The 922,746-nt window shown below is 43.4% G+C and carries 773 protein-coding genes, 9 tRNA genes, 15 pseudogenes and 1 other annotated feature (2 of these 798 running past the window's edge); of the genes and pseudogenes, 422 read left to right on the forward strand and 375 right to left on the reverse strand.

Features of this window, described 5'->3' with window-relative positions:
- Positions 1 to 791, forward strand: partial view of a YfcC family protein gene (locus QE417_RS11175; RefSeq protein WP_311949955.1) — the 3' portion only. Its footprint begins 706 nt before the window's first position; only the last 791 of its 1,497 coding nucleotides appear in the window; its start codon lies beyond the left edge, outside the window; it ends in the stop codon at positions 789 to 791.
- Here the strand turns inward: QE417_RS11175 and QE417_RS11180 are convergent.
- On the reverse strand, positions 788 to 1,468 hold the full coding sequence (locus QE417_RS11180) for an NAD-dependent epimerase/dehydratase family protein (protein WP_311949956.1): 681 nt from the start codon (positions 1,466 to 1,468) through the stop codon (positions 788 to 790). The two genes, QE417_RS11175 and QE417_RS11180, sit on opposite strands and share 4 nt — an antisense overlap.
- A gap of 219 nt (positions 1,469 to 1,687) precedes the next feature.
- Between QE417_RS11180 and QE417_RS11185 the strand changes: the two genes are divergently transcribed.
- Positions 1,688 to 2,590, forward strand: coding sequence for an AraC family transcriptional regulator (locus QE417_RS11185; protein ID WP_311949957.1), 903 nt, complete (start codon positions 1,688 to 1,690; stop codon positions 2,588 to 2,590).
- Positions 2,568 to 2,990 carry a DUF983 domain-containing protein gene (locus tag QE417_RS11190; protein ID WP_311949960.1) on the forward strand — a complete coding sequence of 141 codons (423 nt, stop codon included), beginning with the start codon at positions 2,568 to 2,570 and terminating at the stop codon, positions 2,988 to 2,990. Before QE417_RS11185 ends, QE417_RS11190 begins: the two co-directional genes overlap by 23 nt.
- Before the next feature lie 9 nt (positions 2,991 to 2,999).
- Here QE417_RS11190 and QE417_RS11195 read toward each other — a convergent pair whose 3' ends face one another.
- The 7 genes from QE417_RS11195 to QE417_RS11225 all read right to left on the reverse strand — a co-directional run bounded on the left by QE417_RS11195 (position 3,000) and on the right by QE417_RS11225 (position 11,113).
- A complete protein-coding gene (locus tag QE417_RS11195) occupies positions 3,000 to 4,301 on the reverse strand; it encodes an acetylxylan esterase (protein WP_311949962.1) in 1,302 nt (433 codons plus the stop codon).
- Between the two features lie 65 nt (positions 4,302 to 4,366).
- Entirely contained in the window at positions 4,367 to 5,209 is an 843-nt protein-coding gene (locus tag QE417_RS11200; RefSeq protein ID WP_311949964.1) for a hypothetical protein, read from the reverse strand.
- A 161-nt stretch (positions 5,210 to 5,370) separates the two neighbouring features.
- On the reverse strand, positions 5,371 to 6,696 hold the full coding sequence (locus tag QE417_RS11205; protein WP_311949965.1) for an acetylxylan esterase: 1,326 nt from the start codon (positions 6,694 to 6,696) through the stop codon (positions 5,371 to 5,373).
- A 39-nt stretch (positions 6,697 to 6,735) separates the two neighbouring features.
- A complete protein-coding gene (locus QE417_RS11210; protein ID WP_311949966.1) occupies positions 6,736 to 7,569 on the reverse strand; it encodes a hypothetical protein in 834 nt (277 codons plus the stop codon).
- Positions 7,570 to 7,590: 21 nt separating this feature from the next.
- On the reverse strand, positions 7,591 to 8,826 hold the full coding sequence (locus tag QE417_RS11215) for an acyltransferase family protein (RefSeq protein ID WP_311949967.1): 1,236 nt from the start codon (positions 8,824 to 8,826) through the stop codon (positions 7,591 to 7,593).
- 66 nt (positions 8,827 to 8,892) lie between these two features.
- Positions 8,893 to 9,843, reverse strand: a complete 951-nt coding sequence (locus tag QE417_RS11220) for a TIGR01212 family radical SAM protein (RefSeq protein WP_311949968.1) — start codon at positions 9,841 to 9,843, stop codon at positions 8,893 to 8,895.
- 250 nt (positions 9,844 to 10,093) lie between these two features.
- Positions 10,094 to 11,113 carry an aldo/keto reductase gene (locus QE417_RS11225; protein WP_311949970.1) on the reverse strand — a complete coding sequence of 340 codons (1,020 nt, stop codon included), beginning with the start codon at positions 11,111 to 11,113 and terminating at the stop codon, positions 10,094 to 10,096.
- Positions 11,114 to 11,261: 148 nt separating this feature from the next.
- Here QE417_RS11225 and QE417_RS11230 point away from each other — a divergent pair, with 148 nt between their 5' ends.
- Positions 11,262 to 11,576: a hypothetical protein gene (locus tag QE417_RS11230; protein WP_311949973.1), complete on the forward strand. Its 315-nt coding sequence runs from the start codon at positions 11,262 to 11,264 to the stop codon at positions 11,574 to 11,576.
- Between the two features lie 121 nt (positions 11,577 to 11,697).
- On the opposite strand, the pseudogene QE417_RS11235 reads toward QE417_RS11230, so the two are convergent.
- Together QE417_RS11235 and QE417_RS11240 are read right to left on the reverse strand one after the other, a co-directional pair.
- A pseudogene (locus tag QE417_RS11235) lies at positions 11,698 to 12,679 on the reverse strand (acyl-ACP desaturase).
- Positions 12,680 to 12,731: 52 nt separating this feature from the next.
- Positions 12,732 to 13,880 carry a glycoside hydrolase family 5 protein gene (locus tag QE417_RS11240; protein WP_311949975.1) on the reverse strand — a complete coding sequence of 383 codons (1,149 nt, stop codon included), beginning with the start codon at positions 13,878 to 13,880 and terminating at the stop codon, positions 12,732 to 12,734.
- Between the two features lie 66 nt (positions 13,881 to 13,946).
- Here QE417_RS11240 and QE417_RS11245 point away from each other — a divergent pair, with 66 nt between their 5' ends.
- The 7 genes from QE417_RS11245 (at position 13,947) to QE417_RS11275 (ending at position 26,108) form a co-directional block, all read left to right on the forward strand.
- Complete coding sequence (locus QE417_RS11245; RefSeq protein WP_311949976.1) at positions 13,947 to 15,296, forward strand: sensor histidine kinase; 1,350 nt, start codon at positions 13,947 to 13,949, stop codon at positions 15,294 to 15,296.
- Positions 15,297 to 15,336: 40 nt separating this feature from the next.
- Positions 15,337 to 17,415, forward strand: a complete 2,079-nt coding sequence (locus tag QE417_RS11250) for a cellulose biosynthesis cyclic di-GMP-binding regulatory protein BcsB (RefSeq protein ID WP_311949977.1) — start codon at positions 15,337 to 15,339, stop codon at positions 17,413 to 17,415.
- 98 nt (positions 17,416 to 17,513) lie between these two features.
- A complete protein-coding gene (locus QE417_RS11255) occupies positions 17,514 to 19,421 on the forward strand; it encodes a glycosyltransferase (protein WP_311949978.1) in 1,908 nt (635 codons plus the stop codon).
- Between the two features lie 2 nt (positions 19,422 to 19,423).
- A complete protein-coding gene (locus tag QE417_RS11260) occupies positions 19,424 to 20,980 on the forward strand; it encodes a hypothetical protein (RefSeq protein ID WP_311949979.1) in 1,557 nt (518 codons plus the stop codon).
- A 136-nt stretch (positions 20,981 to 21,116) separates the two neighbouring features.
- Positions 21,117 to 22,412, forward strand: a complete 1,296-nt coding sequence (locus QE417_RS11265) for a DoxX family protein (protein ID WP_311949981.1) — start codon at positions 21,117 to 21,119, stop codon at positions 22,410 to 22,412.
- A gap of 66 nt (positions 22,413 to 22,478) precedes the next feature.
- Entirely contained in the window at positions 22,479 to 24,350 is a 1,872-nt protein-coding gene (locus QE417_RS11270; protein WP_311949982.1) for a CocE/NonD family hydrolase, read from the forward strand.
- A 96-nt stretch (positions 24,351 to 24,446) separates the two neighbouring features.
- Complete coding sequence (locus QE417_RS11275; protein WP_311949983.1) at positions 24,447 to 26,108, forward strand: M1 family metallopeptidase; 1,662 nt, start codon at positions 24,447 to 24,449, stop codon at positions 26,106 to 26,108.
- Between the two features lie 488 nt (positions 26,109 to 26,596).
- Here QE417_RS11275 and QE417_RS11280 read toward each other — a convergent pair whose 3' ends face one another.
- The 8 genes from QE417_RS11280 to QE417_RS11315 all read right to left on the reverse strand — a co-directional run bounded on the left by QE417_RS11280 (position 26,597) and on the right by QE417_RS11315 (position 35,978).
- Entirely contained in the window at positions 26,597 to 28,867 is a 2,271-nt protein-coding gene (locus QE417_RS11280; RefSeq protein WP_311949984.1) for an aconitate hydratase, read from the reverse strand.
- Between the two features lie 630 nt (positions 28,868 to 29,497).
- Positions 29,498 to 30,265, reverse strand: coding sequence for a type I methionyl aminopeptidase (gene map, locus QE417_RS11285; RefSeq protein WP_311949985.1), 768 nt, complete (start codon positions 30,263 to 30,265; stop codon positions 29,498 to 29,500).
- 396 nt (positions 30,266 to 30,661) lie between these two features.
- Positions 30,662 to 30,934 (reverse strand): UBP-type zinc finger domain-containing protein, encoded by a 273-nt coding sequence (locus tag QE417_RS11290; protein ID WP_311949987.1) that lies wholly within the window; start codon positions 30,932 to 30,934, stop codon positions 30,662 to 30,664.
- 9 nt (positions 30,935 to 30,943) lie between these two features.
- Complete coding sequence (locus tag QE417_RS11295) at positions 30,944 to 31,975, reverse strand: hypothetical protein (protein WP_311949989.1); 1,032 nt, start codon at positions 31,973 to 31,975, stop codon at positions 30,944 to 30,946.
- A 6-nt stretch (positions 31,976 to 31,981) separates the two neighbouring features.
- A complete protein-coding gene (locus tag QE417_RS11300) occupies positions 31,982 to 33,697 on the reverse strand; it encodes an ArnT family glycosyltransferase (protein ID WP_311949990.1) in 1,716 nt (571 codons plus the stop codon).
- 573 nt (positions 33,698 to 34,270) lie between these two features.
- The gene (locus QE417_RS11305; RefSeq protein WP_311949992.1) at positions 34,271 to 34,735 is read right to left on the reverse strand and encodes an SRPBCC family protein; all 465 of its coding nucleotides are present in this window, start codon (positions 34,733 to 34,735) and stop codon (positions 34,271 to 34,273) included.
- 17 nt (positions 34,736 to 34,752) lie between these two features.
- Positions 34,753 to 35,283: a TlpA family protein disulfide reductase gene (locus tag QE417_RS11310; protein ID WP_311949993.1), complete on the reverse strand. Its 531-nt coding sequence runs from the start codon at positions 35,281 to 35,283 to the stop codon at positions 34,753 to 34,755.
- Between the two features lie 221 nt (positions 35,284 to 35,504).
- Entirely contained in the window at positions 35,505 to 35,978 is a 474-nt protein-coding gene (locus QE417_RS11315) for a ribonuclease H-like YkuK family protein (RefSeq protein ID WP_311949995.1), read from the reverse strand.
- A 234-nt stretch (positions 35,979 to 36,212) separates the two neighbouring features.
- Between QE417_RS11315 and QE417_RS11320 the strand changes: the two genes are divergently transcribed.
- Together QE417_RS11320 and QE417_RS11325 are read left to right on the forward strand one after the other, a co-directional pair.
- On the forward strand, positions 36,213 to 38,261 hold the full coding sequence (locus QE417_RS11320; RefSeq protein ID WP_311949996.1) for a M13 family metallopeptidase: 2,049 nt from the start codon (positions 36,213 to 36,215) through the stop codon (positions 38,259 to 38,261).
- Positions 38,262 to 38,350: 89 nt separating this feature from the next.
- Positions 38,351 to 38,524 carry a hypothetical protein gene (locus QE417_RS11325; RefSeq protein WP_311949998.1) on the forward strand — a complete coding sequence of 58 codons (174 nt, stop codon included), beginning with the start codon at positions 38,351 to 38,353 and terminating at the stop codon, positions 38,522 to 38,524.
- A 207-nt stretch (positions 38,525 to 38,731) separates the two neighbouring features.
- Here the strand turns inward: QE417_RS11325 and QE417_RS11330 are convergent, their stop codons facing one another.
- Positions 38,732 to 38,902 (reverse strand): hypothetical protein, encoded by a 171-nt coding sequence (locus QE417_RS11330; protein ID WP_311949999.1) that lies wholly within the window; start codon positions 38,900 to 38,902, stop codon positions 38,732 to 38,734.
- A 10-nt stretch (positions 38,903 to 38,912) separates the two neighbouring features.
- Positions 38,913 to 39,914 carry a tRNA (adenosine(37)-N6)-threonylcarbamoyltransferase complex transferase subunit TsaD gene (gene tsaD / locus QE417_RS11335; protein WP_311950001.1) on the reverse strand — a complete coding sequence of 334 codons (1,002 nt, stop codon included), beginning with the start codon at positions 39,912 to 39,914 and terminating at the stop codon, positions 38,913 to 38,915.
- Between the two features lie 119 nt (positions 39,915 to 40,033).
- Between tsaD and QE417_RS11340 the strand changes: the two genes are divergently transcribed.
- Positions 40,034 to 43,258, forward strand: a complete 3,225-nt coding sequence (locus QE417_RS11340; RefSeq protein WP_311950002.1) for a translocation/assembly module TamB domain-containing protein — start codon at positions 40,034 to 40,036, stop codon at positions 43,256 to 43,258.
- A complete protein-coding gene (locus tag QE417_RS11345) occupies positions 43,230 to 44,426 on the forward strand; it encodes a translocation/assembly module TamB domain-containing protein (RefSeq protein ID WP_311950004.1) in 1,197 nt (398 codons plus the stop codon). Before QE417_RS11340 ends, QE417_RS11345 begins: the two co-directional genes overlap by 29 nt.
- A 129-nt stretch (positions 44,427 to 44,555) precedes the next feature.
- On the opposite strand, the gene QE417_RS11350 is transcribed toward QE417_RS11345, so the two are convergent.
- The 3 genes from QE417_RS11350 to QE417_RS11360 all read right to left on the reverse strand — a co-directional run bounded on the left by QE417_RS11350 (position 44,556) and on the right by QE417_RS11360 (position 47,782).
- Positions 44,556 to 45,761, reverse strand: a complete 1,206-nt coding sequence (locus QE417_RS11350) for a bifunctional 3,4-dihydroxy-2-butanone-4-phosphate synthase/GTP cyclohydrolase II (protein WP_311950005.1) — start codon at positions 45,759 to 45,761, stop codon at positions 44,556 to 44,558.
- Between the two features lie 108 nt (positions 45,762 to 45,869).
- The gene (locus tag QE417_RS11355) at positions 45,870 to 47,288 is read right to left on the reverse strand and encodes an LptF/LptG family permease (RefSeq protein WP_311950006.1); all 1,419 of its coding nucleotides are present in this window, start codon (positions 47,286 to 47,288) and stop codon (positions 45,870 to 45,872) included.
- Positions 47,289 to 47,401: 113 nt separating this feature from the next.
- A complete protein-coding gene (locus QE417_RS11360) occupies positions 47,402 to 47,782 on the reverse strand; it encodes an START-like domain-containing protein (protein ID WP_311950009.1) in 381 nt (126 codons plus the stop codon).
- A gap of 218 nt (positions 47,783 to 48,000) precedes the next feature.
- Here QE417_RS11360 and QE417_RS11365 point away from each other — a divergent pair.
- From QE417_RS11365 to QE417_RS11375, 3 genes are all read left to right on the forward strand, one after another.
- Positions 48,001 to 48,074 (forward strand) — tRNA-Met (locus tag QE417_RS11365).
- 68 nt (positions 48,075 to 48,142) lie between these two features.
- On the forward strand, positions 48,143 to 48,379 hold the full coding sequence (locus QE417_RS11370; protein WP_311950010.1) for a GIY-YIG nuclease family protein: 237 nt from the start codon (positions 48,143 to 48,145) through the stop codon (positions 48,377 to 48,379).
- Positions 48,380 to 48,549: 170 nt separating this feature from the next.
- Positions 48,550 to 49,344: a dioxygenase family protein gene (locus tag QE417_RS11375; RefSeq protein WP_311950011.1), complete on the forward strand. Its 795-nt coding sequence runs from the start codon at positions 48,550 to 48,552 to the stop codon at positions 49,342 to 49,344.
- 51 nt (positions 49,345 to 49,395) lie between these two features.
- Here QE417_RS11375 and QE417_RS11380 read toward each other — a convergent pair whose 3' ends face one another.
- Together QE417_RS11380 and QE417_RS11385 are read right to left on the reverse strand one after the other, a co-directional pair.
- A complete protein-coding gene (locus QE417_RS11380) occupies positions 49,396 to 49,962 on the reverse strand; it encodes a PhnA domain-containing protein (RefSeq protein WP_311950012.1) in 567 nt (188 codons plus the stop codon).
- 44 nt (positions 49,963 to 50,006) lie between these two features.
- Positions 50,007 to 51,293, reverse strand: coding sequence for a hypothetical protein (locus QE417_RS11385; RefSeq protein WP_311950013.1), 1,287 nt, complete (start codon positions 51,291 to 51,293; stop codon positions 50,007 to 50,009).
- A gap of 207 nt (positions 51,294 to 51,500) precedes the next feature.
- Between QE417_RS11385 and QE417_RS11390 the strand changes: the two genes are divergently transcribed.
- Positions 51,501 to 51,737 (forward strand): hypothetical protein, encoded by a 237-nt coding sequence (locus QE417_RS11390; RefSeq protein WP_311950014.1) that lies wholly within the window; start codon positions 51,501 to 51,503, stop codon positions 51,735 to 51,737.
- Here QE417_RS11390 and QE417_RS11395 read toward each other — a convergent pair.
- Positions 51,728 to 52,069, reverse strand: coding sequence for a hypothetical protein (locus QE417_RS11395; RefSeq protein WP_311950015.1), 342 nt, complete (start codon positions 52,067 to 52,069; stop codon positions 51,728 to 51,730). The two genes, QE417_RS11390 and QE417_RS11395, sit on opposite strands and share 10 nt — an antisense overlap.
- 172 nt (positions 52,070 to 52,241) lie before the next feature.
- Here QE417_RS11395 and QE417_RS11400 point away from each other — a divergent pair, with 172 nt between their 5' ends.
- The 3 genes from QE417_RS11400 (at position 52,242) to QE417_RS11410 (ending at position 56,238) form a co-directional block, all read left to right on the forward strand.
- Positions 52,242 to 54,389 carry a polysaccharide lyase family protein gene (locus QE417_RS11400; protein WP_311950016.1) on the forward strand — a complete coding sequence of 716 codons (2,148 nt, stop codon included), beginning with the start codon at positions 52,242 to 52,244 and terminating at the stop codon, positions 54,387 to 54,389.
- A gap of 137 nt (positions 54,390 to 54,526) precedes the next feature.
- Positions 54,527 to 55,282 carry a ThuA domain-containing protein gene (locus tag QE417_RS11405; RefSeq protein ID WP_311950017.1) on the forward strand — a complete coding sequence of 252 codons (756 nt, stop codon included), beginning with the start codon at positions 54,527 to 54,529 and terminating at the stop codon, positions 55,280 to 55,282.
- A 134-nt stretch (positions 55,283 to 55,416) separates the two neighbouring features.
- Complete coding sequence (locus QE417_RS11410; protein WP_311950019.1) at positions 55,417 to 56,238, forward strand: phosphatase PAP2 family protein; 822 nt, start codon at positions 55,417 to 55,419, stop codon at positions 56,236 to 56,238.
- A 3-nt stretch (positions 56,239 to 56,241) separates the two neighbouring features.
- Here the strand turns inward: QE417_RS11410 and QE417_RS11415 are convergent, their stop codons facing one another.
- From QE417_RS11415 to QE417_RS11440, 6 genes are all read right to left on the reverse strand, one after another.
- A complete protein-coding gene (locus QE417_RS11415; protein ID WP_311950020.1) occupies positions 56,242 to 58,683 on the reverse strand; it encodes a TonB-dependent receptor domain-containing protein in 2,442 nt (813 codons plus the stop codon).
- 94 nt (positions 58,684 to 58,777) lie between these two features.
- A complete protein-coding gene (locus tag QE417_RS11420) occupies positions 58,778 to 59,278 on the reverse strand; it encodes a GyrI-like domain-containing protein (RefSeq protein ID WP_311950022.1) in 501 nt (166 codons plus the stop codon).
- Positions 59,279 to 59,288: 10 nt separating this feature from the next.
- Positions 59,289 to 59,726 carry a DoxX family protein gene (locus QE417_RS11425; protein ID WP_311950023.1) on the reverse strand — a complete coding sequence of 146 codons (438 nt, stop codon included), beginning with the start codon at positions 59,724 to 59,726 and terminating at the stop codon, positions 59,289 to 59,291.
- Between the two features lie 39 nt (positions 59,727 to 59,765).
- On the reverse strand, positions 59,766 to 60,182 hold the full coding sequence (locus QE417_RS11430) for a VOC family protein (protein WP_311950025.1): 417 nt from the start codon (positions 60,180 to 60,182) through the stop codon (positions 59,766 to 59,768).
- A 4-nt stretch (positions 60,183 to 60,186) separates the two neighbouring features.
- On the reverse strand, positions 60,187 to 60,528 hold the full coding sequence (locus QE417_RS11435; protein WP_311950026.1) for a dihydrofolate reductase family protein: 342 nt from the start codon (positions 60,526 to 60,528) through the stop codon (positions 60,187 to 60,189).
- Between the two features lie 8 nt (positions 60,529 to 60,536).
- Positions 60,537 to 60,779, reverse strand: coding sequence for a dihydrofolate reductase family protein (locus QE417_RS11440; RefSeq protein WP_311950028.1), 243 nt, complete (start codon positions 60,777 to 60,779; stop codon positions 60,537 to 60,539).
- Positions 60,780 to 60,911: 132 nt separating this feature from the next.
- Between QE417_RS11440 and QE417_RS11445 the strand changes: the two genes are divergently transcribed.
- The 4 genes from QE417_RS11445 to QE417_RS11460 all read left to right on the forward strand — a co-directional run bounded on the left by QE417_RS11445 (position 60,912) and on the right by QE417_RS11460 (position 65,198).
- Positions 60,912 to 61,889: a GlxA family transcriptional regulator gene (locus QE417_RS11445; protein ID WP_311950029.1), complete on the forward strand. Its 978-nt coding sequence runs from the start codon at positions 60,912 to 60,914 to the stop codon at positions 61,887 to 61,889.
- A gap of 648 nt (positions 61,890 to 62,537) precedes the next feature.
- Positions 62,538 to 63,452 carry a J domain-containing protein gene (locus QE417_RS11450; RefSeq protein ID WP_311950030.1) on the forward strand — a complete coding sequence of 305 codons (915 nt, stop codon included), beginning with the start codon at positions 62,538 to 62,540 and terminating at the stop codon, positions 63,450 to 63,452.
- Between the two features lie 2 nt (positions 63,453 to 63,454).
- Positions 63,455 to 63,745 (forward strand): chaperone modulator CbpM, encoded by a 291-nt coding sequence (locus QE417_RS11455; RefSeq protein WP_311950031.1) that lies wholly within the window; start codon positions 63,455 to 63,457, stop codon positions 63,743 to 63,745.
- Positions 63,746 to 63,917: 172 nt separating this feature from the next.
- Positions 63,918 to 65,198, forward strand: coding sequence for a replication-associated recombination protein A (locus QE417_RS11460; RefSeq protein ID WP_311950032.1), 1,281 nt, complete (start codon positions 63,918 to 63,920; stop codon positions 65,196 to 65,198).
- A 263-nt stretch (positions 65,199 to 65,461) separates the two neighbouring features.
- Here the strand turns inward: QE417_RS11460 and QE417_RS11465 are convergent, their stop codons facing one another.
- Positions 65,462 to 66,118 (reverse strand): hypothetical protein, encoded by a 657-nt coding sequence (locus QE417_RS11465; RefSeq protein ID WP_311950033.1) that lies wholly within the window; start codon positions 66,116 to 66,118, stop codon positions 65,462 to 65,464.
- Positions 66,119 to 66,334: 216 nt separating this feature from the next.
- Positions 66,335 to 67,297, reverse strand: coding sequence for an isopenicillin N synthase family dioxygenase (locus tag QE417_RS11470; protein WP_311950034.1), 963 nt, complete (start codon positions 67,295 to 67,297; stop codon positions 66,335 to 66,337).
- Between the two features lie 226 nt (positions 67,298 to 67,523).
- Here QE417_RS11470 and QE417_RS11475 point away from each other — a divergent pair, with 226 nt between their 5' ends.
- On the forward strand, positions 67,524 to 69,467 hold the full coding sequence (locus QE417_RS11475) for a DUF6600 domain-containing protein (RefSeq protein WP_311950037.1): 1,944 nt from the start codon (positions 67,524 to 67,526) through the stop codon (positions 69,465 to 69,467).
- A 116-nt stretch (positions 69,468 to 69,583) separates the two neighbouring features.
- Here QE417_RS11475 and QE417_RS11480 read toward each other — a convergent pair whose 3' ends face one another.
- Complete coding sequence (locus QE417_RS11480; protein WP_311950038.1) at positions 69,584 to 71,410, reverse strand: FAD-dependent oxidoreductase; 1,827 nt, start codon at positions 71,408 to 71,410, stop codon at positions 69,584 to 69,586.
- Positions 71,411 to 71,558: 148 nt separating this feature from the next.
- Between QE417_RS11480 and QE417_RS11485 the strand changes: the two genes are divergently transcribed.
- A complete protein-coding gene (locus tag QE417_RS11485) occupies positions 71,559 to 72,098 on the forward strand; it encodes a YfiT family bacillithiol transferase (protein WP_311950039.1) in 540 nt (179 codons plus the stop codon).
- Between the two features lie 66 nt (positions 72,099 to 72,164).
- Entirely contained in the window at positions 72,165 to 72,854 is a 690-nt protein-coding gene (locus QE417_RS11490; RefSeq protein WP_376717545.1) for a DUF4184 family protein, read from the forward strand.
- 118 nt (positions 72,855 to 72,972) lie between these two features.
- On the opposite strand, the gene QE417_RS11495 is transcribed toward QE417_RS11490, so the two are convergent.
- The 8 genes from QE417_RS11495 to QE417_RS11530 all read right to left on the reverse strand — a co-directional run bounded on the left by QE417_RS11495 (position 72,973) and on the right by QE417_RS11530 (position 81,908).
- Positions 72,973 to 73,776 carry a hypothetical protein gene (locus QE417_RS11495; protein WP_311950042.1) on the reverse strand — a complete coding sequence of 268 codons (804 nt, stop codon included), beginning with the start codon at positions 73,774 to 73,776 and terminating at the stop codon, positions 72,973 to 72,975.
- A 15-nt stretch (positions 73,777 to 73,791) separates the two neighbouring features.
- Positions 73,792 to 74,289 (reverse strand): heavy-metal-associated domain-containing protein, encoded by a 498-nt coding sequence (locus tag QE417_RS11500; protein WP_311950044.1) that lies wholly within the window; start codon positions 74,287 to 74,289, stop codon positions 73,792 to 73,794.
- A 95-nt stretch (positions 74,290 to 74,384) separates the two neighbouring features.
- The gene (locus QE417_RS11505) at positions 74,385 to 74,792 is read right to left on the reverse strand and encodes an HYC_CC_PP family protein (protein WP_311950045.1); all 408 of its coding nucleotides are present in this window, start codon (positions 74,790 to 74,792) and stop codon (positions 74,385 to 74,387) included.
- A gap of 173 nt (positions 74,793 to 74,965) precedes the next feature.
- Positions 74,966 to 75,826, reverse strand: coding sequence for an N-acetylglucosamine kinase (locus tag QE417_RS11510; RefSeq protein ID WP_311950047.1), 861 nt, complete (start codon positions 75,824 to 75,826; stop codon positions 74,966 to 74,968).
- The gene (locus QE417_RS11515; RefSeq protein ID WP_311950049.1) at positions 75,823 to 76,182 is read right to left on the reverse strand and encodes a response regulator; all 360 of its coding nucleotides are present in this window, start codon (positions 76,180 to 76,182) and stop codon (positions 75,823 to 75,825) included. Before QE417_RS11515 ends, QE417_RS11510 begins: the two co-directional genes overlap by 4 nt.
- 78 nt (positions 76,183 to 76,260) lie before the next feature.
- Complete coding sequence (locus tag QE417_RS11520) at positions 76,261 to 77,595, reverse strand: TolC family protein (protein ID WP_311950051.1); 1,335 nt, start codon at positions 77,593 to 77,595, stop codon at positions 76,261 to 76,263.
- Between the two features lie 9 nt (positions 77,596 to 77,604).
- On the reverse strand, positions 77,605 to 80,724 hold the full coding sequence (locus QE417_RS11525; protein ID WP_311950053.1) for an efflux RND transporter permease subunit: 3,120 nt from the start codon (positions 80,722 to 80,724) through the stop codon (positions 77,605 to 77,607).
- Positions 80,725 to 80,792: 68 nt separating this feature from the next.
- Positions 80,793 to 81,908 (reverse strand): efflux RND transporter periplasmic adaptor subunit, encoded by a 1,116-nt coding sequence (locus QE417_RS11530; RefSeq protein WP_311950055.1) that lies wholly within the window; start codon positions 81,906 to 81,908, stop codon positions 80,793 to 80,795.
- A gap of 217 nt (positions 81,909 to 82,125) precedes the next feature.
- On the opposite strand from QE417_RS11530, the gene QE417_RS11535 reads away from it, so the two are divergent.
- From QE417_RS11535 to QE417_RS11570, 8 genes are all read left to right on the forward strand, one after another.
- On the forward strand, positions 82,126 to 83,934 hold the full coding sequence (locus QE417_RS11535; protein WP_311950056.1) for a M61 family metallopeptidase: 1,809 nt from the start codon (positions 82,126 to 82,128) through the stop codon (positions 83,932 to 83,934).
- A 74-nt stretch (positions 83,935 to 84,008) separates the two neighbouring features.
- Complete coding sequence (locus QE417_RS11540) at positions 84,009 to 84,191, forward strand: hypothetical protein (protein ID WP_311950059.1); 183 nt, start codon at positions 84,009 to 84,011, stop codon at positions 84,189 to 84,191.
- A gap of 239 nt (positions 84,192 to 84,430) precedes the next feature.
- Complete coding sequence (locus tag QE417_RS11545) at positions 84,431 to 85,216, forward strand: hypothetical protein (protein ID WP_311950061.1); 786 nt, start codon at positions 84,431 to 84,433, stop codon at positions 85,214 to 85,216.
- A 158-nt stretch (positions 85,217 to 85,374) separates the two neighbouring features.
- Entirely contained in the window at positions 85,375 to 86,652 is a 1,278-nt protein-coding gene (locus QE417_RS11550; protein ID WP_311950063.1) for an MFS transporter, read from the forward strand.
- Positions 86,653 to 86,929: 277 nt separating this feature from the next.
- On the forward strand, positions 86,930 to 87,535 hold the full coding sequence (locus QE417_RS11555; protein WP_311950065.1) for a hypothetical protein: 606 nt from the start codon (positions 86,930 to 86,932) through the stop codon (positions 87,533 to 87,535).
- A 214-nt stretch (positions 87,536 to 87,749) separates the two neighbouring features.
- Positions 87,750 to 89,897 carry a carboxy terminal-processing peptidase gene (locus QE417_RS11560; RefSeq protein ID WP_311950067.1) on the forward strand — a complete coding sequence of 716 codons (2,148 nt, stop codon included), beginning with the start codon at positions 87,750 to 87,752 and terminating at the stop codon, positions 89,895 to 89,897.
- 317 nt (positions 89,898 to 90,214) lie between these two features.
- On the forward strand, positions 90,215 to 91,288 hold the full coding sequence (locus QE417_RS11565) for a ligase-associated DNA damage response exonuclease (RefSeq protein WP_311950068.1): 1,074 nt from the start codon (positions 90,215 to 90,217) through the stop codon (positions 91,286 to 91,288).
- Entirely contained in the window at positions 91,285 to 92,907 is a 1,623-nt protein-coding gene (locus QE417_RS11570) for an ATP-dependent DNA ligase (RefSeq protein WP_311950071.1), read from the forward strand. Before QE417_RS11565 ends, QE417_RS11570 begins: the two co-directional genes overlap by 4 nt.
- Before the next feature lie 6 nt (positions 92,908 to 92,913).
- Here QE417_RS11570 and QE417_RS11575 read toward each other — a convergent pair whose 3' ends face one another.
- The gene (locus QE417_RS11575) at positions 92,914 to 93,402 is read right to left on the reverse strand and encodes a DUF421 domain-containing protein (protein WP_311950074.1); all 489 of its coding nucleotides are present in this window, start codon (positions 93,400 to 93,402) and stop codon (positions 92,914 to 92,916) included.
- A gap of 176 nt (positions 93,403 to 93,578) precedes the next feature.
- Here QE417_RS11575 and QE417_RS11580 point away from each other — a divergent pair, with 176 nt between their 5' ends.
- On the forward strand, positions 93,579 to 94,391 hold the full coding sequence (locus QE417_RS11580) for a TerC family protein (RefSeq protein ID WP_311950076.1): 813 nt from the start codon (positions 93,579 to 93,581) through the stop codon (positions 94,389 to 94,391).
- Between the two features lie 88 nt (positions 94,392 to 94,479).
- Here QE417_RS11580 and QE417_RS11585 read toward each other — a convergent pair whose 3' ends face one another.
- Positions 94,480 to 96,186 (reverse strand): M28 family peptidase, encoded by a 1,707-nt coding sequence (locus QE417_RS11585; RefSeq protein ID WP_311950077.1) that lies wholly within the window; start codon positions 96,184 to 96,186, stop codon positions 94,480 to 94,482.
- Positions 96,187 to 96,375: 189 nt separating this feature from the next.
- Between QE417_RS11585 and QE417_RS11590 the strand changes: the two genes are divergently transcribed.
- Together QE417_RS11590 and QE417_RS11595 are read left to right on the forward strand one after the other, a co-directional pair.
- Positions 96,376 to 96,675, forward strand: a complete 300-nt coding sequence (locus tag QE417_RS11590; RefSeq protein WP_311950078.1) for a carboxypeptidase-like regulatory domain-containing protein — start codon at positions 96,376 to 96,378, stop codon at positions 96,673 to 96,675.
- 164 nt (positions 96,676 to 96,839) lie between these two features.
- Positions 96,840 to 98,822 carry a TonB-dependent siderophore receptor gene (locus tag QE417_RS11595; RefSeq protein WP_311954648.1) on the forward strand — a complete coding sequence of 661 codons (1,983 nt, stop codon included), beginning with the start codon at positions 96,840 to 96,842 and terminating at the stop codon, positions 98,820 to 98,822.
- 228 nt (positions 98,823 to 99,050) lie between these two features.
- Here the strand turns inward: QE417_RS11595 and QE417_RS11600 are convergent, their stop codons facing one another.
- The 6 genes from QE417_RS11600 to metG form a co-directional block, all read right to left on the reverse strand.
- On the reverse strand, positions 99,051 to 101,027 hold the full coding sequence (locus QE417_RS11600) for a RagB/SusD family nutrient uptake outer membrane protein (protein ID WP_311950080.1): 1,977 nt from the start codon (positions 101,025 to 101,027) through the stop codon (positions 99,051 to 99,053).
- Positions 101,028 to 101,046: 19 nt separating this feature from the next.
- A complete protein-coding gene (locus tag QE417_RS11605; RefSeq protein ID WP_311950083.1) occupies positions 101,047 to 104,484 on the reverse strand; it encodes a SusC/RagA family TonB-linked outer membrane protein in 3,438 nt (1,145 codons plus the stop codon).
- A 153-nt stretch (positions 104,485 to 104,637) separates the two neighbouring features.
- Positions 104,638 to 105,621: a FecR family protein gene (locus QE417_RS11610; protein WP_311950085.1), complete on the reverse strand. Its 984-nt coding sequence runs from the start codon at positions 105,619 to 105,621 to the stop codon at positions 104,638 to 104,640.
- Between the two features lie 146 nt (positions 105,622 to 105,767).
- Positions 105,768 to 106,358 (reverse strand): RNA polymerase sigma-70 factor, encoded by a 591-nt coding sequence (locus QE417_RS11615; RefSeq protein ID WP_311950086.1) that lies wholly within the window; start codon positions 106,356 to 106,358, stop codon positions 105,768 to 105,770.
- A gap of 385 nt (positions 106,359 to 106,743) precedes the next feature.
- Positions 106,744 to 106,815: transfer RNA gene (locus QE417_RS11620), tRNA-Arg, on the reverse strand.
- Between the two features lie 59 nt (positions 106,816 to 106,874).
- Positions 106,875 to 108,944 (reverse strand): methionine--tRNA ligase, encoded by a 2,070-nt coding sequence (gene metG, locus QE417_RS11625; protein ID WP_311950088.1) that lies wholly within the window; start codon positions 108,942 to 108,944, stop codon positions 106,875 to 106,877.
- A gap of 39 nt (positions 108,945 to 108,983) precedes the next feature.
- Here metG and QE417_RS11630 point away from each other — a divergent pair, with 39 nt between their 5' ends.
- A complete protein-coding gene (locus tag QE417_RS11630) occupies positions 108,984 to 109,883 on the forward strand; it encodes a S66 peptidase family protein (RefSeq protein ID WP_311950089.1) in 900 nt (299 codons plus the stop codon).
- Positions 109,884 to 109,937: 54 nt separating this feature from the next.
- Here QE417_RS11630 and QE417_RS11635 read toward each other — a convergent pair whose 3' ends face one another.
- The 3 genes from QE417_RS11635 to QE417_RS11645 are packed head-to-tail and all read right to left on the reverse strand — an operon-like array spanning position 109,938 to position 114,613.
- Positions 109,938 to 110,231: a RagB/SusD family nutrient uptake outer membrane protein gene (locus tag QE417_RS11635; RefSeq protein ID WP_311950090.1), complete on the reverse strand. Its 294-nt coding sequence runs from the start codon at positions 110,229 to 110,231 to the stop codon at positions 109,938 to 109,940.
- Positions 110,200 to 111,393 carry a RagB/SusD family nutrient uptake outer membrane protein gene (locus QE417_RS11640; protein WP_311950091.1) on the reverse strand — a complete coding sequence of 398 codons (1,194 nt, stop codon included), beginning with the start codon at positions 111,391 to 111,393 and terminating at the stop codon, positions 110,200 to 110,202. The genes QE417_RS11635 and QE417_RS11640 overlap by 32 nt, the downstream gene beginning before the upstream one ends.
- A gap of 19 nt (positions 111,394 to 111,412) precedes the next feature.
- A complete protein-coding gene (locus QE417_RS11645; RefSeq protein ID WP_311950093.1) occupies positions 111,413 to 114,613 on the reverse strand; it encodes a SusC/RagA family TonB-linked outer membrane protein in 3,201 nt (1,066 codons plus the stop codon).
- A gap of 354 nt (positions 114,614 to 114,967) precedes the next feature.
- On the opposite strand from QE417_RS11645, the gene QE417_RS11650 reads away from it, so the two are divergent.
- The gene (locus QE417_RS11650) at positions 114,968 to 116,038 is read left to right on the forward strand and encodes a sensor histidine kinase (protein WP_311950096.1); all 1,071 of its coding nucleotides are present in this window, start codon (positions 114,968 to 114,970) and stop codon (positions 116,036 to 116,038) included.
- A 20-nt stretch (positions 116,039 to 116,058) separates the two neighbouring features.
- A complete protein-coding gene (locus QE417_RS11655) occupies positions 116,059 to 116,811 on the forward strand; it encodes a LytR/AlgR family response regulator transcription factor (RefSeq protein WP_311950099.1) in 753 nt (250 codons plus the stop codon).
- A 19-nt stretch (positions 116,812 to 116,830) separates the two neighbouring features.
- Here QE417_RS11655 and QE417_RS11660 read toward each other — a convergent pair whose 3' ends face one another.
- Positions 116,831 to 119,203, reverse strand: coding sequence for a response regulator (locus tag QE417_RS11660; RefSeq protein WP_311950100.1), 2,373 nt, complete (start codon positions 119,201 to 119,203; stop codon positions 116,831 to 116,833).
- An 8-nt stretch (positions 119,204 to 119,211) separates the two neighbouring features.
- Positions 119,212 to 119,805: a DUF6436 domain-containing protein gene (locus tag QE417_RS11665; protein WP_311950101.1), complete on the reverse strand. Its 594-nt coding sequence runs from the start codon at positions 119,803 to 119,805 to the stop codon at positions 119,212 to 119,214.
- A 344-nt stretch (positions 119,806 to 120,149) separates the two neighbouring features.
- Here QE417_RS11665 and QE417_RS11670 point away from each other — a divergent pair, with 344 nt between their 5' ends.
- The 8 genes from QE417_RS11670 to QE417_RS11705 all read left to right on the forward strand — a co-directional run bounded on the left by QE417_RS11670 (position 120,150) and on the right by QE417_RS11705 (position 127,014).
- Complete coding sequence (locus QE417_RS11670; RefSeq protein ID WP_311950103.1) at positions 120,150 to 120,893, forward strand: tyrosine-protein phosphatase; 744 nt, start codon at positions 120,150 to 120,152, stop codon at positions 120,891 to 120,893.
- Positions 120,894 to 121,085: 192 nt separating this feature from the next.
- Entirely contained in the window at positions 121,086 to 121,730 is a 645-nt protein-coding gene (locus tag QE417_RS11675) for a (2Fe-2S)-binding protein (protein ID WP_311950104.1), read from the forward strand.
- Entirely contained in the window at positions 121,727 to 122,716 is a 990-nt protein-coding gene (locus tag QE417_RS11680) for an FAD binding domain-containing protein (protein WP_311950106.1), read from the forward strand. The genes QE417_RS11675 and QE417_RS11680 overlap by 4 nt, the downstream gene beginning before the upstream one ends.
- An 85-nt stretch (positions 122,717 to 122,801) precedes the next feature.
- Positions 122,802 to 124,964, forward strand: coding sequence for a xanthine dehydrogenase family protein molybdopterin-binding subunit (locus tag QE417_RS11685; RefSeq protein ID WP_311950107.1), 2,163 nt, complete (start codon positions 122,802 to 122,804; stop codon positions 124,962 to 124,964).
- Positions 124,965 to 125,098: 134 nt separating this feature from the next.
- Positions 125,099 to 125,245, forward strand: coding sequence for a hypothetical protein (locus tag QE417_RS11690; protein ID WP_311950109.1), 147 nt, complete (start codon positions 125,099 to 125,101; stop codon positions 125,243 to 125,245).
- Between the two features lie 67 nt (positions 125,246 to 125,312).
- Positions 125,313 to 126,206, forward strand: coding sequence for an AraC family transcriptional regulator (locus tag QE417_RS11695; RefSeq protein ID WP_311950110.1), 894 nt, complete (start codon positions 125,313 to 125,315; stop codon positions 126,204 to 126,206).
- Positions 126,207 to 126,275: 69 nt separating this feature from the next.
- Complete coding sequence (locus tag QE417_RS11700; protein WP_311950112.1) at positions 126,276 to 126,752, forward strand: SDR family NAD(P)-dependent oxidoreductase; 477 nt, start codon at positions 126,276 to 126,278, stop codon at positions 126,750 to 126,752.
- Positions 126,745 to 127,014 carry an SDR family NAD(P)-dependent oxidoreductase gene (locus tag QE417_RS11705; protein ID WP_311950113.1) on the forward strand — a complete coding sequence of 90 codons (270 nt, stop codon included), beginning with the start codon at positions 126,745 to 126,747 and terminating at the stop codon, positions 127,012 to 127,014. The genes QE417_RS11700 and QE417_RS11705 overlap by 8 nt, the downstream gene beginning before the upstream one ends.
- A 108-nt stretch (positions 127,015 to 127,122) precedes the next feature.
- Here QE417_RS11705 and QE417_RS11710 read toward each other — a convergent pair whose 3' ends face one another.
- From QE417_RS11710 to QE417_RS11755, 10 genes are all read right to left on the reverse strand, one after another.
- A complete protein-coding gene (locus QE417_RS11710) occupies positions 127,123 to 127,911 on the reverse strand; it encodes a TerC family protein (protein WP_311950115.1) in 789 nt (262 codons plus the stop codon).
- 85 nt (positions 127,912 to 127,996) lie between these two features.
- Positions 127,997 to 129,370 carry a hypothetical protein gene (locus QE417_RS11715; RefSeq protein WP_311950117.1) on the reverse strand — a complete coding sequence of 458 codons (1,374 nt, stop codon included), beginning with the start codon at positions 129,368 to 129,370 and terminating at the stop codon, positions 127,997 to 127,999.
- A complete protein-coding gene (locus QE417_RS11720; RefSeq protein WP_311950119.1) occupies positions 129,351 to 129,923 on the reverse strand; it encodes a hypothetical protein in 573 nt (190 codons plus the stop codon). The genes QE417_RS11715 and QE417_RS11720 overlap by 20 nt, the downstream gene beginning before the upstream one ends.
- Entirely contained in the window at positions 129,923 to 130,480 is a 558-nt protein-coding gene (locus QE417_RS11725) for an RNA polymerase sigma factor (protein WP_311950121.1), read from the reverse strand. Before QE417_RS11725 ends, QE417_RS11720 begins: the two co-directional genes overlap by 1 nt.
- 437 nt (positions 130,481 to 130,917) lie before the next feature.
- Entirely contained in the window at positions 130,918 to 131,169 is a 252-nt protein-coding gene (locus QE417_RS11730) for a hypothetical protein (protein ID WP_311950123.1), read from the reverse strand.
- Between the two features lie 26 nt (positions 131,170 to 131,195).
- Positions 131,196 to 131,450 (reverse strand): hypothetical protein, encoded by a 255-nt coding sequence (locus QE417_RS11735; RefSeq protein ID WP_311950125.1) that lies wholly within the window; start codon positions 131,448 to 131,450, stop codon positions 131,196 to 131,198.
- A 96-nt stretch (positions 131,451 to 131,546) separates the two neighbouring features.
- On the reverse strand, positions 131,547 to 132,275 hold the full coding sequence (locus tag QE417_RS11740; protein ID WP_311950127.1) for a hypothetical protein: 729 nt from the start codon (positions 132,273 to 132,275) through the stop codon (positions 131,547 to 131,549).
- Positions 132,276 to 132,378: 103 nt separating this feature from the next.
- Positions 132,379 to 132,822: an energy transducer TonB gene (locus QE417_RS11745; protein ID WP_311950129.1), complete on the reverse strand. Its 444-nt coding sequence runs from the start codon at positions 132,820 to 132,822 to the stop codon at positions 132,379 to 132,381.
- A 172-nt stretch (positions 132,823 to 132,994) separates the two neighbouring features.
- The gene (locus tag QE417_RS11750) at positions 132,995 to 133,168 is read right to left on the reverse strand and encodes a hypothetical protein (RefSeq protein ID WP_311950131.1); all 174 of its coding nucleotides are present in this window, start codon (positions 133,166 to 133,168) and stop codon (positions 132,995 to 132,997) included.
- Between the two features lie 26 nt (positions 133,169 to 133,194).
- The gene (locus tag QE417_RS11755) at positions 133,195 to 134,100 is read right to left on the reverse strand and encodes a hypothetical protein (protein WP_311950134.1); all 906 of its coding nucleotides are present in this window, start codon (positions 134,098 to 134,100) and stop codon (positions 133,195 to 133,197) included.
- Positions 134,101 to 134,218: 118 nt separating this feature from the next.
- Between QE417_RS11755 and QE417_RS11760 the strand changes: the two genes are divergently transcribed.
- Entirely contained in the window at positions 134,219 to 135,325 is a 1,107-nt protein-coding gene (locus QE417_RS11760; RefSeq protein ID WP_311950136.1) for an MBL fold metallo-hydrolase, read from the forward strand.
- A 292-nt stretch (positions 135,326 to 135,617) separates the two neighbouring features.
- Here the strand turns inward: QE417_RS11760 and QE417_RS11765 are convergent, their stop codons facing one another.
- Positions 135,618 to 137,438, reverse strand: coding sequence for a serine hydrolase domain-containing protein (locus tag QE417_RS11765; RefSeq protein ID WP_311950138.1), 1,821 nt, complete (start codon positions 137,436 to 137,438; stop codon positions 135,618 to 135,620).
- On the reverse strand, positions 137,425 to 139,068 hold the full coding sequence (locus QE417_RS11770) for an amidohydrolase (RefSeq protein WP_311950141.1): 1,644 nt from the start codon (positions 139,066 to 139,068) through the stop codon (positions 137,425 to 137,427). The genes QE417_RS11765 and QE417_RS11770 overlap by 14 nt, the downstream gene beginning before the upstream one ends.
- Before the next feature lie 182 nt (positions 139,069 to 139,250).
- Between QE417_RS11770 and mutL the strand changes: the two genes are divergently transcribed.
- From mutL to cysS, 5 genes are all read left to right on the forward strand, one after another.
- Positions 139,251 to 141,113, forward strand: a complete 1,863-nt coding sequence (mutL, locus tag QE417_RS11775; RefSeq protein ID WP_311950143.1) for a DNA mismatch repair endonuclease MutL — start codon at positions 139,251 to 139,253, stop codon at positions 141,111 to 141,113.
- A gap of 9 nt (positions 141,114 to 141,122) precedes the next feature.
- Positions 141,123 to 141,827, forward strand: coding sequence for a rhomboid family intramembrane serine protease (locus QE417_RS11780; protein ID WP_311950145.1), 705 nt, complete (start codon positions 141,123 to 141,125; stop codon positions 141,825 to 141,827).
- Positions 141,828 to 141,864: 37 nt separating this feature from the next.
- Entirely contained in the window at positions 141,865 to 142,734 is an 870-nt protein-coding gene (locus QE417_RS11785) for a rhomboid family intramembrane serine protease (RefSeq protein ID WP_311950147.1), read from the forward strand.
- The gene (locus QE417_RS11790) at positions 142,724 to 143,845 is read left to right on the forward strand and encodes an endonuclease/exonuclease/phosphatase family protein (protein ID WP_311950149.1); all 1,122 of its coding nucleotides are present in this window, start codon (positions 142,724 to 142,726) and stop codon (positions 143,843 to 143,845) included. Before QE417_RS11785 ends, QE417_RS11790 begins: the two co-directional genes overlap by 11 nt.
- 83 nt (positions 143,846 to 143,928) lie before the next feature.
- The gene (gene cysS / locus QE417_RS11795; protein WP_311950150.1) at positions 143,929 to 145,389 is read left to right on the forward strand and encodes a cysteine--tRNA ligase; all 1,461 of its coding nucleotides are present in this window, start codon (positions 143,929 to 143,931) and stop codon (positions 145,387 to 145,389) included.
- Between the two features lie 4 nt (positions 145,390 to 145,393).
- On the opposite strand, the gene QE417_RS11800 is transcribed toward cysS, so the two are convergent.
- The gene (locus QE417_RS11800; protein ID WP_311950152.1) at positions 145,394 to 146,068 is read right to left on the reverse strand and encodes a hypothetical protein; all 675 of its coding nucleotides are present in this window, start codon (positions 146,066 to 146,068) and stop codon (positions 145,394 to 145,396) included.
- A 248-nt stretch (positions 146,069 to 146,316) separates the two neighbouring features.
- On the opposite strand from QE417_RS11800, the gene QE417_RS11805 reads away from it, so the two are divergent.
- From QE417_RS11805 to pdeM, 5 genes are all read left to right on the forward strand, one after another.
- The gene (locus tag QE417_RS11805) at positions 146,317 to 147,186 is read left to right on the forward strand and encodes a DUF4440 domain-containing protein (protein WP_311950154.1); all 870 of its coding nucleotides are present in this window, start codon (positions 146,317 to 146,319) and stop codon (positions 147,184 to 147,186) included.
- A gap of 139 nt (positions 147,187 to 147,325) precedes the next feature.
- Positions 147,326 to 148,099 (forward strand): ABC transporter ATP-binding protein, encoded by a 774-nt coding sequence (locus QE417_RS11810; protein ID WP_311950155.1) that lies wholly within the window; start codon positions 147,326 to 147,328, stop codon positions 148,097 to 148,099.
- Between the two features lie 14 nt (positions 148,100 to 148,113).
- Positions 148,114 to 149,820, forward strand: a complete 1,707-nt coding sequence (locus QE417_RS11815; RefSeq protein WP_311950159.1) for a hypothetical protein — start codon at positions 148,114 to 148,116, stop codon at positions 149,818 to 149,820.
- Positions 149,821 to 149,907: 87 nt separating this feature from the next.
- Positions 149,908 to 150,456, forward strand: coding sequence for a YciE/YciF ferroxidase family protein (locus QE417_RS11820; RefSeq protein WP_311950163.1), 549 nt, complete (start codon positions 149,908 to 149,910; stop codon positions 150,454 to 150,456).
- A 188-nt stretch (positions 150,457 to 150,644) separates the two neighbouring features.
- Positions 150,645 to 151,298 (forward strand): ligase-associated DNA damage response endonuclease PdeM, encoded by a 654-nt coding sequence (pdeM, locus tag QE417_RS11825; protein WP_311950165.1) that lies wholly within the window; start codon positions 150,645 to 150,647, stop codon positions 151,296 to 151,298.
- On the opposite strand, the gene QE417_RS11830 is transcribed toward pdeM, so the two are convergent.
- The gene (locus QE417_RS11830; protein WP_311950168.1) at positions 151,299 to 152,372 is read right to left on the reverse strand and encodes a TlpA family protein disulfide reductase; all 1,074 of its coding nucleotides are present in this window, start codon (positions 152,370 to 152,372) and stop codon (positions 151,299 to 151,301) included.
- A 172-nt stretch (positions 152,373 to 152,544) separates the two neighbouring features.
- Here QE417_RS11830 and QE417_RS11835 point away from each other — a divergent pair, with 172 nt between their 5' ends.
- From QE417_RS11835 to QE417_RS11850, 4 genes are all read left to right on the forward strand, one after another.
- Positions 152,545 to 153,327 carry a succinate dehydrogenase cytochrome b subunit gene (locus QE417_RS11835; protein WP_311950169.1) on the forward strand — a complete coding sequence of 261 codons (783 nt, stop codon included), beginning with the start codon at positions 152,545 to 152,547 and terminating at the stop codon, positions 153,325 to 153,327.
- A gap of 85 nt (positions 153,328 to 153,412) precedes the next feature.
- Positions 153,413 to 155,347 (forward strand): fumarate reductase/succinate dehydrogenase flavoprotein subunit, encoded by a 1,935-nt coding sequence (locus QE417_RS11840; protein WP_311950171.1) that lies wholly within the window; start codon positions 153,413 to 153,415, stop codon positions 155,345 to 155,347.
- Between the two features lie 89 nt (positions 155,348 to 155,436).
- Positions 155,437 to 156,231, forward strand: a complete 795-nt coding sequence (locus QE417_RS11845; RefSeq protein ID WP_311950174.1) for a succinate dehydrogenase/fumarate reductase iron-sulfur subunit — start codon at positions 155,437 to 155,439, stop codon at positions 156,229 to 156,231.
- 153 nt (positions 156,232 to 156,384) lie between these two features.
- Entirely contained in the window at positions 156,385 to 156,777 is a 393-nt protein-coding gene (locus tag QE417_RS11850; RefSeq protein WP_311950175.1) for a hypothetical protein, read from the forward strand.
- Between the two features lie 3 nt (positions 156,778 to 156,780).
- Here QE417_RS11850 and cdaA read toward each other — a convergent pair whose 3' ends face one another.
- The 8 genes from cdaA to QE417_RS11890 form a co-directional block, all read right to left on the reverse strand.
- Positions 156,781 to 157,569 (reverse strand): diadenylate cyclase CdaA, encoded by a 789-nt coding sequence (gene cdaA, locus QE417_RS11855; RefSeq protein ID WP_311950176.1) that lies wholly within the window; start codon positions 157,567 to 157,569, stop codon positions 156,781 to 156,783.
- Between the two features lie 66 nt (positions 157,570 to 157,635).
- A complete protein-coding gene (locus QE417_RS11860; RefSeq protein ID WP_311950177.1) occupies positions 157,636 to 158,349 on the reverse strand; it encodes a carboxypeptidase-like regulatory domain-containing protein in 714 nt (237 codons plus the stop codon).
- A gap of 117 nt (positions 158,350 to 158,466) precedes the next feature.
- On the reverse strand, positions 158,467 to 160,440 hold the full coding sequence (locus tag QE417_RS11865; RefSeq protein WP_311950178.1) for a M1 family metallopeptidase: 1,974 nt from the start codon (positions 160,438 to 160,440) through the stop codon (positions 158,467 to 158,469).
- Between the two features lie 102 nt (positions 160,441 to 160,542).
- Positions 160,543 to 160,890, reverse strand: a complete 348-nt coding sequence (locus QE417_RS11870) for a Spx/MgsR family RNA polymerase-binding regulatory protein (protein ID WP_311950179.1) — start codon at positions 160,888 to 160,890, stop codon at positions 160,543 to 160,545.
- A 12-nt stretch (positions 160,891 to 160,902) separates the two neighbouring features.
- Complete coding sequence (locus QE417_RS11875) at positions 160,903 to 163,311, reverse strand: TonB-dependent receptor domain-containing protein (RefSeq protein WP_311950181.1); 2,409 nt, start codon at positions 163,309 to 163,311, stop codon at positions 160,903 to 160,905.
- Between the two features lie 194 nt (positions 163,312 to 163,505).
- On the reverse strand, positions 163,506 to 164,066 hold the full coding sequence (pth, locus tag QE417_RS11880) for an aminoacyl-tRNA hydrolase (protein WP_311950183.1): 561 nt from the start codon (positions 164,064 to 164,066) through the stop codon (positions 163,506 to 163,508).
- A 75-nt stretch (positions 164,067 to 164,141) separates the two neighbouring features.
- Entirely contained in the window at positions 164,142 to 165,107 is a 966-nt protein-coding gene (locus QE417_RS11885; RefSeq protein ID WP_311950186.1) for an AAA family ATPase, read from the reverse strand.
- 9 nt (positions 165,108 to 165,116) lie between these two features.
- On the reverse strand, positions 165,117 to 166,493 hold the full coding sequence (locus tag QE417_RS11890) for a peptidylprolyl isomerase (protein ID WP_311950189.1): 1,377 nt from the start codon (positions 166,491 to 166,493) through the stop codon (positions 165,117 to 165,119).
- Positions 166,494 to 166,689: 196 nt separating this feature from the next.
- Between QE417_RS11890 and QE417_RS11895 the strand changes: the two genes are divergently transcribed.
- Positions 166,690 to 167,310 (forward strand): hypothetical protein, encoded by a 621-nt coding sequence (locus QE417_RS11895; protein WP_311950191.1) that lies wholly within the window; start codon positions 166,690 to 166,692, stop codon positions 167,308 to 167,310.
- A gap of 10 nt (positions 167,311 to 167,320) precedes the next feature.
- Complete coding sequence (gene rdgB / locus QE417_RS11900) at positions 167,321 to 167,908, forward strand: RdgB/HAM1 family non-canonical purine NTP pyrophosphatase (protein WP_311950193.1); 588 nt, start codon at positions 167,321 to 167,323, stop codon at positions 167,906 to 167,908.
- A gap of 237 nt (positions 167,909 to 168,145) precedes the next feature.
- Here the strand turns inward: rdgB and QE417_RS11905 are convergent, their stop codons facing one another.
- Together QE417_RS11905 and QE417_RS11910 are read right to left on the reverse strand one after the other, a co-directional pair.
- A complete protein-coding gene (locus QE417_RS11905; protein ID WP_311950195.1) occupies positions 168,146 to 168,610 on the reverse strand; it encodes a tail fiber domain-containing protein in 465 nt (154 codons plus the stop codon).
- Between the two features lie 98 nt (positions 168,611 to 168,708).
- Positions 168,709 to 169,029: a hypothetical protein gene (locus QE417_RS11910; protein ID WP_311950198.1), complete on the reverse strand. Its 321-nt coding sequence runs from the start codon at positions 169,027 to 169,029 to the stop codon at positions 168,709 to 168,711.
- A 179-nt stretch (positions 169,030 to 169,208) separates the two neighbouring features.
- On the opposite strand from QE417_RS11910, the gene QE417_RS11915 reads away from it, so the two are divergent.
- The gene (locus QE417_RS11915; RefSeq protein ID WP_311950199.1) at positions 169,209 to 169,727 is read left to right on the forward strand and encodes a DUF1877 family protein; all 519 of its coding nucleotides are present in this window, start codon (positions 169,209 to 169,211) and stop codon (positions 169,725 to 169,727) included.
- A 1-nt stretch (position 169,728) separates the two neighbouring features.
- Here QE417_RS11915 and QE417_RS11920 read toward each other — a convergent pair whose 3' ends face one another.
- From QE417_RS11920 to QE417_RS11950, 7 genes and pseudogenes are all read right to left on the reverse strand, one after another.
- Positions 169,729 to 170,763, reverse strand: a complete 1,035-nt coding sequence (locus tag QE417_RS11920) for a DUF2157 domain-containing protein (RefSeq protein WP_311950201.1) — start codon at positions 170,761 to 170,763, stop codon at positions 169,729 to 169,731.
- Between the two features lie 132 nt (positions 170,764 to 170,895).
- Positions 170,896 to 171,828: a bifunctional riboflavin kinase/FAD synthetase gene (locus QE417_RS11925; RefSeq protein WP_311950203.1), complete on the reverse strand. Its 933-nt coding sequence runs from the start codon at positions 171,826 to 171,828 to the stop codon at positions 170,896 to 170,898.
- On the reverse strand, positions 171,825 to 172,382 hold the full coding sequence (locus QE417_RS11930; RefSeq protein WP_311954651.1) for an endonuclease domain-containing protein: 558 nt from the start codon (positions 172,380 to 172,382) through the stop codon (positions 171,825 to 171,827). Before QE417_RS11930 ends, QE417_RS11925 begins: the two co-directional genes overlap by 4 nt.
- Positions 172,356 to 173,051, reverse strand: a pseudogene (gene truB, locus QE417_RS11935) (tRNA pseudouridine(55) synthase TruB); the annotation flags it as partial. The pseudogene truB and the gene QE417_RS11930, both read right to left, overlap by 27 nt.
- A gap of 148 nt (positions 173,052 to 173,199) precedes the next feature.
- Positions 173,200 to 174,007, reverse strand: a pseudogene (locus QE417_RS11940) (undecaprenyl-diphosphate phosphatase).
- Positions 174,008 to 174,010: 3 nt separating this feature from the next.
- A complete protein-coding gene (locus QE417_RS11945; protein WP_311950204.1) occupies positions 174,011 to 174,283 on the reverse strand; it encodes a DUF3098 domain-containing protein in 273 nt (90 codons plus the stop codon).
- Between the two features lie 5 nt (positions 174,284 to 174,288).
- Positions 174,289 to 175,167, reverse strand: a complete 879-nt coding sequence (locus QE417_RS11950; RefSeq protein ID WP_311950206.1) for a cell division protein FtsX — start codon at positions 175,165 to 175,167, stop codon at positions 174,289 to 174,291.
- A gap of 193 nt (positions 175,168 to 175,360) precedes the next feature.
- Here QE417_RS11950 and QE417_RS11955 point away from each other — a divergent pair, with 193 nt between their 5' ends.
- Positions 175,361 to 175,555 carry a hypothetical protein gene (locus tag QE417_RS11955; RefSeq protein ID WP_311950208.1) on the forward strand — a complete coding sequence of 65 codons (195 nt, stop codon included), beginning with the start codon at positions 175,361 to 175,363 and terminating at the stop codon, positions 175,553 to 175,555.
- Between the two features lie 95 nt (positions 175,556 to 175,650).
- Here QE417_RS11955 and QE417_RS11960 read toward each other — a convergent pair whose 3' ends face one another.
- Positions 175,651 to 177,453: an ABC transporter ATP-binding protein gene (locus QE417_RS11960; RefSeq protein ID WP_311950209.1), complete on the reverse strand. Its 1,803-nt coding sequence runs from the start codon at positions 177,451 to 177,453 to the stop codon at positions 175,651 to 175,653.
- Positions 177,454 to 177,569: 116 nt separating this feature from the next.
- Positions 177,570 to 178,385 (reverse strand): tRNA pseudouridine(38-40) synthase TruA, encoded by an 816-nt coding sequence (gene truA / locus QE417_RS11965; protein ID WP_311950212.1) that lies wholly within the window; start codon positions 178,383 to 178,385, stop codon positions 177,570 to 177,572.
- A gap of 85 nt (positions 178,386 to 178,470) precedes the next feature.
- Between truA and QE417_RS11970 the strand changes: the two genes are divergently transcribed.
- Positions 178,471 to 178,938: a DUF4293 domain-containing protein gene (locus QE417_RS11970; RefSeq protein ID WP_311950215.1), complete on the forward strand. Its 468-nt coding sequence runs from the start codon at positions 178,471 to 178,473 to the stop codon at positions 178,936 to 178,938.
- A gap of 1 nt (position 178,939) precedes the next feature.
- On the opposite strand, the gene QE417_RS11975 is transcribed toward QE417_RS11970, so the two are convergent.
- Positions 178,940 to 179,815, reverse strand: coding sequence for an alpha/beta fold hydrolase (locus QE417_RS11975; RefSeq protein WP_311950217.1), 876 nt, complete (start codon positions 179,813 to 179,815; stop codon positions 178,940 to 178,942).
- Between the two features lie 158 nt (positions 179,816 to 179,973).
- Between QE417_RS11975 and QE417_RS11980 the strand changes: the two genes are divergently transcribed.
- A complete protein-coding gene (locus tag QE417_RS11980; protein WP_311950219.1) occupies positions 179,974 to 181,809 on the forward strand; it encodes a DEAD/DEAH box helicase in 1,836 nt (611 codons plus the stop codon).
- Positions 181,810 to 181,900: 91 nt separating this feature from the next.
- On the opposite strand, the gene QE417_RS11985 is transcribed toward QE417_RS11980, so the two are convergent.
- The 4 genes from QE417_RS11985 to QE417_RS12000 all read right to left on the reverse strand — a co-directional run bounded on the left by QE417_RS11985 (position 181,901) and on the right by QE417_RS12000 (position 186,167).
- Positions 181,901 to 182,221, reverse strand: a complete 321-nt coding sequence (locus QE417_RS11985) for a hypothetical protein (RefSeq protein WP_311950221.1) — start codon at positions 182,219 to 182,221, stop codon at positions 181,901 to 181,903.
- A gap of 58 nt (positions 182,222 to 182,279) precedes the next feature.
- Positions 182,280 to 182,636 (reverse strand): hypothetical protein, encoded by a 357-nt coding sequence (locus tag QE417_RS11990; protein WP_311950223.1) that lies wholly within the window; start codon positions 182,634 to 182,636, stop codon positions 182,280 to 182,282.
- 27 nt (positions 182,637 to 182,663) lie between these two features.
- Positions 182,664 to 183,671: an NAD(P)H-dependent glycerol-3-phosphate dehydrogenase gene (locus QE417_RS11995; protein ID WP_311950225.1), complete on the reverse strand. Its 1,008-nt coding sequence runs from the start codon at positions 183,669 to 183,671 to the stop codon at positions 182,664 to 182,666.
- 93 nt (positions 183,672 to 183,764) lie between these two features.
- Positions 183,765 to 186,167 (reverse strand): outer membrane beta-barrel family protein, encoded by a 2,403-nt coding sequence (locus tag QE417_RS12000; RefSeq protein ID WP_311950227.1) that lies wholly within the window; start codon positions 186,165 to 186,167, stop codon positions 183,765 to 183,767.
- Between the two features lie 186 nt (positions 186,168 to 186,353).
- On the opposite strand from QE417_RS12000, the gene QE417_RS12005 reads away from it, so the two are divergent.
- The 6 genes and pseudogenes from QE417_RS12005 to QE417_RS12030 all read left to right on the forward strand — a co-directional run bounded on the left by QE417_RS12005 (position 186,354) and on the right by QE417_RS12030 (position 190,995).
- The gene (locus QE417_RS12005; RefSeq protein WP_311950229.1) at positions 186,354 to 187,385 is read left to right on the forward strand and encodes a sensor histidine kinase; all 1,032 of its coding nucleotides are present in this window, start codon (positions 186,354 to 186,356) and stop codon (positions 187,383 to 187,385) included.
- 20 nt (positions 187,386 to 187,405) lie between these two features.
- Entirely contained in the window at positions 187,406 to 188,242 is an 837-nt protein-coding gene (locus tag QE417_RS12010; RefSeq protein ID WP_311950231.1) for a DUF5694 domain-containing protein, read from the forward strand.
- A gap of 192 nt (positions 188,243 to 188,434) precedes the next feature.
- Positions 188,435 to 189,908 (forward strand): annotated as a pseudogene (rlmD, locus tag QE417_RS12015) (23S rRNA (uracil(1939)-C(5))-methyltransferase RlmD).
- Between the two features lie 84 nt (positions 189,909 to 189,992).
- Complete coding sequence (locus QE417_RS12020) at positions 189,993 to 190,382, forward strand: hypothetical protein (RefSeq protein WP_311950233.1); 390 nt, start codon at positions 189,993 to 189,995, stop codon at positions 190,380 to 190,382.
- A 105-nt stretch (positions 190,383 to 190,487) separates the two neighbouring features.
- Positions 190,488 to 190,775, forward strand: coding sequence for a phosphoribosyltransferase family protein (locus QE417_RS12025; protein ID WP_311950235.1), 288 nt, complete (start codon positions 190,488 to 190,490; stop codon positions 190,773 to 190,775).
- The gene (locus QE417_RS12030) at positions 190,702 to 190,995 is read left to right on the forward strand and encodes a phosphoribosyltransferase family protein (RefSeq protein WP_311950237.1); all 294 of its coding nucleotides are present in this window, start codon (positions 190,702 to 190,704) and stop codon (positions 190,993 to 190,995) included. Before QE417_RS12025 ends, QE417_RS12030 begins: the two co-directional genes overlap by 74 nt.
- A 72-nt stretch (positions 190,996 to 191,067) precedes the next feature.
- Here QE417_RS12030 and QE417_RS12035 read toward each other — a convergent pair whose 3' ends face one another.
- Entirely contained in the window at positions 191,068 to 191,748 is a 681-nt protein-coding gene (locus QE417_RS12035; RefSeq protein WP_311950239.1) for an OmpA family protein, read from the reverse strand.
- A 290-nt stretch (positions 191,749 to 192,038) separates the two neighbouring features.
- On the opposite strand from QE417_RS12035, the gene QE417_RS12040 reads away from it, so the two are divergent.
- Both QE417_RS12040 and QE417_RS12045 read left to right on the forward strand, forming a co-directional pair.
- Positions 192,039 to 193,169 carry an ABC transporter permease gene (locus tag QE417_RS12040; protein ID WP_311950242.1) on the forward strand — a complete coding sequence of 377 codons (1,131 nt, stop codon included), beginning with the start codon at positions 192,039 to 192,041 and terminating at the stop codon, positions 193,167 to 193,169.
- A gap of 38 nt (positions 193,170 to 193,207) precedes the next feature.
- Entirely contained in the window at positions 193,208 to 194,446 is a 1,239-nt protein-coding gene (locus QE417_RS12045) for a PP2C family protein-serine/threonine phosphatase (RefSeq protein WP_311950244.1), read from the forward strand.
- 3 nt (positions 194,447 to 194,449) lie between these two features.
- Here the strand turns inward: QE417_RS12045 and QE417_RS12050 are convergent, their stop codons facing one another.
- The gene (locus QE417_RS12050) at positions 194,450 to 195,064 is read right to left on the reverse strand and encodes a DUF1684 domain-containing protein (protein ID WP_311950246.1); all 615 of its coding nucleotides are present in this window, start codon (positions 195,062 to 195,064) and stop codon (positions 194,450 to 194,452) included.
- A gap of 127 nt (positions 195,065 to 195,191) precedes the next feature.
- On the opposite strand from QE417_RS12050, the gene QE417_RS12055 reads away from it, so the two are divergent.
- The 4 genes from QE417_RS12055 (at position 195,192) to QE417_RS12070 (ending at position 199,147) form a co-directional block, all read left to right on the forward strand.
- Positions 195,192 to 195,845, forward strand: a complete 654-nt coding sequence (locus QE417_RS12055) for a ribonuclease HII (protein ID WP_311950248.1) — start codon at positions 195,192 to 195,194, stop codon at positions 195,843 to 195,845.
- 52 nt (positions 195,846 to 195,897) lie between these two features.
- Complete coding sequence (locus QE417_RS12060) at positions 195,898 to 197,106, forward strand: glycosyltransferase family 4 protein (RefSeq protein WP_311950249.1); 1,209 nt, start codon at positions 195,898 to 195,900, stop codon at positions 197,104 to 197,106.
- Positions 197,107 to 197,163: 57 nt separating this feature from the next.
- The gene (gcvT, locus tag QE417_RS12065; RefSeq protein WP_311950251.1) at positions 197,164 to 198,267 is read left to right on the forward strand and encodes a glycine cleavage system aminomethyltransferase GcvT; all 1,104 of its coding nucleotides are present in this window, start codon (positions 197,164 to 197,166) and stop codon (positions 198,265 to 198,267) included.
- Positions 198,268 to 198,400: 133 nt separating this feature from the next.
- A complete protein-coding gene (locus QE417_RS12070; RefSeq protein ID WP_311950253.1) occupies positions 198,401 to 199,147 on the forward strand; it encodes a 2-phosphosulfolactate phosphatase in 747 nt (248 codons plus the stop codon).
- A gap of 68 nt (positions 199,148 to 199,215) precedes the next feature.
- On the opposite strand, the gene QE417_RS12075 is transcribed toward QE417_RS12070, so the two are convergent.
- The 5 genes from QE417_RS12075 to QE417_RS12095 form a co-directional block, all read right to left on the reverse strand.
- Positions 199,216 to 200,073: a DUF4349 domain-containing protein gene (locus tag QE417_RS12075; RefSeq protein WP_311950255.1), complete on the reverse strand. Its 858-nt coding sequence runs from the start codon at positions 200,071 to 200,073 to the stop codon at positions 199,216 to 199,218.
- Between the two features lie 4 nt (positions 200,074 to 200,077).
- Positions 200,078 to 200,407: a nucleotide pyrophosphohydrolase gene (locus tag QE417_RS12080; protein WP_311950257.1), complete on the reverse strand. Its 330-nt coding sequence runs from the start codon at positions 200,405 to 200,407 to the stop codon at positions 200,078 to 200,080.
- 111 nt (positions 200,408 to 200,518) lie between these two features.
- Positions 200,519 to 200,977 carry a D-aminoacyl-tRNA deacylase gene (gene dtd / locus QE417_RS12085; RefSeq protein WP_311950259.1) on the reverse strand — a complete coding sequence of 153 codons (459 nt, stop codon included), beginning with the start codon at positions 200,975 to 200,977 and terminating at the stop codon, positions 200,519 to 200,521.
- Between the two features lie 155 nt (positions 200,978 to 201,132).
- On the reverse strand, positions 201,133 to 202,572 hold the full coding sequence (gene pyk, locus QE417_RS12090) for a pyruvate kinase (protein WP_311950261.1): 1,440 nt from the start codon (positions 202,570 to 202,572) through the stop codon (positions 201,133 to 201,135).
- A gap of 70 nt (positions 202,573 to 202,642) precedes the next feature.
- On the reverse strand, positions 202,643 to 203,065 hold the full coding sequence (locus QE417_RS12095; protein ID WP_311950265.1) for an IPExxxVDY family protein: 423 nt from the start codon (positions 203,063 to 203,065) through the stop codon (positions 202,643 to 202,645).
- A 155-nt stretch (positions 203,066 to 203,220) separates the two neighbouring features.
- Between QE417_RS12095 and QE417_RS12100 the strand changes: the two genes are divergently transcribed.
- The 5 genes from QE417_RS12100 (at position 203,221) to QE417_RS12120 (ending at position 206,005) form a co-directional block, all read left to right on the forward strand.
- Positions 203,221 to 203,457 carry an acyl carrier protein gene (locus QE417_RS12100; protein WP_008508386.1) on the forward strand — a complete coding sequence of 79 codons (237 nt, stop codon included), beginning with the start codon at positions 203,221 to 203,223 and terminating at the stop codon, positions 203,455 to 203,457.
- 20 nt (positions 203,458 to 203,477) lie between these two features.
- Positions 203,478 to 204,731: a beta-ketoacyl-ACP synthase II gene (gene fabF / locus QE417_RS12105; RefSeq protein ID WP_311950267.1), complete on the forward strand. Its 1,254-nt coding sequence runs from the start codon at positions 203,478 to 203,480 to the stop codon at positions 204,729 to 204,731.
- Positions 204,732 to 204,744: 13 nt separating this feature from the next.
- Positions 204,745 to 205,470, forward strand: a complete 726-nt coding sequence (gene rnc, locus QE417_RS12110) for a ribonuclease III (RefSeq protein WP_311950269.1) — start codon at positions 204,745 to 204,747, stop codon at positions 205,468 to 205,470.
- Between the two features lie 77 nt (positions 205,471 to 205,547).
- Complete coding sequence (locus QE417_RS12115) at positions 205,548 to 205,745, forward strand: DUF2683 family protein (RefSeq protein ID WP_311950271.1); 198 nt, start codon at positions 205,548 to 205,550, stop codon at positions 205,743 to 205,745.
- Positions 205,736 to 206,005, forward strand: a complete 270-nt coding sequence (locus tag QE417_RS12120) for a Txe/YoeB family addiction module toxin (protein ID WP_311950272.1) — start codon at positions 205,736 to 205,738, stop codon at positions 206,003 to 206,005. Before QE417_RS12115 ends, QE417_RS12120 begins: the two co-directional genes overlap by 10 nt.
- Before the next feature lie 292 nt (positions 206,006 to 206,297).
- Here the strand turns inward: QE417_RS12120 and QE417_RS12125 are convergent, their stop codons facing one another.
- Positions 206,298 to 207,041: a hypothetical protein gene (locus QE417_RS12125; RefSeq protein ID WP_311950274.1), complete on the reverse strand. Its 744-nt coding sequence runs from the start codon at positions 207,039 to 207,041 to the stop codon at positions 206,298 to 206,300.
- Positions 207,042 to 207,186: 145 nt separating this feature from the next.
- On the opposite strand from QE417_RS12125, the gene QE417_RS12130 reads away from it, so the two are divergent.
- The 4 genes from QE417_RS12130 (at position 207,187) to miaE (ending at position 210,184) form a co-directional block, all read left to right on the forward strand.
- Positions 207,187 to 208,050 carry a YicC/YloC family endoribonuclease gene (locus tag QE417_RS12130; RefSeq protein WP_311950276.1) on the forward strand — a complete coding sequence of 288 codons (864 nt, stop codon included), beginning with the start codon at positions 207,187 to 207,189 and terminating at the stop codon, positions 208,048 to 208,050.
- A gap of 96 nt (positions 208,051 to 208,146) precedes the next feature.
- Positions 208,147 to 208,710, forward strand: a complete 564-nt coding sequence (gene gmk, locus QE417_RS12135) for a guanylate kinase (RefSeq protein WP_311950278.1) — start codon at positions 208,147 to 208,149, stop codon at positions 208,708 to 208,710.
- An 80-nt stretch (positions 208,711 to 208,790) separates the two neighbouring features.
- Complete coding sequence (gene nadD, locus QE417_RS12140) at positions 208,791 to 209,363, forward strand: nicotinate (nicotinamide) nucleotide adenylyltransferase (protein WP_311950279.1); 573 nt, start codon at positions 208,791 to 208,793, stop codon at positions 209,361 to 209,363.
- 221 nt (positions 209,364 to 209,584) lie between these two features.
- Positions 209,585 to 210,184: a tRNA-(ms[2]io[6]A)-hydroxylase gene (gene miaE, locus QE417_RS12145; protein WP_311950282.1), complete on the forward strand. Its 600-nt coding sequence runs from the start codon at positions 209,585 to 209,587 to the stop codon at positions 210,182 to 210,184.
- Positions 210,185 to 210,433: 249 nt separating this feature from the next.
- Here the strand turns inward: miaE and QE417_RS12150 are convergent, their stop codons facing one another.
- From QE417_RS12150 to QE417_RS12170, 5 genes are all read right to left on the reverse strand, one after another.
- On the reverse strand, positions 210,434 to 212,047 hold the full coding sequence (locus tag QE417_RS12150; RefSeq protein ID WP_311950285.1) for an FAD-dependent oxidoreductase: 1,614 nt from the start codon (positions 212,045 to 212,047) through the stop codon (positions 210,434 to 210,436).
- Between the two features lie 50 nt (positions 212,048 to 212,097).
- Positions 212,098 to 212,808 (reverse strand): SAM-dependent methyltransferase, encoded by a 711-nt coding sequence (locus tag QE417_RS12155; RefSeq protein WP_311950287.1) that lies wholly within the window; start codon positions 212,806 to 212,808, stop codon positions 212,098 to 212,100.
- Between the two features lie 101 nt (positions 212,809 to 212,909).
- Complete coding sequence (locus QE417_RS12160) at positions 212,910 to 214,163, reverse strand: pyridoxal phosphate-dependent aminotransferase (protein WP_311950288.1); 1,254 nt, start codon at positions 214,161 to 214,163, stop codon at positions 212,910 to 212,912.
- A gap of 161 nt (positions 214,164 to 214,324) precedes the next feature.
- On the reverse strand, positions 214,325 to 215,062 hold the full coding sequence (locus tag QE417_RS12165) for an acyl-CoA desaturase (protein ID WP_311950291.1): 738 nt from the start codon (positions 215,060 to 215,062) through the stop codon (positions 214,325 to 214,327).
- 155 nt (positions 215,063 to 215,217) lie between these two features.
- The gene (locus tag QE417_RS12170) at positions 215,218 to 216,261 is read right to left on the reverse strand and encodes an LLM class flavin-dependent oxidoreductase (RefSeq protein ID WP_311950294.1); all 1,044 of its coding nucleotides are present in this window, start codon (positions 216,259 to 216,261) and stop codon (positions 215,218 to 215,220) included.
- A 283-nt stretch (positions 216,262 to 216,544) separates the two neighbouring features.
- Between QE417_RS12170 and QE417_RS12175 the strand changes: the two genes are divergently transcribed.
- The 14 genes from QE417_RS12175 to QE417_RS12240 all read left to right on the forward strand — a co-directional run bounded on the left by QE417_RS12175 (position 216,545) and on the right by QE417_RS12240 (position 229,495).
- Positions 216,545 to 217,666 carry a sensor histidine kinase gene (locus QE417_RS12175; protein ID WP_311950297.1) on the forward strand — a complete coding sequence of 374 codons (1,122 nt, stop codon included), beginning with the start codon at positions 216,545 to 216,547 and terminating at the stop codon, positions 217,664 to 217,666.
- On the forward strand, positions 217,653 to 218,111 hold the full coding sequence (locus tag QE417_RS12180) for a response regulator (protein ID WP_311950299.1): 459 nt from the start codon (positions 217,653 to 217,655) through the stop codon (positions 218,109 to 218,111). Before QE417_RS12175 ends, QE417_RS12180 begins: the two co-directional genes overlap by 14 nt.
- 140 nt (positions 218,112 to 218,251) lie before the next feature.
- Entirely contained in the window at positions 218,252 to 218,749 is a 498-nt protein-coding gene (locus QE417_RS12185) for a hypothetical protein (protein WP_311950300.1), read from the forward strand.
- 172 nt (positions 218,750 to 218,921) lie between these two features.
- Positions 218,922 to 219,365: a 50S ribosomal protein L13 gene (rplM, locus tag QE417_RS12190; protein WP_311950302.1), complete on the forward strand. Its 444-nt coding sequence runs from the start codon at positions 218,922 to 218,924 to the stop codon at positions 219,363 to 219,365.
- Positions 219,366 to 219,384: 19 nt separating this feature from the next.
- Complete coding sequence (gene rpsI / locus QE417_RS12195) at positions 219,385 to 219,771, forward strand: 30S ribosomal protein S9 (RefSeq protein WP_311950303.1); 387 nt, start codon at positions 219,385 to 219,387, stop codon at positions 219,769 to 219,771.
- 19 nt (positions 219,772 to 219,790) lie between these two features.
- Entirely contained in the window at positions 219,791 to 220,654 is an 864-nt protein-coding gene (gene rpsB / locus QE417_RS12200; RefSeq protein WP_311950304.1) for a 30S ribosomal protein S2, read from the forward strand.
- A 154-nt stretch (positions 220,655 to 220,808) separates the two neighbouring features.
- Positions 220,809 to 221,660 carry a translation elongation factor Ts gene (gene tsf / locus QE417_RS12205; protein WP_311950307.1) on the forward strand — a complete coding sequence of 284 codons (852 nt, stop codon included), beginning with the start codon at positions 220,809 to 220,811 and terminating at the stop codon, positions 221,658 to 221,660.
- 60 nt (positions 221,661 to 221,720) lie between these two features.
- Positions 221,721 to 222,851: an N-acetylglucosamine-6-phosphate deacetylase gene (nagA, locus tag QE417_RS12210; protein ID WP_311950310.1), complete on the forward strand. Its 1,131-nt coding sequence runs from the start codon at positions 221,721 to 221,723 to the stop codon at positions 222,849 to 222,851.
- A gap of 17 nt (positions 222,852 to 222,868) precedes the next feature.
- The gene (gene pyrH / locus QE417_RS12215) at positions 222,869 to 223,573 is read left to right on the forward strand and encodes a UMP kinase (protein ID WP_311950313.1); all 705 of its coding nucleotides are present in this window, start codon (positions 222,869 to 222,871) and stop codon (positions 223,571 to 223,573) included.
- A 134-nt stretch (positions 223,574 to 223,707) separates the two neighbouring features.
- Complete coding sequence (gene frr, locus QE417_RS12220; RefSeq protein ID WP_311950315.1) at positions 223,708 to 224,271, forward strand: ribosome recycling factor; 564 nt, start codon at positions 223,708 to 223,710, stop codon at positions 224,269 to 224,271.
- Between the two features lie 159 nt (positions 224,272 to 224,430).
- Positions 224,431 to 226,188 carry an ABC transporter ATP-binding protein gene (locus QE417_RS12225; RefSeq protein WP_311950318.1) on the forward strand — a complete coding sequence of 586 codons (1,758 nt, stop codon included), beginning with the start codon at positions 224,431 to 224,433 and terminating at the stop codon, positions 226,186 to 226,188.
- Positions 226,189 to 226,429: 241 nt separating this feature from the next.
- Positions 226,430 to 228,211: an ABC transporter ATP-binding protein gene (locus tag QE417_RS12230; RefSeq protein WP_311950321.1), complete on the forward strand. Its 1,782-nt coding sequence runs from the start codon at positions 226,430 to 226,432 to the stop codon at positions 228,209 to 228,211.
- 236 nt (positions 228,212 to 228,447) lie between these two features.
- Complete coding sequence (locus tag QE417_RS12235) at positions 228,448 to 229,149, forward strand: DoxX family protein (protein ID WP_311950323.1); 702 nt, start codon at positions 228,448 to 228,450, stop codon at positions 229,147 to 229,149.
- Positions 229,150 to 229,270: 121 nt separating this feature from the next.
- A complete protein-coding gene (locus QE417_RS12240) occupies positions 229,271 to 229,495 on the forward strand; it encodes a PLDc N-terminal domain-containing protein (RefSeq protein WP_311950327.1) in 225 nt (74 codons plus the stop codon).
- Between the two features lie 59 nt (positions 229,496 to 229,554).
- Here the strand turns inward: QE417_RS12240 and QE417_RS12245 are convergent, their stop codons facing one another.
- Positions 229,555 to 230,871, reverse strand: a complete 1,317-nt coding sequence (locus tag QE417_RS12245) for an MFS transporter (protein ID WP_311950329.1) — start codon at positions 230,869 to 230,871, stop codon at positions 229,555 to 229,557.
- Positions 230,872 to 231,275: 404 nt separating this feature from the next.
- Between QE417_RS12245 and QE417_RS12250 the strand changes: the two genes are divergently transcribed.
- Genes QE417_RS12250 through QE417_RS12260 form a run of 3 tightly spaced genes read left to right on the forward strand, consistent with a single transcriptional unit; the run spans position 231,276 to position 237,771 of the window.
- Positions 231,276 to 234,197: an exo-beta-1,4-galactosidase gene (locus QE417_RS12250; RefSeq protein WP_311950332.1), complete on the forward strand. Its 2,922-nt coding sequence runs from the start codon at positions 231,276 to 231,278 to the stop codon at positions 234,195 to 234,197.
- On the forward strand, positions 234,190 to 237,009 hold the full coding sequence (locus tag QE417_RS12255) for a beta-galactosidase (RefSeq protein ID WP_311950333.1): 2,820 nt from the start codon (positions 234,190 to 234,192) through the stop codon (positions 237,007 to 237,009). Before QE417_RS12250 ends, QE417_RS12255 begins: the two co-directional genes overlap by 8 nt.
- Before the next feature lie 57 nt (positions 237,010 to 237,066).
- Complete coding sequence (locus QE417_RS12260) at positions 237,067 to 237,771, forward strand: hypothetical protein (protein ID WP_311950335.1); 705 nt, start codon at positions 237,067 to 237,069, stop codon at positions 237,769 to 237,771.
- A gap of 3 nt (positions 237,772 to 237,774) precedes the next feature.
- Here QE417_RS12260 and QE417_RS12265 read toward each other — a convergent pair whose 3' ends face one another.
- Positions 237,775 to 238,185 carry a winged helix-turn-helix transcriptional regulator gene (locus QE417_RS12265; RefSeq protein WP_311950336.1) on the reverse strand — a complete coding sequence of 137 codons (411 nt, stop codon included), beginning with the start codon at positions 238,183 to 238,185 and terminating at the stop codon, positions 237,775 to 237,777.
- A gap of 98 nt (positions 238,186 to 238,283) precedes the next feature.
- On the opposite strand from QE417_RS12265, the gene QE417_RS12270 reads away from it, so the two are divergent.
- Positions 238,284 to 238,655 carry a DoxX family protein gene (locus QE417_RS12270; RefSeq protein WP_311950337.1) on the forward strand — a complete coding sequence of 124 codons (372 nt, stop codon included), beginning with the start codon at positions 238,284 to 238,286 and terminating at the stop codon, positions 238,653 to 238,655.
- 2 nt (positions 238,656 to 238,657) lie between these two features.
- On the opposite strand, the gene QE417_RS12275 is transcribed toward QE417_RS12270, so the two are convergent.
- The 8 genes from QE417_RS12275 to QE417_RS12310 form a co-directional block, all read right to left on the reverse strand.
- Entirely contained in the window at positions 238,658 to 239,518 is an 861-nt protein-coding gene (locus QE417_RS12275; protein WP_311950338.1) for a helix-turn-helix domain-containing protein, read from the reverse strand.
- Positions 239,519 to 240,269: 751 nt separating this feature from the next.
- A complete protein-coding gene (locus QE417_RS12280) occupies positions 240,270 to 241,670 on the reverse strand; it encodes a TolC family protein (protein ID WP_311950341.1) in 1,401 nt (466 codons plus the stop codon).
- Between the two features lie 114 nt (positions 241,671 to 241,784).
- Positions 241,785 to 244,979, reverse strand: a complete 3,195-nt coding sequence (locus QE417_RS12285) for an efflux RND transporter permease subunit (RefSeq protein ID WP_311950342.1) — start codon at positions 244,977 to 244,979, stop codon at positions 241,785 to 241,787.
- Positions 244,980 to 245,007: 28 nt separating this feature from the next.
- Positions 245,008 to 246,144, reverse strand: coding sequence for an efflux RND transporter periplasmic adaptor subunit (locus QE417_RS12290; protein ID WP_311950344.1), 1,137 nt, complete (start codon positions 246,142 to 246,144; stop codon positions 245,008 to 245,010).
- 233 nt (positions 246,145 to 246,377) lie between these two features.
- Positions 246,378 to 246,977 carry a TetR/AcrR family transcriptional regulator gene (locus tag QE417_RS12295; protein WP_311950347.1) on the reverse strand — a complete coding sequence of 200 codons (600 nt, stop codon included), beginning with the start codon at positions 246,975 to 246,977 and terminating at the stop codon, positions 246,378 to 246,380.
- A gap of 264 nt (positions 246,978 to 247,241) precedes the next feature.
- Positions 247,242 to 247,721 carry a hypothetical protein gene (locus QE417_RS12300; protein WP_311950349.1) on the reverse strand — a complete coding sequence of 160 codons (480 nt, stop codon included), beginning with the start codon at positions 247,719 to 247,721 and terminating at the stop codon, positions 247,242 to 247,244.
- 87 nt (positions 247,722 to 247,808) lie between these two features.
- Complete coding sequence (locus QE417_RS12305; RefSeq protein ID WP_311950350.1) at positions 247,809 to 249,167, reverse strand: HAMP domain-containing sensor histidine kinase; 1,359 nt, start codon at positions 249,165 to 249,167, stop codon at positions 247,809 to 247,811.
- Positions 249,151 to 249,852 (reverse strand): response regulator transcription factor, encoded by a 702-nt coding sequence (locus QE417_RS12310; RefSeq protein WP_311950352.1) that lies wholly within the window; start codon positions 249,850 to 249,852, stop codon positions 249,151 to 249,153. The genes QE417_RS12305 and QE417_RS12310 overlap by 17 nt, the downstream gene beginning before the upstream one ends.
- Positions 249,853 to 250,209: 357 nt before the next feature.
- On the opposite strand from QE417_RS12310, the gene QE417_RS12315 reads away from it, so the two are divergent.
- From QE417_RS12315 to QE417_RS12330, 4 genes are all read left to right on the forward strand, one after another.
- Complete coding sequence (locus tag QE417_RS12315; RefSeq protein WP_311950355.1) at positions 250,210 to 250,605, forward strand: hypothetical protein; 396 nt, start codon at positions 250,210 to 250,212, stop codon at positions 250,603 to 250,605.
- A 110-nt stretch (positions 250,606 to 250,715) separates the two neighbouring features.
- Positions 250,716 to 251,846, forward strand: a complete 1,131-nt coding sequence (locus tag QE417_RS12320; protein ID WP_311950357.1) for an efflux RND transporter periplasmic adaptor subunit — start codon at positions 250,716 to 250,718, stop codon at positions 251,844 to 251,846.
- An 84-nt stretch (positions 251,847 to 251,930) separates the two neighbouring features.
- A complete protein-coding gene (locus QE417_RS12325; protein WP_311950360.1) occupies positions 251,931 to 255,089 on the forward strand; it encodes an efflux RND transporter permease subunit in 3,159 nt (1,052 codons plus the stop codon).
- Between the two features lie 14 nt (positions 255,090 to 255,103).
- Complete coding sequence (locus QE417_RS12330; RefSeq protein WP_311950362.1) at positions 255,104 to 256,543, forward strand: TolC family protein; 1,440 nt, start codon at positions 255,104 to 255,106, stop codon at positions 256,541 to 256,543.
- A gap of 150 nt (positions 256,544 to 256,693) precedes the next feature.
- On the opposite strand, the gene QE417_RS12335 is transcribed toward QE417_RS12330, so the two are convergent.
- Positions 256,694 to 257,272 (reverse strand): YrhB domain-containing protein, encoded by a 579-nt coding sequence (locus QE417_RS12335; RefSeq protein ID WP_311950365.1) that lies wholly within the window; start codon positions 257,270 to 257,272, stop codon positions 256,694 to 256,696.
- A 97-nt stretch (positions 257,273 to 257,369) separates the two neighbouring features.
- Between QE417_RS12335 and QE417_RS12340 the strand changes: the two genes are divergently transcribed.
- The 5 genes from QE417_RS12340 to QE417_RS12360 all read left to right on the forward strand — a co-directional run bounded on the left by QE417_RS12340 (position 257,370) and on the right by QE417_RS12360 (position 265,152).
- The gene (locus QE417_RS12340) at positions 257,370 to 258,053 is read left to right on the forward strand and encodes a response regulator transcription factor (protein ID WP_311950366.1); all 684 of its coding nucleotides are present in this window, start codon (positions 257,370 to 257,372) and stop codon (positions 258,051 to 258,053) included.
- Positions 258,054 to 258,061: 8 nt separating this feature from the next.
- Positions 258,062 to 259,429 (forward strand): sensor histidine kinase, encoded by a 1,368-nt coding sequence (locus tag QE417_RS12345; protein ID WP_311950368.1) that lies wholly within the window; start codon positions 258,062 to 258,064, stop codon positions 259,427 to 259,429.
- A 98-nt stretch (positions 259,430 to 259,527) separates the two neighbouring features.
- A complete protein-coding gene (locus tag QE417_RS12350) occupies positions 259,528 to 260,802 on the forward strand; it encodes a TolC family protein (protein WP_311950370.1) in 1,275 nt (424 codons plus the stop codon).
- Between the two features lie 41 nt (positions 260,803 to 260,843).
- On the forward strand, positions 260,844 to 261,941 hold the full coding sequence (locus QE417_RS12355; protein ID WP_311950371.1) for an efflux RND transporter periplasmic adaptor subunit: 1,098 nt from the start codon (positions 260,844 to 260,846) through the stop codon (positions 261,939 to 261,941).
- Between the two features lie 73 nt (positions 261,942 to 262,014).
- Positions 262,015 to 265,152, forward strand: a complete 3,138-nt coding sequence (locus QE417_RS12360) for an efflux RND transporter permease subunit (RefSeq protein WP_311950372.1) — start codon at positions 262,015 to 262,017, stop codon at positions 265,150 to 265,152.
- Positions 265,153 to 265,337: 185 nt separating this feature from the next.
- Here QE417_RS12360 and QE417_RS12365 read toward each other — a convergent pair whose 3' ends face one another.
- Positions 265,338 to 265,709, reverse strand: a complete 372-nt coding sequence (locus tag QE417_RS12365; protein WP_311950373.1) for a ribosomal maturation YjgA family protein — start codon at positions 265,707 to 265,709, stop codon at positions 265,338 to 265,340.
- Between the two features lie 156 nt (positions 265,710 to 265,865).
- On the opposite strand from QE417_RS12365, the gene aspS reads away from it, so the two are divergent.
- Positions 265,866 to 267,611, forward strand: a complete 1,746-nt coding sequence (aspS, locus tag QE417_RS12370; protein WP_311950376.1) for an aspartate--tRNA ligase — start codon at positions 265,866 to 265,868, stop codon at positions 267,609 to 267,611.
- Positions 267,612 to 267,774: 163 nt separating this feature from the next.
- The gene (locus tag QE417_RS12375) at positions 267,775 to 268,227 is read left to right on the forward strand and encodes an FKBP-type peptidyl-prolyl cis-trans isomerase (protein ID WP_311950377.1); all 453 of its coding nucleotides are present in this window, start codon (positions 267,775 to 267,777) and stop codon (positions 268,225 to 268,227) included.
- A gap of 126 nt (positions 268,228 to 268,353) precedes the next feature.
- On the opposite strand, the gene QE417_RS12380 is transcribed toward QE417_RS12375, so the two are convergent.
- Positions 268,354 to 268,851: a MarR family winged helix-turn-helix transcriptional regulator gene (locus tag QE417_RS12380; RefSeq protein WP_311950379.1), complete on the reverse strand. Its 498-nt coding sequence runs from the start codon at positions 268,849 to 268,851 to the stop codon at positions 268,354 to 268,356.
- 131 nt (positions 268,852 to 268,982) lie between these two features.
- Positions 268,983 to 269,651, reverse strand: coding sequence for an HAD family hydrolase (locus tag QE417_RS12385; protein ID WP_311950380.1), 669 nt, complete (start codon positions 269,649 to 269,651; stop codon positions 268,983 to 268,985).
- Positions 269,652 to 269,778: 127 nt separating this feature from the next.
- On the opposite strand from QE417_RS12385, the gene QE417_RS12390 reads away from it, so the two are divergent.
- A complete protein-coding gene (locus tag QE417_RS12390) occupies positions 269,779 to 270,240 on the forward strand; it encodes a phosphatidylglycerophosphatase A family protein (RefSeq protein WP_311950383.1) in 462 nt (153 codons plus the stop codon).
- Here QE417_RS12390 and QE417_RS12395 read toward each other — a convergent pair.
- From QE417_RS12395 to QE417_RS12410, 4 genes are all read right to left on the reverse strand, one after another.
- The gene (locus QE417_RS12395; protein WP_311950384.1) at positions 270,233 to 270,607 is read right to left on the reverse strand and encodes a response regulator; all 375 of its coding nucleotides are present in this window, start codon (positions 270,605 to 270,607) and stop codon (positions 270,233 to 270,235) included. The genes QE417_RS12390 and QE417_RS12395 overlap by 8 nt on opposite strands.
- A gap of 345 nt (positions 270,608 to 270,952) precedes the next feature.
- On the reverse strand, positions 270,953 to 271,582 hold the full coding sequence (locus tag QE417_RS12400; RefSeq protein ID WP_311950385.1) for an NAD(P)H-dependent oxidoreductase: 630 nt from the start codon (positions 271,580 to 271,582) through the stop codon (positions 270,953 to 270,955).
- An 84-nt stretch (positions 271,583 to 271,666) separates the two neighbouring features.
- Positions 271,667 to 272,284 (reverse strand): rhomboid family intramembrane serine protease, encoded by a 618-nt coding sequence (locus tag QE417_RS12405; RefSeq protein WP_311950387.1) that lies wholly within the window; start codon positions 272,282 to 272,284, stop codon positions 271,667 to 271,669.
- Positions 272,285 to 274,033, reverse strand: a complete 1,749-nt coding sequence (locus tag QE417_RS12410) for a M14 family zinc carboxypeptidase (RefSeq protein ID WP_311950389.1) — start codon at positions 274,031 to 274,033, stop codon at positions 272,285 to 272,287.
- Positions 274,034 to 274,178: 145 nt separating this feature from the next.
- On the opposite strand from QE417_RS12410, the gene QE417_RS12415 reads away from it, so the two are divergent.
- Positions 274,179 to 274,961, forward strand: a complete 783-nt coding sequence (locus QE417_RS12415; RefSeq protein ID WP_311950390.1) for a DUF1835 domain-containing protein — start codon at positions 274,179 to 274,181, stop codon at positions 274,959 to 274,961.
- Positions 274,962 to 275,534: 573 nt separating this feature from the next.
- Here QE417_RS12415 and QE417_RS12420 read toward each other — a convergent pair.
- From QE417_RS12420 to QE417_RS12440, 5 genes are read right to left on the reverse strand one after another with little or no spacing between them, the layout of a single operon-like run.
- A complete protein-coding gene (locus QE417_RS12420; RefSeq protein WP_311950392.1) occupies positions 275,535 to 276,050 on the reverse strand; it encodes a shikimate kinase in 516 nt (171 codons plus the stop codon).
- Complete coding sequence (locus QE417_RS12425) at positions 276,047 to 276,349, reverse strand: hypothetical protein (RefSeq protein ID WP_311950394.1); 303 nt, start codon at positions 276,347 to 276,349, stop codon at positions 276,047 to 276,049. The genes QE417_RS12420 and QE417_RS12425 overlap by 4 nt, the downstream gene beginning before the upstream one ends.
- Positions 276,349 to 277,410, reverse strand: a complete 1,062-nt coding sequence (locus QE417_RS12430) for an ABC transporter permease (protein WP_311950395.1) — start codon at positions 277,408 to 277,410, stop codon at positions 276,349 to 276,351. The genes QE417_RS12425 and QE417_RS12430 overlap by 1 nt, the downstream gene beginning before the upstream one ends.
- A 4-nt stretch (positions 277,411 to 277,414) precedes the next feature.
- Complete coding sequence (locus QE417_RS12435) at positions 277,415 to 278,620, reverse strand: BT_3928 family protein (protein ID WP_311950397.1); 1,206 nt, start codon at positions 278,618 to 278,620, stop codon at positions 277,415 to 277,417.
- Between the two features lie 45 nt (positions 278,621 to 278,665).
- The gene (locus QE417_RS12440) at positions 278,666 to 279,211 is read right to left on the reverse strand and encodes a DUF1599 domain-containing protein (RefSeq protein WP_311950398.1); all 546 of its coding nucleotides are present in this window, start codon (positions 279,209 to 279,211) and stop codon (positions 278,666 to 278,668) included.
- 60 nt (positions 279,212 to 279,271) lie between these two features.
- On the opposite strand from QE417_RS12440, the gene folP reads away from it, so the two are divergent.
- Positions 279,272 to 280,123: a dihydropteroate synthase gene (gene folP / locus QE417_RS12445; protein ID WP_311950399.1), complete on the forward strand. Its 852-nt coding sequence runs from the start codon at positions 279,272 to 279,274 to the stop codon at positions 280,121 to 280,123.
- 158 nt (positions 280,124 to 280,281) lie between these two features.
- On the opposite strand, the gene QE417_RS12450 is transcribed toward folP, so the two are convergent.
- The 7 genes from QE417_RS12450 to QE417_RS12480 all read right to left on the reverse strand — a co-directional run bounded on the left by QE417_RS12450 (position 280,282) and on the right by QE417_RS12480 (position 286,047).
- Complete coding sequence (locus QE417_RS12450) at positions 280,282 to 281,244, reverse strand: hypothetical protein (RefSeq protein ID WP_311950400.1); 963 nt, start codon at positions 281,242 to 281,244, stop codon at positions 280,282 to 280,284.
- Positions 281,245 to 281,253: 9 nt separating this feature from the next.
- Positions 281,254 to 282,363: a toxic anion resistance protein gene (locus tag QE417_RS12455; protein WP_311950402.1), complete on the reverse strand. Its 1,110-nt coding sequence runs from the start codon at positions 282,361 to 282,363 to the stop codon at positions 281,254 to 281,256.
- A gap of 288 nt (positions 282,364 to 282,651) precedes the next feature.
- Complete coding sequence (locus QE417_RS12460; protein ID WP_311950403.1) at positions 282,652 to 283,266, reverse strand: TerD family protein; 615 nt, start codon at positions 283,264 to 283,266, stop codon at positions 282,652 to 282,654.
- Positions 283,267 to 283,273: 7 nt separating this feature from the next.
- A complete protein-coding gene (locus tag QE417_RS12465) occupies positions 283,274 to 283,828 on the reverse strand; it encodes a TerD family protein (protein WP_311950405.1) in 555 nt (184 codons plus the stop codon).
- On the reverse strand, positions 283,818 to 284,666 hold the full coding sequence (locus QE417_RS12470) for a phosphoribosyltransferase family protein (protein ID WP_311950406.1): 849 nt from the start codon (positions 284,664 to 284,666) through the stop codon (positions 283,818 to 283,820). The genes QE417_RS12465 and QE417_RS12470 overlap by 11 nt, the downstream gene beginning before the upstream one ends.
- Positions 284,638 to 285,354, reverse strand: a complete 717-nt coding sequence (locus tag QE417_RS12475; RefSeq protein ID WP_311950408.1) for an HAD family hydrolase — start codon at positions 285,352 to 285,354, stop codon at positions 284,638 to 284,640. Before QE417_RS12475 ends, QE417_RS12470 begins: the two co-directional genes overlap by 29 nt.
- A 243-nt stretch (positions 285,355 to 285,597) precedes the next feature.
- Positions 285,598 to 286,047, reverse strand: coding sequence for an SRPBCC domain-containing protein (locus QE417_RS12480; RefSeq protein WP_311950409.1), 450 nt, complete (start codon positions 286,045 to 286,047; stop codon positions 285,598 to 285,600).
- Positions 286,048 to 286,201: 154 nt separating this feature from the next.
- Here QE417_RS12480 and QE417_RS12485 point away from each other — a divergent pair, with 154 nt between their 5' ends.
- Positions 286,202 to 286,423 (forward strand): hypothetical protein, encoded by a 222-nt coding sequence (locus QE417_RS12485; RefSeq protein WP_311950410.1) that lies wholly within the window; start codon positions 286,202 to 286,204, stop codon positions 286,421 to 286,423.
- On the opposite strand, the gene QE417_RS12490 is transcribed toward QE417_RS12485, so the two are convergent.
- Positions 286,416 to 286,637, reverse strand: a complete 222-nt coding sequence (locus tag QE417_RS12490) for a hypothetical protein (protein WP_311950411.1) — start codon at positions 286,635 to 286,637, stop codon at positions 286,416 to 286,418. The genes QE417_RS12485 and QE417_RS12490 overlap by 8 nt on opposite strands.
- Positions 286,637 to 287,089 carry a hypothetical protein gene (locus QE417_RS12495; protein WP_311950412.1) on the reverse strand — a complete coding sequence of 151 codons (453 nt, stop codon included), beginning with the start codon at positions 287,087 to 287,089 and terminating at the stop codon, positions 286,637 to 286,639. The genes QE417_RS12490 and QE417_RS12495 overlap by 1 nt, the downstream gene beginning before the upstream one ends.
- Positions 287,090 to 287,239: 150 nt before the next feature.
- Between QE417_RS12495 and QE417_RS12500 the strand changes: the two genes are divergently transcribed.
- Positions 287,240 to 289,504: a Tex family protein gene (locus tag QE417_RS12500; RefSeq protein ID WP_311950414.1), complete on the forward strand. Its 2,265-nt coding sequence runs from the start codon at positions 287,240 to 287,242 to the stop codon at positions 289,502 to 289,504.
- 75 nt (positions 289,505 to 289,579) lie between these two features.
- Here the strand turns inward: QE417_RS12500 and QE417_RS12505 are convergent, their stop codons facing one another.
- The gene (locus QE417_RS12505) at positions 289,580 to 290,056 is read right to left on the reverse strand and encodes an Lrp/AsnC ligand binding domain-containing protein (protein WP_157542479.1); all 477 of its coding nucleotides are present in this window, start codon (positions 290,054 to 290,056) and stop codon (positions 289,580 to 289,582) included.
- Positions 290,057 to 290,208: 152 nt separating this feature from the next.
- On the opposite strand from QE417_RS12505, the gene QE417_RS12510 reads away from it, so the two are divergent.
- The 4 genes from QE417_RS12510 to QE417_RS12525 all read left to right on the forward strand — a co-directional run bounded on the left by QE417_RS12510 (position 290,209) and on the right by QE417_RS12525 (position 293,745).
- Positions 290,209 to 290,316, forward strand: a tRNA-Asp gene (locus QE417_RS12510).
- A gap of 276 nt (positions 290,317 to 290,592) precedes the next feature.
- Positions 290,593 to 291,411, forward strand: a complete 819-nt coding sequence (locus QE417_RS12515) for an SDR family oxidoreductase (RefSeq protein ID WP_311950415.1) — start codon at positions 290,593 to 290,595, stop codon at positions 291,409 to 291,411.
- A gap of 73 nt (positions 291,412 to 291,484) precedes the next feature.
- Positions 291,485 to 292,375 (forward strand): helix-turn-helix domain-containing protein, encoded by an 891-nt coding sequence (locus tag QE417_RS12520; RefSeq protein ID WP_311950416.1) that lies wholly within the window; start codon positions 291,485 to 291,487, stop codon positions 292,373 to 292,375.
- Between the two features lie 77 nt (positions 292,376 to 292,452).
- The gene (locus QE417_RS12525) at positions 292,453 to 293,745 is read left to right on the forward strand and encodes an Ig-like domain-containing protein (protein ID WP_311950417.1); all 1,293 of its coding nucleotides are present in this window, start codon (positions 292,453 to 292,455) and stop codon (positions 293,743 to 293,745) included.
- Positions 293,746 to 294,932: 1,187 nt separating this feature from the next.
- Here QE417_RS12525 and carB read toward each other — a convergent pair.
- The 6 genes from carB to panC all read right to left on the reverse strand — a co-directional run bounded on the left by carB (position 294,933) and on the right by panC (position 302,559).
- Positions 294,933 to 297,752, reverse strand: a complete 2,820-nt coding sequence (gene carB, locus QE417_RS12530; RefSeq protein WP_311950418.1) for a carbamoyl-phosphate synthase large subunit — start codon at positions 297,750 to 297,752, stop codon at positions 294,933 to 294,935.
- Positions 297,753 to 298,053: 301 nt separating this feature from the next.
- Positions 298,054 to 300,000, reverse strand: coding sequence for a DUF262 domain-containing protein (locus QE417_RS12535; protein ID WP_311950420.1), 1,947 nt, complete (start codon positions 299,998 to 300,000; stop codon positions 298,054 to 298,056).
- A 23-nt stretch (positions 300,001 to 300,023) separates the two neighbouring features.
- A complete protein-coding gene (locus tag QE417_RS12540; RefSeq protein WP_311950421.1) occupies positions 300,024 to 300,200 on the reverse strand; it encodes a hypothetical protein in 177 nt (58 codons plus the stop codon).
- 114 nt (positions 300,201 to 300,314) lie between these two features.
- Positions 300,315 to 301,301, reverse strand: coding sequence for a hypothetical protein (locus QE417_RS12545; RefSeq protein WP_311950422.1), 987 nt, complete (start codon positions 301,299 to 301,301; stop codon positions 300,315 to 300,317).
- A 31-nt stretch (positions 301,302 to 301,332) separates the two neighbouring features.
- Positions 301,333 to 301,683, reverse strand: a complete 351-nt coding sequence (gene panD / locus QE417_RS12550) for an aspartate 1-decarboxylase (protein ID WP_311950424.1) — start codon at positions 301,681 to 301,683, stop codon at positions 301,333 to 301,335.
- A gap of 36 nt (positions 301,684 to 301,719) precedes the next feature.
- Complete coding sequence (gene panC / locus QE417_RS12555; protein WP_311950425.1) at positions 301,720 to 302,559, reverse strand: pantoate--beta-alanine ligase; 840 nt, start codon at positions 302,557 to 302,559, stop codon at positions 301,720 to 301,722.
- Positions 302,560 to 302,714: 155 nt separating this feature from the next.
- Between panC and QE417_RS12560 the strand changes: the two genes are divergently transcribed.
- The 11 genes from QE417_RS12560 (at position 302,715) to QE417_RS12610 (ending at position 312,973) form a co-directional block, all read left to right on the forward strand.
- Positions 302,715 to 303,539 carry a glycogen/starch synthase gene (locus tag QE417_RS12560; RefSeq protein WP_311950428.1) on the forward strand — a complete coding sequence of 275 codons (825 nt, stop codon included), beginning with the start codon at positions 302,715 to 302,717 and terminating at the stop codon, positions 303,537 to 303,539.
- A 16-nt stretch (positions 303,540 to 303,555) separates the two neighbouring features.
- A complete protein-coding gene (locus tag QE417_RS12565) occupies positions 303,556 to 304,989 on the forward strand; it encodes a DUF4270 family protein (RefSeq protein ID WP_311950429.1) in 1,434 nt (477 codons plus the stop codon).
- 135 nt (positions 304,990 to 305,124) lie between these two features.
- Complete coding sequence (glmS, locus tag QE417_RS12570) at positions 305,125 to 306,960, forward strand: glutamine--fructose-6-phosphate transaminase (isomerizing) (RefSeq protein ID WP_311950431.1); 1,836 nt, start codon at positions 305,125 to 305,127, stop codon at positions 306,958 to 306,960.
- A gap of 211 nt (positions 306,961 to 307,171) precedes the next feature.
- Positions 307,172 to 307,522 carry a hypothetical protein gene (locus QE417_RS12575; RefSeq protein WP_311950432.1) on the forward strand — a complete coding sequence of 117 codons (351 nt, stop codon included), beginning with the start codon at positions 307,172 to 307,174 and terminating at the stop codon, positions 307,520 to 307,522.
- Positions 307,523 to 307,611: 89 nt separating this feature from the next.
- Complete coding sequence (locus QE417_RS12580; RefSeq protein ID WP_311950434.1) at positions 307,612 to 307,917, forward strand: hypothetical protein; 306 nt, start codon at positions 307,612 to 307,614, stop codon at positions 307,915 to 307,917.
- A 2-nt stretch (positions 307,918 to 307,919) separates the two neighbouring features.
- On the forward strand, positions 307,920 to 308,792 hold the full coding sequence (locus QE417_RS12585; protein WP_311954654.1) for an IS3 family transposase: 873 nt from the start codon (positions 307,920 to 307,922) through the stop codon (positions 308,790 to 308,792).
- A gap of 253 nt (positions 308,793 to 309,045) precedes the next feature.
- Positions 309,046 to 309,813, forward strand: coding sequence for a UDP-2,3-diacylglucosamine diphosphatase (locus QE417_RS12590; RefSeq protein WP_311950436.1), 768 nt, complete (start codon positions 309,046 to 309,048; stop codon positions 309,811 to 309,813).
- Between the two features lie 81 nt (positions 309,814 to 309,894).
- The gene (locus QE417_RS12595; protein ID WP_311950437.1) at positions 309,895 to 311,436 is read left to right on the forward strand and encodes a YifB family Mg chelatase-like AAA ATPase; all 1,542 of its coding nucleotides are present in this window, start codon (positions 309,895 to 309,897) and stop codon (positions 311,434 to 311,436) included.
- A gap of 13 nt (positions 311,437 to 311,449) precedes the next feature.
- Complete coding sequence (locus QE417_RS12600; protein ID WP_311950440.1) at positions 311,450 to 311,899, forward strand: hypothetical protein; 450 nt, start codon at positions 311,450 to 311,452, stop codon at positions 311,897 to 311,899.
- A 32-nt stretch (positions 311,900 to 311,931) separates the two neighbouring features.
- Positions 311,932 to 312,501, forward strand: coding sequence for a biliverdin-producing heme oxygenase (locus tag QE417_RS12605; RefSeq protein WP_311950443.1), 570 nt, complete (start codon positions 311,932 to 311,934; stop codon positions 312,499 to 312,501).
- Positions 312,502 to 312,595: 94 nt separating this feature from the next.
- Positions 312,596 to 312,973: a response regulator gene (locus tag QE417_RS12610; protein ID WP_311950445.1), complete on the forward strand. Its 378-nt coding sequence runs from the start codon at positions 312,596 to 312,598 to the stop codon at positions 312,971 to 312,973.
- 79 nt (positions 312,974 to 313,052) lie between these two features.
- Here the strand turns inward: QE417_RS12610 and QE417_RS12615 are convergent, their stop codons facing one another.
- Entirely contained in the window at positions 313,053 to 316,061 is a 3,009-nt protein-coding gene (locus QE417_RS12615) for an outer membrane beta-barrel protein (RefSeq protein WP_311950447.1), read from the reverse strand.
- Positions 316,062 to 316,604: 543 nt separating this feature from the next.
- On the opposite strand from QE417_RS12615, the gene QE417_RS12620 reads away from it, so the two are divergent.
- A complete protein-coding gene (locus QE417_RS12620) occupies positions 316,605 to 316,877 on the forward strand; it encodes a hypothetical protein (protein WP_311950449.1) in 273 nt (90 codons plus the stop codon).
- 58 nt (positions 316,878 to 316,935) lie between these two features.
- Here QE417_RS12620 and QE417_RS12625 read toward each other — a convergent pair whose 3' ends face one another.
- Both QE417_RS12625 and QE417_RS12630 read right to left on the reverse strand, forming a co-directional pair.
- Positions 316,936 to 318,177 (reverse strand): PDZ domain-containing protein, encoded by a 1,242-nt coding sequence (locus QE417_RS12625; RefSeq protein ID WP_311950452.1) that lies wholly within the window; start codon positions 318,175 to 318,177, stop codon positions 316,936 to 316,938.
- Positions 318,178 to 318,300: 123 nt separating this feature from the next.
- Positions 318,301 to 319,293 carry a YihY/virulence factor BrkB family protein gene (locus QE417_RS12630; protein WP_311950454.1) on the reverse strand — a complete coding sequence of 331 codons (993 nt, stop codon included), beginning with the start codon at positions 319,291 to 319,293 and terminating at the stop codon, positions 318,301 to 318,303.
- Positions 319,294 to 319,375: 82 nt separating this feature from the next.
- Here QE417_RS12630 and QE417_RS12635 point away from each other — a divergent pair, with 82 nt between their 5' ends.
- Positions 319,376 to 319,936: a phosphoglycerate mutase family protein gene (locus QE417_RS12635; protein ID WP_311950456.1), complete on the forward strand. Its 561-nt coding sequence runs from the start codon at positions 319,376 to 319,378 to the stop codon at positions 319,934 to 319,936.
- Here QE417_RS12635 and QE417_RS12640 read toward each other — a convergent pair.
- From QE417_RS12640 to porX, 5 genes are all read right to left on the reverse strand, one after another.
- Positions 319,933 to 321,159 (reverse strand): alanine dehydrogenase, encoded by a 1,227-nt coding sequence (locus QE417_RS12640; protein ID WP_311950458.1) that lies wholly within the window; start codon positions 321,157 to 321,159, stop codon positions 319,933 to 319,935. The genes QE417_RS12635 and QE417_RS12640 overlap by 4 nt on opposite strands.
- Positions 321,160 to 321,226: 67 nt before the next feature.
- Positions 321,227 to 321,655, reverse strand: coding sequence for a tRNA (adenosine(37)-N6)-threonylcarbamoyltransferase complex ATPase subunit type 1 TsaE (tsaE, locus tag QE417_RS12645; RefSeq protein WP_311950460.1), 429 nt, complete (start codon positions 321,653 to 321,655; stop codon positions 321,227 to 321,229).
- Positions 321,639 to 321,932: a PIN domain-containing protein gene (locus QE417_RS12650; RefSeq protein WP_311950463.1), complete on the reverse strand. Its 294-nt coding sequence runs from the start codon at positions 321,930 to 321,932 to the stop codon at positions 321,639 to 321,641. The genes tsaE and QE417_RS12650 overlap by 17 nt, the downstream gene beginning before the upstream one ends.
- 68 nt (positions 321,933 to 322,000) lie before the next feature.
- Complete coding sequence (locus QE417_RS12655; protein ID WP_311950465.1) at positions 322,001 to 322,165, reverse strand: hypothetical protein; 165 nt, start codon at positions 322,163 to 322,165, stop codon at positions 322,001 to 322,003.
- Between the two features lie 17 nt (positions 322,166 to 322,182).
- A complete protein-coding gene (gene porX / locus QE417_RS12660) occupies positions 322,183 to 323,733 on the reverse strand; it encodes a T9SS response regulator signal transducer PorX (protein ID WP_311950466.1) in 1,551 nt (516 codons plus the stop codon).
- Between the two features lie 146 nt (positions 323,734 to 323,879).
- Between porX and QE417_RS12665 the strand changes: the two genes are divergently transcribed.
- From QE417_RS12665 to QE417_RS12695, 7 genes are all read left to right on the forward strand, one after another.
- Positions 323,880 to 325,106, forward strand: a complete 1,227-nt coding sequence (locus QE417_RS12665) for an HD domain-containing protein (protein ID WP_311950469.1) — start codon at positions 323,880 to 323,882, stop codon at positions 325,104 to 325,106.
- 58 nt (positions 325,107 to 325,164) lie between these two features.
- Positions 325,165 to 326,217, forward strand: coding sequence for a UDP-3-O-(3-hydroxymyristoyl)glucosamine N-acyltransferase (gene lpxD / locus QE417_RS12670; protein WP_311950470.1), 1,053 nt, complete (start codon positions 325,165 to 325,167; stop codon positions 326,215 to 326,217).
- A 16-nt stretch (positions 326,218 to 326,233) separates the two neighbouring features.
- Positions 326,234 to 327,631, forward strand: a complete 1,398-nt coding sequence (locus tag QE417_RS12675) for a bifunctional UDP-3-O-[3-hydroxymyristoyl] N-acetylglucosamine deacetylase/3-hydroxyacyl-ACP dehydratase (RefSeq protein ID WP_311950472.1) — start codon at positions 326,234 to 326,236, stop codon at positions 327,629 to 327,631.
- A gap of 3 nt (positions 327,632 to 327,634) precedes the next feature.
- Complete coding sequence (lpxA, locus tag QE417_RS12680; RefSeq protein WP_311950474.1) at positions 327,635 to 328,417, forward strand: acyl-ACP--UDP-N-acetylglucosamine O-acyltransferase; 783 nt, start codon at positions 327,635 to 327,637, stop codon at positions 328,415 to 328,417.
- A 28-nt stretch (positions 328,418 to 328,445) separates the two neighbouring features.
- Positions 328,446 to 329,156, forward strand: a complete 711-nt coding sequence (locus tag QE417_RS12685; RefSeq protein WP_311950476.1) for an ABC transporter ATP-binding protein — start codon at positions 328,446 to 328,448, stop codon at positions 329,154 to 329,156.
- Positions 329,157 to 329,212: 56 nt separating this feature from the next.
- Entirely contained in the window at positions 329,213 to 329,776 is a 564-nt protein-coding gene (gene efp / locus QE417_RS12690) for an elongation factor P (protein ID WP_311950478.1), read from the forward strand.
- Between the two features lie 90 nt (positions 329,777 to 329,866).
- Entirely contained in the window at positions 329,867 to 330,436 is a 570-nt protein-coding gene (locus QE417_RS12695) for a 5-formyltetrahydrofolate cyclo-ligase (RefSeq protein ID WP_311950481.1), read from the forward strand.
- On the opposite strand, the gene QE417_RS12700 is transcribed toward QE417_RS12695, so the two are convergent.
- Both QE417_RS12700 and QE417_RS12705 read right to left on the reverse strand, forming a co-directional pair.
- On the reverse strand, positions 330,433 to 330,726 hold the full coding sequence (locus tag QE417_RS12700) for a hypothetical protein (protein WP_311950482.1): 294 nt from the start codon (positions 330,724 to 330,726) through the stop codon (positions 330,433 to 330,435). The two genes, QE417_RS12695 and QE417_RS12700, sit on opposite strands and share 4 nt — an antisense overlap.
- Positions 330,689 to 331,663, reverse strand: a complete 975-nt coding sequence (locus tag QE417_RS12705; RefSeq protein WP_311950484.1) for a multidrug effflux MFS transporter — start codon at positions 331,661 to 331,663, stop codon at positions 330,689 to 330,691. The genes QE417_RS12700 and QE417_RS12705 overlap by 38 nt, the downstream gene beginning before the upstream one ends.
- Positions 331,664 to 331,836: 173 nt before the next feature.
- Here QE417_RS12705 and ypfJ point away from each other — a divergent pair, with 173 nt between their 5' ends.
- Together ypfJ and QE417_RS12715 are read left to right on the forward strand one after the other, a co-directional pair.
- Positions 331,837 to 332,676 (forward strand): KPN_02809 family neutral zinc metallopeptidase, encoded by an 840-nt coding sequence (gene ypfJ / locus QE417_RS12710; RefSeq protein ID WP_311950485.1) that lies wholly within the window; start codon positions 331,837 to 331,839, stop codon positions 332,674 to 332,676.
- A 59-nt stretch (positions 332,677 to 332,735) separates the two neighbouring features.
- Complete coding sequence (locus tag QE417_RS12715; RefSeq protein WP_311950487.1) at positions 332,736 to 333,572, forward strand: N-acetylmuramoyl-L-alanine amidase; 837 nt, start codon at positions 332,736 to 332,738, stop codon at positions 333,570 to 333,572.
- A gap of 283 nt (positions 333,573 to 333,855) precedes the next feature.
- Here the strand turns inward: QE417_RS12715 and QE417_RS12720 are convergent, their stop codons facing one another.
- Together QE417_RS12720 and QE417_RS12725 are read right to left on the reverse strand one after the other, a co-directional pair.
- A complete protein-coding gene (locus QE417_RS12720; RefSeq protein ID WP_311950489.1) occupies positions 333,856 to 334,554 on the reverse strand; it encodes an SIMPL domain-containing protein in 699 nt (232 codons plus the stop codon).
- A 202-nt stretch (positions 334,555 to 334,756) separates the two neighbouring features.
- A complete protein-coding gene (locus QE417_RS12725) occupies positions 334,757 to 335,374 on the reverse strand; it encodes an HAD family hydrolase (protein ID WP_311950491.1) in 618 nt (205 codons plus the stop codon).
- Between the two features lie 275 nt (positions 335,375 to 335,649).
- Here QE417_RS12725 and QE417_RS12730 point away from each other — a divergent pair, with 275 nt between their 5' ends.
- The 5 genes from QE417_RS12730 to QE417_RS12750 all read left to right on the forward strand — a co-directional run bounded on the left by QE417_RS12730 (position 335,650) and on the right by QE417_RS12750 (position 341,804).
- Entirely contained in the window at positions 335,650 to 338,544 is a 2,895-nt protein-coding gene (locus QE417_RS12730; protein ID WP_311950493.1) for a DEAD/DEAH box helicase, read from the forward strand.
- Between the two features lie 232 nt (positions 338,545 to 338,776).
- Positions 338,777 to 339,319 carry a hypothetical protein gene (locus QE417_RS12735; protein ID WP_311950495.1) on the forward strand — a complete coding sequence of 181 codons (543 nt, stop codon included), beginning with the start codon at positions 338,777 to 338,779 and terminating at the stop codon, positions 339,317 to 339,319.
- Entirely contained in the window at positions 339,320 to 340,174 is an 855-nt protein-coding gene (locus tag QE417_RS12740) for an ABC transporter ATP-binding protein (protein WP_311950497.1), read from the forward strand.
- On the forward strand, positions 340,171 to 341,004 hold the full coding sequence (locus QE417_RS12745; RefSeq protein ID WP_311950499.1) for an ABC transporter permease: 834 nt from the start codon (positions 340,171 to 340,173) through the stop codon (positions 341,002 to 341,004). Before QE417_RS12740 ends, QE417_RS12745 begins: the two co-directional genes overlap by 4 nt.
- Positions 341,001 to 341,804, forward strand: a complete 804-nt coding sequence (locus QE417_RS12750) for a hypothetical protein (RefSeq protein ID WP_311950500.1) — start codon at positions 341,001 to 341,003, stop codon at positions 341,802 to 341,804. The genes QE417_RS12745 and QE417_RS12750 overlap by 4 nt, the downstream gene beginning before the upstream one ends.
- On the opposite strand, the gene QE417_RS12755 is transcribed toward QE417_RS12750, so the two are convergent.
- Entirely contained in the window at positions 341,801 to 342,328 is a 528-nt protein-coding gene (locus QE417_RS12755) for a GNAT family N-acetyltransferase (RefSeq protein ID WP_311950503.1), read from the reverse strand. The genes QE417_RS12750 and QE417_RS12755 overlap by 4 nt on opposite strands.
- A gap of 86 nt (positions 342,329 to 342,414) precedes the next feature.
- Between QE417_RS12755 and QE417_RS12760 the strand changes: the two genes are divergently transcribed.
- From QE417_RS12760 to QE417_RS12775, 4 genes are all read left to right on the forward strand, one after another.
- The gene (locus QE417_RS12760; protein ID WP_311950506.1) at positions 342,415 to 344,874 is read left to right on the forward strand and encodes a S9 family peptidase; all 2,460 of its coding nucleotides are present in this window, start codon (positions 342,415 to 342,417) and stop codon (positions 344,872 to 344,874) included.
- Positions 344,875 to 345,084: 210 nt separating this feature from the next.
- Positions 345,085 to 346,038, forward strand: coding sequence for a tryptophan 2,3-dioxygenase family protein (locus QE417_RS12765; protein WP_311950508.1), 954 nt, complete (start codon positions 345,085 to 345,087; stop codon positions 346,036 to 346,038).
- Between the two features lie 168 nt (positions 346,039 to 346,206).
- Positions 346,207 to 347,130 carry a hypothetical protein gene (locus QE417_RS12770; protein ID WP_311950511.1) on the forward strand — a complete coding sequence of 308 codons (924 nt, stop codon included), beginning with the start codon at positions 346,207 to 346,209 and terminating at the stop codon, positions 347,128 to 347,130.
- 20 nt (positions 347,131 to 347,150) lie between these two features.
- Positions 347,151 to 347,624, forward strand: coding sequence for a hypothetical protein (locus tag QE417_RS12775; RefSeq protein ID WP_311950512.1), 474 nt, complete (start codon positions 347,151 to 347,153; stop codon positions 347,622 to 347,624).
- Between the two features lie 89 nt (positions 347,625 to 347,713).
- On the opposite strand, the gene QE417_RS12780 is transcribed toward QE417_RS12775, so the two are convergent.
- Positions 347,714 to 349,837, reverse strand: a complete 2,124-nt coding sequence (locus QE417_RS12780) for an LruC domain-containing protein (RefSeq protein WP_311950514.1) — start codon at positions 349,835 to 349,837, stop codon at positions 347,714 to 347,716.
- Between the two features lie 104 nt (positions 349,838 to 349,941).
- A complete protein-coding gene (locus QE417_RS12785; RefSeq protein WP_311950515.1) occupies positions 349,942 to 352,104 on the reverse strand; it encodes an LruC domain-containing protein in 2,163 nt (720 codons plus the stop codon).
- Positions 352,105 to 352,885: 781 nt separating this feature from the next.
- Between QE417_RS12785 and QE417_RS12790 the strand changes: the two genes are divergently transcribed.
- Together QE417_RS12790 and QE417_RS12795 are read left to right on the forward strand one after the other, a co-directional pair.
- Complete coding sequence (locus QE417_RS12790) at positions 352,886 to 353,920, forward strand: hypothetical protein (protein ID WP_311950518.1); 1,035 nt, start codon at positions 352,886 to 352,888, stop codon at positions 353,918 to 353,920.
- A gap of 4 nt (positions 353,921 to 353,924) precedes the next feature.
- Positions 353,925 to 354,785 carry a hypothetical protein gene (locus QE417_RS12795; protein ID WP_311950520.1) on the forward strand — a complete coding sequence of 287 codons (861 nt, stop codon included), beginning with the start codon at positions 353,925 to 353,927 and terminating at the stop codon, positions 354,783 to 354,785.
- A gap of 8 nt (positions 354,786 to 354,793) precedes the next feature.
- Here the strand turns inward: QE417_RS12795 and QE417_RS12800 are convergent, their stop codons facing one another.
- The 3 genes from QE417_RS12800 to QE417_RS12810 are packed head-to-tail and all read right to left on the reverse strand — an operon-like array spanning position 354,794 to position 357,361.
- Positions 354,794 to 356,500: a TonB family protein gene (locus QE417_RS12800; RefSeq protein ID WP_311950522.1), complete on the reverse strand. Its 1,707-nt coding sequence runs from the start codon at positions 356,498 to 356,500 to the stop codon at positions 354,794 to 354,796.
- A gap of 18 nt (positions 356,501 to 356,518) precedes the next feature.
- Positions 356,519 to 356,890: a BlaI/MecI/CopY family transcriptional regulator gene (locus tag QE417_RS12805; protein WP_311950523.1), complete on the reverse strand. Its 372-nt coding sequence runs from the start codon at positions 356,888 to 356,890 to the stop codon at positions 356,519 to 356,521.
- A 9-nt stretch (positions 356,891 to 356,899) separates the two neighbouring features.
- The gene (locus QE417_RS12810) at positions 356,900 to 357,361 is read right to left on the reverse strand and encodes a hypothetical protein (protein WP_311950526.1); all 462 of its coding nucleotides are present in this window, start codon (positions 357,359 to 357,361) and stop codon (positions 356,900 to 356,902) included.
- A 112-nt stretch (positions 357,362 to 357,473) separates the two neighbouring features.
- On the opposite strand from QE417_RS12810, the gene QE417_RS12815 reads away from it, so the two are divergent.
- From QE417_RS12815 to QE417_RS12825, 3 genes are all read left to right on the forward strand, one after another.
- Positions 357,474 to 358,877: an MBL fold metallo-hydrolase gene (locus QE417_RS12815; RefSeq protein WP_311950528.1), complete on the forward strand. Its 1,404-nt coding sequence runs from the start codon at positions 357,474 to 357,476 to the stop codon at positions 358,875 to 358,877.
- 160 nt (positions 358,878 to 359,037) lie between these two features.
- Positions 359,038 to 359,760, forward strand: coding sequence for a pyridoxine 5'-phosphate synthase (locus QE417_RS12820; protein ID WP_311950530.1), 723 nt, complete (start codon positions 359,038 to 359,040; stop codon positions 359,758 to 359,760).
- Between the two features lie 113 nt (positions 359,761 to 359,873).
- Positions 359,874 to 360,878 (forward strand): SDR family oxidoreductase, encoded by a 1,005-nt coding sequence (locus tag QE417_RS12825; RefSeq protein ID WP_311950532.1) that lies wholly within the window; start codon positions 359,874 to 359,876, stop codon positions 360,876 to 360,878.
- 86 nt (positions 360,879 to 360,964) lie between these two features.
- On the opposite strand, the gene ffh is transcribed toward QE417_RS12825, so the two are convergent.
- Complete coding sequence (gene ffh / locus QE417_RS12830; protein WP_311950534.1) at positions 360,965 to 362,293, reverse strand: signal recognition particle protein; 1,329 nt, start codon at positions 362,291 to 362,293, stop codon at positions 360,965 to 360,967.
- 166 nt (positions 362,294 to 362,459) lie between these two features.
- Between ffh and QE417_RS12835 the strand changes: the two genes are divergently transcribed.
- Positions 362,460 to 362,768 (forward strand): hypothetical protein, encoded by a 309-nt coding sequence (locus tag QE417_RS12835; protein WP_311950536.1) that lies wholly within the window; start codon positions 362,460 to 362,462, stop codon positions 362,766 to 362,768.
- Position 362,769: 1 nt separating this feature from the next.
- On the opposite strand, the gene QE417_RS12840 is transcribed toward QE417_RS12835, so the two are convergent.
- From QE417_RS12840 to QE417_RS12865, 6 genes are all read right to left on the reverse strand, one after another.
- Entirely contained in the window at positions 362,770 to 363,828 is a 1,059-nt protein-coding gene (locus tag QE417_RS12840; RefSeq protein ID WP_311950537.1) for a DUF3078 domain-containing protein, read from the reverse strand.
- Between the two features lie 107 nt (positions 363,829 to 363,935).
- Positions 363,936 to 364,274, reverse strand: coding sequence for a hypothetical protein (locus QE417_RS12845; RefSeq protein WP_311950538.1), 339 nt, complete (start codon positions 364,272 to 364,274; stop codon positions 363,936 to 363,938).
- Between the two features lie 4 nt (positions 364,275 to 364,278).
- Complete coding sequence (locus QE417_RS12850; protein WP_311950540.1) at positions 364,279 to 365,022, reverse strand: hypothetical protein; 744 nt, start codon at positions 365,020 to 365,022, stop codon at positions 364,279 to 364,281.
- A 106-nt stretch (positions 365,023 to 365,128) separates the two neighbouring features.
- A complete protein-coding gene (locus tag QE417_RS12855; protein WP_311950542.1) occupies positions 365,129 to 366,028 on the reverse strand; it encodes a glucosaminidase domain-containing protein in 900 nt (299 codons plus the stop codon).
- A 144-nt stretch (positions 366,029 to 366,172) separates the two neighbouring features.
- A complete protein-coding gene (locus QE417_RS12860; RefSeq protein ID WP_311950545.1) occupies positions 366,173 to 366,700 on the reverse strand; it encodes a glucosaminidase domain-containing protein in 528 nt (175 codons plus the stop codon).
- Between the two features lie 3 nt (positions 366,701 to 366,703).
- Positions 366,704 to 367,384: an O-methyltransferase gene (locus QE417_RS12865; RefSeq protein WP_311950546.1), complete on the reverse strand. Its 681-nt coding sequence runs from the start codon at positions 367,382 to 367,384 to the stop codon at positions 366,704 to 366,706.
- 120 nt (positions 367,385 to 367,504) lie between these two features.
- Here QE417_RS12865 and QE417_RS12870 point away from each other — a divergent pair, with 120 nt between their 5' ends.
- Positions 367,505 to 368,140, forward strand: coding sequence for an NAD(P)-dependent oxidoreductase (locus QE417_RS12870; RefSeq protein WP_311950547.1), 636 nt, complete (start codon positions 367,505 to 367,507; stop codon positions 368,138 to 368,140).
- Positions 368,141 to 368,171: 31 nt separating this feature from the next.
- Here the strand turns inward: QE417_RS12870 and QE417_RS12875 are convergent, their stop codons facing one another.
- Together QE417_RS12875 and ruvX are read right to left on the reverse strand one after the other, a co-directional pair.
- Positions 368,172 to 368,960: a hypothetical protein gene (locus tag QE417_RS12875; RefSeq protein ID WP_311950548.1), complete on the reverse strand. Its 789-nt coding sequence runs from the start codon at positions 368,958 to 368,960 to the stop codon at positions 368,172 to 368,174.
- Between the two features lie 6 nt (positions 368,961 to 368,966).
- On the reverse strand, positions 368,967 to 369,386 hold the full coding sequence (ruvX, locus tag QE417_RS12880; RefSeq protein ID WP_311950551.1) for a Holliday junction resolvase RuvX: 420 nt from the start codon (positions 369,384 to 369,386) through the stop codon (positions 368,967 to 368,969).
- Between the two features lie 157 nt (positions 369,387 to 369,543).
- Here ruvX and QE417_RS12885 point away from each other — a divergent pair, with 157 nt between their 5' ends.
- Genes QE417_RS12885 through QE417_RS12895 form a run of 3 tightly spaced genes read left to right on the forward strand, consistent with a single transcriptional unit; the run spans position 369,544 to position 372,711 of the window.
- Positions 369,544 to 370,686, forward strand: a complete 1,143-nt coding sequence (locus QE417_RS12885; RefSeq protein WP_311950552.1) for a DNA polymerase III subunit — start codon at positions 369,544 to 369,546, stop codon at positions 370,684 to 370,686.
- Position 370,687: 1 nt separating this feature from the next.
- A complete protein-coding gene (locus QE417_RS12890; protein ID WP_311950554.1) occupies positions 370,688 to 372,169 on the forward strand; it encodes a PSP1 domain-containing protein in 1,482 nt (493 codons plus the stop codon).
- A complete protein-coding gene (locus tag QE417_RS12895; protein WP_311950555.1) occupies positions 372,166 to 372,711 on the forward strand; it encodes a gliding motility lipoprotein GldH in 546 nt (181 codons plus the stop codon). Before QE417_RS12890 ends, QE417_RS12895 begins: the two co-directional genes overlap by 4 nt.
- A gap of 10 nt (positions 372,712 to 372,721) precedes the next feature.
- Here QE417_RS12895 and QE417_RS12900 read toward each other — a convergent pair whose 3' ends face one another.
- Complete coding sequence (locus tag QE417_RS12900; RefSeq protein ID WP_311950557.1) at positions 372,722 to 373,165, reverse strand: c-type cytochrome; 444 nt, start codon at positions 373,163 to 373,165, stop codon at positions 372,722 to 372,724.
- Between the two features lie 174 nt (positions 373,166 to 373,339).
- Between QE417_RS12900 and QE417_RS12905 the strand changes: the two genes are divergently transcribed.
- Positions 373,340 to 374,551: a peroxiredoxin family protein gene (locus QE417_RS12905; protein WP_311950559.1), complete on the forward strand. Its 1,212-nt coding sequence runs from the start codon at positions 373,340 to 373,342 to the stop codon at positions 374,549 to 374,551.
- Positions 374,552 to 374,651: 100 nt separating this feature from the next.
- Here QE417_RS12905 and QE417_RS12910 read toward each other — a convergent pair whose 3' ends face one another.
- The 6 genes from QE417_RS12910 to QE417_RS12935 form a co-directional block, all read right to left on the reverse strand.
- The gene (locus QE417_RS12910) at positions 374,652 to 375,068 is read right to left on the reverse strand and encodes a hypothetical protein (RefSeq protein ID WP_311950561.1); all 417 of its coding nucleotides are present in this window, start codon (positions 375,066 to 375,068) and stop codon (positions 374,652 to 374,654) included.
- A gap of 2 nt (positions 375,069 to 375,070) precedes the next feature.
- Positions 375,071 to 375,421, reverse strand: a complete 351-nt coding sequence (locus QE417_RS12915; protein ID WP_311950563.1) for a phage holin family protein — start codon at positions 375,419 to 375,421, stop codon at positions 375,071 to 375,073.
- 56 nt (positions 375,422 to 375,477) lie between these two features.
- Positions 375,478 to 375,807, reverse strand: a complete 330-nt coding sequence (locus QE417_RS12920; RefSeq protein WP_311950565.1) for a YtxH domain-containing protein — start codon at positions 375,805 to 375,807, stop codon at positions 375,478 to 375,480.
- A gap of 84 nt (positions 375,808 to 375,891) precedes the next feature.
- Positions 375,892 to 376,938 (reverse strand): AI-2E family transporter, encoded by a 1,047-nt coding sequence (locus tag QE417_RS12925; protein ID WP_311950566.1) that lies wholly within the window; start codon positions 376,936 to 376,938, stop codon positions 375,892 to 375,894.
- Positions 376,939 to 377,025: 87 nt separating this feature from the next.
- Complete coding sequence (locus QE417_RS12930; RefSeq protein WP_311950568.1) at positions 377,026 to 377,247, reverse strand: hypothetical protein; 222 nt, start codon at positions 377,245 to 377,247, stop codon at positions 377,026 to 377,028.
- A gap of 4 nt (positions 377,248 to 377,251) precedes the next feature.
- Positions 377,252 to 378,730, reverse strand: coding sequence for a sigma-54-dependent transcriptional regulator (locus tag QE417_RS12935; protein ID WP_311950570.1), 1,479 nt, complete (start codon positions 378,728 to 378,730; stop codon positions 377,252 to 377,254).
- Positions 378,731 to 378,970: 240 nt separating this feature from the next.
- Between QE417_RS12935 and QE417_RS12940 the strand changes: the two genes are divergently transcribed.
- From QE417_RS12940 to QE417_RS12955, 4 genes are all read left to right on the forward strand, one after another.
- Positions 378,971 to 380,629, forward strand: a complete 1,659-nt coding sequence (locus tag QE417_RS12940) for a glutamine--tRNA ligase/YqeY domain fusion protein (RefSeq protein WP_311950573.1) — start codon at positions 378,971 to 378,973, stop codon at positions 380,627 to 380,629.
- A 178-nt stretch (positions 380,630 to 380,807) separates the two neighbouring features.
- Positions 380,808 to 381,575, forward strand: a complete 768-nt coding sequence (locus tag QE417_RS12945) for an exodeoxyribonuclease III (RefSeq protein WP_311950575.1) — start codon at positions 380,808 to 380,810, stop codon at positions 381,573 to 381,575.
- A gap of 126 nt (positions 381,576 to 381,701) precedes the next feature.
- A complete protein-coding gene (locus tag QE417_RS12950) occupies positions 381,702 to 381,950 on the forward strand; it encodes a hypothetical protein (protein WP_311950578.1) in 249 nt (82 codons plus the stop codon).
- A complete protein-coding gene (locus QE417_RS12955; RefSeq protein WP_311950580.1) occupies positions 381,947 to 382,195 on the forward strand; it encodes a DUF2059 domain-containing protein in 249 nt (82 codons plus the stop codon). Before QE417_RS12950 ends, QE417_RS12955 begins: the two co-directional genes overlap by 4 nt.
- On the opposite strand, the gene QE417_RS12960 is transcribed toward QE417_RS12955, so the two are convergent.
- Complete coding sequence (locus QE417_RS12960; protein ID WP_311950583.1) at positions 382,192 to 382,809, reverse strand: hypothetical protein; 618 nt, start codon at positions 382,807 to 382,809, stop codon at positions 382,192 to 382,194. The two genes, QE417_RS12955 and QE417_RS12960, sit on opposite strands and share 4 nt — an antisense overlap.
- Before the next feature lie 75 nt (positions 382,810 to 382,884).
- Between QE417_RS12960 and QE417_RS12965 the strand changes: the two genes are divergently transcribed.
- The gene (locus QE417_RS12965) at positions 382,885 to 385,869 is read left to right on the forward strand and encodes a ligase-associated DNA damage response DEXH box helicase (protein WP_311950584.1); all 2,985 of its coding nucleotides are present in this window, start codon (positions 382,885 to 382,887) and stop codon (positions 385,867 to 385,869) included.
- Between the two features lie 295 nt (positions 385,870 to 386,164).
- Positions 386,165 to 386,710, forward strand: a complete 546-nt coding sequence (locus QE417_RS12970; RefSeq protein WP_311950586.1) for a hypothetical protein — start codon at positions 386,165 to 386,167, stop codon at positions 386,708 to 386,710.
- Between the two features lie 33 nt (positions 386,711 to 386,743).
- Here the strand turns inward: QE417_RS12970 and treF are convergent, their stop codons facing one another.
- A complete protein-coding gene (treF, locus tag QE417_RS12975; RefSeq protein WP_311950587.1) occupies positions 386,744 to 388,309 on the reverse strand; it encodes an alpha,alpha-trehalase TreF in 1,566 nt (521 codons plus the stop codon).
- Positions 388,310 to 388,416: 107 nt separating this feature from the next.
- Between treF and QE417_RS12980 the strand changes: the two genes are divergently transcribed.
- Both QE417_RS12980 and QE417_RS12985 read left to right on the forward strand, forming a co-directional pair.
- Positions 388,417 to 389,010, forward strand: coding sequence for a YceI family protein (locus QE417_RS12980; protein ID WP_311950589.1), 594 nt, complete (start codon positions 388,417 to 388,419; stop codon positions 389,008 to 389,010).
- 114 nt (positions 389,011 to 389,124) lie between these two features.
- The gene (locus QE417_RS12985; protein ID WP_311950591.1) at positions 389,125 to 389,547 is read left to right on the forward strand and encodes a response regulator; all 423 of its coding nucleotides are present in this window, start codon (positions 389,125 to 389,127) and stop codon (positions 389,545 to 389,547) included.
- Here the strand turns inward: QE417_RS12985 and QE417_RS12990 are convergent.
- Positions 389,544 to 390,314, reverse strand: coding sequence for an MBL fold metallo-hydrolase (locus tag QE417_RS12990; protein ID WP_311950593.1), 771 nt, complete (start codon positions 390,312 to 390,314; stop codon positions 389,544 to 389,546). The genes QE417_RS12985 and QE417_RS12990 overlap by 4 nt on opposite strands.
- 88 nt (positions 390,315 to 390,402) lie before the next feature.
- Between QE417_RS12990 and recJ the strand changes: the two genes are divergently transcribed.
- The 4 genes from recJ (at position 390,403) to QE417_RS13010 (ending at position 397,058) form a co-directional block, all read left to right on the forward strand.
- The gene (gene recJ / locus QE417_RS12995; RefSeq protein ID WP_311950595.1) at positions 390,403 to 392,100 is read left to right on the forward strand and encodes a single-stranded-DNA-specific exonuclease RecJ; all 1,698 of its coding nucleotides are present in this window, start codon (positions 390,403 to 390,405) and stop codon (positions 392,098 to 392,100) included.
- A gap of 84 nt (positions 392,101 to 392,184) precedes the next feature.
- Positions 392,185 to 392,922, forward strand: a complete 738-nt coding sequence (gene lptB, locus QE417_RS13000; RefSeq protein WP_311950596.1) for an LPS export ABC transporter ATP-binding protein — start codon at positions 392,185 to 392,187, stop codon at positions 392,920 to 392,922.
- 118 nt (positions 392,923 to 393,040) lie between these two features.
- A complete protein-coding gene (locus tag QE417_RS13005) occupies positions 393,041 to 395,398 on the forward strand; it encodes a sugar-binding domain-containing protein (RefSeq protein WP_311950597.1) in 2,358 nt (785 codons plus the stop codon).
- A gap of 127 nt (positions 395,399 to 395,525) precedes the next feature.
- On the forward strand, positions 395,526 to 397,058 hold the full coding sequence (locus tag QE417_RS13010) for a GH3 auxin-responsive promoter family protein (RefSeq protein ID WP_311950599.1): 1,533 nt from the start codon (positions 395,526 to 395,528) through the stop codon (positions 397,056 to 397,058).
- Positions 397,059 to 397,069: 11 nt separating this feature from the next.
- Here the strand turns inward: QE417_RS13010 and QE417_RS13015 are convergent, their stop codons facing one another.
- Positions 397,070 to 397,504, reverse strand: coding sequence for a DUF4920 domain-containing protein (locus QE417_RS13015; RefSeq protein ID WP_311950601.1), 435 nt, complete (start codon positions 397,502 to 397,504; stop codon positions 397,070 to 397,072).
- A gap of 300 nt (positions 397,505 to 397,804) precedes the next feature.
- On the opposite strand from QE417_RS13015, the gene QE417_RS13020 reads away from it, so the two are divergent.
- Positions 397,805 to 399,181, forward strand: coding sequence for an NHL domain-containing protein (locus tag QE417_RS13020; RefSeq protein ID WP_311950604.1), 1,377 nt, complete (start codon positions 397,805 to 397,807; stop codon positions 399,179 to 399,181).
- 78 nt (positions 399,182 to 399,259) lie between these two features.
- On the opposite strand, the gene QE417_RS13025 is transcribed toward QE417_RS13020, so the two are convergent.
- Positions 399,260 to 399,706, reverse strand: a complete 447-nt coding sequence (locus QE417_RS13025) for a cytochrome B (protein WP_311950605.1) — start codon at positions 399,704 to 399,706, stop codon at positions 399,260 to 399,262.
- 244 nt (positions 399,707 to 399,950) lie between these two features.
- Here QE417_RS13025 and QE417_RS13030 point away from each other — a divergent pair, with 244 nt between their 5' ends.
- On the forward strand, positions 399,951 to 403,046 hold the full coding sequence (locus QE417_RS13030; RefSeq protein ID WP_311950608.1) for an amidohydrolase family protein: 3,096 nt from the start codon (positions 399,951 to 399,953) through the stop codon (positions 403,044 to 403,046).
- Between the two features lie 24 nt (positions 403,047 to 403,070).
- Positions 403,071 to 404,381 (forward strand): amidohydrolase family protein, encoded by a 1,311-nt coding sequence (locus tag QE417_RS13035; protein ID WP_311950610.1) that lies wholly within the window; start codon positions 403,071 to 403,073, stop codon positions 404,379 to 404,381.
- A gap of 337 nt (positions 404,382 to 404,718) precedes the next feature.
- Here QE417_RS13035 and QE417_RS13040 read toward each other — a convergent pair whose 3' ends face one another.
- Positions 404,719 to 406,902 (reverse strand): S9 family peptidase, encoded by a 2,184-nt coding sequence (locus QE417_RS13040; protein ID WP_376717527.1) that lies wholly within the window; start codon positions 406,900 to 406,902, stop codon positions 404,719 to 404,721.
- Positions 406,903 to 406,999: 97 nt separating this feature from the next.
- Here QE417_RS13040 and QE417_RS13045 point away from each other — a divergent pair, with 97 nt between their 5' ends.
- Positions 407,000 to 408,517 carry a serine hydrolase gene (locus QE417_RS13045; RefSeq protein WP_311950612.1) on the forward strand — a complete coding sequence of 506 codons (1,518 nt, stop codon included), beginning with the start codon at positions 407,000 to 407,002 and terminating at the stop codon, positions 408,515 to 408,517.
- A gap of 3 nt (positions 408,518 to 408,520) precedes the next feature.
- On the opposite strand, the gene QE417_RS13050 is transcribed toward QE417_RS13045, so the two are convergent.
- Positions 408,521 to 408,865 (reverse strand): carboxymuconolactone decarboxylase family protein, encoded by a 345-nt coding sequence (locus QE417_RS13050; RefSeq protein ID WP_311950614.1) that lies wholly within the window; start codon positions 408,863 to 408,865, stop codon positions 408,521 to 408,523.
- A gap of 243 nt (positions 408,866 to 409,108) precedes the next feature.
- On the opposite strand from QE417_RS13050, the gene QE417_RS13055 reads away from it, so the two are divergent.
- Positions 409,109 to 409,549 carry a hypothetical protein gene (locus QE417_RS13055; RefSeq protein ID WP_311950616.1) on the forward strand — a complete coding sequence of 147 codons (441 nt, stop codon included), beginning with the start codon at positions 409,109 to 409,111 and terminating at the stop codon, positions 409,547 to 409,549.
- Between the two features lie 47 nt (positions 409,550 to 409,596).
- Here the strand turns inward: QE417_RS13055 and QE417_RS13060 are convergent, their stop codons facing one another.
- Positions 409,597 to 410,013 carry a hypothetical protein gene (locus QE417_RS13060; RefSeq protein WP_311950618.1) on the reverse strand — a complete coding sequence of 139 codons (417 nt, stop codon included), beginning with the start codon at positions 410,011 to 410,013 and terminating at the stop codon, positions 409,597 to 409,599.
- Between the two features lie 122 nt (positions 410,014 to 410,135).
- Here QE417_RS13060 and QE417_RS13065 point away from each other — a divergent pair, with 122 nt between their 5' ends.
- From QE417_RS13065 to QE417_RS13080, 4 genes are all read left to right on the forward strand, one after another.
- Positions 410,136 to 411,053 carry an IS1595 family transposase gene (locus QE417_RS13065; protein ID WP_311950620.1) on the forward strand — a complete coding sequence of 306 codons (918 nt, stop codon included), beginning with the start codon at positions 410,136 to 410,138 and terminating at the stop codon, positions 411,051 to 411,053.
- Positions 411,050 to 411,193, forward strand: a complete 144-nt coding sequence (locus QE417_RS13070; RefSeq protein ID WP_311950622.1) for a hypothetical protein — start codon at positions 411,050 to 411,052, stop codon at positions 411,191 to 411,193. The genes QE417_RS13065 and QE417_RS13070 overlap by 4 nt, the downstream gene beginning before the upstream one ends.
- Before the next feature lie 292 nt (positions 411,194 to 411,485).
- On the forward strand, positions 411,486 to 411,977 hold the full coding sequence (locus QE417_RS13075) for a hypothetical protein (RefSeq protein ID WP_311950624.1): 492 nt from the start codon (positions 411,486 to 411,488) through the stop codon (positions 411,975 to 411,977).
- 57 nt (positions 411,978 to 412,034) lie between these two features.
- Complete coding sequence (locus QE417_RS13080) at positions 412,035 to 412,472, forward strand: hypothetical protein (protein WP_311950626.1); 438 nt, start codon at positions 412,035 to 412,037, stop codon at positions 412,470 to 412,472.
- A gap of 77 nt (positions 412,473 to 412,549) precedes the next feature.
- Here QE417_RS13080 and QE417_RS13085 read toward each other — a convergent pair whose 3' ends face one another.
- The 4 genes from QE417_RS13085 to mqnB form a co-directional block, all read right to left on the reverse strand.
- Positions 412,550 to 413,686: an acyltransferase family protein gene (locus tag QE417_RS13085; RefSeq protein WP_311950628.1), complete on the reverse strand. Its 1,137-nt coding sequence runs from the start codon at positions 413,684 to 413,686 to the stop codon at positions 412,550 to 412,552.
- A 106-nt stretch (positions 413,687 to 413,792) separates the two neighbouring features.
- Positions 413,793 to 414,644, reverse strand: coding sequence for a menaquinone biosynthesis family protein (locus tag QE417_RS13090; RefSeq protein ID WP_311950629.1), 852 nt, complete (start codon positions 414,642 to 414,644; stop codon positions 413,793 to 413,795).
- Between the two features lie 85 nt (positions 414,645 to 414,729).
- On the reverse strand, positions 414,730 to 415,047 hold the full coding sequence (locus tag QE417_RS13095; RefSeq protein WP_311950630.1) for a hypothetical protein: 318 nt from the start codon (positions 415,045 to 415,047) through the stop codon (positions 414,730 to 414,732).
- A complete protein-coding gene (gene mqnB / locus QE417_RS13100) occupies positions 415,034 to 415,726 on the reverse strand; it encodes a futalosine hydrolase (RefSeq protein WP_311950632.1) in 693 nt (230 codons plus the stop codon). The genes QE417_RS13095 and mqnB overlap by 14 nt, the downstream gene beginning before the upstream one ends.
- A gap of 63 nt (positions 415,727 to 415,789) precedes the next feature.
- Here mqnB and QE417_RS13105 point away from each other — a divergent pair, with 63 nt between their 5' ends.
- The 4 genes from QE417_RS13105 to QE417_RS13120 all read left to right on the forward strand — a co-directional run bounded on the left by QE417_RS13105 (position 415,790) and on the right by QE417_RS13120 (position 421,660).
- Positions 415,790 to 416,206 carry a 6-pyruvoyl trahydropterin synthase family protein gene (locus tag QE417_RS13105; protein WP_311954659.1) on the forward strand — a complete coding sequence of 139 codons (417 nt, stop codon included), beginning with the start codon at positions 415,790 to 415,792 and terminating at the stop codon, positions 416,204 to 416,206.
- A gap of 11 nt (positions 416,207 to 416,217) precedes the next feature.
- Entirely contained in the window at positions 416,218 to 416,862 is a 645-nt protein-coding gene (gene folE, locus QE417_RS13110; protein WP_311950634.1) for a GTP cyclohydrolase I FolE, read from the forward strand.
- 77 nt (positions 416,863 to 416,939) lie between these two features.
- The gene (gene fabD, locus QE417_RS13115) at positions 416,940 to 417,827 is read left to right on the forward strand and encodes an ACP S-malonyltransferase (RefSeq protein ID WP_311950636.1); all 888 of its coding nucleotides are present in this window, start codon (positions 416,940 to 416,942) and stop codon (positions 417,825 to 417,827) included.
- Between the two features lie 53 nt (positions 417,828 to 417,880).
- Positions 417,881 to 421,660 (forward strand): sensor histidine kinase, encoded by a 3,780-nt coding sequence (locus tag QE417_RS13120; protein WP_311950637.1) that lies wholly within the window; start codon positions 417,881 to 417,883, stop codon positions 421,658 to 421,660.
- Between the two features lie 58 nt (positions 421,661 to 421,718).
- Here the strand turns inward: QE417_RS13120 and QE417_RS13125 are convergent, their stop codons facing one another.
- The 5 genes from QE417_RS13125 to QE417_RS13145 all read right to left on the reverse strand — a co-directional run bounded on the left by QE417_RS13125 (position 421,719) and on the right by QE417_RS13145 (position 425,881).
- On the reverse strand, positions 421,719 to 423,026 hold the full coding sequence (locus QE417_RS13125; RefSeq protein ID WP_311950639.1) for a carbohydrate porin: 1,308 nt from the start codon (positions 423,024 to 423,026) through the stop codon (positions 421,719 to 421,721).
- A 94-nt stretch (positions 423,027 to 423,120) separates the two neighbouring features.
- A complete protein-coding gene (locus QE417_RS13130; protein ID WP_311950641.1) occupies positions 423,121 to 423,774 on the reverse strand; it encodes an HD domain-containing protein in 654 nt (217 codons plus the stop codon).
- A 47-nt stretch (positions 423,775 to 423,821) separates the two neighbouring features.
- Positions 423,822 to 424,097 (reverse strand): helix-turn-helix domain-containing protein, encoded by a 276-nt coding sequence (locus QE417_RS13135; RefSeq protein WP_311950643.1) that lies wholly within the window; start codon positions 424,095 to 424,097, stop codon positions 423,822 to 423,824.
- Between the two features lie 126 nt (positions 424,098 to 424,223).
- The gene (locus QE417_RS13140) at positions 424,224 to 424,706 is read right to left on the reverse strand and encodes a hypothetical protein (RefSeq protein ID WP_311950644.1); all 483 of its coding nucleotides are present in this window, start codon (positions 424,704 to 424,706) and stop codon (positions 424,224 to 424,226) included.
- On the reverse strand, positions 424,703 to 425,881 hold the full coding sequence (locus QE417_RS13145) for a THUMP domain-containing class I SAM-dependent RNA methyltransferase (protein WP_311950645.1): 1,179 nt from the start codon (positions 425,879 to 425,881) through the stop codon (positions 424,703 to 424,705). Before QE417_RS13145 ends, QE417_RS13140 begins: the two co-directional genes overlap by 4 nt.
- A 79-nt stretch (positions 425,882 to 425,960) precedes the next feature.
- Here QE417_RS13145 and QE417_RS13150 point away from each other — a divergent pair, with 79 nt between their 5' ends.
- The 4 genes from QE417_RS13150 (at position 425,961) to QE417_RS13165 (ending at position 431,521) form a co-directional block, all read left to right on the forward strand.
- A complete protein-coding gene (locus QE417_RS13150; protein ID WP_311950647.1) occupies positions 425,961 to 426,323 on the forward strand; it encodes a DUF3127 domain-containing protein in 363 nt (120 codons plus the stop codon).
- A gap of 187 nt (positions 426,324 to 426,510) precedes the next feature.
- Positions 426,511 to 428,340 carry a sensor histidine kinase gene (locus QE417_RS13155; RefSeq protein WP_311950649.1) on the forward strand — a complete coding sequence of 610 codons (1,830 nt, stop codon included), beginning with the start codon at positions 426,511 to 426,513 and terminating at the stop codon, positions 428,338 to 428,340.
- Positions 428,337 to 429,026 carry a response regulator transcription factor gene (locus QE417_RS13160; RefSeq protein ID WP_311950651.1) on the forward strand — a complete coding sequence of 230 codons (690 nt, stop codon included), beginning with the start codon at positions 428,337 to 428,339 and terminating at the stop codon, positions 429,024 to 429,026. The genes QE417_RS13155 and QE417_RS13160 overlap by 4 nt, the downstream gene beginning before the upstream one ends.
- A gap of 50 nt (positions 429,027 to 429,076) precedes the next feature.
- Positions 429,077 to 431,521 carry an MG2 domain-containing protein gene (locus QE417_RS13165; RefSeq protein WP_311950653.1) on the forward strand — a complete coding sequence of 815 codons (2,445 nt, stop codon included), beginning with the start codon at positions 429,077 to 429,079 and terminating at the stop codon, positions 431,519 to 431,521.
- 164 nt (positions 431,522 to 431,685) lie between these two features.
- Here the strand turns inward: QE417_RS13165 and QE417_RS13170 are convergent, their stop codons facing one another.
- Positions 431,686 to 434,238 carry a DUF5686 and carboxypeptidase-like regulatory domain-containing protein gene (locus QE417_RS13170; protein WP_311950656.1) on the reverse strand — a complete coding sequence of 851 codons (2,553 nt, stop codon included), beginning with the start codon at positions 434,236 to 434,238 and terminating at the stop codon, positions 431,686 to 431,688.
- 347 nt (positions 434,239 to 434,585) lie between these two features.
- Here QE417_RS13170 and QE417_RS13175 point away from each other — a divergent pair, with 347 nt between their 5' ends.
- From QE417_RS13175 to QE417_RS13190, 4 genes are all read left to right on the forward strand, one after another.
- Complete coding sequence (locus QE417_RS13175; RefSeq protein WP_311950657.1) at positions 434,586 to 435,176, forward strand: Crp/Fnr family transcriptional regulator; 591 nt, start codon at positions 434,586 to 434,588, stop codon at positions 435,174 to 435,176.
- Positions 435,177 to 435,229: 53 nt separating this feature from the next.
- Positions 435,230 to 435,871 (forward strand): exodeoxyribonuclease X C-terminal domain-containing protein, encoded by a 642-nt coding sequence (locus QE417_RS13180; protein WP_311950659.1) that lies wholly within the window; start codon positions 435,230 to 435,232, stop codon positions 435,869 to 435,871.
- A 198-nt stretch (positions 435,872 to 436,069) separates the two neighbouring features.
- On the forward strand, positions 436,070 to 438,634 hold the full coding sequence (locus tag QE417_RS13185) for a BamA/TamA family outer membrane protein (RefSeq protein WP_311950661.1): 2,565 nt from the start codon (positions 436,070 to 436,072) through the stop codon (positions 438,632 to 438,634).
- 117 nt (positions 438,635 to 438,751) lie between these two features.
- Positions 438,752 to 441,115, forward strand: coding sequence for a GAF domain-containing protein (locus QE417_RS13190; protein ID WP_311950663.1), 2,364 nt, complete (start codon positions 438,752 to 438,754; stop codon positions 441,113 to 441,115).
- 270 nt (positions 441,116 to 441,385) lie between these two features.
- On the opposite strand, the gene QE417_RS13195 is transcribed toward QE417_RS13190, so the two are convergent.
- Together QE417_RS13195 and QE417_RS13200 are read right to left on the reverse strand one after the other, a co-directional pair.
- Positions 441,386 to 441,754 (reverse strand): MmcQ/YjbR family DNA-binding protein, encoded by a 369-nt coding sequence (locus tag QE417_RS13195; RefSeq protein WP_311950665.1) that lies wholly within the window; start codon positions 441,752 to 441,754, stop codon positions 441,386 to 441,388.
- Between the two features lie 95 nt (positions 441,755 to 441,849).
- Complete coding sequence (locus QE417_RS13200) at positions 441,850 to 443,796, reverse strand: vWA domain-containing protein (protein WP_311950666.1); 1,947 nt, start codon at positions 443,794 to 443,796, stop codon at positions 441,850 to 441,852.
- An 89-nt stretch (positions 443,797 to 443,885) separates the two neighbouring features.
- On the opposite strand from QE417_RS13200, the gene QE417_RS13205 reads away from it, so the two are divergent.
- The 4 genes from QE417_RS13205 to QE417_RS13220 all read left to right on the forward strand — a co-directional run bounded on the left by QE417_RS13205 (position 443,886) and on the right by QE417_RS13220 (position 450,102).
- Entirely contained in the window at positions 443,886 to 444,461 is a 576-nt protein-coding gene (locus tag QE417_RS13205; protein WP_311950668.1) for an RNA polymerase sigma factor, read from the forward strand.
- On the forward strand, positions 444,451 to 445,800 hold the full coding sequence (locus QE417_RS13210; RefSeq protein ID WP_311950670.1) for a TonB family protein: 1,350 nt from the start codon (positions 444,451 to 444,453) through the stop codon (positions 445,798 to 445,800). Before QE417_RS13205 ends, QE417_RS13210 begins: the two co-directional genes overlap by 11 nt.
- Positions 445,801 to 446,086: 286 nt before the next feature.
- Positions 446,087 to 447,328, forward strand: coding sequence for a peptidase T (gene pepT, locus QE417_RS13215; protein WP_311950673.1), 1,242 nt, complete (start codon positions 446,087 to 446,089; stop codon positions 447,326 to 447,328).
- 434 nt (positions 447,329 to 447,762) lie between these two features.
- Entirely contained in the window at positions 447,763 to 450,102 is a 2,340-nt protein-coding gene (locus QE417_RS13220) for a tetratricopeptide repeat protein (protein WP_311950675.1), read from the forward strand.
- Positions 450,103 to 450,257: 155 nt separating this feature from the next.
- On the opposite strand, the gene QE417_RS13225 is transcribed toward QE417_RS13220, so the two are convergent.
- The 6 genes from QE417_RS13225 to QE417_RS13250 all read right to left on the reverse strand — a co-directional run bounded on the left by QE417_RS13225 (position 450,258) and on the right by QE417_RS13250 (position 457,639).
- Positions 450,258 to 451,238 carry a purple acid phosphatase family protein gene (locus QE417_RS13225; protein ID WP_311950678.1) on the reverse strand — a complete coding sequence of 327 codons (981 nt, stop codon included), beginning with the start codon at positions 451,236 to 451,238 and terminating at the stop codon, positions 450,258 to 450,260.
- A 95-nt stretch (positions 451,239 to 451,333) separates the two neighbouring features.
- Positions 451,334 to 452,233, reverse strand: coding sequence for a RagB/SusD family nutrient uptake outer membrane protein (locus QE417_RS13230; RefSeq protein ID WP_311950681.1), 900 nt, complete (start codon positions 452,231 to 452,233; stop codon positions 451,334 to 451,336).
- Positions 452,223 to 452,933, reverse strand: coding sequence for a RagB/SusD family nutrient uptake outer membrane protein (locus QE417_RS13235; RefSeq protein WP_311950682.1), 711 nt, complete (start codon positions 452,931 to 452,933; stop codon positions 452,223 to 452,225). The genes QE417_RS13230 and QE417_RS13235 overlap by 11 nt, the downstream gene beginning before the upstream one ends.
- Before the next feature lie 10 nt (positions 452,934 to 452,943).
- Entirely contained in the window at positions 452,944 to 455,943 is a 3,000-nt protein-coding gene (locus QE417_RS13240) for a SusC/RagA family TonB-linked outer membrane protein (protein WP_311950686.1), read from the reverse strand.
- A 36-nt stretch (positions 455,944 to 455,979) separates the two neighbouring features.
- Positions 455,980 to 457,038, reverse strand: a complete 1,059-nt coding sequence (locus QE417_RS13245) for a FecR family protein (RefSeq protein WP_311950687.1) — start codon at positions 457,036 to 457,038, stop codon at positions 455,980 to 455,982.
- Positions 457,039 to 457,078: 40 nt separating this feature from the next.
- The gene (locus tag QE417_RS13250) at positions 457,079 to 457,639 is read right to left on the reverse strand and encodes an RNA polymerase sigma-70 factor (RefSeq protein ID WP_311950689.1); all 561 of its coding nucleotides are present in this window, start codon (positions 457,637 to 457,639) and stop codon (positions 457,079 to 457,081) included.
- 424 nt (positions 457,640 to 458,063) lie between these two features.
- On the opposite strand from QE417_RS13250, the gene QE417_RS13255 reads away from it, so the two are divergent.
- The 6 genes from QE417_RS13255 (at position 458,064) to QE417_RS13280 (ending at position 470,163) form a co-directional block, all read left to right on the forward strand.
- A complete protein-coding gene (locus QE417_RS13255; RefSeq protein ID WP_311950690.1) occupies positions 458,064 to 461,231 on the forward strand; it encodes a SusC/RagA family TonB-linked outer membrane protein in 3,168 nt (1,055 codons plus the stop codon).
- 14 nt (positions 461,232 to 461,245) lie between these two features.
- A complete protein-coding gene (locus tag QE417_RS13260; protein ID WP_311950693.1) occupies positions 461,246 to 462,781 on the forward strand; it encodes a RagB/SusD family nutrient uptake outer membrane protein in 1,536 nt (511 codons plus the stop codon).
- A 65-nt stretch (positions 462,782 to 462,846) separates the two neighbouring features.
- Positions 462,847 to 463,935: a glycoside hydrolase family 43 protein gene (locus tag QE417_RS13265; protein ID WP_311950695.1), complete on the forward strand. Its 1,089-nt coding sequence runs from the start codon at positions 462,847 to 462,849 to the stop codon at positions 463,933 to 463,935.
- A 1-nt stretch (position 463,936) separates the two neighbouring features.
- Positions 463,937 to 464,983, forward strand: coding sequence for a glycoside hydrolase family 43 protein (locus QE417_RS13270; RefSeq protein ID WP_311950697.1), 1,047 nt, complete (start codon positions 463,937 to 463,939; stop codon positions 464,981 to 464,983).
- Between the two features lie 44 nt (positions 464,984 to 465,027).
- A complete protein-coding gene (locus QE417_RS13275) occupies positions 465,028 to 466,104 on the forward strand; it encodes a cellulase family glycosylhydrolase (protein ID WP_311950699.1) in 1,077 nt (358 codons plus the stop codon).
- A gap of 42 nt (positions 466,105 to 466,146) precedes the next feature.
- Positions 466,147 to 470,163 carry a hybrid sensor histidine kinase/response regulator transcription factor gene (locus QE417_RS13280; RefSeq protein ID WP_311950701.1) on the forward strand — a complete coding sequence of 1,339 codons (4,017 nt, stop codon included), beginning with the start codon at positions 466,147 to 466,149 and terminating at the stop codon, positions 470,161 to 470,163.
- Between the two features lie 394 nt (positions 470,164 to 470,557).
- Here QE417_RS13280 and QE417_RS13285 read toward each other — a convergent pair whose 3' ends face one another.
- The 8 genes and pseudogenes from QE417_RS13285 to QE417_RS13320 all read right to left on the reverse strand — a co-directional run bounded on the left by QE417_RS13285 (position 470,558) and on the right by QE417_RS13320 (position 482,620).
- Positions 470,558 to 471,697 carry an alpha/beta hydrolase family protein gene (locus QE417_RS13285; RefSeq protein ID WP_311950703.1) on the reverse strand — a complete coding sequence of 380 codons (1,140 nt, stop codon included), beginning with the start codon at positions 471,695 to 471,697 and terminating at the stop codon, positions 470,558 to 470,560.
- Between the two features lie 2 nt (positions 471,698 to 471,699).
- Positions 471,700 to 473,691, reverse strand: coding sequence for a redoxin domain-containing protein (locus QE417_RS13290; RefSeq protein WP_311950705.1), 1,992 nt, complete (start codon positions 473,689 to 473,691; stop codon positions 471,700 to 471,702).
- A gap of 21 nt (positions 473,692 to 473,712) precedes the next feature.
- The gene (locus QE417_RS13295) at positions 473,713 to 475,113 is read right to left on the reverse strand and encodes a RagB/SusD family nutrient uptake outer membrane protein (protein ID WP_311950706.1); all 1,401 of its coding nucleotides are present in this window, start codon (positions 475,111 to 475,113) and stop codon (positions 473,713 to 473,715) included.
- Between the two features lie 11 nt (positions 475,114 to 475,124).
- Positions 475,125 to 478,787, reverse strand: a complete 3,663-nt coding sequence (locus QE417_RS13300) for a SusC/RagA family TonB-linked outer membrane protein (RefSeq protein WP_311950708.1) — start codon at positions 478,785 to 478,787, stop codon at positions 475,125 to 475,127.
- Positions 478,788 to 478,820: 33 nt separating this feature from the next.
- Positions 478,821 to 479,834: a FecR family protein gene (locus QE417_RS13305; RefSeq protein ID WP_311950709.1), complete on the reverse strand. Its 1,014-nt coding sequence runs from the start codon at positions 479,832 to 479,834 to the stop codon at positions 478,821 to 478,823.
- A gap of 115 nt (positions 479,835 to 479,949) precedes the next feature.
- Positions 479,950 to 480,543 carry an RNA polymerase sigma factor gene (locus QE417_RS13310; protein ID WP_311950712.1) on the reverse strand — a complete coding sequence of 198 codons (594 nt, stop codon included), beginning with the start codon at positions 480,541 to 480,543 and terminating at the stop codon, positions 479,950 to 479,952.
- Between the two features lie 395 nt (positions 480,544 to 480,938).
- Positions 480,939 to 481,295: pseudogene (locus tag QE417_RS13315) on the reverse strand (ATP-binding protein); the annotation flags it as partial.
- A 92-nt stretch (positions 481,296 to 481,387) separates the two neighbouring features.
- The gene (locus QE417_RS13320) at positions 481,388 to 482,620 is read right to left on the reverse strand and encodes a site-specific integrase (RefSeq protein WP_311950714.1); all 1,233 of its coding nucleotides are present in this window, start codon (positions 482,618 to 482,620) and stop codon (positions 481,388 to 481,390) included.
- A 678-nt stretch (positions 482,621 to 483,298) separates the two neighbouring features.
- Here QE417_RS13320 and QE417_RS13325 point away from each other — a divergent pair.
- Entirely contained in the window at positions 483,299 to 483,685 is a 387-nt protein-coding gene (locus QE417_RS13325) for a helix-turn-helix domain-containing protein (RefSeq protein ID WP_311950716.1), read from the forward strand.
- A gap of 11 nt (positions 483,686 to 483,696) precedes the next feature.
- Here QE417_RS13325 and QE417_RS23645 read toward each other — a convergent pair whose 3' ends face one another.
- The 17 genes and pseudogenes from QE417_RS23645 to QE417_RS13405 form a co-directional block, all read right to left on the reverse strand.
- The gene (locus QE417_RS23645; protein ID WP_376717546.1) at positions 483,697 to 483,927 is read right to left on the reverse strand and encodes an IS1 family transposase; all 231 of its coding nucleotides are present in this window, start codon (positions 483,925 to 483,927) and stop codon (positions 483,697 to 483,699) included.
- Positions 483,928 to 483,930: 3 nt separating this feature from the next.
- Entirely contained in the window at positions 483,931 to 484,407 is a 477-nt protein-coding gene (locus tag QE417_RS23650) for an IS1 family transposase (protein ID WP_376717528.1), read from the reverse strand.
- A gap of 151 nt (positions 484,408 to 484,558) precedes the next feature.
- On the reverse strand, positions 484,559 to 485,152 hold the full coding sequence (locus tag QE417_RS13330) for an SMI1/KNR4 family protein (RefSeq protein ID WP_311950718.1): 594 nt from the start codon (positions 485,150 to 485,152) through the stop codon (positions 484,559 to 484,561).
- A 3-nt stretch (positions 485,153 to 485,155) separates the two neighbouring features.
- Positions 485,156 to 490,642 carry a DUF6443 domain-containing protein gene (locus tag QE417_RS13335; RefSeq protein ID WP_311950721.1) on the reverse strand — a complete coding sequence of 1,829 codons (5,487 nt, stop codon included), beginning with the start codon at positions 490,640 to 490,642 and terminating at the stop codon, positions 485,156 to 485,158.
- 32 nt (positions 490,643 to 490,674) lie between these two features.
- On the reverse strand, positions 490,675 to 491,046 hold the full coding sequence (locus QE417_RS13340) for a hypothetical protein (protein ID WP_311950722.1): 372 nt from the start codon (positions 491,044 to 491,046) through the stop codon (positions 490,675 to 490,677).
- 23 nt (positions 491,047 to 491,069) lie between these two features.
- On the reverse strand, positions 491,070 to 494,267 hold the full coding sequence (locus QE417_RS13345; RefSeq protein WP_311950725.1) for a hypothetical protein: 3,198 nt from the start codon (positions 494,265 to 494,267) through the stop codon (positions 491,070 to 491,072).
- A gap of 537 nt (positions 494,268 to 494,804) precedes the next feature.
- A complete protein-coding gene (locus QE417_RS13350) occupies positions 494,805 to 495,365 on the reverse strand; it encodes a hypothetical protein (RefSeq protein ID WP_311950726.1) in 561 nt (186 codons plus the stop codon).
- 20 nt (positions 495,366 to 495,385) lie between these two features.
- Positions 495,386 to 496,246: a relaxase/mobilization nuclease domain-containing protein gene (locus QE417_RS13355; protein ID WP_311950728.1), complete on the reverse strand. Its 861-nt coding sequence runs from the start codon at positions 496,244 to 496,246 to the stop codon at positions 495,386 to 495,388.
- Positions 496,243 to 496,731 carry a plasmid mobilization protein gene (locus QE417_RS13360; protein ID WP_311950730.1) on the reverse strand — a complete coding sequence of 163 codons (489 nt, stop codon included), beginning with the start codon at positions 496,729 to 496,731 and terminating at the stop codon, positions 496,243 to 496,245. The genes QE417_RS13355 and QE417_RS13360 overlap by 4 nt, the downstream gene beginning before the upstream one ends.
- A 149-nt stretch (positions 496,732 to 496,880) precedes the next feature.
- Positions 496,881 to 497,852: a site-specific integrase gene (locus QE417_RS13365; protein ID WP_376717547.1), complete on the reverse strand. Its 972-nt coding sequence runs from the start codon at positions 497,850 to 497,852 to the stop codon at positions 496,881 to 496,883.
- Between the two features lie 97 nt (positions 497,853 to 497,949).
- Positions 497,950 to 498,698 (reverse strand): annotated as a pseudogene (gene istB / locus QE417_RS23655) (IS21-like element helper ATPase IstB).
- Between the two features lie 43 nt (positions 498,699 to 498,741).
- Positions 498,742 to 500,250, reverse strand: coding sequence for an IS21 family transposase (istA, locus tag QE417_RS13380; RefSeq protein WP_311950733.1), 1,509 nt, complete (start codon positions 500,248 to 500,250; stop codon positions 498,742 to 498,744).
- A gap of 319 nt (positions 500,251 to 500,569) precedes the next feature.
- Entirely contained in the window at positions 500,570 to 501,292 is a 723-nt protein-coding gene (locus tag QE417_RS13385; RefSeq protein ID WP_311950736.1) for a hypothetical protein, read from the reverse strand.
- Positions 501,293 to 501,361: 69 nt separating this feature from the next.
- Positions 501,362 to 502,660, reverse strand: coding sequence for a site-specific integrase (locus QE417_RS13390; protein WP_311950738.1), 1,299 nt, complete (start codon positions 502,658 to 502,660; stop codon positions 501,362 to 501,364).
- A 135-nt stretch (positions 502,661 to 502,795) separates the two neighbouring features.
- Positions 502,796 to 502,872: transfer RNA gene (locus tag QE417_RS13395), tRNA-Pro, on the reverse strand.
- Positions 502,873 to 502,996: 124 nt separating this feature from the next.
- Entirely contained in the window at positions 502,997 to 504,985 is a 1,989-nt protein-coding gene (locus QE417_RS13400) for an ATP-binding protein (RefSeq protein WP_311950740.1), read from the reverse strand.
- Between the two features lie 66 nt (positions 504,986 to 505,051).
- A complete protein-coding gene (locus QE417_RS13405) occupies positions 505,052 to 506,677 on the reverse strand; it encodes an ATP-binding protein (RefSeq protein ID WP_311950741.1) in 1,626 nt (541 codons plus the stop codon).
- A gap of 259 nt (positions 506,678 to 506,936) precedes the next feature.
- Between QE417_RS13405 and QE417_RS13410 the strand changes: the two genes are divergently transcribed.
- From QE417_RS13410 to QE417_RS13445, 8 genes are all read left to right on the forward strand, one after another.
- On the forward strand, positions 506,937 to 510,272 hold the full coding sequence (locus QE417_RS13410) for a DUF4175 family protein (RefSeq protein ID WP_311950743.1): 3,336 nt from the start codon (positions 506,937 to 506,939) through the stop codon (positions 510,270 to 510,272).
- The gene (locus tag QE417_RS13415) at positions 510,262 to 510,696 is read left to right on the forward strand and encodes an ATP-binding protein (RefSeq protein WP_311950744.1); all 435 of its coding nucleotides are present in this window, start codon (positions 510,262 to 510,264) and stop codon (positions 510,694 to 510,696) included. The genes QE417_RS13410 and QE417_RS13415 overlap by 11 nt, the downstream gene beginning before the upstream one ends.
- Positions 510,697 to 511,122, forward strand: coding sequence for an rRNA maturation RNase YbeY (gene ybeY, locus QE417_RS13420; protein WP_311950745.1), 426 nt, complete (start codon positions 510,697 to 510,699; stop codon positions 511,120 to 511,122). It begins immediately after the preceding gene.
- A gap of 52 nt (positions 511,123 to 511,174) precedes the next feature.
- Positions 511,175 to 511,684 (forward strand): glutathione peroxidase, encoded by a 510-nt coding sequence (locus tag QE417_RS13425; RefSeq protein ID WP_311950747.1) that lies wholly within the window; start codon positions 511,175 to 511,177, stop codon positions 511,682 to 511,684.
- Positions 511,685 to 511,991: 307 nt separating this feature from the next.
- Positions 511,992 to 512,678 carry a hypothetical protein gene (locus tag QE417_RS13430; RefSeq protein WP_311950748.1) on the forward strand — a complete coding sequence of 229 codons (687 nt, stop codon included), beginning with the start codon at positions 511,992 to 511,994 and terminating at the stop codon, positions 512,676 to 512,678.
- Between the two features lie 34 nt (positions 512,679 to 512,712).
- Entirely contained in the window at positions 512,713 to 514,380 is a 1,668-nt protein-coding gene (locus QE417_RS13435; protein WP_311950753.1) for a hypothetical protein, read from the forward strand.
- Positions 514,381 to 514,672: 292 nt separating this feature from the next.
- On the forward strand, positions 514,673 to 515,158 hold the full coding sequence (locus QE417_RS13440) for a hypothetical protein (protein WP_311950755.1): 486 nt from the start codon (positions 514,673 to 514,675) through the stop codon (positions 515,156 to 515,158).
- Positions 515,159 to 515,182: 24 nt separating this feature from the next.
- Positions 515,183 to 515,653, forward strand: a complete 471-nt coding sequence (locus QE417_RS13445; protein WP_311950756.1) for a DUF1493 family protein — start codon at positions 515,183 to 515,185, stop codon at positions 515,651 to 515,653.
- A 45-nt stretch (positions 515,654 to 515,698) separates the two neighbouring features.
- Here QE417_RS13445 and QE417_RS13450 read toward each other — a convergent pair whose 3' ends face one another.
- Both QE417_RS13450 and QE417_RS13455 read right to left on the reverse strand, forming a co-directional pair.
- On the reverse strand, positions 515,699 to 516,274 hold the full coding sequence (locus QE417_RS13450) for a hypothetical protein (protein ID WP_311950758.1): 576 nt from the start codon (positions 516,272 to 516,274) through the stop codon (positions 515,699 to 515,701).
- A 125-nt stretch (positions 516,275 to 516,399) separates the two neighbouring features.
- Positions 516,400 to 516,990, reverse strand: a complete 591-nt coding sequence (locus QE417_RS13455; RefSeq protein WP_311950760.1) for a Crp/Fnr family transcriptional regulator — start codon at positions 516,988 to 516,990, stop codon at positions 516,400 to 516,402.
- A 180-nt stretch (positions 516,991 to 517,170) separates the two neighbouring features.
- Between QE417_RS13455 and fumC the strand changes: the two genes are divergently transcribed.
- The 9 genes from fumC to rsgA all read left to right on the forward strand — a co-directional run bounded on the left by fumC (position 517,171) and on the right by rsgA (position 526,529).
- Positions 517,171 to 518,568, forward strand: coding sequence for a class II fumarate hydratase (fumC, locus tag QE417_RS13460; protein WP_311950761.1), 1,398 nt, complete (start codon positions 517,171 to 517,173; stop codon positions 518,566 to 518,568).
- A gap of 165 nt (positions 518,569 to 518,733) precedes the next feature.
- Entirely contained in the window at positions 518,734 to 519,144 is a 411-nt protein-coding gene (locus tag QE417_RS13465) for a fumarate hydratase (RefSeq protein ID WP_311950764.1), read from the forward strand.
- A gap of 5 nt (positions 519,145 to 519,149) precedes the next feature.
- The gene (locus tag QE417_RS13470) at positions 519,150 to 519,944 is read left to right on the forward strand and encodes a S1/P1 nuclease (protein ID WP_311950766.1); all 795 of its coding nucleotides are present in this window, start codon (positions 519,150 to 519,152) and stop codon (positions 519,942 to 519,944) included.
- Between the two features lie 87 nt (positions 519,945 to 520,031).
- The gene (locus QE417_RS13475) at positions 520,032 to 520,466 is read left to right on the forward strand and encodes a low molecular weight protein-tyrosine-phosphatase (protein ID WP_311950767.1); all 435 of its coding nucleotides are present in this window, start codon (positions 520,032 to 520,034) and stop codon (positions 520,464 to 520,466) included.
- 335 nt (positions 520,467 to 520,801) lie between these two features.
- Positions 520,802 to 521,989: a sialidase family protein gene (locus QE417_RS13480; protein ID WP_311950769.1), complete on the forward strand. Its 1,188-nt coding sequence runs from the start codon at positions 520,802 to 520,804 to the stop codon at positions 521,987 to 521,989.
- A gap of 120 nt (positions 521,990 to 522,109) precedes the next feature.
- Positions 522,110 to 523,651 carry an aldolase catalytic domain-containing protein gene (locus tag QE417_RS13485; protein WP_311950770.1) on the forward strand — a complete coding sequence of 514 codons (1,542 nt, stop codon included), beginning with the start codon at positions 522,110 to 522,112 and terminating at the stop codon, positions 523,649 to 523,651.
- Positions 523,648 to 524,382, forward strand: a complete 735-nt coding sequence (kdsB, locus tag QE417_RS13490) for a 3-deoxy-manno-octulosonate cytidylyltransferase (protein ID WP_311950772.1) — start codon at positions 523,648 to 523,650, stop codon at positions 524,380 to 524,382. The genes QE417_RS13485 and kdsB overlap by 4 nt, the downstream gene beginning before the upstream one ends.
- A 2-nt stretch (positions 524,383 to 524,384) precedes the next feature.
- On the forward strand, positions 524,385 to 525,569 hold the full coding sequence (locus tag QE417_RS13495; protein ID WP_311950774.1) for a hypothetical protein: 1,185 nt from the start codon (positions 524,385 to 524,387) through the stop codon (positions 525,567 to 525,569).
- Between the two features lie 39 nt (positions 525,570 to 525,608).
- Entirely contained in the window at positions 525,609 to 526,529 is a 921-nt protein-coding gene (gene rsgA, locus QE417_RS13500; protein WP_311950776.1) for a ribosome small subunit-dependent GTPase A, read from the forward strand.
- A gap of 126 nt (positions 526,530 to 526,655) precedes the next feature.
- On the opposite strand, the gene QE417_RS13505 is transcribed toward rsgA, so the two are convergent.
- From QE417_RS13505 to QE417_RS13540, 8 genes are all read right to left on the reverse strand, one after another.
- Positions 526,656 to 527,069, reverse strand: coding sequence for an arsenate reductase ArsC (locus tag QE417_RS13505; RefSeq protein WP_311950777.1), 414 nt, complete (start codon positions 527,067 to 527,069; stop codon positions 526,656 to 526,658).
- A 114-nt stretch (positions 527,070 to 527,183) separates the two neighbouring features.
- Positions 527,184 to 527,750 carry a DUF6428 family protein gene (locus QE417_RS13510; protein ID WP_311950779.1) on the reverse strand — a complete coding sequence of 189 codons (567 nt, stop codon included), beginning with the start codon at positions 527,748 to 527,750 and terminating at the stop codon, positions 527,184 to 527,186.
- 38 nt (positions 527,751 to 527,788) lie between these two features.
- Positions 527,789 to 528,118 (reverse strand): ArsR/SmtB family transcription factor, encoded by a 330-nt coding sequence (locus tag QE417_RS13515; RefSeq protein WP_311950781.1) that lies wholly within the window; start codon positions 528,116 to 528,118, stop codon positions 527,789 to 527,791.
- 79 nt (positions 528,119 to 528,197) lie between these two features.
- The gene (locus QE417_RS13520) at positions 528,198 to 529,208 is read right to left on the reverse strand and encodes a ferredoxin--NADP reductase (RefSeq protein ID WP_311950783.1); all 1,011 of its coding nucleotides are present in this window, start codon (positions 529,206 to 529,208) and stop codon (positions 528,198 to 528,200) included.
- Positions 529,208 to 530,206 (reverse strand): zinc-binding dehydrogenase, encoded by a 999-nt coding sequence (locus QE417_RS13525; RefSeq protein WP_311950785.1) that lies wholly within the window; start codon positions 530,204 to 530,206, stop codon positions 529,208 to 529,210. Before QE417_RS13525 ends, QE417_RS13520 begins: the two co-directional genes overlap by 1 nt.
- Positions 530,207 to 530,717: 511 nt before the next feature.
- Positions 530,718 to 531,332: a superoxide dismutase gene (locus QE417_RS13530; RefSeq protein ID WP_311950788.1), complete on the reverse strand. Its 615-nt coding sequence runs from the start codon at positions 531,330 to 531,332 to the stop codon at positions 530,718 to 530,720.
- Between the two features lie 81 nt (positions 531,333 to 531,413).
- Positions 531,414 to 531,890, reverse strand: a complete 477-nt coding sequence (locus QE417_RS13535; RefSeq protein ID WP_311950789.1) for a nucleoside deaminase — start codon at positions 531,888 to 531,890, stop codon at positions 531,414 to 531,416.
- Positions 531,890 to 532,225 carry a tRNA-binding protein gene (locus QE417_RS13540; RefSeq protein WP_311950790.1) on the reverse strand — a complete coding sequence of 112 codons (336 nt, stop codon included), beginning with the start codon at positions 532,223 to 532,225 and terminating at the stop codon, positions 531,890 to 531,892. The genes QE417_RS13535 and QE417_RS13540 overlap by 1 nt, the downstream gene beginning before the upstream one ends.
- Before the next feature lie 148 nt (positions 532,226 to 532,373).
- Between QE417_RS13540 and QE417_RS13545 the strand changes: the two genes are divergently transcribed.
- The 7 genes and pseudogenes from QE417_RS13545 to QE417_RS13565 all read left to right on the forward strand — a co-directional run bounded on the left by QE417_RS13545 (position 532,374) and on the right by QE417_RS13565 (position 538,847).
- Complete coding sequence (locus QE417_RS13545; protein WP_311950792.1) at positions 532,374 to 533,030, forward strand: NAD-dependent epimerase/dehydratase family protein; 657 nt, start codon at positions 532,374 to 532,376, stop codon at positions 533,028 to 533,030.
- Positions 533,027 to 533,848: pseudogene (locus QE417_RS23730) on the forward strand (ABC-F family ATP-binding cassette domain-containing protein); the annotation flags it as partial. The gene QE417_RS13545 and the pseudogene QE417_RS23730, both read left to right, overlap by 4 nt.
- Positions 533,849 to 534,043: 195 nt before the next feature.
- Positions 534,044 to 534,361 (forward strand): annotated as a pseudogene (locus tag QE417_RS23735) (ATP-binding cassette domain-containing protein); the annotation flags it as partial.
- A gap of 126 nt (positions 534,362 to 534,487) precedes the next feature.
- The gene (locus tag QE417_RS23740; RefSeq protein ID WP_446670068.1) at positions 534,488 to 534,895 is read left to right on the forward strand and encodes a hypothetical protein; all 408 of its coding nucleotides are present in this window, start codon (positions 534,488 to 534,490) and stop codon (positions 534,893 to 534,895) included.
- Positions 534,896 to 534,898: 3 nt separating this feature from the next.
- On the forward strand, positions 534,899 to 535,138 hold the full coding sequence (locus QE417_RS13555; protein WP_311950795.1) for a CBU_0592 family membrane protein: 240 nt from the start codon (positions 534,899 to 534,901) through the stop codon (positions 535,136 to 535,138).
- 52 nt (positions 535,139 to 535,190) lie between these two features.
- Positions 535,191 to 537,053: a tRNA uridine-5-carboxymethylaminomethyl(34) synthesis enzyme MnmG gene (gene mnmG, locus QE417_RS13560; RefSeq protein WP_311950798.1), complete on the forward strand. Its 1,863-nt coding sequence runs from the start codon at positions 535,191 to 535,193 to the stop codon at positions 537,051 to 537,053.
- A 129-nt stretch (positions 537,054 to 537,182) separates the two neighbouring features.
- A complete protein-coding gene (locus QE417_RS13565; protein ID WP_311950799.1) occupies positions 537,183 to 538,847 on the forward strand; it encodes an Ig-like domain-containing protein in 1,665 nt (554 codons plus the stop codon).
- Here the strand turns inward: QE417_RS13565 and QE417_RS13570 are convergent.
- Positions 538,828 to 539,349: a gamma carbonic anhydrase family protein gene (locus tag QE417_RS13570; RefSeq protein ID WP_311950802.1), complete on the reverse strand. Its 522-nt coding sequence runs from the start codon at positions 539,347 to 539,349 to the stop codon at positions 538,828 to 538,830. The genes QE417_RS13565 and QE417_RS13570 overlap by 20 nt on opposite strands.
- A gap of 62 nt (positions 539,350 to 539,411) precedes the next feature.
- On the opposite strand from QE417_RS13570, the gene QE417_RS13575 reads away from it, so the two are divergent.
- Positions 539,412 to 539,484 (forward strand) — tRNA-Gly (locus tag QE417_RS13575).
- On the opposite strand, the gene QE417_RS13580 is transcribed toward QE417_RS13575, so the two are convergent.
- Together QE417_RS13580 and nadB are read right to left on the reverse strand one after the other, a co-directional pair.
- Positions 539,484 to 539,867 carry a DUF5071 domain-containing protein gene (locus tag QE417_RS13580; protein ID WP_311950805.1) on the reverse strand — a complete coding sequence of 128 codons (384 nt, stop codon included), beginning with the start codon at positions 539,865 to 539,867 and terminating at the stop codon, positions 539,484 to 539,486. The genes QE417_RS13575 and QE417_RS13580 overlap by 1 nt on opposite strands.
- 8 nt (positions 539,868 to 539,875) lie before the next feature.
- Positions 539,876 to 541,468: an L-aspartate oxidase gene (nadB, locus tag QE417_RS13585; protein ID WP_311950809.1), complete on the reverse strand. Its 1,593-nt coding sequence runs from the start codon at positions 541,466 to 541,468 to the stop codon at positions 539,876 to 539,878.
- A gap of 411 nt (positions 541,469 to 541,879) precedes the next feature.
- Here nadB and nadA point away from each other — a divergent pair, with 411 nt between their 5' ends.
- Positions 541,880 to 542,872, forward strand: coding sequence for a quinolinate synthase NadA (gene nadA, locus QE417_RS13590; RefSeq protein WP_311950811.1), 993 nt, complete (start codon positions 541,880 to 541,882; stop codon positions 542,870 to 542,872).
- A gap of 149 nt (positions 542,873 to 543,021) precedes the next feature.
- Here nadA and QE417_RS13595 read toward each other — a convergent pair whose 3' ends face one another.
- The gene (locus QE417_RS13595; protein ID WP_311950813.1) at positions 543,022 to 544,482 is read right to left on the reverse strand and encodes a DNA/RNA non-specific endonuclease; all 1,461 of its coding nucleotides are present in this window, start codon (positions 544,480 to 544,482) and stop codon (positions 543,022 to 543,024) included.
- 200 nt (positions 544,483 to 544,682) lie between these two features.
- Between QE417_RS13595 and thiL the strand changes: the two genes are divergently transcribed.
- Both thiL and QE417_RS13605 read left to right on the forward strand, forming a co-directional pair.
- Positions 544,683 to 545,723, forward strand: a complete 1,041-nt coding sequence (thiL, locus tag QE417_RS13600; protein WP_311954666.1) for a thiamine-phosphate kinase — start codon at positions 544,683 to 544,685, stop codon at positions 545,721 to 545,723.
- 209 nt (positions 545,724 to 545,932) lie between these two features.
- Positions 545,933 to 546,472, forward strand: coding sequence for a DUF4199 domain-containing protein (locus QE417_RS13605; protein WP_311950816.1), 540 nt, complete (start codon positions 545,933 to 545,935; stop codon positions 546,470 to 546,472).
- Here the strand turns inward: QE417_RS13605 and QE417_RS13610 are convergent.
- From QE417_RS13610 to QE417_RS13625, 4 genes are all read right to left on the reverse strand, one after another.
- Positions 546,469 to 547,182 carry a metallophosphoesterase family protein gene (locus tag QE417_RS13610; RefSeq protein WP_311950818.1) on the reverse strand — a complete coding sequence of 238 codons (714 nt, stop codon included), beginning with the start codon at positions 547,180 to 547,182 and terminating at the stop codon, positions 546,469 to 546,471. The genes QE417_RS13605 and QE417_RS13610 overlap by 4 nt on opposite strands.
- Before the next feature lie 71 nt (positions 547,183 to 547,253).
- Positions 547,254 to 548,390, reverse strand: a complete 1,137-nt coding sequence (locus QE417_RS13615) for a glycosyltransferase (RefSeq protein ID WP_311950820.1) — start codon at positions 548,388 to 548,390, stop codon at positions 547,254 to 547,256.
- Entirely contained in the window at positions 548,374 to 549,372 is a 999-nt protein-coding gene (locus tag QE417_RS13620; protein WP_311950823.1) for a lysylphosphatidylglycerol synthase domain-containing protein, read from the reverse strand. The genes QE417_RS13615 and QE417_RS13620 overlap by 17 nt, the downstream gene beginning before the upstream one ends.
- Positions 549,373 to 549,584: 212 nt before the next feature.
- A complete protein-coding gene (locus QE417_RS13625) occupies positions 549,585 to 551,147 on the reverse strand; it encodes a Do family serine endopeptidase (RefSeq protein WP_311950825.1) in 1,563 nt (520 codons plus the stop codon).
- A gap of 178 nt (positions 551,148 to 551,325) precedes the next feature.
- Between QE417_RS13625 and dapF the strand changes: the two genes are divergently transcribed.
- The 5 genes from dapF to QE417_RS13650 all read left to right on the forward strand — a co-directional run bounded on the left by dapF (position 551,326) and on the right by QE417_RS13650 (position 554,426).
- Positions 551,326 to 552,150, forward strand: coding sequence for a diaminopimelate epimerase (gene dapF, locus QE417_RS13630; protein WP_311950828.1), 825 nt, complete (start codon positions 551,326 to 551,328; stop codon positions 552,148 to 552,150).
- A 177-nt stretch (positions 552,151 to 552,327) separates the two neighbouring features.
- Complete coding sequence (locus QE417_RS13635) at positions 552,328 to 552,549, forward strand: hypothetical protein (RefSeq protein ID WP_311950830.1); 222 nt, start codon at positions 552,328 to 552,330, stop codon at positions 552,547 to 552,549.
- Positions 552,550 to 552,792: 243 nt separating this feature from the next.
- Positions 552,793 to 553,656 (forward strand): hypothetical protein, encoded by an 864-nt coding sequence (locus QE417_RS13640; RefSeq protein ID WP_311950832.1) that lies wholly within the window; start codon positions 552,793 to 552,795, stop codon positions 553,654 to 553,656.
- Between the two features lie 83 nt (positions 553,657 to 553,739).
- Positions 553,740 to 554,006 carry a hypothetical protein gene (locus QE417_RS13645; protein WP_311950833.1) on the forward strand — a complete coding sequence of 89 codons (267 nt, stop codon included), beginning with the start codon at positions 553,740 to 553,742 and terminating at the stop codon, positions 554,004 to 554,006.
- Positions 554,007 to 554,042: 36 nt separating this feature from the next.
- Positions 554,043 to 554,426, forward strand: coding sequence for a hypothetical protein (locus QE417_RS13650; RefSeq protein WP_311950836.1), 384 nt, complete (start codon positions 554,043 to 554,045; stop codon positions 554,424 to 554,426).
- A 337-nt stretch (positions 554,427 to 554,763) separates the two neighbouring features.
- Here the strand turns inward: QE417_RS13650 and QE417_RS13655 are convergent, their stop codons facing one another.
- Positions 554,764 to 557,112 (reverse strand): mechanosensitive ion channel family protein, encoded by a 2,349-nt coding sequence (locus QE417_RS13655; RefSeq protein WP_311950837.1) that lies wholly within the window; start codon positions 557,110 to 557,112, stop codon positions 554,764 to 554,766.
- 153 nt (positions 557,113 to 557,265) lie between these two features.
- Between QE417_RS13655 and QE417_RS13660 the strand changes: the two genes are divergently transcribed.
- The 21 genes from QE417_RS13660 (at position 557,266) to QE417_RS13760 (ending at position 596,570) form a co-directional block, all read left to right on the forward strand.
- Entirely contained in the window at positions 557,266 to 558,030 is a 765-nt protein-coding gene (locus QE417_RS13660; protein WP_311950838.1) for a hypothetical protein, read from the forward strand.
- Between the two features lie 40 nt (positions 558,031 to 558,070).
- Positions 558,071 to 558,559 carry a DUF4112 domain-containing protein gene (locus tag QE417_RS13665; protein WP_311950848.1) on the forward strand — a complete coding sequence of 163 codons (489 nt, stop codon included), beginning with the start codon at positions 558,071 to 558,073 and terminating at the stop codon, positions 558,557 to 558,559.
- Between the two features lie 232 nt (positions 558,560 to 558,791).
- Positions 558,792 to 560,189 (forward strand): glucuronate isomerase, encoded by a 1,398-nt coding sequence (gene uxaC, locus QE417_RS13670; protein WP_311950851.1) that lies wholly within the window; start codon positions 558,792 to 558,794, stop codon positions 560,187 to 560,189.
- A 9-nt stretch (positions 560,190 to 560,198) separates the two neighbouring features.
- Complete coding sequence (locus tag QE417_RS13675) at positions 560,199 to 561,245, forward strand: sugar kinase (RefSeq protein WP_311950853.1); 1,047 nt, start codon at positions 560,199 to 560,201, stop codon at positions 561,243 to 561,245.
- On the forward strand, positions 561,242 to 561,901 hold the full coding sequence (locus QE417_RS13680) for a bifunctional 4-hydroxy-2-oxoglutarate aldolase/2-dehydro-3-deoxy-phosphogluconate aldolase (protein WP_311950855.1): 660 nt from the start codon (positions 561,242 to 561,244) through the stop codon (positions 561,899 to 561,901). Before QE417_RS13675 ends, QE417_RS13680 begins: the two co-directional genes overlap by 4 nt.
- Positions 561,902 to 561,919: 18 nt before the next feature.
- Complete coding sequence (locus QE417_RS13685; protein ID WP_311950857.1) at positions 561,920 to 563,245, forward strand: MFS transporter; 1,326 nt, start codon at positions 561,920 to 561,922, stop codon at positions 563,243 to 563,245.
- 120 nt (positions 563,246 to 563,365) lie between these two features.
- Positions 563,366 to 564,988 (forward strand): NADP-dependent glyceraldehyde-3-phosphate dehydrogenase, encoded by a 1,623-nt coding sequence (locus QE417_RS13690; RefSeq protein WP_311950858.1) that lies wholly within the window; start codon positions 563,366 to 563,368, stop codon positions 564,986 to 564,988.
- A gap of 451 nt (positions 564,989 to 565,439) precedes the next feature.
- On the forward strand, positions 565,440 to 567,287 hold the full coding sequence (locus QE417_RS13695) for a glycoside hydrolase family 13 protein (RefSeq protein WP_311950861.1): 1,848 nt from the start codon (positions 565,440 to 565,442) through the stop codon (positions 567,285 to 567,287).
- A 153-nt stretch (positions 567,288 to 567,440) separates the two neighbouring features.
- Entirely contained in the window at positions 567,441 to 570,449 is a 3,009-nt protein-coding gene (locus tag QE417_RS13700; RefSeq protein WP_311950863.1) for a SusC/RagA family TonB-linked outer membrane protein, read from the forward strand.
- A gap of 18 nt (positions 570,450 to 570,467) precedes the next feature.
- A complete protein-coding gene (locus QE417_RS13705; protein ID WP_311950865.1) occupies positions 570,468 to 572,066 on the forward strand; it encodes a RagB/SusD family nutrient uptake outer membrane protein in 1,599 nt (532 codons plus the stop codon).
- A gap of 21 nt (positions 572,067 to 572,087) precedes the next feature.
- Positions 572,088 to 572,834 (forward strand): SusE domain-containing protein, encoded by a 747-nt coding sequence (locus QE417_RS13710; protein WP_311950868.1) that lies wholly within the window; start codon positions 572,088 to 572,090, stop codon positions 572,832 to 572,834.
- A gap of 67 nt (positions 572,835 to 572,901) precedes the next feature.
- Positions 572,902 to 575,367 (forward strand): glycoside hydrolase family 31 protein, encoded by a 2,466-nt coding sequence (locus QE417_RS13715; RefSeq protein ID WP_311950870.1) that lies wholly within the window; start codon positions 572,902 to 572,904, stop codon positions 575,365 to 575,367.
- 117 nt (positions 575,368 to 575,484) lie between these two features.
- A complete protein-coding gene (locus tag QE417_RS13720) occupies positions 575,485 to 577,083 on the forward strand; it encodes a DUF6377 domain-containing protein (RefSeq protein WP_311950872.1) in 1,599 nt (532 codons plus the stop codon).
- A 435-nt stretch (positions 577,084 to 577,518) separates the two neighbouring features.
- Positions 577,519 to 580,731: a SusC/RagA family TonB-linked outer membrane protein gene (locus QE417_RS13725; protein WP_311950874.1), complete on the forward strand. Its 3,213-nt coding sequence runs from the start codon at positions 577,519 to 577,521 to the stop codon at positions 580,729 to 580,731.
- A gap of 12 nt (positions 580,732 to 580,743) precedes the next feature.
- Positions 580,744 to 582,729 (forward strand): RagB/SusD family nutrient uptake outer membrane protein, encoded by a 1,986-nt coding sequence (locus QE417_RS13730; protein ID WP_311950876.1) that lies wholly within the window; start codon positions 580,744 to 580,746, stop codon positions 582,727 to 582,729.
- 139 nt (positions 582,730 to 582,868) lie between these two features.
- Positions 582,869 to 584,449 (forward strand): glycoside hydrolase, encoded by a 1,581-nt coding sequence (locus tag QE417_RS13735; protein WP_311950878.1) that lies wholly within the window; start codon positions 582,869 to 582,871, stop codon positions 584,447 to 584,449.
- A gap of 169 nt (positions 584,450 to 584,618) precedes the next feature.
- Positions 584,619 to 586,784, forward strand: a complete 2,166-nt coding sequence (locus QE417_RS13740) for a family 43 glycosylhydrolase (RefSeq protein ID WP_311950881.1) — start codon at positions 584,619 to 584,621, stop codon at positions 586,782 to 586,784.
- 39 nt (positions 586,785 to 586,823) lie between these two features.
- Positions 586,824 to 587,861, forward strand: a complete 1,038-nt coding sequence (locus QE417_RS13745; RefSeq protein ID WP_311950884.1) for a glycoside hydrolase family 43 protein — start codon at positions 586,824 to 586,826, stop codon at positions 587,859 to 587,861.
- A 102-nt stretch (positions 587,862 to 587,963) separates the two neighbouring features.
- On the forward strand, positions 587,964 to 591,110 hold the full coding sequence (locus tag QE417_RS13750; protein ID WP_311950887.1) for a glycoside hydrolase family 2 TIM barrel-domain containing protein: 3,147 nt from the start codon (positions 587,964 to 587,966) through the stop codon (positions 591,108 to 591,110).
- Positions 591,111 to 591,117: 7 nt separating this feature from the next.
- Entirely contained in the window at positions 591,118 to 593,382 is a 2,265-nt protein-coding gene (locus QE417_RS13755) for a prolyl oligopeptidase family serine peptidase (protein ID WP_311950889.1), read from the forward strand.
- A gap of 71 nt (positions 593,383 to 593,453) precedes the next feature.
- Positions 593,454 to 596,570 carry a glycoside hydrolase family 2 TIM barrel-domain containing protein gene (locus tag QE417_RS13760; protein ID WP_311950893.1) on the forward strand — a complete coding sequence of 1,039 codons (3,117 nt, stop codon included), beginning with the start codon at positions 593,454 to 593,456 and terminating at the stop codon, positions 596,568 to 596,570.
- Between the two features lie 75 nt (positions 596,571 to 596,645).
- On the opposite strand, the gene QE417_RS13765 is transcribed toward QE417_RS13760, so the two are convergent.
- The 3 genes from QE417_RS13765 to QE417_RS13775 form a co-directional block, all read right to left on the reverse strand.
- On the reverse strand, positions 596,646 to 598,430 hold the full coding sequence (locus QE417_RS13765) for an aminopeptidase P family protein (protein WP_311950897.1): 1,785 nt from the start codon (positions 598,428 to 598,430) through the stop codon (positions 596,646 to 596,648).
- A 171-nt stretch (positions 598,431 to 598,601) separates the two neighbouring features.
- Positions 598,602 to 601,004: a glycoside hydrolase family 127 protein gene (locus QE417_RS13770; protein ID WP_311950900.1), complete on the reverse strand. Its 2,403-nt coding sequence runs from the start codon at positions 601,002 to 601,004 to the stop codon at positions 598,602 to 598,604.
- A gap of 27 nt (positions 601,005 to 601,031) precedes the next feature.
- On the reverse strand, positions 601,032 to 603,380 hold the full coding sequence (locus QE417_RS13775) for a glycoside hydrolase family 127 protein (protein WP_311950901.1): 2,349 nt from the start codon (positions 603,378 to 603,380) through the stop codon (positions 601,032 to 601,034).
- A 223-nt stretch (positions 603,381 to 603,603) separates the two neighbouring features.
- On the opposite strand from QE417_RS13775, the gene QE417_RS13780 reads away from it, so the two are divergent.
- From QE417_RS13780 to QE417_RS13845, 14 genes are all read left to right on the forward strand, one after another.
- Positions 603,604 to 604,479, forward strand: coding sequence for an AraC family transcriptional regulator (locus QE417_RS13780; RefSeq protein WP_311950903.1), 876 nt, complete (start codon positions 603,604 to 603,606; stop codon positions 604,477 to 604,479).
- Positions 604,480 to 604,552: 73 nt separating this feature from the next.
- Positions 604,553 to 605,482: a dihydrodipicolinate synthase family protein gene (locus QE417_RS13785; RefSeq protein WP_311950905.1), complete on the forward strand. Its 930-nt coding sequence runs from the start codon at positions 604,553 to 604,555 to the stop codon at positions 605,480 to 605,482.
- Positions 605,483 to 605,514: 32 nt separating this feature from the next.
- On the forward strand, positions 605,515 to 607,011 hold the full coding sequence (locus QE417_RS13790) for an aldehyde dehydrogenase (NADP(+)) (protein ID WP_311950906.1): 1,497 nt from the start codon (positions 605,515 to 605,517) through the stop codon (positions 607,009 to 607,011).
- A 12-nt stretch (positions 607,012 to 607,023) separates the two neighbouring features.
- A complete protein-coding gene (locus QE417_RS13795) occupies positions 607,024 to 608,022 on the forward strand; it encodes a 4-hydroxyproline epimerase (RefSeq protein WP_311950908.1) in 999 nt (332 codons plus the stop codon).
- 36 nt (positions 608,023 to 608,058) lie between these two features.
- Entirely contained in the window at positions 608,059 to 609,315 is a 1,257-nt protein-coding gene (locus tag QE417_RS13800; RefSeq protein WP_311950910.1) for an NAD(P)/FAD-dependent oxidoreductase, read from the forward strand.
- A 271-nt stretch (positions 609,316 to 609,586) separates the two neighbouring features.
- Entirely contained in the window at positions 609,587 to 610,126 is a 540-nt protein-coding gene (locus QE417_RS13805) for an RNA polymerase sigma factor (protein WP_311950912.1), read from the forward strand.
- Positions 610,116 to 610,955: a HEAT repeat domain-containing protein gene (locus QE417_RS13810; protein ID WP_311950914.1), complete on the forward strand. Its 840-nt coding sequence runs from the start codon at positions 610,116 to 610,118 to the stop codon at positions 610,953 to 610,955. The genes QE417_RS13805 and QE417_RS13810 overlap by 11 nt, the downstream gene beginning before the upstream one ends.
- 89 nt (positions 610,956 to 611,044) lie before the next feature.
- Entirely contained in the window at positions 611,045 to 611,812 is a 768-nt protein-coding gene (locus QE417_RS13815) for a DUF4097 family beta strand repeat-containing protein (RefSeq protein ID WP_311950916.1), read from the forward strand.
- A gap of 25 nt (positions 611,813 to 611,837) precedes the next feature.
- On the forward strand, positions 611,838 to 612,560 hold the full coding sequence (locus tag QE417_RS13820; RefSeq protein ID WP_311950918.1) for a hypothetical protein: 723 nt from the start codon (positions 611,838 to 611,840) through the stop codon (positions 612,558 to 612,560).
- Between the two features lie 742 nt (positions 612,561 to 613,302).
- On the forward strand, positions 613,303 to 616,269 hold the full coding sequence (locus QE417_RS13825) for an MBG domain-containing protein (protein ID WP_311950920.1): 2,967 nt from the start codon (positions 613,303 to 613,305) through the stop codon (positions 616,267 to 616,269).
- Positions 616,241 to 618,829 (forward strand): MBG domain-containing protein, encoded by a 2,589-nt coding sequence (locus QE417_RS13830; RefSeq protein WP_311950923.1) that lies wholly within the window; start codon positions 616,241 to 616,243, stop codon positions 618,827 to 618,829. The genes QE417_RS13825 and QE417_RS13830 overlap by 29 nt, the downstream gene beginning before the upstream one ends.
- A gap of 10 nt (positions 618,830 to 618,839) precedes the next feature.
- Positions 618,840 to 619,763: a PorP/SprF family type IX secretion system membrane protein gene (locus QE417_RS13835; protein ID WP_311950926.1), complete on the forward strand. Its 924-nt coding sequence runs from the start codon at positions 618,840 to 618,842 to the stop codon at positions 619,761 to 619,763.
- 177 nt (positions 619,764 to 619,940) lie between these two features.
- A complete protein-coding gene (locus QE417_RS13840) occupies positions 619,941 to 621,794 on the forward strand; it encodes a glycoside hydrolase family 2 protein (protein WP_311950928.1) in 1,854 nt (617 codons plus the stop codon).
- A gap of 238 nt (positions 621,795 to 622,032) precedes the next feature.
- The gene (locus tag QE417_RS13845; RefSeq protein ID WP_311950931.1) at positions 622,033 to 624,759 is read left to right on the forward strand and encodes a glycoside hydrolase family 2 TIM barrel-domain containing protein; all 2,727 of its coding nucleotides are present in this window, start codon (positions 622,033 to 622,035) and stop codon (positions 624,757 to 624,759) included.
- Here the strand turns inward: QE417_RS13845 and QE417_RS13850 are convergent.
- Positions 624,756 to 625,430 (reverse strand): LytR/AlgR family response regulator transcription factor, encoded by a 675-nt coding sequence (locus tag QE417_RS13850; RefSeq protein ID WP_311950934.1) that lies wholly within the window; start codon positions 625,428 to 625,430, stop codon positions 624,756 to 624,758. The genes QE417_RS13845 and QE417_RS13850 overlap by 4 nt on opposite strands.
- Complete coding sequence (locus QE417_RS13855) at positions 625,427 to 626,503, reverse strand: sensor histidine kinase (RefSeq protein WP_311950937.1); 1,077 nt, start codon at positions 626,501 to 626,503, stop codon at positions 625,427 to 625,429. The genes QE417_RS13850 and QE417_RS13855 overlap by 4 nt, the downstream gene beginning before the upstream one ends.
- Positions 626,504 to 626,689: 186 nt before the next feature.
- Here QE417_RS13855 and QE417_RS13860 point away from each other — a divergent pair, with 186 nt between their 5' ends.
- On the forward strand, positions 626,690 to 627,787 hold the full coding sequence (locus QE417_RS13860) for a TlpA disulfide reductase family protein (RefSeq protein WP_311950939.1): 1,098 nt from the start codon (positions 626,690 to 626,692) through the stop codon (positions 627,785 to 627,787).
- A gap of 37 nt (positions 627,788 to 627,824) precedes the next feature.
- Here QE417_RS13860 and QE417_RS13865 read toward each other — a convergent pair whose 3' ends face one another.
- The 3 genes from QE417_RS13865 to QE417_RS13875 form a co-directional block, all read right to left on the reverse strand.
- Positions 627,825 to 628,892 (reverse strand): glycoside hydrolase family protein, encoded by a 1,068-nt coding sequence (locus QE417_RS13865; RefSeq protein ID WP_311950942.1) that lies wholly within the window; start codon positions 628,890 to 628,892, stop codon positions 627,825 to 627,827.
- 84 nt (positions 628,893 to 628,976) lie between these two features.
- Positions 628,977 to 630,503 (reverse strand): RagB/SusD family nutrient uptake outer membrane protein, encoded by a 1,527-nt coding sequence (locus QE417_RS13870; RefSeq protein ID WP_311950945.1) that lies wholly within the window; start codon positions 630,501 to 630,503, stop codon positions 628,977 to 628,979.
- Positions 630,504 to 630,524: 21 nt separating this feature from the next.
- The gene (locus QE417_RS13875) at positions 630,525 to 633,770 is read right to left on the reverse strand and encodes a SusC/RagA family TonB-linked outer membrane protein (protein ID WP_311950949.1); all 3,246 of its coding nucleotides are present in this window, start codon (positions 633,768 to 633,770) and stop codon (positions 630,525 to 630,527) included.
- 559 nt (positions 633,771 to 634,329) lie between these two features.
- Here QE417_RS13875 and QE417_RS13880 point away from each other — a divergent pair.
- From QE417_RS13880 to trpC, 3 genes are all read left to right on the forward strand, one after another.
- Positions 634,330 to 635,739: an anthranilate synthase component I family protein gene (locus tag QE417_RS13880; protein ID WP_311950952.1), complete on the forward strand. Its 1,410-nt coding sequence runs from the start codon at positions 634,330 to 634,332 to the stop codon at positions 635,737 to 635,739.
- Between the two features lie 61 nt (positions 635,740 to 635,800).
- Positions 635,801 to 636,436 carry an anthranilate synthase component II gene (locus QE417_RS13885; protein WP_311950953.1) on the forward strand — a complete coding sequence of 212 codons (636 nt, stop codon included), beginning with the start codon at positions 635,801 to 635,803 and terminating at the stop codon, positions 636,434 to 636,436.
- Positions 636,437 to 636,537: 101 nt separating this feature from the next.
- Positions 636,538 to 637,431, forward strand: coding sequence for an indole-3-glycerol phosphate synthase TrpC (trpC, locus tag QE417_RS13890; protein ID WP_311950956.1), 894 nt, complete (start codon positions 636,538 to 636,540; stop codon positions 637,429 to 637,431).
- A gap of 18 nt (positions 637,432 to 637,449) precedes the next feature.
- On the opposite strand, the gene QE417_RS13895 is transcribed toward trpC, so the two are convergent.
- The 6 genes from QE417_RS13895 to QE417_RS13920 all read right to left on the reverse strand — a co-directional run bounded on the left by QE417_RS13895 (position 637,450) and on the right by QE417_RS13920 (position 647,207).
- Positions 637,450 to 638,523 (reverse strand): PKD domain-containing protein, encoded by a 1,074-nt coding sequence (locus QE417_RS13895; RefSeq protein WP_311950960.1) that lies wholly within the window; start codon positions 638,521 to 638,523, stop codon positions 637,450 to 637,452.
- 35 nt (positions 638,524 to 638,558) lie between these two features.
- The gene (locus QE417_RS13900) at positions 638,559 to 640,427 is read right to left on the reverse strand and encodes a glycoside hydrolase family 97 protein (protein ID WP_311950963.1); all 1,869 of its coding nucleotides are present in this window, start codon (positions 640,425 to 640,427) and stop codon (positions 638,559 to 638,561) included.
- Positions 640,428 to 640,465: 38 nt separating this feature from the next.
- A complete protein-coding gene (gene galB, locus QE417_RS13905) occupies positions 640,466 to 642,919 on the reverse strand; it encodes a beta-galactosidase GalB (protein WP_311950965.1) in 2,454 nt (817 codons plus the stop codon).
- Between the two features lie 39 nt (positions 642,920 to 642,958).
- Entirely contained in the window at positions 642,959 to 644,212 is a 1,254-nt protein-coding gene (locus QE417_RS13910; RefSeq protein ID WP_311950968.1) for a glycoside hydrolase family 28 protein, read from the reverse strand.
- Between the two features lie 61 nt (positions 644,213 to 644,273).
- Positions 644,274 to 645,614 carry a glycoside hydrolase family 27 protein gene (locus QE417_RS13915; protein WP_311950971.1) on the reverse strand — a complete coding sequence of 447 codons (1,341 nt, stop codon included), beginning with the start codon at positions 645,612 to 645,614 and terminating at the stop codon, positions 644,274 to 644,276.
- A 75-nt stretch (positions 645,615 to 645,689) separates the two neighbouring features.
- The gene (locus QE417_RS13920) at positions 645,690 to 647,207 is read right to left on the reverse strand and encodes a glycoside hydrolase family 28 protein (RefSeq protein WP_311950973.1); all 1,518 of its coding nucleotides are present in this window, start codon (positions 647,205 to 647,207) and stop codon (positions 645,690 to 645,692) included.
- A 184-nt stretch (positions 647,208 to 647,391) separates the two neighbouring features.
- Between QE417_RS13920 and QE417_RS13925 the strand changes: the two genes are divergently transcribed.
- From QE417_RS13925 to QE417_RS13935, 3 genes are all read left to right on the forward strand, one after another.
- On the forward strand, positions 647,392 to 648,327 hold the full coding sequence (locus tag QE417_RS13925; RefSeq protein ID WP_311950975.1) for a hydrogen peroxide-inducible genes activator: 936 nt from the start codon (positions 647,392 to 647,394) through the stop codon (positions 648,325 to 648,327).
- Positions 648,328 to 648,459: 132 nt separating this feature from the next.
- On the forward strand, positions 648,460 to 650,880 hold the full coding sequence (locus QE417_RS13930) for a TonB-dependent receptor (protein WP_311950977.1): 2,421 nt from the start codon (positions 648,460 to 648,462) through the stop codon (positions 650,878 to 650,880).
- Between the two features lie 27 nt (positions 650,881 to 650,907).
- The gene (locus tag QE417_RS13935) at positions 650,908 to 652,086 is read left to right on the forward strand and encodes a PepSY-associated TM helix domain-containing protein (RefSeq protein ID WP_311950979.1); all 1,179 of its coding nucleotides are present in this window, start codon (positions 650,908 to 650,910) and stop codon (positions 652,084 to 652,086) included.
- A gap of 36 nt (positions 652,087 to 652,122) precedes the next feature.
- Here QE417_RS13935 and QE417_RS13940 read toward each other — a convergent pair whose 3' ends face one another.
- Together QE417_RS13940 and QE417_RS13945 are read right to left on the reverse strand one after the other, a co-directional pair.
- Positions 652,123 to 652,575 carry a hypothetical protein gene (locus QE417_RS13940; protein WP_311950981.1) on the reverse strand — a complete coding sequence of 151 codons (453 nt, stop codon included), beginning with the start codon at positions 652,573 to 652,575 and terminating at the stop codon, positions 652,123 to 652,125.
- Entirely contained in the window at positions 652,572 to 652,775 is a 204-nt protein-coding gene (locus QE417_RS13945; protein WP_311950983.1) for a hypothetical protein, read from the reverse strand. The genes QE417_RS13940 and QE417_RS13945 overlap by 4 nt, the downstream gene beginning before the upstream one ends.
- A gap of 172 nt (positions 652,776 to 652,947) precedes the next feature.
- Here QE417_RS13945 and pafA point away from each other — a divergent pair, with 172 nt between their 5' ends.
- A complete protein-coding gene (gene pafA / locus QE417_RS13950; RefSeq protein WP_311950984.1) occupies positions 652,948 to 654,603 on the forward strand; it encodes an alkaline phosphatase PafA in 1,656 nt (551 codons plus the stop codon).
- 53 nt (positions 654,604 to 654,656) lie between these two features.
- Here pafA and gldD read toward each other — a convergent pair whose 3' ends face one another.
- The 4 genes and pseudogenes from gldD to QE417_RS13975 form a co-directional block, all read right to left on the reverse strand.
- Positions 654,657 to 655,274, reverse strand: a complete 618-nt coding sequence (gene gldD / locus QE417_RS13955) for a gliding motility lipoprotein GldD (protein WP_311950985.1) — start codon at positions 655,272 to 655,274, stop codon at positions 654,657 to 654,659.
- Positions 655,238 to 656,047 carry a shikimate dehydrogenase family protein gene (locus QE417_RS13960; protein ID WP_311950987.1) on the reverse strand — a complete coding sequence of 270 codons (810 nt, stop codon included), beginning with the start codon at positions 656,045 to 656,047 and terminating at the stop codon, positions 655,238 to 655,240. The genes gldD and QE417_RS13960 overlap by 37 nt, the downstream gene beginning before the upstream one ends.
- Positions 656,048 to 656,110: 63 nt before the next feature.
- A complete protein-coding gene (locus tag QE417_RS13965; RefSeq protein WP_311950989.1) occupies positions 656,111 to 656,872 on the reverse strand; it encodes a phosphosulfolactate synthase in 762 nt (253 codons plus the stop codon).
- Between the two features lie 212 nt (positions 656,873 to 657,084).
- Positions 657,085 to 657,715: pseudogene (locus QE417_RS13975) on the reverse strand (FMN-dependent NADH-azoreductase).
- Positions 657,716 to 658,195: 480 nt separating this feature from the next.
- Between QE417_RS13975 and QE417_RS13980 the strand changes: the two are divergent.
- Positions 658,196 to 658,269, forward strand: a tRNA-Asp gene (locus QE417_RS13980).
- Positions 658,270 to 658,510: 241 nt separating this feature from the next.
- Positions 658,511 to 659,740, forward strand: a complete 1,230-nt coding sequence (locus QE417_RS13985; protein ID WP_311950996.1) for a site-specific integrase — start codon at positions 658,511 to 658,513, stop codon at positions 659,738 to 659,740.
- Between the two features lie 572 nt (positions 659,741 to 660,312).
- On the opposite strand, the gene QE417_RS13990 is transcribed toward QE417_RS13985, so the two are convergent.
- From QE417_RS13990 to QE417_RS14030, 11 genes and pseudogenes are all read right to left on the reverse strand, one after another.
- Positions 660,313 to 660,723, reverse strand: a complete 411-nt coding sequence (locus QE417_RS13990) for a hypothetical protein (RefSeq protein WP_311950997.1) — start codon at positions 660,721 to 660,723, stop codon at positions 660,313 to 660,315.
- A 20-nt stretch (positions 660,724 to 660,743) separates the two neighbouring features.
- Positions 660,744 to 661,397, reverse strand: a complete 654-nt coding sequence (locus tag QE417_RS13995; RefSeq protein ID WP_376717558.1) for a hypothetical protein — start codon at positions 661,395 to 661,397, stop codon at positions 660,744 to 660,746.
- A 33-nt stretch (positions 661,398 to 661,430) separates the two neighbouring features.
- Positions 661,431 to 661,535, reverse strand: a pseudogene (locus QE417_RS23660) (hypothetical protein); the annotation flags it as partial.
- A gap of 753 nt (positions 661,536 to 662,288) precedes the next feature.
- Positions 662,289 to 662,762 (reverse strand): hypothetical protein, encoded by a 474-nt coding sequence (locus tag QE417_RS14000; protein ID WP_311950999.1) that lies wholly within the window; start codon positions 662,760 to 662,762, stop codon positions 662,289 to 662,291.
- Positions 662,746 to 663,018 carry a hypothetical protein gene (locus tag QE417_RS14005; RefSeq protein WP_311951002.1) on the reverse strand — a complete coding sequence of 91 codons (273 nt, stop codon included), beginning with the start codon at positions 663,016 to 663,018 and terminating at the stop codon, positions 662,746 to 662,748. Before QE417_RS14005 ends, QE417_RS14000 begins: the two co-directional genes overlap by 17 nt.
- 83 nt (positions 663,019 to 663,101) lie before the next feature.
- Positions 663,102 to 663,899 carry a hypothetical protein gene (locus QE417_RS14010; protein ID WP_311951004.1) on the reverse strand — a complete coding sequence of 266 codons (798 nt, stop codon included), beginning with the start codon at positions 663,897 to 663,899 and terminating at the stop codon, positions 663,102 to 663,104.
- 358 nt (positions 663,900 to 664,257) lie between these two features.
- Positions 664,258 to 664,593 (reverse strand): hypothetical protein, encoded by a 336-nt coding sequence (locus QE417_RS14015; protein ID WP_311951006.1) that lies wholly within the window; start codon positions 664,591 to 664,593, stop codon positions 664,258 to 664,260.
- Between the two features lie 113 nt (positions 664,594 to 664,706).
- Positions 664,707 to 669,584 carry a DUF6443 domain-containing protein gene (locus tag QE417_RS14020; protein ID WP_311951007.1) on the reverse strand — a complete coding sequence of 1,626 codons (4,878 nt, stop codon included), beginning with the start codon at positions 669,582 to 669,584 and terminating at the stop codon, positions 664,707 to 664,709.
- 84 nt (positions 669,585 to 669,668) lie between these two features.
- Positions 669,669 to 670,082 (reverse strand): annotated as a pseudogene (locus QE417_RS23665) (PPC domain-containing protein); the annotation flags it as partial.
- 34 nt (positions 670,083 to 670,116) lie between these two features.
- Positions 670,117 to 670,503 (reverse strand): hypothetical protein, encoded by a 387-nt coding sequence (locus tag QE417_RS14025; RefSeq protein ID WP_311951008.1) that lies wholly within the window; start codon positions 670,501 to 670,503, stop codon positions 670,117 to 670,119.
- Positions 670,504 to 670,519: 16 nt separating this feature from the next.
- Positions 670,520 to 674,062: an RHS repeat protein gene (locus QE417_RS14030; RefSeq protein ID WP_311951016.1), complete on the reverse strand. Its 3,543-nt coding sequence runs from the start codon at positions 674,060 to 674,062 to the stop codon at positions 670,520 to 670,522.
- Between the two features lie 409 nt (positions 674,063 to 674,471).
- Between QE417_RS14030 and QE417_RS14035 the strand changes: the two genes are divergently transcribed.
- The 5 genes from QE417_RS14035 (at position 674,472) to QE417_RS14055 (ending at position 680,546) form a co-directional block, all read left to right on the forward strand.
- Complete coding sequence (locus tag QE417_RS14035) at positions 674,472 to 674,897, forward strand: type IV pilin protein (RefSeq protein ID WP_311951019.1); 426 nt, start codon at positions 674,472 to 674,474, stop codon at positions 674,895 to 674,897.
- A 522-nt stretch (positions 674,898 to 675,419) separates the two neighbouring features.
- Entirely contained in the window at positions 675,420 to 676,853 is a 1,434-nt protein-coding gene (locus QE417_RS14040) for a GspE/PulE family protein (RefSeq protein ID WP_311951022.1), read from the forward strand.
- Positions 676,854 to 676,864: 11 nt separating this feature from the next.
- The gene (locus tag QE417_RS14045) at positions 676,865 to 678,793 is read left to right on the forward strand and encodes a type II secretion system protein GspD (protein WP_311951024.1); all 1,929 of its coding nucleotides are present in this window, start codon (positions 676,865 to 676,867) and stop codon (positions 678,791 to 678,793) included.
- 9 nt (positions 678,794 to 678,802) lie between these two features.
- Entirely contained in the window at positions 678,803 to 680,014 is a 1,212-nt protein-coding gene (locus QE417_RS14050; RefSeq protein ID WP_311951026.1) for a hypothetical protein, read from the forward strand.
- A 37-nt stretch (positions 680,015 to 680,051) separates the two neighbouring features.
- A complete protein-coding gene (locus tag QE417_RS14055) occupies positions 680,052 to 680,546 on the forward strand; it encodes a hypothetical protein (RefSeq protein ID WP_311951028.1) in 495 nt (164 codons plus the stop codon).
- A gap of 5 nt (positions 680,547 to 680,551) precedes the next feature.
- Here the strand turns inward: QE417_RS14055 and QE417_RS14060 are convergent, their stop codons facing one another.
- Genes QE417_RS14060 through QE417_RS14090 form a run of 7 tightly spaced genes read right to left on the reverse strand, consistent with a single transcriptional unit; the run spans position 680,552 to position 685,878 of the window.
- Positions 680,552 to 681,703, reverse strand: coding sequence for a type II secretion system F family protein (locus QE417_RS14060; RefSeq protein ID WP_311951030.1), 1,152 nt, complete (start codon positions 681,701 to 681,703; stop codon positions 680,552 to 680,554).
- A gap of 11 nt (positions 681,704 to 681,714) precedes the next feature.
- Positions 681,715 to 682,188, reverse strand: a complete 474-nt coding sequence (locus QE417_RS14065; RefSeq protein ID WP_311951031.1) for a PulJ/GspJ family protein — start codon at positions 682,186 to 682,188, stop codon at positions 681,715 to 681,717.
- Complete coding sequence (locus QE417_RS14070) at positions 682,185 to 682,547, reverse strand: type II secretion system protein (RefSeq protein WP_311951033.1); 363 nt, start codon at positions 682,545 to 682,547, stop codon at positions 682,185 to 682,187. The genes QE417_RS14065 and QE417_RS14070 overlap by 4 nt, the downstream gene beginning before the upstream one ends.
- A complete protein-coding gene (locus QE417_RS14075; protein ID WP_311951035.1) occupies positions 682,535 to 683,779 on the reverse strand; it encodes a hypothetical protein in 1,245 nt (414 codons plus the stop codon). Before QE417_RS14075 ends, QE417_RS14070 begins: the two co-directional genes overlap by 13 nt.
- A gap of 5 nt (positions 683,780 to 683,784) precedes the next feature.
- Positions 683,785 to 684,384 (reverse strand): toxin-antitoxin system YwqK family antitoxin, encoded by a 600-nt coding sequence (locus QE417_RS14080; protein ID WP_311951036.1) that lies wholly within the window; start codon positions 684,382 to 684,384, stop codon positions 683,785 to 683,787.
- Positions 684,381 to 684,941 (reverse strand): hypothetical protein, encoded by a 561-nt coding sequence (locus QE417_RS14085; protein WP_311951038.1) that lies wholly within the window; start codon positions 684,939 to 684,941, stop codon positions 684,381 to 684,383. Before QE417_RS14085 ends, QE417_RS14080 begins: the two co-directional genes overlap by 4 nt.
- Positions 684,928 to 685,878, reverse strand: a complete 951-nt coding sequence (locus QE417_RS14090) for a hypothetical protein (protein ID WP_311951040.1) — start codon at positions 685,876 to 685,878, stop codon at positions 684,928 to 684,930. The genes QE417_RS14085 and QE417_RS14090 overlap by 14 nt, the downstream gene beginning before the upstream one ends.
- Before the next feature lie 262 nt (positions 685,879 to 686,140).
- On the opposite strand from QE417_RS14090, the gene QE417_RS23670 reads away from it, so the two are divergent.
- Complete coding sequence (locus QE417_RS23670; RefSeq protein WP_376717548.1) at positions 686,141 to 686,413, forward strand: JAB domain-containing protein; 273 nt, start codon at positions 686,141 to 686,143, stop codon at positions 686,411 to 686,413.
- 495 nt (positions 686,414 to 686,908) lie between these two features.
- Here QE417_RS23670 and QE417_RS14100 read toward each other — a convergent pair whose 3' ends face one another.
- On the reverse strand, positions 686,909 to 687,067 hold the full coding sequence (locus QE417_RS14100) for a hypothetical protein (RefSeq protein WP_311951044.1): 159 nt from the start codon (positions 687,065 to 687,067) through the stop codon (positions 686,909 to 686,911).
- Between the two features lie 450 nt (positions 687,068 to 687,517).
- Between QE417_RS14100 and QE417_RS14105 the strand changes: the two genes are divergently transcribed.
- From QE417_RS14105 to QE417_RS14115, 3 genes are all read left to right on the forward strand, one after another.
- Positions 687,518 to 687,790: a helix-turn-helix domain-containing protein gene (locus tag QE417_RS14105; RefSeq protein WP_311951045.1), complete on the forward strand. Its 273-nt coding sequence runs from the start codon at positions 687,518 to 687,520 to the stop codon at positions 687,788 to 687,790.
- A 330-nt stretch (positions 687,791 to 688,120) separates the two neighbouring features.
- Entirely contained in the window at positions 688,121 to 688,480 is a 360-nt protein-coding gene (locus tag QE417_RS14110) for a MobC family plasmid mobilization relaxosome protein (RefSeq protein WP_311951046.1), read from the forward strand.
- Positions 688,455 to 689,669 (forward strand): relaxase/mobilization nuclease domain-containing protein, encoded by a 1,215-nt coding sequence (locus QE417_RS14115; protein WP_311951047.1) that lies wholly within the window; start codon positions 688,455 to 688,457, stop codon positions 689,667 to 689,669. Before QE417_RS14110 ends, QE417_RS14115 begins: the two co-directional genes overlap by 26 nt.
- 156 nt (positions 689,670 to 689,825) lie before the next feature.
- Here QE417_RS14115 and QE417_RS14120 read toward each other — a convergent pair whose 3' ends face one another.
- A complete protein-coding gene (locus QE417_RS14120) occupies positions 689,826 to 691,094 on the reverse strand; it encodes a PD-(D/E)XK nuclease family protein (protein ID WP_311951048.1) in 1,269 nt (422 codons plus the stop codon).
- A gap of 58 nt (positions 691,095 to 691,152) precedes the next feature.
- Complete coding sequence (locus QE417_RS14125) at positions 691,153 to 691,554, reverse strand: helix-turn-helix domain-containing protein (protein ID WP_311951050.1); 402 nt, start codon at positions 691,552 to 691,554, stop codon at positions 691,153 to 691,155.
- Positions 691,555 to 691,690: 136 nt separating this feature from the next.
- On the opposite strand from QE417_RS14125, the gene QE417_RS14130 reads away from it, so the two are divergent.
- Both QE417_RS14130 and QE417_RS14135 read left to right on the forward strand, forming a co-directional pair.
- The gene (locus tag QE417_RS14130; RefSeq protein ID WP_311951052.1) at positions 691,691 to 692,587 is read left to right on the forward strand and encodes a tyrosine-type recombinase/integrase; all 897 of its coding nucleotides are present in this window, start codon (positions 691,691 to 691,693) and stop codon (positions 692,585 to 692,587) included.
- Complete coding sequence (locus QE417_RS14135) at positions 692,584 to 693,576, forward strand: hypothetical protein (protein WP_311951054.1); 993 nt, start codon at positions 692,584 to 692,586, stop codon at positions 693,574 to 693,576. The genes QE417_RS14130 and QE417_RS14135 overlap by 4 nt, the downstream gene beginning before the upstream one ends.
- Positions 693,577 to 693,637: 61 nt before the next feature.
- Here the strand turns inward: QE417_RS14135 and istB (QE417_RS14140) are convergent, their stop codons facing one another.
- Positions 693,638 to 694,387, reverse strand: coding sequence for an IS21-like element helper ATPase IstB (gene istB / locus QE417_RS14140; RefSeq protein WP_376717529.1), 750 nt, complete (start codon positions 694,385 to 694,387; stop codon positions 693,638 to 693,640).
- Between the two features lie 27 nt (positions 694,388 to 694,414).
- Entirely contained in the window at positions 694,415 to 695,938 is a 1,524-nt protein-coding gene (istA, locus tag QE417_RS14145) for an IS21 family transposase (protein ID WP_311951058.1), read from the reverse strand.
- Between the two features lie 53 nt (positions 695,939 to 695,991).
- Here istA (QE417_RS14145) and QE417_RS14150 point away from each other — a divergent pair, with 53 nt between their 5' ends.
- The gene (locus QE417_RS14150) at positions 695,992 to 696,177 is read left to right on the forward strand and encodes a hypothetical protein (protein WP_311951060.1); all 186 of its coding nucleotides are present in this window, start codon (positions 695,992 to 695,994) and stop codon (positions 696,175 to 696,177) included.
- 70 nt (positions 696,178 to 696,247) lie between these two features.
- Here the strand turns inward: QE417_RS14150 and QE417_RS14155 are convergent.
- A tRNA-Met gene (locus QE417_RS14155) sits at positions 696,248 to 696,324 on the reverse strand.
- 81 nt (positions 696,325 to 696,405) lie between these two features.
- On the opposite strand from QE417_RS14155, the gene era reads away from it, so the two are divergent.
- On the forward strand, positions 696,406 to 697,281 hold the full coding sequence (gene era, locus QE417_RS14160; protein ID WP_311951062.1) for a GTPase Era: 876 nt from the start codon (positions 696,406 to 696,408) through the stop codon (positions 697,279 to 697,281).
- Between the two features lie 109 nt (positions 697,282 to 697,390).
- Complete coding sequence (gene der / locus QE417_RS14165) at positions 697,391 to 698,692, forward strand: ribosome biogenesis GTPase Der (protein WP_311951064.1); 1,302 nt, start codon at positions 697,391 to 697,393, stop codon at positions 698,690 to 698,692.
- A 376-nt stretch (positions 698,693 to 699,068) separates the two neighbouring features.
- On the opposite strand, the gene thrC is transcribed toward der, so the two are convergent.
- The 7 genes from thrC to ku form a co-directional block, all read right to left on the reverse strand.
- Complete coding sequence (gene thrC, locus QE417_RS14170; RefSeq protein ID WP_311951066.1) at positions 699,069 to 700,373, reverse strand: threonine synthase; 1,305 nt, start codon at positions 700,371 to 700,373, stop codon at positions 699,069 to 699,071.
- Between the two features lie 215 nt (positions 700,374 to 700,588).
- The gene (locus tag QE417_RS14175; protein ID WP_311954669.1) at positions 700,589 to 701,554 is read right to left on the reverse strand and encodes a homoserine kinase; all 966 of its coding nucleotides are present in this window, start codon (positions 701,552 to 701,554) and stop codon (positions 700,589 to 700,591) included.
- Positions 701,555 to 701,630: 76 nt separating this feature from the next.
- Positions 701,631 to 704,081, reverse strand: a complete 2,451-nt coding sequence (gene thrA / locus QE417_RS14180) for a bifunctional aspartate kinase/homoserine dehydrogenase I (protein WP_311951067.1) — start codon at positions 704,079 to 704,081, stop codon at positions 701,631 to 701,633.
- Positions 704,082 to 704,092: 11 nt separating this feature from the next.
- Positions 704,093 to 704,214, reverse strand: a sequence feature (Thr leader region).
- A 401-nt stretch (positions 704,215 to 704,615) separates the two neighbouring features.
- Positions 704,616 to 705,143, reverse strand: coding sequence for a DinB family protein (locus QE417_RS14185; RefSeq protein WP_311951069.1), 528 nt, complete (start codon positions 705,141 to 705,143; stop codon positions 704,616 to 704,618).
- Between the two features lie 94 nt (positions 705,144 to 705,237).
- On the reverse strand, positions 705,238 to 705,804 hold the full coding sequence (locus QE417_RS14190) for a Crp/Fnr family transcriptional regulator (protein WP_311951070.1): 567 nt from the start codon (positions 705,802 to 705,804) through the stop codon (positions 705,238 to 705,240).
- Positions 705,805 to 705,937: 133 nt separating this feature from the next.
- Positions 705,938 to 708,487, reverse strand: a complete 2,550-nt coding sequence (gene ligD / locus QE417_RS14195) for a DNA ligase D (RefSeq protein WP_311951071.1) — start codon at positions 708,485 to 708,487, stop codon at positions 705,938 to 705,940.
- A 3-nt stretch (positions 708,488 to 708,490) separates the two neighbouring features.
- On the reverse strand, positions 708,491 to 709,255 hold the full coding sequence (ku, locus tag QE417_RS14200) for a non-homologous end joining protein Ku (RefSeq protein ID WP_311954671.1): 765 nt from the start codon (positions 709,253 to 709,255) through the stop codon (positions 708,491 to 708,493).
- Between the two features lie 421 nt (positions 709,256 to 709,676).
- Between ku and QE417_RS14205 the strand changes: the two genes are divergently transcribed.
- From QE417_RS14205 to QE417_RS14270, 14 genes and pseudogenes are all read left to right on the forward strand, one after another.
- Entirely contained in the window at positions 709,677 to 710,078 is a 402-nt protein-coding gene (locus QE417_RS14205) for a hypothetical protein (RefSeq protein ID WP_311951073.1), read from the forward strand.
- A gap of 304 nt (positions 710,079 to 710,382) precedes the next feature.
- Positions 710,383 to 711,456, forward strand: coding sequence for a peptide chain release factor 1 (gene prfA / locus QE417_RS14210; protein ID WP_311951074.1), 1,074 nt, complete (start codon positions 710,383 to 710,385; stop codon positions 711,454 to 711,456).
- Between the two features lie 61 nt (positions 711,457 to 711,517).
- Positions 711,518 to 711,591 (forward strand) — tRNA-Asp (locus QE417_RS14215).
- Positions 711,592 to 711,853: 262 nt separating this feature from the next.
- Positions 711,854 to 713,104: a site-specific integrase gene (locus QE417_RS14220; protein ID WP_311951075.1), complete on the forward strand. Its 1,251-nt coding sequence runs from the start codon at positions 711,854 to 711,856 to the stop codon at positions 713,102 to 713,104.
- A 92-nt stretch (positions 713,105 to 713,196) separates the two neighbouring features.
- A pseudogene (locus tag QE417_RS14225) lies at positions 713,197 to 713,677 on the forward strand (DUF1016 N-terminal domain-containing protein).
- Positions 713,632 to 713,930, forward strand: a pseudogene (locus tag QE417_RS14230) (PDDEXK nuclease domain-containing protein). The pseudogenes QE417_RS14225 and QE417_RS14230 overlap by 46 nt, the downstream one beginning before the upstream one ends.
- Before the next feature lie 183 nt (positions 713,931 to 714,113).
- Complete coding sequence (locus QE417_RS14235; RefSeq protein WP_311951076.1) at positions 714,114 to 717,854, forward strand: AAA domain-containing protein; 3,741 nt, start codon at positions 714,114 to 714,116, stop codon at positions 717,852 to 717,854.
- Entirely contained in the window at positions 717,841 to 719,184 is a 1,344-nt protein-coding gene (locus QE417_RS14240) for a hypothetical protein (protein ID WP_311951078.1), read from the forward strand. The genes QE417_RS14235 and QE417_RS14240 overlap by 14 nt, the downstream gene beginning before the upstream one ends.
- Positions 719,165 to 720,652 (forward strand): phospholipase D-like domain-containing protein, encoded by a 1,488-nt coding sequence (locus tag QE417_RS14245; protein WP_311951080.1) that lies wholly within the window; start codon positions 719,165 to 719,167, stop codon positions 720,650 to 720,652. Before QE417_RS14240 ends, QE417_RS14245 begins: the two co-directional genes overlap by 20 nt.
- Positions 720,642 to 721,229: a hypothetical protein gene (locus QE417_RS14250; protein WP_311951082.1), complete on the forward strand. Its 588-nt coding sequence runs from the start codon at positions 720,642 to 720,644 to the stop codon at positions 721,227 to 721,229. Before QE417_RS14245 ends, QE417_RS14250 begins: the two co-directional genes overlap by 11 nt.
- Positions 721,222 to 722,325, forward strand: coding sequence for a Card1-like endonuclease domain-containing protein (locus tag QE417_RS14255; RefSeq protein WP_311951083.1), 1,104 nt, complete (start codon positions 721,222 to 721,224; stop codon positions 722,323 to 722,325). The genes QE417_RS14250 and QE417_RS14255 overlap by 8 nt, the downstream gene beginning before the upstream one ends.
- 198 nt (positions 722,326 to 722,523) lie before the next feature.
- On the forward strand, positions 722,524 to 722,814 hold the full coding sequence (locus QE417_RS14260; RefSeq protein WP_311951084.1) for a helix-turn-helix domain-containing protein: 291 nt from the start codon (positions 722,524 to 722,526) through the stop codon (positions 722,812 to 722,814).
- A gap of 122 nt (positions 722,815 to 722,936) precedes the next feature.
- Positions 722,937 to 723,272: a plasmid mobilization protein gene (locus QE417_RS14265; protein ID WP_311951086.1), complete on the forward strand. Its 336-nt coding sequence runs from the start codon at positions 722,937 to 722,939 to the stop codon at positions 723,270 to 723,272.
- A complete protein-coding gene (locus tag QE417_RS14270; RefSeq protein WP_311951088.1) occupies positions 723,269 to 724,507 on the forward strand; it encodes a relaxase/mobilization nuclease domain-containing protein in 1,239 nt (412 codons plus the stop codon). The genes QE417_RS14265 and QE417_RS14270 overlap by 4 nt, the downstream gene beginning before the upstream one ends.
- A gap of 146 nt (positions 724,508 to 724,653) precedes the next feature.
- On the opposite strand, the gene QE417_RS14275 is transcribed toward QE417_RS14270, so the two are convergent.
- Positions 724,654 to 725,016, reverse strand: a complete 363-nt coding sequence (locus QE417_RS14275) for an RNA recognition motif domain-containing protein (RefSeq protein ID WP_311951089.1) — start codon at positions 725,014 to 725,016, stop codon at positions 724,654 to 724,656.
- Positions 725,017 to 725,442: 426 nt separating this feature from the next.
- Between QE417_RS14275 and QE417_RS14280 the strand changes: the two genes are divergently transcribed.
- The gene (locus QE417_RS14280; RefSeq protein ID WP_311951090.1) at positions 725,443 to 726,363 is read left to right on the forward strand and encodes an ArdC family protein; all 921 of its coding nucleotides are present in this window, start codon (positions 725,443 to 725,445) and stop codon (positions 726,361 to 726,363) included.
- A gap of 24 nt (positions 726,364 to 726,387) precedes the next feature.
- Here QE417_RS14280 and QE417_RS14285 read toward each other — a convergent pair whose 3' ends face one another.
- Together QE417_RS14285 and QE417_RS14290 are read right to left on the reverse strand one after the other, a co-directional pair.
- Entirely contained in the window at positions 726,388 to 726,648 is a 261-nt protein-coding gene (locus tag QE417_RS14285; protein ID WP_311951091.1) for a hypothetical protein, read from the reverse strand.
- A gap of 11 nt (positions 726,649 to 726,659) precedes the next feature.
- The gene (locus tag QE417_RS14290; protein WP_311951093.1) at positions 726,660 to 727,058 is read right to left on the reverse strand and encodes a helix-turn-helix domain-containing protein; all 399 of its coding nucleotides are present in this window, start codon (positions 727,056 to 727,058) and stop codon (positions 726,660 to 726,662) included.
- A gap of 119 nt (positions 727,059 to 727,177) precedes the next feature.
- Here QE417_RS14290 and QE417_RS14295 point away from each other — a divergent pair, with 119 nt between their 5' ends.
- Both QE417_RS14295 and QE417_RS14300 read left to right on the forward strand, forming a co-directional pair.
- Entirely contained in the window at positions 727,178 to 727,834 is a 657-nt protein-coding gene (locus QE417_RS14295) for a hypothetical protein (RefSeq protein WP_311951096.1), read from the forward strand.
- A 12-nt stretch (positions 727,835 to 727,846) separates the two neighbouring features.
- A complete protein-coding gene (locus QE417_RS14300) occupies positions 727,847 to 728,707 on the forward strand; it encodes a HEPN domain-containing protein (protein WP_311951097.1) in 861 nt (286 codons plus the stop codon).
- A gap of 343 nt (positions 728,708 to 729,050) precedes the next feature.
- Here the strand turns inward: QE417_RS14300 and QE417_RS14305 are convergent, their stop codons facing one another.
- Complete coding sequence (locus QE417_RS14305; protein ID WP_311951098.1) at positions 729,051 to 730,136, reverse strand: DUF4365 domain-containing protein; 1,086 nt, start codon at positions 730,134 to 730,136, stop codon at positions 729,051 to 729,053.
- A gap of 153 nt (positions 730,137 to 730,289) precedes the next feature.
- On the opposite strand from QE417_RS14305, the gene QE417_RS14310 reads away from it, so the two are divergent.
- From QE417_RS14310 to QE417_RS14385, 16 genes are all read left to right on the forward strand, one after another.
- Positions 730,290 to 731,267, forward strand: a complete 978-nt coding sequence (locus QE417_RS14310) for a type IV toxin-antitoxin system AbiEi family antitoxin (protein WP_311951099.1) — start codon at positions 730,290 to 730,292, stop codon at positions 731,265 to 731,267.
- The gene (locus tag QE417_RS14315) at positions 731,257 to 732,102 is read left to right on the forward strand and encodes a nucleotidyl transferase AbiEii/AbiGii toxin family protein (protein ID WP_311951100.1); all 846 of its coding nucleotides are present in this window, start codon (positions 731,257 to 731,259) and stop codon (positions 732,100 to 732,102) included. Before QE417_RS14310 ends, QE417_RS14315 begins: the two co-directional genes overlap by 11 nt.
- Before the next feature lies 1 nt (position 732,103).
- The gene (gene mads2, locus QE417_RS14320; RefSeq protein WP_311951101.1) at positions 732,104 to 734,134 is read left to right on the forward strand and encodes a methylation-associated defense system DNA methyltransferase MAD2; all 2,031 of its coding nucleotides are present in this window, start codon (positions 732,104 to 732,106) and stop codon (positions 734,132 to 734,134) included.
- A 2-nt stretch (positions 734,135 to 734,136) separates the two neighbouring features.
- Positions 734,137 to 735,489 (forward strand): methylation-associated defense system restriction endonuclease subunit S MAD5, encoded by a 1,353-nt coding sequence (gene mads5 / locus QE417_RS14325; protein WP_311951102.1) that lies wholly within the window; start codon positions 734,137 to 734,139, stop codon positions 735,487 to 735,489.
- Positions 735,477 to 739,616 (forward strand): methylation-associated defense system protein kinase MAD6, encoded by a 4,140-nt coding sequence (gene mads6 / locus QE417_RS14330; RefSeq protein ID WP_311951103.1) that lies wholly within the window; start codon positions 735,477 to 735,479, stop codon positions 739,614 to 739,616. The genes mads5 and mads6 overlap by 13 nt, the downstream gene beginning before the upstream one ends.
- Before the next feature lie 2 nt (positions 739,617 to 739,618).
- Positions 739,619 to 741,181 (forward strand): methylation-associated defense system protein MAD7, encoded by a 1,563-nt coding sequence (mads7, locus tag QE417_RS14335; RefSeq protein WP_311951105.1) that lies wholly within the window; start codon positions 739,619 to 739,621, stop codon positions 741,179 to 741,181.
- 1 nt (position 741,182) lies between these two features.
- Positions 741,183 to 746,618: a methylation-associated defense system ATP-binding protein MAD8 gene (mads8, locus tag QE417_RS14340; protein WP_311951106.1), complete on the forward strand. Its 5,436-nt coding sequence runs from the start codon at positions 741,183 to 741,185 to the stop codon at positions 746,616 to 746,618.
- Positions 746,618 to 747,322 carry a PP2C family protein-serine/threonine phosphatase gene (locus QE417_RS14345; RefSeq protein ID WP_311951107.1) on the forward strand — a complete coding sequence of 235 codons (705 nt, stop codon included), beginning with the start codon at positions 746,618 to 746,620 and terminating at the stop codon, positions 747,320 to 747,322. The genes mads8 and QE417_RS14345 overlap by 1 nt, the downstream gene beginning before the upstream one ends.
- Before the next feature lie 1,122 nt (positions 747,323 to 748,444).
- Positions 748,445 to 749,803: an alpha/beta hydrolase family protein gene (locus tag QE417_RS14350; RefSeq protein WP_311951108.1), complete on the forward strand. Its 1,359-nt coding sequence runs from the start codon at positions 748,445 to 748,447 to the stop codon at positions 749,801 to 749,803.
- Between the two features lie 135 nt (positions 749,804 to 749,938).
- On the forward strand, positions 749,939 to 751,186 hold the full coding sequence (locus QE417_RS14355; protein WP_311951109.1) for a YdcF family protein: 1,248 nt from the start codon (positions 749,939 to 749,941) through the stop codon (positions 751,184 to 751,186).
- Between the two features lie 31 nt (positions 751,187 to 751,217).
- A complete protein-coding gene (locus QE417_RS14360) occupies positions 751,218 to 752,099 on the forward strand; it encodes a hypothetical protein (RefSeq protein ID WP_311951110.1) in 882 nt (293 codons plus the stop codon).
- A 357-nt stretch (positions 752,100 to 752,456) separates the two neighbouring features.
- Positions 752,457 to 755,252: a SusC/RagA family TonB-linked outer membrane protein gene (locus QE417_RS14365; protein WP_311951111.1), complete on the forward strand. Its 2,796-nt coding sequence runs from the start codon at positions 752,457 to 752,459 to the stop codon at positions 755,250 to 755,252.
- Positions 755,230 to 755,739 carry a hypothetical protein gene (locus tag QE417_RS14370; protein ID WP_311951113.1) on the forward strand — a complete coding sequence of 170 codons (510 nt, stop codon included), beginning with the start codon at positions 755,230 to 755,232 and terminating at the stop codon, positions 755,737 to 755,739. Before QE417_RS14365 ends, QE417_RS14370 begins: the two co-directional genes overlap by 23 nt.
- A 12-nt stretch (positions 755,740 to 755,751) precedes the next feature.
- Positions 755,752 to 757,290, forward strand: coding sequence for a RagB/SusD family nutrient uptake outer membrane protein (locus QE417_RS14375; protein WP_311951115.1), 1,539 nt, complete (start codon positions 755,752 to 755,754; stop codon positions 757,288 to 757,290).
- Positions 757,291 to 757,345: 55 nt separating this feature from the next.
- The gene (locus QE417_RS14380) at positions 757,346 to 759,397 is read left to right on the forward strand and encodes a glycoside hydrolase domain-containing protein (protein WP_311951117.1); all 2,052 of its coding nucleotides are present in this window, start codon (positions 757,346 to 757,348) and stop codon (positions 759,395 to 759,397) included.
- Between the two features lie 18 nt (positions 759,398 to 759,415).
- Positions 759,416 to 760,276, forward strand: coding sequence for a glycerophosphodiester phosphodiesterase family protein (locus QE417_RS14385; protein WP_311951118.1), 861 nt, complete (start codon positions 759,416 to 759,418; stop codon positions 760,274 to 760,276).
- A gap of 492 nt (positions 760,277 to 760,768) precedes the next feature.
- Here QE417_RS14385 and hisS read toward each other — a convergent pair whose 3' ends face one another.
- Positions 760,769 to 762,238 carry a histidine--tRNA ligase gene (hisS, locus tag QE417_RS14390; protein ID WP_311951119.1) on the reverse strand — a complete coding sequence of 490 codons (1,470 nt, stop codon included), beginning with the start codon at positions 762,236 to 762,238 and terminating at the stop codon, positions 760,769 to 760,771.
- Between the two features lie 369 nt (positions 762,239 to 762,607).
- Here hisS and QE417_RS14395 point away from each other — a divergent pair, with 369 nt between their 5' ends.
- On the forward strand, positions 762,608 to 763,546 hold the full coding sequence (locus tag QE417_RS14395; RefSeq protein WP_311951120.1) for a DUF6607 family protein: 939 nt from the start codon (positions 762,608 to 762,610) through the stop codon (positions 763,544 to 763,546).
- Between the two features lie 77 nt (positions 763,547 to 763,623).
- Here QE417_RS14395 and QE417_RS14400 read toward each other — a convergent pair whose 3' ends face one another.
- Entirely contained in the window at positions 763,624 to 764,202 is a 579-nt protein-coding gene (locus QE417_RS14400) for a porin family protein (protein ID WP_311951121.1), read from the reverse strand.
- Between the two features lie 121 nt (positions 764,203 to 764,323).
- On the opposite strand from QE417_RS14400, the gene QE417_RS14405 reads away from it, so the two are divergent.
- The 5 genes from QE417_RS14405 (at position 764,324) to QE417_RS14425 (ending at position 768,319) form a co-directional block, all read left to right on the forward strand.
- Positions 764,324 to 764,539: a hypothetical protein gene (locus QE417_RS14405; RefSeq protein ID WP_311951124.1), complete on the forward strand. Its 216-nt coding sequence runs from the start codon at positions 764,324 to 764,326 to the stop codon at positions 764,537 to 764,539.
- A gap of 89 nt (positions 764,540 to 764,628) precedes the next feature.
- Positions 764,629 to 766,356: a S41 family peptidase gene (locus QE417_RS14410; RefSeq protein ID WP_311951125.1), complete on the forward strand. Its 1,728-nt coding sequence runs from the start codon at positions 764,629 to 764,631 to the stop codon at positions 766,354 to 766,356.
- A gap of 161 nt (positions 766,357 to 766,517) precedes the next feature.
- Positions 766,518 to 767,042 (forward strand): hypothetical protein, encoded by a 525-nt coding sequence (locus tag QE417_RS14415; protein WP_311951127.1) that lies wholly within the window; start codon positions 766,518 to 766,520, stop codon positions 767,040 to 767,042.
- Positions 767,043 to 767,273: 231 nt separating this feature from the next.
- Positions 767,274 to 767,618, forward strand: a complete 345-nt coding sequence (locus tag QE417_RS14420) for a hypothetical protein (protein WP_311951129.1) — start codon at positions 767,274 to 767,276, stop codon at positions 767,616 to 767,618.
- A 5-nt stretch (positions 767,619 to 767,623) separates the two neighbouring features.
- A complete protein-coding gene (locus QE417_RS14425) occupies positions 767,624 to 768,319 on the forward strand; it encodes a peptidylprolyl isomerase (RefSeq protein ID WP_311951130.1) in 696 nt (231 codons plus the stop codon).
- Positions 768,320 to 768,335: 16 nt separating this feature from the next.
- Here QE417_RS14425 and QE417_RS14430 read toward each other — a convergent pair whose 3' ends face one another.
- The gene (locus QE417_RS14430) at positions 768,336 to 769,940 is read right to left on the reverse strand and encodes a S41 family peptidase (RefSeq protein WP_311951131.1); all 1,605 of its coding nucleotides are present in this window, start codon (positions 769,938 to 769,940) and stop codon (positions 768,336 to 768,338) included.
- Between the two features lie 94 nt (positions 769,941 to 770,034).
- On the opposite strand from QE417_RS14430, the gene murQ reads away from it, so the two are divergent.
- Positions 770,035 to 770,844 (forward strand): N-acetylmuramic acid 6-phosphate etherase, encoded by an 810-nt coding sequence (murQ, locus tag QE417_RS14435; protein ID WP_311951132.1) that lies wholly within the window; start codon positions 770,035 to 770,037, stop codon positions 770,842 to 770,844.
- Positions 770,845 to 771,014: 170 nt separating this feature from the next.
- The gene (locus QE417_RS14440; protein ID WP_311951134.1) at positions 771,015 to 771,581 is read left to right on the forward strand and encodes a hypothetical protein; all 567 of its coding nucleotides are present in this window, start codon (positions 771,015 to 771,017) and stop codon (positions 771,579 to 771,581) included.
- Positions 771,582 to 771,679: 98 nt separating this feature from the next.
- Here QE417_RS14440 and lnt read toward each other — a convergent pair whose 3' ends face one another.
- Both lnt and rsmI read right to left on the reverse strand, forming a co-directional pair.
- The gene (gene lnt, locus QE417_RS14445; protein ID WP_311951136.1) at positions 771,680 to 773,293 is read right to left on the reverse strand and encodes an apolipoprotein N-acyltransferase; all 1,614 of its coding nucleotides are present in this window, start codon (positions 773,291 to 773,293) and stop codon (positions 771,680 to 771,682) included.
- A 552-nt stretch (positions 773,294 to 773,845) separates the two neighbouring features.
- Positions 773,846 to 774,520 carry a 16S rRNA (cytidine(1402)-2'-O)-methyltransferase gene (gene rsmI / locus QE417_RS14450; protein WP_311951138.1) on the reverse strand — a complete coding sequence of 225 codons (675 nt, stop codon included), beginning with the start codon at positions 774,518 to 774,520 and terminating at the stop codon, positions 773,846 to 773,848.
- A 130-nt stretch (positions 774,521 to 774,650) separates the two neighbouring features.
- On the opposite strand from rsmI, the gene serS reads away from it, so the two are divergent.
- Positions 774,651 to 775,922 carry a serine--tRNA ligase gene (serS, locus tag QE417_RS14455; RefSeq protein ID WP_311951140.1) on the forward strand — a complete coding sequence of 424 codons (1,272 nt, stop codon included), beginning with the start codon at positions 774,651 to 774,653 and terminating at the stop codon, positions 775,920 to 775,922.
- 34 nt (positions 775,923 to 775,956) lie between these two features.
- Here serS and QE417_RS14460 read toward each other — a convergent pair whose 3' ends face one another.
- The 8 genes from QE417_RS14460 to QE417_RS14495 form a co-directional block, all read right to left on the reverse strand.
- Positions 775,957 to 776,289, reverse strand: coding sequence for a low molecular weight protein tyrosine phosphatase family protein (locus QE417_RS14460; protein ID WP_311951141.1), 333 nt, complete (start codon positions 776,287 to 776,289; stop codon positions 775,957 to 775,959).
- Positions 776,290 to 776,300: 11 nt separating this feature from the next.
- Positions 776,301 to 777,284: an HNH endonuclease gene (locus QE417_RS14465; protein ID WP_311951144.1), complete on the reverse strand. Its 984-nt coding sequence runs from the start codon at positions 777,282 to 777,284 to the stop codon at positions 776,301 to 776,303.
- Positions 777,285 to 777,314: 30 nt separating this feature from the next.
- Positions 777,315 to 778,613, reverse strand: a complete 1,299-nt coding sequence (locus tag QE417_RS14470) for an amidohydrolase (protein WP_311951151.1) — start codon at positions 778,611 to 778,613, stop codon at positions 777,315 to 777,317.
- Between the two features lie 377 nt (positions 778,614 to 778,990).
- Positions 778,991 to 779,668 carry a metal-dependent hydrolase gene (locus QE417_RS14475; protein WP_311951153.1) on the reverse strand — a complete coding sequence of 226 codons (678 nt, stop codon included), beginning with the start codon at positions 779,666 to 779,668 and terminating at the stop codon, positions 778,991 to 778,993.
- 68 nt (positions 779,669 to 779,736) lie between these two features.
- Positions 779,737 to 780,033 carry a type II toxin-antitoxin system RelE/ParE family toxin gene (locus QE417_RS14480; protein ID WP_311951155.1) on the reverse strand — a complete coding sequence of 99 codons (297 nt, stop codon included), beginning with the start codon at positions 780,031 to 780,033 and terminating at the stop codon, positions 779,737 to 779,739.
- Positions 780,033 to 780,266 carry a hypothetical protein gene (locus QE417_RS14485; protein WP_311951158.1) on the reverse strand — a complete coding sequence of 78 codons (234 nt, stop codon included), beginning with the start codon at positions 780,264 to 780,266 and terminating at the stop codon, positions 780,033 to 780,035. Before QE417_RS14485 ends, QE417_RS14480 begins: the two co-directional genes overlap by 1 nt.
- Before the next feature lie 30 nt (positions 780,267 to 780,296).
- Positions 780,297 to 780,602, reverse strand: coding sequence for a YbaB/EbfC family nucleoid-associated protein (locus QE417_RS14490; RefSeq protein WP_311951160.1), 306 nt, complete (start codon positions 780,600 to 780,602; stop codon positions 780,297 to 780,299).
- 99 nt (positions 780,603 to 780,701) lie between these two features.
- On the reverse strand, positions 780,702 to 781,913 hold the full coding sequence (locus QE417_RS14495) for a serine hydrolase domain-containing protein (protein ID WP_311951162.1): 1,212 nt from the start codon (positions 781,911 to 781,913) through the stop codon (positions 780,702 to 780,704).
- 336 nt (positions 781,914 to 782,249) lie between these two features.
- On the opposite strand from QE417_RS14495, the gene QE417_RS14500 reads away from it, so the two are divergent.
- From QE417_RS14500 to QE417_RS14535, 8 genes are all read left to right on the forward strand, one after another.
- Positions 782,250 to 782,819, forward strand: coding sequence for an RNA polymerase sigma factor (locus QE417_RS14500; protein WP_311951164.1), 570 nt, complete (start codon positions 782,250 to 782,252; stop codon positions 782,817 to 782,819).
- An 80-nt stretch (positions 782,820 to 782,899) separates the two neighbouring features.
- Positions 782,900 to 783,919 (forward strand): FecR family protein, encoded by a 1,020-nt coding sequence (locus QE417_RS14505; protein ID WP_311951166.1) that lies wholly within the window; start codon positions 782,900 to 782,902, stop codon positions 783,917 to 783,919.
- 110 nt (positions 783,920 to 784,029) lie between these two features.
- Entirely contained in the window at positions 784,030 to 786,297 is a 2,268-nt protein-coding gene (locus QE417_RS14510) for a SusC/RagA family TonB-linked outer membrane protein (protein WP_311951167.1), read from the forward strand.
- Between the two features lies 1 nt (position 786,298).
- Complete coding sequence (locus tag QE417_RS14515; RefSeq protein WP_311951169.1) at positions 786,299 to 787,459, forward strand: TonB-dependent receptor; 1,161 nt, start codon at positions 786,299 to 786,301, stop codon at positions 787,457 to 787,459.
- A gap of 10 nt (positions 787,460 to 787,469) precedes the next feature.
- Positions 787,470 to 788,990, forward strand: a complete 1,521-nt coding sequence (locus QE417_RS14520) for a SusD/RagB family nutrient-binding outer membrane lipoprotein (protein ID WP_311951171.1) — start codon at positions 787,470 to 787,472, stop codon at positions 788,988 to 788,990.
- A 35-nt stretch (positions 788,991 to 789,025) separates the two neighbouring features.
- A complete protein-coding gene (locus QE417_RS14525) occupies positions 789,026 to 790,519 on the forward strand; it encodes a DUF5689 domain-containing protein (protein WP_311951173.1) in 1,494 nt (497 codons plus the stop codon).
- 51 nt (positions 790,520 to 790,570) lie between these two features.
- Entirely contained in the window at positions 790,571 to 791,962 is a 1,392-nt protein-coding gene (locus QE417_RS14530) for a calcineurin-like phosphoesterase family protein (protein WP_311951175.1), read from the forward strand.
- Between the two features lie 124 nt (positions 791,963 to 792,086).
- Positions 792,087 to 792,980, forward strand: coding sequence for a glycerophosphodiester phosphodiesterase family protein (locus tag QE417_RS14535; RefSeq protein WP_311951177.1), 894 nt, complete (start codon positions 792,087 to 792,089; stop codon positions 792,978 to 792,980).
- Between the two features lie 108 nt (positions 792,981 to 793,088).
- On the opposite strand, the gene QE417_RS14540 is transcribed toward QE417_RS14535, so the two are convergent.
- Positions 793,089 to 795,545 (reverse strand): PIG-L family deacetylase, encoded by a 2,457-nt coding sequence (locus QE417_RS14540; RefSeq protein ID WP_311951179.1) that lies wholly within the window; start codon positions 795,543 to 795,545, stop codon positions 793,089 to 793,091.
- 852 nt (positions 795,546 to 796,397) lie between these two features.
- Here QE417_RS14540 and QE417_RS14545 point away from each other — a divergent pair.
- The 4 genes from QE417_RS14545 to QE417_RS14560 are packed head-to-tail and all read left to right on the forward strand — an operon-like array spanning position 796,398 to position 801,040.
- On the forward strand, positions 796,398 to 797,048 hold the full coding sequence (locus tag QE417_RS14545) for a TetR/AcrR family transcriptional regulator (protein ID WP_311951181.1): 651 nt from the start codon (positions 796,398 to 796,400) through the stop codon (positions 797,046 to 797,048).
- Positions 797,032 to 798,399, forward strand: a complete 1,368-nt coding sequence (locus QE417_RS14550) for a TolC family protein (protein ID WP_311951183.1) — start codon at positions 797,032 to 797,034, stop codon at positions 798,397 to 798,399. The genes QE417_RS14545 and QE417_RS14550 overlap by 17 nt, the downstream gene beginning before the upstream one ends.
- Positions 798,400 to 798,425: 26 nt before the next feature.
- Positions 798,426 to 799,487: an HlyD family secretion protein gene (locus QE417_RS14555; protein ID WP_311951185.1), complete on the forward strand. Its 1,062-nt coding sequence runs from the start codon at positions 798,426 to 798,428 to the stop codon at positions 799,485 to 799,487.
- 5 nt (positions 799,488 to 799,492) lie between these two features.
- On the forward strand, positions 799,493 to 801,040 hold the full coding sequence (locus tag QE417_RS14560) for a DHA2 family efflux MFS transporter permease subunit (protein ID WP_311951187.1): 1,548 nt from the start codon (positions 799,493 to 799,495) through the stop codon (positions 801,038 to 801,040).
- A gap of 238 nt (positions 801,041 to 801,278) precedes the next feature.
- Here the strand turns inward: QE417_RS14560 and QE417_RS14565 are convergent, their stop codons facing one another.
- Positions 801,279 to 801,863, reverse strand: a complete 585-nt coding sequence (locus tag QE417_RS14565) for a carboxymuconolactone decarboxylase family protein (RefSeq protein ID WP_311951189.1) — start codon at positions 801,861 to 801,863, stop codon at positions 801,279 to 801,281.
- Positions 801,864 to 802,275: 412 nt separating this feature from the next.
- Entirely contained in the window at positions 802,276 to 802,821 is a 546-nt protein-coding gene (locus tag QE417_RS14570) for a peroxiredoxin (protein WP_311951191.1), read from the reverse strand.
- Between the two features lie 156 nt (positions 802,822 to 802,977).
- On the opposite strand from QE417_RS14570, the gene QE417_RS14575 reads away from it, so the two are divergent.
- Positions 802,978 to 803,487, forward strand: a complete 510-nt coding sequence (locus QE417_RS14575) for a hypothetical protein (RefSeq protein ID WP_311951193.1) — start codon at positions 802,978 to 802,980, stop codon at positions 803,485 to 803,487.
- 4 nt (positions 803,488 to 803,491) lie between these two features.
- On the opposite strand, the gene QE417_RS14580 is transcribed toward QE417_RS14575, so the two are convergent.
- Both QE417_RS14580 and dinB read right to left on the reverse strand, forming a co-directional pair.
- Positions 803,492 to 804,034 (reverse strand): hypothetical protein, encoded by a 543-nt coding sequence (locus QE417_RS14580; RefSeq protein ID WP_311951195.1) that lies wholly within the window; start codon positions 804,032 to 804,034, stop codon positions 803,492 to 803,494.
- Between the two features lie 88 nt (positions 804,035 to 804,122).
- Entirely contained in the window at positions 804,123 to 805,223 is a 1,101-nt protein-coding gene (dinB, locus tag QE417_RS14585; protein WP_311951197.1) for a DNA polymerase IV, read from the reverse strand.
- 132 nt (positions 805,224 to 805,355) lie between these two features.
- Here dinB and QE417_RS14590 point away from each other — a divergent pair, with 132 nt between their 5' ends.
- On the forward strand, positions 805,356 to 805,772 hold the full coding sequence (locus QE417_RS14590; RefSeq protein WP_311951199.1) for a response regulator transcription factor: 417 nt from the start codon (positions 805,356 to 805,358) through the stop codon (positions 805,770 to 805,772).
- Between the two features lies 1 nt (position 805,773).
- Here QE417_RS14590 and QE417_RS14595 read toward each other — a convergent pair whose 3' ends face one another.
- The gene (locus QE417_RS14595) at positions 805,774 to 807,159 is read right to left on the reverse strand and encodes a DNA recombination protein RmuC (protein ID WP_311951201.1); all 1,386 of its coding nucleotides are present in this window, start codon (positions 807,157 to 807,159) and stop codon (positions 805,774 to 805,776) included.
- A 168-nt stretch (positions 807,160 to 807,327) separates the two neighbouring features.
- Between QE417_RS14595 and hflX the strand changes: the two genes are divergently transcribed.
- Positions 807,328 to 808,512 carry a GTPase HflX gene (gene hflX, locus QE417_RS14600; RefSeq protein WP_311951203.1) on the forward strand — a complete coding sequence of 395 codons (1,185 nt, stop codon included), beginning with the start codon at positions 807,328 to 807,330 and terminating at the stop codon, positions 808,510 to 808,512.
- Positions 808,513 to 808,938: 426 nt separating this feature from the next.
- Here hflX and QE417_RS14605 read toward each other — a convergent pair whose 3' ends face one another.
- Complete coding sequence (locus tag QE417_RS14605) at positions 808,939 to 809,850, reverse strand: glycosyltransferase family 2 protein (RefSeq protein ID WP_311951205.1); 912 nt, start codon at positions 809,848 to 809,850, stop codon at positions 808,939 to 808,941.
- 55 nt (positions 809,851 to 809,905) lie between these two features.
- Here QE417_RS14605 and QE417_RS14610 point away from each other — a divergent pair, with 55 nt between their 5' ends.
- Positions 809,906 to 810,853, forward strand: a complete 948-nt coding sequence (locus tag QE417_RS14610) for a glycosyl transferase family 90 (RefSeq protein WP_311951206.1) — start codon at positions 809,906 to 809,908, stop codon at positions 810,851 to 810,853.
- Here QE417_RS14610 and QE417_RS14615 read toward each other — a convergent pair.
- Genes QE417_RS14615 through QE417_RS14625 form a run of 3 tightly spaced genes read right to left on the reverse strand, consistent with a single transcriptional unit; the run spans position 810,848 to position 813,532 of the window.
- Positions 810,848 to 811,633 (reverse strand): DUF4261 domain-containing protein, encoded by a 786-nt coding sequence (locus QE417_RS14615; RefSeq protein WP_311951207.1) that lies wholly within the window; start codon positions 811,631 to 811,633, stop codon positions 810,848 to 810,850. The two genes, QE417_RS14610 and QE417_RS14615, sit on opposite strands and share 6 nt — an antisense overlap.
- Before the next feature lie 50 nt (positions 811,634 to 811,683).
- Positions 811,684 to 812,754 carry a glycosyltransferase family 4 protein gene (locus QE417_RS14620; RefSeq protein ID WP_311954672.1) on the reverse strand — a complete coding sequence of 357 codons (1,071 nt, stop codon included), beginning with the start codon at positions 812,752 to 812,754 and terminating at the stop codon, positions 811,684 to 811,686.
- A 25-nt stretch (positions 812,755 to 812,779) separates the two neighbouring features.
- The gene (locus QE417_RS14625) at positions 812,780 to 813,532 is read right to left on the reverse strand and encodes a glycosyltransferase family 2 protein (RefSeq protein ID WP_311951208.1); all 753 of its coding nucleotides are present in this window, start codon (positions 813,530 to 813,532) and stop codon (positions 812,780 to 812,782) included.
- 53 nt (positions 813,533 to 813,585) lie between these two features.
- Here QE417_RS14625 and QE417_RS14630 point away from each other — a divergent pair, with 53 nt between their 5' ends.
- Entirely contained in the window at positions 813,586 to 814,695 is a 1,110-nt protein-coding gene (locus tag QE417_RS14630) for a glycosyltransferase family 2 protein (RefSeq protein ID WP_311951209.1), read from the forward strand.
- 1 nt (position 814,696) lies between these two features.
- On the opposite strand, the gene QE417_RS14635 is transcribed toward QE417_RS14630, so the two are convergent.
- Together QE417_RS14635 and QE417_RS14640 are read right to left on the reverse strand one after the other, a co-directional pair.
- Entirely contained in the window at positions 814,697 to 815,518 is an 822-nt protein-coding gene (locus tag QE417_RS14635; protein ID WP_311951210.1) for a glycosyltransferase family 2 protein, read from the reverse strand.
- Positions 815,519 to 815,640: 122 nt separating this feature from the next.
- Positions 815,641 to 816,930: an aminopeptidase P family protein gene (locus QE417_RS14640; RefSeq protein ID WP_311951211.1), complete on the reverse strand. Its 1,290-nt coding sequence runs from the start codon at positions 816,928 to 816,930 to the stop codon at positions 815,641 to 815,643.
- Between the two features lie 151 nt (positions 816,931 to 817,081).
- Between QE417_RS14640 and QE417_RS14645 the strand changes: the two genes are divergently transcribed.
- From QE417_RS14645 to QE417_RS14665, 5 genes are all read left to right on the forward strand, one after another.
- Positions 817,082 to 818,434 (forward strand): OmpA family protein, encoded by a 1,353-nt coding sequence (locus QE417_RS14645; RefSeq protein WP_311951212.1) that lies wholly within the window; start codon positions 817,082 to 817,084, stop codon positions 818,432 to 818,434.
- A gap of 73 nt (positions 818,435 to 818,507) precedes the next feature.
- Entirely contained in the window at positions 818,508 to 818,651 is a 144-nt protein-coding gene (locus QE417_RS14650) for a DUF6728 family protein (RefSeq protein WP_311951213.1), read from the forward strand.
- 2 nt (positions 818,652 to 818,653) lie between these two features.
- Complete coding sequence (locus QE417_RS14655; RefSeq protein ID WP_311951214.1) at positions 818,654 to 819,034, forward strand: RidA family protein; 381 nt, start codon at positions 818,654 to 818,656, stop codon at positions 819,032 to 819,034.
- A 21-nt stretch (positions 819,035 to 819,055) separates the two neighbouring features.
- The gene (gene recG / locus QE417_RS14660) at positions 819,056 to 821,164 is read left to right on the forward strand and encodes an ATP-dependent DNA helicase RecG (RefSeq protein ID WP_311951215.1); all 2,109 of its coding nucleotides are present in this window, start codon (positions 819,056 to 819,058) and stop codon (positions 821,162 to 821,164) included.
- Positions 821,165 to 821,205: 41 nt separating this feature from the next.
- On the forward strand, positions 821,206 to 822,603 hold the full coding sequence (locus QE417_RS14665) for a M20/M25/M40 family metallo-hydrolase (protein ID WP_311951216.1): 1,398 nt from the start codon (positions 821,206 to 821,208) through the stop codon (positions 822,601 to 822,603).
- A 195-nt stretch (positions 822,604 to 822,798) separates the two neighbouring features.
- Here QE417_RS14665 and radA read toward each other — a convergent pair whose 3' ends face one another.
- From radA to QE417_RS14685, 4 genes are all read right to left on the reverse strand, one after another.
- Complete coding sequence (gene radA, locus QE417_RS14670; protein ID WP_311951217.1) at positions 822,799 to 824,235, reverse strand: DNA repair protein RadA; 1,437 nt, start codon at positions 824,233 to 824,235, stop codon at positions 822,799 to 822,801.
- Between the two features lie 139 nt (positions 824,236 to 824,374).
- A complete protein-coding gene (locus QE417_RS14675) occupies positions 824,375 to 825,925 on the reverse strand; it encodes an Rne/Rng family ribonuclease (RefSeq protein WP_311951218.1) in 1,551 nt (516 codons plus the stop codon).
- A 235-nt stretch (positions 825,926 to 826,160) separates the two neighbouring features.
- Entirely contained in the window at positions 826,161 to 827,075 is a 915-nt protein-coding gene (locus QE417_RS14680; RefSeq protein WP_311951219.1) for a tetratricopeptide repeat protein, read from the reverse strand.
- An 8-nt stretch (positions 827,076 to 827,083) separates the two neighbouring features.
- Entirely contained in the window at positions 827,084 to 827,407 is a 324-nt protein-coding gene (locus QE417_RS14685) for an HU family DNA-binding protein (RefSeq protein ID WP_446670069.1), read from the reverse strand.
- A 157-nt stretch (positions 827,408 to 827,564) separates the two neighbouring features.
- Here QE417_RS14685 and mutY point away from each other — a divergent pair, with 157 nt between their 5' ends.
- The 3 genes from mutY to QE417_RS14700 all read left to right on the forward strand — a co-directional run bounded on the left by mutY (position 827,565) and on the right by QE417_RS14700 (position 830,077).
- The gene (gene mutY / locus QE417_RS14690; RefSeq protein WP_311951221.1) at positions 827,565 to 828,635 is read left to right on the forward strand and encodes an A/G-specific adenine glycosylase; all 1,071 of its coding nucleotides are present in this window, start codon (positions 827,565 to 827,567) and stop codon (positions 828,633 to 828,635) included.
- A gap of 3 nt (positions 828,636 to 828,638) precedes the next feature.
- Positions 828,639 to 829,058, forward strand: a complete 420-nt coding sequence (locus QE417_RS14695; protein WP_311951222.1) for a single-stranded DNA-binding protein — start codon at positions 828,639 to 828,641, stop codon at positions 829,056 to 829,058.
- A gap of 173 nt (positions 829,059 to 829,231) precedes the next feature.
- Positions 829,232 to 830,077 carry an aldo/keto reductase gene (locus QE417_RS14700; RefSeq protein WP_311951223.1) on the forward strand — a complete coding sequence of 282 codons (846 nt, stop codon included), beginning with the start codon at positions 829,232 to 829,234 and terminating at the stop codon, positions 830,075 to 830,077.
- A gap of 67 nt (positions 830,078 to 830,144) precedes the next feature.
- On the opposite strand, the gene QE417_RS14705 is transcribed toward QE417_RS14700, so the two are convergent.
- Positions 830,145 to 831,113 carry a helix-turn-helix transcriptional regulator gene (locus QE417_RS14705; protein WP_311951224.1) on the reverse strand — a complete coding sequence of 323 codons (969 nt, stop codon included), beginning with the start codon at positions 831,111 to 831,113 and terminating at the stop codon, positions 830,145 to 830,147.
- Between the two features lie 98 nt (positions 831,114 to 831,211).
- Between QE417_RS14705 and QE417_RS14710 the strand changes: the two genes are divergently transcribed.
- Together QE417_RS14710 and QE417_RS14715 are read left to right on the forward strand one after the other, a co-directional pair.
- Positions 831,212 to 833,473 carry a TonB-dependent receptor gene (locus tag QE417_RS14710; protein WP_311951225.1) on the forward strand — a complete coding sequence of 754 codons (2,262 nt, stop codon included), beginning with the start codon at positions 831,212 to 831,214 and terminating at the stop codon, positions 833,471 to 833,473.
- Between the two features lie 28 nt (positions 833,474 to 833,501).
- Complete coding sequence (locus QE417_RS14715) at positions 833,502 to 834,869, forward strand: HmuY family protein (RefSeq protein WP_311951226.1); 1,368 nt, start codon at positions 833,502 to 833,504, stop codon at positions 834,867 to 834,869.
- A gap of 161 nt (positions 834,870 to 835,030) precedes the next feature.
- Here QE417_RS14715 and QE417_RS14720 read toward each other — a convergent pair whose 3' ends face one another.
- A complete protein-coding gene (locus QE417_RS14720) occupies positions 835,031 to 836,221 on the reverse strand; it encodes a threonine synthase (RefSeq protein ID WP_311951227.1) in 1,191 nt (396 codons plus the stop codon).
- A gap of 91 nt (positions 836,222 to 836,312) precedes the next feature.
- Entirely contained in the window at positions 836,313 to 837,209 is an 897-nt protein-coding gene (locus QE417_RS14725) for a LysR family transcriptional regulator (RefSeq protein WP_311951228.1), read from the reverse strand.
- A 323-nt stretch (positions 837,210 to 837,532) separates the two neighbouring features.
- On the opposite strand from QE417_RS14725, the gene QE417_RS14730 reads away from it, so the two are divergent.
- Positions 837,533 to 838,285 (forward strand): peptidase, encoded by a 753-nt coding sequence (locus tag QE417_RS14730; protein WP_311951229.1) that lies wholly within the window; start codon positions 837,533 to 837,535, stop codon positions 838,283 to 838,285.
- Positions 838,282 to 839,127: a transglutaminase-like domain-containing protein gene (locus tag QE417_RS14735; protein ID WP_311951230.1), complete on the forward strand. Its 846-nt coding sequence runs from the start codon at positions 838,282 to 838,284 to the stop codon at positions 839,125 to 839,127. Before QE417_RS14730 ends, QE417_RS14735 begins: the two co-directional genes overlap by 4 nt.
- Here QE417_RS14735 and QE417_RS14740 read toward each other — a convergent pair.
- A complete protein-coding gene (locus tag QE417_RS14740; RefSeq protein WP_311951231.1) occupies positions 839,124 to 840,128 on the reverse strand; it encodes a tetratricopeptide repeat protein in 1,005 nt (334 codons plus the stop codon). The two genes, QE417_RS14735 and QE417_RS14740, sit on opposite strands and share 4 nt — an antisense overlap.
- A 132-nt stretch (positions 840,129 to 840,260) precedes the next feature.
- On the opposite strand from QE417_RS14740, the gene QE417_RS14745 reads away from it, so the two are divergent.
- Genes QE417_RS14745 through QE417_RS14755 form a run of 3 tightly spaced genes read left to right on the forward strand, consistent with a single transcriptional unit; the run spans position 840,261 to position 843,004 of the window.
- Positions 840,261 to 840,710, forward strand: coding sequence for a hypothetical protein (locus QE417_RS14745; protein WP_311951232.1), 450 nt, complete (start codon positions 840,261 to 840,263; stop codon positions 840,708 to 840,710).
- 16 nt (positions 840,711 to 840,726) lie between these two features.
- A complete protein-coding gene (locus QE417_RS14750) occupies positions 840,727 to 841,383 on the forward strand; it encodes a hypothetical protein (RefSeq protein WP_311951233.1) in 657 nt (218 codons plus the stop codon).
- Complete coding sequence (locus QE417_RS14755; protein WP_311951234.1) at positions 841,358 to 843,004, forward strand: response regulator; 1,647 nt, start codon at positions 841,358 to 841,360, stop codon at positions 843,002 to 843,004. Before QE417_RS14750 ends, QE417_RS14755 begins: the two co-directional genes overlap by 26 nt.
- A gap of 106 nt (positions 843,005 to 843,110) precedes the next feature.
- On the opposite strand, the gene QE417_RS14760 is transcribed toward QE417_RS14755, so the two are convergent.
- The gene (locus QE417_RS14760; RefSeq protein WP_311951235.1) at positions 843,111 to 844,094 is read right to left on the reverse strand and encodes a pyruvate dehydrogenase complex E1 component subunit beta; all 984 of its coding nucleotides are present in this window, start codon (positions 844,092 to 844,094) and stop codon (positions 843,111 to 843,113) included.
- Positions 844,095 to 844,392: 298 nt separating this feature from the next.
- Complete coding sequence (locus QE417_RS14765; protein ID WP_311951236.1) at positions 844,393 to 846,033, reverse strand: S8 family serine peptidase; 1,641 nt, start codon at positions 846,031 to 846,033, stop codon at positions 844,393 to 844,395.
- Between the two features lie 386 nt (positions 846,034 to 846,419).
- On the opposite strand from QE417_RS14765, the gene QE417_RS14770 reads away from it, so the two are divergent.
- Positions 846,420 to 847,823 carry a tetratricopeptide repeat protein gene (locus QE417_RS14770; protein ID WP_311951237.1) on the forward strand — a complete coding sequence of 468 codons (1,404 nt, stop codon included), beginning with the start codon at positions 846,420 to 846,422 and terminating at the stop codon, positions 847,821 to 847,823.
- A 73-nt stretch (positions 847,824 to 847,896) separates the two neighbouring features.
- Here QE417_RS14770 and QE417_RS14775 read toward each other — a convergent pair whose 3' ends face one another.
- Positions 847,897 to 848,520 carry a superoxide dismutase family protein gene (locus QE417_RS14775; RefSeq protein WP_311951238.1) on the reverse strand — a complete coding sequence of 208 codons (624 nt, stop codon included), beginning with the start codon at positions 848,518 to 848,520 and terminating at the stop codon, positions 847,897 to 847,899.
- Between the two features lie 720 nt (positions 848,521 to 849,240).
- Here QE417_RS14775 and pnuC (QE417_RS14780) point away from each other — a divergent pair.
- Complete coding sequence (gene pnuC / locus QE417_RS14780) at positions 849,241 to 849,870, forward strand: nicotinamide riboside transporter PnuC (RefSeq protein WP_311951239.1); 630 nt, start codon at positions 849,241 to 849,243, stop codon at positions 849,868 to 849,870.
- Here the strand turns inward: pnuC (QE417_RS14780) and QE417_RS14785 are convergent.
- Positions 849,867 to 850,643: an SDR family NAD(P)-dependent oxidoreductase gene (locus QE417_RS14785; protein ID WP_311951240.1), complete on the reverse strand. Its 777-nt coding sequence runs from the start codon at positions 850,641 to 850,643 to the stop codon at positions 849,867 to 849,869. The two genes, pnuC (QE417_RS14780) and QE417_RS14785, sit on opposite strands and share 4 nt — an antisense overlap.
- Positions 850,644 to 850,764: 121 nt before the next feature.
- On the opposite strand from QE417_RS14785, the gene QE417_RS14790 reads away from it, so the two are divergent.
- Entirely contained in the window at positions 850,765 to 851,160 is a 396-nt protein-coding gene (locus QE417_RS14790) for a diacylglycerol kinase family protein (protein WP_311951241.1), read from the forward strand.
- A 1-nt stretch (position 851,161) separates the two neighbouring features.
- Entirely contained in the window at positions 851,162 to 851,887 is a 726-nt protein-coding gene (recO, locus tag QE417_RS14795) for a DNA repair protein RecO (protein ID WP_311951242.1), read from the forward strand.
- Here recO and QE417_RS14800 read toward each other — a convergent pair.
- Both QE417_RS14800 and QE417_RS14805 read right to left on the reverse strand, forming a co-directional pair.
- Positions 851,884 to 852,978, reverse strand: a complete 1,095-nt coding sequence (locus QE417_RS14800) for an AI-2E family transporter (RefSeq protein WP_311951243.1) — start codon at positions 852,976 to 852,978, stop codon at positions 851,884 to 851,886. The genes recO and QE417_RS14800 overlap by 4 nt on opposite strands.
- Before the next feature lie 76 nt (positions 852,979 to 853,054).
- Entirely contained in the window at positions 853,055 to 853,321 is a 267-nt protein-coding gene (locus QE417_RS14805; protein ID WP_311951244.1) for a hypothetical protein, read from the reverse strand.
- A gap of 203 nt (positions 853,322 to 853,524) precedes the next feature.
- Here QE417_RS14805 and QE417_RS14810 point away from each other — a divergent pair.
- Positions 853,525 to 853,599, forward strand: a tRNA-Val gene (locus QE417_RS14810).
- A 283-nt stretch (positions 853,600 to 853,882) separates the two neighbouring features.
- On the opposite strand, the gene QE417_RS14815 is transcribed toward QE417_RS14810, so the two are convergent.
- The 8 genes from QE417_RS14815 to QE417_RS14850 form a co-directional block, all read right to left on the reverse strand.
- Entirely contained in the window at positions 853,883 to 854,566 is a 684-nt protein-coding gene (locus tag QE417_RS14815; protein ID WP_311951245.1) for a sulfite exporter TauE/SafE family protein, read from the reverse strand.
- Complete coding sequence (locus QE417_RS14820; protein ID WP_311951246.1) at positions 854,563 to 854,994, reverse strand: FixH family protein; 432 nt, start codon at positions 854,992 to 854,994, stop codon at positions 854,563 to 854,565. Before QE417_RS14820 ends, QE417_RS14815 begins: the two co-directional genes overlap by 4 nt.
- 7 nt (positions 854,995 to 855,001) lie before the next feature.
- Entirely contained in the window at positions 855,002 to 856,378 is a 1,377-nt protein-coding gene (ccoG, locus tag QE417_RS14825; protein WP_311951247.1) for a cytochrome c oxidase accessory protein CcoG, read from the reverse strand.
- Between the two features lie 47 nt (positions 856,379 to 856,425).
- Positions 856,426 to 857,334 (reverse strand): cbb3-type cytochrome c oxidase N-terminal domain-containing protein, encoded by a 909-nt coding sequence (locus tag QE417_RS14830; protein ID WP_311951248.1) that lies wholly within the window; start codon positions 857,332 to 857,334, stop codon positions 856,426 to 856,428.
- Positions 857,331 to 857,522 carry a hypothetical protein gene (locus tag QE417_RS14835; protein ID WP_311951249.1) on the reverse strand — a complete coding sequence of 64 codons (192 nt, stop codon included), beginning with the start codon at positions 857,520 to 857,522 and terminating at the stop codon, positions 857,331 to 857,333. The genes QE417_RS14830 and QE417_RS14835 overlap by 4 nt, the downstream gene beginning before the upstream one ends.
- 4 nt (positions 857,523 to 857,526) lie before the next feature.
- On the reverse strand, positions 857,527 to 859,653 hold the full coding sequence (gene ccoN / locus QE417_RS14840) for a cytochrome-c oxidase, cbb3-type subunit I (protein WP_311951250.1): 2,127 nt from the start codon (positions 859,651 to 859,653) through the stop codon (positions 857,527 to 857,529).
- 79 nt (positions 859,654 to 859,732) lie between these two features.
- A complete protein-coding gene (gene ccoS, locus QE417_RS14845) occupies positions 859,733 to 859,909 on the reverse strand; it encodes a cbb3-type cytochrome oxidase assembly protein CcoS (protein ID WP_311951251.1) in 177 nt (58 codons plus the stop codon).
- Complete coding sequence (locus tag QE417_RS14850) at positions 859,906 to 862,296, reverse strand: heavy metal translocating P-type ATPase (protein WP_311951252.1); 2,391 nt, start codon at positions 862,294 to 862,296, stop codon at positions 859,906 to 859,908. The genes ccoS and QE417_RS14850 overlap by 4 nt, the downstream gene beginning before the upstream one ends.
- A gap of 200 nt (positions 862,297 to 862,496) precedes the next feature.
- Between QE417_RS14850 and QE417_RS14855 the strand changes: the two genes are divergently transcribed.
- Positions 862,497 to 863,792: a glycoside hydrolase family 28 protein gene (locus tag QE417_RS14855; RefSeq protein ID WP_311951253.1), complete on the forward strand. Its 1,296-nt coding sequence runs from the start codon at positions 862,497 to 862,499 to the stop codon at positions 863,790 to 863,792.
- A 62-nt stretch (positions 863,793 to 863,854) separates the two neighbouring features.
- On the opposite strand, the gene QE417_RS14860 is transcribed toward QE417_RS14855, so the two are convergent.
- Positions 863,855 to 864,187, reverse strand: a complete 333-nt coding sequence (locus QE417_RS14860) for an MGMT family protein (RefSeq protein ID WP_311951254.1) — start codon at positions 864,185 to 864,187, stop codon at positions 863,855 to 863,857.
- A 2-nt stretch (positions 864,188 to 864,189) separates the two neighbouring features.
- On the reverse strand, positions 864,190 to 864,840 hold the full coding sequence (gene trmB / locus QE417_RS14865) for a tRNA (guanosine(46)-N7)-methyltransferase TrmB (protein WP_311951255.1): 651 nt from the start codon (positions 864,838 to 864,840) through the stop codon (positions 864,190 to 864,192).
- A 430-nt stretch (positions 864,841 to 865,270) separates the two neighbouring features.
- On the opposite strand from trmB, the gene QE417_RS14870 reads away from it, so the two are divergent.
- Both QE417_RS14870 and QE417_RS14875 read left to right on the forward strand, forming a co-directional pair.
- Positions 865,271 to 867,172: an alpha-L-arabinofuranosidase C-terminal domain-containing protein gene (locus QE417_RS14870; protein WP_311951256.1), complete on the forward strand. Its 1,902-nt coding sequence runs from the start codon at positions 865,271 to 865,273 to the stop codon at positions 867,170 to 867,172.
- Between the two features lie 308 nt (positions 867,173 to 867,480).
- A complete protein-coding gene (locus QE417_RS14875) occupies positions 867,481 to 868,302 on the forward strand; it encodes a hypothetical protein (protein WP_311951257.1) in 822 nt (273 codons plus the stop codon).
- A gap of 2 nt (positions 868,303 to 868,304) precedes the next feature.
- Here QE417_RS14875 and QE417_RS14880 read toward each other — a convergent pair whose 3' ends face one another.
- From QE417_RS14880 to pdhA, 3 genes are all read right to left on the reverse strand, one after another.
- Positions 868,305 to 868,985, reverse strand: a complete 681-nt coding sequence (locus tag QE417_RS14880) for a hypothetical protein (RefSeq protein ID WP_311951258.1) — start codon at positions 868,983 to 868,985, stop codon at positions 868,305 to 868,307.
- Positions 868,986 to 869,075: 90 nt separating this feature from the next.
- On the reverse strand, positions 869,076 to 870,722 hold the full coding sequence (locus QE417_RS14885; RefSeq protein WP_311951259.1) for a pyruvate dehydrogenase complex dihydrolipoamide acetyltransferase: 1,647 nt from the start codon (positions 870,720 to 870,722) through the stop codon (positions 869,076 to 869,078).
- Between the two features lie 44 nt (positions 870,723 to 870,766).
- Positions 870,767 to 871,762, reverse strand: a complete 996-nt coding sequence (gene pdhA / locus QE417_RS14890) for a pyruvate dehydrogenase (acetyl-transferring) E1 component subunit alpha (protein ID WP_311951260.1) — start codon at positions 871,760 to 871,762, stop codon at positions 870,767 to 870,769.
- 276 nt (positions 871,763 to 872,038) lie between these two features.
- Here pdhA and QE417_RS14895 point away from each other — a divergent pair, with 276 nt between their 5' ends.
- The gene (locus QE417_RS14895; RefSeq protein WP_311951261.1) at positions 872,039 to 872,584 is read left to right on the forward strand and encodes a C40 family peptidase; all 546 of its coding nucleotides are present in this window, start codon (positions 872,039 to 872,041) and stop codon (positions 872,582 to 872,584) included.
- Between the two features lie 155 nt (positions 872,585 to 872,739).
- Here the strand turns inward: QE417_RS14895 and QE417_RS14900 are convergent, their stop codons facing one another.
- Entirely contained in the window at positions 872,740 to 872,925 is a 186-nt protein-coding gene (locus QE417_RS14900) for a hypothetical protein (protein ID WP_311951262.1), read from the reverse strand.
- A gap of 78 nt (positions 872,926 to 873,003) precedes the next feature.
- Between QE417_RS14900 and QE417_RS14905 the strand changes: the two genes are divergently transcribed.
- Positions 873,004 to 873,942, forward strand: coding sequence for an SPFH domain-containing protein (locus QE417_RS14905; protein WP_311951263.1), 939 nt, complete (start codon positions 873,004 to 873,006; stop codon positions 873,940 to 873,942).
- 70 nt (positions 873,943 to 874,012) lie between these two features.
- Here QE417_RS14905 and gltX read toward each other — a convergent pair.
- Positions 874,013 to 875,534, reverse strand: a pseudogene (gene gltX, locus QE417_RS14910) (glutamate--tRNA ligase).
- 226 nt (positions 875,535 to 875,760) lie between these two features.
- On the opposite strand from gltX, the gene QE417_RS14915 reads away from it, so the two are divergent.
- Complete coding sequence (locus QE417_RS14915) at positions 875,761 to 876,987, forward strand: sensor histidine kinase (RefSeq protein ID WP_311951264.1); 1,227 nt, start codon at positions 875,761 to 875,763, stop codon at positions 876,985 to 876,987.
- On the forward strand, positions 876,984 to 877,499 hold the full coding sequence (locus tag QE417_RS14920; RefSeq protein WP_311951265.1) for a DinB family protein: 516 nt from the start codon (positions 876,984 to 876,986) through the stop codon (positions 877,497 to 877,499). Before QE417_RS14915 ends, QE417_RS14920 begins: the two co-directional genes overlap by 4 nt.
- A gap of 61 nt (positions 877,500 to 877,560) precedes the next feature.
- On the opposite strand, the gene QE417_RS14925 is transcribed toward QE417_RS14920, so the two are convergent.
- Positions 877,561 to 877,947, reverse strand: coding sequence for a DUF6249 domain-containing protein (locus QE417_RS14925; protein WP_311951266.1), 387 nt, complete (start codon positions 877,945 to 877,947; stop codon positions 877,561 to 877,563).
- Between the two features lie 155 nt (positions 877,948 to 878,102).
- Between QE417_RS14925 and QE417_RS14930 the strand changes: the two genes are divergently transcribed.
- From QE417_RS14930 to QE417_RS14945, 4 genes are all read left to right on the forward strand, one after another.
- Positions 878,103 to 878,606: a hypothetical protein gene (locus QE417_RS14930; protein ID WP_311951267.1), complete on the forward strand. Its 504-nt coding sequence runs from the start codon at positions 878,103 to 878,105 to the stop codon at positions 878,604 to 878,606.
- 198 nt (positions 878,607 to 878,804) lie between these two features.
- Positions 878,805 to 879,386, forward strand: a complete 582-nt coding sequence (locus QE417_RS14935) for an RNA polymerase sigma factor (protein WP_311951268.1) — start codon at positions 878,805 to 878,807, stop codon at positions 879,384 to 879,386.
- A complete protein-coding gene (locus QE417_RS14940) occupies positions 879,383 to 879,883 on the forward strand; it encodes an anti-sigma factor family protein (RefSeq protein ID WP_311951269.1) in 501 nt (166 codons plus the stop codon). Before QE417_RS14935 ends, QE417_RS14940 begins: the two co-directional genes overlap by 4 nt.
- Before the next feature lie 353 nt (positions 879,884 to 880,236).
- The gene (locus tag QE417_RS14945) at positions 880,237 to 881,079 is read left to right on the forward strand and encodes a DUF2911 domain-containing protein (protein WP_311951270.1); all 843 of its coding nucleotides are present in this window, start codon (positions 880,237 to 880,239) and stop codon (positions 881,077 to 881,079) included.
- A gap of 58 nt (positions 881,080 to 881,137) precedes the next feature.
- Here QE417_RS14945 and QE417_RS14950 read toward each other — a convergent pair whose 3' ends face one another.
- Together QE417_RS14950 and QE417_RS14955 are read right to left on the reverse strand one after the other, a co-directional pair.
- The gene (locus QE417_RS14950; protein WP_311951271.1) at positions 881,138 to 882,835 is read right to left on the reverse strand and encodes a sodium:solute symporter; all 1,698 of its coding nucleotides are present in this window, start codon (positions 882,833 to 882,835) and stop codon (positions 881,138 to 881,140) included.
- A gap of 121 nt (positions 882,836 to 882,956) precedes the next feature.
- Positions 882,957 to 883,142: a hypothetical protein gene (locus QE417_RS14955; protein ID WP_311951272.1), complete on the reverse strand. Its 186-nt coding sequence runs from the start codon at positions 883,140 to 883,142 to the stop codon at positions 882,957 to 882,959.
- Between the two features lie 152 nt (positions 883,143 to 883,294).
- Between QE417_RS14955 and QE417_RS14960 the strand changes: the two genes are divergently transcribed.
- The 4 genes from QE417_RS14960 to kduI all read left to right on the forward strand — a co-directional run bounded on the left by QE417_RS14960 (position 883,295) and on the right by kduI (position 886,516).
- A complete protein-coding gene (locus QE417_RS14960; RefSeq protein WP_311951273.1) occupies positions 883,295 to 884,002 on the forward strand; it encodes a PKD domain-containing protein in 708 nt (235 codons plus the stop codon).
- A gap of 172 nt (positions 884,003 to 884,174) precedes the next feature.
- Positions 884,175 to 884,636 (forward strand): nuclear transport factor 2 family protein, encoded by a 462-nt coding sequence (locus tag QE417_RS14965; protein ID WP_311951274.1) that lies wholly within the window; start codon positions 884,175 to 884,177, stop codon positions 884,634 to 884,636.
- 35 nt (positions 884,637 to 884,671) lie between these two features.
- Entirely contained in the window at positions 884,672 to 885,445 is a 774-nt protein-coding gene (locus tag QE417_RS14970) for an SDR family NAD(P)-dependent oxidoreductase (protein WP_311951275.1), read from the forward strand.
- Positions 885,446 to 885,685: 240 nt separating this feature from the next.
- The gene (kduI, locus tag QE417_RS14975; protein WP_311951276.1) at positions 885,686 to 886,516 is read left to right on the forward strand and encodes a 5-dehydro-4-deoxy-D-glucuronate isomerase; all 831 of its coding nucleotides are present in this window, start codon (positions 885,686 to 885,688) and stop codon (positions 886,514 to 886,516) included.
- 357 nt (positions 886,517 to 886,873) lie between these two features.
- Here kduI and QE417_RS14980 read toward each other — a convergent pair whose 3' ends face one another.
- Positions 886,874 to 887,440: a thiamine diphosphokinase gene (locus QE417_RS14980; RefSeq protein WP_311951277.1), complete on the reverse strand. Its 567-nt coding sequence runs from the start codon at positions 887,438 to 887,440 to the stop codon at positions 886,874 to 886,876.
- A 62-nt stretch (positions 887,441 to 887,502) separates the two neighbouring features.
- Between QE417_RS14980 and QE417_RS14985 the strand changes: the two genes are divergently transcribed.
- Positions 887,503 to 888,351 carry a hypothetical protein gene (locus QE417_RS14985; RefSeq protein ID WP_311951278.1) on the forward strand — a complete coding sequence of 283 codons (849 nt, stop codon included), beginning with the start codon at positions 887,503 to 887,505 and terminating at the stop codon, positions 888,349 to 888,351.
- A gap of 31 nt (positions 888,352 to 888,382) precedes the next feature.
- Here QE417_RS14985 and QE417_RS14990 read toward each other — a convergent pair whose 3' ends face one another.
- Entirely contained in the window at positions 888,383 to 889,000 is a 618-nt protein-coding gene (locus QE417_RS14990) for a hypothetical protein (RefSeq protein WP_311951279.1), read from the reverse strand.
- A 167-nt stretch (positions 889,001 to 889,167) separates the two neighbouring features.
- Between QE417_RS14990 and QE417_RS14995 the strand changes: the two genes are divergently transcribed.
- From QE417_RS14995 to QE417_RS15025, 7 genes are all read left to right on the forward strand, one after another.
- A complete protein-coding gene (locus QE417_RS14995) occupies positions 889,168 to 889,803 on the forward strand; it encodes an MBL fold metallo-hydrolase (protein ID WP_311951280.1) in 636 nt (211 codons plus the stop codon).
- A gap of 39 nt (positions 889,804 to 889,842) precedes the next feature.
- On the forward strand, positions 889,843 to 890,214 hold the full coding sequence (locus QE417_RS15000) for a four helix bundle protein (protein ID WP_311951281.1): 372 nt from the start codon (positions 889,843 to 889,845) through the stop codon (positions 890,212 to 890,214).
- A gap of 38 nt (positions 890,215 to 890,252) precedes the next feature.
- A complete protein-coding gene (locus QE417_RS15005) occupies positions 890,253 to 891,479 on the forward strand; it encodes an FtsX-like permease family protein (RefSeq protein ID WP_311951282.1) in 1,227 nt (408 codons plus the stop codon).
- Between the two features lie 9 nt (positions 891,480 to 891,488).
- Complete coding sequence (locus tag QE417_RS15010; protein ID WP_311951283.1) at positions 891,489 to 891,857, forward strand: hypothetical protein; 369 nt, start codon at positions 891,489 to 891,491, stop codon at positions 891,855 to 891,857.
- A gap of 135 nt (positions 891,858 to 891,992) precedes the next feature.
- Positions 891,993 to 892,367 (forward strand): 30S ribosome-binding factor RbfA, encoded by a 375-nt coding sequence (gene rbfA, locus QE417_RS15015; protein WP_311951284.1) that lies wholly within the window; start codon positions 891,993 to 891,995, stop codon positions 892,365 to 892,367.
- 15 nt (positions 892,368 to 892,382) lie between these two features.
- Positions 892,383 to 893,084, forward strand: coding sequence for a peptidoglycan DD-metalloendopeptidase family protein (locus QE417_RS15020; protein WP_311951285.1), 702 nt, complete (start codon positions 892,383 to 892,385; stop codon positions 893,082 to 893,084).
- A 39-nt stretch (positions 893,085 to 893,123) separates the two neighbouring features.
- Positions 893,124 to 893,804 carry an energy transducer TonB family protein gene (locus QE417_RS15025; RefSeq protein WP_311951286.1) on the forward strand — a complete coding sequence of 227 codons (681 nt, stop codon included), beginning with the start codon at positions 893,124 to 893,126 and terminating at the stop codon, positions 893,802 to 893,804.
- 106 nt (positions 893,805 to 893,910) lie between these two features.
- Here QE417_RS15025 and gcvP read toward each other — a convergent pair whose 3' ends face one another.
- Both gcvP and QE417_RS15035 read right to left on the reverse strand, forming a co-directional pair.
- Positions 893,911 to 896,820 (reverse strand): aminomethyl-transferring glycine dehydrogenase, encoded by a 2,910-nt coding sequence (gene gcvP / locus QE417_RS15030; protein ID WP_311951287.1) that lies wholly within the window; start codon positions 896,818 to 896,820, stop codon positions 893,911 to 893,913.
- A 144-nt stretch (positions 896,821 to 896,964) separates the two neighbouring features.
- Entirely contained in the window at positions 896,965 to 897,864 is a 900-nt protein-coding gene (locus tag QE417_RS15035; RefSeq protein ID WP_311951288.1) for a glycosyltransferase, read from the reverse strand.
- A gap of 93 nt (positions 897,865 to 897,957) precedes the next feature.
- Between QE417_RS15035 and QE417_RS15040 the strand changes: the two genes are divergently transcribed.
- Positions 897,958 to 899,796 (forward strand): ABC transporter ATP-binding protein, encoded by a 1,839-nt coding sequence (locus QE417_RS15040; RefSeq protein WP_311951289.1) that lies wholly within the window; start codon positions 897,958 to 897,960, stop codon positions 899,794 to 899,796.
- Between the two features lie 31 nt (positions 899,797 to 899,827).
- On the opposite strand, the gene QE417_RS15045 is transcribed toward QE417_RS15040, so the two are convergent.
- The gene (locus QE417_RS15045) at positions 899,828 to 900,685 is read right to left on the reverse strand and encodes an FkbM family methyltransferase (protein WP_311951290.1); all 858 of its coding nucleotides are present in this window, start codon (positions 900,683 to 900,685) and stop codon (positions 899,828 to 899,830) included.
- 115 nt (positions 900,686 to 900,800) lie between these two features.
- Between QE417_RS15045 and QE417_RS15050 the strand changes: the two genes are divergently transcribed.
- The gene (locus QE417_RS15050) at positions 900,801 to 901,748 is read left to right on the forward strand and encodes a nucleotide-diphospho-sugar transferase (RefSeq protein WP_311951291.1); all 948 of its coding nucleotides are present in this window, start codon (positions 900,801 to 900,803) and stop codon (positions 901,746 to 901,748) included.
- A gap of 55 nt (positions 901,749 to 901,803) precedes the next feature.
- Here QE417_RS15050 and QE417_RS15055 read toward each other — a convergent pair whose 3' ends face one another.
- Positions 901,804 to 902,445, reverse strand: a complete 642-nt coding sequence (locus tag QE417_RS15055) for a porin family protein (RefSeq protein ID WP_311951292.1) — start codon at positions 902,443 to 902,445, stop codon at positions 901,804 to 901,806.
- A 160-nt stretch (positions 902,446 to 902,605) separates the two neighbouring features.
- Between QE417_RS15055 and QE417_RS15060 the strand changes: the two genes are divergently transcribed.
- The 5 genes from QE417_RS15060 (at position 902,606) to QE417_RS15080 (ending at position 909,064) form a co-directional block, all read left to right on the forward strand.
- Entirely contained in the window at positions 902,606 to 904,336 is a 1,731-nt protein-coding gene (locus QE417_RS15060) for a glycoside hydrolase family 3 protein (RefSeq protein ID WP_311951293.1), read from the forward strand.
- 324 nt (positions 904,337 to 904,660) lie between these two features.
- A complete protein-coding gene (locus QE417_RS15065; RefSeq protein WP_311951294.1) occupies positions 904,661 to 905,257 on the forward strand; it encodes a carboxypeptidase-like regulatory domain-containing protein in 597 nt (198 codons plus the stop codon).
- On the forward strand, positions 905,214 to 907,160 hold the full coding sequence (locus tag QE417_RS15070) for a TonB-dependent receptor (protein WP_311951295.1): 1,947 nt from the start codon (positions 905,214 to 905,216) through the stop codon (positions 907,158 to 907,160). Before QE417_RS15065 ends, QE417_RS15070 begins: the two co-directional genes overlap by 44 nt.
- Before the next feature lie 171 nt (positions 907,161 to 907,331).
- On the forward strand, positions 907,332 to 907,958 hold the full coding sequence (gene pnuC / locus QE417_RS15075; RefSeq protein ID WP_311951296.1) for a nicotinamide riboside transporter PnuC: 627 nt from the start codon (positions 907,332 to 907,334) through the stop codon (positions 907,956 to 907,958).
- Positions 907,955 to 909,064 (forward strand): acyl-CoA dehydrogenase, encoded by a 1,110-nt coding sequence (locus QE417_RS15080; RefSeq protein WP_311951297.1) that lies wholly within the window; start codon positions 907,955 to 907,957, stop codon positions 909,062 to 909,064. The genes pnuC (QE417_RS15075) and QE417_RS15080 overlap by 4 nt, the downstream gene beginning before the upstream one ends.
- Before the next feature lie 73 nt (positions 909,065 to 909,137).
- Here the strand turns inward: QE417_RS15080 and QE417_RS15085 are convergent.
- From QE417_RS15085 to QE417_RS15115, 7 genes and pseudogenes are all read right to left on the reverse strand, one after another.
- Positions 909,138 to 910,401, reverse strand: a pseudogene (locus QE417_RS15085) (glucose-1-phosphate adenylyltransferase).
- Positions 910,398 to 911,825, reverse strand: a complete 1,428-nt coding sequence (locus QE417_RS15090; RefSeq protein WP_311951298.1) for a glycogen synthase — start codon at positions 911,823 to 911,825, stop codon at positions 910,398 to 910,400. The pseudogene QE417_RS15085 and the gene QE417_RS15090 overlap by 4 nt, the downstream one beginning before the upstream one ends.
- 311 nt (positions 911,826 to 912,136) lie before the next feature.
- A complete protein-coding gene (locus QE417_RS15095) occupies positions 912,137 to 912,601 on the reverse strand; it encodes a hypothetical protein (protein ID WP_311951299.1) in 465 nt (154 codons plus the stop codon).
- A gap of 68 nt (positions 912,602 to 912,669) precedes the next feature.
- Positions 912,670 to 915,480, reverse strand: a complete 2,811-nt coding sequence (polA, locus tag QE417_RS15100; protein WP_311951300.1) for a DNA polymerase I — start codon at positions 915,478 to 915,480, stop codon at positions 912,670 to 912,672.
- A gap of 181 nt (positions 915,481 to 915,661) precedes the next feature.
- The gene (locus QE417_RS15105) at positions 915,662 to 916,243 is read right to left on the reverse strand and encodes a DNA-3-methyladenine glycosylase I (RefSeq protein ID WP_311951301.1); all 582 of its coding nucleotides are present in this window, start codon (positions 916,241 to 916,243) and stop codon (positions 915,662 to 915,664) included.
- 99 nt (positions 916,244 to 916,342) lie between these two features.
- Entirely contained in the window at positions 916,343 to 916,564 is a 222-nt protein-coding gene (locus QE417_RS15110) for a hypothetical protein (protein WP_311951302.1), read from the reverse strand.
- 11 nt (positions 916,565 to 916,575) lie between these two features.
- On the reverse strand, positions 916,576 to 916,803 hold the full coding sequence (locus QE417_RS15115; RefSeq protein ID WP_311951303.1) for a hypothetical protein: 228 nt from the start codon (positions 916,801 to 916,803) through the stop codon (positions 916,576 to 916,578).
- A gap of 155 nt (positions 916,804 to 916,958) precedes the next feature.
- On the opposite strand from QE417_RS15115, the gene QE417_RS15120 reads away from it, so the two are divergent.
- The 4 genes from QE417_RS15120 to infB all read left to right on the forward strand — a co-directional run.
- A complete protein-coding gene (locus QE417_RS15120) occupies positions 916,959 to 918,641 on the forward strand; it encodes an ArnT family glycosyltransferase (RefSeq protein WP_311951304.1) in 1,683 nt (560 codons plus the stop codon).
- Positions 918,642 to 918,872: 231 nt separating this feature from the next.
- A complete protein-coding gene (locus QE417_RS15125; RefSeq protein WP_311951305.1) occupies positions 918,873 to 919,340 on the forward strand; it encodes a ribosome maturation factor RimP in 468 nt (155 codons plus the stop codon).
- A gap of 1 nt (position 919,341) precedes the next feature.
- Positions 919,342 to 920,577, forward strand: a complete 1,236-nt coding sequence (nusA, locus tag QE417_RS15130) for a transcription termination factor NusA (protein ID WP_311951306.1) — start codon at positions 919,342 to 919,344, stop codon at positions 920,575 to 920,577.
- 64 nt (positions 920,578 to 920,641) lie between these two features.
- Positions 920,642 to 922,746 carry the 5' portion of a translation initiation factor IF-2 gene (gene infB / locus QE417_RS15135; RefSeq protein ID WP_311951307.1) on the forward strand. 934 nt of this gene lie beyond the right edge of the window, so only the first 2,105 of its 3,039 coding nucleotides appear in the window; the start codon lies at positions 920,642 to 920,644; the stop codon falls past the right edge of the window.

The following is a 922,746-nucleotide window of genomic DNA, read 5'->3' on the forward strand; positions in this document are numbered from 1 at the left end:
TCATTATGTTTGTATTGTCTACCGCTATTTATGTTTTCTACCTGTTCCGTTATGCGCAAAAGGTGAGGCTTAATCCATCGGCGTCGCTGGTGTACAGGTTTGATGGCGCGGTGCAAAGTCCGTTCCCGTCATTTGATAAAAATGCTGCGGTAAGCAAGCTATCAACTAAAAGTATAATGCTGCTGATAATTTTCTTTTTGGCTTTCGCCGTAATGATAACCGGTGTAGTGAAATTTCATTGGTGGTTGTTAGAAATGTCGGCCGTGTTTATTGTGGCTGCGGTAATTATAGGACTAATTCAGCGTATGGAGCAAAAAGCTTTTATCGGTACGTTTATTAAAGGTGCCGAAGGTTTGCTGAGCGTAGCCTTTATTATTGGCGCGGCGCGCGGTGTAACCACCATTTTAGATGGCGGCAGCATTAGCGATACTATTGTTTACGAAGCCTCGCAATTCATCAGCGGAATGCCGCAGGGTGTATTTATTGTATTGCTGCTGATGGTGTATTGTTTTTTTACCCTGTTTATCTCCAGTTCATCGGGTATGGCGGTAGTAACCATGCCCATCATAGGCGGATTGGCCGCCGCCGCCCACGTTCCAGGCCGCGAAATTGTGAACAGCTACCTGTTTGGTATGGGTATTATGGGTTTTTTAACGCCTACTGGTTTGCTTTTACCCTCGCTTGCGCTGGTGGGCATCAGTATAAAAGCATGGATTAAATTTATATGGCCGGTGCTGGCCATATTGTTTTTGCTTTGTGCAACCTTTTTAATTATTGGCGTACAGCTTTAGGTTTTGCGTTGAGCCGCCGCCCTGATGTCTTTTACTTCCAGGGTGTCTTTAGGGTAACCGTAAGCCGTAGCGTTAATCATGCCCAGCCCCAGTTCGGCTAACGAACCAACCATACCCGGCGCTACAATCCTAAAAACAGGAAACAGCCAGGCTATATATTTATAAAAACTCAGGGTGTTTTTTAACCCCGGTGTAGTTTTTAAAAAGCCGGGACGAAAGTTATACACTTTTTTAAATTGAAGCAGTTTTAAATCATTCTCAACTTTACCCTTTACGCGCGCCCAATTGCTGCTGCCGTTTGCGTTGGTTCCGGCACCCGATATATAGCTGAAAGTCATGTCGGCATTCAGGCGGCTCAAGGTTTCGGCCACGTGCATGGTAAGTTCGTAGGTTGTTTTGTAGTATTCCTCTTTACTTATACCAACCGATGATATGCCGAGACAAAAGAAGCAGGCATTATAACCGATCAGCTTATTTTCAACAGCGCTTAAATCGTGCAGGTTGGCGTGTATAACCTCCGTAACTTTAGGGTGAACAAAGCCGCTTGGCTTGCGGTTAAGCAGCAAAACCTTTTCAACCAACGGCGATTGCAGGCATTCGTGCAAAACGCCTTCGCCTACCATGCCGGTAGCGCCTGTTAATATTACCTTTAGTGTGGGGGCCAAGTTCGAATCCATAATCATTAAAGTACATTATAACACCGTTGTTTGTTTTGTGCCCATTGTCAGCCTTACTTCAATTCTTCGTTCAACATTAATTAAAAGGTTAATGATGACGGTCGTCACTTTTTGAATGGTGATAAATGCTCAATTTTATATCACATCAGTAAATAGTACCACTGGTGCTTTATTTAGTACCAGTGTTTATGGCAATTCGCTATTTATCTTTGTAATACCATGAAGCAAGAGATTCCAGTTTACGATATATGTACCCTGTCTGAATTTAAACAGGAGGATATCCTCATCAGTAGGTTTGCGCCGTATTTGCAGCGCCATCAAAACCTGCATCTTGCACATAAGCATACCTTTTACCATTTGGTACTTTTTACCAAAGGTGGCGGCACACACGCTATCGACTTTGAGCAGTTTGAGGTTAAGCCCGGCCAAATTTATTTTATGGTACCCGGCCAGGTGCACAGCTGGAGTTTTGAAGGAGAAGTGGATGGCTATGTGATCAATTTTTCGGTGCCGTTTTTTAATTCGTTTTTGTTGAAGGCCGATTACCTGGAACAGTTCTCGTTTTTTAGCGGAAACATAAGCGATGCGGTAGTTAATCTGCCCCAATATTTACAACCCGAAATCATTAACCTGTTTGAACAACTGGTTGCCGAAAGTGAAACCCTGCAACGTTTAGGGTTAGATATGGTGCGTTCACTGCTCTTACAGGCATTCATTAAAATTGGCCGACTGGGTTTTGAGCAGCAGGGCAAAAACATCAACCCATATAACTATACCTTATTGCGCAACTTTCAAAAACTGATAGAAAAGCATTACAAAACCCTGCGTTTGCCTAAAGATTATGCCGAGTTACTTTACATCACCCCAAACCATTTGAATGCGCTTTGTAAAGACGCTTTGGATGTTTCGGCAGGGGAAGTGATACGTAACCGGATTGCGTTGGAAGCCAAACGCCTGCTGGTTAACCTGCAGCTTAGCGTATCGGAAATTGCCGCGCAGTTAAGTTTTGAAGATAACTCATATTTCACCAAGTTTTTTAAAAAGCAAACCGGCCTAACCCCTGAAGCTTTCAGGAAAGAGGCCATAAAAAATACCCAACATGAAAACATTAAGCTTAGATAAAACCGCCATGGCCTACCCATCTGAATTTAAAAGTGCCTTACAATGCAAATGCCCTAAATGCCGCACCGGTAATATGTTTGCCGGTAAAGCGTACCAATTTGGCGGACAAACCATGCACGAAGACTGCCCGCACTGCGGTTTTCATTTTGAGATAGAGCCGGGCTATTTTTATGTGGCCATGTTTGTAAGCTATGCCATGAATGTGGCCGAAATGGTTACCCTGGCCGTAGCTACTTACATATTAACCGGCAACATGGAATCGCCTTGGTTATACATTAGTATTTTATTAGGCGTAGCCTTTTTATTGTGGCCGTTTAACTTCAGGTATTCAAGAGTTATCCTGCTTTACTGGTTAACTCCGGGCCTGCACTTTGACCCAAGCCGTGTTGGCAAAAGTTAAGGGATTATATTAAAACAAGCCGAACTTATCCATCGTCCAGTTACTTAAATATTTGTAAATGGATGGTGGCACCTCATGGGCTAAGTCGGGGTATACAAACAGTTTGTATTTAACCTTTATATTGTTGAGCATAGCCTGTACGTTGGCCGGCGGGGCCAGGTTATCCAACAAACCCATCCCTATAAGTGCCGGGCACTTCATCTTGTCCGAAAAGTTTTTAAGGTCAAAATAATCGAGGTTGTATAAGAGGGTGTTCAAGGCAATGCCTCTTCTGCGACCATACTCTGTAAAGCTTTTCATGGGCCACTCCTTGCTGCCTACCGATGCCCGGTAATCACAAAATACCGGGTTGTTCGATGAGCATAGTTTAACCCTTTGATCTAATGCCGCAAGTGCGATAGACAAATAGCCGCCCATACTGGCACCCGATACCAATACCTGGGTGGAATCAAGGTCTTTACGGGTTTGAATATAATCAATAGCCCGTATGCAATCCATCAGCGCCCCCTTGAAAACGTATTTATTGCGGTTCTCTACATCAGTGGTTACATAGGCTTCGGTGGTGGTATGTATCACATCCTTACTGTTGCCATGCCCGCGTACGTTGAAAGATAGTACAGCCATTTGCGGCGAACCATAAATAGGTTTTACTCCCTCGCCGCCATAGCCCGGCAAAATTACCCATACCGGGAATTTCTCTTTAGGCTTGCGGTCTTTAGGCAGGGTAAGCCAGCCACGCACGGTAATATTGCCGATGGATTTCATTTCAACCAAATAAACGTTGGTATTTTTCTTGTCCGAATCGGGTTGGGCGGTTATTTTATAGTTAGGCGCAATTTTGGCTAATTCATCTTTGGCCTTATCCCAAAAGGCATCAAAATCGGCCGGTTTGTTACTGGCACTCCGTATGCGCTTAGGGTCGATGCCTATTACACGGCGAATGGTATCATCATACTCACTGGTATTAAGCATAATGTTAACCTTATAAAACCCCGGCGATTGTGTAGGAATGCTCAAAGCATATTTACCGCTGCTCTTTTTACGCATGTTTACGCTTATGCTGCTACTACTCAATTCTTTGCCATTGGGCGAAAATATGGTATAACTAAGGCGGCCACTTTGATCGGTCTTAAGGTTATTTTTTACTTCCACCTTGTAAGCAATGCGTTCGTTATCGGTATAAATGGCTTCTTTTTTGGATGGTTTGGCATCCCATACAATCTCATCTTCCTGGGCAAAGGCAAGTGTGCTGAATAACAATAGTCCGGCAAACAGGCATCGGGATAAAAATGTAGATAGATGGGGTAGCATATAATTTTTCTTAGTTTAAAACGCCAAATTGTTCACTTCACCTGCTCAGGCTGATGAATACTTATTTAGAATTTTTTTGAAACCGATAAAGCAACATTTGTGCCTACACCAGTATTGCGGCCAAACAGAAACTGGTTTACGGTTGCAAAAAACGACAAATCGCGGTTAAGCAAATAGCCATAGCTTAATGAGGCCTGGTGGTAAGCAAAATCACGGTTTTGTACAATGTTTACGTTAAATGCTTTATTGGTACTCGACGAAATTACGCCCGATAGACCTGCGCTAACCTGGTTATGCTCATCAATATTATAACCAATTGTACCGCTATATCTGAATTGCTTAGGACCGGTATCCGAAAAATAAGCCCTGCCGCCTGCCTGTACGGTAAAGTAATACTTTGTGCCCGCGCCCGACATCATTACCGATAGGTCGGTCCCCGGTGCGCCCAAACCCAGCGATTGCCCCGGATAAAGCGGAACAATGGCAGTTCCTTGTACGGCTATATAGTATTTAAATTCGATGTTGGTTAGATAGTAACGTAACCCCGCCTCCAGATCGCCAAAACCATATTGCGATATTTTAAGGTCGTTTTGTTTAATCTGGTTTAGTACGTAAGGGAGTGAAGCTACACCCGTCCATCGGCGTGTTATACCATACTCGGCATACAGGCCAATGCTTTGCGATGCAAAATAACCGTTTCCCGGATAGCTGCGCTTTTTACCTGTTGAATCCCACGCGCTGTTAGCGCGGAAATAACTAACCGATAATGAGGTAAGTAATTTGCCTTTACGCACCGGCCAGCCACCGGCATGTGCCTTTGGTGTGAAAAGGGTAAACACAGTAATAGCTGCTGTAAAGCATACTATTAGTTTTGCAGGAAGAGGTGTTTTATGTAGCAATGCAAGCATTTATTTTATAAGCAAATGGTAAAAGCCGGTGCCCGTAATTATTTCCGCTAACCTTATACATTATTGCACTCCATAGGCATGCGGTGTTAAAAATACTTATTAAAACCAAGTCAGCATAAATTTGGTGTAATTAAGCATCAACCGCGATGCTTAACCCCAAATTAATTAGGTGCCCGTAACGATTCTTTAAGCCACAGTAGTTGGAACATGAAATAATCAAAGTTCATCTCATGGGCTTTATCGGGCGCAACGCGGTACTCTTTTTGAACGCCTTGGGCAATTTTGTTATACATGCCAAAGCTGCAGCGCGGCGGGCAATATTCATCAAGCAAGCCTACACCCATTAGTATAGGGCATTGTATGGAGCTGATAAAATTTTGCGGGTCGTAATAATCCCACGTGGCTAAAAATCTTTCGGGCGTAAATAAACGGTGTGCTTTTATATACTCCTGGAAACGGTTAATAGGCCAGGTAGTTTTAGGGAACGAGAGGCCAATGGTATAAGCATCGTGCATATCAGCATACAGCGGAAGCTCAAACGTACAGGCTGTAACCCGTTTATCGAGCGCGGCCAGCATAATGGCCAAGGTTGCACCCTGGCTACCGCCCAATACGGCCACATGCTTTGTATTAAGACTCAAGTTTGGCCCCTGCGACATGATGAAATCCATACCGCGGATGCAATCCATATAAACGCCGTGGTATATGTACAAATCTTTGTTATCAATATTGGTGACGTTATAGCGTTCGTTTTCGGGGGCAACAATATCGCGGCTCATGCCGTTTCCGCGCACATCAATGGCAAACACGGCAAAGTCGGGTTTATCGGTCTCGGGGCGCATAGGTATGTTGTAACCCGGCAGCTTGTAAATAACCGGCCAGTTGCGGCCTTCGGTAGGTATGGTTAACCAACCTCGTATACGAACATTATTCCACGAACGCATTTCAACTTTGTAAGTGCGCACGTATTTATCTTTCGAGGTTACTTCGGATATTTTGTAATCGGGGTTAACCTTGGCCAGCTGGTCTTTTGATTTTGCCCAAAAGTCGGCAAAGTCGGCAGGCTTGTGTAATTCGGTATGAATTCTCTCCGGGTCAACAGCTACCACACGCCTTACAGTGTCATCATAATAACTCAGGTTAAAGTTAAAATGCACCCGGTATATACCCGCTTTTTGTCCGGGAAAACGCACGCTGAAGTTTTTAGATGCATTTTTACCCAAACGCACATTGGTTGAACCCGACCAAACTTTTTTCCAGTCGTCGGTTAAAATATCGTAGCTCAATTTACCGTCCTGCCGCACGTTGTAGGTGCTTTTTACCTTGAGTTTCCAGCTTATGGTGCTACCATCGCTATAAATGGCCGTTTTTTTACCGGGGATAGCTTCAATGGTGATCTCACCCTTCGGATCATCATCCTGCGCATGCACTGCTCCTGCAAACAGCAGGGTAAACAAGCAACTCAAAAATGTAATGATCCTTAACATGGTGTATCTTCCTTATCTCGATTTTGTAATAATATCTACTTAAAACTTAAACACGGCAAAAACAGCCCCGCCGTAACCCTGTGGTGCATTGCGACCCGCAAACGTGTAAAAGCCGCTGCCAAATACCGAAAATTTGTTGGTAAACTTATGGCCATAGCTCACGCCTCCTTTTACATAATAGCCATCGTAAACCAGGTTGGGGTTAACGCTGATGAGGTTTTCATTGCTACTATATGATCTTAGGCCGCCTACATCAAAGGTCAACTGGTTTTTCTTGCGATCATCTAAAGCAGTGCCTATGGTTATCGAACCTAATACCTGGTTGGGGCCTTTCTCGTCAAAGTAATGGCGGTAGGCCCCTTCAACGTTAAAATAAGCTTTGGAAGATAGTTCGCCGCTGTACATCAGTTTTCCTTCGGCACCCAAAACGCCATAGCCCATGGTATTACCTGTACGCGCTACGGTGTAAAGCGGCGCTATCACCGTTCCCTGAACCGATAAAAAGCGTTTGTATTTAAAGGCTGCTAAGTTGTAAGATAGTCCTAAGCTGGCATCGCCCAAACCGCTTGGGGTTGCCTGGGTGAGGCCACCAAATTTACTGCTTTGAACAGAGTAGGCAACGCTGGCCAGCAGATCTAACCTTCGGCTGAGGCCCACGCCACCGTACAGGCCAAGTGTAACGGCATTAAAGGAGGTACCTGCCGGGGTAATTACCTTTTTACCGTTTTTATCCCAATAGTTTTTTGAGCTGTAAAAGGTGAGCGATGGGGTGAAAATATGCCTGTACTTGCCTATAGGCCAGCCTGCAAACACTTGGGTGGTGTTGCCAATTAATAAGGCTGTAAGCAAAGTAAGCAGGTAAAGTTTTTTCATTTATACGTGTATGAGCTAATATTATTTAATTAATGCCGATTCGTTTTCGGGGTTACGGGGCTTTGCCTTAATTAAAAAGTTCGACCTGCGGATGTAATGGTTAAGCGGCTCTTCAATGGTTTTAAACAATAGTATTGAAAGCGCATTCAGCAATACAAATTGTATAACCAGGTTAACGGTGTCGTTTTCGAAAGGTGAATGCTCCCACGATATGCCGTGAGTATCATAATATTCAAAAACCCAATCGTTAGCCTTATTTATCCAGTCGTTTAAAAAGTTGCGGATATAGCCTAAGTGGATAAGATAAAAGATGTACGAACTTTTACCTAAAAGCTCTACAAACTTAAATGAGAGGATGGTCTTGAATACCGTGCTTTCGGTTAGTAAGCCGTAAAAGAACATGGCTATGCAAGGCGGCAACAGGTAATTATTGGTAACGATACCAAATGGGTTATGTAAACCTGCACTCCAGCCGGCAGGGATGACTAATTGCGACATGATACCCACGCAAACCATCATTAGTAAAAAGCCCAGGTAAGTATACTTAACCTTATTGGTACGCCCGGTACCTTTGTTAAGCAGGATAAGCGCCAGTTGTATGCCCACAAAAAATTCGAAGCAACGCCCCAGGAAGGTGTAAACCATAACGAAGGTAAAGTTGCCGAAGAAACCATACCAGTTAAAGTTGCGGAAGATGAGCACCAGCAATAAGCCAATGCCGGTAAGCGCCAAAGGTTGTGTGAAAAATTGCCTGTATTTTTTATTGATGAGGAAGGCGAACGGCGCCGAAAAGTAAAAGCATTCTTCAACCGTGAGCGACCAGCCCTGGCCAATGCCGCTGTCCCATAGATCGGCAAAAAAACCGCGCACGAAAGTTACGTGCATTAACAGTAAGCCTGGCGCTGAGGGGAAGCCGAGGGTGATTTTTTCGTCGCGGGTAAAGTAATAGTAAATAAAGGCCAGTACAGTGAGCAAAAAGTACATGGGATAAATGCGGGCTACCCTGTTTTTTAAGTATTGCTTAAACCAGTCTTTAGTTAAATGGAAGTTATTATAATAACGGTAAGTAATTAAAAAACCCGAAAGCACAAAGAATATGGTAACCCCCATATGAAACTCTTGTAGAAATCTTTGCACAGCATGGGGAAAATTTCCATCAAAAACATACTCAAAATGGGAAATGAATACCAGATAGGCGGCCAATGCACGTACGCCGGTTAAGGCTGGGATATAGCTTTGCAGGTTTTTTTGCGTCACAATAGTTGTAATAAACTCAAACTTAACTACGTGTTTATTACAAAGCAAATACCAAAGCGTATTATTTTACATGGCCGAGCCCTGTATAATGCCACGGCTTAATATTGCGCTATCAATATAATGTTGTATCTCTGATTTTTTTAACTGCCAGTTAGGGGCAATGAGTAGTTCACGGTCTGACAGGCCGAAGAGGCGTTGTACCACCACATCGGGGCGTACAATGGGCAATAGTTCGCACAAAAAGTCGGTATACTCGGGCAGGCTGAACAGCTTGAAAGGTTCGCGTTTGTATTTTACGCCCATTACCGAACCTTCCACAATATGCAGGTGGTGAAACTTTACGAATTTAATTTGCGGATGGCGATTGATCTCGTCGGCATACTTTAACATCATCTCGTGCGATTCCCAAGGGAAGCCAAATATAGTATGCACGCAAATATCAAGCTTGCTATTCTCCACCAGTTTAAGGGCGTTGAGGAGATCTTCATGAGAACAGCCACGGTTGATCTGGTTCAGGGTATCGTTATATATCGATTCCATGCCCATTTCCAAATCCACATCAAAGCGGTCGGTGTAGCTTTCGAGCAGGGCTATCTTTTCGGCATCAATGCAATCTGGACGGGTACCAATGGATAGGCCTACCGTATTTTCAGGATCGACACTCAATGCTTCATCATACATCATTTTTAAATAATGTGTGGGGGCATAAGTATTGGTATTGGGCTGAAAGTAGATGATAAATTTATCGGCCTTGTTGCCATTGCGGGCGCGCTCAATACCTCGTTCAACCTGTTCGCGCAAATTTGGTGTGCTGCGCGATACAGTTGGCGTAAACGAATCGACATTGCAATAGGTACAGCCGCCATAGCCTTTAGAGCCATCGCGATTGGGACAGGTAAAGCCGCCATCCACAATAACTTTAAACACACGCTGGCCATCGTACTTTTTACGCAGCCATGCGCCGTAGTTGTTATATCCCTTAAATCCCTGCTTTACTGTATCTTCGGCCAATTGCATATCGGGTGCAAAGATAAGGTTTTTGATTTCGAAATTCGGATTTTCGATTTCGGATTTACAATGGAGAGATATTTTGATTTCGGAAGTGGAGTGTTTAATTTCGAATTTAAGCTATCAATAGTGTCATTGCGAGGAGCGGAATGGCTGAGTGCGATGGGGCGACGTGGCAATCTCCTCGCGTTTCGTTTTGCATGAGGAGATTGCCACGCTATCGCTCGCAATGACACATTGTTATAAAATCAATCCGATTTTACCTTTTCTCCACCCTATCATAAAATCCGCCAAACGAATTCATCTTCACCGCATCTTCTTTAAAAAAGTCGCCGGGGAAGCCCAGTGGTATCTGGCTGGCTTCGTCGAGCTTTTGCATTTGCTCGGTGGTTAGCTTTACGTCGGCTGCTTTAAGATTTTGGTTTAGCTGCTCCAATTTGGTTGCACCCACAATAGGGATGCACGAAAAATCCTGGTGCATCATCCAGGCTAAGGCTACGTGGGCTGGTTCGGCGCCAATTTCTTCGGCAATGTCTATTACCACGCGGGTAATGCGTTCGCTGTTTTCGTTGCGGCGGTTGCTTTCGGCTTTTACACGACCGTTTTCGCCACGCAGGTATTTGCCGGTGAGTGCGCCGCCAGCTAATGGTGCCCAGGGGGTAACCGTCATGCCAAAGTGTTTAGCCATGGGTATCAGTTCGCGCTCTGGTGTACGTTGTAATAAGCTGTATTCAACCTGTAAAGCTATAAACTGGCTCCAGCCCATTAGCTCAGCTAAAGTATTGCCTTTGGCTACTACCCAGGCGGGGGTATCGCTAATGGCAGCATAGTTCACCTTGCCCTGGCGTATCAGGTCGTCAAGGCCTCGTAATACCTCGTCAATGGGCGTAATATTATCCCAAATGTGCAGGTATAGTACATCAATATAATCAGTTTGCAGGCGTTTTAGGCTTTCCTCTACGCTGCGCATCATGTTTTTACGGTTGTTGCCCGATGCGTTTACGTTGGTCATGTTATCCTTGAGCGTGTACTTGGTGGCTACCACAAACTGGTGACGGTCATGAATGCTCAGGTACTCGCCAATGATCTTTTCGCTGGTGCCCAGTTTGTACATGTTGGCCGTATCGAGGAAATTGCCACCGGCTTCGGCATAGGCGTCCATAATTTCGAAGCTGGTTTGCTTATCGGCACCCCAACCGGCCTCGGTACCAAAGCCCATGGTGCCCAAACATAGCTCAGAAACTTTAAGGCCCGAGCGGCCCAGTAATTTGTAGTTCATATACCCCCAGCCCCCTAAAGGGGGAGCTCAGGAGCAAAGTTAGTAAAAGCTCTTACTTGCCAAAGGTTGCCGCGTAAAAACCGCCCTGCGCTTAAAAAAAACAATTGATTTACCGGCTTGTAATTTATTATATCAATAGTAAACGGTTATGAAGATTGTACACACGACAGGGCCTGTGAATACCCAACATTTGAAAGCTTTTTTAGAGAATAACCTAAACACCCGATTTAAAGAAAACCGGCACATGGATATGGACCTGGAGTATGTTGATACCGAAAACGGGCTTGAAATTAAGCTCCCTGAGTTATATGATAGCTTTTTGTTTGAAATACACTTAGTGAACGGGAATGAGCTGCACGTTGCCAAGTCGGAGCATTTTGTTAATGATGTAAATGCACTTACTATTGAAGAAATTTTAAATAGCCTTTTGTTAGATTATTCGAACAAAGAAAATAATGTATAAACAAAAAATGCCTGCTAACCAATATGATTAACAAGCATTATGGGGTGCTGAAACAGGTTCAGCATGACTTTTATATTCTAAAGCCCTTCCGCCTCAGGCGGAGAGGGCTTGGGTGGGGCAATTATCCGTGTATCCAGCTGAATTTATATTCCAGCGAAGGATTCTTCATACCGCTCTGCAATACGTAGTAAACGGTTTGGCAAAGCAATAATATAATCACGTGCTTTTTCGCCTGCGTCATTTAGTTCGGTACGGCTTTCAATCTGCCACTCGTCTATCAGGTCTTTTAAAATATCAACATAGTCAACGGCAGTATAAACGCCTAAACGTTGGGCGGCATCGGTAAAGTGACCAAAGGTTTGGCCTATCTTTAAACCAACCTCACGCATGAAGTGTGCCGGCATTACAATTTTCTTGCGCATCATATCCTCAAAGGCAATCATGGCCTCGTTGGCGTCTACATCAAATATTTTGTTGATGAAGTGTATGTAAGCTTTAGCATGGCGGGCTTCGTCTGACGCGATAACGCCACACATTTTTGATAATAGTGTGTCGCCATCTTTTTTAGCTAATGATGCCACCCTGCGGTGCGATACATTGGTAGCCAACTCCTGGAAAGAAGTATAGATGAAGTTACGGTATGGGTCGGTACCGGTGCCAATATCAAAACCATCGGCAATCAAATACTGGGTTGATATTTCCATAGCGCGCATGTTTACACGGCCCGACAGGTACAGATACTTATTCAATAAATCACCGTGGCGGTTTTCTTCGGCCGTCCAGTGGCGGGTCCAGGTCATCCAGCCGTTATGTTCTGATTTGTCCACCCCCTCAACCATGGCTAACCATGATTCATAGGTAGGCAGTGCTTCTTCGGTAATGGTATCGCCAATTAAAACGGCAACCAGGTCATATGATAAGCCTTGAGCGCTTTCCTGAAGTTCCTTAATTTCCGAAAAAAAAGTATCGCGGGTTGAGTCAGGTAAAAAGTCAGAGGGCTGCCAAATTTGGTCGATGGGCTTTAAAAAATCATACATCTTTTCGAGCATGTATTTTTCAATATGCATCATTACCTCACGACGTTTTTCTACGAAAAATTCCATAATTTTATTTGGGTGGGCAAAGTTACTTATTTTAAGTAAGTTGTACAATTAATTACTTTTTAGGTTCATAGCCTATGGCATTGGCCATACAGACTGGCAAATTTTTAATGGTGGGCTTACCCGAGAACAACGAAAAATTTCCGTTGTATTCCCAAAGCATGCCCGGTATGTGCAGTTCCTTAAGCACGGAGCGTACCGCTTTAATATAACGGCAACGGCTATCTAAATCTGCGTACTTGTTATATACTCCGTACTCGCTGCATATTACAGGAACACCATAAGTACCCGCCCAGTTTTTAACTATTTGTAATTTATCTTTTACCGATCGTTCATTGCCATCAGTTTTGTATTGATTATAATTTGTTTCGCCCCAGGTGTTTTTTGCCTTTGGGTTAATAGCGGGAAAATTTTCCACGGTATAGGGAAATGGCACCCCGGTTGTGGAAACCTGATTACCCACCCAGCTTGCTCCCTGGTGAGTAAAAAAGAAAGGTTCGTAAAAATGGCAGGTATATATAATATTTTCATCACCAAGGCGTACCATGCGGCTCAATTCGTAAATACTGTTATAGTTTGAAGCTCCCACCAAAAACGTTCTTTTGGCATCTATTTTACGCAATGCGGTCACAATATTATAAGCTGCATCCTTCCATACTTGCGGGCTCATGGGAGGTGGTTCATTATAAATTTCAAAAAAGAGCTTATCAGGCGAAGCCTTGGCATATTTACGTGTTAAAATGCTCCAGGTATTAATAATTGAACGGGTTTCGGCAACGTAATTCGTATCATTCAGGTTGCCGTAGTGATAATCTATTACCAGTTTAAAGCCATGCCGGTTGCATAAATTCCACACATAGTCAATTGATTTAATTACTGTGATAATTGAAATATGTTTACTTTCGTAATACTTAAAAGCTACAGGTAGCCTGATGCTTTTAAAGCCAAGTTTTTTAAGGAGTTTAAAATCGCTATCAGCAACCGGGCGCTGTTTCAAGGCATCGGCATTCCAGGTTTGTTCTAACCACGAAATGCTTATCCCATTATCCAACGATGCAGCCCGTTTAATGGCTATGGCTCGGGTTTGTGCAAATGTTGGTGTGCTTTTTGCACCTGCAAAGCAAACTATTACAAAAAATAACCAAAAAGGTTTAACTTTTGATAATGTTAAAAGCGATATTTTATTAATCTCTATGTTTAGCATTTAAATTATTTATAGTTTTAACAAGGCAAATTTTATTCACAATTGATAAATATTTACACCATATAAATGATTGCCCAAATCAATAAAGAAGAATACCTTAAAGAAACCCGGAAAAAAGCCTGGTTTATTACTAACAATATTATTTGGACTATAATTTTTTTATATCCGCTTTTAGGTATTATTGACTTTATATATACCACCAATTATTGGGTAGAAATTATGGTAGTACGCATAATTGTGGTTGCCATTATTTACGGTATCTATAATTACTTCCAAAAAAACAAGCTCGATTACCGCATACTGCTGCATATCAGCTTCTTTTTACTCTCGCTGGTGATGTCGATACTATGTAATATAGTTGATATAAGCCATATTACCATTTACTTTTTAATGTATGCTATCATCATCCTGTTTTTTAATCTGCAGGTATTTTGGGAGCCGGTAAACTCTTTGATACAATCATTGGTAGCCTTAATGCTGCTGGCCATATTTTATAATATACTTAACAGCTATTCGCTCGATGTGTTTATCAGTAATGGTGGTCAATATTTCTTTATTATTGCTTTTGCATCATGCTTAATTCCGGCATCGCGTTATAAGGTTATACAACGCGAGGTTACTTCACAACTGCTTATCGAACAGTCGAACGAGCAATTGAAAGCGCAAAACCGCGACATTATGGAGAAGAACAGTATTATCGATATTCAGTACGATAAGCTGCGCCGCCTGGATGAGCAAAAAAATAGCTTCATCAATATTGCCGGTCACGATCTAAAAAACCTCATTGGTTCTATTGTGATGAGTAATAACATGATTCAGGAAGAAGAATATCGCCTGAGTGAAGACCAGAAAGAATTTACCCGTTACATCAGCGAATCATCAGAGAAAATGCAATACCTGCTCAAAACCCTGATGGATGTTAAAGAGATCGAATCGCCGGAGATAAAGTTCAATATGGAAACCTTTGATGCCAACAGCGTAGCTGTTCATGTATTTAAGGGCCTTGTTGATACGGCCAATATGAAAAACGTTCACCTGATCGATAATATACTGAAATTGCCGCTGAACGTAAGGCTCGACAGGGTATTTACCAGCCAGGTATTTCAAAACCTTTTATCAAACGCCATTAAGTTTTCGCAAACTAACAATAACCTGCGCGTAGTAACCAGCCTGCAGCGTCAAAAATTTGTTTTTGAGATTATTGACGAAGGTATAGCCATTGGCCAGCAGGAATTAGACATTATGTTTAACCGCCTGAGAACCCTAAGCGATGCCTCAGGTTCGGCTGCCGAAAGCCGGTTAGGACTTGGCCTTTCTATTGCCAAGCTAATGACCATTGAAATGGGCGGTGAGCTTACCTACCGCAGCGATGATAACGGCAACTATTTTAAAGTAGAATTTTACGCTATAAACTAATACAAACACGCATACTTAGAACAATAACCTGCAACTTGATATGAATAAATTCCTGACCCTGCTACTACTCGTAACGACCCTGTTTGCAAAGGCAACGTTGGCGCAAACCAATATTTCCTTTAAAACTTATGGCCATGATGACGAAGTGATTTATGGTATGAGTGGTGTAAGTTCGTTCTATTTCAGGATGGACCCGCTTGTTGACATGAACCGCAGCAAACTGGTGCTGTACTTTGAGCCGTCACAAGCACTTATTAAAAACCTTTCGTACATTAACATTATCATCGCCGATAAGCCGGTATTCAGTGGTCGCATGACACAGGATTCTATTCAGCGATTGGTTATTCCGTTAAACAGTTCTTATCTTACCGATAATAAGCAGTTCCTGAAAATTCAGGTTAAAACCCTGCTTACCATTACCGATAACAAGTGTAAAGACCTTGATAACCCGGCCATGTGGATCAAGGTTAAAGGTTACTCCTACCTGTCATTAGTAAAAAGCACTAAAGATCAGTACAACAATGTTAACATTGCTAACTCGTTTGAGAGCAAAACAGCCATTGTTTATCCAAGCAACCCAAGCCTTAACGATTTAAAAGCCGTAGCATGGGCCTACAACAAAATTAAACGCTCGTTAGCTGTTAGCGATTTGCATGTATACCCTTACGATAAATTGCCAGATACCATTAAAAACTATGTAATGGTTGGTTTAATGGATCAATTGCCGGGCGATAAGAAAAGCCTCATCTCTGTATCTCCACAAGGGGGCCAGGGCTTAATGTACCTGTACAAAAGCAACGTAACCGACTCATCTGCCAACCGCCCGCGTTTTATATCGTCAATTTCGGCTGCAAGGCAGGCATTTTCAAGTTACGAGATACTGTTTATTACCGGTGCCGATGATGAAGGCTATAACAAAGCCATTACCGCATTGGGCAACTATAACATCCTCAATTCATCATTTGGCAACTACTTGGTAGTTAATACAGCCAGCAATGATAACATTAAGAACTTAAACCAGCAACGCACCAAATTAACCTTCCGTGATGTGGGTGGTGTGTCAAACTTCATGTCGGGTATTGGTTCGTTACGTAGCGTTTACACCTTTAAAAACAGTGATTTTAGTTTCACTCCTAAAGAGGTTGAAATGCGCTTTGTGGGTACCTATAGTGGTATGAAGCCTGACGACCGCGGTTATTTTAATATTTACCTTAACGGTATGCTCATCAGCAGCGAAAAGCTGAACGAAACCGGTAAACTAAACACCTCGGTTGTGGTTAACCGTTATCAGCACCGTAAGTACAACTCACTTACTGCCGAGTTCCGTTTTTACCCGTCAACAGGTAACTGTATGAACAGCTTCCTTAATTTCTTTGGTGAAATTGATGTTGATAAATCATATCTTGAATCAAGAAACCCGTTTGTAAACAATACCCTGAGCTTTTACCAATACCCCGAAGCCTTTAACGAAGGTCCATCGAAAATTGTGGTGAGCAAAAGCTACGCTAAACACGCAGCAGGTGCAGTTGGCGAAATTGTTTATGAATTGAACAATAACTTAAACAGCAATAACTTCCCTGATTTTGTTTATTCAGATGAGGTTAGCGAAGGCGATTTAAAGAAATTCAACATCGTTGCGCTGCTTTCGAAAGATGATAACCTAATGAGCAAGTTTCCTGATGCACCGATCAGGTTCGACCGTGCCTTCCGCTTATACAACAACGAGGATAACAAACTGGTATACGCCCTGTCCGATTCGGTATCGAACGGTTTGGCACAAATATTTTACGGCCGCGGCAGCAATAACGCCATACTGGTACTTACCGCTACCGGCTCTAATTTAGACGGTGCATTCCTGTCGGCCTCAAAAGCCATTACCGAGCAGCTTTCAACCTTAAACAGTAACGTGTGCGTGTCTGACGTAAACGACAACAAATACTTGTTTAATGTTGATAAAGTAGCCGATAACGTACAGTATACCGATGCCAAAAGTGGTTTAGCCCGTTTTTGGGAAAATTACAACCTCTACGTATTGTTAGCTATATTGGTACTTATCCTGCTGGCGTTCCTGTACGTGCGCTCTAAAGTACAGCGCTCTCAAGACATGCTGGGCGAGTAAGCTGTTGCTAACACGTTCATAATTGGGCAATAGCAGAAAATAGTTTATGTTTTCTGCTATTGCTTATTTAACTATTACTCATCGTATTACACAAATTTATGGGCAGTACCCTAAGTGAAGGTTTAATTTCGGGCGAAACCGGAGGCATATATTCGGGCACACGCAACTCTCCTATCTTTCAGTTGCTGATGCAGGATGGCTTTCTCACCTATGAGGATTGCGATAAAATTGATGATTACTGTATAAAGATCGGTGGTGCGCCAATTAAAATCGCCCTCAACTTTGGCTTTATATCACGTAAGAACTACGAACGCTCGTTAACCAACGCCGGCTACGTATTTGAAGAGATACGCGAAGAGGCTTATCAGGAAGAAATACTCGAGAAAATTGATCTGCGCTTTGCCGATGAGCGCATGGCTATACCTTTACGTATTGAGGATAACCGTGTGGTAACCCTCATGGCCGATCCCGAAGACCAGCTTTTTATTGATTTTGTACGTTTAACCTACGGGCTGGAGCCAATTATTATTGTGGCTTCGGATTTGGATATTACCTGGTTAAGTCACAAATTGCTTGGACAAAAGTATGTAAAGTCGGCCGTTTTTGAACTTTTGAATAACGACCAGGCCAGCTCGGCATTAACCACCTTTACCTCTAAACAGCTGGTGTTTTTATTTGTGCTGCTTGGGGCTATTGCCGCGGGGTTAGTACTCAGCTTTAAAATTACGTCGATCATTATCAACGTAATCATGAGCGTGTTTTTCCTGTTCACCATTTCATTCAAGCTTTTCTTATCATTGGTGGGCTCAAAGTTTGAGCTGTACCAGGCGGTAACCAAAAGCGAGGTGAAAGATCTGGATGATGATGAACTTCCGGTTTACACCATACACCTGCCGGTATACAAAGAGGATAAACTGATTAAAAAACTCATCTGGAACCTGCAGAGTATCGATTACCCGCGCGACCGCCTGGATATAAAGCTACTGATTGAGGAAGACGATGATAAAACGCTGAATGCAGTACGTAACCTCGATTTTCCGGCTATTTTTGAGGTAATTGTGGTGCCTTTCCACATGCCTAAAACCAAGCCTAAGGCCTGTAACTATGGTTTGCATTTTTCGCGTGGTAAATATCTTACTATTTACGATGCCGAGGACATTCCGGATACCGACCAGTTGAAAAAGGTTGTGGCCATGTTTAACAAACTGCCCGAAGATTACATTTGTGTGCAGTGTGCCTTAAACTACTTTAATCGTAACGAGAACTTTTTGACCCGTATGTTTACCCTCGAGTACTCGTACTGGTTTGATTATGTGTTGCCTGGTTTGGATACCCTTGATATTCCTATTCCGCTTGGAGGTACCAGTAACCACTTTAAGCTGGATCAATTGGTTGAGCTTGGTGCCTGGGACCCTTTTAACGTAACCGAAGACGCCGACTTAGGTGTACGTGCTTACGCCAAAGGCCACAAAATTGCCGTATTAAACTCTACTACTTACGAGGAAGCAAACAACGAATTCTTCAACTGGATACGTCAACGTTCGCGCTGGATTAAGGGTTATATGCAAACCTACCTGGTACACATGCGCAACCCGTTGGAGCTGATACGCAAAATTGGCTTTAAAGGCTTTTTAGGGTTCAACTTCTTTGTGGGTGCAACGCCTATCATGTTCCTCATCAACCCTATACTTATACTCATATTTATAGGTTATGTGGTGTTTGACCTGGCTATTATCCGCACGCTGTTTCCTGATTGGGTTTTGTTCATTTCCATATTTAACCTCATGGTGGGCAACATCCTCATGATATATGTAAATATGATGGCCGTATTTAAACGCCGTTATTACGAGTTGATCTTATTTGCCATTGCCAACCCTATATACTGGTTGATGCACTCCATTGCAGCTTATAAAGGCTTTTATCAGCTAATTGTAAATCCGTTTTACTGGGAAAAAACCAACCATGGTTTAAGTAAGGTAAACAATCAAAACAACGCGGTTAAATAAACATGGCACGGTCTAAAACTTTTTATCTTGTTGTATTTACGCTTTTACTGGCTGTATACTATATATTTATTGCCGTGTACCTTAACCAACTGGGTTATACCAACCACGAGCAGTTGTTTTACATTGAAAAAGGTAAGATAATTACCCAAGGGCTTGGCAATAAGCTGCGTGTTATGGGTTTAACCTCGCCTTTGCTACCGTTTTACGGTTCTTACATATTTAGCTTTATCAATTCCACGTTAGCGCCGGTGCTGGCATCGGCGGTGGGTACGGCCGTGTTGTTTTACATTATGGCAACCTCGCTGGTTAAGCGTAATAAAGACAACTTTTACCTGTATATGTTGGTGCTGCTGTTCATGTTGCATCCGGGTTTTATATACACGGCGGCATCGGGCAAGTCCATTTATATGGTGCTGATCTTCTTCTTCCTGTTCTTTTTGAATATGCTGAGGTTTTACAACTCCAACACTACATACCACGTATCTATAGCCAGTATATTTTTTGTGTTGCTCGTATTCAGCGATTATAAGTGCATATGGCTTGCGCTGTTCTTTATACCGCTGGTATTGTCAATCTCGCTGCATAGCTTAAACCTGAGCGAAAAGGAATCGGTTTTCAGGCTACACCTCAGCTTTAACAACCCTTCACTGCGTCGTAAGCTTATCAATAAAACATTCAGTATTTACAGTATCATTTTCATTTTGCCGGTAGCTTCAATAGCTATTTACAAAGTGCTTAATCTTACCCATGCCGATGATTTGAATTACTTCCTCGAAAGCCCCTACGCTACCTGGAATATTATTGCCGATAAGTTTGAATACAGTGCCACCCAGGTTGCCTCACGTTTTGCCATCCCCGAAATATCTATACTCGTATCATTAAAAGCCATTGTGTTTTGCCCCATGATCGTGCTGGCTATTTACCTTTTTAAGCAAAATACTTATCAAATACTTACCCTGCTTACCCCGTTTGGCCTTATTGAGTTTTTAAAGGTTAAGTATACCGGTGTAAACCTTATTTACCAGTACTACCTTATTTTTTTAGTACTGGCCTTACTGTGTATCATCTTTAGGGCAAGGTTTATAAAAAATCAGCGTATGCTTAAAACAGCGCTTGCCATTGTAGTGGCGGTGCAGTTATACATAGGATATATTTTCTTAACCAAATCGTATATCCCCGAGGAAACCAATTTTGCCAGCGTATTATTACATCGCACCAGCAACAAGGTTGATGAGCAAAACCATGAAATTGCCGATTACCTGAACACCCTGCATGATACCGATCATGTTCTGGTTGATGATGCCGTAGCCTACTCGGTAGCATGTTATGTTAAAAATATTAAAACATTAACCATGCCTTACCAGGAAAGTTACCTTAGCGCCGTTGAGGCACCTGAAAAGTATGATGGGTACGTATTAATTGCCAACGAAGCCAACCCTATGCTGGGCTACACGCAGCTAACTGATTTTTACCTTGATGGTATACGCCGTAAAAACCCTAAGCTATACATCTACAAAATTTACGTTACCGATTATTGGACGTTATATAAAATACTCTAAAACGACGATAAACGATATACAAAGCCCGGCTGAGCAATCAATCGGGCTTTTTGTTTGGTTGAATTTTGCAGTGTGTACTTTCTTTTGATATTAAACGTTAACTTTAAAATTATCAACCTTTTCGTCATCGCATTTTATGGATTCGACCTTCGCTAATGCAGCCTCACCCTGGCCCCTGGCTCAAAAACTGGCCTTCCGGTTCTTCGTTATATTTTTCCCGGTTTTTATATTTTTCAATCCCAACGGGGCCGTTCCTTTATTGAGTGAAACCTATGAATCGTACATACAGCCCATGCATGGGGTAATTGTATGGAGCGCGGCACATATTTTGCACCTGCCTTATCCTATTACGGTATTTACCAACGGCAGCGGCGATACTTCTTATGATTACCTCGTGCTGTTGTTTTGCGTGGTGGTAAGTTTTGTGGTGGCGGTTATATGGTCGGCCGTAAACCGCAAGGACTGTAATTACGATAAGCTTTATTACTGGTTAACCGTTATTTTACGATTTTATGTGGGTATAACCATGCTTAGCTATGGCGCCGTAAAGGTTATCAAACTCCAGTTTCCGTACCCGGGATTAGGGCGTTTGCTGCAGCCTTATGGTAACTCATCACCCATGGGCTTAGCCTGGACTTTTATGGGGTTTTCAAAAGGATACAATTATTTTACCGGCTTTGCCGAGTTAACCTGCGGAATTTTGCTGCTCTTCAGGCGTACTGCTTTATTGGGTGCCGTAATTAGTTTGGTAGTTGCTGCCAATATTATGGCTATCAACTATTGCTTTGATGTGCCTGTAAAAATACTATCAACCATGCTGGTGGTCATGACCTTGTTTTTGTTATTCAGGGATATTGATCGTTTTGTAAACTTCTTCTTTTTACACCGCGAAGCTCAATCGGCCAATCTATCCCCCAAACGATTTAAAAAGCGTTGGAAAAACATTACGCTCATCACTATAAAATACTTACTCATAGCTTATGTAAGCATCAGCACAGCCGAGAATTGTTTTGCCAGTGTGAAAACCTATGGCGATGCCGCACCCAAGCCCGCCCTTTACGGTATTTATGAAACCCAAAGCTTTGTGCGTAATCACGATACCCTTGCCCCATTAACTACTGATACCACGCGCTGGCGCCGGCTGGTAATTGGTTACAAGGGTTACGCCCGTGTATATTTAATGAATGATAGCACCCGCAATTTTGCCTTTGAACCCGATACAGTGCGCAAAACTGTTTACATATACCAAGGCAGCGATACTACTAAAAAGTTCATGCTTAAGTATACCATGCAAAAGCCGGATATACTTACTATTAAAGGCAAGCTGATGGGTGATAGTGTAAGCATCCGCTTGAAACGGTACGACGAAAAGCAATTTACGCTAACCAAACGCGGCTTTCATTGGGTAAACGAGTATCCGTTTAACAGGTAGTTTTAAATGCTTTCGGTTAGTGCCGTTAAGTAGCTATATTCGTTTTACTAACTGTTAACTCATCAAATGAATAAGATTTACATGCTGCTTATAGCCCTTGCGGTTATAAGTACAACTGCCTTTGCACAAACCGGCAGTGATTATGCCGCAGCGCACTACACCAAAAAAGACGTATACATTACCATGCGCGATGGTATTAAACTCTTTACCTCCATTTATACCCCCAAAGATGCATCGGCACAAAAAAAGTATCCTATTATTATGCAGCGCACCTGTTACAGCGTTGCTCCTTACGGGGCCGATAAATTCCCGGCAAAATTAGGGCCTTCGGAACTGATGATGAAGGCCGGGTACATTGTGGTGTACCAGGACGTACGCGGCCGCTGGAAAAGCGAAGGTACCTGGACCAACATGACCCCGGTTATTGATAATAAGAAAGGTAAAAAAGATGTTGACGAAGGTTCGGACACGTACGACACCATTGACTGGCTGGTAAAAAACGTGCAGTTTAACAACGGCAGGGTTGGCCAGTGGGGAGGTTCGTACCCCGGATTTTATACCGCTGCTGGCATCCTGTCGAATCACCCGGCGCTCAAGGCATCATCGCCACAGGCTCCTATTTCTGATTTTTGGTATGATGATTTTCATCACAACGGTGCCTTGCTCGAGTCGTACTTTTTTACTTACCCGGTGTTTGGCGTGCAAAAAAAGGATACCACCAGTAAATCATGGTATGCCCACCAAACCATTAAACCCGATACCCGCGATGGTTACCAGTTTTTGCTGGACATGGGGCCGCTAACCAATGCTGATAAATATTACAAAGACAATTTTTACTGGCAGGAAACCGTAAACCACCCCAACTACGATGAGTTTTGGCAAAAGCGCGATTTGTTGCGACACTTTGGTAAAGTAAAACCTGCCGTAATGATCGTGGGCGGCTGGTTTGATGCCGAAGACTTACGCGGTCCGCTGGCTATATTTAAAACCATTAATAAAACCGATCCGGCTGCTTATAATACCATTGTCATGGGACCGTTCGATCATGGAGGCTGGAGCCGCGAACAAGGTCACCATCGCCACGGCGATGTATACTTTGGCGATAGCATTGCCACCTTTTACCAAAAAGACATTGAAGCCAGGTTTTTCAACCATTTTTTAAAAGGCAGCGGCGATAAAAACAGCGGCCTGCCGAAAGCATATTTATACAACACTGGTAAAAAAGAATGGGCACAGTTTACACAATGGCCTGTACCTGCTGCTATAAAGCAAAAACTGTTTTTAAGTGCCGATGGTAAGTTGCCAATGTCGCAACCTTCGGGAACTGGTTCGGTATCGTTTATAAGCGACCCGTTGAAGCCCGTGCCTTATACCGCTGATAATACCACAACCGTTGGCTTTACCCCGCGCAATTATATGAGCGAAGACCAACGCTTTGCCGGCCGCCGTACCGATGTGCTGGTTTTTCAGAGCGATGTTTTAACCGAGGATGTAACCTTGGGAGGCGAAATTATGGCTCACCTTAAAGTAGCCACCACTGGTACCGATGCCGATTGGTTTGTAAAACTGATAGACGTTTACCCCGGCGATGAACCACAGCACCCGTACCTGCCCAACAAAAATATACTCATGGCCGGCTACCAGCAAATGGTACGATCGGAAATTATGCCCGGCCGTTTCCGCAACAGCTTTGAAAAACCCGAAGCATTTGTGCCCAACCAAAAAACTAATGTAAATGTGAAGTTGCAGGATGTACTGCACACCTTTAAAAAAGGTCACCGCATTATGATACAGGTACAAAGCACAGCTTTTCCATTATTTGCCCGCAACCCGCAAAAGTTTGTAGCAAACCCATACAAAGCCACCGAAGCCGATTATATAAAAGCTACCCACACCGTTTATAACGATAGCTATGTGGAAGTAGAGGTTTTGAAATAGGCAGGTTAATAACTGCAAAATATTGGTTAATTATGCACCGTAGAGACACAATACTTTGTGTCTCTTTTTGTTTAATTTCGTGTAACTACTCTTGAAATGAAACTCACCTCAAAAATATTTGCAACTGCTTTATTGGCATTGGGCACATTCAGCGCATCGGCCCAACTGATGCAGAAAAAAGAAATCTATACCCGTGCCGATACCCTTCGTGGCATGCTCACGCCGTTGCGCACCTGTTACGATATTAACTACTATCACCTCGATGTTAAATTCGACATTGATAAAAAGTACATCAGCGGCAGTAACCTGTTTAAATTTACCGCTACGCAAAATTTTACCAAACTACAGTTTGACCTGTATGCTAATTTAAAGGTAGAAAAGGTAGAATATCAAGGCAAGGAACTCCCCTTTACCCGCGAGGCTGCTGCAGTATTTGTTACCTTTCCAAAGGCTATAATTAAAGGCAGTAAGGATGAATTTACCGTGTACTACTCGGGTAACCCAACGGTGGCCAAACGCGCTCCGTGGGATGGTGGCGTGGTATTTACCACCGACTCCTTAGGCAAGCCTTACGTAGCCACCGCCTGCCAGGGTGCAGGAGCCAGTATATGGTGGCCTACCAAAGATCACCAGGCCGATGAGGTAGACAGTGCGCTCATCAGCATCAGCGTACCCAAAGGCTTAAAAGATGTATCGAACGGCCGCCTCCGTAAAGTGACCGAACTTGCCGATGGCTACACCCGTTTCGATTGGTTTGTGGCTAACCCCATTAACAACTACGACATAGCCGCCAACATAGCCGATTATACCCACATGGAAGACAGCTACGACGGCGAACAAGGCAAACTTACCCTCGATTACTGGGTGCTGCCCTATCACCAGGAACTGGCAAAAAAACAGTTCGACCGTGATGTAAAGCGTATGCTCAAATCGTTCGAATATTGGTTTGGTCCGTATCCCTGGTATAAAGATGGCTATAAGCTGGTAGAAACCCCGCACCTGGGGATGGAACACCAAAGTGCCGTGGCTTATGGCAACAAATACCGTAACGGCTATTTGGGCAGAGATTTGTCGGGCACAGGCCGTGGCCTCACCTGGGATTTTATTATTGTGCACGAGAGCGGTCACGAGTGGTTCGGCAACAACATTACCTCCAAAGACATTGCCGATATGTGGATACACGAGAGCTTTACCAATTATTCCGAATCGTTGTTTATCGAGAGCTATTATGGCAAAACCGCCGGATTGGAATATGTGCAAGGCACCCGTAAAAACATACAGAATGATATACCTGTTATCGGCCCATACAATGTAAATAAAGAAGGCTCGGGCGATATGTATTACAAAGGCGGCAACATGCTGGCGCTCATCCGTACCCTCATTAATAATGATGAAAAGTGGCGTGCTATTTTACGCGGCCTCAACAAAACTTTCTATCATCAAACCGTGACAACCGCCCAAATTGAAAATTACATAAGCAAGGAAGCCGGTATGAACCTTGCCCCGGTTTTTGACCAGTACCTACGCCACAAAGACTTACCCATCCTTGATCTTAAATTTGAGAACGGCAAGGTATACGCTAAATGGACAACTGATGTGAAGAATTTCAACATTCCTATTAAGCTCCGCAAAAAGGGTGGAGAGTTTTACTTTGTAAAGCTAAACAATGAGTTTGCGCCGGTAGGTTTGCCCGGCTTGACTAAAGAAAATTTAGAGGTGGATACTTTGGAGTATTGTGTGAAGGTGAACGGATTGTAGAAAAAAAAGTAGAAGTACGTCATTGCGAGGAACGAAGCAATCTCTGCGGATGAAAGGTTGTGAGTTTATAGCTCTTACTGGCGCAAGTATGTAGGGGGTGGAATGTGTGATGGCTACTTGTGCCATAGGTAACTTATCGCTCCGGTAGCGCTCATTGCCGCGCAGGCTATAGTTATACACGTTTTATTTGTTTTTGGTGTGGATGATTGCTATCGCAATTTTGTCATAGCCACAAAAGAAACAAAAAGGCCTATCCACAACGATCCCTGCTACCCCGCAGGCAGCTCCCGGCCGGGCGTTGTGGCGGGCCACCGCTCCTTTTGAAGAGAGAATGCGATACTACATCCCAACATAAATTCCGTAGAGACACAATATTTTGTATCTCCTTCTTAACAACGAAATATTCCCCCAATAAAAAAACGCCACTGCTTTCGCAATGGCGTTTCTATTATCTGTAAAGACACAATACCTTGTGTCTTATGACTTGCTTAGTTACCAGCTTGTTGTTTACGGATGATGTTTAACGCACCACCAGCTTTAAACCACTCAATTTGCTGAGCGTTGTAGGTGTGGTTAACCGGGAACGAATCTTCGGTACCATCGGCGTGGTGTAACACTACGGTTAACTGTTTGCCTGGGGCAAATTCGGTTAAGCCTACGATGTCGATGCGGTCGTCTTCCTGAATTTTGTCGTAATCGGCACCATCAGCAAAGGTTAAACCTAACATACCTTGTTTTTTAAGGTTGGTTTCGTGTATACGGGCAAATGATTTTACCAGGATAGCACGAACACCTAAGTGACGAGGCTCCATAGCTGCGTGCTCACGTGATGAACCTTCGCCATAGTTTTCGTCGCCTACCACGATAGAACCGATACCGTTTGCTTTATAATCGCGCTGGGTAGCCGGAACCGGACCGTATTCGCCGGTCAGTTCGTTTTTAACGCTATCGGCAGTGTTGTTAAAGTAGTTAATAGCACCAATCAGCATGTTGTTGCTGATGTTATCTAAGTGGCCGCGGAACTTTAACCACGGACCAGCCATAGAAATGTGATCGGTAGTACATTTACCTTTGGCTTTAATTAACAAGCGCAGGTCTTTAATGTCGGTACCTTCCCATGCAGCAAACGGCTCTAACAATTGTAAGCGTGATGATTTTGGATCAACAGCTACCTGTACAGCGCTACCGTCTTCGGCTGGTGCCTGGTAACCGGCATCTTCAACCGCAAAACCTTTAATTGGTAGTTCGATGCCCAATGGCTCGTCCAGTTTCACTTGCTCACCTGCTTCGTTGGTTAACGTATCGGTGATTGGGTTAAAGGTTAAGTCGCCGGCAATAGCAAACGCAGTAACAATCTCAGGAGATGCTACGAAAGCGTGAGTATTAGGGTTACCATCCTGACGTTTAGCAAAGTTACGGTTAAACGAGGTGATGATAGAGTTTTTACGGGTAGGATCATCGGTATGGCGTGACCACTGACCGATACATGGACCACAAGCGTTAGCTAATACTACACCGCCAATTTGCTCGAAGGTATTTAAGTAACCATCGCGCTCAACGGTGTAACGTACTAATTCCGAACCTGGAGTTACGGTGTATTCGGCCTTAGTTTTTAAGCCTTTATCAGTAGCTTGTTTGGCAATTGATGCCGCACGGCTAATATCTTCATAAGATGAGTTGGTACATGAACCAATTAAACCTACCTCTAAAGCAGTTGGCCAGCCGTTTTCTTTAACAGCAGTAGCAAACTTAGATAGTGGCCAGGCCAAATCCGGAGTAAACGGACCGTTAATGTGTGGCTCAAGCTCGCTCAGGTTAATTTCGATAACCTGGTCAAAATATTGCTCAGGGTTAGCGTAAACCTCAGGGTCACCGGTTAAGTGCTCGGCAATGGCATCGGCCATGTCGGCAATATCGGCACGTTCGGTACCACGCAGGTAAGCTGCAGCTTTTTCGCCGTAACCGAAAATTGATGTAGTAGCACCAATTTCGGCACCCATGTTACAAATGGTACCTTTACCGGTAGCTGATAAAGATTCGGCACCTTCGCCAAAGTATTCTACAATGTAACCTGTACCACCTTTTACGGTAAGTATACCGGCAACACGTAAAATAACGTCTTTAGCCGAGCTCCAGCCCGAAAGCTTGCCGGTTAATTTAACACCTAATATTTTAGGGAATTTAAGCTCCCATGGTAAGCCGGCCATAACGTCGCAAGCATCGGCACCGCCAACACCAATAGCAACCATACCCAAACCACCTGCGTTAGGTGTGTGTGAGTCGGTACCAATCATCATACCACCCGGAAAAGCGTAGTTTTCTAACACTACCTGGTGAATGATACCAGCGCCTGGTTTCCAGAAACCCAAACCGTATTTATCAGATACTGACGACAGGAAATCATAAACCTCGCTGTTAATATCTTTAGCTGTATTTAAATCTTCTACCGCACCAATTTTGGCCTGAATTAAGTGATCGCAATGTACGGTTGAAGGTACTGCCACCTGCGGACGACCAGCTTGCATAAATTGCAGCAACGCCATTTGCGCAGTTGCATCCTGCATAGCCACACGATCGGGTGCAAAGTCTACATAGTCAACACCACGCTGATACGTTGCCTGGGCATCGCCTTCAGTAAGGTGAGCATACAAAATTTTCTCGGTTAATGTTAAAGGTTTGCCGGTAGCTTTACGGGCCGCTGCAATACGGGTTCCGTAACGCTCGTACACCTTTTTAATCATATCTAAATCAAAAGCCATTTGATTGATTTTAAGGTAAAAAATGAACAATAGTTTGGTTCGGGGCCTCTATACAGAGTGAACGCCGCGAATGTACAAAATATAACGCCTTTTTTGGGATTATAGGTTTACTCAAATACTATTTAGATTTATTCTCAATAGTTGGATTTGAGTGGAGTAGATTAAAGGTTTAGGGCTTGACAAATGCAGTATATAATTTACGTTTTGACAAGTAAAGCGTTATTATTCTTAGCTCATTTGTGTAATTGCTTTGCTGGCGTAAGTATTGAGCTTGGATGTGCGAAAGAGTAATTTGAATAACTAATAACTTATTCAACTACTCACTAATCAACTAAACTTGGGCGTTACCTCCGGCCCGAGCTATCCGCTGCAACTCCTCGTTCCGCTACGCTTCACTGTGGAGTTTCCGCTACTATCGCTAACGCAAACTGCAATTGAACAGGAATTTTAAGAATTGTGAAATGGGCAGAATTTAGGTTCCCTTTTAACACTTCTTTCCCCATCATGTCATTTCGAGGTACGAGAAATCTTTTCGAAGCGATAAGTCGAAGCGGTAAGCCTATCAATGCGAAAAGATTTCTCTCTATCGTTCGAAATGACAAGACGGGGGGTAAAATGTACAAGAAATTCTTAATCCCAAATTCCGTTAGCCTCCGTTAAAATCATCGGCTCCCCGCCGGTAACCATGATGGTATGCTCGTGCTGGGCAACAAAGCCACCTTTGTTGCCAAAAAGCGTCCATTCGTCGCCGGGTGCCGCTTGGGCAATGGTTGATTTAGTGGAGATAAACGTTTCGATGGCTACCACGCTGTTCTTTTTAAAACGGGTGGTGTTATAGCGGTCGTAACAGTTGAGTATGTCGTGCGGTTCTTCGTGCAGGCTGTAGCCAATGCCGTGGCCTGCCAGGTTTTTAATTACAGTTAAGCCGCGTTTGGCGGCCTGGGTTTCAATGAGCTTGCCAATATCGGCTATTTTAACGCCGCCCTTAATTTGACTGATAGCCAGGTGCAAAATTTCTTTCGAGGCCTCTACCAAATCCTGGTGGTTGTGTATGTCTTCGCCCAACACAAATGAGCCGCCGTTATCGCCCCAAAAGCCGTTCAACTCGGCCGATACGTCGATGTTGATCAGGTCGCCTTCCTGCAAAATAATATCGGCTGAGGGCTTACCATGCGCAACCGCATTGTTAACGCTGATGCAGGTATATCCCGGAAAACCATAAGTCAGTTTAGGGGCCGATTTTGCGCCCATTTCATTCAACATCCTTCCGCCAAACTCATCCAGTTCAAGCGTACTGATTCCGGGTTTGCAATACTCGCGCATGGCTTTCAAAACCAGCGCCACACACTCACTTATTTTTTGCATCCCGGTTAATTCGGCATCTGATGATATAGACATAATGGTAGTTTAATAATAAAATAAAAACGGGTTAGCAGCCCTTATTGTTGTTGGAGGCGCGAAGATACAGGTTTTGTATAATTATTGTTCCGAGGAACGAGGAATCTTGTTAGAGCAATAGGCTTAGCAACACGAACAGGGGTCCTATCCGGGTGGCTATTCGGTTTAAAATCATTAACTCAACCTGTCATTTCGAGGGATAACGAGAAATCTTGTTCGGGCGGATAAGATTTGCAATATGAACAGGATTTCTCACTGTCGTTCGAAATGACAATTTTATTTATGAGTTGAAACATACCAATAAGCCCAGAAGCCAAGTTGAAAAGCAGTGTAAATGATAAAAATTATCAGAAAGAAGTAGAATATCATCTTCCACATTTGGCCGGTAATTGAGTATTAATACTCCCTCACCATTTCATCATTATAACACCATAGCCAGCGTTCGCCGGGCTCGGCCGATGCCATTACGGGGTGGCCGCTGCGGTGGTGGTGTTTGGTCATGTGTTTTTGGGGCGATGAATCGCAGCACAGGGTTACGCCGCAGGTTTGGCAGGTGCGCAGGTGCAGCCAGGTGCCGTTTTGTTTAACACATTCTTCGCATACGTACTGGTCGCCAATTTTAACTTCGGTAATGGCGGTGAGGTGTTCGCACAGGGTTTCTTCGGCCATGGCAGGTAATTAGTTATCGTCCTTAAAGTTAAATAATTTTTTGCGACCTAAATCATACGTCAGTCTGAAAGCTTGCTGGCTATCGCCCAGTTGCCCCGGCGATTGGTGCAGGCTCAATATAAACTGGCCTTTAATATGCTTAAACAAAAACGGCGTGTAAATAATGTCGAGACGGTTATAGATCTTTTTGCGGTAAAAAGCATCGCCATAGGTAACGTCGTGGCCCTGGCCTTTGTAAAATTCATCAAAAAACGCAATACGGTGGTAGCTGGCATATATGCTGGCCACGACACCCAGTGGCTTGCGGAAACCGTTCACGCTACGTACACGCTCCAGTGAGAGCATACCGCCGGCCTCAACCGAAAGCGAATCGAACATGGTTTTTTTACCAAAATTGTAGCCTAAGCGTATCTGTGCCGCACCGTTATCGCGTATATGATCGCCGGGTATTGACACCGCCGGACCGGCATCATGCAGCAACATAAAGTAGTGCGACAGGTAAAATGGCCCAAATGGATCAGGCAGGTATTTACCGGCTAAACCGAACAGGAATTGCTCGCGGTCGGTATTGGTTTGGCGGCTGGTCCAGTCGAGCCACAAGGTTTCGTAGCCGTACTCGGTTTGGTAACGGGTAGCCAGGCCCTCTATGTTGGGGCGGTAATACATCAGCGTATCGTTAAGTATGGCACGCGGGTAGCTACTCAATATCTCTTTACGCGGAAACATACCGGCATTGAACAGCCATTTGTGACTCTCGAACTTGTAATAAGCCACCGGATCGACCCGTAAAAAGTAAGGCTTGGCACCAAACTCATGTATACCGTTTATACCAATAACAATGTGGTTAAGGCTATCGATGTTCAACCCAAAATCAATAGCAGTACGCATTCCCGAATAGGTTCGAGAGCGTTCGGTGTAGGCTTTGTACTCGCGGTTATCTAAAAAACCCAATCCGCTTACGTTAACATCAACACTTTGCTGGGCTTGTGCAAGGCGGGCAACGAGTAAACAAAATATAAGGAAGTAAAACTTTTTTATCATAGATTTTTATTGAACGGTAAAATTAACAATGCGGCTGTTTCGGCCACCTAAAAACGGTGTAGTGCATAACGAAAATATGAGTTCATACTTGCCTTTTTTAGTTGGAGCCTTTGCCGCAAAAGTATAGTTTACTTTGTTATGCGGCGTAATCACAATATCATTAAAATTATGCGGAGCATATTCAAATATGCCATTATCGCCCTGGTAAAAACAGGCCACAAGCGTTACCTGGCTGCCTTGTTTTGGGTTAGCAAAGTTTACAAGAGTATTGTACGGATTAATAATTTGCAGATTAAATTTCATTAACTCACCCGGCCTCGCCGTTAGATCATACTTATCAGTGCGAATATCAACTTTCTGATAAGTGCGTACACTGTCAACCCAAAAGCCAAACCAAGTGTCTTTATCCGTTTTGATGCTGTCAGTTTCAGAGCCGCCTAAGCGATAAGGGGTGGTATAAAAAGCGCGCTTGTTTTGCATGCTATCTTCAATGGGCCACATATCATATTGAGTGCGGCGATAGTTGGAGGCATCGTACGAAAACCCTTTTAAGCTGTGCGTATAATAATTGTATTTAGAGGCCGATTGAAAACCCACCGGCATGATCACGTAAGCATCGCCAACCTTCTTTTTAGTTTCCTGCGCCCATTCGTCGTAACCGTAATAAGTTTCTAAAAAGGCCAGCTTTTTAACAGCTGGGATGCCGGCAATAAGCACCAGCCTGAATACGATGATAAGTGCAGTATTGGCCAGTGCCAGTTTATACAGCCATTTTGGTTGAACCGGTGCGTCCGACAAGCGGATAAGCACCAACAGTATCAGCGGTACAAAGCCTATCAGCGTCCAGTGCGGTTGCACGTTACCCTTAATGGTGTTGAACCAAAAGAAAGCAAAAATGCCTATACTGTTAAACAACAGGCAACGGGTAAAAGTACTGAGCGGCTTTTTGCCAAACCCGTAGTAAAACAAAAACCAGCCAATAAGCGGACCGGCAATTAATAATTGGCCGGGTATAAACTCAAACACACGCGCTGTGCTGAAAACATCGGCTGATGAACGCTCGAACAAATGGTAGTTTACCGATGGATAGTTATGGTTGATTTGCCATAGAATATGCGGCAGATACAACAATGCCGCTACAACCGGTATAAGATAAAAAGATGGCCTTAACAGTATTTTAGAATTAGCCAGCAAGGTAAGCAGCAACACCAAAACGCCATGATATTTACTGTACAGCAACAAGGCTATTACCACCGCCAACAGCAAGGCGTAAGCCCAGTTATTTTTTTCGAGATAGTGCTGGTATACGTAGTAAAACAAAATGGTGAATAACAGCAAAGGCACATCGGGCGTGGTTATAAAACCGTAAATATGAAAAGCCAGCAAACCCGATACCAAGGCAACAAACCAACGGGCATCAGTATTGTACCGTTTAACAATTAGCCAAAGCAGGTATACCGATACTGTGCTCGATATTACGGTAAGCAGGCGTAAACCCAGTTCGGTTTGCATAATGCTATCACCCAGGCGGATGAACAGCGCCACCATAGGCGGATGGTCATAATACCCCCAATCTAAAAAGCGCGAGTATATCCAGTAGTAAGCCTCATCTGGGTGAACGCCCAGCGTGGCAGCCTGCAGGGTGTTGAGCAACGTCCACCCGGCTAAAAAAAACAAGATGTACCGGTTAGCTTGTGCTTTACTCAGGCTGGTGTTGAACATAGTATTGGGTAGATGGGGTAAAGTTAGGCAATTGTGCGCGAAGTTTGTCAGCTTACTGCTTATCAACCGCTCATTGCCGCGGGGGCTACTACTTTTGTCTTGATACAAAAGATAGCAAAAAATCAAGTCACCTCCACAGTGCTTCGTTGTCACACATGGCCACCGCTGCAAAGCCGGGCAGCACCACGGGCTTTTTATCTTTTGCCCCACTTCGTTCGCTCTTGGGCCATTGCTTCAGCAAAATCTAAGAGGCCCTTGCCAACCGCACAGCCCATCATGTGCTGCCCCGCTTTCGCCCCGAAGCTGGGAGGTAACGAACTGCGAAAGAAATAGCCTACAAGGATAATAAGTTATATGCAAATTAAAAAGAGCGTTGGCTCGCCACAACGCCCGGCCAGGAGCTGCCTGTGGGGTGGAAGGGATCGTTGTGGATAGGCCCTTTTGTTACTTTTGGGGCTATGCCAAAATTGCGATAGCAATCATCCACACCCAAAACAAACAAAACGTGGAGAACTTTAGCCCCCGCGGCAATGAGCGGTAGATAATCGATAAGCTAACCAAGAAACAAATAACCTACTTCCCAAACATTTCTTCAATAGCCTTGGTCCTGTACTTAAATATCTGCTCAATTTTTTTCTCAACCAATACCTTGTTGGCAAACAAACCTACAGGGCCATACCCAATGGCGTAATTTAAAATATCGGTCATGAGTACACCGCCTTCAACCTGTTTAAAATGGTGCTGGTGGTGCCAAAGGGCGTAGGGGCCAAAGCGCTGTTCGTCTACAAAGTAAACCTTGTCTTGCACGTGGGTAATTTCGGTCATCCAGTTAAGCTTTACGCCAAGGAGGGGCGATACTTTGTAAGTGATGATCATACCCGGATACATTTTAGTATCGGGTGTGTAGGATGAAGTAACGATAAACTTCATATCGGCCGGAGTTATCTTCTGCAAATTAAGCGGCGAAGAGAAGAAATCCCAGGCTTCGTCAATACTAATGGGGATGAATTGCTCCCAGCGGCGTTCGTATGTTTTCACAGATGCAAAACCAGTAATTACGGTAATAGTTTTTTAAGGCGGGTATCTAATATTGCCAGCAGTTCGCTAAAATCCTTTTCGCTGTAACCTATGGATTGATAAATGATCTTGCCGTTCTCATCCAGCACTACGTTACGCGGTATAGATTGCGTGGCAAACAGGCTGAATATCTTGCGGCCTTCGTCGGGCAGTATATTAAAGGTGTAGCTGTTACTTTCTTTAAATGGAAGCACTTTTTCCCAGCCTTCTTCACGGCCAAAAGCCATGAGGGCAAATTTGGGGTTGTCTTTATACTTTTCCCAAATCTCCTTTTGCACCCGCGGAAACTCCTGACGGCATGGCGGGCACCAGGTGGCAAAAAAGTTTAGCAGCACTATTTTGCCCTTATAATCGGCAATGGAGGCAGTTTTATCTTTATCCAGCTTAAACTCAAATGCCGGCACCTGCTGGCCAATTTTGGTTAAGGTAGATGCTTCTTCGGCGGAGGTTTGGGCGTTAGCGCCAAGAGTAATAACGGCTAAGGTTAGGAGCAAAAAAATCTTCTTCATAAAACAGTAGTTTATGCAATATACTAAAATAACAGATTTATATACTGCTTTAGTAGAGTTTGCACGGTGTTGGGTATAAATTTCACTTCCCCTCTTGAGAGGGGGCGGGCAGGAATGAGCAACGGCAGGGTGTGTCATTAGCAAACTTAACCTATCCCAAAGGACACACCTCTCCACCCCTCTCAAGAGGGGAATCGCACAAGCCCTTGTATTCTTTCGTGTTACTGCACCATTTTATTAGCGCAATAGCTGCTGGCAAAAGCTTCGGGCTTGGCCTTAAATACAAAGCCCATACTCAAAATATAACCCATGGCCTCGTGCAGGGCTTGGTTCGATTTAAACATGGGGTTGGTGTTTATGTCGGCATGTACTTCCAGGTCTACTTCATACAAATCCAGCAAATCGCAAAGGTGGTAAGCCGTGTCTATTGACTTTTGTACCTCGTTGAGCATACGCTCTTTGATGCTCATTTTTTTGGTGCTGCGCTCCTGGTGAATGAACATAAAACCACCGCGCTGCTCGCGCAAAAAAACAATTACGGTGGCAAAATCGATCACCTCGCCCTTAACCTGCGAATCGGTGCCGATGCAAACTTTTAGCTTGTTGCCCAGGGCTGTTTCGCGTTCAATGGCTTGTTCAACTTCTTCGAGGATGGGGGTGCGCAGTATTTCACCGCTAAATTTTCTCCAGGTCATAAATTTACGTTGGGTTAAAATTTATAAATGACCTTATTAGGGTCTATAAAAATAAGCGATAGTATTTCATATAAACGTAACGCTTATGTGATTTATTTGTTAACATTTATTTGGTTATCAACATATTGTGCGCAAGCGCAGATGCGGCGTGGCGATTATTTGCTTTACCTATTATAAGTAGTCTATTGTTTTATTGTAAGAGGTTATACATCTTTAACAAAAACTCTGTTACTCATGAAAATTAATAAATGGTTAATACTGGCCGCGCCTGTGCTGGCTGCGGCTGCCTGCTCACAGCAGCCGAAAGATAAATCGGCCGAGGTTCCCAAACGCACCGTGTTCTTCGACAAAACGGCTATGGATACCACCGTTAAGCCCGGCGATAACTTTTTTGAGTATGCCGGCGGCGCATGGCTCAAAAAAACCAAGATACCTGAGAGCGAAAGCGGCTGGGGTTCATTTTATACCCTGTACGATGATAACCTGAAAAATTTGCACCAGATTTTAGATGGCCTGGGCAAAACCGAGCATGATAAAGGCAGCAACGAACAAAAAGTAGCCGACCTGTACTCCAGCGGCATGGACACCGCCGCCATAGAAAAATTGGGTTATACCCCTATAAAACCTGTTTTAGATAAAGTAAAAGGCATTAAAGATTATAAAGAGCTGTTAGCCTACGTTGCCGACAGCTACAAAGACGGCGATGGCTACCTGATTGGCATGTATGTTGGGCCCGATGATAAAAACAGCACCAAAAACCTGGCTCAATTTAGCCAAAGCGGCTTAGGTATGCCCAACCGCGATTATTACTTCAAAACCGATTCGTCCTCAGTTAAAATACGTAAGGCTTATGTGGCTTATATAACAAAGCTGTTTACCCTTACCGGTACCGATGCTGCAACGGCTGCTAAAAATGCCGATGCTATTTTAAAGCTCGAAACCGAGATAGCCAAATCGCACTCCACCCCGGTTGAACTGCGCGACCCGGTTAAAAACTACAATAAGTTTACGGTTGATGCCCTGCAGAAACAGGTGCCTGACATCGACATAAAAGACGTATTGAAACGTATGGGTATAAGTACCGATACCGTATTGGTTGGTCAGCCTAAATACTATACCGCGCTGGGCAAGTTGCTCAAAACTCAGCCTATTGAAGTTTGGAAAAACAAGATCATATTTACCAGAATACACGGTTCGGCTCCTTATTTAAGCAAAGCTTTCCGCGATGCGCGTTTCGACTTTTTTGGCCGCCAGTTAAACGGGCAAAAATCGCAGCAGGAACGCTGGAAAAATTTAGTTGAGGTTACCGATGGCGGCTTGGGTGATTTGCTGGGCCAGTTGTATGTAGAAAAATATTTCCCGGCCGATGCTAAAAAGCGCATGCTCGATCTGGTGAATAACCTTCAGGATGTGTACCGCGGACGCATTCAAAAACTGGATTGGATGAGTGCCGAAACCAAGAAAAAGGCCGAGGACAAACTCAATGCCTTCACCAAAAAAATTGGCTATACCGATAAGTGGAAAAAGTATGATGACATCAGCATTGACAAAGGCGCTTACTATGCCAACATGCAGGCCATATCCAAACATGATTACAAAGAGCAATTGGAGAAAGTGAACAAACCGGTCGATAAGAGCGAGTGGGGCATGACACCTCCAACCGTTAACGCTTACTACAACCCAAGCTTTAACGAGATCGTGTTCCCGGCGGGCATATTGCAGTTTCCGTTTTTTGATAAGGATGCCGATGATGCCATTAACTACGGCGCAATTGGTGCAGTAATTGGCCATGAAATGACCCACGGTTTTGATGACCAGGGCAGCCAGTACGATAAAGACGGCAACCTGAAAGTTTGGTGGACTAAAGATGATCAGGCCAAGTTTAAAGCCAAAACATCGGCCATGGCTACCCAATATAGCGGTTACACCATTCTGGATAATCAGCATGTGAACGGTAACCTTACCCTGGGCGAAAACATTGCCGATAACGGCGGTGTGGCTATTGCCTACCAGGCGTTTAAGAATACACCGCAAGGCAAGGGCAATACCAAAATTGACGGCTTAACCCCCGATCAGCGTTTCTTTTTGGCCTATGCACAAGTATGGCGCATAAAAAGCCGCGACGAACTGATGCGCACCCGCCTGAGCGTTGACCCGCACTCGCCCGAAATGTACCGCGTAAACGGTCCGCTGAGTAATATTGATGCCTGGTACAAGGCCTTTGATATTAAACCGGGCGATAAGCTGTACAAACCCGAAGACAAGCGTATAAAAATTTGGTAAGCCAGGCGCTTCACCCCATATCGCAAAAAAGCGGATGCCAACCATGGCATCCGCTTTTTTGTTTATACCTTTATATATAAGGCCCATCCATGAAAACACCCCCGCAAAAAATACTATACCTCGCATTAGCAACAACCCTGCTTATGCTCAACAGCTGCTTTTTATTTAACCGCAACCCCAACACGGCACAAAGGGGCAAACGCTTTCCGCATGACAGTGATAAACCTAAGCAGGAGGGAAAGAAGAAGGAAAACAATAATTAAAACTATATAAATTTGCTACTTGCCCTACACCATTAGCCGCAATTGCAAATTTAACATCTCTTTAAATTCTGTGTTTGTAATAAACAGCTTTACACAGGAATCAGAGAATTACAACATTTATTCGCGTTAAACTTTGTTATACACCACCAAATTCGGAGCTTTCTGTGATATGTAACGCTCTTCAGAAAAAAACCGGAAGTAGCAATCTTATTTTCCGCCGGTGCGTACGTACATGTACACAATAGCAATTATTACGGTAAGGCCTAAAACTACAAGCCCGGTAATACCTTTCTTTTTGTCTTGCTTCATTACCCAAAACAGTAGTCCTACCAACGGTAAAACAAATATCAGCCAAAAAATAAGTGATGGAATGCTCATAAGTTATGTCTTAAAAAGGCATGCGGGCCAGTGGTGCCACATGCTGATCGGTAAAATCGTTTTTTAAAAATTTGTAATATCCGGCAACGGCAATCATGGCGGCATTATCGGTACAATACTCCATGCGGGGTATAAAAGTATTCCAACCGTGTTTTGCACCCAGCTCTTGCAAGCCCTGGCGCAAACCCGTATTGGCCGATACGCCTCCGGCCAGCGCAATATCTTTTATGCCTAAATCTAACGCGGCTTTGCTCAGTTTATTGAGCAGTATGGTAACAATTCGGTGCTCTACCGAGGCGCAAATATCGGCCAGGTTATTTTGCACAAAGCCTGGAGTGGCGGCCTCATTTTTTTGAATGAAGTAGAGTATAGAAGTTTTTAAACCACTGAAACTGAAGTTATAGCCGGGTATCTGTGGTTCGGGAAACTGGTAGGCTTTAGGGTTACCTAACCTGGCATGCTTGTCAATAAGCGGTCCGCCGGGATAAGGCAGGCCGAGTATTTTACTGGTTTTATCCATGGCTTCGCCGGCGGCATCATCTTGTGTGTGCCCTATCACTTCCATATCAAAAAAATCCTTCACCAAAACTATTTGTGTGTGCCCGCCCGAAACGGTCAAACATAAGAAGGGGAATGTTGGTTTAGGTTCATCAATGAAGTGAGCCAAAATGTGAGCTTGCATGTGGTTTACCTCAATAAGCGGCAGGTTTTGGGCCAGCGCAAATGCCTTGGCAAATGATACCCCTACCAGCAACGAGCCTAAAAGGCCCGGACCCCGTGTAAAAGCTACCGCATCAATATCATTTTTGCTTACTTTTGCGTTAGATATAGCTTGTTGTACAGCAGGAATTATATTTTGCTGATGAACCCTCGAGGCCAGCTCGGGCACAACGCCCCCGTAAGCCTCGTGTATAGTTTGATTGGCTATGATGTTACTTAACATCACGCCATCTGCATACACCGCAGCCGAGGTTTCATCGCATGATGATTCTATTCCTAATATAACGGGCATTTAGTTACAGGGTTTTAAGCGGCAAAATTATCAAAAAAATACTCAAAATAACACTCGTACTGGTACTCATTGTGCTGCTCATTGTCAGTATAGTGTTAATACTTTTTCAATACAAGCCAGTGCAAACCTGGGCGGCTAAAAAGGCTACCAAGTATTTATCAGAGGAACTACACACAAAGGTCGACATTAAAAGCCTTTACATAAAGCCATTCTCATCGGTGGTACTGGAAGACCTTTACATTCTTGATAAGCAAAACGACACGCTGCTCCGAACGCCTCACTTGGCCGTTGAACTACAAGGCTTTTCGATATTTAACAGCATTAAGCGCCGCGTGCTTAACTTTGAAACCATACAGCTTGATAACGGCGTTTTTAACTTCAAACAACTTAAAGACAGCACTACCAACCTCTCTTTTCTTATTGATTATTTTAGCGGCCCGCCCGATACCACCAAAAAAGCAAGCAAACCCTGGACGCTCAACTTTGGCCGCATTACCATCAACAACTTTCACTTTAAGTACAAAAACTACCTCGATACGCTTAAAACACCCGGCGTAGTCAATTTTGAAGATCTGGACGTTGATCGTTTCAGCACCGTGGTAACAGGTATGGATTTGAAGAATCACCTGTTTAAGGGCAATGTACAAAAACTTGCCTTGCATGAGTTGCGCAGCGGCTTTTTGTTAAAAGAACTATCGGCCAATGCCACTATTGATACCAACCAGATTTTGCTGCAAAACCTGCATTTGGTTACACCTAACTCTCATTTGAAAGACTACTTCAGGATGCGCTTTAAATCTTTCAGCGACTTTAGTGATTTTGAGAAGAAGGTACATATGGATGCTGATATAAAAGATTCACACCTCTCATCAAAAGATGTGGCTTACTTTACGCCATCGTTAGATAAAACCAACTTTGAATTAGGTTTAAGCGGTCGTGCCAGCGGATTGGTAAACAACATTAAAGCCAGCAACCTCACTGTTACCGCCGGACAAGCCACCTACATACGGGGCAACTTTAACCTAAAAGGGTTGCCCGATTGGGATAACACTTACCTCACGCTCGAATTTAAACAGCTGGCATCCAACAAAAAGGACCTCGATTACCTGTACACGCATTTTACCGGTATGCCCAACCGAAAAGTGCCCGACCTATTCAGCAAGTTTGGAAATATTAGCTATAGCGGCAAATTTACCGGCACGCAAAAAAACTTCAATATAGCCGGAACTTTTAAAACCCTTTTAGGACGTCTTGACCCTGACGTAAACATTAGGTTCAATGCCAAGGGTGTGCCGGCCTACAAGGGTAGCATAGCAGCTACTAATTTTAATTTGGCTGCCCTGTTAGATGATAAAAGCTTAGGCCGTACTACTTTAAAAGCCACGGTAGATGGCAGTGGCGATGATCTTAAAAACTTATCAACCACGTTGAATGCCGATGTTAATTTTATTGACTACAATGGCTATAAATACCGGAATATTGATTTAGACGGAACTTTCAGGAACCAGGTTGCTAAAGCAAAAATTAAGGTAAACGATCGCAATGTCAAGCTCAACCTCAATGGCAACATAGATCTTAATCCCGAGTTACCCAGATATACCATCACCGGCTCCATAAAAGATGCTCATTTAAACAGACTTAAACTGGTTAAAGACACGCTTACCTTAACTACCAACATAAACACCAGTTTTTCGGGCAATAATCTTAAAAACCTGCAGGGTTTTGTACAGCTAACCCCTACCCGTATTACCACTCCAAAAGACAACTATGTAATTGACACCTTAAAGTTAACAGCCGAAGGTTTGGGCAATAACAGGCTCATCAGCCTCCGCTCTGATTTGGCCGATGGTAGCATTAAGGGTAGTTATGATCTGGCAACCTTTCCTTCTTATTTTAAGTCTATAGCTAAAAAATATATCCCATCGCTACAAACTAAAATATATACGCCAGGGCCGCAAAACTTTGATTTCAGGCTCAATTTAAAAAACCTCGACCCTGTACTGCTCATGTTCATGCCCGACCTGAAAATTCCTGAAGGCGGTACATTTGTAGGGCACTTCAATTCGGCCGAAAAAACGGCTACGCTAAGTGGTTTAATAAAAACCGTGAAGTATGGCAAAATGGTGTTTCATGATTTTATTGTGGACGAAAGCACTGCCGATAGCCTGTTAACGCTCAACTTATCATTAAGCAAGGTTGATTTAACCGATAGTCTGTACATTAAAGATATTAACATTACCAATTTTTTGCGTCGCGACAGTTTAAACTTCAACGTAAAACTATCAGATAAAAATGCTACCAACCAACTGGATTTGTACGGCCTGGTAGAGTTTGGCCGCGATACCACAGCCAAACTTAAACTCCTTCCATCAGAAGTTATACTGGAGCGCGAATCATGGCGCTTAACTGAGCAGGTACGCATACGATTGCTAAATGGCAAAACAGATATTGAAAATTTTGAGCTTACCAACGGAGAGCAACGCGTAAGTATTGATGGCTTTATATCAAGCTCGCCCGAAGATAAACTTAAGGTTACCTTTGATAAATTTAGGATGGCCACCATTAACCAGCTTACCAAGGCAGGAGGTGTATTATTACATGGCTCGCTCAATGGTGAGGTTAACCTGAGTTCGATATTAAAAAAAACCGGGGTGGATGCCAACCTGCGCATCGACTCGTTAACGATGAACAAAACCCTGGTGGGCGATGTAAAAATTGTATCAGACCTTGATAACGATAACAGCCGCGCCAACGTAAAACTCAATATTTTAAACCGTGGCCTTGAAACCCTGAATATTGCCGGAGCTTATTATTTAGACAAAGGCGAGGGCGATAAACTTGATTTTGATGTACGCATGGATCAAACGGAGGCCGTCATTTTTTCTCCGTTTATTAAAAACCTGGTATCAAATGTAAAAGGTACCCTATCGGCCGATATGAAACTGACCGGAGCGCCATCGAACCCTAAACTTAACGGTAACATTACCTTGGCTAATACCGGCGTTACGGTTGATTACCTGAAAGTGCCTTATACCATTAATGATAAACTTACGGTTGAAAACAGCATCATCAAAATTGATGATATGCGCATAAGTGACCCACGCGGCGGTAAGGGCACAGCTAATGGAAAAATAGACCTTTCGGACTTTGCCAATCCTTTACTTGATATTAGTGTAAGGGCCAATAACCTCATGGCGCTCAATACCACCTTTCGCGATAATCGCCTTTATTACGGTACGGCTTTTGGTAGCGGCAGTTTTAGCTTTACCGGCCCAATTGACAATATGAAGATTGATATTAAAGCCAAAACCGAAGATGGTACGGTATTTAATAATTCCGCTTAATACGTCGGCAACGGCCAATGAGTATGATTTTATAAGGTTTGTAAGCCATAAAGACTCTACCAGGGTTATTAGTACAGCCAACGCATTTAAAGGCGTTACGCTAAACTTCGATCTATCGGCCGATGAAAAAACCCTGGTACGAATAACCACCGATTTGGGCTTACTCGAAGGGCGTGGTGTAGCCAACGGATTAAAATTGAACATTAACAGCCTGGGCGATTTTGAAATGCGGGGAGACTTCCTCATTTCATCGGGTAAGTTTGAATTTACGGCTAAAAACTTCATCAGCAAAAACTTTCAGGTTAACCAGGGCGGTACGCTACGCTGGACGGGTAACCCATCAAACGCAGAGATCAATCTTAAAGCCATTTATGAGCTACGGGCCAACATCTCTAACTTATATTCGGCGGCGGGTTTACAATCACCGTGGGGTACCCGCCAGGAGCTGGTACAGGCACAACTTATGCTAACCCGAACGCTGCTGCAACCGGTAATTGAGTTTGATTTTACTTTCCCGCTCAATGCATCAATTAAAGACGATATGGCAACTTACCTGTCCGACATTAACAACCGTAACCAGCAGGCCCTGAGTTTGATTGTAAGGCGGCAGTTTGCCCCGGGTACGGGTTCAAATATTAATCAGCAGGTATTGGGAACAGCCAGTACGGCAGCAAGCGAGTTTTTCTTTAATAAACTCAACAGCTATATTGCCCAGTCAACTAATTTCCGCAGTCTCGATTTAAACATTCGCTCTCAAAGTGATGCCAGTGCATCGTTAAGGTTGTTTAAAGACCGCGTAGTACTCAATGGCAGTGTATACAATGCCAACGGTAGTAACGATCTGTTCAGCAATAATTCATCAAACCTGTTCAATTCTGATTTCAGGAAACTTACTACCGATTTTAATGCCGAATACCTGATACGGCAGGATGGACAGTTGCGGGGACGTTTTTCATACCGCACCCTCAATACTACGGCCATTAGCAGTACGATTGATTACCGTCCGCAATATGTAAACGGGTTAGGTTTAATATATCAACGAGATTTTGATACGTTTAAAGAATTCTTTCGCAACCTTTTCAGAAAAGGGCGTAATGCAGCCCAGCAACCGGCAGATAGTTCAAACGCACCGGTGGTAATTGATGACCCTGAAGAAGATAAAGAGTAAGGTTATTTTAACAAGAATGTCATCTCGAACGATAGTGAGAGATCTTATATAAGCGATGCTGCAAAGCGTCTAAGATTTCTAATTATCACTCGAAATGACATTGAGTATTTATAAGTAAGAGCCTATATCTTAATGATTCTTTAAAATGGCATGCTCCATTTTATCACGTTTGGTAATAAGGTAAGTCTCATTATGCGGGTTTGGTGCAATTTCGATAGGAACGGTTTCAACCACCTCAATGCCATAGCCTGTTAGGCCGGTACGCTTTTTAGGATTGTTGCTCATCAAACGCATCTTGGTAATACCCAAATCGCGGATGATTTGTGCACCTATGCCATAATCGCGCTGATCCATTTTAAAGCCCAACTGAAGATTGGCTTCAACCGTATCTAAGCCGCTTTCCTGTAATTGGTAGGCTTTTAATTTATTAATTAGACCAATGCCGCGGCCTTCCTGGTTCATATATACAATAACTCCTTTGCCTTCCTGACTTACAATTTCCATAGCCTTGTGTAACTGTGGGCCGCAATCGCACCGACACGAGCCAAAAATGTCGCCGGTTACACAGGAACTGTGCACACGTGTTAAAACGGGTTCGCCAGGCTCCCAAGTACCTTTTACCAGTGCTAAATGATGCTCCCCGGTATCTTTTTGAGTGTAGGCAATCATATCAAAATCGCCCCATTCAGTAGGCATTTTTACTGAAACCTCACGGTCAATTAAGGTTTCGGTATTGAGGCGATAAGCTATCAGGTCTTTAATCGAAATTATTTTGAGATCGTGCTCCTTAGCCATTACCAGCAAATCGGGCAGGCGCGCCATTTCGCCATCATCCTTCATTACCTCGCATATAACACCCGATGGCTCAAGACCGGCCATAACCGGTAAATCAATAGCAGCCTCGGTATGGCCTGCGCGGCGTAATACGCCACCGTCTTTGGCAATCAGCGGAAACACGTGTCCCGGGCGACCCAAATCGGCAGGTTTGGTAGCCGGATCAATTAAGGCCAGGCTGGTTTTTGAACGGTCGGACGCTGATATACCTGTTGTACAACCATGCCCCAGTAAATCAACCGAAACCGTAAAGTTGGTTTCGAGTGTGGCCGTATTATGGTTAACCATAGGTTCCAGTTCCAGTTCATTAGCGCGTTGGCGGGTAATGGGTGCACATATTAATCCGCGCCCGTATTTAGCCATGAAGTTTATAGCTTCAGGGGTTGCATAGCGGGTGGCAATTAAAAAATCACCTTCATTTTCGCGGTCATCATCATCAACTACGATGATCATTTTTCCGGCTTTTATAGCTTCTATAGCTTCGGGTATGGTATTCAGCATGTTAATGGGATAACTGGCTAACCGCAAAAACCGGCAACCAGTCAATATTTAAACAAAGTTACGCTATATGTGAGTGTAAACAAGTCGGCTTTATGTAAAATCGGTTCATCAGGCTGTTGCGGCCTTGCGCTTAAATATTTTATTGAAGAATCGCTTATAAGCTTCGGTATCAAACAAAACCGAATCATTGGCCGCCTTGTACGATAGGAACAAGCCTATAGGCGTTAATATGAAAATAGCGGCCCACATGCCCATAGCCGGGGTAATACTACCCTCCTTGGCCGATTTTTCGCCAATGGTGGCAATAATGTAATACAGCAAAAAGAAGATTACCGATACTACCACCGGCAACCCCAGGCCGCCTTTACGTATAATTGCGCCAAGCGGTGCGCCAATTAAAAACAACGCTAAACAAGCCGCCGAGAGTGTGAATTTTTTATTATACTCAATAGAATATTTACGGATGGTTTTTGATTCTTCCTGGTAACGCTCAGATACGGGTTTGAGCATATCGCGAATGGTTTGTGCCGAGCTTTGAGCACCCGGTAAGGCATTATGTAACACTTTGCCTTTAAGTGCTACAGCCGGCAAAGCACGTGTTGTACTGCCTTTAATAGCCTTGTGCGGCATCACAAAATATTTAATGTAAGGCGACATCATAGCTGCATTGCTATTGGTTGACTGCCTAACGGTTTTAATGATAGAATCTTGCGACAAGGTTAATTGTTTCAGGTTCATCATTTGTATGGTCGATCGCCACTCGCTGGCGTCGGTACGTTTCATTTTAAAGTCCGATAGATCAAACTTACGTTCGGTTGAGGCAAAACGCCTGCGGTTAAATTGCTGCCGGGCATTGATGTTACGCTTGTCGGGTGCTTCTGAATATTGTATACCATCTTTAAGCTTTAAAACCAGGTACATATCATCGGGCGTGCGGTACATAATGCCTTCTTTGGCAAAAAGCACACTCAGGTTATTGGTTTTTTCCTCTTTCTGGTAAATCATTACACCGTGCAGCGTTTGGCCGTCGGCATCCTTTTTTTGCACACGTATGGAGTATCCGGGTATACTGTTATTAAAAATGCCTTCAGATATCAGGAAGGCCGTTTTTTGCTGGCGCACATCGTACAATAACGAGTAGTACTTAAAATTGGCAATAGGCAGCATGTAATCTGAAAACAGGAAAGCGCCTATGCTGAGCATGGTTACCACGATCATCATGGGGTACATAGCCCTTCCTAATGATATACCTGCCGATTTGATGGCTACCAGCTCATAATTTTCGCCCAGGCTGCCGTAGGTCATGATGGATGACAGCAGCACCGACAAGGGCAGCGCCATGGCCACGTTGGTCATGGAGGCGTACATCATGAGCTCTAAAATAATATACCACTGAAAACCTTTGCCAATGAGGTCGTCGATGTATTTAAACAAAAACAACATCAGCAACACAAACATTACGATGAAAAAGGTAACGATGAAAGGCCTTATAAAGGATTTTAGTATTAAGAGGTGTATCTTTTTCACTGTGCAAAGTTACGCAAATAGGCTATTGTACCCAACAACGCAGTTGCTAAGCATAACGGCTTTAGGCATTTAATATTATGCCTGTTACAGGCTACTAAAATGCTGGAGTAAATTTATGCACCCAATACGCTAAAAAGATAATCAATCTGGTTGTCCCAAATCAGTTTACGTTCGGCTATGGTATCCTCGGTGGCAAAATCGGTTATGTTGAGGGCTACATCATTGGTAAGTTCATCCTGCGCTATTTCCATTTCGAAATAATACTGCGGCTCATCATCCAGCCAGCGAAAGCGCACAAACTTGTTTTCTTTAGCGGCCAGGAGTTTGGCCTTCTGCTCTTCATCATCCCAGGTAAAGGTAAAAACCTGATCGCGGTAAACTACTTTATCGGCAAACCATTGGGTAAGGCCATTGGCCTCACTTAAAAAACTATACAAAATACGCGGAGACGATTTAATTTCATACTCCAGATTAAACTTTTTCTTTTCGGACATATATCAGGTTTACAGAGGGTTTTGCCGGCTGAACCGCAAATGTTAAACATTTTTTCTAAAGAAAGGTAAATAATCCTATATTTGCAAACCTTTTTAGGGAAGCCCCTTCGGCAAACCTAAAATGCGGACGTTAATACTGCGGGATAGCTCAGATGGTAAGAGCGTAGGATTCATATACGCCTGAGGCGGACGGCAGTCCTTAAAATGCGAATATAAATTGCGGGATAGCTCAGATGGTTAGAGCGTAGGATTCATAACCCTAAGGTCGGCAGTTCGATCCTGCTTCCCGCAACCTGGCAAAAGGCCATCAGTTTTTTACTGATGGCCTTTTTTGTGTATACTCGTGTATGTTTACTGTATATGTACTCTCCTACCTTCAACAAAATTTACATTGGTTACACGCCTGACATGACTAATCGCTTTCTATCTCATAATGAGTTGGGAACAAAAGGTTACACTGTAAAATACCGGCCATGGGTAATTCTTCGAACTGAGGAATATCTAACTAAACCAGACGCTATGAAAAGGGAGCAACAGTTAAAAGGAGGAAAAGGCCGAGATTTGATTGAAGATTTTAAAAAATGCTCAGATGGTTAGAGCATAGCATTCATATCCGCCTAAGGCGGACGGCAGTTCGATCCTGCTTGCCGCAGCCTTTTTTTTGCCTACTGCGGTATACTAACAATTGATTGGTTTCGTTTACATATATTCTATAAAAAGGAAGCCGTTAAATCACGCTTATGCATAGGTCAGAATTTATCAAGCTAATGAGCATTCTGCCATTGCTAACCAAGGCCAAAGGAATTGAATCGCTGTTACAAAGTCCGGGACTGTTAAACCATACCGAAAGGATGCCGGTGTTTTTCACAGGTCATATCGATTCGCATGCCGAGAAGTTTCAACCGTTACTAAAAAGCCTTCAGGCGTTGGGCGCTTCGGTAAAACCATCAGTTATATTGGTTATTTCGGCACACTGGCTCACGCTTGGCGAATCGTATGTAACCATTAATAAGCAATTTAACGTACCCGATTATCCGTCAACAGGCTCCCCAACAACAGCAGAATATTTAGTTAGTACCACGGCTATAAAACCCTATGAATGGGAACTGGATCATGGTGCCTGGATGAGACTAAAACATATTGCGCCCAACCGCAACATTCCTGTTTTGCAGCTAAGTATTGATATGGAACAACCTTTGGATTATCATTTTCGTTTGGCAAGGCAACTTGCTCCGTTAAGGGATATGGGGGTTCTTATAATTGGAAGTGGAAACATTGTACATAACCTTGAGCGCTCAGCATTGCGTTTCTGGACCGAAAAACCTTACCAATGGGCTGTTGATTTTGACAACTGGGTAAAAACTAAAATAGATGAACGCGACTTGGGCAGTTTATTCAGGTACAGTAATTTTGGCGAAGCAGCAAAGCTGGCAGTCCCCACAGCCGACCATTATTTACCTCTTTTGTACGTATTATCGTTAGCAAACCGGGGCGAATCCATTGAACACACCTATGAAAGTTTATACAGGGGAATGAGCTTACGTTGCCTGCGGGTAGGATAATTATAATATACTGAAAAAGCCACCCGTTTAGCAGATGGCTTTTTCAGTATATTACCCGTTCTGCTTCCGCAAATACTTAGTTAATATCACGATCATCTGGTTGTTTATCTTTCCTTCAACCTGGTCGGTGTTATCGGCCACGAGTTTGATGTTCTTAACCACGGTGCCCATTTTGGCATTCATGGGGCTGCCTTTAATATCTAAAGAGCGGGTTAACACTACGGTGTCTCCGTTTTCGAGTATGGCGCCAATACTGTCTTTATGTACTTCGTTTACAGTCGTGTCGTCCTCATTGTCTACCGCTTTGGCCCAGGCAAGGGTTTCTTCATCCAGGTAAAGCATATCGAGGTTATCGGCCGCCCAGCCTTCATTTTTCAGGCGTGATAGTATACGCCACGACAACACTTGTACAGCAGGCACTTCGCTCCACATGGTGTCGGTTAAAAAACGCCAGTATTGTGCGTCGGTCACCGGGCTATCGAGCTGTGTGTTACAAGCATCACATACCAGTATATGGTTGTTTGCATAACCGTCTGGGGGCACTGTGTAAACTGATAAATTGCCAACTGACTTGCATAACTCGCAAGCATTACCGCTACGCTCTATTAATAATTCCATATAGTTTTAAAAGCGTAAAGCTAACCGTTTTTACGGGGTTCTTGTTAAAATGCCTCATTCAAACCCAAAAAGAAACCGCGTGCACCATAACGCCCCCAAGCATAATCCAAGCACAAGTTAGTTCGCGTTGCCTTGTTAAACAGCACGCGCAAGCCGCCGCCGTAGCCAGGCTGCCAGTGTTCAAATATTTTGGTACCTGCAGCGTCATTGGCCGTTTGCAGGTTAAAAAAGGTTACCCCGCTTATAAATTTATTGCGCAGGATGGGAAAACGGTATTCAACTTCCGAATAGTTGTATTCCGTACCTTTAAAATAACCTACGGTGTATCCCCTGCCGCTGCGAAAGCCGGGGTCTTTGGCTGTTCCGGGTAATTCGAGATAAGGCAAGGCACCACCAGCCACGTACGCACCCCAATTCCATAAGGCTATTACGTGCTCGGGGTTACGTTTCGACAGGCTGAAGTATTTCCTGAAATCGGTGCTGAACACCACGGCATTTTTAGAGCTGCCCATCCAGGCCTGATTTACCCGTACGCCACCATCAAAAAAGATACCCTTGTAGGCCCGGTTCTGGTTGTCGCGCGTAGTATACTGCACGTTAAACAGCAAACCGTTTGAAGAGTAATTAGCCCGGTCGAAGCCGTTTCTGTCGGCATAAATATTGTATGGAGTGAGGCTGGTTGTTGATATGCGGTCTTCAATACTCCTCCTGATATCGAACGATACGCCTGCACCTACAAACAGGCCGGTTTTAATCTCCTTATAAACCTTCTCCCTGAAGTTAAAATACAACGAATGAAAAACGTAGCCCTTCCGTTCAGGATCGGCCAGTACCTGGTCTTCGGGCGTTCCGTTATTGGCCCTGCCAATGCCCAACCCAAAATCGGGCGTAACCGTTTTTGCAGCAACTAAACTTCCCTGTAAATTCCAGTGATTGGCGTTGGTAAACACGTTGTGGTTTAAGTAAAAATAAATAATACCCTTAGTGGTAATAGAGGCCGATGTTGCTGCAACCGACATAAGCGTTGCAGGATCAGCACCCAATTTGCGCCCGGCAACCGCCTTTATACCAATTTGCGAACCAATACTGGGGTTTGAAGCGATATTGGGTATAATGGTTATACCCGACGGCTTTTTGGTGCTCGAATCCTTTTTCCCATTGGGATGAAAAATGGCCTTAAACAAATCGCCCACATCATACTGGCCCGACACGTCTTCGCCCTGTATTTTATGCGGTTTTTCTTTAAGGCGCAGTGAATCGGCCTTTAACGAATCGACCGGTACAGTTTGGGCCGATACCCGAAACGGCAATGCGAAAAAAGAAAGCAGCAAAATGCATTTAAGATAATAAGATATGGTGTTGAAATTATACTGCACTGTAATAGAGATGGATGTAAACTTACAGACGGCTAAAGCCTGAAAATGTTTTACTTAGGGGAGATGCTAAACAAACGGCATTAAAGTCATAATGTTGCCCTTTATGCTGTTTTATAAACAATAGCAACCCATTAGGGGTTATAAACTAAAACCGCATGCACCATGGAACGAGCAGCAATCAGCGTTATAAAAGACAAAAAAGTTTACGAGTTTGAGGTGGCCGAATATCCGCACCATGACCATGAACGCTGCAATATAAGCGTGTTTCAAAATGGGCAACTGGTAGCAGGTTTTAAGCCCGACAACCACGAGTATTTACATTTATGCAGCAACCCCGGTAATATTGACGAGGAGGTTTTGCATTTACTGGCCGACCAGTTGGAGAACCATCACTTATAATTTTCTAAGTAATGTCTTATTAAGCCAAAGTCAACACCTGCTATGTCTATTCGCTTAGACTCATTTGGAAGTTCTTCTAAATCATCAATTGTTATCCCTCCTGCTCCAACTATGCAGTAACCACTGGGTAATCTTATTCTCAGGTTTAAGGCATTAATTTTAGTGTAATTGCCGTCGCCCTTCTCCCAAAACTCCCGTATGGTATCTTGCACCAATAGATAGTAAGACTCCAATGGTATTAACTCACCATAAAGATGTCCCATACTTTCATCTCCTACCTGCAAATCAGCTGTCCCAATATGTTTCTTGTTAGAAAACACTTCTACTTGCACATTCTATATCTTTTGTGGTAAACGTAAATATTTCATTTCTTATAATTATATGCTATGTAACAATATAGTTTCAGGCCTACACTACAGGATGGTGCTTTAAAACCAGCTGTTTACATTAGTTTCGTAAACCAATTATAGCCCTCAAATCCGAGCATTTTATTAAAAAAAACTTATGCGCAACAAGTACCTGTTTGTGTTATTGGCGGCCGGCATTGTGCTGTCGTCATTTATGGTAAAACCTAAACCAAAGGCTGTTTTGGCTCCTGCCGCCCCCAATGTTACGGTTACCGATGACGGCCCAACTTACACGCTTGCTAACGGCTACATCACTATAAAGGTAAATAAACGCACCGGCGATCTTACCTCGGTAAAAACGCCCAAAACAGTTACGCCCAATGTGGAACTGATGGGCTATAAATCGGGCCATCATGCCGGTTATTGGGAACAAAGCCCGGCGCTGGCAGCCCGTGAGGTTACTGCCATCACCATCGATCCGGCCAAGGTAAACGGCGACCGTGGTGAGGTATCGATTAAAGGATACTCGGACGGTAAATCTATATTAGGCGCCAACCCTACGGCTGCGGGGCAAGGCGGCGGTTTAATTGCCGATTTGGAAATACGCTATACCCTCGAACGCGGCGCACACGGCTTATATACCTACGCCATATTTACCCATCAAGATACTTACCCGGCTGGATCGGTAGGCGAATCGCGCTTTGGGGCCAAACTTTCGGGTATGGTTTTCGATTGGTTATCGATAGACGAAAAGCGAAATGCTATGATGCCCACCGGTAAAGATTGGGATGAAGGTGACGACTTGAACATGAAAGAAGCCCGCCGTTTAACAACTGGGGTACATAAAGGCCGTGCCGAACATAAGTATGATTATTCGGCCAGGCAATCAGCCATACCGGCATTTGGGTGGTCGTCTACCAAAGAAAAGGTTGGATTTTATTTGATCAACCCCTCATTTGAATACCTATCAAGCGGACCACGACATTACGAGCTTACCGGCCATTTAGATGATGGCGACGGCGGCGACCCTACCATTTTAGATTACTGGCGCGGCACGCACTATGGTGGCAGCATGCTCCCTTTTGCCGATAAAGAACCCTGGACAAAAGTGGTTGGCCCAATATTTATTTATGTACCCACCGGTAACACACCCCAAGCCCTGTTTGAGGATGCCAAAAAGCAGGCAAAAATTGAGCAGGCCCGCTGGCCTTACAACTGGGTAAAAGATGTTGATTACACGCCAGCTACCGAGCGCGCAACCGTTAAAGGCAAAATGAAGTTAGTAGACGCGCAGGCACCTTCACTCAAGTTTACCAACTTACTGGTAGGCTTAGCCCATCCTGACGAGCCTGAGCCGCCCCGCCGCCCAAGGCCCGAGCGCCCGCCTGTTGAAACCGCTGCACCCGTTACCGTAGCACCGGTAACGCCACCAGCACCTGCAGATACGCCTAAACTTTTGGCTAACGGGAAACGTGCTAATCGCGGCACGTATTTACCACCACGCCAAGCAGGAGCGCGTCCGGCATTTAACTTTCCGCCGCAGGCCATGAACTGGCAAAACGATGCAAAATATTACCAGTTTTGGGCAGAGGGTGCAGCCGATGGCTCATTCAGTATTACCAATGTACGCCCCGGTATTTACCAGTTGCATGCCATTGCCGATGGCGTTTTGGGTGCTTACGATGCCACCGCTACGGTAACCATAATGCCGAGCCAAAAACTGGATTTAGGCACCATTGAATGGAAACCCGTACGCTACGGCCAGCAAATATTTGAAATTGGCATACCCAACCGCTCGGCCAGTGAGTTTTTTAAGGGCGATGACCACTGGCACTGGGGCATGTATATTGAGTACGCTAAGTACTTCCCCAACGATGTGAACTTTACGGTAGGAAAATCAAACCCGGCTAAAGACTGGTATATATATCACGTGCCACACGACACTGATTTTAAACCTACCGGGCAAGACCAGGGCCGCGCCACACCGTGGACGATTAACTTTACCATGCCTGAAAATGCGCCAGCAAGCGGCAAAGCAACCTTGCGCTTTGGCATAGCAGGTTCGGGGGCACGCTCTTTGGGCATAGCCGTTAATGGCAAAGACCTTGGCCCTTTTACCGACATTGGCGGCGGCGGTGCCAACATGGTACGCGACGGCATTGAGGGCACCTGGGTTGAACGTAAATTTAACTTTGATGCCTCGTTACTTAAACCCGGACAAAACAGTATTGTGCTCACCGTACCCGCCGGCAATGTAACCAGCGGAATTTGTTATGATGTGATACGCTTGGAGGTAGAAAAGTAATTACATCCATTCATAGTAATCAAAAGCCATCCAATAAAGGGTGGCTTTTGTTTTAATGGACGCTTAGTGTTAGGGCTTTATATACAGCTTATTTAAATTTAAAAGCGCTGTATATTTAACCCACCAATTATTTGATAATGAAAAAGCTTTTTAGCCTGATTTGTTTACTGTACACGTTTACATTATCAAGTGCACAATCACTATCCTTTAAAGTGCTGGTACTTTATGAAAACGGCGGACACCACCTGGCTTATTCAAAAGCAGCCATACAATGGCTTAACCAACAGGGCAAGGCCAATAATTTTAAGGTTGATTATATACAAAACACCGAAACCATAACCGACAGCCTGCTAAATAAATACCGGGTATTTATACAGTTAGATTACCCACCTTACACCTGGACACCACGTGCGGCAGCGACATTTCAAAAATACATTGATGGAGGCAAAGGCGGTTGGGTTGGCTTTCATCATGCCACGCTGTTGGGCAATTTTGATGGCTTTAAAATGTGGCAATGGTTTTCGGATTTTATGGGTGGCATAAAATTCAAAAATTACATAGCCACTTTTGCACAAGGCTGGGTAAATGTGGAAGACAAGCAACACCCGGTAATGAAAGGCGTACCTGCATCATTCACCATTAGTAAAGAGGAATGGTATACTTATAACCAAAGCCCCCGCTCAAACGTGCAGGTACTGGCCAGCGTTGATGAAAAAAGCTATCGCCCCCAAAGCAATATTACCATGGGCGACCATCCCGTGGTGTGGAGCAACCCGCATGTAAAGGCTCGCAACGTATACATTTTTATGGGGCACTCACCTGAATTATTTAAAAGCGCTGCCTACAAGCAACTATTTAAAAACGCCATATTATTTACAGCAGGCAGATTGTAAATCATGCCTGTTGCAACAATTTTTCACAAAGTCATTTACAAAACAGCGTTATCTTTTTTAAGCTTTTCAAAACATATTTATGCTTTAGCAATTTATATGCTACCATATTTGTTTAACATTAAGTTAACGTACAAATGCTCAACAATATACTACCACTTTATAAATACGTTATTGCAATGTTTACCGTGCTATGCGTTACAAATTCATCACTTGCACAAATAACGCTTGATACTGCACGCAAAGACTCTACCGATCATATTTTACAGGTACCCGATACCGTTAAACACCTTGAAAGTAAATTTATATCATTTATACCACCGGCAGCATTTATTGGATATGGCTTTTTGTCGCTTGGTGTAAAACCTATCCGCGATATTGATTACCATGTATATAACGACGTTCAGAAAGACCATCCTAACTTTCATACGCCGATAGATGATTATTTTCAGTATGTGCCCGTAATTACAGTTTACGGTCTCAATGCATTCGGTTTGGCGGGTAAAAACCGCTTTATTGATCGTACGATATTACTGGCCATGTCGCAGGCCATAAGACTGGGTACAGTTACCCTGGTTAAAAAAACAGCTGACAGGCTACGCCCTAACGGGTTCGACCGGCAATCATTCCCATCGGGGCATGCCAGCACTGCTTTTGCCACAGCCGAGTTTATGGCGCAGGAGTATGGTGAGGTTTCGCCCTGGTTTGGTGTTTATGCTTACTCTTTTGCCACGGCTACGGCCATTCTACGGGTGTATAATAACGATCACTGGTTTAGCGATATTATAGCCGGGGCAGGTTTCGGCATACTGTCAACCAAGGCCGCTTACTTGCTTTACCCTTACATCCGCAATACGTTTTTCAGGAACGATAAGAACAAAGACAATAAGAAAGCCGCCCTGTTCATTCCCACATATAATAACGGCTACGCAGGTTTTACCTTTGTAAAAACGTTTTAAACCTTACGAACCTTTTACCCTGTTTTGCTCGTCGCCTGCGCCGTTGGCATCGTGTTTACGCTGGTTTGATATGGCCTTGCCAAAACGGTAGCTGTATGATACGGTTATAAAACGCGAATCGGTACGGTTAGTCCAGTTGGCTTCGGTATTGGCCAGGTTATTAATAATACCCCTGTTAATGTTCGAATAAAAAATATCGTTTACATTGAGTTTAAGCGTGCTGGCCGTAGATAGCTTTTTTTGCACACCAGCGTTAATGCGGCCGGTTTCGCGCAAAATAAATTGCGCGTTGGTAATTTTAGTGCGGTACATGCCATTCAGTTCGGCGGTCCAGGTTTTGGTTAACTTAAACTGAAGGGTGGGCTGTACAAACCAAAACGTGCCTTTGGTATCTAACCTGCCGGTATAAAAATCGCTCACCGAATGAATGTTGGTTACCTCAGTATAACCGCTAAAGGTTAGCCATTTGGCAAAATCATGGTTGGCATTTACCGATACACTTTTTACCGTTATGTTCCCCAAATTGCCTGGGCGACTGTAATAGGTGCCATTAATAATTTCGATGGTTTCGTTCACCTGGTCGCGGTCTTTACTGTAACTCAGGGTGGTGGTAATTTTGTTTTTATACGTGTGCGATAACGAGAACACATTAGAGAAAGTTGGCTTCAGGAATGGGTTACCCACATAATAGGTAAACTTATCTAACGGCGAAATAAAGGGATTTAAATCCTGGTAAAACGGACGGTTAATGCGGCGGCCAAAATTGAAACCCAGTTGATTGTTCGATGACGTATCTACCTTATACGACACATAAAATGTAGGAAATAAGTTGGTGTAACGGCGCGTAAAAGCAGAATCGGGCTTTTCGATATTACCTAACTGGTGACCGTCTGACTGGGTATTTTCCAACCGTAAACCCGCCTGGAACGATATTTTTTTAAACTCTTTGCTCAGGTTAACGTATGCGGCGTTAATATTTTCTTTATAAATAAAGTGATTGCTCTTGTCATAATCGGGCCGGGTAATGTTGTTGGCCATAAGGGTGTAATCGGCCACATTATCGGTTTTAGTGTAACTGGCCTTCACCCCTGCATCAAAGTTATAGCCACCTTTAAAAGGATGCGTATAATCAGACTTTAAAGAGAAAATATCGATGTGTGCCGGCAGCTTCCCGGTTAATATATCCTGCGATTTAAATACACGGCCGGGCAGGTATGTATAGTTGTCAAACAACTGGTCGTTGTCGGTTGAATAGGCTATGTAGTCAACATCGGCAGTAACTTGGCGCCCGGTTTTACCAAACTGATGGCGGTAATTGGCATTCACGCCACCGTTCCTGAATTTTGAATCTTGTTTATTAAGTGCCACAATGGTTGAATCTAACTTCCCCGAGGCATTCAGCAAATCGCTCACATTGTTTACATTGTTGCCTCCCGGGCGAAGCGTTCCGGTGAGTACGATGCCTAAAGTGGTATTATCGCTGGCATAATAATCGGCTCCAACTTTCGAACTCAAGCCATGCCCGGTACGGCGAATAAATGAATTTTGGGCAAAAAAGCCACGACTGCTGCCATCGGCATTAAGGTAGCGACGGTTAATATCTAAATCGGTAAAGGTGTTTTGATAGTTATAGCTTAGATTACCAAACAGGTTAAGCTTATTGTGCCGATAATTAAAGTTTACGCTGTTATTGGTACGTGTATAACGGCCTCGTGTGGCTGCAACGTTTAAAGCGCCGTTAAAACCAATGGCCTTATTCTTTTTTAGCTTGATGTTAATTACCCCGGCATTTCCGGCGGCATCATATTTGGCAGGCGGGTTAGCCATCAACTCAATTTGGTCGAGCGATGAGGAGGGCAGCGAGCGCAGGTAGCTTTCCAGATCGGCCCCTGAAAGATAAGTTGGCTTATCGTCAATAAACACTTGCACCCCGTTCTTCCCTTTAAAGCTAATGGCACCGTTCTGATCAATCTGTACACCGGGCGATTGGCTCAGCACCTCAAACGCCGCGGTACCGGCATTGGCAATCAACGCATCGGGGTTAACCACCACGCGGTCTATCTTCTGCTCTACAAATGCTTTTTTCGAGGTTACTTCAACCCCTTTCAGCATGGTTGAGCTTGGCGTAAGTATAATAACCGGTAAGTTTACGCTGGCATTTCCGGCATCAACAGCAATGGGTTCAGATGTATATTTGTTATAGCCCATAAGCGATATGCTCATGCGGTACTTGCCAAAAGCAAGGTTGGCAAAACTGAATTTACCCTCAGCATTGGCCAAAGTATTCTTGCGGATGGATGAATCAGGGTAACCGGTTAAGGTAACCGTAGCGGCATTTAAGGCTTCGCTTTGGGCATCGGTTATTTTACCGTTAATATTACCCGTTTGCGCGGCAACCATGGTTGAAATAAAAATAAGACAGGATAAGGCAGTCAGTTTCAGCATAGATAGTTAGTAAATACTTACATAAGATATTTACAAGACACGCAAAATGAGTAAGCGTTACACTATTTGCGAATTAAATATGCTCAAGGAGCAACTATCCATCAATTAAAACAGCAATTGCCGTTCGCCAGTTATTCATATCGGGTTCATCAACGTTCATAAAAAACTCGAAGCGGCCTGCCCAAACATCTTTCTTGCCATCGCTCTTCTTCCATTTAAGATGCTGTTCTTTTGCCCATGCATCAAGCACTTCAAAAGTTTGCTCCAATTGATCAGGGTGACCGCAATGTATCAGCGTAGCAAAACTACCATCAGGTACATGCCCGGTTATTACCCTGCTGTCGCCCTCAATAAATGCCGATACCGGGAACCCAACTTCGATATGAAAAGGTTTTTCGGCATCGCCCATAACATAATAGCGGTAAAACAGCGGACCGGCAATTTTAGCCTCTTTACCTTGCAGCCACTCCTTTACTTCGTTAGCCAGAGTGTTGCCTTTATTCCACTCTTTGAGTGTTACTTGAATAGCAATAGCAACATAGGGTTGTGCGCATCCGGTTTGTAAGCGTGGTTCTATGTTGCTGTTTGCTTGCATATAGTGAGTGTTATATAAATGACGATTGAATGCTTGCCGATGCTACATTATCCTGCAAGTTTTGATTGGGCTTGTGCAACTCTTTAGCTTTTTGCAACTTGTGGTAATAAAAATAGGAGGCAACGCCCAGGGCAATAAAGAGAAGCATAGGCGCCCAGTTTTCTACCGATTTGCCAGAGGCCGCCACCGAGTAAACCGCGCCAATTAAATCAAAAATCAGCCCGGCGTAAGCCCACTCTTTAATGCGCGGATAGCCCGGAATTAAAATGGCTATTGCCCCCAGTATTTTGGCTACGCCCACAAAGGGTAACAGGTAAGCAGGCATCTGCATTTCTTTAAAGCCTTGTACGGCTATATCCTGCACCAGTACATCGGGTATGGCGCTGCCCACCATTACAAACAGGAACAGGCCGGTAAGTATCCAATAAATTATCTTGTTTTTTTTCATAATTTTAATTGTTTAGCATGATAAATAAGCGCTCAGCCATTACGGCTTGGCAACAGGAAAAGCAAGCATCCAGTTAAAGCCGTATTTATCAGTTAACGAACCGAAGTAATCGCCCCAAAACTCTTCTTTAGGAGGCATCATGGGCTGGCCACCGGTGCTCAGTTTATCAAACAGCTGGTCTACCTCTGCTCTGCTTTCGCAGCTCAGGCTCAGGCTTACATCTTTACCTTTGGGCAAATCGCCGCCCATGCAGTTGTCTGATGCCATAATCATCACATCGCTAACTTTAAGGCAGGCATGCAGCACGGTATCCGCCATTGATTCGGGAAACTGGTCTTTTGCCGGAGATTCGCCTACTTTCATTACAAATAGTTCGCCGCCAAAAGTTTCTTTGTAAAAGTTCATGGCTTCGTTACAGTTGCCATCAAAAAATAGGTAAGCATCAAGTCTTTTCATGTTTTTAAGTGTTTGTGTTTAGTAAATTGTATTCGGGTTCGTAATAAAAAAGCACCACGCCATTGGTAAAATGATGTGTTTTGATGAGCCTGAGCGCCGGCCTTTCTTTAATTAAAAACAGGGGCACGCCTTGCTTTAAAACCACCGGGGCCACCCATAACAGGTACACATCAATTAACCCTGCCTTTATGAGCGAGTGCGCCATGTTTACGCCTCCCCACGATATAATATCGGCCCCGGGTTGTTGCTTTAAATATAATACTTCGCGGTTTAAATTGCCCTTTGCCAGTTTTGATTGCGGCCTGCTAATTTGCTGCAACGTGGTAGAAAATACTATTTTGGGCAAACCGCAAATCAGTTTGGCATACCTCCTGTCTTGGGTGGTTGATACGGGCTTATAGCTACCTGGCTCCAGTGTTTCAACATGGCTTCGTACGTAATGCGGCCTACCAGTATGGCGCCCATGCTTTGCAGCAGGGCATGGCTCTCATGGGCGATTTCATCGCTCCAATATTCGTAATGCCAGTCGAGCTCGCCATTGGGCCCGGCCATCATGCCGTTCATGGTTATATTTACCGATAGTACCACTTTGCGCATCTTTATTCACTTTGCAACCGCCTCATTAACAAGGCATATTACAAAGGTAGGCTAATACCCGGCGCGCGGTGAGTGCGCTTTACGGCAATTTGAGGGGTTGATTGCGACAATACTTTACATTAGCTTTGAGTTATGAAGCACATATCAATTTTAGTACCTAAAGGAGCTATACTGGGCAGCCTGGAAGGCTCAAGACAGTTACTTACGCAAGTAAACCAGTTTTTTGCCGCCAAAGGCATGCCCCCGATATTTAAAGTGCAGCTGGTAGGGCTAAATACCCATACCCCCATTACCGGCGGACTATTTACAGTAAATACCGACCTGGTAATTGATGATGTTAAAAAAACCGACCTCATTATCATCCCCGCCCTCGACGGCGACCTGAACCAGGCCATCGAAAACAATAAAGATTTTATTCCGTGGATCATCAAACAACGCGCAGCAGGCTCTGAGGTAGCCAGTTTGTGTTTAGGTGCCTTCCTGCTGGCTTCTACCGGGTTGCTCAATGGCCATAAATGTGCCACACACTGGATGGCCGCTAACGCCTTTAAGCAAATGTTCCCCGATGTGGAACTGGTGACCGAGAAAATTATTACCGATGAGCAGGGTATTTACTCCAGCGGCGGTGCTTTTTCATATCTTAACCTCATTTTGTATTTGATTGAAAAGTTTGCCGGGCGCGAAATGGCTATTCTCAGTTCTAAGGTTTTTGCCATAGAAATGGAGCGTAGCAGCCAATCGCCGTTCATCATCTTCCAGGGGCAAAAAGACCATACCGACGACCCCATAAAAAAAGCGCAGGAATATATTGAACAAAACTACCAGGAAAAAATTACGGTAGAACAGCTGGCCTCGATGTTTGCGCTCGGCCGCCGAAACCTGGAGCGTCGTTTTAAAAAGGCAACCGCCAATACCGTGGTAGAATACATACAACGCGTAAAAATAGAAGCCGCCAAAATGAACCTCGAAAACACCCGCGACAGCGTAAACGAGGTAATGTACAACGTAGGCTATACCGATACCAAGGCTTTCCGCAGTACGTTTAAGCGTATTACGGGCTTATCGCCTATTGAGTATAAAAATAAGTATCAGCGGGAGTTGGTGAATTAGAAATTTTGTTATACGGCGTTTGCTTATCGCTTTTCTACCGCTCATTGCCGCGGAGGCTACTACTTTTGTCTTGATACAAAAGATAGCAAAAAATCAAGTCACCTCCACAATGCTTCGTTTTTCGCACAATGCCTGCGCTGCAAAGCCCGGCAGCACCACGGGCTGGTTATCTTTTGCCCTACTTCATTCGCTCTTAGGCCTTGGCTTCAGCAAAATCTAAAAGGCCCTTTCCCGTCGCACAGGCCATCCTGTGCTGCCCCGCTTTCGCCCCGAAGCTGGGAGGTGACGAAGAGAAAGTATTTGAACTAAAATTGGCCAAAATTAAAGGATTTACAGAATTACTTTTTCTGACCGATTCATGTGCTTTAAAGAGCGCGGGGCATTCAGCGCACCCGGCCGGGAGCTGCCTGTGGGATGGCAGGGATTGCGATGAATAGGCCTTTTGCTACTTTGGGGCTATGCCAAACTTAGCGTTAGCGACGCTCATGAACACCTCTGAAAATAAACACAATGTGAATAACTAACAGCCTTAGCGGCAATTGAGCGCTCACCAAGAGATAAACTAACGACAGATGCAAAATTTACCTCAACCTTATACCTTCTCCGCTGTTATACACTTAAATTGCAATAAGCAATATTTAAAAAACCATGGCCTTTGTTGATTACTATAAAATTTTAGGGGTCGAAAAAACAGCTACCGAAAAGGAGATTAAAAATGCCTACCGCAAGCTGGCCCGTAAATATCACCCCGATCTTAACCCTAATGATTCGGAAGCTAACAAAAAGTTTCAGGAGATAAATGAAGCTAACGAGGTACTCACCGATGCCGAGAAGCGCAAAAAATACGACCAGTACGGAGAAAACTGGCAACATGCCGATGCTTATGAACAAGCCCGGCAGCAGCAGGACCGTCAATCGCACGGTTATCAGGGCGGCGGTCAGCAGGGCGGTTATAACTTTGAATCGTTTGGCGATGAGGGCGGCGATTTTTCCGATTTCTTTCAATCCATGTTTGGCGGTGCCGGTGGCGGTAGTGGCAGGCAACAGGCACGTTACCGCGGACAGGATTTTAATGCGCAGTTGCAGCTAACCTTGCAGGAAGCCGCCGAAACGCACAAGCAAACGCTTACAGTTAACGGAAAAAACATACGCATAACCATACCGGCAGGTGTGGAGAACGGGCAAACCATAAAAATTGCAGGGCATGGTAGCGCGGGTGTAAACGGTGGCCCGGCGGGCGATTTGTATATCACCTTTATAATTGCCGATGATGCCCGCTTTAAACGCAGGGGCAATGATCTGCTGGCAACCGTTCCGCTCGATTTGTACACGGCTGTTTTAGGTGGCGAAATTACCTCCGATACCCTTACCGGGCAGGTTAAGGTAAAAGTAAAACCCGAAACGCAGAACGGTACACAGGTGAAACTTAAAGGCAAGGGCATGCCCGTTTACAAAAAAGCCGACGAGTTTGGCGACTTGTACCTTACCTACAATATACAGCTGCCAACAAACCTTACCAACGAGCAAATAGAACTATTTAAACAACTGGCTAACCGTAAATAACCATGGCAACAGAGCAGTTAACCCCCGTAAACGATTTTTGCAGCTATCATCACATTGAGTACACCGTTATCAGTATGTTTCACGATGCAGGTTTACTCGAGCTAAATATTATAGACAAGGTAAGCTACATCCCGGTTTATGAGCTCCCGCGACTGGAGCGCATGGTACGCTTGCACACCGACCTGGGCATTAACCCCGAAGGCATTGAAGCCATAACTCACCTGTTGGAACGTATTGATACGATGCAGCAGGAAATGCAGATATTGAGGAACAGGTTAAGGAGTTACGAGTGAGCATGCGCTGTAAACCCCATTGTCATTTCGAGGTACGAGAAATGCTATACGCTTGGTAAGCTATAAGCTTTATAAGATTTCTCGTAAGCTCATGCTGGCATGAACCATCACAACAATACTTCCTTACTAAATAAATTAGGATTCCGACCCAACAAACGCGAAATTTACCCATATGAATAACCTGCCGCCATTGGCCGAACGTATGCGCCCCAAAACGCTCGATGATTATGTTGGGCAAAAACACCTGGTTGGGCAGGGAGCCGTACTGCGCAAGGCCATCGAGTCAGGCAATCTGCCGTCGATGATTTTTTGGGGGCCACCGGGGGTAGGTAAAACCACACTGGCGTATATTATTTCGCAAAACCTCAAAAGGCCGTTTTTTGCCCTTAGCGCAATTAACTCTGGCGTTAAAGATGTGCGCGAGGTAATCGAAAAAGCATCATTACTCAAACAAGGCGGGCAAACACTACCGGTTTTGTTTATTGATGAGATACACCGTTTCTCCAAATCGCAGCAAGACTCGCTGTTGGGTGCGGTTGAACGCGGCATCGTTACGCTGATTGGTGCCACTACTGAAAACCCGTCGTTCGAGGTTATATCGGCTTTGCTGTCGCGATGCCAGGTCTATATTTTACAGCACCTGCATGAGGATGATTTAGTAGCCCTCCTCAATAAAGCCATGCAGGACGACGAGGTGCTAAAAACCAAAAAAATCACCATTAAAGAGCATGAAGCATTATTACGCCTGTCGGGTGGAGATGCGCGTAAACTGCTCAATATTTTCGAGCTGTTGCTCAATGCCATTGATGCACCCAAAATTGTGGTAACCAATGACGCCGTGCTCAAAAATGTGCAGCAAAACATGGCACTGTATGATAAGGCGGGCGAGCAACATTACGATATTATTTCGGCCTTCATTAAATCTATGCGGGGGAGCGACCCTAACGGTGCCGTATACTGGCTGGCCCGTATGCTGGTAGGCGGCGAAGACCCCTCATTTATTGCCCGCCGTATGCTCATCCTCGCATCCGAAGATATTGGCAATGCCAATCCTAATGCCCTATTGCTGGCGCAAAGCTGTTTTGAAGCGGTAAATGTAATTGGTATGCCCGAGGCGCGTATCATCCTATCGCAAACGGCTGTTTATTTGGCAACATCGGCCAAGAGCAATGCCAGCTATATGGCCATTGGCACTGCCATGGACCTGGTACGCCAAACCGGCGACCTGCCCGTGCCCTTGCACCTGCGTAATGCACCAACCAAGCTCATGAAAAACATTGGCTATGGTAAGGACTATAAATATGCCCACAGTTACGAAGGCAACTTTACCGATCAGGACTTTTTACCCGACGAAATTAAAGGCACCAAGCTTTACGATCCCGGCAGCAACGCCCGGGAAAACGAAGCGAGAGAGAAGTTGAAGAAGCTTTGGGGGAATAGGTATAAGTATTAGTGAGTGGTGAATTGTGGAATAGTGAGTAGTTGTTCATAACCTATCCCATTTTGTCATCTCAAACGATAGTGAGAGATCCTGTTCAATTTGCAAAGCTTATCCTTGGGAACAAGATTTTTCTTTATCACCCGAAGCGGCAATTATAAAGAACGCGTCATTGCGAGGTACGAAGCAATCTCTGCGAATGCAAAGCGTTCATGCATAGTTCAGAGATTGCTTCGTACCTCGCAATGACGGGAGGGGAATATGGCTCTTTCCTAAAACTAAAACACCGAAAACACGCCTCTTGTATATGGCAAATTGCGGGTGAGTTTATCCATCTGGCGCTCAAAGGCATCTTTGGCTTCAGGGGCTCCCATTTCGTTCATGCGTTTGGTGTAGGCCCATAGTACCTCGCCATCAGCGCCATTGGCTATTTTGAGAGAGAGGGTTACTTCGGCGGTTTTGTTGTAACCAAACACAGCGGCGGTTACGGTGCCAACATTCGGGGTATTTTCTTTGCGCACAAAATCGCCGCAAATAACAGCATCAACGCCTAAAGCTTTGGCAATTTCATCTTTGCTGTAAACATCCAGGCTTTCAATCATGCCTGCCTGTTGTAACAGCCGGTTAGTTTCTGTAGTATTTTGGAAGCGTACTTTATATTTAAAAAACTCGCGCATTAAAGAGGTATACACTTCAAACTGCACCTGCAGGGCTAAGTCTTTTTCCTCTTGTATATGCGCTACCGAATCAAAACTTTTAGGAACTTTGCGATAAGTTATATGTGCCTCGAATGGTAAAATGGCTACCAGATGGTGCTCTTTGATTGCATCTTTAAGTTTAGGGCTTTTGTATACTTGTTTACCAGGCTCCAGCAATTGCGCCATCACGTTAAGAGTTAACAAGCAAACGGCTATGAGTAATAATACTTTTTTCATGATAAGGTTGGATTCGGTTTTTACAACAGACTGTTTAAAATGAAAAAGGTTACATGAGGGATGGAAAAAAATAGCCCCACCCAAACCCTCCGCGGGGAGGGAGGGCTTTTATGAGCAAACTTATTATCAAAAGAAAACCCCGAATAAAAAGCATTACTGCTTTATTCGGGGTTAATTATCTTAAAGTCCTCCCGCCCGGGGAGGATTTAGGTGGGGCTATTTCTTCAACCCAATCTCTCTTAACCTTTCATCCAGGTATTCGCCGGCGGTCATGTCGCTGTAAACTTTGGGGTGTTGCTCATCTATGGTGCTTTCGAGGCTGGTTAAATCCATATCTGATTTTGGGTGCAAAAAGAACGGCACCGAGAAGCGCGAATACTTCATTTGCTCGCGCGGCGGATTAACTACACGGTGGGTGGTTGATTTTAACTTGTTATTGGTTAAACGTTGTAACATGTCGCCTACGTTTACAACCACGTCTTCGCCATGGGCCTTAATCGGGAACCACTCATTGTCGCGGGTCAATACCTCTAAACCATCAGCGCTTGCACCAATCAGCAGGGTAATTAAGTTAATATCCTCATGGGCACCGGCACGCACAGCATCTGGCGCTAAAGCGTCAGGATCTTCAATAGGGAAGTAGTGCAGGGTGCGCAGTATAGAGTTACCGTTGTGCACTTTATCGTAAAAGTAATCTTTGGGCAATTCTAAATACACGGCAATAGCCTCGAGTAGCATGGTACCTGCGGCTTCCAGCTTTTGGTAAATCTCGCGGGTTACGGTGTTAAAATCGGGCAGTTCGTCAACATAAACGTTGTCGGGGTATTGCTCTTTTATCGGGTCGCCGTCGGTTACGGTTTGGCCAATTTGCCAAAACTCCTTCAGGTCGGGCACTTTAAAGCCTTTGGCAGTTTCTTTGCCCTTGCTGGTATAACCACGCTGACCGGCCAACTCGGGTTTTTCGTATTTCAGCTTTATATCTTCGGGTAAAGCAAACAAGGCTTTTACCTGGGCGTAAAGGCTATCAATAAGCTCTTTGCTCAGGCCATGGTTGGTAATGGTTACAAACCCGGTTTCGTTAAAAGCTTTACCAATAGCATCCGAAAATGCTTTACGGCTTTCAGCATCACCATTTTTATAGGTATCTAAATCGAGCCGTGGAATATTTACTGTACTCATAATAATCAGTTTTGAGGTAATATGATGTAAAATTACTAAAAATAACAGCCCCTCCCAAACCCCATAGCCCCCTCTAAATCTCCCCCGGAAAGGGAGGCTTAAAAACCTGGGACTTAAAGCTCTCCCTCCGGCGAGGGTTTGAGCAGGGCAAAAACAATAACAGCCATTAAACGCTTTTGATTTAATAGTGTCGAAACATTATACGCACCAATTAATACCACCAGCAATGAAATGGATTGTTAAATATATAAGTGTTGCCTGCCTGGCTTTATTAAGTACCATGGCAATACCTCAAAAAGCTGCCGCGCAGGATGATGAAATCACTTTTCAGGATTTTTACGACCAGCTTTCGCCTTATGGCACCTGGGTTGACGACCCCGACCATGGCACCGTTTGGGTACCCGATGTTGACCAGGATTTTAAACCCTACGCTACTAACGGCCATTGGGCCATGACCGAGTATGGCAATACTTGGGTATCAGATTATGAATGGGGATGGGCACCGTTTCACTATGGCCGCTGGAAATTTGATGATTACTATGGCTGGGAATGGATACCCGATTACGAATGGGGACCGGCCTGGGTTGACTGGCGCAGCGGAGACAACTACTACGGATGGGCACCACTTGGCCCCGATGCCAGTTTAGATGATGCTTACTATTACGCCAACGAACCATCATATGATTACTGGACTTTTGCTCCGCAGATGTACATTTACAGCCCGGTTATTTACAATTATTATGTACCGAGAGTAAGGTTTGCATCATTCTTCGGTCGTACCGTGTTCATAAATAATTTTTATAACCGTAACAACAGCAGGTATGTATGCGGTCCGCGCCGCATTGATATTGAGCGTGCAACCCGCAGCAGGGTAACAGTTTACAATATTCGTAACATTAGCCGCCCAAGCCGTAACTACATTAACAACACCACTATTAACATTTACCGCCCACAGGTACGCAGGGTTGATAATGCCCGCCCTAACCGCGTGGTTGATGGAAGGGCTTACCGCAACGCCAATCCGGGTTGGAGTATCGGTAACCGCAGTGGTCGTACTAACCGCCCTGATAATGCCGCCCGTTTGGCCAATGTGGCCCGAGGTAATGATGACAATAACCGTAACATAGTTAGGGTTAATAACGATAACAATCGCCCCGGTGCCCGCCCAACCCGTGGTGGTACCGACCGTGTGCCTAACCGCACCCGCGATGAGCAGGATAACCGCCGCCGCCAGCAGGACGGACAGCAGGTTTTAACCGACCAGCAGTTGCAGCAACGCCGCGAGGATGCTAATAACCGCCGCGATCAGCAAGGTAATGACGACCGTCGCCGCCAGTCAAGACCCAATCAGGGCCAGATGACCGATGAGCAGCGTCAGCAAATGGAGCAACGCCGTCAGCAACGCGAACAGCAAAACGGTCAACTAACTGATGAGCAACGCCAGCAACAAGCCGACCAGCGCAGGCAACAAATGGAACAACGCCGCCAGCAAAGGGATCAGCAAAATCAGCAAATGACCGACGAGCAGCGCCAGCAACAAGCCGACCAGCGCAGGCAACAAATAGAACAACGCCGCCAGCAAAGAGATCAGCAAAACCAGCAACAACAAACTGATCAACAACGCCAGCAGCAAGATCAGCAAAGGCAGCAACAGGCTGAACAACGTCGTCAGCAACGCGAACAACAAAATCAGCAGCAACAAACTGATCAGCAACGCCAGCAGCAAGACCAGCAAAGGCAGCAACAGGCCGAGCAACGCCGTCAGCAACGCGAACAGCAAGATGCTCAGCAGCGTCAGCAGCAGGATCAGCAAAGACAACAGCAAGCCGAGCAACAGCGTCAGCAGCAACAGGAACAACAAAGGCAACAGCAACAAGAGCAACGTCGTCAGCAGCAGGATCAACAGCGCCAACAGCAACAAGACCAGCAACGCCAGCAACAGGAACAGCAAAGGCAACAACAGCGTCAACAGCAACAAGATCAGCAACGCCAGCAACAGGAACAGCAAAGGCAACAACAGCAGGAACAGCGTCGTCAACAAGCTGAGCAACAGCGCCAACAACAACAAGACCAGCAACGCCAGCAGCAGGAACAACAGCGCCAACAGCAAGACCAGCAAAGGCAACAACAACGCGAACAGCAAAGACAGCAACGTCCTGTACGCCCGTAATAGCCCTTATTCTATAAACCAAAACAGCCCGGCATTTAGCGGGCTGTTTTGGTTTTTATATGTTAAATAAAATATCCGTCTGTATTCTTGATTCTGTAATCTTGAATCTCAGTCCTTTAATTCACCAGTTTACCGGTTAAATCAACCGTGCGGGCAAAGGGGTTTAAATATTTATTGGTGAGCACGGCAAACTCGCGGCGGGTAAGCGGGCGGTTCATATCATAAGGCAGGGTAAACTTAAAGGTTTCTTTCCATTGCTTTTCCATGGTAGACCGCAATACTTTGGGCTCAGTAAGCGTAATTTCGCTTATAAAAGAAAGCAGATTGCCCACCGTAAACTGAGTGCCAGGTTTCTCTTTATTAAACCATAAAAAGGCACGGGTATAAATCTCCCTAATGGCCGGTTCAACTTCGGCCGTGGTTACCAGGCTATCGGCATTAAAAAGTACCGGAGCTGTTTTTCCGTTTACCTTTTGTACGCCTTTAAGCATACCTGTAGCGCTAACCTGTTGTATAGCTCTGAAGTTTGGATCGGTAAGCGGCACGTCTGAAAACGGCAACAGGTATCCTTTAAAATCCAGTAATTCGCCTTGTACAACACGTACATTTAAGTTTTTAGTAGTGGTTTTAAAAAAAGCACAGTAAGCGGCAACGCAACCTGCCCCCTGGCCCAAAACCATTTGCACCGATGGATAAAATGTACTTGCGCTTACCAAATGCGTGGTTGATAATGCCTTTTCGGTAACCAGCAAATTATCTACGTCCTTAAGCACCACAGTACCCAACGGAATGCTATATGCCGGGAACGGCGGATAAGCTGTTTGCGGACCGCGCTTATCAACATAATGCTGCCCCGGTGAGGCATCGCCTACGGCAATGGAAGTGCGGTATAGTTTTGAGCTGCGGTCATACGGCGTAAAAATATCATCGAGCACCATACGTATTTTACCGTTAGCGCGGCGGTACTCGCGCATGTATGGGATGGGTGGCAGGCCATCGGGTGTACCAAATTCATCAGTAGTGCTGAAATTTTTTAGCCCCCCTACAGTTTGCAGGTAATAAATAAGTCCCAAAACCCGCAGGCGGCATTCTTTGTAAAACTGCTCGCGGTTTTTAGGGTCGAGCTGCTCGGGCGATGATTTGAACGAGATGCCCGGATCGCTCCATTTGAGCATGAACTTATCATTAGGTATGCGGCCGCCCTGCACCATTTTAAGCAGGTCTTTACCTTTCAGGCTGGCGTAGTTTTCGGGGTCGTAGCCTTCGGGTTGGGGCAGGGTTTTATCGGCACCTTTACCGTAATCTTTTAAAATAGCACACCAGGTAATATCCTGTGTTACCGGTATAGCTTCTTCGGGAGCCAGTTTTTCGCCGGTGTTGCTACGGCTGTCAAACCCAGTGCTGAATTTTGCACCTGCCAAAGCGGCTATATCTCCGGTGCCGGTAGCATCAATTACAATTTGGGCTTTTATGGTATTGGTTTTGCCTTTTTCAACAATGGTTACTTCCCAGCCGGTGCCATTCTTTTTAATGGTTTTCCAAGGGGTATTAAGTTTGAGTGTCAGGTTTTTTACCGTGTCGGTCATTTTTTTTAAAATGGCCGCACCTGTATAAGGTTCAAACTTTAATACCGCGTTTACCGTGGTATCATACCCCGGCATTTTTTTGTAGAACTCGCGTATGTGTTTCCTGAACTCGCCCCATATACCCGATGGCAAGTTACGGTTGGCATCTACCACACACATGGCACCCGAGGTAAGCTCTCCACCTAACCACGGACCAGGTTCTACCAAAATGGTTTTCACCTTGCTGCGGGCACATTGCAACGCTGCCGCCGTACCACTGGCGCTGCCGCCAATTACCAACACATCGGTTTTAATGGTATCAGCATAAGTATGTATAGCGCACAGGCAAAGCAGGGTAATGAGTAAGTTTTTCAACATGAGGAGAATACAGGTTTAAAACGCTAAAGTAGGGCAAAGCTTTTACTATCAATAAAAATTTGTGTAACAAAATGGCCTTTCTAATGAGGCATGCGGGCAATTTTCACAAAAAGCATCGGCCTTTAAATTTTTAGTATTTAATTTGAGTATGACAACCCAACCCGACGAACACTTACGTTACCCCATAGGCCGTTTTGCTAAGCCCAGCGAGTATACTTCTGAACTGTTTGCGCAATCCATCAACACCATAAAAACCCTGCCCGCCCGTTTGCGTGCCGAGGTGATTAAACTGACCGATGCCCAACTGAACACCACTTACCGCCCCGGCGGCTGGACGCTTAAACAAGTGGTACACCACCTGGCCGACAGCCATATGAATGCTCTCATGCGTATTAAACTGGCACTAACCGAAGAGCACCCCTCCATTAAACCGTACGATGAAGCCGGCTGGGCCAATCAAATCGATTATAGCCTGCCTGTCGAATCCTCATTAAAAATACTGGAAGGTATACATCAACACATGGTGGCCCTGTACGAAAGCTTTGACGAAGCCCAATGGAACCGCAGTTTCCTGCATCCTGAAAGAGGTGTGGTTTATACCATTGCGCTTTCGGCGGCTATGTATGCATGGCATAGCAATCATCATTTGGCGCATATTACGGAGACGATGAAGCAGTGGGATAAATAAACCCTAATTGCATACCAAGCAAATTTGCTGTTATATGCCTTTTACCTTTGCACATCCGGCAATTGTATTGCCTTTAGGCCGTTTACCTGCCAAGTCGTTTCGCTAACTGCTTTGGTTATTGGCAGTATGTTGCCCGATTTTGAGTATTTTTTGCGACTCAAAATAAAAAGCGCTTACAGCCATACATGGACCGGACTGCTTTGGTTTAATTTACCATTAGGTTTGATTTTATACTTTGTTTACTCGAAATTAGTAAAACCCGTCTTGATTGTCCATCTGCCGACGTTTTTAAACAAGAGATTTTCAAAGTTTAAGAATACAAAACCAGTAAATTTATCCTCATTACTAATAAATACTGTTTCTCTGCTCATAGGTGCTTCTACCCATATTTTGTGGGATGGCTTTACACACCCCACCGGTTATTTTGTTAGCCAACTGCCGTTTCTACAAAATGAGGCAACAGTTGCGAATTACAGCTTACCTATTTATAAATTGTTACAGCATGGCAGCACACTAACAGGCACTTTATTAATCATCTTGTCGGTTATAATGCTTCCTCCATTAGCTTCAACTCGATTGCCATCCACATATAAATATTGGCTCATAGTGCTATGCGTTGCATTAGCTTTAATTATAATAAGAGTGATGTTTGGCTTAAGATTACACGAATTTGGCAACTTGATTGTAACAGGTATTGCAGGAGGATTTTTAGGCTTAATAGTAGCTTCATTAACTAAGCTTGCAACTAAACCTTGATATAAAAATGTCATTCCGAACGATAGAAAGGAATCCTGTACGAGCTATATAAACAGCTTATAAGATTTTTCCTAACGTCGGAATGGCATTTTCCGTTAAGGGAATATTGGAAAATTCCTTAATTAAAAATATTAAACAAATTATACTCCACCCTTACCAGATACATGTTTTGCGTATTGCGTAACATGCGGTTGGTTAACGGGGTGCGGTACGATAAGTCGACGCGGAGCACACTGTTGAATATAAATTGTACGGCCGGGGCTATATCTACATAATATTGTCCTTTGCCCGGGTTGCTCTTGCCCAATAATTCGGCGTAAAGGTTAATGTTGGTTTGCTCGTAATTGGTATACTTTTTAGGAAACAGCAGGTAACCCGCCGAAACACTATAAGCAATGCTGTTGCGGTTAACCGGTTCATACCCTCCCCTGTTTTCAAACGCGCGCAGGTAACTTAACGTGCCCGAAACGGCCAGTTTGTGCATGAGTTGCGTGGCAACTAATCCACCTTGCAAACCGGTATTATCGCCCTCTAATGATATTTCCTGGTTGTACTGTATGTTACGGATGGATGATGCCTTGGCAAATGCCGCCATCCTGAAATGCCGCTGCACACTATCAACCGAGTAAAAACGGTATTTGGCGTAAGTGCTTACACCTTCAAAACGTTGCTTATCCTGGTAAAAATCAGACATATAGGCCGTGCCGTGTACCATGAGGTATTTGTTTACGCCCAGCATGGCTTCGAGCGTGGTACGGTTACGGTAATCGGGCTTAAAATAGCCCTGGTTTTCGAGCCTGATGCCCAATGATTTAGCAGCCATGTTACTGGCCGGTTCGCTGTTCACATAAAGTTCCTGGGCCGAGGCGGTGTATAGCCCGGCCAGCATACCCGCAAGGGTAAGCCACGTATACTTGGTCATAAAACTTTACTGGAATTAAATAATCACGTGATATGATTTGCCATTGCCTGCCTTGTCGTCGGTGGCGGTGCTATACTTTTTAACAGTGGCAGCCGGGGCAAAGCCTTTGTTCACTACGGTTACGGCAACTTCACCATCTAAACCTTTAGCAGGGGCGTTGAGGATGTGAAAGGTATCGCCCGAGTAGCTGAACATATTGTTGTTCACTTTGAGTTTGTCAAAATCAACAAAGGCTTTGAGTTGGTTAATGGCAAAACCCGCTCCCTGAACTTTTTTGCTCATCTGCTCCAAATCAACCGGTGAGGTATTTTTAAAGGTGATGGTAAACAGGTTACGGTTAAGGTCTGTTTTAATATCGCCGATAAAGGGTAGTGTACGCAGGGATTTTTCGGTAGCTTTTGAACACATGGAGCAGGTAAGACCACTTACCTGTAATTCGGCTTTAACAAATTGAGCTTTAGCAGCGCTTATAGAGATAGCCAACAGGGCTATAAAGATTTTAAGAGATTTCATGTTGTAATTAATTGGAAATAAAATAATTGTGCATAAACAAAAAACAGGCATAAGCCTTTAAGGCCATGCTGTTACACGGTACAATTACTTACCAATTAAATACGGATGTTACAGTTTTTAATAAAGGTGGCAACCTTACTTGTAGGTTCATCCTCCGGTGGGCCGCGGTTAAAAAACTTCTCTAAAAGAACCTTTTGGGCCGAAAAAATAAAGTCTTCGAAAGGCAGCTTAGGCATTTCGAACGAGAATACTTTAGCCAGGAATGAAGTTTGTTCGGCTTGCTGGTGGGTATCTTTAACCTTTACGGTAACCTTGTGATTTTTGCAGCAATCCATTTTCATGCCGCAGGTTATATCGGCTTTCTTCTCCAAAATAGGAGCCGGTGCGGCCGATAATTTAACAGTGGCTACTTTATTGCCGCAGTAATGTAAGTTCAGGGCAAAGCCTAACACCGTAATGGTGTATAAAATGGCTAAACTAAATGCGCCTGTTCTTTTAAACATACCGCGAAAGTACGGCAGATTACCTTACAAAGCAAATTATTTTTAGGTAACTTATTGAAAAATATAGCGTTACAACATACATGGTGCAACTATTAAAACACCAAAGGCTATTGATTTATAGTTTGTTGCTAAAATTAAATAAGAGATAAAGCTGAATTTACCAGGAAGCGAATTTAAGCCCGGATATGGCTACGCGATAAAATAAAATCAACCAAACCATCAATAGGGTGACGAATTATTTTACCGGCCGATATGCCGTTCTCTGCGCATAGCTCTTTTAGTTCATTAGTAAAGAAATAAGCTATAGATCCTACAAAATGGCAGGTATATTCCTGGTACTGAGCGTACGATTTTATATCGGTATCTATAAATTCCTGCAAGCCACGCTTAATAAGCTGTTTGCCGTATTCAGTTGTTTTAACTTCTGATAAAAACCTGGCAAATGATGCCAGGTAAGAGTTGGCTCCCCTTTTGAGGTATACGTTGGTAATAATATCGTCTTTAGTGAGGTTAAATTCGGTGCAGAACTTGGCATTCACATCTGCCGGCATACGACCATACATATAATCGGTGATCAAGTTTTTGCCAAACCAGGTGCCCGAACCTTCATCACCCAAAACATAGCCTAAACCATGCTTACCGGTGGTTACATCTTCGCCATCAAAAAAAGAGATGTTTGAACCTGTACCCAGCACACATACCAAGCCTTTGTGCGTACCACAGGTAGCATAGGCCGAACCCAGCAAATCACTGTCGACACTTACAAAGGCACGTGGAAATATATGACTTAAAGCGTTGGAAACAACTTCGCGCTTATCGGGACTTGAGCATCCTGCGCCAAAAAAGTATATTTCCTCAATCAGCGGAAAATGATTAACCATTACCGGAGCCTGCTCCTGTATGATTTTAATAATTTCCTTTTCAGATAAAAAAAACGGGTTTAACCCTGCTGTGCTAAATTTAACCGATTCCTGCTTGTCTGATGCCAGTACCCAATCGGTTTTCGAAGATCCGCTATCGGCTACAATGATCATGCACTCAGTTCTTCCAGAATTTTTTGGGTAAGCGGTTTATGTATAAACTGGGTAATGTACTTGTTCTGGCCCGAACGTTTTACATCAACCGGGTCAAGCGATGAAGACAGCATGAATATCTTGGTATGATCTTTATCGTGCCCGTCAAGCTTTTCATATTCCTGTAAAAACTCAAAGCCGTTCATGAGCGGCATACGTAAATCTAAAAAAATCACATCGGGCTTAATAAGCCCGTCGCGTATTTGTTCAATAGCTTCGGTGGCCGATTGCTTAACCACAATGTTCTGCGCAAAATTACTGCTCTCCAATATCCGTCGCGTAACAAAATTGTCGATATAGTTATCGTCAATTAGCAAGCAAGTTTTATAGCCACTATACATCACATTCAAATTTAGGTTTTTAACTTCAAATAAAAAATAGCTGTTAAACTAAATTTATTGTATGTTAATGTTGCCTGTAATTTGTTTCAGGGTGGTTTCGGCAGCCTTTACCTGGTATTCGGCATCATAAAATACGCCGGTAGCATTTAAATAATTACGTTGTGCTTCGCGAATTTCTAATGGTGTGATAGTACCTATGCGGTATTTTTCTAATGATATTTCTAAGCTTTTACGGGCCAGCTCCACATTGGCCTGCCCTACCCTGATCAGTTCCAGCCCCGACAGGTAGGCGCTGTACAGCTGCCCAATTTGCGCCTCCAGATTAGTGCGTGCGCGCTCTATACTAATTTTCGAACTCTCTATTTGCAATTTGGCATTACGTTCGCGCCGCCACTGATTAAAGCCATCAAATATGTTGATGCTTGCCGTTAAGCCATAGTTTAACCCACGTGAGTTTTGCACCCGGGCAAAACCTGCCGGGTTTTTACTATTGCTCCAGGTATAACCGGTATTAACCGCAATTTGCGGGTAACGGGTTGATTTTACCTGCCTGAGATTAATTTCAGAAAGGCGCTGTTCTATGTTAGCCAGTAACAACGTTGGGTTTTGCGATTGTGCCTCATTAATAATGTTGCCCAGCATAAGTTTTTGGTCAACTATAATGGTATCGGCCACATTAAACTCAGTTTGCGGGTTACGGGCCAGTATACGGTTTAGTTCTACCTTACTGGCTTTAAAGGTTTGCTGCTGACTGATCAGGGTTGCCGTATCGGTATTTAACGCCACCTGGGCATTGTATACATCTAAACGAGCCACGGCACCTGCATTGAAACGATCGGTTGAGTAGCGTATTTGCTTGCGTGATATATCAATAACACCCTGCAAAGCTTTTATTTGCTTTTGCTGGTTTACCAGGTCATAATACGTGATGATGATATTGGCAACCGTGCGCTGTATGGTATCGCGCAGGCGGGTTTGCGCCAGTTGGTCTTGCTGCTTAAACTGATCGTACGTGGCAAACATGTTAAAGCCATCAAAAATAGTCCAGTTAAGGTTTGCCCCGTAGTTAGTACCGGTATTGTTGGCATTATTAATACGGTTTACGGTATTATCGCTACGGGTTTGCGTGGTGGTTTGTATACTGTTACTTTGGGTAAAGGTACCGGCCACACTGGGCAACATACCTGCATTGCCAATGGTTACGTTGTTTTTGGCTATGGCTGTTGAGTTTTTCGATAGCTTAATATCGTAATTATTTTGCAGGGCAACTTCCAACGCTTCTTTAAGCGTAAGCTGTGCAACATTGGGCACCTTGGTTTCCTGAGCTTTTACTCCTGTAACTGCCGCAAGCAAACCTATTATAAGGCATGTGAATTTATTTATTTTCATTAGGGCAGCTTACAGGTTTTCAATTAGTAAAGGTTCTTTGTGTACTTCTTCGTCAGGTTCCTTATCCGGATCGCGACGGGTTTTAGATGCCAGCAATACGTACATCATTGGTATAACATACAGCGTTAGTATGAGCGAGAACATCATACCGCCCATAATTACAATGCCTAATGATACCCGGCTTTTTGCACCTGCACCCAAGGCCAATGCAATAGGCACGGCACCCAATACCACGGCCAAACTGGTCATTAATATAGGGCGTAAACGTGCAGTAGCGGCCTCCACAACGGCTTCGTATTTAGGTAAGCCTTGCTCCATACGCTGATTAGCAAACTCTACAATGAGGATACCGTTTTTGGTAACGAGGCCCACAAGCGTAATCATACCAATCTCACTGAATATATTAAGTGTTTGCCCGAAGAACCACAGCGACACAAACGCACCGGCAATTGCCAGCGGTACGGTTAGCATTACAATTACCGGGTCCATAAAGCTTTCGAATTGTGCGGCCAATACTAAGTAGATCAACAACAAAGCAAAACCGAATGCAAACAGGATATTTGATGAACTTTCGGCGTAATCGCGCGATGGCCCACTCAGTGCCGAACTGAAACTTGGGTCGAGCATTTTGTTGGCTATGCGCTGCATTTCGTCAATGCCATCGCCAATGGTGTACCCCTCGGCCAAACCGGCCTGCACCGTGGCCGATTTATAACGGTTAAAGTGATATATAGATGGCGGCGCCGAACTTTCTTCCACCTTAACCACGTTGTCCAGCTGTACCAGCGTGCCTTTTGTGCTACGCACATAAACCGATTTCAGGTCGAGCGGCTGATCGCGGTTGGCGCGGTCAACCTGGGCTATTACCTGATATTGCTTGCCGCTCATCAAAAAGTAATCTAACCGGCCGGCACTATAATACAGTTGCAGCGTGGCCGATATATCGGCTACCGATACACCCAAATCGCGGGCACGGTCGCGGTCGGTGGTTATGCGCAGCTCGGGTTTGGTAAATTTCAGGTTAACGTCTGAACTGGAGAATACCGGGCTTTTGCTCACCTCGGTAAAAAACTCGGGCAGCACCTTGCGTATCTTCTCAAAATCCTGGTTCTGGATAACGAATTGTACCGGCAACGAGGTACGGGCACCGCTACCACCACCGCTTATGGTTTGCTCCTGCACCACCAGCGCACGGGCATCAGGGAAACGTTTGAGTTTGCCGTTGAGCCAATCGGCAATTTCCGCCTGGGTACGGGTACGCTCATTGGGTGGCACCAAACCTAAACGGCCAAAGCCCGAGTTGGTAGAGGCGCTACCGCCAAAACCGGGCGATACGATCTCAATATTAATTTTAGCTTCAGGGATGGAATCTTCAACCAATTGGGCAACTTTGTCCATATACTTGGTCATGTACTCGTAGTTGGCTCCCTCTGATCCTGTTACGGTGTAGCGCAGCAAGCTACGGTCATCCAAGGGGGCAAGTTCAGACGGAATGGCTTTAACCAACACGCCAATCAATACCACCGATACCACCAAAATAACCACCGATACCCATTTATGCTTCATGAACGATACCAGCGTTTCGGTATAAGCTTTATTCATGCGCACGAAGAACGGTTCGGTACGTTCGTAAAATTTAGATTTTTTATGATTTTTACGCACCAAAACCACGTTAAGCATAGGGGTTAACGATAATGACACAAATGCCGAAATTAACACCGCACCGGCTACCACAACTGCAAACTCGCGGAACAAACGCCCTGTAAACCCTTGCAAAAACACAATAGGCAAAAACACCGCCGCCAGCGTTACCGAGGTTGATATTACGGCAAAGAAAATCTCGGCCGAACCCTCGAACGCGGCCTTGCGTATGGGCATACCCTCCTCTACCTTTTTGTAGATGTTCTCCGTTACCACAATACCATCATCCACCACCAAACCGGTTGCCAGTACAATGCCCAGCAGGGTTAATATATTAATGGAGAAACCGCAGATGTACATGATAAAGAACGCGCCGATCAATGATACCGGAATATCAATTAGCGGGCGGAAGGCGATGAGCCAGTCGCGGAAGAAGAGGTAAATAATAATTACCACCAGGATGAACGAGATGATCAGCGTTTCTTCCACCTCCTCGATGGATTGGTTGATGAAACGGGTATTATCCAACGCCACCTGGAGTTTAATATCGGGCGGAAGGTCTTTTTCAACCTGTTTTAAACGGATATAAAAATCTTTGGCTATTTGTACGTAGTTGGCACCCGGCTGCGGCACAATGGCCAAACCCACCTGTGGTACCAATGATTCTTTAAAAGCGGTTTCCTCGTTGGCCGAACCTAAAACAGCGTAACCAATATCGCTCAAACGTATAACCCGGTTACTATCGGCACGAATGATGAGGTTATTAAAATCTTTTTCGGTAACGAGTTTGCCCAGCGCACGCACGGTAACCTCGGTGCTGTTGCCCGATATTTTACCGGCCGGCAACTCCACGTTTTCGCGGGCAAGGGCATCGCGTATATCGGTTGAGGCCAGGTTTAAGGCCGAAAGCTTGTTAGGATCGATCCACAGGCGCATGGCGTACTGGCGCTGCCCCTGTAGGTTAATCTGGCTTACACCGGGTATGGTTTGCAGGGCTTCTTGCAGCACGTTTTCGGCATAATCGTTTACCTGGGTTATGTTACGGGTATTGCTGCTTACGGTTAGGGTAATAATATTATCGGCGTTGGCATCGGCCTTACTCACTACCGGCGGGGCATTAATATCCTGCGGTAGCTGGCGCTGCGCTTGCGACACCTTATCGCGCACGTCGTTAGCGGCGGTTTCCAGATCGGCATCGAGGTTAAACTCCACCGTAATGTTGCTCGAACCTACCGAACTGGTTGATGAGATATTACGGATGCCCTGTACACCGTTAATGGCTTTTTCGAGCGGTTCGGTTATCTGCGATTCAATTACATCGGCATTGGCGCCCGAATAACTGGTGCTTACGCTGATGATAGGCGGATCGACCGAAGGAAAATCGCGCACGCCCAAAAACTTGTAACCAATTACGCCGAATACCACGATAATAACCGACATTACCGTGGCCAATACCGGCCGTTTTATACTGACTGAGGATAAACTCATGTATGCTTTTTATTTTATTGTAGAGACCTGATTTTTCATGTCTCTGTATATAATTTCCAGAAGATAGGTTACTTAATAACCTTCACAATTTTCAAAGGCACTTTAGGCCTCATTTGTATTATGCCCGAAACAATCAGGCTATCGCCAGGTTTTAGACCTTCAATGATCTCGATCTGGGTATCGGTGCGCACATCGGTTTTAACCGGGCGGGCGTAAGCCGTATCGTTACGTGCAATAAATACTTTACTTGATTTTAGATCGGGAACCACACACTGCGTAGGCACCATAATAGTGCGAGTGCTTTGCTCCAGCACCATGCTAATTTTGGCAAAGCCGCCAGCCGTAATTTCATTATCAGCGTTGGCAGCGCGGGCACGTACGGTAACCGTGCGCGATACGGCATCCACTTCAGGGTCGATAGCGTAAACCGTGGCGCTAAAGTTTTTGCGCGAGCTGGCAATAGTGAAATTAATTTTTGTACCGGCTTTTACCAGCGACCGGTAACGCTCAGGCACCGAAAAAGTAACCTTCATGGGATTAGTGCTTACCAGTGTGGCAATAGCCGTTTGCGGGGTTAAATATCCACCCGGACTAATACTACGCAAACCAATAACCCCACTAAACGGTGCTTTAACCACGGTGCGGGCAATTTGTGCGCGTATGCCATCGGCCTGGGCCTTTAAGGTATTGTATGATGATAAGGAAGTATCATACTCCTGTTTGCTAACGGCTTCTTTTTGCAGGAGTACACGGTTGCGGTACTCACCCTCCTTGGCCAGAGCTATCTGGTATTCGGTTTGTTTAAGGTTAGCCTGCAAATCGGCATCATAAACGCGTACCAGTACCTGGCCTTTGGTTACGTGGCTGCCCTCGCTAAAGTAAATTCCGATTACGTTACCTGCTGTTTGGCTGGTAAGGCTTACCCGCTCATTAGGGTCAACCGTGCCGGTTACATTAATGGTGTTGTTAAAAACGGTGTCTTTAACAATTTGCACAACCACGGGTACAGGGCCGCCTTTGCCCTTGCCACCCTTGGCATCTTTACCTCCCTTGTCGCCTTTTCCGCCTGCGGCACCGGCCGATGGACCTCCGCCCTCTTTTGTTGCATCGCCATGAAGCCGGTTGTAAGTAAGGTAGCCGATAATAAGCGCTATGGCTATATAAACGATGTATCTGGTCTTCATGAAATATTATTTGCCTATGGTGTGTTTGTAAATTGTACCCGGTAAGGGCTATAAATTTATAATTATATTGCTTAAAGTGAGTGTAACAAATTAACTGTTAACCAACAGGCAAAATAATGCGATATTATAATTGAGCAGGGTATGTATCAACCATTTTACAACCTTACACCTTGCATATAAAGGCTGCTTACCCGGTAAAAAAAATTATTTTAGCGCCATGAAAAAGTGGCACTTACATATTATTGCATTATTTTATTTATTACTCATGAGCAGTACCAGTGAGGCAGCAGGTGCGCTGCAAATATCTTATACCGTTAGTTTCCCCGAGGCGCAGGCGCATTATGCCGATATTGAAATGGACATTAAAGGCATTGCCCAAAGCAAGCTGAACCTGAAAATGCCTGTTTGGACTCCCGGCTCGTACCTCGTGCGCGAGTTTGCCAAAAACGTAGAATCGTTTTCGGTACAAAGCGGCGGCAAGCAAATCGGTGTAACCAAGGTGCGCAAAAACATATGGCAGTTAAATACCCAGGGCGTAACCTCGGTGAAGGTGAAATACCGCTTTTATGCTTTCGAAATATCGGTGCGTACCGCGTTTATTGATGTTACGCACGCGTTCCTTTCTACATCGGGCATGTTCTTTCACCCCGAAGGCGGCCTTAACCTGCCATCAACCATCAAAATCATTCCTTACAAAAACTGGAATAAGGTATCAACCAGTTTAGAGATGGTGGGTAACGATCCGTTCACGGTAAAAGCTCCTAACTACGATATTTTATACGATTCGCCTATCGAGGTAGGCACGCAAGATACATTTGGCTTTAAAGTAGGCAACACCAATTACGAGGTGTGCATGTACGGCGGCGGCAATTACGATAAGGAACGCCTCACCAAAGACATGACCAAAGTTATTGAGGAAGAAGCAGCCATTTTTGGCGAAAACCCTAACAAGCGTTACGTATTCATCGTGCATAACTATGCCAAAGGCGGTGGTGGTTTGGAGCACCTGAGCTCTACGGTTTTAGGTGCTTCGCGCGATGGATATGCTAAGGAATCTACCTACGAAGGTTTCTTAGGACTGGTTGCCCACGAGCATTTTCACCTGTGGAATGTGAAGCGTTTACGCCCTATAGCCTTAGGTCCGTTTGATTATGATAACGAGAACTACACCACCAACCTGTGGATTGCCGAAGGTTTTACCGCTTATTATGATAATTTAACCGTGCGCCGTACCAACCTTTTCCCAGTGCAAAATTACCTTACCGCTTTAGCGGGCGATTTTGGCACTGTGGACAACACCCCCGGCACCAAGGTGCAGCCGCTGTCGCAATCGAGCTACGACGCCTGGATAAAGGCTTACCGCCCTGATGAAAACTCTATCAATACCGGCATATCGTACTATAACAAAGGCGCTATTGTGGGCATGATGATGGATCTGGAAATTATTAACGCTACGCAAGGCAAGCAATCGTTGGATGATGTGATGCGTTATATGTACATTGAGTACTACAAGGTTAAAAAACGTGGTTATACCGATGCCGAGTTTAAAGCTGCGTTTGAAAAATTCAGCGGTAAAAAGCTGGACGATTTTTACGCCAAGTACATTAACGGTACCGATGCCATGGATTACAACAAATACCTGGCTTATGCCGGCTACCACTTGTTTGATGATTATGAAGGCAAAAGCATAGCCGACTTAGGTATACGCATGACCCCGCCGGCCAACCCGGCCGGACGTTTGAAAATTGCAGGCGTACTGCGCGGTACTGCCGCCTGGAATGATGGTCTTAACGTGAACGACGAATTGGTAAGTATTGACGGCGTACCTGCAAGCGACCCAAAAACGTTGCTGAAAGACAAGCAGGTGGGCGATAAACTGAACATTGTAGTAATGCGCGACGGCCGTGAACTTACCATACCGGTAACCCTGCTGCAAACCACGCAAAAGAAATACCGTATTGAAAGCCGAACCGATTTAACACCACAACAACAGGTAGTACGCAAAAAATGGCTTAATTTAAATTAATCAAAAAATAGCGATAACTATTTTCAAAAAGCTTACGTACAAAACCGTAAGTAACTTGAAAACAGGAGGTCGTTATGATGAAGATATTATTTTTTTTAACAGCAGTATTATGTTTAGCCGGATGGGGTGTTTGTGTGTTTGTATATAACGCTACCGATTTAATACACTCCCTTTTGGCCTTTGCCGCCATATTTATAGTAATGGGTATAATGGGCAGCGAACAACACGGCCCGGTATCAAACCCGGAGTTGTTTTAAGCGTGAGTGTTTTTGATTTAATTAAGTAGTTTTTTAGATAAGTGAGGCGGGCGGTGCATTAATTGTACCGCCCGTTTTTTTATTGGAATAATCAGATATAATTAAGTTGTACGAAGTTTATAACTTCGTACTAATATGTGGGTAGTCTCCAGACTACCGGGCAATGACTTATATGAGGCCGCTTAGACATAAAGTCTTTAGTTTTTATTGATGTCAATTGGCTATATTCGTTATCATATATGGAGCCTTTTATCCAACTCTTAAAATCCATTGAAATACACGATGAAGTTATTGCTTCCTCTACTTCAATAGATAACACAACAAAAATTGGATTACTTGAGATGTCGGGTTATATCAAAGATTTTCTAATTGCTAATTCCTCAAAAAGGAAATTAAAATCACACGAAATTAATTCTTTAAAAAACGAACTTTTCATTTATTGGAATGAATCGATAAGTGAGGATGTTGAACAATTTTGGATAAAGCTGAAGCAATTATCAATTCCTTTTGAGAGAAAAGACCCACTCAAATATGCTTTGATCAACAATAAATTCAGAAGAGTGGACCAGGGCATGGGAGCGAGAAATTGCTGGACGGCTATAAAGGAAATGAATTCTATAACTGAACGGTTTACCAAATCTGAAATTGCGCAAATAGACCAAATAATATCAGATGATGAGAAAAACAGGTTAAGTATATTGAGTAAGGCCCTTGCAAAAAAAAGAATCTTATCAAGCCAATATTTAAAATTTGGGGAATGCATGGCATATTTTGAAAGCTGCAAACTATTATCGTTTACTTCAACGAAAATGAAAAAAATGAGCTTTTTCGAATATGGAAAGATTATAAATCTGAAATTCGAGCCATGCAGGTCTTATTTCAGCCCAAGTAATCCCAAGACTACTCGTATAGTGATTCGAAGTCGGGAGACTTCGAATAGAGAATTGACTCCTAATCACCCCTTCAAATCATCCCTCCCAAAAAACTTTCACAGCCTAAGGCTGTTATTGTCACCATCCTTTTAATAAATGAAGTAACTGGCGCAGCTTTAACACCCACCACAGGCTGGAACGTAACAACAGCACGTCACTTTAGCATGTGCCTACCCATTTTTTAAATTCTCAGTATCTTGCGCCTTTTCGTATTATAATAAAATGCGGATGATGTAAGTTATTTAAATTCGATGCAGTCAAATACTCCGTTACAACAAACTCCACAAAGCAACATCAACGTATATTCTATTGCCTGGGTAATAGGCTTGCTGTTTTACTTTGTAGAATACGCAGTAAGGTCTTCGCCTTCTGTTATGATTCCTGAGTTATCGGCTTTTTTTAATTTAAGTACGGTTAAAATTGGCTCATTAATAGGCACATACTATTACACCTACTCTATTACCAGCTTAATTGCCGGTATAGCGTTAGATAAGGCTGGAGCTAAATACACCGTTTCGGTAGGTATAGCTATATTGGGTTTGGGCTGTATGTTGTTTGCGTTATCAAACGTATTTACCGGTAATGTTGCGCGTATGTTACAGGGTGCAGGCTCTGCATTTGCTTTTCCGGCCTGTGTATATTTAGCAGCCAAAGGATTTTCTTCCAAGTCATTGGCTACAGCTATTGGGTTTACACAGTGTTTAGGCATGTTAGGTGGTACGGCAGGACAATCGTTAGTTGGGCCGTTAATTGCAGGCGGGCTTTCATTACCTGTATATTGGTTTAGTGTGGGCGCAATATCGCTGGTATTGTGTGTAGCAATCTACCTCATCACACCTTTAGAAAAACCTGTTGCGGGAGATGCGCCCATTCAAAAAAGCAATTGGATACAGCCTTACAAAATAGTTTTTGGTAACGTGCAATCGTATCTATGCGGATTAGTCTCGGGCCTGTTATTTGCGCCAACCACCGTATTTATTATGATATGGGGTATCTTGTTCTTTCAGCACGACCGCTCCTTTAGCTTTGAGCAGGCTACACACATCAGTTCTATGGTTCCGCTTGGATGGGTGGTAGGCTGTCCGCTACTGGGTTGGTTAACCGATGTACTGGGCAAACGCAAACCTGTTATCATAAGCGGTTGCATGGTGATGATACTGAGCATTGCTCAATTGCTTTATTTGCCTGCTATGGTAAATGCACAGGTAAGTATGTTTATGATGGGCGTAGGTTCGGGCGCTGCCATGATACCCTATTCCATTATTAAAGAAGTTAACCCCGATAACGTAAAAGGGAGCGCCACCGGTGCTATCAACTTTATTACATTTGGTGTTATCTCGTTATTAGGGCCTTTATTTGGCAGCTTGTTTGGAAAAACATTAACTACTACAAATAATCATACCGCACATTTCCAGTCGGCCGGATTGTTTTTAATAGGAGGCATTTTGCTGGCCTTGATTATAAGCCTGTTTTTAAAAGAAACAGGCCGTAAAAGCAAATTAGCTGCGCCTGTTGTATCTGTATTGTAGATAGGTGTTGTTTTCCTATTATTTATGGCGTAGATCTATTAATCGCAATGTCCGAAGACTTTATTTACTCGCCACTGCAACCATTCTACCCCAAATACGTATAAAAACACACTAAGCAGGCAACGCCTATCATCCTCACAATCATCACAATAGCATCGTTTTAAATTTTATATTTATAAAAGTATTTGCGTAAATTACACTCCAAATACTTTTAGCTTACTCAATTAAAGGTAAATTTGCTTACTAATTAATTTTAATTAAAACCCAATACGTATAGATGAGAAGATTATTACTGGTTTTATTTTGTACTGTTAGTTTTACGGCTTCGGCACAGTGGTGGGCGGTTGGTCCGTTAAAAAAGTATCAGCGTTTTCCAGCCATTGTGCAGGTTAAGCAGGCACCCTTTAAAATAAACACTCAACTTAATGCTGCTAAAGTAACACGCGTAAACATTGCCCAAAGCTTTTATTGCTTAACTATAAACGAGCGCACGGTAATGAAAACTGCCCAGCATCAAATGCGTTTCAGGGAGTATGCCGATGCCAGCTACAGCTTTGCCGAACTGGCCAAAATATACATTCAGCAAAATAAACTATCAGAAGCTAAATGGTTCTTTTTGCAAAGCAACAACCTATCGCGCCAGCAAAATAACGACCGCCTCACCATAGCTAACCTACGCGAATTGGCCAACATTAAATCAACCATAGGCGATTTTGCCCTTGCCCAGCAAGATTTAACCGAAGCGCACGACATGGCCAGCGCTCATAACTGGCAGGATGATGTACTGCTGGTTAAAAAATGCCAGGACGATTTACAGCGCAGCAAGTTAGCTGCCATAAAAACCGAAGCTGGTATGCCCGGCGCTACCCGCAGCACATTGTAACAATCAGATGTGTATACTTTCCCTGGATACTATTTTTGTAGCTATTACGTAAAATATGTAACAACGTATAAAACATTGAGTCATAATATTACATTTGTATACATAGAGACAGCTAAATTGCTGTCTCTTTTTTATTTACTTTAACAATTGTATAATACAGGCACTAATATTGATGTTTTATAATTCAGTTACCGATTTAAAAACCATAAAGGAAATGTTTAAAAAGTTATATACGTTCCTGGTGTTGGGCGCAACGCTGGCATGCCAGGCATCTACCACGGGGCCTATTGCCAAAGTAGATGGCTCCACCAACCTTGCACCCGATCAGCAGCAAACCGTAGTGGCTAAAGAAGTAGCCAATATGATTACCAGTTACAACTACAAAAAAGTTGCCCTAAACGATTCCCTTTCTGGTTTAATTTACGACCGCTACTTAAAATCGTTAGACCAAAACCATAACTACCTGCTGGCTGACGATATTAAAGACTTTGCCAAGTTTAAAACCGTGTTTGACGATGACCTGAAAACCGGCAACCTCAACAATGCCTTCTACATTTTTAACGTGTATCAAAAACGTTATCTGGAGCGTATGAACTATTCGCTGGCGCAGATCGATAAAAGCTTTGACTACACCCAAAACGAAACTTTTACTTACGACCGCGAAAAACAACCTTGGGTAGCCAACGAAACCGAGATGAACAAGCTGTGGAGCCAGCGCGTAAAATACGATTTGTTGAACCTGAAACTGGCCAGCGCCGATGTAAATAAAAACAAAGACAACCTGCGTAAACGCTACCAGGCCTTAATATCTCAAGCCAAAAAGCTGTCGAACCAGGACGTTTTCCAGATATTTATGGATGCCTTTACCGAATCGGTAGACCCGCATACCAATTATTTTAACCCGGCAAATGCGGCCAATTTCAATATCGAAATGTCGCGCTCGTTAGAAGGCATTGGCGCAACCCTCGCCAGCGAAAACGAGTATGTAACCATTAAAAGTGTTGTAGCCGGTGGCCCTGCCGATAAAAGCCACCAGATCAATATTGACGACCGCATTGTGGCCGTTGCCCAAGCTACCGATGGTGAGTACCAGGACGTGGTAGGCTGGCGTTTAGAAAATGCCATTGCACTTATTCGTGGTAAAAAAGGCACTACCGTGCGTTTAAAAATACTGCCTAAAGGTGTATCAACCTCGGCAAAACCACGTATAGTTGAAATGGTGCGCGAAAAAATTGTGTTGAAAGACCAGTTAGCCAAAAAAGAAATACGCACGTATAACTCAAACGGTAAAACTTTTAAAATAGGCATTATTAACGTACCGGCATTTTATATTGACTTTAATGCCTACCGCGCTAAAGACCCTAATTACCAAAGCACCACCCGCGACGTAAAACTCATTTTAGATACCCTTAAACGCGAAAACGTTGACGGTGTAATTCTTGATTTGCGCCAAAACGGTGGAGGTTCGTTAATTGAAGCTATTGAACTTACCGGCTTGTTTATTAAAAATGGCCCCGTAGTACAGGTGCGCGATACCCGCAACCGTGTTGAAGTTGATGAAGATGAAGACCCATCAGTAACCTATGCAGGGCCGCTTGCCGTAATGACCGATCGTTTCAGCGCATCAGCATCTGAAATTTTTGCAGGAGCCATACAAGATTATGGCCGTGGTATTGTGATAGGAAGCCAAACCTATGGTAAAGGTACAGTACAAAGTGCCATTGAGCTGGATAAGGTGATTAACCCATCCATCAAAGAAATGCTCAACTCGCTTACCAAAAAAGCAAACGGTACCGGTGCCGAATCTAAATTTGGTCAGTTAAACTTAACTATGGCCAAGTTCTATCGCATCAGTGGCAGCTCTACCCAGCATAAAGGCGTTGTGCCTGATATTGCCTTCCCATCGGTTATTCCTATGAATAAATATGGAGAAGATACCGAGCCATCGGCCTTACCGTTCGACGTAATTAACAAAAGCAATTACACCAAAGTGGGCGATTTTAGCACCGTAATTCCGGAGTTAACCAAAATGCACCAGGATCGTATGGGTAAAAGCAACAGCTACAAATATTTGCTTGAAGATATTGCCGATTACAAAAAGCGTGATGCCGAAACCAGCGTATCGCTAAACGAGCAGGAACTGAAAAAACAGCGCGATGCCGAGGAGCAAAAAAGCTTTGAACGCAACAACCTGCGCCGCGCTGCACTGAACCTGCCGCCGCTTAAAAAAGGCCAGGTTCGCCCTAAAAACGAAGATCTCGACTTCCTGAAAATGGAAGCCGGCCAAATACTTACCGATTACATTAACCTAAGCAAGGATGCCCGCTACACCAACAACGTAGCAACGCCGGTACAGCCGTAAGCTTAAGTAACATACCAACAAAAACGCCCGTTTACAAACGGGCGTTTTTTGTTTACGGGCCAAGCCTAAAAGTAACTACTTTATTTTCTACTAAATCTCCCCAACCATTGTTAGGTAAGAGGCTTGGTCATCTATTCATTAACCTACCCGGCAAACAAATTTAGCAACCGGGTACTGACATGAAACACTACATTGAACAACACGGAAAAACGAGGGCTTTCCGGGTAATTTCGCGTTTTCAGAAGAAAAAACTGGGGCAGCACAAGGGCTTTCGGCTGGGGCAAACTAACTACGCCCAAACCTGTTGTAAATAAGCTATGCCATTGCTCGAATTTACAGATAAAGGTATTTACTGCGCCGCCGGGAAGTTTTATATTGATCCCTGGCAGCCGGTTGACGATGCCGTTATCACCCATGCCCATGCCGACCATGCTTACGTTGGCCATAAGCGCTATCTGGCCCATCACCTGTCGCGCGAGGTGCTCTATTACCGCCTGGGCGACATACAGCTGCAAACCGTGGAATATGGCGAGAAAGTGATTAAAAACGGCGTAGAGATAAGTCTGTTCCCGGCTGGCCACGTCATAGGTTCGGCTCAGATACGGGTGGAGCACAAGGGCGAAGTATGGGTGGTTTCGGGCGATTATAAGACAGAAGATGATGGGGTTTGTACCCCTTTCGAGCCGGTAAAATGCCATCATTTTATATCTGAATGCACCTTTGGCATGCCCATTTACAAATGGAAACCGCAAGCCGAAATATTTGCCGATGTAAACCAATGGTGGGCCAATAACCTGCAAAACAACCTAGCTACGGTAATTGTAGGTTACTCACTGGGCAAGGCACAACGCATCCTCCAAAACCTCGATTTAAACATAGGCAACGTATACACCCACGGCGTAATCGAAAACACTAACGAGGCCCTGCGCCGCAACGGCATCGTACTCAACCCCACGCACCGCATAACCCAGGAATCGGCTAAGGATGAGGTGCGTAAGGGGATAATCATAGCCCCGCCATCATCGGTAGGCACCCCCTGGATGCGCAAGTTTGCACCCTATAGTTTTGGCTATTGTTCGGGCTGGATGGCCATACGCGGTGCCAAACGCCGCCGCGCCGCCGACCGTGGCTTTGTCATGAGCGACCATGCCGACTGGACCGGCCTCATCAGCGCCATCGACGCCACCCAATGCGAATCAGTATACTTAACCCACGGTTCTACTGCCAGTTTCTCCAAATACCTGGGCGAAATTGGCTTTGATGCCCATGAGGTGCATACTTTGTATGGTGGTGAGGAAGAGACCTCACCCCAGTCCTCTCCAGAGGAGAGGGAGTCAAGTAAGGAAGTCGCTTCCGCCTCAGGCGGAGAGGATTCAGGAGGGGTTATATGAAGTCATTTGCTCAACTCTTCACATCGTTAGACGAAACCAACAAAACCAACGAAAAAGTAAAGGTTTTGCGGGAGTATTTCGCCTGCGTGCCCGATACCGATAAAATGCACATGCTGGCGCTGTTTACCGGCCGAAGGCCTAAGCGGCAAATTAATTCAACGCAGTTCAGGCTGTGGGCTATTGAGGCGGCTAATATACCCGCCTGGCTATTTGAGGAAAGCTACCACGTAGTGGGCGACCTATCAGAAACAGTAGCCCTGCTCCTGCCCGATCATGAGCAAAGCAGCAGCAAAACCCTTACCGAATGGGTTGCCGAAATAAACGGTTTAAACAATAAAACCGAAGAAGAAAAGCACCACTGGCTACTACATTCGTGGGCATCGCTGGATGCGCAGGAGCGATTTGTATTTAACAAGATACTGATGGGTAGTTTCCGCGTGGGTGTGTCGCAAAACCTGGTTATTAAGGCCCTGGCCGATGTTGCCGGGCTGGATGGCGCTGTGCTAACCCACCGCCTGATGGGTAAATGGATGCCCGAAACCTATCAATACACCGAACTGGCACATGCTGATACCGCACTGGAAGACGTATCGCGACCGTATCCTTTCTTTTTGGCGTACCCGGTGCAAGAGACATCCGAAAAGCAAAAATCGCCCGAAGCCATGCAGGAGATTTTGGGCGATGCCCCCAATTGGCAGGCCGAGTGGAAATGGGACGGCATACGTGCCCAGCTCATTAAGCGCAACGGCGAAATATTCATATGGAGCCGTGGAGAAGATTTGGCAACCGATAAGTTCCCGGAGCTGCACGCTTTTTTACAGGAATTACCAGATGGCACCGTGTTAGATGGCGAGATATTGTCTTTTAAAAACGGGCTGCCCCTACCCTTTGCCGTATTGCAAACCCGCATTGGCCGTAAAACATTGAGCAAAAAAATACTGGAAGATGGCCCGGTAGCGCTGATTGCTTACGATTGTTTGGAATACGCAGGCGAAGACATCAGGTACAAAACCCAAACGGAGCGGAGGCAAATATTAGAAGGTTTACAAGCTACTACAGCTTACCCTGATGTATTTAATATTTCAGCATTGATCAACTTTGGCAGTTGGGATGAACTGGCCGAAATAAGGGAGCAATCGCGTGCCATGGTAGCGGAGGGTATTATGCTGAAACGCAAGGACGCTCACTACCAGGTTGGCCGTCGCCGGGGCGATTGGTGGAAATGGAAGATCGACCCACTTTCGATTGATGCCGTGATGATATATGCTCAGAAAGGGCACGGTCGCCGTGCTGATTTGTATACCGACTACACCTTTGCCGTATGGGATGGTGATAAGCTGGTGCCGTTTGCCAAAGCCTATTCGGGCTTAACGGATGCGGAAATCAATAAGGTTGATAATTTTGTAAAGCGCAACACGCTCGAAAAATTTGGCCCTGTGCGTACCGTAAAACCCGAATTGGTTTTCGAGATCGGGTTTGAGGGCATTAACAAGTCAAGCAGGCATAAATCGGGCGTTGCGCTCAGGTTTCCGCGCATATTACGCTGGCGGCATGATAAGCCTAAGGAAGAGGCCGACACCATTGAAACCCTGAAAGCGTTGCTGGGTGAGCAGGAATAACCCCCGTCAGGTATTGCGAATTACACTTACTTCGCCGTTGCTTTCCATGTATATTTCATGCACTTCTTCCAGTTTGGTGGCATTGCCTTTGGAGCGTACATCGCTCATAATATCCCTTTCGGTAAGCAGGCTGCGGGTTAGGTTGTGTTTATTTAGTTTACCATTTTGGTATAAGGGCATGCTCATTCCTTTAAGGTGCCTGTCTAAAAAACTACTTTTTATACAGGCATACGCCAATAACCGGTGCAAAACCACCAGCAAAAAGCCGCTGCAAATGGTTGCCCAAAACGGGGATGCTCCTACAATGGCCCTGCTTAATACAGCGCCCAGTATAATAACCAGTGTATTATCAAAGGCCGTACGCTTGCCAAACGTGCGCCTGCCCGAAATTCGTACCATAATCAGCGCCATAAAAAATACCACTACTGCGCGTATACACATTTGCAGCATAGCCAAATCCTGTCCGCTTCCAAACGCGTCTTGTATCAGTTTCATAAGTTTATAAATTGGGTTACAATATGTACGTATTATAACATAGTTGTGTTTATGCTGATGTAAAAAATATACCCAGTTTATGTTCGCTGCAGGATAATTAAAAAGAAAATCTCTGTTTAACGATTAATAGCTTACTTTTTATAATTTTAAGGCGCTTTACAAGCACTAAACACACTATGGACATTATTCACAAACTTTTGGGCGAGGACATACAAGCCGGCCTGCTAATTATTTTAAACCTTATTGTTATTGAAAGCTTACTCTCGGTAGATAATGCCGCCGTGCTGGCAACCATGGTGCTCGATCTCCCCAAAGAGCAACGAGAAAAAGCCTTGCGTTACGGTATCATCGGTGCCTATGTTTTCAGGGGTATTTGTTTGTTTTTGGCTGCCTGGCTGGTTAAAATATGGTGGCTGAAACCATTGGGTGGATTGTACCTGTTGTACCTTGCGTTTGATTACTTTAAGGGCAAAGCAGGGGGCGATAACGAAGAAGAAGCCGTTAACAAAAACGAAAGCTGGATATACAAATCAACCGTTGGCTTAGTGGGCAACTTTTGGGCTACCGTAGCCTTGGTTGAGGTGATGGACTTGGCTTTCTCTATTGATAACGTTTTTGCCGCCGTAGCCTTTACCGACCATGTTTTCCTAATTTACGTGGGCGTATTCATTGGTATACTGGCGATGCGTTTTGTAGCGCAGGCCTTTGTTAAACTGATGGAAAAATTCACCTTCCTCGAAACCATTGCCTTTATTGTAATTGGTGTATTGGGTATTAAACTTTCATCATCGGTGTACACCCATTTTGCGCCTCAAAGCCCGGTTGCTAAATTTTTAGAGGGAGAAAAAATGGACCTGTTTGTTTCGATATTTACCGTAGCTGTATTTATAATACCTGTATTAACTTCATTACTTTTCAACTTTCCTAAACGCCACACCATTGAGCCTGAGGTTGCCGAGAAAGCCGATGATGTTTTAGACAGAAGTTAAAATCATAAATAGAAAATAGAAGCAGCCGCTCCCTTTATCAGGAAGCGGCTGCTTTATTTAGTGGCAATATCTTATTTCAACCCTTCGTTCAGTTTTGTGTTAAGATTATTATTGATTGCTGTGCAGATGCAATGCGACTGGTTATGGCCGGGGTAACGCCTTCAACATTAATATCGGTCATTTTGCCTATAGCATCGGTATACCATTTGGCCCACACTTCAATTTTATGCTTTTCGTCGGCAGCCGGGGTACCGGCTTTTATGGCTTGTAAACCCAGTTTGTATTCGGTTTGAAGTCGGTCAGTTGCATTCTTCTCCAGCTCCGCAATCAAGGCCAGTGTGGTCGGCTGGTTGGCATCGGTAAGAGTGTAAGCCGTGGCCAAGGCACTCACACCTGTGTTTTTCAACTCCTGGGGCGAGACCATTTCCAGGCGGTCGGCATCGGTGTGGTAAAACACATCGGTGAAGTGCCACATCAATAGTCCCGGAATTTTGGCTTGCAAAAACGGGGTATGGTCGCTGCCTCCCTCAAAGGGATTGCTTTTAACTACCCAGCCATTGTCCTTGCCTTGTTGTTTACAGCGGTTAAGCACCAAATCATTAAAATAATGCGGAAACATATCGCTCTCCTTCAACACATCGCCGCCCCACTCGGTATGCTTGTCTTCGCCACGCGTCCATATGGCCGATGGGTCGGGCATCTTTTCGATCAGGAAACTGCCTCCGGTCTTGCTTACATCTTCGCCAACCATGTCCAGGCTCATGCCCCATTTAATACCTTTGGCGCGTTCGGTATCTTCTTTAATATATCTTGCTGTAGAGCTTATTTCCACACCCCATAAAAAGGTAATGGTGCGGGCAGGTTCAAACTTTTTTTGACCGACTAACTGCGCGGTTACCCGTGCCATTTCGGCCAGGGTACCTACACCGCTTGCATTATCGTTAGCACCGGGCTCCTGCACATGTGCGCTGAAAACAAAGCGCTCGTCGGGCTTATTACGGCCCCGTGCATTGGCTACCAATGTTAATTCTTTAGAGGTGTACATTTTGGTGGCAACATCCACATGCAACTTAACCACACCTTTTTGCAAGGCGACTTTCAAGCGTTCTTTGGCGGCATAGGAAAGTAAGATAGCGAGTTTGTTGCTCAAGGTATCCGGGTTTGATACCCGGCTGAATTGTATAGAATTTATATACTTTTCGGGCTGGGTATACGCAGGCATGCTGTAGCTCATAGCTCCCAAAGCACCATTTTTAATTGCAAGCTGATACACCATGCCAATGGAACCCTCGGCAAAAACAATCTTGTCTTTTATAGCGTTGGCATCGGGGTTTTTAAGGGCTGCTTTATCTAAATATACCACTTCGGCCGTTATACCGCCTTTAGGAGTGCTACCACAATTTATGGCCAGCATATTACGGTTGGTAGCAAACTTTAAAAGCGGCGTTTGCTCGCCCTCTATCCTTACCGTAGCATCAACCGGCTCCCACGCAGGTTGCTTAAGTTCACGGGTTTCCAGGCGATAGGTTAATGCGCCATCGGCCTCGCCCTTTACCTCTTTTTTATAACCTGCCTTTTGCAGTATTTTTTCTACCTCCAAAATACTCTCATTAAAACCCGAATTGCCCGGTACGCGCCAGCGTTTTTCAACAAACGCAACGGTTTTAAAGGCATCACCCTCAACAAAGGTTTTTTGTAAAAGAGGGTAGTAATTATCAATGGTGTTAGCATTTTTTTGCGACCAGGCAAAGCTTGTGTATAGTGCAAGAACTGTACAAATAAGGATTTTTTTCATGTAGCGAATCATCAAAAACAAGGTAATGATTAAAATCTTTCAAAGAATTATTTTTTTAAGTCACCTCATATTTTGATTTAACACATTTTACAAACCCGAACTTGTTTTTAATTATTCTAAATAAAATTTAATGAATCTCTAATGAGTTTATATATTTGCCGCCGATTAGAATTAGTCTAAATAATAATTATGATTCGACTTTACACAATTTTGCTTGCATTTCTGTTTCTTTCGGGTACAGTACTGGCCAATGATGAACTTGAAAAAAATGGCAGTATTAAAGGCCATGTACAAACCAGCGATGCTAAACCCGGTGCATTTGTAACAGTGAGCCTTAAAAACACTAAAAAAGGCACCATGACCGATGAGAATGGAAACTTCCGTTTGCATGGTGTTAAACCCGGTACGTATACCTTACGTATTTCACATATTGGGTTACAAACCGAAGAGCAAGAGATTAAGGTTGAGAAGGTAAACAAACCGAAGTAAATATTACGCTGCGCGAAGATGCTTCGCAGCTTACCGAGGTAGTAATATCGGGCGCTCACTCAAACAATACCAAACCGGTAAGAGTTGGCAAGGCAGGCTTACGCCCTTTAGATGTTCCGCAAAGCATTCAGATAATTGACAGCACCGTAATTGCCGACCAGCAAATTAATCGCCTTACCGATGTGATGAAAAACATAAACGGTGTTGCCCTGGGTGAAAACCGCGGTTCGGTAAACGAGAGCTTTTATGCCCGGGGTTACACCCTTGGTGCCAACAACGTATTAAAAAATGGTGCACGCACCTCTTTAGGTGGCTCAATTGAAGCCAGCACGCTCGAATCGGTTGAGGTAATGAAGGGCAGTGCGGCTTTGCTATATGGCGGTGTTACCGGCGGTGCCGTGGTTAACCTGGTAACCAAAAAACCGAAGTTTTATTGGGGCGGCGAAGTGAGTATGCGTGCAGGAAGCTATAACTTATACAAACCTACGGTTGACATTTACGGCCCCATCAGCAAAAAAATTGCGTTCAGGGTAATTGCCACTAAAGAAAATGCCGACAGCTACCGCGATGTTGTAACAACCGATCGCTTTTACATTAATCCATCGTTATTGTTCGACATCAGCAAAAAAACAGAATTATTACTGCAAGGTGATTACCTCAAAAGCAACTACACGCCTGATTTTGGTATAGGTACCGTTTTTGGAGGCCAGATACCTGATATTGGTAGGGGTGCTTTTTTAAATACCTCATGGGCTTACAACCATACTAAAACAAGTTCGGCACAGGCAAATTTAACGCACCGTTTTAACAACGTATGGAAACTGAATGTTATTGGTGCCTATCAAAGCTACTTCCGCAATTACTTTGGTGCCGAGCGCCCTCAGGGAGCTACAACCAACGGCGTAACCTCAAGTATATCAGCACGCGCATTAACCCGCTCAAGAAACCAGGAGTACACTTACAATCAGCAAATTAATTTAACCGGTAGTGCAAATACCGGCTTTATTAAGCATACATTTTTAGTGGGTGCCGATGCCGACCAGTCGCGCACAACATCGTATGGATTTAAATATGGCGATGCTGTAAATTCTCCAACTGCATTCAGCTATCCTACTTTCAACATTCTCGACCCAGCTACATATGCTACATCCGGAGATATTCCGTACACACGAATTTATCAAAATACTTTTACACCTATATATCGCATGGGTGCATTTGTGCAAGACCTTATTGAGCTATCAAACAAATTTAAAGTGCTGGCCGGCATCAGGTACACCTGGCAAAAACAACCGCGTGCAAGCACTTACAATGAAGATACCGATGCCACCACACTGGCAAACAACGGTATTGGCAAAGCCAAAGTTGATAAAGCCTTTTCGCCCAAAGTGGGTTTAATTTATCAACCTATTCCTACTACTTCGGTTTATGCAAGTTATGCCAACAACTTTACATCAAACACCGGGGTTGATGTTGGCGGCTCACCATTAGGTCCGTCAGTAATTGACCAGTACGAGCTTGGGGTTAAAAACGATTTACTAAACGGTAAATTATCGGTTAACGTTAGTGCTTACCGCATTATCAATAACCGGTTCACTCAAACAGCACAGTTTTTAGCCAATGGTACACCAAACTCCGACACTAATATTAAAGAGTTTAGCGGCAAAACTTCAAGCGATGGTGTTGAGGTTGATATAACCGGTCGCCCAACAAGCAACATATACTTTTTAGCAGGTTACGCATATAACTTTTTCCGTTATACCAGCACCCTGCCTAACGGCATAACCGAGGGCGAGCGTATTGTAGGTAGCATACCTCACACCGCAAATGGCACCGTATTCTACACCTTTAACCGAGGCAATTTACAGGGCTTAAAATTCGGCTTTTCAGGCTTTTTTACCGGTGCACGTAACAGTGGCTTTAATACACTTAAAACAGGCGCATCACGTGGCGCACCGGTTCATTTAGATAGCTATACTACCCTTGATATTTCGGCCGGTTACACCTTTAAAAGAAAACTTTCCTTATTGGCAAAGGTTTCAAACATAACCAACGAACTTAACTACCTTGTACACGAAAATTATAGCGTAAATCCAATTCCGCCTCGTATGGTATCGGCAACTTTATCTTACCGGTTCCAGGTTAGATAACGGTTTAAAACAGTTAAATAAAAAAGGCATTTCTGGTAACATGAATGCCTTTTTGCGTTGGACCATAGCGGTTAAAGAGCTAATAACTAATACATTTACTTTATACCCGCCATTATGCTAATTAATGCCCCTCAAATAATCTATTAAAAAAGCTGAAGAAATAAAAAAGCCCTGCCAGTTGTATTTGGCAGGACTAATTGTATTTATTAAAATATTACTATCTAAATATTACCACCCCGGATTTTGCTGTTCAGCCTTCTCAGCAGGTGTTAGCGGAGTTCCGTTTTTCTTGATGATATCTAAGTAAGACGTTTGCGGAATAGGTCGCAATAAATGTTTGGGAGCAACCGGCTGGGCTTCATCATTAAATACCGTAGCGCGTGTAATTAAAGTACGTGTGCGGGCTAAATCTTCCCATCGCATCATTTCACCTATTAATTCCCTTGAACGCTCGTTCAGTATAAAAGCAATAAACCTATCGCTATCCGAACTTACACCCAATTCAGTATAAAAATCACGTGGTGAGTTCAATACATCACCAATGCTGTTTAAGTGCATGGCACTTAATGTGCTGCTGGTTGCAGTATTTGGAATATTGTTTGATTCGTAGTAAGTATTGCGATCTGAAAATGATGAAGGCGATGCTTGATTTACTACCGAATTAGTACGATAAGCAATACCACCGTCAACATAAGCGCCGCGGTCTTCACCCTCGGTGTAGGCTGCGCGGTCTCGTACACGATTAAGATATGGTAGTGCTGCCGCATAATTACCTAAACGGCCATTTGCCTCGGCAGCTATCAAATAGGTTTCGGCCAGGCGGGCTAAAATGGCATCACGTTGCCCAAACTCTGAAGCTACAGCGTTGCGTGAGCCATCATGATATTTAGACAATGTTAAGTATTGGTTGACCGTATAGTTGCCATGTCCGCCTCTGTAATTCAGTGGCTGCCCGTTAAAGTAACGTACGTACATTAAAGGTGCCCTGAATTTAATATTGTCAGCAGTGTAGCGGGTATCTCCGGCACTGTTTACAATATATAAAATAGATTGCTGGTTTGCCGTAAATTTTGGCTGCCCAATTTGTGCTGGTGTAGGTGCCGTAGCTGCATCCCACCTGGGGGCAGTACTTGGGTTATTACAGGCATAGCTGGTTTTAAAACTTTTCCAGAAACGTGAATCGTTGGTGCGATCATACACATCCATGGCATATTCAGTTGAACGTAGTCGTTGAAACTCGCGACCGCCAGCCAAATCACGCGTCATACCAGGCAATGATTGATATATGGAAGGAAAATACAGGTGCGTACGATTGCCGTAACGCCCAGCAGTAGAAGAATTATTCGAAAATTCGGCCGACAGGATGATTTCACTATTTGTTTCATTAGCCCCGTCTGGGGTGGTAAAGTTCCATAAGTCGCGGAAGTTAGTAGCAAGGCTATGACGGCCCGAGTTAATAACCAGATCAGCATATCTTATTGCCTCCTTTAAATCATTTTCTTTGGTTGAAGCATTCCATGCGTTATTCATTTCACTGGCCCGGTACAGGTACGCTTTAGCCAGGTAATGCGCAGCAGCCCATTTGGTGATGCGGCCACGCTCGGCAGGGGTTGGAGGTAAAAGATTGTAAGCTTGAGTAAAATCGGCTATGATCTGTGTCCATACTTCCTGAGCCGATGCACGTGTAAACTCCTCAACAATACCCGGTGTAGTTGCCAGTTTTAATGGCACGCCTCCAAACTGGTTAACAAGCTTAAAATAGTCAAACGCACGCATAAAGTGACCTTCGCCAAGGCGGGTATCTTTGTTGGCACCTGTATAATAAACCGGCACATTTTCAATCATGATATTGGCCGAATTGATGTTGCCGTAACAGTTATCCCAAATAGTTGCTACATCACCGTTAAGTGTGTTAAAACTGGCATCGTAAGAGTTTAAAAACTGCCTGATGCGGTCGCCGCCTACGCAAAACTCGTCTGTACCATATTCGGTTGTCGAATATCCCCATTCATTGTTATAAGAAAACCTTAAAAACTGGTACATACCAATTGAGAGCCCATCTAAACCAAAAGTGGTTTGAAAATCAGCTGTGGTTAATGAGGTAATTCTTTCTTCATCTAAAAAACTCTTTTTACAAGATGTAGGGGCAGTAAGTAAACCAGCTACTGCCAAAGTACTATATATAAATTTGTTAATTCTTTTCATAACTCAAATACATTTTACATTAAAAGCCAACATTCAAGCCCATTACAAATCCTCTGTTAAAAGTCGATCCGCCCAGATCCGGATCTATCCAGTCAATTTTAGAGTACAATAGCCCCGGATTTAATGCCTGTGCATAAACCTTAACCCTTGACAGGCCGAGCGATTTTGTTACCTTGGCAGGCAGAAAATAACCCAGTGTGATGTTACGTATTTTTATAAAAGAGCCATCCTGGTAGTTCATTGAGCTTACAAATGGATCGCCGGAGGCGTTGCCATTGTTAGGTGCCGGATAGTCGTTAGTTGGGTTAGTTGGTGTCCAGTAATTAACTACACGTTGCGCAAAACGGCCTTGCAAGTTTTCGGCCCCGGTACGCAAAATAAAGTTCCAGCGTGCATAAATGAAGGTTGACAGCTCAACACCCTTATAGTTAAAGGTATTGGTAATACCACCAGTCCAGCTGGGCGTAGCACTGCCACGAAAAACACGGTCGCTGTTGGCATCTATCTTATAGTCGCCATTTACGTCACGTACCTTGATACTACCCGGAAAAAATTGCCTTACTCCACCATTGGCATCTGTAAATTTTTTCATTTCGGCCTGGTCCTCCAGGTTATCCTGCCAAATACCTACCTTTTCAAAGTCATAATAAGTTGATAAACGCTCTCCTATAAACCAAAGGTTCGCCACATCATTTATCTTACCTAAACTCAGTTCGGTAATTTTATCTCTACTGGCGCTAAAATTCAGTGTGGTATTCCAGGTAAAGTTTTTGTTTTTGATGTTTACAGTGCTCAGGTTAATTTCAAAGCCCCTGTTAGAGGTTTTACCAACGTTGTCATATGATTCGGCATAGCCATTTATTGACGGGATTCTTTTGCGTAACAATAAATCAGAAGTGCGGCTAAAATATACATCTATTGAACCACTGATGCGGTTGTCTAAAAAGCCATAATCTAAACCAAAGTTATATTGTGTAGTGCGCTCCCAGCCCAAAAATTTATTAGGGAATGGAATTGGATTGGCTAATGATGGATCGGAAGATACGTAACCCGGCTGTACCGATGTACCATAAGTATAGTATAAAGGCTGCAGGTTGCCTAAAGTAAGGTAAGGGTCAATAGCGGCATTACCTACCGAACCTACACCTGCTCTTAGTTTTAACTGATCGATCCAGTTATATTGTTTAATAAAATCTTCCTGATCAATTCTCCAGGCTAACGAAGCCGATGGAAAGAAATCCCATTTATTGCCTTCGGATAATTGTGTGGCACCATCCCAACGACCAAATGCTGTTAACACATATTTGTTGTTAAATGTGTAATTAACACGGGCCATGTAAGAGTTAAGGCGGGTATCTGTTAAATTACTGCCGTACCTGAACAAATTAGGAACCGAATTAAGCTGATACCATAACTGGCTTGGGAAGGGCAGGTTTTGGGCCACCATGTTTGATGACTCTTCGCGGAAGGAATTGGAGCTTTGCAGTAAAGTTACACCAAAATCATGCTTGCCCAATGATTTATTGTAATAGATTAAGTGGTCCAATGTCCATGCAAGGCGGGTATTTTGCAATAGCTGCGCCTGATCTACTGCTCCGGCCTGACCAGCACCCTGGTTAATTGAACGGCGGTCGGCATATTGACCGTTGTTGGCATTGTAAAAATCAGGCCCAAATTGAATACGATATTTTAATCCTTTAAATGGCGTAATTTCAGCATAAAAAGATCCTAAACCACGTGCTATTTTACGCAGGTTTATGTTATACTTATCTTCACCAATAGGGTTTTGAATATTTACATCGCCACCCGGCAAGTTAATACGATTTCCATTTGCATCAAACGGTACTGCGTACGGTAATTGGCCTTGTGCTGCAAAATAGAGGTTATTGGGTCCGGTTGCGTTTGCGGTGATAAAACCAAAGTTTTGTTTAGCATAACTGGCATTAATACTGCCACCCATACTAAACCATTTTGTAGGGGTTACATCAACACTTACTTTAGTGCTATAACGGGTATAATCCTGTCCTAATTGAGTGCCGTCCTGGTGTAAAAAGCCAAATGAGGTGTAGGCTTTAATCTTATCGGTACCACCACTTACACTCAATACATGATCTTGCGTTACACCAGTTTTTTTCACCATGTCGGTCCAATTGGTGGTTTGCAGCAAGCTGGGATCATATGTGCCGCTTTGCCATGCACGGGCAATGTTCTCCTGGGCATATGGGTCATTACCAAATATACGTCTGTCATCAGCCAATGTTGGTATAAGCGGGTAGGTTGAATTAGGATTAACAGTAAGCGGATCTGTGGGCTTCCTGGTTAACGGATACAAATACCCTATACGCCGGTAAGCATCACGCCTAAATTCAATGTACTGTGGCGCGTCCATCATATTTATGCGATCGTTCAGGGTTTCAACAGTAACTGTTCCAACATAATCCATTGCCATACGACCATTTTTACCTCGCTTAGTGGTTACCAATATTACACCATTAGCACCGCGCGAACCATATACAGCGGTAGCAGATGCATCTTTTAAAATGTCGATTGACTCTATATCGTTAGGGTTAATGGTTTCAATACCAGCTGTACGTAAATCCAGCGGAATACCATCAACTACATAAAGAGGGTTATTATTGGCTGTTAACGAACGTACCCCCCTGATGCGTACCTGGCCAATCTCACCAGGGCGTTCGTTCGAAGTTATATCTACGCCTGCAGCCTTGCCTTGTATAGCCTGAAGGGCGTTGGCTACCGGCCTTGAGCGTATTTCTTCGGCGTTAACACTAACTACCGATGAGGTAACATCCGAACGGCGTACCACGTTGTAACCAACTACAACAACCTCGCTTAAATTGCTGGGCTGGGTAATCAGTTTAATATTGATAGTGGTTTGGCTGCCAACAGCTATTTCCTGGGTAGTAAAGCCAACGTATTTTACAATTAGTATGGCACTGGCATCAGGTACATTTAAAGTAAAATTACCTTGTGCATCAGTTAATGTACCCGTAGTTGTACCTTTAATGGTTACGCTTACACCAACCAGTTCTTCACCTTTATCGCTCACTATTTTACCATTAATAGGTATGGCTTGCTTTAAAGCCTCAGGCGCTGCTGTTTCAGTTTTTTCAGTAACTGGCCTTTTATTGCTCAGTACAATACGATCATTAATTAGCTGATAAGCTATTTGTTGGGGTAATATATTATTAAGCACCACATCTAACCGTTGATTAGTAGCCTGGTAATTAATTTTAGTATCGGTTTTTATAATACTTTTACTGTAAACAAACTTTACGTTTGCCGATTGCTCGATAACTTTCAGTGCTCTGTCCAAATTAGGTTCCTGGATGTTTACACTGACCACCTTGTCGAAAATTTGAGCATGGCTGCTCTTGGCGTAAGTAACGGCAGAAAGAATTAGTGAAATAAGTAGCTGACTGAAGGTTATTCTCATCATTCTAAAGCAGTTACCCGGGTTAAGCAAATTGTACTGCATACATTAATGGTTTGTTGATTATAAATTGGTTAATAGGACAAGTACAGCCACAATGACACGCACAGATCAGGCTGATTAAATCTTTATTTTAAATACTTTATTAGGTTTTCTATTCTAATTGGATTGAAATTCAAACACGCCATTGGCATTTATATGGTAGCTTGCATTTACTGATTGTTGTATCATATCCAATATGGCGGGCAGGTTTTGGTCAGTAAAATCACCTGTGAATATTAAGTTGTTAAGCTTTGCATCGCTGCTATGTATGCTTATATCAAAGTTTTTACTCAGCGCTGTAAATACCTGATTCAAGCGTGCATCGTTAAACGAAAGCGAGGTTTTATGCCAGATACGCATTTCGGCTTTAATACTGCTACCTGATTTTTTTACCAAAATAGCATGATTCAGCAATGTGGCTTTTTGGTTAGGTAAAAGCATGACCGATTTAGCCGAATTACGTTCGTGTACTGATACTTTGCCGGTAACTACGGTTACTTCTTCGGGGCTGTTTTTAAAAGCCCGCACCCTAAAACTGGTTCCCCAAACCTTTGTTGTTATATCATTACTTTTGATGATGAAAGGGTGGGCTTTATCCTTAGTTACTTCAAAAAATGCTTCGCCTTGTAGCTTTACTTCGCGATAATGCCCGACAAAGTTTTTGGGGTATGTTAATGTGCTTTTAGGACTAAGCCAAACCACACTATGGTCAGGCAGGTTTTTTTTAACAATACCACTGTTATTATTGTAGTAAACCAGTTGCAGGCTTGCTGTATGCTGCACTTTTGGTAAAGCAGGTTGATTACCTATTAATTTTACAATAATTAATATCAAAGCAGCCATGCTACTGGTTGCACCTAACATCCAATACAGGGTGCTTTTATACGAACGGGCCTGTCCTTCATCTTCCTTTTGAGCCTTGCTTTGCTTATATCTTTCGTAAATTGATTGCCGGATGTTTTCCTGATCCTGAATACTCATATCTCCGAATGGATCAGGTTCATTAGAAAAATTTTTATACCAGTCATTTACAGCGCTTCTTTCTTCGGCAGTACACTGGTTACGCAAATACTTCTCAATAAGGTGCGGAGTAATCTTCATATCATAATTTTGTATCAGAAAATAAGTTTTCGATATAATTGGTTACAGAGAAGACAATCCTGAAACAGATAACCCTTGCTCTGTCTCAAAAAAAAATTGACAGGCAAGGGTTAATAAAAAATCGGATAAATAAAAAAGAAGTATTGTTAATTGAAAAGAACGATTACTGTTGCCACCAAAACCTCGATACTCAAACGTAGTTTCTTAATAGCTTTACTTAAATGCCCTTCAACCGTTTTCTCGGATATGCCCAGTGTTTGCGCAATTTCTTTATTAGATTTATTTTGAACACGGCTCAATTCAAACACCGAGCGGCACTTAATAGGGAGCTGGCTAACCTGGTATTTAATAATATTGTTTAATTCATGCAAACTTATCCACTCCTCAGTAGAGTTGTGATAGACAGGATTATGAATTATGTTTAAGTTCAAAATATTGTCGGCCAAAGTCATGCGGCGGCTTTCTTTTGCAAAATAGTTAAGCACCAAATGCTTCACCGACATGTAAACGTAACCTTCGAATGTTGACTGGATATTAATTTTTTTACGGTTAGCCCAAAAATTGGTCAAAAAGTCTTGTACAATTTCCTCGGCAACTTCGCGGCTTTTAACCCGTTTATAAGCAAACGAATATAGGCTGCGCCAATACCGGTTATACACTTCCTCAAAGGCAGCCTCATTATCTGATTTAATCAGTTCTAATAATTGTATGTCGTTCAGATTACTTAGGCGAAGCATATTGAGCTTAATGGTTTATATCAACCTATCCGGTTATTTTGCATCATCTATGCGCTTATAACATTGTGCATTAGGACAGCAAGCAATATTGGTTGTAAAAAAAATTAATTAATTGGCAAACGAACGTAATTATATTTTTTTCAATCACCATCCTGTAGTGTCATGTACAAAATTCATCATGACAGATGGCGACAAAACACAAACACCTGTTTAATAACTTAATAGCTACTAATAGCTATTGTAACCATTATTCATTACCCACCAAAATCAATCATTTTTTGCTAATGAAAGTTAATATATAAAAATCAGCTCCTACAAACTCGCCCTATAATTTTACCCATTAAGCAAAAAACGCAGCTCTCATATACGAAAACTGCGTTTTTAGTACCCCCGACGAGAATCGAACTCATATCTAAAGTTTAGGAAACTTCTATTCTATCCGTTGAACTACAGGGGCAGATAATTGTGCAAATGTGCAATTTTTTTGTGATTGCACATTTGCTTAATCCATATTTATTATCGTATTACCGAACCATTATGCATGCCCTCACTCGTGGGTGCTACAAAGCTCAGTACACCTTCGGCATTTTCGGCCATCAGTATCATACCTTGCGACATGATGCCTTTAATTTCCCTTGGCTCGAGGTTTACCAGTATGCTAACCTGTTTGCCAATAATAGCTTCCGGCTCAAAATATTCGGCAATGCCCGATACCACCGTACGTTCATCCAAACCAGTATCAATGGTAAGTTTTAACAGCTTCTTGGTTTTGGCAACCTTTTCGGCAGTTAAAATGGTGCCGGTGCGTATATCCATGGCGGCAAACTGCTCGTAATTAATATTAGCCTTAGCCGGAATTAATGCCGAAACAGGCTCAACCGCAGGCAACTCAATCGACTGCTTTTTGCTGATGAGTTTTTGCACTTGCTTTTCAATCAGCTCGTCCTCAATTTTTTCAAACAGTAACGATGCTTCACGCAATTGGTGACCGTTGGTAAATACCACTTCCTCATTAAAGTAAATGCTATCAGCGGACCAGTTAAGCATGGTTAATATCTTTTGTGCAGTACCCGGTAAAAATGGCTGTAAGCAACTGGCAATATGACCAATTAATATCAAACAATTATGCAGGGCTTCACGAGCGCCTTCCGGGTTGGTTTTAATGGTTTTCCATGGTTCCTGCTCGGTTAGATACCGGTTACCCAAGCGGGCAATTTCCATAACGGTTTGTTGCGCCTGGCGGAATTTGTAGCTCTCAAAACTTTGCTCCAGTTCATCATAAAGCTTGCCTAATTGCTCATTCAGTGCAGCATCAGTAAGTTTAATCTGGCCCGATGCATCTTCAACTTTACCATCAAAAAACTTGTGCATCAGTATCATTACCCGGTTAACCAGGTTGCCTAATATGGCTACCAGTTCGTTATTAACGCGTGCTTGGTAGTCTTTCCAGGTAAACTCGCTGTCGGCAGTTTCTGGTGCAATAGCGGTGAGGTAATAGCGCAGCTCGTCAACCTTGGTAGGGAAATCTTCCAGGTAGTCGTGCATTTCGATGCTCCAACCACGGCTGGTCGACATTTTATCGCCCTCCAGGTTCATAAATTCATTGGCCGGTACGTTATCAGGCAATATGTATTCGCCATGTGCCTTTAGCATAGCCGGGAACACGATACAGTGGAATACAATATTATCCTTACCGATGAAATGCACCAGCTTGGTTTCGTTGTCCTGCCAGTACAGTTTCCAGTCTTTATTATGATCTAAAGCCCATTGTTTGGTGGCCGATATATATCCTATCGGTGCATCAAACCAAACGTAAAGCACTTTACCATCGGCACCATCAACGGGTACTTTAATACCCCAGTCTAAATCGCGGGTTACTGCGCGTGGGTGCAAGCCACCGTCTATCCAGCTTTTACATTGTCCGTATACGTTGGTTTTCCAGTCTTTAGCGTGGTCTTTCAATATCCACTCACCCAACCAGCTTTCATACTTATCTAAAGGCAGGTACCAGTGTTTGGTTGGGCGCTTAACGGGCTTATTGCCACTTAGGGTCGAACGCGGGTCGATCAGTTCATCAGGGCTCAGTGAGCTTCCGCATTTTTCACACTGATCGCCGTAGGCATTTTCGTTGGCACACACCGGGCAGGTACCTATAATGTAACGATCGGCCAAAAACGCGCCGGCCTGCTCATCATAATATTGTTCCGATTCCTTTACCTCAAAATCGCCGGCATCATTCATCACCTTAAAAAACTCCTGGGCGGTTTCATGATGAATAGGCTCGCTGGTGCGGTGATAAATATCGAACGAAATGTTCAGCTTATCGAAGCAGTATTTGATAAGTTCATGATATTTATCGATGATAGCACGCGGCGTAGTACTTTCTTTCATGGCCTGGTTGGCAATGGCAGTGCCGTGCTCGTCTGATCCGCATACAAACACCACATCGCGCTTTTTAAGGCGCAGGTAGCGGGCATACAAATCGGCCGGAATGTAAGCACCGGCAAGGTGACCAATATGTTTTGGGCCGTTGGCATAAGGTAATGCCGCAGTTATGGTATATCGTTTATATTTTTGAGCTTCCAAAATTGTAATTCTCTTTCTTTATTTTGCAAAGATAACATTATGAGCATAACTCCCCCACACCTGCAAAAAGGCGATCGTGTAGCCATTGTTTGTCCGGCTAAAAAATTGCCTAAACCCATGGATGATGCCGTCACTCTTTTACAATCATGGGGCTTGGAAGTAGTTTTAGGGCAAACCGTAACAGCAAGCCATAACCAGTTTGCCGGCGACGATAACCTCCGCGCTGCCGACCTGCAGCAATATATAAACGATGACAGTATAAAAGCCATTTTTGCTGCCCGTGGGGGCTATGGTACGGTGCGGATTATTGATAAGATAGATTTTAGCCGCTTAGCCACTCATCCAAAATGGATAATAGGTTTTAGTGACATTACCGTGCTGCACGCGCATCTGTCGCGAAACTTTGGATTAGCAACCATACACGGGCAAATGCCTATTAACATTCCCGATGCCACAGCAACCTCAGTTGAAACATTGCGCAGGGCTTTGTTTGGCGAAGAATTAAGCTATGAGATAGAACCCAACCCGCTTAATCGCATTGGTGAAGGTAGCGGCCAACTCATAGGCGGCAACTTGTCTATTCTTATATCGGTGCTGGCATCAGCATCTGATTACAATTATGATGGCAAAATATTATTTATTGAAGATGTAGGCGAATATCTCTACTCGATAGACCGTATGATGTATACCCTTAAACGCGCAGGAAAATTAAAAAATCTGGCAGGTTTAATTGTAGGTGGATTTACCGATTTAAAAGATAACGACATTCCGTTTGGACAAACGGCGCAGGAAATCATCAAGGCTATTGTTGAAGAGTATGATTACCCGGTTTGCTTTGGCTTTCCGGCGGGACATGTGAGTGACAATCACGCGATTTTGTTGGGTAAAACCGTTTGGTTGCAAGTTGCATCTAACGAGGTTTCTGTAAAATATAAGTAACAAAAAAGGCCGGAAGCAAATGCTCCCGACCTCATTTTGAAAACTATAAATTAATTAATTATTACTTCCACCTATCAAGGCATTATACTGCAACTCAGAGTTTGAGATTGGCCAGATATAAGAGCCAGAAGCTGGAGGAGTAGGAGACGTTATAGAGCCGCGTGCAGGAAAAGGTAAATTAAGGCGCGAAAGATCAGTACCTCTTAAACCTTCACCCAAAAACTCGATGTTTCTTTCGGTTAATATCAGATCGGCCAAGGCAGCGTTATTAGCTGGCGCAAAAGTGGTAGTTGCGTCAGAGCGTTGCCTTACTGCATTAAGCAGTGCTAAAGCCTGTACATCGGGCACAGCTGTAGCGGCGCCACACCCTTGCTTTTGCTTCGGCCAGGTTTAGCAATACTTCGGGCCATCTCATAACAGGTGCCCAATCGGTATAAGGAGAGGGTGTAGCATATTTTTTTGTAAAACCACGGGTTCCGGTGCCCACCAATATGCGGCGTTTATCGGTAGCTTTCCAATCGGTATTGGCAACTATACCTGCCGGGTTTAAATAAAACTCGCCCGAACCAGCCTGGTTAAAGTAAGAACCTAACTGGCTTTGACCACCCGGCACCTCAGTACTACCCTGGAAAGGGAACGAAAATATCGACTCAGGGGTAATGTAGTTGGTAAATGGTGTAGCTGGGTCTGGTTGCATAGCATTTGCATAATTAGCACTTGCTGCAAATGTTGGCCCTGTTGCAGGTACAATTTTATTAGCCTCACTTATAACCTTATCATACTGTTGCATACTTAAATATACCCGTGTTTTAAATGCAATAACGGTGTTCTTATGCGCACGGGTGGTAGTGGTAGCAGCATCAGCATAAGATGCCGGCAAAGCTGTTTCTGCTGCGTCCAGATCAGCTATAATTTGTGCATAAACCTGTGCTGTACTGCTTTTAGCCAAATCATAATTTCCAAAGCTCGAAGCACCTTTTAAACGCAATGGCACAGCAGGTTTACTGCCATTACCGTCAACATAAGGGCGTGCATATAACTGCAATAAGCTATAATAAGAAAGTGCCCTAACAAACCGGGCTTCACCAATATATTGGTTACCTGTAGTAGATCCTACCACAGCATTGCCGTACTGAGTCATACCCTCAATAAACAAGTTGCAATAGTTAATAGTGTTGTAAGCGGCACCCCAAAAACCGGTTACTTCCTGGTTTCCGCTATTTACCGAAAAGTTCCAGGTTTGCAGTGCTGTAACACCGTTACCGGTACGGTTTAGCCAGTTTTCGCCTCTAACCTCATTGTATATCATGTAGCGGCTTCCATAAAAGTTACCTGCTTTAGCAGTAGAGTATAAGCCCCTAACCTGTGCCAATATACGATCGGCAGTGGCAAATGGCTGCCCGTCCTGGTTAGAAACTTGTGTTTCAGATGTTGGGCTGAGCAATGATTTTTGGCATGAATAGTTTGCCATTACAGCAACACTAAACAAGTATAATATCTTCTTTTTCATTGTTTTAAAATCATTTAAGTTAAAACTTAACCTGTATACCAGTAGTAAATGTACGAGCATTACCAACCTGGTTACGATCTACACCTTGTACCGAATTGGCAGTTGTAGATGACCCAGATGCAGTAGAGACCTCGGGGTCAGGGCCAGGATAATCAGTTAGGACAAACAGGTTTTGTGCAGTACCATAAATACGAATGTTGGTTAAACCAAGCTTTGTAGCAATTGATTTAGGTAAATTATAACCTAAATTAATATTGCGCAGTTTTATAAAATCGCCTTTGTAAATATTTGACGTGATTGGGAATGATGAACCATTTGACACGTTATCACCATAAACAACACGTGGAACATCAGTAATTTGTCCCGGAGTGGTCCATCTGGTTAGGATAGTCGTTTCATTGTTCCAATAACGCTGATCGCGCAAGCCTGCCTGTGTTCCATAATACACATAAAATCCGGCCTGAAATGTAAATAAGAAACTAAGATCAATGTTTTTATAACGGAATGTGTTATTAAAACCACCTATTGCTTTAGGGCTTGAGTTGCCATAATTAACAGCATCAGTAGCAGCAGCAATGGCCGGTGCATTTGTACCGTCGGCATATTGATAGCGGCTTGCACTTGGGTTAGCAAAATTGAAAAACACTTCGCGACCAGCACCGTTTAAAAAAATACGACGACCAGTAGCCGGATCAACACCGTTAGTACGAACAGCCCACAAATCACCCAATGATGTTCCAACCTGGTTAATACTTACAGTTTCTAAACTATTTGCAGTTGTAACCGAAGTTAAACCGTTGTAAAGTTCAGTAAGTTTATTTCTGTTGAATGCGATGTTGAATGAAGGCGACCAAGTAAAATCGGTAGTGCGAACAGCATCAGCATTTAAGGTAATTTCTAAACCCTGGTTGTACATTTTGCCAATATTTACAGCCGGCGAGGTTGGTAAACCTGCCGATGGAGCAGTTGCAGGGAAGAAGATCAGATCATCTATACTATTTTTATAATAATCAATCTCAGCAGTAATTCTGTCGCCCAGCACACCAAATGCTAAACCAACATCAGTTTTCTTACTGGCTTCCCATCCTAACAAATTGTTACCGGTTTGGCTTGGGGTTAGGGTGCCGGCGCCATTATATAATCCTGTACCGTAAAAGCCGTAAGATGCATAGTTACCTAAGCCATTGTTGTTACCCACCTTACCGTAGCTACCTTTAACTTGAAAGCTGCTGAAAATTTTATCGGCTTTAATAGCTGTCCAGAAGCTCTCCTGAGAGATATCCCATTTTAAACCAAAACCCGGAAAGTATCCGCGCTTTTTGTCGCTACCAAAAGCTGAGTATTCATCGCTACGTAAAGTGGCACTTAAAAAGTATTTTTTGTCAAAATCGTAAGTTAAACGACCAAAGAATGATACCAGGTAGTTGTCGCCATAGTTCATGGTGGTTGCATTATTATTAACAAAACCCGCCTGTACAACGTCAAAAGCAACGTCAGTTAGTGTGGTACGCGATATACCGTATCCCCTTGTAAGGGTTCCCTGCTGCTCGTTACCCAATAAAATCCCTATATTATGTTTGCCTGCAAACGTTCTATTAAAGTCGGCAGTATTTGTCCACACCCATCGTTTGTCTTTCCGGTAAATGCCCGACGCAGCACCACCGTTAACACCTGGGCCAGCATAGCCGTCACCACTCAAAGGATTTTGAAATGTATCATTATCATTATTCAGGTAATCGATACCATATAATGTTTTCAAAGAGATCCATGGCAAAGGTTTAACTTGCAAATATGCGTTGGCTACAACGTGGTTCACTTCAGTAGATGAGCGATCAAGATCAAGAATAGGAAGGAAGTTGTAATAACTTACAGTTGATACGTTACGTGTATTAGTGCTTTGACCAATAACGTTGTTCATTGAACCCACTACGCCTGCATTAATATTATAAGTACCATCATTGTTATAAGGAGAAACGTTAGGCGCGTTTACCAAACCAATACGACCTAAACCTGCTGTTGCAAATGACGAGCCTCCAGAACCTGTATTTTGTGCAGCAGCATTATACTCATTGCTGTAAGATATTTTACCACCCACACTAATTATTTTGCTTACTTTATGATCAACGTTAAACAACATACCCTTGCGTTTATAGTCGTTTTTATTAACTATACCGGTTGATTTATTGTAGTTGGCAGAGAAATAATAGTTGGTGACATCAGACCCGCCCTGAACGCTCATGGTTGTAGCATAAGTTTCACCGGTGCGGTATACATAATCAAGCCAGCGGGTATTAATTGGCTGACCATCGGGGCCATTAGTTAACCTGAAATAGTTAAATGTTCTTGTCGGATCAGAGTCATTGTATGAACCTACGTTTCTTAAAGCTTCATTTTTAAGATCGGTATATTGAAATGCATCCATCATTGTTGGCAGCCTGTAAACATTGCTCCAGCCCATATAGCTGTCGAGCGTAAATATAGCCTTGCCTTTGATACCTTTTTTGGTGGTTACAAATACAACACCATTAGCAGCACGGCTACCATAAATAGCTGTGGCCGAAGCATCTTTTGCAATCTCAATCTTGTCTATATCCTCAGGGTTAATGTTACTTAAAGCATTTGATGAAGCATTTGATGCCGCATTATCACCGGTAAATACCGGAACACCATCAACCACGATCAATGGCTGTGAACTTAACGATACGGAGTTGGTACCGCGAATACGGAAAACAGGAGGGCTATTTAATACACCGTTAGGAATAGTAATTTGAACACCTGCAGCGCGGCCGCCTAATGCCTGATCAAATGATTGCACTGGAACCTCTGAAAATTGCTTACCGCCCACCGTAGCAATACTACCGGTGTTATCGCGCTTGGTTTGTGCCGAGCCGTAACCGGTAACTACTACCTCGTTAAGCGCACTTGCTGCTCCTGCCATAATAACATTTATTTTATCGCTGTTTGCCGGAAGAGTTTGTGTATCGAAACCGATAAAGCTGAAAATCAATGATTGACCTGTTCCAACTTTGATGGAGTAAGCACCATCGGGGCCGGTTTGGGTGCCGGTTTTTGTTCCTTGAACAACAACGCTTACGCCGGGTAGCGGCTGTCCGTCACTCTTGCTTGTAACCGCTCCGGTTACCGTACGGGTTTGCGCATAGGCTTGGGTACCTATGAAAAATAGCAAACCCCACAAAAATTTTTGTAGAATTTTTTTCATCAGTTAATAGTTTAATAGTTGACCGTAAGGTATGAACAAAATATTTACAAAGCAATTATTATTGCTAAAATTTCATGTTTTAACTATAAACTATAACAATTTAATAAAAAATCATTAAATTTTTAATCCATTATTGAATTCAACATTGTTTTTTTAACAAAAAGCCCTATTATTTCTTATCATTTACGTTAATATACTAAAATTTTAATCAAAATTATATTTCGCATATTAACATTTGAATTTTTTAAATCAGATTACAATTAATATTTAAACCCGCACCCCCATTAAACCAAAATTTCATACCATTCATCGGTATAAAATACATCTTCAAATGGTTTTGTGCACATTTACGCTATGAAACGCGAACGCGGTTACTTTCAAAACTCATTTTGGTACCACAATAAACGCAATAGCATTGTGGGCATTGGAGTGGGCATAATAATCGTAATTATTAAAAGCACATTTAATAACCACTTACTCCCTTTACAAAGGGCAGTATTTACGGTAATGTTCAGTGTATTAATTACCCTCAGTATTACTAACAGCGTGCTGTTTTACGCGCGGTTTTTAAAACCTCAAAAGTTAAGCGTGTGGAAATTTATATTGGTATATTACATATGTAACCTACTGGGTATGTTTATAGGGGTCGAATTATCTTACCTCATCATCTCGCTCATATTCCAAACAAGTTACATTCCTTTAAGCCATGTGGGTGAGTATAAATTTACATTTATAATTGTGCTTATTGTGGGTACTGTTATATATGTGTACAATGCTCAAAAAGAAGGCATGAAAGCCCGTCTCAGACAAAAAGAACTGGATTTAACCAAGATGATGCAGCTTAAAACCCAGGCAGAGCTGCAAACGCTGCAATCTAAAATAAACCCACACTTTTTATACAACTCGCTTAACTCCATTGCCAGCCTTATACACGAGGATGCCGATAAAGCCGAGGACATGACCCTTAAGCTATCAAAGCTATTCCGTTACAGTATAAACTCGCAGCAGGAAAACATGGCCAGCGTAAAAGATGAGATGGAAATCGTAAATACCTACCTCGATATTGAAAAAGTGAGGTTTGGCGATCGGTTAAAGTTTAATACCTATATTGATCCTGCACTGGCCGGCAAACACATCCCACGCTTTTTAATACAACCTTTGGTAGAGAACGCACTGAAACACGGCCTTAACAATACTGCCCAAAACGGCATACTCGCTATTACACTTAAGCAAGAGGACGGCCGCATTATTATTGAGGTAGAAGACAATGGCGCCCCCTTCCCCACGGAGCTGAATATGGGCTATGGCTTGCAAAGCACTTATGATAAATTAAAACTGCTATATGCCGATGATTACGAGATGCAGTTAATTAACACGCCTCGCAAATACATATGCATCAACCTTCCTTTACACTCCAATTTATAAGCTTATTATACCTTATATATATGTACACCTACAAAACCATAATTATAGATGATGAGCAACTGGCCCGGCAACGCCTTAAACGCCTGCTTAAACCCTTTGATGAATTTGACATTATAAGCGAAGCCGTGAATGGAGAAGATGGCCTTGAAAAAATTGAAGAACTAAAACCCGACCTTGTTTTTTTAGATATTGAAATGCCCCTGCTTAACGGCTTTGAAATGCTTGCCCGGCTCAAACATCAACCCAAAGTGGTATTTACCACGGCTTATGACCAGTATGCCATTAAGGCTTTTGAAGAAGACTCGATAGATTACCTGCTTAAACCCATTGAGGCCGACCGGTTGGAGAAAACGGTAAAAAAATTACAAAAAAGCATGCAACAGCCTGCACCCCTATTACCTGTTGAAGCCCTGATGAAGCAATTAATGGTAAAAAAAGATATTAAAACCCTTACTGTAAAAATTGGCGACAAAATATTGCTTATTAAGCTTAATGATATTGTTTACATAGAAGCCGAAGACAAATATGTTTTTTTGCACACTGCCGATGGTAAAAAGCACCTAACCGATTTTACCATAACCTCGTTAGAAGAAAAACTGCCCGACCATTTTACACGCATACACCGCAGCAGCATTATTAACACCGAGTTTATTAAAGAAATACGCCGCGGATTTAACGGCGCACTGGTTTTTGTGATGAACAACGCTAACGGCAGCAAACTCACTTCAAGCCGCTCAAACGGAGAAATGCTGCGCGAAAAATTTGATATTTAAACACAAATGGCAGTTAATATTATAGCGCTGTATCTTCTAAGGCACCTTCGCTGCTTACATTATAGGTGTGTTGCAAAAACATATACCATTGTTGCAGCTTGTCCATCAGCTCATCAGTTTTTACGGGCTTACTAATATAGTCGTTCATTCCAGCCATGAGGCAGTCTTCGCGGTCGCCTTGCATGGTATTGGCCGTAAGCGCAATAATTATAGGCTGCGCACCTATAGCTTTACGTATAACAACAGTAGCCTCTATACCATCCATTTCGGGCATTTGCATATCCATTAATATCAGGTCGTATTTATTGGCGCGGCAGGCGGCCACGGCTTCCAGTCCGTTATCAACAATTTGAGGCTGATAACCCAGTTTACCCAAAATATGCTTAATAACATTCTGATTTATCTTGTTATCCTCGGCCACCAGTATATTTAAAGGATTACGCTGACCAAACTCAATACTCAGGCGGCTTTTTTGTGCTGTTTTTTCCTCATTAACCGGCTGGCGTTTCAGCGCCAGGCTATTAAACACATACCGGTTTAAATCGTCTTGCCTTATGGGCTTGTTTAAAACGTAAGTAAATAGCTTACCATGCTCACGGGCATGCTCATGCCCTATTGAACTTAGTAAGATGATAGGAATAGCCGGGTATTGCTTTTTAAGGCTTTCGGCCAGTTGAACGCCATGTATATCGGGCATCTGGGCATCGGTAATAATTAGATCGGGATTGAGCTGGTTGGCCATTAACTCAATGGCTTCCATGCCCGATTTGGCAATTACCGGTTTTAGTTTCCAGTTCTCCAACTGGTCTTTTAATATTTTGCGATTAATGGCGTGGTCGTCAACCACCAGTACTTTTTTACCCGCCTGGTCGAGCATAAGAGGAGTAATAAGCGGTTGCAGCTCTTTAGTACCGGCAGCAGTGCGTATGGTAAACGTAAAGGTTGATCCTTTGCGGTCTTTACTGCAAACTCCAATTTCTCCGCCCATAAGTTTTACCAGTTTATCGCAAATTACCAAGCCTAAACCGGTACCTCCGTATTTACGCGTGGTCGACGAATCTACCTGGGTAAATGCTTTAAATAAACGGTCAATTTTTTCGGGCGGAATACCAATTCCTGTATCTTTTACCTCAAACTTTAAGCCGAGATCGCCATAGGTATCAACAGGTTCAAGTAAATCAACCTTAATAATTACTTCTCCATAGCTGGTAAATTTAAGCGCATTACCAACCAGGTTACTTAATACTTGTTGCAGGCGCACTTTATCGCCTACTATCTGTGCCGGTACACGCTTATCAACCAGATAGGCTAATTCAATACCCTTTAACGAAGCCGTTTTACCAAACATATCCAGCACATCTTCAATGCAGTAATGAAGGTTAAAGTCTTCGCATTCCAACTCCATATTACCAGCCTCTATTTTCGAAAAATCAAGGATATTATTGATCAACACCAGCAGGTTTTCGCCGCAATTGTTAATAGTATCGGTATACATACGCTGCTGCTCGGTAAGCTCTGTTTCGGCCAACAAGCCCGACATGCCAATCACCCCGTTCATAGGCGTGCGTATTTCATGGCTCATCATTGCCAAAAAGATACTCTTGGCCTGATTGGCTCTTTCGGCTTCGTCACGGGCATCAATAGCTTCCTCTTGCGATGCCACTGCTTCTTCTTGTGCGGCAACAGCTTCTTCGCGGGCTTCCTCTGCCTCACGGTGTGCAATAGCCAGCTCTTCGTTGGTTTTTAACAACCTGGCATTAAACAAGGTAAGTTCTTCGGCATTGCGCTGTCTTTCTAAGCTTAATAACGCCTCTTTATGTAACTCCCCCAGCTCAATAGCCTGCATAACCTGAATTTTGCCATACTTATTTAACTGGTAAGCCCAAAGCCCCGATATAAAAAAGATAACACAAGTTAATGCCAGGTGTATAACAATGGTTTGAAAGTCGAGATTATCTGCCTGGGTTACATAGTAACCATCAACACCTAAATGCTGCAGATAGCCTACCGTAGCATGATGTATGCCCACTACTATCAGGATTGGGATTTGCAAACGCCAGTTTTGATAAGTAATTAATACAGCACTGCCAATAAATGCAAAAAAGTGCATTTCAAACATACCATGCATCTGGTATATGAATTGAGCCATAAATACCCCAAAAACCGCACTCAGCACGTATTGATACAAGTTTGATTTAGGCAGGGCAATTTTTACACTATAATAAGCCAGCAGGCACAAAGTAGTGCTCCACAATGCCATGCTCAACGTGTTATAATAAAACGATAACCCAACGCCTGCTACGGCATAAGCTGCCAGGAAATAATCCATTATACGGTCGGAGCGCTTTTTTACTTCAGCGCTCAATTTCTGCTGATACTCGTTGTTGGACATTGCTTCTCTTATTGGGTATTATCGGCTAAACTGCATCCGTAAGCTTTTGAAGCCATAGGCAGTGAGGCAACAGGAATATCCTGCAGCACATCATTAAGCGCCTGACGGGCATATTCGGTTTTTTTATCGGTACAGTAGCGGCTACTATTGTAGTTGCCGCGGTACATTAACTGGTTTTGTGCGTTTAAGATAACTGCTTGCGGGGTTGAATATACGCCGCAGGCGGTAGCTAAAACACGATCGCTGATAACGGGCACATCAAGGTCAAATTTTTCTTTAACCTCTTCGGGCCTAATATCCTCTTTGGTAATTAGCACCACAATAAAACTGGCGCGGTTACCATATTGCTTTATCAATGTTTTTACATGCGCAATATTAAACCTCGAACATGGACATTCGGGGTTAAAAAAGTGCAGAAAAACAGGCTTGCTTTTATTATATTGAAGATTGGACGGCAAATTAATTATCGCACCGCTGCTAATTGCTTTGTAGTTTTGAGGTACTGGTGTAGGTAAAGTGTAACGGTACTCATTATACCAAAACAAGGCCCCCAAAGCCACTATCAGCAATACCAGCCATAAACTAATCAACAGTTTCTTCATTTTTTAAAGTACAGCTCCCGTTAAACAAGTTATAAAGCAGGGGACTTCACAATTTGCTATTTGCCTAAAAAACAGGGCATTCAACAAATATAATATAAAAAAATCCGGTATTCATTAACTTTAACACAACCTATAAGAGATTAACCATTGATTACTTTTGCAATAATTAATAAGAAATCCCTTTCGTTATATAAGTTACTGTTTACAACAAGCGACTTGTAAACATTTGCTGATGAATATGGTTTCATAAATAATTTTATCGAGCGGTTATACTTATTGCGGTCGTGTTAACCACGGCCTTATTCTGTATCTTTACAGGCTCAGCACAGCATTCAACCATTTATATGTTCGGACTATTCAAAAAGAAAGCGCCACAACCAGCAAAAGAAGAATTTGACTATGATTTTGTATCGGTAGATATGCACTCGCATATATTGCCCGGTATTGATGATGGGGCGCAAACTTTAGAAGATTCGGTCATTCTTATTCGCGAAATGATGGCCATGGGCATTAAAAAAATTATTGCCACACCGCACATCATGGCCGATTACTTTCGTAATAACGCCGAAACCATTAACGATGCGCTTGCTCGACTGAGAGAACACTTGATCACCGAAGGCATCAGCATACCTGTTGAAGCTGCGGCCGAACACTATTTTGACGAATATTTTTTAAACCTGATAGAAAAGGATGAGCTGATGCTCATTCAGAACAAATACGTGTTGTTTGAGCTGGCTTTTACCGCCAAACCACCAAACCTTATTAACACCGTACAAAAACTAACCGATAAAGGCTTGATCCCAATTTTGGCCCACCCGGAGCGCTATCCTTATCTTACCATACCCGAAGTTGAAATGCTGCGTAGCTGGGGTTGCCGCATACAGTTAAACACCATAAGCCTGACCGGATACTATGGCAAAGAGGTAAAAGCTGCGGCAGATGCGCTTGTTGATGCTGGGTTGATCGACTTTATTTCGAGTGATATGCATCACCCACGCCATGCCCACGCACTTAAAATTGCCTTACAAACTTCAGGTTTAAAAAAATTAAAGGATAGCGGAAACCTGCAGAATATTCAATTGCTGTAGTAATAACCATATGATTTAGCCGGTTATACAGGTATTTATCATCTTATTGGCCTTGCTAAAATAATGGGAAACTTCGCCCCCGCTTAGCCATTAACAGCCAGTGCATTACTTTGGAATTGGTATAAATAAGCATTAAATACACACCTTTTTTAAAAAAACAGGTAGCTTGGTATATACAACCGAATTTACCGTATGGAAGACCTGAATAATGGCCTTGGGGCTGATAACCAACATGAGCCAAAGGAAAACCCCAGGCGCGATTTTTTAAAAAAATCGTCGTTGTTAACCGCTGTAGCGCTTACACCCGGTGTAGCGGTTAAAGCTGCCGAAAGCCACCTCGACGAAAAGGTGGCCGCTGCTTTTGAGAAAATGCCAGTTAACATTACCGTAAACGGCGCAGCACATAAATTATCCATCGAACCACGCGTTACCCTGCTTGATTTACTGCGCGAACAGCTGCATCTAACGGGCACCAAAAAAGGTTGCGATTATGGTCAGTGCGGGGCTTGTACGGTGCATGTTAACGGTCAGCGTGTAAACTCATGCTTAACCCTGGCCATAACGGTTGACGGTAAAAAAGTAACCACCATTGAGGGTTTGGCTAAAGGCGAAGAACTACACCCCATGCAGGAAGCTTTTATTAAGCACGATGGTTTTCAGTGCGGGTATTGCACGCCGGGGCAAATCATGTCGGCCGTGGCCTGTATACGCGAGGGCCATGCCGGTTCAGAAGCTGAGATACGGGAATATATGAGCGGGAACATATGCCGTTGTGGTGCCTACCCCAACATTGTGAACGCCATACAAGAAGTGAAGAACGGAGGGCAGCAGGTATGAAACAGTTTCAGTATATACGCCCTGCCACCCAGCAAAGCGTGCTGGATGCCATAGCAAAACCCGGCGTTAAAATACTGGCCGGCGGCAGTAACCTTATTGACTTGATGAAACGCGGCGTAACATCGCCCGATAAATTGGTTGATATTCAAAAACTGCCTTTACATGGTATCAGTCAAAATCTGGGTAATGTTAGAACTGTATCTGTCGGTGCTTTAGAACTCAATAGTGCTGTTGCAGAACATAAAATCATTAAGGAAGAGTTTCCATTGCTGTCAATGGCATTAAACGCCGGTGCATCGCCGCAATTACGCAATATGGCAACCGTGGGTGGTAATATGATGCAGCGTACCCGTTGCACTTATTTTTACGATACCACCATGCCTTGCAACAAGCGCGAACCCAACTCGGGCTGTGGCGCTATGGAAGGCATTAACCGCATGCACGCCATTTTTGGCACCAGCGATAAGTGTATAGCCGTTCACCCGAGTGATATGTGTGTGGCTTTGGCCGCGTTGGATGCAACCGTAGAGGTAAAAAGCAAAAAAGGAACCCGTTATATTCCGTTCACCGAATTTCATAAACTACCGGGAGATACCCCTCAGCTCGACAATACGTTAGCTAAAAGCGAACTGATAACCCGTGTTATCATACCTAACAACCATTTCGCTAAAAACAGTTATTACCTTAAAGTACGCGATAGGGCATCCTATGCTTTTGCGCTCATTTCGGTAGCAGCGGCCTTGCATATTGAGGGCGGAACAATTAAAGATGCACGTTTGGCAATGGGAGGCGTGGCACACAAGCCGTGGCGCTTAACAGCTGCCGAGCAATTTTTAAAAGGCAAACCGGGCACCGCAGCAAACTTTGAGCAGGCCGCTCAATTAGCCATGCAGGGTGCCAAAAGCTATGGGCATAATGACTTTAAGTTAAAAATGGCTCCGGCAAGTATTGTAGAAGCTTTAAGCAAGGCAGCAGGATTAGTTTAGTTGTGGGTTTATCGTTGTGAGTTGCCCGGAAAGACAACTACAGCAAAATAAAACCACACAACCAACAACTCACAACACACAACCAATGAAAAACGATACCCAACATACTCCCCCATTTACCGAAGGCATTAACCGGGTAGATGGTATATTGAAAGTTACCGGTGCTGCCAAATATTCGGCCGAGTACGAATTGCCGGGCATGAGCTATGCCGTATTTGCCATCAGCACGATAACCAAGGGGACTATTGCCTCTATTGATACCAAGGCCGCCGAACGCGCACCGGGTGTGCTGGCAGTTATAACTCATCTTAACGCGCCAAAGGTTCCGGGCTATCAAACCGGCAGCGATCCGGATAAACCTGCTACCAGCGGAGGTCCGCTTAAATTTTTTGTAGATAATACCGTAAAATATAACGGCCAGCCCATTGCCATGGTAGTTGCCGATAGCTTTGAACGCGCTACGCATGCGGCATCGCTCATTAAAGCGCAATACAATAAAGAACCGCACGAAACCGATACCGAAAAGAATAAGGCCAAAGCGGCAAACCCTAAAGGCGGTCGCGGAGGTGATTACAAACGTGGCACGCCCGACGACTGGAAAACTGCTGCGGTAAAAGTGGAGCAGGAATATGTTGTTCCTATAAACGTGCACAACCCTATGGAGCTGAGTGTTACTCTTGCCCACTGGACAGCCGATGACAAGGTGACCGTTTACGCTAAAACCCAGGGCGTAAAATCAACTCAGAATGCCATAGCGCAAGCTTTTAAATTGCCCATCGAGAATGTGCAGGTTACTACCAAATTTGTAGGTGGTGCATTTGGCAACGCTTTGCGCACCTGGCCACACGAAATTGCCACGGTACAGGCCGCCAAACTGGTTAAACGACCGGTAAAAACGGTTTTAACCCGCGAGCTACAATTTAATACAGTAGGTTATCGCCCGTATACCTGGCAAAAAATAAGCATGGGTGCATCGGCCGATGGTAAGCTCACCGGCGTTATTCATGAAGCTACGGCGCAAACATCCAGCTTTGAGGAATTTACCGAAGGTACTGTTAACATGACACGCTTTATGTATGCATGCCCCAGCGTAGGTACCATATATAAAATAACGCCGCTTGATGTAAATACCCCCACCTGGATGCGCGGACCAGGCGAGGCAACAGGTGCCTTTGCATTAGAATCGGCCATGGATGAACTGGCCGATAAGCTGGGCATCGACCCCATTGAACTACGCATACGCAACCACGCCGATACCGACCCCGAGAACGGCAAACCTTTCAGCAGTAAAAACCTGAAAGAAGCCTACCAGATGGGAGCCGATAAAATTGGCTGGAGCAACCGCATACTCAAACCCGGCACCTTAACCGAAGATGGCTGGCTGGTTGGATATGGTATGGGCACGGGTGTATTTGGCGCAGGCCGTGGCCGGGCCACGGTTAAAGCCGCTATACAGGCCGATGGCACATTACTTATACAAACTTCGGTTACCGATATTGGCGTGGGCACAGGTACCGCCATGACGCAAATTGCATCAGAGATTTTCACCAACATCCCCGTTAAAAAAATAAAATTCGAACTGGGCGATTCATCGCTTCCTCCATCGCCTACGCAGGGTGGCTCTGCCATTACCTCAACCGTGGGCGGTGCCGTGCATGATGCCTGTACGCAGTTAAAAGAAAAATTTCAGCAGTTGATAGGTAATGGAGGTACCGATAAACCCGATTACGTTAAAGTACTGAAAGAAAAAAACATGCCGCAAGTGGATGTTACCGTAACCTCATCGGGCAGTACCGAGATGCGTAATTTTTCGAGCTATTCATACTCGGTGCATTTCATTAAGGTAAAAGTTCACCCTAAAACCGGCGTTGTAAGGGTTGATAAGGTGGTTTCCGTTGCCGATTCGGGACACATTGTAAGCCCTAAAACTGCCCGCAGCCAAATTGTAGGCGGAGCCATTGGCGGTATAGGGATGGCTTTAATGGAAGAAGGACTAATGGATCACCGTTACGGCCGCTATGTAAACAACAACTACGCCGATTACCACGTGCCCATCAGCGCCGATATTCCGCAGATTGATGCCCTGTTTGTTAACAAACCCGATTATCGCGTAAACCCTATGGGAGCCAAAGGTATGGGAGAAATTGCCTTGATAGGCATGAGCGCCGCCGTGGCTAATGCGGTATACAATGCCACCGGCAAACGTATTCGGGAGTTACCAATTACACCTGATAAGTTATTGGGGTAGGGATGTTAGCCTAATTTGTCATTTCGAACGACAGAGAGAAATCTTTTCGCACGTACAAGCTAATCGCCTCGAAAAGATTTCTCCCAATGGTCGAAATGACAAGAGGGGTAAGTTATTGAAACTATTATTGCATCATGCAAACCAAACGTAATTACATAGGCATCGGCATTGCCATAGGTGTAGCACTGGGAATAGCTATGCGCAAATTAGCTTTAGGCATTGCTATTGGGGTTGTTATTGGAGTAATACTGAATTTATTGCAGAGCAGACCTAAGCAGTAGCACACTAAGGCGCAAAAATAAGATTGACAAATCACAGATATTATTATCTATACATTTGTTTAATAAAATGATGCACAGCTACGCCGATACCATTATACCCAATTATGCTTTTGAACCGGAAGGAACCGTGGGTAATGCCATGTTTCGTATTAACCGGAATGATTGTATAGTTAACTACCGCAAATCAGACTTCCTGGTTCCTCACCGTAAGAATTACTACTTTATGGCTTTTGTAAAGGCAGGTAGCAGCAGGCACTGGATAGACATGAAGCCTTATGTTACTCAGCCTAACACCTTTTATTTTACCGTACCCAGCCAGGTAAATCTTAAAGAAGAAAGCAACCCCATGAACGGCGCCGTGCTTACCTTTACAGATGATTTTCTGGCAACCGATCAAAGTGGCTCACTTAAACAACTTCCTATTATACAAAACCTGCACAACGGGCACGAATTGGTATTAAACCCGGCTGATGTTAGCTATATAGATGATGTACTGGAAAAATTAATTGTTGAGTACAATACCCGCAGTTATATGCAGCACCACATGCTGCTGGCTCAAATGAACGTGTTGCTCATTTACTTAAGCCGTTTATATGTGCAGCAATTTGGTACGCAACAACCTTCGCAGGAGCGGCAGGTGCTCAAAAACTATTTGAGTAAAATAGATAAGCACTACACAAAAAAGCACGAAGTGGCCGACTATGCCTCCCTGCTCAACCTATCGGCCGGGCATTTGAGCGAAGTGGTGAAAGAGCAAAGCGGAAAATCGGCTATTACACATATACATGACAGATTGGTGCTGGAGGCCCGCCGCCTGCTTTTTCATACCGATTACTCGGTTAAGGAAATTGCTTTTCAACTAGGTTTTGAGGATGCCTCTTACTTTAACCGTTTCTTTAAACGCCTGGTGCAACATACCCCGGTTGATTATCGTACCAGCATCCGCAAAATGTACCATTGAAACCGCTAAGTGTGCAGTTGTACTAATGCGAGTGGCTCTACCTTTGTGTTGTTGAACTAAACACTAAATATGAAAACAGCATTAATAACCGGGGCCAACAAAAGCATAGGCTTCGAAACCGCCAAAGTACTGCTTAAAAATGGCTACTATGTTTACCTGGGCAGCCGCGATTTGCAAAGAGGGCAACAAGCCGTTGATACATTAAAAGCCGAAGGCCTGACTGCCGTAGAAGTATTGCAGATAGATGTGGCCGACGAACAATCGGTGCAGCAAGCTAAGGAAAACCTGAGCCAAAAAACTCAATCGTTAGATGTATTGATTAACAACGCCGGAATACTTGGCAGTTATGATCAAAAGGCAAGCGATGTTAGCTTAGCCACTGTGCGCGAAGTTTACGACACCAACTTTTTTGGGGTAATACAGGTAACCCAGGCATTTTTGCCATTGGTACAAAAATCGGATCAAGGTGTAATTGTAAATGTAACATCGGGACTGGGCTCTTTAACCTTGCACAGCGATCCTAACTGGAAACATTATCATGTTTAAAACCGCGGCCTACGGCACTTCAAAAACTGCCCTCAATGCGTACAGCGTGGTACTGGCTTACGAACTGCGCGACACCCCTGTTAAGGTAAACGTGGTAGATCCGGGCTATACAGCTACCGACTTTAACAATAACCAGGGACCGCTTAAGGTAGAGGATTCAGCAGCCTTTGTTGCCCAATATGCCATGATTGGTCCGGATGGTCCTACCGGCAAATTTTTCAGCCATGATTATGCTGAAAATAATAATGAAAGCCCTTGGTAAGTAATCATTAAAGTAAAAAGACACAAAAAAAGCAATCCTGCCTTGGATTGCTTTTTTGCTTCAATGGGGGACTATAATTAAATAATCCTCTTTAGTTGTATGTTAATATCATTCTACCGGAGGCTCTTTAAACGTATTTACGGCCGATCGTTTCTTTTCATTTTTGGCTTTAACCTTGAGGTTGAGCAGCTCTACCAGTATGGCAAAAGCCATGGAGAAATAGATGTAGCCTTTGGGTATTTCCTGGTTAAATGATTCGGCCAGGAGCGATACGCCGATGAGCAACAGGAACGACAGCGCCAGCATTTTTACTGTTGGGTGGGTGTTCACAAAATTGGCAATCGGCGTAGCCGCCCACATCATTATGCCTACCGAAATTACCACGGCGGCAACCATTACTTCCACATGATCGGCCAGGCCAACAGCGGTAATCACCGAATCGAGCGAGAACACGATATCTAAGATCATGATCTGCACAATGGCTCCCCAAAACGAATGCGGCTTCGCATTATCTTCGGCTTCCTCATTGTGATCAATGTTCTCATGTATTTCATGAATGCTTTTGTACATCAAGAATAAACCGCCCACCAGCAAAATAATATCACGACCTGATAAAGCCAGGCGTTCTTTCCAGGCCGGGTCGGTGGCGTTTATAAATTGATCGAGGTGGATAAACGGCTTGGTGAGCTTCATAATCCAACTTATAGAAAGCAGTAACAATACACGGGTAAGCATAGCGCCCAGTAAACCCAGTTTACGTGCCTTTGCTTGCTGGTGCTCGGGCAGTTTGCCGGCTTGTATAGATACGAAGATAATATTATCGATACCCAATACGATCTCGAGCAGGGTTAAGGTAGCCAATGATACCCAGGCTTCGGCGCTGGTTAAAAATTCCATAAGCGGTTTGTTGTACCGCTAAAATAGCAAAACCCCTGCCGTAATTGGGCAAGGGTTTACTTGAATTTAAAAACTATTATTCTTATTAGTCGAGCTTTACTGTAGCATAGCTTGATTTAATGGTAATAACCTTATCAGCATTGCCTTTATTTACCTGCCCTTTAAAGGTTTTGGTAGAGGTAAAATGACGGGTATCTTCGGGTGTTTGGCTAATTACCTTTACTATATTGTTATCGTAATTAAAGCTGCCAAAGCGGGTGGTTACATCAAAGTCGTAGTCGTTTTTAGCGGGTAAATACACCTTGGTAAATTGTGCATCAATGTTAACGTTCTTGCAGTTTTTATCAAACTCTATGATCTTAATTCCGTCTCCGTAACGTGCAGTTACATCACCGGCCGATTTCAGCTTGTCCACATTCATTCCGCCAAAGCTTACTTTAGCTTTCAGGTTATCGGCCATGCCCAGGTTAAGGTTACCGTAGCTTACGTGCAAATCTCCATTAATAACGTTCGCAATTTTAGCATCGCCAAAGCTCACCTTAATATCGGGGTTGTTTAAGTCCTGGCATACAAGCGCCCCGTATGATAGGTTAACGTTTACTTTGCCGGTTAAATCGGGTAGTACCACGTTGCCAAACTTGTTGGTAATATCCAGCTGGCTTTTTACCGGCATGTAAACGGTATAATTAACTTCCATTTTACTTACACGCTTTTTGCCCCCGCTAAAAAAGGTACCTATTACAAAGGTGCGGCTTTCGGAAGTGCGATTGCTCTCAATGTTGGTTTTGAACGATACCAGCGAGTTTTCTTTACTATCCGTTATCGAAATTTTATCCAGCAGTTTTTGCGCATCATCTTCCTCATCGGCGTAGGCCTTCATTTGCACATCAACCTTAATTTCGTTTTTAGTCCAGGTGTTTACAGTTACCTTGCCAAAGCTATTGTTGATCTGCAGCTTATCGCTTGAGCCAACGCTGTAGCTTTTACTGTAGCTTTTGCTTTTCTCTTTTACGTCTCCGCTTTGAATGGCTTCTTCTAACTTTTTCTCGTCGTTGGTCCAGTTGTAATTGTAAGTAAATGTTTGAGCCGATTTGCTGCTCTCAGTAGATCTTAAAATGCGCGTACCTGGTGTAGCATAAATAGTTGCAGCGTTACCCGGCATAGCTGTAATACCGAGCCCTTTAGAAAATCCTGATATATTCAGATCATCTAAATGAACAAGCGTTTCGCTGCTCAACTCTTTCGACAACTTGCGCAGTTCGTCCGATTTTTGCTTTAGCTTTTCGGTTTTAAGCTTGTTCATCTGCTTTTGCAGGTCTTGCATTTGTTTTTGCAGATCCAGCATCTCCTTGTTAAAGTCTTTATCGTCGGTCGATTTTTTTTGGGCATAGCCCCCTTGCGCGGCTATTAATAAACCGCATACTAAAAGCAGTTTGATGTTAAATATTTTTAATTTCATTTTTCTTGTCGTTAGGGGTTCCTTTAAACTGTTCAATCACTTGTAGTTGCTGGTTCAGCACTTCGGCCTGTATTTGCAAGTTCCGGATCATTGCACGTAATACACGCTCCTGGTTAGGGCTGGTAGCCAAATCGGTTTTAAGTTTTTTGTACGATGCTTCCATCTTATCGATCTCGGTGCTAAACTCGCGGTAAAGCTGCGGATCGGTTTTGGTGAGTTCTTTCAGCTCACTACGCTTATCTTCAATAAGCGATACATATTGTGCCTGTTGTTTAGCGTACTCGGGGTTTATGGCAGCCATATCAACACCGTTAGTTGTTTTGGTAGTGCGCAGGTAGAAGGTAAAACCAATACCCATTACTACCACTATAATGGCGGCTACCCTGAGCACAAAGCCTAACGAAAACGTTTTTGCTTCGCGCTTCTCCAGCTTCATTTGCACAACGGTGGCAGGCATTTGCTTTTCAATGCGGTCCCACAGGTTGGCGCGGGGTTCAATATCATCAAAATCCTCGCGGTTTGCTCTGATAAAATCTTCTAATTGCTTGCTCATTACGCTACTCCTCTTATTTTTAACACTTCGCTTAACTTACGTTTAGCTCTCAAAAACTGGGTTCTTGAGGTGTTCTCGGTAATATTTAATATCTGTCCTATTTCTTCATGGTCGTACCCCTCTATCAGATAGAGCGATAGTACAACCCGGTATCCTTCGGGCAGTTGTTTCATGGCATCCTTTATCTGGGCCACTTTGTATTGTGTTTCTTCGTCGTCGCATGCCTCTTCGTCGGGTATGTTTTCAAGCTGGTCGCTTTCCATTTCAACCCACTCGAGTTTGCGTTTGCGCAAAAGGTTGATGGAACGGTTTACCACAATTTGCTTAAGCCAAAGGCCAAATGTGGTTTCCTGCCTAAAATCTTTAACCTTGTTAAAGGCATCCAAAAACGATTCCTGAAGCACATCCTCGGCCTCATCCATATTGTTTAGCACCCTGAAAGCCACGTTTAGCATGGCTTTAGAATACAGGCGATACAGCTCATAGCAGGCTTTTTTACTTCCCTGCTTGCATTCAACCACCAGTTGATAATGTTTGTCTATGTATAAGGCTTCCAAGATTGTGAATCAGCTTTCAAGTTAATAGACGCAGTAATTTTCGGCACGTTGCATCATGTGCTTAAAAATTATTAAATATTTTTAAAGAAATGGATTTGAACCGGAATTATGCGGAATTTATAGAATGGACGAAATTGTAAGCCTGCTACGCGATCATGCTGAACTTTTTCAGCAGCCCATAAGCAAGGTCTCCACCTGTAAGCTTGTTATACTTGTCATTTCGAAAAACGGGAAATCTTTTCGAAGCGGTTAGCCTATCAGTTCGAACAAGATTTCTCTCTATCGTTCGAAACGACAGCAAGGGTTGGTAGCTAATAGCTCACTTGCGCGTTTACGCCTGAGGCGGATCGGACTATTGTTGCAAGTCCTCGTTTCGCTATGCTACACTATGGGCTTTCCGCGGCTATCCTTAACGCGGGTTGTTGAGGAGAAAGATTTTACTCTGCGTCGGCCGAAAGCTCGTTACCGTACCACTTGCGCGAGAAATCTTTAAAGTAGTCCATTTCGCCAGCCAGTACGCCCAGCATACCGCCTTCTAAACTATCGTAAGGCTTGGTACCATCCATGTTCGAAACATTTTCGGCAAAGGTGCGAAGTGTATAAATAGGATTTTGAGAATCATACGTTTCGCCCAGTTCTTTAAAATAGCTGCCGGTAATTTTAAATTTACCCGTGCCCCTGCAAGCCAAAACTACCTCGTTAAAGTTTTTATCTTTTATGCCTCACTGGCTTGCAATACACAACGCAGTACATCCATTTGGGTATGGCTGTCTCCCGTATTATCTAAACTGAGCACCAACACTTTGGGTAAAACATAAGCGCGATAATGTGCACTCAATTCAATCCCCTCGTTACGCGGGTCGGCAGATAGTTTACTTTTAACCGGACCACCAACTATCAGGTAGTTGGCCAGCATAACACCACCGCCTAATAAGCACACAATAATCAGGGTATAAACAATTTTCTTCATGCGATAAGGATAATTTCTATCCTACTAAGATAATGAAATCTTGCACGTTGGCAATGAAAATGATTTAATGATAATCGTACATCACTCACAGAGGAGTTACTCAATAAAATACCACGGAATTCCCAACAACCCTTTTTTATAATCGATATTAACCGTTTGCCCTATTGAAGTTGCAGAATACTGGGATAAAGCAACCGAAATCTTTTCGGCTTCGCGATGAGTACCCCAAGGTTTAACTCTCAAATAATAAGTAGTACTTCTCCTGCCTCTGCTTATTGATTTGCCAAGCACTTTGGTATGGTATATCTTAGCTTCAGATGTATCATACACACAATTTATACCATATGTTGCCGCATAGCTATATAATGCAATATTCGCTATAATTAATAATGACATCCAAAAACGATCTTTATTACCATGGTCAATTCTTTTGTGCGTTAATGATAATAATACAAGACATATAATAAAACCTACGGTACCAACCTTAATTATACTGAAGAAACTTTCATACTCGTAATCTATTAATACACGAAAAGATATAGCTATTGCTGGAAAATCAATAAAATCAGCCACGTCAATATCATCTTCCTTTTTAGTGATAGTAATTAATGATGCTAAACTCGGCCTCGAAATACCGTTAATAATTAAGCCCAAAATGGGCAGCAACAATACAACGGTAAATAAGGCTTTGTAGGGATGTGGGTAAAACATAAACCAAAGGCTTAGGCCAATGGCAATCCATTCCAGCCAATCAAGCTTGTGAGTTACTACCTTATATGATTTTTTTTGTTTAAAAGGTTTAGGCATTAATTTATTTAATAGCACTTATTAAGAATACATACTATTAGGGAAACATCCTTGCAGTAATATCATATTACTACTTTTAGCATGAAAGTGCTATTTTTACAATAGCACAAATGGGCATATTTTACTTTTTTACCGGCTCTAAAGTAAATATTATGGGAATGTTATGTGATGTGTTTACACTACGCCCGTCTTGCTTACCCGGAATCCAGTTAGGCATAGCCAAAACCACTCTTAATGCCTCCTCATCAAAAACCGAATCGGTACTTTTTAAAATGCGGGCATCACGTATGTGCCCATCGGTACGGTCAACCACAAAGTAAACGTAAACCTTACCCTCGCGATTTTTACGCAAGGCCTTGGAGGGATATTTTAAGTTAGCTACCAGGTAAGTATGCAACGAATCTACACCACCTTTATACTGAGGTGGCTCCTGTATATAACTCACTATATTTTTGCGACTTTCTTCGTACTGCCTTGCAAACTCTTCCCGGCTAAAATGCACACTTTGTGCCCTGCACCACAACGCCGAAAAGCCAAGCAGTATAAATAATGATAAGGTTTTCATATGCCGAAAATAAGGGTTAGATGGCATAGATAAAACTTTAAGCAAAGAATGTTGGGAATTATTAAAATGCACATGAACCACACACTTCATTAAGCAACATTGAATCAAACATCTTTCAACACAACAAGAATCTGCCCCTCAAACAACCTCACCGCCTCAATCACATCCTTGCTTAGCCCCCCACCATTAACCCAACGTTTGAGCTGCTAATGCCTTCTACAGATATAATATTCGTCTTAATCACCGTCCCCTTTACATTCAGTTCAATACGGTCGCCAACATTTATCTCGCCATCAATAATAAACCCGGCCATTACTACACCACGGCCGGTAATGGGTAAACACATCAACACCTTTAAAATAGGCAACAGGTTTATCCATAGCTTAATCTGTTATTTTTAAATCGCGGCTGTTTATCCAACCCATTTTGCCTGCCTGCTTTGCGGTTGTCTTCTTTTTCGTAAAATACGTTGCCGCTTACCACGGCATTAGGCTGCAGTTCAACAAACCACCAGGTGTTGCCTGCATTGTCTTTGCTTTGGGCTATGGCCCGGCCTTTACTGCCTTTTCCAATACTACCTACATCGTTCCCAAAATGCAGGTCGCCACCCAAAAACAAGGTATCGCGATTGGCAACGGCAGGCTTGTCGCGTAGTTTGGCCGAATCGGTTAGCGTCACAAACGCCTTAGGTTGATCTAAATATTGCTTTGGCAACTTGCTCCTTTGGTAATAGGCTGTGTAATGCAGGGGCTTAAATTTCAGGTTGGTGTCGCGGTAATTTACCTGGTATATTTTGCCGGCAGTAAGATATTCTGCACAACAGCCGGGATCGGTTATGTAAATAGCCTTAAGTTTGCCGCCATCAATATCCAAACGACTTACGGTTTGCAAATCGGTAAACACTTGCTTAAAGCCGCTTGCATTTTGAAGGTAAATAGCGGTCATGATTGGTTCGCCGCCACTGTAGCCCTCAAATATAATATCGTTTAATCCGTCGTTATTTACATCCATTACATGCAGAGCAGCTTTTAGGTTTTTAAAACTCTCGACTAAATTGGTATAGCTGTTAAAATAGGCATCGTAAACACTTTTAAATTCAGGCGGGTAACTCCTAAAAAATTGCTTTTTGGTAATACTATCCTGCTTTTCATATGTCGTCCACTTAAAACTGCTATCGCCATACGGAAATAAGTATATATTTTTTGCAGCAGGTTTATTATTGTATGTACATGCTCCTATAAAAATCAGTAGAACAGCTAAAGGGATTAGGTTTTTCATTGGTTAAATATAGCCAGCAAAATTGGTATAAGACAATAACAACTACAATGCACAAGCAACATGTATTATATTCCCTCTTATAATCTTTTAACATCCCATAGCGTTATTAGCATACCATATGCTGCTCGCCCAAAAAAAGAAATACTTCAACTTAATATTTGCCACCACGCTTTGCCTGCTTACCGCCTGCAAACTGGTCCCCTCATTAGGCCGTAACCCCGAGGGCGAGGCACTTACCCGTGTGGAGCAGCAGCCCAACTATAAAAACGGAAAATTTGTAAACCTGCCCTACCCCGATGATACCGTGCAAACCCGCATCAAAGGTGGTAATATGCTCAAACTGTTCTACGGCAAGCCCGATTCGGTGGTTCCGCCGCGGCAATTGCCCTGGGTAAAAACCAATCTTAAAACCCTGCCCAGTGATCAGCCTGTGGTGGTTTGGTTCGGGCATTCGTCGGTATTGATTAAGCACCAGGGTACCAATATTTTAATCGACCCGGTTTTTAGTGGCAATGCCGGTCCGGTGCCGGGCATGGTAAAGGCTTTTAAAGGGGCAACGCATTACGGGGTTGATGATATGCCGCCTATTGACGTGGTCATTATATCGCACGATCATTATGACCATATGGACTACCGCACGCTTAAAAAGCTGCGCAAACATATAAAAAAGGTAATAGTGCCGGTGGGCGTGGGTTCGCACCTGCGGTACTGGGGCTATAAACCCGCACAAATTATAGAACTCAACTGGCACCAAAGCCACACCCTGCCCGGCGGCATTGGCGTTACGGCCACCCCGGCCAGGCACCGCTCAAACCGTACGCTGGACGGCAATAAAACGCTGTGGGCATCGTACGTAATTAAAACCGGGGCCTACAAACTTTTTTTCAGCGGCGACGGCGGTTACGGCCATCATTTTAAAACAATCGGCACACAGTACGGCCCGTTCGACCTGGCCCTGGTTGAGTGCGGGCAATACAGCCCCAACTGGCCGCACAGCCACATGCACCCCAACCAAACCGCACAGGCCGCGCATGACCTGCAGGCCCGCATCATGCAACCCATACACTGGGCCAAGTTTGCCGAAAGCAGCCATGTGTGGAACGACCCGGTACGCCAGCTCCTCCCCGCCGCGCAACAGTTAGGCATCACCGTAAGCATCCCCCGCCTTGGCGAACCCTACGTGGTTGGCAGCCCCGCCCTGCAAAAAGTTTGGTGGAAAATGTAGAAATTTGGCTGCCGCAAGGTTATGTCAGTACCGACAAGATCTTGCCAGTGTTCAAGGTGTTCAACTGCGTCCAAAACGTTTCAACAACCACTACACCTGGAACATCACGGAAAAACGAGGACTTTCCGGGCAATTGCGGAGTTTCAGGAGAATAAATGGAAGAGAAACGAAGGGTTTTAGAGCTCAGAGCGGGGTTTTGGAGGAAAAAAGATAGTAAACAAAAAGAGCGAAGGTTTTTAAGTGCCATTGCAAACTTCACCTGCCACTCAACCCTCCCCGCTCCAAATCCCCACTATTGCATTCCCTTTTTTATAGCCTCATAAACCACATCCATTACACGCGCACGTATACGGCGGCTGTTCAGCAACATCGAATCTTTAGGATAAACCCGGTTTGACAGGAATATGTACACCAGGTTCGATTTAGGGTCGACCCATACGCAGGTACCCGTATAGCCCGTGTGGCCATAGGTTTCGGGCGAGGCATAGTCTGACGGATAGTGCTTGCTCACCTCCGGGTCCCAACGGTCGAAACCAAGTCCACGGCGACTAACGTTTGATTGTTTGGCGGTAAACTGAGCCACAGTTTCGGGCTTAAAGTACTGTGTACCACCATAACTACCACCATTCAGCATCATTTGAAACAGGATAGCCAGATCATTGGCCGAAGCAAACAAACCCGCATGGCCCGATACCCCTCCTACCATAGCCGCACCCTGGTCATGTACATAACCGGTCAGCAAATTATGCCTGAAATAAGTATCATTTTCGGTAGGAACAATTTGCTCCTTGGCAAAACGGTTACGCGGCAAAAAACCGGCAGTTTGCATACCTAAGGGATTGTAAAAATGGGTTTGCACGTACTCGTTAAGTGGCGTTGCGGTTACGGTTTCCACAATTTCTTTCATAAAATACATGCTCAAATCGCTGTAAACGTACTTGCCACGGGTGCGCAGGGCCGAGTTAAGCATTTGCGGCCACATTACATCTTTGTAGTAATCTTTGCGCATATAATAACCATCGGTCACCTTGGTTGGGTAAGCAGCAGATGAGTCGGGACTATGGTCGGCCGCCTTAATATAATTGTAAAATGGGATGTACGATACCAAACCGGCCTGGTGCAACATTAATTCGCGCACGGTAATGTTGTTTTTACTGGTATTGCGCGCCATTGCTATGTAGCTACCCATGGTAGAGTCGAGGCTTAATTTACCTTCATCTACCAGCCGCATTACTTCCATGGTAGTGGCAGATATTTTGGTAACCGATGCCAGGTCGAAAATGTCGGTGATCTTATCGGGCTGGGCATTATTGTATTCGTGATAGCCGTATGCTTTGTTCAGGATAACTTTGCCGTCTTTAGCCACCAGCACTACAAAGCCGGGCGTTGCCTTATCATTCATGGCTTCGCGGGCAATATTATCAATGGGCAGCAGGTTCTCGGTTTTTATACCTACAGCCTCGGGTACGGTGTATTGCAAACGTGTTTTGGCAGTGATAAATCCTGCCCCGACCACATACTTAGCCGACATATTTTTTTGCAACTTCTGCGTAATTGCCACGCCGCCAAACACAGCCTGCGCCACAAAACCTGCCGCAACCGGCGACAAACGCGAACACCATAATACAGGCGTAATTACAGCATTCAGTTTATCAAGCATAAGGCCGCTGCCCCAGTAGGCTATAACCACTTTTTTGAGCTTATCATTCATGGCAATAAACTCTAATAAACGCGGGTTATTGAGGTCAGGGTCAGTTACCTGTAAAATGATGGTGCTATACAGTTTAAGATCATCGCTAAGCTTACCAAAGTTTGTATAGGTAAGGCCGTTAAAAGCTTTTACTTTGGTGTACTTGTTAAGCAAGCTATCAAACGAGGCCGCGTAATCATGATTAAAACGCACACTGGCTATAGTCGCTTTATCTAAATCATGCAAGGGCACTACGTTTTGCTCATTATTAAGCAAAACCGTTGATTGAGCCGATAAGTTTTCCTCATTTACATAGGCACTACCCATTAAAACAGGTGGCGGCGGAATTTGTGCACAGGCGGTATTTAAAACAATAAAGCCCGCTAACAGGGCTATGGTTACAGCAAACTTATTTCTTCTCATACACTTTTTCGCCGTTCACGTAGGTTTTTAGTACTTTAACATGAGGCAGGTCGGCACCTTTTGCCTTCATGATATCATTGTCGAGTATTACAAAATCGGCATACTTGCCTACCTCGATACTGCCTTTTTCGGTTTCTTCAAAATTAGAGCGTGCGGCCCAAATGGTCATGCCACGCAAGGCTTCCACCCTGCTCAAGGCATTTTCCTTTTGAAAACCTTTTGCAGGATTACCACTCAGATCTTTACGCTCGGTTGCCGAATAAAACGTGTAAATCGGATTGATATTTTCCACCGGAAAATCGGTTCCTAACGGAAGCCAGCCATTTTGCTGCAGGAGTTGTTTATAAGCATATGCACCTTTTAAACGTCCGGCACCCAAACGTTCGCCAGCCCAGCCCATATCTGATGTGGCATGTGTGGGTTGTACCGATGGCACTATGTTGTTTTCGCCAAAGTATTTAAAATCTTCGGGAGCTATTACCTGTGCATGTTCAACGCGCCAGCGGCGGTCATTTTTACCTTTGAGCGCCCCGGCATATATTTTCAAAATAGTGCGGTTAGCCGAATCGCCTATGGCATGGGTACACATCTGGAAACCCTTGGCGGCAATACGCTGGGCAACATCTTCAAAGTGTTTCTGGCTGCTCAACAAAAACCCTTTCCAGCCTTTACGGTCACTGTAATCGTGAATTAAGCATGCCCCGCGTGAACCTAAAGCACCATCAGCATAAACCTTAAACGAACGCACGTTTAAACCGGGTGTTTTGTATACGCCGCGCTTAAACAAGTAGTTAATGTTGGCTTCATTGTCAGACAGCATGACATACATACGCATTTTAAGCGCTTTTTTATGCTGAAGGTCGGCAATTACGTTAATCATAGGGTAGTCCAGTCCGCAATCATCAACGGTGGTAAGGCCTACTGCAAAACAGTTGCGCTGGGCATCCAATAAAGCGGCTTGAACCTGCACGTCGGTTGGGTCGGGTATTTTGCGGGTCACCAAGCCAACGGCGTTATCCACTAAAATTCCGGAAAGCTTATTGTTAATGGTTTCAACCGTGCCCCCATCAATTTTTTGGCCGGGTTTTACACCTGCTATATTTAACGCTGCCTGGTTGGCTATAGCCGCATGCCCGTCGACCCGGGTAAGTATAACCGGGCGCATAGGATACAATGAATCGAGTTTAGCTTTATCAGGAAATTGCTTGGTTTGCCAATCATTCTGATCCCAGCCGCGGCCTATGATCCAGCCATCGGCGTTACGCCCAGCGTAAGTTTGTACCGAATCGAGTATTTCGTCCCAACTTTTGGTGCCTTCCAGGTGCACTTCGTTCAAACTCATCCCATAGCGGTAAAAATGGGTATGCGCATCAATAAAGCCCGGGTACACGGCTTTGCCCTGCGCATCAACCACCTCGCGGGCCAGGTATATTTTCTCTAAACTATCGGCTTTGCCAACGGCCACAATTTTGCCTCCGTTCACCACAAAGGCTTCTTTGGTGGTAAATGCACTGTCTACCGTGTAAACCGTTGCATTTTTCACCAGCATATCGGCGTTGTACTCCTTTTTTGGTTGTTTACAGGCAATAAACAACGGCAGTAATGCGAGCAGAGCCAGTTTTTTTGTCATAGGTAATCAAAAAGCCCCACCCCGCCCTTCACACACCTTAGGCAGAAGGGTGTTTAAATTTCTTTGTGCCCCTCTCCCCCGGGGAGGGTTAGGGAGGGGTTTTATTATATACAACGTTTCAAAGGTAAAGTTATGCCATCAAATATTTAATTTAGCCGATTGAAATTGAAGGGATTTTTTGGATGTCAGATATAATACAGCTTTTACCCGATTCGGTAGCCAACCAAATTGCAGCAGGCGAGGTAGTGCAGCGCCCGGCGTCGGCAGTAAAAGAGCTGGTGGAGAATGCAATAGACTCGGGGGCCGACAAAATACAGCTTATATTAAAAGATGCAGGCAAAGCCTTAATACAGGTGATCGACAATGGCAGCGGCATGAGCGCTACCGATGCCCGCATGTGTTTTGAGCGCCACGCCACCTCTAAAATACGCAAGGCCGAAGACCTTTTTGCTATCCGCACCATGGGTTTCAGGGGCGAAGCCATGGCCTCAATTGCAGCTATTGCCCATGTTGAAACCAAAACCCGCCGCCATGATGATGAGTTGGGCAGTTGCATCATCATCGAAGGTTCGGAAGTGGTAAGCCAGGAGCCTTGTGCCACCAGTGCCGGTACATCAACATCGGTTAAAAATCTGTTTTACAATATACCCGCCCGCCGTAACTTTTTAAAAAGCAACCCGGTTGAGCTGCGGCATATTATTGATGAGTTTCAGCGGGTAGCACTGGCGCACCCGCAAATATTTTTCACCATGCACCATGATGGGCAGGAGGTTTATCACCTGCCAGCCTCGCAACTTAAACAGCGTATTGTGCACCTGTTTGGCAACAACTACAACCAGCGTTTGGTACCGGTTGAAGAAGATACCACCATTATTAACCTGCGTGGCTTTGTGGGCAAGCCCGAATTTGCCAAACGCACCCGCGGCGAGCAGTTCTTTTTTGTAAACAATCGCTTCATCCGTGATAATTACCTCAACCACGCGGTAATGACCGCCTTTGAGGAGCTATTGCCCGAGGATACTTATCCGTTTTATGTGTTGTACATTGATATTGACCCGAGCAAGATCGACATCAATGTACATCCTACCAAAACCGAAATTAAGTACCAGGACGAAAAATCCATTTATGCCATCATCCGGTCGGCGGTAAAACGTTCATTAGGAAGGTATAACATTACCCCATCGCTTGATTTTGACCAGGAAAACAGCATTGAGCACCTGATTACTGCCAAACCGTTGGAGCAAATTACCCCCCCATCGATCAGCTTCAACCCCGATTTTAACCCGTTCGATACGCCAGCTAAAGCTTCGGCTCCGCGTGAAACAAGCTATCAATCGGCCAATAATCCTTACAGGGGTGGTATGCCCAATAACTGGGAAACCCTTTATGAAATAAGCAAGCAACCAACCCAACAGGCGCAGCAGGAAATACTGCCCGATGATAGCTTTGAGGTAAACAACCAGTCCGTAAGCAAAAACAGCGAGCGCCAGTTATTCCAGATACATAACAGGTACATCCTGTCGCAAATAAAATCGGGCTTTATGTTGATCAATCAGCAGGCCGCACATGAGCGTATTTTGTATGAGCGTTTTTTACAGCAGTTGCAAAACCACTCGGGCACCAGTCAGCAAAGCCTTTTTCCGCAAAGTGTTACGTTGAATGGCAGCGACTTTGCCTTATTGATGGAACTATTGCCCGATATAAAAGCTTTAGGCTTCGATATACGCGAATTTGGCAAAAACACCGTTGTTGTTGATGGTATACCGGCCGATGTAACCCAGGCAAACGAGCATCAGTTGCTGGAGCACTTACTGGAAGGCTTTAAAAACAACCTGGCTATATTAAAGTTAGATAAGCGCGATAACCTGGCCCGTACGCTGGCCCGTAACGCTGCCACCAAAGCCGGCACCAAATTAACGTTAGAAGAAATGAACCTGCTGATTGACCAGCTATTTGCCTGCCAGATGCCCAACATAGCGCTCAACGGCAAACCGGTGATCAGCACCTTTACCCTAAACGAACTGGCCGAAAGGTTTGAAAAATAATTTTACAGCATGAGCATGTATAGGCAAGGCCCTTTTGATAATATAACCCCGGTAGTAAAGAATATCCTTATCCTTAATGTGATCTTCTTTATTGCAACTTATGCATTAACATCCGTTGGTATCGATTTAAGAGCCATTTTGGCTGCTCACTACCCAGGATCGCCATATTTCAGGCCATGGCAAATCATCACTTATTTATTTATGCATGCCGATATTTTCCATATTTTTTCGAACATGCTGGGGCTTTTATTCATTGGTCCGTTGTTAGAGCAAACCTTCGGTTCAAAAAGATTCTTCAATTACTATTTTATAACCGGTATTGGCGCATTAGCCATGCAAATTGGTGTACAGGCAATTGAGGTATACAACATAACGGGATCGGTAAGAATAAGCCAGGACTTTATGCCAACTAATATATCAGATGCATATACGCTGGGTGGTATTTACAAAGGCGTTATTTTAGGTGCATCAGGTTCAATTTTTGGTTTAATGATGGGCATATTTTTGCTTTACCCCAATTTAGAAGTATATTTATACCTCACCCCGGTAAAGGTTAAGTATTTTGTTCCTATATATTTTTTAATTGAAATTTACCAGGGATTGAGGCCAACACCCGGCGATTCGGTGGCGCATTATGCCCACATTGGCGGTGCATTGTTCGGATTCATTTTAATTAAATTGTGGGGATATAAAAACCGAAACAATTTTTATTGATTAACGTAAGTTATGTAAGTATAAACTTCTCTTAGGTATGAACTCGCTCTGGCAAGATATTCGTGTAAAGTTAACCCAATCGGGCAGCCGTATAAACGTGCTCATTGGCATTAACGTGTTGGTATTTTTACTCATCAACATACCTCATGTGTTTTTGCATATGATGGGGAATGACATGGTGGGCTATTACGCTAACGAATACCTTGCCCTCCCGGCATCACTCAGCAAACTGGCTACCCGCTTTTGGACCCCCATCAGCTACATGTTTATGCATGATGGAATTTTTCATATCCTGTTTAACATGCTTTGGCTATACTGGATGGGGCAAATTTTTGAAGAGTATTTGGGCAACAAGCGCATAGTAAGCCTTTATGTTATGGGCGGCTTAGTCGGCGCATTGTTTTTTGTGCTGTTTTATAATGTATTCCCGGCTTTTGCGGGCAGCTTGCCTACCGCTGTTGTGGTTGGCGCATCGGCCAGTGTAACCGCTATAGTAATTGCCACCGCCACCCTACTGCCCGATTACACCATTTACATGATGTTTATTGGCCCAGTTAAGTTAAAATGGCTGGCCCTGTTTTTTGTAGTGGTTGACTATTTGGGCATAGCCGGAAGCAATCCCGGTGGAATGATTGCCCACCTGGGTGGCGCCTTAATGGGCTTTATTTATATTAAACAACTCAACCGCGGGAATGACCTTAGCCGCTCGGTTGATCAAATTTTCACTCAACGCCCTAAGGTTAAAGTAGCATCAAGCAATAAAACCACTTACCAGCAACAAACTTCTTTAATACCACATCAGGAAGAAATTGACCGTATACTTGATAAAATATCGGCCAGCGGATATGAAAGCCTGAACAAACACGAAAAAGACGTACTGAGCCGCGCCAGCAAAAATGAGGGCTAATAAACAAAAGAGACTTAATTTTTTCGACAGAATTTTTCTTTGGCTAAGCGTTTTACTTGGCCTTGCCCTGCTTATAAGCTATTTAGCTCCCGTAACAGATCCTCGCACATTTTGGCCCATTGCTTTTTTAGGGCTTGCTTACGTTCCCTTATTGGCCGCTAATGTTGTGATGCTGGTTTACTGGGTGTTTCGCGTAAGCAAATACATATTTATCCCCATACTTTCTATTGCTTTAGGCTGGAATATATTAAATAACAATTTAGGCTTGCGTTTACCTGCCTCTACCAGCCTTGCTCCGGGCTTAAACATGGTGAGAGTTATGACCTACAACGCCCATAATTTTAAGCCTTATGGCGATAAAAACGACCCGGCTACCAAACAGCAAATGCTGCAATTAATTGCTACCGAAAGTCCTGACATTATTGGTATTGATGAGTTTTACTCGCGCAAACGCGGAGAATATGCGCTTAAAGATTCCATGAAAAAAATCATGCACTCGGGCGAATATTATTTTGAGCCATTTAGTTTTGATACCGGTAGCGAAGCCATGGGCATGGCCATTTTTTCAAAACACCCTATCATCAACAAAGGCAATATCATACTATCTACCGAAACGGGAAGCAGTAACCAGTGCATATATGTTGATGTAAAAAAAGACACCGTAACTTACCGGTATTACAATGTCCATTTACAATCAATACGGTTTGACCCGGTAGACTATGATTATTTAAGCAAAGTATCGGATCGGGGCAAACCCGACATCAAATCGTCGCGCCGTATTGGCGGCAAGTTAAAGCGGGCTTTTATTAAACGCAGCGAACAGGTTTTTAAAATAAAAGCTCATGCAGCAAAATGCCCCTACCCCTACATCATTGCCGGCGACTTTAACGACACACCGGCATCATATGCGGTAGCGCAAATGTCAAAGGGCATAAAAAATACATTTCGCGAAAAGGGGTCGGGTTTTGCACGAACTTATAATGGCAGTTTCCCTAACTTTCAAATCGATTATATAATGGCGAGTAATGGTTTTAACGTTGCCAGCTATCATATTATAAAAAAGAAATTATCAGACCATTATCCCGTTTGCAGCACCTTACTGCTTAAATAATTTCTATAAATTTTGACGCTGCCATAGCCATACATTGCAGCAAAAAACTACAAGCCTTAACTAAAAATTGTAAGTTTGCGCCCATGACACAAAATGTATTTGTTTACAATACGTTAACCCGCACTAAAGAAGAATTCATTCCGCTTGATGCTCCTTATGTGGGCATGTATGTTTGTGGACCTACCGTTTACAGTGATGCACATTTGGGCAATGCCCGTACCTATATATCGTTCGATCTAATTTTTCGTTACCTCAGCCATTTGGGCTATAAGGTACGCTATGTACGCAATATTACCGATGCCGGCCATTTGGAAGGAGACAGCGATGAGGGAGAGGACAAAATATCTAAAAAGGCCAAGCTATCTAAACTGGAACCTATGGAAATTGTGCAGAAGTACAGCACAGGTTTTCATGAAGTAATGCGCCAGTTTAACGTATTGCCGCCAAGTATTGAACCAACCGCAACCGGCCATATTATTGAACAGATTGAACTGGTAAAAATCATCCTCGAAAATGGCTTTGCCTACGAGGTTGATGGCTCCGTGTATTTTGATGTGGAGAAATACAACAGCTCACAAGATTACGGCGTGTTAAGCGGTCGTCACCTTGAAGATATGCTGAACAACACCCGTTCATTAGGCGGGCAGGACGAAAAACGCGGCAAGCTTGATTTTGCCCTGTGGATAAAAGCCAAACCAGAGCATTTAATGAAATGGCCTTCACCCTGGAGCGTTGGTTTCCCGGGCTGGCATTTGGAGTGCTCGGCCATGAGCCATAAATACCTGGGAGAGCAATTTGACATACACGGTGGTGGCTTAGATTTAATACCCACCCATCACACCAACGAAGTTGCCCAAAATATGGCCTGCTATGGTAAAAACCCGGCCAAATACTGGGTGCATACCAACATGCTTACCGTTAACGGGCAAAAAATGTCGAAATCATTAGGCAATAGCTTTTTGCCACACGAACTTTTTAGCGGGAATAACCATATCCTTAATAAAGGTTATAGCCCCATGACGGTGCGCTTTTTTATGTTACAGGCACACTACCGCAGCACGCTCGATTTTAGCAACGATGCTATGGAGGCTTCAGAAAAGGGCTTTAAACGCCTGATGAACGCCTATACCCTGCTGGATGGCTTAAAAGCATCGGCCGAAACCGAGGCAGAGATACAACCTCTGCTTACCCGTTGCTACGAGGCTCTAAACGATGATTTTAACAGCCCGGTATTAATTGCCGAATTGTTTGAGGCATCGCGCATTATCAACTCGGTGCATGATGGTAAAATGAAGATAGACGAGGCCAATTTCGAGCTACTTAAAACCCTGATGCACACTTTTGTAAGCGGCATATTAGGCTTACAAGGCGAACAATCAGGCAGTGATGAATTACCTAAAGTAATTGACTTTATTGTGAACCTTCGTAACGAAGCCAAAGTAAACCGAGATTACGCCACGTCAGATCGTATACGCGATGGACTGCAGCAAATAGGGTTTCAATTGAAAGACAGTAAAGAAGGCACTACCTGGACCAAGCTATAATACGTTAGTTGCCTAACGTATTATAAAAGTCAAATACCCTACCCAGGCCTTCATCTTCCTTCCAGTTGTATGAATTTACTTTCATAAAGGCATCAATTTTGTTTTTATGAGTACCGGCCATTGAGTAAAGTATTTTTTGGGGGTTATCAACTTTTTGAATTTTACCCTCTTTAAAAATGTAATAGTTATTAATGTCGCGGTAAACTTTATTACCATCAACAGATGAGTAACCTTTGTTTATAATTACATGGCGGCTAAAGTGCTTGAGCAGTTTTACCTTTCCATCTGATAAAACCTTATAAAACGAAGCTTCAGTTTGTTTATCAACAGGAGGAAATCCACTCGTAAAAAGTACAGCTTCGGGAGTATAAAGTATAAATGATTTTACATCTTCGGCAAATTTTAAAGCTTCATCATTATTATTGTAAATAAAAATGGGAAAATCACCATTGAGTTCGTATTTAAGTTTTACTTTATCATAAACTTTACCTTTTACAGTTATTACTTTTCCGGGCAACCAGTTATCAATTAAAAAGGGCGAACCGTCTACATCGGTATTAGAGCTTTGAAACGGTTTACCATGGCCATCAGTTATATAATCGCCACCCTGTGCATTTACATTTTGTTGAGAAAGTAAAAAAGAGATAAAAAGCACTAAATACAAAACAGTCTTTTTCATACAATAAGATTTTGGTAGTTAATAGTTGCAAAACAATATAACTATTTAAGCTTCCAATAATGCCTTTTTTGCAAAATATTCTGAATTTTAAAACATTTTAGCAGGTTTTAATATTATCAGCCTCAAATAAAGTGTATACCGGGTTACATACTATTTCCAAACTATCAGAGTTATGTAACTAACAACTATTGCAATTTAACGCTAATGCTTTTTAAAAAAAGTATTGTACTATTGCCTTCAATCTGAATATGAAAACTATTAAAGCCCTGTTAACCGTAGCTGCATTTGGTATTTCTACCTCCATTTTTGCGCAAAGCGCTACTGTACAAACTGTTGTTAAAGCCGAAGAAGATTTTAATAAACTTATTTCTAAAAAAGGTATCAAAGATGCTTTTTTAACCGTTGCCGATCCTGAAGGCATTGTGTTTAAACCCGATGCTGTTAAAATAGCCGAATTTTATGGTAAAATAGATAAGCAACCAGGCACATTAACATCAACACCAAAATTTGCCCGTATATCGGCCAATGGTGATTTTGGTTTTACCGCGGGGCCATACGTGTACCAAAACGGCAAGGCCGACGATGATAAAGTCTATGGTGATTATGTATCAATCTGGAAACTTGATGTGGCTACTAATAAACTGAAGTTGTTTACCAATTTGGGCATTCAACATCCGCAAAATGATAAGGTTGAACTAACTGATATTAAAGACCCGGCTGCCACAACCAAGGTTGCGCCAAGTACCGATCCGTTTAATCCTAAAAAAATCATTATCGATAACGACCGGCAGTTTAACCAAGGCTTACGTATATCAACCCTTGGTGCTTACAAGGAGTTTTTTATGGCCGAGGGGCATTATTATTTCCCCGGCTTTAACCCTATGGTAGGTACTGATAAAACTTTGCAGTTTTTGGCTAACCAGGCCATTACCATATCGGCCGAAACTACTGATGCCAACCGTGCCACCAGTAATGATTTAGCGTATAGCTATGGCCGTGCCCGAATACAAAAGGGCAATATTGTGAGCAACTACAACTACGTACGCATATGGCAGCAAGATGAAAAGCATCGCTGGAACGTACTGCTCGAAATTTTTTCGGCAATAGAGAATGACTAATATTTAATTGATTTTACAACTAAGCCTGCTTACCCAAAGCGGGCTTTTTGCATTAACGGTAATTTATAGTTGTAACTTTTGCAGCCTGGTGGGCTCTAATTGGCAAATCATTATTATATTTCATCAAAATAATGCTGCTATGAGCCAATCTCCATTAATACAGATACAAAATCTTTCAAAGTTTTATGGCGCCAAACAGGTACTCAAAAACCTGTCGCTCGATATTTATCCCGGCCAGGTAATTGGCTACATAGGCCCAAATGGTGCAGGTAAATCAACCACCGTAAAAATACTTACCGGCTTAATATCAGAGTTTACGGGCGAAGTATTGGTTAACGGCATCAGCATGCAGCATAACCCCCAGGAAATTAAAAAACTGATTGGTTACGTGCCCGAAAATGCCGAACTGTACGAGGTGCTCACCCCTATGGAATACCTCGACTTTATTGGCAAGCTATACGATATGGATGAGGAGCAACTGCACACCCGCGCCGCAAAACTTTTAACCGCATTTGGCTTGGGTAACAACAAAGACGACCGCATGGACACCTTCTCTAAAGGCATGCGTCAAAAGGTATTGCTCATATCGGGCATCATTCATAATCCGCAGATCATTATTTTGGATGAACCACTTTCAGGTTTAGATGCTAATGCGGTGATCATGATCAAAGAGCTCATCATGCGCTTATCGCAGGAAGGCAAAACCATTTTTTACTGCTCGCACGTAATGGATGTGGTTGAAAAAGTATCAGACCGCATTTTGCTCATTAACAAAGGCGAAATTATTGCCGATGGCACTTTCGAGTCCCTCAAGCAAAACCACGCCGATACGCTTGAGCGCGTATTTGCCAAGCTTACCGGCCGCGATGAATCGGATAATGAAACCGATGCTATTATTAATGCCTTTAATTAATTAGCAGCGTTGTTATGAATAAAATTTTACTCAAAATGGTAAACCCGTTAATGCCTCTTTTGCAAAAAACGGGCGTTGATACTTACCAGCTTCACCATATACTGCGCGTTAAACTGCTGATGGACGATCGTCGTCCTAACAATGCCTTTGGGCAGGCACGCAAATCGGCCGAACCGGGCAAAACCACTAATCCTTGGTTAGTATCGTTTTTCACGGCATTAATGGGGCTGTTCCTCGGTTTGTTCTTGTTCATGTTCGATATTCCGTTCATAGGCCAAACCATATACTTCAGTATGTTTATGGTGCTCATATCGCTCACGCTCATTACAGATTTTACCAACGTACTTTTTGATGTACGCGAGCAATTCATTCTCCTCCCCCGCCCTATTAACGACCGTACACTGGCCGTAGCCCGCATTATGCATATCAGCATTTACGTTTTCAGACTGGCGTTTTTGCAGGGCCTTGCTGGTATAATTATCGTAGGCTTTACCGATGGTTTGCTTGCTGCGCCTTTATTTGTGCTTCAGCTTATACTGGCTACTTTTTTAAGCATATTGTTTGTAAACATTGTTTACCTGCTGCTTATGCGGTCGGTTACTCCTCAGCGGTTTAAAGACATTATCAGCTACTTTCAAATCGCTTTTTCGGTGGCTATTTTTGCTGCTTATCAAATTTTGCCCAGGCTTATAAATGATACTGTTCTGGCTAAAATACAATTGCTTAGCCATTGGTGGGCTTACCTGCTACCCCCGGTTTGGATAACTGCACTTAATGAAGTTCTTATTCATCCGGGTCGTTCAAATATTTTCACCAGCCTAATGGCTATTGCGGGCATTACATTACCAATAGTGGGTTTATGGTTTGTAGCGCGGGTATTAGCCCCGGGTTTCAACAGGCGGTTGGCCGCGGTTTCAACATCTGACAGTAGCAGCAACGCACCTGCTGCATCCGGCACAGTTAAAAAGAAATCAACTTCGGGCTTTGTAAACAAGCTGGCTAACCTTGTGGCCCGTAATCCAGTAGAAAATGCAGGCTTCCGTATTACCTGGATACTGGCCGCCCGTATACGTGAGTTTAAAATAAAGGTATACCCTGCGTTTGGCTATGTACCTGTATACTTTGTGTACTTTTTGCTCAACGGCAAGGGCAGCATGGATAGCCGTGTGGAAGATATACAGAATGGATTTAGTTATATAGGCCTTATATATATGAGCACGTTTGTGCTCTCTTCTGTATTGCAACATATATCTTACTCCGAAAAATTTAAACCTGCATGGGTTTATTATGCACTGCCTATTACAAAGCCCGGCAAAATTTTGGCAGGTATGTATAAGGCTGTTATTACCCTTTACTATCTGCCTTATTGTGCTGTACTATCCATTATTAGTATTGTGGTTTGGGGGCCAAAGGTTATCAATGATGTCATACTGGCCACTATTATAGGAATGATATATGGCATACTCATGGCCTTATTTATGGTGAAAGGCCTTCCTTTTTCCCGGCCGGTACTGCTCAAACAATCGGGTGGGCGGGTTATCATATCCTTACTCATTATGGCATTTATAGGTGCAATTGGCTTTGGGCACTATATGTTAGTTAAAATGGGTTGGGATACCGCGGTAACCATACTTATTATACCGGCAGCATTATTATATTTTTTAATGATGCACTATTACAAACGCCAAAGCTGGGATAGCATTGAGTTGGAAGAGTTTTAATTATTTACAACTCACAAATTTTAATAAATAATTAAAACCATTTAACTCACCTGATGTTGATTTCATACACACAAAGAAATCTACATTATGGCAACTACAAAATCAAAAAAACAGCCCGCAACCACTGAGAATGTGGAAGAATCGGCGTTAAAAGAATTATTTGTTGATGAACTAAAAGACATTTACTGGGCCGAGAAACACTTATCGAAAGCCTTGGTAAAACTGGCTAAAGCCGCAACTTCTGAAGAACTGCGTTCGGCATTAGAAACCCACAAAGAAGAAACCGATAACCAGGTAGCCCGTTTAGACCAGGTTTTTGAAATAATAGGCGAGAAAGCATCAGCTAAAAAATGTGATGCTATGGAAGGCCTTATTAAAGAATCGGAAAGCATTGTTGAGGATACCGAAGACGGCTCGATCACCCGTGATGCCGGTATTATTTCGGCCGCTCAAAAATCAGAGCATTACGAAATTGCCTCATACGGCACCCTGCGCACTTTAGCTAATACTTTAGGTTATAGCGATGCCGCACAACTGCTGGAAGAAACCTTGGCTGAAGAGAAAAAAACTGATGAAATGCTTACGCAATTAGCAGAGAGCATGATTAATGCTACCGCTAAAACTGAGAAAGCATAAGGTTTATAATAATCACACTACGCTTTACGTCGTTGGGAGGTACGAAGCAATATCTGAACCATGCATATTCGCATTGCATCCGCAGAGATTGCTTCGTACCTCGCAACGACGTTTTTGTATATTACTTTTTTGATTAGCCCTAACCCACACTAACATTCTTAGCAAAATCATTATATTTGCCCCATAAGATGACAGGGCATAATTTTAATTTATTGGGGCAGGATTTGCTTTTATTACCTGAGCGGGCTATTTACTGGCAGCAGCAAAAGGCTTTAATTGTGGCCGATGTGCATTTGGGCAAAGCCGGACATTTTCGTAAGGCAGGTATTGCAGTGCCCAGGCAGGTTGGTTTAGATGATCTGGATTGCCTTACTCGCCTCATCCATCAGCATAAACCCGAAAAAATTATGTTTTTGGGAGATTTGTTTCACAGCGAAATGAATACCGATTGGCACGACTTTGCCCGTTGGAGGCGGGAACATTTTTACATTAAAATGCAGTTGATTATAGGCAACCACGATATTATTAAAGAACGCCACTACCACGAGCTTGATGTATCAACCCATGATGAGATACAGGAAGGTCCGTTTTTGATGCAACACCACCCGCAAGATGAAACCTGTTTGGTTGATAACGAACATTACGTTTTTTGCGGGCACATACATCCCGGCGTAAGACTTTCAGGGCGCGGCGGGCAAGCTGTTACCCTACCCTGCTTCGCTTTTGGTGACAAGCAGGCCATACTACCTTCTTTTGGTAAATTTACAGGCAAGGTAGCACTGCGCCACCGCAACGGCGACCATGTATTTGGCGTACTTAAAGAAAAGGTTATCCCGGTATAATTATTTGCCCTCGAGGTATTGGTTTACGGTGTATTCCAGTTTACTATAACTTACGTCACGCGCTACTACCTGCCATTTTCCATTTAATATATAATAGGTAGGTATACGCGTTATAGCCCATGCCACGGCATTGGCCGATTCGTCGCCCTTTAGATCCGAATATTGAGGCCAGTTCATTTTATCGCCTTCAATAGCCTTGGTCCACCACTCGCGCTTGTTATCTAACGATACACTAATGATACCCACCTTGGCCATGTTTAAGTTTTTGATTGCTCCACCAATCATATCCTGGTGGTTTAAGCGGCTAACCTGGTTACCGGCTTTCCAAAAATCAACTATGTAAACTTTTTTATCAAGAGCGGCTTTGTCAAACTTTTTACCATCAGGGGTGGTGCCGATTATCAGCGGGGCATCTTTTCCAGGCAGCAGTTTCATCATCCCCGAAAACTTGGTCTCCAGAAACTTACCTTCTTCTGTTTGTTTTGCTGCCGGGCTTAACTTTTGAAACAACTCGTAATACGCCTCCAGATTTTGCTCATACTTCAAATTCATCATGATGTGAGGCGCGGCCAAACTGTTGGGCGTTTTTGCAACAAACTGTTTAAAGGCATCCAGCTTATTGTTATTATCGGCAATTTCGGCCTGGCCCTGGCCCAAAACAACCACTTTATCCTGTGCTTTACGCTCTACCTCTTCTTGAATAGAATAGTAAGCAGTGAGTTCGTTTTGGATACCTGATGTTGAGGTTATTTTAGGATAACTACTAAGGTGCGCCGCATCGGCCTCTACGGTGTATTGAGCAGCCTCAAGGTACACTTCAAATTCCTTCTTCTTTTCACCATTTTTATTTATGCCCAAGGTGCCATATCCGGCGGGGCCTTCAAAAACAGTATCTACCTTAATATTACCATCAGTTATGTTTTGCCCGACAACGTTTTTGCCTTCGGCATCAGTAACTATAAACACGGCATCGGTTAGGCCTTGAGCTTTACCTGTAAATACAATGCGCGGTAATTTGGTGGTGCAACTTGTGGCCAGCGCTGCAACTGTCAGGAGGTAGATATATTTTTTCATTAGTTAAGCAATAGGCTATGTGGGCTAATATAAGATTTTAATGTTTTGATAATAAAACAGCAAGATAAATTTTAGAATGTTTCTAAATAGACAATATCCTGACAATAACTGAAATCAATCGATATGATTTGGGTTATATTAAATATTTTTGCTCGATTAAAATTCTGACATAATGAGTGAACTAAAACAGACCTTTAACTCAACGCTGGGTAAAAAGCTAATTATGGCTTTAACAGGCTTGTTTCTGAGTCTTTTCTTGATTGTGCACCTGGGTGGCAATCTTCTGCTTTTCGTTAACGATAACGGTTACAGTTTTAACATGTATGCCAACTTCCTTACGCATTTTCCGCCTATTGAAGTTATTGCCTGGTTACTGTATATTACCATTATTGTACATGCCCTGTATGCGTTAATATTAACCATTCACAACCGCAGGTCGCGCCCTGTTGGTTATGCAGTTACTCCTAAGGCTCCGGCTTCATGGTCGTCAAAAAACATGGGCTTGCTGGGTAGTATTTTGTTCCTGTTCATTGTAATACACATGAGCGATTTTTGGTACAAATACAAGTACACCCACAGCGTAGGCTTTAAAGAGTACCGCACTAACGTATTAACCGGCGAACGTACCGAAAGCGACTTTGTACCAGAAAATGAAGACTTTGAACACGCCCAAACATTTGATGGAGATGTGGAAATTATCAAAGTAAAAGACATTCACACCAAAGTAGCACAAAGCTTTGCTATGCCGGTGTATGTAATTCTTTATGTAATTGCAATGGGTGCCTTATCATTCCACTTGCTGCATGGTTTCCAGAGCGCTTTCCGCACATTGGGTTGGGTACACCGCAAATACCTGCCAATCATTCAGTTTGTAGGCACATGGCTATTTGCAGTAATTATACCGCTTGGTTTTGCCGCCATGCCAATTGTTTATTATTTACAGAGTTTAAAGTAAAGTTGATTGGTTAAGTAGTTGATTGAGTTAAGTAGTTGAACTACTCACAAATCAACCACCCACTACTCACTAAAAAATAAGAACGATGAGTTTAGATTCTAAAATTCCACAAGGCCCATTGGCCGAAAAGTGGAGCAAACATAAATTCAATTTAAAGCTGGTTAACCCTGCCAACAAGCGTAAATACAACGTTATTGTGGTAGGTACCGGCTTAGCTGGTGCATCGGCAGCGGCATCGTTAGCCGAGCTTGGTTACAACGTAACTGCTTTCTGTTTTCAGGATAGCCCACGCCGTGCACACTCTATTGCTGCGCAGGGTGGTATTAACGCCGCTAAAAACTATCGTAATGATGGTGACAGCGTTTACCGTTTGTTTTATGACACCATTAAAGGTGGTGACTACCGCGCCCGCGAAGCCAACGTTTACCGTTTGGCTGAGGTATCGGTAAATATTATTGACCAGTGTGTGGCTCAAGGTGTTCCTTTTGCGCGCGAGTACGGCGGTTTGTTAGATAACCGTTCGTTTGGTGGTGCACAGGTATCACGTACGTTTTACGCCCGTGGCCAAACAGGACAACAATTACTGTTAGGCGCTTACTCGGCCCTTAACCGCCAGATACACGAAGGCAAAGTAAAAATGTACACCCGTACCGAAATGCTGGACGTGGTTGTTGCCGACGGACAAGCCAAAGGTATTGTTACCCGTAACTTAAAAACCGGCGCTATCGAAACGCATTCGGGCCACGCCGTATTATTGTGTACCGGTGGTTACAGCAACGTGTTCTTCCTGTCAACCAACGCCATTGGTTCTAACGTAACGGCAGCTTGGCGTGCGCACAAGCGTGGTGCTTTGTTTGCAAACCCTTGCTATACTCAAATTCACCCAACTTGTATCCCGGTATCGGGCGATCACCAGTCAAAGCTTACGCTGATGTCTGAATCGTTACGTAACGACGGTCGTGTTTGGGCTCCTAAAACTGCCGAAACTGCTCAGCGTTTACGCAAAGGCGAGATCAAGATAGACCAGATCAAAGAAGAAGACCGCGATTACTTCCTGGAACGTAAATATCCATCATTCGGTAACCTGGTACCTCGCGACGTTGCTTCACGTAACGCCAAAGAAATGGCCGACGAAGGTAAAGGTGTAGGTTCATCAGGCTTAGCCGTATTCCTTGACTTTGCCGACGCGATCAAACGTTTAGGCGAAGACGCGGTACGCGCCAAGTACGGTAACCTGTTTGATATGTACCTGCAAATTACAGATGAGAATCCGTACAAGCAGCCAATGCGTATATATCCTGCAGTGCATTATACCATGGGTGGCCTATGGGTTGATTATAATTTGAGCACTAACATACCTGGTTTATATTGCTTAGGCGAGGCTAACTTCTCTGATCACGGTGCAAACCGCTTAGGTGCTTCGGCGCTGATGCAGGGTTTGGCTGATGGTTACTTTGTTATCCCTTACACCCTGGGCGACTACCTGGCTACTATTGGTCCTAAAGCAATTGATACCGCTCACCCGGCATTTGCTCAAACCAAAAAAGATGTTGAAGCTAACATTGCCAAACTGTTATCATTAAAAGGAAACAAAACGGTAATTGAATATCACCGCGAGTTAGGCCACATTATGTGGGAGTACTGCGGTATGGCACGTAGCGAAGAAGGTTTAATTAAGGCACGTGGTTTGATCCAGGCTTTGAAAGACGATTTCTGGGTAAATGCTATCGTAGTTGGCGAAAACGAAGAGGTCAACATGTCGTTAGAGCGTGCCGGTCGTGTGGCCGACTTTATTGAACTGGGTGCACTAATGGTTGAAGATGCCCTGGCTCGTCGCGAATCATGCGGTGGTCACTTCAGGGTTGAATCGCAAACTGAAGAAGGTGAAGCTTTACGTCATGATGATGAATTTGCCTACGTTGCTGCCTGGGAATACAAAGGAGATAACGTACCAGAGGTTCTTCACAAAGAAGACCTTGTATACGAGAATGTTAAGTTAACACAAAGAAGTTATAAATAAGAGAGAGTACAGATTACAGAATCAGGAATAAAGACTTTTCTTCTCTTGACTCTGTACTCTTGATTCTTGACTCTAATCTGAATAGAAACATGAGTGCAAACGGAAATATGAATTTGACGCTGAAAGTTTGGCGCCAAAAAAATTCTCAAACCGATGGTAAGTTTGAGACTTATAAGGCGGAGAACATATCGCCTGATATGTCGTTTCTGGAGATGCTTGACGTGGTAAACGAAAGCATTATTCATGAGAAACAAGACCCGATCAACTTTGACCACGATTGTCGCGAAGGTATTTGCGGTATGTGTTCATTATATATCAATGGCCGTCCGCATGGTCCTAAACAAGCTATTACTACCTGCCAGCTGCACATGCGTAGCTTTCAGGATGGTGAAACCGTTACCATTGAGCCATGGCGTGCGGCAGCCTTCCCGGTAATTAAAGATTTGGCGGTTGACCGTTCTGCTTTTGACCGTATACAACAGGCTGGTGGTTACGTATCGGTAAATACCGGTGGCGTGCCCGATGCCAACGAAATTCCGATCCCGAAGGTAATTGCTGATGAGGCTTTCAACTCGGCTACCTGTATTGGTTGCGGTGCTTGTGTGGCTGCATGTAAAAATGCTTCGGCAATGCTATTTACTTCGGCAAAAATCACTCAATTAGGCTTATTACCTCAAGGTCAGCCTGAGCGTTACCGCCGTGTACAAAGCATGGTTGCCCAAATGGACGAAGAAGGATTTGGTAGCTGTACCAACACAGGTGCTTGCGAGGCTGAGTGTCCTAAAGAGATTAAATTAACCAATATAGCCCGTATGAACTTCGACTTTTTCAGCGCAAAATTATTCCGCGAAGAAGAGATTGGCGAAGTTAGCCACGGCGGTTAATCACGATTCTGTGTCAGATAAAACAAAAGCGGTTGTATTTTTCATACAGCCGCTTTTTTGCTTTACAGGCTTATGAAAATGTTAAATAAGTTAAAATTTTAGGCTTTGTAAACCTGATGTATTAAATTGCATTAACCCAAACACCATTATCCCATGAAAAAAGCATTAGTATTTGTTTTATTAAGCTTTGCCGCCGTAGGCATTACCTACGCTCAAAATGCAGGGAAACAACTTAAAGCCTATCAGGAGCCGCTTATTCCCATTAAGCTTGATACCAGCATAACGTCTCTTTTAAATAACAGCAAACAGACCGAGAAGTTCAATACTGATTGGACAACTGCAAACCAATTATCAACAAGCCAGGCTTACACCAGCAATATGCCCATTGCCAATCACTCCGTACAAAACTTGGATATCATGCCGATAGCAAAATTGGGCGTTAAAAATACAAGGTACACTATGATGATCAAGCGCGTTAGCTACGCAAAGGGAACAGTGTCCAAAGCATTGAGAGAGCCATTGCCCGATACTGAGAAGGAAAAGTGAAGGTTAGAAATCTTTATTGAGAAGTTTTTCGAGCTCGGCAAAGCTGATGTTCATTTTAACACGGCCTTGCTTGGCGTATGAAACTTCGCCAGTTTCTTCAGATACGATGATAGCTGTGGCATCATTTGCCTCTGTAACGCCAATACCGGCCCTATGGCGCAAGCCAAACTGTGCAGGCAAATCACTATTATCAGTCAAAGGCAAAATGCAGCTGGCCGATTTAATTTTGTTGCCAGATATGATCATGGCACCATCATGCAGCGGGCCGTTTTTTTGAAATATAGCCTCGATCATGCGTTTGGATATTTTGGCATCCAGCACTTCACAGCTGGTTTGAAAAATCTGCTCGTCGTAATCCTTCACAAAAACAATTAGCGCACCTGTATGGCTTTGTTTCATACTTTTACAGGCATCTATAATTGGCTTAATGCGCTTGTAATTGTCCTTCTCCGCCTCATTCTTACCTAAAAAAAATTTCCACCAGGCACGGTTTCGTTGTAACGAGGCATTACGCCCAACTAACAGTAAAAACCGCCTTATCTCCTGCTGAAATACCACTATTACCGCAATTATACCCACATTCATGAAGTTGCCCAGTATTGTGGTGAGCAGTTTCATATCAAGGGCCTTTACCACAAAATAAAACAGGCATATCAAGGCTAAACCAATAAAAATATTGGCGGCTATGGTGCCCCGGATCAAATTGTAAAGCTGGTAAAGCAGAAATGCTACCAACAGTACATCAAGCGCACTAAACAGGTTAAAATCAAACAGTTTAAATATGGACTGCATGAACGAAGTTAGCCAATTTTGACGAGCTTTATAAGGCTCATTCTTTTATATTGTATGAACTGAGGATTAAGGTTTGGCTGCCGGTTGCTTTACAGGCTCATCGGTTGTAAGTTTGGGCACTGCACGTTTCTCGGCTGGCAAGGCAAGGTATTTTTTATACGAATCGTTAATGTAAGCGGCCATTGATGCACCGTTGTTGCTTTTAACAAATTCGTAAGACGGGCGGTACAAACTCATAAAGTTATCCAACTCCGTACCTTTCAAAGGCACAAGGCTACCCACATATATTTTGGTGAATACCGAATCAACCGTGCGCTCTTCAACCTCTTTTTGGAAGTATTTTTTTAAACGACGCGCATCTTTAGCTTCTTTACTAAACCACGAGGTTGGCGATAACACATACACTTTACTTTTTTGATACACCTGCGGATATTCGGTACGCGGATCAAACCCTTGTTTACCACGTACATTAACCGCACCAAGGGTAATACCCAGCGGTGTCATTTTAACGTTTTTAAATTTCATATCGGCAACGTACAGGGTATCTGAAACATATCCCGGAGAAGAAATAATTAACGTATGGCCTATTAAACCTCTTATTTCAAAGTTACCATCATCGTTGGTTAAAGTAACCTGGTTATTGGTCGTGTTTTTCACTAATACACTGGGCAGCTTAGCATCGCTGGCATCAGTTACCTGGCCACGAATCACATTCTGCTGGGCTTTGGCAGAAACGGTAAACAATGCGAGTAGTAAGAATATAATAAATCGAGGCTTCATAAATAAGGTGTATATAAAAAAATAAACCACTGGGTTAAGGCAATGGTTTAAATTAAAGTGATAAAGTTAAACAATAAAAAAACCCGGCCAAATTGGCCGGGTCTTTTTAACATATTTTTACTGTTTCCAAACGTTGTTTGCCTCGTTGCAATCAGGCAGTACCTTATCAGGATCATAGGTAACCGATTCTATTTCGGTAGTTGATGGATACCTGAAAGTCCAGCTTGTATTGCGTTCCCAAATTTCAACCGGCAGTTTAAAGCGTTCGGTTTTGCCGCCTTTGTATTTAATATCGAGGATTACCGGCATAGCCATCTTCTCCAGGTTATCAAGGGTAATAAGGGCACCTTTGGTAGCATCATTATCCACATACTTTACGTCGCGCACAGCAACATCCAAACGCCAGTTATTTTGGAACCAGCCTCTCCAAAACCATTGCAGGCTTTCACCGGCAGCATTTTCCATCGTGCGGAAAAAATCATCAGGAGTAGGGTGCTTGAATGCCCAACGCTCGATATAAGTACGGAAAGCAAAATCAAAACGCTCCGGGCCTAAGATCTGCTCGCGCAGTAAAGTTAAACCGGCACCGGGTTTTGAGTACAACAACAAACCGTTGTTACGCTCTTTAATACCTGCCGGCGTATTCATAATTGATTCAACCTCGGGGCGGGTAAAGAAAGCGCCGTAGCGGTGCATATCCATCGGGCGTTCTTTGTACTCGCCGTTGTTAAACGCATCGGTTGAAAGGGTGTTGATAAAAGTATTGAAACCTTCGTCCATCCAGCCGTACAAACGCTCGTTAGAGCCTACGATCATCGGGAACCATGTATGGCCAAACTCGTGGTCATTTACTCCCCACAGGCTGGCACCTTTGGCACGGTATCCACAAAAAACAATGCCCGGATATTCCATACCACCTACTATACCGGCAACTGTGCTGGCCACAGGATAAGGGAACTCGAACCATTTAGCCGAGTAATGCTCAATAGATTTTTTGGTGTATTCGGTTGAACGGCCCCAGGCAGCATTGCCATCGCTCTCAACCGGATAGGCTGATACCGACATACATTTTTTACCGCTTGGCAGGTTAATCTTAGCAGCATCCAATATAAATGAAGCCGATGAAGCCCAGGCCACATCGCGCGCGCTCTTTATTTTGAACTTCCAGGTAAGCTCTTGTTTACCTGCAGGACGTGAGGCTGCATTAGTTACCTCATCGGCCGAGCGGATGATCACCGTTTTATCGCTTTGAGCAGCTTGTGCCCAACGTTTTTGCTGCTCGGCAGTGTACACTTCCTGCGGGTTTTGCAAGTCACCGCTGGCCAATACAATATGGTTGGCAGGCGCAGTAATGGCTACATCAAAATCACCATACTCTAAGTAAAACTCACCAGGACCGGTGTATGGAACAACATTCCAGCCGGTTACATCATCATATACACATACGCGTGGGTACCATTGCGCAACGGTAAATATTTTACCGTTTTTGGTTTGCTGAATACCGGTACGGTCTGACCCATAGTTAGGCTCGATAAAAGAAAACTCAATTTTTATTTTAGCCTGACCGCCGTTAGGAGCAATCTCCTTAGGCAAGAATATTTGCATGCGGGTATCATTGATGGCATATTTTACATCAACATCACCCACTTTAACCGATTTTATTTTGTAACCTGCTTCAAATACCTGTCCGCGGCCGCCGTTACGGCTACCGGCAGTAGGTATAATAGCCGAACCACGCGAATCCTGCTTAAACAAATTCTGGTCTAATTGCATCCATAAAAAGCCTAACTTTTGAGGGCTGTTGTTGGTGTAGGTCAGTACTTCCGAACCTGTAACCTCGTTGGTTTGATCGTTTAAACGTGCCGCAAGATTGTAATCGGCACGGTTTTGCCAGTAACGTGAGCCGGGTTCGCCGCTTGCAGCTCTGAAATCGTTGCCGTTTTTGGTGTAAAATAATGGCCCAAATGCGTCATGATAATCGTATTTGGTAACCGGGCCGGCAGGTGCCGGCTGCTGTGGCTGCTGCGACTGGGCAAAGCCTGTAAAGGCCAGCATTGCCAGCGATAAGCCGGTAATAAAAGATTTTTTCATCTCCAGGAAATAACAGTAGTAGTTAAAATAAAAAGCAATAATAGTATTATTTACGCTATAACACAGCAGGTAAGCGTATTGTTACTAATTATTTGCTTTCAGTTATTTCCCAAAGTGTTCGGCATAAGCTTTTTCATCAAACCCAAAAAACAGGAAGCCATTATCTTCAATAACCGGGCGCTTGATCATGCTGGTTTTTTCTTTTAGCAAAGGCAATGCTTCGGCGGAGCTTTTCACGCTATCCTTAATTTCGGCATCAAGGCCGCGCCAGGTAAGGCCTTGCTTGTTTAAAAACTTTTCGTAGCCGGCTTTGTCGTTCCACTCGGCCAGTTTTTCATTACTTACACCCAGTTTTTTAAAGTCGTGAAATTCGTAGTTCACGTTATGTTGCTTTAGCCAATCCAAAGCTTTTTTAACGGTATTGCAGTTGGTAATGCCATATACTTTCATGCGGCAAAGTTATTAATTTCTACCGCTGCTGCCCACATCGTCATTGTTAATGCCGCGCTGGTTCTTTTTAAGCTCACCATCTAACTTACCAAACTTGTAGTTAAAGCTAATGTTGATGGAGCGCGCATATTGGTTAAACAAGGTAAACTGATATGAAGTTGGCGTGCGTACAGTATTATCAACCTTTCTGAATTTTTGGAAAGGTGTATTGGCGTAGATGGATATAGTGGCTTTTTTATTCAAAATTTCTTTTGATGCACTGGCCGAGTAACCTAAATAAACATTATCGCGGCCTTGCAACATTACGTAACGGCTATCGTAATCAACGTTTAAACCCAGCCTGTAACCACTATCAAACTTGTAGCTGGTGCCGCTAAACACATGCCCCTGGTAGCCTTTGGCGTTAAACAAGGTACCACCTACATAACCGCTCAACCATACGTGCATCAACTGGCTATTAAGGTTAAAACTCATTTTTGAGGTGATGGGATAATTCACATTAAAATCGGCCCCAAGGCGTTTATTCTTGCCAACGTTTTCATAGGTGCTAACACTAACAGCTGTTTGCTCATCAAAGCGGGTTATGTTTTCAACCGTATTATTGGCAAACCTGTAGTTTACCCCAAAGTTTATCGATCCTTTTTTAAAGTTACTGTACGTAAGTTCAACCGTATGGCTTACTACCGGCTGCAAATTGGGGTTACCTACGGTAATAAAGCTGTTGTTTGAGCGGTCTACAAACGGATTTAACTGCCAAATACCGGGGCGTTGTATCCTATCAGTATAGCCAACGTTTACACTGCTGCTTTTGAAGGTACGTTGTACCGAAAGAGATGGTATTAAATTAGAGTACTGCTGGCTTACCACACCGCTGTTTGCGTTTACAGTAGTATGCTCAAAACGCAAACCAGCCTTTGCCACCCAGTTAGTTAATTTCAACTGGTATGAATTGTAAGCGCTGTATACATTTTGCTGATAATCAAAGCTGTAAGTTTGATTAGGATCTACCACGTAACCATTGCTGGCTGTGTTAAATAACTCGTTACGTAAATCACTATAATTATTACGGAAGATGGCTTTAGCGCCAGCCTCAATATTTAGCTTTTTGGCAGGCTGTACATAATCAAGCTGTAAAGTATGTTCATTTGTACCCGAATTATTAAATTGCTGGTAGTTTACTCCATCGTTAAAATTAACCTTGTCAAAAAACAGCACATCGTTAAACTGATCGTTTTTTGACGAGTTAAATTTATAAGATGCCGTTAATAGTTGCTCCTTGTTTTTTTTGAATCCTAACTGGTAATTCAAAGCGGTGCTAAATCCTATGTACCCGTTATCGGCAGTATTTAATGAGCGGTACGAGTTGCTGTTATTGCTTACCAGATTTGAGTACAAACTTCTGTCTGAGTTGTTATTTCCACGATAGTACTCAACAGTACCGGTAACCAGGTTAAGGCTATCACCCTCGTAGCTTAGTTCGGTACTGGCGTAGGTATTATTACCGCTACTGGTATTTTTTCCCTCCTGGGTAAGGTATGAAGTGTTAAAGTTATCGGTAAGGTTGTTAAAGTTGGTTGATACATTGTTGCGCTTGTTGTAACCGGCGTATCCACCAATACCAAACTTGCCTTTTTTTGCAGTTAGGTTTAAGTTAATGCCCGGCCCCCATATGGTATTGTAACGACCATTGATGCTGCCATTGTAACCCTGTCCAATATCTTTTTTGGTGATGATATTAATGATGCCAGCCAAACCTTCGGCATCATACTTTGCAGGAGGTGTGGTAATCACCTCAATTTTAATAATATTACTTGCCGGCATCGATTTAAAAATATCTGCCGGGTTTTTAGCGATCAGTGCTGATTCTTTACCGTTAATTAATATTTTGTAATTGGTACCGCCCTGGAGTTTGATATTATCTGATGCATCAACCGATAATAACGGCACTTTGCGCATAAGGTCAAGCACGGTAAGCACCTTGCTTTCGGGGTCGGCCTGTACATCATAGGCTATGCGGTCAACCTCGCGTTTCATTAAAGGTTTAACCTGGGTTACGGTAACTTCGCCCAACTGGTTTGAAACAGTGGCCATGAATAACTTACCCAAATCAGTTACCTCTTTGGGTGTGCCGATATTTATATTTTTAGTACCAAAACCCACGTTTACTAAAGCCAACTTGTACGGCTTTAATGCCAAACCCGATATGGAGAAACTGCCATCATCTTTGGTAAAAGTGCTTTTTACCGGTGCGTTGGTGGCAGCATCAACCAAGGCAACGGTGGCATAGCCTAAAGGTTCGTTTTTAGCCGAGTCGATTATAATGCCCTTTACCGTAGCTGTTACCGCAGGCTGCTGGGTTTGCGCAAAAGTTAAAAGCGATATAAAAGAAAAGAGTATTGAGCTTAGTAAAGCTTTTTTCATAAGGGTTGGTGATAAAGTAAGTTCAGTTAATAGACTATGGCTTTAGAAAAACGTTTAGTTGTCTTTTGCTTGATAGATACCCTTTTTGCTAAAATCGTTACACTAATCGGCAATAGTTTCTTGCAAAATACTAAATATCAACCCCTTAAAATTTCATTTCAAAGAACTTTAACTATAATTTAACATAGCGAGTGCTACTTGTTAAACTTAGTCATGGTAAGCTCGGTACCAATAGTGGCAAAGCTTTTTATCATATCAATAGAGCGGTCTATAAGTGCTGGCAGTTCAGGTTTTTCATCCTGATCAAAGCCGCTCAACACAAAATCGACCTGGCGGCCTTTGGGGTAGTTGTCGCCTATGCCAAAACGCAGGCGGGCATAATTGTTATTGCCCAGTACCTGTTCAATATTTTTTAATCCGTTATGCCCGGCCGCGCTGCCTTTGGGTTTAAGGCGTAGGGTGCCTAAAGGCAAAGCCAAATCATCAACCAGCACCAATACATTTTCTACAGGTATTTTTAATTGCCCCATCCAATAACTTAATGCTTTGCCGCTCAAGTTCATGTAAGTAGTTGGTTTGATGAGATGCAGGCTACGGCTTTTATGGCTCACCTCGGTATAGTAAGCTAACCGCATGTTATGAAATGATGCCCCCTCCTGTTTGGCCAGTTCATCCAATATCATGAAGCCAATGTTATGGCGGGTATCGCGGTATTCGGGGCCAATGTTGCCCAGGCCTACTATCAGGTATTTCATTTAAACAAGAAAGGTTACTTAACTTTTGCAAAGGTACAAAAGCCAAATAACCTAATTTATATAGTTATAGTATTATTAAAACAGTTGTTCGATGATCTGGTCGGTTGATAAACCTTCGGCCTCGGCATGGTAGCTGCGCACTATGCGGTGCCTTAAAATAGGTTTGGCTACTGCTTGCACGTCTTCAATATCGGGCGAGTACTTGCCGCTGATAACCGCATGGCATTTGGCACCCAAAACCAGGTACTGCGAAGCCCTTGGACCAGCACCCCAGTTTAAAAAACGTTTTACATTGGCTGTAGCTAACTCTCCTTGCGGGCGGGTTTTGCCTACCATTTTTACGGCATACTCCAGCACATTATCGCTCACGGGTATATTGCGTACCAATTGCTGAAATTCTACAATTTCGGCAGCGCCAATAATTTTGTTTAACTGAACCTTGTTGGTGCTCGTAGTATTTTTAACCACCTGCAATTCCTCGGCAAATGATGGATAGCCAAGCGTTACATTAAACATAAAGCGATCCAACTGCGCCTCAGGTAGCGGATAAGTACCTTCCTGCTCAATGGGGTTTTGGGTAGCCAGCACAAAAAACGGCTGCTCCAATTTATGCGTTACACCGGCTGCGGTAACTGCCTTTTCCTGCATAGCCTCTAACAATGCGGCCTGCGTTTTAGGCGGTGTACGGTTTATCTCATCGGCTAAAATAATGTTCGAAAAAATTGGCCCTTTAATGAATTTAAAATGGCGGTCTTCACCCAAAATTTCAGAACCAATAATATCTGAGGGCATCAAATCGGGCGTAAACTGTACCCGGTTAAAATTAAGATCGAGCACCTGTGCTATGGTTTGCACCAACAAAGTTTTAGCCAAACCAGGTACACCTACCAGCAAACAGTGACCATTACTGAAGATAGAAATAAGGACAGATTTAACTACCTCATCCTGCCCAACTATAACTTTGCCAATTTCGGCCCTTATATTCTGGTACGCCTGTTTAAGGGCGTCGGCTGCTTCTACTTCGGTACGGTATGATGACATGCTATATTATTATTCCTTAATTTGAGCGGTTGCCGGAGGGGTTATCCAATCTTTAAGCTGTTTGCATGATTGATATTCTGTGTCAATACGGCTAAAGGTACTTTTTCTTTTCTTTTCAAACCACTCGCTAACGGTACGGTTTGTTTTATCATTTTGAGCAAGCTCTTTAATTTTAGGCAAATCCTGGGCCAGGTTAGCCTTGTGCGCATCAGTTACCGAACGCAGGTATAAAATTTTGTAGGTAGATTTACCATCCTGAGCAGTTATCAACTGCGGTTTTGATATGCTGTTCACCTTCATGGTATCAACAACAAGCGCTACGGCAGGGTCTAATTTATCGGTTGGTATAAGCGTTGAACGAGCCTGTACGTTCTCGGCATTCATTAGCATACCACCATTGTATTTAGTCTCCTTATCATCCGAATATATAGATGCTGCTGTAGAAAAATCAAACTGTTTGTTTTTGCTGAGCTGGTTGTAAACACTATCGGCTTTAGCTTTGGCGCGATCTAAACTGGCCGGGGTTGTAACTGGTGCAATCAGAATATGGCGGGCATGTACCTGCTCGCCCCTGCGCTCAAGCACCTGTAAAAAGTGGAAACCATAGTCGGACTCGAACACCTGCGAGATTTCGCCGGCTTTTAACTTAAAGGCGGTGGCCGAAAACTCTTTCACCATGCCCTGACGGTCGAAAAATCCTAAATCGCCACCCTCTGGTGCCGAACCCGGATCTTGCGAGTATAAACGGGCTATGTTGCCAAAGTCTTCACCGTTTTTAACACGAGTACGTAAGCCCTCGGCTTTATCTTTATAAAACTGCTTTTCCTCTTTATTTAACTTAGGCTGAAACACGATCTCGCCAACTTCAACCTCTTTGTTGTACGATGGCAGGCTATCTTTGGGTATACGTTCAAAAAATCGGGTAACCTCTTGCGGAGTAACGCTTACCTTTTCGGTAATCTTTCCCTGCATTTTTTCGGCGATCATTTGCTCCTTAATATCGGGGCGAATTTCATCCTTATATTGAATTGTTGAACGACCCAAAAATTGCTCCAAACGGTCTTGCCCGCCGGCACGCTGGATCATGCCACGCATACGGCGATCAATTTGTCCGTCAACATCGTCTTCGGTTACGCTAACGCTATCAATTACGGCCTGTTGCGCCAATAACTTTTGAGTAAGCAAGCGACCTAAGATGGTACACTTAATATCATCATTTGGCTGCCCGCCCGATACGAGGTACTGCGCGTACTGCAACTCAATATCCGATTTTAAAATAACGCTGTTGCCTACTACACCGGCTACTTTATCAAGTGTTACTCTTTGTGCAAACGACACCGTAGCAGTTAATAAACAACTGAAAAATATAAATACAAACTTTCTCATTTACTAATTAATTGAACCTGCGCAGGGTTAACCCAAACTCAGGCATAAAATAAACCTCCGAATTTCGCAAAATTTCTGCACATCGGCGACATAAAAATAGCATTATATACCTGTGGTATAATATTATGCGAATATGCCGATAAAGCTTCGCTTGCTTTAGCTATTTTTGTTAAAATTTGTTAAAGTAAAAACGGATATGCAGGCAACCCAACTCAGTTATTTTTTGCAGGAAGAAATTTTTCTGCTCAAAGCCGATAAACCGCTTTATCAAAACGCGCAGCAGCACGCTGAAATTACCGAACAGATTCAAGAAACGCCTACTGATCAACCTGTACCGGTATCAACAGCTCCTTTAGCAACGATACCAGCTCCTGCAACTGCTACAATTTCTATTGCCCCTGCTACTCCTGCAATTTCTACTACACCAACGCCGGCAATTACGTTTAATTACTCAGGCGGCTATCAAAAGAAGTTTTTGGTATTGGTGCATTACCCCGCTGCCGATTTTATGGCTGCCGACCACTTAGCTGCCCTGAACGGCACCCTTACACGTATTAATTATACGCCCGATGACATAGCCATTGTAAACATGGCCAAAGCAGAGATTAAAGAATGGGCAGCCATAAGCAAGTTCTTCGTTCCTCAAAAAGTACTTTTATTAGGCACTAAAGCCATGCCTGCTGCTATACCAGCTTTAAATATAAATACTATTCAAAATGTGGGTACTACCGCAGCACTATATACCTTTGGGTTTGATGAAATGATGGGTAATAAAGATAATACCCGCATATTCTGGAACCTTATTAAAACTTTCTAAAAAGAAAACCATGCCTACCTTAGTTTTTGCCACCCACAATCAGCATAAACTGGAAGAAGTTGCCGCCAAAACCGGCGACCGCCTGCTGCTGCAAAGCCTAACCGATATTGGCTGCCACGATGAGATAGAAGAAAACGGCACTACTTTCAGGGCCAATGCATCCATTAAAAGCCATTATATTTTTAACAAATACAAGCTCAATTGCTTTGGCGATGACAGCGGACTGGAAATCGAAGCCTTAAATAACGAACCGGGCGTATACTCGGCCCGTTATGCCGGCGAACATGGCAACCACGAGGCCAACATAACCAAGGTATTGCAAAACCTCGATGGCGTTGAAAACCGCAAAGCCCGCTTTGTTACCGTAATATCATTGCTATGGAACGGTGAAGAGCATTTCTTTGAAGGGACAGTGAACGGCACCATCCGCACCGAAAAAGTGGGTGCCAAGGGTTTTGGTTATGATCCTATTTTTGAGCCCGAAGGTTACAGTATTACTTTTGCCGAAATGAGCATGGAAGAGAAAAACAGCATCAGCCATAGAGCTATTGCGATGGAAAAGCTGATTGGCTTTTTGAAGGAGCAAACGCAAAAATAATCCCCCTCATGTCATTGCGAGCGGTTGCGTGGCAATCTCCGCATGCTATGTTGTAAATGTGATTACAATTTGCCTAACCCGTTCAAACACTCGAGGAGATTGCCACGTCGCCCCGGTACACATACGCCAACGGCTCCTCGCAATGAACACACTTTTAGAACATCTTACATAAAACAAAACAGGCCGTTTCTTTCGAAACGACCTGTCTATTTATTGCTAAAAGAAGAAAATAAAACCTTATTTATCTGATTTTATTGCAGCCGAGGTATTGCTGTTGCTACCGCGACGTAACGATTGCACTTCGGCTTTCAGAGCATCAATTTGTTGTTGCTGCTCTTTAATAGCGCCTAACAATACAGGCACCATACTTTGCAAATCAACCGTTTTTACATCGGCCGATTGCATAGACCCTTTACCGGCGGGGTATAATTTGCTTTCGGTACGCACTACGCCGGGTAAAACCGATTGTACATTATCGGTATTGAAACCGTATTGAGTGCCCGAAGGAAACTTTACACCTTTTAACAATTGGGTATTATAATTATATGTTACCGGCTCTAAGCTATTAACTACCGTTAATGCGCCCGAAATTGGGGTAACATTCTTTTTTAATTCGCTTTCAGAAACTTTGGTTTGGGCAAAAGCCACAGAGGTAAATGAAGATAATGCAAATAGCATCATCATGAAATTTGAAGTTTTCATAATATGATTATTGTAAATTGAGGTGAACAAAAAATTAAACGCTACAAAACAAGGCAGGCTTCGCACATCCGCTTTGCAGATAAATTCTAATTGAGTGCTTAACAGTTAGGAGGCGGCGTAAGTACGTCGGGATAAAAATGATAGGGGAAATCTTCGCGGTGAATAATTGGGTGTTTAACCGCAATTACAAACACCGGCTGGGAGAAACGAAAAGTGTTAATCTCGTGTAAATAATCTTTAGCCGACTCGGCACGGATGTTTTCAGATTCCTTAACCGGATCTTCGGCGCTACCTTTATCAGTTTGTTCGGTATTTTTGGCGTGGTTACCCCATACCGATATAACCGGCACCTGGCTGTATTCAAGAATACCTGCCAGTAAGCAAACAATGGTTATATATTTTAGTAATGGGGTCAGCATTTCTGTTCGTTAGTTATTGAAAGTTATGCACTTCAAAAATACAACTTATATAATATAACAACTATACATTTATGTATTTGTTTAGTCAAATTATATTATTTAAAATATATTAAGTTTATTAACATCGGCTTTAAATAATTAACAAAACCATCTTTGGTTAATTCCAAAAATCACAATGTATGAGCCAATCAACCAGCTATTATAGTATTCCCTCATCAGAATTTTTGAGGTTGAAAGATGCGGAAAATGTATCTCAACCGGAATATACTGATGTGGCAACATTACATCAATCACATGAAGGGTTAAGATACATTCTTGTTAAAACTGTCCCTTCAAAAATAAATAGCATAACCGAATTATTTAACCCGGAATCATATATAGATAGTTTACCGGATTTTGAAAATGAAAATGCAGATATTGATGCCTTGCTTAACAATATTCCCTTGTATTACTTAACGCCTGAAAAAGTTAACATAATACATTCAGTACTTACAACCGTAACAAACGCAGATATATGTAAAAATTTCTCCTCTAACGAGTTTAACAAAAATGGTATTTATCCTGAAGTATGGAATGATTCATTAGATCCTGATAGTACTTTCAATTTAAATCACTTAACCAAAGATTTTAAAGATTTAAATGAGCTGTTTTCAAAAGCATCTCTGCAAAACAATTATGTAATAGTTTGCATAGGTTAAATCAGGTATTCAGGTTCCATATTTTCTCTGCCCTGCGGCCGATAAACCAAAACGAAGCCGCCAGCACAGCAAAAAATATGGTACCCGGAATATGGTTCCACAGGTACTCGAAGTATTTGGTGTAGATAAAAATAAGCACGAAAGTGATGCCAAATTCGCGGGCAATGGCATCCTTATTTTTGAGCCCATAAAGTGTAAACCCGCCAGCAATAGCTAACGAAATAATACCCCAGTAATACAGGCTGATCTGCTTAACCTGCAGCCACTCATCTAAATGCCCAAAGTTGCCAAAAATACTAAGCAGCCACAATGATATAAACAGGTACAACAGGGCTACTACGTAGGTTAAATCCCAAAAGTATTGTATAAACGGTTTGTTTTTGAGCAGGTAACAGGCAGCCAATAACACCGCTGCAAAAAGCACAAAACGCAACGGATAGTTCATGCCTAAAAAGTAATAAGCCCAACGGGTTTGATAACCGGTTTCGGTACCAAACCAACTGCCCAATGAAACAAGCGCAAACAGCCATATCATGCGTGACTTAAGCCTCCAGGCCAAAAAGCCGTATACAAATACCGATATAAGGAATAGCAACGAGTAATGCCCAGAGCCATCATCAAATGTTTTACCTAAATAGGCAATACAGCAAGCGGTGAAAAGCACTCCTATAAAAATTGTAGCCTCATTACTAAACACACGTTCGGGCGTGAGCCTTTCGCGCCGGGTGCCCAGGTAAAAAGCGGCTACTGCCAACAGTGCCGAACCCATGGCAATTACTATATCAGGCGTGTAATACAAGCCTTTAATCCAATCAATTACCTGCTGACTGATAATGAGCGACCCAATAGCAATTGCACCGCAAACCAAGGCTACCCAAAAGGAATATTGAGCAAGTCGCATCCAATCAAACCCCTTAACCTCGGTTGAAGCGCGAAGCTTTTCGGCCTGTTCGGCCGAAAGCAGTTCTTCTTTCTCCCAATGCGCAATGGCCTTGTTCAAAAATTCGCTTTCCTGTTTATCGAGATTGAGTTTCATTGGTGTGGCTTAGAGTTAGTTCATAGATGATTTCTTATGAGCCGATAGACAATGGTCCATAGTCCATGGCAAAGCATCACTTAAACGCAATATATGAAGATTAGTTAAAATTTTGCTACTGATAAGAAATTGTTAAAGATCCTTCAGTATAGCCATTACATCCACCTTATCCTGCGCCAATTGTTCTTTTAAGCCTTCGAGCGACGAGAATTTAACGTCATGCCTGATAAAGTGGTGAAAGTTCATTTGCACGGTTTGGTTATAAATATCGCGATCGAAATCAAACAGATTGACCTCGATATTACGCGTCATGCCGTTAATAGTAGGGCGGTGACCAATATAGGCCATGCCTTTAAATGTTTCCTCGCCAATTTGCACTGTGGCCGAAAATATGCCATCGGCCGGAATGAGCTTATAACCTTCCTCTACCAGTAAATTAGCCGTTGGATAACCCAATTGCCGGCCTATCTGGTTGCCCCGTATCACTTTGCCGGTAATAAAAAACGGATAGCCTAAAAAGGTATTCGCCTGCTCAATATCGCTTTTTAACAACGCTTCGCGTATGCGGGTTGAACTTACCGCCACGTGGTTAATGTCCTGCTCGGGTATTTCAATTACTTCGAAGCCATAGAGCGGCCCGGCGGTTTGCAGGTCTTTTAGCTCGCCCTGGCGGTCTTTACCAAAACGATGATCGTAGCCAATAATGATGGTACGGGTGCCTATTCGTTTCACCAATACATCGCGTATATAAGCTTCAGCCGTTTGGTTCGAAAAATCTCGTGAGAAAGGGGTAATGATCAAATGATCGATGCCCAATTCTTCCAGCAACGCCGCACGCTCATCAATCGTACTGATCAGCTTCAGGCTCTGATCCTCGGGATGAATGATCATCCGCGGATGCGGAAAAAAGGTTAAAATAACCGTTTCACCTCCAGTTTGGCGAGCTAACTCTTTTATTCGGGCAATAATTTGCCTGTGCCCCTGGTGTACCCCATCAAACGTACCAATAGTTACTACGGCATTGGGCAGCGGGGTAAAATCATCTATGTGGTGGTAGATTTTCATATGGTGGCCTCCCCTTCTGCGTTTTCAGTGGGCAACTCGCTTATTGCCCCACCCAAACCCTCCCCTGGAGGGAGGGCTTCTTTTCTGTCGGGAAGGCTATCGATTGTTTCCTTTATCTTATCAAAAACCTTTTGCGGTTCTTTGAGAACTTCATCATTATCAAACCTGATTACCTCAAAACCCCAATGATTGAGTGCCTGGGTTCTTATATCATCTGCTTCTTGGGTAAGTTGATGGTAGCCACCGTCAACTTCAATTATAAGGCCTTTTTGTAGGCATATGAAATCGGCTATGTAGTTATCGATAGCATGTTGCCGTCTTATCTTGTAGCCTGTACTGTTGTTTCTTAACAATTGCCATAAGACGTCCTCCGCCTCTGTAGGTAGGTGTCGATTCGAACGGCTATTAGCTTTTAATTGCTCGTAATTTTTCAGGTCGGCTGTTTGCCTATACTCGCGAATATCACTAAGTTCTGCTTTCTCCTGAAGCCCTCCCTCCCGGGGAGGGTTTGGGTGGGGCGAATTATGCGCTTTTATAACATTCACTAACTCCATTACCTCCCACGCATCCTCTATCCTAAAGTTACCGCTGCGGGTACGGCGTAATCTTGATAAATAGGCTCCGCTATTCACCGCTTTTCCAAAATCATTAGCTAATGAGCGTATATATGTCCCCTTGCTGCATACTACCCTGAAATCAACTTCAGGCAGTTCAATGCGGGTGAGTTCAAATTCGGTAATGGTAAGCGTACGGGCTTTCAATTCTACCTCTTCTCCGCGACGAGCTTTTTGGTAAAGGCGCTCGCCGTTTACTTTAATGGCCGAATGTGCGGGTGGAAACTGCTGGATTTCGCCAATGAATTGTGCGCAGGCATTCCTTAAAATTTGCTCGTTCAGGTGAGCAATATCAAAGGTTTGATCAACCTCGGTTTCCAAATCATATGACGGGGTAGTACCGCCAAGGGTAAACGTACCGGTGTATTCCTTTTCTTCGGCCTGAAAGGTGTCAATCTGCTTGGTCATTTTGCCGGTGCAAACAATGAGCAGCCCCGTAGCTAACGGATCGAGCGTGCCGGCGTGGCCAACCTTTAGCTTGAGGGGTTTAAAGGCATTGCGCACCTTGCCCACAATATCAAAGCTGGTCCAGCGGTAGGGCTTATTAATGAGTAATAGTTCGCCTTCAACAAAATTGAAGTCTTTATATTTTGGATGTACTTCGTTCAAAACAGTATGTAAAGTGCAAAGGTAGTTAATAAGAATCAAGAGCCAAGAGTCAAGAATAAAGACTTGAAGTTCTTTAAAAAAAATGGCCTATCAGTGCTGATAGGCCGCTTTAATATCTTGACTCTTGATTCTGTACTCTTGAATCCTTTTATATTATCTCCAAATTGTGCCCGGTAGCGTAGAGGCCAATAATAACAGCACCTACTAAAATGCGATACCAGCCAAATAGTACAAAGCCTTTCTTCTCTAAAAAAGTAATAAAGGTACGAATGGCTAACAGGGCAACTATAAATGCTACCACGTTACCTATTACCAGCAGCTTAACTTCTTCGCCGCTAAAGGTATGGCCATCTTTAAAAAAGTCGAGCAGTTTTTTGGCAGTTGCGGCAAACATGGTGGGTACAGCCAGGAAGAACGAAAACTCAGCAGCTGCCTTGCGGCTAAGTTTTTGAGACATGCCACCTACAATGGTTGCAGCAGAACGCGAGGTTCCTGGAATCATGGCGATACACTGGAACAAGCCTATTTTTAGCGCTGTTGCATAACTTACATCGCCATCTTCTTTCAAGTCAGGATTATTAAACCACTTGTCCACAAATAGCAGGATAATACCTCCTACAAAAAGCGTTATACCTACGGTGAGGGCGCTTTCAAGAAGTTTGTCAATTCTATCGCTGAATAGAACGCCGAATATAGCGGGCCGGGATAAAAGCAACTACCAGCTTGTAATAAAAATCGAGCGATTTAAAAAAGCGTTTAAAATAAAGTATTACAACCGAAAGTATCGCTCCAAGTTGAATAGCGACAATAAAGAACTTTAGAAATTCTTGACTTTCTTTATCCTTTTTTATATCCATCATTGCTGACGCAATGACCATGTGACCAGTTGATGATATTGGTAAAAATTCTGTTAATCCCTCAATAATGGCCAGAATAATAGCATGTACTAAGTTCATGCGTTAGGCGGCAGGCTTTTTCATGATGGCATAAAACCCTACACCAAAACCGGCTAACACCACCAAAGGTGCTATAACAATTTTGGTAGTGCTATAAATATCGGTAGTGCCCGACATCAGTACAAAACCTAACGCTACAATAAGCACACTAATAGCCAACCATTGGTAGTTAGCTTTGCCGAATACAAACTGCACAGGTGCAGTTGCTGGTTTTGTGTTACCTAAGATAGACGGCCTTGGAGTTGCGCCTACAGGCTTTTCATATTTTTGAGCCATGATAATTATCTGTATAGTTGATAAATTTTTAATCGTAAGAAACGGTTAACCGCCAGGAATGTACTAAAGCCTGATATGAATATACCCAATAATGCCATGCCGGCAAATATGACACCAAACTCGTAGTAGTTTTGCAGCACCACCAAATCGGGTATTTGACGGTAGGCCAGGTAAAGCGTACCCACCAATATAATTGCTGCAATTAAAGCACCTAATAACCCATGCCATATACCATACAGCAAAAACGGTTTACGGATAAATGCCTTGGTAGCACCTACTAACTGCATTGATTTAATTAAAAACCTTTGCGAGTAAATAGCCAAACGGATAGTGTTATTAATTAACGCCACCGATAGCAGCACAAATATGCCCGTGAAGGCAAGTATTACTAAACTGATATTAGTGAGGTTTTTATTCATTTGCTCTACCAACGATTGCTGGTATTTAACCTCTTTTACCAACGGATTTTTACGTAGCTCATTGGCAAAACGTGTCAAGTCGGCATTATTGGCAAAATCGGCTTTCATGTACACGTCGATTGATTGCGAGAGCGGGTTAACACCCAAAAACTTCACAAAATCTTCGCCCAGATCTTTTTGCAGGTTACGGGCGGCAAGCTCTTTACTTACGTACTGCGTACGTTTAACGTAACGGTTGCCATCCAACTGACGCTTAAATTGCAGCACGTCGGTTTCGCGGGCACCTTCGTCAACAAACACGTTCACCACCATATTTTCTTTAATATAGCGCGAAAGGTTGTTGGCATGCACCAGTATCAATCCCAGCATACCTACCATAAGCAGCACCATAGCAATACCAAAAACCGTTGAAATGTAAATGGTTTTGGTTTTTTTGGCGGCCGTACTTGCTTCAAATTCTTCCATATCGTACCTGTTGGGTTGCGAAATTAAAAAATCCGCTTGGTTAAAGGTAAAACTTTATTCATTATTAATGCCATAGGCATTGTATCAGGCATGGGCTTTTAACAAAATTTAACGTTAACGTTTGCCTGCAACCCTCCTCATAAACAAACACCACAACCTGCTGTTACTATAATTACATAAACCAATAACTACCATGATGACCGAGCCAGCCAACGAACACGATAAACCATCACCATCTGACACCCCAACCGACCGCCCTAACGACAACGGCGGCAAAGCCGTAAAAAAGCCAGAAGACGAGGATTATGATGGCAAAGACGCAAATTTAGGCAACGTAGCCCAACAACGCGAAAACAGCGAAGCTCCGGTAAACCCGGTGAAGGAATAGAATCAAGAGTACAGAATCAGGATTACAGATATAAGATGCTGCATAGAAACAGAAGCTGTCTTGATTCCTGATTCTGTACTCTTGATTCTATCGCTTTATCCCCTATCTATCCCTGCCGAGTTAAACTGCAGATCGTACAGTTTGCGGTAATAGCCATCCTCAATGCGCAATAATTCCTGGTGGCTGCCCATCTCTTTGATCTCTCCATGGTCGAGCACAATAATCTTATCGGCCTTTTGGATGGTTGATAAACGGTGTGCAATTACAATGGCTGTTCGGCCGTCCATCAGTTTATCAATGGCGTTTTGTATCAAAATTTCGGTTTCGGTATCAACAGATGAAGTGGCTTCATCCAACACCAATATGGCTGGATTATATACCAGCGCACGTACAAATGAAATTAACTGTGCCTGACCGGCCGATAGTGTTGCGCCGCGTTCCATCACATTATAATCGTACCCGCCGGGCAAACGCTCAATAAACTCATGCGCGCCTACATTGGTAGCGGCTTCAACAATTTGCTCGCGGGTTATTGATGGATTGTTTAAACTGATGTTGTTGGCAATGGTATCCGAAAACAAAAACACATCCTGAATTACAGTGGCAATTTGCGAGCGTAAAAAGTTAAGCTCGTAATCTTTAATATCCACGCCATCTACATGCACACTCCCCTGCCCTATCTCGTAAAAACGGTTCAGGATATTGATGGTTGATGATTTGCCCGCACCTGTGGCACCAACCAAGGCCAATGTTTGGCCGGGTTGTATACTGAAGTTGATATTTTTAAGCACCCAGTTATCATCATTATAGGCAAACCAAACGTTTTTAAAATCAATTTGTCCTTTTAATGCACCTGAGTTTATGGTGCCGTTGTTGGGAGCCACCTCGTCGGTATCTAACACTTTAAAAATACGGTCGGCACCCACCATACCCATTTGCAGGGTATTAAATTTATCGGCCAACTGGCGTATAGGTCTGAATAGCAAGTTCAATAGCGTAATAAAAGCCAGTATTTTACCGGGGGTGATGCCCTGACCTTCGGCGGTAATAGAGGCCATGGTTTGATCGCTCAAAATACGTTTACAGCCATACCAAACCAGCAAACCAATGGAGCATGCCATAAAAATCTCTACCACCGGGAAAAAGATAGAGTAATACCAATTGGAGCGAATATTGGCATCCCTATACTTCTCGTTCACGGCATTAAACTTGCGCATTTCCTGCGCCTCGCGCGAAAAGTATTGTATAATGCTGATGCCCGAAATATGTTCCTGCAAAAAGGTATTGAGCGCGGCTACATGCGTGCGCACATCCTGGAAAGATGACTTGATAGCTTCTTTAAAAACATAGGTTGCCCCTAACAAAAACGGAAGCGGGATGAGGGTGATAAGCGTTAGCTTCCAATCCTGCATCAGCATATAGCCAATGATGGAAACGAGCAAAAGCATGTCACCGGCAATAGAAATTAAGCCCTCTGAAAAAATATCGGCAATGGTTTCCAAATCAGACACGGTACGGGTAATCAACATACCGATGGGTGTACGGTCAAAGTATTTTAACCGCAGGCTCATCACGTGATTAAATACGTGTATACGCAAATCGCGGATTACCGATTGCCCTAAGGCGTTGGTTAAATACGTTTGATAATATTGGGCAACGGTTTGAATACCCAACTGGGTTATCATCAATGCTACAATAAATACTAAACCGTTATAATTACCTGCCAGAATATATTTATCCAACCCAATTTCCATAAGCATGGGCTGAACCAGGGTAATTACCGCCAAAAACACGGTAAGCAAGCCCGCTATTACAAAGGTGCGGTTGTAAGGCTTAACGTAAACCATTATACGTTTAAGCAACTGCCAGTCGAATGCTTTACCTGTTACTTTAGACATTAGCCAATGAGTGAATTATTGAAGGAGTGAATGAGTGATTTGTTCTTCGCTTCCATTCCAGATGCAAAGTTAGCCATATTTTAAAATTCGAAATTAAACATTCGAATTTCGACATTTTACAGATATGGATACTTCACTTCTGTTAAATACAAACCACAGGCAGGCACCGATGTTCCGGCGTTGCTACGGTTTTTACTTTCGATGATAGTACGGATGCCTTCGGGCTCAATTTCTCTACGACCAACCATCATACACGTACCCACAATGGCCCGAACCATATTCCGCAAAAACCTATCGGCCGATATATGAAACACCAACCCATCATTATGATGAATCCACTTGGCCAGCACAATTTTACAGTTATTGGTAAACACCTGCGTATTCGATTTACTAAAACAACTAAAATCAGTGTACTCCATCAATATATCAGCCGCTTTATTCATCGCCTCCACATCCAACTTCCCTTTTACCTGCCACGAATAATTTTGTTTAAACGGATCTTTTTGAAAATGTATATGGTATTCGTAAGACCTTTGTGTGGCATCGAAACGTGCATGCGCATCGGCATGAATAGGAATAATGCGCTTTACGGCAATATCATGCGGCAAAAGAGCGTTCAACGACTCAAGGCGAAGCCCCCGACCCCCCGACCCCTTAAAGGGGGAATTAGAACTTTGCTCGCTGCCCATTGCATCTGCTCCCCCTTCAGGGGACTGGGAGGCTTGAACATCCAGATGCACAAACAATTGCCTTGCATGCACGCCTGTATCAGTTCTTCCAGCCCCTAAAGTTTCCACCGGCTGGCGAAGAAGTATAGCTAAAGCTTCGTTCAGTTTTTGTTGAACGCTTATGGCATTAGGTTGCACCTGCCAGCCATGATAGTGGGTACCGTCGTAAGCCAGTTCTAAAAAATAACGTTGTAAATAAGCCACGGGACAAAGTTAATAAAACCCTGCGGCAAGGTTAAGTCATAATTTGGGCAAACAATTTTATATTTGCCGTGCTAATACCTTTAATATGATACAACGCGTACAAAGTATATACTTATTTTTAGCCAGCCTGGCCTTGTTTGCTCTTTACCTGTTTACCATTGCCAACAATGTGTACTTAAATAACGTACCCACCAATATTAAGATAACGGGCTTGTTTCAGGATGTAAACGGCGCTCAACAACAAACACAGGCATTTGTGGCACTTACGGCAGCTACCGCAGTGGTAGCGTTGCTGCCTTTGGTAATCATATCCTTATTCCGCAACCGAAAATTGCAGCTTACAATGGCTTACAGTACCATACTGGTTATTATTGGGCACAGCTTTTGGATGGCTCAAACCGTTAAAGGTGCGGTGGGCGCAATTACCCTTAACACTAATAACTTTGGTATGGGCTTGTTTTTATCGCCCATAGCTATATTGCTCATGATTTTTGCAATAAAAGCCATTAAGCGCGATGAAGCATTAATTAAATCGGCCGATAGGTTACGGTAAGTTACTTTAACATGCCACGGCCTTCTATTTTTTGATAAGGCTTTTTAAAAAATTCCTCTACTGTTTTATTAAACTCCTGCTCGTGATACACCGGCGTGGCATGGCCCGCGCCCGGAATGATCCATAAATAAGCGTTGGGAATTGATTTTGCAATTAATAAGGCATGCTCGGGCTTTACCACATCATGGTCTCCCCCTATAACTAATACGGGAGCCTGTATTTTTCTTAACTCTTCTGCCTTAATATTGGGCTGAACGGCAAGCATATGCCAAAGTTTCACTTCGTTCTTTAATTCGGCCGACGGCGATTTAACTTTTTTAACCGAGTCAGCTAATGCTTTATTTTGCCTCGAAATCATGTTAAACACGTAAGGCTCCAGTGCGGTTGTATCTGGGCATAAGTTGGCTCCGGTAATGACCATTTTTTCCACCTTATCAGGATGCCGCATGGCCATCAGCAATGCATTAATACTACCATCGCTCCAGCCAATTACATAACATTGCTTTAAGTGTAAACTATCAAGCAAAGCATTCATATCATCTGCCATCATTTCATAACTTAACGAGTCGGCTTTATCTACGGTTTTTCCCTGAGCGCGGCTGTCGGCAAGTATTACCTGGTAGTTTTTAGCAAAATAAGGAATCTGCCCTTTAAAATTATTTATAGAGCCTCCGTTGGCGTGCATAATTAGCAGTGGTTCGCCCTTGCTATATATTTCATAATACAGTTTAATGCCACGGGTATTTAAGTAGTGGCCGGTAGCTTTATTATTTCCAAAAGCTTCATCATTTGCTTTTACTTTTTTACGCTGTGCATTAGCGGTACAGCTAATTAATATAGCTGCTATTATTAATAGGCTTTGCTTATATAAAGTCATTATCATTTATTAAATTACTGATTGCAAATATATTACACCATCACTGTCATACTATTTATCATTACTATCTCATTTTCAATATCATATTTTAAATTACATTAATTTATCGTACCTTTGCACCCGATTTGGCGATGTTGCCGAATTCGTTATTTTAATTCATGAACAACCCATTTTTAGAACTGGGAATCCGTCATGATATTGTTAATGCCATCACTGAGTTAGGATTTGAAAATCCTACACCAATCCAGAATCAGTCAATTCCGGTATTGTTAACAGGCAGCAACGATTTTGTCGGATTAGCCCAAACCGGGACCGGAAAAACTGCTGCTTTTGGCTTACCATTATTGGAACTGCTGGATTTTGAAGAAAATTATCCACAGGCACTAATTCTGTGCCCTACACGTGAACTTTGTTTACAAATCACCAATGATTTGAAAAACTACTCTAAAAACATGCAAAACGTAAATGTTGTTGCTGTTTATGGCGGAGCAAGTATTTCAGATCAGTTACGCCAAATTAAACGCGGCGTACAGATTGTTGTTGCTACCCCGGGCCGTATGCTCGATATTATCAACCGCAAGGCTATTGATTTTTCGCAGGTACAATTTGTAGTATTGGATGAAGCCGACGAAATGCTCAATATGGGCTTTCAGGAAGACATTGACAGTATCTTATCCACCACGCCCGAGGATAAAAAAACATGGCTGTTTTCAGCCACCATGCCAAGCGAGGTACGCCGCATTTCGAAAAAGTACATGACCGACCCTTTTGAGTTGACCATGGGCGAAAAGAATACCGGCAATGCCAATATTGAACATGAGTACTACATTGTACGTGCCCGTGACAAATACGCTGCATTTAAACGTATTGTTGATTTTAACCCCGAGATTTTTGGTATCGTATTTTGCCGTACCAAAATTGAAACTCAGGAAATTGCCGAATCATTGGTAAAAGACGGTTACAACGCCGACTCATTACACGGTGACCTTTCGCAACAACAACGCGACAGGGTAATGAAGCGCTACCGCGAACGTGGCCTGCAATTGCTAATTGCAACTGACGTAGCCGCCCGTGGTATTGATGTTAACGACGTTACACACGTTATTAACTACTCATTACCTGATGAAATAGAGAACTATACCCACCGCAGCGGTCGTACTGCACGTGCCGGTAAAACTGGTGTCTCTATCGCTATTGTTAACTCTAAAGAGATTGGCAAAATTCGCCAGATAGAGCGTGTTATTGGCAAAAAATTCATTAAAGCCGAAATACCAACCGGTTTTGATGTTTGCGAAAAACAATTGTTTGGCTTAATACACAAAGTGCATAACGTTGAAGTTAACGAGCAGCAAATTGAGCAGTACTTGCCACGTATAATGGACGAGTTTGCCGATTTGAGCAAAGAAGACATTATTAAACGTTTTGCTTCTATTGAATTTAACAGCTTCTTAGAATATTACAAAAATGCGCCAGACCTTAACGTTACCGAGGATACCCGCTTTACCCGCGATGGTGCTCAAGGTGAAAGACCTTCACGTTCTGGTTCAAATGCCGATTTTACCCGTTTATTCATCAACCTGGGTTCGGTAGACGGGTTTACCCGTGGCGACTTGTTAGGTTATTTTTGTAACCAAACCAACATAGTTGGCCGTACAATTGGCAAAATCGATATTAAGGGTGTTTACTCTTTCTTAGAGGTTGCTAATGGCGATGTTGACCAAGCTTTCAACGCATTCAAATCAGCTCAATACAAAGGCCGTGAGGTTCGTATCGAGGTATCGGCCGAAGGCGATCGTGATCGCGGTGGTGACCGTGGCGGCTTTGGTGGCGGTGGCTACAAAAAACGTGAAGGCGGCAGCGGCTATGGCGGCGGTGGCAATCGTCGCGAAGGTGGCAACAGCAACCGTGGCAGCGAACGCAAAGAAGGTGGTGGTTTCCGCGACTTTTCGGGCAAACGCCGTGAAGACCGTGGCGAGCGTCGTAAAAGATACTAAGTATTTAGTTTTTTAAGTCTCAGTTCAGGAGTGAATTGAGCAGTTAGTTTTAGTTTGACAAAGCCTTTCCGTAACCGGAGAGGCTTTTGTTTTAGCGTACAAAAGCAACACTCACCGAGTCGGGGTATAACAATTTCAAGTTCTTAGCATCCAATTGTTGAATAACAAACTTGGTAGGCACACTTCCTTCAAACGAGGTAAAAATAGTATCCCCTTTCACAAAATAATCTTCGGCAACAGGTTCGGTTTGCTCACTCAATATAAATTGTTTGCCTGTAATTTCGAGCCTTGTGCTACCATCATGAGAACGCCATTTGCCTTTGAGTTTGCTGTTACCGGTTTCGGAACAGGCGGCAGAAATTAGCACCAAGGCGCTAATTACATGTACAAATACAAGTAAAGTTGTTTTCATGATTAAAGCAGGTTTTATAGAATAGATAAGTGCCTGCCGATGGCAGGCACTTAATAAATTAGTTGGGTTTATTAACCAGGGCCGATTCTTTTACATATATATGCTGGCCTTTTTTGTTTACATAATAGTACGCCGAGTTTTTATCGATGTAAATAGTTTGACCTTGAGGGCCTACTTTACTATCGTATTTTTTATCAACTACAGCCGAAGTACCTTTAACCGCTAATTCAGCAGTTTTTTGTCCGGTTTTTTTACCTGCATGGCCAACGGCTGTAGCACCTTTGCCAATAGCACGGCCGGTTTTAGTGGCGCCGCTATCAATGGCACGACCTGTTTTTTTAAGAATCTGGGCTTGAGTATCGGCAGCAATAAATATTCCGGCTGCCAATAAAGCAACTTTAATAACGTTTTTCATGGTATTAATTAAGTTAATGTAAATATACTAACTCAATTGTTCGGCCAAACGCTTCATTTCCAGTACGGGAGACTGTTTTTTGTATAAAACACGGTATACAGCTTCACATATAGGCATGCTCACTGTATAGTGTTTATTAACCTGGTGTAGACAATTTACTGCATAGTATCCCTCGGCAACCATATTCATTTCTAATTGAGCCGAGGTTACAGTGTAGCCCTTACCTATCATGTTACCAAAAGTACGGTTACGGCTAAACTGCGAATAGGCGGTAACCAGCAAATCGCCCAGGTAGGCGCTCTCTTTAATATCGCGGTCAATAGGGTGCACGGCATCCACAAAATCTTTCATCTCGCGAATGGCGTTAGAAATTAATACCGCCTGAAAATTATCACCATAACCCACGCCGTGGCATATGCCACTGGCTACGGCATAAATGTTTTTTAGCACTGCGGCGTATTCTGTACCATAAATATCATCAGATACGATGGTTTTAATATAGCGCGTGCTCAACATGCCGGCAAACTCAGCTGCTAAAATAGTATCGGCCGAAGCAATAGTAAGGTAGGATAGCTTTTCTAAAGCCACCTCCTCGGCATGACAGGGCCCGCTGATAACCAAAAATTTTTCGAACGGAATGTTATAGTACTTATGCAAAAACTCGCCTATAATAAGGTTTTCATCGGGTACTATGCCTTTGATGGCCGATATAACCTTTTTGCCCTCAAAATCTTGCGGGGTAATGCCGGTGAGCGCCTGTTTTAAAAATGCTGCCGGTACGTTGAGCAAAACAAAATCGGCCTCGGCAATTAATGCTTTAAGGTTGGTTGATATATTTTGTGCAAGCACCTTTATTTCAACCGAACTTAAATAATTAGGGTTGTGCCCGTATTGCTGCACATGCTCTACAGCTTCGGCGTTACGCATCCACCAAAAAATCTCTTTAGAGGTAGTATTATCGGTAAGCATTTTAATATTAGCGGTGGCCCAACTGCCCCCTCCTACCACCAGAATTTTATTTGGCTGCCCTTGCATTCTTTGTACGTTACGGTTTATAGTTATTAACCGTGTTGACAAAGGTATGTTTCGGAATTTGAATTTCGAATTTTCAACTCTAATTTTTAAATATTACATTCTGTTCATCTCGCTCGCTGCTCCACTGTTGCGTTCGCGGGCAGTTTTTAACTTCATGTTGCCAAACTGGTAAGTAAAGCCAAGGCTAAAGCGGCGGCTTTCCCATTCGTTTTGCCAGGTGGTGTTAATGTTGTTGTACTGCAATACGCTACGGTAACGGTTGCCAAAAAACACGTCGCGCACTTTAAAACTGATGGTTGCTTTTTTATTCATAAAGGTTTTGTTAATGGCGGCATCAATTTGCGAACCCGACAGCGTGCGCGCCAAGCCCGATATTGATGGCGAGTAATACATGGCCGATAATTGCACACGGAAGCTTTTAGGCAAGGTAAAAGTTTGATCGGTTGAGCCCGACCATGAAAACCGGCTCGAATTATAATTAAGGTTTTGACTGGCCGCCATTACTTTATCATACGAGCCATCAAGGTTAACGGTTACGTTCCACCACTTTACGATATTAAAGCTACCTCCTGTGCTAATGCTCAGGTTGCTGGTGTTGCCGAGGTTTTGATAGATGGCTATACTTTCCTTGGTTTGGTCGTTTTGGGTAATTACGGTGGTTACCGAATTGTTTACCCGGCGGTAGCTCAGGCTCAATACCTGGAAACTTTTATAAGTGTAATTAAACCCAAACGATTTTGAGAACGATGGCTGCAAATTTGGATTACCCTGTATGGCGGTATACGGGTCGCTGTAAAAAGTGAACGGGTTAAGGTTACCATAGCCCGGGCGACTGATCCGCTCTGTGTACGAAGCATTCAACTGGTTATTGGCATTAATTTTATAAGTGGCAAACACGCTCGGGAAAAGTCTCCAGTAATTGCGGTTGGTTACCTGTGCTGTGGTAATAGAGTTACCTTTTGATATGGTTTGCTCGGTACGTAAGCCTGCTTTAAATTCCCATTTTTTGCCTAAAGTTTTATTGAGCGTAAGGTAACCAGCATTAATATTTTCATTGTATAAAAAATGATTGCTACGGCGATTGTCATTCACCCAGCCCTGTGTTTTCAATGAGTCGAAGCGGGCATTGTTATCCGAGCTTACCCAACTGCTTTTCCAGCCGGTTTCAAAGCGCCAGGTTTTGGCAAACGGCCAAACATAATCAACCTTTAACGATCGGATGTTATAGTTAGCCGGGGTATTGTTGCGCAGTTTAATGGTATCGCCAATACGGTTACCTGCGCCATTATAGTACACATTGCTAAACTCCTCGTTGCTCACACTGTTGCTACGGATGTAATCACCATCGAAACTCAATTTTTGACCTAATGAATCTATTGCAAAAGCGTAGTTTAAGTTTAAGGCATAGGTGTGCGTATTGGTATATTGTGGTTTAGTCATAGCCACGCTTCCGGTTTGCTGCCCGGCGCTGTTCAGCGTTACCGAATTACTGGTTACATCAGCATTTTGCGGCGATGCTCCTCCCCTGAACATGATGCCCAATGTGCTGCGTTTGCTGGCAAAGTAATCGGCACCAGCGGTATAATTAACGTAATTGCTGATGGGGTGCCAGTAATTTTCCTGATTGTAAAGCTCGGCACCAATCTGGCGTCCCAAATTAAGTTTGTTATACGAGTTGGAGTAGCCGCCGTTGTTGCGTGTAAATACGCTTATTTTACCCACATTGTAATTCAAGTTTAATCCACCCGAAAGCTTGCCATACGTACCATAACCTGTATTGGCAGTAGCCGTACCATTAAAGCCTTGCAATTTATTACGTTTCATGATGATGTTAATAACGCCAGCCGTACCCGCAGCATCAAAATTGGCCGGCGGATTGGCCATCAACTCAATTTTACTAATGGCGTTGCCCGGTAAGGTTTTAAGGTAATTGCTTATTTCGGCACTGCTCATGTAGGTCATGCGGCCATCTATCATCACGTTAACCCCACCGTTGTTGTGGTACAAAATGTTATCGTCTTTATCCAGCTTAATGCCGGGAGCTTTCTTTAACACCTCGAGGGCATTGTCGCCGGTGGTTATCATTTTTTCGACGTTTACCACCAGGCGGTCGCTTTTTTGTTCCAGTTGAGGTACGGTACTGGTTACGGTAACGGCGTTAAGTGCTTTGCTTTGTTCGGTTAAGGTAATGAGCGGCACGGCAATAGCGGCTCCTGTATAATTAATGTGATTGCTGCATTGGGTTGCAAATCCCATCAGGCTAACTTTAATTACATACGCTCCGTTTTTTAAATTTTTGAACAGATAAGCGCCATTGCCATCGGCCATTTGGGCGGCGGCTTGGGCCGAATCGGGCAGGTGCAGCAACTGAACGCTGGCCCCGGTAAGTGGTTCGGCTTTGCTGTTTTTTACGGTACCGCCTATGCTGCCGGTTTGGGCAAATGAATGTGATGCTTTTAAAATAAGGACGATTACTATTAGGGCTAACTTTTTCATGATCTCGAAAATTGTGTTTGGGTTGACGGTTCAAAGGTGCAGTTAGCTCATACGTATATAAATTATACTACACCAACAGGCTAAAATCTTATCCCAACCGGTAAAAGCAGTGTGTTACGTGTTGGAATAACAAAATGGGGTGTTGGTGTAAATTTTTGTAAGGCAAATAACAAATGCCGTACTTTTATGGCCATGACAAAAAAGCGGATAGTGTTACTGCACGTGCTGGCCTGGCTGGCTTACTTAGCCTATTGCTTTGTGGGCATACTCTACTTCTCGGGAAATGAAATATCCTTTCCAAAAGTTTCGCTCTTACTGCAATTGAGCTATCTCCTGTCGTTAATGAGTGTGTTCTATTACTACTATTCCTTAATACTGCCCGGATTTTTTAATAGAAAACTACGCTTTGTTGCTGTGCTTGGTGCACTGGCTACCCCCTTTGTGTTTATTTTTACGCGTTACCTGCTTGAGGAGAAGTTATACGATCTGCTATTCGGATTTCATAATTATAGTAACGACACTACTTTTAAGCATTATATGTTAGATAACCTCTACCGTGGACTGCCTGCTATTATATTCAGCAGCGCTGCATGGGGTTTAACCTATGCTTATCGCCAGGAGCGAGAAAATAAGCAGCTCCGCGAAGAAAAAATCAAAGCCGAGCTGGCTTTCCTGAAATCGCAGATCAATCCACACTTTTTATACAATACGCTCAATTATATTTACTCGCTGGCCTACCCGGTATCAGATAAACTGGCCGATGCCATTATCAAGCTATCGCAATTGATGCGCTACATGCTAACCGAAAGTCCCGACGGCCTGATCGATCTGGAAAAGGAGGTAGATTATCTGAACAACTACATCGACATATATCGCCTGCGGTTTGAGGATAATTTTCATGTTGATTTTAAAGTTGAGGGCGATATTGCCGGTAAACGCCTGGCTTCGCTCGTACTTATTCCCTTTGTAGAAAACGCCTTTAAACATGGAGCGGTCGACGATCCTCAGCGACCGGTTCGCATTCACCTCAAAGCAATAGCCAACAGGCTGATGTTCACGGTAAGCAACAAAATTAGTCACCATCAAAAAGACCACTCGAGCGGGGTTGGCTTAGTCAACATTCGCCGTCGGCTCGAACTTATCTACCCCGGTAAACACGATCTATTGATCTCGGAAAACGGGCAAACTTATAAAACCACTTTAAACATCGAACTTTAGCCTAAACCTTATCACTATTTATGAATATTTTAAAATGCCTTTTAATAGTATTGGCCTTGCTTTGCCCTAACCTTTTGGTTGCCCAGGATTCGTTGGTGCATCCTAAGCAAAAAATTAAAATCGTCCTATTAGGGACCTATCACTTTGCCAACCCTGGTGCCGATAAGTTTAATGTTAGGGTTGATGATTACAGCACCCCGAAGCGTCAACAACAAATACAGGAGCTTAACAATGCTCTTGCCCGCTTTGCCCCCAAAAAGATATTCACCGAGAGCAATAGCAGCTTTCAGGCACAAGCCGATAGTTTATTTCAGCTTTACAAAGCCGGGAAATGGGATATTCCGGCCAAGGTAGTAAGCGAGCGTTTCCAGATAGGGCTAAAACTGGCTAAACAACTTAACAACGATCATATTTACTGCGCCGATGCCGAAGGCAAATGGCTGGCCCCGGAAGTTGAAAAATATGCCGACAGTATGCAAATTGAGTATGTTAAGCAAATGGAAAAGTATTTTGAACAATACACGCAATGGTTCAATAACTATATCAGTAATCATACCGTTAAACAAAACCTTGCCTACTTAAATCGCCCCGAAGAGTTGCTTAATCACAATCATTACATATATAACTATGTATTTGCCCGTGTAGGTGCCGGCAAAAACTATATAGGTGCCGAATTGGTGGGCGAATGGTATAAACGTAACGTAAAAATTTATGCCAACATACTGCAAAACATCACCCCTGCCGATAAGCGTGTGCTGGTTATATTTGGGGCAGGCCACATGCACATCTTGAAGCAGCTGTTTAAAGACAATCCCGATTTTGAGGTAGTGGAAGTGAATAAATATTTGGATAAGTAAGGTGATTTGAACGGGAGACTGCCACCAATTTAACACAATGCATGATTACATCAATTAGCACCAGTGCTAATCGCATAATCCTGAAAGTTTAAACAGAAAAATTGAAGATAAACAGCCGCTTTACATATAGCTTACTGTAGATAAGGCTCCCTGTTACCAAGTTACGCTGCTAATACCTACCTTTGCAGCCTGATGAGAAAAGGTAAAAGAGGCCCCAACTTAATGTTCGAAAACGTTGCGGTAATTGATATTGCCGAAGAGGGCAAAGGTGTAGGTAAAACCGAAGATTTTGTATTGTTTATTGAGAAAGCCGTTCCGGGTGATGTGGTTGATGTAGAAGTTTACCGCAAAAAGAAAAACTTTGGCGAAGCCAAAATAACAGCCCTCAAACAACCTTCAGTCCATCGCACTGAACCATTTTGCGAGCATTTTGGCACGTGCGGCGGTTGCAAATGGCAACATATGACCTATGATGCCCAGCTACAATTTAAGCAAAAGGCCGTTACCGATGCCCTTACCCGTTTGGCCAAGCTGGATGTAAGTCACTCCCAATACATAGTAGGTTCGCCTGCCGACCGTTACTACCGCAATAAGCTCGAATATACTTTCAGTAACAAACGCTGGCTAAACGACGGCGAAAACCGTACCGATGAAGCCGTAGACATGAATGCCCTCGGTTTTCATATTCCCGGCCGCTTTGATAAGATACTGGATATTAACCACTGCTACCTGCAGGCCGATCCATCTAACAATATTCGCCTTAAAATACGCGATTACGCCAAGCTACATGGCCTGAGTTTTTACGATGTCCGTGAGCATACGGGCGCATTGCGTAACCTTATTATCCGTACAGCCGTAACCGGCGAACTGATGGTAATTGTGGTTTTTGCCTATGCAACTGAAGAAGAAGTTAACGGCCTGATGAGTTACGTAGAGCAGGAATTCCCGGAGATCACCTCGCTGCTGTACATTCTCAATCAAAAGAAAAACGATACCATTTTTGACCAGGACGTACTGGCCTGGAAAGGCCCCGAGTACATTCACGAAAAGATGGATGATATACAGTTCCGCATTGGGCCAAAATCGTTTTACCAAACTAACGCCATACAAGCCAAACGCCTGTACGAAATAGCCCGCGATTTTGCCGGGTTTAAAGGCGATGAGTTAGTATATGATCTGTACACCGGAGCCGGTACCATTGCCAATTTTGTGGCTGGGCATGTGCGCGAAGTTATTGGTGTAGAATATGTACCATCGGCCATTGAAGATGCTAAAGTAAACTCGTCCATAAACAATATTCATAACACCAAATTTTACGCCGGTGACATGAAAGATGTGCTCAACGCCGAATTTGTAGCTCAGCACGGCAAACCCGACGTGATCATCACCGACCCGCCCCGTGCCGGTATGCATGCCGATGTGGTGGACCGCCTCATGGAAATTGAAGCACCCAAAATTGTTTACGTAAGCTGTAACGCCGCCACACAAGCCCGCGATTTAATTGTTTTAAAAACTTAAGTATAACGTAACCCAAATTCAGCCGGTTGATATGTTTCCGCATACACAACACGTAGAAAATGTGGTATTACTGGAATTGAAAAGCGAAGAGCAAAGACGGAGCGAAGCTACGGAGAGCGAGGAGCGAGGATTGGAAGAAACAATTTAAATACTTTATCAGAGCAGTAAGCATTATAATGCCATACCGCCTCTCCAAAACACCGCTCCCCGCTCAATAATAAATTTAAAAGCTATGACCCCTGAAGAACTATTAAACGAAAATAATAATCAGAAAAAGCAAAGCCCGCTTCAAAGCCTTGAGGTTGATTTACGCCTATACAGCGAATCGATGCGCGAGATAGCGGTTGAAATTATGGTAGAAGGCTTATCGGCTTACCCCATATTTATTGCCCACCAGCATGAGGTGTCGTTAGGCGAACTGATTTTAGACAAGGCCGATTTAAATACCGATTGGAACATCAATGCCTCAACCCTTGAAGAGTTTGTGCAAAAAGGTGTAATTAAACCGGAGCTTAAACAGCGCTTTATTGATAATTACAAAAGTGCCCACGATTTTATGTGCGTGTTTGCCATAGTACCCGAGGGCGCCAACTTTATATTTTTCCCATACGGCAAGGAATAACTTTATATTTGTTGTGTGTTGTTAGTTATCTGTTGTCAGTAAAAACACTCTGCCATCAATCAAAAAAATCACACAACACACAACGGTTAACCCACAACTAATACCATGGCCGAAAAGCTTTTAATACTCAATCATCAGCAAATACAGCAAAAGATTGACCGCATTGCTTACCAGATACTCGAAGACAATTACGACGAGCAGGAGATCGTAATTGCAGGCATTTTATCGCAGGGAAGTGTGATTGCACGCCGTATACAGGCCGTGCTTCAAAAAATTGCACCCTTTACCTGCACCATGATCAATATTGAGATCGATAAAGATGCTAATCATCTCGAAGCAAACCTGGATGCTGATATTAATATTTGCGCCAAACAAGGTAGTTATACTGGTTGATGATGTTTTAAACAGCGGCAAAACCCTGGCCTATGGTTTTGGTGTGTTTTTGGATGTTCCGCTTAAAAAGCTGCGCACCGTGGTACTGGTAGACCGTAACCACAAAAACTTCCCGGTAAGTACCGATTATGCCGGCGTGGCCTTGTCAACCGTTATTAAACAACACGTATACGTATCGCTAAGCGAAACTGGCCAAGATGATGCCGTGTATTTAGGATAAGGACATATTGATATTAAACAGCAAAGGCTGCCCGTAATGGAGCAGCCTTTGCTGTTTATATAAAATACGGTATTAGTTACCGGCTTGTTTAGCTTCTTGTTTCAATTGATCGTTAGCTATAATAACAATTTCCACACGGCGGTTTTGTGCACGACCGGCTTCGGTACTGTTATCGGCAATAGGTTCGTTAAAGCCTTTACCACTGGTGGTTAAACGTGACCCGCTTACGCCGTGTAATGCAATGTAAGCCTTAACCGATTCGGCACGGCGAACCGACAGATCCTGGTTAAGTGCGGCGCTACCGGTATTATCAGTATGGCCTACAATTAAAATATTGGTTTGCGGGTTGTTAGTTAATGATGTAGCCAGGTTGTTTAGGTTAGTTTGCGCAGCTGTTTTTAACGCAGTTTTATTTACATCGAATAAAATGCCCGAATCAAATTTTACCAATATACCTTCACCCTGGCGCTCAACAGTTGCACCCGGAACGGTTTGCTTAATTTCGGCAGCCTGGCGGTCCATTTTACGACCAATAAAAGCACCTGCAGTACCTCCCACTGCACCACCTATAATAGCACCTAATGCAGTATTACCGGCACTTTTGCCTATAATGGCACCAATAGTACCACCGGCACCTGCGCCAATAGCAGCGCCTTTTTGGGTTTTTGTTAACGAATTACAGCCCGAACCTACTAAGCTGGCAGCAGCTAAGCCTACAGCTACAACGGCTGTTTTAAAATTTATAGTTTTCATATTGATGTGTGTAAAATTTGTCTTGTGCCTCAAGATTACAAATCTCTTGCCAAAGTGTTTTATAAACGATCATATTAACTCACTTTGTTTGGTTTGACGCCTGCCAATTAAATAGTTTAATTTGTAATCAAACCCAAACCACTTAGCTGCCATTCTTAGTGTATTGCTCATGCTGCCATTTAAGTATGAAATGACAATTTGTGTGTACTAAGCCATACGCAGTAACATTATTGATTTCACAATACTGAATAAATAAACGATATTGAACCAAACAACCACACCAGCCAATTTTGACTGATATAACACCCGCACAACGCACCTGGATTGCTTTTAAAAGAAACAAAGCGGCTATGGCTGGTTTGGCTATTATTGTGCTATCGGTTTTAACAGCGTTGCTTGGATACTTAATAATGCCCGATGGTTCGCCCAACGCCAATAACATGTCGTTACCGTTGAGCCTTAAAAAGCCCGGCGCAAAGTTTACACTGCTGCTGCTTCCTAAGCCCGATGCGGTTGACAATACTGGTTTATTTGCGGGTATAATAGGAGGCACATCATCCCCTAATCAGGAAATACCTATTACCGGGTATCACATCAAAGCCGATTCGCTTATCATAAACGAGTATCTGAGCGATGAGGACAAGCCTGAACGCAAAGCCTATCATTTAAAGGCAGTTACAAAAAACCAAAAGCAATTTAATTCCGTACAGTTAATTAAAGAGCACATTGTAACCCGCACCTATTGGCTGGGCACCGATATTTATGGCCGCGATTTATTGAGCCGCATTATATTGGGCACCCGTATATCATTAATCGTGGGTATTATGGCCGTGTTCATCAGTTTGCTGGTTGGTGTAACTATAGGTGCGCTGGCCGGATATTATGGTGGTAAGGTTGATGGGGCGCTGAGCTGGTTAATGAACATACTATGGTCATTACCGGCGTTACTGTTGGTTATTGCCTTATCCTTTGCGCTTGGTAAAGGGTTATGGCAAATATTTATAGCAGTAGGCTTATCCATGTGGGTGGAAGCCGCAAGGTTGGTACGCGGACAGGTCATCAGCCTAAAACAAGCCGAATATATTGAAGCCGCACGGGCTTTAGGTTATAACAACCGGCGCATTATTTGGCGGCATATTTTGCCTAATATGGCAGGCCCGGTGCTGGTTGTAGCGGCATCAAACTTTGCTTCGGCCATATTGCTGGAGGCGGGTTTGAGCTTTTTGGGTTTTGGTGCGCAACCGCCGGTGCCCACCTGGGGAGGCATGATACGCGAACATTACGGCTATATTGTAATGGATGCGGCTTACCTGGCCATCATTCCGGGGCTTGCCATTATGCTGATGGTGTATGCTTTTAACCTGGTAACCACGGGATTACGTGATGCTTTTGATATAAAATCGCAAAACGTTAGGTTATAAGATATATTTTCTAATTTAGGGCGTCTACAGAACTACGAATGCAGAATATTGACGAAGGCTCGGGCGAAGATGAGTTAATTAAACTGCTCCTTAAAAGGCAGTGGGAATTAAACTCTTTACTGGAGGTAACACAGGCTATTAATAAAAATACAGCGGCCCCTGTGTTACTGCAAATGCTGGAAGTTATCCTGAAAAACTACCTGCAGGTTGGTAAACTGCGTTTCCTCATCGAAAAGCAGGGTAGTTACGTGTGCGTTTCAAAATACGGAGGCGAGTTTGAAGGCGTGTCGGTTTTGCACAAAGCCTGTACCCTGCTTAAAAAAGTAAAAACTCCCACCGCACTAACCGGGTATACCGATGCCGTATTAAGCAGTTACAATTATTTCATACCTATTTACCATAAAAACAAGGCTATTGCATATGCCCTGATCGGTGATTTTACCCTTTCGGGTGAAATGATGAGCAATGACCTTAACTTTATGCAAACGCTCATTAACGTAATTGTTGTAGCCCTCGAAAACAAGAAACTTTTTCGCGAGCGCTTGCAGGCCGAACGCTTTCAGCGCGAAATGGAGCTGGCCGTTGAAGTGCAGAACATGCTCATCCCGGTTAAAATTCATAAAGATAATGCCATTGAGGCCAGCGCCAAATACCTGCCCCACCAGGATATCGGCGGCGATTACTTCGACTTTTTCCGCCTCAACGATCATGAGTTTTTGTGGTGCATAGCCGATGTGTCGGGCAAGGGAATTTCGGCAGCTTTGCTCATGGCTAACTTCCAGGCCAGCTTACGCGCCTGGGCCACGGTTGAAGACGATCTGTCTGCAGTTGTAAAAAAGCTAAATCAAATTGTTATCCTCAACACCAAAGGCGAGCGTTTTATAACCCTGTTTGTAGCCAAATACAACGAAAAATCGCGCAAGCTGTGCTACATCAACGCCGGCCATAACCCTACCGTTTTATTCAACGGCAAAACTGCCCAGCTATTAAAAACGGGCACCACCATGATTGGTGTTTTCGACGAGCTGCCTTTTATTACCCAGGGCGAAGTTACCGTTGAACCCGGCAGCATGGTTTTTAACTACACTGATGGTTTAATGGATTACGATCTGGAGCAAGACATACGATGGAACGAAGGCAAACTGGTAACTTACATTACCGAAAACGGCCACCTACCATCGTCGCAATTCAATCAAAATTTAATGGACCATCTTAGCCGTATTATTAAAGGCAAGCGTATTGATGATATTACGTTATTAACGTTACGGATAACATAGGTATTAATGACCTTTGGCAAAGTTTTTTTCACCCGCCTCAATAGCTACGTGTAAATTATTTGCTTGTGGAGGTTTGGGGCATGCATATCCCGATGCAAAAGCACAATATGGATTATAAGCTTTATTAAAATCGAGTGTTAGTTTGTTGTTTTTAAAATCTCCCTCACGCAAATCAATATATCGCCCGTTACCATATGTTTCCTTCCCATTGGTCTCGTCAGTAAATGGCAGGAAAAGATAATCAGCATATAGTGGCATACGGGATAAGGCCGCATTACGGTAAACCTCAAGCGTCATAACCTTACCCTTAATAGTAAAACTTAATACAGCATACTTGGTGTATTCGCTTCCACCTCCGCTTATGGCTGGTATGGTAAAAACCCCCGCATTACTTACCAACTCCACCTTAGCCTCTACACGAAAGCTGCTATCCGGCTCAAAAAATCTCAGATACTTCAAATCATCTTCCTTTAAAGGGGAGCTTTTATTCTTCAAAAAATCTTCAATATAATGCTTTCTAAACGCAGTAATTTCCTGTTTATGGCTTTGCGAGTAACTTGTTGAATAAACGGCCATGAGCATGAACAGCGTAATGCATGCTTTTAAAGTATTTCCCATAACAGTTATAGGTTGATAAATCATTTTAATAATAAATACAAATTTGAAGTTTTTTTGAAGAAATTTGAAGTTGGTAAAAAAACATAGCAATATACCAATTGCAAATACAAAGCGTTATCCAAAAAGCATGGCTAAAACTAAACGCCCACCTGTTTTAAAAATCAAAGCACCGGTAGAAAAGTTTCCACTCCTTGCCCGCTATCAGCACGAGTTGGTAGAAGCCGGGTGCGATGAGGCTGGTCGTGGGTGTTTGGCCGGGCCTGTTTTTGCCGCTGCCGTTATTTTACCGCCCGATTTTGAGCACAGTCTGCTTAACGATTCTAAACAACTCTCCGAAGCCGACCGCTACCTACTTCGTACCGAAATTGAGGAACGCGCCGTGGCCTATGCCGTGGCATCGGTTAGTAACGAGGAAATTGACGAGATCAACATCCTCAATGCGTCGTTTTTAGCCATGCACCGCGCTATAGACGCGTTACATATTAAACCCGGCTTTTTGATTATCGACGGTAATCGGTTTAATAAATATCAAACTACGCCCCACCAGTGCATTATACAGGGCGATGGCAAGTATTTCAGCATTGCGGCTGCCTCTATCTTGGCCAAAACCTACCGCGACGACCACATGCTAAAGCTGGCTCTTGAGCACCCCGAATACGATTGGCATACTAATAAAGGCTATCCAACCATTAAACATCGCAACACCGTGTTGCAATTGGGCTTTACCCCGCATCACCGGCGTACTTTTAATGTCACAAATCCACAACTAAGTATCTTTTAATTTTGAATACCAATAAGGGGTTAATACTTTTGCTAACAACCAATAGCCTCTTGTGAAAATTTTAATTGTTACCCATCTCGCTCCGTTTCCGCAAAATAGCGGTTACCCCATTGTGGTGGGCAACACCATTAAGGGGCTTATCGATTCGGGTCATGATGTTTCACTATTTTCACTAAACCCTAAAAAACACAAGGTTTACCACGATAATAATACCGTAAACCATACCGCCCCGACTAACTATTATTCGCACAGTATTGATACCAGCGTATCGGCAGGGCAAGCATTTTTGAGTTTATTTAACGGGAAATTATATACGGTTGAACGTTATTTTGATGCCGGTTTTGAACGCCGGCTATTGCAGGAGGCTAAAGATGGCAATTATGACATTATCCAGTTCGAAGGCTTGTTTGTAACGCCTTACCTGCCAGCCATTCGTAAAGTTACTAAAGCAAGGCTCATTTACAGGGCGCACCATATTGAGTACATGGTATGGGAACGGATGGCTAAACAAAAAACCGATCCCTTTAAAAGATTCTACTTAAAACTAACTGCCCGTCGCATTAAAGATTTTGAACTCAAACAGTTTAACCTTTTTGATGCTGTAGCGGTGTTCACCAACCAGGATAAGGAAGCCATACAACAATATTGTAATAGTAAAATACCAGTGGAGATTATTCCCGTTGGACTTGACCTTAGCCGGTACAAACCTGATCATAAGGTTACCAGGTTCCCCAGTCTTTTCTTTTTAGGCGCTATGGATTGGCTGCCCAACCGGGAGGGCATTGAGTGGTTCCTGGATAATTTTGCAACCGAACTGGCCGACGGCGACCTCAAGGCCCCGTTTTATGTGGCCGGCAACGACATACCTGAACGCTTTGATGATTATGAAGTGGTTGGCAAAATATTCATTCACGGTGAGGTTGATGATGCGCTGGAGTTTGTGAACAGTAAGGCCGTAATGGTGGTTCCGCTGCTATCGGGCGGGGGCATGCGCGTAAAAATTGTGGAAGGTATGGCCATGCAAAAGTGCATTATATCTACATCGCTGGGAGCAGAGGGCATTAACCACTCGCACGGCGAAAATATATTGATAGCCAATACCCCGCAAGAATTTAGGCGCGCCATTAAGCGTTGCATACAGGATGAGCATTATTGCAGGCGTATAGGCTTGAGTGCCCGCAAACTGGTGCAGGAACAGCATGATACCCAAAAGACCAACGAACGCCTTGTAAGCTTTTACGAGCAGTTGCTTAATGGCTGATTTTGGCCTTTTTTTAGTAATTTGCGCCCGCAAATACTATTACTGTTTCTCAAAAAAATGAAGAATACCGCTTTAACCGAAGTACATATACGCGAGGGTGCCAAAATGGTGCCTTTTGCTGGTTATAATATGCCCGTGCAATACGCAGGCATTAATTCCGAACACGAAACCGTGCGCAAAGCCGTAGGGGTTTTTGATGTAAGCCACATGGGCGAATTTATATTAAAGGGCGATAAGGCGCTCGACCTCATCCAGCAAGTTACCAGCAACGACGCTTCGAAATTATACGACGGTAAAGTGCAGTACTCTTGCCTGCCCAACGAAGACGGTGGTATTGTTGACGATCTTTTAGTTTACCGCATTGACGATAAAACCTACATGCTGGTAGTCAACGCATCCAATATTGAGAAAGACTGGAACTGGATAAGCAAATACAACACCTACGGTGTGGAAATGAAAGACATTTCGGACCGCACCTCGCTGCTGGCCATACAAGGTCCTAAAGCTACGGAGGCTTTGCAAAGCTTAACCGACATCGACCTGGGTTCGATGGAATATTACACTTTCAAAAAAGGCAAATTTGCCGGTGTTGATAACGTTGTGGTATCGGCCACGGGTTACACTGGTGCAGGCGGTTTTGAGATCTATTTTGACAACGAGCACGCCGAAGAAATATGGGCAGCCGTATTTAAAGCAGGCGAACCTTTCGGCATAAAACCTATTGGTTTAGGCGCACGCGATACCCTGCGTTTAGAGATGGGCTTTTGTTTGTACGGTAACGATATTGACGATACCACATCGCCATTAGAGGCCGGTTTAGGCTGGATCACCAAGTTCAGCAAGCCATTTACCAATTCGGAAGCCTTACAGCAGCAAAAGCAACAAGGCATCAGCAAAAAGCTGGTGGGCTTTGAGATGACCGAGCGCGGTATACCCCGCCATGATTATGAAATTGTGGATGCCGATGGCAATAACATCGGTAGGGTAACCTCAGGTACGCAATCGCCATCGTTACAAAAGGCTATTGGATTGGGATACGTAAACCAGGCTTTAGCCAAAGAGGGCAGCGAGATATTCATTAAAATCCGCGATAATAAGGTGAAGGCGCAGGTGGTTAAACTACCGTTTACCCCCCAGCCCCCTAAAGGGGGAGCTCAATAGCAATTTCGCAGTAATTAAAATGTGTCATTGCGAGGAGCGATAGCGACGTGGCAATCCCATCGCGTTTCAACCAAGCAAGAGGAGATTGCCACGCTACGCTCCTCGCAATGACATATGGTATAGAATAGAAATTTTGAACACACAACAAGATAAATTCCCCCTTCAGGGGGTTAGGGGGTTAGAAGTTTGCCTTACCCCGGCACTCATTCCTTTGTATAAAGTTGAAGACTATATTGTGGTCATCATCGATATTTTTCGCGCTACCACATCTATCAGTTACGGCATAGAAAATGGTGCCGAGGCTATCATCCCGGTATCGGAAGTGGAAGAATGCGCCGCCTACCGCGAAAAGGGGTTTGACTACCTGTTAGCTGCCGAGCGTAACGGTGAAGTGGTGGCAGGGTTCGATTTTGGTAATTCGCCGTTTGCTTACACGCCCGAAAAGGTGGCCGGTAAAACTGTGGTACTTACTACTACCAACGGCACCCACGCCCTGCACTTATCGCGTAATGCAAAAAAAATAGTGATAGGCTCGTTCTTAAATCTAACCGCGCTTTGCAACTGGTTAAAAACACAGCATGACAATATATTGCTGGTATGTTCGGGCTGGAAAAACAACTTCAACCTCGAAGATACGCTGTTTGCCGGAGCCGTAGTTGAGCAGCTAAAAGCCGACGGCTACAAACTTGACGACCCCGCCATTGCCGCAAACGACCTGTTCCAGTTAGGGAAAAACGACATTAGCGAGTATCTCAAAAAAACCTCGCACGGTGAGCGCCTCAAAAAACTGGGCATCGAAAAAGATATTGCCTTTTGCCTGCAGATAGATCTCACCACGGCCATCCCTGTTTTAGAGGGAGAGAAGCTGGTTAAGTTGTAATCTGCAATACAATATAATCCGTTATGCCGATGCATATCGGCATGACGGATTATAATATGGGAGTATCGTTAACTATTCGCAACCCGTCTCTTCCTCCTCCATCGCCTGAATAAAAACCAAAGTACTATAACTATTAGCACAACAGGCCACGAGGTTATCAGTCCAAAGAAGATGCTTTGTAATAGCTCTACGCTTTCACTAAGTGCAGATTTAAAGCGATAACCAAACCCATTGCCATCTGTTCCTTTTATAGGTGTTTCAGTAAAAAAAGTGATATTGAGAGAGCTATAGGCTATTTGTTTGTTCAAATAATTTAGCTGGCCTTGGGTGGTTTCAATGTTGGTTCGTATCTCATTCAGCTTGTTTTCCACCTCCAGTATATCGGACATCCGGGTCGATTTTTGCAGGAGTTCCTTATACCGGTTTTCGAGCAGCTTTTGATTATTAAGACGGGTGGTGACATCAATAAATTCGGTGGTCACGTCTTTTACCGTAATATTTTTCGATTCTATACGATCGGCCGATGCAGAAACCGTACTTAAAAACTTTTCAAAGTTTTGGGCAGGAATGCGCACGCTAAGGGTATATTCTTTGCGGTCGGCACCGTTGTTATTAGTTTCGGTTTCTTCCGCAACGTAACCACCATGCTTTTTAAGGCTATCGGTAATAATTTTCCGGGTGGCTTTTAAATCATTGGTTTCAAAGGCAATAGAGCCCTCTTTAATAATTTTTTTCTCAATGGTTTTATCTTCAACTGGTGGAGGCATTTTAATGGCATCAACTGCTACAGCTTCATCCATTGATGACTGTGCTGGCGGAGCAGGAGCCAATGCCACTTCCTGCACTTTGTACCCTTCCTGTTTGCCTCCACTTTGGCATGCCCCTAATGAAGTTATAAAAAACACAGCATAAAGCAATCGTATCATATATTTAAGGTTTAAGTTTTTCATTATTGCGATGCCGATCGGTATCGCGTATGGTTTTCTTGTCCAGGTTTTTCTCTAACGCTTCGGTTAAATCAATGCCGGTTTGGTTGGCCAGGCAAATCAAAACGAACAACACATCGGCCATTTCATCGGCCAGGTTAACTTCGTTATCTGATTTTTTGAATGATTGTTCGCCATACTGCCGTGCCATTATGCGGGCCACCTCGCCCACTTCTTCCATGAGTATGGCAGTGTTGGTTAGCTCGTTAAAGTATCGTATACCGGTGGTGTTTATCCATTTATCAACCAGTTGCTGGGCGTCTTTAATTGTCATGTTTAAAAGTAGAAGTATTTAGTGGCAGTAACTGTAGTATAATATTTATGCCTGTAGGAATTTGACAGGCCATTCTGTAAATTCTTTAATTCTGAAAATCCTGATCCAAGACTAAAAATTATCCCTGTCTTTTGTATCCATTATAATGGTCACTGGGCCATCGTTAATTAAACTGATCTTCATATCGGCACCAAAAATGCCGGTTTGGGTCTTTTGTCCGGTTAGCCCATCAAGCAATTCTATCATGTGCTTATAAAGCGGAATAGCCTTGTCGGGCCGTGCTGCACGTATAAACGACGGTCGGTTGCCTTTTTTGGTTTGCGCAAACAACGTAAATTGCGAAATAAGTAATATCCGGCCATCTACATCGGCCAAGGCTTTGTTCATGAGGCCGTTGTCATCGCCAAAAATGCGCATGCCGGTTATTTTTTGTGCCAGCCACTGCGCATCCTCTTTGGTATCGGCATCTTCAATGCCCAGTAAAACTAAAAACCCGGTCTTTATTTCGCCCGTAATATCGCCATCAACACGGCACGAGGCTTCGGTAACACGCTGTAGTATTGCACGCATAGGTTTAAAATGGAAGGGTAAATTGCAAAATGCATCCGCGCTTTGCAAATGTTTTAACAATTGATAACATTTACAGCAATAACGGATATGGATTCATTAAAAAAAAAAGCCGCTCTGCAAGCAGAACGGCCTCCTTATAAGTTTAAGCTAATTGATTACTCAATAACGCTTACTTTGATCATGTTGGTTTTGCCTTGGGCCGAAATTGGTGTAGCAGCAGTATTAATTACCACATCGCCTACTTCAACCAGGTTTTCTGATTTCAGAATGTTGTTTACATCGGCAATAGTTTTGTCGGTGCTTTCCAGCTCATCGTAGTAAAAGGCTTTAACGCCCCATACCAGGCTTAATGAGTTTAACAACTGCCTGTTTGAAGTAAAGATATAAGTGTTGGCTTTAGGACGGTGGCTCGAAATTTCGAAAGCGGTATAACCCGAGAAAGTCATTGACACAATACCTACAGCGTTGGTACGCTCCGACAAATGCACTGCCGACTCACAAACGGCATTACTCATGTGATTTGCATTCTCATTTACCGGGTGGTATGCCTCTTTTGATTTATTGAACGGATAGCCAAGCTCCTCAACATTACGTACAATTTTGGCCATAGTTTCTATAACGATAACCGGGAACTCACCTACCGAAGTTTCGCCGCTCAGCATCACCGCATCGGCACCGTCAAGCACCGAGTTAGCAACGTCGTTCACCTCGGCACGGGTTGGGCGCGGGGTGGTAATCATGCTCTCGAGCATTTGAGTAGCTACAATAACCGGTTTTGAAGCCGCACGACATTTGGTAGCGATCATTTTTTGCAGCAATGGTACTTCTTCTAAAGGCATTTCAACACCCAGGTCACCACGGGCAACCATTACACCATCTGTAGCAGCAATAATTTCGTCAATATTGTCAATGGCCTCAGGTTTTTCAATTTTAGCAATTACGCGTGCCGACTTGCCGTTTTCGCGAATGATGCGTTTCAGGTCAATAATATCTTCGGCTTTACGCACAAATGAAAGACCGATCCACTCTACATCGTTTTGTAAAACGAATTGCAGGTTCACTAAATCTTCTTCGGTCAAGCTGGGGATAGATACTTTAGTGTTAGGCAGGTTAACACCTTTACGTGATGTTAATATACCACCGTGTACAACCTCGCATAATACGTTATCTTTACGGTTGGTTTCAATAACGCGTAGTTGCAGTTTACCATCGTCTAACAAAATAATTTCGTTAGCCTGTACATCCTGCGGAAAGGTTTCGTAAGTGATGTAAATGTTGTTTTCGTCGCCAATACACTCGTTGGTAGTCATGTTTATTTGCTTACCGTTAATGAGGTGTATGCCACCGTCTTTAACCAAACCTATGCGAATTTTAGGGCCTTGCAAATCGGCCAGCATAGCAATGTTGGTTTTATATTGCTCGTTAATCTCACGAATGAGATTAATGGTTTTTTGGTGGTCTTCGGGTTTACCGTGCGAAAAATTCAGGCGGCAAACGTTAACACCAGCTTTTACCATAGCTAATAACACATCTTTTTTTGCAGATGCCGGGCCCATGGTGGCCACAATCTTAGTGCGGTTGTAAGACAATTTCATATGTTGGTTTTATCGGGTCGTGTTAAATTAATTAATATTAGTGTGTAATAAATACACTTTTAAAACGCCGCTAAAATAAAAGATTTTCCCGTGATTTTATCTTTTTAGGTTCAATCTTTACGGCGGCCATAATTTCGGGTATGCGGTTTAACTGGCTTATGAGGCTGTTAAGGTCGGTTTCGTCAATAAAATTTTTTATCATAAAAAAATAGTCAACCTCGCGCATTTCAGGTATTAATAGCCCTTCTGAGCCTTTATTGGCAATAAAATAAAAATCCGTTTCGGTGGTTTCCCACTGGTAATGGTAAATTGAAAACAAGGCGGGCTCGTTAATTCCGTGATAAATATCAACGGCCAGGTCGGGTTGTTTTTTAAAATTAAAGTTCAGGTGCTTATTAATAAAGTGACACACCCGGTAGTCTTTAAGCGGGGTATTAATGGCCACAAGTACGAAGTCGAGGTCAATCTCAAACTTTAAAACCTTTTTAGTCAAAACTAAATGATATTTTTGCGTTTCAAAATTACAAATAAGAAACCGTTGCAATAAAATTTTGTTGTTAACAATGCATGAGATTTTAGATTTGATATTTAAGTAAATTTATTTTTCTTTGCACAGAATTTTTATTTAATCATTTAACATAAATTATTATGTCTGATATCGCTTCAAGAGTAAAAGCAATCATCGTGGAAAAATTAGGTGTTGACGAAAGTGAAGTTACACCTGAGGCAAGTTTCACCAACGATTTAGGTGCTGACTCATTAGACACCGTGGAATTGATCATGGAGTTTGAAAAAGAGTTTAACGTAGCTATTCCTGATGATCAGGCCGAAACTATCGGTACTGTAGGCCAAGCTATTGCTTACCTGGAAAAAAACGTTAAATAAGCACTCCTCAATAATATTTAATGGAGTTTAAACGAGTAGTTGTAACCGGACTTGGTGCGCTTACTCCGATAGGTAACTCCGTTCCGGAATACTGGAACGGGTTAATTAACGGAGTTAGCGGTGCCGATTTTATCAAGAGTTTTGACGTAACGCATTTCAAAACAAAATTTGCATGCGAAGTTAAAAATTTTGATGCCGATGCTTTTCTGGGCCGTAAGGATGCCCGTAAGCTCGACCCTTTTGTTCAGTACGCTCTGTACTCCACCGAAGAGGCGGTTAAAGATGCAGCGTTAGATTTTGAAAAGCTGGATACCAACCGTATCGGTGTGATATGGGGCTCGGGTATTGGCGGTTTAAAAACATTTTTGGATGAAGTGGTAAACTTTGCCAAAGGTGACGGTACGCCGCGCTTTAACCCGTTCTTTATTCCTAAAATGATCGCAGATATTGCCCCCGGCCATATCTCTATCAAATACGGTTTACGCGGACCAAACTTTACCACCGTTTCGGCATGTGCTTCGTCAAACAACTCGCTGATAGATGCTTTTAACTACATTAGGTTGGGTAAAGCAAATATGTTTATCAGCGGTGGTTCTGAAGCCATTATTAACGAAGCTGGTATAGGTGGTTTTAATGCCATGCACGCTTTAAGTACCCGTAATGATGACCCGTCAACGGCTTCACGCCCGTTTGACCTTGACCGCGACGGCTTTGTTGCCGGTGAAGGTGCAGGTACTATTATTTTGGAAGAACTGGAGCACGCTAAGGCCCGTGGTGCAAAAATTTATGCCGAAATGATGGGCGGTGGCATGAGTGCCGATGCCTACCACATGACGGCCCCGCACCCTGAAGGCTTAGGCGCAGCATTGGTAATGAAAGCCGCGCTTGAGGATGCCGGCATGACCCCTGCTGATATCGATTACGTAAATGTACACGGTACATCTACCCCGATCGGCGATCCGCAGGAAGTTAAGGCCATACAAGAGGCCTATGGCGACGAGTTGTATCGTATCAACATCAGCTCAACCAAATCAATGACAGGCCACTTGCTTGGTGCTGCCGGTGCGGTTGAAGCTATTGCAGCTATTTTAGCTGTTAAAAATGATATTGTACCTCCAACCATTAACCACTTTACCGATGATCCTGCTTTTGATCCGCGTATAAACTTTACGTTTAACCAGGCGCAAAAACGCGTGGTACGTGCGGCTCAAAGCAATGGCTTTGGTTTTGGTGGCCATAATGCTTCGGTAATCTTCAAAAAATACGAAGAATAATAATTCGTTTTACATGCCTGTAAGCCGCTTATACAAGCTCTACTTATCTCCGCACCGTAAATACGTAAAAACACTAAAAAATTTGCTCGGCTTTGTGCCGGGCAATTTGTCTTTATACCGGTTGGCTTTCAGGCATAAGTCTGTGGCTCAATCTGTTAAAAAAGGTGTTAAAAACAGTAACGAACGGTTAGAATTTTTGGGCGATGCCGTTTTAGGCAGCGTGGTGGCCGAGGTATTGTTTAAAATGTACCCTTACGAAGATGAGGGATTTTTAACCGAGCTGCGCTCAAAAATTGTTAGCCGTAACAATCTTAACCAGCTTGCCCGCAAACTGGGCTTAGAAGGCCTTATACAATACGATAACCGCATGGTAGCTTCAGCCCGCCAGGGCTCGTTACTGGGCGATGCATTTGAAGCACTGGTAGGCGCTGTATACCTCGACAAAGGTTACGATTTTACCAAAGGGTTAATCATTAACCGCATTATCAAAGCTCATATTGATATTCACACCCTTGAGCAAACCGAAACCAACTTTAAAAGCAAATTAATTGAGTGGTGCCAGCGCCACGGCAAAGACGTGCTTTTTGAACTCACGCTAAACCAGGACGGAGAAAGCAATAAACTGTTCACCATCCAGGTAAACATCGACGGCGAAATTATGGGTCTTGGCAAGGAGTTCAGCAAAAAGAATGCGGAGAAACTGGCGGCCGAAAAGGCTTGCGAAGCGTTGGGTATATAATTTCTTCAAATACCCCCCCCTAACCTGTTAAACAATTAGCCAGTACACTTTCTGCTACTTTTTATTTAAATTTGTGTATGGAGACTTTAATTGTACATCCAAAAACGAAAGAACAATTAGCTGCGCTAAAAGCATTTATAAAAGCGCTTAAAATTGACTTTAGTACTGAAAAAGGGCCATACAATCCGGAATTTGTTGAAAAGATACTCCAAGGCCGTGAAGATATTAAGAATGGCAAAGGTGTTAAAATAGCACCTGAAGACTTATGGAAGTAATTTTTAGCCCCAAAGCAATTGATGATCTCAATTACTGGCGAAAATCCGGTAACAAAACCATTCAAAATAAAATATCAAATCTTTTAAAAGCTATACAGAAAGATCCGTTTAAAGGTATTGGAAAGCCCGAGCCTTTAAAGCATAATTTATCAGGTGCCTGGTCCCGACGCATTACTCAAGAGCATCGGTTAGTTTACGAGATCAATGAGCGAAATCAAATAGTAATTCTTGATGTACTTTCGCTAAGAGGCCATTATTAACCCAACCATTTTCACTAATAATTAATTCCTCCGCTTTAAAATATAGGCTTTTGCTAATTTTATAGCATGACTACCTCACAAAACGCTTGTTCGAGGCTTCGTTGTTGGTTGAGCGGGTATTACAAGGTATTGCGATACCTATGGAAATGAAATATAGAGTTGGAAACGCCCTATCGGGCCGAAAGCCTATCAGCACGCATTAACGCTAATGTGTGTTGCTGGCAAAACCAAAGCATTGTATTAGTATTTGCCTTATTTAAATATTCTGCAGGTTACGCTTAGTTTAAGGATATTATTGCCCGGTAAAGCTTTTTAACAGCGGTGTACCTTTAGATTGCTTATACCCTTCAAACGATTTATTGATAAACTGTATCAACTCATAGTCGTTCCACTTTAAAAATTCCTGGTAGGGCGGGTTATAGTCCAGCATAAAATTCGGAATTTCATCATCGGGTATTTTGGTAATACGCTTAACCAGTTCGCGGGTATAGCGTTTATTAATTACCACCTGCTGATTTTCTTGTGCTATGTAGTTTGCAAAGTGGCGGGCCCGCTTGGGCTCTTTGCCAAACAGCTCGTAAAAGCCCGTAAGCGGCGATGACAGGAATGAAGTGGCCGGCGGTTTTCCATCGTAATAAATGCCTTTGCTGCGATAAGTGTTCATTACCTCCTGCTGCTCCAGTTTCCGCGTTTTGGTTTTAACCACCACATCATCTAACACAATAGCGGGCACCAGGTATACAAACAAAGGTTTCTGTACATCGGCAATAAGGCGTTGCTCGGTAAAACCAACCTTTTGAAAAAGCAAGGTATCGCCCGGTACAGCATTTATAGAAAACTCACCTATTAAGTTGCTGATAACTACCGAACGATGCTGTAAGTTGGTAATAGTAACCTGCGCAATGCGCTGCATAATTTTATTGTTATACGTAATGCCCTTTACAGGTATCAGGTCTTGAGCTACGGCAGGCTTAGCTACAAAGCATACTATCAAAGCAGCAAAACAAACCCATAAACGCATAATCAATAAATTCATCAGAATACAAATTTACGGTTTAAATGCTAAGGCTATGTGTTAAAAAAGGTTAAGCTTTGGAGTTAATAGGTAACTGATCAACTACTCGCCATTCAACCACTCATCAATTCACACAAAAATCTTATCTTTGCACATGATAAAATCAATGACAGGGTACGGAATTGCATCTCATGATTCGGGAAGCACCAAGTACACCGTTGAGATCAAATCGCTGAACAGCAAATTCCTTGAGCTGTCATTGCGTATCCCCAAAGCATTTTCTGAAAAAGAGTTTCAGCTGCGTACCGAGTGCAATAAGCAAATTGAACGCGGTAAAGTAAACCTGAGCATTAATGTTGAGCAAAGCGGTTCGACCGTAAAAGCGGCCGGTATTGATGCCAAATTATTAAAGCATTATTACGAGCAGCTTAAAGCTGTAAGTAACGAACTGGGCGAACCCACCAATAACTTAATGCAGTTAGCCCTGGGCTTACCCGAGGTGGTAAAATACACCGAAGACACCATAACTGATGAAGAATGGAAACTGGTTGAAGGTACTTTTAAACAAGCTTTAGCCAACTTTCAGCAGTTTAGAAGCGATGAAGGCAACGTGTTACAGCAAGAAGTAACCAACCGTATTGGTGTTATTTTAACCAACCTGGAGCAGGTTGAAATTGAAGACCCTAAACGCATCCCGTTAATACGCGAGCGTTTGAACCAATTTTTGGCCGATGCCGTTGGCGGCGATAACGTTGACCATAACCGTTTTGAGCAGGAACTTATTTATTACATAGATAAGCTTGACGTTACCGAAGAAAAAGTACGCCTTAAAACCCATTGCCTTTACTTTTTAGAAACCCTGCAAAGCCCCGATGCCAATGGTAAAAAACTGGGCTTTATATCACAGGAGATAGGCCGTGAAATAAACACCCTTGGCTCAAAAGCCAACGATGCCACCATGCAAAAATTAGTGGTAGGCATGAAAGAAGAACTCGAAAAAATTAAAGAACAATTGTTGAATGTATTATAGTTGAACGGTGATTGGTGAATAGTGAGTGGGCGTTTATCCTTTATAATAATTTGCCATTCATCATTCACTACTCACTAATCAGCCACTCACTAAGCCATGGGTAAACTGCTTATTTTCTCTGCACCGTCGGGAGCCGGTAAAACCACCATTGTACACCACCTGCTAACTAAATTTCCTGAGCTGGAATTTTCTATATCGGCAACCACCCGTGAGCGTCGCGGAGATGAGGTGCATGAGCAAGACTACTATTTTATAAGCAAAGAGGAATTTTTGCACCGTATTGCTAAAAAGCAATTTGTAGAGTTTGAAGAAGTGTATTCGGGAACTTTTTACGGCACATTACGTGAAGAAATTGAACGTATATGGAAAAAGGGTAAAACCGTAATATTTGATATTGATGTGGAGGGAGGCTTGCACCTAAAACGTAAATACCAGGAACAGGCGCTTGCTATCTTCGTTCAACCCCCATCATTAGAGGTTTTAAAGCAGCGTTTAACCGGACGAGGCACGGATAGCGAAGAAAAATTGAAGGAACGCTTTGCAAAAGCAGAAAAAGAGCTCAATTATGCACCAAAATTCGATATTATATTAAAGAATTTTGATTTAGAGACTGCTTGTAAAGAAGCAGAGCAATTAGTGGGTGATTTTTTAAACAAATAGCGGTCATTTTTTGTCCCAAAACAGCAAAAACCAGTATTTTATTACTAATTTAACTGCAATTTAAAGCTCAGAATAGCGGAATGAAGATAGGATTGCTGTTTGGATCGTTTAACCCCATTCATATCGGGCATTTAATTATTGCCAATTACATGGCCCACTACACCGACCTTGATAAGGTTTGGTTAGTGGTTACCCCGCAAAATCCGTTTAAAAAGTATGGCGGCTTAATAAACACTTACGACCGGCTTGAGATGGCGCGACTGGCAACCGACCATGCCGATAAGCTGGAAGTAAGCGATGTGGAAATTAAACTCCCGCAACCGTCATACACCATTGACACCCTTACCCATTTAAAGGAACAATACCCACAGCACGATTTTGTACTCATTATGGGATCTGATAATTTGGCCGGGCTACATAAATGGAAAAACTATAAACTCATACTACGCGACTACAAGGTGTTTGTATACCCCCGTCCCGGCTATGAAAATGCCGAGCTGGCTTCGCACCCATCGGTAACCATTACCATGACCCCTCAAATGGAGCTGTCGGCAACCTTTATTCGACAGGCCATTGCCGATAAAAAGAACGTGCAGTTTTTTTTACCCGAGGAAGTGCTGAAGTTTATAGAGAGTAAGAATCTGTACCGTTAATTTTTGGGGATAATGTGCGCCATTATGAAAACGTAGCAATCTCTGCGCACTGTCTGAATCAGAATTAACTTAATTAAAGAAATTTCAAAATTAATTCCCCCTATTCAGTCATGCTGAACTTGTTTCAGCACCTCATATGCTAAGTTCATTTACACCATTAACTGCTCCAACTCTTGGCTCCTGGTTCTTGTCTCTTGCATCTAAACCACTATCTTTACATCGTGAGCGAGAAAACCATCCTGAAACTACAATTGCCAACTGATCCGCGCTGGGTTACTAACGTGGTGGAAAGCAATATTGAAGAAATTTTAACCGACCATGCTTTTTGCGAGCAAAAAGCGGCCAGCAATGCCATTACGCTTATTGTGCAAAACCCCAACCTGAGCGATCTGGTGCAGGAAATGGCACTATTGGTACAGGAGGAAATGGATCACTTTAAACGCGTACACGATATTATTTTAGCCCGGGGCTATGTATTGGGCCGCGAGCGTAAAGACGATTACGTAGGTGAACTATTGAAGTTTTTGAGTAAGGGAGGCGGCCGCGAGGTGCAACTGATAGACCGACTATTGTTTGCCGCCATGATAGAAGCCCGCAGTTGCGAACGCTTTAAAGTACTGTCCGAAAACATTAACGACCCCGAATTGGCTGCCTTTTATCATGAACTGATGATAAGCGAAGCCACACATTATGCCACGTTTATTCGCCTGGCTAAAAAATATGCCGAAACCATAGATGTAGAAGCCCGCTGGAAAGAGTTTTTAGCATATGAAGCCCAGGTAATACAAAACTACGGCAAAAAAGAAACTATTCACGGGTAGGAAAGCTTTGTTTACTGGCATTTAAGAGGCGATGCAATCGCCAACCCATATTAAGCACTCATCACAGATGAGCGCAAGTTTCGAAATCACTTTACCTGTCCTCATAGGGCACTGTAATAAGTGAAAGCATATACTTAGGCCTGTGCTTTGAACTCGGGGATTGCTTCGACGGCCACCACTCTTACCCTCGCTGTATCGCAATGACGTGATGGAGATATACGCTTGGCTCCTGATTCTTGGCTCTTGCTTCTAAATTCCCTCCGTATTATGCGGTATGCACCCTGCCACATTCTCCAGGTAATTTTTCATCATTTCCAAATCTACAATATCGTTTATTAAGCCAATGTGCATATCGGGGCGCACAATAATAGTTTTATTCTGATGCTCCTTAATATCGAAGGCATCGTAAATGTGCTGGTTTTTAACCGATGGCGGCAGGTGAAAAAAGTTAAGCCAGCCATTGTAGTTTTGGGTTATCCACTTGGCCAGGCTAAACAAATACAGTTCCTGCAATGGCCCCATGGTAATGAGGGTAAAGCCCGGCTTGCTACACCAGGCATGCAGGTCTGTTTCCTGCAACTTCTTTTCATCAAACACTTTTAAGTAGGGTAACCTATCACCGGCTTTAAAGGCTTTTAGCTGGCTCAGGTGCAGATTTAAATCGCTGTTTTGGTAGCTGATACCTATTTGCGATATCGTTTTAAAAACTTCATGCCTGAATTTCTCTTTTTTCCAAATTCGGTTCATTAAAAAAGGCAATGCCAAACGTTTAATCCAACCCGCTACAATGCCACGAGCCATGATGAGGTTAAACGCCCTATCGGTGGTTTTTAACAAATTGGCAGCCACAGGCATACGCTCGGCAGCGTAAGAATGCAGCACATCGGGTTTTAAATGCCCTTTTATTACTCCTGCCAGTTTCCAGGCCAGATTATAGGCATCTTGCAAGCCCGTATTCATGCCCTGCCCCCCAACAGGAGAGTGAATGTGGGCGGCATCGCCAATTAAAAAGCAGCGCCCAATCCTGAATTTATCGGCCATGCGATGGTGCAGGCCGTAGGTAGTAAACCAGCGGCATTCTTTTATTGTAAACTGCTGGCGAAGTTTTTCGCGCAGGGCAGGCAGTACATCATCAATTATAAGATTGTCTTTATTTAACAACTTTGAAGGTAGGTTACCCACAATGCGCCATGTATTAGCCTCGGGCATAGGAAAAAATGCAGCAAAGCCCTGTGCGGTGAGGTACATGTTCATATAATCGCCGCCTGTGTCCATTACCACATCGGCCAGGTAAAACCGGCTATCGTAAGTATCGCCGTCAAAATGGATATGCTGCCAGCGGCGTACAGCGCTGTGGGCACCATCGGCACCAATAAGGTAATCGGCTACAAGACTGTAATCCTGTTCGCCGTTATTTAATTTAGCACTTACCACACCGGTACCTTGTTGTAATGAAGTAAGGGTTGTATTCCAGTAAACCGGACAACTTTTGCTGGTTAAATAATCGAGCAATACGCGTTCATTTTTATGCTGCTCGTAAATATGGATGAACGGGTATGGCGTTTGTCCCTCGCCAGCATTGGCTATTGCAAATGAACCTTTGAGCTTCCCATGGTAATGAAAATTAAACCCTTGTGCCGGTTTCCCTCCCGCCAGTACCGTATCAATTATTCCTAACTGCCGGTAAATTTCGAGCGAGCGAGATTGTACGGCCAATGCTTTAGAGTACTGCGTTGGCCCCTGTCGCTTATCAATAATTACGGGCTGAATACCATAGCGCAGCAACTGAGCGGCCATCATTAAACCCGATGGCCCGGCGCCAACTATTATTACTTTTACCGGACTTTGAGGTATAGGTGCCATACCCAAATATGCTCAGAAAAATCGAGTTTTTTCACCCGAATATCAACAGATTAAGATTTATACAACAGAAATATAGCTGGCCGTTTGCGCAGATCGGGCTGTTGTTTTTTCCACGTGGCAATAGTTTGCGTTTGTACAAACTCAGTGGCGGCAGTTAAGTCGCAGGCAATACACAGGCGGGTTGTGGGTTTGCAGCTTTTGAGAATATCCTCTAATAAGGAATCATTCCTGAATGGGGTTTCGATAAACAACTGCGTTTGGCTTAAACGTTCGGCCAGGCCTTCCAGCTCTTTAATGCGTTTGCTGCGTTCGAACTTATCAATAGGCAAGTAGCCATGAAAGGTAAAGCTTTGTCCGTTAAAGCCAGATGCCATTAGCGCCAACAGAATAGAGCTTGGTCCTACCAGCGGAACAACCTTTATGCCGAGACGGTGCGCTTCGGCCACAATTTCGGCACCGGGATCGGCTACGCCGGGGCAACCGGCCTCGCTCATGAGGCCGGCATCTTTACCTGCCATTAATCCGTCAAAAAACTCTTTCAAATCGGCGTTGCGGTTATGCTTGCCGTAATCATAAATAACCAACTGGCTTTGCGGAATAGTTAGCCCGGCCTGCTTTAAAAACTTACGGGCGGTCTTTTCATTTTCCACAATGTACTCGCTTATCTGATTAATGGTTTCAACCAAATAGGGCGTAAATGAACGGCTCGCGGCGTCATCGGCCAGCGGAACCGGGATGAGGTATAGTGTTCCGGTGGGCATGGTGCAAAGTTGGGGTTTTATTCAGGCAATTAATAATATCTGTAAATAAAAACAGCATAACAGGGCTTAATCTGTTATGCTGTTTTTTAAATTGCTCGCCTTTATTTAAGCAAGCTTAACGCTTCCTTAATACGTGGTATCATATTTTGAATATCCTCCAAAGTTGATGTACCAACCGATGCCCGGAACCAGGCCACGTCATCGCCCGTACCAAATGCCGAGAAAGGTACCAAGGCAACCTTGGCTACTTTGATGAGGTAGAAGTTGATATCGGCCGGGGTATGCAGCACGTCGCCCTCGGGAGTGGCTTTACCTACGTAATCAATTTTAATGGTTAAGTAAATGGCTCCCATTGGCTGTATGGCATCTACCGCAAAGCCTTCGGTTTTTAAATCCTGAAAACCTTTGTACAAGGTATTTAAGCTATCCTGTATACGGCCGCTAAATTTTTGCAAATAGTTATGTAATTGAGCATCATCCTGAATGTATTTGGCAGCTGCAACCTGTTCGGCTTTAGGTGCCCAGGCTCCCATATGGCCAACTATGGCTTTCATTTTAGAAATGATGTTCTCCGGACCAAAGCCCCAACCCACACGCACACCGGTAGCGGCAATACATTTTGATAAACCGTCGATATAAACCACGTAATCTTTCAATTCAGGACGCAGGGTAACCGGGTCAAAATGCTTCTTGCCAAAGGTTAGCATGGCGTAAATCTGGTCGTACATAATGTACAAAGGCTTTTCTCCTTCGGCGCGGGTGGCGTTCTCGGCAATTACCAGGTCGCATATTTCTTCCAGGTCGGCCTTTTCAAACATGGTACCGGTTGGGTTTTGCGGCGAGCACAGGCAAAGCAGGGTAGCACCTTTTAAGTGCGGAGCTAAATCGGCAGCTTTAGGCAAAAAGTTATTCTCGGCAGTGGTAATTATGGGCACCTCATTGGCACCGGTAATGTGACAGTAATGGTTATTGTTCCATGACGGTGATGGATAGATCACCTTATCGCCCGGATCAACCAGTGCTAAAAATATTGAATAAATAATAGGTCGCGATCCGCTTGAGATCAACACCTCGTTAGGGGTAACCTGTATATTATGGTGCTTGGCTAAAAATGCAGCTACCTGTTTACGCAGGTCGAGTATACCATCGGCCGGTGGGTAGTTGGTTTGATTGTCTTTATACGCTTCGATGATGCCGTCACGCAATTCCTCTGGTATGGGATAAATATTCGGGTCAAAATCGCCAATGGTAAGGTTGGCAATTTGCTGCCCCTGGCGTTTAAGTTCGTTTATTTCGTTACCTATTTTAATAATCTCAGACCCCTTTAAGGTTTGAGCCAATACCGATACACTCATAGTAGTTTGTTAATGAGGGGCAAAGATAGGGGTTTTAGAGTCAAGAATATAGAGTCAGGAATCAAGACTTTAGTTGCAAAAAAAAATTAAAGCACAAAAAAAGCCGCTATTACTAACGGCTTATATCTGTATTCTTGATTCTGTACTCTTGAATCTATCCCCTATGCTCCAGCCGGCTTTCTCAGCCTGATGATATGCATCCAGTGCATTACCTTCATAACCGGGTAAACAGGGTCAATTTCAAACCAGCGGGCACCAAAATTAGGGCTGTTGGGGCGTTTGTGGTGATTGTTCTGAAACAGTTCGCCCAGCATTAAAAAGTCGAACGGGGTAGTGTTTTTTGATTTGTCGCCGTTATCGAAGTTAGAATAGCCGTATTTGTGGCCGCACCAGTTTACAATAGCACCGTGTAACGGGCCCATAATAAATTGAAGCGGGAGCAACAACCACTGCCACCAGGCCGTAGCAAACTGAGCGTAAAAAAGCGCATATAATACACCGAAACCAATACGGGTTATAATATGTGAACCATAGTAATCTATTAAGCGCCACTCGGGGTAGTTACCTTTAAACTGCGCATCAGGTTCTTTTACCCTTTTTTCGTACAGCCTGAAACTAATGGCCGTGCGGTACATCATCTGAAATACGTCGGTAAAAAAATGGGGCGAATGCGGGTCTTTTTCGGTATCGCTGTATGCATGATGCTCGCGGTGCATAATGGCATAAGCGCGCGGATTTAAAAAAGAGGAACCCTGAGTTACAAACGTTAAAAAATGGAATAAACGCTCGGTAAATTTGGGCGTGCTGTACATTTTATGAGCAGCATAACGGTGCAAATAAAACGTTTGAAAGAACAACGATAAGAACCAATGGGCAATAAAGAATATTATTATGATCACAGTTATACAAGTGTGTGTTATAGTGTATTATATAAAATAATGCACCTTAAATTTGTTTGCGCAAAGGTAACATTAAAAATTCAAGATGTTAATAGTTTTCCACAATAAAAAACCGGCCTTATGCAGACCGGTTTGCATTAATTTAAACGCAATAATTACAAGATTATTGCCTCGTTAAAATCCTGTTTTGGCACCGGCAGTTCAAACTGTTGTGCTATTAATTCGTACGATTTTAGCCTGTCGTCAAAATCTTCGGCTATGGTAACCAGCATTACTTCGTCAACATTATAGGTGTTGGCCAGGCGGGTAATAATGTCTTTCATTTGCCCGGGCGTACCGGTTATTACACGGCGGCGGTTCATGCGTATGCGCTCTAAATCCTGTGCGGTGTATTCGGCATCTTTTACATCCTCATAACTTAAAGGCACTATGCCGCCGCCCTTTTCAAACTGCAAAAAGCGGTAATCCATTACGGCCTGGTGCTGGCGTAGTTTTTCTTCATCCTCCGAGCAAAAAGCAAATATGGCTACGTTGGCCTCAGGCTGAGGGAGATCAGCCGATGGCTGGAAACGGGCGCGATACAATTCAACCGCCTGCGCGCCGCCAACCGGGTTTATAAAATGGGCAAACGAAAAGCCCATGCCAAAATGCGCAGCAAACAAACTGCTTTGCCCGCTCGAACTTAACAGCCACATGCCCGGCACAGTATCAACCTGCGGAATGGCGCGTATTTTGGCGGCAACGGGGCCGGTTTCGGCGGTATCGTGAAAGTAATTTTGCAGGTCCATCAGCTGTTCTACAAAATCCTGCTCGCTAAATTTATTGGATGGGTTTAATACCGATGCCGTAATGCGATCGGTACCCGGCGCACGGCCCATGCCCAAGTCAATACGACCGGGATACAAGGCTTCCAGCATCCTGAAGTTTTCAGACACCTTCAATGCACTATGGTTAGGCAGCATTATACCACCCGAACCCAAGCGAATGTTTTTAGTTTGCGAACCCAGGTGAGCAATAAGCACTTCGGGGGTTGAGCCAGCCAGGCTGCCGGTGTTATGATGTTCGGACACCCAAAAGCGGGTGTAGCCTAATGAGTCGGTTAATTTGGCCAGTTCAACCGTTTCCTGTACGGCACGGCTGGCGGTAACGCCTTTACGCACGGGCGACTGGTCGAGCACACTTAAACGAATGTTTTTCATAGTCATAGTTTGTGCAAAAATCAGGTTATTGGTTTAAATAGCTTGTAATTATTTGTTTTATGGCATGCGGCTTACAAATTAGGATTAGCTAAACTTGAGCAATTTTCCTGTTTACCAAAAATTAACCGCTGGGAAATTTTACATTAACCTTCAATTTAAAAAGAGGGCATTTAGGCTGATTTAAGACTATTAGTTTTTTAAAAACTTCAATATGCTTATTTTCACGCCTTTAAATAATTCTCCCGGGCGCTAACCATTTGCTAAATCGCTGGTATAAAAAATTATGACTGAGAACGCGAAGCATCTCCGCATACTTAATATGATAGAGGAGATTGAAGATTATGCTATCATATTGTTAGATAGCAACGGCAATATCGAAAACTGGAATAAAGGTGCGCAACGCATTAAAGGATACAATCCCCATGAGATCATTGGCCAGAATTTCAGGATATTTTATACCCCGGCCGACCAGGCTATTAAAAAGCCCGAAACCCTTATTAATATAGCGCGTACCAAAGGCCGTGCCATTGACGAAGGATGGCGGTTGCGTAAAGATGGAACCCGATTTTGGGGAAGTATTACCATAACCGCCATACACGATAAAGCGCGCCAAGTAATTGGCTTTACCAAAGTTACACGCGATTTAACCGATAAAATGTTGGCTGGCGAAGCCATAAGCCAACATTTGGATCAACTCAAGATTCAAAACCTGGAACTGGAACAGTTTGTGTACATAGCATCTCACGATTTGCAGGAGCCGCTGCTCACCATTGGTAATTTTATTGAAATGCTAAAGGTTGATTACGGTCCGGTATTACAAGACGATGATGCGCAGTTGTACTTAGGATTTATTGAAGATGCGGCATCGCGTATGCGCAACCTCATTAAAGACCTGCTGGATTACTCGCGGCTTGGCAAAACCAAACAAACCGAACAAGTTGACATTAACGAACTGCTGCAGCACCTCATAAGCGATTTAGATACCCGAATTACGGCATCCGGTACGCAAATTAACTTTAACAATTTGCCAACGGTAACCGGGTACCGTACCGAGTTGAGGCAGCTTTTTCAAAATTTGATTACCAACGCTATTAAGTTTGGCAAAAAAGAGGTTAGCCCGGTAATTAACATTTCGGCAAAACAGCATGAGGCCGGCGGCTGGGCGTTTACCGTGCAGGATAACGGCATAGGCATCGAACCTAAATATCACGAAAAAATATTCCTGATATTTCAGCGGTTGCATAACCGTGATGAGTATCCGGGAAATGGTATTGGTTTAGCCAATTGCAAAAAAATAGCGGCCATGCATGGTGGCGATATTGGTGTACAATCGGCACCGGGAACAGGAAGTAGTTTTTATTTTACATTAAATATAGAAGGCCAGGAAAAGGATGACAAAAATTAAGGATTTGGATTGTGTGTTGCTGATTGATGATGACAGGCCGACTAACTTTCTCCACAAAAGAGTAATAGAAAAAACAGGACTTGAAGTAGAAGTACAGGCACACACATCGGCAACCGATGCCCTGGAATTTTTAACATCCACCGGTAAGTATGCAGGTACAGAGCTATTAACCCGCCCCGGGATAATTTTTTTAGATATAAATATGCCCGGCATGAACGGCTGGGAATTTATGGAAGAGTATAAACAACTTTCGCCAAGCCAAAAAGCGCGCATAGTGGTTATTATGCTTACCACCTCGTTAAACGCCGACGACCGCGACCGCGCACTGAACGACGACCATATTGCCACCTTTTACCACAAACCCCTCCGCACCGAAATGGTAATGGAACTGGTAAACAAACATTTCAGCTTAGGCGAAGATGGACCGAGCCCGGAACTGAATTAATTGTTTATTAAAGACATATGCAGCCACGCTAAATAATAGTGTGGCTGTTTTGTTTTATATTGGCTTGTTTGTAATATAGCTCCATAATGCCACTAACTATACTACTGCTGCTTTCACTAATTCAATCCACTGTATTGTATTTGGATGCCGATTTAAAACGTGCCAAACACATCTTAAGAAATGAGCATGGTATATGGTTAAGTAAAGAAGATGAGCTATATACTTTGAACGTGTTAGAGCCTTATGCAAAAACAGATCTGACTAAATTTAAATTTTCATCCCGAAAAGAAGGAAAGTATATTGTAGGTTGCTGGAAGCATAGAGGCAAAAAGAAGTTAGAAATTTATCAAGTAGAAACCACATTACATGTAGATAGTGTTTTTGAAACTGCTAATTATACAGATCTGACAGGGAAAAGAACAGTTGAACATACTCATATAGTTACGGAATTTAGATACCGCACGTACATTATTAATGATAGTAAAAAGCCACAGCTCATCTTTACCATAGCAACCAAAGGCGAACAATTGAATTATTCGATAGGCAAACACACTGTTTATCCGATGTATGAAAGCATTCCGGTAGGGCTATTAACTCCGGATGAAAAGACAATATTGAAAGTTATTGCCAAAAACTAAATAAGTCTTTTGCTTCATAATTATGACTCACACACAATTAAAGATAAAACCTGCTTTAATAGAGCCAAAATTTTCTATCAAACCACTTGTAAATTAAACATATACTCGTATCTTTGCAGTCCCGAAATTACGGGGTATAGTAAACTGTTTAATATAATTTAATTTAAAGCAAGTGAATACGTTAAGTTACAAAACTGTCTCAGCCAACAAAAAGACCGTTAACAAACAATGGGTTGTTGTTGACGCACAAGGCGAGATTTTGGGGCGCTTGACCTCTAAGATTGCTGCAATCATCAGAGGTAAACACAAACCAGGCTTCACTCCAAACGTAGACTGCGGTGATAACGTTATTGTTATCAACGCAGACAAGGTAAAACTGACCGGAAACAAATTTGCCGCCAAGCAATACGTTTCTTACACTGGTTACCCAGGTGGTCAGCGTTTCATTTCTCCTAAGGAGTTAATGGCTAAATTCCCTGAGCGCGTTATTGAAAAAGCCGTTCGTGGTATGTTACCTAAAAATCGTTTGGGCCGTGCAATCTATGGCAACCTGCATGTATATGCCGGTGCAGAGCATCCTCATGCTGCGCAAAACCCAACAACCATTAACTTTTAATTTTTAAGGAGAAAAACAAATGCCAACAACTAACACTTCAGGCAGAAGAAAAACAGCTGTTGCCCGCGTTTACTTAAACGAAGGTGCAGGTGCCCTTACCGTTAACGGTAAAGATTACAAAGAATACTTCCCTACTTTACCTTTACAGTACGTTGCAACGCAATCGTTATTAGTATCTGGTAGCGAAGGTAAATTCGACATTATTGCAAACGTTGCAGGTGGTGGTGTAAAAGGACAGGCTGAGGCCGTTCGTTTAGCTATTGCTAAAGCTATTGTTGAACTTGATGCTGAAAAGAAACCGGCATTGCGTGCTAAAGGTTTAATGACCCGTGATGACCGTATGGTTGAGCGTAAGAAACCAGGCCGTCGCAAAGCTCGTAGAAAATTCCAATTCAGTAAACGTTAATCTTAAGGAGGACACAACAATGGCAAGAACAACATATCAGGATTTACTGGATGCAGGTGTACACTTTGGTCACCTTACCCGCAAATGGGACCCGAAAATGGCTCAGTACATTTTCATGGAGCGTAACGGTATCCACATTATCGACTTAAACAAAACCTTAACTAAGGTTGAAGAGGCTGCTGCCGCTATAAAACAAATCGTAAAATCAGGCCGTAAGGTTTTGTTTGTTGCTACCAAGAAACAAGCAAAAGACATCGTTGCCGATTATGCAAAATCAGTAAACATGCCTTTCGTAACCGAGCGTTGGTTAGGTGGTATGTTAACTAACTTTGCTACCGTACGCAAGTCGATCAAAAAGATGTCGAACATCGATAAATTGACTAAAGACGGTACTTACAGCAACCTTTCTAAAAAAGAGCGTTTGATGATTCAGCGTGAGCGTATTAAACTGGAAGCATTATTAGGCGGTATTGCCGACCTTAACCGCTTACCGGCTGCGCTTTTCCTTATCGACGTTAAGAAAGAACACATCGCAGTTTCTGAAGCATTAAAGTTAAATATCCCAACCTTTGCAATGGTGGATACTAACTCTGATCCTTCAAACATCGATTTCCCTATCCCTGCTAACGATGACGCTACCAAATCAATTTCATTGGTTACCGGTGTTATCATCAAAGCAATTCAGGAAGGTTTAGATGAGCGTAAACGCGATAAAGAAGACGAAGCTGAAAAAGAAGGTGCAGCTGCAAAATCTAAAGTTGACGGTGGCGAAGCTGCTTCAACCGAAGGTGGCCGCAAAAGAAGAGGCGCTGTAACTGCTGAGGCAGAAACTGAAGCTCCTGTTGCTGAAGCCGAAGCCCCTGCTGAGTCTACAGAAGAGTAAATAAATTTATTGTGAGTTGTCAGTTGTAAGTTATCAGCATTAAGGTGCTGTTAATTTGCAGTTGGCAACTTTCAATTTAAGAATAAATCATTCATCTTTGCTGTGAGCTATCTGACAACAGACAACCCACAACAGATAACAATTAAAAAAAACAATGTCTACAGTACAAATTTCTGCATCAGACGTAAATAAACTGCGCCAGCAAACAGGTGCAGGTATGATGGACTGCAAAAAAGCTTTAACCGAAACCAACGGTGACTTTGAAGCAGCTATTGACTTTTTAAGAAAAAAAGGCGCTAAAGTTGCTGCCAGCCGTCAAGACAGAGAATCAAACGAAGGTGTAGTTATTGCACGTACTTCTGAAGATGGTAAAAAAGGTGTAATTGTTGAACTTAACTGCGAAACTGATTTCGTGGCTAAAAATGCTGAGTTTATTGCATTTGCTAACGCTGTTGCAAACGAAGCCGTACAACACTTACCTGAAACTGCTGAAGGTGTTAACGCTTTAGAAATTGATACCGAAACCGGTCGCACTACAATCGGCGAGGCTATCACTGCCATGACCGGTAAAATAGGCGAAAAAATCGGTGTATCTAAATACGCTGTATTAGAAGGCGAAAAAGTGGTTGCTTACATTCACGGCAACTTCCGTTTAGGTGTATTGGTAGGCTTAAGTGCAAACCCTGCAGGTGCTGATGAAGCCGGTAAAGACGTAGCTATGCAAATTGCTGCCATGAACCCTGCCGCTTTAGATAAAGGTGATGTTGATGCAAGCATTATTGAGCGCGAAATGGAAATTGCTAAAGAGCAAATTCGTGCCGAAGGTAAACCAGAAGCAATGGTTGAAAAAATTGCTGCCGGTAAACTGAACAAATTCTACAAAGACTCAACCCTGTTAAACCAGGAGTTTGTAAAAGATTCATCAAAAAGCGTTGCTCAGTTTTTAGAGAGCGTTGATAAAGGCTTAACGGTAACTGCTTTCAAGCGAGTTGCTTTAGGAGCTTAATATTATTATCCCCGCCTTTTACAAGGCGGGGATTTTTTTTGCCTTTACTTTTTTAATTTTATGCTAACAGCGCTGTACAACACCCAAATTGTATCTGCCGGTACTATATGCCCGGGCAAAGCTGTTATTATTGAGGGCGAACAAATAACCGCCATCGTTAACGAAGCCGACATTCCCGAAGAAGCTGATAAAATAGATCTCGACGGCGCTTACCTTGCTCCCGGGCTTATTGATTTGCAAATTTACGGCGCAGGTAATAGCTTGTTCGGGGGTATACCAACCGCCGATGCCTTGCAGGATATGGAAAACATTTTGCTCTCCCAAGGCTGCACAGGCTTTTTTGCAACCGTAGCAACCAACAGTAATGATGTGGTGCTTGCTGCAATTGAGGCTGCCAAACAATGGCGCAAGCATAGTAATGGTAACTTTTTAGGCTTACACCTGGAAGGGCCTTACCTTAACCCCAAACGCAAAGGCGCTCACCCCGAGCATTTCATCAAGAAAGCAACTTTGGCAGAGGTGCAACACTGGCTTGAACTGGGCGCAAGAGAAATAAAAATGATCACCCTTGCTCCTGAATTACAGGATGAGGAAGTTATTGCTTACCTGAACGCACAGGGTATTATTTTATCATCAGGCCATAGTAATGCTACCTACCGGCAGGGCAAACGCTTTTTAGGTAAAACCATTCAGGCGGTTACGCATTTATACAATGCCATGCCACCTATGCACCACCGCGAACCGGGTATTATTCCGGCTATTTTTGAGGAACGCCCTTACACCAGTATTGTGGCCGACGGCATACATGTTGATTATGCCATGGTACGCCTAGCCAAGCGTGAACTGGGTGATAAGCTTTTCTTAATTACCGATGCGGTAACAGAAGCCCGGAGCGGCGCCTACCAGCATCGTAAAGATGGCAATCGGTACGTTATGCCCGATGGCACCCTGTCTGGCTCGGCATTAACCATGCTCAAGGCAGTGCAAAATTGCGTGCAACACGCCGGCATTGATTTGGCCGAGGCGGTTAACATGGCCTCGCTTTACCCGGCACAACTGGCGGGTTTAACAACGAAAGGAAAAGTAGAGGCCGGATATGACGCAGATTTAGTTATTTTTGATGCGGCGTTTAATACAGCGTTTACAATTTATAAAGGTAAAAGGCACACAAAATCAATCAACCACATATAATAAAATCATTTATCTGCATGAAATACGACAGAATTTTGCTGAAGCTTAGCGGCGAATCATTAATGGGCGAACGCCAGTACGGTATTGATAACAACCGCGTACTGCAATATGCTCACGACATTAAAAGTGTGGTTGATGCCGGTATACAGGTAGCCATAGTAGTAGGCGGAGGCAATATATTCAGAGGATTAAGTGCCGAAAAATCGGGCATGGAACGTGCTCAGGCTGATTATATGGGCATGCTGGCCACCGTAATTAACTGTATGGCTTTGCAAAGCGCCCTTGAAGGAATTGGTGTTGACACCCGCCTGCAATCGGCCATTAAAATGGAGCAGATTTGTGAGCCATACATCCGTCGTCGTGCTATGGCGCATTTAGAGAGTGGCAAGGTAGTTATATTTGGTGCCGGTACCGGTAACCCATACTTTACTACCGATACGGCTGCATCATTACGTGCCATCGAAATTAAAGCCGACGTAGTGTTAAAAGGTACCCGCGTTGACGGCATTTATACCGCCGACCCGGAGAAAGATCCATCTGCAACCCGTTACGACGAAGTAAGCTTTAACGAAGTATACGCCAAAGGCCTAAATGTAATGGATATGACCGCCTTTACCCTTTGCCAGGAGAACAACCTGCCTATCATCGTGTTTGATATGAACCGCGAAGGCAACTTTATGAAAATTGCCCAGGGCGAACCGGTAGGAACTATCGTAAAATAAGTTTTAGAATCAAGAATACAGAGTCAGGAATCAAGAAAAGGAATTAAAAGTATAGCAAGTCAAAAGTCTTGAATCTTGATTCTTGGCTCTTGACTCTATTTTAATACCTTTGCATACCTAAAAATAAATTACCAATGAGCGAACTCATTAAAAAACAACTGAATGATGCAAAAGCTTTAATGGAAAAAGCAATTGTACATGCAGATAACGAATTAGCTAAAATACGCGCAGGCAAAGCAAGCCCTGCTATGCTTGATGGCATTAATGTAGACTACTACGGTACCCCAACACCATTAACCCAGATAGGCAGTGTAAATACACCTGATGCCCGTACTATAGTAATTCAACCTTGGGAAAAAACACTGTTGGTTGCTATCGAAAAGGCCATCAAAGAATCGCAGCTGGGTTTAAATCCGCAAAACGATGGTTCTATTATTCGCATTAATGTACCACCTTTAACCGAAGAGCGCCGTCGTGAATTGGTTAAACGTTTAAAAGGCGAAGCCGAGAATGGTAAAGTAGCTGTACGTAACATTCGTAAAGACATCAACGACAAGATCAGAAAACTTAAAACCGAAGGCGTATCAGAAGACGAGATGAAAACCGGCGAAGGTGAAGTGCAAAAATTAGTTGATGCATACATCATTAAAATCGACCAGTTAGCCGATGCTAAGGAAAAAGATATAATGACGGTGTAAACCCCCTCTAAATCTCCCCCAAAGGGGGAGACTTGCAGTAATTTAGCCCCCTCCCCTTCGGGGAGGGTCGGGGTGGGGTTAGGGGTTGTTAACCCAAAGTCAAATTAAAGGGAATGAGTCAATGGCATCATTCCCTTTTCTATTTTTGTTCCCTGTACCATGAAACTACTGCTATCTTATCTTTCCAAACATCGCGTGGCGGTGTTTGTAGCATTGCTGCTGGCTGCTGTCAATATAGGTTTTTCGCTGCTCGACCCGTTGATTACCGGCCGTATAGTTGATAATTTTATTGAAAAACGCAAAGAGCTTAACGAGCATGATTTTATGTGGGGTGTTATGGGAGCCGTGGGCTTAGCCATAGGTGCTGCCATGGTATCGCGCATAGCTAAAAATTTTCAAGACTACTTTACCAGCATTATCGTGCAAAAAGTAGGTGCCAATATGTATGCCGATGGTTTGAAACACTCGCTCGAACTGCCTTACCAGGTATTTGAAGATCAGCGCAGCGGCGAAACTCTGGGCATCCTGCAAAAGGTTCGTCAGGACAGCGAAAAGTTTATCACCTCATTCATCAGTGTGTTGTTTGTAAGTTTGGTGGGCATGATATTCGTTATCGTATATTCGGTTTCTGTAGATTACAAAGTAACGCTGGTGTATTTTGCGGCTATACCGGTAATTGCCTTCATGAGCGCAGCATTGAGCAAACGCATAAAAAACATCCAGCGTAAAATAGTAGCCGAAACCACGGCGCTGGCCGGTTCAACAACCGAATCGTTACGTAACATTGAACTGGTTAAAAGCTTAGGATTAGTAAACCAGGAAATTGATCGCCTCAACAAAACCACCTACAAAATACTCGACCTCGAGCTAAAAAAAGTAAAATATGTACGCAGCATGAGCTTTGTACAGGGCACAACCGTAAACCTGGTGCGTAGTATTATGGTGGTGATATTGCTACTGCTCATCTTCCGAGAAAACATATCTCCAGGTAACTACTTTACGTTTCTGTTTTATTCGTTCTTTTTGTTTAACCCGCTTCAGGAGTTGGGCAGCGTGATACTGGCCTGGCGCGAGGTACAGATATCATTGGCTAACTTCCAAAATATACTAAACACCCCGCTCGATGTTAAGCCCGAAAAACCGGTAATGCTCGAAAAGGTTCGCGACCTTAACTTCCGCAATGTTAGTTTTAAACACTTAACGGCTAATCGCAATGCATTAAACCACATCAACTTCGAGGTAAAAACCGGTAATACCATAGCTTTTGTTGGTCCGTCGGGTTCGGGTAAAACTACCTTGGTTAAGCTGCTGGTAGGTTTATATCCGCCTTTGGAGGGTGATATTTTATACAATGGAGTACTAAGTAAGGAGATCGACCTCGACCGCCTGCGCGAAAAAATAGGTTTTGTAACTCAGGATACACAGCTTTTTTCAGGTACCATACGCGAAAACCTGCAATTCGTTCGTCCCGGCGCTACCGATCAGGAATGTATGCATGTACTACACCGCGCAGCATGCCAAAGCCTGTTGGCTCGTGCCGATAAAGGCCTGGATACCGTAATTGGCGAGGGCGGCGTAAAAGTATCAGGTGGCGAAAAGCAACGTTTGTCTATTGCCCGCGCCCTGCTGCGCCGCCCCGATATTTTAGTATTTGATGAAGCCACCTCGGCGCTCGACTCGCTAACCGAAGAAGAAATCACAGAGACCATTAAAGATGTTTCGGAGCACGATGAGCACATCACCATACTAATTGCACACCGTTTAAGTACGATAATGCATGCCGATAAAATTTATGTGCTGGAGAAAGGCAACATTGTTGAACAAGGCAAGCACATGCAACTATTATCACAAAAAGGTTTGTACTACGCTATGTGGCGCCAGCAAATTGGCGAAAAGCATACGCTCGAAACAGCTTAACCTAAGTTGTAAGCATTTGCATACAAGTGTTTGCTAATGTTTACACCAAATAGTTTTGAAAAGAAATTTTTTGTATTAGAAGTAAAACATGAACAGAATTTAGTTGTATAAGTTTTTCATAATTTTAATTTAGGTAGCTGATTTTTAAAATATCTGCAAAAATTAACTAAAAGATAAGCATCATTAATACTTAGGCGTTGTTATTGTTGTATAACTATTAATAACAGTTGGCCTTTTATTTATGAATATACTGTTCAAATACCTCAAAAAGCATAAGGGGGCAGTGGCTATGGCATTATTAATGACTGCCCTAAACCAAACCTTTGCCCTCATTGAGCCTTTAATTACCGGAAAACTTTTCGATGATTATATAAGCAAAAAAGACCTTTACACCCGGCATGATTTTATTGCCGGGGTTTTATGGTTAATTACCATTGCTGCCATAGCTGCCCTGTTTTCGCGCATAGCCAATAATTTTCAGGATTACTATACCGTAACTATCGCCCAAAAATCAGGAGCAGAGGTTTATGCTGATGGTATGAAACATGCCCTGGCCATGCCTTTTTACGAGCACCAGGACCAACGCAGCGGCGAGAAGCTGGGAATGCTGCAACGTATACGCAGCGATGTAGAAAACCTCATTAAGGCCAGCATCAATGTTAGCTTTATGACGTTTTTCGGTATTATCTTCATTGCCGTATATTCATTTACCATCAGTTACAAAGTTACGCTGGTGTTTTTTGTGGCTGTACCCATCATTACCTGGTTAAGCTGGACGCTATCTAAAAAAATAAAAGTTATTCATCGCGCCATTGTACTCAAAACATCGGTACTGGCAGGCCGTACTACCGAATCATTACGAAACATTGAGTTAGTAAAGAGCCACGGGTTGGCTAACGAAGAGATAGAGCGTCTCAACAAAACTACCTTCAAAATTCTGACACTCGAAGTAGCTAAAACTAAGTTATTGCGTGTATTAAGCTTTGTTCAGGGCACAACCGTCAACATAGTTCGCAGTAGTATGGTAGTGGTATTGTTGGTGCTTATATTTGATAAAGAAATTACCGGCGGACAATACTTCAGCTTTTTGCTGTACGCGTACTTCCTGTTCGGACCTCTGCAGGAGTTTGGCCATATGTCGTTAACCTGGCGCGAAGCACAAATTTCGCTTACCAACTTTAACCGCATCATGAGCCGTCCGCTCGAAACTGTGCCCGAAAACCCGGCCGATTTAACCTACATTAACCAGGTTGCATTTGATAAGGTTGCTTTCAGGTATCATTCAACCAAGCGTTATGCTTTAAAAGATGTTTCCTTTCATGCCGATAAAGGTGAAACCGTTGCCTTTGTGGGGCCATCAGGATCTGGAAAGTCTACCCTTATTAAGCTATTGATTGGTTTATACAAGCCGGCAGATGGAAGTATCCTGTATAACGGCATTGACAGCGAACGTTTCCATTTGGATGCCATGCGCCGCAGATTAGGCTTTGTAACGCAGGATACGCAATTGTTTTCGGGAACGATAAAAGACAACCTCACCTTTGTAAAACCCGATGCTACCGACGAAGAATGTTTGGCCGCCCTCAACAAGGCAGCCTGCCAAGGCATGCTCTCTCGTGCCGAAAATGGTATACATACCTTAATTGGCGAGAGCGGAGTAAAAATATCAGGTGGTGAAAAGCAACGCCTATCTATTGCCCGTGCCCTGCTGCGCCACCCGGATATCCTTTTATTTGATGAGGCCACCTCCGCGCTGGATTCCATTACCGAAGAAGAGATTAGTAAAACGGTTCAGCACATATCATCGCTTAAAAGCCGCATTACGCTCATTATTGCCCACCGCCTAAGCACCATTATGCATGCCGACCGTATTTACGTACTCGAAAATGGCAGCGTGGTAGAAGTAGGTAACCACGACCAACTGGTGAACGAAAAAGGTCTTTATTGGGCCATGTGGCGCCAGCAATCGGGCGAGCGCCGCTTACAGGAGGAGTTGGATGCTTATACCGAGACTGAGGCGTAAGTAGCGTTTGAAAATTATGTCATTTCGAACGATAGAGACAATCCTTTCGAATATTCAAGCTGAATCATTTCGAAAAGATTTATCCCGATGGTGGAAATGACAAGGTAGATTATTCTGACCCATCTAAATAAAAAAAGGCTCCACGCGAGCCTTTTTTTATTGCCCCCATTTTCATCAATAAAATTCATTTGTAATTGTAAACAAAACATTAACTTTGTTTTTAAAAGTACTTTTATATGAATTTAATTAAAAAGCTTGATGAGCTGCACCTTTGGGCCAGGCAAAACAAATGGCTCGGTTACTTTACCATATTTTGCCGCTTATCTTTAGCTGCCGGTTTCATAATGGCAGGATTTGTAAAGGTTAAAGGCGAGCGGTTTACCAACCTTTCTAACAACCAGCCCATGGGGCATTACCTCGAAGCACTGTATCATACGGGGTATTACTACACTTTTGTAGGCATATTACAAATGTTAGCAGGGGCGCTTTTAGTTTTCAGGCGCACGGCAACGCTTGGGGCTGTGCTGTATTTTCCAATCATTTTAAATATTCTTATTCTTTCACTATCTGTACGGTTCGAAGGCTCTTTGCTATCATCGCCTTTAATGGTGCTGGCCAACCTGTACCTGCTTTGCTGGGACTATGATAAGCTGAAGTACATCATGCCGTACTACCGCATGCCCAAGCCGGTTGGTACCGATAAAAAATTCCCCTTTAAATTCTTCGCGGGTTCGGCAGCAACAATTGCGATCATCATATTCATAATTACTCACATTTATAACATCATGCCCCGTAATACAGAAAGGGATTGCAAACGCCAATGCAAAAACAATATAAACCCGCATGCATGTGAGGTTTTTTGTGACGACATACATAACCAGGGTAAACCGTTTGATCAAAGTTTAGAAGCGTATGATAGGGCGGTGAAGGCAAAGTAATAGGTACGTTTTAAGAAAAACTCTTATGGAAACGTTAGCTGGAATTTGCGACACCCCATCTATTTAAAATAGCCGCACAATAAGTACCTTAGCTTGTCAATTTTCAAATTCTGTAACCACTATGGCACCTGCTCTCATCAACATCGGCTCTACCGAAATCACTATACTATTAGCCTTTATACTCCTGGTTACAGTAGCAGCCATAAGCAAGGTGGCAAAAAATGAGAAAATGCCAGTAAACACCAAATTTATTTGGATAGTGGTTATTGTGTTATTACCCATATTGGGTCCGCTGTTATGCCTGTTATTGGCAGACCGGCTTAATACTCCGGACAAGCAGATATAGTTTTAGAATTAAGTCCTTACAAAGCCCCAATATAAAACTGCATACAAGATTCTTGTTTTCTACTTACTTACCGTTTTCTCATTGGCGCTGCTAATATCACTCAGTTTAACCGGTATTAAACTGCGTGTTTTTAAATAGGTAATGGTTACAATGGTGAGCGTCATGCTGGCACCAAACACTACGGATGGTACCGTACCCATCAGCTCGCCGGTTAAGCCCGATTCAAACTCCCCTATTTCGTTTGATGAGCCGATGAACATGGAGTTTACTGCCGATACCCGGCCGCGCATATGGTCGGGCGTGAGGAGCTGCATGAGGGTACTGCGTATGATTACGCTTACGCTGTCGAAAGCACCTTCGGTAAAGAGAAAGATGAGCGAGATATAGAAGTTGGTTGATAAGCCAAAGCACAATATTGACGTACCAAAACCAGCCACGGCAATGAGCAAATTACGCCATGGCCTGTTCATGGGCGAAAAGCGAGTCATGGCCAGCATGGTTAACACCGCACCTGCCGCCGTAGTGGCGCGCATAAAACCCAATCCTTCCGAACCTACCTTTAAAATATCGTGGGCAAACACCGGCAACAGTGCAATGGCTCCGCCAAAAAACACCGAAAACAGATCGAGGCTCATGGCACCCAGCATCATCTTGTTTTTAAACACAAAGTTTATCCCTTCCGAGAGGCTGTTCCAGATGCTTTCCTTAGGCACAAATATAGCCGGGTACTTACGTAAGAGATAAGTTAGCACCAGCGAAATAAATAACAAACTCACAATTAAGATAAACGTGGGTGTAATGCCAAAATGGCCAAATATTAATCCGCCCGTGGCCGGACCCAAAATGGTAGCAATTTGCCAGGCCGAGCTACTCCAGGTGCTGCCGTTAGGATAAAGCTCTTTAGGAATGCTCTGGGCATACACCGAAAACGTAGCCGGACCATAAAAAGCGCGCGCCACACCGTTTAAAAATACCATTACGTAAATAATAGTAGCTATGCGGTTAGCAGGTATATATTGCCGCATGCCATCGTGCGTAGCCAAAAAAATGCAGAATGAAGAAAACATAACCACCCCGAAGATCATAAGCAGCAGCTTTCGTTTTTCGTACTTATCGGCAATATAACCGCCATAGAGGGCAATGGTAATAGCCGGGATGGCTTCGCACAAACCAATAGCACCAATGGCCAGCTTGCTGTGCGTAATTTGATAAATATAAAAACCAAGCACTACGGCCTGCATTTGGTAGGCAAACGTAAAAAAGAAACGCATACCAATGTATGCGCGAAAGTCTTTGTATCGTAAAGCAGCAAATGAATCTTTTTTAACCGGGGGTACCTGTCGTTCTTCCACTATGAATTTTAAGAAATGATGCATTGCAAAGTTAAGGCATTTGTAAAACAGCCTATTCAGATTTTTTTAAATGATATGTAATTTTTTTCTAAATAAAATATATTCAAAGGGGCGTAAAGCCTATTTAGTACTTGCTTAAGCATCTGTTATCAAATTCCATACTTAACATACTGCGATAGTAAGATAGTCCATTTTTTACAATATTTTATCCATTTTAAACAGCTGTGTGGATGCTACTTTTATCGGGCCAATTCTAACCTCAGTTTCTATGGTTAAAAACAACAGTGCTTTACAGCAACCTTACATTTTCACATTATGAAAAAAAGAGTTACTACCTTGGCATATCATTACCAGGTTGTTTAGTTTATAACACATCTTAAATGATCAGCACTCTGTATAGTGCAATTAAAAATCAAATACTGCATAAAATGCTAAAAAATATATCCCTATTCCGTATTTACTTATTGGCTTTATTTGTGGCCTTAACGGCATTTAAGGCCGATGACACATTGCCGCTCAATGGTACCTGGCTTTTTCAAACCGACCTCGACGATAAGGGCGTTACCGAAAAATGGTTTCTGAATAAGCTAACCGATCAGGTAAACCTGCCCGGATCTATGGCGCAAAACCTCAAAGGCGACGATATTACGCTCAAAACCAAGTGGACGGGCAGTATTTATGATAGTTCGTTTTACTTTAACCCCCATTTGGCCAAATACCGCAAGCCGGGAAATATCAAGATACCATTTTGGTTAACTCCGGCTAAACATTACGTGGGTGTAGCCTGGTATCAAAAGCAGGTAACTATACCCAAAACATGGGCAGGCAAACGCGTGGTATTGTTTTTAGAACGCACCCACACTGAAACCCGTGTGTGGGTTGATGATAAGGAAACCGGCATGCAAAACAGTTTGGTAGCACCGCACGAGTACGATATTACTCAACACCTCACGCCCGGCACGCACCGCATCAGCATTCGTATTGATAACCGGATTAAGGACATTAACGTTGGCCCCGATTCACACAGCATAACCGACCATACCCAAGGCAACTGGAACGGCATTATTGGTAAAATGCAGTTGCAAGCTGCTGCGCCCATTTATTTTGAGGATGTACAGGTATACCCCGATGTTAAGGCTAATACAGCACGTGTTAAAATCCAGGTGCATAACAGTAGCATCCAGGCTTTTAATGGGCAAGTTATATTATCGGCCAAAAGCTTTAACTCAAAAATCATTCATCAAACACAACCGGTAAAAACAGTCATTAACTTAGCTGCTGCCGAAAGTAAAGCTTTAGAAATTTCCCTGCCCATGGGCAAAGGAACACAATTATGGGATGAATTTAACCCGGCATTGTATAACCTTACAGCCGCTATCTCACAAAAAGGCGTTGCTGCAAACCAGCAGCAAACCGAGTTTGGTATGCGCGAGTTTACTATTAAAGGCAACCAGTTCTTAATAAACGGTCGCCCGGTATTTTTGCGCGGAACAGTAAACAATTGCGAGTTCCCGCTTACGGGTTACCCTGCTACATCGGTAGAGGATTGGTTGCGCATTTTTAACATTGCCCGTGCGCACGGTTTAAACCATATGCGCTTTCACTCGTGGTGCCCGCCCGAGGCCGCTTTTAAGGCCGCCGACCGTACAGGTTTTTACCTGCAACCCGAAGGCCCGAGCTGGCCAAACCACGGCTCGTCAATTGGCCGTAAACTACCCATCGATCAGTATTTGTACGACGAAACCAATCGCATGGCTAAATACTACGGCAATTATGCGTCTTTTTGTATGCTATCGGCCGGTAACGAACCTGCCGGTAACCAGGTGCAATACCTCAATGCCTTTATTGATTACTGGAAAAAGAAAGATACCCGCCGGGTATACACCGGCATGTCGGTTGGTGGCAGCTGGCCGGTGGTACCTGATGCCGAATACCAGGTGCGCGGCGGTGTGCGCGGTTTAGCATGGGATAAGCGCCCCGAAAGCATTTCAGATTTTAGCGAAGGTATTGCCAAGTTTGCCGTACCCTTTGTGGCGCACGAAATGGGACAGTGGTGCGTATTCCCTGATTTTAAGGAGATAAAAGAATACACCGGGGTATATAAGGCCAAAAACTTCGAACTATTTGAAGAAGACCTCAAAGACCAGGGCATGGCCAATCAGGCACACGATTTCCTGATGGCATCGGGCAAGTTGCAGGCTTTATGTTATAAAAATGAGATTGAGAAAACTTTGCGTACCCCCGGCTATGCAGGCTTCCAGTTACTGGGTTTGCAGGATTTTCCGGGCCAGGGCACAGCTTTGGTGGGTGTGTTAAACGCATTTTGGAAAGAGAAAGGCTACATAACTCCTAAAGAGTATGCTCGGTTCTGCAATACCACGGTTCCGCTGGCACAACTGCCTAAATTTGTGTTTACCAATAACGAAACGCTGGAAGCGGGTATTATGGTAGCGCATTGGGGCAAGGCTCCACTTAACAATGCTGTGTTTAAATGGACTTTGAAAAATGATAAAGGAGCTGTAATTACGCAAGGAGTATTTCAACCTAAAAGCATAACGCAGGGTAACGGCATCCCGGTAGGGCAAATTAAATGGCCGTTAAATACCATTACTCAAGCCACCAAACTCAAACTGGAAGTTAGTATTGCCAATACCACTTTTGCAAATGATTGGAACATTTGGGTATACCCTGCCAAACCCGCCGAAGTAAAAACCGAAGTATATTACACCACTACTTTAGATGATAATGCCAAAGCTGTTTTAAATAAAGGCGGCAAGGTTTTCCTGAATGTTGCCGGTCAGGTAGTAAAAGGTAAGGAAGTGGTGATGCACTTTTTGCCTGTGTTTTGGAATACCTCATGGTTTAAAATGCGCCCGCCGCATGTAACCGGCATGCTTATCCAGGATAAAAGCCCGGCGTTTGAAAGTTTCCCAACTGATTTCCATAGCGATTTGCAATGGTGGGAAATTACCAACCGCGCACAGGTAATGGTTCTTGAAGATTTCCCGGCTGGCTTTAAACCGTTAGTTCAGCCTATTGATACCTGGTTCCTGAACCGCAGGCTGGCCTTAATTTACGAAGCAAAAGTAGGTAACGGCAAGCTCTTAGTATCAAGCGCAGGTTTAGGCCCTGCATTGGGCGATGATAAACCCGCCGCCCGTCAACTGTTCAACAGTTTGATGCAATACATGGCGTCAGATAAATTTAACCCAACCGGCGAGGTAAGCTTTGATGTGGTGAAAGATATTTTGGTTAGCCCTACCAAATACCAGTTTAACACGTTTACCAAAGATAGCCCCGACGAGCTGAAACCTAATTCGAACCAGAATAAACCTAAGAGTAATGAGTAGGTTAGAAGATAATAAGCAGTGGCTTCATGCGATTCCACCCTTGAGAGAGATGAAGTGGAGTGTCCTACCCGCGGGAAAAGTTCGCGAAACACACCCCTGCCAATGCGCAGCCTCTCCCGCCCCCTCTCAAGAGGGGAATGAAAATAGCACCGAAAAAAGTGCGGTGGCCCTCCACAACGCCCGGCCGGGAGCTGCCCGTGGGGTGGCAGGGATCGTTGTGGATAGGCCTTTTGTTACTTTGGGGCTATGCCAAAGTAATAGCCTGCGCGGCAATGAGCGCTACCGAAGCGATAAATTAGATAAAAGGGCTGTTATAGGCCGTGCATTATCGCCTCGAAAAGATTTCTCACTATCGTTCGAAACGACAGGATGGGGATTATTTGTATTTTGCTTTATTCTAAGCTTATTTTCTGGTCTACCCACATTCGCTCAACAAACCTACATCGTCGACATCAGCAAAACACAGGCTCCAATCATTACCGGTCACCTTAAATTAGGTACGCATACCAATGCCGCAGGGCATACCCTCGATGCGAATAGTTTGTATTTTATTAAAGATGGCAAACCCTGGTACCCGGTAATGGGCGAATTTCATTTTTCGCGCTATCCTAAGGCTCGTTGGGAAGAATCTATATTAAGGATGAAAGCCAATGGTATTAATGTAATAGCTACATATGTATTCTGGATATACCACGAAGAAGAAGAAGGCAAATTTTATTGGACCGGCAACCGAGATCTGCGATACTTTATAGCGCTTTGTAAAAAGCATAACATAAGCGTATTAACACGTATTGGTCCGTGGTGCCATGGCGAGGTACGCAACGGCGGATTTCCCGATTGGATAGTGAAGCGCGGGAACATGCGCAAAAACAATCCTGAATACCTGGCATCGGTACAAACGTTTTATGATGCCATTGCCGGGCAGCTAAATGGACTCTATTTTAAAGATGGAGGCCCCATTATTGGCACGCAGATAGAGAACGAGTTTCGCTTTAATAACCCAACCGGCTTAGAGCATATGCTTACGCTGAAGAAAATGGCGATAAAGGCAGGCATGGATGTACCGTTTTACACGGCTACAGGCTGGCCTGGGTCGAACCTGAAACAGGATGAACTGGTACCCGTTTGGGGCGCTTACCCCGAAGCACCATGGGACAAAAAGACTACACAGCTGGCCTTATCCGAAAACTATATCTTCAGCACCCTGCGCAATGACCCGGCCATTGGCAGCGACCTTTTGGGCAAGCACGAAGAAGATGCATCCAGCTACACCGGCTATCGCTACCCCTATGCCACGGCCGAAATGGGTGGCGGTATACAAATTACTTACCATCGCCGCCCCATAATTGAACCGGTTGACGTGGCCACGCTGGCTTATGTAAAAGTGGGTGCAGGAGCCAATTTAATGGGCTATTACATGTTCCATGGCGGACATAATGAGGTAGGCAAGCTGAGCACTTTGCAGGAATCGAAGGCCACCAATTACCCTAATGATTACCCGATCTTGAATTACGATTTCCAGGCTCCCTTAGGTGAGTTTGGGCAGGTGCGGCCATCATACCGTTCGTTCAAGGTTATGCATACTTTCCTCAATAACTTTGGCGACAGGCTGGTGCAATACTATCCCTCCTTCCCCGATCTAAAAGCCGCAAAACCAAACGATAGCACTACGCTACGGTTTAGTGTTCGCTCTAAAGGTAATAGCGGTTTTGTATTCATTAGCAATTACCAACGGCATCTGAAATTAAAAGACCAGCAAGGCGTGCAATTCAACCTTAAGCTGGCGGATGGTAAATCCATCTCGTTCCCCGAAAAAGGCATCGACATTAAAGACGGGGTTAAGGCCATATTGCCCTTTAACATGGCTATCGAAGGCGCTAACTTGCGCTATGCTACCGTGCAACCCTTATGCAAGCTACCAGGTACAGTGCCAACTTATGTTTTCTTTGCCCCCGAAGGCATCAGGCCTGAATACATGTTTGATAAAACCGGGATTACAAAAATTGACGCTTCGCAAGTTGATTTGCAAACCCGTACTGATAGTTATCTGATTAACAAAATTCAACCCGGAACCAGCGGACTTATTACGCTCACCTTTAACAATGGCAAAAAAGTAAACATACTTACACTAACCAACCAACAGGCTTTAGATAGCTGGACAGGCAATGCCTTAGGCGGCGAACATCTTTTCATCTCTAAACAAAACCTAACATTTGCAGGCGGCAAGGTAAAAATGCAAAGCTCGGGCGATACCGATTTCAGCTTGTTGATTTATCCGGCTGTTAAAGCAAAGGCGGCTTTCAAAGCATCGGCTAATGGTGTGTTTACTAATTTGAGCAAAACACTTACGGTCAAAACTGTTAAAATTAGCAGCAAAGAGGTTAGCAATGTTTCCCTGTACGATAAAAAAGAGGGCAGCCTTCCGTTAGATGACCGCAATGCCAAAAATACCACAGTTAGTCCGGGACCACAGTATCAAACCAATATGACTACGGTTAATGGCGCTAAATACTGGGTATTAAGCGTACCGGCATTAACACAAAATGCTTTGCTGGATATTGATTACAGAGGCGATACCGGCTCAGCTTACATTAATGGTAAACTGGTGGCCGATGATTTTTACTTCGGCAAAACCATGCAGGTGTATTTGCAAAAATCATCGACTCCAAAACAGATAATACTACAAGTAGTGCCACTTACCGATGAACGGCAGATCTATTTTGAAAAAGGTATTCGGGAACCTATGCAGGGCAAAAGTGTTGCTGATCTGAAAGGCGTTAAAATTATACCGCAGTATGAGGAGGAGTTATAAGTTAATATACCTGTAATTAAATTATGATATATTAGGTGCTTACCACTTGCTTTACCTATGAAACTGTATATCTGCCTTATTCTGACATTTTTAATATTTGGTTCGTTTACAGGCGGAGTTCCCGGTAAAACGCAAATTATGTGGCTCACTGATAATAAGGGAAAGAAAATTAGGAAAGAGCAGAAAACCCAGCTCAATATGCAGGGCGATATGGTAAAAGTTGTTGAATATACAGCCGGTGAAAAGCCGTTTGAAAGGAAGTATGAATACACTTACAAACAAGGGCGTAAAATTAAGCAGGCAGAATTAATACCCGATGGCAAAACTCACGAGTACAAGCTACGTGAGTACACCAATTATAGTTACGACAAACACGGAAGGTTGGTTAAGGAGGTATCGTACGATAGTAAGAATACACAGCAAGATAAAAAAGTGTATTCTTATAAAGGAGAAAGCAAAAACAAACAGCAGTTAGAAAGCTACACAGGTAAAGAAACAGAACCTTTTATGAAAGAGGTTTACACCTACTATGCTGACGGTTTATTAAAAAACATGGTGCAGTATGCCGCAGGTTCGTGGAATATGACCGAAAATTTTAAGTACGACGCTAACAAAAATCTTATTTATAAAGACGCTGAAGTTGATGGTGGAGTTGGCGTTGTTAAATACTATTACATCTACAAAAATAATTTACTGGTAAAAGATGTTGTTAAAGTTCCCGACACCGGAACTGAATACCATATTTATGAATATTTACCTTAATTTTTAGCTCTTCTCTATGAGGTCAACCTCCTCAACCGGTTTAGCTTTCATGCTTCTTTTGATATGTTCCCGATGTTCACGGCCCCAAGTGCCCAGCTCATGCAAAACACTATCGAGGGTACGGCTGTAGGGTGTGAGTTCGTAAGTTACGGTTACGGGCTTGGTGGCAAATACATTGCGTTTTACAAACTCGTTCAGCTCCAGTTCTTTTAATTCTTTGGAAAGTATCTTGGGTGTAATATCGCCCAAGGCACGTTGTATATCTTTAAACCGTTGCGGGCCGTTTGAGAGGGCCATCATCAGCGGAAATTTCCACTTGCCGTTTACGGCGTAAAGCGCATCGCGCACAGCATCAACGCTGGCTTTGCAGGCTTCGGGGCTATGATTATGTTCCTGATCGGGTAATTTTGCCATAATGTTACTATCATGAATGATACCGGTATCCTTTTGGATAGTAATATCCTTTAGAAAGTAAATGTACGTAGGTTTGTTGCACTTAACAAATCAAAATCATGAAAATTACCTATTGGATAGCCACTGGCATTATAGCCTTAATGATGATCTACTCGGCTTATGCTTACGTTACGCAACCTGCCATGGCACAGGCATTTCAGCATATTGGCTTCCCTGCTTACTTCAGGATAGAACTGGCTGTTGCCAAATTGATTGGTGCAGTGGTATTGCTTGCTCCGGTAAGTGCCAGGTTAAAAGAGTGGGCTTATGCCGGTTTTGCGTTTACTTTTATAAGTGCTTTTATAGCACACAGTGCTTCGTGCGACCAGGTATCTATAAGAATAATGCCGCTGGTGTTTTTAATCATACTTGCTGTATCATACTTTACTTATCACAAGCAACGGGCTAATGCTACCCCGGCCAACAGTTGATCTCAAACTGATTTACTTGCTTCCAGTATTCGCTTCTTAAATTCTGAAGGGCTCATACCTGCTTGTTTCTTAAAATACTTTACCAAATGGCTTTCATCGGTAAAGCCAAATTCGTTAGCTATTTGCTTTAGGGTGAGCCTGCCGGTTAGCAGCCGCTTTTCGATAAGTTTATTACGGTACTGATCAGTGTACTGCCGGTAGCTCATGCCAAAGCTACGCTTAAAATAAGTGCTGAAGTAGGCCGGAGCTATGCCAAATTTGGGGGCAATAACCGTAATCTGTAAATTATCCCGGTTATTTATTTGCTGATGGATGTACGATGATATTTCCTCAGTTTTTGGGAAATGCCCGTTTATGTTAATATGTTCTTTACCGGCCGCCTCACGCACTATACCCAATATACTTAACAGTTGATAAAACACCACAGGCGATGCCCAGGCCTCTTTGTGGTGTTTATCATACGCCACAATATTCTCAACCGCTTTACGGAGAATGGTACGGCTGGGCTCCTCGAGCACTAATTTACTTTCCTTAAAAATTTTGAGCTGCATGAGCGATGCCGGGGTGTGCAACTGCCAATTGTTGGGCATCAAATGCTGGCGTACCTGGTAATAGGTATCGGTAAACTTGATGAAGGTAAAATGGGTGCTCTTTTTAATATCGAAAAAGTGATGATCGCCAGGCGAAAGCAGGAACAGATCGCCCGAACGATAGGGTAACACCAACTGGTTAAGATGGTGGTAACCACTACCTTTGTGTATGTATGCCATTTCGTAATACGCATGTGCATGATCGGGGTAGCTGTATACGTCCTCCTCAAAATCATCAATTACCAGCGAGTCGAACTGCTTAAGTATCCACATAACGTAAATATACCATAAAATATAATTTTTATACAATACTACTGTGTAAATGCTAACGTAGATTTGTGCGGTGAAAGTTTAAAGTGTTTAAGAACGCAGTGCGTAAAGCATTATTAATCACCACGAAACTTATACCACGCATGAAAAAGAGCCTTGTTACTCTTGCCATTGGTGGTGTAGGCATGGCAAAACCGAATTTATGATGATGAGTCTGCGCCCAGTTTCGATGTTACCATGCCTTAGGCCGGCATTTAATATCGGCTTATGCGCCTGGGGAGTTTATTAGAATACCTTGTTAGTGGCGCTTAGCATTAGCTATTCGCCCAAAAGATACTACTACTGTTAATGTGTGTGTTTGTGTTGTTGAATGAACTATCGGCACTGGCGCCTAACCATATGTTTATGGAGAGCCTGCTGAGCGGTTTGCCACATGGAGCGTTTTTGGCGTAGGATGAGTGGTGGCAAGCCGCTTGGCCGATAGTAGCAAAGGAGGCCGGGCGATCTCCATCATGTTGCCGGCTTACCATTGCTGATTGTGGATGGTTCTGTTGAATACGTACATTCACCAACAAATGCGGCAACTGGCATTTTAAATTGTAGCTTTCCCCTAATATACTATATATAACAACCCAAAAGGGGCTTCGGTTTACGCTGGTAGCCCCTTCTGCTTTTTGGGGGAAGTTGCAAAACAAAAAGAGGAGCCCCGGTTTTACCGAACGCTCCTCCATTCTACAATCACTAATCCAAAAGATTATCTCCAGCCGCCGCCTACTGAGCGGTAAAGCTCAACGGTGGCATCTAATTGTGCTTTTTTAATCGAAGCCAGTTCCAGCTCGCTTTGCAATACGTTGCTTTGCGCGGTAATAACTTCGAGGTAATTAGCCATGCCGTTTTTAAACAATAGGCTGGCATTACCGGTTGCCTGGCGCAGGGTGTTGGCCCGGTTTGAGGCTACGGCTCGTTGCTGGTTAAGTTTATCTAAACGCACCAACGCATCCGATACCTCGCCCACAGCCAGCAATACCTGCTGACGGAACTGGATCACGGTTTTCTCGCGTTCTACTTTGGCTACCTGGTACTGGGTTTTTAACTGTCCACGTTGAAACAGTGGTTGGGTTAAACCTGCAGCAGCCGTACCAAATAAGGAGGCCGGTATGTTAAACCAGTTACTTGCACGAAATGAGTTTACACCACCCTGTGCAGTAATAACCAATGATGGGTACATGCTGGCTTTTGCCACGCCTACATCGGCATTGGCACGCTCAACAGCCAGTTCGGCACTGCGCACATCGGGGCGCAGGCTTAATAAGGTTGATGGCAAACCGGCCGACAAAGTTTGTGATACCGGCACCGACTCCAACGTTTGGCTACGGATAACTGCCGATGGCAATTTACCGGCCAGTATACTCAGTGCATTTTCCTGAATGGTTACGTCTTGCTCAAATTGAGGAATCAATCTTGCGGCAGCCAGTTGCTGTGCTTCGGCCTGTTGTACGGCCAGCGAAGTTACCTGACCGGCATCAAATTGCAGGCGGATAATACGCAAGGTGCTATCGTTCAACCGAAGGTTTTTGCGGGCAATTTCCAGCTGTGCATCCAGCATCAACAGATTATAATAACCTGATGATACGTTGGCTACCAGTTGGGTTTGCACAGCTTTACGAGCCTCCTCGGTTTGCAGATACGTGGCAAGCGCGGCAGCTTTACGACTGCGTATCTTTCCCCAAATATCGGCTTCCCATGATAGGTTTGCCGATGCATTGTAATCTTCAATGTGCTTGGTGCCTAAAAACTGGCTCAGGCTGATGCCGTTCAAGCTATTGTCTGACGGGCGGTTGGTTGAAGCCGTTACGCCCAAACCAACGGCTGGCAGATAGCCTAATTTGGCTTGTTTTAAAGTAAGCTGTGCCTGTTCAATATTCTTAACCGCAATTTGCAAATCGTTGTTGCGGGTTATGGCACTATCGATCAGGTTTTGCAAAGTAGTTTCGGTAAAGAAACTTTTCCAGGGCAAGCGGGCTATCGAAGCAGTATCGGTAGTGGTTGCGGTACGGTAGGCGTTGGGCAGCTGCTGATCGTGCACCTGCACATCTTTCGATACCTTACACGCGCTCAGTATGAGCAGCGCTGCTATGATTAGGTAATTTTTCATTGTGAATATATTGACCTCACCCAAACCCTCTCCAAAGGAGAGGGCTTAAAGATGGGTATGTTGTTTACTTGAATCTTTTTAAAGTCTCCCCCTTTGGGGGAGATTTAGAGGGGGTTAGTGAGCAATTTCCTCATGATGAGCCACCGCATGACCGTGACCATCATTGTGTTTAACAATTACCGGCACACCGCTCACACGTTCCTGCAAATGCTGGAAGATGACGAACAGCACCGGGATGATCATTACACCCAACACTACACCGCTCAACATACCGCCTGCGGCACCAATACTGATAGAGTGGTTACCCTGGGCAGATGGACCAGTGGCGCTCATCATCGGTATCATACCGGCTATGAAGGCCAGCGAGGTCATGATGATAGGGCGCAGGCGCGAACGGGCACCTTCGAGGGCTGCGGCTACCAGGCCTTCGCGATTGCGGCGGCGTTGCAGGGCAAACTCTACAATAAGGATGGCGTTTTTAGCCAGCAAACCGATGAGCATGATAAGCGCAACCTGTACGTAAATGTTGTTATCGATACCAGCCCAGCCAATGGCTAAAAACACACCGAATATACCGGTAGGGATAGACAGGATAACGGCCAGCGGCAGTATATAACTCTCGTACTGTGCCGAAAGCAGGAAGTACACGAATACCAAACACAGCGCAAATATCACGGCCGATTGTCCGCCCGAAGAAATTTCCTCGCGGGTTTGGCCCGAAAACTCGTAGGCAAAACCTTGTGGCAACTCTTTTGATGCTACCTCTTGAATGGCCTTGATGGCATCGCCCGAGCTATAGCCCGGTTTAGGGATAGCGTTAATTTGGATAGAGTTGAACAGGTTGTAACGCGAAGCAGTTTCTGAACCATATACACGGGTTAGCTTTACCAATGTTTTAATAGGCACCATTTCGCCGGTTTTGTTGCGTACGTATACGCGGTCGATAGATGTAGGGTCGGTTTTGTCGGCAACATCAGCCTGAACAATAACGCGGTAGTATTTACCAAAGCGGTTAAAATCTGATGCCTGTGCACTACCAAAATAGGCTTGCATGGTTTGCAGTACATCGCGCACATTTACGCCCAGTTGGTTGGCTTTATCATCGTCAACCTCCAGTTGCAATTGCGGATAATCGGCTTTAAACGATGTAAAGGCAAAAGCAATAGCGGGTTGCTGCATCAGCTTACCAATAAAGTTATTGGCCACACCGCTGAATTTATCCAGCTTGCCGCCGGTTTTATCTTGCAGTACCATATCCAATGCTTCCACGTTACTAAAGCCCGGTACGGTAGGGAAACTAAACACAAAGAAAGTACCACGGCTAACAGCGCCCAGCTTTCCGCGGATCACGTTTTGTATTTCGTCGATGTTTTTAACCTCGCCACGCTCCTTGTTATCTTTCAACAGCACGAACATTACTGCTGCCGATGGACTGCTGGAGTTGGTTAACAAGTTGAAACCCGATATGGTAGTTACGAACCTTGCAGCAGGCATGGCACGTAATTCTTTCTCGGCCTCTTCAATTACCTTGGTGGTTTTAGCTAATGATGTACCCGATGGGGTAGATACCGATATGGCCACAAAGCCCTGGTCTTCGGTTGGGATAAAGCCCGATTTGGTATTGTTCACCATGTAAACAGTGATTGCAGTTACCAAAGCCAGTGCCCCCATACTTAACCATTTGTGGTTGATGAGGAATTTAATACCACCCACATAACGGTTAGTTAACGAGTTGAAGCTACGGTTAAAGCCGGCATAAAATTTTTGCGCAAAGCCTGCTTTTTCGCCGCTTGCGCCGTTACCGGCATGGTTATTTTTCAAAAACAAAGCAGCCAGTGCCGGGCTCAATGTTAACGCGTTAACCGCTGATATAACGATAGCGATAGCCATAGTAAATGCAAACTGGCGGTAGAATATACCGGTTGAACCCGTCATGAAACCTACCGGAAGGAATACCGCGGCCATTACCAAAGTAATAGAGATGATAGCACCGGTAATTTCGTTCATGGCCGAAGTAGTAGCCTCACGCGGCGACAGGTGGTCGGTTTCCATTTTAGAGTGTACGGCCTCTACCACCACAATGGCATCATCCACCACGATACCGATTGCCAGTACCAGCGCGAATAACGTTAACAGGTTAATAGAGAACCCGAATAAATTCAGGAAGAAGAACGTACCCAAAATAGCTACTGGAACGGCAATAGCCGGTATTAAGGTAGAGCGGAAATCTTGCAGGAAGATGAACACCACCACGAATACCAATATAAACGCCTCCACAAGGGTGTGCTCAACCTGGCTTATTGATTCATCTAACGCAGTTTTGGTACGATAGAAGTTGTTATATTCGATGCCTTTAGGAAAATCTTTCGATGCTTTTTCCATCAGCTTATCAACCGCGATCTGTATTTCGTTAGCGTTCGATCCGGCTAATTGGATAACCCCCACGGCAACACCATCGTTACCGTTAAGGTGGCTCATACTGCTGTAAGAGTATGCACCAAGTTCAACACGGGCTACATCCTTAAGGTGCAGTATCGAACCATCGGCATTGGCACGTATGGCAATATTTTCGTATTCATCAGGCTTGTTAAGCTTGCCTTTATATTTAATTACATATTCAAAGGCCTCGTTGCTGCGCTCGCCCAGTTTACCCGGAGCGGCCTCCAGGTTTTTATCCTGAATGGCAGCCATTACCTCGGCTGGTGTAATTTTGTATGCAGCCATTTGCGTAGGGTTAAGCCATACCCGCATCGAGTAATCTTTAACACCACCAAATATGGTAGCCGAACCTACACCCGGTATACGTTTTAACTCGGGAATGATGTTGATCTGGGCATAGTTAGCAACGAAGGTTTGGTCGTACTTTTTAGGGTCGGTAGTATAAATACCCACGGCACCAATTAAGCTATTTTGCTGCTTAACAGTGGTAATACCTTGTTGTATAACCTCGGCAGGTAACTGGCTTTGTGCCTGTGCTACACGGTTTTGTACGTTTACGGCAGCCTGATCGGGGTCGGTACCTTGTTTAAAGTACACGGTGATGGCCAAGCTGCCGTCGTTACTGGCGGTTGAGCTCATGTAGCTCATGTTTTCCACACCGTTAATTGATTCTTCTAATGATGGCGCTACCGAACGTAATACGGTTTCGGCGTTGGCACCGGGGTAAATGGCAGTTACCAATACGGCCGGAGGCGCAATATCAGGAAACTGCTGTAAGGGCAGTTTGGTAAGGCCCAGCACACCGAGTATCACCAACAGGATGGAGATAACGGTTGACAGTACCGGCCTTTCTATAAATTTTTGAAACATGACGTTTTGCTTTAAAAGGAGTTGATGTTTAGTTTTTTGCTACGGCGTTGGCTTTGTCAACGGCCTTTTGCGGAGCTATCTTCATACCGTCTTGCAGGTGGTCAACACCGCTTAACACAATTTGCTGGCCGGGTTTTAAACCACTTTTAACCAGGTAATCGCTGCCGCTTTTGCCTTCAATAACTATGGGTTGTTTAGCTACTTTGTTGCTATCGCCTACGGCATATACAAATACTTTGTCTTGTAGCTCAAGGGTGGCATCCTGCGGTACGCGGGCCACATTGTTGTGTTGCAGGCTCAGGCGTACTTTACCGGTATTGCCCGAGCGTAACAGCCCATCGGCATTAGGGAAGGTTGCCCTAACAGTAATGGCACCTGTGGTTTTATCAAACTGACCATCGATCATATCAATTTTACCGGGCAGGGTATAGCTGCTCTTGTCAGACAGTACCAGGGCTACCGGTGGCAGGTGACTAATTTTGTCTTGCAGGTTTTTACCAGCATATTGTGCTTTAAAGTTCACAAAGTCAGTTTCGCCAAGCGAAAAGTATACGTGTACATCATGCACGTCAGACAATTGTGTCAATGCTTCGGCATCAGAAGGAGACACCAGGCTGCCTTGTTTTTTAAGCAAGCGACCTATGTAACCGCTAACCGGGGCTTTAATTAAAGTGTATCCCAGATTAATTTGTGCAGTACCCACCTGTGCCTTAGCCTGAGCAACCTGTGCCTGGGCAACCTGTAAGGCTGCCTTTGCAGCTTTCAGCTGGTAGTCACTCACTACCTTGTTGGCAACTAACGGGGTTAATTTTTCCACTTCAAGTTTGGCGTTTGCCAGTGCACCTTCGGCTGCCATTTGACTTGCTTTGGCACTGTTAAGCGCTTCGCGGAAAGGGTTTTCGTTTATTTTAAACAGCGGCTGACCTTTGCTTACGTAAGCACCTTCATCGGCATATAAACGGTCTAAAGTACCGGCCACCTGCGGCCGAACCTCCACGTTTACCGCACCTTCGATCGAGGCCGGGTAATCCTGGTAAGTGGTTGCAGTATCAACTTTTATTTCGGCAACGGGTAAGGCTTGAGGGGGAGCGGCTTGCTGCTGGGCCGGCTGTTGTGAACAACCGTACAACACCGCCAGTGATAATATTAGAGCTAAGGATTTCATGATTTTATAGAATTTGGATTAGTGTGTTAGCTTGTTTTGTATTGAGTTGGAATGATGATCTTATTATAATAGTATTTGAAATACTGACGGTATCACCATTTTACGTTGTAAAATAATTTAACAGCGTTAAGCTATGTAAATGGCGATAGATTTATTTGCAGGGCAAGTATCATATATATATATAATGATGTTTACTTATTTAACAGTGTTAATTAACTGAGCAAAAAAATATATTACTCTTTAATGGCCAGTATAATACCGGCAATAGCGTCTTTTAAAACCTGTTCGTTAATACCATCGGGTACACTTTGGCGCACATGGTTAATAGATATTAAGCCGTGTACTATCGACCAAAAGGTATAGTACCATTTACAAACTTCATCTTCTGTTGGATTCTTGCTACCCATTACCTCTTTAATTGAAGCAGTAAGCATGTTTGCAGGGCCTTCTATCTCAGGAATAGATTTTTCGAACACACAACAATTAACCTCAATACCAAACATGAGCTGGTATAATTCCTTTTCGGCAAAGGCAAAGTTCCAGTAAGTAATCCAAAGGGCTTCCAACTGTTTGGCCGGAGTGTCCTGAGCATCTTTGGCAGCCTTCATAGCCTTAGCCAAAATGCAGTAGCCTTTTTTGGTAAGCTCCATCATTATGGCCTCTTTATTGGCAAAGTACTCGTATATGATAGGGGCTGTGTACTCAATAATGTCGGCAATTTTACGCATGCTCAAAGCCTGCCAGCCTTCCTGCTTACCAATTTGCAGCGCAGCATCCAGGATGTTAATCCTGGTTTCTTCCTTCAATCTCAAAATCCTGTCTTTGCTGGCCATGTTTGTAAGGCATTAAATAATTTAACAGTGTTAAGCAAAGGTAAAACGTATTTTTAAACACCGTACCATTTTATTGTCATTAAAATTGGAGAGTTGGTTGACAAAAGCGTTGCCCGTTCATATAGCTCTTTAATCAGCTTAAATAACAAATGAGTAAATTTCTATTATAAGAGAATGATTAATAAAACAAAGAAGGGCCGCACCGTGGTACCGGGCTGCCCTTTCTTTAAAAAACAAACACTAAACAAAAACTACAGGCTGTAATTAAACAGCTTCGGCTAATATATTTTCTTTGTTAACAGGCTCATTCCTAATATCCATATAATCAATAGTTATAATATTGATACCGCTACGTTTTACCATAACAGAGGGATTGATACTATTTTTATGAAGCATACCGTAAGGATAGTTTTCGAGCATTACAATGCTGTGTACCTCATTGGTATTTAAATAATTTTTAAATACAGCCAGTGTGCTCCCATAAAAAAACTCTATCCGCAGGTTAGGTAAACTGTCGGCATACTTACGCTTAATTTTGGCACAGGCATCGTTAAACGCGGCTGATATATGCTGGTGTTCTGCCGAGCGTTTAGAGAGCATGAACAATTCGTGAGTATTATTGGTAATTTTAAGCATGTGTACCAGTATAATACTCACTTTATGCAGGTAAAGCCTTTGCAGCAAATTAGGTATACAGCTAAGTGTTTTTACATTAAAATCGGTAGGTATCAACAGCGTTATCATATGCACTAACCGGTATAACTGTGTACTTTATTTGTTATACAATGTTAAGCCCTACTCATTAGCAACATTTAAGAGAGTTGTTAAAATTTAATTAGAGTTTACAATTGGTAATAATACCTGTATTTCTGTACCGCTATCTTCTTTTGACCTGATATCGATAGTGCCTTTGTGTAACCGTATAATGTTGAGTGTTAAAGGCAAACCTACGCCATGACCGGCATAAGCCAAGGTATTGGACGCTCTGTAGAACGGCTCAAAGATGTGTTCCAGATCTTCGTGAGGTATGCCTATGCCAACATCGGTTACGGTTATGCTAATTTGCTTGTTTTGTACGGTAAGTTTAACTTTAACCAGTTGATTTTGTGAGTATTTGCAGGCATTGCTGATGATGTTGCTAATTGCAAGCCGGAGTAAATTGCTATTGCCTGATGTTTGCAGCAATTCTTCATTTTCGGGCAATTGCGAAAAATCAACTTCTATGTTACTGTCGGGCTGAATTTTCTTGAGCGACTCAATGGCCATCCATATTAATTCATCAATACGTATAATTTGCCAGCGTTGCTTTTTACCATCAAAGCCCGACTGGGCCAGCAACAAAAGGTTATTAAGTATTTGAATAAGTTTATCCGTTTCGGAGCTTATGGTATTGAGCACAGAGCGCTGTTCGGCTGTTAAATCGGTTTTGGTAAGCGCTATTTCAACCTCACTGTTAACCACCGTTAGTGGGGTACGCAACTCGTGCGATGCATTGCTTACAAAGTTGTTCTGGGTATCGAATGCCGTTTCGAGCCGGTTGAGCATGTTGTTAAACGTGAGCGATAGTTCAGATATTTCGTCTTTACCAGTAGGTTCATCAAGCCTGAGGTGCAGGTTATCAGAGGTTATCATTTTAACCCGGTCGGTTAACTTACGTATGGGCGTAAACGTGTAAAACGAAAAAGCCTTTCCAACAAAAAAGGCTATTACCAACGAGCCAATAAAACCTACCAGTAAAATCTTTTGCAGCTCTTTCAACTCGCGCATACCGTATGGGTTACGGGCCGATACAATAACAATATATTTATCGGGCAAAAGCGCTACTACCTTGCCCGATAAAAACTTGTTTTTTTGCTTATAGCGCGATTTTCCTGTGCTTATGATCTCATCAATAAATTCAGAAGGAAAGCCATCTCTCTTGAAACTTCCGGATGCATCGGCTTTTAATATGTACTCGGTTTCATGGTCGAGCTTTTCGAGGTACTTTTTGCGCACCTCTTCATAAGCCCGGCTACGCTCGCCGGGAAATAGGCGGGTTTCGGCCGTGAGGTTTACGCGGGCTTCAAGCCGTTTAAAAAAGTCGTCGTAATTAAATTGATAATCAAAATATAAAATAAAGGCATTAAGCAGTAATAATATCCCGGTGGATAGGATAAGAAACAGCAGCGTTATTTTACTTTGAATTTTCATGCACTTCGTTTTCCTTCATCATGTAGCCCATACCAAATACGGTATTAATAAGCTTGTGAGGACTGTTTTTTTCGAGTTTTTTACGAAGGTAATTTACATAAACATCAACCACGTTGGTACCCAGGTTAAAATCAATATCCCATACGTTTTCGAGTATTTGTATGCGCGAAAGTACCTTTTTCTGATTTTTTATGAAGTACTCGAGCAAACGATACTCGGTAGGGGTTAAATTTAATGGTAAATTGCTCTGGTAAACTGTTTTCGCCTCAACATCAACCTCCAGGTCAGCTATTTTGTAAACGGTATTTTCGGGCTCTGCATCATTACTGCGGCGGCGCATTAAGGTACGTAAACGTGCGGCCAGTTCGGCAATTTTAAAAGGCTTAACCATGTAGTCGTCGGCACCGCTGTCAAGCCCGGTCACAATATTCTCGGTCGAGTCGAGCGCGGTAAGCATGAGTATGGGCACATGGGCATCCTTGTCGCGTATGCGGCGGCAAATTTGTATACCGTCCATACCGGGCAGCATTACATCCAGCATGATAATATCAAAGGGATGGCTTAGAGCCATTTGCAATCCGGTTAATCCGTTGCCGGCTACACTAACTTCAAAATTATAATCGGCCAAACCGCGTTTAATTACCGATACTACGTTAGGTTCGTCTTCTACTAATAATAAAGCCATGAGGTGGTTTTTTAGGTGAAACGCAATGCGTAATAACTAATAAACTATTTACGCTTGCCAAAAGTGTAACATAGCAAACTTATTACGTTAACATTAAAAACTAATAAGAAAGCGGATTTGAATAAGGGTGTCAAATCCGCTTATCTGCCTCTAAAAGTTAAACGATCTTTTAATTGCAATTAACATTAATAATCATAGTGTTGCTTTTGTACGTATATACATGGTTTTAAACAATTGCGAACTCGCATTTAAGCGTTGCAACGTTTAATGTTTTTGCTTGTCTTATTTATACGTATCATTTTTGTTGCGAAACTTTTAAAGCCTTATATCAAATTTTTGTAATTTTGCAATTAGGATATGCTTAAAAATTGGTTACATATCATTCTGTCGCTTTGGCTTATCAATGCAGTTACGTTTCTGCAGTCGGGTAATCCTGCCGATAGTTTTAATTTAACCAATGCTGTTCCTGATTATGAAGAAAGCCCAAAGATCAACAGTTGGGCTGATTGTATACTCCATACCCTGGCCGACGATGACGATGCCACAGCCGAAAAAGCGCAGAAAATAAAATTCCAGCGTCGTTATGTGCGCAGCCGAACGGCTAACGACCGCGTTTTTATCCAGGCTCCAAGCCTGTCGGTATTTTTCCGGACTTTTAAATCGCCCCTCGTACATACGGTAAATAAATTTTTTATTGGAGTAGCCAAACTACCGGCATACTACAATTTTCTCTTCCGGCTCAGTCCATTCTAAATCCTGTATTCTTTTTAAAATCTTATTGGCATAGCCCCGGGGCTTATGCCTGCTGTACAGTTCAGTTTCCTGTTTGTACTGCTTATGTTTAATCTTAAAAGAATACACTCATGTTCAAAAACAAGAGCATTTATGGTTGGCTGGTAGCTGTTGCTGCCTTTTCATTTGCCAGCTGCTCATCAAGCAAAACCGAAAACACGGGCCAGGACACACTGGAATTGCCGGTGCTAACTATTATTGCCAAAGATACTACCCTGCAAACGGCCTATGTGGCCGATATACAAGCCATTAAAAATGTAGAGCTACGCTCGCGCCAGCGCGGCTTTCTCGAAAAAATATATGTGGATGAAGGTATGCCTGTGCGCAAAGGCCAGGTACTTTTTAAACTTAACGACGAAGAATTCAGGGTAACCTTGGCACGCGCCAAAGCCATGCTGAGCAATGCCGAAGCCGATGCCGTTGCCTCTCGTCTGGAGGTTGAGCGGGTAAAAATGCTGGTTAACAAAAAGGTACTGGCCGCATCAGAGCTTGAAGTTGCGCAATCGAAGTTAAAAGCTGATGAAGCCCTTATTGATGAAGCCCGCACCAATGTACAAAGTGCTCAAAACCATATTGCTTATACTACCATCAGGGCTCCGTTTGATGGCATGATAGACCGCATTCCGCTAAAAGGCGGCAGTTTGATAGACGAGGGGGCATTGCTAACCAGTATATCCGACCTAAGCTCTATTTACGCCTACTTCAGTTTCCCCGAAAACGAATACCTTAAATACCAGCGTTCAAAAAACAATGGCGAAAAGGATAATAACGAGGTAAAGCTGGTGCTATCTGATGGTAGCAGCTACAGCCACAGCGGTACCATTGAAACCATTGAGGGCGAAATTGAGCAAACTACGGGTTCTATAGCCTTAAGGGCAAAGTTCCCTAACCCGCACAAACTGTTGCGCCATGGTGCCAGCGGTAAAATTTATATCACCACCGAGATGGACGATGCGGTTATGATTCCGCAAAAATCAGTCTTCGAGGTGCAGGATAAAAGCTATGTATATGTGGTAAGTAACGACAATAAACTGCACATGACCAGCTTTACGCCGCTTACCCGTTTTTCGCAATACTATTTGGTGAAAGACGGCTTAAAACCCGGCGATAAAATATTGTACGAGGGTGCGCAAAACGCCCGCGACGGTATGGTTATTAAGCCCAATATGCTAAAGCAAGCGCCTTTACTGGCCGCAAAATAGCCTCGATTTCTATTTTTCCTGTTTGCCCTACGTGCATGTATCATACATGCAAGGGCTATTTTTTGATATAATCTCAGAAAACGCATGTTCGAAACTTTTATAAAGCGGCCTATCCTGTCGCTTGTAATATCCCTCATTATAACCCTGTTGGGTGTGCTGGCCTTGCTTACGCTGCCGGTAACCCAGTTCCCTGATATTGTGCCGCCATCGGTTACGGTTACGGCCAACTATGTTGGTGCCAACGCAGAAGTATGCGCCAAAGCCGTAGCTACACCGCTTGAGCGCGCTATTAACGGCGTGCCGGGCATGACCTATATGTCGTCGGTTTGTAGTAACGATGGTTTAACTGTTATACAGATATACTTTAACGTGGGGACCGACCCCGACCAGGCTGCTGTTAACGTACAAAACCGGGTAGCCACCATTATTGATGAAATGCCCGAAGAGGTAATTAAAGCCGGTGTTACCACCGAAAAGGAGGTAAACAGTATGCTCATGTACCTCAACATTATGAGTGACGATAAGGCGATGGACGAAAAATTCATCTACAACTTTACCGACATTAACGTACTGCAGGAACTTAAACGTATTGATGGTGTAGGCCGTGCCGAAATTATGGGTGCCAAAGAGTACTCTATGCGGGTATGGCTAAACCCCGAGCGCATGATGGCCTACAAGGTATCAACCGATGATGTGATCGAAGCCATTCGTGCACAAAACGTGGAGGCTGCCCCAGGCAAAACCGGCCAAAGCTCTGATAAATCGCCGCAATCGCTGCAATATGTATTGCGCTACCCCGGTAAATTCTTTGAGCCCAAACAGTACGAAAACATCGTGATTCGTGCCGATGAGTCGGGCACTGTTCTATCATTAAAAGATGTAGCAAATATTGAATTTGGGTCGCTCACCTACAGCATGGTGTCAAACACCGATGGTCGCCCTTCGGCATCTATCATGATCAAGCAGCGCCCCGGCTCTAACGCACGCGATGTTATCCAGAATATTAAAAACCGCATGGCCGAGCTAAAGGAAAGCTCCTTCCCTACCGGTATGACCTATAACGTAAATTACGATGTTTCGCGTTTCCTCGATGCTTCCATTGACGAGGTGTTGCATACGTTAATTGAGGCATTTATCCTCGTGTTTATCGTGGTTTACATCTTTTTGCAGGATTTCCGTTCAACGCTAATACCTGCACTCGCGGTGCCCGTGGCCCTCATTGGTACACTGGCCTTTATGCAGATGCTGGGCTTCTCTATCAACCTGCTTACGCTCTTTGCGCTGGTGCTTTCCATTGGTATTGTGGTAGATAACGCCATTGTGGTGGTGGAGGCCGTGCACGTAAAAATGCACGAAGAACACATGAACGCCATGGATGCCACCGTAAGTGCCATGAAAGAAATTAGCGGAGCCATTGTGGCAATTACGCTGGTAATGTCGGCGGTGTTTGTGCCGGTGGCCTTTATGAGCGGCCCGGTGGGGGTATTTTACAGGCAGTTCTCGTTAACCATGGCTATTGCTATTGTTATATCGGGGGTGAATGCGGTAACGCTAACGCCTGCGTTATGTGCCATTATGCTCAAAAACAACCACGCTGCTAAAAAGGGCTTCATTGACAAATTTTTTGCAGGCTTTAACAAACGTTATGATGCCGTACAAAACAAATATTCAGGCTTTATCAGCAAGATTGCAGGCCGCAGAGTGGTAACATTTATGCTGCTGATCGTATTCTTTGTGGGCACATTTGGCCTGAGCAAAATACTGCCAACGGGCTTCATCCCAACCGAAGACCAGGGCATGATCTACGTAAACATTACCACCCCGCCCGGGGCCACTGTTGAACGTACCGAAGAAGTAGTGGCCGCCATTCAGCGCCAAACCAAGGATATGAAATCCATCGAATCGGTGTCCACCCTTTCGGGCTATAGCCTGGTGAACGAAATTGCGGGTGCATCATACGGTATGGCCATGATCAATTTAAAATCATGGGATGAGCGCGAAGAATCGTTACAGGATGTGATTGACGAGTTGCGCCGCCGCACCAAAAACATAGGCGATGCCACCATTCAGTTTTTTCCGCCGCCAACCGTACCGGGCTTTGGTAACTCCAGCGGTTTTGAGATACGTATGCTCGATAAAAGCGGAACTGGCGATCTGCAAAAGACCGCCGTGGTATCTAACGATTTCATCAAAGCGCTGAACGATTCGAAAGAGATCGACAATGCCTTCTCCAGTTTCGACCCTAACTTCCCGCAGTATTTAATTACGGTCGATCAGCCCATGGCTGCCAAAAAAGGCATCACCATTGATAAGGCCATGAGTACGCTGCAAACCCTGATGGGTAGCTACTATGCATCAAACTTTATCCGTTTTGGGCAAATGTATAAGGTAATGGTGCAGGCTTCGCCGGAGTACAGGTCGAAACCCGAAGATGTGCTGAAACTGTACGTAAAAAACGATAAAGGCGAAATGGTGCCGTTCTCAACCTTCATTAAAATGGAGCGTGTTTACGGGCCGGAGCAACTAACGCGCTACAACATGTACACCTCGGCCATGGTTACGGGTGATGCCGCACCGGGTTATAGTAGTGGCGATGCCATTGCTGCCATCAACCGCATAGCCAAAGAGAAACTACCAAAAGGATACTCATTCGAGTGGTCGGGTATGACGCGTGAGCAAATACTCTCAGGCGACCAGGCCATCTACATTTTTATTATTTGTTTAGTGTTTGTTTACCTGCTACTGGCAGCACAGTACGAAAGTTTGCTGCTACCTTTAGCGGTAATTTTATCGCTGCCTACGGGTATTTTAGGCGCATTCTTCTTCCTCAAAATTACCGGGCTCGAAAACAATATTTACGCGCAGGTAGCCTTGGTAATGCTTATTGGCTTGCTGGGTAAAAACGCAATTTTGATTGTTGAATTTGCCGTACAGCGCGAGCGCGAAGGTGCAACCGTGTTGCAGGCAGCTATTGAAGGTGCGGTATCGCGTTTACGCCCCATCCTCATGACCTCGTTTGCGTTTATTGCCGGCTTAATTCCTTTGTGTATTGCCAGCGGTGCAGGTGCTATGGGCAACCGTTCTATTGGTACGGCAGCTGCCGGTGGTATGCTCATCGGTACTATTTTCGGGCTGATATTGATTCCCGGGCTGTATGTGATATTCTCGAGCCTGTCAAAATCAAAAAAGAAAGAGGAGCCAGCCGTAGTGCTTGAGCCGGAGTTAAACAGCACTTATCATTAATTTAAAGTTTCACAATGTCCAGATATAAGTTTTATTCATTTATAGGCGTGCTTGCATGTGCTTTAACGGCATGCAGCAGCCTTAAAACGGTTGATATATCGCTACCTGATGAAATGCCGGGCAGCTATGCAGGCTCAACCGATACTACCAGTGTAGCCATGGTGCCGGTATCAAAGTTTTTCCCCGATACCTACCTGCTTAATCTCATTGATACTGCCTTTAGCGCAAACCCTGATATACTGGCATCTTTGCAACGTATTGAGGCCGCCAATGCCAACCTTAAGTATAACGGCCTGTTATGGGCGCCAACGCTCAACTTAAATGCCCGGGCAGGTGTTGAAAGGTATGGCGAGTATACCATGAACGGTGTGGGTAACTATGACACCAATTTATCACAAAATATTAGCGGGAATCAAAGGATACCCAACCCAACGCCCGATTACTTCCTGGGTTTTCAAAGCTCATGGGAACTTGACCTTTGGGGTAAATTAAAGAACCGGAAGAAGGCCGCCTTCAACCGCTTTTTGGCCAGCCAAAGCGGGTACAAAATGGTAACCACCTCGCTCACCTCGCAAATAGCTACGGCGTACTACCAGCTTTTGGCTTTAGATAACGAGTTGCGCGTGATCCGCAAAAATATCGACCTGCAAAATAATGCGCTCGAAATTGTTAAGGTGCAAAAACTGGGCGGCCGCGCTACCGAACTGGCCGTACAGCAGTTTTTAGCCCAGCTGAAGCGTACCCAAGGTATGGAAGCCATGGTAAAGCAACAAATTACCGAAACCGAAAATCAGCTTAACTTTTTAAGCGGTAAATTTTCTAAAAGTATTCCGCGCGATACATCTATCAATACCCTTAAACTGCCTACGGTGCTTAAAGCCGGGGTACCATCGCAATTACTATTGAACCGCCCCGATATTCAGCAGGCCGATTTTGAACTAAAAGCCATGAATGCCGATATTAAAGCGGTACATGCTGCATTCTTTCCGCAGCTAACGCTGTCGCCATATGTTGGGTTTAATGCATTTCGTACATCGGTGTTGTTTAATCCCGGCTCAATAGCCTATGGTATTTTAGGGGGTGTAACCGGGCCAATATTTAACCGCAAACAAATTAAAGCCGATTATGAGCGTACCCAGGCCGAGGGCAAACAAGCCCTATACAGCTATCAAAAAACCGTTTTAAACAGTTACCAGGAAGTACTGAACAGCCTTAAAAGTATTGAAAATTATACCACGGCCTATCGCAATAAGCAGCAGGAGGTGCAGGCGTTAACTAACGCAGTATCGGTGGCTAATGATTTATACTTGGTTGGCCGGGCAAACTACCTGGAGGTAATTACCGCCCAACGCAACGTGCTTGATGCCGAACTGGAACTGGCTCATACCAAAAAAAATATTTTTATTGGGGCCGTAAACTTATACCGTTCTGTAGGAGGCGGTTGGAAACGTTAAGTTTTTTGTTTAGTTTTTTTATCCTGCAACCCTGCTTAATGCCCCGGCACCCTGCGCCGGGGCATTTTTTTGTCCGGTAGTCAGAAGAATACCCGCATATTGGTACGAAGTCAGAGACTTCGTACAGCGGAACATTGGAGAGCGGGAAATTTATAATGTATTTTCATAGATACTTATATAATGTTCAACTGGGTAAGCTGTACCTGTAACAAACCGTTCACCTGTTACTTTATTAACAATGACTGGCGCATTGCCAGCCAGCATGCTTGAAAAATTATTAGTTTGTAAAAACTCATTACTTTGATAAAAGAATACATAATAATCATCTGCTTCAATGGTATCGCTATCTAAAATAACGATACTATCGTTTATCATTTGGTACTCTGCATTTAGGTCGGCCTCCAATGCAGATTGCAATTCCTTTTTTGTTAGCATACGGGTTTTTTGTACAGTAAAAATACAAATTCTATAACAAACGATTAAGGCAGAGTGCAGCGGGGGCATTTGCTTTTTGTAGTTTTTTTGTCGCCTCCCAGCTTCGGGGTGAAAGCTGGGCAGCACCGATGGCCTGTGCGGTAGGAAAGGGCCTCTTAGATTTTGCTGAAGCTTGGGAAATGTGCGAACGAAGTGGGGCAAAAGATGAAAAGCCCGTGGTGCTGCCTGGCTTTGCAGCGCAAGGCATGTGCGAAAACGAAGCATAGGGAGTAGACTTGATTTTGGTTCTTTCATCAAGGAAAGAACAAAGGGCATCCGCGGCCCAGAAGCGGTAGACGCTATGCAAAACCATACTTTGTATGTATGTTTGTTTTAAACATTCACACTGCGCATGGCTAAAATTCTACTGGTTGAAGACGAAGACAAGGTATCCTCTTTCATAAAAAAAGGCTTGCAGGAGCACCATTTCCAGGTCGACGTAGCCAGAGACGGCATTGCCGGCCTAACCAATGTTTTGCAGGATACTTACGACCTAATCATTCTTGATGTAATGTTGCCGCTTATTAACGGCATTGACCTTTGTAAGCAAATTCGCCAAAAGCAAAGCCAGGTTCCTATATTGATGCTGAGCGCCCTGGGTACTATTGATGATAAAGTAACCGGCCTGCATGCAGGTGCCGATGATTACCTGATCAAGCCTTTCCATTTTAACGAATTGATGGCACGGATTGAGGCTTTGCTGCGCCGCCGTAACATGGCCGAGGTAACTAACCACCTCCTTAATTTTGCCGACCTAAAACTTGATACCTGGGATAAAACAGCCGAACGTGCCGGGAAGAAAATTACGCTTACCGCCAAAGAATATGCCTTGCTGGAGCTGTTTATGCGCAACCCCGGCAAATTGCTCTCGCGCGAGTACATGCTCGAAAAGGTTTGGGGGCTGAACTTTGATACCGGCACTAATATGGTTGATGTATATGTAAATTACCTGCGTAACAAAGTGCAAAAAGGCTTTGATACCAAGTTAATACATACCGTTATTGGCATGGGCTATATTATGAAAGAGCAGCAATAGCTAAAAACATGAAGATAAGAACACGGCTGTCATTGTATTTTATGCTCATCAGCTCGGGCACGTTGCTGCTGGTGTTGCTGGCCTTGTACTTTGCCGTGTTTGGATTTTTAAAAACAGATTTTAATAAGCGCCTGAGCGACAGGGTTAACGTGGCTGCCCAGCTCTACTTAAAGGCTGATGAAATAGGTGCCGATTCGCTCGTTCAAATTCAGCAGAAATACCTGGAAAAACTACCCGACGAGGTTATACGCGTGTACAATGATGGCAATAAGGCCACCTTCGAATCATCGAACGGGATTTACTGGCGCGATACCACCATTAACGAGGTGCGCCGTAAAGGAGAAATAGAATACGAAGAAGATAACCGGCAGGTAATTGGCCGTTATTTTCATGATAACCAGGGTAATTTCGTGATTTTGGCCTCGGCTGTAGACCGTAATTTTTCGCCCAGGGTAACCATGCTGGCCCGTATCACACTTATCCTGTTCCTTGGTTTTAGCGCTATATTGTTTTTTGCGGGACAATGGTTTGCCAGTAAATCTTTAGCGCCTATACAGCGTATTATAGGTGAGATAAAACACATCCGTTCAACCAACCTGCATATGCGTATAGCGCGTGTTAAAAATAATGATGAAATAGCCGAACTTATCAGCAATTTCAACAGCCTGCTCGAGCGGTTGGAGAATGCTTTTGAACTGCAGCGCAGCTTTGTGTCGAACGCCTCGCATGAACTCCGCACCCCGCTTACCAGTATTATGGGCGAAGCCGATGTGGCACTCGAAAAAGCTCGTACTCCCGAAGAATATAATCGTGTGCTGGAATCCATTTCGGCCGATGCGATGCGCCTGCAAACAACCATTACCAGTTTAATGGAGCTTGCCCAGGTAGACTTTAATTATACCCAAACCATACTGCAACCCGTGCGTATGGACGAATTGATGTGGGATTTAAATGAGTACTGGCTCGAAAAGAAGGGCACAGGCAAGCTCCACCTCACATTTACCGACTTCCCGGAGGATGAAAACGCTTTGGTAGTGATGGGCAGTAAATCATTACTCAGCATAGCCTTAAATAACATCATCGATAATGCCTTTAAATATTCGGAAGATAAACCCGTGAATCTTCATTTTGAGGTTGATGAATACAACGTACGCGTTATAATTACCGATAAAGGCCCGGGTATAAATGCCCCTGATATCGACAACATTTTTAAATCTTTTTACCGCGCCGAACGTACACGTACCCATGTACCGGGCAGCGGTATTGGTTTATACATAGCCGGAAAAATTATCCAGTTGTGTAACGGCACTATTAAGGTAGAGTCGGATGGGGTATCGGGCAGTTCTTTTATCCTCAATTTCCTCAAAACCAGCTAATATTAGTTTCGATATTTTTTCTAATGTCATTCTAATGCACGTTTAATGCACGTCTAATTCTGCCGCAATAGCTTTGAACTATCCAAAGTTCTAAGCACATGTTCAACGTACATAAGGGATTTAAATTCCTGCTCTTACCACTTCTAACCGCCTTTGGCAGCGGCGCTTTTGCCCAAACAGATAGTTTGCGCCTGAGCTTTAAAGATGCCGAAAAGATGTTCCTGCAAAACAACCTGAGCTTGCTGGCTCAAAAATATAATGTTGATGCCGCACAGGCATTAGTACAGCAAGCCCGTTTATGGGACAACCCGGTTTTATCAACCGACCAAAATATTACCGACCAAACCGGTCGCTTTTTTGACCACCGCAACGGCCAGGGACAAGTTTTTGTACAGTTAAGCCAGCTGATACAAACCGCGGGTAAACGCGGCAAACAAATAAAGGTAGCCGAAGACGGCACCAGAATACAACAAGCCGCCTTTGACGATCTGCTGCGCAACCTCCGTTATAACCTGCAATTAGATTTTGCGCAGGCTGCTAATCTCATAGCGCAGCGCCAGGTTTACGCCATTGAAATTAAATCGGCCACCAATTTGGTTAACGCATCCGATAAATCGTACCAGGCCGGCAATACATCGCTTAAAGATCTGGTGAGGTTAAAAGCCTTGTTATTCAATCTGCAAAATGAAATGATCGAAAACGAGCGTCAGCTAAACGATCTGCAGGCCGAATTAAAAACCCTGCTGGCAGTTAACCCTAACCAGTTCATTCTTCCGCAAATAAGTACGAGCAACACGGCAACTACTTTAAACCCGGCCACGCTGGCCGACCAAGCCAAAACATCGCGGCCTGATTACCTGGTAAACCAGTATACCCTCGACCAAAACAACAGCAACCTCAAATTGCAACAAGCGTTGGCTAAACCCGATATAACCATTGGTACCAGCTTTGACCAAAACAGCAGTTATACCCGAAATGTGGTTGGCTTGCAGATTAGCGCTCCGCTGCCGTTTTTTAACCGCAACCAGGGCAATATCAAATCGGCCAAGTTGGCTGCGCAAAGCCAAGATTACGTGGTGCAGAACAGTGCCATGCAGGTAAAAAATGAGGTTTACAGTGCCGTACAGCAATACAACCTGAGTCAGCAACTGCTTACCAAAACCGAGGTTGACTTTTACGACCGTTACGACCAGATTTTTGCCGCCATGCTCAAGAGCTTTCAGCAAAGACAAATAAGCCTGCCGGAATTTATAGACTTCTTCGACTCGTACAAAGAGACCAAGGTTAAAATATTAGAACAGCAATACAACTTGCAAAAAGCCATAGCCGATCTAAATTATGCAGTAGGCACAACGGTAATAGCAGCACAGTAATCAGAAAAAAATATCGGTGTAATCCACAAAAAAACAACACAATGAACCCAAGAATAATATACGTGGCTATAGCGGCAATAACCGTTTTGGCCTCATGCGAAGAAAAAAAGACCGGTACCATGGAAAACAAGCAGGTTTGCATCAGCGACTCGCTTTCCAAAATGATAACCATTGATACGGCCAAAGAAACAACCATGAAGAATGAGTTGAAACTGAGCGGCGAGGTTACGTTTAACGAGAACAACGTGGTAAAGGTATTCCCGTTTGCCAGCGGCCAGGTAATGAATGTAAAAGTATCGTTGGGTGACAAGGTAACCAAAGGACAAACCCTGGCTATAATACGCAGTGCCGATGTTGCCGGAAATTACACCGACCTAACTTCGGCCAAAGCCGACTTAGCTATTAATCAACGCACCTTGCAACAAGCCGAGTACCTGTACAAAAACGGCATTTCGAGCGAACGCGATTACACCGAGGCCAAAGAGAATTACAATAAAGCCGTAGCCGCCAACCGCAAAGTGCAGGAGCAAATTGCCATTAATGGTGGTGGTAATACCAATGCATCGGGCACATTAATAGTTAAAGCGCCTCGTAGCGGTTATATTGTAGAAAAGAATATTACCACCGGTAACTTCATCCGCCCTGATAACAGCAGCAGCATGTTTACCATATCAGACATGAAAGATGTTTGGATAAACGCCAATGTGTTTGAAACTGACATTTCCAAAATAAAAACCGGATACGCCGCCCAGGTTACCACACTGGCCTACCCCGATAAAACCTTTACCGGCAAAGTCGACAATGTAGGTTCGGTACTCGACCCCGACAGCAAAGTACTTAACGTACGCATCGATCTCCCTAACCCCGATATGCTATTGAAACCCGAAATGTTTACCAACGTGCTTATCAGTAATTCTGAATCTTCACAGGCAGTATCTATTTCGGCCGAGGCTGTGGTGTTTGACAGTGGAAAAAACTACGTGGTGGTTTACAATGGTAAGTGTAACCTGCAGGTACGCGAGGTGGGCATTATTAAAACGGTTGAAAACACTACTTATATTTCATCAGGATTAAAGCCTGGCGATAAGGTGATCTCCAAAAACCAGTTGCTGCTTTATAACGCATTAACCGAAGAATAAGCGCCATTTCCTTTCTCCTGATTTTTTGTAAAAACAGGGAGTTGTTTCAGCTCCCCTGCAATCAACATACACAATGAACAAGCTCATTAAAAATATAATATACTTCTCGCTGCGCCACCGGGCCATGGTGTTTTTCATGACCGGCGTATTGGCCATACTGGGCGTTTGGAGCTACCTTAATACCCCTATCGAGACTTTTCCTGATGTTACCAACACTCAGATCATCATTATAGCCCAATGGCCCGGCCACAGCGCCGAGGAAATGGAGAAGCTGGTAACCATACCCATGGAAACTGTGCTTAACTCGGTACAAAAGAAATCAAACCTGCGTACCACCTCATCATTCGGCTTATCATACGTGCGCATTATTTTTGATGATGATGTAGACGATTCATTTGCCCGCCAACAGGTAATGAGCCGTATTATGAATGCTGAACTGCCCGACGGTGTTAAACCCGAAATTGAGCCCCCATATGGCCCAACCGGCGAAATTTTCAGATACACACTAAAAAGCCGCACCAAATCGCTCCATGAGTTAACCGCCATTCAGGATTGGGTATTAGACCGCCAGTTTAAAGCCATCCCCGGCGTAGCCGATGTGAACAGCTTTGGCGGTGAAGAGAAAACTTACGAAGTGAGTGTAAATCCCCTTTTGTTACGTAAATATGGCCTTACCTCATTGGATGTTTACAACGCTGTAAACCGCAGTAATATTAACGTAGGCGGCGATGTAATTGAGAAAAACGACCAGGCTTTTGTAGTACGAGGCATTGGCTTGATCAACAATATTGATGAGATACAAAACATCATCATAAAAAACGTAAACAACGTACCTATACTGGTTAAAAATGTAGCCGATGTTATTGAAGGTGGCTTACCACGTTTAGGCCAGGTAGGCCGTGATAAAAAGGATGACGTAATTGAAGGCATTGTGGTAATGCGCAAAGGCGAAAACCCTGCCGATGTACTGCAACGCATCCGTGATAAGGTAACCGATTTGAACGATAATGTGCTGCCTAAAGATGTTAAAATATCAACCTTTTACGACCGTACCAACCTCATTGATTTTTGTACAGAAACCGTAATACACAACCTGCTTGAAGGTATTGTACTGGTAACCGTTATCGTGTTCCTCTTTATGGCCGATTGGCGTACAACCGTTACCGTGGCCATTATTATACCGCTGGCCTTGTTGTTTGCCTTTATATGCCTGCGCTTAAAAGGCATGACCGCCAACCTGCTTTCTATGGGAGCTGTTGACTTTGGTATCATCATAGATGGGGCTGTGGTAATGGTGGAGGGCATATTTGTAGCGCTCGACCATAAGGCCCACGAGGTTGGGATGGAGAAATTTAACAAGCTGGCAAAGCTGGGCCTTTTCAAAAACGTAGGTGCCGAAATGGGGAAAGCCATCTTCTTCTCCAAACTCATCATCCTTACTTGTTTGGTGCCCATCTTTGCCTTTCAAAAAGTTGAAGGCAAAATGTTCTCGCCGCTGGCTTATACATTAGGCTTTGCATTACTGGGAGCTTTATTATTTACCCTTACGCTGGTGCCTGCCTTATCCAGTATATTATTGCGCAAAAACGTAAAGGAAAAACACAACCCGGTAGTTATCTTTTTTGAAAACGGTGTTCGCCGCATGTTCAACTTTACCTTCCGTAACCAAAAGCTGAGCCTTATTGTATCGGTAGCGTTTATGGCCATAACCTTTGCATCGGCCAAATTATTAGGTACCGAATTTTTACCTCAGTTAAATGAGGGCGCACTTTGGGTTACCGCACAAATGCCTATGAGCACATCGCTCGAAGGCTCGGTAAAAATTACCAATAAAATGCGCGACATTTTGATGCAGTTTCCTGAGGTTAAGCAAACCTTATCACAGGTGGGCCGCACCAATGACGGTACCGACCCGAAAGGCTTTTTTAACGTGCAGATACAGGTTGACCTGTTGCCTAAAAAACAATGGAAACGCCACATTACCCAGGAAGAACTGATAGCCCAGATGGATAAAAAGCTGAGCCAGTTCCCCGGTATTATTTATAACTACTCGCAGCCTATTATTGATAACGTGGCCGAAGCAGTAGCCGGTGTACCAGCATCAATGGCCGTAAAAATATTCGGGCCCGATTTTGAGGTGCTCGACCATAAGGCCAATGATGTAATGGGTGTACTCAAACACATTAAAGGTGTTGAAGATTTGGGCGTACTGCGCAACTTAGGCCAGCCCGAGTTCAGGATTGAGCTTGACCAGCAAAAAATGGCCCGCTACGGTGTAGCCACTGCCGATGCCAATGCCGTTATTGAAATGGCCATAGGTGGTAAAGCGGCCTCAGAACTGTATGAGGGTGAGCGTAAATTCGATATCCGTATACGCTACCAAAAAGATTTCAGGAATACCCAAGAGAAGATTGAGAACCTGATGGTGCCTACCCTAAACGGCTCAAAAATATCTATCAAAGAAATATCTAAAATTAAACAAGTAACCGGTCCGGCCTTTATCTTCCGCGATAATAACAGCCGTTACATTGCCGTAAAATTCTCGGTACGTGGCCGCGATTTGGGCAGCACTATTGCCGAAGCTCAGCATAAGGTAGGTAATGCCGTTAAGCTTGGGCAAGGTTACAGCTTTACCTGGAACGGTGAATTTGAGAACCAGATCAGGGCATCAAAAACACTGTCGCAAGTGGTGCCAATATGTTTGGTGGTAATCTTCCTCATTCTGTTTACCATGTTTGGTAACGCTAAAGATGCCATTTTGGTTATCATGAACGTACCATTTGCCTTAATTGGTGGTATACTGGCACTGCACATTACCCGTACCAACTTCAGTATTTCGGCAGGTATTGGTTTTATAGCCTTGTTTGGCGTGTGTATACAAAACGGGGTTATCCTCATATCGGTATTCCGTAAAAACATCGAAGAGGGCCTGCATCTTAACGAAGCCATATTAACCGGTGTTATATCTCGCGTTCGCCCGGTGGTAATGACCGCTTTGATGGCCGCCATTGGCCTGATGCCGGCCGCCATATCAACCGGTATAGGCTCCGAAACGCAAAAACCTTTAGCTATTGTAGTAATTGGCGGGTTGGTTACTTCAACCATTTTAACCCTGTTAATACTGCCTATCATATACGCAATGGTGTACAAATTGATACACCGTCGTGAAAACCGCAAGCTGTTGAAAAAGCTTGGGGCCATAAGTTCTTAACCGTGTGGTAACGGTTGAGGTTGAGTGTGTTTGTTGAAAACGCAGTCCGGGCGAGCCGGACTGCGTTTTTTTATATCCATGCCACTCCTATTTTTACTTCCTTTACTGGCTATAAAAATCAATATAAACCCATCCCTAACCTACCAAGTGAAGGAAATCTATGCATCCTCACTTAAAAATCCAGCTTACTGGTTCTTGTTATACTTCTTACCATCGGCCCAGCCACCTAATCCTACCCCAACCAGGTACGCCAGTAAATCGGTCCATAAAAACCCTTGACCAAGTATGAGCCTCCAGGGTAGTGTTTGCCTCATAATGTTTATCCACGGGGCTTGGTATAATTGGCTAAACTCAATTGCAAAGCAAAACGTTATAGCAATAGCTGCCACGTTTTTAACAGGCGCTTTTATCAGCATAAACCGCATTATTAGGTAAATCATCAATGCCCAAAGCATATCGCCCACCCAGGCAGGTATAAACTCAACCCGCCGCGAAAGCAGGCCGAGTACAATTACCAATATAATAGCTAAGGCATAATGCCAACGGTTGCGAGTCATGTAGAGGTGAGTTAGTAAGCAATGTCTCCAAATTAATAATTCTGTCTCATTCCTCAATTCTAAAAATTCCGGTGCAATTCGCAATTCTGTTAATTCTTAAATTCTGCAAATTCTGATACAAAACAATTACTTTTGCGAACTTCAAACATTGGTATTATGCTCAGAACACACACTTGTGGCGAATTAAACATCAGTAATTTAGGCCAAACCGTAACACTTTGCGGCTGGGTTCAAAAATCGCGCGATTTAGGCGGAACCACGTTTATTGACGTGCGCGACCGCTATGGTTTAACACAATTGGTATTGAATGTAGACAGCGATGCCAACCTGCGTGAAGCCGGTAAAAGCCTTGGCCGCGAGTTTGTAATTAAAGTTACCGGCAAGGTGCTGGAGCGTACCAACAAAAACCCTAAAATACCAACCGGCGATATTGAAATTGCCGTTGAGGCTTTAGAAATATTGAACGAGGCTAAAATACCTCCGTTCCTGATTGAAGATGAAACCGATGGTGGCGAGGAGCTTCGCGCCAAATACCGTTACCTCGATTTGCGCCGTAACCCACTGCGTAATAACTTAATTATGCGCCATAAAATAGCGCAGGAAATTCGCCGTTACCTTGATGCCCAAAACTTTATTGAGGTGGAAACCCCGGTGTTGATTAAATCGACCCCTGAGGGTGCACGCGATTTTGTGGTGCCAAGTCGCATGAACCCTGGCGAATTTTACGCCCTGCCACAATCTCCGCAAACATTTAAGCAATTGCTTATGGTGAGCGGTTTCGACCGTTACTTCCAGATCGTGAAATGTTTCCGTGATGAGGACTTACGTGCCGACCGCCAGCCTGAGTTTACCCAGATCGATTGTGAGCTTTCGTTCATCGAGCAGGAAGATATTCTGAACATATTTGAGGGCATGGCCCGTCACCTGTTCAACACCGTTAAAGGTATCGAACTGGGCGATTTTCCACGCATGCAATATGCCGATGCCATGCGTTTGTATGGTTCGGATAAACCCGATGTGCGCTTCGGGATGCCGTTTGTTGAACTGAACGACATTGTAAAAGGTAAAAACTTTGGCGTTTTTGATAGCGCCGAGTTAATTGTTGGTATTAACGCCGAAGGCGCTGCCAGCTACACCCGCAAGCAAATTGACGAACTTACAGAGTGGTTAAAACGCCCGCAAATTGGCGCCACCGGCTTAATTTATATGCGCCATAACGATGATGGCACGCTAAAATCATCGGTTGATAAATTTTATAACGAAGAAGAACTGCAGAAATGGAGCGTGGCCTTTAACACCAAGCCGGGCGACCTTATACTCATATTAGCCGGCGGTACCGATAAGGTACGCAAGCAAATGAACGAATTGCGTTTAGAGATGGGCAGCCGTTTAGGCCTGCGCAGCAAAGACAAATTTGCACCGCTTTGGGTGGTTGATTTCCCGCTGCTGGAGTTTGACGAAGAAAGCGGCCGCTACCATGCCATGCACCACCCGTTCACCTCGCCTAAGCCCGAGGATATTGCCAAATTGGATGCCGATCCGGGAGCAGTACGTGCCAATGCTTATGATATGGTAATTAACGGTATCGAAGTGGGCGGCGGATCTATCCGTATTCACGACCGCGAGGTGCAATCGTTAATGTTCAAGCACCTGGGCTTTTCGCCCGAGGAAGCACAAAAGCAGTTCGGCTTTTTGTTGGATGCCTTTGAGTTTGGCGCGCCGCCACACGGTGGTATTGCCTTAGGTTTCGACAGGTTGTGCTCGATATTTGCCGGATTGGATTCTATCCGCGATGTTATCGCCTTCCCTAAAAACAACTCGGGCCGCGATGTAATGATCGATTCGCCATCGGTAATTGCCGATGCGCAAATGGTAGAGTTGAATATTAAAACAACAGTATAGCCTTTATTTATATACTTTTAAAAATGCTGCCCTTTGTAAAAACAGGGCAGCATTTTTTTTGAGACATACTATATTTAAAAGTTTACCTGCACCGTTTATTTATCGTAATTTTATACTTGAAGAATTACTCTTCATATTATAAACCGTATACCCTTTTAATGTTATGAAGAAGTTGATGCTGGTATGCAGCCTCATAGTGATGATGGCATCGGCCTGTGGTAAGAGTTCTGAAGACGATTATGCTGAGCAGCAAGCCGCTGCCGATGAAACACAAATACAAGCCTATATAAAAACCAACAATCTTTCGGCCCGGCGCGACGAGTCGGGGTTGTATTACGTGATATTAAAAACCGGTACGGGTGCATTTCCAACAGCATCAACATCAGTAACCTTTAACTATACCGGCCAGTTTACCGATAATACCACCTATTATGTAGGTAGTGTGACTACAGTAGTTGGCAGTGCCGAAATTAAGGGCTGGCAAATTGGCCTCACCAAAATAAACAAGGGCGGACAAATTATGCTAATCATCCCTTCGGGCATGGCATACGGGCAAAAAGGTAAGAATACTATACCTGCTAACAAAGTGTTGGTGCATACCATTGATATGCTGTAACGCGCGGTATTGTTTGACCTGATCTTTCTGGTAGGGCTTAATACATTTACCTAATTAAGCGTGAGGCTTTCATAAAATTAGTTCAAGCGCAGACGCTTGAACTGTCCCTTAATATTTGTGTGAACCTTAACTATCCTGATTTGAATGGGGCTCTAAACGGGTTTTAATACGATTGTACATGGGTTGTTCTTCGAGCGCCTTTTCGAGTTGAGCTATAGTGGTAAGCAGGTTATTGTCGGCCTCGCTCAGCCACCGTTCATTTTCGGCACGAACAGCCTCGAGTACTGGAGCTAAATCCTTTAAAAGCTTTTTACCATTGCCCGATAATGATACCAGGCGTTTACGGCCGTCGGTTTTGTCTTTATGTGCTGTAATGAGTTTGGCCTTGAGCATTTGGTCGGCAAACTGAACTATGGCGGGATGAGTAAGCTTTAATTCATCGGCAATATCAACAATAGAGAGTGTTTTACGCCTGCTTAACAGCTCGAGCACCAAAAACCATTTGGATTCGAAGTTGAGGTTAAGCTCCTTATAAATTTTATTTACATCGTGTGCCAGGCGTTCGCTCAAACGTTTCAAACGCGTAGCCACAGCCAGCTCAGCCAGTTCAGAAATGAGGTCCATGTCAGTATAATAGTTCCCCTAATATACACCTTTATCTAATCCTACCTAACGAGGTTAACTGTTTTTTAAACACCACCTTAGCACAGGCTCTGCGCTAAGCCCTGTGTAATACATCAAATAATACAGTATTACTATTGTTTAAGGAGGTTTGAAAAGAATGAAGAGTTAAAATCCGGTGAGAAATGGATAATATTTGATAAGTGTTTAAACTCATATTCTTCGTGCGTAGTGGTGAGTACCACGGCTTTCATGCCGGCATTCAACGCCGCTTCGGCACCCTTGGGTACGTCTTCAAATACCAGGCAGTTAATTGGGTCAACGTGTAGTTGCTGTGCTGCTTTCAAAAAAGTTTCGGGGTGAGGTTTGCTCAGCACAACATCATCGGCACTTACAATGGCTTTAAAGTAATGTCCTATGTTGAGGTTATCCAGCACAAAATCAATATTAAAAGGTATAGCCGCCGATGCCACCGCCATAGGGATGTTAAATTGATAAGCTTGTTCTAAAAACTCAGCCAAACCGGGCAATAAAGCTAATTGAGGAAGATAATCCTGCTGATAACGTTTTTCTTTAGCAAACGACAGCTCGGTCTTTTCATCCTCGGTGAACCGGTCGGGCCCGAAAACTCGCTCCAACACCTCGGGATTTTTGCCGTACATGTGGCTTTTAACCTCATCCCAGGTAAAATTACCGCCCAGCTCTTCGTTAAATATGCGTTGCCACGCCTGGGTGTGGTATTCCATATCATTGATCATGGTGCCGTTCATATCAAATATCAGGGCTTGCGGTTTTTGTATCATAGCCGCAAATAGGGCAAAATGTTTAAAAGAGGCAAGTTTTTTATGATAAATGGGGTTGATATGATATTGGGTATTATACGGCCGGGTTACATAGCCCACTTTTTCCTAACTTCGTCCCCTGTAGATCATGAACCTCAATAAAATTATCGCCTCGTGGGGAGGCATAGGTTACATTAAAGGCGGGGGCACCATTGCCGCTGTAGTAACGTGCGTGTTATTATATTTCGCTAATCAGTATACTTGGCTACAGCCTGTATGGGCATTGCCTGTTGCCACCATTGTTATAACCCTGCTGGGCATTTACGTGGGCAACCAGGTTGAGCCTGATTGGGGTAAAGACAGCTACCGCGTGGTAATTGATGAGGTATCGGGCCAAATGGTAACCTTGTTGTTTGTGCCCTTAACTAATCAAAATTTCATTATAGGCCTTATCCTGTTCCGCTTTTTTGATATGGTTAAGCCCCTGGGCATTCGTAAAATGGAAGACCTTAAGGGCGGTGCCGGTGTAATGATGGACGATGTACTGGCGGGTATTTATGCCAATGTTGTTTTGCAGGTAATTATATTCTCGATAAAGCAATTTAATTAGCCAAAAAACGGTACTCAATTTTATTGAGCAATACCTGTGGATTTATAGGTTTCAGTATAAAATCGTCGGGTGAGCAGTCGGCGTTTTCAAAAAGCCTGTTTAATGATTTTTTGTTACCCAAAACCGATATAACCGGTATTTTGCTGGTATTAGGGGCCGATTTTAATGCAGCACATATCATGGCACCATTAGCTCCGGGTGTTAAAGCGCCCAGCAATATCAAATTGGGGTTAAAAGCCGTAACTTCCTGAAAAACGTATTCGGCTTCTCGCAGGGTTTGCACCTCGTAGCCGTGTTGCTTTAGCAATGTATAAATTGACGATAACGTTTTTAAGTCGTCTTCTACAATTAAGATTTTTTTGTACATGGTTTAAGTTTAATTTGTATAGTTAAAGGCAAATGATATGCCACTGGCAATAAGTGCCCTCTCACATCATTTAACCAATATTTAATTTTTTAACTGTGATTAATTAACTCAAACGGGGGTGCGCATTCCCCACCACAAATAATTATGCCCCAATTGCGTAAACAAAAAATGCCGGTCACCCCTGACCGGCATTTACAACCTCAACTTTATATAACACCAGTCACTATTTTCTGTTGGAGGCGGGAAGGATATGATCCTTCCCCCTCAAAAAACACTACAATCACACTCAACCTCCTCCAGAAATCATCACAAATCCTCCCGTTGGGGGGAAGAAATCAATCACACTTATATTTTAATAAACAACTCTGATGCCGGTTTTCTAACCTTAGCCAGTTTGGCGTACGGATCATCATCGGCACGGTAGCCAATGGTTACTATCACAGTAGCTGTTACATTCTTCTCTTTCAAACCTAAAATCTCATCGAACTTTTCGGCCTCAAAACCCTCCATTGGGCAATTATCAACGCTTAATTCAGATGCAGCACCAATTAAAATACCCAGCGCCAGGTATGCCTGTTTTTGTGCCCAGGCTAAGTTTTGCTCGGGTGATAATGTTGAAATTTTACCCATCATCACTTTTTCAAAACCCTCCAGTGAGGAACGGTCAACCCCGCGCTCGTGAGCAAGTTGGTCTACATAACGTTTCACATATTCCTCATCAATATTAGTCTCGGCAGCAAAAACTACCAGGTGCGATGCATCAGTGATCTGGCTTTGACCATAGGCAGCTTCTTTAAGTCTTTCGCGAATGGCGGGATCTTCTACTACAACAATTTTATAGTGTTGCAATCCATATGATGAGGGCGACAGGTGCGTGCTCTCCAATATATGGTTCAGATCATCAGAACTGATCTTTTTCGCTTTATCAAATTTCTTGGTGGCGTATCTCCACGCGAGTGCTTGTTTAACAGACATAGTTGGATGTTTTAATAAGACAAAATTATATGTTTAAACACTTAATAGTGTAATCCTATTGTAACATCTGTTTTGGTAGTTTGTTTAAAATGAAGAGCTTATCTGCCCAATAAAGTTTGAAAGCACATCATGGTAAAGCAGTATAGTAATCATTATGCCACTTAACGCCCCAAAAAAGTGGGCATCGTGGTTAATAGAGTCTCTTGATTGTTTAGATGCATAAACACAGTATGCTAAGTACAATACGCCAAAAATTACAGCAGGAATACCAAACGGAATAGGAAATACACCAATACGGTTCATGGGGTAAAACAAAATATAACTGAACAGCACTGCACTAATAGCGCCCGATGCACCAAGACTGTGATAGTTATAGTGATCTTTATACTTACCCACCGTAGGTAAATCACTCAATATAAGGCTGGCAAAATAAAGCAATGCAAACTGCCAATGGCCAATTAGCCCCTCAAGTGTTGGCGCAAATATAAAATACGACCACATATTGAACAGCAGGTGCGCCCAATCGCGGTGAATAAAGCCACTTGTAATTAAGGTCCACACTCTATCGCCTTTGGCCACACTGTATGGGTGCAGCATAAACTCGCCGTAAATGCGCTCGTTTGAAAAAGCCCATAACGAGAGGGCTATAGTGATGATGAATATGATTGAAGCTACCGGTGCGGCTTGAAAAATTTGTTCCATTTATTGTAAATCGAGTTTGGTATTGGTAAGTAAACGTGCAACAGGGTAACGCAAGTATGTGTTTTCGTAAAAGGGTGAGTTTTTGTACACAAATTCTAACTGCGCCCCGGCACTTTTAGCCAGTTGCGGGTTGCGGGCTTTTTCATCGTCGAGCTTTTTTTGTAGTTCGGGATGGGTTTTAAGGTACTGGGCGGCAATATCTTCAAATACATAATCAGAGTAATGCTCCTTCTGGCTCAGCATCGAATCAAAAAAGTTCCAGGCAAAAAAAGAATCCACTCCCTGTGGCTCCAGCGTTTCTACAATGTAGCGGTTAATGGCCTGGTTGGTATAAACCACGTAATCGCCCGCATAAAATTTAACTTTGTTATTGCCGATGGTGTTAAGCTGCACCCCGCTATGCAGGTAATGGCCTTCGTAAGGGCGCGGGCCGGTTTTATAATCGCCAATGTAATAGGTTTGCACAATTAAAGTGGTATCGTGCTTTAAGCGGCGCATGGCTACCTTGTTGAGTTTAAACAGGTCGATAATTTTGCCCCAGGCCTGCGGAATTACATAGGCTATGGGCTTATCGGCCGTTAGGATGGCCTTGTAAGTATTGTAATATTTTATGTTTTTTGTCCAGGGCTTGCTGCGGTCGTAGTACAGGCGTGGCAGGCCGCTAATGTCGCTGTTTTTGTAACCGGCTTCGTAACCTTTAAACTCAATCATGTCAAACTTCTGGTCGTCTAAAGCCCAGGTTAAGGCAAACGTTTTTTGTTGTTTTACCTGCTCGTCGGCTTGGTGCTTCAGTTCGCCTATCTGCCTGGCATCACGCTGGCAAACGTCAATCAGGTGGCGCATAAACTCGTAGGTGGCATATACCTTTTTATCGTACGGCTTCAACATATGCGTTTCGGTAACATAGCTTATAATATTATGCTGAACCGTGTGCCCGGTTGAAAAGCGAGGTGTTTCTAAAAATGCCACAATGCCCGAATCGGGCGAGCGTTTCAGGCTTTCTACGTAGGGAACCATACCGTAACCACTTTTCTCCATGCGTTTATACAATTCGGGCGAAAGGGTTTTGGCGGTATACTCAGCCAATACCGGGTGTTGCTTGTCTTTTTGCGTCTCGATGAGCGTCATTACATACTGGTAGTCAGATCCATTGCTGGCATGGTTATCCAAAAAAACCTCGGGCTGCCAGGTGTTCAGTATCTGTAAAAAGGCCAGCGCATTGCGGCTATCAGCCTTAATAAAATCGCGGTTCAAATCAAGGTTACGGTAGTTACCCCTGAAACCATATGCCACAGGCCCGTTTTGGCTCACGCGCGATTGTCCGCGGTTTAAGCTGCCATCAATATTGTATAGGGCAATAAAACATACCACCACATCATTGGGCAGTTGTTTCTTTTTCAGCATATCGCGCACCAGCATCATACTGGCATCTATACCCTCCGGTTCGCCGGGGTGTATGCCGTTGTTAATGAGAATTACCCGCTTGTTTTGCTGCTTAATTTTAGCCGGATCAAAGTTGCCGTTTTTAGATAATACTACCAACGTTAACGGTTTGCCCGAATCGGTACTACCATAATTAAACAATTTTACCTGTTGCGGAAACTGCTTTACCAGCTTAGGGTAATAGCCCATTACCTCGGCATAAGTGGCGGTATAGTTTTTATCGGTGCTTAACTCAAAGGGCGTTAACTGGGCGTGGGCTTTGCTAAACAGCAAGGCCATGCCTAATAAGGGCAGCAATTTTTTCATTGGTGGTAAATTTAGTAGTTTTAATTAATGAGCGAATGAGTGATGGTATGAATGACTGAATTTAAAAACATTCGATGGACACAATTGCTATATTTGAGAACAGGCAAATCACTCATTCACTAATTCAGTCAATCACTCATTGCTTATGTCCCAGCTTCACATTTTAAACGGCGATGCCACTTTGCAAGGTTTTAATGATACCGGTATTGATGGCGATGTGTTGGTTTGGCGCGAAGTGTTTTCGGAAGGACCGCTATCGGCCACATTGGATTCTGTTTTTTGGCACGAGCGCGAAAAGTGGATAAGCCAGGCTTTTAATGATACCCCCGAAGGCTATGAGCACAAAGTATTGCACGAACTGGAAAAACTAAGCAAGCCCTACACCGATATTACCCTGTGGTTTGAATTTGATTTGCATTGCCAGGTAAACATGCTGGGCGTAATGCAATTACTGCAACAACACGTAGACTTGTCGGGACCGGAAATTTATTTGATTTGCCCCGATTGTTTCCCCGGCGTACCCAATTTTAGGGGAATGGGGCAATTAACCGGTAAGCAATTAGAGGTTTTGTATGATAACCGCCTGCACCTGGGTGAGTACGATTTTAAACTGGCTACCGAAGCCTGGCAGGCGTACATCACCTGCGATGCCACCAAATTAGACCGCTTTATTGACGATACTCCGTTTTGGGGAGGCCTTCACCAGCTTAAATTTGCCCTCGAAGCACAGGTGCGCAGGTTGCAACTTGACGAGCAGGGTCTTAATTACATTGAACAAAAACTACTGCTTATTTACCAAAGCGGCATAACCGACCGTAGCGCTATATGTGAAGCCTTTTGGCACGATGAAGCCATTTACGGTATGGGCGATAATGAGATAGATAACTACCTGCATCGCTTACAGCAAAAGGGATTGATTACACTATAAGAGCTTTTTTGATTTTTTCCTTTCCCTTCTTGAGAGTGGGTGGCCAGGAAGAGCATTGGCACGGGTGTGTCATTTACGATTGACAAGCCAAAGGGACACACTATACGTTTAATTTGCACTTTTGTCTTTAACAAACCTTGCATAATCAAAAGCCCCTGCATCCCTCAAAGATTGCCTTGTATCCACATCAATTCAACAATCCAAAATGCGCCGTAGGTGCCTACCTGTTTATAGAAAGACCAAGCAAGATTCTTTTGTCCCTGCGGGCAATGTCATTAAGTTAAGGATAGATAGTTTCTATTTATGCAAGATATGATATCAGTAAAGTGGTCTGTGAGGACACAGACCACGGCGAGTTAACCGACGCCTGTGTCCTCACAGGCGTCTTCTTTCTTAACTTAATGACATTGCCCAGCGGGACTAGCCTTTGTAAACATGCATAAATAAGGGTAGCTCCTAACGGAGCATGTTTAATACTAATAAGAACTTTCTATAAACAGGTAGCACCTAAGGTGCATAAATATTTTTGCGTGCACTGTATCTCTCCGAGGGGGAACCTGCTTACTTATATTACTACAACGCCGTTTTCCCGGCAATCAATGCTTCTGCTTTCTCCGCAGTAAGGCTCAAACCTTCGGCAACAATATGGGCTTTCTGGTAATAAGCGTTGCGCTCTTCCAGCTTTTCGGTTATAAAGCCCAGCAGTTCGTCGCCGTGCTTGTCGCGTAGGATAGGGCGGTCGTCTTTGTTGTTGCCTAAACGGCTTATAAGTGCTTTGGGCGATAAGTTGATGTACAGCGTAATGCCATTGGCGTTCATCCACTCCATGTTATCAAAAAAGCAGGGCAGCCCTCCGCCTGTTGATATAACGGCGTTTTCGGGATAGGCAGTGCTCTTTAATATTTCCGACTCGGCCACGCGGAAAGCGGTTTCGCCAAAGCTGGCAAAGTACTCGGCAATGGTCATGCCGGCCTGTTCTTCCAGCAGGTGGTCGAGGTCTAAAAACGGGTAATTTAAACGAGCTGCCAGTTTACGGCCTAAAGTTGTTTTGCCACTACCCATGTAGCCGATTAAGAAAATGCGTGTCATTTTTTTGATATGTTCTTTTTAATAAGGTAGGTCATGAGCAGTATAAAGCCTTCGGCACAAAGTGCGGGCATGCTAATGATGCCGATAATTATAGGATTACCCGGCCAGCCGCCCCAAATTACAATAGTGATGATGAAGGATATAATGAGCGACACCACTAAAATCACAACGCGGCGGGCCGTGGTAGTGATGGGTTTAAGCAGCATCCACTGCAACGCCCTGGCAACACACCAAACCGGGAAGCTCAGGTAGGCAATGAGCATAAAAAGCTCAGGTAAACTTATTTGATGATTAGCCACTATGAGTTAAACTTTACGCGAGGGTCGATCCACACATACAGCAAATCGACCAGAATATTAATAACCACAAATATAAACGCAATAAACAGGATAGAGCCAATAATTACCGGGAAATCCGACATTTCGAGCGCATCCACTGTAACCTTGCCCAAGCCGTTGTAGCCAAACACGTATTCCACAAAAAACGAACCGGCCAGTAAGGAGGCAAACCAGTTGGCAATAGCCGTAATAACCGGGTTTAAGGCATTGGGCAAAGCATGGCGGTAAATAATGGCATTTCGGCTCAATCCTTTAGCTTTAGCCGTGCGAATGTAATCCTGAGCCAGCACTTCCAGCATCGAACTGCGTGTAAGCTGAACGATGATAGCCAGCGGGCGCAGTCCTAAGGTTATAGCGGGTAAAACCACATTGCTCCAGGTTAGTACCTCGCCCTTAAATGGGTCGTAACTGTACAGGCTGCCGGTCATGTTTAACCCGGTATATTTACTCAGCACAAAGCCAAACAGCCAGGCAATAATTATCCCTGCAAAAAATGACGGCGCCGAAATACCCAATACCGAAAAGCCAACCGCCAGCCGGTCTATCCAGGTGTTTTGATGAACGGCGCTCCATACCCCAAGAAACACACCCAGCACAACGGCCATGAGCATAGCTAAAACAGCCAATATCAAGGTGTTAGGAATTACTTCTAACAGCACGGCTGCAACTTCTTTATGTGTTTGGTACGACCGGCGCAAGTAAGGCCATTTTAAAGCAACCACATGCGTGCCCGAAACCGGGAACAATTGTACATAGCCATAACGCTCCTGCTCTTCAACCGTGCGGGCGTGTATGCCAATGGGCGATAGATCGTTAATGTAATAAGCAAATTGGACGGGTAAGGGCTTATCCAAACCAAATTCCTTTCGCACGGCTTCTAACGATTGTACATCGGCGCGTTGGCCTTGCGTCATGCGGGCCGGATCTACCGGTAAAATATTGAACAGGAAAAATACCACTACCACAATACCCAGCATTACTGCTGCGCTGTAACCAATTTTGCGGATGAGGTAGCGGAGCATCGGTTTATGGTTTTTGCAGATATTTTTTCACCAGCCCATCATAATCGGGCATGGTATGGTGATGCCATTTATTCATTACAGTGCCGTTTTTAAGCAACATAATACCGGGGTTAGCCCTAACCATGGTTTTTAGCGGCACCCCATCAGCATGAAATATCTCGAAAGCCAAATGATGTTGCTTACTAAACGCTACAGCATCGGCAGGAGAGGCCGAGGTTAGCAGTACCGTGCGGATGTTATAGTTTTGGGTGAGGTTGATAGCCAAAGCATTTAGCCTGTCCAGCGCATCTGCATTGGTATGTTTTAAATCATAAGCTACTACAATAAGGTTATAAAACGGATTGCTCAGCAATTCCTGCGTGTAATCGTTGCCCTGGCTGTCTTGTATGCCTAAATCACGTATTTTTGGTTCGAAACCTTTTTTAACTAACCGGCGTTCAGGGTCACCCTCAATTTGCCAGCTGGCATCTTTCCATATGCCGCTTTTAAGGTATTCCTTGTCGCTGATGCTCTTGCTTTCGCCGGTCTTTTTGTTTTTTAGCGAGTAGGTGAGTTCAAACTCGTCGGGCACGGCTCCCGGCGGGGTTCTCATTTCGTTGGGGATGTTATTGCCAACTTTATACGGCAAAAAATCGATAACCGGTAAAAAGTTGTAGGTATACATACCCACGCCTAACGTAATTACCACTGCAGCAACCAACCATCGCATCTCGGCCGCATGGCTAACCAGCGGAGTGATCTTATCCCTGTTAAAAAACAATACCAGCACCAAAGCCAGCAGGGCCATGTCCTTACCAAATGACTCCCAGGGTGTAAGTGGAATAGCATCGCCAAAGCACCCGCAGGTTTGTACCACCTTAAAAAACGCCGAGTAAAATGTGAGGAACCCAAAGAAAATAATGAGCAACAGTAAGCCCCAAACAATGGCATTTACACGGGTACCTATCAAGAGGGCAAAGCCCAGAATCATCTCAAGCGAACATAAAATGATGGACATGCTCAGTGCCAGATCATTCAAAAAGGTAACTTGGAAAACTTCGAAATACTCTTCGAGCTTGTACGAGAATCCCAGCGGGTCGTTAGCCTTGATTAGGCCCGAAAAGATGAAAAGCAGGGCAACCAAAATGCGGCAAGCCCAAACCAAGGCCCCCCGGCCCCCTGAAGGGGGAGTAAAAGTTTTTTCTTTATAATCAGATATAGCAGATGTCATTATATATAAAGCGAAATGTCTTTAAGTAAATCAAAAGCTCCCCCTTCAGGGGGCTGGGGGGCTGAGTTTTATCAGCGCGAAAACCGCATAATTCAGCATATCCTGGTAATTGGCTTTTACCCCTTCTGATGCTACCGTTTGCCCCTGGTTGTCTTCTATTTGTTTTACGCGGAGAATTTTCATGAGTATCAGGTCGGTTAGGGAGCTGATGCGCATATCACGCCAGGCCTCACCATAGTCGTGATTTTTGGCAAACATGAGGTCGCGGGTTTCGGTGGCGTATTGGTCAAATAGGTCACTTACCTGCTCTACAGGGAGTTCGAATGGGGCATCGGCAGCTAAATCCAGCTGCATCATGGCTATGAGGCAATAATTTACAATGCCAATATACTCCCCTGTAATATCATCGCCCACTTTTGATACCTTTTTTTCTTCGAGTGTGCGGATGCGCTGGGCTTTGATGAAGATTTGATCGGTTATAGATGACGGACGAAGAATGCGCCAGGCTGTGCCGTAATCGCTTGTTTTTTTAACAAACAAAGACCGGCAACGGTTAATTACAGCTTCATATTCGGATGCGGTATTGCTCAAAACGGTAGAAATTAATTTTTGTAACGATATTTGCCCGCGGGTAATTAAAACCCGTAGTAAATGGCTAAAGATACAGTTTTTAATAAAAAGGCAACCATTAATGCACGTGGGCGACTTATTGATTTAAGCACCCCGCAGGTAATGGGCATCATTAACCTAACCCCCGATTCGTTTTTTGCCGATAGCCGTAAACCCGCGATAGACGATGCCGTACTACAAGCCGGCAAAATGCTGGCCGATGGCGCATCGATGCTTGATATGGGTGCTTATTCATCGCGGCCCGGCGCTGTGGATATTTCGGTACAGGAAGAGCTTGACCGGCTGCTACCCGCTGTTGAAGCGATTGTAAAAGCGCATCCCGAAGCTGTTTTATCCATAGATACTTTCCGCGCACAGGTTGCCGAAGAAGCGATAAAAGCCGGAGCGCACATCATTAACGATATTGGCGGTGGCGATTTGGATGCCGACATGTTTGCCACCGTTGCCCGCCTGCAGGTGCCTTACATTTTAATGCACATGAAAGGTACGCCGCAAAATATGGTTCAGCAGGCACAGTATCAGGATGTATTCAGCGAGGTGTTTGATCATTTGGTGGAACGTTACGAGCAATTAAGAGCTTTGGGCGTACACGATGTTATTCTCGACCCCGGCTTTGGCTTTGCTAAAACTGCTGAGCAAAGCTATGCGCTGATGAACCGTTTGCAAAATTTTGATATGCTTGAGCTACCCGTGCTGGTTGGTATATCGCGCAAGCGCATGATCTACGGGTTATTGGGTGTTACTGCTGCTGACGCATTGAATGGCACTACGGTTTTAAATACGATTGCTTTAACTAAAGGGGCAGATATTTTGCGAGTGCATGATGTGAAGGAAGCGGTTGAGGCGGTGAAGATTTGGGGAATGGTGAGGTGAACCCCATCCAAACCCTTATGTTTTAGCAGGGTCTCTCGGAGAGGACCCTGCGCCGCGTTATTAGCATTTATTTAAACAGCATTGCAGGGTCCTCTCCGAGAGACCGTGCATGGACATAAATGACAACCTGGGCGTGGTGAGGTTTCTTTAAGGGTTACCTACATCAAATCCGTATTCAGCATAGCTTTCAAAATATTGGCTTGCGCATCAAAATTGCTCATGTTTTGCAGGAAGTTGATGTCGGATATCTTTTTGTAATGATCGCCCAGCAGGCGGCGAACTTCGTCGGGTAGATAGGTTTTGGTAACGGCCACGGAGCTTTGCAGCTGGTCGTTGCGGTTTTTGAGTTCCTGTACCATGGTGTCGGGCTTATCAAGGGCTATGGTATTGTTAATGGCCTCTATTTCGGCGGAATCGCATAGCAGAAACAAGTTGCGCGATGGGTAAAAGATATAGTAAATGTCAGGCTCCACTATACGAAAAACCTCAATAATTAAACTGCCGCTTTTCAGTCCGCTGTAAAACTCACTCTTAAAATCGTACTTGCACAACAAGCCCATGAGCTTGCGCTGAATAATGGCGTGGGCATTGGTGTAAACCTCGTTCGGTTCGTATTCGGTAAGTTTGGCCAGCACATCGGCCTCAACCGTTGGGTAAAAGCCCGAGGCAAACTTTGCGCTGAATGAGTTGATGTTTCTGGCAAAGGGGTACTCGGTGCTATCATTACTTAGTACTTCGTACAGCTTGCGCAGCGAGTTATTGACCCTGAGGGATTGCCGCTGCTTTTCCAACCGGTAGTCGTTTTCCGAATAGCTCGAAGCCTCCAGCCGGGTAATCATATCAGTGTTTACCTGTATCTCATCAAAAAGCAAGATCACGTTGCGCTCGTTGCTCTTTTTTATTTTGCGGAGCAGCTCCACAACCGTATCGGTAAATTGTAAATGAAAAAGCTCGAGTTTGTTAACATCGAGCTCTGTATTGTTTTCAAAAAGCTGATGGATAACCTGGCTACGAACGTATACCTTCATCACGATCTCGTCGGCAAAAAACGCGGCAAGCAGGTGCAGCTTGCTCAGTGCCCGGGTCGATTCGTTTAGTATCTGTCGTCTGTTCTCATCCATCAGCGCTTATTAGCCTGCGTTGGTAACGCCTTTTTTCAGTTCAGTTTCGAGAGTGGCCAATTCCGTGTTCAAAAGTTTACGGTTTTGAGTCCCCTGGTCGTGTATTTGTTTAACCTCGTTCAGCGTTTCAATTAACGATTGCGTGGTACGTTTCAGCGTGTCTAAAGATACTACGGTCTTTTCATTCTCGCGGGCCACATCGATACTGTTTTGCTTCAACAACTCGGCATTCTTTTGCAAAATGGTATTGGTTGTGTCCGATATCTTTTTCTGCATCTCCACGTTTTCCTTCTGGCGATTCAGGGCTACCGCTATGGTAAGCTGGTTTTTCCAAACCGGGATGGTAGTTGATACGATCGACTGTGCCTTTTCGGCAATGGACGTGTTGTTGCTTTGCACCACGCGTATTTGCGCCAATGATTGCAGCATGATAAAGCGCACCACTTTCATATCGGCCAAGCGTTTATCCAAACGGTTAACGTAATCGCGAAGGTCGGCAATTTCGTAATCCTGGTAGGCAGATGGGTTACCATCCATTACGGCAAGCTTTTCGGTTAGTTCCTGGTGCTTAATTTGTCCGGCAATAATGAGTTCCTCCATTTGCTTAATGTAGGTAACATTGCTGTCAAACATGGTTTGCAGCGAGGCATTGTCCTTAATGGAGTTTACCCTGCCGGCTTTGATCTTGTTGGTAATTTTATCGATGTTATTAACAACCGTATCATACTTCTGGAAAAGTTTTTTGGCATCGAACACCATTTTTTTCAAGAACGGTATGCCCGATATGAAGCGGGTAAGTGCGCTTTGATTCAGCTCGTCAACATCAATATAGTTCAGCTCGGTTAACAGATCATTGATGAGCAAACCTACCTCGCCCGAGTTGTAAGTACGCACCGAGGTTAAGAACTGGTTACTGTACTTTTCCATCGAGTTTTGTACCTCAACCCCATAATTGAGGATGGAGTTAACATCGGCCGGGTTAAGGTCCTTGTTCACGCTCTCGTATTTCTTAACATCGTCGGGCGTAACCTGGGTAAGGTTTACGTTGCCTTCTTTGTCTATTTTATTGCTAACCAAGCCCGTTTCAGGAACGGGTGGCAGGTTGTTTTCCATTTCCATCTTGTTTATTTATTGGATGAAGTTTAGAATAGGTTGTTACAAAAAATGGTTGTCTGTGAGGACACAGACAACGGCTAAATTATCCCAACCTGTCATTTCGAATGATAACGAGAAATCTTATACGCCTGACTAATCGCGCGTATAGTATTCTTCACTAAGGTTCAGAATGACAAGCTATATTTAATTTGTCATTTCGAACGATAGTGAGAGATTTTGATAATTATGCAAAGCCGCACGGAACAGTATTTCTCGTTATCATTCGAAATGACAATACGGGTTATTTAATTCCTACAAATACTGCTGCATCACCGTATTCACGGTTTCCTGCAATTTTTTGTCTTTGGTTGGCTCGCCAATGGCGTTAAATTTCCACTCGCCGTTGCGTTTATAAAATACGCCCATTACCATGCTTACGTGGCCAGCAAAACCCGGACCGTTGGCAATATCATATTTGGCAAACACCTCGTTTACACGCTTTGGCGTCCCCTCATAAATGCGGATAGATGCAAACGGGATCTTTCCAAAATCATGTCCGCGGAAGCTGTTCAGTACAAAAGCTACGTAAGTGGTGCTTTCGTTTAGTAATGATAAGTCCAAAGTAATTACTTCGTTGTCAATACCGTCATCCCCACCCATATCGCCGGTTAAGTCGTCGCCGCTGTGTTTTACCGAACCATTTTTTGATTTCAGATTGCCAAAATATACTACTTCTTCCAGTTGCTTGTTTGCATTGAACAGGGCACAGCTACCGTCTAAGTCAACGGCTTCTTTGCTGCCGCCAATGCCAAACAGGCCTTTCTTTTCAATAGCGCCCCAGTTAATGCCTACACATATATTTTGCAGCTTGCTGCCATTGCTTTTTTCGAGACTAATGCGCTGCCCTTTTTCGAGATTAATTGCCATAATAGGTTTAGTTGTATTTGTTTAAGTAATCTTGTAAACCACCTTTCATGCCTGCGCCAACGGCTTCAAATTTCCACTCGTTATTGCGTTTGTAAATGCGGCCAAATTCAACAGCTGTTTCTATCGAAAAATCTTCTTCCAGTTCGTATTTTAACAAATCGGTATTGGTGGCGGCATCAAATATGCGGATAAACGAGTTGCGCACCTGGCCAAAATTCTGGCGGCGGGCTTCGGCCTCGTGTATGGTTATTACCACGCAAATTTCGGTAGCGCGCGGGTCAATTTTCGACAGGTCAATTTTGATCTGCTCATCATCGCCATCGCCGGCACCGGTTAGGTTATCACCAGTATGCTCAACGGCACCATCGGGCGAAACCGCATTGTTATAAAAAACAAAAAAATCATCGGCTAAAATCTTTTTATTATCGCCCATGATAAACACCGAGGCATCCAAATCAAATGCCGAACCGGTTGATGAACTGTTGGTATCCCAGCCTAAGCCAACAACAAATTTGGGTGCGTTTATGGTTTCGCGCTGGCCTTTTTGCAAGTTAATTGCCATGTTGTACTAATTTATTTTCGTTTGTGAATAAAAGGTGCTTTAAGTAATTCAAATTTATAGAATAATTATCCATTGTATGGTAACCATTTCCTAAAGCCATATCATATAACTGATTTATAAAGCTTTTGCTTTGATAGCCTATAAAAATGCAAAAATCTTTATGCTCGTAATTTAAAATATACTTTACAATGCGGGTGTTTACACAAAAATGCCCACCGTTTATAATGCGGTCTAAATCAAAAATGGTTTTCACCTCATGGTAGTTCAGGTAATTCTCAATATTAGGCGGAATATCCATGTTAGCCAGCTCGGCAAAATACAGCATATGTGTTTCGTTATGCAGATCGTATTCTTTCAACATTTTCGAGATCATGCGCTCATGACTGCCGGTAATTTTTATATCATCTAAAAACACCAGCACTTTATCGGTCAAAAAACCGGCATCAATATGAAACGAATCATTGCTGATGAGGCTCATGCGCTGCTCGGCATCCAGTGCACCGTAATCTTCTTTGTAGGTTATGGTACGATGAACTTTGGCTTCCTGCACTACCGGGATATTATTATCGGCCAGCCAGCGGTTAAGCCTGAAAACAAAGTAGTTTTTCATGGCATACGTGGCCGTTGGGATGAACGAGTACGGGCTGGAAATAACTACCAGTTGCTTGTTCAATCCGCTTTTTTCGAGCACATCTTTGATAAAGCCCTCGGCTAATGCTGTACCAAAATTAGCAGCTACGGCATCGTCGCCATATTTAAAGCGGCTGTAATCAACCGCACTAAAGCCAAAGCTGGTACTGCTATATATTTTATGAAGGGAATATATGTGATGTTGCATAACTGGTTAAATTGGTGATAGATGTTTGGTTAGAGTTAATGAGTACCGCGCTGAGGCCCATCGCTTCAGCACCGGCAATATCGGCCACGGGGTTATCGCCCGTGTGCACTATATCTGCTAATTGTATGGTTGGATTTAAGACCATAGCCTGGTCAATCATTAGCTGAAAAAACGCAGGGTTGGGTTTTGAAAAGCCCAACTCGTCAGAATACAGCTGAAAATCGAGATACTGGCCAATGCCTAATGAGTTGAGTACCTGGCGCAAGGTTGAACCTTTAATAAACCCGGTATTGCTTAAAATGTTGGTAGTGGCGCCCAGCTCTTTAAGGCTGCTTAGTACCCCCGCGGTGTTGTCGCAATATAGTTGAGGCAAATGGTCAAACAGCAAATCTTCCATTTTACGGTAGAGGTCATCAACATCAATATCGTGCAGGTTTACCAGGTTATCATTTACCTGGCTTATAATCATGAGGTACATTTCATCGGCATCGATATTTTTGCCGGTGCGCTCATTAATAGTGTTGCACATTACATCAACCTGCCTGAAAACGGCCTCCACCTCGGGCAGCGACTTTTTCTGATAATTTAAATTCTCGAAAAAATACTGGCTCCGGCGTTTTTTAAACAACGGGTTCGATTTAATAAGCGTTAACCAAAGGTCGAACGAGTAATGTTTATACTGAGGCATAAGCCTTATGCGGTTTAGTTTTCGTAGTAGATAAATTATCGTAAGGTAAATATAAAATCGTAATGGGCAATAGTTAAAAGGGGAGATTTGTTTTACTGTTTTTATAATTGCAGGCGCAAGCTATTGATTAATTGCTTTGATTCCGCCTATTGCCGTGGATAACTATATCCTCGGTGGTAATGAGCGGAACCAAAGCAACAGTTGTAGCATTCAATATAAACTTAAGAGCTTGCCGTATGGGCCTTATTGCCGCTCGGTTATTTCTTTCAGTTTATCTAAAGCAATGGGCCAGGTTATTACAAAATAGTCTTTAAACTCATCGGGGATGCCGCCGCTTTCGAGGTCGACAACCAATTTGGTTTGGCCGTTTACATTGGTGAGGGTATAGTTTTCGTGAGCGCCTGCCCATATTTTTACGGCGTCGCTTTCGGTATCTTCCACACCATTTTTTACCTCGCCCAGGTGCTCAAACGACATGTATTCCGGCTCAATACGTTCGGCTACTGTTGATACCATGCCATTCTTTTTAGGGTCGAGAAAGAGCACTTTGCTGCCTTTTTGCCAATCGGTTATGGCATGTGAGCCTTCGCAAAAGGCGGCTGTCCATTCGGAGTAGGTTACATCGCCCCAAAGTACATCCCATACTTGCTGGCGCGAGGCATTGATGGTGGTACTGAAAGTTAACTTTTCCATAATAATGAAGGTTAATTTGCTGATTGTTTCGTTATCACAAAGATGGCAGCTTTGGCATTTTACGGTGTGGTGTAAATGCGACATTTTGCAAGGCCAATTGTGCAATTACAAAAAGGCTTTGCACTTATCATAAATACCTGTTATATTTAAAATTATGAAAAGTAATTTAACGCAACGCCAAAAGCTCATCGTGCCGTTCCTGATATTTAGCGGAATGATCGCAGTGGGTGTGCGCAGTATGTATAAAGGTATGCTGATGCACCAAGATTGGCGTGTTGCGCTTGCCATTGTTGGCATAGTGTGTTGTACCACCATGTTAGGTATGATGATCATCACACTTACCAAGCAAGAAAAAGCACAAAAGAAATCTAACTAAACGCTTCGCGGAAAGCCACCAGTACGGCCAGCTTGGTATCACGATCCAGATCAGGATCTTCGGGCATTTCGGGGCGCTGGGGTATGTCGTCTTTGTATTCAATTACAAAGCGGGAAATAAAATCCTGCAGAGGCAATTCGTACTGCAACCATTCGGTACGGTTATAAATCTCCTCCAGTTTAAACTCAAACAACCGCATTTGGTGTGCATCCATTATTCTATTGTTGAGCCGGTGTATTTGTATTGGTAATTCTCAAAATCTTTAAGTGCGTTTTTAACTCCGCTTTTGTAACCCGATTTTATAGTTAAAGCCATTGCACCCGTTTGACCATGTGCAGCATAAACAATATGATTATCAAAATCTAAAAACTTCACATCAATATACTCCCTTTTAAATTGATACAAATTGTTAGAATGCTCAATAACGCAGGTTAGCGTTAGACTTGGCATTTGCCCGGTATTTAAACTATCAAGCACTGCCACGCCCGATTCCCGTAATATTTTTTTCACTTGCTCACGTATTCCCCAGTGGTCGGCCCGGCCGTTATTATAGGTCAAAGGTGCTAAATAAATGTACTTGTAGTTGTTTAATTTAGTTACCTGTGCTTTGCTTTTAATTGATATACCCATTAGTATAACAATATATATAAGCAGTAATTTCTTCATTTAATGTATAGGTGATAATATTACAAATATAACCTTTTAACAAAGGTATTGATAACCTGCATGTACAGCAAAAGGCTGTCAATTTGTAATTTTCTTCTTTTTACTCTCGTTAACAAATCCCAACTTCGCGGCTGTAAAAGCAATGCGTTCATGATAGATCATCATTTAAAAATAGCCCAGGAGCTGGCTGTGGCTTCAAAACAAGTTACTGCTACCGTTAGCTTGTTAGACGAGGGCGCTACCGTTCCCTTTATTTCGCGTTACCGCAAGGAGCTTACCGGCAGCCTGGATGAGGTGCAGATTACCGCCATACGCGACCGCATACAGCAGCTGCGCGACCTGGATAAACGCCGCGAAGTCATCCTTAAATCGCTTACCGATATGGGCAAGCTAACGCCCGAACTGCAACAGCAAATTGATGCTGCCGAAACCATGGTGGCATTAGAGGATTTGTACCTGCCCTATCGCCCTAAACGTAAAACCCGTGCAACCACCGCCCGCGAAAAAGGCTTACAGCCGCTGGCCGATTTAATTTTAACCCAAAACAAAGTAGACCTAAGCACAGAGGCTGATAAATATATTGATTCTGAAAAAGGGGTGAACAGCCCCGAAGAAGCCCTTGCCGGTGCCCGCGATATTATTGCCGAAACCATAAGCGAGCATGCCGAAGTGCGTGCTAAAATGCGCGACCTGTTTATTGAAAAAGGTGAGTTTCAATCAAAAGTGGCTCCGGGCAAAGAAGAGGCCGGCATTAAGTATAAAGATTATTTCGACTGGACGGAATCGGTTAAATCGGCACCATCGCACCGTATACTGGCCATGCGCCGCGGCGAAAAGGAGGAAATACTCTACTTGGATATTCTCCCTCCGGAGGACGAAGCCATTGCCATGCTCGACCGCACTTTTGTGACTGCCAACAATTCATCGAGCGACCAAATACGCCTGGCTATTGCCGATGGTTATAAACGCCTGCTCAAACCATCTATGGAAACTGAGGCTCGCCTTATTACCAAGAAAAAGGCAGATGAAGAAGCCATTCGTGTATTTGCCGAAAATGCCCGTCAGTTACTATTGGCTGCGCCGCTTGGCCAAAAACGCGTAATGGCTATCGACCCGGGTTTCCGTACTGGCTGTAAAGTGGTTTGTTTGGATGAGCAAGGTAAACTGCTGGAGTATACGGCTGTATTTCCGCATACCGGAGCCGGACAAGCACGTGAGGCCGAAAAGACGATTCATCATTTGTTTGATACTTACAAAATAGAAGCCATTGCCATAGGCAACGGTACCGCCGGCCGCGAAACCGAAACCTTTGTACGCAACCTGAATTTATCGGGTGTAACGCTGGTAATGGTGAATGAAAGCGGTGCTTCTATCTATTCTGCATCTGAAGTGGCCCGTGATGAATTTCCGGATAAAGATGTTACCGTGCGCGGTGCCGTATCTATCGGTCGACGTTTGATGGACCCATTGGCCGAGTTGGTAAAGATCGACCCTAAATCAATAGGCGTTGGGCAGTACCAGCACGATGTTGACCAAAGTAAACTACAAACATCGCTGGATGATACCGTTATTAGCTGTGTAAACGCCGTTGGTGTGGAATTGAATACCGCATCGAAACAGATATTGGCCTATGTATCGGGCTTAGGTCCGCAGTTGGCACAAAACATTGTAGAATATCGAAACCAAAACGGTGCTTTTAAGACCCGCGAACAATTAAAAAAAGTTCCCCGATTAGGCGAAAAAGCATTTGAACAGGCGGCAGGGTTTCTTCGCATTCAGGGATCTGAAAATCCTTTAGAAGCGAGCGGTGTTCACCCTGAAAGATATGCCTTGGTACAACAGATGGCCAAAGACAGTAATGCCACCATCCGCGATCTGATTACCGATGATAAGCTGCGCAAAAGCATTCCACTTCAAAAATACACGTCGGATAAAGTAGGCTTGCCTACCCTGAACGATATTATGGCCGAGTTGGCCAAACCAGGCCGCGACCCGCGCGAAAAGTTTGAGGCTTTTAGCTTTACCGAGGGCGTTAATGCCATTGGAGACCTTAAAGTAGGCATGAAACTGCCGGGTATTGTAACCAACATTACAGCGTTCGGCGCATTTGTTGATATTGGCGTTCACCAGGATGGTTTGGTGCATTTAAGCCAAATAACCAACCGCTTTATTAAAGACCCGAATGAAGTGCTGAAAGTACACCAGCATGTGGAGGTGACGGTTACCGAGGTGGATATAAACCGTAAGCGTATAGCACTTAGCATGAAGGGTGATGAAAAGGCTAATAATAGCGGTGGTGCAAACCGCAAGCCGGCTCCATCAACAGCAAATAACAACCATCAAAACCGGAACAAAAGAGAGCCGGAAACCGATATGCAAAGCAAACTGGCTGCGTTAAAGGCAAGGTTTAAATAAACCCAAAACTATATGCAGAGCCCTGTTGTGTACACAGCAGGGCTCTTTTGTTTTATTGAGGCCGCACTACAATGATTACTCTAACGTAATCTGACGTTTGATTGATTCTTCAAGAGAGATAAAGGTTTCGGTACGTGATATACCGGGCACACTTTGTATGTTCTCGTTCAGCACTTCGCGCAGGTGGTTGGTATCATGACAAACAATTTTGGCAAAAATACTCCACTCACCGGTTGTGTAGTGCAACTCAACAATCTCGTTAATTTCTTTCAGTTTTTTAACCGCTTCGTGGTATTGAGAACCTTTTTCTAAATAAATACCTAAGAACGCAGTAACATCAAAACCCAATTTTTGCGGGTTAACTTCAAGGCTGGCACCTTTAATAACGCCCATTTCCTCCAATTTTTTCATACGTACGTGTATGGTACCACCCGATACAATGAGGTCTTTTGCTATTTCAGTGTACGGTGTGGTTGCATTCTTCATAAGAATTGACAGAATTTGAATATCCAAATTATCAATTTCTAAATTTTGGGCTTTTCTGTGCGGCATAAATTCGTATTTATATATTTATACACAAGGATAATTAAAATTTGAATAAAAATGCAAATATTTTATTGAAATATTTGCAAGAAATTGGCAAGCCCCTTAACTTTGTATCAACCGATAAGAATAATTCTCGGCTGTTCTTTTAAAAAAAACAATGTTGGGTGGTGAAATTTTGGCAGACACACCTCCTTGTCCCGGTGGCGGAGATCATAGGAAACCTTCGGGCTAACTACTCTGTGGAGGTTCGAATCCTTCCCCAACAGCTCTTCTCATAATTTAGGTTTATAATTGGTTAGTAAAAGTCCCCCTGCCCATCAGGGGGCTTTGCTGTTTTTAAGGGTTTCATATTCAATTTATCCCGCATCATTTAATTTCCATTATTATATTACATCTTATCATAAGCATCAATAGCATGGCTATTACATTGCCATGACGCGTTTATACTCTTTGCTACAAAATGTATAAGTGTTGCCCACTTTTGTATAAATTCTGCTACCCGGCCCCCAATACCTTTGCTTCATCAATTAACAATTACAGCAATGGCAAAAACAATTTTTATAACAGGCGCTTCGCGCGGATTTGGTAAAATATGGGCAGAAGCATTTTTAAAACGTGGCGATAAAGTAGTAGCCACCGCCCGCAACACCACCTCATTAAATGATTTGGTTGAACAGTATGGCGATGCCATATTACCCCTTCAACTGGATGTAAACGACCGCGCTGCCGGTTTTGCAGCGGTAAAACAGGCTCAGCAAAAATTTGGCAGTATAGATGTGTTGATTAACAATGCCGGTTACGGCCTGTTTGGCACTATTGAGGAAACCAGCGAGCAGGAAGCCCGCGACCAGATAGAAACTAACGTATTTGGCTTATTATGGTTAACCCAAGCCGTGTTACCGGTTATGCGCCAGCAAGGTCACGGGCACATTATACAAATATCGAGCGTGCTGGGCGTAGCCACGCTGCCGGTTTTAGGGGTATATAATGCCTCGAAATTTGCGGTAGAAGGCCTGAGCGAAACCCTGGCTGCTGAAGTTGCCGGTTTTGGAATTAAGGTAACACTGGTTGAGCCTAACGGTTTCTCTACCGATTGGGCCGGTGCATCGGCCGCACAATCACAAACAATGCCGGAGTATGATGGTGTGAAAGCAGCATTTCAGGCCGGTTTAACCGATGATTCGTTTGGTAAGCCCGAAGCTACTACCCCGGCCATACTAAAACTGGTTGACGCCGAAAACCCTCCGCTACGTTTGTTTTTAGGCAAGGTAGCCTTGCCCTGGGTTAAACAAGTGTACGCCAACCGCCTGGCCACCTGGGAAGAATGGGCCGATGTAGCCACTGCCGCCCACGGACATTAAGCAATAACTCATGATTTTGATTTAACAAACTGCACTGTAAACCAGTGCAGTTTTTATGTTTATTTGTATAAGTATGAAGCATTATAAAAACCTGGCAGATCTGCATCGCGAAAACGGTTTCCCGCCGCCAGAGAATCCGTTGTTCAGTATTTATCGTTGTAACCATGCTTGCTCTATTGGCGACCGTGAGTTTACCACCGATTTTTACATGATCGGGTTCAAGAAGCTCAAATCGGGCATTATTATGTATGGCCGCACCCGGTATGATCATGATAACGGCTCTATGTCGTTTATTAAACCGAGACAGGTTATTGAGTTTAAAAACCTGGAGTTTGATGAAGACGGATTTTTGATCTTCATCCATGAGGATTTCCTCAACGGGCATTTCCTGCATTCGGAAATTAATAAGTACGGCTTTTTTGATTACGAAACCAACGAGGCACTACATCTGTCGCCGCGCGAAGAGGAAATTATATGGGACCTGTATAACCGTATTGATGCCGAGTACCGCAATAACCCCGATGAGTACAGCCGCGACATTATACTCACGCATATTGATTCGATACTGAAATATTCGCAACGCTTTTACAAACGCCAGTTTATTAACCGGACGGAGCTATCGGGCAAAACAGTTTCCAGGTTTAATGAAGCATTGAACATTTATTTTGCCAATGGTTATCTGCAAACCAAGGGCTTGCCCACAGTAACTTTTATGGCTGATCAGCTCAACGTATCATCGCGTTACCTGAGCGATATGCTCAAGCAGGAAACCGGCAAAACCGCCATCGAACTGATACATATCCATCTCGTATCCGAAGCTAAAAATATGCTTAAGGTTGCCGACCAAAGTATATCAGAGATAGCTTACACTCTGGGCTTTGAAAACCTGCCTTATTTTTCGCGGTTATTTAAAAAGGAGACGGGGTTAAGTCCTAATCAGTTTAAGAAGCAGGTGGTGAATTAATACCCTCTTTGCATTGCAGGGCTTAATATTTCAAGCTACTGTAACCTTTTGCCTTTAAAAAGTATCATATGTATAATATGAAACTACTATACATTATTGCAATCTCTATTTGTTTACCTCTTATTTCCCTGGCCCAGCACCAAAGCAACAACATTGTTTATACTACCGATATAGATAGATTTTGGACGGCGTTTGACAGTGTGCGCTCTACTAATGATAGCACAAAGCAGGTGCAGTATATGCAAAAGCTGTATGTAGACCCGTGCACAGAAGGACTTAAAGCCTTTATGCAAGCACGCGACTATGATGCTAAACTATGGGTTGAACTTATAAACAAGTATCCCAAATTTTGGCAAAGCATTAAAGCTAATACATTGCGGGTTAAGGAGCAGGTAAAGTTAATTACCAACGGTGTTCAAAATTTCAAGAAATTATATCCCGAAATGCGACCGGCTAAGATGTACTTCACCATTGGCGGCCTGCGTTCGGGCGGAACCACTACCGGTGACATGGTTTTGGTTGGAGCCGAAATAGCAACTGCCGATAAAAATACCGATGCTTCGGAACTTAGCGACTGGCTGAAAGGCGTTTTCAAAGATCAGCAAAGCTCTAACCTGGTTGGTTTAAATATTCATGAATATGTACATACCCAGCAAAAGCCGGGAGGAAACACTGTACTTGCACAATGCATAAAAGAGGGCGCTGCAGATTTTATTGCCGAACTGGCCACAAAAACTAAGAACAACAATAATTACGCAATATATGGCCGCGAGCATGAAAAGGAATTGAAAGAAAAGTTTCGTATTGATATGTTTAGCACCGCCACGGGGCTTTGGTTGTACAATGGCTCCAGCAGCGCGCATGCTGACCTGGGTTATTACATGGGCTATGCCATTTGCAACAGCTATTATCAAAAACAGGCGAACCAAAAGCAAGCTATTAAAAGCATAATTGAGTTAGATTACAGCAATGAGCAACAGGTTGTGGATTTTGTTAATCAGTCGGGGTATTATAACGAACCTCTCAACATGCAGGAGTTGTTAGATAAGTTTGAAAAACTACAGCCATATATTGTAAGTCTTTGTCCGTCCATTAACGCCAAAAAAGATGTTTCGGCAACACTGACGGAGCTTACATTTAACTTTTCCGAACCTATGGCTAAGAGTGTTTCCATTTCATTAGGTGAGGGAGGTAAAGAGCATTTCCCTCTAACCGGAGTAATTGGCTTTGCAGAGGATATGAAATCGCTTAAGGTTAAACTTGCCTTAAAGCCCGGAAAAACCTATGATTTTGTGGTTACAGGCCGGGGTTTTAAATCTCAAAAAGGCTATCCGTTAAAGGAGTATAAAGTTGAGTTTGAAGTACAGTAGGTTTACAGCCTAAGGCTGGTCATAATACCAACCTTTCGTTTCAGCAGTGTCTCTCGTAGAGGACCCTGCGCTACGTTTTAGTATTTCTTAAAGAAACTAAAACGAAAGACTCTACCCAGAATAAAAATTATTTTAGTCCGGGCAGGGTCTCTCGTTAGAGGACCCTGCGATGCTTGCCGCCTGATTGTTTTGCTTAACTTTTCAATATCTTTAAGCATGGCTATCCGCACACAGCATCAAATAAGCGATTCAACCTGGTTTATCACATTTACCTGTTATAATTGACTGCCTCTATTTAACATTACCTCATCGTACGATTTGGTTTATAACTGGTTTAAAATTATCAAGGCCAAGTACAGTGTTCACACCTGCGGCATTGTTATTATGCCTAATCATATTCATGCATTACTGCACTTGCAAAATGAAAATATAAACCTGAACAGCGTTGTAGGAAACGGAAAGCGTTTTATGGCTTACGAGATAGTGAAACGCCTCGAGTATCATCCCAGTATTTTGACGCAACTTGCCAATGCCTGCACATTACAAGAAAGAGCTAAAGGGCAACTGCACAAGGTTTTGAACCGTCTTTTGATGCGAAGCCGGTATATAATTATTCCTTTTTTCAACAAAAGTTAAATTACATACACCATAACCCTGTGAGCGGTAAGTGGAATTTATGTAATGAGTTTAGTGATTACGAGCATAGTAGTGCATCCTATTATCATGATGGAAATTTGCAACATCATGGTATTATTACGGATTATCGCGAACTTGGATGGGTTGATGCTTTTTAAAGTTTACTTGCATGTTGTACAGCACCGCAGGGTCCTCTATCGAGAGACCCTGCCCGGACTATGAAAGGGATATTGAAGGACTGGATAATTAGTTAAGTAGAAAGCAGGGATAAGCATTTTGTTCCAGCAGGGTCTCTCGTAGAGGACCCTGCGCCGCGTTTCAGCATCCCCCCCAACAAACTAAAACAATAGCTTTCCGGACTAAGAATCATTGCAGCGCAGGGTCCTCTACGAGAGACCCTGCCCGGACTAAAATGCCTAATCATGTACATATATTTTTGTTTCAGCAGGGTCTCTCGTAGAGAACCCTGCGCCGCGTTCCGGTCTAAATAATCCCCGCAAAACAAAAAACGGCGCTGTCACCAGCGCCGTTTTCTATATCAATACCAAGTCTTACTTGCTCAAGTACATCGATTTCTCTTTGTACAGGTGGCGGAAGTAAGGGTCTTCCAGATTAGGGATGAAGCGGATGGCTTCGCCGGTCGATTTCATCTCGGGGCCCAGCTCCTTGTTTACCTCAGGGAATTTATCGAACGAGAATACCGGTTCTTTAATGGCGTAACCTTTAGGTTTGCGCTCAATGGTAAAGTCGGTAAGCTTGTTTACACCCATCATTACCTTGGCGGCTATATTAATATAAGGCACATCATAAGCCTTGGCAATAAACGGAACCGTACGAGATGCACGCGGGTTGGCCTCAATTACATAAACTTTATCGTTTTTAATGGCAAACTGAATGTTCAACAACCCTTTTACGTTGAGGGCTTTGGCAATTTTAACAGAGTATTCTTCCATTTGCTGCAGCACGGTTTCGCTCAAATCAAACGGAGGAAGAACAGCATACGAGTCGCCCGAGTGGATACCGGCAGGCTCAATATGCTCCATCATACCCACAATATGCACGTTCTCGCCGTCGCATATCGAGTCAGATTCGGCCTCGGCAGCACGGTCCAGGAAGTGGTCGATCAGTACACGGTTGCCCGGTAAAGCTTTCAACAAATTAACTACCGCACGTTCCAGATCTTCATCGTTAATTACAATGCTCATGCCCTGCCCGCCTAACACGTAGCTTGGACGAACCAGCACCGGGTAGCCAACTTTGTGAGCCACTTCAATAGCCTCTTCGGCACTTTCGGCAACACCGTATAGTGGATAAGGAATGTCAAGGTCTTTCAACAAGTCAGAGAAACGGCCGCGGTCCTCGGCAATGTCCATGTCGTTAAACGAAGTACCGATGATCTTGATGCCGTGCTCATGCAGTTTTTCAGCCATTTTAAGAGCTGTTTGACCGCCCAACTGAACAATTACACCTTCTGGTTTCTCCAGGTCTATTATCTCGCGTACATGCTCCCAAAATACAGGTTCAAAGTACAGCTTATCGGCCATGTTAAAGTCGGTTGATACGGTTTCGGGGTTACAGTTAACCATAATGGCTTCGTAACCGGCCTCTTTAGCGGCCAATAAACCGTGCACACAGCTGTAATCAAACTCAATACCCTGACCAATACGGTTAGGACCCGAGCCTAATACAATGATCTTTTTCTTATCAGATGAGATCGATTCGTTTTCGCCCTCGTAAGTAGAGTAGTAGTAAGGGGTTTGTGCCTGAAACTCTGCCGCACAGGTATCAACCATTTTGTAAACACGGTTAATGTTGAGTGCTTTACGACGTTGATAAACGTCCTCCTCGGTAGTATTGGCGCCCAGTATCCAGGCAATTTGCACATCCGAAAAACCTTTTTGCTTAACGGTAAGGAAAATATCTTCGGGGATATTATTAACCGAGTAGCGGCGAAGTTCGGTTTCCAGGTTAACTATTTCCTGAATCTGGTTTAAAAACCAACGGTCTATCTTGGTTACTTTACGTACCGATTCGATAGGCACGCCTAAGCTCAAAGCATCATAAATGTGGAACAACCTGTCCCAGCTTGGATGCTCAAGGCTGTGCATGATTTCGTCAAGGTTGCGGCTCTGGCGACCATCGGCACCTAAACCGGCACGACCGATCTCCAAACTCTGACAGGCTTTTTGCAGTGCCTCGATAAAGCTACGGCCAATGCCCATCACCTCACCTACCGATTTCATTTGTAGGCCTAACTCTCTGTTAGCACCTTTAAATTTATCAAAGTTCCAGCGAGGAATTTTAACGATCACGTAATCCAGCGTTGGCTCAAAATATGCCGAAGTGGTTTTGGTGATCTGGTTCTCAATTTCATCAAGGTTATAACCAACGGCAAGTTTAGCGGCAATTTTAGCAATAGGGTAACCGGTTGCTTTTGATGCCAGTGCCGATGAACGTGATACACGCGGGTTGATCTCAATAGCGATGATATCCTCGTTAGCCGGGTTAACCGAAAACTGCACGTTACAGCCGCCGGCAAAGTTGCCAATGGCACGCATCATTTTAATGGCCTGGTTGCGCATTTCCTGGTAGCAGCGGTCGCTCAGGGTCATGGCCGGGGCCACGGTTATCGAGTCGCCGGTGTGAATACCCATCGGGTCAAAGTTCTCGATAGAACAAATGATGATCACGTTATCGCGGTTATCACGCAATAACTCCAGCTCATATTCTTTCCATCCTAATACAGCCTGCTCTACCAGTACCTCATGGGTTGGCGATGCCTGTAAGCCGCGGCTTAATGCTGCATCAAAATCTTCTTTTTTATGTACGAAGCCTGCACCTTTACCACCCAACGTATAGCTTGGGCGAATAACCAGTGGGAAACCGATTTCCTGTGCACCTTCTTTACCTTCTAAAAACGAGTTGGCAATTTTTGATTTTGCCACACCTACGCCAATATCAACCATTAACTGGCGGAAAGCCTCGCGGTTCTCCGTTTTTTCGATGGCGGCAATATCAACACCAATTATCCTCACGCCGTATTTTTCCCAAATACCGCGCTCATCTGCCTCAATGCAAAGGTTTAACGCTGTTTGACCACCCATGGTAGGCAATACGGCATCAATTTTTTGCTCGGTTAAAATTTGCTCTAAGCTTTCGCAGGTAAGGGGCAACAGGTACACATGATCGGCAATAACCTTATCGGTCATGATGGTAGCCGGATTGCTGTTGATAATTGAAACGGTAATGCCTTCGTCTTTTAATGAAAGAGCGGCTTGTGAACCGGCGTAGTCAAACTCGCAGGCCTGGCCGATAATGATCGGGCCTGAGCCAATGATCAGTACCGATTTAATGGAGGTATCTATGGGCATAGTAGTGTTTAGCAATTTTATGTTTAGTTCATAGTTGATGAATCATGGTTCATAGCACGTTAGCTATTCTCTATGAACTATCAGCCATTAACTATGAGCTTCTAATTCTATGCGCTGAGTATGTAAAAACCCGACTTCAGCATCGGGATGCAAAGATAGGAGATTGGACCTTACGAATTTTAAAAATTTTATATTTAACAAAAGATTGATTTTAGGGCAAGAATACAGCTTAAGAAATAAAAAATCCCATAATGTCTTAATGAACTATGGGATTCAATATTGATAAAGTTTATCCAATTAACTAATTGATAAATAGCAATTCTTCCTTTGCAATGTTTTCCCAGTCAGATACCTTGAAATTCCAACGGGCCTCCATAAAAGACAGCATTTTAAGTCCTCTATCAATAATTTCTTCAGGAGTCCATTGGGTATAAGAAGCCACCTCTATTTCACTGTAAGAGCCATTATAAAAACCTTGATTTTCACCTGTACTATCTTGGTGCCTTTTTTTATATTCAAAGCATTTATTCTGTAAGGACGAATTTTTAGCTTTTGCCAACAATACAAGATTGCCTAAAGTATGTAACAAGGCTTTTCGTCGTTTTTTGTCCACATTGCTAAAGGCATTTTTCCAGCATGCATCCGATGGAGTTTGTGGATAGATGTGCTCTATGGTATCTTCTTTCTTTCTTCTATTGAAATCTGTCCAAGAAACTTTTTGATTGTTATTTGCAATTCTCTGTAAATGCAGTTCGTACTCGTATAAAAAATATCTCAATCCATTCCATGAATAATACCCCTCATTTTTTTGGTTTAACTCAGTAATGAAATTCTTAAATCTTGTCAAATCAAACAATCCGATATATTCTTCTTCTCTCCAGCCATCCATTTGCCAGTTAATATCATTTGTAACTTTTACTACATCAGTAACACCATGCCCCCAATAGTTTTCATCTAAATGGTACATATTTGATAATCTATAAAAATGGCTGTTGCGGGCATTAGATTTAAGTTGACTGATACGGAAAATAAGAAATATAAATCTTTCTGCGGCTTGCAATAATTGCAGGAGTTTGCCTTGGTCGTTTTCTTTGTTGAATGCAGCCATTAATAAAGGAGGAAATGCTCCCATGCCGAGCCTATTCAATTTTTGCAACCATTCTTTAATCTCTTCGTTAAAGTTTGAGTATTGTATGTTGTAAATATAAAACCAAGACTTCACACTGTGAGCTAAGCTATCAATATACTTTTTAATTTCGTGAAAGGTTATTTTTTCGGTTAAAAGGTTTTTGGGAGTGAATTTTTTATGAAGCAAATAGTTTGCATAAGCATCCGCTTCACTTCTATCATACTTAAAATACATTATCCAATGATTGAATAAAAAAACATCGTCATCGAGTGGATTGTCTTTGTTTTTACCTAAAAATTCATAAACAGTTTTCCATGCTTCATTAATATCTTTCCTTAGCCTGTTTTTCAATGGCTGTTCTTCACTCAGTAATGTTGTAAGATAGATTAACCTATTCTTCATTAGCTCAAGCGTTGATAATTTTTTCCCACGATTATTCATCGTTTCAAAAGTCACAAACTCATCTAACTCCTCGTCAATTTCATAAAAGTTAAATTTAAATTTATTGACCAACCTTTTAAATAGCTCTTCAAGTGCCGGCTTATCAAGAGCATCAAACTTATCCGTGAAATACTTTTTTGCAAATTCTAAATTTGTGGTATAAAGTGTTTGCTCAGGTACTCGATCTGAAGTTAATGATTTTTGGCGTAAAATCTTTGTTTTGAAGTACTCATCGCTTGGGTTGTCTTTCTCGTAGCCGAAAATGAAGGACTTATAATGGTCTCCAAATTGTTTAAAAAGGAATTTTGCTTCCCATGCTTCTTTTAAATCAAAGTTAATTCCCTCGCCTTCAGAAAAATAGTCCAACAGTTGACGAATAAATATTATTGAAGTAGTAAGTCGTTGTTGTCCATCAATAACGTAGAATGCAGCAAGCCCCTTTTCAAATAGCCATAAATCTTCATGCCACTTTTCAATTTGAATAATATCAGACTTTCTGATAGGCTTCACAGTGAGAAGACCTGTATAATGTACTTTATCTTCTTTCAGATTTTGTAAATCATCCCAAAACGCATTAAGCTGTTCTTTTTCCCATGAATAACCACGTTGGTAATCAGGTATCCGAAAAAACTTTTGATTAAATATCTCGGTAAGTGATTGTAACTTATTATCTGGCATAATGATAGTCTAAAATGTTCTAATTAATGATCCACTTTCTTTTTATGTTCAACCATGCCGCTGTCAAGTGTTAATAGAATTAGAGCACCTATTTGATTTAGGTTTGCATCAATAGCATGGCCGTTGCCAAGTGTTTGGATAAGTAAACCGCTTTCTTTTCGCAATTCAACTTTTCCGCTCTTAAAAATTAGGAGAGACATAAGTGTTATGGTTTAAGTTAATATTGCCGCATAATAAGTATTTTTTCGAAATAATAAACACTTATTATTACATGGCAAAGTAACTTAAGTAATATCCATAACTTAATTGCAAATTTATTTTACTGCTTTTGCAGGTGCCTTAGCCGACGTACCAAACAATGCCGATACCACCCATGAACTGCTTACCGGTAAGCCATTTTGTATGGCCGGTTTCCAGGCAGGTGATGTGTTAATGGCCGCTACAATGGTTTTGTTAATTTCGGGGGTAATGTTACCCAAGAAACGTCCCTGGCTTACTTTGCCATTTTGATCTATCAAAAAGGTTAACACACCCTGAAAGCTTTTTTGCTTGAGCGTAGCAGGGTATTTAAATTTCTTTTTAATGTAAGCCACAAAAGCTTCTTCGCCGCCTTTAAACTCAGGCGACTGGCGGCGTTTGGTATAAGTATATTTTACCCCGGCCGCATTGGTGGTTACGCCCGACACAAATTTGCCATCGCGGTAAGTGTCTATATAGGTTACTTTTTCATCAGGGTAGCTGCCGTGCCAAACGCCGTCCGGGCGGGCGTTTCTTATGTCACCTTCTTCGCTTATAGCTCCGGCATAATTATAGTCAACGTAATGACCGTTTCCATCTGTAACCAGGGCTTTACCGGTTGAGTCGAGGCAGCTTATAATACGCGGACAATCAACGGCTACGGCAGCCGCAGTATCATACTCTAATGTAAGGTGTACTTTGCCATTAGGATAAAACAGGTACGATGTTCCGAGCGGACGGCCATCTGCGTATGACATAACCGATTCGCGCTTGCCGTTGCTGTAATAGCTTACACATTGATCCTGAAGAGTAAGTGGGTCGATGGTGGTGGTTTTACCCATCAGTTTGGGTTTGCTGTTGCGGTAGTAATCGGCAACGCCAAACAAGGTAGAGCCCGAATCGGGCAGGGAGATAACGCGTATGTAATCAGCACTGTCAACCACGGGCACTTTACTGCCATCATACTTAAAGTAAAAAACCGATTGTGTTTTGCTTTTGGCAGGAGCCTGCGCCATGGAAAATGAGGCAGCAAAAAGACAGCAAATAGCTAATATGTATTTCATGAAATTAATCCGATTAATCAGGGTGCCTAATCTATCGAATTAATTTATTATCTGTATCAGGAAAAACTAAAATTGGTTCGTATTTACGGGCTTCGTCCATATCCATACTGGCGTAACTCATAATAATCACAATATCACCCACCTGTGCCAGCCTTGCCGTTGCGCCGTTTAAACATACCGTACCAGTGCCGCGCTCGCCTTTTATCACATACGTTTCAAAGCGTGCCCCGTTGTTGTTGTTAACGATCTGCACCTTTTCGTTAGGGATAATATTGGCTGCTTCAATCAAATCCTCATCAATCGTAATGCTTCCCACGTAATTCAGCTCGGCCTGTGTAATTTTAGCACGATGAATTTTGGATTTTAAAACCTCAATAATCATAAAGCAAAGTTAGTAATTAATTGTAAGAGGATGATATCACCGTATTATCACATTATCAATGAGGCGGGTGTTGCCCACGCGGGCCGCCACTAAAGCAACAATACTTTGGCTATCGGGCTTTGCGGGTTGCAGGGTTTCGCCGTCGGCCAGTTCAAAATATTCGGGCTGGGTACCGGGCTCGTTGCCAATAAGGGTTGATGCCTGCGTTTGAATGTCCTTTAAAGTAAGTCCTTTTTCAAATGCTGCTTTAGCGTCATACAACGCTTTTGATAGCACAAGCGCATGATGCCTGTCATCGGCTGTTAAATAAATATTGCGCGAGCTCATGGCCAAACCGTCGGTTTCGCGCTCAATGGGGCACATCACCAGTTCAACCGGCATATTTAGTAATTGCACCATACGGCGTATTACCATAACCTGCTGATAATCTTTTTGCCCAAAGAAAGCTTTGGTGGGCTCCACTATATTAAACAACTTGTTTACCACTTGTGTAACTCCCTGGTAATGCCCGGGGCGGAATTTCCCTTCGAGCAAAGTCTCGAGTTCGCCAATTTCTAAATGCCAATTCTCATTCCCGGCATACATCTCATTTACCTCCGGGTTAAACAAAACATCGCACCCGGCCTGCTCCAGTTTCGCCATATCGGCTTCAATGGGGCGGGGGTATTTTTCCAGGTCTTTGGGATCGTTAAACTGGGTAGGGTTTACAAAAATACTGCAAACCGTTACATCGCACTGCTGCCTGGCCTGTGCTAATAATGACAGGTGACCGTTGTGCAGGGCACCCATGGTAGGCACAAAACCAACAGTTTTTTTGGCAGCGCGAACAGCGTCGAGATGCTGTTTAAGGGCGTTTTTGGTGGTAAATACTTTCAACTAAAAACTAATTAAAAAAGTGGGCAAAGGTGTGTAATTACTTTGTTATTACCAAAACAAACTTGCATAAATCGTTGATAATTTATAAGATAATATGTATATTTGCACACTCAAATTTTTTTGAGGTCTTACATAAACTTAATATTGATATAGAGATGGGTAAATCTAAGCTTCTGTTCATAACTCACGAAATGTCTCCCTTCCTTGAACTCACAAAAATTTCTGAAATAACCCGCCAGCTGCCGCAAGCCATGCAGGACAAAGGTTTTGAAATTCGTATTTTGATGCCAAGGTTTGGTAACATTAATGAGCGCCGGAACAGGCTGCACGAGGTAATACGATTGTCGGGCATGAATATCATTATTGATGACAATGACAATCCGCTTATCATCAAGGTTGCCTCCATTCCTGCAGCACGTATGCAGGTGTATTTTTTGGATAACGAAGAGTATTTTCAGCGCAAACATGTGTTTAACGACAAAGACGGTAAGTTTTATGCCGATAACGATGAGCGCATGATCTTCTTTTGCAAAGGCGCTTTGGAAACGGTTAAAAAATTAGGTTGGTCGCCCGATATTGTTCACTGCCACGGCTGGATGAGCGCATTGGTGCCAACTTACTTAAAAACCACGTATAAAGACGATCCTACTTTTAAACACTCAAAAGTAGTATACTCTATTTACGATAACGAGTTTACCGAAAGCCTGGATGCCAAATTTGCACAAAAAGCGGTAATGGCCGACATGACCGAAGCTAACACCGAAGTGTTTAAAGCCGGCACAAATAACGCTTTGCACGAAGGTGCCCTGCAATACAGCGATGCGGTTGTTTTAGCTACCGACAAAATAGATGCGGATGTGTTAAATTATGTTAAAAACAGCCAAAAACCTGTTTTAGAATTTGAACAGACCGCTGATTTCGAAAATTATTACAATTTTTACGACGAAATTACCACTGATGAATTGGTAAACGTTGCATAAAGATTTAAAACATTATATGAAATTTATAAGATTAGACTTATTGACCCTGTTGATAAGTCTTTTTATTTTAAGCAGTTGCAAAAACCAAAACGATATTGGCCTGCCCGTGGGCGACCAACAAATCAACGGCAGCCTGCTGGTTTATGATGATATTACCGTTAAAACCGATACGGATAACGTTACCACATCCTCACGTGTACCCGGTGCATCAAATAATCCTGCGGCTAAAACACCGCTGGCATCGTTAAATGATCCGCGCTTTGGCGAGCTTAAATCCATTATTGCAACAGGGCTTAATTTACCTAACTCATCAGCATATACTATTCCTACCGGAACTATTACTACCGATTCGGTTGTATTAGAGTTGCGATATGCACAAGGTTTTTATGGTGATTCGCTTGCATCAAAATTCAAGGTTAATGTGTATCGGCTTAAAGAAAAGCCGGCTGGCCGTTTTTACCCAAGTAATTATCACTGGGAAAAAGAAGCGGATAACTTTATAAACACGTCGAAGGCCGGCCCCTATAATGCACGTCCCAATACCAACGTTAGGATTACGGATATAAGAACAGGTAAGCCCGATTCAATTAAAAATGTTTTACCGCATCTACGCGTATCATTAAACCCATCAAAAATAACCCCGTTTATTTTCGAGCCGGCTTACGTAACCAGTAATACAACATTTCAAAACCAAATTAAAGGGCTTTATATAGAACTTCAACGTAACCAAACATCTGAAGTTGGCGCAAACCTGATGCTGAATCTTGACTCGAGTGCGGTAAAGGTTTATTATCGTGCCAATAACGCGGGTACAATTGATACTGGTATTGTTACCCTTACAATGGGCACACATACTTCCGAAATTTCGCGCACGTTCTCGTCAGAAATTCAGACAGCTTTGGCAAAGGCCAACGGCACCACCAATGATTTATTTTATATACAAGGTATGCTGGGCCTGCGTACAAGGGTAGGTTTTCCGAATGTAAAAACCATGTTTGGTAATGTTGACCTTAAAACCATTGCCATTACCCGTGCCGAACTGGTGATATCGCCCGAACCCGGAACCGATAATGCACCTTTTATAGCCCAGCCACAATTAACCCTTTATCGTTTGGGCAATACCCTGCAAAGACAGCAATTGCCTGATGCCAACGGAACTTCACAAACCAGTGGCGACCCTCGTTTTTTAGGTGCAGCAGCATTTGGTGGTAATTTTATTAAAGCCAGCAAAGAGTATCATTTTTTGGTTACCGGTTACCTGCAGGATTTGATAAGTGGTAAAACACAAGACTACGGCACCTATGTTGGCGCAATTGATACCCTAAACCGCAGTAGCGTGGTTGATATTTCACCATCGTTTCAATCTCCCGGACGGCTCATTGCAACCGGTAGCAAGAAAACATCGGCCACACGCATTAAGCTCAACGTCATTTATACCAAAAATAACTAATAAAAAGTCCCCGAAATACGGGGACTTTTTTTTTGCAATAGTATATTTGAAACTTTTTAGCAGTATATAGCCTATATTGCCAAGTGCTTGTTTACGTTTAATAAATTTTAAATCGCTCAATCAATTTCTTAATATATGTGCGGAATTGTAGGTTACATAGGGCATAGAGATGCCTATCCCATTATAATTAAAGGTTTACACCGTTTAGAGTATCGTGGTTACGATAGCGCTGGTGTTGCCCTGTTAGATAAAGAACTCAAAGTTTACAAAAAAGCCGGCAAGGTATCTGACCTGGAAAGCTTTGTAAAAGGCATTAATACCCAGGCTACTTTAGGCATGGGGCATACCCGCTGGGCAACCCACGGCGCACCAAGCGACCGCAATTCGCACCCGCATTCATCAGGCGACCGTAAGCTTACCATTATTCATAACGGCATTATTGAAAATTATGCGGTTATAAAAGAAGCGCTGTTAGCCAAAGGCCATGTTTTTAAAAGCGATACCGATACCGAAGTATTGATACACTTTGTTGAGGATATACAAAACGAAACCGGGCTTGAACTACGCGAGGCCGTGCGCATTGCATTAACCAAGGTAGTAGGTGCCTATGCCATTGTAATTATGAGCGCCGATGAACCCGACCAGATCATTGCGGCACGCAAAGGCAGCCCTATGGTTATTGGTGTGGGCGAGGGCGAGTATTTTGTAGCCTCAGATGCTACGCCTATTGTGGAGTACACTAAAAACGTTATTTATCTTAATGATAACGAAATTGCCTACATACGCCGTAACGACCTATTGGTTAAAAACATCGACAACACTGTGCAGGTACCGTACATTCAACGCCTCGACCTACAGTTGGAGATGTTGGAAAAAGGCGGATATGAGCATTTCATGCTGAAAGAGATTTATGAGCAGCCGCGCTCGATACGTGATTGCATGCGTGGACGTATTTATCCGCAGCAGGGCAAAGTGCAGTTGGGCGGCTTAAAGGAATATGCCGATAAGTTGAAGAATGTTGACCGCATAATTATTGTGGCCTGTGGTACTTCATGGCACGCCGGTTTGGTAGGTGAATACCTTATTGAGGAGTATGCACGCGTACCGGTTGAGGTGGAGTATGCTTCGGAGTTTAGGTACCGTAACCCCATTATTACCGAAAAGGATGTGGTGATTGCCATATCACAATCGGGCGAAACTGCCGATACCATGGCCGCCATTGAGCTGGCTAAAGAAAAAGGAGCTACCATATTTGGTATATGTAACGTGGTTGGAGCCTCCATACCGCGTACCACACATGCCGGTGTTTACACCCATGCCGGGCCCGAAATTGGTGTGGCATCAACCAAGGCATTTACGGCGCAGGTGAGTGTGCTCACCCTCATCGCTTTTTATATTGCCCAGCAGCGTGGTACCATTGCCCGCAACAAACTCATTGAGTATTTAACCGAGCTAAACGAGATACCTGAGCTGGTTGAAAAAGCGTTGAAAGCTAACGATCATATTCAAACCATTGCAGCTAAATTTAAAGATAGCCGTAACTGTTTGTTTTTAGGCCGTGGCAGTTCGTTCCCGGTAGCCTTAGAAGGGGCACTCAAGCTGAAGGAGATTTCGTACATACATGCCGAAGGTTACCCTGCTGCCGAAATGAAACATGGCCCTATTGCCTTAATTGACGAGGAAATGCCGGTTGTGGTAATTGCCACCAAGCATTCATCTTACGAAAAGGTGATCAGCAATATACAGGAAGTTAAAGCCCGTGGTGGTAAAATTATAGCCGTAGTTACCGAAGGTGATACCGAAGTGCGCAACATGGCCGACTACATCATGGAAATTCCACAAACGGCCGAACCATTTGTGCCATTGCTGGCAACAATACCATTGCAACTCCTATCATACCACATTGCCGTAATGCGCGGATGCAATGTTGACCAGCCCCGAAACCTGGCTAAATCGGTAACGGTAGAGTAAGTTTTGATGCATAGGTGCTGGTTCATCTTTCATGCACAGCACCTTGATAAATAATATTTATAAAAAGACCCTGGCTTCCGGGTCTTTTTTGCTTTATAAGCTCATCATATTGCTTAGTCAATAATATTTTCAAATTAAATAGTACTATGTATTGTACAGTACTATGCTTTATTTATATTTGTGCATATCCTATAACTTAATTGCACAAATCATGAAAAAAGCAGTATTAACGCTAATTGCAGTAGGCATATTTGCCACCTCATGCTATCGGTCACATAGCAGCATTACCGTATCCGACGGGCACTCGTATCTTAAAATTGAATACGCAGGTACCGTTGTATTTAATGATGAAAAAACACGCGTTGTGCGGATATCGCCCGGAGGCTATTTTAAATGCACAAACAACAACGACAAGTTAAACATAGAAAGCGACCGTGATGGCAAACTGCATTATGAAGTTAACAGCGACGACTGGAGCAATACCCTCAACCCTACCGGGCAGGCACTCATGAAGCAAGCCGCAAAAGAAATTGCCCGGCAGCACGAAAAAAGGCGATCTTAAAGTAAGAGTAAATTATAAGGAACCGACATGGATTATGCGGGTGACTTGTCCTGGCTAAGGTTTACACAATAAAAACAGAAAGTGTAACTATGAACAAGAGCCAGATAGCGAAGATCCTTCATGACCGGATCACGCACGGGCTAAGTTTTCGTAGCTTAGCCAAAAAGTATAGTACCTCTGCGGCTACTATCCATCGAATTGTGAAAAAAGGGCACCCCATTAAAAAAAACCAGGAAGAGCAGGACACGTCCATGCCTGATGATGTAGCACAGCTCAGAGAGCTGCTGCGCAAGGAGCGTTTAAGGAACGAACTGTTGAACAATATCATCGATATAGCAGATCAGGAGCTGGGCACTAACATCAGAAAAAAGTCTGGCATCAGGCGGTCGGAGTAAGTATAACGGCACATTCACGTGGCTTGCGTGAACTGTGCGGACTGCTTGGTTACAGCACACAAGCTTATTATCAGTATTTAAAAGCAACGGAACGTCGGAGCTTCGGCCAGGAAGAGTTCGTCCAGCAGGTACTGGCTTACCGCAGGGAGCAACCCCGTATAGGGACGAGGAAGCTGTTTTCACTGCTGCAGCCGGCTATAGGCCGTGATGCATTCTTTGTGTTGTTACGGGAAAGCGGGCTGCTGGTGCGGCAGAAGCGCCGTCATGCACGCACCACGTTTTCCTACCACCGCTTCAGGAAGTACCCGGACCTGGTAAAAGAGATGGTTATAGACCGTCCGGGCCAGCTTTGGGTGAGCGATATTACCTATATCCGCATGGGGGAAGGCTTTGCCTATCTGAGCCTGGTAACAGATGCTTACAGCCGAAAGGTCATTGGCTTTTCAATGAGCCATGACCTTTCTACGGACAATTGCCTGCAGGCTTTAAAGATGGCACTGAAGCAATGGGAAGGGGACCATCCCCTGGTGCATCATTCGGACCGGGGCATACAATACTGCAGCGGGGCATATACGGAGTTATTAAAGCAAAATGGGATCTCTATCAGCATGACGCAAAGTGGTAACCCGCGCGACAATGCCATTGCAGAACGGGTTAACGGGATACTCAAGATGGAACTATTGCAGGAAAGATACGCAGATATCAGCAGTGCCAGGCAAAGCATCAGGCAGGCTGTTGTTATCTATAATACCCTGCGCCCGCACAGTAGCCTGGATATGATGACACCTGAACAAGCCCACAGGCTGACAGGGCCGATCAAACGAAGGTGGCAGAATTACTACCCGGTAAAGCAACAGTATGCGGATGTTGTGTAAACTCATTTTAGTACGTACCTTTAAAGTGTAAATCAATAACAGTATTAACCACACAAAGTGTAAACTTTTTTCAGGACGGGTCAAGGTGTTCAAGGTTCACCTGTGTTTAATATGTTTTATGAAACACAGGTGAACCTTGAACACCGCGGAAAAGCGGGGTAATTTCGCGGTGTTCAGAAGAAAAAAACAAAGAGCAGTACAGGTTGCGGAGGTCTTTCTGCATATCGGTACAAAACCCTATTTTTGGGCTTGCATGGCCATCCGTAACAAACTCTACTTTGCATCCGACATTCACTTAGGTGCGCTTAACTACACCAGCAGCCGCGAGCGCGAAGACCGCTTTGTGCGCTGGCTCGACAGTATTAAACACGATGCCAACGAGCTGTTTTTGGTGGGCGATGTATTTGATTTTTGGTTCGAGTACAAAACCGTAGTGCCTAAGGGCTATATCCGTTTTCTGGGTAAACTGGCCGAGCTGGTTGATTTGGGTATTAAATTATACCTCTTTAAAGGCAACCACGATATGTGGATTTTCGATTATTTTGTGCAGGAGCTTGGCGCTACCATCATTAGCAACGAACTTGTAATAGAGCGGCAGGGTAAAAAACTGTACATACACCACGGTGATGGTCTTGGCCCGGGCGATGGTAAATACAAAATACTTAAAAAGGTATTTCGCAGCAGGGTTTGCCAGTGGTTGTTTGAGCGCCTTCACCCTAACTTTGGTGTAGGGTTGGCCAACTACTGGTCGGGCCATAGCCGTTTGGCCAATGCCGCCGCTGATGAGCATAAACTATTCGAAAACGAGTGGCTGGTAACCTTTGCACGCGAGACGCTGCAAAAACAGCATTACGACTACCTTATTTTCGGTCACCGTCATATTCCGCTGGTAATACAGCTAAACTCGCAAAGCCAGTACATTAATCTGGGCGAGTGGATCTTTAACAGTTCGTATGCCGTAATGGCCGATGGCCAGATACAACTCCTCCATTTTGAAAAGGACCATGCTGAAAACACATAGCCGCCTTTAGGCTGCTAATTGTTGGGCAATAATTTTATTTATTTAATATATTTATTGCCTTACACATAATCCTTATTCAAGTTGTTAGTAAAAACCTTTGGCAGCGCAGTTTACGGTATTGAGGCAACCACCATTACCGTTGAAGTTAATATTGCTGCCGGTACCAAATACTTTATTGTAGGGCTGCCCGATGTAGCCATTAAAGAAAGTTATTTCCGCATCGAATCGGCCTTAAAAAATTGTGGTTATAAAATGCCGCGCCAACAGGTGGTGGTTAACATGGCCCCGGCAGATATACGTAAAGAAGGTTCGGCCTATGACCTTACCATTGCTACCGGCATATTAGCAGCCAGCGGCCAAATGCTAACCGATGAGTTAGACAAATACCTTATCATGGGTGAGGTGTCATTGGATGGCGGCTTGCAACCCATTAAAGGAGCCTTACCCATTGCCATACAGGCACGAAAAGAAGGGTTTAAAGGTTTCATCCTCCCCAAACAAAATGCCCGCGAAGCAGCCATTGTAAATGATTTAGAGGTTTATGGGGTGAATAGTATTACTGAAGTATTTGGCTTTTTTAATGGAGATGTTAAACTGGAAAGAACCACCGTTAACACCCGCGAAGAATTTTACGACAGCCTTAGCAACTATGCCAGCGATTTTAGCGAGGTAAAGGGCCAGGAAAACATTAAACGTGCTTTAGAAATTGCTGCAGCAGGTGGTCATAACGTAATATTGATCGGTCCGCCGGGGGCGGGTAAAACAATGCTGGCCAAGCGTATGCCATCAATTATGCCCCCATTGAGTTTGCAGGAGTCGCTCGAAACTACCAAAATACACTCAGTAGCCGGCAAACTTGCTGCGGCTGATGCATTGGTTACTACGCGACCGTTCAGATCGCCTCACCATACCATCAGCGATGTGGCTTTAGTTGGCGGGGGAGGAAATCCTCAGCCTGGCGAAATTTCGCTGGCTCACAACGGCGTGTTATTTTTGGATGAATTGCCCGAATTTAAGCGTACAGTACTCGAGGTTATGCGCCAGCCATTGGAAGAACGCCGTGTTACTATATCAAGGGCCAAATTTACGGTAGATTACCCATCGAACTTTATGTTGGTGGCCAGTATGAACCCTTGCCCATGCGGGTACTATAATCACCCCGAAAAAGATTGTGTTTGCCCTCCGGGCGTGGTGCAAAAATATCTGAGCAAGGTATCAGGACCATTACTGGACCGTATTGATCTACACGTAGAAGTAACCCCGGTAAATTTTAGCGAACTGGCATCCGACCGTTTGGCCGAAAAGAGCGAAAGCATACGCGAACGTGTAATAAAAGCCCGCGATATACAATTAGAACGCTTTGGTAACAAACCCGATTTGCATGCCAACGCCCAAATGACGCCACAAATGGTGCGCGACATTTGTAAGATTAGCGAAGCCGGGCAAAACCTGCTTAAAAAAGCCATGGAAAAGCTCGGCCTATCGGCCCGTGCTTACGACCGTATACTTAAAGTAGCCCGTACCATTGCCGATTTGGCCGGCAGCGAAAACATACAGATGGAACACCTGGCCGAGGCAATTCATTTCCGCAGTCTTGACCGTGAAGGTTGGGCTGGTAATTAATAAATACAATTGTATGCAACCTCAATTTAAAACACTGCAAATTATTACGCTGGCACTGCCCATTGGCATTAGCTTGTTTTTAGCTGTATCGTTTTTAATCAATCAGCTCGAATTGGTTATGCTTCCTAACAATGAGCAAAATTCGGTACTGAATTATATAGGTTTGGGTTTAGCGGCCGTGTCATTCCTAATAAGTAACATCCTGTTTCAAAAACAATTATCTAAAATAGATACCAGCGCTCCGATAATTAAAAAATTCGGGCTGTATACGTCTGCTTACATTGTACGTTTTGCATTGCTTGAAGGTGCCGGTTTATTTAACGTGGTGGTGTTTTTGTTAACAGGAGTTTTACTCAATGCATTAATTGCGGCGGCAATTATTTTGTTTATGCTGGCATCACGTCCGCAACGCCAAAAAACAATTGACCACCTTAAAGTGTATTATCCTGATACGCTTGAGTAAGCGTATAAAAGAAAACGTCTATGTAATCCTCTATGTTATCAGAAAAGCTAAAGACCGAAACATTAACCAATCACCAGCAACTCGAAAAAATGTTGGTAACCCGCATGAAATCAATCCGGTCGGTACAAGATTACATTGACTTGCTACAACTATTTTACAGCTATTTTGGAGCCCTCGAAACACGCATAAATACGTTTATAAGCGCAGAACAATTGCCCGACTATACCCATCGTCGTAAATCGGCAGCTTTATCAAAAGATATTAGTGATTTAGGCGGAACACCGGTTGAAACAGTATCGGGAGACTCACTTCCGGAAATAGAAAACGCTTTACAGGCCTTTGGCGCATTGTATGTAATTGAAGGTTCTACCCTGGGCGGAAAAATTATCGCTAAAATGATGGCGCAGCAATTAGGTATCACCAATGGTACAGGCTTATCTTTTTTTAATGGTTATGGCGATGATTCTGCACAAATGTGGGATAAGTTCAAACAAAAGCTTGATTTAATTGCTCAGGACAGTAACAGTGAAAATATTGTTATTGAAGCTGCAAATCAAACCTTTACCAAATTTAAACTCCAGGCCGGGCATTCAACAGTTTAGCTACGCCGAAATTCAGGCCGATTTTTAAAGGATAATTTTTTTATAAATAATTAAAAGTAAAATAATTGTAAGTTTGTAATACTACATCAATTCTATGGGTAACGGTACTTCGAAAAAGATTGTCATTTTTGATGACGATGAGGACATCTTGTCTATTTGTGCATATATATTAGAAGAGCAGGGATGGGAGGTTCATACCCATACCGATTGCAATAATATTACCGAAAAGGTGGCGGCTGTAATACCTGATGTTATCCTGATGGATAACTGGATACCCGAGGCCGGAGGCATTGTTGCTACGCAAACGCTAAAGAGCAATGAAGAGCTTAAAAACATACCTGTGGTATATTTTTCGGCTAATAGCGATATTCAGGTTTTGGCCAGCCATGCCGGTGCCGAAACTTATCTGGCTAAACCCTTTGATTTGGAAGAGCTGGAAAAAACCATTAATAACGTTTTGCAAAAAGCTTGATCTGCTTTCTGTATGAATAAAACAAAAGAAGCCCGCTTTTAACAAGCGGGCTTCTTTTGTTTTATAGTGTTACATACTATTAGTAAATAGTTGGGCCACCCATACCACCACCTGGGCCGCCTCCGCCTGGGCCGCCGCTACCCGGACCACCAAAGCCACCTCTGCGGCCTCCACGGTCATCACCACCCTGCATTGGCGAACGGCCTGCAAACTTTTGCAACCTGTAAGTAAACGTCATTAAGAAATAACGGCCTAAACGATTGGTTTGTGATTGCGTACGAACGTTATTGGCGTTGGTAATTGAGAAACCGGTGTTTTGGTTAAATACATCAAATCCTTGCACGCGTATCGTGGCTGCATTTTGCTTCAGGAAGCGGCGTTCGAGGTATACATTAAGGATGTTTGGATTTGGCACAGCAAAATTATAACCATAGTTTACAGTACGGGTAAAATCATAGCTAAAAGTCCAGTCCTTCATTATGTAATTTTTGCCGTTCAGAGTTAAATCAAGCGTGCGAATGTTGCTGTTGCCACTAACGATCGGATTGTTCAATGAATTTGTGGTCTTGTTTATAGTGTAACGCACACCACTCTCCAGATCTATCTTATCTAAAATGTTAATCCTGAAACGTGGGTTAGGCGCAAAAGCTAAGTTTTTTGATATGTTCTTAAGGAATGGAGTAGCTACGTTATTCTCGTTAACGCTGTTGGTGAACGATAAGTTGTTGGTATAAGTAACATTACCGCTCAATATCAGGGTAAACTTACGCTCGGCCCAAGGCTTTGCCCAAGTTACATTGGCCTGGCCCTGGTAGTAACCATCAACATTCATGTAATTGGAAAATACCGTGTTATTAAATGATTTTAAACCAGGGTTTGCAGCTAAAGTAGCATCGCTAAACTTAACTGGGTAAACGGTAGAGGTAGTTACAATTTTATTGTTGGTTTGTGTAAAGCTCAGGTTCGAGAAAAATATATTACCTGTTTCGAAGCTGAACTTGTTATAACGCAAATTAAAGTTATTGGTAAACTCAGGATTTAGCCCCGGGTTACCCTGTACCGGATACAACGCATTTGAGAAGTTGATTACCGGTACCAACTGGCTGTAACTTGGCTGGTTATTTGAACCATTATAGTTGAAGTTTAACGATTGGCTACGTGAGAAATTATAGCTGAAACGGGCAGTAGGCACAAAGTTAAAAGTGCTTTTATTGGTAACAGGCCTTACGTTGGTTTGCGATAAAGCATCAAACGAGGTACCCGAGCCTTCGAGTTTGCTTGGTAATACGCCCGCACCTAACGTTAGGTTATACTTAGGCTTTATAAAACGATAATTTAAACCTATACGATGAGTGGTAAATGTATAATCATAATCATTTGTACCTAAGCGGTAATTATTAATTTGATTAACTGTTACAACAGTATCTGTACGGTTATCATTACGGTTGGTGGTATGATTGTAAGCATAGTTAAGCTCCAGATATGAAACCTTGCTCAATGGCTCGATGTACGATAGGTTAATGCCCGATGAAATAGAACGGTAATAAGTATTTACTAATTGATTTACCGGAACACTCAAACGATTGGTAGTAACCGCGTCATAACTGTAAACCGGGTTATCAAAACTAAAATTGCGGGTTGAGTTAAAACTACCGTTTATACTCAGGTTACGGCCAAAACCGTTAAAACGGTGATTGTATAACAATGTTGCACCATAGTTTGGCGCGGCCGAGGTGCTGTTGGTTACTGTTGTGTAAGCAAGGTTTGGGCTACCGTTACGGGTCGAATTTAAAACCTCATCGGCAACAGTACCGGTATTTGAGTACGAAAAAGTAGGGTTAAGTTTAAAATAGTTAACAGTGTCTGGACGGTATTCCATGTTCCAGGTAAAACGGTGATTGGTGCTGTTATCGGTTTGCGTACTATTCTGATCGCTGGTTGTTGGCACAACACCAGTATTTTCCTGGTAACTGCGGCTTTGAGTAAATACACCTTTATCTTCAAAGCTGTAACTACCATAAACCGACATTTTACCCCATTGGTCGCGGAAGTTGGTACCAATGGTTTTAGTAGTATTTATACCATTTTGGTTGCTGGTTTGGCCACCGCCTCCACGGCCGGCATTTCCACGACCGCCACCGCCGCCGCCAAAACCACCGCCGCCGCCACGGTTGCCGCCACCGCCGCCGCCTTGTCCGCCGGTTGCGCTGCCAAATGAGAAGGTGTTAACGTTAGTATTGTTAAGATTGCCTAATACTGCAATTTGCTGATCGTTATTAAATTTAAACACATTTAGCAAGCCTACATAACGGTTATCATTACTTACACCCGGGTTTTTAGGTAAAGCATCTGAGCCCTCCCCTGCTGTAGCCTGACCAAAGTAGCCGTGGTTTTTATCTTTACGGATGGTGATGTTCAATATCTTATTAGGTTCGCCGGTTTTAATGCCGGTAACGTTGGCCTGGTCGCCATAATCGTCAACAATCTGGTAGCTGTCTACCAAATCGGCAGGTAGGTTTTTAGTTGCAGTTTGTACATCGCCGCCAAAAAAGTCTTTACCGTTTATGCGCACTTTAGTTACTTGTTTGCCTTGGGCGCTCACATTACCCTGTGCATCTACATCAACACCGGGTATGCGTTTAAGCTGGTCTTCAACCGGCGAGTTTGCACGTACTTTATAGGCGCTGGCCTTGTACTCTACTGTATCTTCTTTTAAAGTTACCGGATTTGTACCTACTACAGTAACTACACCCAGCAACCGCGATTCGGGCTTTAAAGTGATGGTACCCAAATCTGAAGCCTGATTTCCGCTTTCTAAAGAATAATGTTTTATAAGTCCTTCGTAACCTATTGAGGTTAATGTTAAAGTGATTTTGCTTCCTTTTATATTATTGAAAGAAAACTTGCCATCGCCACCAACTATTGTTGTTGCACTGTCGCGCGTGTCGGTCACTACCTTAACAGTGGTACCGGGAAGCGTTTGCTTGGTCGAATCAATCACCATACCGTGCACCTCGCGGCCGGTTTGTGCTTGTGTGTACGTTGCCGCGGCTAATAAAAAGGCCAGAATGGCAAATAAGTGTTTCATAAAAATTGCTTCAGACTTATAAGTATTTAATAATTGTAACTCTATTACAGAATGCGACTACAAAAGTTCAATTTCTTTGTGTTAAATATTTAATAATCATAGTATTGTTACATGATTGTGCTATAAACGTTACAGTATGGTGCATTAATAATATGGCTTTGACTTGTTTTTTGAAGGATTATCAAATCTTGATTAATCTATAATTAACCACAAATGCCCAAGTCTTAAAGGTTATGTAAAGATGGCACAAGACCAAAAGCAAGCCTGATTTACAACGGCTTACTTTTTGAAATTAAAATAATTGTATACTATAATGCAATGATTGTATACAAATTTATATTGTAATGAATTTCAACAACATCAAATCGATACAAATTGACTATCAACAGTATACACTTTAAACTGGCATGAATTGTGTGGGATTTGCGGGCTATTTATAAGGATATAATTACAACCGGCCGCGAGGGTTGGTTAATTAAAAATTAAAGACACATTTAAACAGAATGTGCCTTATTAAATTAACCTCAGTAAAAAAAATTCCCTATGAGCTCAATGCGCGCTAACCTGCACTCTAAAGTGCACAACTGGATGAAAAGGATGGGTTTCAGGCTAAACTCATCAAACACCAACCAAAGAAGTAAGACCACAACCCGTCATTACTTTTTTGAAACGTTTAACTTTTTGGAGAAAACATCTGAAAAGGAGCCTCAAAAATCAAGGTTTATATGCTTTGATACGTATGGAGAAAGGTTGAAAGTAAGATCGCTGCTCGATTTGCAAACTGCCTTTTACGAAAACATCAGCCAACTGAAGTAGGCTCACGGTTAAATTGCGTGTTTGTTTGGTACAAAGGCAAACACGCACAGCCCGTTCATTAAATTCTTCTTTTTAGCGTAAGCACCACCGTTTCCAACTTTTTACTGCGGTTTATCTCTACCAAAATGCTACGCTCGTTTTTTGATTTAAAAAGGTTATCGATATCCACTATTTTCATTTTGTCTACCGGTTTAAAATTAATAGCCAGTATTTCGTCGTTGGCCATAATACCGGCTTCATCAGCCGCCGATCCAGGTTCTACCCGGCTTATAATTACCCTTCTGAAATCCTCACCGGTAGCAAAATACTCCATCCCGCTCATGTCATGTTCAAATGGCTCCTTAAATTTATAGTTGGGTTTTAAAAACATTTGCCCTTTTTCATAATCCATCACAATAAAAAACTTTTTAAGTATGCCCAGCCCCAAATTGCCATCGCGCGGCACAAGGTAATTTACCGGGTTGTTATTATCAGGAAATGAAGCTATTACATTATTGAATTTGTATTTGCCTAAACTAAATTCATCAATACGGCTTATGTAACCGTTAACAGGCCCGGTTAAACCAATGCCCAGGTTGGCTACAATGCTTTTGTGGAAATAATTTTTGTACTGTTCGAGGTTTTCGAGCGACAGCGGGTGGCCGGCACCTAAATCAACTATAAATTTGCTTTCGGCAGGGCAACCGTCGGGAAGTATAATATTGGTTTTAATATATGGTTTCCGCTCTTCTATACTTAACGGAATAACCATTCCTTTTTTACCTCTGAATGGCTTAAAGGTACCCGAACTGGCAGCTATGATAGTACTATCTGAAAAGTTTATTTTAACGGCCAGCTGTGAAAAAAATTCATATCCCAATATACCATGTATACGCATTCCTGCATAGTTAGATAAGCCAAAATGATCTTGTTTAAATATTGCTGCCGATACAAGCCTGCTTCTGATGTCGCCCGGGAGCCTTACATCAAGTTCGGATGTAGCGTATGCCTCAAAGCTTTCGGTTGTACCTACTGCCCCATATAGCTTAATAGTGCGTTTGTTAAATATGCTTATGGAATCTATCAGGTTAGGATCGGTAATGATCATCAGCCCCACGCCCGAATCGATAATGAAATTATAAGGGCCTTTGGTGTTGATGTAAACCGGCACAACCATCATATCCCGCACCAGTTGGAAACGGAACTTTACCTGTTTTTTATGGCTGCTTATATAAAAACTCTGTGCTTTGGTAAAAAAAGGAGAACACAGCACGACAAGGCATAACAACAGGTACCACTTAATATTTTTTAAAGGGTACACGGCTTTACAATTGGTTATCAGGATGTATGTATAAAAACCAATTTAAAGTTACGTATATTTCAAATTAATGTAACAAGAATAATACGTTTTTTATTATTGAAATGCTTAACGCAAAAAGCAGCTTTAACCTCCTTTTTTATCATTTTCAGCTTGAAGTTCGGCTTTTAATTCGGGGTTTTGAGGCGGGAGTTCTTTTACATGGCGTTCAACCTCGGTTTGTTCAACATGTACCGCATATTCGGCGGGTTCAATATGGCTGCAGTTAACCTCGGCGTAAACCCGGGTAAACTCTGCCCCAATGTATAATATGGCAGCGGTATAATATATCCACACCAAAATAACAATAACCGATCCTGCGGCACCATAAGCAGATCCCTGTGCCGAGTACTTAATGTAAAGGCTAATAATGAACTGGCCTAACATAAATAGTATTGCGGTAAAAAATGCTCCCGAGCGTACATCCTTAAACTTAATTTTAACATCGGGTAAAAACTTAAATATGATGCCAAATAAGGTTGATATTACGATGAATGATATGCCCAGGTTAACCAACTCGATAATACGCTCGGTAATAGCCGGCATAAAGCGTGTTAGTTGCGAGCCAACTGCGCTAACAATTACGTTTACTATTAATGATGCCAATAATAAAAACCCAAGACTAATAATTAGCGAGAAGGACAAAAAGCGGTTTTGCAGCATTTTGAGCCATCCTTTTTTAGGCTTGGCCTTAACCCGCCATATCATATTAATAGAGTCTTGTATCTCGAGGAAAATACTGCTGGCACCCAATAATAACGTGATGATACCCGAAGCCAATGCAACACCTGTTTTACCCGAAAACTGCAGATTTTTAATAATATCCTGAATTTGCTTTGCAGCATCGGCACCAACGTACCGGCTCATTTCGGCATACAGCTTGGTACTGGCCTGCGAAGTGTCGGGCCAAAACAAACCGGCCAGCGCCAAAATAAGAACCAATAATGGGGCTATAGAAAATATGGTATAGTACGCTAAAGATGCACTCAGTTTTAAGCCATTATCATTAGAAAAGGATGAAAAGGTAGCCATCAGCACTTTCCATAAACTCTTTAAATAATCTTTGCTAAATACTTTCATAGTTTTATGATGTACTGTAAATAATGCATTCTTAAAGTAATTGTTTGTTTAAATACTATATTAGCTATATAAGCCTTTAAATATGAACCGTAAACTATTGCTTGCATTACTAACTTTTGCCCTGCTATTTACCACCTCTGCCTTTGCACAGCAAACTACCATCTGGCTGGTTAGGCATGCCGAAAAGCAAACCAGCGAAGCCATGATGAGCTCTGATCCGGAATTATCAGAAACCGGGAAGCTGCGGGCAATTGATTTAGCAAACGTTTTAAAACGGTACCCCATCAATGCTATTTACAGCACCAATTATAAGCGCACCCTTGCCACAGCAGCGCCACTTGCAGCCGAAGTTAAAGTCTCTCCGGTAATTTATGATGCGAAAGATTTAGCAGGTATTGCCAGCAAAACCTTGCAATACAATAAAGGAAAGCAAGTGCTTATTGTAGGCCACTCCAATACACTCATCCCGGTTATTAAAGCCCTAAAAGCCGAATTGCCGTTTAATGAGCTAACCGATGATGATTACGATATGCTTTTTAAAGTGGTGGTTGATGATAATGGCAATGCCAAATTAACCATTGCGCATTACGGAAAGCCGCATCATACTACCGAAGTCCCGCCCGCTTTTAAAGGAACTTTTTAACGGTTAGATACGATAAGCAAATCCAGATCCTTGCATGGAATGTTATAGCGCTCGCCCAGATACTTGTTGGTTAACTGGCCCTGATAAATATACACGGCATTGCGCACACCGGTTTTTTGCCATATTACGTTGTTAATACCACCATTTTCGCCAATATCCAGCAGGATTGGGGTGAATATATTAGTTAGGGCATAGGTAGCGGTACGAGCCACGCGTGATGCGATGTTAGGCACACAATAATGTATCACATCATATTTCCGGAAAACCGGATGGGTGTGGTTGGTAACTTCCGAAGTTTCAAAACAGCCACCCTGATCAATGCTTACGTCGATGATAACCGAGTTGGGTTTCATGCGGCTTACGGTGCTTTCGGTAATAATGCAGGGACTACGGCCGTCTTCGGTACGCAGGGCTCCAATCACCACATCGCAAGTGGTAACGGCCTTTTCTAATACAATGGGCTGTATTACCGAAGTAAATACCCGGCTGCCAATGTTATTTTGCAACCTGCGCAATTTGTAAATCGATGGATCGAACACCTTTACCTCCGCACCTAATGATATGGCTGTACGGGCGGCATATTCGCCTACGGTGCCTGCGCCTAAAATTACAATTTCGGTAGGCGGAACGCCTGTAATGCCGCCAAGCATTAATCCTTTACCCCCAAAAACATTGCTTAAGTACTCGGCTGCTATTGAGATGGAGGTTGCGCCAACAATTTCGCTCATGGCGCGTACCACAGCAAGTACATTGCCTTCGTCGCGCAGGTGCTCAAATGAAAGTGCAGTTATTTTTTTAGCCAGCATGGCCTGCAGGCATTCGGCCTTTAAGGTTGATATTTGCAGGGTTGATATTAATATCTGACCGGGTTTCATCAGCTCAATTTCGGCCATGGTGGGTGGCGCTACTTTGATAATGATATCAGCTTCGTATATCTTTTTATGATCGTATACAATCTGGGCCCCCTGCTCGCTGTAGTGGTTATCTAAAAAATTGGCGGCTTTACCTGCATTGCTTTCCAACAGCACATCGTGCCCATTGTTTACCAGTAAGGCTACTGAAAGGGGAGTTAAAGCAATGCGGTTTTCCTGAAAGGAGGTTTCCTTTGGGATGCCTATGTATAATTTATTTTTCCGGCTGCGTACTTCCAGCATCGATTCCTGCGGCTGCATCATGGCTTGTTTGGCCACGTCTGAAAATCCGCTATATAACCCTGAACTCATAGATCAATTTATTTGCAGAGCCTTTTATTGGCGATGTTGAAGATACGCAAATAATGTAAAATTTAAGTTAAATACTTTCGAAGCTGAAATGGCGGCTCTTGTCTTCGCGGGCCTCAATGCTTACCTTAATGTAATGGAGCGGTAGCAGGTCGGGTATTTTTTCGGGCCACTCAATAAGGCAGTAATTGTCCGAATAAAAATACTCCTCGTAGCCCATGTCCAATGCCTCTTCCTGGTTTTTGAGGCGATAGAAATCGAAATGATAAACGTTATTACTGCTGCCAATGTATTCGTTTACAATGGAGAATGTTGGGCTGGTAACAGGTTCCTCTACACCCAATTGCGCACACAACTCTTTAATAAAAGTGGTTTTGCCAGCCCCCATGTTGCCATAAAACAGGAGTATTTTTTGGCTGCCGGCAAAGTTTATCAAAGATTGGGCAGCGGCAGACAGTTCGGTAATTGAAGAAATGATTATGTTAGATACTGGGGGCATACAAAATAAAATCCAGTTCAGTTATTCTACGGAATCCTTTATCAGATGTAATAAAGGACATGTTTTCTGTAAGCGCAGATGCTGCAATAATACTATCAGGCAATTTAAGTTTATAATTCCTCCGTATAGCGATTGTTTGATGCTTAAACACATTGTTCATATTTACCACATTTATAGAGGAAATAAAATCATCCAAAATTGGTTTGGCCGAAGCATTGTTGCTGTGGTAAGCACAGTTCAATCTCGGTAATAAAGGAAATGTAAATTTGATTGCCATTCAGCAGATCAGCAACAACATGGTCATCATTTAATAGGTAGATACAAATATTAGTATCTACAAACAACTTATTCCCATTCATTTCGTAGCTGCTGCTGAATTTTTTGAGGATTTTCTGTTACTTTCAAAGCACCACAAAATTTATACGCATCAAACTTTTTTTCAGGTTGGTATTCGGCAATTGCTTTTTTTGCCTTGCCGATATCTTTTTCGCTTTTTACAACTACTACCATACCCAAATATACAAAATTTACTTCACGCCATAAGTTACCACCGGTATAATCATTTCTTCTAACGAGATGCCTCCATGCTGAAACGTTTCGTTATAAAAATTAACAAAATGGTTGTAATTGTTAGGGTAAACAAAGTAGCTGTCTCCCTTGGCAAAGGCAAAGCTGCTGCTCACGTGCAATTTAGGCAGCATGGCATCGTGCGGGTTACGTATGTGAAATACTTCCTTGGCGTTAAAATTAAGGTTTTTGCCTTGCTTGTAACGCAGGTTGGTATTGGTGTTTTTATCGCCGATGATCTTACTCGGGTTTTTAACCTTTATAGTACCATGGTCGGTCGTGATAATTACTTTTACTTGTTTAGTTGATAGAAACTTCAACAAATCCAACAATGGCGAATGCTCGAACCATGAGAGCGTTAATGAGCGATAAGCGGCATCATCGCTGGCCAGTTCGCGTATCATTTGCATGTCGGTGCGGGCGTGCGACAGCATATCAACAAAGTTGTACACCACCACGTTCAGCTCGTTATTCATCAGGTTGTTAACCGAATCATTAAGCGCGCGCCCTTCATCTATATTCAAAATTTTATGGTACGAGTACTTGCAATCCTTACGTAACACGCGCTTAATCTGGTCGCCAATAAATGCGTCTTCGTGCAGGTTCTTGCCGCCCTCATCTTCATCGTTTTGCCACATACCCGGGAAACGTTTTTCCATATCAAGTGGCATTAAACCTGCAAATATGGCGTTACGGGCATATTGGGTAGCAGTAGGCAGTATACTATAATAGGTATCTTCTTCCTCCAGCCTGAAATACTCGGATATGATAGGGTTAATAATTTTGAATTGATCAAAGCGTAAATTATCAATCAGTATAAAAAACACAGGCGTGCTGTCGAGTTTTGGAAAAACCTTCTTTTTAAACAACTGGTGAGATAAGGTTGGCGCATTGTCCTGGTCTTTTATCCAACCGAGGTAGTTTTTCTCAATAAACTTGCAAAACTGTACGTTGGCTTCGGCTTTTTGCATGGTAAGTATCTCATGCATCCCGGCATCGCTTAGCTGCTCCAGTTCCAGTTCCCAGTATATCAGCTTTTTGTACACATCAACCCATTCCTGGTAATTCAGGTTGTCGTTAAGCGTCATACCCAGCGTACGGAAATCCATTTGGTAGGCCATGGTGGTTTTTTCGGTTACCAGGCGCTTATTTTCGGTAAGCTTTTTAATGGTAAGCAGTATTTGCTTAGGGTTTACCGGCTTAATCAGGTAGTCATCTATTTTCGATCCAATGGCATCCTCCATCATAGGCTCTTCCTCGTTCTTGGTAATGAGCACAATAGGCACATCGGCATTTATAGCCTTAATTCGGGTTAAAGTTTCCAAACCGGTTAGGCCCGGCATGTTTTCATCCAAAAAAACAAGGTCGTAATAGTCGTTTCTAAACTCTTCAAGGGCATCGGCTCCGTTAGTACAGGTTTTTACTTTGTAACCTTTCTCGTTTAAAAATAATATATGGGGTTTCAGCAAATCAATTTCGTCGTCGGCCCAAAGTATGGTAGTTTCCTGCATGGTAATTTTAAGTAGTAAATGTTCAGAATATAACTTTTAAGGAGTGCTTTTGTTGTTCAAACAATAAAATCTTAACAAAAAATAACAAATTATTTGTTCATAGATGGTGGTAATTTAACACTTTTGCAAAACTATACAGCATTGGCTTGAATAAGAAAAAAATAATTAACGACCCGGTTTACGGGTTCATTAATATACAAAGTGATCTGGTGTTCGATTTAATGGAGCACCCGTACTTTCAGCGATTACGCTATATTAAGCAATTGGGCATGACCCACCTGGTGTATCCGGGCGCACTACATACCCGTTTTCACCACGCGCTGGGGGCCATGCACCTTATGCAATTGGCTATTAAAACCCTTTGCGATAAGGGGCACGACATCAATCATCAGGAGCAGGAAGCCGTAATTATAGCCATTTTATTGCACGATATTGGCCACGGCCCATTCTCGCATGCTCTCGAAAAGCACATTGTTAAAGGCATTCATCACGAAACCATTTCAACCCTGCTCATGAGCAAGCTTAACAAGCGCTTTAACGGCAAGCTGGGCATGGCAATTGATATATTTAATAATGAGTATCCGAAACGCTTTCTGCATCAACTGGTTTCGAGCCAGTTAGATATGGATAGGTTGGATTATCTCAATCGCGACAGCTTTTACACCGGCGTATCTGAAGGGATCATCAGTTCGGAGCGTATTATTAAAATGCTAAACGTGGTTGATGATGCCATTGTGGTAGAAGAAAAAGGAATTTACTCGATAGAAAAGTTTTTAGTGGCACGCCGTTTAATGTACTGGCAAGTGTATTTGCACAAAACTGTAACCTCTGGCGAGCAAATGCTGGGTAAAATTTTGCAGCGTGCACGCGAGTTAACTATGCAGGGGCATCAGCTTTTTTCAACCCCGGCATTAAACCATTTCCTGCAAAATACGATCACAAAAGAGCAATTTATAAACGAAGACCATCATATTGAAACATTTACCTGTTTGGATGATGCCGACGTGATGGCTGCCGTAAAAGTATGGACACGTTATAATGATAAGGTATTGGCCATACTTTGCGAAAGTTTTATACAACGCAAACTTTACCATGTTGATATAACTAACATGCCACCTGATGTAACACAGATAGAACGCCTGCGTCAAAAGGCGATGGAAAAATATGGTATGTGTTACGATGATGCCTGTTATTTCGTATTTACTGATGTGATAAGTAATAACGCTTATAAGGTAGAAGATACTAACATAAAAATATTGATGAAAGGCGGGGGAATAAAAGATATTACTACTGCCAGTGATAACGCAAATTTAGAAGCTTTGGCTAAAACAGTAGAAAAATATATATTTTGCTATACCAAAGACCTTATTTAAACAGTTAACACTGTGTTTATAATTTGATGCTTAATTTTTAACATTTAACTTTGCCCCGATGCAATTTACCGCACAGGAAATAAGCTTGATGCTGAACGGAACTATTGAAGGGAACCCTGGCGTAACCATCAGTAAGCTGGCTAAGATTGAAGAAGCTTCGGCAGGTGCTTTGTCATTTTTGGCAAACCCTAAGTATGAGCAATATCTTTATCATACCCAGGCCTCTATTGTAATTGTAAATAATAGCCTGGTATTAACCGAACCGGTTAATGCTACTTTGATAAGAGTTGACAATGCCTACGGCTCATTTTCGGTTTTACTCGAAAAATATAATACCTTAAAGCTCAACAAAAAAGGGATTGAACAGCCCAGTTTTATACACTCAACCGCACAAGTTGGCAACAACGCTTACATAGGCGCTTTTGCATATATTGCAGTTGATGTAAAAATGGGTGATAATTGTAAAATATATCCTAATACATATGTTGGCGATAATGTAACTTTGGGCGATAATGTAACCCTGTTTTCGGGAGTTAAAATATATGCCGATTGTGTAATAGGCAACAATGTAATTATACACTCGGGCGCAGTTATTGGCAGCGATGGCTTTGGTTTTGCACCTACGGCCAATGGCACTTATAATAAGGTGAGCCAAATTGGCAATGTTGTTATTGAAGACGACGTAGAAATAGGTGCCAACACCGCTATTGATTGTGCTACCATGGGGTCAACCGTTATACGCAAAGGTGTAAAGTTGGATAACCTCATACAAATAGCGCACAATGTTGAAGTGGGTAACAACACGGTTATTGCTGCGCAAAGCGGCATATCGGGCAGCACCAAAATTGGCGAAAACGTTATCATGGGCGGGCAGGCAGGTGTTGTTGGTCATATCAGTATAGCTAAAGGCTCGCAAATACAGGCTCAAACCGGTATTAACAGGAGTATAGAAGAAGAGGGTAAAAAATGGGGAGGGATGCTTGTGCAGCCATACCAGGGTTTTTTACGTTCGCAACTTTTAGTGCAACAATTGCCCGAGTTAAAAAAACGTATAGAAGAATTAGAAAAAACTATTGCTGAGCTGCGCAATAAACAGGAAGTAACATCCTGAGCAGCTGAACAAGTATATGAACGTAAAGCAAAGAACAATTAAAGCTGCTGTTGCCGTATCGGGCACGGGGCTGCATACCGGCGAAAGTGTAACTTTAACCTTTAACCCGGCACCAGAAAACCACGGCTTTAAATTTCGCAGGGTTGATTTACCCGGAAGCCCCATTATTGATGCCGATGTTGACAACGTAACCGATACATCACGAGGCACCACCATCACGCAAAATGGAGCCAGCGTAAGCACCGTTGAACACGTATTGGCAGCTTTGGTAGGTTTAGAACTGGATAACGTTCTTATTGATTTGGATGGCCCTGAAACTCCGATCATGGATGGCAGTTCGATGCCATTTGTGAGCGCGATAGCCGAGGCCGGTTATACTGAGCAGGATGCCGATCGTGAATATTACCATATTCCGTATAACATTCATTACTCTGAAACCGACCGCAAGGTTGAAATGGTAGCCATGCCATTGGATGATGACTACCGCTTTACCTGCATGGTTGATTACAACTCGCCGGTATTAGGTACACAGCATGCAACCATCTCGTCAATATCTGAATTTAAGAAAGAAGTGGCCAGCAGCCGCACCTTCTGCTTTTTACATGAGCTGGAAATGTTGCTGAAACATAACCTTATTAAAGGCGGCGATATTAACAATGCCATTGTGGTGGTTGATAAACATGTTGACGAAGCAGAATTAGCCCACTTAGCTACCCTTTTCAACCGTAAAGATATAGACGTTGCCCCGCAAGGCATCCTGAATAATATTGAGTTGCGTCACCAAAACGAGCCTGCCCGTCATAAGCTGTTAGACATGATTGGCGATCTGGCTTTAGTAGGTGTGCCGTTGCGTGGCCATATTATGGCTGCCCGCCCTGGTCACGCGGCTAACGTAGCTTTTGCTAAAAAGATAAAAGCCCTCATTAAAAAAGAGCGCAGCCGTAAGCATATTAAGGTTTACAACCCTAACATGAAGCCGGTATACGATACCGTGCAGATCATGAATATTTTGCCGCACAGGCCACCTATGCTACTGGTCGACAAAATATTAGAGCTTACCAAAACCCACGTAGTAGGTTTAAAGGGCGTTACCATGAATGAACCTTATTTTGAGGGACATTTTCCGGGTGCGCCGGTAATGCCGGGTGTATTGCAAATTGAAGCCATGGCACAAACCGGTGGCATACTGGTGCTGAATACCGTACCCGATCCTGAAAACTGGTTAACTTTGTTTTTAAAAATAGAGAACGCCCGTTTTAAAGATAAGGTGCTACCGGGCGATACGCTCATTTTTAGATGCGACCTGGTTGCGCCAATTCGCCGTGGTATAGCCCAAATGAAGGGCATAGGCATGGTAGGCGAAAAAGTTGTTGTAGAAGCCGAACTAATGGCACAAATTGTTAAATATAAGTAAAGCATGATCCAGCCATTAGCATATATACATCCGCAGGCAAAAATTGCCGACAATGTGGTGATCGAGCCATTCGTTACCATCCACAAGGATGTTGAAATTGGCGAAGGAACCTGGATAGGCTCTAACGTGAGCATTATGGATGGTGCCCGTATTGGCAAAAACTGCCGTATTTTTCCGGGCGCTGTTATATCGGCCATTCCGCAAGATCTTAAATTCAAAGGCGAAAACACCCAGGTTGTTATTGGCGATAATACCACCATACGCGAGTGTGTTACTATTAACCGTGGTACTAAAGACCACTGGCGCACCGAGGTTGGCAGTAACTGCCTTATTATGGCTTACTGCCACGTAGCGCACGATTGTGTAATTGGCGATAACTGCATTTTCTCTAACAATACTACTATAGCCGGCCATGTAACGGTTGGTAACTATGTAGTGCTGGCAGGTATGGTAGCCATACACCAGTTTTGTAACATTGGCTCGCACGCTTTTGTAACAGGTGGTTCGTTGGTACGTAAAGACGTACCTCCTTATGTAAAAGCAGCTCGCGAGCCGCTTTCATATGCTGGTATTAACTCGGTAGGTATGCGCCGCCGTGGTTTTAGCGAAGAAAAAATTAACGAGATACAAGACATATATCGTACCCTTTTTGTACGCAATAGCAATGTTACCAAGGCCATGGAGATTATCGAAGCCGATTTTCGCCCTACGGCCGAGCGCGACGAGATACTCAATTTCATCCAAAGTTCGCAGCGCGGCATTATGAAGGGGTTCGGGAATTCGTAATTAGTTCATGGTTCATAGATGATGGTTCATGGCAAAGCAGCTTGTAAAAACCATGAACTATGAACCATCATCGATAGACTATGAACTATTAGCCATGGACCATGAACTACTCACTATATCCCTTACCAAAACCGGTCGCCGCTTTAACCGCGACTGGATTTTTAAGGGGGTAGACTATACCTTTTCTTCAGGCAATAGCTATGCGGTTTTAGGGCCCAATGGATCGGGCAAATCAACCCTGCTGCAAATTCTCAACGGTAGTTTATCAACTTCTGCAGGCACCGTAACATTTACCTTTAATGGTGCCGATCTGCATGTAGAGGATGTGTTTAAACACATTAGCATGGCTGCCCCCTATCTTGAGCTTATTGAAGATTTTACGCTTACCGAGGTTATCGATTTTCACTTTAAGTTCAAACCTTACATTGCGGGTATGAACCGCGCAGGTTTAATTGAGCTGCTGGGTATGCAGCAAAGCAAGCATAAACTGGTACGCTACTTTTCATCGGGCATGAAACAGCGGCTAAAACTGGCCCTGGCTTTTTGCTCCGATACCGCTATGCTGATGCTTGATGAGCCAACTTCCAACCTCGATTTGCAGGGTATTGACTGGTACCAGCAGTTAGTTAAACAATTTTCGGGCAACCGGCTCATTATTGTAGGCTCTAATCAGGAACAGGAATACGGCTTTTGTACCCACCAATTACACATTACCGATTATAAGCAGCAAGGCAAATAATTAACTGCTTGATAGTTTGCCCCTAAACGGCTAATTTTGCACCACGAAAATTTATTATGTCTAAAGCATCAGAAGTAAAAAACGGAAATATTCTTCGCTTCAACGGAGATTTAGTGCAGGTGGAAGAATTTATTCACCGCACTCCGGGTAACCTGCGTGCCTTTTACCAGGCCCGTATGCGTAATGTTAAATCGGGTAAACTGGTTGAGTACCGTTTCCGTACCGACGAAGAGGTAACCATTGCCCGTGTTGAAACCAGTGACTATCAGTACCTGTACGAAGACGGCAACGACTTGGTTGTGATGGATAATGCCACTTTCGAGCAATTCAACATTCCTAAGTTTTTATTTGGCAATGCTGTTAAATTCCTGAAGGAAGGCGTTAACGTAATTATTGCTTTTGAAAGCGACGAACCTATCATGGCACAGGCACCAGCTTCGGTTGAGTTGTTAATTACCTATTCCGAGCCAGCCGTTAAAGGCGATACCTCAACCAACGCGCTTAAAGCCGCCACAGTTGAAACCGGCGCCGAGATACGTGTACCACTATTTATTAACGAAGGTGACAAAGTTAAGGTTGATACCGCTACCGGCGCTTACATGGAGCGTGTAAAAGGATAATTAATACCTATATAGAAATATACAAAAGGCTTCCGTTAGGAGGCCTTTTTTGTTTGATAATGGCGAGCACAACTACTTACTTTGTATTGCATGACCAAGGCCCAACTCCGCAAAATATTCATCCAAAAACGCAACGAGCTGTCGCAAGCAGAGTACGACGGTTTTAATCATGCCCTTTTGCAGCAGTTTCAACAACTCGCCCTGTCGGGAATTAGCTGTATACACCTATTTCTGCCCATACATCAACGTAGGGAACCCGACACCTTTTTAATACGCAATTGGCTGGCGGCTCATCATCCGCATATAGTCCGGGTATTTCCTAAAGCAAATTTTGGTGATAGTACCATGATTAATTATGCCGATGATGACGAGCTTGAATTAGCCGTTAACGCTTTTGGCATACCAGAACCTGTTAGTGGTAATTTGTTAGAAATTGCCCAAATTGACCTTGTTTTGGTACCCTTGCTCGCATTCGATACAAAAGGTTATCGTGTGGGCTACGGCAAAGGTTTTTACGATCGCTTTATGGCGCAATGTCGCGCCGATGCCCGGTTTATTGGCCTGTCGTTTTTTGATGCAGTAGAAAAAATTAGCGACCTTAACGAATTTGACCGCCCGGTACAGCAATGCATCACCCCTAACGGTATTGTTAAATTTTAGTGTATTGCCATGCCAGTCTCGCCCGCGGCTATAGGTTCTTTTATAGCGCGTTTGCCTAATACGTAAGCCACACCAGCTAACACGCCCGACGCGGCCATAATTGCGGCTAACGGAACGGCGGTAAGTGCATGAAAGAAACCTATACCCATAGAAGCCAGTGCACCAAAGCCCAGCTGTAAAGCTCCCATTAAAGCAGAGGCTGTACCTGCATTATGCTCAAATGGCGCCAATGACAGTGCCGAAGCATTGGGACTAATAAAGCCGATACATGACAGGATGATAAACAACATAACCAATACGCCTGTTTAAACCCATCCAACCATTCATGGCTACCAGTACAAACACCAGCCCCGCCAGTACCTGCACCGTTAAGGCAACCGGAATAATTTGCCGGCTGGTAAACCCGCGTTTAAGCAGCCAGCTGTTTACCTGGCTCGAGCCAATAAAGCCTACCGATAAGCCTGCAAATATCCAACCGTAACCTTTTTCGCTTACATGGTACATTTCCATAAATACCAATGGCGACCCGGCCACATAAGCAAACAAGCCTGCAAATGATAGGGCTCCGGTAAATACATAGGTGAAAAATTGCGGGTTTTTAAGTACTTCCCAAAAACTGGCCAGCATAGGCCCTGGCTTAAGCGACAGGTTGCGGTTTGGAATATACTTATCGGGCAGGGCAAATATTACAGCCAGCAGTATTACAACCGCAATACCCGCCAGTATTAAAAATATGGCATGCCACCCCAATGATGCCGTTACATAACCGCCAACCGTAGGCGCTATCATGGGCGATGCGCCTACAACCAGCATAAGCAGGGCAAATACTTTAGCATTTTCTTCAATTGGAAACAGATCGCGCACCATGGCTACGGCAGCTACTGCGGCGGCACAACTGCCAATGGCCTGTATAAAACGCAGGCCTATCAATCCATCTACCGTGTTCACCATCATACAACCAAACGAGGCCAGCAGGTAAACCGCCAAACCTATGTACAACGGTTTTTTACGGCCATATTTATCAAGCAGCGGTCCGTACAGTAATTGCCCGGCCGATATGCCCACAAAATAGCTTGATAACGAAAGTGCCACGCGCTCAATAGTAGTATCAAGGTCTTTGGCTATTGCCGGAAAGCTGGGCAGATACATATCGATAGAGAACGGCCCCAATGCCGTTAAAGAACCCAGTATAAGGATGAGGAAAAAATGTTTTTGCTTGGCCGACATGTGTGTTGAGTGCGAAATTAAGGCTGCAAAGATAAGCCTCCGCTTGTTGTCCTCATGCTAAGTTTAACTAAAATGACAGCCGCCCGACGGTAGCATATAATCCGCACGCTCCCAACAGAACAATATTTACACATTTGCTGTTAACATGCTTAAACACTTAAAACACTCACATTATGCAATGGATGGGCAGACGCGAAAGCGGTAACGCCGAAGAAGGCAGCAGCAGCGGCGGTGGCCGTATGGCTTTAGGCGGCGGCGTATTAGGAATAATAGGCGTAATTATATATTTGTTTACCGGCGTAAACCCCTCGCAACTGTTACAGGGTGGCGATGGACAAAGCCAAGGTACCCAGCAAAACACTAAATTAACCGAATCAAAGAGCAAGGAGCAAAGCTTTGCCCGCGTGGTACTGGCCGATACCGAAGATACTTGGCACCAGTTGTTTAAGCAAATGGGGGGAACCTATCAGGAGCCTACTATTCACTTTTTTGAAGGACAGGTAGAAACCAGCGGTTGCGGTTTTGCAGGTGAAGCAAGCGGGCCGTTTTATTGCCCGGCAGACAGTAAAGTTTATATCGACCTCACGTTTTTTAACGAACTGGAACAACGTTTTGGTGCAGCCGGAGATTTTGCCCGCGCTTACGTAATTGCCCATGAGGTAGGCCATCATGTGCAAAAGCTCTTAGGCGTGTCGGACAAAATGCAGCAGGCGCGCGAGCAGCTCAGCGAAGAAGAGTACAACAAACTATCGGTAAAACTCGAACTGCAGGCTGATTTTTATGCAGGCGTGTGGGCACATTACCAGCAAAAGCGCGGCTTTTTAGAAACTGGTGATATTGACGAAGCCCTCAACGCCGCCAATGCCATAGGCGACGACCGCCTCACCCAAGGCCGCGTATCCCCCGACTCGTTTACCCACGGCACCAGCGCCCAGCGCATGCATTGGTTTAAAAAGGGTTACGAAACTGGCGATGTGAAGCAGGGTGATACTTTTGGGAGTGGGGAGTTGTAGGTGAAATACCCCGCTTTCATTTATACTTTGCTTACCTTAGCCGTCTATTAATTTAACTAATGAACTTCAAACCCTACGTATATTTCCTCCTCGCATTAACTATCATTTCTTCCTGTAAAACGCAAAAAAAGCCGGTTACGGTGGTAAATAATAGCCCTAAGGTTTATAAAACACAAATTGATAGCCTGCTGGATATTGTGAAGATTAAAGATACCGTTAGGCTGGCTGATAGTGTGGGGATGGCTGTACCTTCGGAATTTGTGGCTACGGTAAATTTTAATTTGCGCAAGCCTAATTATGTCATTATCCATCACACCGCCCAGGATTCGATGCAGCAAACGTTGAATACATTTACGTTAACCCGCACGCAGGTAAGTGCCCATTACGTAGTAAGCAGAGATGGCAAGGTTTACCACATGCTTAACGATTACCTGCGGTCGTGGCACGCCGGGGTAAGCAAGTGGGGTAGCGTTACCGATATGAACAGCTCCTCCATTGGTATCGAACTGGATAATAACGGTTTGCAACCTTTTCAGGAAGCACAAATAAAAAGCCTGGTGCTGTTGCTGGCCAAAATTAAAAAGGCATACAACATTCCTACGGCAAACTTTATTGGTCATGGCGATATTGCCCCCGGCCGGAAAACCGATCCCAGCGCATATTTTCCGTGGAAAACGCTCGCTAAAAATGGTTTTGGGTACTGGAGCGATGAGGTTTTAGAACTTGCTCCTCCAACTTTCGATTACGTGGCCGCCCTGCGCATCATCGGGTACGATACCTCAAACCTGCCGGCAGCCATTAAGGCATTTAAGCTGCATTTTGTACAAACCGATGTAACGCCGCAGCTTACACAGTTGGATTTGAATGTGCTGTATAATGTGGCGAAGAAGTATTGATACCTCACCCCGGCCCTCTCCAAAGGATAGGGGGATAAAATAAGCGGCCTGAACATTTGTTAAGGGCCGTTTATTTTAAATAATCACGTCATTGCGAGACAGAAATGGGCAACGCCAGGGTGTCGAAGCAATCTCTGCGTAGGCGTGTCGGTCATGCAAAGTTCAGAGATTGCTTCGACGGCTCTGCTCTGCCCACCACAGTCTCGCAATGACGAGTTTTTATAAAAGCAAAAGCTGGTTTGAAAACTCAAACCAGCTTTTCTTTTAATTAATCCATTCTGGTTTACTTCGCTATTTCAAATACCGCACGTACCTGATAATTCAGTTTTATCTTTTTAAAATCAACATCCGATTCCTGGGGAGTGGCATCGGCAGCCATAGCCGATTTAAACATCATATTGCTGTAAACCGGGCGTCCCATAGGCTCGTTATCAATTTCCTGAATCTCGATGGCACCGCCTAATTTTTCGCCAATGCTGGTTAATAAGTAACCGGCTTTTTCGCGGGCAGCTTGCAGGGCTTTAATTTTGAGTTCCTTGCGTAGTTCGGCTTGTTTGGAGTACTCGTAGCTTTCCACACCGGTTGATTGTATGCCTTTATCGTCAACTTTACTCAGGATGATATTGATGGCGTTCAGGTCGCGCACTTTAATGCGGTACTGTTTGCTGGCCATAAAATCGGGGTCTTTTTTCTTTTTATCGATGATGTAGTTGTACGACGATATATTGTTGATCATAAAGTCTTCTTTAGCCACACCGGCCTCGGTAACGGCTTTTTGCAACTGGCGCTCCAGGGTGCTAATATCTACCTTGTTTTTGCCGTTCATGTATTCTTTAAGGGATATGGCAACATAGATAATATCGGGCGTAACCTCCTGCTCGGCACTGCCGGTAACCTCAATTTTGCGGCGCTGATCGGGGGTTTGTGCAAAGCCGGTAATGGTAACAGTTAAAAGAGCGGCTAATAGAAATAATTTTTTCATAGTAAACATTTGTTATAGTGTTGTATGTGTAGACGAGGCCGTGTACCAAAGTGCAACAATCTCCGTCATTTAAACCTATGGACAATGAAGCGGGGAAATAGTTTAAATATTGTTTGAACCGGAATTTTAAGAATTAGTAAAATTTACAGAAGTTTAAAAATCGGTTTTCATCTGCACACCCGCACATCCACGCATCTGCACATTAAACAAGCTTATCAATTCTCACCCAGCGCATACCCGCAGCTTCGGCGGCTTGGGTGCCGGGGTTGCCGTCTTCAAATACCAGGCAGCGTTCGGGGGCTACGCCCAATAGTTCGGCGGCTTTCAAAAACGGGTCGGCAAAGGGTTTGCCGTTAGGTGTTTCGCCCGCACAAACCAGTACCTCAACCAGGTGATCGATGCCTAAAATTTGCAGAGTTCTTTCAACCACTATACGGCTGCTGCCACTTACAACGGCAATGTGCACCTGTCCGGCGTGATTTTTCAGGTGGTTTACCACATAGTCTATTGGCTGAGTTTTTTCAATATATTCATCTATAAACAGCTTGTATTTGGCTGTCTTAAATTCCTCGGGTATAAAAGTGCTTTGATAGCGTTCGTTAATTTTTTCAACCACATTTATGATAGGTAGCCCGGCAAACTCATCGATTATAGCACCATCAATAAGCACGCCTTGTGCAGCAGCTACTTTTATATAGGTTTCGGTATGGGCGGGCATATTATCGGCCAGAGTGCCGTCGCAGTCGTACAAAAAGGCATCAAAATTATCTTGGCTTATTTTTACCAGGGCATCGTATTTGGCTTGTGTTGTTGTATTCATAGTTGAGGTAAAGGTAAACCTCTCCCCGGCCCTCTCCAAAGGAGAGGGAGTAAAAAAAATGCCCCACCCCGGCCCACACCGGAGGGTGGAGCTACGAAACAGTATAGTAAAAGTCCTCCCTCCCGGGGAGGATTTAGGTGGGGCCACTAAGAGGAGGGCCGGGGTGGGGCGATTGGAGCCAAATATTTATCCCCATTTCCTTTTAAATGCTGCAAATTCTTTATACGTTTGAAATTTTTGTTGATGTAGCTTCCTCAAATTTTTGAACGAACGATATGCTACGTGTTGACAGCAGTAAACCTTGCCAGCTAATTTATTCATTTGCCCGCCACGAATATCTCGGGTGGTTAATTGAACCGCATATTGTTCAGCTTAACCCAAACGGGGAGTTTTCTTTTACCCACCAGCGTATTTTCTCTAATACGGCACAGGAATTCAACTCTTGTATCGATGAAACCGACGCTAAGCTCATTAAGCTTTTAGAAGAAATTGAGCAGGGGCACCTCATTAAAAAGTACTACAAAAAGCCCATCCGCCCTTACGAGTTTTTTAGCAAGGTATTTAACGAGCAGTTGTTTGATGTTATTAGGCCCAAAATTGAAAAGAAGATGGCCGAGGCGTTTACTATGCTTGCCAACAAAAAACTGTTTGTAATGAGCAAGGAAGGCTACCCGGCTGAGAAGCAATTGCACATAGCTGCCGAGGCGGCTACCGTACTTTTTCACTTTAAGCGCGACGATACCGAGATACGCTACTACCCAACCATCAAGTACCAAGGCATGAAGATCGAATTCATGTTTAAGAACGCCGAGATCGTGTGTAACCATCCCGGCTGGCTCATGCTCGATGATACGCTGTATTATTTTGAAAAGGATGTAGAAGGCCGCAAGCTGCAACCTTTTTTGCAAAAGCGCTACATTGCAATTCCGCGTAGTGCTGAGCAATCTTACTTTGAAAAATTTGTAGCCCCCCTTATTGAGAAACATCACGTACATGCTGAGGGCTTTACCATCAATACCGAAAAGTATGATGCCCGCCCCGTGGTTAAGCCTATATATGTGGCCGGCGGTACATCGCAAATACAGCTTTATTTTAAGTACGCCGGCTATGTTTTCCCCTATGGCGATGGCCGGCATATCTCTGTAAAAATTGACCGCGAGGGTGATAATTACACTTTTCACCGTATAAAACGCTCGGTAACCTGGGAAAAAAACAAGCTTCAGCTTTTGGAAGATATGGGGCTAACCACCTCATCATCACTTTTCCAGAACCTCGAGGTAAAACACGATAGCGATGATACCGACCGTTCTTTCTCGGTTTTTGACTGGCTTAACCAAAATCATGATAAGCTAACCGCCGCAGGTTTTGAAATTGAGCAGCCCGACGGACAAAAGCGTTACCTGTTTGGCAGCAGTAAAATAGATTTACAGGTAAACGAAAATAACGATTGGTTTGACATACACGCCATTGTGCATTTCGGCCCGTACCAAATTCCGTTTATGGATTTGCGCAACCATATTCTTAACCGTAAAAAGGAGTTTACCCTGCCCAGCGGCGAAATTGCCGTTATACCCGAAGAATGGTTTGCCCAATACGGCAACCTGCTCAACTTTACGGAGGGCAACAAGGAGTTGAAACTGCGCAAGCATCACATTGGCCTCATTAATGATTTGGCCGAAGGTGATTTAGCCAGCATTACCATAAACCGCAAACTGCAAAAACTAACCGATTTTGAGGAACTGGAAGACATAGCCCCACCGGTAAACTTTGCGGGCAGCCTGCGCCCTTACCAGCAGGCGGGTTACAACTGGTTCCACTTTTTAAAGGATTATCATTTTGGCGGATGCCTGGCCGATGATATGGGCTTGGGAAAAACCATACAAACTTTGGCCCTGCTACAAAAAAACAAAGAGGATGCACAGGCCATTGGTGCAAGCAGTACATCGTTGTTAATAATGCCCACCTCGCTTATTTATAACTGGATAAACGAGGCGGCTAAGTTTACGCCTACGTTGCGCATGATGGTGCATACGGGGGCTTTCCGCTATAAATCGCCCGATGTGTTTGGTAATTACGATGTGGTGGTTACTACGTATGGCATCAGTCGTATTGATGTAGAGTTGTTTAAAGCTTTCTTTTTTGATTATGTGATTTTGGATGAAAGTCAGAACATCAAAAATCCGTCGTCAAAATCATATCAGGCGGTTAAGCAGCTTAAATCTCGCCATAAATTGATATTGAGCGGTACGCCTGTTGAAAACACGGTTAACGACTTATGGACGCAGATGTCGTTTATTAATCCCGGCTTGCTGGGTAACCAGCAGTTTTTTTTAAACGAGTTTGTAACCCCTATTGAAAAGAAAAAGGATGAAGACAAGGCGCACCGCTTACAAGCCCTCATTAAACCTTTTGTGCTTCGCCGCACCAAGGAGCAGGTAGCTACCGAGCTGCCGCCAAAAACCGAGCAGTTATTTTATTGTAAGATGACTGATGAGCAAAGTACGGTTTACGAAAAGGTAAAATCTGAATACCGCAACGAACTGTTGCAAAGCCTCGAAGACGGTACCTTTGCCCAAACGCAAATACAGGTTTTACAGGGGCTTATCAAATTGCGCCAAATAGCCAACCACCCATCCATGATTGATGAGAGCTACGAGGGGGATTCGGGTAAGTTTGAAGACGTGGTACATACGCTTTCGAACGTGTTGGATGGCGGGCATAAAGTGTTGATCTTTTCTCAGTTTGTTAAGCAACTGAACATTTACCGGCAGCATTTTGAGCAAACCGGCATCAAATTCACCTACCTCGATGGCAGCACCCAAAACCGCGGTGAGGTGGTTAAACGTTTTCAGGAGGATGCCAAAACGCAGGTCTTCTTAATATCCATAAAAGCCGGAGGCGTGGGCCTCAACCTTACCGAGGCCGATTACGTATTTATCCTCGACCCATGGTGGAACCCTGCTGTTGAGCAACAGGCCATTGACCGTACACACCGCATAGGCCAAACCAAAAACGTGTTCATCTATAAATTCATTACCAAAGACACCGTTGAAGAAAAGATATTGGCGCTGCAACAACGCAAGCTTACCGTTGCGCGGTCGCTCATCACCACCGAAGAAAGTTTCATCAAATCACTTTCGGCTGATGATATTAGGGAGATATTGAAGTAAGAGTATGTACTGCCGTCGTCTTTGTCCTCACAAATGAACATTTTCTGGCGCAAGTATGTAGCGCGAAAGGCACAAGTAGCCTACCCACTACCAGCCCCACATACTTGCGCCAGAATTAGAAACGGCAACTATCTAATTAAACCCTCCCCCTTCAGCACAGTCACACATATTTTACATCAACTTATATATATTGCTTGTGTTAAATTCCCGTTAAAGTATCTTTACACCAATAATGAATACACTAAGGCTGCCCAAACAACCCCCAACCGTAGTTTCCTTTTGGAATGTTGGTGCCTTATTGTATTACTCAACCCTTTTGTTTATGCTCGAAACTTTGTTTTACTGGAACAAGTTTAAAGATGCTTATGCCGATGAGGCTGTTTTGTTTAGCCTGTTTTGGTTGGGGAGTGTGTTGTTTGCCTTCAGTCATATTTTTATGGTGGTGTTTGATGGCTGGTCGCGCTACCAAAACTATAAGCGCATAAAAGATTACCTGTTTGTGCACGGTTTTACGCCCAAAATTGCCCGGTTATACAAAGGTTCCAAATGCCAGCGTACGGCCTTTTTAGTGGCTGCGCGCGAGCTGGGAATGGAAGATAAGGTGATCAGTTATTACCGCCGGTTGGGCATTAAGTGGTACCATTTTGTGCCTCACTTTATGATCAAAGATCCTTGGTTTTTGTTTAAAAAATATTTTTGGTCGCGCACGTTTATGGAAAAACATTACGAGCCTAAGTTTAATTACCGCGAATTATCTGCCAGCTTGTCTATCTAAATGCTTACTGCTACACATTTAAGTAAAAGTTATAAATCGGGCAGAGCTTTGGATGATGTTTCTATCCAGATGCTGCCGGGGCAAATATGCGGCCTGCTGGGTCGTAACGGTGCCGGTAAAACTACATTGTTCCGTATACTTTGCGGGTTAATAAAACCCGACTCGGGCCAATTGAGCATTACATCGCAAAGAAGCAAGCCCGTTGGTGGCATTATCGAACGACCGGGACTATACCCATACCTCAACGCTTACGATAACCTTAAACTCTTTGCCCAAATACAAGGTGCTCCAAACCATAAAGAATCAATTAACCAAAACCTGCTTAAAGTTGGCCTGCCAACCGACCGTAAAGACCCGGTACGCAATTTCTCGTTAGGGATGAAACAGCGTTTAGGCATAGCCATAGCCTTACTCAACAACCCCGAATACCTGGTGCTGGATGAACCATTTTCGGGCCTTGACCCCATTGGCGTAACCGCATTAATTAATCTTGTTGCTGATTTGGCGACTAAGGAGAACATCTCCATCCTGCTGTCATCACACCTCATGGGCGAGTTGACCAAGTGCTGCAATTATTTGTATGTAATGGATAAAGGCCGATTGGTAAATCAAGGCACAACGGCACAGCTCATTAATCACCATATTCATAGTTTTAATATCACGGCGCAAAACATTGCCTCGTCGGTAGTCCTGCAAAAATACAGACCAGTAATGGGGGTGAACGGCGCAAGCATTGTATGTAATGCCGATGCGATTCCCGCACTACTTGGCCAGCTACTGACCGAGGGTATACAGGTAACCTCGTGCACGCCCGAACTGTCGTTAGAACAACTGGTTAACGCCCCGCAATCATGATGAAACAGTTGTTGTATGCCGAATTTGTCAAAATCATAAAGCAAAGTAAAACCTACTATGCGTTGGGTGCTATTGCCGTTATCGAACTGTTGATATTTATAACCGCCTACTACCAAGGCAGTACTATTTTAGATTTGCTACTCAACACGCTACGGCAAAACTTTTACTTTGAAGGTACCCTGCTTAACGGCAACCTCATCTTGTACATCGTACTCAACTCGCTGTGGTTTAACGTGCCGCTCATACTCATGATCGTAACTTCGGGCTTGCTAACCGATGAGCACAAAGACGGCACCCTGCAAACCGTAATGCTGCAGGCCGTAAAAAAATGGAAATTTATACTGGCTAAATACATTACTGCCGCCTTGTTTACGTTATTGGTAATTGCCTTTATGATGCTGAGCACCTTTGCGCTGGCCTACACCATTTTTGGCACCGGCGATTTGGTGGTGTACATTGGCACGCTTAACTTTTTTGAGGCCGATGAAGCGTTTCACCGCATTTGCTGGGCATTTGCATCGGGCAGTATTGCCATGGTGTTTTACAGTACGGCCAGTATCACGCTCGCCATTTTTATTAAGGAAGCATCGAAGACGTGGATAGCATCGGCGCTTTTCCTCATCATTACCAACCTGTTGCTCAAGGCCGATTTTTTACCTGCTGGTTTTAACACATTCTTTTTTCCTAAGCTGATAGATACCTGGCAGCAGCTGTTTAATTACAAGGTTGATTGGCAACAGGTAGGTATTAATAATGTTATGCTGATGTTGTACTGTGCGGCCTTTGCGGGTTTGGGTATGTTGGTTTTTCAAAAAAAGGATATTGGATGATGACACGAGATAAAAGTGCGATGGATGTGTGCGATTCCCCTCTTGAGAGGGGTGGAGGGGTGTGTCCTTCAAGCGTTCAAGTAAAGCGTGCTAAACACACCCCTGCTCATGCTCAGCCCTACGCGCCCCCTCTCAAGAGGGGAATTGGAAGTTTAATTGCATTTCTTATAACACTATTCTTCGCACCATCGCTCTACGCCCAAAAAGTAGATGCCGATTTGCTGCGCATCAAACAACGTATGGATTCGGTTGCTAAGTTTACGGCTACGGTAACGCTCGATCTGGATGTGCCGTTTATACAAATGCCTACCAAAAAAGCACAGGTGAGTTACGCCAAAGGCAAGCGCATGCAGTTTACCTCTAAAGATTTTGTGATGCTGCCCAAACGTGGACTGGATTTTTCGCTGTCGGAAATATTTAAATACCCATTCATTACCGTTGACCGCGGTGCCGAAAAGCGAAACGGAAAAATGCTGAAAGTGCTGAACGTTATACCAACCGATGCCAAGTCAGACCTGGTGCTGGTAACCTTGTATATGGATGCCAAGGCGGCGCGTATTATGGAATCAGAAATCAACACCCGTAAAGACGGTTCGTACTCGTTATTGATGCAGTATGACGGCGCAAAGGAAATACTGCCCGATTACGTAGAGGCATCCTTCGCCATAGAGAGGCTAAAAATTCCATTTAACTTTATGGGCAAGGATACCAAAATAGACCGCAAAAAAATGCGCGGTATGGATACCAAAACCGGCAAGATAAAAATGAAGATGAGCGATTATAAAATTTCGCTTATTTAAAACGAGATATTAGGGTTGGATATAGCGAACACATGCTCATCCAAAATTTGCCCACTCTTAACTACAGAGTTTCGTAACACACCCTGCTTTTCATAACCGGCTTTCTCCAACACCCGCATTGATTTTTGGTTGCTGCTTAATGCCAGTGCCTGTATGCAAATAGCATCAAGTTGCTCAAACGTGTAGTTGGTAATCAGCTTTACAGCTTCGGGCATAATGCCTTTGCCCCAGTAGCTTTCGCTTAGCCAGTAGCCAAGCAGCGGTGTTTTACGGTAAACATCGGCCCTGAAGTTAAGACCAATACCCCCCACCACTTCGCCATTTATGCTGATGGTAAAATTTACAATAGGCTCCTGATTTTCAAACATTTTCACCCAGGCCTGCGCATCTTCAAAAGTATAGGGCGAAGGAAAACGATCTAACAACATGGCCGATATATTGGGGTTATTGGCGTGCTTTTGTAACGAGGCCTCGTCGCCGGGTTGCCAGTTGCGTAATATAAAGCCGTTTCCTGTAAGTTGCATTTTGTAAAAATAGTATTCGCTTTTAAGGTTTCATTTAAATAGCTGTTATATTTAGCGGTACTACAAATGCTATTCTCCTTAACTGCATGAAAAAACTCTTTACTCTCTTTTTACTGGCCTCTGCTGTAGGCGTAAACGCGCAAAAGCTCGAAAAACTCACCGTCGAAAAGATCATGAGCGATTCGAAATGGATGGGCACCTCGCCCGATGCCATTCGCTGGAGCGATGACAGCAAAAAAATATACTTTAACTGGAACCCCGAAGCTGCCGACCACAGCAGCCTGTACGCCATAACCACCGGCAACACAAAACCGCAAAAAGTTGAGCTGGCCGAACGCAAAGCCCTTACCAATGGCGGCACCTGGAACAAAAGCCATACCCGAAAACTATTTGAGCAAAGCGGCGATATATTTTTAAGCGACATTAAAACCGGCAAGATCATTCCGCTGGCCGTTACTACCGACCGCGAAAGCAATGCGGCTTTCAGCACCGATGAAAGCAAAGTATTGTTTATGCGTGCCGATAACCTGTTCTCGCTTAGCCTCAACACCGGCGAATTAATACAGCTAACCAACTTTATCCGTACCGGGGCAGCGGCGGCACCTGTTGCAGCGGCCGGCTTTGGTCAAAGAGGAGGAGGCGGTCGTCAGGGCGGTGCAACAACCGGGGCAGCAGTTCAACGTCAGGGAGGTGCAGCAGCCGGCGGTAATCAGCAGGAGGGTTGGTTGCGTAACCAGCAAACCGAGCTGTTTGAGGTAGTACGCGAAAAAGCAAAAGACGAAAAATACAATGCCGCTGAGCGCAAGGCCTTGCAGGGCAAAACATTAAAGGCTATACCAATTGGTGAGCAATCGTTAAGTTTTGTGCAGCAAAGCCCCGATGCCAGGTATATTACCTATCGTTTAATAAAGGCAGCCGATGGTGCAAAGACTACCATTGTGCCCAGCTATGTAACGGCATCGGGCTATACCGAAGATATTCCTAACCGTACCAAGGTAGGTGCGCCCCTGTCAACCTCACAATCATTTGTGTTTGATACGCAGCGCGACACGGTGTACGCCATCTCCACCAAAGAAATTCCTGGTATTAAAGACCTGCCCGACTACGTAAAAGATTACCCCAAACAACTGGAAGACCGTACCAAACGCAACGACGACCGCAACGTGGTAATTCAGGGCCCAAACTGGAGCCCGACAGGCCAATACGCCGTAGCCATTGTTACCGCACAGGATAACAAAGACCGCTGGGTAATGAAACTTGACCCGGCAACCGGCAAACTGAGCCAGTTAGATCGTCAGCGCGACGAAGCTTGGATAGGCGGTCCCGGCATTAGCGGCGGCGGTTTTGTAAGCGGCAATACAGGCTGGTTGGATGATACGCATTTTTACTTTCAGAGCGAAGCCAGCGGCTATTCACACATTTATGTAGTTGATGTGGTTTCGGGCGCCAAAAAACAGCTCACCAATGGTAAATGGGAAGTGTCGGACCTACATCTATCTAACGATAAAAAATCATTTTACTTTACCGGAAACATCGAGCATCCGGGCATCAGCCATTATTATCGTTTGCCGGTTAGCGGCGGTACCCCGGTAAAGCTAACCAGCATGAAAGGCGGTAATGAGGTTGAACTATCGCCCGATGAAAAGTGGCTGGCTATTCGCTATTCGTACTCCAACAAACCTTGGGAGTTGTACCTGCAACCCAATAAACCCGGCGCAAAAGCGGTACAAATAACCAAATCAACCAGTGCCGAGTTTAACTCGTACCAGTGGCGCGACCCGGAAATAGTTACTTTCAAAAACCGTTACGGTAAAGATGTATATGCCCGCGTGTATTCGCAAAAAATTGCGCATCCGTCAAAGCCTGCCGTGGTGTTTGTGCATGGTGCCGGTTATTTACAAAACGTGCATTACTGGTGGAGCCAATATTACCATGAGTACATGTTCCATAACCTGCTGGCCGATAATGGTTACACCGTTATTGATATTGACTACACCGGCAGCGCAGGTTATGGCCGCGACTGGCGTACAGGCATCTACCGCCACATGGGCGGCAAGGATTTGGACGACCAGGTTGACGGTGTAAAATTTCTTGCAGAAAAATATGGTATAAACCCTAAAAACGTGGGCTTATACGGTGGTTCGTACGGTGGTTTTATTACGCTGATGGCCATGTTTACCCAACCTGATGTTTTTGCAGCCGGTGCTGGTTTACGCTCGGTAACCGATTGGGCACATTATAACCACGGCTATACCGCTAACATTTTGAACGAACCTTATAATGACGAAAAGGCCTATAAGGCAAGTTCGCCCATATACTTTGCCAACGGCTTAAAAGGCCGCCTGTTAATGGCACATGGCATGGTTGATGTTAACGTAAATTATCAGGACATTATTCGCCTTAGTCAAAAACTGATTGAATTGCACAAAGACAACTGGGAACTGGCCTCATACCCGGTAGAAGACCATGGCTTTGTGCAACCCAGCAGCTGGACCGATGAGTATAAGCGTATTTATAAGCTATTTGAAGAAACACTGAAGAAGTAAGAAAGTCTACTTGTGCGCGGTGGCCCGTGCGATTCCCCTCTTGAGAGGGGTGGAGGGGTGTGTCATTTTGAAGAGAAAAGTTTGCGAATGACACACCCCTGCCTTCGCTCAATCCTTACCCGCCCCCTCTCAAGAGGGGAATAAGAAATACCTTTAACCCTGCTCAAAACGGCAGGGTTGTTTTTTGCACTTAACTGTTAACTTTGCCTTATGCACCTCTCACCCGAAATTCAAGAGCGACTGGATCAATTACAGCAAAAATATGAGGCTATGGGGCAGGACATGAACTCCTACCTCGACGGTTTGCTGTATGCGGATTTTTTAACGTATTGGGACTACATACATCTTGATACGCTGCTCAGTCTGCAAAAACCTAAAACGCCTTTTCCTGATGAAGAGATATTTATTATCTATCATCAAATAACCGAACTGTATTTTAAACTGGCACTAAATGAGTGTGAGCAGATTGCCAGCCACGAAAACCTGACGGTTGAGTTTTTTACCACAAGGCTGAAACGCATTAACCGCTATTTTGAGGCATTGACCAATTCTTTCGAAATAATGGTGGATGGCATGGAAAAGGAGCAGTTTTTAAAGTTTAGGATGTCATTGCTACCGGCCAGCGGTTTTCAATCGGGGCAATACCGCATGATTGAAATTTATGCTACCGATTTTATTAACCTCGTGGCTAAAGATAAGCGCGATGAGCTACGTGGTGCAAATATCGAAGAGCAATTTAACCACATATACTGGAAGTTTGGCGCTACCGAACTATCAACCGGCAAGCAAACGCTCACCCTTAAACAATTCGAAAAAAAATACGCCAAAAGCTTTATCGAGTTAGGCCGCGAGCGCATCAGTACCAATTTTTATGCCCTCTACCGTAAAATGCTCAAAGAGGGGAACGCAACACCAGCCCTACAAGCCGAATTGCGCCAGTTGGATGTGAATGTAAACGTGAACTGGCCGCTATCGCACTATAAATCGGCGGTACGCTACCTGCACCGCGAGCCTGAGGAGATTAGTGCTACCGGTGGTACCAACTGGCAAAAGTACCTGCCTCCACGTTTTCAAAAGCGCATCTTCTACCCATCGGTTTGGTCGGCCGAGCAAATTGAGGAGTGGGGTAAGGCTTGGGTGCATAAGGCGCTGAGCGGAGAATAGTTTGTAAAGCTTTTTGTTTGCCTTTGGCACTAAAATGCCTCTCTAACCAACTTAAGATTTAACCAATATTTTAAACCGCTAAATTTGGCGGTTTTTTTGTTTTTATACTTAATTATTTGGGTATTTTGGGGGCAATAAAACAACCACCAACCTTATATTAAAAAGCTATTGCTTACCCTGTTTTTGGTGCTACCATTTTTAGTGTTTGCGCAAACCGAACCTGTTGTACTCGAAGAGTTGTACAAAAACTGCCGCGGGTTGTATTCATTTAAACTTAATGACGATGTAAGCATTGTACAGGTTAATACCGACAATGAAAACTTTGACATGCTGGCCATTAACGAGCAGATGAAGGTTTTGTGGAAAGTTACCTTACCGGGCTATGCCTTATCATCGGGTAAGTTTAAAGACAAAATTGTAGCAGTGGGTAGCACCGAAAAAGAAAAAAGCGAGTACAAAGGCTTTGTGCTCGACCCATTAACCGGTAAAATTATTTTAGAAAAAACGATATACAACGGTGGTGATAAAAAGACAGAAAATGCTTACCCATACTTTACCGAAAAGGGTGATTGTTTTAAAATGACGTTTGCAAAAGTTAAAATTACATATCCGGCCATAAGCATGAGCCGTAAGCCCAAAACAACTATACTCAGCCTTGTAGCGCTCGATTTTGACATCAGCCTAAATGTAAACAAGCTTATTGAGACTAAATTACCTGATGGAAAAATATACAGCTATGGGTTTAACACTTATGGCGACCTTATGGTGGTACATAGCAATAATGAAGAGACCGTTGATGTTTCGAAATACAGCATAGATAAAAACACGCCGGTTGCAACACAAAAGGTTAGTTTTAACGCACATAAAAAATTTAAAGCCAACGATATTGATGGAAACTTTAGTGCTATATTTTCGGCTAACCGCGATATGGTGTACCTGGCGCTAATGCATCCTAACGAAGAAAAGGAAACACAGCTAAGCTTGTTAAAACTCAATATGGCCGATGGTAAAACCCAAACTATTACCGAGGTATTTAACAAAGACCACATTAAAGATTTAAAAAGACTTTCATTCCTGTTAATCCCCAAATAAAGAAACCATATATCGGGGATATGAGCTCGGCAATAATTACTACGGCAAAAGAAGAGAATGAAAAGATCATTATAAGCTTTGTAAACGGCAGTCTTATGATGGGTACATATGCAAACGCTTACCGGTTTAACTCACCTGTGGTAAATGTTTATGATTGGAATCTGGCCCGTTTAGCACAAGTGGTATTACCAAGTTCATTGTTTCAGGCCAAGGGCATTATAAACAGTTACAATATCAATGGCGATAAACTTAAAATAGTAAGTACTACCTGCCTTGGCCCGCGTAAGATAAATGCGCTTTACACGATTTATAATTTTAAAGCCGGCAAATTAGACCAAATGGAGTATCTTGAAAAAAAGAAGGTTGATCGTGATGACTTTGTGGGATCGGTAATGTGGTTTAAGGATAAATATATCGTACCTTATTTTTCGCCAAAAGGCATTATGAATCAAAGCAAATTTGAATTGTCGCTTGCGCAAAACACCTATAACTAAGACAACTGATTTCACACTAAAACCAAAAAAGGCGGCTCCATCGCGGAGCCGCCTTTACTACTTACACAATTTATATTTCTCTGAAACTACTATTTGTTGTAGATTTTAGAAGCATCGCGGTAACCGCTTGCGGTGTTGCTGTACCAGTCGGTATAATTTACACCGCCCGATGAAGCCCAGTCGCCAAAGCGCAAATAAGCTTCGTTGATTGGTTGTAACTCGAACGGATGGCTGAACGAACCGCCGAAGCTGATAGCCCATGGCCAGTTAGTGCCCGATACATAGTATTTGTTGCTGGCCGCTACCGAAGCATCGTCATCGGTACCAAACAGGGCTTTGTTAGCTTTGTCGGTTGGTGCAAAACCCGGTAAGTGGATCTCGTAACCACGACGCATATCACTGATCAGGAACGGGTTAAATGCAGATACTTGTAAGTTTGACGAAGCAACAGGCGAAGCAAATGTTACCTTTACCGAAGCTGTTGTGCTGGTTACTTTATCTTTAGCAGCTAATACGTTGATAAAGAAAGCACCGTCAGGATTTTTAATTAAAGCCTCATGGTTATCAAACGGAACAATTACCGCTTTAGCCTGGCCGGCTTCAACACCATTGCTCGCTAATGAAATATAGTTGCTGATAGCTTTTTGACCGGTTACCGAGCTAACTGCCGATGCAGCAACCGGTAACTGTACACCAAAACCGTTTTTAAAAGACGCACCCGAAGCAGCTACACTATAGTCACCTACCATATCAACTACCTGGTTGCTGGCATTGCTGGTGAACGTATAACGGTAGCTAACTACTAAGTCATTAAGGTCATAGTCACCTTTTTTAGGCCAGTTATCTTCAAATGCAATGTTAGCATAACCTGTTTTTGAAGGGTAATAAGTGATATAAGCACGGGTTGGATCGGTAGGAAATGCATCTTGTACATCCTGAACGCCATCGCCATCGGTATCGCCACCTTTGTCAACACCACATACGCCATCGTTATCAATAGCATCTGTTACGTTGGTGGTAGTGTAAAATACTAAATCATTAAAGTCTTCGTCAGATGCATAACCACCAGGGTTGGTAAGTGGGGTTTGACGGTTACAATCTTCAAAACCGGTAATGTGCAGCTTGTGTACATCATCATATAAGGTAACCGCATGTTTTTTCGATATAAGTAACTCAGGGTTGAACAACAGATCGGTTGAGAATTTCTGACCACCTGTGGCTACACCGCTACCAGTCCATGCATCTTGCAACAACACAAATGCAATAGAAGTACCGGCATCAAAGCTGCCCAGTTTTACCTTATCGCCAGCTTTTAAGCCACCGCCCGAGCCTTGCGCCGAAGCATTAGGGAACACATAGGTAACTTTATCAATGCCACCGGCTAATGTACCTACTACGTTAAATACAGGAGGAAAACCGGTACGGTAAGTATAGTAACCCAAAGAACTTTGGTAACCTGCACCTTCAGACACGAAGGTAACATAAACATCAGATGCTTTTTTAAGGTTGATGGTTGATACGGCCGTATTTACTATATATGCCGGGTGCAGATCAGCCACCTTGCTGCCTTCGGGTAATGAAGCGTTGATGAATGATAAAGTTGAAGCATCTATAACATCAGGAGTTGCCTCCAGATAAACCGGGCGACCTAAGGCTTTAGGATACGTTGTATTATTAACAAACGCAGTTGATGCGCTGTATGAACCCGGATAACCATAATCGGTTAACAGTAAGCCATTGGTTTTAACAGATGATACAGCTACGGTTGCAGCAGTCCTGGCATCTTCGGCAATAACATCACCAGCATATCCGTCTTTGCCACCTAATACCACGTTTACAGTATTACTTGCAGAAACGGCTACCTGTGCGTTACGCATTATACCCAGGTAAGCCGGATCAATTACCAGTTTAGTGGTTGATGTAGGTACGGTAACTGTACCTTGCAGTACACCTGCGCTGTTGGTTACACCTTTAAAAACGGTTACGCCTGCCGTGTTGTTTACGCTAACCACAATACCGGCCAAAGGCTGATCGTTGTTGGTTTTGAGCGACACGTTGAGGCTCACGTTTTTGGTTGTGCTAAAATTAAACCCATCAGGGGCAATTTTGTTGGCCGGAGTTACAGGCCCTTCCTCGGTTTGGTTGTTGTCTTTTTTACAGGCCGACAGTGCTACTACACCTGCTAAAAGCGCATAAGTAAAAATAGATTTCATTTTATTTATTAATTAGTGAAAAAATGCAATGGGATTATGCTGATTTGGATATATAGGCACAGCAAAAGCCTTGATTGCTTATTGCTGTGCACTTGAGTTTTTGCTTATTGTGAATACACCATAGAAGATACCCTGTACGCTGATGCCGTATTACTGTACCAATCGGCGTGGTTTAAACCACTTGATGTAGCCCATGGCGAATACATTTTGTACACCTTATCAACACCGTTAAGCTCAGTAGGGTATTGAAAAGCATCGCTGAACATAATGCCGAAAGGCTTGTTGGTTAACGATAGATAATATTTGTTTTGAGCCGGAACAGTGGCGTCGTCCTGCGTATCAAATAATGCCGCATTGGCTTTTGCGGTTGGCTTATAACCCATCAGGTGTATTTCGCGGCCACGCTCTTGCCTGGCTATAAGGAAAGGATTAAAATTTGATGCCAATACAGCCGATTGTGCAAGCGGCGAATTAAACTCGATGTTAAGAGATACTGTTTGAGCCGTAAACTTACTGCTGTGGTTGTAAACGTTAAGGTTGATTGCGTTGCTTACACCCGGAAATAAGGCATCGGTATTATCAAAAGGTATAATTACAGCTTTGGTTTGGCCGCTTTCAACACCGTTGGCCGCCATGGTAATATAGTTACCGCTAATTCTCTGACCTGTAACTGACTTTACTGTCGATGCAGCCACAGGTAATTCAACACCCAAACCATTTTTGTAAATGGTACCTACTGCCCGTAATTGAAAATCGGCTTTAAGGTTAACTACCTGGTTTTTAGAATTTAAAATGTAGCTATAACGATAACTTACTACCATGTCGTTCATGTCGTAATCGCTCATTTTAGGCCACATATCTTCAAAAGCTATAGTGCCATAAACTGTTTTTGATGGATAATAGCTGGTAAATGCACGTGCGGCATCATTAGGAAACTCGTCTTGTGCGTCTTGAATACCATCGCCATCGGTATCGCCACCACGGTCAATTGTGGCTACGCTGGTTGTTGATATAGCACCTGCAACTGATGAAGTACTATAAATAACAAGATCATTAAAGTCGTTGTCCGAACCGGTTCCCGAGCGATCAATATCCTCAAAGCTTGATACAAACTTTTTGTGAACATCGTCATATAATAAGATGCTTTGTTTTTTTGAGCCGGGGTTATAGCTATCGTTTGAGTAAAATTTGGTATTACCGGCAGTAACATCCGTTCCACTCCAGCCATTTTTTATCATTACAAAAGCAATGGTGGTACCGGCTGCAAAGTTGCCCAGTTTAACTTTATCGCCCGCTTTTAAACCACCACCCGAGCCATTTGCCGAAGCATTTGGAAATACCCAGGTAATTTTATCAATACCACCTAATATGGGCACTAAGCTCGCGCCTACATTTGGGGCGCTACCGGTAGGATACGTGTAATAACCTAAAGTATTTTTCTGATCGGCACCTTCCGAAACAAAGGTTACATAAACATCCGTTTTAGCTGTAACGTTTAGGGTTGAAGTTACCGTGCTGTTTAAATAAGAGGGGTGAGTGGTAGTCAACGGCAAATTCTCGGGTAACGAAGCGTTGATATAGGAAAGTAAAGAAGCATCAAGCACATCACTTGTGGCTTCTAAATAAACCGGCCGGCCTAAGGCTTTAGGGTAAGTTGCATTATTTACAATTGCGGTTGATGCGGTGTATGTACCCGGATATACAAAACTTGTAGCTAAAAGAGCCGTGGTTTGATAACCCGAAGTTTTGTAGGCCGATGTTGTTTTAACATCGGTAATAGCGTTTGATGTAAACGTAATGTCTTCGGGCAAAATATTACCGCTGAAACCATCTTTGCCGCCAATAGTGGCTGTAACCGTATTGTCGCCGGCTATGCTGGCTTCAGCATTACGTATAAGGCCTATGTAAGCAGGGTCAATGATTAAACCGGTTACTGTTGAGGCAATAGTTACCGAACCTTGTATTACACCGCTGGTATTGGTTACACCTTTAAAAACGGGCTCTCCTATTTGATTGCCGGGCAGGTATACACTTACCACAATACCGGGTAAGGGCTGCTCATTGTTGGTTTTTAATGCAATGCTCAATTTCACGTCTTTGGTAGTTTTAAAATTGAAACCATCAACAAAAGGCACTTCAGGAGTTACAGCAGCCGGAGGATTCTCTTGTGTAACCGGCTGGGATGTTTTCTGCTCTAAGACATCTTTTTTGCAAGCCGAAAACATAATTATCCCGGCTAAAAGAATGTGTGTAAAATTCTTTTTCATAAAATTCAATCAATAGTTTAAATCAATCAGGAGAGCGGTTGCGGGCAGGATATAATATTCCCATATGCATCTTAGGGGCAATGCATCAGGGTAAAACTTTCCAGGAAAAATAATTTTTACTGTTGGTTTAATTTGGTCCCCCTGCCTTAAACAGCTGGGTTAATTATTAATTGCCGGCGTTGGTAATCAACTTATGGATTTATACGCCTAAAGGTTTTATTGGGTTACATTTTTTATAAAAAATATTTCACTTAACGATAAAATATTAAAATAAACACACCAATGGCAGTTTTTAATATTTAAACACACAGGAAGTATATTTATTTAGAGTACAAATGTTTAAACATATACTATATTTAATTTAACATTACTTAAAATTTATTTCTTCATAATTGTTATTTAAGTGTTACAACATACTCTTAACAGCTTATAACAAGTATATATCAAAATTGCTTATAAAGAAAAGCCGACTTGAAATAAGAGGAAAGAAATATGCTAAAACCAAAGAAAGATTATCTTATAAGTATTAAATTATTGATTTTAAGTATTATACCCATTTTAATATAAAAAAATGTTATAACATATATTATTAAAACAATTACACAGTTTAAAACTCAGCAATTATTATATGGTAGTTGATGAAGCATTGCTTTCGGCAAAACCCATTATTTTGTATAACTTAGGGCACATCATTACCTACAGCTGATATACTCAAACACGGCATATAATAATGTAAAGCTTTAAGCAGGGTAACCTTACAGGTTTGGCCTAAAAGCAATCTATGAAACGAATTGTACACATCACCCCAACACTCCCGCCCGTAATTAACGGTCTTGGCGATTTTTCATACCTGGTTTCGCAAAGCATAGGAGAGTTATATGAGGCCGAACAATTTTTTTTAGTGGTAAACAAGCCACCAGGAAACATAGACGATAATGTGAGCGAATTTAATGCAGGCAACCTGTACAATAAATTGATTGATGCCCGCCCCGATGCCGTAATACTGCACTTTGTAGGTTATGCCTACCAAATTAAGGGCCTGCCTTTTTACATGCCTAAAGCATTACAAAAGCTTAAAAAAGAAACGAACTGTAAGGTGCTGGTTTATTTTCATGAACTATATGCAACCAGCAATAATATACTGAGCACGGCCTTTTACACCAGTTATTTGCAAAAAGCAATTGTAAAGCAACTGTATGCCGTGGCCAACCAAACTTTCACTAACTGTGTATTATATAAGGGCATACTCTCGGCAGCCCTAAATGGAAAGCCTAATACGGTTATTGTTACCGGCCTATGCTCCAACATTCCTGAAGCATATTACAATACCCATATTGCCAAAGAGGCATCGTCCATGGTTATCTTTGGGTCGCAAACCTCACGATCGGCTATATATGGTAACCCCTTTTTTAACCGGGTAATTAAGGATTCAGGCATAAAAACAATATATGATATTGGAGCGGGTTCTATGAATTACTATAGCCCCGATGTTGATTTCCGGCCACTTGGTAAGCTTGCGGCCGAAGATATTGCTCCGTACCTCAACAAATCAGCTTATGGGGCATATGATTATGCACCGCATATTATTGGCAAATCGGGCATACTATCGGCTTATGCGGCCTTTAGTGTAGTCCCCATAAATTTTAGCGCAATTAAAGAAAAAGTGCTCGATGGCTTAGTCCCTGAAAAGGAATATTTCGACACCGCATCTGCCCTACCCGTACATGATATGAACACCGCCTGTACCGGCCTGCAAAACTGGTATAAGCAGCGAACTCAAAAAAGCATAGCATCAACCATTATTCAACATCTGTAATAAAATGCAAAAAACTATAAAATGTAAAACCTTACTGGGGCAACGCGGACTTGATTTTTCGATTGCATGCCTGCATAGTTTCATTACCCATAGTGAAGACCAGATTTTACTGGAAATTTATGAAGATGGTTCGGTTACCGATGAAGATGAGCAAAAACTACTTACCTCGCTTCCCGGCTCAACGGTAATACGCAAAACGGTACGCACACCCATTATTGAGCAAAAGCTGAAAAATTATCCGCTTTGTAAAAAGTTCAGGGATGAGAATGTGCTGGCGCAAAAGCTGTTTGATGTATCGCTGTACAATGATGATGATATATTTTTCATCGACAGTGATATTTTCTTTTTTCAGAAGTATAAGCTGCCAGATTTTAACGATACGCCTACTTTTATGTACGACACCCAAAACGCTATATCATTTAGTCCGGGTAACTTTTTTAATTTCAAGCAAGCCGTTTATCCTAAAATAAATACCGGGATCATCTATTTCCCGCATAAGCTTTTCAGCCTCGATTTCTTAGAGAACTTATTGAAAGATAAAGCTTTTAGTAACGGGCTGGTTACTTTTAAAGTATGGGCCGAGCAAACGCTATGGGCAATTATGGCATCGGCAGGTAATAAGATCAATTATTTTAACCCGCAGCAAATAATTATGGCTACCGAAAATACGGTTATTGCCAATGATACCATTGCCGTTCACCTCGTATCATCATACCGCCAGCAGTTTGAAGAGCTACGTAAGTTTACACCGCCGGTAACACAGGGTTATACTCAAGTTAGCATAAAACCAGCAGCCAAACCCATAAATAAAGTGGGCTTTTTTACCGAACGCTTAATTAAAAAAGTTAAAAACGTAGGTAAGTAATTAACGTACTATTGGTTTTTCATAGGCTTGGTGGTAACCATAATTACCCCATTTTCATGTTTTTTGCCATAGGCTTTTACTGCTGCATCTTCTCTTAAAACATTAATGCTGGCAATAGTTTTGGCATCCATAGTTTTGAGCGCGGCAACATCTGTTTCTTTGCCATCAACTATAACAAGTGGCTTTGAGCCTTGCTTAACAGAAAAGCCGGTTACCACAGCTTCGTTATTATTAGTACTAAACCTGCTGGTTACTTTAAAGGTATCAACAGCACCCTTAATTTTCACATCACCGCGCCGAACAAAGTTTATAGTTTGTACCACACGTTTTGCCGAGGTATCGGCCTCGTAACGGGCTGTTGCACCAAACACAACCGGTACGGTATATTGCACATCAACCTTTTTGCCGTTTTGCTCACCGGGTGCCCATTTTGGAGATGATGCTATTACCCTAACCGCTTCCTCGGCCAATGCCGGGGTGCTTGCTTTTAGTGCACGCACATCGGTCAGTTCCCCGTCTTTACGCACCACAAAGGTTACATTAACCCGGCCTTGATTGCCATTGGTGTTGTGCAGGTTTTTCTGTAAAAACTCGGCAAAACCTCTAACCCCCCCCACAAAATTGGGGAGCTTTTCTACCGCGGTAAAAATCTCCTTTGCTTCATTAATATGCAAGGAATCTTTTACAATAGGTTCATCAACAACCTTAGCTGTAGGATTGTCTTTAACCAGCAACTCGTTATTTACTTTAAACTCGGGCACACTGGCTACCAGTTCTTCGGTACGGGGTTGCTTAACGGTAAGCTCTTCAGTTACAACCGGGGCATTAATTAATACCGGAGCAGGAGCTTCAAAAACCTGTAACGCCTCGCGCTTAATAGTTTTTACCACCTCGCTATTGTTTATAGTGGCCGATGATAAGGCCAGCATCAACGCAAACAAAGGAGCCGAAAAGCCATATTTTAACAGCGCTACATAACCCGATTTGTTTTTTTGTAGCATCATAATGCGTTTTTTTAATACACTACTGTTAAAAAACGGGTTGAGTAAGTGATGTGACGGGGCGTTAAAAGCCTGATTCAGTAACAGCATGGCATAATCAGCCTTGCTGGTTCCTGTTTTGAGCGCATCACGGTCGGCAATAAATTCGTGGGTTTGTTTAATATAATAACGGTACAAATACACAATAGGGTTAAACCAGTTAATAATCATAACCAGTTCAATTAAAAGCACATCGGCCGAGTGCCATTGCCGGGCATGTACTTCTTCATGAGCAATAATCACCTCCTGGCCCTCCAGCTCTTCATCTACCTTTATTTTCTTAAAAAACGACCATGCAGCTGGTAATTGCCTGTTGACAATCATGCGTTTAAGGGCAAACAGTTGCCAAAGTAACTTTACCGACAATATAACAATACCGGCAATATACACTACCCGTGCTATCTCGCCCATGGTGAGCTGATCGGGCTGATTGTTAAAGGTGTAAATAGCCTGGGGGCTTGCGCTATAAATGGTTTGATGTACCTTTTGGGTAATAAACCAGCTCTTTACTACATCCAACTGTATAAGCGGTATAAAAAACGATATTACAGATGCCCCAACCAAATAGATCCGGTTGAGCTGAAAAAACGTTTCGCGCTGTAACAGCAAGGCATAAAAGCCAAAAAACAGGATGAGATACAGGTTGCTGAGCAACAGGTAATGCCACCAGGTCATAAGCAGAGAGGTTATGTATTATTTATCCTTTAGTTTTTCAATCAGTTTCATGATCTCATCGGCCTCTTTCACATTAATTTTTTCTTTCTGCACAAAAAATGAGAACATGCGTTTTACCGAGTTATCAAAATACCCGGTAAGTAATTTATCTGAAGCAAAGTTTTGGTACTCATCTTTGCTGATAAGCGGATGGTATTCATGGCTTTTGCCATAAGCGGTGTGGCCAACAAAACCCTTGGTTTCTAAAATACGAATGATGGTTGAAACCGTGTTATAAGCTGGTTTAGGTTCGGGCAGTAAATCAATCACATCCTTTACATACCCTTTTTTGATTTGCCAAAGCACGTGCATCAACTGTTCTTCTGCACGGGTTAGCTCTTTAATTTCCATAGTGATGTTTTATTTACTGTTTTGATACATTACCGGGCTGCATTGCGCAAAACGGCTGTTGCCGGTTATTTCAATTTTATAATCCTGTATAAAATTATTAACCAAAGTTATGAATTGCTTTTGACGGCTGGCTGTTAAACCGGTATTTTCAAGGTTTACCAAATAATAACTTATGCATCCATCGGGTTCAAAGTAAATACGGTTAAATATGCGCGTAGGCTTTTCCCACACAAAATTGTTTTTATTTAAATAAACGGCCAAAGTGTTCAGCATATTGGCATATGCCTTGTAAAACTCTTGCGACCTGCCGCCCTTAAATACGGCCTTTGTGCTATCGGCATGTAATGCACTCGCATATTCACCATCAAGCTTTTGCATCGAATAACCCTTTTTCTCGGCCTCTTGAAAAGTCTCGGCAATATGCTGGGCATATCCCTTTACCGAAATAAGAATTAAAATTATGACAGTCAAGCATTTCATTCATATAAAGCTACAACTAATTATTTAGTCGTCAAACTTTTTTTACATAAACCCGAACATTTGACATTATAAAACAGTTCAGTATCTTACCAATTATTAGTACATGCATATAACTTTTCATGGTGCTGCACGCAATGTAACCGGCAGCAAACACATAGTTCAACTTAACGACGGTACTTCTATCCTGCTCGACTGCGGCCTGTTTCAAGGGCTTGGCGAAAAAACCGAGGACATGAATGAACACTTTGGCTTTAACCCCCGTAAGGTTGATTACATGATACTCTCGCATGCCCATATAGACCACTGCGGCCTAATACCCAAACTGGTTGCCGAAGGGTACGAGGGGCCTATATACTGCACTGCTCCTACCATGGAACTTGCCCGCATCCTGCTCATGGATTCGGCTAAAATACAGCAGCAGGACGCTGAATACATGAATCGCCAACGAAAAAAGCGTAACGAAACAGAACTAACAGCACTCTACACCGAAGAGCAGGCCATGGAAGCTTTACGGCTCTTTAAAATAGTAGAGTATAATGACGAGGTAGAAGTTACGCCCTGCTTTAAGTTTAAACTCACTGATGCCGGGCACGTGATAGGCAGTGCTGCAATACACCTATCTATATTAGAAGATGGCAAATACACCAATATTACCTTTAGCGGCGATGTGGGCCGTTATGGCGATCTATTGTTACGCAGTCCTCAAAAGTTTCCACAGGCAGATTATATCATGCTCGAATCAACCTATGGCGATTCGCTGCATAAAGATTTAGGGCCTATTGAAGATGCCCTTCGCGACATTATACACGACACCTGTATTGCAAAACGCGGCAAGGTGATCATTCCTGCTTTTAGCGTTGGGCGTACGCAGGAACTGCTTTATGCACTAAACGGGTTAGAATTGCGTGGGCAACTGCCGGATGTAAATTATTATGTGGATAGTCCGCTGAGCTTACAGGCCACACAGGTAATTAAAGACCACCCTGAAGTATATAATAAAGACGTAATAGAGGTGATGAAAGTGGACCATGATCCCTTCATGTTTAAAAATCTGCGCTTCGTGCAATCAACCGAAGAATCGATGGCGCTGAATACCGATACAAGGCCCAGCGTAATCATATCCTCATCGGGCATGGCCGAGGCGGGCCGGGTGAGGCATCACATACGTAACAACATCAATAACAAAAAGAACACCATACTTATGGTAGGTTATGCCGAACCCAGCAGTTTAGGTGGCCACCTTATACGTGGAGATAAGGAAGTTTACATTTTTGGCGACCGTTATGATGTTAAAGCCCAGGTTTGCGTAATTAAAAGCATGAGTGCCCATGGCGATTACGAAGACCTGCTGCACTTTCTGAATTGCCAAAACCCCGAAGATGTTAAAAAGTTATTTTTGGTGCACGGCGAGTACGATGTTCAGCAAAAATTTGCCGATACCTTGCGGGATAAAGGATTTAAAAATATTGAAATACCTTACCAGCACGAGCGGGTGGAGTTGGAATAAAATGGGTTGGTTTAAAGAATGTATTATATGCTCAAAAGAAGATCTGCGCGCGGCAACGTTGCAGCATCTCTTCTTTTGAGATTTATCATTCCCTAAATCAAATCAATTATAAATATGTTTGCATTGTTTAAGCATTACACATTTTATAATACTTGTCCCAATGATACGCCTTTCGGTAAACGTAAATAAGATAGCCACCCTACGCAACTCGCGCGGAGGCAATAACCCTGATTTGTTACAGGTAGCTAAAGACTGTGAACGCTTTGGTGCGCAAGGCATAACCGTACACCCTCGCCCCGATGAGCGCCATATACGTTATGCCGATGTACATGCCCTGAAAGACATGGTTACTACCGAATTTAATATTGAAGGCAATTGTGATGAAAAGAAATTTGTAGATCTTGTACTGGCTGTAAAGCCGCACCAGGTAACCCTTGTGCCCGATGCTACCAACCAGCTTACCTCTAACCACGGCTGGGACACCATCACCCACAAACGCTATTTGCAGGATATGGTAAAGTGTTTTAAGGATGAGGGCATCCGCGTATCATTGTTTGTCGATCCGCTTAATGATATGGTTGAGGCTGCTGCCGAAACCGGCACCGACCGTATTGAACTTTACACCGAAGCTTATGCCAGTCACTATCACCAGGGCATAGAACTGGCAGCCGCTCCATACATACAGGCCGCTGAGATAGCACAGAAAGTGGGTTTGGGCCTCAACGCCGGGCACGACCTCGACCTTAAAAACCTGAAATATTTTGCCGAACATGTACCCGGCCTGCAAGAAGTAAGTATAGGCCACGCCCTTATTTGCGACGCGCTGTATTATGGTTTAGAAAACACCATCCAGATGTATTTGCAACGGTTAAGCTCAAAATAATTACAGCAACAGCCTCTGTTGGTTTTTTTTCTTTAATTGAAACTTATTTAATCATTTATTAAAACCCAATGTGATTGCAGTGGTTATAGTGTAAAGAAAATTTACATCATACCATGATTGACAAACATAACAACTTAACCCGCCGGCAAATAGTTGGCGGACTGGGGGCTGGCTTAGCGGTGGCGGCGGTGTCACCTGTACTTGCCGCTGCTCCAGCGCCTTCAGGCTTAAGCACCGCCGTGCTCGAAGACCCAACCACCAAATTCCCCAAACCGCCGTTTAAAGAACAAACCCAGCCCTGGCCTGGTTTAGCCAGCAAAATGGAGCCACGTCCTGATCATGGCGAAAAGTGGTACAAAGGTTCGGGCAGGTTAATGGGGCGTAAAGCACTTATAACCGGCGGCGATTCGGGCATGGGCCGCGCAGCCGCAATTGCATACGCACGCGAGGGTGCCGACGTAGCTATTAACTACTTACCTAACGAAGAAGAAGACGCCAAAGAAGTTGTAGCACTTATTAAAGCCGCAGGCCGCAAAGCCGTAGCTATTCCGGGTGATTTGCGCACCGAAGAATTCTGCAAAAAGCTGGTGGAGCAAGCTGTACAAGGTTTAGGCGGACTGGATATACTGGTAAACAATGCCGCACGCCAGCAAACCCGAAAATCTATCATGGATGTATCATCAGAAGATTTTGATGCCACCATGAAGACCAATATTTATGCGCCATTTTGGACTACCAAAGCAGCATTACCGCATTTGAAACCCGGCTCTTCTATCATCTTCACAACATCCGAACAGGCTTACGACCCATCGGCCGAGTTGTATGATTATGCCCAAACCAAGGCAGCCAACATGAGCTCCGTAAAATCATTAGCCAAGCAACTGGGCGAAAAAGGCATCCGCGTAAACGGTGTAGCACCCGGCCCCATATGGACACCGTTGCAGGTAAGCGGAGGCGCCACTATGGAAAAACTTAAAATGTTTGGCGGCCAAACCCCGCTGGGCAGGCCCGGGCAACCCGGCGAACTCGCATCAATATACGTGCAACTGGCCGATAGCACGGCAAGTTATGCCACCGGGCAAATCTATGGTGCCTCGGGCGGGTCGGGTAATCCGTGATCAGGATTTATAACCTGCAGTCGTAAAAGAAAAAGCCGTATTCATGAGCATGAATACGGCTTTCTTTATATCGATATATTTTATACTTACATTTTAGGCATCCTGCGCATCATGTTAGCCATGGCGGCGGGATTGCTTACTTGTTTCATGATCTTACGCATATCTTCGAATTGCTTGATCAAACGGTTTACTTCCTGTAAATCTGTGCCCGAGCCTTTGGCTATACGTGCACGGCGGCTTTGGTTAATGCTGTCAGGGTTGCCTTTTTCGTACGGTGTCATTGATTGAATGATGGCTTCTATTGATTTGAAAGCATCATCGCTCACTTCCACATCCTTCATCATTTTACCAACGCCAGGTATCATGCCCATGAGGTCTTTCATGTTACCCATTTTCTTGATCTGCTGTATCTGGCTGTAAAAGTCGTTAAAGTCGAACTTGTTTTTACGTATCTTCTTTTGCAGTTCGGCAGCCTGCTTTTCGTCAAACTGCTGTTGGGCACGCTCCACGAGCGATACCACGTCACCCATGCCTAAAATACGCGAGGCCATACGGTCGGGGTGGAAAACGTCTAACGCTTCCATTTTTTCGCCCGTACCAATGAACTTGATAGGCTTGTTAACTACCGATTTGATGGATAGCGCAGCACCACCGCGGGTATCACCATCAAGCTTGGTTAGCACAGCACCAGTAAAGTCCAAACGATCATTAAACACTTTGGCAGTGTTCACAGCATCCTGACCAGTCATTGCATCAACCACAAATAATATCTCGTGCGGGTTAACGGCAGCTTTTACCTGCTCAATTTCCTGCATCATGGCCTCATCAATAGCCAAACGACCGGCGGTATCAATAATAACTACGTTATTACCGTTTTGCTTAGCCTGGGCAATACCCTCAAGGGCAATAGCAACAGGATCTTTACTTTCGAGGTTGGCATAAACCGGTACGCCTATCTGCTCACCTAAAACTTGTAACTGAGTAATAGCCGCCGGACGGTAAACGTCATCAGCCACCAGTAAAGGCTTTTTATTTTTTTGAGTTTTGAGGAAGTTGGCCAGTTTACCGGTAAACGTGGTTTTACCTGCACCATTTAAGCCTGCAATGAGGATGATGGTAGGCGTAGCCGGAAAGCTTAACTCAGCTGTTACGCCGCCCATGAGCGCCGTAAGCTCATCGTTCATGATCTTGGTGAGCAACTGCCCCGGCGAAATGCTGGTGAGCACGTTTTCGCCCAATGCTTTTTGCCTCACCTCATCGGTAAAAGCTTTGGCGGTTTTATAGTTTACGTCGGCGTCCAGTAAGGCTTTTCTAATTTCCTTCATGGTTTCGGCCACGTTGATCTCGGTAATAGTTCCCTGGCCTTTCAGAACCTTAAACGCCCTGTCTAACTTATCGGAAAGATTTTCAAACATGCTGATAAATACTGCTTTATTTTGAGGTTACAAAGGTATTGTTTTTTGCGGTAGGTTGTATGTTAGGGGCTAAACTAACCTACGGTTAAAGCAAAAATAAAAACCACCTAAAATTTTAGTTATTATTTTTTATTATATATCTTGCTTTTAATAAACCTCTACCATCATGAAAATGCTTACCAAACTAACATTAGTTGCGATGTTATTTACAGTTGTAAATACTATGGCACAAACGCAGCCAAAACAAACTAAAACTACAGCCATCATTACTCAAAATCAGGGAGCGGCCACGGTATATAAAGATGAAACCGGCAAAGAATTAAAAACAAAACAAGTAATGGAATATGTGCATACGGGCAATTACAAAATAGAGAAAGCTGTTGGCAAAGACAAAAAACCGTTTATGCTGGTTAAAAAATCGCCCGGATATAACCGCCGTCCTGTTGCCGAAGCCGTGGTAGTTAAGCCTCTTTAAATTACGGGAACCTATATATTACACCCAACGCAAGGTTTTCACTGGCCTGAATGCCGGGTTTTGTATCGGTGCGGTTAGCAAAAGCATCCCTATCATATATGGCTACGCCGGTTATCGTTACTGCAACAAGTTTATTCACTCTGGCGGCAATAGTAAGATCTAAACGGTGATCGATATTTTGAGCACCCCGGCCGTATGGAATGAAAATTTGATAACGCGAGGTTAAACGCAGGTTTTGCATCACCTCCTTATCAAACGCAGCTACCGCCTGAAATGCCAACTCGTTATACATCGAACGGCCTTTGATTACGTTATAGGCCTTACCAGGCGCATCGCCCGAGTATTCTATATTATCTGTTAGTACAAAAGTTTGGCGGGCTGTACCTGTACCAATACGTAAATCGAACCAATTATTGGGTTTGTACTCAAAACCAAAAGACTCAGTTACATAGCCTGGCGCCATAAACTGCGAAATAAGTGTAGTCGCTCCATTGGCATCGTACCTGAAACCCTTATCAAACTGCGACTCAAAGCTTAATGATCCGAAAAAGAACCATGATTTGGATAATTGTGTGGCCAGTTTGTTATCCCAAAAAATACGGTCGTTGGTTTTACGGGGCAGTTGTTCCTTATTTTTTGACCGCCCGTACAATAATATCAACTGTGATGTAAAAACAAACGGCTGTTTATTATACTCAACTTTATAATCAACATTACTATTTATAGCAAAGGAGTTTACACCACCACCAGTCCAGTTATTGCTAAAAGTGGCCTGATTAAAGTTAATGCCAATAGTTGCATACTTATGCCAGTAACTCACCTTATAATCCATCATGGATACGGGCATATATTCAGGAAAAACCTGTAATGGACGTAATCGCTGTGGCAAAGCATTACGGCGGGGGTCGATACGGTAACGGTTTATGAGATTGGTATCTATTTTTATATTATCGCGGCGTACACTATCAGCCCGTCGTAAACTGTCGGCTATGCGGCGCAGGTCTAAATCAACCTGTTTCAGGCTATCTACGCGGCGTAAACTATCGGTTTGCTGTGCCATAGCAGCGGCGCAGCTAAGCAAAAGGACAGAAATGAATGCGAGTGCGGTTCTCAACATATTGCAACAAATTAAACGAAAATGCGCTGGGTATAAAAATTTGATTTCATTTAACACCTTTTTCTGCTAAAACAGTGCATCCATGCCCAAAGTTTTCGCTGTTTTAAATAAGCTGTATTTTGCTCGTTACTGTAGGCCTCACGCTCAAAAGCTATGTTCATATACGCGGTGTGATGGCTTTTGTACTTTACGCGGTTTACAATATAGTTGAGTAGGTACAGCAAATAAAACGGTATAACCAGCAATTCAACCGCCTGTCTTAAATGTATGGTTTCGTGCCTGATGAGCACTTCATCGTGTTTAAGTTTTTCTGTTTTTACCAGCACGAACGGAAACAAAGCCATACCATCAACCTTTAACCATGGGCATACAATAACCGGATAACCCATAAGTTTATGGCGTTGGTGTGGTAAGCGGCATTAAATAGCGGGCATCAGGATTACGCTGAAAACGCTTTAGATTTGCTTTGATCTGGTTAATAAACTCATAATCGCTGGCGGTGGTTGCCTGGTAGTAACTTGGCCGGTAACGCGTCATAAACGCTGTAAGTTGAGGTTCCTGCAAAGCGGTAACCTGCTGAACGAGCTTTTTACTGAAACGCTGATCAATCACATTCAATTTATAATCCTGCTCTATCAGCTCGCGCAAATGTTCGGCATTACGCCCGCTGCGGCTCAGCATATTCCACAAGGCATCAATACTAATACCTGCACCCGAACCGGGAGAAAGGCTTAAAATGTCTCGATGGGCCAGCGAGCCGTATATTTTGGTATAATCTCTTTTGGTTTGTTCGAGTTTTTGCTGGGCAGAAAGTACAGTGTCCCGCACGTTTACCTCTTTGAGCATAATGCTCTGGGCCTTAAGATATACGGCCATATCGCCACTGGCGGGTACACGCACGGTATCGCTAAAATAATTTTGCTTGCTAAAAACAAGGGCATCGCCGGGCTGGGCATTAATCTTAAAATCGGCTTTCAGGGTATTATAAACCGACTGGCCATTGCGCAGATTGCGTACGTTTACTTTGGCTATACGTTCCTTGCTGGCTTTATCAAAAACCAAACCTATAACGGGTTTATCTTGCGCAAGAGCCCCAATAGCCGTAAAACATACAACAAGCAATAGCCAATATCTCATCAATAACTCAGAATGTACCGGGATACAAAGGTTTAAATAATAAACGTAACAAACTCAGCAAGCTTGATAAATTTAACGCTTTTTAACAGCTTTTACTCCAAGTGTTTTATTTTGCTATTATGAGTTGCTGACCAATCTTTATGTTATTGTCGGCCATGTTGTTCAGCGCTTTTAGCTCCTCAACCGTAAGGTTAAAACGTTTGGATATATTGTATAACGTATCGCCTGTGCCTACGGTATAAAGTTTAACAACGGGGGCAGCTTTTACAATAGTATCTTTTTGCGGATTGGCAACATTTTCATTTATCTCGGCTAACACCCGGTCTTCACGCTTAATTTTTTGTACCTCACCTTCAGGCCGGTCATACTGGTCGAGGCTATAACGTTTTATGGTATTAATAAGCAGATCGGGGTACTTAGGGTTTGTTGCATAGCCACACCTCTTGAGGCCGTAGGCCCACCCCACGTAATCGTTTTTATCCAGTTCAAAAAGGGAAGCATAGCGCTTACGTTTTAAAAACTCAGAGTGGTCACGGTATGACTCTTCGGGGTTGTTGTACACCCTAAAACAGTCGTCAACCTTGTCATCATCCTTGTAATAGCTGCGGCCGGTCCAGTCGCTGGTGCATTTTATGCCGAAGTGATTATTAGCGTAGCGTGCCAGTTCGCCATTACCAAAGCCCGATTCTTGCAGGCCCTGCGCCAGCGTAATACTGGCAGGAACGCCGTACAGGTTCATTTCCTGAATAGCAATAGCTTTAAAACGTTCCACATAACTGGCAACCGTATATGATACTGGTGTAGTGCTACCCGTAACCGGTTTGTTCTCTTGCTGTACGCGCTCGTTGTTCTTTTTGTATTCAGGATTGTGTTTTACCTCCGGGGCAGGTTTGCTTGCCGTTGTATTGCCTGATGAACGGGGAGGAGTGTAAACCGTTTTACGGCGCGATGAACATGCCGAAAGCAAAAGGCTGAGGATAAAGAGGTATGCTATATTTTTAACCACGGATGATTTGAGTTCTGGTTTATACAAAAACGTCATTGCGAGGTACGAAGCAATCTCTGTGCTGATAAATGCTTTTGATAAGCATAATTCAGGGATTGCTTCGTACCTCGCAATGACGGGTATTTTTTAAATGAATCTTAAAATTTATTGTCTTTTAGGCTCAGCAGCTTTAACCGAATCAGGCTGCTCATCATAAGCATGCAGGTCGTACCTGTTGATTAAGCCCAAAACCTGCGAACCCCATTTTTTGCTGCTGGCATAACCGCTGCGCTGTATACCTTTTACCCAGCTTTTATAATCATAATGCGAAAGCGATACCGACAGGTGGCTGAACTGCTTACGCTCGGTCATGATGCGGGCAAAATCCTGAAAAGAGTCGGTTGCGGAGTCGTATTGCTTGTAGGCCGATTTAGTTTTTTTGCGACCTGTATAAGATACAGGGCTTTTACCTTTTACACCAAAGTGGTTGTTTTGCGTGCGGGCTAATTTGCTGTTTCCGCTGGCACTTTCGTGCATGGCTATAGCTAAAATGATGCTTGCCGGTACACCGCTCTCGTGCATAATGCGAATGGCATTATCTTTGAACTTGTCTACATATGTTTTTGAAGTATTTTGTGCCGAAGCAGCAAAAGCCGACGTTAACAAACAGGCAATCAGTAAGATTTTCTTCATAATTTACTTTTTTCTGATGACGAGCACGCCGTCTCGCACAGGTAATATTAGTTTTTCAACCTGTGTGTTAACAGCTATGGTGTCATTTAGTTTTCTGAAAAGCTGAGTGTCGGTATCATTTGCATCACCGTACACTTTGCCCTTCCACAAAACGTTATCAATTATTATTAAACCTCCCGGTCGTATCTTATCAATAATCAACTCGAAGTAAGTCAAATTGCTCTTCTTATCCGCGTCGATAAACGCAAGGTCGTAAATATTTTCTGACAATCCAAATAGTACGTCCTGTGCGTCGCCTATATAAAGCTCTATACGGTCTTGTACGTCAGCCAGTTCGAAGTTGTTGCGCAGTGTATCCTCCTGCTCGCGATTCACTTCTATGGTATGTACTTTTCCACCCTCGGTAAGCCCTTCGGCCAGGCAAATAGTGGCGTAACCGGTAAAGGTACCTATTTCTAAAACCAGTTTAGGCTGCACCATTTTGCTTAACATGCTCAATAACCGGCCCTGGTAGTGGCCGCTCAGCATATTGGGTTTTAACTGCTTTAAATAGGTATCGCGGTTTATTTTCTTCAGCGCCTCGGGCTCGGGGTCGCAGTGGGTTTCGAGGTAGGTTTGTAATTGTGGATCGAGTATTTCCATCCGGCAAATGTCGGGCTTTTTTACTTTTTTAACTAACTTCACATTATCGTACTGTCTTAATACATATAATCACAGCATTCAGCCAACTTCTTAAACAGGAGCTGAGCTTTCTATTGCCCAATCTCAGGGCATCATTCTCAAATTTTATTAAGACAAATAATCATGACACATCAAACAGTAGCCTTAATTGGCGCTACCGGAAAGGCCGGAAAATATATTCTTCAACATTTGTTAACAAGCGGTTATAAAGTAAATGCGCTCATCCGTAAACCTAAAGAATTTCTAATTTCTCATCCTTTGTTAGAAGTAATACAGGGCGATGCAAAAGATGCAGATACAATTGATATGCTCTTACAAAACTGTACAGCTGTAATTAGCACTCTGGGGCAAAAACCCGGTGAGCCATTATGTTCAGCCCTGGCTACCCGCCACATCATCAGTGGTATGGAAAAGCATCACATCGAGCGTTATGTTTTTTTATCGGGATTAAACCTCGATGTACCCGGCGACCGAAAAAGCGAAACCAACCAGGCCAAAAGCCTATGGATGCGGCAGCATTACCCAGAAGCTGTGGCCAATAAGCAGGATGCCTACGAATTAGTAGCCAAAAGTAATATTGATTACACCATGATACGCCTGCCGCTAATTGAGCAAACCGATGAACGACGAAAGCTGATCGTTGATTTGCACGATTGCCCGGGCGAAGATATCAGCACTACCGATTTAGCTGAATTTATAGTGCAGCAGATAAATAATAAGGAATATGTGAGGAAAGCCCCCTTTGTGGCGAGTTTGTAACTAAAAAAGAGCCGGTGATTGCCGGCTCTTTTTAGTTTCTGTCATCAACCCATAAGGTGTCTACATGTATGTTGCAACGGTTGCTTAAAAAATTTACAACCTCCTTTTCTTTATTCATCTTGAGCGTTCCCTTGTTGGTGTCCCATAAATAACCATCGCTAAACAAGATATGATGATGCGGATTTTCAACAATTCTATTGGTATCGCGTGAATACTTACTTGTTTCCCGGCTATACTCTACATAAGTTATCTTTTTAATCTGTTTAAAATTGTACTCTTTTGCCGATAGTTCTGTAAAGGCGTTTATCTCAATTTTATAGTTCCATATCTTGATATAATAATCGCTCATCAAAAAAACCATGATCAACGCCATACTTACTAAAACTAAAGCCATGGGTTTCCAAATCTTCAGTTCATCTGCACCTGTTCTGAGTGTTATAAAAGGCGAATACTCTGCGAGTTCCTGCCTGGGCACAACAATACGGCAAAGTAATTCTACAGGAAAATAACTTAGCGCAACGGCCAAAAAAGCAGCCGGAAAATACCATGTAAACCCATCAATATAAGCCTGGTACTTAATACGTGGGTTATCATCTGTTTCCATCATCATTAAGTATTGCAGCCCTTTGCCAATACCCCAGGTCATGAGCGGCCAAAAAACTGCCAGCATAACAATCGATATCCACCACCATTTATAATACTTTCGTAAAAGCACATCAGGGCTTTGCTTAACTTTATTGAGTTTACCCGGATGAAAAACAACAACAAATATCAGCAGTAGTAAAACGGCAATTTCTAAAACCCACTGGTTATTCTCCATAAGCTCCTAAAACCCGAACGATCTCCGTTCCATCCACGATTGCAATAGTATAACGGCCGATACAGTATCAACCAACGCCTTATCCTGCCTGACTGATTTTTTTACACCACCCGCCAGTATAGCCGCCGAGGCCATTTTGGAGGTAAAGCGCTCATCCATCATATCAATTGGAACATCGGGGAAAGTCTTTTTCAACAAATTAACAAAACCCTTAACATGCATGGCCGATTGCGACGGCGTATTGTCCATTTGCTTAGGTTCGCCCACCACAAACCTTTCCACCTGTTCGGTTTGCAGGTACTTTTTTAAATACTCTACTATCAGGTTTGGATGCACAGTTTCCAACCCGGTGGCTATCATTTGCAATGGATCGGTAACGGCAATGCCTATGCGCTTGGTACCGTAATCAAAAGCCATTATTCTCATAGTGTTGCGGGTTGTCTGTTGTGAGTTATCTGAACTTTGTAAAAGTAAGTATTTGCATGGTTAATAACTTTGTGTTGTTGTCCTGTTCTATAAAAACGCCAATCACACAACTCACAACAGACAACCCACAACTAAAAATTTTCCCTATCTTGCACCAATGCAGTTTAAAGAGATAGTAGGGCAGCAAGCTGTAAAGCAACGTTTGTTAAACACCGTTCAGGAGAATAGGGTTAGCCATGCCCAGTTGTTTTTGGGCCCCGAAGGGTCGGGTAGTTTAGCGCTTGCGGTTGCTTATGCCCAGTATCTCTCTTGCGAAGACAAGCAACCAACTGATTCATGCGGAGTATGTTCATCATGCCGCAAATACGAAAAACTGGTTCACCCTGATCTGCACTTTTCTTATCCTTTTTTTGCATCCGATAAAAACGACACCTCACTCAGCTTCATTGAGCAATGGCGCGAGGCATTCTTAGCCCATCCGTACCTAAGCCTCGATTTATGGCGCGGTTATTTGGAGGCCGAAAATAAGCAGGCCAATATCAATATTGCCGAGTGCCATCAAATCATTAAAAAACTGAGCTTAAAACCGTTCGAGTCGGTTTACAAAATACTCATCCTGTGGCTGCCCGAATATTTAGATAAAGCGGGTAACACACTGCTTAAAATAATTGAAGAACCGCAACCCAACACGGTCTTTTTATTGGTAGCGCAAAACCAGGATCAGATATTGAACACTATTCTGTCGCGTACACAACTGGTTAAAATACCAACATTGGGTTATGCCGATGTACGCGATTATTTAGTAAATGAAAAAGGTTTCCCCGGTAAAACGGCCGAAGAAGCGGCATACCTGAGCAGCGGCAATTTAACCGAAGCGCTGGGCATGCTGTACCAGGAAAGCAATAGCTTTCATCAGGATTTTTTAGACTGGCTGCGTAAGTGTTACAGCAACAAGGGTTTGGAAATGATGAAGTTTGTGGACAAGATAGCCAAGGCAGGCCGCGAACCCCAAAAGAATTTTATACGCTACGGCATTAATTATATACGCGAGTGCTGCCTCATACTGAGCGGCGCGGGCGAACTGGTACATTTACCTGCGGCCGAAAAAGAAACGGCGCAAAAAATGTCGGCAGTAATGACCATTGAGATGACGGAGGCTATAACCGCCGTGCTCGAAAAGGCGCATTACGCTGTAGAACGAAATGCAAATCCTAAAATTTTGTTTTTAGATGTATCTTTGCAGATTATAAAAATATTACATTTTAAAATTATCCCGCAAGGGAATCAATATATAACCTAATATGGGATGTGGAAGTTGCTCAACCGGAGGCGGATGTACACCGGCGGGCTGCAAAAGTAATGGGTCATGCATGACCAATGGCTGCAGTAAGCTGGATGTATACGATTGGCTGTCAGATATGGACATGCCGTCGAACTTTAAGACCTTCCAGATAGTTGAGATCAAATTTAAAGGCTCGCGTAAGGATTTTTACCTTAACGCTGATAATATATACCTCGAATCGGGCGAGTTGGTGGCTGTTGAAACGGCAACCGGCGGCTATGACATTGGGCACGTATCGTTAACAGGCGAGTTGGTGCGCATGCAAATGGTAAAACGCCACGTTAAAGAGGCCGATGTTACCAAGAAGATCTATCGCCGTGCATCAGCCGCCGATGTGGATAAGTGGAACCTGGCTAAAGGCTTAGAGTGGGAAACCATGCACAAAGCCCGCACGCTGGCGTTAGAACTCAACTTATCGATGAAGATAAGTGATGTTGATTACCAGGGCGATAAAACCAAGGCAACCTTTTATTATACTGCCGAAGGCCGTGTGGATTTTCGTGAGCTGATCAAGAAAATGGCCGAGGCTTTCCGTATACGCATCGAGATGCGCCAGATAGGCATGCGCCAGGAAGCCAGCCGCTTAGGCGGCATTGGCTCATGTGGCCGCGAGTTGTGCTGTTCAACCTGGTTAACCGATTTTAAAACGGTATCTACCTCTGCGGCACGCTATCAAAACCTGTCGTTAAATACGCTAAAACTGGCCGGGCAGTGTGGCAAGCTTAAATGCTGCCTCAACTACGAGCTGGACAGCTACATGGATGCACTGAAACACATCCCCGATAACGTAAATTATTTGCGTACAGAACAAGGCGAAGCCCGTTTGCAAAAAACCGACATATTTAAACGTATGATGTGGTTTAGCCTGCCGGGTGCCGAAAACTGGATTGCGTTGCCTATTGCCCGCGTTAAAGAAATTCAAAAACTTAATAAAGAGAACATCACGCCTGAGTATTTCTTAGATGAGGTGGAAGAACAAGCCGTGCCAGACAAGGTGCTTGACTACGAAAACGTGGTTGGACAAGACAGCCTTACCCGTTTGGATGACCGCAGCCAGCAAAACCGCAACCGTAACCGCAATAAAAACAAGAAAAAGCCAGGTCAGGATGGCGGTAACCAGCCTCAACAAAATGCCGAGCAGCGCAAGCCACAGCAAAACGCTGAGCAACGTAAACCGCAGCAAAACCAGGGCGGTAACAACCAGCAAAGGCAAAATAATAACCAGCAGCAACGCCAACAAAACCCCAACAGGCAGCAACAGCCCAAACCGGGCAATAACGATGCTGTTAAACCTGTAAAAGCTGCACCCGAAGGCGAAGCTAACGCCGAAGGCGCAGACAACGCTACCAAACGCAACAACCGCAGGCACAGGCCAAACCGGAACCGTGGCGGCGGCAACAAACCCGATAATAACCAGCAACCCCAAGGTCCGCAGGCATGAAATTAGTTAGCTGCATAAGTAACACAAACATTGTCGTTTCGAGGAACAAGCAATCTTTTCGAAATGACATAAAACGATGGTTTGTTATTTTATTATTCGGCTTAATAACTATAGTAAGCAGCTGCACCGATCCCGGCCGCATTATGGACGAAAATAGATCCGTAGCTAACCACAACTGGAGCTACGGAAATAAAATAAAGTTCGATGTGCAGATCGACGATCCGGCAATTGCTTATAACCTATACTTTAACTTACGCGTAACTGCCGATTACAGGTACTCTAATATGTTTGTGCTGTTATATGAAGGCGGCCCCGGCATCAAAAAAGCAGCCCCCACAAGGTTTGAACTTAAACTGGCCAGCCCTACCGGCGAATGGCTGGGCAAAGGATCGGGCAGTATGTACAGCTATCAAATTCCGTTTAAAACCAACTATCGCTTCCCGACAAAAGGCCGCTACCATTTCGAAATTGAGCAAAACATGCGCGATAATCCGCTTCGTGCGGTCAATGATGTTGGCTTGCGTGTAGCGAAGGCACAATAATCTTTGAAATTTATTTTCTAACTGCAGCTACGTCTTTTACCGTAATGGCCGGCGCTTTGTTGCCAAAGTTATTACGCACATAGGTTAGCACGTCGGCTATTTGCTGATTGGTGAGTTGTGTAAACGGCGGCATAACGTTACGGTATTCCTCGCCGTCGATTTCTACACCCTGCATACCTTTTAACAATACGTTTATTAGTGATTGCTTACTGCCCAATACATAGCTGGTTTTAACCAAAGGAGCGTTCATCCCCGGCACACCTCCACCATCGGCCATGTGGCATACCAGGCAGTTTGATGCATATACCACTTGTCCGCGTTTAGCAGATGCAGTAATATCGCCCGCAGCGGTTGTAGCTGTTTTGGTTTTGGCTACAGACTTTTTAGTTTGAGCTTGTGCTGATAATCCCACAAGGCCTATTAATATTAACGGTATTACTTTCAAAGTTCTCATTGGTTTTTGATGGTTAACAGGATGATCTGCTCCCTCAAAAATATAAAAAAGCATTACAATTTACCCTGTGCCGCAATTGTAACAAGTATCTTACTCCACACCCATGTCAAATTCTACAAATTTGGTAGACTACAACCAACCATTTAGTTATTTTGCAGCATTGATTTATTTATCATGAAAAAGACTTTATCATTCTTACTCATATATGTGGCAATGGCTACTGCCCTTTCAGCCCAAATTAAGCTTAAAACCGGCATTTGGCGTGGTATACTAACATCTGCCGGGGGCCAACTCCCTTTTAATTTTGAGGTGAAGGATAGTGCTAAACGTCAGCAGTTATATATCATTAACGCAGGCGAAAGGCTCAAGGTAACTGATATTAAAACCGGTGGCGATTCAGTATTCATTCGCATGCCGCTATTTGATTCGGAGTTTAGACTTAAACAGGAGGGCAATAAGCTTGCCGGGCAGTTTATTAAACATTTGGGCGAGCGCAATTCCTCAACTCCTTTTACAGCACAACACGGCCAAAACTGGCGTTTTTTTGAAAAACCCGAAGCTCCGGCTTATAATATCTCAGGCCGCTGGTCGGCCGTATTTGGTGACGGTACCGACCGCGATACCACCGTGGGCGAATTCAAACAAACTGGCAACCGCATAACCGGCACCTTTTTAACCACCACCGGAGATTATCGTTATTTGGAAGGCAGCGTAAGTGGTAACAAGCTATACTTATCCTGCTTTGACGGCGGACACGCGTTTTTATTTACAGCTGATATTAAAGATGTCCAAACCCTTGTTAACGGACTTTGGGGACGAACCCCGTGGACGGCAGTTAAAAACCCTAACGCCAAATTGCCCGATGCCTACTCGTTAACGGCTTTAAAACCCGGCTATAAAAAAATCGAGTTTTCGTTCCCTGACCTTAACGGGCAAAAGGTGTCGTTGAATGATGCCCGCTTTAAAAACAAAGTGGTAATACTTCAAATTATGGGATCGTGGTGCCCAAATTGTATGGACGAAACCGCATACCTGGTTAACTACTATAAAAAGTATCACAAAAAAGGCGTTGAAATTGCCGGACTGGCCTATGAGCGCACAGCCGATTTCGAGAAATCAAAAAAGGCTGTTCTACAAGAAAAAAATCATTTCAACATACCTTACCCACTGTTATTAACGGGCTACACCAGCAATAAAAAAGATGCGGCCAAAAGCTTGCCCATGTTGAGCAGTGTACTGGCTTTTCCAACCACTATCATCATCGATAAAAAAGGAGAAGTACGTAGAATTTACACTGGCTTTAACGGCCCGGGTACAGGCAGCTACTATACTGATTTTGTAAATGAGTTTGAACGATTGACGGAGAGTTTGCTGGCGGAGAAGTAAGTCTGTCCTACCAAACGTTTCTCTGGAGTGCATTAAAGCAAAAAAAGGCGGCCTTATGAAGGTCGCCTTTTATGTATCTCATATACCGGCTTTACTTTGGCTATTTAACCGTGGAAGGCTTGCGGGCTGTTGAAGGCTTTTTGCCGAACAACGATTTTACCCTACCCCAAACCGAGGTTACCGAATCTTCGCTGATGTAGGTAGATGCCTTTTGTGACAACAACCCAACTACAGTTTTAATAATAAAGTTTGATTTGCGGAATAACGTTTTGTTAAGCGCCAAAGGCAATACAAACCTCGATACTAAGCTAACCAGATCGGGCGAGAATAGTGAGCCAATTCCCCCACCTCCCTGGCCTTCAGGGGCTTTCGGAAATGCCGAACGAATGGATGATATTATAGCCGACGGACCGCTGAAGCGCTGCTTCAACACCATCTCCTGCTCCTGCCTGCTTTTTTCGAGCCGGATAATTTCCGATTGCAGGTCGAATATAGTTTTTACGGGTATGGTGTCCATCTTTATTTAAATATTTTGCTGATCAGCAGGTTAACAATCGGCTTTTCGATGCTCTTTTTAGCTGTAATAACTATTAAAGCTATCAGCAGGTAAAATAGCGCAACTATGCCAAATCCTTTCCAGGCTGCACCCAGTACATCACCTAAGTAGAGTGCCAACGTAAATGTGGCAAACAAAAAGGTGAGCAGCAGGCTAAATACAATCACCACAACGGTAACCAGGCTTGCAGCAACAGATGTGCTTTTTTCAATGGTTTTATACTTGGCCAGCGTAAAGCGCGTTTCGGCGTAGTCCTTTAGCTCGTCGAATATGTTGGGCTGTGGTGGCTGTTCAGCTTTTTTTTCCTCTTCCATCTATAAATCAGATATATTTCTCCGGTAGATATACAACCCTCAAAGGATTGCGTTAGTTATGCGTGTTCCAGGTCATCCTGATACTCGGCTTCGGCACCGTTAATTTTGGTTTTAATATTATCAACCACTTTGCTTTTTAAACCAGCAAGACGGTCAATCTCGGCAGCAGCAGTTTCTTTAATGCTTTCGCCCAGGTTGGCTAATGATTCTGATAGTTTATCGCGGGTTTCAGTTCCTTTATCAGGAGCAAATAAGATACCCAATGCTGCGCCTGCAGCAACGCCTGCCAGCAGTGCAATTGCAATTTTTGCGCCATCGCCTAAACCTGCTTCTTTTTTTAAGCCCGGAATTTTGTTAATCAGGTTGGTTACATCTTTTGTATTCATGGTGATATAAGTTATGTTATAAATTGTTAGGTTACTTTTTATTTAACGACTAAAGTAAAGGTTTGTTTATAGCTATTAGTAAATTTATGTATTTCCCGGATTAACATGAACCCGCTCCAGGCGGTCGGCAGCCATGCGGTTAGTTTCATAAACCTGCGTAAGCAGTATAAAATAAGATAATAGTACCGGCCCGAAAACAAGGCCCAAAATACCAAATAATGGCAAACCTATAAACACGCCTATAATAGAAATTGCAGGATGTGTATTGGCAATACGTTTATTGATCACCATACGCAACACATGGTCGAGGTTGCCAATAAACAGCAGGCCGTAAGCCATAATGCCAATACCCGCCCAGTTGCGCCCTAAAAGCATCAAATAAATACCAGCCGGAATGGATAAGGTTGGCGCGCCAACCACCGGTAAAAATGAAATAAAGGTGGCGATCACCCCCCAAAAAACAGCATCGGGTATACCCACTATCCAAAACCCGTTGGCCAGCAAAACGCCTTGCACCAATGAAATGATACCCTGCCCCAGTACGTTAGAGTAAGTAGCACTACGCAAGGCATCGGCAAATTTTAAGGCATGTTGCTGGCTGAACGGCGCATAACGCAACATGCGTGCTTCAAACTCGCGCAGCTGCACAAACATAAAGTATAATATAAAATACATTACCAGCAAGGTGAGTATGATGCTGGCCGCACTGCCTAAAATGGAAGGGAAGAGTTCGGCGGCATAGCTACCCAGTTTTTGCAGTGTCTCCTCGGCAAAGCGGGGTTGATTGAAATGTTCGGATGTAAACATATCAATCTTATCTATCCACGAATCAAGCGGAATAGCATCGGTTTTAAAGCTGATGATTTTTTCAATCACCATAAAACTCAGCAACAAAAACGGGATTACAATTACGACCAGCGATGTGAACATAATCACAATAGCCGAAAGTCCGCTGTTCCAGCCGCGCTTTTCAGTTAGCAACAGGTATAACGGGCGGAATAATACATAGAGTACAATGGCTCCCAAAATTGAACTGAAAATTTCGCTAAGGGCGTACAGCAAAAAGCATCCAAGTACAATAATGCTTACCAAAACAATATTATTCCGTTGCTGATGACTGAAAATTGGCATGGGGTAAAATGCTGAAAACTAATAAACAAAAAAGCGCCGAAATGTTCGGCGCTTTTTTGTAATATAAAACGGTACTAAATAAGCGCTCTACACACCAAGCTCTTTTACCATGCTATCAATTTTTGCACAGCTCATTTTAATGGTATCTAAATAAAAAGCAAAATCTTCAGTAGGGTTTTCAACCTCGTAAGGCAATTGCGCTAAAGCCAGGTGAATGTTCGATAGCTGATTTTTAATATCGTGCTTAAACGTACGTATGGCCGGTCCTTCAACTGCTTTGTATTCCTCTTCGTCCTGTTCAAACCCCATGTTATTATTTGCCTAAGTTGATAGCCTTCATTTTATTGTAGAGCGTTTTGCGGTCTATTTTTAAAATTTCGGCGGCCTTGGTTTTATTAAAATTCACCTCGCGCAGCACTTTTAATATGGTTTCGTACTCGGCCTCGAGTGCGGCATTCTTTAAATCATGGCGTACCTCTTTAACCGGTGCAGGTGCAGCCGATGGTTGCTCCTGGTGCATGCCTACAAATGAACCCGAGTTGGTAGGGCCATCAAATGACGAACGGCTGTAGGCCAGCATTTCGAGCGGAAGGGCTTTCATCGGTATCTCGTCGCCCTCGGTTAACAGGGTGGCACGGCGTATCACGTTTTTAAGCTCGCGTATGTTACCTTGCCAGCGGTAGCTCATAAAGCATTCCACTACTTCGGGCGACAGGCGGCTTACACTGCGGCCCAGCTCCTGGTTGGCGCTGCGTAAAAAGTGCTCGGCTAATAAAATTATATCGTTACCACGCTCGCGCAGGGCAGGCATGTAAATACTAAACTCGTTAAAGCGGTGGTATAAGTCCTCACGGAAACGGCCGCGTTGTATCGAATCCTGCAGGTTTTCATTTGTGGCAACGATCAAGCGCACATCCAAGTCGATCTCTTTGGTTGAGCCAATGCGTTTTACCTTGCGCTCCTGCACGGTACGCAACAGGGCTGCCTGAATATCGTATGATAAGTTACCTACTTCATCTAAAAACAAAGTGCCGCCGTTAGCCATCTCAAAGTGACCTATTTTGGTATACAATGCACCGGTAAATGAGCCCTTTTCGTGACCGAAGAACTCGCTTTGAGCCAACTCTTTGGTTAACGAGCCACAGTCCATAGCCACAAAGGGCTGATCGCGGCGTGAGCTGTTGAGGTGAATGCTCTTGGCAACCGACTCTTTACCGGTACCACTCTCTCCCATAATAATTACGCTGTAATTGGTAGGTGCTACCAGCTCAATTTGTCTTAACAACTCCTTTGATGCACGGCTGCTACCGCTCACAAACTCGTTAGACATTACCTGCTTGCTCTTATCCTTACTGCCACCGCTTGCCTTGGTATTACCCACCGCAGCCGATGCCGATGAGGCTTCCTGCTCGGCAGCCTCCAATAAAGCGTAATGTGTTTCAATAGCCTTGTTAATGGTGGTCAGTATCTCATCAGGGTACAGCGGTTTGGTGATGTAATCATATGCGCCCATTTTAATGAGCTCAACCGCCATTTTAATATCAGAGTAACCGGTAATAATAATTACACCGGTTTTTGGATAGTTATTTTTGATATACTTCAGCATTTCGCGGCCGTCGGTATCTTCCAAACGGTAATCGCAAAGCACTAAGTTATACTCGCTGTTTTTAAGCTGTTCCATCCCGTTACTTCCGCTCGAGGCTGTGGCAACCTCAAAGCCATTACGGGTTAAAAATTTGGAAAGCAATAACGCGGTGTTTACTTCATCATCAATGATGAGGATTTTCTTCATAGTGGCAATTTACTCAATTATAGGTAATCTGTTCTCTAAAGGTAGCTCTTCCTACAAAAATGATAAAATTTGTTACATTATAACAAGGCTTGTACATTATTATTTAACTATTATCTAAACAAATTAGTCGTACAAGATAAACTATACATATACTCGCGGAGTTACAGCGGTCAAACACAGGGCTTGTTTCTGCTTAAAAGTGCTATTTTTTATTACATTTGCCTTTGTACACGTATAAGTATGACTGAAGAAAGAGCACTGAATTTTATTGAAGAAATTGTTGAGAAAGACCTGGAAACCGGCAAGCACAACGGCCGTGTTCACACGCGTTTTCCTCCTGAGCCTAATGGTTATTTACACATTGGGCATGCCAAATCTATTTGCTTAAACTTTGGCCTTGCGCAGCGTTATAACGGTAAAACCAACCTGCGTTTTGATGACACCAATCCTGTTACCGAAGATACTGAATACGTAGAAAGCATTAAGGAAGATGTGCGCTGGTTAGGCTTTGAATGGGCTAATGAGCTGTACGCGTCCGACTATTTTGATTTGCTTTATGCCTTTGCCCTCAACTTAATTAAGCAGGGACTGGCCTACGTTGACGATAGTTCTCCTGAAGAAATTGCTGCCCAAAAAGGCACCCCAACCGAGCCCGGCACGCCTAACCAATACCGCAGCCGCAGTATTGAAGAGAATGTGCAACTGTTTGAAGACATGAAGGCCGGTAAATATCCCGATGGCGCTAAAGTGCTGCGTGCCAAAGTTGACCTGGCATCACCCAACATGCACCTGCGCGACCCGCTGATGTATCGCATACGCCATGCCCACCATCACCGCACAGGCGATAAATGGTGCATTTACCCGATGTATGATTTTGCCCATGGCCAGTCGGACGCGATCGAGGAGATCACCCACTCTATTTGTACGTTGGAGTTTATACCCCACCGCGCACTGTATGATTGGTTTATTGAAAAACTGGAAGTATTTCCGTCGCACCAATACGAGTTTGCCCGTTTGAATCTTACCTATACGGTAATGAGCAAACGCAAACTACTGCAATTGGTAAACGAAGGCCACGTGGAGGGCTGGGACGACCCACGCATGCCAACCATTAGCGGTTTACGCCGCCGTGGTTATACACCGGCTTCTATCCGTGAATTTTGTGAGCGCATTGGCGTAGCCAAGCGCGAAAACCTAATAGACGTGGGTTTACTGGAGTTTTGCATACGCGAAGACCTGAACAAAACCGCATGGCGCCGCATGGCCGTGTTAGACCCTATAAAACTGGTTATTACCAATTACCCCGAAGGCCAAACCGAAACCCTGCACGGCGAAAACAACCCTGAGGTTGAAGGTGGCGAAGGCGGTAGAGATATTCCGTTCAGCAACGAGATTTACATTGAGCGCGAGGATTTTATGGAAGTTCCGCCTAAAAAGTTCTTCCGTTTGGGTGTAGGGCTTATGGTGCGCTTGAAGCATGCCTACATTGTAAAATGCGAGAGCTTTGTAAAGGATGCCGATGGCAACGTAACCGAGGTGCATTGTACCTATATTCCCGAATCAAAATCGGGTAACGACACCAGCGGTATTAATGTAAAAGGCACCATCCATTGGGTAAGCGTACCGGGTGCTAAAACTGCCGAAGTGCGTTTGTACGATCGTCTGTTTAAATCAGAAAATCCGGCCGCCGAAGAAGGCGACTTTAAAGACGACCTGAACCCGAACAGCTTACAGATCATTAACGCCTATGTTGAACCCGATCTGGCTGCTGCAATACCAGGCAAAGGCTACCAGTTCATCCGCAAAGGTTACTTTACTTTAGATAAACTATCTACCGACGAGAAACTGGTATTTAACCGCACGGTGACTTTGAAGGATGGTTGGGTGAAGAAGGGATAATTATTATTCGTAATGTTTAGTCCGTGCAGGGTCCTCTACGAGAGACCCTGCTGAAACAAAATGCTGAAGTAATTGCATCAACGCGGCGCAGGGTCCTCTCTGAGAGACCCTGCTGAAACAAAAAATAAATTAAACCTGAGGTTGGTGTTGTCACCAACCTTTGCATTATAATATAAAAGTGAAAATCGTCACCTACAACGTAAACGGCATACGCTCGGCCATGACCAAAGGCTGGCTATCTTGGCTGCAGGCCACCGATGCCGATGTGGTGTGCTTACAGGAAATTAAAGCCACACCCGATGTGCTTACTGATCTGTTTTTGGTAGAGCAGTTGGGGTATCAGCACTACTGGTATCCGGCCCAAAAGAAAGGTTATAGCGGTACGGCCATCTTTACCAAACACACGCCCAAACATGTGGAGTATGGTTGCGGCATTGAAGATTTTGACAACGAGGGCCGCTGCATCAGGGTTGATTTTGAGGATATATCGGTCATGAGCGTGTATTTCCCATCAGGATCGAGCGGTGATGAGCGCCAGGTTTTTAAATACCGTTTTTTGGATGAGTTTGGCGAATATCTGAACAAATTAAAGTGGGCTTACCCCAAGCTGGTGGTTTGCGGCGATTACAATATTTGCCACAAGCCTATCGATATTCATAACCCAAAAGCGAACGCAAACTCATCAGGCTTTTTGCCGGAAGAGCGTGCCTGGATGGACCGCTTTGTAGATAACGGTTTTGTAGATAGTTTCCGTTACCTTAATCCCGAACCGCACAACTATACCTGGTGGAGCTTCCGCGCCAATGCCCGCGCTAAAAACTTAGGCTGGCGTATTGATTACAATATGGTAACTACCGAACTGCAAAGCACCATTAAACGCGCCGCTATTTTGCCCGAAGCAAGACACTCCGACCATTGCCCGGTGTTGCTGGAACTGGATGTTTAGGTTTGCAGAAGCAAGCTTTTGTTTACCCGTTACGTCAGTTTCAAGAATTGTTCAGGGTTTTGTTTCTATGTTAAACTAATGGAATAACCATTTGCGGTATATTGCTCAATATTTCAACAAAACCACATGGCTGTTAAAACTATAATTATTGCTGCCGCATTACTTTGCGGATTAGGTTCATTTGCACAGGCGCAACAAGTGGCGTATCCGCCATCGCAAGAAAAACTCATACCCGAAAGCAGATTAAAGGCGGCATCCGAATTGCTTGCAGCAACAGGGCTTTCCACTCAAATGGATGCCATGTACAGCACCATGATCGATGCAAACAGTGCACAAATTCCGGCAGATAAAAAGGCGAAGTTTAAAGAGCTATGACTAACTTCTTAAAAAAGTATATGAGCTACGAATCGATGAAGGATGACCTGGCAAAAATATACGCCGAAGAATTTACCGAACAGGAATTAAAAGACATTACTAAATTTTACTTAACCCCTGCCGGTAAAAAAGTGAATCAAAAAATGGCTGCGTTAATGCAAAAAGGCGTTGTATTAGGCCAAAACAGGATGCAGGCTCACTTAGCCGAATTTCAGAACGATTTACAGAAGGCTTTTCCCAATTAGTATAATTCTAAATTATCGTAAAACGGCAAGTAGGTTGCGCCTGGTTTAATATCGGGTGTAAATACCATTATAGCCGTACATTTTTGCTGGTTATCAATCTCGAAGGCAATACCCTCGCCTTGATAAATGTCGAACTTTTTAGAATCCTTTTTAAACCATGCCGTCTTTTGAGGGCGATATAAGTCTTCAATTTGCTCAAGGGTTGAACCCACGCGCACGTTATCTTTAGTTATAAACCACGGCGAGGTTATCCTGATTTGTTTTACCCGGCTCGTTTCATCGTCGGTACCCATTTGGCGTGAGGCATAGATCATGGTTTGATAACCTTTACTATTATGGTTGGCATACCATATCGAAAGAGACTTGCCCATGGCAGCATCACCCGCATCGGGTCGGCCAAGGCGCCGGGTAACATCGGCACCGTTATCATTCAACGCGGTCTGACCAATTGATTTTCCAGGAATAATTAATTTATCAGTTGGTATTGAAGCCGTTCTTGTAGTGGTGGCATCTGTTGTATCAATGGTCTGTTTGCTGGTTTCGGTCTTTTTATCGGGTTGATTACAGGCTGCGAGGCATATAGCAGCAAGTATCAGGAGTTTACTACTTTTCATAAAATCTATAACAATCCAATAGCGGTTAGTGTTCAGCATGCAACTAAAATTGCATTGCTTTGTATTATTACAGCAATGAAGAGCAAAGGGCAGCAAATTATAGGCGACTGGTTTAAGCAAAAAGGCTGGCGGCAGTTCCCGTTTCAGCAGGAAATGCAGGATGCTTATCTGGGCGGCTATTCGGGTTTGCTTAACGCGCCAACCGGTAGCGGTAAAACCTTTGCGCTGTTTTTACCCTTTTTGGTGGGCTATATTAACCAATACCCCGATACCTACCAAACCCGAAACAATAACGGTTTGCTGATGCTGTGGATAACGCCCTTGCGTGCCTTAACCAACGACATACGCAAAGCCATGCAGGAGGTGTGCGACGAAATAGGCCTCCCCTGGCGCATAGGCACCCGCACCGGCGACACCTCAGCCGCCGAAAAGCAGGCCCTTCGCAAAAAGCTCCCCGAAGTATTGCTCACCACCCCCGAAAGTCTGCACCTGATGCTGGCGCAAAAAAACTACCCCGACATGTTTAAGCACCTGCAGGTGGTGGTAATTGATGAATGGCACGAGTTGTTAGGAACCAAAAGGGGTGTGCAGGTGGAGTTGGGCTTGTCGAGGCTCAAAAATCTCACCCCGACCCTCTCCAAAGGAGAGGGAGATAAGAACCCTTCTATCGGGGGAAATAAATATCCTCATTATCATACTACGGATGCTTTGAGCTGGCATGCCAATATTGGCAATGCCAAGCAAATGAGGGCGCAACCCACCGAAGCAGAGAGTGTTCTTTGGCAATTTCTACGGAATAATGGTTTAGGTTGTAAATTCAGGAGACAACATCTTATTGGTAATTACATTCCTGATTTTGTTTGTCTGGAGAAAAAATTGGTAGTTGAGGTTGACGGCGATTACCATAACACTGATGAACAACGGGTTCTTGACGAGCAGCGTACCGCTTATCTGAATGAAAAAGGTTACAAAGTTGTGCGGTTTAATAATGATCAAGTTCTGCATGATATTGACAATGTTGTTCTATCAATCAAAAAAACACTTGATGCTGGAAGTGATAAGAAAAAAAGCCCCCTCCCCCTTGGGGAGGGCTGGGGTGGGGTTATCTGGGGCATTAGCGCAACCATAGGTAACCTTGAGCAGGCGGCCGAAGTGCTGTTAGGCAATGCCTTCCCGCCGGAGCGGATAAAGATGATACGGGCTAATATTGAAAAGAAGCTGGACATACGCTCGGTTATTCCGCAGGATGTGGAAAATTACTCGTGGACAGGCCACATAGGCCTTAAACTGCTACCCGAGGTAATGGAGATCGTAGAGAAGAGCAAAACCACGCTCATTTTTACCAATACCCGTGCACAATCGGAAATATGGTATCACGCCATCCTCAATAACTATCCCGATTATGCAGGCATAATGGCCATGCACCACGGCTCGCTGGATAATGATTTGCGTAACTGGGTGGAGCAGGCGCTGCACCAGGGGATACTCAAAGTGGTGGTTTGCACTTCGAGTTTAGATTTAGGGGTTGATTTTCGTCCGGTTGATACGGTAGTACAGGTGGGCAGCCCTAAAGGCGTGGCTCGTTTTATGCAGCGGGCAGGGCGCAGCGGTCACCACCCGGGGGCTGTATCCAAAGCATATTATATTCCTACCCACTCACTGGAGTTATTGGAAGGCGCGGCGCTTAAACAAGCCATTTCCGAAACCCGCTTTGAAAGCCGCGACCCTATTTTGCTGGCTATTGATGTGCTTATACAATATATGGTTACGCTGGCCGTTTCTGATGGCTTCAGGGCTGATGAATTGTACGAAGAAGTTAAAAGCACCTACGCCTTTGCCGATCTGCGCCGGAACGAATTTGGCGAACTACTCGATTTCATTACCACCGGCGGAGCTACGCTATCACAGTACGACGAATTTTTAAAGGTTGAGGTAGAAGACGGCCTGTTTAAAGTGAATAGCCGCCGGGTAGCCATGCGCCATCGGTTTAGCATTGGTACCATTACCAGTTATGCCACTTTGCGGGTTAAGATGCTGCATGGTGGCTCATTGGGGTCGATAGAGGAGGGCTTTGTGGCACGCCTTAAACCCGGTGATACCTTTTGGTTCGCGGGCCGTAGCCTGGAGTTTGTTCAGCTGAAAGAAATGACAGCCATTGTACGAAAATCAAACAAAACAAAGGGCTTAATACCCAGCTGGGCGGGCGGGCGCATGCCGCTATCATCACAACTATCGGCCGTGCTGCGCGATAAGTTAGACGAGGTAGCCCAGCATCTTGAAAAAGATGAAGAAGTGGTGGCGTTACGCTCACTTTTTAATTTACAGGAGCAATTGTCTCATTTGCCCCGAAAAAATGATTTGCTCATCGAATCATTCGAGTCGCGCGATGGGCATCATTTGTTTGTTTACCCCTTTGAGGGGCGATTGGTGCATGAGGGCATGGCCTCCTTGATAGCTTACCGCATGGGCAAGATCAGGAAAGCCACCTACAGCATTGCCATGAACGATTATGGCTTTGAGCTGCTTACCGATGAGCCCATACCGTTGATGGAGGCTTTGGAAGAAGACCTGTTCAGCATCCATAATTTAATTGATGATATTCAGCATAGCTTAAATGCTAATGAAATGGCCCGGAGGCGTTTCAGGGACATTGCGCAAATTGGCGGATTAATATTTAATGGTTACCCGGGCCAGCCTATTAAAAACAGGCATTTGCAAGCCAGCACAGGGCTTTTGTTTGATGTATTTACCGAGTACGAACCCGATAATTTACTCATACGCCAGGCATACAATGAAGCCTTAGCCTTTCAGTTAGAAGAATTCAGGCTGCGCGAGGCTTTGCAGCGCATACAAAAGCAGGAAATAGTTATTAAAGTGCTGGAGCGCCCTACCCCTTTTGCCTTCCCCATTATGGTTGATAGGTTGCGCGAAAAGATCACCATGGAAACATTGGAAGAACGCGTTGCCAAAATGGCCCGCAGCTACAATGCCATGGAGAACTTTGACGAACCAATGGAGCCTGCGCCCGAGCCGGCTAAACCGCGAAAGAGAAAACTTTAAATAAGCTACAATTCCAAAAGGCTTGACAAATATCAATCGTAATTTTTGATACATGTCATGGTGCAGCTAAGCGCCATACCTGATATTTGTAGTATAAATCAGTACACAAAGCCATGAAACTTGTATCATATATCATCGCCTTAAATATACCCAATGCCGATCCTGCGCAAATTTCGGCAGCGTTGCTTATCGGGGTTTCTTATATTAAAAAAATAATGCATTAAAAAATTCACTTCTCTACTGCAACCAATTCGGCATAAGTAGCGTCTTGCCTTTATATACAATGTTACACCTTATGTCATTATCTATCAAAACTCCGTTATTATTTGCATTTATTATACTGCTTACCGCCTTTGGCGCAAAGGCTCAGGATAAAATTAAAAACATTGGCAATAAAGCCCGCACTGGCAGCAGCAACGCCAGCTTTGCGGTGGTTAAAGGCAATCAGGTGGGTATAAAAATGAAAGCCGGAGGCAAGCCAGTACAATTGCTCAAACTTAATTTTGGTGTTGAGAACAGGAATAAAGACAGTATTCGTTTTAAGGTAAATGTTTACGAGTACGATGGTACCAAAACCAGCAATAATTATGTTAAGCAAGATATTTTAGGCGTTATCCCTCCCGGTAAAAACCGTGTGGATGTTAACCTCGCCCCATATAACGTAACCGTTAAAGGAAGCCTGCTGGTGGCCATTGAGTGGCTGGAAACCCATAAAGGTTCGGAACCATCGTTTTCAATAGGATTGTTTAACGGGGGTACCTTCCGTTACCAAACGGGTGAGTGGAACAAAATACCGGTTGCCGGCATCGACTTTAATATGGATGTGAAAAAACTTAAATAAAACAGAGAGGATAGCAGGCTGGAAAACCGCCTGTTATTTTTGTTTATACATGTTCATCAGCTTTAGCAATACCCCATTCGTCCAGCCAAAACCATCCTGCAGTGGGTATTCGCCACCTCCGGCGCTGGCATCAGTATGTTGAACATCATACTTTTCGAGCAGCTTGCCGGTGCGGTTAAATTCTTTCAGGTTGATTTGAATCCAGCGTTGGGCTATGTTTTGTGCCAGGGCATCTTGTTTATAGTTACGCAAGCCTACAATAGTAATGTATTGCAGCGGAGCCCAACCGTTGGGTTGGTCCCATTGCTGGCCGGTTGAATTTAATGTTGTGGCTACACCACCGGGCTGCACAAACTTATCTTTAATTAAATCCGTAATTTGCCGGGCCTGCGCACTATCAGTCATGCTAAAAAATAGCGGAAATGCCGTAGCAATACTCACCTGCGCCGATAGTGTTTTGAGTTTCCAGTTATAATCGCGGTAGCAGCCTGTTTTAGCATCCCAGCAATATTTCGACAAAGCAGCTTTGCGCTTAAATGCTTTTTCACGATATACGGTGGCCGATTTCATCCTACCATCAACTTCATAAGCGCGGGCAATCACTCTTTCCAGATTATATAGCAAACTGTTCAGGTCAACCGCAATTAGGTTTGTAGTTTCAATAGTGGCCAGGCTTTTACCATCGGCCATCCAGCGGCTGCTAAAATCCCAACCCGACTCGGCCGCTGCCCGTATATTACGGTAAAAATCGGCCTTATTCTGTTTAGTTTCTTTGCCGGCCAGCACATCTTCGCGGTATGATTCTTCGCGCGGAGTTTCACTGGCGTCCCAGTACCGGTTAAGAATACTGCCGTCGACAAGTCGTACAGCATGTTCGGCAGCCGTGCCGTTTTTTAATTTGTTTGAGCCATGCATCCAGTACTCATACTCTTTAATTAATTGCAGCTTGTAAGTTTGCAGTACCTTTTTACCTTTATGCCGCGCCAGCAACTCAACCATCATGGCAAAAAATGGCGGCTGCGAGCGGCTTATATAATACGTGCGGTTGCCGTTGGGTATATGTCCGTACTTATCTACCAGGTAGGCAAAATTTTTCACCATACTTTCTATCAAATCATAATGTTTGGCTTCCTCAAGGCCCAGCATGGTAAAGTACGAGTCCCAATAATAAACTTCTCTGAAACGCCCTCCGGGCACAATGTAATTATGCGGCAGGGAGATGAGTGTGGTGCCTTTTGCCGTATCTGCTGCGTGTTGCAATACTGTCCATAAGGTATCAATATGTTTGCGTATGCCGGCCTGTATATTACTTTTATACGGAATGCCATTCTCGGCAGGTGTATTAAAGTATGTCTTTACAAATTTTTTCAAATCAAACCCCGGCTTATTTTTCGACTCCTCATATTCTTCAAGTATGGCAGTAACCGGTCTACGGGGTGTAGCATCAACAAATGTTTTACCATCGGCATATACCTGCTGCATTTGTACATCTTCAAACAAACCCGGGTATAATTGGGCGGGTGTTTTAACTTGTGCAACGGCAGATAAATAGATAAAACAAGTAATAAGCGGCAGTAATAAATTTTTAATACGCATCATATTCAATTAAACCAAGTAATTCATAAATTGTCATACCAAAGCAAAGAAAAATATAGATGTTTAAACATTTAATTTTATCTATTACATTTGTAGACATAAAACATAACATGAAAAAATTAACGACCTTATTTGTAGCAGTTATTGCGGTAGCTTTAGTTGCTTTTAAACCAATTGCCCCTGTAACTTTTAAAGTTGACACGCAAAGAAGTAAAATTGAGTGGACTGGTAAAAAAGTTACCGGCCAGCACACCGGCACTATTAAATTAGCATCGGGCGAAGTTGCTACTAACGGTAAAGTTCCAACCGGTGGTAAATTTGCTATCGACATGAACAGCATGGATTGTACAGATCTAAGCGGCGAAGCCAAAGGAAAATTATTAGGTCACTTAAAATCAGAAGATTTCTTTGGTACCGAAAAATATCCAACTGCCGAATTTACCGCAACTAAAATTACACCTGCAGGTGCCGGTAAAGTAAACGTAACCGGTAACATCGTTATTAAAGGTAAAACCAGCGTTATTACTTTCCCTGCTACTTACGCTGTTGCTGGCAATAACTTAACTGTTACTGCAACTGATGTTAAAGTTGACCGCACTAAACACGATATCCGTTACGGTTCGAAAAGCTTTTTCGAGAGCATTGGCGACAAAGCTATTGATGATGAGTTTTTATTAAATATTAATTTGGTAGCTACACGCTAACATTACATATTTACTGCTCGTATACAAGAATCCTGGCCTATGCGTCAGGATTTTTTGTTTTAAAACTTTACGGAATGAAACAATTTTGCTTTGTTTGCGTATAAGGAGATAATTATGACAGCGAGCACCTCCAAACCTATTAGTATACTATTGGTTGATGATGATGAGATCAACAATTTTATTTCGATAAAATTAATTAAAAAAGCATTGGTTTATGCTGACATAACCGCTTGTTTGGACGGCAGCTATGCTATTAACCAGCTTTTGGAAATTCAGGAAAAGAACCCCGAAAACCTGCCCGATTATATCCTGCTCGATATTAATATGCCTATTATGAACGGTTGGGAGTTTTTAGACGAATATAAGCGTTTAGGCCTCGACCCATTGGGTAAATCAAAAATCTTCATTATATCTTCCTCAGTTTTTAGTAACGACATCAACAAAGCCAAATCATACGAATTGGTAAAAGACTTTATTTCGAAGCCATTGAACGTAGAGAAAATAAAAGAGTTGTTTTCTGTTGAAAAAATCGTTTAATAAGGCGTAATACTAAACGTATCATCCTGTTGTTTTACATAGCCAATAGCTGTTGATTTGGCATGGTAAAATAAACAAGCCCAGTTTTCGGCCGATGCCTTTGCTCCGTATTCCTCGCGGAGGTGCATGGCTTTTTTACCGTCGTAATCATACTTTGCTGCAAACTTTCGCAGTAATTGCTCTGGCTCCGGAAGCTCATCTCCCCCAAAAAAGCATTTTTGCCCGTCGTTTTCAATTAAAAATACCTGGTGGTATTGCGTATGCCCTCCCGAAAGTTCATAGTGAATACCGGGGCGGACCTCGCCATCGCCTTCTACAAATTCTATCTTAGCTTCGCGTTCCAGGGTTTCAAATATGGGTTTGCGGTACGAGCTTGATTTGCCCGACATGGCTACTTCCCACTCACCTTTATTAATCACATGCACCGCCTGCGGAAAGCTTGGCTCCAGTTTACCATTGCGCTCAACTACTAAACCCCCGGTATGATCATAATGCAGGTGCGATTGCAGCACCAGCGTAACTTCGCCCGGCGCAAAACCGGCTTTGCGTATGTTTTGATGAATGATGGGTTCGCCGGAGCTATCTTTTAATCCGAGGCCGCTGTCGAGCACGATGAGGTCGCGGTCGGTTTTAACTAAAAACGGGTTTACGTGGATGAACAGCGAACCGGGGCGGTCTTTTGCATTATCGGTGGCTGGATTGAAGGGAATAAATTGTTTGGATGAGTCAACCGAGTAAGAGCCTTCGCCTAATGCAAAAATTTCCATAGTAACTGTAGCGTGTTATATTAAGAAATGTACCTTTGTGGGTTATATAAACCCTGTAAACCATTAAAAGGTTTCGTAGTACAAAAGTATGCAAAAACGGTGGGCGCTAAAGCAAAATCCCGATATTAATGAGGTAACACGTATTTCGGCCCAATTATGTATCGATGAGGTTTTGGGTGCCATGCTGTTACAACGGGGGATAAACACCTTTGACGAAGCCCGTTTTTTCTTTCGCCCTGATTTGCGCCACCTGCACGATCCATTCCTAATGGCAGGTATGGAACAGGCCATTGAACGCATTGAACAGGCCATACAGGCTGGTGAGAAGATACTGATTTATGGTGATTACGACGTTGATGGCACTACAGCCGTTACGGTAGTTTACAGCTTCTTTAAGAAGCGCTACGACAGGCTGGAGTATTACATTCCCGACCGTTACCTTGAAGGCTATGGTATATCAACCCAAGGCATTGATTACGCTGCCGAAAATGGCTTCTCGCTTATAGTTGCACTTGATTGTGGCATTAAATCTGTTGATAAGGTAGCTTATGCCAATGAGTTGGGTATCGATTTTATTATTTGCGATCACCACACCCCGGGCGATGAGTTACCAGCCGCCGTGGCCGTACTCGACCCAAAGCGTACCGATTGCGATTACCCTTATAAAGAACTTTCTGGCTGTGGTATTGGCTTTAAGCTGATACAAGCCTATGCGCAAAAAAACGACATTGATTTTGAAGAGGTTGCACAATACCTCGACCTGGTAGCTACCAGTATAGCTTGCGATATTGTACACATCACCGGCGAAAACCGTACGCTGGCCAGCTTCGGCCTGCAAAAAATAAATACCAACCCCGGCACTGGTATTAAGGTGCTGATGGATATTGCGGGTAAGAATATTAACTATTCCATATCCGACATTGTGTTCATGATAGGTCCGCGCATTAATGCGGCCGGAAGAATTGACAATGCCCGACATTCGGTTGAATTGCTTTTGGCCGAAGATATAGATGCCGCCAAGGAAAAGGGCATGCTCATAAGCGAAAAGAACATGGAGCGCAAAGAGCACGACCTGGCCATAACTGACGAAGCTTTGAGCATGATAGCCGCCGATGCCGTAATGACCGGGCGTAAATCTACCGTGGTATTTAATGAGCGCTGGCACAAGGGGGTAATAGGTATTGTGGCATCGCGCCTTACCGAAAAATACTATCGCCCAACCATTGTACTTACCCGCTCCAACGGGCATGTGGCCGGTTCGGCCCGCTCGGTTGTTGGTTTTGATTTGTACGAAGCCCTGTGCGGATGCAGCGATCTGCTCCTGCAATTTGGCGGGCACAAGTATGCGGCAGGCTTAACCATGCAACCCGAACAGGTGGAAGCTTTTACCGCCCGTTTTGAAGAAGTGGTAAGTGCCAGCATTACCGAGCAGCAACTTATTCAGGAGATACAGATAGATGCCGAACTAAAGCTGGAACAAATTACGTCCAAATTTTTCCGGGTTTTAAACCAATTTGGTCCGTTCGGTCCCGAAAATATGTGCCCGGTGTTTATCACGCGCAATGTTTCGGTATATGGCAACGTTAGTTTGGTGGGCAGCAATCATATTAAAATGACGGTTCACCAAAGCGGCTCGCCACTGTTTGATTGTATTGCCTTTAACCAGGGCGAATGCATTGAAGAGCTACGCAAAGGCAAACCGTTTGATATTTGTTATACCATTGAAGAAAACATTTGGCGCGAAAAGCGTTCCATACAATTAAATATTAAAGGAATTAGGTGTTAGTTGTGTTGTGAGTTGTGAGTTGTCCATTGTCTGGAAACTCCCGATCTCACAACCGACAACTCACAACTCACAACTCAACCAAAAATGAATTTACGCGCCGATAATCTGGTAAAAAAATACAAACAGCGTACTGTGGTAAACGATGTATCGTTCAACGTATCGCAGGGCGAAATTGTGGGCTTGCTGGGGCCCAACGGTGCCGGTAAAACTACGTCGTTTTATATGATCGTAGGATTGATTAAGCCGAATGAAGGCCATATTTATCTGGACGATCAGGAAATAACCAATGATGCCATGTATCGCCGTGCACAAAAAGGTATTGGTTACCTGGCGCAAGAGGCTTCGGTATTTCGCAAGCTTACGGTGGAGGATAATATTAAAGCCGTGCTTGAAATGGGCAGCATGACCAAGGCCGAACAAAAGGATAAACTGGAAGAACTGATAGACGAATTCAGTTTACACCGCGTACGCAAAAACCGTGGCGACCTGCTTTCGGGCGGTGAGCGCCGCCGTACCGAAATTGCCCGTGCCCTGGCTGCCCAACCTAACTTTATCCTGCTGGATGAGCCTTTTGCGGGTGTTGACCCCATAGCGGTAGAAGAGATACAAGCCATGGTTTACAAGCTCAAACACCGTAACATCGGCATCCTCATTACCGACCACAACGTACAGGAAACCCTCTCCATAACCGACCGCGCCTACTTACTTTTCGAAGGCAAGATACTCGAATCGGGTGTACCTGAAGTATTGGCCTCCAACGAAATGGTGCGCAAGGTTTACCTGGGCGCTAACTTTGTGCTCAAAAGAAAAACTTTTGCTTAAAAAGTCGCCATTACAAAATAGCTAAAGTACGGCTATTGCCTTATTATTACCAAAACATCCAAACCAACCAATGCTCAAGATCAAATGCCTTTTACTTGTGTTGCTTGCAATCGTAAGTATGGCGCCGAATGCTCAATCGCAAGATAAATCAACCAGCAGTCAAAAGTTTGATTACGGCTGGAAGTTTAAGCTGGGAGATTATCCGGAAGCGGCGAAGCCAGATTTTAATGATTCATTGTGGCGGAGACTCGACCTGCCTCACGACTGGAGTATTGAAGGTAATTTTGACGCTAAAAACCCTATGGGTAATGATGGCGGTTATTTACCCGCAGGCATAGGCTGGTACCGAAAAACCTTTGAAGTAAAGGCTGATGTGCAATACAAGAAAATGAGCCTGTATTTTGAAGGTATATATATGAATGCTGAAGTATTTATTAACGGTACATCTTTAGGGATACGCCCTTACGGTTATTCATCTTTCTATTACGACATTAGTCCATACATTAAAAAGGGGCAAAACATTGTAGCTGTTAAGGTTGATAATTCCCAACAGAAAAACTGCCGCTGGTATTCCGGATCGGGCATATACCGGCATGTATGGTTAACCACAACCAATCCTGTTCATATTCAGCAGTGGGGAGTTAATATTTCTACCCCCGAAGCAAATTCAAAAAAGGCAACAGTAAACCTAAAGGTTAACGTACAAAATCAAAGCATCATCGCCCAAAACATAATTTTAGCGGTTAATATTTACGACAAGAGAAACAAAAGAGTTGGTAATGGCGAGGTTTCGGCTACATTAAATGCAAATTCAGTAAAAGAAGTCACCCGCGATATTATACTTAAATCTCCATTTCTGTGGTCTCCCCATCACCCGGACAGGTACCGTGCCGAAATAAAGATCATTCAAAAAAACACAGTGCCCGAAACCTACACTACACGTTTCGGGATCAGGAAAATAGAATATAGTGCAGAAAAGGGCTTTGTTTTAAACAATACACCCATCAAATTAAACGGCGGGTGTGTTCATCATGATAACGGGCCTTTAGGCGCGGCCGCCTATGACCGTGCCGAATATAAAAAAGCAGAATTATTGAAGGGTGCCGGGTTTAATGCAGTACGCACAAGCCACAATCCACCATCGGAAGCATTTTTAGATGCATGCGATTCATTGGGATTATTGGTTATAGATGAAACCTTTGATGGATGGAGGGAGCGAAAGAACACGTATGACTATTCGTTGTATTTTGATAAATGGTGGAAAAAGGATACCGAAGCAATGGTTTTAAGAGACCGGAATCATCCATCAATTGTTATTTGGAGTATAGGGAATGAGATTATTGAGCGTAAAACGCTTGAAGCCGTACAAACTGCGCATAAACTGGTAACACAGGTACACAAACTTGACCCTTCGCGCCCTGTAACATCGGCCATGGCCAGTTGGGATAAAAACTGGGAAATATTTGATCCGCTATTTGCAATGCACGACATTGGAGGTTACAACTACCTCATGCAACATGCTGAAGCGGATCACGAGAGAGTTCCGTCGCGTATAATTTTACAAACAGAATCGTACCCAAGGGACGCTTTCAGCAACTGGAAAGCTGTAAATGACCATGCCTATGTTGTTGGAGACTTTGTGTGGACCGCAATAGATTACCTGGGAGAATCGGGCATAGGCAGGAACTATTACACCGGTGATTTACCCGGCGAACATTGGGAGCGTGATCTATTTCCATGGCATGGTGCTTATTGCGGTGATATTGACCTTACAGGCTGGCGTAAGCCCATATCACACTACAGGGAAATACTGTACAGCGAAAGGCAAAACCTATACATGGCCGTTAAGGAGCCTAACAAATATTACGGCGAGATACATGAAACACTGTGGTCGGTATGGCCAACCTGGGAAAGCTGGAATTGGCCCGGACATGAGGGTAAAAACATAGATGTGGAAATTTATTCGAAATACCCTTTGGTAAGGTTATACCATAATGGAAAATTAATTGGCGAAAAGGCAACAACCAGAAATGAAGAGTTTAAAGCAGTATTTACCATTCCCTATGAGCCAGGAGAGCTTAAAGCTGTTGCTGTTGTTAACAACAAAGAAGTTAACCCGGTTATATTAAAAACTGCTGGAGAAGCATCCCAAATTAAATTATCAGCCGATAGAACGGTGCTAAAGCCCGATGGGCAGGACCTGTGTTACATATCTGTTGAATTAATGGACGGGCAGGGCAACCTTCAGCCTAATGCCGAAGATCAGCTTACTTTTAGCATTAAAGGCTCCGGCACTATTACAGCCGTAGCAAATGCCAACCTTAAAGATATATCTCCTTATATAGGCCATCAAAAAAACGCATGGAAAGGGCGGGCAATGGTAGTTGTAAAAAGCAGCAGCCAGGGGGGGAACATTGAACTCTCCGTTACAGGTGCCGGGTTAAAGCCGGGTAAAGTTAACCTAACTTCGAAATAGGAATTGTACCTTAATTTAACGCAAGTTTGGCAAGCAGCCAAAGAAGGATATGAAACTGGCGATAGTCAATTTTAACTTTGTGCTTAAAAGAAAAACTTTTGCTTAATTTGGCTGTCGCATTACTGCTATGACCCTTATAAACTCCGTTGTTACCTGGCTCATGAAAAAGCGCATTCACCAGATTGAGCTTTTTATAAAATACCCCAATGAGGTGCAAACCGAGTGGTTTAACCAGCTTATTAGCAACGGCACCGATACTGAATGGGGCAAACAGCACCATTACAAAAGCATCAAAACCCTTCATGATTTTAAAGAGCGCGTTCCGCTGCAAAATTACGACACGCTGAAGCCTTATATTGAGCGTATGCTCAAAGGAGAGCAAAACGTATTGTGGCCGTCGGAGATCCGCTGGTTTGCCAAATCATCGGGCACCACTAACGACAGGAGTAAGTTTATCCCGGTAAGTGAGGAATCATTAGAAGAATGTCACTTTAAGGGCGGAAAGGACATGCTTACCATTTACTGCAACAACCGGCCCGATGCATTGCTGTTTACCGGCAAGGGGTTAACGCTGGGTGGTAGCCACCAGGTGGGTCAGCTAAATGGCGATACTTACTTTGGCGACCTGTCGGCCGTGATCATGAAAAACCTGCCTATGTGGGCCGAGTTTTACCGCACCCCCGATCTTACCATTGCCCTGCTCGAAAACTTTGAGGAAAAAATAGAGAAGATGGCGCATGCCACCATCAACGTAAACGTAACCACCATTAGCGGCGTACCTACATGGAATTTGCTCCTGTTTAAGCGCATTCTCGAAATTACCGGTAAGAAGAACCTGTTAGAAGTATGGCCTAACCTCGAGCTGTATGTTCACGGAGCCGTAAGCTTTACACCCTACCGCGAGCAGTTTAAAAAGCTCATTCCAACCGATGGTATGTATTACCTCGAAACCTACAATGCCAGTGAAGGTTTCTTTGGCATACAAGACCGTGAAGAGCCGGGAGATATGCTCCTGATGCTCGATTACGGCATATTTTACGAGTTTTTGCCTTTAGAGAACCTGCATGATGATAACCCGCGCACACTAACGCTCGATGAGGTAGAACTGGATAAAAACTATGCACTCATCATCAGCACCAATGCCGGTTTATGGCGATATATGATTGGCGACACTGTGCGCTTTACCTCGTTAGATCCCTTCCGCATACAAATAACCGGCCGCACCAAACATTATATCAACGCCTTTGGCGAAGAGGTGATCATCGACAACGCCGAACGTGCGTTAGAAGAAGCCTGCCGCCAAACCGATGCCATAATTGCCGATTACACGGCGGCTCCTATCTATTTTAGCGATAGCAAAGCCGGTGGCCACGAGTGGATCATAGAATTTGAACGCAAGCCTGCCGAGTTTGAACGCTTTGTTGATTTGTTAGATGAAACCCTGCGCAAGGTAAATTCAGACTATGATGCCAAACGCTTTAAAGACATGGCCCTGCATCGCCCTAAAGTACACACCGTACCCGGTGGAACTTTTGTGAACTGGATGAAACAGCGGGGTAAATTTGGCGGACAGCATAAAGTTCCGCGCCTGGCAAACAACCGCGAGTATGTGGATAGCATACTCGAAATGATGGGCATCAGGCAAACATCTGCCGCCTGATAAACGCCAGATTACTTATTGATCATTAAGCCGGTTACCTCAAAAACCAATCGTTTTTTTGGGTTGGCAAGCGCCTCGTGCTGCTTTTTACCTACCACAGTATCACCTGCCATATGCTGCTGGTCATCGGCTATAAATTGTTTGGCGGCTACGCCCTCAATAATAACTTCGCGGCCTTTTAATTCAACAGGTAAGGTTACATTGTAATTTTTGAAGTGCGCACGTATTACCCGCCCGCTATCAGCATCCAATTCAAACCAGCCGCCTTTGGGTTTAGTAACCCGTAATACTTTTCCCACAATTACGGCACTGATACGGGTACGGCGTCCCATAAAATCCTCGAGTTCCGAAGCCTTCTTAAGACCAATACTGCCGGGTTTGGTTCCGTACACCATGCCATGCGGCAGGGCAACCTTTTTTTGTGCTGATGCCGTAACTGAAAACATGCAGATAAAGATTATCCCTGATAGTAGCCTTTTGGTTGATACAAACATACTCATACAACAAAGTTTAAAAGCCTTTGGTTTCGGTATTTGCAAAAGCGGTTTTATTAACAATATTTAACACTTGCCAACATGTTATAACCATAAAGAGTTGCTTAATTAGCAGGATAATTAAAGCTCAATTTCTCCACTGCTTTTATTATAAGTAATTTAGCGCGTTATTAAGCTTTGCTTTGTTGCAAAACCCGTGTTTTGTACGTATCAAGCTTGTGCGTAAATGTGTAATTGAATGAATAAACTTTTATGATCTTTCAAAAATCTTCGTTGGTTAAGAATAGTTTAGCAACAGGGCTTATAGCCTTTACTATGGCCTTTGCGGCCTGTAATAAAAGCAATGACACTCCGGATGTTGCACCAACATCCGAAACTGTTCCGGTGCTGGCTAATGTAACGTCTACTGGTGCGCAGGTATCCGGGAATGTAACCGGCATCGGCTCTTCGTTCAGTATTACTGCTGTTGGAGTTTGTTACAGTGCTACTAATCAAAACCCAACCATAACCGATTCAAAAACCACCGATGGCACTACATATAATTTCAAAAGTGTATTAACGGGTTTAACACCCAATACAACCTATTATGTGCGCGCCTATGCACAAGATAATGCCGGTGTGGGTTACGGCAGTGTTATCACCTTTAAAACCAGCGCAACCGGTGCCGATACTACTGTTACTACCAGCACGTTGGCAGGCAGCGCAACCCTGGGCAGCACCAATGGCACAGGCACAGCCGCAAGTTTTGGCAACCCGCAAGGTATAGCTGTTGACGGGCAAGGAAACATTTACGTAGCCGATTCATACAATCACATCATTCGTAAAGTAACCCCGGCAGGCGTAGTGAGTACTTTTGCAGGTAGCAGCACAGTAGGCTTTGCTGCCGGAACAGCCGCCACGGCACAGTTTTACAGTCCGCAGGGTATTGCTGTTGATGCTAACTCAAACGTGTACGTAACCGACCAGGGCAATAACGCAGTTTATAAAATTACCCAGGCCGGGGTGGTTACCATTTTAGCCGGCGACGGAACCCCGGGCGTATCCGACGGAACAGGTAGTTCAGCGCGTTTTAATGCACCGCAAGGAATAGCTGCCGACGCCCAGGGCAATGTATTTGTGGCCGACCGCAATAACCACCGCATCCGTAAAATTACATCAGCCGGGGTGGTTACAACCTTTGCCGGTTTAGGAACTGCAGGCGCTGCCAATGGCGATGCTACAACCGTAGCTACTTTTTACCGCCCGGTAGGTGTGGCTTTTGATACTAACGGCAATTTATTTGTTATTGATCAAGCCAACGCGCTACTACGTAAAATAACTTCCGCAGGCGCTGTAAGCACTATTGTTGGCAATACAGCAACCAAAAACTTATTAAATACCCCCGCAGGTATTGCCCTCGATGCGCAAAACAACATTTACATTACCGACCAAAGCGGCCGCGTACTTAAAATATCAAACGCAAACATTCTTTACACGTTAACAGGTAAGGCCGATACCCAGGGCTTTGCAGATGGCGGCAGGGCTACTTCGCAGTTTTCGGGTCCGGTGGGCATTGCAGTTGATGCTGCTAAAAACATTTACGTTGCCGACATGAACAATAATCGCATTCGCAAAATTGTAGTGCAATAGTATCTTCTACTTTACAAAAAAAGAGCGCTGGTAATTTTGCCAGCGCTCTTTTTTTATCTTGAAATTTTAATTGAAAGCTCAACCAGTTATAGCAAAAAACGGACGCTTGCTTTGAACAATAGCTACGACGATAATTAAAACTGCCAGTATATAAAATATAGCAATAGCACGATGCTTTAGCTGTGGTACAACCGCTTTTTTAGATTTGCTATGGCCAATAGTTATTAATACAATGGCAAATAACATCATGGCAATATGCTCAACTGTCCAGTAGCGGGTGGTGGCTTCCTTCATGGTATTGCTGCCAAACTGCACAAACGGACTAACAAAATACAATATCAAACCAAACAAAAATTGGGTATGGGCCGATATCATGGCAAACATATTAAGCTTGCGGTTACCTTGTGAATAGGTTTTGTTACCCAGCCATCCGGCTAAAGCCTGTAATATGGCCAATACAATTAGTATCAGTACAACAAAACGCAAACCTGAGTGCAGGTATTTAATAATTTGGTATGCAGACATGTGTTAAAAAGTTTGTGCCAAATATACGACAATTTAAAATCAACATCCTTTAACGCAGTAAGCAACTTTGTTGGGCAATTGTATTTCCATTTGATTTAGAAATCCATCAATAGAAAGGCCGAATACTTAGTTTTCACTCAATTGTTTTGCAACAGTTGTAACAATCAGGCTATTTACATAAAAGCCATATATTATTTGGCAGTTTATTGAATATATTTAAACGATTAAAACTAAAAACTGCAAAATGAAGAAACTTTTACTCGCTTGTTTTGCCCTTTTCCTCACCCATCAAAGCTTTTCGCAGGAAAGTTATCCTGTAAATGGCTCATGGGACGTGCGTTCGGGGCAATACGCTTTCACCAATGCAAACATTGTGGTTAGCGCCGGGCAAACCATTACCAATGGTACGCTTATTATTAAAGATGGTTATATTGAATCGGTAGGTGCCGCAGGCTCGGTTCCTAAAGGATATGTAACCGTTGATTTAAAAGGAAAATATATTTATCCGGGCTTAATTGATGCTTATACCACTTACGGCATGCCCGAAGCCCCGCGCCAGGCTGGCGGCTTTGGCGGCTTTGGCCGCGCCGCTGTACCGGTATCAACCAAACCTGGTCCTTACGGTTGGAACGAAGCCATTCGCCCCGATGTGATGGCGGTTAAAATGTTCCACGTAAACCCTACCCGTGCCGAGGAATTAAAACGTAACGGTTTTGGTGCCGTACAAGCTTTAGTGCAGGACGGTATTGCCCGCGGCACATCGGCAGTATTAACCCTGGCTAATGCCAGCGATAACGAAGTTTTGGTAAAAGACGAAGTTGCTGCTAATTACTCTTTTAGCAAAGGTACTGCTGCTACTAACTACCCATCATCATTAATGGGCAGCATTGCGTTACTGCGTCAAACCTATTATGATGCGGCCTGGTACAAAACTCAAAAAAAGGAATACAATATTTCATTAGCCGAGTTTAACCGCACACAAGCCCTGCCTCAAATTTTTGAGGTAAGTGATGTGCAAAGTATCCTTCGTGCCGATAAAATTGCCAAAGAGTTTGGCAAACAATACATCTACAAAACCGATGGCCAAGAGTATCAGCGTATAGATGCGGTTAAAGCTTTAAACGCAAGCTTTATTGTTCCGCTAAGCTTCCCGGCAGCATTTGATGTTGAGGATGCCCTTGATGCCCGCAACGTTGGCTACGCCCAATTAAAAAACTGGGAACTTGCTCCAACCAACCCGGCCGCTTTAGAAAAAGCAGGTATCCGCTTTGCCTTAACCTCTAACGGCTTAACCAACGCGCGCGACTTTTGGACCAACCTGCGCACAGCTATAACAAATGGCTTGAGCGAGAAACAAGCCCTCATGTCGTTAACCGAAATTCCGGCGCAAATATTAGGCGTGAGCGATAAGGTAGGCACATTGGCAAAAGGTAAACTGGCCAACTTTATTATCACCTCGGGCACCTTGTTTAAGGCCGATAACGTGATCTATGAAAACTGGGTACAAGGCCAAAAATTCGTGGTTAGCAAAATGGATGTAAGCGACCTTCGCGGTACTTACACCCTAAGCGGAAGCGGTTTAGCTAATACCACATTAGTTATAGGTGGTACACCGGGTGCTTACACTGCTAACATTAACCGCACCGGTGCCGATAGTACCCGTACACAAGGTACCATAGTGCGTACCGGAGACTTGGTTAGCCTTTATTTTGATCTTAAAAACAAGCCTTCGGGCAACATCCGTTTAAACGGGTACATTACTTCAACAACACCGCTGGCCCTGCGTGGTACAGGTACACTGCCTGATGGTGGTTCGGTTAGCTGGACAGCTACTTATACCGGAGCTGCTCCGGCAGGTGGTTTTGGTGGCGGCCGCGGAGGCCGTAGCCCGGGTGCAGAACAAACGGCTAAAGCCCCTGTTGTTGGTCCATTGGTTTACCCTTTCAGCGCATTTGGTAATACCGAAGTGCCTAAAACCGAAACCACTTTATTTAAAAATGCTACCGTTTGGACCAACGAAAAAGAAGGTATTCTTCAAAACGCCGATGTGTTAATTGAAGGCGGCAAAATTAAAGCCGTAGGCAAAAACCTTGCAGCGGGCAGTGCCAAAGTGGTTGATGCCACAGGCAAACACATTACTGCAGGTATCATTGATGAGCACTCGCACATTGCCGCCTCAAACGGTATTAACGAGGGTACGCAGTCGGTAACATCAGAAGTGCGTATTGCCGACGTTATTGATGCCGAAGACGTAAACATTTACCGTCAGCTGGCAGGTGGTGTTACTACCTCACACATTCTGCATGGTTCGGCCAATGCCATTGGCGGCCAAACCCAGTTAATTAAATTGCGCTGGGGTGTAATGCCCGAGCAAATGAAATTTGAAGGCAGCGATGGCTTTATCAAATTTGCACTGGGCGAAAACGTAACCCAAAAGAACCGTACACAATCTTTCGGCGATGCCAACGTACGCTTTCCGCAAAGCCGTATGGGTGTTGAGCAGGTTTATGTTGATGCATTTACCCGCGCCAAAGAATACAAAGCCGCACGTTCCGTTAAAGGCAGCACCACCCGCCGCGATTTAGAGCTGGATGCACTGGTGGAGATATTGGACAGCAAGCGCTTTATTACCTGTCACTCTTACGTACAATCAGAAATTAACATGCTGATGCACGTGGCCGATTCAATGGGCTTCAAGATCAACACCTTTACCCACATTTTGGAGGGTTACAAAGTAGCCGATAAAATGAAGGCCCGCAAAATTGCAGGTTCTACCTTCTCTGACTGGTGGGCTTACAAATACGAAGTTGCCGAGGCTATCCCATACAATGGTAAACTGATGCACGAAGTTGGTGTAGTAACCGGTTTTAACTCTGATGATGCCGAGATGGCTCGCCGCTTAAACCAGGAAGCTGCAAAAGCAATTACCTATGGTAAACTAAGCGAAGAGGATGCTCTTAAACTGGTTACCCTTAACCCGGCTAAAATGCTGCACATTGACAGCAAAGTTGGTAGCTTAAAACCAGGTAAAGATGCTGATGTGGTAGTATGGTCGGCCAACCCACTTTCTATTTACGCCGTAGTTGAAAAAACTTATGTTGATGGTGTACCTTACTGGGATTATGCAAAAGATGCCGAAAAACAAAAAACTATGAAAGCTGATGCAGGCCGCATTGTTCAAAAAATGATCGAGTCTAAAGGTCGTGGTGCTGCCACCCAGCGTCCGGCTTTCCAACGCCCGCGTTTGTACGAGTGCGAAAGTGTTGAAGATGCCGCCTACGTTATTGCAGATGATTACAACGGCATGAAAAAACAGGTATCAGCTGAAAATCATCAATAATCCAATCCATTCAAAGAAATCAACATGAAAAAGAAATTTATTTTAGGTTTTGGAGGATTGATGCTAACCACAGTCCTCGCGTTTGGCCAGGCCACCATTATGCCGGCTAAACCGCAAGCAGGCCCCATTGTAATTACAGGTGCTACCATACATGTGGGCAACGGCAAGGTAATTAACAATGGCTACATTGCTTTTGATAAAGGAAAAATTACCGCCATTGGCGAAGGCTCAGCACCAAATACAGCCGGAGCCACCATAGTAAACGCCAGCGGTAAACAAGTATACCCCGGCTTTATTTGCCCCGTAACTTCATTGGGTTTGGTAGAGTTCGAATCTATCCGTGCTACTGATGATGAAACCGAAACCGGCGAAATGAACCCGCATGTACGTTCGCTTATCGCTTTTAATACCGATTCGAAGGTTATTCCAACCGTACGTTCAAACGGTGTTTTACTGGCACAGCCAACACCGCAGGGCGGTGTTATATCAGGCCAATCATCGATAATGATGCTGGATGGCTGGAACTGGGAAGATGCTGCTTATAAAACGGATATTGCCGTGCACTTAACCTGGCCTGTTACCCGTGTGGGTCGTGGTCGTCGTGGTGGCTTTGGTGCTCCGGGTGCTGCCGGTCAGGAATCTCCTGCCGAGCGTGCTCAAAAAGCAATTGACGGTATTACAAGCTTATTTTCTGAAGCTAAAGCTTATGCACAGGCCAAGCCGTCTGTCACCAATGCCCGTTTAGCAGCCATGAGCGGCTTATTTAACGGCACCAAAAAGCTGTTCGTAATTGCCGATGGCGCAAAAGAGATCATTCAGGCGGTAAACTTTGGTAAGCAAATGGGCGTGCAGGTAGTTATTGTAGGTGGTAAAGAATCATACCTGGTAACTGATGTGTTGAAAGACAACAGCGTGCCTGTAATTATCAGGGAAACCCAGGCTTTGCCCGATAAGGACGAAGACGATGTTTATCTGCCTTACAAATTACCTCACCTGTTACAGGAAGCAGGCGTGTTGTACGGCTTAACCGGTACCGGTTTCTGGCGTCAACGCAATTTGCCTTTTGAGGCTGGCCAGGCGGTGGGTTACGGGTTAAGCAAAGAGCAAGCCGTATCTATGATTACCTTGAACAATGCCAAAATTTTAGGTATCGATAAAACTACCGGTACTTTAGAAACCGGAAAAGATGCCAACCTGTTTATTTCGGCAGGCGACGCACTGGACATGGTTACACTCGATGTGGAAAATGCTTATATTCAAGGCAAAAGCATTAGCCTCGATAACCTGCACAAGCAGCTATACAAACGTTACAGCGAAAAGTATGGCGTAAAATAGCCGTTATTATACGTTGATTAACGAAAACATAAAACCCTTACCGCAAATGCGTAAGGGTTTTATGTTTTTACACCGATGCTATTGGTAGAAATTCTGTTTTTGCAATATTACAAGCGGTTGCCCTTATCCTAATTTAGCGCTGTACTTTTTATAATAAGTTTTGCGCAAGCGGCTCATATGCTATGTATGAAAAACTTTCGCAAAAGAGGTACTGCAGGATTGTGCCGTGTTCAACCCTTCAAAAAACACCAAAATTGAACACAACAAAAAACCGCGAAATTATCGGGTAATTTCGCGGTTTTCAGTAGAAAATCTGAATAGAGCAGACGCTTAAAGTCTATCTGCCTCCCGGCGGACAATGTTCTTTCAGGAATTTGGTGTACAGCGTGCTTAAATGCTGGCTGGTACCTAAACCTTCTGATATTCCATGCGTACGGTTAGGATACGCCATGAGCTGAAATTGCTTATTATACTTTACCAGTTCGTTAATCAATTGTTCGGCGTTACTATAGTGTACATTATCATCGCCTGTACCATGTATGTAAAGCAAGTTGCCTTTCAAGTTTTTAGCATATGTAACCGGCGAGCCTTTAATAAAGTACGAGCGGGCTTCCTCATTTACAGGCACGCCCATGTAGCGTTCCTGGTAAATGTTATCGTAAGTAAGCTGGTTGCCTACTGCCGCCACAGCAATGCCTGTTTTGTAAATTTCGGGGTACTGGAACATCAGGTTAAGGGTTGATGAGCCGCCGCCGCTCCAACCCCAAACAGCCACGCGCGAGGTATCAATAAAGCTATAGTTTTTAAACAGTTCTTTGGCGGCCATGGCCTGGTCGCGCACGTTAAGGGTACCAATATTGCGGTAAATAGCTTTACGCCACTCGCGGCCTTTGGCTACCGGGGCACCACGGTTATCCATCGATACGTAGATGTAACCATCATCAGCCATATTGCCGGCGTATTCAAAGTTCATGCCCGCACCATAGCTATCGGCTGCGGTTTGCGAGGCAGGTTCGCCGTACACGTAAAATACGATGGGGTATTTTTTATTCGGGTCAAAATTGGTGGGCTTTTTCATCCAGCCATCCATACTAATGCCATCAACCGTGGTTACTTTGAAAAACTCGGTTTTATTTGCGGCTGCCGCTGCATCAACCTTAATGGCAGTTGGTTTTCCATCAAGTGGTTTGTGGGCGGGCAGGCCAATGGTTTCGCGCACTGGGGCCGTGTAGCTATTGTTAAATGAGTGGATAGCCACTAAACCATTCGGCGCAATATCGTAACGGTGCGAGCCCGGCTGATCGGCCGGAGAAACGCGTTGCGGGGCACCGCCGCTTAATTTTACGCGGTAAAGGTACTTCTGCGTAGCATTATCGGGCGAGGCCATGAAGTAAATAAAGCCATTGGTTTCATCAATGAGGTTGAGGCTCATTACATCGTACTTGCCGGGGGTAAGCAGTTTTTCTTTACCACTACGGTCAATACTATAAGCGTGGCGCCAGCCGTCTTTTTCGCTCAGCCAAATAAATTTTTTGCCATTTTCTATCCAATCCCAACCCTCGGGCGCAGCTTTGGCATCAACCCAGGCCTTGTCGGTTTCGGTATAAATGGCTTTTGATGAACCGCCGTTTGCAGGGCATACCCATATTTTGCTTTCGTTTTGAGCGCGGTTAAGCTGTTGTAAAATAAGTTCGTTGCTGTTACCAGCCCACTCCATGCGGGGTATGTAGTTTTGTATAGCATCGCCCGGAACATTGATGTTGGTTGTTTTGCCATCAGTTACATTAACCACTTTTATTTTGCACGAGCTTGGATCGGTGCCAGATACCGGATACTCAACCGGAACAGTGAATGAGTAGGTAGAGTCGGTAGTATTCAGCATTAAATAGTTGCGGATCTTGGTCGCATCAATTTGCCAGTAAGCAATGGTGCGGCTATCGGGCGACCAACGAAAACCGTCGCGGCAGTCAAATTCTTCTTCGTAAGCCCAATCAAAGGTGCCGTTAATCAAGCGTTTGGTGCCATCGGTAGTTAAGGCTTTTACCGCACCGCTGGCTAAATCTTCTACATAAATATTGTGTTCGCTCACATAAGCAGCCTTGGTGCCATCAGGCGATATTTTGGCAAACATTAACGTTGATGCCGGGCGGGCTTTACCTATTTGGGCAAGCTTTTTGGTTTGAAGATCGTATAGCCAGTAATCGCCGCGGGTATCTTGCCGCCAAACGCGTTTGGTGTTGGTGTTAATGAGTACTTTTTGCCTGTCATCCGAAAACGAAAAACGGCGCACCCGTATGGTTGCCTTACCTTCGGGAGTAAGTGCCTGCTGGTTAATAATTACATTTTTCTTATCGGCAGCCCTGATGTCGAGCTCGGCAATTTCGCCGTTTTGGATGCTGTAATAATGATAACCGTCTTTAGCCCACTGCAAACCTCCCTGGGCCTTAACTACATTACCTGTAAGCATAGCCGAAGCCATTATCAAAACACTTAAAACAGGGCGGTAAAAATTCATGTTCATACTATATATCTTTTTACAATACCTTAGCGGCGTTGTATAATGCCGCTATAAAATTTGCGTTAAATTAATGTTTTAAAACAAAGCGGATTGCCCCAATATGAAAAAATTCTTACTGCTTTTTGCCTTTTGTATTGTTTTTGACGGTGTTTATGCCCAAAACGTAAACCGTAATAAGTTTATAACCGATAGTTTGGATAACCTGATCAACCGCTCGCTTACTAACTGGCGGGTGCCCGGTGCTACTGTTTGTATTGTAAAAGATGGCCGCATTATTCTACGCAAAGGTTACGGCATTAAAGAACTGGGCGTAGCCACCAAGGTTGACGAAAATACGCTGTTTATGATAGGCAGCAATACCAAAGCTTTTACCGCCACGGCATTAGCCATGCTGCAAGCACAAGGCAAGCTTAATTTAGATGATAAGGTAACTAAATACATCCCCGAGTTTAAGCTCGACAATAAGCAGGTGACAGATATGGTAACCCTGCGCGATCTGCTTTGTCACCGCATTGGGTTTGAAACTTTTCAGGGCGATTTTACTTACTGGACCAGCGACCTCAGCCGCGAACAGGTGATGGAGAGAATGAGCCATGTAAAGCCTATGTACCCATTCCGCAGCCGTTGGGGGTACACCAACGCGGCATTTTTAACAGCCGGCGAAGCCATTGAACGCATTACTAAAAAGCCTTGGGAGCAATACATTAAAGAAACTATTTTGGCTCCGCTTGGCATGAGCAGTACGGCTGTTTTATCAAAAGACCTGGCTACCTCATTCAATAAATCGGCCGCACATACCATGATCGATGGCCGGTTGGCCGCTATACCGTATCCGCAAATTGACAACCTGGCCCCGGCTGGCAGTATGAGCTCATCGGCCAATGATATGTGTAAGTGGTTGCTGGCCTTATTAGCCAATGGCAAGGTTGGCCCAAAAGAAGTTATTCCGGCAGCGGCCATACGTGCAACCCGACAACCGCAAATACTGGTAGGAGGCGGCGAAGACGGTGGCTTTAGCGCTTACGGCTTAGGCTGGTTTTTACAGGGTTATAGTGGGCACCGGGTAGTAATGCATACAGGCGGGGTAAACGGCTTTGTATCATCGGTTACGCTGGTGCCCGATCAAAACCTGGGCATAGTTATTTTAACCAATACCGATCAAAACAACCTCATCGAAACGCTTAATCTTGATATTATTGATGCCTACCTTAAACAGCCGTTTCGTAATCATGGCAATACTGAGCTAACCGAGACCAAAGCCCGTCAGCAACGCACCCTGCAACGCGAAAAAGCATGGCGCGACAGCACCCTGCTCAACCTGCGCCCGGCCTTGAGCATTAACGATTACACCGGAAAATACAATAACGACCTGTACGGCAACATTACCATAAGTAAAGGTGAAGGTGTAAACGATCTTGAGATACGCTTTGAGCATCACCCTAAACTATTTGCTAAACTGCAACCATTGGGCGGCAACCGTTTCTTTGCCACCTTCTCCGATGCAGAATTTGGCCGTGCAGTTTTCCCGTTCACCGTTCAGGGCAATAAGGTAATAAGCCTGCAGGTTAAGGTAGCCGATTTTATTGAGTATACGCCTTATGAGTTTAAAAAGAAGTAGGGTTTATTGCGCATTCAACTCATCCCAATACTCAACCGCACGGCGGTAGTGAGGAATTACAATTGAACCGCCAACCAAATTGGCTATCATAAATATCTCATTCATTTCGGCATGATTTACACCGGCTTCGTGGCATTTGCCGAGGTGGTATTTAATGCAATCGTCGCAACGGAGCACCATACTGGCAACCAGGCCCAGCATTTCTTTGGTTTTTACGTCAAGAGCGCCGTCGGCATAGGTGGTGGTATCTAAGGCAAAAAAGCGTTTAATATTGGTATTGGCCGATTCCATGATCCTATCGTTCATCTTGGTACGGTAGCCATTAAAATCATCTATGAGTTGTCCCATGGGAGTATAGTTATTGGGTTATTAAGTTATTTTGTGCAATGTTCGTGATTTTTTTTGGTGTGATTGGAAACGGAACTGTCAATTTCAACGGCAGGGGACATTTTAAGTTTTACATATTCGAAAGGACACACCCCCACCCCTCCCAAGAGGGCATCAATATACTATTATACACCAAAATTTTTAAAGTCTTTTTTTAGGACATTAAGAAACATATATTTATGGTTAAAAAAATACATAAATACCATGTGGGCAAATCATGTCATTGAAACTTTAGAATCATCAGTTGTATCTGTTTATAAACGGATAAATGAGGCTATTAATTCTTACGAAGATATAGGATATTTAAAAGTATTACGAAATGACGGTGATGGGATTTTAGATATAAAAATTGGTGCAGAAAAGTTTACTATAAAATCACGTATTGCCGCTAATGCTAACAGGGTATTTTTTAATGTTTATGAATATGTATTTGACACACGTTTCCCGAATAGGGAAAGGGAACAATTAGTTGATGAACTTTTCTTTTATAAAGAGAATAACGGAACCGTTTATTTTGCCACCAATAAGAATATTTGTTTCGAAATAAACTCTAAAAGAAATGATTTAGTAATTTCCTTTTTAGAAAGGTTCGATAATTACACCGATAGCAAGAATAATCGTTATAACCAACTAATTAATTCTTAAAATCATGGGTTTATACTATTATACACTGAAACAAATTAAACGCTTTTTTAATTCTTTTGCCAAAACAAAAAATGAGGAAATAACGGAGCAATGTAAATTCTTATTATCTCTAAAAGATAATAAAGTCCGGCAATCACAGCAGCGGCGTTTAATAATCCTACCTTCAATTTTTGTAGAGGATTAAATTTGTTTTCTCTATCAAATTTACCTTTATATCCTCCCGTCTGATTAAGCAATCTCCCATCAAAAGTAATACTGTACCATGTATATGCGGGTTCAAGACTATTTCCCTGTTTTGAATTAGGCTTTATATTCTTGTCGTCTTTTAATCGTTCCAGTATTTCAAAGCATTCATTATAATCTACATTAATTTTATTTGCCATTTCATGTACGTCTATCAAATCTCTTTTTGATATAAAATCGAGTACAGCATCCAGTTTTTGAATTGGCGTAAGGCTTGTCATTTTATGAGAGGTTTATTTTTTGAATATCTACATAATTACAATGGTAATCAACAATCTTTTTTGGTGTAAATAAAAACTCATAAATATTTGCAATTGCAATTGTTTAAGCCGATATTTACACTATGCAAGAGCAAGACATATACTTCAAAAGCATTCACGATTTCTTAGCAGTGTTCCCAAATGAGCAAGCATGTATCGACCATTTAACCCAAACAAGATGGAACGGTAATGTAGTAAGCCCTTTCGACCCTGAAAGCAAAGTTTATGTATGTAAGCTTAACCGTTACAAATGCAAGAATACCGGCAAATACTTTAATGTAAAAACAGGAACTATTTTTGAAGACACCAATATGCCTTTAATGAAATGGTTCATGGCCTTGTACGTGTTTTCAAGCCATAAGAAAGGTATATCATCACATCAGTTAGCACGTGACTTAGATATAACTCAAAAGTCAGCCTGGTTCATGTTACACCGATTACGTTACGCCTTTAATGTTCCTACTGAAAAGTTAGAAGGTATTGTTGAGGCTGATTGTACATTTGTTGGTGGTAAAAACTCTAACAAGCATAAAAAGAAACGTGACGAAGCAAATGCAAACGGTACAGGTGCGGTAAATAAAACGCCCGTGTTCGGTATGGTGCAACGTGACGGAAAATTAGTTACTGGTGTTGTTGCTAAAGAAGATCAAGAGAATTTACGCCCACTTATCAGACGTTGGGTTGAAGTAGGTAGTACTTTAGTTACCGATGGACACGGAGCCTATAAACACATAGCAGGGGTTAAACATGAAAGCGTTGCACACGAAAAGGGGGAATACGCACGTCAACACTTCCATACTGCACACATAGACGGCTTTTGGAGCCAGTTTAAGCGTGGTATTATCGGCATCTATCACCAAATATCAGAAAAGCATACAAACGCTTACGCGCAAGAATTTACGCTTAGACACAACACCCGAAAATTCAGCACATCATCACGTTTTGATTACATACTAACTAACATGGTAGGTAGATTGAAATATAACACCCTTACAGCATGAAAGAAAAAAGAAAGTATGTAAAAAAAGAAAAGGTAGTTGAGGTAACACCCGTTAGCCTTAACCAATTCAACAAAGATTTAGCCTTTTTAGTTACTGTACCCAAACCAGTAGACGACAAGGATAAAGAGAAAAAGCAATAGGGCAAAACACCTATTGCTTTTTTAATATAACTCCCTTAGATTTACTCAAATTGCAAATCATACGTATGAAGTAAAATAAACCAAGCCTTGCGGATTTTCCCCGCAAATAAATACTGTACTAACATCGGAGTGCTGTCCTAAATTCTCACAAACACAGCATCACACGTCCGAGGTATAAGTGCGCCAGTAATGGCGTGGCTGTATCTTTTCGTGTGATAGGCCGTGAGAAGCCTTGGGACGGCGAAAGATAATATCAGTCACGTCATTTTTTTGTCCCTTAAATTCTCACATAATGAAAACCTTATTATTATCCATTAGCCTACTGGCTGCAACTACATGCTTTGCCCAAAAAGATTATTGCAAAGACATAAAGAAAGAAACAGACGAGTTTAGACAATCTGTTAAATACGAATCTCCAAGTTTAGGAGAAAAGATAAACGTCCAATTTTATAGAACCATATCAAAAGGGTTTACTTTTAACAAAGTCATTGTGAATTGCAAAAGTTCATCAAGTGATTATAGAGCAAAAGAATTGTTTTTAAAACTGGAGGATGGAACTATATTATCAGACCAAGCAAATACTGTAGTAGATTGCTCCTATATTTCAGGAGGCTATTATTTGTTTGTAGCGGTAATGGAATTAGATAGTGATGATATTGAAAAATTAACAAAGCAAAAGATTGTCAAAGTTAGATTAGCACATGAGGAAAGAGATTTAACAGAAAAACAGCAAGTTAAATTACAGGCATACGTACCTTGTGTGTTTGCTGAAACTAATAAATAACAAAAAAGCAGGGTTGCAGCCCTGCTTAATTATTACAACATAAACCTAAACAAGATTATGAATAGCGAATTAGTAAAAAAGTTCATAAAAGACCATAGAGGTCAAAACATAATTTTAAAAGATAATAGCACCGAAGATTTTAAACAAATGGTTTTGTATTGCTACGATCAAAATTATATCAGATACAATGGAGAAAATCATTATTTGGTTTCAGAAACTGGGCTTAACTTTTTAGTTGGAAAATCAGATAAATCAGGATCAACTTACAATACCAATCATGTAGGCCATATAATACATGGTGGGGTTACTCATTCAGATTTGTCTATAAAAGATACTCTCAACTTTTCCAGTAACCCACCAACCAATACACAAAATAAACAAAATGCTATTGTATCTAAATTGAAGTCTATTTGGAAATGGATGTGGTCTAATGTTTGGAGCATCTTTATTGCTTTACTTACTGCATATATAATTTATAAACTTGGATGGAGTTAAAGTTAAAAAGCATTTAGTGTAATATTGTATGTTGTTGCCCCCAAGAGGGGAATTGCACATGCAGCTGCTTAACACTACTATATCTTGATAAAGATTTTTCTATTATACATCACCCACAAAATAATTAACCACATTAGCACAAAAGCCAATGCCCAGGCTAAAGAGGCATTAATAGGTGAAAAGTACGGTGCAAAAAAGCTTTGATAAAGAAAGCTACTCACGCTGGTTTTACTGCCGTGGTTATTTACCATCCAGCGGTTTAGTCCACGAGCCATCAAACCCGATATTACAAATACAAATATAGCGTTCAGGCCATACACTAAAAATGGCTTGGTAAAACTACGATAGCCTCGTATATCAATTAACCAATAGCAGGCCGCAAAAACCAAGATGGCTAACCCACCCGAGAACAGCACATAAGAACTCGTCCACAACGATTTATTAATGGGGAACCACAAATTCCACAACAGGCCAAGCGCGGCTAATATAAAGCCTGCACCCAGCAGGGCATTAATCTTAGTTGTGTTATTGGTATCAGGCCGCTTTATCAAGGTGCCGGTTAACAGGCCTAAAAGCCCGGTACCAATGGCCGGCAGTGTGCTTAAAACACCTTCCGGGTCCCAGGTTTTGCTTTGGTTCCAAAGGTGGTTGGTGGTTAAAAGGGCACGGTCAAGCCAAGCACCTATGTTAGTTTCAGGTTCGAGATTGGGTTGATTAACTCCCGGCACCGGTACATAGTTCATGATAACATAGTAGCCAATAAGCACCAAGCCTAATAAAGCCGCTTGTACCTTAACGCCGGTTTTAATGAACAGCAAACTGCATATCAAATACACTACCGCAATGCGTTGCAGCACGCCGGGTATACGTACCGTGGCAAAATCCCAATTCAAAAATATCGACATAAAAATACCCAAACCAAAAATGATAAGGGTGCGCCGCAGTGCTTTTACAATAAGCGAAGCATGATTAGCGGGATCGGCCTTTTTGGTTTGCATGGCATATACTATGGATACGCCCATAATGAACAAAAAGAAGGGGAAAACCAGGTCGGTTGGCGTGCAGCCATGCCAGTGCGCATGTTCGAGCGGGGCATAAATATGACCCCAATCGCCCGGGTTGTTCACCAGGATCATGGCCATAACGGTTAGGCCCCGAAATACATCGAGCGATAACAAACGGTTAGGCTGTACAGAATTGAAAGCTTGACTCATAAGTGGTTGGCTTAAATATAGACAGGCTTACCGGTTGTTACAAACATTTATGCCGTTAACCTTTTGCTTATTGCCAATTTATGAATCAAACCTCAATTCAGGAGCCTTAAACATTCAAAAACAAACTTTCCTTTATCTCGGGGATAATGTTTTTCTCTTTAGCGGTATCAAACATCAGTTGAATGGCCTTTTTGCCCTCCTCACCCAAATCGAGCGAATATTTATTCACATATAGCTCGATGTGTTTGTACATGACCTCTTCGCTCATTTCCTGGGCATGCGAGCGGATAAACTCCAGCCCCGATTTTGGATTAGCAAAGGCAAACTCAACAGAGCGGCGCAATACCCGGTTTACCTTGTGCTGAACATCGGCAGCCAGGTTACGGTTAGCCACAATACCTCCTAACGGAATAGCGCAGCCGGTTTGCTTTTCCCAATAATCGCCCAGGTCGAGTATCTTTTTCAGGCCTTTGTCCTGGTAGGTAAAGCGATTTTCGTGAATGATGAGCCCTACATCAATGCGACCGTCTAACAAGGCCTGCTCAATGTCTGAAAACACCAGTTCCTGTTTGTTGGTTGCCCCGGGGAACGCAAGGCTTAATAAAAAATTGGCCGTGGTATATTTTCCGGGGATGCCGATGGTTAGATGTGAGTTATCAGTTTTTAGTTGTGCGCGAAGTTCTTCCGGATCGCCTTTGCAAATGAGCATTGGCCCAACACCAAAACCCAGTGCGCTACCGGCATCAAGCAATACATAGCGGTTGGCTACATAGGCAAAAGCATGATAGCTGAGCTTGGTAATATCCAGTTCGCCACGTATGGCTTTTTGGTTGAGGGTTTCTACATCATCGTAAAAAACCTCAAACTCTAAACCTTCGGTATCAATTTTATGATGAATAAGGGCATCAAAAATAAAGGTATCATTAGGGCATGGCGAAAAGCCGAGTGTTAGTTTCATAGTAGCTTGATTATATTATTCTCTCGGTAGTAGTATATTAGCGTCAAGTTCTACCGGATACTTGGAAACGTTTATGAAGTTTTTGCTAATAAGTCTTTCCAAATTCATCAATAATAAACTTATCCAAAAGCTCAGGCACGTTGTTACAATAAAGGTTAGCGGTATTGTTTAAATATTGCTCTACCGTAATTTGACCGGTAGCATTTAAAAAGATTTGTTGCGGCCATGGATCGAAGGTAATTACCCTTGGCGCGTTAGGATCATAAGCAACAATATTGCCATCATTCATTTTAGAAAATGGCATAGTGCGATAAAAGTACATGTCTTTTAAATAATGATTTAAAAAGTACTCTGAAGGCACATACTTAAATTCGTTTTTCGAGAAGAAGTCAAATAATCCCATTATTTAATAGTTCGATAGCAAATGTATTCAGATTTTTAACGGCCAGCCCAATCTTCCAGGCATCGCGGTTGCGTTTTTCCACATAATTTGACACTGCCCTGATTTGCAGTGACGGTATGCCTGCCTGCTCACAAGCATAAAAAAAGGCAGCCCCTTCCATGCTTTCCAGTTGGGGTGCCGTGCGCTGGTGCAGTTTAGCTATCGAGGCTTCTTCGCCATGTACGGTGTTTACCGTAGCAGCAGTTACCTGCCATATGTTTTGATTTTGTATGTAATCGGCAACGCGGGCATTGGTTTTGTAAACCGTGCGGCCAAATCCCAACTGGTCGAGCGTTATAAAGCGGCTGTGGTCTTCGGCACCCAACTCGGTAAATGTATCTTCTACCACCTCAACCACGGTTCCTAAAGCAATATTGCGGTCAAAACTGCCGGCAATACCAAGGTTGATAGCCAGGTCGTATTGGTTGGTAGCCAGGTGCCTGCCCAGCGCAAAAGCCGTGGCGGTCATGCCAACGCCGGTGATGAGAACCTGGGGGGCGGGGAGCGAAGAGTGGAGAGCGGAAGATTGCAGATATTCTTGCTGCTCAGTTTTCCATTCCTCGCTCCCCGCTCCAAATGCCCCGCTCTCTATCAAAGGCTCAATCTCCTCCCGCGTTGCTGCAACTACCAATATCTTCATGCTGGCTAAGATAAAACAACTTGCCTGTTTTTGTTTTGTATATTTGCACCAACAATTGTTATGATGATACATATAACGCGCAGAGAGCATTTTAATGCTGCACACCGCATGTACCGTGAGGAGTGGAGCGCAGAGAAAAACCAGGAAGTGTTTGGCAAATGTGCTAACCCCAACTGGCACGGCCACAATTACAACCTCTATGTAACGGTGAAAGGCGAGATCAGCTATGAAACGGGTTACCTCATTGACCTAAAAGAGCTTAAAGTAATCATTAATGATTATGTGATAGAAAAGCTCGACCATAAAAACCTGAATAAGGATGTTGATTTTATGGAAGGTAAAATGGCATCAACCGAGATACTTTGCATAGAGATATTTAACCAGCTTAAAGGACCAATTGAGGCTTACGAGGGTGTTTTTTTACACTCGGTACGCTTAGCCGAAACTGAAAACAACAGTGCCGAGTATTTTGGCAACTAATAATTACTCCAATGTTTGACGACGACGACGACAACCTGCCCAACCGCGATGCAGGTATTGATGGTTACCGCAAAATAGACCGCTATAACCCCGAACTGATCGAAAACCTTTCGGCCAGTTACCATAACGTGCTTACCCAAATTGGTGAAAACCCCAACCGCGAAGGTTTGCTAAAAACCCCCGAGCGTGTAGCTAAAGCCATGCTGTTTTTAACGCACGGGTACGACCTTAATGCCGAAGAGATATTAAAATCGGCCATGTTTAAGGAGGAATATAGCCAAATGGTGGTGGTAAAAGATATTGAGGTATACTCGATGTGTGAGCACCACATGCTGCCGTTTTTTGGCAAGGCACACGTGGCTTACATCCCTAACGGGCATGTGGTGGGCTTGAGCAAAATTCCGCGTATAGTTGACGTGTTTTCGCGCCGTTTACAGGTGCAGGAACGTTTAACCAACGAAATACGCGATTGTATACAGCAAACCCTTAACCCCCTGGGCGTAGGTGTCGTAATTGAATGCCGCCACCTGTGCATGAGCATGCGCGGGGTGCAAAAGCAAAACTCGGTAACTACCACATCGGCCTTTAGCGGCGAGTTTTATAAAGACAAAACCCGCACAGAGTTTTTAGATCTGATAGCCTCTAAATTGTCATAGAATACAGAGTCAAGAATCAGGAGTCAAACAAGAAATATATTCACTCATTCAAACATTCACTAAATCACTCATTAACATTGAAAGCATATATTTTCCCCGGTCAGGGTGCCCAGTTTGTAGGCATGGGTAAAGACCTTTACGATAACCACGAACAAGCCCGCCAACTGTTTGAGCAGGCTAACGAGATACTGGGTTTCCGCATTACCGATTTAATGTTTAGCGGTACCGATGAAGATTTAAAACAAACTAATGTTACCCAACCGGCAATCTTTTTGCATTCGGTTATTTTAGCCAAAGTTGCGGGCGATGATTTTAAGCCCGAAATGGTGGCCGGTCATTCATTAGGTGAGTTTTCGGCACTGGTATCTGCCGGTGCATTATCCTTTGAGGATGGCTTGAAACTGGTTGCCGCCCGTGCCAATGCCATGCAAAAAGCCTGCGCAATTCAGCCATCAACAATGGCTGCGGTTTTAGGGTTGGATGATTTTACTGTTGAAGACGTTTGCCAGCAGGTGAGCGAGGTGGTGGTTCCGGCAAATTATAACTGCCCGGGCCAACTGGTAATTTCGGGCACTATTGCCGGTGTTGAACAGGCTTGCGAAAAACTGAAGGCCGCAGGCGCTAAACGTGCTTTAATATTAAACGTAGGTGGTGCATTCCACTCACCGTTAATGGAATCGGCACGTGTGGAGCTGGAACACGCCATTGTAAATACCGATATTAAAGCGCCTGTTTGCCCTATCTATCAAAACATTGATGCCAAAGCCTATACCGATCCGGCAAGCATCAAACACAATTTGATTGCACAACTTACCGGTGCCGTACGCTGGACGCAAACCGTTGCGCACATGCTCGAAGACGGAGCCACTTCATTTACCGAAGTAGGACCAGGCAACGTATTGCAAGGCCTGGTTAAAAAAGTTGACCGCACCGCCGAAACTAATAGTTTAAGCGTAAACGCTTAAAATTTACAAAAGCCGCAAACTAAAGCGGCTTTTGTTTTTTATGGATATATTTGATGCTCAAATCTTCGTCTGCCGTTAAATTGACTACCTATGCCAAAATACGTATTTGGCTGGCCGTATTGTGCGCCAGTTTGCTGCTAACGGCCATTATTTTACGTATTACCTATACCCCCCGCGCCGATTTTGTTACCAATGCCCGCCAGTTAGAAAACAATCTCCACAAACGTGAAACCATCGTTCAGGATTTATTTTCGGGCAAGAACTTTGAAGCGCTTAAAAACATGCCCGATAATGACCGGGCGGCACTCAGGCAAATAGATTACATAACTTTACAAAACCGCATTTGGTTAGTTACCTACAAAAAAAGTAAAGTAGCTTATTGGACGGGTATTAAAATAATTGCCGAAAACCCAAAACCATATAAAGAGGGAAGCCAATTTATAACTACCAGCAACGGGTACTACGAAGCGGTTCGCAAAACCGAAGGTGATTTTACAGCAATTGCCTTTATTTTTATCAAAAGCAATTATTCGTTTCAAAACCAATACCTGCAAAACAATTTTGAACCGGGACTGTCGCTGGCAACTAATATTGATGTTGCTGCAATTAGCGATAAAGATGTTTACCACATCAATAATATCAGTAAAAACTATCTCTTTGCCGTAAAAATTAACCCTGCTAAAGAAAATTATTCGTCGCTGGGTTGGGAAATTGCCGCATGGGTTGCGGCCTTAATTGCATTTTGCCTGCTCATAAGCAGTATATGCAATTACTTTATTTACAAAAAACAAACGCTGCTGGCATTTGGTGTAATGATTGGTTGCATTGTTTTTGTACGCTTTATTAATCTTTATTTTAACCTCCCCGATTTTACCCATACCACAGAACTGTTTAATCCTAAACTATTTACGCTAAACCCTGTTTTTCCAACCTTTGGCGATTTTTGCCTCAACCTGCTTTTCTGTTTGTGGTTGGCTATATATATTTACAGCCACAGGTTTAAAATTGTAACCAAGCAGCTAAGTAATAAAACAGGCTATGCTGTGCTAATTGGCAGCATTGTTTTGCTTATTGCGGTATCAACAGGGTTCCTGCTTTTATTCAGGCAACTGGTTATTAATTCAAACGTAAGTTTTGATGTTAAAAATGTGCTCAACCTGTCGGGCTATAGTATACTGGGAGTTGCAATGGCCTGTTTCAGCTTCCTCATTTTTTATTTCCTGGTAGAAACTTTGCTGGTTATCACTAATTCAATAAATATAGCCAGCAAAGTAAAGCTCGCCTTTTTTGTAAGCGCTATATTAATCACTACCGCTGTTTCCTTTGTTTTTAATGGCACGCTTTACTATGTGTTGTGGGCGCTATTGGTATTGGTACGTGTTTACGCCATTCGTAAACTTAATGGCGAAATTACTGCCATATCATACGTAGGTATGATTTTTATTTGTGCGTTAATAGCCGCCGTAAAGCTGGGCGATTTTGAATCCATCAAAGAAAAAGAAGTACGTAAACAGCTGGTATCGCAGCTGGACAACGGTGATAATTCGCGCATCATCAAAATATTTAAAAAGGTTGAGCAGCAAATTATTGAAGACCCCGAACTGCTACAGTATTTTAAAAGAAACGAGCATAACGAGGGCTACCTGAAAAACAGGTTTGCCAAACGATACTTTGACGGTTACCTAACCGATTACGACTGCAAAGTATACGAGTTTGATGGCAGTGGCAACCCGTTGGTGCAGGGTGGCGATTACGCCCTTAACGACTTTAAAGATATGGTAATATTCAGTTCCTTTAAGGTATCTGATTATTTTTACCGCGAGAGCGAAAACTTTGGTTTCCAAAGCTATTTTGCCATTATACCTGTTTATGATAAGGATAACAATATAGGTACGGTTATCATTGAGCTTAGATCGAAACCGGTTCATGCCAACAGTAATTTCCCTGAACTGTTAATTGAAAACCAGTTGCGTGCCGATGAACGCTTTAAAGATTACTCATATGCTTTTTACAGTGATGGCCGCCTGCTTAGCCAAAGCGGAAGCTTTGATTATGATGTAGTAAACACCGATTTTAAAGGAAAGCTCAAACAGTATTTATTTAAATCAACCAACAGTAATTATAGCGAGGGGGCAGATATTTCGCTGGTACAAAAATTAACCCGGTATAACCACCTCATCTATCAGCCCAGCTTACGCAAGGTTATTGTGGTATCAAAACCCGAAAACAGCTTGCTGAGCAACATCGCATCACTAACTTTCTTCTTTGTAGTATTATTGCTGTTTAGTGCTGTAATTATTATAGCTGCATGGGTATGGAAACGCATAACATTTGTTAAAATAACCGCGCAAAGTATCAGGTGGGATTTCAAGCTCAACTTTGAAAGTCCGCTTTATAAAACCCGCATTCAGTTTTCAATTATGTTGGCCGTGGTGGTTACCCTTGCTTTAGTGGGCTTTATTACCTACTGGTCAATAAAAGCGCAATACCTTGAGCAGCAAGACCAGATGATGGGCAATAAGGCCAACAATATTGCCACTAAATTTGAAAGCTTTTTTTCAGGAGGTATTCAACGCGCCGATGAACGTACTCAAATTAGGTTCAACAATTTTGCAGATAACTTTTCGGCAGATCTAGTATATTTCAATAAAAGTGGTGTGCCCATTATTTCAACCCAACCTAAAATTTATGAATACGGTTTATTAGGAAGGCGCATGCACGCATCAGCTTATATTATGCTTAGCCGCAGGCAAAAATCATTGCTCATCAATAATGAAAAAATAGCCAAACTAAGTTATAAAACGGCTTATGTGCCTATACGTAATGCACAAAACATCACCATTGGCTATTTGCAGGTGCCATACTTTTCAAACGAGGCCGATTATTATGAACGCATTAACTCGTTCGTAAACTCGCTCATTAATATTTACGCCTTCATATTTGTGGCTATTGGCATTTTTGCCGTATTGGTTGCCCGCCAAATTACTACCCCGCTTAATTTTATACAAGAGAGCCTGAGGCGCACCATATATGGCAAAAAGAATGAGCCCATAAAATGGGAACGTAATGATGAAATTGGGGCACTGGTAAAAGAATACAACAATATGATTGCGGCACTGGAAAACAGTGCCAACAAACTGGCACAATCTGAACGGGAGAGCGCCTGGCGCGAAATGGCCAAGCAGGTAGCTCACGAAATCAAAAATCCGCTTACGCCGCTTAAATTGGGGCTGCAACTGCTCGAAAAATCATGGAAGGACAAAGACCCGAGGTTTGATGCCAAATTTGAGCGTTTCAGCAAATCATTTGTGGAACAGATAGAAAGCCTGTCGTCTATTGCATCGGAGTTTTCGGCCTTTGCCAAAATGCCCGATACCAAAATGGTACGCCTCGACTTGTTTGAAACCCTGGGCCAGGCTGTTATTATTTTTAAGCACATGGATAACCTGCGCATTAGCTATGAACCGCCAGCCGAGCCGTTCATGATAAATGCCGACCGCGATCAGTTATTACGCTGCTTTAACAATTTGCTTAAAAATGCAATTGAGGCCATGCCTCCCGAAAGATTTGGCTTGGTTGATATTTTTTATGATATAACCGATAACCACATCCTCCTCAGGATACACGATAATGGAAACGGCATACCCGAAAACCTGCGCGAACGCATTTTTGAGCCAAACTTTACCACCAAAAGTTCGGGCACAGGCCTGGGGCTGGCATTTGTTAAAAACTCAATTGAAAACGCCGGGGGCAAAGTATGGTACGAAACCGAACTTAACCAGGGCACAACCTTTTATCTCCAGTTTCCGCAAATTGAAGATAAAGCCAGATAACAACCATTAACCAAGACTTTTATTTAAGATTCAAGGCTAAATTTCGAGGTATTATTGATTAAAATTCCACATGTGCACGTATGGCAAATACGTTAACAGGTCCGCGGTCTTTATTATAAGCTGGGTTAACAATAAACTGATAATCAGGCGTAAGCCAAAATTTATGCTGATAGGCATCAATTTTATAATAAAGCTCTGCTATAAGCTCATGGCTGTAATTGAGTTTACCATCGCCAATAATAAAGCCATAGCCACCTGCAGCCAGGTAATCTCTGTGGGCCGATGATATGCCGTTAGCAGCAAAAGCCAACCCCAACTCATCATTACTACGTTTCCACGAAGTGCCTTTAAGCACGCTGCCAAAGCTTAATGATTGATCTATCTCGGTAAAAAACCAGGTTTCGGTTTTACCATCGTTGTAGGCAGCCCGGGCAAATACGCCAAAATCAGGCGTAAGATATTGTTCGGCATTAATACCAAAGCCGTATTTATGATGGCCATAACCGGTAACAGCATCAACATCGGGCGCGGCGGGATTACGTAAAATCGCTTCTCGATAGTTGCCCATTTTACCCTGGTTGTAAAAGCCCAGCAAACGCACGGTGCCATCTTGCCCGTTTAATTTGTAGCGTTGTTCGTACTCTAATGATTGGGTATTGGCCTTGCCAACGCGCTCATCTAATACCGAACCGTTAGCCTCGGTAGGCACCATGGTAAAGGCGTAACGCAACGACCAGTTAGGTTGCCCCAGTTCGGCCACTGCGCCTATGATATAGCCGCGTGTATTGGCCGGGTAATCCCATGCTCCGTTGCTCATTAAAGCCCAGTTCATAAACTGCGTACGAGGGTCGTGACTAAAGCTGTTGTTATCAAAATAATCAGATATGCCAAATTTTCCGGCCGTTACAGAGAAATAGCGTTTGCTCTTTTTACCCGCCAGTTGGTTGGCATCATCAGTAAGATAGTCATAATCCTTACCCCACTCAAACCTTTGGGTTAAAAACAGGCGGGCTATATAAATTTTAGGTTCGGCTGCACCCACACGAAAAGTTTCACCGTTAGGGAAACCAGCTACGCCCAGCGTTTTACTAAAGCCCGATCCGCCCGACATTTCGGTATTAAAATACGCCTCGGCCCCTTTCCAAAGCCTTGCCCCGCCAAAAAGCGTGGTTGTTAATGATGTTGCAGTTTCGTGGCCGGGCAGTAAACTGTTTTGACCGGTATAAGCCGCGCTGAAACTTGGCTTGGTTTGGGTAATAACGGTTTGTTGAAAATGCAGGTTAAAGCGTTGCGCTTTAGTGGTATCCTGGGCAAATAAAAGCGCTGTGGCGTGTAAGGCAACCAGCAGCAAAAACAGTTTCTTCACTACTTATTAAAATTTGATTAGAGCAAATGTAGTATTGCCAATCCAAACTTTTACGTAGTACTTTAATCCTAATTGAAATTTAATTTACAGGCAATCAACGCTGTCCGTTAAACTCCCCGTAAAACTGCTCTAAAAAGCCTTCCATGTACTGGTGGCGGTTTTGGGCAAGTTTGCGGGCGGTTGGTGTATTCATCTTATCTTTTAATAGCAAAAGCTTTTCGTAAAAGTGATTGATGGTAGGAGCGGTAGTTTTTTTATACTCCTCTTTACTCATTTGCAGGTTGGGTTGCACTTCGGGGTTGTGCAGTTCGCGACCTTTAAAGCCGCCGTAATTAAATGCGCGGGCAATACCAATAGCGCCTATGGCATCTAAGCGGTCGGCATCCTGTACTATTGCCAGTTCGGGTGAATGAAAAACGCGGGCATCAAAGCTCGATTTAAACGACATGTTACGAATAATGGCTTCCACATGCTCTATAACAATAGGGTCAACTTGTTGCTCTTTTAAAAAAGCAACCGCCGTTTGGGGGCCAATATCCTCATTACCATCATGAAACTTGCTATCGGCAATATCATGCAGTAAGGCCGCCAGTTCAACTACAAGCATATCAGCCGGCTCGGTTTGCGCTATAAGTTTGGCATTGTTCCAAACACGCAAAATATGCCACCAATCGTGCCCCCCTTCTGCATTTTGCAGGGTTTGGCGTACAAAATGGGCGGTACTGTCAATAAGTTGTTCTGGAGTCATGATGCTGTTATATTTGAACGGGCAAATATAACAGCATTAAACAGGTTTTAGTTCTCTACTAACGAGGAGGAATTGATAATTACCATCACCTCGTTATCATTAGCTTTGATAAGCTCTATCACATCCACCTCCAGTATCTGGGCTATCTGAAAAAGCCTTTCGAGGGTTATTTTGGTATAACCTAACTCAATTTTACTGTAGGCATTCTGCGAAATGTCTAATTTTACCGCCAGGTATTCCTGTGTATAGTTGCGGTACTCTCTGATTTTGCGAATATTAGTTGCAACACTCTTAATCTTGCTCGTATGTGCTTCCTTCTGCATCGGTATCTTCAAAAATTACAAGTTGATACCTGAGATTTACGGAGATTTTACAGGGGCGGATTTAGTACACTTAGTGTAACGAGCTTACATGCTCATTATCAGCAAAATAAATTATATTTTACCTCACTAATAAGTAGTTATAATAGCAGGCAGCAATGTTGCCATATCTAACGGAACGGGGTTGCTGGCAAAAATAGGTGTACGTTTGCTATAAGAGTCGTAAACCTTTTTTTGTATTGCGGCTGTTGCCTTTTCGGGCGCGAGGTTAATGGTACATGATATGATGAAGTCATGAAACTTCTCTTTATCATAAATTATCCATTTTTTGTCCGACTTTTTTAGCGCTTCAATAAAAGGCATTGCAATGCTGTAATCATCAGCATAGTAAACTATAATTTTTTGGATAACCCCTTTGGGGTCGGCCGTAAATTTAAGCACGGCTGTGCCTGTAGCTTTTTTATCTTTTAAAGCCTGTGGCAGCACCACATTCTCTTTAAAAAAGTTCATCATCACATCCTTTCCGCCCTGAAAAGGAAAAGCCATTTGCTGTTGCGCCCGGCTGTAAAAGGCCGACAACAATATGGCGGCCATTAAAATCATACGTTTCATTCTGCTTCTTTTTTAGGTTCGCGTTTGCTGCCGTCGTATATATTGTACTCCAGTAAGCGGCAGTCGAGCTTACCATTATAAAACTCAACTCGCCTGCTTGCAGCCAAGCCAATTTTCTTGGCTAAATCGGGGTTGCCGGTAAATACATAGCCGCGGTAACCTTTACATTTTTGCTTCAGGTAGTCGCCTATGCGGGCATAGGTGGCTTCAAGCTTGGTATGCGTGCCCAGGCGTTCGCCATACTCCGGGTTAAACATTACAATGCCGGGTTGCTCAGGTACTTCGGTATCAGCAAAATCACCAACACTAAATTCTATCAAATGTTCTACACCGGCGGTACGTGCATTCTTTTGTGCAATATCAACTGCATCTTCTGATAGGTCGGTAGCCAGTATTCTAAAGCCGGTTTCTTTTTTTGCTTTATCTTTTAACTTACGGCGCTCGGTAAAAAACACTTGCTCGTCATAGCCCATAAAGTGCATAAAGCTGTAATTCATTCTAAACAAGCCCGGGCTTTTATCGGTAGCCAGCAGGGCGGCTTCAATGGCTAAAGTACCCGACCCGCACATGGGGTTAATAAATGTGCTTTTGCGGTCCCAGCCTGTAGCCATAATGGTTGAGGCAGCAAGTGCTTCCAGCATTGGTGCCTTGCCCGGTATTTTGCGGTAGCTGTGCTTGGCCAGGGTTTCGCCCGAGGTATCAACAAATATCTCGGCCTTGTCATCCTGCCAGTACAGGTGCAGCACAGCCTTGTTTAATTCGGGACCCGAATTTGGGCGGATGCCTTTTTTCTCTTTAATACGGTCTACAACGGCATCTTTAACCTTAACGTTGGCGTAAAGCGGGGTGAGTATGTGCTCGTTATTTACGTTGGAAGTTATGGAAAAGTAACCATTAAAATCGATCAGGTTTTCCCATTCAATTTGTACCAGCTCGTTGTAAAGGCGTTGCGGGTCGGCAGCTTCAAAGCTCCCGAGTGAGTATAATATCTGGCTGGCGCAGCGCAGGTTAAGATTTAGCGGAATACAATCATTAACGGTACCCACCAGCTCAACGCCGGTTTGAAAGGCGCGCTTAATGGTAAAACCCAACGCTTCCACTTCCTGTTGCAGGTATGGTGCAAGGCGTTTATTGCAGGTAATGATGATCTTACTTTCGGTTTGATAAATTTGCATGTTGGCTACAAATTTATGAATTAAAAAATGCCCGATTTACAATTGTAACCATTAACTTTACGTTTTATAAGCAAGAATTATGGATATTAAAGGCAAAGTACACGAAGTTACTCCTACACAGCAAGTTACCGAATCTTTAAAGAAGAGAGAACTTATAGTAGAATATATAGAAAACCCGCAATACCCTGAGTATATTAAGTTTGAAGCAATTCAGGATCGTTGCAACCTGCTTGATGCAGTGAAAGTTGGCGACGATGTTGAGGTGTTCTTCAACCTTCGCGGCCGCCCATGGACCGATAAAACAGGCAAAAAAAGCTACTTTAACTCATTGCAGTTATGGCGCCTTAACGTACTAAGCGCAGGTGCAGCAGCAGCTACCCCTGATTACGCTCCACCGGTTGACATCAACTCTGCACCGGATGACGACGATTTGCCGTTCTAATTAATAGAATCAAGAGTAAAGATTCAAGATTCAAGACACAAAAAGGCCGTTTGATTTATATTCAAGCGGCCTTTTCTTATATGATCAAATCTGTATTCTTGATTCTGCATCCTTGACTCTATTTTCAATTGTTAAAATTTGTTAAACTGGTGTTACACACTTGTATTTCAGTTATTTTTGTTGAAGAATGAAGAAAAGGAGTATTGGTTTAATAATTGGCCTGATGGGGTTTGCCTTGCTGGGAGTGGTGGCCATGCAATATTTTTTCCTGCGCCAATCTTACCATATGCAATCGGAGTTGTTTGACCGCGATGTGCATGAGGCCTTAAATACCGTGGTATCAAAGCTTGAAAAAAAAGATGCCAATAGGTTTATTGATAAACGGGCCGATAGCATGATGGTTAAAGAAGAGCGTAAGCTTACCAAAACCGAGGTTAAAAAAAATGTTGCCGATAGTTCATTAAACACCACAGCCACACAAAGCCGTAAGCAGCATGATTTGCGTATTGCCAAATTACGCGACAGTCTTAAATATATCATGCTTCGCACCAAACTTGATGAAGAGCTTTACGGGCTTCCGCAAGAAGAAATGGTGAATGTAAAAATTCAGATTGAAGAGTTTGTTGACGAATATGGTATACTGCACCAAAACAGGGGGCCGCTTGAAATAACTAAGCTTCCGCCAACCAAACATGGCGATAAGCTGCACAAATACGATACTACATACCAGCATTACCTCGATCCGCAGTTTGGTCCGCAGGTAGTGGCACGCCTCAGGATTAATCCCTACTGGCAGCGCGAGCATGAGCGCAAAGTAAAAGAACGCAAGGTTGCCCAAATTAGGCAAATGCTGCGTGCCGATTCACTGGCCAAGCTAAACCAAAAGGAAACTGAGGTAACGTTAACCAACTTTACGGTTATGCAAAACCTGGCCGAAGAGTATAAGAACTCGGGCCAGCCGTTAAAAGACCGCATTAACACGTTGTGGATTGACTCCCTGCTGCGTTTTGAGTTGCACAATAAAGGCATAACACTGCCCTTTAGTTATGAGGTGAGCACCGCTAATAATGATTCGTTGATATTTTCTAAAGCGTATGATATGGTGGGCGAAAAGCCTGTATTTTATGCCAGCGAAACTTACCAAACCCCTATTTTTGCCAAAGATGTAATTAACGACCCGGGTAAAATACAGCTGTTCTTCCCCGATAAAAATTCGCATATATTGAGCAGCATGACTTACATGCTCAGCATTAGCGGGGGTTTATTAATGGTACTGATTGTTTGCTTTGGCTATACCATATTTATCATCCTGCGTCAAAAGAAAATTTCGGAAATGAAAACCGATTTTATTAACAACATGACGCATGAGTTTAAAACGCCGGTTTCAACCATTATGATTGCCAGCGAGGCGTTAAAAGACCAGGAAATTATTGAAGATAAAGCCCGCGTAACCCGCCTGGCCGATATTATTTACGAAGAAAATGCCCGTTTAGGTAGCCATATTGAGCGTGTACTGAATATTGCCCGCATTGAAAAGAACGACTTTAAGCTCGACAAAAAACCTGTCGATGTTAACGAACTGGTAACCGATGTGCTGGACAGTATGCAGCTTAAATTGCAAAAAAGCAATGCTCAAGTTGATTTGCACTTAGATGCCGAGTTTGCCGTTATTGAAGCCGATGAACTGCACTTTGCCAACGTTATATTTAACTTAATTGACAATGCCATTAAGTATAGTAACGATGAGCCTCAACTAACCATAAGCACGCTTAATAAAGGCAACCAACTGGTTATACGTGTGGCCGATAAAGGCATAGGCATGAGCCGCGACCAACAGGCAAAAATATTTGAGCAATTTTACCGTGTACCTACCGGTAACCTGCACGATGTTAAAGGCTTTGGTTTAGGTCTGAGCTATGTAAATACTATTGTTAAACGCCTGGAGGGTATGATAAGTGTACGATCAGAAAAGGAAAAAGGCTCCGAATTTGAACTAAAATTCAACGTTTTTGCATGAAGAAAATACTATTGGTAGAAGACGACCCTAACCTGGGCACCCTATTGCAAGACTACCTGCAACTTAAAGGCAAATTTGATGTGGTGCTGTGTAAGGATGGCGATGCCGGGTTAAAGGAGTTTACCAAAAGTGAGTATGATTTACTGATTTTAGATGTAATGATGCCTAAAAAAGACGGCTTTACCCTGGGTAAAGAGATACGCAAAATGAATGAGCACGTGCCCATAATTTTTGCCACCGCCAAAGGCATGATCGAAGATAAAACCCTGGCCTTTAACTTGGGTGGCGATGATTATATTACCAAACCTTTCCGCATTGAAGAGCTGCTGCTGCGCATTAATGCCCTGTTAAAACGCGCTGCAAGCGGAAGTGCCGAAGAAGAAAAACCAACCACTTTTAAAATTGGCAAGTACGACTTTGATTTTACCTCGCAGGTGATAACTGCTGATGGTGTTGTGCAAAAACTATCTACCAAAGAAGCCGGCCTGCTGCGCCTGTTATGCCTGAAAAAAAACGAGGTGCTCACCCGCGAAGAAGCCCTGCTCAACATCTGGAACGACGACAACTACTTTAACGGCCGCAGCATGGACGTGTTTTTGAGCAAAATACGCAAGTACTTAAAAGATGATTCGCGCGTGGAAATTATTAATGTGCATGGCCGGGGGTATAAGTTACTGGTGAATTAAGCTGCTTTTTGGTGTAGGTTGTGTATATTAGATGTACCAATCAACCTATTATGAAAAGAGCACTATTGTTTTTTTCGCTTATTTCATGGTGCTGTTTTAATTTGTTGGCACAAACTGCGCCAGCTAACACAGCCATAAAGCTGTATTTTGAGAAAGCCTACCTGCATACCGACCGCGATGATTATGCCGCAGGAGACGATATTTGGTTTAAAGCCTACCTTGTTAATGCGCAAACCAATAAGCTCATAAGTACAAGCAACAACCTCTATGTAGAACTGATACGTGCCCCCGGGGTACTGGTCGATAAACGATTAATCAGGCTGGACAATGGAACAGGCAACGGCGATTTTAAACTTTCGGCCGCTGCATCTGCCGGCACATATACCCTGCGTGCTTATACCAATTGGATGCGCAATTTTGATGATAAGTTTTTCTTTGAAAAGCATTTACGCATTTACAACGACACTCTTCCCCTAAATTCCCTCGTTAAGTCAACACTTAAAAAAGATTCTAAGGCCCCTAACTCCGTATCAGTAGTTGTAAATGAGGAGAAACCTGCCATTCGTTTAAGCTTCTTTCCCGAGGGTGGCTCTATGATAGAAAATACGGAAGGGATTATTGCTTTCAAAGCCGAAAATGAACAAGGCAAAGGCTTACCGGTTAAAGGGGGAATTTATACCTCTACGGGAAATAAAGTAACCGATTTTGAAAGCAATGCCAATGGGTTAGGCTGTGTTGCGTTAAAACCACTTACAGGTACCATGTATGAGGCACGGGGCACCTATGGCAATGGCAGGAGTTTTACATCGGCTTTACCTCAATCTCATTTACAAGGGGTGGCAATGCACGCATCTAAAGCCGATACTTTGCTGAAAATATTATTTATCACCAACGCTATAACACTTAACACTATACTAAAAGACACTTTGCTGTTAGTTGCCCGAAGTAAAGGAAAATTGGTATTTAAAAGACCGGTAACCTTGCCGCAATTACAAACACAGGTAAACATTTCCCAACAGGTTCTTCCTGCTGGAATAACGGCAATAACGCTATACGATGCTCAAAATCGTCCGTTGTGCGAACGGCTGATTTTTAATGAACAGGAGCCTAAAGAAACATTAACCCTGATTGCCGATAAACTGACATATAGTTATAAAGAGAAGACCGGGCTTACACTAAAGATCACAGACATTGAAGGCAAGCCTGTTATAGCCAGCTTATCAATGGCCGCAGTAGATGCCATGGTGCCTAAGCAACAAGGTAATATGATTAGCTACCTTGGTTTACAATCAGAAATAAGAGGAAATATAGAAGGCATAAATCAGTATTTTAACAGCAAGGGCAAACCCGATCTGCAAAAAATAGACTTGCTTTTGCTTACGCAAGGCTGGCGCGATTTTTTATGGAAACGCATGGCCGATTCAACTATACGCATTAAATATGCACCAGAGCAGGGGATTGATGTATATGGCCGAACAAGGCGCATATGGGTCAATAAACCGGTACCCGGCTTAAATGTTACACTATTTGCAAATGGGGCTAAGGGCAACAAACTATACACTACCACAACCGATTCAGTTGGTCGCTATGCTTTTTACAATTTAAATCTTACAGGTAACCAGCCTATTAGTTTATCGGCCACAAATAATAAAGGCAAGCAAGAGGCCTATTTACTGGTTGATACCGTTACGCATAGTGGTGCCCCGGTAAAGCCAATTCCCCTTTTCCACGACAGCACTAAAACAGTAACCGGAAAACTCAAAAATGAGCTTTTGGACCGTAGCCGATTTGCGGCGCGGCAACGATTAACCGATACCATTCAGCTAAACGATGTCGTGGTTTCAAAAACACCGTTAAGGCAGGTTTTAATTGATACTATAATTAAAATGGCACGGGCTGATTACAGCTTGAAAACATTAAGAGATTACATATTGGAGCGGGTACCCGGGGCGGTATCGGGTTATCAGGTAGCTTACTTTTATGGCCTAAACCACCTGTTGATGAAGGTGCCTATGCTGCCCCGCTTCTCGGTTGATGGTGTACCGTTTTGGCAGGTGCGTAATGTGTTTTTTTACGATATACCTTTAGAACAAATTGAGGAAATTCGATTCAGGAAATTTAACCTTGCAGGAGCGCCAACTATTGCTCAGGATGAAATGCGGTTTAGGCGGGGCGAAAACTTTTGGATACAATTGAAACTTAAACCACATGCGCTGGATAACATAAACCTGCACACTGCGCATTTGGAAGTTGAAGGCTATGATGAAGCCCGTGCATTTTATAAACCTACGTATGATAATATAAATGCCACTAAACAAGCGGATGTGCGCACCACCTTACACTGGGAACCCATTATTACAACCAATATTAACGGAGAGGCTACAGTAATTTTTTATAACAAAGCAAATTGGGGCAATGTGCGTGTAGTGGTTGAAGGAATAACCAATACTGGTACACCTTTAACGGGCTTATTAGAATATAGTGTTAAGCAATAGCCTGCCAATAAATATACAACTCAAAATATGTGGACTACACCCAAAAAAAACATCGCGGCTTTTACCTGTAATGCGCGGCTCTGTCCCGGTGGTAGCTGTGCCTATGCGCATTATTTTTAGGTAAAACCCGCGATGCGGAAATGTCTTATATATACCTCGGTATATTAAAAATCAAACTTTACGAAAGTCCTCAAACCCAGCTTTGGTGCATTAGGGTTATCTAAATAGGTAAATCGGCGAACCAGATCGAACCTTAACACTTTGAATATATTGCCTATACCTATACTGCCTTCGGCATACATACCATTGTTAAGCGTATAAGTAGTAGCCTGGCCTAAGCTGTTGGTTGGGAAACGCAGCAACGAGCGGTCGTTAGCCGGGTTGTTCTCAGCGCGAACAGCTCCCCATAAACCTTTAAAGTTTACCACCTCGCGCAGTTTTAAGCGGCGTAATAATGGAATTTTATTAAACAAAAACCCGTTAAAGTTATGGTCGATAGTAAAGGTGGCATAATGGTCGCTCACAAACTCCTGGAAGTTCATTAAGTTAAATGATTGGAACTGGAACGCATAGCTTTGATTGGCGCGGTGAATATCAAGCAACGGGAACGGCACTTTGCCAAACAGGTAACCACCCTCAATACTCACATCTGAGAAACCCAATTGCGAAGCATAAAAACGCTTGCTAACGTTACCTACCACATTTTGGTAATTATAATCGCCCCCTACCAGGCCTTTAAAGCCCTGGGTGTAGCGCAGAGTATATATTGGGTACTTATCAGGAATAGGTGTGCGGTATAGTTTGCCCTGGTAAAATTTCTCGTGCGGTGCAAAGCGCAACTGTAACGACATTTCGGTGGTATGAATAAGATTTACGTTATTCAATGCACCGTTTGGCAACAGGTTTTGAAACTGCAAAGCACCAGCCGGGCTTTGATTCCACTTTTTAAAGCCAACGGCATATGAGAAGTGGTTTAAGTACTCGTGTACGTAATCCAGCTTAAATATATCGTTGTATAACCACTGGTCGTTTGCGCCGCGTTTAAATGAAAGCAGGAAGTTGCTCTCCTGTACAAACTCCAGCTCCTGGCCGGGCACCTTGGTATCGTGCTGAAAGCTGGCGCGGATATAGTTTTGCGGGAATGAGTAGATAGACTTGTTGTTAAGCGAGTAGGTAGAGCTTAAAAAGTATTTAAATTTTTGGTCGCGGGTCCCGTAAGCACCGTAGGTTTCAAAATAATAGCGTTTGCTCAATGCGGTAGTGGTACGGCCGCCTAAACGTGCGCGGAAGCCCTCAACCGGGTTAAAGCTGTAAAAGGTATTTACCGGGCCCATCTCAAACGGACCAAAGTTTTTGTAACCGGCCAGTACCAGCGTGGCAATATCCATAGTGCGTTTAAACGATGGTATGGTTTGCAGGCTGTCTACATTTTTATAAAGGTCGGCAGCGGCTTTGTCCAGTGTATCAGGGCGGCTTTCGGTCCAGTAAGCATCGGTTTGCTCGTCATACTTTTTGGCGTAAACCTGTGCGGGGCCATCATAAGTTTCTTTAGGGCGAGGCGTGTTGATCTGAAAGTTGCGTATGGTAACCAAGCGTTCGCCAAATACACCGCCTCCTTTGTTTTTATTGAGGGCAAACTCAATTTTCAAATTACTTTGGCTCAGGTGGTAACGGTTATCGGGGTTTTTCTCAAACGACAAGCGGGCCTCCATTTGGCGCACAAAGTTAAGGTCGATGTTTTTATTAACCGTTAACACCGCATTTTGCACGGCATAGTTGCCATCCATAGTAATGTAAATACGGCCTTCAAACAGTTTGTTGATGGTGTTACGGGGAGTAAAGCTCAGCTCAATTAAATTGGGCTGCTGATCTTTAATGGTATCGGTAATGAAAAATTTATAATAGTTAGGAGAATTGTCTGATATGGGGCTCAACAACTGATTGCTCAGTAAAGATACGTTATTATCATAAATGTTAATGTCCTGGTACATGCGGTTAAAGTAGGTAGTGAGGCCCTGATTATCCACAAATGTTTCATCATATTTAACCTGTTTATTGGCTTCAACCACCTGCTTTTGCGCATAAGGAACTTTGCGGTAATAATTAGCCGAAAGTTTCTCTTCCATATATAGAGGCAGCAATGTTTTACCGCCAATAGCAGTTGAATCCTGCTCGCGGAACATAAACTGGTAATTTTTGAAGATCTTTTTGCTTTTAAACTTATCGCTCAGGTTGCTTAACGAAAAGGTCATGCGCTCGTATTGTTTGTACTCGGCATAATTATAATTGGTTACCTGGTTTTGTGCCTTATGAGCAATAACCTGCCTAATGAGTTCAACCGCAGGGTTGTTTTTGTTAGTGTATTTCTTTTTTTTACCGGCTTTTACCACTACATCGCTCAATTGCCTGGTATCGGCGTTTATGGCTATATTAATGGTTTGCTCTTTACCAGCTTCAATGTTACGGGTTATAGTACGGTAGCCAACGTAGTTAACTTTTATGTAGTCAAACTTGTCGTTTGTTTTAATGGTAAAACGGCCGTTGCCATCGGTTGGGGCACCTTGATTACTATCGCCAAAGGTTACCGTTACATATGGCAATGCTTCTTTGGTTTTGGCATCGGTAACTGTACCTTTAACAATGGTTTGTGCGTACAAAGCATTTAAAGAGGCGGTAAGTATAAAGAGCGTAAATATTATTTTGGTAAAGAGTTTCATGACCTTAAAGGTTGTTGAGTGTGATGTCACAAAGTTGGATTGCTAACAGGAACAGCATCTTAACATTTGCTAAAAAATGCTGTTGATATTTGTCAAGAGTGCCGTATTTTGGAAGCTTAACCGGCAGCCTGAACCCGATTTGTGAAATCGTTAGTGAACATGGTTTAAGTAAAATGTTCAGCAAATGTGCGTCGGCTTTTTGCAAGTTGCAACATTGTTAAGTGGGTATGACAATTGTATTATATATTCATTACAATTCGCTTACATTTGTGGTATAGTTTTAACACATGTTAACAATTATTGCCAATTTTAAAATCAATTAAGGCAATTTCGCCTCTCAAATTTTTATGTACGAAGCGCTGTACCACTACATTGAAAACTACTCATCGTTAACATTAAACAACGATGATAGAGCGCTCATTCGCGATAGCTTTAAACACAAACGCCTACGCAAAAAGCAGTATTACTTGCAGGAAGGCGATGTGAATAAGTACATTGGTTTTGTTATTAAAGGCGCTTTGCGCATGTACTCGGTAGATAGCAAAGGGCACGAACATATTGTGCGCTTTAGCCTCGAAAACTGGTGGGTGGGCGATTATGAAAGTTACATGATGCTTACGCCATCAAAATTTAATATTGATGCCGTTGAGGATGCCGAACTGCTCATGATATCAAACACCCAAAGCGAGGAATTGCAAGGCAAAGTACCTGCCTTTGCCGGGATGATACGTGAGCTGGACAAGCGCGCCAACATAGCCACCCAAAACCGCGTGCATGCCGCCATTAGCCTAACCGCCGAAGAGCGCTACCAGCAATTGCAGGAAACCTATCCCGGCTTTTTACAGCGCTTTCCGCAAAACATGATTGCGTCTTATTTGGGTATTTCGCCTGAGACGTTGAGCCGGATTAGAAAGAGTAGTGTAGTGGGGAAGAAGTAAGATAGTACCTTCTTTAAAAATTCGTCACCTATTGTAATTTTATACAGCAGATTATGGAACCCCTCGATAGCTTGAATTATAGAATGCTCGCAGCTAATCAGCTCGCTAAAAGTGAATATGTTGAGGCAATCAATTTTTGTTTAAAGAATTTCAAGGCTTTGGAAATCCCAACCGATAGAGACATGTATCAAATATCTTCTATCCTTGTTAAAGCCGTAATCAATTATTATAACCTTAATATTACTGAGTCAAATGAAATTTATATAGCCTTTGAGAATCGAATATTGAAAGCTATTTCCACAATACCTTTTAATAACACAGAAAATCTGTTAAAACTCAAGATGTATACATCTCAAGATTATCTTGAATGGGGAAAGTATCAAGGTAAAAAGATATCCGAAGTCTTGTTACTTGACTTTGAATATCTCTTATGGTGCTTAATTAACTTAGACCATTTTTCTATAGACCCTCCCTTTTTTATATACTTTTTTTTACTCACTAAAAAAGATTTAAAAAAGGAGATTGAATTCAACTTAATTAAGCAATTATTGTATTCCAATTATTTAGAGGAAGATAGTGAATTAGAGACAGACGACCGATCCAATTACTACTATGGTTATAACTCCTCTGATGAGTTTAACTTTTATGAGGGATATGAAGGCAACAACGACGCTTGGGACGAAAGAAACTCTTAAAAGTAAATTCAAAGGTTTTCGTCTCCCTTCTTGACAAATATCAATGTCATTTTTTGCCATATATCATTACCCGGCTCCGGGCATCCCGTAGTTTTGCACTGTTACTTTTATTACATAACTATGAAGAGTTATTAGAAAAGTATTAAATGTGAAGCCTTAAAATTTACTTATTTTACACCTGCAAACACCCTACTCCCTATGATTCGCAAATTTACCCTCCTCGCAGTGTTACTTAGTGCCACAACTATGAGCTATGCCCAGCGCAAAACTCCGGCTGTATTCCCCGATAGCGTTTTGGTTAAAGTGCATCCGTCGTACGATAGTGTGAGCGGCATACACCGCTGGTTATTCGGTAAAAATTACCGCGAGGAGTGGGCCACGGTTGTGAAGTTGCCGGTTATTAAAATATCAGAATTTTCGGGGGGATTAAAGCCGCTTCGCGAAGGTGGGGGTATGCAATCCAAATCGTTACGTTTGCAGGATAAAAGCGGTAAGGAATGGGTAATACGCAGTGTTGAAAAAACGCCTGAAAAGATATTGCCGCCCAACTTTAAAGGCACATTTGCGGTAGACTGGATTGACGATGCGCTGAGCAGTCAGCACCCGTTTTCGGCACTGGTGGTTCCGCCGCTGGCCGATGCTGCTAAGGTGCCGCATGCCAACCCCATTATTGGTGTAATGGTGCCCGACCCAGCCTTGGGCGAATACAGCAAAATATTTAACGGACTTGTGGTACTGCTGGAAGAACGCGAGCCGAATGGCAAATCGGACAATACGCCAAAAATGCTGAGCGAGCTTAAAGACGATAACGACAACCATTTTGAAACCGAGCAGTTTTTGCGTGCCCGCATGCTCGATTTGCTTTTGGGCGACTGGGACCGCCACGAAGATCAATGGCGTTGGGCTTATCAAAAGAAAGATAAAAATAAACAATACTATGCCGTTCCGCGCGACCGCGACCAGGTGTTTCACCTGAGCGAAGGCGTTTTACCATCCCTGGCGGCCGTATCATGGATCAGTCCCACACTTGATCATTTCGACGGTGAAATTCCGCGGGTAAAATACTCGCTGTTTAAAACCCGCTTTATGCAGGTATACCCGGATATGCAAATTACGCATGCCGAATGGATGCGCATAGCCAACGAGTTTATTAAAGCCGAAACCGATGAAGTGCTTGAGGCTGCTTTGAAGCGCCTCCCGCCCGAGGTTTACAAATTGCGCCACGATGTGCTTTTGGCTAAACTTAAAAAGCGCCGTGATAATATTCCGGCGGCAATGGACGAATACTACCGCTTTATTAACCAAACGGTAGACTTACGCACCAGCGACAAAAATGAACAGGTAACCATCGCCGATGCCGATAATAAAGGGCTAAGGGTACAAATCAGTAAAATTAACAAATCGGGCGAGGCTGAAAGCACGTTGCTCGACATGGTTTATGATCCTGAAATTACCCGCGAAGTTCGCCTGTACGTTGAAGGCGGCGACGATAAGGTTATAGTTAATAACGCCTCATCGCCCATAAAGCTGCGTGTTATTGGTGGTACCGGGCAAAAAACCTATGAAATTAATAAAACCGAGAGCCGGGTGCGGGTTTACAGCCGTAAAGACAGCGTTACCTTTACCGGTAATGGCAGCGTAGGCAAACACCTTAGTAATGATTCGTTAAACACACGCTTTGTTCAAAACAACCCTTATAATGTTTGGATGCCGCTGGCCACAGCCGCCATTAACGCAGATGATGGTTTTTTAATAGGTGCCGGGTTTAAGTATACCCGCCGCGATGGTTTCCGTAAGTTGCCTTACGCCAGCGTGCAGCAGCTTATGGTTACCCATGCCTTTGCTACCGATGCCTTCCGCATACGTTATAACGGGGAGTGGATTGATGCCATTGGCAAGGCCGACATAACTATTAACGCCTTTGTACAGGCCCCAAACAATACCCTCAACTTTTTTGGCCGTGGTAATGAAACCCCATTGGTCAAATTTCAGGGTTATCGACGCTTTTACCGTACCCGTTATAATACCTATCAATTCGACCCTGCCCTGCGCTGGAACCTTGGATCTAATACCACCATCAGTGCCGGGCCGTCATTTCAATTTTATCGCTTAAACCGAGAGGACAATGAGGGGCGGTTTATTAATAATCCGGGCCGTATAAACTCATACGATAGCCTAACCATTAATAAAGACAAAGCCCACTTAGGCTTGCTGGTTAACATTAACAGCAATCAGCGTAATAACAACATTTTGCCAAGTAACGGGTATTATGCTAACGTAACGTTACAGGCATACAACGGGTTAAACAATGATACCAAATCGTTTGCGCAAATTCGGCCGGAGTTTACTTATTATTTAAGCCTCAACAAAAAGGGCACATTCGTACTAACCGACCGTGTTGGCGGCGGGGTAAGCATTGGCAAACCTGCCTTTTACCAATCTATGTTTTTAGGCGGACAGGGCGGTAACCTGTTGGGTTATTTAGGTAACCGCTTTGCGGGCGATCATATGTTTTACAACAACCTGCAGGCGCGGTTAAACTTATTTAATATTGCCAGCTACGTATTGCCCGGCCAATTGGGTATAACCGGTTTTTACGATACCGGCAGGGTGTGGGTAAAAGGCGAATCATCAGACAAATGGCATGCAGGTACCGGCGGCGGTGTTTACTTTGCGCCGGCAAGTTTAGCCGTTATACAGGTTTTAGCCGGCCATTCAAAAGAGGGTTGGTACCCGTATGTGTCGCTTAATGTTAGGTTATAATGATGAATATTGGGGCTTATAGTTTTGTAATATGTGCATCAGATTTTTGAACAACTGCCTGCCAAAGTAAACAGTAAGCCTTATTTTATTTAATTTTGCTCAACTTATCGTACCGATATGAGTGTTCAGGCATATAGAGAAAGTCCTTTCGAAATCCACATTTCGTTTCATGTGCTGATAGAGCACCTGCAGAAAGTGGCCAGAGAAGAAACGGGCTATGCCGCCGAGCGCGCAGCCGCACTCCTTAAAGAAGTTGAACCCTTTCCCGAACTGTGTAACGGCTTTACCGAGCAATCGCAGGTTGATAAGCACCAAACTGTAATTCAGCACCTCCTGGCCGATCTGTTCCCTCAGGCGCTTACTAATAATGAAATTAAGGCGGTAACATTTCCGTTCTATGATTTTATTATCAATCAAAGTGAGCGCTTTAAAAACATACTGGCCGCCGCGGGTCCCGATTTCGACATGTCGATACGCGATTTTGACGACCATCAGTTTTATGTAATGAGTTGCTGCCTGGTGCTTAATGAGTTTTATAATACCCAGCTCGATTTTGCCAAGCCTATGTTTTACGACATACCTACAGCATCGGGCATTATGCGCCATTACCGCATACTGTATAATGCCGATTTTCTGGAAATTATTCCAACCGAAAAGGCTGTAAAATTAACTGCAGACGACATTAACCAACTCATTAACAATTACGACGACCTTGAGCTTTGGAAACGAATGTTTCCGAAAGGGAGCTACCTGTTAAAAGGATTTGCCATTGTAAATCTTTTTGATTCCACGGTTGAAAATGCGGTATCATCATTAAAGGGGTCACTCCTCACCGATTTAAAGGATGTGGAGTTAGAACACGATTTTGAAGATATTTTTCGCTCCATATACAAAATCCCCGACCTGCGCATAGGCTTTACTGCGTTCAACCCTGAAGATAATAAATTTACCAGCATTGCCCCGCTGCGCAAAATAAAGAGCTACATGCTGGGCGATTGTATGGATGGCGTTTGTTCTACCGATATATTAGGGCCCAAATCATACCAGGCGCTGCTTGGTAAAAGCGAATACTTTGCTGTATCAAATACCCGCGATTTCTTTTTGGAGCATCCCGAAAGCGAAATGGCACACCAGTTTTTGGGTCAGAACATTCATAGCTTTATTCTTGCACCAATTATAAAGGATGATGTGCTATTGGGAATTATCGAACTGGTTTCATCGCGCCCGGGAGAGCTGAACAGTGTGAACGCGCACAAACTTGAAGTGGTGATGCCGTTTTTGGTAAACACCATTGACAGGCAGGTAACCTACAAGCAAAACCGCGTGCAAGCCGTAATACAAAACGAGTATACCACCTTGCACCCAAGCGTGCAGTGGAAGTTTATGAAAGAGGCTTACAAATACATTGAGCGCCGCGATAACCACCAGGAGTACCAGCTTAAAGAAATTGTATTTAACGATGTATATCCGCTTTACGGACAAATTGATATTAAAGGCTCGTCAGAATCGCGTAACAGCAGTATTCAAAAAGATTTAAACAACCAGTTGGAAGCCCTCATTCCAATTGTGTTGCATTTGCAAAGCTATGATGAACAGGCAAGCCGTTATTTAGGCCGCCTTCAGGAGTTTAAATATTTAACTCACAGCGTATCGGTATTAATACGTACCGATACCGAGCAGCAAATACAACAATTTATTGACGAAAAAGTACACGAGCTGCTCAATGCAGCCCTTTTAAACAACCAGCATGTACAGAGTATAAGGGAATATTTTAAACAGGTTGATAAAACCACCGGTATTTTTTATACCTACCGGCGCAAGTATGATACTACGGTATCAACCATTAACCAAAAAATGGCGGCCCTGCTTGATGAAAAACAGGCCGAGGCACAGCAAATATTTCCGCATTATTATGAGCGCTTTAAAAGTGATGGGGTTGAGCATAATTTGTATATAGGCGCATCCATAGTGCCTAACCGTGCCTTTTTACCTGTGCATTTCCAAAACTTACGCCTTTGGCAGTTAAAGGTGTTATGCGAAATGGAGCGCGAACACCACAGGTTTAAAACAACGCTACCCTACTGCCTCGAGGTTACTACGCTTATACTGGCTTATAGTATAACGATGTCAATACGTTTCAGGATGGACGAGAAGCGCTTTGATGTGGATGGAACTTATAACGCCCGTTTCGAAATTGTTAAAAAACGCATTGACAAAGCACACATTAAAGGCACCGATGAGCGTATTACCCAGCCGGGCAAAGTGGTTGTAGTGTTTGCCAATAATTACGAAGAAAAAGAATACCGGGGCTACATCAAACAACTGCAGGAAAAACACATCCTTGATAGCCACATAGAAGAGCTGGAGGTAGAAGAATTACAGAGCATATCTGGCCTCAAAGCTCTAAGGGTGGGCATACTGCATGATGATATTGTTTTAATCGAAGGCTTACAAGACACTGCCAGTATTAATCAATCTTAAATTAATATCTCAGGCTTAATTACTCCCCTATTTTCCACAATTGATATTCCCAACATGGGGCATGCTTTCCTCATTTAAAAGTAAAACGAGGGTAACAAAATGTTGCAACGCCTAAAATGAGGAATATTCATAAATGGAATACGTTTTGCATTAACCTTGGTAATTAATTTAACGTACAAAGCCATGATGATTGCCCTAATTGCCCTTTTAGTTGTTGCTAACGTTTTAGTAGTAGCTAATAACAAAAGAACCATTATTTAAGCTCAGGATCTATCCTTTGGCCTCATCTGGGCCAAACAACTCCTGTCTTGCTTTTTTAGTCAAGCTCTTTACCACCAATTCGTACGAGTGGTCAATCATATCGCAAAGCTGTTTGCGGGTTAGCCCGCCATCTATATATACAGTATTCCAATGCTGCTTGTTCATGTGGTAACCCGGCTGCACCTCACTAAAATTTTCGCGCAGTTCAACAGCACGCTCAGGGTCGCATTTTGCATTAAAGCTATTGCCGGTATCCAAACTCAATAGTAAAAACATTTTTCCACCAATCTTGAATACAAGCGTTTCCAAATCAAACGGAAAACTTTCGGTAACGCCGTGCTTTTCGAGGCAATAGTTACGCAGTTCTTCAATGTTCATCAGGTAAATTTATAAAAAGAAAATGGCCCTACCCAAATCTTCCCATGTAGGGAACCTTGAGTGGGGCCATTTTTATGGGGGGAATCAAGAGGCGGTTACTCTACCGCCGCCAGCGAGCTTTTGCTGAGTAACTTTGCGCTTTCGGCCAGTTTAATAAATTCGGCCCGGTAGCCTTCATCATCGTTGCCTTTAGCGGCCCGGGCTATTTTGATAGCTTCATCAAAGCGGGCATTTTGTTTAAATTCCGAATCGCGCAGTAGCATCCCGAATTCGGCCACGGCAGATGCAAAACGAAAATCGGCAGAAGCGTTTTTAAAATCAACGGGTTTATCCACCACCACGACCTGGCTTAATTTACTTACGGTACCATTGAGTTCTTTGTATCTGAATTTAATGGTTAACATATCGTTTGATACATAGTTGGTAGTTGCCTTTTCTACTTTTTGATATTTAAGCGGGTCCACAGTATGAGTAAACTTATCATGTACGCCGGCAGGAATGATCTCGTATAAGGCAGTTACGTTGTGGCCTGCGCCCATCTCGCCGGCATCTTTCAAGTCATTGTTAAAATCTTCTTTATTAAGCATTCGGTTTTCATAACCTATTAAACGGTATGATGCTACTTTGGCAGGGTTAAATTCCAGTTGCAGTTTTACATCTTTAGCCACGGTAAACAGGGTGCCGCCAAATTCGCTAACCAAAGTTTTGCGGGCTTCGGTTATATTGTCGATGTAGGCATAGTTGCCGTTGCCTTTATCGGCCAGGGTTTCCATTTTGCTGTCTTTGTAATTGCCCATACCATAACCCAATACCGATAGAAATACCCCGCTTTTGCGTTCCTGCTCTATCAGCCTCTCCATATCCTCATCGCTTGATGCGCCTACGTTAAAATCGCCGTCGGTAGCCAGTATTACCCGGTTATTGCCGTTCTTTAAATAGTTTTGCTTGGCCGTGCGGTAGGCCAGTTTAATGCCTTCGCCGCCTGCGGTCGAGCCACCGGCATTCAGGCGGTCAATGGCATCTTTAATAGTGGTTTTCTGGTCGCCCGGTGTTGAGGGCAGCACCAAACCGGCAGCACCGGCGTATACCACAATGGCCACCTTGTCTTGCGGGCGTAGCTGGTCGGTAAGCATTTTTAGGGATGATTGCACCAGTGGCAGTTTATTAGCCGAACCCATTGATCCTGAAACATCTATGAGGAAAACCAGGTTTGATGCCGGTAATTTATCATTTTGCACCACACGGGCTTTAAGGCCAATGCGTAACAAGCGGTGCTGCGGGTTCCATGGCGCGGCCGAAAGCTCGGTATGTATGGCAACCGGTTCGCCGTTGGTTGGCGCGGACAGGTTATAGTTAAAGTAATTGATCATTTCCTCAATGCGTACGGCATCTTTGGGTGGTAACTGGCCATTGTTAATAAAGCGCCTAACATTGCTGTACGATGCCGCATCCACATCAATGGAGAAGGTTGACAATGGATTGTCTTTAGAGCTTTGAAAGCCGTTTTCGGTGATGCCTTTATAATTCTCCTGCTCTTGCAGCGCCTGATAATTGCCTACAATGGGCGATACAAAACGCTGTTTTGCAAACGCTTTGCTTTTATCCATAACGGCAACACCGGCAGCCCGGCCAACAATGGCATTAGGCGCATTGGGTACCGGTGCCGGGCCAACCGTTGATACACTCCCTGTTACAACGCTTTTACGTTGCACACCATAACCCACCACAACCACCTCGTTAAGCGATCGGTTGGAGGCTTTCAGGTAGATATCTATCTTGGTGTTTTTGCCAATGTTTATGGTTTGGCTTTCAAAACCAATGTAACTAATGCTTAGTTGGGTGTTCCTTTCGGTTACACGCAAACTATAAGCCCCGGTAACATTGGTTTGCACGCCGTTTTTGGTGCCGGTTACAAGCACGGCGACTCCGGCTAAGGGCTGTTTATCGGCGGCATCGTAAACATGGCCGGTAATTGTGCGGGTTTGTGCTTTAAGGGCGGTAAAGCCGCTTAGCATCAGGAGTAATAAAATTAATCTTTTCATGGCTGTATAAGTATGGTTTTGCAGTAAGGATGCAGTTACATATCAATTTCCATAAGCCATTTAAAAAAATTATTTTCAGCCATTACTAAATGAGTTGGTTCAGCAAAAAAACTAAGCCCGATGCGGGGGACGATGAAGTCCTGCTGCAAAGCTATCGCCAAAGCGGCGATCTGGCTGTGCTGGGTCAACTTTATGAACAATACATGCCCTTAGTATATGGAGTTTGCTTAAAGTATTTGCAGGATGAGGAGCAAAGCAAGGATGCCGTAATGCAGATATTTGAAGAACTGATCATAAAAATAAACCGCCATGAGGTAAAGCAGTTTAGAGGATGGTTGTATGTGCTGAGCCGCAACTTTTGTTTGATGCAATTGCGCGCTAACAAAAAAACCGAAACGTTAAGTGTAGATGACGTTATGGAATTTCCATTTGTTTTGCATCCTGATGATGAAAGCGATAATGAAGCCAGCATACAACAACTGGAAAAATGCATGCAGCAGCTATCGCCGCAGCAACAACAAAGCATCGATTTATTCTATATAAAAGAAAAATGTTATAGAGAGGTGGCCGAGTTAACCGGCTACACTTTAAACGAGGTTAAAAGTTATATACAAAACGGAAAACGTAATTTAAAAATTTGCCTGGAGAGTAACCGTGAGCGATAACAAGCCCGACATATTGCTGATTCAAAAGTACCTGAATGGGGAGCTTAACGCACGTGCCATGCACGAGCTTGAACGCCGCGCGCTTGACGACCGGTTTTTGGCCGAGGCTTTGGAGGGGTACGCAGTAAACGGCAAAAACCAGCAAGATAATATTGATGAACTGCAAAAACGCCTGCAGCAACGTGTACAGCCTAAAACCAGGCGGATAACCTTATGGCCAGCCATTAGTATTGCGGCTTCGGTATTGGTTTTTATTGGATTTGGCGGATGGTGGCTACTTAATTACCGGCCGGCATCAAATAAACCCGATTTGCCAGTGGCCGATAAAACAGAGGTTGCTAAAAACAAATCGGTTCCTGCCGTTGTGCCGCAACAATTTAAACAGGAGCCACAACCTGTTATTAAACCAACTGCACCGTCACAACGATATATTGCGCCACAGGCTAACAGCATAATGAGTGAAACGCCAGTTCCAAACGCACCGGTAGCGGAAGGAATAAAGGAAAACGCTAAGTATTTACGCCCCACCATTGGCGACAGCCTGAAAAAAGTTAAAAGTTTGGATGAAGTAGTTGTAGTAGGCTATGGCGTGCAACGTAAAAGTGTGTTAACAGGAAGCGTAGCAACGATCACCGCCGATTCTATTAAACCTAAACCAATGGAGCAAGCCCTGGTTGGCCGGGCAGCAGGTGTACAGGTGGCCAATGGCGCCCCTGGTGCTGATAACCAAATAAGAATAAGGGGCATATCAAGCCTATATGCAAAAGGCGATAGCGTTAAAATAATTACCGGGCAAATTTTAAGCGCCGATGATAAGCAGCCTTTGCCTGGTGTAACTGTGCGGGTAAATTCAAGTGGCTTGGCGGTAGGTACTGATGCGCGCGGGCGCTTCAAAATTGCCGCTACTAAAAAGGATGAGCTGAATATTGGCTACATCGGCTTTGAATCGCAAAAAGTAAACATCAATGGCAAAGACAGCCTGAAGGTTTTGCTTAAAGAAAACCACAGCGCTCTATCAGAAGTAGTGGTAACAAGCAATAGTACCCACGAGCCACAGGAAATTATTAACGAAGCCCACCCCCAAAACGGATGGCTTAAATTTAACCAATACCTCAACGAAGAAGCACGTGTAAGCACCGGCAAAACCGGCGTGGTGCGGGTAAGCTTTGTAGTGGGTACAGATGGAACCCTGTCTGACTTTAAAATACTTAAAAGCCTGAGCCCTGAAAGCGATAAAGAAGCTGTTGAAATAATTAAAGATGGCGCCGATTGGGTTCCGAATGTTAACCACCAGCCCGAAACGGTTAAGCTTCGCATCAGGTTCAGGAAAGAGAAATAAAGCTGAATATTTTTAAGCCCTGTGCTGTTTATTGATGTTTCCACAATATATGATGCACCGTAGGTGCTACCTATTTATAGTAACAAGCCAAGATATTTTATGTTCTGTTAGGAACTACCCTTGTAAATCAACACCTCAATTAGGGTAGCTCCTAATGGAGCACGTTTAATTTTACAAAAATTTGCTACAAACAGGCAGCACTTACGGCGCATAAAAAACTTGTGTAGGTCCTATAGTTTTAATCCGGATAAAAACAACATTTTTGCAGGCAGATTAAGCATCACTTATGAACGCATTGAATTTTACCGTTACCGAACGCTTTATGCGCTATGTAACCATCGATACCCAGTCAAACCCCGAATCGCCAACCTATCCATCTACCGAAAAACAGAAAAACTTAGGCCGCGTTTTGGTGCAGGAATTATTGGATATGGGTATTACCGATGCGCATTTAGATGAGTACGGCTATGTTTACGCTACCATTCCATCAAATACGGATAAAAACGTACCGGTAATTTGCTTTTGCTCGCACATGGATACCTCGCCAGATTGTAGCGGCGAAGGCGTAAAGCCCATTATTCATCGCAACTACCAGGGGGAGGATTTAATTTTGCCCGACGATATCACACAGGTGTTAAAACCTCAAAACCACCCCGAATTAAAAAACCAGGTGGGCAACGATATTATAACCGCCAGCGGAACCACCCTTTTGGGCGCCGATAACAAGGCCGGCGTGGCCGAAATAATGGATGCCTGCTACCAGCTCATCAATCACCCTGAAATTAAGCACGGTACCATCCGCATATTGTTTACCCCCGACGAAGAGATCGGTCGGGGTGTAGATAAGGTTGACCTGAAAAAGCTAGGCGCTTTTGCAGCCTACACCATGGATGGTGAAACCGCCGGGAATATGGAGAATGAAACGTTTTCGGCCGATGGGGCAAAGCTCATTATCAATGGTATAAGCGCACACCCCGGCTTTGCCAAAGGCCAGATGCAAAGCGCCATTAAAATTGCCGGGCAAATTGTGGCTGCCTTGCCTTTTGAGCTTTCGCCAGAGGGTACGGAGGGCATGGAGGGTTTTGTGCATCCCGTGGGCATTAGCGGCCATGTGGAGCAGGCTATTATTGATTTCATCATCCGTGATTTTGATGAGGCTTTGCTTGAACAGCACGCCGGGGTTATTAAACAAGTGGCCGAACAAGTGCTGCAAAGCTTTCCCGAGGCCACATATGAACTCATAGTGAAAGAACAATACCGCAACATGAGGCAGGTACTCGATCAGCATCCGCAAATTGTGGAGTATGGCATGGAGGCTATACGCCGTGCAGGGCTTGAGGCCAAACTTTGCAGTATTCGTGGCGGAACAGACGGGTCCCGCTTGTCGTTAATGGGTTTGCCTACGCCTAATATTTTTGCCGGCGAGCATGCTTTTCATGGTAAGCAGGAATGGGTATCGGTTCAAGACATGCAAAAGGCGGTTGAAACCATACTGCACCTGTGCACCATATGGCACGAAAAGAGTTAGCAGGCACTTGAGTTTGGCACACTTTTTTATTTTGTAGCAGGGAAAAAAATCCCCATCCGGAATTTTTTGCACGATAGTTGTAATTGTATGCACGGTTTAACAACCTATAAGGCTAAGCTTTTAACCCAAAAGATAAACTTATAGTTTATAACGGAGTTTAAGCCCTGATAATGGTAATGCTAAATCTTGCTAAGAATTTATTTTTAGCAGCTGAATTTTACTTAATTTATAATTATACTAATACAAACTTGCTAAAATAGCCTTCTTTTGTACGTTGAAAAGGTTTTTTGTTGCCGGTGTTTTAAATTAAACCAAAGGCAATTGTGTACTTTAGCAATAGTTTAAAGAACGCTTAATAAAACTGATATTTAACTGGCGGGAAGGGTAGTGCGCACGACGTTTATTACGGTTATTAGCTAAACTGCTTTCACTATATGGGGAAATTATTACTTGTTTTATCGCTTATTTTACCCATTTGGGCAATTGCCCAAACTGCTGATACTTATATTCAGGCGGGTAATGCAAAAGATAAAATTAAAAATTACAACGGGGCTATTCAGGATTACACCAGGGCCATACGTATGGATAGTACGAATGCCAATGCCTATTATTACCGGGCTAATGCCAGGGCTAACGTACAGGACTATAACGGCGCGGTAAAAGATTTTACCCAAACCATCCGCTTAAAATCAGACTATGCCGACGTTTATTACTACCGTGCTAATGCGTACAGCAATTTAGAACAGTATGAGGATGCCGTTCAGGATTATTCTACCGCACTGCGTTACAAGCCCAACAATGCCGATATTTATCACTATCGCGCTAATGCCAAAGCCAATCTTAAAGATAATGTAGGTGCCATAGCCGATTTTAATAAGGCGATTGAAATTACGCCGAACAATATTGATCTATATATATACCGCGGGGTGGCCAAAAGCAACATGGGCGATAATGCCGCCGCAATAGTTGATTATGACCGTGCTATTAAATCGCGCCCTAACAGTTCGGAGCTGTTTTACTACCGTGCTAATGCCAAAGCTGCGCTTAAAAACTACAATGGGGCTATTGTTGATTTTGATAAGGCTATTGCCTTAAACCCACATAATGCCGAGGCTTTTTACTATCGCGGCAACGCCAAGAGTAATTTGGGTAATAACCAGGGAGCTATTGTTGATTATAACAACGCCATCAGGTTAAATCCTAAACTTTCAGAATTATACCAGTACCTGGCAAATGCCAAAACAAATGCATCCGACAATAAAGGAGCTATTGTTGACTATACCAAGGCCATTAACCAAGACCCTAAAAATGCAGAGCTGTACCTGCGTCGTGGTGTGGCTTACTATAATACAAAGGATAAAGTGAAAGCTTTGGCCGACCTTAACAAGGCTATTGAGTTACAACCCGAAACCTTCCCTGAGGCTTACCGTACCCGTGCAGGCATTCGTTATGACAATAAAGACTACGGCGGTGCTATTGATGATGCTGATTTTGCCATCAAAAGCGATGATAAAGACGAAAGTGCCTATGCCACCCGTGCTGCATCAAAGTACGCGTTAAAAGATACCACAGCTGCCCTGGCCGATTTTAATTCCTCTATTCAATTAAACCCGCGCAACAGCTATAGTTATTATATGCGTGGCAATATTAAGCGCGATACCAAAGACTTTCATGGTGCAATTGAAGATTATACCCAGGCTATAACCATCAGGCCCGATTATTTGGATGCCTACCTGGAGCGTGGTAATGTTTATACCCGTACGCGTAATTTTTCGGCCGCAGCGCAGGATTATCAGCGTGTATTAAACAACTCTCCTCGTAGCGAAGAGGCTTATTTAAAACTGGGTGATGCCCGCGCCTTATTCCGCGATTACCAGGGTGCTATTGATACGTATAACTTAGGCTTTAAAATTAATCCTAAAAATACGGCTTTCCTCATCAGAAGAGGTGTGGCCAAAAGCAAGCTGGGCGATACCCAGGGTGCAGCACGCGATTTTAACCAGGTGCTGCGTATTGATACCGGCTCGGCAGAGGCTTACCAGAACCGAGGCAACCTAAAAGCCGGATACGGTGATTATGAAGGTGCACTTGCCGATATTAATAAAGGGCTGTCACAAAAACCTAACGAAGAGGGGTACCTGTTTTTAGGCAATGCCAAAGCTGGGTTAAACGACTTTTTAGGCGCTATCGATAGCTATAACAAAGCGCTCGACCTGAATACAAACAGCGCTAAGGCCTACTACTTCAGAGGTCTTTCGAAAGCTAACCTTCCCGATTCATTGGGCGCTATGGACGACTTTAGAAAGGCGTACGAAAATGACCCGCAGGATGAAGATGTGTTTGTATACCGGGGTTTAGCCAAGTTTGCCCTGCAAGATTCTATCAACGCTATACAGGAGTATAATACGGCTATTGATATGAATCCCAACAATTCGGATGCCTACCTTTACCGTGCTGTAGCCAAGTTTAAACTGCAGGATTATCGTGGTGCCATGATGGATTATAATAATGCCATTCAAATGAACCCTGCCAACAAAATGGCGTTTGTACGCCGTGGCGAACTTAAAGAGTTTCAGAAAGATAACAGAGGAGCAATTGACGATTACACGTCGGCCATATCATTGGATACCCGCTTGCGTATGGCTTATTATCGCCGGGGCATGGTACGTATACAAGTATCGGCCGAAAAGAATAACGGCTGTTTAGACCTGAGCAAGGCTGGCGAATTAGGCTTACGCGAGGCTTATGATGCTATTAAAAAGTATTGTAATTAAAATACCATATAGTTCTGCCATACATTCCACCAGCAGCGATGCAGCGTTCCCAATAATAATTACTACGCATAGGTAGTATATTATTATTGGGCATATGCTACACCTATTTCTTAAAAGGAAATCATCATCTATTCATAGTAAGCAAATCAAGGATGCTACCTGGTAAGTTGTGTATTATACAACAATTTACCGGTTACGCTAATAGCCTTTACATTAAGCCTCTTTTCATCAATAGAAAAATACATAAATCCATTTTCTGATGCCTGGAAACGGCTGTAAGCAACTCCCGGTGTTACGTGTGTAAGTTCGGAACCGGCACCCGATATAAACTGATGGGTAAAGCCTTCGGGCTTGAGGTGCTGCATAGAATGCTCATGCCCCGAAAGGTACACATCAACCTTGTGTTTTTCCATAATAGGGTTGAGCACCTTACGAATAGCCAGAGTATCATAATTACTTACACGAGGCCCAACGGTATAAGAGGGATGGTGCCCTACCACAATTTTCCATTTTACATCGGCCGAGGCTTCTTTGAGTGTTTGGTCAATCCAGGCTAATTGTTTTTCGGGATGCTGGTCCTGGTAGTTTTGCACAATAGCCTGGCTGTCGATCATCACAAACAGCACTTTGCCCTTGCCTTGCCCTAACGATACCTCTTTGGTATAATACCTTGCCGGCATATGCCAGCGGCGGCTTATCTTGCTGTAACGTATCTGGGCATCAGGTTCGGAGTAGTAATCGTGGTTTCCTAAAATGGCAAACCAATCTCCTTGTAGTGAGTGTGCTGTGTAAATACTCTCGAACGAATAGTGCCAAAGCGGATCATATTCGCTTACTACACCTTTTGGGTAAAAATTATCACCCAGCGCAAGCACAAAGTCAGAGGGGTTTACACGTGCCCAGTCGCCCATTTGTTTGGCGGTTTCCAGCTGCAGGCATTCGCCGTTGCGGCCCCAATCGCCAAGGGCTATAAAGTTAAGCGGATAACCATTGGCATCGGGTCCGGCAGCGGTGGCCGACAAGTCCTCGCTTTCAAAATGAGTTACCGGTGATTCGGCCAGTGCGCTTAGTGGGGCAACAACTGATGTTCCAATAGCAGTTAGCGCGGTGCTTTTAACAAAATCTCTGCGTTTCATTTTTACTTAATTTTTAAAGTATAAGGGCCTATTGGCCGCAAATAGCGTTGCCCGGCACAAAACCAGGCAACGCAAAAAATCAGATGAGAAAAAGATTAATTGTAACCCAAATTTTGGTCGAGGTTAGGGTTTAATGCCCTTTCGCTGGTTGGTATTGGGTAAATACGTTTGTTAACATCAGCATTGGTTTTAAAACCCCACGAATTTTCAAACTTACCAAAACGAATGAGGTCGTTACGGCGCCAGCCTTCCCAGGCAAACTCGCGGGCACGCTCGTCCAATAACTGATCGAGGGTAATACCGCTTACTACAGGCGCTTTAGCGCGGGCGCGAATTTTATTCACCAATACATCGGCAGTTTGTAATTCGCTGCCTATGGTAGTTGGTGCAGCACCGCGTAAAATGGCTTCGGCTTTCATCATCATTACGTCGGCCAAGCGCAATACCGGCATATCGTTACCCTGATAACGGGTGTTAGGGTTAGCGTTTTTATCAGGATAAAACTTAATTGAACGAACACCTTTAGCTTTACCTAATTCATCATTACCTACATCCATCGTGGCGGCTCTAACTAATGGCATTTCGGGAGTAAAATCTAACTGATAATCAACCGCTGCAGTACCATCAGTACCGGTATATGAAGCATCAACACCTTTTTTGGTTGATTTGATGATAATAGGCGAGCCATTGTTTTCGTATTGTTTACCTGCTAACCAGGTATTGTTACGGGCATCGCCGGTAAGGTTAAATTTCTCCCAAAATTCCTTAATGGTACTCAAAGCAATACTTGGCCTAAACGGTATGCTGTATTTGTTTTGTACCGCAGTATGTAAGCCAAAGCGGGTAAAGTGATTACCTTCGGCCACGTTAGGATCATAGGGTACGGCAAATATGGTTTCCTTAATCTGCGGACCGTTTTCGGGTGCAAACAAAGTCATATAATCACCATCAAGCGAGTAGATGCTTTTGGCACGGTCTAATACACTATCGGCCATGGCTACGGTTTTTTTCGGTATAGCGGGCCTGGCCGGTATAGTACTGCGCGTTCAGGTACATTTTCTCGAGCAGGGCAAATGCCATCCATTTAGTTGGGCGGCCATAAGTTAAAGCGCTTACGGTTGTGCTCAGGTTAGGAATAGATTCTTTAAGTTCCTTTTCAATAAATTGAAACACCTGTGCTCGTGGAGCTGTTTTTGGTGGTGTATTTACCGGGAAGCTTGACACGATAGGCACGTTACCGTACAAATCCATCATGTAAAAATAGAAGAGGGCACGCATGGTACGCATTTCGGCAATGGTTGTTTTGGCTGTACTGGTGCCGGCATTGGCCGAAAATAAATTAATAAGCCTGTTACAGGTGTTAATGCCTCCAAAACCCCATTCCCAGTTCGATTTTACGTTAGGGTGATCAGGTCCCCAGGTGTGCATATGCAAAAAGCGATACTGACCGCCATCATCGTAATTGCCATCACGCGCAGGGATAATGGCTTCATCTGTAGAAAGCTCCTGCATGCGCCAGTAGTCAACCGCATAAATTGACCGCAATTGTGTGTACACCGGGCCGGTTGCTGCAATGTAGCTTTCGGCGTTATTAGGAAAGTTGTCGGGCGTAAGTTCCGATTCAACACCCACATCAAGTTTGGTACAGCTTATTGCCGCACATGATAAAGCTGCTAATACAAATATTTTTTTCATGGTTGTTTGCTTAAAAAATTACGTTTACACCCAACATAAATGAGCGTGTTTTTGGATAAAAGTTGTTGTTATCAATACCCGGAGTAATACCGCCCATATTAATCTCTGGGTCGATACCGCGGTATTTGGTGATCACAAAAAGATTGTTGCCTGTTGCATATACACGCAAACGGTTAACTGCTTTAGACTTCAGGGGAATATTATATCCGAACGTAGCATTGTCTAAACGCAGGTATGAGCCGCTTTCGAGAAAACGATCTGACAGGATGTAGGCATTATTATCGGCAGGAGATTCGTCAAGCGTAAACCTTGGTATGTTAACCGTTGTAGCATCAGATGGGCTGTTGAGGTTGGCCAGTGTAGCATTCAAAATTTTGTTACCATACACACCACGTATAAAGAAACTTAGGTCGAAACTTTTATAGGTAAATGTATTACCCCAACCGTAAATTATTTTTGGTTGTGCATTACCTACGTATGCAAAATCGGCAACAACAGGCGGCGTTGTTGAAACAGAACCATCGGCTTTGTAAAACTGACTTACACCTGCTGCATTTTTACCTGCATAACGGGCCAGTGTAAACGAGCCAAGTGGCAAGCCCTGCTGTATAATTTGCGATGGATTAGCCGATTGCCCTTTACCACCCAGGTAGGCCGATGGTTGTGAACCCAGTTTAAACAAATCGCTCGACAATGATTCGATCTTGTTTTGGTTATGTGCGAAGTTGAGCGTGCTGGTCCATTTAAGGGCTTTGCCGGTTAATGGCCTTACGGTTACCATCACCTCAACACCTTTGTTGCTTATTTTACCGGCATTGGCAGTAAGTGTAGGCACAAAGTATTGAGTGGTTGATACCTGATAATCATTGATCAGGTCAGATGTGCTTTTATCGTATACATCAACCGAACCGGTTAAAATGTTATTAAATAAGCTAAAATCTAAACCAATATTAGCTACGTTAGTACGCTCCCACTTTAAATCGGCATTAGGGTTTTGGTAGGCACCAACCGCATTAATATAGCTACCGTTGTAATAAAATTTAGACGTAGTTGAAGTACGGTACAGTAACAGGCGGGTAAAGGCATTAAAGCCCTGACTGTTACCTGAGCTGCCGTAACCACCGCGTAATTTTAAATCGCTGATCCATTTTACATCGCGCATAAAGTCTTCTTTGCTAATGTTCCATCCGGCCGAAACAGCAGGGAAGTATCCCCATTGGTTGTTTACACCAAAAGCAGATGAACCATCGCGGCGCATGGTTGCCTGGAACAGATATTTACCATCATACTGGTACTGTGCCCTGCCGTAAAATGAAATTAAACGAATGGTTGATATAGGAGCCAGCAGATCATACCTAATTGCAGTACCAGCAGGAGCATTGCCCAAGGCAAGGTTATTATAGCTCAATGCATCGGTAACAAAGTTTTGGTTTGATGTACTGAAACCGTCGTTCAAACGGTCTTCCTGCCATGAGTAACCAGCCAGTAGTTTTAAATCGTGCTTGCCAAAAACTTTATCGTAGTTAAAAAAGGTTTCTAATACTTTTTTGCTGTTTTCGGCAGCGCTGCGGGCGGCAAAACCGTTTAAGCCTTGAGCCAATCCCGAAAAGCGGTTGTAATAGGTGTTATTATTTACCTGCTCATTTTGGTATGATACGCTAAGCGTATATTTTAAACCCGGTAGCAAACGCGCTTCGGCCAGTGCATTACCCAAAAAGGTTTTGACTTTACGATCGAGAATGTTGTTTTCAATTAATGATACCGGGTTAAGGTAGCCGCGTGTACGGGTAAAGTTTTCGGTAAATGAACCATCAGGCTGTTTAACGTTTACCGTTGGCAGGTAGGTTAACATGTTTTGGTAAACCTCGTTAGGAATGTTGCGGCTTGCGGTAACGCTGTTCACGGCCGAAACATTGAAACGCAATTTATTGTCGAATAACTTATGATCGATATTAGCACGCAATATAAAACGCTCTAAAGCAGAGCTTTTAATAATACCCTGGTTATTGAAATAGTTTAAACTACCACTGTAAGCCGTTGTGCCCGAGTTGCCGCTTAATGAAAGGTTATGATTGTGCGATAAACTTGTTTTGGTAAGCTCTTTTTGCCAATCGGTATTAGCACCGGGGTTATTATCTACAATATTTAAAGTGCGGTTGTTAGCCTGCAGGTAATTGCGTAGTTCGTCGCCACTTAAAACCTCAATTTGGTTCGACACCTTTTCAACTGCTCCATAAGTACTATAACTCAAGGTTGTTTGCCCGGGCTTTGCCTTACGGGTGGTTACCATAATTACACCGTTAGCCGCACGTGAACCGTAAATGGCAGTAGATGATGCGTCTCTTAATACGTCGATCGAGGTAATATCATCTGGTGCCAGCAGGTCAATTGACGCTCCCGGAACACCATCAATTACATAAAAGGGCTCCTGAGCGCCATTACGCAAAGTTGAAGGACCACGTAAAATTACAGCCCCTACATCATTAGGGTTACCGCTTCGGGTTATGTTCAATCCCGGAACCTTGCCTTGCAACAATTGTGATGGAGTACTGATAACGCCACGGTTAAAATCTTCGGCCTGTACCGATGTTACAGCTCCCGTTAAATCTGCCTTTCTTGAGGTTCCGTAACCGGTTACTACAACCTGTGTTAAGGAAGTTGCGCTTTCTTTAAGCGTTACTGATAATGAGATCTTGTTTCCGGCTGATGCCTGGTAACCGGTAAGTGTTTTGGTTTCAAAACCAACAAAAGTAAAGGTGAAACTATAGTTCCCCCCTGTTTGCAAATTGCTGATGTTAAACACACCATTAGCATCGGTAGTAGAATTTACGGCACTGCCGGTTAATTTGTTTTCGGCTTTAACAGATGCTCCTACAATAGGTACACCTAAGGTATCTTTAACAATACCTGTGGCCGAGGGCGCGCTTTGGGCATGCGCCGCCGTGCTCAGCAGCGTTATGCCACATATAAGGGCAATAAGCTGGAGGCATTTTAAACAATGTTTGTACATTTTAATCATAATTGTTTGGGTGTTTTGCAGTAGTTTTTATTTTTTAGTGATGATGAAAGTGCTGTCGGTCTGGATGTTATAGTTTAGCTTGTTAAGCGTGGTAATGGTATTTAATACCTGTGTTATAGGTTGCGTACGACTATTAAAATCGCCGGTGAAGTAATATTTTTTGAGATTTATACCCGGTTGTATGCGCACATGGTAAGTTTCCTGCAGCTTATTGATAACCAGGGGTAGTTGTTGGTTTGTAAAGTTTAAGCTATCGCCTTTTACAATAGTGGTGCCCGGCTGTACGGTTATTAAGGGTTTTGCAGGTTCATTATTAAAAGCCGAGACCAGTAGCGATTGCTTTTTGTTATTAAACACCAGCTCCTTACCCGGAAGCAGGTATACGGCCTGAGCATCAGGATTAACATGCTGATGCTGTACTACTTTAACCTTACCGCTTAACAGGCGTACTTTGGTACGGCTACCACCCGGCCATGCTGTAATGTTAAACACGGTGCCTAATGCTGTAGTGGCCAAAGGGCCGGCATATACCGTAAACGGCCGCTTTTTATCTTTAGCCACATAAAACTTGGCCTCACCTTTTAAATGAATATTGCGCCGGGCACGTTTAAATGGCTGGGTATATTGCACACTCGATTTAGGATGGAGTGCCACACGAGAGCCATCATCAAGCGTTATATTTAAAACTGTGTTACTACGGTTTGCTGTGGTTTTCCATATTAGCGGTTTTTGTGCTGCCAACACAGGCGCATTTTTTAAAACAGGCGCGGGATTAACATGCAGCCATAATAAATAGGTGGCAAACACACAAAGGCAGGCAGCAATGCGGCTTAACACACGCAGGTTAAGCCTGAATACCCGTGCCTCTGGCTCGGGTTCAACATGACTTAGTATATTTTTCAGTATTTGCGCAGACCGGCCAGCCTCAGGGCTTTTAAAATGTGTAAGCTCCTGCCACTCCCCTTCTCCAAGATATTGATCCATGGCCTCGGGGTTATTGGCCAGGTAGCGGTGAACCAACTCGGCTTCATGAGGTGTGCACTCGCGTTTGAAAAATTTAGTAATGAGTTGGGACGTGGGCTGCATATACCCATAATACGGCTGTGAACAGGCTTACCCCCAATGCTTAATAATTATTTAATATTGCCTGGGCAACGCTTAGGAAGGAGATGGTGATCATAGCAGAATTGCGAAGTTCTTTTATAGCCAAACTGATGTGATTTTCAACGGTTTTGGGCGATATAGAAAGCATTTCGGCAATTTCCTGGTTAGTCAAATGGTTTATGCGGCTTAGCTTAAATACCATTTTACGCATATGGGGCAATTGCTCAATGGCATTATTTACTCGTTTAAGGGTTTCGCGTTCGTCAAACTGGTCGGCGTAACCTTCTTGCGTAATATTTTGTTCAATGCGGCTGATGTGGTTATTTCTGATGACATCTTTACGCAACTCGTCAATCAGTGTAGTGCGGGCAATCCTGAAGAGTTGCACATCTAACGGAAAATCACTTGATACGGATGCCCGGTTATTCCAAAGCTTAATAAAAGTTAATTGCACCACCTCTTCGGCAATGTATGATGAGGAGGTTTTACCCAACAGGTAGGCGTAAAGTTTAGGATGGTATTGATAATATATCATCCTAAAGGTGGTAAGGCAGCCTTCGCGTAGCGGGTTGATGTTTTCCATTTCGCTGCAAAGATTTGGCTCTACTGTTACCTGAAAGATGCATTAACATTAGCTAATTGTTAAAAAAATGTTCTAACAAACGTATAGCCTGCCGCAGGTTTGATAAAGCTAAACTTCTCTATTGCCCCTATTAACTCACGAGGGAATCTTACAAATCTCCACCTCGTTTAAATGCATTAAAATGCCTTTTTAAGCATTTTACGCATATTTAGTCCACATTTTTTATAGCATTTGCTTCAATTTTTATATCGCTGCATACTATAAATAGGCTAACATTGCCATACCAAATCTCCCAAAGATTTGATGCCAAACCAATATAAACTTATTTAAACGTAATGACAGCAAGTACAACACCAATGCAGGAGAACTCCTGCCTTAGAAACGGCTTTGATCAATTTATTACTTACTAAACCAAACGTAAATTATGAGAAGAAGAAATTTACTTCACCTATTCCAGCTTCATCAAACGGTTAATATTAAAAAGATGATTCTGGTACCGCTTGCTTTATCGGCTATGTTATCGCCGGGTTATGCCGTGGTAAAAGATAGTCGCTCTTTAACAAGCAATACCCAGCGGGCCGATGTTCAGGTAACCGGAATAGTAAAAGCGGCATCAGGAGAACCGCTGCCGGGCGTATCAGTTAGTATAAAGGGCGGCGGCCGATCAACTGTTACCGATGTTAACGGGAAATACAGTATTACAGCACCCGAAAATTCAACTTTAGTATTTAACTATATAGGTTTTACCGCTCAAGAAGTGATAGTTGGCAGTAACCCTACCATTAATATTACACTACAACCATCTAATAACTCATTAGAAGATGTAGTAGTTATTGGTTATCAATCAGTAAGAAGAAAAGACCTTACAGGCGCATCAGGATCTGTTAATACAGCCAATACCCAAAAACTGGTTTCACGCTCACTGCCTGAAACATTGCAAGGTCAGGTACCGGGTGTATCGGTACGAACCGGTGGTGCCCCAGGGCAGGAAGCCGTAGTTAACATTCGTGGTTTGGCAACTTTTGGTAACGCCAACCCGCTGTATGTAATTGATGGCATGATCGGCGATCCGAATACCACCATAAACCCCAACGATATTGAAGACGTGCAGATACTTAAAGATGCTTCGGCAGCTGCCATTTACGGTTCGCGTGCGGGTAATGGGGTAATCCTAATTACCACTAAAAAAGGTAAAGAAGGTCCTGCTAAAATTAATGTAACTGCACGTTACAGCATTTCAAAAGTACCCAAAACCTATGATATGATGAATGCTGCCGAATATGCAGCCACCAATACAAGGGCATATCAGGCATCGGGTACAGCCATACAACCCGGTGTGGCCAATTACAACGGCCGCATAAATACCAACTGGGTTGATGAAACATTACGAACCGGGTATGTGCAGGATTATAATGCCAATATATCAGGCGGCGGAAACGGTTCAAGATACCTGATATCGGCCGGGTATTTCAAAGATAAGGGCGTATTGATAGCCCGCGAGTTTGAACGTGCTTCTTTCAGGGTAAATACCGAAACCACCAAAGGGCGCTTCAAATTTGGTGAAAATATAGCGCTATCATCTTCCAATTTACGCAGCCCTTTTGAGGGTGGAGCCTTTGCGGGCAATCCCTGGTATGATATGTTTAGCAGTGTGCCTTTAATTCCGGTACAGGATAATGCTTTAATCAGCACCAATAATCCTGGCGGATGGGGTTATGGCTCCAATGCCAATATCAATACATTTTCGCGCAATCCGGTAGCTGTGGCTAACATCACTTCGGTAAGATCAAATTTTGCTAAAATATTAGGTAATGCCTATGTTGATTTTAAAATTATTGATGGATTAACCTACAGATTTAACTTAGGTTTAGAAACCAGTTTTGACAAAAGTAAATCCATACGCAAAGAAGGTTCATGGTATCAGAATCAATCGCCCGATTTTAGCCAGTTAAGTGATAATCGCTCACAATACCTGAGCTACCTTTTAGAGCATACTTTAAACTACAATTATAACGTTGGCAAACACAGCATTAATGGTGTAGTGGGCTATACACAACAAACTACTCAAACCGATAATACACTTGGCTCGGGAATTAACTTGGCGCAGTTTGGCGGCGAATATTTCAACACGCTTACATCTACCGCAGGAGCCGGCCGTAATTCATCGGGTACGCTTTATAAAAACTTCTTAGATTCTTACTTGGGCCGTTTAAATTATACCTACGCCGATAAATACCTCCTCACCTTTACCTTCAGGGCCGATAAGGATTCGCGTTTTTCGCCACAATACCGAACCGGCTATTTCCCGTCGGCAGCATTAGCATGGAGAATTTCAAAAGAGGACTTCTTTAAAGTTGACTGGATCTCTGATTTAAAACTAAGAGGGTCATACGGCGCTTTAGGGGTAAATACTTTAAGTGCGTATCAATACATCGGTTTCTTAAACCAGGCTCCTGATGTTGTTTTAGGTTCGGGGCAAGTTACTAACCCGGGCGCTATACAGGCCAAACTGGCATCGGGCGATTTACGCTGGGAGAAGAAAAAAACCACCAACATTGGTTTTGATGCGGCCATGTTCAACAACCAGTTTGTGGTAAACTTCGACATATTCAGATCAATTTCTAAAGATGTTTTATTGAGCCAGCCTCTACCGGGTTATCTTGGAAATTTACAGGGAGATCCGATTGTAAATATCGGTTCTATCCAAAATCAGGGTGTAGAACTTAACCTGGCTTATCGTCCAAAATTATCCGGTGCTTTCCGTTGGGATATTGCCGGGAATATCAGTGTGATAAGGAACAAGGTACTGTCGCTGGGTAATTTAGGTATTGATACCGAAACCGGCCAGCCCAAAGATTACATACAATCGGGTAACACCCGCACACAGGTAGGCCGCTCAATTGGCGAATACTTTGTGCTGAAAACCGACGGCATTTTTCAAAGCCAGGCCGAAATTAATGCACATGGTGCACAAAGCGCCTATGCTAAGCCCGGCGATATACGTTATGTAAATACCGTAAACGGCGGAACAAATGATGACATCAATGATAAAGACCGTGTTTTTGCCGGTTCTGCTTTCCCAAAATTCACATCAGGCCTTCAATTTAATTCGGGCTACAAAAACTTCACCCTCTCGTTACAGTTTTATGGTGCCTTTGGCCAAAAATTATACAATGATGTAATCAGAGATCTGGACAGTTACGGTAATTCAAATTACCGCAGAGCTATCAATCCATGGACACCAACCAATACGGATACCAGCTACCCAAGGTTAGGTTACCAGTTTGCAGCCAATGATCGTGGAATTAATGAAAATGCCCGGGGCAACTCCGACCGCTGGATCGAAAATGGTTCATATTTGAGGTTACGCAACCTGGAACTGGGTTATAACCTCCCTAATAAATGGCTTTCCAAAGCCGGAATAAGCAACGCCAGGATTTATTTGAGCGGTCAAAACTTATTCACCATTACCAAATACAAAGGCCTTGATCCTGACGTGGTGGGTGCAAACGCCAATCTTGAACCGGGTGTAGACAATGGAAACTACCCATCTTCAAGAATTGTGTCTTTTGGTTTAGGTATTGGCTTCTAATTAATTATAAAAACATGAAAAAATATATATTCCTATTCACAGCAACGTTAATTGTGCTATCAGGATGTAAAAGAGATTTTGATGAAGTTAACCCTAATGCACCTACTATTTCCAGCTTTTGGAAAACCAGTGCCGATGCAACAAAGGGCGTTAACGCAGTATACAGCACATTTTACCGGACGGCCAGTTTGTATTCGCGCTGGTTATTCTATCACGGAATTTTAAAATCCGACGAAGGTTTTGGTTCAGGTGGCGATGGTGGTTTAAATAACCTGATGCGTTTTAACCAAACCAATTACAATGATGGCCTTACGGCACAAACCTGGTCTAACCTTTTTGTAGGTGTGTTTCGTGCTAACCAGGTTATTGCCAACGTACCGGGCATTACTATGGATGAGCCTACCAAGAAACGCATTATTGCCGAAGCCAAATTTTTGAGGGCCTTATTTTATTTTAACCTTACCCTTTATTATGGACGTCCGCCGTTGATGCTTACACCATCGCAGCCCAAGGATGTTCCGGCTAATGCTACCACCGAGCAGGCTTATGCCCAGGTAGCAAAGGATTTAACCGAGGCCGCTAATGATTTGCCGGTAAGTTACCCTGCATCTGATTTAGGAAGAGCCACGAGGGGAGCAGCTTACGCCCTTTTAGGTAAAACTTATTTGCAGCAGCGCAAGTATCAGGACGCATTAAATGCTTTTGCTTACCTCGTAACCGGTGCCGGAAGCTCAACTTATACCTTAACTACCGATTACCGCGATAACTTCATTATTTCGAGAGAAAACAACAGCGAATCGGTTTTTGAAATTCAGTTTAGCGAAAACCAATCTGAAAGTACTGATGATGACGTGGATGAATCAAGAATCAACAACACCGGAACATCCATTTCACAGTTTTTCGCTCCTCCGGGCGTAGGTTTTTCTGATGGGGCTGCCCGCCGTTGGGTGGTTGACGAGTTTTTGCAGGAAAGAACTACAACCAATGCGCAGGACCCACGTTTGGCTGCATCGTTCATCTTTAACAATGCCAATCCGGCTGGTCCTACGGCAACTATAGTGTACGGACAAACTTTCCAAAGCCGCTATGACAATGGCCCTGATGCAAATGGTGTATGGTTCCGCAAGTTGCTTAACGACCACTGGAAAAACCAGGAAGGTTTCCGCTCGCCCAACAATTACCGTTTAATACGCTACGCCGATGTGCTGTTAATGTATGCCGAATGTTTAAACGGCCTTAACAGAACTGCAGAGGCTTACCCCTTTGTTGACCGTGTAAGGCAGCGTGCCGGTTTAGCCCCATTATCAACAGCTAAACCAGGTTTAAACCAGGCGCAGTTTTTAACCCAACTTAAGCACGAACGGGTTACCGAATTGGCGGGCGAAGGATGGCGTTGGGCCGATTTACTGCGCTGGGGGGATTTGGGTCCGGCGTTGGCCACTCGCGATGCCGACTTTACCGGATTCATTGTTGGCAAACATGAGTATTACCCGATTCCGCAAAGCGATATCGACTTAAACTCTAACCTTACACAAAATCCAAGATATTAATCTAACTGGCAATCGTCTTTTCTGCCTTGCAGAAGGGGCGGTTGCCGGTATTAAATCCATTTCCTATGAAAAAAAATCAAATCCTGAAAAGCTGGAAACTGAGTTCGGTTTTGCTTGCAGCATTGGTTTCCCTTACTCTTTCCTGCGGAAAGTCGGAGCGGGCAGTTCCGGTAGAATCCATAGATCCGCCTGTTACGGCACGTACGTTTTCAAATCCTTTGATGAACGGTGCCGATCCGTCGGTGTTCCAGAAAGACGGGGTTTACTATTACCTGCAAACCAACGGTAGTTCCATTAACCTATGGAGCACTACTTCCATGTCTAAATTAAGTACAGCCATTCCTAAAACGGTGTTTACGCCTACAAGCGGAGCCGCTAATTCGAGGAATATTTGGGCGCCTGAAATAAATTTCTTTGATGGGAAATGGTATATTTATTATACCGCAGGCAATGGTGACGATGTAACACAGCGCACCTGGGTTTTAGAAAACAGCAGTGCCGACCCAACCACCGGCACCTGGGTAGATAAAGGACGGTTGTTTACCACAGATACCAATTTTTGGGCTATTGACGGCAGCGTACTGGAGCTGAACGGTAACCGTTACTTTATGTGGTGCGGCCGGCCCGATGTAACCAATACAAACCTAACGCAAAACATCTACATCGCAAAAATGGCAAACCCTTACACCTTAACAGGTGCTGCCACTAAATTAACCGAACCTGAGTTTGCCTGGGAAAGAAACGGTTTTGGCGTAAACGAAGGCCCGCAGGCGCTTACATCACCTGATAATAAGGTGTTCCTTATTTATTCGGCAAGTTATTGCGGTACGGATGATTATGCTTTAGGTCAGTTAAGTTTAAAAACAGGGGGAGATCCTTTAGTAAAGGCCGACTGGACTAAATCAACCCAACCCGTGTTTACCAAACAGCCGCAAAGCAATGCTTTTGGACCAGGGCATAATTCGTTCTTTAAATCGCCCGATGGTAAAGAGTATTGGTTAATTTATCATGCCAACTCGGCAACCAACCAGGGCTGTGCCGACCGTAGAAACATCAGGATGCAGAAATTTACTTTTAAAGCAGATGGCAGCCCCGATTTTGGACAGCCGGTAGCTACAGGTTTACAAATTGCAAGCCCATCCGGAGAGAAATAGCATGAATAAATTAATCAATCTATTAAGATTTGGGCTTGTGCTCTTTATCCTGTTTGTTGCACAAACAGGCTTGGCTCAAACGTTTTCCAATCCCTTGCTACCCTCAGGAGCCGACCCGTGGAGTATTTATAAAGACGGGTATTACTACTATACCCATACTACGCAAAACAAGCTCGTTATCTGGAAAACCAAAAACCTGGCCGATTTAAAAACGGCCGAGCAAAAAACCATATTTATTCCTCCGCCTAACACTTCCTATTCTAAGGACTTGTGGGCGCCCGAAATACATTTTATTAAGGGTAAATGGTACGTGTACTTTGCCGCCGATGATGGCAATAACAATAATCACCGCATGTACGTGCTGGAAAACGCATCGGCCGATCCATTGCAGGGCAGCTGGACTTTTAAAGGAAAAGTTGGAGATGCCACCAACAAATGGGCGATTGATGGTTCGGTATTTACATTTAAGAGCCAGCTTTATATGATTTGGGCAGGGTGGGAAGGCGACGTTAACCAAAAGCAGGAAATCTTCATTGCTAAAATGAAGAACCCGTGGACCATTGACGGGGAGAGACATAAAATTTCGACCCCGGAGTTGGACTGGGAAAAGCACGGAGATTTAAATGACCCCAACAACCCGCCGCATGTTGATGTAAATGAAGGTCCGCAGATACTCATCAATAAAGACAAGGTGTTCCTTATTTATTCGGCCAGCGGCTGCTGGACAGATTTTTACGCCCTGGGTATGCTTACGCTTAAAGGAAAAAACCTGCTTGATGCATCATCTTGGGTAAAAAGCCAGAAGCCTGTATTCAAGCAGTCGCCCGAAAATGGAGTTTACGCCCCAGGTCACAACTCATTTTTCAAATCTCCTGATGGTAAGGAAGACTGGATTTTATATCATGCCAACTCGGCACCGGGTCAGGGCTGTGGTGGACACAGGTCGCCACGTGCACAAAAGTTTACCTGGAATGCAGATGGCTCGCCAAACTTTGGCACACCTGTAAAAACAGGATTGGAAACACCTGTTCCGGCACAAAACAAATAATCTGTAAACACGAAACGCTTGCGTTTCGCTAATGAATTTATACGATGAGAAAACACCTTAGTTATTTGCTGATGTTATTGCTGTGTATTAGCACAGCTCTTTACGCACAGGATGCTACTCCGGTAGTGGGCAAGGTTTGGTCTATTGCCAAGGCTAATGCCTGGTACAAGCAACACAAATGGATAAACGGGGCAGATTTTTTGCCCAGCACTGCCATCAATCAACTGGAAATGTGGCAGGCAGATAGCTTTGATGCCGCTACTATTGATAAAGAACTGGGTTGGGCAGCCGGTATAGGCTTCAACACCATGCGGGTATACCTGCACAGCCTGGCCTGGAAACAGGACCCTGCCGGGTTTAAAAGGAGGATGGACCGGTATTTAAGCATAGCCGACCGTCATCATATTAAAACCGTATTTGTGTTTTTTGACGATTGCTGGAACAAGCAGGCAAAAATTGGAAAGCAGCCAGCACCAAAGCCCGGTATACATAACTCGGGCTGGGTGCAAGACCCTGGCGATCCTAACTACAAGCAGCCCGCCAACTTCCCGGCGCTTGAGAAATATGTTAAAGACGTTATGACGCGTTTTAAAGCCGATAAACGCATATTGTTGTGGGATTTATATAACGAACCTGGCAACTCGAACAAGCTAACCACTTCATACCCTTTACTTAAAAGCGTATTTACCTGGGCCAGGGCAGTTAACCCGCAGCAACCCATTAGCGCAGGGCTTTGGGCCTGGGATTATGACAAATTGAACGCCTTTCAGGCTTTAAACTCAGATGTAATTACTTACCATGATTATGAAGAACCGCAATGGCATCAGCGTGTAATTGGTATGCTGCGCTCACACGGCAGGCCAATGATTTGTACCGAGTACATGGCCCGTACTCGCGGAAGCCGCTTTGAAAACATTATGCCTATGCTCAAAAAGGAAAATATAGGTGCCATTAACTGGGGATTGGTTGACGGAAAATCAAACACCAAGTATGCTTGGGATACCCCGCTTCCAAACGGCGAAGAACCAAAAGAGTGGTTTCACGAGGTGTTTAGAAAAGACGGAACGCCTTACAAACAAGAAGAGGTTGATCTCATAAAAAAACTCAATAACATTAAATAGTTTAGCGAATGGGTATTTAACTATCTTGTGAAACCTATTTTTATGATCGAGAATAAAAAACCAAGCAGGGCCCTGGCCCTGCTGCTTTTTTTTAACCTTTTTTTTCAGCAGCTTGCTGCGCAAAAAATATTTTTCAGGCACTATACCGTAACCGACGGATTGTGTGCCAACACCATCTGGGACATTCAGCAGGATGACCAGGGCTACATGTGGTTTGGAACCAAGTACGGTTTAAGCCGTTTTGATGGCTACACGTTTAAATGTTTTCAATATCAAAAAGGCGTTCCGGGCACGTTGGGCAACAGCTTCATCCGTAAAATTTTCAGGTACGATGCCAACACCTTCTGGATAGGTACCGATGAGGGCATCTTCATTTTTGATTTGCAAACCGAAAGGTTTACACACTTTACCGATCTTCAAAATTATTTTATAAACGACCTCATCCGTTCAAAAAACGGCGATATCTGGATTGCTACCAAAGAACGAGGTGTATTTTGCTATCACCCTTCCAATAAAAAGCTAAAGCACTTTTCTACCAGTTCGGCGTTGCGGCTTTCCTCCAATGAAGTACCTAAACTTTTGCAGAATAATGACGGGCAAATATGGATAGGCACTTATGGCAAAGGAATTGACGTTTTAAACCCGCAAACCAACCGGATAAAGCATTACAATACGGGTACAAAAGCCAGGCTATCGAGCAACGTAATTCTTGATCTGTATAAAGACACACGCGGAGATATTTGGATTGGTACCATGGCCGGTGGCTTAAACCTTTGGGAAAAGCAAAAAGACAGTATTACCATTTATCAAAAAGCAGGTGGTAACTCTATTAGTGATAACATTGTACGATCTGTTTATGAACCGAAGCCGGGTGTTATTTATTTGGGTACCGAGAAGGGTTTAAATGTTTTCGATCGTAAAAACAACCGCTTTACAGTTTATCAAAACAAAAACAACGATCCTTTTAGCATTAATGATGATGCTGTTTATAAGGTGTTTAAAGATAAAGAGGGCGGCATTTGGGTGGGAACCTATTTTGGTGGATTGAATTATTACCATGAAAGCGGTTCTGGGTTTGAATTCTATTATCCTTCCGGTGTAAAAAACTCACTTTCGGGCAACGCCGTAAGCGCATTTTTGGAAACCAGGCCAGGCCAGCTTTGGGTGGGTACTGAGGATGGAGGGCTCAACTTTTTTAACGCCCGCGATAAAACTTTTAAACGATTCCCGTTTTCTCCAGGCCAGGATAGCCTTTCATATCACAACATTCACGCGCTATATCAGGACAGGTCGGGTAATTTATGGATTGGCATGTACACCGGGGGACTTAATATATTAAACCCTGCCACCGGAAAGGTTAAGCGATATAAGAGCGACGCAGCCGACCCTAATACCCTGAGCGATAACAGCGTATACTCCATTGATGAAGACCGGCAGGGGCGCATTTGGGTATCAACCATTGCAGGATTGAATTGCTACGATCCAAAAAACGACCGTTTTGTACGTGTTAAAGGAAAAAACCTCGATAAGAGCTGTATATACCAGGTTTACCAGGATACCGATATGGCACTTTGGATTGCCACTTATGATAATGGGTTAATTAAAATGGAACCCAATGGCAAGCTTACCCAATACGCCTATTCGAAAAAGGAGGGGAGCATTAGTTCCAACAAGGTAATTTGTATGCTTGATGACGGGGCGGGCAATTTATGGCTGGGCACAGACGGTAGCGGCTTAAACGTGCTGAATAAGAAAACCGGAATTTTTAAATCATACGAAGACGAAGACTGGATTAAAAGTGCAGTGGTTTATGGCATTATTAAAGATCGCTTGGGTAAGATGTGGTTTTCTACCAATAACGGTTTGTTTGAATACGATTTGCTTACCAAAACCAAACGAAGCTTTGGTAAGTGGGATAACCTGCAAAGTCAGCAATACAATTATAAAGCCTACTACAAGGATGCCTCGGGCAAACTATATTTTGGCGGCATCAACGGGTTTAATGCCTTTTATCCTGATGCGGTGCAGGGTGTTAGTGCTACGCCCAAGGTGTCATTCACCAACTTTCAGTTATTTAACAAAGACCTCGATTTTAACGATGATGGTAGTCCGCTTAAAAAATCGGTGAGCTACACCAACGAAGTTGTTCTTCATCATAACCAGTCGGTATTGAGTATTGAATATGCCTGCCTGAGTTTTATTGCCCCTAACAAACTGCAGTATGCTTTTAAGATGGATGGGTTTGACAAGGGCTGGAACAATGTAGGCAGCCAACGCAAGGCAACCTACACCAATTTACCTGCCGGGGAGTACAACTTTCAGGTAAAGGTAACTGATGATGCCGGCGATGATTTGGGAAGTGTATCGAGCATTAAAATTAAAATACTGCCACCTTTTTATAAAACGTATACCGCTTATTTACTCTATCTGCTGGTTTTTGTGCTTGGGGCAATTTGGCTGCGCCGCTACCTTGTAGAAAAAGCGCGCAGGCAAAACGAAATAAAGCTGGAAAGGCTTAAAAACAAAAGCGAGCAGGATTTTTACAAGCAAAAAATAGATTTCTTTACAGCCATGGCTCACGAAATCAGGACGCCGCTTGCGCTGATAATTGCGCCTTTGGAAAGGCTTTTGTCGGGCAAGAGAAAAAACTCCGAAGGCATGGAGCAGTTGCACCTGATGGAAGAAAACGCTGATCGTTTGTTAACCCTGGTAAATCAATTGCTCGATTTCAGGCGTATTGAAAGTGATATATTTGAAATACACCCCGAACCGCTTGAGCTCATTTACCTCATTAACAGTTTGCATAACCGTTTTTCGCCTATTGCCGTTAAGCGCGGGCTTACCTTCCTGGTATCAAGCGAGTTTCAAAAACTGGACGTAATTGCCGATCCGGAAGCGTTAATGAAGATACTCAGCAATTTGCTGATAAATGGTTTTAAGTTTGCCCGCACACAATTGGCTATCAAAGTCAATGCGCTGCAAAACGATGAAAACGACAGGGAGATGTTTTCTATAAGTGTAGAAGACGATGGCATTGGTATACCCGAAGCCCAGCTTGATTCGATCTTTAAGAAGTTTTTCAAGGTATCAACAGAAGAGCATCAGTATACCAATTTGGGTGGAACCGGCATTGGCTTGGCACTGGCTAAATCGCTCTGTGAAAAGCATGGCGGCCAGTTGATGGTTGAAAGCGAAGAGGGTATTAAAACTATATTCACCGTACTCATTCCATTTGAGGCAAACAACCACAAACAGGATGAAGACCTGGAAGAAACGAACGAAGCGGAGGGCAAGCATACGATATTGGTGGTAGAAGATGATCCATCGCTGCTCGATTTTCTTTCCAAGAGCTTTCATCAGGAAGGCTACCATACTATCAAAGCTAAAAATGGCAAAGAGGCATTAAAGCAACTGGACCAACATGCGGTTGACCTGGTAATTTCGGATGTAATGATGCCTTTGATGGATGGAATGGAGTTATGCAAGGTTATTAAAAACGATATTGATTACAGCCATTTACCGGTGGTGCTACTAACGGCCAAAACCAATACTGATGCCGAAATTGAAGGCCTGGAGAACGGTGCAGATGCCTACGTATCAAAACCGTTTAAATGGAAGCAACTCTCGCTTGTAATTAAAAACTTGCTGGAGTTGCAATCTAATTTAAAGCAGCGTTTTGCCCAAAGCCCGCTTGAGGGCACCGAGATTTTAATTAGCGGCAACCGCGACCAGAAGTTCCTGGAAAAAATTACAAAGATCATTGAAGCTAAAATATCTAACCCGCAGCTTTCGGTAGAAGATTTGGGCAGGGAAGTGGGCTTAAGCCGGTCGAGCCTGTACAAAAAAATTAAGGCCAAAACGGGTTATGTACCTAACGAGTTTGTGAGAATCATCAGGTTAAAAACGGCTGCCAAGCTACTATTGGAGCAAGAACACACAATTGCCGAAATCGGTTACATGGTTGGCTTTAATTCGCCCTCATACTTTAGTAAGTGTTTTTATACCCAGTTTGAGCTTACACCCAGCGAGTTTGTGGAGAAGCATGCCAGTAAATTATGATAATTATTAGCATGCCCGTACTTATATACTATAAAGACGAACGAGGAGAGTAAAGATTAATTGAATAAATCTTATAAAACTTAATAAGGAGTAAACCCACGGTTTAATTAAACAAAAAGAGCATATTCAATCAGTCCTAAAACCTTTAAATATGCTCTTTCTTTGTTTTTTGGTCGGGATGGCAGGACGAACCACGAGCCACTTAAACCTATTATTTTCAAATACTTATATCAAAATCAGACTAAAATAGGCACCGAAGGGGGACATAAAATTTGCAGCCATTTAGCACCATTTATTTGGCATCTGATTATAACGTTTAGTCAATGAACTTTATAACACAAATATAAATTTGTTCGAAAAAACACAAAGCATCTACCTATAGAACAAGTAAAAGTTACTCAAGAACTTTTAACCTTTTGAGCCAATCTGCTATTATCTGTAATGCCTGTGGTGAAAATGAGTCCTTGATAGTGGGATATTCTTGAGTTGTACATTTTTCACAAGGCAAAAACAGATGGTTTAAACCAGCAATGATCTTCGTTGTCACCTTTGTATTCCTACCCTTGGAAGATAGGACTTTCCAGTTAGCCAAATTTTCTTTGTATGATACCATCAGGTCTTTATCACCATTCAACGCCAGTATGGGAATATTCACTTTTTCCAATACCGGTGCCGGATCATATTTTATAAAATAGCGGTACCAAGCTGACGAAGCTTGCTTTGCAAAGCTGTAAATTGGAAACCTAAAATGGTCAAATTCTATATGGCGGGCTTTAACCGCCTCATCATCTGTTTTTTTCCATTGGGTGTAAACGTCAATTAGTTTTTGCTCCATGCTGGCCGAGTCGGCATATTGCAGTGCCGTTTTAAACATAAGCTCGTTAATTGAATTATAACGCTGTTTATCAATATCACTTATTGGAGCAGCATTTACCAAATCACGATTCTGAATGATCAAAGCATCATAACCTTTTAATGCCAGACCGGCTATAGAAACCAGGAAAGCAATACCCGGCGCGCGTGAAGCAGCTAAAGAACATGAAGCACCGCCTTCGCTATGTCCCATGATGCCAATTTTATTAGATATTACTTCGGGGCGGGTTTTTAAATAATTGAATGCCTCTAATACATCATCAGAAAAATCAGCAGTTGTGGCTTTGGAATAATCACCCGTTGATTTGCCAACTCCCCTGTCATCAATTCGTAGCACAATTATTCCACGGCTCGAAAGATAGTTGGCAATATCGGCAAATAATTTATGTCCGGCCATGGTACCATCACGGTCTTGTGCCCCGGTTCCGGATACGAGTATTACCGCCGGAAACATTTTGTTGCCATTGGCGGGTATGGTTATAGTAGCCCCATAAGTTAATAAAGTGTGTTTACCTGTAAATGTAACACTATCGGCCTGGTAAGGCACAGTGTTAACATTAACCCGCTGCTGTGCCGGTTGCGCAAAGGCAACCGGTACATTAGCAAACAGGAAAACTATAATAATTAACTGAATGAAGAAGAACTTCCTTTTTAAAAACATAACTATTCAGACTTTTTGGTCAGTTCAACCATTTCAATAATTTCATCGGCCAATGCAGTTGGGCTTCCTTTGTAACCATCGGTAAGAAAACGCAACTTGCCTTTACTGTCGATGATGAGTTTCATTGGAATGCCTGAAATAGTGAAGGCTTTGCATACACGCGCAAATACCTCATCATTTACAGTTGCTCCTTTGGCTTTATTATCAAATAATATATTGAATGGATAGTTATTATCTTTTATAAACTTTGCAACCTCCTGTTTGTACTTGTCGCCTCTTTCTTCGGTATCGATAAAATAAAATACCACGTTGGGGTCGGCTTTGTAGTGATCAACAGCAAGCTTCATCCCCGGGAACGAGGCCTTACACGGCACGCACCAGGTAGCCCAAAAATCCATAACAATGGTTTTACCTTTTAAGTCGGCAAAACGTACTTCCTTGCCGTTTAAATCGGTCATGGTCCAATCGGGCATATCGGCATTGCGCATTATCTTTTTAGCCTCTTCAGAACTCCGTGCTGCCAATTCAGGGTTTTTTAGCGAGGTTAAGTAAGCATTATACTGGTTTAGCGGTTTGCCGCTACGTTTATAATCGGCGTTTAGCAAAGCCAGCATCTCGGGCGAGCTTTGATTTTCATACACACTGCGCTCTAACAAAGTATGCAGTTTTGCATACTGCCTGGCTCTGTTGAGTAAAAAAGCATGGTCGTCGTTTAGCGAAGCACGCTTATAGTGGTAGAACTTTTGCGCTCTTTCTGCATAAGCCAAAGCCTGTTGATAGTTACCGGTATTACGAAGTATACTCACCTGAACCGGCAATATGCTCTTAGCTAAAAATTGTTCGTATTGTGCTTTCCACTGCATTGGAGACAGATACCAGTAATCGGCCGGAACAACATCTTTTGTTTGCTCCATACGTGTAAACATCTTATTGGCATAGGGCAGCAATTCGGCATCGGGTATATCCTTTCTGTTATGCCAAATCTCAATTAATTTATAATGCAGATTTACAAACGCCGGAAAATCAAGTTCATTCAAATACTGGTTCAACGGCGTATAATCCTTCTTCATTGAAGCAATGATGATTATCGTTTGATAAATATTGGAGTAGTTGATGCGAAACTCCTTATCAAAATCGTTGTAAGCTTTATTTTGAGGGAACTTTTTAAGAAAAGCTTCGCCCAAGGCCCGTTTCTTTTCTGCATCGCGCTCGAGGTTGTAAGCTTTATATGCGTTCACCTTGGCCAATTCGCCGTTAGGGAACCGTTTTATCATTACACTGTCTAATGAGTCGGTACGAAATTTATCTTTTAACACACCGGCCAATATGCTTCGTGCCCTCAATAAATTAACTTCACTATCCTTTTGTTGAAGAAACTTAACGATGTTTTTGATACGGGGCATACCGGCATCGCCCTGAAATGCCTGTATTGAACGTGCAAACGGAACAGCTAACACTTCACCAGCCTCTGCCGAATGCCACATTATCTCGTTGTTGAGCCAATAGTAAAATGCGGTATCGCTCAAATTTACAGGCTTCTTAAAATATCCCGGAACACCATACCCCTGTTTATCGGCACGTAAAAAGCTCCAGCCGGCATAGGCAGAAGGTGCATTAATACCGGCGCGTTTAGCATCGGTTGCCATTATTACATAGGCATTATCGTTATTATTATCTGTACTGTCACCGCCTAAAAATTTTATTGCAGCCAAGCCAAAATCTTTATCGAGCGGCAGGGTGGCTTTAAACTTACCCTCACCTGTTGGTGTTAAGTTTAAGTCGGTTGTATGCCAATTATAGTTGCTGTAGGCATAAACAATTCCGTGTACGCTCTTTTGCCCGCTTAAGGGAGTTCCTTTAGTATCGTACGTTATTTGAATACTACTGCCCGGAAGCGGGTGCACCGGATTATATTCAAAGTTTTTGCTTTGAGCAAAGGCATCAGTTGCCAGTAAGCAACTGATAGCCATTAAGCTCTTTTTAATTTTTAGCATAATTGATCTTTACAGGTAAAATCAAGGGTTTTGTTGTATCTCGGGGTTTAGCTGAATTTGATAAACCGGAATACTAAATACGTAGCGGTTGCTGCCCGGAGCTAATGAATAGGTAGTACCTCCAAACGTGCGCGTATAAGTACGCTGAAACTGGCCTTCTCCATTTAAGCGACGCATATCCCACCAACGCAGCATGCGGCAAAAAAACTCGCGACGGCGTTCTTCAATTACCACCTTTAGCGCGTCGCTTGCATTGGCAGCGGTAAGTGCAACATAATCGGCAGTTTTAAAACGTTTTCTGCGCAAATTATTCACCCAAAGCAATGCATTGCCAACATCGTTGTTGCGGGCAAAATATTCGGCCTTGATCAGCATCATTTCGGGTACGCTCGGGCCAATGTTTCTTGGTTCGTTTATAGCGCGATCTTTATAAAAAAAGCGGCCACCGGCTGGCACATAGGCTGTTGAAACTATAGTAGGATCGGTTGTAAAAAGAGTATAGCGCTGGTCGCGTGTGCCCAGCAGTGCTAATAATTCATCGCTCAAACGCAAGCCGATGGGGGTAAAAGCACTTATTCCTCCAACTGCAACTTTTGAAAGCAAAACTTCCGGGTCGCTTCTCCGGATTGGATAAGTGGTGGTGCTTATTGTAGTTATAGTACTTAAATCGTTTAATGTGCTACGCAAGGCCAACGCGCTATCTGCATAAGTGTTAGCGGCTGCATAATTATTCATGTACAGGTAGCAACGCGCCAATTCGGCATAAGCTGATGCTTTGGAGGGTAAAGTATTAAATAATTGAGCAACCGGCAAAGCAGGTATAGCTTGTTTTAAATCGGCAATGATCTGGTCGTACACCGTTTGCGACGAAGGGCGGTTTAACGGCTGAACTGTTGTTTGAACCAATACTAAAGGCACACCAAGGTCTGAAGATGCAGTGGCCGCATTGTAAGGTTTTGAATAAGTATTCATCAACATGAGGTAAGCATCGGCACGATGCACTTTTGCTTCGGCAATTAGCGCGGCTTTTTCAGCTTCGCTGCCTCCGGTGCTTGCCGGAACTTCGCCAATGATGATGTTGCTGTAGGTTATGGTATTATACATACCGTTCCAGTTATTGTCGGTTTGAAAACTTCCTAACGGAAATGGATCAGCCTGCCAGGTATAGCTGGTACGCCAGTAACGATAACTATCAGGCACCAATGCTAACTGCTGTGTGCTTCCATCCATTAACTGAACATCATCTGAAGCAATATCACCCAGTTGAGGACCAAATTCATATACAGCGGTATTGTTGAGCAAGTAACGGTAATTGGATATCTCGCCCGGCACCAGTTGGCCCTGGGTTTTTATGTCCACATATTTTTGGCATGAGCCAAGGACTATAGCCATCAAAAACAATAAATTATATTTGGTTTTCATGATGCGTTAGCTTAAAAGTTAAGATTTACGTTTAGTGAATATGACCGTGCGGCCGGCAAACCACGTACACTTCCAATGTAACTGGTGAAGTCAGGATCATAACCTTCTTTATTGGCTCTCCATATCAACCCAAGGTTATTAGCTGATGCACCTATGTTAATACCTTTAATTTTATACTTACTAAGTATTTGGCCAGGTACCTGGTAGCTTAGCGTTAGTTGACGTAAACGCACATAATCGCCTTTTAACACATTAATATCAGAGTTTTGGTAGCGAATAAGGCTTATTTGTACAGCATTAGCAGTGCCATTAATACCCGGAACTGCGGTAGTGGCCTCATCCCCCGGTTTTGCCCAGCGTTTGGCAATGTCTTCGCCTAAATAATATCCGGCTGTAGAAAATGTAGCTGTAGTGATGTAGTTTTGAATACTTGGTTTTAAGAATACGCTACCAAACTGATAGCTGGTTTGCGCAAATAGCGAAAATTGTTTATACCGAAGTGTAGTGTTAAATCCACCAAAATAAGGCGCTATGGTACGGCCGGCATACTTTAAGTCTGATAATGAACTCAGAGTGGTAGTAGTAGCTTTTACTATCGCTCCGTTACGATCATATATCTGGGTTAAACCTCCTGCATCTAAACCTGCATTACGATACACAAATAACTTATCAGCTGCGTAACCACTGATAGGACCAATAGATGTTGGAGATGTTCCGAAGTTGCTTGTATAAAGGCTTTCAATAAAGCGGTTATCGGTTAATTTATTGGTATTGTAAGCGAAAGTCATTCCGGCACTAAGGCTCCAATCTTTTTTGTTGATGATTGCTCCGTTTAAACCAAATTCAGCCCCCTTACCTTCTAATGAGGCTGCATTACGGGTTAAGGTGGTGCTGATGTTACCTGTGTAAACGCTGCTTATAGGGAATGAATACAGCAGATCTTTTGATTTTTTGCTGTATACCTCGAATGAACCGTTAAGCCTGCTGCTAAACAAGCTAAAATCAATGCCTAAGTTTTTAACATAAGTTTTTTCCCATCTTAACTGTGGGTTGGCCAATGCGATAACACTTGCATAACTTTGCCCGGTCGTAGCATCACTTGAACCCAAAGAAATGTAGGTATATGGGTAATTTGTAAGGGAAAGATTGCCGTTAACACCATATGTGGCACGTAGCGCTGCACTTGTCAACCAGGCAACGTTCTTTAAAAAGCCCTCGCGGCTTAAATTCCATTTTAAACCTGTTGACCAAAGCGGAGTAGCACGGTATTTACGATCAAGGCCAAAGTTATTATAGTCATCATAACGTACGCTGCCGGTAAGTACATATTTATTGTTATAGGCATACGCCACATTGCCGTAGTACGACAAGAAACGGCGACGCTTATCGGCTTGTGTTGGATAGCCGCCTTTATTAAAGGAAGTATAACTTGTAGGGGTTGCACCTGCTATATAAGCATAAGTTGGATTAGTAGTAAGGTTTATAGTGTTGTTTGTAATACCTGTGGCCATATTGTAGCCCCATAAAGAATATGTACCTGCTCCAATATTTGTTTCTCTGATCTCGGTACCTGCCAAAGCTGTAACCTGGTGTTTTGAGGCAAAATTGCGATCAAACTCAAGCTGGCCTCTCATGCTGTAATTACTTTGGTTAGTGTTGATCTGGGTAAGTCCGCCGCCTGTTGTGATACCTAAACTGTTACTTGTTGCGGTTGGATAGGTATAATAGTTAAGCATATCCCTGATATAATAACTTTTAGGATCATAAAACGTACGTTGAGTATCAAATGTACGCTCGTTGGTATAAATCACACTTGCCGAAAGCCCTGCAAACAACGGTGCTTTAAGGCTTGCGTTAAAAATATAATTATTATCTTTTTGCGAATTGTCGCCATACGAAAGCTCATCAAGATAATTATAACGCCAGTCCTTATATGCAGACGACAACGTTTTGGTAAAGTCGGGACTAATACGATCATATGATATGCCGTTGCCGTTAGCATCAGCTACTTGCTGGTATGGCAACAAAGTAAAGCGGTCGGGCCTGTAAAGGTTTTGCAGGCTTAATCCATTGTTAACAAATTTAAAGAATGAACCTTTAAAACTTGTAGACAACGTTACCCGGTTAAATAGTTTCCAACTGTTATTTAAAGTTGTTGTAAGTCTGCTTCCATAGTTATTTACCTGATTGGGCCTTTCCCTGCTATATGATGCAGAATAGTAGTAAGTAGAATTTTCGGCACCACCGCTAACTGATAAATTGTATTGCTGGTTTTGCATACTCTGCAAAAAGTATTTATTTACCTGTGAGCGGTTATCAATGGCACTTAATTGGCTTATACGGCTATCATATTGCGCCTGTGTTATAGTCCCTGCCTTAAGTTGCTGAGCCAACTGGGTACCCTCTGGTACTACATAAATGGCATTGAAATAGTTGCTTGGCGCAATTGGGGTTAAAATATTGCGGTCAACCAGTTCTTTTTCATAGTTTAAAACCTGTGCCGAATTCATCATTTTATAATAACCCAGATCAGGTTTTTCCCCGAAAGTGAATATGCTCGAAATATTTACTGTGGGGGTTTGTGTGCGCTTGCCCTTTTTAGTATTAATAACAATAACGCCATTTGCTGCACGTACACCCCATATTGATGCAGCAGCGGCATCTTTTAAGAAAGTGACGTTTTCAATATCATTAGGGTTAAGGGTTGACATATCTAACTCGGTAATTGCACCATCTAACACGATCAATGGGGCTTGTTCACCTTGCAAGCTGTTACGGCCCCTAACGTTAAGGGTGTAATCGTTAATACCCACGGTACGGGTACCGCCGTTTACGCTCGGTACGGTTGCTATGCTTCCACCGCTTTGGTAAAAAAAGCCTCTATCGCCCGAGGTTAAATTAATTTGCACACCAGGAGCAAGCCCTTCCAAACGCGCAAGTAAGTTTGTTTGAGGGTGTTCCTCTATCTCCTTTGCAGTTACCGTTGCCGCCGAACCTGTTGTACGTTCTTTAGGCAGTGCCTGGTAACCGTTGCTTACCACAGTAACCTCATCAAGGGTAGTACCGTTACTCACCAACGTTACATCGAGCTTTGACTGCTGGAAAGATGCAGGAGCCTCCAGTTTAAAATATCCAATGGCATCAAAAACAATGACATCACCTTGTTTAACAGAAGGCAAAAGGTAGCCACCGTCATCATTGGTACGCGTTGCCTGGTTAGTACCCTTTAACCAAACATTGGCATAAGCTATCGGCTCATTTCGGGAGTTATACACCGTTCCGCGCAAAGTTGACTGCTTGCCCGCCACTCCATTAGCCGGAGTTTGTATCGGTTGATTGCCGGCTACACCGGTAAAAAAATCAGCCTTACGTGCTACAATTGAATACGTATTTTCACTTACATAAAGGAAAATGAGGTTATTGGGATAAAGCACATTTTTCAGCACTTCTTCTACCGAGTTACCTTTGAGCTGTTGCCTGGTAGTGAATTTATCATTCAGTAAGCCGTGCTCGTAAGCAAAACGGGTTTTGTATTGTTTCTCAATAGTTTGAAGCGCTTCGGTAAGCGAAATGCGCGACACGTTTTGAGTTTGCTGCGCCAAAGCAAGCCTGCTTGTACCTAAAATTAAGGCAAAGCAAATGCATAACGCCAAAAACGTAAATGTTTTTTGCATAGAACTTGAGTTTAATAAATTGTTACTTAGGGGTTACTTTGATTTAAGGTAATACACACCATCGCGTTCTTGTACCGTGGCATTAAGCAGGTTGGCCAGCATATACAAAGTGCTCTCGCGCGTTCTTACCGATATTGTTCCGTCTATTTGTTTATTTAAAAGTGCCGGACTGTCAACAACTATCCGGTTGCCATATGTATCTTCAAAGTTTTCAATAATTGCACCAACCGACATGCCGCTGGCCATCATTTTATGCTCGGTCCAGGCCAGTGGTTTATTATTGAGACTGTTTACCAACCGCAGATTGACATCATTCTTTTGGTAATCAATGGCTTGCCCCGAATTCATTATATATGAATGCGAGCCCGGTTGAGTGCCGCTTACTTTGATCTTTCCTTTGATTAAGGCCACTACAACATTATTTCGTCTGCTTTTTACATTAAACAATGTTCCCAAAACCTGCACATTCACATCGCCCGCATGGGTAACGAATTGCTCATTTGGTTTAACATCACCTGGTTGTTTGTTCAAATGCTTTACATCAAACAATGCTTCGCCTTGCAACCATACCTCACGTAATTTGTGCCAATGCCATGCCCGGTAATAACTTACTTTAGAATTGGCATTCAATTTCACCAGGCTATTGTCGGGTAGCGTTACGTTACGATGTTCGCCGTAGCCTGTGGTAATTTCAACTTTACTGTTGTAGTACCATAAGCCGCCCAAAAAAACACATATTGTTGCGGCTGCAGCACTGCTCCATATCCGCAATTGTTTAATGGTAGCCCGTTTTCGCTCATGACCAATGATCCCTTTTTCTACCCTGTCCCATACTTGCTGCTGATGCTGTGGATCATCAATTATCACATCGGTGCTCAACACAGTTAGTAAATACGCACGGGCTTCATTATAAACATTTAGGTTTAACGGTTGTGCATTCAGCCATTCCTGCCAATAGCCATTAACATCAGTTCCGTACTTTAACCATGTTATAAACGAATCATCGTTCAGAAAATCTTCAAACTGGTATGAGTCAAATTTCGCCATTAAACATCTGTGCTTTTAAACACATTTATATATACAAAGCAACTTTTAAAAAATATTACCCCACGAAAGACAAAAAATTTTAAAATAATTTTACAATTTCTTCATGAAGATGGTTTTATTTGAGAAATTCCAGCTTCAAAGCAATTATCAACGTTAAAAGCTCCGATTTATTAAGACCTAATATCAATTTAAGAGCATCAATTGCACGGTAATTCAGTTTATATACACCCTTTAGTGTCAAATTCAGCAATTCAGCAATTTGTTCATAGCTTAACTCTTCAAAATATCTCAAATAAAGCACTTCCTTTTGCCGAGGCGTAAGTTTATCAAGCGCTTCTATTAATATTTTAGCTTTTTGGGTTAAATTTTCCTTTTGAATGTACTCCGATTCGGGGTTAAACTGGATATGAAAAAGTTCAGTTGAGGTTATTTCAACTTTTTGCCATTTGCCATCGGCTGTAGCTACCTTAACAAGCAGGTTGCGCAACGATGCAAGCAAGTAGTATTTTATATTGGTGGTAGGTGATAAATTGGCGCGATTGACCCATACGGCCATAAAAACATCTTGTATGCAATCGCGTACCAAATCGGCATGATTGAGTTTGCGCATGCCGTAACTGTACAGGCTTTGATAATGCTTTGAATATATTTCCTGAAATGCAGTTCTATTCCCTTGCAAAAAAGAACTCCATAACAACTCATCATCCATAGCTACTTAAACCTGAACTTTTAACACATTTAATTAAGGTATTGTAAATATAATGTTTTTTCCATTACAAGCCATTAATCATCGATTCGCTTTAGAAACAGGGCACCTTTCACAAAACGTAGATTAAACAACATCAAAACCTATCAAAATGCCACAATAAAAAATTGACTATGTGTTTTTTAACATATCATTTATGTCGAATTTTTAAAAAATCAAATGGGGCACCTAAAAAGGTATATTTCCTTTGATTTGACTTAAATGAATTGAGCTGAACAATAGGTATTACGGGAATGTTGACCAGGCGATTCCGTGGCAAACTGACCAGTCTAAGAACTGGCGGAATGGTGCAGCAAATGCTGTAGAAGCATTATTACAAAGTTAGCTATTAAAGGTTATTATTGGTAACTGATTTCTTTTTCATCAGCCCTGCGTTTTTTTCTCATAGATTCTCCTTTGAGCTCCAGTCTGTGAGCGCTGTGTACAATACGATCCAGTATGGCATCAGCTATCGTTTTTTCGCCGATCACCTCATGCCATTTACTTACCGGAAGTTGTGAGGTAATGACCAGTGAGGCTTTGCCATGCCTGTCTTCGATGATCTCCATCAGGGCAGCCCTGTTTTGCGCATCAAATGGCTGCAATCCGAAGTCATCAAGTATAAGCAGGTGCTGCCGTTCGATCTTTGCTATTTCTTTGATGTATGAGCCATCGGCCTTGGCCATCTTTAGTTTGGCCAGTAGTTTGGGGGTACTTAAATCTGAAAGTATTATTTGCGGGGAATTGTCAAAAACATATTTTAGAAAAAAATAGAGTAGCTGAGGTTAGCATTAAAATAATTTATTGATCAACCTGCCATGAGCTTTTGCCTTAGCTCATCCATATCTTCCCTCAATTTAGTTTCTACAACCTTGGCGTAAATTTGCGTGGTCGATATCTTTGTATGGCTGAGCAGTTTGCTCACCGTTTCTATCGGAACTTTATTAGTCAATGCTATTGTCGTCGCAAAGGTGTGTCGGGCAATATGGAAAGTGAGCGGTTTGGTGATACTGCATAAGTCTGCAATTTCCTTCAGGTAGCTATTCAGCTTTTGGTTGCTAATGGGGGGCAGCAATTTGCCGCTATTCACAGTTTGTGGGTGTTCGTTGTATTTTCCAATTATAGCTAATGCTTTAGGCAGTAAAGGAACCTTGATCGCAACACTTGTTTTTTGCCTACTGGAAATCAACCAAAAATTATCTGCCGACCATTCTACCAAGTTCTCCGGCAACAGGTTAAATACATCACGATAAGCAAGGCCGGTATAGCAACTGAATATAAAAAGGTCCTTTACCAATTGTAAACGGAATATATCGAATTGCTTGTCCTCTATCCTTTGTAGCTCAAGTTTAGTTAAGAACCGACGTTCTACCTTTTCAAACTTTAAGCGGTAAGCGTGGAACGGGTTGCGCTCGATCCATTCCAGCCTCACAGCCAGGTTTATCATTTTACAGAACCGCTCCAAGTGCTTCATAATTCCGTTGTTCGCCAACGGGCGCTGCCCTTTCTCCGGTTTCCTTTTTCGTAGGAAGACCTCAAACTCTGTAATGAACTTATAGGTGAGCTCTGATAAATACTTGTCGCTGGTTTTATAATGCTGCCACAAAAACTCCTTTACATACTTCTGAGTAGTGAAGTAGTTTTTTATCGTTCCTTGTTCGAGCACTTCTACTTCTTCGATATTATGATAATCCATGAGTTTACATAAGGTAAACTCGGACTGGTCTTCCCCACTGAATTTGTCTTTTACCAACTCGGCTGTGATAAGTTTCTTTTTCAGTTGCAACTCCTGATAGGCATCCACGATTCCCGCACGGTATTCTTCTAAATACTTGTTCAGCTTTGATATTTCTTCACGGCTACCTTTTGCCATGCCCTTGTGCTCATTCCAATTTGCAGGCTCTACCGAACGTTTAACCGACAGGTCAGTCCTGCGCCCGTTTACGGTTATCCGGGCGTAGATGGGCACTCTGCCGCTCTTTACGGCTTTGTACTTCCTGAGATAAAAGATCACACCAAAGGTGCTTTTCTGTGTTTTCATATTCGTCAATTTTAATTTCAAATAGCTTCAGATTGACGGTAATTGATTCGCTTTAAAAATGGGGCACCTTTCCCGATGAAAAATGCAGGTTAAACGGCATCAAAAACAGTCAAAATAAATAAAATAATAAATTGACTATCAGTTACTTAACGTGCTATTTGTGCCCCAATTTAAAAATTTAAAATGGGGCACCGAATAGGGCACATTTTCTTTGATATAACTTAGATGAATTGGGCTGGAATAAAATAAAAAAGCCCTTAAATCATAGATTTAAGGGCTTTTAGGTGTCGGATAACACCGTTAGCGTCGGGATGGCAGAATGCCAACCGAAACCTCTATATTATTGATATACAATACCTCACATTAACTACTTACAATATGGGTGTTGATTAGGGCATTATTAAATTTTCCAAATCAATTATCACACAAGCACTATGTTTACAAGTATTATAATCGATGATAGCAAAGTTAATAAATAAGTAGACTCTTTAAACTACATCTGGACAATATCTAAAATCATCAAATGTCGCAAACAATAAATTGGCAGTAACAATACGACAGTGTAAAACTTCCTTATGTTAAAATTAAACACACCATTTAGAACTTGTGACCGTCTGGGATGAGATTTTTGTGATAGCCACCTAATGATTTGTATATTTACACCATAGAAATTATGTTATGGCAGAAATATTACATATCGGACGTAAGGTTGCAAGAATACGAGAGATCAAGGGCATCAAACAAGAAGCACTTGCGCTGGAGCTAGGCGTTAGCCAGCAAACTATTTCCAATATTGAAAAAAGTGAAAAGCTTGAAGACGAAGTGTTGGACAAAATTGCGAAATATTTAGGTGTGACACCCGAGGCAATAAAAAATTTCAGTGACGAAGCTGTGATTAATTATTTCAACACCTTCAACGATAGCAGTATAAATCAAGGCCAGAATTACCACTGCACATTTAATCCTTTGGATAAGCTGATTGAGCTGATTGAAGAGAACAAAAAGCTTTATGAACGCCTGCTGCAAAGCGAACGGGAAAAAGTTGAGCTGCTGAAAAGCAAGTAACACGATTTTTTTCAAAAACAAGTTTGAAACATGAGCGGTTTTTCATACCAAAATATGATATTCAAACAAGCTTCAAGCATTGCCATGCTTTTTGAATAACAAATAGTTTTTCTATTAAGCCTTTTCAGCCGGATCCTCAAATTAAGGTTAGTGCGCTCAATTTTATTAGTTCCGTACCGGGCAACTCTATCCATCGCCGCTGGAATGACCGAGCTGTAAATATTAAGCCTATCGGTGTATATAGCCTAGCACGCCGTGTTGATCAGGACATTTGTGATCGAGCTTAAATTAGCCATATTTCGTTTACCGACGACAATTTCTACTACCTTACCCGAAGCCCGGTCTAAAGCCAGGATAACCCAGCAAGGACATTCCTTACTGCCAATATACGTTTTGAACTCGTCAACTTCATAAATGCCACCTGATTCTATTGAAGGTTTGTGTAATCGTCCAGCTATCTGTTTGATTCGTTTGATCACTGTACCGGTCGCAACTTTCAACAACCTGGCGATACTTCTGATACCGCAACCTTCAGTTAACAAAGCAACTATGTTTTGGCTGCAATATGGTGACCAAGCCCGGTAGCTGTATGTTTGGAGAAAGGTCATTTTACAAAACTTACACCGGTATCGTTGCCTCCCTTGTGTTTTGCCATACCTAATGGTCACTCCATTGCATTTCACACATTTAGGAGCATCAACAGGTTTGATACAGCTAGTCATCGTTCAAGGTTTAGTCGTGATATTTTACGCTAAAATAGTACGGATGATCCTTACATATCTCCTATTTTGATAAAATTATTGAGCTTAAAACATTGATTACTATTGAACGTCAACACCTTACGCTTTCACCAACAAGTTTAAGACATGACCTTTATAAATAACGTTCGTACTCTTCCCAAAACGAAGAGTTAGGGTTCATTTTTTTCGATAAGGATGCTAAGCGCTTAGGGGCTATTTCCAAACTCATCGTATCGTCATATTTATAAACACCGTCTATAAAGCATCGGATATTTGTTGAAAATAAGGTTTCCATAGAATCATAAATTGATTGTGGTGTTGTAATTAGCAATGCAGGAGAGTAATATACAATGGTGTTATAAGTAGAACTCTTCTTATCACAATCAAATAATAAAAAGTCACCACCACCACTGTCAAAAATGGGAAGTTTCTTTCTCAACTTGAAGTCGAATATTAGATATTCGTATTCCTTGATACTATCTTCGAGAGTTAAAAACAATCCGTTCTGAAAAAGCAAAGTTTGCTCTAGTCGTTCAAAATCGGCATGTTGTAAGCCGTTCTTAATTGAATAAAGCGTATGTAAATCTTCAGGAAAGTCGAAGTTGATACTTTGCTCCATATACTTAATTTCACTTTCTTCGAGCCCATCTCCTAATGCTTCATAAATGTACGGGTTGGTGAAATTTATTAAGCGAAAAAACTGGTCGATAATTATTTTGAGTTCCATTGGTTAAATTGCCAAAGATAAATACATCAAATATGTTAAAAAAGTTGCAAATACTCCTCCTGCAACGACACCTTTATTTAATTTTGGCGCACTATAAGGTATTGTATATGAAGGACTATAAGCCGGAGTTCTTTTGGTTTCCAAAACAGGGACTACAACAGGCTCCAGTCCCTTATAAGGTATCAGTTTAACTCGAAATAATTCACCTTCAGAAAAATGCATTAATTGAAGATGATTACCCTGCATGCTATTTTCATGGGCAGGAACTAGCACTGTGCTTGCTCCCAAACCACCCTGTAAGGTTGAAGCAAACGGATATTCGTCAACTTGCCACCCAAAAGGTCTTTTGTAATAAGGATTGTTCCAATATCCAAGTGCCAGTCTTCTTCGCTCGTTATAACCCAATCTACTAAAAACTAAAAGAGACGGTTTGTGTAAAACCTCAATTGCGAATTTAATATGATGATAAACGAACGGCGTTAGCAATTCAAAAACATAGAACGTTTTTATTTCTTTCGGATTCCCACCGCCGGGTGGTTGCTCAGAAGCAGCACTATTGTCTTGACTTGTTTCGCTACTATTTTCATTTTCAGAATTTGCTCGCTCGTTAGCAGATTGCTGACCAAGTCCCAGCCAATCAATATCACCTCGAGCATCAGGCGTTATGAATCTTCCAAATGAATCAAATCTATCTCTGCCATACATGTCTTGGTCAGCCATTCCATCAGGATCTATAAACCTTAGCGGATTGTTTTTCCCGTAAATGTATGGCGCCCAAGATCTACTCTGCTCTGCTAAAGGATCGATACTGAACCATCTAGCTATAATAGGATCATAAAACCTCGCTCCATAATCATATTGAACCAGTTCTTCCTGTAATTCTTTGCTATTGTAAAGGTATTTATTCCCATCATTTTGCTGCCGGTGCACGTTTAAGCCAAATGGATAGTAATCATCTTCTCCCACCTGTCCGCTCGACGTTACCGTGACCCGGTTGTTTCCCAAATGGTCTTTCAGGGTGTACTCATAGTTGTAACTGGCTCCCGAACGAATGGCGCGGCCTTCATCCGTTTGGATAAAATCTATCGTGCCGTCTGTTTTGTACTGTATCCCGCTTACATAATCTGTTACACTACCGGCCCCTTGGGCAAATACCTTTTTCAGCTTTTGCCCTGTAGCTGTATAAGTGTATGTCAAACCTTTTCCTGGTATGATGGCAGGCAGGTTAAGCATATTATAATTTATGCTGTTACCCTGTCCATCACTTGTGGCGTTACCATTGAGGTCGTAGTCATAACTCCGGAAACTGCTGCCGCTATTCGTTACGTTGCTTAACTGGTTACCATCATTATAGTTATAATGTAATGTTGCGTTGTAGGGCCCCGTGCGGGTAAGGTCGCGTATATTGCCCATCGCATCGTATACAATGCCAGTTTCACTAAACCCTGTGCTGGAGACGCCCTCGGTCAACCTGTTCAATTTATCATAACTGTACTTTACATATTGATTGCCACTTTCCTGACCACGATATTGTTGCTCCGAAATATTACCGTTCCATTGTGGCATCGAGCCTTGTAATGGATGGTTGTATCGCAATTCTAAACTAAAGCGTTTGTTGCTAGTTATAGCCAAATTGGGGTCGTTGACGCGGGTTAGCCAGCCACGTTCATTATAACTGTAATCAATGCTTTGTAAGTTATCACCTACTTGTTTGTTCTTTACCTGACCAACCTCGTTATAGAAAAGTTGATTTAGAACTGTAGGCGTGGCTCCATTAATACTCTGACGAGCACGAGTACGTCTGCCCATATGATCATAATCATATGTTATATCAATTGTAGTCGAATTTCCGTTTGCAACATGAGTCCGTGTAGATGTAAGCAACTCATCAGTAAAACTATAGGTATTATCTATAATATCACTCCCGCCAAGGTGATTTTGGCTTTTGACCTGAATAATTTTTCCTTCATTGTCAAAATAATTTACGGTCCATAGATAATTCCCCGTTCCTAGAATATTAATCTTTGTAGCAGTCAACAATCCTGTAGGATGAAGAAGTTGATTTCCTACGGAGCTATTAAAGGGGTTTCCAGGAAAAAGATAGTCGTCATAGTAATTTATAGTCAATACTTGTCCCGGTGGGTCATCCTGATTATAACCAGTGGCTAAATTGTTATTATCTCGATTAGCAGAGGTTGGTGTGTGGTTATTAGACCAGTCCTGTAGCCAAAGTCGCAAGCTTGGATCTGGCGATGACAAATTATTGTTACCATTGTTACCTGACTGCCATATCCCAGTCATAATAACGCGCCCCATTTTATCATAACGATTAAATGTCCACTCTTGTAACTGTTTATTTCGTTGATTTGCGTCTTGAATGAAAGTGATCCTATCTTCTTTATTGTACACGTAATATTCCCACCCTTTGCCGGGTAGCTTTTTTTCAATCAATCGTCTTCTATTATCATAGCGGTACTGATAACAAAAGTTATTTAAATTACTCAAACTTGGAATAGATTGCTCGTCAGGATTTACACCAGGGGTAAGTATGAAACTCAAATTACCACTATCATCGTAAACATAATAAGTCGATAATTTCTCTATTGTATTATTTTTCCAATTGAATAATCGCCTAAGTATAATACGCCCTTCCTTATCTTTGTATTCATGCTTCTGTCCGAGAAAATTCGCTGTCCCTTCAATGTAATTCTCGTCTTTTGTTATCGTTAAATAAAGCTCGTTAGCTGCGTAAAAACCAGTGCCAGTTAAACTATACCGATACTCTCCCGATAAGTTGTTTATAAGCTCCGCATTGTACAACCTAACAGAATAGTCCCCTGATGCCAAATTTGACTTATATTCTTTCCTTATCGTATGTCCTGCACCCACGATCCCAGATGCAGTTGGTTGCCAATCATTGCCAGGAGCCCCCTGCTCAATAGGACGATTTAAAGGCGATGACTCAAAGTTTGTGATAGCATATGGTGTCGGAATTCGCACTAGTCCGTTTGGAAGCATTTCCCCACTATTGCCCGCTCCGCCTGGGTGATAAAAAGATTGTTGTTCAGTGATTGCGTTTATACGAAAACTGCCATTACTACCTATTTCTGTAATATAAGGTAAGTATTTGATAGCTTCTCTTCCAAATTGATCATAGGCACTTGGAAGTATTAAGTCTTTAGAGGCGTCTTGGTTTCCCCCGAATTGTACAGTTTGCTCCAATCGCCCGAGGCCATCAATGTACTGTATATCAGCCATCACCTCACCCGCTGTCTTGTTTCTTATGCTGTTCTCGTCGAGATATTCCCCCCTTGGTCTGCGGGTAATAACATAGTTCCGGTCCTGGCTCGGCTGAGGGCCTTGCCCGCTACCACTGCCTCCGGTCGATATGTTCAGGACGTAACTACTATTCCCGCTGGCATTGCTCACGGTTACCGTATATGCGGTTAAGGTTGTAGCTAATGAAGGCGTGCCACTGATCGTCCCCGTGGCCGGGTCGAATACCAAACCCTGTGGCAGTGCCGGACTGATACTGAACGGGGCGGTGATCACCTTACGTACTTTATGATTACCCAACTCACTGGTAAGGATATTACCGTTAGGGTCTAAGGCGATGCCGTAGGGCATGTTCAGCATGGCTGATGTACCGATGCCTTCTAAAGACCCGGCGATGCCGTTTCCTGCTATCGTGGTTACCACACCTGCTGGTGTTACCTTACGCAGCCGGTTATTGTATTCGTCTGCCACATACAGGTTGCCTTGCTTATCTATCACCATGCCTGTAGGGTAATAGAACTGTGCGGATGTCCCTGTGCCATCCGCACTGCCTTGTGCCCCGTTGCCTGCGAAGGTACTTACATTACCCGAGGCATCTATCTTACGGATAGCATGGTTATACCGGTCCAGCACATACAACGTGTTCGATGGCCCAATGGCTACAGCGCTCGGATAGTTGAACGAGGAAGAAAATGCGTTACCGTTCGTCATTCCTGTTGCACCTGTTCCGGCAACGGTACTTACCGTACCGTTCACCGCTATCTTGCGGATGCGGTGGTTCCAGGTATCGGCCACATACAGGGTCCCTGAAGCGTCCATCGCTGTACCGATGGGAATATTGAAGGAGGCCGATAAAGCGGCCCCATCGGCATAACCTGCATATCCGTTGCCGGCTTTTGTAGTTACATATCCCGAAGGGCTGATTTGCCGGATGCGGTTGTTCGTCTGGTCGCCCACATACACATTACCGGATGCATCTGTACTGATGCTGGAAGGATGGTTAAAGCTTGCGCCACTGCCCATTCCATCGGCGTAGCCGGTGCCGCTTCCTGCAAACGTACTCACAGTGCCCGAGGTGGTGATCTTGCGTATCCGGTCGTTCCCTGTATCAGCCACATAGATATCACCCGAGGCATCCGTACCGAGGCCTAAAGGCTGGTAGAAACTGGCGGATGAGGCAATTCCGTCAGTTGAACCGATATTGCCATTTCCTGCCACTGTAACGGTCTGCCCGTATGCATACGGAGCTCCACCGCTGTTGGCGGGGGTTATACTACTGATAGCTATACCTGCCGGGAAACTATAACTGCCCTGTGCATAACTGATATTAGGTGCTGCCTGCTGGCTTAGGCTAAATTGAAATGCTATATTACCTGTATTGGTACCGTAACCTTCGGTAACTACATAATAGGTACCGGGAGGCAGGGTCAAACGGAGAGATGCCTCATTGTAAGTGGTACATATCTGGTTTCCCAGGTTATCGTCGTCATTGGTGGCGACTACAGCACCGCTACTGTTGAGCAGATGCATGTAGGTATCAAAACCGCTCCCACAGGTTGAAAGCGTTACCGTAGCTGGATTAGTTAGTGTAAAACGGTAGAAGATATCATTGCTGGGTTGGCCTATATCATTCCCTATACATGAGGGCGCATTGCTGCGTATATCGCTATAATAGCCTACCCCGCTGAATGTTCCGGCATCTATCGCATTGGACATATTGGCTCCCGCAGGCAAACCTCCACCTGCTGCCGTGATCGACAGGCTGTAATCGCCGGTATTACTGCTATAGCCTTCCACAACCACATAATACACCCCGGTTTCTCCAATCGTATGTTGCAGGAGGGAAGTGTTGCCTCCGCAACCGCCATCGTCGTCTGAGGCCACTTCATTACCCCAGGCATCGAACAACCGCACAAAGGTATCATAGTTGCTCCCGCATAAGGATATAGAAAGGTTGGTGCCTGCATCTGCGTTTATCATATACCAAACTTCAGGGCTTGGGTAGCCGACATGATCTGAATAGCTGACTCCTCCGTAATATGAGTTGTTCCGGTAATCGCTGTATGAGCCGCCGCAGGCCGTAAATGATCCTGCCGGGATGGCGTCGTACATATAGGTGCCATTCTGGCCTTGTGCTTTGCCGGGTAACAGCCATATACACATGAGCAGCAACAGCGCACGGAGCGCCATAACGGTAGTGGGTAGAACGTTCATAAGGTTGAGGTGTGAGATAGTGGTTGTTCGGGTTATTGGTTTTCAGGCGTACGCTCTGTGGTCGGGATGATCTTCGCCTGCTGCTCTGGTGTCAGCATCGTTTTCAGTTTCCGGTTCTTTTCCTGCATCAGTGCTTTGACCCGCTGTTTCCTTTGCTCCTGGCTCAAGCCTGTTTCTGCCATCAATGCGTTCAAGCCTGCTTTGTACTCATCTTGCACCTGCGCCACCTGTTGTGCCTTCGCTGAATCGATATGTAAGGACTGGCGGTAATACATCCGCTGTTTACCTCTCGCGCTGTCCTGACGTAATTGCTGTTTTTGCAATTGTTGGAGATCCTTCTGCTGGCTATAACTGGTTTGTATTATCAAAAGCAATACAGGTATTATGCAAAATTTCTTTTTCATCAACTGTTAGGTTTTATATTTTATTAATTGTTTTGGTAGTGGTATTCTACATTCTTCACAATTTTTCCATTATGATCACGAACAGTTTTTAACCGCTGGAGGCTGTCATATTCATAAGTTGTGATCTGACCTTTAGGATCTATCATTGATGTCATTCCTATTAAAGGTTCATACGTATATGTTGTAACTTGAATCTCTGGTTGACTGGAAAAGTGCGTCCTTAGAAGATTCAATAAAGGAGTAAGATTTTGAGTATCAAAATCTTGTAGAAAAGCCAAATCTACATCGGCCTGACCCAAGGCACTTAAAATGTTGTCGAAATTAGCGCCAGTGACTTTCGCGATGGGATAACTGTGATTATACCCCCAAAGAATACAGCTTGTTAGCCCATTCTTCTCTGTATATTGAGCAAGATTGCCCTTTGTAGTATATCGATCAATCACTAATTCATTAACCAATATAGAATCAGTATAACCTTTCTTTGTAATGGATGGCAAGGTCAAAACACTACCGTTGTAAAAGCCAAATTCATTTTTTTTGACTTCTAAAAGCTTCCATGTTGCAGTCCCAGCTATCTTTTTGTATTGTAATTGCTCAATTATCGGATTTATAATATTCCTTGAAGTCAAACTATCGTAAACGGGAGTACCTGAAAACTCGAATGGATATTTAAATATAGCCTTCCACGAGTTGCCTTTGCTATCTGCGCTTTCAGTTCGGGTTAATTGTATATGCTCCGGTCTGTCATAATAATGCTTGGTTAATGTTATGACCGCAGAAGCCGTATCAATACCATTGTATAAGTACTCAGTGGTAGAAATAGGATGACTCCAAGCAGACACCAATTTATATGGTGCATATTTAAAATATGCATACGTGTTTTCAGTTGTGTATGGCGAGTTAAATGCAGTTCCAATTTGAATTAAGTTCATTCCAACAATATTTTTTTCGTTGTTGGATTCATTACCTCTAAAAGCCCAAAACTGTTGCGGATTATGGTATACTTTGTATTTATTTGTGATTCTTTTTACTGGTTCAAATTGATTATTGTTTAAACGATAGGTAATTTTTTCCAACTGCATCCCCCTCAAAAAGTCGTAGGAAGTTATATTTGAAAAAGGCACTTCAAGTGCTGAGCCGTAAATGTCGGGAGTGACGGAGAATTGTGTCAAAGTTTTACCATTCTGCCCATTAAGCCCATCAAATTCAGTGACGTATTCGTAAATAACAGGACTTCCATTCAACGTACTAACAGGCCATACCCCATTGCCCATTCGACATAGATAGCTGCAATCGAAGACAACATTTTGAATTATTTTTGCATCTTTATAGATGTAAGAAAACCTCGGAATTCCTTCAAAATAACCACTGGAGAAACCCGTGCTGGGATTTAAATATTGAAAACTCTTAATCAGAGGTGAGGGGTCTGAAGAATTTTTGCTCGAAACTATTCTGTCAACTCTTAGCCCACCTGCTAACCGGGTTGATGGCACGCTCGAAATATCTTCACTAATCTCTTCCCAGGACAAAATGCCTCCACAATTGCATCCCTCACTCGTGGTACTCACATAATAGGAATGGCCTCGCAGAACACTTTGAGTGGATTCAATATAACCGGGAAGCAGCAGAGGTCCTTGGTCAGGATTAATTATAGATAGTGACTTTGTTGGATCATCGGCACGCACTAAATTCACATAGCAGGAATTACCCATCGCAGGAACGCCTGGACAATCTGAATAGGTGAATGATAGCTTTACATTGATAGCATTTTCCGGAATAAAAAACACCTCTGGCTGCGCTGTATTTACACTTGTATTACCAAAGGTCCTGGTAACGGTTGTGAAATTTCCGGAAGGCTGTCCTGCAGGTATTGTGTATTCATTTGCATGGTATTCAAAAGTCGTAAATCCCCCAGTGGGGAAAACGAATCTTTTCAAAACAAGGTATTGCATGAAATCATTATCAGCATTTCGATCAGCACCATCAATCTGTCCATATGTTGGTGCAACAATTTTAGGCAGCAAAGAGCTATTCAACAATTTACCATTATAATAACCCCAAAAATCTTGGGCATATGAGCCGCGATTTGGCATTTTTTTATTTGATCCATAATTGTACTCAAATAAATAGGGTGGTTTTCCTTCCTCGGTAACTGCATCAAGTTTAAGCCTATAAAAATCTGGGTTGTTAATATTACTTTCAATGTCCCAAGACTCGAAATAAGAAGTAGTTAATGAGAAGCTTTTACGCAATTCACTCTTGTAAAATATCTTTATCCCTGTTAATGCGTTTGTTCCAGGCAAATCTTTACGAATAGCCACATCATAGTCAAATTTAATTTCTCGTAAATCATCAGCGACAATTCTTTTTATTCTCATACCAAGCACTTGAGCAACACTTTTACAGTTAATCGAACCTGTGATAATCGGACAACCATTTTGGTTAGGTTCAGCTAAATAGTCTGTTTGCGTTGTGTTTTGCGTATAAGAATATCCGATAGACTCGTACTCTATATTTATAAATCTTCCATTAGGTGATTCAATGCGAGTTAGGTAATAAACGATATTGTCCAGATCTTGATCCAAATTCATTCCTTGCGGACCTAGCGTACAAGTTCCAACTTTGTCAATATGCGTTGATTCCATGGCGTAGAAAAAATATTTCAGGCCATTTTCATCAGTTATAATATTGTCTTTGATTAGAATTTTTTGATACGGGATTGTGTAAGCTTGCCCCTGTGAACGAAAAAAACGTCCGCCTCTCCCAAGCATACTAAAGGTATAAAGATCCGGTTTACTATCTTCAATATTATCAACTACATTTCGCGCATATGTGTAACCTGTTGGTGTAGTTGGATTAAATGAGAAAAAATCGGGAAGTCCTTGTTCGGAATCGACACGGCCGTAAACTGTTCTAGCAATCATACCTCCAGCATTTAAAGCCCAACCCAGTCCAACCGTACTTGATATTTCATCGACTCTGATACCACCTGCATGATAGTCAATTGAAATTGGGAACTTTATTTCGCCTACTGATAGTTCATAAATTGGAATAGAAACTTTAGGTACACCGGTATAAAGTGAAACTGGAATATCAGTGAATTTCCCCAAAGAAGTAGCGTCAGGTGTTGGAGGAGTTACATTTATGTTTCCTTGTGCAAGAGAAATTAAAGGAGCTGTGCTGATGATGAAAAATAATACTTTAAGAATAAAGTTGCGCATATGACTAAGTTTAGGTTATTATTGAGTTTGTCCGTAATATTAAGGGGGCGTTATTTAATTTACCTCAAAGTGATTACGTAAAACCTGTATTGCGTTGCCTGTAATATAAATTAACGAGCTTCTGCAACAATGAGTCGTGATTCAACATTACTCTGCTAAAATAATTAAAATCTCTATAAGGCCAATAGAGTTTATAGATTTTATTTAGCTTTCTGAATATACTATGATAGTAGCCTATATTTAATCATATATTACAATGCTTATTTATAAAAAATCGAATATAATAATCATGTGAGTTACCCCTGCCTAAGGCAGATGCAAACATTATTAACAGAGTCATTCAAAAAATGAACGACTTTGCCCCTCTTTTGAATGATTGCACGCAGAACCATCCTTACTCAGCTGTAAGCAACCCGCAGCTGTAGGCGGGCAAACGGTCAAGGCCGGGCATGCGAATGCCCGTTTATATAGCCTTTACCGTTTGTCCCGGCGTAAGGTATCTTTGCTGGCACAGCGGGAAGGATTGTTGTTTTGCTATTAATCTCTATTGGTCGGCGTATGAATTGTCTTTTTCCTTGCACGCTCCCAAAGCTCATCTAACTTTTTCTTGTCCCTTTTATTTGCTTTATCATAGAGTTTGCTCCACGCCCTTGCGCTAATGTTAGTTTCAATTTCTTGTAGCTCTATAACTTGCTGATTGTTCAACCAATCGCTGCCTAAAGAAAACAGATAAGTCGATATAAGCACTATTACCAACCAAGGCAGAATCCTGCCAAAAATAATTTTATAATAATGCTCTGTATTAGTCTCAGGGAATAGCAAAAATCGAAACTGCCGGATCACTGGAACAGGCTTCCTTTCAACTGCTTGTTGAATGTTTGTGAGCTTAACGTCAAGCGTTGCAGTAACCTCCGACAGGTCGGGCTTAGGTATTTCGACTTTTAAGTCACTGGTCTTTTGTTCAAAGCTTACCAATATATCTTTAATCACTTGGTCGCGGTCAGCAATACTTCGCTCAAGTTTTGTAATATATTTTCTCGTAGCTTTAGCTTCTTCTATCTGTTCTGCTAAGATTTCCTTTAACGTCAACTCGTCCATTGACAACTCGTTACTGCTGCTCATAATCTCATTCCTTTCCGTTCTTTGATTTCGTTTTCCTCTCTATCCCGTTTCAGATAAGTATTCGGTTGAACCTCTTGCCGTTTAGCCTGTTGGTTTTGTTGTTGCTTAAGTTTCTTTTCTATGGTTGCCAAAGCGAAGCCAACTTGGCTTCCTTTAAACCTCACATGCTGCTGGTCTGTAAAAGCGATGCCCCGGCCAAGCTCTACTTCATAGCCATGTTTTTCCATTAGCTGCTTAACATCCAGCATCGTTTTGCTGCTTTGTATAGCCGTGTTTAAACGCTGCTTGAGCAATTCTTTCCGGTTGTCCAACCTTGGCTTCGTCTTCTGTTCCTGGCGCTCCTGCTTGCTTAAAAATCGGTTTGGGCTGAGTACTTGTGTCAGGTTATATTTTAATTCCATCCTCCGGCCAAACTCAGCCATGCGTTTATAGCTGTTGCTGTCACTGGCGGTCTTGCCATTGTAACCGATACGGTTTGCGACGATGTGTAAATGCTCATGCTTCGTATCGGCATGGGCAATGGCTACATACTGGTTATCCTCAAACCGGAATGCCTTCGCAAGTTCTGTAGCTATATCGGCTTTATCCTGAATGGTTAATCTGTTACTGTCCGCATAAGCGAAACTAATCGTTGCATGAAAAACCGGCTTTGAAAGCCTGGGGTTCATTAACCTGACTTCACCAAACTGTTTCATCAATTGCTTTTTGTCGCCAAAGCATTGGTTAAAGGAAATGACCTGCGCCTGCTTTTTTGCAGCCTCCAATTGTTGAAGTTCTTTAGTAGGCTGCAACCTGCCTTCATGCAGGTAGTTTAGGCAGCCCCTGAAACTTTTACCTGTGACTATCTTCCCTATCATGATATATAACCATCTATTTGATCTGTTATACTTTTAAGCTCCCTTGTTTGTTGGTTGAGCAAAGCCCTGTCCATCACATCAAGATCTTCATTACGATTGCGCTTCCTGGCAATTTGATTTAAGTTAGCGGCAATATGATTTAGCCTACCTTTGAATTCCAGCACCTCCCTCGGCAGTGACCTTAACCTTTGCTTCACCTTACCATGCAAGCCTAACTCCCTCAAGTATTCAGAGACAGTCATGCTTGCCCTTTGGGCTTTATTCTCAATTACCTTCCGTTCGACCAGGCTGCACATCACAGCCAAATGCTCCCGTTTCTTAATCGCCTGTTTTGGCCTGCCTCCCTTGTTTTTTACCCTTGCCTCTTCCATACCCGTTAAGCTTTTGTTATACTGATATACAGCTTCACCGCTTAAGCGAAGCTTAAGATAAATCCCCACGAATGCGATAGCATGAGTGGGGCCAGCAAGTTTTGGCTTAGCCAAAACATAGCTGGCTCACACGTTGGGGCAAAGCCCCTCTTGTTCTGTTATGCTGCCTTAGGCAGCTCTTGCTCAAGCGAAGCTTGAGCGTCTGTTCCTCACCGGGACGTAGTCCCAGGTGAGGACATTGATGCCGCCCTTGGCAGCATTGGTCAAGCTTGCTTTAGCCGCTCCCGCAACAGCTTCATGTCGGAACTAACCTTTTTCTTTTTTACCTTGGAATAGATTTGGGTAGTGCGGATGCTGGAATGACCGAGCATTTTTGACACGCTTTCCATCGGCACGCCATTTTCTAAAGTCACCGTTGTGGCGAACGTGTGACGTGCGATATGGTAAGTTAATTCAAAATTCAGATTGGCTTCCTTGCTGATCCTTTTCAGATAACGGTTGGTCGTTTGATTGGAATAAACCGGGAACACCGTTCCCGCACTAACCGCCATTGGGTGCCCTTTATATTTTCGGATCAAGGCAATGGCTTCGGGCAATAACAGCACATAGAATTTTTTGCCTGAGAAATTAGCGGTCTTCTGCCTGACCATTTCGATCCACTTCTCACCCTCGATGTCGGTGACCAGATGGTCGTCACTTAGCTGGCATATATCGGCAAAAGCCAGCCCTGTATAACAACTGAAAACAAAGTTATCCCGGACGATCTTCAGTCCATCTTTTTCTAATTCCAATTCTTTGACGGCTTCCAGTTCTTCCAACTCTAAACACTGCCTGTCCTTGGTGATAATATGCCGCTCAAACCTTACAAACGGGTCTTTGACAATCCAGTCATTTTTAAGCGCGATGTTCATCATCTTGCGTAAGCGCTCAATATGTTTCATGATTGTGTTGTTGCTGCAAGGGCGCTGCCCTTTGTCCGGTGTGCGCTGGCGCAAATAGATTTCAAAATCAACTACAAATCTGTAATCAAGCTGTGAGAGGTAGATGTCTTTCCGTTTCTTCTTGTTGACTAAAAACTCTTTGACGTAACGCTCGGTACTGTAGTAGTTTTTCATCGTACCAGGCTCCAACAGTTTTTTGATTTCGGTATTATGATAGGTCATTAACCACAACAACGTGGTCTGCTCCTCTTCGATACCTTCTATCTTAGTGTATGTTATGGAGAAGTTGACCACCCTGTTCCGGGCCAAACTGACCAGGCAATTTGCTGACGTGAGATGTGCAGCGGGTGCTTAAGAAGCGTTGTCAAAAATAGGTATTTAAAAGTTATTTTTATTCAAGGTTGTTTGCCGTTATTGGTGTACGCTTTCTTCTCATCGATTCTCCTTTCAATTCTATCCGGTGTGCATCGTGAACGATCCGGTCCAGGATAGCATCAGCAATTGTCTTTTCACCAATCACTTCAAACCACTTGCTTACCGGCAGCTGAGAGGTAATGATCAGCGAGGTCTTACCGTGCCGGTCCTCGATGATCTCCAGCAGGGCGGCCCTGCTCTGGGCATCAAAAGGCTGTATCCCAAAGTCGTCCAGTATAAGCAGTTGTGTCCTTTCCAGTTTAGCGATCTCCTTGATATACGAGCCATCAGCCTTAGCCATTTTGAGTTTGGCAAACAGCTTGGGCGTGCTGGCATAGAACACCCGGTAGCCCTGATACAGGCCTGATGGCCAATAGCTGAAGCCACGTAGCTTTTGCCGATACCGGTGCTGCCAGTGACCAGGATGTTTTCAAAGCGGTCAATGAACGTACATTCGGCCAAGCGCATGATCTGGTTGCGGTCGATACTTCGTTCAGCATGGTAGTGAACGTCCTCTATAGCGGCTTTATAGCGGAACTTGGCATATAGGATCGTGCGCTCAATGCGCCTGTTCTGGCGGTCGTCCCATTCGGCATCTACCAGGTGGCCCAGCAGTTCATCTGCTGTATAATCATTCGTTTTACCGGTTTCCACGCTGCTTTTGAAAGCATGGAACATGCCGAAGAACTTCATCTTCCGCAGTTTGTCTAAGGTGTCTTGATTCATGTTGTTATAGTTGTTTGTTATTAATGCTTATTTGTAATCCCCTCTAATTATTATTGTGGCTGGGCATAGGCAGCTCGTCTGCGAACAGGCTTTCTTCATAGCTGTCCATGTTGTTCTCCAGGATAGTTTGTATGGTTTTATAGTTGTAAATGCCATAGCTTAAAGCACGCTGGCAGGCGACGATCAGGCGCTCGTTACCCGCTTTCTTGGCAAAGCCCAATACCCCCAGGCAGGACTTGTAGGCCTGTTCCGGGTGCTGCTTGCGGTCCAGTATCTTCAGGATATACAGCCTGACATCCTCATGGATCGAGGCCGCCCAGTCCAGGAACATATCAGGTGACCAGTCCGCCTTAAAGCGGTGTGTGGTGGCCAAGTGCTCTTTATCTGTCGTATAGCCGTAAGGATTCTTATTGCGTTTGTGCAGCGCGATCCGCTCATAGTTAGAAAAGATCTCTACGGTTGTGCGTGAGTATAAAAGCTTTACCCGTTTACCGATGTAGCGGTAAGGAACGCTGTAGTAGTGTTTATCAGGGCCCAGGTTAACATGCCCGTTCTTGATCACTTTGGCATAGAAGTGCTGTTTGAACTGGTAGCGCATGACCGGAAGCGGGGTGAGTGTATGCCTTTCTACTTCCTCGAACTGAAGCCTGCGGCTATAGTTACGTCCTTTGAGGAACTGGGTGTTATGCACCTCCAGGGCTTCCCATATCGCTGCATTGAGGTCTGCAAGAGAATGATAGGTTTGTTTGTTTAAAGGTGCATAGACCTTGCTATAAAGGATCTTAACAGCACCTTCCACCAGCGCTTTATCACGCGGGCGGTACGCCCGCGCAGGTAAGATGGTGGTACCGTAATGTTCGGCAAAGTCCTCAAAAGTCTCATTCAGGGTAGGCTCATAGCGGCTGCTTTTGGTTACGGCAGCTTTGAGGTTATCCGGCACAATGGCGGCGGGTACGCCGCCGATAAAGTGCAGGGTATTCTCGCAGGCGGCAATAAAGTCTTCCTTTTGCTGGCTCATAACAGCCTCTGCATAAGTAAGCTGGCTGGCACCTAGTATGGCTACAAAGACTTCTACTGATATGATCTCACCGGTATCCTTATCGGTAAGGTTCATCTTTTCACCAGCAAAATCCACATACAGCTTATCTCCGGCTTTGTGATCCATGTGCATGGTTGGATTGACCCTGGCCTTCCATTGGTTGTAGTAAAAGCAGAACTGGCTGTACCTGTAGCCATCAGGAAACTCTTTGATATAGGCCTCCCACAGCATATAGCGGGTCATGCCGGTACGCTTCAGTTCTTTATCTACGTGGGGGAAGCACCGTAGCATGGACTGCATACGGCTGCTGGGTGGCTGCTCTCTGGTCTTGCCAAAAAAGTCTTCCAGCTCCTTATCGTTCAGGGAATTGACTTCTTCAAACGTGCAGCCGCTGGCCTTAAAGGCGGATACGTACTTCTTTACGGTGTTTCGGGATGCGTCAACCTGGGCAGCTATGCTCATTAGAGGACGCTGCTGGCTGTACAACTTTAAGATCTTTCTTATCTTACTCATGCTGATTGTTAAGTTGGCCATGCTTAGGAGGTGTATATGTCTGCCTCCTTAGGATGGTTCGCTCTTCAGCACCAGCTACACTATTACAGTGGTCACTTTCGCCCGGAATACCCTGGTCAGTTTGCCGCGGAATGGGTGGTCAGCTTGCCCCGGAATGGAATGGTCACTTTCATCAGAATCTCCAGCTTCAAGTTTGTTTTGTCCACTTTGGCGCAGTATTAATAACGTTCGATGAGCTTTCTCAAACCGTGATAATTGGCTTCTTTTCCACCTTTATCAGATTTGGCGATTTCACGCGGCTCGTAAATCTTTAAGCTGTTCAATAAGTCAAGATGAATTCACCTTGCTTACTTGTTAAGGTATTCTTATCTGTTTTAGCTTTGCTGTTTTTGAGTGTAGGAGACTCGCTATTAAGATAGCTAATGAGTAGCTTAGCAATATCTGCTACGGCTTGGTTCTGAAGCTTAGAATTTGCTGTTGAACGTTCTTTAGGAATTTTTTTAGCATCTCTTTTTAAATTTTCTTCCCAGAGTTTAGGATATAACTGGCAGATGTTGTTCATTAAAACACCTGAAAGTTTATTGATGACTATCTCGGAAAGGATAGGCTGATCTTCAAAGGTAAATGGTATACCATTAATAACAAAGGACATCTCCACTTGCTGCTTCTGGATGGATGAAAGAGGTTTGACCAATTTTAAAAATTCAAGTGAGTTTTTCAACCTGGCATCCTTTGCCTTATCAGCGAGCATGTCTTTGTATTTCAGATTGAATTCTAGAACGAAGAAAAGTAGGTTAGCATGATGATACCGGCATTCACCTTTAGATATAAGATTATGTTTGATAAGGATGCTGTCAATAAGTTCTAGTTGATTTTTGTACTTGTCGTATTCCTTTTTTGTGAGAGGATGTTTGATAATAATCCTGTCATCATCTATTGCAACTAATAAGTCTATGTAAAGCCGGGGCATTGTAGCACTATTGCTGATGGTTAGCTCAACGCCTCTTTCCTGACAGTTCTCATAAAACCTTACTGATTGCATGCTCAAAGGTGAGAAAAATATAGATAAGCAAGGTAGTTGAGCTTTAACACTCCACTACCTTTTATAAGCCTACAGATCAAATATCTTCTTCTCCCAACTCTCAATAGCGCCTTTCTCAAAGCTATCTAAGTATGTTTGCGTTTGCTCCTCTGTAGCATGGCCTAATGCTTCAGATATGTAACTGGTATTTGCACCTAACCGTTTTAATCCAGTTGCATAAGTGTGTCTGCCTACGTTTGTAGTGAGTTTAAGGTTAGGCTCTCCAATCATTGCAGCAAGTTTCTTCAAATTGTCATTGACTGCTTTAAGGGCAGTTTTCTTTCGTGTGTACTGTTGCTTCAGTGTTTGATGTATAGCGAGGTCAAGGATTGGAAATACAAAGTTACCTTTGCTTCTATTCTTGTTTCTATAAAAGTCTAAGATACCTTTGTTATGTTCATTGAGCGGTATCTCAAACTGTCCGCCTGTCTTGCGCCTAGTGTAGTTGATATGGCTCTCTGATATGTCTTGCCAAGTAAGGTAACTCATATCAATGAAGTTCATCCCTCTGCTATAATAGCTAAATAAAAACATCTGTTGTGCAAGGTGTAATGCTGAATCAGGTTCTAAATCAAGTTTTTTGAGCTTGCTTATCTTATCGATCGTGATAGCTATCTTCTTAGTTTTGCTGTTTAGTCGCTTATTGATGCTATACTTCTTTTCCCCAAACGGATAGTTTTCAAGCTTGAATAGCTTATCTTCTATTGCTTGATTAATAACTCGTTGCAGATTACGCATCTTGACACTGATAGTAGTGTCCTTGTTACCCCGTGTGTTACGCATCCAATACTCAAAGCTTTCAAGAAATCTAATGTTAACATCTATCAGCGATGCTTGCGGTTTAAACTTCTCTAGAATGTTTTGAACTTCAAGGTATAGTCCTGCAAGGCCTACACGCCCTTGTTCTTCAAGAATCTGAATTTGTTGGCTGTAGTAATCCTGTACAGATATACTGGTATTTGGTTTAAGCTTATGTTGCTCTGTCGCTTTGCCTTTAAGATCAGCTTCAAACCTTTCAAAATCAAAGGGTACAGCTTCGAGTTCATATCCACGAAGTATCTTTTGAGCTTCGGCAAGCTTTGTTTCCAGCAATCCGTTACATTCCTTGAATCCTTTGAATGTTTTTCGGAAACGCCCCAAGCCATTGTCCTCTGCTTCTGCTGGCTTCCATTCTTCGGGTTTACAACGAAGTTTTAGGGTTTGGTCTGTTAATAAAGTGCTGATAACAAAATAGCGGCTTTGTCTGTCATGAGTTATTCGTAGAGCGACGGCATACTCGCCATTTAAAAGTTTCTTAGTTGTTTTAAGTACAATTGCTATTGTAGCCATAACGATGGGTGTTATGACAGTTTCGCAGTAAATTGGGGGTAAACAAGGGAGTAAACAAAGGGGTAAACATCCTTGAATAAAAACAAAAAAAGCATACTCAATCAGTCCTAAAACCTCTTAAATATGCTTTCTAACTGGTCGGGATGGCAGGATTTGAACCTACGACCTCCAGCACCCCATGCTGGCGCGATACCGGGCTACGCTACATCCCGAACTTTATTTTCTAACAAAAAGCATGCATTGCAATTGTTGGGTTACAAATATAAGATTTTGACCTATTTGCCGGAAACATGTTTTAAAATTTAGTACCCCCGTTTACTGATCCAATCCATATCACTAAACTATCGGCAACTCAAACCAAAAAGCACTGCCTTTACCCAACTCACTTTCAACTCCAATTTTGCCTCCGTGTGCCTGTATAATTTCGGCACATAAATATAAGCCTATGCCATGGCCTGCTATGTGATTGGTTTCGAGGCTTTGCACACGGTAAAAACGATCAAAAAGCTTATCCTGATCTGCCTGGCTTATGCCGAGGCCGCTGTCTTTAATTTTTACAGTAGCCATACCCTTTTGAGCCGAACAGCTTATTTTTACTTCTCCTCCCTTTGGTGAATATTTAATAGCATTACTCAATAGGTTCGTTATAACGTTGCCTACTTTATCACGATCGGCTTCAATTAAAACATGCCCGCCCGGTTCGTAAATAAGGCTATGAGTATCCTGTATTAAAGATGTGTCGTTTAAGGTTTCAGCGATTAACTCGTCAATAGCAAAAGATTGTTTGTTAAGCTGTATTTTACCTGTTCCTAAGCGCGAAGTATTTAAAAAACCATTGATCAGGGCGGTCATCTTTTTAACCTGGTTCAATGATTTTGTTGCCATTGAATGGGTGAAAGAATCACTGGCCTTTCCTGCTTTGAGTTGCAATATTTGCAAAAAGCCGCTGAGCGACGTTAGAGGCGATTTCAACTCATGGCTTACCATGCCAATGAAATCGTTTTTACGCTGATCGTCCTGCTTACGTTCTGTTATGTCAAGCATGGTGCCCGAAAAGAAAGGTGCCTGTCCGTTTTCAGAGGCTGGGTAAACTTTTCCGGTTGCTCTTACCCAGCGTAAAATATTGTCGCGGTAGCCAACAATAGGGTATTCTATATCAAATGCTTCACCTTTGGTAATGGCGGCTTCAACAGCCTGTATCACCGTATATCGATGCTCATCAGGGATCTGATTAATTGAGGCTTCATAGCTCATATCCTCATCGGCATAAAAGCCAAACATTTCTTTTAACCTTGCCGATGATGTAAACTCGCGGGTATTGGCATCAATATACCAGGTGCCCAACTCGGCCGATTGTACCGCAAGCCGCATGCGCTCCTCTGCCAGTTTAACGGTTTCGCGGCTCCTTACTATGTTGGTAACATCAACAGCGGTGTTCAAAATAGCCCATACGGTACCATCGGCCAGTTTTAAAGGAGTAAACCCATAATTATAATAGAAATCCTTAAGTACGCCATTGTGCACGTATGACATATGCTCTTCGGTTTGCTCATACGCAATACCTTTGCGATACACTTGGCGCATAGTGCGCGGAAAATCAAGCGCAGCCAGCTCGGGTAAAGCTTTGTTAAAAGGCATACCAAAAACCAGTTCATCTTTTCCCCAAGCAGCAAGCATCATTTTATTGGCAAACCTGATGTTCATCTCCTCGCCAGTGTGCAGGGCCATAGCAATAGGTGCATGCTCAATAATTTGCATAGCCTCCCGCTCTTTGGCGGTAAGCAGAGTATTTAATTTTTGTATACGAGTTCCGGCAGCTTCAAGCTCAACCAGTTTTTTGCGAAGCTTTAATTTAGAAATAACCTGAGCTCCTAATATTTTAAGAGCCGATTGCTGTTCGTTACTTAATTTACGGCGTTCGCGGTCAATAACACAAAGTGAGCCCAGCGCAAAGCCATCCTCATCAACCAGGGGCACGCCTGCATAAAAAACAATATGCGGGTCGCCGGTTACCAATGCATTGTCTTTAAAACGGGCATCGGCACTGGCATCTTCAACCTCCAAAAGCTCATCGGGCCTGTTAATAGCGTGTGCGCAAAAAGACCACGCCCTATCAGTTTCAGACGCTTTTAAACCATAGCGCGATTTAAACCACTGGCGGTCTTTATCAACCAGGCTGATCAATGAAATAGGGGTACCACAAATAGCCGAAGCCAGCTGGGTTAGGTCGTCAAAATCTTTTTCGGTTGCCGTATCAAGTATATGGTACGATCGCAGTGCGGCAAGTCGTTCCTGCTCGTTTTGTGGCAGTGGTGCTTTGGGCATTCTTTTAATCAGGAGGTTGTATGCAAAGTTAAGTGTTTTTCCTATTCATAATATTAGCGTAGTATTTTAATCTACCCCTAACGGAAGTGTAAACCAAAAAGTGCTTCCGCTGCCTAATTCGCTTATTACACCAATTTCGCCTCCGTGCCGCTTAATAATTTCGGCACTGATGTACAGCCCCAAACCCAGGCCCGTTGCATGAAAGCCCGATTCATCAACCCTGAAATAACGCTCAAACAAATGCGGTATTTTATCGGGTGCTATACCGGGGCCTTTATCAACAACACTTACCTTAACCATGCCTTCGCTATCCTGAATTTCCAATCGTATTTCGCCCGAATGGGGAGCATATTTAACAGCATTACTCAAAAGGTTGGTTATCACCTGGTCTACCTGGTGCTCATCGGCAAATATTTCGAGTTCGAGATTGCCCGTTATGCTTATTTTGTGCGACCCTGTAATAGCAATAGGGTTAGCACAAGAATTTAATAATTGTGATAGTATAAATTTGGCTTTATTTAGCTGAATTTGTCCTTGCTGCAATTTACGTGTGCTTAGCAAATCATCAACCAAAGCGCTTACCCGTTGTATGCTCTTGCGCGCTTGCATAATGAGCTTGGGCATCATAGCGTTTGATGGATCATGCTTAATTTTATCCATCAATTGTAATGATACCTTTAAACTGGTTAAGGGGGTTTTTAACTCATGGCTGGCAATGGTAATAAAATCATCTTTACGCTGTTCGAGCTCTTTTTGCTCAGTTATATCAACACAGGTACATATGTAACCCGCAAATGCACCATCAGGCTTGTAACGTGGGTGCGCTTTAGCCAGCATCCAATGATGACTCCCGGAAGTATCACTCACTCTAAACTCTCCGCTAAAAGGTTCCTGGGTTTTGAATGCCGAAAGGTAATTATTAACATACCTCTCTCTATCATCGGGGTGGATATAATTGGCCCAACCAAACGCCAGCAGGTCTTCGGGCTTTGCACCGGTAAAATCTGTCCAGGCGTTACTAAAATATGTGGCATTGCTGCTTTCATCGCCCACGGCTATTAAAATCCCCGAACTTTCGGCCATAGCCCTGAAACGGGCTTCGCTTTCCTGCAAATCGGCGGTACGGGTGGCTACCCGGTCCTCCAGTTCAAAATTTAAGCGATTGAGTTCTTGCTGGGTTAATTGTAGCTCTTCGTTAGTTGATGTTAACTCTTCGATCGATGACATCAACTCTTCGTTAAGTGCCTGTTCCCGTTCTAACGCCTCCTGTTGTTCGCGGGCGCGTTCCATTGCTTCCTTACCTAAAACAACTTCGGTAACATCGCTTGCTGCATGTAGTATGCAGTAGGTTTTCCCTTCGGCATTTTTTATGGCGCGATATTCAAAATCATAGTACCTGGTTTGCAGCGTTCCATCGCGAAGGGTTTGGGCGGGTAACACGTCGGCATAGGTAACACCGGTCGTGTAAACATCCTGTAACATCTTAAAAAATGGCTGCCCTTCCAATTCAGGCACGGCCTTAATTAATGATTGGCCTATAATACTGCGGTCTTTACCCCAAAAGGCAAGCATAGCATCATTGGCAAACAGTATTTTAATATCATGTCCGGTGTATATAGCGGTGGCATCTTTTGATAAAGATAAAACCTGAAGTAATTCATCGTTACTTAACGATGTGGTTGAGCTTAACATTGGATAGTACGTGCAAAATAAACAGTCAAATTACAGCAAAATTTTCCTCTGATGCAATAAACAGCAAAGTTGTGCGGCCAATTACTATTGATTTAATTAACTTACAAAACACACAAATGTTTAGCATAAACAAAATTACTTTTTCAAATAACGAATAGCTTCAAAATCAAGCCTTAAATTGTAATTTTAATTATTTTGAAGCAAATACATTAACAAAATTTTCGTTTAACTTTATATTCGCTACATTAGTGTAACAGTTATGCATTCGCCCGATAGTTATTCCCAGCTTATTAACAAAGTTGATGCTTTCATCAGGAAGTATTATCTCAATAACTTGCTTAGGGGCATAATTTTTTTAGGTGCAGGCTTGTTTACGGCCTACATTACCATTGCGTTGTTAGAGTACTTCGGCAACTTTAATACCGTACTGCGTACTATTCTTTTTTATTCGTTTGTACTGCTCAATCTGGCGTTAATTTTTTTGCTCATACTACCATCGTTGCTGGCTTATTTTAAACTGGGCAAAAGCCTAACTCATGATCAGGCTGCCGAAATAATTGGCCAGCATTTTGGCGAGGTGAAAGACAAGCTGCTCAACACCCTGCAACTTAAAAAACAGGCTAATGAAAACGAGCAGCATCGCCTGTTGCTGGAAGCCAGCATTAACCAAAAGATAAACACGCTATCGCCCATTAGCTTTCCATCGGCTATTAACTTAAAGCAAAACAACCGTTATGTAAAGTGGGTAGCTTTCCCGGTGGCGGTTATCATCATAATTGCCTTTACCGCGCCATCGGTTTTAACCGAAAGCACTAATCGCCTTATACATCATAACAAATACTTTGCGCCGGTTGCGCCATTTAAGTTTGTGGTAGTTAATAGTAATTTATCGGCCGTGCAGGGAGCCGACCTTAAACTGGATATTAAGCTCGAAGGCAATAACCTGCCCGCCAATATTTATATTGAAACTGGCAATAACACCTTTAAGCTCGATAAAGAAAACCTGTCGCGTTTTCATTACCTGTTTACCAATGTGCAGCAAAACACCACGTTTCGCATCACGGCAAACGGGTTTTACTCGCAGCCTTACGAAATTAAGGTGGGGCTTAAACCATCGCTTTTAAATTTTGATGTAGAACTGTATTACCCGGCCTACCTCCACAAAACCAGCGAAAAGCTAAGCAATGCCGGCGACCTCACCATCCCGGCCGGAACCACCGTAAAATGGTTGCTGCATACCCGCAACGCCAGCCAAATGCAGTTTAGCATGGGCAATAAGCAGCAGCAGTTACAGCCACAAACTAACGGCCTGTTTGAGCACAGCCAAAAAATAGTATCAAATACCACATACAGCGTATTACCGCTAAACAACGGCGCACAACAGGGAGATGCGGCCAACTACCGCGTTAATGTTATTGCCGATGAGTTGCCGGTCATTAATGTGGAGCAAAAGCAGGACTCCATAAGCAGCAAGGCCATTTACTTTACAGGCGATATCCGCGATGATCATGGATTTTCATCGCTAACTTTTCATTACAGCACCAGTGTTCTCAATGGCAAAACGCTATCGGCAAGCCGGGCGGTAAAAGTTGACTTAGGAAGCACACAGGCCAACTTTTTCCATTACTGGGATTTAAAAAGCCTTAATATAGAGCCGGGCACCGAGGTAAGCTACTATTTTGAAGTGGCCGATAATGATGGTGTATCGGGTCCTAAAAAAGTACGGTCGCCCGAGCGCACTTTGCAGGTACCGACCGAAAAACAACTCAATGAGCAGCTAAATGCGAACAGTGAGGCCATGAAGCAAAAAATGCAATCGGCCATAAAACTGGCCGGGCAGGTAGAGCGCGATGCACAAAAGCTCAACCAGATGTTGTTAAATAAAAACACGCTGAGCTTTGATGAAAAGAAACAGATCGAAGACCTGCTACGCAAAAAAGCCGAACTAAACGAATTGGTAAAAGACATACAGGCCGACAGCAAAAAAGACCGTTTTAACCGCGAGGAAAACCAAAAGCAAAACGCCGAACTACAGGAAAAACAAAAGAAAATTGAGGATTTGTTTAACCAGGTGCTTGATGAAAAAACACAGGAGATGCTCAACCGCCTGCAACAGATGCTGCAAAAGGAGCAAAAAGAAGGTACCCGCAACGAATTGTCGAAAATGCAGAACGACAATAAATCGTTAAAAAAAGAGCTCGACCGCATGCTGGAACTGTACAAGCAACTGGAGTTTGAGCAAAAGCTGAATCAAAATGTTAACGAGCTGAACAAACTTGCCGAGGAGCAAAAAAAGCTGTCCGAAAAAACTCAACAGCCGGGTTCTGATAACCAGCAGCTGCAAAAGGAGCAGGAGCAGATTAAAAAGAATTTTGAAGATGTAAAAAAAGGCATCGACGAGCTGCAAAAGGCCAACGAGCAGCTGGAGCGCAAAAACAAATTTGAAAAGCCCGAAAAAGAAGAAAAGGCTGCTGAACAGCAAATGAACGACAGCCAGCAACAATTGCAAAAAAACGACAAGCAAAAAGCGTCCAAATCGCAGCAACAGGCAGCACAGCAAATGCAGCAAATGGCTCAAAAAATGCAGCAAAACCAGCAGGATAGCGAAGAGGCCGAAAATGAAGTAAATGCCCAACAATTGCGCGAATTGCTGAAAGTATTGGTTACCAGCTCTTTTGAGCAGGAAAAGGTAATGCAAACCTTTAAAACCATGAGCGCCAACGATCCAATGTATGTGGGTATGGCTCAAAAACAAAAGGATATAAAAGATAACCTGAAAACAGCAGAAGATACACTGTATGCCTTGAGCCGCCGTATACCTCAAATACAATCAACCGTAAACCAGGAGGTAACGGCCATTAACACAAATATTGATAAGGCGCTCGACCAATTGGGCGACCGCCGTACCCCCGAAGCAAACCGCAGCCAGCAATACGCCATGACAGCCATGAATAATTTGGCCTTGTTATTGAGTGAAGCATTAGATAACATACAAAATGCCAGCAGCAAGGGCGGGAAAAGCGGTAAGCAGCAATCGTTATCACAATTGAGCCAAATGCAGCAGCAGCTTAACCAAAACATGCAAAAAATGCGCGAGCAAATGCAGCAGCAGGGCAACCAGGGGCAAAGCGCAAAAGGGCAGCAAGGCCAGAAACAAGGTAATAACTTAAGCGAGCAAATGGCCCGCATGGCACGGCAGCAGCAGCAAATAAGGCAACAGCTGGAAGAGCTTAACCGCCAGCAAAACAAAGATGGCACCGGCAAACTGGGCAACCTGGATAAAATTTCGAAAGAAATGGAACAAACCGAGAGCGATCTCGTAAACAAGAAAATCACGGAGGAATCGTTAAAGAGACAGCGAACCATCCAAACACGTTTACTGGAGGCCGAAAAAGCCGAGCAGGAGCGTGAACAGGATAAACAACGGGAAAGCAAGGAGGGTAAAAACACACCACCGGGATATATAAAGGCTTTGCAGGCTTATGAACAACTGAAGGCAAAGCAAACAGAGCAGGTACAAACAGTACCATCTGCACTCAACATGTACTATAAACAAAAAATTAAACGTTACTTTGACCAACTCAATGCAAAATAGTATTCCAACAGACGGTGTTCAAACAGGGGAGCTGTTTACACTTCAACTTCCGTCGGCGTATGAGAGCGTTAACCTGCTCGAAAACCTGATTGAAGAGATTGCGGATAAATTTAATGTTGCCGAAGATACTTTTGCCAATATGATGACCTGCCTTAACGAAGCGGCCATTAATGCTATTGTACATGGCAACAAGCTCGACCCGAACAAAAAAGTAATTATTAATGCCGATGTTGATGGTAAACGTGCCATTTGGACCATTACCGATGAAGGAGAAGGCTTTGATTTTAACCATCTACCCGACCCAACTGCCGAAGAAAACCTGGAGAAATTAACCGGCCGTGGCGTATTTATTTTAAAACACCTGGCAGACCAATGCATTTTTAATGCAAAAGGCAACGAGGTAGAGCTGCACTTTAAACTTTAAATGGCATCTATCAATTTTTTTACCGAAGATACAGGCTATAAGCTAAAAGATAAATTGCCGCTTAAACGCTGGATTAAAGAAACCATTAAGGCCGAAGGCTATAAGCTTGACGAGCTGAATTATATTTTATGCTCAGATGCATACCTGCTGCAAATAAACCAGCAGTATTTAAACCATGATACATATACCGATATTGTAACCTTTGATAACTCAGAAAAAGAAGGCACTATAACCGGTGATATTTTTGTTTCGGTTGAGCGCACGCAGGAAAACGCTGCTAAATACAATGTATCTCCTGAACAAGAACTGCACCGCGTAATTATACACGGCGCGTTGCATCTGCTGGGCTATCTTGATAAAAAACCTGCTGATAAGCAGCAAATGACTGCAAAAGAAGATGAATACCTCGCTCTAAAATCTTTTTGATTGTTAAAGGTTTAAGGCATACCTTTATCGGTACAAAAACTAAACATTTGACATGAAAATATTAGCATTAGTGCTGGCCATGCTGTTTGTAGCGCCCAGCTCGGTTTATGATTTTAAACTGAAAAACATCGACGGTAAAAACTTCGACCTAAAAAAGTACAAAGGCAAGAAGTTACTTATTGTTAACACCGCCTCAAAATGTGGTTATACCCCGCAATATGCCGAACTGCAAAAACTGGCCGATCAGTACAAAGACAAGTTAGTGATTGTTGGTTTCCCCGCAAATAACTTTAACGGGCAGGAACCGGGCTCAAATACCGACATTAAAGAGTTTTGCGAAAAAAACTTTGGCGTAACTTTTCCGCTAAGCGAAAAAGTTAGCGTAAAAGGTTTGGATATTGCACCAATATTTCAGTATCTTACTACACAGGAAAACCCTGATTTTACCGGCGATATTAAATGGAATTTTGAGAAATTCCTGATTGACGAAAACGGAAAATTAGTTCACCGTTATCGTTCAAATGTAAAGCCGCTATCAACAGAAATAACCAGCCAGTTATAATTCAAATGAGTGTTGAAAGCGCTTCAGAGTAATCTGGAGCGCTTTTTTTTATGGTTTTAATTTTCAATTCCCTCTCGGTTCACTAAAAGAACCAAATTTTCTCAAAACTTTCACGATCATAAATCACTAACAATCATCACTTTAAACAAGTACTATTAACAACCATAAAGGAATAATTAATTTTCTTTCAATCTAATTCCGACTGGTTGTAACCTTTTTCATTCAAATCAGTATAAAAGCAAAACTTAAAAAACGCTTAAAAAGCGGCTTTTAAGTTTTCAAACTATTGATATACTGATTTTTACAAATGAACAAGTTTTACACTACCCTAATTTCGCTGCTAATTATATCCGCCGGCATCAAGGCACAAACGCAACCACAAAAAGCTCCGGTTAGTGACACTAAGCTATCGTTTCAGTTACAGGCCGGAACACAGGGCGTAGGCGGCGATTTACGTTACGGCTTAAATCAACAAATCTCGGTGCGTGGCGGGGCATCGTTCATTCCGGTTAAAGCAAATAATGTGTTCAGCTTTTCGGGGTTCGAGTCTACCAACAACGTATCGGTTAAATTCTCTAACGTACACCTTTGGGCCGATTTTGTACCGTTTAAAAAAGCACAGGGGTTTCGCCTGGTAGCCGGTGCCGGTTATTTATTCCAAGCCAATGGCGATATTCATGTTTTACCTACCGGAACATACACCGTGGGTAATTATAAACTTACACCGGCCGATTTAGGCACACTTAAAATTGACATGAGCTGGAAGGGTGTTGCACCCTACGCAGGTTTTGGTTTGTTTAAAAGCTTCCCCAATCACAGGTTTAATGTGAATCTTGATTTAGGCACATACTACCTGTCGCAACCCAAATCAAACATCGTAGGTACCGAAATGCTGGCCGATAATTATAAGCTCGAACCACAGTTAAACGCTAACATGAAAAGCTACCGCTGGTTACCTGTTGCTCAGCTTAACTTTAACTTCCGTATACGATAATATATTTTCTGAAAAACTACCATTTTTTATACCCATGAAATTATTTACCAAATCTGCTTTGGCCGGGATTGCTTGTGCTGTATTGATAGGTGTGAATGGCTGCAAAAAGCCCATTGACGATCTGGACATTATTGTTAACACCGGAACACTGTCAACCACACCAACACTGGTACAGTTTGTAAACGCCAATACATCAAGCACCACCAAGCTGCCCGAAAACTTCAAGGTAACCATTACGGGCGCTGGCGCGTCATACTTACAGGTTGATGGCGGCGGCAACAACTTTACCGCAATAAAAGGCTACCTGCCACTAAGTTTGGTTAAGGGTACCCATCCAAGCAAAAACAACCCGGTTACGTTCTGCATATCGGCTACATTACCTGGTTTTGCACCAATATCGCAAACGGTTACTTTAACCAATGATAACGCTACTGCGCCTATTATTAAATTGGTAGAATACGCAAAACCGGTTAGCGGCACCACCGCCGTTACCCGCGAAACAACTATTTCAACATCAACCGGTACCACTGCCGTTGTTAACATCAACACCCCGGTTAATAACGATGTTGATGAGGCTACCCGCATCAGCATACCATCGGGCACAAAAATGTTAGATGCACAAAACAATGCCATAACCGCAACGCAGCTATCATCAAAAGTAGTTTACTTTAGCACAGGCAACAATGAGGCCGCAGCAGCATTTCCGGGCGGTTTTGATATGATCAATGCCATTGGCCCTAACGGTCAACCGATTAACAATGCATCTACTTTTGTTACTGCGGGTTTGTTATCAATTGACATGACGGCTGGTTCAACACCAGTAAAAGGTTTTTCTAAACCGGTAACTATCAGCATGGATATTAATCCTGATCTGGTTAACCCACAAACCAAACAGACCGTTAAAGTGGGCGATATAATACCCGTATGGAGCCTAAACGAACAAACAGGCCAGTGGAAATATGAAAGCACCACCACCATTGCCCGCAATAGCAGCAACAAACTGTCGGTAAGTTTCCCTATTACTCACCTTTCGGCCTGGTGTGCCAACTGGTACAGCACCAACTGCGGTTCGGACCTGAACGTTACCCTGCACATACCTAATACCAATGAAGATATTAATGGCGATTACCAGATTAGCCTGGTTACGGCCAACAATCAACCGGTTGCGAGCTACATTACCTCAAACATTAATGATGGCTTTAAAGCTGTGCTTTCAAACTTTCCTTCAGATGCTGGTGATTTGAAAGTGATCGTTTACTCGAATACTTCAAACGGGTTAACCAAACTGGGCGAAACCTCGTTCTTCAGTGCCTGCGGTCGTGGTTCTGTTGATGTAACCCTGTCGGGCCTTGCCACGGTTGATTATGTAAAAACCAACGTTAAAGTAACAGCGCGCTGCACTAACCAACAGGTAGTAGCTCAGCCATCAACCTGGTTAACTTTAAAAGACAATACCAGCGGCCAAAGCATTAATATATATATGACCAATGGCGTTTCATCAGCCAACCTCATCAACGGTCACAGTTACAGCATCAGCACGACGTTTGCCGGTAAAAATTATAATTCGGCATCGTTTAAGTTAGATAAAGCAACAGGGGTAAACATCCCATCGGTTGATGGTTTAAGCGGAACAGCCAACTACGATCAGACCGCTGATGCAATTACGGTTGAAGCTAAGTTTGTATTGGAAAATTGTAATTAAGACATTACTTAAATATTTTTAAAGCCTTTTGGAGTAATTCCAAAAGGCTTTTTTGCTTTTAGCACCTTAAATCTTTATTTTAGAAAAACTAAATCTTGTCATGCTCCAGCATAAACCGATCTTCCCGCTGAAAATAAAAATGGTATTTGTTGCTTTTGCTTTACCTATTTGCATTGTAGCTTGCCAATCCAATAAAACTGATACATCGGAGCAGAAAATCACAGTCGATACACCAACATTAAAGCGTACATTAACCTTAGTCCACCTAAAAAGTAAATTCAAATATCATGATTTGAAAATATTTAAACCTGATTTTTCTTGGGATGGGCTGGATAGGCAATTTGTGCGTGTGGACAGCTCTGCATTTCGGTTAATATTTCAAGACGGCGACAGGAAATTCATGGACGACCGCTATGAACAGGATTACTATTACTCATGGCAAAATCGCGATAAGAATTTTATTGAATTTACCATCCTTACCCCCGATGAAAGCAGCAACTGCTTAACGCTCAAATATTTTATATTTGACAAGAATGGGAAGTTTATAAGCAAGTTTGATATTGCCAATACTTGTGGCGATGCCGGTTGGACATTTAACGCAGATGGAAAGCAACTCAGCCCCTCAAAATTTATATATAATACCGACGAGGCCGACTCGGATATTGAAGATATATGGGAAAAGGGAGATTCTGCCAGTTACGAAATAACTATTAATAAGCAAGGAAAAGTTGTTGAACGCGAAATTTATAAAAGGCATTTTACGCGCAAAACCCGTTAATAATTAAGATTAAGACTACGCATAATGGAAATACCTCAATACAAAGCCATCTCATTTGCGCAACTTCGCCAGGCCCATCAAAAGGTAAAACACTTTTTGGAGGACGAAAGCTTTGACCAAGTGACTTCATTGCAAACCAAAATAGGCGATGGTTTAGGTTTAGCCGGAGATGATGTAGAAGACTTATTGGTAAAGTTTGTACAGGATAATAAACTTAACTGGGGCAGTTTCCGGTTCGATGAGCACTTTCATTCAGAGGGAGAATTGTTTTCATCGAGTTTGGCGATGGGCAATTTAACCCGTTTCATTATCAACCTTCCCATCATGCTCTTCAATTTAATTACATTCAACCGCTCAGCAATCTCAACATTAGCCTATTTAGAGATTGACAGGGAGGTAACCGATCTTACTTTCAGACAAATGCTTACCTGGTACATCGAAAAAGATTTTACTGGTATTGACAGCATCAGGTATAAACTAAAAATAGCCGCTTAATACAAATCCTTTGCATCTTGCGGCCATTCGATAACTAATTGATCATTATCCAACCAATTCTTTCTTAATGGTTTTATTTAACCTGATGGCCGACAACAGGTAGTAAAAAGCCCCAAAAGCCGAATAACCCGCAAGGTTAACAATACCCATGGTTGGCGCATGTGCCATAACAATAAACGAAACGCCTGCAAGGGTTGATTGGCCGCCGCTCAGTATCATAGGCCACTGGCCGCCTAAGGCAATACGGCGTTTTAAACCTAAAACTAATTGAATTACGCCGGTTAATATGGCCCATATACCAAATACGATTAATGCTTGGGGTACGCCTTTTTGTATGGCAATTGCAACAGCAATGGTAGTGACAATGCTAATGCCTGCATTTATGTACTGCGGCATAAGGCTGGTGCCCGATTGTTTATTAGCGCGAATATCTAACAGCGTTCCTACCACATCCCAGGCAGGGTAAATTATTAAAAGCATGGTGGCAAAGCCCGGCGACGATTTGGCAAACAGTGCTACCAGCGTAACCCATATAACCGAAAAAGCAGTACGGGTAAAATAAAGTGAGCGCAAAGCGCGTGCAGTTGGCAGGGCATTGGGCGATGTTGTTGTTGTTGACATGGTTTTAACGTTTGTGATTTTGTATAGCACAAAGGTGAAAACTTAAAAACCCGCAAATTTTCACTTAGGTGAAAATTGAACGGAGCTTATGTCAGCCTGAAATAATTTTAGCAAGCGCCGCCCTATTACTTTTGCTGCAACCGTTTTTTAATACGTGTTAACGACGGGTTTTTAATGCCCAGGTACGATGATATATGGTATGCCGCTACCCGGTTTACAATGTTAGGATGCTCGTTCAACATTTTGAGGTAGCGTTCTTCGGGTGTGTTAAACAAAAATTCTTCGGTGCGCGATTGGGAGTAGTTGAAAAACAATTCGGCTATCAGCCTCCCGAATTTTTGCCAACCGGTTGGTGTGCTGTACAGGTATTGCAGATCGGTGTAATGAATGGATAAAATTTCGGCATCTTCCAAGGCTTCAATAAAGTAATAGCACGGGTATTGGTTAATAAAACTGCGGAAAGAAACCAAAAACTGTTGCTCCGAAAAAAAGTACATATTCTTTTCTTCCTGCGTTTCGGGGTGAATAAAATAAACCCTGAATATACCCTTAACAATAAGCGCCAGATCGGTGCACACAAAATTCTGCATGTTAAAAAACTCGCCTTTGGCAATTTTACGGGTGCGCCAATAAGTTAGGCTCACGGTAACATCATTGTCGGTAAGGCCGGCAAAGGGTATCAGTACATTGTTTAAAAACTGTTGCTTGCTGTTCATGGGCTTTAACAAGTGCTAATTTAGCATTAACACTACATTTAAGCCCTGTATTTGAGCATTATTGACAGTTATATGTAGGTACGGTAACTTAATCAACACATGCTAAAAACTCTTTTTTCTTCGTTATTGATTTCTGCTGGTAATACCTAACTTTGCCGAGCAAAAATTATAGCAAAAACTATGAGTTTCAGAACCGAACATGACACCATGGGCGCGGTACAGGTACCGGCCGATAAATACTGGGGCGCACAAACCGAGCGTTCGCGCAACAATTTTAAAATTGGGCCCGAAGCTTCGATGCCTAAAGAGATCATTGCTGCTTTTGCTTACCTGAAAAAAGCTGCCGCTTACACCAATACCGATTTAGGCGTATTACCAGCCGAAAAACGCGACCTGATAGCCCAGGTTTGTGACGAAATTTTAGATAATAAACTGGATGCCGAGTTCCCACTGGTAATATGGCAAACCGGTTCGGGTACGCAAAGCAATATGAACGTTAACGAGGTTGTTGCTAACCGTTCACACGTTTTACAAGGTAATATTTTGGGCGAGGGCAAAACCTTCATCCACCCTAATGATGATGTAAACAAATCACAGTCATCAAACGATACCTACCCAACTGCAATGCACATTGCAGCCTACAAAATACTGGTTGATATAACCATCCCCGGCATCGAAAAACTGCGCGACACGCTGCAAGCCAAAACCGAAGCCTTTAAAACCGTAGTTAAAATTGGCCGTACCCACTTAATGGATGCTACGCCTTTAACCTTAGGTCAGGAGTTTTCGGGTTATGTATCACAGCTTAACCACGGCCTTAAAGCCCTGCGCAACACTTTAGATCACCTTTCGGAATTAGCTCTTGGCGGTACTGCCGTAGGTACTGGCATAAACACCCCTAAAGGTTATGATGTTAAGGTTGCCGAGTACATTGCTCAATTTACCGGCTTACCGTTCATCACTGCCGAAAATAAATTTGAGGCCCTTGCCGCTCACGATGCCATTGTAGAAACCCACGGTGCACTTAAACAAATTGCGGTATCATTAATGAAAATTGCTAACGACATCCGTATGCTGGCTTCGGGTCCGCGTTCGGGTATCGGCGAAATTCATATTCCTGATAACGAACCTGGTTCATCAATTATGCCGGGCAAGGTTAACCCTACCCAAAACGAGGCCGTTACCATGGTTGCTGCACAGGTTATGGGTAATGATGTTGCCATTTCAATCGGTGGATCGAACGGACATTACGAACTGAACGTATTTAAACCGGTTATGGCGGCTAACTTCCTGCAATCGGCACGTTTAATTGGCGATGCCTGTGTATCGTTTAATGATCATTGCGCTGTAGGTATTGAGCCAAACTACGAGGGCATTAAAAAACACCTCGAAAACTCGCTGATGCTGGTAACTGCGCTTAACCCGCACATTGGTTATGAAAACGCAGCAAAAATTGCAAAAACAGCCTTAAAAGAAGGTCTGTCGCTTCGCGAGGCTGCCCTTAAACTGGAGTTGTTAACCAACGAACAGTTTGACCAGTGGGTACGCCCCGAAGACATGATCGGAAGTTTAAAATAAAAAACCTCTCCCTAAATCCCTCTCCATTTGGAGAGGGACTTTTTGTTTATGGATAAAAAGCCTTTAGCCCTTCCCCTTTCAGCTTTAACCAAAATCCTGGCTCTTGGCTCTTGTGTCTTAGCTCTATTTTCCTGTAGCCCCAACGCTAATGTGCAAACTAAAGGTATGCAAAATATACAGGGCGAGTGGCAGCAAAGCACCCAAGCGCTGGATAAGCAACTGGTAAATTACACACTATACAATTTTAAATTCACGTGCGATTCGTTTTACGTTACTATGCAAACGCACAGCAAAGTAAATTACGGCGCCGATACCTGTATGAACAAAGGTGTATGGACCGAGTATGCCAAAGGCCGCTACCAGCCCAGTAATGACACCTTGTGGATAAGAGGCTTTTTTTGCAACCCCGATTTTAGCCTGAAAAACCCGGGCAGCTGTTTCCGCTCAGGTGTGTATGAGGATTTTATGAAGGTGAGCGTAGCAGATACGTTACTTACCCTCACACCAAAATCAAGCGTTTTACCGTTAAATTTGCACCTGGTAAAAAGGACTAATTGCGTTCCCAAACCGTTATAAAACAAATGAAAACAAACCTGTTAAAAAAACTATTGATTGGCGCTGCCATCATATATGCACCACTGCAAACTATGGCCTGGGGCGATAAAGGTCACCGCATAACCGGGCAAATTGCCTCAAGTTACTTAACGCCTAAAGCACGTGCCGCAGTAAAGGCAATTTTGGGCGATGAAACCATTGCCATGGCCAGCACCTGGGCCGATTTTATCAAATCAGACCCGGCGTATAATTACCTGTACAATTGGCATTTTGTTGATTTTGACAAGCCTTATACCTACCCCGAACTGCAAAGCTATTTAAAGCAGGATACCACAGTAGATGCATATACCAAAATACAGTTTGTTACCGCCGAACTTAAAAAGAAAGATTTGGAGCAAGACAAAAAACTGCTGTACCTGCGCATGCTTATTCACATGGTAGAGGACATTCACCAGCCTATGCATACCGCCCATACTGATGATAAAGGTGGCAATGATTTTAAAGTACAGTGGTTTAATGAGCCCAGCAACCTGCACTCTGTTTGGGACACTAAACTTATTGAATTTCAGAATTTAAGCTACACCGAATATGCATCGGCCATAAACTTTACCACTTTAGCCCAACGCACAAAGTGGCAAGCCGAGCCTATAAGCCAATGGTTATTTGATAGCAAGGAAATTGCTGAAAAAATTTACACCAGCTCAAAACCCGATGAAAAGCTGGGCTACAAATACAACTTTATGTTTGTTAAAACCCTTAATCAGCAATTGCTTAAAGGCGGCGTACATTTGGCGGGATTGTTGAACCAGATATTTTCTTAATGTGCAGATGAGAGGATATGCAGATGTGCAAATAATTGACATAGCATCTGCACATTCGCACATCAGCATATTTGCACATCTATCAATATGAAGATCTTAATGATATGCCTTGGCAACATATGCCGCTCGCCATTAGCCGAGGGCATTATGCAGCACCTCGTGCACCAAGCAGGACTCAACTGGACGGTTGACTCTGCGGGCACCGGAAGCTGGCATGTGGGCGAATGCCCCGATCATCGCTCTACCGCGGTGGCTAAGGGTTACGGTGTTGATATCAGCAAACAGCTTTGTCGCCAGTTTAGCGTAAACGATTTTGATGAATTTGACCTGCTTCTAACCATGGACCGTAATAACCTGCGCGACGTGCTGCGGCTTGCACGTAATGATGGGGATAAGGCCAAGGTTCGTCTTCTCCTGAAAAACCGCGAAGTGCCCGACCCTTATTACGACAGTAACCAGTTTGATCCGGTTTACAAACTAATAGAAAACGGGTGCAAAGCAATAATAAATGAATACCATTAAAATAAATATTAACGTAAAAGCGCCGGGCAGCACTGCCCGGCGCTTTTGCGTTTAGTAATATCCATTGCCTTGTAGTTAATTCAAACTATTATATAAACCAATCCATGGCAATAAAAAACTGTTGTTTTATAATACACACATGCGTTCTGAGGCATATAATATTCCTCCCTTATTTGCTTAATAATTACAACCTTACCTGTGAAATTTAATTCCCAAATTGGGGAAAAGTATAAACAATTTTCTTTCTTGTGACATTTTATATTAACTATTGAGCATCAATTGTTTAAGGCACCAAAATTGTATATATTTACAAGCCCTGATTAATTGATAACTAAATGAGGAAATCTTTACTATTGCTATCCCTGTGCATAGCTTTATTTTCGTGTGGAAAAGTTAATGATGTAGCCCCGGTTGCAGACAATACCGCACCGCAATTAGATGCAGTAATTACAATTCCTCGCAATAGCACCACCGAAACGCTGGAGGGTGAAATTTTAACCAAGCAAAACAGCAATCCTAAATTTACAACCCGCACCTGGCAAGGTATACCATCGGTAACCATTGGCCCTTCGGGCAACGTATATGCCGCCTGGTATACCGGGTCAAAAGGCGAAGAGCCTGGCAACTACATCACCCTGTCAGTAAGTACCGATGATGGTAAATCATGGGCAAATGATGAGTTGATCATAAACCCAACCAATCCTGAAATACGCTTTTTTGACCCGGCCATGTGGACTGATAAATACGGTAACGTTTATTTGTCATGGTCAAAATCAAAAAGAAGCTTGTGGGATGGCATTGGTGGCGTTTGGTATAGCCAAATCAGGTATGCAAATGGAAAAGTTTATGCATCAACACCAAAACGCCTGAGCGACGGCGTTATGATGTGCCGCCCTACCGATAACTATTTAAAAACCGGTATGCTATACCCTATTGCTGTTTGGAAAACTGCTACATCAAACAACGGAGTATTTATTTATAAATCAAATTACGACAAGATTACTAAAAGCGCACAATCGTTCACCAAAATGTGTGACATTCCGTTTCAACGTAACTTTCGCGGATATGACGAGCACCAGATAATCCAGCTTAAAGACCGTAGCTACTATGTTTTACTGCGCGGTCTTGATGGTTTATACGCTACACGATCAACCAATGGCGAGATATGGAGCACTCCTGAAAAGTTTACCACTTTGGTAAGTGCAAGCAGCCGCTTCTTCCTGGGCCGCCTTAAATCGGGCCGTATTGCTCTTATTTTGAACAATAGCACCAACCGTTCTAATCTTAAAATCTATGTATCAGATGATGAGATGAAAACTTGGAAATACAGTTTATCTCTCGATACCAAGCTGGGTATATCATATCCTGATATGGTGGAAGGTAAAAACGGCAAGTTATATGTAGTTTATGATTATGACCGTTTTGGCAAAATGGCCATCAATTGCCTTTCTTTCAACGAAAACGACGTACTGAAAAACGCACCCGAAAATATTGAGCGCGTGGTGTTAAGCGGCTCAAATTAATTTAGTTAAAACATATAGGGCATTGTAACGATTTAAGTTTACCTGCATTAAAAACTGTTAAGAAGTTTGCTTTATAACAGCATATAATGCTAATTTGCTTATTGTACTACGCTGCCCTATATGAAAATTCTGGATTGTACCTTACGCGATGGGGGTTATTATACCCAGTGGGATTTTGACAAAAAACTCACTGAAAGGTATTTTACAGCCATGGAACAACTGCCCATTGATGTGGTAGAAATTGGCTACCGCAGCCATGCTTCCAATACATATTTTGGCAAATACTATTATAGCCCGGTAAGCTTACTTCAAAAAGCACGGCAACTAATGCCTACCAAAAAGCTGGCATTAATGTTAAATTTAAAAGATTGTCCGGCCAACGATTCTCTCATCCCCTTATTAGAAAAATGTCGCGGTTATGCTGATTTGTTCAGGATAGCCGCAGATCCTGCTAAAATAAACGAAGCTATAGCACTTGCTAAATTTATAAAAAGCTTAGGCTTTGGAGTAGCGCTCAATTTGATGTATTTATCAGAATTGAAAAATTCTGTTACTATTGTTGAACGTTTAGGTGAGCTTGATGGCGTAGCTGATTGCATTTCGCTGGTTGATTCATACGGCGGTGTTTACCCGCACGAGGTGGCCGAGTTAATCAAGTATTGTAAAAACTTCACTAACGTACCGCTCGGTTTCCATGGCCATAATAATATCGAACTGGCCTTCGCCAACAGCCTGGCGGCCATTGAGGCCGGTTGCGAATTTGTTGACGGCACCATTACCGGCATGGGCAGAGGTGCCGGTAATCTTAAAACCGAGCTGCTGTTAACCCACCTCTCGGCAAAAGCCGGCTATAATGTTAATTATGATGTACTGAGTAACATAGTGCATGATTTTGAACATCTGAAGGCTGCCTATCAATGGGGTACCAACTTACCCTACATGGTATCGGGCATCAACTCACTGCCCCAACAAAACGTTATGGACTGGATAAGCAAGCGTTATTATTCTGTACAAAGCATTGTGAGGGCACTCCATAACAAAAAGCTTGGTACCGATGACAATATTAAGCTTCCGGGTTTTAACCCGGCTAAAAATCATCATAAAGCCTTTATTATTGGCGGCGGTTCATCGGTAATAACACATTTAGATGCCATTCTTGCATTCATCAAAGCCGAACCCGATGCTTGTTTAATACATGCGAGCGCTAAAAATGCAGCCCTGTTTGCGAGTGTTAATAATGCTCAATTTTATTGTTTGGTTGGCAACGAGGGGCAAAGGCTTGAAGATGTTTTTAACAACATTGGAGCATGGACGGGCGATTGCGTATTACCTGTATATCCACGTAAAATGGGCACGTATATACCTCAGGCAGCTTATCCACGCGTTTATGAGTTAGATAGTAATAATTTTGACCCTTTATATGCCGATGCACATACTTCCCTGGCCATACAAACAGCCATTAAACTGGGCGTAACCGAGGTGTATGTGGTTGGATATGATGGCTACAACAGCCAAAACTTAACCGAAAAAGAACAGGACCTCATTAACGAAAACGAATATCTTTTTGATAGGGCAACCCAGCACTTTAACACTTTTAAAGCCATTACCGCAACCCGTTATAAAATAGCCGACCAGGCATCTGTTTACCAGTTTATTGCATGAAAATATTAGGTATAATACCGGCCCGTTATAAATCGTCGCGCTTTCCGGGCAAGCCGTTAGTAAATCTTAATGGAAAACCCATGATTGTGCATGTGGCCCAAAAAGCAGCACAAGCACTGGGTACCGACAATGTGATTATAGCTACCGATGATGAGCGTATAGCCGATGTTGTACAACAGGCCGGATTTAATACCATTATAACCTCAGACAGCCACCCGACCGGTACTGATCGCCTTTGGGAGGTTGCGCAAAATATTGAGGCTGATATTTATATCAACATACAAGGCGATGAGCCTATGGTTAACCCTAATGATATTATCAAAGTAATTGAGCAAAAAAAGGCCACGCCGCAATACGTGATCAACGGCATGAGCACACTTGCTGATGATGAGGACCCGGCCAATATTAACATCCCTAAAGTGCTGGTAAACTCAAAAAATGATTTGATTTACATGTCACGGCTCCCTATTCCGGGTATTAAATCGCCCGGTGCCGTATCACCGGTTTATTTAAAACAGGTTTGCATTTATGCCTTTAGTTTTAACCAATTAAAGGCCTATGGTGAGATGAATGGCAAAGCCGTTTTTGAGGCTTTTGAAGATATAGAAATACTGCGTTTCCTGGAATTAGGAATCCCGGTAAAAATGGTTTATACACAAGCCAACACTTTAGCCGTTGATGTACCTACAGATGTGGAAAAGGTGAGCCAAGCTATGCAAAATAATAATTAAACATGGGCCAAAAGTGTATAATCATTTCTTGTATCCCAAACCTTACGCCTCTACAAGAGGCCGGTATGCTGCAAATGCTTAACGAATTGAAAAACAGGGGGCTAAAAGTTTTTTTTTATAGCCCAAATGCCCATGAGTTGCTTAATTCTTTTGCCGTTAAGCCAGGCCGGTTTAACCGGATCTTATACAAGTATTACTACTATAAATCACGCTTTTTAATTGAAGAAGATAAGTGGAAATCGCGCTTAAAATGGTGGTATAGTCTGCAATCAAAACAACAAGAGGATATATTGTTTAAAGAACGTGTAAAGCAGGCGATAAAGCTTTTTTGTACCATGAAGCCCGATATGTTTGTTTGCTGGAACCCTAATGCAGCTCCACATGGTGTGCATAATGAGGTAGCGCATATTATGGGTATTAAAACAGGGGGCATTGATTGGGGGCTTTTGCCCAACACTTATATTTTAGACAGCAAAGGCACTCTGGCTATGTCTGAAATATTTAACCGTCCTGTTACTTACCCCGATGAAGCTTTGGTTGAACGAGTTGGCACAGCCATTTACAACAACCTGAAAAACAAGAGCACCAGTATGTATGCCCAGGAAACTAAGCCTTTACCTCCCGAAGCCGAACGTGCCACCGGGCCTAAAATCTTACTCCTCGGCATTGATACGCTTGATTCTGCAGCCCATCCGGCCACTCATAACGATCGTAAAGGGTTACTGCCCTTCCACACGTCAACCTATGAGCAGGCCCTGGCCTTTGCCCAAGCCGATCCATCATTTACCGTCATATTCAAGCCTCATCCTTCACATAATGTACATACCGAAGATGTACAGGTCCAAAACAACATGTGGGTGCTTAATATCAACCCTGATTACCTTATAGATTGGGCCGATGTTGTGGTATGTAATGGCTCAAAAATGGAACTATCGGTATTGTTTAAAGGTAAACCGTTAATAAACGTTGGCGCAGGTTTAGTTTACAAAAAAGGATGTTCTTATGAGGTTTACGCCCCCGAACAGATGGTGGCGATGGTAACCGAAGCCAAAAACAATGGTTTCACGCCACAACAGCAGCGGGCATTTAAAAAGTTATTGGGTTATTTAAAACACTATTACCTGTATTCATACGGCGAGGTCGCAAATAATACTGCCTCTATAGATAGGTTTATTTCTACGCTTTAATGCACATTCTTAACCATTTGCTACCTTTGTGATCTTTATATGCATGGAATTGTAACCAAATCTACTGGTAGCTGGTACCAGGTACAAACCCCCGACGGCAAACGCTATGATTGCCGTATTAAGGGCAAATTCCGTATAAAAGGGCTTACTACCACTAACCCCGTAGCCGTAGGCGATAACGTTGATTTTGACCTGGAACCCGATCAGGATCAGGGTATTATCACTAAACTATACGACCGCCGCAACTACATCATCCGTAAATCGATCAACCTGAGCAAGCAGGCGCAAATTATTGCTGCCAACCTCGACCAGGCTTTTTTGGTGGTTACGCTGGCTTCGCCCCGCACTTCATTGGGTTTTATTGACCGGTTTTTGGTGACCGCCGAAGCTTACAGCATTCCTGCTGCATTGGTTTTTAACAAGTTAGATATGTTTAGCGAGGAAGGCCTGGAGATACTGGCCGACTACAAAGCTGTTTATGAAAACATCGGCTACCCCTGTTACTCTGTATCAGCTTTAGAGGGCACCAACATTCCGCAGTTGAAAGACCTGCTTAAAGACAAGATAACCCTGTTTTCGGGTCACTCGGGGGTGGGTAAATCGAGCCTGATGAATGCCATACTACCTGATTTACAGCTACGTACAACCGAAATATCAGACTGGAGCGACAAGGGTATGCACACCACCACCTTTGCCGAAATGTATGACTTGCCCGGCGGAGGCAACATTATTGATACCCCCGGCATACGCGAACTGGGCGTGATAGACATTGAGCAACAGGAACTTAGCCACTTTTTCCCCGAGATGCGTGACCGCATGCACGATTGCCGCTTTAACAACTGCCGCCATATTAATGAGCCAGGCTGCGCCGTGTTACAAGCCTTGGAAGAAGGCGAAATAGAGCCATCGAGATACGAAAGCTACCTCAGCATTTACCACGGTAACGATACCCGCAGCTAACCCGAAATCGTCCATTTTCAGGTGAATTTTCTCTGCAAAAACTTGTCATATTTCCACGAAAAGTTTCGATAAAACTTCTCTTTTACCTCATTTATATTCCTTTTCGTTACCTGCTAATTTTTGATGCTATAAATACATGTTTACAAAACTCAGGCTGTAATCTTTAATCATATCCCTCACCTCCATAAACCGTTTTAAAATTTCTTCTTCGGTGCCGATAGCTTTTGCAGGGTCGGGGAAATTATGGTGCAGCATAACTGCGTTAGATGGGAAGTACGGGCAGCTCTCCTTTGCATTATCGCAAACGGTAATTACATAATCAAAATCAATACCTGTATACTCGTTAATGTTGTTTGATGTATGTGCAGAAATATCAATGCCATCCCATTTCATGATGTCAATGGCTTTGGGGTTAACACCATGCGTTTCAATTCCGGCACTGTAAATAATGGCCTTATCGCCTGCAAAATATTTCAGATACCCTTCGGCTATCTGGCTGCGGCAACTATTGCCTGTGCATAATACCAATACTTTCTTCATATCTGCTTTTAAACTAATAACCAAATTATGTTGATGATAAAAAACTTGGCATCCCAGCCAAATATCAGCTGCAACACAATTACAGCCGAAGTAATGATAATAACCTTTTTGTATTTAGCAACAACCCGAACCAGGTGTACACGATTGCTCATTGGCCAATAAATTTGAAAGTAATATTTTAGGTTTAACCTCTTCAACCGGCGCACAGCATTCTTCTCCCTTATCGTTTGTTCCGCAGCTACCACCCCTGTTAATGGCTTTGCATTGGGTAAAATCGGGCGAGAGGTTGACCAACAAATTTTCTTCCTGAACACTGATTTCAGCCGGATACATTTGCCTGGTATCAAACTGTGAATTCCCAAATTCAATTTTTACGGTACCTAACGGGTTTAAAGGCAGCACATTTTCAACCAATTGAATGATCGATAGCGCTTTGCTCACTTCCATTGCCCTTTCGCTATCCTTTTGCGGCGGCTCCCAAAGCTGAATGATGATCTCTGTCCAACTGCTCATTTTTCCGCCGCAATCAACAGATGTAATTGGGGCTTGCTTTATCTCGGTGATATGATAAGAAGCATCCACCCATTGGTCTTCGTTGTACTGAAATTGTAATCGTAGCTGTGGGTTTTGCAGCAGGTACGCTTTAAAGGTTTGCCAATTCATTAATTCGGTCGTGTTCATATTCATTGTAATATTACGATCAATTTGATCAAATTTTTTTAACAGCAGGTTGTTACTTCTTTATACGAGCCTAAAAAGTTGCCGAACTGTTTTTGCAAACGAGCCCAGGTTTTAGGCTCAATACAATAACATACTTTAACCCCCTCTATGGTACCCTGAATGATGCCCGCACTCTTCAACTCTTTTAAATGCTGAGAAATAGTTGCCTGAGCCAGTCCCAGCTCATCAACCAAATCGCCGCATATACAAGCATTTGCAACAATTATTTGCTGTAGTATGGCAATACGGGCCGGATGCGCCATTGCTTTCAGCAACAAAGCCAGTTCGTTTTGCTCTGTCGAGAACATTTCACTTTTGGTAACACCCATATCAATCGCAATATTACGATAAATTTTTCAGATAAGGTTATAAAGAAATATTATTACCGGTCAACGAGTTAGATATTACTTAACCAAAATTCAGTTCTACATCATAACTTGCGGCGTATCCAGTGCAGGTGAGCACCCATCCCTGGCTTAACTCGGTATCGGTAAGTACTTCGTTTTTTACAACAGTTACTTTGCCCCGGGTACACTTAACTGCGCAGGCCGCACAAACGCCGGCACCACAACTGTAAGGTATATGCAGATCGTTTTGCAAGGCGGCTTGTAATATGGTTTGGTTTTCGCCCTGCTGTAAATCGTGCCATTGGTTTTTGAAGTTGATGCGCAACTTTTGCGGTGGGAAGGTCACCCCTGTAGTACTCGCTGGCACAGTTTCGAGCACAAAGTTTTCTTTATGTACCTGCCCGGCATCTATACCCATAAACAGCAGTGTGAGCCGCACCATGCGCATGTAGGCAAACGGACCGCACAGGTAATAATCGGCTTGGGCAAACGTATCGGGCAAGTGTTGTTTTACCAGTTTTTCAACTACGAGATTATTAAGCCGCTTGCCCTCATCGCTAATCAAATGAATTACGGTTAACTGGTTAGCGTAACTGGCACTTAACGCCGCAAGTTCATCCTTAAATATTACCGAACCCTCGCTCAGGTTACTATAAATGAGCACGATACGGCACGATGGTTCATGATTTAACAGGTATTTGATATGCCCGTAAACCGGCGATATACCGCTGCCAGCTGCAAAGTAAATCAGCGTTTTGCCTTGCACATCATCGGGAAGGGTAAAACGGCCTGCGGGTTCAACAGCATTCCAAACATCGCCGGGCTTGGCGTAAGTATGCAGGTAGCGCGTTATTTCGCCGTTAGGGATACGTTTTACGGTGACCGAAAGCAAGCCCTCATCGGGCGATGAGCTGATCGAATAGGAACGCCTGATCTCTTCGCCGTGATGGTTGATAATGAGCGTGATGAACTGTCCGGCTTTATAATTTACCTTATTTCCTGATGCCTCACTCAGGTAAAACGTACTGGTATCTGGCGTTTCGCGCTTAATATGTTCAACCTTTAACTGCATTAGCTTATGGAAATTACCAGTTTACCAAACTGCGATGAGTTGCCCATTTTATCGATAGCCTTTTGCGTTTCGGCCAATGAAAATACCTCGTCTACAATAGGTACTATCTGGTGATCATTAACCAGTTTCAGCATATTGGTAAAATCATCGGGCGAGCCCATCATGGTGCCCAGCAACTGCAGTTGCTTAGAAAATATGGTGCGCGGATTTAACTCGGGTATGGCCCCGGCTGTTGCGCCAAAAAACACGATACGCGCGCCCGGATTACATATATCTGGTATTTTGGCAAAGTCTTTACCCAGGGCACTGTCAATCACCACATCAAACCCGCCCGATAGGTGTTTCAGCTCTTCGGCCCAATCCTGCGCCTTGTAATTTACACCGGCCGCAGCACCTAACTGACGTGCGCGGTCAATTTTTTCGCTCGTGCCCGATGTTACAAATACCTGGCAACCCGCCGCCACGGCAAATTGTACGGCATAGGTACCTGTTCCGGCACCGGCACCCACAACCAGCACTTTATCTCCCGACTTGGCGCGGCCTTTTGTAAAGAAGGCACGGTAAGCGGTTAAAGCGGCTAACGGAATAGCGGCAGCTTGTTCAAAAGTTAAATGTGAAGGTTTAGCGTATAGGTCTTCGGCCTTTACTTTTACGTATTCGGCCAGGGTACCATCATCAGGCAAACCTAATATTTTAAAATCGGGGCCCTGAAAATCGGCATGGTCACCAAAGTTTTGACCGGGGTTTATGATCACTTCTTTACCAATCCATCCGGCACCCGCCCCATCGGCCGCTTCAACAACCACACCTGCCCCATCCGATCCTAAAATGGTAGGATACTTAATGCCGGCGTATTTGCCAATGCTAATCCAGTAATCGCGGCGGTTAAGTGCTGCGGCTTTTAGTTGTACCAATACCTCGCCGGGGGCAAGGGTAGGTTTATCAACTTCTTTATATTCCAGGGGTTTATCGGCCCCAACTAATACCATTGCTTTCATAGTGTATAATTATCGGCTATTGCCGCCGCGAAATTTAAGAAAACCGTGTTTAAATCTCTCTTAAGCGGAATGACTTTTATTTGTCAAGCTAAAAAAACAACACGGGCATGGCAAATATGTTGCCATGCCCGTGTTAATACTTATTTAACGTCATTCTGAAGTACGAAGCAATCTCTGCGGAGATTGCTCCTTGTGCTTGTCCTCCGCAGGAATTGCTTCGACGGCTCCTGCCCTTGTCCCTATGGTAACTCGGGGTAAGATTGAGCTGGGCGGCTAAATACTGTACAGTGGGTATGCCTTGGTTCAGCGTGCTTTCGTTGTTAAAGTAGTTATTTAATACGTTCTCTAATTGCTGTAACAGCTTGCTGCTTATTGGTTTACGGGTAATGAACTGACTAACTACACCAACGCCTAAAACAAAAGGGGTTGGACGATTAATCCAACCCCTTTATAAAGTAAAGAGCTAAGAGGTCTTGATTCCAGACTCTTGGCTCTTGATTCTAAAAAAAACTTATTTAGCTTTTTTGTAAAGCTCAGCTACGTGATTCCAGTTAACAACGTTCCAAATGGCAGCTAAGTAATCAGGGCGTTTGTTTTGGTATTTCAGGTAGTAAGCGTGCTCCCAAACGTCGATACCTAAAATTGGGGTACCTTTTACGGTAATTTCAGGAAGATCCATTAATGGGTTATCTTGGTTAGGGGTTGATGTTACGGCTAATTTACCATCGGCAGTAACTACTAACCAAGCCCAGCCCGAACCAAAACGGGTAGCACCGGCTTCGTTCAGTTTGGTTTTCAGCTCATCGAATGAACCGAAAGTGCTTTTAATAGCCTCGGCCAGTTCGCCGGTTGGCTCACCACCACCGTTAGGTGAAAGTATGGTCCAGAATAAAGTATGGTTAAAGTGACCACCACCGTTGTTACGTACAGCAGGCGGGAATTTAGAAATGTGTTTAACAATTTCTTCGATGCTGCTGGTTGCTTCGGGCTTACCTTCTAAAGCTTTGTTTAAGTTGGTAACATATGCCTGGTGATGCTTGCCATGGTGAATTTCCATAGTAGCTTTATCAATGTGCGGTTCCAGTGCGTCGGTTGCGTATGGTAACGCCGGTAATTCAAATGCCATAATGACTATTTTTTTAAGGTTAAATTAAGATGTATCCTCGCAAATATAAAGGGTTCAACCTCATATTTGTTCAGATTATTGTTAAGTTTTATTGCGTTTGCTCCTAAAGAACTCGCGCACCAGTTCGGCACACTCGTTTTCTTTAATACCGCCGGTAACCATCGTTTTGGGATGCGTGATCTTTTGATTCAATCTACCAAAACCCAGCCGGGTATCATATGCTCCGAAAACAATTTTACCCACCTGAAACCAGTATGAAGCCCCGGCGCACATTACGCAGGGTTCCATGGTTACGTACAGGGTACAGTCTTTTAAGTACTTGCCGCCCAAATAGTTGGCCGCCGCGGTTAGTGCCTGCATTTCGGCGTGGGCACTTACATCGTTCAGGCGTTCGGTAAGGTTATGGCCACGGCCAATAATTTTGCCCTGGCAGGTTACTATCGCACCAATGGGTATCTCGTCTTCGGCATAAGCCAAACGGGCCTCGCGCAAGGCCTCGGCCATGAAAAATTCATCGGGAGACACACTGCTCTCATTATCAAAACTTATAAAACGCATTATATGAGTTTGCTTCCGTTGGGTACGGGCCGTTCAACGGCGGTTAATACAATGTCGCCATTCTCGTCGGCCAGGCCGGTTACCAAAAACTGCGACATAAAATTGGCTATTTGTTTCTCGGGAAAATTTACTACGCCCAGTATCTGCCGTCCAATCAGTTCCTGTTTGGTGTAATGTTTGGTTATTTGCGCGCTCGACCATTTCATGCCCAGCGAACCAAAATCTACCTTGAGCTGATAAGCGGGTTTGCGTGCTTTAGGGAAGTCCTGCACTTCTATAATAGTGCCTGCACGCAGTTCTACTTTTTCAAAATCATGCCAGGAGATAGTTTGCATGGTGGCAAATATAAGTATGCGCCATTTAATACTCCCCGGTAGGTAGGTTTTTTTGTTTATGAATAATAATTTCTGTGATGTCGAATTTTATTGGTTAATACAGTTAAATAGCAGCATAAAATACTTTCCGTACCTTTGTATTTAACTTATGTCAAACAAAGCAGTTATAGCAGGCGCAAGCGGATTAACAGGAGGATACCTGCTTAACCATATTTTGAACGAGCCACACTATGATGAGGTACTCATTATAGTACGTAAGCAGTTACCTATCGAGCATAAAAAACTGATTCAACTGGTAGTTGACTTTGATAAGATGGATGACGTAGCTGCGTCAATTACCGGCGATGTAATATTTTGCTGCTTAGGTACCACCAAAGCTAAGACATCAGATAAGGCCCTTTACATTAAAATAGAGCATGATTACCCGGTACAGCTGGCCGAAATAGCTTTTAATAATGGTTTTAAGCAGTATCATTTCATGTCATCAGTTGATGCAGATGCTAACGCAGGCGGCAATTACCTGAAATGGAAAGGCAAAACAGAAAACGACATTCAAAAGTTCAAATTTCATGCGCTGCATATTTACAGGCCGTCCTTATTAACGGGCAACCGTAATGAGTTTAGACTGGTTGAGAAATTAGCCGAGGTGTTTATGAAGCTTATCGATCCTTTACTATTCGGCAGCTTTAAAAAGTACGTGAGTATTCCAGCCGCAACGGTGGCCAGGGCCATGTACAAACAATCATTAAAAACTGAGGAGGGTGTGTTTGTACATCCTTCGCACCATATAAAACAATTAGCGTGAGCACTTATTTATCAGCAGAAAATTTAGGTCATTCTTTTCATGACCACTGGCTGTTTCGTAACCTTACTTTGGGCATTAACCGCGGAAGACGCGTTGCCTTGGTAGGTGTAAACGGAGCAGGTAAATCTACCTTGTTAAAATTATTATCGGGTAAAATCAATCCTACCGAAGGCAAAATCGTATCGCAACGTGATCTTCGTCCGGGTTATTTGGAGCAAGACCCTCTTTTTGAAAAGGGCCATACCATTAGCGATTACATCTTTCATAAAGATAACGTACAACAGCAACTTATTTTAAAATATGAGCAGTTGCTGGAAGATGAGCCTGAAAACATGAAGGCCATTGAGAAGATAACGGAAGAGTTAAGTGCCGTTAATGCATGGGAATATGAATACCAGATCAAGAATATTTTAGGGCGTTTAGATATCCATCATTTAAACCAGCCTATTGATACCCTATCAGGCGGGCAAAAGAAACGTTTGGCCTTGGCTAAGCTGTTAATTGAAGACCCGGATATTTATGTGCTGGATGAGCCTACCAACCACCTGGACATTGATACTATTGAGTGGCTGGAAAAACTCCTGACCGAAGGCGCTAAAACCATTTTGATGGTAACGCACGATAGGTACTTTTTAGATAACGTTTGTAACGAGATCATAGAGATTGATCGTGGTAAGATTTTTACTTATAGTGGCAACTACCAGTACTTTTTGGAGAAGAAGGCCGAACGTGAATCTACCCTCGAAATTCAGTTTCAAAAGAACACCAACTTACTGAAAAAGGAATTGGAGTGGATGCGCCGCCAGCCACAGGCACGTGGTACCAAATCACAATCGCGCATTAATGCCTTTTATGAGCTGGAAGATAAAACCAAAAATGCCGGACCCAATGCCAAGGTTGAACTCAGCATGAAAACATCGCGCCAGGGAAACAAGATCATGGAGGTTAATCATATTGGTAAAACCTTTCAGGGTCGTAAGGTTATTGATAACTTTAGCTATGTATTTAAGAAAGGCGACCGTATAGGTATTGCCGGTAAAAATGGTAGTGGCAAATCAACCTTATTAAATATATTCACTGGCTTACTTCAACCCGACGAGGGTAACATTGATAAAGGAGAGACTACCGTAGTAGGTTACTTTAACCAGGCCGGTATGAACTTTAAAGAGGATGAACGCGTAATTGATGTAGTAAAAAATGTGGCCGAATATATTACCATGGCCGATGGCAAACAAATTTCAGCATCGCAGCTACTCACTTTGTTCTTATTTCCTCCTGCACGTCAGCATGGCTTTATAAAACTATTGAGCGGTGGCGAAAAGAAGCGTTTGCACCTGCTCAATATACTGATGAAGAATCCAAACTTTTTAATACTGGATGAGCCTACCAACGATTTGGATATTGATACACTGAACGTATTAGAAGAGTTTTTAACCTCCTATGGAGGTATACTGCTAATGGTATCGCACGATAGGTATTTGTTAGATAAATTAACCGATCAGTTATTTGTGGTAAGTGGTACCGGCGCTGTTGATTTATATAATGGCAACTATTCTTCATTCCGTTTAGAACAGGAAGAAGCCAAGCAAGCACAAAAACAAAAGCCTGTAGCCGTTGCCCCTACCCCAGTGGTACAAGCTCCTAAAAAGAACAAATTATCATTTAAGGAGCAAAAAGAACTGGAGGCAGCCGAGGCAGATATTGCAAAAATTGAAGCGCAGATTAAAGGCTTAACTGAACAGATTAATACCTTGTCAGACCATCAGCAAATCGTAGCCATGTCTACTGATATTGAGAAACTCAATATCAAATTAGAGGAAACTACCATGCGCTGGATGGAACTAACTGAATTAAAAGAAAGCTAATAAATGAAGACTTCGGACATTATAGCATCGGTTGGGGTAATCATCCTTTTGATAGGGTTTATGCTTAATTTATTCAAAAAAATAAGCCCTGAAAGCAAGGTATATGCCTTAATGAACTTTGTGGGTGCGGGCATGTGTGGGTATTCATCATACCTTATTAGCTTTTGGCCATTTGTTATATTAGAAAGCATTTGGGCATTTGTAGCGTTAATATCATTATTTAAAGTTCCACGTGGAACATGATATTATCAATTGTAATTTTGTAATTGTTCCACGTGGAACATTGGAGGTTTAGATGTTTAAAAAATATGATGTAATAGTTGCTGGTGCTGGTCACGCAGGCTGTGAAGCTGCTGCCGCTGCTGCCAACATGGGTTCATCGGTATTGCTCATTACCATGAACATGGGCACCATTGCACAAATGAGTTGCAACCCTGCCATGGGTGGCGTAGCTAAGGGGCAAATAGTACGTGAGGTAGATGCACTCGGTGGCTTATCAGGTATTATAGCCGATAAAACTACCATACAGTTCCGCATGCTTAACCTGTCAAAAGGCCCGGCTATGTGGAGCCCCCGTGCTCAAAACGACCGTATGCGCTTTGCCGAAGAGTGGCGCTTATCACTCGAAGCAATACCCAATGTTGATATATGGCAGGATACTGTTACCTCCCTCCTGGTGAAGAACGAAACGGTTAAAGGGGTAAAAACATCATTAGGTGTTGAGATAGAAAGCGATGCGGTGGTACTAACCAATGGCACGTTTTTAAACGGTATAATACATATAGGTGAGAAACGTTTTGGTGGTGGCCGTACAGGTGAAAAATCGGCCACAGGCTTAACCGAACAACTGGTTGAATTAGGCTTTGAGGCTGGCCGCATGAAAACCGGAACACCTCCACGTATTGATGGCCGCTCATTAAATTACTCAGTTATGGAAGAGCAGTGGGGCGATGAAAACCCGGGTAGATTTTCATTTACTGATGTAGAACGCCCTACCGAAAAACGTTGTTGCTGGATAACTTATACTAATTCGGCAGTACACGAAACTTTGAAAGAAGGGTTTGAAAAATCGCCAATGTTTACCGGTCGCATCAAAGGTTTAGGCCCGCGCTATTGCCCTTCGATTGAGGATAAAATTAACCGCTTTGCCGAGCGCGACCGCCACCAGATATTTGTGGAGCCTGAGGGTTTCAATACGGTTGAGATATATGTAAATGGTTTCTCTACCTCTTTACCTGAAGACGTACAATATCGTGCATTAACCCGAATTCCGGGTTTTGAAAATGCTAAAATGTTCCGTCCTGGTTATGCTATTGAGTATGATTACTTCCCCCCTACCCAGTTAAGCCTAACTTTGGAAACCAAAAAAATAAGTAATTTATTTTTGGCCGGACAGATTAACGGCACTACAGGCTATGAAGAAGCAGCATCGCAAGGATTGATAGCCGGCATTAACGCACACCAAAAAGTACACGATAAACATGAGCTGATCATGAAACGGTCGGAATCATACATTGGTGTTTTGATAGATGATTTGGTTACCAAGGGTACCGAAGAGCCTTACCGCATGTTCACATCCCGTGCCGAACACAGGCTCTTATTACGGCAGGATAATGCCGATATTCGCCTGTCGCCCATTGGCCATGAATTAGGATTAATTAGTGATGCGCGTTTAGATAAGGTAAATCAGAAGATTAAAAACTCGGATGATATTGTAAAGTATTCCAAAACTAAATCAGTTGAGGCAGCTTTATTAAATCCTTTATTGGAAGAATTAGGTACTGCCCCCCTACCCCAAAACGTAAAGTTAGTATCATTGATCAGTCGGCCACAAGTAGGGTTTGAAGATTTACGTAAGGTAGAACCATCCTTGAATGAACTACTATCGGCTTATGATAAAGAAACTGTTGAGCAGGCTGAAATAAAAATTAAATACGAGAGTTATTTTGATAAAGAGCTGGAGATAGTTGAACGGATGAGAAAAATGGAAGATAAAGAGATCAACCCTGATTTTAATTATCAGCAGTTGGTATCGTTATCAAAAGAAGCACGCGAAAAACTGATGCGCATTAAGCCTCGCACATTAGGACAAGCTTCCCGCATATCGGGAGTGTCGCCGTCAGACATTTCAGTTTTAATGGTACACATTTCCCGATGAGGTAAATTTTATAAATTTTTCTCATTTTGACCCAAAAAATGGCTTTAATAAATATATGTTAAAGCCATTATTTTTAATTTTTAATACTACGGCTCTAAAAAAATACAAAATCGCTTATAACGCTTAAAAATGCCTCTAAATCGAAACCTTAAAATTTCATCGTTTTATTTTACTGCTTTTTGTCTGTTACTGCTTATTGGGTGCGCCAGCATCCAAAGACCGCAGGGTGGACCGCGTGACCGCACCCCACCAAAACTTTTAAAGGCAACTCCTGAAAATAAAACCCGTCGGTTTTCGGCTAAGCAAATTCAGTTAGATTTTGACGAATATTTTAAACTGAATAATCCTTATACCGAAGTTAGTATTAGTCCCGCGTTTGAAAAGCAACCTGAGTACGTAACTAAAGGTCAAAGCCTCATTATAAAACTAAATGATTCTTTACAAAAAAACACAACTTACGTTTTCAACTTCGGCAAATCCATTGCTGATGTAAACGAATCAAATGAGTTAAAAAATTTCACCTACGTATTTTCAACCGGCGACCAAATTGATTCGCTAAGCATCAGCGGTAAAGTAACCAATACGCTTACGGCCCAACCCGAGAAAGAAACGACCGTAATGATTTTTCCAGCAGCAAGAGATTCGGCCATGTTTGGTAAAAAGAAACCCTCCTACTTTGCCACTACAGATTCATCGGGCAACTTTTCGTTGAACAATTTACATGAAGGCACCTATACCATATATGCGCTCAAAGAAACATCACCCGATAAAATTTATAATAGTGACAATGAGCTAATTGCTTTTCTGGATAAACCGATCAATCTTAAAAGCGATGTGTCGAATATTCAACTTAACTTGTTTAAACAGGCTCCAGATAAATTTAGGGTAACTACCAAACGCTTTGATAATGATGGTAAGGTATCGCTGATATTTAATAAACCCTTAAATAAGCCATCATTAAAAGTAAATTATCCAGCTACATTAGATGCACAAAAAATTGTAGACTTCAGCAAAACGCGCGACAGTGCTCTGGTATTTTTCCGTAATATGGACTTTGACAGTTTGAGCGTAGCCATTGCTGATGATGGCAAGTTTATTGACACCATAGCCCTCAGAAAAGGCCGTAATGAAGCATTTAAACGTAATGTTACCTTAGGTTATAATATAAACATCGACAATAAATTGCGGCCCGCAACCGACTTAATTTTGACGGCAAACTTGCCTTTGGAGTCGTTTGATATTAGTAAAATTAAATTGCGTGAGGACTCGAATACGGTAAATAATATAGCAATTACTAAAGATGCCACCAACCCACGTAAATTGATCGTCAAGTACCGCTGGAAACAATCGACCCGGTACGAAATGCAATTTGCCGACGAGGCTTTAACCAATATTTATGGTGACAAAAACAAAGAGTTTAATAAACGTTTCACCATTGATAAACCCGAAAACTATGGAACGTTAACGCTAAAAGTAACTGTCCCCGATACCAGTAAAAGCTATATAGTTGAAATTCAGAATGATAAGAAAACAACACTGCAAACAGATGTAATTACCAAAAACACATCTATTGTATACAAAAACTTTTTTACCGGTAAATACAACATTAAGGTTACCTACGATAATAATAAGAATAAGAAAGCCGACAGTGGTAATGTACGCCTGAAACAATACCCCGAAAAATCGTGGTTCAGCGATAAGGAATTTACCTTAAGACCTAACTGGGAAATGGAAGAACCCCTGGTAATACCTAAAGAAGAAACAGAAACAAAAGCTACTCCTCCGGGTCAGTAAACCAACTGCTATACAGGTTATAGTTATGCGGTAGTTTTTGTAGTAAAGCCAGTTGCTCATCGGTAAGTGGCTTTATTTTTTTGGCAGGAGTACCGGCATACAGGTAACCCGATTCGCATACAGTACGTTCGAGCACCACAGCACCTGCAGCAATAATTACGTTCGATTGTACCACGGCATCGTCCATTACAATGGCACCCATACCTACTAATACGTAATCATCTAATTTACAGCCATGTATAATAGCATTATGTCCTACCGAAACATAATTGCCAATGGTGGTAGATGCTTTTAAATAGGTAGCATGCACACATACGCCATCCTGTATATTGCTGTGATGGCCTATGGTTATGGTATTCACATCACCCCTAATCACGGCGTTAAACCATACCGAACAATGCTCCCCAATGGTAACATCGCCTACAATGGTGGCATTATCGGCTACAAAACAATCATCGGCAATTACGGGGTATTTATCTTTTACAGGTAGAATAAGAGGCATATTTTGATTTCGGATTTCGAATGTACAATTTCGAATCTATTTTTAAGTTTGATACAGCGTAAGCGGAAATAGCTCAGTTGGTAGAGCATCAGTTTCCCAAACTGAAGGCCGCGGGTTCGAATCCCGTTTTCCGCTCAATTTTTATACACACCTTTTAAAATTTCAATTGCTTCAATATCAACTTCATTATCAATTTCTTCTAATGAAGGATATTTTACAATTTTTTCCAGCTCCATCAATATCAATGGGTCATTTGTTTGCCTAATAAGCCCTAATATCCAATACTTCCACATTACATCATCGGATTTTAATATAGCAACTATCTCAGGAGTAATCTTATTAATAAAAGGCTTCAAAATATCCGCTATATAACTCGCTACTGGCCAATTCATATCTTGAAGCCATTCTAACAGATTTGGAACTATAGGCTTAATCTGTTCAAACGATAGCTTTTTAAGTTCTTCAATCCCGCTTTCGTCAAACTTATTTTTAGGTATTAATGTTCTAATATCCATCATATAAATCTTTAAAACACCGTATCCTCTAAAACCTCCATATGTTGCGGGTAATCCGTAGTATAATGCAACCCCCTACTCTCCTTACGCGCCATGGCCGATTTTACCACCAGGTACGATACCTGTATCAGGTTACGCAGTTCACAAAGCTTTACCGATAGCTTGGTTTTTTTGTAAAACTCCTCGGTTTCATCGTGCAAAAATTTAAGGCGGCGCATGGCACGGTCTAACCTGAAATCGGAACGGACGATGCCCACATAATCATTCATCAGTTTTTGCATTTCGCGTACGTTGTGGGTAACTAATATGTCTTCATTTGATAGCTGTACACCTTTTTCATCCCAGTCGGGAATATTGTCCGGGATAATGTTTGCATCAAAATCTTTAATGGCATCTTCATAAATACGATGTGCAAAAACCAAAGCCTCGAGTAATGAATTGGATGCCAAACGATTAGCACCATGCAAACCAGTAGATGCACACTCGCCGCAGGAATACAAACGCTGAATGGATGAACGGCCCACATGATCAACCAGTACGCCGCCGCACATATAATGGCAGGCCGGGGTTACGGGTATCATATCTTTGGTCATATCAATACCTATATCCAAACACTTGGCATATATATTAGGAAAGTGTTCTAAAATATCAGCCTTCTTTTTATGGCGCACATCTAAATACACGTAATCCTCGCCCGATTTTTTGATTTCGGCATCAATAGCACGTGCAACAATATCACGTGGTGCTAATGATTTACGCGAATCATACTCTTGCATAAATTCTTCACCATTGGTACGTTTCAGCACACCACCAAAACCACGTACGGCTTCAGATATTAAGAAGGAAGGATATTCGCCAGGGTTATACAGCGCTGTTGGGTGGAACTGTATAAATTCCATATTACGCACTTTACCTTTAGCACGATAAACCATGGCAACTCCGTCGCCTGTGGCAATAACCGGATTAGTAGTGGTAGCATATATATGTCCTGCCCCACCCGATGCCATTACGGTAACTTTAGCTTGTATGGTTTCTACCTCCTTAGTTTCGGTATTAAAGGCGTAAATACCGTAGCAGGCTATATCTTTACTTTGCTTATCCACAAATTGGCCCAGGTGATGCTGGGTGATCAGATCTACCGCAAAGTGATGGGTTAATATTTCGATGTTAGGGTTTTGGTGAATCTGCTCCAGTAAGGCGCGTTCCATTTCAAACCCGGTAATATCCTTATAATGTAGTACCCGAAACTCCGAATGTCCACCTTCTTTAGCCAAATCATAAGCACCCGATTTATCCTTATCGAAGTTGGTACCATAATCAATGATCTCGCGTATACGTTCAGGCCCTTCCTCTACAACAATACGTACTACTTCTTCGTCGCAAAGTCCGTCGCCAGCTATCAAGGTGTCTTCAATATGCTTTTCAAACGAATCTTCTTTTTTATCCACAACTACGGCAACGCCGCCTTGTGCATATTTTGTGTTCGATTCATCTTCACTTGCTTTGGTAACTATCAGTACCTTACCATGTTTGGCAGCTTTAAGTGCAAAACTTAATCCGGCAATACCCGAACCAACTACCAGGAAATCCACATTTCTTGTCATAAATAGTATCTACAATGTGTAAAAGTAATACTTGTGTGGATAAGCAGGTTAAAAGATGTTAATTTTGCGTCTGTAAAAAGCTAATAACTTTTACACTTGTGAACAAACGGGGCTAAAACTTTATTTCTCCCCAAAAGTTTGAATGATTAGCGTGGCAAATCACACCAAAGTTAACATTGTTAAAACTGGCTTTTAATTAACATAACAGTTTATTAACATAGGTGTGAATAAGATCGTGCTGTTGTAAATCAGTTGTTTAAGTTTTAGTAGTTGTGGATAACCTGTGGAAACAAGCTTAATAAGTTTGTTTATCAAATAAAATCATCTTCACTTACCCACATTACTAACACACTAATAAACAATAAGAGATTTATATAAATTAAAATAATTGTATTTATTGTACTGTGAACAATGGACATTTTAGAAGAAATTAACATAAAAGGTTTTGTTGAAGAGGAAGTAGACCCCACGCTCGACCTCTACGCTGAAATTGAAAAACTAAAAAAAGAGAAGAACGCCGTTATACTTGCCCACTACTACCAGGAAGGCGAGATACAGGACATAGCCGATTATATTGGCGATAGCTTAGGCCTTTCACAGCAAGCTGCCAAAACCGATGCCGACATTATTGTATTTGCCGGCGTACACTTTATGGCCGAAACCGCCAAAATCTTATCGCCCACTAAAAAGGTTTTACTGCCCGACGCTAAGGCCGGATGCTCGCTGGCCGATAGTTGTCCACCACACTTGTTTAAAAAGTTTAAAGAGAATTACCCTGATCACTTAGTAATAACCTACGTAAACTGTACCGCCGAGCTGAAAGCTATGAGTGATATTGTTTGCACATCGAGCAATGCCGTACAGATTGTTGAAAGCTTGCCGGCCGACCAGAAGATCATCTTTGGTCCCGATCGTAACCTGGGGGCTTATGTGGCCAAAAAAACGGGTAGAGATCTGGTGCTGTGGAATGGTGCCTGTATGGTACACGAAATTTTCAGCCGCGAAAAGATAACTAAACTAAAGGAGCGCCACCCTGAAGCCAAAATACTGGCTCACCCTGAATGTGAAGAACATATACTACAGTTGGCCGATTATATTGGCTCAACCACCGGTATACTAAAGTATGCTACCAATAGCCCGGCAAAAGAATTTATTGTAGCTACAGAAGCAGGTATACTTCACCAGATGGAGAAAGATAACCCCGAGAAGGTGTTTATCCCAGCCCCACCGAATAATTCTTGCGCGTGCAATGATTGTCCTCACATGAAACGGAACACGCTGGAGAAGCTTTATTTGTGCCTTAAAAACGAGATGCCCGAGATTGATGTACCGGCTGATATTATAGAACGAGCCGTAAAGCCTATTGAGCGTATGCTGGATATATCGGCCAAATTGGGACTGTAGATTGGTAAGTAGTGAATTGTTAATATTGAGTGAAAAACTTAACTAAATTCTCGTCATTGCGGGTGAAATAAATAAGGAGACTGAATTAACAGTCTCCTTTTCTATTGTGGATAAAATTATTCACTATTCACCACTTATCCATTCACAAATTATATTCCTGCACCTGTTTGAGTTTCAAGGGCATCTTGAACGTTTTGGGGTAAGTTAGAGAACAGATTGAAAGGACTACCATTTGCGGCACTAACCTTTGCTTCAATATCTCGTACGGTAGTTGTATAAGTTCTCCAAGAAACGTTAGTATCGTTTCTATTAGGTGTATTTACAGCAACTATTTTAACCGAACCTGTATTTGCTGCCCTTATTAAATCACCGTTGCCATTAGGAATAATGATAGCTACTTTCCATACATTACTTGGTACTATTACACGACCATTATCAATGGAATTTACAATAGCATTACTGTTTTTTCCAATACCACCAGTACCGTAGCTACCCATAATTACATAGACTTCATTGCCGGCTGTAATCTGTGTACGCAGATCTTGCTCCATAAAATTCCAGGTTTGCTGATTATTTTGAGGAGCTTGCGGTATCATATTAGTCATCAAAAATGTAGCATAATTGGCATTTGTTGAACTTGTACGATCTCCCGATGGACAATTATGCCCCCTGTCAAATCCAGAATTTACATAACTATTACTTTGTACTTGGTAAAAATCAGTCGGTAAACCTGTGAATCCTGCAAAATTGTCAATTCTTTTTACAGCATTCGTAATATTTGTAGCATCAATATGCCAACTTACCCAGTTTGGGGTACCTCTTGTTTTGCTATAAGATTCTACATAGTAACCGGCATCGATAAAGAAGTTGTCAGCACTTACAGTTGTAGCATTAGATGGGTTACCAAACAACAGGTTGCTATTATCACCAGTAGCCGGAGGAGCATCGGCACCTAATGTTACACCTCTTGGAGTTGTTGGACTGGTTGATCCACCACCTGTACTGCCGCCGTCATCCGGATCAGTGTCTGATAAGGTAACACCCGGATTACCAAAGCCAATAATAGTTATATCATCTAAATTTATACGGCTTGCAGCAGGAGAGGTAGTTAATTTTTTGAATTGAAAACGTACCGGCCCAGTAGATGCAATACTAACTGTTTCAGTAACCAAAGCATTGGTTGTTTCGGTATAATCAGCACCCAATTGTGTGTAAGTACTACCACCATCGCGCGAAATAAGTAATTGCCAACCTACAGTTGCGTCACTACCATATTTACCATGTTTAAAAGAAATTTGAGATACACCGCTAACATCAAAATTCATGCTGATTTTACCACTACGTAGCCTAACACTATAGTTGCCATTTTTAGCGTCTGCAGCAAGGTTACCTACAAGTGCTTCATCAAAGTTCCATGATCCAATTTTTAAATTAATATCAGCCGCTGCATAACCAGGTTTGCTATTAGCTTCAAAGTCTTCTGTTAAAGCGTATGGGGCAAGTTTAACTTTTAAAGAATCGGCTGCTTCATTGTTGTATAAAGTATCTTTTTTACAGCTAACAAAAGCAAGGGATGCCAGTAAGGGGATGAGTAAAAATTTTAATTTCATATTTTTTATTTTTAGCACAACAAATATCATGAAATAACATTAACTCATTATTAATTAACTTACTGATGTTAATATTTTATTAAAATTTTCTCTTTTCTATCATCATCTTTACAATAAACCTGGTTTTTAATTAACTGATGTTCTCTGCCCCATATACCATATCTTAATCGTTCAGCTTTTTGTATTTTTGCAAAATGGATATGTTCGATAACGCGGGTAAAACCGATATTGAGAAGTTAGGAGAATTTGGTTTAATTGATCATCTTACGCAAAACATACAGCTCAAGCACAAAAGCACCCTTAAAGGTGTGGGCGATGATGCAGCCGTGCTTGATTATTCGGGTAAAAAAGTGCTGGTATCAACCGATATGCTATTGGAGGGTATTCATTTTGATTTAGCTTACACGCCGTTAAAGCATCTGGGTTATAAATCGGTACAGGTAAATCTGAGCGATATTTGCGCCATGAATGCACGGCCTACACAGGTTACCATATCTTTAGGTTTATCAAGCAAGTTTCCGCTTGAGGCTATTGAAGAATTGTACAGCGGTATTTACTTGGCTTGCGAGCAATACAACATAGATATTATTGGCGGCGACACAACCTCGAGCAAACAAGGCCTGGTTATTAGCGTAACCGTTTTAGGCGAGGCCGATGAAGCCGATATAACCTACCGCAATGGTGCCGAAGAAGGTGATCTGCTGTGTGTATCGGGCGATTTGGGTGGCGCTTATGTGGGCTTACAACTACTGGAACGAGAAAAATTGATATATCTCGAAAATCCAAAAATTCAGCCCGATCTGGAAGGTAAAGATTATATCATTGAGCGCCAGTTGAAACCTGAGGCCCGCCATGATATTATACAGCTGTTAAAAGATGTGAAGGTAAAACCTACGGCCATGATAGACGTATCAGACGGCCTGGCTTCCGAAATATTGCACATCTGTAAGCAAAGCAATAAAGGCTGCCAGTTGTACGAAGAAAAAATTCCGATAGACCCGATGACGTACGATACGGCCCGCGAATTTAACCTCGACCCTACCGTTTGTGCCCTGAGCGGTGGCGAAGATTACGAGCTGCTGTTTACCGTTAAACAAGCCGATTACGACAAAATAAAGCATGATGTGGATGTAAGTATCATCGGTTATATTACCGAATCATCTGCCGGTTGTAACCTGGTATCAAAAGGTGGCCATGTACACCAGCTTACTGCCCAAGGCTGGAATGCTTTTAAAAAGTAATGGTTAATAACTTGAAAATATGAAGCAGGATCAACGTCCTGCTTTTTTGTTGAAAGCAATTTTCCATTGTATGAAATTGCTTTGTAACTTGTAGTCCCTTTGCCTTAATACTAAGAATGAATGGGGGACTGTATTTGCAAAATCACCCTAAAGTATGAAAGCAAAAACAAGACAATACGCCAATTTTGAGCCATTAAACAATTAAAATCATGAAAAAAACAATCTGGGTTTTTGGGCTTATTGCCGGTGTTATTGTGGCAGGTTTTATGACGGCATCGGGCATAGCATGTTATAATAATCCTAATTATGAGGGTAGCATGCTGCTGGGGTATACGGGTATGCTTATCGCATTTTCGTTTGCTTTTGTAGGTGTTAAAAATTATCGTGATAAGTATAACAATGGGTATATCTCATTTTTGCAGGCGCTGAAAATAGCTGCACTGATCACCTTTATAGGCTGTACGGTTTACGTTGGTGTATGGCTTATTGAGTATTACTTTTTTATGCCCGATTTTATGGATAATTACGTTGCCCACGTAATTAAACAAGCTAAAGACAATGGTGCAACTGCTGCCGAAATTAAAGCGCAAATGGAGGATATGAAAGGTTACCAGGATATGTACAAAACCCCGTTCGGCGTAATATTAATGACTTACCTCGAACCTCTGCCCGTAGCTATTTTGGTAACCTTGGCAACTGCGTTAATTCTTCAGCGTAAACCTAAGAATTTACAACCAGTTGTATCCTAATTCAAATTGTTCAGCAAAATAATCCTCGAATTAATTCTGTCTTCATCAATACTAATCAAGCGATAACCGTAATTACTGTTATCCACTTCAATATCCCGCGCCTGCTTTTTAATTTGATAAGAGGCGGCCGGGGTAATGTATTGGGTAAGGTTATGTTGGGTTTGCACATCGGACATATGGTAATGTGCACAAAAAATGTGGATGGGGTTTGGCAATGTTAATAACAGATCCCTTACCTGTTCGCGGTTTTTGAGTGGGTATACCCTGTCTACCGGGGTATCTACCTCCAATATGGGATGATGTATAAAAATCAAAATTTTTTTCGGTGTGGATAGTTCAGCCTTAAGCCAGGTGAGTTGTGTTGTACTTATCCAGGATGTTGACGAATCTAAAGCAATGTATTTAACATGTCCATCTTCGTAAGCATAATAAAGCTCACTGTTTACACTTGGATAGTATTTTATGGCTTCATCATAATTATCATGATTGCCAATTAACAGATGAAAGTTTTTACCCCATGGTTTTAACGAAGCAAAGAACCATGGATAAGCATTTTTTCCACCTATATCGCCCCCAAATACAATGTTATCCACATGGTGGTGTGCAATATGATCTAAAAGCCGTTTCCAGTTTTCTTGCGGCCTTATGCCGTGTTCAAGAGGCTCGGTCTCGTCAAGGTGAATATCGTTCAGGAAGGCAATAGTTTTCATGATAAGCGTGTAGGGTCTCTGTATATAAAAGACGTAGCTTTTATACAGTTTGTTACAAACTATAAAGAATGTTATTTCACTACACGATCTTTCCAGCGGTATTTGGCGGTGTTACCCATTAAGCCCACATAAACAAAGTAGAGAATGTGTATGGGCGACAGTATGCTGAGTAACATTACTAAGTTCGACCTTTTAAAGAATGCGGTTATTGGCAACAGAAACGCCGCCTCGAACAGGTATTTAAGTAACATTTGTAATAAGAACAGTTCCCAAAACCGGATGTTGAAAAACCCTGCAAATACATTAATCAGTAAGCTCAGATTAAATAACCAAATACCCACGGCCATAGCCACCACTTTTTTGTCTTTATACCGGGTTGATTTTGAGGCCCACCTGCGGCGCTGCTGCATAAACTCGGTTAGGTTAGGTTTGGCTTCGGTATACACAATGGCTTCGCGCTGTTTTAAAAAACCTATGCGGTTAGGGTAACGCTCGGCCACTTTTTGTAGCAGTAGCTCATCATCTCCCGATGCCAGATCATCAATTCCCTGAAAGCCGCCTACCTCGTAAAACACATCTTTACGGTAAGCAAAATTGGCACCGTTACAGGTTGATGCGCGTCCGTTGCCAATAAAGGCTGCGCCAATACCAATGAGGTATGAAAACTCGAGCGTTTGCAGGCGCTCAAACAGGTTTTTCTCTTTAAAATAAGTTACCGGAGATGAGATCATTACCCAATCATGGGTTTCGTAGTAAGATACCACGCTGCTGAGCCATTTACTTCCCATACTGCAATCGGCATCCGTAGCCACAATTAAATGGCCAGTTGATTGGCCAATTGCCGTGGCAATAGCTTTCTTTTTATACGAATTAAGTTTTTCGGCTTCATTTAGTTGTAGTAGCTTAATGCCTTGCGGCGCGTAGCTGCGTATAATATTGGCAGTATTGTCGGTGGAGTGGTCGTCAATTATGATTACCTCGAGCAAATGTTTCGGGTAATCCTGTGCCAAAACATCCTCTATGGTAGCGCGGATGTTGGCTTCCTCGTTACGCGCGGCTATCAGCAGGCTTACTTTGGTGTTTAGCTGTGCTGCCGGAATTTGCTGTTTAGGGCGACGTAATGCAGCCCATCCTTTAATTAAATAAATTAGTACTACGAGGTATAAGCCCGTAACCAACAGAACGAAGATACTATAGGTTGTTATCAAAGAACTTCAATTTAAAAACAAAAACAGAACCCAATATGGCCGGCACAATAAGGTTGGTAAACCAAATTAAGGCAACGGCAGCCATTACAGCAATATGCTGATGGGTAACATACTCAAACAATTTATCGGCGGTGGCACTGCGTACGCCAATATCAACAATATCAATAGTTGGTAAAACCGACTGGATAAAGAAGAACACAAACGTAAGCAATAATATTTTGTACATAGCAATCTCGGGCACCAACAGGTGCATGATAATGTAATATTGAAACGAATACGTAGCAAACCGGGCCACGCAATAACCCATAACATGCAGCAGCTCTTTAAAGCGGTAGCGTTTCATTACATCAAAAAAGCGGTGATACTTTTTAAGAAAAGGTATGCTGTTAAGCAAAAAAACTACCCAGCGCACATTGAAATAAAAAATGAGCATGAGCACCATAAAGCCAACACCCGTAGTAAGCATAGCAATGTATACCCATTGGTTAATGTGCAAAAAGTAGTAAATAAACCATAGTAAGGCTGCCGTACCCGCCACACAGGTTACCACTAATTGCCCAAATGTGCCTACTGCCATGGCAAATACCCCATGCACCCGGCGGCGTGGAGGCAAAAACATTACCCTGCCGCCAAACTCGCCCCAGCGGTTAGGGGTAAAAATGGCTAATGAAAGGCCGCAAAATATTGATTCGATGGATTGCCACATAGTTATGGGTGCCCATTTGTGGGTTAGATAACGCCATTTCATAGCTTCCAGCAGGTAGTTGAAAACCATAAGCACCACAATTAAACTTACGGCAAGTATGGCCCATGTACGGTTTACCTGGGTAATAATATCAGTAAAGTGTTTTAGCCCTTCACTGTTGGTAAGCCTGCGGTAAACAAACACAAAGGTTAGCGTAACCAATACGGCCTTAATAATCCACGAAATCCATTTTTTGGCCGAACCTGTCACTATTTGTACGCTAATAATTTTGTGCAATGTTATTAAAAAAGGGCAAGCTGTAAGCCTGCCCTTTTAAATTTATGTTAATAATGTGGATTAGTGTGGTTATAAAGAGCTTAAAAATTATAACCAACTGCATTAAACAGCAATACGAATAAAAGGTTTGTGATGAAACAATAATATGCTTAAATAAAAATGCCCGGCGTGTTTATCAGCGCCGGGCATTTGTTTATTAATCAATAGAGTGCTTATTGCACATCAAAGCTGTTACGGAAACGGGAACCATCTGAAGAATAACCTTCGATAACCATTTGTCCGTTTTTAAGGTTGGTAATGGCTTTATCAATGTCCTGAACACTGTTAATGGCTACACCGTTTATACCGGTAATAATTGAGCCAACAGGAATATCATAGTTTTCGAAGAAACCACCACGACGTACCTGGGTTACCACCACACCTGAGTTTAAGCGGAACTTAGATTTTTGTGCCTGGGTTAAAGGCTGGAAGCTTGCACCTAATTTGTTGTACAACTCCTCGGCCGATTTGCTCATGGCAGTTTTGTTAGCTCCGGCAGTAGGTTCACCTTTCAGGGTAATGGTAAAGTTCTTTTCAGAACCTGCACGCAGTACAGTTACACGGATTTTATCACCAGGTTGTAAACGACCTACACGCTCCTGCAAATCAGATGATTCGTAAACCGGGTTACCTTCAACTTTGGTAATAACATCACCTTTTTGTAAACCTGCAGCTTCGGCACCACCACCGTCAACCAGTTCGTTTACATACAAACCGTTGGTGGTTTTAATTTTTAGTTCTCCGGCAACATCAGGGTTCAATTCGGTAAAGCTTACGCCAATGTAACCACGTTTAACCGAACCAAATTTTTCAAGGTCGTTCAATACCTTTTTAGCCAGGTTAACCGGTACGGCAAAGCCATAACCTTCGTACGATCCGGTGTGCGATGCAATGGCCGAATTAATACCGATCAACTCGCCTTTGGTGTTTACCAAAGCACCACCGCTGTTACCTGGGTTAATGGCGGCATCGGTTTGAATGAACGATTCGATAGCCTTGTTTAAACGTGGCTGTTGTGGTTGCTGCTGCTGGTAGCGGCTGCGTCCAAACGGATTTTGCTCTTCTTCCTCGCGACCTAAAATACCAATGTTACGGCCTTTTGCACTCACAATACCCGCAGTTACTGTAGAGTTTAAGTTAAAAGGGTTACCTACTGCTAACACCCACTCACCTACGCGTACATCATCAGAGTTACCTAATTTTACAATAGGCAGGTTTGTGGCGCTTACTTTAATTAAAGCTAAATCGGTGCTTGGGTCGGTACCAATTACTTTGGCTTGCAGGGTACGGTGGTCGTTTGTGGTTACCTCCACTTTGCTGGCGTTGGCCACCACGTGGTTGTTGGTAACAATATAACCATCGGTACTGATAATTACACCCGAACCCGAAGCACGTTGAGGCTGGCGTTGCTGCGGTTGAGCACGTTGGCCAAAAAAGTCGCCAAACATGTCTTCAAACGGGTCGCCGCCGCCACTACGGCCTTGTTGTTGTTGAGCCGAATACGTGGTACGAATATAAACCACAGCCGGGGTTACCGATGCTGCAGCCTGGGTAAAATCAACATCGCCAGCCGATGATACAATGTTTGATGTATTGGGGTTACTGGCAAAATGAACTTTTTGGCGCTCTTCAAAGGTAAGTCCTTCGTTAGGGTCTTTCTCAAATACTTTATAAGTACCGAGCGCCATTGCACCGCCTACAAATGCGGTCAATAGGGTTAAACCAATTTTTCTCATATTTTTTATCTTTTTAATTCTTTTTTATTGGGTTTAATAACACCAGTCAAATTTAATACCATTAAGACGATAGGAACAATAAGAAGTTATTGCCATTTTTGTTAAAAAATGTTAAAGTCGGGCAGGTACTGGTTTTGTACTGTTTAGGTTTGTTAACCTGGTTAATAGTAAACGTAAAATGAAGCTTAATTTTTATAAATATCAAGGGGCGGGTAACGATTTTATTTTGGTTGATAACCGCGAAGGGAATATTAATCACCATAACCCAAAGTTAATCAGCTCATTATGTGATCGCCGTTTTGGTATTGGCGGCGATGGTATGATGTTTTTACAGCACCGCGAAGGCTATGATTTTGAGATGGTTTACTACAACGCAGATGGCCAGCCCAGCAGTATGTGCGGCAACGGAGGGCGATGTATTGTGGCCTTTGCCAAATACTTGGGTGTTATTACCAAAGAAACCAACTTTTTGGCAGTTGACGGTCCGCACTATGCCAAAATTTCAGCATCGGGCGATTGGGTTAGCCTGCAAATGATAGATGTTGACACCGTAACCCGCGACAATGAAGCTTATGTGATGAACACCGGTTCGCCTCACTATGTACAATTGGTTAGCGATTTAGCCCAAAAGGACGTATTTACCGAAGGTCGATCCATACGCAATAACCCCACCTATTTAGCCAAAGGCATTAACGTAAATTTTGTTGAACCATTAAACGAAGGTTATTTTGTACGTACCTACGAACGCGGAGTAGAAGACGAAACCTACGCCTGCGGAACCGGGGTAACCGCCGTGGCGCTGGCCATGGCCAAAGAAAACAAGCAAACCGGCACCATCAGCACCCCCATCAAAGTTTTAGGTGGTAACCTGAACCTGCACTTTAATTATGATGGTGCACAATTTACCCACATATTTTTAGAAGGCCCGGCTGTTAAAGTTTTTGAGGGCGAAGTAGAAGTTGGCGATTTAGCGGAGTATACGGCAGAAGAGCAAACGGTGTAAATATGCCTGAATACTTTGGGCAATTCTTTTGCGATAGTGATAATAAGTACTCTGTAATTGTTGAAGATGATGGCAGGGTAGCCTATGCTTATTTACTTTTGGACGAGGAAATTATAGGTGATATTTGGTTGTATAATCAAGCTGAAACTCCAATGCGGTTTTGATAAACCGGAAGAAATGCCGTTTTTAAATTTAGCCGGGTATATCGAAAAAAACATTGAATCAATAACTTCTGATGATGAATTACAAATACTGTGGTTCTTATCTCAGGATAATAAAGCTGAAGCTACAATTTACATCAGAGATGAATTGGTGGCCAGTATGACTGATGGCTCTATGCCGGGATGGTCGGCTATGGTAAAGATGGATGGGCCGTTGGCTAAGGTGTTGAAAAGGTAATCTTAAAATTTGGCAGGCAAAACCCTTTTTCTGGCGCAAGTATGTAGCGCCGGTTGTGAAATGGCTACTTGTATCCGTCCATTTGATAGGCACAAGTAGCCATCGCTTTTTCCAACCCTACATACTTGCGCCAGGAAAAGAGTCCTCTTTTCAATAAATTTTCCTCCCCGCAGGCAACCCATAGAAAGCCCGCCGCGTACTGATTAGTACAAAACATACTAATTCTTACCTAACAATTTTTCTATGAAGTTTATTAAACTTAACTGCCGTATTATGGCCGTAGCCATAATGATCATGACCTCTTTTGCCTCATGCAGTAAAGACAATACCTCGACTGATAATAACACCCCGGCTGCCGTAACCGGTGTAAAATTGAGCAGTAGTGCAAACTTTGGCAACATCATAACAGATAATAATGGCCGTGCGCTGTACTTTTTTTCAATTGATGCCAACGGCTCTTCGGGTTGTGCGGATGGTTGTGCCGTGGTTTGGCCGGTATTTTACAAAGAAAACCCATCAATAGGTACAGGCCTTGCCGCTACCGATTTTGGTGTAATTACCCGCGCCGATGGCAGCAAGCAAACCACTTACAAAGGCTGGCCGCTATACTATTATCAAAACGATGCAAAAGCGGGCGATGTTAATGGCGATAAAGTAGGCAATACCTGGTTTGTGGCCAAAGCCGATTATACCGTTATGCTGGCCAACGCCCAATTGGTTGGTCATCTTGGCGTACAATACAATAGCCAGTTACAGCCTGGACAAGGCATTACCCAGTTTATTACCGATGCCGCCGGACGTACGCTGTATGCCTTCTCGCCTGATAAGTTTAACAAGAACACCTTCACTCGTGCCGATTTTAGCAATAACGCCGTATGGCCTATTTATGAAACGGCTACGGTTATGAGCATACCATCAATATTAGATAAAACGCAATTTGCCATTATTGATGTGTTCGGTAAAAAGCAACTGACCTACAAAGGCTGGCCTCTGTACTACTTTGGCAACGACTTAATGGTACGTGGCAGCACCAAAGGAGTTAGTTTTCCAGCGCCTGGTGTATGGCCAATAACCAATACCACCACGGTGACCGCTTCGGTACAATAAGCCACATTTAACTTTTATGCCGATACCAAAAGCGCGGAATATTTATACTTCGCGCTTTTTTGTAGTTTTAGGTATTGTTAGCCATGCTTCAAAAACCGGTTGTTTCGTGGATATTGTATGGTGTATGTATTTACATATCCTATTTGTATGTGGTATGCTTAACCGAAGGATATAACCTCATGCTTTTATTGGCCTTTTCCGCACTTTTTTATCTCGACTTATTATTACTCCTACTTGGTGGCATCATTACCGGAACATTACTTATACTCACCCAAAAGCGTTTTAATAAAATACTGGGCGAAATAATGATAGTGGTGAATCTTGCACTGACCCCATATTTGTTCTTGTAAAAAGAAACTATACATTCGCCCAAAATCATAGCACTTATGAAATTCATCGGCCACGATTCGGATATTATCAATTACCTCGTTAACGACCTTACCCTGCTCAACTCTACCCTCAAGCAGTTTAAAAAGCACGAGGTAGACGGCGAACCGGCCATCAGCCTTATGTTCGAACTGGCCTATACCGAAGCTGATGTAATGCTGGTTTTCCGCAATGTGTTTAAAAATGGCTTTGACGGAAACCCCGCCGCCGAACCTTATAATGTAGACTCCTGCAAGTTTTACCACATAGGCAGTAAAATATACCTCTCGCTCGACCCTGATGAAAGCGAGGATGGCCACGACGGCATATCTGAAGATGATAACGATTTTGTATTAGCAAGCCACGTTGAAGGCTATATATTTGAAGAAGGCATGGGAGAATAATTGTTAAAAACATATTAAGCGTTGTAACAGTTATGTCTCTTTTGCGTAAAAGGGGCAAACTATTCACCCTATGCCCGTAAACTGTTATAAATGCAACGAAGAATTCAGTCACCGTATTCCCCGCGGATACTTCATCAAGAAGTACCTATCGTTTTTACCCCTTAAACGCTATTACTGTAGCCGCTGCTTAACTAAGAAATATATTTGGGGTTGAGTTAAATAGGTATTACTCACCCCTAACCGTCATTGTGAGGTACGAAGCAATCCCTGCGTTTAAAAAGCTTTTATGCATAGTTCAAATATTGCTTTGTACCTTGCAGTAACGGTATTAAGTATCCTACAAAATCTTAACCTGTAACTCTTTCAATCTCGGCAGCAATCGCCTTAAAAACTCATTCTTAAAGCCGGCTTCGCTGTAAATATCGGTTATCCATACAATTACTTTAAGTTCTACGCTGTCGGCGGCAATGGTGTTGATTAGTATTTCGGGTGCCAGGTTTTTAAGGATGTTGGCCGATTTACTTACCTCCTCCTCAATTACTTTGTTCAGGGCATCAAGATCTGTATCGGCAGGCACTTTAAATAGTATCTCAGTTTTCAGGAAATCGTTACTCAGGGTCCAGTTCACCAACCGGCCCGAAAGCAGGTCGCCATTGGGGATAATAACCTCCGAACCTTGCGGGGTAAGCATCTTGCTCGAGCGGATGCCAATGTCCTGCACCTTGCCTTTCTTGTCGGCCAGTTCTACATAATCGCCAATGCGGAAGGGTTTCTCGAAGATGAGTATAATGCCCGATACAAAGTTGTTAACAATGTTTTGCATGCCCAAACCAATACCCACACTCAGCGCGCCCAATACTACGGTTAATTTATCAAGCGGAATGCCTGATGCCGTAACGGCCAGTAATACACCAATAACCACAATAACCAGGCGTATGAGTGCCAGCTTTGAACCCTTATGTTCGGTTTTATCTTCAAACCTTACGGCACTTTCGCCAAACAGTATGCCTACATGCTTTTGCAGCATATTAGCCAGGTAAATAATCACCGCAAAAAACAGCACATTGTTGAGGGAGAAATGCACACTGCCAAATGTGCGTTCTTTGGCCAGCACCTGTTGCACCAGCGCAAACACACCGCCGGCAATGCTCAGGTTGATCATAAATACCAGCAGCCACAATATAACCGCCACTACCGATAGTATACGCCTGAAGGATGCCCTTGTAGAAATTATGTTCAAACGCGCAAACAACCCGTTTGAGCACGAACTTACCTTAATTTGCAATTCAAGAGCATCACTTATTACCTGGATGAAGGCGGCCAGTCCAATCACCTGTGTAAGTCCGATGATAGCCGTGGCGCTGAAAACCTTAGCCAAACTAATTCGCCCGAAGATGTTAAACAGGATAGAGAACACATTCAACCCTAAAAAAATGAGCAGGATGGGCTTAGCCAAACGTTTGGCAACATTTGCTTTAAGCAGTTTTTTATAAAAGTAGAAACCGATGTATAATGATGCTGCATTCAGGAAGATGAGCCACAGGCGCATCCATATGGCATCGTGTACTACGGTATTGGTAATAATGATGACAACGTACAGGCCTACGATCATGAGCCAGTAATTCATATCACTCTTAGGCAGCGTTTTCCAAAAATGTACGGTAACAGCTATCAACAGCAGTAACTGGGTAAGCTCTATGTACATCGATGGCGAATCGGGCTCAAACAAGGGCGTGATGTTGAGCATGACAATGAGCGTAGCCAAAACAGGATATGGACTGATGTAACTAAAGGTAAGCTGGCCCAGCTTTTGGCGCAGATCGGGCTTTTGTGTTTTTTTAAAGTTGCGGTAAACCCATATGTAAAATGCAATCCCGATTAAAAACAAAAGAATGCGGTTATCCCAAGTACTGTTAATAAAATAGCTCAAAATCTTGCCTTGCCCGTCAACCGCCGAGTTGATCAGATCACCAATACTGCTGCCTGGCTCGCTGCTTACCGGCGCCGACCATATGTAAGGAGATTCGCGCCCCAGCGCATTTTTGCCTGATTGCTGTAAACGCTCAGAGATAAGGTTTTGCAGATCGGTAACGGTGAGATATGATGCCGAAACATCGGCCAGCAAGCGGCTCACGGTATCTAACTTTGCTGTAGTAACCTTGCCTGCCGTTTGTAATCTTAGCTTTATTTCACTTATCTGGTTATTATATAAACGCTTCTCGGTTGTATCTTTTGCCGTAACCATCAGCACCGAATCGTTACTCAACTCAATTACCTGGTCGGCCAGGCGCTGCAAGTCATTATTATGCTTGGTTAACGTGTTTCGCCAGCCGGTAAGGCGGTTTAGCGCATCTTTCAAGATCAGGTTATAGCTAAGCAAGCTTTTGGTATCAATCACCTTTCGCGCAGCGTCCAGATCCTTTTTTACCGGGTTAACATCTGCCCGTACACTTTGCAGCCCGTCACGAATGTTCTCTATCCCAAAACCCCGTTTATTGGTGGCGTTAATTTCGGTAATGGCCGCCTGCGCTTTTTGAATTTTAAAAAGCAGCGTATCGGGTATGGTAACAGCGGTATCTGTTTTTGCTTTGGTAGAGTCCTGCGCTTTGGCTTTATGAACAAACGTTAAAGCAGTTATGAAAACCACAAAGAGCATTAAAAAATGCCGGGAAAGTTTTTTGTTCAAAACCATGCTTTACGATGTATAGTGTGCCTATTTTATACAACCATTTAGCAAAAAGAGTTTTTAAGAATAACTCTCTTACCTTAAACAAACAAATGAATTTATCATAAATTGATGCAGATGAACTATATTCAGCGTTTAAATAACACCTGGATTATGAAATTAATTTTACCTGCCCTTGTTGCAGTTTTATTTGCGTCGTGTTCTTCAAAACACAAAACCGACCTGGAGAATCAAGGCATCAGAGGAAATGTTTCTAAAATTATTGTATCGAATTATGATGCTTCGGAAAAATTTGGAGAAGTTCAAAAAGGTCGACTTAAAAGTACTGATGTTCAGGATGTGAACGAAGATGGTAATAACTTCAAAAACACATATACGTCTTTTTATGATCATGCAGATGATACCATACCCGGTATAAAAAGAACCAATGATGTATTTGTTTCAACATCGCGGTTTAATGATAAAAAACAACGTATAGCTGAACTTAACGATAAAAACCAGATAATAACCAAATTTATTTATAATGATGAGGGAAAGGTATCAGTAATTAACAATTTCAACGACGGAAAATTATCATCTAAAGCCAAATACAGTTTTGCCGACGGAAAGCTTACAGGATTAAAAGAATATAACGCAGACGGGGGCTTAAACGAAAATGTAAAATATACCACAGACGAAAGTGGATGGGTTACAGAAGAACAACGGTTTACTACAGATAATGAGTTAAAAAGTAAATTAACATTTTCTATTAAAGATAAGCTTGTTATGGGATATAAAAGGTACATCGGCAATAAGCTGGATGAAACCTATGAATTTAAATACCCTAAATTTGACGATCACAAAAACTGGATAGTACAATACAGGTACAGAAACAACGAAATTGAAGGTATTACTGAAAGAAAGCTTATTTATAAATAATAATCCTAAACTATTGTTTCAAAATTAGGGTTATATCTATATGCCCAATAGCCCGCAAAAATACACTCCGCCTATAAACCTTACCGGCCGCCTTAAATGGGTAGAGCGTATTGCGCGTTTATTTGATGAGCAGTTCAAGGTTCCGGGCACTAACTTCCGTTTCGGGCTCGATCCGATCATCAACCTCTTCCCTGTAGTGGGCGATGCAGCCGGGATTATGGTAAGCGCGGCACTGATACTAACCATGGCCCAAAAAGGGGTAAGCCGCAAGGTGCTTATTTTAATGGTACTTAATGTTTTTGTGGATGGATTGATAGGTGCCATACCCATCATCGGGCAAATTTTCGACTTTTACTTTAAAGCCAACAGCCGCAACATCAAGCTGCTTAAAGAACATTATGACGAAGGCAAACACCAGGGCAGCGGAACCGGCATTTTAATTTTTGTTAGTATTTTGCTGTTGCTGGGGGCTGTGCTGTTCGTGTACCTAAGTTATAAGTTAGTGGCGTTTCTTATCTCCCTTTTCTAACATATTATCATTGCTGAACAGGCAATACAACTTTAGCAAACGTTTGCGTAGATTTTTAAAAGTATTGTGTTTATAAAGCCTCAAAATCTTTCATATAATCAATAATTATTATTTAGTTTGTGATTCGCTGGCTTAGTATTAAGCAATATGCTGTAAAACATTAAATAAACCTAATTAAACAGCCCGTTCTGCCTATGCAATACTATGCCTTAAAGAGTTGCCAACATTTGTTATGAAAAAGTTTTTAGACGAAAATTTCTTGCTGCAAACCGAAACTGCGCAGCGCTTGTACCACGAGTACGCCAAAGATCAGCCTATTATTGACTACCATTGTCACTTGCCGCCCGACCAAATAGCTGCCGATTTGAACTTCAGCAACCTGTCGCACATTTGGCTGCATGGCGATCATTACAAATGGCGTGCTATGCGTACCAACGGTATCGACGAAAGCTACATAACCGGCAACAAAAGCGACTTTGAAAAATTTGAGCAATGGGCGGCCACCGTGCCTTATACCCTGCGCAACCCGCTATACCACTGGACTCACCTTGAGTTACAGCGCTACTTCGGCATTCACGATATACTGTCGCCTGCAACTGCAAAGCAGATCTACGACCAGTGTACCGAAATGCTGCAATCTCCTGAGTTTTCAACCAAAAGCCTCATCAAAAAAATGAAGGTTGAGGCCATTGGCACAACCGATGATCCGTTGGATAACCTGGAGTTCCACAAACAACTTGTTGGCAACGGTGTGACTAAAGTATTACCATCGTTCCGCCCCGATAAGGCCATGAACGCCGATGATACCGTTGCCTTAAACGCCTACATCGACAAGCTGGAATCACTTACCGACCTGAGCATCGGCGATTACGACACTTACCTTACCGCACTTAAAAAGCGTCATGACTACTTTGCCGAGCACGGTTGTAAAGTATCTGACCACGGTTTGGAGCAAATTTATGCCGAAGAGTACACCGAAAGTGAAATACGCGACATCTTCATCAAAATACGTACTGGTGGCGTATTAATGCCGGGCGAGATATTGAAAATCAAATCGGCCTTATTATTCCAGTTTGCCATTTGGGATCATGAAAAAGGATGGGTTCAGCAATACCACTTAGGTGCATTGCGTAACAACAACACCCGTTTGTTAACCAAGTTAGGTGCCGATACCGGTTTCGACTCCATTGGCGATTTTACCCAAGGTCGTGCCCTGTCTACTTTCCTTAATAAATTAGATACCGAAGATAAACTGGCTAAAACCATTCTTTACAACCTCAACCCTACCCAAAACGAGTTATTTGCTACCATGATTGGTAACTTTAACGATGGTACGGTTGCCGGTAAAGTACAATTCGGCTCGGGCTGGTGGTTCCTCGATCAAAAAGACGGCATGATCAAACAAATGAATGCGCTATCGAACATGGGCTTACTGCCGCGCTTTATTGGTATGTTAACCGATTCGCGCAGCTTCCTGTCGTTCCCGCGTCATGAGTACTTCCGTCGTATACTGTGTAATTTACTGGGCGATGATATTGAGAATGGCGAATTGCCGAACGATATTGAATGGACCGGTAAAGTGGTACAAGACATTTGTTACTTTAACGCTAAAAACTATTTTCCTTTTTAAGGCAAGATAATGAGCGAAATTTCAAATAAAGATTACAGCAGCGGTTCGGTACTTAACTTTGGCGAACTGCTGCTTCGTTTAACCCCCGATGCCGACGGCGACTGGTTGCAAGAGAACAGCCTGCCGGTATTTGTAGGCGGGGCCGAGCTTAATGTGGCTACAGCCCTCTCACTTTGGGATGTACCTTCGCGCTACTTTACCGCATTGCCTAAAAATGGCATGTCAACCCAGTTGATCTCATTTTTGGATGAGAAGAATATCGACACCTCGTCGATATTTTACCACGGTAAACGTGTTGGCCTGTACTTTTTAACCAAAGGACAAGATCTTAAACATGATGCCTTGATTTACGACCGCGCCAACTCGGCTTTTGCAGAGTTGACTACCGGTTTGGTAGATTGGGATAAAGTATTGGATGGTGTTACCTGGTTTCACTTCAGCGCTATTTGCCCGGCTATTAGCCAGCAGGCAGCCGATGTTTGTCGCGAAGCTTTAGAAGCTGCCTCACGCAAAGGCATCACCATTTCGGTTGATTTGAACTATCGCGCCAAGCTATGGCAGTACGGTAAACAACCCATTGATGTAATGCCCGAACTGGCGCAGTATTGCGACCTGATAATGGGTAACATTTGGGCCGCCGAGCGTATGCTGGGCGTAAAGGTTGACGAGTTGGTAACCGAATCGGGCCAGAAAAGCCTGTACGTTAAAGAGGCTCAAAAAAGCTCAGAGGAGATTATTAAGCAATTCCCTAAATGTAAGGCGGTGGCTAACACCTTCAGGTTTACTACCGAAGATAATACCAATATTGAGTATTACACCGTACTTTACGCCGATGGCAAACCGCACGTATCAGGCGAGTACTTTGCCGAAACCATTATTGACAAGGTAGGCAGTGGCGATTGCTACATGGCCGGCCTCATTTATGGTTACTACAACAATTATGAACCACAGGAAACGGTTGATTTTGCAACCGCTGCCGCATTTACCAAACTGTTCGTAAACAGCGATGCCACTAACCGCAGCGTTGATTTTATACAGCAAGCTATTATTAAATGAAAAGCAAACAGGAAGTTTTAGACAGCATTATTACGCAAGGCATGTTGCCATTGTTTTTTTATGCTGATGCCGAAGTAAGCGTTGAAATTACCCGCACCCTCTACAAAGCAGGCGTACGCGTTTTTGAATACACCAACCGCGGTGCCGCAGCGCTCGATAACTTTAAAAAGCTGAAAGAGCTGCAACAAACCGAAATGCCCTATTTGCATTTGGGTATAGGTACCATTAAATCAATACACGAGGCCGATGCGTTTATTAATGCCGGTGCCGATTTCCTGGTATCGCCCATTGTAAACCCCGAGGTGGCCAAAATGGCACACGATCTAAACATGCTGTGGATTCCAGGATGTATGACGCCTACCGAAATTTACACCGCCCAAACTGCGGGTGCGGCTTTGATCAAATTATTCCCGGCCAATATTTTAGGTCCGGAGTTTTTAACCTCGATCAAAGAGCTCTTCCGCGATCAGTTATTTATGCCAACCGGTGGTGTAGAGTTAGATGCAGGCAATATATCAACCTGGTTTAAAGCCGGTGTATGTGCAGTGGGTATGGGAAGCAAGCTCATCAGCAAAAAAGTTTTAGAAGAGAAACTATACGACGAATTATTTACCAATACCCAAAAAGCTATTGAACTGGTGCAAACCAGCCGATAAAACCAACATAAACCAATTATGAACAACATGAAGATGAGCAATTACCGCTGGACCATTTGCGCCCTGCTGTTTTTTGCCACCACCATCAACTACCTCGACCGCCAGGTACTTAGCTTATTAAAGCCTTTGCTTTCAAAAGAATTTGGCTGGACCGATAGTGATTACGGAACCATAGTTGGCGTTTTTTCGCTGGCTTATGCATTTTCAATGCTGTTTGCAGGTAGGGTAATTGATTATTTGGGTACCAAAGCGGGTTATGCATGGTCAATTATCTTATGGTCAGTTGGTGCTATTGTACATGCATTTGCTCATTTTATTCCGAGCAGTATTTTGGGTTTCTCGTTAGGCCGTACCGTATTAGCCGTTGGCGAATCGGGCAATTTCCCGGCGGCTATTAAAACAACCGCTGAATATTTCCCTAAAAAAGACCGCGCTTTAGCCACCGGGATATTTAACTCCGGCGCTAACGTAGGCGCTATATTAGCTCCTATTGTAGTGCCATGGATTGCCGAGCAATGGGGCTGGCAGTGGGCATTTATAGGCATTGGCGCTATTGGTTTTATATGGTTGATCTTTTGGTTGCTTTTGTACGAGATCCCATCAAAAAACAGAAAACTAAGCCCGGCCGAATACGAGTACATCCACAGCGATGAAATACAGCAGCATGAGCCTATTGAAGTAGAAAAGGTAGATGAAGGCCGTAAATTTACTTACGCCGAGTGTTTCAAATTCAAGCAAACTTGGGCATTTGCCTTTGGTAAATTTATGACCGATGGTGTATGGTGGTTTTTCCTGTTTTGGTTGCCGGCATATTTCAAAGCCCAGTATAACATGGAAGGTACCGCTATTTCGTTACCGATTGCCGTACTGTATACTATAACTATGGTTGGCTCTATTGGTGGAGGTGCATTCCCTACTTACTTTATTAATAAAGGTTATGATGCTTACACTGGCCGTATGAAGGCCATGTTTGTTATTGCCCTATTCCCTTTAGTTGTTTTACTTACGCCATATTTAAGCCAGTTCAGCTATTGGTGGGCGGTGGCACTTATAGCCATTGGCGCATCAGCACACCAGGCATGGAGTGCTAATATATTTACCACCGTGGGCGATATGTTTCCTAAAAAGGCCATTGCAACCATTACCGGTATTGGCGGTATGGCTGGTGGTATCGGCTCTTTCTTGCTTAGCAAAGGAGCTGGTATGTTATTTGACCACTATAAAGAGCAGGGTCATATCCAAACGGGCTACTCTATCATGTTTATACTGTGTGCCGTAGCTTACATTATTGCCTGGGTGGTAATGAAGGCTCTGGTGCCTAAGATGAAGCCTATCGAACTATAAATAGTTAATGCAAGGTCATTTATGGTTTTATGACATATGTGCATGAAACCATTTACCCTGCGCGCGTATTTTTACAAAACAAACAACCAAAACTTAACAGATTAACAAAAATCAATTATCATGAGTTTCAACGACGAGCTTAATAGCTTATTTGTTGAGGAGAGCCAGATACCGGCCGAATACCGGATCGAAGAGCTCCATCAACGGGAGTACCTGGTTAACGGGGAAATGAAACAATGGGACGGCGAGGTTAGCGAGGTGTACTCACCTATTTGCATACCCGGTCCTGATGGTTTACAACGCAAACTAATTGGCAGTTACCCGCTGGGTACCGAAAAGGAAGCGATGGACGCCCTTGAAGCCGCAGAAGCAGCTTACAACAATGGCCGCGGCGAATGGCCTACCATGAGCGTTGCCGACCGCATTAAGTGCCTCGAAAAGTTTGTGTACAAGATGGTAGAGCAGCGCGACCTGGTGATCAAGCTTATTGTATGGGAAATTGGCAAATCGGTTGCCGACTCGACCAAGGAGTTTGACCGTACGGTTGAATATATTAACCTTACCATTGACGCACTAAAAGATATTGACCGTCAGTCGTCACGTTTTGAAATGGCCGAAGGTGTGGTTGCACAAACCCGTCGTTCGCCAATTGGAGTGGTATTGTGTATGGGGCCGTTCAACTACCCGTTAAATGAAACCTTTACTACCCTTATACCTGCCATTATCATGGGCAACACTATCCTCTTCAAACCACCAAAACATGGCACATTAGTTCACTACCCTTTATTGAAAGCCTTCCAGGAATCGTTCCCTAAAGGTGTGGTAAATACGGTTTACGGTCGTGGTGCTAACGTTACCCCGGGCTTAATGGCTACCGGTAAAATTAACGTGCTGGCCTTCATTGGCTCGAGTAAGGTGGCTAACGATTTAAAGAAACGTCACCCCAAAATTAACCGCTTACGCGCCGTATTAAGTTTAGATGCCAAAAACGCAGCCATCGTTACCAAAAGCGCCGATTTAAACATTGCCGTAGCCGAGTGTATCTTAGGTTCGTTATCATACAACGGCCAGCGTTGTACCGCCATCAAGATCATCCACGTACACAAAGATGTGGCCGATGAATTTTTAAAATTACTGAGCGAAGGCGTTGCCAAATTGAAATACGGTATGCCATGGACCAAAGGTGTAAACCTTACCCCGGTGGCCGAACCAGGCAAGCCAGCTTACCTGAAAGAGTGTATTGATGATGCCGTTGCTAACGGTGCCAGCGTAGTTAATGAAAACGGTGGTGCAACGGTAGCTTCGTTCGTGTTCCCGGCTATAGTTTACCCGGTAAACGATAAGATGAAGCTATACCGCGAGGAGCAGTTTGGCCCGGTTATCCCGGTTATTCCGTTCGATAGTATCGAAGAGCCTATTCAGTACCAGATCGATTCGCCGCATGGTATGCAGGTGAGTATTTTCAGTACCGATGCACAGGAAACTGCCGATCTGATCGATCCGTTTGTAAACCTGGTAAGCCGCGTTAACATTAACGCCCAATGCCAGCGCGGACCAGACGTGTTCCCTTTCACAGGCCGTAAAGACAGCGCCGAGGGTACACTTTCGGTACATGATGCCTTGCGTTCGTTCTCTATCCGTTCGTTGGTGGCCACTAAAATGACCGATGCCAACAAGCAATTACTAAATGAAATTGTAAACGAGCACGATAGCAACTTCCTGAGCACGAACTATATTTTCTAAGAAGAGAATAAAGCGTACAGATTCTTGTAATAAAAACGGTAGCCTGCAAAGGCTGCCGTTTTTTGTTTAAAACATTTTTTAAAGAAATTATACCATCACCAAGCATGTAAAAAAGTAAGATGAAGCATGATATTTTGCTTTCTAAATGGAAAATCAAGTCTAAAAACCGTTAAATTTTCTAAAGTAATATTTCTATTAAATTACTAATTGTCAATGTTTTACACATTAAATGATTTAAATAAAGCGTAAATAGCTGTTTGCAAAAAGCAAATTCGCCTGTCTGTGAGTTTACTTTGCATTGTGGTTATCCCAAAGCGCTTGCTCTAAGGTATCACACGGTAAACCAATTATACACGAACACCATTCACGAAATTTAGCCTAACAGCAATAACGCGTTGCCCTGGATGTGTATTTTTTAAAGTTTGCCTAAAGCAACTATTAACTGACCTTGATGAAAAGATTTTTACTTTTAATTGCTTTTGTACTCACCTTTGCAGGCACTCGTGCAGCCCAAATTATAAGGGTAGAACCGGCATCATGGTGGACAGGCATGGTTAATACCCAGCTGCAGCTGATGGTATATGGCAAGGGCATTGGCGCATCAAAAGTAAGCTTTACTTATCCGGGCGTAACCTTGAAAGAGGCTGCCCACACCAATAATCCCAATTATCTTTTTGTTTACCTCAATATTGCTAAAGACACCAAGCCGGGCACGCTTAAACTTCAGTTTAATCAAGGTAACCAAACACTTACCCATAACTACCCGCTGCTTGCCCGCACTAATAAAGAGGGCGCTGCCGGTTTTAGTCAGGCTGATGTGATGTACCTAATCACCCCCGATCGCTTTGCCAATGCAAATGCCGCAAATGATGCATTAGAGGGCGTACAGGTTAATCGCGAAGATCCCAACGCCCGCCACGGTGGTGATTTGGCCGGTATAGAAAAACGCATCAATTACATTAAAGATCTTGGGTTTACCACCGTTTGGCTAAACCCGGTGCAGGAAAACCGCATGCCGGGCGGCTCATACCATGGCTATGCAATTACCGATTTTTATAACATCGACCCACGATTTGGTACCAACACCGAGTTTAAAAACCTGACCGCCAACATGCACCGTAATGGGCTGAAGGTAGTGATGGACATGATTTTTAACCATTGCGGCAGTTCGCACTGGTGGATGAATGATTTGCCTTCGAAAGATTGGATCAACAATAACTCGGGCACTTATGTGCAAACCAACCATGCTAAATACACGCTGATGGACCCGCATGCGGCCGGTATTGATAAAGACATCCTGATAAACGGCTGGTTCGTTAAAGAAATGCCCGACCTCAATCAGCGTAACAGGCATTTGGCCACTTACCTTATTCAAAACAGTATTTGGTGGATCGAGTATTCGCGTATCGACGGTATCCGTCAGGATACTTATCCTTACCCCGATTATGATTTTATGGCCCGCTGGTGCCGCGAGGTGCAGGCCGAGTATCCGCAATTCAACATCGTGGGCGAATCATGGTATGGCCGTTCATCGGCTTCATCATGGTGGCAGCAGGGTTCGGCCTTAAACAAGCAGGGTAAAACCGGCTTGAAAACCGTAATGGACTTCCCGCTTACTTTTATTACTTCGGGCGCATTTGATTACATTAAAGAAGACAGAACAGGTGAGGGTAGTCCGCTATACAGTATTTACGAAGAGCTGGCGCAGGATTTTATGTTTGCCGATCAAAGCAACATCCTCACCTTTTTAGATAACCACGATCTTGACCGCTTTGCCCGCGCCGATGACCCTGACTTGCGCCGCTATAAACAAGCGTTGGCATTTTTGTTAACCACCCGCGGCATTCCGCAAATTTATTATGGTACCGAAATATTAATGGACGGTAAAAAAGCCAAAAGCGACGGTTATGTACGCACCGATTTTCCGGGTGGATGGGCTGGTGATAAAACGGATGACTTTACCCCCGCAGGCCGTACCGCTAAGCAAAACGAAGCATGGAGCTACATGCAAAAACTGCTTACCTGGCGCAAAAACAACCCGGCCATAGCACAGGGCAAACTGGTACACTACGTACCCGACGGAACCGGCGTTTATGTGTACGCCCGCACCAGCGGCACCAAAACCGTACTGGTTTTGCTCAACGGTACTAACACCGAGCGCGATGTACCCATGGAGCGTTTTAAACAGGTAACCGGCACCCGAACGCGTGGCACCGATGTAATAACGGGTAAGCAACTCAATATCTCCCAAAACATAAAAGTACCCGCCAAAGGGCAATATATTTTAGAATTAAACTAACCAAAGTACCATATGCATAGCAAATAACTGTACGCAAACCTAACCAACCAAACCAATAGTCACAGTTAATGCAGGTAAGGCTTTGCCGTACCAGAGCATTTCAAAACCAATTATTTTTTAACCAATAAGTTTTTACAGCAAAACGTAAGTTGTATGAGAAAGAACTATCTCAAAAATTTTGCCCTTGTTTGTTTGCTGCTCGTTTTTTCGGGCTTTGCATTTGCGCAAACAGGCGGCATAACCGGCAAAGTGGTCGACGAAAAAAGCGAGCCTCTACCCGGTGTAAGTATTGTTATTACCGGTACCACACAAGGTACCGTAACCGGCCCCGATGGTGTATACCGCATCAGTAATATCAAGGCAGGCAGCTACACGCTATCGGCCCAGTTTATAGGCTACGAGAAAATTAGCAAAGCAGTTACCGTAACCAACGGTGCCACCGCCACAACCGATTTTCAACTGGTGCCCGATAATAAGGCATTGGGCGAAGTGGTGGTTATTGGCTACGGTACCCAAACCCGTAAAGAAGTAACCGGTGCTATTTCAACCGTATCGTCAAAAGATTTTCAGAAAGGAACCACCACTACCCCTGCCGAGTTAATTCAGGGTAAAATAGCGGGTGTATCGGTTACAACCAACAGCGGTCAGCCGGGTGCAGGAGCCACTATCCGTATTCGCCAGGGAGCATCTTTGAATGCCAGTAACGACCCCTTGATCGTTATCGATGGTGTGCCGGTGAGCAACAATGCCATTTCGGGCGCTTCGAACCCTTTGGCGCTCATTAACCCCGATGATATTGAGACGTTTACGGTATTAAAAGATGCATCATCAACCGCTATTTACGGTTCGAGGGCATCAAACGGTGTAATTTTAATTACCACCAAAAAAGGCACTGCCGGTACGCCGCAGTTTACCTTCTCAACCAAAAATGCCATTGCATCTATGCGTAATAAAATCGATGTTTTATCGGCAGATGAAGTGCGCAATTATGTCCGCAATTATGATGCAGCTAATGGCACTAACCGTTCATCATTTTTAGGTAGCGCCAATACCGACTGGCAAAACGAAATTTATCAGAAAGCTTTTACCTCTGATAACAACTTCAGCGTATCGGGCACCACGCACAAATTACCTTACCGCCTTTCGGTAGGTTATTTAGATGCTAACGGTTTATTAAAAACCGATCGCTTACAACGTACTACAGCAGCTATCCGTTTAAGTCCTAAGTTTTTTAACGATGCCTTGAAATTGGATTTTAATGTAAACGGCACCTACGCAAAAAGCCGCTTTGGCAACCAGGATGCTATTGGTGCAGCCATTGCATTTGACCCAACCCAACCGGTTTATAAAACAGGCAGCCCTTTTAACGGCTATAACGAGTGGTATGCTACTACCGGAGGAACCGTAGTGCTTAACCCTAACGCGCCCCGTAACCCGGTGGCTTTATTAAATGATAAAACCGACCAGTACGAGACTTACCGCAGCTTTGGTAACTTTACGGCCGATTACCGTTTTCCATTCCTGACCGGGTTAAGAGCTAACTTAAATTTAGGTTACGACCTTTCAAAAGGCGCGGGCAGCGTGTTTGTTCCGGCTACCGCAGCCCAGGCTTATGCTAATGCCGGCTCCAGCTATCAATCGCACCAAAAAAATTATAATACAACCGGCGAGTTTTACCTCAACTACGTTACCGATGTTAAATCGATAAAAAGCAACATCAACGCAACTGCCGGTTACGGTTACTACGACTTCCGTACAGTAAACCGCAATTATCCTCGGTACAATGCAGCGGGTGTGCTGTTAGCGGGTTCAACCCCGGTATTTGCTTTTGATGTTCCGCAATACACGCTCGAATCGTACTACGGACGTTTGATATACACTTTTGATACCAAGTACATATTTGCAGGTTCAATTCGTACCGACGGCGTTTCGCGCTTTTCGCCCGATCAACGTTGGGGGGTATTTCCATCGGCGGCCTTTACCTGGCGCATCAGCGATGAAGATTTCCTAAAGTCATCAAGAACAGTATCTGATTTAAAACTGCGTGTGAGCTACGGTATTACCGGTCAGCAAGATTTAGGTAACGATTACCTGTACCGTTACCTGCCAACCTACTTTGTGAGCAATAACGACTCGCAATATCAATTTGGTAACCAGTTTTACAACATGTATACGCCATCGTTTTACGATTCAAATTTGAAATGGGAAACTACCGCAACAACCAACGTAGGCTTCGATTTTGGTTTCCTGAACCAGCGTATTAGCGGTAGCGTTGATGCTTATTACAAAAACACCAAAGACCTGTTATCATACATCTTCCTGCCTGCAGGTACCAACTTTACCAATGGCCTGGTTACCAATGTGGGTAACATGGTTAACCGTGGTATTGAGCTGAATTTAAACTTTGTACCGGTAAAAACGCAGGATATTAACTGGACCGTAAACTACAACATCGCTTACAACCATAACAAAATTACCAACCTATCAGCAACCGGTGTTAATGATAGTTCGGTAGGTAACTCAGTAGGTGGTATTACCGGTGGTACAGGTACCAACGTTCAAATACAGTCGGTTGGTTACTCGCCTAATGCATTTTATGTGTACCAGCAGGTTTACGACCAAAAAACAGGTAAGCCGTTACAAGGGGTATTTGTTGACCAAAACAAAGATGGCGTTATTAATAACAGCGATCTGTACCACTACAAATCGCCTTTCCCTAAGTACATTATGGGTTTCAGCACCAATTTTAATTACAAAAAATGGTCGGTCTCAACAGTACTGCGCGCTAATATTGGCAACTACATGTACAATAACGTGGCCTCAAACCTGGGTACACAAAATACCATCATCAGCACGGCAGGCAACCTAAATAATAATGCCAGCCGCGATCTGCTGAACACCGGTTTTACCAACAGTACTTACCTGTCTGATTATTACGTTCAAAACGCGTCGTTCCTGCGTATGGATAATGTGGGCCTGAACTACAGTTTTGGTAAAGTTTTCAAAGGATCAGGTTTAAAACTTAACGTAGGCGCCAACGTGCAAAACGTGTTTGTATTGACCAAGTATAAAGGACTTGACCCTGAAATTTCGGGCGGTATTGATAACACGTTCTACCCTCGTCCGCGCACTTATACCCTGAGCTTAAACCTTGGCTTTTAACCCTTAAAAGAAGATAAGATGAAAAAGAATATATGGAAAAATCTGGGTATGGCTGTTTTAGTTTCAGCGGCCCTGGTATCCTGCAAAAAAGACTTAGACCGTACCCCAACCAATGCCACCACGGCCAATGATGTGTACAGTACCCCGCTGGGTTATAAACAATCGCTGGCTAAGGTATATGGCGCATTTGCATTAACCAGCAGTGTAGGTGCCGATAAATCAGACTTAGGTGGTATTGATGCCGGTACGTCAGACTTTATACGCCTGTATTGGAGCGCCCAGGAATGGACCACCGAAGAGGCGCTTTGTGCCTGGAACAATACCGATGTGCCCGACTTTCATAACCTTAACTGGGGACCGAACAATACCTTGCTGAATGGTTTATACAACCGTTGTATATACCAGATTACGGTAGCCAATGCCTATATACGTGAATCGACAGATGATAAGCTGGCCAGCCGTGGTATTACTGGTGCCGATGCCGATAATGCGCGTAAATACCGCGCCGAGGCCCGTTTTTTACGTGCTTACCAATACTGGGTGTTAATGGATTTGTTTGGCAACCCGCCATACGTTGACGAAACCACCCCGATAGGTAAATACCTGCCCGAGCAAATTACCCGTGCTAAATTATTTGCCTACATCGAATCGGAACTAAAAGCTATTGAACCAGCCTTAGCAGCACCCCGCCAAAACGAATATGGCCGTGCCGACCAGGCTGCCGATTGGGCTTTACTGGCCCGTATGTACCTGAATGCCGAGGTTTATTTAGGTAGCGGTAATGCAAAAAACACCGAGGCTATTACTTATGCCAGTAAAGTAATTGGTGCAGGTTATACCTTAATGTCGAGCTACCAACGCCTGTTTTTAGCCGATAATAACCTGAGTAATACCGAAACCATATTATCGGTTAACTACGATGGTGTAAATACGCAAAACTATGGTGGCACAACCTACATTGTAAACGCTGCTATTAATTCTGATATGAACCCTGCCAGCTTTGGTGTACCAAGCGGCGGATGGGGTGGTAACCGCAGCACACGCAACCTGCCATTATTATTTGCCGATCGTACCGGTACTACCGACAAGCGCGCCATGTTTTATGGCACCAACCAGGAAATTAGCAACGTAAACGAATTTACCCAGGGCTTAGCAGTTACCAAGTACAAAAACCTTTTACAAAACGGCACCGCAGCACCATCAACCGGGGGCACTTATTGCTCTGTTGATTTTCCGTTGTTCCGCCTGGCCGAAATGTATTTGATTTATGCTGAGGCTACCCTACGTGGTGGTACCGGAGGCAATACAGGTACTGCATTAACTTATGTAAACGCCCTGCGCACCCGTGCTTACGCTGGCAGTATTGCCGGTAACATAACTCAAGCAAGCCTTACGCTTAACTTTTTGTTAGATGAGCGTGGCCGCGAGTTGTACTGGGAGGGTTTCCGCCGTACCGATTTAATACGTTACGGACTGTTTACCTCGGCTACCTATTTATGGCCATGGAAAGGCGGCATACGCGATGGAAAAGGTGTTGAGGCATACCGTACACTGTTCCCTATCCCGAGCAGCGATTTGAACAACAACCCTAATCTTAAACAAAACACAGGTTATTAATAAGCACATCATAAGTTTATTATGAAAAAGATATTGTTTTCAATAATGGCAGCGGGCGGCGTAATGCTGCTCCTGCTGGCATCCTGCAAAAAGGATGAAACCAAAGTTTACTCATCGTTGGGTAATGCCGGAACGCTTACGGCATCAACTACAAGTCCGGCCCTATCCAAAGCTAATGGCGACAATGTAGCTCTTACCTTTAATTGGGGAGCAACACCTGTTACGGGGAGTGCAGGCACGGTTACTTACACCCTGCAGATTGATAAAAAAGGCAACAATTTTAAACTCCCGCGCGAAATTGCGGCAGCAGGTACTACCACCTCGGTTAAGGTAATTGACCTGAACAAGGCCTTGCTTAACCTCAGCCTTGCCGAAAACGTGTCAACCCAGGTTGAAGTGCGTCTTAAATCAAGCATTGCGGCAAATACCGACCCTGTTTACTCAAATGTTGTTACACTTACCGTTACGCCGTATTCGCTCATTTCATACGTGTATGTACCCGGCGGTTACCAGGGCTGGAATCCGGCTTCGGCTCCTACACTGGCATCGGCCACCAGCAATGGTATTTATGATGGCACAGTTACCGTAGCGGCAACCGTTACCGATTTTGGCTTTAAAATAGCCCCCGAGCCTAACTGGAATTTGAGCTACGGTGGCGCAAGCGGCCAATTAAGTACAAGCGGCGCAAACTTAGCGTTCTCAGGTGCGGGCACTTATAAGCTGCATGTTGATATGAATGCGCTTACCTACACCATAACCAAGCAATAAGCAATACCGGGCAATACTCGCAGGTGTTGCCCGGTGATTTTTTTGAATATCTAACCCTGCTAAATAAATGAAGATTTTGAACAAAGTGCTTCCGGCTGCATTGTTAACCCTTTGTGCTGTTGCCGCAAGCTATGCACAAAGCCCGGCAGTTAAAGGCGCAGGTAATGTAAACCAGGTGCAAATAAACGGGCAGCAGGTTAAACTAACCACGCAAAACGCCTTTGCCGAAGTAACGGTTTACAGCCCATCGGTAATACGTGTGCGTATGGATAAGCAGCCGCTGCAGCCCGATTTTTCGTACGCTGTAATTGCTAAGCCGCAGCAAACCAAGGCAACCATCAATCAGGATAATAACCAGCTGAGCATCATTACCGATTCACTTAAACTCGTTATCAGCAAAAAGCCTTATGCGGTTGCTTTTTACACGCCCGACGGTAAGGTGATAAGCGAAGACGAAAAGGGATTGACCACCTCATGGGTTAATGAGTCGGTTACCACGTACAAGCACATGCAAGACGGCGAGCGCTTTGTTGGCCTGGGCGAAAAAACCGGTAACCTCGACCGTAAAGGCAGCGGCTACACCAACTGGAACTCCGACACGTTTGGCTACCGCACCGATCAGGACCCCATTTATTCGACCATACCATTTTATATAGGCATACACCATAACCTCAATTATGGTATTTTCCTCGATAATACTTTTCAAAGCGATTTTAACTTTGGGGCGAGTAACAACCGCTTCTCATCATTCGGTGCCCGTGGCGGCGAAATGAACTACTACTTCATTTACCACAAACACGTGGCCGATATTATCAACTCCTATACCAACTTAACCGGTCGCATGAAAATGCCACCGCTATGGAGCCTCGGCTACCAGCAAAACCGCTACAGCTACTACCCCGATACCGAGGTATACCGCATAGCACAAACCCTGCGTGAGAAAAAGATACCAGCAGATGGCATTACGCTCGACATCCACTACATGGATAAATACAAGGTGTTTACCTGGGATAAAACCCGTTTCCCCGACCCGGCCAAGCTGACAAGCAAGCTTAAAGATATGGGCTTGCGCTTAACCCTAATTGTTGACCCTGGCGTTAAAACCGAAGCCGGTTATCCGGTTTATGAAGACGGTGTAAAAAACAACGTCTTTATTAAATATAGCGACAGCACCAACTATACCGGGCAGGTATGGCCGGGCTGGTGCCACTTCCCCGATTTTACTTCGGATAAAGGCCGTAGCTGGTGGCATGGGCAGGTAAAAAAGTACGCCGATGTTGGTGTGGATGGCATTTGGAACGACATGAACGAGATTGCAACATGGGGCCAAAAAACACCCGATAACGTGTTGTTTAATTACGATGGCCGCAACGTATCGCACCTGCAGGGCCACAACGTTTACGGTTTAGAAATGGCACGCGCCAGCTACGAGGGCTACCTTAAAGCAAGCGGCAACAAACGTCCGTTTATGTTAACCCGTGCTGGTTATGCAGGCTTACAACGCTATACCGCCATTTGGACAGGTGATAACCGTGCCGAAGAAGACCACATGCTTTTGGGTGTACGTTTACTAAGCAGCCTGGGTTTAAGCGGTGTAGCTTTTACCGGTATGGATATTGGCGGTTTTACCGGCAACCCTAACGTTGCTTTATATTCACGATGGATGCAGATAGGCGCATTTAGCCCATACTTCCGTAACCATACGGCGGTTAATACCAAATCGGCCGAGCCTTGGGCATTTGGCGAGGAAGCGCTGGAGATTTCGCGCAACTTTATTAACCTGCGTTACCGCCTGCTGCCTTATTTGTATTCTACATTTTATGAGGCAACCCAAAACGGTCACCCGGTAGTGCGCTCATTGGCTATTGATTATACCTTCGACCCTAAAATTTACGAAACCCAGTTTCAAAATCAATATGGCTTTGGCAACAGCTTTATGGTGGCTCCTTTTGGAGGCGTGGATAGCTTTGGAGCCGTATATTTTCCCGAAGGCAACTGGTACAATTTGTATACCGATGAGCAGATAAGCGGCAAGCAGGAAAAACTAACCCGTGTGAGCATTAATAAGCTGCCTGTATTTGTTAAAGAAAGCAGTATAGTACCCATGCAATCGCTCATACAAAGCACGGCCGAAAAACCTACCGATACGCTTACCCTGCACATTTACAAAGGCAACCGCAACAACAACTTTGTATACTATGAAGATGATGGCGAAAGCTACGATTACGAAAAAGGCTCGTTCTACAAACGATTGATGACTTACAATGCCGCCGCCAAACAGATCGTACTTAATGAAGCCCAAGGCAACCGCGCATCAAAATTTAAATACATTAAAGTGCAACTGCACGGTTTTGATGGCAAAGAGAAAGTTACCGTAAACGGTAGATCGGTTAGCTATAAAAAAGAGTTCGTATCGCTGTTAAACCCGATCTCAACCTTCGACCCTCAGGGTACCGACAATGCCCCTGAAGGCAGCAATGTACAAAGCCTGTTAATTGATAACAGCAAAGGACGCATTGTACTGGCCTACTAACAGCAACCCTATATTAACTGCTGGCAAAGCCCTCGGCACAAAACTTTGTGTTGAGGGTTTTGCATTTGTTATAATAAGCAGTTACACATACTTTTGCACATGATTAACACCTATGTTATGAGATTGCTGTTTGTGGTTCTTCTGGCTGTTGCTTCGTGGCAGCAGTTGGCGGTTGCACAAAGTAACAACGGGCTTATTGATGAGCTTAAACAAGAAATAGGCAAAAAAAAGCAATACGACCAGCAAAAGGAACAAACACTTGAAGCGCTTAAAAAGCAGCTGAATGCAACCCCTATACAAAATGCCGACCGGTTTTTTGACCTATGCAGCAGTATATACAACGAGTATAAATCATACCAATATGATTCGGCTTATGTATATGCCGATAAGCTTTATAAGCTTAGTATTAAAGTTAACAATACAAGCCAAACCTACCAGGCCAAATTAAAAATTGCCTTCATCATGCTGTCATCGGGCCTTTTTAAAGAAACCTTTGACAATTTGAAAGGCATCAACCCGCAATTATTGCCCGATAGCGCCCGGTTTGATTATTACTCGCTGTTAACACGTGCAAACTATGACCTTGCAGCCTTTAATAACGATAAGCACTACACGCCTTTATATAACTCCCTCGCCAATAAGTATATCGATTCGGCCATAGCTTTGAGTAAGCCCGGGTCGTACGATTATCAGTATTTTTCGGGATATAAAGCCCTGAAAAATGGGAAGCAGCAAATTGCCGAAACTACATTTAACAACCTGCTCAGGCAAAAACTTAACCGCCACCAGTACGCTATAGTAACATCTACCTTAAGCAACTTGTATTTGCCCAAAAATCAGCAAAAGGGAGTTGATCTGCTTATACATGCGGCCATTGGCGATATACAATCATCCACCAAAGAAACCGTGGCCCTGCTTTGGCTGGCCGAGCATTTATACAAGCAAGGCAATAATAAAGATGCTTATGATTTTTTGCAGCAAGCCATGGCCGATGCCGAGTTTTACGGCGCACGCCAGCGCCAGTTGCAAATAAGTACGGTATTACCCATTGTGGCCGCCCAGCAACTCAGTTACTCGGAAAGTGAACGTACCCGGTTTTTAACCTACTTTTTGCTCATCACGGTTTTGGCTTTGGTTGTAATAGTGATCACCATTTTATTGTTTAAGCAGTTAAAAGCGGTGCAGGCGCAGGAGAAAATAATTGAAGATAAGAATGCCGAACTGGAAGCCACCAATAACAAACTAACAGAGGATGCCCGAATTAAGGAGGATTACATCGGCCACTTTTTCGATTCGATCTCCATGTACATTACCAAGTTGGAGAAGTTGAAACACTCGATTGAAACCAAACTCACCCTCAAAAAGTATGATGAAATACGCGCAACCGTAACCGACATTAACATTAAAAAAGAGCGCGAGCAACTGTTCTACACGTTCGACCATGTGTTCCTGAAGATATTCCCGAATTTTATTGCCGAGTTTAACGCCTTATTTGAGGAAAAAGACCAGATATGGCCCCGCGAACATGAAGCTCTCACTACCGATCTGCGCATTTTTGCCCTCATGCGTTTGGGCATAACCGATGTACAGGCCGTAGCCAATATTTTAGAGTACACCGAAAAAACCATTTACGTTTACAAAATGCGCATTAAGGCCAAAGCCAAAATACATGGCGATGAATTTGATAGTCACATTATGAGGATTAAAGCAGTTTAAAATTTCTGTTGTTAACCCCCCAAACGCCATAAGCAAATCAAATAATGGAATAAATAAAAGCTCTTAAATAAAATTTTAAGAGCTTTTTTCAATTAGGTTAAATCCGGGATCTGCGGCAATTTCCTTTTCATGTGTTAAAAAAAGTAAGTTTTAACACAAGCAAACCAATCTGTAAAAAATGCCCTACAGTATCTAACGTACTGTTTATTGGATAATTTTTGTTCAATATTCATCAATAAACGGGTAGATAAAGGGCATAAATAACCTGAAATTGGCTAAATAACTTCTGAATATTCACACTTATCCAATACCGTTTATGAAAACTCATTCCAAACCTACTTAGAATTCTCAAAAATCTTTTTGAACTCTCTGTTAACAACATACCCGCTATGTTGTAATTGAAACCCTATGCCCTGAAAATTTTAAACTCATTACATGAAATCAATTTTACATTGTTTTTTAAATAAGAACGTATGGATATTGTTCTTAATGCTTGCCATGCTGTCGTTCAAACAGGCAAGCGCGCAGCAGGTAACTGTTAAAGGAACGGTTAAAGATACCTTAGGAGGCCTTGTTGGTGTTGGCGTTCGCATTGCCGGCTCGGGTCAAGGTACCTTAACCGATATTAACGGGGCCTTTCAGCTAAAAGCAGCCCCTGCCGATGTTATAAACTTTACCTACACCGGTTACGAACCTAAAACTATTAACCTCAACACTTTAAAACCACAGACTAACGGTGATTATGTATTCACCGTTACTTTAATTGCTAAAGATAATTCACTAAACGAGGTGGTTGTGGTTGGTTTTGGCAAGCAAAAAAAGGTAAACCTTACTGCGGCAGTATCAACCATTGATGCCAAAGAATTGGCTGGCAGGCCGGTGCAAAACGTAACCCAGGCATTACAGGGTTTATCGCCGGGACTCAATATATCTCAAAACAATGGATCGCTCGAAAGCCGGCCAAGCATTAACATTCGGGGCACAGGTAGTATATCAACTTTTGCATCAGCCAGCCCATTAATATTGGTTGATGGTATGGAGGGTTCGATCAATTTGCTTAACCCTCAGGATGTAGAATCAATATCAATACTTAAAGATGCCTCCGCTGCTTCAATTTATGGGTCGCGCGCGGCATTTGGTGTTATTTTGGTTACTACTAAAAAAGGTAAGGCTGGCCGTGTTAATGTTAATTATAATAACAGCTTCCGTTCAACCCGCCCGGTGCTTATGCCCGAAATGATGGACTCATATACCTTTGCCCAATACTTTAATGCTGCCGGTACGAATGCCGGCACCGCTCCGCACTTCAGTGCCGAACATCTGCAGCGTATATTAAATTATCAAAACGGAACACTTAAAGCATCGGTAATACCAACCCCTAACAATCCTAATTTTTGGGGCGAAGGCTATGCCTATGGTAACGATAATAATGATTGGTATGATGTAATGTACCGCAAACAGTCGTTTTCGCAAGAACATAGTTTAAGCATAAGTGGGGGCAATGATAAAACCACATTCTACCTTGCCGGCAATTTGCTCGATCAGGGAGGTTTGATGACCTTTAACCAAGATGTATACAGCCGCCATTCATTAACGGCCAAAATATCATCAAAGTTATCTTCATGGGCCGAATTCAACTTCACTAATCGTTTTTTGCGTGAGGGTTACCAACGTCCGGCCAATTTAACCGATACCTTTTACCAGGATCTGGGCCGCCAGGGATGGCCAACATTGCCATTGTACGATCCTAATGGTTATTTGTTCAGCTCGCCATCTCCGGCATTGGGTATGCGCGATGGCGGTAAAGATAATAACCGTACCGAAACCATTTACCAGCAGTTTCAATTAGTGTTGGAGCCTGTAAAAAGCTGGAAAACATTTATCGACCTTAACTATCGTACCCGTAACGATTTTCGTCACTGGGATTCGCAAATGCTGTACAACTATGATGTAAAGGGCAACCCTTATGTGTACAAAAACTCATCGAACGTGTACGAGTATGGTTTTAAAGAAAACTACTATAACATTAACGCTTACTCTGAATATACAAAATCCTTACAAAAGCACAATTTTAAAGGTATGGTGGGCTTCCAGCTCGAAAAAACCGGATATCGTGATTTAAGTGCACAACGTAATGGTATAATTGTATCATCGTTGCCAACACTCAACACCACATCGGGTACCGATTACAGTGGCGCTGTGGTTGCACCGGTAGTTTCCGGGCAGTACCAAAACTGGTCTACCATGGGTTTCTTCAGCAGGATTAATTATGACTATGATGGCCGCTACCTCATTGAAGGTAACCTGCGCTATGATGCTACTTCACGCTTCCGGGCCGATAAACGCTGGAACTGGTTTCCTTCGGTATCGTTAGGCTGGAACGTTGCCCGCGAAGACTTTTTCAAACCTCTTGCCCAAGCCATCAGTACTTTAAAATTCAGAGCATCATACGGTTCATTGGGTAACCAGAATACTAATTTATGGTACCCAACCTATATTACTATGCCAATAGGTACAGCATCGGGTAGCTGGCTAATTAATAATGCAAGGCCTAATACGGCCAGTTCGCCTTTACCAGTAAGTACAACCCTGTTTTGGGAAACCGTTAGAACTTATAACCTGGGTTTAGATTGGGCAGCCTTAAACAGCCGCTTAACAGGCTCGTTGGATGTTTTTGACCGTAAAACTGCTAACATGCTTGGTAAAGTTGGAGAATTGCCGTCAACATTTGGTACAACTATACCACCAAGCAATAACACCGACTTGGTTACTAAGGGCTTTGATCTGGAAATTGCATGGAACGACCGCCTTAAAAACGGGCTGCGTTACGGTGTAAAATTCATCTTGTCTGATAATCAAACAACGGTTACCCGCTTCCTGAATATCACAAAAGATATTGGACAATACAGGGAAGGGCAAAAACTTGGCGAAATATGGGGTTATACCACATTAGGTATTGCTAAAACGCAGGCAGAAATGAATGCGCATTTAGCATCTTCAACTAATGGGCAAAGCGTATTTGGTTCGCAATGGGCGGCTGGCGATATTATGTATGCCGATTACAACGGCGACGGTAAAATTGACTGGGGTAACTGGACAGAGGGGAACTCTGGCGATGCTCATATTATAGGCAATAGTACCCCGCGTTTCCGTTTTGGTTTTGATCTTAACGCGGCATGGAAAAACTTTGATGTACGTGCCTTTTTACAAGGCGTAATGAAACGTGATTACTGGCAAGGCAGCTCTTTCTTTTGGGGCGCTGTAAGCGATAAATGGTGGTCGATGGGTTTGGTGCAACACCAGGATTATTTCCGCGCCAACCCAACCGATCCAATGGGTCAAAACCTCGATGCTTATTACCCGCGGCCGCTGTTTGGTACGGGTAAAAACCAACAAACACAAACCCGCTACTTGCAGGATGCTTCATACATCCGCTTAAAAAACCTGCAAGTAGGGTATACCTTGCCTGCATCGGTAAGCAAAAGGCTGCATATGCAAAACCTCCGTTTGTTTGCCTCGGGCGAAAACCTGTGGACCGGTACCGGCATGGCCAAAATGTTTGACCCGGAAACGGTTGATGGTGGTGTAGGTGGTAGCGTGTATCCGCTGTCGAGAGTACTGTCGTTGGGTTTAAGTGTAACGTTTTAACAAGTATCGGTCATGAAATTATTTAACATAAAAAGCAGTATATTTTTAGGATTGGCAGCAGTTGTTATGCTTTCTCCATCCTGCAAAAAGTTTTTAGAAGAAACCCCGCCATCAAACATAACTCCTGAGAGTTATTTGAAAGAAGAAAATCAGTTGGCGGCCTATGCTATCGGTCAGTACACTGCGGTATTGCCCTCACACGCCAACTGGTCTTTTGGTACGTTTGGCATCGATGGCAATACCGATAATATGGCCATACCGGCATTAGATAATAAATACATGCCTGGTTTATGGCGTGTTGATGCCAGCGGAGGTCCATGGGAGTTTACCAATATTTATAATTCGAATTACTTTCTTGAAAGGGTTGTGCCATTATGGAAAGCAGGAGGCATATTAGGTAACACCGAAAATATTAACCATTATATCGGGGAGGTATACTTTTTGCGTGCTTTCGAGTACTTTAAAAAAATGCAAATATTTGGTGATTTTCCGATCATCAAAAATACAATGGCCGATAACCTTCCCTTATTGATAGAGGCAAGTAAGAGAAGGCCTCATAGCGAAGTTACCCGCTTTGTACTTTCTGACCTTGATTCGGCTATCACCCTATTAAAAACTGTGTCGCCCGATGGGAAGAAAAACCGTATTTCAAAAGCTTGTGCACAATTACTAAAGTCGCGTGTGGCTTTATATGAAGGCACCTGGCTTAAATACTTTAAAAACACAGCTTTTGTGCCCAACGGCAACGGTTGGCCTGGGCGTGCCAAGGATTACAATGCAAACTACCAATATGCTTCAGGCAGTATCGATGCCGAAATACAGTACCTTTTAGAGCAATCAATGTCCGCAGCCCAGGCCGTGGCCGATCAGGTTGCACTTGTTAATAACACCGGTCTTATCGAGTCTATAAATAACGAAAACCCATACATCAATATGTTTGGCGCGCTCGATATGTCGGGCTATAGCGAGGTGTTGTTATGGCGCCAGTATAACCAAAATTTGGTAACGCATAATGTACCTGTGGCAGCACAGGCCGGCAATTATGCAGTGGGTTTAACCCGTAGCATGACCGAGAGCTTTTTAATGGCAAATGGCTTACCTATTTATGCACCGGGCAGTGGCTACAAAGGAGATGATTATGTTAAAGATGTACGCATAGATCGTGACGGCCGGTTAAACCTATTTTTGAAAGAACCAGGCCAGCGCAACGTGCTCATTAATTTAAATATGGCTACCCACGCCACCGAAATAGAGCCAATACCGCGTATTGCCGAGCCCAGCTATGAGCAAAAATATACTACCGGTTACGCCATACGTAAAGGCTTAACCTATGATGCACAGCACTGCCGTAACGGTTCGGGCTTTACAGGTAGCATTACATTCAGGGCTGTTGAGGCTCACCTCAACTATATTGAGGCCTGCTACGAGCGCAATGGTGTACTTGATGGTAAGGCTCAAACCTACTGGCAACAAATACGTACCCGTGCCAAGGTGAGTACCGATATTGCCAAAACCATTAATGCTACCGATATGAGCAAAGAAACCCTGGATTGGGGAGCCTATTCGGGCGGAACATTAATTAGTCCTACCTTGTATAATATTCGCCGCGAACGCCGCAACGAGTTGATGGCCGAAGGATTAAGAATGATGGATCTAAGACGCTGGAAAGCATTAGACCAGCTTATTACTACGCCATACCATGTTGAAGGCTTTAAACTTTGGGGCCCAATGCGCTCTTGGTTTACCCCTGCTCAAATTGTTTACGGCGCAAATGGTGTGGTATCTGACCCGGCATTAGGGCAGTACCTGCGCCCTCACCAAATACGCAGTAATGCCGACTCGTACAGGGGCAGCCGCTGGGCATTGGCACACTACCTTAATCCTATTGCTATACAGCATTTTAACCTGACCGGTAACGGTGGCGATGCCAATAGTTCGCCAATTTACCAAAACCCCGGATGGCCAATGACCGGTGGTGCCGGTGCAATTGGTTATTAATCAATGTAACAGGATATGTACAATCTTTAAGCATTTAATTGTGCAGTTTTATAAATAGTTCAGGCTGGCGGGCGAAAGCTTCGCCGGCTTGTTTTTTACCACAGAAAATCATTTATTGCCGCACCTATCATTACAAATTATGAAAGTTTATAAAATATTTTTGTTGCCTGGCTTACTGGCGCTTGCATCATACACTTCAAACGCCCAAACGGCATCGCAGCCGTTGGTTATTACGGTTGATGCCAAAAACACGGCGCAAACTATTCATAACTTTGGCGCATCGGGCTGCTGGTTTTCGGAAGGGATTGGTAAATACTGGCCGGTTGCCACCCGCGAAAAAATGGCCGAACTGCTTTTTAGCAAAGCAAAAGCAGCCGATGGCAGCCCAAAAGGAATTGGCCTTTCGGCATGGCGCTTTAATATAGGCGGTGGTACGGCCGAACAGGGCGATAGCAGCGGTATAAAAGATTTTCGTAAACGGGTAGAATGCTTTTTATCCTCGGATGGTACTTACGACTGGAACAAACAAGCCGGTTATCAATGGTTTTTGCGCAAAGCTAAAACTTATGGGGTCGAAAACCTGATCGCATTTTCAAACACGCCACCAGTACAGTTTAACCAAAACGGGCGTGGCTTTAAAACCGTAAAGGATTACAAAGCCAATTTAAAACCTGATAAGTACAATGCATATGCCGACTTTTTAACCGAAGTAATTAAGCATTTTGATAAAGAAGGCTTGCATTTTAACTACATAAGTCCGGTTAATGAGCCGCAGTGGGACTGGTCGAACAAGCCCGGCGAAGCCAGCCAGGAAGGCAGCCCCTGGAGCAATGCCGACATACACAAGGTAATTACGGCCGTTGATGCATCACTCGAAAAAAAGAAACTTAGCTCACAGATATTGACTACCGAGGCCGCTATGCTTACTTACATGTACAGCGGCAAATCATCGGCATCAAAACAAATACAAAATTTTTATACCGATACAGCAAAGCTGAGCTTTAACACGCTGAAGCATGTGCCACGTTTTATTGCCGGGCATAGTTACTTTACCGATTCGGGCGATAGCAGCATAGTTGCTGTGCGTAAAACCCTGGCCGATACGGCGAGCAAATACGGCATTGAGTACTGGCAATCAGAATATTCGATGTTGGGCGATGGTTTTAGAGAGGGCTCTAAAGAAAAGCGCAGCCAGATAGACTGCGCCCTGTTTTTAGCCAAAATGATTAACCAGGATTTAACTGTAGGTAACGCCGCTGCCTGGCAATTATGGAATGCCTGGGAACCCGGTAGCGCTGAGTTTGATACCCGCTATTACCTGCTGGCTTTAAAACCCGCCAATGCCGAATATACCAATGGCGATTTTGCCATCACCAAAAATCTGTGGGCTATGGGCAACTACAGCCTGTTCGTTCGCCCTGGTATGAAGCGTGTAAGCACCGGCCGTAATGATGGCTTAAGTGCCGTAAAAGTAGCGCAAGATGTAATGGTTGCGGCATTCACCGGTGGAAAAGACAAGCTGGTAATGGTGATTATTAATTATACTGATAAGGTTAGAGATATTGTACCGGAGTTGAAAAACCTTAAAACAGTTAAGCAGTATCAAACTTATGTTACATCGGCCAATGCCGCAGATAATTTGAAACCATCGGGCATACAAAAATTTAATAAAACCATTAGTTTATTACCACGCTCGGTTACAACAGTTGTTTTTAACTAAAATAGCCTGGCAAGAAGAGAAGCGGAAATTTACCCCCTGTTATTTATCAAATTGCCCCTTACATACCAACCGTTATTGTGGTTTATTTGTAATGTGCCAATAAACCATAGCAGGGGTCTGTATCTCTGTAGAGGCTTTAAATTTCTTGTTTAACTATATCTGCTGTTTTATGTCCCAAAATCTGTTGTGTAAACTGTTCTGTTTTTTGCTGCCCCTGTTGGTTCAGGCAAATTGCTTTGCGCAAAAAAAGCAAGCCAATAATGCTTGCAGTGCCTACCTGTTTACCTATTTTACCGGCAACAGTAAAGATGAGGAAGCTATCCGTTTTGCATTAAGTACCGATGGGTACCACTTCCGGGCTTTAAATGGTAATAAACCAGTTATATCATCGGCTGCTATAAGCGCAACCGGCGGCGTGCGCGATCCGCATATTTTGCGCGGTGCCGATGGCAAAACGTTTTACATGGTAGCTACTGATATGGTTTCGGCCAATGGCTGGGATTCTAACCGGGGTATGGTGCTGCTCAAATCAACCGATTTGATTAATTGGAAATCGGCCAAGGTGCACGTACCGACCAGGTTTCCGGCGTTTGCCGCTGTTAACCGGGTATGGGCACCGCAAACCATTTATGATGCCAAGACGGGCAAGTATATGGTATACTGGTCTATGCGGGCGGGTAGCGATCCTGACAAGATCTATTACGCTTACGCCAATAAAGACTTTACCGATTTTGAAAGCGAGCCAAAACAATTGTTCTTCAAGCCCGATAATGGTGCCACTATTGATGGCGATATTGTAAGTAAGGACGGTAAGTTTTACCTCTTCTTTAAAACAGAAGGCTCGGGCTCGGGTATCAAAATAGCTGTTTCGGATAAATTGACCGAAGGCTATGTGCTCAAAGATAAATATGTACAACAAACCCCTGACCCGGTTGAGGGCGCAGGCGTTTTTAAATTAAACGATGGCAAAGGCTATATTTTAATGTACGATTTGTACACCAAAGGCAAATATCAGTTTACCAAAACCATCGACCTTGAAAACTTTAAAGTGGTTGACAGCGAGGTAAGCATGAACTTTCACCCGCGCCACGGTACTGTTTTGCCTATTACTGCACAAGAGCAGCAGGCTTTAATCGGCAAATGGGGCAAAGCTGCTGATATACTTCAAAACATAGGTTCGAAAGCCATAAAGCAGCGTAACATAGCTATAGATACAGTTGCCAAAACATTGCAATTGCAGGTGTTGCCGGGTAGCAACCTCAGCAGCTTTAACCCGCAGTTTGCCGCAATGCAGGGTGTTAAAATATTGCCATCAACGCCACAAAACTTTACTAAGGGAGCGGTTAAATACACGGTGGCTATATCAGGGCAAAAGCCGCAAACCTATACTGTTTCGGTAAAGGATTATCACAACGCTATTTTAAATGGCTCATATGCCGATCCGGACATTATCTTCTCTAAAAAGATGGGGAAATACTACCTGTACCCAACCAGCGATGGTTTTACAGGCTGGAGCGGCACCTATTTCAAAACCTTTTCATCGCCCGATCTGGTGCATTGGAAAGACGAAGGCGTAATACTCGATTTAGCCAAAGATGTAAGCTGGGCTAAAAAGAATGCCTGGGCACCAACCGCTATTGAAAAAGAGGTTAACGGAAAATTCAAGTACTATTTTTACTTCTGCGCAGCGCAAAAAATTGGCGTAGCCGTGGCCGATAACCCTGCCGGGCCGTTTACTGATTTGGGCAAACCATTGATTGATAAGCTACCCGAAGGCGTTAAAGGCGGTCAGCAAATTGACCCGGCCGTTTTTTACGACCCGCAAACCCGCAAAAACTACATCTACTGGGGTAATGGTTACATGGCTGTTGCAGAACTGAATGATGATATGGTTTCGGTAAAAGAAGGCACTACTAAAATCATTACACCCGATAAAACCTTCCGCGAGGGTTGCTACGTGATATTCCGCAAAGGTACCTATTACTTTTTATGGTCTGAAGATGATACCCGCAGCCCTAACTACCAGGTAAGGTACGGAACCTCAACATCGGCTACGGGGCCCATAACCATCCCGGCCAACAATCTTATTTTAAGTAAAGATGCCGCTGCCGGTATTTACGGCACGGGGCACAACTCGGTAATACAAGTACCGGGTAAAGATGAATGGTACATTGTTTACCACCGCTTTACGTATCCCGGCGGCATCAATATGGGAGATGCGGCAGGCTACAACCGCGAAGTATGTATTGATAAGCTGGAGTTTAACGCCGATGGCAGTATTAAACCTACAGCGCCCACTCATAAAGGCATAAAGCCGTTGGGTGGCAATAAATAAAACCGCTGCAGGCAATGCAGCAAAAAACTATCTGGATAAATGAAAACAACAGTAATTTTTAAATACGCAACAGGCATACTTTTAATATCGGCACTAACGGCTGGTTTAACCGCTGCCAACATGGGCGTAAGCTTGCATCCTGCAGAACATATAAAACCCGAAAAAAAGAAAGAATTTACCCCCGGCGAACTTTGGTACGATACCGATGGTAACCTGATAAACGCGCACGGCAACGGCATACTAACCGTGGGTAAAACCTATTATTGGTTTGGCGAAAAGCGTGGTTCGCACGAGTCGGGAGGGGTGAACGTTTACTCCTCAAAAGACCTGTACAACTGGAAGTTTGAAGGCCTGGCGCTTGCCCAGTCAAAAGACCCTGCCAGCGATATTACCGAGGGCTGCGTAATGGAACGCCCCAAGGTTATCTACAATAAAAAGACCAAAAAATACGTGATGTGGGTGCACCTCGAGCTTAAAGGCAAAGGTTACGCCGCAGCACGCGCCATGGTAGCCGTGAGCGATAAAGTTACTGGTCCGTACCAATATATTAGCAGTTTCAGGCCAAACGGCAACATGTCGCGCGATATGAATTTGTTTGTAGATGATGATGGCTCGGCGTACCACATTTACTCGTCTGATGAGAACATGGATCTGCGCATAGCCAAGCTATCCGACGATTATCTGACCTCGACAACCGAAGACAAGATAATTTTCCGCCGCCAGCGCGAAGCCCCGGCTTTAATGCGTTATCATGATAAATATTACCTCATTACCAGTGGCTGTACCGGCTGGGCACCCAACAAAGCCAGCGTACACGTGGCCGATAACTTGTTTGGTCCGTGGACACTGGTAGGCGACCCCATGGTTGGTCCCGGTGCCGATAAAACTTTTGGCGGGCAATCAACCTACATACTGCCGCTGGCCGGTAAAAAAGATGCTTTCATTTTTATTGCCGATAAGTGGAACCCTAAAGATTTAAAAGACAGCAGGTACCTGTGGCTACCCATTCAGTTTAAAGATGATAAGCTGACCATTGAGTGGATGGACAAATGGAACCTGGACTTTTTTAAGAAATAAAACTATACCCCAGGCTTGTAAAGGCCGGGGGTTAAAATGCTGTTGAACATTAATAAGATTGTTGTAGATGTTCTGTTGCAATGGCGCTAATTTTAGAATGTTATGCAACTACTACCCCTGTTACCATCCTTAAAAAAAAGTATTGGCGCTCTGCTGTTATGCGCTTGCCTAACTCCTGCAAAAGCACAAAAGCCCGCCTGGTTAGACGAAACCAACACCGAAGAGAACCGCATGAAAATGCACAGTTCATACTTCAGTTATGAAAGCGAGGCTCAGGCTGCCAAAAACAGCTGGCAATCATCGGCTAATTATCAAAGCCTTAACGGTGCCTGGAAATTCTTTTGGGCCCAGCAGCCCGATGGTTTACCCAAGAACTTTGAATCGGTTGGATTTAATGATAGCGGCTGGAAAAACTTTAATGTACCCGGTAACTGGGAAATGAACGGTTACGGGTTTCCCATCTATACCACATCGGGCTTTGAGTTTACTTACCTCATGCCCAACAAAACGGCCAACCCGCCCATGGTACCCATGAATGTGAACAACACGGGCGTGTACCGCCGCGAGGTTGTGGTACCCGACAACTGGAACGGCAAAGAAGTGATATTGCACGTAGGTGCTGCCAAATCAAATCTTTCGGTTTGGGTAAACGGTAAATATGTAGGCTACGGTGAGGATAGTAAACTACCATCGGAGTTTAACATTTCACCATATCTTAATAAAGGCAAAAACCTTATTGTAATGCGCGTAATGCGCTGGTGCGATGCCAACTACATTGAAGACCAGGATATGTGGAGGCTAAGCGGTATAACCCGCGATTGTTATCTCATGGCCCGCAACCCGGTGCATTTGTACGATGTTGAGCTTATTCCTCATCTCGATTCGTTGTACAAAAATGCTACGCTTACAACTACACTTACCCTAAACCGTAAACCACAAACGTCGGTAACGGCTGATGTAGAACTTAATGACAACAGCCGGGTGGTATTAACCCGCACAGTTAAAATCGATACCTCGGCTTCGCTTACATTTAACCTACCAGTTACCGCCCCCAAATTATGGACCGGCGAAACACCCAATTTGTACGATGTAGTGGTAAAACTGCGTAATGCCAAAGGCGAGATAATTGAGGTAATCCGTCAAAAAGTCGGCTTCCGCGAAGTTGAAATTAAAAACGGGCTGTTTATGGTGAACGGCAAACCGGTAATTATTAAAGGTGTAAACCGTCACGAAACCGACCCGGTTACCGGGCAAACCATTACCCGCGAGGCCATGCTGAAAGATATTCAGCTGATGAAGAAATTCAACATTAACGCTGTGCGTACCAGCCATTACCCTAATAGCGAGGTATTTTTAGACCTGTGCGACCAGTATGGTATTTACGTAGTGGGCGAGGCCAATATCGAATCGCACGGTATGGGCTATGATATTACCCAAACCATGGCCAACCGCCCAACCTGGATGCAGGCACACTTGCGTCGCTGCCAGCGCATGATTGAGCGTGATAAAAACCATGCATCCATCGTTATATGGAGTATGGGTAACGAGGCCGGTAACGGGTACAACTTTTATTCGTGCTACTTGTGGATGAAAGAGCGCGACCCAAGCCGCCCCATACAATATGAGCGTGCCGTGGCCGATTACCGCAACCTGATTTGGGAGTGGAACTCGGACATTATTGACCCTATGTACCCAACACCTGCCGGTATGCTGGCTTATGTTAAAAACAACCCCAAGCCTAAGCGTCCGTTTATTATGTGCGAGTATGCCCATGCCATGGGCAACTCGTTAGGTAACTTTACCGATTACTGGGACATCATCCGCAAAAACAAGAACCACTTTCAGGGCGGCTTTATATGGGATTTTGTTGACCAGTGCTTTCAACGTGTAAATGCCAAGGGCGATACCGTATACACCTACGGCGGCGATTATGAAGACAAAGAAGCCATAACCGATTGGAACTATGCCGCCAAAGGTATTTTTTATGCCAACCGCACTCCGTATCCGCACGCCTGGGAAATGAAAAAGGTCTATCAGGATATTCATACCACGCTAATTAGCGGCAATAAATTAGAAATATACAACGAAAAGTTTTTTACCAACCTGAGTGATGTAAAGCTGGATTGGGAAGTAGTGGTTAACGGAAAAAAAGTGCAGCAAGGTTCGTTAGCCAACGTAAATGTCAGGGCACAGCAAACGGCATCTTTCAACTTGCCTTTAAAAAATCTTCCGGCAGGCGAAGCATTCTTAAACTTGTCGTTTAAAACTAAAGATGCACAGCCGTTAGTACCTGCAGGCTACGAAATTGCAACCGAGCAGTTAAGCCTGGGCGGTAGTTATAAAAATGCCATTGCTGTAAAAGGAGAGGGTGGTTTAAACATGAAAGAGGGCGATGGTAAACTCACCATCAGTTCATCGGGTGTAAAGGTGTCGTTCGATCAAAAAACGGGCTTTTTAACAAGCTACGAAGTGGGTAAGCAACAATACATTGATGCCAAAGCAGCGCTTAAACCTAATTTTTGGCGTGCACCCAACGATAATGATTTTGGCGCAAGCCTGCAAACCAAGCTCAAAGCATGGAAAAATACCACCGAAAAGCCTGTTTTAAAAAGCCTGACTTCAACCATTGAAAACAATGTGGCTGTGGTGAAGGCCGAGTACGATTTGCCCGAGGTTTTCTCGAGATTGAGCGTTGATTATACCCTTAACGCTAAGGGTGAGTTATTAACTCACCAAAAATTAACCGTGCTCGATACATCAAAAAAAGTAGAGATGCTGCCCCGTTTTGGTATGCAGTGGATATTGCCGGCCGGGTTCAACAGCATTGAATACTACGGCCACGGCCCTTACGAAAACTATCAGGACCGCAACTTTGCCAGCAATGTGGGCTTGTACAAGCAAACGGTTGATGCGCAGTTCTTTCCTTACGTAACCCCGCAGGAAACCGGGAACAAAACCGGCGTGCGCTGGTACAAAGTAAGCAACGGTAAAGGCAAAGGCCTGCAGGTTACGTCGAACACGATGCTAAGCGTGGGTGCCCTGCACTACTTCGACAGTGATTTGGATGATGGCGATAAACGCCACCAACGCCACGCGGCCGACTTGGTTAAACGCCCGCAAACCCAATGGAATATTGATTTTAAACAAATGGGTGTAGGAGGTATTGATAGCTGGCGTTCACGACCAATGAGCCAATACCAGTTGCCTTACGGTAATTATGAGTTCAGTTTTTTAATTAAGCCGCTTTAATTTCAACATGCACCCTCAACTCAAATTTACACATAAGTTATATCTTACTGCCTCACTTGCCTTTGGCTTGTTAACAGGCACGGCTTCGGCGCAGCAGCGTGCGGGTGCGCAATATTTCCCCTCGCGCGATGAAATGCTGAAGAACTATGCCCACGCCACGCTGACCGATTCGGCCGTTAAGAACACGGTTTTTAAAACCACCGTTATACCAGCCTGGAAACCAGATGGCAAAGGATTTATTTACCGTAACATCGTTTCAAAAGACAGTAGCGCACAATACGTTTATGTAGATGCCGAGAAGGGCACTCGCCAAACCGCGTTCGATGCTGATAAATTGACGGCGGCACTAAGCACAGCAAGCGGCACTACGGTTAGCAAAGACAGGCTGGTGCTGTACGATTTAAAATGGCTGACCGATGGCAGCACGCTCGAGTTTCGTTACAAGAACCGCTTTTATAACGTCAACCTAAATATTTATGCAGCTACATTGGTTGCTACCAAACCCACTCAACCTTACCGTTGGCGTGGTAGGCGCGATAGTATATCGCCCGATAAAAAGTGGGTGGCTTTTATTAAAGACTATAACGTGCACATACGCCCGGTAAACGGTGGAGAGGCTGTTAAGCTAAGCACCATCGGCACCAAAGAAAAACCTTTTGGCGAGTTGCGCTGGGCACCAAACGGGCATTACCTCATAGGTTTTCACACCGATCCGCGTGAGCTGAAAAAGGTATACCACATTTTAACCTCGTTGCCCAACACCACCCGTGGCGAATTGCGCTCACAACCCTATGCGCAACCCGGCGATGAGTTTACATCTTACGAAATGTACACGTTTGATGTAGCCAGCCACAAAGAACAAAAGGTAAAGGAAGAAAAAATAGACTTTTTAGGCGTGCCCGATTTAAGCTGGGAAAAGGATGGCAGGCACTTTATTTATGAAAAAGCCGACCGTGGCCACCAGCGTTACCGCATCATAGAGGTTGATGCCCAAACAGGAACCGCCCGCACATTAATCGAAGAAAAAACCAAAACGTTTATATACGAGCAGCGCATCTATATGAAACATTTGCCTGCCACGGATGAAATTGTATGGTCATCAGAAAAAGATGGCTGGCGGCACCTGTATTTGGTTGATACCAAGGTAGGCAAAATTAAAAATGCCATAACCAGCGGCAATTGGGTGGTGCGTAGTATTGACAGCATTGATGCCGTTAAACGCGAGGTATGGTTCACCGCCAGTGGCATGAACAAAGGCGAAGATCCATACTTTATCCACTATTACCGCATCGGGTTCAATGGTAAAAACCTCATTAGCTTAACCCCGGCAGCAGCCAATCACCAAGCGACCTTCTCCAATGATAAAAAGTACTTTACCGATACCTATTCTACTATTAATACCGCACCGGTTACGGCGTTGTACCGCACTATTGATGGTAAAAAGGTAATGGATTTGGAGCAGGCCGATATAAGTAAATTGATGGCAACCGGGATTAAACTACCCGAGGTTTTTGTGGCCAAAGCCCGCGATGGCGTAACCGATTGCTGGGGCATACTCTGCCGCCCTTCAAACTTTGATGCGCAAAAGAGTTACCCCATTATCGAGTACATTTATGCCGGGCCGCATGATTCATTTGTGCCCAAAAGCTTCCGTGCCTGGAGCGAGATGCAAAGCATAGCCGAACTGGGCTTTATGGTGGTCATGCTGGATGGTATGGGCACGGCCAACCGTTCCAAAGCGTATCATGACGTATGCTGGAAAAATCTGGCCGATTCAGGTTTCCCCGACCGTATTTTATGGATGAAGGCACTGGCCAACAAGTATAGCTACCTCGATACTACCCGTGTGGGTATTTTCGGTACGTCGGCCGGTGGGCAAAGCTCAACCGGTGCGCTATTGTCTCACCCCGAGTTTTATGATTGCGCGGTATCGGCCTGTGGTTGCCATGACAACCGGGTTGACAAACAATGGTGGAACGAGCAATGGATGGGCTACCCTGTTGGTCCGCATTATGCCGAGCAATCCAACGTAACCAATGCCCATAAACTGAAAGGCAACCTGTTACTTATTGTGGGCGAGGCCGATATGAATGTTCCGCCCGAATCGACCTACCGTGTAGTTGATGCGCTGATTAAGGCTAATAAGGAATTTGACCTGCTCACTGTTCCGGGAATGGGGCATAGCGACGGAGGGCCGTATGGCCGCCGCAAACTGCGCGACTTTTTTGTGAAACACTTAATGGGCGTTGACCCGCCTAACCGAAATTTATAAATTAACTATTTACTATAATCCTTACTTTTATTGGCTTTGTAAACCCATACATCGCTACCCATAAATTGCACATGAAGAAACATTTATACCTCTTACTCATGATGGCCGGCCAAATGGCCTTTTCTCAATCCAAAAATAATGATTGGGAGAATCCGGGCCTGGTTGATCAGAACAAAGAAAAACCGCACGCTACATTTATGCTCTTTAAAAACGAGCAGGATGTAAAGGCCGATGATTATAGCAAATCGCCCTGGTACCAATCGTTAAACGGAAAATGGAAATTTACCTATGTTGATAAGTACGCCAACCGCCAAACCGATTTTTACCGAACCGATTTAGATGATAAACAGTGGAAAGATATCCCGGTGCCATCAAACTGGGAAATGAAAGGATTTGGTACACCTATTTATACCAACATCACTTATCCATACCCCAAAAACCCGCCCTTTATTGGCGAAAATAATCCGGTAGGTACCTATCGCAAAACTTTTAGTGTTCCCGCTAATTGGGATGGCAAAGAAGTGATTTTGCAGTTCGGTTCAATCACTGGTTGTGCATTTGTTTACGTAAACGGTAAAAAAGTAGGCATGACCAAGGCCTCAAAATCCCCTGCCGAGTTTAATGTAACTAAATACCTAACCAAAGGACAAAACCTGTTAGCCGTACAGGTTTTCCGCTGGCACGATGGAAGCTATCTCGAAGACCAGGATTTTTGGCGCTTAAGCGGTATTGAACGCAATGTTTTCCTTTACGCTTTGCCTAAGCTCACCGTGTGGGACTTTTTTGTAAAAGCCGATTTAGATGTCACTTATACCAACGGCTTATTCAGTGCCGATGTTAATTTGCGTCAGTTTGCAGGTAATACGGCCAAGGCAGCTGCGGTATCGGTTTCGGTGTTTGATAAGGCCGGTAAGCCGGTATACAGCAAGCAATTACCTGTTACTTTGGGTACTGATAGCCTGCAGACCGTGCATTTTGATGGCACGGTGAAAAATCCGATGAAATGGAGCGGTGAATCGCCGTACCTGTATGATTGCATTATTGCCTTAAAGGATGCCAAAGGTGCCGTAGTGAATTATACGGGTGCTAAAATTGGTTTCCGCAAGGTGGAAATTAAAGATGCGCAATTGATGGTAAATGGCATGCCTGTACTGGTAAGAGGGGTTAACCGCCACGAGCATGATGAAATTGAAGGTCACGTAACATCAAAAGAAATGATGTTGAAAGACTTGAAGATGATGAAAGCATTTAATGTGAATGCCGTGCGTACCTGTCACTACCCTAACGACCCGCTTTGGTATAAACTGTGCGATGAGTACGGCATGTACCTGGTGGATGAAGCCAATATTGAAACCCACGGTATGGGTGCCGAGTGGCAAGGCGGATTTGATAAAAGCAAGCACCCGGCTTATTTGCCCGAATGGGCTCCGGCTCATATTGACCGTACCAAACGTTTGGTGGAGCGTGATAAAAATCACGCATCGGTAATTATCTGGTCGTTAGGCAACGAGTGTGGTAATGGCCCTGTGTTTTACGAAAACTATAAGTGGATAAAGAGTCGTGATAATACCCGCATGGTGCAGTTTGAGCAAGCCGGCGAAAATTCCAATACCGATATTGTTTGCCCTATGTACCCCCGTGTAGGCGATATGAAGCGTTATGCTGACGCTACCGATAAAACCCGTCCATATATTATGTGCGAATATTCGCACGCCATGGGTAACAGCAGCGGCAACTTCCAGGAGTATTTTGATATTATTGCAAGCAGCAAGCACATGCAGGGCGGCTTTATATGGGACTGGGTCGACCAGGGCATGAAAACTAAAGCCAGCACCGGCGAATATTTTTGGGCTTACGGCGGCGACCTTGGCGGCTATAACCTGCAAAACGATGAAAACTTTTGTGCCAATGGTTTGGTAACACCCGACCGCATGCCGCATCCCGGCTTGTACGAAGTGAAAAAGGTTTACCAAAATGTAATTTTCACCAGTAAAAATATTAGTGGTGGCAACCTGCATATCCAAAACAGGTTCGATTTTACCAATCTTAACCAGTATACCTTTAAGTGGGAACTGTACCGTAACGGCGAAAAAATAAAAGAAGCTCCGTTCGAAGTAAATTTGGCTCCGCATGCACAAACCGATGTAAATCTTAAACTGCCCATGTTTAAATCGTTACCGGGCAGCGAGTATTACCTGGTGGTAAAAGCATTTACCAAAACATCAACCGAAATGCTGCCTGCCGGTCACGAAATTGCAAGTGAGCAGTTCAAGTATGCAGGTGATTATTTTGCAGGCATCAAACCAACAGGTACTTTGAAAATAAGCAAGGATGCTGATAAATTAACCTTTGAATCGGGCAGTATAACCGGCGAATTTGATTTAAAACAAGGCCGCGTTAGCCGCTATATGCAGGCAGGTAAGTCCGTTTTGGGTCAGTTTCCTGAACCATATTTTTGGCGTGCACCAACCGATAATGATTTTGGTAACGGTATGCCGCAAAAACTGGGTATATGGCGCAGTGCGCATGCTAACCGCGTTGTGAAAAGCGTAACGGCGGGCGAACAAACTGCCGATGGCGTACCCGTAAAGGTGGTTTATGAACTTACCGGCATTGGCGTACCTTACACTATTGATTACCTGATACAAAACGATGGCTCAGTAAAAGTAACCTCGTCAATTGACATGAGCGGCCGCGATTTGCCCGAAATGCCACGCTTCGGTATGCGTATGCAGCTGCCTGGTTATTACGGCAATCTGGCTTACTATGGCCGTGGCCCGTTTGAAAATTATAGCGACCGTAATACCGCAGCATTTGTTGGGCTTTATAAGGATAAGGTAGAGAATCAATACTTCAGAGGGTATGTGCGCCCGCAGGAGAGTGGTTATAAAACCGATGTGCGTTGGTTAACCTTAACCGGCAACGAAGGTAAGGGGTTGAAAATTGAAGGTATTCAGCCTATCTGTTTCAGTGCGTTAAATGTAAGCACCGAGGCGCTCGACCCCGGTATGAGCAAAAAGCAACAGCATCCAACCGACGTACGTTTCAGCAAAGATGTGTTTCTGAACATCGACTTTGCCCAGCGCGGCGTAGGTGGCGATGATAGCTGGGGAGCATTGCCTCACAAGCAATATCGCCTGATGGATAAAAAATACACTTATAGCTTTGTAATTAAGCCGGTTGAGTAACTCACCGTTTATTAACTTAAAAGGCGTTACCTGAACTAATAGGTAACGCCTTTTTTAATTAGAACGAATTGTTGGTTAAGCAATAGTGTATGCATAGCATTTATGCTCCAGCCACGCTGCCTCCTCGGGGCTTAAATATGGACTTAGTTTCTCTAAAACCATTTGGTTGTAGGCATCCAGCCATTTTAGGTGTTTACTTTCCAGCAGTTCTTTTTTAATCGGGGCGGGGTCTATTAGCGCCAGCGTAAGGGTTTCAAAGGCGTAGAACTCGCCAAACTCGTTTACGGTATCTTTAACAGTGAGCACCAGGTTTTCAATACGAACGCCATGTTTTCCGGGGCGATAGATGCCCGGCTCAATAGAGGTGATCATTCCCAATTCAATTGCAATGGTTACATTAGTGGGGTTTAACACCTGCGGCCCTTCGTGCACGTTTAAATAATAACCCACGCCATGCCCGGTGCCGTGGCCGTAGTTAATGGCGTGTTCCCAAAGCGGCTGGCGCGTAATGGCATCAATCTGGTAACCACAAGTTCCTTTCGGAAAACGGGCTGTCGAGCCGTCAATCATGGCTTTGAGTACCAAGGTGTAGTCGATGCGCTCTTCGTCGGTTAGCTCGCCTAAGGCCAGCATGCGGGTAATGTCGGTGGTGCCGTAGTGGTATTGGCCGCCCGAGTCTACCAAAAAAAAGCCTCCTGCTTCTAAAGTACTATTGCTTTCAGCAGTTGCCGAATAGTGTGGCAAAGCACCGTGTGCACGGTAACCGCCAATGGTGTTAAAGCTTTTACCCGCAAAATCGGGCTGCGCTGCCCTAAAGTCTTCCAGCTGTTGTGCTGCAGATAGCTCGGTGATATGGCTTTTGCCAATGTTCTCTTCCATCCACTTAAAAAAGCGCGTCATGGCCACGCCGTCCTGTATCATGGCGGTACGGGTATTGGTAATTTCTACCTCGTTTTTAAGGGCTTTGAGTAAGGTGCTCGGGTTGCTGTTTCTAACTACCCGCGCTGCGCCCAGTATGTGCTTGTACGTGGCGTACGAAGTTTTTTTGGGGTCGAGGAGTACCTTGGCCTCGGTGGTTATTAAGCCCAAGCTTTCGCCAATGGCGGTGTAAGGCGCTGTTTCAACACCGTTTAAGTGAAGGGTGTCAATATCCTTGTCACTTAGTTTGCCCGGGGCGATGAATAGCGTTGCCTTATTAGGGCTTACTAACGCATAAGCCAGTACAACCGGGTTATAGCTTACATCACTGCCGCGCAGGTTGAACAACCAGGCCACATCATCAAGTGCCGAAACTAAGTGATGCGTAACACCTTGCTTAGCCATTCCGGCCCGTACGGCTGCCAGTTTTTGCGCGGCGCTTGCACCGGCGTGTTCGGCATCAATTAAAAATGCAGGGGCCGATGGCAATACCGGGCGGTTTGCCCATAATGCGTCAAGATAATCAGCCGCATGAAATTTGAACGAAAAAGCCGCAAGCTGTTCAAAAAGCAGATCGGTAAGGTGAACCGAAATAAGGTTGGCATCAAATCCCACGGTGCTGCCTGCCGGTAATTGTCCGCCAAGCCATTCAATGTATTCGGGGGCATGCTGCACTTTAAGTTTCACCAGTTCATAACCGGTGCCTGCCAGTTGCTCTTCGGCCTGTACAAAGTACCTGAAATCGGCCCAAAGCTGCGCATGGTTTTGTGTGATGAGCAGGCAACCCGCCGAGCCGGTAAAGCCAGAGGCAAAGGCCAGGCATTTGTACCGCTCGGGCACGTACTCACTTATGTGTGGGTCTGACGATGGAATAAGATAGGCATCAACGCCATCGTTTTTCATGGCCTGGCGTATGCCGGCCAGTTTTTCCTGATAGTTCATATTATGTATAAGGGTATTCTGTTGATTGTTAGCCTCGTAAGGCAAATGTCATTAAGTTAAGGATAAATAGGAGTGGTCTGTGAGGACACAGACCACGGCCAGCCAGCCGACGCCTGTGTCCCCACAGGCGTCTTTTTCTTTAACTTAATGACATTGCTCGCAAGGCACTTATTATTTAACCGCCCACTCATGTATACCCGCCGAGTTATCGGCCGGGAGTTTAACCTCCATGCGTATGGCTGTAGTTTTAACGGGTTCAAATTGCACAATATTGTATTTGTCTTTTGCAATGCTGTACGGCTTAAGCGGTTTTACCGCAACCCATTCATTCCCTTTTTTATAGTAAATGGTATACGAATCAGGAATTCGGCAACCGCCCCAGGGGCCATCATCAAACCAATAAACTTTTGATTCTGATACGGTGCTTTCCTGCTTAAATGTGTACTCTACAAATTCGGTACTGTTCTTTTTAGGCCACCAGTGCAGGTAAGGGTAGTTGGCATCTTTCGAATCGGCGGGCTCCAGCTGGTCGTTCAAAGCTTTGTGCATACGCTCGCTTTTTAATGATGATGTTACTTTGCTGGTACTGGCAATGGTTGCCGCAGGTTTAGGTAATGCTGCCGATGTTTGGTATGGAATCCACACCATCATTTCGCCGGGGCCGCGGTTTGCCCAGGCATAGTAGGGGATGGCCGTAACCTGTTGCGTGGTTTCGGTTAATGCATCGCTATTGAGTTGCCTTTTGAAACTTTTACCGGTGGTGTTGATGGTGTACAGGCCATTGAGCAATTCGGGCTTATAACTAACGGAGGCTTTACTGTTGGTGTCTATCAAAATGTTTTGCACCAGGCTATCTGCATTATCTGGTCCCTCCAGGCAATAAACCAGCGGCCCGCGCTGAAATGCAAAGCGGCCTTTATCATCTTTAACCTGTGCATTGGCCATTACCTTTTGCGTTTCCATGGGCAGGTTCATGTTTATCTTGTCGCCTTTGGCCCATTTGCGGTTAATAACTACATAGCCATTTTGCAATTGATAGGTTACCGGCTTGCCATTGAGGGTAATGGTTACCGGCGGTGTATAGTTATTGGTATAACTGTACAGATTGCCAGGGATAGGCTGCTGTCTTGCCCATCCGGGTACACGAAGCCTGACAGTAAATACGGCTGGTTTAGCAGGTGTTATGGTTAAATTAACTGCACCTTTCCACGGGTATTCGGTGCTTTGGTCAATTTTTACGGTGGTTGATGAAAGCTGAATATCAGCACTGTTGGCCATATACAGGTTCACGTACAAATCGTTATGATTATGTGCATAAACGTAGCCCGGTACCGAAGCCAGAAAGCGGGTCATGTTGGAGATACAGCAGGCGCAATTGAACCAGGCACTACGCTGATGCTGCCCCATGGAAGCCAGCGGATTAGGGTAAAAGAATTTGGTTCCGCTTAAGGAAATGCCCGAGAGCAGGCCGTTATAAAGGGTACGCTCCAGCACATCAATGTATTTAGAATCGCCGTGGAGCTGAAACATGCGGCTGTTCCAGTAAACGTTGGCTATGGCCGCACAGGTTTCGGCATAGGCCGACATGTTGGGCAACTGATAGGCGTTACCAAATGCCTCGCCTGCGTTGGTGGCGCCAATGCCGCCGGTAAGGTAAATTTTGGTGCCTACCACATCGTGCCATATATCGTCGATAGCAGCAAGGTAACTTTGGTCGCCGGTAATGGCGGCAATATCGGCCATACCGGTGTACATGTAGGCGGCACGTACGGCATGCCCCATGGCCTCGTGCTGGTCAACAACCCGTTTGGATGCCTGGTTATATTCGGTGCCTTTTGGGCCGCGTACATCTAAAAAGAATTTAGCCAGATCGAGGTATTGCTTTTTGCCCGTAACGCGGTAAAGTTTTACCAGCCCAATTTCAACAATTTGATGGCCGGGATATTTTTCTTCTTTCCCGTAACCAAAATCGTGCACCAGCAGGTCGGCATTTTTAATGGCGATGTTGAGCAGCGTGCGTTTGCCGGTTGATTGATAATGCGCCACTGCGGCCTCAAATAAATGCCCCGAATTATAAAGCTCGTGACTCAAATCTTCTTCCTTTTCCCAGCGTTTGGAGCCCACCCACGGGTGTGGCTTAGCCGGGTTAATGGTGCGGAAAGTGTACAAATAACCATCCTTTTCCTGCGCGGCACCAATAATGCTAATCAGCGAATCGATCTGCTTATCCAGCAGCGGGTTCTTTTTTACCTGCATGGCATATGATGCGCCTTCAATAACCTTATACACATCGGTATCATCAAAGGTGTACTCGGTCAGCTTATCGCCGGGGAGTTGCTTGGCGGCACGTAAAAAGTTGTCAATGCGGCCGTTCTCTTTACATTTTTGCAGTATGTAAGGTATGGTAACGGTGGCATTGGTTTCCATACGCGGCTGCCAGAAATTATCATGCACATGCACGCTGGTAAACGCAACGGGTTGTATGGGATAGTCTTTTACCTGTGCATACACACCTGTTGTGCAGGTGGCTATTAATATAAACCCTAAGGCTTTTCTGCAGTTCAAACGTATCATAAAAGTTTATTTAAAACTGGTTTACCATTACTCACGAATTAAACTTATACCATAAACAGGTCCTGTGCTGTTACCCGGCTTAGGCTTCAGAGTAATTTGTACCGTAGTGACACCCTTAGTCAGTTCTTCGGGTATGGCGTAGGTTATATCGTAAAAACGGCTCTCCTTATATTTATTCTGGTCTTCGGAGGCAATGGGTTTATCGTTCACTAAAATATCAAATTTTCGCTCGCGGTTATCCATTCCCCAGTAGGTAAATATCAGGCTGTTTTTCTTCTCGGGCGATACCTTCATTTCAAAGGTCAGGTAACCGCCATCCGCCGCGGCACGCCACTTATGCAAGTGGTCTTCGCCGTTGCTTATCTTTTCGCCGGTTAATTTGTGGTCGCGTTCTGGCTGCATTTCTCCCAGGCGTATCATATCAATGGTACGTGCTTTAAGGGCCTGGGCTTCTTTGTTTTTGGCCTCGTAAACCTTTTGCTGTTCGGCCCAGGTTTGTTTAGTAAACACATCCCAATAAATGAGGTAATATTGATTGGCAACTGCGTAAAAAGGTATCAGCTCCACATCGTTAGGCTGGCCGGTAGCGGCAGTTTTAAATACTAACTGCTGGCTGTCGGTGCGTTTTAACCAGGATGATGTATTGTTATTAGTGGTTACCATAACAGGGCTGCCCGCAACCGGGTCGGGCTCGGTATTACCTAAAATGCCTGCCAATAATACCGGCCCGTAAAATAGGGCTTGTCTGTTAGCATTATCAGGCATAGGTTCACTGTGCAAACCGGCAGGCAGGGTTAGTTCTACCTTGTCGTTGTTTTTCCATTGGCGATTAATAGTTAGGTAGCCTTCGGCATCGGTTGTGGTGCTTTGAGTTTTTCCGTTCACCTTTAAAGTTATGCCATTGGCCCAAATGGGTTTACGCAGGCGCAACACAAATTTAGTTGGTTTAGCGGCACTTATGGTATAAGTAACCAGGTTGCTTGCGGGTATGTTGCTCTCTTGCTTTAAGGTGATACCCTTTTCTTTCCATTGAAGTACAGACGGAATAAAAAGGTTGACATATAAACTGCCATCGGCTCCCTTAAAATAAATGCTCTCATTGTATTTCACATGATTTTCCATGCCCGACCCCACACAGCAGGTAAAGGTGTTAAACTCGTCGCTAAACTCTTTTTTGCCTCCCGGCCTAAGCGGCACAAAATAACAGGTCATGCCGTTGCTGTGGTTTTGCGATGCCAGGATGTGGTTGTATAAGGCCTTTTCGTAATAATCCATATACCGTGCCGAAGGCTGCTGCGCAAACAAATGCCGGGTTAGCTTGAGCATGTTGTAAGTGTTGCAGGTTTCGGTATTGTTGTCGCTCAACTTATCGTTAAGCTTGCCGGGCTGGCCCAGGTACTCGTAATTGCTGTTTCCTCCGTTGGCATACGAATGGTTGTTCACCACAGTTTCCCAAAAGTAATTGGCTATGGTTTGGTCTTTATTATCGGCAGTAAGTTCGTAGCGGCGGGTGCTGGCAATTACCTTGGGTATTTGGGTGTTGGAGTGCTTTCCCGGCAGCACATCATGTTTTACTGCCAGCGAATCGAGTATGCGTTTGTCATAAAAACGGTTGGAAAGGTCTAAATATTTACGTTGCGCGGTTAGGGCATAGGTGTTTACCAAAACTTCGGCCATGCCGCCGTACTCGCATATCAGCATCTGCTGCATCTGGTCTTCGTTTAGCGGGGTAATGGTGTTGGCAACCCAATCGGCCATTTTTTGCTCCATGGCTAAAGCCTTGCTGTTATTGGTATACAAATAGGCATCCAGTAAACCGGCCATCACTTTATGCACCGTATACCACGGCGACCATGCACCATTCAAATCAAACCCGCGTGAGCGTATCTTGCCCGCCGAAACATCGGTCCACAAACTGTCTTCTTTGGGTATGGCACCTATATAACCGGTTTTGCGTGCGGTTTGGCAGGCCTCCAGTTCATTAACCATATAATTCACCTTAGCTAAAAAAGCCTTGTTACCGGTAGCTGCATACTGCAAGGCACAGGCACTTAGGTAATGCCCCAGGGTATGCCCCGCCAGGCCCGAGTTTTCCCAGCCGCCGTACATGGTAGCTTTGGGCTTTAAGCCCGAGTGCGCCCTGAAAGCTGCCATCAGCCTGTCGGGATCTATTTTGAGCAGGTAGGCTTCGGTAGCATGCATGGCATCATTAAACGGACTGTTCAGCAGTTTTACCTGCCCCATATCAAAAGGGTAGGCTTGTATAGCTACTGCGTTTTTAACTTTCATCCGCTTATCATTAAGTTGAGGAGCGTATGATTGCGAATGGGCAGCCAGCGTGCAAAACAAGGGCAATAGAAAAAGGATGCGTTTCATGTTGAACAGTAGGTTAACGAATAGTAAAAATAAGGTTAGCTACTCCCCCGGTCAATGCTGATATTAACTTATTACACCCGCATTTTGCCATTTTTGCGGTTAAAATACGGGTAGGGTTAACACTAATTTGACAAACATTGACCGTATTTTAACCATTGATGGGTGTTTATTTGATTTTGTAGGTTAATATATGATATATTTAGGTAATTAATTTCTACAACACATGAAAGCTCTGCAATTCACCTTACCCGTTACTTACGACAAATCTGTAATTGTACAGGAGGAACAGCTTCCGCACTTTTACCCTTACCTGCACCGCCATAACGAAACACAACTTACATGGATACAAGAGGGCGAAGGCACATTGGTGGCAGGTACCAGCATGCATACCTTTAGTTCGGGCGATGTTTTTTTACTCGGCGCCAATCAGCCTCATCTGTTTAAAAGCAACCCCGAATATTTTTCTAATGAAAGTGGTAAGCAGGTGCGCTCAATGACAGTATTCTTTAATCCCAACGGTAATTTATCGTCGCTGTTCGAACTGCCCGAAATGCAGGTACTGGGCGCTTTTATACAACAGCATTCGGGGGGCTTTAAATTGCCGTCTAAATACGTAAAATCGGTATCGCAAAAAATTGTAGAGATGCAGGAGAGCCAGGGCTTCAACCGTTTTATGCTGTTTTTTCAGTTGCTTAAAGACCTGTATGCTATTAACGGTAAGTTGGAGCCATTATCAATGGTTCCGGTTGATCATGTGAGCGAGAGCGAGGGTATACGCATCAGTACTATATATAACTATATTATGAAACGTTACGACACCATGATATCCTTAGAGGATGTGGCGGCCGAAGCGCACATGACCCCGCAGGCATTTTGCCGTTACTTTAAAAAGCATACCGGGCACACCTTTGTAACTTTTTTAAATGAGATGCGCATTAACGAAGCTTGCAAAAAGCTAACTACAGGCGGGGCCGAAAGTATTTCAACGGTTGCCTATTCATCGGGCTTTAACAGTATTACCAATTTTAACCGCGTGTTTAAGAGCGTAATAGGTAATTCGCCGCGCGAGTATCTCGAAAATTACCGCAGTAATTTTTAACAGGCTAAAATTTGCTTATAGTTGATTAAATAACGAATATTAAATAAATAACAGGCCACGTAGCTTTGGTAATATGAATACGATATCATGGATTGGGGTTTACCCTGCATTGTTAACCCCGTTTAAAGCGAACGATGAGGTTGATTACGAGGTTTTTGAAAAGAACCTGAACGCCCAATTAGAGGCCGGCGTTGATGGCGTTATTGTTGCAGGATCGTTAGGCGAGGCCAGCACTTTAAGCACTGCCGAGAAATTTGAAATACTGAAGTTTGCTATTAAAGCGGTAGACGGTAAAGTGCCTGTAATACTTAACATAGCTGAGCCAACTACCAAAGAAGCATTGGTTTTAGCTAAAGGTGCCGAAGAAATTGGTGCCGCCGGCTTAATGCTGCTACCCCCAATGCGCTACAAAGCCGACGACCGCGAAACGTTAACCTACATGACCTCGGTTGCCAAAAGCACCAGCCTGCCTATCATGGTATACAATAACCCGGTTGATTACGGCATTTTTATTAACCTCGAAATGTTTGAAGAACTGGCCAAGTACCCCAATGTACAGGCGGTTAAAGAATCGACCCGTGATATATCGAACATTACCCGCATGAAGAACCGCTTTGGCGACCGCTTTAAAATACTTTGTGGTGTTGATCCGTTAGCGTTTGAAAGCCTTGCTGCCGGTGCCGATGGCTGGGTTGCCGGTTTGGTTGATGCCTTCCCCGAAGAAACTGTTACTATTTACCAGTTGGTAAAAGCAGGCGAATACCAGGCTGCATTGGATATTTACCGTTGGTTTTTACCATTACTGGAGCTTGATATTCATCCAAAACTGGTACAATATATTAAACTGGCTGCTGCTGCCACAGGTATAGGCACCGAGTATGTACGCGCGCCGCGTTTAGTTTTAGAAGGTGAAGAGCATACCCGCATTTCGAAAGTTATAAGCGATGCGCTTGCTGTACGCCCTGCACTACCCGATTGGAAAAGCAAAAACGTACTGGCCTGAGCGCAGTTCGTTTAAGTACTTAAATCTACCATATGTATAATGAAACAAGTTGGGACGAGGCTGAGCTTATCTTAGCCAACGCCCGGCAAGCATTCCGTGAGTTAAAAAAATATTCTATCCGTCAGCGTGCCTCATTTATGCGCACCATAGCGGTTGAAATTGAGGCCCTGGGCGATGAGCTGATTAAAACAGCCATGGCCGAAACCAACCTCACCGAGCCCCGCTTAATTGGCGAACGTGCACGCACCATTTTGCAATGGAACAGCTATGCTAATTACGCCGAACTGGGTAACTGGATGGATGTGCGCATTGATACTGCATCAAGAACACTCTCTAAAACCGACATCCGCAAAACAGCGGTAGCGCTTGGCCCGGTGGCGGTTTTTGGAGCCGGAAACTTTCCGTTCGCGTTTTCAACCGCGGGCGGAGATACCGCCAGCGCCATTGCCGCAGGTTGCCCGGTTGTGGTAAAAGCGCATCCCGGTCACCCCAAAACCTGTGTGCTTATGGCACAGGCCATTGAAAAGGCACGCGTGAAATGCCGTATGCCCGAGGGTGTTTTTGCCCAGGTTTACAGCACCGGAATTGAAATTGGTCAGTTATTGGTTAAGCATGAGGTTATTAAAGCCGTGGCCTTTACCGGTTCATTTAAAGGGGGCAAGGCCATAGCCGATCTGGCCGCGCAACGCCACGAGCCCATACCTGTATTTGCCGAAATGGGCAGCATCAACCCCGTGTTTTTGCTTCCCGAAAAATTAAGAATGGAAGCCGCGCAGGTTGCCGATCAATTTATAGCCTCGGTAACTTTAGGTGTGGGGCAGTTTTGTACCAATCCGGGTTTAATGGTAGGCATAGCCGGTGATGATTTAAATACGTTTACCGCTGCACTAAAAAATGCAGCAGTTAATGCCGCCCCGGCCACCATGTTGCATCCGGGTATTGCCCAAAACTTTGAGCATACGCGTAGTAACGCCTTACAGCAAAGCGAGGTAACAGTACTGGCACAATCGGGCATTGCAAAAGCCGAAAACCAGGGCGATGCCACTATTGCCAGCGTAAGCGCAGCTACCTTTATAGCCAACCCGGCCTTGCACCAGGAAGTATTTGGACCGTACTCGTTATTGGTAGTTTGCCAAAATGCTGATGAAATGCTGGCCGTTGCCGAAGCCATTGAGGGACAGCTCACTGCCACTTTTATAGCAACCAGTAACGATTTAGCGGAAAATCAAACCCTTACCCAAATTGTACAGGAGCGTTGTGGTCGTATCATCGTAAACCAGTTTCCAACCGGAGTTGAGGTTTGTTTGGCTATGCACCACGGAGGGCCTTACCCGGCCACTACCAACAGTGCCCACACCTCGGTAGGTGCCGATGGTATTAAGCGCTTTACCCGCCCGTTAAGCTTTCAAAACTGGCCCAACGAGCACCTGCCCGAAGAACTGCAAAACGCCAACCCGCTTGAGGTTTGGCGCACCATTAATAACGAGTTAACCTTAGAGCCCATTGGGCAGCCTGTAGCCGGTTATTGAAATAATTGATAAATGAAAAAAACGTTTTCGTGTATTGATGCGCATACTTGTGGCAACCCGGTAAGGGTGGTTGCGGGTGGTGGCCCTGTGCTAAAGGGTAACAGCATGATGGAGCGCCGGTTGCACTTTTTAGAAGAGTTTGACTGGATACGTAAAGGCCTCATGTTTGAACCCCGTGGGCACGATATGATGAGCGGCAGCATACTCTATCCGCCGGTTGACCCTGCCAATGATATAGGGGTGCTATATATTGAAACCAGCGGTTGCCTGCCCATGTGCGGCCATGGCACCATTGGTACCGTAACCATAGCTATAGAAGAAGGCTTGGTTATACCCAAAATACCGGGTAAACTGCGCCTCGAAACCCCGGCTGGCATCGTGTTGGTTGATTATGTGCAGGAAGGCAAAAAAGTAAAATCGGTTAAGCTCACTAACGTAAAATCGTTTTTGGCGGCCGAAAGCCTGACCGTTGAATGCCCCGATTTAGGTACTCTGACGGTTGACGTAGCCTACGGCGGTAACTTTTACGCCATTGTTGACCCGCAGGAAAACTTTAAGGGACTGGAAAACTACACCGCCGACCAGCTCATTAGCTGGAGCCGCGTGTGCCGCAAGCGCATGAACGAACTATACACCTTTGTTCACCCCGAAAACGAGCATATTAAAGGCCTGAGCCATTTTTTGTGGACAGGCGCAACCCTATCGGCTGATGCCACCGCCCGCAATGCCGTTTTTTATGGCGATAAGGCTATTGACCGTTCTCCTTGCGGCACCGGTACATCGGCGCGTATGGCGCAGTGGTATGCCAAGGGAAAACTCAAAAAGGGTGATCTGTTTGTTCATGAAAGTATTATCGGTTCCAAATTTACCGGCACTATTGAAGAGGAAACCACTTTAGCTGGCAAACCCGCCATTGTGCCCGGTATTGAAGGTTGGGCCATGGTAACGGGCTACAACACCATCTTTATTGATGACGACGATCCGTACGCTCATGGTTTCCAGGTTATATAAATTGCTGCCGTTGCGCAGTTAAAGTTTTAGTAAAATATGTCTAATCAGCGTTCAGCTATTGTTATTGGTGGAGGTATTATTGGCCTCTGCTCTGCATACTATCTTGTTCAATCGGGCTGGAAGGTTACCATTATTGATAAGGGTAACCTGGCCGATAATTGCTCGTCGGGCAATGCGGGCATGATCGTTCCCAGCCACTTTATACCGCTGGCAGCACCCGGCATGGTAGCCAAAGGCATCAGGTGGATGTTTAATAGCAAAAGTCCGTTCTACGTAAAACCATCTTTCGACCCCAAACTAATATCATGGGGTTTACAATTCATTAAACATGCCAATGATGCGCAGGTAAACAAGGTTGCCCCGGCACTAAGAGACTTGCATTTGCTGAGTAAGCAATTGTATACAGAACTTGCCGCCAACCCCGAACTCAATTTTGGTTTTGAAGATAAAGGTATACTCATGCTTTACAAAACCGAAAAAGCTGGTGTCGAAGAAATTCACGTAGCACAAAAAGCCCAGCAACTCGGTTTGGATGTGGAAGTATTAAACCATGAACAGGTGCAGCGTTTAGAGCCCCATACCCATTTGAACGTAAAAGGGGCGGTGCACTACCGTTGCGATGCACACATATATCCTAATGCCCTTGTTAAACAACTTACCGCTTACTTAAAGGCGCAGGGCGTTGATATTAAAACCAATTGTACGGTAAACAGCTTCGGCACCAACGGAGGGCAGATCCAGTCTATTGAAACCTCATCAGGAACGTTTAATGCCGATTTAACCATCATGACCGGTGGTGCCTGGTTACCCGAACTGGCTCAAAAAGCAGGTATGAAAATTCCGGTAATGCCGGGTAAGGGATATTCGTTTATGGTGGATAATACTGCTAATAAAATCATTCACCCCTCATTGTTATTAGAAGCCCGTGTAGCCATAACCCCTATGAATGGACAGGTACGTATTGGCGGCACCATGGAAATTGGAGCCATCAACAGCAAAATAAATATGAACCGGGTGCAGGGTATAGTTAACGCCGTGCCTAATTATTATCCCGAGCACCAGGTAAAACTCCCGGAGGTTAACGATGTATGGTATGGTTTCAGGCCATGCTCGCCCGATGGGTTGCCATACATAGGTTTCAGCCAAAAATGGAGCAACCTCATTGTGGCCGGTGGTCATGGTATGATGGGCCTGGGGCTTGGCCCGGCAACAGGCAAATTAGTTGCCGAACTGGCCGATAGCTCGTCGTTATCAACCGATATTAAAGATTACAACCCTAACCGGTTTAACTAAACCTTATCGCATATTACGTAAAAGGCTGTCTCTAATGGGGCAGCCTTTTTGGTTTTATATAAATGCGTCATATAAAGCATTCATCTTTTATGAACAGTATTTGGTACCAGCTGTTATTTATGGGTGGGTTTTCTCAAAAGCCGTGTTACTACATCCGTTTTACTGCTTTTTTCAAAAAAGTATTATCTGCGCATAAAAATCTTGTAACATTCCAACAATACTTACGACATTAAGGTAAGCAACTAAAAATTACCTGACCCGAATACTATTAATGAATACGCCACAAGAGCTTATAACCAGGTGCCAGCAGGGAGACCCCTATGCTTACACCAGGTTGTATGATTTGAATGCAAAATATGTTTATAACGCCATTTGCCGGTATGTAGAGCACACCGGCGAAGCCGAAGATATTATGCAGGAAGCTTTTGTAGATGCTTATCACTCGATTGGCAAACTGGCAAATGCTGATAGTTTTAGGCCATGGATAAAGCGGATTGCGATAAACAAGGCTATTAACTGGCTGCGTAAACGGAAACTGGAATATACCGAGTTAGAAGACGATACTTGGGTTGAGGAAGAAACGCCGGTGAACGAAGATGATTTTGAATACACGATGAACCGCGTAAGTCAGGCTATTGAAGGTTTGCCGTTAGCGTATCGCACCATATTTCAATTGTATGCGGTCGAGAACATTCCGCAGGTTGAAATAGCGCAGATGCTGGGCATGTCAAACAGTACGGTAAGAGTGCAGTATTTCAGGGCTAAGGCCAAGGTTTTAGAGATGTTAAAAGAGGGGCAATATGAAAGGTAGATTAGAAGATTTTATTAACGAACATAGCGAAGAGTTAAACCATCGCACACCAAACCCCGAGGTGCTCAATCGTATTTTGAAGCAAATGGGGCATGAGGCACCTGTGCATAAGGAAGAGCCTAAAAAGGGCATTATTATATCATTCAATGCTATGCGTTGGGCTGCTGCCGCTTGCCTGTTACTGGCTTTAGGTTTTGGTTTATGGAAATTTAGTGCAAACAAGGATGTTGAAGAAGCTACTTCCGCCCGTATTCGGCACAAAATTACGCCTGCCACTCAATTGCCCGATACAACCGTAGCGCAACCAACAGAAGTTGCAGCCAATAAGCAACTGGAGGCACCGACGAACCGCTTTGAAGACATAGATAAAGAAATTGCCTTACGCAAAAATCAGCTGGCTCAAAACGTAAACCGATCAGAAAAAGCATCAGCGTATAAAAAAGTGCTTTTTGATAAGTTGAATGATGAAACATCACCGGCAGTGCGCATCAAGGCGCTATCGCAAACCAATAAACTCAAAAGCATGAGTAACGATGTGGTAGATGCACTGGTTGAAACCATGAACCATGACCCTAATACCAACGTGAGGCTGGCAGCCCTGGATGGTTTGGCTAAGTTTTATAAAGAGGCGTATGTTAAAAAGCAATTAATAAAATCGCTCAAAAAACAAAACGACCCGATGGTGCAAATTGAGCTGATAGGTTTGCTCACCCGCATGAAAGAGTCGGCCATATTAACTGAACTGGAAGGTATGGTTACCGATGAAAACAACATCCCAGCCGTTAGGGAAACCGCTTACACCGGAATGTTCGAGCTGAAGAAATCCTAAATAAAAGATAGCTGTGGTTCCTGAAAAATTAAAAAGTAGAAGTCGACGATACTCATATACAAACAATTAAAATTTATTTAAACTATAACATGAAAAAGAGATTCATCACTATAATTATAGCGCTGATAGCATCAGGAAGCGCATTTGCACAGGAGTATAAATTGGCCAAATCAATTGGTAGGCTGGTTATTAAGCTGCCTGCGGCTACGGTGGAAGGATATGATGGTAAGGAAATTATCTTCACATCAGAAGACAAGCAATATGCCGACGAGCGCGCTGCCGGTTTAAGGCTGCTAAGCGGCACCGGCGTGGTTGATAATACCAACATAGGCATTAACGTTGCCGATAAAGGCGCCACTGTTGAGGTAAATGAGGTAGCCCAAAACATTGGCCGTGTCAAAATAAAAGTACCCTATGGTATGAGCATATCTTACAACTGGCAGAGCATGATGAATTCAAGTAAGGCACATTTTAAAAACATTCAAAAGGAAATTGAAATATCGTGCCGTAACAATGCAGTAGAGCTGGAAAATATTACCGGACCTGTAACTATAAATAGTGTATATGGTTCTGTTACAGCCAAATTTGCAGACAAAATTACCGGCCCTGTTACCATTTCATCTTTATACTCAACGGTTGATGTATCGGTGCCGGCGGCAACCAAAGCCAACCTTAAACTCAATACCAAGCACGGTAACGTATTTGCCTCGTCTGACCTGAAAATAGAATTGAAGAAGCACTCTGATGATGAAATGGTGGAGTATAATGGCAATGTTGCCGGTACCCTTAACGGTGGAGGAGCCGAGCTCAATCTTACTTCAACCTTCGGAAAAGTATACCTGCGTAAAGCAAACTAAGTAGAGAATTCCTAACCACTCCAATATGAAAACTACATTGATTATTGCGCTGGCTATGCTGGCGTGCGGGATATCTTTTGCCCAAACCGTTGTAAACCGCAGCTACCCGGTAAAGGCGGGGCAGCCCATCTTATTAAAGTTTGATTATCCGGTAGTAAAAATCAGTACCTGGGATAAAAACGAGGTGGCGGTTACGGCTAAAGTTAGTATTAACGATGGCGAGAATGATGATGCATTGGTTTTAGAAAGTGAAACTATTGATGGTGTATTGCAGATAAGCAATAAAATAAAAGACATGAAAAACCTGCCTCATCGTTACACGGTATGGGAGGGCGAAAAGAAAACTATTTTTAAAACCGAAGATGACTTTAAGGCTTATAAAAGTAAGGCTGGAAATATTCGTTCGTATAGCAATGGTGTAGATCTGGATATTAAGCTGGAAATTAAAGTGCCGGCAAACTCCCCTACCGAAGTAAAAGCTATTTATGGGTTGGTTTATCTTGCCAACTTTTATGGCCCTGTAAAGGTAGATGCCACCTATGGCGGTATTGATGCCACGCTCGATAAAGCCCGTGCCGGGCAAATTACAGCAACCACCAGCTATGGCCGCATTTATTCTAACCTTGATCTGACGTTAACTGACAAAACTAATCGTGATTTTTTTACGTCTATTACCGCCCAGCCGGGTAAAGGCCCATCATATACCTTAAAATCAACCTACGGCAAAATTTACATGCGCAAACCGTAAGATTATATCATATTACGTTTAACAAAGGGGCTGTTTCATATTCATGAGACAGCCCCTTTTGCTATACAAAATGCGGGATAAACCAGACAAGGCTGGATGCCAATGAGTGGGGCGATTATGATCAGGCTATATAATATAAATACATGTTTAATAGTATAAGTTGTACAAACAGGTGGTTATTAAAATAAATTCTATATTTGCTTTATGAAAAAATAGTTAACTATTAATATAACAATGTGAACGCTTTTTATCAGTAGTTTATATTATAAATTACTGATAATTAAGGTTTAAAGTTATATGTAAACTGTTTGATTGCCATTTATTGTTCTGATGATTTGAGTGAATCAGAACATTGTATATAATGTTCTCTACCTGAAAATGATAAGTGTTGCAACTATTATTAGTTGTAATATTGATTTTTATCATCAAAAACAGCCTTTAATTTCATGTATTGATACCTTTTTAATTTGAAAGGTGTAATTGTGATTTTAAGTTTGCGTGAGGCGAAACTAAAAGAAATATTATTGCGTATTGTTTAATGTTACTTAGTAACAATAATTAGCACCTGTTGCAAATTTTTTGCGGTATTCATTCTTTTTAAAAAAGGAGTTATTGCACAGCACAACCAATATGCCTGATTGAAGCGTGAGCCGAATGCTCATGAATATGTGTTTAGCTTATGGGAAGAACGTATTCAAAAAGAATTTTATGTTTTAGCTGCGTATTATGTATTGCGGCATTTATGTTATGCACAGCCAGCGTATTAAGTGTTAATGCAAACCCGGTTAATGCCACAGCCAAATTGCCGGCAATCGATCAAACCATCACATTTAGTCCAATAAGCGCTAAAACTTATACCGATTTCGATTTTTCGCCAGGAGCAACGGCGAGCTCGGGTCTTACAGTAACTTATATCAGTAGCGATGCCACTGTTGCCCGTGTGATAAATGGCGGTACCACAATACGTATTGTGGGAGCGGGTATTGCGGTAATTACGGCTGAGCAACCCGGCAATGCCGAATATAACCGCGCTACGCGTGTAAGTCAAACCTTAACAGTTAATAAGGCCGATCTCACCATTACGGCCGTTAGCCAAGCCCGTACCTATGGCAGTAATAATGCAACACTTGGTTTAGCATATACCGGTTTACGTAATGGCGAAACTGGCTTAACGCCTGCGCCAAGGGCAACAACATCGGCTAACGCGGCATCGGGCGTAGGTAGTTACCCCATCATATTAAACGGCGGAACGTCCAACAATTATAACATTATCAGGGTAAACGGCACCCTTACTATTACTCCGGCAAACTTAACCATCAGGGCCGATAATAAAACAAAAGCCTACGGAGCGGCCAATCCTACACTAACGGTTACTTATACTGGTTTTCGCAACAATGATACCTTTACCAAATTAACCACAAGGCCTGTTATCACTACAACGGCCGTTCGCAACAGCAACCCGGGTGTTTATCCTATAACGGCAAGCGGGGCCTCATCAAATAATTATAATATCAATTATATTGATGGCGGGCTCACCATTAGCCGGTCTACCTTAACCATAATGGTTGCCGCAAAAACAAAGGTTTACGGCGGAGCGGTCCCTGCTTTAACCTATACTATCACCGGTTTTGCTCCCGGCCAAACCGAAGCATCGCTTACAAGCCCGGTAGTAATATCTACTGCGGTTACCCGCAACTCTCCGGTTGGCAGCTACCCCATAACCGCTTCAGGGGCAACATCTGATAATTATGACATCAGGTACGTGCAAAGCACGTTGAGGGTTACCAAAGCCGCCTTAACAATTACGGCCAATAACGCAACCCGTATTTACGGAAGTGATAATCCTGAGTTTGACATTACTTACAGGGGCTTTGTTTTGGGCGAAACAGCAGAGGATTTAACTACCCAACCAATTGCAACTACTGCCGCAACTGCCTCATCAAGAGCAAATACTTACAGCATCAGGGCAAGCGGCGCCACGTCTGATAATTATAGCTTTACGTATGTAGCGGGTATACTAACGGTTACCAAGGCGCCATTGCGTATTGCCGCTCAGGGTAAAACCCGGGCATATGGTGAAGACAACCCTGAACTTACACTTACTTACACCGGCTTTGTAAATGGTGAAGATGAAGACATATTAACAACCAAACCAACGGTTAGTACAACAGCTAACGTGCGGTCGGCGGTTGGGCGTTATCCTATTACACCAAGAGGAGCTACCGCTACAAACTATACCATTACCTATGGCAACGGAACATTGGTGATTGGTAAAGCCGACCTGACTATTACCGCAAACAACATCACACGTTTATACGGAGCCACCAGTCCGGCGCTTACGGTTAGCTACGATGGCTTTGCTAACGGTGAAACGGTAACAGTGTTAACCAGGCGACCAACTTTAACATCTCCAGGTACATCAACATCGCCGGCAGGAACCTATGCGATCACCCCTTCTGGTGCAACAGCTGTTAACTATAACCTGATATACCAGGACGGTACGCTAACTATTGCCAAACGCAAGTTAACAATTACCGCAGCTGATAAAAGCCGGTCATACGGACAAGCTAACCCGGCTTTAACGGCAACTTATACGGGTTTAGTTAACAATGACAGGGCTACCGTAATATTAAACGGCGAACGCCCTGAATTGAGCACCGATGCTACACCTGCTTCGGCACCTGGAACTTACCCCATTGAAATAAATGGCGGTTTAACAGCCGATAATTATGAAGTTGTGCTGGTTAATGGTACGCTTACCGTGGGCAACGCCACATTAACCATTACGGCCAACAGTATCTCAAAAACGTATGGGCAGGCTAACCCGCGCTTAAGTTATACCATAACAGGCTATGTAAACGGAGATGATAGAAGTGTTTTTACCGATCTGCCAACCACACCGGTAACAAGCGCCACTGCCGAATCGCCGGTGGGTACATATAACATAACTACCGGTGGTGCGGCAGTTAGCAACCCTTACTATGATTTAAAATATGTTACCGGTAAGTTAACCATTGGCAAGGCCTTATTAAGCGTAAGGGCAGCTAACAAAAGCCGGGTTTATGGCCAGCCTAACCCTGAGTTTACTTACACTATTAACGGCTTTGTAAATAATGACACTCGCGAGGATGCCATTACAAAGGAGCCAACAGTGAGTACCACGGCTACCGAAGCATCGCCGGTTGGCAGCAACTATAATATACAAGGACGTGGTGCAACTGCCGATAATTATTCGTTTAGTTACATCACCGGTAAGTTAACCATTACCCCGGCGGCATTAGTAATTAAGGCTAATGATACCACCCGCCGCTACGGTGAGCCTAATCCTGAGTTTACAGCAACTTATACCGGCTTAGCCAGTTTTGATACCCCGGCAAGCTTAAATACGCCTCCCACGTTTGCTACCACAGCCGTGGCCGGTTCAATACCGGGCCAATATCCTATTACGGTAAGTGGGGCATCATCACCTAACTATACCATTACTTATGCTGATGGAATGCTTACCATTGGTCGCCCGTTATTAACGGTAAAAGCTAATAACCAGGCACGTAATTACGGGGTGAATAATCCAGAACTAACCTTAACGTACAGTGGTTTTTTAAACGGTGATAACGAATCGATATTTACCACATTGCCAACTGCTGCTACTACCGCCATGGCAGCAAGCAATGCCGGAACTTATGAATATTACACCCACGGGTGGCACTAACCCTGCCTATGATTTAGCGTATGAAAAGGGCACGTTAACCATTAATAAAGTTGGCTTAACGGTAACTGCTAATGATGCCAGTCGGGCTTATGGAGTTGCCAATCCTGCTTTTGGTATTACTTATAACGGTTTTGTTAACAACGATACCGAAGCCAATCTTACCACACGCCCAATAGTTAATACACCAGCTATCCCAACCTCTGCTTTGGGTACTTATCCGCTAATTGCGTCTGGAGGAGTATCGCCTAACTACAACTTTACTTACGTAAATGGCAAGCTTACCATTACGCCGGGTGCGGCAACGATCAGTTTTGCAGCTATTCCGGCCAAAACCTACGGCAATGCCGATTTTGATGCGGGGGCTACCAATAATGTAAACGAACCGATTATTTACACATCCGATAATGCGGCCGTTGCGGTAATCCTTAATAATAAAGTGCATCTTACAGGTGCAGGTACAGCTACTATTACAGCTTCATTATCGCCAACAAGCAATTACGGTCAAACAGATCCGGTTTCGCAAACGCTTACCGTAAACAAAGCGCCGCTTACCGTTAAGGCTAACAATCAAAATAAAACTTACGGCCAGGCTAACCCCGCGCTTACCATTAATTATTCGGGTTTTGTAAATGGTGAAACTACGGCTGTATTAACATCAGTCGCAACAGCGGTTACATTGGCAACGGTAAACAGCAACGTGGGCAACTATGACATCGTTGCATCCGGAGGTTTGGCTGCCAACTACCAGCTAACTTATGTTAATGGAGCGCTTACTATCGGCAAAGCCCTGTTAACCGTAACCGCACAAAATGCAAGTCGTGCATTCGGCCGGGCAAACCCTGCTTTCAGCGTAACTTATTCAGGCTTGCTTAATGGCGATAGTGAGGCTGTTGTGAGTACACCACCAACGGTAAGCACCACCGCAACAGCAACATCGCCGGTTGGCAATTATGTACTAACTCCGGCAGGCGGCGCATCGGCTAACTACAATTTTGCTTATGTAAACGGCACGCTTACCATAACTCCAGCAGCAGCGGTAATCAGCTTTGCAGCATTGCCAGCTAAAACTTACGGCAACGCCGATTTTGATGCCGGTGCAACCAATACCGTAGGCGAACCAATTATTTACAGCTCGGGCAATACTGCTGTTGCCACTATTGTAAACGGCAAAATTCATATTACGGGCGCAGGTACCGCTAACATAACAGCTACATTTGCAGCAAATGGTAACTACAGCCAAACGCAGCCGGTAACGCAAACTTTAATTGTAAACAAAGCACAGCTTAATGTTAAGGCCGATGATAAAACCAAAGTTTATGGCGCAGCCAACCCCGTACTTACCCTAACGTACAGCGGTTTTGTAAACAACGAAACACAAGCCGTATTAACCTCGCCATCAACTGCAACAACTACGGCAACCGTTAGCAGCTCGGTAGGAAATTACACCATTACCCCATCGGGAGGTGCAGCAAGCAATTATGAGGTTGTATATACCAACGGAACCTTTACTGTTACTAAGGCTGCTTTAACCATAACCGCACAAAATGCCACCCGTGCTTATGGTGCAGAAAATCCGGCATTTGCAGTAACGTATTCGGGGTTTGTTAACGGCGACAATGAGAACTCGCTTAGCGCAAAACCAGCCGTAAATACCATCGCAACAAGCACATCGCTCATTGGTAATTACCCGTTGGTACCATCGGGCGCGGCATCGGCAAATTATAATTTTACCTACGTAAACGGCACATTAACAATTACAGGCGGAGCGGCCACTATAGCTTTTACGCCACTGCCTGCCAAAACATTTGGTGATGCCGATTTTGATGCCGGTGCAACTAACAACGTTGGCGAAACATTGACGTATTCATCAAGCAATCCATCAGTGGCTACTATTATAAACGGCAAAATTCATATTACCGGTGCAGGTACTACAATCATAACAGCAGCCTTCCCGGCTGGCAGTGGATACAGCTTAACGCAGCCGCAAACACAATTGTTAGCGGTTAACAAAGCATCGCAGGTAATTACCTTTGCACCTATCCCACTTCTATCGCGCGGCGATGCGTATTCGCTGCAAAACGTAACGGCCAGTTCGGGCTTGCCGGTTACCTTTACCGTGGGCGATGGTACGCTTGCATCTATACAAGGCCAAACCCTTACCGCTAAGCAAATAGGTAGTACCACTATAACGGCCACACAAGGCGGAAGCAATAACTATCTGCCTGCAACAGCGGTTATAAACCCGCTTGAGATCAGGAATATCGAAGGTAAGATTGAAGTTGAGGTACACCGTGCGGTATCGCCAAATGGAGACGGCATAAACGATGTTTTCTTTATAGAAGGCATTACCAAATTTCCGGGCAACAAAGTGCTGGTTTATAACCGCAATGGGGTAAAAATATTTGAAATAAATGGTTACGATAATACCACCAAGGCGTTTAATGGCCGCTCGAACATTAACGGACAATTACAACAGCCCGGCACTTACTTTTATGTAATTGAGTTTGTTGCAGGCGATAAGGGAAGACGTGCAAGCGGAGCTTTTGTGTTAAAATATTAAGCAGTGTAAAATGATTGATCTATTAAAATATATAAAACTCTTTGTTGTCGCACTGCTCATCATTGGTAGTTTACAGGCAAAGGCGCAGCAGTTTTTTAGCTACAGCCAGTACATGAATAACCTTACGCCGCTTAACTCGGCTTATTCACTGCTCGATAAAAATGCTTCGCTCAGCGCACTGCTCCGTCGCCAGTGGGTTGGGGTTGAAGGCTCGCCGTCTACCTTTATATTTAATGGCAATTTGCCTATCGAATCTATAAACGGCGCCGCCGGTTTAATGGTGCTTAACGACCAGTTTTTTGTGGAACACCTTACCGAGATAAACGGCTTTTTTGCTAAAGGCATTCAACTGGGTCAAAAGCAGTTCCTGGGCGTATCGCTGAATTTAGGCATTCGCAGATATGTAGCCAACTACTCTTCATTAGATCCTAACGACCCGGTTTTTCGTAACGATGTACGCGAGAACAAACCCAACGTGGGTTTTGGTGTGATGATCTATTCGCCCGATCAGTATTACTTCGGCGTATCGGTACCTGAATTGAGCATCCGCGACTTAGGTAATGCCTCTGTACAAACGGCCGACTTTTTCCGCAACCATTACAATTTTGCAGGAGCTTACCTGTTTGGTAAAGAAGATGACGACGTGCGGGTCAAACCCGCATTCTTAGCTACCTACACCAAGGGCGTTCCGTTTGTGGCCGATATGTCTATGTCAGTTTACGTAAAAAACACCGTTGGTTTAGGCTTGAATTACCGAACCAATAATGAGATGGCGGGCATTTTTTCTATCAATTCTGATTTACTTAAACTGGGTTATAGTTACCAATTTGGTTCATCATCAAACAATGTGGGCGGCAGGTTGGGCAATGCCACGCATGAAGTAACGCTTACTTATCGCTTTGGAAGTGATTTGTTAAGGCGAAGCGTTCTGTAATTATGTTTAGATTTATGGAGGCTTAGGCACTCTTAAGCCATCCTAAAAGATTTCGGTTTACCATATTTTAACCAATACCAAACAAGATTTACTTAAACATCCTTTTTTAGCACATCAGCATTTAAACTTAGCTCAAAACGGTTACATTTGAAGTACACCCAACCAATAGTTACCTTTATGAGAATTATATGCCTTGCCCTGCTTGCATTATTGTACAACGGACTTGCATCTGCCCAAACCAACCTTATTACCGATATCCAGTCGCGTAAAACCACCAGCCTCAACGGAACGTGGCAACACATTGTAGACCCGTATGAAACCGGCTTTTACGATTACCGGTATAAGGAACTAAGAGAAAACCACGGCGATGCCTATTGGAATACCGATGTGCCAAAAGATAAATCAGAGAAAAAAGAGCACGGGTATAATGATAAATACACTTTGCAAGTCCCAGGTGACTGGAATCATCAAAAGCCTGAGTTCGTATTTTACGAGGGGACCATCTGGTACAAAAAATCATTTGACTACTCGCCAACTAAGGCGGGCAGCCGTTACTTTATCTACTTCGGCGCAGTAAATTACAGGGCCGATGTTTACCTCAATGGCAAAAAGCTGGGTATGCACAAAGGAGGGTTTACTCCTTTTAATTTCGAGATACCGACATCGTTACTCAAAGAAAAAAGCAACTTTTTGGTAGTTAAGGTAGATAATAAGCGCTATGCCGATGAAGTGCCTACGCTTAATACCGACTGGTGGAACTATGGCGGCATAACCCGCGACGTTAAACTGGTTGAATTGCCGCAAAGCTTTATTCAGGACTTTGTGTTACAATTGAAAAAGCCAATTGCAGGTAAAGCCCCAGCGGCTATGCCTGATGCGGAAGGTTATGTAAAGCTTAGTGGCTTTAAACCGGGAGAAACCATTACTGTTGAAATACCCGAACTTAAATTTAAAAAGCAAATACCTGCAACGGGCGAGCTTACGGAGCTGAGCTTTAAATTACCCAAGTTGCAACTGTGGGACACCGATAAACCCAAGCTGTACACTGTTAAAGTTAAAACAGCTACCGACGCCATAGAAGACAAAATAGGTTTCCGCACCATTGAGGCATTTGGAAAAAAGGTGTTGCTTAACGGCAAGCCGCTGTTTATGCGAGGCATTTGTATTCATGGCGAAATACCGCAGGATGTACGCCGTGCTTTTGGACCAGCTGATGCTAAGCAGTTATTGGGACAGGCACAGGAATTGGGTTGTAATATGGTACGACTGGCCCATTATCCGCATGATGAAGCCATGACCCGCATGGCCGACTCGCTCGGCATACTGGTATGGTCGGAAATACCGGTATACTGGACCATAAATTTTGGTAGTAAAGAGGTGTTGGGTAAAGCCAAGGCACAACTGGATGAAATGATTACCCGCGACCATAACCGCGCCAGCATTATCATTTGGTCGGTTGGTAACGAAACACCAGTTAGTCCAACCCGTACCGATTTTATGCACAGCCTTATTACCGAAGCCCGCCGTTTAGACAATACCCGCATGGTTTCGGCTGCATTGGAAGTAAACTATAATTCGGGCAAGAGCATGAATATGATCGATGATCCGCTGGGCGAGTTTGTGGATTTGGTAGCCTTCAACGAGTATTTGGGCTGGTATGGCGGCCTGCCAAATGAGTGCCGCAAAACCAACTGGGGCACGCCTTACAACAAACCCCTGTTCATCAGCGAAACGGGTGCAGAGGCTAAAACTGGTTTCCATGCCGATTCGCTTACCCGCTTTAGCGAGGAGTACCAAAACTGGTATTACGTAGAGCAACTGGATATGATGAAACGCATGCCCGGTAACTACGTGGGCATATCGCCCTGGATACTGGCTGATTTCCGTTCGCCCAAACGTAATAACCCCGTTTACCAGGAGGGTTGGAACCGCAAGGGCATGTATGATGACAAAGGCAACAAAAAGAAGGCTTTTTACACCCTGCAAGCCTATTACAACGAAATGAAAAAGAAATACAGCAGCAAAAAATAAAAATTATTGCTGCGTTTTAAACGTATTAACCAATGGCCACTTTAAATACTTAAAGTGGCTGTTTTTATTGATATGGCATTATAAAGGTTGTAATACACGGTTGTGCATTAACCGTATTGAATATCACATAAATAATTATAAATCAATTATTTGCGGGTATTTAGCCTTGCTGGTTTGCTGGTTTATTTGATATTTTTGGCCAAAACCAATTATTCAAGTTACCATCTAACCATTAATTATGCGGGTTATTTACACCATTCCGTTAAAAAGCATTAAACAGCTCACAATTTATACTTGCCTGCTTTTATTTGGTATCAACTCCTTTGCCCAGGTAAAAAACCAAACCTCAGGCCGTCAACTTACCCGGTTAAACGACTTATGGCTTTTCAGCAAAGATCCTAAGGCAACAGCATCATACCAAAGCACAGGCAGCTTAAACTGGGAAAAAGTAACGCTCCCACACACCTGGAATGATAAAGATGTGATGGACGATGAACCGGGCTACTACCGTGGTGTAGGTTGGTATAAAAGAAAGTTTGTTACTAACGGTTCTCTCCAGGGCAAAGATGTTTTCTTATGCTTCGATGGGGCTAATCAGGAAACAGAGGTGTATGTAAACGGCAAGCAAGCGTCAAAGCATATTGGCGGCTACACCCGCTTTAATGTAGATATTGGCAAACTTTTAAAATTCGGGGCCGACTCGGTAAACGAGATATTAGTAAAAGTTAACAATCGCAATAACGATGATATTGCCCCCCTAAGTGCCGATTTTACCTTTTTTGGAGGCATTTACCGTAATGTAAATTTATTGGTAACCAATCCGGTTCATTTTGCCGAGAACGATAATGGATCAGACGGAGTATACATAACCACGCCGGTTGTATCTGCACAAGCAGCACAGGTTAAGGTAAAAAGCATGCTGCAAAATTCATCGGCATCGGCTCAAAAGCTGCAGGTAAATACGGTGATTTACGATGCTGATAGTAAACGGGTATCCACCCAGCAAACATTGGTTCAGTTATCAGCCGGGCAGAAAAAGGCGTTGGTGCAGGATTTAAAACCTGTTACTAACCCCAATTTGTGGTCGCCCGAGAGCCCTTACCTGTACCGCGTAGTAACCAGCATTGTAATCACCAAAACTAAGCAGGTGGTTGACGAGGTTAGCAATCCGCTGGGTTTGCGCTGGTTTAAATTTGATGCCGAAAAAGGCTTCTTTTTGAATGACAAGCCGCTCAAAATTATAGGTGCCAGTCGTCACCAGGATTACGAAGGTATGGGTAATGCCGTACCGGCCGATTTGCAGGTGCACGATATGGAATTGCTTAAGCAAATGGGTGGCAATTTCGTGAGAATAGCCCATTACCCGCAAGACCCGGTTATACTACAAACCTGCGACAGGCTGGGTATACTTGCCTCGGTAGAAATACCTGTGGTTAACGCCATTACCGAAACCGAAGCCTTTACCCAAAACTGCAAAAACATGCAGTTGGAAATGATCAAGCAAAACTTCAATCACCCAAGCATTATCATATGGGGCTACATGAACGAGGTTTTATTAAGGCCGAAGTTTGGTAACGACAAACCCCGCCAGGAAATATATTACGGTCACATTCGCGATTTGGCCCAGATGTTAGACAGCCTTACCCGAAAGGAAGACCCATCGCGCTACACCATGATAGCTAATCACGGCGATTTTGACCGCTACAATAGGGTTGGCTTAACTAAAATACCCATGATCGTAGGTTGGAACCTTTACCAGGGCTGGTACAGTGGTAACCTGAGTGGTTTCGGTACATACCTCGACAGGCACCATACCGAACTGAAAGATAAGCCTGTACTCATAACCGAGTACGGTGCCGATGCCGATCCGCGCATTCGTACGCTTGAGCCGGTTAGGTTTGATAAGAGCATTGAGTACGCCATTAAATACCACCAGGTTTATTTAAATGATATGCTTAAACGCCCGTTTGTAAGTGGAGGTATGGCCTGGAACCTGGCCGATTTCAATTCGGAAACGCGCGAAGAAACCATGCCGCATATTAACAATAAAGGCCTGCTCACCATCGACCGTAAACCTAAAGACACATATTATTTGTACCAGGCCTATTTACTCAAAAAGCCGTTCACCAAAATAGCGTCTTCGGGTTGGACTATCCGCACCGGCGTGGCCGATTCGGTAAGTGGGGCCAGCATGCAGCCCTTGCAGGTGGCAACCAATGCCCGATCGGTAGAATTATTTGTAAACGGCAAAAGCCTCGGTACAAAAGCTCCAACTGATCATATTTGCAACTTCCAGGTACCTTTTGTAAACGGAGAAAACCGTATAAGGGCAGTTGATGCCGCGGGTAGGCAAAGCGATGAAGTAACCATCATGTTTAACCTGTTGCCTGCTAAAACCAACAGCATGCAGCCCGTAAACCAACTCAATATACTGGTTGGTGGCAATCGCTATTATATAGATGAACAGTTAAAACAACTCTGGATTCCGGATCAGGCTTACAAAAAGGGCGAATGGGGTTATATTGGCGGGCAACCGTTTAAAGGCAACAACAACCGCATATCATACGGCAGCGATAAAAACATTTACGGCACCTTTAACGACCCTATATACCAAACCCAGCACGTAGATATTAAGCAATACAAGCTGGACGTGCCCGATGGCGATTATGAGCTGACGCTCTTGTTTTCGGAACTGGTGGGCGGCGAAACCAAAGAAGCATTGGTTTATAACCTGGATAATAACCACAGCAAAGAACAAAGTGCCGAAGAACGCATATTTAATGTAGATGTTAACGGTGTACCATTCCTCAAAAACTTTAACATAGCTGCCGAATATGGCTACACTACGCCGGTAAATAAAACCATCAGGGTTTCGGTATTAAATGGAAAGGGTTTTACGGTTGATTTTACGCCGGTAAAAGGTAAGCCGGTGCTTAACGCACTGCAGCTGCGCAGAATAGATTAATCGATAAGGCCGAGGTTGTGCCTGTAATTTTCGCCAACAGGAATAATCTCGGCACCTATTTTGATGATGCTTTTATCGATCACATTAACGCAGGCTTTATTTACCATATAAGAGCGATGCACGCGCAAAAATGTAGGAGAGGGTAGTAGTTCGTTCAGGTACTTCATGGTCATGTGGGTTAAGTAATTGCCACGGTTGGTGCAAAGCTGTATGTAATCTTTTACCGATTGTGCATACAGCAAATCATTATGCACAACTTTAACTAACTGCCCCGATACCTTGAAATAAGTATAATCCTTTAGCTCTACTGCTTCGGGTTGATGCACTTTCAAAAGCTTGTTTATCGCCTTTTCAAAGCGCTCAAAAGTGATAGGTTTAAGCAGGTAATCTATGGCATCTAATTCAAAACCTGTAACGGCATGCTCGGCAAAAGCGGTAGTAAATATTACCGCAGGCGGGTTTTTGAGCGAGCGGATAAAATCTAAACCGTTAATGCCCGGCATTTTTACATCCAAAAACATCAAGTCTACAGCCTGGTTATGCAGTACCTCAAAAGCCTCGAGTGCATTGCTGCATTTTTTAATGAGTTTCAGTTGAGGTATGCGGGCGGTATAATTTTCAAGCACTTCCTGCGCCAGCGGCTCATCGTCAACAATTATACATTTGATCATGCGGTTTGCAGGGTTAGGGTTGCCTGGTAATGGTCAATTTCGTCTTTTATATCAAGTTGATACTTGTTTGGATATAAAATATCAAGTCGTTTAAGCACGTTTTGTAAACCAATGCCTGCAGATGAAGCTTGTTTACCAGCGGGTTTGCTATTTTGCACATTGAGCATCAGTTCATCTTCGGTTTGGCATATAATAATATCTACGTAACCGGTTACTGTCTCTTCTTCGAGACCATGCTTAAACGCGTTTTCTATAAACGGCAGCAGCAGCAAAGGCGCAACCTGGTAACCGGGCTGTATGCCCTGTACATCAAACGCGATTTTAATATTATTTTTATGCCGTATCCGTTCCACCTCAATATAGTTCGATAAAAAGGTAATTTCCCGGCTAATGGGTACCTGCTTTTGATCGGCCTCGTATAAAATGTATCGCATCATTTCGCCCAGTTTAGCTACCATAGGCGCGGTATCGGCCGATTGCTTTAGCGCCAGCGAGTAGATGTTATTAATAGTATTGAAAAAGAAATGCGGGTGAATTTGTGCTTTGAGATAGTTGAGTTCGGTAAGTAATTGCTGCTCTTTCATCTCCTTCATTTGCTTTTCTTGCATGAGAGAGCGAATTAGAAATGCCAGCCCGGTAAGTGGAAAAATAGCCGCAATAAACTGGTAGTTAAATGAGAATGGAATACTGGCATTATTTAACTCCACTAAAGCACGCTTTCGGTAATATGCTTCTATAAAAGGAGAATGTATAATGCACCAGTTCATGGGGTACTTTATAAGTAAACCATTAAAAACAACATAACCTGCCGAGCATAAAATGATGCCCCAAACATGGCGCTTAAATACATAACGTTTTAAAAAGCCCCAATAGTAAACCGAGCACGATAAAACACCGAAAGGCTCGGTAACCAACCTGTAACCCTGCCCTTTAATGAACTTTGAAAAATCCTTTTCCTCATTAATGTTATACTCCAGATCACTAATGATAGTAACGCCAATGGTGAGGAAAAGCATGAAGCCGATCTCGAACCATAGATACTTGTTAGTGTTAAATTTGCTTGGAGTTGCCACAAGGCCAAATTACTTATAAACCATTTAAGAAAATGGAACCCGATGAGCCTTTTCGACAAAAGCACGAGTTTTTTAGATGAAACCGTTAAATATATCTTACGTCGAAATTACCCATGTACCCGTCTAAATCTTCAAAAACACGGTTTTTAGCTACCTATATTTGAGCAAATCAAATAACCCCAAACAATGAAATACATACTAAGCCTTATCACAATAGTAATATTAAGCGCTGCAAAATTTTATGCGCCAATGCCCGGTTATAAAATCACCGGTACCGTCACTGGTCTTCCCAATAATACCTGGTTATACCTGCGTACCGCTAAACCCGATATTAACATCGACTCGTGTAAGGTGCTAAACGGTAAGTTTACCATGAGCGGTAAGATTGCCGAAAAAGCCACTCCGGTTTACCTACACACAGCTCAATACACTAATTATGTAAGTTTTTGGCTTGAGAACGCCAGCATCAACATAAAACTCAAAGCTGGAGAATTTAAAAAAGCTGCCATAACTGGTTCGGCAACCGAAGATGAAGACCGTTTGGCAGATAAATTAAAAGCACCCATTACCCATAAGATAGATAGCCTTGCAAAAGCGGCAAAACTTATAAAAGATAAAGCCGCCCGGAAAGATATATATGCGCAGATAGAAGTTTTAGAACAACAAGAAAAACAAGCAGATCGTGATTATGTACGCAATCATCCTAATTCATTGGTTTCGGCCAATATTTTGAATATCTATGCATCAACATGGGGTAAAGACACCACCGTGGCGCTATATAATAACATGACTGCCGCCATTAAAGCAACCAGCTATGGCAGAGATATAAAAGAATTTATTACCCTCAACAAAGATGTTAAAGTAAGTGGCCAATATGTTGATTTTGAACAGACCAACACTTCGGGTAAAACCATCAAGCTATCAGAACTTAAAGGCAAATATATACTGCTCGACTTTTGGGCATCATGGTGCGGCCCTTGCCGCGAAGAAAATGTGAACTTGGTTAAAACCTATGCAAAATTTAAAGATAAGGGTTTTGAAGTATTAGGCGTATCGGCCGATGAAAGTAAAAAGGACTGGCTGAAAGCCGTGGATAGCGACAAACTGGTGTGGGAAAACGTTTGCGACTTGCGTGGCGATAAAAACAAAGCCGCATTAACCTATGGTATAAATGCCTATCCAACTAACTTTCTTATTAACGAAAAAGGCACCATCATTGCCAAAAACCTGCGCGGCAAAGCGCTGGATGATAAACTAACCGAGTTGCTTGGCGGGAGTATGTAGTTTTTCTTAAAGCCCTCTCCGTCTCAGGCGGAAGGGTTTATACTATCTTAAACACAAACGACGACGATGTCATATACTTACCACCCTGCGATGCTGTAAACAGATAAGTGGGCTTGCCATTTTGAAACAATAACTGCGGCCGCTCAAAACGGCCGTACTTTTTAAGGTATGATGGCGGTGGTGGCTGTACAATTTTGTAATGGTTGGCATCATAATAGGCTACCTGCGGCTCGTTCCATTTTTTGCCGTTTTTTGATTCCATGAGCAGTCCGTACTCATGGTTAAAGATGCCCATATCACGGGCCAGCATTTTAAAACGCCCCTTATCTAACCAAACAAAGGCATCTTCGAGCTGGGCATTATTGGGGCGTAATGAAAAATCAACTACCGGGTTGCCTTCAAATTTCACGTAAGGACCCTCCAACTTATCGGCAATGGCTAAGCCGTATTTGCGGTTGCCTTTAACCACCGGGTCTTTTGAGTTTTCATATTCGGCTGTATTCCATGATTTATAAAATAGCCAGTATTGCCCGTTAGGATGTTTAATAAATGCCGGGTTGGTAGTGCAATGGTCGTCCCAGGCACCAGTAGGGCCGGCCTCAAGCAATGGCGCATCGGGGCGCGTCCATGGGCCTTCGGGCGTTGGAGCGGTGGCCAGGCCAATGCGTTTGGTATTGGTTTTACCATTAGAGTTACCCATATAAAACAGGCAGTACTTACCATTAACAAACTTTATAGATGGGTTATGACAAGTGGTGGCATCCCAAAAGCCCGGCCCGCGCGGGGCAAGTATCACATCGGTAAACTTAAATTCAGCTTCGGGGCTATCAGCCACTGCATGGCAAATTTCCGATCCGTTTATCCAGCCCCCCATTTTCTTTTTATCCGTCCAACGCGAAAAGTACATGTGTATGCGGCCATCAGGTCCTTCGATGGGGCTGTTGCACCAAACGTAGTAGCCCTCCATCTCCAGGCGGCGGCCAACAGGTTTAAGGTGTTTGGCAAAGTCCGATTCCTTTCCATCAACGGCAAAGGCAAATTCAGGTAACAATGCCAAGGCCGACGAAGCCAGTCCAATATTCTGTATAAAATCGCGTCGTTTCATGTGTTATAAATGGTGCTGCAATGTAAACAACAAAGCCACCCGTTATTTAAAACGAATGGCTTTGTTACAAAAGTATTCAAGCTATTAATAGCCGGGGTTTTGAGTATAAAGACCCGGTGTGGTATTTTGCTCGCGTTGAGGCACCGGATAAATAATGTAGTTAGCAATAGCAGGGTTCATCCTTTTCTGCGAGGCGTCTTCCTTGGTAATCCATGCATTCATAATGGTTAACAAGTTGCCGCTGCGTTGCAAATCAAACCAGCGCGAACCTTCATCAGCAAACTCTTTGCGGCGTTCTTCAAACAACTGATCAATGGTGACATTGCTGGCTGTACCTGTACCTGCACGGGTTCTAATCTGGGTTATTATACCGTCTACATCGGTTTGCGAGCCTGGTGCTCCACGTAAAATACATTCGGCTTTCATCATCAAAATATCGGTATAGCGTATGGCTATAAAGTTAATTGCCCAGTCAAACCGGCTGGTTGTTGGTATTTTAGTTATATCAATATACTTTTTAAAGAACGGGCGCGATTCGGTATTGCCCGAAAATGTGTAACCGGCGGTGTTAATGCTGAATGCTTTACGCACGTCGGCTGCTGCATAGCTGTTAACCAAATCGTTTGATACCGGAATAATCTCTAAACTACCGTTGGCTACACTGTTAGCGCCGAGTGACGAGAAGTAGGTATTGGGAGCCAATACCCATGGGAACGATGCACCATACAAATCATTTGAGCCGCTAATGCCGCCGGTATACATTACGCTAAATACCGCTTCTTTATTTACCGTAGGGCTTTGGTTGGTGTAAGAGAATATGTTAGCATAGTTGGTGTTAAATACAAAACCACCATTGGTAATAATGTCATTTAACAAAGGCAAAGCAAGGTTCCATTCGTTTGTCGCTAAGCCAGGTCCTTCAATACCGTAGGTGGCGCCCGAACGGGCCATATATACCTGTGCAAGCACGGCTTCTGCTGCCCATTTGGTGGCACGGCCAACATCGGTACCGGTGTATGATGGCGGTAAGTTGGTTATGGCAAACTGTAAGTCGGCAATTATAAACTTATAAACATCCGCTACCGGGCTGCGGCCTATAGTTGTAGCTTCGCTCGCCGAAACTACACGATCAATGATAGGCAGCTTACCAAAGTATTTGATTAAATCAAAGTAATAAAAGGCACGTAAAAAGCGGGCTTCGGCTGTTAAGCGAGTAGCTAAAGTTGCCGAACCTATAACGCTGCCATTTTTGGCAACCTGGTCTAATAATGTGTTAGCTTTAAAAACACCATTAAAGTCGGTGGTCCAGGCCTCATCAATGTAAGTATTTGCTGCTATACCCTGTGAAAAGTTGTTTATCGGGTCCCAATCGCGTACGGTTACTGATGTGCCATAAATATTATCAGACCTGATTTCGGACAGGTTAAGCAACCTGTTTGGGTAATTATGTAATGACGAATAAATGGCATTGGTGGCCTGCACAAAATCAAGCGGCGATTTATAAAACGTTTCGGTAGTTGCCGAAGAAATTGGCACCTGGTCTAATTCCTTTTTGCATGAGGTTGCAAAAACGAGAGATGCTATAGTTGATAGAAAAAATATCTTTTTCATGATTGACAAATTAATGGGTGATTAAAAGGCGAAGTTAAATCCGAAAATTAATGACTTAGCTAATGGCAAGCCACCATAATCGCCCGATTGCGGATAAGCGCTGTTTGAGCTTATTGCAGTATTTGATGCTTCAGGATTTAAGCCTCCGTAGTATTTATCATGACCAAAATAATTTTCGGCAGATACATAAATGCGTGCACCTTGTAAGGTTTTTGAGGCTTTAAACAAATCTTTCAGGTTATAGCCCAAGGTAATGTTTCTAACCCTGATATAATCTGATGAGTATAACCAATCAGTATTAGCAATAAAACCAAAAGTTGAGTATGCTTTACTTACACGACCATCACCTTGGTCTTGCGGAGATCTCCAACGGTTAACATAAAATGCCGGGGCATTATCGGTAAAACCTTGACCTGTACGGGTGAGTGCACGGCCTAATAATGAGTAAATTGAACCACCGGTTTGGCCTTGTACCAAAATACTTAAATCGAACCCTTTATAACGGAAGGTGTTGGTAATGCCGTAAGTGTAATTAGGGTTTGGATGACCAACAATTTGCTTGTCAGCTTCGGTAATTAACCCATCACCATTTAAATCCTGATATTTTGGATCGCCCACAGACTCGTTGTTGTACATAGCCACTTTGTTGTTGATATCTTCCTGTGTTAAGAAACCAATTTGCTTAACTACATAAATGCTGTTGATAGGTGAACCTACACGCAGAATGTTGTCGCTAACATCAAAAGAGTTAGGAATGATGATTTGCTGTTGGTTACCAAATAACGACAGAATCTTGTTGGAATTATGGCTGATATTAAGGCTGGTATTCCACTGAAAATTGTGAACTAAGTTGCGGGAGGTAATCTCTAACTCCTGGCCAATGTTACGTACTGAACCAGCATTGCTCAGGTATTGTGTAAAACCAGTAACTGCCGGAATAGGTACCTGTAATAGTAATTGCGTGTTTTTCTTGTTGTAATAATCGAATGAACCGGTTATACGGTTTTTGAACAAGCCAAAATCAAAACCAATATCATAGGTTTGAGATTTTTCCCATTGCAAATCGGGGTTGGCTACAACGTTAGGAGCTTGGCCGTTTGCCAATGCAGGCGTAGCGCCTAATACATAACCTGCCAAAGCAATAGTTGAAATGCTACCGTAGTTCGGAATATTGTTGCTACCGTTTACACCATAACTAACACGAAGCTTTAAATCGCTAACGGCTGGTGCCGATTTCATGAAGTTTTCTTCGGTTACTCTCCAGGCAAGTGATGCAGAGGGGAATACGCCGTACTTGGTGTTGATACCAAAACGTGATGAACCGTCTTCACGTAAACTGGCCGATAATAAATATTTGTCTTTATAAGAGTATTGCACACGGCTGAAGTACGACACCAACACATTTTGCTGGCTGCTGGTACTACCCGATGAGTTTGCAGGGTTGGTAATAGTTTGTATAGTAGCGCTGGTAAGACCACCAACTGATGCCGCCGCAGACTGATCTAAACGGTCGAGGTTGTATGATTGACCTAACAACACGTTTAAGCTGTGTACCTTATTAAAGGTTTTGCTATAGTTAATGGTATTCTCGTTTACAAAAGTTAACCTTTTGTAGCTGCTGTACGAAGCCGATGAGTTAGCATACAGGTTATTATTGGTAGCAGGATTATAAGTACGGCCTGCTATGTTACCGGTAACTGTGTAAGGGGTATAACCTCTTGAGTTGTTATCAGTGTTATCCAGGTTTAATGAACTCCGGATAGAAAGGTCTTTCATTATCTGATACTCGGCATATACCGAAGTAAGCGTACGGAACCTCTTAGTTTCGCCTACAATGTTTTCCAGTTTGGCTAACGGGCTGTTTGTGGTAACACTCCAGCTATATTGAGCATTGTTAAAAGCATTTGGGTAGAAACCTGATGTGCTTTCCTGAATCGGGGTCATGCTCAACGCCTGGTGAAATATGGCATCTTTACCTTCTACACCAGGGTCTTTAGTAATAGAGTAGGTTGGTGCAATGTTAATACCTGCTTTTAATTTTTTTGAAGCGTTTACTTCTACATTAGCGCGGGCCGAGTAGGCTTTGTATCCTAAACCTTTAACAAAACCATTTTGATCTGCGTAGTTGCTCGATACAAAGTATTTTACGTTATCGGTACCGCCACTGGCCGAAAGCTGGTGGTTTTGTACAAAGCCTTTGCGTTCAATTACATCTTGCCAGTCAATTGAGTTTAAACCCGGATGACCTGCCTGAGCCCAACGGGGATCAACCATGTAACCGGTGCTGAACTGGCCTGGTTGTAAATTACTACCAGCTAAATTAGCATTGATAATGGCACGGCGTTGCTCATATGTATCATTTGCGGTAGCGCCATTGGCACCAAAACGCAATACATAAGCCGAATTGATCATCTCTGTTGCGCGGTCAATCCATTGATCGCCGTTAAGCATTTCCAGTTTTTTTGCAGCTGCGTTAAAACCTGCATAAGCGTTGTAGCTAATTTGAGCCTTACCAGTTTTGCCACGTTTGGTGGTAATTAATACAACACCGTTTGATGCACGCGAACCGTAAATAGCAGCGGCCGCAGCATCTTTTAATACCTCAATGTTTTCAATATCGTTAGGGTTAATATTATCTAACGGGTTACCGGTACTAAAACTGCCGTTTGTACCCGGTGCCGATACTGATAGGGGGAAACCATCAATTACATACAATGGCTCGTTGCCAGCGCTTATAGAACCGCTGCCACGTACCTGTACGCTAAACGCTTTGCCCGGTACACCAGTAGTTTGCTTAACCGTTACACCGGCTAATTGACCCACCAGAGCCTGGTCAACACGTGCAATGGGGCGCTCTTCCAGTTTATCGGCCTTCATGCTGGCTACGGCGCCGCTCACATTACTGCGCTTTTGGGTGCCATAGCCAATAACTACCACATCGGTAAGTTGCTGGTTGCTTTTGGCAAATTTTACGTTAATAACAGGGCTGTCGCCAACGGCAACTTCCTGATCGGTGTAACCTAATGATTTAAAAACAAGCACATCGCCTTTGCTGGCTTTAATGCTAAACTTGCCATTAACATTGGTTGATGTTCCGCCGGGTTTGTTTTTAATGCTTACAGCGGTGCCGGGCACGGTTTCGCCTGTCTCGTCGGTAACTGTACCGGTAACAGTGGTCTCCTGGGCAAGGGCCACATTGATACTTAGTGTTAAAAGCATCAGCATCAGCAATCTATTGCCCTTCAAATTAAATAAATATTTAAACATACGGATGGAATTTATACGCTGCAGGGGAATCAGCGTTGATTAATTGGTTCGGGTCAATATTAGATAATTGCCTGTACAGGGGTATCCTGCACCATCCTGCGAAAAGTATTTTTACTATTGCGCTAATAGATTTCTAATTTCTTTGCGCAATTAATAAGTAACGCTATGTGGGCGTTTTAAAAAATAAAACCTTTATGCAAATAATTTGCAAATCTCATAAAATAGTATAGATAATTGTCGTTTTTACAATTTTAATAGCTTAGTGTTGTGGATTTAAAAAGTTAACAGCACATATATAATTTGGCTCATCGGCTTTTTAGGGAAATTATTGTGTGCATAATGAAATTTATTTTATAAATAATTTGCAACATCATAATTCTTTATATATTTGCCACTGTATATGAAAGCAAAATTAAATAACCGTACTTGGTGGCACCTTAGCAATAAGGCAGCCCGGTAGTTTATTGATGAGCTAAAGATATTAAGCAATTATAAACCTGATTTGAGACCCGGCGCTAACCACGACCGGGTTTTTTCATTTTATAATATTTTTAAACAGATGCAAAAATTTAAACTAAATACTACTTATAAAAAGCTACTCGCCGACACCACAACCCCGGTGAGCATTTACTTACGCTTGCGCGATATTTTTCCAAACTCGCTGCTGCTCGAAAGTTCCGACTATCACAGCCGCGATAACAGCCTTAGCTTTATTTGCTGCCAACCCATTGCTGGTATGGTGCTAAGCCAAGGAGTATTAACACAGGAGTTTCCGGATGGTAGCCGGGATGTGCTTACCGAAGGAAGTTTTAACCTGGTTAGCGAAATAGATGCTTTTCTTAAACGCTTTGAAACAGATGAACTGCCTCTTAAAGTAATTTCGAATGGGTTGTTTGGCTACTTTACCCACGAGGCTGTTGAGCATTACGAAACCATCAAACTGAAAAAGGTGGAAAACGATGCGCGGCAGATTCCCGAAATGCAATACCACATTTATAAATACATTATTGCGGTTGACCATTTTAAGAACGAACTGTATATATTCCAAAATCAATACGGAGAAGATGCTGATGACAAAGGCATCGAAAAAATGCAGTACTTGCTAAAAAATAAAGATTTTCCTGAATACTATTTCCAAAGCAAAGGCGAGGAGCAATCAAATCTGAGCAACGAAGGTTTTATGACCATTGTGGAGAAGATGAAACAGCATATTTTCCGTGGTGATGTTTTCCAGATCGTGCCATCTCGTGCATTTTCGCAGGAGTTTCAGGGTGATGAGTTTAACGTTTACCGCGCACTGCGCTCCATTAATCCTTCGCCTTACCTGTTTTATTTCGATTATGGTGATTTCCGCATATTCGGCTCATCGCCGGAGGCACAAATTACCATTAAGAATCGCTTAGCCAGTATTTACCCCATTGCCGGAACCTTTAAACGCAGCGGTAACGACGAAAAGGACGCCGAAGCAGCACGCGCATTAGAGAACGACCCGAAAGAATCGGCCGAGCACGTGATGTTGGTTGATTTAGCCCGTAACGATTTAAGCCGCCATTGTGAGCAGGTAGAGGTAAAAGCCTTTAAGCAGGTACAGTATTATTCGCATTTAATACACCTGGTATCGCACGTGAGCGGTAAACTACACCCCGATGTTTCTTCGTTTAAAATTGTGGCCGATACCTTTCCGGCGGGTACGCTGAGCGGTGCACCAAAATTCAGGGCTATGGAAATTATCGATCAAAACGAGAACATTAAACGTAGTTTTTATAGCGGTGCCATTGGTTATTTAGGCTTTAACGGCGATTTTAACCACGCCATCATGATACGCTCGTTATTAAGCAAAAATAATGTTTTACATTACCAGGCCGGTGCCGGTATAGTAGCCGATTCGATTGCCGAAAGCGAACTGAACGAGGTAAATAATAAAGTAGCCGCCTTGCGCAAGGCTATTGAAATGGCCGCAGAACTGTAATGGGGAGTGTGGAGCGAAGATTGAGGACCCGAGAGGAATAATTAAAAATTTAGACGTATAAATGAACAACGATATAAACAACACGGAGAACTCTAACTCCCCCTTCAGGGGGCAGGGGGGTAAAGTTCTTATTATAGATAACTACGATTCATTCACCTACAACCTTGTACACCTGGTAAACGAGCTGGGCTTACAATGCGAGGTGTGGAGAAATGATCAGTTTAAACTGGAAGATGTAGATCAGTTTGACAAAATCATCCTTTCGCCGGGTCCGGGCATACCATCTGAAGCGGGTTTGTTGCTGGATGTAATACGCACTTACGCACCAACCAAGAGTATATTTGGCGTATGTTTGGGGCAGCAGGCCATTGCCGAGGTATTTGGCGGTAGTTTGTATAACCTGAGCCGACCTATGCACGGCATATCAACCCCGGTTAAAGTAACCGATGCAAACGAGCAGCTGTTTAAAGGATTGCCCGAATACATCAGTGTAGGGCGTTACCACTCGTGGGTGGTATCAAAAGATGATTTGCCAGAGGTATTAACCATAACTGCAGTTGACGAAAAAGACAATTCCATAATGGCCCTGCGCCACAAAACGCTGGATGTACGCGGTGTACAATTCCACCCCGAATCGGTGTTAACCGAATATGGTAAGGAAATGATGGGTAACTGGTTGAACCAACCGGCAGCTTAACCCCCCAACCCCCTGAAGGGGGTGTTGAAGAGGTGTAGCAAAACGTTAAATTTGTAAACAAATTAATCAAAAAACTCCCCCTTTAGGGAGTTTGGGGGCTTATGACCATTTTAGATAAAATTGTAGAGAAAAAAATAAAGGAAGTAGCAGCCGCTAAAATCATTACTCCTTATAACCATTTAGAGGAACGCGAAATGTTTTTACGCGAACCGCTATCGTTTAAAAAGTTCCTGCTCGACCCTGAACGTACGGGTATAATTGCCGAGTTTAAACGTAAATCGCCATCAAAAGGTATTATTAATGATGAGGTTTCGGTTAAGGATGTAACTACGGCGTATGCGGCGGCTGGGGCTTCGGCCATATCGGTATTAACCGACCGTCACTTTTTTATGGGTACCAAAAAGGATTTGCTCGAGGCACGTAAGTTTAATGATGTGCCTCTGCTGCGTAAGGATTTTATGATCGATGAGTACCAGATTGTAGAAGCCAAAACCTTAGGTGCCGACATTATTCTGCTCATTGCTGCCATACTTACACCCGAACAGGTAAAGCAATTTTCCGCCCTTGCCAAAAGTATAGGCCTGAGCGTGTTGTTAGAGGTACACAACCTCGAAGAACTACAACGCAGCCTGTGCGATAACCTTGATGCCATTGGAGTAAACAACCGTAACCTGGCCGATTTTACTGTATCGGTAGAAACTTCGTTCGAACTGGCAGAGCATATACCAGATGGGGTAATGAAAATATCTGAAAGTGCTATCAGCAATACGCATGTTATTAAACAACTTAAGCAGGCCGGGTTCAACGCGCTTCTTAATTGGCGAAAACTTTATGCGCCAGCCAAACCCTGGTTTAGCCATGGCCGAATTTGTAGCGGAGTTGAGGGCGTAGATAGTACTCATAATCACAAATACGTCATTGCGAGGAACGAAGCAATCTCTGAACTATGCATGTTCGCTTGTTCTACGCAGAGATTGCTTCGTTCCTCGCAATGACGCGTTTTGTTAAATTCACTACTTCACCGCAACATCCCAAACCTTCGACATACGCGCTTTGCCCGCCGGTCCGTCAATGTAAAGCACCACAATATACTTCCCTGCGTCTTTATACTGATGGACAGGGCTTTGCTCGGTTGAGGTGGTGCCATCGCCAAAATCCCATTTCCACGAGGTTATTTTGCCGTCGCTTTCGTCTTTAAAAGTAACCTGGCGTTTGTTCATATCGGTTACTATAAAGCTCCATTTGGCATCAATAGCTTTTTTGTATTTAGCATCTAAAGGCATCAGCGTAAATACAGTGCCGAGGCTGGTGTTGCCGTACATTTTGTGGTTTTTTGATAAGTTCCAAAAGCCTTTCTTGGTTTCGTCATTTACGTCGTCGTAATCAATAACTGCCCAGGTGAGGCCTATCTTTTTATTGTCGCGCAGTACCGATTCTACCGCACGTTGCGGGCCTTCGGCACCGGCATAATCAAACGGGGTAATCCAAAATTCGGCTATAAGTTTACCGGGCTGACCAGGTTTAAAATCGTAAGAGTAAGCAATATTGGAGTAAGGAAGTTCTTTTATCCACGGTTGGCTGCCCCAGGCCAGCGCCCAATCTTTACCCACGGCAGGGGTAAAAATGTGATAGTTTTGCGCATGTACCCCGTGATACGAAAAGTATATGTCCCAGGGGTTAAGTCTTTGGTTGGGGTGCTGGTCGGTAATAAGCGGGCCGCCCGACAGGTCACCGTCTACCACAATTTCAAAAGTATCGTTATGTAAATCGGGCCGACTAAAATCCCAGTAGTTATCATAGGCTTCGTACAAAAAATACAGGCGGTTTAAACCCTTAACCCAGGCTACACGCACTTTAACGTCCAGATTTTTAGGGTCTACAGCAGGGTAATGTTTTGAGTCATCCCAAAGCTGGTCGGTACCCACAATGTATTTTTTCGGAAAACTGTCCCAGTCATCAGTTTTACCATCAATTTTGGGCATCATATTGGCCGGAAACTGGTATATCTTATACCCCCTGTCTTCCTGGGCAAGTGCTTTGCCCAAAGAAAACAGAACTATAAATACGATTGATAAGAGGTGCCGCATAAACCGGAGTTTAATTTGTTACAAGCATAACATCATTACAATTTAGCCACAAACCCACCGCTTGAGCGCAATTTAATGGTTAGCACATCTTTAGGGCTTACGGTTTGTTCGCGTTTATCAACACTGGTGTTAGTTTCACCATCATAAACAAGAGTGGCTTTGGTTGGGGCTGATAAAAAGTTGAGTGGTATTTTTACCTCACGTTCATCGGCACCGTTCATTACACCTATCCACCATGAGGTGCCTTTGCGACGGGCAAAAGCTACTACATCGCCCATGCTGCTGCATGATAATACCCTGGTTTCATCCCAGGTGGTGGGCACCTGTTTAAACAGATCGACCATTGGATTTTCAAGATACAGCTGGTACTTATCGGCAAAATGTATAATGGGCGAAGTGTAAACAATAGCCTGTGCAAACTCGTGCGGCCAGGTAAATTTGGCAGTTGCCAGCTCTTTAGGGTCGAGTATTACCGAAGTGAAATCGGCCGGGCCGCTCAGGTAACGGGTAAAGGGTACGGTAATGTCATGCTGTGGTGGCATTACACGTTTGTACTTGGTCATGTGGTACTCGTTGCCACGTATGGCTTCACGGGTAATATCATTAGGGTAGGTACGGTTAAGGCCCGTTGTTTTTACGCTGCCATGAAAGTTAAGCAACAGTTTAAGCTGGGCACAATCTTGCTGTGTTTCGGCATACCATTGCATAATATCGGCATCCGCATCAGGTATAAAATCTATTTTAATACCAACGGCACCTGCCTCTTTTACCTTTTGCAGGTAAGCGCGGCGTTCAGGTGCTTTTCTAAACTCTTTTGAATCTACCCAAACCAAGGATTTTACACCCACCGTATTACCGTAATCGATCACTTCTTTCAGTAACTGCCACTGGTCTTTACCTTCTTGTTTCCAGTTGCGCCAGCCATCATCAACAAGGTAGTACTCCCAGGTTAATTTGGCTGCAGCATCGTACCAGTTCTTTTGGTCTTCAAACTTAGGTGCACCTACGCTCCACCATTGCCACAAGCTGCGGCCAGGCTTAACCCACGAAAAATCACTTCCTTTAGCTGGTGGCGGACACAGGTTGGTAATTAAATCGGAATTGACCAACTCGGTTAACGACCGGGCAATTAAAGTAGTGCGCCATGGAGATACCAGCTTGCCTTTATAAGTGCCGTTTAAGTAAATGCTTTTTGATGGTTGAATTACGTTCCAGCCTTTTGCGGCAAAAGGATAGGCCACAGTGAACGCATTGCCGCTGCGGGTAAGCGCCATATCGGCAAAGCTTTCGCAATCAGCCTCAGTTAGTGATACGTAGTACTTACCCGATTGAAAGGTTAGCGGCGGCATTACCACCTTTCCTTCGGGCACTTCGGCAAGCGGCGTTACGTAATTTAAGCCTTCATAGCTTTGATGAAAGTCTGCCCAGGCAATCTTCTTCACATTGTTGGGCAAAGTCCATGTCGTGCGTTCGGCATCAATGTGTTTTATGCCGGGCGCAATGGTGTACCTTACAGCCACACCATCATTATATACCCGTACAAAAAGTGCCATGGGCTTACCCGCAGCTGTATAAGGTATGTAGGCCTCATTAGCACGGTTAATTGCTTTAGTATGATTGCCTATTACGGCATAACTTTCGTTAACACTGCTGCGTTGAGGCTGGCCGGTTATGCGCGTATTGTTTCCCAAATCCGTACCATCAGCCACCAGTCCAAGCGGCGATTTGTTAATGATAGGAAAATTATCAGCCTTTACGGTATAGCTCAGTTTTTTATCGGCCGCCGAAATGGTTAAGGCAATGCGCTTATCAGGACTGGTAACCGTTAGTATTTGATTTTGGGCAAACGTCGCTCCTGTTGCAATAAGCAACAGGGCGGTGCTAATGGCTTTACAAAAATTCATATATCTTTAAAGTATCGGATAATAGATGATCAATAATATTACTTACTGTTTAAGGCAATTACACCGCTCTTTAACCCTTTAGCAGAGGCGGTAAACTCAATTTTACCTGGCTTTTCGGCCGATTGTACTGTGGCTACCAGCATGCCGCTAAATGCGTTCATTTGTGGCTGATGGAATGGCTGTACATTAGTGGCATCGCCATTGGCAACCACTTTGTAAGTACCTGCACCGGTTACTTTAAAGCTGAGCAAATTGGTGGCATCGGGACATAAATTGCCATTGGCATCGCACACTTTGGCGGTGATGTAAGAAAGGTCTTTACCATCGGCATCAAGTGTAGAACGGTCGGCTATTAACTCTATATGGTGAGGTTTGCCGGCGGTTTTAATAGTTTGCTCGGCGGCTACCTTGCCATTGGCATCATAAGCAACCACTTTAATGTTTCCGGGCTGATAAACCACATCCTTCCACATTAAGCGGTAGCGGGTTTGGTTGTTGGTTTTGCTCTTTTCCTGCTTGCCCATGCTTTTGCCGTTTACAAATAACTCAGCCGATGGATAGCTGGTGTAGCAAAATACCGGTGTGATTTGTCCTTCGCGGCCAGGGAAAGTCCAGTGTGGTAAAACGTGCAGGGTTGGTTTTTCGGTGTTCCACTTGGCGCGGTACAGGTAAAAGCGGTCTTTAGGCAAACCGGCCAAATCAATAATGCCAAAATACGAGCTGTGCGACGGCCATTTGGTATCGTAAGGCGTAGGTTCGCCCAGGTAATCAAAACCGGTCCATACAAATTCGCCTATCACAAATTTTATATCGTCTTGCTTTACAAATTCATCATCGGGTACTTGCGACCATGGACAGGCCTCAAAATCATATGATGAACTTTGGTTATCGTCATACATCTTTTCTTTAAAAAACTCAACCGGAAACTTGTAAACGCCTCTCGAACTAACGGTTGAAGCTGTTTCCGTACCCAGTATAAATCCTTGAGGGAGTTTTAGATTAGCTTCTTCGTAACGCGCTGGTTTATAGTTAAAACCGGCAATATCCATCACAGCTGCAAAGTTGTTGGTAAGGGCGGCATCAATTCTATCCATGCCAACAGTTACCGGGCGGCTTGGGTCTTCGCGGTGGCAAATGTCCTGCAAAAACTTAGCTATCTTTTGGCCGTTCTTAGCGCCTTGATCAGGCACCTCGTTACCAATGCTCCACATAATTACGCTCGGGTGGTTTCGGTCGCGGTGCACCATATTAACAATATCTTTTTCGGCCCATTGGTCAAAATACTGGCTATAGCCGTTTTTTACCTTAGGGGTTTTCCATTCGTCAAATGATTCTACCATCATCATAAAGCCCATCTCGTCGCAAAGTTCAACCAACTCGGGCGCCGGCATATTATGCGAGGTACGAATGGCATCACAACCCATGTCTTTTAAAATGGTTAACTGGCGGCGTAAAGCAGCTTTGTTAATAGCCGCACCTAACGGACCTAAATCATGGTGATTACATACGCCTTTAAATTTGCGCGCCTTTCCGTTGAGGAAAAAGCCATTTCCAGCTTCGAATTTAATGGTGCGTATGCCAAATTTGGTGGTGTACTCATCAACCAGTTTGCTGCCATCATACACCTTTGAGGTGGCTGTATAAAGCACGGGTGTTTCGGGCGACCATAGTTGCGGGTTTTTAACCGCGATGCTTTGTGAAAATGTATTCAGGTCGGTAGCGGCCAAAGCCGATGAGCCTTCGGCAACGGTTTTACCCTGCGGATCGGTTATGGAAGTGACCAGTTTAAGCGGTTTGAATGAGCTGGCCGATATTTGGGTTTGCACCTGTACGCGGGCAAAATCTTTTTCAATAACCGGTGTGGTTACATAAGTTCCCCACACGGGGATGTGTGCATCATTAGTAACTACCAAATGCACGTTGCGGTACAAACCTGCACCAGGGTACCAGCGCGATGATTCGGGTTTGTTTTCGAGGCGAACGGCCAGAATATTATCGGCACCGGGTTTTAGAAAGTTGGTCACATCAAAGTGGAAAGAGTTGTAACCATAAGGCCACATGCCCACTTCTTTACCATTAATGTATACTTTGGCATTGCTCATGGCGCCATCAAAAATAAGCGAGGCTTTTTTGCCTGCCGCAAACTGCGGAGCGCTGAATTTGAGCCGGTACCAGCCAATACCAATAAACGGCAAACCACCTGTACGTCCCGATTTTACCGTGGCATTTTTCTCGCCATTTTGTTCTATTTTAACTTTCTGAACGTCGTTATTGCCATCAAACGGCCCGGTTATAGCCCAGTCATGCGGAATAGTAACGGTTTCCCATTTTTTATCATCAAAGGCCGGGTTAGCGGCATCCGTTTGTTCGCCGCGGGTAAAGGCCCAGCCTTTGCTTAAAAGGTATTCTTTACGTTCCTGAGCTGTTGAAGTTTGGGTGTTAACAGTTAGTACTGCCTGGGTTAGCAGCGCAATAAGCAATAAACGTTTCATTAATTAATTTACGGGTTGGTGAGCCCGCAAATTACAAATTTATTTTAAAGTGTAAGTTTGACCGTTAATCACCACATTTTGGAGCTTAACATCCTCATACACATTTTTGATGCCCGGTTTTTTAGCGGTTGCATCAATATTGGTAAACGTAATACCCGATACCTTATCATTAGGATTACCTTGTATTTGCGCCACCTGGTCGCACTCAATTTTAATGTTACGGATGGTAATATCGTTTACCATGCCGAAAGGTTTTTCGGTGCTGCCGCCCAGGTCAAAAAACTGTTTCCATGGGGCAATTTCAAATATCACACCTGCTTTGCCGGTAATGTTTTCAACAGTGATGTGCTCAAAGTGCTGGTAAGTATCGGGGCGCATTTTAAAACGGAACAGCGGGGTGCTGCTGTTTATTTTGCAGTTACGCATTACCACGTTACGGGCATGTATACTCTCGCTGCCAAATGTTAAGGCCGCGTGCGATTCGCCGAAGGTACAGCCTTCTACCAGCACGTTTTCCACAATGCCGTTTTCGGGCAGGGTATGGGCAGTAGGGCCTTTGCCGCCTTTAATACAAACGCCATCATCGTTTACCGAGATGTAGCAGTTGCGCACGGTCACGTTTTTACAAACGTCAATATCTATGCCATCGGTACTTGGCGCAGGAACGGGTTTGTAGGGCGAGCGAATGTCGCAGCCCTCTATAAGCACATTATTGCTTTGATAAAGGTGGGTGGTCCAAAAGCCTGAATTATGCAGCTTTACGTTTTTAATGGTCACGTTATTGCTGCCCCATATAAATACCAGGCGCGGGCGATGAACCTCCAGGTTGGTGGCCTCTTTGCCCACACGTTTCATCGAATCGCGGTAAAACCAAAAGTAGCTCCAGAATTTAGCGCCGTTACCATTAATAGTACCCGGACCGGTGATGCTAAAGCCCGGCACCTTGTAAGCATTAACCAACGCCGCATAATAGTTTTGCGACCGGCCTTCCATACGCGAGGGGATAAGGGGGTAGTTGGCAATATTGTCCGATCCTTTTAACACCGCGCCTTGCTCTAACCGAAGCTTGGTTTTGGGTTTAAAGAATAATGCACCGCTCAAAAAGGTGCCTTTAGGAATAACTACAGTTCCACCTTTTTTTGCTGCTCTATCAATAACAGCCTGTATAGCTTTGGTGTTTAATTTGGTGCTGTCGCCGCCTTTAACACCGTACCTGGTTATCACAAAATCTTGCGCACTCGATGTAAATGCGGCGGTGGCCATACAGGCAAGTAAAAACAGTTTCTTCATCATATAATGAGTTAAACTTTGGTTTGCTTAATTGGATTAATGCCGGTTACCCGGTTATACTTAATTATTTTAAACTGTATAAAACTGCGGATGTAGCCGCAACCTGGGCTGTTAGCTTTTTATCGGCCGTGCCTACAGATTTTCCGCTCCACATATCAGTGATTTTTACTTTTTTGTTGATGCCTATTTCGGGTAAGTTTACCGACACCTCAATTAGGCCCGGCGTGTTGATCGTGTTAAACAATGCCAGGTAATGTTCGCCGGTTTTAGGATTAAACGAAGTGATAGCCACTTTGCCATCCTGTTGAAACACCTGCTTAACATCCGTACTCTCTTTGTGCATTTTAAGCACCGCTTTATTGGTAAGTAACGATAGGGTGAAAGGGTCTAAACTGGGCATATCGCCACCAAACATCAACGGTGAACGGAAGATGGTGAAGAGTGTCATTAAGCCATACTGCTGGTCTTTGGTTAAACGGGTTTGACGGTCGCCGCCGCGTTCGCCGCGTATAGAGATGCGGCCAAGAGGTATCATATCACAATCGGGCCAGGTGCCGGGTTTAATATACGGATACCAGCCTTGCGCCACTTTGAGCAGGTGCACTACGTCTTTCCATTGGTCCCATACATCGTCAACCATACGCCACATATTGGCATGGGTTGATACGTGGTCAGCTTTCTCCACCGGGGTTTCGCCTGGTGAGGTGCTCAGCACAATGGGCCTTCCGGTTTTGTCAATAGCTTTACGTATCAGCTCAATTTCGCCTTGGTGATAGGGGCGCGACAAGTCATCTATCTTAATAAAATCAACACCCCATGAGGCATAAAGCTCCATAATGGAGTTGTAGTATTCCTGTGCTCCGGGTTTATCGGCCACAATGGTATAATTATCGCGCAGCCAGGTGCATTGCATTTCGGTAGTATAAATTTGGTCGGCAGTAATTTGGGTGCCTTTGATGGGCAGTTTTTTAGCTACGGCTTCTTTAGGCACACCGCGCATAATATGGATGCCAAATTTTAGTCCTTTGCTGTGTATATAATCGGCAAGGGCTTTAAAGCCAACGCCATTTGCTGCCGATGGAAAACGGTTGGTGGCCGGCAAGTAGCGACCGTAAGCATCCATTACATAACGAGGGTCGGTTTGGTTGTAACCACCGGCTTTATCGTTCTCCACAAACCAACGGATATCAACCACAATGTATTCCCACCCCGATTTTTTAAGGTTAGCGGCCATATAATCGGTATTGGCCTTTACCTCGGCCTCGGTTACCGATGAACCGTAACAGTCCCAACTGTTCCAGCCCATGGGTGGGGTTTGAGCCCATTGTTTAAAACTTTGCTGGGCAAATACCTGCAAATAAAAAGCTAATAGCGCAACAAATACGGTTAAAAGTTTCTTCATCATAAATAGTAGTACTTGGTTGATTTACACTTTTGCTCAAAGAGAGCTTTATAGGTGCAAGATGCTCATTTTTATGAATTAATACGTAGTTTGTGTGCTGTTATTAAGCGAGTAGTCGGGCTTGCTGCCGTTAATCATTTTCACATTAGCAAACCTTACGTTCTGTGCATCATTTACTATCACCTTGCTACCATTGGGCATAATAATGTTATCAAACCTTACATTTTTAAGCTTATGTGCCGGGTCTTTAAAACCGTTGATGTTGATAACCGGTTCTTTTATGGTAGCTGCTTTTAGATCGATGTTTTTGAATATAAAGTTTTCAAACGTAGGCGGCAGGGGTGCGGCGGCGCCATCATTATTATAATTAAGGGCCGAGAAGATAGTAATTTTGAGCAGCTGGCAATCGGTAACAGTTACGTTTTTAACATAGCCGCCACGCTCTTTGGTGCCTTTAATTTGCATACCATTCAAGAGTGCTCCGGCAGTGCAATCCTGCACTAACACATCGCTCACCCCGCCCGACATTTCGCTGCCTATAGAGATGCCATGTCCTTTGGTAAAATTGCAATTGGTGATCTGCACATTACGGGTAGGCCTGCCAATAGTGTAACCCTCCGGGTTTTTGCCCGATTTAATGGCAATGCAATCATCGCCGGTTGAAAATGAACAATTGAAAATGTAGCTATCGTCAGACGAGTCGGGGTCTAAACCGTCGCCGTTGTGGGCTGTGCTTACTATATCTAAATCGTGGCAGCTTATACCTTTGCTGTAAATGTAATGGATTGTCCAGCAGGGCGCATCTTTAATTTGCAAGCCTTGCAACTCTACGTTCTGGCAGTTCATCAGCATAATTAAACGGCCACGGCTGCGCATGCCATGCTTATCTATCATAGCCTTACCCAGCGCGCCGCCCCCGCCGCTAATGGTACCCTCGCCTTTAATAGAAATTTGTTGGGTAGTGTAACCACCGTTACTATCCATGGTGCCGGCGTTAATCAGGCTGGCATAAGTTTTCATTTCCCAACCCTCAAAACGGTTGTTGATGAACGGTTCATAATCTTCGGTATTAGGGCTGCCTTTCAGCGTGCCGCCTTTCTCAATTTGTAAGGTCATGCGGCTTTTTAAAAACAGTGCCCCGCTTACAAAGTTGCCTTCGGGTATGAGCACTGTACCGTACTCCGGGCACGCATCAATGGATTTTTGTATAGCTTTTGTGTTGATGGTTGAGCCATCACCCCTGGCTCCAAATTCGGTTATGTTGAGCACCTTGCCTTGCGGTGTGGTAGTAAACTTAACCGGCTTACTGTTGCCCGATAGTTTGCCATCGGCTCCTTCTGTTTTAACAACACAGTTATAAGCGGTTGAAGGTGTTAAACCCGTAAGCATGTAATTGCTCTTACTTACTGCACCTACTTCTTTTCCGTTAAGGATGATGTGATAGCGGACGGCTTGATCAGGCTTGTCCCAAACCAGCGTAGCAGATGCGGCAGAGAGTGTGCCCGGAGCTACAATAACTTGTTTGGGTGCTTTAGCCGCAAACGACACCACTACAACATGAGTAAAGCAAACAAGGAGTAAAAAGTATTTCTTCATCAAAGTGTGTTATTGTTGGTTTAACAATTAGGCTAATGGCTTAACCGTGTTAATTGGCGGGGCAAAACTATGCGTTATGGGATAGAATGGCATCCTGCACTATCCTTAACATTGCCGTTAAATATTATGATTTATTTATATAGGATTAATCAATACTATCTATATTTGAACATAGATTTTAACTATGACCATTACCCAGCTTGAATATATTGTTGCCGTAGATACCTACAAAAGTTTCGTATTAGCCGCCGAAAAGTGCTTTGTTACCCAACCCACGTTAAGCATGCAGGTGCAAAAACTGGAGGATGTATTAGGCGTAAAAATATTTGACCGCACGCGCCAGCCTATTGTACCAACCGAAGTGGGCATGGAGATTATTACACAGGCCCGCGTTATGCTGGCCGAAAGCTATAAGATAAAAGAGATTGTTACGGACAGGCAAAAGGAACTTTCGGGTGAGTTAAAGGTAGGTATTATTCCTACCATTGCACCTTACCTTTTACCCCGGATAATAGCCCGTTTTGTGGAGCAATATCCGCAGGTAAAGCTGGTAGTATGGGAGCAAAACACCGAAAACATTATTCAGCAGCTTAAACTGGGTACTATGGATTGCGGTATTATGTCTACACCGTTGCATGAGAGTAGTTTGATGGAGATTCCGGTGTTTTATGAAAACTTTGTGGCGTACGCCTCTAAAACCAGTAAGCTTTATAAAAAGAAAAATATTAGTCCCGAAGATATTGATGTAGAAGAACTCTGGGTGCTGGATGAAGGCCATTGCATGCGCGAGCAGGTGCTGAATATTTGCCAGCGCCGTAAATCAACCAAAGGTTTTCAGCATTTTGAATATAACACCGGTAGCGTTGATACGCTGAAACGCATGGTAGACCAAAACGCGGGTGCCACCATATTGCCCGAATTGGCTTTAGATGATTTAAGCGATAAACAGCTCGACCGTATTCGCTACTTTAAAGCCCCCGAACCCGCCCGCGAGGTAAGTATTGTAATACAGCGCAACTTTTTAAAACGCCGCATGATTGAGGCTTTAAAGAACGAAATACTTCAGTTTATTCCTAAAAAGTTAAAGAGTAAAAAGAAAAAGGAAGTGATGGATATTTAGAAATTGATTAGAGCCTGCCTTTTTTTAACTAACACAAAATTTATTATGCTTATTTAGAATAATTAAAAATAAGTTTCAATTTTAATGAGATTGTCATAGATTTGTGGCCTAATTTATACTAAGTCCAAATAAATGAAACAATTTTACCAAAGCCTTTTTATTGCTATCTGCCTCATGTTTACAACCGTGCTTGCCCAGGCACAACAAACAAGAGGAACAATTAAAGGCAAGGTTTTAACATCAGACAATAAACCGGCCGACAATATTACCGTTGGCCTAAAGGGCACCAGGTTTGGTACCATTACTACCGAAAACGGCGAATACAATTTTAAAGCAGCAGCTGGTTCATACACATTAGTGGTATCATCAGTAGGCGTGCAAGGTGTTGAAGTGCAAATTACCGTAACCGCAGGCCAAACAACCAACGTCCAGCCACTAAGCATTAACACCAGCATGTCGGAGTTAGAGGCCGTAAACGTTACCGGTAACAAGGTTAACAAAATGGCTACCCGTAAAAGCCCTTATGTTTCAAAAATGCCGTTAAATAACCTCGAAAATCCGCAGGTTTATACTACCATTTCGAAAGAGCTACTGGTTGAGCAAATAAATACCAACTTTAACGATGCGTTGAGAAACACCTCGGGTTTAGATAAATTGTGGTCGTCAACAGGTCGTGCTGGTGATGGTGCAGCTTATTACTCGTTGCGTGGTTTTACCATTCAGCCTACTTTAATTAACGGCATTGCCGGTTTAACCAACGGCGACCTTGACCCGGCCAACATTGAAAAAATTGAAGTAATAAAAGGCCCTTCAGGAACCCTGTTTGGTGGCGCTCTTACCAACTTTGGTGGTTTAATTAACATTGCTACCAAACGCCCTAAAGAAGAATTTGGCGGTGATGTATCATACACCACCGGTAACTACAGCCTTAGCCGTTTAACCGCCGATGTTTACGGTGCCTTATCAAAAGATAAAAAGCTGTTGGGTCGTGTAAACGCCGCCTACAATTACCAGGGCAGCTTTCAGGATGCCGGTTTCCGTAAATCATTTTTCCTGGCTCCTTCATTGGAGTACCGCGCTACTGATAAGTTAACTTTAAACCTGGATGCCGAGATTTACAATTACGAAGGCACCAACCCTTTGATGGTCTTCTTAAACCGTAGCCGTCAGCTAATTGCCCGCACGCCCGATGAGCTGAACATGAACTTCAAGCGCTCATTCACCGGTAATGATATTACGGTTAAAACACCTGTGGTAAACGTTCGTGGTTTGGCTACCTACCGCATTTCAGACGAGTGGACTTCGCAAACCAGTTTCTCGCGCAGCAACCGTAAAACCGATGGTATAAACCAATACGTAATGTTTTTGGGAGCCAATGATATTGATTTAAGCCGCCTGGCCAGTTACCAAAACTCAACAAGTACAGCCATAGATATTCAGCAAAACTTTACCGGCGATTTTAAAATAGGTGGACTGCGCAACCGCCTCGTAGTAGGTTTAGATTACCTGAACCAGATAACCGATAATAATAACTCGCCATACATTTTGTATGATGTGCAAAATGCTACCATCAACGCCCCCCAGTACGTGGGCTTTAACCGCCCAATGTTTATGAACCGCCTGGGTGCCTCAACCGCTGCTTATACCAAAAATTACACGGTTAATAACGTGTACAGCGTTTATGCATCAGATATGCTTAACGTAACCGACCGCTTAATGGCTATGTTAAGTTTACGTGTAGACCGTTTTGATAACCGTGGTACTTACACCCAATCAACCGGTTTAATTACCGGCGACTACAAGCAAACTGCCGTATCCCCTAAGTTTGGTTTGGTTTACCAACTGGTTAAAGATCAGGTATCAATATTTGGTAACTACATGAACGGCTTCCGTAACGTTGCGCCGGTAACTCAGCCCCTTCCAGATGTTTCGGGTACATTTAAACCGCAGCAAGCCAACCAAATTGAAGGTGGTGTGAAGGTTGACGCCTTTAAAAACCGTTTAACTTTTACCGCCAGCTACTATGATATTTCGGTTGACAACATTACCCGCACCGAGCCTGTTGTGCGCGATGGTGTTACCTATAATGTTACCATACAAGATGGTACTCAAAAAAGTAAAGGTTTTGAGTTAGATCTGATTGCCAATCCTGTTGCCGGTTTAAACATTGTTACCGGTTACAGCCATAACAACAGCAAATTAACTAAAGCTGATATTAATGTGGTGGGTCGTCGCCCGGTAAGCGCAGGCCCTGCCGATTTGGTTAACGCCTGGATCAGCTATACCCTGCCATCAGGCAAGTACAGCGGTTTGGGTGCAGGTTTTGGTGGTAATTACGCCAGCAAAAACATTATCACCAACGATTTACGTACAGGTGAATTTACCCTGCCATCATACACCTTGTTAAACGGTACTGTGTTTTATAGTGCTAAAAAGTATCGTATAGGTTTAAAAATGGATAACCTGACCAACAAAAAATACTTTAAAGGCTGGACCACTGTTGAACCGCAAATGCCACGTACGTTTGCAGCCAACGTAACCTTTAAGTTTTAAGCAAGCAAACCTCAAATTAAGTAACATATGAGCGCTTTTAAAAAAGCTGTGCTATTTGTTCACCGCTGGCTCGGATTTATATCCGGGCTTGTGGTTTTTATAGTAAGTATAACCGGTTGTATATTCTGTTTTCAGGATGAGATACAGGATGCCATGTATAGCTACCGTACGGTGCAGGCGCAAAATACGCCGTTCTTAAAACCATCGCAACTGCAACAGGCCGCGCTGCAAACCTTAAAGGATGGCAAATACGGCGGCATGGCCATTTTAGGTCCTAACCGCGCCGCAACGGTACGCGTTACCGATAAGGCGGGCTTTCACGTAGTTTATGTGAACCCTTACAACGGTAAGGTGCTGGGCGATGATATTATGCAGAAGAATTTCTTCATCATTGTTGAATTTATACACTTATACCTGCTATTGCCGGCCAAAATAGGCAAGCTGGTGGTTGGTACATCGGTACTCATTTTTGTGGCTATCATGATTACAGGTATTATACTCTGGTGGCCTAAACGTAAAAGCGACCGCAAGCGAAGTTTTACTATTAAATGGGGTGGCCGCTGGCGCAGGGTTAACTATGATTTGCACAACGTGCTGGGTTTTTACTCAACTGCCATAGCTATTATATTAGCTATCACAGGTATGTCTATGAGTTTTGAATGGATGGAGAAAGGTATTTATGCTACCGGCAACATTGGTAGTAAGGTTAACCGCGAATTTGAGGAACGAGAAATGAAATCAGACACGGTTAGCATACCTGCAAATATTTCCGTCCCGGCCATTGATGTGGCCTACCAAACTATTAAAAAACAATCGCCGCATACCCAAATGGTATTTTTTTACGGGGGCGAAAAGCAGAGTGATATCATACATGGAACCGCCTATCCTACACCATTACACTACAGTTTTAGCGACAGCTACCAGTTTGATAAGCATACCGGTAAACTGCTTCACTTTTTGCCCAATACTAAAAAAAGCCCCGGCATGAAGCTTAATAACATGAACTACGATATACATGTAGGGCAAATAGCAGGCTTGCCCGGTAAAATAATTGCGTTTATAGTGAGCTTAATTTGTGCCAGCTTACCGGTAACCGGCCTTATTATATGGCTGGGCAAGCGCAACAAAAAACCAAAGGCCAAAAAGGTGAGAGACATAGCACACCGCAAAACGCATCAGCATTTAAAGGCAACTACCAATATTTAAACAATAAGGCTCCGCAAAGGGGCCTTATTGTTTTTATTAGAAATTATTCCTTTTTAGTGATTCGATGTCTCCAAGGTCTTTATTGCGACCTGTAGCTTCTTTATTTTTAATAAAGTCAGATATATTAATGAAGTTTATTGCAAGTCCGTCAACTTCGCCATCTATTTTATTAGCATAAGCTTCGTCAAAATCCACACCCGAAATAGCATTCAAGATATCAATACGTAAAGGAGGATAACCCAATTGAGTTACGTAGTTTTCTTTTAAAAAATCTTCTTCTTTCAGGCCCAAAGAGCCAAAGCCAAAGTCATGAAGCACAGCAACCATCTTACCTGAATTTTCTAAGCTGGGCTTAATCCAAATGTCGAGGTCACCGGTATGTCTGGGTCTGCCATGATAAGCCAATGCATGTGCGCCCACAATTAAATAAGCAACCTGATGTTGATTTAACAGCGCTATAAAATCAACAAAATCTGGTTCAAAAATCATATCTTTTTCTGACGAAAAACTTTTTCCATCTTAACGGGGAAATTTCCGTTAATGTCTTTATAATAATTGTTTCTTAAACGGCTTACTTCTTCAAGCCGCTCAGCCGGTGTTTTACTTAGCCAATGTGCAACGTCTAAAGTGTCCTCGTTATCCATTGCTACCTGTTGCACAACCATTGCAATTTTTCTTTGATTTGCCATAATTAAAACCGGTTTTATTGATAGCTATTCAAAAATACACAAATCTATTTGTAAATTATTTTACTAAGCCATTGTTTGTTATTAGCAATTAATAACCCATTTCATAACAAAAAAATCACACGCCCTTTCCTTATCAATGCTGATATTTGGCTTTTTAAATTTCTCCCCCGAAATGAAGATCAAACATCTGTTTTTAGCCGTATTGGTATCGGCTCCCTTAATAACATCAGCTCAAAAAGCTAAACCCGCTGCGCCCTCAGCATCGCTGGCACGCCCTAAATTGGTGGTGGGCATTGTGGTTGATCAAATGCGTTGGGATTACCTTTACCGTTATAATGACCGTTATGTAGCCGGAGGGTTTAAGCGTATGCTTAACGAGGGCTTTACCTGCGAAAATACGCATATTGATTACCTGCCTACCGAAACTGGGCCGGGCCATAGCTGTATTTACACAGGTTCGGTACCGGCTATACATGGTATTGCGGCTAACAGCTTTATTATACAGGCTACCGGCAAACCCATGTATTGTGCCGAAGATACTACCGTTAAAGGCGTAGGTTCAACCTCGCCAGCCGGACTTATGTCGCCGCGTAACCTGCAGGCCAGCACCATAACCGATGAGCTGAGGCTGGCTACCAACTTCCGTTCAAAAGTTATTGGCATTGCTTTAAAAGATCGTGGTAGTATCTTACCCGCAGGCCACACCCCCAACGGCGCCTATTGGTTTGATGATGTTACCGGCAACTGGATTACCAGTACCTATTACACTACCGATCTACCTACCTGGGTAAAGCAATTTAATGATAGAAAACTACCTGCGGCTTATTTAACCAAAACCTGGGAAACGCTTTATCCAATAAATACCTACAAACAAAGCACTGCCGATAACAGCCCTTATGAAGGCGCTTACCGTGGCGAAACTGCACCGGTATTTCCGCATAACTTCCCGGCAATAAAGGGTGTTGATTTTGCCGCCATCCGCAGCAACCCGCTGGGCAATACCTTTACTTTAGATTTTGCCAAAGCAGCGCTGGACGCCGAGCAGTTAGGCAAAGGCGACCAAACCGATTTTCTGGCCGTAAGCTTGTCATCAACCGATTATGTGGGTCATCAGTTTGGCCCTAATTCTATTGAGGCCGAAGATACTTACCTGCGTTTAGACCGCGACCTGGCTGCTTTCTTTACTTATCTGGATGCTAAAGTGGGTAAAGGCAACTACACCGTTTTCCTATCGGCCGATCATGGCGCTGCGCACAATCCGCAGTTTTTAATCGACCATAAAATTCCGGGGGGCTTGTGGGATGCTTATGCAGCTACAACCCAATTGAATACTATTTTGGAGAAAGAAACAGGCCTGAAGCGTACCATTTTAAGCATCGATAACTATGAGGTTAACCTGAATAATGTAGCCATTGCCAAGGCTAAATCCGATGTGGAAAAAATTAAAGCAATAAGCATTGATTTTCTGCGCAAACAAGCCGAAGTAATGTATGCGGTTGATATGGAAAAAGCACAAGACGCCAGTATACAGCCTGATTTGCGTGAACGCATAATCAATGGTTACAATAAAGAGCGCAGCGGTGCCATACAAGTGATATTAAAACCGGGTTATTTTGGTGGCCGTAGTAAAACCGGTACATCGCACGGTGTTAGCTCGCCTTATGATACTCATATCCCGCTGGTATTTATGGGTTGGGGTGTACAGCACGGCAGTTTAAACCGCGACACCCACATGACCGATATTTCGGCAACTATAGCCGCACTGCTGCATATACAAATGCCAAGCGGCTGCATTGGCAAGGTAATACCAGAGGTATTGAAAAAGTAAATTTTAAACCAGGGTTAGTTGCTAAGATAAATTGTGTTAAGCCCTCAGGTTAATTAGCCTTGAGGGCTTTTCCATTTAAAGCTTTTAATGAGCAGGGCCATGTCTTTCTTTACAAAATCCAATACAGGCTGTATAGAATCTAAACGGGGAGGAGTGTTAAAATACAATGCTCCACGCAGGTAATGTTTAGTACTATCGGTTAAAAAGAATTGTGCCGATGATGCCGCATTGCCATCTATAGAATAATAGATGCCGTATACTTTGCGTTCGGGGTAGCGTATCACGCCCTCGTCAATTGATGTGGCTTTTACCGTGTGCTTAAATGCAAAAGTGTGTGCATCCTCTATTAACTCATTAAATACCTTTTTAGAGGTAACCGGCTGATAACTCAAATGCAGTGTGCCATTAAATTGCGGCATTTGCAGGTTTATCCAGCAACCTTTTGCACCGGGAGATTTATCGGGTTCGATAACGGCATAAGTGGGATAGGTAAAAGCATACGCACAGCCCGAATTATACTGGTGATACTTACGCTCAGGAAAATAAATACGGGAATAACCACGCGGCTTGGGCGAGTAATCGGGTTCGCTGCTGCAACTGGTTATGGCAGCTATAGCAAGCAACAATAAGATAATTACTCCGCGTCCGGAGCTATTTCTCTGGAGTTCCATATTTCCCATGATTTTTCGGCCTGAAGTATTAACATCTCGTGCCCGTTTTTTGTTGCAGCGCCTTGTTCGCGCCCTTTTTGCAAAAACAGCGTTTCCTCAGGATTATAAATCAAATCGTACAGTAAATGCTCGTTGGTTAAAGCTTCGTACGGTATATCTGGGCATTTATCAATATTAGGAGCCATCCCCAGCGGCGTGGTGTTGATAATAAGCTTGTATTTGCTAAGCAGCTCGGGCGTAACATCGGCATAGCCAATACGGTCGCCATCAGTTTCGCGCGATACGAACCGGGTATAAATGCTTAGCTTATTCAATACATACTTTACCGCGCGCGATGCTCCACCGGTACCCAGCACCAAAGCGTGCGTATGCTGTGAGCCTAAAAGCGGTTTAAGCGACATTTCAAAGCCGTACACATCGGTATTGAAACCTTCCAGGCGGAACTCATGATCTTTAATGCCCACCTCGCCCGAAAATGCTGCGGCTATAGGGCTCTCGGCCGTAATGCGGATGCAGTTTACGGCATCAACCTCCTTAGCATCAGGGTGTACCCAATCGAGGTAAAACATTACGCCAATTTTATGCGGAATAGTTACGTTAAGACCGCACAACCCCGGGTTTGCACGCAGTAATTCAGGAAAATTACTCAGGTTATCAATTTCATACAGGTCGTAAGTATGATCCTCTATTTTTTCGTTCTCAAATTTTTCGGCAAAGTATTTCTTCGAAAAAGAGTGCGTAAGCGGATACCCTATTAACCCGTATTGTTTCATGGCTTATAATCGATGGATTGTGTGGCTAAATATGCCTGTTTATTTGCAAACAGGCAACAGCCATTATTGATTTAAGAAATGATCAAAAGTATCGCTTCGCAAACCAAGTCTCAGTGTTTCGAGCGGTATCATATCAGCAGGTGCAATGTTACCCAGGTTTACATTGGTGCCTATTAATTTAATAAACCAGGTTTGCTGTGCTTTTTGCGGGGCTTCCCAAATAATGGTTTCGGCAGGTATCTGGGTTAAAATTTCATCCACAAGTCCCTGGCGCACCTCGCCCGAATCGCGGTAAATGCCTACGTTTCCGCTTTCCCTTGCTTCGGCAATTACTTTCCACGAGCCGGCTTCCAGCTCGGCCTTCATGAGTTGAATCCATTTGTATGGGGCAAAGATCTTTTGCACATCCTTAGAGCCAACTTCTGATATTACAGTTACCTGCTTGCTTAGCTTACTGATGTATTCGCATTTTAAATCATGCTCAATGGTAATAGAGCCGTCAGAAACCTCGGCGTATTGTAAACCAAAGGTATCAAGCATGCGGCAATAATCATCGTATTGGTTACGGATGATAAACGCTTCAAATAAGGTACCGCCAAAGTAAACGGGTATACCGGCTTGTTTGTAAAGGTTAAGCTTTTCTTTAAGGTTAGGCGTAACGTATGACGTTGCCCAACCCAGCTTTACAATGTCAGTATATTCAGCCGAAACTTCTAAAAAATCCTCCACCTGGCGTAAGCTCAAGCCTTTGTCCATAACCATAGTCATGCCGCTGCTGCGAGGTTTTGGGGTGCGTTCGGGTATGTTATTTAAAGCGTAATTCATATCAATGCTACAATTGGTTATAGACTATAACTAAAAGTTTTAATGTCGCAAATATTGCAAAATTATTTTGCCGCAATCGTTATACTCCTAAATTATTTGGTAAGATTATACTGCACTTACATTCCTTAAAGTTAACAATAAATAATAAACGCTATAAACAACAAAGCCGGGCGCTTAAATATCGCCCGGCCTCAATATCATGTAACCGCTACTTAAATGTTAATACTGTTAATGCCTTTTTCTAATGCAGTCTCTTTTAGTCCGGCTATGCTTATACCTTCTACACGGTAAACAGTAACGTCGGTCATCCCTAAAAAGCCCAACACACCGCGCAGGTATGGTTCAATAAAATCGTAAGCTTTATACGGGCCCTTCGGTATATACCCCACCCGAAGAAATGGCAACATAAACTTTTTTGCCCTTTACCAAACCTTCGGGACCTGCTTCAGAATAACTGAATGTTTTACCCGCACGGGCAATGTGATCTATCCAGGCTTTAAGTGTAGAGTGAATATTGAAGTTGTATAATGGTGCGCCAATTACAATAACATCAGCTTCCTGTAATTCTGCGATGGCATCATCAGAGTGTTTGATGGCTGCTTTTTGCTCAGGGGAATGGTTTTCAACAGGTGTGAAAAAGGAATTTAAATGTACTTCCTCCAAATGTGGAAAAGGTTTGTTGGCCAGATTATGTGTTTTAACCGTACTGCCGGGGTTAGAGGCCTGTAACTTTTCAACTATGGCATTACCCAGTTTTATACTGAATGAAGCTTCGCCGCGGGGGCTTGATATTAAATGCAGAATTTTCATGTTTGAACAATTATATGGTGCAAACATAAGCATGTGTGATATTAAAAGATACTACTATCCTAAAGGATACTGGTATTGTTTAGGATAGTGACGGCTATCCAAAGGCAAATAAGCTTGCCCCATTTGGCAGCCTACAATATATGGAAAGCTAAAATTACATTTACTTACCGTTGTTTTCTTAACCTGTTCGATGATGAGAGGGTAAGTGGATAGGGCGAACCCACGTAAGCCAATAATCTTATTGCCTTTTAAATTTAGGTTTTGTTAGGATTTTCATGATTTTGCCAAAGCCTACTAAGTGCATCAGTGCTTTGATTGGTTGTTAGTTTTGACTATTTCAATGCAATATCCTTCTTTCGATATTTCTCCTATATCGCCTTACATTAATTCAGTCTGCATAAAAATGACCGGATCGATGTGTAAGCAGACAGAAATCAAGTAAATTTTAATAAATCGTTATAACACTTCTTGCAAGAGCAGGAGAGATTTCTATATTTGCAGTCCCAAACGGGAGGAGTGGTAGTTCAGCTGGTTAGAATACATGCCTGTCACGCATGGGGTCGCGGGTTCGAGTCCCGTCCATTCCGCAATTAGGGTGTCAAAACCCACTGGAAGCGCTTAAATCAATGATTTAGGCGCTTTTTTTATGCCATTAGCGCCCGTTTCATACCAATAAAAATGACTTGCCCGGTTACCTATTCGGTTACCTGTCAAAAGTCATTATTTTAGGTAACCGAATGCCGATTCATTTGACTGATTTTGAATAAGTTGAAACACATTAAAACAGTTCAAAAATTATTAATTCGGTTACGCTGAAAATTTGAGGTTATGAAAAATTCTAAAAGTTTTTCGGTTCTTTTCTGGACAAACAAGGCAAAGTCAGATGTTAATGGATTGGTGCCTTTGTACGCCAGGGTTACAGTAGAAGGGAAGAGAGCTGAAATTTCACTGAAAAAAAAGCTAAGCCCACGCAAGTGGGATGCGGCTTCCGGCTTTATGAAAGGAAGCAGTAATGAAGTGCGGGTTATCAATAAGCACATCAACGATGTTGGTAATGCCCTCTATGATATTTACACTGCACTGTCGCAATGCGACAGTGGTTTTACCGCTGAGGATATTAAAAATAAATTCTTGGGGCATACCTCTGTCCGCACAAGACGCAAAACCATTCTTGAGGTATTTGATGGGCACAACGCAGATGTCGAGAAACTCGTCGGAAAAGATTATGTAAAAGCAACGTTGACCAAATACAAAACCATTCGGGATAAAGTAGAAGCATTCATCCAGTCAAAGTATCACAGGGAGGAAATGTTTCTTGATGAACTTGACTTCGTTTTTATCACAGCCTTTGAAAAGTACTTAAAAATCGAAGATGGAATTGAACACAATACGGCAATGGGATATATCAAACGGGTTAAAAGGATTTTGACCATTGCCGTACACAACAAGTGGGTAACGCATAACCCTTTCCTAGCATTTAAGTGTACCACAAGAAAAATCACCCGCACACATCTCACCGATGAAGAGCTGGCTGTCCTTGCTTCAAAGAAGTTTACTATTAAGAGATTAGAAGAGGTAAGAGATTGTTTCCTTTTCAGTTGTTACACAGGCTATGCCTTCGTAGATGCCAGTAAGCTCACTCAGGAAAACATAGTAATCAAGAATGGCGACGAATATTGGATCAATGCCAATCGGACGAAAACAGCAATCACTGCGAACGTTCCGTTGCTGCCGGAGGCTAAAGCCATAATAGAAAAATACAGGGGGCATGTGCTTTGTGAGATTAAAAATAAATTACTTCCATTGAAGAGCAATCAGAAAATGAATGCCTACTTAAAAGAGATTGCTGACCTATGTTGTATCAGGAAGAACCTTACTACGCACATTGCAAGACATACCTTCGCCACCACTGTTACCTTGGGAAACGATGTTCCTATCGAAACAGTCAGCAAAATGTTAGGTCATACCAAGATTACCACGACACAGATTTATGCTCGGGTGCAGGAGAAGAAAATAAGTCGCGACATGGCTGCCTTACTAAAAAACAACAAAACTTGATTTGTCATTAAAACGGAGTCAAGGCTCTGCCCACAGGTATCAACAAATATGCCCGTGGGCAATAACCAACTAAATACCATTTCTTCCAAAGTCCACTAGTATTGAAGCCAATCCACGATAAGTAATTAATTCCATTATTTAGCGCTACAACCAAACTCGAAATCCATTCAACCGAAAAGACCAAGTTGTAAATTGTGTATAGACACGATTACTCCTAACCTAGGCGAAAGTGTATCAATACTTTCTTTTTCATCTTTTTGAAAGATCATGATCCAGCGTAGTTAATACAGAATTAATCGAGGTAGTACCTACATTTAAAGAACCACCAATACAGATCGAAACACCATTCAATTCGTTTACGACGAAGCGAAGTTGGGGGGAAACGCCAAATGCAACACAAGGCTCGGACGAACCGGCGTGAGAGGCAAACGCCTTTTTCTGATTCACACGCGGAGGGGTTGCAGCGATTAAAGGCAAGTAGCCTCGTTTTATCGTATTAAAATTACTCAAACAATAATAACGAACATAAATAAACACATAATTTCGCTGTCACTTTTTTTTAACTTTCAATTTTATCTATTACTCTTAGGTAAAGGAATAAAAATTATCAAAGTAATCATTACGAAAGCATAGGTAAAATATAAAGGCAAAATTGAAATCCAGTATTTAGGATCTAAAAGTGCATTGGAACTAAATATTATTATTGGAAGAAGAACTAAGGCACTTGCTAATATTCCGAGCCGCAATTTAGTAGCTTTGATTCCGTTTCCTTGTGTCCAAAAAAAAGTTGCTATAACCATAATAAATAAAGACGGAATAAATACAACAATTCCAACCGGTATTGCATAGCGGATTAAATCCAAGATGTCAACGGCCGCCGCTAGTAATGGGCTGGATATCCAAGACCAAATTATCAAAACAATTGGGCTAATAATTATTGTTGCACCAAAAACTTTTATTGTGAAATAAATTGAATTTCTCATAATCGATCTTGTTTATTCAATTAATCAGGTTTTATACTTTCAAAGTAATCATATTTTGGTAATGGCTTACCACTTTGGAAGAGGTCTAATATTTTATTTGTTATTTTTTGCAAATTACTATCTGTTCCTGGATAAAAAAGTTCTTTACCAGCGTGAAGTATTAACTGTAGCCAATTTTCCTTTCCAGTCCACTTTTGCCATCCTGCGTGTGCTGGTGACGTAGCATCCTGCAAAGGATGCAAAGCTACTCCCAGTAAAAAATACGCAAAATGTGCATCACCAGATTTTAGTTTTTCCTGAGCTTGTGCATAATATTTTCTTACAAACTCAAGTGCTAATTCTTTATTCATACGGCGTTGCTCAGGGTCATTAGTCATTGCATGCATAAAAGAATACTCTCCTGTTTGATGCTGATTCTCATCTGCCCAAACAGTTCCACTGTTTAACCCATCAATTTCTATTGCACGTAATTCCTCTTCGGATTTATCCTTTGCTTTTCCATTTCGGTTGATTCCATTTTCATTAGCTTTTTGATGAACCTTGAATGCCATTTTAGAAGCCCACTCGGGGCCTTTAACTGCTGCGACATTAAATCCGTTGGCTATAAGACTTTCGTTTTCCCATTTATCAAGCAAATCTTCATCAGTCATACCATCAGGATCAATAAATCGCATTGGATTATTTTTTCCATAAACAAAAGGAGACGACCTGCGGTTCACCTCCGCTAGTGGGTCGGGAGTGGTCCATCGTGCTATAACGGGGTCATAGAACCTTGCGCCGTAATCATACTGATTGGCCAGGTCCGTCTGCACTTCCTTACCGTTGTAAAGGTAGCGGTTATTGTTCCTACAGAACTTCTATCAAAGAACTCTTTGCTACCAAATATAATGCTTCCCTTCTGTATTCAGCTACAGGATATTGCGAGCCGTCCTGCGAATTGAGCGAGGGTCTAAGCAGAGGGAGCCGATAGGCGGCTGCGTAGAAATGCTTACAAACACTGGCGCTGCTTTTGACTATAAAAGTGAGCGTAAAGGCCACTCAAAAGCTGTGACGGTGTGCAGCCCGAGCGAACAGCAGGTGAGCCTAACGAGGGTGCTGACTGGCGCGAATTGTATGTAGCGTTAGCGGAATGAAATGAGTGGCAGAGGGAAGCACCATGATGAACGCCTTTGCTACCACAACCAGCATGACAAGCTGCTTTCTGTGATGGGTTATAAGTTGACTGAGCCTGTGGGATGGTTCATGTGCAGGGAAGTGGCTATGTTAACTTTTAAAGAGCCAGGCAAAAGCAATGAGTTGCAGTGTGCTGCTAAGCTTACTGCAATGAATGACGCTTGGCGTGACGGTATGTGTAGCTTACAGTGAAGAATACCTATCTTCCTGCGCTTGTCAGGTGGAGCTACCCAAAAGTTCCATTCTATGGCATTGCCCTCTTAAGCAGCAAAAGGTGGGTTTGCCATAGAAATGGTTCTGCCCGTACTGGCACTGAAGTTCATTGTATAGCAAGAACCTTACTCTAGTAACCTATACCAACAGCTTTATATTGCGGTTACAATATCCGGTTGTTAACCAACAACCATTGTACGCAAATTGGGATCATGCTGCAAGATAAACTCATTGCCATTCCAAATGGCCTGGCAGCTTTTAAGCCTAAAGATGTCTCCCTGGTTCCATTCACCAGATATAACATCCTCAATCAGGTCTTCCAGCACTACCAATTCGCCTACCTGTAAGTCGGGCGGAACCAAGTAAGCAGCAAAAGGGCTTTCGAACCGGTAAGGATAGTAAAACGTAAAGTCGATAACATTCTTCATATTATCGTAAGCACCTGCCATGCGGTAATCACTAACCACCTCTATCTTACCCGTTTTTCTATCCTGCAATACAGCGTATTTACTTCTGATCTCGGGCGATGGTATAACCGGTTTTACCAATGGTCTGAAACCCTGCTCGGCAGCCTCATTGATGGCTTTCTGTGACCGAGCTGTTTTGATGATTCTAAGCTGTGTATGTGTGTTAGTTCTATTCGTTGGTTGCATAAGTTATGGTCAGGTTTTGTTGGTTCAAGTCCACTTTTAAGCAGGTATCAGATGCATTTTGCAGCAGCTCCTGCAATGCGCTATCCTCTAAAAGCGAGGTGTCATAAACCGCTTTATCGCAAGTGCTACAAGTCTTTGCCTGTGCAGTCGACATAGGGTCTAACTGCTCCCATCGTTTAGCCAACGGACAATGCAGCTTCTTTAAGAAAGTGCCGGTATCAGTATACAGCTCTTGGGTAATGGGATTGTATTGCATAGCATCTTGGTCTGCTTCTAAGATAAGGGTTGAAAATAAGAAAGCCTACCTGTTTGAAGGTAGACTCTCTGGTTCTTTGTTCATTAACGGTACTTCACTTCCACATACTCATAGGTATAAGCTTCTTCCCTTGTACCTACTATGGTGGTTACCTTAGATGGATAGCCATTGCTGTTATAGGTATAGATGTAGTTACCTGCTGGTCCGTCCTCATTGCCGGTAAGTGGGTTATTGCTACCTATCACCTCTCCAATGCCGCTAACCTGGTAAGTTCTGAAGTATATCCAGTAAGGTAATGCAGATGGCAGGTTGTTTTTGCTATCAAATGTGTTGTAGTTAAACGTGTAAGACTTAGCCGGGCTTGAGTACTCCGTTTCCACGCGTTTAGTATTATGTCCATTGGCATCATAGGTATATTCTAAGCCAACCTGAATACCAAAGCCCATGTCCATGCGCCATGTAGCTAAACGATTATTTTGATAGGTAAGTGTATGCCCTCTTACCGTGTTATCGTAACGGGTGAATTTAATGGTTGAGATGTTAGTGCCGCTGTAAGTTACATCAGCTTTGCGGTAGCCGTACTGACCACTACTGATAGTGGTGCCTGTAAGCTGGCCGGTACTGCTATAGTTGAAGATATGCGACTCTTCAAATGTGCCGTCTGACTTCTTATTCAATGCTGCTTTAATGAGCTGTTTACCATTGTAGGTAAACTCGGCTATGATCTTGCCGTTGTCAGCTCCCGGTGTAGCATTGGTGATTTTGGTTAGGAGTACTGTTGGCTCAACTTTGTTAGGCTCTTCTGTTACGGTACCGTTGCTTTTAGAGCATGAGGTAAGTAATGTGGCTATGGTAATAGCACATAGGATGATCTTGTTCATAGTTGTAATCTTGGGTTTGTGATTAAGGATTATTGATTTGTGTTAAGCGTTATGGTAGATGGTGAACTTTTAAGAAGTCAGTGGGCGAGGTCTTAAACACGCTATCGTCTCCAATCCTGTGAAATGGACTTGGCAAAGGTTCGTTGCGTTTGGTCTCTAAAGACGGTTGTTCCAAACTCCTCTTCCAGGGCAAGCCCCATGCCTCATTCAACACGCTAAAACTAGGTTAGCTTACAAGAAATAGAAAAGCCCAGCTTGTGAGGCTGGGCTTATACAAAATATCTACTTGTCAGTTTAGGTCACGAACTGCACGCTCGCGCCAGCACAAGGGATCACAGTATCTATACACATTTTATCTCTATTTCTCAAATGGTTGTGGCAATTCCGTATAGTAATCTTTCACATAGTTTTCCATGGAATCACCGGTCAAACTTACGCTATATGAAAATAAATCAAAGTTAAACTTGAAAGGAATTGCTTCATCTAAAAATTCTTTATGTTCCTTATATAAATCTTCCCCTATAAAATAACTCATTGAATCATCGAAAAGAAACCTCTCGTTATTTATTTGATTGCTAAATATAATTTCAAATTTTTCGTAAGAAATGTGTGAAATATTAATAAACCCAAGAATAGTATTTGTTGAAACTAAAACAATTTCTAAGTACGCTTGATAAAAATAATCGTTTTTCATAATCTACAATGCGATTAACAACGCTAATAGAAACCCTATAAGTGTTGATCCATTAATTTGACTTTCGGTCTATTTGTGATGGTCAGTGTATAATAATAATATTAAAAAAGTTCTCAACTACCCCCACCGACAAGGTGTAACGCAAACACTAATATTGCCGTCAAAACAACGCCAACTCCAAAAGTTCTTTTTGTAGTTGGATGTAATCCCCTATTTGGTTGCGCATCTGTTGTTCTTATAGGAGGAGAGTCCGGTTCTTCGTTGTGAAATTTATCGTAAGTAGGCTTACGGTTTTTCTTACCTTCTTTTTTGTTCGCACCACTCTCCGGATCCCAAGCCCCACGGTGTTTACCTTGCTTATCATACACTTCTATTTCGGCATTCTCACTATCCCATTCTCCCCACCAGCCTTTTGGCACCTTCCATTGATCTTCTGGATCTTTATCGGCTTCAGCAGAGGGAATGGTTCCGCCCAAATCCCAACTTGGCCTTGCGCCCTTTTGACTCGGTAGAGGTTTTGAACCCGGAAACCCCGGTAAGCCCTTCTTTTTATACTCAGGTTTAGGTGGAGTGTAATCTGGCTTTTCTCGTTTAGAACCGTCTTTGTTTTTTCCCTTTTCTCCTTTTTTGTTTTTATCATCATTGTCGTTTTGCTGATTCTGCAAATTTCTAAAGAAAGCTTGTGCCTCTGCCGCATTCTCAGACTTATAACCATTGGCAGTTTCAGTCCACATCCCATCCGGATCAAGGTACTTTATAGGGTTATTCATTCCATAATTATATGGGCTCCATCTTCTTCCCAATTCCCCAAGCGGATCAACACTCGTCCACCTTCCAATGACGGGATCATAGAACCTTGCGCCATAGTCATACTGTCCAAGCCCCATCTCTGTTTGCAATTCTTTCCCATTATACTTGTAACGGTTCTCCGGTGAAGGTATTGTAGTACCTGACCGTTGCACCTGCAAACCGAACGGGTAGTAGTCGCTTGTCTCCAGTACCGTGCCATCATGCTTGAGCAATACCCTGGTGTTACCCAGATGGTCACGAAGCATATAATCATACGTATAGCCTCCACTTCCATTAGGCAATGCCCGGCCTTCTTCCGTCTGGATGAACTCGATACTGCCATTATTGTACTCGATGCCCCCGATATAATCCCTTGTTATGCCACCCACAACCTTACGTGTTTTGATCCCTGTGGCCAGCCACTGGTTAGTCATCGTCTCGCCTGTAGATGGTTTACTAATCAGCTGCGGCAGGTTCAACTGATTATAGGTAATATTTATCCCCTTTGTATTGTCCTGTGTCTGGTTACCGTTCATATCATAAACAAACGTACCGTTCACAAAACCAGATATCGAGGTCAGTTGGTTACCACTATATCCGTATGTATTCGTCCCCATCGGGTTACGGCTCAGGGTTTGTATATTTCCCATCACATCATACCCCAATGTCTCGTTGAAGCCCTCGTCCGATGTCCCGCTCAACAACCTGTTTAGCTTATCATAGGTATAATCATAATAGTGCAGGTTAGGGTTGGCGGCAGGGCCCCATACCTGGCTGGTGATATTGCCGTTCCACTGACGGTAGGCGGCATTCCCGTGATCCTGATAGCTCAGCCGCATATTGAATGCATTGGAGTTCTGCGCTTTCAGCCAGCCCCGTTCATTGTAACTATAGGCTATACTTTGCAGGTTATTGCCTATCTGCTTGTTCCGCAGTAGGCCAAGCTCGCTATATTCCAGCCTGCTCAACAGAACGCTGTCCTGCGTACCATTGATACGCTGCCAGCTATCCGTCTTCCTGCCCATATGGTCATACTTATATACATTGGCTATCGTTACCGACTGTCCCGGGGCCGTATGATCCCGGGTCGTCGCCGTTAGTTCGCCTGAAAAGTTCCAGCTGTTTTTGACTATATCCGCCCCCCCCAGGTGGTTCTGGGTCTTGCTCTGCACCAAACGCCCCTCTTCATCATAGTAATTCACAGTCCACAAATAATCGTTCGTACCCAGTATGTTCGTTTTGGAACCCGTCAACAAACCAACAGTCCGTATACTCTGATTACCTGTTGGGCCGCCGAAAGGGTTGCTGGAAAAGCTATAATCATCGTAGTAGTTTATGGTAAGTAATTGCCCAAAGCTACCTTGTGGAATCGCATTATTGCTATAACCGCTGTTTTGCCCATCAGAATTATTGCTGACGCGTTCCTCCCATTGCCCAACGGAATTAGCAATAGTTTGTAAGTCTTGCCGGATATCTATGTCAGGTTGATTACCGTGCAAATCGTCAATCCATATTCCGGTCATAATCACCCTGCCAAGCCCATCATACTTTGTATAGTTCATTTGCTGCGGGCTTTTGGAACGCTGGTTGGCATCCTGGGTTATCACCACCTGTCCAAGCCTGTTATAAACGATGAACTCCCAACCTTTGCCTGGAATCTTCTTCTCAACCAAGCGGTTCCTGCCGTCATAACGGTACTGGTAACACAAGGCATCGAGTGCGCCCTGCACGGGAACAGCGGTATCGTCCGGGTGCGCTCCGGGCGGCAGTACGAAGCTCAGGTTGCCGAAGTCATCATACACGTAATACGTCGACAGCGTTTCAATACTATTATCCTGCCTCCGGTTGAATGTCCGTTTGAGCACGATGTGGCCTTCTTTGTCCTTATACTCGTGCACTTGCCCCGCCAGACCGTCAGCCCCCTCTATATAGTTCTCATCTTTCAACACTGTCAGATAAAGGCTGCCACCCGGATAATAGCCATTACCGCTCAGGCTCCGTCTATAGTCCCCTGCGCTTACTGGTGTAGACCGGTATAATCTCACCGCCCTTTCGCCATCTGTTGTATTGTTCATATAGGCGGTACGGACCGTATGTCCCGAACCGGCTATACCAGAACCTGCCGGTTGCCACGCATCGCCAGGTGCACCTTGCTCAACAGGGCGGTTCAGTGGCGAGGGTTCAAATTTCGTTATCCCATATGGTGTTGGTATCCTGACCAGACCGCCGCCCAACTGGTCGCCGCTGTTCCCGCTACCGCCAGGGTGGTAAAACGCCTGCTGCTCTGCAAGGGCATTATTCCGGAAGATTCCTGTGGTTCCTGAAGCGGTGTAAGGCAGATATTTGGTAGCTTCGCGCCCAAACTGGTCATACGCGATGGGCTGCACCAAATCTTTAGTTCCATCCTGATTAGCATTGAACTGAACCACCTGCATAGGACGCCCGAGGCCGTCAAAGTACTGGATTGCTGAGATGACTTCTGAAGCCGGACGGCTACCCAGCGTGCTCGCATCGGTTACTTCTACCCGTGGGCTGCGTGTCAGGATATAGTTCTGATTGCTATAGAGCTGCGGGTTGCTGCCACTGCCTGAGCCAGTCGTCGCTATCGTCAGGGTAGTTATGCCCACACCACCCGAGCCAATGGCTGTTATAGTATATAGGGTTGCCGGGGAAGATACGGCAGGGGTACCGCTGATTACCCCGGTCTGCGGGTTGAATGCCAAGCCTTGGGGTAGGGCAGGGCTGATACTGAATGGTGCAGTAACAATCTTACGTATCTTATGGCTACCCAGTTCACTCGTCAATATATTACCGTTAGGATCTAATGCTATACCATAAGGATAATTAAACATGGCAGCAGTACCGGTTCCTTCTATATTACCGATACTGCCACTGCCCGCAATGGTAGTTACCACGCCTTGAGGAGTCACTTTGCGGATTCGGTGGTTATACTCATCGGCAACATACAGGTTTCCGGCACCATCTATCACCATACCGGTAGGGTAGTAAAACTGGGCGCTACCGCCGGAACCATCGGCAAAGCCTGCACTGCCGTTACCCGCAAGCGTGGTCACATTCCCTGAAGCATCGATCCTGCGGATTGCATGGTTATAACGGTCCAGCACGTAAAGAATATTAGAAGGGCCGACTGCCACAGCTGTAGGATAGTTAAAAGTGGAAGATAACGCCGCCCCGTTATTCATACCGGTACCACCGGAGCCGGCTACCGTGCTGACCATATTGTTGGCTGCTACCTTACGGATACGATGGTTCCAGGTGTCGGCAACATACAGATTGCCCGAAGCGTCCATTGCTATTCCGATAGGAACATTAAATGAAGCAGACAACGATACGTAGTCTGCATATCCGGCTGTACCGTTACCCGCCCGGGTTGATACCACACCAGAAGGACTGATCATACGTATCCGGTGATTGCTTTGGTCACCCACGTATACATTCCCTGAAGCGTCAGTGCTGGTACTGGAGGGGTGGTTGAAGCGCGCGCTGGTTCCTGTCCCGTCGGCGTAACCTGTTACGCCCCCGGCAAATGTACTTACTATACCTGAGGGTGTCACTTTACGTATACGGTCATTGCCTGTGTCGGCCACATAGATATTGCCTGAAGCATCAGTGCCCAAGCCAAGTGGCTGATAAAAACTTGCGGCTGTCCCGTTGCCGTCTGTTGCTCCTATGTTGCCGCTACCCGCAAACGTTACCGTCTGTCCGTAAGCATACGTTGGGCCGCCGTTGTTCGTTGGGGATATACCGGAAGCAGGTTGTCCCACCGGTAAACTCAGTGTCCCTGCCTGCGCGTAACTGATATTCGGCGCCAACTGCATACTGACCGACAATTGAAAGGCTATATTGCCGGTATTGGTTCCGTACCCCTCGTTAACTACATAATAAGTCCCCGCAGCAAGCGCCACCATTTGAAGCGATGCTGCATTACCGGCACACGATGGACCGTTATCATCATTTGAGGCGATGACCGTTCCGCTGCTGTTCAATAAATGAAGGTAGGTATCAAACCCGCTTCCGCAATGGGATAGTGTTACCGTAGCCGCACTGTTCAGGGTAAAGCGATAGTAAATATCGTTGCTGGGCTGCCCCATATCATTACCTAGGCACGAAAGTGCGTTACTCCGTGTATCACTATAGCTCCCTGTAATACTGAATGACCCCGCATCAATTGCATTCGACATATTCGCACCTTCAGGCAAACCTCCCCCAGAGGACGTAATAGACAACGCATAATCCCCGGTGTAATCATTATAGCCCTCTACTACAACATAGTACACCCCTGTTGAGGGTACCGTATATTGCAGATATGATGATGGCCCGCACTGGGAGTCGTCATTGGAATATACTTCATTCCCCCACTCATCAAGAACACGTAGGTAAGTGTCATAATTGCTTCCGCAAAGCGATACTGTCAGGTCCGTTCCCGCATCTGCCGTCAGGCTGTACCATACATCCGGGCTGGAATAACCCGTCGAACTGTAGTAATACACGCCGTTATAATAAAAGTTATTCCGGTAGTCTGAGTAGGAACCGCCGCAGGCCGTAAATGAGCCGGCCGGATATGCATCGTACATAGACGTACCGCTTTGGGCTTTTGCTGTTGCGCCCAGTATCAGGGTGAATAACAGCACTGCAAGCGTACGCAAATACGTCCCGGCGGTAAAAGGCTTCAGGTTCATAATGGTTGAGGTGTGTGATAAAGTAGTTGTGGTATTAGGGTTTTTCCGGCGTACGTTCTGTGCTCGGGATGATCTTTGCCTGTTGCTCAGGAGTGAGCATGCTTTTCAGCTTTCGGTTCTTCTCCTGCATCAGCGTTTTAATCTTCTGCTTTTTTTGTTCCTCATTAAGACCGGCATCTGCCATCACGGCATTCAGGCCCGCTTTATACTCGTCCTGAACTTGGGAAACCTGCTGGGCCTTCACGGAATCCACATGCAGGGACTGACGGTAATACTGACGCTGTCGTCTCATTGAGCTGTCTTGTCTAAGTTGTTGTTTCCGCAACTGTTGGGCGTCCTGCTGCTGTGACTTCTGACCGTAACCTTCCTTTACCGTTATCATTAATAATAAAGGCAGGACTATAATAAATAGCTTTTTCATATCGCTGTAATAAGGTTTATTGTTGGTTCTTATAATGATATTCCATATCCTTCACGACCTTGCCGTTCTCATCACGCACGGTCTTCAGGCGTTGAAAACTATCGTATTCATACGTTGTTACCTGCCCCCTTGGGTCTATCATAGAAGTGATGCCTACCAATGGTTTATAGGTATAGGTGCTTAACTGTGCATCTGCGGGACAGATGGACAAGTCATCGAACCATACACTACCGCCGCCATTGTTATCGATACGCATATTCAGCTGCGTTACGTCCGCCGGAACCTCGAATTCCTTCACCAGGTAAACCCATTTGTTAACCTCTGTGGTCAGCACGGCATCCACGTAGCTCAGATACCCAGTTTCACCTGGTCTTTTCATAAACAAAAACAACTCTACGGAGGGCCCAGTACTGTAAACCCAACCTGCGTATCGGTACTTGCGGTTACGTCCGTTCTGGTTGATCTGAAGCCAGGTATTGCTATGGTATACATTCTCAGATGAGCTGTTATTGACGATCAGGCCTGACACCTGGCCCGTCCGCACATGCGTGTTGTCATACACGACCCCAGATGGGAAATCGCTTGTTTCCTCGAAGTTATGGTGATAGACTTCATTTGATAAGGCATTCTTCACCTCTGCTATTGGATATTGCCGGTTATAGCCCCACTGATAACTCATTCCCGGGCCTTCGGCCAGTGACTGGCTCAACAGGTTCGCTTTATCATCGTATCCTTTATAGGTAATACGCGGTTCTGCACTGCCACTTCCCTGACGGGTATCAACGCTCTTAGGCAATATCAGTTTTGCGGTGTTGTCTCCCCAGCCTCCATTTTTCCAATAATCAAAGCCGGTAACCTTCTGATTCAAAAACGCCCCGTTGCGATAAACACTTTCCTCGATAACCGGATTATGCATATTACGGTCTGACATCGCATTGTAAACGTTAGGACTGCCGCCCGAACGCAAATCATATGGGTACTTATACGTCACCGTCTGGTTATCCCCATTCGATGTCGTACTCTCTAACTTCGTCAAATTCTTATGTACAGGGTTCTCATAATAAAAATTGCGCGTAACAGTTACTGAGTCAGAGCCCGAATAAACTATATCTATTTCTTTTTTAGGAGTCATCCAATTAGAATAGTTTCCATAAGTCATGGTATGGAAACCAGTCGTTGAAAAAGGCACTGTAACGAGTTTTATTCCTGGCAGTTCAGGAAAACCAGCATAATTATATTCATAGGTAGTTTTTTTGAGCAATTTATTGGTTGCATCAAATGTCTTAATCGAATCTAACTTGCCATTCGAGATAGGAATTTGAACAGGAACTGAAACTACCGGCAAAAAATCATTGGCTTCATTTTTAAAGAAATATTCAACTCTTCCATTCTCGCCATTCTCATCAAGTAATTCTGTTACTTTAGAATAACCTATAGTTCCCGGCTTTGTAAAACCAAAACTATTTACTGTGTTCGAATATCTTAAAAACAAATGAGACGCAAAACTTTCACCGCAATCATATGTACCGGTTATAAATAAAGGAGAAGTATAACTCACGGGTAATAGCAACTTTCCGCTCGATAATGCTCCATTGTTATACATAAACCTCTTCACGGTTTGATTACCCCTATCGTCAAAATTCTGAATCCGCTTGATCCGAAGCCCTCCTCCCTTTCTCTGTGCCAACTGAATCTTAGGATCGAAAGTTGCCGACGCAGCAGTATAAAAATTTGAATTTGGTATCTCACCTACAACTAATGTATAGTTTCCGGGAGCCAGGAGTAAAATTGTTTCACGTATGTAATCAACGTAGGGTGGGTATGGGAAATTTTGAGCATTATGAAAGGTCCAATAAGTATCACCATTCAACTTCAAAAATGCATAATCTGGTATAAATTCATCCCGGTAATCAGGATTATTCGGATCCCAATAATCAAAATAAAATTTAACCTCTGTGACTTGGTTAAGTGTAAACGTTCGATTTATATAGCCGGAATTTGGAGGGTTAACTCCGGTGTATATTGTTGTGTCTTTACCCTCGTAAAGGTCATCACCTGCCAAGTTTGTGTATTCATTCAATTCATAAGTAAACTGCGTTTTGCCGCCTGTAGGATAAACAACGGAAGATAACACCCCATTTTGTAAAAAAGCAAGAGTCGTATCCGGCCTTCGATTGCCTCCAGCAAATGATTTAAAATAAGGCAGATTTGTAGATGCTTTTGGCAATAATGTGGTGTTTTCTATTCTGCCGTTATAGTATCCCCAATGATCAATTGCCTTGCTATACTTAGGAACAAGTGAATTTGGATTAAAGTATGAAAATTTATGTGCAGGAATAATCCGTAACGGATCTGTCGTTTCCTTCACTGAATCAAGCTTTAGACGTTTATTTAATGGATCCCAGTCCGTTTCATTAAAATTACTGTAAAAGAAATCAAAGCGCTTTAGAATCTCTCCTTTTAAATTTTTATGCATTATGTAGGATAGGCTCGCACCTGTGAAATTACCGAGCGGATTCTTTATATCAGTTCTGGTACCTGGATAAAATTCGATGATGCCATTCTCAAACTGTATAGTCCGAGGCAATTTTGCCTCAATAATTTGCCGTGACAAAGTGTAATACGGAAGAAAAGCAGAAGGTGGTGCACACGAACCTCCCATTATAGTACTTAGGTGGGAAATTTGTTGTTCAGACTTATTTAAAACACTCATCGTAAAATCATTATAGTAAGTGTAAGTAATCTTTTGTGACTTGGATGTAACCACAGAATCCAGATACCATGCAGTGACGATTGGATGCCGATTAATATCCTCTCCAAGTAAGTCTGTGGCTAACACGTCATAATCGATACTGTAATCCTTAGTTTGAAAATAATCAGTTGAAAGCTCCTGTGCGTTAAAATAATATTTGTTCCCATCCCCATCAATAATTCTCCAACCTGGATTCAAGTATTCGATTTTAATATTTGACGACTCCAATTGCAAAATGTTTGAACCATTTACCGATTTATCTAAAACAAATCTGCCTGAGCTACTCCCAAACGAAAAACTGAAAATATCAGGCTCAGCATCGGCTTGGCCTGTTCTAACAGACATCAGATATGTGGATATAAATCCATTCGGATCGGATGCACCTTGTGTGTTAAAAAATTGCTCCAACTGTGCCGCGGTAGGCATATTGGATGCGTTATGATAACCAAACGAATAAAGATCATCTGCCCCACGAACAGTTCTTGTGATAACACCACCACCTGCATTTAAAGACCACCCCAATCCAACCCAACTGGCATCCTGACCTGTTTTCGTTCCTGAAGCATCATAACTAAGTGAAATGGAAATATTTTGCCCAGCAGCAATCGTTTGCAATAGCGGTATATCAATCCCTGGAACTCCATTATAAGTACCTTTTGCATAATTCCCGAAATTACCAAAGGAAGCGGCTGTAGGAGAGGGGGGAATTATCTTAGAAATTTCAACATTCGATTGGGAAATCGCCTTGATTGGTAAACATAAAAATGAGATAAAGATAAGAAATAAATAACGACAGAATTTGCGCATGACGGAAAGTGAGTGATAGGTTTATTGAAATAATATAAATCATCGGGTGTAAAATAGCCGAATATTAATTAAGCCTTTCAAAAATTTTTTCTTTATTTAAAACCCTTAACTATCGCATACTAATACTTAGGATATTTGTATAATCAATGAATTGAGCTTGTAAAGAACGTTGGAGGCCTGTTTAAATCTACTTGATGAGCACCAGAGTTTTGGGATATTGAGCAATTGGTTCATAATAAGGTTGTGTTGAATTCAATATTACATTTGTTTATTGAATAAAAAAAATTTTTATTTATTAATAATTCATCAAAAAACACCTTATCCCATCACTTTAAGTACAACCGGATAAATTGGTTAAAATATATTATTGCAAAGCACTAAACTAATTATTACTTTAGTGTACTCATACATGAAACCTAACAATACCTTTATCAAACATAAGCTCAATGCCTACACCCTCACTGAAATTTTAGTGGTGCTGGTTATCATCGGCATCATCATATTAATCGCCTTACCAAATCTACTCCCGCTGATCACTAAGGCCAAAGCACTTGAAGCAAAAGGCCAGTTAGGTTTCATCCACACGTTAGAGAAAAACTACTTCTACGAAAATTCGCGGTATACAACCGACCTGACCGAGTTAGGCTTCATACAGGAAAAGCTGACTACCGAGGGCAAAGATGGCCGCGCCAATTACCGTATTGAAATTACCAGCGCAACCACAACAACCTTTACCGCAAAAGCAACAGCCGTCGTTGATTTCAATGGAAATGAGAAATTCAATGTGTGGGAAATAAACCAGGATAAAACACTTCACGAAGTAACACCTGATTAATGTGCTTGTCGTTCAAATACTAATCATCGTTTTCCTTGCTGCTCTTTTTTTTGAAGACATGCGTTACCGTGCAGTTCATTGGTTTTGGTTTCCGTTGTTGATAATAGCATCGTTTTTTCTGCATTACTTCGGAAACCTGCCAGTCAGCATCTTCATAAACAGGATATCGACGAATGGTGGATTCATTTGGGCCATACTAATTTTGTTGACTTCATACTTCTCGATAAAACATAGAAAGTTTGTCAACATTAATGACGGTTTATTAGGAGCCGGCGATATCCTTTTCTGGGTTGTTGCGGGTTGTTATCTCTCCTTATTGAATTTTATGCTGTTCTATATTTCCAGTGTTATTCTGATACTTTTAGGTTGGCTTATTTATCAACAGTTTAGTGAATCGAATAATAAACGTATACCATTAGCCGGTTTGCAATCTTTCTTGCTCGCTTCAACAATTTCGTTAAGCTGGTTTAGATTAATCCCTTCCGTACAAACCGACGATTACCTGATTAATATGCTTTTGCTATGGAACTGATACCTGAAATAACCCTGACCACCGACCAGGTACACCTCCTTGGTAAAGAACAGGCATGGCATTATCGTATACTTCCGAAGGAAAAGTCGGACGATTTATTTCAGTTATATTATGACAGCGAACTTGACCCAGGCGAGCTTCAGGATGAGTTAGAGATTTTAACAGGGCTTAAGGTTCAATTGCATCCACTCCCTCCTGCTCATATTGCCCGACTACTTTCCACTTATTACCTGCGTGCACAAACCGATTTGACCATTACACGGGTAAAAGGAGAATCGGATGCCATTAACTATCTGCAGATGCTAATTGTTGAGGCACGAAATTTAAACAGTAGTGATATTCATATCGAATCATATGAATCTAAATGCCGGGTGCGATTTCGTATCGATGGGATGATGATTGAACGTTATTTGCTTAAACAAGAAGATTATCCCGAGTTTATCAATATCATCAAAATACAGGCAAATCTGGACATTGCCGAAAAGCGTTTACCCCAGGATGGCAGGATAACTTTTGAGCATGATGAACACCAGTTTGACATTCGGGTTTCGGTATTACCCACCCTGTTTGGCGAAAAGGCTGTACTTCGCTTATTAAATAACGATGCAACGGATATCGACCTCAACGCATTAGGATTCTCCAAATTCGATTTGGACAATTACATTCAGGGTGTGAAACGTCCAAATGGGATATTGCTTATCAGCGGCCCGACCGGCTCTGGCAAAACCACAACGCTTTATGCAACGCTTAAAGAGCTGAATAAAAATATAAGGAATATTCTCACCATCGAAGATCCTGTTGAATACACCCTTGAAGGAATTAACCAAGTGCAACTGAAAGAGTCAATTGGATTAGGCTTTGCATCTGCCTTGCGAACCTTTCTTCGCCAGGACCCGGATGTGATTATGGTGGGTGAGATACGCGACCCGGAAACGGCCAATATGGCTATCCGGGCAGCGTTAACAGGCCACCTGGTGTTATCAACGATCCACACCAATTCGGCCTGGGGAACAGTTTCCCGTTTGATTGATATGGGCATACCTTCTTTTTTAGTGGCCAATACCTTAAATACAACGGTTGCTCAGCGGCTATTACGTTTGCTTTGCCCGCACTGCAAAAAGGCCGAAGAATTTGATAAATCACAATACCCTAAACACTTTAAACCTTACGAAGAAGTGAACCGGCAATACGTAGCTAAAGGTTGTGAGGCCTGTTATTATACCGGTTATAAGGGCCGTAAAGCGGTTTATGAAGTTATTCCTATTGACCATGAATTAGGTATTGAAATCAAACAAGGAAATACGTATATTCAAAACCTGCTGGGAGAAAGAGGCATCAAGACTTTAGCCGAGAATGCATTTAACCTGTTCCGCGACGGAATGACTACGCTTGATGAAATTTATCCCCTTTTATTTAATTATTGATACCTAAGCCAATGGCTTTATTTGCTAAACGACTTATCACATTTATTGCCATCATTTTTTGTCCGCTCCTTTTAAGAGCGCAGCAGGACAGGATTGAATTATTGCAGCAAAAGCTCGAAAAACTATCGGTAAGTGTTCCCGGCTTAAACGATGCCGTTCAGCTTTCCATCAGTGGCGCATCCGTTCAGGACTTTCTTTATGCATTGAGTAAATCCAACGGGTTGAGCATCAGTGTTGACCCTAAACTGAATTTCAAGGTTAATAATAGCTTTAACAATGTAACGGCTCTTAACATACTGGTATTTTTAGCCAAACAATACAATCTGGATATTACTCCGGTTGGCTCCATTTTGCAGGTTACAGCCTATCAGGACCCGGCTGCTTCAAAAGCCCCCTCGCTGAAACCCATTAACGCGCGATATAATCAGCTGAGCAACACGTTGAGCCTGGAATTAAGTAATGATTCCCTGACGTCAGTAGCCAAGAAAATCACTCAGGTTTCCGGAAAAAATGTGGTGGTACCCATGGCACTTCAAAGCAAACGGGTGACCGCTTTTATCAATAATGCGCCGTTCGACGACGCCCTGGAAAAACTGGCTTTCACCAACGAACTTAAGTTACAGAAGACCAGCGATAATTTTTACCTCTTTCAAGGATTAGAAGAAGGCGAGCAGCTTTACATTAACGGCGACCGTAATACGGCGGTCCGCCGTACGTTTAAACCTGCCAATACCACTGTGGGGCATACCGGCTTAAATGTGCGTACAGTTGCGGGTGGGCAAAAGTTGATTTCGGCTGATGCGTCGAATGCGTCGATACTTGATATGGTAAAATCGGCCTCGCTCGAAACCGGGAAAAACTATTTTCTGTATTCTGATTTGAAAGGAACAGTCAGCATGCATATTACTGATTTAACCTACGAAACGTTCCTGAGCGCTTTATTCAAAGGAACGGAATATACCTTTAACCAGGATAACGGTATTTACCTCGTTGGCGAACGAAAGTTGGAAGGCTTGCGGGTGAATAAAGTGATTCAATTGCAAAACCGGGCTATCGACACGGTGCTGGCCATGATACCTACCGAATGGAAACGCGGTGTAGAAATCAAAGAATTCAGGGAACAAAATACTTTATTGTTATCGGGTTCTAAACCTCAGATTGCCGAAATTGAGTCACTTGTTAAACAAATTGACTTATTGGTACCAATGGTACTAATAGAAGTCACTTTGCTCGATATACGTAAAACAAGAACCACTTCTACCGGCTTAAAAGCAGGTATATCAGATAGTGTAAAAACCGGGGGAACGGTATTGCCGGGCATTGATTACACGTTCGGCTCCAGGTCTATTAACGATTTCCTTAATAAAATAGGCAAAATCACCTCCACCAACCTTGGCCGTGTTACCCCTAATTTTTATGCAACACTTTCTGCGCTCGAAACTAGCGATAATGTTGAAGTTCGGTCTGTGCCAAAACTGTCTACACTAAACGGGCATCCTGCGGTATTTAGTATTGGCCAGAAACGTTACTACGAAATTAAAAGCCAAAACGTAATTCCGTCACTATCCAATCCAACCAGTATTTTCACCAATCAGTATAAAGAGGTTGAAGCAAACCTTGCCATTGGTGTAACCCCTATTGTATCGGGCGATGAACAGGTGACCTTAAAAATCAAGGTTGACATATCCGACTTCATTGGCAATCCACCCAATAACGCCCCTCCGCCAACATCCAACAGTAAATTTGAATCAATTTTGCGGGTCCATACCGATGACATGATTGTATTGGGTGGCATAGAACGCAATGAAAGCAGCGAGAACGGTTCGGGTATACCCTTACTTTCACGCATCCCGGTACTGAAATGGCTCTTTAGCAGCCGCAGTAAAACCAAAAGCAAAGTAGTTACCGTGGTGTTTATCAAACCCACTATTATTCGTTAAGCTATCGCTATGTTGAAGTCATATTTCCGGATAAACGAAATTCACGGGATGAATGTCTTTACTGACAATGAGGGGCAAACCGTGTTCAATGCACTCTCGATAAAAGTTAAAGGAAGCGAACTTGAAATCACCCGGAAGATAAAAGATAAAACTTCAGTCGGTCAGCTTAATGAAGGGTTATCGGCAAAAATTCCCGTTGCCCTCAATATATCGGGGAAAGGTGTTTTAACTAAGATATTATACGGCACTGAAGAAATCACAACATCCTCCTTTAGTAAGGTTATCCCGAATGCCAATTGGGAGGAGTTTTATGTACAACAGGTGACCGAGGGCGAGCAAAACTTTGTATCCATCATTCGTAAAAGCGATGCCGAGCGGTGGCTGAAAGAGTTCGATGCCGCCGGATTGGAGATACTCAGCCTTTCACTTGGACCTTTTGTAGTAAAACATACCTTTTCCCAACTCAATGTTTATGAGAGCGCTCTGCAATTTGACGGGCACCGCGTTGAACGTGATGCACAGGGGAATTTGCTAAACTATAAATACGACAAAGCCTACACTGCCGATTTTCCCATTAAAATTGAAAATGAAAAACTGGATGAGCAGTTGCTATTGCCATACGCAGCGGCATTTCAATTAATGTTGGCGGGCAACCTGGATATGATTGAGGCGGACATACCGTCAGTATCATTACGATTAAAAGCCGCCCTGAATGACCGGAAAATTATAGTGTTCAGTGTACTCACACTTGGAGTGCTATTTGTATTATTATTGATCAACTCTTTCCTTTTTACCAATTATACCACACAAAACGAGGAACTCGCTTTAAAAAACATGCAAACCGAGCATTCCTCCAAAGACCTTGATTCTCTGTCGCGCCAGATTAAAAAAAGCGAGGCTTTGCTGGATAGTCTCGGCTGGGAAGACAACATCAACCAAAGTGTGCTGGTAGACAGGATAGCCCAGCTTTTACCCCCAGATATTCAGTGGACAGACCTTGCCGTTAGTCCAGTTGACCGCTCCCGCGAAGGGCATGAGCAAAAAATCAGATTTTTGCAGCGAAAAATAAGTGTTACCGGAACGACTCAAAAAATTGTACTGGTTAATGAATGGCTCGAACGGATTAAAAGCCAGTCATGGGTAAAGGACGCCCAATTGAAGCATTATACTTACAACAACCAAGAAAATACCGGTGTGTTTCACATTCTAATTGCTTATTAATATGAATAATGCACCGACAATTAAACGTTCTCATCTCTTGGCAGCAGTCACAGGCATCCTTACCGTGTTGAGTGTATGGGCTGCATTCTCAAAAACCTATTCCGCCTGGAAACTTAACCGGGAGCTTAGCGGCAAGCGGGCTAACAGCAACAATATGAGTTACAACCCGGCATACATGGAACGTAAATTCAAAAATATTGAAGCCATCACTGCCCTGTACACTGCCGACAGTACTACTTACCGCAACCATGTGTTATCGACGGTAGCCAGGTTGGCCGACGCTGAAAATATTCGAGTTATAGAAATGCCGGGTACTGAGAACCAGCCCAATCATCGTACTGGTATATACGAGGTGCAGAAGCTGGGGTTTGAAGGGGACTTTTTTAACTTTACGCGTTTTTATAACCGTATACAAGCGGCATCAGGCATCGGGCGTGTACGGGGTGCGCAATATTCCCTGATTAGCCAACCTACGAGCACAGGCACACGAAAATCGCTTCGTTTCTATTTATACCTCGAACGAAAAATCTGATTTCCTTATTGGAAGCTGTTACTCATCTGGAATAATGGCAGGTACATCGACACCAGGATAACGCCTACTACAAGTCCCAAAAAGATAATAATGAGTGGTTCCATCATGCTGCTTAATGTACCGGTACGATACTCTACTTCGTCGATATACTGTTCAGATATACGCCCGAAAAAGTAATCCAGTTGATTGGTTTCCTCTCCTACTTTCACTAATTGAATCATTTTGGCGGGATAAATATCAAATTGTTCCAGGCTCTGATAAAAGGTTTTGCCCTTCATAATATCCCGTTCAATAGATTTCAATGAATGTTCTACTGGGTAAAAACCTATCATTTCCCGGGTCAAAATAATTGCGCGTAATAAGGGCAGCTTGGAACTGATTAACAAGCGCATGGCATTGCAAAAGCGGGCGAGATATATTTTCTTCACCAATTCACCCGCTACAGGTACACGTAGCAGTAGTAAGGTGGAGAACTTACGGTAACGCTCTGTTTTACGCTGGGTATACAACGCTATACCGATGGCAATTACTACAACTAAGAATTTTGAAAAGTTGTGCTCGAAGCTTTGAGAGATGTCGATAATTTTTTGGGTAATCCAGGGTAATTCGCCACCAAAGCGTTGAAAAACTTCGCCAAACATCGGTACGATAAATTTCAGCATAAAAAGCACAGCCCCCAATGAAGAAGCCATAACAATGGTTGGGTAAGTCAGCGAAGAGACTATCTTACGCCGCTGTTTTATTTTGTTTTTATAAAACGTTGCCAAATCCTGCAAAACCTCGGTTAGCTTTCCGGTTTCCTCGCCAATTTGCAAACTGTACACTTCGTATAAGGAAAACTTCCCGCTTTGGCGCAACGCATTTGAAAATGTGGTTCCGCTAAGTACGGCCTTTTGTATGCTCTCAAACATTATCTTATCTTTCGGCTTCTTCTGGTCGGCCAATATGAGTTCAAAACTACTTTTCAAATTTATACCGGCCTGCAACAATGAACCTAATTCCAGGTACAGGTATTCTTTCTTTTTATCACTCAGTTCCTTACTGCCAAAGCTAATATCGCGATTCAAAAGCTCCAGCACACGGTTCCCGTCCTGCCCGGGCTTTTGTGCGGAAGCCTTTTTCTTTGTTTTGTAATTGCTGATGTCGATGCTTGGCATACTCGGGTAACTTAACGAAATAATTGGGTAGAACTGAATACTTTCTTATAATGATACGGCAGTTCGTTTTTTTGATAGCGGATTTCAAAATGCATTTCGTCAATCACTGCGGTATCTTTTGTTACCTGTAATACATTGCCCTCCAACAAATATACAGGCTTATTTCCTTCCAATTTAAAAGTATCGGTTATCAGGCTTTTTCGAATAATTTTATCCGCAGCAAAAGCATAGCTTATTTGCTGGCTATCTACAGTAAAGTGCATACTGTCGTTATATAAAAAGGCAGCATCACTCCTTGTGAAATCCCGGCGCAGAAGCTGGTCTAATCGCATAATTACAGCAAGCTCAGTTTGGTGGGTATGGTAATTACGGTACACATTTCCCATGAGTACCAACGCGGTATAAGCAACGGCCACTACAATAGCCGAAATAAGCATAGCGACCGTTAACTCCATGATGGTAAATGCATTTAACTTTCCCTTCATTTGCTTTGCTTATTTATCACCAGTTGCCTGCTTTCTGTTATACGATTCCCGTTTTCATCGCTTACCACTACCTGAACTTCTAAAAGCTTTTCATTGTGCCTGTAAGGACTGGCTTCATATCGCGCATGCCAGCTACCAAAGGACTGCTCGTTTGTTACTTCAGGCTGTAGTTGAGCTGACATAAACACCTTTTTCACAATCATTCTTGCCCTGATTTGCCTGGCAGGGATTGATTGCCGCATTACATTCGAATAAATAGTAAGCCCCAATCCCAAAACAATCATAATAATTACCATAGCCACAATAACCTCCACTACCGTAGACCCGTCAAATTTATGTTTCCATTTTAATTGAGCCATTGTAATACAAATTGATTGGTCGGTACAGACGGAAAAATACAACTACTCAAATAATATTTTGACAACGCGGGCCTGTTGATCCTGATATTAATCAGATAGTTTTCGTACCGGGTGTAGCCGGTTTGGTATAAAAACCGTTTTGTATACACACTTCCTTTAATCTCCGTTCCGTCCTGGTAATTGATCAGGCCGTTACAGTAGATTTGCCCCTTCACCTCACTTTGCTTGTCCATCATTATAACGGGCAGCAGTTCCGTCTTGGCTTTTTCGTATACTAATAAAACACCGTTGATTTGAGTATGATGCCCGATGGCAAGTTTCCTTTGTCCTTTTGGTGTAGCATCAAACCCTGCCACCGCTAATACCGATGGATAATTGAACCGGCAATTCGCTCCTACTGAGATGGAATCGGATGCAAATAACTGGCAGTTACCTTTGAAGCCACTACTTACCTTAATAGCCTTGGCAAAAATCAGTATGTTATCGAATTTCGCTGTGCTATCTATGACCAGCAAGGTGTCGGAATGAATTATAATATTGCCCCACAGCGCAGTTGAAAGGGTTATAACCTGTTTACCTGCGTTCACGTGCAGTGTCTCCTTTAAAAACGACCGGGTTAGCATTTCGTTAATACTTCCTATGCTGTCATTTTTATTGGTGGGCTTAAGCCCAGCTTCTATCCTTTTCAAGAATAGAGTATTAAGTTCGGGAAGTTCCCGTCCGCTTACCTTTTTTTCTCCTATCACCAAACGGCTATCGCCCTGGTAAGCCTGGCTATTCACATAGGCTTGTTTAATACCGGCTTTTGGCAAATATGCTGTTCCCCTGATTTCGGTTTTACCGCTTACCGATATATTCCGGTCTTCATCAATGATATAAAGCGCCGATTGTTTGGCTGAATCTGGAAGTGAAGCAATCGAAAAAGCTTTCCTAATGGTGTCACTTTGTATGAACGCCCTTGCAATACCGATATCAAACAGGCCCCATTCGCGTCGTTCCACTAAAACGGTATCGTTCACTGTATTGAATAGGCTGAATTTTTGCGATGGCGTTATTGCCCCAACCGTTATCATATTAATGGCCGAACTCAGGTTATCTTCCAGTTGATGGTAGCGTACGGTTTTCTGATATTGTAAGCGATAAAAATATGCCGCCGTGATAAGCGATGAACAAATAACCGCAATTACCAATGCGATTACAATAACCATATGCAAGGCTGAAGCACGTAACATATAGTTTAGCGGGTTGCCTGAACGTTTTTTTTCTTTTTGAACCTGAAATGTTTTACCCGTTGCCAAAGCGAGGTCTTTGATGTGTCAGCAATAACTAGTTTTCCGGCTTTATATTTTACGGTTTGAACCGAATCGGTCCCTTTATAATTGCTGATTTTACCATTCAAGACGTTGTTTTTATAGGTTCCACTTTTTAACAGCTGTCCGTTATTATTGAACAATTCAAAATAGCCTGCTTTCTGGCCTTCCTTCCAAGTTGTATGTTCTTTCAGTCCGCCTTGCTCATTCCAACTTTGCCACACGCCGTGTTTCAAACCTTTTTTGAACTTCCCCTGTTCGTGCAGGTTCTTATTGGGGTAAAATTCCTGGTATTGCCCATTTAACAGTTTACCGCTAAAACTACCCTGGGTTTGATGTATTGTATTACTGCCGTACCAATAGTATAAACGGTCGCGGTAATTAGCATCAGCTTTATCAGTAGTAGTGTGGGCTATAATGGTTTTGTCAGGTTCTGTTATCCTGATTTTATCAGGGTCGTAATCCATTTGTTTTTGAGCAGTGGCTACAAACGGAATCCATAATAATAAAATCAATAATCTTTTCATGAGCCCGAACTTACCTGAATGTATTTGGTGTGGTTTTGATAGGAAACTTTAATTGAATCCTTGTAGTTTTTTAACAGTTTTACCGCCCCGGCTGTCTCGCCTTCGCTCAGCATTTGTGGTTTGCCGTTAATGGTTACCAATGCCAACAGCTTTTTTGTGCGTGGGTTGCGGATATAACCGGTAAACTGTATAAAACTCCAGTTAATTGCTGCCGGCCCGGTTATTACACTCCGGTTAAAACCTTGTGCTGTTTGCACCGGCTTTATAAGTTTACTTACCGAAATAACCGATGTATCTGTTGCCGATGCCTTATGTTCTGCTGTTGCAAACGGGTTGCGATAGTTTAATTTCAATGTAGCCGTATCCTTTACTATTGCCCTGTCATTCATCACTTCCTTTTTTACAGGGGCGCTGGTTTGCGGGATAACCATATCGTCGTCTCCCTGCAAGGCGTCGTAAACCCGGTAAAATATGGTCCCCCATATAATAACCAGGAGCGCTCCCAGGAAATAAACCGTTGCTTTATTCTTACCTGCCGCCATATTACTGAATATCAAAACTTCTCAATTCACTTGCGGCACTTTCATTACCGGCAGCATCTATTGCAGTTACTCTCCAGTATATCCTATCGCCCGTTACTCCTGAGGTAAAGGAGTAACTTGTAGCCGTTAACAGCATCGGAAAGCTGTTATTATACGGCGTAGTTTGGTCACTTTTTAAAACCGTTAGCTTGTACCTTACTGCGGTTGATGCCACATTCCATTGCAGGCTGACCGGTGAAGTGACTATGGCACTATTGGCAGGGTTTGCCAATGTTACAACAGGCGGTGAAGTGCGGTCAATAGTAATGCTATTGATGCCCGACCATTGTGCTTGTGCGGTGTCGTTTTCGGCACGTACACGCCATTGAAAACTACGGTCTTTAGGAACGGTGAAACCTGCTTGTAATGCCGGGGTAACCTGTTCATACATCACTGTTGCACCCGCAAAGTTATCCGAGTCTACCTGTAAACGGTATTTGGTGGCACCGTAAAGGCTATTCCAATTAAAGCTGATATTAGCTTGATTGGATAGCTGATTATTAGCCGGTGATACCAACGTTGTAGTTTGCTGTTTAAGTGACGAGAATACTACCTGAAACTTTAGCGGCTGGCTGTACGCTGTTTGATAGCCGTTGTTCTCTGCTCTAACCCGCCATTCGTAATCACCGGGAACTAAATTGAGGCTGAACTTATTGCCACTAACTAAAGTGTCGGCAACCAATTGGGTGGGCTGTTCAAAGCCTGGTGAAACAATTTGCAACCGGTAATTCCGGGCATCTTCGGTTTCGTCCCACCAAAAATTGACGGTATAGCTTTTGCTTTGAAAATTGTTTGCCGGGGCATTTAGTTTAACCTGCTTGTCGCTGATATCGGGTTCGATGAATTCTTTACAGCTTGTTAGGGCGACAATTATCAGCAACATTAAAGCCCATGTATGAGTGACAGGTTTCATTAGGTACTAAGTTATTAAATTGGAGGGAGACGGCAAAAGGATGACCTTTTATAATTTGAGATTCTTAGATCATGTGGAGCATATTCATCGCTAAGGAAATCGAACTACTTTAGAAACGGGAGGTAGCCGCGAAAGATATGCCGCTGGTTAATAGTGCTGAATCTGCTCATGCAATTTTGCGTAGTCAATGGGATGAAAACCGTATGGATTAGTCGATGATTTTAAGGTACTGCTATTAAATCGGGCTAACAAACTTATTGTTATTTACCATGCAAGCAGCGGTACAAATGTTGGTGCATTGGTTGACTCCAAATTGATATTTGTCGCTGCGTTTAAAGTGAATGCTCATAGTATTATTCTTACACAAAATCATCCTTCAGGTAGTTTGATGCCAAGTAATGCTCATAGTGCACAGACCCAACGGTTTACTGATGCAGGGGAAATGGTAGGCATTATAGTTTTTGACGATCTCATTCTTACGCCTGCCGTTAACAGAAATACGCGCAAATACGGTGGCGGGGTCGGTTTCTTGTAGCTTTGACAGCCTGATTACAAACTGAATACCAAATTTGTTACTTCTCCTCATATCAATTCATTTTATTTTTTACTTGATAATCATTGTTGCAGGTGATGAACTTTACTCACAAAAACAGGTATAAAACCCATCAAAAAGAATCAAATAAATGACTCAATAAATTAATATACTATTAGTTAAGTCTATATTTGCGAGTAAATGTAAAACACTTAATTTACTCACGCCATTGCTCACATCTTCTTTGATATTGATTGGAGTTTATTGGGGTGAAATAAAACATAAAACCCGCAAATCATTGTGATTTGCGGGTTTTTGACTTTAATTAGTATCGCTTCAGTAGGGATGGCAGGTTTTAGGTGTAATATTTTACGCTACAATAGAACGATGTGTACTTAAATACCTCCAAATTTGATAAAATTATTGAACTTAAATCTTGATTGCTATTGAATATCAGCACTTTCTTTCATTACCAACAAGTTTGAAACATGACCGGGATCACTTTAGTTTTCTATCAATCCTTTTTAATATCCCTATAGTTGGATTATTAAAAACCAGACCTTTCCCATTTCGTTTCACATTGACGCCATCAAAAGCACTCAAATAAATCAATTCATTATTAATCATTATTTCAATTTCAAAATTACCTTTAAGCATATTCTGATTGTAAAAGACTTCAGACACCCAGAAATTTGTATAAGGGGCCCTATCGCGCTATATACTATATTTAAAATCAGATACTTATTGCTACTTTTTTTTAAAAATACTCAAATTTTGCTCGCTTCTTCTAAAACCAATTTATACTTAATTGTATCAGCAGAGCATTATTTTATTATTTCGCTTTCAAACGAAACAAAAATTTGATTTTCTTTTTTGGGGTGACGTAAATTCGTCCCCCCTGTCACTGGTGGCGTATTAGTTTTAATCTTTTCTTTGCTGTGATAAGAATTTGTAACAAATAGTTAAAAATTTAATCACTTATTATGGAGGCGATATTTACCGATATGCATTAGAGGTTTAACAACATTTATTTTAGGGTACTACCCTAATGGTTGTCAAGTTTTTTAAGATTATACGGTAAGTTTTGCCGTCAGCAAATGTAATTTTATGGCAACAGAGATTATCACCAAGGAGGACCTGCATGAATTCCGCGAGCTTTTATTAGTGGACATCAGGGGATTGTTGGGCGGCAAGGGGCCGCAGGAGAATACCAAGTGGCTGAAAAGCTACCAGGTTAAAAACATGCTCCGCATCTCCCCCGGCACCCTGCAAAACCTTCGGGTAAACGGAACACTCCGCTACACTAAGATTGGCGGCATTATTTATTATAAACAGGAGGACATACAGGCCGTACTGGAAGGCAACATTAAGAAGAAGTAAGTAAAGGGGATTTAACAACGAAGGAACAAAGACAGGCAACGCGAGAGAAACATAGGCGCCGTTGAAAATAAATACCCGTCAATCGCTACCGGATCATCTTCGCATTCGGTACCGACCGGCGGGACAGACAGGCGGCAAATCCCGCGCAAAGCATCAAGCTTTGCGCGTATCTCCTACCGGCATTTCAGGACAGCGAACCGAGCACCGCTTTAAGGTGCCTCCTATATAGTCCGCCGCATGAAGCAAGCCATGTTTCGGTAATACCGAAACGGCTTGCCGGGCGGTGCCCGGAGCCTGCCTGTTGCACTTCGTTTAACAGGCAAAAAGCCTATGGCAAGACCACTCAAAGACAGTGAGGAAAAACGTTCGGTAGTCTTCCCTATCAGGCTGACAAAAGACGAGAACAAGCGGCTGATTAAACTAGCCGGTATCTGCGGAAAACAGCCGAGCATACTGGTCAGGGAAAAGGTCTTTAGCGGTCGATTCCCGGAACCTCGAAAAGCACGGTTAGAAATTGATACCTATCGTGAATTGAAAAAGATTGGCGTTAATCTGAACCAGCTCACCAAACGTGCAAATTCAGGTTTCTTACCGCCGGGGCTGATAATGGTTCTGGAACACTTAGCCAGGCAGCAGCAGGAGATAATTAAAATTTTATTGAACCATGATAGCCAGTCAAAAGATAGGTAAGAGTTTCATGGGGGCGTTAAGCTATAACATGCGAAAGCTTAACCATCCCGAAGAGCGCCTTAGGGCTGAACTACTGGATATGAACTTGGCCTCGCTCGACAGGCATCTTATCAAACAGGAAGTTGATTGGATAAGAACCTTAAAGCCGAACCTGAATAAATATGTATACCACACCAGCCTCAATTTTTCTAAAGAAGAGGAAATGGGATTGGACAATGATAAGCTTTTGGCAATAGCTCATGATTATTTGAACGGCATGGGCTTTACCAACAACCAATACCTCATTTTCAGGCACTATGACGCAGACCATCCGCACATGCACCTATTGGTAAATCGAATCACCTTTGACGGAAAGGTTGTATCGGATAGCAACAACTATAAGAGAAGCGAGTCGATACTCAGAACATTGGAAAAGAAATATGGATTAGCCCAAGTTGCAAGCAGCAAGCTTGCCGATACGAAGGCTGCAAAGAAAGACGAACTGGAGATGGTGATGCGAACAGGTGAGCCGTCGAAAAAGATGGTCTTACAGGAGATATTGAGCAGGTTGCTTGACGAGCCTAAACTTACCATGCAGGAATTTATAAAGCGTGGTGAAGAAATGGGAGTCGGCTTTCTGTTTAACCAAGCCAGCACCGGCCGAGTAAGCGGGGTCACTTATTTTTATGATGGTTTGGCGGTTAAGGGACAAGCATTGGGTAACCGTTTCAAATGGTCGGAAATCGTAAAGGCAGTGAACTATGAACAAGGTAGAGATGGCAAGGCTGTTAGCGAAGGAAGCGAGCGAACGAGAGCAGCACAAAAACTACAAACCGCCGGAGGAGCGGAACCGGGAGCCGGTGGGCAGCGACCAAGTGACGGAAGAATCGTCCCTATTGCTTCAAACGATGAGCGAGATGCTGAATATCATGCGGGGCCTGAGGCTACAAAACGAACAAGCGAAGGCAATTCAGGGGGCACTTTCAGAACAAATTACGAGATTGGAAGTAGCGACATCGAGGCAGCACAGAGACCAGTGGGAACAAATCAGGATGCTTATCTTTCTGATACTTATACCGCTGATCATGAGTATAGCGGCTCTGCTTATTCTAATGGTATTGAGATTAACATCGCCGACGACATAGATGACGAGGCTATCCACGGGCGAAATCGCCGAAGGGAGCGCAAGGCGCGGACGAACCGGCGGTAGAATGTAGAAATAGGGCATTTATTTCGGTTCATTCACACACGAACGCATTGCAGCACTTAAACAGCCGGGAGCAGTTAGTATAAGAATTGTCAAGGGCGGACAGGCCGAGGTACGAGGTATGGCCGTTCATATACCGTTGACGATTTTTATGCGCTGCTAACTTTTTGAATGCGGTGTAATGTTTGGTTGCGTATTGTAGTCGCCTAAAACCTGCTGAACCATTATGACAAACTGCTTAATTAACAGCCAAAGATCATTTAAATATTTTGCCCGAAAATCATCATTAAGTAGCTTAAGGGTTGAATCATTTGAAAAACTCTCGAAATTTATTTTGGGCTCGCAATAATGGCCAGCGATCCAATACTCTTCCACTCCCCAATCACTAAACTCAAGCACTCTTTTCGCAAGCTCAGAAAACTTGGGGTCTTCGTTTAAATTCCTCTTACCATTTACAATCATCGTCAAACCATAGTATACATCACTAAAGCTACGTTCGATGAGCAAATGGGCATCGGCACCGCTGAACTCACCTATTCTAAACATTATCCCATACCATGGATTTCTGTTTCGGGAGTTATGAACAACACTTGACAATTTATTGCTGTCATATTTCATATAATCCAGCACTTCATACTCTCCATTAATAATGGTTTCAAGGTCACGCCAAAAATACCATTCCGTAAACCACTTAACATTCTTCCAGTTTTCTGCAATCTTTTTAGCTTTTAAAACATTGTCCCCCTCAGCAAGAAAATCAATTATTTCATCCATTTCTTCTTTGTTCATAGTTTTACCGGAAATTTCTTGTACCAAGCTTCTGTATTGAAGTAGAGTTTCCCGTAAAGGAGGATGATTGTAAGCTTCCTTCACGCAATACTCCAACCATTGGTCAATATCTGTTTCGTAAGAAACGGTAAAGAGGACCTGTTTATACGATTCCAACAAAATAAGATTTCCAGTGCTGTTATCATCAGGCTCTTTTCCGTCGATAGACAAATAGAAGAGCTTTATATCCCTATAGCCCTCATTAAAAAGTATGTCGTAATAACGTTGTAGTTGTTCAGGCTGATCAGGTGCCCAAAGTTTATTTTCAATTACAATTGCTTGCTTATTATTACTAATTAGAATATCTATCTTTTTATACTCTTTACGAACCTTTACATTATTTAACTCAAATCCCAGAATCCCGAATTGTCCCAAAAGCTTTTCAAGAAAAATTAATCCAAAGCAATGTTCAGCCTTAGGATTAATTAACTCATAAATGAGTTTCGAGTGGAGGTTAACTTCGTCAAATTTTCTTTCAAGAAGGTTAAAGATATTGAAACGATTCTTTTGACGATTCTTTTTAAACTGAAAATCAATGAGTCCAATTTGGTCAAGAAGAACTTGCAGTTGATGGAGGGATGAGCTATGCTGCATTTGCATTGATTACAATAAATATTTGGTCATTGAACAAGCCGCTCATTTAAATAAACTATGAAGTTTATTTTGTAGTAGACTTTAATAATTCGACTTTCTCCTTTTCGGCAGCTAAAAGGCGTTCGTAAAGCTTTTTATTTTCCTCATAAACTTCGATCAACTTATCAATGGGATTAAAGTTGAATTGATGGCCAACATTTGCTCCATGATTATTTGAACCTTCATAATTGTTTTGAATGTTATAAATCACAGCCTCATCGCTATAATTTTTTATAGCCTCGGATGAAACACCCAATACAGCAGCAATTTTTTCCAAAGCTGAATCCTCCACCTCTGCACTTTGTTCGATCTTAGAAACAGCCTGTTGGCTGATACCTAACTCAGCAGCTAACGTTTCCTGTTTCATGCCGCGTAGTTCTCTGATCCTGCTGATTTTTCTTCCAAGGTGTAAGGTAGTGTCTGCCATTGCCAAAAGTATTAATAAGCGTAAATGTACGAAACAACTGCATTAATGTAAAGTACAACCGCCAGTGGTTTGATACTGGTGACGAGAGGATGAACTTCGCGCCGATATTTTGTCGTTTTCATAAGTTACATCATAAATGAGTTCTGAACTACCTGCTGATTGCACCGCTATACTTTTTAAACAAGCCCTCAATAAAAAACTACATTCCGACCTTAGCAAGAAACACAAGAACAGTCTGACACGCTTATATAACAGGTTTATGGAGTTTCTGGGAGATGAAGGACGTGCCCAGCCACTTACCTCGCTGACAACACCTATCATTGAAAAGTTTTTGGAACAGTTCAGTTCATCAGCTACCCATTACATGAACAAGCGGCGCGATTTGGGTGTGTTATTCAACTCTGCATCCCGCATTATCGATGTCAACCTGCTGACGGTTAAGAAAACGGAACCGCAAAGAATAAAGGCTAAGCTTCATCAAGCTTATGAAAAGGAACAGTTACAACCGGTGCTCGATTTCATCAAAGCGTTTCATAAGAACCTATATAGATGCTGTTTGCTAACCTACGGTTGCCTGCTCAGACCGCACGAAGAAGTAAGATTACTTACCCGTAAGCACTTTAAGGCAGACTTTACGGAGGTACACCTTGGAGGCCGGGAGAATAAAGGCGGCAGGGTCAGGATGGTATACGTGCCTGATTACGTAAGGGCTGAAATGGAATGTAGCTTATCCCTGCTCAGGCGTGATGATAACATCTTCAGCGGTAAATCTATCCCGTATAATGAAAGCTACTTTAGCCGACAATGGTCACGGGCAAAAAAGGAGTTGATAAGTCATGGTTTGATTTACCCTAATCAAACGCTGTACTCTTTCCGGCATAGTGCTGCCATCAATGTTTTCAGGCGAAGTAAAGACGTGTACCTCTTGCAAAAGATGTTGGGACACTCATCCGTTGTCGTTACGCTCAAGTATCTGCGAAGCCTGGGTGAGTTTAATTCAGATGAACTTAGGGATGCTGCACCTATTTTATGATTACGCTTACCCGGCACGAAATGTATGAATTGGTATGGCAACAGCCAATAACCAAAATCGCTGAGAAATATGTGATCTCAGACGTTGGGTTTCGAAAGGCATGTTTGCGCATGAATATTCCGGTTCCGAACGCGGGTTATTGGTCGAAGATTTATGCCGGACAAAAGATGAAGCCACCCGAGCTACCTGCAAAGTTTAAGGGCAAAGACTATCTTGGATTGGAACTGCGAGATGCAGGGCAAGCCGTAAAAACACCATCGAAGCTTAACAAGGCCGCGAAGAGCTTATCTGCCCAGCAGCTTCCGTTCAGGGTTCCTGAACGATTAACAAGGCCGCACCCCATGATTGTCGCCGCTAAGGCAAGCCTGGCTAAGCTGCGTGACAGATTGCACCCGGGGATGGAAGTCACAGCTAAGGGCGAATTGGACATCAGGGTGACACCCGCCAAGGTCAACCGTGCACTCCGCTTTATGGACACCTTTGTCAAATGTATCTATGCAAGAGGCCACACTATCACAAATGATGATACTGGAACTTATGTAGTCATTAAACGAATCCGGTTAAAAGTGACTTTCAGGGAAAGGACATCAAGGGTTGCGGTAACCGACAACCCTTTCAAAAGCATCGAGTGGCATCCTAACGGAAAACTCGCGTTCAGGCTTGAGGGACGGCTTAGGGCTGAATGGTTTGACGGCAAAACGCGTTTACTTGAAGAGCAACTGGCAAATATTCTGGCGAAGCTTGAACTGGTAGCCGGTCAGGAGGAAGAACATGCCTTAAAACTTAAATACTTGCAGGAAGAACGGGAACGGGAGCAGCTGCGACGAGTAGAGCGGGAAAGACGGCAAAGGGAAGAGCGAACGTCCCTTAAACAGTTATTGACAAATACAGGTAGATGGGAAAAGGCAGAGAAGATTAGACAGTATGCTGTATATTATGGAGATGTTGACCACCTTGTTCCAGGCCAAACTGACCAGGCAATTTGCTGACATGAGATGTGCAGCGGGTGCTTAAGAAGCGTTGTCAAAAATAGGTATTTAAAAGTTATTTTTATTCAAGGTTGTTTGCCGTTATTGGTGTACGCTTTCTTCTCATCGATTCTCCTTTCAATTCTATCCGGTGTGCATCGTGAACGATCCGGTCCAGGATAGCATCAGCAATTGTCTTTTCACCAATCACTTCAAACCACTTGCTTACCGGCAGCTGAGAGGTAATGATCAGCGAGGTCTTACCGTGCCGGTCCTCGATGATCTCCAGCAGGGCGGCCCTGCTCTGGGCATCAAAAGGCTGTATCCCAAAGTCGTCCAGTATAAGCAGTTGTGTCCTTTCCAGTTTAGCGATCTCCTTGATATACGAGCCATCAGCCTTAGCCATTTTGAGTTTGGCAAACAGCTTGGGCGTGCTGGCATAGAACACCCGGTAGCCCTGGATACAGGCCTGATGGCCAATAGCTGAAGCCACGTAGCTTTTGCCGATACCGGTGCTGCCAGTGACCAGGATGTTTTCAAAGCGGTCAATGAACGTACATTCGGCCAAGCGCATGATCTGGTTGCGGTCGATACTTCGTTCAGCATGGTAGTGAACGTCCTCTATAGCGGCTTTATAGCGGAACTTGGCATATAGGATCGTGCGCTCAATGCGCCTGTTCTGGCGGTCGTCCCATTCGGCATCTACCAGGTGGCCCAGCAGTTCATCTGCTGTATAATCATTCGTTTTACCGGTTTCCACGCTGCTTTTGAAAGCATGGAACATGCCGAAGAACTTCATCTTCCGCAGTTTGTCTAAGGTGTCTTGATTCATGTTGTTATAGTTGTTTGTTATTAATGCTTATTTGTAATCCCCTCTAATATTATTGTGGCTGGGCATAGGCAGCTCGTCTGCGAACAGGCTTTCTTCATAGCTGTCCATGTTGTTCTCCAGGATAGTTTGTATGGTTTTATAGTTGTAAATGCCATAGCTTAAAGCACGCTGGCAGGCGACGATCAGGCGCTCGTTACCCGCTTTCTTGGCAAAGCCCAATACCCCCAGGCAGGACTTGTAGGCCTGTTCCGGGTGCTGCTTGCGGTCCAGTATCTTCAGGATATACAGCCTGACATCCTCATGGATCGAGGCCGCCCAGTCCAGGAACATATCAGGTGACCAGTCCGCCTTAAAGCGGTGTGTGGTGGCCAAGTGCTCTTTATCTGTCGTATAGCCGTAAGGATTCTTATTGCGTTTGTGCAGCGCGATCCGCTCATAGTTAGAAAAGATCTCTACGGTTGTGCGTGAGTATAAAAGCTTTACCCGTTTACCGATGTAGCGGTAAGGAACGCTGTAGTAGTGTTTATCAGGGCCCAGGTTAACATGCCCGTTCTTGATCACTTTGGCATAGAAGTGCTGTTTGAACTGGTAGCGCATGACCGGAAGCGGGGTGAGTGTATGCCTTTCTACTTCCTCGAACTGAAGCCTGCGGCTATAGTTACGTCCTTTGAGGAACTGGGTGTTATGCACCTCCAGGGCTTCCCATATCGCTGCATTGAGGTCTGCAAGAGAATGATAGGTTTGTTTGTTTAAAGGTGCATAGACCTTGCTATAAAGGATCTTAACAGCACCTTCCACCAGCGCTTTATCACGCGGGCGGTACGCCCGCGCAGGTAAGATGGTGGTACCGTAATGTTCGGCAAAGTCCTCAAAAGTCTCATTCAGGGTAGGCTCATAGCGGCTGCTTTTGGTTACGGCAGCTTTGAGGTTATCCGGCACAATGGCGGCGGGTACGCCGCCGATAAAGTGCAGGGTATTCTCGCAGGCGGCAATAAAGTCTTCCTTTTGCTGGCTCATAACAGCCTCTGCATAAGTAAGCTGGCTGGCACCTAGTATGGCTACAAAGACTTCTACTGATATGATCTCACCGGTATCCTTATCGGTAAGGTTCATCTTTTCACCAGCAAAATCCACATACAGCTTATCTCCGGCTTTGTGATCCATGTGCATGGTTGGATTGACCCTGGCCTTCCATTGGTTGTAGTAAAAGCAGAACTGGCTGTACCTGTAGCCATCAGGAAACTCTTTGATATAGGCCTCCCACAGCATATAGCGGGTCATGCCGGTACGCTTCAGTTCTTTATCTACGTGGGGGAAGCACCGTAGCATGGACTGCATACGGCTGCTGGGTGGCTGCTCTCTGGTCTTGCCAAAAAAGTCTTCCAGCTCTTTGTCGTTCAGGGAATTGACTTCTTCAAACGTGCAGCCGCTGGCCTTAAAGGCGGATACGTACTTCTTTACGGTGTTTCGGGATGCGTCAACCTGGGCAGCTATGCTCATTAGAGGACGCTGCTGGCTGTACAACTTTAAGATCTTTCTTATCTTACTCATGCTGATTGTTAAGTTGGCCATGCTTAGGAGGTGTGTATGTCTGCCTCCTTAAGATGGTTCGCTCTTCAGCACCAGCTACACTATTACAGTGGTCACTTTCGCCCGGAATACCCTGGTCAGTTTGCCGCGGAATGGGTGTTCAGTTTGCCCCGGAATGGGATGGTCACTTTCATCAGAATCTCCAGATAGTTACAAAGGATTTTAGTGTACCTGCCATATTCTACCAGTGTACCGAATAGCACACCAAATTGAATATATTTCTAAAACAAAAAAGCCTCTCAGATTTCTCTAAAAGGCTTTTGTCCAACTTGGGTAGCGGGAGCAGGACTCGAACCTACGACCTTCGGGTTATGAGCCCGACGAGCTACCAACTGCTCCATCCCGCACTATGTTTGTTTTTTTATTGGACTGCAAAGATATAATTCGTTTCTTTGTACTCCAAATTTATTTTAAATAATTTTTTACATATGAGTCATCGGGCAGGTTTTGTGAGCATTATTGGTAAACCCAACGCAGGGAAATCAACCCTGATGAATGCGTTTGTGGGCGAAAAGATGTCAATCATTACTCCTAAGGCTCAAACTACAAGGCATCGTATACTGGGTATGGTGAATACCGACGATTATCAGATCGTGTTTTCGGATACCCCCGGTGTAATTAAACCGCATTATGCCCTGCAAGAAAGCATGATGCACCAGGTATCGGGCTCCATAGTGGATGCCGACCTGATTTTGCTGGTTACCGACATTAACGAAACGCACGACGAAAACGAAGTACTCGAAAAGCTGCAAGGTTCGCTGGCTCCGTTGGCTGTTTTAATTAATAAGATCGACAAAAGCGACGAGGAAACGGTAAAGGCTAAAGTAGAATACTGGCAACAAAAGCTAAATCCTAAGGCTATATTTGCAGTATCGGCCCTAATGGATCATAACGTACGCGGGGTAATGGACTTTGTGATAGAAAACTTGCCAGAGCACCCGCCTTATTATGAAAAGGACTTTTTAACTGATCGTAACGACCGCTTTTTTGCCTCAGAGATGATACGCGAGCAGGTATTTAAGCAGTATAAAAAAGAGATACCTTACAGTACCGAGGTTATTATTACCGAGTTTTTAGAGGAGGATATATACCGCATCAGCGCCGAAATTATTGTAGAGCGCGACTCGCAAAAGAATATCATTATCGGCAAAAACGGTGAAATGCTTAAAATTGTTGGCACTTATGCCCGCCGCAGCATGGAAGAGTTCTTCCAACGTAAGGTATTCCTCCAAATGTTTGTTAAGGTAATAGGCGACTGGCGCAGCAAGAAAAACTACCTGAAGAAATTTGGGTACGAAGACTAAGGAATAGAGTAAAGAATATAGAATCAAGAATACAGACATAAGGCTATCGGGAGAATGAACAGATTTTTATCTGTATTCTATACTCTTGATTCCTGAATCTAATATAAATATGAGTAACATAGTAGCTATTGTGGGCCGCCCTAACGTAGGCAAATCCACTTTATATAACAGGCTTACCGAAAGCCGCAAGGCCATAGTTGACGATTTTAGCGGCGTTACGCGCGATCGCCATTACGGCATTGCCGAGTGGGTTGGTCGCAGCTTTAACGTAATTGATACCGGGGGCTACGTAGCCAATTCTGACGATGTTTTTGAAGTAGCCATACGCGAGCAGGTAGTTATTGCCATTGAAGAGGCAACCTGCATTTTATTTGTGGTTGATGTAACCACCGGCATAACCGACCTTGACGATGAAATTGCCGATATACTCCGCAAAGGCAAAAAGCCGGTATTTGTGGTGGTAAACAAGGTAGATAACAACGCACAGCAGTCAGACGCTACTGAATTTTATTCATTAGGCTTAGGCGATATTTACAATATTTCATCCATGACAGGTTCGGGTACAGGTGAGTTGCTCGACGAGGTGATCAAAACCTTCGACGAAGAACCTGCCGAAGAAAACACCCTGCCTAAGTATGCCATTGTTGGCCGCCCTAACGTGGGTAAATCCTCTATCATCAATGCTCTTATTGGCCAGGAACGTAATATTGTTACGCCTATTGCCGGTACCACGCGCGATTCGATACACATACACTACAACCGTTACGGCCACGAGTTTATGCTGATTGATACCGCCGGTTTACGCAAAAAAACCAAGGTAAAAGAGAACATCGAGTTTTACTCGGTAATGCGTACCATCAAGGCCCTCGAAGAAGCCGACGTGATCATCCTCATGATCGATGCACAAGAAGGTCTCGAATCGCAGGATATTAATATTTTCCACCTGGCCGAAAAGAATAAAAAAGGTATTATCCTGGTAGTAAACAAGTGGGATTTGATCGAAAAGAACAATAAGACGATCAAGGTTTTTGAAGAGCAGATACGCGAGAAGATAGCACCATTTACCGATGTGCCTATCGTGTTCACTTCGGTGCTTGAGAAGCAACGCCTGCTAAAGGTTATCGAAACTGCAGCAGACGTTTACAAAAACCGCGCTAAAAAGATCCCAACCTCAAAACTGAACGACGTGATGCTGCCTATCATCGAGCATTATCCACCACCGGCACTTAAAGGCAAGCACGTAAAAATTAAGTACGTTACGCAAATTAACGGCACATCGCCCATGTTTGCCTTCTTTTGTAACCTGCCTCAGTATATTAAAGAGCCATACAAGCGTTATATCGAAAATCAGCTGCGCGAAAACTTTGATTTTTCAGGTGTACCGATACAAATATTTTTCCGTCAGAAATAAGATCGTGGAGATTAAATTATTGATGCTGCAAAGAGGGTTTTCACTCAGCTTTGCAGCATTTTTTATGTAAAGTTTTTAGGAATTTATGGGCGTTTCCCTCCGGGTCGGGCTATCCGTTCCAAGTCCTCACTCCGCTATGTTACGCTCCGGGCTTTCCACTACTATCCCTAACGCAAACTGCAATTGTCTGAATCAGAATTTACTGAATTACAGAATTTTCAGAATTATGTTAACGGAGATTACATCTCAAAAACTAATCTGTCATCTCGAACGATAGTGAGAGATCCTGTTATTCATGTCAGGGTATACAGCTTTGCATAATTAACAAGATCTCTCACTATCGTTCGAAATGACATGATGGATTAGAAACGGAATGCTATTTATTCTCCAACAAAAACGACTTAAACCCTTCAAAATCTTTGCCTAAACTCACGGCTTGCTTTTCGCGCTGTTCCAGTTCCTCAACCTGCGCCGGTACTTCAATGGCCGCCGCAATATTGGCTGGGAACACATCCGGAAATTTGCATGGGTGTGCAGTAGATAGAAACACGCCCGAAACACCTTTATGCTGCGTCTGCCATTCGGTTAAGGCTTTCCAGGCAATGGCAGTGTGCGGACAAACCACATAGTTGTATTTGTCAAACACCTGCTGTATGGCTTCCGTAGTTTGTGCATCGGTATAGCTAAAGCTTACCATGAGGGTTTTAAGCGCCTCTGCGCCATCTTTAAACAAATCGGCAATACGTACCCAGTTGCTTGGGTTGCCTACGTCCATGGCGTTTGATAGGGTTGCTACCGATGGCTTGGGCTCATAAATACCGGTTTTAAAAAATGCAGGAACAGTATCGTTAGCATTAGTAGCAGCAATAAACTGTTTTACCGGTAAGCCCATTTTCCAGGCCAGCAAACCGGCACCAATGTTACCAAAGTTGCCGCTCGGTACACAAAAAGCTACGTTGGTTTTGCCTTCGCGCAGTAGTTGCGCATAGGCATTAAAATAATAGAAAGTTTGCGGAATTAACCGCGCAATATTAATAGAGTTTGCCGAAGTCAAACGGAACTCCGCGTTAAGTTCATCATCAACAAAAGCTTGTTTAACCAGTGCCTGGCAATCATCAAATGTGCCATCAATAGTAAGCGCACGTATGTTTTGGCCGTTGGTGGTTAACTGTAATTCCTGAATATCGCTTACCTTACCTTTAGGGTAAAGTATGGTTACACGGGTGTTGGGTACACCTAAAAAGCCCAAAGCCACGGCACCCCCGGTATCGCCCGATGTGGCTACCAGTACGTCTAATTGTTTTTCGCCCTCGCGCAAAAAGTAGCTCATTACGCGACTCATAAAACGTGCACCAAAATCTTTAAAGGCCAATGATGGTCCGTGGAAAAGCTCAAGCACATAAACATCATCTTCCAGCTTAACGGCCGGGGCTTCAAAGTTAACGGCATCTTCTATCAGGGCTTTTAAATCACTTTGCGGAATGGTATCGCCCAGTAAATGTTTGGCAACCTCAAAGGCAAGCTGCGGCAGCGTATAGTTGGGCAATTGCTCAAAAAAGCTATCGGGCAGGCGCGGAATTTCAACCGGCATATACAGGCCTTTATCCTGCGGCATGCTGTTAAACACGGCTTCCTGAAAAGATACCTTCGAAGAAGGGTTATTGGTACTGTAAAGTTTCATTATGATTTACTTATGTTAGCTGTGAGGACACAGCCATCGGCGGAATTATTTTTTGTGTTGTTTATGCCATGCTGTACGGATAGGGAGTAATCTTAGTGGTAAAGCTCATCACTCTGAAAGATTTCTCTCTATCGTTCGAAATGACAGTTTTGAATCTTGGTTTATTTAGTTCCTGGTTCTTGCTTCTCAGTGCTACTGCCACTAAATCACTGCCTCTAAATCACTCTCGGCCCTGCATCATTAATAGTAGACACGTAGGCGTTTGATGCAATTTTAATACTGGCCAAATGGCTTTGCAGTATTTGCGTAATAGTTTTAGCAGTTTCCTCATCGCGGGTAAAGGCAAATACCGATGGACCCGAACCTGAGATACCGAAGCTTACGGCACCGGCTTTCATGGCCAGTTCGCGCATTACATAAAAATCGGGGATGAGCATGGAGCGCACCGGCTCAACCAGTACATCTTTCATGCTGCGGCCAATCAGGTCAATATCCTGGGTGTACAGTCCGCTCACCAACCCGGCAATATTGCCCCACTGGGTAACGGCATCCTTCATATATATTTTATCGCGGATGATCTGGCGTGCCTCGCGGGTGGGCACATCCACATCGGGGAATACGATGGCGCAATACAAATCTTTAGGATGCGGTAAACGTATCACGTCCAGCGGCTCATAGCTACGGATAAGTACAAAGCCGCCCAGCAAGGCCGGTGCCACGTTATCGGCGTGACCATGACCACAGGCCATTTCCTCACCCTTCATGGCAAAGGGCAATAGCTTGGCTACATCGGTATCATCGCCCAAAAGGGTTTTTATGGCAAATAAACCTGCAACCGTACTGGCGCTACTGCTGCCTAATCCGCTGCCTATGGGCATTTTTTTGTGCAGTTCAATATCTAAACCAATATCGGTACGGCCAATGCTTTCTAAATAATGCTGTACGCTTACGCTTACCGTGTTCTTTTCGGCAGCAAGCGGCAGGCGGCCGTTATCGCCGGTAATTTTGCTGATGGTAATGCCCGGCTTATCGGTAACCCGCATAATTACCTCATCGCCCGGCTCGTTAACCGCAAAGCCCAGTACGTCAAACCCGCATACCACGTTAGCCACGGTAGCCGGGGCAAAAACCTTTACCTCGGTGCCAATAACTGGGTGCTGGTTCAAATTCTTTACTGGCATCGCTTCTTCTAATTCTTGTTCCATTTATTTTACGCTACAAAAAGCGTCTTGATTCCTTATTCTGTACTCTTTATTCTTAATTAGCGCCTACATTTATCAAATCGGCAAATACACCGGCAGCGGTTACTTCGGCTCCTGCACCCGGGCCTTTTACTACCATCGGGCGCTCTTTGTAACGATCAGTGGTAAAGGCAATGATGTTGTCACTGCCCGACATGCTGTAGAACGGATGCGTTTCATCAACCATTTGCAGGGTGATGGATGCTTTACCATCTTCCAGTTTACCTATATAACGCAATACTTTGCCACTCGCTTCAGCGTCCTGTTTCAGTTTATTAAAGTAGGCTGCATTAGCTTTTAGTGCAGCGTAAAACTCGGTTACGGTGCGGGCATCTAAACAAGCTTGCGGCAGCATATTCTCTATGTCTACATCCTCGGCTTCCATTTTATGACCGGCATCGCGCGCCAGGATCAATATCTTACGCATAAAGTCTTTGCCGCTCAAATCATCGCGCGGGTCAGGTTCGGTAAAGCCTTTTTCCTGGGCGGTTTTAACTACGTCATGGAAGTTAGCGTTGCCTTTAAAGTTGTTAAAGATGAACGAAATAGTACCCGATAATATGGCCTCTATCTTTTGCACACGGTCGCCGCTTACCATTAAATCTTTTAAGGTACGGATGATTGGCAGACCTGCACCCACGTTGGTTTCGTAGAAGAAATCAACCCCATGCTTGCGGGCGGTATCCCTGAATGTTTCATACTGGCTGTATGAACCCGAGTTGCCGATCTTGTTACAGGTAACAATGGATATAGTGGATTTGAATATGCCTTCGTAAAAAGCTATTGGTTGCGGACTTGCAGTATTGTCAATAAACACACAGTTTGGTAAGTTCATTTCTTTCATGCGGGCCACAAACTCGGTCAGGTCGGCCTGTTCGCCATAGGCGTCAAGGTCGGCGTGCCAGTCGGTTAAGTCCAGGCCATCAACGCTAAAACGCATTTTGCGTGTGTTGCTTATGCCTGCAATTTTAACCTGTATGCTGTTATGCTCCTGTAAAAATTCGCGGTGCTTTTGTAATTGCTCAAACAGTGTTTTGCCAATATTACCGGTACCCAGGCAAAACACGTTAAGCGTTTTATTAAATTGGATAAAAAAGGCATCGTGCACGGCATTTACCGCTTTAGCTAAATCGGTAGCCGAAATGATAACCGAAATATTATACTCTGATGAACCTTGCGCAATTGCCCTTACGTTTACACCGTTACGGCCTAACGCATGGAACAACCTGCCCGACATACCCGGAGTTTTGCGCATGTTTTCGCCCACTATGGCCAGTACGGCTAAATCGGCTTCTATAACCGGAACTTCCAGTTTTTGTGCACCCAGCTCAAGTTCAAATTCCTGCTCCATTAAGCGGCATGCCCTTTCGGCATCTTTAGGCTGAACAGCGAAGGTGATGCTATGCTCGGAAGATGATTGAGTGATGAGCATTACATTGATTTGCTCGCGGGCCAGCAATGAGAACAAACGACCGCTAAAGCCAGCCTTGCCCACCATGCCGCTACCCTCAAGGTTGATGATGCTGATATGATCGATAGACGATATACCTTTGATAGGCAGGTTTGAATCCTGGCAGTTATGCTTAATTACGGTGCCTTCAAAAGCAGTATCGAAAGTGTTTTTTATGACAATAGGGATGCGTTTGAGAAACGCCGGGGTCATGGTTGGCGGATAAATTACCTTTGCGCCGAAGTATGAAAGCTCCATAGCCTCGGTATAAGTAAGTTCGGGCAATGAGAAAGCCTTTTTAACCATACGCGGATCGGCGGTCATCATACCGTTTACGTCGGTCCATATCTGGATTTCGCTGGCGTTTAATGCCGATGCAAATATGGCGGCGGTGTAATCGCTCCCGCCACGGCCAAGGGTGGTTACCTGGCCGGCCTCATTACTGGCAATAAAGCCGGTTACAAACAATACTTTGCCCTCGTTTTCAGTAGCCAAACCACGGATAAGCAGATCGGTTAACTCGGTATTTACACGGGCTTGACCAAAGCTGTTGTCGGTTTTTACCACCTCGCTGGCATCTACATAAACGGCATCATTAAAATGCTGTAAGGCCATGCGGCTAATGAGCAGGGTTGAGCAACGCTCGCCATAGCTGAGGATAAGGTCGCGGGTTTTTGGAGTAAGCTCTTTGAGCACCATTACACCCTGCAACAGGTCTTCCAGCTGGTTAAAGTAAATTTTAAGGCGGGTGTAAACCGGGTTTTGCTGCGGAATATCCAACAGTTGTTTAACCACCTCAAAATGACGAATTTCTAAAGCAGCCAGGTGCTTCGAAAAATCGTTCCCAGTGGCGGCGCGTTCGGCCATATCAACCAACAGGTTGGTTACCCCGCTCATGGCCGATAAAACCACCACCAGGCCTTCGCCGTTTTGATGTTCTTGTTTAACAATGTCCATTACAGCGCCAATACTTTGTGCCGTACCTACCGATGTTCCTCCGAATTTTAAAACTTTCATGTTGCGTGATAAACAAAAACGCCTTCCCCGTTTGGAGGAAGGCGTTTTTGTTGGTTTTCTTTATTTTGGTTACACCATACAATTACCTTCCTCCGTTATCCGCCGGTGGTAATAATTGTAGTAATAATGGTGTTGTTAAAAATCATTGTTGTTTTGTAGGCCTTTGCTTACGGTTGTAAATTAAAGAGTTAAATATGGTATTTGCAAGAAAAATTTTATTTATCTATTAGAACGGTAGATTTTAATATTTCTGATTTAATAAAACTATCTTCTGTAAACGCTTACTCCATATCTACCTTATCCTTCAAATACTCGAGCGCCTTTTTTAAATCAGCTTTGGTTTTAAAGCCTTAAGTCGAAAAATTTGAGCTTTTTGCGTTATAGGCATTTCGTCGGCTCGTATTAGCCGTGTTGGTCGCAGTTGTGTAAGCGCAAGGACGACACTGGCGGTTTATCCAATGAGGGAAGATGAGGTTTTTTCAGGAACTTTCAGCAAAATCCGGTCTGGTATCGGAGTCTAAATTAAAAATTAAATCACTGCCTTTGTCTTTTAAGTTCAAAATCGAACCGATTATTGGTAATACGTTTTAATATAGCAATCTGCCCACAATGCCACATGGTATGTTTGATGTTCCAATCCAATGCCTCAAACTTGTTTTTGGCGACAGGGTGAGGGGTTGTGGTATCGGCAAGCATTTCCTCCAATTCTTCTGGTCGCAAGCTGCTGATGATTTCTAATGATGCACTGCTGATAAACTTTAGCTGCGAGTGAAGGTCCGCAGGGCTTATTTTACCTGCCACAGCAATCGGTGCACCATCAATAAATAATTTGTCATATTCTTTTAATGGCAATTTCTGGAGGATATTTGACCGGTGACCCTTGATCACCATGACCGAGTGAAAGTAATAGCTTATTATCAGGTGCCCCACCTGCCAGCTAATGTTTGATTCAACAACATCCGGGGTTGCATCCCATTGCTCATAAGGAACAGAACTGATAAGTTTATCAATCCATTTATAGGCATCGCCTGACTGCTTTAAAAGCATTTCGATATCATTCATATTGATTAAGGTCACACCGTTTTTTACATGTGTGTACAACCAAAGCTATGTTTGTTTAACGAAACATTTGTTGACCTGGATCAAGAAGCGATTTTTAAGCGATTTTACTGCGGATACGGCTTACTGTTTCCGGTTGAACATTGAGGTAAGAGGCCAGCAGGTATTGGGGAATACGGTTAGCAAGATCTGGACGCTCCTTAATGAGTCTAATATAGCGTTCAGCAGCGGTATCCATCATCATTGATCTTAAGCGGTCGTGCATTTTCAGAAACAGGTATTCATTGGTCTTGCGGCTCATACCTTCTATGAACGAATGCGTTCTGCCTAATGTTTCAAGTTGCTGTCTGTCTATAATATAAACAACAGTATTCTCCAGACAGATAATATCCTTAACAGATGGAGTATGGGTTACAAAACTATAGTAGTCCGATACAAAACTGTTTTCGTAGGCAAACTCAAATATCACATCCTTTCCGTCTTTTTTAAATACGCATTTCATCAGCCCTTTTTTAATCAGCCCTATCTTATTGCATATTTTTCCTTCGGAAATAAAGACCTCGTTTTTTTTAAGCTCGGTCATCTTGAAAGCAGCAAGGAAAACATTAGCGTCTTGTATGCTGATACCGAAAGCCTGACAAATATGACTACTAATGTCTTGCATAATATACTAAAATAGTAAAAGCAAATGTAGCGTCAATATTTCTGATCCGAAAAGCTGATTACAACTTCCTCCTTGTCTTACCAGGCAAAGCCAATACGCTAAAGCCCTGCTTGATATCTTATGATTAACCCCATTATTCCATGTCTACTTTATCCTTTAAATATTCCAGCGCCTTTTTCAAATCGGCTTTATTTTTATGAATATCTTTCCACGGGTCTTCAATTTTTTTGAGGCGCTCTGGCAGGGTATAAATAGTAAAATCAGCTAGGGATAGTTTTTCGTTTACCTCATACCAATGCAGCGGGGTTGATACGGTTGCGCCGGGCTTTGGCCGTACCGAATACGGGGCGGCAATGGTTTGTCCACGGCGGTTTTGCAAAAAGTCGATATAGGTTTTGTTGGGACGCTTGGCCGGGCTGCGTTCAATACTGGTAATGTCGGGCAGTTCGGCATGAACCAGTTGAGCGGCGTATTCGGCAAACAACTTTACAAAATCATAGTCGTATTTAGCGCCCAGGTAACAATAAATGTGCAGGCCTTTTGAGCCCGATGTTTTGATGAAAGTTTTGAGTTTCATGCGGTCGAATACTTCTTTGGTTTTCAAGGCCACCTGTACGGCCTCGGTAAATGGCACATCGTGGGGGTCAACGTCTATCACCACATAATCGGGGTTATCGGGCTTTTTGTAACTGCTGAGCCAGGGGTTTATCTCAATGCTGCCGAGGTTCACCACATATAGAAGTGTCGCCTCATCATTGCCCACAATGTAGTTGATGTTTTTATCATTACTTTCCGAGTACAACTTTTCGGTTTTTACCCATTTGGGCAGATGGGTTTCGTCCACATCTTTTTGGAAAAAGCCCGGGTCGTCGATACCATTAGGCTGCCGACGCATGGATAGTGCTTTGTCTTTCAGGTAAGGCAATATATATTGCGCAATTTCGCGGTAATAGTTTAAAAGCTCGCCCTTGCTTATCCCTTCTTTTTTCCAGTAGAGCTTGTTTTGGTTGGTTAGCTTTACCTTTTTGCGGCCATAGGCAACGGTGATTTCGTCGGCCAGTTGCTTATCGGGTGTTTCCTGTAGCACGTTATCGGGTTCTTTGTCCATACGTAATCCTTTAAAAACGGGGTGCCGCATGCTGCCTTCTTCGGTCCATTCGGCATAAAACACTTCGCAAACCAACTCGGGTTTTACCCAGGTTACTTTGCCATGGTAATTTATCTTATCTTCAAAGGGTCGCTCGTCGGTAATCAGTGGTTCGAGCTTGCCGTACAGGTCTTTCAGGCTTTCGGTGTTAAAACCAGTACCGCAGTTGCCTACGTATTTAATATTCTCGCCCTGCTGTATACCCAGCACCAGCGATCCCAAATGCTTCCTACTCCCCTTAGGTTCGGTAAAGCCGCAAATAATGGCCTCCTGCGATTTTTGAATCTTGAACTTCAACCATCGGTCTGACCGGCGACCGCAATCGTAGGCACTGTCCATATCTTTGCCAATCACCCCTTCCCAACCCTGTTTCTGGGCTTTCAACAACATATCCTTCCCTTTGCCAACAGTATGTTCCATATAAAAAATGGAAGTATCTTTAGGAAAGGTGCCAACAAAGGCTTTCAACAGTTCCTTGCGTTTAATAAGCGGCAGCTCCCGCAAATCATGACCATCCAATTGCAACAGGTCGAACACGTAATATTTGAGCAAATGCTTGTTTTTGCTGCTGTCGTAATTTTGCAGATCCTGGAAAACACTGCGACCACGACTGTCCTCCACTACAATTTCACCGTCTAACACCGCTCCCTTGGGCAGTACCTTAATGTCTTCAAAAACCTTTTCGTACTTGCTGTTAAACTCAATACCATTGCGCGATACTAAAGCGGCATCTTTACCGGTATAACCCAACGCCCGGTAGCCGTCGATCTTCATTTCGTACAACCAGTCTTTATCGTCAAATATCTCGGGCTCCAGCTTGGCCAGCATGGGTTTATAGCGGCGGTGACCAACTTCTTTTTCTCCGGCACCTGTGGCCTTGGCTTCTTTCTTTTTGGCTACTGGTTTGGCCTTGGGCAAATCAACATCCAATAATTTATGCTTGGGTAGTTTTTTTACCTTGCCGTCTTTATTATTCTTTAGCACCTTAATATTATCAGGCACAAAAGCCTCGCTATCGAACTTTTTAGTTACGGCATAATCATCCTTGTGTTTGATGAGGAGCCATGCGTTATCATCCTCTTTTTCGGCATTATGCAATTTTACCAGCGCAAATTCGCCGTTCAAAATATCGCCGTTAAGCCTGAATTTGAGGTTGCCTGCCTTTAAGCCTTTGCGCAATTCCTTGATATCATCCTTGCGGTCGTTGGCTAATGATTGATAGGTGCCTTTATCCCAGGTTATCACAATGCCGCCCCCATATTCGCCGTTGGGAATAATACCTTCAAAATACTGGTAATCATAAGGGTGATCTTCTACCATCATGGCCAAACGCTTATCGCCAGGGTTGAGCGAGGGGCCCTTAGGCACAGCCCAGCTTTTAAGCACGCCATCCAGTTCCAGTCTAAAATCGTAATGCAGGCGCGAGGCATGGTGGCGCTGTATTACAAAACGCAGCTCTTTGTTATCGCTTTTGCCACCCTTTGGTTCGGCTGTTTTTTTAAAATCGCGCTTGGCCTCGTACTTTTCTAAACTCATGGCTTAGGCTCCTTTCTTGTTGAGGCTCTGCATTAACTGATCGTACAGATCGTCGCTGCTGGTTTTGGCCACCTTAAGTTTCTTAATAGTCGGTCGTTTGCCTTTGGCTTTAGCCTTAATGATTTTCAACAGTTCTTCGGTATACTCATCCTTAAACTTCGATACATTAAAATCATCGGTATACTGTTTAATGAGCGCCAGGCCCATGTCGAGCTCTTTTTTGGTTACAGTAGCATCAGGCAGTTTGAGGTCATTGGTGCTACGCAATTCCTGCGCAAAACGAATTTTACTCACCACCAAAGCTTTTTCTACCGGGTGAATAATGCACAGGCTTTCGGTATTGCGCAGCACAAAGCGGCCAAAACCTGCTTTACCGGTTTTTTTGAGTGCCTGGAAAAGCAGGTTGTACGCCTTGCTATTTTTGGCATCGGGTTCGGCGTAGTACGATGTTTCGTAGTACATGGGGTTAATATCCTTGGCCTCTACAAAGCTTTCTATTTCGATGAGTTTGGTTTTCTCGGGACTGGCGTCTTCAAAGTCGCGCTGCTCAATTACCACATAATCGTCATTAAGCTTATAGGCACGCACAATTTTATCGTAGGGCACTTCTTTATGCGTATTTTCATTCACCCGCAAAAAACGAATTTTGGCATGATCGCGGCCATCGAGCATATCCAGATCGAGTGAGCTGCTTTGCACGGCAGAAAATAACTTTACCGGAATATTTACCAGCCCAAAGCCTATCGAGCCTTTCCATATCGACCTCATCATAACAACAATGTTTAGGTAGATATAACTCTTAAAAAGGCGATTGAGTTTTAATGATGATAATGTTTGAACAAGTTGGCTATTAACCCTTTTTTACTAAGCAAACATAATTATAGCTCCCACAATCAGGATGATTAGGAGAACAGCAAATAAAATAATAATACTCCAAAGAGTGCCAGTGCTCCATGTGCTTACGCGCTGAGCCGGGGGCAACGTGTTAAGGTACCTGTCTCTTTCTTCTTCGGCGGTGTTAGCTGAGGGCAATGAGGCGCTTTGTTTTGCATTCATAATTAATGTTAAGCAAACTTATTTACAATTGGTTTTATAAGGACATTGCTATGCAATTTACGCAAAAGCATTTGGCTGCCAACAATATATCATTTTATTTGTAGTTATAGCTCTACCCGTTGCCGTTACCAGTATGAACGCTCAGTTACAACAAATACAAAGCGCATTGAAAAATATGGTGCTCACCTATATTGAAGCACAAAAGGTGGATATTGAAAGCTCTTACGATGCTAAAGTAAATGCCGCCGAAACCAACATAAGGGTTATTGCCAATAAGCGTTTGCCGTTTTTAGTGTACGACCTGATGAAGCAGCTGCATGTGCTGGATGCCATAGAGTTTGAAAGTTCAGAAGCATCGGTGCAATACGTGGTGCAGGTAGTAGCCAGCATAACCAATTTTACCAGTATATGGGAGCATTGCCTTAGCAAATGGGGCGGTCAATTAGCTGCGCAGGTAGCTATCGAAAACCTGTTTGAGCTTTGCGAAAGCCTGAAAAGCAATTTCACAACCTTGGAAGGATTTGCGGCTCATTAGCTCAGGCTATTTCAATTTTACGTTTAAGGCTGATTCCACGGCTAATACCATTTAATACATTACTAAATTATTCATTTTACTTTTGGCTTACCCTATAACGCCTTGTGGTATAACTATTCTTGCTGATTTTGCATACCTTTGTGAACTTTTTTGCACAGGCCCTGGTGTAATAAACCCGATTGCAGCGTAAAGCTTTTGCGGGTGGGCCGGCCAAAGCAAAAGGAGCAAAACTTGCAGCGTAAAGCGGGACTATCGGGACCAAAGAACTACTGCAAGTGCTTTTCAAAAAATGAGATAAAACATCATGTTAGATAAATTAGAATTGATACGTGACCGCTGGCAAACGGTGGAAGGCGAGCTAAGCAGCCCCGATGCCATGGCTGATATGAAGCGCTTTGCGCAGCTGAGCAAAGAATATAAGGATTTAACGGTTATTGTAGATCAGTACAAGATATACAAGAACATTATGAGCAACATTGAAGCTAATAAAGAAATTTTGGCTACCGAAAAGGATGCTGATTTTCGGGAGATGGCTAAAATGGAGCTGGATGAACTCATAGTTAAACGTGAAGAGAAGGAAGAGGAGATCAGGTTAATGTTGATCCCGAAAGATCCGGAAGATGCCAAACATGCTATTATTGAGATACGTGGCGGCACCGGTGGCGATGAAGCTGCTCTTTTTGCGGGTGATCTTTACCGCATGTATATGCGCTACTGTGAGCGCCGCGGCTGGAAAACTGAACTGGTAGACTTTACAGAGGGCACATCGGGCGGCTATAAAGAGGTTGTATTGAACGTACTGGCCGATGATGCTTATGGCACCCTTAAATTTGAATCGGGTGTGCACCGCGTGCAACGTGTACCCGATACCGAAACACAGGGCCGTGTACATACCTCGGCAGCTACCGTAGTGGTTTTACCTGAGGTTGATGAGTTTGATATTGATTTGCAGGTAAGCGATATCCGTAAGGATCTGTTCTGTGCGTCTGGTCCGGGTGGACAATCGGTAAACACCACCTACTCTGCCGTACGTTTAACCCACTTACCTACCGGCATTGTGGCTCAGTGCCAGGATCAAAAATCGCAGTTGAAGAACTACGACAAGGCATTGCAGGTACTCCGCTCGCGCGTTTACGAAATGGAATTGCAGAAACATTTGGAGGAAACTTCGAAAAAACGCAAGACCATGGTATCAACCGGCGACCGTTCGGCCAAGGTGCGCACCTACAATTACCCGCAAGGCCGTGTTACCGAACACCGCATTGGACTGACCATTTATAACCTCCCTAACGTCATGAACGGTGATTTACAGGAGATTATGGAATCGTTACAGTTTGCCGAAAATGCCGAAAAATTAAAAGAAGGCACGGTTGCATAAATTTTAAAATAGTTCTTGCACAATGTAAATATGATTTCTATATTTGCAGTCCCAAACGGGAGGAGTGGTAGTTCAGCTGGTTAGAATACATGCCTGTCACGCATGGGGTCGCGGGTTCGAGTCCCGTCCATTCCGCTAAAAAGGTATCAAAACCGTTTATAACCGCTTAAATCATTGATTTAAGCGGTTTTTTTATGTCATAACCTCTCAAATCAAACCGCCTTTTATGATTCATTCGGTGACCTATTCGGTGACCTGTTTGAATTAGCTAATTTAGGTCACCGAATTAGCTTGTAATGAGTTGATTTTAAAGTGCTTGTATTGATTTTTTTGAGCTTAAAACAGCTCATTTGAACGCAAAATTAATGCGATTAAGTAACTTAAAAATTAATGTGTTATGAAAACAACCCAAAGATTCTCAGTTCTTATCTGGGCTGACAAACGAAAAACAGATGTTGCAGGACTGGTACCGATCTATGCAAGGATCACTTATTTAGGAAAACGTGCGGAAATTTCGCTTAAAAGAAGAGTGCATCCCGCTAAATGGGATTGCCAAACCGGATTTCTTAAAGGAACAAGCCCGGAAGCCAGGAGGATCAATGCTGATATTAATTATACACTGGATGAAATCGACAAGGCTTTTAAATTCTTAAAGCGCAAAGACGAATTTATTACTGCTGAAAAAATCAAGTTGCAATATTCCGGCGAAGAGGCAGAAAGAAAAATGTTGCTGGAAGTTTTCGATCAGCATAATGCAGACCTGGCAAAACTGGTGGGAAAAGACTTTGTAAAAGCCACTCTTACAAAGTACAATACAGTCAGAAGCCGCGTGTCAGGCTTTATAAAGCATAAATTCCAAAAAGATGATGTGTATCTCGACCAGATAGACTTCGCCTTTGTCTCGGGCTTTGAAATGTATTTGAAAACGGAGTGCGTAATTGAGCACAATACCGCTATGCGCTATATTAAAAACCTGAAAAAGATCATCAACCTGGCCGTAAATAACAAGTGGTTGGTTCATAACCCGTTTAATGCTTTTAAATGTACTTACCGGAAAGTTAACCGCGATGTTCTCGAATGGGAAGAAATTGAGTTACTGGCTTTGCACGAATTCAAAGTGAAGCGGCTTGACGAGGTAAGAGATACTTTTCTTTTTTGCTGCTTCACTGGGTATGCTTTTATTGATGTAGAAAAACTCACTACTCAAAACATTGTAAGTGGTAAAGACAAAGTCCTATGGATTAAGACGACCCGCACAAAAACTGAGATTGAAGCCAACGTCCCTCTTATTCCTCAGGCAGTTGAGATTTTAGATAAATATGAAGATCATCCTTGTCGCACTGTAGAGAATAGATTATTGCCTGTTAAGAGCAACCAAAAAATGAATGCCTATTTGAAAGAGATTGCAGACCTCGCTGGCATTAACAAGAACCTAACGACTCACATTGCAAGACACACTTTTGCAACTACGGTGACACTGGATAATGATGTACCGCTTGAGTCTGTCAGCAAAATGCTAGGACATACTAAGCTCACCACAACTCAGATCTATGCCAAAACTAAAGACAGGAAGGTAAACCGTGATATGACCGCATTAAAGAACCGGCTTAAAGAACAAAAAGGGATAGTGGAAGGAGAATCGTTATGAACTTAAATGAATCAATTATAACCGATATTTAATCGATATTAAATAATTCTAGGGATCAAGCCGTCCATGCCGTTGATCAAGAAAGGGTGCTGATGTATTGGCAGATTGGAGAAAGAATTTTTGAAGAGGAACAAGGTGGTGGAGAACGTGCCGAATATGGCTCCCGGCTCCTGAAATTCCTATCAGAAAAGTTACAGCCACAATTTAGTACAGTTTTTTCAGATAGGAATTTGGCTTGGTTCAGGCAATTTTATAAAAATTTCCCAATTGTGTCCGCACTGCGGACACAATTGAGTTGGTCACAATAAGTCTTTATTGAGTTTAAATAGCGATGATAAAGTGTCGTTTTACAGAGAAGAAACGATTAAAAACAATTGGACAGCAAGGCAGATGGACAGGCAGATTAGTAGCCAACTCTATGAACGGTTATTGCTTAGTACAGATAAAGAGAGTGTTTTGTCAGTTGCGAGAAATGAAAAGCCACCAATTAGTGCCAAAGACATTATTAAAGACCCGATGGTGCTTGAATTCTTGGACTTAAACCGGAGTCCGCATACTATGAAAAAGATTTAGAAAATGCGCTGATCATCCATCTACAGGAATTTATGCTGGAATTGGAAAATGGCTTCTCTTTTGTTGCAAGGCAAAAGCGTATCCATTTGGATGGTAACGATTTTTTATTGATATAATATTTTCTAACCGGTTGCTACAATGCTTTGTTATTGTTGAATTGAAGACCCATAAAATTACCCATCAGGATATCGGGCAATTGCAGATGTACATTGCAGAGTTTTCTTATTGCCACCCGTCAGAAATATTTGTTTAATCATATCATTCATTTTTTGATCTGTATTGTATATTAGGATTTTAAAATATTTCCAATACTAAGCCACACTTCATGGGATCTAAACCGAACCAACTACGTCAATTAAATTCGATAAGCTCTTATTCGACTTCATTGTCGCTCAACATTTATTTCGGAGTTTAATCAAACGTAAGCTATCGCATAATGGATTGGGAGCTATTTAAAGAAAAACATCCGAGAGGTACAATATTTGAACTGAATGTGACCAAAAAGGTGCTACCCGCTTTTCTTTTTTTTAAATTCACGGACCAGATTAGCGGCTCACTCCACATTTCTGAGTTAAACTGGAATTTTGGCCTTTGCCAAGAAGACTTCCGTTCGATCCGGCCTGACCGGCCTTTACAAATCTATGTCAAAGAGTTTAACGACGAACATAAAAAAGTTATTCTGGGACGCAAAATGCTGCACACAAGGCCTTCAGCTTCCATCATTTGGGAACAGCTGGAGTTAAATGAGCCCGTCGATGCGATCGTTTACGAAGAATTTAAGAATAAGCTGACCATTAAACTTGCTTCGGGACTTTATGGCACACTACCGCTTTCGCCGGAAATGAATTGCGAACTCAGGGATAAGATTAAGGTTGTACCCTTATCAAAAGATGACCATTTTGAAGTGATCAATTGCGCGTTGTCGGGCTTTTTCGAGAAGACTAAAGCCAGAGACAAGACCGTGATGAATGATTTTGAAGCGAACCTCGATGAAAGTAATTTTACCAATGCCGAGGATGTCCTGACCAGCTTCGAGCGTTTCAGTACCTCCATTTACTGGAAATTCATGAGTTATGACGAACAGCTCCAGTTACAGGCCAGTTTCCTTAATAACCCTAATTTATTTTCTAGGGCAGATGCTGGGCCGGAACCAATCTATATTGAATTTCCATTTGAAGGTTATGCACTCGATGATCTGATCAACCAAGTCGGCCCTGTACTGTTTCCAGCCGCCGAAGTAGATGTAGCTTCTAATAAAGCCGATTTGTTTATTTTATTAAGCAAGGAGCCCTTTTGGTACAGTCAGTTCTTTCAGGACAGGGTTGCAGCCAATGATGACCGTTTTACCTCCCGTAATTTTTCGTTTTTCAATAACCGCTTATCTATCTACGGTGAGATCTTACATAACAATCGGTTCAGGATAAATTCGATCAAATCCTCTGAACACAAAGATGCGTTACGGGACCGCAGTAAAAATCTGAAAAACAACTACACGATCCTGATCAAAAGGCCCGTGATCTTCTTTGATACTTCCATCAATGCGCCTTTCCAGACCTATAATCCGGAATTTATTTCACGCATTCAGCAGAAGATTCACGGACGGCAACTTTTTGAGCGTTCCCTGACCGCGACGCTGGATCTGCTGAAAGCAGAAGGTAAAGATTTCGGTATATTCCAAGACTTCTTAAAAAACCAAATCTCCGTCGAAACCCGACAGGCCAGCAATACTGAAGTGGAGCTGACCTGTTGCAAACTGAGCGAAAAGCTACAGACCGAATTTATTGACTTTACCGGGAAGGTAGCGGACGACCATCAGTTCAGCATTGATGAGCAGGTCACAATTACCGTAAAATCCTTAAATGCACCGCCCAATTTTTTTACGAGGGGAACCATCACTATGATCAAAGGCAAGGAGATCACCATCACTTGCATGCCGATAGATTTCTCCACCATAAAGGAAGGTTGCTACATTAAAAAGGTATTTAGCACCCGCCAGCACCAGGTTCAGCTCGACGTACTGGAACAGTTTTTCGCCAATAAACTTTCACTGGATGTTTTTTATAAGATTTTCTATGATCAGACAAACATCGCTGCTCCCGAAAACCTGGATATACATTTTTTTAATCAACGTTTGAACGATCCTAGCAATCCACAGCATCTGGCGGTAAAAAAAGCCGTAGGCAACCAAAATATCCTGCTTATCCAGGGGCCGCCCGGAACCGGCAAGACTACAGTAATCACCGAAGTGGTGAAGCAACTGGTCAAAAATAAGGAGCGAGTACTGGTAACCAGCCAGACACATGTAGCCGTGGATAACGTTTTAGAGCGGATTATTGAAGAAAAAGATATCCGTATCGCACGTCTGGGCCAGTCCGAAATGATCTCGGGCTTTGCGGCTCCTTACCTGCTTGATCAGGCCCGAAAGGATTTTGAAAAAGATATTATCGGCGTGGTCGATCTGAAGTTGGAACTCGTCATGCAGTTCCTGGCGGCAGGAACTACAGATAAGCTAGATATGATGTCGACCGGCGATGATGATGCTTCTGCCGGTTGGAAAAAAGGACAGCTGCGGACATTTTTAAACCTGCTTCGATCAAAATCAAGCGAAGAATTAACCAATTTGCTGGATACACTCCAAGACTGGAAAAAGGTGATTACTGCCACTCCTGATCTTTATAACGGACTATTCGTCCAGAACCTCGATGTTGTTTTTGGCACCTGTATCGGCATCGCCACCAATCGTTTATTAGGCGGCAGTGACCTTATGTTCGATACCGTCATCCTTGATGAAGCAGGTAAAGCGAATATCTCGGAAACACTGACCGCGATATCCAAAGCAAAAAAAGTAATCCTGGTAGGTGACCATAAGCAGCTGCCGCCATTCATAGATTCCATTAGCATGGGACAGTTCACACAAAGTTCCAAGCGTTTTCGTGACGGCGAAATCAATGAAGAAGACGTCAAAAAAGCGCTCGGCGGCAGTTTTTTCGAATACCTTCAGAAGGATGGTGTTTTGCCCGAAGAAAATAAATGTATGCTGGCCGTTCAACACCGTATGCATCCCGATATTGGAAATTTCGTTTCTGAATCGTTTTACGATTCCAAACTAGCCAATGGCCCGGCAACCACCGAGAACATTCTCCCCCTACCAGCCCCCTTCGATCAGCAGCTACTGTTTATCGATACTTCTTCTGATAAACAACCCCATGAGACTTCTTATGAAGGTTCGTATTTCAATGGCCTAGAAGCAAACTATATCGCGGATTTTATTATACCGGAATTGCTTAACCATCAGGTCGCGGTTGAACATATGGCTATCGTCAGTCCCTATTCCCTGCAATGCAGGGAAATCAGTAAAATGCTCCGCAAGAAACTACCTGAGCAGGCCGCTTTAATCGAAGTCGCTACCCTGGATTCTTTCCAAGGTCGGGAATATGATGTCATCATTTTCTCTTTTACTCGAAGTTCACCGGCGAGCCGCGTTGGTTTCCTGGATGATGCACGGCGGCTGAATGTCGCTTTTTCAAGGGCGAAAAAGAAGCTGATCTTGATCGGCAACGCCGAAACACTTTGCGACCCTAAAAGTCATTTCGACCGTTACTATGTAAGCCTGTTTAAGCGTTTAAAACAATATAGCGCCCGTTATGGTCGTTTTTACCGCTCGAATGATTTGAAGCAAAAGCCGCCCAAAATAGGCGATGAGGTTCAGGTTACTGTAGTTCGGGTTTACAATTACGGAGTATTGGTGAAATTCGGTGCGAACCAGGGATTGATCTTCAACGACCAGTTATTAATTTTCAAGGAGGAAACTCTCAGTGAAAAATATGGCCTAGATGCAAAATTTAATGCTTGGATTTCCGGGATCAATTCCAAAGGAATAGTTCTGACCACCATTAGCCGACGGCCAAAAGCACCCGTTCGGACGCCGCATCCGTTCGACGCTTTTGCCAAAATGTATCAAACCGGTGATCAGCTGGAAGGAACGATCACAAAAGTGTTTCCCGGTGCCACTAATCAAAGAGTCATCGTGGAGTTCACTTCCGGGGTCGAAGGCATGTTCTACACAACGCTGCAAAATCGCCGGATTACAATCGGTGCAAGCTTGCCCGTAAAGTTAACTAAGATAGATCCTTCCAAAAGATCACTCACCTGTCAACTTGTTTATGAACGGTTTTAACTTAAATAGAGACCTCTTTTATACCGCGTGCCTCGACAAGGGAATGGAGGTCCGGGCGATAGCGGCTATCGAATATCCCTTAATCCATATCCATGCCACTACGCTGGAAACAGCAGATGAGAGTTACGACCAATTTGACCGCTACCTGATCACTGAGGTCGTACGATCAGGTTCCGGAGATATCAGTGAACTGGCCAGCATTACGGGGATAAGCGAACAGGTATTCCGGTTGCGTGGTAAGGTCATGGAAGAAAGAGGTTACTTGCGTTTCAGCTCCGAGCGCTTACTGATTCATACGGAAAAAGCCATTGAATGGATGGAGGCCCCACTGATGGATAGGGCGATCCGCAGAACACGTTCTTTCCTGTTGGACGGTCAAGATCATCAGCCGCTGAAAGCATATTTCTATAAGGACGGCAAAGATTTCATGATCACCGAAGATAAAAAAGACGCCAATGGCAAAAAGATCTTTAATCCTTCGCTAATCCACAATCCGCCATCCGCAGGCCTGAAGGAACGTATTTTAAGCCTTGATCATGATGATCGTGGAAATCACAATATCCCTTTTGCCTTAAAAGATATTGTTGATTACGATTTTCACCTGTGCACGTTTCCCGCAGCAATTGTCATGGGTGTAGGTTCAGACGGCCAGGTCATTAAAGAACTGGTCAACTGCAATGGCTTTTATGCGGAAAGAGAGGCTATGGCACCTTGGGGTATAAAAATCGCCGCCGAAATCAATAACCTGACTGTCCAAATTCTACAAATTCAAAAGGCAGAAGAAGGCGAAAAAACACTTTCATTCCGATCAAGTTGGGGCAGTAATGAACCTGGTGAATCCGTTATCTTTTGCAAACCCGATTTGAATCACCTGTCGGCAATAATCAGCCGACAATACGACATCACTGATCTATCAAAAGACTTGATAAGTTACACGGAAACTTCCATCGAACTGACCGTCACCATGGCGTTATTCCTTCTGCCGGGTTTAAAGAAAAAAGCCATACTGGAAGGTTTGGTGCGCCAGCGAGATTACCTGCTGCAACCGCCCTACATGGGCGTTTGGCTTATTTTTTATAAGGTGATCGCTGGCGATGAAGATATGCAAAGGTTAACGGATCTGTATGCGGTGATTAAAACCGCCCTTCCGATACAACAACTGTTAGATCATTACCTCGGCGATGTTAAAAAGTTGCGAATGGATCTGGTGCTGATCGGAGCCTTTGATTATCTCGAGACCCTAGATATTGACCTGTTTATGTACCATCGGGAAAATAAAACAGAACTACGTTATAAAAATTTTACCTCTAATGGAACGAATAGACAATAGCGGGAATTACCAGGGTGGTTATTTTATCAAAAACGAACTGGTAGAAACGGCTTCGTTCACGGGTGGAGACGGTTTTGTAGTAACCTGCCAACAGGATCGTGGTCTTTTACAGGAAATGATCTATCAGGCGAAAGAAGCCAAGCATTATATCAAGATTTGTTCCTTTATCGTAGATAACAAACAGATTTTTGATGTTTTAATCGACCATTTGAAAAAAGGACAAATCGCCGTATTCGTTTTAACAGCCGTTAATGACCAGAGCATTCAAAGCGACCTGCTGAACGAAGAAGATGATAATGACCTTCGAAAATCACGGCACTTATTATATATCAGTGAATTGGTGCAGGCTGGCGCGCATGTCCGGGCTTCGTACAATGCCCACGCCAAATTCATGATCAGGGACGGAAAAGAAGCTTTATTAATGTCGGCCAACCTCACCGAGCCGTCCCTAAACAATAATGAAAAAAATAATCCGCCTAATGATGAAAGCGGGATCATCCTTTCTGATCCGGAAGAAGTATTTGATTTAGAACAGATCTTTGACGCAGTTTTTCTTTATGGAACAGAATTCAAGAAGTTTATTACCCTGAAGGATAAGAGTCAGCTGATCGATCAAAAAGAGCCGGATATCATCAAACACGATTTCCCCAGCCTGAATGGCAAGGTACTGCTTTCCTATGAACAATATCATAGCTCGATTTATAAGGAAATACTCGCGCATATTGCTCAAGCGCAGCAAATGATCTGCGTTTCAAGTTACAGTGTTGTTGCCCTAGAAAATTTACCCGGCTTCACAGCCGCTATCAAGGATTTTATCGTCCGAGGCGGTCGGGTCATCCTGTTCTGCCGGGCTATGAATCACCGGTCTGACCATCTCAAGGGCTGTAAAATCCTGGCCGATCTCGGGGTGACTATCTATGCGGATATGTTTAATCACTCCAAAGGATTATACAGCGATTTGGAAGAAGGAATAGTCTTTACAGCCAATATCGATGGTAAACACGGACTGATCAATGGTTTTGAGGTGGGTTATAAACTCAAAGCGGGTCACCGCTCCTTTGCTAAGTTTCGGGAATTTACCTTTTATCAGCAGCAGACCGCGCCCTTCATATATAAGGTTAACCCAGCCAAGCAGGAATTAAATGATTTCTATAAGCATTGGTATAAATGCAAACAGGCCAAGCCAATAGCGATCCCGGAAACCCTGGAGATCAAATACCGGGCCGGTGCGATCCTGATACCTAAGTTTATACATTACCTTCAAAGTTATCCAGTGTTCTATTCCAAAACAATTGCCGCTCAAAAGGTATTTTTACAATTTGAAATTTTCGATACCTGTTACGCACTGGAGGAATTGAACGAAAGTACACTGAACCTAATCAAAGAAGTTCCCTTTAAAGAACAGTTTAAGGGAGAAAAATATTTATATTGTTATCAATCCATTAGCCTGGTATCCTATGAACGCTGAACAATTTTCCGACAATATTCAATCTTGGATGGACCTGTCCGGCAGTGGACGTCACGCCGAAGCGGAAAAGTTTTATTATAAAGAACTTTTTGAAGCAGTGATCACTGCTTTTTGTAAAAAGTACACGGGGCGCAAAACTGGCGGTTTGCTGGTTTCATTGCTTGGCTTTAGCCCAGAGCCGGTGATCCTAACTGCATCCTTGCTTCAACCGGCGACGCACCTTATCGTTACCACACCCTTAAAACAAGAGATCGTCCAGGTATTAGAGAAATATTTACAACCCGGTTACCAGCTAGTGATCCTTGAAGATACCAGTTTCAAGACCATTTATAAACGTATTAAAGAATCTTTAAGCGACTTCCCGACCAGTAATATCACTGTGGATATCACTGGTGGTAAGAAGTCCATGGTTGCTGCAGCCGCTATCTTTGCCAAAGATTATGGCAGTGAGATTGTTTATGTAGATTTTGAGGTTTACCTGAAAGAATTGCGAAAACCAAAACCAGGAACAGAGTATCTTAATGTGATCTATGACCCGCTAACCGATCAACCTGAAACTTCTATAATTAATGGCTAAACATCAGATCGCTCTGGTCGGTGGGCAAATCCTGCCGATTTATTTTGGTATCAAGGAATTTGCTCCTGACCATATTCATTTTATCGTATCTGCGGAATCGCAGGGGAAATCAGCTCAGATCAGGCACTTGATAGGCCCAGGCAAAGTTGCCGAGTATACATGCAATCCTTATGAAATCTCCTCTATCAAATCGATCTGCGAAAAAATTATCAGACAAACGATCGCAGGCGATGAGGTACTGTTTAACCTGACCGGCGGAAATAAGGTCATGTTGCTGGCAGCTCAGGCAGTCATGAATGAGCATAGTTTCAAAGGTGTCTATATCAATCAAAATGAAACGGTCCTGCACCTGCCGGAGATGACTGAACAACCATTAAGTTGCACCGTAACTACAGCAGAATTCATTCAATTGACAGGGCACCAGTTCTCTGGGTTTAAAAAAATAACAGATATCTCAACCGAGGATTTCAGGGCGGCAGAAAAGATCAACGACTTTGCAATTTATAATGAAAAAGCCTACCTAAAGATATTACCTGCTGTCTCCCGAAACTTTAAAACTTTTAAGGATGTACCGGTGAAAGGCACACTTGAAATTAATGCAGGTCTGAGTATGAACTGGAGTGAAAAAAATGTCCAGCTAACGCTATTAGGTAAAAACGTTTTGAATGTCACCGCCCCATCTGCCCGCGAATTATTATTCAGGGCGGCTTGGTGGGAACTGATCGTAGCCGAACAGATCAAAAAGTGGGTCAAGGTCAAAGAGCTGCTATTGCATTGTGAACTTCCCTTTAAGGGCGACAAAACTGCTACAAAGAATGAGATTGATATCCTGCTGAATGTTGGCCGTAAAATGATTTTTGTCGAATGTAAATCCGGTGCTGTTAAACAGGAAGATATTAATAAAATGAAAATCGTCAAAGATACCTACGGCGGGTTTATTGCCAAATCCATCTTAGTTTCTCGTTTTACACCGCCGCCTGGCATCATTGAAAAATGCAAAGAGCTAAATGTAGAATTATGTGTGTTGCGGCAGGGGCTTCCGGCAAATACGTTGATTACCGCGCTTGATAAATTGAATAAACGACTAAGTATCTAAAAATTAAATTTTCTTACTTCCGAACTGTTTATAAGTATTTAACATCAATCCGAGTCGGATAAACTCGGAGTATTTTCCAATTCTGTTCATTCAATTTTGTACCAAAGCAATGCATCTGAAATAATGATGCGTCAGGTTAAGCTCATATCTATTTAGTTGGGCTTAACCGATATCAATGGTTTAACAAAATTGAAAGCTATGGCAACAGAGATCATCACCCGGGAAGACCTGGAAGCATTCGGCGAGAAGCTGATGAGCCAGATGAAAGCACTATTGAGCGGAGGTACAGCCGAAGGCGAACCGCGCAAGTGGATCAAGAGCTACCAGGTCAAGAACCTGCTTAAGATCAGCAGTAACACCCTTCAAACGCTTCGTGACAACGGCACGATTCCTTTTACTAAAATCGGCGGTATTCTATTCTATATTATGAGATGGATGCGATTCAAAAAGTCCTGCGGGGTGAAGTACTATCCAAACGTATTCGTTTAGCGAGGTAAGACTGTCTTAACGAAATGGAGCAAGCCATGTTTTCGCTACGCTTAAACGGCTTGCTCCTAACAGGAGCTACATCCAAATAGTGCTCTTTGCACTTCGTTTAAAATCGCAAAATTATGGCAAGACCAGCATTAAGTGAAGAAGAAAGAAGGGTCGTACAGGTCAACATCCGGCTCACCGAGGAGGAAAGCAAAAGGGTTAGTGCGCAGGCCGAAGCCGCAAGCTTGACGCCTGCTAACTGGATACGGCATAAAGTCTTTACCGGCAGGTTCCCGGTGACCAAAGCATCGCCCATCGAGGCGAAGCTTTACCGCGAGTTGCATTACATCGGCAACAACCTGAACCAGGCGGTAAAGCTTTTGCACTCAGGTAAACTCTCACCAGCCTACCTCACGATCCTAATGACCTTACTCAATATCAAGAACGACATACTCAAACGATTGGTGGGATGACAGCAGATCAGGTCAAAGGGAAAGGATTCAAAGGCGCATTGAGCTACAACCTTGCTAAAGTGGCGAAAGGCGTAGCGGAAGTGCTCGCCTCCACCTTCAGCAGGGACGATAACGCACAGGCCATTTTGAAGGAAGTGAACCTGGTGAGAATGCAACGCCCTAATCTGGCCAAATACTTCTACCATACCTCGCTCAACTTCCCGGTCCATGAAGACTTAAAGAACGAGCAGATGAAAGCCATCGCAGGCGATTACTTAACTGCAATGGGATTTGGTGACAACCAGCACATCATCTTCCGGCATTATGATGCCGACCACCCGCACCTGCATATCCTGGTCAACCGTATCGGCTATGATGGCAGCTTGGTATCCGACAGTAACGACTATAAGCGCAGCGAACAGGCGTTGCGACAAATGGAGAAGCAATATGGCTTAACAGAGGTCATCAGCAGCAAGGAGGCCAAAGAACGGGCGATGACCAAGAGCGAGCTGGAAATGATGAAGCGTACGGACGAACCATCGGCCAAGCTCAAATTACAGGTATTGGTTGGGGAGGTTATTGAAAGTAAGCATGATTTGAATATACAGACATTCATCGGCAGGTTGGAAGCCAAAGGCGTAAACGTGATGTTCAATCAGGCCAGTACCGGCTTTGTTAGTGGCATATCGTACGGATATGAAGGATTACAGTTTAAAGGTGCCCACTTAGGCAATGCCTATAAATGGCAGGCCATTAAAACAGGAACAGGTTATGAACAAGAAAGAGATCGCACAGCAATACACGAGGCGAATGTTAGAACAATCGCCCTTAGAGCAGAACGAACAGCCGCAGGAGAAGACAGCAAACGAACCGCAGGCAAACGAACCAAACAGGCAAACGGAAAACGAACAAATGCAGGGCATTCTCAAAATGGTGCAGCTTCTATACCAGAAGGCACAGGAGAACTACAAAAGCAGCTTGAACAAAGAAGCGGAGCGCAGCTTGCTCAAATTGCGGGAAGTGGACACGACGGCAACCAACCTGGCCTTTCAGATCCAAAGGATCGTAACAGCCGCAAAGGATATCAGCAAAGCGCAGAACAAGGTAGGCAGCAGGTGGGTAATCCGTCTTTACCTCATAGCGATCTTATCAGCGATCTGCTCGGCGTTAACGACCCTGGTAGTGGTATGGCTCCTGTGGAACTAACGCAGAACCGCCGCTGGAAGAAAAAGAAGAAGCGCGGGTTATCTCATTAAGGTGAATACTCGTATTGTTCCAGTGAACAAAGGAACAAATGTTCATTTGTTCAAATGCAGAAAGCGAGCTTTGTTCTTTTCTACAAATATTCATTTCTGTAATTCTATAAATGCAGATTTGTACAAAGCTGCATTTGAACAAAAGACTACACCCTTGGCCGTCTCGGCCGTTTATCTCTTTCCGATGCCGGTCGTTCCTCCGGTTTGCCGTATCCCCGTGAGATATTGCTTACCTGTCTACTAAATCTTGGTTTAATTTCCGCCGGTTTGTCCTCACTGATCTTGAACGTAAGCGCCCGTTCGCCCATCATGACACCATCGAGTGCGATAACGGTATTCTCAGCATCGGTAAGGCTTTCCATTTCAATAAAGGCGTAGCCCTTACAGATCCTGGTCTTCTTATCGCGGACGATCTTCATGGTAGCGATATTACCATGCGGGCCGATCAGTTTGGCCAGTTCCATTTCGGTGATCTCTAAGGGAAAACCACTTACAAAAAGTTTGTACATGACATTATAAGGTTAGGTAATTATATTCAATCATTCTATAAAAAGCTTTACAGGTTGGGACAAGTGACTACTTGGTCTAACCTGTAAACCCGGCAATGCCAATTGCCGGTTAGCTGGACATTTTATTAACGACTGCCAGGATAAGTTATTTTCATAGGTAACTGCTCATTCCTACAACTAACACAACAAGCTACATAGCTAGAAGAGCGTAAGCATTAATCATTTGCTGCAAAGTTCGCCCGTCAGTCCGCAAACAGGTGGTTTTAATTTGTTTTTTTTCGGAATCAAGGTCGTATCCAAAAAATGGGTATCCCTCCGTACCTCCGGGAGCCTCCGCATTTTTAGGATCTCCACCTTGCCCTAATTGCGTCCTGCGGGCGGGGTGGCAGCCATAATTAATTTTTTACTCATTAAAACTTTAAGGTTATGGCAGTTACTAAAAATTTCAAGGACACCTATCAGGAAGTAACAGACGCGGTTATCGAGCAAATGGAAAGCGGCAACATCGTATGGCGATGCAGCTGGAACCAGGTCGGCTTCCCAATGAACGTAACGACCGGGATCAGCTACCGGGGCTGGAATGTTTTCTGGCTCAATTTCCACACGATGCTGAAAGGCTATAGCATGCCTTATTACATTACCTTCAAACAGGCGCAGGACTTAGGCGGCACCATTAAGAAAGGTGAGAAAGGCACTAAGATCACCTACTGGGCCAGCATTAAGGTTAAGGGACAAAATGATGAAGCAGCAGAGCAACCAACTGACGGTGACAACGCAGTACAACAAACCAGGATGGTGCCCAAGATACATACCGTGTTTAACATCGACCAGACGGAGGGTATAGACTTTCCAAAGGTCGAAGCCTTGTTCAGGTCTGATGCTGAGAAGATAGCCGCCTGTGAGCAGATCATTGAAGACATGCCGAATAGGCCGCAATTGAACCTGAATGGCCAGTACCCGGTCTATTACCCGCTGAAGGATATGGTGGCCGTACCGGACATCGCCCAGTTTGACAGCAGCGAGGAATACTATTGTGCCCTGTTTCACGAACTGGCGCATAGTACAGGGCATGAAAGCCGTTTAAGCCGTAAGGAGATCACCCAGCCGAACAAATATGGCAGTGAGCCTTATTCCAGGGAAGAGCTTACAGCAGAACTGACCGCTGCATTCCTATGTGCCATTACCGGTATACAGCAGCAAACCATTCAGAACAGTGCGGCTTACCTGAAAGGCTGGCTAAAAGCGTTGAAGAATGACAAGACCTTAATCTTGAAAGCCGCAGGACAGGCGCAGAAAGCGGCTGATTACATCATGGCTGTGGTTCACGAGCCGGAACCAGCCGGTTAAAAGAAGAGCCCTTACGGGCTTTTTTTATTTTCTGGTCATTTCGATCTCTACATGCTGGTCACTGTATTCAAAAAGGAATTTTCCGCTTTCCTTAGCTTCTGTTTCGTAATCCAGCTCTTTAGCCAAAGCCAGAAACGCAGGTTCTTCCAAATACCATTTCAAATGAAAGCCGGGGGATAGCATATAGCCGCCGAGGTGGTAAGGATTAATAGGTTTAGAGTCACCATCACTTTGATCCTGTTGGCTCCAGTAATCAAGAAACTCAAATAACTCTGCCTTGCTCATGTTTTGATGCTTTATTCGTTCTTGCCTTTTAAAAGGTCGTTTTTCTCTTTTTCCGCCTGAAGCAAGCGTTCAAGCAACACTACTTTCTCGTTATATAATTCAACGATCTTATCGATTGGATTAAATGTACAATGATAATTACCAAACGCACCATGATTTACACTGCTATCATTAAATGTGTTAAAATAATTCACAACGGCTTCATCACTGAAATTCTTAATGGCTTCGGAGGTTACGCCTAAATACTTCGCAATCTTCTCTAATACTTCATCCTCAAGCTTTTCGCTTTTCTCAATGTTAGAGATCGTTTGCTGACTAACTCCAAGCTCCATTGCAAGAGCTTCTTGTTTAATTCCTTTGATCTCCCGTATTCTCGCAATCTTACGTCCGATATGTAATGTCTCTGCCATGTTCCAAAGGTATAGTTTGTAAGTAAATGTACAAAACAAGCATCACATTGTAAACCACAAACAGTTCTAGTTCGGTACAATTCCGTTCGGCTTTTCCTTTGAGAAAAAAGGAGGCGAGCATGAAACACGACGAACATCTAACCTGGCATTACTATCCGCTGCACCTGACCAGGAAAGAGATCATGGACCCAATGCTGGTCATAGCCGAGTTCTTCGGCTATACCTGGCTGAACGTCCATCTGAAAATTCTAAAGAAATGGCGTAAGAAGGTATTGGGCGATTCTTATTACAAAGGCAGGAACGGTAGCCCGACCACACTGCTTCATATCTACGAGCTAAATGTACGGCTTATTGAAGCGGCATTCATCCTGAATAGCAGCCCGCAGTTCCATGAGCGGTACAAGGTTCACTCAGACGTTTCTGAAAAGCAGATCACATTGGAAAGAGAGCAATGGCGGAACTATCCGGTAAGATTGAACAGTAAACAGCTAAGCAACCCCATAAAGGTTATCAAAAAATTCTGTGACACCTATACAATGCCCCAGTACCGTGATCACTTATATGAATGGCTGCATTACGGCTTGTCGGTTAGTGCCTGTGACGAGTTCATTGAAGCCGTAGACCTCATCCAAGTTTATGAGAACCTGCAATTGCTCTATGAAGCATGCTGGATGTTGCACATGCGGCATAAATCCCCTGTGTACCTAGGTGCCGAGGTGCAAGTGCCTGCGCCTAAAGATGAACAACAATCACCAAACGAATCGCAAACCATTTAAATAATAACACATATGACACACTTAACCGAAACACCGACCAAACGTTATCTCCCCGGCTTTACTGCGCTTGATGAGACCATAACTGTTGAAACATCCAAGCTAATTTCACAGCTTTTAGCAAAATTTAAAAAGAAGCTAACGACCTGCGAAGCAGTGTTCTTCTTAGGCACCTTAAAGCGGGAAAAACCTGTTCTATATTTTCTCCTCATCACATCCAATCATGAAGAAAGAAACAGTTTTTGCCTGAACAGCATGGTCGAGGAATCATGCAGGAATATTGCACCAGTAACCGTATTTGTACATAATGCTAATATGATTATCAGTGCTGTGAATGGCGGAAACTACTTCTTTAGCAGTATTCTTCTACACAAGAAGCTTGTCTATCTGTCCGGTAATTTGATCTTACCTGTTCCTACGAGTATGAACTACGTAGCGCTCATCGAGAAAGCTGTTAAGATATGGGAACGCTGGGACAATATGTCAACCGACTTCTTATCAGGAGCCAGCTTTTATCTGGAACAGAAGAACTACCGCTTAGCCTTGTTCCTGTTGCACCAATCAACGGAATGCGTTTTAAAAGCGATTAACAGAGCTATTACCGGATACCGTATCGAAGTGCATAACCTGTCCCGGCTGTTAGTCATCAGCACCCTCTACAGCGATAATCTGACAGAGGTATTCCCAATGAAGACGGAAAACGGTGTTATGGAATTTGACCTGCTTAAACGGGCGTACAATGAAGCAAGGTACAAAGATGAGTTTGAGCCGGAAGAAGCGCAGGTGAAAACGCTGTTTGGTCATGTGCAAAGATTGCAGGAAGAAGCCGAGCGGCTTTACCTGACACATCTCAACATGCTGGACAGCGCAATGTAAGTGAAGTGTATAGTGCATTACGACTAATCGTTGCGGCCAAGGTCTTTGTTACACTAAGCGCTAACGCGCTAGGTTTCACTCTGACCTATGCCTCTTTTAAATAGGTAAACCGTTTTCCGTTATCCTGCAAACCGTTTACTAAGACAATTATATAGAAGTGAGCCACTGCACCGCCACAACAAAGATACCATCGCAGGAAAACAGTCAAGGTTATACAAGCGGTGCAGTTTTGTTTGTTTTGGCTTGCACCGACCTTGACAGTTTTCCAGCTTGCTGCTGCCCGGTTGTTTAAGCGTTGCAATGGCTTGGTGTGTGCTAATATTTATATTTAAAGTAAAGGCATTTATCCAATTGGTAACAGCTCATTATTTTTTATGCTCTCCACTAGTCCTATCAAAGCTTCGTCTTCTTCCCCAAATGCAAATTTTTCAAAATACATACTGGCTGAATCGAGTACATCAGTTGTTGATTTATATTTAGCTACGTGCATGTACAACCAAAAGCAAAAATTGCGTTTGTCATCGTCTATATTTGAATTAAGGGCTATATTACATAAAACATCATCCACGTTCTTATTGAAATTCATTACCTGGTAAACCAAGTAACTAAAGCTGCCTTTATTAACACCTTTCTCCATATATGGTAAGGTAAGTTCGATTTCTGTCTGAAGAAAATATTTAGTCATCAACGACTTTATAATTTCTTGCAATTCATTAGTAGGGTATAGTTTAATATTACTTGAATGCCAAAAAACGTTGGGGTTTTCAGCATAGTTGCTTAATAATCCTAATATGGCAGTTCTGATCCCTTTCTCTGATATATTGGCGAAACTGGTAATAATGTAATACCATGTAGAAGCGTTATTTCTATAATTGGCATAAAGGGATTTCAAACCTTCGTAACATTTTTCAGGCTGATCTAAGCCAGCAAACCATTCCAAACTCCTTCCATAATTTTCGTAACCGGTTAACTTTTCTTTGAATGCAAAGCAATATCTAGTAAAATCAAAAAAAGTTTGGCCGCAAAATTCATTTTCTGCATTTATTCTTATTTCGTGGGTTTTTTGGTTTAAGATGTGTGGATTCGAGTTTATATATTCCTTTATATCCACCCAAAAAGCTTTATTGAGTTCAGGATCATACACAATCCCAATATTAAGATTTAGGCCTTCATACCAATAGTTTATATGATCTCTATTGGCAGGGATTTTATATCCTCTGTTATCCTTATAGCTTTGTCCGCTTTTGATTTGTGCAAATACACCATAATTTGTGGCTATCCCATCAGTCACAAATTCAATATAACAATCATTACCCTGGTCGTTATCTCTATCAATTTTTTGAATAATTGAATTACTGTCCTGCACTACAGCTTCAACATAACGAATACCCTGTTGCTCAATTTGCGTGTTAGGATTCCGGATGGTCATATTCAAAGTTAAAAAACAATCTAACTAATAGTCAGCCCGCTGGCTCATTCCTTTAGGATTAGTATGTATTAATAATATCAAATAATTTGTTTATTTAAAATCGTTCATTACATTTGAGTGTTCATTGTCACTGAACAGCCAATTTTAATGAACATGAGTAGAAGTAATGATTTCATTTACGAGGCAGTAACTAAACTGGAAAGTCTTATTAATACTACCATTGAATTAGACAGTAAGCGTAAGGAATACGATGCCGCAATTACTGTTAATGAAAATAGATTAAACGTAATTGCAAAGTCCGCTATAAGAGATTCTAATATTGGAATCGTCCTAACACCCTTTGTGAATCAAGGTGATAAGGAAAAATCTTCAATTCTTTTAGTGGCTAAATACATTTCAAAAAGTTCAGCACAATTATTAAAGGATAATAACTTGAATTACCTGGACGCATCAGGAAATGCATACATTAAAATTAATGAACTTTTTATTTTTATCGAGGGGCAAAAGGCAGATAAATATGACAAGGATCAATCAAGAGCATTTCAAGAAGCCGGTTTAAAATTGATACTATTATTAATTTCTAAACCTGAAAGCTTAACATACTCATACCGCGAATTATCAGAAAAAACAGATATTTCAATAGGGTCAGTGAGCAATATCTTTAATGAATTGGAAGAACTCAAGTTTGTTTTAAGAACCAAACAAAAAAGGATTATCAAGAATAAAACGGAGCTAATTGAAAGATGGGTTATTGCCTACAATGAAGTATTGAAACCGAGAATTCTAAGAAAGCGAATGAAGTTTTTGCAGAACAATGATTTTAACGCCCTTAAAAATTCAGCCAAAAAGGAAAGCATTGTGTGGGGAGGTGAACCTGCTGCCGCAATTATCACGAAAAATCTTCGTCCTGAACAATTTATTCTTTACAGTAATGATGAATTGAGTTCACTGTCTAAAACCTTTAAGCTAACTCCGAATACAAGCGGAAATTTAGAAGTCTGTGAAATGTTCTGGAAGTTCGAGAATGAAACTGTAACTGCTCCCCCGTTGGTCGTTTATGCCGATTTAATTAGCAGTGGTTTTGAGAGAAATATTGAAATGGCCAAAATAATTTTAGAGAATGAGCTATAAAATTAACAGTGATAAACTGGCTCATCCACTATTGAAGCCGATTTTACAAGAACTCGATAGCTACTTTAATGCTTTGAAAATTCAATTCTTTGTCATAGGTGCTACAGCGCGAGATATTGTAATGGAAATTCACAATGAGAAATCAGGAAGACTAACGCATGATTTAGATATTGCTATTGCAATAAATGATTGGGTCCAATATGCAGAAGTGGAAAAAGGGATAATTACACTCGAACATTTTGAAAAAGATAAAAAGCAAAAACAAAGATTTATTTATAAGGAAAACTTCCAACTTGATATAGTTCCATTTGGGGATATTATGAAGGAAAATGATAAAATTTTCTGGCCGCCGGATGAACAAATAGCAATGAGTGTCTTAGGTTTTCCAGAAGTTAGAGACGAATTGATTCAAGTTCAAATTGATGAGGAATTTGAAATCAATATCATATCTCTGGCAGGCATTTTTATTTTAAAAATTGTCGCTTGGCGAGACAGGCATAATAAAGGAAACAAGGACGCCGACGATATCGGCTTTATTCTTATTAATTATCTCGGGATATATGAGGAAAAAGCCCTTGAAAAATACGATGAGATTTATGAAACAGACGACTTTTCAACGATCACTGCTGGCGCTAAGCTTTTAGGTGATGATCTATATGACATCCTAAAAATAAACGGTAAAACAAAAGATGCTATAACCCAGATACTGAAAGAACAATACAAAAAAGCAGAAGAAAGCGAGCTAATTAATCAAATACTCGAAACTAATAGAATGTTGCGGTATGAAGAAGTAATTAATTGCCTAAACACCTTAATAACAAAATTAGAAAAATAACATGGCCAAAGAAATAGTTGATCAAGAAGATATATCGTTAGAAGACAATCAGTTAGTATGCGTTATTACCGGCGAGATAAAAAAAGTCAAAGCTCAAGAAGTAAATTTACAATCTGTCGCCCTCATGCTAAATGAAGAATACGGTTTCGACTTAGCAGATATGGAGCGCGATTTTAAAATAGAATATACAGATCCAGATACAAGTAAGCAAAAAAAGCAGAAGGTCGAGCTTGTTGTATTTGAACAAGGTAAGCCTCATGAACAAGAATTCATTTCCCGCATTTGTATTATCCATGATGATAAAGTGAAAGATACAGATAAAACAAAAGGATTAGCAGCCACTTTAGAAAACGCAATGGGAGCGGTAGAAAGTTGTGAATTCGGTTTATGGGCCAACGGTTCTAGCTACCATTTTTTACAGAAAGAAGAAGATGCATTAGGTTTTGACTCAGAATTCACTGATTTATCAGATTTCCCTGGTGAAGGTGAAACTTTAGAAGACTTAGATAGAGCCGACCGTTCAAGTAGTAGAAAACCTGCTAATGATTCTTTGATTAAAGTATTTAAGCGTTCGCATGATTATATTTATGGTAATGAAGGTCGAAAAAAAGATGCTTTTTGGCAATTGCTTTATCTGATCTTTTGTAAACTTTACGATGAAAAAAGGAAATTTATTCCTTCTGAAGATAGCTACCGTAGAAAATTTTGGGTAGGAGTTAAAGAGAAAAATACTGCTGAAGGGTGTAAAAAAGTCGCTGACCGCATTAAAAGTCTTTTTAAAGAATTAAAAGATGACAGGATATTTTCAGAAGTTTTCTCTGGTAGTGAAGAAATAGAACTACGAGACAAAGGCTTAGCCTTTATCGCTAGCGATTTAGCAAAATATTCATTTCTCGATGCCTCAATAGATGTCAAAGGAACGGCTTATGAAACTATTGTAAGTAACACTTTGAAGCAAGAAGCCGGTCAATTTTTCACACCAAGAAATATTGTAAAGGCAATGGTGGAAATGTTAAACCCGAGTGAACATGATCGCGTTTTAGATCCTGCCTGTGGTTCTGGTGGATTTTTAGTAATGGTATTAGATCATGTGCGGAAACAAATTGCCAAAGAGTTATATCCCGATTTAGAGGGACCTTTGCTAACAGAAAAATTTAGTTCATTTGAGGTAAACGAACGGGTACGACAATATGCTGAAAATAGCATATTCGGCTTTGATTTTGATCCAGACTTAAAAAAAGCTGCGCGTATGAATATGGTAATGGCTGGTGACGGACACGCAAATATTTTCCATGTTAACTCCTTAGAGTATCCAAACTGGGAACATCCCGATGAAATTGCAAAAATAAATAACGCAGTAAATCGCAGCTTAATGGCTATGAAAGACATCGCAACTACTAATGGAATTGACGCGCGTGAGAAATTCGACATAATTTTTACAAACCCACCATTTGGTGCTAAAGTAAAGGTTGAACGCAGTATTATTTACAAAGAAGACGGTACCCTTAATTATAAACTTGGGCAATATAGTGACGCTCCAGAGGTGTTATTTATAGAAGCATGCTATAACTTTCTAAAGCCAGGTGGTAAAATGGCAATAGTATTACCAGACGGAATTTTGGGCAACCCCAATACAGAAAAAGTTAGGGAATGGATTTTAGAAAAGTTTAAAATATTGGGTTCTATAGATCTTGCAGTGGAAGCTTTCCTCCCTCAAGTAGGTGTTCAAGCATCTTTATTATTTCTCCAAAAGAAAACTGAAATTGAACGACAGCTGGCTCAGGATTCCGAACAGGAATACGATGTGTTCATGGCAATTGCAGAAAAGCTAGGTAAAGACCGTAGAGGAAATCCAATTTATTTACGCGATGAAGATGGATTGGAGTTACTTTTTGATACCGAAACTAAATATATAGTAAATAAAAAGAATGGCCAGAAAGAAGTTAAGACGCGAAGAGAGAAATTAAAACAACTTGATGACGATCTTCCTAAAATAGTTGAGGAGTTTTTTAACTTTTTAAAAGAAAAATAAAAATGAAAACTGTCATAATCAAAAATAGTTGGTTTAATGATTCAGACCTAAGATTAGATGCGTCATATCATCTTAGCGATGGCCCTTTGACAAAATTATTACTTAGAAATTCCCCTTACGAGCTTACTACATTAGCCGCCGAAAGCGAAAGGATATTTTCAGGGAATATTTTTAAAAGATCATATGTTGAAGGGGATAAGTATGGGTGGCCTTACTTAACAGGTTCAGACATGGTCAAAGCAGATATAGACAGCGGAAAATTTATTTCAAAAAAATATACAACGCAATCCGATAATCTGTTGATTCATAAAGATTGGATTCTTATTTCATGTTCAGGCACTTTAGGAAATTGTGTATTTACAAACAATGATTTTGAAGGAAGAATTGGCACTCATGATCTAATAAGAATAATTCCTAATGAGAGGAAATTATTAAGGGGCTATTTGTATGCATATCTTTCGTCAAAATACGGCTATGGTTTATTGACCCAATTCAGCTATGGCGGAGTAGTAAAACACATTGAACCCCACCACATTCAAGATTTGCCAATTCCAATCCTGCCAACTGCAAAAATTCAAGAAATACACGATTTAATTATCGAATCAGCAAATTCAAGGGTTAAGGCAAATAGATATCTAAAAGATGCTCAAAGTTTAGTGGTGAATGCTATTAAATTTAAAAAAAGAAGAGTATCATGTGCTGTTTCCTTTAAAACCATATCAAAATCACACCAAAAGAGATTTGAAGCTCAATATTTCACTTCAATAGGATATGACATTAGGGAGCATATTAAATCTGGGAAATTTAAATATTTGAAGGATATTTCAAAGCGCATTTTTCGTCCAGGAATTTTTAAAAGACACTACGTAAAAAATGGCATTGAATTTCTTGGTGGGTCTGATATAGTGAAAAATATACCAAAGAGTGAAAAAAAACTATCAATTGCGCAAACTAAACACCTGAACGAAATGAAAATTTTGGAAAATTGGATTTTAGTTACTTGTGGCGGTACAATTGGCCATTCAGTATTGGTAAACAAATATCTAGCGGGGAAAACAGCATCGCAACATATATTACGAGTGGATTCAGATACTATAAAAAATGGATATTTATATGCTTTTATGTCCTCCCATTTAGGTTTGAAAGCAATTCAAAGTTTTACTTACGGATCAGTTATTCCGCAAATAGAACCCCATCACTTAGGTTTACTACCAATTCCATTATTAGATGAGCATATCATGGATAATGCACATGAGTTAGTAATGGAATATAAAAAATTTATTTCGGCAGCAATTGAAAAAGAGCTAAAAGCCATCGACCTCGTAGAAAAAGAAATTGAATCATGGCAAATATAATTAAACCTCCTTACTTCGATTCGGTTGTAAATGCTGGCGAAAAGCGTCTATTAGATTTTTTGGGAGTTAATCTTCCAGATTCTTTCTATCTAATACCAAATGTTGAAATCGCATCTACCAATCCTCGTAATAACCGCACTCAATATTGGGAGTATGATATCATTGTTGTATCGCCCCATGCAATTTATAATATTGAAAATAAAGATTGGAAAGGCCGAATTGAAGGGGACGATAATTATTGGTATGTAAATGATAAACAACGAAACAACCCTTTAAAAACGGGGCGACAAAAAACGGCGATTCTAGCATCTAAGTTGAAAGAGCATAACATAACCTGGGGTAAAACTTGGGTACAAAATATGGTTACCCTTTCCTACTCTAATACTTATGAACCCTCTCTTTGGCAAGAGGCGGGCAAGTTAACTTTTCAACTTAACGAGAAACTAATTAATTACCTGAAAGACCCTCATCAAGTTGGCCAATTAACCGGGGATATTTCATCAATCCAAAATGAATTAGTTCATTTTTTAACTGGTAAACAAAGCCAGAAACTACCTACTGAAAAACGTGAAGTCGAGGGTTATGAAATAATCGAAGTCCTGCACCAAGAAAGCAATTATGCTGAATATTTAGTTAAACCTAAAGGCATAGTATCATCAATCAAAAAAAGGATTAAAGAGTATGCTTTGCAGATCAGTGGTTTGAATGCTGAAGAGTTAAAAGAGCGCGAAAACCAGATTAACAACCAATATAAAGCACTAAATAGAATAAAGGCTAAGCCTTTTATTTTGAATGTTGAATTTCGGGTTGATGAAGAAAATCATCTGTTTTATGAAATTTCGGATTATTTAGATGAAAATTCTCTTAAAGCTGAAATGCGCTCAAAAACTTTCACATTTCAGGAAAAAATAAATATCATCCGCAATGTGATGGCGGCGTTAAAAGAAGCACATAAAGAGAACGTCTTCCACAGGGATATAAATCCTGAAAATATCTTTATGACTGGTGGATACGCTTATTTAGGGAATTTTGGGAAATCATATTTTTCAGATGAATCAAGGCAAGGTTACACGGTAATGCCAACTATCAGTGAAAGTAATGCTACTGCTTATCATCCTTTAGAACTTACAGTTGGCGACGCATCACGGGCCTCTGACATTTATTCGCTCGGTGTGTTGATATATTGGCTATTTACAGGTGTTGAGCCGGTTAAAAACCCATTTGAACTTAACAATTTATCTGGTAAACTACCTGAAGACCGGTTACCATCGAAAGTTAATAGCGCACTTCCAAAATGGTTAGATGAACTTTGCAATAAAACTATATTGATTGATGAAAGCCTGCGCTATGATAATATTGATGAATTAGAAGATTTCTTTAATAAAGCGTTAAAGGGCAATACATCGACTGCGCCTGAAAGTAAAATCACCCCTCCAAGTGTTCCGAGTGTAGATTCTTATGATTTAAAAGAGGGAGATTCGTTTGAACGTGTTTTTCTGATTCAGAAAGTGTTGGGTAAGGGAGGATATTCCAAAGTATTTAAAGTTCACCAGCAATTGCAAGGGGAATCTTTTACTCTTAAACTATTTCATGAAAGCGTAAATGCACAATCAGTTATCGATGAATTCAAGGCTTTAAAAAGCTTAAATCATCCGAACATTGTTAAGTTCGTAACTAACGGAAAGTCAAGTGATGGACAATTTTATACCATCATGGAGTATTTAGAGGGTGAAAATCTTAGTATCTATACCCGTACTGATGCTAGGCTACCAATTAAAAGGGTATATGAGGTAGCCAAAGAGATTCTAAGTGCATTGGTGGCCATGCAATCGCTTGACAAACCAATACTCCACAGAGATGTAAAACCACAGAACATCGTATGGGATAACGAAAAGAGGTTTGTTCTGATCGATTTTAATGTTGCTTCTTTTGCCGATGATAATAATGATTTTGTAGGTACAAATCCATATTTGGCACCAGACCTAATTATTGATGGAACAAAAATTAAATGGAACACCTCCGCCGATACTTTTGCATTAGGTATCACACTTTACGAATTATTATGCAAACAATATCCCTGGGCTCCTGGGAAGATGCCGATTTTGAGTAAAGAACCAATTCATCCAAAACAAATTGAAGAACGTCTATCGAACGATTTTGCAGAGTTTATATTAAAGGCCATAAACCCCAAATCGGAAAATAGGTTTGCCTCCGCGATAGACATGCTAAACGCCCTTGTTGCCATTGGGGAAGATGGAATATTGGAAAGCAAAAAAGAGCAGGTTGATCCCCAAATCGAAACGGCAGAACAGGAAGATTTTGTAAAGTATATCAATTCGTTATTTAGCCAATCAAAGCGTGGTAATTCCGGTACCAGAGCAAATTTCAATACTAGTATATTCGATCAACTAACTTATACTCCAACGAAATTAGATAAATACCTCATCCCGGCGGTGTTGGATGGGCAATTTAAATTGCTGATCATAACCGGAAATGCCGGTGATGGGAAAACGGCTTTTATTAGAAAAATTGAAGACGATCTAAATATTGCACAACTTGAACGCTTTTCACACAAAAACGGAGCGCGTTTTAAAATAAACGGTGTGAATTTCGAGAGTAATTATGATGGTTCACAAGACGAAGAAGAAAGAGCAAATAATGATGTATTGGAATCTTTTTTCCAGCCTTTTGAAAATTTAATTAATTACAATAACTCCAGTGAGGGTCGAATCATTGCTATAAATGAAGGACGACTAGTTGAATTTTTAAAAACTACAGCCAAACACAGGAAGCTGCACGATAATATCGAAAACTACTTTTATAATGAAGGTCATCATGATCTTCCTGAAGGTTTGATGATTATCAATCTCAATCTGAGGTCAATTGCTGCAACTGACATAAACGAGCCAAGTTTGTTTAGGCAGCAGATTAAGGCGTTGACTAAAAAAGAACTCTGGAAAAAATGTGATGGATGTTCTTTAGCAAACCAATGTTTTATAAAATACAATGTAGAAACCTTTAATGATTCAGCCACAGGCGAAGAAGTCATAACTAGGATGGAATGGCTCCTAAGAACTGCTAGCCTAAAACGGGAACTGCACGTTACTATGCGTGATTTGCGTTCCTTTATTTCCTTCACGTTAACCCGTGATTATGATTGCGGCGATATCGAAAAGTTATATAAAGAAACTGAGAAATCACCTGAAGAATTTTGGCAGCATTATTATTTTAACATCACAAATCCAATGGTTGAAGATAATGGCAATCAGGACCGTTTGATAAAGTTGTTACGAGAAACTGATATTGGGGAAGTAGCGATACCAGATTTAGATCGAGACCTATTTTTTGGTAAACAACATACCAAATCATACTTGGAGTTTGCAGAAAGGGAAATTAACCTTATAGATGTGTTTAATTCAATTGAACGAATTAAGCCTACCTATGAACAGGATAACACCGAAGTTTCAAGAATTAAAAACATTCAAAAGAATTTTGTGCGGCACCAATATTTTGAAGGTAAGGCGGAATTATTGAGCATTAGCAATAATACACAGCCAAATAATGATCAGGTATCACAAATGCCTTCCTACTTATTACGTTTGCCATATCATTCTGTCTTTAAGTTTGTGAAAGTACTTGATGAAGGTGATAGTGAAAATCAGACAAAAACCAGTATTTCCAGAGCAATCTCTTTGAATGAGGGGTGTGATAATCCTGCAATCGACAAGGACTATCTTATTTTATCATCAACTGAAATTAATGATCCTTTCAGTAAGTCTTTTAGACTGTTTAGCTTAGAGGATTTTGAATTATTCGTGAATAAAACGGGGCATTTGGTAAAATATCTAGAGTATGAACCGGATAGCTTAACATTCAGGCACAAAGACCAAAAACACATTCGGTTAACGATAAGTCTGGATCTTTATGAAATGCTATACTTCATTCAGCACGGCTTCAGCCCATCTCTCAATGATTTAAGAGGCAAATTTGTTGAACTGATCATATTTAAAAATCTTTTGGAAAACCTCAATTACAATGAAGTTGTGGTTACCAGAGACAATCTTGAGTTTTTCAAAATTAAGAAGGACGAACAGAGCCGTTTACATTTACAATCAATGGAAGTATAGATATGGCTATAAAACTAAATAAAGAAGAAAGCCTGTTCAGAAATGAGTTGCTTTTTACAGTTGATGCGAAAGCTGTTAATATTGATAATACTCTTGTCAATTTGTTCATGCTACTCAAACATAACGGAATACGTCCAAAACAAAGAGCGCGTTCCGGCGGAAATACTTTTATTGAAATACCCACTTTAAAAAAGGTTTTCGCAAAGCTTGAAGAAGATGGTGCCGTTACTGGTTTTAAAGAAAACCCAGAAGCAACTGAATTATGGATAAGAAGTAATTTAGTCAATATGGTTTTTAGAGGCAATATCGATAAAGAAAAAATATCGTCGCTTAGGCCTATCCATTTAGAATGTTACAGAGTTCGAAATGCTGCTAATACCAGAGATTACAATACTGCAGATCAGGTATATTTAATGTTAGGCATGAATCCTACAGTTAAAGAGGATTTAAAAAACTTCCTAATGGAGGGCTGGGATCAAACTACTAATAAAATTAATGTGTCTAATGGTTTGGATGTAGACAGCCTGGGTTTATTGCATATCATAAAAAATGTTAAACCTGGTTTTTTTGAAAGCAACTCGAATCTTAACCAAATATATCCTGTTCTTCAAAAACAAGCGGAATTGTTTTGCGATGACGTAAGAAGGTTATTGGTATACAAAAGATTAATTCCAAGAAACGTCTTGATTGATTACCTTAAAACTGTCACCTCCTTTCACCTTTCACTATATATTCAAAAGTTAATTTATCTGCTTCCTAAAATGATTAAAAGCGGCAAAATTGACATTCTCGACGATTGGAATATTGTTTTGGATGCAACGGACAACTATGAAAGTAAAGTGGCAAAGATAGCTGCTGATGATGCCGAAAGTTTAACTAATAAAATCTATGATTATATAAAATCAACGTTTCAGGTAAATGCTGCCTTAAGGCGATTAAAGTTAGATAAGAATAATTCAGATAACCTAAACAAGGCTTTTAAAATATTAAAAGAGAAACCAGCAGATTTTGAAATCTATTTTGAAACACAATGGGACAATCTGTATAGTACTTTGGAAGAAGAAGACAAAATCCTCATCCAAGATATGGTACGGTATGAGGACACTTATTTTGACCGATATATTGAAACGATACTCAAAACAAGGGGAACATATCAATATCGATTCAATAATCAACTGATTGATAATCTTTCTCAAAAAAATAATGAACGAGGTTTTATGGCCCAAGGTAGAAGCCGAAAACATCCAAAGCGATTTGTACTTGGAACTCGGTTGCTTGAAACTTTAGTTCAAATTCTTGTTCTGGAATCCAAAGAAAACCAGTTTAACACCAGGACCTTATCAATTGAAGAACTTATTCAAAATATTCGGGATCGTTATGGCTTAGTGATAAATGGTTTAAATGAAAAACGCTTTGAAGATGCCGACTTACAAACGCACCTAGCCTTTAAGGAAAATGTGGAAGCGTTTAAGAAAAAGCTTCGCCAAATAGGTTTTTACAACGATTTGAGTGACGCTTACATTCTACAAAGAATAAGGCCACGTTATGAATTAAATGCGCAGTAAGATGGAAATGCACAAGACTCCTAATACCTATTACAAAAAAATAATTGACCTTATTCTTCAACTACATCAGGATGATCTTAGTCAGGCTATTCCTGGTCACTGTATGAAAATTACAGGTCTTGGAATAGGTGAGTTAGATTTTTTATGGAATGTTATATATGTTCAATATCCTGGAATTGAAACCTACATAGTTTCTGATGAACAGAAAGATGATAATAAATTTATATCAGCTACTAAGCTGATCGAACTTAGAAACAGGCAAGAAGCGCCATTATTGGTTTTGATTCCTTCAAACAGCAGGACGGCAGCAGAAGATTCGTACGGTAACGCTACATTCAAAGAAATTTCATTAGACGGGATTGAAGTTAAGCTAAAAAATCAGCTGCTAGCAAATGTTCCAGAAAAACGAGCCTATATCCTAAAAAATGAAATTTTAAATTACCTAAACTCATATGATTTAAATACAGTCAATATAATTAAGTATTTAATAGCATTGGAATCCGACGGTTTTTCAGATGAGGCAATAGGTAATCATATTTATCTGTTAAACTTAATTCCGGATACTAAATTGATACTAGAGCCGGAAAAAGTAAGATCACGGCTTAATTTCAATATAGCAAGTACAAACCTACTAAGTACATTTAGCAAACCACTATACGATAGAATTTCAGAATTACCATTAAAACCCAATACCCTACAAAAGACTCTAGTAGATTTTATAAAGGCGGAAAACGAAGCGCGGAATGCTGAAGATATTTGCAGGATCATTTTTGAAAAATACAGCCATTTGAATTTCGCGCAATGGGAAATTCCAGATTTGGATTTTACGCACATTAAGCTATTTGCCGAGGAAATAAAATCTGTCGACTTCAAAGTAGAAGAAGGAAAAAAAGTTCTACATATTGAAGAAAATAAGACTTCTAAAGTTCGTGTTAGATTTAGTACTAATCCCTATCCTAAAGACATTGCCGACCTTAAGTTTTTTAAAGTCATTTTGATGGCTGTGGACGGAGGTGCGGGCGAAGAAATATCGGTATTACGACAATTAAAGAATACAATTTCTACACGTCCTTACCGTGAAGCAACGGTTGAATTAAATTCTAACGTTATTGAAGAAGGTTCGTACTTTTTTAAGGTATTAGCGGAAGACGAACATGGGAATGTTTTAAATGCGGATGACGATTTTAAGGATACTAAAATTCAAAAAGGCTGGGAAGAAGCCAAAGTACTTGACGATAAAGCCATAAAAAGTAATTTTCGGTATAAGCTTTCGTGTGATACAGAAGACTTTGATTATGTAATAGACGAAACTGTAGACCGTGACAACGATCAACGTAAGGACAAGCTGAATAACGTTTTACAGGCCTATTTCAAATATAAAATTGAAAAACTTAAATCAGACCTTGAAGCTGTAGACCCTATCCCATCTGAACACTCTAATGTTTGGATAAGCGATTTAAAAAAGCACAATTCAATTTTTCATATTAATTACTCTGAAAAGCACAACTACCAAATTACATTGTCCTCAAAATTACGGGAGATTGAAAATTCGTTTCTCAATAATGGTGATTGTTTTGGCTATGTGAAAGGTACTCTTAAAAGTAATTCATCCGCGGTTGGTTATGAAAACTTGCAATTTGTCGAAAGTAATTTGACAGATATTGTTCCCTCGGAGATTATTCAACTTAGACAAGAGATTTTTGCTTACATCCAAAATTCAAATGATGCCGGTAATGGTGTGTTTGAAACAGCAGATATATATAAACATAAAGATCTGATAAAAAATTACATTCAACTTTTCACAGATTGGACTACTTCCCTTAATGAGCAGGTTGCAAATGATGAGTTGAGTGCAGAGGAACGCAGTAAAATCCAACATTTTCTTACTGAGCTACAAATTCTTGATATTGCAAGAATAAAAACTAAACTTCCCAACGGTGAACGCACGGAAGCACTTTTGTTATCTCCTTTGCATCCATTAAGATTAGCCTGGACTTTACAACTTATTGAAGTCTTTAATGAATGGGAGCAAAAAACAAAGGAATATTCAGGCTATAAAGATTCTTGGACCAAAAACCTGGACTATTTGTTTGAAGGCTTACTATCGCCTGAAAATAATCCGTTGGTTTTAGTTGAGCCAAATTCGTTCAAGAATTATCATTACTCTGGTGAACTTGCTTATGGTTGGGGGTTGTACTTAAATGTGTCGTCTGATGAGTCTAAGAATGGAATGACTTCTGTTTCGAGACAAATGAAACATTATTTACGTCAATTATTTAATATAACGAAGGACAACTATGTGGAAACCGACATCAGCCAGAAACTGGTTGTTCGACACTTTAAAAATTACCTGTCACAACATCCTTACACCGACAAGCTTATAATAAATCTTATAAATTCTGGTGATTCATCTGTATTTGCCGATGCCTTTGTTGAATTAGAGCGGGAAGAGATCTTTAAAGGAGTTAAATATGAAGTAAGAATTTTTAAAGGTGATGATAAAATCATTGAACATGGCGAGGCTTTAAAAGCCTTAATTAATCCGGAATTTAATGTTACTGAAGAAGCAGAAGCTTTTTCCCAGCCATCAAAAAATAGGCTTTTTCCAAAATTAAGATTCTCCATTAATAGCCTAACTGATTATTTAACCACCCCGTTCAAATTTACATCTCATTTAAGCTTTTTAATCAGTCCATTCCCTATTACAGTAGAATTGATTAAACCACATAAAGACGATCGTAATTTTTATCTTAACGGCCTGTTAACAGAATCAACTGTGAACGTTGATGAGGATAATAATGAAGTAAAATGGAATAGATTCATCCGTCCAAATAATCTGTCCATTAATTATTCCGGCGCAGGCGTAATAGGCATTAAACTATTTGAAAATATCCAATCTTTTATTGCAGGCGCGTTAGCGTCAAAACAAACCGATTCTGTTCCCTCCACGCAATTAAGATTGAATGATAGGGACAAAGTTTTATTAACTCATTTGCATGACTATTCCGATTGGGTGATAACTTTTGACAAAAATTTAGGCCCTCAGATATTCGACCAGCCATCGAAAGACGGAAAAATACCATTTCTCCTTGATTATGTTCCAGGAGAAGAAGTTTCCGGAATTACTTCCTACCTCACTACCAGACCAACTTCTGAAGTATTGGGTCTCCTGGGACCACATTTTCAAGAATTCAATTTGGATATTCATAAAGCTGAGGATGAAAAGAAAATAAAAATCTTGCTGGAAGATTTACGAGCGGTTAGTAGTTCTTTGGTATTACAGCTTAACTCTTCGAAGAATAAAGCATTTGAAGTGATTGGCTCAGCATTCACAAAGCGGATACTAGAGAAAAAAGGCTTTTTAGAAGAGTCATTTCTTATCCCGATTGATCTACATCAAAATCTTTTCGAAAACTTACCAATAGATAGCAAAAGCAGGGCAGATAACTTATTAGTTTCTATTGATCCAGAGAAGAAGGATATAAGCATTTCGATAATAGAAATCAAGTGCAGAAAGTCACTGGGTGAGGCAGAAAATATCGAACTCAAAGAGAAAATTAAAGAACAAATTGAAAATACAATAACCGCGTTAAGAATACATTTTGATCCTGAGTTTCATTTATCATTTGATAGGTTAGATAGAGAAATAAAGAATAAAGAATTAAAGTCGCTTTTGAGTTTTTATATTGAGCGGGCACATCGTTATGAATACTTGAGCGAGAACGCATATGAAAGCTACCTTGCGTTTTTGCAAATTTTGGATGCCGGATTTAAGTTAAAATTCAACAAGCTCGGTTTTATTTTTAATTTTTCTGCTTTAAAAAAACATCAGAAAGAATCACCGGAACATGATTTAACTTTCTTCACTTTTGGGGGTAAATTAATTGAGGAAATTCTTGATCCAGATTCCGACTTGAATACCAGAAGGTTGGAAGACAATGAATTTGACATTGAGTTGAGCTCTGCACTTGGTACAAATAACTCCCTGAAACCTTTTATACAGAAATTTCAATCGAAAGAACCTAAAAAGCTTGAGGCAATAACCGAAACACATCAGTACGAACCTAACCCAATACGAGCAATTTCCACAATTCAGACAGATGTTGAGGTGACAATTGCGGCTGAGCCGAATGAAGAATATATTGTGACTTCCCCATTAAATAATCAAATCGCGAGTGACGACGAATCGCTCGTTGATCAATACCCTAGCAACGATTCTCACATTACCCCTGACTACGACATACTTATCGGTAAAAGTTCAGATAGTACTCAATTTGGGGTTCTGGGTGAAAGCAAACATGGAAAAAAAATCGCCATAGACTTGAGCGAAACTAATACTATCAGTCTTTTTGGTGTACAGGGCGGAGGTAAGAGTTACACGATTGGCACCATTTCAGAGATGGTTTTAAAGCAATTCAATAATATAAACCAATTACCCGCGCCTCTTGCTGGTGTAATATTTCATTATAGTGAAAGCATGGATTATGAACCAGAATTTACGTCCATGATTTATCCAAACAACCAAGAGACTGAGCTTAAAAATTTAAAAGAAAAATATGGTGCTGAACCAGATAATATCGACGATGTAATAATACTTACTCCAAAAGACAAAATTGAAGAAAGACAGTTGGAGTATCCTTCTATCAGTGTTCTGCCGATTGCATTCAATTCTAAAGAATTGAGCGTCCAAGATTGGATGTTCATCTTAGGTGCAGTTGGAAACGATTCCGCTTACATAAAGCAACTTAAAGCTATTATGAAGGAGCATCGAAGAAATATCACATTAGAAAGTATTATAGAAAGTGTAGAATCCTCCGAATTACTTTCAAATTCACAAAAAGCATTAGCAAGGCAGAAATTAAGTTTTGCAAGTGAATATATTGATGACACATATATGCTTCGCGAATTACTTAAACCAGGCAGATTAATCATTGTTGATTTACGGGATGAGTTTATTGTGAAAGACGAAGCTCTCGGTTTATTCGTTATCATGTTAAATATCTTTTCGGCAGTAAAAAATTCTAATGGTGCGCACTTTAACAAATTTATTGTTTTTGATGAAGCGCATAAATACATGGACAATAAAGATCTGACTGGTAATATCGTTACAGCCATTCGTGAGATGCGACATAAAGGGGTAAGTATAATGATTGCAAGCCAAGATCCACCGAGCTTGCCGAACGAAATAATTGAATTAAGCTCGATTGTTTTATTACATAAGTTTAATAGTCCTCAATGGTTAAAGCACATTCAAAAGTCAATTACTCAACTTTCATCTCTTTTACCAGGTGATATGAGCACATTAACGCCAGGGGAAGGATTTTTATGGGCTACGAAAGCAACAGACAAAGGGATTTCTGTAAAACCAGTAAAAATCGCAACAAGACCAAGAGTAACTAAGCATGGTGGTGGGACAATTCAGGCAACAGGAAAGTAATGAAGTCGATTATGCACACACATCCTGGTAAGAGAGATGTAAATCAAGATTTCATTTTAGCTAAAAACTTGAATTTCGATGGCTTTCTGTTTTTGGTGGCCGATGGAATGGGCGGTTACCATGATGGTGAAATTGCATCACGTTTGGTTGCTGAAAATATTTCAACGTATCTCTCCACTGCTAACGATATTAATATAAACAATATCCAGAAAGCAGTGAATAAAGCGAATTTAGTTATAAGGCAGTTTAAAGAAAAATCAGGCCAGAAGCTAGGAGCAACCGTAGGTGGCGTCGTTCTTGCATCAAATCAAGCATTGTGTTTTTGGGTTGGCGATGTCAAAATATTTCATTTAAAAAACAATAAGCTTCAAAATGAATCTTATTCACACACATTAATGAATGAGGTAATTGATAACAGTTCCATTACTGATACTAAACAACTAAATAAGTATAAGCATGTGGTCACTAGATCTGTACAAGGCGAAGTTGAACGTTCGAAAATAGATTATTTTAAAATAACCAATTTTAGTGACAGTGATTCTCTATTTATGTGTTCAGATGGAGTCACAGATATTCTTAGCGGAATTCAAATTGAGCATATTTTTAATTCTTCAAATACGCATACTGATGCCATGAAAATTATAGAAGATAGGCTGGTGAATGAAGCAAGCGATAACTTTTCTATGATATTGATAAGTTGTTAATTACTATGACTTCATTTGTTGCTTGCAAGGTATCATATTAACAAATCTTATTAACGTGCATTAAAAAGCGGTAACTAGTGCGAATTTTCCTCCTAATCCTTATCTTTACGATAGAAAAAGTTCTTTAAAAACAACTCATGGTTACTCAAATTATACGGTGACTTTTAAGGTGCCTCTGTTGGTTTCTGAGTTTATAAATAATTGATATTTAAATAAATATGGTAATGGTTCGAGTCCCGTCCATTCCGCTAAAAGGGTATAAAAACCCACTGGAAGCGCTTAAATCGATGATTTAGGCGCTTTTTTGTTATTATTAATTTATCAAACGTCTTATATTCTGGCTATAGAGAATTTCAGTGTCTTAGAATGAAATCAAAGCGCCATGAATAAGGTACATTATAAGTTAAAACGGATACTTTCACAACGAATATCGTTTCTTCGAAATCTTTTACCAATTACTTAACTCCCAAGTCAACGATGTTGAGTTTTTAAAAAAAAGCCGGCAAAGATGGCAAGCCCATAACACACTCTGGTACACCCAAATAAAATGGCGATTGTAGCAGGCAGCTGCGCAACCGTTGATTGTTAAGTGTTATGACAAGCAGGTCCGGCTCGTCATTATTTATCAACATTATAAAATGGATGATAGGGCTTATTCATAAGGATGCTCATCAATTTCTGTTTATACAAAAATTAAAGCTAAAATAGTTGAAGTGAGGGTGAAGAGTTCATGAATTTATGATAAGATAAGTTATGCAAGAATAAGTAAAATAAGATATTTAAATTTATCATTTTCAATGCCAGGTCTTAGATCATTAGACAGCAAATTCTATAAAAGTTAGAATCTTTCGCCGATTAGACTTGAGCCGTTCGTTCAAATGCTTTGTCTTTGTTCACAACTTTTCATGCGTTGAGCTTCTGGAATTCGAATCAGCTTCTTTATGGCAACAATCGCAAGACAGTTGACTTAATGTATAGCAAGCATAATAAAAGTCAAACATCGCTTCAATTATCGAGTGCTTCAGCGATATACCCGCAATTAACTTTGCCGGTATAAGCAATAACAAGTATTTTTAAAAAATTTGAATACGGAACACTTGTTTACAGGTCGGTATAGCGTTAATGATACGATATTTTACTCTTCTGCTTTTAGTTATAAGTATAATTAATTGCTCTGCAGCTTCCGGTACATGGGAAAGTACAGTTACCGGTTGTAATATTAAGTTTACCGCAACCGAAGCCACAACTCCGGCTAAAGACTTTGCTGGCAACTATGTAACCGTAGTTTACCTCGAAAATCTTAACCTTAAAAACGCAGGACGAAACTCAAATCAGGCAAACGTAGCATGGCTTCTGGCTCAGGGTTACCGGGTTATTGAATTGAACTATGCCGGTGATAAGCGTACTGTTTCGCCGGTTATTAATCAAGATATTATGGCCATTAACAAAGCCATTGCTAATGGTAGTTTTTGCGGCTACAAGGATTGTTCACACGAGCAGTCGTACGTTTTATTTGAGGGGTACCGCATAGTACGCAATGTGCCATATTTTAAAGATGACCCAACGGTGTATAACAGCCCTATCGAATATAAAGAGGGCGTTTACCTGAAAATGGACATCGTATACCCCGCTAACCCTGCTAAGCCAGTGCCGGTTATATTATCGTTCTCGTACAGTAACAGCTATGCAACTTATAATGGCGGGAAAAAAGCCTTAACCGATGAGCATAAAAATCAAAGGCTAAAACTGGAATACTCCCTTGCTGCTTTTAATGATTCGTTTTTAGAAGGCGCGCCTGCTAATGGCATGGCCTGGGCTATAGCCGATCATCCTAAGTATTGCCAATGGGGTAAAGGTAAACCGGTTAATGGCCGGGAAGATACTTATAAATCATACCAAACCAATCCAGATGCAGCACGGAAAGTACGGTCGGCTGTGCGCACATTGCGTAAAATGGACAAGGAGTTGGGGTTATCGGGTAAAATAGGGATTTATGGTTTTTCGCGCGGATCAACGGCAGGCTCTTTGGCCGTTGGCGATAGAAGCGTAGAGGGTATTGATACAGCCGGATTTAATACCGGCACATCGGCTAAGGTTCAGGCTGCGGCTCTTGGCCCCGGGGTTTTTGATTATACACAGATTTACAATATCTTAAATGATGGCGATGGTAACCTGGAAACCCGTTGCGTATGGGCTTGGGGAGAGTTGGATAAAAATTATGCATTATGGCGATCTATGGGTTCGGCTTACTTAGTGCAATCATCTGCTTCGCCGGTTATGTTTTTTCATAATACCGATGATGATTATTATTATCAGGATCAGATAGCTCATTTTAAAGCCAGACTGGATTCGCTGCACGTCCCTGTTTCAACAATGGTTAACTATGGCAATGGGCACTCTGTTCCCCAAACCCCCGAATCGTTAAACCAGCTTTACCGCTTTTTTAGTAAGTATCTTAAGCCTCTGGCAGTGCGTAAATAAGTTAGCTGAACTCTGAAATGAATGCAAACGAGCACACGATAGTTTTAACGGAGTAAAATTGCCTTCATACATAATCCCTGCCTAACATTAACTTAATACCTGTTGTGCTTATTTGTTGCAAATAAATAAGCACAAATGAAGGTTAGGTTGTTGGTACTGCTGTTTATGTTAAGTTTGGGCAGCTTTGCCCAAAGTAATAAGCCTAACGCGGCTTATAAACTGGTTTCGGGGGGCGATTGGGTAAAGGCTAAAAACTATTACCTGCTCACGCTATTGCAGCATGATAAAGCGGCGCAATCGCTGCTAAAATCAGATGCCGAATTAAGTAAGCTCTCGCAGGCCCGGCTTAACGCCGTTCAAGCTTCGCTAAAGGAATGTAAAGATGCCTTATGCCTGCCCGCGCAACTTAAATTGAGCGATGCCGACATTAGTTTGGTAAGCCAGCGTTTAAAAGCTTTATACAAACCGGGCAACGCGCTGGATGTGTTGGTGAAAAGCCATCTTATTCCATCAGGCATGTATATCATGCACCAAACCCAATCACCAGCCAACTTGCTGGTTAAAGCCTGGGAGCAGGATGCCAACTATGTAAACTACACCATAAGCGTGTACGCCGAAGGTAAAAAGCCAAACTATCCTCAAATAGATTCGATAAGCTTCGACGTAAAAAAGCGGGCTTATTATATCCTGATGTATGATTGTTCAACCGAGGTTTCAGAAGGTTTAAAAGCCGATGCCCTGTTTTATGAGCCATCGTTACATGCCGCACTCACCTACCTCGAAATTAACGAGCGCCGTAACGCAGCCGATTACGAGCCAATGGCAACTACGGCCAATAAAACTGCTGTCGATAGGGTAAAGCTGATCAAGTGGGCAAGCTATCCGTACTCGCATATACTGGTGCCGGGTGCCGGTCCCGAAGAATTAATTACGCCATTAAGCGGCGAGGGTATGTTACGTTGCAGGGCTGCTGCAAGGCAGTATTTTGCAGGCAAGGCACCATTTGTAGTGGTATCAGGTGGAGCGGTGCATCCGTTTAAAACCAAGTTTAATGAGGCTGCGGAGATGAAAAAGTATATGGTGGAAGTATTGCACCTGCCCGAAAACGCCGTGATCATAGAGCCACATGCCCGCCATACCACCACCAATATACGTAACGATGCAAGGCTGGTTTTTCGTTACGGTATGCCGTTTGAAAAACCGGGACTAATTGTGACCGATAAATACCAAAACGATTTTATTGTGAACATGGAAAAGCGCTGCCTCAACGAGTTAAAATATGTGCCTTATAAACTGGGCAAGCGCTTATCAGATACAGCGCTGGAGTTTTACCCCGTAATTACCTCGTTGCAAATTGATGCCGACGAGCCTATGGACCCGTAGACCTGCATACATCCCCCTTAATTAAAACAAAATGAAAACAATCCAGCTGTTTATACCTGCTATTATATTATTGCTGTTAACCGCTGCTTTTGTGGGCGGCGAGGTGAGTATGACTGTTAACCGCGAAACCACCATTGATTCGTTAGGTGCATGTCAGGGTATATCGTACCAAAAAGGCCGTGTGTTTTTATACGGCGACCGCGAGGTGGGTATGATACGCGAATACCAATTACAGCACGACAGCTTGGTTTACATGAACAAAGAATATAAGTTAACCGAGAAAGGGCAAGACGTTATTGGCCACCCAACCGGTATTGCTTTTAATGGGGGCAATAAGGTATTTATTGGTAACTCGGTAAGGTTAAACCCCGAGGGGACCCAGTGGAAAGCCGTAATTTACCATGTAAACTGGAACGGGCTGCTTAAAACCGGTACGCTGGATGGTAACCTGCTTAAAACCATTGATGACGATGCCTGCATACAAGGCACCCGCCCCGAGTATGTAAAGTACAAAGGCAAATGGTACGTAGCCACCGCCGATTATGGTAACCACGGCAACGAGGTTAGGTTATACGACCCCGAAAAGTTGGCCAATTGCAGCAAAACATCAGAGCAGGGTGTGCTTTACAAAAAGTTTACCTGTACGCCCTGGGTACAAAACCTGCATTGGGTGGCCGATAAGGGCGTATTAATACTCATCCAAAACCAAATTGAAGGCCACAAATGGCGCTTTACCTATGTAAACTTCGAGGCATCGGTTAACAGCGGTAAAATGCAGGTTATTAAACAAATTGAGGTTAACCAGAAAGCTGATGAGCTGGAAGGTTTTACTTTTCTTGATAACAATAACAAGGGCATCGCCGTTTCGTCGGCCCGTAAAAATAATGTGAGCTACACCGCTACCGCCTGGTAATAGGGGGCTTAACATTAAGCTTATTTGTTTCTAATATTTATTAACACAAAATTAATATGCACGCGCTGTTGATTTAAGATGGGGCGGGTAGTTTTGTTGCCATTATGGTAAATAAAGGCGTATATGGTTTTTATTTAGCCAATCAACCAATGTTCTTTTTAATTAAATTTTATTAAAACTACTTCAACTCTGCAAATCATGGTGCCTATGTAACAGGTAAATACTACAAACAACGTATTTCAAAATACAGCCTCATCAAGCACAAAAAAAACCGGAGAGTGCGCCAACAATCGTCCGGTTAATGTGCCTGGTTGTCAGTTCAAATTATTAATCCTTACCAACCAACTTTTTAAAAGTATGAATAAAAAGATTACTTCCAATCTTTTGAAATCCACTTTGAACAGTTTTTGCTTATTGCTACTGTTCATATCGTGCTTCACTGTTCCTGCTGCAACATTTGCCAAAGCAGGAACCACTCTTCCCCCGGTTACCGGTACCGTTACCGATGAAGACAACCAGCCTATTGCAGGTGCATCGGTACATATTAAAAGCTCAACCCAGGGAACTACTACTGATGCCAATGGGCATTACACCATGAATGTTGAAAAAGGCACCGTGCTGGTATTTAGCTTTATTGGTTACTTAAACCAGGAAGTTACCGTAGGCGATGGCCCTATTAACGTTAAACTTAAAGTACAATACAATAAACTAAACGAGGTGGTAGCCATTGGTTACCAAACCATGCGCAAAAGCGATGTTACGGGTGCCGTATCGAGCGTAAAATCAAGCGAACTTAATTTGGCCGCCCCTACACTGGGTCAGGCCCTGGTAGGTAAGGTTGCTGGTGTGCAGGTATCGCAAACTTCGGGTGCGCCTTACCAAAGCACTAAAATACGCGTACGGGGTATTGGCTCTTTCAATGCCAGTTCTGACCCGCTTTATGTTGTGGATGGCTACCCGGCCAATAATGATGTTTACATCAATCCTGAGGATATTGAATCGGTAGATATATTAAAGGATGCGGCATCGGCTGCCATTTACGGTTCGCGTGCATCAGGTGGTGTGGTATTAATTACCACCAAGCGCGGCAAAGAGGGCAAAGGCAGGTTTGAGTACAACCTGCAAGTAGGAAGCGATCAGCTGGCCCATAAAGTAAAACTTTTAAACGCTGATGATTTTGCCCAGTTGGTAATTGATGGCCGCAACAATGCTTACCGCGACCTTTGGGAAAACGCTGGCAAAGTATGGAATGATGCCATGTACTCTGATGCTAATGCAACCCGTGTTACCAACGTAGGCAATGCAGGCAGCGTACAAATACCTACATACCTGTACAACTTTGCTACACAATCGCTTATTCCGCAAACGGTTAATACCGATTGGCAGGATGAACTTTACCGTAATGCCTTTTTTCAAAAACATACCCTTTCGTTTTCGGGCAGCAATAGTGGTACACGCTATTATGTAAGCGGTGGTTACCAAAACCAGCAAGGTATCATTTTAACCTCGGGGCAGGAGCGTTACAATTTCAGGTCTAATATTTCATCAGATATTAATAAACGCCTGCATGTTGATGCCAACGTATCATACACCTCAAACTATAACCGGGAGATACAGGAAGGCCGTTTTGACCACGGACCTATTTTGGGCGCGCTAATTTACATGCCATTCTTCCCTGCTTATAATGCCGACGGCTCGTTGGCTACCAACGCAGCGGCTGCACAATCGGCCGCCTTTGGTTTTCAGAGCATCGAAAACCCTGTTGCGCTGGCAACCCGTACCAAAATTAGCCGCAAAGGTTATCGTACCAATATTAATGGTGCAGCCAGCTACAAAATATTTGATGATCTTACGTTTAAAGCTAACCTGGGTACCAATACCTATAACGAAAAATATGATTACTACCTGCCTACCAGCTTAAGCAGCGGTGCTAACGCCCCGGGCTCAACTCAGGCTATTGCAGCAGCTACCGCTACGGCACAAAGCACTACCATAACCGACCAATTAGCCGAGTTTACCCTCAACTACGTTAAAAAGTTTGGCGAGCACAACTTTGATGTGTTAGGTGGTTATACCATTCAAAAAAACATGCGCGATGCCATAAGCGTTACCGCTAAAGGTTTCCAGAATGATAACGTGACCGAAATTACAGGTAAAGGTGCCGATGCCGCTTTCTTTACTCTAAACGGTGGTCCTACCGGTAAATCAAACTTTACCCTGTTGTCATACTTTGGTCGCGTAGCATACAACTATGCCGGTAAATATTATTTAACCGGTTCGTTCCGTGCCGATGGTTCATCGCGTTTTGGTCCCGAAAACAAATACGGTTATTTCCCATCGGTATCTGCCGGCTGGAATGTTTCGCAGGAGCCATTTTATCATGATCTGCTGGGCGAGCAATCAACCGTTAAATTACGCGCAAGTTGGGGTGTAAGTGGTAACTACAACATTGGTAACTATGGCTATTTTCAAACCCTGGCCAGCCCAACAGGTGTGGTTTTTGGTAACTCCAGCACTGTGGCAACGGCAACTTATCCAAATGGTATTGCCGATGGCAAGCTGAGCTGGGAAACTACTTCGCAATATAACTTTGGTGCCGATATAGGTTTATTTAAAGGCCGCTTATCCATCATCGCCAACTATTACCAAAGTTACTCAACTGATCTGTTGTACAACCAGCCAATTTCGGCAATATCGGGCAGTACAACTATATTAACCAACCTGCGCAATTCCGAAATACGTAACCGCGGTTTCGATTTTCAGCTGGATGGCCGTGCCGTTAGTGTAAAAGATTTTAACCTTAACCTGAGCGGTAATATATCTATTAACCGTAATATGGTTACCAAGCTAAGCGGTAACAATACCATCATCATCAACGGTGCCGAGCGTTCGTACTTAACTAATATTACCCAGCAAGGTCAGCCGGTGGGTATGTTTTACGGCTTTAAGGTTGCCGGCATAGTAACGCCCGATAAGTTGGGCAAAGTTGCCCCTTCGGCATCACAATCAAACCCGCTTCGCGTAGGCGATTTGTACTTTGAAGATACCGACGGCAATGGCATTGTTAACGATGCCGACAAAACCGTTATTGGTAACCCATACCCTGATTTTACTTATGGTTTTGCCATTAATGCCTCTTACAAAAAAAATTGATTTCAGCGCTTCGTTCAACGGCTCAAAAGGTAACGATGTGTTAGACGGTCAGGATTATTACCTGTATAACATGGAAGGCTCGGGAAATAACTACGCCGATGTGGTTAACCGCTATCGTAACCCGGCAAATCCGGGTAATGGCACAGTTTACCGTGCATCGCGTGGTGGTACACAAAGTAACAGCACCCGTTTGTCAAACTTCTACCTGCAGGATGGTTCGTTTTTGCGTTGTAACAACATTACATTGGGTTATACGCTGCCTAAAATTGCCAATGGTAAATTGGGTATATCAAGCGCCCGCATTTTTGCCAGCGTGGTTAACGCGTTCACCATTACCAAATACAAAGGTTATAACCCCGAGGTTGATTATAACTATACCAGTGGCGCATCGAACAGCACACAGCCACCAAACCTGGCTCCTGGTGTAGATTATGGTGTTTACCCATTGGTACGCTCATATAATCTTGGTTTAAGAGTAGCATTCTAACATCAACTCAAAATGAAAAAGAAATTTATAAATACCGCATTTGCCGCAGCCTTAATACTGCTGTCGGCCTCGTGCAAAAAAGAGTTCTTAGAACAAAAAGACCCTAACGCTATCGAACTGGCCACGAGCTTTCGTACACCTGATGATGTTTTGAGTGCAGTGAATGGCATATATCAATCATTACGTAGCAGTAATAATATTGGCGAAAACAGTGGCCTCTGGACCGATGAGCGCTCAGACGATACCGGCCGTAACGATAACCAGAGCAACGCCGGCGAACCCTTCCAGTTTGGCGATTTTTCGATACTGCCCAGCAATACCTATCTTAAAAGTCATTGGGTATCGCTGTACAATACGGTTGCGCGTGCCAATACCGTGCTATCAAATATTGATAAGGTAACCTTTGCCGATGCCAATATTAAACAGCAATATACTGCCGAAGCCAAGTTTTTGCGTGCCATTGCCTATTTTCATTTGGTGCGCACCTGGGGCGATGTGCCTTTGGTAACCAAACAGCTTATCACCCCCGAAGAGGTTGCCGAAAATACCTTCCGCACCAAGCAGGCCGCAGTTTACGCACAGATAGTGGCCGATTTAAAAGATGCCCTTAACAGCAACCTGCCCAACCTACAAACCGGCGCAGGCATTGGCCGCACATCAAAAGCAGCTATAAACGCTACACTGGGCCAGGTTTACCTAACCATGGCTACCACGCAAGATCAGGCTAACCGCCAAAGCAACTTAAATGATGCTAAAACATACCTGTTAGCAGCATACAACGTACGTACATTTGGTGCGCTAAGCACAATTCCGTACACCGATGTTTTTGATGTAAGCAAAAAAGCCACCTGCCCCGAACTTATATGGCAAATTGTAAACAAGCAGGGCGACCCTACTTATAGCTCATCAATTGCGGCCAACAACCAGGCCACCGGCGAAAATATCAATTCATTAAAAGTGGTTACAGGCGTAGGCGGTAACGTAACCCCCGATTTAATAAAGGATTACGAAACCAACGACCCGCGTATGGCCTTTTCGGTAAAGTTTGCCAATGCATCGGCAGTACGAGATTACTTTATCACCAAGTTTAGAGATACCAGCCCGGCAGCTTCGGCCCTGGGTTACGGTGGCAACGATTGGATTTTAATACGTTATGCTGATGTTATACTGATGCTGGCCGAGGTAAGCAACTTATTGGGCGATACTGCAGGTGCTATTCAGTATTTGGATATGGTACGTGCCCGTGCAGGTGTGCCTTTATATGCGGTTGCATCGGCTACGCCGGCTTACAGTGCTAAATATCCAACATTAAAGCTGGCTATTTTACACGAGCGACGCGTTGAACTGGCTTTTGAGCACCACCGTTGGTTTGATTTACTGCGCACCTTTACTACCGAGGAGCTGGTAAATTACTTCAAGAGTAAAGCGCAGGCCGATTTTGGTATAGCCAAGCTGGCCAACTTTAGTACAAAAGACCGTTACTACCCTATACCGTTTGATGAGGTTAAACTCGACCCGGTAAAAATGTACCAAAACGAGGGTTATAAATAATATGCCTTACAGGAGGAAAGAATCTTTCCTCCTTTTTCTTTCTTTGCTGTATACAATGAGAAAACTTACTACCATCCTGCTGCTTATGTTTGCTGCAGGCGCCTCGGCTCAAAACACCCAACAGGTTAACGTGTTCCTCGGCTCCTCAGGCGATCATGGCCAAATGTCTCCCGCCGCTTCATCACCGTTTGGCATGATGAGCATTGGGCCGCAAACCTATCCAAAACTGCACATGGGTTATGAACACAAAGCCAAAACGTTTTTGGGCTTTACCCATAACCGCTTTGAGGGCGTGGGCTGCCAGGGTAGCGGCGGCAACATCTTAATCAAACCTTTTATGGGCGATGATGATGCCAAAACAAGCACGTTAACCAAGCAAACCGAAAATGCCGGTCCGGGTTTTTACCAGGTGGCATTTACCAATAAAATTAAGGTAGATATAGCGGTAAACGGCAACAACGGGGCAGAAGAGTACACCTTTCCGCAAAACAGTAAAAAAGGTTTTTATATTGATTTGAGCCACACGCTGGCCAACAAATTTGTAGCCGAAGAGCACGAAACCGGACCCAACGGCATCAGCGGTTGGGTTGACTCGAAAACTACCTGTAACGTGGGTACTTACCGCGTTTACTATGCGCTAAAATTCAATACGCCGGTGCAGTTTAACGAAATTAATAAACACCGGTTAACAGCCGGTTTAAATAATAGTGTAAATAACGTACAGCTTAACGTTGCATTCTCAAGTGTTGACTTGGCGCACGCTAAGGCAGCTCTTAATAACAATGGCTTCAGCATCACAAAAACCAATACCGAGGCCGCATGGAACAACCTGTTTGGCCGTATTAAAGTTAAGGGTGATGCCGGACGCGAGAAGCTGTTCTACTCGTTGCTTTACCGCACTATGCAATCGCCTTATCTGGTATCCGAAAAAGATGGCAGCTACCGGGCAACTGATGGCAGTTTGCAGAAAACCAAAGGTGAAATTTACAACGGCTGGGCCATATGGGATAACTACCGCACACAGTTGCCTTTGCTGGCCATGCTTTTTCCCGATAAGTACAAGCACATGGTAACCTCCATTGCCAACATGTACAAGTATGGCAAAAAAGACTATGCCACCCAGCACGAGCCCTCTAACACCGTACGCACCGAACATGCCATTGTGGTGTTGCTGGACGCTTACCGTAAAGGGTTCGATGTTGATTTTAAAGGCATCACCGATTCACTGATTGCCGATGTAGACAGGCTCGATTTTACCCATCCCGACAAGGCGCTGGAGTCGAGTTATGACGTGTGGGCATTATCGCAAATCCTCAAAATTACCGGTAAAACCGAGCTGAGCGTTAAATACCAACAAAAAGCACTTCAATACAAAGAGTATTGGAACAAAGATTTTAAAGACCTGACTAAGCCCGATGTAGACAAGGTATCGGCACGGGCTATGTACCAGGGTACCATTTGGCAATACCGCTGGCTGGTGCCGTTTGATAGCAAGGGTTTAATAGAACTAATGGGTGGTGAAGAAGGCTACCTGAAAGAGTTGAATACTTTCTTCGACAACGATTATTACACCCACGCCAACGAACCCGATATACAGGCCCCGCTCATGTACAATTTTACTTCGCAGCCCTGGAAATCGCAAAACCTGGTGCAGAAGTACGCCGTTGACACCGTGGTGCAATACTACTTTAATGATAACAGCCGTGGCATCGACCCATTTGTGGATGTCATCTACCAAAACAAACCCGATACCTACCAACGCACCATGGATGATGATGCCGGTGCGATGTCGGGCTGGTATGTGTTTGCTGCTACGGGCGTGTTCCCGGCTTGTAGTGGCTGGCCGGTTTATTATTTAAGTGTGCCCCTGTTTAACGAGGTGCAGCTTAACGGTGCAGGCAAGGCTTTCACTATAAAAGTTGAAAACTTTGGCGCGAAAAACCGCTACATACAATCGGCTACATTGAACGGCAAACCCCTTAACCGCAACTGGCTAACCCACGACGAAATTATGAAGGGCGGAACGCTGATAATAACCGCATCGGCCCAGCCTAACAAAAGCTTCGGTACGCAAAACCAATGGGTATCATCTGTTGATATGCAATAAATCATTTTAAACATCATTATGACAACAAAGATATTTTTAAGTGCGCTCTTATTATTGACCGCCATCGGCGCATCGGCCCAAAACAAAGTAATGGTTGCCGCCCACCGTGGCGATTGGCGCAACGCCCCCGAAAACTCCCTGTTGGCCTTTAAAAATGCCACAGCAATGGGTGTTGACGTAGTTGAGCTTGATTTAGCTAAAACCAGCGATGGGGTAATTGTTATTATGCACGACCAAACCATCGACCGTACCACCAACGGCAAGGGCAAACCATCTGACTTTACCTTCGACGAGATACGCAAGTTTGGTTTGCGCAACGGTTTAGGCCGCGTTACCAACAACCATATCCCAACCCTTAAAGAGGTAATGCTCGAGCTTAAAGGCAAGCCCGTAATGGTAAACCTCGACAAAAGCTGGCCGTACTATAATGAAGCTTATGCCATATTGCAGGAAACAGGCACTTTAACTCAGGCTATTTTTAAAGCCGAGGTTACTTACGCTGAACTGAAAGATAAATACCCGGCTTTAATAAGCAAAATAACTTACATGCCAATAGTTAACCTTGATAAGCCTGATGCCAAACAAATTATTACTAATTACCTGAAAAACATGAAGCCTTATGCCTTTGAACTTAACTTTAAACAAGACACCTCATCGGTTTTAAAAGACAATAAATTTATAACCAGCAAAGGGGCAAAAGTTTGGCTCAATTCGTTATGGGCATCATTAAATGCCGGACATGAAGATGATTTGGCCGTAGAACAAGGCAATACTAAAGACAGCTGGGACTGGCTGATAGCCCACGGCGCAATGGTATTACAAACCGACAGACCCAAAGAGCTGCTGCAGTATTTAAAAGCAAAAAAGCTGCATAACTAAAATATGCTTCACCGGTATTAAACAATGAACGGCCTGCTTTTACAGCAGGCCGTTCATTGTTTACAAGAGTTTGTACTGGTTTTTTGTTGTTGTTTTGCCCCGTTAGGGGCTACCTGTTTATAGCAAATGAATGTTAGAAATTGCACATGCTCCGTTAGGAGCTACCCTTAATTCATGTATGTTTTATAAGGGGAGCTCCTAACGGAACATAAAAAGCATGCCTGGTCTTTCTACAAACAGGTAGCACCTACGGCGCATCTTGTATAGTTGAAAAGATGTGAATACTTTTCTGTCTTCTGGCGCAAGTATGTAGCGTTGACAAAAACGGTGGCTACTTGTGCCTTGCAACTATATAAGGCACAAGTAGCCACTTCACTCCCCAGCCCTACATACTTGCGCCAGAAAATAGGAAAACAGTTTTAAAACTTACACGCCGTTGTCTGTGTCCTCACAGACAACTTCTTTCTTCTGTTGCCAGAGAATACGATTTACTTATTTAACCGCTTCCAATATCTCTCCAAACCCAACTTTTTGCTGCTCGCCACTTTGCATGTTTTTAAAAGTGAGTTGGCCGCTTTGTACCTCATCGCTGCCAATCACAACTACGTAAGGGATGTTTTTATTGTTGGCGTAATCGAGTTGTTTTTTGATTTTAGCCCCGGCCGGGTATAGTTCGGCATTTATTCCTGAAGTACGTAATTGCTGTAACAGAGGCAAGGCATAAGCCTCGGCTGCTGAATCAAAGGGCACAATTAATACTTTAGTGGTTTGATTGCTGGCTTCGGGGAAGAGTTTGAGTTCTTCGAGTACGTCGTAAATACGGTCGGCACCAAAGGAGATGCCGGCACCGGTTAAGCCTTTGAGGCCAAACATGCCGGTGAGGTCGTCATAACGGCCGCCGCCGCCAATGCTGCCCATATAGGTTTCGTTGGTTTTTACTTCGAAGATGGCACCGGTGTAATAGTTCAGTCCGCGCGCCAGGGTAATATCCAGTTCAACAGTTGCCTTTTGCAGGCTGAAGCTTTGCAGATAAGTAAAAATCACTTCCAGTTCGGCAATACCTTTTAAGCCAATATCAGATGATGCAAGAATGGTTTTCAGCTTGTCCAGTTTTTCGGCATTGGCACCTTCTAATAATATTACCGGTTCTAAACGGTCAATATCTTCCTGGGTAAAACCTTTGGTCAATAGTTCGTTTACCACGCCATCGAGGCCAATTTTGTCGAGCTTATCAATGGCTACGGTCATGTCCACAATCAGTTCGGGCTTGCCAATAATTTCGGCAATACCGGCCAGTATTTTGCGGTTGTTTATTTTGATGGTAAAATCGGTAAGGCCAAGCTTGGTCAGGGCTTCATCGTATATCAATATAAATTCGGCCTCGTTCAGTAACGAGTCAGAACCCACCACATCGGCATCACATTGGTAAAACTCGCGGTAGCGGCCTTTTTGCGGCCTGTCGGCACGCCAAACCGGCTGCACCTGGAAACGCTTGAACGGAAAAGTTATTTCGTTTTGGTGCTGAACCACGTAACGGGCAAAAGGTACGGTTAAGTCGTAACGGAGGGCTTTTTCGGAGATTCTTGGAGTGATTTGATTTATAGAAAGCAAGTGTTGTGCTCTATCTTCTTTTATTGGATCAGAAAGCGGGTTTAGTGCTAAATCTGCATTAGATGAATCTTTATTACCTCCATTAGCAATTAGTCTCATAGTTTGTGAGTAAAGCTGATGGTCACTCAAATAATCACCACTATTTAATACCTTAAATATCAATCTATCTCCCTCATCGCCATACTTGCCCATCAATGTGGCTGAGTTTTCCATGGTCGGGGTTTCAATTTGTTGGTAGCCGTATTTGCGGAAAACTGATTTAATGGTGTCGAAAATATAATTGCGTTTTACCATTTCGGCCGGCGAAAAATCGCGCATGCCCTTAGGTACCGAGGGTTTAACAGAAGCCATGCGGCAAAGGTAATAATTTTGGCTTTGTTGCATGTCGCCGCTTACGTATTGAAGCAATGCATTATTAAGTCGGCAACAACGGTAATTTTTAAATAAATGCGATGGTGACAGTATCTTGTCAGTGTTCAAGGTGTTCAACTGCGTTCCAGTCGCTCAATACGTTTCATGAAACACTAAATTGAACACCGCGAAAAAACCGTAACTTTTCGTGGAATTTCGTGGTTTTTAGAAGTAAAATACGACCGATAGCGGGGAGCTCTAACCTATAATTTACTCTTAGCAAGCGCTTTTCAATTGTTTTTCATCAATTGTTGCAGGTAAAGATAATTATCTCTTTATTTGTATTTAGATTTAATCTAAATAATAAATATGAATAAACTCATCCTTACACTATCAGCTATAGCCTGCCTTGGCACGGCTAGTGCACAATCTAAGTTAGACCAGGACCGGACAGCCATTAAAGCTTTGGCAGGTTTTTACAAAGTAACCTTTGATTATGCCGAAACTTTTTCGCCCGATACAGCCTACAAATTTCATGACCGATACCACTCATGGGGTAACGAATGGGCAGTAATTGCAGAAGAATCTCCTAAAAAAATTGTGATACAACACCTGCTGGCCATTAGCGACAGTATGGTTATAAAGCACTGGCGCGAAGATTGGGTGTACGAAGAACCCACTATGCTGGCTTACGATAAAGACAATACCTGGAAAAAAGTTAAACTCGCTCCCAACAATGTAAAAGGCCGCTGGGTGCAAAAGGTTTACCAGGTTGACGATAGTCCGCGTTATGAAAGCATTGGCACCTGGACCCATGTTGACGGCCGTCATCAATGGCAAAGCGTAAGTGATTCGCCACTTCCACGCCGCGAGTACACTAAACGTAACGATTACAATGTTTTACGCCGTGGCAACAACATTTACCTAACCCAAACCGGTTGGATGTTTGAGCAGGACAACAAAAAAATTGCCCGTAATGAGGGCACCGATAAACTGATATCGGAAGAAAAAGGCCACGAAGAATTTACCAAAATTGATGCTAAAGCTTTTGCCTACGCACAAACCTGGTGGAACGAACAAAAAGCATACTGGGCCGATGTACGCGTAGTTTGGGATGATGTTTTTCGTACCAATAGTACCATTAAACTGGCTAACAAGCTGGAAGGAAAATCGCTTTATGATAAGCTGTTTACCCTGGGCGATCAGTCGGTAAAAGAGAATTGGGCATCGGCCAAAAACAAATCCGAAGCACGTAAAATAATCGACAAGTACTTAAACGGCGGCGTTTCAACCGCAGCTGTTAAGTAAGATTTATTATTGTGAAAAAGCAGAAGGGCTATCCGGTTTCGGATAGCCCTTCTGCTTTTATAAATACTACGATGCGCTTACAAAATCTTAAAGCCAATGCTCAACGCCCACAAGTTAGCACGCTGACCGTACTTTTCATTGATTTTAGTTAAGCCGCCCTCGTAGCGTAAATCGGCGGTAATGTTACCAATATCAATACCGCCACCTACCTGGTAGCCTAATGTACTGTTTTTGTATTCGCCAAAATCCTGAATAGCGGTTTTAACATTGTTGTCTTTGCTCAGGTTGTACGAGTAAATTGGTCCGGCCATGGCACGTACGTTTAATGAGCCTGCGCTAAATAATTTACGGCCAAGTAATAAAGGCACGTTCAATGTGGTAAAAGTTACTTTACCGTTTGCCGATGCTGTATTACCACTGCTGCTGCCTTCAAACTTACCGCCACGGCTTCCTAAATAAAGTTCGGGCTGTAAATACCAGCTGTTACCCACACGGGCAAACAAACCTACCTGGTAACCTGCCGTGGTCGACTCTTTTAAATTATCGGTATTAATTTTAGAGAAATTTACACCGCCCTTAATGCCTAACGTGGCTTGCGCTTTTGCGCCTGCAATGGTTGCAACCAGTAAGGCTATACTCAAAATGTACTTTTTCATAAGTGTTTATTAAAATTTAAGGTTATGTGTTAAGATGTTTATAACAGATAATGGTTTAACACCCACAACAGAATTTTTGTTGAACCTGCTGTGGATAAGCTTTTTTTATATTTTTGTGATTATGGCACAAGTAAGTATTAGTAACAAAGATTGGCCCCGGGTTAAAATTAAACTCAAGCGCAAATATAATCATCTGAGCGAAGAAGACCTGCAATATACCGAAGGGCAGGAAGACAAACTGATTACCACACTTGCCGAACGGGTAAACCGTAATGCTGATTATGTGGTGTTTACCCTCAAAAAAGCGCTGGTAAATATTGATAATAACCGACTGTAACAAAATTATTTCGCCCTACGTTTAAAACCGCGGGGCGTTTTTGTATCTTTAGTTATTATCGCCTTAAAAAACAGTGATTTTGCCGAAGAATGAGCGTGAAGAATTTATACCGTAAAGCGGGTGTTTGGGTTGGTGCGGCCGTTTTAGCTACGGGTGTATGGAGTTTTAGTGACGATTTGTTCCAGATTTCGAAAAACCTGGACGTATTTGCTTCGGTATATAAAGAGGTAAACCTTAACTATGTTGACGATATAAACTCGGCCAAAATGGTTAAAACTGGTGTTGATGCTATGCTCAATGGGTTAGATCCTTACACCGAGTTTGTGCCCGAATCGGAAATTGAGGATTACAAGCTACATTACGTAAGTACGCAATACGGCGGTATTGGTACCAGCATTTTTTCGCGCAATGGTAAGGTTTACGTTTCGGAAGTTTTTGAGGGTTTCCCGGCACAAAAAGCTGATGTTCGGCCCGGCGACCAGATCGTAAAAATTAACGATATTGAACTTACCGCCCGTAACAGCGATCAGGTAAGTCAGCTATTAAAGGGTAGTAAAGGTGCAGGGATTAAAATTTTGCTTAAACGAGGCGATGCTCCTGCATTTGAAAAAAGCCTGATACGTGAAGAAATTAAACAACCTAACGTTTCGTATTACGGTATGGTTGATGGTAATATGGGCTATATTAAGCTCGATAAGTTTCTCGAAAATTCGGCCGATGAGGTTACCAATGCGCTCACCAGTCTTAAAAAGAATAATCCCAGCGGCATCATATTAGATCTGCGCTCAAACGGTGGTGGTATATTACAGGAGGCTGTAAAAATTGTAAATCTCTTTGTGCAAAAAGATGTTGAAGTAGTATCGCAAAAGGGAAAAATCAAGGAGAAAAACTTTACCTACCGCACCGTAACCCAACCTGTTGAAGGCAACCTGCCATTGGTGGTGCTGGTTAACGGACGTTCGGCATCAGCATCAGAGATTGTAGCAGGTGCTTTGCAAGATTTAGATCGCGCGGTTATTATCGGGCAGCGTAGCTATGGTAAAGGATTAGTTCAGCAAACTTTTAGCTTGCCGTACAGCAGTTTGGTTAAAATTACCATTGCCAAGTATTTCATCCCATCGGGTCGTTGTGTGCAGGCATTAGATTATGCCCACCGTAAAGACGATGGCAGCGTGGTAAAAATGGCCGATTCATCGTTGCATGAGTTTAAAACCAAATCGGGCCGTTCGGTATATGATGGCAGCGGTGTATTCCCCGATATGCCGGTTAAGCAAGAGCGTTTTGCCGATGTTACGCAAACACTAATAGGCAAGTTGTACATGTTTGATTACGCCAACCAGTACCGGGCTAATCATCCTAAAATAGCAGCCCCTAAAGCCTTTACTTTAACCGATGCGGAATATGCCGATTTTACTAAATATTTATCGGGAAAAAACTACAGCTACAGTACTGCCAGCGAAAAAATATTGTCGGCATTAAAAACCGAGGCATCAAAAGACAAGCAATTTGCCGAATTGCAGCCTGAGTTAGAAGCCTTGAAAAATAAACTGGCCAGTACCAAAAAGAATGATTTGCAGGTTCACAAACCAGAAATTAAGCAAGTGCTCGAAAACGAAATAGCTGCCCGTTATTACTACGAGAAAGGCCGCTATGAGGCCAACTTTAAGTACGATAAGGAATTGGCTCAAGCCGTAAAAACTCTACAGGACAAACCATTACTGGCATCAATATTAAAAGGCGATGGCAGCTATCGCACCATAGGTAAGCCACAGCCAACTTTGGCAGCAGCTAAGGTTGACGACGATAACTCAAAATAAAAGACTATAACTTTTGATTACGCCCTGCGCATTTAAAAATGCCGGGGCTTTTTGTTTTACAACAATTTTGCGTATTTGGCAATTGTAACCAAACCAATACACTTTATATTTTAAACTTTTTATTAACACCAATTGTCATATTACCAAATTAACAAAACACTATGAAAAAGATACTCTTTGCAATGGCCATTTTGGTAAGTGGGCTTGCAATTAATTACAAAGCCGAAGCACAGGTAAGTTTAAATATTAACATAGGTAGCCAACCGGCATGGGGGCCTGTAGGATATGACTATGTGGACAATTATTATATGCCCGATATTGATGCTTATTACTCTGTGCCTACGCATCAGTATGTTTACTATTCAGGTGATCGGTGGGTTCGTGCAAACCGTTTACCATCAAGGTATAGCAATTACAACATTTATAACGGCTATAAAGTAGTTATTAATGAGCCTAATCCATGGGAACGTGCTACCGTTTACCGCACCCGCTACGCTGGATACAAAGGCCGCCACGATCAGGTAATTATTCGTAACAGCAGAGACGTGAAGTACAAAACGCATTATGTACCGGCCAGGCGCACCGTAGTTTATAAAAACAACGGCAATGGCAAAGCTAAAGGTCATTGGAAAGATAATGGCAATGGACACGGCCATGGAAACGGTAAAGGCCACGGCAAGCACTAATTGCGCTTTTCTACAAATACAAAAGGTCACCTACTTTGGTAGGTGACCTTTTGTATTTTACAGATTTGCCATTGTTTAATGCGGTAAGTGGTCTTGATTCCTGATTCTTTACTCTTTATTCTAATTTATATGAACATCCTGATCTTGGGTTCTAAACGGGTACAATGCGCATCCTATCATGAACTACGGTCTATCAACCATCAACTTCTAATCACTATCTTTACCCCTACTATGAAACCTGCTGAAATAAATGAAAAATGGAATGTGCTGCAGCAGCGTATTGCCGAAGATTTTGATACCGACCTGCCCGATATAAAAGTAATGCTGTTTTTAATTGGCGTACAGGAACTTGGCCAGGGTCCCCAAAAGTTTAGTAAACGCCAAAAGGAAGAACTGATGCATATTGCCAACTGTAAGCTGTTTAGTCAGTTGGGCTTTTATGAACTGGAGGGTGCCGATCAGGACGGTTGGCCGCATTGGAAACTGATCAAACCCATTCCGCCTTATACTTTACTGGAGCAGGAGATGGTGATGAAATCGCTAATTGTGACTTATTTTGACGAATTGGAAGGCTGATACATATGAAGAAACTGTTTACCCTATGCTTTATTCTTACCGCAACCTTGGCGCTGGCCAAGCCGCCTAAAAACCAATATGTGCGTATAAAAACAGCGTATGGTACAGTCATCATACGCCTGTATAACGAAACGCCTAAACACCGCGACAATTTTATAAAGCTTACCAAAGCGGGCTTTTATAATGGCACGCTATTCCACCGGGTGATTCAAAACTTTATGATTCAGGGAGGCGACCCGGACTCGAAGAAAGCTACTCCCGGACAGGCATTAGGCGAGGGCGATGTGAAATATACTATCCCGGCCGAGTTTAAGGATAGCCTCTTTCATAAGCGTGGCGTACTGGCTGCCGCCCGCGATAATAACCCAGCTAAAGCATCGAGCGGGTGCCAGTTTTATATTGTAGAGGGCAAACGGGTTACCGATGCAAAAATTGACTCATTGCAGCAAACCCGTTTAAAAGGATATGTAGTTCCAGAATGGCAGCGTGCCTGGTATAGATCGGTAGGAGGTACGCCTCAGCTCGACCACGGTTACACCGTTTATGGCGAAGTAGTGAGTGGCATTGATATGGTTGACCGTATAGCCGCCGTTAAAACCGACAAAAAAGACCGTCCTGAACAGGATGTGCCCATGACGGTAGAACTCCTAAAAAAACGGGAATGCAAGCAATTAGACAAACTGCTTGGGCTTGAAAAATAATACTGCTTTTAGTGAATTAATTTAAAGCGGCCACGGCTTTAGTAACACCTGCATCATTTTGGTTCATTATGCGGTAAAACCATTCGTTGCCCCATTTAAAGCGCGCCGCCTGTGCTTTCATAAAGGTTTTAACGTAAGCTTTATTAGCGGTAACATCTCTCACGTCAATTTCCTTAATAAATTCTGAGTTGTTAGCGTAATTTATAAAACGATTAAACTCAATATCGTTAACACTGTAAAAGCGCATAAAATCGTCAGGAGTACGGTAGTTTTTCAGAATGTTCTGCATATTATCAACCACATAGCCCGAAAATATCTGGTTGCGCACCAGGCTTAATATAAAACGGCTGTTTTCGGCAGCATCTTCGGGTACAAAAACATCGGGTGTAATTCCGCCTCCGCCATATACTTTTTTGCCTGCGGTAGTATGGTAGGTTACGCCGGTATTAGCGGTAGTATCTTCGAGGTCGTTTTGTGCCGAATACAACTCGCCTTTTTGCAAACGATCGGCTAAATCATTACGATAGCTGTCTACCCCATTTTTATACGACTTTTGTATGCTCCTGCCCGATGGGGTAAAGTAACGGGCTACAGTTAAGTTAAGCGCTGTGCCATCCTCAAATGTAAATTGCTCCTGCACCAGTCCTTTACCAAACGAGCGACGGCCTACAATAATGGCACGATCTAAATCCTGTAATGCTCCCGCCAAAATTTCGCTGGCCGATGCCGAGTGTTCATCAATCAGCACCGCAAGTTTACCCTGCTCAAATTCGCCCGAATCGCTTGCAAAATAATCAGTACGGGGTTCGTGCTGGCCCTGGGTATATACAATGAGTTTGTTTTTAGGTAAAAATTCATCGGCTAAAGTAGTGGCCGTGTTCAAATATCCGCCGCCGTTACCGCGTAAATCAAGCACTAACTTTTGCATGCCTTTGCCTTTGAGCCGTTTTAATGCCGATTGAAAATCAACATCGGTAGCCGAGCCAAATTTGCTTATTTTAATATAACCGGTACCCGGGGCGGTAATATAAGCGGCATCAAGGCTGCTCAAGCTTACGCGGCTGCGCTTTACACGGTAAGTTTTTATCGTTTTATCGGGGTTTAAAATGCCAACTTCCACCCCGGTATTACTCCGGCCGCTAAAAGCATCATTTACTTTATCGTTGGTTAAATGTGTGCCCGAAAATGGCTTCCCATTTAGCGTAACAACACGTGCGCCATTAGGTAAACCGGCTTTGGCCGCAGGTGAATTTGGTAAAACCTGGGTAACAAACAAAGTATCACGCAGTAATTGCGATTCGATGCCTATGCCATCAAAACCGCCTTCCAGTTTTTCGCTTAATGATTGTGCTTGTTTTTGGTGAAGATATACCGAGTGCGGGTCGAGCTTTTGCAGCATGTTGTTGATGGTAACGCCTTCTACGCTGTCAACATCAATAGAGTCGACGTATTTTTTACGTACAATTTGCATCACCTTATCCAGCTTATTGCTGTTGGGCGAGTATGCGGTTAAATCTTCGGGAGGTAAAGCGGCCGACCGACGGTTAATGAGCAGGCCAATGGCCACACCACACAACACCAGTATCATCGACCTGAAAATTATTCCCGCAGTTTGTTTCATCCCCTTGCTAACAAAAGTACAACTTATATACGTTGTAGGTTTGTTATTGTTGACGGAATTTTACCCATTTTTGTTACAGATTTGTAAGAATAATATGATTAACACTACCGAACAAGATTCGCATTACAATCAATTAGAAAAATTGCCCATAGCAGAACTATTGCAAAACATCAATCGCGAAGATAGATCGGTTCCGCTGGCAGTTGAAAAGGCGTTGCCCCAGATAGAAAAACTGGCTGCCGCAGTAACTGAAAAAATGCGTGCCGGTGGCCGCTTGTTTTACATAGGTGCAGGCACCAGCGGCCGTTTGGGAGTGGTTGATGCCTCAGAGTGCCCGCCAACCTTTGGTGTGCCTTTTGATTGGGTAGTAGGTATTATTGCCGGTGGCGACACTGCCATACGCAAAGCCGTTGAGTTTGCCGAAGACGATGCAGAACAAGCCTGGAAAGATCTTTTGGAATACAACATCACCGATAAAGACATAGTGGTGGGCATAGCAGCATCGGGCCGAACGCCATATGTTATTGGAGGTTTAAAAATGGCTAATCAGAACGGCTTAATTACCGGATGTATTGTTTGCAACGCAGGTAGCCCGATTGCGGCAGAGGCACAGTTACCTGTTGAAGTAGTTACAGGCCCTGAATTTGTAACCGGCTCAACCCGTATGAAAGCGGGTACGGCTCAAAAGCTGGTTTTAAACATGCTGAGCACCACAGTAATGATACAGTTAGGCCGGGTAAAAGGTAATAAAATGGTAGATATGCAGTTATCAAATCATAAGCTGGTTGACCGCGGCACCCGTATGATCATGCAGGAGATTAACGTTGACGAATCAACTGCAGCATCCTTATTAAAGGAGCACGGAAGCGTGCGCAAAGCGGTGGTAGCGTTTAAGAGCTTGTAATGCGCAGATTTGCTGATGTGCAAATATGCAGATGAGAGCATTGATTCGCATATAAGCGAAATACAAGAAGGAAAGAATTATTTAACTAATGAGATATGCAGCTAAGTGCGGATGTGCAAATCAAATCATTTGCACATCCGCAAATTTGCATATCTGCACATTTTAAAAGAATGCACGAGATAGAACCATATTACAGGTGGAGGGATGATTACATTGCGGCAGAGGATGAGTATTCGCCTTTTTATGCTACGGTGTATAATGAGTTTGAGTTTGATAAGCAGGTGTACAATTTTTTGCTGCACCCGCAGTGGGATTCGTTTGGGTCGAGCACGTTATACATGAAAGTGCTGTATGCCGATTATGACCGGGGCTACGTTATCATCGAATTTATTGGTGAATGGAACGATGCCATTGGCAACGATATTATGCTTCTTAAGCGCGAAATAATGGAGCTAATGATAGATAATGGCCTTAATAAGTTCATCCTCATAGGTGAAAATATCCTGAACTATCACTCATCCGACGATTGCTATTATGAAGAATGGTTTCAGGATATAGAGGATGGCTGGATTGCGGGCCTGAATTTTCGCGAACACGTAATACGCGAGTTTAAGCAAAATAACATCGATTACTTTATAAACTTTGGCGGCGAACTGGATGAGTTTAACTGGCGCGGGCTGAAGCCTTTACAGGTATTTAAAAAGGTGGAAGAGCAGTTGATGCGCAGGTTGAATTAGATTAGCCCCCTCTAAATCTCCCCCGGTAGGGGGGACTTAAAAAAAACTACTTTTTTAAACCCCTTCCGCCTTAGGCGGAGAGCGTTTGGGTGGGGCTATCAAGCCTTTCTCCTCCTAAAACTGCTCAACAAAATCCATACACCTCCCACACAAGCCAATATAATTGCAGTATAAGGCAAATAATCGCCATGTTGCGTATAGAAGGTTAAACGCGAGTTAAGATTAATATTTTGCCGTAAGGCCGCACGCACCCACCAGCCCGATTGTTGTACTACATCTCCCCGTTGGTTAATAAAACCCGAGATGCCGGTATTGGCCGAGCGGGCAACCCAGCGGCGGTTTTCAATAGCACGAAGCTTGGCGTAATCAAAATGCTGGTCTTTACCCGAGGTGTTTTCCCACCAGCCATCGTTGGTAATAATGGCAATGAATTGTGCCCCTTTTTTTACCGATTGCGCCACCCAGTTACCCCAAATGGTTTCGTAGCAAATAACCGGGTCGGCACCTACGCCGCTTTGTGAGTAAAAAACATCAGGCTCGTTTTGGCTACCATAACCACCGCTCGAACCGCCCAAGTGTTCAAAAACAGGTTTCAAAAAACTTAAAGCCGAACCAAAAGGCATTAATTCGGCCCCAGGTACTAATTTCGATTTATGGTAAAACTGTAGCTTCTCGCCGTTTTGAATATTTACAGCGGCGTTAAAACGATCATAAAATTGGCTGCTTCCACTCAACTGTTGTGCAGTTGGTGTATGCGCATCATTATAAATTTTGTAAGTAGATATACCTGTAAGCAGGTTGCCGTTTTTGTGTTTAACTAAAAACTGCTTAACCTGATTAAATTGCGGCGTTCCCGAAAATGCATCTTCATTAATATCTTCCGAAATAGCCGTTTCAGGCCAGATGAAATACTCTGTATTCGGCAGCGCTGCCGAATCGGATAGCTTTGTGAGTGTGCTTATCTCCTCGTAAGGCGGTACATTAAACTTAGTATACGGGTCAATGTTGGGTTGCACCACCACTATGCCCGACGGGCTAATTTCTTCCTCGTAATTATAATACCGCGATAGCGACAGTCCTAAAGGCAGCAGCAATACCAATACAAACGCCGAAATTAACTTTAAGCGCTGTTGCTTGCTTTGAGCTTCGCGCAGGCCTAAATACAGCAAATACAGTAATATATTACAAGCCCATATCCATACGGTGCCGCCATAAACGCCGGTATACTCGTACCATTGTATCCATTTATGGCTTACAGCAAACCCGTTGCCCAACGTCATCCACGGAAAGTTCAACTCCCAGCTTTGGTGCAGGTATTCGTAAGCAATCCAAAAGCAAACCAACGCTGCCAACGCCCAGCCGCGCGAAGTAGCAACACGCATACGGTAATATAACCAACAGGCACCCGCCATTAACAATGGCCCCAAGCTGTACGGAATAAGCGTAACAGGTATAGCGGCAACCGGGCCAATAATTTTAAGTGAATTATAAACCCAGTATATACAAAGCGTATTCCATACAAAAAAGCCAATAAAGGTGGTGGCAAAAACAAGTCGCCCTTTTTTGCTTGAGTTTGATTGAATGATGTTTTCCATTGCCATAAGCATGGGCACCAGGCCAACAAATAAAAAGAATGTAGTATATGAAGTAGGCGGCCAGGCAATCCACAGCAACAGCCCCGAGAATACAGCGAGTAAAAGGTTTTTTCTCATGCGATACAAAGAAACGAGGAATGTGTTAAATGATTGTATTCATGTTGAATAAATTATGTGATAGCCTTACTCAATCCTATCCGCCTGGGGGAGGGCTTAACCAACACGTCATTGCGAGACAGTGTGGCAAGAGCATTGGCCGTCGAAGCAATCTCTGCGTAGGCATGTCACGTTACTTGTCACTCGTCTACCGCTTCTGAGCCGCGGAGGCTCTTTGTTCTTTCCTTTATGAAAGAACCAAAACTAAGCGGAGCGTTCTCATGAACACCCATAAAACCAAACAACAGGTGAATAATCAAGTCGCCTCCCTATGCTTCGTTTGTCGCACGTGGCCACTGCTGCAAATCCAGGCAGCACCACGGACTTTTTATCTTTTGCCACACTTCGTTCCCGCTTGGCCTGCGCTTCGGCAAAATCTAAGAGGCCCCTTCCTGCCGCACAGCCCATCGGTGTTGCCTGCTTTCGCCCCGAAGCTGGGAGGCGACGGAAGAGTATCACTTGATATTATTTTATTTAAAGCCCTCTCTCCCGGGGAGGGTTTGGGTGGGGCTTTTACTCCTTCCCCGCTACGCAAATCACAAACTCCCCCTTAACCGGATGTGTTTCATAATAGGCCTTTACCTCGGCTACTGTACCGCGTACGGTTTCTTCAAAAACCTTAGTCAGCTCCCGCGATACGGAAATCATTCGGTCTTCGCCCCAATAGGTAATCATCTCATCCAAAGTTTTTAACAAACGGTGTGGCGATTCGTACAGTATGATGGTGCGCTCTTCGTCGGCTAAAAACTTATAGCGGGTTTGGCGGCCTTTTTTCAAGGGAAGAAATCCTTCGAAACAAAATTTATCGGTAGGGAAACCCGAGTTTACCAAGGCTGGTACAAACGCGGTGGCACCAGGCAAACACTCAACAGGTATATTAAACTTTAAAGCCTCGCGTACCATAAAAAAACCAGGATCGGATATGGCAGGCGTACCGGCATCAGATATGAGAGCAATGTTCTTTCCCTCCAGCAAAAACTTCACAATTTCACTGCTCGATTGATGCTCGTTGTGCTGATGATGTGCAAATACCCGCTTTTCTATCCCGAAATGCTTGAGCATAGGGGCCGATGTACGGGTATCTTCGGCCAGTATCAGGTCGGCCTCCTTTAGCACGCGTATAGCGCGATAGGTCATATCCTCAAGGTTGCCAATAGGCGTGGGCACTAAGTAGAGTTTACCAGTCATGCTGTTTTAGTGAGTAGCTATTGGTTGAATAGTTGATTAGGTAAAGCGTGAGCAAGCCAAAATAAAACCACTCACCATTCTCTATTAACCACTCACCAATTATATCTTTGCTGTTCAGAAATTAAAAATAATGCTGCAAGTTAGTTATATCCGCGATAACAAGGAACAGGTTTTGGCTCGTTTGGCTGTTAAAAACTTTAAACAATCAGAGCTGGTTGACGAAATTCTGGCGCTCGACGATAATCGTAAGCAAACTCAGAACCGTTTAGACAGTACATCGGCCGAGGCCAATGCTGCCGCTAAACGTATTGGAGAGCTGATGCGTACCGGGCAAAAAGAAGAAGCCGAAAAGGTAAAATCGCAAACCGGGACTTGGAAAGAGGATATTAAAAAATATGGTGAAGAACTCACCAATATTGAGCAGGAGTTATTGCAAAAAATTGTATTACTGCCCAACCTGCCGCACGCAAGCGTACCCAAAGGCGTAAGTGCCGAGGATAACGAAATTGTATTGGAAAATGGCGATAAACCGGCCCTGCCCGAAAGCGCATTGCCACACTGGGAACTGGCGGCCAAATACAATATCATTGATTTTGAGCTGGGTGTTAAAATTACCGGAGCGGGTTTCCCTGTTTATAAGGGTAAAGGCGCCAAACTGCAACGTGCACTCATCAGTTTCTTTTTAGATGAGGCCGAAAAAGCAGGTTACAGCGAAGTTATGCTGCCGCTTATGGTGAACGAAGCATCAGGCTTTGGTACCGGCCAGCTGCCCGATAAAGAAGGCCAGATGTACTTTGTTGGTCAGGATAATTTGTATTTGATACCAACCGCCGAAGTTCCCATTACCAACTTGTACCGCGATGTTATTTTAAAGGCTGATGAATTACCTGTTAAAAATACAGGCTACACCCCTTGTTTCCGCCGCGAGGCCGGTTCATATGGAGCACATGTGCGTGGACTGAACCGTTTGCACCAGTTTGATAAGGTAGAAATTGTACAGGTGGTTCACCCTGATAACTCTTACGATATTATAGAGGAAATGAGCAGCCACATACAAGGCCTGCTGCAAAAGCTGGGCCTGCCTTACCGCGTGCTGCGTTTATGCGGTGGCGATATGGGTTTTGCCTCGGCCTTAACTTATGATATGGAAACCTGGAGCGCAGCACAACAGCGCTGGTTAGAGGTATCATCAGTATCAAACTTTGAAACTTACCAGAGTAACCGCCTTAAACTGCGTTTCCGTAATGCCGAGGGTAAAACCCAATTGGCACACACGCTTAACGGTAGCGCACTGGCCTTACCGCGTATTGTAGCTACGTTATTAGAAAACAATCAAACCGAAAACGGTATAAAAATTCCCGAAGCATTAGTGCCTTACACCCGCTTTGAGTGGATAGACTAAGTTGATTTTGGAAGTCGGGTTTTCGATTTGATTTTTATTCCTCCTCTTCGAGATAGGGCTTTAGTGCGTTAGCTAAATACGCAATTAATTCGGGGTCGTTGTACTGGTAATTGTCTTCAATATCCAGCACAACGACCTCTTTTTCGTTTATAACCTCTTCAAAACGTTGCTTCAGGAGTTGCTTGTGCTTACGCTCCATTACAAAAATCACATCGGCCCAGGCCAGCAGTTTGGCACTAACCTTAATGCGGGCTTTATCGCTGGTACCTGCCGAGCGGGCTTCATACACCGGATGGTTTTTAAACAGATGCGCGGCCGTGGGGCTGCGCCATTGGTTTTTGCTGCAGATGAAGAGGAGGTTGGGCAATTTTTGGTTTATTAGATACTATCTTCTTCAATAAAAAGAACTTGTCTTTTTTCAATAATTTTCAGTAATCTATCTAAGTAAATAGATACATTATTTCTTGTTTGCTCATGTATTAGGTACATGTTTTCAAAATGTTGTTTAGTCAAACTTATATTTACCTTCCGCTCTTGCTGATTATTAGTTAAAACATTGTATGAGTATGTTTCATCAATGCTTTCGCCTTCATATTCTAAGTTAAATATAACTATGAACTTTTGCATGCTAAAAAGCTCCAAGTAGGCATACAATGTTTTTTTCTGTTTTGAGCCTTTAAGGTGTATAACATGTGAAACCTCATCTTCATTTAAAGAATAAGAAGTGTGATTGGTAGGATAATAAAAGAATACAGGGCAATCTTTGCCTCCATTAACGACAAAATCAATTATTGTTTTACATTCAGATTTATCGTGTTCTCTAAGTAGATAATAATTCAAAGCAATCTTAGCTATTGAACGCATATAGGTTATTCCTCCAAATCCAATCTCTTTAGGTTTGGTTGATAATTTATTTTGAACATAGCCTTTTTCTTTGTCAGGCAACGTTGTATACTTCTTATATTCAATTTTATGCTTCCTTGATAATTGCGTTCTAAGGTCTTTTAAAACTTTAGGATATTGCTTATTGGTAAGGAAATATTCTTTATCCCCACCCTCCACATTTACTCGGAGCCTCCATAATGCTTGCAGACCTTGTCCGACGAGCTTTATTTGCCCGTTAGCAGTAATTAATGGGATTTTTATCTCCCCTTTTTTTCTGTCACGCTTGATTGATAGTAAGTCTCCAAAAACACCAATTTGGTCGGCTAATTCACCATCTATATGTTCACCAAACTTTTGATTACACCCAGCGCAAATTAGTTTGTAAGATTTTAATCTACCTCCTATGCTATTATTAATCACATGTTCTAAAGAGCGATTTTCCTCTGTTAGTTCATCGCCACAACCGTAACAATTCATAAATAAAATTATCAAATTATGTCTCGGGGATTACTTCCCCGCCATATAATCCAACGTCAAATTACACAAAGCTTTAACGCCCAGCGTAAACCCGCTTTCGTCTATATAAAAATCGGGCGTGTGGTGTGCGGCTGTTTTGAGCGGGTCTTGTCCTTTGGGCATGCCACCTAAAAAGATGAACAGGCCGGGTATTTTTTCCTGGAAGAAACTGAAATCTTCGGCACCGGTTACGGCTGGGCGCAGCAGCACGTTGGCAGCCCCGGCAGTAGCTTGCAGAGTGGGCAGCATTTTTTCGGTCAGTTTCGGGTCGTTGTAAGTTACGGGGTAACGTACACTCAGCGGAATTTTAACTTCGGCAGTGGCACCGGCCGCCTCGGCGGTTTTGGTGGCAATGGTTTTTACGCGTTCGATGAGTGTTTTTTCATCGGCCGCACTTAATGCACGCAGGGTGCCAAGCATAGTTACCTGCTCGGGGATAATGTTGGAGCGGTTACCTCCGTTTATAGAACCAATAGTTACTACGGCCGCATTTTCGGTTACGTTAATGTTGCGGCTTACAATAGTTTGCAAACTGTTTATAATTTGTGCCGAAACTACAATAGGGTCAACGCTGCTCCAGGGATAAGCACCGTGGGCTTGCTTGCCTTTTACCACAATTTGCATATCGTTCACGGCAGCCATGGTTCCACCGGGGCGGTAAGTTATTTTACCCACCTCGGTTTGGGCGTTTATGTGTAAGCCAAAAATGGCATCTACCTTAGGGTTTTCCAGCACGCCTTCTTTAATCATCAGCTCGGCACCGCCTTCTTCGCCAAACGGAGCACCTTCTTCGGCCGGTTGAAAAATGAATTTTACGGTTCCATGTAAAACGTTTTTCATGCCTGATAATACTTCGGCCACGCCCATCAAAATAGATACATGCGTATCGTGCCCGCAGGCGTGCATCACACCAACCTCGGCATTGTTATAGGTGGATTTTATTTTTGATGCAAACGGAATATTTACCCGCTCGGTAACAGGCAAGCCATCCATATCGGCACGCAAAGCCACTACCGGACCGGGCTTACCGCCTTTAAGCACTCCAACCACCCCGGTTTTAGCTACCCCGGTTTTTACCTCAATTCCCAAGGCTTTTAAATGTGCCGCAATAATGCCCGCCGTGCGGGTTTCGTGATTGCCCAACTCGGGGTTAGCGTGAAAATCGCGTCGCCAGGCTATTACTTTAGCCTCCAGGGCATCGGCCTTTTTAGCAGCCTGGGCTTTTAAAGCAGTTTGTGCAAAAGAGGTTGAAGCGTATAGTGAGAATGCAAGGATGTAAAGTTTTTTCATGCCCGGATGGTTTTGGGCTTTAAGATAGCGTTTTAAAAAATAAAATTAGTTATATTGTATGAAGCAAATTCTACAATGTTTGGATTTGCTTTGACTTACTGCAGTGCCTTGTTAGGATAGGTAAAGTGTTTTTACACCTGCCTGTGGATGTTACTTTTTGTTTGCTGAAAGAAAAGTAACGCAAAAGAAAAGGCTGCGGCTACGTGCTGTTGCTACTTTGGTCTGTGCTTGTACTTAGGTCTGTGGTTACCGCAACATTCCTGATGCCGCGGAAGAGATAAGGTGTTAGGACTGTGCTTTGGGCTGGTAGTAAAAGAAAAACGGCACCGCTGTTACGGTGCCGTTTTTCTTTTATTAATGAGTAATTGTTCGTTCTCTTACAATTCAATGCTCTCGCCAATTGCCGGGAGTTTTAAGTTCAGACCGGCTTTCAAGAACTTTTCTTTAGCCTCATTTTTATCAATTTTTATAACCGGGAAGGTGTCATAATGCACACCTACCACATTCTTGCAGGCAATAAAATCGCAGGCCTTAACGGCATCATTAATACCCATGGTATAGTTATCGCCTATGGGTAATATTGCCCAGTCAAGTTCGTCTTCGGCCAGGAGTTTCATGTCATAGGTAAGAGCGGTATCACCGGCAAAATATATCTTTTTGTTTTCGGCATAAATTACAAAACCTGCAGGTACGCCGCCGTAACTGCCATCGGGCATTGAGCTGGAGTGAAGGGCATAAACCATTTTCACTTTACCAAAATCAAAGTCGAAAGCACCGCCAATGTTCATGCCGTGCGCATCAGGCACACCGTTGTTGCCCAGCCATCCGGCTATTTCGGCAATACAAATTACTTGGGCACCGCTTTGTTTTTGAATGGGCAACAGGTCTGCTACGTGGTCGCCATGCCCGTGCGATATAAGGATGTAGTCGGGCTTTAGCGCATTAACATCAATATGTTTAGCCAACTCATTAGGCGTTATAAACGGATCGAACAGCAGGGTTTTGCCACCGGTTTGTATTTCAACGGTTGAATGGCCGTAATAGGTAAGTTTCATAGTTAGCTTGTTTAATGTTTTAACAAAGTTATAGATAGTTGTTTAAACATAGAGTAGTAACAGCGTTATCAAACTTTTGTTAGTTTATCCGGGTTTTGGCGATTGTCCCAAAACATAACCAACTGAACCGAACCATTTTTGAACCTGTATAATAAGCTGGTTTGTTTAGTTATTACCGCACGATAAGCATTCTTGCGAACGGAATACGGATAAAGCTGATAGTTATGAGATATATGTTTGATTGTAATGCTTACCCGATGTGTAAAATCAATAACTTCTTTCTCAGTCCACTCCTCACTTAAATAACGCAGTATATTGTAATAGGTTATTTTAGCTTTAGGAGACCATATAATGGGATAGTTCATTATTTTTTTCCAAAAAGCCGCTTTGCTTCCTCCATTACTTCCTCGTGTGGAATGCCTTCACCCCGGTCAAGCTGTTCACAGGCTTCATCAAAATGGGTTTCTGCTTCTTTAGGTAAAGTATTCCAAAAGTCATCACTTTCCATCTCCAATAAAGCCTGTACTTCTTGTAATACCGCGTCATCATCAGTATTAATGATGCGCTCAACAATTTTGTATTTTAATGCTGCGTCCATATTTAAAGATACAGAATTTCTACAGAAAAATTATTGTCCAAACATGCCACCCAAATCGCCAAACATATTTTTGGTCATAGCGGCCATTTCGGTTTGGCTTACGTTTTCGGCCTGTTCCAAGGCTTTGTTAACAGCAAGTACCATGAGCTCTTCCAACTCTTCTTTATCAGCTTCTTTCAAAAACTCTTCGTTAATATTGATGCTTTGCAATACCTTATTGGCATTGGCCGTTACGGTAATTTTACCACCTTCAACACTACCGCTCACGGTAACATTGTCTAAGCGGTTTTTCATTTCGCCAGCTTTTTGCTGGGCTTCAAATAGTTTATCGAACATGATTTTTGAGTTATTGGTTGATTGAGTTAAATATTTGATTGAGTTATAATTAAGTTTACAACTACTCACTTAATCAACTACTCAACCACTCACAAAATATTAATCTTCCGCTGTTTCGCCAGTACCTTTATAGGCATCCTTGCGTACCACTGGCATACCTGTGGCTTTAAACAAATCGTCTAAATGTAAGAGACTGCCATTCACTAAGTTTCCTAACAAAATAATGGTGACATCGTTTTTAAGGTCGCGCAAGAAAATATGGCGAAAACCGTGCCACCAGCCAGTATGGTAAACCACCTTCTGGTTTTTGTCTTCAAATATGCGCCAACCGTAGCCGTAACTAAAGTGACCACGAATTAACGGCGTTACATGAGCTGCATACGCCGAGTCCTGCGTGGCCGGTTTAATTAAACGCCCGGCTTTCAGCGCCTGGTCAAACAGGTACAAATCGCCAATGGTGCTGTAAATGCCTTTATCGCCCACGGGGCCATCTAAAAAGTTTTGTGCTACCGAGTAACGCCAGCTATTACGATCGTGGCCAACTACATCGGCCGGTATTTTATCATAAACCGCTTTTGAGTAAACGGCCGTATGCGTCATGCCCGATGGTTTAAAGATGTTCTCCTGCATATATTGTGCATAGGGCATGCCTGTAACCTTTTCGATAATGGCACCCAGCACCATGTAGTTGGAGTTGTTGTATAAAAAGCGCACGTTGGGCTTATTAAAAGGAGCCGGTTTATATTCGGCAATCAGGTTCATTACCTGTTGGTTGGTAATGCCTTTCTTTTGGTCGCGGTGCTCTTTGCGGTACAGGCCGTCAACAAAGTAAACATAGTTCATCATGCCCGAGCGGTGGGTGAGCAGCAGGCGTATGGTTACACCTTCGTACGGAAAGTTGGGATAAAAGTCGCGCACATCCTGGTCGAGTTTAATTTTACCTTGTTCCCAAAGCATCATGATGGCCGTGCCGGTCATGGTTTTTGATACCGATGCCAGTTCGAACTTCGAATCGAGCTTTAAACTATCGCGGGTGAGGTGATTGGCCCAGCCAAAGGCACCTTCATAAATGATCTTTCCCTTTTTGGCTACCAGCACATTACCGTTGAAAGCACTTTTTTTATGCAGGTGCTGCATAAAAGCATCAACTTCTTTATCGGCATCCTTGGGATCGTATTTTAACAGCTTTTGCGGCTCAAAGGGTTTTCCTTCATTTTTAACACCATTTTTAGAAGAAGAAGAATTGGAGCAGGATGCCAATACATTCATGACCAGCATGCCGGCCAATATACTTTTGTTCAGTAAGTTCATTATATACACAGAGAGAGCCTTCGCTTTAAACGACTGCGAAAATCAGAAATTATACCCCGGTTAAAAAGTAAATGTTTTAATTATTTCACTTAAAGTTTTTGTTAGGACATAATTAACAAAAAACACCCATAAAGTTAAGGTTTAAGCAAGCCTAATAGAGTGCCGACAATTAAATTAAGAAATAAACATATTTAAAAATGTTTAAACAAGCTTTTTGTAATGATGAGACACTTTAAATGCCAAATTGATAATACAAGCATGATGTGAGCTTAATATCTTCTTAATAAGGCATCGGGACTTTTGTTGCAGCAAACACACCAACAACAAGGCATTTACATGTACCCGCAACTAAGTGATGAGGAATTAATGGAGCTTTTGAAAGCCGATGACCATTTGGCACTAGAAAACCTGTTTAACCGTTACTATAAAACGCTATGCCAGTTAAGCGCTGTGTACACCAAAGATTTTGAGATTGCCGAAGAAATTGTAGCTAACCTGTTCATGAAAATTTGGGACGGCCGCTATGAGGCCAATGTGCAAAATGTTAAAAGCTACCTGTCAGTTTCGGTGCGCAATGCATCACTTAATCATACCCAAAAAGCGAAAGCCCCTGTCCATTCAATAGACGAGGTAGCTCATCAGCTGAACGAGGTGCAGGATCACAACACACCGCTCAACATCATTACCCGCCGCGAATCGTACAACCGCATCATCAGTTTGATTGATACCCTGCCGCCATCGCAACGCGAAGTGGTGTTGATGAGCCACGTTGACAACCTGAACAAGCACGAAATAGCCCAAACCTTAAATATTTCGGTACGTACGGTTGAAACAACCCTTTACCAATCGGTAAAAAAGCTGCGTTCCCTGCTTAAAGATTCTTATAATTCGGCTGCCAGTAATTAATCATTTCTTAATGTATTGATAACGCAACGCGCTACGTATGCGGTGCCGGTAAATCTGTCTTTATAGGTAGAAACAGATTAATGGAAGAGCACAGCTATCGTTTAATTATTGAATACTTCGAAAAAACCATCAGCGATGAAGGGTTAACGCAATTGCAGGACTGGATTGAAGAAAACCCCGAAAACCAGGCGCAGTTTATTGAAACCATACAAATACTGGAAGCATCAAGAGCATACGTTAACCAAAACCTTAACCAGCAAAAAAGCTGGAACAGCATACAGAGCTATATTGATGGCCCGCAAAAGGTAAGATCGTTACGTGTTTTAAAATACAGGTGGCTGGCTGTGGCTGCCCTGCTTCTGACGGTGTGTACTACCGGTTTGATCTGGTACAAGCAAATACTCAATGCCATAATGCCTATCGAATACGCCGAGGTAAGCAACGTGAACGGCAGGCATATTAAAATACAACTACCTGATAGCTCGGTAGTATACCTGAGCGGCGGTAGTAAAATAAAATACGTTAAATACTTTAAGGGCGATAAGCGCGACGTATACCTCAACGGTGAGGCCTTTTTTGATGTAGTGCACAAAACCAAACCCTTTGTAGTAACCAGCAGCGAAATATCGACCGTGGTATTGGGTACCTCGTTTAATGTAAAAGCCTATAACGGGGATAAAAAGGTAACAGTAACCGTGCAGAGCGGTAAGGTTGGCGTAATGGCCAAAGTAAACGGGCAAAACAAACTGGTTAAATACCTTACGCCCAACGAGCAGATAGAGATTAATACACTAAATGGTCTTTATGCATTTGGCAAGACTGATGCATCGGCAGTTAGCAGCTGGATAAGCAACGGCTTTAATTTTTACAACACCTCGTTAAAAGATATTGCAGCATCCCTTGAGCATCACTACGGTGTTCAAATTGACTTTACGGATGCCGAACTGGGGCACATTAAACTCACGACTAAATTTAACAATGCCCCGCTGCCACAGGTAATGGAAACCCTGAGCGAGCTTTCGGGCTTGGCTTATACCCAAAAGGGCAACCAGTTTTTCTTCACCAACACCGATCAAAAAGGAGGAAGCATCATGAGATAGACTTTTCCTTAACCTCAATTAAATAAAAAAGCCAGGACGTTGCTGGTAACAACTCCCGGCTCCAAAAAATTTAAACTCACGACTAAATAAGTATAAATTAAAGTAAATATATGAAAAAATCATGGTTATTGGCCATACTGGTTTTTTTACAAATGGCGGTTGCTTTCACTAATGTGCAGGCACAGGTCATCACTAAAAAGATAACTTTCGGGGGCAACGGCATTACGCTCAAAGCCGCCTTTGATCAGATCGAAAAGCTGGCAGGTGTTACCATCAGCTACAACAACTCCACTTTTAACGATAAACGTACCGTTACCCTAAACCGTGCCGAGCGCACCGTGCAGGAAACACTTACACAAGTATTACGCGGCACCAACTTCACCTTCAGGCCATCGGGCAATAACATTTTGCTGGTAGCCCAAAGCCGCGACAATATTGTTATACGTGGTAGCGTAATTGACGATGATGATACACAGCCATTAATTGGTGTAACTATCAGCAATGATCAAAAACGCACGTTGGCAGTAACTAATGCTGCAGGTCAGTTTAGTATAAATGTACCTGCAGGTACAGCCGTAACCGTGGGTTATGTGGGCTATACCTCGCAAACCGATACTTACAACTCGACTCAAAACAACCTGGTGGTGCGCTTAAAGCGTGGCTCGAGCGAGTTGCAGGAGGTGGTTGTTACTGCACTTGGTATTAAGCGCGAAGAAAAATCATTAGGTTATGCGCAAACCACCGTGAAAGGCGAACAATTAACCGAGGCCCTTTCAAACAACTGGACCGATGCACTTTCGGGTAAAGTAGCGGGCCTCAACCTCGTACGCTCAAATAGCGGGCCTACCGGATCGAACAAAATTATTTTACGTGGCGAAAACAACCTTACCGGCGATAATGAAGCGCTGATTGTGGTTGACGGTGTGGTAATTAGCCAGGGTAGTGGCCGCCGTACATCTAATGCGGGCGAATCGGTTTATGCAACATCGAGCGATAACCTGCCGGCCGATTATGGTAGCAACCTTAACGACCTCAACCCCGAAGATATTGAAACCGTTACCGTATTAAAAGGTCCTGGTGCTTCGGCTTTGTATGGTCAGCGTGGTGCAAACGGTGCTATTATCATTACTACCAAATCGGGTACTATCAAGAAAAAAGGCCTGGGTATTACTTTGCGCTCAAATTTAGGTTTAGAGTCGGTTAATCGCTGGCCCGATCTGCAATATGAATATGGCCAGGGTACTGCGGGCAGCAACTACTACTCATACCTTGCCGGTCCTGATGGTGCAAGCACCAGCGCAACCAGTTCGGCTTACGGGCCTAAGTTTGATGGGCAAATGTTCTACCAGTTAGATCCCGTTACCCAGGCGCAATCAACCGTGCGCACACCTTGGGTACCTTATAAAAACCAAACCCGTGAGTTTTTCGAAACCGGTAAAACCTTTACCAACTCCATCAGCATTGATGGTGGTAACGATAAAACCTCGGCACGCTTTTCGGCAACAAATGTTAAAAATGATTGGATTACCCCTAACACTGGTTATGGCCGTAACAGCTTAGCCCTGTCCGTTAATACCAAGGTTAGCGATAAATTAACCATTGCATCGAAAGTAAATTACAACAACAAAACCAGCGATAACCTGCCGGGTGCCGGTTATGGTAATCAGTCTTTAATGTACTGGTACATTTTCTGGCAGCCCAATGCCGATTTAAACTGGTTGAAAAATTACTGGAAGAATGGAAAAACCGACCGCGAAATCTTTTATCCGTTCAGTTCATTCCCCGAAAACCCATACGCTATATCGTACGAGTTTATCAACCGGTCAACCCGTAACTCGGTTACCGGTAATGTACAGGCCACTTATAACTTTACAAAAGAGCTGAGCTTGATGGTGCGCGCCACTATGGATATGGGTTATGAGCAACGTGCACAGGAGCGCCCTTATGACGCGGGCACCAAATACCCTAAAGGCTCGTTCCGCACACAAAACATTTACTCGCAAGAGGCTGGCGGCGATTTCCTATTACGCTACAACAAAAAAGTAACTAAAGATATAACCCTTACCGCTACCGCAGGTGGCAGCATGCTACGCAACACCTACAACCGCGATGAGGTGCGTGCCGACTCGTTGGTTTACCCGGGTTTATACTCTATGGCCAATGCTGCCGGTACACTGGTAACCTTGCCTTATAAATCTAAATACTCGCTAAATAGCTTTTACGGCTTATTATCAACCAGCTATAAAGATTATTTATTCCTGGATTTAACCGGCCGCGAAGACTGGGTAAGTACACTGGCCACCGCCACCCGTACCGATGATGTTGGGTTTCTTTTACCCATCGGCAAGTGTGAGCTTTTTGCCATCAGAGGCATTTAAAATGCCAAAGATATTCAACTATGCCAAAGTAAGGGCATCATTAGCCTCGGTAGGTAGTGGTACAACCACGCCTTACCAAACTACGTTCAACTACACGCCATCCTTAACCTCGCCGGGTTTGGTTAACCCTGGTGTGTTGGCCAATCCTAACTTAAAGCCCTTACGTACCACTACGTTTGAGGTTGGTGTTGAAACCAAGATGCTGAACAGTCGTTTAGGTTTTGACATTGCCCTTTATACCGGCGAAACCAAGAACCAGATTTTGAGCCGTCGCCTCGATCAATCATCAGGTTACTCGGCAGCCATATTTAACCTGGGCCGTGTAAACAATAAAGGTATTGAGATTGCCTTGAACGGCACTCCTGTAAAAACTTCAAAATCATTCAGTTGGACGGTGTTTGCCACCTTCTCGGCTAATAAAAACGTTATTAAAGAGGTTGACAGTGCCGTTGTATTACGCACAGGCCCTACAGGCGGCGGCCAGATTGTGGCTAACGTTGGCGGTAGCATGGGCGATTTATATGGCCGCGGTTACCTGCGTGCACCCGATGGGCAAATAGTTTACGATGCCGCTACCGGCTTTGCCAAACTTGCACCCGATGTAGTTTACTTAGGTAACACCATACCTAAATGGCGTACCAGTATGGGCCATACCTTTAAGTACAAACAGCTAAGTTTAAACGTATTGTTTGATGCCCAGTATGGTGCCGTTGCTTACTCGCTGTCAAACTACAAACTGTCTGAACAGGGGAAGAACACTGCTACTTTACCCGGTCGTTACAACGGTATCATTGGTAACGGCGTTATTCAAAATGCTGATGGCAGCTATCGCCCTAACAACGTAGTGGCATCAGATATTGATAATTACTACCGCTCGCACTTTGGTATTGATAATGCCGAAGGCAACACCTTCTCAACCGATTTTATCAAATTCCGTGAGGCTAACCTCGATTACACCTTCTCCCAAAAAGTGGCTTCAAAATTAGGAGTTCAGCGCTTATCGGTTGGTGTTTATGGTCGCAACCTGTTCATCTGGACCAAGTGGCCCATATTCGATCCTGAGTTTGGTACCCTTGCCGGAACCGACATTGTGCAGGGCTTTGAAACGGCTCAGTTCCCTTCCACACGCACCTTTGGCTTTAACTTAACTATTGGCTTATAACATATACCCAATGAAAAAATACACACACTTTATTATTACAATGGCGGTGGCTATCGTCATTGTGGCATCGTCAGGGTGTAAAAAAAACTTTATTGAAACCAATACCGACCCTAACGGCATAACCAATGCCCTGCCGCAGCAGCTATTAGGCCCGGCACTGGTAAATACGGTATCATACAATATGCTGCGCAGCCGTACGCTTAATAACGAGCTAATGCAGGTAACCGTTGATCTGGGTGACTCAGAAGGCCGAATTTTCAGGTATGATATACGTAACAGCGCAGCCGATTATACCTGGAATGGCTGGTACTCGCAACTGGTTAACTTTAAAGACATTTACAAAGTTGCCAGCGTTGCGCCTAACTATAATGAGAGCTATATGGGTATATCACTCATATGCCAATCATGGGTAATATCAATGCTAACCGATACTTACGGCGATGTGCCTTTTTCACAGGCTGGCTCGGCGCGTGATAGTTTAAACTACACCCCTAAGTTCGACAGGCAGCGCGACATTTATCTTGATATTTTTAACAAGCTTGAAGAGGCCAACACCCGTTTAGCTAAAGGCAGCAATGTAACCAGCGGCAACGGCGACCCTGTGTTTGGTGGTAACGCTGCAAAATGGCGCAAATTTGGTAACACCTTATATCTGCGTTTGCTCATGCGTTTATCGGGCAAGGCCGAGGTTTCGGCGCAGTGCATTGCCAAGATCAAGGAAATTATTGAAACCCGTGCAACTGATTATCCGCTTATGGCCAGTAATGATGATTCGGCCGTATTAAAGTGGACAGGCACCAACTTCCTTACCTCGCCATTTGTGGGTAATGCTGTAGGCAACGTACGTGCTCAGGATTTTAGGGCAACACCAATTGCCGAGTTCTTTATCAATAACCTCATTACCTGGAACGATCCGCGTTTATTTGTTCAAAACCGCTGGTCGATAGCCCCTTTCCAGGGTGCTTTTGCAGGTGTACCAAGTGGTTATGCGCCTGGGCAGGGCATAACCGGTAAATCATATTTTTATGCTACCGATAGCAACTTCCCAACCACGTTAATGAGCGAGCCTTTAATGGGCAACATCATGAACTACCCGGAACTGCAATTTATTTTGGCCGAGGCTGCAGCCAAAGGCTGGATAAGCACGCCTGCCGAAAATTACTACAAAAGCGGCATCACTGCAGGTATAAATTTTTGGTTGCCAACCTACACTGTTAATATCGATGCCTATTTAACGGCAGCTGATATTGTATGGAACAATAATGCAACGCTTGACCAAAAAATGGAGATGATACATGTGCAAAAATATTACTCCATGTTTTATACCGATTTTCAGCAATGGTTTGAATACCGTCGTACCGGTCACCCGGTGTTGCCTAAGGGTAACGGTTTGCGCAATAACGGTGTAATGCCGGCAAGGTTAACTTACCCGGTTTACGTACAATCGGCCAACCCAACCAACTACCGCGCTGCCGTTGCCGCACAAGGAACTGATGCTATTAACACACAGGTTTGGTGGCAAAAACCTTAATTAGTCAAATCAATAATTACGAATATCAAAACATAATGAAAAAGATACATTTGTTGATGATGATAATTGCAGCCGCAATAATTGGCGGTTGTAAAAAAGACAATTACCCGGGTGGTGTACCCGGCCCAACCATAGCCGTGTTAGACCTTCGTGCCGTTTACAAAGGCAGCGATATAACGCTTAACGAAGAAAACATGAGCGGTGCAAAGCAGTTTGTGGGTGTGGTAATATCAGACCCTTCATCGCGTAACCTTGCTGCCGGCAACGTGGTAGTACAAAACTATGGCCGCAATAAATTACTGCGCGGAATTAACCTGGTTTTAGGTGCCGCGGCCGCTAATTATGCGGCTGGTGATTCGGTACAGGTAATAGTTACCGGCTCAACCTTAACCCGTGTAAACGGCACTTTATCCATTACAGGTTTGTCCGAATCTGCCATAACTAAATTGGGTAAAGTAAATTATTCGGTAGTACGTGCTGCAAACGCGGCCGCAATTATGGCCGCACCCGATACGTATGAAAGTACACTGATTTCGATAAGCAACGCCATTACCGAGCCAGAGCCTGTAGCGGGTGATACTTATGCAGGTAACAAGATGATTAACGATGGTTTTGGTAAAATGACCATGCATACCGAGGCTAACGCAAGTTTTGCCGGCACCGAATTGCCTGCAAGCGCCAATTTTATAGGCATTGCCGTTGTAGGTGCCGATGGCAAAATACAACTTTGGCCACGCCGCATTAATGAAATTCGTCCGTTGCCGTTGGTTAAGCCATCACCTATAATTATTACCGGTTATTTAACTAATCCACCAAGTAATGATAATAACTACGAGTACATTCAGCTTAAGGCCACCCGCGACATTGATTTTGCAGTAAACAATTTTTCGCTGGTTACCTGTAATAATGCAGGTTCGGGGCCGGTACCGGTTAATGGCTGGGCAATTGGCGATGCACGTTCGTACAAGTTTAATATTACCTCGGGTACGGTTAAAAAAGGCCAGTATTTTTACGTAGGTGGTTTTAAAAACATATTTGGAGCTGCATCAACCGATATGGGTGCCTCTGTATGGGGTAACAGTACTTTATACTCTAACGTTAATGGTGCCGATTTTGGAACTGCAACCAGTAACCTGCTTGCAAACAGCGGAAACATTGCGGGTATTGCCGTTTTTCAGGGTACTACGGTTAATGCATCAACCGTTCCGTTAGATGTAATTATGTACGGTGGAGCAGGCAACTTCTATTCGGCCGGGCCGCCTGAGGTTGGTTACCGTGTTACCAATAACGATTACTATGGCACTATAAACCCAATTACGGGTGCTTCACAAAACTTTTACGGCTCGGGTACCAATACTCAAAAATTAGGATACCCTGCTAATGAGAATTTTGTACAGTTAGGTGGCGTTTATGATGCCGTATCGGGCCGATGGACCACACCGAGAACGCTCATAAGCATTCCGTTAACCAAAACAACTCCGGTTACCACGCTGGAAGTGGCCGATAACTTTACCAAAATCGTGAATTAATTTTTTCTTCATCAGGCGGGCCAATTACCCGCCTGATTTATTCTACTAACAATGAACCGCAGACTATTTATACAACGCTCGCTGGTAATTACCGGTGCGCTATCCCTTCGTTTAAAAAATACTTTTGGCTTTAACCGCAGTGCCGCCGTTACTGGTAAAGTAACTGCTAACGGGAAGCCCCTGGCTAACGTGCTTATATCAGATGGGTTTAGCATCGTACCAACCGCTGCCGATGGCAGCTACCAGCTAAGCCCTGATGCTAAGGCCGAGTTTGTTTTCATCAGTATACCATCGGGCTACGAGTTTCCGCATGATAAGTTTTTGACCCGTCATTACCGTCGTTTAAGCGAGGGCAGTGAACTGAATTTTGAACTTGTGCCATTAAAGCAAGATGACAGCAAGCATACCTTTATCGTATGGGCCGATCCGCAGGTGCGTAATAAAAAAGACGTTGCCCAAATGATGGCACAATCAGTACCCGATACGCGTAAAACGGTAGAATCACTGGCCGGGCAGTTGGTTCACGGTATTGGCGTGGGCGATTTGGCCTGGGATAACCTGGAGTTTTTTAACGACTATGATAAGGCCATAGGTCAAATAGGTGTGCCATTTTTTCAGGGCCTGGGCAACCATGATATGGACTACCGCCAAGGCGGCGATGAAACATCCGACCGTACCTTTAAAAGCCATTACGGCCCTACTTATTACTCGTTTAACCGTGGCCGCGCGCATTATGTAATGATAGATGACGTGCGCTACCTTGGCCGCGAGCGCGAGTACGATGGTTATATTACCGAAGAGCAACTGGCATGGCTCGAAAAAGACCTGAAGTTTGTAAAGAAGGATGATCTGCTGATTATTTGCCTGCATATACCGGTTTACAACCAGGTTAAAAATAATAAAGACCTTTACCGTTTACTGAGACCGTTCAAAAACGTGCATATCATGTCGGGCCATACGCATTATAACGAAAACAACATCGACGGTAATATATATGAGCACAACCATGGTACCGTTTGCGGTGCCTGGTGGACCGGTCCGGTTTGCGAGGACGGCTGTCCGCGCGGCTACGGCGTTTACAGCGTTGAGGGCAACAACCTTAAATGGTACTACAAAAGCATGGATACTGATAAAACCAATCAGCTTTCGATATTTATAGATGAGGAAGGTAAAGCCTCAGCCAATGTATACAACTGGGACCCACAATGGAAGGTGGAGTACTGGATTGACGGACAATACAAAGGCATTATGAAAAATGAGCCAGGGCTTGATCCTGTAGCTACCCGCTTGTATTTAGGCGATAAACTACCTGCCGGTCGCACCTTTCCTGAGCCACGCGAAACCAAGCACTTATTTGTTGCCAAAATGAAAGGCGGCAAAAAGATAAAAGTAGTAGCCACCGACCGCTTTGGCGATAAGTACGAGCGCGAAATGGAAGCGTAGTTTCCTACATATTATACCCCTTGTCATTTTGAGCGATAGCGGGAAATCTTATACGCTTTGTAAGCTAATCGTGCGTATAAGATTCCTCCTTGGGTCGGAATGACATTTAATAACCGTTCTAAATATGAAAAAGCACCTTACCGGAATAGCCATCATTTCACTCATCAGTCTAAATACTTTCGCCCAAAAAGCAATCCCGGCATTCCCAATGTTTGATACCGAAGCCCACCGCGGGGGTAGGGGATTGATGCCCGAGAATACCATTCCGGCTGTGCTGCACGCCATTGATTTAGGTGTAACCACATTGGAGATGGATACCCATATTACGGCCGACGGAAAGGTGATCCTTTCGCACGATGATGCCTTTAACCCGCTATTTACCCTTACACCCGATGGCAAGGAGATGAGCAAAGAAGAAGCGCATCAATACGCGCTTTTGAAAATGAACTATGCCGATATTGCAAAGTTTGATGTGGGCATTAAGCCTTATAATAAGTTCCCTGGACAAAAGAAAATTAAGGTATATATACCACTGCTCGAGGCCGTAATTGACAGTGTGCAGCAATACCTCAAAGCCAAAGGCAAGCCGCAGGTTTTTTACAACATCGAAACCAAGAGCAAGCCCGAAGGAGATAATATTTACAACCCCGAGCCCGAGCAATTTGTAAAGCTGTTGATGGAGGTCATCGAGCGTAAAAAAATAACACCTTATGTGATTATACAGTCGTTTGATAAGCGAACTATACAGTTGCTCAATAAAAAATATCCGCAAGTAAAAACCTCGTTCTTGGTTGATGACAAAAGAATATTAGACGAGCATTTGGCAGAGCTGGGATATAAACCATTTATATACAGTCCGGCTTATAAAATGGTTACGCCCCAAATGGTGCAGCAATGCCACGCTAAAGGCATTAAAATTGTGCCCTGGACGGTTAACACTGCCGACGAAATAGCATCACTTAAAGCCATGGGCGTTGATGGAATCATATCTGACTACCCTAACCTGCTGGTTAAATAAAAACAAGTATGTTGAGCTAAGATCTATTCATATCATTTATAAGAGTCAGGCTTCCTTTTACTATCAGGAACCTTTAAACTTGACTCCTGATTCTATATTCTTGATCCTCTATTTTGGTTTACTCAACAAATTCACAAACAACCTGTAAGCCCCCGGCACCCCGGCAGGCAACTGCCTGAAGAACGCCAGCGAGGTATATACATACCTGCCTTTGCCATAATTAGCCGAAATTAATGAACCATTTTTAGGTGATTCGCCTGCATCATTCATCTCAAAAATGGTTTGATACTCCTGCACTACGCCGTTAACAAAGTACAGGCCGCGTTCTTGTACCCAACCGTCAAAATCGGTTTGGGTTATTTTGTTGGGATAGTTCAGCAGCGGGCTTTGCGGGTTGGTAATTGTCACTTTGGCAAACTCATCGGTAACGCGCTCATTACCCGGAAGTAAAGCGTAGGGGCCTATTTGCTGTGTTACCAAGCCTGCCGGATTATTGTATTGCACCACCAAATTACCGCCATTTTTTACATACTCCATTAACTTAGGTTGTTCAAAGGCCAAACGTTCGTCAACGTTGTAAGCTCGCACACCGGTAACAATGGCATCGTAAACAGATAAGTCGCCGTTCATGATCTCGTTTTCGGTGAGCAGGTGTACCTCGTAGCCTATCTGGCGCAGGGCATCGGCCACAAAATCACCAGCTCCGGTTATGTAACCTATCTTTTTACCGGCAATTTTCAGGTCGAGGTTTACCAGCTTGGCCTGTGCAGGCGGGAATAACGATATATTAGGAATATGCTCGTATTGAATACGCTGTAAGCCTAAACTGTAGTTTTTGCCGTTTACCGTAACAACTGCTTCGGCGGTACCGTTTTGTGCATTGGCAATAGGGGTTATGGTAAAGTCAGCCGTCCACTCGTCGCCCTTTTTCTTATCAGCAAAGCTTATGCTCGCCGGACTGATCTGCCAACCCACCACCGGTTTAATGCTGATGCTTCCGCCACCATTAATAAAACTTTTAAGCTTTACCTGTAAAGTTTGCGGCTGTTTGGTGCTGTACACATAAACCTTATTGCTAATGGTTGCCGTAACCGGCGGGGCAATTTCAATTGGCTCGTACAGCTCACCACGCACCGGATCAACATATTTATATATTAATTTACGGTCGTAATGAATGGGCTTGCCTTCTATCTCAAAAGTATAGCTCACAGTTAACAGATCGGGATTTTCGGGGTTGCCTGCCAGCTCGTCGTTGGGTAAGGTATAAGCGCCTATGCCGTGCGGCGCATTGAGCCAGTAGGGCTGAGTTAACTTATCGGCAAGGGCTTTAATGGAATAAGTTTTTAACTCGTTAGCGGGTATAACCTGCCCGGTTCCTGCAAAAGTTTGCGCTTGCTTTTGTATGCTGATGCTTTGCAGTTTGACCTTATTACTGTAGCGGTTTAGCACCTGCGAGCGGATGGCAATGCTATCACCCAGGGCATAACTGGCTTCGGCGGCATAGCTTTCAAACCATAGGCCGGCACATGCGGCTATTAAGTTATCCAGTTCTTTAAGCTTGAGGGTGCGCCAGTATACATCGCTTACTTTTTCAATTTTGGTACGAAGTTTTACCAGTTCGGGCACTGATTTTTCGGGAGCATCGGCATCAAATGCTTTGGAGATGATAGAAAGATTGGTGGCAATATCGTCTCCGCCTTTTACTCGTTTCCAGGTGGTAAGGGTACCGTCGAGCAGGTCTTCTTTTGGAGCCTCGCCCAATATGGTCTTAAAATACTCGAATGATTGCCCGCGTTGCCTTGCCGAACCAAAACCCTGCGATTTATGGTTAGAACGGCTTTCGGCTGCAATTTCGCCGTAGCCTTTTCCCAGTATAGGATTGTAAACGCCTACATCTACCTTAAATTGATCAGGGCTTATGGTATTGTTACCTCCAAAATTAAAGGTGTTCCACAGCAGGCGTTTGGCCTGCCATGGCTGTACATACTTCAACTGTTCGGGGTAACGCTTCGGATCGGCCGCGGCGGTAAAAGCCTCTTGGGTTATAATTGCCGATGAGGTATGGTGCCCATGCCCGCCCTCGCCGGTAGTAGGGAAACGGCATATCATTACATCGGGTTTAAATTGGCGTATCACCCATACCATATCGCCTAAGATCTTATCACGGTCCCAAATTTTCAGCGTTTCATCAGGGCCTTTGCTAAACCCAAAATCGTTGGCGCGGCTAAAAAATTGCTCGGCACCATCAGCACGGCGGGCAGCTAACAGCTCCTGTGTGCGTATTAAACCTAACAGTTCGGCCTGCTCGTTACCTATCAAATTCTGACCACCATCGCCACGGGTTAACGCCAGGTAGCCGGTACGGTAGCCTTTTTCCTGCGCCAGGTAGGCCAGCAAACGGGTATTCTCATCATCGGGGTGGGCGGCTATGTAAAGCACGCTGCCCAATACGTTCAACTTTTTAAACTGCTGCCTTATGGTAGATAAATTGGCCGGTGGAGCCGTTTGCGCTAATGCACCGGTTGTTATGAGTAGAGCAATTGAAAGTGATTTAAAAATCTTCATAAAATTTATGGCTGAGGATACCGCTGCTGAAAGTACAAATATTAGATAAACAGATATTAATTTTTATGCGCCTTTTGACATTGTGATGTTGCGTTGATGTATGCGCTTGTTTTACAATCCTTGTTCGTTAAAAAATGAGCGCAAGTTTAGCATTTTTATTCTCCACTCTTGAGACGGGGCGGGTTAAGTTGAGCGGACAGGAATATGTAATTAGCCAACTATACTTTTCTAAAAAAGACGTACCCCTCCACCCCTCTTGAAAGGGAAATCTTACAAACCCATTCTTCTCAATTTGTCCAAGCCGTGTCTCTCATAGATACCTCTGTAGTGCTAATAACAAAGTAATATTGAACGCGGCGCAGGGTCCTCTACGAGAGACCCTGCTACAACGAGTGTAATGTTTTTTGTTCAAGCAGGGTCTCTCAAAGAGGGTCCTGTAGTGCTATGACAAAGTAATATTGAACGCGGCGCAGGGCCCTCTGCGAGAGACCCTGCTACAACGAGTGTAATGTTTTTTGTCCGAGCAGGGTCTCTCAAAGAGGACCCTGCAGTGCTAATGACAATGCAAAATTGAAACCCGGCGCAGTGTTTCTGCGAGAAACACTGCTGCAACCATAATATAGTGTTGATACCAGTATTATATATAATGAAGCCCATGTGGTATTTCAATCATGTAAAAAGCGTTCTTCTAATTACTTATTAAAACAAATTAGAAAAATTTCTATTAACATTCTTAAATCCTAATTCCTTCAGCATAACTAATTACAGGCTTTACAAGCATTTTACAAAAGCATTACAATAATCGAATAAATTAATCAAACGATTGATTAATTTTGCATCATCGAAAAAGTAATGGAGAAAGAAAAAATAGACAAAAGAGATCACATACTGGATGTAGCCGAAAGGGTATTTGCAGAACATGGTTTCGACGGCTCATCCACCCGCTTAATTTCGGGCGAAGCCGGTGTAAATATGGCCATGCTAAATTATTACTTCGGATCTAAAGAAGGGTTATTAGTTGCGCTTTTTGAGCGCCGTACATCTGCCTTTCGCAGCCTAATACAAAACATAGGCAAAAATGAAAACATTAGCGCCTGGCAAAAAATAACGGAGTATGTTGATGCATACATTAACCGGGTTTTTAACAGCAATAATTGTTTTCAAAAGGTAATACACCAGGAAATGATCATTAGGCGTACCGGCGAACTGGCCGACAGGATAAACGACATGATTATGCAAAACGTGTTGGAGCTGCGTAAGATCCTTCACGAGGGTATTGAGCACGGGGAGTTTAAGTCGGACATTGATACCGAAATGGTGGTGGCTACCGTTTTTGGCATAAAAAGCCAGTTGATTAATGCCCCGCATGTAAGCTCGCAAATGATGGGTTATGATACGCAAGACCCTGCCCATATTGATGAGAAGCTAAAGCCCCGCATTAAAGACTACCTAAAAAAACTATTAAAAGCTTATTTACTCATAGAAAATGACAACGCTAAATAATACAACCACTATCACTTACGCCTTAAAGCGGCTGCCCAAACTGGTACGTTTGGGAGTTATGGCTGCATTAACAGGCATGCTGTTTGGCAGTACAGCATATGCCCAGGAGCGTACCCTAACGCTGGAAGAGGCCATTAAATTGGGACTCGAAAACAGCAAAACATTAAAACTGTCGCAAACTAAAATTGACCAGGCCGTATCGCAGTACAACCAGGCTAAAGACAAGGCCCTGCCAACCGGTTCGGCCAGCTTTATGTATAGCCGGGCGCAAATTCCGGCCAATACGCTAAACCTGGGCGAAGAATCATTAAGCCTGCCTAAAAGCGCCAATGCCAACTTAGGTATCGTATCGGTTGAGGAGGTTATTTACGGTGGCGGCCGTTATCGTTATGCCAAAGAATCAACCGACCTGCTGGTAAATGTAGCCAAGCTGGATGTGGAGAAAGACCGCGAGCAAATTGCATACAACATTGTAAACGCCTACTATGATCTTTATCGTGTAGTGCAAAGTAAAAGCGTGGTTGAGCAAAGCCTAAAGGCGGTTGACCAGCAAATTCACCAGGCGCAACGTTTTTTTGAGCAAGGTTTGGTTACTAAAAACGATGTGTTGCGTTTTCAATTGCAACGTTCAAACATTGAGCTAAACGGCATCGACCTGGAAAACAACCGTAAGGTAATCAACTACAACCTGAACATTTTACTGGGATTGCCCGAAGAAACACAGTTAAAGATCAACCAGATTCCGGATGCGCAACGCAATGTGGCCCCGCTTGCCAGCTACCGCGACAGCGCCTTGGCTATTAGGGAGGAGTTAAGACAACAAGACCTGCGCACCAAGTATGCCGACGTGAACATTAAAAACATTCAGGCCGAAAAGCTGCCTACATTGGCCGCCACTGCCGGTTTGTATTATGTAAATGCTTCGGCCAACCCACTGCCAAACAGTGGCAGATATATTACGCCCCTTACTGCAGGTTTAGCTTTATCATGGAACTTCGGCTCGTTATGGACCAACAAGAACAAGGTGAACGAGGCCCGCATTCAGCGTGAAGAAACGGTTATTAACAAAGGCATAATTACCGATAATATTAAAAACGAGGTTAACCAAAGCTACCAAAACTATGTAAGAGCAATTGATAAGATCAAGTTGCTCGAAACCTCAATAGCCCAGGCTAATGAGAACAACCGCATATTAACCTCTAAATATGCCAATAGCACCGCATCAGCTACAGACCGTGCCGATGCCGAGACCCTACTCTACCAGGCACAGATCAGTTTGGAATTGGCTAAAGCCGATGCCGGACTGGCCTACTACAACTTACTGAAAGCAACCGGAAAACTCACTAAATAATAATACCCTACAACGCAATAAATAAAATGGCACAAGAACAAGAAATACAACAGGAAGAGAAAAAGAAACCTAACCGGGTTATTCCTATCATATTGGCTATCGTGGTAATTGGTGGCTTAATATTCGGTGTAAAAGAATACATCTACTCAACCAAACACGAAGACACCGATGATGCACAAATAGATGCCGACATTAGCCCGGTAGTGGCCCGCGTTGGCGGTTATGTTGATAGCATATTTTTTGAAGATAACCAGCACGTAACCAAAGGCCAGGAACTGGTTAAAATTGACGACCGTGACTACAAAGTAAAATTAGAGCAGGCCCAGGCCGCACAACAAGGTGCTGGCGCTAACGTTGGCGTTGGTCAGTCTCAAATATTCACTACACAAGCAAACTCTGCCAGCGCTAAAGCCGAAGTTACTTCGGCTGCTGCCAAACTGGAAAAAATGCAGAAAGATTATGCACGCTATGCTAATCTGGTAAAAGACGGCTCCATTACCCAGCAGCAATTTGACCAGGCAAAATCTGATCTGGCTGTAGCCCGTGCCAACTATAAAGCTGCGCAAGACCAGTACAAAGCAGCGCAGGAACAGGTTAACACTACCCGTAAACAATTAAAAGTTACCAATACCGGTGTTAATGCCCGCCAGGCCGATGTTGACTTTGCCAAACTGCAATTAACTTATACTACCATTAAAGCCCCTGCAAGCGGCGTTACTTCTAAAAAGAGTGTACAGTTAGGTCAGCTGGTACAGGCCGGTCAAACCCTGTTTTCGGTTGTAAACGATAATAGCTTATACGTTACTGCCAACTTTAAAGAAACCCAGTTAGAACACTTACGCAACGGCCAAAAAGTAAAAATTGAGGTTGATGCCTTCCCCGATCTGGAAATTGAAGGTTCGGTTTACAACTTTTCGCCTGCTACTGGTGCCCGCTTCTCTTTATTACCTCCTGATAATGCTACCGGTAACTTTGTAAAAGTGGTTCAACGCGTACCAGTAAAAATTAAGATAAATGCTAACAAAGAAACTTTAGACAAGCTGCGCGCTGGCATGAGCGTAAACGTATCGGTTTCTATTAAAGACTAAATAAAATGGCCGAAGTAGGATTTAAAAAGTGGATCATTACCATTACGGTAATTACGGCTTCGTTACTGGAGTTGATCGATACCACTATTGTAAACGTATCCTTGCCAACCATACAAGGTAACCTGGGTGCCACGTTAGAAGACGTGGCCTGGATTACCACGGGCTACGCCGTAGCCAACGTAATTATTCTGCCTATGTCGGGTTGGCTGGGTAGTTTTTTCGGGCGGAAGAATTACTTTTTAGCCTCTATTGTAATATTTACCATTGCCTCATTTTTATGTGGTAATGCAACCAGCTTAACTGAGCTCATCCTGTTCCGTATATTACAGGGTATGGCCGGGGGGGGGTTAATATCAACCTCGCAGGCAATTTTGTTAGAAACCTGGCCGCGCGAGCAGGTGGGTACCGCAACAGCCCTGTTTGGTTTAGGTGCGGTAGTAGGCCCTACAGTAGGCCCCACCATTGGCGGTTATATAACCGATCATTACTCATGGCCATGGATATTTTACGTAAACATTCCGGTAGGTATACTTGCAGCCATATTTACCATTATGTATGTGCGCGAAACACCCAAAACCGGGCGCGATAAGCCTATTGACTGGTGGGGCATTGCCTTGCTGGCTATTGCGGTGGGCAGCTTACAAACCATCCTTGAAAAAGGAGAGTCGGAAGACTGGTTTGCTACGCCTTACATTACTGCTTTAACAGCTACCTCTATTATTGGTATACTACTGTTTATATGGCGCGAGTTGAGCACCGATCACCCTATTGTGAACTTTAGCATCATGCGGCACCGGAGTTTTTCGATTGGTATGTTTACCTCGTTCATATTAGGTTTTGGCTTGTATGGCTCGGTGTTCGTGTTCCCTATATTTTGTCAGGCACTGTTAGGCTTCTCGGCACAACAAACGGGTGAGCTGTTATTCCCCGGTGGTTTGTTTACCATTGTGATGATGCCTTTTGTGGGTAAAATGCTTAACAAGGGTGTACCGGCGCAATTTATGGCTACGGTGGGTATGTTCCTGTTCTTTGTGTTCACGCACATGCTCAGCAACTCAACCTTGGCAACAGGGCGGAATGATTTCTTCTTACCGCTGGCAATTCGAGGTGTGGGTATGGCGCTATTGTTCGTGCCGTTAACCACGCTTGCTATATCCGACCTTAAAGGTGCCGAAATTGGGCAGGGCGCAGGTTTAAATAACATGATGCGCCAATTGGGCGGTTCGTTTGGTATTGCCGCCTTAACTACTATTATACATATACGCCAGCAAGGACACCGGAACAACCTGCTGGTTAACATTAACCAATATAATCCGGCGTTTAACGAGCGGTTACAGGGTACAATACATAATTTTATGGCACATGGAAAAAGTTTGATGGATGCCACCAAAATGGCTTATGCCGCTATGGAAGGTACCATTACTAAGCAAGCTATGTTATTAACTTATGATGATGCTTATTGGTTAACCGGACTGGTAATGCTGTTCTCGATACCGTTACTGTACCTGCAGCCGTTTAAAAAGAATTTGAAAGCGGCTACCGACGCGCACTAAAACAAAAAAACCGTTCTGGAGTCATGCAGAACGGTTTTAAAAAACAATTAATTGTTGTTTGTTACCCCTTAAGCTATGCTGATTGTGTTGAAGCCAATAGCGTCGCTCAAAGGATGTTTAATCTTGGTTATAAATATAGCTTTACTTTTAATTAATTACAAACAACATATTAGGTTTAAATGAAAAAGGGGAGGTTTTACTGTGTAAACCTCCCCTTTTATAGCTTGTAACATTTTTGTTAGAAAATGATCTTACCTGCCGAGGTAACTAAAGAGGAGATGCGTACCGCATCAAAAATACGCTCTTCGGTGGTACCTAATTTAATCAGTGAGTCTTCGTGCGCGTTCACACACATTTCGCAACCGTTAACGGCCGAAATAGCTAAGCTCATCAGCTCAAAAAATTCTTTACCGGTCACCGGCTTCATCATCAACTGCATGCGTATGCGTGCCGGTATTTGCGTGTACTTTTCTTTTTGCGTGAAGTGACGAAAACGGTAAAAAATATTATTTGATGCCAGTAACGATGCACAACCCGCCGCTTCGCCGGTTTCGGCAGCGGTAGCACCCTGCTCTTCGGCATACTTGGTAAAGTAAATGGTAAGCGGCTTGTTGTTGTTGTTAATGGCGGTGCTCAGGGCAATCAGGGCACATTCTTTAGTGCTCAGGTGCTCAGAGGTAAGGGTGCTGGTTAAATTTAACTTTAAATCGCGCAGGTAGCGCGATTCGCCTTTTTCCAGCAGGGTCAAACTCTCGGTACGGTAGTCTTTATCAACTGCAACGCTTTGCAGTAATTCTTGTATAACTTCGGTGCTTTCGCTCATGGTATTTGTTTGTATTTATTGTTATCATTTTCAGTCATGCCGAATTTATTTCGGCACCTCACTGATAGGTAAAAGTCTTGCTAATCAGCCTTGCATGTGGGGTGCTGAAACAAGTTCAGCATGACAGGGTTGGGAGCATTGCAGTTTGCGTTCGTAGCCTATGGTTAGTGTTGTCACCAACCATCATGCAGTTTGCGTTAGGGATAGTAGCTTAAAGCCCGGAGTGCAACGATAGCAAAAAGAGGACTTGCAGCGGATAGCCCGACCCGCCTCAGGCGGGTAACGCCCAAAGTATAGGCATAAAAAAAGCGTCATTGCGAGGTACGAAGCAATCTCTGAACTATACAGTGACGTATGCCAAGCAACGCAGGGATTGCTTCGTACCTCGCAATGACGCGATCTTATTTTAAACTTATGCAGTTAAAGTTTCCTGGCCTTTTTCCCAGTTGCAAGGGCAAAGCTCATCGGTTTGTAAACCGTCAAGCACGCGTAGTACTTCTTTAACGTTACGGCCAACGCTCAGGTCGTTAACACATACCCAACGTACAACGCCGGTAGGGTCAACTATGAAGGTAGCGCGGTAAGCAATTTTTTCGGTAGGCTCTAAAATACCCAGGTCTTCTGCTAATGATTTTGAAGTATCCGCCAGCATAGGGAATTTAAGGTCACGCAAATCTTCGTGGTCTCTTCTCCAGGCAGCGTGAACAAACTCAGAATCGGTAGAAGCACCAATTAGGCGAGAATCACGGTCGCGGAACTCACCGTAAGCTTTGTTAAATTCAGCAATTTCGGTAGGACAAACAAAAGTGAAATCTTTTGGCCACCAAAACATTACGGTCCAAACGTTATCATCGTTAACCAGGTAATCTGAAGTGATGTCTTCAAACTCTTTACCTTTTTCGATGCTAACTACTGCTTTTTTATTAAACGACGGGAATTTTTCGCCAACTGTTATCATAATGAATGTTTTGTTATAATTTTTACAAATATAACGCTAATTAGGTTTTAATGGTATTCTAATAATCGATAGTGTATAGTTTTTATCTATGAGATACGCTGTTTAATATAGTTGGTTTTGTGAAATCTAAAAACGAGTATTTTTGTTTATTGCACAATGGAATTAGCTCAATTTTTAGTCCTTAAACAACAATATAAGCCAAATAAGACAGAGGTTCTTTTTATTGCCGATGGCATGCCGGTGAACGAACGCTACTTCTACCTCAAAAATTCTAACATTTACCGGGCTGTAAAAACGGCTTACTCGCAGGTATTTGGCGAGTTTAAAACCGATGATGAGTTTCTGGAGTTTTTTAAGGAGATGGGATGTTATTTTGACAGCCTAACCAACGAGCCCATTAAACACATGCCTCCGGCCGAACAGCGCAAAGCCCGCCAGCAAGGCGTTGAATCGTTGGCCCATCGCATAGCCGAAATGCAACCGCGGTTGATCATCATCTCCCTCAAAGTAATTGAAAAATTTGCTCGTGAGGCCATCAACCTGTCAGGAGTTGATATGGTGGAACACATTGCAGTTACACCCTTCCCGGTTAAGAGTATGGTGAATGTGAACAATTGTATTAACGGGGTTGTAGCTGCTTTACGTACGGTGGAATGGGATGTGTAAAGGCTTAATTTAACATATCATCTTCCTCGGGCACCCGGTATTTACCCTGCTTTTTACTAAAATTAAATTTATAAGCAACGCGCAAACCGGCTAAAGGAGATATATTGAAATAAGACGGCAGTAGATCCGTTCGTAACGAAAATTCCAGGCTGCTGTACTTATCAAAAGCCCAATCATATCCTGCTCCCGCGGTACCTCCTAAGCCAATCACTCCGCCATCATTTCCGCCTACGTAGCATGATGGTCCGGCAAATACAAAAATCCTTTGGGTGGCATAGTATTTAGCAGCCAGGTTCAAAAAGCCAACACTATAATCAGACCGCAGTTTGCCTTTAATATCTTCGATGCCTAATGTAGGCATGAGCGCAAATTTATTTCGTGCAAAAATATTTGCTTGTATAACCCTGTCGCGGCCAACTTTATAATCATTATTTATAGGCAGGTTAAGGCCTGCACCTACGCCTATTGAATTACGGGCTTGGGAGAACACTTTGTTATTGATTGAAAAGGTAATGAGAAGGGTAACTAATATAGCAGATACTTTCATGTTGAACATTGTGGGTGATAACATTACCACCTGTGAAAAGTTTAGTGCCTGATAGACGCGCCGCAACGGGCTTTTGTTACTCAACTAATTAAAACAGCTTTAACTGTTCGGTTGGTCCGTTGTTTTTGGGAGATAATTCGCCGAAGTTGGATACTGATATGCCCAACAACCGTACACGCACTTCATCTAAATTAGTTGCTGATAAAAGTTGTTTGGCTGTTTGCGCAAGTATACCAACACCGCCAACGGGAGCGGAGAATGATTGGTTGCGGGTAATTTGCTTAAAGTTGCTGTATTTTACTTTGAGGGTGATGGTGCGACCTTTAAGCGCATAACGTTCGAGGCGGGTGGCTACGGTTTGGGCTATTTTGTCTAACTCGACAGACATTTCATCAAAGGTAGTAAGATCGTGGGCAAAAGTATCTTCGGCTCCCATTGATTTGGTTTCGCGGTGGGGTTGTACCGGGCGCTCGTCAATGCCACGCACAATGCGGTAATAAAACCTGCCCGATTTGCCAAAGTGCTTTACCAGTTCGTCTTCTTCCAATCGTTTGAGGTCGGCTCCTGTATGCAAACTCATGCTCTTCATTTTTTGTGCGGTTACTTTGCCTACACCAAAAAACTTCTCCACAGGTAATTGCTCCATAAACGCCTCAATAGATGATGGACCGATGAACTTTAAGCCGTTAGGTTTATTAATATCAGATGCAATTTTGGCTACAAATTTATTCACCGATACCCCTGCCGAAGCCGTGAGCTGCAACTCATCAAAAATAGCCTGCTTAATTTGCGTAGCCACCTCAATGGCCGATCCTATGCCGAGTTTATCTTCGGTAACATCTAAAAAAGCTTCATCTAATGATAATGGCTCGATGAGGTCGGTGTAACGCGAAAATATTTCGCGAATATGCCTCGATACATCTTTATACACCGCAAACCGTGGCCTCACAAATATAGCCTGCGGACAAAGCTGCTGTGCTTTTTTTGATGGCATAGCGGAGCGCACACCAAACTTACGCGCCTCATAACTGGCGGTGGCCACCACACCGCCCCGCCCTTCGGGCAGGCCACCTACCACAATAGGCTTACCGCGCAATTCGGGGTCGTCGCGCTGCTCTACCGACGCATAAAATGCATCCATATCAATATGGATAATTTTGCGGTGATTGGTAGCTGGCACTGACATCATAACAAATATAAAGGCTGCAATATCAGCCTTTTCATTTTTCTTTTTTAATTTCGAATAACGCTAAATACAACTCCATTGATGGTTGCCGGTTTTTATAACAGACATAAGCAAAATATTTTTTATGGCCTGCTCATGGCCATTATGCTGTTTGTATTGAAATGGCTCGAGTTAAAACTCATCATCATCCAGCACTCATTCGAAATTTATGCGGGCATCATAGCCGTTATTTTTACCGGGTTAGGTATATGGCTGGCCTTAAAATTGGCACGCCCCAAACAAAACACTGTAGTGGTTGAAAAACCGGTATACGTTAACAACACCGACTTCACTTTTAACGAGGCCGCCCTCACCCAACTCAACATGAGCCGCCGCGAACTGGAAGTTTTACAACTCATGGCCGAAGGCCTAAGCAACCAGGAAATTGCCGAACGCCTCTTCGTATCGCTTAATACCATTAAAACTCACTCGGCCCGTTTGTTCGAAAAGTTGGAGGTTAAACGGCGCACCCAGGCCATTGAAAAAGCCAAACGCATGAGCCTGATCAAATAACCTACGGCTCCACCTCATCATCTAACAACGATGTGAATTTACCATCAATTTGCTTATTGGCTTTGGCTCCCAACTTTTTGATTTTCTCGGCTGTGATGGTGAGGTTGCCGCGGCCGTCACTTAGCTTGTTCAGGGCTTTATCATAGGCATCCTGGCTTTGTTTAATGTTGCGGCCAATGCTGTCCATATCGGTTAAAAAGCCTACAAACTTGTCGTACATCTCGCCGCTCAGGCGGGCAATTTCCATTACGTTGCGGTTTTGGCGTTCTTGTTTCCACATACTGGCAATGGTGCGCAGGGTGGCCAGCAGCGTCGATGGGCTAACGATCACTACGCGCTTGTCCCAGGCATCGTTAAACAGATCGGCATCCAGCTGCACTGCAAAACTAAACGACGATTCGATGGGCACAAACAACAGCACAAAATCGGGCGAGTTTACCTTTTGCAAATCATGATAGTTTTTGGCCGATAAGCCGTGTACATGGTTCCGTATCGATTCTACATGAGCCTTGGCAAAAAGCTTGCGTTCTTCTTCGGTTTCGGCATTCACCAACTTATCATAGGCCACAAGCGATACTTTGGAATCGATAATAAGGTGCTTATCATCGGGCAGATCAATAATGGCATCGGGCATGTAGCGCGTGCCGTCCTGCGATTGATGTGCAGCTTGCAGCCTGTACTCGCGGTCTTTAATCAAACCCGAGCGTTCCAGTACTTTTTCGAGGATAAACTCTCCCCAGTTACCTTGTTTTTTATTATCGCCTTTAAGGGCTTTGGTCAAATTCTGGGCTTCGCTGCTAATTTGTTTATTAAGTTCCATCAATTGCGAAACCACACCTTTAAGTGCATTGCGGTCGGCCGCCTCCATGTTGTATACCTTTTCAACCTTGTCTTCAAAAGCTTTAATGTTTTCTTTTAACGGGTTGATGATATGATCTAACTGAACTTTGTTCACATCGGTAAACTCCCGCGATTTTTCTTTCAACAGCTTTTCGGCCACGTTTTCAAACTCGCGCTGAAAATGCGTGCGGGTTTGCTCAATTTCGGCTTTTTGCTCCCGGAGTTTTTCCTGCTGGGCCTGGTAGTATGAGCGGCTGCTTTCTAAAGCCTGGTTAGCCTGTGCCAGGGCTAAGCGTTCGGTTTGTAAATGCTGGTTAAGTTTTTGTATGTCTTCTTTTAGCAATAGGGTTATGCTTTCCTTTTCGGCAAAGGCGCTGTTAATGCGTTCTTCTGCTACGCTGAGTTTTATTTTGAGCTGCTCATTTTCGGTTTTAAGTTGAATGAATTCTGCTTGGCTAAATTTAGGGGCACTTGTGCGGCTCTTTATAAAAAAGCCTGTTCCAATTATCAAAACAACTATTCCTATTACCAAAACAACAACTTCCATCTGATAAAAATTTTAGCAAATGAAAGGAGTAATTTTGAAAAATGCTAACTTTTGTTTTAGTAATAGACTATACATGTCAACATTGACTAAAGTTCTGTAACTTTGACATAAGCGCCGGTTAAATTTTGCTGTAAAGCAGTTGGCACTTATATTGATAGAATATAATTAATGAAGCAAAAATTTTATGATACTGCTGTGAAGCAGGAAACTGCTGTACTGGTGGGTGTAATTACACCCGGCCAAACCGACGTACAGACCAAAGAATATTTAGAAGAACTGGAGTTTTTAGTAGAAACTGCCGGGGGAAAAACTGTGCAAACTTTCACCCAGCGTATGCAACGCCCGGACAGGGCTACCTTTGTAGGTTCGGGTAAGTTGGAAGAGATAAGGGCTTATGTGGTTGAGGAGGAGATTGATATTGTAGTTTTTGATGATGAACTATCACCATCACAACTGCGTAACATTGAGAACGAACTGAAGGTAAAGATACTTGACCGCAGTAACCTCATCCTCGATATTTTTGCCGGGCGTGCTCAAACTGCGCAGGCTAAAACACAGGTTGAGTTAGCTCAACTACAATACTTGTTGCCCCGCCTAACCCGCTTGTGGACCCACTTAGAGCGCCAAAAGGGCGGTATTGGTATGCGCGGTCCGGGTGAGTCGCAAATTGAGACCGACCGTCGTTTGATCCTCAATAAAATATCTTTATTAAAAGAGCGTTTGCGCCTCATTGACCGTCAAAACGAAACGCAGCGTAAAAATCGCGTCCAGTTAGTGCGCACGGCTTTGGTGGGCTATACCAACGTTGGTAAATCAACCATCATGAACATGATCTCCAAATCGGAGGTATTTGCCGAGAACAAGTTGTTTGCCACTTTAGATACCACGGTGCGCAAGGTAGTGATCGAAAACCTACCTTTCCTGCTTTCAGACACGGTTGGATTTATCCGTAAGTTGCCTCACCATTTGGTGGAGTGCTTTAAATCGACCCTGGATGAGGTACGTGAGGCCGACATATTGATTCACGTGGTCGACGTATCGCACCCAAGCTTTGAAGACCAGATCAACACCGTTAACGAAACGCTGAAAGATTTGGGTGCGCTGGATAAACCGGTGATTACGGTTTTCAATAAGATAGATGCCTATGTGCCGGCACCTATTCATGAAGAAGACCCGGCTCAGCCACTTACGCTCGAAGACTTTAAGCATAGCTGGATGGCCAGCCACAACAGCCCGGCCATATTTATTTCGGCATTGAAGAAAGAAAATGTAGACGAATTCAGAAAGTTGCTATACGATAAGGTAATTGCCATTCATACTGAGCGGTACCCGTACGATCAGTTGTTGTACTGATGCATCAAAATAACACAAAAGGCAGCCTGGTTAGGTTGCCTTTTGTGTTTAAGTAAAATCTGTAACTCCTAGCAGGGTAATAATATTCGCGTGGCGATCTCATCTTTTTAGTCCGTGCAGGGTCTCTCGTAGAGGACCCTGCAATGCTTGAAATACATGTAATGATATTAAACCCGGCGCAGGGTCCTCTACGAGAGACCCTGCTAAAACGGTAATGCTTGACATATGTAGTCCTTTTAGGGTAGTGATATTCGCGTGGCGATCTCATCTTACAAAGTTAGTCCGTGCAGGGTCTCTCGTAGAGGACCCTGCAATGCTTGAAATACATGTTAATGATAACCCCGGCGCAGGGTCCTCTACGAGAGACCCTGCTAAAACCAAGTTATATGTATCTTCCCTTGGGAGGGCTATGGGGTATCGCAAACCTTACTTTACTATCTTGTAATTCCTGTACTCACTTACCCGCCAACCTGTCCAATCCTCAATTTTTTGGAGGGCCTTACGCCTGAACGACATGTTCTTTTTCAATTTCTCGGGGTCAACTTCCAGCTTCCAGTTTTGGGCTTTAATGCGGGGTAGCATAACTGCCGGGTGCTTGTCCTCAAAAGGAAGCAAGCGGTCGGCATTTTTAAAATCAAACTCAAAAGTTTCGGGCAGGTTTTCGGCTATCCAGGTATCATCGTGGTAAAACTGGTTAAAGTTGCGCAGCTTTCCTTCCAGGCCTTTGGGTGGTTTTACCCATCCATAGTGGTAAATGTAGGCATCGATCAATTTAACATTGATTTTCCGGTCATCAAGCCTGAAGCCTTGCGCATCACGGTAGGCATGTATGCGTTTATCGTTGCGTAAAATGCGTATCTCACGGCGGTACCAGCGGCGCGAATGGGCGTAATGGCTATACGAGCCATAAAAATGTTGGTATTTAAAAAGCAATCCCTCAACTTCGGCATCGTTCAGGTTTTCTTCCATTTCTTTTTTAATGAGCGGCAAATACTTTTCATGAACGATCTCATCGCCCTGGATATAAAAAGCCCAGTCGGCATCGGGCGAAATGGCCGCAAATGCCTTATCGGTTTCGGCAGCAAATACCGCACCGCCCTCGCGTATGTCTTCATCCCAAACGGTATTGATGATCCTTATTTTGGGCGAATTAATGCCGCGGATAAGGTCTTCGGTATTATCATCGCTATCTCCCAAAGCAACCAAAAATTCATCGCAGATGGGCAGTATGGATGTAATGGCCTCAACAACAGGATAATCATTTTTACCGCATTGCGGATGAAGGTAAAACCGGCAACTTTCATTTAATTTACAGGATATGCCGTAAAGGTAATACAAAGTAGGTTTGGTTTACCCGGCCGCTTACCAAACTACTCGTATATTTGGCCATCCAATGAACCTGTTTGATATTAAAATTACACTTCAAAAAAACAAGTTGCCGTACTACGTTGGCAATTTTTTGAGGCAGATACTTCCTGCGGGCCCACTTGCAAAACAGCTAAAGCAGTTAACCCAATACAATGCTGCTGAAATTTACGACCGGGTTAATTACTATAATCAACTTACCAAGGATAGTACGTTAGGAGATTCACCCACAACACTAAAAGATCTGCTTCAACTTAAAAGCCCCAGCGCTTACCGTTTCGATACTTTTGAATACGCGCGTTTCTTTTCGCCTCAACTAAAAGCCAACTTTCTATTTGGCGATGTAATACACTCGCCCAAAGTGCCAACTATCCAAAAAAGCCGTCCCGTTGTAGGCGATAACAGAAATGCCGTTTTACTCAAGCTCGATAAAAAACGGCATTACTTGTTTGTAAATGATAAAAAACTATTCTCTCAAAAGAAAAACCTGCTCATTGGCCGCTCGGCAGTAAATCAGGAACATCGGGTTAGGTTTATGGAAATGTACTTTAACCATCCACTGTGTAATTTAGGGCAGGTAAATACCAACAATGGCAAGCCGGAATGGGTAAAACCTAAAGTACCCATCAGTACACATCTTGATTATAAATTCATTTTAAGTTTAGAAGGCTGGGATGTGGCTACCAACCTCAAGTGGATCATGTCGTCAAACTCGATAGCCGTAATGCCAAAGCCTAAATACGAAACCTGGTTTATGGAAGGCCGGCTCATTCCTAATTATCATTACATCTGCATTAAAGATGATTACAGCGATTTGGAAGAGCAGTTGCACTACTACATTAATCATGAACAGAAAGCACTTACTATTATTGCCAATGCTAATGCATGGGTAAAACAGTTTCAGAATAAGCGCAAGGAAGATTTGATTGCCTTACTGGTGTTGCAGAAATATTTTAAATGTACCGGGCAGCTATAAATGTAGCTTTAAAGTTTCCCCATCTACGTTAATCCCTTTTGACCGGCTGATCTTTATTTTGTGTTCGGGCGTGTAGCCCAGGGTTTCTCCTGCTTTCAATGTAATATTCTGGCTGATTAAATAAGATGATATGTTTAAAAGAAAGATATACAACTCTTCGAGACATAGACCTGAGTTTAGGATCTCCAATTCATCTTTGCCAAACTCGTTCAAACCATACGTGTAAGCAGAATTGCTCCTTGAGTTTTTGCGTAAGCCTATATATATCCATAGCTGAACCGGTGGCTTACCTTTCTGCAGTTCTTCAATGCTGCTCAAATATCGTTCTCGCGGAATTATCAACGATTGAGTACCATGGTATACGCCCACAATTTGCGACGTTGATAGCAAAGAACATAATACCTTGCTCAAAAGAGTGTAAGAGATAAGCGCATTCTCGCCATCAGGAAATACGGTTACAATAACATGTCCCGTGTGTTGTGCTACATCTTCTAATACTTTATTCCAGTTGTATGCATATTTTGCAGCCCATTCAATATCTTCAGCCGGAATTGGATGGGGAATATAGCCCAATGCAACCGTAAGCCCGTTTACCTTAAAAGCGAGTGCTTCTTCGTCGCCATCAATATCGGTTACCTTGACATTCCATGTGCTTTCAATATCATTAATTAACTCGGCGATGTGATAACCGTCGTTGTTAATGAGCATTGGCATTGCGAATATTGCGTTGCTTTCTGTCTTTTTTTCTTTTTTAGTTTTGAGGAAGCTAAATAAGCCCATCGTGATATTGCTTAGTTGATGCGCAATGTTAATGAAAACAGGGCACTTTACTAAACCACCGACTCATAAACCCTGACGGTATTTTGTATACAAGCTTCCATAGTAAAATCGCTTAATCGTTCGGTACCTTTTTGTTTAAGTTCCTGTTGCAATGATAGGTTGCTCAATATCAGTTCAATAGCACCTTTTATATCTTCAGGCTCGTAGGGGTTGAAATAAATGGCTGCATCGGCAGCAATTTCGGGCAGGCAGCTGCTGTTGCTGCATATTATCGGGCATTGGTTGGCAAAGGCTTCTAACAGTGGCAGGCCAAAACCTTCATGCAATGACGGAAAGGCAAAAAGTATAGCCTGTGCATAAAGTTGTTGCAATACGTCATCGGTTACGTTCATTTGCCCGCATTGAGCGGCGATATTCAATTTTTCGAAATGCTGCAACTCATTAGTATTATAAGCCCCGCCACCGGCACAAATGAGGTTTAATGATTTATCTTGTTGTAGTATGGTGCTTATCCCATCAACAAAAATACTGAAGTTTTTATAGTGCCAGCGCTCTCCAACATACAAAATGTATCTGGCAGGCAGCGTTGGGTTAAACTCTGCCTTATTGCTTAAACCCCAGTAACCGTGATGTACTACCTGAATTTTACCGGCCATGTGCGGGTATACCTTAATAATATCCTGCCGGGTAAACTCCGATATGGCAATTATGGCATCGGCTTTTTCCATTACTGCTTTTTTGCGGGGAATAACCTGTGAGGCGTTGCCGATGTATTGCGGGTAAAGCTCGTGCACCATATCATGTATGGTAACTACGCATGGTTTTTTTAAGTGCTTTATAAAGTACGGATCATCAAACGTGGGATGAAATACATCAAAATTTCCCCGATTTATATTCCAGCGCGAGTAGCGGCGGCTCCAGGCGTAGATCTTTTTTTGATCACCCCGAAATAACTTGTGGCCAATGCTATTGTTAAAAAGAAAAGGCTCATGTTTAACGTATTCGTTTTCGGAGTACAGTGCGGTGATGGTGCTTTGATGGCCGCTATTGTTCAGGCCGCTGTGCAGGTTGGCAAAGTAGCGAGATATGCCGCCATATTTTTGCAGCGAAAAATGCTTGATGGTCTATCAGTACTTTCATTACACATTAATAAAAATTACTGCCAGGGCGACTCTGCTCCTTGCGGCGTTTGTACAAAAAGCGCAGGTACATCATTAAACCCATGCTTTTTTTAATAATCTCGGGCTTATCACGTTTAAAGGGCTCATCCTGCGCCGAGGCCGAAAACCCGGTGAGGGCATACCAGGCCACATCTATATCAAGGTATTGCTTTTTTATCGAATCGTCGCCCCAGCAAGCCAAATTAAGGGCATAATCAGCATAAATGCGGTATTGAGTATCGTAATAGTATTTGGTAAACACTTTGGCCGGGTACAATATCGACTGATGATTAATACAATACTTGGCCATGCGGTATGCCGAAAATTCGCCGGTAAAAAGCGGTCCATCGGCTTTGGTATTGCCATAGTATATGGTGTCTTCATTTTTGAGCTGTGCGGCTATAGTACTAAAGCCCGGCAGCAGGCGGTCATCGGCGCCTAAAAAGTATACCCATTTGCCAGTGGCCAGTTTGGTGCCTTTATTAAGGGCATCATAAATGCCTTTATCGGCCTCACTAACCCAATGGCTAATCTGGCTGTCGTACTGTTGTAAAATATCAATGGTGCCGTCGGTGCTTTCACCATCTATTACCACCACCTCAATAGCCGGATAACTTTGCTCAATTATCGAATCGAGGCATCCGGGCAAATGTTGGGCAGCATTATAGGTTGCTATAATGATGCTTACCAGTGGTTGCTGTGCCCTGGCTATATTTTTACGGCTTCCTCCCTGCCTCATGTTAACACGATATAAACTTGATAAATTAAGCTATTTTTGCACAAACATACGGCATGCCTTTCAGTATTGATGTTATAATTCCTTCGTTCCGTTTAAACCCGGAAAATATACTGCCCATACTCAACCTGCAAAGGCCTGCAGATGCTACCGTACGTTTTTACCTTGTAGCCGATAATCCTCAATTAAAACCCGATGCTACCATTGCTCAACTGGTAAACGGCGATACCATTAATTTGTTGATTAACTCCCATAATATTGGCGCATCGGCCACGCGTAACCGTGGCATAGAGGCAGGTAATGGCGACTGGATATTGTTTTTAGATGATGATATTGTAGTTGACCCACAACTGCTCCTCACCTATGCCAACGCTGCCGAGCAGCACCCAAACGAAGTTGGTTTTATTGGCCTGGTAACCATGCCTCCACCTGCTACCCCGTTTGCCAAAGCCGTTGATGCCAATGGCTCAATGGGTATTTTTAGTGCAGCGCTACATAATGAATATTATCCATGGGGTGCATCAGCCAATATCATGATCAGGCGGAGCGCCTTAGGAAATGTACGTTTTTCATCAACCTACCCCAAAACCGGCGGGGGCGAAGAGGTGGAGTTCTTTTTTAAAATAAGAGAGCAAAATAGCCTGAGCAATTACCGCTGCCTGCCCGCCGCCAAAGCCGAACACCCGTGGTGGAAGAATGGTGAAGCTGATTACACCCGCTTCTACCGTTATGGTTTAGGCAACAGCCATTTGGCCCAGCGCAACCCGGCTTACCGCTGGTACGATTTCCTGAACTTGCCCGAGTCGGTACTCATAGTAGCTGTGGCCGCATTTGCAATTCATTTTTTTTGGATGCCGGTTGCTAAGTACGGATTGTACTTTGTGCTGATTGCATTGTTGGCCGAATACGTGACCAATATTATGCGGGTAAAGCGCAAAAATAAAATTATAGCACCGGGCGTTGCCTTTAATGTAATGCGTTTACGATTGGTATATGAATGGGGTATACTGCGCGGCAATATTTCGCGTGGGCGTTTGGCCGGTTTTGGCGAGCGGTTTAGCTATGATGGCAACACAAGTCCGGGTAGTTTCAGGCTTAACCGGTATAAGATAGTTAAGCTGGCCATTTTTGCCATTGCTGCTATTGTTGTAATGTTACTGGGTTAAGCTAAACCTCATTATAGCCGCTGGGGCAGTAAGTGAGCTTTTCTGCAACGGTTTTGCGGTAAATGAGTTCGTTTGGCAGGAAATTTTCACGGTCGTGTATCCGATGAAAAATGTGGTAACTGATGGCCGCCATTTTTAATCGTTTTTTCAGGATACCCGCATTGATGAGGCGGGCAGCAAATTCATAATCTTCCCAGCCCCAACCTTCAAAATCGTTATAGTAACCATTAACTTTAATGTAGTCCTCGCGCCAAAAGGCCAGGTTGCATCCCTTTACATTCCATGGGCTGCGTGGATTGGGCTTATAAAATATAGATAGCAGCGGAATACGGATAGCATTAAAGCGGCTGTATACGCCAGGAGACACCGAACTGAGGTCGATCTGTTTGCTTTTTAGTATTTCAATAGTCTTTTCTTCATGCAGCATGGCCCGGCTTCCCTGCATAAAAAAGCCTTTGCGGGCGGCACGTTCATGGTCGGCCACAAATTTGGGGGTAACTATAATATCGCCGTCTATCTCAATAATATAATCGGCCGCCCCCATTTTTACAGCTTTGTTCAATGCCAGGCATTTACGAAAGCCTTTATCTTCCTGCCAGGCATGATGAATGGGAATGTTAAACTCGGCACGGTAACGGTCTATCAATTGTCGTGTTTCCTCGCGCGAGCCATCATCGGCTATCATGATCTCATCGGGCATTCGGGTTTGGCGCAGCAGGCTCATTAAAACCAGTTCAAGAGCCTCGGGCCAGTTATAGGTTGATATTAAAACCCCTATGCTTAGTCTTTGCTTGCCCTGCTTTATATCTGTGCTGTTTGCCATATGAATTTGCAAAGATACAAATTGCAGAGGCTTTGATAACTTACCTGTATTATATAAGGTATTATCAACTAAAAATGCCCGATTGTTGATCAACCGGGCATGTACATATAAGGCTCTTTCAATTAGCTGTTCATTATTTCCTCAATGTGTTCAGCCTCCAGCGGAATGCTGGCCATCAAATCAATGTTACCGCCTTCTGTAATCAGGATGTCGTTCTCTAAACGTATACCAAGGTTTTCGGCCTGTATGTAAATGCCTGGTTCGCAGGTTAAAATGTTGCCCACCTCAAATGGTTTGTAGCGGCTGGCATAATCATGCACATCTAAACCCAAATGGTGCGAGGTGCCGTGCATAAAATACTTCTTATATATAGGTGCTTTTGGATCTTGCTTTTCTACATCATGGCGGTCAAGTAAACCAAGACCTATCAGTTCGCCGGTCATAATTTTGCCTACTTCTTCGTGGTATTCATTCCATATAGTCCCGGCTACTAACATTTGCGTGGCTTGCTTCATAACACGCAGCACTGCATCATATACCTGGCGCTGGCGCGGCGTAAAGCGGCCGTTAACCGGAATAGAGCGGCTCATATCGGCATTATAGTTAGCATACTCGGCAGCCCAATCAAACAGAATCACGTCGCCATCTTTACAAACCTGGTTATTGTCTATATAATGCAACACATTAGCATTAAAACCCGATGCTATAATAGGTGTATAAGCATGGCCGGTAGCACGCTGACGTAAAAATTCGTGCGTTATCTCAGCCTCTATTTCATATTCGGCCACGCCGGGCTTCACAAATTTTAATACACGTATAAAAGCATCACGGGTAATATCGCATGCTTTTTGGGTCAGTTCAATTTCAATGGCCGACTTAACCACCCTTAAGTTGCGCAGTATAGGTGCCGAACGTTCGTAATGGTGTAAAGGGTATTTCAGGCGCAGATCGGCCAAAAAACGTAGGTCGCGGCCTGGTACGCCCGGTAGATAGCGGTCGTTTTCGTTGCTGTTAATGTAAATATGATCGGCGTAGTTGATAATGCTGTGCAAAATGGCATCAAAATCCTGCAGCCAGTAAACAGCTTCAATTCCCGAAACTTTTCGTGCTTCTTCTTTAGTATACTTGTGACCTTCCCATATGGCAATGTGTTCACTGGTTTGTCTTAAAAAAAGTACTTCTCTGTATAGTGGATTAGGACAGTCCGGAAAAAGCAACAGTATACTTTGCTCTTGATCTATGCCAGACAGATAAAAAAAATCAGGATTTTGTTTAAAGATATAATTCTGATCGCCGCTGCGTGTATATTCATCATTAGCATTAAATATAGCTATTGAATTATGTTTTAATCGCGAAACGAAATTTTTTCTATTAATAATAAACAGATTGTTGTCTATAGGTAGATATTTCATTATTTACACACATTTAATTTTTATAAAACAATTTTTTCCATTTATTTGTCAACAATATTATAAAAGTGGAACGGTGTTTGGTACACGGTGTCAAACATAAGGACTATTTTTATAAGTAAATCACAATTAAAAATTGTTTAATCTTAAAACTATGAACTATTCTACATTAAAGAAAACAGTCGCGCTTTCTTTTGCATCGTTACTTGCCGTTGGTGCTGCCAGCGCGCAAACCGATTCAACTAAAAGTGCGTCAACCGGTACTGCCAAAGTATTTGGTGGTCGCGGTCAGTACAAAACCTGGAGCATTGGCTTAAACGCAGGTGCAGTATCCCCGACATTAGCTATTGGTGGTGTAAGTGATTACGCTAACAAAAAAATCAACTTAGGTTACGGTGCCTCAGTAAGATGGCAACTTGCTCACTCGTTCGGCTTACAATTAGACGCACGTGGTGGTAAAGTTGGTGGTGATAATGTTGGCGCAGCTCAACGTGTTACTGACAACCGTACTTCTTATCAAACCCGTTTTTACCAAGGTACTTTAAGCGGTGTTGTTAACGTTGCTACTATTGACTTCTTACGTCGTAAAAACTCTGTTAACTTCTTCGTTAATGCTGGTGCCGGTATGGTGTGGTATAACCCCGAGTTTACTTATGCTAACGGTACTCAACCAACAACTTTAGCACAAGGTGCTTACGTAAACGCTGACGGTTCTAAACACTACGTAAAAAGTTTAGTAATCCCTGTTGGTGCTGGTGTTAAATTCCGTTTATCAGATGCATGGGCTTTAAACTTAGGCTACACTGCTAACTTTACTGATGACGACAACATGGATGCATTAAAAAGAGCTTATCCTACTAAAGATAAATACTCTTACGGTTACGGTGGTTTAGAGTGGACTTTAGGTTCAAGCTCAAAACCAAACCTGGATTGGGTTAACCCAGTAGCTATGATGTATGACGAGTTGTACGATGCAGCTTTACGTCAAGAAGTTGAAGCTTTAAAAGGTCGTGTTACTAACGTTGAGAACGCAGTTAACGATTTGAAAAAAGATTCTGATGGTGACGGTGTATCTGATCAATTTGACAAATGCCCTAACACCCCTGCTGGTACAGTAGTTGATGGTGCTGGTTGCCCAATCAAATTCCCAGAAGCTGATACTGTTGCTGCTGCCGCAACTCCTTACTCAAACATCCAGTTTGACTTTGATAGCTCAGTATTAAGAACTTCTTCTTATGCTGCTTTAGATGCTGGTTCTGCCGACTTACGTGCTAACCCAAGCAAAACTATCGAGTTAAACGGTTATGCTTCATCTGAAGGTACTGCCGCTCACAACTTACGTTTATCTAAAGACCGTGCTAACTCAGTAAAAACTTACTTAGTAAACTCAGGTGTTGAAGCAAAACGCATCAAAGTAAAAGGTTTAGGTGAAACTAACCCAATTGCTGACAACTCAACTGAAGAAGGACGTGTAATGAACCGTCGCGTTGAGTTCAAACAAAAATAATTCTAACCAGAATTTTTAAATACTTTGAAAAGGCTCCGGATAACCCGGAGCCTTTTTTTGTTACATTTGTTTTATGTACTTCTTCCGTAAGAAAGACCCTAACAGGCCAAAAAATTTCAATCTCAAGGTAATGCATGTAATTAATACCATTGCTATTGCGTTGTTTTTGGCAGGTATTATATGGAAGCTTATAGATTGGTTTATCCTTAAAAAATAACAATGAATAAAATAGTCAACACATCAAATGCACCTGCGCCAATAGGTCCTTACAACCAGGCGGTATGGGCGGGTAACATTCTTTTTATGTCGGGCCAAATTGCTTTAGATGCAGCAACCGGCGAATTGGTATTAACCGATATACCAACAGAAACCCGCAAGGTGTTAGAAAACATTAAAGCTGTATTAACCGAGGCTGGTCTTGATTTTAGTAACATTGTTAAAGCTCAGATATTTTTAAAAGACCTGGGAGACTTTGCTGTAGTTAACGAAATTTACAGCACGTATTTTACCGGCAACTATCCGGCCCGTGATACCATACAGGTAGCCGCCCTGCCCAAAAATGTAAATGTTGAAATTTCGGTTGTTGCCTACAAGGCTTAAACCCAATATACATACGCTATTTTGAACGCGCAGGTATTTCAAACGCCCATCGACTATTTAAAAGGAGTTGGCACCGCAAGAGCCGACGTTTTAAAGAAGGAGTTGGGCATTTTTGTTTATGAAGACCTGCTTAAGCACTATCCGTTCAAATACATTGACCGTACGCGGTTTTATAAAATACGCGACATCAATCCCGACCTGCCACACGTGCAGGTGATAGCCCGCGTAACCCATAAAGAAGTGCTGGGCGAAAAGCACACCAAGCGCCTCATTGTGCATGCCATGGATGATACAGGCATTATGGAGCTTGCCTGGTTTCAGGGTATTAAATGGGCCGACAAGAGCATTGCGGTGGGCAAAGCCTACATCATTTTTGGTAAGCCGGGTATGTTTAATGGCAAAACCCAAATGTCGCACCCCGAAATGGAGCCTTACTCAACTGAGGCAAAAAAGCGCATGGGTAACCTTACGCTGCAACCCGGTTACAATTCTACCGAAAAACTTAAATCCTTTTCTTTAGATAGCAAGGGCCTTCAAAAGCTGATGGCTAATTTGCTGGATCAGTGCCTGCGCGATATTCGTGAAACGCTCCCTTTGTATATCATCCAACGGTTCAAACTCATAAACCGCGCTGATGCTTACCGCTATATCCACTTCCCCGAAAACGCGCAACAGCTTTATGAAGCCCAGCACCGCTTAAAGTTTGAGGAACTGTTCCACATTCAGCTTAAACTGTTAAAGAACAAGCTCATTCGTACGCAAAAGTTCAAGGGGAATGTGTTTGACAAAGTGGGCGAGTATTTTAATACATTCTACGAACATAAAATACCCTTCCCGCTTACCGGTGCACAAAAACGGGTGTTGAAGGAGATAAGGATAGATACCCAGCGGGGCGTACAAATGAACCGCCTCTTACAGGGCGATGTAGGCAGTGGTAAAACTGTGGTAGCACTCATGACTATGTTGCTGGCTATTGATAACGGTTTTCAGGCCTGCATTATGGCCCCTACCGAAATTCTGGCAAATCAGCATTTTCTATCCATTCAGAGTTTGGTAGGCGATGGCTTTGTGGAAGTAGCACTGCTTACCGGTTCTACCAAAAAGAAAGAGCGCAAGGTACTGCATGAAAAGCTGCTGAGCGGCGAACTGAAGATACTGATAGGCACCCATGCCTTGATTGAAGACGCCGTACAGTTTCAAAACCTGGGTTTGGTAGTAATTGACGAGCAGCACCGCTTTGGTGTTGAACAACGTGCCAGGCTCTGGAAAAAGAATACTATACCGCCGCATGTGCTGGTAATGACAGCCACGCCCATACCACGTACTTTGGCCATGACTTTGTACGGCGATTTGGATGTATCGGTAATTGACGAACTTCCCGCCGGGCGTAAACCTATTGAAACGCTGCATTATTATGAGAGCCAGCGCCTGCCCATGTTTGGCCTGATCAAACGTGAAATTGCTTTAGGCCGGCAGGTATATATAGTATATCCGCTCATACAGGAAAGCGAAAAGCTCGATCTTAAAAACCTGATGGATGGCTTTGATACCATTTCGCACGAGTTTCCGAAACCACAGTACCAGGTGAGCATAGTACATGGCAAGTTAAAAGCCAGTGAAAAGGACGAAGAGATGCAGCGTTTTGTAAAAGGTGAAACGCATATTATGGTGGCTACTACAGTAATTGAGGTGGGGGTAAACGTGCCCAACGCATCGGTTATGGTGATTGAAAATGCAGAGCGCTTTGGCCTGTCGCAACTGCACCAGTTACGCGGCCGGGTGGGGCGTGGTGCCGAAAAATCATACTGCGTGCTCATGAGTGGCAACAAGCTGAGCCGCGAAGGTAAAATACGTTTGGAAACTATGGTGCGCACCAATAACGGCTTCGAAATATCGGAAATTGACCTGCAACTGCGAGGCCCAGGTAATATTGAAGGCACCCAGCAAAGCGGGGTGCTCGACCTTAAACTGGCCGATTTGGCGCAAGACCAGGAACTGCTGATGCAGGCTCGTAAAGTTGTTGAAGAAATTTTTGCTAAAGACCCGCAATTGGCCCTGCCCGAAAACCAGATACTACAATCAGCTTTTCAAACCAAAAATGGCGGCTTAAGTTGGGATAAGATCTCCTGATTTACTATCTTAACGGCGTTAAACTATTTCTCCTCTCTCAAATGAAACTCAAAAACGCCGCTCTGTGCGCTATGGCTGCCGTAGGTTTATCCTTTTCGGCCCAGGCCCAAAATACCGACTCTTTAATGTTGCGCAAAATTTTCGATGAAACTCTGGTAAATGGCCAGTGCTACGAAAACCTGCGCTATTTGTGTAAAAAGATCGGCTCGCGATTGAGCGGATCGGCCGGTGCGGCAAAATCGGTGGAATGGAGTAAAAAACTGATGGAAAGTTACGGTTTTGACAAGATTTATCTGCAAGAAGTAATGGTGCCGCACTGGGTACGCGGCGAAAAGGAGCAGGGCATTATTGTGAGCGGTACTACCCGCACGCCGGTGGCTTTGGCTGCTTTGGGTATGTCGGTTGGTACACCCAAAGCCGGTATTACCGCTGAGGTTATTGAACTGCAAAGCTTAAAAGAGCTGGAAACTTTAGGTGAGGCCAAAATAAAGGGTAAAATAATTTTCTTTAACCGCCCGTTCGATAACCGCTTTATTGAAACCGGAGGGGCTTACGGCACCGCGGGCGATCAGCGTAACGCAGGGCCGGGTATGGCTGCCAAATATGGTGCGGTTGCAGTAATTGTGCGTTCGCTTACTGCTGCTTTGGATAATTATCCGCACACCGGTGGTACCAACTATGGCACTAATCCGCAAATTCCGGCTGCTGCTATATCAACCATTGCTGCTAATAAACTGAGCGCAATGTTGAAACAAAAAAGTGCAGCACCTATTAAATTCTTCCTGAAAACCAGTTGCCAGATGTTGCCCGACGTGCTGTCGTACAATGTAGTTGGCGAAATAAAAGGCTCGGAGAATAACAACAAATATATTACCGTTGGCGGTCACCTCGACTCGTGGGATTTGGCCGAAGGTGCGCATGATGATGGCACCGGTGTAATGCAGTCGGTAGAGGTGCTACGTGTTTTTAAAGCTTTGGGTTACAAACCTAAAAACAACATACGTGCGGTGTTTTTTATGAATGAAGAGAACGGCCACAAAGGCGGTATAAAATATGCCGAACAGGCTAAGGCCGATAAAGAAGAACACATTGCCGCCATTGAAACCGACGAAGGTGGTTTTACTCCACGTGGCTTTAGTTTTGAGCGTGCCACCCCGGTATTTTTAAAAGGCATAAACCAGGAATGGAAAAAACTATTTGAGCCCTACGAAGCCGACCGTTTAGTGGCCGGCGGTGGCGGTACCGATATTGGTCCGCTGCGCGAAACGCATCCTAATATTAAGCTCATCGGTTTCCGCCCCGATTCGCAGCGTTACTTTGATATTCATCACACGCCTAACGATGTGTTTGAAAATGTTAACAAACGCGAACTGGAGTTAGGTGCAGCATCAATTGCATCGCTGATTTATTTGATCGATCAGCATGGATTGAATTTTTAGGTTGAAACTAATTCTCACAACCCGTCATTGCGAGACAGTGATGCCAAAAGCGTTGGGGGGCGAAGCAATCTGGAGGTACAAAGCACAAACCGAAGTATAGGCACTGCCTTAACTTATTTCAATGCATTTGAACTCCGAGATTGCTTCGACGGCATCCGCACATCCTGCTGCTGTCTCGCAATGACGGATTTTCCCTTACCCAAACAACAACCCAAACACCTCTTCAATCCGGCTCACCGCTTTAATTTCGATCTTATAGTGCGATAAATCTAACTGGTTCTTATCCGCCTTACCCGATGGCAGGTTATACTTCGATATAAATATCTGCTCAAAGCCCAGTTTTTGTGCTTCAGCAATGCGTTGCTCTATACGGTTCACGGCCCTTACTTCACCAGATAAGCCTAATTCGGCAGCAAAGCACGTTTTGGAAGGAATAGGCATGTCTTCGTGCGATGAAATAATGGCAGCTGCCAAACCCAGGTCAATTGCCGGATCTTCTACTTTAATACCGCCGGTTATGTTCAGAAAAACATCCTGCGTACCCAAGCGGAAGCCGCAGCGTTTCTCGAGCACGGCAAGCAGCATATTCATGCGGCGCGTATCGAAGCCCGTAGCCGAACGCTGGGGTGTTCCGTACGCCGATGTGCTCACGAGGGCTTGTGTTTCAATAAGCATAGGCCTGAGGCCTTCTAAGGTAACGCTAATGGTAATGCCGCTCAAGGCTTCATCGCGCTGGGATAGTAATATCTCCGATGGGTTTGATACCTCGCGCAAACCAGCTCCCTTCATCTCATAAATACCCAATTCCGATGCCGAACCGAAACGGTTTTTTATCGCGCGTAATATACGGTACACATGATGCCTGTCGCCCTCAAACTGTAAAACGGTATCAACCATATGCTCGAGTATTTTAGGTCCGGCTATCATTCCATCTTTGGTAATATGACCAATCAGGAAAACAGGGGTTGAACTCTCTTTAGCAAAACGCAGCAATTCGGCAGTACATTCACGTACCTGCGATACGCTGCCCGGTGTACTCTCAATATGTGCCGAATACAGGGTTTGTATCGAGTCCACAATCACCATATCGGGCTGTAATTGTTCTATTTGCTTGAAAATATTCTGGGTCGAAGTCTCGGTCAAAACAAAACAGCCCGTACCGCCATAGCCGCTAACTCCCCCTTCAGGGGGCAGGGGGGTAATCCGCTCCGCACGCATCTTAATTTGCCGGTCGCTCTCCTCGCCCGATACATACAGTATTTTGGCCGCAGGCATGCTCAAGGCCAGTTGCAGCATCAGGGTCGATTTACCTATGCCCGGCTCACCACCAATGAGTACTAATGATCCCGGCACAATACCTCCGCCTAAAACCCGGTTAAGTTCATTATCGGACGTTAACATTCGGTGCTCTTCAGAAAATGTTATGCTCGATACCGGCACGGCCTTATTGGCCCGCTGCATGGAAGTTGAGCCACTGCCCGGCGCCTTCCAATCGGGTATGGCGGCATTGGGTTTTTCAATCACCTCTTCTACAAAAGTATTCCACTGCTGGCAGGCCGGGCACTTACCCAACCACTTGGGCGATTCGTAGCCACAGCTCTGGCAAAAATATGCTGATTTGGTTTTAGCCATGATTTTTGGATGTGCAAATGCGATGTAAAGATAATTAAAATGCTAATATATTTAGCTGAATTTGTAATGTTAAAACAACAAAGGCCCCGAAAACGGAGCCTTTGAAATTTGCACATCTGCATATTCACACATCAGCACATTATAATTTAATTTCCTCATCCTTGGCGTTCAAAAAGTGGAACTCGGTGATCTGGTACGAGGGGTTACCTTTTACCTTGATCCATTGTCCGTACTTAAAGTACCATTTCATTTGGCGGCTTACTAAGCCCTTTTTAATATAAGCTTCAATGTACGGGTGTACACAAAGCGTAATACCTTTTTCGTTTTGCTCAACCAAGATGTAATTGAAGTTGTTTTCAATATCATCCATTAGCAAAATGGTTGGCCTTATGGTGCCTGTACCGTGACAGCTCGGGCAAACCTCGCTGGTTACGATATTCATTTCGGGCCTTACACGCTGACGTGTAATTTGCACTAAACCAAATTTGCTCGGCGGCAAAATGGTATGCTTGGCCCTGTCGTGCGCCATTTCATCGCGCAGGTAATCAAACAGCTCCTTGCGGTTGGTGGGCTTGTGCATGTCAATAAAATCAACAACCACAATGCCGCCCATATCGCGCAGGCGCAGCTGGCGGGCAATTTCGCGCGCAGCCTCTTTGTTTACCTGCAGGGCGTTGTCTTCCTGATTCTCCTTGTTGGCTGTCCGGTTACCGCTGTTTACGTCAATAACGTGCAGCGCTTCGGTATGCTCTATTACCAGGTATGCTCCACCGGCCAGGTTTACGGTTTTACCAAAGGCCGATTTAATTTGCTTTTCAATGCCGTAATGCTCAAATATAGGGTCGCGGTGCTTGTGCAGGCGAACGATGCTCTCCAAATCAGGTGATATTTCGTGCACGTACGATCTTATTTCCTCAAAAATTGAGTTTTCGTTTACGTAGATGTGCTGAAAATCGGCGTTCAAAATATCGCGCAACAAAGTTGATGTGCGGTCAATTTCGCCTAATATCTTTTTTGAAGGATCGGTTGCGGGTAAACGCGTCATGAAAGATTCCCACTTTGATATTAAATCAAGCAGGTCTTTTTGCATTTCGGTTACACCCTTACCCTCTGATACGGTACGGATAATTACACCAAAGTTTGCTGGTTTTATACCTTCTACAATTTTGCGCAGGCGCGTACGCTCAGTATTGCTCTTTATCTTTTTAGATATAGAGATCACATCCGAGAACGGCACCAGCACCACGTAGCGGCCGGCAATAGATAAATCGGAACTTAGCCTTGGCCCTTTTGTTGAAATGGGCTCTTTGGCAATTTGTACCGGTATAAGCTGGTTTTTGGCCAACACTTCAGATATTTTACCCGATTTGTTGATGTCGCCTTCCAGCTTTAAATCATCTAATAACTTGGTTTGGTAACTACCCCCACGTACCTGTTTAGTTAATTTGAGCAGGCTTTGCACCTGCGGACCTAAATCCAGGTAGTGCAAAAAAGCATCCTTCTCGTATCCCACATCAATAAAAGCAGCATTAAGCCCGGGCATTATTTTTTTAACGCGGCCCAGGTAAATATCACCAACAGTATAATTGTTAGTTATTTGCTCTTTATGAAGTTCAACGAGTTGTTTATCCTGTAACAGGGCAATAGTTGCCCCGTTAGGGGATGAATCGATAATTAATTCTTTTATCAACTGCTACTCCATTTCTTCAAATTGCGGCCATAAGGCCGCGTACAATATGAGGATAAAAACTTCAATAAAAAAATTGCCTGCCACTACCATAAGCAGCTGCAGGCAAACTAACCGTTGTAAACGGCTTATTTCTTTTTATGTCTGTTTTTTCTTAAACGTTTTTTACGTTTGTGGGTAGCCATTTTATGTCTTTTACGTTTTTTACCGCTTGGCATAATAATAATTTTTTAAAGGGTTAATTTTTTAATTCGTTAATATAGTTGTCAATAGTATGGCCCATAGCAGGGTCGCCCATTAATTCCTTACATTTTTGGTAAGCCTCAATGGCTTCTTTTTTCTTACCTAATTGCTTATAGCTTTCGGCTAAGTAAAAATATGGCTCAACCTTGCTTCGTTGTGCACTTTCGGGCATGGCCACCATTTTGCTAAAGCGGTCAACCGCCTTTTGAAACTGGCCCGATTTCATGGCAAACTGACCTAAGTTAAGGTTGGCTTTCCAATTATCCGGGTCTTTGGCTACCACATCAAGCAATAAGGTAATACCTTGCATCGGGCTTCCGCCTTCGGCATCGGTAATACCCAAACTGGTTTGGTTAACATAAGCTATACCTAAACCTGTTTGTGCCTCTAAATCGGCGGCTTTAATTGCTCTTGCAGCTTTAAATGCCGTGATAGCATTTTTAACCATTGCCGGTTGTACCGCTGTATCCTGGGTAAACTTGTAGGCATCGTTAAAACGGTTACCTGCGTTTATCCAGTTATCAAAGCTATTATTGGCCTGCGCAAGCGCCATGTAATAAAAAGCAGCAGGAGCTTGCTGGTTGGCAGCATCCCATGCTTTTGCAAGCTCAAGTTGCAGTTTTTGTTTTTGCGCCGGGGCCGATGCTTTTGCAAGTCCGGCCTCCAGTGCGTTTATTTTTTCAGAAGCTTCGCCGCCAATAGTTGCTTTTGCAGGTGTTGATACCGTAGCTACATCAACCTGTGCGCCTTCGTGCTCATGGTCGTGTCCTTCGTGCTCATCCTGTGCACCGGCTTTGCCAGGTGCGGCGCGCTCTTCTTTTGGCTTAACCAGCCCTTTTACGGGCTGCGCATACAAATAGCCCATAATCGCTATTACGGCAACAATTGCAACTATTTGTTTTGCTTTCATATAATGTATTAAGCTTTTGCAGTTTTAGTTTTGTTACCTGATTTTACTTTCTCAACAAAAGTTTTGGCTGGCTTAAAGCTGGGTACAAAATGCTCAGGTATAATAATTGCTGTATTTTTAGAAATGTTACGCGCTGTTTTCTTTGCTCTCTTTTTTACAACAAAACTTCCGAAACCTCTAACATATACGTTTTCACCACTCACCATAGAGGTTTTAACTACTTTAAAAAACGCCTCAACAGTCTCCTGAACGTCTACTTTCTCAATCCCGGTCTTGGTTGATATTTCAGCTATAATTTCCGCCTTAGTCATATCCTGTTTTCTATTAATAATTTTATGTAAATACTTAACTGTTTTGGGGTTGCAAAAGTATGGCTTTAATTGCAAAGTTTGAAATAAATGTGCTTTTTTTTACAATGTGTTATAACATCTATATAAAGTACTACTGCTTTTAGCGTTTACAACATGCTAATGTTTAATTTTGAAACTCATGAATTTTGCCAACGAACTGGTGCTTTGGTACCACCAAAATAAACGCGATTTGCCCTGGCGGCACACAACCGACCCTTATGTAATTTGGTTGTCGGAGATCATATTGCAGCAAACACGGGTTGAGCAGGGTATGCCTTACTTTAACCGCTTTTTAGCCGCTTACCCTAACGTAACAGCCTTTGCCAATGCCAGCGAGGATGATATATTAAAGCTATGGCAAGGTTTAGGCTATTACTCGCGCGGCCGTAATATGTTAAAAACAGCCCAACTGGTTCGCGATGAGCATAAGGGTGTTTTTCCATCGGCTTATGATGAACTTATTAAGTTAAAGGGTGTAGGTGAATACACGGCAGCAGCTATATCATCATTTGCGGTAAATGAGGCACGGGCAGTGGTTGATGGGAATGTATACCGGGTATTGGCCCGGTATTTTGGAATTGATGAACCAATAAATAGCACTAAAGGAAAGAAGCTTTTTCAACAACTGGCCGATGCGGTATTGAATAAAGAGGAACCCGGCTTGCACAACCAGGCCATGATGGAATTTGGCGCTACTTTATGCAAGCCCAAGAATCCGGCCTGCGGCATTTGCCCGGTAAGTTTGGGATGCCAGGCCTTTAAAACCAATGCCACTACTCAACTGCCGGTTAAGCTTAAAACAGTAAAAGTTAAAGAGCGTTTTTTTAACTATTTTTTAGTTTTAAACGGCAATGAAATTTTGATGAACAAGCGTACCGGAAACGATATTTGGACGGGTTTGTACGACCTGCCATTGGTTGAAACCGATACCTTGCTGCCTGCTCACGAAATTGTTACTCAACCCCTAACCCTGCATTATTTTGGTCCAAACCCGCAAGTGGAAGAGGTTTTTGGTCTTCAAAAACACATACTTACCCATCAGCGGCTCACAATAAGGTTTATAAAGGTTAAAAATCAACCTGTATATATGGAGCCGGATTGGTTTTACACCGACCTTGAAAACCTGGAAAAGCTGGCTTTACCCAAAATCGTTTTTATATTTCTAACTAATTTTTTTAAATTTGAAAACAATTCTCTTTTTTCTAACTAAAACATGTCTGGAATAAATAAAGTAATTTTGGTAGGCCACTTAGGTAAAGACCCTGAAATAAGATACCTTGAGGGTAATGTTTCGGTAGCAAGTTTTCCATTGGCCACGTCAGAAACTTTTAATAAAGATGGCCGCAAAGTTGAACAAACCGAATGGCACAATATAGTAATGTGGCGCGGATTAGCCGACGTTGCAGCCAAGTATTTACAAAAAGGTAAGCTGGTGTATATTGAAGGCAAACTGCGTACCCGATCTTTTGAAGATAAAACAGGTATAAAAAAATATACTACCGAAATTGTAGCCGAGAACTTTACTGTTTTGGGCCGCAAAAGCGATTTTGATGATAACAAGCAAACCGTTAAAAGTGAAGATGCCGATGCGGATTACGACCGCTCTACTGAGGCAGATAATCTGCCATTTTAGTATTCCAATTACAAACTTGAATATACAGCGCCTTCCGTTAATAACGGCGGGCGTTTTTTTTGGGGGGATATGGGTGATACGCTTTCGTCAGCCTAAAACCATAAAAACGGTATACCCATACTAATGCCGAACTTTTAAAATTACCTTGTGTTGTAAATTGAAAAACACAACAAATGTCATCTGCAAAATCATCATTAACTTATAAATTAGGTGGCGAGTTAGAAATTAACCGCCTTGGCTATGGAGCCATGCAATTAACCGGAAACGGTGTATTTGGCGAGGTTGCCGACCGCGAAAATGCCATAAAAGTTTTACAGGAAGCTGTTGCCAGCGGCGTAAACTTTATTGATACCGCCGAGGCGTATGGTCCTAAATTCAACGAAACTTTAATTGCCGATGCCCTTCACCCATATAAGCAAGGGTTGGTAATTGCCACTAAAGGCGGCTTTAACCGCCCCGGCCCCAACAATTGGGTACCTAACGGCGATGCCGGTTATATTCGCTCCAACATCGAAGGCAGTTTAGAACGCCTGAAAGTAGACACCATTGACTTGTGGCAGTTGCACCGCATTGACCCTAACATTGCCGTTGAGGAAACGCTAAAGCCGGTTATAGAGGCCGTTGAAGCAGGCAAGATCAAATACGTAGGCCTATCAGAAGTTAATGTGGAGCAAATAGAGCGCGTGCGTAAGTTGCTACCTATTGTATCGGTACAAAATCTCTATAACCTGGGCAATCGCCAATGGGAAGAGGTACTGGATTATACCGCCGAGCAAGGTTTAGCCTTTATTCCATGGTATCCGTTGGCATCTGGACCAGATAAGCTGGCCGAAAAAATACAGCATATTGCCGAAAAGTACGAGGCAACTACCGCGCAAATAGCTTTGGCCTGGTTGCTTAAACGTTCGGATAATATATTGCTTATTCCGGGCACCAAGTCGGTAACTCATTTGCACGAAAACTTAAAAGCGGCAGATATTGAGTTGACTGAAGAAGAATTTGAGAGTTTATCGAAATAATTACCTCACCCCGGCTTTCGTCGGTTTGGAGGGAGCTAAAAGCTGCATTTGGTAACAGATGCAGCTTTTAATTTTTATTACCTACCTCGCTTGGCCGTAAATTAAAACGCTTTTTAAAGGCAACCGTAAAATGGTGCGCGTTTTTATAACCTACAGTATCGGCAACCTCGCTAACGGTTAAGCCCGATTGCAGCAGCGACTGTGCCTTTTGCATACGCAATTCGGCCAGGTAACCAAATACAGTGTGGCCGTATGTTTCTTTAAAACCTTTTTTTAGTTTAAAATCATTAAGCCCGCTCTTTTTGGCAAGCTCATTAAGCGAGTGCGGTGTTTTAATGTTTTGTTCGAGCAATTGCTTTACGGCTTGCAGTTTTTGCAAATCATTATTAGTAGCTGGCCTCGGTTGCTCAACCGGCTCTAACAGGCTGTTTTTTAATTGTAATGATAGCAGTTCCAATATCTTCCCCTCCAGGTATATACGGCGAATGTAAGCAGGTTGTGCGGCCTTGTTAATTTCGGATATAATGGCTTTGAGTTGTTGTGTAATGGGTTGGTTCTCTGTCACAAAAATGGTTTTAGACTCGTTTGCCAAATCGCCATCATTAAAAACAGGACTTTTCCAAAATAAATGCTTTATAAAACGGCGGGTTAAGCAAACCGAAAATATACGCGTGGTTTGTTTAATGCCTGCTTCAATATTAAGTTCGGAGCAATACAAAGAATTATACTGTCCGGCTTTTAGCATAATGTTGCTCTTGTTGCCATGTGACGTGATTACCTCTCCATCCAGCAAAAAGTTCATTAACCAGCAAGAGTTGTCGCACTGCATGCTTAAGCGGCAGGGTTTATTGGCTTCTATAGTGCTTTGAAAAACGCAGGCTCCGTCAAACCATAATTCGTTTATATACAGGTTTCCCCAGGTGGCAGTACTGTGCGAATATCGTTCCTCCAGTTGCTTTAGTCCCGAAAACTCTCTTGGATATTTCAGCTGGAGATTTAAAGCCTCATGAGAGGCCGATGTGATAGTGATATTCATAAAATCCGTTAGGCGTTGATAAAAATCCGTTTAGCGTTGATGCTTTCCGGTTACAATGATACACATTTGCACTCGTTATTTTTAATCAGTCTAAATAAATGAAACTGGTATTTACCCTATTTTTTTTATTCATTACAGGTACCGCTATAGTTTTTGCCCAAAGTAAGGGGCGCGTAGCCGGCAAGGTATTAACAAGCGACGGTAAACCTGCCGACGCCATTTGCATTTTAGTAGATGGCAGGCAAGCTGCGTTAACCCAGTACAATGGAAGCTATAACTTATCGGTACCGGAGGGGAATCATCAGTTGGCTTTTAGTTTTATGAACAATGTACAACAGCAACAAAGTATTACTGTTACCGCCGGTAAAACATTAACCCTGCCCAACATCACTTTAAAAGAAACTGCTTTTCAGTTGAATGATGTAATAGTTACCGGACAGTTTGAGCCGCAATCGGTAAAAAACTCGGTATACCAGGTGCGTACAATTAATAACGAGCGTATACGACTGCGGGGCGCCAGCAACATACAACAGGTACTTAACACCGAGCTTGGCGTACGCTTTGCCAACGACCTCACCCTTGGCACTACCGATATTAACCTGATGGGCGTAAGTGGCCAGCGTGTTAAGATACTGCTTGACGGCACCCCCCTGTTAGACCGTGGCGATACCCGCGAAAGCCTTGGGCAGATAGATGTTAACATGATTGAGAAAATTGAGATTGTGGAAGGGCCTATGTCGGTTATGTATGGCACTGATGCTTTGGGTGGAGTTATAAACTTAATAACCAAAAAGGCAGCCACAGGCAATAACAGTTTACTGGTGGGCGTGCGCGTACAGGAGGAAAGTGCAGGTAAACAATACGACACGTTTAACAAAAGCGGAACCCACAACGCCAGCCTTAACTTAAAATGGCAAAACAAAGGCTGGAATGCGGGTGCCGATGTAAGCCGTAATAATTTTGGCGGTTGGAAACCCGGCAATGGCCTACAGCCCTGGCTACCCAAAAATCAATGGCTGGCTAATGCTACAGCGGGTTATGCCAATCAAAAATTTAAGGTTTGGTACCGCATAAATGCAACCGATGAAGACATTATAAGCGATGGCGCTATTAACGCCAGCACCAATGTATCAAAAGATCAGAAGTTTATTACGCACCGCTACATGCACGAGTTGCAGGGTAACACGCGCTTGAGTGATGCTTTAAGTTTTAACTTCGCCGCCTCGTACACCGATTATAGCCGACGTACACAAACTACCGAATTTAACCACGCCACCGGAACCCGCTTTTTAACTGCAACCGCTTCAGAGCAGGCTGTTGCTAAATTTGATAATACCTTCATCAGGGGTATTGCACAATACAAAATTTCGGAACATGTTAATTTGCAGCCCGGCTTTGAGGTTAACCTTACCGGCAGCACCGGCGACCGAATTTTAGGCACGCCCACTATTAATGATTACTCTTTTTTTGCCTCTTCCGAAATTGCTTTAGGCAAATTCAGCCTGCGTCCGGGTTTTAGGGTTATACACAATTCGGTGTATGATGCGCCTCCGGTTATACCATCCTTTAATGCCAAGGTTGCATTATCGCCCACGCTTGATTTGCGGGTAGCTTACGCTTACGGGTACCGGTCGCCTGCACTGCGCGAGCTATACTTTAACTTTTTTGATGCCAGCCACTCCATCATAGGCAACCCTAATCTTAAAGCTGAGTACTCAAACAGTTACAACGGCACACTATCATGGCAACTGCTAAACCAGCAAACCATTAAGCTGCGCTCAGTTGTTGGCGGCTTTTATAACCAGTTCCACAACTTTATAGGTACCGCTTTTGATGCCAGCAACGGCTCTATCACTACCTATCTTAACATCGACCGTTATAAAACCGTGGGTGGCACCATGGAAAACACCCTTACTTACAAAAATTTGCAGGCAACATTGGGTTTTTACTATACCGGCCGCTACAATCAGCTTAAAAACGAAGACCCTACCATACCCCAGCTGAGCTGGAGTCCGGAGGTAAACAGCAACATTGCTTATACCATTACCCAATGGAAAACCAGTGTAGCCCTGTTTTACAAATACACTGGCAAGCGTCCGTCTTACGAGTACATAAACAACGCCGGTACCACAACTATTCAACGGGCATCGGTATCGGCCTTTAACACGGCCGATTTTAGCGTCAACAAAATCATCAACCGCACACTCACCCTTAACGGGGGTATACGCAATGTATTTAACGTAACCCGCGTAAACAATACCTCGCAAGATAGCGGCGGTGCTCACAGTACAGGTGGTGCAGTGCCGGTTGGTTACGGCCGATCTTTCTTTTTAGGCTTTAACTATCAATTTTCTAAATAATCAAAATCAATAAACAGACTCATAAAAAATGAAAAAACTATTATCTATCATGTGTGCAATGGTCATTCTTTTTACGGCATGTAAAGAGAACGATCCGCCGTTGGCCGACAACGTTGTGGTGTTCCAGGCCGATAAGCAGGGCTTTACGTCAGACCAAACCTCGGCCGATGTAAAACTTACCCTGAGCCGCAACGTAAGTGCAGCTACCGATGTAACAGTTTCGTTAGTAGCCACCGGCGTAACTTATGGTACCGATTTTACCACGGTTCCGGCAGCATCTAATGGTAAAATAACGGTTAGTGTACCGGCAGGAAGCAACACAGCCACCATTAAGGTTAACAAAGCAGCTAACTTGTTTTTGAACGGCACCGAATCAATTGCTTTCAAAATTGAAACGGCCACTCAATCGGTATTAGCCGGAAGCGTTGCTCAGTTACAATTGAGCTTTTCATCTATCGTATCAACCGGTACCCAGCTTACGTTGGAGGGTGGAGACGGCGGTACAGCAGCAGTTAACTCGGTATACGTTGACCTGAGCGCCAATAAACAAACCAGTGTTTTACGTAACGATTGGGATCTGGGCTTTTACAGCGGTACCGATTTCAGGGTAATTCTAAATAACACCATCGGCGCATCGGCTGTGGTTGTTAATAAAACCGATATTAACAGTGTTACAGCTGCTGATGTAAACACGGCAAGCCTGGTAATTGGCTTAGGGCAGGGTACATTAGCCGCCATTGATGATCCGCAAGGAGATTTAACCAAAACCGTTATTGGCGCCGTATCTGCCACTGATGCCGATAACAAAGTTTATGTAATTAACCGTGCCGGTGGTTCGGGTATTATACTGCCCGTGGCCGATTTAATAAAAGTGCGTGTGTTACGTAACGCAACCGGTGGTTACACCCTGCAATACGCCAAATTGGGCGAAACCACGTTTCAAACTTTAAGCATCGCCAAAAACAGCGCTTATAACTTCAGGTATATATCATTTGCCAAGGGTGCGGTTGAGGTTGAGCCAGCCAAAGCCAACTGGGATTTTGTATGGGGTTACAGCATTTATTACACCGCTACCTTCCCCTATGGTTTTTCGGATCTGGTATTCACCAATTACTTAGGCGGCACACAAACTGCCGAGGTTTTAACCAGCACTGTTAGCTACGATGCTTACGCCGAAGCCAATATTGCCAATACTACCTTTTCAAGCGGCCGCAACACTATCAGCTCTAACTGGCGCGTAACAAGCGGCGGTACCGTAGGTGTAAGAACCGACAGGTTTTATGTTATAAAAGATTCGGCAGGTAACGTGTACAAATTAAAATTTATAAGCTTTGGCCCTGATGGCGGTACACGCGGCAAACCGGTGTTAACCTATGCCTTGGTTAAAAAGGCTTAAGCACTTGTTCAAACTAAACCAAACAACAAAAAGTCCTGATTACCCGCAGCATAAATTATTCATGCAAGCTGCGGGTAATACAGGCACAAATATTCCGACAATAACTTCTCTAACAAGAAGGCAGACCCGCGTAGTTACTTTCGGTTCAAAATAATTAATTCCTACTCAATCTTCAGGTTTTCCAGGTACTTATAACCACTACCGGTATTTACCAGCAACACCTGTTCCCCTGAGCCTATCCAGCCATCGGCTTTCAACTTTTTAAACGCGTGCCATAAAGCAGCTCCCTCGGGCGCTATAAGCATACCTTCGTTGGCAGCAATCTCCTTTAAGGCAGCTTCCATATTGGCATCGCTTACGGTAATGGCCGTGCCGTTACTTTGGCGCAGTACCTTCAGTATCAGTTTATCGGCAAAAGGTTTGGGCACACGCAGTCCGTTAGCTACGGTAAAACCGCCGTCTATAAATTCGGCGCTTGCGGCCCCTTCATGAAAAGCGCGGGTAATGCCATTGCAGCTTTCAGATTGTACGGTTACCATGCGTGGCCGCTTGCTCCCTATCCAACCCATTGCCTCCATTTCATCAAAAGCTTTCCAAATGCCCAGCAAACCAGTACCGCCACCGGTTGGGTACAGTATTACATCGGGCACCTGCCATTTCAGTTGCTCGGCAATTTCATAACCCATGGTTTTTTTGCCCTCCAGCCTGTACGGTTCTTTTAAGGTAGATACCTGGAACCAGCCATTGGCCGTAGCCTCCTGATGCGCCAGTTTGCCGCAATCGGCTATATTGCCGTCTACCTCAACTAAACGGGCACCGTATAAACGGCATTCATCTTTAAATACCTGAGGCGTTTTAACGGGCATATAAACATGCGCCTTAATACCGGCCCTGGCACAATACGCAGCCAATGCACCACCGGCATTACCGGCAGTAGGTGTTACCATATTGGTTATACCTAATTCCTTTGCCTTTGATACCGCCGCACCTATGCCACGCGCTTTAAATGACCCTGTAGGGTTGCCCGACTCATCTTTCCATAACACCTCACAGTCGCCGGTTATATATTCCAGGTTAGTTAGCGGCAGTATAGGTGTAAACCCCTCTCCCATGGTAACTACATTGTCGGGCGATTCGACCGGTAAAAATTCATGATAACGCCACATGTTTGCTGGCCGCCCGGCTAAAAACTCATCGGGGTTAAGGTTTTGCGGCAAATAGTACTCGGCATATAACGAGGTATTGCACTCATTTTTATAGCAAAAGGTATTAATAACGTGCGCCGGATAATGCTCATGGCATACCGGACAAACCAAGCCTTTTATAAATGAATGTACTTGTAAATCTAACATAGCGGCAACCCCTTATTAAAAAGGGTAACAGCAAATATATTTACTGAGTTTACCGGAAGGTTATACAATATATGGATAACTCATAACACCATTAGCTCAACCCGTTTTTGGCAAAACGGATAAAATTTTTGTTGAGACTAAAGTTATCGCCTTTACGGGTGATAAAGAAAAACTCGCGGATGATTTGCAGGTTTTCTACTTGTACTTCTACCAACTCTCCACGGTCAAGCTCCTTTAGCACAGCCCGCTGCGGTAAAAACCCGAGTGATAAATCTTCGAGTATAAAATTCTTTAAAGCCTCGGTACCACCCAGCCTTACACGGGTGTTTAGTTGTGCTATGCTAATGCTATGCCTTTTAAGCTCGCTACTTAAAGCCGATAAGGTGCCCGAACCATTTTCGCGCAGGGCAAGGGGTATGGTAAGCAAATCGGGTAATGATAGTATGCCCCGGGCAGCAATAGGACTGGTTGCGGCACAAACGGCAATTACCTTATCGGTGGTAAAATACTCGTATTGCAGGGTATTGAGTTTACTTTCTACCTCAACAATGGCCACATCAATCAATTTGTCGTGCAGGGCGTTGGTTATGTTTTCGGTATTGCGGTTAACCAGTTGTATGTTAATTTGGGGCAGGGCTTTGTGAAACTCCGACAGTATTTTAGGGATGATATACAACGCAACTGTAGTGCTGGCACCCAATTTAAGGCTGCCTTCGGCATCTAATTGGTTGCGTGAAATGCTTACTTCGTAATCAATCTTGCGTTCAATCTCGCGGGCCTCCTGTAAATAGGCAAATATTTTTTGCCCGGTTGCCGTAAGTTTAATGTGGTTACCGTTACGCTCAAACAGGGCAAAGTGATATTGCTCTTCCAACACTTTTATATGCCTGCTTATGGCCGGCTGGCTTATATAAAGCGCTTTGGCCGCCTTAGAGAAACTAAGGTGCGTAGCTACTTCTAAAAATACCTGGTGACTAAGCGATAACACGGCTTAAACATAGCTATTTATGTGCAATTTAAATAACCGGTAAAATGCAAAAATCACCGTAACCGGGTATTGCGCAATTCCCTCATCTGAAATAAATTTGACAGTAAGTTAATAGTGTTCCTAAATAGAAGTAGTAGATCCCTTTAGGAGAAATAGCATGTTAACAACAGGTATAGGAGCACAGGTAAGCAGCGAGTGGTTATCATGTGCTTCTTTTTTTTATCCCCCTTGTACCAACATCAGCATTAATTTTTCTTGAATAGCATATTAATTTACGCTACTTTGCGCCGCTGAATATATCCCCTGATTGAATATTAGTTGCTATGACTTACTGCTTAGGCATTAAAGTAAAAGAAGGCCTGGTGGCCATTGCCGATACACGCATAACTTCGGGTAATGATGTTACCATCAAAAAAAAGCTAACCACGCTTCAAAAACCCGATTGCTCCATATTTATCATGACCAGCGGCCTGCGCTCGGTGCGCGATAAAGCCATTGTTTATTTTGATGAGTTACTGGAGGGCAACATTGAAGAGTACAACAAAATGTATAAAGTGGTGAATGCCTTTGGTGAGCAGGTTAAACGCGTAGGCGAAGAAGACCGCGAAACATTGGAAAAGGCCGGCTTTAAATTTAACCTTAACACCATCATAGGTGGACAAATGAAGGATGATGAAGAGCACAAACTCTTCCTGCTTTATCCCGAAGGTAACTGGGTTGAACTGGGGCAAGGTGCGCCTTATGTAATAATTGGCAATGCGGCACAAGGTAAAGCCATTTTAAACCGTATATTGAACGAGGATACCAGTATGAAATTGGCACTCAAAGCCGGTTTTCTATCATTCGACTCAACCCGGATCAGCGCTGCTGATGTTGATTTTCCGATTGATGTAGCACTGTATAAAAACGGCAGCTTTGATATGATAGAGCACCATTTTGAGCAGGAAGACCTTTCGGCCGTATCGGCGCGGTGGGATAAAGAATTAAAAACAGCGTTGAAGAATATTCCAAACCAATGGATGGATACGGTGTTGAACAAAATTGGAAAGCCAACAAAAAAACGTAAAAAAGTATGAAATTCAGGGTTGCAGGCACATTAGGATACGAGGTACTTAAACCTACTACTTTTATTCTTAACATACATGCCCTGCGAACTCCCGCCCAGGCTGTGCTTGAGGAAACTTTTACGGTTGATCCCTATTATAAAATTGAAGAAATTGCACCTCAACATGGCGAAAGCCGCTTTATAAGGCTTGAGGTGCCCGAACCCTGCACCGTAAACATAGCTTACAGTGCAGTTATCGATACCTCGTTCAAGCAAACCCCTACCGCAAACCTGATCAAGGTACCCATTGCCGAAATGGATGCATCGGTGCTGCCTTATCTTTTCCCCAGTCGTTACTGCCAATCGGATAAGTTATTTCGTTTTGCAAACAACAAGTTTGGCTACATTGATAATGCTTTTGAACGTCTTTTAGCGCTAACCAATTGGATACACGACAACGTAGAATACCTGAGCGGCTCTACCAACTCGCAAACATCGGCCTATGATACCGTTGCCGAGCTGGCCGGCGTTTGCCGCGATTTTGCCCATTTAGGTATTGCTCTTTGCCGCGCGCTCGATATTCCTGCCCGGTATTTTACCGGCTATGCCTATCAACTTAATCCGCCCGATTTTCATGCCTGTTTTGAGGCCTACATAGGCAGCGAGTGGATCATATTTGATGCCACTAAACTGGTGCCACTAAATGGCCTGGTAAAAATAGCTACCGGACGCGATGCCGCTGATGCTGCCATAGCCAGCATATTTGGTGAAGTAAATTTCATGGGCATATCGGCTTCCTGCGAACTGGCTGATGATAATTTTCAGCCTGTGTTTTATGAAGGGCAAAAAATTGAGGGATTAACTTACCTTTAATTCTCGGCCGTCCACTTCTTCATAGCCTCAACAACTTGCCCGTGCGATGCTATCCACGTGGCCGCACTTTTATCCTGACTTTGGCTGATGTACCGCGCAAAGGCTGGCATGTGTCCCGATTGGCTTAGCTTGTAAAACCGTGCCGCCAATTGCGTACGGAAGAACCGGTTACCGGTTTGCTTTTGGGCAAGGCTGCCAATTGCGGCAAAAATGGCCTGCAGTTGTTCGGTAAACTTATCTGCAGGTGCAAAATAACGGCGTTTTTCAACCTCTTTAACCGCATCGGTAATGGCTTGGTTAAGCTCCAGGCTTTCAGCGCCGGGCTTTGGGGGCTTTACGCCGGCTTCTAATTTTAACCTACCGCCTTGCAAAATGCTTTGTACATTACTGTACGCCTCCTCGGCACGGTTGCCGTTGGGGGCGAGATATAAATAGCGGCAAAGGCTCAGCAATGCCGATGCGCGTTCATTTTGATGAAAGGTAACCAGGCCATACAAACGTAAATTGGCGGGTTGGGATGGAGCCAGTGTTATGGCGTTAATAGCGCTTTGTTCAGCCTGCGAATATTGTTTATTCCTAAAGTATGCCAGTCCCAAACCGTAATGCAGCGCATAATCAGCAGAGTCTAATCCAATAGCCAACTTATAATTGCTTATGGCATTAGGTGCTTGGCCCAAGCGGTCATAAATACCGGCCATTATAGTATAGCTACTTTGTAAAACTGCAGTTGAAGAGTTTGCTTTTAACACTTCTTTAAAATAAGGCAACGCTTCGACGCCTTTACCGGTTGCATTTAAGGCAAAAGCCAACTGATATTTAGCCGTGGTGTTAGCGGTATCATTTGCCAGTGCTGCTTTATACTTTTCAATAGCTGCTGCATAATTTTTTGCATTGCTAAGTTGTAAGCCTTCTTCAATCAGATCTTTCGCAGTTTGTGCAAATGTGCTTACAGCCAATATTATAAGTATTAAAAACAGTATAAATTTCAGGCAATGTTTCATTTGTAAATTTTTCAGGTAAATTGATCTACTCAAAAATATATTAAATGAGTATAACTATTCCCCCATTCTTAGCCGTATAAGCACTTTTACATTTATTCAACCGCATAAAAATTCTATCAATCTATTATTATCATGAAAATTGAAAAAAAACCATTTGATTTAACCGCACCTACTACTAATTGTATTTCTCTTGATGATGCTGTTAAACGCACAGAAAACTGGCGCAAATTTATAAGTAATCCTTCTGCAGCCGCTGTAATGCATGCGATACCAAAAGCGGTTTACATCTCAAAATCAGACATTGTAGCGATGTATAAATCACTGGAAGAAAACAGTGAATTTACAGGTGCACGTGCTTACTTTACTCTTAAATACGATCCCAAGGTAGAAACAGAGAAGAATATAGTAACATTTTGTATGGTGATGGTTAGAGAATGTTCATATTCGCGATGCGGAGAAGATGTTTTACCTTTGCTTAGAAATGAAGTTGGTACCGGAGACGATGACGATACCGGCATTTATGATTATACCAGGCCATGTCCCGACTTTTGTGACCCTAAAAGCGTACTTTTTGGCGACTAAACTTTGATTGTTTTTTATGAAAGAATTTGTGCTTTTTTTTATGGATTATATTGTGCCTGGAAGCACACTTTTACCTTTAGGAGCCGGATTACTTTACTATAAACAACTCAATAAGCCACTTCGCACATTGCTTTTGTACCTGGCCATGGCATTTACATTAAATGTTATAGGCACTGTATTAGCTAATTATGGCGTTAATAACTTGCCGGGTTTACACCTGTATACTATTTGCGAAGTGGTTTTGCTGATGCTATATTTTAAAGCCGCTTTTGATAATGCAAAGGCTGATAAAATTATAAACATTATATTATGGGCGTTCCCACTGCTTTGTATTATTAACTTTTCATTTTTTCAAAGTTTATACGAGTTTAATACTTATACAAGGCCACTGGGGGCGCTTATTGTTATAGTAGCCAGCATATTGTACCTCGCCGTACAAAGTGATTTTAAAAAACCTGAACTGATCACGGTTTCAGGCAGGATAGTTGCTTCAGGTTTTCTTATTTATTTTTGTAGTTCGCTTTTTCAATTTATTTTTTCAAATGTATTAAGTCATCACGTTGCAAAAGAAGTAAGGAAAATAATATGGGAAATACATGCGTGCCTGGTGATTATTATGTACTTATTCTTTTTGGCTGCCATATTAAATGAGCGACGTAAAAGACAATATTGATGTACTGGTTATAACAGCAATGCTGTGCTCGTTCACCATTGTTGTTTGTTTTCTGATCGTGTTATATCGCAAGCAGTCGGATGCCTTGCGCCAAAAAAAAGCCAATCAGGCCAAAAGTGTTTTTTTAGCCACTATGAGCCACGAAATACGCACCCCAATGAACGGCGTATTGGGCATGGCTGCCCTTCTCAAAGAAACAGAACTTACTACCGAACAACGGGAGTTTACCCAATCCATCATTCAAAGTGGCGAGGCATTGTTGAGCGTGATCAATGATATTCTCGACTTTTCCAAAATTGAATCGGGAAAGATGGAAATGGACTTTCATGAATTCAATTTGCGTAACTGCGTAGAGGAAGTGCTTGATTTATTTGCCACCAAATTGGCGAAGGGGCCGGTTGAATTATTCTATAATATTGACAGCAATATTCCCAAACAGGTTATTGGCGATAGTAATCGCTTGCGCCAGGTGCTCATAAACTTAATTGGCAATGCAGCCAAGTTTACCCAGCAAGGCGAAATTGCACTAAATATTGGTCTTTTACATCAAAACAACGGCAGTGTTGAGATAGGGTTTGCTGTAACCGACACCGGCATTGGTATATCGCCCGAGAAACTACCTCAATTATTTGGCGAGTTCTCCCAGGCCGAATCATCAACGGCGCGTAAATATGGTGGTTCGGGGTTGGGCTTACTCATTAGTAAGCGATTGGTAAACTTGATGGGGGGCGATATTGGCGTGACCAGTAAACCCGGCGTAGGGTCAACGTTTCAATTTTCAATACAGTGCAAAAATGGCCGGCAAACCGATGATGCTCTTGATATGAGCGTTATTGCCGGTAAATCGGTATTGCTTATTAACCATAATATTCAATTGCTTAAATCAATTGAATTACGGTTAAAAGAATGGAAGTTTAAAACTATAGCTGCGTTAGGGGCTACCGAAGCGGAGCAATTACTGGCGAATAGAGATAAACTCGATTTGTGCATTGTAGATTGTAACCTTCCGCAGGCCGACCAGATTAAACTTTCGGCATTGATCGGTGCTCGCTTTGGTCAGGTTCCAATTATATTGTTGGTTAAAGCAGGAAATGATGTTTATAAAAGCAACCAACTACCATTTACGGGTACGCTAACACGGCCAATCAAACAAAGTCACCTTGTGCGCGAGTTATTAGCCGCTTTTAAACAGGAACAATTACATGGAGCTCTTAAACCCGACGCGGTATTAAGGGAGGAGTTTGCCTTACTTTACCCACTTAATATTTTGGTAGCCGAAGATAACCAGATAAACCAGATGGTTATTTTAAAGGTATTGAAACGACTTGGCTATAAGCCTCAGCTGGCCAATAATGGCAAGGAAGCCGTTAGTATGATGGGCGAACCCAATTTTGATTTAATTTTAATGGATATACAAATGCCCGAAATGGATGGGTTAGAAGCTACTCGCTATATTCGAAAACATCATGCACATCAGCCCCATATTATAGCCATGACCGCCAATGCTATGGTTGAAGACCGTGAGGAATGTTATAATGCCGGGATGAATAACTACCTCACCAAGCCCATAAAAATCGATTCGTTGATTACTGCTTTGGAGCAGGTGAAGACGCTGCAGTAAATTAATTCTTTCTTGAATTGAGAGCAAAAATCCTTCAGCATAAAAGTATTTAAAACAAAAACGCCTGCTCGATTGAGCAGGCGTTTTTAATATGTTTAAGTAAATATTACTTGTTAACGTACATTACTTCTTTAACAGCTTTAATTACGCGCTCTGCATTTGGCAGGTATTCCTGAATTAAAGTTGGTGCATAAGGAAGAGGCACATCGCCACCCATAATGCGCAGGATAGGAGCATCAAGGTAATCAAATGCATCTTTTTGCACTTTAAATGCAATTTCGGTAGCAATTGAACCTAATGGCCAGCTCTCTTCAACCAATACTAAACGGTTGGTTTTCTTAACCGATTCGATAATAGCCGGATAATCAATAGGGCGTACCGTACGTAAGTCGATAACCTCTGCGCTGATGCCTTCCTTTTCAAGCTCGGCAGCGGCAGCGTTAACCACTTTCATGATCTTGCCAAAACCTACTAAAGTAACATCGGTACCTTGTTTGGTTACATCGGCTTTACCTATTTCAATGTAATATTCTTCTTCAGGTACTTCGCCTTTATCGCCATACATTAACTCCGATTCCATGAATATAACCGGATCAGGGTCAATTATAGCTGATTTTAATAAGCCTTTAGCGTCATAAGGGTTTGATGGAACAACCACTTTTAAGCCCGGGCAGTTAGCATACCAGTTTTCAAAACACTGACTGTGCTGCGAGCTCAACATACCTGCGTTACCGGTAGGACCGCGAAATACAGCAGGAACAGAGAACTGACCACCGCTCATACTCATCATTTTGGCAGCGCCATTGATGATCTGGTCAATAGCAACCAGTGAGAAGTTGAACGTCATGAACTCAACTATAGGGCGTAAGCCATTCATGGCCGAACCAATGGCTATACCGGCAAAACCCAGCTCAGAGATAGGAGTGTCGATAACACGTTTAGCACCAAACTCATCTAACATGCCCTGGCTAACTTTGTAAGCACCGTTATATTCGGCAACTTCTTCACCCATCAGGTATATGTTTTCGTCCTTACGCATTTCTTCGTTCATCGCTTCACGAAGTGCTTCTCTGAATTGTATTTCTCTCATTATATTATTAAGAATGAAAATTTTCCGTCGCAAATATAGCTAATGGCACGTTAAAAACAACCTGCCGTTACAAAAGATAAATTGGTGTCACAATTTTTACAAAATTGTTATTTTGATTATGCCTTTAATGCCGCCTGATATTAAATTGTTAAAGCAGTAAATACAAACGCGCTATTGCATGCTTGCAATGGCGCGTTTGTAAAGGCCCTTTCTAAAATCTACTCAAGGAGGGGAAGTTTTAAAAACAAAAAAAAGTTTTTTTAAGCTTTCCCTCCTTGCACGATTTTGGGAGAGACTGTTATTTTTTACGTTCTCCTTTAGTTTTAGCTGCAATTTGTAAAGCCTCGTAAGCGTTTACTATACCGCCTGTTTTACTTAAAGTAGCAAAATCAACACGCTCATCGGTGCCCGGTTTTTTAACCATAACTCCGGTTAACGGTTTTGCCGATTGCATAATGATCTGCTTTAACTGGCGAGCACTAAGGTTAGGATAATACTCTAACAACAGGGCTGCAACACCGGCCGTAATGGGCGATGCAAAGCTGGTACCATCGGCCGTATTAAATTCAGCATCCTTATCAACCGAAGTTACTTTTACACCGGGGGCAAACACATCGACGTTATTTTTGCCATAGTTGCTAAAATCGCCCGGCAGGGTTTCGTCTTTTTTGTTTGATGATGCACCTACACATATCAGGTTGGCAGCATCAGTTCCTGAACCGTCTTCAAAAGTATCATTTGGATATGTTGGCTTGGCATCAACATCCTGGTGATCGTTACCTGCCGCTTGTACTAAAAGCACATCTTTTTCGGCTGCGTATTTAAAAGCATCGTCAACCCATTTTTTGTGCGGCGACAGCTTTTTGCCAAAACTCATATTAATAATTTTAGCACCGTTATCAACTGCATAGCGTATGGCTTTGGCAATATCTTTATCGTACTCATCACCGTTTGGAACGGCTTTGATAGCCATAATGCGCACATTGTCAGCCACGCCGTCAATACCATATTTATTTCCCCGCACTGCTCCTATCAGGCCTGCTACTCCGGTACCGTGCGATGCATCATCAAACTTAATTAAATTGCTGCCATAGGGTTTGCTATCCCAAACATTGGGGTCGTCTTGTACAATGCGGGCACGAGCTTCCAAATCGGGGTTTATGTCGTTATTAAACTTGGTGAGAGCTTCGCCCAGGTCTTTCAGTACATCTGCATTGCTCGAGTTGGGTTCTTCGGCAAATATGTAACTCCAAACACCTTTGCTTTGTACAAGGGTATCATTAGTGCCTTTTATTTTATCTAAATCGGCCATTTTAAAAGTGCCGTTCGCGGGCAATTTTAATTCGCGTTTAATGTAGCCACTGGTACCCATCAATACGTTCATCATTTGGCCATATTGTAGGCTTTGACGTGATGATTGTGCAATGGTTGAATCGTAAGTAACTTTAACAGTTTGCCAGTAGGCAAATTCCTTTTTATCGGGAGCGGTGGCTTCGGTTAACTGCAGGTATTTGCCTTTCAAACGGTTAAATTCACGCACCTCTTCGGTAGTTTCGGTAAAGTCGCATTTGCCGCCGGGGCCGCCTAAAAAGTTCCAGCCATGTACATCGTCAATATATCCGTTGCCGTCGTCGTCTTTGCCGTTACCTGCTTTTTCTTGGGTATTTACCCAAAGTATGGGTTTAAGGTCGGCCTGGGCGGTGTCAATGCCACTGTCAATAGTGGCAACTACTACGGTTTTGCTTTTTTTGCCTTTCAGTACCTGGTAGGCCTTGTTTAAGCTAATGCCAAATTGACCATCGGCGGCTAAATCCATTACGTGCCAGTTTTTGGGTGGAGCAGGGGCCGCAACCGGCATAGTTTGCGCGTAAGTGTTTACGCTGAGGAGCATGCTGCCACAAAAGGCAAATGCTAATATCGGGTTTTTACAAATGTTCATTCAGTAAGTAATAAAAAGCTGCCAAGTTAAAATTTGGATGTTTAGTTAACGATTATTTTGTGTAATAATTGCCATACTTACAAGCAGGCAACCGGCACAACAACAATTTTGGCACAAAAAACGTTTATATTAGTACGATAATATTTCAATTCATACCAGTAGTCCATAGTCCGCAAGGCGGTTACCGAACACTTTTTAATAGCATGAATTTAAGCCCTGATAATCAGTTTAATGATGATTGAATTAGCAGGCAAAGATTTCCACATAAGCTGTTTGTTGAAAACTTAATTACTAACCAACCGCTTATAATTGTACCTTAAACTCAGTTATGTTGCCCAACACCGATTTGTGGTGCTCACTGCATAACAAGATGTAAACCCGAGCAGATGGAAGATGAATATGAATTTGGCTTTAGCGAAGACCCTAAGTTTTCGGTAGAGCGCTATGAAGAGATGATTCGTAATCATGACCAGTACTTTTTTGATGCCCAGGCATTTGAAAACATCATTGATTACTACATCGAGAGAAACGACCCGGCAAAGGCACTCCAGGTGGTGGAGTATGCCAAAAGCCAGCACCCGTTTGCCGCCGTATTTTTAATAAAACAAGCCCAGTTACTGGTAGTAACCAACAAGGTAGCCGAAGCATTTACCGCTTTGGATAAAGCCGCCCTGCTTGAAGCATCGGATGCGGATATATATATCATCAGGGGTAACCTTTACGAAAGCATGGACCGCTATACCGAAGCACTCGAAAATTACGAGAAGGCATTGGGCATGGCCGAAGAAACCGACGATATATTGCTGCATATGGCCTACGTTCATCAAAACATGGGCGATTATGAAATGGCTATTCATTACCTAAAAGAGTGCCTCAAGCAAAATATGGAGAACCAGGATGCCTTGTACGAGCTGGCATTTTGTTATGATGTAATTGATAACCAGCAGGAAAGTATCCAGTTTTACCAGCAATATATTGATAATGAGCCTTACAGCTATGCAGCCTGGTATAACCTGGGTAATGCATACACCAAGTTAGGCTTGTTTGAAAAAGCCATTGATGCCTATGATTATGCTATACTCATTAAAGATAGCTTTGCATCGGCTTACTTTAATAAGGGTAATGCACTGGTAAACCTCGAAAAATATGCTGAGGCGATTGAGGTATACCGCCAAACTTTTGAGTACGAACAGCCCAATGCCGATACCTATTGTGCTATTGGTGAGTGCTACGAAAAGCTGGAGCAAATGGACGAAGCCCGTGCCTTTTACAAAAAGGCCGTGCGTATGGACAGTAAGCTGGCCGATGCCTGGTTTGGAATTGGCGTAACACTTGATTTTGAAGAGCGGTATTTTGAAGCCCTGCACTTTTATCGAAAAGCGCTCGATCTGGATATTATTAACGCCGATTATTGGTTTGCCATTGCCGATGCCGAATACAAACTTGGTCACCTGCCCGAAGCTGAATTGGCTTATGAAAAGGTAGTGGAGCTAAATCCGCTGGATGTTGATGCCTGGTTGGATTACTCAAGCATTATGTATGAGCAGGAGCGCCTGATCGACGCCATTGAAGTAATTGCCAATGCCATCAAAAACAACCCCGAGGCTGCCGAATTGTATTACCGCATGGTAGCATACCTGTTTGCCAAAGGAGATTATAACGAGGCGCTGGCTAACCTTGAACTGGCCTTAACAACTGATCCGGAAAAGCATTATATTTTGTTTGATTACCTGCCGCAGTTGCAAAAGAACAAGGTTATACTGGATATTATTAACCGTTACACACGCTAATACCAATCAGTTCATTATATTTTTAAGTAAGCCCCGCAATTTTTCAGTTGCGGGGCTTACTTATATACAATGCTTACATTTTATTAATTACTCCGCAACCTATACGGCTGCCCGAGTTACCGGTAGGCTGGGTTTTGTAATCGTCAACACCTGAGTGTACGATGAGTGAGCGGTTAAGAATATTGGTTTTTTCAGGACCGCCAATAGTCCAGCGGTCGGTTTTTACAGTAAAGGTGGCTTTGCCATCTTTATCGAGTTTGATATTGCCAATATCACCTGAGTGATATGGCGCTGCTCCCCATTTACCATGATCTTCTTTGGTTGGGTTCCAGTGACCATGCGCACCTTTACCCATGTCGCCGCAATCGCCATGTTCATGAAAATGAACAGCCACAGTTGAGTTTGCTTTTTTAGGAATGGTAAGGGTAAGTTGAAGCTCTACTTCGGCATCTTTACGGGTAAAATGAGCTGTACCGCTTACGGTTGTATCAGGCTTTGTTGCAGTAATATCTGCATGGGCAGAATCGTACATGGCCGTGTCCATAGCGGCATGGTCCATGTGCTTGGTTTCTTCAACAGTTTTTACTGACGAATCGGCACTGGTTGAATCTGAATTGCTTTTGTTGCCACCGCTTTTACAGGATGTAAAGGCCAAGCTTATACACAATACGCTTAAAAGTAATGTTTGATTTTTCATGTTTAATAAAAGGTTATGTGGAAAGTAAGATAATAACCTTAGCCTGTGTTTTGTTTCAATCCATTGATAGTTAAAAATTTATGCATAAAAAAAGAGAGCTACTTTCGAAGCTCCCTTTCCCCTAATTAATTTAAACTATTGATTAAACCCAAAACAAAGAACAAAATCATCTCAACTTGGGTGCCTGAGAATTCTCTTTCATAAATGTTGTAACATAGGTAGATGTTACTGTATTTTGTTTTTCACTTAGATGCAGAGTCGTTAAAGTATTTACAAAAGTGGAGCCACAAATTCAACCGCGTTAAAATCTTTTGAAATTATTTTTAAAATAACTACATTGAAATGCATAATTCGGCAAAGGCATCTTATATAAGCCCCGGGCTGAATATTAGGTATTTATAGCAAATTTTGATTTTTAATCATTCTAAATAATTAAGAGAATTACATTTTGAAGTACCTTATTGCCTATAAAATTAAAATATTTCAAAAAACACATTTTTTTATAAGGTTGCTTTAAATTCATAATCGACAGTTAAAAAGAATTTAAAGTTGAATATTAAGTGTGATACGATCTGTCGTAATTTTAATACAATTCCTTTAAAACATACACTCTGCTATAAATTGTGTACCATAAAAAATACAAACCCATAATCGGCTATTTACATTTTGCATTGCTACCATATCATCAATCCACTAAGGCTACCTTTATTATATTTGAACATGCACCTGCTCGAAGTATTTATTAACTGGCTATATAACCAAAGTGGGCTTGAGCTAACAGGTGTAGTAACAGGATTACTATGTGTATACCTTGCCGCTGTTAATAATATATGGAATTGGCCGTTTGCCATAGTAAGCACCGGCATATACATTTACATATTTGCCCAAACTGCCTTATATGCCGATATGATTCAGAATGCTTATCTGTTTGTTATCAATATTTATGGGTGGTATTATTGGAGCAGGCGGCCGGTCAATGCCGCTAAAGTACCTGTAGTGCGCATTACCCGCAAGCAAGTTGTGATGCTGGTACTGCTTGCCGCGTTTGTAAGCCCTGTTTTAGGATTTACGCTGGTGAGCTTAACAAAAGTATTAAACTACAATCCACCTGCTTTTCCTTATCTCGATAGTTTTTGCACTGTAGTAAGCCTTACAGCACAAATTTACATGGCCCGCAAAGTGGTTGAAAACTGGCTCATATGGGTGTTTGTCGATATTATATACGTAACCATTTATTTAAGCAAAGGGCTCCAACCAACTGCTTTCATGTTTGCCATATATGCTGTACTGGCCGCAAAGGGCTATTTTGACTGGCGTAAATATTATCAGAATCAGCAACTATCTGCCTAATAAATACTGCGGCTTGCACCGCCGTCAACTGGTATGGTAGTGCCCGATATGTAAGAGCCTTGCTCTGAAACCAGGAAAGCCACCAAGGCAGCCAGTTCGCGTGGCTCGCCAATGCGGCGCAGAGGAATATTTGCGGCACGTTCTTTCATGGCTTGCTCGGGGTCGGTATCAGCGGGTAGCGTGTATTTAATGCGATCGGTTAGTATAAGGCCGGGAGCTACGTTATTTACGGTGATATTATAAGGGCCAAGCTCGTCAGCCATCATTTTGGCCATGCCTACTACGCCCATACGCATAGCTGTTGACAATACCGAACCTGCGAGTACTGATTTTACCGACCCGCTAATGATATTTATGATACGTCCACCACCAGCCTTCTTCATATGCGGCAACACCAGGCGGCTCAGTCGCGAAAAGCTCAACAAGTTCAATTCGAATGCTTTTTGCCATTGCTCATCATCAAACTCCTCAAAGGCAGCAAAGGGTGGTCCGCCGGCGTTATTAATGAGTATATCAATATGGCCAAACTCGGCGGCTAACTGGTTAACTAATTGCCGGGTATCATCAGCATTTGAAACATCAGTAGCAATGGCAACTACCTGTCCACCGGTTTGGTTACGTATTTCATTGGCGGTGGCATTTAACTCTTCAGCATTGCGCGAAGCTATCACCACGATAGCGCCTTCGGCTGATAGGGTTGTGGCAATGGCTTTGCCCAAGCCTTTGCTCGAGGCCAATACCAAGGCAACTTTATTATCAAGTTGTAAATTCATAAGTAGTGTAATGTGCTGCGCAATTTAAACTTGTTGCAGGCATCATCCAAACGGCTTTAATAATTTAGATGGCAGGCCTTAGGTGTGTTTATGTAATTAAGGCTTATTTTAGCATTTCCGTATGCAACAGCCACCGCTTAATAAACCACATGCCACCGGCGCAAAAAAAGTATTCCGCAGCTTTGGCTATGCGTTTAAGGGGATAGGGAGCGCGGTAGCTTCTCAACTCAATATAAAAGTGCATTTGTGGGTTACGCTGGTAACAATAGTGTTAGGGGTAACTTTAGGTCTATCACTTAACGAGTGGCTGTGGATTGGGCTTTGCATTGCGCTGGTACTATCGGGCGAGATGATGAATACAGCTATTGAGTTGCTAACCGATCTTGTATCGCCAGAGTACAATGTTAAAGCCGGACAGGTAAAAGATATAGCCGCCGGGGCTGTACTCATACTGGCCATATTTGCTGTGGTAACCGGCTTTGTGATTTTTGTTCCTAAGATTTTATCCCTGTTTTAACATGCTGCACAAAACCCGTGGCATAGTGCTAAAAACAACCGATTACGGCGAGGCAAGCGTGATTGTACAATTGCTCACCGAAAAATTCGGCATGCAATCGTACATCATTAATGGAGTTAAAAAACCAAAAGCCAAAATATCGCGCAATATGCTGCAGCCCTTGCACTTGCTCGATTTGATAGTTTACCATAAAGGCACCGGCAGTATACAGCGCATCAGGGAATTGAAAAATGCCCCCCTGCTTCATCGCATACCGTATGATGTAGTAAAAAGCAGTATTGCCCTGTTTTTAAACGAAGTATTATATAAGGCTATTAAACAGCAAACACCTGATGAGCAAATGTTTGGCTATATATTTGGCAGCGTTGAACTGCTGGACAATTTGAACGAGGGAATAGCCAATTTTCATCTGCTGTTTTTGCTGGGCCTCACCCGCTTCCTGGGTTTCTATCCGCATAATAACGACTCGGACGGTGCACATTATTTCGACTTACATAATGGCGTATTTTCCCGGTTAAAACCCGAGAGTAACTTTTACATGTCGCCCCCACACACGGGACATTTCAGCCAGTTACTTAATCGTAGCTTTGAAGATTTGCCCAACATCAAACTAAGTAATGATGAGCGCCGCTACCTGCTCACCCGTTTGCTCGAATATTATGCCTTGCATGTAGATGGTTTTGGAAACATCCGCTCGCATGATATTTTGGAGGAAGTACTTAGTTAAGATTCATCATCATCTTTACTACCAAACAGCTTTTTAAAAATACTCTTATCTTCTTTAACGCTTTGATTGCCTATGAGATAGCCATAGGGTTTTAGAGGCTCAATATGGTCGCACAGTACTTTAAACATGCCGAGCAGCGGGATAGCCAATACCATACCGCCAATGCCCCATATAGCTTCGCCTACCACAATTATAAAAATGGTAAACAGCGGATTAAGGTTTACCTGGTTGCCCACCACTAAAGGCTCCAAAAGGTACGATTGCGTAAACTGAACTATTCCGTAGGTAATGAGTACCCCCATAACCATATCAATACTGCCACCCTGGGCAAACACAATGAGTACGGTAATGGATGTTCCGGTTATATTACCTGCAAAGGGAATAATTTCGAGTATGCCACATAAAATGGCAAAAAAGATAGCATTTTGAACACCCACAATGCTAAACCCTATGCCATACATAACCCACAGCATTACTATCATCATGCCCAGTCCCGATAAATACTGTTGAATCACTCGGCTGGATTTGTGCATGATTTTTTGCGCGGTTACCTGGTTAGATACATCTACCAGCCTCAACACAAAGTTTTTAAAATGACTACGGAAGTACAAAAACAGGAATACATACACCAGTACCAATACCGAGCTAACCAGTATGCTTAATGTTGATAACACTGTCCCCATGGCCATGCCGGCCACTTTTTCCATTCCACCGGACTGTTGCTCCTTTAAAATTTGCTGCTGCTGGCGTGTGGTAATACCAAACTGCGAGCGTACGTAATCTTTCACCTGATCAAACAACTTCATCAGCTGTTCCTGTAGTTTGGAAAAATCTTTAATCAAGTCGCCTATTTGCCAGCGCAGTAAAAGCACTAAGCCCACAAACAACAAGGCAAACAGCAGTAAACTTACTAATGACGATACACCACGGTGCAAACCCTTACTTTCCAGCCAGCGGCTCACAGGCATCAACAACATAGCCAGTACTCCACCAAAGGTTAACGGAATTAGTACCGACCTTGAGAAGTATAAGATAATAACCGAAAGAATGAAGAGTAATAATATACGTAAGGTGTTGGATAATTGTATCATAGGCAAATAGGTACGAAAAAAGCAAGGCTTTTTAACCCTGCTTTTTCACAAAACTTACAGAATGAAAAAAAGATTTTTAGAAACCGGAGCCTTTATCTGAGTCTGTATTCGGGTCAAGCACTTGCTTTTTTATAAACTCTACGCTTGATGCCGGCAACTCATCGCCCGATGTTTGAATGGCTGTGCCATCGGGTTGTAGCTCAATTACGGCATTGATATTATTATCCAGGCGCACATGCAGTGTATCACCTTCGCGTACCACATGGCAGGTTAACTCTCTTTCGGAGTAATTGATGGTAAACTCATATTTACCATCAGTTGTGTTTTTGAAGCTATCTATCATGATCGTGTGTGTGTTTTAATTTATAACACTACAACAATGCAGTATGTTTTATGTGTGCGAAAGAGCTTCGTAAAATTTAATTCCAAGAAAATCAGCCACTTTTAAATTTTTTGAAAAATAATTTTGAATAAATAGATGAAGTTCCTATGTTTGCAGTCCCAAAACAAAGGGACGAATCTTAAAAGAAAGTCACTTTAAAACAAGGGAGCTTAGCTCAGCTGGTTCAGAGCATCTGCCTTACAAGCAGAGGGTCACTGGTTCGAACCCAGTAGCTCCCACTACATAAACCCTTCAGATTAACTTCTGAGGGGTTTTTTGTTTTATATAATTTCAGAGCATATGCTCTGAACCTGGATCAAGCCAATCGACACACTTAAATATGATATAAGCCACTGTTTGTCAATGCGTAAAGTTGAATTTCTGTTTGTCGAATCTTAACAAACAGAAACCATGTTGTATCATTTCACATTCTATTCTTCATCTAAAATCAAAACATTGCCCTTTATTAACCTCCATTTGGTAATCATCGTAAATGTTTTTTGCAGATGAATGATCAGGAGTTTATTTGCATACACTTGCAGTTTCGATCTTTGGAGGACTGAGGTAGGGTATATCGAGATTTGCCCCCCTGAATAAGAACCACACACCCAAAACCAGCATCACATACGGGATAAATTTGTTTAAGCACCTCCGTAAAGGCATGCCTATTAATCCACTGCCAATAGTGGCCAGCAGCATGAGCGGTACGGTGCCCATGCCAAACCAAAACATATACTGTACCGCGCTGCTTATGCCGCCGGTATTAACAGCGCCGGCCAGCGCAATGTATACAAAGCCGCAGGGCAAAAAGCCATTGAACATCCCAATAAACAGGTGGCCCCATTGGTGTTTTAATGCATAGGTAAGTAAACGTTTAAACCAACCAAAGCCACCTGTTGCCGGGCTGTTTTTAATAGAAAGCTTAAGCAGCCGCGCCGATGCCGCCATGATAATAATGATGCCGGTAAAAATGCTTACCCACTGCTGTAAACCGTTTAGCCAAAGTTGTTTGCCTATAACGCCGGTTAATAAACCCAGCAGGCAGTAACTTAGCGTGCGTCCTGAATTATAAATAAGCTTATCCCAAAATAACAGCCACTCACGGCCAGGCATAATGGGTATGGCAAATGCCAGCGGACCACACATGCCAATGCAATGTATGCTACCAAACAGGCCAATAAAAAAAGCTATTTTATCGGGGTTCATTTGAGGGTTACTTCCTGCTCGTACAGGTATTGTTTTTGGTTGCTTTGCCATTCCATACGCAAGCGGTAAGGGCCTTTGGCTAATTCACTCAGGCCAATAAATACGGTATCGGCAGCCTTTTGGCTTTGTATACTGAATAGTTTATCCATACGCTTATCGGCCGCACGTATAAAACGTATTTTGCCTTGTATCGGTGCCGGAAACTTTAGCCTCATACTTTGTGCATCGAAGCTTATTTGCGGTGCTGCTTTATCAGTAATCACCTGTTTTTCGCGGTTGTAATCGGCATCGTAGTTGATGCCTTTTTCGTAGTACTGCCTGTCGTAATCGTCTTTAGTTTGCGAAAACATGTATATGGCCATGCTTATAATAAAGGCCATAAAAAGCCCCATGCCTAATACCAGATAATTGCCCCAGTGGAGTTTCATAATGTTTTTAATTTATTGGTCCGATAAAAGTGGTGCTGGCGGTACCCAGCACCTTGCTGCCCTGTACCACCTTTAGTTTAACCTCGGTTTTGGTGCTGTGAATACGTCTGGCCGGAATGAGGATAAAGAAAGTGGCTTTTACCGATTGCTCTTTACCCAGCTTGCCCAGCGGCTGTATGTATTTTATTTTAATTGCCGGGTCATTGGTTTCCAGTTTAACCGTTTGGGTTGATGTGGTTTTATTAACCACATCGGCATTGTAAATATTGCTGATGTAACCGCCCGGTTGTTCCTGGTACAATAATCCGGCTGAACGCATCACGGTAATATCAACATCGCTGCGCTGAAAGATGAAGTAGGTAAGTGCCCCCAATAATACCATCATTACACTGCTGTAAGCCGCCATACGCCCGGTAAATGTTGGCTTAACCTTTTGCTCGATCATTTCTTCGGAATAAAACCCGATGAGGTTAAGCGGCTTATTTATTTTCTCCATCACCTGGTTACAGGCATCAATGCAGGCGGTGCAGTTAATACATTCCAGTTGGGTGCCTTTGCGTATGTCAATGCCGGTGGGGCATACGGCTACACATAGTCCGCAATCTACGCAATCACCTTTGGGCGCATCGCTCTGGCGGTTTAGCTTGCCCCTGGGCTCGCCACGTATGTAGTTGTAAGCAACTGCCAGCGTATGTTTATCGGTTAATACACCCTGCAACCTGCCATACGGACAAATAACGGTACACACAATTTCGCGCACCTGGCTGTAAACAAAGTAAAATATGGCGGTAAACATCCATATACTGATGAAACCGCTTAAATGCTGATTAACAGGTTGGGTAACTATACTGAGCAGATTTTCGCTCCCTATAATGTAAGCCAGAAAGGTATTGGCAATAATGAACGATAGTATAATGAAGATAAAATGCTTCGCACCTTTCTTAACCATCTTTTCATTCGTCCAAGGGCTTTGGTCAAGCTGGCGGCGTTGTTTGGGATTACCCTCTATCCATATTTCTATCTTCCGGAAAACCATCTCCATAAAAATGGTTTGAGGGCATATCCATCCGCAAAAAATACGGCCGAAGGCAATGGTAAACAACACGATGCAAACCACCGAGGCCAGCATGGCCAGCACAAACATAAAAATATCCTGCGCCCAAAATACCTGCCCCAGCAGTACAAACCTGCGCTCAATAAAGTTGAGCAACAGCACCGGCTGACCGCCAATGCGCAGGTATGGCACTACAAAAAACAGGATAAGGTATATATAGCTTAACCAACTGCGGTACTGATACAACTTACCCTTGCGAACAAGCGGATACATCCACTTGCGTTTACCATCAACCACGGTATCCAGCTCATTCGTTTCAGATAACATCATAACACAAAAATTAATAGTTGTTTAGCAGGGGAAAGGGAACTATCCTTTTAATGTGCCACCACCATAGCCGTTTGAACTGCGGGCTTAGCGTCTTCTTCAGTTTCTTTAGTACCCTGCGGCTCTTTGGCATTAGCCGGGTTGGTACCATGTACCGATTTGATGTAGTTGGCCACATCGGCAATTTGCTTGGGTGTTAACTGCTTTTCCCAGCTGGGCATGCCCTTGGCCGGTACGCCGTACTTAATGGTTTTAAATACATCGCCAATTTTGCCGCCGTGCAGCCAGTAATCGTCGGTTAAATTAGGTCCTACCATACCCTGGGCATGTTCGCCATGGCAGGGTGCGCAGGTTTGCTTAAACACGGCTACGCCTGATGATAGCATAGCCGGGTCTTTGGATAGTTTGATGCTTTTCTCATCAACCTGGTTAGCTGCATTAGCTAAAAAAACTTCTTTTTCTTTGGCTGCGATCTTCATTTCGGTAACATACTCCTGATCTTGCAGCTGGCCTACGCCCAAAACATGGTAGGTGAGTATGTAGCCTACGGCAAAAACAATGCTGGCGTAAAACAGGTACATAAACCACGCAGGAGTGGGGTTGTCAAGCTCCTGTATACCATCGTAATCGTGCTCAATTAAAATCGATTTTTCTTCAGACATCGGCTTTAACGACAATAGCTTGAGCGCAACCTCACCTTTTGGCTTTTTAGCCTTGGCTTGCAGGCGTTCGGCCTCCATGGCGGCATATTGCTCGGGTGTTAACAGCACCTTGGTTAAGGCTTTAAACGTTTTGTTTAATACCAGCATAGCTGCTATAAAAAGTATCAGCATAGCCATTATTACGCCGTAGCCTAAGTAATCGCGTACATCGGGTGGTATGAGGGTATCATCGGCTGCAAGGGCGGGCCGGGCAACTGATAGTATGAGTATAATGATTAAACTTTTTACGTATTTCATGAGTGAAAAGAGGTATCGGTGTTAACAAAACTGTCGTTTAAGGGCATGCCGCTCATGTAGTCGTTATGTTCTTTGCGGCTGCGTAAAAGCATTATAAACACCACTATAAAAAAGGCCAGGAAGATGCCTAATGATACCAGCAGATAAACCTGGTTATCTGCTATGTTTTGGGTAAACTGCTTAAACATGGTATTAATTATTAGCTGTTTTGTTAACTTTTATATCGGTGCCCAGGCGTTGCAGGTAAGCTATAATGGCTACAATTTCTTTATCGGGAGTTACCTTGATGCGGTCTTTAGCCAAATTATTGGCAATGCCTTCGGCCTGTTTCTGCAAATCAGCATTTGCGCGGTTTTCATAACCTATGGCATAAGGTACACCCAGTTTGCGCATGGCATTAATTTTTGCCGCGGTGGTAGTCGTATCAAGCGATTGATTAATTAACCAGCTGTACTCGGGCATAATACTACCCGGCGACATCAGCCTTGGGTCCATCAGGTGGTTGTAGTGCCAGGCATCGCCGTACTTGCCTCCTTCGCGGTGCAAATCGGGACCGGTACGTTTCGAACCCCATAAAAACGGGTGGTCGTACACAAATTCGCCAGCCTTGCTGTACTCGCCATAGCGCTCGGTTTCGCTCCGGAAAGGCCTTACCGTTTGCGAGTGACAGTTGACGCAACCCTCGCGGATGTATAAATCGCGGCCCTGCAACTCCAGCGGCGTATAAGGTTTTACACTGGCTATGGTAGGTATATTGCTCGATATGGTGAGCGTAGGCATAAGCTCAATAAAAGTGCCTATGAGTATCACAACTAATGACAGCACCAACAAGCGTATAGGTTTGCGTTCAATAACCCGGTGCCATATATCACCCTCATGGTTTACATAAACTTTTTCCAGCGGCATGGCCTCGGCGGCTTCGTTGCTTACCAAATGGCCTTGCATCATGGTGCGGGCCAAATTGTAAGCCATGGCAATGGCTCCCGCCAGGTATAAAGTACCACCAATGGAGCGCATAACATGCATGGGGATGATGCGCAGGGTGGTTTCTAAAAAGTTAGGGTATTTGAGCATGCCCTCGGGGGTAAACTCTTTAAGCATCAACCCTTGTGTAAAGCCTGCCCAGTACATAGGTATGGCGTAAAACAGTATGCCCAAAGTGCCCACCCAAAAATGGAACGATGCCATTTTTTTAGAATATAACTGGGTTTTGTAAATGCGTGGTATTAACCAATACAGTATGGCAAAGGTTAAAAAACCGTTCCAGCCTAAAGCGCCTACGTGTACGTGGGCAACAATCCAGTCGGTAAAGTGGCCAATTGCGTTTATTTGTTTGAGGGAAAGCATAGGGCCTTCAAACGTGGCCATACCGTAGGCGGTTAAGCCCACCACCATAAACTTCAGAATAACGTCGTCGCGCACCTTATCCCACGCACCGCGCAGGGTAAGTAAACCATTGATCATACCGCCCCAGCTTGGCGCAATCAGCATGATACTAAAGGCAACGCCTAATGATTGTGCCCAACCCGGTAACGAGGTGTACAATAAATGGTGCGGACCAGCCCATATGTAAATGAATATCAGCGCCCAAAAGTGCAGAATACTCAGCTTATAAGAGTAAACCGGGCGGTTAGCCATTTTAGGTAGAAAGTAATACATCATACCCAAATAAGGCGTGGTTAAAAAGAAAGCAACCGCATTGTGCCCATACCACCATTGCACCAAAGCATCTTGCACACCGGCAAACAAATAGTAGCTTTTAAAACCCGAAATAGGGAGCTCGAAAGAGTTTACAATGTGTAATACCGCAACCGTAACAAATGTGGCAATGTAAAACCATATGGCTACGTACAAATGCCGTTCGCGCCGTTTAAAAATGGTGCCGAACATGTTAATACCGAACACTACCCATATCAGGGCAATGGCAATATCAATAGGCCATTCCAGCTCGGCATACTCGTGCGAGGTGGTTAAGCCTAAAGGCAACGTAATTACAGCCGAAACGATGATAAGCTGCCATCCCCAAAAGTGGATGTTGCTGAGGATGTTGCTGAACATACGCGCTTTAAGCAACCGTTGTAAAGAGTAGTAAACGCCCATAAAAATGGCATTACCCACAAAGGCAAAAATTACGGCGTTGGTATGCAGCGGGCGTACACGGCCAAAAGTGGTGTACTGGTTGCCCAGGTTGGCCGCCGGGCTGTACAATTGAATGGCAACAATAAGCCCCACAACCATGCCTATAATACCCCAGACAATGGTGGCTATCCCGAAGTTGCGCACAATTTTGTTATCGTAGTAAAATTTTTCGGGTTGCATAAATGATGAATTGATGGTAACTGTTTTGATACTGTAAAATTAGATGGACGGCCTTAGCCGGGGCATGATGGCCGTTAGCTCAAAAACTGACTTTCATCATTTTTAATTCCTCTTGGGGTTCATCATCCAGCAGTATGCGTACCGATGGGGTATACAGATCGTCGTGCTGTCCGTGCTTTTGCGCCCAAAAAAAGGCTCCTAAAAAAACAAGGGCCAGCAAAATGCTGCAGCCTATTAAAAAGTAAATAATGCTCATAACAGGTTACGTTTTTTGGCGGCCACATGCGTAGCAATGCTGGTGAATGATATAATGGTTGCTGTGCTTAGGGGCATTAGTATGGCAGCTATTAACGGCGATAAAGCACCTGTAACGGCATAGCTTAGCCCAATTAAATTATAGGTTAATGATATGAAGAACGAGATGTGGATAATACCCACCGCATCTTTAGCAAACCTGAAAAACGCGGGTAGTTTATTTAGCGACCGCCCATCCAATATGGCATCACTGCCGGGCGAAAAGTTGTTTACGTCATCGGTAATGGCTACGCCTAAATCGCTTTGTTTGAGTGCGCCTGAGTCATTCAGGCCATCGCCAATCATCATTACCTTACGGTCGGCCAGTTGGAGTGATTTGATGAAATCCAGCTTTTGCTGGGGCGATTTGCCGAAGTGCATGTAGCCGTCATGGTCAAAAAAACGGGCCATGGCCTCACGCTCGTGGTCCTGATCGCCCGACAGGAGGTAGAATTTGATTTGTGGTTTGAGACTGAAGATGTTTTCCAACCCCGTCCTCAAGCTTTGTTTAAACTGGAAAGCGCCGGTGTACACCTCATCTATCATAATATGCACCTCGGTGCCGGGGCCAAAATGAATGTAGTTTTGGGAGAGATATGATGCACTGCCAATTTTAATGTGATGCCCGTTTACAAAGGCCGACAGACCCTTGCCGGCTACCTCGACATAATTTTGTAATGATAGAAGCGGATAGCTCCCCAATGCCTGGCATATTTGCCGGCTAAGCGGGTGGCTCGAGTTGTTGCACAAACTGTATATCGCTTGCTTTTCTAAGGTGGTTAATTCGGCATGAATATTTACCGCTTTGTTGCCTCCGGTGGTTATGGTGCCGGTTTTATCGAGCACTATGGTATTAATGCGGGCCAGTTGCTCTACCACGGTCGTGTTTTTGAGGTAGAACAGGTTTTTATCGAATACGCTCAACGCTGCCGACAGGGTGAAAGGCGTACTTAATGCCAGCGCACACGGGCAAGCCACTATCAATACGGCAGTTAAGGCCGATAAGCCACGGTGCCAGTCGGTAGGCAGCCAAAACAGGAATGAGCCAATGGCAATAATGAGCAGCACTATAGTAAAATGTTTGCTCACCCGCTCGTTAAATGATTTCATGCGGTTATCCTGCTTGCGGGTAAAGGCCTCGTTGTTCCAAAGCTGGGTAAGGTAGCTTTGCGATACGGGTTTGATAACCTCCAGTTCCAGTGCCTCGCTGGTTTGACGGCCGCCGGCATAAACCACTTCGCCCAAGGTTTTGCTCACGGGTAATGATTCGCCGGTTACAAAACTGAAGTCGATCAATGCTTCGCCTTTCAACAATATGGCATCAGCCGGAATAATCTCGTTGTGGCGGATGCGGATACGTTGGCCTACTTTTAAATCAGACAGGGGTACAGGTTTTTCCTTTCCCTCCTCATCAATAACCTGCACAGCTACCGGGAAAAACGAGCGGTAATCGCGCTCAAATGAAATGTGGTAATACGTTTTTTGCTGAACAAACTTACCCACAAGTAAAAAGAAAACAAGTCCGCACAGCGTATCGGCAAAGCCGGGGCCACTGTGGGTGAGTATTTCTATAACGGTGCGCAAAAACAGCACAGCAATACCCAAGGCCAGCGGAAAATCGATATTAAGCACCTTATTGCGCAGGTTGTGCCAGGCCGAAGTAAAGTAGCCGGTGCCGCTGTACAGCACCATGGGTAATGAAAACAGGATATTTAACCAGCCGAATACCTGTCTGAAGTTTTCCTCAGTAGCGGATAATCCGAAGTACTCAGGAAAGCTCAGCAGCATCACATTGCCAAAGCAAAAACCGGCAACCGCGATCTTTTTTACCAGGTTGTCTTTTTTGCCGGTACTTTGCTTTTTAACAATATCCTGTAAGCTGATGAGCGGTTCGTAGCCAATATCAAACAACAGTTCCACTACCTCGCGTAAGCTGATTTCTTCGTTTTTAAAACGGAGGTTAAGCTGTCGCTTTAAAAAATCTATGCGACTGTAATAGATAGCCGGATTAATGCGGTGCAGCTGTTCCAACAGCCAAATGCACGAACTGCAATGAATGTAGGGGATGTATAGCGTAACCACCGTCATGGTGGAATCGGTATAGTCAATCAGGTCGCTTACAACGCCGGGTTCATCAAGGTATTCAAAGCGTTTATCGAGGCGTGCACGGTTGGCGCCGGGGTGGTCGTTATAGGTATAATAATTACACAGGCCGCTTTGCGATAGCACCTGGTAAACACCACGGCATCCGGCACAGCAAAAGTCCTTGTTGTCGAAAGTGTACTGTTGCGTTGTGCAATCGTCGCCACAATGATAGCAGGTGGTTGGGGTAAGCGTATGGGTAGCCATTTAAAATGCAGTTGTTTGCACTTCAAAATTGTGCTAAAACCCCCGTTACAGGAATGACGGACATTATGTCAAAACATGATCACGATCATACTTTGCAGTTGATAATAGGCTGATTTGCACAAGGTTTTTACATGGCTACCAATTGTACTTAACAAATCAAATAGCTATGTTTAGGGCAATAATTATAAACCGCCAAAATCTTGACCATTAAAAACAACCTATTTACTACGTTAGTATTAACGTTGCCTTTCCTGTCGGTACCGCATGTTATTACGCCTGCCTTAACTCCGCAAGCCAACCAGTTTGTTGCCGATAAAAAGTATAATATTGCCCAACTGGGTGCCGTTGGCGATGGTGTTACACTGAATACCAAAGCCATTCAAACGGTAATTGACGACTGTGCAAAGAATGGGGGAGGCACCGTTGTTATTCCTAAAGGAACCTTTTTAAGCGGAGCCATTTTCCTTAAACCGGGTGTTAATATCGAAATACAGGCCGATGGAGTGCTGAAAGGTTCGACCAATATTGAGGATTACCCCAAGCTCATGACCCGAATTGAAGGCCATTTTGAACCGTGGCGCGCCGCCCTTATTAACGGCGATAAGGTTGACCACCTGAAAATTACCGGTAAAGGAACACTCGATGGCAGCGGTAGTCCTTTTTGGAAGAAGTTTTATGCCCAGCGCGAAAAGGTTTCGGGCACCACAAATCTGGATGTAGAGCGCCCGCGACTGGCTTTTATCCGTGATTCGAAGGATGTACTTATTTCGGGTATCAACTTTAAAGATTCGGGTTTTTGGAATCTACACCTGTATCGCGATAAAGGCGTAACGGTAGAAGATTGTCGCTTTGAAGCTGCGCACCGCTCCAAGCCCGACGACCACGCACCCAGCTCAGACGGGATAGATGTAGACAGTTCGCAAGACATTATCATACGCCGCTGCTTTTTTGCCGTAGGCGATGATGATATTGCACTCAAAGGCACCAAAGGCCCTTTTGCCATGGATGATAAGGACAGCCCGCCGGTAGAAAATATTCGTATAAGCGATTGCGTTTTTGAAGCCGGTGGTGGCGTAGTAACCTGCGGCAGCGAGGCTACCATAGTTCGTAATGTAAAAATTGAGCGCTGCGAAGCCCGAGGTGTAAACGTATTACGGTTAAAATTACGGCCTGACACCCCACAGCAGTACGAAGATATTAGCCTGACCGATATTACCATGACTGGTAATTCAACCCTGCTAAAAGTAACCCCATGGACCCAGTATTTTGATTTGAAAGGACAAACCCCTCCAAAATCATTAATCAAAAATGTGCGTATTGAAAACGTAAATGGCTCCTGCGCAGCCTTTGGCGAAATTAAGGGTACACCCACCTCAGCCATCGAACCGCTTCAGCTTAAGAATATCGACATTAAGGTTACTGAGTTTAAAATCACCCCTGAAACACAGAAGTACCTTAAACTGAATAACGTTGTAGTTAACGGAAAAACGATATAGTTGGGATATTTAGATACATACAAAAAAAGGCTGTTTCCGTGTAAGAAACAGCCTTTTTTATGTTAGTAATCCAGCTCTATGGATGGGTCCCAGTATACGGTTTTAAAGTTTTGCACCTTATCACCTATTACGGTAACGCCTTCTTTGGCAAGTAGTTCTATACGGTGCTCAATGCCCTCGGTGCCACCCGTTAAACGGCCTTGGCTGTTTACAATGCGTTGGAAAGGCACCGGTGGCTCAACCCCATTCAGCATACCCATGGCATGCCCCACCTTGCGCGACCAGTTAGGCACACCCAAAAACTTAGCAATAGCACCATATGAAGTAACCCTGCCTGCCGGAACCTGGCGGGCAACCTCAAAAACGTGATTGTTAAAGTTTGGGTCGGCAGCCATAATTACTCGAATGAAAATTTGAGATAATTGATGTTTTTATTGTCTTTAAGATACTTTTTCTCGTAGTAGGTTTTAATATTCAGTACCTCATCGGCATGCGAAGAGTGGTACAAGTCTTCGGTTTTTACGTGTAGTTTAAGGCCAAGTTCTTCAATCTTTTCGGCGGTGTAGGCGTGCAGGTCGTCGTTATCGGTTTTGAGATTCATATAACCGCCCGGTTTAAGCAGTTGCTTGTATTTATCCAAGAAACGTGGCGAGGTAAGACGCTTTTTTTCGCGGCTCAATTGCGGTTGCGGGTCGGGGAAAGTGATCCATATTTCGTCAACCTCTCCGGGGGCAAAAAAGTCTACCAGGTTTTCGATCTGTATACGCAAAAAGCCTACGTTAGTGAAGCCCTCTTCAATTGCAGTTTTAGCACCGCGCCATATCCGGTTGCCCTTATAATCAATGCCTATAAAGTTTTTTTGCGGGAATAGTTGCGCCAGGTTAACCGTGTATTCGCCTTTACCACAGGCCAGTTCGAGTACTACGGGGTTACTGTTCTTAAAAAATTCAGGAGCCCATTTACCTTTATAGGGTATACCCGCCTCTAACTGTATTACATTGCTAAATGTATCTATCTCGGCAAAACGCTTTAACTTATCTTTTCCCACTTTAAAAAATTGAACCGCAAAAATAAGTTTTTAGATTCAAGAGTAAAGAATCAAGATTCAAGATAAAATGACCCCAAACCCTCCGTATAGTTTTGATTTTTTCTTCTGAAAACCGCGAAATCACCCGAAAAGTCCCGGTTTTTCCGTGGTGTTCCATTTAGTGTTTCATAAAATACTTAGAACACCTGTAACGCAGTTGAACGGGTTGAACAATTGAAAACCTGCTTGTGAGCTATACCCAAAAGGGTACCGGTTAATTAATATTATGCTATTGCTTTACTCCGTTTATATTACTTATGTTTGTGTAACCAGTGTAGCAATTACACATTAACCACGGGCAATCAGTCCGGCCAATTTAAAACCCAATACGCTTGTTATGTTGAAATTTAAGTTTTTAGGATTAGTTGTGACCTTAGCAATAAGTGTAAATATGACAGTTATTGCGCAGCCCAATGTGGCAAAAGGCAAACCTATTAGTAAAGACCTGTTCGGGATTTTTTTTGAAGACCTGAGCTACGCAGCCGATGGCGGCTTGTATGCCGAACTGGTGCAAAACCGCTCATTTGAATATACACCGGCCGATAATAAAGCCTGGAACCCTTTTACCGCCTGGCAATACGTTACCGATGGATTTGGTTACGGAAGCATTTCGGTAGAGTCGGCTGCGCCGCTGCATGTTAATAATCCGCATTATGTGTTGCTCAATATACAGGATGAAGGGCAGAAAGGCATCGGACTAAAAAATACGGGTTTTGATGGTATGGTAATTAAGTCTGCCGGGAAATACAACTTTTCGGTATTTATAAAAAACGAGGGCAAGGCTATACCTATGGTTGTGCAGTTGCAAACCACCAAAGGTGTAGTTATTGGCGAAACTACTTTTACCGCTGATAAAAGCACGTGGAAGAAGTACACTGCAAATATTAAACCCACCGCCGGTACCGATACAGCCCACCTGGTAGTATTGGCAAAAGGTAAAGGCAAACTGGCTTTGGATATGATCTCGCTCTTCCCACAAAATACTTATAAAGGTCATGCCAACGGTTTGCGTGCCGATTTGGGCGAAGCCATAGCCAACCTTAAACCTAAGTTCATGCGTTTTCCGGGTGGCTGTTTGGTGCACGGAGATGGTATTGCCAATATTTACAATTGGAAAAATACCGTTGGCCCCATTGAACAGCGGGTAGAACAACGCAATATCTGGAATTACCACCAATCGGTAGGTTTAGGGTATTTTGAATATTTTCAGTTTTGTGAAGATATTGGCGCTAAGCCATTGCCTGTGGTAGCCGCTGCGGTAAGCTGCCAAAACTCGGGCGGTACCTGGCGCATTGGCGGTACCGGACAAAAGGGTATATCTATGGATGAAATGCAGGCTTACATTCAGGATGTGATTGATTTAATTGAATATGCCAACGGGCCGGCCACCTCGCACTGGGGAGCTATCCGTGCCGCAGCTGGTCACCCTAAACCGTTTAACTTGCAATACATTGGCATTGGTAATGAGGATAAAATTACGCCCGAGTTTACCGAACGCTTTACCATGATATATAAAGCCGTTAAAGCTAAACACCCCGAGGTTACCATTATTGGCACCGTAGGCCCAAGCCCTGCGGGTCCCGATTATGAGGCTGGTTGGAAAATTGCCGACCAGTTGGCCGTACCCGTGGTTGATGAGCATTACTACGAAAGCCCCGAGTGGTTTTTAAAAAACAATAACCGTTATGATAGCTATAACCGCTCTCACTCTAAAGTGTATTTAGGCGAATATGCATCACGTGGCAACACCTTGTACAATGCCCTTTGCGAAGCTGCTTATATGACTGCCCTTGAGCGTAACGGCGACGTGGTACACATGGCCAGTTATGCCCCACTTATTGCCCGCGCAGGCCACACCTCTTGGAATCCTAATCTCATTTACTTTAATGGTACTGAGGTAATACCAACCGTAAATTATTATGTGCAACAGTTGTTTAGTGTTAACCAGGGCGACAGCTATTTTGCCAACACTGTGAAGTTTGCCGGTTTAAATACTAAAGATTCTACCCTTGCCGCCTCCTGCGTGCGCGACAGCCAAACCGGCGACGTAATTTTAAAGATTGTAAACACCGGTGCCACTACGGTTACTGCCAACGCCGATGTTTCGGCCTTTAAAGGCCTGGCCTCAATCGCCAGCCTATCAATACTCAGCGGCGACCCGAAGGCCAAAAATGCAAGCATCAGTGATAAAAACATCTTACCGGTAACATCAACCCTAAAGGTTAACCCAAAGTTTATGTATAGTGTACCGGCTTATTCGTGCAGTGTGATCAGGATCAGCGGGAAGAAGTAAATCAATTACCGTTAAGCAGGGTTTCTCATAGAGGACCCTGCTGTCGGTTTTTAAGGTATAAAAGCATTTTGTAAATGCACTGCAGGGTCCTCTACGAGAGACCCTGCTCGGACGAAAAATCATGAATTTGCTGTAAAAGGTAGCACCTTTTTCGTTTAAGCAGAGTCTCCTATAGAAGACCTTGCGTCGGTTTGCAAGGTATAAAAGCATTCAGTAAGTGCACTGCAGGGTACTCTATGAGAGAGCCTGCCCGGACGAGTGATGTTTCTCAATTCAAAAAGCTTACATTGGCTTAAACTTAAAACTATATGCGTCGCCTGTTTCTTATCCCGTTATCCTTATTTACCGCGTGCGGTAATAAACAAAGCTATAAGTTTACAGGCAGCGACAGCATGAAAAGTGGGCGTCCTGTTCAAGCTAAGGTTGTATTAAATACTCCTGTTGTAGATACCGTACTGCAGTTCTTTCCTGATGATTCAACTTACGCCGCTCAAATACTTTACACAGGGACTTTTCATAATAACGAAGTAAAACCTCAGTACGGCCTGCATACATGGATGGGCATATTTCATAATAATAAAGTTTATTGTTTAAAAGAAACCCGCCTTAAGCTAGCACGGGTAGCTGATGATGAATTGGATGAACGAGACGCTAAAACTGGCTGGCAAATATCAACAGTTGATAAAGATTCCTCTGTTTTATTGATTTCAAACCTCCCATCACTAAAAAACCATCCTATTGAAAAAATTGAACTCAACAAAAATGAGTTTCTCCCGGGCGATAGTGCAACCTACAGCCAAAATGGCATTAAATATACTATTTATGCCACCGGACAAAAAAAGCCAGATTATCCGGGTAGCAAATCTTATTCGCTTTTCAATTACAGGTTAGCTTTAAAAGCCACGGTGAAAGGGATAGAATATAATGAACTGCTTTTTGCTACCAATACATCGGAATTTGGTTGCTCTATCATACTAGCCAGCGATATTGACAATGATGGTATACCTGACCTCGTTATAAATACCTCAACTGAGTCTGCCATTTATACGATAAGTTTATATATGTCTTCGTTGGCGAAAAAAGGCCATTTATTAAAAATTGCAGGAATGAATACTACTGTAGGCTGTTAATTTTACTCATCAGCCTTAAACTCCCTCGCCAAACTAATACCCTGTGCTTCGTACTTCTCTTTATCGGCGGTTGGGTAGCGGAAGAGGAAGTGCGAGAAGATCAAATCGCCTGATACGGGCATTTCAACCATGATAATTTTGTAGAGCATTTGCTCATCGCCCTGGCTGGCTTTTACGCAAATGGTGTAACGGTAGCCTTTTACACCTTTACAAATGTGCTGTATGTGCACCTTACCCAGATCTTTGTCTTTACCCTGTTTAATATTGGCAATATGCTGGTCGGCAAACTTATCAATGGCTTGCACGTCGGCCAGTTTCATGTTGTGCACCCGGCCCGATGGTAGCACCACCACGTTACCGGCATATATCTTGAAGGAGGCCTTGCGATCTTGACTGGTGTAGGTAACGGTATCAATGTATGGGTCGTTGTGTTGGCGTACCTCGCTTACCACTTCTTCTTTAGGCCAGGTTTCTTTGTAGTTTTTAGGGAATGTATACGAATAGCTGTACGATACATTGCGGCTTTGCGCATACAATGAAGTATCGGTAAGCGGAATGGTACGACCTTCCATATTACATGGAATATTACGTTCCAGCAGTTTTTTAAGCTTGTTTTTTTTTGACTGCGCGTGCGCCAGTACGCCACAGCATAATAAAAGGCAAATGAGCCATGTCTTCTTCATAACTCTTTATTCAGGTATTATTGGTTTATAAAAAATAAAGCCCTTTGGCTTGTCACCAAAGGGCTTATCAAATATAAGAGCTTAATCTTATTATATCAATAACCTTACCGGTTCTTCTAACAACGATTTTACGGTGTTCAAGAAAGCGGCTGCACTGGCACCATCAACCGTACGGTGATCGGCGCTCAGGGTTACCTTCATTATGTTACCTGGTACCACGGCACCATTTTTAACCACCGGTACTTGTTGTATACCTGCAACAGCAAGGATACATGAATCTGGCGTGTTAATGATGGCGGTAAAATCGTCAACACCAAACATACCTAAGTTAGATATGGTAAAGGTTGAACCTTCCCAATCAGATGGCTGAAGTTTTTTGTCTTTTGCTTTTTTAGCAAACTCCTTAACCTCGGCGCTAATGCGGCTTAATGATTTACCATCGGCAAAACGTACAACCGGTACCAGCAAGCCTTCGTCAACAGCTACGGCAATACCAATGTTAACATGCTCATTAAAGCGAATTTTATCGCCTAACCATGATGAGTTAATTACCGGGTGTTGTTTCAAGGCAACAGCACAAGCTTTAACCACCAAATCGTTAAATGATATTTTAACCGGTGCAACCTCGTTCATTTTGTTACGGGCTACGATAGCCTGATCCATATCGATTGATACGGTTACAAAGAAATGAGGTGCAGTAAACAAGCTCTCAGATAAACGCTTGGCAATAACCTTACGCATTTGAGTAACCGGTTTCTCGGTAAATTTCTCTTCGCCAACAAAAGGAGCCAAAGTAATGGTTGGAGCAGCTTTGCCAGCATCCTTAGCAGGTGCCGGAGCAGCTTCAGCAGCAGCTTTTTGCTCAACCTCTTTGGTTGATGGCGTAAAGCCTTCAATATCCTTTTTAGTAATACGGCCGTTTTCGGCAGTACCTTTAACTTCGCTTAAGTTGATGCCTTTGTCTTTAGCAATTTTACGGGCTAAAGGAGAGGCTTTTACGCGGCTATCGTCAGATGAGGTAGCTTTTTCTTCTGCAGCAGGAGCAGCTTCTTCAGCTTTGGCTTCTTCTTTTTTCTCACCACCGGCAGCAGGCGCAGCCGAACCACCTTTTAATAAAGGTTGAATATCGGTGCCTTCTTCGCCTACAATGGCAATAATATCGTTTACTTTAGCAGCCTGGCCTTCTTCAACACCAATGTAAAGCAGGGTGCCTTCTTCATAACCTACCACTTCCATGGTAGCTTTGTCGGTATCCACATCGGCTAATGAATCATCGGCCTTAACTTTATCACCTACTTTAAAGTTCCATTTGTTAATAACGCCCTCGGTCATGGTATCGCTTAGGAGCGGCATACGTATAACAGCGGCTTTAATGCTCGAAAGGTCAACAGCAGGCTCGGCAGCTTTTTCCTCTTTAGGGGCATCAGCTTTCTTGTCTTCTGTTTTTTCTTCTTTAGCAGGAGCAGCGCCACCTTCTAATAAAGCTTTATAGTCTTCGCCTTCGTTACCAATTACGGCAATTACAGCATCAACAGGTACGGCAGCACCTTCTTCTATACCAATGTATAGCAGGGTACCTTCCTGGTACGATTCAAAATCCATTGTGGCTTTATCGGTTTCAACCTCGGCCAGTGTATCGCCCGATTTTACCTTGTCGCCAACTTTTTTATGCCATTTAGCGATAACCCCTTCGGTCATGGTATCGCTCATTTTGGGCATTTTAACTACTTCAGCCATATTGTATTGATGAATAGTTTGGTTTTAATATTGTTTATAATAGGTTAGTCGCGGATGTATGGATAATCGCTCTGAACGTATACATCGGTATAAAGCTCAGATGCTTCCGGCCATGGCGACTCTTCAGCAAACTGAACGGCCTCATCAATTTCGGCTTTTATTTTAGCCGCAACTTCTTCAAACCATTTTTCATCAGCATAACCATTTTTCTCTATCTCTTGTTTTACAATTTCAATAGGGTCTTTGGCTTTGTAGCTTTCAACTTCTTCTTTGGTACGGTATTTTTGAGGATCACTCATGGAGTGGCCTTTGTAGCGGTAAGTACGCATTTCCAGGAAGGTTGGTCCTTCGCCGGCACGTGCACGCTGGGCGGCTTCGTCCATAGCGTTATGTACAGCAACCGGGTCCATACCATCAACAGCCTGTGAAGGGATGCCATATGGTAAGCCTAATTTATAAATATCAACATCGGCAGTGGTACGGGCTACTGATGTACCCATGGCGTAACCGTTGTTTTCGCAAACAAAAATAACAGGCAGTTTCCAAAGGGCGGCCATGTTAAAGGTTTCACCCAGGGCACCCTGGCGCACAGCACCATCACCCATGTAGCAAACGTTTAAAAACTCGGTTCCTTTGTATTTTTCGGCAAAGGCAATACCGGCACCCAGCGGAATTTGACCGCCTACAATACCGTGACCACCGTAAAAGTGGTTTTCTTTGTCGAACATATGCATCGAACCACCTTTACCTTTAGAGATACCGGTTGATTTACCATACATTTCGGCCATGATAGCTTTTGGCGAGGTGCCTTTGGCTAAAGCATGGGCATGGTCACGGTAAGTAGTGATCATGCTGTCTTCATGACGAAGTGCTGATACGGCTCCGGCTAAAACAGCCTCTTGCCCAATGTATAAGTGACAAAATCCTCTGATCTTTTGCTGGCCGTATAGTTGTCCGGTTTTCTCTTCGAACTTACGCATCATCAGCATCAACTCGTACCACATTAGGTAGGTTTCTTTAGTTATAGCGATTGAACTCATTTATATAAACAATCAATTTCTGTTTTACGATGCGCAAATCTAATTATATCCTTGAAAAAAACAGATTTTGCAACGCTTATATTGAAAATAATTTATCCTGCATGAGGTTGCAGCAACCTTTATTTAATCAGTATCGTATAAAAATTAATTTAAAAATAATTTGTTTTCAGGATTTGCATATTTCAAAACTTTACATAGTTTTGTATTTAACAATAGACACCAGTGTCCATTTTAATAAACAAATTACAATTCGTACCCTTAATAATTGTTGATTAGATGAAGAAATTGTTTCTTGCTATTGCCCTAATGATGAGTGTTTTATCGTCACAAGCTCAAACAAAAAGTGTTCCAAATCAAACCGAAGAAAGCGACGAGGACAAAAGCTTAGCAAAAGATTACTTCTCACAAATTATGGGTGTAGCTATGTCGGCCACCTCTAACGTGAAGTTATTTCAGTTTGTTTATGATTGGGTTGGCACCCCTTACCGCTTAGGCGGCGATACCAAACGCGGTATTGATTGTTCGGGTTTTGCTTACCAGCTTTATACCAAAGTATTTAACACAGCCATTGGTAACAATAGCCGTAATATTTTCAGCACGGTTAACCCCGTTAGCAAAACTGATTTAAAAGAAGGCGACCTGGTTTTCTTTAAAATACACAGCCGCGCTATTACCCATGTTGGGGTTTATATTGGTAACGGCAAATTTGCCCATGCCTCAACCAGCAAAGGCGTAATGATCAGTTACCTGGCCGACCCATACTGGACGCGCTACTATTACAAAGGCGGACGGCTGTTAGCAGATGCCCCTCAGAATAACTAATATATATAATAGAGCTCCCGCCAAAAACGGGAGCTTTTTTTGCCCCAAGCCTAACCCTATCCGCCTAAGGCGGAAGGGCTTTAAGAACTTGGATTTTATTTTAAAGTCTTCCGCCTCAGGCGGAGAAGATTTAGAGGGGACTTAGGGCTTCTTCTTTAATCCGTATCCTTGGTATTCTTTACCAGGCCAATACCCGAAAAGAAGAACAATACCGAAATTATGCCCACTACTACCAATGTTGTGGCATTGCCCGAATGCTGTATTACACCAATACCGGTGTAAATTAATCCTACTATACCCAACACGGTAAGTATAGCGCCGAAAGTACGTTTTAAGTTCATGTGTAAATATTTTGGTTAAAATGGATGTAACGTATATTAATTCGTTTATCTTTATTTCATCACATATAACACCGAATTATGAATGCCGTTTGGATTGCTCTCGCAATTATTTTATTTATTGTATTAATTACTTCGTTTGTAACCGTTAAACAAGGCACAGTGGGCGTAGTAACCGTATTTGGAAAGTACCGCCGCATACTGCTACCGGGCCTTAATTTTAAGATACCTTTAATAGAGGTATTATACTCACGCATATCTATACAAAATCGCTCGGTTGAATTGGAGTTTCAGGCTGTAACGGTAGACCAGGCCAATGTATACTTTAAGGCCATGATACTCTACTCGGTTTTTGACCAGAGCGAGGAGGCCATTAAAGCCGTAGCCTTTAAGTTTGTGGACGAGCGTAACCTGATGCAGGCATTGGTGCGCACGGTAGAAGGTTCTATACGGGCATACGTAGCCACCAAGCGCCAGAGCGATGTGCTTATCCTCCGCCGCGAAATAGTGGAACACGTTAAGGAGCAGATTGATAATATACTGGAAGGCTGGGGTTATCACTTGCAAGACCTTCAATTGAACGATATTACCTTCGATGATATCATCATGAAATCGATGAGCCAGGTAGTGGCCTCTAACAACCTGAAGGCCGCCGCCGAAAACGAAGGACAAGCACTCCTCATCACTAAAACCAAAGCTGCCGAGGCCGAAGGTAATGCTATTAAAATTGCCGCCGAGGCCGATCGTCAGGCATCGCAGTTACGTGGTCAGGGTGTGGCTTTGTTCCGCGAGGAAGTGGCCAAAGGTATGAGCGTAGCCGCCAAAGAAATGCACCAGGCCAATATGGATACCTCGGTGATCCTCTTTACCATGTGGACAGAAGCCATAAAGCATTTCAGCGAAAACTCGAAAGGCAATGTGATCTTTTTAGATGGATCGGCCGATAATATGCAAAAGACCATGAAAGAAATGATGGCCATGCACTCCCTGCAAACAGACGAAGTGAAGAGGGCACAGTAAAAAATAACAAAAAGCGCTAACAAAAAAGCCGTGGCTGTTTACAGCCACGGCTTTTTTTATACTCAGTAAACTACGCTGTAAACGCAGCCAATCCTTTTTCAATTCTTGCTATTACCTCATCTTTACCCAAAAGGGCAGCAATATCAAACACATGAGGACCAAACTTACCACCTACCAGCATTATGCGGAAAGGCAGCATGGCATCACCGGGCTTCAAACCTTTTTCGGTCAACAGGGCTTTAAAATCGGCCTCTAAATCGGCAGCGTTCCAGTTATCGGTTTGCTTGATGTGACCGATGAAGGTATTGAACAACTCGGTTTTAGCATCATTCCATTTGGGTTTTACCGATGGTAAGTCATACTCTGCTGGTTGCTTGAAGAAGTACCAGGCATGCTCGTAAATATCGTTTAGTAATACCAACCGGTCTTTGATGAGCTCGAGAGCTTTGGTTAAATAAGCATCGTCGCTTACTTCAATTCCTTTAGCGGCCAAAACGGCTTTCCCTTCATCCTTTAACCTTTCACCATTTACCTTTTTAATCCACTCGGCGTTGTACCATTTGGCTTTTTCAAAGTCGAATTTTGCGCCGGCTTTGCTGATGCGCTCCATCGAGAATTTTTCTACCAGTTCATCCAGCGAAAAAATTTCCTGGTCGGTACCATCATTCCAGCCCAGCATGGCCAGCAGGTTCAGGAAAGCCTCGGGCAGGAAACCAATTTCGCGGAAACCCTCGGTAAGGTCGCCGGTTTTAGCATCGGTCCAGTTCATGGCATACACCGGGAAACCCAGGCGTGCACCATCGCGTTTACTTAGTTTGCCATGGCCATCGGGTTTTAATATTAATGGTAAATGTGCCCATTGTGGCATGCTGTCTTTCCAGCCCAAATACTCCCACAACAGCAGGTGTACAGGGGCCGATGGTAACCATTCATCACCACGGAAAGCATGCGATATTTTCATCAAATAATCATCAACCACTACAGCTAAATGGTAAGTAGGCATGCCATCAGCCTTGAGCAATACTTTATCGTCAACCGTGTTTGAGTCAAAACTTACGTAACCGCGTATCATGTCCTCAAACGTAATGGTTTCGTTTTCGGGCATTTTTATACGGATAACGTGCGGGGTGCCATCGTGCAGTAATTTATCAACCTTTTGCTGTGGTAACGATAAGGAGTTACGCATTTGGTTACGATGAGCTATACCATACTGAAAGTTTGGTACTTCATTACGTTTCTGTTCCAGTTCTTCGGGGGTATCAAAGGCATAATAGGCATGCCCGTGCATCACCAGTTTTTTCGGCATACTCGCGGTAAAGCGGTTTGCGCTCGCTTTGGCGGTATGGCGCAAAGGGGCCGCCATGCAGGGCGCTTTCATCGGGCGTTAAGCCGCACCATTTAAGGCAGTTAAAAATATATTCTTCGGCACCTTCCACGTAGCGTGTTTGGTCGGTGTCTTCAATTCGTAAAACAAAGATACCGTTGTGCTTTTTGGCAAACAGGTAGTTAAATAATACGGTACGCACGCCGCCCAGGTGCAAACCACCGGTAGGACTTGGCGCAAAACGCACCCTTACATTTTGTTGTGACATGGGGGCAAATATAAGGAGTGAATGGTTGAATGAGTGAATGAGTGAGTAGTTATTACCGGTGAATGATAGAATACATATTATTTAGGTAAGAATATGATTGTTTGAGTATTAAGCAAGCAAACACTATTTCCATTTTTCGACTTATGTAATTTATGATTTTCGGCGCATTTAGTAAAAACATTCACTAATTCACTCATTCAACCATTCACTCCTTATATTTGAACAAATGGATAATCCGTACCAACGAAAAAAGCGCTGGAAATATTTGTTATTGTTTTTTGCGGTAATTATTGCCGGCAGTTCGTTGTTGTACACGCAATACCTGGTAAAAAACATTGCTAAAAGCGAGCGTAAGAGTGCACAGGTTTGGGCACAGGCTATGAAACAGGTTTTCAAAACCGTTGATGAAGACCACCTGAACTTTGTTTTTTTAGTGCGCGACAGCTTGTTGGTACCGGCCATTATTACCGATGAAAAAGGCGATTTTAAATTCAGTCGCGGATTGGATACTACCAAAACTTTTATAGAGCTGCCTCCCGAGCCCGGCATCGATAATAAAAAGGCACCGGTTTACGATATTAAGTATTTTGAGAACGAACTGGCCATTATGAAAGCCCAGCATGAGCCCATTAAAATAAAAATGGACATACCCGGGCTTGGCGAAACCTTTTGGTTCGTGTATTACAAGGAGTCGTTACTGTTGAGCCAGTTGCGGGTTTTTCCTTATATACAGCTCACCATTATTGCCATATTTTTAGGAGTGGCATATTCGGCGTTTAGTTCAGAGCGCAAATCGGAGCAAAACCAGGTTTGGGTAGGCTTGGCTAAAGAAACTGCTCACCAACTGGGCACGCCCATATCATCACTACTGGCGTGGATAGAGTTATTAAAAGATAAGTTTAATGCCGAAGAAGATCCGCTGATTGCCGAAATGGCTAATGACGTAAAGCGCCTGGAAGTGGTGGCCGACCGTTTCTCTAAAATTGGTTCGAAACCGGTATTGGATGCACACTCGGTTTACGAGGTGGTTAATGATTTTGTGAACTACTTTAGGGTGCGCGTTACAGATAAAATTACTTTTGAGGTGCGGGGCGATCGTTATTTAAAAGCCGGAATTAATGTGCCCCTGTTTGACTGGGTAATTGAGAACCTGCTTAAAAATGCAGTTAACGCCATTGAAGGCAAAGGCAGCATTAAGGTTGATATTGTAGCCAGCAAGGCCCGCAACCAGGTTTATATTGATGTAACCGATTCGGGCAAAGGCATTCCGCGATCAAAATTTGTTACCGTTTTTCGCCCCGGCTACACCACGCGTAAACGCGGTTGGGGATTAGGCCTTTCGCTCACCAAACGTATGGTAGAGAATTACCACAACGGACAAATTTTTGTGAAAGACTCGGAAGTGGGTAAAGGCACCACGTTTAGAATTGTACTCAGAAGCATAGAAGAATGATAACCCAACCTCAACCCGGCGAATACGCCTCGTTTTACGAAGGCTATATTAATAAGGCTGCCCAGGCGGGCAATGTGTTGCAAACCCTCGTGCAGTTAAAAGACAGTACTTTCGGGTTTTTTACCAGCCTGCCGCCCGAAAAGACCGACTACGCCTATGCCGAAGGCAAGTGGACAATAAAGCAATTGCTCAGCCATATGATTGATGCCGAGCGGGTATTTGCCTTTAGGTTGTTGTGCTTTTTGCGGCGCGATGCAACACCATTGCCTGGTTTTGACGAGAACGCTTATGTTGAGCAAACCGATTTAAGCAATTTTACGCTGCAAAACTTAGCCGCCGAGTTTAAAGCCCTGCGCGAGGCTAATTTGTTTCTCTATAATTCGGTAACCGATGAACAATCCTTATACCAGGGAACTGCCAATGGAAGGCCGGTATCGGTAAGGGCGTTGCTGTACATAACTGCCGGGCACGAATTGCATCATATCAGCATTATAAAAGAGCGTTACCTGTAAACGGCAAAAAGCCTCCTCCTGTTATAGAAGATGCTTTGTTGCGGTAAAAAAGAGGAGTGGGTTAAACGGTCTCTTCTTCTTTAGAATAGGTGATGGTTCTTTGTGCGTCGTCCTTTTTCTCAATCACGTATGATAAAAACAAGCCAGCTCCGCCAAATATGGCAATTAAAGCAAAGTATATAGCTTCGTTTTCCTCATGATGAAGGTTGCTTGAAAAAAGGGTACGGTCTAACACAAAGGCTATAAATAAACCTAAACCTGCGCCAATTAAAAGCAAACCCCATTTAAGGTTTTGGTACGGTGCCGATTGTGGCTTATAACGGCGTGGGTCCATACCGCGCTCGATCATGGCCATTTTTTCGCGTTTTTGCAGGTAAACAATTCCAAAAACCAAAGCAAACATGGCAAGTGGAACTAAAATAGGGATTAAAATTTCTGGGCCTTCCATTGTATTAAAAATTAAAGTAAGTAAATATTGTTGTTAAAATCCTCGCCAGCAGTGGCGATTTGTGTACTATGACCACACGTTTTTTAAGGAGGTTACAGGGAAGAGACAAATTTTTTAATATTTTTATTTCCAGGCTTATATAACGCTTGCTGGCTATGAGAGCATTATTAATAACTATATTTTCAGGATGCTTATTTTTCCAAGTCATGGCTCAAACAGAAGTTGAAAATCAACTGATTTCTCGGGTTCATGAGCTTCAAAAAGCAGGTATTGACACTATAGTTCATTTTAGAGAAAATTTTGGCGGTATGTTTATACCTCTCGATGAGATAAAAAAGGATTCCTGCTACGCCGTTGACAAAATGTACCTGTTTTGGCTCAAAAATGGCAAAGCCTATATACAGCGATTTGATAATTGCCTAAAACATGCCCCCGTGCGTATTAATCCTTATTTTATAACTACCTTTTCCAGCTATGTAAAAAACATAAAAGCCGAAAATATCTTGCCTGCTCAATATGAAGAACCATTGTTTTTGGGAATGTTTAAAAATAAAGTGACATTGTTTGTCGCGCATTGCGGATACATCAAATTCAAATATTACCAGCGCGGTAACTCGTTTGAAAAGGAGTTTAATGATTACGGATTATATAGTAAATAGATAGACCGAAACCATCAGCAACTCAATATTAATTATGAGCATAACCATAACACCATCATATATAAACTCATGGTACTTGTAAAAAAACAGATAAAAGAGTTGAAGCTGGATTGATCTAATAGTAATTCGTTTAAATCATTTATTTTTATTCCAACACCTGTAACCTATTCTGAAAACCGGTGGTCATAGCTGTTGTAAATGCAAAGCAAGCTTTCGGATATCGAATTAATTGAGCAAACCCTGGGGGGCAACCAATCGGCCTATGCCGATTTGGTGAAGCGGCACCAGCGGTTTGTGTTTACGCTGGCTACGCGTTTTACCAAAACCCGCGAAGATGCCGAAGAGGTAGCGCAAGACAGCTTTGTAAAAGCCTATCGTTCGTTGCAAAACTTTGAAGGCCACAGCAAATTTACCACTTGGCTGTACAGTATAGTTTATACTACCGCCATGACATTTTTGCGCAAACGCAGGTTAGATACCTCATCAATTGATGATGAGAAGAATTTTATACAAGTAGAGAACCAGAATGCCGGGTTTGAAAATAACCTGGCCGAAAACAGATCGAGGGCATTTTACCTGAACCAGGCAATTGAGCAGCTGCTGCCCGATGATGCCACCATAATTACCCTATTTTATAAGGGTGAACAAACATTAGAAGAAATTGCCGTAACTTTAGGTATTGAGCCTAACAATGTTAAAGTAAAACTATTCAGGGCGCGCCAGCGTTTGAAAGAAAAGCTGGAACGTTCATTAAAACACGAAGTGAACGAGTTGTTATGAGGAATATTGAGGAACAATTGTGGAATTATTTGGATGGTACCTGCACTCCGCAAGAGCGCGAGGTTATGGAACACCTGATTGCCACCGATGAAACATATCAGCAAAAGTACGAAGAGATTAAAGCCTTTAACCTCGAACTGCAGGATATAGAGCTTGATGCCCCGCCTATGGCTTTTACTTTTAACGTAATGGAAGCCATACGTACCGAGGAAGCTGCTAAGCCACTTAAAGCCAGTATAGATAATCGCATTATTAAAGGAATTGCCGCATTTTTTATAGTGAGTATTGTGGCCATTTTGGTTGTGGCACTGGCCAGTACCAACTGGTCTGCCGGTGTAGAAAATAGCTTTAAAGTGCCGGAGATACGTTTACCTGAGTTTAAAAACTATTTTAGCGGCCCTGTATTTAAAGGATTTTTATTTTTTGATGCAGTGGGCTTATTATACTTTTTAGATAGTTACCTGCGTAAGCGCAAAGTGCAGCAACAGGCTCACTAAAAACAACACTTTTGTACACAATTTTGTACACAGGTTTGGCACTCCTATATGTTGTAACATGAATAAAGAATTTATAGCATTTAAAACGCTTCAAAATGAGGCAAAAAGAAATTTAAAAATATTGTTACATAATTCTTGAGTTTGGTACAAGAATTGTATTATTGTACACGAATTGGTAAACTTACCAATTTAATTGTGATAAGGTTTAGGTTGAAAGTCCCCCGGTGCAAGACTGGGGGGCTTTTTATTTGTACCTACCTCATCTCTCAAAAATACCCTCTGTGGGGTAAGCCACTTTCCCAAATTTTCCTGTATACTTTTATATCTTTGGAGCATCCATAAAGATCAATCCAATGAAAAAGTTGTACACGCTCGTTTTTACACTGCTGGTAGCCGGCAGTGCCTTTACCACACAGGCTCAGGGCTTAAAACTGCCCCAGGCAAGCTCAGCACAAACAATTACACAAGAGTTTGGCTTAGGCAAAATCACCTTATCTTACTCTCGCCCTAATGTAAAAGGGCGTAAAGTTTTTGGCACAATGGAACCTTATGGAGCAGTTTGGCGCACTGGTGCCAACTCGGCAACGGCAATTACTTTTACTGATGAGGTTACTATTGAAGGTAACAAAATACCCGCTGGCGAGTATGGTTTATTTACCATTCCGGGAGCTAATGAATGGACCATCATTCTAAATAAAACTGCAAAACAGTGGGGTGCTTATGATTACAAGCAAGTCGATGATGTGTTACGCTTTAAAGTAAAACCTGCCAAAACCGCCGCATTGACAGAAACTTTTGCCATGCAATTTGCCAATGTGACAGCCTCTTCGCTCGATTTAGTTTTAGCCTGGGAAAATACTTCGGTTAGCTTTAATATTAAAACTGATGTAGATAGCCGCGTTATGGCTGGGATTGACGAAGCCATGAAAGGTGAGAAAAAACCTTACTTTGCTGCCGCCCAATACTACTACGATAACAACAAAGACATCAACAAGGCTTTAGAGTGGATTACCGAAGCCGACAAAAATTCAAAACCAGCTTTCTACCTCAAATACTGGAAAGCGCGCATCCAACTTAAAAAAGGTGATAAAGCTGCCGCTATTGCCAGTGCCAAAGAAGGTCTTGCTTTAGCCAAAGAAGCTAAAAATGATGAGTATGTGCGCCTTAATGAAGGAGTAATTGCTCAGGCTAAGTAGTTATTTGGTTACTAAGTTATTGGGAGGAAATTCTCTCACTATATATAGAAAGCCCGGTTTAATAAGCCGGGCTTTTTTGTTTGAAAATGGAATTAACTACCAAGGCGAAAATCACCACACCCAAGCAGCCCACCACATTTAGCCATAGGTAAGCCACTGCTTCGGTGTAACCGCAATAAACAACCACGGCTTCGGCAAGCAAAGCGGCTATAAATACGGCATTGCCCCTGATATTTTTTAAGTAGAAGGCTACCACAAATACGCCCAATATTACCCCATATATATAGGAGCCTAACTTATTCACGGCTTCGAGCAGGTTACCCAGTTGACCGGCGTATAGCGCCATCACCAAACATACTATGCCCCAAAAAACGGTTGCCAGGCGCGAGGCCATTACATACTGCCCGTCTGATGCATTTTTGTGAATTACCCGTTTATAAATATCTACCACAGTGGTTGAGGCCAGTGAGTTAAGCGCACTGGCGGTAGACCCCATGGAGGCCAGAAAAACAATGGCTATGAGCAACCCGATCAAGCCGCGCGGCAGGTAATGCGTTACAAAATTAAGGAACACATAATTGGTGTCATTTACATCGGCCAGTGCATTGTTTTGCTTCATGAGCACTATGCCGCGGTTGCGCAGGGTATCGGTTTGGGCTTGTGCCCGCTGCAATTTGCCTTGTGCTGCTTTAACGGCATCTTTGCCCGAATTATTGAGCGTGTTGTTCAGTTCTTCGGCAGCGGCTTTGCGTTGTATAAATGCTTCGGCATATTGTTTTTCTAACGCATTATATTGTGCAGCATACGGGCTTTTCTTTACCTGCTCTACCTCGTTCCGGTTAAAAAACATAGGCGGCTGGTTAAACTGGTAAAAGGCAAATACCAGCACCCCAATTAACAAAATAAGGAACTGCATGGGTATTTTGATGAGCCCATTCATCAACAAACCTATGCGGCTTTGCCCCACTGAGCTACCGGTTAGGTAACGGCCAACCTGGCTTTGATCGGTACCAAAGTACGAAAGTTGTAAAAAGAAACCGCCTATTACCCCACTCCAAACATTGTACTGGTTTTTAGGGTCGAAGTGCCAGTCGATCACATTTACGCGGCCAAGCTTGCCGGCTATTTGCAGCGAGTTTTTAAAATTAACATCATCGGGCAGCATCATTACCACCAGTACCCCGGCCAAAAACATACCGGCAAATATAATGCTCATTTGCAGCAGTTGGGTGTATGATACGGCCTTGGTTCCGCCCCAAACGGTATATACAATAACCAGTGTGCCTATAAAGAGCGTGGTGTATACCACATTAATTTGCAAGATAACCGACAGGATGATGGACGGCGCGTAAATGGTTATACCCGTTGATAGCCCGCGTTGAATTAAGAACAGCCCCGCCGTTAAAGCCCGTGTTTTAAGGTCGAACCGTTGCTCGAGGTACTCGTATGCCGTGTAAACACGTAGTTTGTGAAATATGGGTACAAAGGTTACGCACAGCACGATCATGGCCAGCGGCAGGCCAAAGTAAAACTGTACAAAGCGCATACCATCGGAGTAGGCCAGTCCGGGAGCCGAGAGAAAGGTTATAGCACTGGCCTGCGTAGCCATTACCGATAGGCCAATGTGGTACCATGATAACGAGCGGCCACCAACAAGGTATTGATCAAGATCTTTACTGCCCCGGCTTTTATAAATGCCGTAAGCAATAATGGCCAGCAAGGTTGTGGCTAATACGATCCAATCAATAAGGCTCATGAGAAATTAATGGTGATGAGCCAAAATACAAAAACTAAAAAAACCAGCCATACGATAACAATACCGTAAAACTGGTTCCAGTTTTTTATAAACGAAGGCAGTTCTTGCCTTTGCTTGTGCATTACACGTCGTGACGGCCTCTTACCAAAAACTTGATAAATACGGCAGCGCTTAATAAGCCCAACACACCACCAATGGGGATGTAAATAGCGCCTCTATTAACGATCAAACCAACAAATAAGCCGGCCAAAAGGGCTACAATGTAATAGTACTGATCGTATGATTTATCTTCTTTATGGTGTGACATAGCAATATTTAATTTCTTGTTGCTGCAAAAGTAGCTGATTTGCTTAGCTATGCAAAAAATTCTTTAGTTTAGTTCCATATTCTGTACATTAAATACCATGCAGCATCATGTTTACACAGTAGTTGCGTTAATTTCTCTAAAACTTATCTTCAATGAAAACAGTCTCTAATTTCTTTAATAGTTATTACCTTCTTGCTTGTTTAAGCATTACCATTATCGGCTGTAGCAAAAGCGATGAACAACAAGATGAGCCCAAAGTGACACTAGAGACAGGTACTTCGAGTATATTTTTACTGCAAAATTTCGAGGCCAAGACTTCAGATACATCTTCAAAAATTAACTATACCTATGATTTTGGTGATGGAACTGTTTTAAGTACAGCAGGCATAACGGTGCACAAATATCAAACACCCGGTATGTTTACCATAACACTGAAAAATGGGAACAAAACCATTGATAGCAAAAAAATGAACGTGCGTGATATTCATTTCTCGATACAAGTACAAAGTCACCTGAGTTTTGATATAACTGATGCACGGGTTGCAGTTTTAGATTTCAGTAATCGCACAAACACTCAAGAAATATTCAATAAAACGTTGGGGACTATTAAGGCTGTATCTCTAACAGATTCAGTATTTATAAAATTGCCAAACTGGGCATATCAACCAGTACGTACTACTGTCAAAGGAAGGATCAGGAGGGTATCTTCTCCAGGTTATGTTGACTTCCAAATGGAACTACGCGAAAACGATTATACTAATTATAATGCAATATTAATCCTACCCAGTACATATGCATACTTCATAAACGAACTTGGCGGACGAGATTACTTAACATTTAGCGATGCTGCTAAAAGGTAATCTAATACTATAATCGTCTTGTAAACGTATACTTGTGTTGATCAGTATCACAACTTCTTGGCTTCAATTAAATAAAACACGCATACTATAAAAGAACACATTACATTTGCAGACATCACTTTATATAACTGTATAAACAATCCTGAAAACATAATTACAGATTATTAACCTAATGAAAAATTTAAAGCTGGCCGTAGTTGCCTTCATGGTGCTCATGGGCACTACCTCAACACTAAAAGCACAAAAGCAACCTAAAGTTAATGCAAAAAAACAGGTGGAAGCCACGGTAGAAACCCTGCGCAAACTTATGCTCGACCCGGATAGTGCCAAACTGTCGGCCATGGCATCAGATAAATTAACCTTTGGTCATTCGGGCGGTAAAATTCAGAATAAACAGGAGTTTTTAAGTTCATTCCTCACCGGAGAAACCGATTTTACCAGCCTCGAGTTTACTGAACAAACCGTAACCGTATCAGGCAACACCGCTATTGTGCGTCATACATTAACTGGTGCCACGGCCGATAAAGGCAAAGCACCCGGTAGTGTTAAGCTTTGGATCATCCTGGTGTTTCAAAAGGTAAAAGACGAGTGGGTTTTATTGGCCCGCCAGGCGGTTAAACCCCCGGTAGCATAATTTTCAACTACACATATCATCACACATAACAGATAATGAGCGATTTATTAAACTTATTTGATCTTACAGGTAAAACTGCGCTGATAACCGGCGGTAATAAAGGTATTGGTAAAGGCATGGCTATTGGTTTGGCCGAAGCCGGTGCCGACATCATCGTGGTATCGGGCTCGATAGCTTTAGAGGGCAGCGATGTGGAGAAAGAAGTAACCGCATTAGGCCGTAAGTTTAAAGCTTACCAGGCTAACTTAGGCAGCCGCGAAGGCCTGTACGATTTTGTAAATAAATTACTGGCCGAAAACCCACGCATTGATATACTGGTAAACAACGCCGGTACCATTATGCGTAAACCCGCCGCCGAACATCCTGATGAGTATTGGGATAGCGTATTATCGTTAAACCTTGATGCTCCGTTCATATTAGCGCGCGAAATTGGTAAGCACATGATTGAGCAGGGAAGCGGTCGTATCATCTTCACTTGTTCGTTATTAAGCTTCCAGGGTGGTATTAATGTACCTGGTTATGCAGCCAGCAAAGGCGCCTTAGCCAGCTTAGTTAAAGCTTTGGCTAACGAATGGACCTCAAAGGGCATTACTGTTAACGGTATTGCACCTGGTTACATTGCAACCGACAATACCGAAGCTTTACGCAACGACCCCGACCGCAGCAAAAGCATACTCGACCGTATACCGGCAGGCCGTTGGGGCGAACCGCAAGATTTTAAAGGCCCGGCTGTATTTTTAGCCTCAAAGGCCGGCGATTATGTAACCGGCCACCTGCTTACGGTAGATGGCGGCTGGATGGGAAGATAGGCTGCAGAGGCAAGAGGTTAGAACCAAGAATCAAGAGTACAGAGTCGGGACTTTTTTGATTAGCAGCTTTACTGCTTTAACGCAACTCAACCACTCACCCGACCTGTCATTTCGAACGATAGAGAGAAATCTTTTCGAATTGAAAAGCTAATCCGCTTCGAAAAGATTTCTCGTTCCTCGAAATGGCAACAGATATTTTTCAGTCTCACAACTGACAACACAAAACAGACAACTAACAACATGGAAATAAGATTTGAACATAGCAAGAAAGAAGTAAGCCGCATGACCACCGAAGAACTACGCGAGGCGTTTTTGGTGGAGAATTTGATGCAGGCCGATAAGCTGACCACTGTTTACTCGCATTATGACCGTACCATTGTGGGCGGTGTAAAGCCCGTAAATGCCGAAGTTACTTTAGATAACCACCCCGAGCTGCGTGCCGAATACTTTTTGGAGCGCAGAGAAATTGGTATCATTAACGTTGGTGGCAGCGGTGTTGTAGTGGCCGATGGCGTTACTTATAATGTAGAAAAAATGAGTTGTGTTTACTTAGGTAAAGGCACTAAAGATGTAAGCTTTAAAAGCGTTGACCCAGCAAACTCTGCAGTATATTACCTGCTATCGAACCCGGCACATGCCAACTACCCTAACCGCTTAATGACTAAGGAAGAAGCCGCTCCGGTTCAACTGGGCGACATTACTACGTCAAACAAGCGTACCATTTACAAATACATTCACCTGGAAGGCATTCGTAGCTGCCAGTTGGTAATGGGCTTAACCGTGCTTGAAACCGGTAGTGTATGGAACTCGATTCCGCCGCATACGCATACTCGCCGTACCGAGGTGTATTTTTACTTTGATTTACCTGAAAACCAGCGCTTGTTCCATTTTATGGGCGAACCACAAGCCACTAAAAGCATTGTGCTACAAAACCATGATGCGGCAATCTCGCCACCATGGAGCGTACACTTTGGTTGTGGAACCAGCAACTACGCTTTCATATGGGGCATGGCCGGCGAAAACCAGGTTTATACCGATATGGACCCGTTAGCTGTGGTTGATATAAAGTAATTCTCACCATAATATTTCTCAAAATGTCGTTTCGACGTTAGGTGAAATCTCTTCAAAGCGATAAGCTAATGCCTTCGAAAAGATTTCTCGTTAGCACTCGAAATGACATTTTTTGTTTAAAGCCCTCCCTCCCAGGGATGGTTGGGCTTTAAACCCTTCTTGCGCTCGTTTTAACGAGTGCTTAAAATGGGTTTGCGTCTGCGACGCATTTAAAACTTGAGGCTGTTAAAATGAGGGTTTTGTTCCTAAGATGGCCAGGCGTTATAAACGCCAACCCATGCTAAGCACTCGTCGAAGACGAGCGCAAGTGAAGTAGCACTCGAAATGACATTTTTTGTTAAAGTGCTTCCGCGTTCTCTAAATCTCCTCAGCAATAAACACAAAGGGAGCTTCAAACTTCAAGCTGAAAAAGCCATCAGTAACGGTTTGAAAACTTTGCGGTCCGGCAGGCTCCAATCCTGTAGCTTCAATGGGGCAACTACTCATAATGGCAATGCTTTCGCCCGCAGGTTTCCATTTGCTGTAACCCGATGTTACGGTGTATATTTTTTGGCGGTTATGAAAAATAACCAGATTGATTTTCGGAGCATATTGTTCGTAGAGGGACAGCTCGGGTTCATCGGTCACAACGTTTACGGCGGGGTAGCCATTCACGGTTAAAAACTCGAGGGCTTTTTCGGTAATGCCTTGTCCGGCCGGGTCAATCAGTCTTATGTCTGACTGTAAGCCCAGTTCATTATCATCGGCCACCATGTAATCAACCTTTATACCATAGGCCACAAGTTGCTCGGTTACGGGAAGGGTGGCAATTACGGTAGGACTCCATTCCAGCAGTTGTCCCAGTTCATCGTCGGTAAAGTTGTTTAGGCCCAATACCAGCAGGGCGGGTTCCTGTTTTTCGCGAACGATGTGGTGAGATGACATATTTTAGTAACTGAACGCCAAAGCTTATGTTTGCACCTTTAACTGGTACAGGCAAATATAAAATGAAAAACGCGTATACTCAACCCTCAAACGTAGCCCTGCTGGTTCACACGTGTGATCGCTACCAGTTTTTGTACGAGGGGTTCGGTTATTTCTTTAATAAATACTGGGACTTTGATACAAACTGCCAGTTATACTTTGCTACCGAAGACCTTAAGATTGAGATACCCAACTTTACCAACATACGATCGGGCACAGGCGAATGGGCCGATAGGTTGCGCTACCTGTTAAAAGAGGTAATTACCGAAAAGTATGTTATCTACTTTCAGGAAGATATGTGGCTGAATAAGCCTGTAAGTGCCAATTTTTTCAATCAGCTATTTGCAATGGTTAACCAGCGCGGATTAAAACAGGTGAAACTTACCAGCGCCGGTATATATCAAACCCATAACACCAGTACATTTATCGAAGGTTTTAACCTGGCACTGTTAAATAACCAGGCATCGGGCTACCTCATGTCTCACCAGGTTACGCTGTGGGACAGGGAGTTTTTGGTCGCCCAACTGCACAAAGGCGAGCACCCTTGGCGTAACGAGCGCAAAGGCACCAAACGCCTCAAAAAGCTCAACCCCGAAATTTACCAGATCGATTACTTTGCCGAGAATGGTCAGCCAGCCATTAATATCAATCAACCTGAAGCAAAACCAAGCGAATATAATACCGTATCGGCAAATAGCATGTTGCAGGCTAATACTTTGCCTTACATCGATGAGTTGAAGCAGGGCGGTTCAAAAGAACAAGCTTATGCACAGAAACTCCTGAATCACTATCAAAACCAGCTTACGCACGATGGAAAACCCAAGCCGCGGAAAGAGGATATTTTTAAGAAGATGAAAAATTGGTTTAAGTAAATAACCACTCTTTTCTATATACTTTATCCGGCTACACGATGCGCTGCATAGTAAAATGCAACACAACCTTTAGTGCATTATCCGTTTTGATAAGTCCGCCGAAACGCTTGGGAGGGATGATGCCAAAATCAGAAAAATTAAGCATCGGTGCGCAACTAACCTGCATAACGTGATCGGCTTTTTTCCTGAACTGACAATCAACAACCATCCTTTTTACCGCACCGCGCAAATGAATGCTCACTACACTTTTTATTAATTCGTTCTCCATTTCCTCGTTTGGCAGCTTATCAAGTTCCTCCATTTCTATGGTGATCTGCGGATAGGTTTTGCTATCTAAAGTGGCTTTAAAATCATGGGCCATTAATGAGGGATGCACTTTAAATTGCGCTACATCAAAATGCAAAATACCATTTACCCCAACAGTTGTGTGGGAAATATTATGGGGTTGAAAAGTGAGTGTATCTTTGGCTGCATAGCCGTTTATCTGGCAATCAAACGCACCTACGTTCGTTTTTCCCTCTATTGTACAATCGGTATCATTAAGTATGATCCATTTTTCCTTCTGCTCACTAACGTCTTCGCGCTGGCTTACGGGTGCCGCCAAAATAAAGCAGCATAACACCAGTAAGTACTTAAATAATGTTGCCATTGCACATTCAATAATTAAGGTTTATATACCCTTTATCAATACAACGGATACAGGCCTATTTAAGTTGCCTGATGTATATTAAAATGATGCATAGTTCGTTAATTCATCTCGAAATCCGAAATCGAACATCCGAAACCCGAAATCAAAAAATCACGTACCTTTACCGCATGGCTACCTTACAAGTATTTCCAAACAATCCGTACCAGGAAAACACCTATATATTATTTGACGATAGCGGCGAATGCGCCATCATTGACCCCGGCATGTACACCTCGGGCGAGCAAAATGCGGTGGTGAACTTTATCAGAGATAACAATCTGAAACCGATTTTGCTGCTCAATACCCATTGCCATATCGACCATGTGCTGGGCAATAAATTTGTGTTCGACCAATATGGGTTAAAGCCCCAATTTCATGAGGGGGAAATGATCGTGCTCGAAGCCGCGCCAGTATCTGCACAGCGTACAGGCCTGCGGTATGAATTATCGCCCTTGCCAGATACCTTCCTTCCCGAGACCGGCACCATCAGCTTTGGCAATACCGTACTCGACCTCATTTTTGCCCCCGGCCATTCACCTGCACACCTGTGCTTTTACAGCAAGGCTGATGGTATTGTTGTAGGCGGCGATGTACTGTTTCGTGGCAGCATAGGCCGTACCGATTTACCCGGCGGTAACCATAACCAGCTACTTACCAACATACAAGAAAAACTGTTCACCCTGCCCGACGACACCGTTGTTTATCCCGGCCACGGCCCCGAAACAACTATTGGTTTTGAGAAAGCTACTAATCCGTTCTTTTAGTTGTGAGTTGTCGGTTGTGAATTGTCAGCATGATTGAATATGGAAAATAGTTATAAACGATTTACTGATTTAAGCGTTTGGATAGAATCAAGAAAACTTGTTACACATATCTATTCCTTAACAAAGCAATTTCCTAAAGAAGAGCAATTTGGCTTAATTAATCAGATTAGAAGATGTGCCGTTTCAGTTCCGTCAAATATTGCTGAAGGTTGTGGGAGAAATTCCAAGAAAGACAGTATTCAATTCTTTTACATTGCAAGAGGTTCATTGTATGAATTGGAAACACAAATCTATGTAAGCTCTGATTTAAATTATATCACCAGCGATAACTTAACAGAACTTTTAAATAATTTAGAAGTTGTAAGAAAACTACTAAATGGCTTCATAAGATATTATTCAGAAAAAATATAATTTTCCACACAACTGACAACAGACAACCCACAACAACCTTGAACACCTCCATATACATAGCCAAGAGGTATCTCTTCTCGCGTAAGAAGATGCATGCCATTAATATCATCTCAGGCGTATCAATGCTGGGCGTGTTTGTGGGCAGTGCGGCGCTAATCATTATTCTGTCGGTATTTAATGGGTTTGAGAAAGTAATTTTGGCACTATACAACAACTTTACGCCCGAGCTTAAGATAGAACCTGCAGAGGGTAAAACCTTCGCCCCCAATACGCCTTATTTTAAACAGCTGAGCCACAACCCCAGCCTGTTTTCGTACACACAAGCGCTCGAAGAGAAGGCGCTCATCCGCTATGGCGACCGCCAGTACATAGGTACTGTTAGGGGTGTAAGCGAAGATTTTTTGAAGAACAAACAGTTAGACAGTACCATTCAAACAGGCTCGTTTACTTTAATTGCTAACAAAATACCTTATGCGGTAATTGGCGCCACGGTGCAAAATAGCCTGGGGGTTAATATTAACGACCAGCTATCATCATTACAGATCTACTCTCCGCGTCGCCGGGTGGTTAACTCGTTAAATCCGGAAGATGAGTTTGTGCGGCTACCTATCGGCGTATCGGGTATTTTTGCCATTCAGCAAGATTTTGATGGCATTGTGGTAACACCGCTGGTATTTGCCCGTAGTTTGCTCGATGAGCCTGTTGAGGTATCGTCGCTGGAACTTAATTTTAAGCCGCGTACCAATATTGAGCGGCAGCAACAGACCATACAAGATAAGCTGGGTAAAAAGTTTGTGGTAAAAAACCGCTATCAGCAAAATACTGAGCTGTATAAAACGTTAAATTATGAGCGATGGTTTACTTTTTTAATACTCACGTTTGTGCTTATTATAGCCATATTTAACATTATAGGCTCGTTAACCATGCTGGTGATCGACAAAAAGAAAGACATAGCTATTTTAACCAGTTTAGGGGCGGGCAAGCCCTTAATACAAGGCATTTTCTTTTTTGAGGGAATGATGATATCTATTACCGGTTGTATAGGCGGGGTTATTGTTGGCTTTATATTCTGCCTTTTACAACAACAGTTTGGATTGGTAAAAATGGGAGGGGCTTTAATGGTAATTGATGCCTACCCGGTTGATATGAAATTTGTAGATTTTATATTGGTATTTTTAACCGTAACCGGCATTGCCGTTATAGCATCGGGCATTAGTGCAAGGTTAAGTGTAAAAGGATTAGACGAAATTAAACAGGATTTATAAATTTGCGGTATGCGGTACGGGCTTTTAAAATTGGGTATGTTGATGTTTGTTGCGCTTTGCTGCTCATGCAGTGGCTCGGGCAAAAAAGACGGCAAGCTGCAAACCTATAAAGGCTTATACAGCTTTGGTCCCGAAGTAAAATCGTTTAAAAACTGCGATGATACGCATGAGTATTGGGTAACCGATAGTTCGGCCCAACTCGAACTCAAATACTCACAAATGAATTTTGAAAAGCCCTACGAACCGGTTTACATTGAGGTGCAAGGCACCAAAGTACCATCGGGCAGCGAAGGTATGGGCTCCGAATACGACAGCACATTGGTAGTAAAAAAAGTACTTAAAATTACCAAAGAAATACCGCAGGACTTATGTAACTGAGGAGGAAAGGTGAAAGGCTAAGGGCAAAAGGTGATTGCCCGAAACATTATAGCATTTTCTGCCTTTTACCTTTGTCCTTTATCTTAACAAATACCTTTTACCATTCACCTTTATCCTTTCGCCTTATATTAAAATATGGAATCAAAACGTCAACAAAAATTTGCCGGTGTGTTACAACAAGATCTGGCAGCTATATTTCAGCGCGAAGGAATGAACTATTTACCTAACACGCTGGTAACTATTACCAAAGTACGTGTAACGCCCGATCTGGCTATTGCACGCGTGTTTTTAAGCTTTTTTAATAACACCAATACACAGCAAGCTTTACAATTGGTAAAATCGCACGCTTCAGAAATTCGTTATAAACTGGGTGCCCGCATTAAAGACCAGGTAAGAGTAATACCCCAACTGGAGTTTTTTGTAGATGATACCAACGAGTATGTAGAACGCATGGATAAACTGTTTGATAAAATAAGTAAAGAACCCCGCCAACCCGACGAAGAACAATAATTGGTTTTACCAGGCATGGATAAGCATCAGCAATTGATCAACTACGTTGCCAGCCATAAAGCTGCCAATGTGGTTGATATTGACCGTGAGTACGACCGCTTATTTCAGTTCGACTTTACCGCAAACAATACCCAACTCTCGCCCGATGTTATAGCCGATACGCATAAGTTTTCGGCCTGGGTTGATGATAGACTAACCGCCAATAACTGTATATACGGTATTGGCGGTTATATGGAACACCGCACTCTGTATGCCCGCAGTGCAATATTTAACACTGCTACCGAAGAACCCCGCCGCCTGCACTTAGGCGTTGATATATGGGGGCCGGCAGGCACTCCGGTATACTCGCCATATAGCGCTACTGTACACAGCTTTCAACACAATGCCGCCTTTGGCGATTACGGCCCAACCATCATACTGCAACATAATTTAGATGGTTTAACCCTGTACTCACTTTACGGACATTTAAATACCGAAAGTCTGTACGATTTATATGAGGGCATGGTAGTTGAACAAGGCCGACAAATTGCCTCATTTGGTACCGAAACTGTGAACGGCAACTGGCCACCACACCTGCATTTTCAACTGATGTATAATATGCAGGGATTACAGGGCGACTATCCGGGCGTATGCCGCTTTTCGGAAAAAGATGTTTACCAGCAAAACATACCCGACCCCGAAATAATTTTGCAGTTCAACCATGCAACTATAATCTGATTTATATGTTAGCATTTTATATAAGTAACTGATTGTAAAATGCTAAGATACCTCTCCATATTTCTCTTCATGATCGCAGGCTATTCATCAGCGCTTGCACAGCCTGCTTTTAAAGGTGGCTCGTCGGGGCTCGACGCCTTTTTGCAAAGTAAGATCATATACCCTGAGTTTTCGAGCCAGAACTGTATTGCGGCCACCATTCATGTGAGTTTTATGATACAAAAGGATGGCCGCGTAACCGATGCCCGTGTGCAACAAGGGCCCGGTATTGATTTGGACGACGAAGCCCTGCGTGTAATTAAGCTTACCTCGGGCAAATGGAATATACCGGCCGATTATAACCGTGCGGTGCGCGTAGTGCTTCCTGTACGTTTCAGGCCCGATTATGAGCGCTGCCAAAAGGCTTCAAATTCGGCTAACCCGCCCATGAATATGAAACAGGCCATTATAGCTTATCAAAAGCGGCAGGAGTTAGAGAATGCCGTAACCAACTACTACATTAATAAAAACCAGGGCAAAGCCGACCCGGCCAAAGAAGCTACTATTGAAGCCCTTAAACAACAGTTAGGCATTAATGAAGAATTACTGCAAGACGTTTTAGACCAGGCCAACCAAAAGCTTAAGCAAGGCGATAAAGAGGGGGCCTGTAAAGACTGGAATTTTATTAAGAATACAGGCAGTGATTTGGCCGATAGTTATTTAGCTAAGTACTGTAAATAGAAAGCGCAAATTGTGTCATAAATTACATGTTGGTTATCAAACAGAAAAGAGGCTCCGCGGGAGCCTCTTTTCTGTTCTGCAAATTCTAAAATTCAGTAAACTCTGATCATGTACCGTATTCCGTCGTGGTTACTTCGCTTTCTTCAAACTCATATTCGGTTAAAGGAGGGCATGAGCAAATGAGGGTACGGTCGCCGTAGGTATCGTTTACACGACCTACTGATGGCCAGAACTTGTAATCGGCCACGTAAGGGAGCGGGAAGGCTGCTTTTTGGCGGCTATATGGGTGGCTCCACTCGTTGCCGGTAATTACGGCTGCGGTGTGTGGCGCATTTTTAAGCGGGTTGTCGGTTTTGTCTAAAGTGCCCTTTTCAACCTCCTCAATTTCATGACGGATGGCGATCATGGCATCACAAAAACGGTCAAGCTCGTGTTTAGGCTCCGATTCGGTAGGCTCCACCATAACCGTTCCCGCTACCGGGAACGATACAGTTGGCGCATGAAAACCGTAATCCATCAGGCGTTTGGCAATATCGGTTACCTCAATACCAAAGTTTTTAAATGCGCGGCAATCTAAGATCATCTCGTGTGCGCAGCGTCCCTGTGTCCCGGTGTATAATACAGGGTAGTGCTGCTCTAAACGAGTTTTAATGTAGTTGGCATTTAAAATGGCATATTTGGTAGCGTTAGTCAAGCCTTCGCCGCCCATCATAGCAATGTAGGCGTGCGAAATGATCAGGATAGAGGCCGAACCCCATGGCGCTGCCGAAACAGCCGGGATTGATTTACCCTGATCGATATTAACTACCGCGTGACCGGGCAGGTAAGGCACCAGGTGCTTGGCTACACCAATAGGACCCATACCAGGACCGCCGCCGCCGTGCGGAATACAGAATGTTTTATGTAAGTTAAGGTGGCAAACGTCGGCACCAATGTTAGCAGGACTGGTTAAGCCTACCTGTGCGTTCATGTTGGCGCCGTCCATATAAACCTGGCCGCCGTTAGCATGAATAATTTCGCAAACCTCGATGATTGACTCTTCGAACACACCGTGAGTTGATGGGTAAGTCACCATTAAACAGCTCAGCTCGTTTTTGTACTGCTCAGCTTTGGCTTTCAGGTCGGCCACGTCAATGTTGCCATTCTCGTCGCATTTTACAACTACGATCTTCATACCTGCCATAGCAGCCGAAGCCGGGTTAGTGCCGTGCGCCGATGATGGAATTAAAGCTATATTACGGTGATCATCACCACGATCTAAATGATAAGCTCGGATAACCATTAAACCTGCGTATTCGCCTTGTGCTCCTGCGTTTGGCTGTAAACTCATGGCGGCAAAGCCGGTAATTTCGCTTAACCATTTATTCAGCTCATCAAATATTTGCATGTAGCCGCCGGTTTGATCGGCAGGGGCAAACGGGTGCATTTTACCAAGTTCTGGCCAGGTTACCGGTATCATTTCGGTAGTGGCGTTCAGTTTCATGGTACACGACCCCAATGCGATCATGGAGTGGCAAAGCGAAAGATCTTTTGCCTCTAATGACTTGATGTAACGCAGCATCTCATGTTCTGAATGGTGCGAGTTGAATATTTTGTGCGTTAAAAACTCCGATTGACGCTGTAATTCGGCCGGAATAACCGTTTCGAGGCTGGCTTTCAGCTCGTCGAAGTTTACATCGTTCAAGGTTTTGCCTTTTACTTTGGCAAAAAAGCGAATGATGGTTTTAATGTCTTCCGGCGATGTGGTTTCATTCAAAGCAATGCTCACGGTTGAACCATTATAATGAAAGTTCATCTCGTTGTTCAAAGCTTCAGAGTGAATTGGACCAGCCAAAACACCTAACTCAAACTTAACGGTATCAAAATAACTGCTGTTTAACTGCTCATAGCCTAATTCACCCAAAGCTTTAACTAATAAAACAGCCAAGCCGTGTATACGCTGGGCAATAAGCGTTAAACCTTTAGGCCCGTGGTACACGCCGTACATACCGGCCATAATTGCCAGCAATGCCTGTGCGGTACAAATGTTAGATGTTGCTTTATCTCTGCGGATGTGCTGTTCTCGGGTTTGCAGCGCCATGCGCAGGGCATAGTTACCGGCACTATCAATGGTTACACCTATGATACGGCCCGGCATTGAGCGTTTGTATTCTTCTTTAGTAGCAAAAAATGCGGCATGTGGGCCACCAAAGCCCATGGGTACGCCAAAACGCTGGCTGGTACCTACCACAATATCGGCACCCCATTCGCCCGGAGGTGTTAACAATACGAGGCTCATTAAATCGGCCACTACGGTTAACTTAATGTTTTTTGAGTGGGCAGCAGCGGCAAAATCGGCATAATTACAAACCTGGCCGTCTTTTGCAGGATACTGCACAATAGCGCCAAACATATCTTCGGTTAGCTCAACTGTACGGTGATCGCCTATTACCAGCTCAATGCCGTAAGGCTGCGAGCGGGTTTTTAAAATATCGATGGTTTGCGGAAAAACTTCTTCAGATACAAAAAAGGTGTTGGCCTTGGTGTTTTTACGCAATGAATACTGCATAAACATAGCCTCGGCAGCAGCGGTACCCTCGTCAAGGAGCGATGCATTGGCAATTTCCATACCGGTGAGGTCTAAAACCATGGTCTGGAAATTTAACAAAGCTTGCAAACGGCCTTGTGCAATTTCGGCCTGGTAGGGCGTATATTGCGTGTACCATCCCGGATTCTCTAAAATATTACGCTGAATTACACCCGGAACGATCACATCATAATAACCCTGACCAATGTATGATTTGAAAACCTTGTTCTTAGAAGCGGTTTGCTTCAGCGTGTTCAGGTAATCAAATTCGCTTTTGGCTGCCGGTAAATTTAGCGGATTTTTTAAACGGATTCTTTCGGGAACTGTTTGGCCTATAAGTTCATCTAACGATTCGGCACCAACAGTTTTCAACATTTTGGCCGTGTCGGTTTCATTGGGAGCAATGTGCCTGGCCTGGAATTTCTCCTGATAATCAATATTTAATTTCATGGATCGGGAAGCCCTTTTTTGTTTTCGCAAAGGTACGATTTTAAGCCCTCATTAACAATGAGTAAACAAAATAGTGACATTGAGTTAGCTAATGCATTACGGCAGGAATGTTTATGTAAACATCCGCGTGCCTTACTGACCAAATTATATTCTCCCCTCTGTTCGGGCAGCCTTATATGCTTTGGGTATAAAATTGTGCAGCTTTAAAAATAACGAAGGAAATTTTTTCAAAAAAACATTGTTTTGCCATAAAACTTTGTAAGCCACAGATTTTGGTATTCCCGATTTAATTAAATTGTCAACAAATACTCTGAAAGTATATTTTTCAATTGAAAGGCGTTGGCTGTAAGAGATTTTTTTTACTGCAACAGGCAATTTATCGATCCATTTTTCCTGAAACTTCAACACATTAATCAACCAGTCTTTATTAAAGTTACCCTCCGAAAAATGATGCAGTAGTACTTCATAAGTAACAACTACTTCATAATATTGCCTTACAGCCATCGAAAAATCAAGATCATAGGCGTGAAAGCCCTTAAACGTATTTTCATCAAAGCTAACCTTTTCCAAAACCTGCCTGGTAGTACAAAACCATACGCCATCTACACATGCAACAGGTTCAAAAGCTGCGTTGTTGGGGTTACGACAAGTGAGATAAGCTTCACGATTGCTGTACTTAAAACCCTGAATAATGTTAATATAATAAGTATCTTCTGCCTGCATACCTACCCACCCCGACGGGCTTAAGGGTTTATATGAACTACCCAAAACACCAACAAGACCAATCTGAGTGTTTTGATTAAAGAGGTCTATAATAGTCTTTCCCCAGTTTTGTGTTTTAATGGCAATGTCTTCATGTGCAAAACATACTATATTATATTTTGCCCGGCTGGCGCCCTCATTATAAACGGCACAAATTCCTCTTTTGCCTTTACTGTTATCAATGGCAATAATTTCAAAAGGCACCCCAATAGTATCGGCAATATTTTGGCTTACATTAGCCAGCATGGTTTTGTTAACCGATGATATAATAACTGAAATCATGCAGGTGTTTAATAATCATTGCAAAGCTATAAAATTTATTAGCCGGGGGCGTTAGTTAAAAAATACCTAATTTTGCAGGCTTATATGTTTTAGATGAAGACTTATTTCAGGTTACTTTCTTTTGCCAAACCCATCGAAAAGTTTGCAATTCCTTATATCATCTGTACTCTTTTTTCGGTATTTTTCAGTACGTTAAACTTAACGCTTATTGCTCCGTTACTGCAAACCCTGTTTTCTGACAAAGACAAGTGTGCTACTCCTCAACCGCAGTTAACAAGCGCTCCCTCATTGTTTGATCTTGGCGGCACGTTTAATTATTATGTTAACCTCATGATAAGCCATTACGGAACATGGGGAGCCCTGCAATTTATTTGCAGCATAATTATAGCATCGGTTATTCTGGCTAACATATTTAAATATTTTTCGCAGCGTACCATGGAAAACATGCGTAATCACACCTTGCTAAACATACGCCGTACCGTATTTAATAATGTAATGAACCTGCACATGGGTTTTTTTAACAATGAGCGCAAAGGCAATATTATGGCCAAGGTTACGTCAGATGTGCAAACGGTACAGTTTTCGGTAACGGGTACATTACAGGTAATATTTAAAGAGCCATTGCAAATAATTTTTTACCTATTCGCTTTATTTGCCCTGTCATTTAAACTAACCATTTTTTCGTTGCTGGTGGTTCCGGTTGCCGGCTTTGTAATATCGCGTATTGTTAAAAAACTAAAAGCGCAAGCTGTATTATCACAACAGGTATACAGTAACATGATCAGCTACCTTGACGAAGCTCTTACCGGTATTAAAATTGTTAAAGCATTTAATGCAACCGAACACATTAAAGATAAGTTTCATGCAGAAAACAAGCGATACACCAGCATAGTAAAAGCAATGGCGCGCAGGCAGCAATTGGCCTCTCCGGTTTCTGAAACGCTGAGTATAATTATGGTATCGGGTATTGTATTGTACGGCGGTTATCTTGTTTTAAATCATCAATCTTCACTTACAGCAGCAGCATTTATAGGCTATGTAATACTGTTTTCACAATTGATGCGCCCGGTTAAATCTATTTCCGACTCGTTTACCACCATACATTCGGGTATTGCTGCCGGAGAACGTGTTTTAGAGCTGATAGACGAAAAATCTGCCATTAACGATGCCAAGGATGCTGTTGTGTTGAAGGGTATGAATGAAGGACTGGAATTTAAGAACGTGACCTTTGCATATGGCGACAAAGAGGTACTTCATAATATAAGCCTTAAAATACCTGCGGGTAAAACCGTAGCATTGGTTGGCCCTTCAGGTGGGGGCAAATCAACCATGATGGATTTGATACCTCGTTTTACCGAAGTAAAAAGCGGCGAGATATTGGTTGACGGGATAAACATAAAAAATGTAACCATGCACTCCCTCCGCGATTTGATGGGCATTGTAAACCAGGAATCGATATTATTTAATGATACAATTTATAATAACATAGCCTTTGGCAAACCCCAAACCACTCCCCAAAAGGTTGAAGCGGCAGCACGTATAGCCAACGCGCACGACTTTATCATAAACACCGAAAACGGCTATCAAACCACCGTAGGCGACCGGGGTGTAAAACTATCGGGCGGGCAAAAACAGCGTATTTGTATTGCCCGTGCTGTTTTAAACAACCCGCCGCTCATGTTATTGGATGAGGCAACCTCGGCGCTCGATACCGAATCGGAAAAACTGGTGCAGGATGCTTTGAACAACCTTATGAAAGACCGCACCTCGGTTATTATTGCCCACCGCTTAAGTACCATTCAAAACGCCGATATGATTATTGTAATAGAAAACGGGCAGGTGGCCGAACAAGGCACACATTATGAGCTACTACAGCAAAACGGGTTGTATAAAAAGCTTATTGATATGCAAACATTTCAAACCGAGGCATAAGCCAGTAATTATGTCATTGGTGTAGCGGTAACTATTTGAAAAAATCCACTTCGGCCGCAATTACTTTATCTGCCAAATCATCGTCTTCGCAATGAAATGCAATAACATCATAGTATGGAAAAGCTCCTTCTTTTTTACGCATGTAGTTATAAAGCAAGGTTATTTGATCGGTATCTATGGTAGTAAGATTTATGAGTAACTTACCGAAGTTGTCGTAAAATAAAAGCTTATTGTATCCTGACTTGTTTAAAATCTTAAACATTGTAACGCCATTCTCACCCTGTTCTTCCAGGTAAGCTGCGTCGTATTCAAAAAACAGGATCGTTTTATTTTTTTCAATAAGTGTTATTGCTCCTCTTAAAATTTTAAAATCAAAGCCATCTGTATCAATCTTTAAAAGCTTTATGTTGTTTATATTGTTAGCAATGGCCAAATCTGTTAAGCTCTTTACCTCAATTTCGCTACCAGCTTTTAAGTTTAATTTTGCGGTTCCATCGCTTACTTCAGTAGCTCCACTCTTTGTCTCATTGTTCTCACCTAAAAATGCCTCATAAGCGGTAACATTATTAAATTGTTGCAGGTTAGTTTGTAGCAATTTGTAATATTCATGCTCACCTTCAAAACAAAAAATAGGTTGTTTTACATCCGCACTTCTAATTAAAGCAACACTATCGCCAATATTAGAACCAACATCAATTATGCTATAACTACTATATTTTTCTTCAATATATTTAGCCAACCTTGGTAGGTTTCTCGAGTAGTATTTGTGCGTTTCAAGATAGCTTTGTATTGGATGCTGGGCATTAGCCCAAAGTGTATATTGGCCAACTTTAACCTGTTTCAAGTCTGTAGGTGCATTATTCTTTTTGAACAAGTTTTTAATCTTCATGATAGTTAATTGAAATTTGGCAGCTGTAAAGATAACAGTAAACATGTGTAAAGCAGGCAATTTTTAGTACATGTGTTGATTTCGTTTACTCATAATAAAAGGGCAACTTTGCCGAATGAGCGCATCAAATTACAATACCCTTTCGCCGGTACTGTTTATAGTATTTAATCGTCCGGATACTACAAAAATTGTATTTGATGCAATTGCGGCTGTGCGTCCCAAGGCTTTATACATTGCCGCCGATGGTCCGCGCCAAAATAAAGATGGAGAGACCGAAAAATGTGAGCAGGTACGCAAAATTACACAGCAGGTAACATGGCCCTGCAAAGTTGAAACTCTTTACAGGACGCAGAACCTTGGCTGCAAAGATGCTGTTTCATCTGCTATTACCTGGTTTTTTGAGCAGGAAGAAGAAGGCATAATTTTGGAGGATGATTGTGTGCCCTCGGCTGATTTTTTTAGGTTTTGTGATGATTTATTAGCTAAATACAGAGACGATACTCGTGTAAGTATTATAGGTGGGACCAATCTTCATAACAATCAATTATTAGGTAACGGGAGCTATTATTTTTCAACTATGACTATCATCTGGGGTTGGGCAAGCTGGCGCCGTGTTTGGAATAAATACGACACCAATTTAAGCTGCTATGAATTGCCCGAGGCCGAAAGACAACTCGAAAAGGTATTGGATAACCAATATATTTTACAAAATTGGACAGAAATATTTAGCAAGTTAAAAGCAGGTGAAATAGATACGTGGGATTATCAATTTGCTATTATCAATTATTTTGAAAACATGGTGAGTATATTGCCAAACTATAATTTGATAAGTAATATAGGTCATGGGGCAGGTGCCACCCATACTTTAAACCCTGATAATGCTTATTCAAAAATCCCATATCAGCAATTGCCCTTGAAAATTATTCATCCGAAGTATATTTTACCCGAGTATGATGCAGATGCAAAAGTGTTAAATCAAATGTTTGATGTTGATAATCGGATGAAAAAAGACAACCACCCGCGCCGCAAGTTTAAACGCTGGCTTAAAACGCTGTTTAAATAAAAAGGGCCGCCCGTAGCATACCGGGCGACCCAATTGATAAATAAAAAAGGAACTGCTAAAACTTAAAACCTAACCCTACCTGCCAAACCTGGTTACGGTAATCGGGCACGCCCGAGCTACCGTTAGGGTTATTCTCTTTAAAATCGATAGTGTAACGGCCGCGCAGCTCAACATTGCGGTTTAAATCAAACGCTATACCGGCCACACCGCCTAAAAAGGTCTTATCGCCATTATAACTGTAACGGCTTTGGTAGGTCACATTAAAGCCATCATAGTATGTGTTGCGCGTGTTCATCAAAAATGAAATTTGCGGACCGATAACCACGTTAAATCCCGGCGTTAGTCGCAGCTTGGCCAGCAAAGGCACATCAATAAAATTTGCGCGTTGTGCAAAATCGCCATAAACGGTATTGGCACGGTAGCCTTTTTGCGAATACAAAACCTCGGGCTGGAACGATAGCGGATAGATGATAGGAATATCAATAAACAAACCCACATTGGCGCCCAGCTTGGTATCCGTACTAAAATCGGAGTTACGCGAACTTACCGTGTTGGCAATGTTTAATCCGCCGGTTAAGCCTACTCGGGGCTGGTAAAAATCATCAGATGCCCTTTGTTTGCGGTAACCCCTCCGCTGGGCATCGGCAGTGCCGGCTATAAGCAGCACCATGGCTGCTGCAAATAATATTTTTTTCATTGTTTATGTCGTTTTAATTCACACTGAATGCTTTATAGATGCAATAAATACGCACAGGTTTATTGTCACTCTAAAATATTTTTGTGCAGCAGGCGTAAACATTAAGCAAATTTTACGCTTATCATGTTCAGGTTTATTTACTTTTGACCTTACAAAGGCCATGACACTTTCAAAAATCCGCATAGTTTTTACCACATTAGGTTTACTGGCAACAGGCAGCGCTTTTGCCCAGCAGCCCGATTATATAACTTCATTAAACGCATCCAACCACTGGGTCGATTCGGTTTTTAAAAAGCTGAACCGCAAGCACAAGGTATCGCAACTGTTCTTCATAAGAGCGCATACCAACAAGGGCAAAGCCTATGAAGATTCGGTAGCCAAGGTGATCAAAAAGGAACAACCGGGCGGATTGGTGTTTTTTCAGGGAGGCCCGGTAAGGCAGGCAGCGCTAACTAACAATTATCAAAAACTATCGCCTATACCATTGCTGATTGCCATGGATGGCGAGTGGGGTTTGGGCATGCGTTTGGATTCGACCATCTCCTACCCGTACCAAATGACCCTTGGGGCTATACAGGATGAAAACCTTATTAAGCAAATGGGCCGCGAGGTAGCTTATGATTTTAAGCGCCTGGGTATGCATATTAATTTTGCCCCGGTGGTTGATGTAAACAATAACCCCAACAACCCGGTAATTAACTACCGCTCATTTGGAGATGATAAGTATAAAGTTGCCCTGCGCTCGATTGCCTACATGCAGGGCATGCAGGAGGCTGGTTTGATCACTTCGGCCAAACACTTCCCCGGCCATGGCGATACCAATGTTGATTCGCACTATGATTTGCCTTTGCTAAACTTTTCTAAACAACGCTTAGATACCCTTGAGGAATACCCTTTTAAACAAGCAATACAAGCAGGCATAAGCGGCATTATGGTGGCTCACATGAGCATTCCGGCATTGGATGCTACCAAAAATCTGCCATCATCGTTATCAAAACCTATTGTTACAGGCTTGCTTCGCGATAGCCTCGGCTTCAAAGGACTCATATTTTCGGATGCCATGGAGATGAAGGGCGTAGTAAAATATTTCCCTGATGGAGAGGCCGATTTGCGTGCATTTATGGCCGGTAATGATGTTATCGAGCTGTCACAAAACTCTTGCCGGGCTATCCGCAAAATAAAAGTAGCAGTTCGCCACGGCGATATACCTGAAGCCGAATTGGATGCCAAGGTAAAGCGGGTACTAACGGCTAAATACTTTGCTGGGTTGGCCGCCTATCAACCAGCCCGTGCAGACAGCATTTCCCAAAACCTTAACCGCAGCGAAGCTAAAGAGTTGGTACAAAAACTGAGCGATGCCGCCATAACCTTACTGCAGGATAATGTATTACAGCAATACAACCCGCTGCTAAAAACTGCTTTGATAAGTATAGGTGTAAATGCTGCAACTCCTTACCAGCAGGAATTAGCAAAAACGTATACTAACAGCACTCTTTTTACACTCGAAAAAACGGCCTCGGCTGCACAGGTGAACAAGTTATTGAGCGATGTACGCGGCTACAGCCAGATCATTGTGGGGGTGCATGATACGCGTCTTCGTCCGCAAAGCAAGCTTGATTTTAATGCTGATGTTAAGAACGCTATTGTGCAGTTAGCCGCTTACCCTCATAGTGTGGTTAGCCTTTTTGCCAATCCGTACACATTAGCAGGCATGCCGGGTATTGAAAAGGCCGGAGCTTTGTTAATGGGCTATCAAAAAGATGATTGGATGCAACGCGCAGCAACCAAAGTTATAACCGGACAGTTAAGTCCGAGCGGTAAGTTGCCCGTAACCGTTAATGCTTTTTTTGTAAACGGAAGCGGCATAAGTACCAGCAAATCAGCTATGTAATTGCCAAATTTTCAAAAAACGTAACCTTGGTGTTCGAATATTAAATACAAACTATATATTTGCCTCATAATTTCTTAAGGGGTGCCTTGCTTTGAGCAATCAAAACACAAAGACAGGCTGAGATCATACCCAAGGAGTTGTTGTTAGTTACAAGTTGTTAGTTATTGGTTTCGCCTGTAACTCACAGTCCCAACACACAACAATCTCCTGCACCTGATCCGGGTAATGCCGGCGTAGGGACGAGGTAAACATGTTAAGTGTACTGCACGCAATTTACACCCTTAGCGGGCAGATGGTTTAACGTATTTTTATTCAAAACACACATTGAAAAATTTCTTTTGGGCACTTGTGGCCTTGCTGTTGCCAACCATGGCATCCGCCCAGTTTTCCGTATCGGGGAAAATTACTAATGAACTTACCGGGCAACCTTTAGCCGGGGCAACCATTATTTTGCAAAGCCTGCAAACCAAACCCAGCACTGTTAGCGGTGCCAACGGCACTTATGAGTTTACTGGTGTAAATGCCGGTAGTTATGTGCTTAAAGTAAGTTACGTAGGCTATATGGTAACAAACAAAGCTTTTAACCTGAGCAGTAACACCACTCTTGATGTATCACTTGTACCGGCCGATTTTATTGCCGACGAGGTTACCGTAAGTGCTACCCGTGCATCGGCCAAATCGCCAACGGCATTTACTAACCTGAAAAAGGCCGATATTCAGAAAAACAACTTAGGGCAGGATTTGCCTTACCTGTTAAACCAAACCCCATCGGTAGTAACCACTTCTGATGCAGGTGCAGGTGTGGGTTATACCGGCTTGCGCATTCGCGGATCGGACGGTACGCGTATTAATGTTACCGTAAATGGCATTCCACTAAATGATGCCGAAAGCCAGGGCAGTTTCGTTTATCAACCTGCCTGATTTTGCTTCATCGGTAAATAACATTCAAATTCAGCGTGGCGTGGGTACTTCAACCAATGGTGCCAGTGCATTTGGTGCCAGTTTAAATATTCAAACTACCACCCGTCAGGATAGCGCTTACGCCGAAATCAACACTTCGGCCGGCTCATACGGAACGGTTAAAAATACCGTAATGGCCGGTACGGGCTTACTCAACAACCATTTTAGTTTAGATGCCCGCCTGTCGCGCATTGCATCTGATGGTTACATTGACAGGGCTACATCAAACCTATTATCATACTACCTGAGTGGCGCTTACTATGGCAAATCTACCACTTTACGCGCCAATGTATTTGCCGGGAAAGAACGCACCTATCAGGCTTGGAACGGTATACCTGATTATATTATTGGCGACCCTGCTTATGCTGCTACTGTTGGGGTAAAAGATGTGCGCCGCTATAACGAATTAGGATTAATATCGGGTGATGATAATTACAGCAAAGCCGTGTTCTATAAAGACCAGGTTGATAATTATCAGCAAAACCACTATCAATTACTGGTAGATCAGGTAATTAGTCCTAAACTAACTTTTAATGGTGCACTGCATTACACCAAAGGCGGCGGCTATTATGAAGAGTATAAAAAAGATCAAAAGGTAACCGATTATGGCCTTACACCTGCCATTGTAAACGGAGGGCCGGTTAATACAACCAATTTAGTACGCCGTTTATGGTTAGATAATGATTTTTACGGCATAACCTACTCGCTCAATTATCGCCCCGAAGCAGGCACCAACCTTATTTTGGGCGGCGCTTACAATGAATACAAGGGTGCGCACTTTGGTAACATAATCTACACTTCGCAATCGGCAGGTATTACGCCCGATTATGAGTACTACCGCGATGATGCCAAGAAAACCGATTTCAATATTTTTACCCGTGGCGAGTGGAACTTAGGCAAGTTTTTGCTGTATGCCGATATGCAATACCGTCACATTAATTATTCGTTCCTGGGTTTCGACCGTAATCTGAACAACGTACAGCAGGATGCCGTAATGAATTTTTATAATCCTAAAGCCGGTGTTACCTACAACATCAGCAATAGCAGCAATGTGTACGCATCTTTCTCGGTAGGTAACCACGAACCTAACCGTAACGATTATACCAACTCAACCCCGCAAAGCCGTCCAAAATCTGAAAACCTGAAAGATTTTGAAGCAGGTTACCGTGTAGCAGGTAAAAACTACAGCGTAGGCATCAACGGCTTTTATATGCTATATAAAAACCAACTGGTGCTAACCGGTGCCTTGAATGATGTGGGTGCTAACATACGCACCAACGTTGATAATAGCTACCGCGCAGGTGTTGAGTTAGATGGCCGTTTAAACCTCACATCGCAGTTAACCTGGGCTGCCAACGTAACCCTGAGCACTAATAAAGTTAAAAACTACATACAGGTTTTAAAGGATGATGATACTAAAAAGTTTATTGAGCAGCAATACGGCAAAACTGATTTGCCATTCTCGCCTTCGTTCATAGGTGGCAGCGAAATAAGCTTCCGTCCGTTTAAAAGTGCCGAAATTGCCTTGCTGAGCAAAGTAGTAAGCCGCCAGTATTTTGATAACACATCAAACCAAAACCCAACCGGTTACACTATCGATCCTGCGCTGGCTAACAACAGCTTTGCAGCTAACCGCTACCTTAATGGTTATTTTGTGAATGATGTGCGCCTGGGCTACAATTTTGCCGTTAAAGGTTTAAAAAGCATTGGTATAACACTGCTGGTAAATAATATCTTCAGCACTAAATACGAATCGAACGGGGCTACTTATGCAGGCATAAGCGGTGGGTATGTGTATAACTACAATTATTTCTTCCCGCAGGCCACGCGTAACTTTTTGGCCTCGGTTAGTTTGAAGTTTTAACCTCACCCCGGCCCTCTCCAAAGGAGAGGGAGTCAAAGGGAAAAGGAGCTACAAAATAAATAAATGTGTCTTTGCGAGGAGCGATAGCGAAGTGGCAATCTCATCAAGGCGTCAACTTGCATGAACAGATTGCCACGCTACGCTCGCAATGACAATTAAGAAAAAGGGTTTATGCACCACTGGATACAACTATTCATCGAACAAATGCGGCACACTACGCCATTGGAGTGGCTTGCTGTAATGTTGGGCGTAACCGAGGTGTTACTGGCCCGCAAAAACAGTGTGTGGCTTTACCCGGCGGGTATTGGCAGTTCGGCCATCAGCATTACATTATTGTTAGAGGTTGGGCTGTATGCCGAATCGGCCTTGAGCATGTATTATGTGATTATGAGTATATACGGCTGGTTTTTGTGGGTAAGGCGTGAAGGTGAACCGCCGGTACAGATAGCCTGGGCTACCCGTAACGAGTGGGTTATTACCCTGCTTATAGCTTTTGGCGGCTGGGGTGTAATTTATTCGCTACTTCATCAATTCACCTCATCAACCGTACCGTTGTGGGATGCCTGGGTATCATCAACCGCGTGGGCAGGTACCTGGTTGCTGGCGCGTCGCCGTATTGAAAATTGGGTAGTGCTCAACGTATCAAACCTGTTTGCAGTTCCGCTGCTTTTCCATAAAAACCTGGTGTTGTTTGCCGCTTTAACTACCTTTTTATTCATTGTTGCCGTTTTTGCCTTTTTCGATTGGCAAAAAATTTACCGCAGGCAGCAAAACCCTGCATCTGCTACATCTGTATGAAAAACCAACAACACCCGTCAAACCTGCTCAAACCCGAGTGGGTAAAAGCAATACGCGCCGAAGCTTTCGCCGCCGAAGAAGCCGGTATGTTGCAGGCCGGTCAGCTCCAACTAATTTACGAGCAGCAATGGTTTAAAATGCTGGTGCCAAAAGCTTATGGCGGCTTAGAATTAGATCTCCCCGCACAAATACGCCTTGAAGAAGCCCTGAGCTGGGCCGATGGCAGTTTAGGATGGGTGGTTACCCTATGCGCCGGGGCTTGTTGGTTTGGTGGTTTTATTGATATAGATGCTTCACAGCAAATATTTAATAACCCAAAAGTATGCCTTGCAGGCAGCGGAGCATCAACCGGCACGGCAGATAAAGTTGATGATGGCTATATACTTAACGGCCATTGGCGCTATGCAAGCGGTGTTAAACATGCCACGCATTTTACCACCAATTGCGTAATTCAGGAAGATGGCAAGCCAATATTAAATGCGGATGGCAGCCCGCTGATTCTATCATTTGTGGTAGATGCCAACCAGGCAAACTTAGTACCTGCCTGGAAATATGTAGGCATGATGGGCACCGGCAGCCATGCCTTTACGTTAGAGAATGTACATGTACCCGCTAATCGTTCATTCCGGATTATACCCGAAGCTACGGTTGTGGATACGCCTTTATACCGTTACCCTTTTTTACAACTGGCCGAGGCTACACTGGCTGCCAACATGAGTGGCATGGCCCTGCACTTTGTTGATTTATGTGAACTGATATTCGAGCAAAAGCTACGCGAATCGACACGGATGACAGAGGCCAACAAGGTTACGCTTATGGAAGATTTGCAGGCAGTGAAAGACGATATACAAAACTTACGTAATGAGTTTTACTATGCGGTAGATGCATCATGGTACGCAGCTTTGGCAGAACGGGAAATACCTGTTGATTTGCTAAATGGCGTAAGCCATACCAGTCGCCTACTGGCCCGTGCCGCACGCGAAAGTGTAGACCAACTTTACCCGTACTGCGGCCTGCAAGCTGCCGCCCCCAATACCGAAATTAACCAGGTATGGCGCGATTTACACACCGCCAGCCAACATGCGTTATTAACGTTTGTAGATTAAGCATTCAACTTTCACTGAAACAAAAATGGCCTGAGATTATCTCGGGCCATTTTTCGTTATATTCAATATAAGTTTATATCACTGTTCCATGCGGAATGATGGCTCGTTTTTTAACCACCACGATACCGTCTTGCACGGTGTAAGCCCCATAATCGCCGTCTTCCAGCTTTTCGCCGCAATTAATGCACACATCGTTGCCTATGTAGGCGTTTTTATCAATGATGGCATTTTTAATTTTGCACCTTTCGCCTATACCCATAACCGGTGTATTGTTTTCATGCGATTCCTTAATTTGCTCAAGGGTTTGATAATTATCGCTACCCATAATGTAGCAATTCTCAATTTCGGTATCAACACCAATCCGGGTACGTATACCTACTATGGAGCGGGTAATGCGGCTTGCATTAATAATACATCCATCAGCTACAATAGAGCGCTCTAACAAAGTGCCTGATATTTTTGATGGCGGCAACATACGTGCACGGGTAAATATGTGGCGCTTATCAAACAGGTTAAAGGCCGGAATATCATCAGTTAAGCCCAGGTTAGCTTCAAAAAACGACGGGATAGTACCAATATCTTCCCAATAACCTTCATACTGATAGCTCACCACCCTATGGGTTTGTATTGATTGAGGAATGATTTCTTTACCAAAATCGGGATGTTCATTGCCTTGCAGCAAGTCATATAGTGCCTTGCGGTTAAAGATGTATATACCCATTGATGCCAGGTAAAAACGGCCTTGGGCAGCCATATCCGGGCTTACTTCTGATGCCCAGCTTTCGAAACCACTTTTAGGTTTCTCAATAAAATCGGTAATGATACTTTCTTCATTGGTACGGAGTATGCCAAAACCGGGTACATCATTGGCGTGAACCGGAATAGTGGCTATAGAAATTTCAGCCTCGCTTTTAATGTGCGATTCTACCATGTCTTTAAAATCGAGCTGGTAAAGCTGATCGCCCGAGAGTATAAGCACATAATCAAACTCATGCACCGAAAGGTGGTGCAAGCTTTGGCGCACGGCATCGGCTGTACCCTGAAACCAGCCCACGTTCGATGGCGTTTGTTCGGCCGCCAGTATATCCACAAACGAATCACTGAAACTACTGAAGTGGTAGGTGTTTTTAATGTGTTTGTTAAGCGATGCCGAGTTAAATTGAGTTAACACAAAAATTACGCTCGAACCCCGAGTGTAAACAATTTGAGATCGGAATATCGACCAAGCGATATTTACCCGCAACAGGCACGGCGGGTTTTGAACGGGTTGCTGTAAGCGGGTATAACCGTGTTCCCTGGCCACCGCCAAGTACAATGCTTATTACTTTAGAATTCATATAATTGGTGTTAAGCTTTCATATAGTAAAATGTACTCCCTGGCGGATTTGGTCCACGAAAAATCGAGTGCCATCATACGTTTACGTAACAAATCTAAATGCTCTATGTTCTCGTAAAGTGTAACAGCACGGTCAATCGAATAACATATATCTTCAACATTAGCCTCGTTAAAGCAAATGCCATAGCCATCGGTTTCGCCAAAATCAATCACGGTATCAATTAAACCGCCTGTACTGCGTACAATAGGCAATGTGCCATAACGTAACGAATACAGCTGGTTAAGGCCGCAAGGTTCCACGCGCGACGGCATCAACAAAAAGTCGGACCCGGCATAGATCTGATGTGCCAGTTCTTCGTTATAACCTATATAGGTTTTATAATTAGCGGGGAATATATCGTTCAGTTTGGTCAGGGCGGCTTCGGTTTCTTTATCGCCGGCACCCAGCATAATGATGTTTACTTTACCGGCATGCTTTTGCAGGCTGCGCGAGAAGGCTTCGGGAAGCAGATCGGCACCTTTTTCGCCCACCAAACGACCTATGAAAGCTATCAATGGCTGGTCTACCGATAAACCGAAGCGCTCACAAAGGGCTTTTTTATTAGCCAATTTTCCTTTAACGGGCTCATCGGCATCAATTTTAGCCTTAATCATCGGGTCTTTATAAGGGTTCCACACATCGGTATCAATACCGTTAATGATGCCTTGCCCTTTGGCATATTCCAGCCAGAAAAGATATTCCAACCCATTTGAACTGCGGGTAAGCTCCTGCAGGTAACTTGGCGAAACTGCCGTAAACTTATCTACGCATTTAATAGCGCATGCCAGTGGATTAATAGCTCCCTGCCAGTCTAACAAACCGGCAAAGCTCATATCCACCTCGGGCAGGTAATCAAACTTATCATACCCAAAAGCGCCGTGGTATTGCCCGTTGTGTATGGTAAATACCGTTTTGGTTTTAGCATACCTTTTGCTGTACAAAGCCGAATGCTTCATGAGGAAGGGAATTAACCCCACATGGTGATCATGGCAATGAATAATATCGGGCCGTTGCTGCGACCAGTTTATCCAATCTAAAAACGCTAATTGAAAAATAAGGAATTGCTCGCGCTCATCGGGGTACATGTACACCTCCTGTCGGTCGAGCAGGCCGGGTACGTAAACAAGGTAAAGCTCAAACCCAAGTTTATTGGTGCGCTCTTTCCAAATTTCAAACTCGTAACGCTTTTTGCCTAACAGGGTTGATGCTTCAAAAATTACATCAAACCCGCTCTCCTGTACAAACTTACGATTATAAAAAGGTAGTACAACGGCAGCTTGTATGCCGGCTTCGTTTTGGTATTTGGGCAAAGCGCCCACCACATCGGCCAGGCCGCCAACTTTGGCTACCGGGTAACACTCTGCGGCAAGGTGATAAACTTTCATTTTACAGGTAATGTTGGCTCCAATGTAAGCAAAAGTTTACTTACTAATTCACAACCTGCAAGTAATAAATGTGTTTTTACAAAGTGTTAATTATTGTGTAAAAAGTATGTGAGTAATGAAAATATTAAGGGGATTATGCAGCATCATTCATGCTCAATTACAGTCATGCCGAATTTATTTCAGCACCCTCACCTGTATGGTTTTTACTTGTTTGGTGGGATGCCGAAATAAATTCAGCACGGCGGGCATGGATATTTAAAAAGTTGAGATCTTGACGAGAATATTAGAGATACTGCAAATTAATTATAAAGCTAAAATGTTGTGTATCTTATTATGATTTCATTTACTCCATTAAATTTGTCTTTATCACTAATTTCACCTTTTAAGTGTTTTTGGGTTAGATTATCCATCTCAACATTATATAACGTATGAGAGGAGAAATTGTAGTTTCTTACGTAATCAGATCCTAATGCAATTAGTGAATTTAGAATTGCATCTGAATATTCGCTGTAGGCCAAGATTTGACTCTTTTGTGCTGCGATTAAATCATCTTGCGCTTTAATTGAATCATTCAAAGACTCTATAAGATCTTTATCTGCTTCTATTAAGACTTTGTCAGCTTCAATAAATTCTGCATCGGCTTGCAATACACTTTTCAATTCAGCAATTTCATTCTCTAATGTTACCATTAACTTTCCATTTTCAGGATTAAAACCACTATGAATTAGATTTTGGGTTGCTTGTCGTAACTGTTTACTTTTAGTTCTATAATACAAAACTGTACTACAATTATTAAAGTTAAGATAGCTATTACAATGTTCATATAAATCCTTTAAGAATAATATTAATGCGCCTCCAGCCAGTTAACACCAACCCCCATCTCCACCATAATAGGAACTTCGGTTTTGATAGCGGTTTTCATGTGGTGGGCTATAATGGGTTTTACAATCTCAACCTCATGCTTAGGCACATCGAACACCAACTCATCATGCACCTGCATGGTCATGCGGGTGGCCAGGTTTTGGGCTTTAAATTCTTTGTGGATATTGATCATGGCTATCTTGATCATATCGGCTGCCGAACCTTGTATAGGCGCGTTGATGGCATTTCGTTCGGCAAAACCGCGTACGGTGGCGTTGGCCGAGTTAATATCGCGCAGGTAGCGGCGGCGACCCATCAGCGTTTTTACGTAGCCGTTTTCGCGGGCAAAATTCATGGTGTCGCTCATGTAGTTTTTAATACCGGCAAACTGCACAAAGTACTGCTCAATAATATCACCCGCCTCTTTACGCGGTATACCCAAACTTTGCGATAATCCAAACGCCGATTGCCCGTAAATAATACCAAAGTTTACCGCCTTGGCATTACGGCGCTGCTCACCGGTTACTTGCTCTAAAGCAATACCATATACATTGGCCGCAGTAGCCGTGTGGATGTCGAGGTTTTTGGCAAAGGCATCTAACATGTTAGGGTCTTTGCTTATTTCGGCAATAATACGGAGCTCTATCTGCGAATAATCGGCTGAGAGCAGTACGTGGTTCTCATCGCGCGGAATGAATGCCTTGCGCACCTCGCGACCACGTTCGGTACGGATGGGGATATTTTGCAAGTTGGGGTTTTGCGAGCTTAAACGCCCGGTAGCCGCAACCGCCTGGTTGTATGATGTATGTATGCGCCCCGTTTTAGGGTTAATCATCAGTGGCAACGCATCCACATAGGTCGATTTTAGTTTAAGCAACTGCCGAAAATCCAATATATCGCGCACAATATCGCTCTTAGATGCCAAAGCTAACAATACATCCTCGCCGGTTTGGTACTGGCCTGTCTTGGTTTTTTTGGCCTTAGGGTCGAGCATCAGTTTTTCGAACAGCACCTCGCCCAGTTGTTTGGGTGATGAAATATTAAATCTTACCCCGGCTTTTTCATAAACAGTTTGCTCAAGCCTCACAAGATCGGTTTCAAGTTCTTTCGAAAACTCTTTAAGCGTTTGCTGGTCTACCTTAACACCCTCAAACTCTACATCGCCCAATACATAAATCAACGGGTGTTCTATTTTGTTGAGCAGATCTTCGGCTTCTACCTGTTTAAGTTTAGGTTCAAAAACCTGTTTCAGTTGCAGGGTTACGTCGGCATCTTCACCTGCGTATTCTTTCACCTTTTCCACATCCACATCACGCATGGTGAGCTGGTTTTTGCCTTTGGCACCAATAAGCTCGGTAATTGATACAGTTTTATAGCCTAAATAATTCTCGGCTAAAATATCCATATTATGTCGGGTATCGGGGTCGAGCACGTAATGCGCCAGCAGGGTATCAAATAGTTGCCCCTTTACCTCAATATCATACCATTTAAGTACCAATATATCGTACTTGACGTTTTGGCCTACTTTGCTAATAGCCTCGTTTTCCAATATAGGTTTAAACTCGTGGGCTATATTCTTAGCTTCTTCAAAATTAGCCGGGAGTGGAATATACCAGGCCTCTCCCGGCTTAATGGCAAACGAAAGACCAACCAGCTCACAGTTGTTGGCATCAAGCCCGGTGGTTTCAGTATCGAAGGTAATTTCGGGTTCTTTAAGCAGGTTGGCAATCAGTTCGGCACGCTGCTCGGCAGTAGTGACCAGATGGTAGGTATGCTCAACGTTGTTGATGTTTTTGGCCGCTATTTGTATTTCGGGTTCCGATATATCTTTCAATTCAACCGTAAGCGTACGACCGGTGCCCGGTGCAGGCTGGTTAAACAAATCATGCTGACTACCAACGGCCTTAATTTCGGTAATGCTAAAATCGTCGCCAAATACACGGCGGCCTAAGGTCCTGAACTCCAATTCGGCAAAAAGCGGCTCCAGCAACTCGCGGCTTGGGGCGCAAAGTTCAAGCCCTTGTTCATCCAGCTCCACCGGAACATCTAATATAATGGTAGCCAGTTTTTTTGACATGAGGCCTTGTGCTGCAAAGTTCTCCACGTTCTCACGCATTTTACCTTTCAGTTCGTGGCTGTTTTCAATGATCTTCTCCATCGAGCCATACTGCTTAATAAGCAGTTTAGCCGTTTTTTCGCCAATGCCGGGTATGCCGGGTATGTTGTCCACGGCATCGCCCCATAAGCCTAATATATCTATCACCTGGCATACGTCGTCAATCTCCCATTTTTTCTTCACCTCGTCCACACCCAATATTTCCATATCATTACCCATACGGGCAGGTTTGTAAATGAAAATGTTGGGCGATACCAGTTGGGCAAAATCCTTATCGGGGGTCATGCAGTACACTTGGAAACCGCGCTGCTCAGCCTTTTTGGCCAGCGTACCTATAATATCATCGGCCTCATAACCATCCGATGTAATAACCGGGATGTTAAAGCCTAAGATCAATTTAATAACATAAGGCATAGCGGCCGAAAGATCTTCGGGCATGGCTTCGCGGTGACCTTTATAATCGGCAAAATCGGTATGGCGTTCAGTAGGGGCATCGGTATCAAACACCACGGCCATGTGGGTTGGTTTTTCCTTTTTAATAACATCGAGCAACGTATTGGTAAAACCCATTACGGCCGATGTATTTAAGCCGCCCGATGTAAAACGCGGGTTTTTACTCAACGCAAAATGCGCCCGGTACATCAGGGCCATGCCGTCTAAAAGGAATAACTTCTTCATATGTCTTGAACCGGAATTTTAAGAATTTATAAAAATTACAGAATTTATAAACGCTTGGTATTTGTGCCGGTTGCCACAAAAATAAGATTAATGCCCATAACGCAATCAAAGAATTATCACCGGACAAGAATTCTGTAAATTCAACAAATTCTTAAAATTCCGGTTCAGACAACGGGGTTTTTTATTTAAAGCTACACCCCACCACATGATCATTCACCATACCTACAGCTTGCATATAAGCATAGCAAATAGTGGTGCCAAAGAATTTAAAGCCGCGCTTTTTCATGTCTTTTGCAATGGCATCTGATACCGGGGTACTAACCGCGAAGGTGCTTGATTGGTTGTTAAAGGGCTTGCCATGGGGCATAAAGCTGTACAGGTATTTATCAAACGAGCCAAACTCTTTTTGCACGGCAATAAAGAGCTGCGCATTACTAATGGTGGTTTTTATTTTTAAGCGGTTACGAATAATGCCTTCATCCTGCATTAAGCGCTCCACATCATCGGCAGTCATGGCAGCTACTTTTTTTACATCGAAATTGGCAAATGCCTTGCGGTAGTTTTCGCGGCGACGAAGGATGGTTATCCAGCTCAGCCCAGCCTGTGCCGATTCAAGCACCAAGAATTCAAATAGCACTTTATCATCATGCACAGTTTTGCCCCATTCCTCATCATGATATTTCGTGTAAAGCGGGTCGGAACCGCACCAGGCGCATCTTTTCAGGTTATCGGTTACGGGTTCAACAGTTTTTTTAGCTGCCATAGGGTGATGATTTAGTAGCGGCAAAATGCTAAAATTTTTATCAAAAACAAAAAGCAATCCTAAACAGAATTGCTTTTTTTTATAGGCAGATCAATTAAACTATTGTAAGTCTTCATCAGGCAAATGATCATCGTCTTCGGGGTCTAACTCCCGGTCGGGGTCATTGGTGCGAAGCTGGTGAAAATCTTCTTCATCCTGCATTTCGTCGTCAAATGCCTCGTCGTCATCGTCGGCCATATCTTCTTCGCGGGGCGATAAGGTTTCCAACGCCCTGAAATAAGTTTGAAACAAGCCACCGGTGTAAAACAGCGTTAGTTGCATAGCTATGTTTTTTATGGTCTTCCGCTTGGTTTTGCATTGCCTTCGGCCTCACTCGAGTCGCGGTGGGTTGAATCTACTGAGGTTGAATCTAAGCCGCCAACGCTGGTTGCGCCCACATCTGACACATTTTCTGAAGTATCGGCACTGCCGCCAATTGATTTGTTCTGGCTGTTGCCCGAGCATGCTGCAAATGATGCAGTAATTAATACCAAGCCAATAACATTGCGAATGAGTTTCATAAATTTCGTTTTAGTTATATCGAATTAACATCAGATATAGCCTTATGTTTTATAGTTTAGCAGCCGGTGTCTTACTATACATAGAAAATAAGTAATTTTGCTCCGGCTTTTCCGTATTAATACAGAAAGGCATGCATCAATACATTATCTATTAAATGACGCATACCCCTATCAATAATCAAACCTGGTTTTGGCTGTTCTTTTCATTATTGGTTGCCTACGTTTTCGGGCTTTTTGTACCGTTGATGAATGAAGACGCATCGCACCACGCCAACATAGCCCTGCACATGGTGCAGCATCATAACTATGTTGATTTGGTTGATGATATGGGTAAAGACTACCTCGACAAGCCTCACCTGCACTTTTGGCTGGCGGCACTATCATTTAACTTATTTGGTGTAAATACCATTGCTTATAAAGTCCCGGCTTTGCTGGCTACTATTTTAGGTTTGTTCTCTACCTTTAAATTGGGTTCGAGGCTGTATAATCGTAATGCGGGTATGTTGGCCGCTATAATTTATGCCAGTGCGCAAGCCCAATTTTTGGCCAATAATGATGTACGGATGGATGCCTTGCTGGCTGCAGGCATTGCATTTGCCACATGGCAACTGGTACAATCGGCGGTGGATGGAAGGTGGTACAATTATCTTTTTGCCGGGTTAGGATTAGCCATGGCCTTTACCACAAAGGGTATGATCGGCTTTGTGATGCCTTGCGCCGCGTTGTTTTTTTACCTGCTTTACCAGCGCAACTGGGGCATGATGTTTAACTGGCGCTGGCTGGTGGTACTGGTATTTTGGGCCGTGTTTACCGCACCCTGTGTATATGCATACTATTTACAGTACGATCTTCACCCCGAAAAGGTGGTGCGGGGCATGAAGAATGTATCGGGTGTGAAATTCATTCTTTGGAAACAAAACTTTGAACGCCTGGAAGGCAAGAGCTGGGGCAAGGGCCATAAAGATTACTTCTTCTTTTTCCATACCATGTTGTGGGCTTTTCTGCCGTTTTGCTTGTTAACCTATATTGCGTTTTTTGACAGGGTTGCTTTCTTTGTAAAAACACGTTTTCAGGTTTTTAAAAATTATGAGCTTTTAACAACAGCGTCCATTATTTTCATTTTCTTAATTATCTCCTCATCGGGTTACCAGTTGCCGCATTATTTAAATGTACTATTCCCGTATTTTGCCATTATTACTGCCGGCTTTTTGGTGCAAAAACTGGATATGCACCAGTTTAAAGCACTCAAGGCTTTCTTAAATGTGCAATACCTGGTTATTGCTGTTGTAGCAATTTTGCTTGTAGTACTTAATTTCTGGTGCTTCCCTATAAACCGCTGCATGGTAATTATTACCTCTTTAATCATATTGGGGGTAATGCTATATGTTTTTGCCAAAGAGCGCGAGGTATTTATACGTTTGGTGATACTATCGGTTTTAATGGCATCGCTCACCAATGTGCTGCTCAATGGCCACGTTTACCAGGAGTTATTACGCTACCAGGGCGGCACAGGACTGGCCCAGTTGGTTAACCGCAAGCACATTCCTAAAAAACAGATATATAATTATATCGATCATAGTTCGGGCTTTAACTTTTATACACAAAACCTTACGCCATATATTGAAATTGATGAAATAAAGGCCAAAAGAGCCAAAGGCGATACCGTGTGGCTTTTTTCATCAAAAGAGCACTTGCATTATTTAAAAGATAATCATGTGGAGTTCGACCTTGTATACTCAGATGCTGATTATGGCATTACACGCCTTAGTAAAGATTTTTTAAACCCCAAAACCCGGAGCCAAACGCTGGGAAGAGATTATTTACTTAGGGTAAAGTAGTGAATTGTGAATGTGTAGTAGTGAATGGGAACTGAACTGGGCGGGCTATTAGCTAATTGTGCCTGTATAGAGCTTAATTTCAAAATTTAGTTGTAGTTCACCATTATCTATTCACCAATCACCATTATACACTCACTACCTATTGACTTTCAAAATAAAACACTTATATTTGCACATCGAAAGAGGGGGCCTTATGTCCCCTCTTTTTATTTATCAATCAAATTTTTGCGAATGACTAACGTTGAAAAGAGGGCGGCAGAACTGGTTGAAGAAAAACTGGCCGAAAAGCCCGGGATATTTTTAGTGAGCGTAAAAATGCACAGCAATGGCAAGCTCATTATTTTAATTGATGGCGATAACGGTTTGGGCATACGCGATTGTGTAGATGTGAGCCGCCATGTAGGTTTCCATTTAGAGGAAGAAAACATTGTTGCCGATGCCTATAACCTCGAGGTTTCATCGCCCGGAATTGACACACCGCTGGAGCAGCCCCGACAGTATTTAAAAAACATAGGGCGGCAAATAGCCATTAAAACCACCGATGGGGGTAAACGCGAAGGCAAGTTGTTGGGTTATACTAATGATGGCGTGCAGATAGAGGAAACCATCAAACAAAAAGGTAAAAAAGCGGAACTGGTTGAAAGCACCATTCCGACAGAAAATATAGCAGAAACTAAAGTTTTAATATCGTTTAAATAAGATGAGCAATATTAATTTGATCGACTCTTTTCAAGAGTTTAAGGATTTTAAGAACATTGACCGCCCAACAATGATGAGCGTGCTGGAAGATGTATTCCGCAGCATGATTCGTAAAAAATACGGCACCGACGAAAATTGCGACGTAATTGTAAACACCGACAATGGTGACTTAGAGATTTGGCGCACCCGTACCGTTATGGAAGACGGTTTTTCGGAAGATGATGATTTGGAAATTGAACTGGCCGAAGCCCACAAGCACGACCCGGATTTAGAAGTTGGCGAGGAATTTATTGAACAAATTACCCTTGAAAGCTTTGGTCGCCGTGCAATTTTAGCTGCCCGTCAAACCTTGGTATCTAAAATTTTAGAACTGGAGAAAGACGAGATATTCAAAAAATACAAAGACCGTGTAGGCGAGTTGATCAGTGGTGAGGTTTACCAGGTTTGGAAAAAAGAAACCTTAGTGCTTGACGATGAAGGCAATGAGTTATTGCTGCCTAAAAGCGAGCAAATACCAGCCGACTATTTCAAAAAAGGCGATAGCGTAAAAGCAGTAGTGCACAAGGTTGACATGATGAACAGCAACCCTAAGATCATCATTTCGCGTACTGCACCTGAGTTTTTACAACGTTTGTTTGAACTGGAAGTGCCTGAGATTTTTGATGGCTTAATTACCATCAAGAAAATTGTGCGCGAACCGGGCGAGCGTGCTAAAGTTGCCGTTGAATCATACGACGACCGTATTGATCCGGTAGGTGCATGTGTGGGTATGAAAGGTTCACGTATACACGGTATCGTTCGTGAGTTAAAAAACGAAAACATCGACGTAATAAACTTTACCAACAATGTTCAGTTATATATCCAGCGTGCTTTATCACCGGCTAAAATAACCACAATTAAGTTAGATGATGAGCGTAAAACCGCAGCCGTTTACTTAAAACCCGACCAAGTGTCGCTGGCTATTGGCCGTGGCGGACACAATATTAAACTGGCCGGTAAGTTAACCGGTTATGAGGTTGATGTGTATCGCGAAGCTGATGAGGAAGAGGAAGATGTGGATATCGAAGAGTTTTCGGACGAGATTGAAAGCTGGATCATTGACGAGTTTAAGCGTGTTGGTTTAGATACAGCAAAATCAATATTGGGATTAGGTGTAGGCGAGTTAGTTAAACGTACCGACCTGGAAGAAGAAACGATTAAAGAAGTTTTATCAATTCTGCAGGCGGAGTTTGAATAAGCTTTCCTATATGCCAATAAAAAATAGTAAATTTGCATATAATAAGCAGAGAAAGAATTATTAAATGTCAGAAGACAAAAGTATAAAGTTAATAAAGGCAGCAAAAGAGCTTAACATCGGTATAGGTACCATTGTTGATTTTCTATCTTCAAAAGGATATAAAGTTGACCGTAACCCTATGACGGCGCTTAACAGCGATATGTATAGTACACTGGTAAAGCAGTTTGCAGCCGATAAGATCATTAAGGAAGAAGCCAAGCAAATTATCATCGGTAAAATACGCCGTGATGAGCCTGGCTTTGTGCCTGAAAAGACGGCTGAAGCCCGTTCAAACGAATTTGAAAAGGATGAGATCCTGATTAAAAACGCAGGAACATTTGCTGCCCCCTCTAAACCAAAAGAGGCCGAAAAAACCGAAGGCTCATTGCCTGGTGTTAAAGTAGTAGGCAAAATTGATTTAGATAACTTGAACAAACCGGCTCCTCGCCCTGAGGTAAAGGAAGAGCCTGTGGCCAAAGCAGAGCCTGTTAAACCAGCTCCTGCCCCCGAGCCTGTTGCTAAACCCGAGCCAAAGCCTGAGCCAATTGCTCCGGTAGCCCCTGTGGCCGAAAAACCGGCAGCTCCGGCACCGGTAGCCCCTGCTCCCGAGCCTGTTGCGGCTAAACCCGAGCCGAAGCCAGAAGTTGCGCCTCCTGCACCAGTAGCAGAAAAACCTGCTGCCGCGTCTGCTCCGCAAGCACCGGTTACTCCAGCGGCATCTGCTTCACCGGCCAAACCGGTTGCTGAGAAACCAGAAAACGCTCCGGCTCCTGAAAACCAGGTAATACGTGCCAAAGCCGAACGCCTTACCGGGCCAAACGTTGTTGGTAAAATAACTTTACCGGTTGATAATAGCCGTCGTGGCGGGCCAGTGGCATCGTCATCAAACGCAAATTCGGCCGATCATAAACGCAAACGCAAGCGTAAAGAAAACGGACCAAACCCTGGTGGCCAGCAAGGCCAACAAGGTGGCCAAGGCAATAACCAGCAAGGTGGCAACCAACAACAGGGCGGTAATCGTCCGGGTGGTTTCCAGGGTAATCGTCCGGGCTTTGGTAACCGTCCGGGTGGCGGTCCTAACCAGGGTGGCGGCAACCGTCCGGGTGGTGGTTTTAACCGCAATGCACCGTCAACCGGTCCTAAAGAAGAACCTACAGAAAAAGAAATACAAGACCAGATCAAAGCTACGCTTGCCCGTTTAAGCGGTGCAGGTAAATCGGGTAAATTTGCTCAGCGTGCTAAATTCCGTCGTCAAAAACGTGATGATGTAGCAGCAAATGCTGAAGAACTGGCAATGGAACAGGATGCACAATCAAGAGTGCTGAAAGTTACCGAGTTTGTTACGGCAAACGAGCTGGCCTCTTTAATGGATGTTTCGGTTACGCAAATCATCTCAACCTGTATGAGCCTGGGTATGTTTGTATCCATTAACCAACGTTTGGATGCCGAAACCCTGAGCATTGTGGCCGACGAGTTTGGCTACCAGATAGAGTTTGTTACCCTGGCTGAGGAAGAAACTAACCTTGATGAGCCTGATGCACCGGAAGATTTAGTTCCGCGCGCACCAATTGTTACCATCATGGGTCACGTTGACCACGGTAAAACCTCATTGCTCGATTTTATACGCAAAACCAACGTTATTGGCGGTGAGGCAGGCGGTATTACCCAGCACATTGGCGCCTACGAAGTAACGCTTGAAAATAAAGGGAAAATTACCTTCCTGGATACGCCGGGTCACGAAGCGTTTACCGCTATGCGTGCACGTGGTGCCCAGGTAACCGATATTGTTATCATTGTAATTGCGGCTGATGATGCCGTGATGCCGCAAACCCGCGAGGCTATAAACCACGCGCAGGCTGCAAACGTGCCGATCATATTTGCTTATAACAAAATTGACAGGCCGGGTGCCAACCCTGATAAAATTCGCGAGCAGTTATCAATGATGAACATTTTGGTTGAAGAATGGGGTGGTAAATACCAAACCCAGGAAATATCGGCCAAATCGGGTTTAAATGTTAACTTATTGCTTGAGAAAATATTACTTGAGGCTGAGTTGTTGGAATTGAAAGCCAATCCTAACAAACGTGCCGTAGGTAACGTAATTGAGGCAGCATTAGATAAAGGCCGCGG

Origin of the sequence: Mucilaginibacter terrae, assembly GCF_031951985.1 — a bacterium.
Taxonomy (GTDB): domain Bacteria; phylum Bacteroidota; class Bacteroidia; order Sphingobacteriales; family Sphingobacteriaceae; genus Mucilaginibacter; species Mucilaginibacter terrae_A.

Coding starts and splice junctions, on each gene's coding strand:
- QE417_RS13465 (WP_311950764.1), top strand. CDS start 518,734: ATGCAAAATATACAGGGCGAGTGGCAGCAAAGCACCCAAGCGCTGGAT.
- QE417_RS11560 (WP_311950067.1), top strand. CDS start 87,750: ATGTTTAAAAAGTTATATACGTTCCTGGTGTTGGGCGCAACGCTGGCA.
- QE417_RS11790 (WP_311950149.1), top strand. CDS start 142,724: ATGAGGGCTAATAAACAAAAGAGACTTAATTTTTTCGACAGAATTTTT.
- gldD (WP_311950985.1), bottom strand. CDS start 655,274: ATGGAACTCCAGAGAAATAGCTCCGGACGCGGAGTAATTATCTTATTG.
- QE417_RS11810 (WP_311950155.1), top strand. CDS start 147,326: ATGAGCCAATCTCCATTAATACAGATACAAAATCTTTCAAAGTTTTAT.
- QE417_RS14290 (WP_311951093.1), bottom strand. CDS start 727,058: ATGGCAGAGACATTACATATCGGACGTAAGATTGCGAGAATACGGGAG.
- QE417_RS11665 (WP_311950101.1), bottom strand. CDS start 119,805: ATGAAGAAACTGTTGATTAGTTTATGGCTGGTATTGCTGATAGTGGCT.
- QE417_RS13660 (WP_311950838.1), top strand. CDS start 557,266: ATGAAATTAATTTTACCTGCCCTTGTTGCAGTTTTATTTGCGTCGTGT.
- QE417_RS13825 (WP_311950920.1), top strand. CDS start 613,303: ATGTTATGCACAGCCAGCGTATTAAGTGTTAATGCAAACCCGGTTAAT.
- QE417_RS12605 (WP_311950443.1), top strand. CDS start 311,932: ATGTTATCAGAAAAGCTAAAGACCGAAACATTAACCAATCACCAGCAA.
- QE417_RS13845 (WP_311950931.1), top strand. CDS start 622,033: ATGCGGGTTATTTACACCATTCCGTTAAAAAGCATTAAACAGCTCACA.
- QE417_RS11315 (WP_311949995.1), bottom strand. CDS start 35,978: ATGACCTGGAGAAAATTTAGCGGTGAAATACTGCGCACCCCCATCCTC.
- gcvT (WP_311950251.1), top strand. CDS start 197,164: ATGAAGAATACCGCTTTAACCGAAGTACATATACGCGAGGGTGCCAAA.
- QE417_RS14040 (WP_311951022.1), top strand. CDS start 675,420: ATGGAACTGATACCTGAAATAACCCTGACCACCGACCAGGTACACCTC.
- QE417_RS13720 (WP_311950872.1), top strand. CDS start 575,485: ATGAGATTGCTGTTTGTGGTTCTTCTGGCTGTTGCTTCGTGGCAGCAG.
- QE417_RS11885 (WP_311950186.1), bottom strand. CDS start 165,107: ATGTCATCATACCGTACCGAAGTAGAAGCAGCCGACGCCCTTAAACAG.
- QE417_RS13050 (WP_311950614.1), bottom strand. CDS start 408,865: ATGGGACAACTCATAGATGATTTTAATGGCTACCGTACCAAGATGAAC.
- QE417_RS14295 (WP_311951096.1), top strand. CDS start 727,178: ATGAAACACGACGAACATCTAACCTGGCATTACTATCCGCTGCACCTG.
- QE417_RS13650 (WP_311950836.1), top strand. CDS start 554,043: ATGAAATTCATCGGCCACGATTCGGATATTATCAATTACCTCGTTAAC.
- QE417_RS12860 (WP_311950545.1), bottom strand. CDS start 366,700: ATGAAGAAAATCTTACTGATTGCCTGTTTGTTAACGTCGGCTTTTGCT.
- QE417_RS12905 (WP_311950559.1), top strand. CDS start 373,340: ATGAAAAAGACTTTATCATTCTTACTCATATATGTGGCAATGGCTACT.
- QE417_RS11980 (WP_311950219.1), top strand. CDS start 179,974: ATGAACAACCCATTTTTAGAACTGGGAATCCGTCATGATATTGTTAAT.
- QE417_RS13320 (WP_311950714.1), bottom strand. CDS start 482,620: ATGAAAACACAGAAAAGCACCTTTGGTGTGATCTTTTATCTCAGGAAG.
- thrA (WP_311951067.1), bottom strand. CDS start 704,081: ATGAAAGTTTTAAAATTCGGAGGAACATCGGTAGGTACGGCACAAAGT.
- QE417_RS11610 (WP_311950085.1), bottom strand. CDS start 105,621: ATGAAGATTACTCCGCACCTTATTGAGAAGTATTTGCGTAACCAGTGT.
- QE417_RS11930 (WP_311954651.1), bottom strand. CDS start 172,382: ATGGAGTTAGTGAATGTTATAAAAGCGCATAATTCGCCCCACCCAAAC.
- QE417_RS12410 (WP_311950389.1), bottom strand. CDS start 274,033: ATGAAAAAATTGCTGCCCTTATTAGGCATGGCCTTGCTGTTTAGCAAA.
- QE417_RS12275 (WP_311950338.1), bottom strand. CDS start 239,518: ATGTGGATACTTAAGCAGTTCGACTCGCTGGTAATTGATGATTTTGAG.
- QE417_RS13280 (WP_311950701.1), top strand. CDS start 466,147: ATGATCGAGAATAAAAAACCAAGCAGGGCCCTGGCCCTGCTGCTTTTT.
- QE417_RS13725 (WP_311950874.1), top strand. CDS start 577,519: ATGAAATCAATTTTACATTGTTTTTTAAATAAGAACGTATGGATATTG.
- QE417_RS14275 (WP_311951089.1), bottom strand. CDS start 725,016: ATGTACAAACTTTTTGTAAGTGGTTTTCCCTTAGAGATCACCGAAATG.
- QE417_RS12400 (WP_311950385.1), bottom strand. CDS start 271,582: ATGTCTGTTAAACAAGCACTCGCGTGGAGATACGCCACCAAGAAATTT.
- QE417_RS13735 (WP_311950878.1), top strand. CDS start 582,869: ATGAAAGTTTATAAAATATTTTTGTTGCCTGGCTTACTGGCGCTTGCA.
- QE417_RS11765 (WP_311950138.1), bottom strand. CDS start 137,438: ATGAGAAGAAATAAGTTTGCTGTAACCATAGCCCTGTTAGCGGGCTTT.
- uxaC (WP_311950851.1), top strand. CDS start 558,792: ATGAAAAAGTTTTTAGACGAAAATTTCTTGCTGCAAACCGAAACTGCG.
- pafA (WP_311950984.1), top strand. CDS start 652,948: ATGAAGATCAAACATCTGTTTTTAGCCGTATTGGTATCGGCTCCCTTA.
- QE417_RS11645 (WP_311950093.1), bottom strand. CDS start 114,613: ATGAAAAAAATTCTACAAAAATTTTTGTGGGGTTTGCTATTTTTCATA.
- QE417_RS11180 (WP_311949956.1), bottom strand. CDS start 1,468: ATGGATTCGAACTTGGCCCCCACACTAAAGGTAATATTAACAGGCGCT.
- QE417_RS14520 (WP_311951171.1), top strand. CDS start 787,470: ATGAAAAAATACACACACTTTATTATTACAATGGCGGTGGCTATCGTC.
- QE417_RS12815 (WP_311950528.1), top strand. CDS start 357,474: ATGCATATAACTTTTCATGGTGCTGCACGCAATGTAACCGGCAGCAAA.
- QE417_RS12295 (WP_311950347.1), bottom strand. CDS start 246,977: ATGGCCAGCAAAGACAGGATTTTGAGATTGAAGGAAGAAACCAGGATT.
- QE417_RS11970 (WP_311950215.1), top strand. CDS start 178,471: ATGATACAACGCGTACAAAGTATATACTTATTTTTAGCCAGCCTGGCC.
- QE417_RS14540 (WP_311951179.1), bottom strand. CDS start 795,545: ATGAAGATTTTTAAATCACTTTCAATTGCTCTACTCATAACAACCGGT.
- QE417_RS12415 (WP_311950390.1), top strand. CDS start 274,179: ATGTCCCAGCTTCACATTTTAAACGGCGATGCCACTTTGCAAGGTTTT.
- tsaD (WP_311950001.1), bottom strand. CDS start 39,914: ATGCCCGTTATATTAGGAATAGAATCATCATGCGATGAAACCTCGGCT.
- rdgB (WP_311950193.1), top strand. CDS start 167,321: ATGCCTACCTTAGTTTTTGCCACCCACAATCAGCATAAACTGGAAGAA.
- QE417_RS13035 (WP_311950610.1), top strand. CDS start 403,071: ATGAAAAAGAAATTTATTTTAGGTTTTGGAGGATTGATGCTAACCACA.
- QE417_RS14105 (WP_311951045.1), top strand. CDS start 687,518: ATGGCAACAGAGATTATCACCAAGGAGGACCTGCATGAATTCCGCGAG.
- der (WP_311951064.1), top strand. CDS start 697,391: ATGAGTAACATAGTAGCTATTGTGGGCCGCCCTAACGTAGGCAAATCC.
- QE417_RS11205 (WP_311949965.1), bottom strand. CDS start 6,696: ATGTTAAGGATCATTACATTTTTGAGTTGCTTGTTTACCCTGCTGTTT.
- QE417_RS13190 (WP_311950663.1), top strand. CDS start 438,752: ATGAGTGTTCAGGCATATAGAGAAAGTCCTTTCGAAATCCACATTTCG.
- ruvX (WP_311950551.1), bottom strand. CDS start 369,386: ATGAGAATAATGGCTTTTGATTACGGTACCAAGCGCATAGGCATTGCC.
- QE417_RS13045 (WP_311950612.1), top strand. CDS start 407,000: ATGAAAAAATTCTTACTGCTTTTTGCCTTTTGTATTGTTTTTGACGGT.
- QE417_RS13120 (WP_311950637.1), top strand. CDS start 417,881: ATGCTCAAATCTTCGTCTGCCGTTAAATTGACTACCTATGCCAAAATA.
- QE417_RS11290 (WP_311949987.1), bottom strand. CDS start 30,934: ATGGCCGAAGAAACCCTGTGCGAACACCTCACCGCCATTACCGAAGTT.
- rnc (WP_311950269.1), top strand. CDS start 204,745: ATGCCTGTAAGCCGCTTATACAAGCTCTACTTATCTCCGCACCGTAAA.
- QE417_RS11690 (WP_311950109.1), top strand. CDS start 125,099: ATGCAAACCAAACGTAATTACATAGGCATCGGCATTGCCATAGGTGTA.
- QE417_RS13015 (WP_311950601.1), bottom strand. CDS start 397,504: ATGTTTTCAGTTACGGCATCAGCACAAAAAAAGGTTGCCCTGCCGCAT.
- QE417_RS12590 (WP_311950436.1), top strand. CDS start 309,046: ATGGCCATCCGTAACAAACTCTACTTTGCATCCGACATTCACTTAGGT.
- QE417_RS14030 (WP_311951016.1), bottom strand. CDS start 674,062: ATGCGCAAATTCTGTCGTTATTTATTTCTTATCTTTATCTCATTTTTA.
- QE417_RS12525 (WP_311950417.1), top strand. CDS start 292,453: ATGAAACTACTATACATTATTGCAATCTCTATTTGTTTACCTCTTATT.
- QE417_RS14070 (WP_311951033.1), bottom strand. CDS start 682,547: ATGGCTCAATTAAAATGGAAACATAAATTTGACGGGTCTACGGTAGTG.
- QE417_RS11785 (WP_311950147.1), top strand. CDS start 141,865: ATGAACTCGCTCTGGCAAGATATTCGTGTAAAGTTAACCCAATCGGGC.
- QE417_RS11615 (WP_311950086.1), bottom strand. CDS start 106,358: ATGCTTCGCCTAAGTAATCTGAACGACATACAATTATTAGAACTGATT.
- QE417_RS11185 (WP_311949957.1), top strand. CDS start 1,688: ATGAAGCAAGAGATTCCAGTTTACGATATATGTACCCTGTCTGAATTT.
- QE417_RS14820 (WP_311951246.1), bottom strand. CDS start 854,994: ATGAAACTCCACTGGGGCAATTATCTGGTATTAGGCATGGGGCTTTTT.
- kdsB (WP_311950772.1), top strand. CDS start 523,648: ATGAAAATATTAGGTATAATACCGGCCCGTTATAAATCGTCGCGCTTT.
- QE417_RS12790 (WP_311950518.1), top strand. CDS start 352,886: ATGAAACGAATTGTACACATCACCCCAACACTCCCGCCCGTAATTAAC.
- QE417_RS13820 (WP_311950918.1), top strand. CDS start 611,838: ATGAAAACTACATTGATTATTGCGCTGGCTATGCTGGCGTGCGGGATA.
- QE417_RS12390 (WP_311950383.1), top strand. CDS start 269,779: ATGAACCTCAATAAAATTATCGCCTCGTGGGGAGGCATAGGTTACATT.
- QE417_RS12335 (WP_311950365.1), bottom strand. CDS start 257,272: ATGAAAGAACCAAAATCAAGTCTACTCCCTATGCTTCGTTTTCGCACA.
- QE417_RS11975 (WP_311950217.1), bottom strand. CDS start 179,815: ATGACTTTATATAAGCAAAGCCTATTAATAATAGCAGCTATATTAATT.
- pepT (WP_311950673.1), top strand. CDS start 446,087: ATGAACGCATTGAATTTTACCGTTACCGAACGCTTTATGCGCTATGTA.
- QE417_RS11925 (WP_311950203.1), bottom strand. CDS start 171,828: ATGAAAATCTACCACCACATAGATGATTTTACCCCGCTGCCCAATGCC.
- QE417_RS14615 (WP_311951207.1), bottom strand. CDS start 811,633: ATGGGCTTATTTAGCTTCCTCAAAACTAAAAAAGAAAAAAAGACAGAA.
- QE417_RS15040 (WP_311951289.1), top strand. CDS start 897,958: ATGAAGACTTATTTCAGGTTACTTTCTTTTGCCAAACCCATCGAAAAG.
- QE417_RS13455 (WP_311950760.1), bottom strand. CDS start 516,990: ATGAACAGCAAGCAACAGTTTTTAAACAATGTACTGATACCCTTTGCC.
- QE417_RS12455 (WP_311950402.1), bottom strand. CDS start 282,363: ATGGAAATGGAAAACAACCTGCCACCCGTTCCTGAAACGGGCTTGGTT.
- QE417_RS14375 (WP_311951115.1), top strand. CDS start 755,752: ATGAAAAAGAAATTTATAAATACCGCATTTGCCGCAGCCTTAATACTG.
- QE417_RS12505 (WP_157542479.1), bottom strand. CDS start 290,056: ATGCCGCACAGAAAAGCCCAAAATTTAGAAATTGATAATTTGGATATT.
- mutL (WP_311950143.1), top strand. CDS start 139,251: ATGTCAGATATAATACAGCTTTTACCCGATTCGGTAGCCAACCAAATT.
- tsaE (WP_311950460.1), bottom strand. CDS start 321,655: ATGCCCCCAGTATCTAACATAATCATTTCTTCAATTACCGAACTGTCT.
- QE417_RS14020 (WP_311951007.1), bottom strand. CDS start 669,584: ATGTCGAATGCAATTGATGCGGGGTCATTCAGTATTACAGGGAGCTAT.
- QE417_RS12895 (WP_311950555.1), top strand. CDS start 372,166: ATGAAATTAGTTAGCTGCATAAGTAACACAAACATTGTCGTTTCGAGG.
- pth (WP_311950183.1), bottom strand. CDS start 164,066: ATGAAATACCTGATAGTAGGCCTGGGCAACATTGGCCCCGAATACCGC.
- QE417_RS11280 (WP_311949984.1), bottom strand. CDS start 28,867: ATGGCTTTTGATTTAGATATGATTAAAAAGGTGTACGAGCGTTACGGA.
- QE417_RS13240 (WP_311950686.1), bottom strand. CDS start 455,943: ATGTACAAACATTGTTTAAAATGCCTCCAGCTTATTGCCCTTATATGT.
- QE417_RS14270 (WP_311951088.1), top strand. CDS start 723,269: ATGACAGCAGATCAGGTCAAAGGGAAAGGATTCAAAGGCGCATTGAGC.
- QE417_RS13685 (WP_311950857.1), top strand. CDS start 561,920: ATGAACAACATGAAGATGAGCAATTACCGCTGGACCATTTGCGCCCTG.
- QE417_RS13025 (WP_311950605.1), bottom strand. CDS start 399,706: ATGTCTGCATACCAAATTATTAAATACCTGCACTCAGGTTTGCGTTTT.
- QE417_RS12270 (WP_311950337.1), top strand. CDS start 238,284: ATGAAAATTACCTATTGGATAGCCACTGGCATTATAGCCTTAATGATG.
- QE417_RS14790 (WP_311951241.1), top strand. CDS start 850,765: ATGCAACAGCCACCGCTTAATAAACCACATGCCACCGGCGCAAAAAAA.
- QE417_RS12675 (WP_311950472.1), top strand. CDS start 326,234: ATGAACGTAAAGCAAAGAACAATTAAAGCTGCTGTTGCCGTATCGGGC.
- QE417_RS14990 (WP_311951279.1), bottom strand. CDS start 889,000: ATGGCAACATTATTTAAGTACTTACTGGTGTTATGCTGCTTTATTTTG.
- QE417_RS11640 (WP_311950091.1), bottom strand. CDS start 111,393: ATGAAAAAGAAGATATTATACTTGTTTAGTGTTGCTGTAATGGCAAAC.
- QE417_RS11735 (WP_311950125.1), bottom strand. CDS start 131,450: ATGAAGAAAATTGTTTATACCCTGATTATTGTGTGCTTATTAGGCGGT.
- QE417_RS13840 (WP_311950928.1), top strand. CDS start 619,941: ATGAGAATTATATGCCTTGCCCTGCTTGCATTATTGTACAACGGACTT.
- QE417_RS12685 (WP_311950476.1), top strand. CDS start 328,446: ATGGCAAAGCAGCTTGTAAAAACCATGAACTATGAACCATCATCGATA.
- QE417_RS13745 (WP_311950884.1), top strand. CDS start 586,824: ATGAAAACAACAGTAATTTTTAAATACGCAACAGGCATACTTTTAATA.
- QE417_RS15055 (WP_311951292.1), bottom strand. CDS start 902,445: ATGAAAAAAATATTATTTGCAGCAGCCATGGTGCTGCTTATAGCCGGC.
- QE417_RS13445 (WP_311950756.1), top strand. CDS start 515,183: ATGGAAATACCTCAATACAAAGCCATCTCATTTGCGCAACTTCGCCAG.
- QE417_RS14135 (WP_311951054.1), top strand. CDS start 692,584: ATGATTACGCTTACCCGGCACGAAATGTATGAATTGGTATGGCAACAG.
- QE417_RS11960 (WP_311950209.1), bottom strand. CDS start 177,453: ATGTCTAAAGTAACAGGTAAAGCATTCGACTGGCAGTTGCTTAAACGT.
- QE417_RS12325 (WP_311950360.1), top strand. CDS start 251,931: ATGTTCGAAACTTTTATAAAGCGGCCTATCCTGTCGCTTGTAATATCC.
- QE417_RS12235 (WP_311950323.1), top strand. CDS start 228,448: ATGAATTTAATTAAAAAGCTTGATGAGCTGCACCTTTGGGCCAGGCAA.
- QE417_RS12565 (WP_311950429.1), top strand. CDS start 303,556: ATGAAATTTATAAGATTAGACTTATTGACCCTGTTGATAAGTCTTTTT.
- QE417_RS14940 (WP_311951269.1), top strand. CDS start 879,383: ATGAGGAATATTGAGGAACAATTGTGGAATTATTTGGATGGTACCTGC.
- QE417_RS14240 (WP_311951078.1), top strand. CDS start 717,841: ATGAACGGTTTTAACTTAAATAGAGACCTCTTTTATACCGCGTGCCTC.
- prfA (WP_311951074.1), top strand. CDS start 710,383: ATGTTAGATAAATTAGAATTGATACGTGACCGCTGGCAAACGGTGGAA.
- QE417_RS13775 (WP_311950901.1), bottom strand. CDS start 603,380: ATGAAACGCATCCTTTTTCTATTGCCCTTGTTTTGCACGCTGGCTGCC.
- QE417_RS14260 (WP_311951084.1), top strand. CDS start 722,524: ATGGCAACAGAGATCATCACCCGGGAAGACCTGGAAGCATTCGGCGAG.
- QE417_RS11870 (WP_311950179.1), bottom strand. CDS start 160,890: ATGAAAGTATATGGCATTACCAACTGCAATACCGTTAAAAAAGCTTTG.
- QE417_RS11295 (WP_311949989.1), bottom strand. CDS start 31,975: ATGATAAAAAAGTTTTACTTCCTTATATTTTGTTTACTCGTTGCCCGC.
- QE417_RS14205 (WP_311951073.1), top strand. CDS start 709,677: ATGAACGCTCAGTTACAACAAATACAAAGCGCATTGAAAAATATGGTG.
- QE417_RS13625 (WP_311950825.1), bottom strand. CDS start 551,147: ATGAGAAAAATTGGTTTAACCCTATTGACCGCATTTGTAGGCGGTGCA.
- QE417_RS13425 (WP_311950747.1), top strand. CDS start 511,175: ATGAAAATATTAGCATTAGTGCTGGCCATGCTGTTTGTAGCGCCCAGC.
- QE417_RS11750 (WP_311950131.1), bottom strand. CDS start 133,168: ATGTGTTTACCCATTACCGGCCGTGGTGTAGTAATGGCCGGGTTTATT.
- mads2 (WP_311951101.1), top strand. CDS start 732,104: ATGGCCAAAGAAATAGTTGATCAAGAAGATATATCGTTAGAAGACAAT.
- QE417_RS14965 (WP_311951274.1), top strand. CDS start 884,175: ATGAAAAATTTAAAGCTGGCCGTAGTTGCCTTCATGGTGCTCATGGGC.
- QE417_RS11950 (WP_311950206.1), bottom strand. CDS start 175,167: ATGGAAGAATTTGAAGCAAGTACGGCCGCCAAAAAAACCAAAACCATT.
- QE417_RS11550 (WP_311950063.1), top strand. CDS start 85,375: ATGCAGTCAAATACTCCGTTACAACAAACTCCACAAAGCAACATCAAC.
- QE417_RS14630 (WP_311951209.1), top strand. CDS start 813,586: ATGCCTTTCAGTATTGATGTTATAATTCCTTCGTTCCGTTTAAACCCG.
- QE417_RS13405 (WP_311950741.1), bottom strand. CDS start 506,677: ATGTTAAGCTCAACCACATCGTTAAGTAACGATGAATTACTTCAGGTT.
- QE417_RS13105 (WP_311954659.1), top strand. CDS start 415,790: ATGATACATATAACGCGCAGAGAGCATTTTAATGCTGCACACCGCATG.
- QE417_RS14475 (WP_311951153.1), bottom strand. CDS start 779,668: ATGAAACTTACCTATTACGGCCATTCAACCGTTGAAATACAAACCGGT.
- QE417_RS14850 (WP_311951252.1), bottom strand. CDS start 862,296: ATGGCTACCCATACGCTTACCCCAACCACCTGCTATCATTGTGGCGAC.
- QE417_RS14655 (WP_311951214.1), top strand. CDS start 818,654: ATGAATAAAATAGTCAACACATCAAATGCACCTGCGCCAATAGGTCCT.
- QE417_RS13870 (WP_311950945.1), bottom strand. CDS start 630,503: ATGAAAAAGATATTTTTTCTATCAACTATAGCATCTCTCGTTTTTGCA.
- QE417_RS15110 (WP_311951302.1), bottom strand. CDS start 916,564: ATGCAACTAACGCTGTTTTACACCGGTGGCTTGTTTCAAACTTATTTC.
- QE417_RS14905 (WP_311951263.1), top strand. CDS start 873,004: ATGAATGCCGTTTGGATTGCTCTCGCAATTATTTTATTTATTGTATTA.
- QE417_RS11195 (WP_311949962.1), bottom strand. CDS start 4,301: ATGCTACCCCATCTATCTACATTTTTATCCCGATGCCTGTTTGCCGGA.
- QE417_RS14315 (WP_311951100.1), top strand. CDS start 731,257: ATGAGCTATAAAATTAACAGTGATAAACTGGCTCATCCACTATTGAAG.
- QE417_RS14960 (WP_311951273.1), top strand. CDS start 883,295: ATGAAAACAGTCTCTAATTTCTTTAATAGTTATTACCTTCTTGCTTGT.
- QE417_RS12870 (WP_311950547.1), top strand. CDS start 367,505: ATGACACATCAAACAGTAGCCTTAATTGGCGCTACCGGAAAGGCCGGA.
- murQ (WP_311951132.1), top strand. CDS start 770,035: ATGATTAACACTACCGAACAAGATTCGCATTACAATCAATTAGAAAAA.
- gcvP (WP_311951287.1), bottom strand. CDS start 896,820: ATGAAATTAAATATTGATTATCAGGAGAAATTCCAGGCCAGGCACATT.
- QE417_RS11460 (WP_311950032.1), top strand. CDS start 63,918: ATGAATAACCTGCCGCCATTGGCCGAACGTATGCGCCCCAAAACGCTC.
- QE417_RS12460 (WP_311950403.1), bottom strand. CDS start 283,266: ATGGCAATTAATCTCGAAAAAGGGCAGCGCATTAGTCTCGAAAAAAGC.
- QE417_RS12600 (WP_311950440.1), top strand. CDS start 311,450: ATGCAACCTCAATTTAAAACACTGCAAATTATTACGCTGGCACTGCCC.
- QE417_RS12240 (WP_311950327.1), top strand. CDS start 229,271: ATGGCACCTGCTCTCATCAACATCGGCTCTACCGAAATCACTATACTA.
- QE417_RS14950 (WP_311951271.1), bottom strand. CDS start 882,835: ATGAGCCTTATTGATTGGATCGTATTAGCCACAACCTTGCTGGCCATT.
- QE417_RS11540 (WP_311950059.1), top strand. CDS start 84,009: ATGATGAAGATATTATTTTTTTTAACAGCAGTATTATGTTTAGCCGGA.
- QE417_RS13040 (WP_376717527.1), bottom strand. CDS start 406,902: ATGAACATGAATTTTTACCGCCCTGTTTTAAGTGTTTTGATAATGGCT.
- QE417_RS13180 (WP_311950659.1), top strand. CDS start 435,230: ATGGAACCCCTCGATAGCTTGAATTATAGAATGCTCGCAGCTAATCAG.
- QE417_RS13555 (WP_311950795.1), top strand. CDS start 534,899: ATGAAGACTTCGGACATTATAGCATCGGTTGGGGTAATCATCCTTTTG.
- QE417_RS12515 (WP_311950415.1), top strand. CDS start 290,593: ATGGCAAAAACAATTTTTATAACAGGCGCTTCGCGCGGATTTGGTAAA.
- QE417_RS14420 (WP_311951129.1), top strand. CDS start 767,274: ATGAAACCTGCTGAAATAAATGAAAAATGGAATGTGCTGCAGCAGCGT.
- mads7 (WP_311951105.1), top strand. CDS start 739,619: ATGGCTATAAAACTAAATAAAGAAGAAAGCCTGTTCAGAAATGAGTTG.
- QE417_RS14645 (WP_311951212.1), top strand. CDS start 817,082: ATGAACTATTCTACATTAAAGAAAACAGTCGCGCTTTCTTTTGCATCG.
- QE417_RS13565 (WP_311950799.1), top strand. CDS start 537,183: ATGCCTCTAAATCGAAACCTTAAAATTTCATCGTTTTATTTTACTGCT.
- QE417_RS12825 (WP_311950532.1), top strand. CDS start 359,874: ATGATTGACAAACATAACAACTTAACCCGCCGGCAAATAGTTGGCGGA.
- QE417_RS11590 (WP_311950078.1), top strand. CDS start 96,376: ATGATTCGACTTTACACAATTTTGCTTGCATTTCTGTTTCTTTCGGGT.
- QE417_RS13540 (WP_311950790.1), bottom strand. CDS start 532,225: ATGCAAACTATCTCCTGGCATGATTTTGAAAAAGTAGAACTGCGTGCA.
- QE417_RS12395 (WP_311950384.1), bottom strand. CDS start 270,607: ATGTACAAAAAAATCTTAATTGTAGAAGACGACTTAAAAACGTTATCG.
- dinB (WP_311951197.1), bottom strand. CDS start 805,223: ATGATGTCAGTGCCAGCTACCAATCACCGCAAAATTATCCATATTGAT.
- QE417_RS11715 (WP_311950117.1), bottom strand. CDS start 129,370: ATGAAATTAAAAATATTTAACATCAAACTGCTTTTAGTATGCGGTTTA.
- QE417_RS12280 (WP_311950341.1), bottom strand. CDS start 241,670: ATGAAAAATTACCTAATCATAGCAGCGCTGCTCATACTGAGCGCGTGT.
- QE417_RS11770 (WP_311950141.1), bottom strand. CDS start 139,068: ATGACAAAAAAACTGGCTCTGCTCGCATTACTGCCGTTGTTTATTGCC.
- carB (WP_311950418.1), bottom strand. CDS start 297,752: ATGCCCATAGATACCTCCATTAAATCGGTACTGATCATTGGCTCAGGC.
- QE417_RS11865 (WP_311950178.1), bottom strand. CDS start 160,440: ATGAAAAAATCTTTTATTACCGGCTTATCGCTGGCAATGCTGGCCTTT.
- fumC (WP_311950761.1), top strand. CDS start 517,171: ATGAGTTTCAGAACCGAACATGACACCATGGGCGCGGTACAGGTACCG.
- QE417_RS13480 (WP_311950769.1), top strand. CDS start 520,802: ATGAGGAAATCTTTACTATTGCTATCCCTGTGCATAGCTTTATTTTCG.
- QE417_RS12800 (WP_311950522.1), bottom strand. CDS start 356,500: ATGACCTGGTGGCATTACCTGTTGCTCAGCAACCTGTATCTCATCCTG.
- QE417_RS14010 (WP_311951004.1), bottom strand. CDS start 663,899: ATGAACAAGATCATCCTATGTGCTATTACCATAGCCACATTACTTACC.
- QE417_RS11450 (WP_311950030.1), top strand. CDS start 62,538: ATGGCCTTTGTTGATTACTATAAAATTTTAGGGGTCGAAAAAACAGCT.
- QE417_RS12045 (WP_311950244.1), top strand. CDS start 193,208: ATGCAGAATATTGACGAAGGCTCGGGCGAAGATGAGTTAATTAAACTG.
- QE417_RS12320 (WP_311950357.1), top strand. CDS start 250,716: ATGTTCAAAAACAAGAGCATTTATGGTTGGCTGGTAGCTGTTGCTGCC.
- QE417_RS13635 (WP_311950830.1), top strand. CDS start 552,328: ATGCCGTTTTTAAATTTAGCCGGGTATATCGAAAAAAACATTGAATCA.
- mads8 (WP_311951106.1), top strand. CDS start 741,183: ATGGAAATGCACAAGACTCCTAATACCTATTACAAAAAAATAATTGAC.
- QE417_RS12050 (WP_311950246.1), bottom strand. CDS start 195,064: ATGGGAAATACTTTAAAAGCATGCATTACGCTGTTCATGCTCATGGCC.
- QE417_RS13785 (WP_311950905.1), top strand. CDS start 604,553: ATGAATACGATATCATGGATTGGGGTTTACCCTGCATTGTTAACCCCG.
- glmS (WP_311950431.1), top strand. CDS start 305,125: ATGTGCGGAATTGTAGGTTACATAGGGCATAGAGATGCCTATCCCATT.
- QE417_RS13410 (WP_311950743.1), top strand. CDS start 506,937: ATGCATTCGCCCGATAGTTATTCCCAGCTTATTAACAAAGTTGATGCT.
- QE417_RS11350 (WP_311950005.1), bottom strand. CDS start 45,761: ATGCTGAATACCATACCCGAAGCTATAGAAGCTATAAAAGCCGGAAAA.
- QE417_RS12265 (WP_311950336.1), bottom strand. CDS start 238,185: ATGGCAAAATTACCCGATCAGGAACATAATCATAGCCCCGAAGCCTGC.
- QE417_RS11510 (WP_311950047.1), bottom strand. CDS start 75,826: ATGATCATTGTAGCCGATAGCGGATCTTCGAAAACCGATTGGGTACTG.
- QE417_RS12980 (WP_311950589.1), top strand. CDS start 388,417: ATGAAAAAATTAACGACCTTATTTGTAGCAGTTATTGCGGTAGCTTTA.
- QE417_RS12700 (WP_311950482.1), bottom strand. CDS start 330,726: ATGTTGTTTATCATCCTGTCATGTATCGGCTTTATTAGTCCCAATGCT.
- QE417_RS11535 (WP_311950056.1), top strand. CDS start 82,126: ATGAAAAAGTGGCACTTACATATTATTGCATTATTTTATTTATTACTC.
- QE417_RS11500 (WP_311950044.1), bottom strand. CDS start 74,289: ATGAAATCTCTTAAAATCTTTATAGCCCTGTTGGCTATCTCTATAAGC.
- QE417_RS13770 (WP_311950900.1), bottom strand. CDS start 601,004: ATGATACGTTTGAACTGCAGAAAAGCCTTAGGGTTTATATTAATAGCC.
- QE417_RS14380 (WP_311951117.1), top strand. CDS start 757,346: ATGAGAAAACTTACTACCATCCTGCTGCTTATGTTTGCTGCAGGCGCC.
- QE417_RS12000 (WP_311950227.1), bottom strand. CDS start 186,167: ATGAAAAAGTTAGCCCTAATAGTAATCGTCCTTATTTTAAAAGCATCA.
- QE417_RS11680 (WP_311950106.1), top strand. CDS start 121,727: ATGAAACAGTTTCAGTATATACGCCCTGCCACCCAGCAAAGCGTGCTG.
- QE417_RS11760 (WP_311950136.1), top strand. CDS start 134,219: ATGCTGCTCGCCCAAAAAAAGAAATACTTCAACTTAATATTTGCCACC.
- QE417_RS14595 (WP_311951201.1), bottom strand. CDS start 807,159: ATGGAAGTTGTTGTTTTGGTAATAGGAATAGTTGTTTTGATAATTGGA.
- QE417_RS12250 (WP_311950332.1), top strand. CDS start 231,276: ATGCTAAAAAATATATCCCTATTCCGTATTTACTTATTGGCTTTATTT.
- QE417_RS14510 (WP_311951167.1), top strand. CDS start 784,030: ATGAAAAAATCATGGTTATTGGCCATACTGGTTTTTTTACAAATGGCG.
- QE417_RS12225 (WP_311950318.1), top strand. CDS start 224,431: ATGAAACTACTGCTATCTTATCTTTCCAAACATCGCGTGGCGGTGTTT.
- QE417_RS13295 (WP_311950706.1), bottom strand. CDS start 475,113: ATGAAAACCAAATATAATTTATTGTTTTTGATGGCTATAGTCCTTGGC.
- QE417_RS14715 (WP_311951226.1), top strand. CDS start 833,502: ATGAAAAAACTATTATCTATCATGTGTGCAATGGTCATTCTTTTTACG.
- QE417_RS14880 (WP_311951258.1), bottom strand. CDS start 868,985: ATGAAGAAGACATGGCTCATTTGCCTTTTATTATGCTGTGGCGTACTG.
- pyk (WP_311950261.1), bottom strand. CDS start 202,572: ATGAAATTGTCTTACAACCGCACTAAGATTGTGGCCACCATGGGCCCG.
- QE417_RS14730 (WP_311951229.1), top strand. CDS start 837,533: ATGACTTACTGCTTAGGCATTAAAGTAAAAGAAGGCCTGGTGGCCATT.
- QE417_RS12365 (WP_311950373.1), bottom strand. CDS start 265,709: ATGACTCGCAACCGTTGGCATTATGCCTTAGCTATTATATTGGTAATT.
- QE417_RS11710 (WP_311950115.1), bottom strand. CDS start 127,911: ATGGAATTTTTAACCAGCGCCGAAGCCTGGGTATCATTGGCTACCTTA.
- QE417_RS13925 (WP_311950975.1), top strand. CDS start 647,392: ATGACCATTACCCAGCTTGAATATATTGTTGCCGTAGATACCTACAAA.
- QE417_RS11630 (WP_311950089.1), top strand. CDS start 108,984: ATGAGCATAACTCCCCCACACCTGCAAAAAGGCGATCGTGTAGCCATT.
- QE417_RS11440 (WP_311950028.1), bottom strand. CDS start 60,779: ATGCGCAAAGTGGTACTATCGGTAAATATAACCATGAACGGCATGATG.
- QE417_RS12935 (WP_311950570.1), bottom strand. CDS start 378,730: ATGAAGAAAATCCTCATCATTGATGATGAAGTAAACACCGCGTTATTG.
- porX (WP_311950466.1), bottom strand. CDS start 323,733: ATGCAGGAAACTACCATACTTTGGGCCGACGACGAAATTGATTTGCTG.
- QE417_RS12920 (WP_311950565.1), bottom strand. CDS start 375,807: ATGAATACAAAAGATGTAACCAACCTGATTAACAAAATTCCGGGCTTA.
- QE417_RS11345 (WP_311950004.1), top strand. CDS start 43,230: ATGGTACGGTATTTAATAATTCCGCTTAATACGTCGGCAACGGCCAAT.
- QE417_RS12725 (WP_311950491.1), bottom strand. CDS start 335,374: ATGAATACAACAACACAAGCCAAATACGATGCCCTGGTAAAAATAAGC.
- QE417_RS12970 (WP_311950586.1), top strand. CDS start 386,165: ATGTCATTATCTATCAAAACTCCGTTATTATTTGCATTTATTATACTG.
- QE417_RS14735 (WP_311951230.1), top strand. CDS start 838,282: ATGAAATTCAGGGTTGCAGGCACATTAGGATACGAGGTACTTAAACCT.
- QE417_RS12310 (WP_311950352.1), bottom strand. CDS start 249,852: ATGGCTTTATTATTAGTAGAAGACGAACCTAACGTAGTATCGGTAATT.
- QE417_RS12435 (WP_311950397.1), bottom strand. CDS start 278,620: ATGACATCTGCTATATCTGATTATAAAGAAAAAACTTTTACTCCCCCT.
- QE417_RS12950 (WP_311950578.1), top strand. CDS start 381,702: ATGGCTGTTAAAACTATAATTATTGCTGCCGCATTACTTTGCGGATTA.
- QE417_RS12915 (WP_311950563.1), bottom strand. CDS start 375,421: ATGGAAGAGGAAAAAAAAGCTGAACAGCCACCACAGCCCAACATATTC.
- QE417_RS13300 (WP_311950708.1), bottom strand. CDS start 478,787: ATGCAAAAAACATTTACGTTTTTGGCGTTATGCATTTGCTTTGCCTTA.
- QE417_RS13800 (WP_311950910.1), top strand. CDS start 608,059: ATGTCTAATCAGCGTTCAGCTATTGTTATTGGTGGAGGTATTATTGGC.
- QE417_RS13790 (WP_311950906.1), top strand. CDS start 605,515: ATGTATAATGAAACAAGTTGGGACGAGGCTGAGCTTATCTTAGCCAAC.
- QE417_RS12795 (WP_311950520.1), top strand. CDS start 353,925: ATGCAAAAAACTATAAAATGTAAAACCTTACTGGGGCAACGCGGACTT.
- QE417_RS11300 (WP_311949990.1), bottom strand. CDS start 33,697: ATGTTCAACACCAGCCTGAGTAAAGCACAAGCTAACCGGTACATCTTG.
- dtd (WP_311950259.1), bottom strand. CDS start 200,977: ATGCGTGCAATACTACAGCGTGTTACCGAAGCCTCGTGCCGTGTTGAT.
- QE417_RS13330 (WP_311950718.1), bottom strand. CDS start 485,152: ATGGAACTCAAAATAATTATCGACCAGTTTTTTCGCTTAATAAATTTC.
- QE417_RS14985 (WP_311951278.1), top strand. CDS start 887,503: ATGAAAAACGCGTATACTCAACCCTCAAACGTAGCCCTGCTGGTTCAC.
- QE417_RS11905 (WP_311950195.1), bottom strand. CDS start 168,610: ATGAAAACTTCAAATTTCATGATGATGCTATTTGCATTATCTTCATTT.
- QE417_RS12850 (WP_311950540.1), bottom strand. CDS start 365,022: ATGAGATATTGGCTATTGCTTGTTGTATGTTTTACGGCTATTGGGGCT.
- QE417_RS13170 (WP_311950656.1), bottom strand. CDS start 434,238: ATGAAACTCTTTACCAAAATAATATTTACGCTCTTTATACTTACCGCC.
- QE417_RS14765 (WP_311951236.1), bottom strand. CDS start 846,033: ATGAACATTTGTAAAAACCCGATATTAGCATTTGCCTTTTGTGGCAGC.
- QE417_RS14665 (WP_311951216.1), top strand. CDS start 821,206: ATGAAACTCAAAAACGCCGCTCTGTGCGCTATGGCTGCCGTAGGTTTA.
- folP (WP_311950399.1), top strand. CDS start 279,272: ATGGCTAAAGATACAGTTTTTAATAAAAAGGCAACCATTAATGCACGT.
- QE417_RS12480 (WP_311950409.1), bottom strand. CDS start 286,047: ATGGAAAAGTTAACTTTCAGTACCACCATCAATGCCTCGCGCCAGCAA.
- treF (WP_311950587.1), bottom strand. CDS start 388,309: ATGATGCGTATTAAAAATTTATTACTGCCGCTTATTACTTGTTTTATC.
- QE417_RS12755 (WP_311950503.1), bottom strand. CDS start 342,328: ATGCAACTTACAGGAAACGGCTTTATATTACGCAACTGGCAACCCGGC.
- QE417_RS12330 (WP_311950362.1), top strand. CDS start 255,104: ATGTCCAGATATAAGTTTTATTCATTTATAGGCGTGCTTGCATGTGCT.
- QE417_RS14530 (WP_311951175.1), top strand. CDS start 790,571: ATGAACCGCAGACTATTTATACAACGCTCGCTGGTAATTACCGGTGCG.
- QE417_RS14485 (WP_311951158.1), bottom strand. CDS start 780,266: ATGGACGCAGCATTAAAATACAAAATTGTTGAGCGCATCATTAATACT.
- QE417_RS12580 (WP_311950434.1), top strand. CDS start 307,612: ATGAACAAGAGCCAGATAGCGAAGATCCTTCATGACCGGATCACGCAC.
- rpsI (WP_311950303.1), top strand. CDS start 219,385: ATGCCAACAACTAACACTTCAGGCAGAAGAAAAACAGCTGTTGCCCGC.
- QE417_RS13160 (WP_311950651.1), top strand. CDS start 428,337: ATGAAGAAAATACTATTGGTAGAAGACGACCCTAACCTGGGCACCCTA.
- QE417_RS12990 (WP_311950593.1), bottom strand. CDS start 390,314: ATGGAAATTTTTGCATTAGGCGAAGGCTCTTACTCGGTTGACTCATCC.
- QE417_RS14650 (WP_311951213.1), top strand. CDS start 818,508: ATGTACTTCTTCCGTAAGAAAGACCCTAACAGGCCAAAAAATTTCAAT.
- QE417_RS12635 (WP_311950456.1), top strand. CDS start 319,376: ATGAACCGTAAACTATTGCTTGCATTACTAACTTTTGCCCTGCTATTT.
- QE417_RS13435 (WP_311950753.1), top strand. CDS start 512,713: ATGAAATTATTTACCAAATCTGCTTTGGCCGGGATTGCTTGTGCTGTA.
- fabF (WP_311950267.1), top strand. CDS start 203,478: ATGGAGTTTAAACGAGTAGTTGTAACCGGACTTGGTGCGCTTACTCCG.
- QE417_RS11845 (WP_311950174.1), top strand. CDS start 155,437: ATGAGTGCAAACGGAAATATGAATTTGACGCTGAAAGTTTGGCGCCAA.
- istB (WP_376717529.1), bottom strand. CDS start 694,387: ATGAATCAAGACACCTTAGACAAACTGCGGAAGATGAAGTTCTTCGGC.
- QE417_RS13990 (WP_311950997.1), bottom strand. CDS start 660,723: ATGAGAAATTCAATTTATTTCACAATAAAAGTTTTTGGTGCAACAATA.
- QE417_RS13085 (WP_311950628.1), bottom strand. CDS start 413,686: ATGAGTCAAGCTTTCAATTCTGTACAGCCTAACCGTTTGTTATCGCTC.
- QE417_RS14265 (WP_311951086.1), top strand. CDS start 722,937: ATGGCAAGACCAGCATTAAGTGAAGAAGAAAGAAGGGTCGTACAGGTC.
- QE417_RS11255 (WP_311949978.1), top strand. CDS start 17,514: ATGGGCAGTACCCTAAGTGAAGGTTTAATTTCGGGCGAAACCGGAGGC.
- QE417_RS13450 (WP_311950758.1), bottom strand. CDS start 516,274: ATGTCAACAACAACAACATCGCCCAATGCCCTGCCAACTGCACGCGCT.
- QE417_RS11780 (WP_311950145.1), top strand. CDS start 141,123: ATGAGCATGTATAGGCAAGGCCCTTTTGATAATATAACCCCGGTAGTA.
- QE417_RS12465 (WP_311950405.1), bottom strand. CDS start 283,828: ATGGCAATTAACTTGCAAAAAGGCCAGCGCGAAACCATAAACGCACCC.
- QE417_RS13020 (WP_311950604.1), top strand. CDS start 397,805: ATGATCTTTCAAAAATCTTCGTTGGTTAAGAATAGTTTAGCAACAGGG.
- QE417_RS14570 (WP_311951191.1), bottom strand. CDS start 802,821: ATGATAACAGTTGGCGAAAAATTCCCGTCGTTTAATAAAAAAGCAGTA.
- QE417_RS12115 (WP_311950271.1), top strand. CDS start 205,548: ATGGAGACTTTAATTGTACATCCAAAAACGAAAGAACAATTAGCTGCG.
- frr (WP_311950315.1), top strand. CDS start 223,708: ATGAGCGAACTCATTAAAAAACAACTGAATGATGCAAAAGCTTTAATG.
- QE417_RS13850 (WP_311950934.1), bottom strand. CDS start 625,430: ATGATCAAATGTATAATTGTTGACGATGAGCCGCTGGCGCAGGAAGTG.
- QE417_RS14495 (WP_311951162.1), bottom strand. CDS start 781,913: ATGAACTTACTGAACAAAAGTATATTGGCCGGCATGCTGGTCATGAAT.
- QE417_RS13690 (WP_311950858.1), top strand. CDS start 563,366: ATGAGTTTCAACGACGAGCTTAATAGCTTATTTGTTGAGGAGAGCCAG.
- QE417_RS13195 (WP_311950665.1), bottom strand. CDS start 441,754: ATGAACATTGAAGAACTGCGTAACTATTGCCTCGAAAAGCACGGCGTT.
- QE417_RS15080 (WP_311951297.1), top strand. CDS start 907,955: ATGAAAAACCAACAACACCCGTCAAACCTGCTCAAACCCGAGTGGGTA.
- QE417_RS12560 (WP_311950428.1), top strand. CDS start 302,715: ATGGGTAAATCTAAGCTTCTGTTCATAACTCACGAAATGTCTCCCTTC.
- QE417_RS11820 (WP_311950163.1), top strand. CDS start 149,908: ATGGCAACTACAAAATCAAAAAAACAGCCCGCAACCACTGAGAATGTG.
- QE417_RS14625 (WP_311951208.1), bottom strand. CDS start 813,532: ATGAGGCAGGGAGGAAGCCGTAAAAATATAGCCAGGGCACAGCAACCA.
- QE417_RS14310 (WP_311951099.1), top strand. CDS start 730,290: ATGAGTAGAAGTAATGATTTCATTTACGAGGCAGTAACTAAACTGGAA.
- QE417_RS13230 (WP_311950681.1), bottom strand. CDS start 452,233: ATGGCCGATAGTGTATTAGACCGTGCCAAAAGCATCTACTCGCTTGAT.
- QE417_RS14895 (WP_311951261.1), top strand. CDS start 872,039: ATGAAGAAATTGTTTCTTGCTATTGCCCTAATGATGAGTGTTTTATCG.
- ffh (WP_311950534.1), bottom strand. CDS start 362,293: ATGTTTGAAAATCTTTCCGATAAGTTAGACAGGGCGTTTAAGGTTCTG.
- QE417_RS13165 (WP_311950653.1), top strand. CDS start 429,077: ATGAAAAGAGCACTATTGTTTTTTTCGCTTATTTCATGGTGCTGTTTT.
- QE417_RS11275 (WP_311949983.1), top strand. CDS start 24,447: ATGAAACTCACCTCAAAAATATTTGCAACTGCTTTATTGGCATTGGGC.
- QE417_RS11915 (WP_311950199.1), top strand. CDS start 169,209: ATGAGCCAATCAACCAGCTATTATAGTATTCCCTCATCAGAATTTTTG.
- QE417_RS13185 (WP_311950661.1), top strand. CDS start 436,070: ATGATTCGCAAATTTACCCTCCTCGCAGTGTTACTTAGTGCCACAACT.
- QE417_RS11520 (WP_311950051.1), bottom strand. CDS start 77,595: ATGAAAATAAATAAATTCACATGCCTTATAATAGGTTTGCTTGCGGCA.
- QE417_RS14860 (WP_311951254.1), bottom strand. CDS start 864,187: ATGGCTGCCGACCCAAACTTTAACAATCACGTTTTTGAGGTTGCCCGC.
- QE417_RS11210 (WP_311949966.1), bottom strand. CDS start 7,569: ATGAAAAAACTTTACCTGCTTACTTTGCTTACAGCCTTATTAATTGGC.
- QE417_RS13470 (WP_311950766.1), top strand. CDS start 519,150: ATGAAAACAAACCTGTTAAAAAAACTATTGATTGGCGCTGCCATCATA.
- QE417_RS11485 (WP_311950039.1), top strand. CDS start 71,559: ATGACAACCCAACCCGACGAACACTTACGTTACCCCATAGGCCGTTTT.
- QE417_RS12055 (WP_311950248.1), top strand. CDS start 195,192: ATGGCTAAAACTAAACGCCCACCTGTTTTAAAAATCAAAGCACCGGTA.
- lpxD (WP_311950470.1), top strand. CDS start 325,165: ATGCAATTTACCGCACAGGAAATAAGCTTGATGCTGAACGGAACTATT.
- QE417_RS11565 (WP_311950068.1), top strand. CDS start 90,215: ATGCCATTGCTCGAATTTACAGATAAAGGTATTTACTGCGCCGCCGGG.
- QE417_RS14250 (WP_311951082.1), top strand. CDS start 720,642: ATGAACGCTGAACAATTTTCCGACAATATTCAATCTTGGATGGACCTG.
- QE417_RS11230 (WP_311949973.1), top strand. CDS start 11,262: ATGAAGATTGTACACACGACAGGGCCTGTGAATACCCAACATTTGAAA.
- QE417_RS11755 (WP_311950134.1), bottom strand. CDS start 134,100: ATGAAAAACCTAATCCCTTTAGCTGTTCTACTGATTTTTATAGGAGCA.
- QE417_RS14245 (WP_311951080.1), top strand. CDS start 719,165: ATGGAACGAATAGACAATAGCGGGAATTACCAGGGTGGTTATTTTATC.
- QE417_RS13965 (WP_311950989.1), bottom strand. CDS start 656,872: ATGAATTACGCTTTAAATAACATACCCGAACGCACCCCAAAACCTCGC.
- QE417_RS12760 (WP_311950506.1), top strand. CDS start 342,415: ATGAAAAAACTCTTTACTCTCTTTTTACTGGCCTCTGCTGTAGGCGTA.
- QE417_RS11705 (WP_311950113.1), top strand. CDS start 126,745: ATGTTTAAAACCGCGGCCTACGGCACTTCAAAAACTGCCCTCAATGCG.
- thiL (WP_311954666.1), top strand. CDS start 544,683: ATGTTCGATAACGCGGGTAAAACCGATATTGAGAAGTTAGGAGAATTT.
- QE417_RS14745 (WP_311951232.1), top strand. CDS start 840,261: ATGAAAATTGAAAAAAAACCATTTGATTTAACCGCACCTACTACTAAT.
- QE417_RS15050 (WP_311951291.1), top strand. CDS start 900,801: ATGAGCGCATCAAATTACAATACCCTTTCGCCGGTACTGTTTATAGTA.
- QE417_RS13065 (WP_311950620.1), top strand. CDS start 410,136: ATGCAAGAGCAAGACATATACTTCAAAAGCATTCACGATTTCTTAGCA.
- QE417_RS14925 (WP_311951266.1), bottom strand. CDS start 877,947: ATGGAAGGCCCAGAAATTTTAATCCCTATTTTAGTTCCACTTGCCATG.
- QE417_RS14590 (WP_311951199.1), top strand. CDS start 805,356: ATGGCCATTATGCTGTTTGTATTGAAATGGCTCGAGTTAAAACTCATC.
- QE417_RS14365 (WP_311951111.1), top strand. CDS start 752,457: ATGAATAAAAAGATTACTTCCAATCTTTTGAAATCCACTTTGAACAGT.
- QE417_RS12540 (WP_311950421.1), bottom strand. CDS start 300,200: ATGTCTCTCCTAATTTTTAAGAGCGGAAAAGTTGAATTGCGAAAAGAA.
- QE417_RS12885 (WP_311950552.1), top strand. CDS start 369,544: ATGCAGTTTAAAGAGATAGTAGGGCAGCAAGCTGTAAAGCAACGTTTG.
- QE417_RS11660 (WP_311950100.1), bottom strand. CDS start 119,203: ATGTCCAACAACGAGTATCAGCAGAAATTGAGCGCTGAAGTAAAAAAG.
- QE417_RS14710 (WP_311951225.1), top strand. CDS start 831,212: ATGAAACTGGTATTTACCCTATTTTTTTTATTCATTACAGGTACCGCT.
- QE417_RS13310 (WP_311950712.1), bottom strand. CDS start 480,543: ATGGATGATGAGTTGTTATGGAGTTCTTTTTTGCAAGGGAATAGAACT.
- QE417_RS11390 (WP_311950014.1), top strand. CDS start 51,501: ATGGAACGAGCAGCAATCAGCGTTATAAAAGACAAAAAAGTTTACGAG.
- QE417_RS13665 (WP_311950848.1), top strand. CDS start 558,071: ATGCCCAATAGCCCGCAAAAATACACTCCGCCTATAAACCTTACCGGC.
- QE417_RS14465 (WP_311951144.1), bottom strand. CDS start 777,284: ATGAATTGTTACGGTTGTGGCGATGAACTAACAGAGGAAAATCGCTCT.
- QE417_RS11745 (WP_311950129.1), bottom strand. CDS start 132,822: ATGAAAACCTTATCATTATTTATACTGCTTGGCTTTTCGGCGTTGTGG.
- QE417_RS11890 (WP_311950189.1), bottom strand. CDS start 166,493: ATGAGAAAGTTTGTATTTATATTTTTCAGTTGTTTATTAACTGCTACG.
- QE417_RS13505 (WP_311950777.1), bottom strand. CDS start 527,069: ATGAAGAAAGTATTGGTATTATGCACAGGCAATAGTTGCCGCAGCCAG.
- QE417_RS15115 (WP_311951303.1), bottom strand. CDS start 916,803: ATGAAACTCATTCGCAATGTTATTGGCTTGGTATTAATTACTGCATCA.
- QE417_RS13535 (WP_311950789.1), bottom strand. CDS start 531,890: ATGCGTTTTATAAGTTTTGATAATGAGAGCAGTGTGTCTCCCGATGAA.
- QE417_RS13875 (WP_311950949.1), bottom strand. CDS start 633,770: ATGTTTAAATATTTATTTAATTTGAAGGGCAATAGATTGCTGATGCTG.
- QE417_RS13860 (WP_311950939.1), top strand. CDS start 626,690: ATGAAATACATACTAAGCCTTATCACAATAGTAATATTAAGCGCTGCA.
- QE417_RS14490 (WP_311951160.1), bottom strand. CDS start 780,602: ATGTTCGATAAACTATTTGAAGCCCAGCAAAAAGCTGGCGAAATGAAA.
- QE417_RS11270 (WP_311949982.1), top strand. CDS start 22,479: ATGAATAAGATTTACATGCTGCTTATAGCCCTTGCGGTTATAAGTACA.
- QE417_RS14915 (WP_311951264.1), top strand. CDS start 875,761: ATGGATAATCCGTACCAACGAAAAAAGCGCTGGAAATATTTGTTATTG.
- QE417_RS12735 (WP_311950495.1), top strand. CDS start 338,777: ATGAATACACTAAGGCTGCCCAAACAACCCCCAACCGTAGTTTCCTTT.
- QE417_RS12490 (WP_311950411.1), bottom strand. CDS start 286,637: ATGGATGCACACCAAATGCGGTTGTTTGAGTTTAAACTGGAGGAGATT.
- QE417_RS14115 (WP_311951047.1), top strand. CDS start 688,455: ATGATAGCCAGTCAAAAGATAGGTAAGAGTTTCATGGGGGCGTTAAGC.
- QE417_RS14360 (WP_311951110.1), top strand. CDS start 751,218: ATGAAAACAATCCAGCTGTTTATACCTGCTATTATATTATTGCTGTTA.
- QE417_RS13710 (WP_311950868.1), top strand. CDS start 572,088: ATGAAAAAGATATTGTTTTCAATAATGGCAGCGGGCGGCGTAATGCTG.
- QE417_RS14755 (WP_311951234.1), top strand. CDS start 841,358: ATGAGCGACGTAAAAGACAATATTGATGTACTGGTTATAACAGCAATG.
- QE417_RS11425 (WP_311950023.1), bottom strand. CDS start 59,726: ATGAAAAAAAACAAGATAATTTATTGGATACTTACCGGCCTGTTCCTG.
- QE417_RS12805 (WP_311950523.1), bottom strand. CDS start 356,890: ATGGAAATTAAAGAGCTAACCCGTGCAGAAGAACAGTTGATGCACGTG.
- QE417_RS14565 (WP_311951189.1), bottom strand. CDS start 801,863: ATGAGCGAAAGCACCGAAGTTATACAAGAATTACTGCAAAGCGTTGCA.
- QE417_RS13930 (WP_311950977.1), top strand. CDS start 648,460: ATGAAACAATTTTACCAAAGCCTTTTTATTGCTATCTGCCTCATGTTT.
- QE417_RS13390 (WP_311950738.1), bottom strand. CDS start 502,660: ATGGCTACAATAGCAATTGTACTTAAAACAACTAAGAAACTTTTAAAT.
- ybeY (WP_311950745.1), top strand. CDS start 510,697: ATGGCATCTATCAATTTTTTTACCGAAGATACAGGCTATAAGCTAAAA.
- ligD (WP_311951071.1), bottom strand. CDS start 708,487: ATGAGTTTAGAAAAGTACGAGGCCAAGCGCGATTTTAAAAAAACAGCC.
- QE417_RS14720 (WP_311951227.1), bottom strand. CDS start 836,221: ATGTTAGATTTACAAGTACATTCATTTATAAAAGGCTTGGTTTGTCCG.
- QE417_RS14060 (WP_311951030.1), bottom strand. CDS start 681,703: ATGCCAAGCATCGACATCAGCAATTACAAAACAAAGAAAAAGGCTTCC.
- QE417_RS12430 (WP_311950395.1), bottom strand. CDS start 277,410: ATGCTCCGCTACCTCATCCGCAAAATTGGTTACAGCGCAGCAGTAATG.
- QE417_RS12535 (WP_311950420.1), bottom strand. CDS start 300,000: ATGCCAGATAATAAGTTACAATCACTTACCGAGATATTTAATCAAAAG.
- QE417_RS14080 (WP_311951036.1), bottom strand. CDS start 684,384: ATGAAAAGATTATTGATTTTATTATTATGGATTCCGTTTGTAGCCACT.
- hflX (WP_311951203.1), top strand. CDS start 807,328: ATGAAGCAAAAATTTTATGATACTGCTGTGAAGCAGGAAACTGCTGTA.
- QE417_RS14285 (WP_311951091.1), bottom strand. CDS start 726,648: ATGAGCAAGGCAGAGTTATTTGAGTTTCTTGATTACTGGAGCCAACAG.
- QE417_RS13520 (WP_311950783.1), bottom strand. CDS start 529,208: ATGCAGTTAAAGGTTGAACATATTAAGCGCGAAACGCCAGATACCAGT.
- QE417_RS12230 (WP_311950321.1), top strand. CDS start 226,430: ATGAATATACTGTTCAAATACCTCAAAAAGCATAAGGGGGCAGTGGCT.
- QE417_RS13350 (WP_311950726.1), bottom strand. CDS start 495,365: ATGGACGAGTTGACGTTAAAGGAAATCTTAGCAGAACAGATAGAAGAA.
- QE417_RS12930 (WP_311950568.1), bottom strand. CDS start 377,247: ATGGGGTTTGAACAGGACGAAGAGGAATACAAAGCAGTTGAAGGACCG.
- QE417_RS14440 (WP_311951134.1), top strand. CDS start 771,015: ATGCACGAGATAGAACCATATTACAGGTGGAGGGATGATTACATTGCG.
- QE417_RS12940 (WP_311950573.1), top strand. CDS start 378,971: ATGACTGAAGAAAGAGCACTGAATTTTATTGAAGAAATTGTTGAGAAA.
- QE417_RS14930 (WP_311951267.1), top strand. CDS start 878,103: ATGAGAGCATTATTAATAACTATATTTTCAGGATGCTTATTTTTCCAA.
- QE417_RS13730 (WP_311950876.1), top strand. CDS start 580,744: ATGAAATTATTTAACATAAAAAGCAGTATATTTTTAGGATTGGCAGCA.
- QE417_RS13835 (WP_311950926.1), top strand. CDS start 618,840: ATGATTGATCTATTAAAATATATAAAACTCTTTGTTGTCGCACTGCTC.
- QE417_RS13060 (WP_311950618.1), bottom strand. CDS start 410,013: ATGACAAGCCTTACGCCAATTCAAAAACTGGATGCTGTACTCGATTTT.
- QE417_RS12120 (WP_311950272.1), top strand. CDS start 205,736: ATGGAAGTAATTTTTAGCCCCAAAGCAATTGATGATCTCAATTACTGG.
- QE417_RS14575 (WP_311951193.1), top strand. CDS start 802,978: ATGGAATTAGCTCAATTTTTAGTCCTTAAACAACAATATAAGCCAAAT.
- aspS (WP_311950376.1), top strand. CDS start 265,866: ATGCTCAGAACACACACTTGTGGCGAATTAAACATCAGTAATTTAGGC.
- QE417_RS14090 (WP_311951040.1), bottom strand. CDS start 685,878: ATGAAACCTGTCACTCATACATGGGCTTTAATGTTGCTGATAATTGTC.
- QE417_RS14000 (WP_311950999.1), bottom strand. CDS start 662,762: ATGCAACCAACGAATAGAACTAACACACATACACAGCTTAGAATCATC.
- QE417_RS12695 (WP_311950481.1), top strand. CDS start 329,867: ATGACCAAGGCCCAACTCCGCAAAATATTCATCCAAAAACGCAACGAG.
- QE417_RS12960 (WP_311950583.1), bottom strand. CDS start 382,809: ATGAAAAGTAGTAAACTCCTGATACTTGCTGCTATATGCCTCGCAGCC.
- QE417_RS12785 (WP_311950515.1), bottom strand. CDS start 352,104: ATGAAAAAGAATTTTACACACATTCTTTTAGCCGGGATAATTATGTTT.
- istA (WP_311951058.1), bottom strand. CDS start 695,938: ATGAGTAAGATAAGAAAGATCTTAAAGTTGTACAGCCAGCAGCGTCCT.
- QE417_RS13895 (WP_311950960.1), bottom strand. CDS start 638,523: ATGCGGCACCTCTTATCAATCGTATTTATAGTTCTGTTTTCTTTGGGC.
- serS (WP_311951140.1), top strand. CDS start 774,651: ATGCTGCAAGTTAGTTATATCCGCGATAACAAGGAACAGGTTTTGGCT.
- QE417_RS11700 (WP_311950112.1), top strand. CDS start 126,276: ATGAAAACAGCATTAATAACCGGGGCCAACAAAAGCATAGGCTTCGAA.
- QE417_RS15025 (WP_311951286.1), top strand. CDS start 893,124: ATGCTAAGATACCTCTCCATATTTCTCTTCATGATCGCAGGCTATTCA.
- QE417_RS12345 (WP_311950368.1), top strand. CDS start 258,062: ATGAAGATAAGAACACGGCTGTCATTGTATTTTATGCTCATCAGCTCG.
- pdhA (WP_311951260.1), bottom strand. CDS start 871,762: ATGAGTTCAATCGCTATAACTAAAGAAACCTACCTAATGTGGTACGAG.
- QE417_RS11910 (WP_311950198.1), bottom strand. CDS start 169,029: ATGCTGACCCCATTACTAAAATATATAACCATTGTTTGCTTACTGGCA.
- QE417_RS14100 (WP_311951044.1), bottom strand. CDS start 687,067: ATGCTTAAAGGTAATTTTGAAATTGAAATAATGATTAATAATGAATTG.
- dapF (WP_311950828.1), top strand. CDS start 551,326: ATGAAGCTTAATTTTTATAAATATCAAGGGGCGGGTAACGATTTTATT.
- recJ (WP_311950595.1), top strand. CDS start 390,403: ATGCAAAAACGGTGGGCGCTAAAGCAAAATCCCGATATTAATGAGGTA.
- QE417_RS13915 (WP_311950971.1), bottom strand. CDS start 645,614: ATGATGAAGAAACTTTTAACCGTATTTGTTGCGCTATTAGCTTTTTAT.
- QE417_RS11800 (WP_311950152.1), bottom strand. CDS start 146,068: ATGAAAAAGACTGTTTTGTATTTAGTGCTTTTTATCTCTTTTTTACTT.
- pyrH (WP_311950313.1), top strand. CDS start 222,869: ATGAAATACGACAGAATTTTGCTGAAGCTTAGCGGCGAATCATTAATG.
- QE417_RS11670 (WP_311950103.1), top strand. CDS start 120,150: ATGTTCGGACTATTCAAAAAGAAAGCGCCACAACCAGCAAAAGAAGAA.
- QE417_RS11330 (WP_311949999.1), bottom strand. CDS start 38,902: ATGAGCATTCCATCACTTATTTTTTGGCTGATATTTGTTTTACCGTTG.
- QE417_RS13815 (WP_311950916.1), top strand. CDS start 611,045: ATGAAAAAGAGATTCATCACTATAATTATAGCGCTGATAGCATCAGGA.
- QE417_RS13945 (WP_311950983.1), bottom strand. CDS start 652,775: ATGGCAAATCAAAGAAAAATTGCAATGGTTGTGCAACAGGTAGCAATG.
- QE417_RS11585 (WP_311950077.1), bottom strand. CDS start 96,186: ATGAAAAAAATCCTTATTTGTACAGTTCTTGCACTATACACAAGCTTT.
- QE417_RS11830 (WP_311950168.1), bottom strand. CDS start 152,372: ATGAAAAAATATATCTACCTCCTGACAGTTGCAGCGCTGGCCACAAGT.
- QE417_RS13880 (WP_311950952.1), top strand. CDS start 634,330: ATGCAAAAATTTAAACTAAATACTACTTATAAAAAGCTACTCGCCGAC.
- QE417_RS14470 (WP_311951151.1), bottom strand. CDS start 778,613: ATGAAAAAACTTTACATCCTTGCATTCTCACTATACGCTTCAACCTCT.
- rbfA (WP_311951284.1), top strand. CDS start 891,993: ATGGAATCAAAACGTCAACAAAAATTTGCCGGTGTGTTACAACAAGAT.
- QE417_RS15120 (WP_311951304.1), top strand. CDS start 916,959: ATGACGCATACCCCTATCAATAATCAAACCTGGTTTTGGCTGTTCTTT.
- QE417_RS13080 (WP_311950626.1), top strand. CDS start 412,035: ATGAATAGCGAATTAGTAAAAAAGTTCATAAAAGACCATAGAGGTCAA.
- QE417_RS14190 (WP_311951070.1), bottom strand. CDS start 705,804: ATGCAAGACATTAGTAGTCATATTTGTCAGGCTTTCGGTATCAGCATA.
- QE417_RS14300 (WP_311951097.1), top strand. CDS start 727,847: ATGACACACTTAACCGAAACACCGACCAAACGTTATCTCCCCGGCTTT.
- QE417_RS12385 (WP_311950380.1), bottom strand. CDS start 269,651: ATGATACAAAAACCGCAAGCCCTGATATTTGATATGAACGGCACCATG.
- QE417_RS11575 (WP_311950074.1), bottom strand. CDS start 93,402: ATGAAACTGATACAAGACGCGTTTGGAAGCGGACAGGATTTGGCTATG.
- QE417_RS13345 (WP_311950725.1), bottom strand. CDS start 494,267: ATGCGCAACTTTATTCTTAAAGTATTATTTTTCATCATCAGCACAGCT.
- QE417_RS11455 (WP_311950031.1), top strand. CDS start 63,455: ATGGCAACAGAGCAGTTAACCCCCGTAAACGATTTTTGCAGCTATCAT.
- QE417_RS11875 (WP_311950181.1), bottom strand. CDS start 163,311: ATGAAAAAAGCTTTACTAAGCTCAATACTCTTTTCTTTTATATCGCTT.
- QE417_RS11580 (WP_311950076.1), top strand. CDS start 93,579: ATGGACATTATTCACAAACTTTTGGGCGAGGACATACAAGCCGGCCTG.
- QE417_RS13495 (WP_311950774.1), top strand. CDS start 524,385: ATGGGCCAAAAGTGTATAATCATTTCTTGTATCCCAAACCTTACGCCT.
- QE417_RS13270 (WP_311950697.1), top strand. CDS start 463,937: ATGAATAAATTAATCAATCTATTAAGATTTGGGCTTGTGCTCTTTATC.
- QE417_RS15045 (WP_311951290.1), bottom strand. CDS start 900,685: ATGAAGATTAAAAACTTGTTCAAAAAGAATAATGCACCTACAGACTTG.
- QE417_RS23650 (WP_376717528.1), bottom strand. CDS start 484,407: ATGACTAGCTGTATCAAACCTGTTGATGCTCCTAAATGTGTGAAATGC.
- QE417_RS11475 (WP_311950037.1), top strand. CDS start 67,524: ATGAAATGGATTGTTAAATATATAAGTGTTGCCTGCCTGGCTTTATTA.
- QE417_RS13385 (WP_311950736.1), bottom strand. CDS start 501,292: ATGCAATCAGTAAGGTTTTATGAGAACTGTCAGGAAAGAGGCGTTGAG.
- QE417_RS14130 (WP_311951052.1), top strand. CDS start 691,691: ATGAGTTCTGAACTACCTGCTGATTGCACCGCTATACTTTTTAAACAA.
- QE417_RS15010 (WP_311951283.1), top strand. CDS start 891,489: ATGCGGTACGGGCTTTTAAAATTGGGTATGTTGATGTTTGTTGCGCTT.
- QE417_RS12655 (WP_311950465.1), bottom strand. CDS start 322,165: ATGGTAGTAGTTGTAAAAAGCGAAAAAGATATCGGCAAGGCAAAAAAA.
- QE417_RS13235 (WP_311950682.1), bottom strand. CDS start 452,933: ATGAAAAAAATATTTGTATTAGCAGCTTTATCATGTGCGGCAATAAGC.
- QE417_RS13090 (WP_311950629.1), bottom strand. CDS start 414,644: ATGAAACTAACACTCGGCTTTTCGCCATGCCCTAATGATACCTTTATT.
- QE417_RS11920 (WP_311950201.1), bottom strand. CDS start 170,763: ATGAAACTCAATCTCGATAAACAGGAAAGCGAATTTTTGAACAAGGCC.
- QE417_RS13740 (WP_311950881.1), top strand. CDS start 584,619: ATGTCCCAAAATCTGTTGTGTAAACTGTTCTGTTTTTTGCTGCCCCTG.
- pnuC (WP_311951296.1), top strand. CDS start 907,332: ATGCACCACTGGATACAACTATTCATCGAACAAATGCGGCACACTACG.
- QE417_RS13250 (WP_311950689.1), bottom strand. CDS start 457,639: ATGGAAAACATCAACCCGCTACGCGAAGGCTGCCTTACCACCTTTAGG.
- QE417_RS13940 (WP_311950981.1), bottom strand. CDS start 652,575: ATGATTTTTGAACCAGATTTTGTTGATTTTATAGCGCTGTTAAATCAA.
- QE417_RS12305 (WP_311950350.1), bottom strand. CDS start 249,167: ATGAAAATTCAAAGTAAAATAACGCTGCTGTTTCTTATCCTATCCACC.
- QE417_RS13830 (WP_311950923.1), top strand. CDS start 616,241: ATGAATATTACACCCACGGGTGGCACTAACCCTGCCTATGATTTAGCG.
- pdeM (WP_311950165.1), top strand. CDS start 150,645: ATGACAGGGCATAATTTTAATTTATTGGGGCAGGATTTGCTTTTATTA.
- QE417_RS14560 (WP_311951187.1), top strand. CDS start 799,493: ATGGCCGAAGTAGGATTTAAAAAGTGGATCATTACCATTACGGTAATT.
- QE417_RS14065 (WP_311951031.1), bottom strand. CDS start 682,188: ATGAAGGGAAAGTTAAATGCATTTACCATCATGGAGTTAACGGTCGCT.
- QE417_RS13715 (WP_311950870.1), top strand. CDS start 572,902: ATGAAGATTTTGAACAAAGTGCTTCCGGCTGCATTGTTAACCCTTTGT.
- QE417_RS13700 (WP_311950863.1), top strand. CDS start 567,441: ATGAGAAAGAACTATCTCAAAAATTTTGCCCTTGTTTGTTTGCTGCTC.
- QE417_RS12925 (WP_311950566.1), bottom strand. CDS start 376,938: ATGCCAATTTTCAGTCATCAGCAACGGAATAATATTGTTTTGGTAAGC.
- QE417_RS12845 (WP_311950538.1), bottom strand. CDS start 364,274: ATGGGTTATCCGGTTATTGTATGCCCATGGTTAAAGGTTGATGGTATG.
- nadD (WP_311950279.1), top strand. CDS start 208,791: ATGAAGATAGGATTGCTGTTTGGATCGTTTAACCCCATTCATATCGGG.
- QE417_RS12005 (WP_311950229.1), top strand. CDS start 186,354: ATGGCCATGACAAAAAAGCGGATAGTGTTACTGCACGTGCTGGCCTGG.
- QE417_RS13400 (WP_311950740.1), bottom strand. CDS start 504,985: ATGCCCAAAGCACCACTGCCACAAAACGAGCAGGAACGACTTGCCGCA.
- QE417_RS14750 (WP_311951233.1), top strand. CDS start 840,727: ATGAAAGAATTTGTGCTTTTTTTTATGGATTATATTGTGCCTGGAAGC.
- QE417_RS14900 (WP_311951262.1), bottom strand. CDS start 872,925: ATGAACTTAAAACGTACTTTCGGCGCTATACTTACCGTGTTGGGTATA.
- QE417_RS14400 (WP_311951121.1), bottom strand. CDS start 764,202: ATGAAAAAGTACATTTTGAGTATAGCCTTACTGGTTGCAACCATTGCA.
- QE417_RS13430 (WP_311950748.1), top strand. CDS start 511,992: ATGAACAAGTTTTACACTACCCTAATTTCGCTGCTAATTATATCCGCC.
- QE417_RS11415 (WP_311950020.1), bottom strand. CDS start 58,683: ATGCTGAAACTGACTGCCTTATCCTGTCTTATTTTTATTTCAACCATG.
- QE417_RS13070 (WP_311950622.1), top strand. CDS start 411,050: ATGAAAGAAAAAAGAAAGTATGTAAAAAAAGAAAAGGTAGTTGAGGTA.
- QE417_RS14945 (WP_311951270.1), top strand. CDS start 880,237: ATGAAAAAGTTGTACACGCTCGTTTTTACACTGCTGGTAGCCGGCAGT.
- QE417_RS11695 (WP_311950110.1), top strand. CDS start 125,313: ATGATGCACAGCTACGCCGATACCATTATACCCAATTATGCTTTTGAA.
- QE417_RS12900 (WP_311950557.1), bottom strand. CDS start 373,165: ATGAGAACTTTGAAAGTAATACCGTTAATATTAATAGGCCTTGTGGGA.
- QE417_RS12495 (WP_311950412.1), bottom strand. CDS start 287,089: ATGAAGAAATTACTGCTTATATATATTGTTATACTAATGGGTATATCA.
- trpC (WP_311950956.1), top strand. CDS start 636,538: ATGACCATTTTAGATAAAATTGTAGAGAAAAAAATAAAGGAAGTAGCA.
- QE417_RS14920 (WP_311951265.1), top strand. CDS start 876,984: ATGATAACCCAACCTCAACCCGGCGAATACGCCTCGTTTTACGAAGGC.
- QE417_RS14515 (WP_311951169.1), top strand. CDS start 786,299: ATGCCAAAGATATTCAACTATGCCAAAGTAAGGGCATCATTAGCCTCG.
- QE417_RS14235 (WP_311951076.1), top strand. CDS start 714,114: ATGGATTGGGAGCTATTTAAAGAAAAACATCCGAGAGGTACAATATTT.
- QE417_RS11250 (WP_311949977.1), top strand. CDS start 15,337: ATGAATAAATTCCTGACCCTGCTACTACTCGTAACGACCCTGTTTGCA.
- QE417_RS13010 (WP_311950599.1), top strand. CDS start 395,526: ATGACCCTTATAAACTCCGTTGTTACCTGGCTCATGAAAAAGCGCATT.
- nagA (WP_311950310.1), top strand. CDS start 221,721: ATGCTAACAGCGCTGTACAACACCCAAATTGTATCTGCCGGTACTATA.
- QE417_RS14185 (WP_311951069.1), bottom strand. CDS start 705,143: ATGAATGATATCGAAATGCTTTTAAAGCAGTCAGGCGATGCCTATAAA.
- QE417_RS12155 (WP_311950287.1), bottom strand. CDS start 212,808: ATGCCCACCGGAACACTATACCTCATCCCGGTTCCGCTGGCCGATGAC.
- QE417_RS12100 (WP_008508386.1), top strand. CDS start 203,221: ATGTCTGATATCGCTTCAAGAGTAAAAGCAATCATCGTGGAAAAATTA.
- QE417_RS14805 (WP_311951244.1), bottom strand. CDS start 853,321: ATGATAGATAGCTTCAAAAACACAACTGATGGTAAATATGAGTTTACC.
- QE417_RS13485 (WP_311950770.1), top strand. CDS start 522,110: ATGAAAATTCTGGATTGTACCTTACGCGATGGGGGTTATTATACCCAG.
- QE417_RS14350 (WP_311951108.1), top strand. CDS start 748,445: ATGATACGATATTTTACTCTTCTGCTTTTAGTTATAAGTATAATTAAT.
- QE417_RS14875 (WP_311951257.1), top strand. CDS start 867,481: ATGCGTCGCCTGTTTCTTATCCCGTTATCCTTATTTACCGCGTGCGGT.
- mqnB (WP_311950632.1), bottom strand. CDS start 415,726: ATGAAGATATTGGTAGTTGCAGCAACGCGGGAGGAGATTGAGCCTTTG.
- QE417_RS13340 (WP_311950722.1), bottom strand. CDS start 491,046: ATGAAAAAGAAATTTTGCATAATACCTGTATTGCTTTTGATAATACAA.
- QE417_RS13580 (WP_311950805.1), bottom strand. CDS start 539,867: ATGATGGATATTAGAACATTAATACCTAAAAATAAGTTTGACGAAAGC.
- QE417_RS11720 (WP_311950119.1), bottom strand. CDS start 129,923: ATGAGCAAGCAATTAGAAGATTTTATCAGAGCAAACCGCGAGGATTTT.
- QE417_RS12130 (WP_311950276.1), top strand. CDS start 207,187: ATGACAGGGTACGGAATTGCATCTCATGATTCGGGAAGCACCAAGTAC.
- QE417_RS12375 (WP_311950377.1), top strand. CDS start 267,775: ATGAAGAAGTTGATGCTGGTATGCAGCCTCATAGTGATGATGGCATCG.
- QE417_RS13545 (WP_311950792.1), top strand. CDS start 532,374: ATGTCAAACAAAGCAGTTATAGCAGGCGCAAGCGGATTAACAGGAGGA.
- QE417_RS11805 (WP_311950154.1), top strand. CDS start 146,317: ATGAAAACTATTAAAGCCCTGTTAACCGTAGCTGCATTTGGTATTTCT.
- ypfJ (WP_311950485.1), top strand. CDS start 331,837: ATGCAATGGATGGGCAGACGCGAAAGCGGTAACGCCGAAGAAGGCAGC.
- QE417_RS13570 (WP_311950802.1), bottom strand. CDS start 539,349: ATGCCTCTTATTCTACCTGTAAAAGATAAATACCCCGTAATTGCCGAT.
- kduI (WP_311951276.1), top strand. CDS start 885,686: ATGGAAATAAGATTTGAACATAGCAAGAAAGAAGTAAGCCGCATGACC.
- QE417_RS11840 (WP_311950171.1), top strand. CDS start 153,413: ATGAGTTTAGATTCTAAAATTCCACAAGGCCCATTGGCCGAAAAGTGG.
- panD (WP_311950424.1), bottom strand. CDS start 301,683: ATGATTATTGAGGTTTTAAAATCCAAAATTCATCGTGCTAAAATTACA.
- QE417_RS14385 (WP_311951118.1), top strand. CDS start 759,416: ATGACAACAAAGATATTTTTAAGTGCGCTCTTATTATTGACCGCCATC.
- ku (WP_311954671.1), bottom strand. CDS start 709,255: ATGAGGTCGATATGGAAAGGCTCGATAGGCTTTGGGCTGGTAAATATT.
- QE417_RS12780 (WP_311950514.1), bottom strand. CDS start 349,837: ATGAAATCTATTTTTACTTATGCGCTTTTAGCAGGTGTAGTAGCACTG.
- QE417_RS14280 (WP_311951090.1), top strand. CDS start 725,443: ATGGCAGTTACTAAAAATTTCAAGGACACCTATCAGGAAGTAACAGAC.
- era (WP_311951062.1), top strand. CDS start 696,406: ATGAGTCATCGGGCAGGTTTTGTGAGCATTATTGGTAAACCCAACGCA.
- recO (WP_311951242.1), top strand. CDS start 851,162: ATGCTGCACAAAACCCGTGGCATAGTGCTAAAAACAACCGATTACGGC.
- QE417_RS13075 (WP_311950624.1), top strand. CDS start 411,486: ATGAAAACCTTATTATTATCCATTAGCCTACTGGCTGCAACTACATGC.
- QE417_RS14610 (WP_311951206.1), top strand. CDS start 809,906: ATGAACCTGTTTGATATTAAAATTACACTTCAAAAAAACAAGTTGCCG.
- QE417_RS13755 (WP_311950889.1), top strand. CDS start 591,118: ATGCACCCTCAACTCAAATTTACACATAAGTTATATCTTACTGCCTCA.
- QE417_RS14830 (WP_311951248.1), bottom strand. CDS start 857,334: ATGAAATACGTAAAAAGTTTAATCATTATACTCATACTATCAGTTGCC.
- QE417_RS15125 (WP_311951305.1), top strand. CDS start 918,873: ATGACTAACGTTGAAAAGAGGGCGGCAGAACTGGTTGAAGAAAAACTG.
- QE417_RS11380 (WP_311950012.1), bottom strand. CDS start 49,962: ATGGAATTATTAATAGAGCGTAGCGGTAATGCTTGCGAGTTATGCAAG.
- QE417_RS11375 (WP_311950011.1), top strand. CDS start 48,550: ATGAGCATTCTGCCATTGCTAACCAAGGCCAAAGGAATTGAATCGCTG.
- QE417_RS14680 (WP_311951219.1), bottom strand. CDS start 827,075: ATGAAAGCAAAACAAATAGTTGCAATTGTTGCCGTAATAGCGATTATG.
- rpsB (WP_311950304.1), top strand. CDS start 219,791: ATGGCAAGAACAACATATCAGGATTTACTGGATGCAGGTGTACACTTT.
- QE417_RS11525 (WP_311950053.1), bottom strand. CDS start 80,724: ATGAGTTTATCCTCAGTCAGTATAAAACGGCCGGTATTGGCCACGGTA.
- QE417_RS14760 (WP_311951235.1), bottom strand. CDS start 844,094: ATGAGAGAAATACAATTCAGAGAAGCACTTCGTGAAGCGATGAACGAA.
- QE417_RS13780 (WP_311950903.1), top strand. CDS start 603,604: ATGAAAGCTCTGCAATTCACCTTACCCGTTACTTACGACAAATCTGTA.
- QE417_RS12080 (WP_311950257.1), bottom strand. CDS start 200,407: ATGACAATTAAAGACGCCCAGCAACTGGTTGATAAATGGATAAACACC.
- QE417_RS12150 (WP_311950285.1), bottom strand. CDS start 212,047: ATGGCACCTATACCTCAAAGTCCGGTAAAAGTAATAATAGTTGGCGCC.
- QE417_RS11835 (WP_311950169.1), top strand. CDS start 152,545: ATGAGTGAACTAAAACAGACCTTTAACTCAACGCTGGGTAAAAAGCTA.
- QE417_RS13885 (WP_311950953.1), top strand. CDS start 635,801: ATGAACAACGATATAAACAACACGGAGAACTCTAACTCCCCCTTCAGG.
- ccoG (WP_311951247.1), bottom strand. CDS start 856,378: ATGATGTTATCTGAAACGAATGAGCTGGATACCGTGGTTGATGGTAAA.
- QE417_RS14480 (WP_311951155.1), bottom strand. CDS start 780,033: ATGAACTATCCCATTATATGGTCTCCTAAAGCTAAAATAACCTATTAC.
- QE417_RS13525 (WP_311950785.1), bottom strand. CDS start 530,206: ATGAAAGCAATGGTATTAGTTGGGGCCGATAAACCCCTGGAATATAAA.
- QE417_RS14305 (WP_311951098.1), bottom strand. CDS start 730,136: ATGACCATCCGGAATCCTAACACGCAAATTGAGCAACAGGGTATTCGT.
- QE417_RS11400 (WP_311950016.1), top strand. CDS start 52,242: ATGCGCAACAAGTACCTGTTTGTGTTATTGGCGGCCGGCATTGTGCTG.
- QE417_RS13810 (WP_311950914.1), top strand. CDS start 610,116: ATGAAAGGTAGATTAGAAGATTTTATTAACGAACATAGCGAAGAGTTA.
- QE417_RS11420 (WP_311950022.1), bottom strand. CDS start 59,278: ATGCAAGCAAACAGCAACATAGAACCACGCTTACAAACCGGATGCGCA.
- QE417_RS13530 (WP_311950788.1), bottom strand. CDS start 531,332: ATGGCATTTGAATTACCGGCGTTACCATACGCAACCGACGCACTGGAA.
- map (WP_311949985.1), bottom strand. CDS start 30,265: ATGTCTATATCATCAGATGCCGAATTAACCGGGATGCAAAAAATAAGT.
- QE417_RS14150 (WP_311951060.1), top strand. CDS start 695,992: ATGGTTCGCTCTTCAGCACCAGCTACACTATTACAGTGGTCACTTTCG.
- QE417_RS11430 (WP_311950025.1), bottom strand. CDS start 60,182: ATGAAAAGACTTGATGCTTACCTATTTTTTGATGGCAACTGTAACGAA.
- QE417_RS12640 (WP_311950458.1), bottom strand. CDS start 321,159: ATGAGTTCAGGGTTATATAGCGGATTTTCAGACGTGGCCAAACAAGCC.
- QE417_RS13795 (WP_311950908.1), top strand. CDS start 607,024: ATGAAAAAAACGTTTTCGTGTATTGATGCGCATACTTGTGGCAACCCG.
- QE417_RS12360 (WP_311950372.1), top strand. CDS start 262,015: ATGAACAAGCTCATTAAAAATATAATATACTTCTCGCTGCGCCACCGG.
- QE417_RS14370 (WP_311951113.1), top strand. CDS start 755,230: ATGCCTCTTACAAAAAAAATTGATTTCAGCGCTTCGTTCAACGGCTCA.
- QE417_RS14545 (WP_311951181.1), top strand. CDS start 796,398: ATGGAGAAAGAAAAAATAGACAAAAGAGATCACATACTGGATGTAGCC.
- QE417_RS13750 (WP_311950887.1), top strand. CDS start 587,964: ATGCAACTACTACCCCTGTTACCATCCTTAAAAAAAAGTATTGGCGCT.
- QE417_RS11260 (WP_311949979.1), top strand. CDS start 19,424: ATGGCACGGTCTAAAACTTTTTATCTTGTTGTATTTACGCTTTTACTG.
- QE417_RS13910 (WP_311950968.1), bottom strand. CDS start 644,212: ATGATGAAGAAACTGTTTTTACTTGCCTGTATGGCCACCGCCGCATTT.
- QE417_RS11570 (WP_311950071.1), top strand. CDS start 91,285: ATGAAGTCATTTGCTCAACTCTTCACATCGTTAGACGAAACCAACAAA.
- QE417_RS15060 (WP_311951293.1), top strand. CDS start 902,606: ATGACACTTTCAAAAATCCGCATAGTTTTTACCACATTAGGTTTACTG.
- QE417_RS14410 (WP_311951125.1), top strand. CDS start 764,629: ATGAGCGTGAAGAATTTATACCGTAAAGCGGGTGTTTGGGTTGGTGCG.
- QE417_RS13130 (WP_311950641.1), bottom strand. CDS start 423,774: ATGACTCCAGAACAACTTATTGACAGTACCGCCCATTTTGTACGCCAA.
- QE417_RS12160 (WP_311950288.1), bottom strand. CDS start 214,163: ATGAGTGTATCGGTATTGGCTCAAACCTTAAAGGGGTCTGAGATTATT.
- QE417_RS12965 (WP_311950584.1), top strand. CDS start 382,885: ATGAAGAGCAAAGGGCAGCAAATTATAGGCGACTGGTTTAAGCAAAAA.
- QE417_RS12260 (WP_311950335.1), top strand. CDS start 237,067: ATGAAACTGTATATCTGCCTTATTCTGACATTTTTAATATTTGGTTCG.
- QE417_RS13260 (WP_311950693.1), top strand. CDS start 461,246: ATGAAAAAATATATATTCCTATTCACAGCAACGTTAATTGTGCTATCA.
- QE417_RS14005 (WP_311951002.1), bottom strand. CDS start 663,018: ATGCAATACAATCCCATTACCCAAGAGCTGTATACTGATACCGGCACT.
- QE417_RS13255 (WP_311950690.1), top strand. CDS start 458,064: ATGAGAAGAAGAAATTTACTTCACCTATTCCAGCTTCATCAAACGGTT.
- QE417_RS11895 (WP_311950191.1), top strand. CDS start 166,690: ATGCAGGCAACCCAACTCAGTTATTTTTTGCAGGAAGAAATTTTTCTG.
- QE417_RS11310 (WP_311949993.1), bottom strand. CDS start 35,283: ATGAAGAAGATTTTTTTGCTCCTAACCTTAGCCGTTATTACTCTTGGC.
- QE417_RS11955 (WP_311950208.1), top strand. CDS start 175,361: ATGATGACCGAGCCAGCCAACGAACACGATAAACCATCACCATCTGAC.
- QE417_RS12890 (WP_311950554.1), top strand. CDS start 370,688: ATGGGATGTGGAAGTTGCTCAACCGGAGGCGGATGTACACCGGCGGGC.
- QE417_RS14345 (WP_311951107.1), top strand. CDS start 746,618: ATGAAGTCGATTATGCACACACATCCTGGTAAGAGAGATGTAAATCAA.
- QE417_RS12745 (WP_311950499.1), top strand. CDS start 340,171: ATGATGAAACAGTTGTTGTATGCCGAATTTGTCAAAATCATAAAGCAA.
- QE417_RS11600 (WP_311950080.1), bottom strand. CDS start 101,027: ATGAAAAGAATTAACAAATTTATATATAGTACTTTGGCAGTAGCTGGT.
- QE417_RS11245 (WP_311949976.1), top strand. CDS start 13,947: ATGATTGCCCAAATCAATAAAGAAGAATACCTTAAAGAAACCCGGAAA.
- folE (WP_311950634.1), top strand. CDS start 416,218: ATGTTTGACGACGACGACGACAACCTGCCCAACCGCGATGCAGGTATT.
- QE417_RS14775 (WP_311951238.1), bottom strand. CDS start 848,520: ATGAAAAATCAAACATTACTTTTAAGCGTATTGTGTATAAGCTTGGCC.
- QE417_RS12350 (WP_311950370.1), top strand. CDS start 259,528: ATGTTCAACGTACATAAGGGATTTAAATTCCTGCTCTTACCACTTCTA.
- QE417_RS13285 (WP_311950703.1), bottom strand. CDS start 471,697: ATGTTTTTAAAAAGGAAGTTCTTCTTCATTCAGTTAATTATTATAGTT.
- QE417_RS13985 (WP_311950996.1), top strand. CDS start 658,511: ATGAAAAATTCTAAAAGTTTTTCGGTTCTTTTCTGGACAAACAAGGCA.
- QE417_RS11320 (WP_311949996.1), top strand. CDS start 36,213: ATGAAAATTAATAAATGGTTAATACTGGCCGCGCCTGTGCTGGCTGCG.
- QE417_RS14980 (WP_311951277.1), bottom strand. CDS start 887,440: ATGTCATCTCACCACATCGTTCGCGAAAAACAGGAACCCGCCCTGCTG.
- QE417_RS12035 (WP_311950239.1), bottom strand. CDS start 191,748: ATGAAAACTATAAATTTTAAAACAGCCGTTGTAGCTGTAGGCTTAGCT.
- QE417_RS11995 (WP_311950225.1), bottom strand. CDS start 183,671: ATGCAAGGGCAGCCAAATAAAATTCTGGTGGTAGGAGGGGGCAGTTGG.
- gmk (WP_311950278.1), top strand. CDS start 208,147: ATGGGTAAACTGCTTATTTTCTCTGCACCGTCGGGAGCCGGTAAAACC.
- QE417_RS14700 (WP_311951223.1), top strand. CDS start 829,232: ATGTCATCTGCAAAATCATCATTAACTTATAAATTAGGTGGCGAGTTA.
- cdaA (WP_311950176.1), bottom strand. CDS start 157,569: ATGCAGTCCATATTTAAACTGTTTGATTTTAACCTGTTTAGTGCGCTT.
- QE417_RS11470 (WP_311950034.1), bottom strand. CDS start 67,297: ATGAGTACAGTAAATATTCCACGGCTCGATTTAGATACCTATAAAAAT.
- QE417_RS11190 (WP_311949960.1), top strand. CDS start 2,568: ATGAAAACATTAAGCTTAGATAAAACCGCCATGGCCTACCCATCTGAA.
- QE417_RS13220 (WP_311950675.1), top strand. CDS start 447,763: ATGGGGAAATTATTACTTGTTTTATCGCTTATTTTACCCATTTGGGCA.
- QE417_RS12030 (WP_311950237.1), top strand. CDS start 190,702: ATGCTAATCATCTCGAAGCAAACCTGGATGCTGATATTAATATTTGCG.
- QE417_RS12450 (WP_311950400.1), bottom strand. CDS start 281,244: ATGGATGAGAACAGACGACAGATACTAAACGAATCGACCCGGGCACTG.
- QE417_RS13355 (WP_311950728.1), bottom strand. CDS start 496,246: ATGATAGGGAAGATAGTCACAGGTAAAAGTTTCAGGGGCTGCCTAAAC.
- QE417_RS12720 (WP_311950489.1), bottom strand. CDS start 334,554: ATGAAAAAATTATTTCTATTAGCCGCTCTTTTAACTGTTACCATTACC.
- QE417_RS12875 (WP_311950548.1), bottom strand. CDS start 368,960: ATGGAGAATAACCAGTGGGTTTTAGAAATTGCCGTTTTACTACTGCTG.
- QE417_RS13275 (WP_311950699.1), top strand. CDS start 465,028: ATGAGAAAACACCTTAGTTATTTGCTGATGTTATTGCTGTGTATTAGC.
- QE417_RS15020 (WP_311951285.1), top strand. CDS start 892,383: ATGGATAAGCATCAGCAATTGATCAACTACGTTGCCAGCCATAAAGCT.
- QE417_RS14935 (WP_311951268.1), top strand. CDS start 878,805: ATGCAAAGCAAGCTTTCGGATATCGAATTAATTGAGCAAACCCTGGGG.
- QE417_RS14525 (WP_311951173.1), top strand. CDS start 789,026: ATGAAAAAGATACATTTGTTGATGATGATAATTGCAGCCGCAATAATT.
- QE417_RS12485 (WP_311950410.1), top strand. CDS start 286,202: ATGAAAAGTAATTTAACGCAACGCCAAAAGCTCATCGTGCCGTTCCTG.
- QE417_RS13150 (WP_311950647.1), top strand. CDS start 425,961: ATGGATATTAAAGGCAAAGTACACGAAGTTACTCCTACACAGCAAGTT.
- QE417_RS12840 (WP_311950537.1), bottom strand. CDS start 363,828: ATGGCACAGCAAACCGATAGTTTACGCCGCGTAGATAGCCTGAAACAG.
- QE417_RS14885 (WP_311951259.1), bottom strand. CDS start 870,722: ATGGCTGAAGTAGTTAAAATGCCCAAAATGAGCGATACCATGACCGAA.
- QE417_RS13935 (WP_311950979.1), top strand. CDS start 650,908: ATGAGCGCTTTTAAAAAAGCTGTGCTATTTGTTCACCGCTGGCTCGGA.
- mutY (WP_311951221.1), top strand. CDS start 827,565: ATGAATTTTGCCAACGAACTGGTGCTTTGGTACCACCAAAATAAACGC.
- polA (WP_311951300.1), bottom strand. CDS start 915,480: ATGAAGAAGTTATTCCTTTTAGACGGCATGGCCCTGATGTACCGGGCG.
- QE417_RS11860 (WP_311950177.1), bottom strand. CDS start 158,349: ATGAAGCCTCGATTTATTATATTCTTACTACTCGCATTGTTTACCGTT.
- QE417_RS13290 (WP_311950705.1), bottom strand. CDS start 473,691: ATGCTAAAAATTAAAAAGAGCTTAATGGCTATCAGTTGCTTACTGGCA.
- QE417_RS12750 (WP_311950500.1), top strand. CDS start 341,001: ATGATGACACGAGATAAAAGTGCGATGGATGTGTGCGATTCCCCTCTT.
- QE417_RS15070 (WP_311951295.1), top strand. CDS start 905,214: ATGATGCCGAAAGCCAGGGCAGTTTCGTTTATCAACCTGCCTGATTTT.
- QE417_RS11480 (WP_311950038.1), bottom strand. CDS start 71,410: ATGTTGAAAAACTTACTCATTACCCTGCTTTGCCTGTGCGCTATACAT.
- QE417_RS14835 (WP_311951249.1), bottom strand. CDS start 857,522: ATGTTTAAGCAGTTTACCCAAAACATAGCAGATAACCAGGTTTATCTG.
- thrC (WP_311951066.1), bottom strand. CDS start 700,373: ATGAAACTTTACAGTACCAATAACCCTTCTTCGAAGGTATCTTTTCAG.
- QE417_RS13765 (WP_311950897.1), bottom strand. CDS start 598,430: ATGAACTATCAGGAAAAACTGGCCGGCATACGCCAGGCCATGAAAAAC.
- QE417_RS11370 (WP_311950010.1), top strand. CDS start 48,143: ATGTACTCTCCTACCTTCAACAAAATTTACATTGGTTACACGCCTGAC.
- QE417_RS12285 (WP_311950342.1), bottom strand. CDS start 244,979: ATGTTTCAAAAATTTATAGAAAGGCCGGTACTGTCAACCGTTATCTCC.
- QE417_RS13335 (WP_311950721.1), bottom strand. CDS start 490,642: ATGAACGTTCTACCCACTACCGTTATGGCGCTCCGTGCGCTGTTGCTG.
- QE417_RS11495 (WP_311950042.1), bottom strand. CDS start 73,776: ATGACCAAGTATACGTGGCTTACCCTTGCGGGTATGCTGGCCGGGCTA.
- QE417_RS14110 (WP_311951046.1), top strand. CDS start 688,121: ATGGCAAGACCACTCAAAGACAGTGAGGAAAAACGTTCGGTAGTCTTC.
- QE417_RS13680 (WP_311950855.1), top strand. CDS start 561,242: ATGAAAAGCAAACAGGAAGTTTTAGACAGCATTATTACGCAAGGCATG.
- QE417_RS12575 (WP_311950432.1), top strand. CDS start 307,172: ATGAAAAAAGCAGTATTAACGCTAATTGCAGTAGGCATATTTGCCACC.
- QE417_RS13200 (WP_311950666.1), bottom strand. CDS start 443,796: ATGAAAAGATTAATTTTATTACTCCTGATGCTAAGCGGCTTTACCGCC.
- QE417_RS12650 (WP_311950463.1), bottom strand. CDS start 321,932: ATGGCAATCAAATTTACATTTCCTTTATTACCGAGATTGAACTGTGCT.
- QE417_RS13695 (WP_311950861.1), top strand. CDS start 565,440: ATGAAAAGATTTTTACTTTTAATTGCTTTTGTACTCACCTTTGCAGGC.
- QE417_RS14405 (WP_311951124.1), top strand. CDS start 764,324: ATGGCACAAGTAAGTATTAGTAACAAAGATTGGCCCCGGGTTAAAATT.
- QE417_RS13155 (WP_311950649.1), top strand. CDS start 426,511: ATGAAGAAAAGGAGTATTGGTTTAATAATTGGCCTGATGGGGTTTGCC.
- QE417_RS13030 (WP_311950608.1), top strand. CDS start 399,951: ATGAAGAAACTTTTACTCGCTTGTTTTGCCCTTTTCCTCACCCATCAA.
- QE417_RS11605 (WP_311950083.1), bottom strand. CDS start 104,484: ATGATGAGAATAACCTTCAGTCAGCTACTTATTTCACTAATTCTTTCT.
- lnt (WP_311951136.1), bottom strand. CDS start 773,293: ATGAGAAAAAACCTTTTACTCGCTGTATTCTCGGGGCTGTTGCTGTGG.
- QE417_RS12740 (WP_311950497.1), top strand. CDS start 339,320: ATGCTTACTGCTACACATTTAAGTAAAAGTTATAAATCGGGCAGAGCT.
- lpxA (WP_311950474.1), top strand. CDS start 327,635: ATGATCCAGCCATTAGCATATATACATCCGCAGGCAAAAATTGCCGAC.
- QE417_RS13595 (WP_311950813.1), bottom strand. CDS start 544,482: ATGAAATTAAAATTTTTACTCATCCCCTTACTGGCATCCCTTGCTTTT.
- QE417_RS12125 (WP_311950274.1), bottom strand. CDS start 207,041: ATGAATTTATTGATTATGCGTTTATGGGTTTGTTTTGCTGCTTTGATA.
- efp (WP_311950478.1), top strand. CDS start 329,213: ATGTCTAAAGCATCAGAAGTAAAAAACGGAAATATTCTTCGCTTCAAC.
- QE417_RS13705 (WP_311950865.1), top strand. CDS start 570,468: ATGAAAAAGAATATATGGAAAAATCTGGGTATGGCTGTTTTAGTTTCA.
- QE417_RS13960 (WP_311950987.1), bottom strand. CDS start 656,047: ATGAAACAATACGGGTTAATAGGGTATCCGCTTACGCACTCTTTTTCG.
- QE417_RS13605 (WP_311950816.1), top strand. CDS start 545,933: ATGAAAAAAACAATCTGGGTTTTTGGGCTTATTGCCGGTGTTATTGTG.
- QE417_RS12520 (WP_311950416.1), top strand. CDS start 291,485: ATGAAGCATTATAAAAACCTGGCAGATCTGCATCGCGAAAACGGTTTC.
- hisS (WP_311951119.1), bottom strand. CDS start 762,238: ATGGCTTCTGTTAAACCCTCGGTACCTAAGGGCATGCGCGATTTTTCG.
- QE417_RS14580 (WP_311951195.1), bottom strand. CDS start 804,034: ATGAAAGTATCTGCTATATTAGTTACCCTTCTCATTACCTTTTCAATC.
- QE417_RS14785 (WP_311951240.1), bottom strand. CDS start 850,643: ATGAATTTACAACTTGATAATAAAGTTGCCTTGGTATTGGCCTCGAGC.
- QE417_RS13610 (WP_311950818.1), bottom strand. CDS start 547,182: ATGAAAACTATTGCCTTCCTGAACGATATTCACCTTGACGAGACCGAG.
- QE417_RS12820 (WP_311950530.1), top strand. CDS start 359,038: ATGATACGCCTTTCGGTAAACGTAAATAAGATAGCCACCCTACGCAAC.
- QE417_RS12705 (WP_311950484.1), bottom strand. CDS start 331,663: ATGTCGGCCAAGCAAAAACATTTTTTCCTCATCCTTATACTGGGTTCT.
- QE417_RS11445 (WP_311950029.1), top strand. CDS start 60,912: ATGAAGCACATATCAATTTTAGTACCTAAAGGAGCTATACTGGGCAGC.
- QE417_RS13475 (WP_311950767.1), top strand. CDS start 520,032: ATGAAGATCTTAATGATATGCCTTGGCAACATATGCCGCTCGCCATTA.
- QE417_RS11220 (WP_311949968.1), bottom strand. CDS start 9,843: ATGCAATTGGCCGAAGATACAGTAAAGCAGGGATTTAAGGGATATAAC.
- QE417_RS12170 (WP_311950294.1), bottom strand. CDS start 216,261: ATGAAAAACATTCGTTTAAGTGTGCTCGACCAGTCGCCCGTGCGTAAA.
- QE417_RS12500 (WP_311950414.1), top strand. CDS start 287,240: ATGATAGATCATCATTTAAAAATAGCCCAGGAGCTGGCTGTGGCTTCA.
- QE417_RS12255 (WP_311950333.1), top strand. CDS start 234,190: ATGAGTAGGTTAGAAGATAATAAGCAGTGGCTTCATGCGATTCCACCC.
- QE417_RS11675 (WP_311950104.1), top strand. CDS start 121,086: ATGGAAGACCTGAATAATGGCCTTGGGGCTGATAACCAACATGAGCCA.
- QE417_RS14770 (WP_311951237.1), top strand. CDS start 846,420: ATGGAAGATGAATATGAATTTGGCTTTAGCGAAGACCCTAAGTTTTCG.
- QE417_RS12470 (WP_311950406.1), bottom strand. CDS start 284,666: ATGCAACATCACATATATTCCCTTCATAAAATATATAGCAGTACCAGC.
- QE417_RS14550 (WP_311951183.1), top strand. CDS start 797,032: ATGACAACGCTAAATAATACAACCACTATCACTTACGCCTTAAAGCGG.
- QE417_RS11655 (WP_311950099.1), top strand. CDS start 116,059: ATGTACACCTACAAAACCATAATTATAGATGATGAGCAACTGGCCCGG.
- QE417_RS13510 (WP_311950779.1), bottom strand. CDS start 527,750: ATGAACACGACCGAATTAATGAATTGGCAAACCTTTAAAGCGTACCTG.
- tsf (WP_311950307.1), top strand. CDS start 220,809: ATGTCTACAGTACAAATTTCTGCATCAGACGTAAATAAACTGCGCCAG.
- QE417_RS12300 (WP_311950349.1), bottom strand. CDS start 247,721: ATGATAACGCTGTTGATACCTACCGATTTTAATGTAAAAACACTTAGC.
- QE417_RS14120 (WP_311951048.1), bottom strand. CDS start 691,094: ATGCAAATGCAGCATAGCTCATCCCTCCATCAACTGCAAGTTCTTCTT.
- QE417_RS14705 (WP_311951224.1), bottom strand. CDS start 831,113: ATGAATATCACTATCACATCGGCCTCTCATGAGGCTTTAAATCTCCAG.
- QE417_RS11200 (WP_311949964.1), bottom strand. CDS start 5,209: ATGCTTGCATTGCTACATAAAACACCTCTTCCTGCAAAACTAATAGTA.
- QE417_RS14075 (WP_311951035.1), bottom strand. CDS start 683,779: ATGTTACGTGCTTCAGCCTTGCATATGGTTATTGTAATCGCATTGGTA.
- QE417_RS12180 (WP_311950299.1), top strand. CDS start 217,653: ATGACAAAAATTAAGGATTTGGATTGTGTGTTGCTGATTGATGATGAC.
- QE417_RS11360 (WP_311950009.1), bottom strand. CDS start 47,782: ATGTCCGAAAAGAAAAAGTTTAATCTGGAGTATGAAATTAAATCGTCT.
- QE417_RS14500 (WP_311951164.1), top strand. CDS start 782,250: ATGTACCCGCAACTAAGTGATGAGGAATTAATGGAGCTTTTGAAAGCC.
- QE417_RS14045 (WP_311951024.1), top strand. CDS start 676,865: ATGGCTTTATTTGCTAAACGACTTATCACATTTATTGCCATCATTTTT.
- QE417_RS12245 (WP_311950329.1), bottom strand. CDS start 230,871: ATGCATCATTTCTTAAAATTCATAGTGGAAGAACGACAGGTACCCCCG.
- QE417_RS14815 (WP_311951245.1), bottom strand. CDS start 854,566: ATGAACCCCGATAAAATAGCTTTTTTTATTGGCCTGTTTGGTAGCATA.
- QE417_RS13760 (WP_311950893.1), top strand. CDS start 593,454: ATGAAGAAACATTTATACCTCTTACTCATGATGGCCGGCCAAATGGCC.
- QE417_RS14355 (WP_311951109.1), top strand. CDS start 749,939: ATGAAGGTTAGGTTGTTGGTACTGCTGTTTATGTTAAGTTTGGGCAGC.
- cysS (WP_311950150.1), top strand. CDS start 143,929: ATGACACAAAATGTATTTGTTTACAATACGTTAACCCGCACTAAAGAA.
- QE417_RS11990 (WP_311950223.1), bottom strand. CDS start 182,636: ATGAAAAACGTTATTAAAGTTGCTTTATTGGCAGCCGGAATATTTATT.
- QE417_RS14800 (WP_311951243.1), bottom strand. CDS start 852,978: ATGATACAATTATCCAACACCTTACGTATATTATTACTCTTCATTCTT.
- QE417_RS15105 (WP_311951301.1), bottom strand. CDS start 916,243: ATGGCAGCTAAAAAAACTGTTGAACCCGTAACCGATAACCTGAAAAGA.
- QE417_RS12420 (WP_311950392.1), bottom strand. CDS start 276,050: ATGACACGCATTTTCTTAATCGGCTACATGGGTAGTGGCAAAACAACT.
- QE417_RS13865 (WP_311950942.1), bottom strand. CDS start 628,892: ATGAAACGACGCGATTTTATACAGAATATTGGACTGGCTTCGTCGGCC.
- QE417_RS13005 (WP_311950597.1), top strand. CDS start 393,041: ATGGCGCCGAATGCTCAATCGCAAGATAAATCAACCAGCAGTCAAAAG.
- QE417_RS14395 (WP_311951120.1), top strand. CDS start 762,608: ATGAATAAACTCATCCTTACACTATCAGCTATAGCCTGCCTTGGCACG.
- mads5 (WP_311951102.1), top strand. CDS start 734,137: ATGAAAACTGTCATAATCAAAAATAGTTGGTTTAATGATTCAGACCTA.
- QE417_RS13305 (WP_311950709.1), bottom strand. CDS start 479,834: ATGGCGAAATTTGACTCATACCAGTTTGAAGATTTTCTGAACGATGAT.
- QE417_RS14015 (WP_311951006.1), bottom strand. CDS start 664,593: ATGAAAAACGATTATTTTTATCAAGCGTACTTAGAAATTGTTTTAGTT.
- QE417_RS12010 (WP_311950231.1), top strand. CDS start 187,406: ATGAATATTTTAAAATGCCTTTTAATAGTATTGGCCTTGCTTTGCCCT.
- QE417_RS14695 (WP_311951222.1), top strand. CDS start 828,639: ATGTCTGGAATAAATAAAGTAATTTTGGTAGGCCACTTAGGTAAAGAC.
- QE417_RS13245 (WP_311950687.1), bottom strand. CDS start 457,038: ATGCAGCCCACGTCCCAACTCATTACTAAATTTTTCAAACGCGAGTGC.
- QE417_RS12610 (WP_311950445.1), top strand. CDS start 312,596: ATGGGTAACGGTACTTCGAAAAAGATTGTCATTTTTGATGACGATGAG.
- QE417_RS11505 (WP_311950045.1), bottom strand. CDS start 74,792: ATGTTTAAAAGAACAGGCGCATTTAGTTTAGCCATTTTATACACCATT.
- QE417_RS11985 (WP_311950221.1), bottom strand. CDS start 182,221: ATGAAAACAACTTTACTTGTATTTGTACATGTAATTAGCGCCTTGGTG.
- QE417_RS12405 (WP_311950387.1), bottom strand. CDS start 272,284: ATGGAACAAATTTTTCAAGCCGCACCGGTAGCTTCAATCATATTCATC.
- QE417_RS11240 (WP_311949975.1), bottom strand. CDS start 13,880: ATGCTAAACATAGAGATTAATAAAATATCGCTTTTAACATTATCAAAA.
- ccoS (WP_311951251.1), bottom strand. CDS start 859,909: ATGAGCATTATTTACTTTTTAATAGGCTGCAGCATTTTGCTGGCCCTT.
- QE417_RS11685 (WP_311950107.1), top strand. CDS start 122,802: ATGAAAAACGATACCCAACATACTCCCCCATTTACCGAAGGCATTAAC.
- QE417_RS11265 (WP_311949981.1), top strand. CDS start 21,117: ATGGATTCGACCTTCGCTAATGCAGCCTCACCCTGGCCCCTGGCTCAA.
- QE417_RS13640 (WP_311950832.1), top strand. CDS start 552,793: ATGAAGTTTATTAAACTTAACTGCCGTATTATGGCCGTAGCCATAATG.
- QE417_RS13225 (WP_311950678.1), bottom strand. CDS start 451,238: ATGAAACGCAGAGATTTTGTTAAAAGCACCGCGCTAACTGCTATTGGA.
- nusA (WP_311951306.1), top strand. CDS start 919,342: ATGAGCAATATTAATTTGATCGACTCTTTTCAAGAGTTTAAGGATTTT.
- QE417_RS14505 (WP_311951166.1), top strand. CDS start 782,900: ATGGAAGAGCACAGCTATCGTTTAATTATTGAATACTTCGAAAAAACC.
- QE417_RS15035 (WP_311951288.1), bottom strand. CDS start 897,864: ATGATTTCAGTTATTATATCATCGGTTAACAAAACCATGCTGGCTAAT.
- QE417_RS14430 (WP_311951131.1), bottom strand. CDS start 769,940: ATGAAACAAACTGCGGGAATAATTTTCAGGTCGATGATACTGGTGTTG.
- QE417_RS14635 (WP_311951210.1), bottom strand. CDS start 815,518: ATGGCAAACAGCACAGATATAAAGCAGGGCAAGCAAAGACTAAGCATA.
- QE417_RS12715 (WP_311950487.1), top strand. CDS start 332,736: ATGAACTTCAAACCCTACGTATATTTCCTCCTCGCATTAACTATCATT.
- QE417_RS13995 (WP_376717558.1), bottom strand. CDS start 661,397: ATGCGATTTATTGATCCTGATGGTATGACTGATGAAGATTTGCTTGAT.
- QE417_RS14255 (WP_311951083.1), top strand. CDS start 721,222: ATGGCTAAACATCAGATCGCTCTGGTCGGTGGGCAAATCCTGCCGATT.
- QE417_RS12730 (WP_311950493.1), top strand. CDS start 335,650: ATGCTACGTGTTGACAGCAGTAAACCTTGCCAGCTAATTTATTCATTT.
- QE417_RS12290 (WP_311950344.1), bottom strand. CDS start 246,144: ATGAAATCCTTAGCTCTAATATTATCACTGGCGGTGTTGTACGGTTGT.
- QE417_RS11815 (WP_311950159.1), top strand. CDS start 148,114: ATGAATAAAATTTTACTCAAAATGGTAAACCCGTTAATGCCTCTTTTG.
- QE417_RS14555 (WP_311951185.1), top strand. CDS start 798,426: ATGGCACAAGAACAAGAAATACAACAGGAAGAGAAAAAGAAACCTAAC.
- QE417_RS11945 (WP_311950204.1), bottom strand. CDS start 174,283: ATGGCTCAAAAATATGAAAAGCCTGTAGGCGCAACTCCAAGGCCGTCT.
- QE417_RS12955 (WP_311950580.1), top strand. CDS start 381,947: ATGACTAACTTCTTAAAAAAGTATATGAGCTACGAATCGATGAAGGAT.
- QE417_RS13145 (WP_311950645.1), bottom strand. CDS start 425,881: ATGCAAATTTATCAAACCGAAAGTAAGATCATCATTACCTGCAATAAA.
- mnmG (WP_311950798.1), top strand. CDS start 535,191: ATGTTTAAAAAATATGATGTAATAGTTGCTGGTGCTGGTCACGCAGGC.
- QE417_RS14220 (WP_311951075.1), top strand. CDS start 711,854: ATGAAAACAACCCAAAGATTCTCAGTTCTTATCTGGGCTGACAAACGA.
- ccoN (WP_311951250.1), bottom strand. CDS start 859,653: ATGCAACCCGAAAAATTTTACTACGATAACAAAATTGTGCGCAACTTC.
- QE417_RS14955 (WP_311951272.1), bottom strand. CDS start 883,142: ATGTCACACCATAAAGAAGATAAATCATACGATCAGTACTATTACATT.
- QE417_RS12315 (WP_311950355.1), top strand. CDS start 250,210: ATGCTTAAAAATTGGTTACATATCATTCTGTCGCTTTGGCTTATCAAT.
- QE417_RS13095 (WP_311950630.1), bottom strand. CDS start 415,047: ATGGGATTATTTGACTTCTTCTCGAAAAACGAATTTAAGTATGTGCCT.
- radA (WP_311951217.1), bottom strand. CDS start 824,235: ATGGCTAAAACCAAATCAGCATATTTTTGCCAGAGCTGTGGCTACGAA.
- QE417_RS12475 (WP_311950408.1), bottom strand. CDS start 285,354: ATGCCTCAGTATAAACATTACTCGTTCGACCTTTGGTTAACGCTTATT.
- QE417_RS14035 (WP_311951019.1), top strand. CDS start 674,472: ATGAAACCTAACAATACCTTTATCAAACATAAGCTCAATGCCTACACC.
- QE417_RS14640 (WP_311951211.1), bottom strand. CDS start 816,930: ATGAAATATCTACCTATAGACAACAATCTGTTTATTATTAATAGAAAA.
- istA (WP_311950733.1), bottom strand. CDS start 500,250: ATGAGTAAGATAAGAAAGATCTTAAAGTTGTACAGCCAGCAGCGTCCT.
- QE417_RS12340 (WP_311950366.1), top strand. CDS start 257,370: ATGGCTAAAATTCTACTGGTTGAAGACGAAGACAAGGTATCCTCTTTC.
- galB (WP_311950965.1), bottom strand. CDS start 642,919: ATGAAACGTTTATTGCTTATTGCGCTGCTAACCCAGGCAGTACTAACT.
- mads6 (WP_311951103.1), top strand. CDS start 735,477: ATGGCAAATATAATTAAACCTCCTTACTTCGATTCGGTTGTAAATGCT.
- QE417_RS13140 (WP_311950644.1), bottom strand. CDS start 424,706: ATGAAACGTATGATTTTAATGGCCGCCATATTGTTGTCGGCCTTTTAC.
- QE417_RS12020 (WP_311950233.1), top strand. CDS start 189,993: ATGACCCCTGAAGAACTATTAAACGAAAATAATAATCAGAAAAAGCAA.
- QE417_RS12765 (WP_311950508.1), top strand. CDS start 345,085: ATGCACCTCTCACCCGAAATTCAAGAGCGACTGGATCAATTACAGCAA.
- QE417_RS12910 (WP_311950561.1), bottom strand. CDS start 375,068: ATGGACACCATACCCGTAAAAACTATATTCGACCTGCAATCGGAAATT.
- QE417_RS12630 (WP_311950454.1), bottom strand. CDS start 319,293: ATGAAAGTATTTAGCAAAGATTATTTAAAGAGTTTATGGAAAGTGCTG.
- QE417_RS11850 (WP_311950175.1), top strand. CDS start 156,385: ATGAAAAAAGCATTAGTATTTGTTTTATTAAGCTTTGCCGCCGTAGGC.
- QE417_RS14415 (WP_311951127.1), top strand. CDS start 766,518: ATGAAAAAGATACTCTTTGCAATGGCCATTTTGGTAAGTGGGCTTGCA.
- lptB (WP_311950596.1), top strand. CDS start 392,185: ATGAATTTACGCGCCGATAATCTGGTAAAAAAATACAAACAGCGTACT.
- nadB (WP_311950809.1), bottom strand. CDS start 541,468: ATGACAAGAAATGTGGATTTCCTGGTAGTTGGTTCGGGTATTGCCGGA.
- QE417_RS15090 (WP_311951298.1), bottom strand. CDS start 911,825: ATGAAAGTTTATCACCTTGCCGCAGAGTGTTACCCGGTAGCCAAAGTT.
- QE417_RS13265 (WP_311950695.1), top strand. CDS start 462,847: ATGAAAAAAAATCAAATCCTGAAAAGCTGGAAACTGAGTTCGGTTTTG.
- QE417_RS12545 (WP_311950422.1), bottom strand. CDS start 301,301: ATGAAATACATATTAGCTATTTGCTGTCTTTTTGCTGCCTCATTTTCC.
- QE417_RS11410 (WP_311950019.1), top strand. CDS start 55,417: ATGCTCAACAATATACTACCACTTTATAAATACGTTATTGCAATGTTT.
- QE417_RS13175 (WP_311950657.1), top strand. CDS start 434,586: ATGTACGAAGCGCTGTACCACTACATTGAAAACTACTCATCGTTAACA.
- QE417_RS14970 (WP_311951275.1), top strand. CDS start 884,672: ATGAGCGATTTATTAAACTTATTTGATCTTACAGGTAAAACTGCGCTG.
- QE417_RS13900 (WP_311950963.1), bottom strand. CDS start 640,427: ATGAATTTTTGTAAAGCCATTAGCACCGCCCTGTTGCTTATTGCAACA.
- QE417_RS15000 (WP_311951281.1), top strand. CDS start 889,843: ATGGAAAATAGTTATAAACGATTTACTGATTTAAGCGTTTGGATAGAA.
- QE417_RS14740 (WP_311951231.1), bottom strand. CDS start 840,128: ATGAAACATTGCCTGAAATTTATACTGTTTTTAATACTTATAATATTG.
- QE417_RS11405 (WP_311950017.1), top strand. CDS start 54,527: ATGAAAAAGCTTTTTAGCCTGATTTGTTTACTGTACACGTTTACATTA.
- QE417_RS11650 (WP_311950096.1), top strand. CDS start 114,968: ATGAAACGCGAACGCGGTTACTTTCAAAACTCATTTTGGTACCACAAT.
- QE417_RS14050 (WP_311951026.1), top strand. CDS start 678,803: ATGTTGAAGTCATATTTCCGGATAAACGAAATTCACGGGATGAATGTC.
- QE417_RS11530 (WP_311950055.1), bottom strand. CDS start 81,908: ATGAAGACCAGATACATCGTTTATATAGCCATAGCGCTTATTATCGGC.
- QE417_RS12380 (WP_311950379.1), bottom strand. CDS start 268,851: ATGGACCTCATTTCTGAACTGGCTGAGCTGGCTGTGGCTACGCGTTTG.
- QE417_RS12175 (WP_311950297.1), top strand. CDS start 216,545: ATGACTGAGAACGCGAAGCATCTCCGCATACTTAATATGATAGAGGAG.
- QE417_RS12620 (WP_311950449.1), top strand. CDS start 316,605: ATGAGCTCAATGCGCGCTAACCTGCACTCTAAAGTGCACAACTGGATG.
- QE417_RS12075 (WP_311950255.1), bottom strand. CDS start 200,073: ATGATACGATTGCTTTATGCTGTGTTTTTTATAACTTCATTAGGGGCA.
- QE417_RS11555 (WP_311950065.1), top strand. CDS start 86,930: ATGAGAAGATTATTACTGGTTTTATTTTGTACTGTTAGTTTTACGGCT.
- QE417_RS12775 (WP_311950512.1), top strand. CDS start 347,151: ATGAGCTCGGCAATAATTACTACGGCAAAAGAAGAGAATGAAAAGATC.
- QE417_RS13515 (WP_311950781.1), bottom strand. CDS start 528,118: ATGGGTGTTACCAAAAGTGAAATGTTCTCGACAGAGCAAAACGAACTG.
- QE417_RS12615 (WP_311950447.1), bottom strand. CDS start 316,061: ATGAAACACTTATTTGCCATTCTGGCCTTTTTATTAGCCGCGGCAACG.
- QE417_RS12355 (WP_311950371.1), top strand. CDS start 260,844: ATGAACCCAAGAATAATATACGTGGCTATAGCGGCAATAACCGTTTTG.
- QE417_RS14025 (WP_311951008.1), bottom strand. CDS start 670,503: ATGAAAAAGCTATTTATTATAGTCCTGCCTTTATTATTAATGATAACG.
- QE417_RS13675 (WP_311950853.1), top strand. CDS start 560,199: ATGAGCGAAATTTCAAATAAAGATTACAGCAGCGGTTCGGTACTTAAC.
- QE417_RS11545 (WP_311950061.1), top strand. CDS start 84,431: ATGGAGCCTTTTATCCAACTCTTAAAATCCATTGAAATACACGATGAA.
- QE417_RS14995 (WP_311951280.1), top strand. CDS start 889,168: ATGGCTACCTTACAAGTATTTCCAAACAATCCGTACCAGGAAAACACC.
- QE417_RS13055 (WP_311950616.1), top strand. CDS start 409,109: ATGTGGGCAAATCATGTCATTGAAACTTTAGAATCATCAGTTGTATCT.
- QE417_RS11325 (WP_311949998.1), top strand. CDS start 38,351: ATGAAAACACCCCCGCAAAAAATACTATACCTCGCATTAGCAACAACC.
- QE417_RS14425 (WP_311951130.1), top strand. CDS start 767,624: ATGAAGAAACTGTTTACCCTATGCTTTATTCTTACCGCAACCTTGGCG.
- QE417_RS14125 (WP_311951050.1), bottom strand. CDS start 691,554: ATGGCAGACACTACCTTACACCTTGGAAGAAAAATCAGCAGGATCAGA.
- QE417_RS13645 (WP_311950833.1), top strand. CDS start 553,740: ATGCTTCAAAAACCGGTTGTTTCGTGGATATTGTATGGTGTATGTATT.
- QE417_RS13805 (WP_311950912.1), top strand. CDS start 609,587: ATGAATACGCCACAAGAGCTTATAACCAGGTGCCAGCAGGGAGACCCC.
- QE417_RS23740 (WP_446670068.1), top strand. CDS start 534,488: ATGGTATCGCACGATAGGTATTTGTTAGATAAATTAACCGATCAGTTA.
- rsmI (WP_311951138.1), bottom strand. CDS start 774,520: ATGACTGGTAAACTCTACTTAGTGCCCACGCCTATTGGCAACCTTGAG.
- QE417_RS13920 (WP_311950973.1), bottom strand. CDS start 647,207: ATGAAGAAATACTTTTTACTCCTTGTTTGCTTTACTCATGTTGTAGTG.
- QE417_RS11225 (WP_311949970.1), bottom strand. CDS start 11,113: ATGAACTACAAATTACTGGGCCGCTCGGGCCTTAAAGTTTCTGAGCTA.
- nadA (WP_311950811.1), top strand. CDS start 541,880: ATGGACATTTTAGAAGAAATTAACATAAAAGGTTTTGTTGAAGAGGAA.
- QE417_RS14870 (WP_311951256.1), top strand. CDS start 865,271: ATGACAGTTATTGCGCAGCCCAATGTGGCAAAAGGCAAACCTATTAGT.
- pnuC (WP_311951239.1), top strand. CDS start 849,241: ATGCACCTGCTCGAAGTATTTATTAACTGGCTATATAACCAAAGTGGG.
- rsgA (WP_311950776.1), top strand. CDS start 525,609: ATGCATGGAATTGTAACCAAATCTACTGGTAGCTGGTACCAGGTACAA.
- QE417_RS13135 (WP_311950643.1), bottom strand. CDS start 424,097: ATGCAGAAGGAAGCACATACGAGCAAGATTAAGAGTGTTGCAACTAAT.
- QE417_RS13325 (WP_311950716.1), top strand. CDS start 483,299: ATGGCAGAAATATTACATATCGGACGTAAGGTTGCAAGAATACGAGAG.
- QE417_RS13205 (WP_311950668.1), top strand. CDS start 443,886: ATGAGTTGGTTCAGCAAAAAAACTAAGCCCGATGCGGGGGACGATGAA.
- QE417_RS12025 (WP_311950235.1), top strand. CDS start 190,488: ATGGCCGAAAAGCTTTTAATACTCAATCATCAGCAAATACAGCAAAAG.
- QE417_RS12985 (WP_311950591.1), top strand. CDS start 389,125: ATGACAGCGAGCACCTCCAAACCTATTAGTATACTATTGGTTGATGAT.
- QE417_RS12835 (WP_311950536.1), top strand. CDS start 362,460: ATGAAAATGCTTACCAAACTAACATTAGTTGCGATGTTATTTACAGTT.
- QE417_RS13415 (WP_311950744.1), top strand. CDS start 510,262: ATGCAAAATAGTATTCCAACAGACGGTGTTCAAACAGGGGAGCTGTTT.
- QE417_RS14535 (WP_311951177.1), top strand. CDS start 792,087: ATGAAAAAGCACCTTACCGGAATAGCCATCATTTCACTCATCAGTCTA.
- QE417_RS14175 (WP_311954669.1), bottom strand. CDS start 701,554: ATGCCAGTAAAGAATTTGAACCAGCACCCAGTTATTGGCACCGAGGTA.
- QE417_RS11465 (WP_311950033.1), bottom strand. CDS start 66,118: ATGAAAAAAGTATTATTACTCATAGCCGTTTGCTTGTTAACTCTTAAC.